This window comes from Clostridium carboxidivorans P7 (assembly GCF_001038625.1).
GTDB classification, from domain to species: Bacteria; Bacillota; Clostridia; order Clostridiales; family Clostridiaceae; genus Clostridium_AM; species Clostridium_AM carboxidivorans.
The window spans coordinates 2,825,904-3,748,649 of sequence record NZ_CP011803.1; the positions used below are offsets into that span (position 1 = coordinate 2,825,904).

General features: G+C 29.9%; 844 protein-coding genes, 8 tRNA genes, 1 other RNA gene, 6 pseudogenes, 15 riboswitches and 2 other annotated features (2 of these 876 running past the window's edge). Of the genes and pseudogenes, 181 read left to right on the forward strand and 678 right to left on the reverse strand.

Annotated elements, in window-relative coordinates:
• On the reverse strand, positions 1 to 454 hold the 5' end (the start) of the coding sequence (locus tag Ccar_RS12395; RefSeq protein ID WP_007063679.1) for an AEC family transporter. Its footprint begins 470 nt before the window's first position; 454 of the gene's 924 nt are visible here — the first part of the coding sequence; its start codon is at positions 452 to 454; its stop codon lies off the left edge, out of view.
• A gap of 300 nt (positions 455 to 754) precedes the next feature.
• On the opposite strand from Ccar_RS12395, the gene Ccar_RS12400 reads away from it, so the two are divergent.
• From Ccar_RS12400 to Ccar_RS12410, 3 genes are all read left to right on the forward strand, one after another.
• Positions 755 to 1,087 carry a PadR family transcriptional regulator gene (locus tag Ccar_RS12400; protein WP_007063678.1) on the forward strand — a complete coding sequence of 111 codons (333 nt, stop codon included), beginning with the start codon at positions 755 to 757 and terminating at the stop codon, positions 1,085 to 1,087.
• A 1-nt stretch (position 1,088) separates the two neighbouring features.
• Entirely contained in the window at positions 1,089 to 1,853 is a 765-nt protein-coding gene (locus Ccar_RS12405; protein ID WP_007063677.1) for a permease prefix domain 1-containing protein, read from the forward strand.
• 257 nt (positions 1,854 to 2,110) lie between these two features.
• Positions 2,111 to 4,105 carry a methyl-accepting chemotaxis protein gene (locus Ccar_RS12410; protein WP_007063676.1) on the forward strand — a complete coding sequence of 665 codons (1,995 nt, stop codon included), beginning with the start codon at positions 2,111 to 2,113 and terminating at the stop codon, positions 4,103 to 4,105.
• 259 nt (positions 4,106 to 4,364) lie between these two features.
• On the opposite strand, the gene Ccar_RS12415 is transcribed toward Ccar_RS12410, so the two are convergent.
• The 3 genes from Ccar_RS12415 to Ccar_RS12425 all read right to left on the reverse strand — a co-directional run bounded on the left by Ccar_RS12415 (position 4,365) and on the right by Ccar_RS12425 (position 6,778).
• Positions 4,365 to 5,591: an IS256 family transposase gene (locus Ccar_RS12415; RefSeq protein ID WP_048030069.1), complete on the reverse strand. Its 1,227-nt coding sequence runs from the start codon at positions 5,589 to 5,591 to the stop codon at positions 4,365 to 4,367.
• Positions 5,592 to 5,723: 132 nt separating this feature from the next.
• Positions 5,724 to 6,098: a carboxymuconolactone decarboxylase family protein gene (locus tag Ccar_RS12420; RefSeq protein ID WP_007060726.1), complete on the reverse strand. Its 375-nt coding sequence runs from the start codon at positions 6,096 to 6,098 to the stop codon at positions 5,724 to 5,726.
• 155 nt (positions 6,099 to 6,253) lie between these two features.
• Complete coding sequence (locus Ccar_RS12425) at positions 6,254 to 6,778, reverse strand: GNAT family N-acetyltransferase (protein ID WP_007060725.1); 525 nt, start codon at positions 6,776 to 6,778, stop codon at positions 6,254 to 6,256.
• A gap of 269 nt (positions 6,779 to 7,047) precedes the next feature.
• Between Ccar_RS12425 and Ccar_RS12430 the strand changes: the two genes are divergently transcribed.
• Positions 7,048 to 7,521 carry a MarR family winged helix-turn-helix transcriptional regulator gene (locus Ccar_RS12430; RefSeq protein WP_007060724.1) on the forward strand — a complete coding sequence of 158 codons (474 nt, stop codon included), beginning with the start codon at positions 7,048 to 7,050 and terminating at the stop codon, positions 7,519 to 7,521.
• A 173-nt stretch (positions 7,522 to 7,694) separates the two neighbouring features.
• Here the strand turns inward: Ccar_RS12430 and Ccar_RS12435 are convergent, their stop codons facing one another.
• A complete protein-coding gene (locus Ccar_RS12435; RefSeq protein WP_007060723.1) occupies positions 7,695 to 9,029 on the reverse strand; it encodes an aminotransferase-like domain-containing protein in 1,335 nt (444 codons plus the stop codon).
• A gap of 122 nt (positions 9,030 to 9,151) precedes the next feature.
• Between Ccar_RS12435 and Ccar_RS12440 the strand changes: the two genes are divergently transcribed.
• Together Ccar_RS12440 and Ccar_RS12445 are read left to right on the forward strand one after the other, a co-directional pair.
• Complete coding sequence (locus Ccar_RS12440) at positions 9,152 to 9,655, forward strand: GNAT family N-acetyltransferase (RefSeq protein ID WP_048030071.1); 504 nt, start codon at positions 9,152 to 9,154, stop codon at positions 9,653 to 9,655.
• 442 nt (positions 9,656 to 10,097) lie between these two features.
• A complete protein-coding gene (locus Ccar_RS12445) occupies positions 10,098 to 11,663 on the forward strand; it encodes a histidine kinase N-terminal 7TM domain-containing diguanylate cyclase (protein WP_007060721.1) in 1,566 nt (521 codons plus the stop codon).
• A 303-nt stretch (positions 11,664 to 11,966) separates the two neighbouring features.
• Here Ccar_RS12445 and Ccar_RS12450 read toward each other — a convergent pair whose 3' ends face one another.
• The 7 genes from Ccar_RS12450 to Ccar_RS12480 all read right to left on the reverse strand — a co-directional run bounded on the left by Ccar_RS12450 (position 11,967) and on the right by Ccar_RS12480 (position 20,341).
• On the reverse strand, positions 11,967 to 13,859 hold the full coding sequence (locus Ccar_RS12450) for an ABC-F family ATP-binding cassette domain-containing protein (protein WP_007060720.1): 1,893 nt from the start codon (positions 13,857 to 13,859) through the stop codon (positions 11,967 to 11,969).
• A gap of 189 nt (positions 13,860 to 14,048) precedes the next feature.
• Positions 14,049 to 14,336: a CD3324 family protein gene (locus tag Ccar_RS12455; RefSeq protein ID WP_007060719.1), complete on the reverse strand. Its 288-nt coding sequence runs from the start codon at positions 14,334 to 14,336 to the stop codon at positions 14,049 to 14,051.
• Positions 14,337 to 14,732: 396 nt separating this feature from the next.
• Entirely contained in the window at positions 14,733 to 15,521 is a 789-nt protein-coding gene (locus Ccar_RS12460) for a hypothetical protein (RefSeq protein WP_007060718.1), read from the reverse strand.
• A 297-nt stretch (positions 15,522 to 15,818) separates the two neighbouring features.
• Positions 15,819 to 16,199, reverse strand: coding sequence for an L-2-amino-thiazoline-4-carboxylic acid hydrolase (locus Ccar_RS12465; RefSeq protein WP_053075338.1), 381 nt, complete (start codon positions 16,197 to 16,199; stop codon positions 15,819 to 15,821).
• Positions 16,200 to 16,489: 290 nt separating this feature from the next.
• Positions 16,490 to 17,224 (reverse strand): hypothetical protein, encoded by a 735-nt coding sequence (locus tag Ccar_RS12470; protein WP_007060716.1) that lies wholly within the window; start codon positions 17,222 to 17,224, stop codon positions 16,490 to 16,492.
• A gap of 6 nt (positions 17,225 to 17,230) precedes the next feature.
• Entirely contained in the window at positions 17,231 to 19,462 is a 2,232-nt protein-coding gene (locus Ccar_RS12475; RefSeq protein WP_007060715.1) for a hypothetical protein, read from the reverse strand.
• Positions 19,463 to 20,341 (reverse strand): ATP-binding cassette domain-containing protein, encoded by an 879-nt coding sequence (locus tag Ccar_RS12480; protein WP_007060714.1) that lies wholly within the window; start codon positions 20,339 to 20,341, stop codon positions 19,463 to 19,465.
• A gap of 476 nt (positions 20,342 to 20,817) precedes the next feature.
• On the opposite strand from Ccar_RS12480, the gene Ccar_RS12485 reads away from it, so the two are divergent.
• On the forward strand, positions 20,818 to 21,120 hold the full coding sequence (locus tag Ccar_RS12485; protein ID WP_007060713.1) for a hypothetical protein: 303 nt from the start codon (positions 20,818 to 20,820) through the stop codon (positions 21,118 to 21,120).
• Between the two features lie 136 nt (positions 21,121 to 21,256).
• Here the strand turns inward: Ccar_RS12485 and Ccar_RS12490 are convergent, their stop codons facing one another.
• Positions 21,257 to 22,363, reverse strand: coding sequence for an ArsR/SmtB family transcription factor (locus Ccar_RS12490; RefSeq protein WP_007060712.1), 1,107 nt, complete (start codon positions 22,361 to 22,363; stop codon positions 21,257 to 21,259).
• A 103-nt stretch (positions 22,364 to 22,466) separates the two neighbouring features.
• Between Ccar_RS12490 and Ccar_RS12495 the strand changes: the two genes are divergently transcribed.
• Positions 22,467 to 22,634: a hypothetical protein gene (locus Ccar_RS12495; RefSeq protein WP_007060711.1), complete on the forward strand. Its 168-nt coding sequence runs from the start codon at positions 22,467 to 22,469 to the stop codon at positions 22,632 to 22,634.
• Positions 22,627 to 23,976, forward strand: coding sequence for an MFS transporter (locus Ccar_RS12500; RefSeq protein WP_156184567.1), 1,350 nt, complete (start codon positions 22,627 to 22,629; stop codon positions 23,974 to 23,976). The genes Ccar_RS12495 and Ccar_RS12500 overlap by 8 nt, the downstream gene beginning before the upstream one ends.
• Before the next feature lie 71 nt (positions 23,977 to 24,047).
• Here the strand turns inward: Ccar_RS12500 and Ccar_RS12505 are convergent, their stop codons facing one another.
• The 5 genes from Ccar_RS12505 to Ccar_RS12525 form a co-directional block, all read right to left on the reverse strand.
• A complete protein-coding gene (locus Ccar_RS12505) occupies positions 24,048 to 25,031 on the reverse strand; it encodes a YdcF family protein (protein ID WP_007060708.1) in 984 nt (327 codons plus the stop codon).
• A gap of 263 nt (positions 25,032 to 25,294) precedes the next feature.
• Complete coding sequence (locus tag Ccar_RS12510) at positions 25,295 to 27,871, reverse strand: ABC transporter permease (protein WP_007060707.1); 2,577 nt, start codon at positions 27,869 to 27,871, stop codon at positions 25,295 to 25,297.
• Complete coding sequence (locus Ccar_RS12515; RefSeq protein ID WP_007060706.1) at positions 27,868 to 28,551, reverse strand: ABC transporter ATP-binding protein; 684 nt, start codon at positions 28,549 to 28,551, stop codon at positions 27,868 to 27,870. Before Ccar_RS12515 ends, Ccar_RS12510 begins: the two co-directional genes overlap by 4 nt.
• Positions 28,552 to 28,634: 83 nt before the next feature.
• Positions 28,635 to 29,624 (reverse strand): sensor histidine kinase, encoded by a 990-nt coding sequence (locus Ccar_RS12520; protein WP_007060705.1) that lies wholly within the window; start codon positions 29,622 to 29,624, stop codon positions 28,635 to 28,637.
• Positions 29,611 to 30,297 (reverse strand): response regulator transcription factor, encoded by a 687-nt coding sequence (locus Ccar_RS12525; RefSeq protein ID WP_007060704.1) that lies wholly within the window; start codon positions 30,295 to 30,297, stop codon positions 29,611 to 29,613. Before Ccar_RS12525 ends, Ccar_RS12520 begins: the two co-directional genes overlap by 14 nt.
• A 317-nt stretch (positions 30,298 to 30,614) precedes the next feature.
• On the opposite strand from Ccar_RS12525, the gene Ccar_RS12530 reads away from it, so the two are divergent.
• Together Ccar_RS12530 and Ccar_RS12535 are read left to right on the forward strand one after the other, a co-directional pair.
• On the forward strand, positions 30,615 to 31,178 hold the full coding sequence (locus Ccar_RS12530) for a TetR/AcrR family transcriptional regulator (RefSeq protein ID WP_007060703.1): 564 nt from the start codon (positions 30,615 to 30,617) through the stop codon (positions 31,176 to 31,178).
• Positions 31,179 to 31,354: 176 nt separating this feature from the next.
• Positions 31,355 to 32,242 (forward strand): EFR1 family ferrodoxin, encoded by an 888-nt coding sequence (locus Ccar_RS12535; RefSeq protein WP_007060702.1) that lies wholly within the window; start codon positions 31,355 to 31,357, stop codon positions 32,240 to 32,242.
• 292 nt (positions 32,243 to 32,534) lie between these two features.
• On the opposite strand, the gene Ccar_RS12540 is transcribed toward Ccar_RS12535, so the two are convergent.
• The 7 genes from Ccar_RS12540 to Ccar_RS12565 form a co-directional block, all read right to left on the reverse strand.
• On the reverse strand, positions 32,535 to 33,221 hold the full coding sequence (locus Ccar_RS12540) for an ABC transporter ATP-binding protein (RefSeq protein ID WP_007060701.1): 687 nt from the start codon (positions 33,219 to 33,221) through the stop codon (positions 32,535 to 32,537).
• 20 nt (positions 33,222 to 33,241) lie between these two features.
• On the reverse strand, positions 33,242 to 35,737 hold the full coding sequence (locus tag Ccar_RS12545; RefSeq protein WP_035774587.1) for an ABC transporter permease: 2,496 nt from the start codon (positions 35,735 to 35,737) through the stop codon (positions 33,242 to 33,244).
• Between the two features lie 180 nt (positions 35,738 to 35,917).
• Positions 35,918 to 37,297 carry a sensor histidine kinase gene (locus Ccar_RS12550; RefSeq protein WP_007060699.1) on the reverse strand — a complete coding sequence of 460 codons (1,380 nt, stop codon included), beginning with the start codon at positions 37,295 to 37,297 and terminating at the stop codon, positions 35,918 to 35,920.
• Between the two features lie 9 nt (positions 37,298 to 37,306).
• Positions 37,307 to 38,029: a response regulator transcription factor gene (locus Ccar_RS12555; RefSeq protein WP_007060698.1), complete on the reverse strand. Its 723-nt coding sequence runs from the start codon at positions 38,027 to 38,029 to the stop codon at positions 37,307 to 37,309.
• A 496-nt stretch (positions 38,030 to 38,525) separates the two neighbouring features.
• The gene (locus tag Ccar_RS26755; RefSeq protein ID WP_007060697.1) at positions 38,526 to 38,702 is read right to left on the reverse strand and encodes a hypothetical protein; all 177 of its coding nucleotides are present in this window, start codon (positions 38,700 to 38,702) and stop codon (positions 38,526 to 38,528) included.
• Between the two features lie 5 nt (positions 38,703 to 38,707).
• A complete protein-coding gene (locus Ccar_RS12560) occupies positions 38,708 to 39,541 on the reverse strand; it encodes a nitroreductase family protein (RefSeq protein ID WP_007060696.1) in 834 nt (277 codons plus the stop codon).
• Between the two features lie 119 nt (positions 39,542 to 39,660).
• Positions 39,661 to 40,092, reverse strand: a complete 432-nt coding sequence (locus Ccar_RS12565) for a MarR family winged helix-turn-helix transcriptional regulator (protein WP_048030075.1) — start codon at positions 40,090 to 40,092, stop codon at positions 39,661 to 39,663.
• A 402-nt stretch (positions 40,093 to 40,494) separates the two neighbouring features.
• Here Ccar_RS12565 and Ccar_RS12570 point away from each other — a divergent pair, with 402 nt between their 5' ends.
• The 4 genes from Ccar_RS12570 (at position 40,495) to Ccar_RS12585 (ending at position 43,841) form a co-directional block, all read left to right on the forward strand.
• Entirely contained in the window at positions 40,495 to 40,773 is a 279-nt protein-coding gene (locus Ccar_RS12570; RefSeq protein ID WP_007060694.1) for a CD3324 family protein, read from the forward strand.
• Positions 40,774 to 41,317: 544 nt separating this feature from the next.
• Positions 41,318 to 41,977: a FusB/FusC family EF-G-binding protein gene (locus tag Ccar_RS12575; protein WP_007060692.1), complete on the forward strand. Its 660-nt coding sequence runs from the start codon at positions 41,318 to 41,320 to the stop codon at positions 41,975 to 41,977.
• 108 nt (positions 41,978 to 42,085) lie between these two features.
• Positions 42,086 to 43,213 carry a DEAD/DEAH box helicase gene (locus Ccar_RS12580; protein WP_007060691.1) on the forward strand — a complete coding sequence of 376 codons (1,128 nt, stop codon included), beginning with the start codon at positions 42,086 to 42,088 and terminating at the stop codon, positions 43,211 to 43,213.
• Positions 43,200 to 43,841, forward strand: coding sequence for a pentapeptide repeat-containing protein (locus Ccar_RS12585; RefSeq protein ID WP_035774583.1), 642 nt, complete (start codon positions 43,200 to 43,202; stop codon positions 43,839 to 43,841). The genes Ccar_RS12580 and Ccar_RS12585 overlap by 14 nt, the downstream gene beginning before the upstream one ends.
• A 98-nt stretch (positions 43,842 to 43,939) precedes the next feature.
• Here the strand turns inward: Ccar_RS12585 and Ccar_RS12590 are convergent, their stop codons facing one another.
• The 4 genes from Ccar_RS12590 to Ccar_RS12605 form a co-directional block, all read right to left on the reverse strand.
• Positions 43,940 to 44,860 carry an exonuclease domain-containing protein gene (locus Ccar_RS12590; RefSeq protein WP_007060689.1) on the reverse strand — a complete coding sequence of 307 codons (921 nt, stop codon included), beginning with the start codon at positions 44,858 to 44,860 and terminating at the stop codon, positions 43,940 to 43,942.
• A 133-nt stretch (positions 44,861 to 44,993) separates the two neighbouring features.
• Positions 44,994 to 48,152: an efflux RND transporter permease subunit gene (locus Ccar_RS12595; protein WP_007060688.1), complete on the reverse strand. Its 3,159-nt coding sequence runs from the start codon at positions 48,150 to 48,152 to the stop codon at positions 44,994 to 44,996.
• A 13-nt stretch (positions 48,153 to 48,165) separates the two neighbouring features.
• Entirely contained in the window at positions 48,166 to 49,380 is a 1,215-nt protein-coding gene (locus tag Ccar_RS12600) for an efflux RND transporter periplasmic adaptor subunit (RefSeq protein ID WP_007060687.1), read from the reverse strand.
• 626 nt (positions 49,381 to 50,006) lie between these two features.
• Positions 50,007 to 51,023 carry a LacI family DNA-binding transcriptional regulator gene (locus Ccar_RS12605; protein WP_007060686.1) on the reverse strand — a complete coding sequence of 339 codons (1,017 nt, stop codon included), beginning with the start codon at positions 51,021 to 51,023 and terminating at the stop codon, positions 50,007 to 50,009.
• A gap of 962 nt (positions 51,024 to 51,985) precedes the next feature.
• Between Ccar_RS12605 and Ccar_RS12610 the strand changes: the two genes are divergently transcribed.
• Entirely contained in the window at positions 51,986 to 52,930 is a 945-nt protein-coding gene (locus Ccar_RS12610; RefSeq protein WP_007060685.1) for a dihydrodipicolinate synthase family protein, read from the forward strand.
• Positions 52,931 to 53,047: 117 nt separating this feature from the next.
• Complete coding sequence (locus tag Ccar_RS12615; protein ID WP_007060684.1) at positions 53,048 to 54,406, forward strand: MFS transporter; 1,359 nt, start codon at positions 53,048 to 53,050, stop codon at positions 54,404 to 54,406.
• Between the two features lie 87 nt (positions 54,407 to 54,493).
• On the opposite strand, the gene Ccar_RS12620 is transcribed toward Ccar_RS12615, so the two are convergent.
• The 4 genes from Ccar_RS12620 to Ccar_RS12635 all read right to left on the reverse strand — a co-directional run bounded on the left by Ccar_RS12620 (position 54,494) and on the right by Ccar_RS12635 (position 59,894).
• Complete coding sequence (locus tag Ccar_RS12620; RefSeq protein ID WP_007060683.1) at positions 54,494 to 56,485, reverse strand: methyl-accepting chemotaxis protein; 1,992 nt, start codon at positions 56,483 to 56,485, stop codon at positions 54,494 to 54,496.
• Between the two features lie 106 nt (positions 56,486 to 56,591).
• The gene (locus tag Ccar_RS12625) at positions 56,592 to 57,455 is read right to left on the reverse strand and encodes a fumarylacetoacetate hydrolase family protein (protein ID WP_007060682.1); all 864 of its coding nucleotides are present in this window, start codon (positions 57,453 to 57,455) and stop codon (positions 56,592 to 56,594) included.
• A 132-nt stretch (positions 57,456 to 57,587) separates the two neighbouring features.
• A complete protein-coding gene (locus tag Ccar_RS12630; RefSeq protein ID WP_007060681.1) occupies positions 57,588 to 58,958 on the reverse strand; it encodes an MFS transporter in 1,371 nt (456 codons plus the stop codon).
• Between the two features lie 111 nt (positions 58,959 to 59,069).
• Entirely contained in the window at positions 59,070 to 59,894 is an 825-nt protein-coding gene (locus Ccar_RS12635) for a dihydrodipicolinate synthase family protein (RefSeq protein WP_082141595.1), read from the reverse strand.
• Between the two features lie 698 nt (positions 59,895 to 60,592).
• On the opposite strand from Ccar_RS12635, the gene Ccar_RS12640 reads away from it, so the two are divergent.
• The gene (locus tag Ccar_RS12640; RefSeq protein WP_007064125.1) at positions 60,593 to 61,609 is read left to right on the forward strand and encodes a LacI family DNA-binding transcriptional regulator; all 1,017 of its coding nucleotides are present in this window, start codon (positions 60,593 to 60,595) and stop codon (positions 61,607 to 61,609) included.
• A gap of 104 nt (positions 61,610 to 61,713) precedes the next feature.
• On the opposite strand, the gene Ccar_RS12645 is transcribed toward Ccar_RS12640, so the two are convergent.
• The 4 genes from Ccar_RS12645 to Ccar_RS12660 all read right to left on the reverse strand — a co-directional run bounded on the left by Ccar_RS12645 (position 61,714) and on the right by Ccar_RS12660 (position 66,303).
• Positions 61,714 to 62,433 (reverse strand): DUF554 domain-containing protein, encoded by a 720-nt coding sequence (locus tag Ccar_RS12645; RefSeq protein WP_007064124.1) that lies wholly within the window; start codon positions 62,431 to 62,433, stop codon positions 61,714 to 61,716.
• Between the two features lie 53 nt (positions 62,434 to 62,486).
• Positions 62,487 to 63,668 carry an NAD(P)-dependent malic enzyme gene (locus tag Ccar_RS12650; RefSeq protein WP_007064123.1) on the reverse strand — a complete coding sequence of 394 codons (1,182 nt, stop codon included), beginning with the start codon at positions 63,666 to 63,668 and terminating at the stop codon, positions 62,487 to 62,489.
• Positions 63,669 to 63,869: 201 nt separating this feature from the next.
• The gene (locus Ccar_RS12655) at positions 63,870 to 65,270 is read right to left on the reverse strand and encodes an MFS transporter (RefSeq protein WP_242655141.1); all 1,401 of its coding nucleotides are present in this window, start codon (positions 65,268 to 65,270) and stop codon (positions 63,870 to 63,872) included.
• A gap of 88 nt (positions 65,271 to 65,358) precedes the next feature.
• Positions 65,359 to 66,303 carry a dihydrodipicolinate synthase family protein gene (locus Ccar_RS12660; RefSeq protein WP_082141596.1) on the reverse strand — a complete coding sequence of 315 codons (945 nt, stop codon included), beginning with the start codon at positions 66,301 to 66,303 and terminating at the stop codon, positions 65,359 to 65,361.
• Positions 66,304 to 67,049: 746 nt separating this feature from the next.
• On the opposite strand from Ccar_RS12660, the gene Ccar_RS12665 reads away from it, so the two are divergent.
• The 3 genes from Ccar_RS12665 to Ccar_RS12675 all read left to right on the forward strand — a co-directional run bounded on the left by Ccar_RS12665 (position 67,050) and on the right by Ccar_RS12675 (position 70,034).
• Positions 67,050 to 67,592: a TetR/AcrR family transcriptional regulator gene (locus Ccar_RS12665; RefSeq protein ID WP_007062368.1), complete on the forward strand. Its 543-nt coding sequence runs from the start codon at positions 67,050 to 67,052 to the stop codon at positions 67,590 to 67,592.
• Positions 67,593 to 67,664: 72 nt separating this feature from the next.
• A complete protein-coding gene (gene sdaAA / locus Ccar_RS12670; protein ID WP_007062367.1) occupies positions 67,665 to 69,248 on the forward strand; it encodes an L-serine ammonia-lyase, iron-sulfur-dependent, subunit alpha in 1,584 nt (527 codons plus the stop codon).
• A gap of 408 nt (positions 69,249 to 69,656) precedes the next feature.
• Complete coding sequence (locus tag Ccar_RS12675) at positions 69,657 to 70,034, forward strand: L,D-transpeptidase (RefSeq protein ID WP_007062366.1); 378 nt, start codon at positions 69,657 to 69,659, stop codon at positions 70,032 to 70,034.
• Between the two features lie 13 nt (positions 70,035 to 70,047).
• Here the strand turns inward: Ccar_RS12675 and Ccar_RS12680 are convergent, their stop codons facing one another.
• From Ccar_RS12680 to Ccar_RS12755, 16 genes and pseudogenes are all read right to left on the reverse strand, one after another.
• Positions 70,048 to 71,202, reverse strand: a complete 1,155-nt coding sequence (locus Ccar_RS12680; protein WP_007062365.1) for an aldo/keto reductase — start codon at positions 71,200 to 71,202, stop codon at positions 70,048 to 70,050.
• Positions 71,203 to 71,237: 35 nt separating this feature from the next.
• On the reverse strand, positions 71,238 to 71,624 hold the full coding sequence (locus tag Ccar_RS12685) for a MerR family transcriptional regulator (RefSeq protein ID WP_007062364.1): 387 nt from the start codon (positions 71,622 to 71,624) through the stop codon (positions 71,238 to 71,240).
• Positions 71,625 to 71,670: 46 nt separating this feature from the next.
• Entirely contained in the window at positions 71,671 to 72,417 is a 747-nt protein-coding gene (gene larB, locus Ccar_RS12690) for a nickel pincer cofactor biosynthesis protein LarB (RefSeq protein WP_007062363.1), read from the reverse strand.
• 84 nt (positions 72,418 to 72,501) lie between these two features.
• Complete coding sequence (gene larC, locus Ccar_RS12695; protein ID WP_007062361.1) at positions 72,502 to 73,803, reverse strand: nickel pincer cofactor biosynthesis protein LarC; 1,302 nt, start codon at positions 73,801 to 73,803, stop codon at positions 72,502 to 72,504.
• Between the two features lie 346 nt (positions 73,804 to 74,149).
• Positions 74,150 to 75,034 (reverse strand): phosphatidylglycerol lysyltransferase domain-containing protein, encoded by an 885-nt coding sequence (locus Ccar_RS12700; RefSeq protein WP_007062360.1) that lies wholly within the window; start codon positions 75,032 to 75,034, stop codon positions 74,150 to 74,152.
• Between the two features lie 186 nt (positions 75,035 to 75,220).
• Positions 75,221 to 76,348, reverse strand: coding sequence for an aldo/keto reductase (locus Ccar_RS12705; protein WP_007062359.1), 1,128 nt, complete (start codon positions 76,346 to 76,348; stop codon positions 75,221 to 75,223).
• 256 nt (positions 76,349 to 76,604) lie between these two features.
• Positions 76,605 to 77,291 (reverse strand): HesA/MoeB/ThiF family protein, encoded by a 687-nt coding sequence (locus tag Ccar_RS12710; RefSeq protein WP_007062358.1) that lies wholly within the window; start codon positions 77,289 to 77,291, stop codon positions 76,605 to 76,607.
• A 2-nt stretch (positions 77,292 to 77,293) separates the two neighbouring features.
• The gene (locus tag Ccar_RS12715) at positions 77,294 to 77,518 is read right to left on the reverse strand and encodes a MoaD/ThiS family protein (protein WP_007062357.1); all 225 of its coding nucleotides are present in this window, start codon (positions 77,516 to 77,518) and stop codon (positions 77,294 to 77,296) included.
• 15 nt (positions 77,519 to 77,533) lie between these two features.
• Positions 77,534 to 79,357, reverse strand: coding sequence for an aldehyde ferredoxin oxidoreductase family protein (locus tag Ccar_RS12720; RefSeq protein WP_007062356.1), 1,824 nt, complete (start codon positions 79,355 to 79,357; stop codon positions 77,534 to 77,536).
• A gap of 146 nt (positions 79,358 to 79,503) precedes the next feature.
• Positions 79,504 to 80,502 (reverse strand): annotated as a pseudogene (locus tag Ccar_RS12725) (sigma-54 interaction domain-containing protein); the annotation flags it as partial.
• A gap of 23 nt (positions 80,503 to 80,525) precedes the next feature.
• The gene (locus Ccar_RS12730; RefSeq protein WP_007062353.1) at positions 80,526 to 80,957 is read right to left on the reverse strand and encodes an MOSC domain-containing protein; all 432 of its coding nucleotides are present in this window, start codon (positions 80,955 to 80,957) and stop codon (positions 80,526 to 80,528) included.
• A gap of 30 nt (positions 80,958 to 80,987) precedes the next feature.
• Positions 80,988 to 82,895, reverse strand: a complete 1,908-nt coding sequence (locus tag Ccar_RS12735; RefSeq protein WP_007062352.1) for a molybdopterin biosynthesis protein — start codon at positions 82,893 to 82,895, stop codon at positions 80,988 to 80,990.
• A 4-nt stretch (positions 82,896 to 82,899) separates the two neighbouring features.
• On the reverse strand, positions 82,900 to 84,132 hold the full coding sequence (locus tag Ccar_RS12740) for a molybdopterin molybdotransferase MoeA (protein ID WP_007062351.1): 1,233 nt from the start codon (positions 84,130 to 84,132) through the stop codon (positions 82,900 to 82,902).
• A 53-nt stretch (positions 84,133 to 84,185) separates the two neighbouring features.
• Positions 84,186 to 84,890, reverse strand: a complete 705-nt coding sequence (locus Ccar_RS12745) for an ATP-binding cassette domain-containing protein (RefSeq protein ID WP_007062350.1) — start codon at positions 84,888 to 84,890, stop codon at positions 84,186 to 84,188.
• Positions 84,880 to 85,539 (reverse strand): ABC transporter permease, encoded by a 660-nt coding sequence (locus Ccar_RS12750; protein ID WP_007062349.1) that lies wholly within the window; start codon positions 85,537 to 85,539, stop codon positions 84,880 to 84,882. The genes Ccar_RS12745 and Ccar_RS12750 overlap by 11 nt, the downstream gene beginning before the upstream one ends.
• Before the next feature lie 24 nt (positions 85,540 to 85,563).
• Positions 85,564 to 86,409, reverse strand: a complete 846-nt coding sequence (locus Ccar_RS12755; protein ID WP_007062348.1) for an ABC transporter substrate-binding protein — start codon at positions 86,407 to 86,409, stop codon at positions 85,564 to 85,566.
• Between the two features lie 405 nt (positions 86,410 to 86,814).
• Between Ccar_RS12755 and Ccar_RS12760 the strand changes: the two genes are divergently transcribed.
• Positions 86,815 to 87,855 (forward strand): tungsten cofactor oxidoreductase radical SAM maturase, encoded by a 1,041-nt coding sequence (locus tag Ccar_RS12760; protein WP_007062347.1) that lies wholly within the window; start codon positions 86,815 to 86,817, stop codon positions 87,853 to 87,855.
• A gap of 110 nt (positions 87,856 to 87,965) precedes the next feature.
• Here Ccar_RS12760 and Ccar_RS12765 read toward each other — a convergent pair whose 3' ends face one another.
• The 14 genes from Ccar_RS12765 to Ccar_RS12830 all read right to left on the reverse strand — a co-directional run bounded on the left by Ccar_RS12765 (position 87,966) and on the right by Ccar_RS12830 (position 105,546).
• A complete protein-coding gene (locus tag Ccar_RS12765) occupies positions 87,966 to 90,161 on the reverse strand; it encodes a DNA topoisomerase III (RefSeq protein ID WP_007062346.1) in 2,196 nt (731 codons plus the stop codon).
• 290 nt (positions 90,162 to 90,451) lie between these two features.
• Positions 90,452 to 91,081 (reverse strand): TVP38/TMEM64 family protein, encoded by a 630-nt coding sequence (locus Ccar_RS12770; RefSeq protein WP_007062345.1) that lies wholly within the window; start codon positions 91,079 to 91,081, stop codon positions 90,452 to 90,454.
• A gap of 515 nt (positions 91,082 to 91,596) precedes the next feature.
• Entirely contained in the window at positions 91,597 to 92,190 is a 594-nt protein-coding gene (locus Ccar_RS12775; protein WP_007062344.1) for a molybdenum cofactor guanylyltransferase, read from the reverse strand.
• A gap of 73 nt (positions 92,191 to 92,263) precedes the next feature.
• A complete protein-coding gene (locus tag Ccar_RS12780; protein ID WP_007062343.1) occupies positions 92,264 to 93,439 on the reverse strand; it encodes an alanyl-tRNA editing protein in 1,176 nt (391 codons plus the stop codon).
• 74 nt (positions 93,440 to 93,513) lie between these two features.
• Positions 93,514 to 94,392: a potassium channel family protein gene (locus Ccar_RS12785; RefSeq protein WP_007062342.1), complete on the reverse strand. Its 879-nt coding sequence runs from the start codon at positions 94,390 to 94,392 to the stop codon at positions 93,514 to 93,516.
• Between the two features lie 87 nt (positions 94,393 to 94,479).
• A complete protein-coding gene (locus Ccar_RS12790) occupies positions 94,480 to 95,904 on the reverse strand; it encodes an MFS transporter (protein ID WP_048030080.1) in 1,425 nt (474 codons plus the stop codon).
• A 267-nt stretch (positions 95,905 to 96,171) separates the two neighbouring features.
• Positions 96,172 to 96,420, reverse strand: coding sequence for a hypothetical protein (locus Ccar_RS12795; RefSeq protein ID WP_007060247.1), 249 nt, complete (start codon positions 96,418 to 96,420; stop codon positions 96,172 to 96,174).
• 230 nt (positions 96,421 to 96,650) lie between these two features.
• Positions 96,651 to 97,898: a Zn-dependent hydrolase gene (locus Ccar_RS12800; RefSeq protein ID WP_007064956.1), complete on the reverse strand. Its 1,248-nt coding sequence runs from the start codon at positions 97,896 to 97,898 to the stop codon at positions 96,651 to 96,653.
• 42 nt (positions 97,899 to 97,940) lie between these two features.
• Positions 97,941 to 99,326, reverse strand: a complete 1,386-nt coding sequence (gene hydA / locus Ccar_RS12805; RefSeq protein WP_007060245.1) for a dihydropyrimidinase — start codon at positions 99,324 to 99,326, stop codon at positions 97,941 to 97,943.
• Positions 99,327 to 99,480: 154 nt separating this feature from the next.
• Entirely contained in the window at positions 99,481 to 99,978 is a 498-nt protein-coding gene (locus Ccar_RS12810; RefSeq protein WP_007060244.1) for a DUF1097 domain-containing protein, read from the reverse strand.
• A gap of 25 nt (positions 99,979 to 100,003) precedes the next feature.
• Entirely contained in the window at positions 100,004 to 101,242 is a 1,239-nt protein-coding gene (preA, locus tag Ccar_RS12815; protein WP_007060243.1) for an NAD-dependent dihydropyrimidine dehydrogenase subunit PreA, read from the reverse strand.
• Between the two features lie 31 nt (positions 101,243 to 101,273).
• Positions 101,274 to 102,539, reverse strand: coding sequence for an NAD(P)-dependent oxidoreductase (locus Ccar_RS12820; protein ID WP_007060242.1), 1,266 nt, complete (start codon positions 102,537 to 102,539; stop codon positions 101,274 to 101,276).
• 494 nt (positions 102,540 to 103,033) lie between these two features.
• Positions 103,034 to 104,449: a cysteine--tRNA ligase gene (gene cysS, locus Ccar_RS12825; RefSeq protein WP_007060241.1), complete on the reverse strand. Its 1,416-nt coding sequence runs from the start codon at positions 104,447 to 104,449 to the stop codon at positions 103,034 to 103,036.
• A gap of 605 nt (positions 104,450 to 105,054) precedes the next feature.
• On the reverse strand, positions 105,055 to 105,546 hold the full coding sequence (locus tag Ccar_RS12830) for a hypothetical protein (RefSeq protein ID WP_007064955.1): 492 nt from the start codon (positions 105,544 to 105,546) through the stop codon (positions 105,055 to 105,057).
• A gap of 261 nt (positions 105,547 to 105,807) precedes the next feature.
• Between Ccar_RS12830 and Ccar_RS12835 the strand changes: the two genes are divergently transcribed.
• Positions 105,808 to 106,659, forward strand: a complete 852-nt coding sequence (locus tag Ccar_RS12835) for a GNAT family N-acetyltransferase (RefSeq protein WP_007060239.1) — start codon at positions 105,808 to 105,810, stop codon at positions 106,657 to 106,659.
• A gap of 69 nt (positions 106,660 to 106,728) precedes the next feature.
• Here the strand turns inward: Ccar_RS12835 and Ccar_RS12840 are convergent, their stop codons facing one another.
• Entirely contained in the window at positions 106,729 to 108,000 is a 1,272-nt protein-coding gene (locus tag Ccar_RS12840; protein WP_007060238.1) for a cation:dicarboxylate symporter family transporter, read from the reverse strand.
• A gap of 383 nt (positions 108,001 to 108,383) precedes the next feature.
• Between Ccar_RS12840 and Ccar_RS12845 the strand changes: the two genes are divergently transcribed.
• On the forward strand, positions 108,384 to 109,667 hold the full coding sequence (locus Ccar_RS12845) for a sensor histidine kinase (RefSeq protein WP_007060237.1): 1,284 nt from the start codon (positions 108,384 to 108,386) through the stop codon (positions 109,665 to 109,667).
• A 3-nt stretch (positions 109,668 to 109,670) separates the two neighbouring features.
• Positions 109,671 to 110,591 carry a response regulator gene (locus tag Ccar_RS12850; protein ID WP_007060236.1) on the forward strand — a complete coding sequence of 307 codons (921 nt, stop codon included), beginning with the start codon at positions 109,671 to 109,673 and terminating at the stop codon, positions 110,589 to 110,591.
• Positions 110,592 to 110,639: 48 nt separating this feature from the next.
• On the opposite strand, the gene mntR is transcribed toward Ccar_RS12850, so the two are convergent.
• The 10 genes from mntR to Ccar_RS12900 form a co-directional block, all read right to left on the reverse strand.
• Positions 110,640 to 111,113: a transcriptional regulator MntR gene (gene mntR, locus Ccar_RS12855; protein WP_007060235.1), complete on the reverse strand. Its 474-nt coding sequence runs from the start codon at positions 111,111 to 111,113 to the stop codon at positions 110,640 to 110,642.
• Positions 111,114 to 111,223: 110 nt separating this feature from the next.
• Entirely contained in the window at positions 111,224 to 112,495 is a 1,272-nt protein-coding gene (locus tag Ccar_RS12860) for a cation:dicarboxylate symporter family transporter (protein WP_007060234.1), read from the reverse strand.
• Positions 112,496 to 112,794: 299 nt separating this feature from the next.
• Positions 112,795 to 112,980 (reverse strand): hypothetical protein, encoded by a 186-nt coding sequence (locus Ccar_RS12865; RefSeq protein ID WP_007060233.1) that lies wholly within the window; start codon positions 112,978 to 112,980, stop codon positions 112,795 to 112,797.
• A gap of 108 nt (positions 112,981 to 113,088) precedes the next feature.
• Positions 113,089 to 113,718, reverse strand: coding sequence for a hypothetical protein (locus Ccar_RS12870; protein ID WP_007060232.1), 630 nt, complete (start codon positions 113,716 to 113,718; stop codon positions 113,089 to 113,091).
• A gap of 75 nt (positions 113,719 to 113,793) precedes the next feature.
• Positions 113,794 to 114,087: a hypothetical protein gene (locus Ccar_RS12875; protein ID WP_007060231.1), complete on the reverse strand. Its 294-nt coding sequence runs from the start codon at positions 114,085 to 114,087 to the stop codon at positions 113,794 to 113,796.
• Between the two features lie 163 nt (positions 114,088 to 114,250).
• On the reverse strand, positions 114,251 to 114,904 hold the full coding sequence (gene ppaX / locus Ccar_RS12880) for a pyrophosphatase PpaX (RefSeq protein WP_007060230.1): 654 nt from the start codon (positions 114,902 to 114,904) through the stop codon (positions 114,251 to 114,253).
• Between the two features lie 294 nt (positions 114,905 to 115,198).
• A complete protein-coding gene (locus Ccar_RS12885) occupies positions 115,199 to 117,121 on the reverse strand; it encodes an LTA synthase family protein (protein WP_007060228.1) in 1,923 nt (640 codons plus the stop codon).
• A gap of 124 nt (positions 117,122 to 117,245) precedes the next feature.
• Entirely contained in the window at positions 117,246 to 118,778 is a 1,533-nt protein-coding gene (locus Ccar_RS12890; RefSeq protein WP_007060227.1) for a HAMP domain-containing sensor histidine kinase, read from the reverse strand.
• Between the two features lie 11 nt (positions 118,779 to 118,789).
• On the reverse strand, positions 118,790 to 119,470 hold the full coding sequence (locus Ccar_RS12895; RefSeq protein ID WP_007060226.1) for a response regulator transcription factor: 681 nt from the start codon (positions 119,468 to 119,470) through the stop codon (positions 118,790 to 118,792).
• 113 nt (positions 119,471 to 119,583) lie between these two features.
• Positions 119,584 to 120,123: a macro domain-containing protein gene (locus Ccar_RS12900; RefSeq protein WP_007060225.1), complete on the reverse strand. Its 540-nt coding sequence runs from the start codon at positions 120,121 to 120,123 to the stop codon at positions 119,584 to 119,586.
• A gap of 174 nt (positions 120,124 to 120,297) precedes the next feature.
• On the opposite strand from Ccar_RS12900, the gene Ccar_RS12905 reads away from it, so the two are divergent.
• Positions 120,298 to 124,341 (forward strand): AAA domain-containing protein, encoded by a 4,044-nt coding sequence (locus Ccar_RS12905; RefSeq protein ID WP_007064954.1) that lies wholly within the window; start codon positions 120,298 to 120,300, stop codon positions 124,339 to 124,341.
• Positions 124,342 to 124,406: 65 nt separating this feature from the next.
• Here the strand turns inward: Ccar_RS12905 and Ccar_RS12910 are convergent, their stop codons facing one another.
• A complete protein-coding gene (locus Ccar_RS12910) occupies positions 124,407 to 124,628 on the reverse strand; it encodes a helix-turn-helix domain-containing protein (RefSeq protein ID WP_007060222.1) in 222 nt (73 codons plus the stop codon).
• Positions 124,629 to 124,861: 233 nt separating this feature from the next.
• Between Ccar_RS12910 and Ccar_RS26765 the strand changes: the two genes are divergently transcribed.
• Both Ccar_RS26765 and Ccar_RS12915 read left to right on the forward strand, forming a co-directional pair.
• The gene (locus Ccar_RS26765) at positions 124,862 to 125,032 is read left to right on the forward strand and encodes a hypothetical protein (RefSeq protein ID WP_007060221.1); all 171 of its coding nucleotides are present in this window, start codon (positions 124,862 to 124,864) and stop codon (positions 125,030 to 125,032) included.
• Positions 125,033 to 125,141: 109 nt separating this feature from the next.
• On the forward strand, positions 125,142 to 126,134 hold the full coding sequence (locus Ccar_RS12915) for a biotin--[acetyl-CoA-carboxylase] ligase (protein WP_007060220.1): 993 nt from the start codon (positions 125,142 to 125,144) through the stop codon (positions 126,132 to 126,134).
• 19 nt (positions 126,135 to 126,153) lie between these two features.
• Here the strand turns inward: Ccar_RS12915 and Ccar_RS26770 are convergent, their stop codons facing one another.
• The 5 genes from Ccar_RS26770 to Ccar_RS12935 form a co-directional block, all read right to left on the reverse strand.
• Entirely contained in the window at positions 126,154 to 126,315 is a 162-nt protein-coding gene (locus Ccar_RS26770) for a hypothetical protein (RefSeq protein ID WP_007064953.1), read from the reverse strand.
• A 325-nt stretch (positions 126,316 to 126,640) separates the two neighbouring features.
• Positions 126,641 to 128,044: a branched-chain amino acid transporter BcaP gene (bcaP, locus tag Ccar_RS12920; RefSeq protein ID WP_007060219.1), complete on the reverse strand. Its 1,404-nt coding sequence runs from the start codon at positions 128,042 to 128,044 to the stop codon at positions 126,641 to 126,643.
• A 331-nt stretch (positions 128,045 to 128,375) separates the two neighbouring features.
• On the reverse strand, positions 128,376 to 129,920 hold the full coding sequence (locus Ccar_RS12925) for a DHA2 family efflux MFS transporter permease subunit (protein ID WP_007064952.1): 1,545 nt from the start codon (positions 129,918 to 129,920) through the stop codon (positions 128,376 to 128,378).
• A gap of 16 nt (positions 129,921 to 129,936) precedes the next feature.
• Positions 129,937 to 130,590 (reverse strand): HlyD family secretion protein, encoded by a 654-nt coding sequence (locus Ccar_RS12930; protein WP_007060216.1) that lies wholly within the window; start codon positions 130,588 to 130,590, stop codon positions 129,937 to 129,939.
• Between the two features lie 3 nt (positions 130,591 to 130,593).
• Positions 130,594 to 131,598, reverse strand: coding sequence for an HlyD family secretion protein (locus Ccar_RS12935; RefSeq protein ID WP_007060215.1), 1,005 nt, complete (start codon positions 131,596 to 131,598; stop codon positions 130,594 to 130,596).
• Positions 131,599 to 131,993: 395 nt separating this feature from the next.
• Between Ccar_RS12935 and Ccar_RS12940 the strand changes: the two genes are divergently transcribed.
• Positions 131,994 to 132,593 carry a TetR/AcrR family transcriptional regulator gene (locus Ccar_RS12940; protein ID WP_007060214.1) on the forward strand — a complete coding sequence of 200 codons (600 nt, stop codon included), beginning with the start codon at positions 131,994 to 131,996 and terminating at the stop codon, positions 132,591 to 132,593.
• Positions 132,594 to 132,645: 52 nt separating this feature from the next.
• Here the strand turns inward: Ccar_RS12940 and Ccar_RS12945 are convergent, their stop codons facing one another.
• The 3 genes from Ccar_RS12945 to Ccar_RS12955 all read right to left on the reverse strand — a co-directional run bounded on the left by Ccar_RS12945 (position 132,646) and on the right by Ccar_RS12955 (position 137,417).
• Entirely contained in the window at positions 132,646 to 133,329 is a 684-nt protein-coding gene (locus Ccar_RS12945; protein WP_007060213.1) for a M15 family metallopeptidase, read from the reverse strand.
• A 32-nt stretch (positions 133,330 to 133,361) separates the two neighbouring features.
• Complete coding sequence (locus tag Ccar_RS12950; RefSeq protein WP_007060212.1) at positions 133,362 to 136,337, reverse strand: insulinase family protein; 2,976 nt, start codon at positions 136,335 to 136,337, stop codon at positions 133,362 to 133,364.
• Between the two features lie 99 nt (positions 136,338 to 136,436).
• Complete coding sequence (locus tag Ccar_RS12955; RefSeq protein WP_007060211.1) at positions 136,437 to 137,417, reverse strand: VanZ family protein; 981 nt, start codon at positions 137,415 to 137,417, stop codon at positions 136,437 to 136,439.
• A gap of 328 nt (positions 137,418 to 137,745) precedes the next feature.
• Here Ccar_RS12955 and Ccar_RS12960 point away from each other — a divergent pair, with 328 nt between their 5' ends.
• Both Ccar_RS12960 and Ccar_RS12965 read left to right on the forward strand, forming a co-directional pair.
• Positions 137,746 to 138,423, forward strand: coding sequence for a response regulator transcription factor (locus tag Ccar_RS12960; protein ID WP_007064951.1), 678 nt, complete (start codon positions 137,746 to 137,748; stop codon positions 138,421 to 138,423).
• Positions 138,424 to 138,432: 9 nt separating this feature from the next.
• On the forward strand, positions 138,433 to 139,971 hold the full coding sequence (locus Ccar_RS12965) for a HAMP domain-containing sensor histidine kinase (protein WP_007060208.1): 1,539 nt from the start codon (positions 138,433 to 138,435) through the stop codon (positions 139,969 to 139,971).
• Positions 139,972 to 140,157: 186 nt separating this feature from the next.
• On the opposite strand, the gene Ccar_RS12970 is transcribed toward Ccar_RS12965, so the two are convergent.
• The 4 genes from Ccar_RS12970 to Ccar_RS12985 form a co-directional block, all read right to left on the reverse strand.
• Positions 140,158 to 141,021, reverse strand: a complete 864-nt coding sequence (locus tag Ccar_RS12970; protein WP_007060207.1) for a hypothetical protein — start codon at positions 141,019 to 141,021, stop codon at positions 140,158 to 140,160.
• Complete coding sequence (locus Ccar_RS12975) at positions 140,999 to 141,613, reverse strand: RNA polymerase sigma factor (protein WP_007064950.1); 615 nt, start codon at positions 141,611 to 141,613, stop codon at positions 140,999 to 141,001. Before Ccar_RS12975 ends, Ccar_RS12970 begins: the two co-directional genes overlap by 23 nt.
• 206 nt (positions 141,614 to 141,819) lie before the next feature.
• Positions 141,820 to 141,894: transfer RNA gene (locus Ccar_RS12980), tRNA-Glu, on the reverse strand.
• Positions 141,895 to 142,013: 119 nt separating this feature from the next.
• On the reverse strand, positions 142,014 to 142,394 hold the full coding sequence (locus Ccar_RS12985) for a zinc-ribbon domain-containing protein (protein ID WP_007060205.1): 381 nt from the start codon (positions 142,392 to 142,394) through the stop codon (positions 142,014 to 142,016).
• A 184-nt stretch (positions 142,395 to 142,578) separates the two neighbouring features.
• On the opposite strand from Ccar_RS12985, the gene iadA reads away from it, so the two are divergent.
• The 3 genes from iadA (at position 142,579) to Ccar_RS13000 (ending at position 145,274) form a co-directional block, all read left to right on the forward strand.
• The gene (gene iadA / locus Ccar_RS12990; RefSeq protein WP_007060204.1) at positions 142,579 to 143,754 is read left to right on the forward strand and encodes a beta-aspartyl-peptidase; all 1,176 of its coding nucleotides are present in this window, start codon (positions 142,579 to 142,581) and stop codon (positions 143,752 to 143,754) included.
• Between the two features lie 165 nt (positions 143,755 to 143,919).
• Positions 143,920 to 144,579 (forward strand): molybdate ABC transporter permease subunit, encoded by a 660-nt coding sequence (modB, locus tag Ccar_RS12995; RefSeq protein WP_034826435.1) that lies wholly within the window; start codon positions 143,920 to 143,922, stop codon positions 144,577 to 144,579.
• Positions 144,580 to 144,599: 20 nt separating this feature from the next.
• A complete protein-coding gene (locus Ccar_RS13000) occupies positions 144,600 to 145,274 on the forward strand; it encodes an ATP-binding cassette domain-containing protein (protein WP_007060202.1) in 675 nt (224 codons plus the stop codon).
• Positions 145,275 to 145,331: 57 nt separating this feature from the next.
• On the opposite strand, the gene gatB is transcribed toward Ccar_RS13000, so the two are convergent.
• From gatB to Ccar_RS13055, 11 genes are all read right to left on the reverse strand, one after another.
• A complete protein-coding gene (gene gatB / locus Ccar_RS13005; protein ID WP_007060201.1) occupies positions 145,332 to 146,771 on the reverse strand; it encodes an Asp-tRNA(Asn)/Glu-tRNA(Gln) amidotransferase subunit GatB in 1,440 nt (479 codons plus the stop codon).
• 19 nt (positions 146,772 to 146,790) lie between these two features.
• Positions 146,791 to 148,251 (reverse strand): Asp-tRNA(Asn)/Glu-tRNA(Gln) amidotransferase subunit GatA, encoded by a 1,461-nt coding sequence (gene gatA / locus Ccar_RS13010; protein ID WP_007060200.1) that lies wholly within the window; start codon positions 148,249 to 148,251, stop codon positions 146,791 to 146,793.
• Positions 148,252 to 148,329: 78 nt separating this feature from the next.
• A complete protein-coding gene (gatC, locus tag Ccar_RS13015) occupies positions 148,330 to 148,614 on the reverse strand; it encodes an Asp-tRNA(Asn)/Glu-tRNA(Gln) amidotransferase subunit GatC (protein WP_007060199.1) in 285 nt (94 codons plus the stop codon).
• 91 nt (positions 148,615 to 148,705) lie between these two features.
• The gene (gene aspS / locus Ccar_RS13020) at positions 148,706 to 149,989 is read right to left on the reverse strand and encodes an aspartate--tRNA(Asn) ligase (protein WP_007060198.1); all 1,284 of its coding nucleotides are present in this window, start codon (positions 149,987 to 149,989) and stop codon (positions 148,706 to 148,708) included.
• A gap of 238 nt (positions 149,990 to 150,227) precedes the next feature.
• Positions 150,228 to 150,480: a binding site (T-box leader), on the reverse strand.
• 164 nt (positions 150,481 to 150,644) lie between these two features.
• Complete coding sequence (locus Ccar_RS13025; RefSeq protein WP_007060197.1) at positions 150,645 to 152,858, reverse strand: cellulose biosynthesis cyclic di-GMP-binding regulatory protein BcsB; 2,214 nt, start codon at positions 152,856 to 152,858, stop codon at positions 150,645 to 150,647.
• Positions 152,859 to 152,928: 70 nt separating this feature from the next.
• Entirely contained in the window at positions 152,929 to 155,160 is a 2,232-nt protein-coding gene (locus Ccar_RS13030; RefSeq protein WP_007060196.1) for a cyclic di-GMP-binding domain-containing protein, MshE-related, read from the reverse strand.
• 36 nt (positions 155,161 to 155,196) lie between these two features.
• The gene (locus Ccar_RS13035; RefSeq protein ID WP_007060195.1) at positions 155,197 to 156,318 is read right to left on the reverse strand and encodes a glycosyltransferase family 2 protein; all 1,122 of its coding nucleotides are present in this window, start codon (positions 156,316 to 156,318) and stop codon (positions 155,197 to 155,199) included.
• A 24-nt stretch (positions 156,319 to 156,342) separates the two neighbouring features.
• Complete coding sequence (locus Ccar_RS13040) at positions 156,343 to 157,908, reverse strand: ArnT family glycosyltransferase (RefSeq protein ID WP_007060194.1); 1,566 nt, start codon at positions 157,906 to 157,908, stop codon at positions 156,343 to 156,345.
• Between the two features lie 16 nt (positions 157,909 to 157,924).
• Positions 157,925 to 158,971 (reverse strand): mannose-1-phosphate guanylyltransferase, encoded by a 1,047-nt coding sequence (locus Ccar_RS13045; RefSeq protein WP_007060193.1) that lies wholly within the window; start codon positions 158,969 to 158,971, stop codon positions 157,925 to 157,927.
• 64 nt (positions 158,972 to 159,035) lie between these two features.
• Positions 159,036 to 159,117, reverse strand: a riboswitch (cyclic di-GMP riboswitch).
• A 151-nt stretch (positions 159,118 to 159,268) separates the two neighbouring features.
• Positions 159,269 to 159,433: a zinc-ribbon domain-containing protein gene (locus tag Ccar_RS13050; protein ID WP_007060192.1), complete on the reverse strand. Its 165-nt coding sequence runs from the start codon at positions 159,431 to 159,433 to the stop codon at positions 159,269 to 159,271.
• A 281-nt stretch (positions 159,434 to 159,714) separates the two neighbouring features.
• A complete protein-coding gene (locus tag Ccar_RS13055) occupies positions 159,715 to 160,371 on the reverse strand; it encodes a cobalamin B12-binding domain-containing protein (protein ID WP_007060191.1) in 657 nt (218 codons plus the stop codon).
• Between the two features lie 370 nt (positions 160,372 to 160,741).
• On the opposite strand from Ccar_RS13055, the gene Ccar_RS13060 reads away from it, so the two are divergent.
• From Ccar_RS13060 to Ccar_RS13070, 3 genes are all read left to right on the forward strand, one after another.
• Positions 160,742 to 162,346 carry a PucR family transcriptional regulator gene (locus tag Ccar_RS13060; RefSeq protein WP_007060190.1) on the forward strand — a complete coding sequence of 535 codons (1,605 nt, stop codon included), beginning with the start codon at positions 160,742 to 160,744 and terminating at the stop codon, positions 162,344 to 162,346.
• A gap of 27 nt (positions 162,347 to 162,373) precedes the next feature.
• The gene (locus Ccar_RS13065; protein WP_007060189.1) at positions 162,374 to 164,215 is read left to right on the forward strand and encodes an ASKHA domain-containing protein; all 1,842 of its coding nucleotides are present in this window, start codon (positions 162,374 to 162,376) and stop codon (positions 164,213 to 164,215) included.
• A gap of 378 nt (positions 164,216 to 164,593) precedes the next feature.
• On the forward strand, positions 164,594 to 165,328 hold the full coding sequence (locus Ccar_RS13070; protein ID WP_007060188.1) for a polysaccharide deacetylase family protein: 735 nt from the start codon (positions 164,594 to 164,596) through the stop codon (positions 165,326 to 165,328).
• A 1,108-nt stretch (positions 165,329 to 166,436) separates the two neighbouring features.
• On the opposite strand, the gene Ccar_RS13075 is transcribed toward Ccar_RS13070, so the two are convergent.
• The 13 genes from Ccar_RS13075 to Ccar_RS13135 form a co-directional block, all read right to left on the reverse strand.
• Positions 166,437 to 167,246 carry a transporter substrate-binding domain-containing protein gene (locus Ccar_RS13075; protein WP_007063198.1) on the reverse strand — a complete coding sequence of 270 codons (810 nt, stop codon included), beginning with the start codon at positions 167,244 to 167,246 and terminating at the stop codon, positions 166,437 to 166,439.
• Positions 167,247 to 167,274: 28 nt separating this feature from the next.
• A complete protein-coding gene (locus tag Ccar_RS13080) occupies positions 167,275 to 167,982 on the reverse strand; it encodes an amino acid ABC transporter permease (protein ID WP_007063197.1) in 708 nt (235 codons plus the stop codon).
• 20 nt (positions 167,983 to 168,002) lie between these two features.
• A complete protein-coding gene (locus tag Ccar_RS13085) occupies positions 168,003 to 168,716 on the reverse strand; it encodes an amino acid ABC transporter permease (protein ID WP_007063196.1) in 714 nt (237 codons plus the stop codon).
• A gap of 12 nt (positions 168,717 to 168,728) precedes the next feature.
• Complete coding sequence (locus Ccar_RS13090) at positions 168,729 to 169,463, reverse strand: amino acid ABC transporter ATP-binding protein (RefSeq protein WP_007063195.1); 735 nt, start codon at positions 169,461 to 169,463, stop codon at positions 168,729 to 168,731.
• A gap of 36 nt (positions 169,464 to 169,499) precedes the next feature.
• On the reverse strand, positions 169,500 to 169,979 hold the full coding sequence (locus tag Ccar_RS13095; protein ID WP_007063194.1) for an L-2-amino-thiazoline-4-carboxylic acid hydrolase: 480 nt from the start codon (positions 169,977 to 169,979) through the stop codon (positions 169,500 to 169,502).
• 353 nt (positions 169,980 to 170,332) lie between these two features.
• Positions 170,333 to 170,451: riboswitch (SAM riboswitch) on the reverse strand.
• 113 nt (positions 170,452 to 170,564) lie between these two features.
• Positions 170,565 to 171,941, reverse strand: coding sequence for an MFS transporter (locus Ccar_RS13100; protein ID WP_007063193.1), 1,377 nt, complete (start codon positions 171,939 to 171,941; stop codon positions 170,565 to 170,567).
• 130 nt (positions 171,942 to 172,071) lie between these two features.
• A complete protein-coding gene (locus Ccar_RS13105) occupies positions 172,072 to 173,184 on the reverse strand; it encodes a uroporphyrinogen decarboxylase family protein (RefSeq protein ID WP_007063192.1) in 1,113 nt (370 codons plus the stop codon).
• Between the two features lies 1 nt (position 173,185).
• Positions 173,186 to 173,812 carry a cobalamin B12-binding domain-containing protein gene (locus tag Ccar_RS13110; protein WP_007063191.1) on the reverse strand — a complete coding sequence of 209 codons (627 nt, stop codon included), beginning with the start codon at positions 173,810 to 173,812 and terminating at the stop codon, positions 173,186 to 173,188.
• A 125-nt stretch (positions 173,813 to 173,937) separates the two neighbouring features.
• Complete coding sequence (locus Ccar_RS13115) at positions 173,938 to 174,492, reverse strand: DUF2284 domain-containing protein (RefSeq protein ID WP_007063190.1); 555 nt, start codon at positions 174,490 to 174,492, stop codon at positions 173,938 to 173,940.
• 33 nt (positions 174,493 to 174,525) lie between these two features.
• Entirely contained in the window at positions 174,526 to 174,981 is a 456-nt protein-coding gene (locus Ccar_RS13120) for a hypothetical protein (RefSeq protein WP_007063189.1), read from the reverse strand.
• Positions 174,974 to 175,582: a CobW family GTP-binding protein gene (locus tag Ccar_RS13125; RefSeq protein WP_007063188.1), complete on the reverse strand. Its 609-nt coding sequence runs from the start codon at positions 175,580 to 175,582 to the stop codon at positions 174,974 to 174,976. Before Ccar_RS13125 ends, Ccar_RS13120 begins: the two co-directional genes overlap by 8 nt.
• Before the next feature lie 23 nt (positions 175,583 to 175,605).
• Positions 175,606 to 176,322, reverse strand: a complete 717-nt coding sequence (locus tag Ccar_RS13130) for a DUF1638 domain-containing protein (RefSeq protein ID WP_007063187.1) — start codon at positions 176,320 to 176,322, stop codon at positions 175,606 to 175,608.
• Between the two features lie 41 nt (positions 176,323 to 176,363).
• Positions 176,364 to 177,161 (reverse strand): methyltetrahydrofolate cobalamin methyltransferase, encoded by a 798-nt coding sequence (locus tag Ccar_RS13135; RefSeq protein ID WP_007063186.1) that lies wholly within the window; start codon positions 177,159 to 177,161, stop codon positions 176,364 to 176,366.
• A 433-nt stretch (positions 177,162 to 177,594) separates the two neighbouring features.
• On the opposite strand from Ccar_RS13135, the gene Ccar_RS13140 reads away from it, so the two are divergent.
• Complete coding sequence (locus Ccar_RS13140) at positions 177,595 to 178,635, forward strand: C40 family peptidase (RefSeq protein ID WP_007063185.1); 1,041 nt, start codon at positions 177,595 to 177,597, stop codon at positions 178,633 to 178,635.
• Between the two features lie 338 nt (positions 178,636 to 178,973).
• Positions 178,974 to 180,038, forward strand: a complete 1,065-nt coding sequence (locus Ccar_RS13145) for a uroporphyrinogen decarboxylase family protein (protein ID WP_007063184.1) — start codon at positions 178,974 to 178,976, stop codon at positions 180,036 to 180,038.
• A gap of 128 nt (positions 180,039 to 180,166) precedes the next feature.
• On the opposite strand, the gene Ccar_RS13150 is transcribed toward Ccar_RS13145, so the two are convergent.
• From Ccar_RS13150 to Ccar_RS13160, 3 genes are all read right to left on the reverse strand, one after another.
• Positions 180,167 to 180,991 (reverse strand): MetQ/NlpA family ABC transporter substrate-binding protein, encoded by an 825-nt coding sequence (locus Ccar_RS13150; protein WP_007063183.1) that lies wholly within the window; start codon positions 180,989 to 180,991, stop codon positions 180,167 to 180,169.
• Between the two features lie 62 nt (positions 180,992 to 181,053).
• Positions 181,054 to 181,716, reverse strand: coding sequence for a methionine ABC transporter permease (locus Ccar_RS13155; protein ID WP_007063182.1), 663 nt, complete (start codon positions 181,714 to 181,716; stop codon positions 181,054 to 181,056).
• Entirely contained in the window at positions 181,713 to 182,705 is a 993-nt protein-coding gene (locus Ccar_RS13160; RefSeq protein WP_007063181.1) for a methionine ABC transporter ATP-binding protein, read from the reverse strand. The genes Ccar_RS13155 and Ccar_RS13160 overlap by 4 nt, the downstream gene beginning before the upstream one ends.
• Positions 182,706 to 183,328: 623 nt before the next feature.
• On the opposite strand from Ccar_RS13160, the gene Ccar_RS13165 reads away from it, so the two are divergent.
• On the forward strand, positions 183,329 to 184,717 hold the full coding sequence (locus Ccar_RS13165) for an amino acid permease (protein ID WP_007063180.1): 1,389 nt from the start codon (positions 183,329 to 183,331) through the stop codon (positions 184,715 to 184,717).
• A gap of 83 nt (positions 184,718 to 184,800) precedes the next feature.
• Here the strand turns inward: Ccar_RS13165 and Ccar_RS13170 are convergent, their stop codons facing one another.
• The 17 genes and pseudogenes from Ccar_RS13170 to Ccar_RS26370 form a co-directional block, all read right to left on the reverse strand.
• A complete protein-coding gene (locus Ccar_RS13170; protein ID WP_048030085.1) occupies positions 184,801 to 185,544 on the reverse strand; it encodes a LytR/AlgR family response regulator transcription factor in 744 nt (247 codons plus the stop codon).
• 4 nt (positions 185,545 to 185,548) lie between these two features.
• On the reverse strand, positions 185,549 to 185,959 hold the full coding sequence (locus Ccar_RS13175; protein WP_007061023.1) for a hypothetical protein: 411 nt from the start codon (positions 185,957 to 185,959) through the stop codon (positions 185,549 to 185,551).
• A gap of 6 nt (positions 185,960 to 185,965) precedes the next feature.
• A complete protein-coding gene (floA, locus tag Ccar_RS13180; protein WP_007061022.1) occupies positions 185,966 to 186,958 on the reverse strand; it encodes a flotillin-like protein FloA in 993 nt (330 codons plus the stop codon).
• A gap of 22 nt (positions 186,959 to 186,980) precedes the next feature.
• On the reverse strand, positions 186,981 to 187,481 hold the full coding sequence (locus tag Ccar_RS13185; RefSeq protein WP_007061021.1) for an NfeD family protein: 501 nt from the start codon (positions 187,479 to 187,481) through the stop codon (positions 186,981 to 186,983).
• Positions 187,482 to 187,652: 171 nt separating this feature from the next.
• Positions 187,653 to 188,513, reverse strand: a complete 861-nt coding sequence (locus Ccar_RS13190; protein WP_007061020.1) for a sensor histidine kinase — start codon at positions 188,511 to 188,513, stop codon at positions 187,653 to 187,655.
• Between the two features lie 170 nt (positions 188,514 to 188,683).
• The gene (locus tag Ccar_RS13195; protein WP_007061019.1) at positions 188,684 to 188,986 is read right to left on the reverse strand and encodes a DUF2325 domain-containing protein; all 303 of its coding nucleotides are present in this window, start codon (positions 188,984 to 188,986) and stop codon (positions 188,684 to 188,686) included.
• Positions 188,983 to 189,468, reverse strand: a complete 486-nt coding sequence (locus Ccar_RS13200; RefSeq protein ID WP_007061018.1) for a YbaK/EbsC family protein — start codon at positions 189,466 to 189,468, stop codon at positions 188,983 to 188,985. Before Ccar_RS13200 ends, Ccar_RS13195 begins: the two co-directional genes overlap by 4 nt.
• A gap of 131 nt (positions 189,469 to 189,599) precedes the next feature.
• A riboswitch (SAM riboswitch) is annotated at positions 189,600 to 189,703 on the reverse strand.
• A gap of 180 nt (positions 189,704 to 189,883) precedes the next feature.
• A riboswitch (SAM riboswitch) is annotated at positions 189,884 to 189,996 on the reverse strand.
• A 148-nt stretch (positions 189,997 to 190,144) separates the two neighbouring features.
• The gene (locus tag Ccar_RS13205; RefSeq protein ID WP_007064943.1) at positions 190,145 to 190,480 is read right to left on the reverse strand and encodes a NifB/NifX family molybdenum-iron cluster-binding protein; all 336 of its coding nucleotides are present in this window, start codon (positions 190,478 to 190,480) and stop codon (positions 190,145 to 190,147) included.
• Positions 190,481 to 190,597: 117 nt separating this feature from the next.
• Positions 190,598 to 190,756 carry a YezD family protein gene (locus Ccar_RS26365; protein WP_007061016.1) on the reverse strand — a complete coding sequence of 53 codons (159 nt, stop codon included), beginning with the start codon at positions 190,754 to 190,756 and terminating at the stop codon, positions 190,598 to 190,600.
• Between the two features lie 125 nt (positions 190,757 to 190,881).
• Positions 190,882 to 190,993, reverse strand: a riboswitch (SAM riboswitch).
• 96 nt (positions 190,994 to 191,089) lie between these two features.
• Positions 191,090 to 191,982, reverse strand: a pseudogene (locus Ccar_RS13215) (amino acid permease).
• Between the two features lie 48 nt (positions 191,983 to 192,030).
• Positions 192,031 to 193,182, reverse strand: coding sequence for a pyridoxal phosphate-dependent aminotransferase (locus Ccar_RS13220; protein WP_007061013.1), 1,152 nt, complete (start codon positions 193,180 to 193,182; stop codon positions 192,031 to 192,033).
• 123 nt (positions 193,183 to 193,305) lie between these two features.
• A riboswitch (SAM riboswitch) is annotated at positions 193,306 to 193,418 on the reverse strand.
• Between the two features lie 127 nt (positions 193,419 to 193,545).
• A complete protein-coding gene (locus Ccar_RS13225) occupies positions 193,546 to 193,980 on the reverse strand; it encodes an RrF2 family transcriptional regulator (RefSeq protein WP_007061012.1) in 435 nt (144 codons plus the stop codon).
• Positions 193,981 to 194,148: 168 nt separating this feature from the next.
• The gene (locus Ccar_RS13230) at positions 194,149 to 195,063 is read right to left on the reverse strand and encodes a PLP-dependent cysteine synthase family protein (RefSeq protein WP_007061011.1); all 915 of its coding nucleotides are present in this window, start codon (positions 195,061 to 195,063) and stop codon (positions 194,149 to 194,151) included.
• A 27-nt stretch (positions 195,064 to 195,090) separates the two neighbouring features.
• Entirely contained in the window at positions 195,091 to 196,239 is a 1,149-nt protein-coding gene (locus tag Ccar_RS13235; protein WP_007061010.1) for a bifunctional cystathionine gamma-lyase/homocysteine desulfhydrase, read from the reverse strand.
• Positions 196,240 to 196,242: 3 nt separating this feature from the next.
• Entirely contained in the window at positions 196,243 to 196,872 is a 630-nt protein-coding gene (locus Ccar_RS13240) for a class I SAM-dependent methyltransferase (protein ID WP_007061009.1), read from the reverse strand.
• Positions 196,873 to 197,294: 422 nt separating this feature from the next.
• Entirely contained in the window at positions 197,295 to 197,756 is a 462-nt protein-coding gene (locus tag Ccar_RS13245; RefSeq protein WP_007061008.1) for a YbaK/EbsC family protein, read from the reverse strand.
• A gap of 59 nt (positions 197,757 to 197,815) precedes the next feature.
• Positions 197,816 to 197,974, reverse strand: a complete 159-nt coding sequence (locus tag Ccar_RS26370) for a YezD family protein (protein ID WP_007064942.1) — start codon at positions 197,972 to 197,974, stop codon at positions 197,816 to 197,818.
• Positions 197,975 to 198,062: 88 nt separating this feature from the next.
• Positions 198,063 to 198,168: riboswitch (SAM riboswitch) on the reverse strand.
• 313 nt (positions 198,169 to 198,481) lie between these two features.
• Positions 198,482 to 198,589, forward strand: a riboswitch (SAM riboswitch).
• A gap of 108 nt (positions 198,590 to 198,697) precedes the next feature.
• On the opposite strand from Ccar_RS26370, the gene Ccar_RS13250 reads away from it, so the two are divergent.
• A complete protein-coding gene (locus Ccar_RS13250) occupies positions 198,698 to 199,981 on the forward strand; it encodes a homocysteine synthase (RefSeq protein ID WP_007061006.1) in 1,284 nt (427 codons plus the stop codon).
• 319 nt (positions 199,982 to 200,300) lie between these two features.
• Here the strand turns inward: Ccar_RS13250 and arcC (Ccar_RS13255) are convergent, their stop codons facing one another.
• Genes arcC (Ccar_RS13255) through ygeW form a run of 5 tightly spaced genes read right to left on the reverse strand, consistent with a single transcriptional unit; the run spans position 200,301 to position 208,124 of the window.
• Complete coding sequence (gene arcC, locus Ccar_RS13255) at positions 200,301 to 201,260, reverse strand: carbamate kinase (protein WP_007064941.1); 960 nt, start codon at positions 201,258 to 201,260, stop codon at positions 200,301 to 200,303.
• Between the two features lie 18 nt (positions 201,261 to 201,278).
• Positions 201,279 to 202,499 carry a YgeY family selenium metabolism-linked hydrolase gene (locus Ccar_RS13260; protein WP_007061003.1) on the reverse strand — a complete coding sequence of 407 codons (1,221 nt, stop codon included), beginning with the start codon at positions 202,497 to 202,499 and terminating at the stop codon, positions 201,279 to 201,281.
• Positions 202,500 to 202,525: 26 nt separating this feature from the next.
• Complete coding sequence (ssnA, locus tag Ccar_RS13265; protein ID WP_007061002.1) at positions 202,526 to 203,854, reverse strand: putative aminohydrolase SsnA; 1,329 nt, start codon at positions 203,852 to 203,854, stop codon at positions 202,526 to 202,528.
• Positions 203,855 to 203,885: 31 nt separating this feature from the next.
• Positions 203,886 to 206,903, reverse strand: coding sequence for a putative selenate reductase subunit YgfK (gene ygfK / locus Ccar_RS13270; RefSeq protein ID WP_007061001.1), 3,018 nt, complete (start codon positions 206,901 to 206,903; stop codon positions 203,886 to 203,888).
• Between the two features lie 24 nt (positions 206,904 to 206,927).
• On the reverse strand, positions 206,928 to 208,124 hold the full coding sequence (gene ygeW, locus Ccar_RS13275; RefSeq protein ID WP_007061000.1) for a knotted carbamoyltransferase YgeW: 1,197 nt from the start codon (positions 208,122 to 208,124) through the stop codon (positions 206,928 to 206,930).
• Positions 208,125 to 208,453: 329 nt separating this feature from the next.
• Between ygeW and Ccar_RS13280 the strand changes: the two genes are divergently transcribed.
• Entirely contained in the window at positions 208,454 to 209,803 is a 1,350-nt protein-coding gene (locus Ccar_RS13280) for a nucleobase:cation symporter-2 family protein (RefSeq protein ID WP_007060999.1), read from the forward strand.
• Positions 209,804 to 209,944: 141 nt separating this feature from the next.
• Entirely contained in the window at positions 209,945 to 211,123 is a 1,179-nt protein-coding gene (gene dpaL / locus Ccar_RS13285; RefSeq protein ID WP_007064940.1) for a diaminopropionate ammonia-lyase, read from the forward strand.
• A 90-nt stretch (positions 211,124 to 211,213) separates the two neighbouring features.
• Here the strand turns inward: dpaL and Ccar_RS13290 are convergent, their stop codons facing one another.
• From Ccar_RS13290 to Ccar_RS13335, 10 genes are all read right to left on the reverse strand, one after another.
• Positions 211,214 to 212,032: an FAD binding domain-containing protein gene (locus tag Ccar_RS13290; protein WP_007060997.1), complete on the reverse strand. Its 819-nt coding sequence runs from the start codon at positions 212,030 to 212,032 to the stop codon at positions 211,214 to 211,216.
• Positions 212,026 to 212,493, reverse strand: coding sequence for a (2Fe-2S)-binding protein (locus Ccar_RS13295; protein WP_007060996.1), 468 nt, complete (start codon positions 212,491 to 212,493; stop codon positions 212,026 to 212,028). Before Ccar_RS13295 ends, Ccar_RS13290 begins: the two co-directional genes overlap by 7 nt.
• The gene (locus Ccar_RS13300) at positions 212,493 to 214,607 is read right to left on the reverse strand and encodes a xanthine dehydrogenase family protein molybdopterin-binding subunit (RefSeq protein ID WP_007060995.1); all 2,115 of its coding nucleotides are present in this window, start codon (positions 214,605 to 214,607) and stop codon (positions 212,493 to 212,495) included. Before Ccar_RS13300 ends, Ccar_RS13295 begins: the two co-directional genes overlap by 1 nt.
• A gap of 67 nt (positions 214,608 to 214,674) precedes the next feature.
• Entirely contained in the window at positions 214,675 to 217,239 is a 2,565-nt protein-coding gene (xdh, locus tag Ccar_RS13305) for a selenium-dependent xanthine dehydrogenase (RefSeq protein ID WP_007060994.1), read from the reverse strand.
• A gap of 126 nt (positions 217,240 to 217,365) precedes the next feature.
• On the reverse strand, positions 217,366 to 218,298 hold the full coding sequence (locus Ccar_RS13310; RefSeq protein WP_007060993.1) for an NTP transferase domain-containing protein: 933 nt from the start codon (positions 218,296 to 218,298) through the stop codon (positions 217,366 to 217,368).
• A 70-nt stretch (positions 218,299 to 218,368) separates the two neighbouring features.
• A complete protein-coding gene (locus Ccar_RS13315; protein WP_007060992.1) occupies positions 218,369 to 218,956 on the reverse strand; it encodes a TetR/AcrR family transcriptional regulator in 588 nt (195 codons plus the stop codon).
• An 88-nt stretch (positions 218,957 to 219,044) separates the two neighbouring features.
• On the reverse strand, positions 219,045 to 220,754 hold the full coding sequence (gene ade / locus Ccar_RS13320) for an adenine deaminase (protein WP_007060991.1): 1,710 nt from the start codon (positions 220,752 to 220,754) through the stop codon (positions 219,045 to 219,047).
• Between the two features lie 85 nt (positions 220,755 to 220,839).
• Positions 220,840 to 222,264 carry an NCS2 family permease gene (locus Ccar_RS13325; protein ID WP_007060990.1) on the reverse strand — a complete coding sequence of 475 codons (1,425 nt, stop codon included), beginning with the start codon at positions 222,262 to 222,264 and terminating at the stop codon, positions 220,840 to 220,842.
• 66 nt (positions 222,265 to 222,330) lie between these two features.
• Positions 222,331 to 223,614 carry a guanine deaminase gene (gene guaD / locus Ccar_RS13330; RefSeq protein ID WP_007060989.1) on the reverse strand — a complete coding sequence of 428 codons (1,284 nt, stop codon included), beginning with the start codon at positions 223,612 to 223,614 and terminating at the stop codon, positions 222,331 to 222,333.
• Between the two features lie 361 nt (positions 223,615 to 223,975).
• The gene (locus Ccar_RS13335) at positions 223,976 to 224,701 is read right to left on the reverse strand and encodes a lysophospholipid acyltransferase family protein (RefSeq protein WP_007060988.1); all 726 of its coding nucleotides are present in this window, start codon (positions 224,699 to 224,701) and stop codon (positions 223,976 to 223,978) included.
• 608 nt (positions 224,702 to 225,309) lie between these two features.
• On the opposite strand from Ccar_RS13335, the gene Ccar_RS13340 reads away from it, so the two are divergent.
• Positions 225,310 to 226,716, forward strand: a complete 1,407-nt coding sequence (locus Ccar_RS13340) for an amino acid permease (RefSeq protein WP_007064934.1) — start codon at positions 225,310 to 225,312, stop codon at positions 226,714 to 226,716.
• A 564-nt stretch (positions 226,717 to 227,280) separates the two neighbouring features.
• Positions 227,281 to 227,577, forward strand: a complete 297-nt coding sequence (locus Ccar_RS13345; RefSeq protein ID WP_007060986.1) for a hypothetical protein — start codon at positions 227,281 to 227,283, stop codon at positions 227,575 to 227,577.
• A 226-nt stretch (positions 227,578 to 227,803) separates the two neighbouring features.
• Here the strand turns inward: Ccar_RS13345 and Ccar_RS13350 are convergent, their stop codons facing one another.
• Positions 227,804 to 228,886: an MFS transporter gene (locus Ccar_RS13350; protein ID WP_007060985.1), complete on the reverse strand. Its 1,083-nt coding sequence runs from the start codon at positions 228,884 to 228,886 to the stop codon at positions 227,804 to 227,806.
• Positions 228,887 to 229,165: 279 nt separating this feature from the next.
• Here Ccar_RS13350 and Ccar_RS13355 point away from each other — a divergent pair, with 279 nt between their 5' ends.
• The gene (locus Ccar_RS13355) at positions 229,166 to 230,506 is read left to right on the forward strand and encodes an aminotransferase-like domain-containing protein (protein ID WP_007060984.1); all 1,341 of its coding nucleotides are present in this window, start codon (positions 229,166 to 229,168) and stop codon (positions 230,504 to 230,506) included.
• 312 nt (positions 230,507 to 230,818) lie between these two features.
• Positions 230,819 to 231,016, forward strand: coding sequence for an IS66 family insertion sequence element accessory protein TnpA (gene tnpA, locus Ccar_RS13360; RefSeq protein ID WP_050759717.1), 198 nt, complete (start codon positions 230,819 to 230,821; stop codon positions 231,014 to 231,016).
• A 344-nt stretch (positions 231,017 to 231,360) separates the two neighbouring features.
• Here the strand turns inward: tnpA and Ccar_RS13365 are convergent, their stop codons facing one another.
• From Ccar_RS13365 to Ccar_RS13380, 4 genes are all read right to left on the reverse strand, one after another.
• A complete protein-coding gene (locus Ccar_RS13365; RefSeq protein ID WP_007060983.1) occupies positions 231,361 to 233,253 on the reverse strand; it encodes an Ig-like domain-containing protein in 1,893 nt (630 codons plus the stop codon).
• A gap of 113 nt (positions 233,254 to 233,366) precedes the next feature.
• Positions 233,367 to 233,630, reverse strand: coding sequence for a hypothetical protein (locus tag Ccar_RS13370; protein ID WP_007060982.1), 264 nt, complete (start codon positions 233,628 to 233,630; stop codon positions 233,367 to 233,369).
• 10 nt (positions 233,631 to 233,640) lie between these two features.
• Complete coding sequence (locus Ccar_RS13375; RefSeq protein ID WP_007060981.1) at positions 233,641 to 234,573, reverse strand: hypothetical protein; 933 nt, start codon at positions 234,571 to 234,573, stop codon at positions 233,641 to 233,643.
• 572 nt (positions 234,574 to 235,145) lie between these two features.
• On the reverse strand, positions 235,146 to 236,528 hold the full coding sequence (locus Ccar_RS13380) for a CCA tRNA nucleotidyltransferase (RefSeq protein WP_007060883.1): 1,383 nt from the start codon (positions 236,526 to 236,528) through the stop codon (positions 235,146 to 235,148).
• Between the two features lie 1,050 nt (positions 236,529 to 237,578).
• On the opposite strand from Ccar_RS13380, the gene Ccar_RS13385 reads away from it, so the two are divergent.
• Together Ccar_RS13385 and Ccar_RS13390 are read left to right on the forward strand one after the other, a co-directional pair.
• Positions 237,579 to 238,757: a 5-bromo-4-chloroindolyl phosphate hydrolysis family protein gene (locus tag Ccar_RS13385; protein WP_007064930.1), complete on the forward strand. Its 1,179-nt coding sequence runs from the start codon at positions 237,579 to 237,581 to the stop codon at positions 238,755 to 238,757.
• 30 nt (positions 238,758 to 238,787) lie between these two features.
• Positions 238,788 to 239,930 carry a toxic anion resistance protein gene (locus Ccar_RS13390; RefSeq protein WP_007060880.1) on the forward strand — a complete coding sequence of 381 codons (1,143 nt, stop codon included), beginning with the start codon at positions 238,788 to 238,790 and terminating at the stop codon, positions 239,928 to 239,930.
• A 47-nt stretch (positions 239,931 to 239,977) separates the two neighbouring features.
• On the opposite strand, the gene Ccar_RS13395 is transcribed toward Ccar_RS13390, so the two are convergent.
• The 3 genes from Ccar_RS13395 to Ccar_RS13405 all read right to left on the reverse strand — a co-directional run bounded on the left by Ccar_RS13395 (position 239,978) and on the right by Ccar_RS13405 (position 241,862).
• Positions 239,978 to 240,589, reverse strand: coding sequence for a hypothetical protein (locus Ccar_RS13395; protein ID WP_007060879.1), 612 nt, complete (start codon positions 240,587 to 240,589; stop codon positions 239,978 to 239,980).
• A 168-nt stretch (positions 240,590 to 240,757) separates the two neighbouring features.
• Complete coding sequence (locus Ccar_RS13400) at positions 240,758 to 241,135, reverse strand: DUF488 domain-containing protein (protein ID WP_007060878.1); 378 nt, start codon at positions 241,133 to 241,135, stop codon at positions 240,758 to 240,760.
• A 25-nt stretch (positions 241,136 to 241,160) separates the two neighbouring features.
• Positions 241,161 to 241,862 (reverse strand): FprA family A-type flavoprotein, encoded by a 702-nt coding sequence (locus tag Ccar_RS13405; RefSeq protein ID WP_007060877.1) that lies wholly within the window; start codon positions 241,860 to 241,862, stop codon positions 241,161 to 241,163.
• Between the two features lie 128 nt (positions 241,863 to 241,990).
• Here Ccar_RS13405 and Ccar_RS13410 point away from each other — a divergent pair, with 128 nt between their 5' ends.
• Positions 241,991 to 242,518 carry a flavodoxin family protein gene (locus Ccar_RS13410; RefSeq protein ID WP_007060876.1) on the forward strand — a complete coding sequence of 176 codons (528 nt, stop codon included), beginning with the start codon at positions 241,991 to 241,993 and terminating at the stop codon, positions 242,516 to 242,518.
• 37 nt (positions 242,519 to 242,555) lie between these two features.
• Here the strand turns inward: Ccar_RS13410 and Ccar_RS13415 are convergent, their stop codons facing one another.
• Complete coding sequence (locus Ccar_RS13415) at positions 242,556 to 243,239, reverse strand: Crp/Fnr family transcriptional regulator (protein WP_007060875.1); 684 nt, start codon at positions 243,237 to 243,239, stop codon at positions 242,556 to 242,558.
• A gap of 467 nt (positions 243,240 to 243,706) precedes the next feature.
• Here Ccar_RS13415 and pflB (Ccar_RS13420) point away from each other — a divergent pair, with 467 nt between their 5' ends.
• Positions 243,707 to 245,959: a formate C-acetyltransferase gene (pflB, locus tag Ccar_RS13420; RefSeq protein WP_007064927.1), complete on the forward strand. Its 2,253-nt coding sequence runs from the start codon at positions 243,707 to 243,709 to the stop codon at positions 245,957 to 245,959.
• Positions 245,925 to 246,719, forward strand: a complete 795-nt coding sequence (gene pflA, locus Ccar_RS13425; protein WP_007060871.1) for a pyruvate formate-lyase-activating protein — start codon at positions 245,925 to 245,927, stop codon at positions 246,717 to 246,719. The genes pflB (Ccar_RS13420) and pflA (Ccar_RS13425) overlap by 35 nt, the downstream gene beginning before the upstream one ends.
• 124 nt (positions 246,720 to 246,843) lie before the next feature.
• Here the strand turns inward: pflA (Ccar_RS13425) and Ccar_RS13430 are convergent, their stop codons facing one another.
• Positions 246,844 to 247,977 (reverse strand): acyltransferase, encoded by a 1,134-nt coding sequence (locus Ccar_RS13430; RefSeq protein WP_007060870.1) that lies wholly within the window; start codon positions 247,975 to 247,977, stop codon positions 246,844 to 246,846.
• 854 nt (positions 247,978 to 248,831) lie between these two features.
• On the opposite strand from Ccar_RS13430, the gene Ccar_RS13435 reads away from it, so the two are divergent.
• Entirely contained in the window at positions 248,832 to 250,157 is a 1,326-nt protein-coding gene (locus tag Ccar_RS13435; RefSeq protein WP_007060869.1) for a glycosyl hydrolase family 18 protein, read from the forward strand.
• 87 nt (positions 250,158 to 250,244) lie between these two features.
• On the opposite strand, the gene Ccar_RS13440 is transcribed toward Ccar_RS13435, so the two are convergent.
• The 4 genes from Ccar_RS13440 to Ccar_RS13455 form a co-directional block, all read right to left on the reverse strand.
• Positions 250,245 to 251,327 (reverse strand): eIF2A-related protein, encoded by a 1,083-nt coding sequence (locus tag Ccar_RS13440; RefSeq protein WP_007060868.1) that lies wholly within the window; start codon positions 251,325 to 251,327, stop codon positions 250,245 to 250,247.
• A gap of 93 nt (positions 251,328 to 251,420) precedes the next feature.
• Entirely contained in the window at positions 251,421 to 252,446 is a 1,026-nt protein-coding gene (locus Ccar_RS13445; protein WP_007060867.1) for a phosphodiester glycosidase family protein, read from the reverse strand.
• An 18-nt stretch (positions 252,447 to 252,464) separates the two neighbouring features.
• On the reverse strand, positions 252,465 to 253,700 hold the full coding sequence (locus tag Ccar_RS13450; RefSeq protein ID WP_007064926.1) for a DUF4179 domain-containing protein: 1,236 nt from the start codon (positions 253,698 to 253,700) through the stop codon (positions 252,465 to 252,467).
• Positions 253,701 to 254,234 (reverse strand): sigma-70 family RNA polymerase sigma factor, encoded by a 534-nt coding sequence (locus Ccar_RS13455; protein ID WP_007060864.1) that lies wholly within the window; start codon positions 254,232 to 254,234, stop codon positions 253,701 to 253,703.
• A 371-nt stretch (positions 254,235 to 254,605) separates the two neighbouring features.
• Here Ccar_RS13455 and Ccar_RS13460 point away from each other — a divergent pair, with 371 nt between their 5' ends.
• Together Ccar_RS13460 and Ccar_RS13465 are read left to right on the forward strand one after the other, a co-directional pair.
• Positions 254,606 to 255,256, forward strand: coding sequence for a PspA/IM30 family protein (locus Ccar_RS13460; protein WP_007064925.1), 651 nt, complete (start codon positions 254,606 to 254,608; stop codon positions 255,254 to 255,256).
• A gap of 117 nt (positions 255,257 to 255,373) precedes the next feature.
• On the forward strand, positions 255,374 to 255,811 hold the full coding sequence (locus Ccar_RS13465; RefSeq protein ID WP_007060862.1) for a hypothetical protein: 438 nt from the start codon (positions 255,374 to 255,376) through the stop codon (positions 255,809 to 255,811).
• A 109-nt stretch (positions 255,812 to 255,920) separates the two neighbouring features.
• On the opposite strand, the gene Ccar_RS13470 is transcribed toward Ccar_RS13465, so the two are convergent.
• Complete coding sequence (locus tag Ccar_RS13470; protein ID WP_007060861.1) at positions 255,921 to 257,954, reverse strand: methyl-accepting chemotaxis protein; 2,034 nt, start codon at positions 257,952 to 257,954, stop codon at positions 255,921 to 255,923.
• A 93-nt stretch (positions 257,955 to 258,047) separates the two neighbouring features.
• A complete protein-coding gene (locus Ccar_RS13475; protein WP_007060860.1) occupies positions 258,048 to 258,218 on the reverse strand; it encodes a hypothetical protein in 171 nt (56 codons plus the stop codon).
• 298 nt (positions 258,219 to 258,516) lie between these two features.
• On the opposite strand from Ccar_RS13475, the gene Ccar_RS13480 reads away from it, so the two are divergent.
• The 4 genes from Ccar_RS13480 to Ccar_RS13495 all read left to right on the forward strand — a co-directional run bounded on the left by Ccar_RS13480 (position 258,517) and on the right by Ccar_RS13495 (position 261,966).
• On the forward strand, positions 258,517 to 258,840 hold the full coding sequence (locus tag Ccar_RS13480; protein ID WP_007060859.1) for a hypothetical protein: 324 nt from the start codon (positions 258,517 to 258,519) through the stop codon (positions 258,838 to 258,840).
• Between the two features lie 67 nt (positions 258,841 to 258,907).
• Entirely contained in the window at positions 258,908 to 259,885 is a 978-nt protein-coding gene (locus Ccar_RS13485; RefSeq protein WP_007064924.1) for a TRM11 family SAM-dependent methyltransferase, read from the forward strand.
• Positions 259,886 to 260,069: 184 nt separating this feature from the next.
• Positions 260,070 to 261,197, forward strand: a complete 1,128-nt coding sequence (locus Ccar_RS13490; protein WP_007060856.1) for a YibE/F family protein — start codon at positions 260,070 to 260,072, stop codon at positions 261,195 to 261,197.
• Positions 261,198 to 261,201: 4 nt separating this feature from the next.
• Entirely contained in the window at positions 261,202 to 261,966 is a 765-nt protein-coding gene (locus Ccar_RS13495; protein WP_007060855.1) for a YibE/F family protein, read from the forward strand.
• Here Ccar_RS13495 and fdhD read toward each other — a convergent pair.
• Genes fdhD through Ccar_RS13510 form a run of 3 tightly spaced genes read right to left on the reverse strand, consistent with a single transcriptional unit; the run spans position 261,963 to position 264,607 of the window.
• The gene (gene fdhD / locus Ccar_RS13500; RefSeq protein WP_007064923.1) at positions 261,963 to 262,751 is read right to left on the reverse strand and encodes a formate dehydrogenase accessory sulfurtransferase FdhD; all 789 of its coding nucleotides are present in this window, start codon (positions 262,749 to 262,751) and stop codon (positions 261,963 to 261,965) included. The two genes, Ccar_RS13495 and fdhD, sit on opposite strands and share 4 nt — an antisense overlap.
• Before the next feature lie 24 nt (positions 262,752 to 262,775).
• Positions 262,776 to 263,438 (reverse strand): response regulator transcription factor, encoded by a 663-nt coding sequence (locus Ccar_RS13505; protein ID WP_007060852.1) that lies wholly within the window; start codon positions 263,436 to 263,438, stop codon positions 262,776 to 262,778.
• A 17-nt stretch (positions 263,439 to 263,455) separates the two neighbouring features.
• A complete protein-coding gene (locus Ccar_RS13510; protein WP_007060851.1) occupies positions 263,456 to 264,607 on the reverse strand; it encodes a sensor histidine kinase in 1,152 nt (383 codons plus the stop codon).
• Between the two features lie 220 nt (positions 264,608 to 264,827).
• Between Ccar_RS13510 and Ccar_RS26375 the strand changes: the two genes are divergently transcribed.
• Entirely contained in the window at positions 264,828 to 264,986 is a 159-nt protein-coding gene (locus Ccar_RS26375) for a DUF1540 domain-containing protein (RefSeq protein ID WP_007060850.1), read from the forward strand.
• Between the two features lie 121 nt (positions 264,987 to 265,107).
• On the opposite strand, the gene Ccar_RS13515 is transcribed toward Ccar_RS26375, so the two are convergent.
• On the reverse strand, positions 265,108 to 266,007 hold the full coding sequence (locus Ccar_RS13515) for an SDR family oxidoreductase (protein ID WP_007060849.1): 900 nt from the start codon (positions 266,005 to 266,007) through the stop codon (positions 265,108 to 265,110).
• 168 nt (positions 266,008 to 266,175) lie between these two features.
• Between Ccar_RS13515 and Ccar_RS26090 the strand changes: the two genes are divergently transcribed.
• The 3 genes from Ccar_RS26090 (at position 266,176) to Ccar_RS13530 (ending at position 271,763) form a co-directional block, all read left to right on the forward strand.
• Positions 266,176 to 267,903, forward strand: coding sequence for a cell wall-binding repeat-containing protein (locus Ccar_RS26090; protein WP_007064922.1), 1,728 nt, complete (start codon positions 266,176 to 266,178; stop codon positions 267,901 to 267,903).
• A 200-nt stretch (positions 267,904 to 268,103) separates the two neighbouring features.
• The gene (locus Ccar_RS13525; RefSeq protein ID WP_048030089.1) at positions 268,104 to 270,170 is read left to right on the forward strand and encodes a helix-turn-helix domain-containing protein; all 2,067 of its coding nucleotides are present in this window, start codon (positions 268,104 to 268,106) and stop codon (positions 270,168 to 270,170) included.
• A 201-nt stretch (positions 270,171 to 270,371) separates the two neighbouring features.
• Positions 270,372 to 271,763 carry an MATE family efflux transporter gene (locus Ccar_RS13530; protein WP_007060845.1) on the forward strand — a complete coding sequence of 464 codons (1,392 nt, stop codon included), beginning with the start codon at positions 270,372 to 270,374 and terminating at the stop codon, positions 271,761 to 271,763.
• A 55-nt stretch (positions 271,764 to 271,818) separates the two neighbouring features.
• Here the strand turns inward: Ccar_RS13530 and Ccar_RS13535 are convergent, their stop codons facing one another.
• Together Ccar_RS13535 and Ccar_RS13540 are read right to left on the reverse strand one after the other, a co-directional pair.
• Entirely contained in the window at positions 271,819 to 273,321 is a 1,503-nt protein-coding gene (locus Ccar_RS13535) for a M56 family metallopeptidase (protein WP_007060844.1), read from the reverse strand.
• 5 nt (positions 273,322 to 273,326) lie between these two features.
• Complete coding sequence (locus tag Ccar_RS13540) at positions 273,327 to 273,698, reverse strand: BlaI/MecI/CopY family transcriptional regulator (protein ID WP_007060843.1); 372 nt, start codon at positions 273,696 to 273,698, stop codon at positions 273,327 to 273,329.
• A gap of 350 nt (positions 273,699 to 274,048) precedes the next feature.
• Here Ccar_RS13540 and Ccar_RS13545 point away from each other — a divergent pair, with 350 nt between their 5' ends.
• Positions 274,049 to 274,771, forward strand: coding sequence for a phosphatase (locus Ccar_RS13545; protein ID WP_007060842.1), 723 nt, complete (start codon positions 274,049 to 274,051; stop codon positions 274,769 to 274,771).
• 666 nt (positions 274,772 to 275,437) lie between these two features.
• On the opposite strand, the gene Ccar_RS13555 is transcribed toward Ccar_RS13545, so the two are convergent.
• The 3 genes from Ccar_RS13555 to ilvD form a co-directional block, all read right to left on the reverse strand.
• Positions 275,438 to 277,123 carry a PocR ligand-binding domain-containing protein gene (locus Ccar_RS13555; protein WP_156184571.1) on the reverse strand — a complete coding sequence of 562 codons (1,686 nt, stop codon included), beginning with the start codon at positions 277,121 to 277,123 and terminating at the stop codon, positions 275,438 to 275,440.
• A gap of 234 nt (positions 277,124 to 277,357) precedes the next feature.
• Positions 277,358 to 278,320 (reverse strand): bile acid:sodium symporter family protein, encoded by a 963-nt coding sequence (locus Ccar_RS13560; RefSeq protein ID WP_007060839.1) that lies wholly within the window; start codon positions 278,318 to 278,320, stop codon positions 277,358 to 277,360.
• Between the two features lie 107 nt (positions 278,321 to 278,427).
• Positions 278,428 to 280,086 carry a dihydroxy-acid dehydratase gene (gene ilvD, locus Ccar_RS13565; RefSeq protein ID WP_007060838.1) on the reverse strand — a complete coding sequence of 553 codons (1,659 nt, stop codon included), beginning with the start codon at positions 280,084 to 280,086 and terminating at the stop codon, positions 278,428 to 278,430.
• A gap of 502 nt (positions 280,087 to 280,588) precedes the next feature.
• On the opposite strand from ilvD, the gene Ccar_RS13570 reads away from it, so the two are divergent.
• Entirely contained in the window at positions 280,589 to 281,878 is a 1,290-nt protein-coding gene (locus Ccar_RS13570; RefSeq protein WP_007060837.1) for a lactate racemase domain-containing protein, read from the forward strand.
• Positions 281,879 to 282,051: 173 nt separating this feature from the next.
• Here the strand turns inward: Ccar_RS13570 and Ccar_RS13575 are convergent, their stop codons facing one another.
• From Ccar_RS13575 to Ccar_RS13590, 4 genes are all read right to left on the reverse strand, one after another.
• Positions 282,052 to 283,419, reverse strand: coding sequence for a HAMP domain-containing sensor histidine kinase (locus tag Ccar_RS13575; protein ID WP_007064918.1), 1,368 nt, complete (start codon positions 283,417 to 283,419; stop codon positions 282,052 to 282,054).
• Positions 283,403 to 284,092: a response regulator transcription factor gene (locus Ccar_RS13580; RefSeq protein WP_007064917.1), complete on the reverse strand. Its 690-nt coding sequence runs from the start codon at positions 284,090 to 284,092 to the stop codon at positions 283,403 to 283,405. The genes Ccar_RS13575 and Ccar_RS13580 overlap by 17 nt, the downstream gene beginning before the upstream one ends.
• Positions 284,093 to 284,159: 67 nt before the next feature.
• Positions 284,160 to 285,323, reverse strand: a complete 1,164-nt coding sequence (locus tag Ccar_RS13585) for an ABC transporter permease subunit (RefSeq protein ID WP_007060834.1) — start codon at positions 285,321 to 285,323, stop codon at positions 284,160 to 284,162.
• Positions 285,316 to 286,251, reverse strand: coding sequence for an ABC transporter ATP-binding protein (locus Ccar_RS13590; protein ID WP_034826412.1), 936 nt, complete (start codon positions 286,249 to 286,251; stop codon positions 285,316 to 285,318). The genes Ccar_RS13585 and Ccar_RS13590 overlap by 8 nt, the downstream gene beginning before the upstream one ends.
• Positions 286,252 to 286,403: 152 nt before the next feature.
• Between Ccar_RS13590 and Ccar_RS13595 the strand changes: the two genes are divergently transcribed.
• The gene (locus tag Ccar_RS13595; RefSeq protein ID WP_007060831.1) at positions 286,404 to 286,637 is read left to right on the forward strand and encodes a trans-2-enoyl-CoA reductase; all 234 of its coding nucleotides are present in this window, start codon (positions 286,404 to 286,406) and stop codon (positions 286,635 to 286,637) included.
• 596 nt (positions 286,638 to 287,233) lie between these two features.
• Here the strand turns inward: Ccar_RS13595 and Ccar_RS13600 are convergent.
• From Ccar_RS13600 to Ccar_RS13630, 7 genes are all read right to left on the reverse strand, one after another.
• On the reverse strand, positions 287,234 to 288,436 hold the full coding sequence (locus Ccar_RS13600) for a M20 family metallopeptidase (protein WP_007063328.1): 1,203 nt from the start codon (positions 288,434 to 288,436) through the stop codon (positions 287,234 to 287,236).
• A gap of 162 nt (positions 288,437 to 288,598) precedes the next feature.
• Positions 288,599 to 289,777: a trans-sulfuration enzyme family protein gene (locus tag Ccar_RS13605; RefSeq protein ID WP_007063327.1), complete on the reverse strand. Its 1,179-nt coding sequence runs from the start codon at positions 289,775 to 289,777 to the stop codon at positions 288,599 to 288,601.
• 123 nt (positions 289,778 to 289,900) lie between these two features.
• Complete coding sequence (locus tag Ccar_RS13610; protein ID WP_007063326.1) at positions 289,901 to 290,725, reverse strand: epoxyqueuosine reductase; 825 nt, start codon at positions 290,723 to 290,725, stop codon at positions 289,901 to 289,903.
• 29 nt (positions 290,726 to 290,754) lie between these two features.
• Positions 290,755 to 291,585, reverse strand: coding sequence for a MetQ/NlpA family ABC transporter substrate-binding protein (locus Ccar_RS13615; RefSeq protein ID WP_007063325.1), 831 nt, complete (start codon positions 291,583 to 291,585; stop codon positions 290,755 to 290,757).
• Positions 291,586 to 291,688: 103 nt separating this feature from the next.
• Entirely contained in the window at positions 291,689 to 292,369 is a 681-nt protein-coding gene (locus tag Ccar_RS13620) for a methionine ABC transporter permease (protein WP_007063324.1), read from the reverse strand.
• A 29-nt stretch (positions 292,370 to 292,398) separates the two neighbouring features.
• Complete coding sequence (locus Ccar_RS13625) at positions 292,399 to 293,469, reverse strand: methionine ABC transporter ATP-binding protein (protein WP_007063323.1); 1,071 nt, start codon at positions 293,467 to 293,469, stop codon at positions 292,399 to 292,401.
• 116 nt (positions 293,470 to 293,585) lie between these two features.
• Positions 293,586 to 293,694: riboswitch (SAM riboswitch) on the reverse strand.
• A 145-nt stretch (positions 293,695 to 293,839) separates the two neighbouring features.
• A complete protein-coding gene (locus Ccar_RS13630; protein WP_237737355.1) occupies positions 293,840 to 295,051 on the reverse strand; it encodes an Nramp family divalent metal transporter in 1,212 nt (403 codons plus the stop codon).
• Positions 295,052 to 295,308: 257 nt separating this feature from the next.
• Between Ccar_RS13630 and Ccar_RS13635 the strand changes: the two genes are divergently transcribed.
• The 4 genes from Ccar_RS13635 to Ccar_RS26380 all read left to right on the forward strand — a co-directional run bounded on the left by Ccar_RS13635 (position 295,309) and on the right by Ccar_RS26380 (position 297,792).
• Positions 295,309 to 295,926, forward strand: a complete 618-nt coding sequence (locus Ccar_RS13635; RefSeq protein WP_242852171.1) for a histidine phosphatase family protein — start codon at positions 295,309 to 295,311, stop codon at positions 295,924 to 295,926.
• A gap of 83 nt (positions 295,927 to 296,009) precedes the next feature.
• Positions 296,010 to 296,393, forward strand: coding sequence for a VOC family protein (locus tag Ccar_RS13640; RefSeq protein WP_007063320.1), 384 nt, complete (start codon positions 296,010 to 296,012; stop codon positions 296,391 to 296,393).
• Between the two features lie 70 nt (positions 296,394 to 296,463).
• On the forward strand, positions 296,464 to 297,192 hold the full coding sequence (locus tag Ccar_RS13645) for an MBL fold metallo-hydrolase (RefSeq protein WP_007063319.1): 729 nt from the start codon (positions 296,464 to 296,466) through the stop codon (positions 297,190 to 297,192).
• A 453-nt stretch (positions 297,193 to 297,645) separates the two neighbouring features.
• Entirely contained in the window at positions 297,646 to 297,792 is a 147-nt protein-coding gene (locus Ccar_RS26380) for an aspartyl-phosphate phosphatase Spo0E family protein (protein ID WP_007063318.1), read from the forward strand.
• Between the two features lie 293 nt (positions 297,793 to 298,085).
• Here the strand turns inward: Ccar_RS26380 and Ccar_RS13650 are convergent, their stop codons facing one another.
• Positions 298,086 to 300,284: a YhgE/Pip domain-containing protein gene (locus tag Ccar_RS13650; RefSeq protein ID WP_048030091.1), complete on the reverse strand. Its 2,199-nt coding sequence runs from the start codon at positions 300,282 to 300,284 to the stop codon at positions 298,086 to 298,088.
• Between the two features lie 243 nt (positions 300,285 to 300,527).
• Between Ccar_RS13650 and Ccar_RS13655 the strand changes: the two genes are divergently transcribed.
• From Ccar_RS13655 to Ccar_RS13665, 3 genes are read left to right on the forward strand one after another with little or no spacing between them, the layout of a single operon-like run.
• Entirely contained in the window at positions 300,528 to 300,962 is a 435-nt protein-coding gene (locus Ccar_RS13655) for a hypothetical protein (protein ID WP_007064913.1), read from the forward strand.
• On the forward strand, positions 300,946 to 301,632 hold the full coding sequence (locus Ccar_RS13660) for a response regulator transcription factor (RefSeq protein ID WP_007064912.1): 687 nt from the start codon (positions 300,946 to 300,948) through the stop codon (positions 301,630 to 301,632). Before Ccar_RS13655 ends, Ccar_RS13660 begins: the two co-directional genes overlap by 17 nt.
• Positions 301,632 to 303,182, forward strand: a complete 1,551-nt coding sequence (locus Ccar_RS13665; RefSeq protein ID WP_007063314.1) for a sensor histidine kinase — start codon at positions 301,632 to 301,634, stop codon at positions 303,180 to 303,182. Before Ccar_RS13660 ends, Ccar_RS13665 begins: the two co-directional genes overlap by 1 nt.
• Positions 303,183 to 303,933: 751 nt before the next feature.
• Here Ccar_RS13665 and Ccar_RS13670 read toward each other — a convergent pair.
• The 8 genes from Ccar_RS13670 to Ccar_RS13705 form a co-directional block, all read right to left on the reverse strand.
• Complete coding sequence (locus Ccar_RS13670) at positions 303,934 to 304,806, reverse strand: DUF1002 domain-containing protein (RefSeq protein WP_007062509.1); 873 nt, start codon at positions 304,804 to 304,806, stop codon at positions 303,934 to 303,936.
• 183 nt (positions 304,807 to 304,989) lie between these two features.
• Positions 304,990 to 305,739, reverse strand: coding sequence for a tRNA pseudouridine(38-40) synthase TruA (truA, locus tag Ccar_RS13675; protein WP_007062508.1), 750 nt, complete (start codon positions 305,737 to 305,739; stop codon positions 304,990 to 304,992).
• Positions 305,740 to 306,173: 434 nt separating this feature from the next.
• Positions 306,174 to 307,031: a formate/nitrite transporter family protein gene (locus tag Ccar_RS13680; protein WP_007062507.1), complete on the reverse strand. Its 858-nt coding sequence runs from the start codon at positions 307,029 to 307,031 to the stop codon at positions 306,174 to 306,176.
• A 396-nt stretch (positions 307,032 to 307,427) separates the two neighbouring features.
• On the reverse strand, positions 307,428 to 308,213 hold the full coding sequence (gene modA, locus Ccar_RS13685; protein WP_007062506.1) for a molybdate ABC transporter substrate-binding protein: 786 nt from the start codon (positions 308,211 to 308,213) through the stop codon (positions 307,428 to 307,430).
• 289 nt (positions 308,214 to 308,502) lie between these two features.
• Complete coding sequence (locus Ccar_RS13690) at positions 308,503 to 308,838, reverse strand: winged helix-turn-helix domain-containing protein (protein ID WP_007062505.1); 336 nt, start codon at positions 308,836 to 308,838, stop codon at positions 308,503 to 308,505.
• A 13-nt stretch (positions 308,839 to 308,851) separates the two neighbouring features.
• The gene (locus Ccar_RS13695) at positions 308,852 to 309,112 is read right to left on the reverse strand and encodes a TlpA family protein disulfide reductase (RefSeq protein ID WP_007062504.1); all 261 of its coding nucleotides are present in this window, start codon (positions 309,110 to 309,112) and stop codon (positions 308,852 to 308,854) included.
• A gap of 34 nt (positions 309,113 to 309,146) precedes the next feature.
• Positions 309,147 to 309,335: a DUF6440 family protein gene (locus tag Ccar_RS13700; protein ID WP_007062503.1), complete on the reverse strand. Its 189-nt coding sequence runs from the start codon at positions 309,333 to 309,335 to the stop codon at positions 309,147 to 309,149.
• 170 nt (positions 309,336 to 309,505) lie between these two features.
• Positions 309,506 to 310,747, reverse strand: a complete 1,242-nt coding sequence (locus Ccar_RS13705) for a dicarboxylate/amino acid:cation symporter (RefSeq protein WP_007062502.1) — start codon at positions 310,745 to 310,747, stop codon at positions 309,506 to 309,508.
• A gap of 163 nt (positions 310,748 to 310,910) precedes the next feature.
• Here Ccar_RS13705 and Ccar_RS13710 point away from each other — a divergent pair, with 163 nt between their 5' ends.
• Both Ccar_RS13710 and Ccar_RS13715 read left to right on the forward strand, forming a co-directional pair.
• Positions 310,911 to 311,786, forward strand: coding sequence for an AraC family transcriptional regulator (locus Ccar_RS13710; RefSeq protein ID WP_007062501.1), 876 nt, complete (start codon positions 310,911 to 310,913; stop codon positions 311,784 to 311,786).
• Between the two features lie 197 nt (positions 311,787 to 311,983).
• Positions 311,984 to 312,964, forward strand: coding sequence for a polysaccharide deacetylase family protein (locus Ccar_RS13715; protein WP_007062500.1), 981 nt, complete (start codon positions 311,984 to 311,986; stop codon positions 312,962 to 312,964).
• A 116-nt stretch (positions 312,965 to 313,080) separates the two neighbouring features.
• On the opposite strand, the gene Ccar_RS13720 is transcribed toward Ccar_RS13715, so the two are convergent.
• From Ccar_RS13720 to Ccar_RS13745, 6 genes are all read right to left on the reverse strand, one after another.
• Complete coding sequence (locus Ccar_RS13720) at positions 313,081 to 313,899, reverse strand: Cof-type HAD-IIB family hydrolase (RefSeq protein ID WP_007062499.1); 819 nt, start codon at positions 313,897 to 313,899, stop codon at positions 313,081 to 313,083.
• A gap of 287 nt (positions 313,900 to 314,186) precedes the next feature.
• Complete coding sequence (locus Ccar_RS13725) at positions 314,187 to 315,227, reverse strand: protein-glutamate methylesterase/protein-glutamine glutaminase (RefSeq protein ID WP_007064908.1); 1,041 nt, start codon at positions 315,225 to 315,227, stop codon at positions 314,187 to 314,189.
• A gap of 6 nt (positions 315,228 to 315,233) precedes the next feature.
• Entirely contained in the window at positions 315,234 to 316,046 is an 813-nt protein-coding gene (locus Ccar_RS13730) for a CheR family methyltransferase (protein WP_007062497.1), read from the reverse strand.
• An 81-nt stretch (positions 316,047 to 316,127) separates the two neighbouring features.
• The gene (locus Ccar_RS13735; protein ID WP_007062496.1) at positions 316,128 to 319,313 is read right to left on the reverse strand and encodes a methyl-accepting chemotaxis protein; all 3,186 of its coding nucleotides are present in this window, start codon (positions 319,311 to 319,313) and stop codon (positions 316,128 to 316,130) included.
• An 86-nt stretch (positions 319,314 to 319,399) separates the two neighbouring features.
• Positions 319,400 to 319,894, reverse strand: coding sequence for a chemotaxis protein CheW (locus tag Ccar_RS13740; protein ID WP_007062495.1), 495 nt, complete (start codon positions 319,892 to 319,894; stop codon positions 319,400 to 319,402).
• A gap of 29 nt (positions 319,895 to 319,923) precedes the next feature.
• Positions 319,924 to 321,969 (reverse strand): chemotaxis protein CheA, encoded by a 2,046-nt coding sequence (locus Ccar_RS13745; RefSeq protein ID WP_007062494.1) that lies wholly within the window; start codon positions 321,967 to 321,969, stop codon positions 319,924 to 319,926.
• 599 nt (positions 321,970 to 322,568) lie between these two features.
• Between Ccar_RS13745 and Ccar_RS13750 the strand changes: the two genes are divergently transcribed.
• A complete protein-coding gene (locus Ccar_RS13750) occupies positions 322,569 to 324,983 on the forward strand; it encodes a glycogen/starch/alpha-glucan phosphorylase (RefSeq protein WP_048030093.1) in 2,415 nt (804 codons plus the stop codon).
• 707 nt (positions 324,984 to 325,690) lie between these two features.
• Here the strand turns inward: Ccar_RS13750 and Ccar_RS13755 are convergent.
• The 7 genes and pseudogenes from Ccar_RS13755 to Ccar_RS13780 form a co-directional block, all read right to left on the reverse strand.
• The gene (locus Ccar_RS13755) at positions 325,691 to 326,017 is read right to left on the reverse strand and encodes a nucleotidyltransferase domain-containing protein (protein WP_007062491.1); all 327 of its coding nucleotides are present in this window, start codon (positions 326,015 to 326,017) and stop codon (positions 325,691 to 325,693) included.
• Positions 325,977 to 326,384, reverse strand: coding sequence for a hypothetical protein (locus Ccar_RS13760; protein WP_007062490.1), 408 nt, complete (start codon positions 326,382 to 326,384; stop codon positions 325,977 to 325,979). Before Ccar_RS13760 ends, Ccar_RS13755 begins: the two co-directional genes overlap by 41 nt.
• On the reverse strand, positions 326,371 to 327,717 hold the full coding sequence (locus tag Ccar_RS13765) for an SIR2 family protein (RefSeq protein ID WP_007062489.1): 1,347 nt from the start codon (positions 327,715 to 327,717) through the stop codon (positions 326,371 to 326,373). The genes Ccar_RS13760 and Ccar_RS13765 overlap by 14 nt, the downstream gene beginning before the upstream one ends.
• Positions 327,718 to 328,663: 946 nt before the next feature.
• Positions 328,664 to 328,786: pseudogene (locus tag Ccar_RS27725) on the reverse strand (Rpn family recombination-promoting nuclease/putative transposase); the annotation flags it as partial.
• A gap of 261 nt (positions 328,787 to 329,047) precedes the next feature.
• On the reverse strand, positions 329,048 to 331,267 hold the full coding sequence (locus Ccar_RS13770; RefSeq protein WP_082141597.1) for a heavy metal translocating P-type ATPase: 2,220 nt from the start codon (positions 331,265 to 331,267) through the stop codon (positions 329,048 to 329,050).
• Between the two features lie 18 nt (positions 331,268 to 331,285).
• On the reverse strand, positions 331,286 to 331,651 hold the full coding sequence (locus Ccar_RS13775) for an ArsR/SmtB family transcription factor (protein ID WP_007064233.1): 366 nt from the start codon (positions 331,649 to 331,651) through the stop codon (positions 331,286 to 331,288).
• 206 nt (positions 331,652 to 331,857) lie between these two features.
• Positions 331,858 to 332,229, reverse strand: a complete 372-nt coding sequence (locus tag Ccar_RS13780) for a phage holin family protein (protein ID WP_007064234.1) — start codon at positions 332,227 to 332,229, stop codon at positions 331,858 to 331,860.
• Positions 332,230 to 332,666: 437 nt separating this feature from the next.
• A riboswitch (glycine riboswitch) is annotated at positions 332,667 to 332,766 on the forward strand.
• Between the two features lie 159 nt (positions 332,767 to 332,925).
• On the opposite strand from Ccar_RS13780, the gene Ccar_RS13785 reads away from it, so the two are divergent.
• Together Ccar_RS13785 and Ccar_RS26095 are read left to right on the forward strand one after the other, a co-directional pair.
• Positions 332,926 to 333,486 carry a hypothetical protein gene (locus tag Ccar_RS13785; RefSeq protein ID WP_007064235.1) on the forward strand — a complete coding sequence of 187 codons (561 nt, stop codon included), beginning with the start codon at positions 332,926 to 332,928 and terminating at the stop codon, positions 333,484 to 333,486.
• A 221-nt stretch (positions 333,487 to 333,707) separates the two neighbouring features.
• Positions 333,708 to 337,499, forward strand: coding sequence for a leucine-rich repeat domain-containing protein (locus tag Ccar_RS26095; protein ID WP_053075339.1), 3,792 nt, complete (start codon positions 333,708 to 333,710; stop codon positions 337,497 to 337,499).
• Between the two features lie 195 nt (positions 337,500 to 337,694).
• Here Ccar_RS26095 and Ccar_RS13795 read toward each other — a convergent pair whose 3' ends face one another.
• Both Ccar_RS13795 and Ccar_RS13800 read right to left on the reverse strand, forming a co-directional pair.
• The gene (locus Ccar_RS13795; protein WP_007063119.1) at positions 337,695 to 338,759 is read right to left on the reverse strand and encodes a uroporphyrinogen decarboxylase family protein; all 1,065 of its coding nucleotides are present in this window, start codon (positions 338,757 to 338,759) and stop codon (positions 337,695 to 337,697) included.
• Between the two features lie 198 nt (positions 338,760 to 338,957).
• Complete coding sequence (locus tag Ccar_RS13800) at positions 338,958 to 339,617, reverse strand: helix-turn-helix transcriptional regulator (protein ID WP_007063118.1); 660 nt, start codon at positions 339,615 to 339,617, stop codon at positions 338,958 to 338,960.
• Between the two features lie 784 nt (positions 339,618 to 340,401).
• On the opposite strand from Ccar_RS13800, the gene Ccar_RS13805 reads away from it, so the two are divergent.
• Positions 340,402 to 341,700, forward strand: a complete 1,299-nt coding sequence (locus tag Ccar_RS13805; RefSeq protein WP_007063116.1) for an aromatic amino acid transport family protein — start codon at positions 340,402 to 340,404, stop codon at positions 341,698 to 341,700.
• Positions 341,701 to 341,816: 116 nt separating this feature from the next.
• Here Ccar_RS13805 and Ccar_RS13810 read toward each other — a convergent pair whose 3' ends face one another.
• Positions 341,817 to 342,974, reverse strand: coding sequence for an amidohydrolase (locus Ccar_RS13810; protein WP_007063115.1), 1,158 nt, complete (start codon positions 342,972 to 342,974; stop codon positions 341,817 to 341,819).
• Positions 342,975 to 342,994: 20 nt separating this feature from the next.
• Positions 342,995 to 344,287: an MFS transporter gene (locus tag Ccar_RS13815; protein ID WP_007063114.1), complete on the reverse strand. Its 1,293-nt coding sequence runs from the start codon at positions 344,285 to 344,287 to the stop codon at positions 342,995 to 342,997.
• 362 nt (positions 344,288 to 344,649) lie between these two features.
• On the opposite strand from Ccar_RS13815, the gene Ccar_RS13820 reads away from it, so the two are divergent.
• Positions 344,650 to 345,207 carry a nitroreductase family protein gene (locus Ccar_RS13820; RefSeq protein ID WP_007063113.1) on the forward strand — a complete coding sequence of 186 codons (558 nt, stop codon included), beginning with the start codon at positions 344,650 to 344,652 and terminating at the stop codon, positions 345,205 to 345,207.
• Positions 345,208 to 345,287: 80 nt separating this feature from the next.
• Here the strand turns inward: Ccar_RS13820 and Ccar_RS13825 are convergent, their stop codons facing one another.
• The 4 genes from Ccar_RS13825 to Ccar_RS13840 form a co-directional block, all read right to left on the reverse strand.
• Positions 345,288 to 346,892, reverse strand: a complete 1,605-nt coding sequence (locus tag Ccar_RS13825; protein WP_007063112.1) for a PucR family transcriptional regulator — start codon at positions 346,890 to 346,892, stop codon at positions 345,288 to 345,290.
• 70 nt (positions 346,893 to 346,962) lie between these two features.
• Positions 346,963 to 347,385 (reverse strand): VOC family protein, encoded by a 423-nt coding sequence (locus Ccar_RS13830; protein WP_007063111.1) that lies wholly within the window; start codon positions 347,383 to 347,385, stop codon positions 346,963 to 346,965.
• Between the two features lie 125 nt (positions 347,386 to 347,510).
• The gene (locus Ccar_RS13835) at positions 347,511 to 348,839 is read right to left on the reverse strand and encodes a toxin-antitoxin system YwqK family antitoxin (RefSeq protein WP_007063110.1); all 1,329 of its coding nucleotides are present in this window, start codon (positions 348,837 to 348,839) and stop codon (positions 347,511 to 347,513) included.
• A 69-nt stretch (positions 348,840 to 348,908) separates the two neighbouring features.
• A complete protein-coding gene (locus Ccar_RS13840) occupies positions 348,909 to 349,475 on the reverse strand; it encodes an SF0329 family protein (RefSeq protein WP_007063109.1) in 567 nt (188 codons plus the stop codon).
• A 437-nt stretch (positions 349,476 to 349,912) separates the two neighbouring features.
• Here Ccar_RS13840 and Ccar_RS13845 point away from each other — a divergent pair, with 437 nt between their 5' ends.
• Both Ccar_RS13845 and Ccar_RS13850 read left to right on the forward strand, forming a co-directional pair.
• A complete protein-coding gene (locus Ccar_RS13845) occupies positions 349,913 to 350,764 on the forward strand; it encodes a methyl-accepting chemotaxis protein (protein ID WP_007063108.1) in 852 nt (283 codons plus the stop codon).
• A 28-nt stretch (positions 350,765 to 350,792) separates the two neighbouring features.
• Positions 350,793 to 352,478 (forward strand): methyl-accepting chemotaxis protein, encoded by a 1,686-nt coding sequence (locus tag Ccar_RS13850; RefSeq protein WP_007063107.1) that lies wholly within the window; start codon positions 350,793 to 350,795, stop codon positions 352,476 to 352,478.
• Between the two features lie 113 nt (positions 352,479 to 352,591).
• Here the strand turns inward: Ccar_RS13850 and Ccar_RS13855 are convergent, their stop codons facing one another.
• A complete protein-coding gene (locus tag Ccar_RS13855) occupies positions 352,592 to 354,577 on the reverse strand; it encodes a BslA/BslB family hydrophobin (RefSeq protein WP_007063106.1) in 1,986 nt (661 codons plus the stop codon).
• 111 nt (positions 354,578 to 354,688) lie between these two features.
• A complete protein-coding gene (locus Ccar_RS13860) occupies positions 354,689 to 354,907 on the reverse strand; it encodes a 4'-phosphopantetheinyl transferase family protein (RefSeq protein WP_007063105.1) in 219 nt (72 codons plus the stop codon).
• Positions 354,908 to 355,069: 162 nt separating this feature from the next.
• Here Ccar_RS13860 and Ccar_RS13865 point away from each other — a divergent pair, with 162 nt between their 5' ends.
• On the forward strand, positions 355,070 to 358,393 hold the full coding sequence (locus tag Ccar_RS13865; RefSeq protein WP_048030095.1) for a beta strand repeat-containing protein: 3,324 nt from the start codon (positions 355,070 to 355,072) through the stop codon (positions 358,391 to 358,393).
• Between the two features lie 420 nt (positions 358,394 to 358,813).
• Here Ccar_RS13865 and Ccar_RS26100 read toward each other — a convergent pair whose 3' ends face one another.
• Positions 358,814 to 359,380, reverse strand: a complete 567-nt coding sequence (locus Ccar_RS26100; RefSeq protein WP_007064250.1) for a TetR/AcrR family transcriptional regulator — start codon at positions 359,378 to 359,380, stop codon at positions 358,814 to 358,816.
• A gap of 142 nt (positions 359,381 to 359,522) precedes the next feature.
• Between Ccar_RS26100 and Ccar_RS13875 the strand changes: the two genes are divergently transcribed.
• Entirely contained in the window at positions 359,523 to 360,221 is a 699-nt protein-coding gene (locus Ccar_RS13875) for a type 1 glutamine amidotransferase domain-containing protein (RefSeq protein ID WP_007064249.1), read from the forward strand.
• Between the two features lie 119 nt (positions 360,222 to 360,340).
• Entirely contained in the window at positions 360,341 to 361,162 is an 822-nt protein-coding gene (locus Ccar_RS13880; protein ID WP_007064248.1) for a nitroreductase family protein, read from the forward strand.
• 557 nt (positions 361,163 to 361,719) lie between these two features.
• Here the strand turns inward: Ccar_RS13880 and Ccar_RS26105 are convergent.
• From Ccar_RS26105 to Ccar_RS13910, 5 genes are all read right to left on the reverse strand, one after another.
• A complete protein-coding gene (locus Ccar_RS26105; protein WP_007064288.1) occupies positions 361,720 to 363,282 on the reverse strand; it encodes a tetratricopeptide repeat protein in 1,563 nt (520 codons plus the stop codon).
• A gap of 366 nt (positions 363,283 to 363,648) precedes the next feature.
• Positions 363,649 to 365,019 (reverse strand): MATE family efflux transporter, encoded by a 1,371-nt coding sequence (locus Ccar_RS13895; RefSeq protein WP_007060512.1) that lies wholly within the window; start codon positions 365,017 to 365,019, stop codon positions 363,649 to 363,651.
• A 65-nt stretch (positions 365,020 to 365,084) separates the two neighbouring features.
• Positions 365,085 to 365,480 (reverse strand): response regulator, encoded by a 396-nt coding sequence (locus tag Ccar_RS13900; protein ID WP_007060511.1) that lies wholly within the window; start codon positions 365,478 to 365,480, stop codon positions 365,085 to 365,087.
• A gap of 84 nt (positions 365,481 to 365,564) precedes the next feature.
• Positions 365,565 to 365,756 (reverse strand): hypothetical protein, encoded by a 192-nt coding sequence (locus Ccar_RS13905; RefSeq protein ID WP_007060510.1) that lies wholly within the window; start codon positions 365,754 to 365,756, stop codon positions 365,565 to 365,567.
• Positions 365,757 to 365,802: 46 nt separating this feature from the next.
• Positions 365,803 to 367,152, reverse strand: coding sequence for a Na+/H+ antiporter NhaC family protein (locus Ccar_RS13910; RefSeq protein WP_007060509.1), 1,350 nt, complete (start codon positions 367,150 to 367,152; stop codon positions 365,803 to 365,805).
• A 135-nt stretch (positions 367,153 to 367,287) separates the two neighbouring features.
• Between Ccar_RS13910 and Ccar_RS13915 the strand changes: the two genes are divergently transcribed.
• Entirely contained in the window at positions 367,288 to 368,154 is an 867-nt protein-coding gene (locus Ccar_RS13915; RefSeq protein WP_007060508.1) for a LysR family transcriptional regulator, read from the forward strand.
• 256 nt (positions 368,155 to 368,410) lie between these two features.
• Here Ccar_RS13915 and Ccar_RS13920 read toward each other — a convergent pair whose 3' ends face one another.
• Together Ccar_RS13920 and Ccar_RS13925 are read right to left on the reverse strand one after the other, a co-directional pair.
• On the reverse strand, positions 368,411 to 369,763 hold the full coding sequence (locus Ccar_RS13920; protein WP_007060507.1) for an MFS transporter: 1,353 nt from the start codon (positions 369,761 to 369,763) through the stop codon (positions 368,411 to 368,413).
• A 132-nt stretch (positions 369,764 to 369,895) separates the two neighbouring features.
• Positions 369,896 to 370,519, reverse strand: a complete 624-nt coding sequence (locus Ccar_RS13925; RefSeq protein WP_007060506.1) for a 4-carboxy-4-hydroxy-2-oxoadipate aldolase/oxaloacetate decarboxylase — start codon at positions 370,517 to 370,519, stop codon at positions 369,896 to 369,898.
• A 371-nt stretch (positions 370,520 to 370,890) separates the two neighbouring features.
• On the opposite strand from Ccar_RS13925, the gene Ccar_RS13930 reads away from it, so the two are divergent.
• Positions 370,891 to 371,787, forward strand: coding sequence for a LysR family transcriptional regulator (locus Ccar_RS13930; protein WP_007060505.1), 897 nt, complete (start codon positions 370,891 to 370,893; stop codon positions 371,785 to 371,787).
• 378 nt (positions 371,788 to 372,165) lie between these two features.
• Entirely contained in the window at positions 372,166 to 372,390 is a 225-nt protein-coding gene (locus Ccar_RS13935) for a DUF1659 domain-containing protein (protein WP_007060504.1), read from the forward strand.
• A gap of 309 nt (positions 372,391 to 372,699) precedes the next feature.
• Here Ccar_RS13935 and Ccar_RS13940 read toward each other — a convergent pair whose 3' ends face one another.
• The 6 genes from Ccar_RS13940 to Ccar_RS13965 form a co-directional block, all read right to left on the reverse strand.
• Positions 372,700 to 373,587, reverse strand: coding sequence for a thermonuclease family protein (locus tag Ccar_RS13940; protein WP_007060503.1), 888 nt, complete (start codon positions 373,585 to 373,587; stop codon positions 372,700 to 372,702).
• Positions 373,588 to 374,601: 1,014 nt separating this feature from the next.
• A complete protein-coding gene (locus tag Ccar_RS26390; protein ID WP_242655080.1) occupies positions 374,602 to 374,730 on the reverse strand; it encodes an Abi family protein in 129 nt (42 codons plus the stop codon).
• A 993-nt stretch (positions 374,731 to 375,723) separates the two neighbouring features.
• A complete protein-coding gene (locus Ccar_RS13950; RefSeq protein WP_007060501.1) occupies positions 375,724 to 376,500 on the reverse strand; it encodes an EFR1 family ferrodoxin in 777 nt (258 codons plus the stop codon).
• A gap of 208 nt (positions 376,501 to 376,708) precedes the next feature.
• Positions 376,709 to 378,247 (reverse strand): ASKHA domain-containing protein, encoded by a 1,539-nt coding sequence (locus Ccar_RS13955; RefSeq protein ID WP_007060500.1) that lies wholly within the window; start codon positions 378,245 to 378,247, stop codon positions 376,709 to 376,711.
• Between the two features lie 262 nt (positions 378,248 to 378,509).
• On the reverse strand, positions 378,510 to 379,367 hold the full coding sequence (locus Ccar_RS13960) for a methylenetetrahydrofolate reductase (RefSeq protein WP_007060499.1): 858 nt from the start codon (positions 379,365 to 379,367) through the stop codon (positions 378,510 to 378,512).
• A 254-nt stretch (positions 379,368 to 379,621) separates the two neighbouring features.
• Positions 379,622 to 380,383: a SagB/ThcOx family dehydrogenase gene (locus Ccar_RS13965; RefSeq protein ID WP_007060498.1), complete on the reverse strand. Its 762-nt coding sequence runs from the start codon at positions 380,381 to 380,383 to the stop codon at positions 379,622 to 379,624.
• 339 nt (positions 380,384 to 380,722) lie between these two features.
• Here Ccar_RS13965 and Ccar_RS13970 point away from each other — a divergent pair, with 339 nt between their 5' ends.
• On the forward strand, positions 380,723 to 381,205 hold the full coding sequence (locus Ccar_RS13970; RefSeq protein WP_007060497.1) for a hypothetical protein: 483 nt from the start codon (positions 380,723 to 380,725) through the stop codon (positions 381,203 to 381,205).
• A gap of 107 nt (positions 381,206 to 381,312) precedes the next feature.
• Here the strand turns inward: Ccar_RS13970 and Ccar_RS13975 are convergent, their stop codons facing one another.
• On the reverse strand, positions 381,313 to 381,546 hold the full coding sequence (locus Ccar_RS13975; RefSeq protein WP_007060496.1) for a hypothetical protein: 234 nt from the start codon (positions 381,544 to 381,546) through the stop codon (positions 381,313 to 381,315).
• 91 nt (positions 381,547 to 381,637) lie between these two features.
• Here Ccar_RS13975 and Ccar_RS13980 point away from each other — a divergent pair.
• A pseudogene (locus tag Ccar_RS13980) lies at positions 381,638 to 382,572 on the forward strand (iron-containing alcohol dehydrogenase); the annotation flags it as partial.
• Between the two features lie 99 nt (positions 382,573 to 382,671).
• On the forward strand, positions 382,672 to 382,803 hold the full coding sequence (locus Ccar_RS27575; RefSeq protein WP_007060493.1) for a hypothetical protein: 132 nt from the start codon (positions 382,672 to 382,674) through the stop codon (positions 382,801 to 382,803).
• A gap of 176 nt (positions 382,804 to 382,979) precedes the next feature.
• On the opposite strand, the gene Ccar_RS13990 is transcribed toward Ccar_RS27575, so the two are convergent.
• Positions 382,980 to 383,462, reverse strand: a complete 483-nt coding sequence (locus tag Ccar_RS13990; RefSeq protein WP_007060492.1) for a flavodoxin — start codon at positions 383,460 to 383,462, stop codon at positions 382,980 to 382,982.
• A gap of 171 nt (positions 383,463 to 383,633) precedes the next feature.
• A complete protein-coding gene (locus tag Ccar_RS13995) occupies positions 383,634 to 384,350 on the reverse strand; it encodes a flavodoxin (RefSeq protein WP_007060491.1) in 717 nt (238 codons plus the stop codon).
• Between the two features lie 378 nt (positions 384,351 to 384,728).
• Here Ccar_RS13995 and Ccar_RS14000 point away from each other — a divergent pair, with 378 nt between their 5' ends.
• On the forward strand, positions 384,729 to 385,859 hold the full coding sequence (locus tag Ccar_RS14000) for a DUF362 domain-containing protein (protein WP_007060490.1): 1,131 nt from the start codon (positions 384,729 to 384,731) through the stop codon (positions 385,857 to 385,859).
• 169 nt (positions 385,860 to 386,028) lie between these two features.
• Here the strand turns inward: Ccar_RS14000 and dmpI are convergent, their stop codons facing one another.
• The 10 genes from dmpI to Ccar_RS14040 all read right to left on the reverse strand — a co-directional run bounded on the left by dmpI (position 386,029) and on the right by Ccar_RS14040 (position 392,468).
• Complete coding sequence (gene dmpI / locus Ccar_RS14005) at positions 386,029 to 386,211, reverse strand: 4-oxalocrotonate tautomerase DmpI (RefSeq protein WP_007060489.1); 183 nt, start codon at positions 386,209 to 386,211, stop codon at positions 386,029 to 386,031.
• Positions 386,212 to 386,246: 35 nt separating this feature from the next.
• The gene (locus Ccar_RS14010) at positions 386,247 to 386,783 is read right to left on the reverse strand and encodes a flavodoxin family protein (RefSeq protein WP_007060488.1); all 537 of its coding nucleotides are present in this window, start codon (positions 386,781 to 386,783) and stop codon (positions 386,247 to 386,249) included.
• 199 nt (positions 386,784 to 386,982) lie between these two features.
• Positions 386,983 to 387,381: a MerR family transcriptional regulator gene (locus tag Ccar_RS14015; protein WP_007060487.1), complete on the reverse strand. Its 399-nt coding sequence runs from the start codon at positions 387,379 to 387,381 to the stop codon at positions 386,983 to 386,985.
• A 135-nt stretch (positions 387,382 to 387,516) separates the two neighbouring features.
• Complete coding sequence (locus Ccar_RS14020) at positions 387,517 to 387,921, reverse strand: MerR family transcriptional regulator (RefSeq protein WP_007060486.1); 405 nt, start codon at positions 387,919 to 387,921, stop codon at positions 387,517 to 387,519.
• A 40-nt stretch (positions 387,922 to 387,961) separates the two neighbouring features.
• Complete coding sequence (locus Ccar_RS14025; RefSeq protein WP_007060485.1) at positions 387,962 to 388,246, reverse strand: hypothetical protein; 285 nt, start codon at positions 388,244 to 388,246, stop codon at positions 387,962 to 387,964.
• Positions 388,247 to 388,497: 251 nt separating this feature from the next.
• On the reverse strand, positions 388,498 to 389,073 hold the full coding sequence (locus tag Ccar_RS14030; RefSeq protein WP_007060484.1) for a sugar O-acetyltransferase: 576 nt from the start codon (positions 389,071 to 389,073) through the stop codon (positions 388,498 to 388,500).
• Between the two features lie 142 nt (positions 389,074 to 389,215).
• Positions 389,216 to 389,395, reverse strand: coding sequence for a hypothetical protein (locus tag Ccar_RS27420; protein WP_242655079.1), 180 nt, complete (start codon positions 389,393 to 389,395; stop codon positions 389,216 to 389,218).
• Positions 389,323 to 389,580, reverse strand: a complete 258-nt coding sequence (locus Ccar_RS27760; protein WP_341391968.1) for a dehydroquinate synthase/iron-containing alcohol dehydrogenase family protein — start codon at positions 389,578 to 389,580, stop codon at positions 389,323 to 389,325. The genes Ccar_RS27420 and Ccar_RS27760 overlap by 73 nt, the downstream gene beginning before the upstream one ends.
• A gap of 64 nt (positions 389,581 to 389,644) precedes the next feature.
• Positions 389,645 to 390,331, reverse strand: a complete 687-nt coding sequence (locus tag Ccar_RS14035) for a DUF4405 domain-containing protein (RefSeq protein ID WP_007060482.1) — start codon at positions 390,329 to 390,331, stop codon at positions 389,645 to 389,647.
• 379 nt (positions 390,332 to 390,710) lie between these two features.
• Complete coding sequence (locus tag Ccar_RS14040) at positions 390,711 to 392,468, reverse strand: helicase-related protein (RefSeq protein ID WP_007060481.1); 1,758 nt, start codon at positions 392,466 to 392,468, stop codon at positions 390,711 to 390,713.
• 279 nt (positions 392,469 to 392,747) lie between these two features.
• On the opposite strand from Ccar_RS14040, the gene Ccar_RS14045 reads away from it, so the two are divergent.
• Both Ccar_RS14045 and Ccar_RS14050 read left to right on the forward strand, forming a co-directional pair.
• On the forward strand, positions 392,748 to 393,377 hold the full coding sequence (locus tag Ccar_RS14045) for a flavodoxin family protein (protein WP_007060480.1): 630 nt from the start codon (positions 392,748 to 392,750) through the stop codon (positions 393,375 to 393,377).
• Between the two features lie 371 nt (positions 393,378 to 393,748).
• The gene (locus Ccar_RS14050; RefSeq protein ID WP_007060479.1) at positions 393,749 to 395,566 is read left to right on the forward strand and encodes an urease accessory protein UreH domain-containing protein; all 1,818 of its coding nucleotides are present in this window, start codon (positions 393,749 to 393,751) and stop codon (positions 395,564 to 395,566) included.
• A gap of 126 nt (positions 395,567 to 395,692) precedes the next feature.
• Here Ccar_RS14050 and Ccar_RS14055 read toward each other — a convergent pair whose 3' ends face one another.
• From Ccar_RS14055 to Ccar_RS14065, 3 genes are all read right to left on the reverse strand, one after another.
• Positions 395,693 to 396,136 (reverse strand): OsmC family protein, encoded by a 444-nt coding sequence (locus tag Ccar_RS14055; protein ID WP_007060478.1) that lies wholly within the window; start codon positions 396,134 to 396,136, stop codon positions 395,693 to 395,695.
• A gap of 183 nt (positions 396,137 to 396,319) precedes the next feature.
• Positions 396,320 to 397,144 carry a methyl-accepting chemotaxis protein gene (locus tag Ccar_RS14060; RefSeq protein ID WP_007060477.1) on the reverse strand — a complete coding sequence of 275 codons (825 nt, stop codon included), beginning with the start codon at positions 397,142 to 397,144 and terminating at the stop codon, positions 396,320 to 396,322.
• Between the two features lie 218 nt (positions 397,145 to 397,362).
• Positions 397,363 to 398,199, reverse strand: coding sequence for an aldo/keto reductase (locus Ccar_RS14065; RefSeq protein WP_007060476.1), 837 nt, complete (start codon positions 398,197 to 398,199; stop codon positions 397,363 to 397,365).
• A gap of 263 nt (positions 398,200 to 398,462) precedes the next feature.
• On the opposite strand from Ccar_RS14065, the gene bioB reads away from it, so the two are divergent.
• Together bioB and Ccar_RS14075 are read left to right on the forward strand one after the other, a co-directional pair.
• Positions 398,463 to 399,419 carry a biotin synthase BioB gene (bioB, locus tag Ccar_RS14070; protein WP_007060475.1) on the forward strand — a complete coding sequence of 319 codons (957 nt, stop codon included), beginning with the start codon at positions 398,463 to 398,465 and terminating at the stop codon, positions 399,417 to 399,419.
• A gap of 31 nt (positions 399,420 to 399,450) precedes the next feature.
• Positions 399,451 to 399,999, forward strand: a complete 549-nt coding sequence (locus Ccar_RS14075) for a biotin transporter BioY (RefSeq protein ID WP_007060474.1) — start codon at positions 399,451 to 399,453, stop codon at positions 399,997 to 399,999.
• 76 nt (positions 400,000 to 400,075) lie between these two features.
• Here Ccar_RS14075 and Ccar_RS14080 read toward each other — a convergent pair whose 3' ends face one another.
• The 6 genes from Ccar_RS14080 to Ccar_RS14105 form a co-directional block, all read right to left on the reverse strand.
• A complete protein-coding gene (locus Ccar_RS14080; RefSeq protein WP_007060473.1) occupies positions 400,076 to 400,552 on the reverse strand; it encodes a MarR family winged helix-turn-helix transcriptional regulator in 477 nt (158 codons plus the stop codon).
• Positions 400,553 to 400,698: 146 nt separating this feature from the next.
• Complete coding sequence (locus Ccar_RS14085) at positions 400,699 to 402,060, reverse strand: MATE family efflux transporter (RefSeq protein WP_007060472.1); 1,362 nt, start codon at positions 402,058 to 402,060, stop codon at positions 400,699 to 400,701.
• Positions 402,061 to 402,144: 84 nt separating this feature from the next.
• On the reverse strand, positions 402,145 to 402,582 hold the full coding sequence (locus tag Ccar_RS14090) for a MarR family winged helix-turn-helix transcriptional regulator (protein WP_007060471.1): 438 nt from the start codon (positions 402,580 to 402,582) through the stop codon (positions 402,145 to 402,147).
• A gap of 255 nt (positions 402,583 to 402,837) precedes the next feature.
• Entirely contained in the window at positions 402,838 to 403,836 is a 999-nt protein-coding gene (locus Ccar_RS26110) for a hypothetical protein (protein ID WP_007060470.1), read from the reverse strand.
• A 141-nt stretch (positions 403,837 to 403,977) separates the two neighbouring features.
• Complete coding sequence (locus Ccar_RS14100; RefSeq protein WP_007060469.1) at positions 403,978 to 405,351, reverse strand: amino acid permease; 1,374 nt, start codon at positions 405,349 to 405,351, stop codon at positions 403,978 to 403,980.
• 259 nt (positions 405,352 to 405,610) lie between these two features.
• On the reverse strand, positions 405,611 to 408,094 hold the full coding sequence (locus Ccar_RS14105) for an MBL fold metallo-hydrolase (RefSeq protein ID WP_007060468.1): 2,484 nt from the start codon (positions 408,092 to 408,094) through the stop codon (positions 405,611 to 405,613).
• Between the two features lie 219 nt (positions 408,095 to 408,313).
• On the opposite strand from Ccar_RS14105, the gene Ccar_RS14110 reads away from it, so the two are divergent.
• From Ccar_RS14110 to Ccar_RS14125, 4 genes are all read left to right on the forward strand, one after another.
• Complete coding sequence (locus Ccar_RS14110; RefSeq protein WP_035774534.1) at positions 408,314 to 408,877, forward strand: RNA polymerase sigma factor; 564 nt, start codon at positions 408,314 to 408,316, stop codon at positions 408,875 to 408,877.
• 3 nt (positions 408,878 to 408,880) lie between these two features.
• Positions 408,881 to 409,339, forward strand: coding sequence for a zf-HC2 domain-containing protein (locus Ccar_RS14115; RefSeq protein ID WP_007060466.1), 459 nt, complete (start codon positions 408,881 to 408,883; stop codon positions 409,337 to 409,339).
• 25 nt (positions 409,340 to 409,364) lie between these two features.
• Positions 409,365 to 410,021: a DUF2953 domain-containing protein gene (locus Ccar_RS14120; RefSeq protein WP_007060465.1), complete on the forward strand. Its 657-nt coding sequence runs from the start codon at positions 409,365 to 409,367 to the stop codon at positions 410,019 to 410,021.
• A gap of 64 nt (positions 410,022 to 410,085) precedes the next feature.
• Positions 410,086 to 410,475: a GerW family sporulation protein gene (locus tag Ccar_RS14125; RefSeq protein WP_048030099.1), complete on the forward strand. Its 390-nt coding sequence runs from the start codon at positions 410,086 to 410,088 to the stop codon at positions 410,473 to 410,475.
• 84 nt (positions 410,476 to 410,559) lie between these two features.
• Here the strand turns inward: Ccar_RS14125 and Ccar_RS14130 are convergent, their stop codons facing one another.
• Together Ccar_RS14130 and Ccar_RS14135 are read right to left on the reverse strand one after the other, a co-directional pair.
• On the reverse strand, positions 410,560 to 411,390 hold the full coding sequence (locus tag Ccar_RS14130) for a YitT family protein (protein ID WP_007060463.1): 831 nt from the start codon (positions 411,388 to 411,390) through the stop codon (positions 410,560 to 410,562).
• Between the two features lie 331 nt (positions 411,391 to 411,721).
• Complete coding sequence (locus Ccar_RS14135; RefSeq protein WP_007060462.1) at positions 411,722 to 412,690, reverse strand: LCP family protein; 969 nt, start codon at positions 412,688 to 412,690, stop codon at positions 411,722 to 411,724.
• 221 nt (positions 412,691 to 412,911) lie between these two features.
• Here Ccar_RS14135 and Ccar_RS14140 point away from each other — a divergent pair, with 221 nt between their 5' ends.
• Positions 412,912 to 413,886 carry a right-handed parallel beta-helix repeat-containing protein gene (locus tag Ccar_RS14140; protein WP_007060461.1) on the forward strand — a complete coding sequence of 325 codons (975 nt, stop codon included), beginning with the start codon at positions 412,912 to 412,914 and terminating at the stop codon, positions 413,884 to 413,886.
• Positions 413,887 to 413,934: 48 nt separating this feature from the next.
• On the opposite strand, the gene Ccar_RS14145 is transcribed toward Ccar_RS14140, so the two are convergent.
• The 26 genes and pseudogenes from Ccar_RS14145 to Ccar_RS14275 all read right to left on the reverse strand — a co-directional run bounded on the left by Ccar_RS14145 (position 413,935) and on the right by Ccar_RS14275 (position 440,571).
• Positions 413,935 to 414,375, reverse strand: coding sequence for a VanZ family protein (locus Ccar_RS14145; protein ID WP_007060460.1), 441 nt, complete (start codon positions 414,373 to 414,375; stop codon positions 413,935 to 413,937).
• Between the two features lies 1 nt (position 414,376).
• Positions 414,377 to 415,402: a GDP-mannose 4,6-dehydratase gene (locus tag Ccar_RS14150; protein ID WP_007060459.1), complete on the reverse strand. Its 1,026-nt coding sequence runs from the start codon at positions 415,400 to 415,402 to the stop codon at positions 414,377 to 414,379.
• Between the two features lie 28 nt (positions 415,403 to 415,430).
• Entirely contained in the window at positions 415,431 to 416,774 is a 1,344-nt protein-coding gene (locus Ccar_RS14155) for a UDP-glucose dehydrogenase family protein (RefSeq protein ID WP_007060458.1), read from the reverse strand.
• Between the two features lie 68 nt (positions 416,775 to 416,842).
• Positions 416,843 to 417,388, reverse strand: coding sequence for a dTDP-4-dehydrorhamnose 3,5-epimerase (rfbC, locus tag Ccar_RS14160; RefSeq protein WP_007060457.1), 546 nt, complete (start codon positions 417,386 to 417,388; stop codon positions 416,843 to 416,845).
• A 22-nt stretch (positions 417,389 to 417,410) separates the two neighbouring features.
• Positions 417,411 to 418,292 (reverse strand): dTDP-4-dehydrorhamnose reductase, encoded by an 882-nt coding sequence (gene rfbD, locus Ccar_RS14165; RefSeq protein ID WP_007060456.1) that lies wholly within the window; start codon positions 418,290 to 418,292, stop codon positions 417,411 to 417,413.
• A gap of 99 nt (positions 418,293 to 418,391) precedes the next feature.
• Positions 418,392 to 419,288, reverse strand: a complete 897-nt coding sequence (gene rfbA, locus Ccar_RS14170; RefSeq protein WP_007060455.1) for a glucose-1-phosphate thymidylyltransferase RfbA — start codon at positions 419,286 to 419,288, stop codon at positions 418,392 to 418,394.
• A 23-nt stretch (positions 419,289 to 419,311) separates the two neighbouring features.
• Positions 419,312 to 420,382 carry a dTDP-glucose 4,6-dehydratase gene (gene rfbB, locus Ccar_RS14175; RefSeq protein ID WP_007060454.1) on the reverse strand — a complete coding sequence of 357 codons (1,071 nt, stop codon included), beginning with the start codon at positions 420,380 to 420,382 and terminating at the stop codon, positions 419,312 to 419,314.
• A 57-nt stretch (positions 420,383 to 420,439) separates the two neighbouring features.
• Positions 420,440 to 421,876, reverse strand: a complete 1,437-nt coding sequence (locus Ccar_RS14180) for a lipopolysaccharide biosynthesis protein (protein WP_007060453.1) — start codon at positions 421,874 to 421,876, stop codon at positions 420,440 to 420,442.
• 2 nt (positions 421,877 to 421,878) lie between these two features.
• The gene (locus Ccar_RS14185) at positions 421,879 to 422,976 is read right to left on the reverse strand and encodes a DegT/DnrJ/EryC1/StrS family aminotransferase (RefSeq protein ID WP_007060452.1); all 1,098 of its coding nucleotides are present in this window, start codon (positions 422,974 to 422,976) and stop codon (positions 421,879 to 421,881) included.
• Positions 422,977 to 422,989: 13 nt separating this feature from the next.
• Entirely contained in the window at positions 422,990 to 423,400 is a 411-nt protein-coding gene (locus Ccar_RS14190; protein WP_007060451.1) for a sugar 3,4-ketoisomerase, read from the reverse strand.
• A gap of 9 nt (positions 423,401 to 423,409) precedes the next feature.
• Positions 423,410 to 424,219, reverse strand: a complete 810-nt coding sequence (locus Ccar_RS14195) for an acyltransferase (RefSeq protein WP_007060450.1) — start codon at positions 424,217 to 424,219, stop codon at positions 423,410 to 423,412.
• Between the two features lie 22 nt (positions 424,220 to 424,241).
• Positions 424,242 to 425,810, reverse strand: a complete 1,569-nt coding sequence (locus Ccar_RS14200; RefSeq protein WP_007060449.1) for a hypothetical protein — start codon at positions 425,808 to 425,810, stop codon at positions 424,242 to 424,244.
• Positions 425,811 to 425,867: 57 nt separating this feature from the next.
• Positions 425,868 to 427,040 (reverse strand): hypothetical protein, encoded by a 1,173-nt coding sequence (locus tag Ccar_RS14205; protein WP_169823841.1) that lies wholly within the window; start codon positions 427,038 to 427,040, stop codon positions 425,868 to 425,870.
• 145 nt (positions 427,041 to 427,185) lie between these two features.
• A complete protein-coding gene (locus Ccar_RS14210) occupies positions 427,186 to 428,310 on the reverse strand; it encodes a glycosyltransferase WbsX family protein (RefSeq protein ID WP_007062537.1) in 1,125 nt (374 codons plus the stop codon).
• Positions 428,307 to 429,449 (reverse strand): glycosyltransferase family 1 protein, encoded by a 1,143-nt coding sequence (locus tag Ccar_RS14215; protein WP_007062536.1) that lies wholly within the window; start codon positions 429,447 to 429,449, stop codon positions 428,307 to 428,309. The genes Ccar_RS14210 and Ccar_RS14215 overlap by 4 nt, the downstream gene beginning before the upstream one ends.
• 1 nt (position 429,450) lies before the next feature.
• On the reverse strand, positions 429,451 to 430,188 hold the full coding sequence (locus Ccar_RS14220; protein WP_007062535.1) for a DUF2334 domain-containing protein: 738 nt from the start codon (positions 430,186 to 430,188) through the stop codon (positions 429,451 to 429,453).
• Positions 430,189 to 430,371: 183 nt separating this feature from the next.
• Positions 430,372 to 431,466, reverse strand: a complete 1,095-nt coding sequence (locus Ccar_RS14225) for a glycosyltransferase family 4 protein (protein ID WP_048030101.1) — start codon at positions 431,464 to 431,466, stop codon at positions 430,372 to 430,374.
• 16 nt (positions 431,467 to 431,482) lie between these two features.
• Entirely contained in the window at positions 431,483 to 432,367 is an 885-nt protein-coding gene (locus Ccar_RS26400) for an NAD-dependent epimerase/dehydratase family protein (protein ID WP_048030103.1), read from the reverse strand.
• A gap of 54 nt (positions 432,368 to 432,421) precedes the next feature.
• The gene (locus Ccar_RS14235; protein WP_007062531.1) at positions 432,422 to 433,036 is read right to left on the reverse strand and encodes a sugar transferase; all 615 of its coding nucleotides are present in this window, start codon (positions 433,034 to 433,036) and stop codon (positions 432,422 to 432,424) included.
• 13 nt (positions 433,037 to 433,049) lie between these two features.
• Positions 433,050 to 434,915 (reverse strand): polysaccharide biosynthesis protein, encoded by a 1,866-nt coding sequence (locus Ccar_RS14240; protein WP_007062530.1) that lies wholly within the window; start codon positions 434,913 to 434,915, stop codon positions 433,050 to 433,052.
• A gap of 155 nt (positions 434,916 to 435,070) precedes the next feature.
• A complete protein-coding gene (locus Ccar_RS14245; protein WP_007062529.1) occupies positions 435,071 to 435,757 on the reverse strand; it encodes a CpsD/CapB family tyrosine-protein kinase in 687 nt (228 codons plus the stop codon).
• 272 nt (positions 435,758 to 436,029) lie between these two features.
• Positions 436,030 to 436,545: pseudogene (locus Ccar_RS14250) on the reverse strand (tyrosine-protein phosphatase).
• Positions 436,546 to 436,563: 18 nt separating this feature from the next.
• On the reverse strand, positions 436,564 to 437,253 hold the full coding sequence (locus Ccar_RS14260; RefSeq protein WP_007062526.1) for a YveK family protein: 690 nt from the start codon (positions 437,251 to 437,253) through the stop codon (positions 436,564 to 436,566).
• Between the two features lie 108 nt (positions 437,254 to 437,361).
• A complete protein-coding gene (locus Ccar_RS14265; RefSeq protein ID WP_007062525.1) occupies positions 437,362 to 438,009 on the reverse strand; it encodes a LuxR C-terminal-related transcriptional regulator in 648 nt (215 codons plus the stop codon).
• Positions 438,010 to 438,465: 456 nt separating this feature from the next.
• Positions 438,466 to 439,107: a LuxR C-terminal-related transcriptional regulator gene (locus tag Ccar_RS14270; protein ID WP_007062524.1), complete on the reverse strand. Its 642-nt coding sequence runs from the start codon at positions 439,105 to 439,107 to the stop codon at positions 438,466 to 438,468.
• Between the two features lie 354 nt (positions 439,108 to 439,461).
• A riboswitch (cyclic di-GMP riboswitch) is annotated at positions 439,462 to 439,544 on the reverse strand.
• A 250-nt stretch (positions 439,545 to 439,794) separates the two neighbouring features.
• A complete protein-coding gene (locus Ccar_RS14275) occupies positions 439,795 to 440,571 on the reverse strand; it encodes a tyrosine-protein phosphatase (protein ID WP_007062523.1) in 777 nt (258 codons plus the stop codon).
• Between the two features lie 157 nt (positions 440,572 to 440,728).
• Here Ccar_RS14275 and Ccar_RS14280 point away from each other — a divergent pair, with 157 nt between their 5' ends.
• Positions 440,729 to 442,021 carry an ATP-binding protein gene (locus Ccar_RS14280; protein ID WP_007062522.1) on the forward strand — a complete coding sequence of 431 codons (1,293 nt, stop codon included), beginning with the start codon at positions 440,729 to 440,731 and terminating at the stop codon, positions 442,019 to 442,021.
• A gap of 301 nt (positions 442,022 to 442,322) precedes the next feature.
• Here Ccar_RS14280 and Ccar_RS14285 read toward each other — a convergent pair whose 3' ends face one another.
• The 3 genes from Ccar_RS14285 to Ccar_RS14295 all read right to left on the reverse strand — a co-directional run bounded on the left by Ccar_RS14285 (position 442,323) and on the right by Ccar_RS14295 (position 444,227).
• Complete coding sequence (locus Ccar_RS14285; protein ID WP_007062521.1) at positions 442,323 to 443,114, reverse strand: TIGR00266 family protein; 792 nt, start codon at positions 443,112 to 443,114, stop codon at positions 442,323 to 442,325.
• A 269-nt stretch (positions 443,115 to 443,383) separates the two neighbouring features.
• Positions 443,384 to 443,629 (reverse strand): TIGR03905 family TSCPD domain-containing protein, encoded by a 246-nt coding sequence (locus Ccar_RS14290; RefSeq protein WP_007062520.1) that lies wholly within the window; start codon positions 443,627 to 443,629, stop codon positions 443,384 to 443,386.
• A 91-nt stretch (positions 443,630 to 443,720) separates the two neighbouring features.
• Positions 443,721 to 444,227 carry a nitroreductase family protein gene (locus tag Ccar_RS14295; RefSeq protein ID WP_007062519.1) on the reverse strand — a complete coding sequence of 169 codons (507 nt, stop codon included), beginning with the start codon at positions 444,225 to 444,227 and terminating at the stop codon, positions 443,721 to 443,723.
• Positions 444,228 to 444,618: 391 nt separating this feature from the next.
• Here Ccar_RS14295 and Ccar_RS14300 point away from each other — a divergent pair, with 391 nt between their 5' ends.
• A complete protein-coding gene (locus tag Ccar_RS14300; protein WP_034826293.1) occupies positions 444,619 to 444,963 on the forward strand; it encodes a winged helix-turn-helix transcriptional regulator in 345 nt (114 codons plus the stop codon).
• A 205-nt stretch (positions 444,964 to 445,168) separates the two neighbouring features.
• Here the strand turns inward: Ccar_RS14300 and Ccar_RS14305 are convergent, their stop codons facing one another.
• On the reverse strand, positions 445,169 to 445,876 hold the full coding sequence (locus Ccar_RS14305) for a helix-turn-helix domain-containing protein (protein WP_007062517.1): 708 nt from the start codon (positions 445,874 to 445,876) through the stop codon (positions 445,169 to 445,171).
• Positions 445,877 to 446,095: 219 nt separating this feature from the next.
• On the opposite strand from Ccar_RS14305, the gene Ccar_RS14310 reads away from it, so the two are divergent.
• A complete protein-coding gene (locus Ccar_RS14310; RefSeq protein WP_007062516.1) occupies positions 446,096 to 447,292 on the forward strand; it encodes a MalY/PatB family protein in 1,197 nt (398 codons plus the stop codon).
• 135 nt (positions 447,293 to 447,427) lie between these two features.
• On the opposite strand, the gene Ccar_RS14315 is transcribed toward Ccar_RS14310, so the two are convergent.
• The 3 genes from Ccar_RS14315 to Ccar_RS14325 all read right to left on the reverse strand — a co-directional run bounded on the left by Ccar_RS14315 (position 447,428) and on the right by Ccar_RS14325 (position 450,997).
• Positions 447,428 to 448,933, reverse strand: a complete 1,506-nt coding sequence (locus Ccar_RS14315) for a flotillin family protein (RefSeq protein ID WP_007062515.1) — start codon at positions 448,931 to 448,933, stop codon at positions 447,428 to 447,430.
• A 27-nt stretch (positions 448,934 to 448,960) separates the two neighbouring features.
• Positions 448,961 to 449,506, reverse strand: a complete 546-nt coding sequence (locus Ccar_RS14320) for an NfeD family protein (protein ID WP_007062514.1) — start codon at positions 449,504 to 449,506, stop codon at positions 448,961 to 448,963.
• A 309-nt stretch (positions 449,507 to 449,815) separates the two neighbouring features.
• A complete protein-coding gene (locus Ccar_RS14325; RefSeq protein ID WP_007062513.1) occupies positions 449,816 to 450,997 on the reverse strand; it encodes a PDDEXK nuclease domain-containing protein in 1,182 nt (393 codons plus the stop codon).
• A 250-nt stretch (positions 450,998 to 451,247) separates the two neighbouring features.
• Here Ccar_RS14325 and Ccar_RS14330 point away from each other — a divergent pair, with 250 nt between their 5' ends.
• Together Ccar_RS14330 and Ccar_RS14335 are read left to right on the forward strand one after the other, a co-directional pair.
• Complete coding sequence (locus Ccar_RS14330) at positions 451,248 to 451,772, forward strand: RNA polymerase sigma factor (RefSeq protein WP_007064842.1); 525 nt, start codon at positions 451,248 to 451,250, stop codon at positions 451,770 to 451,772.
• Positions 451,762 to 453,165 carry a DUF4179 domain-containing protein gene (locus Ccar_RS14335; RefSeq protein WP_007064841.1) on the forward strand — a complete coding sequence of 468 codons (1,404 nt, stop codon included), beginning with the start codon at positions 451,762 to 451,764 and terminating at the stop codon, positions 453,163 to 453,165. Before Ccar_RS14330 ends, Ccar_RS14335 begins: the two co-directional genes overlap by 11 nt.
• A 681-nt stretch (positions 453,166 to 453,846) precedes the next feature.
• Here Ccar_RS14335 and Ccar_RS14340 read toward each other — a convergent pair.
• The 20 genes from Ccar_RS14340 to Ccar_RS14435 all read right to left on the reverse strand — a co-directional run bounded on the left by Ccar_RS14340 (position 453,847) and on the right by Ccar_RS14435 (position 476,493).
• Positions 453,847 to 454,827: a DUF4367 domain-containing protein gene (locus tag Ccar_RS14340; RefSeq protein ID WP_007064840.1), complete on the reverse strand. Its 981-nt coding sequence runs from the start codon at positions 454,825 to 454,827 to the stop codon at positions 453,847 to 453,849.
• 2 nt (positions 454,828 to 454,829) lie between these two features.
• Positions 454,830 to 455,375, reverse strand: coding sequence for a sigma-70 family RNA polymerase sigma factor (locus tag Ccar_RS14345; RefSeq protein ID WP_007062142.1), 546 nt, complete (start codon positions 455,373 to 455,375; stop codon positions 454,830 to 454,832).
• Between the two features lie 321 nt (positions 455,376 to 455,696).
• Complete coding sequence (locus Ccar_RS14350; protein WP_007062141.1) at positions 455,697 to 456,743, reverse strand: permease; 1,047 nt, start codon at positions 456,741 to 456,743, stop codon at positions 455,697 to 455,699.
• Positions 456,744 to 456,798: 55 nt separating this feature from the next.
• Positions 456,799 to 457,539: a twin-arginine translocase subunit TatC gene (tatC, locus tag Ccar_RS14355; RefSeq protein WP_007062140.1), complete on the reverse strand. Its 741-nt coding sequence runs from the start codon at positions 457,537 to 457,539 to the stop codon at positions 456,799 to 456,801.
• Between the two features lie 40 nt (positions 457,540 to 457,579).
• Positions 457,580 to 457,750: a twin-arginine translocase TatA/TatE family subunit gene (locus Ccar_RS14360; protein WP_007062139.1), complete on the reverse strand. Its 171-nt coding sequence runs from the start codon at positions 457,748 to 457,750 to the stop codon at positions 457,580 to 457,582.
• 43 nt (positions 457,751 to 457,793) lie between these two features.
• Entirely contained in the window at positions 457,794 to 457,970 is a 177-nt protein-coding gene (tatA, locus tag Ccar_RS14365) for a twin-arginine translocase TatA/TatE family subunit (RefSeq protein ID WP_007062138.1), read from the reverse strand.
• A gap of 16 nt (positions 457,971 to 457,986) precedes the next feature.
• Complete coding sequence (locus Ccar_RS14370) at positions 457,987 to 458,970, reverse strand: NADH-quinone oxidoreductase subunit I (protein ID WP_007062137.1); 984 nt, start codon at positions 458,968 to 458,970, stop codon at positions 457,987 to 457,989.
• Between the two features lie 28 nt (positions 458,971 to 458,998).
• The gene (locus tag Ccar_RS14375; RefSeq protein ID WP_007062136.1) at positions 458,999 to 459,550 is read right to left on the reverse strand and encodes a 4Fe-4S dicluster domain-containing protein; all 552 of its coding nucleotides are present in this window, start codon (positions 459,548 to 459,550) and stop codon (positions 458,999 to 459,001) included.
• Positions 459,551 to 459,583: 33 nt separating this feature from the next.
• Positions 459,584 to 462,163 (reverse strand): molybdopterin-dependent oxidoreductase, encoded by a 2,580-nt coding sequence (locus tag Ccar_RS14380; RefSeq protein WP_007062135.1) that lies wholly within the window; start codon positions 462,161 to 462,163, stop codon positions 459,584 to 459,586.
• Between the two features lie 20 nt (positions 462,164 to 462,183).
• The gene (locus tag Ccar_RS14385) at positions 462,184 to 462,864 is read right to left on the reverse strand and encodes a TorD/DmsD family molecular chaperone (RefSeq protein WP_007062134.1); all 681 of its coding nucleotides are present in this window, start codon (positions 462,862 to 462,864) and stop codon (positions 462,184 to 462,186) included.
• 273 nt (positions 462,865 to 463,137) lie between these two features.
• The gene (locus tag Ccar_RS14390; RefSeq protein ID WP_007062133.1) at positions 463,138 to 464,157 is read right to left on the reverse strand and encodes a sugar kinase; all 1,020 of its coding nucleotides are present in this window, start codon (positions 464,155 to 464,157) and stop codon (positions 463,138 to 463,140) included.
• Positions 464,158 to 464,177: 20 nt separating this feature from the next.
• Positions 464,178 to 464,825 carry a bifunctional 2-keto-4-hydroxyglutarate aldolase/2-keto-3-deoxy-6-phosphogluconate aldolase gene (locus Ccar_RS14395; protein ID WP_007062132.1) on the reverse strand — a complete coding sequence of 216 codons (648 nt, stop codon included), beginning with the start codon at positions 464,823 to 464,825 and terminating at the stop codon, positions 464,178 to 464,180.
• Positions 464,826 to 464,905: 80 nt separating this feature from the next.
• Positions 464,906 to 466,393: a UxaA family hydrolase gene (locus Ccar_RS14400; protein ID WP_007062131.1), complete on the reverse strand. Its 1,488-nt coding sequence runs from the start codon at positions 466,391 to 466,393 to the stop codon at positions 464,906 to 464,908.
• A gap of 18 nt (positions 466,394 to 466,411) precedes the next feature.
• The gene (locus tag Ccar_RS14405) at positions 466,412 to 467,860 is read right to left on the reverse strand and encodes a tagaturonate reductase (RefSeq protein ID WP_007062130.1); all 1,449 of its coding nucleotides are present in this window, start codon (positions 467,858 to 467,860) and stop codon (positions 466,412 to 466,414) included.
• A 239-nt stretch (positions 467,861 to 468,099) separates the two neighbouring features.
• Positions 468,100 to 468,882 carry a 2-dehydro-3-deoxy-D-gluconate 5-dehydrogenase KduD gene (gene kduD, locus Ccar_RS14410; protein ID WP_007062129.1) on the reverse strand — a complete coding sequence of 261 codons (783 nt, stop codon included), beginning with the start codon at positions 468,880 to 468,882 and terminating at the stop codon, positions 468,100 to 468,102.
• 536 nt (positions 468,883 to 469,418) lie between these two features.
• Positions 469,419 to 470,429, reverse strand: a complete 1,011-nt coding sequence (locus Ccar_RS14415; RefSeq protein WP_007062128.1) for a LacI family DNA-binding transcriptional regulator — start codon at positions 470,427 to 470,429, stop codon at positions 469,419 to 469,421.
• Between the two features lie 112 nt (positions 470,430 to 470,541).
• The gene (locus Ccar_RS14420) at positions 470,542 to 472,257 is read right to left on the reverse strand and encodes a methyl-accepting chemotaxis protein (RefSeq protein WP_007062127.1); all 1,716 of its coding nucleotides are present in this window, start codon (positions 472,255 to 472,257) and stop codon (positions 470,542 to 470,544) included.
• Positions 472,258 to 472,387: 130 nt separating this feature from the next.
• On the reverse strand, positions 472,388 to 473,761 hold the full coding sequence (locus Ccar_RS14425) for a glycoside-pentoside-hexuronide (GPH):cation symporter (RefSeq protein ID WP_007062126.1): 1,374 nt from the start codon (positions 473,759 to 473,761) through the stop codon (positions 472,388 to 472,390).
• Positions 473,762 to 473,878: 117 nt separating this feature from the next.
• A complete protein-coding gene (uxaC, locus tag Ccar_RS14430) occupies positions 473,879 to 475,279 on the reverse strand; it encodes a glucuronate isomerase (protein WP_007062125.1) in 1,401 nt (466 codons plus the stop codon).
• A gap of 170 nt (positions 475,280 to 475,449) precedes the next feature.
• Entirely contained in the window at positions 475,450 to 476,493 is a 1,044-nt protein-coding gene (locus Ccar_RS14435) for an aldose 1-epimerase (RefSeq protein ID WP_416101027.1), read from the reverse strand.
• 549 nt (positions 476,494 to 477,042) lie between these two features.
• Between Ccar_RS14435 and Ccar_RS14440 the strand changes: the two genes are divergently transcribed.
• Positions 477,043 to 478,500, forward strand: coding sequence for a hypothetical protein (locus Ccar_RS14440; RefSeq protein ID WP_007064838.1), 1,458 nt, complete (start codon positions 477,043 to 477,045; stop codon positions 478,498 to 478,500).
• 293 nt (positions 478,501 to 478,793) lie between these two features.
• Here Ccar_RS14440 and Ccar_RS14445 read toward each other — a convergent pair whose 3' ends face one another.
• The 6 genes from Ccar_RS14445 to Ccar_RS14470 form a co-directional block, all read right to left on the reverse strand.
• Positions 478,794 to 480,704: a cell wall-binding repeat-containing protein gene (locus Ccar_RS14445; RefSeq protein WP_007062122.1), complete on the reverse strand. Its 1,911-nt coding sequence runs from the start codon at positions 480,702 to 480,704 to the stop codon at positions 478,794 to 478,796.
• Between the two features lie 231 nt (positions 480,705 to 480,935).
• Positions 480,936 to 481,136, reverse strand: a complete 201-nt coding sequence (locus Ccar_RS14450) for an alpha/beta-type small acid-soluble spore protein (RefSeq protein WP_007062121.1) — start codon at positions 481,134 to 481,136, stop codon at positions 480,936 to 480,938.
• 450 nt (positions 481,137 to 481,586) lie between these two features.
• Positions 481,587 to 482,498 carry a hydroxymethylglutaryl-CoA lyase gene (locus Ccar_RS14455; RefSeq protein ID WP_007062120.1) on the reverse strand — a complete coding sequence of 304 codons (912 nt, stop codon included), beginning with the start codon at positions 482,496 to 482,498 and terminating at the stop codon, positions 481,587 to 481,589.
• Between the two features lie 28 nt (positions 482,499 to 482,526).
• Positions 482,527 to 483,723, reverse strand: coding sequence for a CaiB/BaiF CoA transferase family protein (locus Ccar_RS14460; RefSeq protein ID WP_007062119.1), 1,197 nt, complete (start codon positions 483,721 to 483,723; stop codon positions 482,527 to 482,529).
• Between the two features lie 89 nt (positions 483,724 to 483,812).
• On the reverse strand, positions 483,813 to 485,075 hold the full coding sequence (locus Ccar_RS14465; RefSeq protein ID WP_007062118.1) for an SLC13 family permease: 1,263 nt from the start codon (positions 485,073 to 485,075) through the stop codon (positions 483,813 to 483,815).
• Positions 485,076 to 485,528: 453 nt separating this feature from the next.
• Positions 485,529 to 487,436 carry a sigma 54-interacting transcriptional regulator gene (locus Ccar_RS14470; protein WP_007062117.1) on the reverse strand — a complete coding sequence of 636 codons (1,908 nt, stop codon included), beginning with the start codon at positions 487,434 to 487,436 and terminating at the stop codon, positions 485,529 to 485,531.
• A gap of 541 nt (positions 487,437 to 487,977) precedes the next feature.
• On the opposite strand from Ccar_RS14470, the gene Ccar_RS14475 reads away from it, so the two are divergent.
• The 3 genes from Ccar_RS14475 (at position 487,978) to Ccar_RS14485 (ending at position 492,626) form a co-directional block, all read left to right on the forward strand.
• Positions 487,978 to 489,165, forward strand: a complete 1,188-nt coding sequence (locus Ccar_RS14475; RefSeq protein ID WP_007062116.1) for an SH3 domain-containing protein — start codon at positions 487,978 to 487,980, stop codon at positions 489,163 to 489,165.
• Between the two features lie 1,016 nt (positions 489,166 to 490,181).
• Positions 490,182 to 490,316, forward strand: a riboswitch (molybdenum cofactor riboswitch).
• Between the two features lie 63 nt (positions 490,317 to 490,379).
• A complete protein-coding gene (locus tag Ccar_RS14480) occupies positions 490,380 to 491,402 on the forward strand; it encodes a molybdopterin-binding protein (protein WP_007064836.1) in 1,023 nt (340 codons plus the stop codon).
• Between the two features lie 6 nt (positions 491,403 to 491,408).
• The gene (locus tag Ccar_RS14485) at positions 491,409 to 492,626 is read left to right on the forward strand and encodes a molybdopterin molybdotransferase MoeA (RefSeq protein ID WP_007062813.1); all 1,218 of its coding nucleotides are present in this window, start codon (positions 491,409 to 491,411) and stop codon (positions 492,624 to 492,626) included.
• 95 nt (positions 492,627 to 492,721) lie between these two features.
• On the opposite strand, the gene Ccar_RS27580 is transcribed toward Ccar_RS14485, so the two are convergent.
• The 6 genes from Ccar_RS27580 to Ccar_RS14510 all read right to left on the reverse strand — a co-directional run bounded on the left by Ccar_RS27580 (position 492,722) and on the right by Ccar_RS14510 (position 497,401).
• A complete protein-coding gene (locus tag Ccar_RS27580; protein WP_007062812.1) occupies positions 492,722 to 492,844 on the reverse strand; it encodes a hypothetical protein in 123 nt (40 codons plus the stop codon).
• A gap of 68 nt (positions 492,845 to 492,912) precedes the next feature.
• The gene (locus tag Ccar_RS14490) at positions 492,913 to 493,335 is read right to left on the reverse strand and encodes a hypothetical protein (RefSeq protein WP_007062811.1); all 423 of its coding nucleotides are present in this window, start codon (positions 493,333 to 493,335) and stop codon (positions 492,913 to 492,915) included.
• Between the two features lie 89 nt (positions 493,336 to 493,424).
• Complete coding sequence (locus tag Ccar_RS14495; protein WP_007062810.1) at positions 493,425 to 494,807, reverse strand: sulfurtransferase; 1,383 nt, start codon at positions 494,805 to 494,807, stop codon at positions 493,425 to 493,427.
• Between the two features lie 319 nt (positions 494,808 to 495,126).
• Entirely contained in the window at positions 495,127 to 495,933 is an 807-nt protein-coding gene (locus tag Ccar_RS14500) for a DUF166 domain-containing protein (RefSeq protein ID WP_007062809.1), read from the reverse strand.
• 152 nt (positions 495,934 to 496,085) lie between these two features.
• Positions 496,086 to 496,547, reverse strand: a complete 462-nt coding sequence (locus Ccar_RS14505; RefSeq protein WP_007064835.1) for a chemotaxis protein CheX — start codon at positions 496,545 to 496,547, stop codon at positions 496,086 to 496,088.
• Positions 496,547 to 497,401, reverse strand: a complete 855-nt coding sequence (locus tag Ccar_RS14510; protein ID WP_007062806.1) for a response regulator — start codon at positions 497,399 to 497,401, stop codon at positions 496,547 to 496,549. Before Ccar_RS14510 ends, Ccar_RS14505 begins: the two co-directional genes overlap by 1 nt.
• Before the next feature lie 234 nt (positions 497,402 to 497,635).
• On the opposite strand from Ccar_RS14510, the gene Ccar_RS14515 reads away from it, so the two are divergent.
• Genes Ccar_RS14515 through Ccar_RS14525 form a run of 3 tightly spaced genes read left to right on the forward strand, consistent with a single transcriptional unit; the run spans position 497,636 to position 499,516 of the window.
• Complete coding sequence (locus tag Ccar_RS14515) at positions 497,636 to 498,007, forward strand: PadR family transcriptional regulator (protein WP_007062805.1); 372 nt, start codon at positions 497,636 to 497,638, stop codon at positions 498,005 to 498,007.
• Positions 498,000 to 498,572: an HAAS signaling domain-containing protein gene (locus Ccar_RS14520; protein WP_007062804.1), complete on the forward strand. Its 573-nt coding sequence runs from the start codon at positions 498,000 to 498,002 to the stop codon at positions 498,570 to 498,572. The genes Ccar_RS14515 and Ccar_RS14520 overlap by 8 nt, the downstream gene beginning before the upstream one ends.
• 17 nt (positions 498,573 to 498,589) lie before the next feature.
• Positions 498,590 to 499,516, forward strand: coding sequence for a DUF4097 family beta strand repeat-containing protein (locus Ccar_RS14525; RefSeq protein WP_007062803.1), 927 nt, complete (start codon positions 498,590 to 498,592; stop codon positions 499,514 to 499,516).
• A gap of 57 nt (positions 499,517 to 499,573) precedes the next feature.
• On the opposite strand, the gene Ccar_RS14530 is transcribed toward Ccar_RS14525, so the two are convergent.
• From Ccar_RS14530 to Ccar_RS14540, 3 genes are all read right to left on the reverse strand, one after another.
• A complete protein-coding gene (locus Ccar_RS14530; protein WP_007062802.1) occupies positions 499,574 to 501,130 on the reverse strand; it encodes a HAMP domain-containing sensor histidine kinase in 1,557 nt (518 codons plus the stop codon).
• Positions 501,120 to 501,818, reverse strand: coding sequence for a response regulator transcription factor (locus tag Ccar_RS14535; RefSeq protein WP_007062801.1), 699 nt, complete (start codon positions 501,816 to 501,818; stop codon positions 501,120 to 501,122). Before Ccar_RS14535 ends, Ccar_RS14530 begins: the two co-directional genes overlap by 11 nt.
• Before the next feature lie 274 nt (positions 501,819 to 502,092).
• Complete coding sequence (locus Ccar_RS14540) at positions 502,093 to 504,009, reverse strand: EAL domain-containing protein (protein ID WP_007062800.1); 1,917 nt, start codon at positions 504,007 to 504,009, stop codon at positions 502,093 to 502,095.
• A 383-nt stretch (positions 504,010 to 504,392) separates the two neighbouring features.
• Here Ccar_RS14540 and Ccar_RS14545 point away from each other — a divergent pair, with 383 nt between their 5' ends.
• Positions 504,393 to 504,749 (forward strand): HesB-like protein, encoded by a 357-nt coding sequence (locus Ccar_RS14545; RefSeq protein WP_007062799.1) that lies wholly within the window; start codon positions 504,393 to 504,395, stop codon positions 504,747 to 504,749.
• 36 nt (positions 504,750 to 504,785) lie between these two features.
• Entirely contained in the window at positions 504,786 to 505,646 is an 861-nt protein-coding gene (locus tag Ccar_RS14550; RefSeq protein ID WP_007062798.1) for a LysR family transcriptional regulator, read from the forward strand.
• 57 nt (positions 505,647 to 505,703) lie between these two features.
• On the opposite strand, the gene hcp is transcribed toward Ccar_RS14550, so the two are convergent.
• A complete protein-coding gene (gene hcp, locus Ccar_RS14555) occupies positions 505,704 to 507,548 on the reverse strand; it encodes a hydroxylamine reductase (protein ID WP_007062797.1) in 1,845 nt (614 codons plus the stop codon).
• 180 nt (positions 507,549 to 507,728) lie between these two features.
• Between hcp and Ccar_RS27045 the strand changes: the two genes are divergently transcribed.
• Positions 507,729 to 507,875, forward strand: a complete 147-nt coding sequence (locus Ccar_RS27045) for a hypothetical protein (protein WP_007062796.1) — start codon at positions 507,729 to 507,731, stop codon at positions 507,873 to 507,875.
• A gap of 75 nt (positions 507,876 to 507,950) precedes the next feature.
• Here the strand turns inward: Ccar_RS27045 and Ccar_RS14560 are convergent, their stop codons facing one another.
• On the reverse strand, positions 507,951 to 509,441 hold the full coding sequence (locus tag Ccar_RS14560) for an Ig-like domain-containing protein (RefSeq protein WP_007062795.1): 1,491 nt from the start codon (positions 509,439 to 509,441) through the stop codon (positions 507,951 to 507,953).
• 282 nt (positions 509,442 to 509,723) lie between these two features.
• On the opposite strand from Ccar_RS14560, the gene Ccar_RS14565 reads away from it, so the two are divergent.
• Entirely contained in the window at positions 509,724 to 510,935 is a 1,212-nt protein-coding gene (locus tag Ccar_RS14565; RefSeq protein ID WP_007062794.1) for a sensor histidine kinase, read from the forward strand.
• Positions 510,936 to 510,989: 54 nt separating this feature from the next.
• Positions 510,990 to 511,733, forward strand: coding sequence for a response regulator transcription factor (locus tag Ccar_RS14570; protein ID WP_007062793.1), 744 nt, complete (start codon positions 510,990 to 510,992; stop codon positions 511,731 to 511,733).
• Positions 511,734 to 512,462: 729 nt separating this feature from the next.
• Here Ccar_RS14570 and Ccar_RS14575 read toward each other — a convergent pair.
• From Ccar_RS14575 to Ccar_RS14595, 5 genes are all read right to left on the reverse strand, one after another.
• Positions 512,463 to 513,575 carry an ABC transporter ATP-binding protein gene (locus tag Ccar_RS14575; protein ID WP_007062791.1) on the reverse strand — a complete coding sequence of 371 codons (1,113 nt, stop codon included), beginning with the start codon at positions 513,573 to 513,575 and terminating at the stop codon, positions 512,463 to 512,465.
• A gap of 15 nt (positions 513,576 to 513,590) precedes the next feature.
• Positions 513,591 to 514,316, reverse strand: a complete 726-nt coding sequence (locus Ccar_RS14580) for a glycerophosphodiester phosphodiesterase (protein WP_007062790.1) — start codon at positions 514,314 to 514,316, stop codon at positions 513,591 to 513,593.
• 469 nt (positions 514,317 to 514,785) lie between these two features.
• Positions 514,786 to 516,132, reverse strand: a complete 1,347-nt coding sequence (locus tag Ccar_RS14585) for an ABC transporter substrate-binding protein (protein ID WP_007063524.1) — start codon at positions 516,130 to 516,132, stop codon at positions 514,786 to 514,788.
• A 47-nt stretch (positions 516,133 to 516,179) separates the two neighbouring features.
• Entirely contained in the window at positions 516,180 to 517,001 is an 822-nt protein-coding gene (locus Ccar_RS14590; protein ID WP_007063523.1) for a carbohydrate ABC transporter permease, read from the reverse strand.
• Positions 517,002 to 517,017: 16 nt separating this feature from the next.
• Entirely contained in the window at positions 517,018 to 517,932 is a 915-nt protein-coding gene (locus Ccar_RS14595; RefSeq protein WP_048030108.1) for a carbohydrate ABC transporter permease, read from the reverse strand.
• A 237-nt stretch (positions 517,933 to 518,169) separates the two neighbouring features.
• Between Ccar_RS14595 and Ccar_RS14600 the strand changes: the two genes are divergently transcribed.
• A complete protein-coding gene (locus Ccar_RS14600) occupies positions 518,170 to 519,795 on the forward strand; it encodes a tannase/feruloyl esterase family alpha/beta hydrolase (protein WP_007063521.1) in 1,626 nt (541 codons plus the stop codon).
• A gap of 48 nt (positions 519,796 to 519,843) precedes the next feature.
• Here Ccar_RS14600 and Ccar_RS14605 read toward each other — a convergent pair whose 3' ends face one another.
• The 6 genes from Ccar_RS14605 to Ccar_RS14630 all read right to left on the reverse strand — a co-directional run bounded on the left by Ccar_RS14605 (position 519,844) and on the right by Ccar_RS14630 (position 524,595).
• Complete coding sequence (locus tag Ccar_RS14605) at positions 519,844 to 520,290, reverse strand: hypothetical protein (RefSeq protein WP_007063520.1); 447 nt, start codon at positions 520,288 to 520,290, stop codon at positions 519,844 to 519,846.
• A gap of 182 nt (positions 520,291 to 520,472) precedes the next feature.
• A complete protein-coding gene (kduD, locus tag Ccar_RS14610) occupies positions 520,473 to 521,249 on the reverse strand; it encodes a 2-dehydro-3-deoxy-D-gluconate 5-dehydrogenase KduD (protein ID WP_048030110.1) in 777 nt (258 codons plus the stop codon).
• 39 nt (positions 521,250 to 521,288) lie between these two features.
• Complete coding sequence (locus Ccar_RS14615; protein WP_007063518.1) at positions 521,289 to 522,662, reverse strand: PTS galactitol transporter subunit IIC; 1,374 nt, start codon at positions 522,660 to 522,662, stop codon at positions 521,289 to 521,291.
• A 286-nt stretch (positions 522,663 to 522,948) separates the two neighbouring features.
• Positions 522,949 to 523,710 (reverse strand): IclR family transcriptional regulator, encoded by a 762-nt coding sequence (locus Ccar_RS27235; protein WP_048030112.1) that lies wholly within the window; start codon positions 523,708 to 523,710, stop codon positions 522,949 to 522,951.
• 128 nt (positions 523,711 to 523,838) lie between these two features.
• Positions 523,839 to 524,252, reverse strand: coding sequence for a VOC family protein (locus tag Ccar_RS14625; protein WP_007063515.1), 414 nt, complete (start codon positions 524,250 to 524,252; stop codon positions 523,839 to 523,841).
• 13 nt (positions 524,253 to 524,265) lie between these two features.
• Positions 524,266 to 524,595 carry a winged helix-turn-helix transcriptional regulator gene (locus Ccar_RS14630; protein WP_007063514.1) on the reverse strand — a complete coding sequence of 110 codons (330 nt, stop codon included), beginning with the start codon at positions 524,593 to 524,595 and terminating at the stop codon, positions 524,266 to 524,268.
• A 226-nt stretch (positions 524,596 to 524,821) separates the two neighbouring features.
• On the opposite strand from Ccar_RS14630, the gene Ccar_RS14635 reads away from it, so the two are divergent.
• Entirely contained in the window at positions 524,822 to 525,616 is a 795-nt protein-coding gene (locus Ccar_RS14635) for an amidohydrolase family protein (protein WP_007064830.1), read from the forward strand.
• Between the two features lie 185 nt (positions 525,617 to 525,801).
• Here Ccar_RS14635 and Ccar_RS14640 read toward each other — a convergent pair whose 3' ends face one another.
• Both Ccar_RS14640 and Ccar_RS14645 read right to left on the reverse strand, forming a co-directional pair.
• Positions 525,802 to 526,407, reverse strand: coding sequence for an HAD family hydrolase (locus Ccar_RS14640; RefSeq protein WP_007063511.1), 606 nt, complete (start codon positions 526,405 to 526,407; stop codon positions 525,802 to 525,804).
• 73 nt (positions 526,408 to 526,480) lie between these two features.
• A complete protein-coding gene (locus Ccar_RS14645) occupies positions 526,481 to 527,350 on the reverse strand; it encodes a PhzF family phenazine biosynthesis protein (RefSeq protein ID WP_007063510.1) in 870 nt (289 codons plus the stop codon).
• Between the two features lie 181 nt (positions 527,351 to 527,531).
• Between Ccar_RS14645 and Ccar_RS14650 the strand changes: the two genes are divergently transcribed.
• The gene (locus Ccar_RS14650; RefSeq protein ID WP_007063509.1) at positions 527,532 to 527,948 is read left to right on the forward strand and encodes a hypothetical protein; all 417 of its coding nucleotides are present in this window, start codon (positions 527,532 to 527,534) and stop codon (positions 527,946 to 527,948) included.
• A gap of 226 nt (positions 527,949 to 528,174) precedes the next feature.
• On the forward strand, positions 528,175 to 529,068 hold the full coding sequence (locus Ccar_RS14655) for a S1C family serine protease (RefSeq protein WP_007063508.1): 894 nt from the start codon (positions 528,175 to 528,177) through the stop codon (positions 529,066 to 529,068).
• A 352-nt stretch (positions 529,069 to 529,420) separates the two neighbouring features.
• Here the strand turns inward: Ccar_RS14655 and Ccar_RS14660 are convergent, their stop codons facing one another.
• From Ccar_RS14660 to Ccar_RS14750, 19 genes and pseudogenes are all read right to left on the reverse strand, one after another.
• On the reverse strand, positions 529,421 to 530,125 hold the full coding sequence (locus Ccar_RS14660; RefSeq protein ID WP_048030114.1) for an MIP/aquaporin family protein: 705 nt from the start codon (positions 530,123 to 530,125) through the stop codon (positions 529,421 to 529,423).
• A gap of 20 nt (positions 530,126 to 530,145) precedes the next feature.
• Positions 530,146 to 530,253, reverse strand: a pseudogene (locus Ccar_RS27730) (DNA topoisomerase IV); the annotation flags it as partial.
• Between the two features lie 143 nt (positions 530,254 to 530,396).
• Entirely contained in the window at positions 530,397 to 530,942 is a 546-nt protein-coding gene (locus Ccar_RS14670) for a BMC domain-containing protein (RefSeq protein ID WP_007062666.1), read from the reverse strand.
• Entirely contained in the window at positions 530,939 to 532,288 is a 1,350-nt protein-coding gene (locus Ccar_RS14675) for a 4Fe-4S dicluster domain-containing protein (protein WP_007062665.1), read from the reverse strand. The genes Ccar_RS14670 and Ccar_RS14675 overlap by 4 nt, the downstream gene beginning before the upstream one ends.
• 64 nt (positions 532,289 to 532,352) lie before the next feature.
• The gene (locus Ccar_RS14680; protein WP_007062664.1) at positions 532,353 to 533,762 is read right to left on the reverse strand and encodes an aldehyde dehydrogenase family protein; all 1,410 of its coding nucleotides are present in this window, start codon (positions 533,760 to 533,762) and stop codon (positions 532,353 to 532,355) included.
• Entirely contained in the window at positions 533,746 to 534,750 is a 1,005-nt protein-coding gene (locus Ccar_RS14685) for a cob(I)yrinic acid a,c-diamide adenosyltransferase (RefSeq protein ID WP_007062663.1), read from the reverse strand. Before Ccar_RS14685 ends, Ccar_RS14680 begins: the two co-directional genes overlap by 17 nt.
• A 16-nt stretch (positions 534,751 to 534,766) precedes the next feature.
• Positions 534,767 to 535,042, reverse strand: coding sequence for a EutN/CcmL family microcompartment protein (locus Ccar_RS14690; RefSeq protein WP_007062662.1), 276 nt, complete (start codon positions 535,040 to 535,042; stop codon positions 534,767 to 534,769).
• A 66-nt stretch (positions 535,043 to 535,108) separates the two neighbouring features.
• Positions 535,109 to 535,921: a flavoprotein gene (locus Ccar_RS14695; RefSeq protein ID WP_007062661.1), complete on the reverse strand. Its 813-nt coding sequence runs from the start codon at positions 535,919 to 535,921 to the stop codon at positions 535,109 to 535,111.
• Positions 535,922 to 536,033: 112 nt separating this feature from the next.
• The gene (gene eutJ, locus Ccar_RS14700; RefSeq protein ID WP_007062660.1) at positions 536,034 to 536,861 is read right to left on the reverse strand and encodes an ethanolamine utilization protein EutJ; all 828 of its coding nucleotides are present in this window, start codon (positions 536,859 to 536,861) and stop codon (positions 536,034 to 536,036) included.
• Positions 536,862 to 536,866: 5 nt separating this feature from the next.
• Entirely contained in the window at positions 536,867 to 537,523 is a 657-nt protein-coding gene (locus Ccar_RS14705) for a phosphate propanoyltransferase (protein WP_007062659.1), read from the reverse strand.
• Positions 537,510 to 538,193, reverse strand: a complete 684-nt coding sequence (locus Ccar_RS27585) for a BMC domain-containing protein (protein WP_048030116.1) — start codon at positions 538,191 to 538,193, stop codon at positions 537,510 to 537,512. Before Ccar_RS27585 ends, Ccar_RS14705 begins: the two co-directional genes overlap by 14 nt.
• Positions 538,194 to 538,219: 26 nt before the next feature.
• Positions 538,220 to 538,651 carry a glycerol dehydratase reactivase beta/small subunit family protein gene (locus Ccar_RS14715; RefSeq protein ID WP_007062657.1) on the reverse strand — a complete coding sequence of 144 codons (432 nt, stop codon included), beginning with the start codon at positions 538,649 to 538,651 and terminating at the stop codon, positions 538,220 to 538,222.
• Between the two features lie 5 nt (positions 538,652 to 538,656).
• Positions 538,657 to 540,474, reverse strand: coding sequence for a diol dehydratase reactivase subunit alpha (locus Ccar_RS14720; RefSeq protein WP_007062656.1), 1,818 nt, complete (start codon positions 540,472 to 540,474; stop codon positions 538,657 to 538,659).
• A gap of 13 nt (positions 540,475 to 540,487) precedes the next feature.
• Positions 540,488 to 541,000, reverse strand: a complete 513-nt coding sequence (locus Ccar_RS14725) for a diol dehydratase small subunit (RefSeq protein WP_007062655.1) — start codon at positions 540,998 to 541,000, stop codon at positions 540,488 to 540,490.
• A 10-nt stretch (positions 541,001 to 541,010) separates the two neighbouring features.
• A complete protein-coding gene (locus tag Ccar_RS14730; protein WP_007062654.1) occupies positions 541,011 to 541,676 on the reverse strand; it encodes a propanediol/glycerol family dehydratase medium subunit in 666 nt (221 codons plus the stop codon).
• Positions 541,677 to 541,692: 16 nt separating this feature from the next.
• Positions 541,693 to 543,357, reverse strand: coding sequence for a propanediol/glycerol family dehydratase large subunit (locus Ccar_RS14735; protein WP_007062653.1), 1,665 nt, complete (start codon positions 543,355 to 543,357; stop codon positions 541,693 to 541,695).
• 65 nt (positions 543,358 to 543,422) lie between these two features.
• Positions 543,423 to 544,262 carry a propanediol utilization microcompartment protein PduB gene (gene pduB / locus Ccar_RS14740; protein WP_179945248.1) on the reverse strand — a complete coding sequence of 280 codons (840 nt, stop codon included), beginning with the start codon at positions 544,260 to 544,262 and terminating at the stop codon, positions 543,423 to 543,425.
• An 85-nt stretch (positions 544,263 to 544,347) separates the two neighbouring features.
• Positions 544,348 to 544,629, reverse strand: coding sequence for an ethanolamine utilization microcompartment protein EutM (gene eutM / locus Ccar_RS14745; protein ID WP_007062651.1), 282 nt, complete (start codon positions 544,627 to 544,629; stop codon positions 544,348 to 544,350).
• A gap of 358 nt (positions 544,630 to 544,987) precedes the next feature.
• The gene (locus tag Ccar_RS14750) at positions 544,988 to 546,292 is read right to left on the reverse strand and encodes a hypothetical protein (RefSeq protein ID WP_007062650.1); all 1,305 of its coding nucleotides are present in this window, start codon (positions 546,290 to 546,292) and stop codon (positions 544,988 to 544,990) included.
• A gap of 231 nt (positions 546,293 to 546,523) precedes the next feature.
• Here Ccar_RS14750 and Ccar_RS14755 point away from each other — a divergent pair, with 231 nt between their 5' ends.
• The 5 genes from Ccar_RS14755 (at position 546,524) to Ccar_RS14775 (ending at position 551,671) form a co-directional block, all read left to right on the forward strand.
• Positions 546,524 to 547,555: a LytTR family transcriptional regulator DNA-binding domain-containing protein gene (locus tag Ccar_RS14755; protein ID WP_007062649.1), complete on the forward strand. Its 1,032-nt coding sequence runs from the start codon at positions 546,524 to 546,526 to the stop codon at positions 547,553 to 547,555.
• A gap of 228 nt (positions 547,556 to 547,783) precedes the next feature.
• Positions 547,784 to 548,629 (forward strand): ABC transporter ATP-binding protein, encoded by an 846-nt coding sequence (locus tag Ccar_RS14760; RefSeq protein ID WP_007062648.1) that lies wholly within the window; start codon positions 547,784 to 547,786, stop codon positions 548,627 to 548,629.
• A complete protein-coding gene (locus tag Ccar_RS14765) occupies positions 548,630 to 549,343 on the forward strand; it encodes an ABC transporter permease (RefSeq protein ID WP_007062647.1) in 714 nt (237 codons plus the stop codon).
• A 50-nt stretch (positions 549,344 to 549,393) separates the two neighbouring features.
• A complete protein-coding gene (locus tag Ccar_RS14770) occupies positions 549,394 to 551,232 on the forward strand; it encodes a serine hydrolase (RefSeq protein WP_237737349.1) in 1,839 nt (612 codons plus the stop codon).
• A gap of 91 nt (positions 551,233 to 551,323) precedes the next feature.
• Complete coding sequence (locus Ccar_RS14775; protein ID WP_007064825.1) at positions 551,324 to 551,671, forward strand: DUF6483 family protein; 348 nt, start codon at positions 551,324 to 551,326, stop codon at positions 551,669 to 551,671.
• Between the two features lie 127 nt (positions 551,672 to 551,798).
• Here Ccar_RS14775 and Ccar_RS14780 read toward each other — a convergent pair whose 3' ends face one another.
• Positions 551,799 to 552,494, reverse strand: a complete 696-nt coding sequence (locus Ccar_RS14780; RefSeq protein WP_007062644.1) for a response regulator — start codon at positions 552,492 to 552,494, stop codon at positions 551,799 to 551,801.
• Entirely contained in the window at positions 552,491 to 554,098 is a 1,608-nt protein-coding gene (gene dcuS, locus Ccar_RS14785) for a DcuS/MalK family sensor histidine kinase (protein WP_007062643.1), read from the reverse strand. Before dcuS ends, Ccar_RS14780 begins: the two co-directional genes overlap by 4 nt.
• 349 nt (positions 554,099 to 554,447) lie before the next feature.
• On the opposite strand from dcuS, the gene Ccar_RS14790 reads away from it, so the two are divergent.
• From Ccar_RS14790 to citF, 4 genes are read left to right on the forward strand one after another with little or no spacing between them, the layout of a single operon-like run.
• Positions 554,448 to 555,767, forward strand: coding sequence for a 2-hydroxycarboxylate transporter family protein (locus Ccar_RS14790; RefSeq protein ID WP_007062642.1), 1,320 nt, complete (start codon positions 554,448 to 554,450; stop codon positions 555,765 to 555,767).
• A gap of 40 nt (positions 555,768 to 555,807) precedes the next feature.
• A complete protein-coding gene (gene citD / locus Ccar_RS14795; RefSeq protein WP_048030117.1) occupies positions 555,808 to 556,071 on the forward strand; it encodes a citrate lyase acyl carrier protein in 264 nt (87 codons plus the stop codon).
• Between the two features lie 22 nt (positions 556,072 to 556,093).
• Positions 556,094 to 556,966, forward strand: coding sequence for an HpcH/HpaI aldolase/citrate lyase family protein (locus Ccar_RS14800; protein ID WP_007064317.1), 873 nt, complete (start codon positions 556,094 to 556,096; stop codon positions 556,964 to 556,966).
• 43 nt (positions 556,967 to 557,009) lie between these two features.
• A complete protein-coding gene (citF, locus tag Ccar_RS14805) occupies positions 557,010 to 558,548 on the forward strand; it encodes a citrate lyase subunit alpha (protein ID WP_048030119.1) in 1,539 nt (512 codons plus the stop codon).
• 132 nt (positions 558,549 to 558,680) lie between these two features.
• Here citF and Ccar_RS14810 read toward each other — a convergent pair whose 3' ends face one another.
• The 4 genes from Ccar_RS14810 to Ccar_RS27050 form a co-directional block, all read right to left on the reverse strand.
• Positions 558,681 to 560,840, reverse strand: coding sequence for a sensor histidine kinase (locus tag Ccar_RS14810; protein WP_242852197.1), 2,160 nt, complete (start codon positions 560,838 to 560,840; stop codon positions 558,681 to 558,683).
• Positions 560,824 to 561,516 (reverse strand): response regulator transcription factor, encoded by a 693-nt coding sequence (locus Ccar_RS14815; RefSeq protein ID WP_007064045.1) that lies wholly within the window; start codon positions 561,514 to 561,516, stop codon positions 560,824 to 560,826. The genes Ccar_RS14810 and Ccar_RS14815 overlap by 17 nt, the downstream gene beginning before the upstream one ends.
• Before the next feature lie 251 nt (positions 561,517 to 561,767).
• Entirely contained in the window at positions 561,768 to 562,769 is a 1,002-nt protein-coding gene (locus Ccar_RS14820) for a WG repeat-containing protein (RefSeq protein WP_007064044.1), read from the reverse strand.
• Positions 562,770 to 562,784: 15 nt separating this feature from the next.
• On the reverse strand, positions 562,785 to 562,940 hold the full coding sequence (locus Ccar_RS27050; protein WP_007064043.1) for a hypothetical protein: 156 nt from the start codon (positions 562,938 to 562,940) through the stop codon (positions 562,785 to 562,787).
• Positions 562,941 to 563,422: 482 nt separating this feature from the next.
• Here Ccar_RS27050 and pepV point away from each other — a divergent pair, with 482 nt between their 5' ends.
• Positions 563,423 to 564,814, forward strand: coding sequence for a dipeptidase PepV (pepV, locus tag Ccar_RS14825; protein ID WP_007064042.1), 1,392 nt, complete (start codon positions 563,423 to 563,425; stop codon positions 564,812 to 564,814).
• Positions 564,815 to 565,578: 764 nt separating this feature from the next.
• Here pepV and Ccar_RS14830 read toward each other — a convergent pair.
• A complete protein-coding gene (locus Ccar_RS14830; protein ID WP_007064310.1) occupies positions 565,579 to 566,874 on the reverse strand; it encodes an IS110 family RNA-guided transposase in 1,296 nt (431 codons plus the stop codon).
• Positions 566,875 to 567,409: 535 nt separating this feature from the next.
• Positions 567,410 to 568,000, reverse strand: a complete 591-nt coding sequence (locus Ccar_RS14835) for a 3'-5' exonuclease (protein ID WP_007064283.1) — start codon at positions 567,998 to 568,000, stop codon at positions 567,410 to 567,412.
• Between the two features lie 195 nt (positions 568,001 to 568,195).
• Here Ccar_RS14835 and Ccar_RS14840 point away from each other — a divergent pair, with 195 nt between their 5' ends.
• Positions 568,196 to 569,719, forward strand: coding sequence for an N-acetylmuramoyl-L-alanine amidase (locus tag Ccar_RS14840; protein ID WP_007064284.1), 1,524 nt, complete (start codon positions 568,196 to 568,198; stop codon positions 569,717 to 569,719).
• Positions 569,720 to 570,522: 803 nt separating this feature from the next.
• Here Ccar_RS14840 and Ccar_RS14845 read toward each other — a convergent pair.
• Entirely contained in the window at positions 570,523 to 572,175 is a 1,653-nt protein-coding gene (locus Ccar_RS14845) for an ABC transporter ATP-binding protein (RefSeq protein ID WP_007064608.1), read from the reverse strand.
• 172 nt (positions 572,176 to 572,347) lie between these two features.
• On the opposite strand from Ccar_RS14845, the gene Ccar_RS14850 reads away from it, so the two are divergent.
• The 4 genes from Ccar_RS14850 (at position 572,348) to Ccar_RS14865 (ending at position 575,052) form a co-directional block, all read left to right on the forward strand.
• Complete coding sequence (locus Ccar_RS14850) at positions 572,348 to 572,728, forward strand: GntR family transcriptional regulator (protein WP_007064217.1); 381 nt, start codon at positions 572,348 to 572,350, stop codon at positions 572,726 to 572,728.
• A gap of 35 nt (positions 572,729 to 572,763) precedes the next feature.
• Positions 572,764 to 573,621, forward strand: coding sequence for an ABC transporter ATP-binding protein (locus tag Ccar_RS14855; protein ID WP_007064606.1), 858 nt, complete (start codon positions 572,764 to 572,766; stop codon positions 573,619 to 573,621).
• 1 nt (position 573,622) lies between these two features.
• Complete coding sequence (locus Ccar_RS14860; protein WP_007064214.1) at positions 573,623 to 574,267, forward strand: ABC-2 transporter permease; 645 nt, start codon at positions 573,623 to 573,625, stop codon at positions 574,265 to 574,267.
• Between the two features lie 140 nt (positions 574,268 to 574,407).
• Positions 574,408 to 575,052, forward strand: coding sequence for an ABC-2 transporter permease (locus Ccar_RS14865; protein ID WP_007064605.1), 645 nt, complete (start codon positions 574,408 to 574,410; stop codon positions 575,050 to 575,052).
• Positions 575,053 to 575,400: 348 nt separating this feature from the next.
• Here the strand turns inward: Ccar_RS14865 and Ccar_RS14870 are convergent, their stop codons facing one another.
• Both Ccar_RS14870 and Ccar_RS14875 read right to left on the reverse strand, forming a co-directional pair.
• Positions 575,401 to 575,769 carry a LiaI-LiaF-like domain-containing protein gene (locus Ccar_RS14870; protein WP_007064092.1) on the reverse strand — a complete coding sequence of 123 codons (369 nt, stop codon included), beginning with the start codon at positions 575,767 to 575,769 and terminating at the stop codon, positions 575,401 to 575,403.
• Entirely contained in the window at positions 575,751 to 576,266 is a 516-nt protein-coding gene (locus Ccar_RS14875) for a hypothetical protein (protein WP_007064091.1), read from the reverse strand. Before Ccar_RS14875 ends, Ccar_RS14870 begins: the two co-directional genes overlap by 19 nt.
• Positions 576,267 to 576,486: 220 nt before the next feature.
• Here Ccar_RS14875 and lepB point away from each other — a divergent pair, with 220 nt between their 5' ends.
• Together lepB and Ccar_RS14885 are read left to right on the forward strand one after the other, a co-directional pair.
• Complete coding sequence (gene lepB, locus Ccar_RS14880; RefSeq protein WP_007064090.1) at positions 576,487 to 577,038, forward strand: signal peptidase I; 552 nt, start codon at positions 576,487 to 576,489, stop codon at positions 577,036 to 577,038.
• A gap of 168 nt (positions 577,039 to 577,206) precedes the next feature.
• On the forward strand, positions 577,207 to 577,947 hold the full coding sequence (locus Ccar_RS14885; RefSeq protein WP_007064089.1) for a polysaccharide deacetylase family protein: 741 nt from the start codon (positions 577,207 to 577,209) through the stop codon (positions 577,945 to 577,947).
• Between the two features lie 59 nt (positions 577,948 to 578,006).
• Here the strand turns inward: Ccar_RS14885 and Ccar_RS14890 are convergent, their stop codons facing one another.
• The 4 genes from Ccar_RS14890 to Ccar_RS14905 all read right to left on the reverse strand — a co-directional run bounded on the left by Ccar_RS14890 (position 578,007) and on the right by Ccar_RS14905 (position 579,594).
• Positions 578,007 to 578,651 carry a hypothetical protein gene (locus Ccar_RS14890; RefSeq protein WP_007064088.1) on the reverse strand — a complete coding sequence of 215 codons (645 nt, stop codon included), beginning with the start codon at positions 578,649 to 578,651 and terminating at the stop codon, positions 578,007 to 578,009.
• A 642-nt stretch (positions 578,652 to 579,293) separates the two neighbouring features.
• Positions 579,294 to 579,377: transfer RNA gene (locus tag Ccar_RS14895), tRNA-Leu, on the reverse strand.
• A gap of 64 nt (positions 579,378 to 579,441) precedes the next feature.
• A tRNA-Lys gene (locus Ccar_RS14900) sits at positions 579,442 to 579,517 on the reverse strand.
• Positions 579,518 to 579,519: 2 nt separating this feature from the next.
• Positions 579,520 to 579,594: transfer RNA gene (locus Ccar_RS14905), tRNA-Gln, on the reverse strand.
• 546 nt (positions 579,595 to 580,140) lie between these two features.
• Between Ccar_RS14905 and Ccar_RS14910 the strand changes: the two genes are divergently transcribed.
• Positions 580,141 to 580,833, forward strand: coding sequence for a hypothetical protein (locus tag Ccar_RS14910; RefSeq protein ID WP_007064085.1), 693 nt, complete (start codon positions 580,141 to 580,143; stop codon positions 580,831 to 580,833).
• A 1-nt stretch (position 580,834) separates the two neighbouring features.
• A complete protein-coding gene (locus tag Ccar_RS14915; RefSeq protein ID WP_048030120.1) occupies positions 580,835 to 581,299 on the forward strand; it encodes a QueT transporter family protein in 465 nt (154 codons plus the stop codon).
• A gap of 98 nt (positions 581,300 to 581,397) precedes the next feature.
• Here Ccar_RS14915 and Ccar_RS14920 read toward each other — a convergent pair whose 3' ends face one another.
• The 16 genes from Ccar_RS14920 to Ccar_RS15000 form a co-directional block, all read right to left on the reverse strand.
• Positions 581,398 to 581,679, reverse strand: a complete 282-nt coding sequence (locus Ccar_RS14920) for an STAS domain-containing protein (RefSeq protein ID WP_007064604.1) — start codon at positions 581,677 to 581,679, stop codon at positions 581,398 to 581,400.
• Positions 581,680 to 581,689: 10 nt separating this feature from the next.
• Positions 581,690 to 583,684 (reverse strand): methyl-accepting chemotaxis protein, encoded by a 1,995-nt coding sequence (locus Ccar_RS14925; RefSeq protein WP_007064206.1) that lies wholly within the window; start codon positions 583,682 to 583,684, stop codon positions 581,690 to 581,692.
• Positions 583,685 to 583,716: 32 nt separating this feature from the next.
• The gene (locus Ccar_RS14930) at positions 583,717 to 584,100 is read right to left on the reverse strand and encodes an ATP-binding protein (RefSeq protein ID WP_007064207.1); all 384 of its coding nucleotides are present in this window, start codon (positions 584,098 to 584,100) and stop codon (positions 583,717 to 583,719) included.
• Positions 584,101 to 584,116: 16 nt separating this feature from the next.
• Positions 584,117 to 585,613 carry a SpoIIE family protein phosphatase gene (locus Ccar_RS14935; RefSeq protein ID WP_082141601.1) on the reverse strand — a complete coding sequence of 499 codons (1,497 nt, stop codon included), beginning with the start codon at positions 585,611 to 585,613 and terminating at the stop codon, positions 584,117 to 584,119.
• A gap of 306 nt (positions 585,614 to 585,919) precedes the next feature.
• Positions 585,920 to 587,086: a 30S ribosomal protein S1 gene (gene rpsA, locus Ccar_RS14940; protein ID WP_007062305.1), complete on the reverse strand. Its 1,167-nt coding sequence runs from the start codon at positions 587,084 to 587,086 to the stop codon at positions 585,920 to 585,922.
• Positions 587,087 to 587,316: 230 nt separating this feature from the next.
• A complete protein-coding gene (locus tag Ccar_RS14945) occupies positions 587,317 to 587,727 on the reverse strand; it encodes a YjdF family protein (RefSeq protein ID WP_007062304.1) in 411 nt (136 codons plus the stop codon).
• Positions 587,728 to 587,929: 202 nt separating this feature from the next.
• The gene (locus Ccar_RS14950; RefSeq protein WP_007062303.1) at positions 587,930 to 588,895 is read right to left on the reverse strand and encodes a P1 family peptidase; all 966 of its coding nucleotides are present in this window, start codon (positions 588,893 to 588,895) and stop codon (positions 587,930 to 587,932) included.
• Positions 588,896 to 589,047: 152 nt separating this feature from the next.
• Positions 589,048 to 589,620, reverse strand: a complete 573-nt coding sequence (locus Ccar_RS14955) for a flavodoxin family protein (protein WP_007062302.1) — start codon at positions 589,618 to 589,620, stop codon at positions 589,048 to 589,050.
• 35 nt (positions 589,621 to 589,655) lie between these two features.
• Positions 589,656 to 590,408, reverse strand: a complete 753-nt coding sequence (locus tag Ccar_RS14960) for a T9SS type B sorting domain-containing protein (RefSeq protein ID WP_007062301.1) — start codon at positions 590,406 to 590,408, stop codon at positions 589,656 to 589,658.
• Between the two features lie 2 nt (positions 590,409 to 590,410).
• A complete protein-coding gene (locus tag Ccar_RS14965) occupies positions 590,411 to 591,067 on the reverse strand; it encodes a TetR/AcrR family transcriptional regulator (RefSeq protein ID WP_007062300.1) in 657 nt (218 codons plus the stop codon).
• A 340-nt stretch (positions 591,068 to 591,407) separates the two neighbouring features.
• On the reverse strand, positions 591,408 to 593,417 hold the full coding sequence (locus Ccar_RS26415; protein WP_082141602.1) for a DUF5050 domain-containing protein: 2,010 nt from the start codon (positions 593,415 to 593,417) through the stop codon (positions 591,408 to 591,410).
• 138 nt (positions 593,418 to 593,555) lie between these two features.
• The gene (locus Ccar_RS14980; RefSeq protein WP_007062297.1) at positions 593,556 to 594,146 is read right to left on the reverse strand and encodes an ECF transporter S component; all 591 of its coding nucleotides are present in this window, start codon (positions 594,144 to 594,146) and stop codon (positions 593,556 to 593,558) included.
• Positions 594,147 to 594,390: 244 nt separating this feature from the next.
• Complete coding sequence (locus Ccar_RS14985) at positions 594,391 to 595,302, reverse strand: pseudouridine-5'-phosphate glycosidase (RefSeq protein ID WP_007062296.1); 912 nt, start codon at positions 595,300 to 595,302, stop codon at positions 594,391 to 594,393.
• Positions 595,296 to 596,390 carry a PfkB family carbohydrate kinase gene (locus Ccar_RS14990; protein ID WP_007064600.1) on the reverse strand — a complete coding sequence of 365 codons (1,095 nt, stop codon included), beginning with the start codon at positions 596,388 to 596,390 and terminating at the stop codon, positions 595,296 to 595,298. Before Ccar_RS14990 ends, Ccar_RS14985 begins: the two co-directional genes overlap by 7 nt.
• Before the next feature lie 174 nt (positions 596,391 to 596,564).
• Positions 596,565 to 597,023, reverse strand: a complete 459-nt coding sequence (locus Ccar_RS14995) for a YbaK/EbsC family protein (protein WP_007062293.1) — start codon at positions 597,021 to 597,023, stop codon at positions 596,565 to 596,567.
• 428 nt (positions 597,024 to 597,451) lie between these two features.
• Complete coding sequence (locus tag Ccar_RS15000) at positions 597,452 to 598,972, reverse strand: hypothetical protein (RefSeq protein ID WP_007062292.1); 1,521 nt, start codon at positions 598,970 to 598,972, stop codon at positions 597,452 to 597,454.
• A gap of 151 nt (positions 598,973 to 599,123) precedes the next feature.
• Here Ccar_RS15000 and Ccar_RS15005 point away from each other — a divergent pair, with 151 nt between their 5' ends.
• The gene (locus Ccar_RS15005; RefSeq protein WP_007062291.1) at positions 599,124 to 599,327 is read left to right on the forward strand and encodes a heavy-metal-associated domain-containing protein; all 204 of its coding nucleotides are present in this window, start codon (positions 599,124 to 599,126) and stop codon (positions 599,325 to 599,327) included.
• Between the two features lie 91 nt (positions 599,328 to 599,418).
• On the opposite strand, the gene Ccar_RS15010 is transcribed toward Ccar_RS15005, so the two are convergent.
• Both Ccar_RS15010 and Ccar_RS15015 read right to left on the reverse strand, forming a co-directional pair.
• Positions 599,419 to 600,255: a YjjW family glycine radical enzyme activase gene (locus tag Ccar_RS15010; protein ID WP_007062290.1), complete on the reverse strand. Its 837-nt coding sequence runs from the start codon at positions 600,253 to 600,255 to the stop codon at positions 599,419 to 599,421.
• Complete coding sequence (locus Ccar_RS15015; protein ID WP_007062289.1) at positions 600,249 to 601,745, reverse strand: YjjI family glycine radical enzyme; 1,497 nt, start codon at positions 601,743 to 601,745, stop codon at positions 600,249 to 600,251. The genes Ccar_RS15010 and Ccar_RS15015 overlap by 7 nt, the downstream gene beginning before the upstream one ends.
• Positions 601,746 to 601,902: 157 nt before the next feature.
• Between Ccar_RS15015 and Ccar_RS15020 the strand changes: the two genes are divergently transcribed.
• The gene (locus tag Ccar_RS15020; protein ID WP_007062288.1) at positions 601,903 to 602,454 is read left to right on the forward strand and encodes an RIO2 family protein; all 552 of its coding nucleotides are present in this window, start codon (positions 601,903 to 601,905) and stop codon (positions 602,452 to 602,454) included.
• 195 nt (positions 602,455 to 602,649) lie between these two features.
• Positions 602,650 to 603,153, forward strand: a complete 504-nt coding sequence (locus tag Ccar_RS15025) for an amidase domain-containing protein (protein ID WP_007062287.1) — start codon at positions 602,650 to 602,652, stop codon at positions 603,151 to 603,153.
• 57 nt (positions 603,154 to 603,210) lie between these two features.
• Here Ccar_RS15025 and Ccar_RS15030 read toward each other — a convergent pair whose 3' ends face one another.
• The 8 genes from Ccar_RS15030 to Ccar_RS15065 all read right to left on the reverse strand — a co-directional run bounded on the left by Ccar_RS15030 (position 603,211) and on the right by Ccar_RS15065 (position 611,242).
• Positions 603,211 to 604,143 carry a patatin-like phospholipase family protein gene (locus tag Ccar_RS15030; protein WP_007062286.1) on the reverse strand — a complete coding sequence of 311 codons (933 nt, stop codon included), beginning with the start codon at positions 604,141 to 604,143 and terminating at the stop codon, positions 603,211 to 603,213.
• Between the two features lie 96 nt (positions 604,144 to 604,239).
• Positions 604,240 to 605,049 carry a dihydropteroate synthase gene (folP, locus tag Ccar_RS15035; RefSeq protein WP_179945249.1) on the reverse strand — a complete coding sequence of 270 codons (810 nt, stop codon included), beginning with the start codon at positions 605,047 to 605,049 and terminating at the stop codon, positions 604,240 to 604,242.
• A 236-nt stretch (positions 605,050 to 605,285) separates the two neighbouring features.
• Entirely contained in the window at positions 605,286 to 606,473 is a 1,188-nt protein-coding gene (locus tag Ccar_RS15040) for a pyridoxal phosphate-dependent aminotransferase (protein WP_007062284.1), read from the reverse strand.
• Positions 606,474 to 606,957: 484 nt separating this feature from the next.
• Positions 606,958 to 607,755: an ABC transporter permease gene (locus Ccar_RS15045; protein ID WP_007062283.1), complete on the reverse strand. Its 798-nt coding sequence runs from the start codon at positions 607,753 to 607,755 to the stop codon at positions 606,958 to 606,960.
• On the reverse strand, positions 607,755 to 608,513 hold the full coding sequence (locus tag Ccar_RS15050; RefSeq protein WP_007062282.1) for an ABC transporter ATP-binding protein: 759 nt from the start codon (positions 608,511 to 608,513) through the stop codon (positions 607,755 to 607,757). The genes Ccar_RS15045 and Ccar_RS15050 overlap by 1 nt, the downstream gene beginning before the upstream one ends.
• Positions 608,514 to 608,682: 169 nt before the next feature.
• On the reverse strand, positions 608,683 to 609,681 hold the full coding sequence (locus Ccar_RS15055; protein ID WP_007062281.1) for an ABC transporter substrate-binding protein: 999 nt from the start codon (positions 609,679 to 609,681) through the stop codon (positions 608,683 to 608,685).
• A gap of 63 nt (positions 609,682 to 609,744) precedes the next feature.
• A complete protein-coding gene (locus tag Ccar_RS15060; protein WP_007062280.1) occupies positions 609,745 to 610,491 on the reverse strand; it encodes an ABC transporter ATP-binding protein in 747 nt (248 codons plus the stop codon).
• On the reverse strand, positions 610,451 to 611,242 hold the full coding sequence (locus Ccar_RS15065; RefSeq protein WP_007062279.1) for an ABC transporter permease: 792 nt from the start codon (positions 611,240 to 611,242) through the stop codon (positions 610,451 to 610,453). Before Ccar_RS15065 ends, Ccar_RS15060 begins: the two co-directional genes overlap by 41 nt.
• A 406-nt stretch (positions 611,243 to 611,648) precedes the next feature.
• Between Ccar_RS15065 and nadA the strand changes: the two genes are divergently transcribed.
• The 4 genes from nadA (at position 611,649) to Ccar_RS15085 (ending at position 615,142) form a co-directional block, all read left to right on the forward strand.
• A complete protein-coding gene (gene nadA, locus Ccar_RS15070; RefSeq protein WP_007062278.1) occupies positions 611,649 to 612,563 on the forward strand; it encodes a quinolinate synthase NadA in 915 nt (304 codons plus the stop codon).
• A 1-nt stretch (position 612,564) separates the two neighbouring features.
• A complete protein-coding gene (locus tag Ccar_RS15075) occupies positions 612,565 to 613,866 on the forward strand; it encodes an L-aspartate oxidase (RefSeq protein ID WP_007062277.1) in 1,302 nt (433 codons plus the stop codon).
• Positions 613,847 to 614,680 (forward strand): carboxylating nicotinate-nucleotide diphosphorylase, encoded by an 834-nt coding sequence (nadC, locus tag Ccar_RS15080; RefSeq protein WP_007064596.1) that lies wholly within the window; start codon positions 613,847 to 613,849, stop codon positions 614,678 to 614,680. The genes Ccar_RS15075 and nadC overlap by 20 nt, the downstream gene beginning before the upstream one ends.
• Positions 614,681 to 614,752: 72 nt before the next feature.
• A complete protein-coding gene (locus Ccar_RS15085) occupies positions 614,753 to 615,142 on the forward strand; it encodes a hypothetical protein (protein WP_007062275.1) in 390 nt (129 codons plus the stop codon).
• A 147-nt stretch (positions 615,143 to 615,289) separates the two neighbouring features.
• Here Ccar_RS15085 and Ccar_RS15090 read toward each other — a convergent pair whose 3' ends face one another.
• From Ccar_RS15090 to Ccar_RS15100, 3 genes are all read right to left on the reverse strand, one after another.
• Complete coding sequence (locus Ccar_RS15090; RefSeq protein WP_007062274.1) at positions 615,290 to 616,663, reverse strand: hypothetical protein; 1,374 nt, start codon at positions 616,661 to 616,663, stop codon at positions 615,290 to 615,292.
• Between the two features lie 817 nt (positions 616,664 to 617,480).
• A complete protein-coding gene (locus Ccar_RS15095) occupies positions 617,481 to 617,990 on the reverse strand; it encodes a tryptophan transporter (protein WP_007064256.1) in 510 nt (169 codons plus the stop codon).
• 176 nt (positions 617,991 to 618,166) lie between these two features.
• Positions 618,167 to 618,409: a binding site (T-box leader), on the reverse strand.
• 84 nt (positions 618,410 to 618,493) lie between these two features.
• Positions 618,494 to 619,171 (reverse strand): hypothetical protein, encoded by a 678-nt coding sequence (locus Ccar_RS15100; protein WP_007064255.1) that lies wholly within the window; start codon positions 619,169 to 619,171, stop codon positions 618,494 to 618,496.
• Positions 619,172 to 619,286: 115 nt separating this feature from the next.
• Between Ccar_RS15100 and Ccar_RS27055 the strand changes: the two genes are divergently transcribed.
• Both Ccar_RS27055 and Ccar_RS27060 read left to right on the forward strand, forming a co-directional pair.
• Positions 619,287 to 619,430, forward strand: a complete 144-nt coding sequence (locus Ccar_RS27055; protein WP_007064254.1) for a hypothetical protein — start codon at positions 619,287 to 619,289, stop codon at positions 619,428 to 619,430.
• 12 nt (positions 619,431 to 619,442) lie between these two features.
• Positions 619,443 to 619,613: a hypothetical protein gene (locus Ccar_RS27060; protein ID WP_007064253.1), complete on the forward strand. Its 171-nt coding sequence runs from the start codon at positions 619,443 to 619,445 to the stop codon at positions 619,611 to 619,613.
• A gap of 173 nt (positions 619,614 to 619,786) precedes the next feature.
• On the opposite strand, the gene pflA (Ccar_RS15105) is transcribed toward Ccar_RS27060, so the two are convergent.
• The 6 genes from pflA (Ccar_RS15105) to Ccar_RS15130 form a co-directional block, all read right to left on the reverse strand.
• Positions 619,787 to 620,509, reverse strand: coding sequence for a pyruvate formate-lyase-activating protein (gene pflA, locus Ccar_RS15105; protein ID WP_007064252.1), 723 nt, complete (start codon positions 620,507 to 620,509; stop codon positions 619,787 to 619,789).
• Between the two features lie 160 nt (positions 620,510 to 620,669).
• On the reverse strand, positions 620,670 to 622,919 hold the full coding sequence (pflB, locus tag Ccar_RS15110) for a formate C-acetyltransferase (protein WP_048030122.1): 2,250 nt from the start codon (positions 622,917 to 622,919) through the stop codon (positions 620,670 to 620,672).
• Between the two features lie 217 nt (positions 622,920 to 623,136).
• A protein-coding gene (locus Ccar_RS15115) for an IS1182 family transposase (RefSeq protein ID WP_416101003.1) occupies positions 623,137 to 624,572 on the reverse strand; the annotation gives its coding sequence in 2 pieces (ribosomal slippage) (positions 623,137 to 623,990 and positions 623,990 to 624,572; 1,437 coding nt in all).
• Between the two features lie 391 nt (positions 624,573 to 624,963).
• Entirely contained in the window at positions 624,964 to 625,164 is a 201-nt protein-coding gene (locus Ccar_RS15120) for a hypothetical protein (RefSeq protein WP_007063964.1), read from the reverse strand.
• Between the two features lie 130 nt (positions 625,165 to 625,294).
• Positions 625,295 to 625,483, reverse strand: coding sequence for a hypothetical protein (locus tag Ccar_RS15125; protein ID WP_007063963.1), 189 nt, complete (start codon positions 625,481 to 625,483; stop codon positions 625,295 to 625,297).
• Positions 625,484 to 625,821: 338 nt separating this feature from the next.
• Positions 625,822 to 626,217 carry an HNH endonuclease gene (locus tag Ccar_RS15130; RefSeq protein ID WP_007063962.1) on the reverse strand — a complete coding sequence of 132 codons (396 nt, stop codon included), beginning with the start codon at positions 626,215 to 626,217 and terminating at the stop codon, positions 625,822 to 625,824.
• A gap of 662 nt (positions 626,218 to 626,879) precedes the next feature.
• Between Ccar_RS15130 and cls the strand changes: the two genes are divergently transcribed.
• Positions 626,880 to 628,304 (forward strand): cardiolipin synthase, encoded by a 1,425-nt coding sequence (cls, locus tag Ccar_RS15135; protein ID WP_007063961.1) that lies wholly within the window; start codon positions 626,880 to 626,882, stop codon positions 628,302 to 628,304.
• Positions 628,305 to 628,341: 37 nt separating this feature from the next.
• Here the strand turns inward: cls and Ccar_RS15140 are convergent, their stop codons facing one another.
• Positions 628,342 to 630,342, reverse strand: a complete 2,001-nt coding sequence (locus Ccar_RS15140) for a fructose-bisphosphatase class III (RefSeq protein ID WP_007063960.1) — start codon at positions 630,340 to 630,342, stop codon at positions 628,342 to 628,344.
• 406 nt (positions 630,343 to 630,748) lie between these two features.
• Between Ccar_RS15140 and Ccar_RS15145 the strand changes: the two genes are divergently transcribed.
• A complete protein-coding gene (locus Ccar_RS15145) occupies positions 630,749 to 630,994 on the forward strand; it encodes an AbrB/MazE/SpoVT family DNA-binding domain-containing protein (protein WP_007063959.1) in 246 nt (81 codons plus the stop codon).
• Positions 630,995 to 631,413: 419 nt separating this feature from the next.
• On the opposite strand, the gene Ccar_RS15150 is transcribed toward Ccar_RS15145, so the two are convergent.
• The 6 genes from Ccar_RS15150 to Ccar_RS15175 form a co-directional block, all read right to left on the reverse strand.
• Complete coding sequence (locus tag Ccar_RS15150; RefSeq protein ID WP_007063958.1) at positions 631,414 to 633,441, reverse strand: methyl-accepting chemotaxis protein; 2,028 nt, start codon at positions 633,439 to 633,441, stop codon at positions 631,414 to 631,416.
• Between the two features lie 253 nt (positions 633,442 to 633,694).
• Positions 633,695 to 635,130 (reverse strand): IS1182 family transposase gene (locus Ccar_RS15155; protein ID WP_416101003.1). Its coding sequence is split into 2 segments (ribosomal slippage): positions 633,695 to 634,548 and positions 634,548 to 635,130, totalling 1,437 coding nucleotides; the frame shifts between segments, so codons are not numbered across the junction.
• Positions 635,131 to 635,297: 167 nt separating this feature from the next.
• On the reverse strand, positions 635,298 to 635,960 hold the full coding sequence (locus Ccar_RS15160; protein WP_007063263.1) for a L,D-transpeptidase family protein: 663 nt from the start codon (positions 635,958 to 635,960) through the stop codon (positions 635,298 to 635,300).
• A gap of 122 nt (positions 635,961 to 636,082) precedes the next feature.
• Positions 636,083 to 636,511: a hypothetical protein gene (locus Ccar_RS15165; RefSeq protein WP_007063262.1), complete on the reverse strand. Its 429-nt coding sequence runs from the start codon at positions 636,509 to 636,511 to the stop codon at positions 636,083 to 636,085.
• Positions 636,512 to 636,737: 226 nt separating this feature from the next.
• On the reverse strand, positions 636,738 to 637,382 hold the full coding sequence (locus tag Ccar_RS15170; RefSeq protein WP_007063261.1) for an HD domain-containing protein: 645 nt from the start codon (positions 637,380 to 637,382) through the stop codon (positions 636,738 to 636,740).
• Between the two features lie 38 nt (positions 637,383 to 637,420).
• The gene (locus Ccar_RS15175; RefSeq protein WP_048030124.1) at positions 637,421 to 639,787 is read right to left on the reverse strand and encodes an ATP-dependent DNA helicase; all 2,367 of its coding nucleotides are present in this window, start codon (positions 639,785 to 639,787) and stop codon (positions 637,421 to 637,423) included.
• Between the two features lie 327 nt (positions 639,788 to 640,114).
• On the opposite strand from Ccar_RS15175, the gene Ccar_RS15180 reads away from it, so the two are divergent.
• Positions 640,115 to 641,428 (forward strand): SH3 domain-containing protein, encoded by a 1,314-nt coding sequence (locus Ccar_RS15180; RefSeq protein ID WP_007063258.1) that lies wholly within the window; start codon positions 640,115 to 640,117, stop codon positions 641,426 to 641,428.
• A gap of 287 nt (positions 641,429 to 641,715) precedes the next feature.
• On the opposite strand, the gene Ccar_RS15185 is transcribed toward Ccar_RS15180, so the two are convergent.
• The 7 genes from Ccar_RS15185 to Ccar_RS15215 all read right to left on the reverse strand — a co-directional run bounded on the left by Ccar_RS15185 (position 641,716) and on the right by Ccar_RS15215 (position 649,209).
• Entirely contained in the window at positions 641,716 to 642,270 is a 555-nt protein-coding gene (locus Ccar_RS15185; protein ID WP_007063257.1) for a YARHG domain-containing protein, read from the reverse strand.
• 196 nt (positions 642,271 to 642,466) lie between these two features.
• On the reverse strand, positions 642,467 to 643,594 hold the full coding sequence (locus tag Ccar_RS15190) for a DUF1648 domain-containing protein (RefSeq protein ID WP_007063256.1): 1,128 nt from the start codon (positions 643,592 to 643,594) through the stop codon (positions 642,467 to 642,469).
• 76 nt (positions 643,595 to 643,670) lie between these two features.
• Positions 643,671 to 644,045 carry a GntR family transcriptional regulator gene (locus tag Ccar_RS15195; RefSeq protein ID WP_007063255.1) on the reverse strand — a complete coding sequence of 125 codons (375 nt, stop codon included), beginning with the start codon at positions 644,043 to 644,045 and terminating at the stop codon, positions 643,671 to 643,673.
• Between the two features lie 176 nt (positions 644,046 to 644,221).
• Positions 644,222 to 644,590, reverse strand: a complete 369-nt coding sequence (locus Ccar_RS15200; RefSeq protein ID WP_007063254.1) for an SdpI family protein — start codon at positions 644,588 to 644,590, stop codon at positions 644,222 to 644,224.
• 228 nt (positions 644,591 to 644,818) lie between these two features.
• Positions 644,819 to 645,667, reverse strand: coding sequence for a response regulator (locus Ccar_RS15205; RefSeq protein ID WP_007063253.1), 849 nt, complete (start codon positions 645,665 to 645,667; stop codon positions 644,819 to 644,821).
• A gap of 676 nt (positions 645,668 to 646,343) precedes the next feature.
• On the reverse strand, positions 646,344 to 647,087 hold the full coding sequence (gene ymfI / locus Ccar_RS15210; RefSeq protein ID WP_007063252.1) for an elongation factor P 5-aminopentanone reductase: 744 nt from the start codon (positions 647,085 to 647,087) through the stop codon (positions 646,344 to 646,346).
• 55 nt (positions 647,088 to 647,142) lie between these two features.
• Positions 647,143 to 649,209, reverse strand: a complete 2,067-nt coding sequence (locus Ccar_RS15215; RefSeq protein WP_007063251.1) for a methyl-accepting chemotaxis protein — start codon at positions 649,207 to 649,209, stop codon at positions 647,143 to 647,145.
• Positions 649,210 to 649,497: 288 nt separating this feature from the next.
• On the opposite strand from Ccar_RS15215, the gene Ccar_RS15220 reads away from it, so the two are divergent.
• Complete coding sequence (locus Ccar_RS15220) at positions 649,498 to 650,382, forward strand: DUF2156 domain-containing protein (protein WP_007063250.1); 885 nt, start codon at positions 649,498 to 649,500, stop codon at positions 650,380 to 650,382.
• Between the two features lie 160 nt (positions 650,383 to 650,542).
• Here the strand turns inward: Ccar_RS15220 and Ccar_RS15225 are convergent, their stop codons facing one another.
• Together Ccar_RS15225 and Ccar_RS15230 are read right to left on the reverse strand one after the other, a co-directional pair.
• Complete coding sequence (locus Ccar_RS15225; RefSeq protein ID WP_007063249.1) at positions 650,543 to 650,914, reverse strand: DUF3232 domain-containing protein; 372 nt, start codon at positions 650,912 to 650,914, stop codon at positions 650,543 to 650,545.
• A 321-nt stretch (positions 650,915 to 651,235) separates the two neighbouring features.
• Entirely contained in the window at positions 651,236 to 652,021 is a 786-nt protein-coding gene (locus Ccar_RS15230; protein ID WP_007063248.1) for a M50 family metallopeptidase, read from the reverse strand.
• Positions 652,022 to 652,303: 282 nt separating this feature from the next.
• Between Ccar_RS15230 and Ccar_RS15235 the strand changes: the two genes are divergently transcribed.
• Positions 652,304 to 652,513 carry a hypothetical protein gene (locus Ccar_RS15235; protein ID WP_007063560.1) on the forward strand — a complete coding sequence of 70 codons (210 nt, stop codon included), beginning with the start codon at positions 652,304 to 652,306 and terminating at the stop codon, positions 652,511 to 652,513.
• 89 nt (positions 652,514 to 652,602) lie between these two features.
• Here Ccar_RS15235 and trmB read toward each other — a convergent pair whose 3' ends face one another.
• The 7 genes from trmB to Ccar_RS27435 all read right to left on the reverse strand — a co-directional run bounded on the left by trmB (position 652,603) and on the right by Ccar_RS27435 (position 659,892).
• Entirely contained in the window at positions 652,603 to 653,250 is a 648-nt protein-coding gene (gene trmB / locus Ccar_RS15240; protein ID WP_007063559.1) for a tRNA (guanosine(46)-N7)-methyltransferase TrmB, read from the reverse strand.
• Positions 653,251 to 653,287: 37 nt separating this feature from the next.
• A complete protein-coding gene (locus Ccar_RS15245; protein ID WP_007063558.1) occupies positions 653,288 to 653,932 on the reverse strand; it encodes a site-2 protease family protein in 645 nt (214 codons plus the stop codon).
• Positions 653,933 to 653,965: 33 nt separating this feature from the next.
• Positions 653,966 to 654,991, reverse strand: coding sequence for an NHL repeat-containing protein (locus Ccar_RS15250; protein WP_007063557.1), 1,026 nt, complete (start codon positions 654,989 to 654,991; stop codon positions 653,966 to 653,968).
• A 35-nt stretch (positions 654,992 to 655,026) separates the two neighbouring features.
• Positions 655,027 to 656,034 (reverse strand): phosphodiester glycosidase family protein, encoded by a 1,008-nt coding sequence (locus tag Ccar_RS15255; RefSeq protein ID WP_007063556.1) that lies wholly within the window; start codon positions 656,032 to 656,034, stop codon positions 655,027 to 655,029.
• 291 nt (positions 656,035 to 656,325) lie between these two features.
• Entirely contained in the window at positions 656,326 to 657,702 is a 1,377-nt protein-coding gene (locus Ccar_RS15260; protein WP_007063555.1) for a PhoH family protein, read from the reverse strand.
• 360 nt (positions 657,703 to 658,062) lie between these two features.
• A complete protein-coding gene (locus Ccar_RS15265; protein WP_007063554.1) occupies positions 658,063 to 658,725 on the reverse strand; it encodes a Type 1 glutamine amidotransferase-like domain-containing protein in 663 nt (220 codons plus the stop codon).
• A gap of 177 nt (positions 658,726 to 658,902) precedes the next feature.
• Positions 658,903 to 659,892 (reverse strand): glucosaminidase domain-containing protein, encoded by a 990-nt coding sequence (locus Ccar_RS27435; RefSeq protein ID WP_007063553.1) that lies wholly within the window; start codon positions 659,890 to 659,892, stop codon positions 658,903 to 658,905.
• Between the two features lie 184 nt (positions 659,893 to 660,076).
• Between Ccar_RS27435 and Ccar_RS26795 the strand changes: the two genes are divergently transcribed.
• Positions 660,077 to 660,241 carry a hypothetical protein gene (locus tag Ccar_RS26795; protein ID WP_007063552.1) on the forward strand — a complete coding sequence of 55 codons (165 nt, stop codon included), beginning with the start codon at positions 660,077 to 660,079 and terminating at the stop codon, positions 660,239 to 660,241.
• Between the two features lie 272 nt (positions 660,242 to 660,513).
• Here Ccar_RS26795 and Ccar_RS15280 read toward each other — a convergent pair whose 3' ends face one another.
• From Ccar_RS15280 to Ccar_RS15345, 14 genes are all read right to left on the reverse strand, one after another.
• A complete protein-coding gene (locus Ccar_RS15280; protein WP_007063551.1) occupies positions 660,514 to 661,350 on the reverse strand; it encodes a methyl-accepting chemotaxis protein in 837 nt (278 codons plus the stop codon).
• Positions 661,351 to 661,580: 230 nt separating this feature from the next.
• Complete coding sequence (locus Ccar_RS15285) at positions 661,581 to 661,769, reverse strand: aspartyl-phosphate phosphatase Spo0E family protein (RefSeq protein ID WP_007063550.1); 189 nt, start codon at positions 661,767 to 661,769, stop codon at positions 661,581 to 661,583.
• 182 nt (positions 661,770 to 661,951) lie between these two features.
• Complete coding sequence (locus Ccar_RS15290; RefSeq protein ID WP_007063549.1) at positions 661,952 to 662,161, reverse strand: hypothetical protein; 210 nt, start codon at positions 662,159 to 662,161, stop codon at positions 661,952 to 661,954.
• 567 nt (positions 662,162 to 662,728) lie between these two features.
• The gene (locus Ccar_RS26125; RefSeq protein ID WP_007063547.1) at positions 662,729 to 663,598 is read right to left on the reverse strand and encodes a leucine-rich repeat domain-containing protein; all 870 of its coding nucleotides are present in this window, start codon (positions 663,596 to 663,598) and stop codon (positions 662,729 to 662,731) included.
• 338 nt (positions 663,599 to 663,936) lie between these two features.
• Complete coding sequence (locus tag Ccar_RS15300; RefSeq protein ID WP_007063546.1) at positions 663,937 to 665,262, reverse strand: GDSL-type esterase/lipase family protein; 1,326 nt, start codon at positions 665,260 to 665,262, stop codon at positions 663,937 to 663,939.
• A 798-nt stretch (positions 665,263 to 666,060) separates the two neighbouring features.
• Complete coding sequence (locus Ccar_RS15305) at positions 666,061 to 666,984, reverse strand: Ig-like domain-containing domain (protein WP_007063543.1); 924 nt, start codon at positions 666,982 to 666,984, stop codon at positions 666,061 to 666,063.
• A 375-nt stretch (positions 666,985 to 667,359) separates the two neighbouring features.
• Positions 667,360 to 667,434 (reverse strand) — tRNA-Glu (locus Ccar_RS15310).
• Between the two features lie 75 nt (positions 667,435 to 667,509).
• A complete protein-coding gene (locus Ccar_RS15315; RefSeq protein ID WP_007062184.1) occupies positions 667,510 to 667,797 on the reverse strand; it encodes a FeoC-like transcriptional regulator in 288 nt (95 codons plus the stop codon).
• Between the two features lie 21 nt (positions 667,798 to 667,818).
• Positions 667,819 to 668,856 (reverse strand): methyl-accepting chemotaxis protein, encoded by a 1,038-nt coding sequence (locus Ccar_RS15320; RefSeq protein ID WP_007062183.1) that lies wholly within the window; start codon positions 668,854 to 668,856, stop codon positions 667,819 to 667,821.
• Between the two features lie 55 nt (positions 668,857 to 668,911).
• Positions 668,912 to 669,532: an HD-GYP domain-containing protein gene (locus Ccar_RS15325; RefSeq protein ID WP_007062182.1), complete on the reverse strand. Its 621-nt coding sequence runs from the start codon at positions 669,530 to 669,532 to the stop codon at positions 668,912 to 668,914.
• Positions 669,504 to 669,821, reverse strand: a complete 318-nt coding sequence (locus tag Ccar_RS15330) for a DUF2325 domain-containing protein (protein WP_007062181.1) — start codon at positions 669,819 to 669,821, stop codon at positions 669,504 to 669,506. The genes Ccar_RS15325 and Ccar_RS15330 overlap by 29 nt, the downstream gene beginning before the upstream one ends.
• 286 nt (positions 669,822 to 670,107) lie before the next feature.
• The gene (gene feoB / locus Ccar_RS15335; protein ID WP_007062180.1) at positions 670,108 to 672,150 is read right to left on the reverse strand and encodes a ferrous iron transport protein B; all 2,043 of its coding nucleotides are present in this window, start codon (positions 672,148 to 672,150) and stop codon (positions 670,108 to 670,110) included.
• Positions 672,151 to 672,168: 18 nt separating this feature from the next.
• Entirely contained in the window at positions 672,169 to 672,399 is a 231-nt protein-coding gene (locus Ccar_RS15340) for a FeoA family protein (protein ID WP_007062179.1), read from the reverse strand.
• A gap of 49 nt (positions 672,400 to 672,448) precedes the next feature.
• The gene (locus Ccar_RS15345; protein WP_007062178.1) at positions 672,449 to 672,685 is read right to left on the reverse strand and encodes a FeoA family protein; all 237 of its coding nucleotides are present in this window, start codon (positions 672,683 to 672,685) and stop codon (positions 672,449 to 672,451) included.
• A 448-nt stretch (positions 672,686 to 673,133) separates the two neighbouring features.
• On the opposite strand from Ccar_RS15345, the gene Ccar_RS15350 reads away from it, so the two are divergent.
• The 4 genes from Ccar_RS15350 to Ccar_RS15365 are packed head-to-tail and all read left to right on the forward strand — an operon-like array spanning position 673,134 to position 676,069.
• Positions 673,134 to 673,802, forward strand: coding sequence for a metal ABC transporter ATP-binding protein (locus Ccar_RS15350; RefSeq protein WP_007062177.1), 669 nt, complete (start codon positions 673,134 to 673,136; stop codon positions 673,800 to 673,802).
• Positions 673,789 to 674,598 (forward strand): metal ABC transporter permease, encoded by an 810-nt coding sequence (locus tag Ccar_RS15355; RefSeq protein WP_007062176.1) that lies wholly within the window; start codon positions 673,789 to 673,791, stop codon positions 674,596 to 674,598. Before Ccar_RS15350 ends, Ccar_RS15355 begins: the two co-directional genes overlap by 14 nt.
• Positions 674,599 to 674,633: 35 nt before the next feature.
• Complete coding sequence (locus Ccar_RS15360; RefSeq protein WP_007062175.1) at positions 674,634 to 675,290, forward strand: ABC transporter ATP-binding protein; 657 nt, start codon at positions 674,634 to 674,636, stop codon at positions 675,288 to 675,290.
• Positions 675,287 to 676,069, forward strand: a complete 783-nt coding sequence (locus Ccar_RS15365) for an ABC transporter permease (protein ID WP_007062174.1) — start codon at positions 675,287 to 675,289, stop codon at positions 676,067 to 676,069. Before Ccar_RS15360 ends, Ccar_RS15365 begins: the two co-directional genes overlap by 4 nt.
• A 44-nt stretch (positions 676,070 to 676,113) precedes the next feature.
• Here the strand turns inward: Ccar_RS15365 and cobO are convergent, their stop codons facing one another.
• The 25 genes from cobO to Ccar_RS15490 all read right to left on the reverse strand — a co-directional run bounded on the left by cobO (position 676,114) and on the right by Ccar_RS15490 (position 700,341).
• Complete coding sequence (cobO, locus tag Ccar_RS15370; RefSeq protein ID WP_007062173.1) at positions 676,114 to 676,629, reverse strand: cob(I)yrinic acid a,c-diamide adenosyltransferase; 516 nt, start codon at positions 676,627 to 676,629, stop codon at positions 676,114 to 676,116.
• Between the two features lie 40 nt (positions 676,630 to 676,669).
• Positions 676,670 to 677,503 (reverse strand): GHMP family kinase ATP-binding protein, encoded by an 834-nt coding sequence (locus Ccar_RS15375; RefSeq protein WP_048030127.1) that lies wholly within the window; start codon positions 677,501 to 677,503, stop codon positions 676,670 to 676,672.
• 12 nt (positions 677,504 to 677,515) lie between these two features.
• Positions 677,516 to 678,301: a cobalt-precorrin-6A reductase gene (locus Ccar_RS15380; protein ID WP_007062170.1), complete on the reverse strand. Its 786-nt coding sequence runs from the start codon at positions 678,299 to 678,301 to the stop codon at positions 677,516 to 677,518.
• A gap of 39 nt (positions 678,302 to 678,340) precedes the next feature.
• The gene (locus Ccar_RS15385; protein WP_007062169.1) at positions 678,341 to 679,138 is read right to left on the reverse strand and encodes a sirohydrochlorin cobaltochelatase; all 798 of its coding nucleotides are present in this window, start codon (positions 679,136 to 679,138) and stop codon (positions 678,341 to 678,343) included.
• 27 nt (positions 679,139 to 679,165) lie between these two features.
• Positions 679,166 to 679,882, reverse strand: a complete 717-nt coding sequence (cobJ, locus tag Ccar_RS15390) for a precorrin-3B C(17)-methyltransferase (protein WP_007062168.1) — start codon at positions 679,880 to 679,882, stop codon at positions 679,166 to 679,168.
• A gap of 25 nt (positions 679,883 to 679,907) precedes the next feature.
• Positions 679,908 to 680,891 (reverse strand): cobalt-precorrin 5A hydrolase, encoded by a 984-nt coding sequence (cbiG, locus tag Ccar_RS15395; RefSeq protein ID WP_035774871.1) that lies wholly within the window; start codon positions 680,889 to 680,891, stop codon positions 679,908 to 679,910.
• The gene (gene cobM, locus Ccar_RS15400) at positions 680,872 to 681,648 is read right to left on the reverse strand and encodes a precorrin-4 C(11)-methyltransferase (protein WP_007062166.1); all 777 of its coding nucleotides are present in this window, start codon (positions 681,646 to 681,648) and stop codon (positions 680,872 to 680,874) included. Before cobM ends, cbiG begins: the two co-directional genes overlap by 20 nt.
• Before the next feature lie 19 nt (positions 681,649 to 681,667).
• Complete coding sequence (locus Ccar_RS15405; RefSeq protein WP_007062165.1) at positions 681,668 to 682,354, reverse strand: cobalt-factor II C(20)-methyltransferase; 687 nt, start codon at positions 682,352 to 682,354, stop codon at positions 681,668 to 681,670.
• A gap of 41 nt (positions 682,355 to 682,395) precedes the next feature.
• On the reverse strand, positions 682,396 to 682,962 hold the full coding sequence (gene cbiT, locus Ccar_RS15410; protein ID WP_007062164.1) for a precorrin-6Y C5,15-methyltransferase (decarboxylating) subunit CbiT: 567 nt from the start codon (positions 682,960 to 682,962) through the stop codon (positions 682,396 to 682,398).
• Complete coding sequence (gene cbiE / locus Ccar_RS15415) at positions 682,959 to 683,597, reverse strand: precorrin-6y C5,15-methyltransferase (decarboxylating) subunit CbiE (protein WP_007062163.1); 639 nt, start codon at positions 683,595 to 683,597, stop codon at positions 682,959 to 682,961. Before cbiE ends, cbiT begins: the two co-directional genes overlap by 4 nt.
• Before the next feature lies 1 nt (position 683,598).
• Positions 683,599 to 684,687 (reverse strand): cobalt-precorrin-5B (C(1))-methyltransferase CbiD, encoded by a 1,089-nt coding sequence (cbiD, locus tag Ccar_RS15420; protein WP_007062162.1) that lies wholly within the window; start codon positions 684,685 to 684,687, stop codon positions 683,599 to 683,601.
• A gap of 36 nt (positions 684,688 to 684,723) precedes the next feature.
• A complete protein-coding gene (locus Ccar_RS15425; RefSeq protein WP_085952298.1) occupies positions 684,724 to 685,347 on the reverse strand; it encodes a precorrin-8X methylmutase in 624 nt (207 codons plus the stop codon).
• Positions 685,348 to 685,401: 54 nt separating this feature from the next.
• Complete coding sequence (cobT, locus tag Ccar_RS15430; protein WP_007062160.1) at positions 685,402 to 686,475, reverse strand: nicotinate-nucleotide--dimethylbenzimidazole phosphoribosyltransferase; 1,074 nt, start codon at positions 686,473 to 686,475, stop codon at positions 685,402 to 685,404.
• A 21-nt stretch (positions 686,476 to 686,496) separates the two neighbouring features.
• The gene (locus Ccar_RS15435) at positions 686,497 to 687,819 is read right to left on the reverse strand and encodes a cobyrinic acid a,c-diamide synthase CobB (protein WP_048030130.1); all 1,323 of its coding nucleotides are present in this window, start codon (positions 687,817 to 687,819) and stop codon (positions 686,497 to 686,499) included.
• A 338-nt stretch (positions 687,820 to 688,157) separates the two neighbouring features.
• Complete coding sequence (gene hemL, locus Ccar_RS15440; protein WP_007062157.1) at positions 688,158 to 689,426, reverse strand: glutamate-1-semialdehyde 2,1-aminomutase; 1,269 nt, start codon at positions 689,424 to 689,426, stop codon at positions 688,158 to 688,160.
• A 2-nt stretch (positions 689,427 to 689,428) separates the two neighbouring features.
• On the reverse strand, positions 689,429 to 690,400 hold the full coding sequence (hemB, locus tag Ccar_RS15445) for a porphobilinogen synthase (protein ID WP_007062156.1): 972 nt from the start codon (positions 690,398 to 690,400) through the stop codon (positions 689,429 to 689,431).
• Positions 690,401 to 690,507: 107 nt separating this feature from the next.
• Positions 690,508 to 691,968 carry a uroporphyrinogen-III C-methyltransferase gene (gene cobA, locus Ccar_RS15450; RefSeq protein WP_007062155.1) on the reverse strand — a complete coding sequence of 487 codons (1,461 nt, stop codon included), beginning with the start codon at positions 691,966 to 691,968 and terminating at the stop codon, positions 690,508 to 690,510.
• 22 nt (positions 691,969 to 691,990) lie between these two features.
• On the reverse strand, positions 691,991 to 692,863 hold the full coding sequence (hemC, locus tag Ccar_RS15455) for a hydroxymethylbilane synthase (protein ID WP_007062154.1): 873 nt from the start codon (positions 692,861 to 692,863) through the stop codon (positions 691,991 to 691,993).
• The gene (locus Ccar_RS15460) at positions 692,838 to 693,536 is read right to left on the reverse strand and encodes an NAD(P)-dependent oxidoreductase (protein ID WP_007062153.1); all 699 of its coding nucleotides are present in this window, start codon (positions 693,534 to 693,536) and stop codon (positions 692,838 to 692,840) included. Before Ccar_RS15460 ends, hemC begins: the two co-directional genes overlap by 26 nt.
• Entirely contained in the window at positions 693,494 to 694,690 is a 1,197-nt protein-coding gene (gene hemA, locus Ccar_RS15465; protein WP_007062152.1) for a glutamyl-tRNA reductase, read from the reverse strand. The genes Ccar_RS15460 and hemA overlap by 43 nt, the downstream gene beginning before the upstream one ends.
• 59 nt (positions 694,691 to 694,749) lie before the next feature.
• Positions 694,750 to 695,859: a pyridoxal phosphate-dependent aminotransferase gene (locus Ccar_RS15470; RefSeq protein WP_007062151.1), complete on the reverse strand. Its 1,110-nt coding sequence runs from the start codon at positions 695,857 to 695,859 to the stop codon at positions 694,750 to 694,752.
• Between the two features lie 37 nt (positions 695,860 to 695,896).
• Positions 695,897 to 696,856 (reverse strand): adenosylcobinamide-phosphate synthase CbiB, encoded by a 960-nt coding sequence (gene cbiB, locus Ccar_RS15475; protein WP_007062150.1) that lies wholly within the window; start codon positions 696,854 to 696,856, stop codon positions 695,897 to 695,899.
• Positions 696,857 to 696,885: 29 nt separating this feature from the next.
• Positions 696,886 to 698,403 (reverse strand): cobyric acid synthase, encoded by a 1,518-nt coding sequence (locus Ccar_RS15480; RefSeq protein ID WP_035774869.1) that lies wholly within the window; start codon positions 698,401 to 698,403, stop codon positions 696,886 to 696,888.
• Positions 698,404 to 698,582: 179 nt separating this feature from the next.
• Positions 698,583 to 698,766, reverse strand: a riboswitch (cobalamin riboswitch).
• A gap of 46 nt (positions 698,767 to 698,812) precedes the next feature.
• Positions 698,813 to 699,538 carry an energy-coupling factor ABC transporter ATP-binding protein gene (locus Ccar_RS15485; protein ID WP_007062148.1) on the reverse strand — a complete coding sequence of 242 codons (726 nt, stop codon included), beginning with the start codon at positions 699,536 to 699,538 and terminating at the stop codon, positions 698,813 to 698,815.
• A 5-nt stretch (positions 699,539 to 699,543) separates the two neighbouring features.
• Positions 699,544 to 700,341 carry an energy-coupling factor transporter transmembrane component T family protein gene (locus Ccar_RS15490; protein ID WP_048030132.1) on the reverse strand — a complete coding sequence of 266 codons (798 nt, stop codon included), beginning with the start codon at positions 700,339 to 700,341 and terminating at the stop codon, positions 699,544 to 699,546.
• Positions 700,342 to 700,589: 248 nt separating this feature from the next.
• Between Ccar_RS15490 and Ccar_RS26425 the strand changes: the two genes are divergently transcribed.
• On the forward strand, positions 700,590 to 701,915 hold the full coding sequence (locus Ccar_RS26425; protein ID WP_007062145.1) for a sensor histidine kinase: 1,326 nt from the start codon (positions 700,590 to 700,592) through the stop codon (positions 701,913 to 701,915).
• Between the two features lie 403 nt (positions 701,916 to 702,318).
• Here Ccar_RS26425 and Ccar_RS15500 read toward each other — a convergent pair whose 3' ends face one another.
• Positions 702,319 to 702,873: an NUDIX domain-containing protein gene (locus tag Ccar_RS15500; RefSeq protein ID WP_048030134.1), complete on the reverse strand. Its 555-nt coding sequence runs from the start codon at positions 702,871 to 702,873 to the stop codon at positions 702,319 to 702,321.
• An 824-nt stretch (positions 702,874 to 703,697) separates the two neighbouring features.
• On the opposite strand from Ccar_RS15500, the gene Ccar_RS15505 reads away from it, so the two are divergent.
• The 5 genes from Ccar_RS15505 to Ccar_RS15525 all read left to right on the forward strand — a co-directional run bounded on the left by Ccar_RS15505 (position 703,698) and on the right by Ccar_RS15525 (position 709,270).
• A complete protein-coding gene (locus Ccar_RS15505) occupies positions 703,698 to 704,504 on the forward strand; it encodes a methyltetrahydrofolate cobalamin methyltransferase (protein ID WP_007064226.1) in 807 nt (268 codons plus the stop codon).
• Positions 704,505 to 704,533: 29 nt separating this feature from the next.
• The gene (locus Ccar_RS15510) at positions 704,534 to 705,166 is read left to right on the forward strand and encodes a corrinoid protein (protein WP_007064225.1); all 633 of its coding nucleotides are present in this window, start codon (positions 704,534 to 704,536) and stop codon (positions 705,164 to 705,166) included.
• 36 nt (positions 705,167 to 705,202) lie between these two features.
• Positions 705,203 to 706,180, forward strand: coding sequence for a uroporphyrinogen decarboxylase family protein (locus Ccar_RS15515; protein WP_007064224.1), 978 nt, complete (start codon positions 705,203 to 705,205; stop codon positions 706,178 to 706,180).
• Positions 706,181 to 706,429: 249 nt separating this feature from the next.
• The gene (locus Ccar_RS15520; RefSeq protein ID WP_007064179.1) at positions 706,430 to 708,253 is read left to right on the forward strand and encodes an ASKHA domain-containing protein; all 1,824 of its coding nucleotides are present in this window, start codon (positions 706,430 to 706,432) and stop codon (positions 708,251 to 708,253) included.
• A 108-nt stretch (positions 708,254 to 708,361) separates the two neighbouring features.
• The gene (locus Ccar_RS15525; RefSeq protein ID WP_007064180.1) at positions 708,362 to 709,270 is read left to right on the forward strand and encodes a uroporphyrinogen decarboxylase family protein; all 909 of its coding nucleotides are present in this window, start codon (positions 708,362 to 708,364) and stop codon (positions 709,268 to 709,270) included.
• Between the two features lie 278 nt (positions 709,271 to 709,548).
• On the opposite strand, the gene Ccar_RS15530 is transcribed toward Ccar_RS15525, so the two are convergent.
• Positions 709,549 to 709,908 carry a hypothetical protein gene (locus Ccar_RS15530; protein ID WP_007064181.1) on the reverse strand — a complete coding sequence of 120 codons (360 nt, stop codon included), beginning with the start codon at positions 709,906 to 709,908 and terminating at the stop codon, positions 709,549 to 709,551.
• A 256-nt stretch (positions 709,909 to 710,164) separates the two neighbouring features.
• Between Ccar_RS15530 and Ccar_RS15535 the strand changes: the two genes are divergently transcribed.
• Together Ccar_RS15535 and Ccar_RS15540 are read left to right on the forward strand one after the other, a co-directional pair.
• Positions 710,165 to 710,422, forward strand: a complete 258-nt coding sequence (locus Ccar_RS15535; RefSeq protein ID WP_007064182.1) for a hypothetical protein — start codon at positions 710,165 to 710,167, stop codon at positions 710,420 to 710,422.
• 23 nt (positions 710,423 to 710,445) lie between these two features.
• The gene (locus Ccar_RS15540; protein WP_007064183.1) at positions 710,446 to 711,099 is read left to right on the forward strand and encodes a YidC/Oxa1 family membrane protein insertase; all 654 of its coding nucleotides are present in this window, start codon (positions 710,446 to 710,448) and stop codon (positions 711,097 to 711,099) included.
• Between the two features lie 447 nt (positions 711,100 to 711,546).
• Here Ccar_RS15540 and hutG read toward each other — a convergent pair whose 3' ends face one another.
• The 6 genes from hutG to Ccar_RS15570 all read right to left on the reverse strand — a co-directional run bounded on the left by hutG (position 711,547) and on the right by Ccar_RS15570 (position 717,581).
• Positions 711,547 to 712,563: a formimidoylglutamase gene (hutG, locus tag Ccar_RS15545; protein ID WP_007061362.1), complete on the reverse strand. Its 1,017-nt coding sequence runs from the start codon at positions 712,561 to 712,563 to the stop codon at positions 711,547 to 711,549.
• Positions 712,556 to 714,022, reverse strand: coding sequence for a MocR-like pyridoxine biosynthesis transcription factor PdxR (gene pdxR, locus Ccar_RS15550; RefSeq protein WP_007061361.1), 1,467 nt, complete (start codon positions 714,020 to 714,022; stop codon positions 712,556 to 712,558). Before pdxR ends, hutG begins: the two co-directional genes overlap by 8 nt.
• Positions 714,023 to 714,115: 93 nt before the next feature.
• Complete coding sequence (locus Ccar_RS15555) at positions 714,116 to 714,937, reverse strand: MetQ/NlpA family ABC transporter substrate-binding protein (protein WP_007061360.1); 822 nt, start codon at positions 714,935 to 714,937, stop codon at positions 714,116 to 714,118.
• A gap of 50 nt (positions 714,938 to 714,987) precedes the next feature.
• Complete coding sequence (locus tag Ccar_RS15560) at positions 714,988 to 715,629, reverse strand: methionine ABC transporter permease (protein ID WP_085952296.1); 642 nt, start codon at positions 715,627 to 715,629, stop codon at positions 714,988 to 714,990.
• Positions 715,622 to 716,590, reverse strand: coding sequence for a methionine ABC transporter ATP-binding protein (locus Ccar_RS15565; protein WP_007061358.1), 969 nt, complete (start codon positions 716,588 to 716,590; stop codon positions 715,622 to 715,624). The genes Ccar_RS15560 and Ccar_RS15565 overlap by 8 nt, the downstream gene beginning before the upstream one ends.
• A gap of 158 nt (positions 716,591 to 716,748) precedes the next feature.
• Positions 716,749 to 716,857: riboswitch (SAM riboswitch) on the reverse strand.
• Positions 716,858 to 716,948: 91 nt separating this feature from the next.
• On the reverse strand, positions 716,949 to 717,581 hold the full coding sequence (locus tag Ccar_RS15570; RefSeq protein WP_007061357.1) for a GntR family transcriptional regulator: 633 nt from the start codon (positions 717,579 to 717,581) through the stop codon (positions 716,949 to 716,951).
• Positions 717,582 to 718,121: 540 nt separating this feature from the next.
• Here Ccar_RS15570 and dapB point away from each other — a divergent pair.
• Positions 718,122 to 718,937: a 4-hydroxy-tetrahydrodipicolinate reductase gene (dapB, locus tag Ccar_RS15575; protein WP_007061356.1), complete on the forward strand. Its 816-nt coding sequence runs from the start codon at positions 718,122 to 718,124 to the stop codon at positions 718,935 to 718,937.
• A 412-nt stretch (positions 718,938 to 719,349) separates the two neighbouring features.
• Here the strand turns inward: dapB and hpdA are convergent, their stop codons facing one another.
• The 30 genes from hpdA to allC all read right to left on the reverse strand — a co-directional run bounded on the left by hpdA (position 719,350) and on the right by allC (position 753,506).
• Positions 719,350 to 720,288, reverse strand: a complete 939-nt coding sequence (gene hpdA, locus Ccar_RS15580; protein WP_007061355.1) for a 4-hydroxyphenylacetate decarboxylase activase — start codon at positions 720,286 to 720,288, stop codon at positions 719,350 to 719,352.
• Between the two features lie 9 nt (positions 720,289 to 720,297).
• Positions 720,298 to 720,558, reverse strand: a complete 261-nt coding sequence (gene hpdC / locus Ccar_RS15585) for a 4-hydroxyphenylacetate decarboxylase small subunit (RefSeq protein ID WP_007061354.1) — start codon at positions 720,556 to 720,558, stop codon at positions 720,298 to 720,300.
• A gap of 35 nt (positions 720,559 to 720,593) precedes the next feature.
• Positions 720,594 to 723,287 carry a 4-hydroxyphenylacetate decarboxylase large subunit gene (gene hpdB, locus Ccar_RS15590; RefSeq protein ID WP_007061353.1) on the reverse strand — a complete coding sequence of 898 codons (2,694 nt, stop codon included), beginning with the start codon at positions 723,285 to 723,287 and terminating at the stop codon, positions 720,594 to 720,596.
• A 36-nt stretch (positions 723,288 to 723,323) separates the two neighbouring features.
• The gene (gene buk, locus Ccar_RS15595; protein WP_007061352.1) at positions 723,324 to 724,391 is read right to left on the reverse strand and encodes a butyrate kinase; all 1,068 of its coding nucleotides are present in this window, start codon (positions 724,389 to 724,391) and stop codon (positions 723,324 to 723,326) included.
• Positions 724,392 to 724,769: 378 nt separating this feature from the next.
• On the reverse strand, positions 724,770 to 725,342 hold the full coding sequence (locus Ccar_RS15600) for a 2-oxoacid:acceptor oxidoreductase family protein (protein ID WP_242655093.1): 573 nt from the start codon (positions 725,340 to 725,342) through the stop codon (positions 724,770 to 724,772).
• Positions 725,343 to 725,410: 68 nt separating this feature from the next.
• Positions 725,411 to 726,148, reverse strand: a complete 738-nt coding sequence (locus Ccar_RS15605; protein ID WP_007061350.1) for a thiamine pyrophosphate-dependent enzyme — start codon at positions 726,146 to 726,148, stop codon at positions 725,411 to 725,413.
• Between the two features lie 13 nt (positions 726,149 to 726,161).
• Positions 726,162 to 727,241 (reverse strand): 3-methyl-2-oxobutanoate dehydrogenase subunit VorB, encoded by a 1,080-nt coding sequence (gene vorB / locus Ccar_RS15610; RefSeq protein WP_007061349.1) that lies wholly within the window; start codon positions 727,239 to 727,241, stop codon positions 726,162 to 726,164.
• Positions 727,242 to 727,257: 16 nt separating this feature from the next.
• Positions 727,258 to 727,461: a 4Fe-4S binding protein gene (locus Ccar_RS15615; protein ID WP_007061348.1), complete on the reverse strand. Its 204-nt coding sequence runs from the start codon at positions 727,459 to 727,461 to the stop codon at positions 727,258 to 727,260.
• Between the two features lie 97 nt (positions 727,462 to 727,558).
• Positions 727,559 to 728,251, reverse strand: coding sequence for an ATP-binding protein (locus Ccar_RS15620; protein WP_007061347.1), 693 nt, complete (start codon positions 728,249 to 728,251; stop codon positions 727,559 to 727,561).
• A 60-nt stretch (positions 728,252 to 728,311) separates the two neighbouring features.
• On the reverse strand, positions 728,312 to 729,217 hold the full coding sequence (locus Ccar_RS15625) for a bifunctional enoyl-CoA hydratase/phosphate acetyltransferase (protein WP_007061346.1): 906 nt from the start codon (positions 729,215 to 729,217) through the stop codon (positions 728,312 to 728,314).
• Between the two features lie 216 nt (positions 729,218 to 729,433).
• Positions 729,434 to 731,302 (reverse strand): sigma 54-interacting transcriptional regulator, encoded by a 1,869-nt coding sequence (locus Ccar_RS15630; RefSeq protein WP_048030136.1) that lies wholly within the window; start codon positions 731,300 to 731,302, stop codon positions 729,434 to 729,436.
• A gap of 74 nt (positions 731,303 to 731,376) precedes the next feature.
• The gene (locus Ccar_RS15635; protein ID WP_007061343.1) at positions 731,377 to 731,892 is read right to left on the reverse strand and encodes a DUF1097 domain-containing protein; all 516 of its coding nucleotides are present in this window, start codon (positions 731,890 to 731,892) and stop codon (positions 731,377 to 731,379) included.
• Positions 731,893 to 732,030: 138 nt separating this feature from the next.
• Positions 732,031 to 732,966, reverse strand: coding sequence for an NAD(P)H-dependent oxidoreductase (locus Ccar_RS15640; RefSeq protein ID WP_007061342.1), 936 nt, complete (start codon positions 732,964 to 732,966; stop codon positions 732,031 to 732,033).
• Positions 732,967 to 733,058: 92 nt separating this feature from the next.
• Positions 733,059 to 733,628 carry a DUF1097 domain-containing protein gene (locus tag Ccar_RS15645; protein WP_007061341.1) on the reverse strand — a complete coding sequence of 190 codons (570 nt, stop codon included), beginning with the start codon at positions 733,626 to 733,628 and terminating at the stop codon, positions 733,059 to 733,061.
• A gap of 36 nt (positions 733,629 to 733,664) precedes the next feature.
• Entirely contained in the window at positions 733,665 to 734,525 is an 861-nt protein-coding gene (locus Ccar_RS15650) for a hypothetical protein (RefSeq protein WP_007061340.1), read from the reverse strand.
• Positions 734,526 to 734,741: 216 nt separating this feature from the next.
• The gene (locus Ccar_RS15655) at positions 734,742 to 736,091 is read right to left on the reverse strand and encodes an LVIVD repeat-containing protein (protein WP_007061339.1); all 1,350 of its coding nucleotides are present in this window, start codon (positions 736,089 to 736,091) and stop codon (positions 734,742 to 734,744) included.
• Between the two features lie 197 nt (positions 736,092 to 736,288).
• A complete protein-coding gene (locus tag Ccar_RS15660) occupies positions 736,289 to 737,170 on the reverse strand; it encodes a LysR family transcriptional regulator (RefSeq protein WP_035774787.1) in 882 nt (293 codons plus the stop codon).
• A gap of 83 nt (positions 737,171 to 737,253) precedes the next feature.
• Positions 737,254 to 737,913, reverse strand: a complete 660-nt coding sequence (locus Ccar_RS15665; protein WP_007061337.1) for a GntR family transcriptional regulator — start codon at positions 737,911 to 737,913, stop codon at positions 737,254 to 737,256.
• Between the two features lie 234 nt (positions 737,914 to 738,147).
• A complete protein-coding gene (gene gltA, locus Ccar_RS27255; RefSeq protein WP_007061336.1) occupies positions 738,148 to 739,530 on the reverse strand; it encodes an NADPH-dependent glutamate synthase in 1,383 nt (460 codons plus the stop codon).
• A 42-nt stretch (positions 739,531 to 739,572) separates the two neighbouring features.
• Entirely contained in the window at positions 739,573 to 740,466 is an 894-nt protein-coding gene (locus tag Ccar_RS27260; protein WP_007061335.1) for a sulfide/dihydroorotate dehydrogenase-like FAD/NAD-binding protein, read from the reverse strand.
• A 91-nt stretch (positions 740,467 to 740,557) separates the two neighbouring features.
• Entirely contained in the window at positions 740,558 to 742,576 is a 2,019-nt protein-coding gene (locus Ccar_RS15680) for a methyl-accepting chemotaxis protein (protein ID WP_007061334.1), read from the reverse strand.
• A 57-nt stretch (positions 742,577 to 742,633) separates the two neighbouring features.
• The gene (gene arcC, locus Ccar_RS15685) at positions 742,634 to 743,578 is read right to left on the reverse strand and encodes a carbamate kinase (protein WP_007061333.1); all 945 of its coding nucleotides are present in this window, start codon (positions 743,576 to 743,578) and stop codon (positions 742,634 to 742,636) included.
• 112 nt (positions 743,579 to 743,690) lie between these two features.
• Complete coding sequence (locus Ccar_RS15690) at positions 743,691 to 744,959, reverse strand: MFS transporter (protein WP_007061332.1); 1,269 nt, start codon at positions 744,957 to 744,959, stop codon at positions 743,691 to 743,693.
• Between the two features lie 28 nt (positions 744,960 to 744,987).
• A complete protein-coding gene (locus Ccar_RS15695) occupies positions 744,988 to 745,836 on the reverse strand; it encodes an oxamate carbamoyltransferase subunit AllH family protein (protein ID WP_007061331.1) in 849 nt (282 codons plus the stop codon).
• Between the two features lie 45 nt (positions 745,837 to 745,881).
• On the reverse strand, positions 745,882 to 747,147 hold the full coding sequence (locus Ccar_RS27440; RefSeq protein ID WP_007061330.1) for a YlbE family protein: 1,266 nt from the start codon (positions 747,145 to 747,147) through the stop codon (positions 745,882 to 745,884).
• A 1-nt stretch (position 747,148) separates the two neighbouring features.
• Complete coding sequence (gene fdrA, locus Ccar_RS27445; protein WP_007061329.1) at positions 747,149 to 748,921, reverse strand: acyl-CoA synthetase FdrA; 1,773 nt, start codon at positions 748,919 to 748,921, stop codon at positions 747,149 to 747,151.
• Positions 748,922 to 748,941: 20 nt separating this feature from the next.
• On the reverse strand, positions 748,942 to 749,991 hold the full coding sequence (gene allD / locus Ccar_RS15710) for an ureidoglycolate dehydrogenase (protein ID WP_007061328.1): 1,050 nt from the start codon (positions 749,989 to 749,991) through the stop codon (positions 748,942 to 748,944).
• Between the two features lie 211 nt (positions 749,992 to 750,202).
• Entirely contained in the window at positions 750,203 to 750,994 is a 792-nt protein-coding gene (allE, locus tag Ccar_RS15715; RefSeq protein WP_007061327.1) for a (S)-ureidoglycine aminohydrolase, read from the reverse strand.
• A 2-nt stretch (positions 750,995 to 750,996) separates the two neighbouring features.
• Positions 750,997 to 752,256: an MFS transporter gene (locus tag Ccar_RS15720; RefSeq protein ID WP_007061326.1), complete on the reverse strand. Its 1,260-nt coding sequence runs from the start codon at positions 752,254 to 752,256 to the stop codon at positions 750,997 to 750,999.
• A gap of 23 nt (positions 752,257 to 752,279) precedes the next feature.
• The gene (gene allC / locus Ccar_RS15725) at positions 752,280 to 753,506 is read right to left on the reverse strand and encodes an allantoate deiminase (protein WP_007061325.1); all 1,227 of its coding nucleotides are present in this window, start codon (positions 753,504 to 753,506) and stop codon (positions 752,280 to 752,282) included.
• 211 nt (positions 753,507 to 753,717) lie between these two features.
• Here allC and Ccar_RS15730 point away from each other — a divergent pair, with 211 nt between their 5' ends.
• Positions 753,718 to 754,599: an alpha/beta hydrolase gene (locus tag Ccar_RS15730; RefSeq protein ID WP_007061324.1), complete on the forward strand. Its 882-nt coding sequence runs from the start codon at positions 753,718 to 753,720 to the stop codon at positions 754,597 to 754,599.
• 78 nt (positions 754,600 to 754,677) lie between these two features.
• Here the strand turns inward: Ccar_RS15730 and Ccar_RS15735 are convergent, their stop codons facing one another.
• Both Ccar_RS15735 and Ccar_RS15740 read right to left on the reverse strand, forming a co-directional pair.
• Positions 754,678 to 756,306: a PucR family transcriptional regulator gene (locus Ccar_RS15735; protein WP_007061323.1), complete on the reverse strand. Its 1,629-nt coding sequence runs from the start codon at positions 756,304 to 756,306 to the stop codon at positions 754,678 to 754,680.
• Positions 756,307 to 756,581: 275 nt separating this feature from the next.
• On the reverse strand, positions 756,582 to 757,484 hold the full coding sequence (locus Ccar_RS15740) for a D-alanine--D-alanine ligase (protein ID WP_007061322.1): 903 nt from the start codon (positions 757,482 to 757,484) through the stop codon (positions 756,582 to 756,584).
• Between the two features lie 222 nt (positions 757,485 to 757,706).
• Between Ccar_RS15740 and Ccar_RS27590 the strand changes: the two genes are divergently transcribed.
• Positions 757,707 to 757,829, forward strand: coding sequence for a hypothetical protein (locus tag Ccar_RS27590; RefSeq protein WP_007061321.1), 123 nt, complete (start codon positions 757,707 to 757,709; stop codon positions 757,827 to 757,829).
• Positions 757,830 to 757,861: 32 nt separating this feature from the next.
• Here Ccar_RS27590 and Ccar_RS15745 read toward each other — a convergent pair whose 3' ends face one another.
• Together Ccar_RS15745 and Ccar_RS15750 are read right to left on the reverse strand one after the other, a co-directional pair.
• Positions 757,862 to 758,500, reverse strand: a complete 639-nt coding sequence (locus Ccar_RS15745) for an amino acid ABC transporter permease (RefSeq protein WP_048030140.1) — start codon at positions 758,498 to 758,500, stop codon at positions 757,862 to 757,864.
• A gap of 17 nt (positions 758,501 to 758,517) precedes the next feature.
• Positions 758,518 to 759,324, reverse strand: coding sequence for an amino acid ABC transporter substrate-binding protein (locus Ccar_RS15750; RefSeq protein WP_048030142.1), 807 nt, complete (start codon positions 759,322 to 759,324; stop codon positions 758,518 to 758,520).
• A 317-nt stretch (positions 759,325 to 759,641) separates the two neighbouring features.
• Between Ccar_RS15750 and Ccar_RS15755 the strand changes: the two genes are divergently transcribed.
• Positions 759,642 to 760,715, forward strand: coding sequence for an acyltransferase family protein (locus tag Ccar_RS15755; RefSeq protein WP_007063598.1), 1,074 nt, complete (start codon positions 759,642 to 759,644; stop codon positions 760,713 to 760,715).
• A 70-nt stretch (positions 760,716 to 760,785) separates the two neighbouring features.
• Here Ccar_RS15755 and Ccar_RS15760 read toward each other — a convergent pair whose 3' ends face one another.
• From Ccar_RS15760 to Ccar_RS15795, 8 genes are all read right to left on the reverse strand, one after another.
• A complete protein-coding gene (locus Ccar_RS15760; RefSeq protein ID WP_007063597.1) occupies positions 760,786 to 764,046 on the reverse strand; it encodes a hypothetical protein in 3,261 nt (1,086 codons plus the stop codon).
• Positions 764,047 to 764,195: 149 nt separating this feature from the next.
• Positions 764,196 to 765,806 (reverse strand): right-handed parallel beta-helix repeat-containing protein, encoded by a 1,611-nt coding sequence (locus Ccar_RS15765; RefSeq protein ID WP_007063596.1) that lies wholly within the window; start codon positions 765,804 to 765,806, stop codon positions 764,196 to 764,198.
• Positions 765,807 to 766,265: 459 nt separating this feature from the next.
• Positions 766,266 to 767,426, reverse strand: coding sequence for an amidohydrolase (locus tag Ccar_RS15770; RefSeq protein WP_007063594.1), 1,161 nt, complete (start codon positions 767,424 to 767,426; stop codon positions 766,266 to 766,268).
• A 31-nt stretch (positions 767,427 to 767,457) separates the two neighbouring features.
• A complete protein-coding gene (locus Ccar_RS15775) occupies positions 767,458 to 768,825 on the reverse strand; it encodes an N-acyl-D-amino-acid deacylase family protein (RefSeq protein ID WP_007063593.1) in 1,368 nt (455 codons plus the stop codon).
• 20 nt (positions 768,826 to 768,845) lie between these two features.
• Complete coding sequence (locus Ccar_RS15780) at positions 768,846 to 769,937, reverse strand: polyamine ABC transporter substrate-binding protein (RefSeq protein ID WP_007063592.1); 1,092 nt, start codon at positions 769,935 to 769,937, stop codon at positions 768,846 to 768,848.
• A gap of 25 nt (positions 769,938 to 769,962) precedes the next feature.
• Positions 769,963 to 770,757, reverse strand: coding sequence for an ABC transporter permease (locus Ccar_RS15785; protein WP_007063591.1), 795 nt, complete (start codon positions 770,755 to 770,757; stop codon positions 769,963 to 769,965).
• Entirely contained in the window at positions 770,757 to 771,659 is a 903-nt protein-coding gene (locus Ccar_RS15790) for an ABC transporter permease (protein ID WP_007063590.1), read from the reverse strand. The genes Ccar_RS15785 and Ccar_RS15790 overlap by 1 nt, the downstream gene beginning before the upstream one ends.
• Positions 771,656 to 772,771 carry an ABC transporter ATP-binding protein gene (locus Ccar_RS15795; protein ID WP_007063589.1) on the reverse strand — a complete coding sequence of 372 codons (1,116 nt, stop codon included), beginning with the start codon at positions 772,769 to 772,771 and terminating at the stop codon, positions 771,656 to 771,658. Before Ccar_RS15795 ends, Ccar_RS15790 begins: the two co-directional genes overlap by 4 nt.
• A gap of 338 nt (positions 772,772 to 773,109) precedes the next feature.
• On the opposite strand from Ccar_RS15795, the gene metA reads away from it, so the two are divergent.
• Complete coding sequence (gene metA / locus Ccar_RS15800) at positions 773,110 to 774,027, forward strand: homoserine O-acetyltransferase MetA (protein ID WP_007063909.1); 918 nt, start codon at positions 773,110 to 773,112, stop codon at positions 774,025 to 774,027.
• Between the two features lie 354 nt (positions 774,028 to 774,381).
• Here metA and Ccar_RS15805 read toward each other — a convergent pair whose 3' ends face one another.
• The 15 genes from Ccar_RS15805 to Ccar_RS15870 all read right to left on the reverse strand — a co-directional run bounded on the left by Ccar_RS15805 (position 774,382) and on the right by Ccar_RS15870 (position 792,159).
• A complete protein-coding gene (locus Ccar_RS15805; RefSeq protein ID WP_007063911.1) occupies positions 774,382 to 775,719 on the reverse strand; it encodes an MFS transporter in 1,338 nt (445 codons plus the stop codon).
• A gap of 203 nt (positions 775,720 to 775,922) precedes the next feature.
• Positions 775,923 to 776,123: a hypothetical protein gene (locus tag Ccar_RS15810; protein ID WP_007063912.1), complete on the reverse strand. Its 201-nt coding sequence runs from the start codon at positions 776,121 to 776,123 to the stop codon at positions 775,923 to 775,925.
• 683 nt (positions 776,124 to 776,806) lie between these two features.
• Positions 776,807 to 778,852 (reverse strand): KUP/HAK/KT family potassium transporter, encoded by a 2,046-nt coding sequence (locus Ccar_RS15815; RefSeq protein WP_007063914.1) that lies wholly within the window; start codon positions 778,850 to 778,852, stop codon positions 776,807 to 776,809.
• A 406-nt stretch (positions 778,853 to 779,258) separates the two neighbouring features.
• Positions 779,259 to 780,578 carry a hypothetical protein gene (locus Ccar_RS15820; protein WP_007063915.1) on the reverse strand — a complete coding sequence of 440 codons (1,320 nt, stop codon included), beginning with the start codon at positions 780,576 to 780,578 and terminating at the stop codon, positions 779,259 to 779,261.
• Positions 780,578 to 781,123, reverse strand: a complete 546-nt coding sequence (locus Ccar_RS15825; protein ID WP_007063916.1) for a sigma-70 family RNA polymerase sigma factor — start codon at positions 781,121 to 781,123, stop codon at positions 780,578 to 780,580. The genes Ccar_RS15820 and Ccar_RS15825 overlap by 1 nt, the downstream gene beginning before the upstream one ends.
• A gap of 619 nt (positions 781,124 to 781,742) precedes the next feature.
• Positions 781,743 to 782,606, reverse strand: a complete 864-nt coding sequence (locus Ccar_RS15830) for a YitT family protein (RefSeq protein ID WP_007063917.1) — start codon at positions 782,604 to 782,606, stop codon at positions 781,743 to 781,745.
• 124 nt (positions 782,607 to 782,730) lie between these two features.
• On the reverse strand, positions 782,731 to 783,045 hold the full coding sequence (locus Ccar_RS15835; protein WP_007063918.1) for a hypothetical protein: 315 nt from the start codon (positions 783,043 to 783,045) through the stop codon (positions 782,731 to 782,733).
• 762 nt (positions 783,046 to 783,807) lie between these two features.
• A complete protein-coding gene (locus Ccar_RS27595; protein WP_007063928.1) occupies positions 783,808 to 783,930 on the reverse strand; it encodes a hypothetical protein in 123 nt (40 codons plus the stop codon).
• 24 nt (positions 783,931 to 783,954) lie between these two features.
• A complete protein-coding gene (locus Ccar_RS15845) occupies positions 783,955 to 784,308 on the reverse strand; it encodes a hypothetical protein (protein ID WP_007063927.1) in 354 nt (117 codons plus the stop codon).
• Positions 784,309 to 784,837: 529 nt separating this feature from the next.
• Positions 784,838 to 786,376 (reverse strand): serpin family protein, encoded by a 1,539-nt coding sequence (locus Ccar_RS15850; protein ID WP_007063926.1) that lies wholly within the window; start codon positions 786,374 to 786,376, stop codon positions 784,838 to 784,840.
• A gap of 227 nt (positions 786,377 to 786,603) precedes the next feature.
• Positions 786,604 to 786,700 (reverse strand) — tRNA-Sec (locus tag Ccar_RS26805).
• A gap of 339 nt (positions 786,701 to 787,039) precedes the next feature.
• The gene (selB, locus tag Ccar_RS15855) at positions 787,040 to 788,944 is read right to left on the reverse strand and encodes a selenocysteine-specific translation elongation factor (protein WP_048030146.1); all 1,905 of its coding nucleotides are present in this window, start codon (positions 788,942 to 788,944) and stop codon (positions 787,040 to 787,042) included.
• A gap of 44 nt (positions 788,945 to 788,988) precedes the next feature.
• The gene (gene selA / locus Ccar_RS15860; RefSeq protein ID WP_007063923.1) at positions 788,989 to 790,371 is read right to left on the reverse strand and encodes an L-seryl-tRNA(Sec) selenium transferase; all 1,383 of its coding nucleotides are present in this window, start codon (positions 790,369 to 790,371) and stop codon (positions 788,989 to 788,991) included.
• A 25-nt stretch (positions 790,372 to 790,396) separates the two neighbouring features.
• On the reverse strand, positions 790,397 to 791,431 hold the full coding sequence (selD, locus tag Ccar_RS15865) for a selenide, water dikinase SelD (protein WP_085952303.1): 1,035 nt from the start codon (positions 791,429 to 791,431) through the stop codon (positions 790,397 to 790,399).
• Positions 791,432 to 791,568: 137 nt separating this feature from the next.
• A complete protein-coding gene (locus Ccar_RS15870; protein ID WP_048030149.1) occupies positions 791,569 to 792,159 on the reverse strand; it encodes a helix-hairpin-helix domain-containing protein in 591 nt (196 codons plus the stop codon).
• A 127-nt stretch (positions 792,160 to 792,286) separates the two neighbouring features.
• Between Ccar_RS15870 and Ccar_RS15875 the strand changes: the two genes are divergently transcribed.
• Positions 792,287 to 793,522 (forward strand): D-alanyl-D-alanine carboxypeptidase family protein, encoded by a 1,236-nt coding sequence (locus tag Ccar_RS15875; RefSeq protein WP_007063920.1) that lies wholly within the window; start codon positions 792,287 to 792,289, stop codon positions 793,520 to 793,522.
• Positions 793,523 to 793,551: 29 nt separating this feature from the next.
• On the opposite strand, the gene Ccar_RS15880 is transcribed toward Ccar_RS15875, so the two are convergent.
• The 30 genes from Ccar_RS15880 to Ccar_RS16025 form a co-directional block, all read right to left on the reverse strand.
• The gene (locus Ccar_RS15880; protein ID WP_048030151.1) at positions 793,552 to 794,454 is read right to left on the reverse strand and encodes an RluA family pseudouridine synthase; all 903 of its coding nucleotides are present in this window, start codon (positions 794,452 to 794,454) and stop codon (positions 793,552 to 793,554) included.
• A 113-nt stretch (positions 794,455 to 794,567) separates the two neighbouring features.
• The gene (locus tag Ccar_RS15885; protein WP_007062788.1) at positions 794,568 to 794,948 is read right to left on the reverse strand and encodes a RidA family protein; all 381 of its coding nucleotides are present in this window, start codon (positions 794,946 to 794,948) and stop codon (positions 794,568 to 794,570) included.
• 136 nt (positions 794,949 to 795,084) lie between these two features.
• Entirely contained in the window at positions 795,085 to 795,663 is a 579-nt protein-coding gene (gene yqeK, locus Ccar_RS15890) for a bis(5'-nucleosyl)-tetraphosphatase (symmetrical) YqeK (protein ID WP_007062787.1), read from the reverse strand.
• A 34-nt stretch (positions 795,664 to 795,697) separates the two neighbouring features.
• Positions 795,698 to 796,300 (reverse strand): nicotinate-nucleotide adenylyltransferase, encoded by a 603-nt coding sequence (nadD, locus tag Ccar_RS15895; protein ID WP_007062786.1) that lies wholly within the window; start codon positions 796,298 to 796,300, stop codon positions 795,698 to 795,700.
• Positions 796,301 to 796,351: 51 nt separating this feature from the next.
• Complete coding sequence (yhbY, locus tag Ccar_RS15900; protein WP_007062785.1) at positions 796,352 to 796,642, reverse strand: ribosome assembly RNA-binding protein YhbY; 291 nt, start codon at positions 796,640 to 796,642, stop codon at positions 796,352 to 796,354.
• A gap of 15 nt (positions 796,643 to 796,657) precedes the next feature.
• On the reverse strand, positions 796,658 to 797,932 hold the full coding sequence (gene obgE / locus Ccar_RS15905) for a GTPase ObgE (RefSeq protein WP_007062784.1): 1,275 nt from the start codon (positions 797,930 to 797,932) through the stop codon (positions 796,658 to 796,660).
• A 344-nt stretch (positions 797,933 to 798,276) separates the two neighbouring features.
• The gene (gene rpmA / locus Ccar_RS15910; RefSeq protein ID WP_007062783.1) at positions 798,277 to 798,582 is read right to left on the reverse strand and encodes a 50S ribosomal protein L27; all 306 of its coding nucleotides are present in this window, start codon (positions 798,580 to 798,582) and stop codon (positions 798,277 to 798,279) included.
• A 4-nt stretch (positions 798,583 to 798,586) separates the two neighbouring features.
• Positions 798,587 to 798,916 carry a ribosomal-processing cysteine protease Prp gene (locus tag Ccar_RS15915; protein WP_007062782.1) on the reverse strand — a complete coding sequence of 110 codons (330 nt, stop codon included), beginning with the start codon at positions 798,914 to 798,916 and terminating at the stop codon, positions 798,587 to 798,589.
• A 6-nt stretch (positions 798,917 to 798,922) separates the two neighbouring features.
• Positions 798,923 to 799,237, reverse strand: a complete 315-nt coding sequence (rplU, locus tag Ccar_RS15920) for a 50S ribosomal protein L21 (protein WP_007062781.1) — start codon at positions 799,235 to 799,237, stop codon at positions 798,923 to 798,925.
• Between the two features lie 141 nt (positions 799,238 to 799,378).
• On the reverse strand, positions 799,379 to 800,815 hold the full coding sequence (locus Ccar_RS15925) for an Rne/Rng family ribonuclease (protein ID WP_048030153.1): 1,437 nt from the start codon (positions 800,813 to 800,815) through the stop codon (positions 799,379 to 799,381).
• Between the two features lie 36 nt (positions 800,816 to 800,851).
• Positions 800,852 to 801,562 (reverse strand): TIGR03936 family radical SAM-associated protein, encoded by a 711-nt coding sequence (locus tag Ccar_RS15930; protein WP_035774998.1) that lies wholly within the window; start codon positions 801,560 to 801,562, stop codon positions 800,852 to 800,854.
• On the reverse strand, positions 801,537 to 803,396 hold the full coding sequence (locus Ccar_RS15935; protein WP_007062777.1) for a TIGR03960 family B12-binding radical SAM protein: 1,860 nt from the start codon (positions 803,394 to 803,396) through the stop codon (positions 801,537 to 801,539). The genes Ccar_RS15930 and Ccar_RS15935 overlap by 26 nt, the downstream gene beginning before the upstream one ends.
• A 75-nt stretch (positions 803,397 to 803,471) precedes the next feature.
• Complete coding sequence (locus tag Ccar_RS15940) at positions 803,472 to 804,317, reverse strand: M50 family metallopeptidase (protein ID WP_048030155.1); 846 nt, start codon at positions 804,315 to 804,317, stop codon at positions 803,472 to 803,474.
• Between the two features lie 17 nt (positions 804,318 to 804,334).
• A complete protein-coding gene (locus Ccar_RS15945) occupies positions 804,335 to 805,123 on the reverse strand; it encodes a M23 family metallopeptidase (protein ID WP_007062774.1) in 789 nt (262 codons plus the stop codon).
• 182 nt (positions 805,124 to 805,305) lie between these two features.
• Positions 805,306 to 805,686: a methylglyoxal synthase gene (gene mgsA, locus Ccar_RS15950; RefSeq protein ID WP_007062773.1), complete on the reverse strand. Its 381-nt coding sequence runs from the start codon at positions 805,684 to 805,686 to the stop codon at positions 805,306 to 805,308.
• A gap of 11 nt (positions 805,687 to 805,697) precedes the next feature.
• Positions 805,698 to 806,819 carry a rod shape-determining protein RodA gene (gene rodA / locus Ccar_RS15955; protein WP_007062772.1) on the reverse strand — a complete coding sequence of 374 codons (1,122 nt, stop codon included), beginning with the start codon at positions 806,817 to 806,819 and terminating at the stop codon, positions 805,698 to 805,700.
• Positions 806,820 to 806,909: 90 nt separating this feature from the next.
• Positions 806,910 to 807,179 (reverse strand): cell division topological specificity factor MinE, encoded by a 270-nt coding sequence (gene minE, locus Ccar_RS15960; protein ID WP_007062771.1) that lies wholly within the window; start codon positions 807,177 to 807,179, stop codon positions 806,910 to 806,912.
• A 12-nt stretch (positions 807,180 to 807,191) separates the two neighbouring features.
• Entirely contained in the window at positions 807,192 to 807,989 is a 798-nt protein-coding gene (minD, locus tag Ccar_RS15965; protein WP_007062770.1) for a septum site-determining protein MinD, read from the reverse strand.
• Between the two features lie 57 nt (positions 807,990 to 808,046).
• A complete protein-coding gene (minC, locus tag Ccar_RS15970) occupies positions 808,047 to 808,679 on the reverse strand; it encodes a septum site-determining protein MinC (RefSeq protein WP_048030157.1) in 633 nt (210 codons plus the stop codon).
• Positions 808,680 to 808,822: 143 nt separating this feature from the next.
• Entirely contained in the window at positions 808,823 to 811,456 is a 2,634-nt protein-coding gene (locus Ccar_RS15975; RefSeq protein ID WP_007062767.1) for a penicillin-binding transpeptidase domain-containing protein, read from the reverse strand.
• A gap of 205 nt (positions 811,457 to 811,661) precedes the next feature.
• Positions 811,662 to 814,319 carry a penicillin-binding transpeptidase domain-containing protein gene (locus tag Ccar_RS15980; protein ID WP_035774991.1) on the reverse strand — a complete coding sequence of 886 codons (2,658 nt, stop codon included), beginning with the start codon at positions 814,317 to 814,319 and terminating at the stop codon, positions 811,662 to 811,664.
• A 158-nt stretch (positions 814,320 to 814,477) separates the two neighbouring features.
• Entirely contained in the window at positions 814,478 to 817,144 is a 2,667-nt protein-coding gene (locus Ccar_RS15985; protein WP_007062765.1) for a penicillin-binding transpeptidase domain-containing protein, read from the reverse strand.
• Between the two features lie 15 nt (positions 817,145 to 817,159).
• Complete coding sequence (mreD, locus tag Ccar_RS15990; protein ID WP_007062764.1) at positions 817,160 to 817,651, reverse strand: rod shape-determining protein MreD; 492 nt, start codon at positions 817,649 to 817,651, stop codon at positions 817,160 to 817,162.
• Positions 817,652 to 817,662: 11 nt separating this feature from the next.
• Entirely contained in the window at positions 817,663 to 818,517 is an 855-nt protein-coding gene (gene mreC / locus Ccar_RS15995) for a rod shape-determining protein MreC (protein WP_048030159.1), read from the reverse strand.
• A 12-nt stretch (positions 818,518 to 818,529) separates the two neighbouring features.
• Positions 818,530 to 819,540, reverse strand: coding sequence for a rod shape-determining protein (locus Ccar_RS16000; protein ID WP_007063280.1), 1,011 nt, complete (start codon positions 819,538 to 819,540; stop codon positions 818,530 to 818,532).
• Positions 819,541 to 819,561: 21 nt separating this feature from the next.
• The gene (radC, locus tag Ccar_RS16005) at positions 819,562 to 820,248 is read right to left on the reverse strand and encodes a RadC family protein (RefSeq protein ID WP_007063279.1); all 687 of its coding nucleotides are present in this window, start codon (positions 820,246 to 820,248) and stop codon (positions 819,562 to 819,564) included.
• A gap of 14 nt (positions 820,249 to 820,262) precedes the next feature.
• Entirely contained in the window at positions 820,263 to 820,838 is a 576-nt protein-coding gene (locus tag Ccar_RS16010; protein ID WP_007063278.1) for a Maf-like protein, read from the reverse strand.
• Between the two features lie 12 nt (positions 820,839 to 820,850).
• A complete protein-coding gene (locus tag Ccar_RS16015; RefSeq protein WP_007063277.1) occupies positions 820,851 to 821,111 on the reverse strand; it encodes a DUF4321 domain-containing protein in 261 nt (86 codons plus the stop codon).
• A 197-nt stretch (positions 821,112 to 821,308) separates the two neighbouring features.
• Positions 821,309 to 822,037, reverse strand: coding sequence for a hypothetical protein (locus Ccar_RS16020; RefSeq protein WP_007063276.1), 729 nt, complete (start codon positions 822,035 to 822,037; stop codon positions 821,309 to 821,311).
• A gap of 80 nt (positions 822,038 to 822,117) precedes the next feature.
• On the reverse strand, positions 822,118 to 822,615 hold the full coding sequence (locus Ccar_RS16025) for a GNAT family N-acetyltransferase (RefSeq protein ID WP_007063275.1): 498 nt from the start codon (positions 822,613 to 822,615) through the stop codon (positions 822,118 to 822,120).
• Between the two features lie 149 nt (positions 822,616 to 822,764).
• Here Ccar_RS16025 and Ccar_RS16030 point away from each other — a divergent pair, with 149 nt between their 5' ends.
• Positions 822,765 to 824,168, forward strand: coding sequence for a M17 family metallopeptidase (locus Ccar_RS16030; RefSeq protein WP_007063274.1), 1,404 nt, complete (start codon positions 822,765 to 822,767; stop codon positions 824,166 to 824,168).
• A gap of 248 nt (positions 824,169 to 824,416) precedes the next feature.
• On the opposite strand, the gene Ccar_RS16035 is transcribed toward Ccar_RS16030, so the two are convergent.
• Complete coding sequence (locus Ccar_RS16035) at positions 824,417 to 824,854, reverse strand: ACT domain-containing protein (protein WP_007063273.1); 438 nt, start codon at positions 824,852 to 824,854, stop codon at positions 824,417 to 824,419.
• A gap of 504 nt (positions 824,855 to 825,358) precedes the next feature.
• On the opposite strand from Ccar_RS16035, the gene Ccar_RS16040 reads away from it, so the two are divergent.
• The gene (locus Ccar_RS16040; RefSeq protein ID WP_007063272.1) at positions 825,359 to 826,780 is read left to right on the forward strand and encodes a sigma-54 interaction domain-containing protein; all 1,422 of its coding nucleotides are present in this window, start codon (positions 825,359 to 825,361) and stop codon (positions 826,778 to 826,780) included.
• A 77-nt stretch (positions 826,781 to 826,857) separates the two neighbouring features.
• Here the strand turns inward: Ccar_RS16040 and Ccar_RS16045 are convergent, their stop codons facing one another.
• The 14 genes from Ccar_RS16045 to Ccar_RS26135 form a co-directional block, all read right to left on the reverse strand.
• A complete protein-coding gene (locus tag Ccar_RS16045; protein WP_007063271.1) occupies positions 826,858 to 827,445 on the reverse strand; it encodes a 4Fe-4S dicluster domain-containing protein in 588 nt (195 codons plus the stop codon).
• 6 nt (positions 827,446 to 827,451) lie between these two features.
• Positions 827,452 to 828,834: a [FeFe] hydrogenase, group A gene (locus Ccar_RS16050; protein WP_048030161.1), complete on the reverse strand. Its 1,383-nt coding sequence runs from the start codon at positions 828,832 to 828,834 to the stop codon at positions 827,452 to 827,454.
• A gap of 35 nt (positions 828,835 to 828,869) precedes the next feature.
• Positions 828,870 to 829,424, reverse strand: coding sequence for a 4Fe-4S dicluster domain-containing protein (locus Ccar_RS16055; RefSeq protein ID WP_007063269.1), 555 nt, complete (start codon positions 829,422 to 829,424; stop codon positions 828,870 to 828,872).
• A gap of 131 nt (positions 829,425 to 829,555) precedes the next feature.
• Positions 829,556 to 830,314, reverse strand: a complete 759-nt coding sequence (locus tag Ccar_RS16060; RefSeq protein ID WP_007063268.1) for a 2Fe-2S iron-sulfur cluster-binding protein — start codon at positions 830,312 to 830,314, stop codon at positions 829,556 to 829,558.
• Between the two features lie 14 nt (positions 830,315 to 830,328).
• Positions 830,329 to 832,134: an NADH-quinone oxidoreductase subunit NuoF gene (locus Ccar_RS16065; protein WP_007063267.1), complete on the reverse strand. Its 1,806-nt coding sequence runs from the start codon at positions 832,132 to 832,134 to the stop codon at positions 830,329 to 830,331.
• On the reverse strand, positions 832,134 to 832,616 hold the full coding sequence (gene nuoE / locus Ccar_RS16070; protein ID WP_007063266.1) for an NADH-quinone oxidoreductase subunit NuoE: 483 nt from the start codon (positions 832,614 to 832,616) through the stop codon (positions 832,134 to 832,136). Before nuoE ends, Ccar_RS16065 begins: the two co-directional genes overlap by 1 nt.
• Positions 832,617 to 832,937: 321 nt before the next feature.
• The gene (gene fdhF / locus Ccar_RS16075; RefSeq protein WP_081457856.1) at positions 832,938 to 835,085 is read right to left on the reverse strand and encodes a formate dehydrogenase subunit alpha; all 2,148 of its coding nucleotides are present in this window, start codon (positions 835,083 to 835,085) and stop codon (positions 832,938 to 832,940) included.
• An 851-nt stretch (positions 835,086 to 835,936) separates the two neighbouring features.
• Positions 835,937 to 837,121, reverse strand: coding sequence for a pyridoxal phosphate-dependent aminotransferase (locus Ccar_RS16085; protein WP_007064106.1), 1,185 nt, complete (start codon positions 837,119 to 837,121; stop codon positions 835,937 to 835,939).
• 302 nt (positions 837,122 to 837,423) lie between these two features.
• Positions 837,424 to 837,618, reverse strand: a non-coding RNA gene (gene ssrS, locus Ccar_RS26440) — 6S RNA.
• A gap of 289 nt (positions 837,619 to 837,907) precedes the next feature.
• The gene (locus tag Ccar_RS16090) at positions 837,908 to 838,138 is read right to left on the reverse strand and encodes a hypothetical protein (RefSeq protein ID WP_007064107.1); all 231 of its coding nucleotides are present in this window, start codon (positions 838,136 to 838,138) and stop codon (positions 837,908 to 837,910) included.
• Between the two features lie 11 nt (positions 838,139 to 838,149).
• A complete protein-coding gene (locus tag Ccar_RS26810) occupies positions 838,150 to 838,290 on the reverse strand; it encodes a hypothetical protein (RefSeq protein WP_007064108.1) in 141 nt (46 codons plus the stop codon).
• 20 nt (positions 838,291 to 838,310) lie between these two features.
• Complete coding sequence (locus Ccar_RS16095) at positions 838,311 to 838,799, reverse strand: hypothetical protein (protein WP_007064109.1); 489 nt, start codon at positions 838,797 to 838,799, stop codon at positions 838,311 to 838,313.
• A 76-nt stretch (positions 838,800 to 838,875) separates the two neighbouring features.
• The gene (locus tag Ccar_RS26130) at positions 838,876 to 839,307 is read right to left on the reverse strand and encodes a hypothetical protein (protein WP_007064110.1); all 432 of its coding nucleotides are present in this window, start codon (positions 839,305 to 839,307) and stop codon (positions 838,876 to 838,878) included.
• Between the two features lie 48 nt (positions 839,308 to 839,355).
• Positions 839,356 to 839,940, reverse strand: a complete 585-nt coding sequence (locus tag Ccar_RS26135) for a zinc ribbon domain-containing protein (RefSeq protein ID WP_053075340.1) — start codon at positions 839,938 to 839,940, stop codon at positions 839,356 to 839,358.
• Positions 839,941 to 840,582: 642 nt separating this feature from the next.
• Between Ccar_RS26135 and Ccar_RS26815 the strand changes: the two genes are divergently transcribed.
• Entirely contained in the window at positions 840,583 to 840,720 is a 138-nt protein-coding gene (locus Ccar_RS26815) for a hypothetical protein (protein ID WP_007064112.1), read from the forward strand.
• A 246-nt stretch (positions 840,721 to 840,966) separates the two neighbouring features.
• On the opposite strand, the gene Ccar_RS16110 is transcribed toward Ccar_RS26815, so the two are convergent.
• From Ccar_RS16110 to Ccar_RS16245, 29 genes are all read right to left on the reverse strand, one after another.
• Entirely contained in the window at positions 840,967 to 842,010 is a 1,044-nt protein-coding gene (locus Ccar_RS16110) for a zinc ribbon domain-containing protein (protein ID WP_007064113.1), read from the reverse strand.
• Between the two features lie 584 nt (positions 842,011 to 842,594).
• Positions 842,595 to 843,782, reverse strand: a complete 1,188-nt coding sequence (locus tag Ccar_RS16115; RefSeq protein WP_242655132.1) for an Ig-like domain-containing protein — start codon at positions 843,780 to 843,782, stop codon at positions 842,595 to 842,597.
• 44 nt (positions 843,783 to 843,826) lie between these two features.
• Positions 843,827 to 844,174: a hypothetical protein gene (locus tag Ccar_RS16120; protein ID WP_050787062.1), complete on the reverse strand. Its 348-nt coding sequence runs from the start codon at positions 844,172 to 844,174 to the stop codon at positions 843,827 to 843,829.
• Between the two features lie 66 nt (positions 844,175 to 844,240).
• The gene (locus tag Ccar_RS16125) at positions 844,241 to 844,576 is read right to left on the reverse strand and encodes a hypothetical protein (protein ID WP_007063657.1); all 336 of its coding nucleotides are present in this window, start codon (positions 844,574 to 844,576) and stop codon (positions 844,241 to 844,243) included.
• A 107-nt stretch (positions 844,577 to 844,683) separates the two neighbouring features.
• Positions 844,684 to 844,938, reverse strand: coding sequence for a hypothetical protein (locus tag Ccar_RS16130; RefSeq protein ID WP_007063656.1), 255 nt, complete (start codon positions 844,936 to 844,938; stop codon positions 844,684 to 844,686).
• A 100-nt stretch (positions 844,939 to 845,038) separates the two neighbouring features.
• The gene (locus tag Ccar_RS16135) at positions 845,039 to 845,371 is read right to left on the reverse strand and encodes a hypothetical protein (RefSeq protein ID WP_007063655.1); all 333 of its coding nucleotides are present in this window, start codon (positions 845,369 to 845,371) and stop codon (positions 845,039 to 845,041) included.
• A 1,103-nt stretch (positions 845,372 to 846,474) separates the two neighbouring features.
• Complete coding sequence (locus tag Ccar_RS16140) at positions 846,475 to 847,848, reverse strand: phage portal protein (protein WP_048030162.1); 1,374 nt, start codon at positions 847,846 to 847,848, stop codon at positions 846,475 to 846,477.
• Positions 847,849 to 847,901: 53 nt separating this feature from the next.
• Positions 847,902 to 848,165, reverse strand: coding sequence for a hypothetical protein (locus tag Ccar_RS16145; RefSeq protein WP_007063652.1), 264 nt, complete (start codon positions 848,163 to 848,165; stop codon positions 847,902 to 847,904).
• 10 nt (positions 848,166 to 848,175) lie between these two features.
• The gene (locus Ccar_RS16150) at positions 848,176 to 849,048 is read right to left on the reverse strand and encodes a hypothetical protein (protein ID WP_007063651.1); all 873 of its coding nucleotides are present in this window, start codon (positions 849,046 to 849,048) and stop codon (positions 848,176 to 848,178) included.
• Positions 849,049 to 849,061: 13 nt separating this feature from the next.
• Positions 849,062 to 849,235, reverse strand: a complete 174-nt coding sequence (locus Ccar_RS26820) for a hypothetical protein (RefSeq protein ID WP_007063650.1) — start codon at positions 849,233 to 849,235, stop codon at positions 849,062 to 849,064.
• A 190-nt stretch (positions 849,236 to 849,425) separates the two neighbouring features.
• A complete protein-coding gene (locus Ccar_RS16155; RefSeq protein ID WP_007063648.1) occupies positions 849,426 to 850,997 on the reverse strand; it encodes a phage terminase large subunit family protein in 1,572 nt (523 codons plus the stop codon).
• Positions 850,997 to 851,392, reverse strand: coding sequence for a hypothetical protein (locus Ccar_RS16160; RefSeq protein WP_007063647.1), 396 nt, complete (start codon positions 851,390 to 851,392; stop codon positions 850,997 to 850,999). Before Ccar_RS16160 ends, Ccar_RS16155 begins: the two co-directional genes overlap by 1 nt.
• Positions 851,393 to 851,411: 19 nt before the next feature.
• Positions 851,412 to 852,155: a hypothetical protein gene (locus Ccar_RS16165; RefSeq protein WP_007063646.1), complete on the reverse strand. Its 744-nt coding sequence runs from the start codon at positions 852,153 to 852,155 to the stop codon at positions 851,412 to 851,414.
• Between the two features lie 210 nt (positions 852,156 to 852,365).
• A complete protein-coding gene (locus tag Ccar_RS26140) occupies positions 852,366 to 853,277 on the reverse strand; it encodes a hypothetical protein (protein ID WP_007063645.1) in 912 nt (303 codons plus the stop codon).
• Between the two features lie 227 nt (positions 853,278 to 853,504).
• A complete protein-coding gene (locus Ccar_RS16175) occupies positions 853,505 to 853,801 on the reverse strand; it encodes a helix-turn-helix domain-containing protein (protein WP_007063643.1) in 297 nt (98 codons plus the stop codon).
• Between the two features lie 72 nt (positions 853,802 to 853,873).
• The gene (locus tag Ccar_RS16180) at positions 853,874 to 854,710 is read right to left on the reverse strand and encodes a major capsid protein (protein WP_007063642.1); all 837 of its coding nucleotides are present in this window, start codon (positions 854,708 to 854,710) and stop codon (positions 853,874 to 853,876) included.
• A gap of 58 nt (positions 854,711 to 854,768) precedes the next feature.
• Positions 854,769 to 855,362, reverse strand: a complete 594-nt coding sequence (locus Ccar_RS16185) for a capsid assembly scaffolding protein Gp46 family protein (protein ID WP_007063641.1) — start codon at positions 855,360 to 855,362, stop codon at positions 854,769 to 854,771.
• A gap of 557 nt (positions 855,363 to 855,919) precedes the next feature.
• Positions 855,920 to 856,099, reverse strand: coding sequence for a hypothetical protein (locus Ccar_RS16190; protein ID WP_007063640.1), 180 nt, complete (start codon positions 856,097 to 856,099; stop codon positions 855,920 to 855,922).
• A 329-nt stretch (positions 856,100 to 856,428) separates the two neighbouring features.
• Positions 856,429 to 859,569 carry a hypothetical protein gene (locus tag Ccar_RS16195; RefSeq protein ID WP_048030164.1) on the reverse strand — a complete coding sequence of 1,047 codons (3,141 nt, stop codon included), beginning with the start codon at positions 859,567 to 859,569 and terminating at the stop codon, positions 856,429 to 856,431.
• A 516-nt stretch (positions 859,570 to 860,085) separates the two neighbouring features.
• On the reverse strand, positions 860,086 to 861,216 hold the full coding sequence (locus Ccar_RS16200) for a hypothetical protein (protein ID WP_007060829.1): 1,131 nt from the start codon (positions 861,214 to 861,216) through the stop codon (positions 860,086 to 860,088).
• 100 nt (positions 861,217 to 861,316) lie between these two features.
• Positions 861,317 to 861,643, reverse strand: a complete 327-nt coding sequence (locus Ccar_RS16205; protein WP_007060828.1) for a hypothetical protein — start codon at positions 861,641 to 861,643, stop codon at positions 861,317 to 861,319.
• A 48-nt stretch (positions 861,644 to 861,691) separates the two neighbouring features.
• Positions 861,692 to 862,240: a hypothetical protein gene (locus tag Ccar_RS16210; protein WP_007060827.1), complete on the reverse strand. Its 549-nt coding sequence runs from the start codon at positions 862,238 to 862,240 to the stop codon at positions 861,692 to 861,694.
• Positions 862,241 to 862,242: 2 nt separating this feature from the next.
• Positions 862,243 to 863,532, reverse strand: coding sequence for a ParM/StbA family protein (locus Ccar_RS16215; protein ID WP_048030166.1), 1,290 nt, complete (start codon positions 863,530 to 863,532; stop codon positions 862,243 to 862,245).
• A gap of 359 nt (positions 863,533 to 863,891) precedes the next feature.
• Complete coding sequence (locus tag Ccar_RS16220; protein WP_035774656.1) at positions 863,892 to 864,545, reverse strand: hypothetical protein; 654 nt, start codon at positions 864,543 to 864,545, stop codon at positions 863,892 to 863,894.
• An 85-nt stretch (positions 864,546 to 864,630) separates the two neighbouring features.
• Entirely contained in the window at positions 864,631 to 865,284 is a 654-nt protein-coding gene (locus Ccar_RS16225; RefSeq protein ID WP_007060823.1) for a hypothetical protein, read from the reverse strand.
• A gap of 186 nt (positions 865,285 to 865,470) precedes the next feature.
• Positions 865,471 to 866,130, reverse strand: a complete 660-nt coding sequence (locus Ccar_RS26145; RefSeq protein ID WP_007060822.1) for a helix-turn-helix domain-containing protein — start codon at positions 866,128 to 866,130, stop codon at positions 865,471 to 865,473.
• A 105-nt stretch (positions 866,131 to 866,235) separates the two neighbouring features.
• Positions 866,236 to 866,922: a helix-turn-helix domain-containing protein gene (locus tag Ccar_RS16235; RefSeq protein WP_007060821.1), complete on the reverse strand. Its 687-nt coding sequence runs from the start codon at positions 866,920 to 866,922 to the stop codon at positions 866,236 to 866,238.
• A 134-nt stretch (positions 866,923 to 867,056) separates the two neighbouring features.
• Positions 867,057 to 867,398 carry a hypothetical protein gene (locus Ccar_RS16240; protein ID WP_007060820.1) on the reverse strand — a complete coding sequence of 114 codons (342 nt, stop codon included), beginning with the start codon at positions 867,396 to 867,398 and terminating at the stop codon, positions 867,057 to 867,059.
• Positions 867,399 to 867,735: 337 nt separating this feature from the next.
• On the reverse strand, positions 867,736 to 868,146 hold the full coding sequence (locus tag Ccar_RS16245) for a hypothetical protein (protein WP_007060819.1): 411 nt from the start codon (positions 868,144 to 868,146) through the stop codon (positions 867,736 to 867,738).
• Between the two features lie 366 nt (positions 868,147 to 868,512).
• Here Ccar_RS16245 and Ccar_RS16250 point away from each other — a divergent pair, with 366 nt between their 5' ends.
• On the forward strand, positions 868,513 to 868,764 hold the full coding sequence (locus Ccar_RS16250) for a helix-turn-helix domain-containing protein (RefSeq protein ID WP_007060817.1): 252 nt from the start codon (positions 868,513 to 868,515) through the stop codon (positions 868,762 to 868,764).
• Between the two features lie 12 nt (positions 868,765 to 868,776).
• Here Ccar_RS16250 and Ccar_RS16255 read toward each other — a convergent pair whose 3' ends face one another.
• The 4 genes from Ccar_RS16255 to Ccar_RS16270 are packed head-to-tail and all read right to left on the reverse strand — an operon-like array spanning position 868,777 to position 870,989.
• Positions 868,777 to 869,589 carry a hypothetical protein gene (locus tag Ccar_RS16255; protein ID WP_007060816.1) on the reverse strand — a complete coding sequence of 271 codons (813 nt, stop codon included), beginning with the start codon at positions 869,587 to 869,589 and terminating at the stop codon, positions 868,777 to 868,779.
• Positions 869,590 to 869,617: 28 nt separating this feature from the next.
• Positions 869,618 to 870,067, reverse strand: coding sequence for a hypothetical protein (locus tag Ccar_RS16260; protein WP_007060815.1), 450 nt, complete (start codon positions 870,065 to 870,067; stop codon positions 869,618 to 869,620).
• Between the two features lie 48 nt (positions 870,068 to 870,115).
• Positions 870,116 to 870,553 (reverse strand): hypothetical protein, encoded by a 438-nt coding sequence (locus Ccar_RS16265; RefSeq protein WP_007060814.1) that lies wholly within the window; start codon positions 870,551 to 870,553, stop codon positions 870,116 to 870,118.
• A 13-nt stretch (positions 870,554 to 870,566) separates the two neighbouring features.
• Positions 870,567 to 870,989, reverse strand: a complete 423-nt coding sequence (locus Ccar_RS16270; protein ID WP_048030168.1) for a GIY-YIG nuclease family protein — start codon at positions 870,987 to 870,989, stop codon at positions 870,567 to 870,569.
• A gap of 433 nt (positions 870,990 to 871,422) precedes the next feature.
• On the opposite strand from Ccar_RS16270, the gene Ccar_RS16275 reads away from it, so the two are divergent.
• Both Ccar_RS16275 and Ccar_RS16280 read left to right on the forward strand, forming a co-directional pair.
• Positions 871,423 to 871,923, forward strand: a complete 501-nt coding sequence (locus Ccar_RS16275) for a hypothetical protein (RefSeq protein WP_007060812.1) — start codon at positions 871,423 to 871,425, stop codon at positions 871,921 to 871,923.
• Positions 871,924 to 871,972: 49 nt separating this feature from the next.
• Positions 871,973 to 872,518, forward strand: a complete 546-nt coding sequence (locus Ccar_RS16280; RefSeq protein ID WP_007060811.1) for a DnaA N-terminal domain-containing protein — start codon at positions 871,973 to 871,975, stop codon at positions 872,516 to 872,518.
• A gap of 393 nt (positions 872,519 to 872,911) precedes the next feature.
• Here Ccar_RS16280 and Ccar_RS16285 read toward each other — a convergent pair whose 3' ends face one another.
• The 22 genes from Ccar_RS16285 to Ccar_RS16380 form a co-directional block, all read right to left on the reverse strand.
• The gene (locus tag Ccar_RS16285; protein ID WP_007060810.1) at positions 872,912 to 873,484 is read right to left on the reverse strand and encodes a hypothetical protein; all 573 of its coding nucleotides are present in this window, start codon (positions 873,482 to 873,484) and stop codon (positions 872,912 to 872,914) included.
• Between the two features lie 46 nt (positions 873,485 to 873,530).
• Entirely contained in the window at positions 873,531 to 874,157 is a 627-nt protein-coding gene (locus Ccar_RS16290) for a hypothetical protein (RefSeq protein ID WP_007060809.1), read from the reverse strand.
• A 240-nt stretch (positions 874,158 to 874,397) separates the two neighbouring features.
• Complete coding sequence (locus Ccar_RS16295) at positions 874,398 to 874,697, reverse strand: hypothetical protein (protein WP_007060808.1); 300 nt, start codon at positions 874,695 to 874,697, stop codon at positions 874,398 to 874,400.
• An 11-nt stretch (positions 874,698 to 874,708) separates the two neighbouring features.
• A complete protein-coding gene (locus Ccar_RS26830) occupies positions 874,709 to 874,882 on the reverse strand; it encodes a hypothetical protein (protein ID WP_007060807.1) in 174 nt (57 codons plus the stop codon).
• Positions 874,883 to 875,584: 702 nt separating this feature from the next.
• Positions 875,585 to 875,842 (reverse strand): hypothetical protein, encoded by a 258-nt coding sequence (locus Ccar_RS16300; RefSeq protein ID WP_048030170.1) that lies wholly within the window; start codon positions 875,840 to 875,842, stop codon positions 875,585 to 875,587.
• A 2-nt stretch (positions 875,843 to 875,844) separates the two neighbouring features.
• The gene (locus Ccar_RS16305) at positions 875,845 to 876,831 is read right to left on the reverse strand and encodes a tyrosine-type recombinase/integrase (RefSeq protein ID WP_048030171.1); all 987 of its coding nucleotides are present in this window, start codon (positions 876,829 to 876,831) and stop codon (positions 875,845 to 875,847) included.
• A 153-nt stretch (positions 876,832 to 876,984) separates the two neighbouring features.
• Positions 876,985 to 877,067, reverse strand: a tRNA-Leu gene (locus tag Ccar_RS16310).
• A gap of 162 nt (positions 877,068 to 877,229) precedes the next feature.
• Positions 877,230 to 877,745 (reverse strand): lytic transglycosylase domain-containing protein, encoded by a 516-nt coding sequence (locus Ccar_RS16315; protein WP_156184621.1) that lies wholly within the window; start codon positions 877,743 to 877,745, stop codon positions 877,230 to 877,232.
• Positions 877,746 to 877,797: 52 nt separating this feature from the next.
• Positions 877,798 to 878,433, reverse strand: a complete 636-nt coding sequence (gene coaE, locus Ccar_RS16320) for a dephospho-CoA kinase (RefSeq protein WP_007060802.1) — start codon at positions 878,431 to 878,433, stop codon at positions 877,798 to 877,800.
• A 31-nt stretch (positions 878,434 to 878,464) separates the two neighbouring features.
• Positions 878,465 to 881,107, reverse strand: coding sequence for a DNA polymerase I (polA, locus tag Ccar_RS16325; RefSeq protein WP_007060801.1), 2,643 nt, complete (start codon positions 881,105 to 881,107; stop codon positions 878,465 to 878,467).
• A gap of 202 nt (positions 881,108 to 881,309) precedes the next feature.
• On the reverse strand, positions 881,310 to 881,639 hold the full coding sequence (locus tag Ccar_RS16330) for a YbjQ family protein (RefSeq protein ID WP_007060800.1): 330 nt from the start codon (positions 881,637 to 881,639) through the stop codon (positions 881,310 to 881,312).
• A 174-nt stretch (positions 881,640 to 881,813) separates the two neighbouring features.
• Positions 881,814 to 881,951 (reverse strand): hypothetical protein, encoded by a 138-nt coding sequence (locus Ccar_RS26835; protein WP_007060799.1) that lies wholly within the window; start codon positions 881,949 to 881,951, stop codon positions 881,814 to 881,816.
• Between the two features lie 348 nt (positions 881,952 to 882,299).
• The gene (locus Ccar_RS16335; RefSeq protein ID WP_007060798.1) at positions 882,300 to 883,976 is read right to left on the reverse strand and encodes a formate--tetrahydrofolate ligase; all 1,677 of its coding nucleotides are present in this window, start codon (positions 883,974 to 883,976) and stop codon (positions 882,300 to 882,302) included.
• A 156-nt stretch (positions 883,977 to 884,132) separates the two neighbouring features.
• Positions 884,133 to 884,218: riboswitch (ZMP/ZTP riboswitch) on the reverse strand.
• A 97-nt stretch (positions 884,219 to 884,315) separates the two neighbouring features.
• Positions 884,316 to 885,521, reverse strand: coding sequence for an anaerobic nitric oxide reductase flavorubredoxin (locus tag Ccar_RS16340; RefSeq protein WP_007060797.1), 1,206 nt, complete (start codon positions 885,519 to 885,521; stop codon positions 884,316 to 884,318).
• Positions 885,522 to 885,609: 88 nt separating this feature from the next.
• On the reverse strand, positions 885,610 to 886,308 hold the full coding sequence (gene ric, locus Ccar_RS16345) for an iron-sulfur cluster repair di-iron protein (RefSeq protein ID WP_007060796.1): 699 nt from the start codon (positions 886,306 to 886,308) through the stop codon (positions 885,610 to 885,612).
• 266 nt (positions 886,309 to 886,574) lie between these two features.
• Positions 886,575 to 887,117 (reverse strand): DNA topology modulation protein, encoded by a 543-nt coding sequence (locus Ccar_RS16350; protein WP_007060795.1) that lies wholly within the window; start codon positions 887,115 to 887,117, stop codon positions 886,575 to 886,577.
• A 43-nt stretch (positions 887,118 to 887,160) separates the two neighbouring features.
• Complete coding sequence (locus Ccar_RS16355; RefSeq protein WP_007060794.1) at positions 887,161 to 887,919, reverse strand: DUF4085 family protein; 759 nt, start codon at positions 887,917 to 887,919, stop codon at positions 887,161 to 887,163.
• A complete protein-coding gene (locus Ccar_RS16360) occupies positions 887,916 to 888,539 on the reverse strand; it encodes an aspartyl-phosphate phosphatase Spo0E family protein (protein WP_007060793.1) in 624 nt (207 codons plus the stop codon). The genes Ccar_RS16355 and Ccar_RS16360 overlap by 4 nt, the downstream gene beginning before the upstream one ends.
• 422 nt (positions 888,540 to 888,961) lie before the next feature.
• Positions 888,962 to 889,963 (reverse strand): GGGtGRT protein, encoded by a 1,002-nt coding sequence (locus Ccar_RS16365; protein ID WP_007060792.1) that lies wholly within the window; start codon positions 889,961 to 889,963, stop codon positions 888,962 to 888,964.
• Positions 889,964 to 889,984: 21 nt separating this feature from the next.
• Positions 889,985 to 890,677 carry an iron-sulfur cluster assembly scaffold protein gene (locus tag Ccar_RS16370; RefSeq protein ID WP_007060791.1) on the reverse strand — a complete coding sequence of 231 codons (693 nt, stop codon included), beginning with the start codon at positions 890,675 to 890,677 and terminating at the stop codon, positions 889,985 to 889,987.
• A 365-nt stretch (positions 890,678 to 891,042) separates the two neighbouring features.
• Positions 891,043 to 892,755, reverse strand: coding sequence for a methyl-accepting chemotaxis protein (locus tag Ccar_RS16375; protein WP_007060790.1), 1,713 nt, complete (start codon positions 892,753 to 892,755; stop codon positions 891,043 to 891,045).
• A 46-nt stretch (positions 892,756 to 892,801) separates the two neighbouring features.
• A complete protein-coding gene (locus tag Ccar_RS16380; RefSeq protein ID WP_007060789.1) occupies positions 892,802 to 893,797 on the reverse strand; it encodes an ABC transporter substrate-binding protein in 996 nt (331 codons plus the stop codon).
• Positions 893,798 to 894,002: 205 nt separating this feature from the next.
• Here Ccar_RS16380 and Ccar_RS16385 point away from each other — a divergent pair.
• Positions 894,003 to 894,089 (forward strand) — tRNA-Leu (locus Ccar_RS16385).
• A gap of 142 nt (positions 894,090 to 894,231) precedes the next feature.
• On the opposite strand, the gene Ccar_RS26840 is transcribed toward Ccar_RS16385, so the two are convergent.
• The 43 genes from Ccar_RS26840 to Ccar_RS26160 form a co-directional block, all read right to left on the reverse strand.
• On the reverse strand, positions 894,232 to 894,390 hold the full coding sequence (locus Ccar_RS26840; RefSeq protein ID WP_156184586.1) for a hypothetical protein: 159 nt from the start codon (positions 894,388 to 894,390) through the stop codon (positions 894,232 to 894,234).
• Positions 894,383 to 896,809 carry a hypothetical protein gene (locus Ccar_RS16390; RefSeq protein WP_048030176.1) on the reverse strand — a complete coding sequence of 809 codons (2,427 nt, stop codon included), beginning with the start codon at positions 896,807 to 896,809 and terminating at the stop codon, positions 894,383 to 894,385. The genes Ccar_RS26840 and Ccar_RS16390 overlap by 8 nt, the downstream gene beginning before the upstream one ends.
• 10 nt (positions 896,810 to 896,819) lie before the next feature.
• Entirely contained in the window at positions 896,820 to 897,200 is a 381-nt protein-coding gene (locus Ccar_RS16395) for a hypothetical protein (RefSeq protein WP_048030177.1), read from the reverse strand.
• A 17-nt stretch (positions 897,201 to 897,217) separates the two neighbouring features.
• Positions 897,218 to 897,652 carry a hypothetical protein gene (locus Ccar_RS16400; protein ID WP_048030179.1) on the reverse strand — a complete coding sequence of 145 codons (435 nt, stop codon included), beginning with the start codon at positions 897,650 to 897,652 and terminating at the stop codon, positions 897,218 to 897,220.
• A 314-nt stretch (positions 897,653 to 897,966) separates the two neighbouring features.
• Positions 897,967 to 898,167: a hypothetical protein gene (locus Ccar_RS16405; protein WP_048030181.1), complete on the reverse strand. Its 201-nt coding sequence runs from the start codon at positions 898,165 to 898,167 to the stop codon at positions 897,967 to 897,969.
• 156 nt (positions 898,168 to 898,323) lie between these two features.
• Positions 898,324 to 898,482, reverse strand: coding sequence for a hypothetical protein (locus tag Ccar_RS27065; protein ID WP_169823843.1), 159 nt, complete (start codon positions 898,480 to 898,482; stop codon positions 898,324 to 898,326).
• A gap of 118 nt (positions 898,483 to 898,600) precedes the next feature.
• Positions 898,601 to 898,801 carry a helix-turn-helix transcriptional regulator gene (locus Ccar_RS16410; protein ID WP_048030182.1) on the reverse strand — a complete coding sequence of 67 codons (201 nt, stop codon included), beginning with the start codon at positions 898,799 to 898,801 and terminating at the stop codon, positions 898,601 to 898,603.
• 49 nt (positions 898,802 to 898,850) lie between these two features.
• Entirely contained in the window at positions 898,851 to 899,198 is a 348-nt protein-coding gene (locus tag Ccar_RS16415) for a hypothetical protein (protein WP_048030184.1), read from the reverse strand.
• Positions 899,199 to 899,363: 165 nt separating this feature from the next.
• Complete coding sequence (locus Ccar_RS16420) at positions 899,364 to 899,945, reverse strand: hypothetical protein (RefSeq protein WP_048030185.1); 582 nt, start codon at positions 899,943 to 899,945, stop codon at positions 899,364 to 899,366.
• Positions 899,946 to 899,967: 22 nt separating this feature from the next.
• Entirely contained in the window at positions 899,968 to 901,020 is a 1,053-nt protein-coding gene (locus Ccar_RS16425; protein ID WP_048030186.1) for a GH25 family lysozyme, read from the reverse strand.
• Between the two features lie 11 nt (positions 901,021 to 901,031).
• On the reverse strand, positions 901,032 to 901,280 hold the full coding sequence (locus Ccar_RS16430) for a hemolysin XhlA family protein (RefSeq protein WP_048030188.1): 249 nt from the start codon (positions 901,278 to 901,280) through the stop codon (positions 901,032 to 901,034).
• A gap of 57 nt (positions 901,281 to 901,337) precedes the next feature.
• Positions 901,338 to 901,559, reverse strand: a complete 222-nt coding sequence (locus tag Ccar_RS16435; protein ID WP_048030190.1) for a helix-turn-helix domain-containing protein — start codon at positions 901,557 to 901,559, stop codon at positions 901,338 to 901,340.
• Between the two features lie 120 nt (positions 901,560 to 901,679).
• A complete protein-coding gene (locus Ccar_RS27070; RefSeq protein ID WP_169823844.1) occupies positions 901,680 to 901,820 on the reverse strand; it encodes a CD1375 family protein in 141 nt (46 codons plus the stop codon).
• 15 nt (positions 901,821 to 901,835) lie between these two features.
• Positions 901,836 to 902,015 carry a hypothetical protein gene (locus Ccar_RS16440; RefSeq protein ID WP_048030192.1) on the reverse strand — a complete coding sequence of 60 codons (180 nt, stop codon included), beginning with the start codon at positions 902,013 to 902,015 and terminating at the stop codon, positions 901,836 to 901,838.
• Positions 902,015 to 903,658 carry a hypothetical protein gene (locus Ccar_RS26150; protein WP_053075341.1) on the reverse strand — a complete coding sequence of 548 codons (1,644 nt, stop codon included), beginning with the start codon at positions 903,656 to 903,658 and terminating at the stop codon, positions 902,015 to 902,017. Before Ccar_RS26150 ends, Ccar_RS16440 begins: the two co-directional genes overlap by 1 nt.
• A gap of 37 nt (positions 903,659 to 903,695) precedes the next feature.
• Positions 903,696 to 904,754 (reverse strand): reverse transcriptase/maturase family protein, encoded by a 1,059-nt coding sequence (locus tag Ccar_RS16450; protein WP_082141605.1) that lies wholly within the window; start codon positions 904,752 to 904,754, stop codon positions 903,696 to 903,698.
• A 279-nt stretch (positions 904,755 to 905,033) separates the two neighbouring features.
• A complete protein-coding gene (gene avd / locus Ccar_RS16455; protein WP_048030195.1) occupies positions 905,034 to 905,375 on the reverse strand; it encodes a diversity-generating retroelement protein Avd in 342 nt (113 codons plus the stop codon).
• 88 nt (positions 905,376 to 905,463) lie between these two features.
• Positions 905,464 to 905,775 (reverse strand): hypothetical protein, encoded by a 312-nt coding sequence (locus tag Ccar_RS16460; RefSeq protein ID WP_048030197.1) that lies wholly within the window; start codon positions 905,773 to 905,775, stop codon positions 905,464 to 905,466.
• 16 nt (positions 905,776 to 905,791) lie between these two features.
• Positions 905,792 to 906,190, reverse strand: a complete 399-nt coding sequence (locus tag Ccar_RS16465) for a hypothetical protein (protein ID WP_048030199.1) — start codon at positions 906,188 to 906,190, stop codon at positions 905,792 to 905,794.
• 14 nt (positions 906,191 to 906,204) lie between these two features.
• A complete protein-coding gene (locus Ccar_RS16470) occupies positions 906,205 to 907,041 on the reverse strand; it encodes a YmfQ family protein (RefSeq protein WP_048030201.1) in 837 nt (278 codons plus the stop codon).
• Complete coding sequence (locus Ccar_RS16475; RefSeq protein WP_053075342.1) at positions 907,034 to 908,092, reverse strand: baseplate J/gp47 family protein; 1,059 nt, start codon at positions 908,090 to 908,092, stop codon at positions 907,034 to 907,036. The genes Ccar_RS16470 and Ccar_RS16475 overlap by 8 nt, the downstream gene beginning before the upstream one ends.
• Positions 908,085 to 908,516 (reverse strand): DUF2634 domain-containing protein, encoded by a 432-nt coding sequence (locus Ccar_RS16480; protein WP_048030203.1) that lies wholly within the window; start codon positions 908,514 to 908,516, stop codon positions 908,085 to 908,087. The genes Ccar_RS16475 and Ccar_RS16480 overlap by 8 nt, the downstream gene beginning before the upstream one ends.
• Positions 908,513 to 908,830, reverse strand: a complete 318-nt coding sequence (locus tag Ccar_RS16485; RefSeq protein WP_048030204.1) for a DUF2577 domain-containing protein — start codon at positions 908,828 to 908,830, stop codon at positions 908,513 to 908,515. Before Ccar_RS16485 ends, Ccar_RS16480 begins: the two co-directional genes overlap by 4 nt.
• 1 nt (position 908,831) lies before the next feature.
• Entirely contained in the window at positions 908,832 to 909,839 is a 1,008-nt protein-coding gene (locus Ccar_RS16490; RefSeq protein ID WP_048030206.1) for an XkdQ/YqbQ family protein, read from the reverse strand.
• A complete protein-coding gene (locus tag Ccar_RS16495; protein WP_053075343.1) occupies positions 909,836 to 910,258 on the reverse strand; it encodes a hypothetical protein in 423 nt (140 codons plus the stop codon). Before Ccar_RS16495 ends, Ccar_RS16490 begins: the two co-directional genes overlap by 4 nt.
• Positions 910,259 to 910,270: 12 nt before the next feature.
• A complete protein-coding gene (locus tag Ccar_RS16500; protein ID WP_048030208.1) occupies positions 910,271 to 913,708 on the reverse strand; it encodes a transglycosylase SLT domain-containing protein in 3,438 nt (1,145 codons plus the stop codon).
• Between the two features lie 176 nt (positions 913,709 to 913,884).
• Positions 913,885 to 914,577 carry a hypothetical protein gene (locus Ccar_RS16505; RefSeq protein WP_048030210.1) on the reverse strand — a complete coding sequence of 231 codons (693 nt, stop codon included), beginning with the start codon at positions 914,575 to 914,577 and terminating at the stop codon, positions 913,885 to 913,887.
• 42 nt (positions 914,578 to 914,619) lie between these two features.
• Entirely contained in the window at positions 914,620 to 914,796 is a 177-nt protein-coding gene (locus Ccar_RS27075) for a hypothetical protein (protein ID WP_169823845.1), read from the reverse strand.
• 20 nt (positions 914,797 to 914,816) lie between these two features.
• A complete protein-coding gene (locus Ccar_RS16510) occupies positions 914,817 to 915,260 on the reverse strand; it encodes a phage tail assembly chaperone (protein ID WP_048030212.1) in 444 nt (147 codons plus the stop codon).
• Between the two features lie 19 nt (positions 915,261 to 915,279).
• Positions 915,280 to 915,717: a phage tail tube protein gene (locus Ccar_RS16515; protein ID WP_048030214.1), complete on the reverse strand. Its 438-nt coding sequence runs from the start codon at positions 915,715 to 915,717 to the stop codon at positions 915,280 to 915,282.
• 17 nt (positions 915,718 to 915,734) lie between these two features.
• Positions 915,735 to 916,796: a phage tail sheath subtilisin-like domain-containing protein gene (locus Ccar_RS16520; protein ID WP_048030216.1), complete on the reverse strand. Its 1,062-nt coding sequence runs from the start codon at positions 916,794 to 916,796 to the stop codon at positions 915,735 to 915,737.
• Between the two features lie 17 nt (positions 916,797 to 916,813).
• Positions 916,814 to 917,248 (reverse strand): phage tail terminator family protein, encoded by a 435-nt coding sequence (locus Ccar_RS16525; protein WP_048030218.1) that lies wholly within the window; start codon positions 917,246 to 917,248, stop codon positions 916,814 to 916,816.
• 2 nt (positions 917,249 to 917,250) lie between these two features.
• Positions 917,251 to 917,802, reverse strand: a complete 552-nt coding sequence (locus tag Ccar_RS26155; protein ID WP_053075344.1) for an HK97 gp10 family phage protein — start codon at positions 917,800 to 917,802, stop codon at positions 917,251 to 917,253.
• 3 nt (positions 917,803 to 917,805) lie between these two features.
• Positions 917,806 to 918,132 (reverse strand): DUF3599 family protein, encoded by a 327-nt coding sequence (locus tag Ccar_RS16535; protein WP_048030221.1) that lies wholly within the window; start codon positions 918,130 to 918,132, stop codon positions 917,806 to 917,808.
• Positions 918,133 to 918,480: a hypothetical protein gene (locus tag Ccar_RS16540; RefSeq protein WP_048030223.1), complete on the reverse strand. Its 348-nt coding sequence runs from the start codon at positions 918,478 to 918,480 to the stop codon at positions 918,133 to 918,135.
• A gap of 8 nt (positions 918,481 to 918,488) precedes the next feature.
• Positions 918,489 to 918,809 carry a hypothetical protein gene (locus tag Ccar_RS16545; RefSeq protein WP_048030225.1) on the reverse strand — a complete coding sequence of 107 codons (321 nt, stop codon included), beginning with the start codon at positions 918,807 to 918,809 and terminating at the stop codon, positions 918,489 to 918,491.
• A 15-nt stretch (positions 918,810 to 918,824) separates the two neighbouring features.
• Positions 918,825 to 919,775, reverse strand: a complete 951-nt coding sequence (locus tag Ccar_RS16550) for a phage major capsid protein, P2 family (RefSeq protein WP_048030227.1) — start codon at positions 919,773 to 919,775, stop codon at positions 918,825 to 918,827.
• 13 nt (positions 919,776 to 919,788) lie between these two features.
• On the reverse strand, positions 919,789 to 920,652 hold the full coding sequence (locus Ccar_RS16555) for a hypothetical protein (protein ID WP_048030229.1): 864 nt from the start codon (positions 920,650 to 920,652) through the stop codon (positions 919,789 to 919,791).
• On the reverse strand, positions 920,636 to 921,097 hold the full coding sequence (locus tag Ccar_RS16560; RefSeq protein WP_048030231.1) for an XkdF-like putative serine protease domain-containing protein: 462 nt from the start codon (positions 921,095 to 921,097) through the stop codon (positions 920,636 to 920,638). The genes Ccar_RS16555 and Ccar_RS16560 overlap by 17 nt, the downstream gene beginning before the upstream one ends.
• A 32-nt stretch (positions 921,098 to 921,129) precedes the next feature.
• Complete coding sequence (locus Ccar_RS16565) at positions 921,130 to 921,447, reverse strand: hypothetical protein (RefSeq protein ID WP_048030234.1); 318 nt, start codon at positions 921,445 to 921,447, stop codon at positions 921,130 to 921,132.
• Positions 921,448 to 921,786, reverse strand: coding sequence for a hypothetical protein (locus Ccar_RS16570; protein ID WP_048030235.1), 339 nt, complete (start codon positions 921,784 to 921,786; stop codon positions 921,448 to 921,450). It abuts the gene before it with no gap.
• A gap of 61 nt (positions 921,787 to 921,847) precedes the next feature.
• Entirely contained in the window at positions 921,848 to 922,105 is a 258-nt protein-coding gene (locus Ccar_RS16575; RefSeq protein ID WP_048030237.1) for a hypothetical protein, read from the reverse strand.
• 21 nt (positions 922,106 to 922,126) lie between these two features.
• Positions 922,127 to 922,746: the 3' portion of a phage head morphogenesis protein gene (locus Ccar_RS26160; protein ID WP_053075345.1), read on the reverse strand. 322 nt of this gene lie beyond the right edge of the window; 620 of the gene's 942 nt are visible here — the last part of the coding sequence; the start codon falls outside the window, past its right edge; the stop codon is at positions 922,127 to 922,129.

Here is a 922,746-nt window from a genome sequence, read left to right on the forward strand (position 1 = left end):
CTACTTTTTGTTCTTCACAGAGCATCATCTTTCCATGAGTCCACAAAAGAAATAATTGTACGGATATAAAAGCACTGGAATAAATAACCCATTCCTTTCCTAGTATGGAAGTTACAATTGGAATAATCAGATTTCCAGCATTTGAATATATCATGGATGCTTTTTCAACTGCATCCAAATTGAATATCCTTCCAAGTATTTTTACTAAAATCAATAATACAATATGAATCAATACTGCTGCCGCGAAAGCAAGAATCAATCCATTTCGTATACTTTCTGTATATTTAATCTGAAAGGCATTAATAATCACACAAGGCATTATTAGATAAAGAGCAACTGTTGAAAGAGTTTTGCTCTCTTCTGCTTTCAATAAATGTGTTTTTACTAGTATGAATCCCATGAACATAACTAAAAAAAGTTCAGTAATCTGTTTTACTAATAATAAACTAATCATAATTTCACCTCCATAATACAAGGTAAACAGTTATATTTTACATATAATCATTCATAATAAATTCTAATTTTAATCCAAGGAAAGCCTGTCTATAAACTAAAGCAATTAAAAGCTAATTATATCATTAGATTCCATTAAATTGCTACTTTTTCAGAAAAATTTGAATAAATGGAAATTATCTATTGACATATATAGATTATCGATATATTCTAATATCATAAAGAAGTATATAGATTATCTATATATGTAAATAGAAATAATAACTATATAAATTTTTAAGATATGAAAGAGGTGATTAAAATGCCATCTGACAACAGTTTATATTCTGGTGATATGACTATGCTTATTTTAAAACTACTTGAAAATAAGGATATGTATGGCTATGAAATGATCGAAACTTTACAAATTAATTCAAACAATATGTTTCAATTTAAGGCAGGAACATTGTATCCTCTACTGCACACTTTAGTAAATCAAAACTATTTAAATTGCTGCGAAAAAGAAGCTAATGGGAAAATTCGTAAATATTACTCCTTAACATCCCAGGGGAAAAAATTACTACAGGATAAAACCTCAATATGGAAAAAATACGTTAAAACCATGGCATCTGTGCTAGAAGTCGAGGTGTATTAATATGAAAGCAGATGAATATTTACATCTTTTGAGTAAAAATATTTCTAATAGAAAAATGCGTAAGGAAATCTGCACAGAAATCCAAAATCATATTGATGATCAAAAAGAAGCCTATATTAAAATAGGATACTCTGATGAAGATGCAGAGAAAGCTGCTGTCAAAGATATGGGAGATCCTAAAGGTGTAGGTAAAATGTTAGATTCTGTACACCCTCCAACAATTGATTGGATTCAAATTATTGCATTAATTTTAATAACTATATTCTTGTATTTATCAAAAAAGGCAGCAGAATTTTATGGTTTAGATTTTATATCTATAGCACCAATTGATATATTTAGAATTCTTGGAGCATTTTTTTCAGCATATGGCTTGGTATGGTTAGGAATGGAAAAATATTTAGATTTGCCATTTTTTTATGGAAGAAGCCAACATGGAGGTTCAAACGCCAATGGGGTATTTATCTGTTCATTAGGAATTGTTATGATATCTCACACTTTTTTACAAGCTATGATATTGATGTGCATTTTTATTCCAATAGTAGCTATTGAACGAGCTATTATTGAATCTAAAAGAATAAAAAAGGAACAAAAGTTTCTTTGGCAGCAGGGTATAGCTTCTGAAAATTTTAATTATAAAGGTGAAGGTATATTTAACAATTCTCCCCAAAAAGTCTACTCTAAAAATGAATCAATAAAAAAAGGAGACCCCATCGTCATAACCAACGTAGATGGATTTAACCTAGTTGTTAAAAAAGCTAAACTTTGATAACAAAAAATTCTATAAATTGGACATCTAAAATTAAAGCTTTCTATGATAAGCAGCTCATAGAAAGCTTTTATTATTGTCACGTTACTAACAATTTAAAACTATTACATTAGTTTTTCTGTTATTTCCCAATATTTACACAATAGCAATATGTTCGACAATATTTACTCAAATGCTATGGCATGATATAATATCAATGATATTTTTAGCATAAAATTGTACTTAATTAAAAATATGGATGAAATTAGGAGGAGTGTATGAAAAGTATAAAGGCAAAGTTAATATTATTTGTAGGTTTGTTAATAGGAGTTATATGTATAAGTTTAGGTGCAATTTCATTTATAAATTCAACAAAGTCCCTACAATCAAATTTAAGCAAAACACTTCCTAAAATTGCAGATCAAACTGCTAGCAGTGTTCAAGGAAGAGTTGAGGGACAGCTAAATGAATTAGAGGCTATTGCATCAATGCCTGAAATAAGAAATGTTAACAATTCATGGCAAAATAAAAGTGTAATACTTTTAGAGCAAGCTAAAAGAATGGGAAGCATGAAATTAGGTATTGCAGATAAAAATGGTGATACTAAGAGTACCGACGGATCAAGTACTAATGTGAAGGATAGAGAATACTATCAAAAGGCATTATCAGGCAAAAATAATGTATCGGATCCATTGATAGGTAAAGTTAGCGGCAGTGTAGAGGTTAAGTATGTGGTTCCTATTAAGAATAATAATGAAGTTGTAGGAGTATTAATTGAAACAAGAGATGGAAATGCATTAAGCGAACTAACTAATCAGGTTAAGGTTGGAACAACAGGTTATGCATTTATGATAAAAAAAGATGGGACAACCATTGCTAATGTTAATAAAGATTTAGTTATGAAAATGGATAACACAATTGAAAATGCAAAAAAAGACAATAAATTACAGCCTTTAGCAGATATTATTAAGAAAATGGGAGCAGGAGAATCAGGAATTGGCCAATATAACTATAGTGGAGTAGAAAAATATGTAGGTTATGCTCCAGTAAAAGGAACTGAATGGTCTGTAGGAGTTACAGTAACAAATGGTGAAATATTATCAGAATTGAATAGCCTAAAGGTTTCTGTTGCAGCATTTTCTATATTATTTATATTAATTGGATTAGCAACAGTCTATATTATTGCTAATAGTATATCTAAAGGAATAAAATCAACTTCAAAACATCTGGGATTATTAGCAGAGGGTAATCTATGTGAAGAAGTTTCCCCTAAATATCTTCAATTAAAAGATGAAGTTGGAGATATGACTAATTCAATGAAGGTAATGCAGGAATCATTAAAACAAATGATTAGCCGAATAAAAGATAATTCTACAAGTATTAATATGCAATCAGAAAACTTATCCTCTATTTCAGAGGAAATAGCTAGTTCCTCACAGAATGTTACGGAGGCAATAAATGAAATTGCAAAGGGTACAAGTTCCCAATCTGAGGATTTCATAAATGTAACAGAAATTCTTAATGATTTTAGTGATAAGTTATCGGGAATGGTTGGAGAGATACAAGTTGTAGACTCAAATTCCAGGGAAATTAGTTTAATGGCAAAAGAAAGCAGTAATGAAATGAATCAATTAAACCAATCTGTAACGAAAGTTAGTAGTTCATTTAAAAACTTTAATGGTAAAATTAGTGGACTTGGAAAAGACGTAAAGGAAATAAATGAAATTACTAATATAATAAATAGTATTGCAGAACAAACAAATTTATTAGCATTAAATGCAGCTATTGAAGCAGCTAGAGCAGGTGAATCAGGAAAAGGCTTTGCTGTTGTCGCAGATGAAATAAGACAACTTGCCGAGCAATCAAAAGCATCATCAGAAGAAATTAATAGATTGATTAATGAAATAGCTAAAAATACAGATGTTATAGTCCAGGATTCTGTTGAAATGGATGATGAATTAATAAACCAAGTTAAGATTATAAACAGTTCAATAATATCTTTTAAAAAAATTATAGAAGCGGTAAATGAAGTAATTCCTAAAATTGAAACAGTTAAGACCTCTGCTGAGGGTATAGATAAGGATAAAGAAACTATCTTGAGCAGAGTAGACGATGTATCTTCAGTTTCTCTTGAAGTTTCAGCATCTTCAGAAGAAATTTCTGCGTCCTCAGAGGAGATGAATGCTTCTACAGAAGAAATAGCTGCAGCAGCACAAACACTTAGCAATATGACTAAGGGAATGATTGATGAAGTAAACAAATTTAAAATTTAAAAACGAAGAATTTCAAATAAAAAGAGAGGCATCTATAGTTTTTTGATGTCTCTTTAAGAGAACGTCCGTAGGTTTGTGTAAAATAAAATAGACAAGTAGAAAATTAATTGGAAATTACTATAGGAATTGAGTCCTGTAGTAATTTTTATTTTTTGGGGAATAACTAGATAATAAGATAGTATAGCTTATTTATGTTATTATTATTTGTAATATCTTCATTATTATTCATCTTTATTCAAAATAGTACAGGCTTTATTGCTTAAATATATTGTTCAATTCTTTCTCCAAACATTATACTAAGTTGTGCTAAGGTACTAGGCCAATTTTGTTTAGGCGATGTCCATTTAACCATTATCTGTTCTGTAGCCAAGTATAAAGCCTTTGTAAGAGAGTCATCTGTAGGAAATACGGTCCTTATTTTAGTGAATTTTCTAAGTTGTCTGTTGAAACCTTCTAAGGCATTAGTGGTATATATTATTTTTCTTATATCTTGAGGAAAATCAAAATATGTTGACAGGTTATCCCAATTGCTATTCCATGATTGTATTACTATTGGATATTTATCTCCCCACTTAGCTTCCAAAGCTTGCAGTGATTGACTTGCCATTGTTTCATTTACCGCCTGATATATGCACTTTAGATCCTTTAAAAAGGCTTTTATATCTTTTGAAGGTATATATTTTATAGAATTTCTTATCTGATGTACTATGCAGCTTTGTATATTTACTTCAGGAAAAACAGCTTTAACAGCATCAGAAAGACCTTTAAGACCATCCATACATGCTAGGAGTATATCTTTAACCCCTCTATTTTTAAGATCGTTGCATACAGATAACCAAAATTTAGCTCCTTCCTGCTCACCAACCCATATTCCTAATATATCTTTATAACCTTTAACATCTAAAGCCATACAAATATATGCTGCCTTGCTAACAATTCTATGTTGATCTCTAACCTTAAAATGAACTGCATCCATATATACTATAGGATACATAGGGTCTAAAGCTCTATTTTGCCAGGCATTGGCTGTATCCATTACTTTATCAGTGATTTTGGATTTCATTGAAGGGGATATATCTACTCCATATAGTTCATCTATTTCTGACTTAATATCATCCACAGACATTCCTCTTGCATATAGTCCTATAACCTTTTTATCAAGTTCATTACACACAGTTTCGTATTTCTTAACAATCTTAGGCTCAAAATTTGCCTTTCTATCCCTTGGTACATTTACACCTACTTCTCCAAAGCTGGTTCTAATATTTTTTGAACTGTATCCATTTCTATAATTTCTATCTTCTCCATTCTGCCTCTCATATTTTTCGCGTCCAAGATGTTCCTCCATTTCTGCTTCTAAAAACTGTTGAATTATACCACCAAATAGTCGCTGCATTAAGCCATTCTTACCAACTAAATCCTCCATACTTTTGCATTTGTTTAGCTCCTTTTTTAAATCAATATCAGGTATCTCTAATGAATTCATAACTTTCTCCTCCTAAAAAATCTTTTGTAGTTATTCTTTCCACAAATACCAGCTATACATACATAAAAAGAACATCCTTAGATTTGATTTACACAAATCTAAGGATGTTCCCCTCTTTAAAAATTTTCATTATTAATTTTCTTTTACTTCTTCAAATCTTTTTTCTGCTGCTTTTATTGCTTCAACACCTGTTTTACACAAAACATTAATACCTTTCACAATAGTTACTATTACAAACGCTTCTACTAATTCTTCCATAGTTAAACCTGCGTCTATTGCAGCAACAGCATGTTGTTTTGCACCACTTACTTCGTCGTCTAAACTATCCAATATTGTAAAAATTAATTCTCTTGTTTTTTTAGGTAAATGTCCATTTTGAACTGATTCACGCATTACTAAATATCCTTTTAAACCTTCTGGAGCATATTTAGAAAGTATTTCAGCAAAAGGTGGATGCCATTTTAATTCATCCTCATAATAACTAAGTATACTTTGAAATTCATTCATAACTAAATTCCCCCCAATTTTAATATTTTTAAATGATTTCTCATAATACATATTTATTATAAATCATTACACTGCGTAATGTGCAAGTCTAATCTTATTCTACGTTTGAATTAAATATCAATGTTAAAAAGAGTTTTGGTATGTGTATGTTAAATTTAATTTACTTCTAAATCTTTACGCATGATTAAATCTATTTGTTCATCATCCCCCATAAAAAAGGAATGCTTCCCAATGATATAAAATCCATTTCTTTTATAGAACTTCATAGCTTTATCGTTATTTTCCCATACACCAAGCCATAAATACTTCTTTTTCTTTTCTTTTGCAATTTCAATAGCCTTATTCATCAATACACTTCCCAATGCTTTTCCATGGAATTCTTTCAACACATAAATCCTTTCGACCTCTATAGATTCTGAGTCTTTGATATCAGTTTGTGCCAAACCTTCATTCAATTTTAGATAACCTGTCAATTTTTCATCAACATATAGGAAATAGAACTTTGAACTGGCGTTTAACAGTTCATCTCGCATTTTACTCATATTAAAAGCCTTCTCCAAATAATCCTCCATGTTAGAAGGTGTATTCCAAGCTTTGAAGGTTTCATTATATGTCTTATAAGAAATTTCTCTAAGTATAACAAGGTCGTCAATCATACATTCTCTGATAGCAAGTTTCATTTTTTTACTCCTCCTCATTTTCTTAAATATAATCCTTAAAACCTATCTCAACACAATAATATAAACTTATTATTTTATATGGAAAAATTTTATTGCTCATTTATTGGAGGTTTTTCAAGTATATATTTTTACTTTAAGCTTTATAATTATTACTTTCTTCCAATCCAATATTGTTGCATATGCAATATTAATGTATCATAATATTATTGCATTTGCAACAATATTATGATATAAATTAAATAGTATAATATGAAATTAAGAGGTTAGCTATGAAAGAGATATTGAGGGAAATAGGTAAAATTTATCGCTGCTTGGATTCAATCAGCAATATAGAATTCAAACAATTTGATTTGGCTAAAGGTCAGTATGCATATTTAGTGAGAATATGTGAAAATCCAGGAATTATACAAGAAAGGATCGCCGAAATGCTTAAAGTAGACCGTACAACAGCTTCACGTGCCATTCAAAAATTACAACAATCCGGTTTTATTAGTAAAGAAAGTAGCCCAGAAAATAAGAAGGTTCTACTCTTGTTTCCTACAAAAAAAGGCCAAGAAGTATATGAGATATTACTAGAAGAAGAAAACTATACAAACAAGGTAGCGCTGCAAAATATTTCAGTAAAAGATCAGAAAACCTTATTGAGCTTACTTGAAAATATGCGAGCTTGTCTTGAACCAGATTGGACCTTGGTTAAAAAAGGCGGACAACGACAATACTTAAAGAAATTCAACAAGAAATGATTTACTTGATACATTTAACCATACAACGTTATAAAACTCCATTAAATACTTGCAGTTCACTGTAAGTATTTAATGGGATAACTTAAAAAGAGACATTTCTAATTTTCACGTCTTTTTAAAAGTTTTACTACACATACTGCTGATAATGTAAAAGATAAACTCTTTTTATATTATCACTTTTTATTTAATTCCTTAGTAATTATTTTTATTCCCTCATAAATTTGCTGTTTATTCACCCTACATATACTAAGTCTAAAAATATTATTTTTTTTATATTCATCTAAAAACATATTATGAACATTCAATATACGTACCTTTTGTGATTTAAGCATATTTTCAATATCCATAACTTCAAGCAAATTAGGAACTTCAATGCTTGCAAAGAATCCTGTTGATGGTACAAATACATGAGATGGTGATGAAAATTCCAAATTAACAGCATCCTTAAGAATTTTCATCTGTTTACTATAAAACTTTTTTATATTCTTCAAATGATTATCATACATTCCACTTTTTAAATATATGTCAAGAGCTCCTTGTGATAATGGATTGGTAATAAAATCACAACAAGCTTTATGATGTAAAAATATATTAACAAGTGATTGGGGTAAAATTAAAAGTGCCACTCTCAGACCTGGAAGTAATGTCTTAGAGAAGCTTTTTATGTAAACAACTCGATCTGAAGTATCTATTGAATACATGGTTTCGTTTTTTGAGTTTGTTTCAAGATCAGCAAGATAATCATCTTCAATAATATAAACATCATATTTTTTAGCCAACTTCAATATGCCTTTTTTTTGATTATTACTGAGAGAAAATCCTGTTGGGTTTTGAAATCTAGGCTGAATATAAAAAAATTTTATATCTTCATTTTTAAAAATTTCTTCAAGTTCATCAATATCAAATCCATTAATGTCTCTTTTTATACCTACAGTAGCAACCTCATTATACTCTAGTGACTTTATCATTCCATAATATGTAGGTTGTTCAATAAGAACCTTACCTTTACCATTTGGAAAAGGTATTTTAGATAATACATATATAGCCTGCTGCGATCCTGATGTAACCATAACATTTTCAACTTTAGTAAATATGTGCAAATCTCTTAAGTGATTTTTAAATGTTTTTCTTAACTCAAGATTGCCCTGTACATTGGAATAACTAAACAAACTATCTTTATATATTCTTATAGCTTGATTAATAGAATGTTGAAACTCTTCATAAGGCAATAAACTTGCATCTGGACTAGCAGAATAAAAATCTATTAAAAAATCATGACTTTCCTGTTTTACTAAATCATTTTCTACTACGTAAAATCCACTTTTAGAAATTGAATATAATAGATGTTGCTTTTGTAATTCTTCATAAGCTCTTATTGCTGTAGATTTACTGCATTTGAAGCTTTTACATATATCTATTATAGACGGAACTTTATTTCCAGGTTTTAGATTTCCACTATGTATTTCTTCTTTTATATAATCTGCAATTTTGCTATATTTATTATCCATATTAAACCTCTTTTATACCGGTATAGATTAAATTTTTGGTTATTGTTAAAACATTTTTATAAAATTATACTATTATCATACCGGTATACTCAATAAATAAATTACAACTTGGAGGAAAAATTATGAATTATAAATTTGAAAAAATGACAACTTCTCATTCTAAAGAAGTTATAGATATTTTTAATTATTACATTGAAAACAGTTTTGCAGCTTATTTTGATAATAAATTACCTTATGAATTTTTCACAAAATTCATAGAAATGACTAAGAACTTCCCAGCTTATATTATAAAAAGTGAAGATACTGGAAAGGTAGTAGGTTTCAGCTTTTTAAAAGCTTACAGTCCATTACCTGCTTTTAAAGAAACTGCAGAGATTACTTATTTTATTGAAAAGGACTCCGTAAGAAGCGGCTTAGGAAAAGCAGCCTTAACTCTACTTGAACAGGATGCAAAAAATATAGGTATAAAATATTTGCTTGCAAGCATTTCATCAAAAAATACTCAAAGTTTAAAGTTTCACGAAAAAAATGGATTTAATCAATGTGGGAGATTTTATAATATTGGCAAAAAAAATAATGAAAGTTTTGATGTAATCTACATGGAAAAAACAATATCTAATTATTAAAAATTAGACTTTATAACAAACTAAGAGGTAATAGTTGCAGCTAAAATTCAGCTCTGCTGAATTTTTTACAAAAACTCTTAATTTTTACCTCTTACCTATTACTTACTGACAAATTACTATTTATCGAATTGATTTACTATTCTATAACAACTAATAACTAAATTATAACACTACATACAAGACATAAATATAAGTTAATGAGGATGGATTATAAAATAGTACTTTTCTTGCATCAAAATATCAATTTTTTATAAGAAAATCTAAAAATTAAGTAGAAAAAACTCAAAATTTATACTTATATGAATTAAATTTAAAAATTTAAAACCAATATTTTCTTAATTAATGATATAATTAGACATAGAAAATCTATTTATATAAAAAAATTGGTAAAAAGTGAAAACCTTTTTATATGTTAGTAATGTAGAAATATTGGAGGATTTCCATGGATTTATATATTTTTATTTTAATTATTTTAGCTGTTGCTTTAGTTACTATAGCTATTTTTCTTTTTAGAAGACATAATGTATCAGGACTAAAACCTTTTATTATTTGTATTTTATTAGTTTCTATTTGGAATGGTTTGAATGTTGTTAATTTACTATTAAACAGTCTAAGTGCTAAAATTATATGTTTTGAAATTAAGATGGCATTTATAGTGTATATACCTGCATTTTGGCTAGTAACAATATTAGATTCAATGTATGAAAGAAATTTTAAAAGTAAGCTAAATGTTACCTTGATTATTTTCCCCACTATTACTGCGATTATAGTTTTAACTTCAAAATATAATAATTGGTTTGCGTATAATTTCTATCTTCAATCTGCAGATAAATACAAAATCTTAATGTTTAATAAAGGTTTTTGGTTATGGATTAATGCTGGCTATAATTATTTATTGAATACAATTAGCATAGGAATATTACTGAAATCTGTGTTTTCAAAACAATACGCTCGAAAAAGACAAGCCCTAGTAATGATAATTGGAATGTTTTTCCCGATTATAACTGATATTTTATTCGTAGGTAATATAAATATTTATAATAATTTAGATATTACTTCAGTTTCATTTTGTATATCCTTAATAGTAAGTGTTTATGGAATACTTCGATACAGATTTATGGATATAGTCCTTGTTGCCAGAGAATATGCTTTTGAAGATATGGATGAATTGATGATAGTGCTTGATGAAAATAAAAAAGTCGTAGATATGAATAGAAAAGCACTAAAAATACTAGATACTAATATTTCAAAAGTAATTGGACTACCTATTGACCAAATTATAGAGGATATTTATAACTATAACTTTTATGATTTACAAAAATCAACCTTAAAAATCCAGTTGAACAACAAAATTTCAGATAAAAATATTGATTACTATGGATCTTTAAGTGCAATTAAAGGAAATAAAAATTACATAATTGGATATTTAATATTGTTATATGATATAACGGAACTAGTAGTTACCCAAAATAAGTTAAAGCAAGCTAATGATGAATTAAAAAGATTAAATGAAGAGCTATATAGTGATTCAATTAAAGATGGGTTAACAGGAGTATACAATAAGAAATATATTACTACGTTATTGCAGGAAGAAATTAAAAAAACTTTAAAAAGTTCTATTCCACTTACTATAGCTATGATTGATATAGACCATTTTAAAAAAATTAATGATAATTATGGGCACCTAACTGGAGATAAAGTATTAAAAAAATTAGCTGATTTAGTTACTACTGAATTAGGGCTTAACGAGAAATTTGGTAGGTTTGGTGGTGAAGAATTTTTAATATTAATGTTTGATACCCAGTTGAAAGATGGTTATGAGCTATGTGAAAAAATTAGATCTAAAGTTAGCAACTATAAATTTGAATATGAATGTTCACATATTACTATCAGTATAGGAATAGCAGAGTTAAAATGTGATGACAGTATCAGCTCATTAATCAAAAGAGCTGACGATTGCTTGTATAAAGCAAAATTCAATGGAAGAAACAAAATAGAATTGTGTTAACTCAACTTTCGCACATAAAAATTAGTGGCTAATATAAGCACATTGTGACACAACTTTTTCAGAGGACAGATGACAATTGACAGAGGACAGTGAAGGATGATTTTTCTCCGCTTTGCTGCTAAAAATCTTTAATTAAGTTTTTGATGACTCGTTTCACTAAAGTGAAACATTGCTGACTAATATAAATTTAAAGCTTATTTTGCGTTAGCAAAACAAGCTTTAGAAATAAATTAGTTTTCTGACGTAAGGAGGAAAACTCACCTTCATTGTCCTCTGTCCTCTGTCAAATGTCCTCTAATAATATTAAGCTAATTTGTCTTGCAATTCGTCCCATTCTTCCAAATAGCTCATATTGAGTTCTTCCTGTGCCATAAGTTCTTCTTGAAGTTCTGTTAATCTTACATAATCGGAAATAACTTCTTTTGATTGAAGTTCTTTTTCAAGTTTTGCAATTTTTTCATCACATTCCTGAAGCAATATTTCAAGTTTTTTTATCCTTGCCTCCATTTTAGCCTTTTCCTTACCAGGCGTTGTAAATTTCTTCTTTTTACTTTTTTCTTTAACTTCAGGTTTTTCTTCCTCATAAGATTTCTTTGCTGCCTGCTCCAAATAGTGCTCATATCCAAAAGGATAGTAGTCAACATTTCCATTATCAAATACCAAAACTGACGAAGCAATCTGTTTCACAAAATATCTGTCATGAGAAACGAACAGCACCGTACCAGTATAATCCATGAGCATTTTCTCCAATGTTTCCTTACCTATTATATCCATGTGGTTTGTAGGTTCATCAAGGATAAGAAAGTTTGGTCTTCTCTTTAATATCTTACATAATTCCAAACGTACCTTTTCTCCACCAGAAAGGGCATTAACTGGTTTAAAGACATCTTCTTGTGTAAAAAGAAAAGCTCCAAGAGCACCTCTAACTTCTGTCTGAGTTAAATTAGGAAACTCATCCCAATATTCATCTAGTACAGTTTTATCACTTTTATACTGTGCCATATGCTGATCAAAATATCCAATTTTAACTTTATCCCCTATGGAATAGGTACCTCCAAGTTGAGGTATTGCACCAACAATAGTTTTTAAAAAGGTAGATTTGCCCAATCCATTACCGCCAATAATCCCAATTTTTTCACCACGAGTTATATTTAGTGAAACTGTTGAAAGTGTTTCACTGTAGCCTATTTTCAAATCCTTTACTGACAATACCAATTGAACACTTTGGTATTCAGGTTCAAAATCCGCATGAAAGCTACTTGTATCTGCTAGCTCAGGTGCTTCTACAACATCCATACGATCAAGCTGCTTTATTTTAGATTGTGCCATAGACGCTTTTGTAGCCTTATAACGAAAACGTTCAACAAGTCCGCTTAAATGAGCTATTTCCTTTTGCTGTTCAATGTGTTTTTTCTGCTGTATTTCCCACTCAACACGCTTCTTTTCAGCAAACGCAGAATAATTTCCAGCGTATTTTGTGATTTTTCCTCGTTCAATTTCATAAACTGAACCCACAATTTTATCTAAAAATTCCCTGTCATGGGCAACTATAAGAACTGACTTTTTATATGACTTTAAATATTCTTCAAGCCATTCAATAGCATTAATATCAAGATGATTGGTAGGCTCGTCTAATACCAATAAATCTGGCTTACTAAGCAAAAGCTTAATAAAGGCAATTTTAGTACGCTGTCCTCCAGAAAACTCTGAAAGAGTCTTTGACTTATCTTCATTTGTAAAACCAAACTGCTTGATAGCGCTCTCATATTCCTTCTTATAAGTGTATCCTCCAAGCAGATTATAGCTTTCCTGTAATTCTGAATATTTCTTAACAGCAGAATTATTTGGACCGCTTTCCATCTCACTAAGAAGTTTCTCCATCCTAATTTCCATGTCAAGTATTTCCTTGTAGGCTTTTTTTACTTCTTTCTCAAGAGTAACAGTTTCATCTTCAAAGGTAATTTGCTTAAGATAACCTATAGTTATATTTCTAGCTGTAATAATAGAGGACGTTTCACCATTATCAAGCTTTGCAAGCTCATATTCACCAGAAATCAACTTAAGCAAAGTTGTCTTTCCACATCCGTTTCTTCCAACTAAAGCAACTTTTTCCCCTTCATTTATTTCAAAATCTATATTAGATAATATTGTATTTGCGCCAAAAGCAACGCAGCCATTTGTAATTTTAACTAGCATCCAATGCACTCCTTATAAATCTGCTTATTTTCCTTTTCAATTATATATCATTTATAAAAAACATAAAACAATTAGTATTATAGTGTTTCAAATTACATATAAATTATAACCTCACCTTAATAATTTATCTAGTTCATAAATAATTCTGCAATAAAATTGTCCATACTATGAAAATTTAAATAGGTTTCTCTAAGAATCACTTAATATTCCTTGTTTTTCCTTTCTGATTATTCTTCTAATGCTGTACTCAGTGAGATAAAATTGTTCAGCAAGTTCTTTAACAGATACTCCTTGTTTATATTTATTAAAAATATTTCTATTTCTTTTCTTCAAACTATTTTTTATGCCACTGTGTTCCCCCCAAGCTTTTTTGCTATTGCTTTTCCTAGGAATGTACAGATAGCTCCCATCCACATATTGTTGAATTAATTCAATAATATTCTGTGGCAATATATTTTGTGCTTTTTCATACTTCATACCTTATGCTCCTATCTACATTTAATCTGTAAATATAAAGCAAAGTCCACACAAAAATATTTTAGTCTATATCAATCAAAATCCAGCTCCGAACAAGACCTTGTATTTTCGTGTAATCTTTGCACGGAGCCTTGTCTCACAATACATTCTGATACGTCTCTCACACATAGTCCCCCCTTTATATGTTGTATTATGGTTTATGACGGAGTTCAAACACATGCAATAATTATTATTTATATCTAGGCCATTATTAGTAGTAACTTCTAAACATACTTTCTAAATCTACAATAATCACATTTTAAATTTGTATTACAAAATAGAAACACTGTAAAATTCAGTTGAATAATACAGTGCTTTTAAACTTATTATATGTAAGTTAACCAAAATAAGAAATTATTATAAAACTTCACTTACTTGACTAATAAAATCAGTTAATTTCAACTGTGATGGAACTTGTCTAGATATTATCTTAGTTTTCATTGCATTCAAAATCATAAACTGTGACATATCATAATTATTTAAATCCACACACTTTTCATATGCTTGTGCTGCTTGTGTTTGTTGTTCTAGTTGCTTTCTATCATGTTCTTTTTCTAACTTTTCCATTTTCTCATGACGTCTTTGCCACCAAGATTTTTTATTTTCAGAAGCTCCGAAAATACCACTACCTTTATTATCTAGTGGCACTGTATAACCATAAGTTTCTTCTGGTGATGCTCCTATAACCTGCATACAATAACTTCTTTGTGGTAAACCATTAACAGAGTACATCTCCCTAACCATATTTAACACTGTCTTTTCCCATTTTGGATCAGATTTCATCTTTTCAAATGCCTTTTCTGTAATTACTAAAGAACCAGTAAAACTTGCTCTATAATATGAGCTTACAGGTATCTTTGACATTTCATTTGCAAAATACTGTTTATATTCGTCCATTGTCATATTGGCCTTTGACTTATTTGAAATAGTATTACTGCTATCAGTATAAATCCAATAATTAGGTGGCTGACTAATTACCATTCCATCTTGACTTTTCACACCAATAGAATTTAGAGAATTACTATTAGCAAACTCTTCAACCTTTTTTTCAAATGAATTTGTTTGAATATCATTATTCTTATTTTTTACAGAATTAACACAATTACTTAGATTTTCTCCTACACTACTTACTTCCAATGTACTCACGCTATACCTCCTATTTTTTATATAGAATTTTTACTAACCACTTTTTAATATAACTTTCTTTTATTTAGATAAGAGTTGTCCCTATGCACTATTTACTCTTTTATTGAATAATAAATCTATATATTTTATATTTAATTACCAAAAATGTCTTACTTTATAATCCTTATATTATCAATAACATAGTTAACACTATCTGTCAAATCTAAATATCCATTTTTATCTAATTTATATTAACTAACCATTGTAGGTATTGCAAATACTTGGCTAAGCTTGCTATCCTTCTGAAAGTTTTTTATATTAAATTTGATTATTTATAAATTTGAAATCGCAGCAGTTTCCACCCATGCCTAAAGTTTGAGTTCTTTTAAAAGTTATTTTTTTCATAGAACTATAACATACATTATCACCCTGGCAAAACATCTTACACAGTTCTGGGCAATCATTCTTTACACAAGTATCATGCCATAAGCATTTTTTCATAGTGAATATCATAGCTTTATTGTCACATTGTATAATTGTACTTTCCCAGTTATCACCTTTTAAATCTTTACTAAATGACATACAAAAGTTCTTGTAGAAGCATTGACTTTCCTCCATTTTATGAAGATTTTTTATTACTCCTTGTAAATCCTGTAGAAAACCTTTCTCTACAATTTGAAAAGCTATTTCCTTACTCAATGGAAGTTCCTGCAAAGCTTGGTAAAGTGCTATTCGAGGGAAAATACTATTTTTTAAAGTCTTCAGCTGACTTTCACTTTTTCCTGTACTCTGTTTAGCAAGTGCATAAAACTTTTCCTGTTGTTGTTGATATATTTTTTATCCTTGCTCTTTTCCAAATTCATTTATTAAAAAGTTCTCCATACTTACCACCCCATAAATTATGTAAATAATCTTATTTTTATAATATCCTGCCATTTATAATTATAACATTTTTATTTGAATATGATGTACAGACTTATACTAACTTTTTAAGCTTTTCCAGAAAGCTTCTTAAATGAAGCCACATACAAACCCATTCCTACTATAGTAAATAGCAACCTACTCATTATAAAATTCAAAGGCAAACTAAAAATAGGTTCACCGACACTATCAACAGATATAACTGTAGGCATATAAGTCACATACCCTTTGGCAAAAATATCAATAAAAGGTACACTGTTAAAACTTATAAGTGACAAAATCAAAACAATTGGAATCCAAGCATAAAGCAAAGTTTGGCTTTTGCTGCCTAAAAACATACTAGTTCCAAAAACAAATACAAAAGTTGGAAGTAATATTATTAACATGGGTAATAAAAATTTTTGAAAATCTGTAAAATTAAAAGTTGTTTTATAAAACACAAAACTTATCAAAATACAGCATATGGCAATAATTAAATAAGAAATAGACAGAGCTAAACTTTTTGTAGCCAAATACTTTTTTTGTGGTAAAGACGTACAAGAAGTAATTTCTCTTACTCTTTGCTCGTTTCTAGAAAAAAGTCCTGTGCAAGAAAGCATTAAAATTAACAACATAATGGTATTTATGTCACACAAAAACTTGCAATAACTCCACTTGGAAAAAGGTGCTGTACCAGAAACACCTTGTATTATTTCTGTATATAGGTCAATCACTGAAAAGAAAAGTGCAATTATAAAAGTTATCACAAATATTTTTGAAAAAATTATTCTCTTTAATTCGTATTTAAGAATTTTTGTATCCATTGACCACTACCTCCTTTTAGCACCAGTAATATTTAAAAAATCGGAAAAAGATAGTTTTTTATCTTTTTTACCATAATATTCTTCGTAAATAACTTTCATGGAATTAAAATAATTGTCTTCACCAATGTTATTATAGACATTGTAAATTTCAAGTGGTGCCAAATGATAAATTTTATCATCCTTTAAATTTAATGTAACGAAATACTTTGGAAGCATTGATAGTTTGTTCATGTATTCAGGATTTCTTTGATAAAAGTTTCGATTCAATTCATTTGCTCCTTTTTTCCACTTTTTCACCAATAAATTTTCTGCATAATCTTTTCCAAATTTATTTTTCAAGAATAAATAAGTGCTAATCTCCGCAAAAGCTTCATTTGACCATTCATCGTGATTTTTATCTATTTCATTATTGCTGTTTGCATTAGATGCATCTATTCCACCACCCCACCATTGATGAGCAATTTCATGGGTCATAACAGCAAAAGTATCAGAAGAAGAGGCTACCGATAAATCCTTGTTGGATTTATTATTTAAACAATCTTCAGAAATCCAAGAAACATTTCCCTGTTGAACTCCACCTCCGCCTTGTACTCCTGATGTTACAACTACTTTAAGACTATCTTTACCTAGTGGCCCAAATTTTTCTGAAAAGAACGAGAATATATCAAGTGTATCACTTCCCCTAGCTTCAAATTCTTTTCTCTCAGATAATGGATAGAAGAACTCCACATTTGTGCCCTTTACATTTCTTTCAAATATTCCATATGGTCCGGCTTTCAAAGATAAATCATTTAGTTTATGGCAAGAAAAACTCCAAGTAGTAAGACCATCCTTCTCAGAAATTTTACGATTTTTATCGCCCTCTGTTATGACTGTAAACTTTGAGTCTATTTTTATTGTCCCTTCAATAATCCTATCCTTTTGTCCAACACAAACAACAGGAGCAATGTATTTAGCATGCGATAAACTTACATAATCTTTGTTAATTCCTTCAGAAAAATCATTAGTTACATTTAAGGCTTTCGGTATACCTGAATACCTTATACTTAGTTTAGCTTTAGTGTTTTTGGGAATGCTTGTTTCAAAAACATTTCCACGTTTTGCGCTGCTCAAAACCTTGGGCGAAATCTTTGTGTAGTTTATGTTTACATTGTTTAACTTAATCTCATTAATGTGGTAACCATCTGCTAATTCAAAATATATGTTTTGAGGCTTATCAGTTCCGTTTTCCAGTTCCTGAATATAAGCTCCGGCTGCACACTTTTTGTCTTTTTCTATCTTAAGATCTACAAGTATATTTGAAGTTCCTATGACACTATTGTTTACAGGCGTTTCTTCTTTACCATTAATCATCACTGACGCCATATCCGTAAGTGAAAATGATTTAAAAATTGGTTCATTTTGAAAAACAAAAAATGCTCCAGAAAAAGAAACTAAAAAGCAAATGGGTAACAATTTATATTTTCTACAGTTTTTAAAGATAGATTTAAATAATCCTTTTTCATAACATCTATGGCACAACATTCCGAATAAAAATATAGACATAGCTACTGATATTCCAAACAACCTATTCCAGAACATTCCCAAAACGGTATTCCCGCATCCGAAATTTTCGGAAAGTCCACTAGCAGCTGTCTGAACCCACATATATTGATAATTAATATTTGCTGTTAAAAAACTAAAAAGCACCGCTAAAAGCATAATAATGCAGGTTATATTAACGTTCCTAAATATAAGATAAAATCCTGCGGTCATAAGAATTGTTAGTACAATGGAAGCAAAAATTATTATGGAGTAACTTAGCAGAAAATAACTAAAATTTCTTAAACTACCCATATTAAATATATAGTAAGAAATCATAATTATCATTGAACCCATTGTTGAAATAACACCAGCACACATTAAACCTGTAATTTTGGTTAAATTTATCTTTATAGAACTTGATATTGGTTCAATTATATAATTGACTCTAAACCTAAGTATTTTGTCAAATTCAAAAACTGTTAGTGCAGTAAATGCAAAAGCTGCAATTACTGCCCCTGACTTTGCCGGAAAAAGTATAGTTTGAGATAAAAGAGTAAAGCTCTTTACTCCCAATAATGGGCTAATACTTTGAGTAATGTAGGTTGAAAGTAGTGCAGCAATCAAAGGAAAAACTGACGTAAGCAAGATTACTATTTGAGTAAACTTTGACTTCAAAATTCGCTTTGTTTCATAGGCAAAAAATGTATTTCTCATTTAATCAACACCCCCATTGTGTATGACGTATGTGTACGCATCTTCAAGAGTAGGCTCGATAAGTGGAATAGAGCTTTCTATTTCTTTGCCAATAACACGACAAGAGATACCATTACCCGTAAACAATTTAGATGTTATTATGTACTTATCTCCAATTCTTTTTTCTAAAGTCTCGTTATCTTTTTCCTCAATAAAACCAACACGTCCGTGTACAGCTTTTATTAAATCCGGTGAAGTTCCATCAAATAAAATCCTGCCGTTATTAATGATTATAATTCTATTACAAATGGCTTGTATATCATCAATAATGTGAGTGGAAAGTAACACTATTTTGTCATTTGCAGTCTGCGAAAATATATTTCTGAATTTAATTCTTTCTTCTGGATCAAGTCCAACTGTAGGTTCATCTAAAATGATAAGCTCAGGATTTCCAAGTAATACTTGTGCTATACCAACACGCTGCCTCTGACCACCTGAAAGAGTTTTAATTTTGAAATTTCTCTTTTCTTTCAAATTAGTCTGTTCAATAGCTTGTCTGATGATACCTTTTACGTTGCTTTTAATTTCTTTTAATGCACACATGTAGTCCAAAATTTCATAAACTGTCAATTCGTCATATAAACCAAAGCTTTGAGGCAAATACCCGAGCTGCTTTCTCAGTTCTTTTTCGTGTTTTTGGATTGGTTTACCATCAACAATTATTTCGCCTTCTGTTGGTATTATATTGGATACCAATAGTTTCATAAAGGTACTTTTTCCAGCACCATTGGGACCCAAAAGCCCTATAAAATTCGGGCTGTTAACTTCTAAATTCAAATTGCTTAGTGCCTTTTTTCCTGTTTTGTATGTCATACTTACGTTTTTAATACTGATTTTCATAAATGCTGTTACACTCCTTTTTTAGTATATTTATATTAAATGTAAAATTAAACTTTTATATAATTACACAATATATAAAGTCAATATGGATTTTGAGTTAAGTAATTTCCTCCCAAAACGAGTCAATGATATTTTCTTTTCTATGATCACCAATCCTTGGGAGTTGTTAACACTCATGGTTTACCTATATAATAGAACCTTCAACTTACATCTGTGTGACTTTCAGGTGAGAGATTCGTCACTTTAAGAAATAAATGAAAAAAATCGTACCGCTTTGCCGTGTTATAATCATCTTGCAAATAGCTAATGCTACTTTCCAAGGTGTAGATCTAGATTGTGGCATATTAAAGCAAATGATATTGTATTGAAAAATAAGCATACAACATTAAACCATATATAAAGTAATTAGCAGTCTAAAAATAAATAGTATTTTTAAAAATTATTTCTATAATTAGCAATATAAGATTGGTGATAGTATGGCAGAAAAACCGAAAAGTTTTGAAGAATTTTATTTTTGTGTTAAAGATGATGTTTTGATATTAATATTGCAGATGATTATGCAGATTCACATAAAGACAATTGTTCTTACAATTATGATTATACTTCTAAAAAAGTATGTGGATCCTTTAAGTTATAATGATATGCAGGATAAACTTAACTCTATTATGAATATGCTATGCAGGAAGCATAATAAAAAAGCGGTGAGGGCAAAAAATAGTAATTCATCTATAAAATCTAAAAATACTTTGCTTATTCATGAAACAACGTTGATATTTTAAAAGCACTTAGATGGAAATTACTTAATGCTTGGATAGATGAAAACTACTTTATTAGCAAGCTCACCCAATTCTTCACAACGCTTCTTCGATTGATGTTAATAAATTATCAATAATTTGGTTTGCTATAGATCATCTCTTAATATTTGAAATTTAAATAACTATAGAAACTGGGAAATATGCTATTTAAAAGGTCAGTAGTAGAGTATAAAACAAATTTTCTATCTTTCTTAGATTCTACTAAACCAGCATTTTTTAAAATTTGTAAATGGCGCGAAATAGAAGATTGACTCATAATCATAACTTGTGCAAGAGATTGAGTAGTACTTCGTTCTCTAAAGAGATACTTCATAATCTGTAATCTTATAGGATCACTTAACGCATGGAAAATGGATGTCAATTCGTTTTCATTAGAAATAGCACTTTTCTTAAGTTTATTTAAGGCATCGTAAGTAATGATAACTCCTTCTTCAAATTGTTCTACAAATAAATGCGGCCAGATAAAATAACTTGGAATTAAAAGTATTGAATCTCTATCATTAAGCTCAATATTTTCTTCAAAAGGTTTTGTAACAATTAACTTAGTAGATTGCCAATGCAAGCGGTCTACTTGCAAATGATTAATCATATTAACAAAACCATGGTTTTTTAGATAGTTTGATTGTTCTTTAATCTCGTTTGAAAGGAATTTACCTATTTTTAAATTTTCCCATGTTTTATCAAAAACTTGTTTGCGATAAATTGCTATAAATTCAAATAGTCGGTCATAAACAGCTTTAGGTTTTTTTGATAAATCATCAAGCAAATTATGAGAATCATTTAATCTGAAATTTCCCCATTCAAGACTTTTGGCTAGTGTTGGAATGAAACTATTTTCTCTATCAGTTGAAATTTTTTTTAGTTGAGTAATTATCAATTCGTTATCAATTGAAGCTAAATGTGTCTTCAATTGATTAATTTCAGTATCAATATCACATACCATACTTCGAAAGTCATTAAAAAATATAGGAGGAACTCCTAGCTCATAAATTAGACAAAAATAATGTAAACTATCATAAAAATCGTTATCTAGTTTGTGCTGAGATTGAAGGACCCATTCTATATTCATTCCATGATGTCGAAAATTTAATAAAACATGCAAACTTCTAAAGAGTTCATTCAATGGAGAATATACAAATTGAATACGCTGTATCAGCGTTTCATTAGTTTTAAGAGAATAATCACTAAGATTAATTGTAACAGCCATTCATTATTTACCACCTTTCGATTCGATATTTTTAAAATCGTTTGATTGCATTGTTGGATTATTATATCATAAAAGTGTAAAAAATTCCAAGGAGGTATACATCATGATACATGATAAAAAACATTTAGTATATGAAGCACAACAAAATGAAAGTAAGCATCGTAAGATGGTAAATCGTAGTCTATATTGGATAGATAACAGTGAGGAAGAACAGCATAAAAGACAGAAAAAGTTAAAAAGAGCTGTAGCAGGTGTAAATTATTGTGAATAATCGTATAAAAAATACTTTTGTAATTATTATTTCTGGTATGGGAATGCTGCTTTCTACATTAGATACCGGAGTTATCAATGTTGCACTACCATTTTTAGAGAAACAGTTTAATACTACAACTGCTATTACTACATTAAGTGTTGTTGGATATACAATGAGTTTGGCAATTTTTATTTTGCCATTTGGATTGTTAAGTGATAAGTTTGGAAAGTTAAGGATTTCATATATTGGGTTACTTATATTTGGGATAAGTTCAATTTTCTGTGGACTAGCTAATAATATTAACAGTTTAATTATTTTTCGAATTTTCCAAGGGATTGGTGCAGCAGCTTTGCAATCAACATCAGCAGCACTTATAACAACCTTAGTTGACAAAGATAAGAGAAGTAACGCCATTAGCATTTTAGGTGTAATGATTGGCTTAGGTCCAATTCTTGGCCCATCAGTTGGTGGTTTTTTCTTATCGCTAAATTTATGGCGCTTCATATTTTGGATAAATGTACCACTCGCTATGATTGGCATAATGTGTAATCAATTTTTAATATCCCATATTGATGAAAATAAGCAAAAAGTTAGATTTGATATTAAAGGAAGCATAATTAATTCCTTTATGGTCATTTTATTCTTGTCAGGTTTATCACTTTTAGCTAAGCAAGATGACCTTAAATTTAGCATTTTTCTAATTGCTGCTGGAATACTGATGGGAGTTATTTTGTATCGGGTAGAAATATCATCAAAAAAGGCAATAATTGACATACAGACACTACATGATAAACCTAAAATCCTAGTTTATCTAGTTCAAACAGTTGTTTTTGGATTTGCATCTGCAATGATTTTTTTGTTACCACCATTTCTTTTTGAAAAAGTTTTTCATATTAATGTAGGTATGACAGGTATACTGGTTTTAGGCGCGCCTTTAGGACTTGTCATCTTTTCTAAAATATCTGGGAAACAAAATGATGGCTTAAAAAACAGACAATTTAGTTTAATAGGATTGATAATTATGGCTATTTCTATGATTGGTTTGTTACTTGTGAATAATAACTGGACTGCTGTATTAGTGACATTGTTTTTGTTTATATATGGTATTGGTGGAGGACACTTCCAACCAGCTAACATTGCCATTATTATGAGTTCAGGAGGCAAAAATTCACAGGGAAGCATTGGTGCATTACAAAGAATGATTCAGAATATTGCAATTGCAACCGGAACAACTATTGGTTCAACAATAATAAGTCTTCTAAAAAATGATCTGTCATTAGGAATTAAAATATGTTGGAGTATGACTTTAATTTTAGTTGCATTTGTAATTTTGTTAGATATTGTTTTTAATCAAAAATAGAAGATATTAAAAAGGATATAAGATAAGCTATATGTTTGATTTTATATCCTTTTATTTCATTAAAAAACTTATCAAGAATAAATTTTGGCAACTGCTATTCCCCACAACAGTGCAATTACCGCAAATATCCATTTATACCTGAACATAATGGCTATATATTCACGGATAAAGGCACTTGGCCAGTAATAAGCTGCTGTTCCACATCCAACGCCACTAGCCTTCATCTTCAGCTTTTTTGCATAGAGACTTGTTCTAAAAACATGATAATTATTCGTCACAAATATATAACGGTGTTTCACACCATTCACATCCAGCATATCTTTGACATTTTTGAGGTTTTCAAAGGTAGTCTTAGATTGTTCCTCAAGAATGATATCATCTTCTGGAAATCCGGTTTCTACAAGATAATTTTTCATTGCTGCTGCTTCCGATATCTTCTCATCATCGCCCTTACCGCCTGATACCACAATCTTCGTATGCTGCCTGCATTTATGGTAAATATGGACAGCTTTGTCAACTCTGCCTTTCAGCAGCGGAGATACTCTTTCTCCGCCTATCAGACCACATCCATGGACAATAATATAATCACAATTCAGTCGTTTCGGTAAACAGGTATAAATCAACGAATAGATCAACAGTGAAGCAAACGTAAAGGCAATATAGAACTCCAGAATCAACACCAGTGAGAACAGAGTCCTCTTCACCGAAGTATCCTGGAAAAAATATATTCCAGCAATGGTTAATATACTTCCAAGGATCATTGCTATTCCCGTCAATAAGGATAGAACATTCTGCAAACGACCTCCCTCTTTTTTCATCATCTCAAAACCATTCACAATGAGGAAGATGGCAGTAACAAGAAAAGTTAATGGTATTAGTAGCAGCGTCAAAATCCCAAGAATCATTCCCCGGATTCCTGGTGCAGAGCCAAATCCAAGAAGAAAAATGCCAATTGCCATCATAAGCAGCAGTGCATTCCAGAAGCTTCTTGGTTCATATAGCATACTGATAACAAGGATGAGCATTAAAATACAACCAGGCATCATTAAAGACATTCGGACCACCTCTTCTCAATATCATCTGCGTCCCAATCGTCCTTAAGAGTATTTGAACGCAGATGCTTTTGATTTTTTCTATTAGGCATATGAAAGAAAATAACAAGTCAAAGATGTTAGTATATTTTGTGTCAGACAAGGAAACAGGTTCCGCTGATAGTTGTTCTATCAAAGGGTTCTGTTGACGCAGTATGATGCAAAATATACTAACATACTGACTTGTTATTTTTTTGAATATGCCTTAAGTTAATATTAGTTTTGAATTAAGTCATGTCATCCCTAAGCGCGTCAATGATATTTTCTTTTTTTATCTTACGAGTAGCATACAGCATTGTAATGAACACAATAAAGAGTACGCTGAACACACTGATTGCCATACTGCCCCAAGGGAATACAAAAGGAAAGTTATCCATCTTTTCTGCGGACACAAACCCTTTGTAAATCAGCCAAGAGCATATTGCAGATATTGGAATCCCGAATAGTAAGGTCCTCATGCCATAAAAGACACACTCGAAATTCATCATCTTTTGGAAATCACGTTCAGACATTCCCACCGAGCGGAGCATGGCAAGTTCTCGCTTGCGCAGCATGATATTGGTGGAAATGGTGTTGAACACATTGGCAACCGCAATCAGAGAAATCATAATGACAAAAACATAGGTGAAAACATCAATAACAAATGTTAGACTGCGGTATTGTTCAACCACGGTGTACACATTTTGCAGGTTATACGCAGAGGTAATTCCTGCATCCTGAATCATGGTTTCCATTTTAGGCACCGATTGTGAAGGATTCTTTGACCGAAAGCTCAGGCCTATATCCGCATGGGTATCTGTGGTTTCAAATTTCTCTTTGAGAGAATAGGGAGCCACCACCATAAAAACGTATGCATTCTTATTGGAAGATTGCGTTATTCCCTTAAGAGGGTCCACCGGATATGTATCCACAAAGGTAATGTTTATACTTTGACTCTGTTCCATCTTAGTTTTATCATTTACTTCTGGAGCCACACTGAAAGTCATTGAACGACGGGCAAACATATCAAACAGTTCGCTTGGCCCGTTTTTCTTCTCAACCGGCTTTTTGGCAACGGCAATCATTTTGCCCCCATTACCAGTATATTCTTCTCGGAGCAAGCCCAATTTTTTTATAAAACTCAGATATTCGCTGTCTTCAATAAACTGGATGTCCATTGGAAGATGAACCGTTTGGTCCGGTGCAGCATAACCTGCGGATTTTCGATAAAGGTTTGAAAAATCCTTTGCTTTAGCAGTACATGAATAGGATAAAATCTTTTGGTACGAGCTTTTGTAAACTCCCTCTGCGGTTTTTAGTTTATTGTAAAGAGGGAACATTTCGCTATCCTTCATGCCCTGAGTGGTAAAAACAATGTCATAGTCAAAGTCCATTATGGATCGTTGTGCAAGCCGTTTCAGAGTTGTTCCAAAAGCATTTCCTGATACAAACAGCACCACACTTAAAACAAGAGATAGAACAATGCTGCGATAGCGTTTCTTGTTTCTCTTAAAATTCTTTAGCGCAAGAGTTCCTTCCAAACCATAAATACGCTGTGCCAGTTTTGATGTTTTCACAGCTTTCGATTCGGTTTTGACTTCCACAGTTTGGCGAATACTCTCCATTACGGGAGTATTTGCAGCTTTTCTAGCCGGGATATAGGCTGAAATCAAAATGGTAACCAAACTCACCGCTGCTGCTGCAACAATTGCAGGGACAGACACCGACAGGGTTAAAGGTACATTGCTTGGGATAATGTTGCCGAACTTCCTGGCAACAATAGGAATTATAAGTCCAATACTGCCTATGCCCACAATAATGCCAATAGGTATACCCATTGCACCAATACAAAGTCCTTCAAACAACACCGAATTTCGCAGTTGCTTTGCCGTAGCACCCACTGACGAGAGAATTCCAAACTGATGTATACGCTCATTCAGCGATATGTTGAATGAATTATAAATCAGAAAAATCGAGCCTATCATTATTATGACAAGCAAAATGCCGCCAACCGTGTACAGAAGCGTGTTGAACAGTTTATTGTCGGAAAGGCCCATGAATTGCAGCACACTATCGTTAAAGACATAAGCTTGGCTGACCGCTGTGCTGCTTGCGTAAGCCTTAACTTTCCGTGGGTTTTTAAGTGTAACAAATATGCTCAAGCTGTCCGCTTTGTCTTGAGTATCTGCTTTCGTTATCAAGGTGTATCCCGGTGCGGAACGTTCCTCAAAATCGGGTCTTTCACAGATACCCACAACTGTGTAGGTTCTCTCTGCTTTTGGAACAAGAGTTTCTTTCCCGGAAATGTAAGGGGTGTGTTGACCAAGATTTTTATTGTCGTTCATGCGGTTTCCAACATCAAGTGAAAGCGTGTCTCCCACCTTGAATCTAACGCCGCCCTTTATGGCCACGTGGCTTGGTATAAGAACTTCCTCACTGTTTTTAGGCAATCTGCCTGAAACCAGGGTTAAGGGTAAGGTATCAAAGGCTTCCTTGCTAAATCCGGCTATAAAAAGATAAGGTTTTTCGGGGCTTTTCCCACCTTCAAGTTTTGCGTAGCCGATATTTTCAAATGTTGCTGTATTTTTAACGCCCTTGTCCTGGGCTCGTTTCTGTGCAAAAGAGGAATTAACATCCAAAAACTCAACATGCCAATCGCCGTGTTTCACAATAGAACCCTTTACCAGAAAATTTAATAGTGAAGTACCAAAGGTAGCCACTGCCGTAATCATGGCAGCAGACAGGATAACTCCGATAATCGTTACAAGTGTTCGTGTGCGGCTTTTTTTCATGTTTTGTAGTGTAACTTTATTGAAAATGCTCATGGTCTCACCCTTTCGTCTCGCACTACTTTACCGTCTGATATACCGATAATACGGTCCGCTTGCAGGGCGATATTTTCGTCATGGGTGACGACGATAAGTGTCTGTCGATATTTTTGATTGCTTAATTTCAGCAAATTGATAATTTCATGTCCATTTCGGCTGTCCAAACTGCCAGTAGGTTCGTCGGCAAGCATCACCGCTGGAGCATTCATCAAAGCACGTCCTATGGAAACACGCTGTTGCTGACCACCCGAAAGCTGATTGGGTAAATGTTTTTTTCGGTGTTGTAACCCAAGCAGTTCCAATAATTCATTCAGCCTCTCCTCGTTGACCTTACGTTTGTCCATAAGTATAGGCAAGGTGATGTTTTCCACCACATTCAGCGTGGGAATGAGGTTGTGAAACTGGTAAATTAGTCCTACCTGTCTCCTGCGGAAGATGGCGAGTTTTTCATTGCTTTGGGCATATACATCATGACCATCCAAATATACCTTTCCACTTGTGGGCACGTCCACTCCACCTATGCTGTGAAGTAATGTGGATTTTCCAGAGCCGGAGGAACCGATGATTGCGGTAAACTCTCCCTTTTCTATTGTAAGCGAAACATGGTCAAGGGCAGTAACTTGGTTTTCACCCTTGCCATAGACTTTACATAAATTTTCAACTTTTAAAAATTCCATTATGTGAGTCTCCTTTCTCGTTGGTTTACTTATATAATAGAACCTTAAACTTACATCTGTGTGACTTTTAAGTGAGAGATTCGTCACTTTGGGAAACGAATAGAAAATATCGCTCCGCCTTGTGGATGATTTTTGGCAGTAATCATTCCTCCCTGACGTGTTATAATCATCTTGCAAAGAGCCAATCCAATGCCGTATCCTGTAGCACCTGAATTTTTTCCACGATAGAACCTATCAAACAGACAGGGTAAATCTTCTTTTTCAAAGCCTGAACCGCTGTCGTGGATGGCAATGTCGGTAAACAGTGGGTTGGACCTGCAGACAATGTCAATCTTTCCGTTATCGCCTGCGCTTTCCATGCAATTTTTGATGATATTTTGAATTGCTTCCGAAAGCCAACCTGAATCCCCCTGAATAATTATTTTTTTTGGTACATTTGTTTCAAAAGTAATATTATGCAGCTCCATTGGTATCAAAAAACGGCGAAGTGATGCGCATATCAAGTCGTTTACATCTATCTGCTCGGTTTTAAACACCACAATGCCCGCGTCTATTCGTGATAACTTCAACAGAGAAGTAAGCAGCCAATCCATCTGTACAAATAATTCCTTTGTTTCCCATATCAATGATTTCCGTTCATTTTCGTCAGGGTTATTCTCTAACAGTGATAGAATAAGATTAACGGATGTAAGAGGGGTGCGGAGTTGGTGTGCTATATCAGCCATGGAATCAGCAAGATGTTCTTTTTCTTTTTTTAGTGCGTCGTTTTGCTCTCGAATACGCAGCGTCATTTTTGTTATTTCGCTTTGCAGAATGGAAAGTTCACCCTCGTCCGATTCAGCAATATACAGATGGTCAGCATTATGAAGCACAACATCAATTTGATCTGAAATCTGGGCAATGCTTTTATATCGGACTTTGGTAAAAGCAAAAAACGCTGTTCCAAAGGCGGTGGCAGAAGCAACGGCAAGGATTCCAGCAGCTGTATTTATTGCAAATCCAAGTATTATAGTTACGGCAGCTATTAAGGAGAACAAAATGGTAAACTTACGAAACTCTCTATTCCGAAGCATAATTATCCCCCAATCTATAGCCTGTCCCACGAACGGTCAGAATAATTTGCGGACTTGTTGGGTTGTTTTCTATCTTCTCCCTTAGGCGTTTAATATACACGGTTAATGTATTGTCATTGACAAATTCACCTGCAGCGTCCCACAATTCGTCAAGCAGCCTAGCTCTGGTGATAATACTTTTGGGGTTATTAATAAACACCAACAACAAGCGGTATTCTAAGGCTGAAAGAAAAACTTCGCTGCCGTCCTTTTTCACAACACCGCTTGCCATATCCACATGAAGCCCACAGATCTCAGAAGCCGATGGAGAACATCCGCTTTTTCTCAGGGCAGTTCTGATTCGTGCGATGAGTTCACGGGGACGAAAAGGCTTGGTGACATAGTCGTCTGCACCCATATTAAGTCCGGTAACAACACTGGACTCATCGCCGGAAGCCGTTAAAAAGATAACGGGAATATCTTGAGTTTCTTTGGTTTCTGTACAAACTGTAAAGCCATTTCCGTCAGGCAAAGAAATATCTATAAGCGCCAAGTCAAATTTATTTCCAGCAAGTGCGGCAAGGGCTTCACTTCGCGTAGGGGCGTGGGTAACTGTAAATCCCTCCGAGCGGAGCAAAAGTATAAGGTTTTTAGCAATTGCCTTATCGTCTTCAACCAAAAATATACGTTTCATTTATTTTCACCATCCTTTACTTTATTCCTCCTATATTGTCCATCAGTCGTTTTTTCGACGTCAGCAGGAACAAGGCATGTATTTTCCATATTTTTATCTTTTTTATTTATTATCAACAACATTATAGCTAATTGAACAATTTGTTTCAATATAATACAACACAACTTATTATTCTATTATCCATTTCAAAATTCCTTCCCGAACTTTATTCAATACAATGAAACCTGGACAGATTTCGTAGTATTGATTATAAAGTTTTGCTTGACATAACAATAATTTTTCTATATTATAGTAATAAAGAACGGAGGTTCCTTATTATGCAAGTTTTAAAAGATGAAATTAGAGATAAGATATTAAAAGCCGCAGAAAACATATTTTATGAAAAAGGCTTTAAAGATACCACTACACGTAGTATTGCCAAAGAAGTAGGTATAAGTGTTAGTAATTTATATTTATATTATGAAAACAAGGAAGCCATTTTTATTGGAGTAGTTGATGAATTTTATAAATACTTTATAAAGAGTATTGAAAAGTTCTTTAATCATCAGGATGAAAATGTTGAAGTTTCTATTTCCATTAGTTCCTTAATTCAAAAAGTTATTATAGATCATGGAAAAAAATTTGTTATTATATCAGATAAAAGTCAGGGAACAAAATATGAAGACTTTAAACAACATATGATCATGACTCTAAATAATCATATGAATACACAGGTAAATAAAAGTTTAGTGAAAGATGAATTAATCTTATATATACTATCTAAAAACTTTATAGAAGGAATAATTGAAATAGCTAAACATTACAAAGGTGAACGTTGTCTTGAAAGCAGCATTAATACCTTAGTTACATATCATATGAATGGTATGGCACATTTAATGTAAAAAGTTTTACTCAAATTAAGATTTTTTTATTTCTTATTTGAGTAAAAAATTTTTACCAAATAAAGAACGCTAGCTCTTTATTAAAAAGACAAAATTGCCTTTATCAAATTATGCACAACGACTTTTGCAAACTATTTTTTGTGTAATAAAAAAATAATCATTAGGAGGATTTTATTATGAAAGCATCAATTATTGAATTTAGTCCATCAGGTAATACAAATCATGTAAGTGAGGTAATAAAAGCTGCACTAGAACAGAATAATATTAATGTGCAGTTAGTTAACATTACTGGAAATGAAAAATACTTTTCTACAAATAATAAACGAAACTTTTTACAGGAAACCTTTGAGGAACATGATATTCTATTTATTGGTTCACCTGTATACGCCCATCATCTTCAATACCATGTTAAGGAGTTAATTGAAAATTTACCAAAACCCATGAATGGCTATAGTGAAATAGCCATACCTTTTATTACTTATGGTGGCATTAGTTCAGGTATCGCTCTAGATGAAGCAGGTATTTTACTAAGAAAAAGCGGAAGAAAAGTACCCTTTGGTATGAAGGTATCCAGTTCACACTGTATGACTAGAGCTTTCATGAAGGAAGAATTTAATAAAAATCAACCTGAAAGCAAATTGACCTCCACTATTGATGAACTTGTTAAAAGAATTAAATCATCTGATTTAGATTTCTTAACAGATAACTCAAAGCACCTTAAATATCAAAATATAGGCACATATTTAAAAGCAAATATAATATTTAAAGAAAAAGTTTGGCATGAAAAAAGATATCCCAAAATAACAATTGATCAGAATAAGTGTATGAAATGTGGCAAGTGCACTAAGGTATGTTCTGTATGCCACTTACAACAAAACAGTACTAAATCTATAATAAAAAATATGAATTCTGACTGCATTCACTGTTTTAATTGTGTACTTGAATGTCCAACAAAAGCAATAACCCTAGTTGGTGATCTAGAAAAGGCAAAAGGTTTTATGGAAAAAATGATAAATAAAGCAATAGAATCACCTGCTACTTGCTTATATCCAAATTTAAAATAATAATTTTTAATTTAAATTTAATAAATACATTGTAGCCAGCAAATAACAAAAAACATATTGGAGGAACCCCATATATTTTTTATTATTTGCTGGTTTCCATGATGGAGGTGAAGCATGACTTTTGAAATCCACTACTTAGTTAATTTTATTTTTCTATAAAAAGGTTTCTGACAAATGTACTATTTACTACTTTTCAATTTTTTGTATTTTTAAGTTTAATCCTTGGAATTATTTACTATATTCTTTATTAATCACAGCAATAACTTCACCTATATGACTAATTTCATCAAGGCTAAACAATTCCCCCATCCTTAATGTTCACTACTCTATTACCATACTCAGCCGTTTCCATTGAATGAGTAACCATTATAATCGTTTTTTTATTCTCCCTATTAATCTTTCTAAGTAGTTCCATAATCTCAGTTCCAGTCTTGCTATCAAGATTTCCTGTTGGCTCATCTGCAAAGATTATTTCTGGATTATTAATTAATGCCCTAGCTATTGCCACCCTTTGCTGTTGCCCTCCTGATAATTCCTTCGGAGTATGTTTTCTTCTTTCAGTAAGTCCTACAATCTCTAATATATTATCTAATTCCTTTTTATAATCCTTTGGTTTATTACCATCTAATAGCACAGGCAATAAGATATTTTCCTCTACATTCAAGTTAGGTATTAAATTATAAAATTGAAATACAAATCCAATATTTCTTCTCCTCATAACACTTTTTTTATCATCATTAAACTTTGATATGTCCTCCCCATTCATAAGTACCTTACCAGTTGAGGGCTTGTCTAGTCCTCCCAATATATACATAAGTGTACTTTTTCCAGACCCTGATGGCCCCATAATTGATACAAAATCTCCCACATTAATCTTAATAGAAATGTCTTTTAATATCATTAATGACTCTTTACCCATTTTAAATTCCTTAGTTATCTCTTTTCCTTCTAAAGCAATTTTTCCACTTATACTATTCATAATTAACTCCTCCCAAAAAACTACTCTGCCTTTATCTTTTCAACTATTTGCATCTTAGTGTTCTTTATTATCGGAACAATTGAACCTACTAATGTTATAACTATTCCTATGAATCCTGCTATTAAAAATGTAGATAATTGAAAGTCTGGACTCATTGATATTCTAGGTCCTGCCACAATAAATATTGTTCTTACTTCTAAATAAGAAATTATTATACCAGCTCCAGCACCTATTATACCTGAAGTAAAAGCTTCTATTAATGTCATCTTTACACTCTGCTTTATACTAAGCCCCACAGCCCTATACATGGCTATTTCTCTTTGTTTTTGGATATAATTTATCAATAGATTGTTTATAATACCTATAGTGCTTAGTAATAAAATACAGTAAGTAAGACTATTTAATGGCTTTAAAAAGGCTGTTACCACTTCCAAGCCATCCTTAGTAAACTCCTTCACTGTTCTGCTGTAATTTTCCTTACCTCCATGCATACTTCTTATTTCTGCCATTGTCCCCTCTGGATCTTTTGAAGTATAAACTACCAAACCATAGGCATTTTGTCCAAAGTCACTTTCTAAATATTTAGATGGAATTACTGCTTGTGAGTTATTAGCTCTAGATTTGTAGATTCCAATTACTTTATATTTATATTTACTATTCCCCATAGCTACTTGAATTTTATCTCCAGCTTTAACTTTAAGCGTTTTTATAAAGTCATAATTTAATAATATATTCCTATCCTCATTGAATTTCTTAATTGCATTATTCTTTTTTTCACTATCCTCATATTTTAATGCAAACATATCATTGTACTCCTCTAAGCTATCGACTCCTTCAACTCTATTTGTACCAAGTCTATCCAAAGTCATTGTTCCATTAATAACATAGAGTGGTAATACTGATTTCACATTATCACTCTCTTTTAATCTATCTACAAAGGCCTTATCAATATTCTTAGCTTCTGTAAAGCCATCTAGTTTAGCTTCTTTAAATACATCTCCAATATAAGTACTTACAAAACTTCCTACTACATTAATCACAATAACAGCTGATATACTTATAAAAAGAAGAGTAATGCTTTGAGTAACATTCTTATTACCTCTCATATTTCTTGCAGCAAGCTTTCCCTCATTACCTAAAATCACAACATATACTTTTTCTAAAACTAAAGAAATAGTATATGTAATTATAGGTATTAGGATAAGAGCAGCAACTATTAACGTTATTAAAGATATTCCTCCTCCAATTAATAACATATTCCCTTTTAATATATTAGGCAGTAAAATTGATATAATAAATAAACCTACTGCAACTTTTATCTTAAATTTATTAGTCACACACTTTTCCTCTACTGTTCCTAGTACAATATCCTTTACTGGAATTTCGCTAGATCTTTTCACTGGAATATAAGCACTTAAAATTGACATAATAATCGCTACAAAGAATGTTATTATAACATTTAGAGTGGTAATAATCATAGTAATCTCTACTCCTTGTGTAAGATTTTCTGTCATTCCTCCCAATATAAACTTTAATACGATTATTCCTAAAGGTATTCCTATCCCACCCCCTAATATTCCATAAACTAAGCTTTCTAATATAAGTATCTTTGTAACTTTCTTCTTAGTTGCTCCAATACTGCGGAATGTTCCTATTACAGGTAATCTTTCAATTGTAATAACTTTATAACTACTATATATAATAAAAACACTCATTGTTAATGAAAAAAAACTTATTAAGAGAAAAGGCATAGTTTTTTGTTTTGCATCCTGTTCTATTTGTTTTTCATCTACAACAGCACTAACCTTATATTTATTTTGAGATACATTTTTTGATACTTCTGTTATTAGGGTATTAGTATCGATATTTTCTTTAGGCTCTAAAAGAATTTCAGTGTATTCATCCTTTATATTTAAAATATCTCTTAAGGTTTCCTTTGGAATTAATGCATTAAATCCTCTAGTGCTTCTTAAAAATACTGTATCATAAGCTGCAATTCCATAGACTTGAAAGTTGATAGTTTTTTGATTAATTGTTATCTTTATGTTATCTCCCTTTTTTATCTTATATTTAGTTGTAAATTTCTCTGGAAGAATTATTTTATATCCACTAAAGTTACTTAAATCATTATTATCCATAAGCCTTGGTTTATTAATAGTATTAAGTCCATCTAAATCTGCTGCCAATATATCAAAGTTTTCAAAATATCCATTTTCACAATATAATCCTGTACTTTTTATTATTCCTACCTTACTTTTAATTTTGTCTAGATTTTTTACTACATCTTCTTTAATAAATTTAAATTGTTCATTTTCATTCTTCGCTGCTTTTACACTTACTGTGGCAGTCCCTGAATATCCTTTTTCCATCTTTCTTTGAGCTGCTTTATAAGAATCTCCTATAGTAAGGGAAACAAATAATAAAGTAGTAGAAAATACTACAGATAGCAGCATAACAGCTGTCCTAGTCTTTCTTTCCTTAATGTTATTTAAAATATACTTAAATATGATTTTCATTTATTCACCCACTTTTTTATTTTCATTTTTAATAAAATAGGAGCAGCTGGCGCCCACTAACTCCGTTTTATTTTTTTGTTTAACCATATTTTCTGTACAAAAAAAAATTGTTAGCTTATTAAAAATAATAAACTAACAACCTTAATATCCATTTCATTTAACCTTAAGACTACCTTAATGTTAAAACTCAATTATAAATTTTGTCCCTTCTCCTAATTTACTTTCCACATAAATATTCCAATTATGTCCTTGAATTATTTCATTGGCTATAGCCATCCCAAGGCCTGTTCCTTCTGTCTTCTTATCCGTATTTGCTCCTCTATAATATCTTACAAAGAGATTCTCTACCTCATCTTCACTCATGCCTCTTCCATTATCACAAATACATACCCTTGTGTTTCCACATTTCTCTATAAGTATTTTAATCTCTATGTCATCATCATTATGAATAATTGAGTTATATATTAGATTCATTAAAGCCCTTTTTAAAAGAAGACAATCATATTCTATATTAATAACTTCCTCATCACTATGAAAATTAATGTTTTTATGCTGAAATTCAGGATTATTTAATATATCAATTACAATTTCTTTGATAAACCTTACTATATTCCCGTTCTTTTTGTTTAAAGGCAGCATACCATTTTCAAGCTGATAGGTTAATTTCAAATCATCAATAAGCTTTTCTGCATAGAGAATATTCTTTAATATGATTTTTCCATAAACTTGAGTCCCTTCCAAATTATTATTCCCAATTGGATTAGCTATTAACTCTGCATAGCCTTTAATAGGTGATAAAGGTGTTTTTAAATCATGAGTTATATTAGAAATCCACTCTTTTCTTAACTTGTCATCCATATATCTCTTTTTCTCTCTTAATTTAAGCTCATTGTCTAGCCTATTTAGATTCTCATAAATAACTCCAAATTCCCCTTTACTTTCTTTAGCTTCATAGTTTCTTAAGGATATTTTTTCTAAGCTCCTAATTATTTTAGACATTTCCCTGGTTAATCTAATGCCATAAACTCCACCCAAAACAATAACTATAAAAATAATAACTCCAAGTATAGGGAGAATGATTGATTTACCACTTATAAATTCATTATTGTCTAAATACATAGTTACCTTAGATATTTTATTATAAAAGCCTATTAGATAAACAAAGTCCTTTCCATTAAGGGTAACAGTACTAATAAAGACCTCATTACTTTCTTGCTGCTTTAATAAATCAACCTGAGAATATCGCTGCTTTACATTTTTAGGTTTATTATAGCTTTCAATTTCATTGCCATCCTTATCAATTATCTGAACCCATAATTTATTTTCCTTAAGCTTTTCTCTTCCCTCTTCCGTAATAAAATGCTTGTCTTTATTAACTGTAATTTCCTGTGAAAATTCCTGAGTGAAAATTCTTGGCCAATTACTCAATGCCATATCCCCATTAGGCTTCTTTATAGTAATAACTTTAAAAGTAACAACTATTATAACGACTAAAATAAGTATCAATCCAATAAATAAAGTAACGTAGGTATGTAATAAACGTTTATAATCTACTTTCATGAATTACCCCTATTCCTTTACTAGCTTATAACCTAAGCCCTTTACTGTTAGGAGAAGTTCAGGCATTGAAGGATTTATTTCAATCTTTTCTCTTAGGTGTCTTATATGAACCATAATAGTATTATCACAGCCTACTGCATATTCTCCACATATTTGTTCATATAGTCTCTCTTTACTTATTATTTTGTTTAGGTTTTGAGCTAAATAGGATAATATTTTAAATTCTGTACCTGTTAATTCTATTTCCTTTTCTTCCTTAAGGACTCTTCCACCATCTATATCAATGAATAAGTTGCCTATATTCACTATTTCATTGGTATTTTCTATAGATTTATTATAATGTTGTCTGCGAATTTGAGCTTTTATACGGAAGGATATTTCTCTTGGACTAAATGGTTTTGTGATATAATCATCCCCTCCACTACTAAGACCTAGTATCTTATCTATCTCATCGTCTTTTGATGATAGGAAAAGTATTGGAGAATAAGAGAATTCTCTTATTTTTTTACAAACCTCTATACCATCTATATCTTGAAGCATTATATCTAGTACAATGATGTGTGGTGAATATTTTTTTGCTAGATTTATGCCTTCTATACCTGAATGAGCTTTTTTTATTTCTTTAAAACCATCGCTTTTTAGCACTTCTTCTATAAGATCAGTTATGTCTAATTCATCATCAATAAGTAAAATTCTAGAGTTAGTACAATTAAGTTCGTTATGCATTACCATATAATCCTCCTTAATATGTAATAATAAAAAATGCTACTCTAACCAAATGAACATTTCCTTTATATTACTATTATATCTAATATAGTAATTCTATTAACCATACTTTGCAATTAACTTTTTAATCGTATTTCAGTTTTTCGGAAATTATGTATTCTAAGACTCTGTTCTGAATATCCCAATTCCGTTTCTTAATTATCAACTTTGAATCTTATGAAACTAGTTATTATATTCTAAACTGCTATTTGTATAACATTTTTCTAATACCAACTATTTGCATAAATGCCACTTATGATTTTCTGTTAATATATAAAAACCCACGACATTTCTGTCGAGGGTTTCACGGTGAAGGCGAACCGCAACAATACTTATTCTAAAACTCTATGTTATAATAGTATAGCTTAAAAAAAGAGGCATTTCTAGTTTAAATATCTCTTTAAAAATTAGCTATATTTAATATATAGGCTTATAAAAAAGGTAACTCAGCAAAAATTTTTTACTATATACTTTTAAAAAAATTACGCAGCCAACCAGGTATTTTCTTATCTTTCCATTCTATTTTACCTTTTTCAATTGCCATCACTATTTTTAACATTTCTGTATTATCATATATATTAATTTTATCACATATATCAATAACACCATTTACACCTGTAAATATAGTATAGCCTTTCATTTTACCTACCTATAACTTTCATTTGCTCTCTTTGAAGAATCATATTTGATAAATTTGCATAAAAATCCAGTCTTAACCAACATCTTTTCTACTTCACTGTATTGACTGTTAGACTCTATTTGATTATCACTTTTCTCATTTGTCCTTGAACATCCACACCATTTTTCATAAAAATATTCTAGATAATGCTTATATCCTTTTTCTCTCCAATCATCAATTAAAGATAGAAAGTGTTTATCTTCACTATCGTATTCTAAAACTATATTTTTCAATTCTTCATCATTTAATCTCTTGTATTTATTAAAATGTATTACTCCTTCTCCACTTAATCGACCTTTCTTTGTCAATTTTATTTTTTCATCGTCTGAATAGCCAAGCATCAATGCAGCTATTGGAAAACAATATTTTTTCGGTAGGTTTAAACAATCATATATTCTATTAATATTTCCCCTGTGTACACAATTGCTGAAAAAAGAATCAATTCCAAGAGATTTTGCAGTAATAGCAGCAGTCTGTGCAGCAAGAATTGTATCAGTGCTGCCTGTTATAAAAGCTACAATAGGTATTTCATGTTTATATTGAAATTCTAAATATTCAGCTGAGTCTATCACTCTATTAAAATCAACACAAAATACCAGCATTTTGTCACCAACATATCCTATCTTTTTCATAACTTTTTTATCCTCTACAACTATAATAGAATAGGTTTGTCTAGCTGATGCTGTAGCTGCATTTACACATGATTTTAATATAAGTTCCAAATTATCCTCTGATATGTTTTTATCAGAAAACTTTCTAACAGTTTTAAGGCTTTTTATTATTTCTATAGTTTCATTCATTTTAATATCTCCTTCAAATATTTTTTTAATTTTATAATGTAAAATATACTGCATTAATTCATGTCATTTTTTATCCTCCCCCTTTACTAGTTCGGTACCGAACTATAATTATAAAAAAATTATCGGGTAAAGTTGTTTATTACCCGATCTAATAACATAAGTAAAGTTTCAGCTTCTTCTTCTGTAAAATCATAAAAAAATTCTTTAATCACATTATCTGAAATTTCTTTGAAATCTTTCTTTATACCTAGCCCTTTTTCGGTTAATACTATATAAGATGATCTTCTATCTTCTAAATTTGCTTCTTTGGCAACATATCCGTTTAATAATAATTTATCCACTAACTGAGTAACTGTAGACTTTGTACGATTAATTCCTTCACTTATTTCTTTCATAGTTAATTTTCCATTATTATCATAGAGTATATCTAATATATTACCATGTGACACTACAAGCCCCTCAATTCCTCTCTTTTTAAGTTCACATTCAATATAATTAAAAATCTCACTTCTTATTTTTGAAACTTTAGATATAGCTAAATATTTATTCATAATAAGTAATACTCCCATTTTTTTCACTTGATGTTAATACGAGTATAGTACGTCGCCGAACTAATGTCAAGTTATATACTGTTTAATCAGTTATACTTATATAAAAATACTTGAAGTTGAAATGATTTTTTTACTATTTATACATTCTTTATAGTGCTTCGTAAAATTTCCTAATTATGATATAATATGTGCGTATTGGGGGTGATTTTTTATGAAGGTCTATGATACATTCAGCTTTACATCAGCTTGCTCCTTGCAAGGACTACAACAAACTCAGCTATGCTTTGTTTGGAGCCTAAGTTGTTAAATTAGCTGAACTGCGCACATATTTTAGGCTCTGTAACACATAGCTTTTGTGTATTCTTTGCTTCAATTCTATGATAAGAGTGAAGGAGTAAGGAAATGAAACATGTAAAAGCACAAGATGTGTTGCCAGAGGAAATTGTTAAAATAATACAAAAATATGTAGATGGAGAATATCTTTACATCCCCAGAAAAAATGAAAATCATAAATCCTGGGGAGAAAAGAGTGGTATAAAGAGTATCCTTAAATTGAGAAATAAAGAGATTTATAAAAAATATATTAATGGGGCTGCTATTCTTGAGTTAACTCAAGAATATTATCTATCAGAAAAAAGTATAAGAAGAATAATAGGTCAGGAAAAGCTTCTATGCTCATAATCATTACGGAATTATTTATTAGATTGAATGCTTATTTTAAACTATGTTATGATTTCATTGTAGCAATCCAATGAAATCATCATTTGTATTTTAAGACAAGGTTCAAAAATCAAGTGATTCTTAGACTCAGGTGGAGTTTGCTTGTGAGGAATACCTCTTACCTGAGCAAAAGCTCGTAAAATGCCATTTAGGCATTTTACCCATCTGAGTCTTAGAAGAACTTATCCAGGCGCGTAGCAGTGCTTATCCCACAGTTAAGTAGAGAGCCAAAATCTATGATTTTGTGCGAATCACTTACTCCTTCGACAATAGGAGAAGGAGTTTCATACAAAGAAAGTGGGGGTATTAGCAATGGTAGCCGCTCGGATAAAATGATTGTGAATATGAAATATGACTTAAGTCAAGATGATTATTGTTACTTTCAACTGGAATAATAATAATCATCTTTTTTAATGGATTCATAATATAGCAAATTAAGATAATTCCATACCTATTTTCATTCATAATAAAAATAACACATATTAGAAAGAGGTGCTAAATTTTTATGGAAACTTTCATAAAAAAACATGAATATAATTATATAAAAAAGTGTTTAAATGATTTAAATAATACTTTTAAAAGCTGTGTAGATATTAATATTGTTGAGGCTAGTAAAGCATATATATCCGATAAAATATTAAATACTTTTACAAATTTATCCCCTGAACAAAAAGAACTGCTTGATATTAATGAAATAAATGACTCATCACAAATTGATACATATTTAGCTGGATTAGATAAATATGTATATGGAATGCCAAAAGTTACAATCGCACAAATCAGTAAACTGTTTAAAAAAGAAAAGAAATTAAAATTGCAAAATTTAGATGTACAAGATTCAAAGATTGTATATTTAGGTTGGGTTGATGAGCCAACTAAAAAATTATTTGTAGCATATAATATGAATGATAATCTCATAGGTATGACATGCAGAATGCCAAACCATAGTTCAAACAATACCCATATATGTTCACTTTGCAATCATGTAGGAAGACAAGATGAAGTAGCTTTTGTTTCACCTGTCTGTAAAACATCTAATTCAGGGGAAGGTGCCTATAAATCAATAGGCTTTTATATTTGTTTGGATAGTAAAAAATGTAATGAGCGAATTGTCTCTACTGAAAAACTTGAGAAAATTTTAAAAAATGTTAACAATATAAAGTGATAAGCACATCTGTATAAATTGTTTGTTTAATTCTTATAAATAGTATATGATTAAAAGATATGGCAGCCAGAAGGTTCTAATTAAGCTTCCATTGAAAGGTAGAAAATAATGAATTTTAACCAATTAGGAATCAGCGAAGATATAGTAAAGATATTAAAAAATAATGGCATCACTGAGCCCACACCGGTTCAAGCCGAAAGCATAAGTCTTATAAAGAACGGAAGAGATGTTATAGTGGAATCTCAAACCGGCACAGGAAAAACACTGGCGTTTTTGCTTCCCATTTTTGAAAATATCTCAACTAAGGTGGATGCAGTTCAAGCCTTGATTTTAACTCCTACAAGGGAGCTTGCCCTTCAGATAACCGAGGAAGCTCTAAAGCTTAAACAGGCTAAGGATATTAATATATTGGCAGCCTATGGAGGTAAGGATATAGGGTCTCAGCTTAAGAAGTTAAAAACAGGTATCCATCTTATTATTGCAACCCCGGGAAGACTTCTTGATCATCTTGAAAGAAAAACCATAGATTTAAGTAAATTAAAAACCTTTGTGCTGGATGAAGCAGATCAAATGCTTTTAATGGGCTTTAAGAATGATGTGGAGACAATTATAAAGGAAACCTCTAAAAAACGCCAAACCCTTTGTTTCTCTGCAACCATAAATTCAGATGTTAAAAGACTGGCCTATAGATACACAAAAGAACCGTTAGCAGTAACAATAAATAAAGAAGAAGTAACTCTTGATGCTATTAAACAACAGGTAGTAGAAACTACAGACAGAAGAAAACAAGATGCTTTGTGCACCGTGCTCAATCAAGACAATCCATATATGGCTATAATATTTTGCAGAACCAAAAGAAGAGTGGATGAACTGGAAGTATCACTATATAAACGAGGCTGCGACTGCAAAAAGCTGCACAGTGATATACTTCAGTCAAAACGTGAAAGAATAATGAAAGCCTTTAGAAATGGTGATTTTCAATACTTAATAGCAACGGATGTTGCCTCTAGGGGACTTGATATAAGCGGAGTCAGCCATATATATAACTATGACATACCTGAAAGTGCAGAAAGTTATATACATAGAATCGGCAGAACCGGAAGAGCTGGAGAGGAAGGCTACACCTGCCTATTTATTGACCCAAAAGACAGATTGAGACTTGAAGAAATAGAAAAAGCTATTAAATTTAAAATACCAAGAAGGGACTTAGGTGAAGAGAATCATGGCAACAAATAGAAGTGTTAAAGGAAATTTCAACTACAATAATATAGAGAAGAAAGATAAAAACTTTATGTACAAAAACCTAGAGAGAAGCAATTGTTATAACTGTGACTTTTCAGGCTCAATTTTTGATTTTGTAAGCTTTAGAGGAGCACATTTTAAATCTACCAATTTCTTAAAGTGCAGCTTTAAATATGCAGAATTTATTGGAACAAATTTAAAAGGCAGTGACTTTAAAAGTTCTATTTTTGAAAATGCTATTCTTGACTCTGTTAAGCTGGAAGATACTAATTTCAAGGATGTAAAGTTTATAAATACTATATTCTTATCTACTGATATGAGCAAAGCTAAAAATATTGATATAAATACCCCCGGCATCAGAATCTTCGAAGAAATGCCAAAATTAGAAATCAGTGACGAGTTAAGAAGTGCTGTTTTAACCGCTATGGAAAACAAGTATATAAAGAAAGCACGAGTCCTTGATACAAAAGACGGCGGCCTTAATACATTAAATATTATGCTTCTACTAGAAAATTTTACAGAAGAAACAATAATTGCGGGACTAAAGTCAATTGTTACAAAGCTAGACAGGGAATTTTACACTTTAAGTTATATAATAAAGTTTTTGAATTTGCAAGAATAACATTGCTTAGAACACTGCCTTTTATAATTTAAAATAGCTTTACCCAAGTAATATCAATGGTTAAAGCTATAAACCTCACTTACTTATGACAACTAACCTTATTTTATTCCTAAAAATTCATCTTCATTTAAAAACCTTATATTTTGTCCCTTTATATTTAAGTCTACTGCTCTTTTAAGCTTAGTACTCATTTCTTCTCTACGTAAATCTTTTGCATCTTTCATATTAGTCACTAAAATTGTTGTCTTTCTCGTAACAGAACTTCCTGTAGTTCCTCCAAGTACTCTAACTAATCCCATAGCTTCATCTCTTGGCATAGAATCCAGCCTTCCAGTGAATACCACTACTTCATTTTTATATGCATCAGTTTTTAATCTTTTAAATACACTTCGTTTTTTAGGAACATAAATTCTATTAGACGTTTTTATTGTAATTCCTTTAATACGTGACGGCTTATATTCGCAGCCATCTACAGTTCCTATGCTTACTCCTACTAGTTTAGATATTTCATCAATATCATCACATTTTAATTCCGCTGCTATATTAAGTAATATATTGCTGCATGCAAGAGCATCATACAATGCATCATGGTGCTTGAACTCATATCCTAAAAAGTCATTTACTGTGTTTAATTTTGCATTTTCAATTCCTCTATAAAAATTTTTGCTGAGTTTCATGGTACAAATATATTTAAACTTTGGCAGATCTATATCATAAAGTTCTGCAGTCTTCCTTAAAACTGATATATCAAAGGAAGCATTATGAGCTATTACTAAATTTCCATCAAAATAATGCTTAATCTTTTCCCATACCTTATCAAACTCTGGTTCATTCTCAACCACAGCTGGTCTTATTCCATGAATTCCAATATTAATTGGCATAAATCTCATTTCTTTAGGTCGTATTAAGTGATGTATTTTTTCTACAACATGTCCATTTTTAACAACGGCAATACCAATTGAGCATGGACTATTTCTTCTTTCATTTGCAGTTTCAAAATCTATAGCTGTAAAATTCATTTCTTTCCTCCATAATATTTCTCATTAAATTATATCATTACTTTAAATGAAGAAAAGCATAAAAATTGAGGACGTTCTTAATACTAATACCAAACGTCCTCTTCCTTAAATCACATATTTCATAAATGTTAATCTATTTTCTAATCTCCTTAACTTTATCAATCATAGATTTTATTTTTTCTTGTAAATTTATCTCTTTTACTTTTCCCCATACATTTATCATTCCTGTTTTTTTCAATAAGCCATTAAACTGTAACTTTAAACTACCATCATCTAGTTTTGTATTAACTATTGAATATACAACAGGAACTACAATGAAAGTGAGGAAAGTAGCTGCCAAAAGTCCAAACATTATGGTCACTGACATAGGTCCAAACAAGGCACTTTTTGAAAATGCAAGTGGAATTATACCTGTGATAGTTGCCACTGAACTTAATATTATAGGCCTAAATCTTTGGCTTACAGCATGAATACAAGCTTCATCTATGGAAAGTCCTTCCTTTCTTCCTTCAATTATATATTCTATAAGCAGTATAGCATTTCTTATAACTACTCCAATTAAGCTTATTATTCCCATTACAGCCGTTAGAGATAATGGCATTTGGAATACTAGAAGTCCTATTACTACCCCTATTAAGGCTAATGGCAGCGAACACATAATTACAAGAGGCTGTACAAAAGATTTAAATTGTATAAACAGCAGTATATAAATTATAAGTATAGTAAGTACCCCTGCTAAAGCAAGACTGGTGAAGTTTTTTTCTATTTGATATTTTTCACCATCATAAATAACATTTACTCCATTTAAATCCATCTTGCTTATTTTGCTGCTTAGTGCATCTTCCACATCTACTGAGTTATAACCTGTCTTTACATCACTGTACACAGTGATAGTTTTATCCTTCTTATAATGTTTTATCTGATCCAACTCCGAACTCAATTTAACAGAAGCTACTTGTGACAGCTGTACTTTATTATTCGTAACACTGGATTTAATCTGCAAATTTTCAAGATCCTTAACAGAAGCTATATTAGTTTTTACTAGTATGTCATACTCACTTCCATTTTTTCTATATACAGAACTACTGTAACCTTTTAATGCAATGTTTATTTGTTTTAATATATCTGACTTTAATAAACCAAGGGTTGACGCTTTTGCATCATCTATATTTACTTCATATTGATAAGTCTTTTTTGCAGCATCATCCCTTACATTTAAGGTTCCAGGAATGTTTTTTAACTCCTGCTGTATTTTATCCGAAGCTGCATATACTTGATCCAAATCTTCTCCAGTAAGTCTTAATCTTACAGGAGCACCTATAGGTTCAGCTACTTCTAATAACTTTACTGTAGCTGTACCTCCTGAAATTTTATTATCCAGTAAATCTTGTACATATTGAGTCAGCTCTTTATTAGTATTGAATTTTTTAGTTTTATTTAAATCTACCTTTGCCAAAATTTGAGCAGTGTCCTTTGCTGGAGTTACTGTAGGTAATGTAATATAAAATCTAGGCATTCCACCACCTATAGCTGAAGTATAAGATGTAATTTCTTTTTGTGACTTTAATACATCTTCCACTTGTTTTACCAACTTTGATGTACTATTAATATCTTCAACTTTTTCATTACTAACATCTATATATATTATATTTTTATCTGCATAAGGGAAAAACTGCATTCCTAAAGTTTTTGTTATTCCTACAGATACTACAAATATTACCAAAGCTGCAATAATAACTTTCTTTTTATGAGAAAGTCCATAAGTTAAAAGCTTATGAAACATTTTTTTGATCTTACTTTCCTTGTTAACGCACTTACTCTTTTTAAAAGCTAAAGCAGACATAGCTGGAGTTACAAATAAAGCTGATATATAGGAACAGGTCACACAAATTATTACCACTTGAGGCAAGGTTTTTAAAAACTCACCTACTTCTCCAGGTATAGTTAACAGTGGTAAAAAAGCTCCAACAATAATTAAGGTAGAAGTAAATACAGGTACAAACAACTTTTTCAAACCTTTAAAAGCGGCCTCATCAGGTTTTTCTCCTTCATCTATACCTACCTGTATAATGTCGCCTATTACAATGGCATCATCCACCAGTATTCCCAGTGCTATAATAAGTGCCGTAGTAGACATTTGCTGAACTTTTATTCCAAGTACATACATTACTAAAAAAGACATTCCTATAGATATTGGAATAACTGATGATACTACTAATGCATTTCTAAGTCCCATACCTATAAGTACAACTATAACTACTAAAATTACCCCTTCTTCAAGGTTCTTCATAAAAAATGATACTGAATCATTTACATCCTTAGGTTGAAACGTAACTTGATCTATAGTTAAATCCTTTGGCAATTGCTTTTTTATACTATCTAATTTTTTTGTTATATCATCGCCTATTAGAACAATGTTCTTATTATCCTGAAAGTATCCTGAAAGCAGTACTGCATTACTTCCATTATCGGTATATTTATAATTAGAATCCTCATCATAATCCATAGATACCTTTGCTATATCTTTAATTTTTACAGTTTCTCCACTGTTTCCTGATACACCAACAATTGTATTTTGTATATCCTGAAGAGATGTAAAGGTACCTGGTGTTTTAACCTTTATTTTTCCAGTAGGTAAATTTAAAGATCCTGAAGGAATATCTACATTTTGTGCTTTTAACACAGAACACACATCTTCAATGGAAATAGGATACTTATTTATCTTAGTCCAATCAACTTCTATCTTTACCTGTTTTTTCTGTTTTCCTTCTATATCAAATCTAGAAATACCACTAACACTACTCAATTGTTTCTTTATGTCATCTGCATAATTTCCAAGCTGTTCATAGGAATAATTTTTTCCAGATATACTTATAATCATACCTGTAGTTTCTGTTAGCTTAGTATCTATCTTACTTTCCTGACATCCCTCTGGAAGCTCAGATTGTAAATCCTTTATTTTATCTCTTAAATCTCTCCAGGCTTTATCCTTATCTGCATCATTGTTTAAATTTACAATAACTATGGAAGCGCTGTTTTGTGAATAAGATTCTACATAATCAAAACCACTTATTTCTTCCACCTTATCTTCTATTTTTTTGGATACCAGTTTTTCTATATCACTAGGTGAAGCACCAGGATATATTGTGGTAATCATGGCAGCAGGAGAAGAAACATCTGGACTTTCTTGCTTAGGAATAATGTGATAACAATAGAAACCACTTATAATGGCAATAAGTACTAAGACAAATATAATCTTTTTATTTTTTATGGCTGCTTTAATTAATCCCATAATTAATTCTCCTTTACTTTATTGTAAGGCTGTAGCCAGCTTTTATGTTTTTCATACCTTCAATAATAAGTTTGTCTCCTGACTTTAAACCTTCTGCTGAAACTTTACCCTCATCTGTAGCCCCTAAGGTTACATTTTTTCTAACAGCTCGTCCATTTTCTGATACATAAACATAGTCCTCTCCATCATTTAAAATACTGCTAATAGGAATCCATATTCCATTTTTATTTCCTATACTAACATAAGTTTTTACAGTATCACCAACATAAAATGTATTGTTATCTACAGGCTTTAAAAGCTTAATTTCAGCACTATAGGTTCCAGAGGTTTTATCTGACATTTGAACTATATTTGAAATTTCCCCATCTACCTTATTATTGCTAACTTTAACCTGAGCCTTTGTACCTATTTTCACTTTTTTAACATCATCAGAGGATAAACCTATGGTAACAACTTGATTTTTACTTCTTACTAAAACAACAGGATTTCCTGCAGGCTGCATTTCCCCTTCTTTACAAAGTACATCTACAACATAACCATCTGAATCGGAAGTTAAAGTTCCATCCTGAACTAAATTAGCCTTTGAATCATAATCAGCTTTTGCTGCATTTACTTGAGCCGATAAAGCTTGTTTATCTTCTTCTCTACTTCCATTTTGAAGCTGCTGCAAGCTTTGTTTTGCACCATTTAAAGCACTGACAGTGCTATCTAACTGAAGTTTACAACTATTTAAATCTTGTTTTGAAATCGCTCCTGAATTATATAATTTAACATTTTTATCATATAGGTCTTTATAATAATTGTAGTTATCCTGTGCATTTTTTACTGCTATATCAGCTTTACTTATGTCTTCTTGCTGCGCTCCATTTACTGCCTTATCATATTGTGCAGAAGCCGAATCCATCTGAGCTTTAGAAGCTTCCATGGCAAAGTTCAAATCACTTTTATCAAGTTCAACTAAAGCATCGCCTTTCTTTATCTCCTGACCCTTTGACACATATATTTTAGATATCTTACCTGAACTTTTGAAGGAAAGCTTTCTCACCTCACTACCACCTGTTATTCCTTCATATTCCAACGAAACAGGATTGTTTTCATTTTTTAGTTCTAAAATTTTAACTGGATAATTTTTAGAAGTATTTTTTTCTGAATCACCCTTACTACCACATCCACTTAGCATAATTACAGTTATAAACAGTGAGCAAAAAGATAAAAATTTTTTATTCATGGTATACCTCCTATAATTTCAATAATATAATGCTTAACTTTTACAGTTTAAGCATAATGCGACACAACTTTTTCAGAGGACAGAGGACAATTGACAGAGGACAGTGAAGGATGATTTTTCTCCGCTTTGCTGCGAAAAATCTTTAATTAAATTTTTGATGGCTCGTCTCGCTAAAGCGAAACATTGTTCACTTATATAAATTCAAATCTTGTTTTGCGTTAGCAAAACAAGATTAAAAATAAATTAGTTTTCCGACTTAGGGAGAAAAACTCACCTTCATTGTCCTCTGTCCTCTGTCAATTGTCCTCTAAAAAATGTTTCGCATTTTTTTATTATGTGCAAAACTTATATTTAATCATATAAAACTCTTGTTTATTAATAGACATGTGTTTATTATAAAATGTGTGTTGTATAACTTCAATCATTAATCTAGTTGTGATTTGTTGATTATTCAACATATAATAGACAAGTGTTGGATAAATATCATTTTTTTTCATGGAACCTACAATATTTTATAGAATGCTTTTTACTTAAAAAACAAAAAATTTCTATGCAATAAAAAAAGAAGCATTATGCCATCATAGCAATACATGCTTCTCTAACTTTTCTCCAAAAATACATTATATTTAATTATTTAATACTCTAACAGATTCCCTCTCGAATATTGATGTACTTAAAGTAATTTCAACTTTCTCTTTCCACTGTGTAATAACATCTACAGCCATTTGTCCCATTTCATAATGAGGAATGGTTAATGTTGTAAGAGGAGGATTTGTGTACTTTGCATCCTTTATATCACCTATACTGATTACAGAAATATCCTTGGGAATGCTTAATCCATGTTCCCTAACAGCACTCATAGCTCCAATTGCAATATTATCATTTGCACAACAAATTGCTGTTAATTCTTTACCCTTGGACATCAATGATTTACAAGCATCATATCCCCCTTTTTGAGAAAACTCACTACTGGTAATATACTTCTTATTGTACTCAATGCCAGCAGCGTCAATTGCTGCTTTAAATCCCTTTAATCTCTCCATGGATGCAAATATTTTTTGCGGACCACCGATAAAACCGATTTTTGTATGTCCTCGTTGAATTAAGTATTCAGTAACTTTCCTGCCAGCATCAAAATCATTTATCATCACATAGGGAATTTGAATTCCTTGAGGAGCCAAGGATACAATTTTTAAGCCATATTTTTCATATCTCACAACTTGATTCTCAAGCTTTTCTTTATAATCCAGCTGATCAAATCCTCCACCTGCCAGTATTATACCTTTTACCCTATGCTGCCAAAGATGATAATGGTACCTCAATTCATCTTCAGGATTACGTCCTGTATTACAGACAAAAGACAAATAACCAAGTTCACTAGCTCTATTAGTTACTCCATTCGCTATTTCTCCAAAATAAGAATCTGAAACATCTCTTACAATTAGACCTATAATATCGCTAAACTTTCTCTTTAAACCCTGAGCAGCTTTATTAGGGGTATATTGTAATTCATCAATTACTTTCAATACTTTTTCACGTGTACTTGCCGCTACTGGATAATTAACATTATTTATTATACGCGACACAGTAGTAACTGAAACTCCTGCTTGTTTTGCTACATCTACAATCGAAACATTTTTCATATGTATACTCTCCTAAAAAACAAAATTAAGGTCAAGTGATTCTTAGACTCAGGTGGAGTTTTCCTGTGAGGAATGCCTCTCTACATCTGAGTCTTAGAAGAACTTATCCAGGCGCGTAGCAGTGCTTATCCCCAACTTGAGGTATTAGCAATGGTATCGATCGGATAAAACGTTTTCTTCAATTTACATCATTCTTTAATTACATATAGTTAAAAATATTATAATATATACTTACATCTAGAAATCATCAAAAGCCACAGTCTTATGGAGATTAATATACATATACATTATAAAAAATTTGTATTTAAATTTTCTCATTCATGCATATTATATATAATTTTTAACATATTAACAATATAAAAAAGTAATAAGTATGATAAAAAAAGCTTTTATTTTAAAAAAGTGAAGATTTATTTCATTTTTTTACATTTAATTATAACATTTTTCAGTTATATTGCAACAAGTGTATTTCTATCCATAAACTTTTTAGAAAATATTATCTGTATTTTTTTTACATATACCTGGTGCAAATGCTATTTTTTAATGTACTTAAATTTAAATATTATAATGATTAAAAAATTAATTTTTCATATAAGCATCTAAATACAGCCTTATAGTTACACAGCTGATATTATTGATTTTATCCATGTTTTTTTAGTTTTGTCATACTTTCATTTAGCTTATAATTAGACTACTCAAAATAATATACATGTTTAGAAACAAAATAATTTTTAAAAAATTTAAAAAATTATTGACTTTATAGAAAACGTTTTATATAATAAAATCACAGAAAACGTTCCCTATCAAATTATGACATGATTTATTTATAAGATTGCCATATTTTAATAGCATTCATTTGTGAACACTACAAGAAAATGTTTCTATTAAAGGAATTTTAACATCAAAAGGTATTTGAAGAGGAATTGTTTAAAAAATTTATTTACAAATGGAGGAATTTAATAATGAAAAGAGAATGGGGCGGAATATATCCAGCAATAATGGTACCACTAAATGATGATTATTCAATCAACGAGAAGGAGTTCAATAACTATATAGATTGGCTACTTCAATATGCTGACAAAGGAATAGCAGGATTAGTTACAAATGGACATACTGGAGAAATAACAGGATTTTCAAATGAAGAAAGAGCACATGTTACAAAGTTAGCAGCTGACAGAGTTAAAGGTAAAGTTAAGATCATTTCAGGGGTTTGTGCAGAAGGAACTTTTGATGCTATAAACCAAGCTAAAGCAGCAGAAGCAGCAGGAGCTGATGGAATTTTACTTATGCCACCACACTTATGGTTAAGATTTGGTATTAAGCCAGAAGGAGCTCTTAAATTTGTAAAAGATGTTGCAGAAGCTATAAATATAAAGATATTTATACATCTTTATCCTTCAAATACAAAATCATTTTATCCAATAGATTTATTATTAGAAATGTGTAAAATCCCTAATGTTGTAGCAGTTAAGATGGGAACTAGAGACATGCCTCTATATGAAAGAGATGTACGTATATTAAGAGAAAAAACACCTGAAACAACATTACTTACTTGCCACGATGAAAATGTTTTATCAACAATGATTCAAGGACTTGATGGAGCTTTAATAGGTTTCTCAGGATGCGTACCAGAATTAATAACTGCTTTATTTAAAGCTGTTCAAAACGAAGATTTAGTAGAAGCTAAAAAGGTTAATGAAAAATTATTTGCAGCAGCACAAGGTATCTACGGAATAGGAGAACCTACTGGAGAAGCTCATGCAAGAATGAAAGAATTCTTAGTACAACGTAAAGTATTCACATCACCATTAATGAGACCACCTCTAATGCCTTTAGATCAACATGAAATAGACGTTGTTACTAAAGCATTAGCTGATTCAGGTGTTGAAAAAGTTAATTTAGTTTAATATATCTTGGCAATATATGCGTTTCTTAACATTAAGAAACGCATATTAAATAATACGATAAGTAAACGTTTTACCAAACTTTGTGTTCTAGACACAGCGAAAGGAAGGATTGTTAATATGAATGAAAATGCAAATTTAAACTCTTCAACAAACCGTGCCTCAGAACTCCTTACACGTCTAGCGAGTATTCCTTTTTCACGATGGCATATCAAACCGCGTGTTATTATAGGTACTGCTACATTTTTTGATGGTTTTGATTCACTATCCCTTGCATATGCTATGCCAGTTTTAATTGGATTATGGCATTTATCTGCTGGTCAAATTGGAATGCTAATTGCAGCAGGATACTTAGGTCAGGCAGTAGGTGCACTTATTTTTGGTGTCATAGCCGAACGCTTTGGCCGTGTAAATAGTGTAAAAGGCTCTATCTTTCTAATGTCTGTAATAGGAATTGCATGTATGTTTGCTGGCAATTATAATATATTGTTTACATTACGATTCCTGCAAGGCGTTGGATTGGGCGGTGAAGTTCCTGTTGCTGCTACCTATATAAATGAATTGTCAGCAGCACATGGGCGTGGAAAATTCTTCATGCTATATGAGATGATATTCCCTATTAGTTTGATGCTAACTGCACAAATTGCAGCTTTTATTGTACCACATTATGGTTGGAAATGGATATTCTTGATAGGTGGTGCAGCAGGTTTAATTATTCTACCTCTTTTCTTTACACTTAAAGAATCACCACGTTGGTTAATTTCTAAAGGTAGATACGATGAAGCTGAACGTGTTATTAAAGAAATGGAAGCAAGTACAGATGTGCGTGTACCTGTTAGTATGGATGTAAACAAACCAGTAGTTAAAGCAAAATGGACTGAACTATTTTCACCATTTTACCGCTGGAGAACATTAGTGGTATGGGGATTATGGTTTTCAGCATACTTTATATCTAATGGTTTAAACAACTGGCTTCCTAGCTTGTACAAAACTGTTTACAAACTTCCACTTTCAGAATCTTTACATGCAGCATCCCTTACAAATATTGTTCAAGTAGTTATAGTATTAACATGTGCATTGCTAATTGATAAGATTGGACGTAGAAGATGGGCAACTGTAGCTTTCCTTGTTGCTGGTTGTTTACTTGCAACACTATTCTTAAATGGAGCAGGATCTGCAAAAAGTGTTATGTATTTAGGATCATTATCTTATGGTGTTATAGGTTCAATTACTGTTTTACTATACCTTTATACTCCAGAAATATATCCTACAAGAATGAGAGCTCTTGGAACAGCATTTGCTACAACATGGCTTCGTCTTGCTTCCGCAATAGGACCTATGATAATTGGAATCGTATTAGATGCTAAAGGAATTTCATATGTATTTCTTGGTTTTGCAGTTATTTGTATTATAGGTTCAATAATAGCTACACGAATGGTTGAAACAACCGGAAAATCCTTGGAGGAAATTGCACCTTAAACAAAAGTTAATTCACCCTTCCCTAATATAAAGGAAATTGGGATGCTGCCTAAATGCAGCATCCCAATTTGTTTTTGCCAAAGTATTTTATAACTTAAATTTATTGATTTGTGCTTCAAGTTCTATTGATAATTGTTTTAAAGAATTTGCATTGGTTAAGAATTCATCCATTGTTGCTGTAATCTCTTCCCCAGATGCTGAAACTTCTTCTGTGCTTGCAGCAATTTCTTCTGAAACTGCAGATATGTTTTGCATTTTAGCTACTATTTCATCTTTATTATTAATAGTTTCTTCTGCCTTTTCCTTCACCAATTGAATTTGCGAAGTTAATTTGTTTATTGAAGTTAATATTTCTCCAAATATAGTTCTTGTTTCAGAAACAGCACTATTCTGTTCTTTTACACTGTTCTTTGTCTCCTCCATTGCTTTAACTGCTGTTTGTGCTTTTCCTCTAATACTACCAACTAATGCTTGAATCTGTTCAGTTGCAGAAGTAGATTCTTCAGCAAGTTTACGAATTTCATCTGCCACTACAGAAAATCCTTTACCAGCCTCACCTGCTCTTGCTGCCTCTATTGCAGCATTTAATGCTAACAAGTTAGTTTGTGATGATATTTGATTAATAGTATCAGTAATAACACTAATTTCATTAGATGATTTATGTACATCTAATACAATATCATTAACATCCATTGTAGATTTATCAGTATTGACAGATTTTTCAGTAAGAATTTTAACTACTTCTAATCCTTTTTTACTTAACCTATTGGTATTTTCTGATTCATTAGACATTTTATTTGTAAGTTCAGAAATATTATATATTTTATTGCTAACCTGTTCTAATTCTCTAACTCCTTCATCTACATTCATTGACTGATCTGAAGTTCCATCTGCAATTTGACCTATTGTTGCTGCCACTTCTTTAACAGCATCATCACTTTCCTTAGCCATTGAAGTTATTGTATCTGAATTTTCATTTAAAATATCAGCGGATTCTTTAACATTACATATCAATGTTCCTATACCTTCTACCATTTTATTAAAATCATTTCCTAATTTTCCGAACTCATCTTTGCTATTAATATCTGTCCGAATTGACAAGTCACCATAGGCTGCCTTATTAAATGCATTTTGTAATTTAAATATGTTTTTAGTGATCCTTCTGCTCACAATTAATGCTGCTATTCCCGAAAGTACAAGCATTATAAAAATAAATACAATTGAATACTTTTTTAAATAATTAAGATCATCGTTTATTTCAGAGTTAGGCATCGACGCAAATAACTTCCAATTGGTCAATTTATTTGTGTCATAAATAATAATATTATTGGCATTTTTAGAATTATCTTTTTGAAATCCTGATTCTCTGTTTTTTGCCATTTCCCATATTGACAATTTTTTTATTGTATCTGTACCTATTAACTTTTTATCAGGATGAGCTACTAGAATACCCTTTGAATCAGTTACATATATATAACCTTTCTGTCCAATTTTTATACTTGATAGTTTATTGGATAACTTATCAAGATTTATAGTTACTCCTATAACTCCAATTACCTGATTATTATTTTCAACAGTCATGGAAATTGTCACCAGATTTTTCTTGGTCAATAAACCAACATATGGATCAGAGTAAAATACCTTTCCCCTTTTAGCCATGGCACCTATATACCAAGGTCTGGTTGTTGGGTCTAGTGTATTACTACTTTCAGGATATACATATACTGTTTTATCTGGCAATCCAAATATAACACTTTCAATGCATTCATTACTAGCTTTTACATCCTTAAAAATAGAATTTAATATTAATACATTCTCCGGATGTGTTTTTATTTCTTTTATATATGAATTATTATCCATAAATATCAAGGGTGTAGACATTCCTTCAAAAAAGTTTTCTATGCCTCTATTAACTTCTTGAATTGTTTGGCTAGTTGAAACTTCAAACCTATTTCTCACAATACTGTCAGTTTTAATATTAGAGAAAATGCCTAAAGATATTATTGGCGCAATACCGATAACTATCATAATAAGCATTAACTTGTTTTTTATACTTGAAAATGTATTTTTAGTTTTCACAAATTTATCCCCCTCATTCTTTAACTTTTATAAAAATCAGCCTATATCTTGTATATGTCAATTGAAGATATAGGCTGATTTTATTTTTTATCTTATAATAAATAATCTATTTTAATACATTTATGATATCACCAATTTTTTCAATAGAAACAATAATTTCATCTCCAGACTTCAACCACTCTTGTTTATCTTCTGGATAGGTTAAAATAGCTCCGCTAGGTGTTCCAGTAAAGATTATATCTCCAGGCTTTAATGTCATATAATTAGATATGTAGCTTACCATTTCTGCACAATCAAAAATCATATCTCTAGTATTGCCATATTGCCTAAGTTCTCCATTTACTTTACATTGTATTTCTAAATTTGAAGCATCTATTTCATCAGCTGTTACCAAACAAGGTCCAATAGGTGCAAAATTATCACAAGTTTTTCCTATTAACCATTGATGAGTTTTGCGTTGAAGGTCTCTAGCAGCCAAATCATTTCCAGCAGTATATCCAAACACACAGGAAAGTGCATCTTCTTTGGAAATGTTTTTAGCTTCTTTTCCAATAACAATAACTAATTCTGCTTCATAGTCGAATTTTTCACCACACTTTGGTAGAGAAATAATTTGATTATGTGCAGCAAGTGCATTGTTAAATTTACTAAATATCACTGGCAAAGCTTTATCATCTGCATCAGATTTTTGTGAATGAGTTATGTAATTTGAAGCAATACAAAGAATTTTTTCTGGTTTTATCACAGGTGGAGCATAAATAATTTCATCTTCAGGAATTGTTTCTACTCCTTTTTTCATCAATTCATTTAATTGGAGTAAAGCTTTTTCTCCTTCATCAATAACTTCCTCTATAGTGTTATATACTTTAAGAGAATAATCTTCAGCAGCTTTTACTGCATCTATAATACCGTTCTCCGTCTCAATACCTAACCTAATTTTTTCTCCAACTTTAAAATTAACTAACTTCATAGTAATCTCTCATCTCCTTTACTTTAATCTCATAATCTATAATAAAGAAAATACACACATTATCATACACACTTTAAAATATGTATGATAATATGTATATTTTCTTTATGTAAGGGTTAATCATAGCTTTATTTAAGGAGCAATCTCCTCAAGTACTTTTTCACGTGTTTCAATCATTCTCGTAGCTATTACTGAACCTATAATACAAATAATTGCAAAACCAACAAATACATATGAAATTCCTTTAGCATCTAAAACAATTCCAATTATCATAGGCCCTATTGCAGAAGCAAGACGTAACCACGTTGTAGCAAATGCTGTTCCAATAGCTCTCATCCTTGTAGGATATATTTCTGGAGTATATAAATAAAGCAGAACAGTAATTGATCCTATAACACCATAAGCTGATGATCCTAAGTACATAACACTTCTTGCAGATTTTGCTCCAGTAAGGAAAAGTACTAGAAGTAAACAACCAGCTATAAGGAAAGCTACTGTTGCCCATCTCTTACGTCCAATCTTATCAATAAGAAATGCACATGCTAATACCATAACTACTTGTATAACATTTGTAAGCGACGCTGCATGTAAAGATTCTGATAGCGGAAGCTTATAAACAGTTTTGTATAAGCTAGGAAGCCAGTTGTTTAAACCATTAGATATGAAGTATGCTGAAAACCACAATCCCCATACAACTAACGTTCTCCAGCGATAAAATGGAGAGAATAATTCTTTCCAGTCAGCTTTTTTAGCTGGCTTGTTTATATTCGTCATATTTACAGGTAAACGCTTATCTGTACTTGCTTCCATTTCTTCAATGACACGTTCAGCTTCATCAAATTTTCCTTTACCAATCAACCAACGTGGTGATTCTCTAAGCATAAAGAAAAGTGGCAGCATAACTAAACCTATTGCACCGCCCAGTAAAAACATCCATTTCCAACCCAAGCTTGGTACAACTACAGCTCCAATCTGTGCAGTTATCATTAAACTGATAGGAAATATCATTTCATACACCATAAAGAACTTTCCACGACCTTGAGCTCGTGATAATTCATTTATATATGTAGCAGCAATAGGAACTTCTCCTCCTAGTCCAACGCCTTGTAAAAATCTTAGTGCAAATAATATATTATAATTGCCAGCAAACATACATGCAATTCCAACCACAGACATTAAAAATATGGAACCTTTTATACTAAATATACGACCAAAGCGTTCTGCTACAACACCAAAAATTAGTGCACCTACTGCTTGTCCTAAATATCCTGCTGCAATTAACATTCCAATTTGACCAGCCTTTAAATGCCATAATCCAATTAAAACTGGCATAGCATATGCAAGCGTTAATGAATCAAAACCATCAAAAAAAGTAGCAGTACCTACAATAACACGAGGCTTAACATGCCATCTTGAAAAAGGAATACTTTCCATACGTGCAAGAAGCTGTGAAGCACGATTTGGCGAAGAATTAGAATCTGAAACTACTGAACTTTCACTCATATTAACTACTTCCTTTCACTGTGCTCAAAGCACAAAATAGTGATATCGTTTACTCTCAACGTTATTTAATGTGCGTTTCTTAATATTAAGAAACGCACATTTTATATCACACTAAACTAAATTAACTTTTTCAACACCTGAATCAGTTAATGCTTTAGTAACTACATCTATTTCATGTTGATCTAAAGGCATTAGAGGTGGTCTCATCAATGGTGATGTAAATACTTTACGTTGTACTAAGAATTCTTTCATTCTTGCATGAGCTTCTCCTGTAGGTTCTCCTATTCCATAGATACCTTGTGCTGCTGCAAATAATTTTTCATTAACCTTTTTAGCTTCTTTTAAATCTTCATTTTGAACAGCTTTAAATAAAGCAGTTATTAATTCTGGTACGCAGCCTGAGAAGCCTATTAATGCTCCATCAAGTCCTTGAATCATTGTTGATAAAACATTTTCATCATGACAAGTAAGTAATGTTGTTTCAGGTGTTTTTTCTCTTAATATACGAACATCTCTTTCATATAGAGGCATGTCTCTAGTTCCCATCTTAACTGCTACAACATTAGGGATCTTACACATTTCTAATAATAAATCTATTGGATAAAATGATTTTGTATTTGAAGGATAAAGATGTATAAATATTTTTATATTTATAGCTTCTGCAACATCTTTTACAAATTTAAGAGCTCCTTCTGGCTTAATACCAAATCTTAACCATAAGTGTGGTGGCATAAGTAAAATTCCATCTGCTCCTGCTGCTTCTGCTGCTTTAGCTTGATTTATTGCATCAAAAGTTCCTTCTGCACAAACTCCTGAAATGATCTTAACTTTACCTTTAACTCTGTCAGCTGCTAATTTTGTAACATGTGCTCTTTCTTCATTTGAAAATCCTGTTATTTCTCCAGTATGTCCATTTGTAAATAATTTTTTAAACAAACCCTTCTCAAAACTTTTGACGCTGCATTTTTACAAAAATGTTTTATTACATCAACTGCATTCCAACATTTTTAAAACAGTGCATCTTTATCAAAATTATGTCATATTTTGATAGGGAACGTTTTCTATGTCTTTATTATATAAAACGTTTTCTGTAATGTCAACAAGTTTTTTGAAAATTTTCGAAAATTATATTCATCAAATAAAAATATCATTTTACATTTTAAGTATTTGTGTTAATATCTATAACTTAATTTCAAACCAACCATGAACCTTTTAAAGCTTCAAAAACGTTGAAAATCAACCATACAGCAACTATTTAACTCTAAATATTTATCTAAAAAATTATTTTTCTAGTAATCTAATAATTGTAAAAATCTTTATAACGTCTAAATTCATCAACACTAAATAAGTAGCATTTATATCCAGTTAGCTTAAAAATATTACAGATAACGTTTTCTGATATTTTCTGCGAATCATAAATATTATGCATTGTCACAGAAAATAGTGTTATAATATGGATACAGAAAATAGTAATATTTTTGTCATTCACATTTTAAAAGAATAGATGTTTTGTTACTGCACTCTATATCTTTGCCACATTGTTAATATGCTAAAAATTGTATATAATATAAAAGTATGAATTTCTTTTTAATATAAATTAAAGAAACCATTTTATTTTTTAGGAGAGTATATATATGAAAAATATTTCTATTATTGATGTTGCAAAACAGGCAGGAGTTTCAGTTACTACTGTCTCACGTATAATAAATAATGTTGATTATCCAGTAGCTGCAAAGACACGAGAAAAAGTATTAAAAGTAATTGATGAATTACAATATACCCCTAATAAAGCTGCTCAAGGATTAAAGAAAAAATTCAGTGACATTATAGGTTTAATTGTAAGGGATATTTCTGATTCTTATTTTGGAGAAATGGCTAATGGCGTAACTAATAGAGCCAGTGAACTTGGTTATTTGTCTTTTGTATGCAATACAGGTCGTAATCCTGAAGATGAATTGAGATACCACGAGCATCTTTGGCAGCACAGGGTAAAAGGCATAATACTTGCTGGTGGAGGACTTGATCAAGTAGATTACAAAAAAAAGCTTGAAAATCAACTTTTAAGACATGAAAAGTATGGCTTGAAAATCGTATCTTTAGCTCCTCAGGGAATTGAGATCCCATATGTAATGATAAATGATTTCGATGCTGGTAAGAAAGTTACAGATTACTTAATTCAACGAGGGCACAAAAAAATAGCTTTTATGGGAGGTCCATCAAAAGTATTTACTTCCATAGAAAGACTAAAAGGATTTAAAGCAGCAATTGATGCTGCTGGTATTGAATACAATAAGAATTATATTACTAGTAGTGATTTCTCACAAAAGGGAGGATATGAAGCCTTTAGTTCATTAATTTCTAAAGTTAGTGACCTAACTGCAATTTGTTGTGCAAATGATAATATTGCCATTGGAGCTATGAGCGCTATTAGAGAACATGGACTTAGCATTCCAAAAGATATTTCTATAATTAGTATAGGTGATATAAAAGAGGCAAGATATACAACTCCTCCTCTTACCACGCTAACCATTCCTCATTATGAAATGGGGCAAATGGCTGTGGATGTTATTACTCAATGGAAAGAAAAAGTTGAAATTACTTTAAATACATCAATTTTCGAAAGATCTTCAGTAAGAGTATTGGATAATTAATCACAAAGTATTTTTATATTTTATTAAACATAAAAAATAAATATGAAGAATATTAAAATGTACCCTACAGAATAGACATTTAAATCTATCTTGCAAGGTACATTTTATTTTACAAGCGCAGTCCATAAATAGGATATTGGCATTACAAGTATAAGAGCAGGTAACATATTTGCAATTGGAAAAGCTTTTATACCACTTATACGAAAGCCTGTTGCTAACATAATCATGCCGCCACAAGCACTAAAATCTGCCACCATTGCAGGTGTGGTCATGGGCAATATAATTGATGCACTAAAAAATAAGCATATTAGTACAACAAATTGTGGAACACATATGGTCAAAACTATATAACCAAGGGCTGCTGCAAAAATTCCTGCTGTAAAAAGATCAAGGAACGCCTTTGTTATTAGTATAGAATGATCACCTGTCATTCCCTCTTTTAATGCACCAAATATTCCCGTACCACTGGCGCAAAACAAAATTACTATACCAACAAACTTTTCCATAAATTCTTTTTGATTATCTACAGTTCCTTTATTAGAAAATATTTTTTCAATTGGTCTACGTATACGATGAACACACCATTCAATTCCACTTTCAAATTTAGTAAACTCACCTATAGCACTGCCAAGAATTAATGATAAGACAACTGCAGGCATTGCATTCATCTTTAATATTAAACTTACTCCCATAGCCATAGATGCCACACCAGAGGTCAAAGGTAAACTTGCACGTGCTCTTTCCGGAATTTTATCTCCTAAAAGCGCTCCAATTAGACCTCCTAAAAATACTGCTAAACTATTAATTATAACTCCAATAGGCATACTAATAATCTTCCTTTCGTTTATTGAAGCTTATGATCATAAACACTCAAATTCTATATTAAATATTCTCTAACCAAACCAAGTTTACAAGCTGTATCTACTACTGCCTTTGAAACAGCTTCACAAACACCTTTATCAAATACACTAGGAACTATATTATCTTCAGTTAATTCGCTGTCTTTTATTAAGTCTGCAATTCCTTTTGCAGCTGCAATCTTCATTTCATCACATATTTCTTTTGCTCTAACCTTTAATACACCATTAAATAAACCTGGAAAAACTAATACATTATTAATTTGATTTGGGAAATCTGATCTTCCTGTAGCTATAACTCTAGCTCCACCTGCCTTTGCCAGATCTGGCATTATCTCTGGAGTAGGATTAGCCAATGCAAAAATTATATTATCTTTATTCATTGTTTCAACCATTTCTTTAGTTAATACATTGCCATCTGAAACGCCTATAAATACATCCTTTGCCTTAATTACATCTGCTAAGGTTCCTTTTTCAAAATTTCTATTGGTTATTTTTGCCATCTCACTTTGTGCATCATTTAAAGCACTATCACCTTCAACAAGCGCTCCATTTATATCACATAAAACTATATTTTTAACTCCAGCTGACATCAAAAGTTTAGCTGTAGCAATACCAGATGCCCCTGCACCATTTATAACAACCTTTACTTCTTCTATATCTTTCTTAACTAATTTTAAAGCGTTATATAAACCTGCCAGCACTGCAATTGCAGTTCCATGCTGATCATCATGATACACTGGTATATCCAGCAATTCTTTCAATTTATTTTCAATATAAAAACATTCTGGTGCTTTAATATCTTCTAAATGTATTCCGCCAAATCCTGGAGCAATATTCTTTATAGTGTTCACTATATCATCTGGATCCATAGAGTCTAAGCTTATAGGAATAGCGTCAACATCCCCAAACCTTTTTAACAATAATGCTTTACCTTCTACTACTGGAAGTCCTGCTTCCGGTCCAATATTGCCCAAGCCAAGAACTGCTGTTCCATTTGTAATTACAGCAACGGTTTTTCCTTTCATTGTATATTGATATGCATTATTTTTATTTTTAGCTATTTCCAAACAAGGCTCAGCTACTCCAGGAGTGTATGCCACTGCTAAATCTGTGCTATTGGCCACAGGCATAGTACCCACAATTTCTATTTTTCCTCTTTTTTCTCTATGTAATTTTAAAGACTTTTCTTTTACATTCATAGTTATTGTCCTCCCTTTTCATCCATTTCAGCATACTATACGTTTTATTTGCAGAAATATTTGATGAATTAAAAAATTTGTACTTACAAATTATATATTAATAATCTAAAAATACACACATCATCATACACATATCGGACGGATGTGTATGATGATATGTGTACTCATCTTACTTATATGAAATATTAAATTAATATTCATTTAAGGCGCAATGTCCTCCAATGCTTTTCCACTTGTTTCAATCATTCTTGTAGCTACTACTGAACCTATAACACAAATAACTGCAAAACCAACAAATACATATGAAATTCCTTTAGCATCCAATACAATTCCAATTATCATAGGTCCTATTGCTGAAGCAAGACGTAACCATGTTGTGGCAAATGCTGTTCCAATAGCTCTCATCCTTGTAGGATATATTTCTGGAGTATAAAGGTATAGCAAAACAGTAATTGATCCTATAACACCATAAGCTGATGATCCTAAATACATAACACTTCTTGCAGATTTTGCTCCAGTAAGGAAAAGTACTAAAAGTAAACAACCAGCTACAATGAAAGCAAAAGTTGCCCATCTCTTACGTCCAACTTTATCAATAAGAAATGCACAGGCTAATACCATAACTACTTGAAGAACATTTGTAACTGATGCTGCATATAAAGATTCTTTAAGCGGAAGTTTATAAACAGTTTTGTATAAACTAGGTAGCCAGTTATTTAAGCCATTAGATATGAAGTATGCTGAAAACCATAATACCCATACAATCAATGTTCTAAAGCGGTAAAATGGAGAAAATATTTCTTTCCAGTTAGCTTTTACAGTTGGCTTTTTTGCATCCATATTTACAGGTAAACGCTTATCTGTACTTGCTTCCAGTTCTTCAATGATACGTTCAGCTTCATCGAATTTTCCTTTAGAAATTAACCAACGTGGTGATTCTCTAAGCATAAAGAAAAGTGGTAATAGAATTAATCCTACTACACCGCCCAATAAAAATAGCCATTTCCAACCAAGACTTGGTACAATCACAGCTCCAAGTTGTGCAGTTAGCATCAAACTAACAGGAAATATTATCTCAAATATCATAAAAAATTTTCCACGCCCATGAGCTGCTGATAATTCATTTATATATGTGGCAGCAACAGGGACTTCACCACCAAGTCCAATTCCCTGTAGGAATCGTAATATAAATAATGCAGTATAATTGCCAGCAAACATACATGCAATTCCCATTACAGACATCATAAACATAGAAGCTTTTATACCAAATACACGACCAAAACGTTCTGCTATAACACCAAAAATTATTGCACCTACTGCTTGGCCTAAATATCCTGCTGCAATTAGCATACCCGATTGAGCAGTATTTAAATGCCATAAACTAATTAATACTGGCAGTGCATATGCAAGTGATAAAGCACCATATCCATCAAAAAAAGAAGCAGTACCTACAATAACACGGGATTTGATGTGCCATCGTGAAAAAGGTACACTTTCCATACGTGCAAGAAGCTCTGAATAACGATCTATTGAAGAATTGTAATCTGAAGCTAACGCACTTGAACTTTGACTCATACTAATCTGTCCTTTCTTTTTTATCATGCTAAAAGCACAATATAGTGACATCGTTTACCTATTATATTAATTTAATATGCGTTTCTTAATACTAAGAAACGCATATATTGTCAAATTAAACTAAATTAACTTTTTCAACACCTGAATCAGCTAATGCTTTAGTAACAACATCTATTTCATGTTGGTTTAAAGGCATTAGAGGTGGTCTCATTAATGGTGATGTGAATACTTTACGTTGTACTAAGAATTCTTTCATTCTTGCATGAGCTTCTCCTGTAGGTTCTCCTATTCCGTAGATACCTTGAGCTGCTGCAAATAATTTTTCATTAACCTTTTTAGCTTCTTTTAAGTCTTCGTTTTGAACAGCTTTAAATAAAGCAGTTATTAATTCTGGTACGCATCCTGAGAAACCTATTAAAGCTCCATCAAGTCCTTGAATCATTGTTGATAAAACATTTTCATCATGGCAAGTAAGTAATGTTGTTTCAGGTGTTTTTTCTCTTAATATACGAACGTCTCTTTCATATAGAGGCATGTCTCTAGTTCCCATCTTAACCGCTACAACATTAGGGATTTTGCACATTTCTAATAATAAATCTATTGGATAAAATGATTTTGTATTTGAAGGATAAAGATGTATAAATATTTTTATATTTATAGCTTCTGCAACATCTTTTACAAATTTAAGAGCTCCTTCTGGTTTAATACCAAATCTTAACCATAAGTGTGGTGGCATAAGTAAAATTCCATCTGCTCCTGCTGCTTCTGCTGCTTTAGCTTGATTTATAGCATCAAAAGTTCCTTCTGCACAAACTCCTGAAATAATCTTAACTTTGCCTTTAACTCTGTCAGCTGCTAATTTTGTAACATGTGCTCTTTCTTCATTTGAAAATCCTGTTATTTCTCCAGTATGTCCATTTGTAACTAATCCTGCTATTCCTTTGTCAGCATATTGAAGTAACCAATCTATATAATTGTTGAACTCCTTCTCATTGATTGAATAATCATCATTTAGTGGTACCATTATTGCTGGATATATTCCGCCCCATTCTCTTTTCATTATTAAATTCCTCCATTTGTAAATAATTTTTTTCAAACAAACCCTTTTCAAAATTTTTGACATTACATTTTTTACAAAAACATTTTATTATGTTACCTTTATTCCAATATTTTTAATGTAAAACAATTTTATCAAAATTATGTCATATTTTGATAGGGAACGTTTTCTATGTATTTATTATATAAAACGATTTCCATAATGTCAACAAGTTTTTGAAATTTTTTAAGAATTATATTCATTAAAGTAAGAATATTATGTGATACCTTAAATTTTTATAACTCTACATGCATTTCTCTACCTCATTAAACAAATTACAAATTTATTAAATTTCTAGGCATTATAAGAGTTTTCAGCTGCGGAAGTAATATAAAAATTCATATGATTACCTAAAAAATCAGAACCTTTATAATATTCTAATCCTTTTATTGGCTATTATAATATTTAAATTGTTTGTGCTAAAATCGTCAGCTTTGTGTAATTTTTTAACAGGAAACGTTATCCTAAAGTTTTCTATAGATATTCAATATTGTGTGTTGTAAAATAGCAGATAGTGTTGCAATATGTACTGATACACAACTTTTATACTCAATAGAAAATTATTTTCAAATCATAATTGCCTTTTACAGGGTTAAATTGATATAAAACACTTGTATTTTTATCGACATGTGTTTATTATAGAATGTATGTAGTATAATTTTAATCATTAATCCATTTAAGATAAAAATATTCTTTCTGGAGGTTTAATTATGGAAGAAAAGAAGCTCGATAGGCGTATAAGAAAAACAAAAAGAACCTTACTTCAAGCCTTAACAAAACTCATGTCTAAAAAGAAAATTAATAATATTACAGTAAAAGAGCTTACTGATTTAGCTGATGTTAATAGATCAACTTTTTATCTTTATTACAAGGACATATTTGATATGGTAGATAAAATAGAAAGTGAACTCATCAACGATTTCAGCGAAACTTATGACAAATTTTCAAAAGAAGCTTCTACCTATGATGATTTATTCCATTTTTTTATCTATCTATTTGAGTTTGTACAAAATAATGGTGAAATGTTTGAAATATTCCTTTGCCAAAGTGGCGAATATACTTTTATAGAAAAACTTAAAGATGCTATAAAACACTGTAAAATTCCTCTAGATGATACATCATCAGAAGTAGAAGCTAAGTATTGTATGCCTTTTGCTATATCAGGCTGTATTGGGGTAGTACAACAATGGCTAAGTGATGGCATGAAAACTTCTCCTAAAGATATGGCTGGCATTCTTGTTAAGATGCTTTAAATTTTAAAAGAAAAATTTATTGTAAATACAATAAAATGTCTTATTTTTAAGATTGATTGGAGTTGAAACAAAATGAATAAATTTGTCAGTATTTTTAATGATGTTATTGGACCAGTTATGACAGGTCCTTCAAGTTCTCACACAGCTGGACCTACTAGAATAGGTAAGCTTGCTAAACAATTTATTGCAAACGATTTATTAAAAGCAGACATATATTTTGAAACTAAAGGTTCCTTTGCTATGACTTATAAAGGTCAAAGAAGTGATAAAGGACTGGCCGGAGGACTTTTAGGCTGGGAACCTGAAGATGTAAGAATGGTTAATTCTCTAAACGAAGCCGAGAAATGTGGTATAAAAATTACATTTAACATAGCTGATTTTAATGCACCGCATCCTAACACAGTAAAGCTTGTGCTAACAGATATCAATCATAATAAATTCTATATTACAGGCCTTTCATTAGGTGGTGGAATGGTAGAATTAATTGAGTTTAATGGATATAATATTTCAATTTGTGGAGATTTCTATGAACTTATTTTAATATTCAATTCTTACAAAGATAATTATGACAAAACAATTTTGAAAGTATTAAAGGAAAATTATATTGAACCGGAATATGTGAATACTTTTGAAAAATCACAAGATACATTGATTAATATTAAATTATCTAAAAAATTGTCTAAAGAAATCCTTGATAAAATAAAAAAACTTACCTCTCCAGATTATATAAAATTAATTTCACCAATTTTACCTATATTGTCTAGAAAAAACTGCTCAGTCCCTTTTAATAGTGCTGAAGAAATACTACAATATGCAGAAAATGAAAGTAAGGATTTATTTCAATCTGCTGTATTTTATGAATGTACTAGAGGGGGCATTACTGAAGAAGAAGTTATAAATAAGATGGAATACATACTAAAAATAATGAAGGAGTCAATTGAAAAGAGTCTTCATGGAAATGCTAAAATGCCATATATTCTACAACCTCAAGCTCATCTGGTTAAAAAAGCAGAAGCTGAAGGGCGTTTGATAAATATTGGTGTTTTAAATAAAATAATATATTACTCCATGTCCTGTATGGAAACAAGCAGTTCTATGGGAGTTATTGCTGCTGCTCCTACTGCAGGGTCTTGTGGTATAATACCTGGTACACTAATTTCCATATGTGAAGAAATTGATTTAGATGATGAAAGCTGTGTTAAAGCATTATTTTGTTCAGGGCTTATAGGAGTACTTATTGCATCTCACGCTACTTTTGCTGCTGAAACCTGTGGATGCCAAGCTGAATGCGGTTCTGCCTCCTGCATGGCTGCTGCTGGTATAGTGTACCTTGCTGGAGGAACAATTCAACAGTCAATAAGCGCAGCTTCTCTAGCATTACAAAATGTATTGGGTTTGGTGTGTGATCCTGTAGCAGGACTTGTAGAAATACCATGCATGACTAGAAACATAATGGCAGCTTCCAATGCAGTTTCATGTGCAAACATGGCTCTTGCAGGAGTTAAGGAAGTTATTCCATTAGATGAAGTAATTGATTCAATGTACAGTATTGGTAAAATGCTTCCAAGGGAGCTGAGATGTACATGCTTAGGTGGACTTGCTGATACTAAAACAGGTAAAAATTTTAACAAGAACCTTCAACAAATTAAGTATTAAATTTTTCTCTTTTAGTAAGCTTAAATATACCTTTAACCATATAAACATTCTTTATGTGATTATGTTTTTAAAACATTCAATATCACATAAGAATGTTTTATTTTTTACTTACAAAATTTTTATAGATTTTATCCGATGGCTACCATCCGTAACACTCCCATCCTCTCTAGGCGGGAGATAACGGCTGATACGCCCCTGGATAAGTTCTTCTAAGACTCAGATGGAGAGATGTATTCCTTTTAAGCAAACTCCACCTGAGTCTAAGAATCACTTGATAATCCGAATCTGTGAATTAGCAGCATTTACAATTACATCTACCCATAATCTTGTGGTATCTCAATGTCTTATTCACAAACAAATATAATAATGAATATCATATTTATATAATCATATTAGGAGGATTAATCTATGTTTTATTATCTATATCCATATACTCAATCTTACAGAGCCAAATATTATATAAAGATAAATACTCAGTCTCACACTCTTACTTTATTTAGAAATAATAGTATTTACAAAACTTACAGAGTTGCTGTTGGAAAACCCTCTACACCAACCCCTAAAGGAACTTTTAAAATAATTAATCGTGCTATAAACCCTGGTGGTCCATTTGGCTCAAGATGGTTAGGCTTAAATGCACCTTATGGTGACTATGGAATCCATGGTACAAATACTCCTTCTTCAATTGGAAAAAGTATTTCTAATGGATGTATAAGAATGTTTAATAACCAAGTTATTGAATTAAGCAACCTTGTTCCTATAGGCACAATTGTCATAATAGTATGACCTTTATAATTATTTAATTACCAAATAACTCAACTGCTTGTTTCATCTTTTTAATAATATCCACACCAAATGGACAGTTCTTCATGCATATGCCACATTCTATACACTCATTTGCCTGGTGCTTCAATAAATCATAATGATTCTTCAATGTTTCAGGAACAGTTTCTTGTATTAATGCTAAATCTAAATATTTATTTACTGATGCAATATCTATGTTTTTTGAACACGGTGCACAATGTCCGCAATACATGCAATGTCCCCTAAATGAACTTCTTGGAGCATTTGCAAGAACTTCACTATAATCTTTTTCTTTATCTTCTGCAGTAACATATGCAGTTGCTGCAAGTATTTGATTTGTATCAGATACTCCAACCATTACAGATGCAACTGATGGTCTAGTTAAGCAGTAATGTAAGCATTGTACTGATGTTAATGCTTTTTCAAAAGGCGATTCTTTATCACTTAACAACACTCCGGCACCATATCCTTTCATAACAGTTAAAGCAACACCCTCATTTTCACAAGTTTGATACAACTTATCACGTTTTGGATCAATACCCTCATAAGTCCTGTTTTTAAAAGTACTTTCTTCAAATAGTATGTTCACATCCTCATTGGCCGGCAGCATATCATAAGCAGCATTAATACTAAATAAAATTACATCAATTATTCCTGTTTCAACTGCCTTAAAAGCAATATCTGGGTTATGCGTTGATATTCCTAAAGACTTGATAACTCCTTTTTCTTTTAATCCTTTTGCATATTTAATTATTTCTCCATTAAAAATGTTATTAAAATCTTTTTCATCATCAACATAATGAATCATTCCTACATCCACATAGTCAAGCTTCATTCTAGTTAAAAAATCTTCATATGCACTGACAACTTCATCAATATCTCTTGTACGTCGATATTGTCCTTTATCCCAGGTAGAACATAAATGTCCTTCAATTACAAAGCTGTTTCGAGGGTATTTGCTTAATGCTTTACCAACATTACTTCTAACTTCTGGATTTGAATTGTATATGTCAATAAAGTTAATACCTTGTTTCATTGCAGTATCAATAATTTCTTCACAATCCTCATAACCTTTATTTTCAAATCCTTCACCACCAATACCAATGGCACTTACTTTAATTCCTGTTCTTCCTAAAATTCTATATTCCATGTCATACACCTCCTAATCAAAAATAGCATTGATATTTAATCATCCGTTCTTCTCAATTCATTTTCTTTTATAACTACTGCTTGTTCATATCTTTCTATTTTATAATCCAAACGTTCTATTGTTTTCTTTATATCTTCCATTTTTTCTACTAGCTGCTTACGCTGATCAGTTAATAGCTCTTTTCTTGCTTCAATTGTTTCATTACCCTGCTTAAATAATGTAACATACTCAATTAATACTTCAATAGGAAGACCTGCACTTCTCATACATTTGATAAATTCAACCCACTTGCAGTCTTCCTCTGTATAATCCCTTATTCCACTTTTATTGCGATTTACTTCAGGAATCAGCCCTACACGTTCATAGTAACGAAGTGTATCTGCTGAAAGTCCATATTTTTTACTTACTTCTGTAATCGTCATGTGAATTTACCTCCTTTTTTCACATTATAACCTTTGGAATCTTAGATTATAATTTATTAATTATACTGGCATTATATGCTGCACCAAATCCATTATCTATATTTACTACACTGACACCACTAGCACAACTATTTAACATGGATAGCAATGCTGCAACCCCTCCAAAGTTGGCTCCATAACCAACACTTGTTGGAACTGCTATGATAGGTTTGTCCACAAGCCCCCCTATAACACTAGCTAGAGCTCCTTCCATTCCTGCAATGACTATAACAACTTTTGCTCCTCTAATAACATCTAGCTTTGCAAAAAGTCTGTGTATGCCTGCAACCCCTACATCAATTATTTTTTCAACTTTATTTCCTAATATTTTTGCAGTTTCATAAGCTTCCTCTACAACAGGTAAATCAGAAGTACCTGCTGCAACTATAGCTATATAACTCTCTGTAAGAGGCTGCTTTTTCTTCTCAATTGTTATTGTTCTACCAAGTTCATTATATTCTGCTTCTTTACATATTTGCTTTACTGCATTATACATTTCTTCATTAGCCCTAGTTCCTAATATATTATTGCCTTTTGTAAGCATGAATTTAATAATATCTTTAACTTCACTTGCTGTTTTTCCTTCACAATATATTACTTCTGGATAACCAACTCTCATTTCTCTATGATTATCTATATTAGCAAAGCCTAAATCCTTAAAAGGTAAATCCTCTAATTGCTTAAGTGCCTCTTCTACATTTATTTTATTATCTTTAACTCCTTCTAATAAAATTTTAATTTCTTTCTTATCCACTTTGTCCTCCTAATATTCTTATCTACTATTTCATACATACTTTTAAAGCCATCCTTATGATTAAGCTTCATTTAAGCCTAAAAATCACTTGATATCTTGTTTATATACTTCTTTATACACCTTATTTATAGATATATTTTTTTCTTTTGCTATGGCTTTGCATTCTTCATACTCTGCTTTATATTTCACAAGCTTTCCTTTATAATAAGCTTTCTTTATTGTAATATCTCCATATTCCGTTTTTACTTTTGAAAACTCCCTATTTAACATTATTTTTTCAACCTTGAATTTTCTAACACCAATTGAAGTTGTTTCTTCAAAAACTACACCTAGAACATCTTTTTCACTTTTTTCGCTAACTAGTACACTTAATTTTGTTCCCGGTCTTCCCTTTTTCATAAATATAGGTGTTTTAAATACATCTAAGGCTCCTGCTTCAAAGAGTTTTTCTTCTACATACCCATAAAGTTCTGGATTCATATCATCTATATTGGTTTCTAAAATATATTGTTCTTCTATTTCTTCAGTACTTTCCTTCTCACCTAAATATACTCTCAAAACATTTGGAATTTCTAAATCTCTATGCCCTATTCCATATGCAATCTTTTTAATTGAAAAATCAATATTTGTTGTAAATTCACAAGCATTTGCTGCAAGTATTGCTGCTCCAGTAGGAGTTGTAGTTTCAAATTGTACAATTCCAACATTTATAGGAACATTTTTTAAGATTTCCACTGTTGCAGGAGCTGGTACTGGCATAAGACCATGAGCACATTTAACAAATCCCCCTCCAACCTGAACTGGAGATGCAATAATTTTATCAACTTTTAAATAATCTAAACAAATAGCTGCTCCCACTATATCTACAATTGAATCAATAGCTCCTACTTCATGAAAATGTACTTCATATATATCTTTCCCATGAACCTTTGCTTCTGCTTCTGCAACCTTCATAAACATATCTAAACTAAGCTTTTTAACTTTATCATTTAAATCACCGGAATTTATTATTTTCTCTATATCTTTCAAATTTCTATGATGATGCTCATGATTGTGAACATGCTCTTCGTGGCTATGTTCATGATTATGATTATTTTCACTACAATGCTGATCATTATCACTATGGTGATGAGAATGTTCATGATTATGTTCAACATGTAAAGCTTGATCTGAACTATGTGTACTATTTTTTAATATAACGTCTACTCTAGTTCCTGTTATTCCAAGCTTAACAGAACCTTCAACTTTTATTTCATATTCAGAATCTAAGTTAAGCTTTGAAAGCTCCTGAATTAAATATTCTTTTGGAACCCCTAAATCTATTAATGCTGCTAAATTCATATCCCCACTTATTCCACAGAAACAATCATAATATAAAATCTTCATTTTTATTACCCCTTCTTACCCTTTAAATTTTCTAGTCATGGATTTTTACATCTTAGTATATTCAATATTATAATACTTGAATATACTCTACATTGAAAGTTTTTATACGTTTTTGCTTATTTTAATTACATTCTTCATGTTTTAAATTGCATTTTCTAACTCAAATTATTAATAATCTTTCTATCTAATAGCCTATCACCTGGAGTATACTCTATGTCAAGAAATTTTTTTAATGCTCCTTCTATATAATGATAAACTAATGTAAATTCCCAATAATACATTAACTCCAGCTTGAATTGTTCCATTATCAAAAGTGGGCTACAAATACTGCAGCCCACCAAATTATTTAGAATTGAAAATCCGGATAAGCAGAATACTTTACAGACAGTCTACATGGATTATAATTCTCCTTAAACCTTCTAAGACCAGCTATTCCCATGTCGTCTTCCTTGTTGATGAACTCCACCTTCATATTCTTGGACATCTCATTTATCATATAAGCATGAACTCCTCTGTGGCTGTTATCAGTAAGTTCTACATGAGAAATAGCCATATTACTAGTTATTTCTTCGTATATACAGTATGCCTGCATATCACTGCTATTCCATACTATACCTCCCTTTAAATTTAATCTATCAATACAGTCTAATATTTTCAAGGTAGGTTGTACCACATCAGTTTCAACATAATGTTTTAGTGTAAATTCCTTACATTTCTCAATATTAGAAACTATATCGCTGCTGTAAACGGGAGTGAAGTTTTTCAGATAATTAGAAAGATTATTTCTCTGTTTTCTAAAATCATGTCCTTCATAAGCTGCCAGTGATTCATTTGAATATATATAATCAAATGAATTTCTATCTTCCTGGATTTTGTAATTCATAGATCTAAATATTTCAATATGACTATCCGGTATCTTTGTAAAATAAGGTTTCAACTGATGCTTACGGCAATATTGCAAAACAAGCTTTATACCATATTCAGTATCTCCTAGTGGCATATAAAATGATGGTTTCTCATAACCTGAATATATGATTATTGTCCTATCATCATGGTAAATTTTTAATTTATACAGTTCACTGTACATATAAATATATGAAAATACATAATCTGAACCTCTATAATCAAAATCTTTAAAAAGCTCTTTATCCTTCATGGATATTTTCTTCAACTTTAATATTTCTTCTTTATCTTTAAAAAGTTCTTTATCATTTAATATTTTTAATTCCAATGTTTCTTCCTCCAGTACTATTTTTTTATTTATCATAAAATAGTAGTAGAATATCACTTAGAGTAACACTCAAAGTCAAAAGGTTTTTGCAAAATAAAATTATCCTCATCATCAAATATTATATGTTGTGATGGTGAGGATGTTTATTCTTATTTACCTGATCTCCACTGCTGATTATATATCTGCTTATTCAAATACTGCAGCCGCTTTCTTAAGTTCATCAATAATCTTGATGTGCTGTGGACAAACGCTTTCACACTGACCGCACTCAATACAGTCCGATGCACCATTTAAGTTACTGAGTTTTGTATTCCATGCATAAGAACCCTTTGCAGCCTGTTCATTATTATATATGTTAATCATATTCATAGACTTGAATATACCTGGAATTGCTATGGACTGTGGACATCCTTTCATACAATAAGCACATGATGTACAGGGAATTGATGAAATTGCATTAAGTGCCATCTGAGCTTTATTGATAATCTCATACTCTTTTTCAGTAAGTGGCTCAAAATTTTTCATGTATGAAATATTGTCCTCTATCTGCTCCATATTAGACATTCCACTCAACACGGTAATAATGCCATCCAGTGACGCTGCATAACGAATTGCCCAAGAAGGCAACGACACATTGGGATTAGCATCCTTAAAAATTTTTTCCACAGCAGGTGGAGGTGACGCTAATATACCGCCTTTTACTGGTTCCATGATAACAACTGGCTTACCGTGTTTTCTAGCAATCTCATAACACAGTTTGGACTCAATCATCGGATTATTCCAATCTGCATAGTTGATTTGAAGTTGAACGAACTCCATTTCAGGGTGTTCTGTTAGAATCTTATCTAACACAGCGGCCTTGTCGTGAAATGAGAAACCTAAGTGACGAATCAAACCCTCCTTCTTCTTTTCTCTCAGAAAGTCCCAAATTCCAAACTTATCAAAGGACTGAGTACGTGATTCACCCAAGTTATGCAATAAATAAAAATCAAAATACCCTGCTCCTGTTCTTTCAAGTGATGTGTAGAACATCTGCTGTGCTTCTTCTTTGGTCTTTGCACCTGCCCATGCAGGCAGTTTTGTTGCAAGCAGATATTTATCACGGGGATAACGTTCTACTAATGCCTCTTTTATGGCACGTTCAGAATTTCCATTATTATAACCATATGCTGTATCAAAATATGTGAACCCCTTGGATAAAAACAAATCAACCATCTTCTTTACCTGCTCAACGTCAATCTCACCATTTGACATCGGCAAACGCATAAGCCCAAATCCTAGTTTCGGAATATCCTGTCCTAAATAATTTTCCATTCTATCTATCTCCTTTTCAATATTTTACATTTTCTTAAACAGTTTCATTAATTTAGATAAGTGAATTCAATCCTTGTATATAAATTTTACTACTTAGAGTGAACTCCAAGTCAAGCATTTTTTTAAATTATTTTCTAAAATGAAAAACTAAATTCTTGTTTGAAAGGGTAAATTCATGTCTAATAAAAAAAGTGGAGATTTAAAAACCAATTAATTAGTTTTAAAATCTCCACTTAAACAGTTTGTTTAAAATTTTTTATTCAAAAGGAACTACATCATAATCACTAGAAAGAAGATCTATAAAAAGTACTTTTTTTCTTAAAAGTTCTCCTCTTCCTATTAAAACTTTTATTACTTCACTTACCTCAATGGAAGCTGCTAAAGCTGGTGTAAAGGATGGATTTCCAAGCTCCTTTTCAACGCCTTTTGTTTGATTTTTATCTTTATTATAAATTTTGTTTAAAGTATCATCTCCAGGAAGTATGGTAGTAATTTGCCCATACCATCCTGCTATAGCTCCATGAACCATTGGTATATTTAGTTTCTTACAGCTATCTTGAAGTAAAAGTCTAGCTGGTATACTATCAAGCGCATCTACTACCACATGGTGACCACTTAAAATTTGTAAAGCATTTTCTTCAGTTAACATTTCGTTTACTGCTTTTACCTCAATTAAAGGATTCACCTTTTCCATTCTGTGTTTTGCCTCTAAAGCTTTACTTAATCCTAGAGACTCGCTGCTTGAAAGTATCTGGCGGTTTAAATTGGATTCTACAAATATATCCCCATCCACTGCTGTAATGGTGCCAATTCCTATTCTACCCAGCATTTCAATAATATATCCGCCAATTCCTCCACAGCCTATAACACAAACTTTAAATTCCTTTAATTTGTGATTTTCTTCTTCTGATAAAGTTTTCATATTTCTGTCATAACGTTCCAAGTTTAGCCACCTCCCACTGGTGGAAATAAGGATACTATATCGTTGTCATGCAAAACAGTTTCTAATTTGCCATCTCTTCCATTTATAAGAAGTATAGCTACCTCTTCTTCATCTATTTTAAGCATATTAACAATATCTCTCGGAGTTATGCCTTCATTTAGATCTAAAAAATACTTTTTTTCTCTTCCTTCTCTAAATGTTGCAAACAATCTTACTTCAAGCTTCATTCGTCCCTCCTCGGTTTAGATTTTTCCAATATACTCTTCTAATCCAAGCTTTCTTAAAGTTTCTTCTGTAGGAATACCATTAGAATCCCATCCTCTTACTGAGTAATATTCAGGAAGAAGTACATCTAATCTATGAACCTCTCCTTTTGATGGTCCTTCTGGAACTGGTTCCTCAAGCAATCTCTTTGGAAGAGTATCCTGTGAACTATCTATACCTGCCTTTAAGTTAAATATTTTTTCTAAAGTCCATATTCTGTCTCCGGCCATCATTATAGAGTTTACATCATGCAATTCTCCACCAACTACTGCATTGTACATATCAACATAATCCTGTGCACCAAGACCAAATGTTGTGAAAATACATAATCCAAGGGAATCTATAACTGCTGTTAAATCATGGAATACTCTAGCATATGCTGGTTTTCCTTCTAATGCAAATCTATCAAGTTTTTCTGGATATCCAAGTATTTCAGGGCTTATCATATATCCTTTAATATGGCAGCCTCCTCTATTGTTAACAGCATAAGTTATACCATGTCCCTGTGCTCCTCTTGGATCATATGCTGGAAGTTCTTGTTTTTTAACAGTCATAGCATACTCAGGTGCACCATAGGATTCACAAAGTCTGTATGAACCATCTGCCATTTTGTCTCCAAATCCTTCTCTACGTCCCATTTTCTTTACCCATTCAACCATGGACTTAGCATCGCCCCATTTAAGTGATAATCCATCTGCAGCTATTTCTTCATCCTTAATGTAACCTCTTTGATAAAGTTCCATAGCAGCCGCAATAGTTGCTCCTGCTGATATTGTATCTAATCCATATTCATTACATAACATATTTGCTGTATTTGCAGCATTTATATCGTATACATCACAATCAGATCCAAATGACCATAATGTTTCGTATTCTGGTCCTCCACATTCAGTTCCATCATCAAGCTTTACCCATCTTCCACAAGCAATTGGACATCTATAGCAAGGATTTTTTCTAACTAGGCAATCCTTAGTCATAGTTTCTCCACTAATCTTATCTGCCTCAGGTGTATAAGATTCTTGGAAATTTTTTACTGGGTGTATACCATTTTCATTTATAATATTAACAAGTACAGCTGTTCCGTATGTTGGAAGTCCACTTCCTGCTACTGGATCTTTTCTTAAAATATTTGATTTCTCAAGTGATACCGCTTTTACTTTTTCCTCATCAAATAATTTTACTTTTCCACTTCCTTTTACCACTATAGCTTTTAAATTTTTTGAACCCATAACAGCTCCAACGCCGCCGCGGCCTGCTGTTCTGTCAACCTCATTCATAACTGCTGCCATAAGTGATAGTTTTTCTCCAGCTGGTCCTATACATAAAACCTTAGCCTTTGCATCATTTTCATTTTGAAGCATTTTTGTGGTTTCTTCTGTTAGTTTTCCCCAAACATGAGAAGCATCTTTAAATTCTACTTTATCATCTACTATATTCACATAAACTTCCTTATCTGATTTGCCTTCAACAATTATCATATCGTATCCAGCCATTTTTAACTCTACTCCCCACTTTCCACCTGAGTTTGAAATGGCAATAGCTCCTGTTAAAGGTGACTTTGTAACTACCATAAATCTTCCACTTGTTGGAACAGGTGCACCTGTAAGTGGTCCTGCTGCTATAATGAATTTATTGTCAGGTGATAATGGATCTATTTTTGGATCTACTTCATCAAATAAGGTTTTTACGCCTAATCCTCTTGATCCTATAAATTTTTTAGCTTGGTCAATTTTCAATTCTTCTACTACATAAGTTTTATTACTTAGATTAATTCTTAACACCTTACCATTATATCCGTACATAAAAAACCCTCCTAAAAAATTGATTATTCAAACAATTGCATATTCATATACAGCATAAATCGTGCCAATGATGAAAATGTAGTGTTTGGAGGGTACTACGCCAAAATTATTGTTCCGTTTTGGCGCATTTTTTGTTCTGTTTCAGATCACTGTTCCATTTCAGAACACTTTATATGATACTTTTCTATCTTCCTATACAAGGTGTTTCTTCCAATTCCCATTGCCTTGGCTGCTAAACTTATATTTCCACTGAAGCTTCTAAGAACTTTTATAATATGATTTTTTTCTACATCTTCAAGCTTCATACTTTCAAAACTTATAGAACTTTCAGCAGCTTTATTGTTTCCAACTATAGAAGTTTTATGTATTTTAAGTATATAGTCTGGAATTTTTTCTGTATTTACTATAAGTTCAATAACATTTTCCAATTCTCTTATATTTCCAGGCCACTCATATTCTAAAAACTTGGTCATAATGCTGTTATCAATATTAAATTTTTTCTTATTCAGTTTTTTGCTTATTCTGGTCATGTAATAATCCATTAAAATAGGTATGTCTTCTTTTCTCTCTCTTAGAGGAGGAAGTCCTAGAGGTATAACGTTAAGTCTATAAAACAAATCCTTTCTAAAACTTCCTTTGTTTACTTCCTCTTGCAAATCTTTATTTGTAGCTGCTATAATCCTAACATCTACGGGAATCTGCTTTGAACCTCCAACCCTGCTTACAACACCTTCTTCTATAACCCTTAAAAGTCTTACTTGTGTTTCTAAAGACATTTCACCTATTTCATCTAAAAAAATAGTTCCGCCGTGAGCCATTTCAAATTTACCAGCATTTCCACCCTTTTTAGCTCCTGTAAAAGCTCCTTCTTCATATCCAAGCAGCTCTGATTCAATAAGGTTTGATGGTATAGCACCACAGTTTACAGCAATAAAAACTTTATCTCTTCTGCTGCTAGCATTGTGTATAGCTTGTGCAAAAACCTCTTTACCTGTACCACTTTCACCAGTTATCAATACAGTAGATGTACTGTCAGCTATTTTTTTTGCATACTCTATGATGCTTACAAAGTTTTTGCTTTTCCCTATTATCTTATCAAAGGTATATATAGCACGACCTTGAGCTATCTTTCTTACTGATTTTCTATATACTTTTTCGTTAGCATTTTTCATACTATTTCAATTTTATCTCCTTTTTTAATCCATCCAGAACTTAACACTTTAGCAAATACACATTCCATAGTCATCACGCAGTCATCTTCTAATTTTCTTCTTTCACACCCCTTATGACACTGTTTTCCAACCTCAGTAATTTCTAAAACAGCTTCACCAATTTTCATTTTTGTACCAACAGACAACTTATATAGATCTAAGCCAAAGGTAGTAAGATTTTCAGTAAATTTAACTGTACAAAAGCCATCTATTCCTGATTTCTTTATCTTATCAATGCTTTCCTGCCCCAGTAAACTCACCTGTCTATCTAATTTTCCTGCATGAATATCTCCTACAAGACCATGATTTATTTCAAAATATCCCTTTTCGATATCTTTCTTAACAACTCCTTTCTTCTCACCTATATTTATTGATAAAATACTAGGCATCCAAGTATCTCCTTTCATATAACTTATCTTTTAAATGTATGCAATGTTACATATATCCGAGTAATCATAGCCTCCAAGTTCATCAAGCTTTTTTAAAAATTCACTGCTTTTCATAACCTGAAGCAGCTCTTTAATTATATCAAGCTCCAAATACTGTACAGGCACTGCAAAATCATATTCCTCATTACAAACTGGAATGAAATCAAGCCCCATCATATCTGCTGCAGAGTATACTCCAAGACCACAATCAACATCACCATTAGCTACCGCTGCTGCTACTGAAAGGTGGGTAAATTCTTCTCTTTCATAACCATTAACTTGTTCTGGGGAAATGTGAAGCTTTTTTAAATAATAATCTAAAAGTAATCTTGTACCTGCTCCTCTTTGCCTATTCACAAAACGCACATTTTTTTCTGATATATCTGAAATACTTTTAAGTGACAAAGGATTCCCTTTTTGAACCATAAGCCCTTGAATTCTTTTTACACCTTTTATTAATGCCATATTTTTATTTTTTAAATATTTATTAATATAGGAAATGTTATATTCCCCAGTTTCCATATCTAATAAATGAATTGGAGCAATATGTGTTTCTTCATTCTTAAGTGCCATTATTCCTCCCATACTTCCTGTATGAGCTGAAGACAAATAGTAATGCTTATTTCTTACATGAAGCATATCTGATAATATATCCAAAATCGGATCATGGCTGCCTATACACACAATAGTATTTTTGATTTCCTCCATATCCCTCATAAGATTTATTTCAACTTTAGTTCCTGCTTCAATACCTTCTACATTTTGAGGAACCTCTAATGTTCCATCTGCTCTAACAAGTGACATAGTAGCACCTGCTCCTCTTGATAATGGTGTTGCAATAATCTTATTTCCCACATATCCAAGCTTCATTCTCACAAATTCTAAATGTTTTAAGGATGACATAATTCTTCTGGATAAAATTGCATCTACCTTTTGAGGTTCTTTTGTCTTTAGCCCTTGATAATTTTCTACTATTTTCTTAAGAACTTTTTCCATTATAAAATAAGCAGAAACAGGATATCCAGGTATACCAAGAACAGGCTTATTATCAATTTGTCCCATAATAGTAGGTTTTCCTGGTTTTATAGCAATACCATGTACATAAACTTTTCCTAAGTCAGCAATTAAATCACTGGTAAAGTCTTCCCTTCCTGCAGAAGAACCAGCATTGATTATAACTATATTACACTCTGAAACAGCTCTTTTTAAAGTTTCCTTTAAAGTTTCATAATCGTCTTTTACTATACCATACCTTTTTGGTGTTCCTCCATATTCAATTACTTGTGCACTAAAAACCCTTGAATTAAAATCAATTATATCTCCAACTTTAAGGTCACTACCTGGTTCCACCAACTCAGTACCTGTTGGTATAATGCCTACTAAAGGTTTTTTATAAACTTCAATTGTATTTATTCCTCCTGCCAGCATTGCCCCTATATCTACAGGTCTTACTACATGGCCTGATGGAACAATAAGTTGATTTTCCACTATATCTTCACCTAAAGGACGTATATTCTGCCAAGGAGCTGCACTTTTATATATTTGAATTCTATTTTCATCTATATTAACTATATCTTCTACCATTATTACACAATCATATTCCTTTGGAACTGGATCACCTGTATCTACTACTATATAATCCTCCTCTTCCTTTAACACCACTGGATGCTTTTCAGACGCTCCTATAGTTTTGGAACTATGAAGAGCAATACCATCCATGGCAGAACAATTATAAAAAGGGGAAGAAATTTTTGAATAAACCGCCTCTGCAGTAACTCTTCCTAAACCTTCTTCTGTGTTTATTACCTCTTTACTTAAAAATACAGAACTTATTTCGCCTAAATATTTATTTAGTGCTTCTTTGAATTCATAATTTGATAAATATACTTTCTGTGCCATAATATCACCTCTGAAATTTATAAACATATACCTGCTGATCTTTAAAAATTCCCTCTACATTTTTATCTATCTTTACATAACCCCAAGCTTTGGTAAATCCACTGATTACAGCAGACTTAGATAAAACAGGTATAGCTATATATTCTCCTTCTATATTTTCAATTGTAACTGGAAGATATTCTTCCCTTCCTTTGGCCTTATGATAGTTAGTACTAAACTTACAAGGAATAGGATATTCAACTTCTTCAAATTTCATCATCCTCTGTAAAAGATATCTAACTATTATTCTATAAACTACTGCACAGGAAAGAGGATGTCCTGGTAACCCAAATATAGGTTTATCTTTAACTTTTCCTAGTATAGTTGGCTTACCTGGTTTTATTGCTATTCCATGAAGAAGTATACCTGGATCTCCAAGCCCATCAATAACTCTTGCAGTTTCATCCTTTTTTCCTACTGAGCTCCCACCAGATATGAGAACTAAATCACATTCTTCATTAGCTTTTCTTACATTTTCAAATAATTTATCATAATCATCTCTTATAACTCCATAAAATATTGGTTCTCCACCATCTTCAATGACAGAAGAGTATAAAAGATATGAATTTATGTCCCTAATTTGACCAGGCTTTGGATATTCTTCTGGTGCTATAATTTCATCCCCAGTGGAAATTATCCCTACCTTTGGCTTACAAACTACTGGTACCTTAATAATTCCTAAGCTTGACAACATACTTATGCTGTAAGGTTTAAGCAGTGTTCCTGCTTTAAGCACAGTTTCTCCTAATTCCACATCTTCATCTTCATTAAGTACATTTTCACCAAAGGAAACTGACTTATTCACAAGTATAGTATCATCGTCCATTTTGTCAGTGTACTCAATCATTACTACACTATCTGCACCCTCAGGAAGCATTCCACCAGTTGGTATATACATACATTCTCCTGGAAATTCCAATGCTTTAGAAGGCATCTTGCCCATTATAACTTCTCCCTTTAACTCCAGCATAGAGGGTATACTTTCACTAGCACCCTGCACATCCCTGCATTTTACTGCATATCCATCCACAATAGATCTCTTAAAACCTGGAATATTTAATGGCGAAACAATATCCTCATAAAGTATTCTGTCATTACACTGCTCTAAATCTACTAATTCTTTTCCTAAACCTAAAGAAAATTTAGATTTAATTATGTCTTTTACTTCTTCAACTGATAATACCTTATAAAAGTCCATACTTTAGTGCCTCCTATCTTCTACCATCAAAGTGATGATTTTAGTATTTAATTCTATTTTATGCAATCTACATTTAACCACATTTTAAGCTTTTCATTTGAAGGATTTGTAAAAAACTCAACCTTATCTCCATATTCGATAATTTTACCTTTATCCATGTACAGAACATAATCAGCTATTCTCTTTGCTTGATACAAGTCATGAGTAATCATTATTACAATTCTGCCATTTAAGGACATACTTTTTATTAATTTTTCAGCAACTAATGTGCTTTCTAAGTCCATACTGGCAGTTGGTTCATCTAATAAAGTTATCTTTGTCTCCAGCATAGCTACTCTTAAAAGAGCTGTTTTTGATTTTTCTCCACCAGATAAAGTTTTTGCATTCTTATCCATTAATTTTTCCATATCAAAATCTTTAATATAGGAATTATACTTTTGTAAAAGCTCTTCCCACCTTTCCCCTTTAAATAAAAGTCCTTTTATTATATTTTCCTTAACAGAAGTATTGAAAATATATGGTTTCTGAAGTAACATTGAAATTTTATCTTTTTCATCTTTAAAATCTTTATGGTCGTATTTTATGCTTCCTGAATTAATTCTATTTACTCCTGCAATACACTCAAGAAATGTACTTTTTCCACTTCCATTTAAGCCTAAAATTATGTATAATCCAGTGTTTTTAAAATTAAATTTGTCTATATTTAGCACTACTCTATTTCCATATTGTTTTATAATATTTAAAACCTCAATATTCATCAGTTTCACTTCCTTGAAATTTGTGGAGAATAATATTTATAATTAAAGAAATAGAAAGTAGTATTACTCCTATAATAATAGCTCCTTCAAAATTTCCTTTTCCTGTTTCTAATGCTATATATGTGGTCATTACTCTTGTATGATCTTTAATATTTCCTCCTACCATCATTACTGCTCCAACTTCTGAAATAGCTCTTCCAAAGCCACTGGCAGCTATAGTAAGTAACTGTTCCTTCATTTCCACAATTATAGTTAATAAAGTTTTGAATCTTGAAGCACCAAGCACTTCACAATTTTTTTTAATCTCCCTACCCTGCTTTTGTGTTGAACTAATTGTAAGACCAGTTATTATAGGAAATACCAATAGTGTCTGTGCTATAATCATAGCTGTTGGAGTAAATAAAAGCTCCATACTACCTAAAACACCTTTTCTAGAAAGTAGTAAATATACTAAAAGCCCCATGAGTACTGGTGGAGTACTCATAAGGGTTTCTAATAATCTTACTGCAACTTTTTTCAATTTGAAGTCTTTAAGTCCTGCTAAAATCCCTATAGTTATTCCTACTACTGCTGCCATAACTGTAGATGACATGGATACCATTAGGGACATACCTATAACAGGAAGTAGTTCTTTTATAAGTGTTAGCATTTTAAAAATGTCTCCCATTATAAATTATTTTTTAGCATTTGGAATAAAAAGTGCCTGCCCGTATTTGTCTTTTCCATATTCACCTATAGTTTTTTGAATTTTATCAGACAAAATCCAATTGTAAAATTCATCTGCTTCTTTTTCCTTAAGTTTAGGATTCTTGGCAGGATTTAATTTTATTACTCCATATTGATTATATAACTGAGGACTTTTCTCTGTAACAATTTGAAGCTTTAACTTGTTTTTCATAGATAAATATGTTCCTCTATCAGTTAAAGTATAGGCTTTCATTTCATCTGCCATTTGCAATACTGCACCCATTCCCTTGCCTGCAGATACATACCAGCTTCCACTAGGTGTAATTCCTGCGGACTTCCACAAGCCTTTTTCTTTGCTGTGAGTACCTGATTCGTCTCCTCTTGAAATAAATTTAGCATTACTATCCTTAATTATCTTTAAAGCTTCAACTGGATTATTATAAGCCTTTTCTTTAATCTTAGCAGGATCTTCAGCTGGTCCTACAATAACAAAATCATTATACATTACATCATTTCTTTTAAGACCATAACCATTCTTTATAAATTCTTCTTCCTTTGCTTTATCGTGTACTAAAAGACAATCGGCATCACCATTTTGTGCAAGCTTTAAAGCTTCTCCTGTTCCTTTAGCTACTACCTTTACATCTATTCCAGTATCCTTTTTAAATAATGGAACTAAATAATCTAAAAGTCCCGTATCCTGGGTACTGGTAGTAGTAGCTAGTACCATACTTCTAGCTTCCTTTGGTTTAGCAGCTTCTTGCTGTTTAGTAGTGCATCCCACTAAAAAAACAAAAATTAAACTTAATAATAGTGCAAGTTTTTTCTTCATAAAAAAGACCTCCTATTTTAAAACTTGTATAGAAAAGAACAAAAGTAAGTTCTTTCTTTTTAGTAGAATGTGTAATCCTTTATGAATCTATTCATATCAAGTCAGAGGACTTATGGTTGAGAATTATCATTTAAAACTACACGTATTTTACAACTTCGACCATTATTTCATTTTATACTATCTTAATTGCAATATTATAATGTTTTTGCTATTGTTGTCAATAATTTTTTGTAAATATCTAAATAAATTAAATATTATGCAAAATTCAGCATCTTTTATGTTTTTAATTATTGACATTGATATAATCTTCCATTACTATATTATATAAATCAGAATGGTTATATAATATTTCCTTTCACTATTGACTAAAAAATATTTAATTTAAATTTTAGGGTGGTTATTACTATGTTACTGAAAAAATTATATTTAGAGCTTACAGATAAATGCAACTTAAATTGTAAAATGTGCTACAGAAAATCGTGGGAACAAAATTTTTGTGACATGAAAGATGATTTACTAATTAAATTAGTAAATGAACTAAAAACTCACACAAAATTAAAGGAAATAGTTATCGGTGGTATAGGTGAACCTACCTTCTCTAAGAATTTTAAGATGGCACTAGAATTACTAAAAGATTACAAACTTACAGTTACTACTAATGGCACTTTAATGGACAAAGAGTTATTAGAATACCTTATAAAATACGTTGATGTTGTAACCATATCCATTGACGGATTATTTGATAAGTATGAAGAAATAAGAGGTTCAAAGTTAGATTTAATTATAGAAAATATAAATCTTCTTAATAAACTCAAATATAAATTTTCTTCTAAAACACCACTTGTTGACATACAATTTGTATTATCTAATGAAAATTTAAAGGAAATATTTAAAGTTATGGATTTAGCAAGTGATTTAAAAGCTAATAAATTTATAATCTCAAATATCATTCCCCAAAGTGAAGAAAATAAAGATAATATATTGTACGGCCGATATGAAAATAAAAGTATAAAAGATTTATTTAATGAGCTAACGGTACATGCTATGCATAAAGGAATTAAAATCTCACTACCCAATTATGAATTAAAAACTATACGTAAATGTGACTTTATGGAAAATCACGCTGCTTTCATATGTGCTTCTGGAGATGTAGCGCCTTGTTATAGATTTTCCCACCATTATACAGAGTATGTTTTTGGCAGAAAGAAGGAAATAGAAAAATTCATCTTTGGAAACATAAAAAATGATACTTTACTCAATATATGGAATAACATAGAATATAAAAATTTTAGATATAGAATTTTAAACAACAAATATCCTTCATGCATAGATTGTGATCTTGTTGATGGATGTGATCATGTTAATGATGCAGAGTCAGATTGTTACGGTTTATCTCCCACTTGTGGAGATTGCTTATGGAGTAGAGAATTTGTTCAGTGTCCTTAGATGAATTTTAAAAAAACATATTATCCAAAATCTTTTAAATAGTTTTGGATAATATGTTTTATATAATTTTTCACATTTCTAATAAATTGCAATTAGGCAAAGTAAATATCTTATTTTAATTTTAACTTAGCTAGTGCATCTGCCAAAGCTGAATTCATTGGAGCTTCATTTTCCTTTTTCATCTTTTTCATATAATTTGCTACATCTCTTTTACTGTTCTTACCTTCCTTATTATCAAATCTTTTATTGAAAGAAGCTGCTTTTTCCCTGAAACTGCAAGTTGTACAAACATATATTTGGCCATCTCCGTGTCCTCTAAGCTCAAGTTTTTTGTGACAGTTCGGACATCTAGCATTAGTTAATCTTGCTAAATTTTCTCTATGACCGCAGGCTCTATCCTGACACACAAGCATTCTTCCATGCTTTCCATTTACCTCAAGCATATATTTGCCACATTCAGGACATTTAGCACCTGATAAATTATCATGTTTAAATTTATCATGGCTTCCTTTTACATCTTCAACAAGCTTCACTGAATAGTTTCTCATATTGCCTATAAAACTCTTATCATTTAATTTTCCCTTACTTATTAAATTTAAATCAGTTTCCCATTTTGCAGTTAAAAGTGGTGATTTTAAATCCTCTGGTACCAATTCTACAAGCTGTTTTCCTTTAGAAGTTGGTATTATTTCCTTACCTTTTTTCTCTAAATAAAAAGTATTAAATAATTTTTCAATTATATCTGCTCTTGTAGCAACTGTTCCAAGTCCACCTGTTTCTCCTAAAGTTTTTGCATATTCCTTATTCATGTTTATATATTTTTGAGGATTTTCCATCGCAGACAGCAATGTTCCTTCATTAAATCTTGCAGGTGGTTTAGTTTGACCTTTATGCATCTTAACTCCTGTAAGCTTTATGCTATCTCCCTTATTTATTTGTGGAAGCACTTGTTCCTTTAATTCATTTTCGTGTGCATCATTATCATCAAAATCTTCATCTTTATCATATACAGCCTTCCAACCCTTTGATTTAATTACCTTTCCACTGGCTACAAAGTTTTCTCCATTAACTTCTACCTTTACAGTGGTCTGCACATATTCAAATGGAGGAAGCAATACACTTAAAAATCTTTTAACTACTAAATCATATACTTTTCTCTCTTCATTGCTTAATTTTGAAAGATTAACTCTTTCTTCTGTTGGAATTATAGCATGATGATCTGAAACCTTACTATTATCCACAAAACCTTTATGTGCTCTTATTTTTCCCTTCATAATTTCCATAGCAAATTTACTATAGTTTCCTACTGATATTGCCTTTAATCTATCTGGCAGTGTAGGTACTATATCATCTGAAATATATCTTGAATCTGTTCTTGGATAAGTCAAGAATTTATAGTTTTCATACAATCTTTGCATTATTGAAAGAGTCTGCTTTGCTGAGAAACCAAAAAGCCTATTGGCATCCCTTTGAAGCTCTGTTAAATCATAAAGTGCTGGCGCATATTTTTTCTTATCACTTTTTGTTACATCAACCACTTTTCCATTTTGATTATTAACCTTTGATACTATCTTGTTTGCAAAGTCTTCATCAAAAGTATTAAAATGTCCTTTACCGCCTTGCCACTGAAGAGTATATCCATTAGCACTTCCAGTTATGCTATAGTAATCCTTTGGTTTAAAGTTTTTAATTTCTTCTTCTCTATGAACAATCATAGCTAGTGTTGGAGTCTGAACTCTCCCTGCTGAAAGTTGAGCATTATGCTTGCATGTAAGCGCTCTTGTAACATTAAGCCCTACAATCCAATCTGCTTCTGCCCTACTCTGTGCAGCTCTATACAAATTATCATATTGTGATGCAGGTTTTAAATTTCTAAAACCTTCATTAATAGCTTTATCCGTTTGAGAAGAAATCCAAAGTCTTTTTATAGGCTTATTTATCCTAGCCTTTTCAATTATCCATCTTGCTACCAATTCTCCTTCTCTTCCAGCATCTGTAGCAATAACTATTTCCACTACATCTTTTCTATTTAACTGTTCCTTTACCGCATTAAATTGTTTACTAGTTTGTTTTATAACTACAAGCTTCAAATATTTAGGAAGCATTGGCAAATCTTCCATCTTCCATGTTTTATATTTATCATCATAAGCCTCTGGGTCCGCTAAAGTAACTAAATGTCCCAAAGCCCAAGTTACAATATATTTTTCTCCTTCCAAACATCCATTGCCTTTTTTACCACATTTTAATACTCTTGCAATTTCTCTACCAACAGATGGTTTCTCTGCAAGAACTAATATTTTTCCCATATACTTTAAATCCTTTCTTCAAGTAAATTCAATAAAAAACAAAGTTAATATAACTTATGTTTTTATAGTTATAGACATATTAATTATACTCATTTTTAAAGTAATATCATAGACTTTATATAATTTAAATGAGATTTTATATAATTAAGCCTTTAAAAAATGTTTTTTAATTTAAATTATGTTTATAAGAATAACATTAATGATATAACTTGAATTTGGCAAGTAATTTTTTAATTTTTAGAACTACTTGACGGTATGAATAAAGGATAATAAAGTTTCAAATTCAAAGTCTATAAATTAGCTTCACTATTCCATTTTCTGCAATTCACATAACTTATTGAGATTATAATAATAAGTGTAATAATAAATACATATATAGAATATTTCATGCTTATCCCTAAAAAAGTATATAGAAGAATAACTGGAGTATCAGCTATAAATATAGTCAAAACATACTTAATAAAAGACATCCCGGTTAACACAGAAAAGAAACATACTACATCTGATGGTACTATAGGAGAGGAAACTCCTAAAGCTAGGATTTTAACATTATTATTTTGAATTAACGAGTATATTTTGGGATATTTATTAATTATCTTTTCTTGATACCCCATACCAATTGTGGCCTTAACAAATAAAAATAAGAAAATCTCACTTAATAAATTTGCTATGGTAACTAAAATAAATGCTTCTACTGGATTAAATAGTATTCCTGCACTTATAATAAAAACGGTACAAGGAACAAGAGTAAAAATTCTAAATGAAGCAATTGTTAAAAACAATAATGTACTGTACTTAGGATATGCTTGTAAAAAACTAGTGATTTTGCTTGCTCCATCAATATACAATTGATATTTTAAAAATACACCTAGGATTGCTATCCAACATAAAAAGATCATACCTTTAAATAACTTATTCATTATTCCCACCTCTATTTTAATATTTAAAACTTCATAGCTCTTCTTTTTTCTAACTATGAAATTTATTATATATACTATTTATTAAATAAAGGTCGGGAAAAACATTAAGAATTATTAAGATTACCTTTAATATATATTACGATTATAAATTTAAAACTCATTAACAAGGATAGACTTATAGCCTTTTTTTAAGAAGTGGCACTTTAATTAACTCTTTAGCTTTATCTATCACAAAATCTTCTATCAAAAAAATTACATAAGAAGATATCATTTTCTTGAATTCAATGTATCCAAAACAAAAATAGAACCCCTAAGAATTTAAACCTTAGAAAGTTCTATTTTTTTATTATATTTATTTAACAAGCAAAAAGTCATATCTATTTATTTACTACATGAATTAGATATCCTATATTTATAACAGTATGAAAAACATCTACTCCATAGATAATACCAAGCCTTAATGTCCTCTGAAAAAGTTACTTCGTAATATTTTTAAATTACGAAAATCATATAATTTAGTATAACTTTTTTAAAATCTCCAAATCTTTAACATAATTTAAGTTCACAAACATCTCCAAGTCCTCGCTGTAAGTTCTTGTAACCTCTTCTGGAATATAATGAATCTTTGAGTTTTTTATTATATCATAAAGAAGTAGATTATTATTATCTATTCCCTTTTCAAACTCTTCTATTAGATCTTTAGAGTAAAAGGCATACATTGGTTCAATCCATTTACCATTTTGAGGAAGAACACACTGACAGTTATCTTCTTCAGCTATTTTCATCATATACTTTATATATTCTATATTTACTATAGGCATATCGCAAGCCATGAAAAAAACATATTTAGAATTGGCATATTTCAGTGCTGTATGCATGCCACCTGCTGGACCGTACTCCTTTTTCAAATCTTCTAGCACTGTATATTTTAATGTCTTAAACTTATCCTTTTTTTCAGCTACTAATATCACTTCATCAAAGACAGTTTCTAATTTTTCAGCAATAAGCTCTATTAAATATTTACCTTTTATTTCTATCTTACTCTTATCAAAACCCATTCTACTGCTTTTACCCCCACAAAGTATAACAGCAGTTCCAACCTTCTTCATTAAAATTCCCCCTTAATGCAAAAGTCCCATATAAAAAACAGTAGCATATACTACTGTTTTTTTAAAGCCTTTTTTAAAGTTTTTCTCTTACAGTGGCAGATAATAACTCACAGAACTTAGTAAGGTCTTCTTTATTATCGAAGGTTCCTTGAGCTCTCTTATCTTTTCCGCCGCCTTTTCCATTAAATTCTCTTATATGTTCTTTAAATAATTTTCCACAGCTTATATCTATATCTGTATTATTTAGGAATAATATTTTTTTGTCCTCTAATGATGCAAAAATAACTATGTAACCTTTATTCTCAAGTATAGAACCTATTAATTGTATATCTTCAAAGTTCTTATCCTCAAATTGTATAGATATAAGTTTAGATTTTGCATTTTTAATTATACTTTCTGCTTCAATTCCTGCTATAGTACTTTTTGATCTGCTGGATTCTCTTTTTAAACTCTCTATTTCTTCAAACTGTTTATTAACTCTATCCAATATTCCATTTTCATCTACAGATAGAACTTTATTTAAACTTGTTATAATATCATGTTTTACTTGAAAATCCTTAAAAGCTCTCTTTCCACATTTAATATAGATTCTAGTCATTCCTTTATATCTTTCAGCTTTTAAAATCTTTACTATACCTACTTCACTAGTAGTTTTAACATGTGTACCACAGCAAGGGCAGCAGTCCATATCTTTTGCTTCTACTATTCTTATATCCTCATCTACATTTATCTTTTTTCTTGCAGGCACTTTATCTACTTCATCCTTAGTAACTATATATGTATCAAAGCTTCTATTTGCATATATGTACTCATTCACTTCATCTTCTACCTTCTTAACCATATCTTCAGTAAAAGGATCTATATCTATATCTACAGTTACATATTCTTCTCCTAAATGAAATCCTTTATTGTTTCCACCATAGAGCTTATAAATAGCTCCTGAAAGTAAATGTTCCCCTGAATGCTGCTGCATATGATCAAAACGTCTTTCAAAATCTATTGAGCATTTTACCTTCTTATTTTCTGGTGCTTTATCCATATGGTGATATATTATCTCACCTTTTTCTGAAACATAACTTACCTTTATTCCATCTATTGTTCCAGTATCTGAAGGCTGTCCTCCTCCCTCTGGATAAAATGGTGTTTTATCTAGTACAACAAGTACCTTTCCATCCTCTTCTATTATATCTAAAACATTTGCTTCACTCTCTGTTATATAAGCATCCTTATAATATAGTTTTTCTGTCAAACTAAACAGCTCCCTTCATAATTTAAACATTTAACTATATTTTATCCTTTTTGCCAAAAGTTTTAAAGTTTTTTTTACTTTTTACTGTTCCAGAATAAACAAGATCCAAAGGTCCCTATTATAAATACTCCAAATATGGTTTCAACCATAACAAGTATACGCACTAAAGTAGAATTGGGTAATATATCTCCATAACCTAAAGTAGTAATAGTTACTGTACTAAAATACAAAAAATTCCACAAGGAATGTTTAAATTTATCATTTACGATCTTTTTTAATACTATAGGGCTATCATCTAAAAATGAAATGGAGTTTTTCATCAAATTTACAAAATAAAAATTTAGAGGATAAAAATAGTTTTCATTATTAAAAATTTTATCATAAATTATAGGGTAATTTTCTATCCAAACTTTTACCGTGTCAATCTTTTCAAATTTATTGTTATCATTTTTATAAACTTCATAGTTATCGTGCTCATTTTTATCATTAAGCCTGTATAAAGAAATCTTCAAAACATAAGTTTTAAACTTATTGATCACGTTATATTCTTTAACATCTTCTATTTTCATATGGGTAATTCCCTTTTCCTGAGCTAGTAGGTAGTAATAATTAGCCCATGTATCACCTAATGAATTATTAAAGTCAAAATTATACAGCTCTTTTCCATCTAAAATTTTTACTGGCTGCCTTTTATATTCTCCCGCTATTATTAAATCATTTATAGCATTTTTTAAATCTTTACTGCATGTACCTATTTTCATATCTTTTTTAAAAGCATTTATTCTAATATTTGTATTTATATCTTCTTGAAATACGAAAAATTCTCCTGAAGATAAATTAGCTATTTTCCAATAGATTATTCCAAAAACTAATATTGTGCTTAAATATAATATTGTTATGAGTATAAGTAAATTAACTTTTTTTACATCTCTTAGAGATTTAAGTACATTCATATTCATCCACCTTATAAATATGTTTATACCTAAATTTTATTAATAATTTCAAAAATATATAATAAAAATCTTCTTTAATTCCAGAACTTAAACTGATATTTTCTTTTCCACCTTTTTACTTTTTGTAGAATGAGGAAGTAAAGATATAAAAATAAGTGCCAATAGCAAAATTATGATTCCAAAATAATAAGTATCTCTTTGCGCAAGTAGATAAACATCTTTCACCCCTAAATGTGTCTTTTTATTATAAACCAACTGGCGAGATGCTAAAATAATGGTACTAGATGCAACTCCCAATGTCTGTCCAAGATTACGCATAGTTGCTAACATTCCAGAAGCAACTCCAGCATGTTTTCTAGGCGCTGAACTTAGGATAGCTGTATTAATAGAAGAAACACTCAAACCATTTCCAATTCCCATAACAATCAATGCAATAATTACTATAACATAATTGGATGATACTTTTAATGAACTCATAATTAAACAACTAACACAAATAAAAATCAATCCCACACTGGATGGCAAACGCGTTCCATATTTATCAGTCATACTGCCTCCAACAGGTGACATTACCATCATTGCAATTGATGATGATAACATGATTAATCCTGACTTATCTGATTGTAATGCTAATACGTTTATTAAGTAGAATGGTAACAAATAGGTAATCAATTGTTGAACTAAATACGAACACATACATGCTGCATTTGCCATAGAGAATGTTCTATTTTTAAATAACTGTAAAGACATTAATGGTGATTTTATATGTTTTTCATACATAATAAATATATTTAATACTAAAATACTAAAAAACATACATACTAAAAATGATTTCCATCCCCATTGATTACTAAAGTTAAGTCCTACTGAGAAAGTACCTATTGACATTGCAAATAAAATTGCACCAAGCCAATCCATACTCCTGTTTTCAGAAGTTTCTTTGCTGTCGTCCGGCATAATAATACAGGTTGCAATAAACCCCAAAATACAAAGTGGTACATTAAAATAGAAAATAGCATGCCATGAAAAATGAGTCAATAAGACTCCCCCAATAGTAGGTCCTGCAGCTAATCCTACGGAAATAAATACAGAATTCACCCCTAAAGCTTTTCCACGTTCATTTAAATCAAAAGTTCGACTAACAATTGCCTGAGTAATAGAAACCATAATGCTATACCCAATTCCCTGTAAACATCTGAAAAAAATCAGCATTCCCAACTTTATCGATAGTAATGGTGCTGCAACACATACTGCTCCAAAAAATAAAAAGCCAATTTTAAATTGCCTCTTGTATCCATAAAGTTCTGCTGTACGTCCAAAAATTAGCAAAGCACAGCACGGTATCAAAGAATATACTAAAGCTAACCAGCTAACATTATTCTGAGTAACACCAAATTCTTTTGCTAGTGTTGGAAGCGCAAGATTTAAACTATTTACAGAAAATGATACTATTAGATTGGCCATACTAGTAACTGCAAATATCATCCACTTTTTATTCTTATTCTCGTTCATTTAAATACAACTCTCTTTCGACTATATAACATCTTGATTTATTATATTATATATATTATCATAATGATAATATAAAAGCATTTTTATCAATGTGTTCTTCCAAGCAATTGTTGAAAGATTTTTAAATATGTAAATAACTAGCTGTTTCAAAATTCAATGTTTGCGAATTTTCATAAATAAAAACCATATATAAAGGAATTTGTTTTTCCATATATATGGTCTTTGATTTCAGATAAAAGTTTATATTCTATCCTCAAAAATATTCTTTTATAACTCTTCCATTATCTTCTTTGCAAAATAATTTGCATTTAATTCTCCATCTACTTCTATTGCTATTACTTGACTTAAACCAGCCGCTTCTCCTGTGACATAAACTATTTCAGCACACTCGTCATCTACCTTTCTAATGACCATAGCTTCATCACCTTTTTTAATTTTTACCTTTTTTCCTTTATTAGTTTCTATTATAGCATTTTGTGTGAACTGAATTTTCTCTCCTATTTTATATTTTCTCATATGAATTTCCTCCCAAAGTAATTTGTTAGTTACTTTTATAATTTCTTAAATAAGCTCTATACTAATTAAATCGTTAGTATATAAACTTTCTTAAGATAAAAAAGATACATAGGAATATATAATACTCCTATGTACCCTTTTTTTCTTTCTGGTTAAATTTACATATGTCATAGTATATATGTAAAGATAACCACAAAATAATAAATTCGTATAATTAATTTTCTATATTCTTATTTTTGGTCTGCTTTAAGAACTGCATGAAGCATTACACTTGCAGCTTTTGTACATTGTTCAACTGAAGTAAATTCTGGTTCACAGTGGCTGTGTCCATCTTTACTTGGAGCAAATATCATAGTTGTAGGAATTACTTCAGATACATATTGAGCATCATGTCCTGCACCACTGTTGATGTACTGATTTGAATATCCAAGTTCATCCACGCTTTCCTTAACGTATTCTACCAATTTCTTATCATAATACACTGTATCTCTAGCCCAAGCCTTTTCTACTTTACATGTGCATTTTTCAATTTCCTTACCATCAAGACTCTTAACAATAGCAAGAACCTTTTCAAGGACCTTTGGATCTTCATGTCTTACATCAATTGAAAAATCAATCATATCAGGAATTACTGTATGAACACATGGATGACATACAATTTCTCCAGTTGTATATACAAGATCTTTATCACCTAATTTATCAATTTCTTCATGTAAGTAGCAAAGAGCCTTAGCTGCAGCAAACAATGCATCATGTCTCTTATGCATTGGAGTTGTACCTGCATGATCAGCTTGTCCGAATAATTTGACTCTGTAGTTGAACATACCAAGTACACAAGTTACAACACCAATATCATTACCTGCATCTTCAAGTATTGGTCCCTGTTCAATATGTGTTTCAAACATAGCCATATAGCCATTAGGTGCTAATCTGTTCTTTTCTTCTCCCTTATATGGACTTGCATCTAAAGCTTGTCCAAAAGTCTTTGTGCGATCTAATATGCTCTTTGAAGCTAACATATCTTCCTTTTTAAATTTACCACAAAGAATTCCTGATGACATCATAGCAGGTGGATAAAGAGAACCTTCTTCATTTGTCCAAATCATGGCTGTAATAGGATGTCTGTGTGGAATCTTATTAGTTGCAATTGTCTCCAAGACTTCCATAGCAGACAATACACCTAAAATACCATCGTAATTTCCACCATTTTTAACTGAATCACAGTGAGATGCCATTGCAATTCTTTTTAGTCCCTTTTCTGAACCTTCAATAGTTGCATATACATTAGCCATATCATCTGTCTCGATTGTTGCACCAATTGCTTTCATTCTCTTTACAAATTCATCTCTTGCCTGATGAGCTTCAGGTGACAATGAATATCTAGTAATTCCACCGTGACCTGCGTCACCAAATTTACTAAATGTAACAATTTTATCTTCCATTCTATCTTTATCACAAGTTATCATTTTATTTCCCATTTTAAAACACATCCCTCTTTAATAATTATATAATTATTTAAGCTATATCATCATTGGAGCTTTTCTTACTATAAATTTACCTGCTCCTTCTTTTCCTACAAATTTACCATCTTTAGCAACTACATTTCCTTTACTTATTGTAGTTACTGGATATCCCTTTAATTTGAATCCTTCATAAGGTGTATAATCCACATTTTCATGAAGCATAGATTGTGTAACTGTAGTTTCAATATTTGGATCAAATACTACTAAATCAGCATCACTGCCTACTGCAATAGTTCCCTTTTGTGGATACATACCATATACCTTAGCAGCATTTGTTGATGTTACTTGTACAAATCTATTTAAATCAAACTTTCCATCTACTACTCCATAAGTATAAATTAATGACATTCTAAGCTCTACTCCAGGTGCACCATTTGGAATCTTAGTGAATGATTCTTTTCCTAACTCTTTTTGTTTCATAAAGAAAGGACAATGATCTGTTGCTACTAATTGAACAGTATTATCTTTTAAAGCTTTCCATACAACAGGCCAATTTTTCTTATCTCTAAGAGGTGGTGACATTACATATTTAGCTCCATTAAAGTCTGGTTCTCTATAGTTGTCCTCAGAAAGTAATAAATATTGAGGACAAGTTTCTCCCATTATTGGATAACCTTCGGCTCTTGCACGAGCTATTTCAGAAATGGAAGCTTCACAAGTATTATGAACTACAAAAAGAGGTGCATTAACCATTCTGGCAAGCTTTATAGCTCTTCCACAAGCTTCTCCCTCTACTAAATCTGGACGTGATAATGCATGATATATTGGTTCAGTTTTTCCCTCTGATAAAAGTTTCTTTGTATTATAATCTATAGCATAATAGTTCTCTGCATGAACGCAAGTTAATCCTCCACTTTCGTTCACCTTCATTAAAGTTCTAAGTAAAGTACCATCATCTACTCTCATACCCTCATAAGTCATAAATAACTTAACACTAGAGTATCCTTCTTTAATCATTTCAGGTATTTCATTCATAACATCTTCAGTCATATCTGTTATATTCATATGAATACCATAATCTATAACTGCTTTACCATCTGATTTTTCACGCCATATTTTAGCAGTTTCTTTTAAGGATTTTCCTTTTGGTTGAACAGCAAAATCTACAATAGTAGTAGTTCCACCACAAGCTGCTGCTATAGTTCCAGTTTTAAAATTATCACTGGAGAAAGTGCCTCCAAAAGGCATGTCCATATGAGTATGAGGATCTATTCCTCCTGGAAATACGTATTTACCCTTTGCATCTACAACTTCAACTGCATCTTCATTTAAATCTGATGACAATTCTACAATCTTACCATCTTTTATACCAATATCTGCTCTATAAGTATCAGAAGCTGTTACTACAACCCCGTTTTTTACTATCATATCAAACTTTTTCATTTTATACCCCCCTAAAGTTATAATCCTTTATAAGATAAAAACCCTGCATTATATATCATCTGCTTAACATTCTTAATATGATATAATTAATCTATGAAATTCATCCATATGCGGCTAATAAACCTCATATGGATGAATCCAATAATATATTCCGTTATCCTTGTTTTTCCACCAAATTCTCTTCCGTTTCCTTCTTATTGGTTAATCTTACTAATAATTCTCCACCAGCATCTGAAAGCAAGCCTACAACTGAACCCATTAAAAGTGCTACTACTGTAGATAAATAGGTTCCATTTAAAGCAAGCATTCCAAAAGTTGTAGAGCATCCAATATATACTCCTGGTACAAACGACAAGTTCTTCCACTTAGCTTCTGCAACTATACCAAATGAAATAACTCCCGTCATAATAGCAACTATATTAGGAACATGGAGAACCTTAGATACTTCCACACAAATTATGGCCCATAATACTCCTACCATATTTGCAATCATACCTTTTACCCAGCCCTTTATAAATCTCTCTCCTGATGCATAATAGGTTGTAGTGCCCATAAACCCTGCCCAAGTTGAAACTCCAACGGCTGCGCTTAAATTAGCCCATATCCATGCCAATATCCCCATGCTAATAGCACCTGACATTATCGCGCTCATAAAAACTCCCCTTTACCGTTTTTTGTTAAAGAGATATTTCTCTCTTTACACCGAAATCTTTAAATTCGATTTCTCCTTTTGTTATACATCCTTCTATTGGGCATACTAGTGCACATAAATGACAACCTACACAATTATCTTTATTTATTGAAGGTTTTCTATTTTCTTCATCCCATACTACAGCTTGATGAGCTCCATCGTAGCATGAAATATAACATCTTCCACATCCAATACACTTATCAGTATCATATTTTGGATATACTATATAATCTCTATCTAAATTTTCAGCTGGTACCATATTGTCAAGTGCTGCACCAACTAAATCTGAAAGCTTTTCTACACCTTTTTCTTCCATATAGTATTGTATTCCACTTATCATATCCTCAACTATTCTATATCCATACTGCATAATAGCTGTAGTTACCTGAAGATTTGCTGCACCTAACATTATAAATTCAAGAGCATCTTCCCAAGTTTCTATTCCTCCAATACCACTTATTGGAACATTTTTAAGTTTTGGTTCTTTAGCAAGTTGATTTATAAATCTTAAAGCTATTGGTTTAACAGCTTTTCCTGAATATCCAGATATAGATGATTTACCATTTACTATTGGAAGACCTACTTTTTTATCTAAGTCAACTCCAGTAATACATTTTATTGTATTGATGGCAGCAATTCCTGTAGCTCCACCTTCTATTGAAGCTATTGCTGGTACTTCCATGTTTCCTATATTTGGAGTCATTTTTGCAAGTACTGGAAGATGAGTTCCTCTTCTTACTGCTGCTGAATATTTTTTAACTAGTTCAGGATTTTGTCCAACATCTGAACCCATAGCATGACTTGTCATTTGTGGACATGAGAAGTTACATTCAATAATGTCTGCACCTATTTCTGTAACAAGCTGTGCAAGTTTAGTCCATTCTTCTTCATTTGAACCCATTATTGAAGCTACTAATACTTTGTTTGGATAATTTTCTTTAAGTTTTTTCATATCTGCAAGATTCTGTTCAAGTGAATGTTCTGAAACTTGCTCCATATTTTTAAATCCTATAAAAGGAGTTCCTTCTTTTTTATTAGCATCAAAACGTGGTGAAACTTCTATCATTTTTTCCATAGCAGCTGTCTTAAAAACTATGCCGCCCCAACCTGTTTCTAATGCTTTTGCACACATTTCATAATTATTTCCAACTGGTGATGATGATAGGAAAAATGGATTTTCACATTTTACCCCACAAAACTCTATTGAAAGATCTTTTTTTCTCATTTAAACTACGCCTCCTCAATTTCCTGTGTAACTATCTTATACCTGCTAAATAAGAATCTATTGATTCTCCAGCTAATTTACCTAATGCAACAGCTTGTACAACTGTTTTATCTCCCTCAACTATATCTCCTGCTGCAAATACATCTGATACATTTGTTCTACAATCTTCTGTAGCTACTATTCCTTTTCCATCAACTTTTACATCAACAATAGCTTTTACATCTTCTGGTTCTTGTCCTACTGCAAATATGATCATATCAGCTGTAAGTTCTACTGCAGCTGATCCATCAAACATGCCTTCTGCTTTAAAACTTGCAACATTTCCGCCATTGCCTGTTATTTCTGATGGTTTAAATCCTGTAAATATAGGAATATTTAATGATTGGATATATTCTCTTTCTTTTACATCTGCAGGCATTTTTTCTATAGTTCTTCTGTAAATTATTTTTACGTCTTCACATCCAAGTAATTTAGCAGTTGATGCACAGTCCATAGCAACGTCACCGCCACCGATAACGATTACATGACTACCTACTTTTACATCACCTTTATTAGTTTTAGCTTTTCCAAGGAAATCTACACCGTTTACAACGCCTTCTAAATCAGCGCCTTTAACATCTATAGCTTTTCCTTTTTGAATTCCACTAGAAATTAAGAATGCTTTAAATCCTTTTGATCTAAGATCATCTATTTTAATATCTTTTCCAACTTTACAATTTGTTTTAAATTCTACCCCTAGTTCTTTTATGTAGTTTATTTCATCTTCTACAACTTCTTGAGGTAATCTTTCAGGTGGTATTCCGTAACTTAACCATCCACCTAAAATATCTTTTTCTTCAAATACAGTTACGTTATATCCTCTTAATGCAAGTGTTGCTGCTGCTGAAAGACCACTTGGTCCAGCACCTATAATTGCTACTTTTTCTTTTGTAGCTTCTACTTTGTCTAACACTTTCATATTTATATTTTTCTCGTAATCTGTTAAATATCTTTGTAACTCACCTATTCTTATAGGTTTGTCTATACCACATCTGCTGCAAGCTCCTTCACAATATTTGTCATAAGGGCATACTCTTGCGCATACTCCAGCAAGCACATTATTTGTTCTTATAGTTTCTACTGCTCCTTTGAAATTTCTAAAACGAAGTGAACGGATGAATTTTGATGGATTGGTTCCTGCTGGACAAGCCTTGCTGCAAGGTGCATCATGGCATAAAAGACATCTTGCTGCCTCTTCCATTGCTAAAAGAGGTGTCAATGGTTTGTTTGTTTCTTCTAAGTATTTTCTTGTTTCCATTTAGTATTTTCCCCTTTCGAGATTTTATATATTTTATATTTTATAATGGTTTTTAGAAGGAACCGTATATTTATATATATCTGTCTTCCTTCTGTTAACATATTAACACTTATTTTTCAACATTTCTACAGCTTGTCTTCTACTTTTTACGACACAGCTTGCTGGTTTGCTGTTGGAGAATATTTAATTTCATAATTTTATATAAATAGATTTTATTGTTGCAATTATGAAAACCTTTTTATTTCGGTTGTTGCATTGTAATAACCCTCTATACATTCAAATCAATGTATATTCAGTCAATTCTGTTTTTTCGACTTTTTCTTAAATTTTTTTATATAACTGTTAAAAAAATTTTTTTAAAAAATTTTCAAAAATCTTTTCTGAATACTATATTTTTTCCAAGTTCGATACCAATTACTGTATCCTTTAGCTATTTCATGCCAAATAAAAAGAGAAAGCAAAAACTAAGCTTTCTCTTTTACTTAAATTTTCTATCACTTTAATTTCCATTTAGTTCCTTCTTTAGAATCTAAAATTTCAATATTCATGAAACTTAATTTATCCCTAATTTCATCTGCTTTAGACCAATCTTTATTTTTTCTTGCCATATCTCTTTCTTTTATAAGTTCATCCACAAGTTCACTATCTATATTAGAATCTAAATTTTGTTCCTCATTTGGCTCAAACAAATTCATTGATAGTACTGTATCAAAGCTCTCTACTAAATGGCATTTTTCCCTGCTGGTAAGTTCATTATCTTTTACTACTTCCCATAGAACAGTAAAAGCATTTGGCATATTCAAATCATCACTTATTTTTTCTGCAAATTTATTCTTATAATTTTTTATCTTTTCCAGGTCTAATCTTTGATCCTCTTTTGCATCCTTTGCTAAAGCTGCTACTTTATTCTTTAATTTTTTATATGCAATTTCAGCATCCTTTAGTGCATCAAAACTGAATAACAATTGTTTTCTATATCTTGATTGAAGACAAAAATATCTATAAACTAGAGGATTAAATCCTTCTTCCTCTAATTTATTTACTGTTAAAAAATCACCTTTAGATTTTGACATTTTTCCACTATCCAGCACAAGGAACTCTCCATGCATCCAGTAATTTACCCATTTATGTCCTATTGCTCCTTCAGATTGAGCAATTTCATTTGTATGATGAACTGGAATATGATCTACTCCGCCGCAATGTACATCTATTCTTTCTCCTAAATATTTCATAGACATAGCTGAGCACTCAAGGTGCCAACCTGGAAATCCTCTTCCCCAAGGTGAATCCCACTGCATAATTTGATTTTTAAATTTTGAATTTGTAAACCATAATACAAAGTCTAGCGGATTCTTTTTATTTTCATCTACTTCTACTCTATTTCCAGCTTCTAATTCTTCCATGCTCAAATTTGCAAGCTTATTGTAATCTTCAAATTTATCGATTTCATAATATACATTTCCATTTGATATATAAGTGTATCCCTTTTCCTCTAGCTTTTTTATTAAATTTATCATATCATCAATATGTTCTGTAGCTCTACAAATTACAGTTGGAGTTTCCACATTTAATTTTTTACAATCATCTAAAAATGCATTTTCATAAAATTTTGCTATTTCCCATACACTTTTATTTTCACGTTTTGCACCTAATTCCATTTTATCTTCACCTTCATCTGCATCAGACTGAAGATGACCTACATCCGTAATATTCATTACATGTTTTACTTCATAACCTAAATATCTTAAAGACTTTTTTAATACATCTTCAAATATATATGTTCTTAAATTTCCGATATGTGCAAAATTATAAACGGTAGGTCCACAAGTGTACATTCCCACCTTTCCTTCCAATATAGGTACAAATTTTTCTTTTTTTCTGGACATAGTGTTATAAACATAAAAATCCATAGGTAGTCTCTCCCTTCAATACTTTTGTTTTTATGTATTACCAAAAAGTTCTTTATATCAAGTGATTCTTAGACTCAGATGGAAGTTTGCTTATGAGGAATACCTCTTACCTGAGCAAAAGCTCGTAAAATGCCATTTAGGCATTTTACCCATCTGAGTCTTAGAAGAACTTATCCAGGGGCGTGTCAGCCGTTATCTCCCACCTTAGGAGGATTGGAGTGTTACGGATGGTAGCCATCGGATAAATTTAGGTAATAAAAAACTACAGGATAATAAAAATCACCTGCAGTGTATAAAATAAATTTACTTAAATTTCAAAAAATATTTTTAATGTACGCAGGTCGTATTTGATTTTAAATGAAAATTAAAACAATTTAAACAACAACACATGATATACGACCTCCTAAAGTTTACTATATATAAATCTTACCACAATTATGAAATAATGCAATAATCTCGAAAAACTTTTATTATATATTATGTTTTATTATTTTAATATTATACATTAACTGACACTAAAATACAGAATAAAATTTATGATGACGTTTTTTAATTAAGCATAAACTAAAATTAATTGAATATATTTAGAAGTGTTTTTTTAAAATTTACTTTAAATCCCATAAGACATTTACCAAATCTTCATTGTAATATAAATTTGCCATAGGATTGTCGAAATACTTTCTGCCATCTCCATAATACATAAAGCATTCTTCTTCATTACGAGGTCCTTCCATCTGTATAGGAAAAAATAATCTTGTATACCTAAATGGTTTTACACCATTACCTATAATATCCATTTCATGTTCTTGAATATATATAAATTCTATAGATAATGCATCGTTTTTTCTTTTATTTATAAGCTCTTCGCTGACATCTTTTTTTATATTAAGAACCTTTGGGTTAAATCTTTTATTTGTTATTTTTACAATGTTGTCCATCTTTTTATCGGACTTTTTAATCACCTTTTGTTTACCCTCACTATAAACTATAATTTTATCAGGAATATCTATACATCCTCTGTGCTCATTATAACAGCCTATTAAACAAAGTTGAAATATGAAGGCAAAAACTAATATCAATAATATTCTATTTTTCACACCAGTCTCCCCTCTTAAAACCATAATTCTATATTGCCATTTGTCAAAATTATACCATTTTTCTTCCAATATTGCTATATATAAAACTTTACAATGTGTTTAATTCTTACAACAATTGCAGAAAATCATTTCAAAAAATTCACATTACAGTTATAATTTAAAACTTTTTTCATGGAATTTTATAAAATACAGCTTTGAATTTATAAAAAAAAAAACATTTTTATTGTATAATATATAGGAGATAGTAAGGAGAGAAATAAAATGATCAACTATAAAAGATGCTCAGAAGTAAGTATAGATTCAGTATTTAATGCCTTTAAAATTGGTTTTAGCGATTATATGATAAAAATAGATATATCTAAGGAAGTTTTCATAAATAGATTTTTTGATACTGAAGGTAATTCTATAGAAAGATCCTTTATAGCACTTGACTCCAATAATCCTGTAGGAATCATTTTAGGAGGAATAAAAAACTATGAAGGTATTCCTACTATAAGATGTGGAAGCTTTGCTGTACATCCATCCTATAGAGGTACAAATGTAAGTGTAGACTTATTTAAACTACATAGAAATGAAGCTGTAAGAAATGGATGCAAACAATTGTTTTTGGAAGTGATTAAAGATAATTTTAGAGCAATAAAATTTTATGAAAACATGGGTTATCAGAAAATATATGAATTAAATTATTTTTATACACAAAATATGAAATCTTTAATAAAAAATAATAATATGCAGTTGGAAATAAAAAGAAGAGATATTAACGATATAAAATTAGTATTTAAAAATTTAAAGGATTTTCACATAAACTGGCAAAATGACATTGATTATATGGATAAAGTCAATGATGCCTACTTTTATAGTGCTTATAAACAATATAGTCTTTTAGGAGTTTTATGCATAGACTCTAATGGAAGAATACTATTTTTATGGGTGAATAAGCATTATAGATGCAAATCCATAGGTAAAACTTTATTATCCTCAGCTTATATCGATTTAAATTTACCTAAACTATCAATAGGATTTCCTAACAATAACTTAATACAAGGATTTATAAACCATATAGGCTTTGTCAAAAATCCTATATCACAATATGAGATGTATTTAACTCTTTAAAAGCCACTTCAAACTTAACAGCTAAAAAAAACAATGCGAAGCTTTGCTTCGCACTGTACTTACTTTAAATTATGCAGCTGTTTTAATAGATTCTACGTATTTCTTTGCTTTTTCAGTATCATATTTTCCTTCTAATTTAGATACAACTACCACTGCTAATGAGTTACCACAAACATTTACAGCAGTTCTTGCCATATCAAGAATACGGTCAATACCAGCAATAAATGCTAGTCCTTCTAGTGGTATACCTACAGAACCCAATGTAGCTAAAAGTACAACAAAGGATACTCCTGGTACTCCTGCTATACCTTTTGAAGTAAGCATTAATACAAGAACCAAATTAATTTGAGTTAATATTGGCAAGTGCATTCCATATAATTGAGCTATGAATAATGCTGCAATAGCTTGATACAATGTGGAACCATCTAGATTAAAGGAATAACCTGTTGGAACAACAAATGTAGCAATAGATTTTGGACATCCAAATTTCTCCATTTTCTCCATAATTCTTGGTAAAACTGTTTCTGAACTTGCTGTACTATATGCAAGTATAAGTTCATCCTTTAATACTTTTATAAGTGTAATAATGCTCGTTCCAGCTACTTTTGCTATAAGTCCAAGTACTACTAGAACAAAGAAGAACATTGCACCATAGGTGGTTATTGCTAACTTGCCAAGAGGAATTAAGGATTTAACTCCAAATTTTGAAACTGTTACACCAATTAATGCAAATACTCCAAATGGTGCTGTTTTCATAATTTGATTAGTTACCCAGAACATTGTATCAGCAACACCCTGACATATAGCTAAAACTGGCTTTCCCTTTTCTCCAATTGCAGCAACACCTAAACCAAACATAACAGAGAAGAATATAATTGAAAGCATGTCTCCTTTAGCAAGAGATTCAACAATATTTGTAGGAACTATATTTACAAAAGTATCTGCAAAACTGTGATGTGATACTGTTTGTGCTGTATTCATGTAATTTGAAATATTACTCTTTACAAGTGAATGCATATCAATACCAGTTCCTGGGTGGAATACATTAGCTATTATTAATCCAAGTACAATAGCAACAGTAGTTACAACTTCAAAATAAATTAAAGTTTTCACACCTAATTTTCCAACTTGCTTAATGTCTCCTCCTCCTGCAATTCCAACTACAAGTGCTGAAAATACAATAGGAACAACTATCATCTTGATTAATCTTAAAAATATATCTCCGATTGGCTGTAAATAAGTACTAACTGCTGGATTGCCATAAAATACAGCACCTACTATAACACCAAGTATAAGTCCGATAAGAATTTGAGTGGCTAAACCTAATTTCTTCTTTTTCACTTTTACCATCCTTTCTTTTTTTATTTATAGATTTTAAATTTATTTTTTATAATGAATCCATTTACATAGAAATTTTATAATAAATCCTATAAAAATCTACTAAATCAAACCTAAAACTACAAAAGAATTTTTTCAATTTTTCTCACTAATGAATATTTGAATTATTTTTATTCAATTGTATACGTTTACTAATTAATCATGACTGCCAATTTGCAATTGTATATATAATAGTCGTCATTAAGCACATATATTACATTAAAGTTGTATTTTTCCAAGCACTAGCATATTTACAGTTTTTCTGCTATCCTTTTTCTATCAAGTTGTTTAACTGGAAATATACTTGTTAGAAGTGTAAAATATAAGTTCAAGGGAGTGTAACGCAATTGAAAGAAGATTTATTTATCCTAGCATTAATGATTATTACAATACCTTTAACAGGAGAACTTAAAATGTACCCATTTCATGATACTTTTCGTATCAGTTTTGCTACACCAATTTTTTTATTCTTTTTGCTGTGGATAAAAAGATTACCCTTGTTTATACCAGGATTTATAATTGGTTTTTGCGTTATAGCATTTCGCACAACTTTAGACTTTTTTGTAAGAGGAAGTTTTCAATTTTTTCCAGACTTTATTTATCATTTTTCTGCTTTCTTTTATTATGTAACTTACTCAAGCCTTTTTTATTTGGCAAAAGTAAACCGGCTGCACCATCGTCCACTTTTATTAGGCTCCTTATGTGCATTAATAGATATAATATCAAGCATTGTTGAATTATTTTTTAGGTATTGTTTTTTAGGTAATAAATTTTATCTCTCCACCTTAGGAATTATTATTATAATAGCAATTATTAGAAGTTTTTTTGTTCTTAGCTTTTTTAATATAATTAAGTTAAATGAGATAAAAGCAGCAGCAAAGCAGCAGCAGGAACAAAATGAACATATGCTTCTTGTTATTTCCGGCTTATATGCAGAATCAGTTCAATTGAAGAAGTCCCTAAAAGATGCAGAAAATATAACTAGGAATTGTTATGATTTATATCAAAGTTTTCAAGATTCAAAATCTGACTTAAGTCAAAAAGATTTAGCCTCTAAATTACTAGCTATTGCTGGTCAAGTACATGAAATAAAAAAAGATAATCAAAGAATTTATGCTGGTCTTTCCAAAATGATTTCCGCAGAAAATTCAACTGATTATATGAATATTAATAGAATAGGACATATTATTGTTGAAACTAATGAAAAATATGCCCGTTGTCTTGGAAAAGATATTGAATTTATTTTAAACATTAATGACTATTTTCCAAGTTTACATGTTTACACTATATTGTCTCTTATTAATAATTTAGTTTCTAATTCTGTAGAATCCATTAAAGATAAAGGTACTATAAAAATTTCTATTTATAAGGATACGGAATTTATTAATTTTGAAGTTTGCGACACTGGTTCTGGTATTCCTGAAAAGAAAAAAAACTTAATCTTTAAACCTGGATATACTACAAAATATGATATAAATGGTGAACCCTCTACAGGAATGGGTCTACCTTATGTAAAAGAGTTAATTCAAACTCTAAAAGGTACTGTAACATTAAAGGATAACACTATTGAAAATGGAACAGTGTTTAATATAAAGCTTCCAATAAACAGTTTGATAGCGAAGGGGTGGTAAAATATGAATTTTTTCATTGTTGATGATGATGAAGCTATTCGTTCTATGCTAGGTGATATTATAGAAGATTATGATTTAGGCGAAGTTGTTGGAGAAGCTGAAAATGGTTCTAATATAAATGATCAATTATTAAAATCAAAAAAAGTTGATATTATTATTATTGATCTATTAATGCCTCTTAAAGATGGTCTTCAAACAATTCGTGATTTAGGTAATTGTTTTGCCGGAAAAACTATAATGCTTTCTCAAGTAGAAGATAAAGAAATGATTGGAAAGGCCTATTCTCTTGGAATTGAATATTATATTACAAAACCAATTAATAGACTTGAAGTAATAGCTGTTATTGAAAAAGTAATTGAACATATGCAGCTTGAAAAATCCATACAAGATATACAGAAAACACTTAATGTATTGCAATTTAATAAAGAAAAAGATAGGCAGGTTCATTCTTTTATGAGCAAAGACATAGTGAGCTCCGGTCAATTTCTTTTGACAGAATTAGGTATAATAGGAGAAAGTGGAAGTAAAGATTTATTAGATATAGTTCAATATTTATTTGAATGTGAAAACGAAAAACCTTTTGAACTTGGATTTCCATCCTTAAAGAAAATATTTATTGATGTAGCTATGAAGAAATTAGGACCTCTATGTGATTCAATGGATTTAAATAAAGAAATGAAAGCTTCAGAACAAAGAATCCGAAGAGCAATATATCAAGCATTAAATCATCTGGCTTCCTTGGGATTAACTGACTATTCTAATCCTAAATTTGAAGAATATGCTGCTATTTTTTTTGATTTTACAGAAGTTCGAAAAAAAATGCTTGAACTACAAAATGGAAGCAATGCCTCTATCTCATCAGTTCACATTAATACCAAAAAATTTGTTAGAGTTCTATATATAGAGTCAAAGAAAAGATTATAAAAAACATTGACTTAAGATGAAGTTTCATAATTCACCTTAAGTCAAATCTCACTTAGTTTTCTTATTTTTTCTAAACTCCACAAAATCATTTACTATTTCCGGTCTTAATTTTAAAAAATTAATAAAATCCTGAAAGTATTGTACAGTTTCATCATTTATAGTGTGTTCTACCTTTTCAGTTTGTTCCAAGACTCCATTAGAAATTCCCAGAATTTTAAAAAAGGCTTCTATTATATTATGTCTATTAAGTAGGTATTTACCCATACTTTTACCTTCTTTAGTCAAGATTATAATTCCATACTTTTCATACTTTACAAACTTTAATTCCGATAATTTTTGTACCATTTTAGTTGCAGAAGGAGGTTGTACATTTAAAGCCTTTGCTAATTCGTGTATACGCGTAAAACCTACTTTTTCTGATAATCTATAAATCATTTCCAAATAGTCTTCCATAGAAGCAGTTAATACATCACATTCCTTTTTCATATATTCACTAAAAGTGAAAAAGTCTTCATTTGCCACTTTTTCCACCTACTTAAATATTTCTCTTTTTAATTTTACAACTCATTTTCTAAAAATAGAACTGTATATTCATATAATATTCATTGTTTATTGTATGGTGCAGATTTAAACTATGCAGCATTTTTAATAGATTCTACATATTTCTTTCCTTTTTCAGAATCATATTTTCCTTCCCACTTAGATACAACCACAACAGCTAGAGAGTTTCCGCAAACATTTACGGCAGTTCTTGCCATATCAAGAATACGGTCAATTCCAGCAATGAATGCTATACCTTCTACTGGTATACCTACAGATCCTAATGTAGCTAATAAAACAACAAAGGATACCCCTGGTACTCCTGCTATACCTTTTGAAGTAAGCATTAATACTACTACTAAATTAATTTGAGTTAATATTGGCAGATGCATTCCATATAATTGAGCTATGAATAATGCTGCAATAGCTTGATACAATGTAGAACCATCTAAATTAAAGGAATAACCTGTTGGAACAACAAATGTAGCAATAGCTTTTGGACACCCGAATTTCTCCATTTTCTCCATAATTCTTGGTAAAACTGTTTCTGAACTTGCTGTACTATATGCAAGTATAAGTTCATCCTTTAACACCTTTATAAGTGTAAAAATACTTGTTCCTACAAATTTTGCTATACATCCAAGTACAACTAAAACAAAGAAGAACATTGCACCGTAAGTAGTTATAGCTAATTTACCAAGAGGGATTAAGGACTTAATTCCAAATTTTGAAACGGTTACACCAATTAATGCAAATACTCCAAATGGTGCTGTTTTCATAATTTGATTAGTTACCCAGAACATTGTATCTGCAATTCCTTGACATATAGCTAGAACTGGTTTTCCCTTTTCCCCTATAGCAGAAACACCTAGACCAAACATAACAGAAAAGAATATAACTGCAAGCATGTCCCCTTTAGCAAGAGACTCAACAATATTGGTAGGAACTATATTTACAAAAGTATCTGCAAATCCGTGATGTGATACTGTTTGTGCTGTATTCATGTAACTTGAAACATTACTTTTTATAAGAGAATGCATATCTATGCCAGTTCCTGGGTGGATTACATTACCTATTACTAACCCAAGTATGATAGCAACAGTTGTTACCACTTCAAAATAAACTATAGTCTTTACACCTAATTTTCCAACTTGCTTGATATCTCCACCTCCGGCAATACCAACTACAAGTGCTGAGAATACAATTGGAACTACTATCATCTTAATTAACCTTAAAAAGATATCACCTATTGGCTGCAGGTATGTACTTACTGCTGGATTTCCGTAAAATACAGCACCTACTATAACACCAAGTACAAGACCTATAACAATTTGAGTTGCTAGAGATAATTTCTTTTTTTTCATTTTTACCATCCCTTTTCTTTAAATTATATATAAAGCTTAAATTTATGTTCCATTATGAAACCCTTTACAATGGAATTTTATAATACAATCTATAAAAATCTACCAAATTAAACTTAAATCTACATAATATTTTTTATATTTTTTCTAAACAAACATTTGATTGGAAAAATTACAATGTTTTCTCAAATATAAAACGCAAAAAAAATATTGACTTAAGATGAAATTTCATACTTCACCTTAAGTCAAATCCCACTTGATTTTGTTGTTTTTTCCAAACTCCTAATAAATCTTATTTTGCATTATATTTGTCTTCTTATTTCATTTCCACATTTGAATTCTCCTTCTTCGGCACTATGAACCTTCCAATGAGTTTTTGTATGCATGTCAGTACTCTGTACAGATTGAGCCTGAGTGTTTTCTGGATTTTTTTGATCTAAATCTTGAATTTTATCTGGTGCTGTTTTTGCCATTGAACGATAAGTCATAAAACCACCTCCTTTTTATAGTTTTGCTCAGAGGAGTTTTTTTATTATATAAATTTTAAGCCTTCTTTTCCATGAATTTATTCTTTTTCAAATAAGTTTTATAAATATTTATTCTTCTGAACAAATTTCATCTAACTTAGCTAAAATATTTCTATAACCTTTTTTTATAATTTCATTTTCATATAACTGTTTGTAAGTTATACTATCTATATCCATGTTAACCGCTTTTTTTAAATTTTCTCCATAAAGTTTTTTTAAAAGCATTGTACAATCTATTTTTACTAAATTATAACTATTATTGTCATAATAATTAAATTCATTTGTATCTCTATTTAACTTTTCTATAATTCCATATAACTGATATATATAACTTAATTCTTTTAAATCAAATTCATTTTTTAAATAAGCAACACCACTTGAATATTCACCATCCATAGGTACAGGATACATATCTGCATTATTTTTATCCCTAAAGGACTTTAAGAGTCTAATACTTTGAAAAATGGCAGTACATAAGTCCAGTCTTATTATATTAGCATATTGACGACTTCTTTTTTTCCTTACAGTCTCTTGATATTTTCTATTATCTTCCACTATTTTATTTTGCACTTCTATATTCCTATCAGTAGATCTTTTAGTTGTAAACCAACCAAAAATACCACCAATTATTGCTCCAAGTATTATTGATATAAAAGATATTACTGGTGTTATAAGATGTTGAGGCAAGCTGTTTATCATTTCTCCTCCTTAAGTATTAGTAATAAAATGCTTTTAAATTATTTTTTCTATAAAAAAGTTTTTTTATACTTTAAATCATTTTCCTCTACTTCTTTTTTGAAAATTATTTATACTATCTAAGAAGTCATGCATGAAATTGGATCCTCTAGATATAATAACTCCTGTAAGTATCATTCCCATATAAGGTATACTTATAGGAAGTCCCACTGCATTCATTAAATCTATATTGGACCCAATAGCTATAAGTTCTCCAAAAGCTAAAGCACCAAGTCTATCATAACTAAATTTGCCATCCTGCCAGAACATCTTTGTTGTTTCCCATAAAGCTTCTACTATTAAAGCTGCTATCAAAAACCTTAACAAGTTCATTTTTTTATAATATTCACCACCAATTAAAATTACTAGGTAAACTTCTTAAGATGTTTTTCTACAAGTTATATATGCAGTATTTTTTAACATTATGAAAATTAGATATAAAAAATAGTAGACCCAATATGCTTGGTCTACTATTTTTCATATCCTATTTCCATATTTATATTACATTTTTCTCAGCAGATTTACAAATTTCCGTTAAATCCTCAATACTATCTATAATGTAATCCGGTTTATATTCTATAAGTTCCTTTAGTGAAAGAGCTGTATATTTTACTAAACAAGTTTTACATCCAGCATTTCTTCCACAAAGTATATCATTATGGCTATCTCCAACCATTATGGCCTCTTCTGGTAAAATGTTAAGCAGCTCACAAGCCTTTAATGCTGGATCTCCCAAAGGCTTATGCTTTTTTGTATCTTCAGGGCATACTATAACATCCATATATTTATATATATTTATAAGCTCAAGACCTCTAAGTGCCATATTTCTTCTTTTTGAAGTAACTATAGCAAGTTTTACGCCCATGCTCTTTAAAGCTTTAAGGCCTTCTTCTACACCGCTAAATTTTGTAGCTAATTCATCATGCTTACTTTCATTGAAACTTCTAAAAAGATTTAAAAGCAAATCAGCATTTTCGCTATCATATCTTGCCATAGCATCTCTTAAAGGTTCTCCAAAAGTCCTTACTATTTCTTCTCTTGAAATATCTTTATTAAAATGTTTGTTAAATGCATACTTAAAACTCTTCACAATAAGATCATTAGTATTTATAAGTGTTCCATCTAAATCAAATAAAACTGCCTTAATCATTTAATCTTCTACCTCCTGCTCATAAGTGACTTTACTACATGGTATCATAGTAAGCACTGAACAACAAGAGTTATACTAATTAAGCTAAACACTTTTTAATAAGATTAAAGGTAAAATAAATTGTACTTATAACTATTACGTCAAAGGATAAACTTTTAAACTTTTCGATATCTATACCCTTCACTATACTTACACCACCTTAATTTAAATTAATATTCCAATCATAAATCCACTTAAAAAAATACTTTTCACTAACATAAATGATACTCCAATAAAAATAAATTTCAATTCTATTTATTTTCCTTTGAAGGTCTTTATTAAATTATGATTTAATATATCGTCGGAATACTGAAGTTCTTTCAAATATTGTTCTTTTTCGGCTTTTAAAGCTTCAGTTTCTGGTATTTTTTCTCCTGTTTTTACATCATAATAGGTATTGGTCCAGGATACATAAAACACTTTTCCATTTGTAAAGGACCCATTTCTAAAAACAACCTTACCACTATTACCATTTAAAATATCTTTTCCTAGCATATATTGTCTAGGTAAATTAAACATATTAGCTAAAGTAGGATATAAATCCATTTGTGATGAATAAGTATGATTTACACCTTTATTTTCATCTCCAGGAAAATGTATAAACATTGGCACCTTTTGATTTTTTACCCAATCATAATCAGTAGCATTATTTATTTTTTCAAATTTATAAAGCTCTTGTTCATTATCCTTTGGAATTGCAAAATGATCACCATACAAAACTACAATAGAATTATCTAATATTTTTTCTTTTTCCAATTTATCTAAAAATGTTCCTAATTGTTGATCTGTATAATGTATACCCTTTAAATAGTTACCCAAAAGAGTACCTTCATATTCACCTACATTAAAATCTCCATATCCCTTTGTGTCATCATAAGGATAATGACTACTTAGGGTTACTAAAAATGAATAATAAGGCTGCTTAAGAGTTTTTAGTTTATCTAAGCTTTGGTTTAAAAATGATTTATCACTAAGTCCAAGCCCAACATTCTCATCTATATTAAAACTATGTTGTCCATAAAATTTATCAAACCCTTGTACTGGATACATTACATTTCTATTCCAAAATCCTTCATTATTAGCGTGAAAAGCCGCAGTATTATATTGCTTCTCTTTAAGTTCCTTAGCCAAAGAACTATAAGTATTACCACTATAACTATAATAAGCTGCACCTGATTCTGCAGGATATAATGAATTATTGGACATAAACTCTGCATCAGAAGTATTTCCCCCTGCTACTTGATAAAAATAGTTATCAAAGTACATGCTTTTATTTACCCATCTATTTAAATTCGGAGTTATTTCTTGTCCATTTATTTTCTGATTTATAACAAATCCTTGCAGTGCTTCCACCTGTATCATTATAAGGTTTTTTCCTTCTGCTGTACCTGTAAAATTAGTTCCAGTACTTTCATTATTTTTAGCCAAAAAGTCTTTTATTTCCTGCTCTCTTGCAGTTGAAAGCTTAGATGAATTTTTTATAGATGTACTTACAAAATTATATGCATCTATAGCATGGAAATTAATATTTCCTATCATTTTGGTTAAATATACTCTATCACTCATTGAACTTATAAGAGTAGGCTGCTCTTTAGATACTGCATAAACAGATTGAGTATCCATTACAACTCCAATAAGTAAAGTTGCCATAAACATACATGCTTTTCTTAAAAACATTTTTTTATTGTTATTTGCAACTTTAAACTTTTTTATAATAGGTGCAAGAAATACTATATCTATTAAATATAAAAAATCTTTTACATTAATTAAACTTTTTACACTGGCAGATACTCCAGTTAAAAGTTTTACATTTTTTACAGCCGAAACTGTTATTACATCTTTATAATATCTAAAATATACAATATCCGCTATTAAAATTAAACTTATTAAAATATCCAATGTGAACAACAATTTTATTCTTCTACTCTGTTTAAACAGTGTAAAAAAACTAACCAATATCAGTATAGACGCTATAATAGGACGATCTACCTTAGCGTAAAAATAATCTGGAGATATTTGTTTTCCGTAATGCATGACTTTTACATATATTATAATCAAAAACAAAATTAAATCTAGATTATTTTTAATACTTAGCATTAGTTTATCTATATAAGATTTTGTCTTGTCATTTATTTTAAAATGTATCTTATCTTTTATTTTTAATTTTATATTATTCACTTATAACCCTCCTAACTTATAAACTTATATTACTATGATTAAATTACATATTCGTGACAAGTTAATGAATAAATTGTTAATATCATTATAAAAGCAAGAAATTTTAGAAGGATTATCTTTAAGATTATTTATATAAACTTACTATAAAATAAAACCTAACACCGTTACTTATATTTTTTACACCATATTCATATCCATGGAGCATAAGTATGTTTTTCACTATAGCAAGACCTACTCCCGTTCCACCTAACTTTCTGTTTCCTGACTTATCTATTTTATAAAATTTACTCCATATTTTATCCATTTCATCTTCTGGTATTTGTTTACCGCTATTTTCTACATAGACTAAAGCCTTGTTATTCTCTAGTTTTTCTAAACTTATCTTAATATATCCATGCTCCCCAGTATGCCTTATAGCATTAGTAATAAAATTTATTAAAACCTGCTCAATTCTTCTCCAATCCGCATATATTTTTACATCCTGCTGTAAATTCAATTTAAAATCTATAGAATTATTCTCTATTGGTGCTGAAAATCTTTTAATAGTTGATTCTATAAGTTTATGTGCCAAAAATTCTTCCTTAATTAATTTAAAATTTCCAGATTCCAACTGAGATAAATCCAGCATATCATAAACCAAATTTCCCATTCTTTTGGATTCATCTATTATTATATCTATGTAATAGTCCTTATCATCGCCTTCAAATATGCCATCCTTAATTCCTTCGGCATACCCTTCTATTAAACTTATAGGAGTTTTTAATTCATGGGAAACTGCAGCAACAAATTCCTTTCTCATTTTTTCTAATGCTCTTTCTCTTTCTATATCATTTTCCAGCTTAATATTAGCTTCTTTTAATGAAGTCAATGCTTCATCTAAATTTCCTGATAAAAAATTTAAAGTATTAGATAAATTTCCTATTTCATCTTCTCTTTGTATATAGCACTTTTCTGAAAAATCTAAAGCTGCCATCTTAGATGCTGTTTCATTAATTTTTAAAAGAGGTTTTGATATCATGTTAGAATATAGAAGTGATAATATTATAATCAGTATTACCGCTCCTACATAAAAATAAAAATAAAATTCTTTTATTACTAAAGATGCTTCATTTACAGGCTGAAGTGAAGATATAGCAAATATTATATTTCCTTTACCAACATTAGAAGTAGCAGTTACTATAGTCCTCATTTCATTACTTTTCTTAGAAGTTATCCTAGTTATAGTCTTATCTTCTTTTTTCATGATTTCCATAATATCAGAACTCATTGTCCAAGACTTTATAACTTCATTAATGATTCTAATTTTTAAATTATCTGCTTTTTCGTTATTAGACTTCACTATGAATTTCAGATTACCGTTGTTATCTAATATGGCTATTTTAGCATTGTTACTTTCTTCAAATTCCTTTATAAGTTCCATTTCTCTTTCTTGTGTTTTGGCCTTGTTATAACTTACCTTGAAATTTTGTATACCATCTTGCAAATTAGCCTTTTTCTTACTTACATAAAATTTTTCAAAAAATAAAGATTGAATTAAAAAATTAGTACTTATAAAAATTATAAAAACTATAAAAGTTACAATAAATAACTTCCAAGTTATACTTTTATTTATCTTATTTGATATATTGTCTTTAAAAAATTTTATGTTTAATTTCATATTCAATACACCTAAGCGTGTCCTTTCATTTCAAATTTATATCCTGTCCCTCTTACAGTAGATATTAAATATGCCTTTTCACCAAGTTTTTCTCTAAGTCTTTTTATATGCGTATCAACAGTTCTTAAATCTCCATAGTAATCTATTCCCCATACTGAATCCAAAATTTGTTCTCTACTAAGCACCATTCCCTTATTTTTAGCGAAATAACTTAACAATTCAAATTCCTTTGGAGACAAATATATATCTTCGTCATTGATCTTTGTTTCATGGGCTTTTTCATTTATATAAAGTCCATCAAAAAAGTTATCTTGATTATTTTCATCTGGATAAGCTCTCTTTAAAAGTGCTTTTACTTTAGCTACTAACAATTTAGGACTGAAAGGCTTTGTAACATAATTATCTGTTCCTAACTCAAACCCCAATATTTGATCTTCATCTTCTGCTTTTGCAGTAAGCATAATAACTGGAACTTGAGATATTTTTCTAATTTCTTTACAAGTTGTCCATCCATCCATGACAGGCATCATTATATCTAGTACCACCAATTCCACAGTATTTTCTTTAAAAATCTTCAATGCATCCTTGCCATTTTCTGCTTGAAGCACATTAAAGCCTTCCTTTTTTAAATAAGCATCTATTAAAAATCGCATTCTCTCTTCATCATCTACAATTAATATAGTTTTATTCATGTTCAATCTCCTAACTTTAAATCAGTAATCAAAGATTAACAAATAGTTCTAATTACCTTTTTTTAGTTTAACCACCTACTGTTACAACACATTGTCAAACTTGTTAATAAATTTTAAACATATTCTTTTTCCTTTTCTAAAAATATGTTATAGGTTTCATCATCATAATTGCACATAACTACAGTTTCTAAACAGTCAGCCTTATTTTTTAAAAACTCCGTTGTAGTTTTTACTAATATATCTGCACATTTATCCTTTGGAAATCCAAATATGCCAGAGCTTATGGCTGGCATGGATATAGACTTCAATCCATAGGCTTCTGCTACATTTAGCACATTATCAACTGTTTTTTTTAATTTTTCTTCTTCATTTCCTTCTCCCATTCTAGGCCCTACCACATGTAATATAAATTTGCAGGGCAATTTATATCCATCAGTAACAACACAATTAGTTACATCTAGAAATCCTCTCTTTTTAATTAAATTATTGCTATCCTTTTGTATCTGCATTCCACCTGCTTTTACTATTGCTGCTGCAGCGCCTCCCCCATGCTTCAACGCTCCATTTGCAGGATTAACTATAGCATCTGTTTCTTCCTTTGTAATGTCTCCTTTTTTGATTATTATACTCTTATTGCCGTCAATTTTAATCATAAACATCCCCACCTTTAACTAAATCCAATATTTATAAAATAATCTTACAATTACTAAGACTTTTTTTCAATATGAATATAGTCATATAGATGTGCAGTTATAGTACTAATACCTACACATCTATGCTATAATAAAATGTATGATTTAATGTAGACTATTTAGGAGGTTTTTATTTTGGACACGAGAGAAAAAATACGAAATATATTTTTGTACTTGCTAAGTATAAAGAACATGGATAAAAAAATAGTAAGAGATGTTACAAAATATATTAAAGTAATTTCTGAATCGGATTTGTATAACAAAAAAGGATGTTTAGTAAATAAAAGTGATGATGAAAACTGGCTCACAGTTGGTAAAGAATGTGATGATTTATACAACACTTTATTTAAAATATATTCTACTATGGAGAAAAACAGTGAAGATCTAGAAATAATTTGGGGACATGGACTTTTAAGCTTAGAAGTAAATGGTGAAAAAATAATTCATCCTATGTTTAGTACTAAAATGGTACTTAACTTTAATAGCGAAAAAGCCATATTTACTCTTTCTCCCTACAATAATATAACAAACTTTGAAATAGGAATATTGGAAGGTTTGGATTTGCCTAATCTAGATAAGATATTAGATATTTCATTAGATATAAAAAAGAATGGAATAGATGCAAGAAATATATGTGATATAGAAGCTATTTTAATTAATATTTTAAATTGTTTAAGTGCAGAACTTGAAGAAAATTCATTAAATAAAGATATTGTTTCTTTAAACTCCGTAAAGGTTTCAACATCACCTGTTTTTTACAACTCTCCCTGCATTATTTTAAGAAACATAGATACTAGGATATGGGATATAGAACTTAAGGATATATTAAATTACATAGACAAAGGTAATCCTATTCCTAAAACTATAGAATCCTTAGTAAAGGAAACAAATTCTTTAGGTAATACTGATATTTATAATGAATGGGAAGGCATAGGTAAAGACATATTATTTCCTCTGCCAGCTAATGAAGAACAAAAAGAAATAACTAAAAGACTTGCTAACAATTTTGGAGTAGTAGTTCAGGGACCTCCTGGAACCGGTAAAAGCCATACTATATGCAATTTAATATGTCATCTTATGGCTCACGGAAAAAGAGTTTTAGTTACCAGTCAAACAGATAAAGCTCTAAAGGTATTATCTGAAAAAATACCAGAAGAAATAAGATCCTTATGCATAAGTCTTTTAGGTAATGACACAAAAGCTTTAAAGGATTTAGATGAATCAGTAAGAAAAATCACTGAAAACTTATCCATTAATCCTAGTACTCTTTTAAAGGAAATTGAGCCTGTAGAAGCAGAATTGAAAAAATGTAGAAAAAATATAGAAAACCTTATGAGTGAATTAAAGGAAGCTGAATCCTTTGAAAATAAAACTGTAAATTATAGAAATGAAAGCTTTACCCTTACTCAATTATCGAAATGGATTAATGAAAATAAAAATACCTGTTCATGGATAGATGATAGTATAGAAATGAAAACTAGAGCATCCTTGTCTCAACAGGATTTTCACAGCCTTATAAAGCTTATGAAAGAAAACAAAAAAGAATATATTGATAAATTAAATAAGGTTGGAAATTTACTGTACAAGCTTCCTTCTTATAATGAACTAACAGAAACCTTAAGCAGAGTAAATTTCTTAGAAGATAATTTGAATAAATACAGAAAAAATGTAGAATTATGCACTATAGAAATTGGTAATGAGAAGCTAGAAGAATTTTTAAAATTTATTACAACAGCTAGAGACAAAATATCATTAATAGAAAACGGATGGCTTAAATCCGTATTAAAATCTTATTATAGCAATGATGCTTATGAAGAGTTTTGGAAGGATATAATTTTAAACTTAAATAAACATGTAAATGAAATAAGTGTTATAAAGCAAATAGTAAATTCACACAATATAAAATTTCCTGTTGGCATAGATATAACTAAGCTTAAGGATGACTTTAAAATAATTCATGACCAAATTAATTCTAAAGGAAAACTTGGTTCCATATTTAAATTACTTCATAATCAATGCAACTACATTCTACAGGATTGTGAAGTAGATTACAGACCTTTAACTACTAAAGAACAGTGTGATATATTTAGTAAAGCTATAGACAAGGAAATTTTAGAAAGAAATCTTAGAACCTTATGGAATAACACAGTAAAAGAATATGGTGGAAAGATAATAACTAATTCAGATAGCAACCTTTTAAATACTATTTCAGAAAATATATTGAAAATAGAAATTATAATTAATTGGGAAGAATCTTACACAAGGATCATAAAAGAATACTTAGATAACTCGAAATTTCCTATTGAACTTAATTTATATAGCAAAAAAGATTATGATTATTTAATAAACATATTCCAATCTGTAAAATACTTAAGAGAATATGAGGAATTAAATAATAAATTACAAGCTACCAGACAGCTATTTATAAAAAATGATTATTTAAGTGAAGCTTCTGATTGGATTGCAGACTATGATAAGACAAAAATCAGAAAGTTATATGATGAACTGTGGAAGCTCAAGGATATAAAGAATACATCTGATAAAATAAATACTTATATTAGTAAACTTAAAGGTACATGCCCTACATTTACCAAAAAGCTATTAAGTCAATGGGCTGATAATTCTATTGATGACAATTATAAAAATTGGGATGATGCTTGGAAATGGAAAGCTGGCAGTTCTCTTTTAAAGGAAATATACAAGTTAAAACCTGATCAATTAGAACAAGATATAGAAGCTGAAAAATCAAGAGAAACTATGCTGATAAAAGAGATAGTAGCCAAAAAAACCTGGTACAACCAAATTATACACACTACTGAATCTCAAAAAAGAAGCCTTTTTACCTGGATGGAATCTATAAAAAGAATTGGAAAAGGTACAGGAAAACAAGCTTCAAAGTATAGAAGATTAGCTCAAAAAGAGATGGAAAATTGTAAGGGTGTTATACCTGTTTGGATTATGCCTCTAAATAAAGTTATAGAAACTATAAAGTTGGAAGATGATTTATTTGATGTAGTTATTGTGGACGAAAGCAGTCAAAGTGACATTTCAGCAATTACTGTATTACTTAGAGGTAAGAGAGCTGTTATTGTTGGTGATGAATGGCAAATAAGCCCTGAAGCTATCGGTAAAGATAATGAAATGGTGGAAAATCTAATTCATAGATATTTAAAAGAGATTCCTCATAGTGAATGGTTTGATTTAAAAACAAGCCTTTATCACACAGCATTAAGGGTGTTTCCTAGCCGGTTAGTACTTAAGGAACATTTTAGATGTGCTCCTAGTATAATAGATTTCAGCAATAATCTATGTTATTCTGGAGAAATTATACCTTTAAGGTGTCCTGAAGCTTCAGATTCATTTTCACCTGTAGTTTCTGCAGTTAAAGTGGAAAATGGTCTTAAAGATCTATCTAAAAATGTAAATGAAGAGGAAGCAGCAGCTATAGTAAATAAAATAGTTCAGTGCTGCAGTGATGAAAAATATAAAAATATGACTATGGGTGTTATTTCTCTTTTAGGAGAAGCTCAAAGCGAACTTATAGAAAATATGCTTAAGGAAAGCCTAGGCATTGAAGAAATGATACGTAGAAGGTTAATATGCGGTGATGCTTATTCCTTCCAAGGTGATGAAAGAGATATAATTTTCTTATCTTTAGTTATTGCTAAAAATGCTAAGTTTACAGCTTTGACTAAAGAATCTGATATAAGAAGATTTAACGTAGCTGCGAGCCGTGCCAGAAATCAAATGTTCTTATTTCACAGCGTAGATATAGAAGATTTGAATCCAAAATGTGTAAGATCAAGCCTTTTAAGTTATTGCCTAGACAGCGAAAAGAAATCCTTACAGTATGAAAAGGGAAATAACTTATTAGTATCTGGTTTTAAAAACGACGTATTATGTGCTCTTGAAAAAAGAGGCTACAAGGTTAAACCTAATATAAAAATAGGAAAATACAAGATAGATTTTGTAATAGAAGGAACTTACGGCAGGCTAGCAATAGATTGCTGCGGGGAAGACACTGCATTCTCCTCAAATTGGGAAGAAAATCATAACAGAAGAATGACTCTTCAAAGAGTTGGCTGGAAATTCTTTATACTGAGGGAAAGCGAATTTTACTATAATCCTAATAATTGTATAGATAAAATTTCACATTATTTGGAGTTAAATCAAGGATAACATAAAGGTAGCAGCTGTATGTAAAAATAATATATAGCTGCTACCTTGTATTCACTTGGCTTTTATTAGGCACTTAATATTAACTCGTCTACCTTACATCGTAAAACTTTAGCAAGGACGACTACTTTTTGAAAACTTGGATTTTTCTTATCCCCTCTTTCTAACTCCTCTAAATAAGATTTTGAAATTGAAGTTTCGTATTTCGGATTCTTCGTAAGATTTTGGATATCCAAAGTAGTATATCCAAGATTCAATCTTATATCACGAATTTTTTTACCGTTTAACATAAGAAAACCCCCTATTTAATTATTAAGTTCCTAATTCAATTATAACTTCTTTTTCGTAAAAATTGTAGTACTTTTTATACGTTTTTTAACTATTTAATAACAAATTAAAACTAAATTAACATATTGTTAATGAATATAAAATTAAGTTAAGAATTAATAGTTGTGGAATAAATAATTTTCTATTATTCGGGAACATTATAATTATGTATTTTACTTTTCATGGAGGTATATTTATGGATAATAATAAAAGTCATATGAGAACTGATGATAAATCTAATGCTGAACTTAGAAAAATGTATCCTAAAGATGGTGAAGATATAGGTATAGTTCAAGGAGAAAAATTAGGATCTCATTCCAATGGCAAAAAGTTCACCAAACGCTCCAAATTATCTCACAATGTATAATTAATAATACATTATCAACAAAGTCCTTTTTTAATAATAATTAAGGACCTTGTTGCTTTTTTATTTTTTGTAGTATAATGTATTAGACAATATATGCGAGGTGAATTTAATGAAAGATAAAATTCTTCATTTATTAAAAGAAAATGAAGGAAATTTTATATCAGGACAAACAATTAGTGAAAAATTAAATGTAAGCCGTACTGCCATATGGAAATACATAAATATTCTTAAAAAAGAAGGTTATCACATAGATTCCATATCAAAAAAAGGATATAAATTAACTTTTTCTCCTGATATACTCTCTTTTGAAGAAATAAGTGAAAATTTAACTACAAAATACATAGGTAAAAATTTATTTTATTTTGAAAGCTTAGATTCTACAAATACAAAAGCAAAAGAACTTGCTTCAAAAGATGCAACCCATGGTACTGTAGTAATAAGCGAAGAACAAACTTCTGGAAAAGGCAGATTGGGACGAGTTTTTGTATCTCCTAAACGCAAAGGTATTTGGATGTCCATAATTATGAGACCGGATATGGAGCCTTTAAAGGTACCTAAAATCACTCAGGTAGGTGCTGCAGCTCTTGTTAAAACCTTTGAAAATTTTAATATAAAGGTTCAAGTTAAATGGCCAAATGACATAATTTTAAATAACAAGAAGCTTTGCGGTATTTTAACTGAAATGAGCGGAGAATTAAATAAGGTTAGTTACGTGGTTATGGGTATAGGAATAAATGCAAACTTAGATAAAGAAGATTTTCCAGAAGACTTAAGAGATAAAGCTACTTCTATAAGCATAGAAACAGGGAATTATATAAAAAGGAAAGAATTTGTAAGTATTTTAATGAACACCTTTGAAAAGTTATATGAAGAATTTGTAGAAGAAGATAACATAAAAACTTCCGTAAGCATATGCAGGGACCACTCTATACTTATCGGAAAAGAAATTAAAATTATAAATAGGAATGAGGAAATTTTTGCTAAAGCATTAGATTTAGATGAAAACGGTGAACTAGTAGTTGAATTTAAAGATGGAAGCGTTCACAAGATTTTTTCTGGTGAAGTTTCCATTAGAGGAATAAATGGCAGCTACACTCCTTAACACGAAAAGCCTGTAATATCTACAGGCTTTTGCCATTTTGCTCTTTATAAATAGAACCTGTTCTTACCCACTTTTGTCCACATTGGGTACACTTTAAAATTTCGCTATTTTTTCGAATATTAAGCACTAATGTTTTAAATTTATGACAACCACAGTTACATTTAAATTTATTTACCTTCAATATGGTTTATCTCCCTTCTCAATGTCAATGAATCTCACTTATTTGAAGCTTGTTTCTCCTTATAAGTTTACATGAATTATCCAGTAGTTTAACTATCAGATAAAATTTAATCTTGTTGTCCAATTATATCATATTAGCTAGCTTTATGCTAATTATACTTTTAAAACTTCTTTTTTACTACTTTATATATTAATATTTATACTTAAAAATATACTTTTCAATAAACTTTTTCACAAAATAACTAAAAAAGCTATGAATTAAGGTTAAAACCTATACTTCATAGCTTATACATTTAAAATTTATATTCTCTTAATGCGCTAAATTATTATGCAGCATTACTTTTTCCACTATTCATAGCACTATGCTTATAACTATATACAAAGTATATTACAAGTCCTATTACTAACCAAACTAAAAATCTAACTTGAGTTATAACTGGAAGTTTAAATATTAAAAGTGCGCAGAAAGCTATTGAAAGTCCTGGAACTATAGGTACTAATGGACATTTAAATGCTCTCTTTCTATTTGGCTCATGTTTTCTTAATACTATAACAGCTGCTGAAACTATTATAAATGCTGTTAAAGTACCTATATTAGTAAGTTCTGCAACAACTCCTATTGGAGTGAAGCCTGCAACCACCATACTTATAATACCAACAAGTAATGTACTTTTTACAGGTGTCTGGAATTTTGGATGTACGTCTCCAAATACTTTTGGAAGTAATCCATCTCTTGACATTGCAAAGAATACACGAGTTTGACCAAATAACATAACAATTAATACTGAAGTAAGACCACAAACTGCACCAACAGATACTAAAGCTGAACCCCAAGTTATACCCACCTGCTCAAGTGCAAATGCAACTGGAGCTGCTGTTTCTTTAAATTTAAGATATGGAACCATTCCTGTTAATACTGCAGAAACCACAATATACAATATAGTACAAACAATTAATGAACCTATAATTCCTCTTGGTAAATCTTTTTGAGGATTTTTTACTTCCTCTGCTGCAGTTGAAACTGCATCAAATCCTATATAAGCAAAGAATATTACTGAAGCACCTGATAAAACACCACTCCAACCATAAGGCATAAATGGACTCCAATTTGCTACATTAACATGACCTAAACCTAATGCTATAAATAATAAAACAACAGCAACTTTTATTCCAACTATTATGTTATTCAATTTAGCACTTTGTTGTACACCTATTATTAGAACGCCTGTTACTACAGCAAGTATAAGAACTGCTGGTAAATTTACAATACCACCTGCATCAGGCGCATTTGCTAAAGCCTTTGGTACAACGATACCTGCAGATGCAAGAAGTTTAACTATATATCCTGACCATCCAATTGCTACTGTTGCAATGGCAAATAAATACTCAAGTATTAGATCCCATCCAATAATCCATGCCCACAATTCACCAAGAGCCGTATACCCATAGGTATAAGCACTACCTGCTACTGGAACCATAGAAGCAAACTCAGCATAACATAATCCAGCAAATGCACACGCAATGCCTGATATGATAAATGATATAACAAGTGCTGGTCCAGAATAATTTGCAGCTGCAATACCTGTAAGCACAAATATTCCAGTACCAATTATTGCCCCAATACCAAGCATAGTAAGTTCGAAAGCCCCCAATACTTTCTTCAATGACTTTTCACCCTGCGTCTCCTTTATGAGATCTTCAATGGGTTTTGTTCTAAATATATTTTTCATAATTATTGCCCCCTTTTTTTAATTCGCATTTCAATCGATCGAAATTAAAGTATCCTATGAAAATTTTCAAAAATGAATCTTGTTATTATATTACCACCATTATTTATATATTTCAATATCATTTTTATAATTTTTATAGTATTTTTTTAATAAAATGTTTTTTGAAGTCATATTTAAATATCATTTAGTTAATATTATGAATGTAAACGTATAACTTAATGCAATTGTTTTTTATATTCAACAATTCTCCTGTCATTAAACCTTGAATTAAAATAAGCGTGATTTTTTCATCACGCTTTTGCAATATAATATTTTTAGTTGAATATGAATATTATCCCTTAGTAGGCTCAGTTTCCACTTTAGGTTTAATTTTTATTAATAAAGTTGAAATTAACGCTATTAATACAAATAGTGCACATAGCATCAATATATAATCAAAAGCATCTACAGAAGCCTGCTTTTTTAAAAGTCCCATAAGAATACTTTTAGCTTGAACTTGCGATTGAGTTAATGATATTCCATTAAGTGCTAGTTTATTTTGCATTTGATTTAAAAATGCTGCTGCTTGTATATTAAAAGGTGTTACCTGTTCTGATAATCTATAATAATATATATCTGATTTACTTGTAAGAGAAAGTGTCATCATAGTTATAGAAACAGATCCTGCTATTTGTTTAAAAGTATTCTGAAGAGTTGAACCTTGGGAAATTAACCTCTGTGGTAGAACATTCATTCCCAATGTAGTAAGTGGCATCATAGTAAGTCCTAATCCTGCACCTCTAAGTATTAAAATCAAATTCGTCATATCCCTGGAAGTATTTAAATCTATTTGTGCCAATTGATATGATGATATTCCAAGTAAAACTAATCCAGGTAATATTATTACTTTAGGATTTATTTTGTCTACTATCTTCCCACTTATAGGCATCATTAACCCTGTAACAATTGCAGATGGAAACATTAATATACCTGTTTGCATAGCTGTATATCCTTTGAGCCTTTGTAAAAATAGAGGTATGGCATATACTCCTCCCATCAATGCCATATTTATTAATGTTAAAGCAATTAAAGAAAATGAAAAGTTTAATTTTTTTAGTACTTTTAAATCCAAAAGTGGTTCTGAAACTGTTAACTCATTTATAACAAACATAATAAGATTGAAAATACCTATTGTCAAAATAACAGGGTTTTGTACGTCACTCCAATCTATAGGATTTTCACTTAGTACATATAAAACACTTACAATGCCAACCGTTGAGAATATAAAACCTGTAATATCAACTTTCTCAGGAGACTTGTGCGGAAATTCCTTTAACAGTATTGTTGATAAAATTATTGCTATAATTCCAATAGGTACATTTACATAAAAAATTAATCTCCAATCCATTTTTTCAATAATAAAACCACCAAGAGTAGGACCTATAGCAGGAGCTGCCATACTAGCTATTCCCCAAAAACCCATAGCAAGTCCACGTTCTTTAGGTTCAAACATCTGAAAAATAATAGTCATACTAACTGGCATAATCATTCCACCTCCAATAGCCTGCAGCACACGGAAAATTATCATGGCTGAATTGCTCCAGGACATACCACATAGGAAAGAACCTAAAGTAAATGAAATTAATGCAAAGATATATAGTTTCTTATTTCCAAATTTCTCTCCTAAAAATCCTGTAAGAGGTACTATAGCTCCTAATGTAAGCGTATATGCAGTTAATACCCACTGAACAGAATCCAAAGATACATTAAAAACTGCCATCATTTTAGGTATTCCGATATTTACTATGCTAGTATCAAGAATAGCCATAAACGTACCCATAACTACTGCTGCAAGAGCAAACCATCTATATGAATCTGATGTAATATCTTTTTCCATAAAAATCTACCTCTTTTCATTTAACATGGATTTTAACAACAGTATTTGTTCCAGGTAATAGTTTATATTTATTTTTAGGCAGTGAAATCTTTACAGGAATTTTCTGTACAACCTTTGTAAAGGTTCCACTAGTAGACGTAGGAATAACAGACAAATCAGAATTAGCATAATCTCCAACGCTTATAACTTTGCCACTTAATTTTAATCCATCATATTCATCTACAGTAATATCAACACTTTGTCCCAATTTTACCTTTTTAAGCTTTGTTTCATCTATATTGGCATTTATGTAAAGAGCAGATGGATCTATCATTGTAGCAAGTGGTTGTCCTGCAGTAACCACCTCACCTGCAGTTCCTTGCTTTTTTAATATAATTCCACTAATTGGAGCTCTTACAACAGAGGAGTCTGTAGCTATATCCGCTAAATTACCCATATCAATCCTACCTACTATTTGATCCTTTTCCACATACTGACCATCCTTAATATTTATTTCTGCAAGTTTACCTGTAATTTGTGGTGCTATTTTTACCAAATCACTTTGAACTGTTGAATCATCTGTTGAAACAAAATATGTAGAATTGTACCAATAATATGCAATTATACCTCCTACAACTACTAACATTAATATAAACACAGGAATTATTAACATATTTTTATTTGATTTCATAATTTATTCACCCACCTTATTTTTTAACCCTATTTCTGCAAACATACCTGGTTTTAGAATATCGCTGTGATCTTTAAGAGCTATTTTTACTAAAGCATCCTTATTGCGAGAATCTATTTGTGAATTTATTGTTGAAATTTCGCCTTGAAACACTTTATCTGAAAATCCAGATACTTTAACATTAACTTGAATTCCTACTTTTAACTTAGCAAGTAAGTTCTCTGGTGCATAACTATCTATATGAAGTCCATCACCGCTTACAATTGTGACAAGAGGTTGGTTAGTCCCAGACATTTCTCCTACATTTATATTTTTTACAGTAACTGTTCCTGATATGGGTGCTGTAATAACTGTATGAGTTAATGAAGTTTTCGATATTTCTGCTGCAGCTTCAGCTTGCTTTACAAGTGCCCGAGATGCATTTATATCACTTTGTGTTGGGCCATTTTCCATAGAAGCTAAAGCTTGTGAATCTGCATCATACTTAGCTTTTGCAGCCGAAAATGCCTGCTGTGCTTGTTCAAGGTTTACTTCAGCAGTATTACCTCCCTGCAGCAACTGTTTTTGACGCGCATAATTTTTTTGAGCAATATCATAAGCTGTTTTATCTCCGTCTACAAGCGCCCTTTGGGAAGCAATTGATTCCGGTCTTGTTCCAGCTTTAATTTTATCTAAGTTGGCTTGATTGGTTGAAACAGCGGCTTCTGCTTGATTCACTTGAGATTGAAGATCTTTATTGTCTAAGTAAATGATTGGATCCCCAGCATTTACTTTAGTACCCACATCTACTTTAATTTCAGTTACTTTTGCATTGATTTGAGAGGATATATTTGCATAATTATCTGCTTGAATTTTTCCACTTAAAATGTATATATCTTCAGATTGTGTTTTATTTTCACTAGTCCCTCTAAAATTATTCTCATTGGAAGAACATCCTGCAAATAATGTTGTAATGGTTAATGATAATAACAATGGTATTAATTTTTTTATTCTTTTTTTAGTTAACATAAATGTATTTCCCCCTTTATTAAAAATATTAAAAATTTTGTTATCAACCAAAATCAGTTGATTCTTAAAAATTTTTTGAGCATTGTTTTAATCAATGTTTTAAACACTGTTTAAATAAATATTAATACTAACCTTAGTAGTTGTCAATATAATTTTTCTTTTTTAATTTAAAATAAGAAAGACCATCTTTGTAAATGCCTTTATATTAGCAAAATATTTTTATAAATTGTAATAAAAAAAGCATACATATATGACTTTTGTTATTGACAAAAAATATATAAATTAGTATGATAATATTAAAATATGTTTTAAACATTGTTTATATATATATATAATAGTAATAAGCGATTCACACAAAATCATAGATTTCTGTTAACCGCCTAGGAGGAATTCATATGAAAAATAATTTAAAAAATGCGTCAAATGCAAAAGAAAGAATACTAAATTCAACACTTTACATTATTGGAAAGGAAGGCTTCCAAAATGTTACCACAAGAAAAATAGCAGCAGCTGCTGATGTGAATATAGCATCTATTAATTATCATTTTGGATCAAAAGATAATGTAATTAATGAAGCTTTAAAATGTTTTACTGGTATGTTTAAAAACTCCTTTAAAATTCTCGACAATAATGAATTAACACCAGTAGAAAGGCTTAGAAATTTTCTTAGAAGTTATTCAGATGTTAGCATAGAATATCCTGATGTATTTAAAAACTTCGTTAACAAACTTATATGTAATGAAGAAGTTCAACCTGAATATATGAAATTTCTTCAACAAGAAGGAATTACAAGCTTAATGAATATTTTAAAAGAATTGACAGGTATTAAAGATGATTATCATTTGCATATGATGGGATTGCAAATAATTAGCACTTTGATATTTCCTATATTATTAGGCAATAAAGTAGAAAATATTGCTAAACTTGATTATAAAAATAAAAATGTTAGATATGACTATATTGAATTATTAATTGAATCTATTCAATGTAAGTAACACAACTTTTTGAGAGGCCAGAGGACATTATCTGTCCTCTCAAAAATATAAATTATTTCTCACCTAAATATTCTTCCAATACCAAATTTTTATCAAAAATTTCCTTTGCTGCCTTTACACCAACATATCGGATATGCCAGGATTCATAATTATAGCCTGTTACAGCTTCTTTTTCTTTTGGATATCTCATAATAAATCCAAATCTATAGGCATTAGCCTTTAACCACTTTCCCTCTCTTGTTTGTCCAAAGTCTACCATTAATCGACCTTGTGCTCCATCTTTATTCGTTACATCCATTGCAAGACCAGTTTGATGTTCACTAGCTCCAGGTTGTGCCACATACTCATCAGCTTGCTGTTTACCAACTTTTTTTACTCTTTCATTATAGATCTGCTTTTGTGACTTATAGGATCTATAACCAGAGTTACCATATAAATTTATATCTTGCTTACCAGCATATGCGAATAAATTTTCTAGAGCTCTAGCCGCCTCACCTTGCATCATTTTTTCTTCATGAGATGTATTAAATGCAAAATTCACATTAGGTACTGTTAAATTTTTAGGTATATCATTGCTTGATAACCTATTATCTCTATTTACTAAAATTAAAACATCACCAGTTTTTTTATCACTTCCATAAGCTAAATTATTTATAGTTTGATTTGGCTTAAATACTGAGTAAATTATTACTACTACAGCCAGAAACAATACTGGCATCATAAGTAACTTTTTCAATTCTATACGCCTCCATAACTTGTTTACAACTTTTAATTATCGCATAAATTTTTTATACTTTGAAACAGTGCTTTATTTGAATTTATTACTTTTTCATTTCCAGCCACACACAGATTATTCTGCTTCATAATAGCATCTATCATAGGTGCATAATTTCTTATATCCTCTACTGTAGTTGAAAGAATTTCATCCCTATATTTTTGAACATCTTCCTGTGTTATGCCCATAATATACATGTCATCAGCTTCTGAAGCTTTATTTTTTGGATCCAACAGAGTATCTATATAATCTAATGATCTTGAAATATATTTATCCATTTCATTTTTATCTGCACTAAAATTTTTCAAATAAGATGGTACAGCATTAAATACATCTATTGTATCCTTTAAATTAGGGTCACTTGTAGAATAAAACGAAAAATCAGAATTATTTTCTTCTACGCCTACACTATAAGCACCACCCTTTATTCTAAGCTGTCTTTTTAAATAACTTTGTGCTATTGTTTTAAGCACTAGCATTTTTCCACTGGATTTATACCCCATTTTTTTATAATTTCCTGACTTAACTATGCTCTGTACTTGTGCTGGGGTTATAAATGCTTCGTTTTTTTCTGAATAATTAAATGTATACTTTTGCTCATTAACACTTGATTCTTTTATTTTATCTAAAAAGTTATTAAGACATTTAGTAAAATTGTCATAATCTGAGCTGTCTCCAGTATAACTTGCAATTAAATTATTTTTATTAAATGTTAAATCTTTTACATAATTAAGATTGTTTATAACTTCATCAGATTGTTTATCAAAATTCTTATCTAAATCGCAAATAAAATTATAAAAAGGTAAGCAATTCATATTATAGTATTTGCCGCTATCAGAACTGTAAGACCTTGCTTCATTTGCAATAAAACCATAAGAGTCATTATTCATATCATTTTGCATGTCTAATTTTATTTTTTTGATTAAACTCTTTAAACGATCCTTATCTGAAAAATTACTGGTCATAGTTATTTCCTGTAGAATATTAAAAGAATTTTGTAAATTGTTATTTAGTGTGGACATAGAAACTTTTAATTTAGGATAATACTTATCAGAATCTTTATCACACATTAAACACTCTGGATTATAAAAAGAAAATGTAATTCCACCAGTATAAGTACCTACTGCATTTGATAATTTGTCATAAGTATAATTTTGCGTACCAACCTTTCCCAACATATTTGTTAATAAAACTAAATACATTAATTTATCTTGAGAAATTTTACTTGTATCAAAATAAAGATTAGTATATTGAAGTCCGCCTGTATACATAGGATGTTTTAATATCTTCACTCCATTATAATCGCTTACTTCTGAAGGTATTTCTTCAGCTTTCTTATTAACAGTACTTAAATCTACAGAATCATTTTTGGAATTTTGTTTCAAATAGTTATCCTGCCAGGATTTAAATGATTTATTTTGATTTACTAATTCATTTATTTCCTTTGAAGATAAGCTTGCTTTATATTTTGCTAGAGAATCCTTTAACTTATTTTGATTTTCATCATCTAACCCAGGTTTAGGTTTTATAACTATAAATGATGAATGAGTATTATTTAATATATATTTTTGTATTAAATTTTCAAAGTACCTGTTATCTTTTTTACATTTTGCTTTGATGTTTTCAATTTTAGAGGTGGATAATAAACTTTGTTCTATATTTCCATTTTCACTCCATGATTGAGCAATATTTCTCATGTATTGTTTCCCTCTTTGAGCAGAAGAAGCTGTATCTCTACAGTTCATTTCATATTGATTAAGTACAGAATTAACTAAATCCTTATCAAGACCATTTTTAACTATACTTTGTAAAGTAGTATTAACTACAGTTTGAAATTTTTGTTTTTGGGATTCATTTGCTCCTTGAGCTATTATACTGAACGGAGCTTGTGATGAATATTCATCAACACCCTCCCAAATAGTAGAACCCATATCATTATTAGAAAATGCTTTTTTCAGGGGTGATGAAATAATATCCTGAAGTATCATAAAAGCATTTTTAGTTTCTTGATCTACATCACTTCCCAACACATAATTTAATGATAAATATGTTTTATTTGTAACACTACTTCCTTTAGGTAGAGAATAGTAATCTTCAGCATAAGTCATTTTATCAGAGACTTTTTCATCTTTTGCCACAGTGTTAACTGAAGCTGTTTTGTTAAATTTGCTAAAGCAAGTGTCATTTATAGCTTGTAATATTTTATCAATGTCTAAATTTCCATAAAGATAAATAAGACTATTTGAAGGAGTATAATACTTTTTATAAGTTTCTAAAAGCTCCTCATAAGTAAGTTTAGGTATATCACGAGGGTCTCCTCCTGAATCAAATTGAGCTAAATTGGGAAATAAAGATGTTGCTATGTTTTTATCAAGAATATCATAAGGTGACTTTCTACCTTTTTCTTCATTGTATACAATACCATTTACTTTAAGTTCATCACTAGGAGAAGATATCTCATAACGCCACCCCTCCTGCTTCATTAAATTCTCATTAATGTTTGAAAAAAACGCTGCATTTAATTCGTTTTTTATAGAGGCTTCAAAGTCTTTTTCATTTGAAGTAGCTCTATAATAGCTTGTACATACATCCGAAGTATATGCATTTCCTTCAGCAACTATTGTATCTCCTTGATCTGAAACTACATGCTCAAGGATATGATTCACACCAGTATTATCTTTAGCTAAAGTTTTAAAGTTAATAGAAAATACTTTATGATTATCATCATTTTTCACATAACAAACTTTTCCTCCTGTCTTTTCATGTTCAAATTCAAAAACTATTGAATCAATATCTTTTATATAGTTCTTTGATAACAGCTTAAATCCAGAATAAACATTTCCAACAATAAAATTAGTGGAAACTGCTTTATTTGAACTTACTTCTGCAAATACTGTATTAAAGCAAAAGCATTGAAACGTGAAGATAAATGTCAGTAGTAAAATAAATTTTCTTTTTAGAATCTTCATTTTTAATTCCTCCCCATTTTGTTAAAAATTCCAATAAAATCAATCATAATATAATTTTTATCTTTCTATTACTTAAGAGACATCATATACAAAAAAGGTTCAAAATTTATGTTGTTCACTAGATTCATCAAGAATACTAATTACATCTGCAATAAATTTTCCTTTATCATATTTTCCCCATACAGAAATTTTTGTACCAGAAGATAACTTACTTATATTCTCAGCAGAAATTTTACTGTAGGTAACAGTTAAACTATATCCTTTTAAAAATTTTTTCTTTAAAACTCCTTTTTCCAAATAAACCTTAGTAGATTTATTTAACATTACTTCAACATTCTCTTCATTAGTATTTTTAGTATAATTAGAACTTACTGCAGTACTTTCGTTCTTATTATTTCTAATAATTTTGTCTACAGTAACTAAATCACCACTACTATTCACCAATTTTCCAAATATATCAGCCTTGTCTTTTGGAACATTTTCTCCACCAATAACTTGTTCATGCAATTTACTAATTCCTAAATATGTCCCAAATTGGTCTACAGCAACAATACCTCCACCAATAAAAAATATAAAAGTTGTTATTATTATACTCACATAAAAAGTATTTCTTTTTGGTATCAGCTTATTGATGTATTTATATAAAATATATCCTATAATTCCTCCCATAGTATTCAAAATAACATCATCAATATCACTACTTCCAGCACCTAAAATATACTGAGAAATTTCAAAAAATAAGCAAAAACAGGCTGTAGATATTAACACATTACTAAACTTTGAATATTTTTCATTTAAAGAAGGTATAAAATAACCAAATGGTATAAATATTATTATATTTCCAAAAGTATCAGATATAGCACTCATATATCCCATTGTTCTACTATTAACAACATCTTGAATAACTGTTTTAAACGGAATTAAATTAATTGACCTCATTTTTCCATAACTTCCACTGAATAATTGACTTATTGAAAGATATCTAAATATTAAAATTTTAAACAAAGCAGCAATATATGCTATAAATAAAATCCATATTACAGCCTTTAATAACCCAGTTTTATCAAATTTGAATTTCATGTAATTTCCTCTCTTCCTTCAAAATATAAAATTTCATTTTTTAGTGTTTTTTGTTATCATGTTCTTGTTTTGTTTTAATACTTTTAAAAATGTATTCATTATATTAGAAGCATCTTTTACAAAAAAGGTTCAATTTATTTTATAAGTAACTGTTATAATGTTCACACTAAATAAAATTCCTCTGTAAGTTTATAAGTTAAACTAAAGCTTGATAAAAAATTGATATAGTATATAATTTAAGCTGTCAATGTCACACAAGTTTATATTAAAATTCCAATGTTACAGGAACGTGAAATAATTTAAATTTCATTAAGAGGTGATAAGTATTATGTTTAAAAATCTCCTTATAGTTGAGGATGATGCAGGAATTAGAAATTTAATAGCTATGTACTTTAGAAAGGAAGATTTCAATATATATGAAGCTGAAGATGGAAATCAAGCTTTAGATATATTCAAATTAAATAAAATAGATTTAATTATTCTTGATATAATGATTCCTTATATAAATGGTTTTAAAGTTTGTGAATGTATTAGAAAGATCTCTAATGTACCCATTATTATGCTTACTGCAAAAACTGAAGAACAGGATATACTACAAGGATTCGATGAAGGTACTGATGCATATGTAACCAAGCCTTTCAGTCCTAAAGTGCTTGTAGCAAAAGCCAACGCTCTTTTAAATAGAGTTGATAATAAATTAAATGCTAATGACAATATTTTTTCAAAAGACGGTCTTATTATAGATTTTAATTCTGGTGAAGTTTCTGTGGACAACTCAAAAATAGTACTGACACATAAGGAATATGATTTATTAAAATTTTTAATACAAAATAAAGGAATTATTTTGTCAAAGGACATTATACTTGATAAAGTATGGGGATATGACTATTTTGGAGATCCACGAACTATTGATACACATATTAGAAGATTAAGACAAAAACTAGGTAACAATCACAAGCTTATAATAACGGTTAAAGGTAGAGGATATAAATTTGATGCTTTATAGAGGTGAAATATGAAATTTTATAAAAGTATTATCTTTAAGCTTTTTATAATATTATCTTCAATATTAATTTCTTTTCTGTGCATTATTGTTTTTATCCAAGTATTTATAGTAGGTAGAACCTACAATATTTCACAAAACACCATAGAAAAAGAAAGACATATAGAATTTTTTACAGATGATTTTATAGGTAAAATCATATCCAATGATGAAGGAATAAATACTAAACCCACTGCTTTTGAAAAAATACAATTAAGTTCCCTAGAAGACTTTGAAAATCAAAACATGATAAACTTTGTTATATTTGATAAAGATTTAAATAATATAAAAATCACACAAAATACAAAATCACAATTTAACCCTTATTATGTTGATTATATAAAAAATAAAATTACAAATTATAATTTTAGCATACACTATTTTCCTGACACAGGAGATGAAATGCCTCTTTTTCGTATTTATAACAAATATAAAATTCCCACCAAATATATAGTATTTGAAAAAATATATAAGGTATCAAAATCTGATTATATTTATGTAGCTGCTATTATTCCAGAAGTTTTTACCTCAACATCTTCAAATATATTAAAAAAATATGCTATTTGTATATGTTTATTTTTAATTATTTTAATTTTTGTTGTTTCCATAATTCTTGCATATTGGGTGGCAAAGCCTATATTGAAAATAAATAAAACTGCATCTAAAATAGCAAGCTTAAATTTTTCTGAAAAATGTGAGATAAAAAACGAAAATGAAATAGGAAGTTTAGCTAAAACTATAAATATTATGTCATATAACCTTGAAAATACACTTCATAAACTTTCTAATGCTAATGAAAAATTGCAAAAGGATTTAGATTTGCAAAGAGAACTAGATTTGCTTAGGAGAGAATTTTTAGGTGCTGTAACTCATGAATTTAAGACACCTATTACATTAATAAGAGGTTACACTGAAAGCATAAAAGACGACGTTGCACAAGGAGACGAAAGGGAATTAGCATTTAAAACCATACTGGATGAAACAGAAAGAATGGATAAGCTTGTAAAAGATTTATTAGAGCTGTCAACTTTAGAATCTGTAGGATATAAACTCAATATTTCTGAATTCTACATAAATAACCTTATAAATAAAGTAAGTGCTAAATATGAAAATATTGCTAGAGAAAGAAACATTACATTAGAATGCAGCAACTATAGTGATGTATTAGTCACAGGAGATGAGTTTCGTATAAGCCAAGTATTATTTAACTTTATAAATAATGCTATAGATAACACACCGGAAAATGGATATATCAAGTTGTCCTTAGAAAACATAACAACCTACGTAAAAATATCAATTGAAAACTCTGGTAAAAATATTAATGAAGCTGAAATAAGTAGAATTTGGGAAACTTTCTATAGAGTTGAAAAATCTCGAAATAAAAAATTTGGAGGAACAGGTCTTGGACTTGCCATATCAAAAGCAATACTTGAACTTCATAATAGTAATTACGGTGCTACAAATACACCAAACGGTGTTTGTTTCTTTTTTACATTAAAAACTATAAATTAAAAAAATCACATTAAATTGTACATGATCTTATTTGCTAAAATTATTTATTAATCATTTAATTATAGATAATTGCTAGTTTGGATTTTGCTTATACATAAATATTACTATGATAATTTAAAATCCAAACTAACATTCATTAAATTCTTGATTATGTGGTATACTGCTTATGCTTTATTAAAATTAATTTTACTTTGAATTTATTATGTTCTCAGCTATTTTTGACATTTCTTCAAAACTCAATTTATTATTTTGATCGGTAAGTTCATAATTCACATTGTTTTGTGTCCATTGCAATGAATGAGCAGTATTAAATTCTTCTTTAATTTTTGTACCATTTTTACTGCTAGCGCCAATTAATACTTCTTTTCCATTTTCACAAGCTTTACGCTCCTTAGCTTCCTGTTCTTTTGTCAATTTAACATCGCTAGGCAGCACATGTACTGTATATTCTGCCCAACGTGCAGTAGTATTACCAACAGTTACAGTCTTAGCATTTTTACATATTGGAGAATCTTTTCTTGCTCCAGCTTTCCAAACACTTAATGATATGCTCTCTTCCTTAGTATTATCTTTTGAATATATACCTCCAGCTTCTTTTTTATCATATTGCTTATCTGGTGTTGAACCATCAATATGTCCCATTACACTAGCATCAATTAGCTTATATCCTCCTGGAAGAAAGGCCGGCATTTTAGCATCATAGCCTAAATCCTTTTTTAAAACATCTTTTGATGGTGCTTTATCATAACTTTTCATATCTATATAGCCATTAACATGCTTTCCTATACTTCGAAGAGCCGAAACTCTAGCATCTGGAGAAAAAGTAAAAATTGCACCTGCAACTATAAACATACAGCATGCTGCCGTAATCACAGACTTTTTTAAATTAAAATACGCTAATCTTTCCTTTAAATTAAATACTTTTTCATTTCTATTTAATTGAATTTCACTTTTTATATTTTCAAACATATTCTCTGGTGGAGATACTTTTTCAGCTTTATCCATTAATGCTGATTTTATTATATTATCAAATTGTTGTTGGTTTGACATTTTCATCTTGCTCCTTTCCATTTAAACTGTTATAAAAGGAATATCCTTCAAACTTTTTGCTCCTTAATTCCTTCTCTAAAAACTTTCTCGCATTGTGAAGCCTTGATTTAACCGTACCTTGGAAGCACCCTAAAATTTTTGATATTTCTTTAATAGACAACTCATTGTAATAATAAAGAATAATAGTTGTTTTTAATGGTACACTTAATTTATCAATAGCTTCATTTACAAGCCTTTTAATTTCATCTTTTTCAGCTATATCAGATAGTACTAAACTATCTGCAATTGTTTCTCTATTATTATCATCCATACTTTCTGTATGTAAATAATTTTTTTCCTTTGAACAGTAACGCCAAACTATCCTTGTGAGTAAGCGATAAAACCAGGACCGAAAGGCTTCAGCATTTTTCAAACTTTTAATTTCTTTATAGCATTTTATAAAAGCCTCCTGTACAATATCCTCTGCCATGTCATTTCGTCCAATTATAAGATATACTGTTCTAATTGCTTGATTGCTATATTGGTTAAATAAAATGTTAAAAGCCTCCATATCACCCTCTTTGCAGCGCTGTATTAAACTGATTTCGTCCACATCATCAACTTCCTTTCTAGGTGCACCTATTATATAAGAGACACCATATACAAAAAAGGTTCAAAAATTTTTTCTTAAATACAAATAATAAATTGATATATAATTCTAAAATTTCAATAATAACAATACTTTTACCTACATTATAAACTACATGCAAACACAAAAATGCCAGTGTATTAAATTTAATACACTGGCATTTTAATTAATGGTGACCCCTAGGAGACTCGAACTCCTGTTACCACCGTGAAAGGGTGGTGTCTTAACCGCTTGACCAAGGGGCCTCGTATTTTTTCTTTTGTTTATTAGTTTTTTTCTTTAGCTTTTCGACTACATGTATTATAATAATATATTTTTTTCTATGTGTCAACAATTTTTTGTAATTTTTTTCGTTTTTTTATTATTATTTTAATCTTTCTCCACAATAAGGACAAAATTCAAAATTGGAATCTACTGACCTTCCACAATTACTACATCTTAATTGCGCCTGTGTTCCGTTATAATTTTCTATAACCTTTAAGTCCCAATAAGTAATGGCTGAATCTTCTCCATTTTCTACCCTAATACCTTTTTCTTTAGGTATTTCATAAATAGTATTACAATTATTGCATATTAAAAAATACCTTATATTCCATTTAAAAATTGGTATAAAAAATATATGAAAGAAAGAATATTGTTTTATCAATGTATGTCTACTACTATTACAATTCTTACAATCTATGGTGTTTATATCTTTTATCTGTTTTTGTTTATCTTCTACTCCAAATATTCCTATAAAGAACATTGTACCCTCCTACCGCATTAATATGCCAAGAAAATTCACTTCATAATATTACAACAAAAATTCTCAACTTACAATACAAACTTAATTTTAACACAGTATATTTTAACACATAATAAGTAATAATATAAGCAAAATGCGAAGCATTTTTTATATTACCTACTTAATTCAAAAGGAGATGTTCATTATGATATTGATAAAAAACATAGAAATTTACTCACCAGAATATTTAGGTAAAAATGATGTTCTCATATGCTTTGATAAGATAGCTTATATATCTAAAAATATACAAGTTCCAGATAAAAACTTTCCTGAAATCCGAATAATTGATGGTGAGGGCTTTACTTTAACACCTGGTCTCATTGATCTTCATGTCCATATTATTGGTGGTGGTGGTGAAGGTGGATTTACCACTAGAGCTCCTGAACTAAATCTTACAGACTTTACCTCTAACGGAATTACTACCTGTGTTGGATTGTTAGGAACTGATGGAACTACAAGAAGTATGGGAAGCTTACTTGCAAAAGCAAGATCTTTAGACGAAGAAGGTATAAGCACCTATTGCTGGACAGGATGTTATGAAATGCCTACAAGAACAATAACTGACAGTGCTAGAGGAGACATTGTTTTAGTAGATAAAATAATAGGTGTAGGCGAAATTGCTGTATCTGACCATAGAAGCAGTAATCCATCTTCTGAAGATTTAATTCATCTGGCTTCTGAAGCTAGAGTTGGAGGCATGCTGTCTGGTAAATGTGGTATTTTACATATACACATAGGTGATGGAAAAAAAGGACTCACTCCTGTATTTAATATAGTAGAAGACTCTGAAGTACCCTATGAAAATTTACTTCCCACTCATGTAAATAGGAATCCATTAGCATTTAAACACTCTATAGAATATGCTAAAAATGGAGGCTTTATTGACATAACTACAGGTATTAAACCTGAGGGAGATAATGCATTATTTGCTTTTGATGTTTATAAAACCATGCTTAAAGAAAATATATCACCTTATAATATTACTATGAGTTCCGATTCAGGTGGCAGTATGCCTATATTTGACGAAAACGGCAAACTACTTTCTTTAAAAATAGGCTTGCCATCTACAAATATTGAGACCATAAGACAATGTATAGAAAATGGTATATCCATGGAAGAATCTCTTATTCCTTTAACTTCTTCACCAGCTAAGTTTTTAAAATTTAAAAATAAAGGTAAAGTTTCTGAAGGCTTTGATGCCGATCTATTAATATTGGATAAAAAATTAAACTTGAATACAGTTATATGTAAAGGTAAAATTATGATAAGCAATTATAAACCTGCTGTATATGGAACTTTTTCAAAGCCAAGTGATTCTTAGACTCAAGCAAAATTTAAAACTTCCAATGTTCCTCGAATAAAAAATGATAAAAGTGTTACCTATAGCAGCTATGGTACAAATTTAATTGTTTACATCAAAAGATTATTGCGTTAAACTATTATTAGTATAACGAATTGAAAAATAAACAGAAGTGGGTTGTTACAAATGATACTAAGTCCAATAATTATTTCTTTAAAAGTTTCTTTAATTTCCACAATTTTCACCTGCATAATAGGAATTACTTTAGCTAGACTATTTACCAAATACGAGTTTAAGGGTAAGGATGTTCTAGAAGTTTTGATAATTTTACCTATGGTATTACCTCCTTCCGTTGTAGGATATGGTCTTTTAGTAATATTAGGCAGGTACGGTTTTATAGGTAAAATTATTCTAAGTGTTTTTAATAAAAGTCTAATTTTCACTTTAACTGCTGCTTGTATAGCTTCCTTTGTAGTTTCTCTTCCCTTAATGTACCAAAGCTGCAAAGCAGCTTTCATAAATATGGACAAGGTCTGTGAAAACGCTGCAAGAACATTGGGAGCTAGTGAGCTTAAAGTATTTTTTAAAGTAACACTACCAATGGCCTTCCCAGGTATAATAAGTGGTTTAGTTTTATCTTTTGCTAGAGCTTTAGGTGAATTTGGTGCTACATTAATGATAGCTGGAAATATTCCTGGAAAAACACAAACCATTCCTACTGCTATATATTTTGCTGTGGAAAGTGGAGATAATAGAACTGCTAATATCCTTGTGTTAATAGTTTTAATTTTCAGTTTCACAACCATATATAGCCTTAATATGTGGACAAAGCGAAATTGCAAATAATATTTTTAAGGATGGATTTTATGCTTAACGTTAGAATATTTAAAAAGATGTATTGTTTTGATTTGGATGTGAATTTTTCCCTTAATAAAGAAGTACTTGTTATACAAGGACACTCAGGTTCTGGTAAAACTACAATTTTAGATTGTATATCTGGTATAAAAACTCCTGAAGAAGGTGAAATATCCGTAGGTAATGAAGCTATATTTTCTTCTAAAAAAAATATAAATATGAAAATTAAAGATAGAAATATAGGATATGTATTTCAAAATTATGCTCTCTTTCCTCACATGACTATAGAAAAAAACATATTATTTGGTTTGGAATGCAAAAATTTAAAGGACACTAACTACATTGAACATATTATGAAAGTTTTTAATATTGATCATTTAAAAAGGAGATATCCAAAGCAAATATCAGGTGGTGAAAAACAAAGAGTTGCTCTAGCTAGGGCCTTATCTATAAAACCTGATGTTCTTCTTTTAGACGAACCTTTTTCAGCTCTAGATGTACAAACTAAATCCATAGTATATGAAGAATTTTTGCAGTTAAAAAAGCTATATTCTATAGACATTATTTTAGTTACACACAATCCTGAAGAAGCTCGTTTGCTAGGTGATAAAATAATTCATATAGATTATGGAAGGATTAAAGAATGTAAAAATACTCCTACTTTAGAAGCTAGCGTTTCTATTTAATAATTTAAAAAGCTATGAAATATAGGTTCACACCTTAATTTCATAGCTTTTATTATACTACATAGATTTTAATTTAGTCTCAATAAGTTCCTTTGCCATCTTAGGATTTGCCTGACCCTTTGAAGCTTTCATTACTTGACCCATTAAGAATCCAGCTGCCTGCTGTTTACCACTCTTATAATCTTCTATTGATTTAGGGTTAGCACTTAAAACTTCATCTACTATCTTTTCAAGCACATCTGATGAACTTATTTGAGAAAGTCCTTTTTCCTTTACTATTTCTTCAGGATCTTTTCCTGAATCAAACATTTCATTGAATACTTCTTTTCCTGCTGTATTACTTATTTTTCCTTCACCTATCAGCTTTATAAGTTTACAAAGCATTTCTGGTTTAAGAGTCATGTCAGTGCTTTCCATTTCTTTTTCTTTAAGTATTCTAAGCACTTCAGCTAAAATCCAATTTGCAGCAGTTTTTGCATCCGCTCCAAGTGCTACAACACCTTCATAGAAATGACTTAGCGCTTTATCAGAAACTAAAATATCTACTTCTTTTTCTGTAAGCTTAAATTGCTCCATGAATCTAACTTTCTTCTCTGGTGCAAGCTCTGGAATAGATTTTTCTATACTTTCTATTTGGTTATCACTAATAACTATTGGTACTAAATCTGGATCTGGAAAATATCTATAATCATCAGCATCTTCCTTAGATCTCATAGGAATAGTTCTTCCCTTTCCGCTATCCCATCTTCTAGTTTCCTGCTTTATTTTATCCCCTTCTCCAAAATTATAAAGCTCTTGTTGTCTTTTTTGTTCCTTTTCTAATGCTTTTTGAACTTCTTTAAAGGAGTTTATATTCTTAATTTCTACCTTAGTATTGAATTCTTCCTGTCCAACTGGTCTTAAAGAAATATTAGCATCACATCTCATAGATCCTTGATCCATTCTACAGTCTGACACTTCTGCATATTCAAGCAGTGATTTTAATGTCTTAAGAAAAGCTACTGCTTCTGCTGGTGAATGAATATCTGGCTCCGTAACTATTTCTGCAAGTGGCATTCCTGCACGGTTATAGTCTATTAATGAAAATGGTTCATCTTCCAAATGAGTAAGTTTTGCTGGATCTTCTTCTATGTGTATTCTGTTTAATCTTACTTTCTTTTTAACTCCATCTAATTCAAATTCAAGATACCCTCCGCTGCAGATTGGCAAATCAAACTGAGAAATTTGATAAGATTTTGTAAGGTCTGGATAAAAATAATTTTTTCTATCCATTTTGTTTAACTTATTTATTTTACAGTTTAAAACCTTACCAGCTTTTATAGCTAAGTTAATTACTTCTTCATTCAAAACAGGTAATGTTCCTGGCAATCCTAAACATACTGGACATGTATTGCTGTTAGGCTCAGACCCAAACTTAGTAGAACAGTTGCAAAATATTTTTGTCTTTGTATTTAATTCAGCGTGTATTTCCAAACCAATTATTGTTTCATAACTCATAATTTTTTCTCCCTTCTGCTTACTTTATAGCTAAAGTATCTACTTTAAGTTCTTTTTCAAGTGCATAAGCAGCCTTTAATATTTTCTTTTCTCCAAAATGAGGTCCTATAATTTGAATTCCTATTGGAAGTCCTTCTTTGCTAAATCCACAAGGAAGGGATAATGCTGGAACTCCAGCTAAATTGATATTTACAGTGTATATATCTGCAAGATACATTTCCATAGGATTTTCACTCTTTTCTCCACTTAAGAATGGAAGTACAGGTGAAGTTGGGCTCAATATTAAATCATATTTTTCAAGAGTTTCTTTAAACTGTCTTCTTATCTCTTTTCGTAACTTTTGAGCTCTATTGTAATAAGCATCATAGTAACCAGAAGATAATGCATATGTTCCAAGCATGATTCTTCTCTTAACTTCTTTTCCAAAGCCTTCTGTCCTTGTTTGTGCCATTAAATCATCAACAGATTCATAATCCTTTGCTCTATATCCATATCTTATTCCATCATATCTATCTAAGTTTGAACTAGCTTCTGCTGAAGATATTATATAATAAGAAGAAAGTCCTTCTTCTGTTATAGGCATAGTAGTTTCTTCAACGATTGCACCCATTTCCTTAAGCTTTCCCATAACCTTTTCCAAAGAAGCTTTTATTTCTTCATTTAAGCCTTTTCCAAAGAATTCCTTAGGTACTCCTATTTTTAATCCTTTAACACTTCCATCTAGTGCACTTAGATAATCTGTTTCAACTTCTTTTCTTGAACTAGTGCTGTCCATTTTATCATAACCTGATATAACTTCTAATGTCATTGCACAATCTTCAACTGTTTTTCCAAAAGGTCCTATTTGATCAAGAGATGATGCAAAAGCTACAAGTCCAAATCTTGATATTAATCCATAAGTTGGCTTTAATCCAACTACTCCACAAAATGCTGCTGGCTGACGAATTGAACCACCTGTATCAGAACCTAATGACACTGGTGCAATTCCAGCTGCTACTACTGCAGCAGATCCACCTGAAGATCCGCCAGGAACTCTTTTAAAATCCCATGGGTTTTTAGTTTTCATAAAAGCTGAATTTTCTGTGGAAGATCCCATAGCAAACTCATCCATATTAGTTTTTCCTATTATAACTGCATCTTCTGCCTTTAATTTTTTAATTACAGTAGCATCATATGGTGGAATAAAATCTCCTAACATTTTTGATGCACAAGTAGTTTTTATTCCATCTGTACATATGTTATCTTTAATTGCAATAGGTACTCCTGCAAATTTTCCAAGCTTTTCTCCATTTTTAACTTTTTCATCCACTACTTTAGCTGATTTTATAGCTTCTTCTTCACAAAGTGTAATATATGCTTCTACCTTTGGATCTACTTCTTTTATTCTTTCAAAAAGCTTTTTTACGATTTCTTCTGAAGTAAATTTTCCTTCTTCTATACCTTTTTTTATTTCAAAAGCTGTCATAGCTTGTATTTCCATATTTACAACCTCCTGATTTTAAATTAGAGTGAGAATCAAGGTATTTTAAAAGGTTAAAGCACCTTAATCCCACTTTAATTATTCTATTATCTTTGGAACTTCAACGTAAACGTCTCTCATGCTTTTAACGTTCTGGAATAATTTTTTCTTCTCTTCATAAACTTTTACTTCATCTTCTCTGACAAAGGATTTTAGTCCATCTTCATATTTATTCAAATCTACGCCGCTTAAATCAAATTTATCTATAGATGCAAAATGTCCTAATATTCCTTCAAAGTCTTTAGCCATTTTTTCTGCTTCTTCATCAGTAACCTTAAGTTTTGCAAGCTTTGCAATATATTTAACCTCATCAATGCTTATCATCTTTAAATCCTCCTATTTCTAAACCAAGATACTTTCTAATGCCTAATCATTTTAAATATTTTATGATTAATGCTAATTTTTTAAAAATATCCTAAGGCTCTAATCTCTTCATATCTCTTGGAAGTAATGTAGCTTCTCTTATATTGCTTAGGTTAAGAATTTTCATTGTAATTCTTTCAAGTCCTATAGCTAATCCGCCATGTGGTGGCATTCCATATCTAAAGCTTTCTAAATAGAAACCATAATCTTCTGGGTTAAATCCAAATTTCTTTATATTTTCTTTTAACATTTCATAATCGTGTATTCTTTGACCTCCAGTAGTTATTTCAAGTCCTTTATATATAAGGTCAAAGCTCTTTGTCATTCCATCTTCATCTGGCATAGCATACATAGGTCTCTTTTTAACTGGATAAGCTGTTAAAAATACGAAATCACTATCATATTTTTCTTTTATATATTTTGCAAAAAGTTCTTCTCCTTCAGCATCAATGTTTCCTACTGGAGATCTCTTACCATACTTCTCTAAAAGTATTTTATGAGCTTCTGCAAGAGGTATTCTTGGAATTTCAACTTTTTCTGGAAGATTTACATCATACATTTCTAATTCCTTTTGGCAAGTCTTTCTTAAATGCTGGAATAAGTGTCTCATAAAGCCTTCTTCTAAATCCATAATATCATTTTCATCTTTTATGAATCCCATTTCTAAGTCAAGACTTATATACTCATTTAAATGTCTGTAAGTGTTGTGAAGTTCTGCTCTATATGCTGGAGCTATTTCAAATACTTTTTCAAATCCTGCTCCTACCATCATTTGCTTAAAGAACTGTGGACTTTGAGCAAGGAATGCTCTTTTGTCAAAATAGTTTATAGTAAATACTTCAGAACCACCTTCAGTACTTGCACCTAAAATTTTTGGCGTATGAATTTCTGAAAAGTCATTTTGTAATAAATACTCTCTAAAAGCTGTAACTATTTCCTGTTGAACTTTAAAAGCTGCTCTAGTTTTTGGATTTCTTAAACTTATATATCTATAATCTAATTGTGTTTCCAAATGAGCTGAACTTTTTCTTTCATTTACTGTTATTGGAAGTTTATCATAATAAGTTTTTCCTAGAACTTTCAATTCCTTAACCTGCAGCTCAATTCCACCTGGGGCCTTTTCATTTGCTACCTTAGTTCCAACAACCTCTAAACTCATTTCTAATCTTAATCCCTTTAAAAGTTCCTTACCAACTACTAATTGAATTATTCCTGTCTTATCTCTCAAATGAACAAAACCGAAGTTTTTAAAATCAATTACTTTATGAACCCATCCTTTAACTAAAACTTCATCTGAAGCTGATTCCTTAACTTTTTCTACATATAATCTTTCCATAATATTGCCTCCTAAAACATATATTTTCCATTTTTTCAAATAAAAAACCCCTGTATCTTAATAGATACAGGGGCGAATTTCTTCGCGGTGCCACCCTAATTTAGCTTTAAACACTTATCCGGTATACTTATAAATATACACGTAATAAAATAAGAGTTACTGCTTCATTAGGGGATTTATGCATTTGCATAAATTAAATTTATTTTTGAATATAAAAAACCGTCCTTATACCTTGCGGTATAGGGACGGATACTATTCCGTGGTGCCACCCTAATTTAGCTTTAAAGCTATCTCTTATCGGTACAGATAATTAAACTTACTTATCGATACCTATCCCTTGTAACATAGGGAATACGTCTAAGCCTACTCTTATAAAAATTTCGGTTAGATACTCCAGGGTGTTCTTCAATATAATCTTCATATTCGGCTTCCACCTTCCCGAATTCGCTCTGAATCTGAATTATATTTACTCTCCCTATCATTGTTTTTCTTAAGCATTTCAAGTTATGTTTATATTATAATTACTGTATAAATATAAGTCAATAGTTTTTTGATAATTTTTTAAAGATTTAAACATATTTTTTTCATTTTATTTAATTAATATTCCATTCTTTAATAAGTTTCCACTAAAATCTTAAAGTATTTAACATAATCATTATTCAAGTGGATCCTTATTATTTTTAGTTTCTTCACTTTCTTCAATATCTTCATAAAAGAAGCCTTCCTGCCTTTTTAACTTTTCACTTTTTTTCTTAAATTCATTTTTACTTCTATGCAAATAAATTATAGCTGCAATACCAACTGTAATAACTATTAATATAATCATTAGCATCCACCATGGTAAATGTGTTTTAAATTCAGCATATCTTATTTCTTCCCATAAGGTTTTAGTCACTTTAACGCTTCCTGCTTCCTTAACATTTATGTTCTGAAGCTTCTTATTAGCATCAATTACTGTAACTTGTCCATCTAATTTTGATAATATATTCCTATCACTAAGTGCAGACTCTAATAATTGAAGACTAGCAATATTGTTATCACATAATATGACATATACTCGTTTTGAAGTATCCCATGGTGATCTTATAACTTGAAATAACACTTTATTTTTTAATACTTCAGGAATTAAATTAACTTCTTTTTTTATATCCAAATTTCCATTTTTTGAAGGCGATATTGCCAATTTTTTCTTGATGCTTTCTGGTATTTTCACATCGTTGTAGGTACCTAAAAATATCATATTCATAGCCTTCTGCTTATCTGTCAGTTCACCATTTTTTTCAATTATATCCCAATTAAATACTTCTCCAGTATTTTGACCTATACGAGTTGCTAATATTGATGCTATTTTTAAATTGAATAAATTTGAAGTATCCCACATTCCTATGGCTACTTGATTATCATTATTAGAGTAATTTGTATAAAAAAAAGGAAACTTTTGCAAATTAGGTTGAATGCTTGTTTCTTTAGAAAGCAAACATAACTTGGAATCAGAATTTATAACAGTCCACGCACTATCATAATAGTCCTTAGAACAATCAATCTTTCCTAAATAGTTATAACATTCTATAGAAACTTTTATTTCTGGTAAATTCAACTCACTCTCAGGTATATTAATTTTCAAAGTACCCTCTTCCGCATTAGCAACTGTTAATTTTGCACTATTTACCGCCATTCCATTTATATATACTGTCATGGCTGATCTATCAGAATCCAGCACTTTAGAATGCTTGAACTTCAAATCAATATATGAACCCTTTTGGCTTTGTATTCCCTTTGGTTGAATAAAGGACATATCTAATTTTTGATGGAAAGCCCCCTGCAAATTGACATCCGAATATCCAAAATCAGAAAATTTATATACTCCACTTGTATTAACAGGTTTAATACTAGGACTATATTTCGAATTAGAATTAATTTTTATTGAATCAGCTGCAACCTGCTTTAAAAGACTATTATCAGACATAAAATCTACTGCTTTATTTAATCCAGCTTTACTTTCTCCAGTTACTAAAGTATTATAAATGTTTCCACTTTGCTGCCTTACAGATAAGTATCCTTCATCCTTTGATAATTTATTATCTTCTGGATTAAAAAAATTATTAATATTGGCAAAAGCTGAATACATCCCTACAAATACTTTATTTTTTCCTGCAGCTGCATCACTTTCTCTAAATACTCCATAATCTATATTGTCCTTGTCCGTAGACACCTTTCCAATAGAAGAACTTGTCTTTAATAATGCAGCTTTACAATTATCATCTATATTTTTAGGCAATATAAAATCAGTAGATAGAACATTATTCTTCAAAAAATTATCATAATATATTAAATGAAAATTTGACAATAGGGAATCAGGATATTTATTTACTGTTACATGCAATTTTGAATCCTTATGAAAGACAACCCAATTGCTTGGATTATCCATATCAGCACAATCACCTTCTATTGATCTTTGATTACTTTGAAATTTAATTTCATTAATACTATCTACTTTCAATTTGGAAGTTGGAAATTTTACATTCCACCATCCTGAAGTAGCCTTTTGAACCTCATAAGTCCACTGAGTTTCAACTGGATAGTCATTGATAAGCATAGTGATATTAGAACGGGTACTAATTAAAGTATTTGAAAAAGTAAAATGCAGCTGAACATAACAATCCTCTCCAATGTCAAAGCCCTTAGGTACTGTAAACCAATATGAACCTACATTTTTAGGCAAACTCAATTTTTGATCCTCTTTAAATATTGGAATATCATAGCTTGCGCTTGAATTATTGTCTTCTTCTGCAAAAACACAACTAAATGGAATTATTAAAACAATTATTAAAAACATTATTATAACTTTAATTTTAAACTTTAAATTCATATACGTCATCTACCTCCAAAAATCTCTAGTAATAAATTACAAAGTTTTTGATTTATCTAATATTAAATCTTTACACATCAAGAGAACCAAAATTTCTTTCTCTTATTTCTGTCAAACCATGGTTAGTCTTTTCCCAATAAAATGGTTTAATAATTAACTGTATTAAAGCCTTATATGCTGCTACGCTCATTAATATCCAATATATAGGTGATAATAATGCATACTTAACTAATCTATATGAAAATGGTTGTTCTTTTTTAAGTGAACAATCTCTTATAACCCAGTACATTCCTACTGCATTAGTATAAGTAAACATAAAATTTCCAAAAAACAGTTGAAAAGCTGCTATATAGTAAAATACACCTGGGAACATGGATCTTATCCAACTAGCTTTAGTTGTATACCACAGTATCAACATTAGCCAAAATATAGGATTGATAAGTGGAAGCAGCGGTGTTCCTAATATCATAGCTTGGTATCCTACAAATCCTTTTAATCCTAATGATTTATACAATTGTACAGGATGTCTCATATGAACAAACCAAGTTTGCATGTATCCCTTTATCCATCTTGAACGCTGCCTTATCCAATTTGATAAGTCTGAATTTGCTTCCTCCCATGTACGAGAATCCACAACAGCTGTATTGTAACCTTTCTTAAACAACCTTACTCCTAAATCAGCATCCTCAGTAACATTAAATGGATCCCATGCACCAACTTCCTTTAAAAATTCTATTTTAAAATGATTTGAAGTTCCCCCAAGTGGTATAGGAGTTTTTATTTGCATTATTCCAACTAAAAGAAGTTCAAACCACATGCTGTACTCCTGTGTAAACAGCCGTGTTAAAAAATTTTGATCACTATTAAAATAGTTAAGCTTACTTTGAATACAAACATAATTTTTGGGTAATTTCTTAAAGGATAAGTAAACTTTTTTCAACTGATCTGATTCTGGCCTATCTTCAGCATCATATATTACTACATACTTTCCCCTTGCTCTAATAAGTCCATAATTACAGGCTTTAGGCTTTGTCTTTGGAGTGTTTTTGGGCACTATGATCATTGAATAATATTCTGGAAGCTTCATTGCTTTTACAGTGCTTATAGTTTCATCATCATCTTCTTCCAGCAATATACAAACATCCAATTTGTATTTAGGATAATCAATATTTTCTATATTTTTAATTAGTGTTTTAATTACTTCTTTTTCTTTATAAACAGGTATTAGGATAGTATAAGTAGGTAATTCTTTTTCGTCTATAGCTTCTATTTCCTCTGTAGTAAAATGTAATTGCTTGTCCTTATACGAACCTTTTATAACTATATATAATTTTAAAGTTGTCATAAATGCATATATACTCTGAAAAAACAAGTTTATTGAAAGCAATGTGGCCTTACAATTAGCCACCATTGATAATAATATAAGTATACAAACTATTATCAATATTATTAATTGAGATTTAGAAAAGGTTACAATGGCTGAATTTTCTGGTTGATCATCATATAATTTAAATACACTTTCTTCACTTTGTTTTTTTCTATAAACTATGTTCCAAAAATTATCTATTTCCAGCATTGTAGCTAGCACTTGTTCAACTGGTTTATGGAGGTACCCTTCAATTTCTTTTAACTGTTTCCAGCTTAATAATTCTTTTACAGCAATTACATAACAGTTATTTCTTGAATTTAGTATTATAGCATTATATTTAAGTGCTAATTTGTAAGGCAATTTTTTAGATACATTTATATCAAAATTTTTCCCAATCCTACCAACATTATTTTGAGTTGCTAAATATCTGCATAACCTTTCAGGTTTTATAAATCCTAAAAATAGTAATATATCTCCTAGTCTCCCTCCACTTTTTCTCTGCAAATCAAGTGCTTTTATAAGTTGTTCCTTAGTTATTTCATTATTTTCTACCAACATTTTTCCTATGGGAAGTTTACTCTTATAATTTGAATTTAAATAATTATCTAATACACCTTGATTGATAAACCCTAATGAAACTAATATACTTCCTAATCTTCCACCATTTACTTCCTGATATTTTATAGCCTGTTTTAGTTGATCAGGAGTTATAGCTTTTACATATATAAGGTATTCACCAATTTTTGAAAATTGTCTATTTGTAATATATTCTGCTAGCTGCTGCTGGGATATAAATCCACTTTCAACTAATATATTTCCTATAAGCTTATTAGTTTTTTCTTGTATTTTTAATGCAATTTCTAATTGCTCTTCGGAAATATATCCTTGTTTTAAAAGACTTTCACCTATTCTATTGGTACGCTCTTGAATCATTGACCAAACACTCACTCTCTATGCATTAAATAAGCTTTATACTGATCCTCTGTATTTTACATTTTCATACTCATTAACTTCAAAAACATAATATTTACTCATGTAATAATTAGAAAAACTAGCAACAAAAATCCCAATAAAGTTTCCTGCATATTTGTTAAATTTCAGTAGATTATAAAAGATTAATAAAGCAACAAATTTTATAAAAATTCCTGTAAAACACACTACTATGTATTTCACAAACTTTAAATTAAATAGCTCATTTTTAATTTTTAGTTCATTTTTGAATTTATCTCTCCATGTAATTAAATTATTAAAAATATAATTGGATACAATTGCTGCTGATGCAGATATAATTGCATCAGCTTTTACTGGCACAATTGGAAATATGGTACCCATTAGAAAAAACACACTCATATCAACCAAAACTCCTAATAAGCCAACTGCACAAAAACAATAAAATCTTTTATCTTCTTTACTTCTGTTTATTAAACTCAACAAATGAAATATATACTCTATTTGCACTTTTAATGACATCTTTGATTTTCCAAAATTTCTATTGCAAAACTTATATGGAATTTCAACTGAAACATAATATTCACCTATGACTAATATCTCCATTAGTATTTTCCATCCTATATTGCAAAGCTTTTTTTCTTTTATTACTTCTCTTCTAAACATAAAAATTCCACTTGTGGGATCTGAAAATTTTCTTACTTTTTTTAATAAAACCTTTGCCATATATCTTGCTCCAGCTGAGATCAATTTTCTAAATAAATTTAAGCCTCCATCATCTCCTCCAGGTATAAATCTACTTGGAACTACAATATCAGCTCCTTCATATATAGCTTTGCTCATTTCATATAATATTTCCGGTGGATGTTGTAAGTCCCCATCCATTACTGCAATTATATCGCCTTTTGCAATTTCAAAACCTTCAATTACTGCTGAAGAAAGTCCCGTTTTATTACCTCTATGTTTAAACTTCACTTTTTCATCTTTAATTGCTATATTTTTTATTATTTGAGGAGTATCATCTATACTATCATCTATAAATACAATTTCATATTCTATATTTATTAAGGCTTTTTCTATTCGTCTCACTAATTCTTCAATATTTTTTTGCTCATTATATACTGGAACAACAACTGACAGCATTAAATCCATCTCCTTGTATCTATATTAATAATTCACTTTAAACAGCTTGTACCCATCAAATTCTTCCACTAATGTGCACCATTCTTCTCCCTTCTGATATAAATTGGGATATGCAACATTGATGGCATCAAGCTTTCCTACACCTGATTTATCTGGAACTAATATATATCCAATTTCATATTTCCATGGATTTTTTACAGCTTCTTTAAAATTCAAATTACTACTTATTATCAAGTTATTAATATTTTTTACATCTACTATTGTTCCTGAGGTTAAAAAAGAATCTGTTAATATAATTTGATCACTTAATTCATCATTTATATATTTTGCTACTCTACGACTCTCATTTGATATAATTAAATTGTGTTCTTCTGTTGATAGATTAGGGTCGGATAAAGTTGTTCCTGTTAAAATTGAAGATATTAATAGTGAAACAACTAATATTGAAAATTCCAACTTTCTATGTTTAATGCTTATTTGTGATAATTCATAAGGTATCCATGCAAAACATATGGGCAATGAATAGGAAAAAAACCTTAACCATCCATAAGAATTTCCTTTAAGGAGCATTAAAAGGTGAAAAACTATCATAATTAATACCATTATTACTAATATTAAAAAATCAATTTTTACTAATCTTTTATTCTTAATTCTTACTATTGTAATTCCGATAAATAATGGAATAAACGGTATACATTTTTTTAAAACATATTTAAACGCATAGCTAAAACTTGTGATAGATACTGCATACTGACTTTGTGCTGTATTTGAATAAGATGAGTTTAAAAAATATAAAGGATTCCCACTTATAACCCAATTAAATAATATCCATAAAATTATTGAATATATGAGAGGAGTATATAAAATTACCATACTGCTTTCTGCATAAAAATATTTTTCCTTAAGACTATTATTATGAATAAATTTTCTTTCTCTCTTGCAAAAAAAGATTATCAATATAACACTTATTCCCACGGCCAGTGCAAAAGGGATTGCTTCATATCTACAAAAGAACGCTATGGCTAATGCAAAAGCCATTTTAATTATATAATTTGCAGTTCCTTCTTTTATCCATAAAGTCAAACATAAAATAGTATAAATAATAGTAAAGAAAAATATCATCTCACTCATTCCATTAGAGCCGTAAAAGCATATAAAAGGATTACTGATATATAAAGCTATTAAAATAATGCTGTAAATCCTTGATACCTTTAATCTAATAAAAGTTTTATAAACACATATGCAGCTTAATGCAGCAAATAATGCTGTAATTATACTACCTGCTATTTCACTAGATACCATTGGCCTCCAAATTTTTGATAATGCAACTAATGGCAATTGCAATACACTTGGCAGTGGATTCCAAACAAGCCCAACAGAAGCAAATCTTCTAGGTTTAACAAATAAAACATAAAAAGAATTTGCTGTTCTACTTAGTGCATCATTTAAAACAATCCCCTTAAAATATCCAAAATATATTCCTAGAATTGATTCACAAATAAATATAAATAGAAATATACAAATTACATCCTTTTTACTTGCTTCAGGAAAATTATATGTAATTTTAAAATTATCATAAGTATTGTTCATTATAAAAACTCCTAAATTATTTAACCAATTCTCTAGCTATTTTTATCTCTTGTTCCTTTTCTTTGGAAGAAATAAGAATATAATCTTCTGTTTCTACCACAATTAAATTTTCTACGTTATTAAGAAGAGCTTTCTTTTTAGTTATAACAATATTTCTTTTAGATTTGTACATAATACTATTTTCATTTACTACATTTTCTTCCTTATCCTTTTTTCTATATCTTTCTATGCTTGTCCAATTCCCCAAATCATCCCAATGGAATTTACAAGGTATAACATAAATATCTTTTACATTTTCCATAATTGCATAGTCAATTGAAATACTTTCTATCTCCTTATAATTTTGTTCTAGGATAAATTTCAGCTCATTACCAAAAAAATTTTCAGCTTCACTTAACTTTTGAAAAATATCCCTGGCACACTCTTCTGATAAATCCAATATGGTTTTAATCTTCCACACAAAAATTCCACAATTCCATAAATATGAATTACTTTTCAAATACTTATCAGCCTTATACGCATCTGGTTTTTCAACAAAACTATGAACCTTAAATATTTTTTTCTCATGTATATTAGTATAATTGTTACTGCATTTTATATATCCATATCCAGTTTCCAATCTATTAGGCTTTATACCCAATGTAATAACAGAATGTTCATTCTTTTCTATAAACTTTTCCGCTGTTTTTAAAGTATTTATAAATTCATCATCATCTTTTATAAGATGATCTGAAGGCAGCACTACCAATGTAGCATCTTCATAGTATTTTTTGATTGTAAGTGCAGAAAGTATTATACAGGGAGCAGTATTTTTACTTGATGGCTCTACTATTATGTTTTTTAAACACAATTCCGGAATATCATCTTTTACCAAATTAGTATATTGTTTTGAAGTAACAATAAAAATTCTTTCTTTGGGAATTAACTTTTCTATCCTTTCAAATGTAATTCTAAGCATAGTTTTTTTTCCTAATAAATTTAAAAATTGTTTAGGTTTTTTCTCTGTAGAAAGAGGCCAAAAGCGCTTCCCCTTTCCACCAGCCATAATAAGCGCACAAATCATAAGAATTCCTCCATCAAACAAATTTTACATATTTATTATTGAAAATATAAAAAACCGGCCAAATCAATATTTGGCCGGTTGCACTAGCTGCTTCCTACATACAAAGTGCCCAATTAAGTATGTAGTTCAACGCTTCCAATATAATAAAACCTATTTTTATATATCAAAAACCTATTATATACATTATTGTATCTTACAACAAGTATATGTTATATTTTGTAAACTGTCAACAAAAACATATAGCCCTGAACTTTAAAAGATCAGGGCCTACAAACATGACAAAAAGTTATATTATTATCAATATCTTCTATCATTGTTTCTTTGCTGTTTTCTTGATTTTCTACAAGATGGACATCTTTGTGGTTCATTTTCGAATCCTTTTTCCTTATAAAATTCTTGCTCTCCTTCTGTGAAAACAAATTCTGAATTACAATCTTTACATACTAGAGTCTTATCTGACATACCTATATACCTCCTGAATAACCTGGGTTTTAACTAATTTTTGACTAATTATCTATATACTATCAGAACATTGTCTAAAAATAATTAACCCACATATTATTGTAAATTTATTACCATTGGTAAACACAACATAATCAAAGCATAGAATTTACACTACAAATTTTATAACTAAATCCTATGACAATATATATTGTATTTACTTTAAAATATATTCTCTCCTAAAATTAAATAACTATACCTTTAAAAATTATTATTAAAATTTGTTATTGAAATTCTAAGAATCACTTGATAACTCTCAAGTAATTTTTTCTTTCACCTTTATTATATACTTTTTTGCAATACTCTACAGTTTCTTGAGCTGTTTTGCAAACTACATCGGCTTTTACATATTCACGAGCTTCTTCAGTCATAGGTCCTCCTCCAATCAATACCTTTACACATTCTCTAAGACCTTCCTGTTCAATTTTTTGTATACACTCCTTTACGTTGTCAAAACCATTAGTAAGAAGACATGAAATAGCAACTACTTCAGGTCTATATTTTCTAATTGCCTCAATAAATTTTTCCGTAGGCACATCAACACCTAAATCTATAACTTCAAAATCATTACTACTCATAACAATACTTACTATATTTTTACCAATATCATGAATATCTCCATAAATAGTTCCTATAACAAATACTCCATGTTTTGATGTCCCTGGAAGAATTTTTTGTCCTAATATATCGGAAGCTTCTTTAAATATTTCTCCAGATATAATAAGTTCTGACATAAAGTAAATTTTTTCTTCAAATCTCTTTCCAACTATACTAATGCCTTTTTGTAAACATCCAATAATATCCATAGGAGACACATGATTTTTTATAAGAGCTTTTATTTGTGCAATTACTTTATCCTCATCAAGCTCTGCCATTGCTTTTATAAGTTCTTTGCTCATAAAATATCCTCTCCAATTCGTATAATATATTAATAAATCTTTTCTTATATTAAAAGATCACTCATTAAATCTGAGATAACCTTGTGCTTATATATAAATTACCATAAATATATCACTAAAACATCTTACATAATGCTCAAATTAAGCACCTAAAAGTAAACATCATGCATATATTATTACTCTAATTTTTCTGATAATCTATTAACATATATCTATTATAAACACTATTAATTTTTAAAATCAATTTTGTATATTGCCTTAAAAAATCAATATTTAATGTATAAAGTTTATGGTTATGAGTTGCAATTTTAAATTAACTATTTAAATTTTATTCATAATGGATTATTATTTTTATAAGAGGTGTTTTTTTATGGAAATAAATTTAAGTACTTTTTTAAGTAAGCTAAGAAACTATAATCCTGAATTACACATTTCACCAAACTGTAATACATCAATTAAATCAATTAAATTACTACAAAAAAATCAATGCTCATTCCAGGATAATTGTTTATATGTTAGTACAGTATCAAATTTGCCAAAAGTATTTCCTGAAAATACTGTCATTAATTTAGTTTGTATTTTAAATAAAACTTTACCTCACAAACATATAAAAAATCCTATGTTAAACTTAATATTATTAAACAATGATATAGACTTAGCTGCAGTTTTTAACGACCTTCAATCAGTTGTAGAGTCCGAACAAACTCTTGCTTTAAATTCAGCAACATTACTGGATTCTCTAACCAGTGGAAAAGGCATCAAACATATAGTAAATGTTGCTTCTGAACTTTTAGGAAATCCAATATGTGTTATAGATTTAAGCTTTAAAATTATTGCTCATTCTAAAGACATCAATCCAAGTGATCCTATATGGGTTGAACTGTTTACTAAGGGATATTGTTCCTATAATTTTGTTCCTATGGCAAATGTGAAGAAATTTATCGAAGTGGTTCATAAGAGTACTTCTCCTGTTTTTATGAGTGAGGATAAATTTAGAATTCCTAGAATAATATCAAATATTAAAATTGATAATAAAGTGGTAGGATATTTAGCTGCATTAGAGTGTAACAAACCTTTCAGCGAAAATGATATGGAATTGGTTTTTACTTTGTGTAAAGTAATTGCATCTGAAATGCAAAGAAGCAGATTTATTGAAAATACCAAAGGATCAAGGTATGAACATTTTATTATTCATTTACTTAGTGGTGAGAAAATTGACAAAATGACCATTGATGGAAGATTAAAGTTTTTAGACTTACACTTTAAACACAATCTTTATGTGATGGTACTAAATGTGCCTCAAAATAACTTTGTGAATATTCCATTAAATCAAATAAGAGATAGAATTGACTATATGCTTGTAGATAGTAAATCTATTATATATAAGGATACCATTGTTGTAATCATAAACTGCAATAATAAAATATCCCCTACAGATAAAACCTTTTCAAAATTACTTGACTTTATACAAAAAAATAAAATTTTTGTTGGTTTAAGTCGATGCTTTCATAATTTAACTGATATGAAAAGCTATTATGAACAAGCCTTAAAGGCTATTGAGCTTGGTATAACTTTAAAAACAAACGAATTCTTTTTTTTATATGAGGATTTTACAATACATCATCTTTTACAACTGTGTTCATCTCAAGGTAATTTAAAAAATTTTTGTCTAAGTTCAATATTTTCTTTAATAAAATATGACCATACAAACAATACAGATTACATGAAAAGCCTTTATACTTATTTGCTAAATGGAAAAAATCAATTAGAAACAGCTGATGTTCTAAAGGTTTGTCGAAGTACTTTAGCCCATCGTATTGAAAAAATCCAGCAAATTATGGATATTAATTTAAACGATTCTATTACAAGTTTTAAACTCATTTTAACCTTTATTATATTAGATTACATTGATAAGACTAAATCATTTAATGAATTAAACACTGATGATAAATCCTCTGAAAACAATTGCATATAATAAAATACATACTTTGGAGGTAATATAATGAATACTTATAAGGTTGTTTTTAAACCTTTTAATGATGAAATTCTTATGCCTGAAGGCTCTACAATTAAGGAGGCTATCATTAAGTCAGGCATCGATTTTGATTTTCCTTGTGGTGGTATAGGCAATTGTGGTAAATGTCGTATTAAAATTCTACCAAAAACCTTACCACCTACTCTTAAGGAACAAAACTATTTAACTGAAAAAGAACTTTTACAAGGTATCCACCTTGCTTGTGAAATAAAAATTCATGACAATTTAACTGTAGAATTACACAAAAATAATGATAATCTACATAATATATTACAATGGTCTGTTGAAAGAACTTCTAATGTTAATCCACTCATTGACAAGACTTATGTGGAAGTGGACTTGCCTTCTCTTGAAGAACAAAAATCTGATCTAAAACGTTTAAAAGAAAAGTTAGCATTAAAAAACAGCAGCTATCAAAATATAAAAATTAAATTTTCTACTTTGAAATATTTACCAGATATAATTCGTGAAGCTCAGCATAAAATCACTGTAATTAATGATGATAGTGAAATACTTGGAATAGAAAAAGGAAATACCTCTTCAAAAATTTTAGGTATGGCTTTTGATATTGGAACTACGACTATTGTAGGATATCTAATAGATTTAAATACTGGAAGAGAATTATCCATTTCTTCTACTCTAAATCCACAAGTTAAATTTGGTGCAGATGTAATTTCTCGTACAACCTATGCTAATCAAAATGCAAATGGTATAAAAATGATGCAATCTACCATTTTAAAGGCAATTGATAAATTAATTGGAGATGCTTTAAATAAAGCATCTATGAAAAGAGAAGATGTGTACAGCATCACCATAGTAGGAAATACTTGCATGCACCATATATTTTTAGGTTTAACACCTAGATATATTGCAGCTATACCTTATGTTCCTGTAATAAGTGAACCGATAAATATAAATGCATCAGATCTTAATCTCCATATTAACCCTTGTGGTAAAATTTTCGTACTTCCTACCATTGCAGGTTTTGTAGGTGCAGATACCGTAGCTGTAATTCTTGCCACAGAAATGGATAAAAACGAAGATATAAAATTGGCTATTGACATTGGTACTAATGGAGAAATTGTATTAGGAAATTCAAAAAAACTTGTATCTTGTTCTGCTGCTGCAGGTCCTGCCTTTGAAGGAGCTCAAATTAGCAGTGGAATGAGAGGTGCTAAAGGTGCTATAGATCACGTTAATTTTGGAAAGTTAATGACTTACACAGTTATTGGAGATGGTAAACCTGAAGGCATTTGTGGTTCTGGACTTTTGGATATAATTGCAGGTTTTGTAGAATTGGGTATCATTAATAAGAGAGGAAAGATTTTATCTCCAAGTGAATTTACGAATCCTTCTGCAAAAGCATTTGAAAAACATATTATTACTTATGACGATACAAATGCCTTTCTAGTTGTACCTGAGAACGAAACATCATATGGACGTCCTATTATGATCACACAAAATGATATAACAGCACTTCAATTGGCCAAAGGAGCTATTTCAGCTGGTATTAACATCCTCATTGATAAACTAGGTATAACAACCTGTGACATAAAAGAGGTGCTTTTAGCAGGTGCCTTTGGAAACTATATGAATCCTCATAGTGCTTGTGTTATAGGTTTAATTCCCAAGGATCTTGAAGGTAAAGTTAAAATGGTGGGAAATGCTGCTGGTACCGGTTCAAAACTAGCCCTACTATCAAGAAAAGAATATGAGCGTTCTAATAATATTGCATCTACAGTAAAATATATTGAATTAGGTGCTCAAAAGAACTTTAATAGAGCATTTGCTAAAGGGATGCAATTTTAATGTAACACTAAACATATTACTAAAAACATATAAAGAGTTTTTTACTATTTGCTTCTGTAAAAAATATCTTTTGTGGAACCTACATTTGGAGTTAATGGTATTACAGTTTAGCAATATTTTCATAAGATTCAACTACAAGATACTTTAAATATATACTAATTCATCTTAAAACTTGTTAAAGATTTAATCTCTTCTCCTTATTGTGAAGAGATTTTTTTATTGCATAAATATTTTTATGTAGAATTTACTAGTAATTAAATATTTATTAAACAGTAACAATAAATAATAATTGGAACTTAAATTAAAATCTTTTGTCTACATTAAATACTTTATCAAATTACTAAAACTTTCTTTATATAAGTTAAGGAGATGTGTATTTTGAAAAGAAAAAGGATAATTTCATTTTTTCTTGCAGTATTTTTACTATGTACCTTTGTAATAACTAATAAATTGTGCTTTGAAATATGGAAAGCCAAGGCAGCACCTTTAAACACTGATAACAAGATAATTTATTTAACCTTTGATGATGGACCTAGCTCTATTGTAACCAATGATATTCTGAATATCTTAAAACAAAATAACGTAAAAGCAACCTTCTTTGTAGTAGGAAGTATGATTCAAGGAAGAGAGCCAATTTTAAAGAGAATATATAATGAAGGACACAGTATAGGATTGCATACTTATAGCCATAAATATAACCAAATATATTCCAGCGAAGATGAATTTATTAAAGAAATGATAAAAACCTCAAGAGAAATAAAAAAAGTAATTGGAATTCAACCAAATATAATAAGATTTCCATATGGTAGTAATCCTCACTTAAACAATAACTTCCTAAAAAAATTACATGCTCATAATTTTAAAATTTATGATTGGAATGCTTCAATTTCTGATGGTGTGAGACCTAATACCTCTCCAGAGCTATTCACTAGAGAAGCAATTGCCAGAGGTAATGGAATATCTTATATGGTTTTTTTAATGCATTGTACTAATACAAATGTAAATACCTATAAAGCTTTGCCCCAAATCATTCAACATTATAAAAAACTAGGATATGAATTTAGATCAATTACAAAAGATACTCCAGAATTTTACTGGCATCCTTCTAATTAAATATTTTTCACAAAATTATATTGGAGGATAGAAAGATGAAGGATATGAGTTTAAAACAATTACCAAATATACTCCTGAACTCTATTTTTCTATAACTAAAAAATCTTTTAATTTATTTGATTTCTTGTTTCCATCTACGGATTGCAATGAATAGATAAATGTGCAAGGTAAAAATTGTGCGACACAAAGGTGCAGTTGAAGTTTGGATTTTAACTTTCATTCCGTGATATATGATAAGGGTGTCATCACGGCTAAATGTTTTAATTATTCTAAAGCTCGAAATTTTTGAAAGCCTAAGAACTTTGTCAAACTCGGTTCCCTCAGACAGGACTAAAGTTCTAAGACTTTCAAAAATTTTGAGCTAAGAATAATACTAAAACAATTTAGCTAATGTGATGACACCCTTATCATATATCACTGCATAAAAGTTAAAATTCAAACTAGCAAGTTCAAGTGTACGCTCTTAATTACATTGTTATGAATAATTTTAGTAAGTCAAATTATATTTAACTATATATAATATATAAAACTAAGGCGGAGCCTGCTGTTTTACTAATATATTTAGTTTAAATATCAGCTTTTTTTATTTTATAGAAACACTTTAAAAGGAATTGGTATTTAAGTTATTGAAAAATATAACATCAAAATACGTAAATATTTGAAATATAGTTAATAATCAATAGTTATACTATTTTTACAGGCTATGCCATTAGGGTATTGTTAAAATAGTCAACGTATGTATAAACTAGTTATTAAGTATTATGAAAGCTACGCTTTTTATTGAAAGTCTATCATAATGTATTATGTGTACACGCAATGTACTAAGAAGTAACTTTCAACTGTATGGAGACTGATATATGCTGTGAAGGAAGATGCGAACGAATTTTAGAAGTTCTTTGCTTGAGATATTGAAAAATGGCGTAATTTTTGCCAGGACGTCGCATTTGAGGAGGTAGTCATTTTTCAATATCTCAAGCATTAGAACTTCTTAATCAAGTGAGTTTTCCTTCACAGCATATATCAGCCGGAATACAGTTGAAAGTTACTTCGTTTACATACGCTTACATCACAATATGCTTATATTACTACGATCCATTTAAATTTGATTCTATTTATAAAGATCTTCCCCAAACCATTTTGTTGATAGCTTGGATAATGTTCCATCTGCTTTTAACTCTTTAAGAACTTTATCTATATCAGTTTTTAACTCAGTATCTTTTTTATTTAATACAAAATAAGTTGGTACTTTAGTAACTGTTCCTGTTAGCTTTACATCCAAATTTAAACTTTTTTGAACTGCAGGGAAAGCAGCTGAAGGATATACTGCAGCATCATATTGTCCTGAAGCTATCAATTTGAATGAATCAGCAGTGTTTAATGCTTCAATAGATTGTAAATTTACTTGTTTGTCTGGATGTTTCTCATTATACTCTTTAATTACAGTATAACGAGCATCATTAGCTGGAATTGGTTCTAACTTCTTTCCTACTAAATCATCCATTGTATTAATATCGTTACGATCCTTTTTAGTTACAATCTTCAAATCACTTAATCCAAAAGGTTCATCAGGGAAAAGATATTTCTGTTCACGTTCTGGACTCTTATAAAAATGACATGTACCCAAATCGTATTTACCTGATTCTACACCTAGAAGAAGTGCACTTTGGCTCATACCATTAAATTCAAATTTATATTTAGTAAGTTTTTTGCTTACTTCTTTAAGAACTTCAGCATCATACCCAGAAGCTTCTCCATTTGCATCTATATAGGTAAAAGGTTTAGCATCATTTACTACAGCAATTTTTACAACCTTAGCACTACTGCTACTGCTTGAAGAATTACTGGATTGTTTTGAACAACCTGCTGCTCCTACCGCTAATGTAGTTATTAAAGCTAATGAAACAAATATTTTTTTCATGTAAATTACCTCCATAATTATAATAATTTTAAGCACTAATTTTTTTATAAACTTTTAATCTATTTTCTAAAGCCGTAAATAATTTTGCAAATATATAGCACACAATGAAATATATAATTGCTGCATCTAGATAAGCTTCTAAATACTTATATCCTGATGCTGCTTCAACAGATGAAACAGCCATGATTTCAACTACCATTACAGAAAATGCTAAAGATGTATCTTTAGTAATTTGTATAAATACATTACTAAAATTAGGTAATGCTGCAACTAAAGCTTGTGGTAAAATAATTCTTCTATAAGCTTCAAAACTTGTCATACCTATAGAATAAGCAGCTTCAAGTTGTCCTTTATTTACTGAACTTAAAGCAGATCTTATATTTTCTGAAAGGTATGCAGCTGCATTTAATGTGAATGCTATTAATGCTATGGATATATGTGATATACCATTTGGTGACACCTTCCACCCTAAGCTTTGATGCAGATAAGTAAGTAATTCTGGAAATCCATAAAATACTACATAAAGCTGTACTATTATAGGTGTTCCTCTTATAAATGACACAAAAACTGCACATATAGTTTTTAAAATAGGAATGTTATTAGTTCTGCAAATAGCAATAATTAAACCTATAACTAAACCAATTGCAATGGAAACTATAGATATGGATAGCGTCATAGGAACAGCTTTTAATATTTTGGGAAATGTATTTATGGCAAATTGAATATCAAAATTCATATTAATCATCCTTTCCGCTATTAACAATTACTATTTGCTAGTTTTTTAATTGATTTATTGTTCATATGTTCATATAACGAAATAAATTGTTCAATTACTATAGAAATAACCCAATAAATTAATGCTACTGCAAGGAACGCTTCTAATTGTCTTACTCCATAACCATCAGAACCTATTAGTTTTGCTTTTCCTAATATATCTACAACTCCTATTGTGAAAACATAAGAAGTTTCTTTTAAAAGACTTATTATTATATTTCCTAAATTAGGCAGACAAATTTTAAAGGCTTGTGGAATTATAATTCTTCTTAAACATTGAACGTTATTCATTCCTATACTAAGAGCAGCTTCACTCTGTCCTGCATCCACTGATAGATATGCAGATCGCATAATTTCTGATATAAAAGCTCCACTATTTAAGGCAAATGTTATTATTGCAAAAACACTTTTACTCCAATCATTAATATCAATTCCAACAAAGGATAATGCTTGTGGCAGACCATAAAATACTAAGAATAATTGAAGCAAGGCTGGTGTTCCTCTTATAAATGCTGTATACCCATTAGCTATGGATTTAAGTACAATATTTTTTTGCAGTTTCATTACTGTTAAAATTAAACCCAATAATAATCCAAAGATTAGGGATGCTATCATAATAATAAGAGTTAATGGTAGAGCTTTCATAATGGAAGGTATTGAACTGAATATATAACTAGGATCAAAAATCTTATTCATCTTTTTACCTCCCTAATGCTCTATTTTTTGTAAAAACTGTTTAGTTCTTTGCTCCTTAGGGTTATTAAATACTTCCTCTGGAGTGCCTTCTTCCACAACTACTCCACCTTCCATAAATATAACCTTATCAGCAATATTATAAGCAAAAGACATTTCATGAGTAACAACAATCATAGTCATACCTTCTTCTGCTACCTGCTTCATAACTGATAGCACTTCACCAACAAGCTCTGGATCAAGTGCTGAAGTTGGCTCATCGAAGAGTATTACTTCAGGATTAATTGCAAGTGCTCTTGCAATACCAACACGCTGCTGTTGTCCACCTGAAAGCTGAGAAGGATAAAAATTATATTTATCAGTTAGTCCTACTTTATCCAACAATTTTTTACTTATTTCTTCAGCTTCCTTCTTAGGAACCTTTCTAGGAATAATCAAGCCTTCCATTACATTTCCAATTACAGTTTTGTTATGGAAGAGATTATATGATTGAAAGACCATAGCTGTTTGCCTTCTTACCTTTGAAATGTCACTTTTAGTGGCATCCTTAAAATTTATCTTAGTATCACCAACTGTTAATTCACCTTCATCAGCTTTTTCTAAAAAATTTATACATCGTAATAATGTGGTTTTTCCAGAACCACTTGGTCCCAATATTACAACAACCTCTCCCTTATTTACTTTTATACTTGCCCCTTTGAGAATTTCATTTTTACCAAAGGATTTATGGATTTCTTTAATTTCAATCATGTAACCACTTCCTAAACTTTATTATTTAATCTACAACTACTTTTTTGTTATTATGACATGACAGCATTCGTCACCTTTTGATAACATTTTTGGAAAATCTAATTCTATGCCATCAAAACTACTAGCTATACCAAAATCTCCATAATTAGCCATGCGGCACAATTCAACTATTTCATCCTTAGAGCATCCAAGCTGTTTCCAAGCTTCTACTAATGCACAATGACTAAATTTTAGTTCTGATTTTTTATCTCCTACTGCAGCTATTTCAGCCCCAAAAGCACATTTAGTAACTCCTCCTACAAGCTGAGTTGCAAAATCATTAGCTCCATTTACATCCTTAAAATTTTTGCTTTTTATTTTTCCATATGCTGTTATTGCCTTCTTTGCTATTTTATCTGGATCGATTCCTTCTTCTTTTACAGCTTTAAGTAATAGATAAAACCAAGTTGCTCTATCCCCAATTGCTCCTCTTATTGCCGTTGTTAATTCTTCTTCTGTATACTTTTTTTCACTCATTTTTTATTCCTCCAAATCAATTTAATTTTTCACAAATAATTTTACATTTTGTATAGCCTGAATATTCAAACAAAGCTTTGTATGGTATATGTAGATTTATGTTCTTGATTTATCATATTATATTACAGTTTTTTTAATTTAACAATAGTAAAATTAAAAAATTATTAATTTTAGATGTATTTTTTTGATAAATATTCATAAAAACGCGCGTTAAACTTTACATTTCATAATTAATACACTGATTTAAAACAAGTCATAATATTCATATATACCATTTTTTATAAAAAAAAAGCTATCTTTTTTAGATAAAAAAGATAGCTTATTACAAACCTTAATTTATAAATTTGCCATTTTTCTTATCTTCCAGAGTAGGCATAGCTTACTCTGCAGGAATTGACACCAGTACACCTAAAAAATAGATGTTGGTTGTCGGGTTTCATAGGGCCAGTCCCTCCACCGCTCTTGATAAGATACGTAATATATTAAATTTTCAAATAGTCATTATCTGTTATATGACATATTATGATTATATTCATTATATTTCACCATGTCAATACCTAATTAAGATTTTTTTTGTAAACACAATTAAATATTTACATCTTGTGATTTTCTTACTGCAATTTCTTTTTGCATTTTTTCAAGATTAGTAGGTGTAATTTTATAAAGTAATACAATAAAAATCAATCCTACTATCATTATAATTGCCGGAATTAATGCCATTCCGTTTTTTATACCACTTATTAACTGTTCTGTAGGCTTCATATTTGCAACATATCCTGCACCTACAAGGACAGAAGTTATAATAATACTTCTTAAAAATATTGCAATTTTAATTGGAAAACTTATCAATGACATAATAAACCCTCTTGCATTCTTTCCAGTTTTCCATTCTCCATATTCAACAGTAGATGAATACATAGCAACACCTAATGCATCAGGAATACCATATCCTAGATATGCTACAAACATCAATACTATAAATGACATATAATTCATTGGCAAAGCCCATACAATGAGCAATCCAACTATAAATATTGCTAGAGACAAAATATAAGTATTTCTTTCTCCAATTTTTTTAGCTAGTGGATTTGTAATAACAGCACCAAAAAGACATACTATACTTAGCCCTGTAAAAAATATAGTGACTACTGCCAAATTATTTACAACATATTTAAAATAATAAAATGCCATTCCAAAAATAACAAACCTTCCTAAATATCTTCCAAGTTCACCTAATAACAATCCTATAAGAGGTGGATTTACTACTATTTGTTTTAACATCTCACCTACAGACATTTTTTCTTCTACTTTACCTGTTTGAGTGGACTCTCCAGCATTTGCATAGTCTTTTGTCATAAAAAACAATGCATAGTAGCAAGCAATCATAATAATGCCTCCAAGTATAACAGTAAAAGTATATCCACCTGCAGGATTACCAATAGCTTTACCTATCATCAATATTAAAGGCATACTTACTAAAGAAAAACAAATAGTACCTAATGAGTTAAACATACCTCTGTTTGATGCCATAGCAATTCTTTCTTCCCTTACCTCTGTCATAGAAGAGTTCATTGCTATATGTGCTGCATAAAAAATATTCCAAATTAAATGGCTCACTATAAATCCTATTGAAATTATAATTGCATTCATTGTTGAAGAACCTATCTTGGAAAATTCTAAGATATAAAATAGTACTGCAAAAGGAGGTCCTATTAACAGCCATGAACGATATTTACCCCATTTCATATTGCATTTTTCTAATATAACTCCTGCAGTAGGAACCCATACTAGATCAAATATACTTGTAATCATAAGTACAGTACCTGCTAAAGCTGCGGATATTTTTGCATAATCAGTTAAAAATGCAGCGAAATAATATACCTCTACATTTACAATCAACTGAAATCCAAAGGATGGTACTCCATAGAAATTAATAATAGATTTTTTTAATTTTTTTCCCATAACATTTTCCCCCCTATAAATATTTAGTTAGTTTTATAAAAAAATATCATAACAATTAAAAAGGACTGGCCATAGTGATATAAAATTACTAATATAACAAGTCCTAATATAAAAGTAATGTATTTTGCTTTTATCTTCCTGTAGCTGCTGAAACCATAGCTTTTACATTTTCAACCTTTGCATTTGGAGGTATTGAACATCCACTAGATAAAATAAATCCTTGTCCCATATCCTTAATAAGTTTTGTAGAATAGTTATATATTTCATCAGGAGTGCTGAGAACAAGCTTTGCAGCTGGTACATCTCCTTTGATACATACATGACCTCCAAGCTCTTCTTTTATCTTATAAATATCTGTCATACCATCTGTTTCAAATACAATCTTCCCTTTTGGAAAATCCTTAAAGTAGTTCAAATCACGTTCCCAGTTTCCATCAATATGAATGCCACACACTACGCCCTCTTCTATAATGGCATCTGCTGCTCCCTTAATATATTTCCATACAAAACGCTCCCATAACTTAGGAGAATAAAATTCACTAGCTCCACGTGCTGGAGAAAGGAAGAAAACATCTGGTTTAGATTCTTTTATTTTCTTTTTTATACCTTGAATCATACTTTCTTGAATAACATCTAAAACTGCTTCAACCTTATCTGGAATTCTAAATAAATCTCTCATGAATTTTGTCATAGAACGTCCACCACTTAAGTATTCATTTACAGTTATAGCTACAGCAGGGCTATATAATACAAACCCAGCATCCCTAACATTCTGCTGTGCTTGTGGAGCATAAGCTAAATCTGCGGCAATTTCATCAATATTAACTCCCAATCTATCTTTTAAGTAACCAGGCATAAAGCTGCTCCAGCCTTTATTTATAATTGTGTCATAATCTTCCGGCTTAATCATTTCTGCTTCATCAATCTGCCAAAGCATATCATCTGCAAGTTCACGTCCTGGAAGCTTAACTTTCGCCATAAATATTAATGGAAATACAGGTCCTACACAATAAGCTGAATTAACTCCATCAACATCCCCTAAATCTTTTAAAGACTTTATTATAAGTTCATTTGATTTTTTAACACTGTCTTTTCCACAAACATATGCTAATTTTAATCCCATATGTTTAGCAGCAAATGCATCATTCAGAAGTATAGCAGGTGTTCTATCAGTTTTCTCCAATGCCAATGTCTTTCTAAATCTCTCCAAACGTTCATTGTATAATTCTTGTGTTGTTTTCAATCTATTTCACCCCCACAAATTTTTTACAATATTTTACAGTCTGCTGAGCATTTTTACCTACTATATCCGCACCCATATATTCACCTGCAGCATCGTTAACAGGGCCTCCTCCTACTAAAATTTTTGTACTTTCTCTAAGTCCTGCATCTCCTATTGCTTTTATACATTCTTTAACGTTATCAAAACATGTTGTAAGAAGACATGAAATTCCAACTACTTTAGGTTTATACTGTTTAATTGCTTCAATAAATTTATCTGTAGGAATATCAACACCTAAGTCAATAACTTCAAATCCACTACTCCTCATTACAGTACTTACAATATTCTTTCCAATATCATGAATATCGTCATATATTGTTCCTATAACAAATACTCCATTTTTTGACTTACCCGTTTCACCCATGCCTCCAATTATCTCTGAAGCTTCATTGAAAACCTCTGCAGACATAATTAATTCTGATAAGAAATATTCCTTTTTCTCAAATCTATCTCCTACAATTTCCATACCTTCTTGTAAACTAGCTATAATATCTAAAGCAGGCGTTGCTTGAGCCTTTAAAGCTTTTACTTCTTCTAATACTACATCTTCATCAAGATCAGCCATTGCTTCAACTAGTTTTTTGCTCATAATATTTCCTCCCTTTATAACTTATTTTTTTAATTATACAATGTTAATTCAATCTATTGTACTATTTAGAAATTTGAAGTATATATCTCCAATATTTTTTATTGTTAATCTAAATAATTTAATATTCATTCATTAAAAAGTATTAAACCTACATAAGAAATAGTATTTGGCCCATTATAATAAGGTATGCCTGCACTTTTCTCTAAAGCCATAACATCAATACCATAAGCTTCCACTGAAGAAAGTGCTTTATCAGGAAACCTACACTTTTCTCCATCAAGATAAGTACACCTCTCACATATATCACAACAGCCTGCCTTTAAGGCTAGAACATTCTCAAATTTGTATTTATTCTTTACATGATCAAATATTTTTCCAAATATTTCATTATGCTCTTTACCTGCTGATATCATGCCTTTATAATCAAAAGAACTTGATAGTTTATGTGCAGTTTGTATTAAAATACCTTGCTTATACTTTTTAACTTTATCCATTAATTCATTAATAGGCCCTACAGCTGGTGGGCCCATCCAATTGGTATCATACTTACGGCATACATTTCTTTCACAAGCTTTTCTATAATCTTCATGAAACTTGATTTTTGAAGTATCTGCCATTGCTGCATAAGTAGCTTTTAATTCTAATGCATCTTTAATTAAATCATCAAAATTAATTTTCATATATCTACTCCTCAAAACACATATTTCCCAATTTTAACAATGTATCTTAACATGTAATAATTCCTCTAATTTTTTCAATGTTATGAATTTTAAAGTTTTATCATCAGTTCCAAATACAATTGCTGTTATGTTTACAGTTATACTTTTAACTTTTTCATCTTCATGATTTTTTGAAGTTTTTATATTTGTATTTTTACCAGTAGTTGCAATCCAGACGTTAAAATTTTCTTCACCTTCAACAAAAGCTTTAATATGACCTATGAAATATTTATTTTCTAACACCCAATTTTTAAGGCTTTCTATCCAAGCTTCCAAAGACTTTTCCAACCCATTTACTGATACTTCTTTATTGAGTTCAAGTGAAATTATATTTGAAAAAACAGCTGGAACTTCCTTAAGCTCACCATATAATTCTTCTTTTGAATGTTCATGATGCTGATGTTTGTGAGCTTTGCCTGAAGGCTTGTGCAGTTTACGAATATCATCCACTGATATCCACCACCCTTTTCCACATACAGTCATCTACATTCTTACTTGCAGATACTCTATATATGTTAGCCTTTTCATTAAGGTGTTTTACATCCTTCTCTATAATCTCTAGTTCTAAATCCAAAGTTAAATCAACTTTATTTATAAGTACTGAATCCCCTTCAGATATCTGATTTTCTATAAGTATTGGAGCTACAGTCCTTAATTCATAAAAACGTTCTGCATCAACTACAGTTACAGTTTTTATACTATCTATTCCTTTTCCATACTTATTTAAGTTTCCTAATATTTTTCCTGGATAAGCCAGTCCAGTAGTTTCAATGATTACCCATTTAGGGTCAATTTTTTCTTTTATATCATTTAAAGTAATTATTAGATCTGATGTAAGTTGGCAGCAAATGCATCCTGAAAATAGTTCTCTTACACTAAACCCACCAGATTTAAGTACTTTATCATCAATGCCTATATCTCCAACTTCATTTTCAATAATTACTAAATTAGGCTTCTTTGAAGTTTGACTTTCAACAATGAAATGAGCTAAAGAAAGTATTAAACTTGTTTTTCCCGATCCAAGAAATCCACTAAAAATAATTAAATTCATCTAACCTCACACTCCTCCTTCCTTTATCTGGAATCAAGGTTAAAATTATCACAAATATCCTTGCAATGCTGCCCTATTTCAGCATTACCATAAACATGTTCTAATGTAATAGTTTCATTTGGATTTATCACTACAAATTCATCATCCCAAGGACCAGTTAAAAGTTTCTTAATATATCTTAAAGTTCCAGGAATTATTTCCTGTTTTAATTTCAAATCCTTGGCAACTTCGTCAGTTTTCTTTAAAAATGCTTTAAGTTGAAAAGCGTTAGTATTAATAACCCCTAACCTTTTATAATTCTTCAAAATTATATTATACACCCTATCAGCTCTGTCTTTTCCATGTCGTCTTACAGTTTCTTTATATTCAGACCATATATTACTTTCAAAATCTAACCAACCCTTGGTAAGAAAATAAGTACCCTCTTCCTCTGAAATTTCTTTTCTTCTTTCACAGGAACCTAGTAGCAAAGAAACACAATCATCTACCTTTGGAAAAATCATTCTATAATTTGACGATTTAAGCCCAATTAAAGCATTACCACAGTACCCAAAGGCTAAAAGTACCTGTTCAACATTCGATATGTGGTCAAGTTCTTCTTGGATACGTTTTCTTAAAGAATCCGTATCTGTGTGCAGACCTGATTCTATCCACAATACAGGGTATTTGCAGCTTGTTTCCTTTATAGCCATATTTAATTCATCTGTAATAGTTCTACATGCTACAATAACAGTGTTCACATCATTTCTCCACCTTTGCTACTTTATTACTAAAATAATCTCTAATCATATAATCCTTCACGGAAAGCTTTTATAAACTTTCTTGAGAATCTATCCTGTCCTAACAATGTTTGTGATGCAATTAGGGCTCTTCTCATTTCTTTATTTGTAGGATCCATTATATAAGAATCCATTCCTCGAGCCATAGTTTGTACCATAAATAATGTATTTAATACTTTTCTTGCAGGCAAGCTGTAAGATATGTTACTTAATCCACAAGTAGTGTGTACCCCTGGATGACCTTCCATAATATTCTGTATTGCTTGTAATACTTCTATTCCATTTTTTTGCCCTGCACTTACTGGTTTTATAAGTGGATCTATATATATATCATCAATATTAATTCCTTCTCCAGTTAATTTTGTAATTATGGAATCTGCAATTCTAATTCTATCTTCATTTGTCTTTGGCATTCCACCATCATCAATACATAAGGCTATAATTTTTGTATTAAACTCCTTTACTAAAGGTAATACTGCATTCCATCTTGGAGTTTCAAAAGTTATAGAATTGATCATTAATTTACCATTAGCAGCCTTTTTTAATCCTGCTTGTAAAGCTAATGGATTAGGACTATCTATACATAGTGGTAAACTAGTAACTTGAAGTATATTGTCTACTAACCATTCCATAGTCTCAACTTCAGTTTCTATACATGTACCACAGTTTACATCAATGTATGTTGCTCCTGCTTCTTCTTGTGCCTTTGCAACTTGTTTTATGTACTCTCCATCTTTTTTTTCAACAGCTTCTCTTATCAGCTTTCTACTTGTATTTATTAATTCTCCGATAATTAGCATTTACTATGTCCTCCCTTTTGTCTTGATGGTATGATTTGATAATTTTCAAATTAAATTTTACTAATTTTAATTTATATTATAAGCCATAAATCTTAGAAAAAAATTCAATAATTATAAACTACTCTTACAATAAAATAATATCACATATATTCTGAAAACTCATGCTACATAATGCTTAAATTCATGGCACTAATTCATACATCATGTGTTGTCATTTTTTATACATAAAGAAGAAATCTAATAGAATTATGTATTATTAATGCTATTAGAAACTAAACAGAGATATATTTACTACTAATTTATTATTTTATTCACCTAATCACTTTATTTACAATATATTAATATTCTCTATTTGGACAAAATGCTATAATATTGTGTATAGTCATGTAAACTTATAATTAGAATAATTCACAATAATTTAGGAGTGATTAACTTGAATTCCTTATTTAAAAAATCTATTTTAGCATTAACAATGTCTATAGTATTCACTACTACGGCATATGCTGAACCAGTTGAAAACAATGCTAATAATGGAAACTCTACTGTAGAAAATTTACTGATTAACATTGAAAAACTTGATAATGAAATAGAAACCGTAATGAAACAAACGGACGATAATAATAAACAAATAGTTGCTACTGAAGCAAGTATTAAGACTACTGAAAAAGAACTTCAAGATGCTGAATCAAATCTTAATAATCAGAAGGATATTTTTAACAAAAGAGTAAAATCAATGTACATAAATGGATTTGATAGTTATTTAAATGTACTTCTTCAATCTAAAGATATTGGAGATTTACTTTCAAACACTGATACACTTGTAAGATTAATAAATCTAAATGAAAATACTATTAATAAGTACAAGCAGAATAAAGACTTAGTAAGTACTAAAAAGGATGCTTTAGTTTCAAAAAATAATACATTACATGCATTAAAAACTGATAATGAAAAAAAGCTAGCTCAATTAAATAGTGCCAAAGAATCTGAGCAAAAACTTTTAATTGAAGCTCAAGCTGCACAAAATTCATATTCTGTTAATGATGAAGCAGCCCTGTCGGATGCTTTCAAATATCTTAACAGTATAAAGGGTAAAGCTTCCTCAACTTCTCCTTCTGACATAGATTCAGTTATGGCTTATGCTGCGAGTTTTTTAGGAACTCCATATGTATGGGGTGGAACCTCTCCAAAACCAGGCTTTGATTGCTCTGGTTTCACACAATATGTGTGTTCACATTTTGGAGTATCCATTGGTAGAACTACTTATGACCAAATAAATGATGGTACAGAAGTACCTAGAAGCTCTTTAAAACCTGGAGATTTAATTTTCTTTGGAACTGCCAGTGATCCTCATCATGTAGGTATGTATATAGGTTTTGGAGCATATATTCATGCACCACATACAGGAGATGTTATTAAAATTTCCCCTTTAAACAGGAGTGATTACTTAACTGCAAGGAGAGTTCTTAGTAAGTAACTTATTTGCTTTAAGCATTCTACTAAAAGTTAAATGAATAATATAAAAGATGTGTTACTATATTATGACCTTAAATTGGGCAAGTTTATTGAAATTCTTTCAATAAACTTGCCCTTTACTTTTTTGAGAGGACAATTCTCATCTATAATTTAAGTTTATAGTTAAAGCATAAAACATTTAGATTTGAAATACATAATATACTAATCTCGAATTTAATTTATAATATACATGTTCAAGAAAACTTACTTATATTAATATTAATGGTAAGTTAATCATACAAATTGTATAATTTACAAATATAAGAAGGTTTTAATTTTAATAAAAAGAGGTGTATATAAATGCAATATGATGAAATGACTCCTAAAGAAAGGGCAGCAGCTATAAATTCTGGAAAACCATTTGATCGAATTCAATGCTGTCCATTAATGGGGGAAGTAGGCGCAAAATTTATAGGTGTAAAAATAAGCAAACTTTGTTTTGATTATAAGTTAATGGTGGATACAGAAATAAATTCTTACAAAACATTTGGTTTTGATGGTGCTGGTATTGGTCCAAATTTATTTGGCATTGCAGAAGCTATGGGTACAACCTTAGCTTACCCTGACAATGATATGCCATATATAGACATACCATTTTTAAAAAATTATGATGATATAAAAAAACTTATTCCTGTAAATCCACATAAGGATGGCAGATTACCATTATTTTTAGAAGCTTGTAAAATAATTAATGAAAAAATAGGTTCTGAAGTTGGAGTTTCAAGTGGTCTTGGCGGCCCTTTCACCACTGCAGCTTCTTTAAGAGGAACTGATGTTTTTTTAAGGGATATTATAAAAAATCCTGAGTGGGTACATAAACTTTTGGAAATTTCCACTGAAAGCATATTTAACTACATTGATGCTGTCAGTGACATAGGTGTAAAGCCAAGCCTTGCAGAACCTGTTGCTTCACTTACTGTCATAAGTCCAAAACAATTTAGAACTTTTGTAAAACCATATTTAAAAAAATGTGTTGATAAAATAATTGAACGCTGGGGAAGTGGTCCGTCTATTCACATCTGTGGTAATACAAAAGGAATATGGGAGGATATAGCAGATACAGGTGCTCAAGTAATTAGTGTTGATAACGTAGTTGATATGGAAGAGGTAAAAAACTCAGTTGGTAATAGGTCAATAATAATGGGTAATGTTAAACCGATTGATACAGTATGTTTTGGAGGAAAAGAAGAAATTTTTAATGAAGTAAAAGAATGTATTAAAAAATCATATGATAGTCCAAAAGGATTTATCTTAAGTACAGGCTGTAAAATTCCTATGAAAACCTCAAAAGAAAACGTGGAACTATTTATGCAGGCCGCAAGGACGTATGGTAAATATCCTATTAATCCTAAAATTTTAGATTAATCCTGTAAACTAAAGTATAATTATTATCTATATAAAAAATAAAAAGGTGCTGCCTCACATGAAAATTCTATTGTGAGACAGCACCTTCTTATTCTTATAATATGATAACTTTTTACTTTAACAACAAACTAGAATAGAGGTATCAATGTTCCTTTTGCTTTCTTTTTTAATAATTCTTTAATTCCTTCTGTTCTATATGCATCATTTAAATCTTTAACCCATTTTTTATTTTCATTACCGTTTTTCACAACAACTCCAACTGCATATGTTTCATTATCTTTTGGACTTGCAATATATTTAGATGCATCTAAACCTGCATTTACCATATGAGTAGCTGCTAGCAAAATACAATCTACATCCTTCAAAGATTGTGGAAGTGTTTGCATGTCTGCTTCTATGAATTTAAATTTCTTTGGATTAACAGCAGCATTATCTTTAACATCATAAATTGATGGTGATTTTTTATCAGCAGGAAGTTTTATCAATCCAATTTCGTTTAATAAATTCAAACCTCTTGACTGATTTGTAGCATCATTGCAAAGACCAATAGTAGCTCCATCTGGAAGTTCCTTATAGTCTTTATACTTACTAGAGTACATGCCAAAAACAGGAGCCCAAAGTTTAGGCTTAACCATAACAAAATTTGTCTTATTAGATTTATTGTAATTTTGTAAGTATGGTTCATGCTGATATATGTTTGCATCAATGCTTCCTTCACCTAAAGCAGTATCTGGTCCAATACTATCATTAAAAGTAACAACTTTAACATCATAACCCTTCTGTTTAAGTGCTTTAGCTGCTTCATTTCCATAATCTAGAGAATCTGCTCTCATTCCAATTTTGATTGACTTCTTTTCATCTGATGAACTACTTGTAGCATTACTTTTTCCGCATGCTGTCATTGATGTTGTAATCACCAACATACATAACATTAACTTCATAAATTTTTTCATAAGTTTTCCCCCTCAAAAATAAAATTTGTATAGATAAATAGATTAATTAAAAATATAATATGCTATTTCAATTTTTTATAAAGCGTATCACCACCATATTGAATTAAACATACTAATACAATTAATACTACAACTATTGAATACATAATTTTCTGGTTAAAATTTTGATAGCCGTGAGTTAAAGCTACTGCACCTAAACCTCCAGCTCCAATTGCTCCTGCCATTGCTGTTGCACCTAACAAGTTTATTATAGCTAAGCTCATACCTGAAATTATCGAAGGTAATGCTTCAACTAACATTACGTTGAAAATAATCTGCTTGTTTGAAGCACCAAAGGATTTTGCAGCTTCAATAAGTGCTGGATCTACTTCTTTAAAACTACTTTGAAAAATACGGGCAATAAATGGTGTAATTGCCGTTGTCAATGGAACAATAGCTGCTTCCTGCCCTATAGAGCTTCCAGTAATAATTCTTGTTAAAGGAATAATAGAAATCATCAATATAACAAATGGAAAAGAACGAATTACATTCACTACAGTATCCAATACTCTATGAATAAATTTATTAGGCTGAAGCCCATTGTCATCACAGATTACCAGAATTATTCCCACGAAAAAACCTAAAAAGATTCCCAGCATACCTGATATAAAAACCATTCTTACAGTTTCCCCGAGTGCTGGTAAAATCAACATATTAATAATTTCAGTTAATGTATAATCGCTCAATTTCTCACCTCATTTCCATCATTTTTAATTTCAATCCATTCTACTTTATTTTTATCTAAATAATTAGTAACTAAATTAAAATCACTATCATCTATATTTATAACAAAAGTAGATAATTTATCATTTCTATATGATTGAGTAGAACTTTCCATAATAGAAAATTTAATATTCAATTCATTTACGATTCTAACAATTAATTCTGAACCTTCTAATTTTGCCACACTATACATAAATCGTATATTTCTGCCTTTTTCCGGCAATATACTATTTTCAACTCCTATTAAACGTTTTAAAGCCGGTGGCTGATTTAAAAATATATCCTTAACTGTTCCTTGAGAAGCTATTTTGCCGTTTTCTAAAATAGATATTTTATTACAAATTCTTTGAATAACAGACATTTCATGAGTAACTAATACTATGGTAATTCCAATTTTTTTATTTATATCACTTAATAAGTCTAATATAGAGTTTGTTGTACTAGGATCAAGCGCCGAAGTTGCTTCATCACATAACAAAATGTTTGGATTCATGGTCAAAGCTCTTGCAATTGCAACTCTTTGCTTCTGACCACCACTCAAGTTTCTTGGCCTTGCTCCAGCTTTATCTTTTAGCTCCACCAGTTCAAGCAATTCATTAACCTTACTGTCAATTTCCTTTTTTGAATATTTCCAGCATCTCATAGGCAAAGCAATATTATCATAAATACTCTTTCTCTCTAATAAAGAAAAATGCTGAAAAATCATACCAACATTTTTTCTAAATTCTTTTATCTGCTTTGTATTTAAATCTTTAACTTCATAACCATTAACCTTCATGCTTCCATCCTGATAATCCGTTAAACCGTTAATGCATCTCAAAAGTGTTGACTTTCCAGCTCCACTCCTACCAACAAGACCATAAACATCTCCTTTTTCAATTTTAAAATTAATATCTTCTAATACAACATTTTTATTTTCATAAACTTTTTTCAATCCAGTTGCAGTTATCAAAATATCTCTTCCCCTTATTTATTAAATTTTATAATTATAGCAACAAATAAACTACGCAATAATCAACAAGTTCTGTTTAGATTGATTGTCCACAATTTGATGCAAAAAAATAACGGTTTAGCAAATATTTACTTTCAATATGAGCATCAGTAAACATTCTGTGCCGCTTTAAATTTTTTTAAATGTTGATTCCTATAACAGTAAAACAGCTTAATTGCTTCAAATTTTGACACAATTTTCACATATATAATTTTAACTCTTATAATTACCAAAATCAAATATTAAAATATTATGCATCAACGTCATTCTATTATAATTTTTTATACACTAACAGTAACCTTATTTTTTTATAGAATAGCATTTAAAAATTTCACACTTAATGTTTAATTAAATTATATAGCTATTTTTGAACATCATTTTTACATTTTATTGTAATATTTATGAATTTTTTAATCTTTTCATGAATATTATTTAATAGTGCACTTATGAAATTATCTATTAAATTCTGAATTTTCAAGCATATATAAATCTTAAGGAGGTGTTAATAACATTTTGCACATGATTATAAAGTGATTAATAATCTGTTTTAAAAATTATTAATTAATTTTATGAGGGGGATTAAAATGAATAAGGATAATACTGGCCTAAATGAAGAACTTCACCGTGGTCTAGAAGAGAGACATATTCAACTTATGGCTCTTGGTGGTGCAATTGGTGTTGGCTTATTCCTTGGATCCGCATCAGCTATTAAAACAGCCGGTCCTTCACTTCTATTAGCTTATGCTGGTGGTGGAGCTATTTTATTCTTTATTATGCGTGCACTTGGAGAGATAGCAGTTGAACATCCTGTTGCAGGTTCCTTTAGCGCTTACGCCAATGAATTTATTGGCCCTCTTGCTGGATATTTGACTGGATGGACCTATTGGTTTATGTGGATTGTTACTTGTATGGCTGAAGTTACCGCAGTAGGTGTTTATGTTAATTTCTGGTTCCCAACTATCCCTCAATGGGTATCAGCCCTTGGTGCTGTTGTTATAATGTCTATAGTAAATTTAACAGCAGTTAAAGCCTTTGGAGAATTCGAATTCTGGTTCGCACTTATAAAAGTTGTTACTATTGTTATTATGATTGTTATAGGAATAATTATGATTGTTACTGGATTAGGTAATGCAGGAAAACCTACTGGTATATCAAACTTATGGAGTCATGGAGGATTTTTCCCTCAAGGAATAAAAGGTACAGTTATGGCCTTACAAATGGTTACATTTGCCTTTATAGGAATTGAACTTATAGGAGTTACAGCCGGTGAAGCAAAGAATCCTCAAAAAACTATACCATCAGCTATTAATAAGGTTTTCTACAGAATATTGATATTCTACGTAGGAGCATTATTTGTAATTATGTCACTATATCCTTGGGATCAAATAGGAACCTTAGGAAGTCCATTTGTTTTAACATTTAGCAAATTAGGAATTGTAGCAGCAGCAGGTATTATAAACTTCGTTGTATTAACTGCAGCTTTATCTTCTTGCAATAGTGGTATTTTCACTACAGGTCGTATGCTTTACAATCTTTCATTACAAGGTTCAGCACCAAAATCCTTTGGAAAACTTAGTAAATCGCAAGTTCCTAGTAATGCAATTCTAATTTCTGCATTTTTCATGCTTATAGGTGTTTTTCTTAATTATATCATTCCAGCTAAAGTATTTGCTTATGTTACAAGTATTGCAACCTTCGCAGGAATTTTTGCTTGGTTTATAATATTACTAGCTCAAATGAAATTTAGAAAATCTCTTGCTCCTGAAGAAGCAAAAAAATTAAAGTTCCCTATGAAGGGATATCCTTATGCAAACTACATTAGTATGGCATTTCTAATATTTGTACTTGTAGTTATGTGCTTAAGTCCAGATACTTTAATAGCAGTTATTGTAGGACCAATTTGGCTTATAATATTAGTTGCTTTCTACTATGGAAAAGGAATGAATAAACATAACAATACTAAGTCTGAGTAATTCAACTTTTTCAGAGGACAGAGGACAATTGTCCTCTGTCAATTGTCCTCTAAAAAAATGTTTAGCTTTTAAATTTTTATAATTTAAAAGCTAAACATTTTTTTTAGCATCTCGTATCTTTCATGAGTAATAAGAGCATCCTTATCTGTATTTTTTAGTTTCACTATATAAGTCCATCTTCCATAAGGATATATTTTATTAATCATGGACAAATTGATAATATAAGACTTGTGGCTTCTAAAAAACACTGCTTTATCTAGCCTTTCTTCTAATTCACTCATACCTTCAGAAGTAATATAGGAATTATCAATTGTGTATATAACCGTATTTCTATCCTCTCTTTGTATAATCACTATATCCTTCATATCTATGAAACTTATACCATCTTTATTCCTTATTAGTATTTTATCTAATCCCTTTTCGTGGCGGATTATTTTATACATATTTTCTTCGCTTTGAACATCATTTAAAGTTTTTATTCGATTTAAAGTTTGATAAATTCTATCTAACTTAAAAGGCTTTACAATATAATCAAAGGCATAAAGTTGAAATGCATCAGACATATATGCGTCATGTGCTGTAACAAAAATAATTATAGTTCTTGGATTTATATCCATTATTCTTTTTGCACATTCCACTCCATTCAATTTTGGCATTTCCACATCTAAAAATATAATTTCAGGATGTTTTTCCTCTACAAAGGAGAGAACAGCTTCTCCATCAGCTGCCTCTCCTACTAATTTAAATCCTTCTATTTTTTCAATGGCCTTTTTTAACACCATTCTCATGCCTTCTTCATCGTCTCCAATGAAAACTTTAAGCTCCAATAAATCACCACCTTCTTCTTCTTCTTTTTGCTCTAGGTTTACCCAATATCTCTGAATATACTATGGCTTGCATAATATTTTCTTCTTTTAGTTCTAAATTCATTGTTGTTCTTTCTTGTTCTAATTTCTTTTTTAATTCTTGAGCTTTAGCTTTTTCATATTCTATATTTCTTTGAAGTTCTGCCTTTTCACTATCTTCTATATCATATGAAAAATTTGAATTCTTTTGTGTATTTTTTTGTAAATTATTTCCTTTTAACCAATCATAATTATCCTTACTAACATTATTATCAAAAATATTACCTTTAGTTTCATTAGTCACTTTTCTTGCTTTTTCACTGGAGGCTTTTATAATATCTTTCAAGACTTTTCCTGAATCACAAATAATCTCCACCAAATTATCAAAATCAGTCATAATATTTTACTCCTTAACATCATTAGGATTGCCATATGAGGTCTTTTTATCTTTTTTATCGCCAACTTTAGATATAGATTCTCTCATTCTTGTATCTGATATTACATTTTGCATATCATAATAATCCATTACTCCTAATTTTCCTTCTCTTAAAGCTTGAGCCATAGCTCTTGGTACTTCTGCTTCTGCTTCCACTACCGCAGCTCTCATTTCCTGCTCTCTTGCTACTGCCATAGCTCTTCTTTCTTCTGCTTTTGCCTGGGCAATATTTTTATCTGCTTCTGCTTGAAGGGTTTGAAGTTGTGCTCCTATATTTCTTCCAACATCTACATCAGCAATATCTATAGATAGTATTTCAAAGGCAGTACCTGCATCCAATCCTTTTGCTAAAACTGTTTTAGATATAGCATCTGGATTTTCCAAAACTTCTTTATGTGAAGTAGATGTACCAACTGTAGTTACAATACCTTCTCCAACTCTAGCAATTACTGTAGCTTCACCAGCTCCACCTATTAATCTTTCTAAGTTTGCCCTTACTGTTACTCTTGCTTTTGCTAAAAGCTCAATTCCATCTTTTGCAACACCTGAAACATTAGGTGTTTCAATTACCTTTGGATTAACACTCATTTTTACAGCTTCAAGTACATCTCTACCTGCAAGATCTATTGCTGCTGCTCTTTCAAATGGTAATTTAAAATCTGCTCTATGAGCTGCAATAAGTGCATCCACTACTTGATCTACATTTCCACCAGCTAAATAGTGAGCTTCCAGTTGATTTACACTAACTTCCAAGCCTGCCTTTGTTGCTTTTATTAACGGAAAAACTATTCTTTTTGGTTGAACCCTTCTAAGTCTCATTCCCACTAAATTGAAAATACTTACCTTTACATTTGCAGCTAATGCTGAAATCCAAAGACCTACTGGTACAAAACTTAAAAACAATGCTAAAAAAATTATAAGTATTCCTAAGAATACAACTACAGTAATAGGACCATTCATAATATTTATTCCTCCTCATTTTCTAAAATATTTTTCTAACTACAATTATTCTTCCTTCTACTTTTATAATCTTTACTTTTTCATCTTTTGGAATAAACTCTCCTTCTGAAACCACATCCATTTTTATGCCATTAAAATCTGCAATACCAGCTGGCCTCAAAATTGTAAGAGTAATTCCCTGCTGCCCCACAAAATATTGTAAATCCTCGGAGCCTGTATATCCAGTTTCTCTTTTTTGAGTTTCACGCAAAATCAGTATTTTTGAAAGTCTACCTTTAGTTGCAGATCGCAGAACTAAAGTAAGAGCTACTCCTAACACTGCAATGATGATACTAACTAAAATCAATGCTTCCATAATACTTTTCGCTGTTATTACTATGCCCATTATTAAAAATATAGCTCCGAAAATTCCTGGTATTCCAAATCCAGGATGAAACATTTCTATAACTACCAGCAAAAATCCAAATGAAAAACACAATATGGCAATCCAACTTATAGTAGATAAAAAACTTACTAGCTCCATTTCTCCCTCCTCCTTTAATTGTAACTTCTGTGTATCTGTCTATACTAGTATAATACTTCTTACATGAATTAAAATGAATGCATAGTAGTCCAAAAATACATAATTCAGTTTAAAATGTCATATTTCAAGTTTTACCTTATGACTCATCATATATCATATTGAAAACTTTATTTATCTTGGAATCCATCCTTGAAAAACAGTAAATTCATTTTCTGTGAATACTTTAATTCCCCCTCCATATTCCTCTAGTATATGCTTTACAATAGCTAGTCCCATACCTTCTCCTTTTTCACCTTTTGTAGTAACTCCTGCTTTAAAAATTTTTTTCACAAGTTCTTCTGGAATTTCCGGTCCATTGTTCTTTATTTTAAATCCATATAACTTTAAATCTTCAAATAATTCTATTTGTATAATTCTTTCTCCATCTATTTCTTGAAGTGCATAAATTGCATTATCTACAATATTACCAAGTACCCTGCAGAATTCCCAGGATGGTACCTTTAACTCTTGAAGCGAGGACGTAATTAATATTTCTGTTCTTATTCCTCTTTTTTCTCCATAAAGTATTTTAGCTTGAAGCAGCGCATTAACTGCTGGATTAGCAGTTTTTAATACCTTGTTTACCTTTTGAATGTCTTTAAATACTTTTTCTATATACTCTCTTGCATCATGATATTCTTCCATTTCCATAAGACTATACACTACCTGCAGGTGATTCATAAAATCATGTCTTTGAGCTCTAAGAGTTTTATTAAGTTCTTCTAGTTCCCCTAAAGTATTTTTAAGCGTACTATATTCATCATTGTTGCCATTTAATGAGCGAATATCCCTAATTGCAAAAAAACTGTTTATAATACCTATGGATATAATTAAATATACCAAAAGTTCTCCACTATAAAATTTATCTTGTAAATTCAATACATTTTTATAAAAATAATTGTACAATATCACCATAACAATTGTAGTTATTTGAATTGCGTTTAAAATAATTACTGTAGTGATTGTTTTATTTACGTCTAACTTTTTCTTCATTACAAAAACTAAACTCCCTTCCCTATTTCTGTAATCAAATCAATTATATCATAAAATAACACTACCTCCACTAAAATACATTTTAATGAAGGTAGTGTTAATAATATTCTTTTATTTTATTTACAAAGATTTTTAGCGGATTATTCATGTCACCTAATTCTTTCATCATATTAAGCATTTCTAACTGCACAAAAATTATTTAAATGGCTTTCCAAATGCACCCATGAACGTTTGGAAAATATTGCTCTAATATTAGATTTCTTCAATCTCTCCTTTGTATTTTTTACCACACAATGATTTATAAAATCCACTAACACAATTACCAAATCCACCTTTTGTGATTTTACCAGCATATTAGTTTTTTTATTCCAACCATCTCTTCCACTAATATGCTCTATATTATTAAATCCCTTTTCATGCAATTTGCATAATATACTCTCTAAATTATCTCCCCCAATAATTAACACTCTCATATTATCACTCCCCTAACATAATCATTGTATTCACAAATATCAACCCACTGACCACAAGTTAATTCAATTATTTCATTATAATTAACTGTTACTACAAAATTTTTCATTCCTGCACAAAGATAAATATTATTTTTTCCCTTTAAAGAAATATCTATATAGATTTTCAATGGATTTTTTAATCCGAAGGGACTTAACCCTCCACTAGGATGACCTGTAATTTTTATTATTTCATTATTACTTAGTTCTCTTGGCTTTACTTTAAAATATTCTCTAAATTTTATATTACTGATTATAGTATTTTCATCTGTAACAACCATTATGTTTTCTCCTCTTACTGTAAAAATCTGTGCTTTTGCAATACAAACCTTTGTTAACAAATTACTTTTTTCTTTCCTAAAAAGCTTAGAATTTTTTTCAAATCGGTTAATAGAACATTCTATTCCTTTACTTAAAAAATCATCAACTACACTACTTATACTCATTTTCATTCTCCTTTGAAATTTTTAATTTTATTAAGCTTAAATAAGCAAATCAAGTTCATTAATTGGATATACTTGCACATAATAAAAATCTTCTCATAGATAAGCTACAAGAAGATTTATCAAATTCTAGTTTCTTATCTCTCAGATATAATATCTGCTGGAATTAGCACCTTGAAACATAATTTCAGGTTGCCGGACATCAAAGGGCCAGTCCCTCAGTCTCTCTTAATAAGAATTTCAATATTAAATTATTTAGTAATGTTAAATAACCAAAAAAACTGGAATCTAATTATATCTTAATTAAGATAGATTAGTTTCCAGTTTTCTGGTCAACTAAAGGGGTAAAAAAAAGCTATTTTTCATTTAAGAAAAATAGCTTATTTCAACAAAATTTTAGTTCATAAACCTGCTATTTTTCTTATCTCTCATTGTAGTATAAACTACTCTGTAGGAATTGACACCGATGCATATTAAAATGCCGGTTGTCGGGTTTCATAGGGCCAGTCCCTCCACCTCTCTGGATAAGAATAAATTTATTATTTTAAGTTAACTGATTAACAATTAATTTACATATTATAATACAATTGTATAAATTATAGTATGTAATACACGATATGTCAATACTTATTTAGGAAATAAATTTAATATCACTTTTTAAACTGTAGCTTTTATACAATTATATTTCAAAAGAGGAACTCAATATTCCTTCAATTACATCACTTATACTATAATCTGTTTCAAAAGCTTTTATTCCATTAAACTTTAAAAATACTAAAGCCATATATCCTATATTTTTAACAAAAATAGCCTTACAATCCGATATCAAATTTAATAACGTTTTCATATGTTTTTCATTATGACCACGCTCTTCAAAACACAAATCACTTTCCCTAGTTTCTAAGTATTCTGCTATATTTTCTTTAATTTCAAAAATGAAAAGTTTTCTTGATGTTTCAAAGTTTTCGTTTACATTCTTTCCATCATTACTTACAAAAGCTACTTTATAGTTCATAAATTCACCTCCAAACTCAAACTGCAATTTCATAAAAAATTCAATATTTAAACATTCCTTAATATATAATATATATTTCGAATATGCTAATAACATTCTTGATAAATTTATTTAAAATCATACTATTCTCATTTTTTCATTTCTTTCTATTTGAACTACCACCCCATCTTGAATAACTAAAGTTACAGAACCATACTTAACAACCTTTAAGATTTCTAAAAGCTTATTTAGATTTTTTTCTGAAATACCATTATTATTTTTATTGTTATTTGACACTTTAGTCTCCCCCTTTTAATATTTACATTAAGCATATAAACTTTAATTAATTTATAAAAAAAAGCTATCCTTCTTCAATAAGAAAGATAGCTTTTAAAAAATTTTCATTCCATAAACAACTATTTTTCTTATCTTCCAGAATATGAACTATATTCTGCAGGAATTAACACCGATACATATTAAAATGCCGGTTGTTGGGCTTCACAGGGCCAGTCCCTCCACCTCTCTGGATAAGAATATAACAATATTAAATTTTATTATTAAAACAACTTAGTCTTTAGTATTTCTAGTCAACTAAAAATGTTCTTACCTATAATTACTATTATACCTAATTTAATTATTTGCCTTCACTTCAGATAAATTCACTTTTTGTTTAAGAAGTAATTTATACATAATTATTAATAATAATATCCATACTGGTGCAACATAAAGAGCTATTCGTGTACTTTCTAAAAATGCTAAAGAAATAACAATCAAAACTAAGTAGATAACAGTTGCATATAAAAAATAGGGGTAGAAAGGCATCTTAAAATCAGTTTTCTCTCCTTTATTAACCTTTTCTTTTCTAAACTTTGAGTGAGCTAAAAGAATAGTTATCCAAGCAGTTATAGTTGCTATTACTGTCACTGATGAAATATATTCAAAAACTTTAGCAGAAAAAAATAATTTAAAACTACTGCAATCATTGCTACTGCCGTACTGAATAAAATTCCTACATAAGGTACTCCAGACTTATTAACCTTGCTAAATACTTTTGGAGCATTGTTATTTAAAGACAAGCTATAAAGCATTCTTCCATCAACATATAATGCACTGTTCATACCTGAGAGAGCTGCTGTTAAAACTACAAAGTTAATAACTGCTGCTGCAGCTGGAATTCCAACTTTTGAAAAAACCAAAACAAATGGACTTCCATCTGTACCTATTTTGTTCCAGGAATAAAGCGACAGCATGACACCAATAGATCCAACATAAAAAATCAGTATGCGCCAAAATACATTGTTAATCGCTTCAGGTATAGACTTTTTAGGATCTTCTGCTTCACCAGCCGTTATACCAATCATTTCTACACCACCAAAGGCAAGTGTGGCAAATATAAATGATAAGAAAAATCCTCTGATTCCATTAGCAAAAAATCCACCATTAGTCCAAAGATTGGATAGACCAACAGAATGTCCTCCATTTGAAAAACCAAAAACAATAATTAGCAATCCAAAAATAATCATACATATGATAGCAACAACTTTAATAAGTGCAAACCAAAAATCAAATGACTACTTCTTTAATTTTTTTAATCTTTCAATAGCTTCAATCAATGTTTCATCTTTTTTTGCAAAATGAAATCTTATATAATTATTTACATTTTCTTTAAAAAAGCTGGATCCAGGAACAGCAGCAACACCAATTTCTTTTGCCATCCACTTACAGAACTCATAGTCATCCTTCCAGCCAAACTCTGAAATATCAACTAAAACATAATAAGCTCCTTGAGGTTCAAAGTATTTTAATCCAATTTCATCTAATCCATTTAAAAACAGTTTTTTCTTTTTTTCATAAATTTTATTAAGCTCGTCATAATAGCTTTCTTCAAGACTTAATCCTGCACAAGCTGCTTTTTGCAAAGGTGCAGCTGCTCCTACAGTTAAGAAATCATGTACTTTTTTACAATTATTTATAACATCCTTGCTTGCAATAATGTATCCAAGTCTCCATCCAGTTATAGAGTAAGTTTTAGATAAAGAACTACAGGATACTGTTCTTTCAAACATTCCTGGAAGAGATGATAGATAAGTATGTTTATTAGGCTTAAATACTATATGCTCATAAACCTCATCTGTAATAACAAAAGTATCATATTCTTTTGCAAGTTCGCTTATATATAATAATTCTTCTCTAGTAAATACCTTACCTACTGGGTTTGAAGGATTACATAATATTAACGCTTTAGGTCTACTTTCAAAAGCTTTTCTTAATTTCTCTCTATCAAAATTGAATTCAGGAGGTACCAAAGGTACATATATGGGTTCTGCTCCTGCTAAAATTGTATCTGCTGTATAATTTTCATAAAACGGTGAGAATACAATAACTTTATCCCCCGGATTACATACAGACATCATAGCTACCATCATAGCTTCAGTGCTGCCGCAAGTAACTACTATATTTTCATCTGGATTTATTGATATTCCCATAAATTTTTCTTGTTTCTTTGCTAGTTTTTCTCTAAATTCTTTTGACCCCCATGTTACTTCATATTGATGTGGTCCCTTTTCTGCCGCTTCCTTTAAACTGTCTATAAGTTCTCTTGGTGGGTCAAAATCTGGAAAGCCTTGTGAAAGATTCACTGCTCCATATTTATTAGCCACTCTTGTCATTTCTCTTATTACTGATTCAGTAAAATAATCTAATCTGTTGCTTAATTTTTGCATTTTATATAGCCCCCATTACTACTTATTTAAATATTAAATCATAAAAAATTAAAAGGCTGTTTTTCTTTAAATAAGAAAAACAGCCTTTGCTTACAAAATTTTAATTTCACATAAAAACCACTTTTCTTATCTTTCAAAGTAATTCAAATTACTTTGTAGGAATTGACACCGATACATATTAAAATGCCGGTTGTCGGGTTTCATAGGGCCAGTCCCTCCACCTCTCTGGATAAGAATATAATATATTAAATTTTCTAAATAAACTTAAGTATTCTTTTATTATATCAGTGGTGCTTTATTATATCAATATATTTTTTCAATATTTATCTTATACAGAAATAGATTATTTCACAAGATTTTTCTTTAAATAAAATACATATAATAGTCCACTTCACTCTTGTATTTGTTAACTAAATCTTCTAATGTAATACTATCAAAATAATCATTAATGTTTTTATTTATTGCATCCCATAAATTTTCATTTATACATCTCTCTAGCTCATCTGCATCATCTCTATCTCTAATATCTACTAATGACAAATTACCTTCTAAGGTTCTTAATATTTCTCCAATAGTTATTGTACTTATATGCTTTGATAATGTATATCCTCCTTGAGCCCCTTTCTTTCCTATAACTAAACCACTTTTCCTTAATGCTGAAAAAATCTGTTCCAAGTATCCTTCTGAAATATTTTGTCTTTCTGAAATACTTTTTAATGTAACTGCTTCAGAATTAGAATACATAGCTATATCCATAAGTGCTTTTAATCCATATCTACCTTTAGTTGAAATCTTCACACGATCACCTTTCTATCAATTACATATTTGGTATAGCAATATTATTCTCATATACCAATATTATTATATAAATACGATACTTAAAAATCAATTTTAAATTCAACTAAAAAACAAGAACTGTTAATAAACATATTTATTAGCAGCCCTATATTTATGAATGATATTTAATTAGTCGTATATATTTTTGCTAAAATATCTGTCTCCTCTGTCTGGAAATACAGTAACTATATTACCACTATCTATAGCTTCTGCTAATTTTAAGGCCGCTGCCATAGCAGCTCCAGAAGAAGAACCTACTATAACTCCTTCTTTTCTTGCTAGTTCTTTTACCATTTTAAAGGATTCTTCATCATTAACCTTTATTGTATGATCAACTAATTCTATATCCATAGTTCCTGGTATAAAATTATTTCCTATACCTTCTATATTATAGCATCCTTCTTCACCACCACCAATTGTAGATCCAATTGGATCGGCTAATACAGACTTTATATTTGGATTTTTTTCCTTTAAATATTTTGCAATACCTGTAAATGTTCCACCACTGCCTGCTCCTGCTACAAAATAATCTATCTGGTCACCTAAAGACAAATATATTTCTGGTCCTGTAGTTATATAATGAGCCTCTGGATTAGCTCCATTTTCAAATTGCTTAAGAGAAATTGAATTTGGAATTTGATTTAAGAGTTCTTGGGATTTTTCAATAGCTCCCTGCATTCCAAGTTCTCTAGGAGTATTTATAATTTCTGCTCCTAAAGCCCTCATAAGTACTTGTTTTTCTATTGAAAATTTCTCAGGTACTACAAATATAACTTTATATCCTTTATTTATAGCTCCCAAAGCAACTCCTAATCCAGTATTGCCTGCAGTTGCTTCTATTATAGTATATCCTCTTTTAAGAATTCCCTCTTCCTCAGCTTTTTCTATCATGTATACCCCAATTCTGTCCTTTACACTACCAGCTGGATTAAGATATTCTAATTTTGCAAATATATTAACTCCACTTTTTATATTAAAATTATTTATTTTTAGCATAGGTGTATTTCCAACCAATTCTCTTATATCATTAACATATATACTCATTTTTATTTTCCCCCCAAAGTATATTTTTTATATATTTTTTGATTTATTTAATGCTTTTTCTATATCCTGTACTAAGTCCTTCTTATTTTCAATTCCTACAGACAATCTAATCAGGTTATCTACTATTCCTACTTTTTGTCTTATTTCAGCAGGTATTGAAGCATGTGTCATAGTAGCAGGATGAGATATTAAGGATTCTACTCCTCCCAAGCTTTCTCCTAAAGTTATAAGCTCTACACCTTTAAAAAATTCATTTATATTAAAGCTTTCTTTTAACACAAAAGATATTATAGCTCCTGCTCCATTTGCTTGTTTTTTATGAATTTCATAACCTGGATGATCTTCAAGTCCTGGATAATAGACCTTTTCTACTGCTGGATGATTTTTTAAGAATTCTGCTAAATATCTTGCATTTTCAATATGTCTGTCCATTCTTACTGATAATGTCTTTATTCCCCTTATCAAAAGCCATGAGTCAAATGGGTTCAACACCCCTCCTGTAGAGTTTTGGATAAAATGAAGTTTCTCAGCTAATTCCTTACTGTTTACTACAGCAAGTCCAGCCACCAAATCACTGTGTCCTCCCAAATATTTCGTTGCACTATGAACTACTATATCAGCTCCTAGCTCTATTGGTTTTTGAAGATATGGCGTCATGAAAGTATTATCTACAATAGTTAATATTCCATGATTCTTAGCTATACCAGCTATCTTCTTTATATCTGTTATGGTCATAAGTGGGTTTGTTGGTGTTTCTATAAATATAGCTTTAACATTATCTGTAACTTTTTCCTCCACAAGCTTTTCATTACTTGTGTCTACAAGTTCATATTCAAGATTAAAATTTTTAAATACCTTATCTAAAACTCTAAAGCTTCCTCCATATACATTATCTGATATTAAAACTTTATCTCCACTCTTAAAAAGCATTAAAGCTGCTGTTATTGCTGCCATTCCAGAGGCAAATGCATAACCTGCATAACCTCCTTCTAAATCTGAAATAAGTTTTTCTAGTGCATATCTTGTTGGATTACCTGTTCTTGAGTATTCATATCCACTATTTACTCCCAATTCTGACTGTCTGTACGTAGATGTTTGATAAATAGGCACATTTACAGCACCTGTAGTTTTATCTCCATCCACACCTCCATGTATTAATAATGATTCAATATCCATTTTTTATTCCTCCTTAATTCCTTTTGCTACAAATATTCCTGTTTCTGTATATTCTCCTTTACTTGAATAGCCTTTACATTTAAGTTCTGTACTGTTTACTTGAACTTGACTAAAGCCAGCTTCCTTAAGCCAGCTCTTTATTTGTTCATGTGAAAAACCAAGCCACTCATCATGCATTTCTGTTCTAGCCCACTCTCCATTGTGCTCCTCTACATCTGTTATAACTACTGCTCCATCCTTTTTAAGCACCCTAAACATTTCTTCTATTGCTTTTTTTGCATCAAATATATGATGTAAAGCCATATTTATAAAAACTCTATCTATTGATTTATCAAACAAAGGCAAGTTCTCCATAGAACCACTAATAGGATATATATCTTTTAAGCCTTTTTTTGAAGCTGTACTATGCAATTCTTTAAGCATATTTTTAGAGTTATCTATTGAAAAAACAATTTTAGCTTTCTCCAGTAATGCTAATGATATAAAACCTGTGCCACACCCTAAATCTGCACATATTTTATCTTTTATATCAAATTGAGAAAGTGCTGTGTATTTTAGCTTTTCTTCAAAATACTCCTCTCTTATCACATTCCATTGATTTGCTATTGAATTAAAATACTCTACAGAATTCATGACAATCCTCCTAATTTTAATAATTTAATATATTTTTGGACACAAAAAACTCCCGCCTCAATACAGAGGCAGAAGTTAACTTCCACGGTTCCACTCTGTTTATTATGCATCAAAAATAGAATACATAACAACTCATAAATATTGGTACAATAATACCTCAACGCTTTAATGGGCGTACCCACTGAAGTCTACTAAATTTCGATTCAGGGCTCCGAGATGCATTTCAGTTAACTTTCACTCAAAATCTCTTACACCCAATGGAGATTTCTCTCTGTCAGCTTCCATTTACTTACTTCTTCTCATCTTTACTTTTCCTACTATTCCTATATGTTTTTCTCATTGATATTATTATATATACTATTTATTAGTATGTCAATAGGAAAAGTAATATTTATCACTTTCCCTTGCTAAAGTCCTGTATACTATTCTTGACAGACATCAACCCATTCAGCATTAGTAAACTCTTGAATGTTTTCCGGTGATATCTTAAGCGCAGTTGTTCTTGAACCTGCTGCTGGATAAACAAAATCGAAATCTTTTATAGATACATCTATGTATATATCTAAAGGATTTTTCAAGCCAAATGGACACACCCCTCCAACTGGATGTCCTGTTATTTCTTCTACTTCATTTAAACCAAGCATTTTAGCTTTTGTTTTAAAATAAGTTCTAAATTTTTTATTGTCTATTCTGGCATCACCACGAGTTACAACTAATATATCCTTTTCTTTTAATTTAAATGCTAGTGTTTTAGCAATAAACTTAGCTTCAACACCTATAACCTGAGCAGCAAGATCTACTGTAGCTCCACTATCCTCCAATTCAAATACTGGATCTTCTTGATTCCTCTCTTTAAAAAAATTTCTCACACTTTCTACACTCATTCTTGTATCCTCCTCTTTATATTTTAAAAGTTAAAAATAAAATTTGTTCAATTCCTAATCTACACTAGTCTCACCTTTTCATTTTTTTCTATTTGTACCACTACCCCATCCTGAATAACTAAAATTACAGAACCATATTTAACAGTTTTCAACATTTCTAAAAGTTTATTTAAATTTTCTTCTGAAATAACAGCTTTACCTCTACTATTATTTGTCATATTACCCCCTCCACTTTAATCTCAATACTTGGAAATAAAAAACCTCTTCTACAAAAGAAGAGGTTTTAATGCATTATAAATACTACTCTTCTTATCTCTCAAAAATAATTTTGTTGGATTTGGCACAGTATTCTAAAAAAGAATCCGCTGCCGAGGCTTCAAAGGGCCAATCCCTCCACCTCTCTTGATAAGAATATATCATATTAAGTTTTCAAATTTTTCTTAGATATTTCATACTATTCGTATATGTTATATACAATTATATTAGTCATATTTTACTATGTCAATATTTAATTTATAAATTTTTTAATATGAGATTGGGATCCATATCTAACCTATTCTATTAAATTTGTGGTTTATCTAGTCAATCAATAGAAATCAATATAATTTATTTTAAATTAACTATTGACAAGCAAATTTAAAGACTGTATACTTTGTAACAACGAAAGCAAACAATGCTAATTACTTATAAATTTGAGAATTATTGTTTAAAATAAAATACGGAACTTCTTATCCAGAGTGGCGGAGGGACTGGCCCTGTGAAGCCCGACAACCAGCATTTTTCATTTGAATGTATGGTGTTAATTCCAGCAGGTAAAACCTGAAAGATGAGAAGCATGAAGAAAAATCTTCTTGTAACTTATCTTACGAGAAGATTTTTTATTTTGCCAGGTTATGGAAGTTTCGTTTTTAAATATATTTAATATTTAGGAGGAACAAAAAATGAGTGAAGAAAGAAAATTATCCTTTGAAACATTACAAGTACATGCAGGTCAGGAGCCAGATCCAACAACAGGATCAAGAGCTGTACCAATTTATCAAACAAGTTCTTATGTATTTAAAAATGCAGACCATGCTGCAAATCTATTTCAATTAAAAGAACCTGGAAATGTATATTCAAGAATTATGAATCCTACAACAGATGTATTTGAAAAGAGAGTTGCTGAACTAGAAGGTGGAGTTGCTGGTCTTGCAACAGCTTCAGGATTAGCAGCAATTTTATACTCAATACTTAATGTTGCAAGTGCTGGTGATGAAGTAGTTGCTGCAAGCACATTATATGGTGGAACTTATGAATTATTTGGAGTAACTTTAAAGAAACTTGGAATAAAAGTTGTATTTGTAAATCCAGATGATCCTGAAAACTTCAGAAAAGCAATTACAGATAAAACCAAAGCAGTTTACGCTGAAACTATAGGAAATCCAAGAATAAATGTTCTTGATATAGAAGCTGTTGCAAATATTGCCCACGAAAATAAAATACCATTGATCATAGACAATACTTTTGGTACTCCATATCTTGTGAGACCAATAGAATATGGTGCAGATGTAGTAGTTCATTCTGCAACTAAATTTATAGGTGGACATGGAACTACAATTGGTGGAATTATAGTTGATGGAGGAAACTTTGATTGGAAAGCAAGTGGAAAGTTCCCTGACTTTACAACACCTGATAAAAGCTATAATGGATTAGTATATGCTGATCTAGGTGCTCCTGCATTTGCTTTAAAGGCTAGAGTACAACTTTTAAGAAATACTGGTGCAACTTTAAGTCCTCAAAGTGCATTTTATTTTCTTCAAGGATTAGAATCTCTCTCACTTAGAGTTGAAAGACACGTATCTAATACAAGAAAAATTGTTGAATTTCTAAGCAAACATCCGAAAGTTGCATGGATTAACTATCCTGAACTAGAAGGAAGTCCATATAAAGATTTAGCTAAAAAATACTTACCAAAAGGAGCATGCTCAATATTTACATTTGGAATAAAAGGAGGACTTGAAGCAGGTAAGAAATTTATAAATAGCGTAAAATTATTCTCATTGCTTGCAAATGTAGCAGATGCAAAATCACTTGTAATTCATCCTTCAAGTACAACTCATGCTGAACTTACAGAAGAAGAACAAAAAGCTGCTGGAGTTACACCTGATCTTATAAGACTTTCAATTGGAGTTGAAGGTGTAGATGATCTTATATATGATTTAAATCAAGCTCTTGAACAAGCTTAAATAAGAACTAATATACATCTCCTTTGCAGTTTTTCTGAGGTGATGTATTTTTTTAGAAGGAAAAGATATAGAACTGGAAGTATGAATGAAACCATAAATAAAGATACATAATCTATACTATAATATTGTTATATTTATAGACAACTTTTTCATATACAAAAGCTCCCTCTAAACCTAAGAATTACTTTATATAAAAGCTATTGCTAAAAAGCAATAGCTTTAGTTCACCACGTCTTGATATATAAATACTTTCCAATGGGCTTATCTTCAATAATCTTTCCATTGTATATGACCTTATTTTCTCTAAAAAAGGCATGCATCACTCTTCCCTTTTGTTTAAAGTAATAACTGTCCCTGTTTTACCTTCTAAGGCATCTTCACCTTTATAAAGTGATGTAATTATGGATTTGTGGGAAGGGTTTGCCTTTGCAAACATAAGTGCTGCTCTCACCTTTGGAAGCATTGATCCTGGAGCAAAGTGACCTTCTTCAATATACTTTTCTGCCTCTGCCACTGTAATATGGTCAAGATCTATTTGATTGGCTTTTTTAAAGTTAAGTGATACTTTTTCAACTTCTGTTAATATCATGAAAATATCTGCATTAACATCTTCCGCAAGTCTTTCAGCTGCAAGATCTTTATCTATAACTGCTGCAACACCTTCTAATGATCCATCTTCTTTTTCAACAACAGGAATACTGCCACCTCCAGCTGCTACGCAAATAGTAGAATCCCACAGCACTTTAATTGCTGGGAGTTCAACTATTTTCTTTGGAGAAGGTGATGCTACTACTCTCCTCCATCCCCTTCCAGAATCCTCTTGCATTACATAACCTTTTTCTTTTTTTATCTTTTCCGCCTCTTCTTCACTATAAAAAGTGCCTATGGGTTTAGTTGGATTTTTAAATGCAAGGTCATTTTTATCAACTACTGCCTGGGTTATAAGAGTTACTACAGGCACTTTCTTTTTTCTCTTATCCAGTGCCTTTCTCAGTGACTGCTGAATATGATATCCTATATATCCCTGACTCATAGCACTGCATACATCAAGAGGCATAACTGGTGTAACACTATTAGCAGCCTCAGACGCAAGTAAAATTCTTCCCACTTGGGGACCATTTCCATGAACTATTAAAAGCTCATACCCCTTACAGCTTATATCTGCAATATATTCACAAGTTTTTTTTATCACTTTCAATTGTGCCTCAGCTGTAGCTGGAGTATTAGGTTCTTGGAGTGCATTTCCACCTAACGCTATAACCAGTTTACAAAATCCCATTGTGATTCCTCCGTATAATTACTTATTTACATAATCTGTTACATAGGATAATGAAATAAGTGCATACATTGCTGCACATTTGACTAATTCATTTTTCCAGGTCTTTTCATTAGGAGCATGAGCTTGGTCTTCGTGGCCTGGTCCAAAGCCTATACATGGTATTTTATATCTTCCCATAATGGAAACTGCATTTGTAGAAAATGTCCATTTATCTACCTTTGGTTCACTCTTAAATAAATCTTTATAACAGCTTATAACATTTTGGCACACTTTATGATCTTCAGGCAGTACCCAGGTTGGGAAGAAACATTCTGTAGGATATTTTAATCCTGTATAGGAAGGTCTTTCATAAGTGTACATTTCAACCTCAGCTCCTGCAGCTTTAACTGATGGTAAATTTTTAATTTGCTCAATTGCATATTCCCAGCTTTCACCATCAGTAAGCCTTCTGTCAATGGAAATACTGCACCCATCTGCTACAGCACATCTTGAAGGTGATGAGAAAAAGATTTCAGATACAGTTAATGTACCTTTTCCTAAAAACTTATCATCAATCAATCTTTCATTTAATTCCTTTAACTCATTTAATATAGGTGCCATTTTAAAAATTGCATTATCTCCTCTTTCTGGTGCAGATCCATGGCAGCTAACACCGTGAGTTGTAACTTTTATTTCCATCCTTCCTCTATGTCCTCTATATATATTCAATGAAGTTGGTTCTGTGATAACTACAAATTCTGGTCTTACCTTATCTTCATTGATTATATACTGCCAGCAAAGTCCATCACAATCTTCTTCTTGAATAGTACCTGTTACTACTAATGTATAATCTCCTTCAAGACCAAGATCTTTAATTATCTTACCTGCATAGACCATAGAAGCCATTCCACCTTCCTGATCTGATACACCTCTTCCTAAAATCACTTGATCATCCTCACAGCCTTCATAAGGATCATATTTCCACAGATTCCTATCCCCTATACCTACTGTGTCTATATGAGCATCCATAGCAATAAGGTGTTTTCCATGTCCTATATATCCAAGTACATTACCCATTGGATCTATTTCTACCTTATCAAAGCCTACTTTTTCCATTTCCTCTTTTATTCTCAATATAACTTTTTTCTCGCCACAGCTTTCACTTGGAATTGCAGCCATATCCCTTAAAAACTTGGATATTTCAGGTTTATATTTTTCTGCCAGCTCCAATATTTTTTGTTTATTTAAATCTAATGTCATTTAAAATCCCCCCATTTTAACTATATTTAAAAACGCTTCCACAGGCCTTGTGCCAGTTCCCTGCTTCTTGCCATAATTCTCTCTTCATCAATGCCTACAAGTTTCCTGTCTTCCATAATAACTCTACCATTTATAATGGTTGTATCTACACAACGTCCATTAATACCAAATAATAAATGCGAATTAATATTGCTTTCGTTTATTGGTGTAGGTGAATCGTAGTCTACAATAATTATATCTGCCAGTGCTCCTTCTTTTAAAATTCCAATTTTTCCGTCAATAAATCTTTCAACAATGTTTCTATTATTATAGAAAAACATTTGTGGAATTTCAGTCCAAGCTACTGTAGAATCTTCAAAAGCATGTTTGTGAATAATATTTCCTACTTTGTAAGATTCCATCATATCTGCAGTATAACCATCTGTACCAAGCCCCAATAAAATTCCTTTCTTGTACATTTTCAGTACAGGAGATACACCTACAGCATTGCCCATATTTGATTCAGGATTGTGAACCACTATTGTATTTTTCTCTTTAATCAGATCCATTTCCTCATCTGAAACATGAATACAGTGAACTAAAATTGTCTTATCTGAAAGTGCTCCTGCATCATACCATCTCTGTACAATACCTTTGCCATACTTTTCTTTAGTAATCTGCAAATCCTGTATACCTTCCCCTGTATGAACGTGAAAACCCGTATTTAAATTTTCAATAGCATCCATGCATTTTTCCAAGGTTTTATCTGAAATTGTCATAGAAGCATGAAGTCCAAACATACCTTTAATCATGTCGTCTTTTTTTTCATTACAATACTTAATAAACTCTACATTTTCAGCAATACCTTCATCAGCAATTTTTTCTCCATCCCTATCTGAAGTTTCATAACATAAACTACTGCGGATACCTATCTTTTCTGCAGCCTCAGCTATTTTAAATAAACTTCCTTTAACTGAATAAGCACTTGCATGATGATCAAAAGCAGTTGTAACACCGTTTTTAACTTGGTCAATCATTGGTACAATAGCACTATAATATATGTCTTCTGGAGTTAATACCTTGTCGAGTCTCCACCATAGTCCTGTAAGTATATCCATAAGGTTTTTTGCTGGAGGACTGTCATTTGCCATTCCTCTGGCAAAAGTGCTGTAATAATGCATATGAGTATTGATAAATCCTGGCATAATAAGCTTATTCTTTGCATCAATAAATCTTGCATCTTTATATTTTTTCTTTAATGCTTCAGTTGAACCAATTTCAATAATTTTATTTTCTCTTACAGCAATACATCCATCATCAATAATGGGTCTAGCATCATCTCTAGTAATAAGCTTGCCATTTCCTATTAATAACATATATTTCCCCCCATTTGTTTTAAATGTTAAATTACAGCATGTAACTATATTTATCTATACAACTCTTAATTATATATTCCATCTCTTTTGAGATAACATCTTTTTCACCAATAGTGTACATAATAACTTTGTCATCTTCTCTTCTAACTTTACAAATACCTTTTTTGATATCAATAATATAAAAGCCCTTGTTTTCACTATTTTCAAAGTCATTTTCATTCCAGAAAACTGTCACCTTATCTTTATATGGATTCCCTTTATATGGACAGAAAATCCCACAATTACCACATTCGTTGCACATACCATCTAAATGTATAACCTGATGAGAAGAAGCAAAGCCTCCTTCTACATTAATAACTACATTGGCTCTATTAGGACAAACATCAACACACAATTCACAAATGTTACTGCAAGAGAGGCATCTTTCAGGTTCTTCTTCACAATTTTGTGAATCTCTTAATACACCCTTCCTACTATATATTTCTTTTTCATCTATAGGGATAACTTTTTTCTCAAAATCATTATTCAATCTTTCTTTTGACAATATATCTTTTGCAACTGCCTTTCCATCTGCTATTGCCTTTACAATTGTAGCTGGTCCTTTTTTTGCATCTCCTGGAATATATACATTGGAAATATTGCTTTCGCAAGCTATATTTAATTTAGGGAAACCCTTAGAATCTAATTCTATTCCATTTCCTCTCAATAAATCACTATTTACTTTTTCCCCTACAGCAGCAATAACAGTATCCACATCTAAAATAACCTCTTTACCGCTTGGAACAGGACTTCTCCTGCCTGAAGCATCTCTTTCTCCTAAAGTCATCTCCTGACAAATCAATTTATTGTCCTTAATAGCCATTGGAGCAAGAAGTTCTTTTAAGACAACACCGTCAGTAACAGCTAAATCCAATTCTTCAGAATCTGCAGGCATGTATTCTCTAGTTCTTCTATATATAATAGAAACATTTTCCACTCCAGCTATCCTCTTAGCTGCTCTTGCTGCATCCATTGCTACATTTCCACCACCAATAACGCAAACCTGCTTTCCCAAATTGATGTTTTCTTTTTCTGATTTATATCTTTCAAGAAATTCAATAGCATTTACAGCTTTTTCGCTGCCTTCTTTTAAAGATAATCTTCCCGGTTTCCAAGCACCTATTGCAAGGATAATATAATCATATTTTTCTTTTAATTCATCTATATTAAAGTTTTCATTAATGCCAAATTTAAATTTTACTCCCTGCTTTTTTATAAGTTCAAAATCCTGATCAATCATTTCATATGGAATTCTAAAATCAGGAATTGCATATCTTACTACACCATAAGGTTTTTCTTTTTTGTCCATTACAGTTACATCCATACCATTTCTCCTCAAAAAGAGAGCTGTAGAAAGTCCTGCCGGACCTGCACCTATAACTACTACCTTTTTGCTGCTTTTTATATCTGCTAGTTTGATATTTTCAATGTATTTCTTCTCAGCATTTAAAACAACAACTTTCTTCATATCCCTAATTGATATGGATGAATCATAATCTAATCTGGTACATTTAAACTGACAGTTGTGATTACAAATAGTTGCTGTAATTGCTGGTGAAGCATTGTCTTTAGCAATTATAGAAAAAGCTTCATCATATTTCTTTTTTCCAGCCAAAGCTATATATTCAGGAATTTGTTGATTTATAGGACACCCTATGCTGCAAGGTGCTGCTGCACAATCATAAATAGGAAGCTCCATAGAAAGCTTTCTACTCTCCACAGTTCTTGAATTTTTAAGATAATGTTTGTCATTTAAAGCTTCCAATAATAATTTTGATAACATATCTGTATCAATTTCTGAGAAGGCACCCTTAAGCTTTTTCTCTACCTTTTCAGCCATTTGAGCTATCCTCTCATATCCACCTGGCTTTAAAATAGTAGTTGCAAATGTCACTGGTTGAATTCCTACAGCTAAAATTTTATCAACATTAAAAAAGTCTGCACCACCTGAATAAGATATCTGCAAATCGCCTTCAAATTCTTTGGCTAATTTACTTGCTAATGATATTGTAAGTGGAAAAAGAGAACGTCCTGACATATACATTTCCTCTCCAGGTAATTCATTGTTTTGAATTTTAACTGGCAAGGTATTTGTAAGTTTAACTCCTATTTCCAAATTCATTTTCCTTGCTGCATCTTTCAAACGCTGCAGCATTGACACTGCATCCCCATACTGCAAATCATTTTTAAAATGTTCTCCATTTAAGGCTATATAATCATATTCCATTGTATTAAGTGTATTTCTAACAAACTGTTCTCCTAAAAGAGTTGGATTCATCTTTATAAAAGTGTTTAATTTCTTTTCTCTGAGCAAATAATTAGATATCTTTTCTATTTCTTCTGGAGGGCATCCGTGTAATGTAGATACTGTAATAGATGAACAAATAACTGGAGAGATTTTTTCTAAATCTTTTTCATTGAAATTATCAAATAAATTCATATTAGAAGTAATTACTTTTTTACATTCATTCCATACTCTTGTGTTTGAGGCATTCCTCATTCCTTCAATATAGTTATCTATTTTAGGTGATTTAATTCCATTTAAATCATAGCCTACACTCATGTTAAACATAAAATCTCTTTCATTGCTTAAATTAAGTTCTCTCATTAAAATATGAAGCAAAAACCAAGCTTTTATATATTCATCAAAAGCATCAGATACTTTTAATTCTGTAGACCATTCCACATTATAGCCTTCATCCTGTGCATAGATGCAAGGTTTAGCTACTGGTAAGTCCTCGCCATCAATAACTTGCACTGTTTTCAATTCAATAAATCGACTTCCAGTTAAGTAAGCAGAAACAATGTTCTGAGTTAATTGAGTATTTGGTCCAGCAGCAGGTCCAAGGGGTGAAGCTAGCTTTTCACCAAATACCTCAATTGATTTCCCACTTTCATTTTTATAAAATTTACTTTTATGAATTCCAAAAATAGATTCCTTTTCTTTTAATTCTCTTGTAATCCAAATAAGCATTTTTTCAAAAGAAATAGGCCGCATCCTATCACTCATTTATATTCCCCCTTGTAATATATTTTACTTTGCTAAAAACCTTGGTGGCTTTGCTTCAATAATTTCTGCAAATGTTTTTACAGGATCTTTTACCTTGCTTAAGAAAATCATTGAAGCAATGATATATGGTTTATATCCTGCCTGTTTATAAAGTTCTTCACGATATCTATCAAATACAGAAGCAGCTACTTCCCCCTGTTTACAACTTACTCCCGTAATATCTGCAGGTAAACAATGCATATATAATGCTTTAGAATCCTTAGTAAGCTTCATCATTTCTTCTGTACACTCCCAATCTTTATAATTGGCATTTTGATTTAAAAGTTCCTTTTCAAGTACTTTTATTTCATCAAATTTACCTTCTCCATACAATTTAGTACGTTTTTCCATAGCAGCAAATGGAGCCCAGCTCTTTGGATACACTATATCTGCATTTTCAAAAGCTTCTTTCATAGAGTTAGTTTTAGTAAATTTGCCTCCACTCTTCTCAGCATTATTTCTTGCAACCTCTTCTACTTCTGGCAGTATGTCATATCCATCAGGATGTGCAAGTACAACTTCCATACCCATTCTCGTCATCAAACCAATGATTCCTTGAGGTACAGATAATGGTTTACCATAAGATGGAGAGTAAGCCCATGTCATAGCCATTTTTTTGCCTTTAAGTTTTTCTGCTCCACCAAAGTAATGAATTAATTGGAGTAAATCCGCCATACATTGAGTTGGATGGTCTATATCACACTGAAGATTTACAAGAGTAGGACGCTGTCCAAGAATTCCTGCTTTATATCCTTCTTGAACTGATTCAGAAACTTTATGCATATACTTGTTTCCTCTTCCTATAAACATATCATCTCTAATTCCTATAACATCTGCCATAAAGGAAATCATATTTGCTGTTTCACGAACAGTTTCGCCATGGGCAATCTGAGATTTTCCTTCATCAAGGTCCTGAACTTTAAGTCCAAGCAAATTGCATGCACTTGCAAAACTGAATCTTGTTCTTGTGGAATTATCGCGAAACAATGAAATTGCTAGTCCACTATCGAATATACGTGGTGATATATTATTTTCTCTCATTTCACGTAAAATATCAGCTACTGTAAAAACTGCTTTAAGCTCCTCATCTGTTTTTTCCCAAGTTAAAAAGAAATCATTATTATACATATTTTTATAGTCTAGTTTTTTTAAATTTTGGATAAGTTCTTTTAGCTTTTCCATAAGATATGCCTCCTAATTGTAATGATTCAATAAAATGTTTTAATGCAAACATATTTTGTCTTAGATATGGTGTAATTTAAAAATCGGATTAACTAGTTAGTATAATTTGATTTTATAATAACAGGATATTTTTGTCAATATTAAATTAATTTTACTTTAATTGAAAATAATTCATAAGAAATTTCAAAATTTACAACACCATTGGATTTTTATTTAATTGTAATATTGATAAAGTATTATTAATATTATTAGAATAAAATATACTAACTAGTAAATCCAACCTTAAATTGCATTACTTTGATATAAGCTTATTTATAGGAGGTTTTACAATGTCGGAACAATCTGTAAACAAGGTAAATGAAATGCTTCCTCTTCCAAAGCTTTTTACTTTAGGACTTCAACATGTACTTGCAATGTATGCAGGTGCTGTAGCTGTTCCTATACTCATCGCCTCTTCCGTAGGTTTGACACCTAGGCAGCTGGAACTTTTGGTAGCTGCAGATTTGTTTACTTGTGGTATAGCAACTTTAATTCAGGCAATTGGTATAGGGCCTTATGTTGGTATTAAATTACCTGCAATTTTAGGATGTACTTTTGCTGCTGTTGGCCCTATCATTATTATTGGTAAAAGTTATGGAATGGCAACAGCCTATGGTGCCATAATAGTAGCAGCACTTATCGTAGTATTAATTGCACCAATATACGGAAAAGTGTTGAAGTTTTTTCCAACGGTAGTAACAGGTACTGTAGTAACAATAATAGGTCTCTCTCTAATTAATGTTGGTATTAGTAGTCTAGGTGGTGGTTCAGGAGCTAAAGATTTTGGAAGTATCTCTAACCTTTCACTTGGCACCTTCGTAATGATAGTTGTCATATTATCAAATAAATTCTTTAAAGGATTTTTTCAAGCAATCTCTGTTTTAAATGGAATTATTTTAGGCACAATAGTTGCTGCATTCATGGGAAAAGTAGATTTTTCAGTAGTTGTAAATGCAAAATGGGTAAGTTTTGTTAGTCCATTAAGTTTTGGTATACCCAAATTCAATGTTGCCTCTATAGTTATGATGACTTTTGTCATGCTTACAGTAATGATTGAATCCACAGGAACATATCTTGGCATAGGTAGAATTTGCGAAAAAAAGATTACAGAAAATGATATTGTACGGGGTCTTAGGGCTGAAGGAATTGCAACAATTTTAGGTGGTATATTCAATTCCTTTCCTTATACAACTTTTAATCAAAATTTAGGACTTTTAGCTCTAAGTAAAGTAAAAAGCCGTTTTGTTGTAATTGTTTCTGGAATCATCCTCATATGCCTTGGATTAATTCCTAAATTTGCAGCCTTAGCTACCATCATTCCTCAGCCAGTTATAGGTGGAGCTACAACTATAATGTTTGCAATGGTAGCTGTAGCCGGCATACAAATGCTTTCAAGTGTAGACTTTGATAAAAATTCAAATATGCTAGTAGTTGCCTGTTCCATTGGCGTAGGTCTTGGAGTTACTGTTGTCCCTGGTATACTTGATCATACTCCTCAATTTTTTAAATCAATCTTCAGCAGTGGTATAGTTTCTGCTTCTGTAGTTGCAATAATCCTCAATGCATTTTTAAATCATGGTGAAAAAAATGTCACTAATATTGAACTCTCTTCTGAAAATCACCCTGAAAAACATGAATAAAAATTATCAAGAACTTTTTACCATTGATAACCATTTATGTTAATATATTGACATAAAAATGATTCAGAATTATAATGAAAGTGGATTAACTGGTTAGTAATATTTATTAAAAATTTATATTTTTTTGGGGGTGGCTTGTCGTTGAAATGGATTGTTAATGGTAAAAAAAATCTTAAAGAGCATGAACCTTTATTAAATAAAAGTGACTTACACGAAGTTAAAAGCTTCCATGAAAGCTTTGAGCAATATAAACAAACTCCTCTCGTCAAGTTGGATGAATTAGCAAATTTCTTAGGACTATCTAATATCTTTGTAAAAGATGAATCTCTTCGCTTTGGATTAAATGCATTTAAAGTATTAGGTGCTTCCTATGCTATTGGTAAACACCTATCACAAAAATTAGGTAAGGATATATCTGAGCTTCCATTTTCAGCATTAAAATCTGAAAAAGTAAAAAGTGAATTAGGGAATCTTATTTTTGCTACAACTACAGATGGTAATCATGGAAGAGGAGTTGCCTGGATGGCAAAGCAACTTGGATATAAATGTATTGTATATATGCCTAAGGGAAGCACACAAAATAGAGTAAATAATATAGCTGAATTTGATGCAGATGTCAGCGTAACTGATTGGAATTATGACGATACAGTACGCTTTACAGCTGAACAAGCTTCTAAGAATGGATGGGAAGTTATTCAGGATACAGCTTGGGAAGGATATACTGAAGTTCCTACATGGATAATGAAAGGATATTCTACTTTAGCTCAAGAAGCTATTGAACAATTACATGGAACTATTCCAACTCATGTATTTTTACAAGCAGGTGTAGGAGCCTTTGCTTCTGTTATAGCAAGTATATTTGTTTCCACCTTTGAAAAAAATCCGCCAAAGATAGTTATCGTAGAACCTGAAAAGGCTGATTGTTTTTATAGATCCTGTAAAGCAGGTAAAATTGAAGCTGTCACCGGAGAAATGAATACCATAATGGCTGGCCTTGCCTGTGGTGAGCCTAACCCTGTTGGCTGGGATATTTTGAAATGCTGTACAGATGTATTCGTATCAGCCCCTGATTGGGTAACAGCAAGAGGAATGCGCGTTTTGGGAAATCCTCTTAAAGGTGACAACAAAATAATATCCGGTGAATCAGGAGCCGTAACAACAGGACTCTTATCCATTTTGTCCGAAACCAAATATAAAGACTTGCGTGAAACATTAAAACTTGATAAAAACTCCAAAGTTTTACTCATTAGCACAGAAGGAGATACTGATCCACAAATATATAGGAACATAGTTTGGAATGGTGACTATCAAAGTCTCTAGTTAAGAATTGATAACTCAAATCTTGTAATATAAGCATAATGCGAAGCTTTGCTTCACATTATGCTTATATTAATTTAAAACTTTGTATATTTAAATTCCATTGCTTTCAAGAAAATCTCTAAGTAAATTCATGCATACAACCTTTCTATATTCTGCTGAAATTCTGCCTTTTATAGGGACAATAACCTTATCATATGCTGCAAGATAATCTTTTTTTAAAGCTTTTGCTTCTTGAATAGTCTTGCCAATGAGCATTTTATCAATATCTGGACACCTTATGACAACATCACTAACTGCACCAAAGGCTGTACTGCACTTAGAAATTTTATTGTCTTCTATATTAAGAATACCTGCAAAAGATACTCTGGAGATTGCTAAAGCATTTCTTACTCCTACCTTCTTATAATAATAGTTATCAAAGCCTTCCTTACTCATGAGAATTTCAGCAAGTAATTCATCCTTTTTAATAGAAGTCTTTTTTCTCCCAAGATAAAATTCATTAATGGGAATAACTCTCTCCCCTTTACTGCTCACGAGACGCAATTTAGAATCTGTAACAAAAAAGATAAGTGCACTGTCTGCTTTAGGTGATCCATTACATATATTTCCTCCAACGGTACCTAAGTTTCGAATTGCAGGTGCTGCAATCTGTTCTACTGCTTCTTTTAAAATGGCAGGAGTTAATTTATTTTCAATAACATCTGAGAAAGTAACGCCTGCACCAATACGAATATAATTTTCATCTTCTACTACATTTTTCATCTCAGCTACTTTATTTAAAAATAAATATCTGGCATCTTCATTTGCCTTAATCATTAAATCCGTTCCTCCTGCATAAGGGGTAACATCATCCTTTGCAAGTATATGCAGTGCTTCCTTTAAAGATAATGGTCTATAACTATTTACCATAAACCTTTTCCCTCCTTTGCTGCAATACCAATGGCTTTAACAATGGCATTATAACCAGTACATCTACAAAGATTTCCAGAAATACCTTCTCTAATCTCTGCTTCTGTGGGATTTGAATTTTTGGAAAGTATACACTCAGATGCAAGTACCATACCAGGAATACAAAAACCACACTGCACAGCACTAACAGAGGCGTATGCCTTATCAAGAACTTCAAATTGCTTGGTTTCACGATATCCTTCAATAGTCATGACATTACTTCCATCTATACTTCCTACTGCTACCAGACAGGAGTTAACTAGTCTTCCATCAAGTATAACAGAACAAGCACCACATTCTCCTTCCTTACAGCTACATTTTACACCAGTAATATGGAATTCATTTCTAAGTACATCAAGTAAACGCTCATTTTCCTTGGCAGAAGACCTAACTTGTTTCCCATTAAGCATAAATTTTATCATTACTTAAGCACCTCCTGTAAAACCTTCATAGTGTCTTCTTGAGTAAATGGAGCTTTATTTAAATTTACATCAAGTGCATTTTCCACAGCTTCCACATAAGCTGGAGCTGTACCAACAAGAGGAAGTTCACCTGCACCTTTTGCTCCATATGGACCATAACTGTATGGATTATCTACTATTTCGGTTACAAGATTTGGTACATCTACTGCTGTTGGAATAATATAATCACTGTAGCTATTATTACGAATTACACCTTTGTCATTACATTCCATATGTTCCATAGAAGCATATCCAATCCCTTGTAAAAAACCTCCCTGCATCTGTCCCTGTATAATATTCATGTCTATAGGAACACCTACATCAAAAATCCCCCATGCTCCAGTTACCTTTGTAATAGCAGTAAGTGTATCCACCTCCACTTCTATTACATTTACAGACCAAGAAAAGGTTGGATAAGCATCTCCTTTGAATTTTTCCAGATTAAATGGAATCATAAAGTCAGGCTCCACAAAATGTTCCTCTACAATTTGTTCTTCTCCACTCTTCCATTCTCCCTTAAGTTTTTCTGCTGCACGTCTAAGCAATTCTCCAACTACCATTAAGGAACGACTTGCTACAGTAGGACCTGAATCGGGTACACTATCTGTATCTGGATTATTTACAATTACCCTATCATAAGAAATACCAAGAGTATCTGCAGCAATTTTGCAAAAGGTAGTTTTAATACCCTGCCCTATATCTGAGTTACTTACCAAAAGTTCTACTGTGTCATCTATGTTTTTTCTAATTTTTACAACAGCCTTTATGAGATCACGTTCTCCACTTCCTGTGAAACCACAACCATGGAAAAATAATGACATGCCAATACCTTTTCGGTACCTTCCCTTTTGATTCTTATACATCTTGCGTTTTTTACGATAACTAGCAAGCTCATCAGCTCTCTTTATCATTTCAGGCAGGGGTACATGAAAATGATACTTTCCACTTGTAGAAGTAGAATCACCCTGTTTGACCATATATTTTTCCTTCAGTTCAAGAGAATCTACACCCATTTTCTTTGCAATATGATTCATCATCATTTCTACTGCAAAGAAAGTCTGTGGAGCACCAAAGCCACGGTATGCACCGCAAGGTACTGTATTTGTCTTAACTGCACGTCCCTCAATATGCAAATTTTCTACTCTATAAGCACCACTTGCACAAATTACTCCACGTTGTAAAACAACAGGAGAAAGGGTAGTATATGCACCACTATTGAATAACACATCAATATCCATGCCTGTAATTGTGCCATCTTTAACTGCCACTTTATAGGTACAAATAGATGGATGGCGCTTTGAAGTAAATTCCATATCTTCTCGCCTGTCAAATATTACTTTTACAGGTTTATTAGCTTTTTTAGCTGCCACTGCAGTTTGACATGCAAGTATAGACGGAATATCTTCTTTACCTCCAAAGCCTCCTCCAGTAACATCCTGAATAATTTGAATATCCTTTTCAGCATATCCTAGAGCTTTGGAAACTGCACCATATACATAGTAAGGACACTGCATAGAACCACGTATGGTCATTCGTCCATCATGTGGATAAGCAATTATTCCCTGGGTTTCAAGATATGCTTGTTCCTGATAACCTGTTTCAAAGGTTTCAACAAAGACTTCATCAGCTTCTTTTAAAGCCTTATAAACATCCCCTTTTTCACATTTATAATGAAAAAAAACAGTATCAGATTTTCTCATGTCCAAGACGGGAATTTGTTCTTCATATACTATAACAATTTCACCTAAAATTCTCTTAACTTCCTTAAGATCAGGTCCCACAACCATTAAAATAGGTTCTCCAACATACTCTACAGTATTTTCAGCATAAACAGGTGTATCATTTTCTACTATTGCAACACGATTTACACCTGTCACATCATTTTTATCAACTACAAAGTATCCTTCAGGCAATTTTGGAATACGAATATCCGTAATCTTGGCTTTTGCCTTTGTTGAATGTAATAGCTTGCCATAGAGCATATCATCCATTACATAATCATCTACATAAATAGCATGACCACTCATCTTTAGCTCATGATCTTTTTTCTTTACAGACTTGCTAATATTTTTCATACAATCCCCCCATGTATAATTCATAAAACTTTGAAAAAAGTCACAGCTTATATAATAAATTAACTTTTTATTTTTTCGTCTTCTTATAAAATGTATCTTTCAGTGGCAGCTGATTACGGAATTTACCATCTAATCTGTAGTATGCATGAGTGCAAGCTGGTGCTGTTGGAATCAGACATAATTCCCCGCAGCCTTTTGCTCCATAAGCTTCAGGAATTTTTCCATTGCCTTGTACTAGAATAACTTCAAGTTCTGGAGCATCTGTTGATCTCATAAGGCCTAGTGTTCCTAGCTTGGTTTTAGGATAGCCATCCTCAACTTTAAATTCTTCTGTCAAAGCATACCCAAGTCCCATAACAATTCCGCCTTCAATCTGTCCTTCAACAGACTGAATATTAACAGGTGTTCCAACATCATATGCTGCAACTACCTTTTCAACCTTTCCCTCCTCATTAAGGATAACAACTTGAGCCCCATAACTGTAGCTTACATGACTTACTGGATTTTTCTTTGGAGCTCCCATTGGATCTGTCTTTGCAGAATATTCCCCATAAAATTCTTTTCCTTCTAAATCGTAAAGATTTAATCCTTTATTTAATTCCGATTTTAGTTTTTCAGATGCCCGTCTTACAGCTTCCCCTGTTACAACAGTTTGTCTAGATGCAGTACTAGTTCCAGAATCAGGTGTATATATAGTATCTGCTCTTTCATGAACAGCAAGTGCTGGATTTAAACCAGTTGCTTCACAAAATATAGTAGTACACATTGTTGCAATTCCTTGTCCCATACAAGCTGCAGAGGTTCTAATATGAACCTTTCCATTTTCCACAGATAAAATACAACGACCAATGTCTCTATTTCCCACTCCAGTTCCACTGTTTTTAAAGGCTATAGCAATGCCTGCATAAGGGTTTGATTCGTATACATCTTTAACAGCTTCCAGGCATTTTGACATTGCAACACTATCATCTGCTATTTGACCATTTGGAAGTACCTGTCCTGGACGAATTGCATTACGATAACGCATTTCCCAAGGTGATATACCCACCATATCTGCTAGTAGATTAATATTGTTTTCAGCAGCAAAGCAGCTTTGTGTCACTCCAAAGCCGCGAAATGCTCCAGCCACAACATTATTTGTATAAACTGACATGCCTAAAATGTCAATATTCTGATAATTATACGGTCCTGCAGCATGAGTGCATGCTCTTTGTAATACAGGTCCACCTAAAGATGCATAAGCACCTGTATCTGCAATAATTACGCCTTTCATAGCAGTCAAATATCCGTTTTCATCACAAGCTGTTGTAAATTCCATTTCCATTGCATGCCGTTTAACATGATAATTTAAGCTTTCCTGTCTTGAAAACTTTACTTTCACTGGTTTTTTTGTGTGCCATGCCATTAATGCTGCGAGATGTTGAACACTCATATCTTCCTTACCACCAAAGCCACCTCCAACAAGCTGGGAATGACAATGTACTTTTTCTTTTGGAATTTGAAGCATGTTTGAAATTTCACGCTGCTCATCATAAACAGATTGTGAACCTGAATACAGCAAAATACCATCTTTGCCTTCAGGTGCTGCAATTGCACACTCTGGTTCCATAAATCCATGTTCCTGAAATGGAGTTTTATATTTTCTTGTTATCACATATTTAGAATTTTTAATTGCTTCATCTGCATTTCCACGCTGTATAATAGAACGGCTCATAATATTACCATCTGCATGAATTAAAGGTGCATCTGCTCTCAGAGCATCTTCAGGAGAAGTGATTGGCTGCAATTCTGTGTATTCTACATCAACCAATTTACACACCTCATCTAACTTGTCTCTATGATAAGTTGCTATTAGTGCAAGGCAATCTCCTATATACCTAGTTGTTCCCCCTTCTGGAATCATTACATCCCAATCTTGTTTTATGTGTCCAATAATATTATGTGGAACATCCTTTGCCAGTAAAACTTTTACACAATCAGGATGTGCCTGTGCTTTACTGATATCAATTTTATTTACAATAGCCCTTGGATATTTAGACCGAACTGCTTTAGCATAAATCATTTCTGGTAATTCAATATCATCCACAAAAATACCTGTTCCATTTACCTTTTCATCTACATCCACACGTTTAAACTTTTGATTCATTCCCAATTTATCAACAGGTGCTGGTATCTCAAGATTGTGCCTAAAATATTTTGCTGCCATTAAAATGGCCTCTTCTATTTTCTTATATCCAGTACAGCGGCATATATTACCTCTAATTGCCTTCTTTACATCTAACTTTGTTGGATTCGGGTTAGTATCTAAGAGGGCTTTTGCACAAATTACCATTCCAGGGATACAAAAACCACACTGCACTGCACCTGCTTCTCCAAAACAATATTCATAAACTTCTTTTTCTCTCTTGCTTAATCCCTCAACAGTTAAAATTTTCTTGTCCACAAATCTTGATACTTTTTGTACGCAAGCTTTTACTGCCTTTCCATCTACTAAAATAGTGCATGTTCCACATGCACCTTCACTGCAGCCGTCTTTTGCAGAAGTGATTTTCAAATCATCTCTTAAAAAACGCAATAGGGGTTTATCAGTATCAGAAACTACATCCTTACCGTTAATATTTAGCCTAAACATAAATAACCTCCTATTTATAATTTTTAACAATTATTGTTATAACTATTATAAAATGGAAGTTAATCTTTATCAAATTCTTTATAAAAAGAACTTGCCTATTCTATTAGTAAAATTCAAAAATTCTATTTATTTCTGAAATAATCTATCGAACTCATCTTTTGCATACTGACGAACATTGTGTTCAAATTGTTCATATCTCTTTAAAAATTCTTCTCCTTCTTTTGTCAAATAAGTTTTTCCACCATTTCGACCACCATGTTTTCTTTTAACTACTGCATAACCTAATTCTTCTTCCAATTGATTTAACATATTCCATGCCTTACTATAAGAAAGTGCCATATGTTTACATGCATTTCTCACAGAATGTGTATTTTGAATTAGGAGCAAAAGCAATTTTGTTCTTGAATTAAAAAACAAGGTTTCCTTTTCAATGCTTATTTTAACAAATGGATGTAGAATACGCTGATTATGTTTTCTTAAAAGCTTTTCTAACCGACAAGGATCTCCTATACCATTTAAAATGCCCTCATCTTCTACATCCATCAAATACCTTGAAACCCCAATATTTTGGATAGCTCCCTCCATGCCTTTATCACCATTGTATTTTAAAATTTCGGGAATTAATTTAGAAGATATTAAAATAGGATGTCCAATTTTAGAATGATAACAGGGTGAAAGTAATTCTTTATCGTATTCTATCATTTTTTGAATGGTTTCTGGTGTGAATAAAGGAACATTTACTGGATTAACTATTACCTGGTCACATTTATTTTTTAAGAAATTCAATCCTATTTTTATTGAATCAATCATCTGTGAATCTTCATACTTTGGATTATAAAGAAATATAACCCCATAATAAGCTAAATTGTGTTCAACTTCCTGAGACCTATACCCAGTGACTACCACAATATTAGAAACTCCAGCCTTTTGAAAAGTTAAAACAATTCTCTTTATTATAGTAATGGAACCGATCTTACGTAATGGACATGCTTCACTTTTTTCTGATATTTTTCCTGCTGCAACAATTATACCTCCTGTTGTTTTTCTCTCTCTTTCCATACTTGTACTCCCATAGTTACAATTTTCGTAAATGTATAATTAAAATAGTATTATCCTTGCTAGTAAATAACTAACCTTCTTCTTCTAAACACTGACCAATAAGGCCTTCAGCTGCATCAAAATATTTTTTTAAATCAAATTTGTCTTCATCAATAAGATACTGCAGTGATGCTCCTAACATTAAAGATACCATTATATATGTCAACATATCTTTATAATCATCATCTGCACCATCTTTAAACTTCCCTTTACTTAAGACTTCCTTAATACTACTGCGCCATATATTAAAGGTTTTCTGAAACTTTTCCCTTATTTCCTTATTTACTGTACCTTGAACCCAGTAATCAAGTTGCACATAATCTAATTCTTTGTTATTTAAAATATCATCTTCCTTTTGTTCAAAAAAACCTCTTATATTTTGAAAAACATCTTTATTGTCTAAATCAATATACTGCTTACGATTCTCTGAAAATTGCTTTTGTATATCATCTAAAAGGGCTATCATTATATCATTTTTAGTTGGAAAATAGTAATGCAAATTAGCCTGACTTCTATCCGTTTCTTTTGCAATCATATGCATACGAGTACCGCTTATTTTTTCCCTAGCAATTACCTTCATAGCTGCATCTAATATATTCTTCTTTGCATCTTTTGACATATCATAACCTCTTTCTAGTAAAAATTATACTTTATTATAAAATTATACCTCGAATTTAAATTTTAAGCAAAATCTCCATAATATATAACTAAACATCCGTAAATAAATCTATGAAATCAAATTTGGAATAATCAAACAATCCTCTTGAAGTTATTTTTATATCTGGAATCACTGGAAGCGCCATAAAAGCAAGTGTTAAAAATGGATCAACTTCTTTTTTAATACCAAACTTCACTGCAAGCAAATTCAACTTTGTAATTTTATCCATAACCAAACCTGGATTCTGAGATGTCATAAGCCCACCTATTGGCAATTCTAAACACTCCAGCAATTTACCCTGAGATACAAATGCAATACCTCCATTGTTGTGTATAATATTATTCACTGCTATTTCCATATCTTTATCATTATCGCCTAATACAATTATGTTATGAGAATCATGTGCAATTGTCTGAGCTATAGCAGCTTTTTTTAGTCCTAATCCTTCTATGAATCCAACACAATGTTTCCCAGTATTTTTGTGTCTTTCTATTACAGCTATTTTGTTTACAATTTCCCCTTTACCTTCAACACATTGAACTAACCCTCTATTTACTTTTACTTCCCTTTTTTCTTTTTTAGTTACTAATAACCCTGGATGCACTTTTATTACATTTACAAATTTTCCTTTAGCTTCAATATGAAATAGGTCTTCTTTTATGCAATCTACATTTACTGAAGGCTTGATAAAAATATCCTCATATATGTGATTATCTTTATATATTTTACCGTTCTTAATCACATTTTTTATCTTTAATTTTTTTATATCTTCAAATATTACCAAATCAGCCTTCATGCCAGGTGAAATAGCACCTCTATCCTTTAATCCATAGCAATTAGCTGCATTGAAAGAAGCTATTGTATATGCTTTCACAGGGTCCATTCCTTCATCTATAGCAATTCGTATACAGTTATCAATGCTACCTTCATCTACCAAATCTTCAATATGTCTATCATCAGTACAAAATATAAATCTACCATAATTTTTGTCATTTACTGCAGGTAATAATTTTTTCAAATCCCTAGCTGCAGAACCTTCCCTAAGCATTACATACATCCCATTTGCTACCTTTTGTAGAGCTTCCTCGTAATTTGTACATTCATGATCTGTTTTAACATTAGCACATAAATAAGCATTTAGCTCTTTTTCATTAATTTTAGGACAATGTCCGTCTATACTTTTGTTCTGATTGTTTGCCATTAAAATTTTTTTCAACATATTTTTATTTCCAGAAGTAACTGAATTAACATCCATCACTTCTCCCAGGCCTAAAACTTTAGGATGATTAATAAACTTTTCTAAGTTATCTGCTTCAAGTACTGCTCCGTTATCTTCAAAATCTACTGCTGGAACGCAGGATGGAAGCATAAAAAATGTGTCTATATCCCCTTTCTTGCTATTCTCCAGCATAAATTCTATACCTTTTTCTCCTAAAACATTGGCTATTTCATGAGGATCTGCAACAATTGTAGTAACACCTTTTTTGATGACTAAATCAGAAAATATTTCTGGAGTTACCATAGAAGATTCTATATGAACATGAGAATCTATAAATCCTGGTGCTACAAACAAACCTTTACAATCAATTTCCTGGTTGCCTTCATATTTACCTATTCCTACAATTACATCATCATTTATTGCAACATCTTTTTTCTCAATAGTTTGGGTAAATACATTTATTATAAAAGCATCTTTCAGTACAAGTTCCGCTTTTACCTTACCCATAGCAGCATTAATTTTATCTAACAATTTATTCATTCACTATTTCTCCAATCTATTAATCAAGTAATTCTTAGAGGAAGAGCCATTGCATTTCCCCTAAGATTACAGAATATAATATTATTTACTCAAACGGAAGTAGTAAGTATCTTAGCACAAACAGTATGGCAAGAACATAAACTATTGGACTAAGTTCCTTATGCCTTCCAGTAGCTATTTTTACTATAGGATAAATAATCATTGCAACTGCAATACCATTTGCTATGCTATAACTAAAAGCCATTAATGAAATGGCAAAAAAACATGGTAATGCTTCTGTAAAATCACTAAAGTCTATATTTCTAATTACTCCCATCATTAAAGCACCTACTATAATAAGTGCTGGTGCTGTAGCTTGTGAAGGAACTACTCCAACAAGTCCTGAAAAAAACAATGAAAGTATAAATAATATGCCTACAGTTACAGCTGTAAGGCCAGTTCTTCCTCCTGCTGTAACACCAGAAGTTGATTCAACATAGGTATTAATAGTACTTGTTCCAAAAAATGATCCTGCAGTTGTTGCTACTGCATCGCAGATAAGAGCTTTTTTAAGCCTTAAAACTTTACCATTTTCATCTACCATTCCTGCTTTTGTTGCAGTTCCAACAAGTGTTCCAATAGTATCAAAAAGATCAACCAAGCAAATTGTTATAACAACCATGACAAAACTCAAAACTGCACCAGCTACAGAAGTTCCCCCTTTTGAAAAAAGGCCAGAAAAATCAAAAGCTGCAAAAGTAGGTGCAAGAGAAGGTGGTGCACTAAAAATGTGCAAATTTGCAAGAGAAGTAACTTTGAGCGGTATACCTATAAGTGTAGTTAAAACAATACCTATAAGAATAGATCCTGTAACATTCCTTGCCATAAGTATTCCAATTATTAAAACTCCTATTATAGTAAGCAGTGTTCCTGGATCTGCAAAATTACCAAAACCTACAAGTGTCGCCTTATTTGAAACTATTATTCCGCCGCTCTTTAAACCAATAAGAGCAATAAAAAGTCCTATACCACCAGACATAGCATATTTTAAATTTTGAGGTATAGCATCAACAATTTTTTCTCGTATAGATGTAACTGTAATAATTATAAACAAAATACCTGAAGTTAGCACTGCAGTAAGAGCTTGATGCCAGTTAAATCCCAATGTCAAACATACAGTATAAGTAAAAAATGCATTAAGCCCCATACCAGGAGCTTGAGCAAAAGGTAAATTTGCATAAAACCCCATTATAAATGTTCCAACAGCAGCAGCTAGACAAGTAGCAACAAATACCGCTGATACAATTGGGTCAGAACCTACATTGAATTTTGAAGCTGCATCCCCAACTACACCTGCTGAATTCATCCCCGCTATTCTGAGCACACTTGGATTAACAAATATTATATAAGCCATAGTAATAAAAGTAGTAACTCCTGCAAGAATTTCTGTTTTTACATTTGTGTTATTGTCTTTCAACTTAAAAAATGATTCTAGAAATGAATTTTTCTGTCCACTGGTTCCACTTTCCATAAATTAACCCCCATTATAAAATTTATTTAAAGTTCTCTAGACTAGTTAAGTTGAAGAACTTTATTTTTAATAACACTCAGGCTCTTTTACTTTTTTGCCAGCTACATATCTTTCTTTGATATTTCTATCATCTCCAGTATAAATAAATTTCTGTAATCTTTCTTCTATTGACAATGGTTTAAATATAGGCAAACTGTTATCATCAATAACAAGAGCATCAAACTCATAACCCTCTTCAAAACTTCCTACTTTACCAAAAAATTTTCCTCCACCTTTTGTTGCCATATAAAATAATTCTGCAGTATTAAAAGGCTTATCTACTTTACTACTTTCAAGCCATTTTAAATTTGCCACCTGACCACTACTTACAATTACGTTTGCTATTGACAAGCTGTGTCCTGCAGATATATCACTACCAAGTCCTACTGTAATACCTCTTTCAACAAGCCTTCTAACAGGTGCAATTCCACTTGATAAATTACAATTTGAGTGAGGACTGTGTGCAACAAACATATTTTTTCTTTTCATTAATTCAATTTCATCTTCATCTACCAAAATACAATGAGCCATAATAGTAGGCACATCACCAAACAATCCAGCACCCTCATATACTCTTGCATAATTTTTAAATTCCGGATGTAGTTTTTTTACAAAGCTAACTTCATCATAATTCTCGCACAAATGTGACTGTATTGGAGTATTATACCTCTTAGCTAAGTTTCCTAATCCTTTTAATAATTCCATGCTGCAGCTTGGAACAAATCTAGGTGTAATTATAGGCTTTACAAGTTCATATTTTGTAGAATATTCTTGTAGTATTTGCTCTGTATCATAAATTGAATTTTCTGTATCCTCCACTAAGTATTCTGGTGAATTTCTATTCATGTTTACTTTTCCAACATATGCAGATAAACCCGACTGAGCAAATAAATCCATTAAAAGTTTTGTTGATTCCTTATGAATAGTTGCAAAAACACATGCTCTAGTTGTACCAAATCTCCATAGATCTTTTATTAATGCTGAATACACCTTTTTTGCATAATTGATATCATCATATTTTGCTTCCTCAGGAAAAGTGTATTCTTGGAGCCATGGCATAAGCTCCTTATCAATTCCTAACCCTATATTTCCATATTGTGATGCATGCAAATGCAAATCAACAAATCCTGGTATTATAAGTGAGTTTCCATAGTCTATTATTGATACTTTACTAAACTTCTCTGGAAGGTCTTTGTACACACCTTTAATATACTTTCCTTCAACTACAATATAACCATTTTCAAATACTTCAAATTTTCCAAAGGTTTTAGTAAAAATAATATTTCCTCTAACAATGTATATTTCTTCCATTAAGGCTGCCTCCTTTAAGTTCTTACAATCTTGCATTCAAAGGTTAAAAATAGAGATTTGAATAACATATTACTATTAAAAATGATTATAAATTAGAATAATGATGAGTAAAAACAATGTGGTATATAATAATATATGATTTAGTAATATTATTTATCTTATACTAACTAGTTAGTCCACTTTTATTATAATTCCTAATCGTATTTATGTCAATATATGTTAATTAAGTGATATTATTCCTAATCATGGTAATAAAGCTCTATGACAAAATACTTGCCGCTAGAACTTTATTATTTTAATAAGTACTACTTGTGCAATTCTAGAAAATAAGTTATATATATGATGCCACTAAATAATACATTTACTTTAAAGTATTTAAATCCTTAAGACCATTTTCAATAGTATCCTGCAATATCTTTGATAAATTCTTCTTTTCCTCTTCTGATAGTTTATCTACATATACAGGCTTATGAATCATTATCTTAACTTCATTTCCTCTTACCTTATTTCCAACTTCCAAAACCTTATAAGTACCATCAACAGTAATTGGTACAATAGGTACGTTTGCTTTAATGGCCAATTTCATACTTCCCTTTTTAAATTCACCCATTTTTGATTCCAAACTTCTTGTACCTTCAGGGAATATAATCATTGAATATCCATTTTTTAAATTTTCTACTCCTTTATTAATAGCTTTCATTCCTTCTCTAACATTTTTTCTATCAATATATACAGAATGCATTACATTTAACCAGTTACTAACTAATGGATACTTCTTTATTTCCTTTTTAGCAATAAATCCTGATAACTTACATACATTTGAATATATAAGAAAACAATCAAAAATTGCTTGATGATTAGATACAAAAACACAAGGTCCTTGTGGAATATTTTCTTTTCCCTTTGCAACACTAATAGTTTTAGACTTTTTCAAAAGGTGATCAGATATTTCCTTTGATCTTTTATATACACATTCATCAATTGCTTCTTGTGATTTTTTTGTTAAAAGTAACAAATCTATCTTAGTTACAATACTCTTAATTAAAAGATAAATTCCAAAATAACTATACCAAAATAATTTTATCATTTCCTATTTTCTCCTTATTCTTAATATCATTTGTTAATAAAGTTTTCCCAGTTGCTATTTTACCATAATTTTTGTCTTACGAACTATATATTCAAAAAAAACTTTTGCTAACTATTTTTCATTATTGACTTTTAAATTTGTCTAAAAACAATTATATATTTAATTGAATATTTATTATAGTTTTCTTTCAATTTTATTACTAGTTTGAATTTTATATTTCTTTTTAAAATTTCGTCCTTATACTTATATAATATTTATGCATGCACTGCTAAACTAAATTTGCATTATATAAAAAAGTCCTGTACCAATTGAAATTTCTCATTTTTTAATCTATTATTTTAAAAATCTTTAAAATAATACAGTCAAAAAATACTAATATTATAAAGATATAATGATTATTTTTAATTTATTTTAAAAAATAATAAAATTTTAACTTTCATTTTTCTTAAAAGTTTTATATAATATAAATATTATTCATTGCCGCACTGTATACTATTAAACTGTATACTGCTAAATTGTATGCTGAAATGTGCTCTGAATAATTTAATACTTTTAAATTGTACATTGACAATTCAATATTAAACTAAATTTTTTAAGGGGGCTTTTTTATGAACATTTTCAAAAAGAAATCTTTAGAGCAGTTGATGGATGGGGTTCAAAAAACTGGTCTAAAGAAAAATCTTAAAGCCAAGGATATAGCAGCCCTTGGTGTTGGTGCAGTAGTAGGTGTAGGAATTTTTGTTGCTACAGGTGAGGGAGCTCACATGGCAGGTCCAGGAATTATTATTTCATTTCTTATTGCTGGTATGGTAGCAACTCTTTGTGGACTATGCTATATAGAGCTTGCAACAATGTTTCCTGTATCAGGAAGTACTTATTCTTATGCTTATATTACTTTTGGCGAATTTATTGCAATGATAATAGGCTGGTGTTTAACAGCTGAGTATTTGGTTGCAGCCAGTGCTGTTGCTTCTGGTTGGTCTGGAACTTTTGTTGGTATATTAAAAACATTTAATATTTCATTACCTAATGCTATTGTGGCATCACCAAGCAAAGGTGGATTTGTAGATTTACCCGCAATTTTAATAGTTTTAGCTATAACTTATCTTTTGTACTATGGAATGCAGGAAAGTGCTAGAGTAAATAATATTATTGTTGGTGTTAAGGTATTTATAATTCTTTTATTTATATTTTTAGGTGTAAGACATATACAACCATCTAACTACGTTCCTCTTTTACCATTTGGATGGAAGGGTGTTGCTGCAGGAGCATCTACAATATTCTTTTCTTACATAGGATTTGATGCAATTTCAACTTCAGCAGAAGAAGCTGAAAATCCAGAGAAAGATATTCCACGTGGTCTTATAGCTTGTTTAGCAATAGTTAGTTTTTTATATATAGCAGTTGCTTTTGTACTTACAGGAATGGTTCCATTTAAAGAAATAATAGCTGAAAATGCAGTACCTGGTGCATTAGCAAGAGTTGGTATAACCTGGGGTTCTGCTTTAGTAGGAGTTGGTGCAATACTTGGAATGATTTCAACAATCATGGCAGTGCTTTACGGACAAGTTAGAGTATTTATGGTTATGTCAAGAGACGGCTTAATTCCTAAGATGTTTTCAAAAGTACATTCTAAACATAAAACTCCATATATTTCTACAGCATTAACTGGTATTACAGCAGCAGTAATAGCTGGTTTATTACCACTTGATATTATCGTGCAATTCTTAAGTATTGGAACATTATTAAGCTTTATGTGTGTGTCTATAGCAGTTATGGTACTTAGAAAAACTATGCCTAATTTCGAAAGAAAATTCAAATGTCCAGGAGTACCTTTTACTCCTATAGTAACTGTAATAGCTTGTGGTTACTTATTAGCTAATATGAAAGCAAAAACTTGGATAGGCTTTTGTGTTTGGTTGGCATTAGGATTAATTGTTTACTTCACTTATGGTAAGAATCATAGTGTTGTTCAAAATGCTGATAACGAAAATTCAGAAATGGATGCTGTTTAACATAATAAGCATATTACAACGTAAGTTGCAGTAGAAGTTTGGATTTTAACTTTTACTTCATTATATATGATAATGGTGTCATCACTGCTAAATGTTTTAAGCAGAGAGCCAAAATCTACGATTTTGTGCGAATTACTTACTCCTCTGAGGAAACGAAGAGGAGTTTCTTATTTATTCTTCTCAATCCTCACAAAAGTCTCTTGGTTATATTTCCACTTTTACAAAATTCACTTTCTTTCAGATAATGCCACTCATACAGTTGTTTTATCATATCTGCTATTTGTGTCATAAGATAATTGTTCTTCATGGCCTGTTCGTTCCAACTACATGTATGGGTGCTATCTTCTTGCTAGTTCTCCTGACGTTTAAATCGTTCATTCTCTATCTTCTAACATTTTATTGAATTTATAGAGTTTTTTTAATCTTTACATGTTATTTTTATACTTGTAACCTATTGTGAATATTTACATTTTTCAAACATTATAACAAAAACATAATTTTTTTGTTATAATTATGATAAAAAGGAAACAAAAATATAAAAAAGTAAAATTCAGGAGGACGTAAATGAGTAAATTGACAACTTGTAAAGCATGTGGTAAAGAAATAGATAAGGGAAGTGTATGCTCTAATTGTGGCAAAGATCATAGGATTTTTTTTGCAAGGCATAAGATATTGACAGGGCTAGCAGTATTAATTATAGCAATCATTGGTTTTGTTACAAATGCTTATGTAGCAGGACAGGCAACTGTGGTGGCTATACTTATTATAGCAATCATCGGTCATAGTCTTGATAAGTCAAGACTCAAGAAATTTAGAGGGTCAGATAAACTTGCTTCAACTACTAATTCAAATACTAAATAAAGAGTTAAAAAAGGCACTTGATATATATAAAATAGAGTAACTTTCAGCTGTATGCAGACTGATATATACTGTGAAGTGATTTTTCCTTCACAGCATATATCAGCTGGAATACAGCTGAAAGTTACTTCACTTATGTCGCATAATTATCATTGCATAAACTTAATTAATGAAACTTTAATTTAGATACTATAAAAATAAAAAACATAATTCCAATAGAAAAAGTTATTCAAAGTGTTTTATAAGTTCCGTAAATAAGTATAAAACTGCTAAATTGAGAACCTAATCCTCCACCTCCAAATAGACCTAATCCTATTAATGCTGAAGGCAGACCCTTTGCTTCAGCTGCAACATCAAAAGCCAAAGTAGCTAAAGTTGATTGTATAAATATATATCCAAAACCTAAGGTAATCACAGATATCCATGATGTTTGTAGATAAGGTAAATTTGCTAAAAGTAAAGCTGAAATTAAAGCAAGGCAGCCTCCAAATATGATGGTTTTTTTATATCCAAATCTTTTACTTACATTTCCCACCTTAGAACCTGCGGCTAGACAAGCAAATCCATAAAACATTACAACTGCTCCAACTTGTAAATAATTTAAACCTACACTATCATGTAAATATGCTCCTAAGTAACTATATAACCCAAGCAGCAAAAATCCGGCTGCCAAAGCTAATGGAAATATGACTCTTCCCTTTTCAGAAAATACTACCTTTTTTAATTCACAAAAAAAGTTATTACCTCCGGTTACTATACCATTCTCAGGAATTTTTCTTAATGCAAATACTACACAGATTGATATTACTGCAAAAAAAGCAAATGCTATTCTCCATGTAATATAATTAGCAAATATTCCTCCTAGACCAACGCTTAGCCCTTGTCCTAAAAAAACAATTCCCATAAACTTGCCCACATAAAATTGACGCTTTTCTAAAGGCACACTATCACCAATCAAAGCTAAAGATACAGCAATAATTCCAGCTGCAAAACAACCTGTAATTATTCTGAAAATGCATAATATCCATAAAGAAGTTGCAAATGCACATCCAAAAGTCCCTAGTGCAAGACCACACACAATCCATCGTAATACTTTAGTTTTTCCCCAATTATCACTAAAAAATCCATATACGGGCTGCATTATTCCATAAGGTATCATATATGCTGTAATTATAATTCCAGTTTTTGCAATTGAAGCACCAAATCCAGCTGATATTGCCGGAAGCATTGGAGAAATAAGCCAGTTATCTGCAGCTGAAACAAAACCTGCCATACCTAAAATCAAAACTAATATATCATTTTTATTCTTCATGATTATATTTATCCTTTCTAAATACTTAACTATAAAATTTATCACATCGTTAACATTGCTAATGCCCCTACCTTCCTCAGGTAGGGGATAATCACTGCTAAGCGCCTGGATAAGTTCTTCTAAGAATCACTTGATATTTATCTTAGTCAATATTTGTAGTATATTTAAAGTGTAAAATATATATATGTTTGAATCAATGATAGATTTTGTAATGTGGGCTAGTACAGATAGAACAAAATAAATTAATACTTTGAACAAGCTTTAACAGGGGGAATAATTTTGACAAAATATGAAGCTATTATTAATTATATAAAAAGTGAAATATCAAAAGGTACTATAAAGCCAGGTAAAAAACTGCCCTCCATAAGGAAAATTTGCGTACAATTTCAATGTAGTAAGGTAACTGTAGTTAAGGCATATGATTTACTTGAAAAAGAACATATGGTATATTGTATGCCTAAAAGCGGACATTATCTTATCAAAAACCATTTAACTTCAAGCAATGATATTATTACTAAAAAAATAGATTTTTCTACAGCTGCACCTGATAGTTCAATTTTACCCTACGAAGAATTTCAGCATTGTATAAATTGCGCAATGAATTTATACAAGGAAAATCTTTTCTCCAACAATAATACTCAAGGATTTGAAAATTTAATTCTTGCTATAGTAAAGCAGCTTCAAAACTATCAAGTTTTTGCTAAAAAGCAATGTGTTTTTATAACTACAGGTTCACAACAAGCTATTAACATATTGACTAAAATGGACTTTCCAAATAATCAAAAAAATGTACTTGTGGAGCAGCCTACCTACCATGGCATCATACAATCTATAGTTCTTAATAATATAACTGCTTTTGGTATAAAAAGAGATTTTAATGGAATAAACCTTGATGAATTAGAAAAAAATTTTAAGTATAATAATATAAAATTTTTTTATATTATTCCAAGATTTCATAATCCAACTGGTTTCTCCTATTCCAACGAAGAAAAAAAGCAAATACTTAATCTTTGCGAAAAATATAATGTTTATATAATTGAAGATGATTATCTTGCTGATTTAGAAATCAATAAAAAATCAGATCCAATGTATGCTTTAGATTCATCTTCAAGAGTAATATATTTAAAAAGTTATTCTAAAATATTACTTCCTGGATTAAGAGTTTCCGCTGTTGTACTTCCAGAATTACTATTGGACACTTTCAAAAAATATAAGATCTGGGATGACTTAAATACACCTATTCTATCTCAAGGAGCTTTGGAAATTTACATCAGAAGCGGTTTGTTTGATTCTCATAAGGAAAAACTTAAAAGTGTATATTCCAAAAGAATGAAATATCTTAAAGAGTTGACAAAGAATCTAAGTAATTCTAATGTAAAATGGTATATTCCAGATTCAGGTTTTTTCGCAAATTTTGAAATTACTAATGATATGAATATCAAATATCTAATCAAAAATTTATATTCAAAAAATGTATTACTTAGAGATACAGAAGATTCATTCTTAAAAAATTGCAGTAATAATAAATTAGCTAGATTGAGCATAAGTAATGTAACTGATGCTGAAATAAAAAAAGGGATTTCTATGATTTTAGATGAAATAAATGCTAACATAATATAAAAATATTGCGACTTAATGGTACAGTGGAAGTTTGAATTTTAGTAAGCCAAATTATATTTATAATCATAACTTACAACGTCTAAATTAAGTCAGAGCCTGATGTTAGGTTAATATATTTAGTTTAAAAATCAACTGATTTCTATTCTGTTGAAATGTCTTAAAAGAGACTTATTATTTATGTAATTGAAAAATATAAGCACACGGTAAAACACACGTACCTCGTATTTAATTAGTATTTTTGAGATAATTAATTCAAGCTTTAAAAAACTACAAGCTTTTCAAAGTAGATAAATTAGTTTTTTGGAAGTACTAATGGATAAAGTTACACATGAAATGCGTTTAATGCAGTGGACAAATATTGTCCGTGAATGCCTCAGTAGTGGCATGGGTGTTAGGACTTGGTGTCTTGAAAACAATGTTAATGAAAAGCAATTCTACTACTGGCAACGTCGCATCAGGAAAGAAGTATTCAGCACTCTGAAAAAAACTGAATTTCAGAAGCAGAACTAACTAAATTTGATAAAGAAGATATCATTTCTCTTTTTATGACCATGCAACAACTTACAGAAAATCTTTCCCTGACTTGTGCTGAACAGAAGGTTCAGTTAGAATTTCATTGATGATCTTCTTCCATGGTCTGAAAAAATTTCAGGTGAGTGCAAAAAACAAAATCAATAGATTTTTATGCCGCCATAAATGGCGGCTTTGTTTATCTTAGTACACATGGTTTACCGTTTACCTTTTAGCATAAACGTATATGATTTTAATTTATTACCCCAACTTTTATTAAATATTTATAAAATGAAAGAGATCTAGTAAAAAATGTACTAAATCTCTTATTAATTAATAATATTTTATTTTCCTAACATTTGATTGTATTTATTTAAAATATTAGTTATATTATCCTTTTCTGCTTGACTTATAATAAAATCTTTACTATCGTTATCTCCTTGTAATCGAATAATTGTTTTTGTAGAAGATGCTATTTTTTGTATTAAATCTAGATTAATATTTGTATCATAAACTGCAACATTTAATCCACCACTATAATAATTATATTTAATATCACTAGTATTAGGTGTAATTTTATATATTTGTCCATCTATATTAATAACATACTGTTTTATATAAATATAATCATCTCCATGATATTTAAATACTTGTCTTAGCCATATTTCTTTAGATGAATTTTCACCAATATATATATATATGTTTCCTAATACATATGTCTCTGGCATATACCATGTTATATTTTCTACATCATCATGTTGTATTTTTATTTTGCTTTCATCAACATTAGTCTTAGGTTCAATGGTTAATACTAATTTAAGTTTATTCCAAGAATAATCTTTAAATCCATTCAAAGAACCATAATATACATATTTACCTGATTTACTTGTATCTATTTTATCCCATATAACATCTATATCTTTAATAGTATCATCATTTAATGTGACTTTTATAGGAGAAGGTGGAGTATAATTATCTTCTTGATTTATTGTTGTATATATAAATTGCATATCGTCATGTATATATTTTATTCCAACATACGTATCATTACTAGGATTCCATACTATTGTTCCATCTTTTTTTTGTATTCTAATTATTTTTCTTATATCATTTTCTGTATATAAAGTATCATTTGGATATCCATAATCAATGACATAATTAAAAGTATTTAAATTTTTATTATAAGTTAATTTTCTACCTTCAAAATATCCTTGTAAATAAATATCATATTGTGTTGAATCTATATTATCAGCTAATTTAATACTCACATTTTGTTGTAATTTATCATTCATTTTTGAATCTAAATTCACAGTATACTTAAATATATCATCATTAGTTTTATTTACAACTAAAGTTAATGTTACCTTATTACTATATCCATTAACAGTCCCATTAAACGTGAAAGTGCCTACTTGATTTGTATCTGCAGTCTTGTTCCATGTTATATTTACACTTTGAATACTTCCATCACTCATAGTAGCTTGTACCGTACTTGGTAAAGTATAACTATCACCTTGCTTTACTGTAGAAATTATATCTTTTATATTACTTATCGTTGTATTAGCTCCAGATATTTTACTAACAACAAAATCTGTTGATGCTAAATCAGATACAATTATTTTCCCATCAAGTGTTACACCAAACAATCCTGTTGTAGCATTATAAATTGCTATCTTTCCTTTTACTGTCACTGTATAATCTTGTGGATCACTAACATTAGATAATCTAAATGTTACTACCGTTGACATATAGTCTAATGGATTACTGCATTTAATTGAATTCATATCTACTGATGGTGTTGTACCTGTTATTTGACCATCGATTAAAATCTGTCCATTATTACTTGTAATTTTGCTTACTGATAATTTTATTGGGCGAGTAGTTTTATCTTCCATAAATTTTTGAAAAGTACCTTCATCTTTTATTGTTCCATCAAGGACTGCTGTTGTTATAATATCAAGACTTACATAATCTTTATTTACATCATCATAATATGCTTTAACAGAAGCTTTTCTTGATAAGAAATCATTATATAATTTTGCATCCATACTAGTTGAATCTAATGCTGCTACCGATGCAGAATATTTTAATGCTTGATATTGATATTCATACACTTTTCCATCTTTATCAACTATATCTATAGCCGATGCTTTTGCTGATACTGACATATTTACAGTAGAAGATATTAATCCTGCCATAAATAGCATACTTAATGTTTTTAATATTTTGTTTTTCATTAAATTTATCCTCCTTAATATATGGGAATTTTGTAATTAAAGTCCATATATGCCTATATTATCATTTCAGTACATATTAAATCAAGTATGTTTATGTCACATGGTTTTATAATTTACTTTTTCCAAAGTATATATTTATCACTATAATTGCCATTTCTAATTAATATATCTACTAAATCACCATTCTTATAATATACTTCTTTCTTTTCTTGAACTCTACTTTCTTTATCATTTATATTAACTTGATAAGTTCCATCGTTATTTCTTTTAATTATTCTACCCTCTATACAACGATTAAAGGAAAGACTTTTAAATCTTTCCTTAATTATTTTATCAACTGTTTTATAAACTTTTTCTAATATCTCATTTGCTTTCATTTAACATCACCTATTTTCTTAAATATTGAATAGCCTGAGTTTCCATTTGATTAAATGCTTTTTCGATCTCATTACAATCTTTAACATTTGGGAAACTAGCCTGAATAGTTACTTGCTGCTGTACTGGTTTAGCTTCATTATTATTTTTTGCTACTATATCACTAGGTATTTGTACATTAATTTCAGAAATTGAAGTTTTAAATTCAAAATCCTTTAAATTAAATTTATCCAATAAATTTTTATTTAATTTATCAGCATATTTTACAGTAGCCAATACATTTTCAGTATCATCTTCTTTTAATACTAATTCTTTTTGATGTAGCCATGCTAATTTTCCTTCTTTAGTTCCCCAATCTCCGGTATATCCTCCAGTATCTAATTTAACACCATATTTATCATCTAAAGTTTCTGCTTGATTATGATAATTTGATAAATTTTGTGAATTACCATTCAAAACATCATCCAAAGCTTTTTCTCTTAAATCTTGAGTTGCTTTCATATACTCATCTACTTTAGATTGAGAATTTGTAACTGTTCCACCATAAATAGATGGTGTCGTAATTGTTGTATCTTTATTTTCATTTTTATTTATATCATTTAAAGCTTTTATAGTTTCATTAACTAATGTTTGTATACAATCATGCATTTCTACAACTTTTCCATCTGTTGTTGCTATAAAACCAGTCAAATCTTTTTGAGTATTACTTAATGCAATTTCTAATGCTTGTTGAACTAAAACATCATTATTACCACATTGTATTTTTATTTGCTTTAAATAATCTTCTGTCAAATAGTTCATATCTTTATACTTGTCATTTAAAATATCTTGCTGATCTTTAATTAGTTTGTCATAAGCATTTTTCTGAATATTTATTAAATCATTTTCATATTCTTTTTCTTTACTTATTTTTTGTTCTTTTTCCCACTTGTCATTATCTTTCACCTTATCATTAATTTGCTTATTTAAATCATCAATCTTTGTTTACCGTTTACAAATATAATGCTAAAATATACAAGTATTTTAAATATATTTAATAATCAACTAACTTACTATTTTTTCAGGCTGCGCCATAACATATTTTTAAAAGTATCCAAAAATATGCATAAACTAAGTAATAAGTATTATGAAAGCTACGCTTTTTATTGAGAGTCATATAATAGTGTATTATAAGCAATTTTTCATATTAGAATTACAATAATTGCTACACAACTTTTTAGGTGGAGGTAGCTTTGAATATATGGTGGATAAAAGCTTTTGAGAGAATTTAGGAGGTGTTAAGCAGTGAACCAAAATCTATGATTTTATGTGAATCGCTTACTCCTCTGACATAAGGAAGTGAAGTTTCCTTAACTAAAAAATCTCTACTCGCTCAAAAGTCCCAAGGATGGGACTTTTAAGCGAGTAGAGATTTTTTAAATTTTAGGCATTAGAGCTCCTTAATGAACGGTTGGCTTTTATACACCATATATTCAATGCGGACTTCACCTAAAAAGTTGTGTCACAATATGCTTTTTTTACAACTTTTTTCCTGTTTCATCTTTATTTATATATTCATCATAAACTAAATTCAAAAGTTTTTCTTTATTATTAAGCTCAGTATTTTGTAAAACTCTATCCAAAAGGGCTTCAAGTATTTCTCCTATTTGCTTTCCCTGTTTTATGCCTAAATTTATTAAGTCACTTCCATTAATATTTAAATCCTTCATATTTAATGGTTGCTTTTCCTTAATTATAGTTTCACATTTATCTTTAAGTGATAAAATTTTGCTATAATCACGATACTCTTCTGCTAAACCTTTAATATCTGCTATTTGAAGTTCAAATAAACTCTCTAAATTTTCAATTTTTACCCTATTCATAAACTTCTTAATACTATAAGGTTTTATCTTATCAAACTTGCTCATATGCTCATAAATCAATAAATAAACTGTATCTATAGTTTTATTATCAAACTTTAGTCTTACTAATATTTTTCTTGCAATTTCAGCGCTTACTTTATTATGTCCATAAAAATGTCCTATATTTTTATCATCCATTGTAAAGCACTTTGGTTTTCCTATATCATGAAGCAGCGCTGCTAATCTAATATTAATGTTATTAGGAGCATTATCTAGTACTGATAACGTATGATAAAAAATATCTTTATCATGGTGTACATTATGCTGATTAAATCCAGTACAAGGAACTATCTCCGGTAAAATATATTCCAAAAGATTAGTTTCCTTTAAAGCTAAAACTCCATTACTTGGTTTATGTGATATTAAAATTTTGCAAAATTCTTCCCTTATACGTTCTACACTTATATTTCTTATTAGATTACAATTCTTTTTAATAGCACTAAATGTGCCTTCAAAATCCAATTTAAATTCAAGTTCAGAAGAAAATCTCACTGCTCTGAGCATTCTTAATGCATCTTCATTAAATCTTTCATCAGCATTTCCAACACATCTAATAATCTTGCTTTTTAAATCAGAAATTCCATTAAAGTAATCAATTAAGCCTTTATCTTCATTATAGGCCATTGAATTAATTGTAAAATCTCTGCGTGATAAATCCTCTTTTAATGAAGTTGTAAAAGTCACATTATCAGGATGCCTATTGTCCAAATATTCTCCATCTACTCTATAAGTTGTAACTTCATAAGGATTGCCATTCATGAGAATAGTTACTGTTCCATGTTTTATTCCTGTTTCTATAACTCTAAATCCTTCAGTCTTAAATATCTCTAAAGTCTGCTCTGGTAGTGCATTTGTAGTTAAATCCCAATCCTTAGGTTCCCTATTTATTAAACTATCCCTTACACATCCACCTACAACATAACTCTCATATCCTTTATTTTTTAAAATTTTCATTATATGTTTTGTATCCTGTGGTATAAAAATCTTGTGATCATCCATTGTTTATTGTACTCCTACGTTAAATTCTCATTGTTATTAACTCAACTTTGGCACATACACAATTGTCCTCTAGAAAAAGTTGAGCTATTAATTACTAAATTATATCATACCAATCTAAATAAAATATTTTTCATTATATATTCTACACTACTCTTCAGTTTAAATTCCATAAACAATTACTTTAATTTACTAAAACCTACTTAAATTAATTATAACAATGCAATTAAATGCATACACTTAAAGTTACTAGTTTGGATTTTATATCGCATGATTTTTTACAAAATTTACATTTTTATTATCGTATTTTTTTAAAATAATTGCACATATTAATAGCATAAGGGACATAACAGTTGAACGCAGACTTCTATAGGCTCCTTTAAGTGGGGTATATACAGGTCGACCAACGACTATATAATGGTCATTAAAAGTGGCTGTTATATAGTCAGAGGGCAGATCTTATAGGGTGGAGAAAAGTTTTATTATAGTCGACATCGATTAATTGATTATAATGGGATTCCAATTTATTCTATAAGGTCGAGTTAAGACTACTCAGGGTGCCGACGGATTGACTAAAACACAATTCATTATGGCCTTACCCATAATTTTGTAAGTTTTACTTTATTCCTGTTGATTCTATACAGCCGAAAGGTTGTATAGGGTTGAGTAGGTATCTTGTTTGGTTGAACGAACCATGATTATAGGTTGTGATTTGCTTTATTATGGTGGCAACATCATAATAAGGTGATAAGCTATCTATAATTGTGCAAGGTAGATTGTTATATTCTTTATATGTAATTCTGGAATTTTGCAATGAGTTCCAGTTAAAAATAGAAGAGGTCATCTTAATGGTAAATATACTATTAAAATGACCTTTTTTATATTTGTCCTATATAAGGCATCTTGAAAAAATAATTACTCTCATTCGCTTATCCAAAAACTTACATGGAGAAGTTGTTACAAATTGTAATTTATATAAGAATGATATATAATATATGCGAAATATTATTTTAATTAATTAAGTTATACGAAAATAATTTGGAGGCTGCCAAAATGAGAAGAAGGGATTTTTCTGATTTTGAAGATCAAATCAGAGATACGTTAAAAAATACATTCGATGCTATAGACTTTGCTGGATTAAAAGATGATATTGACGATAGAACTGAAAATTCTTTAAATGAAGTTAAAGCAAAGTTAAAAGATAAATCACACTATTTTAATGAAAAAATAAAAAGGAAAAGACATCATAGACATAAATATATGGCTTCCAAGGACACAAATAATATACAAATGTATATTGCTAAAAGACCAGTTGGGAGCGTATCAGGAATACTTTATACAGTTTTCGGCTTTATTGGCACTGGAGCTCTATTTGCCATGCTGATTGCATACTCTGTATTTATTTCTTTTCTAAGTATAATTTCAACAGTTAACTTTATTACTTTGGGACTTTTATTTTCTTTTTTTATTGCAAGTATAGTTTTAGCCTTAAGAGGTCTAAGTTTAAGAAAAAGGATAAAGCGTTTTAAAGGCTATGTAAGTACCCTCAATGGCCTTGATTATTGTTCAATAGAAAAATTAGCATCTGATGCTAGGAGAAATAATAAATTTGTTGTTAAAGATTTAAGAAAAATGATTGATTTAAATATGTTTCCACAAGCACATATTGACGATAAACAGACATATTTCATGTTAAATGATGAAGTTTATGATAATTATTTAGAGTCACAAGAATCTCTTAAGCGCCGCAATGAAGCTGAATTAAAAAGACAAGAAGAATTAAACGATCCAGAAAAAAAAGAATTAAGAGATGTAATTGAATTAGGAAAAAACTATATTGAACAAATAAGAAGTGCAAACACAGCTATTAATAAAGAAGAAATCTCAATAAAATTATATAGACTTCAAAATGTTGTAAGTCAAATATTTCATCATTTAGAAAATAATCCTCAAAAGCTTCCCGAAGTTAATAAATTTACCAATCACTATCTTCCAATTACATTAAAGCTAGTTAATTCCTATAAGGAGCTAAATGAACAGCCAGTTCAAGGCGATAACATAAAAACTGCCAAAAATGAAATTGAAAGAAGTATAGATGTCATAAATACTGCCTTCGAAAAACTGTTAGATGATCTATTTGGTGAAGTAGCTTTAGATATTTCCACAGATATTTCTGTACTTGAAACACTATTTACACAAGAAGGACTGACTAAAGAGGATTTTAAAAAGTAACGGCTAAAAAACAAAGGGGGTAAATTAAAATTGGATAATGAATTTAAGGAAAATGTTGATATGACACCAAGCTTAAGCTTTGAACCTTTTCAAGATGAGCTTCCCATTACTAAAATAAAAGAGGAAAAGAATCAACCAGATGTTCTTGATGATAGCTATTTAACAGAAGAAGAAAAAAAGCTGGTAGATGAATTTGTCGATAAAATTGATATAACTAATACAAATTCAATTCTTCAATATGGAGTAGGTGCTCAAAAAAAGATTGCAGATTTCTCTGAAACTGCCTTAAATAACGTAAAAACTAAGGACCTAGGCGAAATAGGTGATATGCTTTCTAATGTGGTAGTTGAACTAAAGAATTTCGATACTTCAGAAGAGAAAAAAGGATTTTTTAGCTTTTTCAAAAAAGCTTCGGAAAAGATTGATCACATGAAAGCAAAATATGACAAAGTTGAGGGAAATATAAATAAAATTTGCAATACCCTTGAAAAGCATCAAATACAACTTTTAAAAGATATTGCTATGCTTGACAAAATGTATGAAATAAATAAGGTATACTTTAAGGAACTTTGTATGTATATCTTAGCTGGAAGAAAGAAGCTTTCAAAACTAGAAAAAGAAGAACTTCCTATTCTAGCAGAAAGAGCAAGAATTAGTGGACTTCCTGAAGATGCACAAGCAACAAATGATTTTGTAGCTCTTTGTAACCGCTTTGAGAAAAAAATTCATGATTTGGAGCTGACTAGAATGATTTCTCTTCAAATGGCTCCTCAAATTCGTTTAGTTCAAAATAATGATTCCTTAATGTCTGAAAAAATACAATCTACTATTGTGAATACAATTCCACTTTGGAAGAGTCAGATAGTATTAGCTCTTGGAGTTGCTCATTCTAGTAATGCAGCTAAAGTTCAAAATGAAGTAACTAATATGACAAATGAACTTCTACGCAAGAATGCAGAAACACTTAAAATGTCAACTATAGAAGTGGCCAAAGAATCTGAACGTGGAATTGTTGATATCGATACTCTTCGTCAAACAAATGAATCATTAATTTCTACTCTTGATGAAGTGCTTCGTATACAAACAGAAGGACGTCAAAAGCGCAAAGAAGCTGAAGTAGAATTACAAAACATTGAAGAACAATTAAAAAATAGACTTTTAAAGCTTAGATAGATAATGTTATAAAAGGCACAAGTACTAGTTGCTTGTGCCTTCTACGTCTATGCCTCTTTTCTAAGCTCAAACGTCTGCTCATCAATTTGATCATATACAATTTCGCTGTTTTCCATAATTCCTACAATTAAGCTTTCTCTAATCGCATAATAATAATCAACATTTCCATGAATCATATCCCAATAAGACTTGTGGATATCTACTGTTTGATTCCAGATAATGCTGTTCTCATCTTCATTTGTAACCTCATTAACTCTATCGCACGGCATTCCATTCAGCAATAAATTGTCTAAGTAACCATATGCCTCTTTTATAGAAATTCCTTTTCCTACAGAATGTTCTCTTCCAAATTTATATACGGCACAATTGATGTCCTTAATTCTTTCTGGATGCCCCTCCGTAACAATTGTAATAAGAAATGCAAGCCGGTTTTCTACAACTGTAATTTTTTCCTGTAACCATCCATGAATATTATTTTCATCAATAATATCTGCAAGTTCTCCTTCTTCTAATGTTCCACATCTATGATCGAGCTGTGAAAGCAGCTCATTGTCATATCCTTTTTGTGACACAAAATTCCTTATTCTTTTTATTAGTTCATCCTGGAATTTTATTTTTTTATATAGCCAGGTATGAATAGGTCCTAAAAATGCGCTCATATATTCCTCCTACTGGTTAAATCCTTATTTATTTATTCAACATTTTCAGCATATTCTCGATTATCAGGCCTGATCAAAATCACGATTCTTAAGATTTTCAAGAACCGCATCATCTACATATAGTAAAACCTGCTGTCTGTTCATACTGAAAACAGAATATTTCTGTTGTTATAACAACATATTATTAATATTTCTTAAAACCCATCTTTTTAAAACAGCTGCATTATTTTCATTGAGAGATTTAGCTGCAAACACGAATGTTATATTATCTGACAGTAATAACTCTTCACATTCATTTTTAAACAAATATGATTCTCTGTTCACTCTCAGTTCTTCTTCATACTTCTCTACAAACTCTGGAAATCTTTCACTATTGTGTCCAAACCAGAGTCTTAGTTCTGTTGATGGTGCTAGTTCCTTTTTCCAGCTGTATATTTTTGCTTTTTCTTTTGTTAATCCTCTCGGCCAGATACGGTCTACTAATATACGATATCCATCAGATAAAACTGTTTGTTCATAGATTCTTTTTATCTTTATTTCATTCATATAAAATCCTCAATAGGTTCTTTCTCTATACTGTCAGAGCTTTATGATAAAAATTCAAAGCAGGTTGTAACATCTTTTCTATCAAAATTCCATGACCAGGTGCTATCATGCGAATTGAATAATTTAAAATACAAATAGCATTTTTCTTCTGTTCACTAGTTGCTTCTGAAAACACTCTTGTATAATAAGCATCAAGTGCCTTTATAAAAACGTCCTCAGTGTATCCACTATCAAGTGGAAGTTCACTTGCCAGTAGTTGTCCAAATAAATCATTAGAAAACAAAATTTCTTCTTTTTCAAAATAAGTAACCATGTTATCATTCCAATGTAATCCAGGTGTTTTAATAAACCGAAAAACATGATCCCCCATCACAGCTTTTTCTCCTGAAGCCACAATATGGCACTCCATTTCTGCTAACTGTTCTGAAATTCTTTCCTGACACTCATTCGTACAATAGATCACCATTTCTGGATACTCTCTTTTAATAGCCAAAAGAGCTCCGCTGTGATCTTCCTCTGAATGATTCAGAATCAAAAAATCTAGTCTTTCATTTTTTAACAATTTTTTTACTTCTTGACACAGCAATTCTGCAGAACGTAATGGTAATGTGTCAACTAACACATTCACCTTCCCCTTAATCAAATACGCCATAAATGAAAACTGTTTATCTGGCTTAATAATAGTCTTTCCTATTGCAAATATATTTTCTGTTATTTGATAAACCATCACAATCCCCCTCCCTTTTCTTTATCATATAATAAAAAAATCACTTGTCATGTTGCGTATGCAACGTTATAGGTAGTTTTTTTTTATAAAATAAATATGAACATTGATTAAAAAAGGAGACATTAATTATGAAAGATATTGCTATATTTGTATCTTCTCTAAGTGGAAATACTCAGAAAATTGCTGATGCTATAAAAAGAGATTTAGAACAGAAAGATTATTCCGTGGTCATGCAGGATTCTTGTATGATAATGCAAACTCTTACTAATGCACAATTTTACATTCTTTGCTTTTGGTGCAGAAGAGCCTCTTTAGATGACGACAGTAAAAAACTATTAGCTCAATACAAAAATATACCTTTCCTTGCTATTGGTACATGTGGTCATTATCCAGATTCTGATTATGGTTATAAAATAAAAAAAAATATTACCGAATATATCAATGATGGAAACTTGTGTATAGATGTTTTTCTAAGCCAGGGAGCTGTATTCCCATCTAGCACAGAATATCGAAGAAAACTTCCTGTTGATCACCCGCATCATCTGGATGATGATGGATATGCAAGACATATAGAGTCCCAAAATCATCCAAATGAAACTGACATTAAAAATGCTATTAATTTTTTAAACTCATACTTACAAGATTCCAATGATTAAACTTATTACACATAAAAGTAAAGATACTGCCATATTTTTATTCCAAACTTTTTAAAATATGAAACGAATTCTTATCATATTCAATCAATCCTTCATTACGCATCGTGTTTAACTCTCTTGTCAATGCGCTTCGATTTGCACAAAGGTATTCTGCTAATTGTACACGACCTAAAGTAATATCAAAATAAGGATTATTCTGTTTCCCTGCCTCTTGTAACAAGTAGGTTGAGATTTTTTCGCGCAGCGTCTTCTTTGATAATATATCTACCTTATCCATTAACATTACATTTTTTTTTGCAATTAGCGTTACCATATTTTCGATTAATCTATGATGAAATTTGCATGCCATAGAGCAGGAATTCATAATTTGACTAAATGACAAATACAAAATTTTTGAGTCAATAGAAGTCCAAAATGATACTGTTGCATTTTTAACGGCTCCACAAGAAAAACTCTCGCCGAATAGTTCTCCTTTTCCCATAGATACCAATAACGTTCTATTGCCCCATAAATCTTCTCGAATCATATGAACTTTTCCTGATAATATAATTCCTACAAAATCTACATTATCTTCACATAGAATAACACATTGATCCTTTTTATATTCTTTTATATATGCTCTAAGACAATTCAGCATTGACTCCATTTCTTTATCATCTATGCCATGGAACAAATACATGGACTGTAAATCTTCAATATATTCTTTGCACAAATTTTGCATAATTAAGAACCTCCGAAATTTATTCTACTCAAAAGCGTTTATCCGATCGCTACCATTGCTAATACCCCAGTTTCTTTATATGAAACTCCTTCTCCTATTGTCGAAGGAGTAAGTGATTCGCACAAAATCATAGATTTTGGCTCTCTACTTAACTGGGGGATAAGCACTGCTACGCGCCTGGATAAGTTCTTCTAAGACTCAGATGGGTTAAATGTCTAAATGACATTTAACGAGCTTTTGCTCAGGAACTAAATGCCTAAATGGCATTTTATGAGCTCTGCTCCGGTAAGAGGTATTCCTCACAAGCAAACTCCACCTGAGTCTAAGAATCACTTGATTTCTATTTTAACATCTTATGAATATGTTGCAAGCGCAACATACTTATTTTATGTATAAAGTAAACTATTAAAGAAACAGGAGGTGTATATATTGTAAAATGTATGCACAATGTACAAGGAGGAATTGACATGTTAGAAAATGAACAATGGACTGGTTTTGAAGGAAGAATATGGAGAGAAGAAATCAATGTTAGAGACTTCATTCAAAAAAACTATACACCATATGATGGTGATACAAGTTTCTTAGCAGATCCAACAGATGCTACGAATAAACTTTGGGGCAGGTTACAAGAATTGCAAAAAGAAGAAAGAGCTAAAGGTGGAGTCCTTGATATGGAAACAGAAGTTGTTTCTGGACTTACAGCTTATGGTCCTGGATATATTGATGAATCTTTAAAAAATCTTGAAAAAGTTGTAGGTCTTCAAACAGACAAGCCACTTAAGAGAGCTTTCATGCCGTACGGTGGTATTAAAATGGCTGAACAATCTTGTGAAAACTACGGATATAAACCAAATCCAGAATTACATAAGGTATTTACTGAATACCATAAGACACATAATCAAGGAGTATTCGATGCTTATACACCAGAAATGAGAAAAGCTCGCAGCAGCCATATCATTACAGGACTTCCTGATACTTATGGACGCGGACGTATCGTAGGTGATTACAGAAGAGTTGCGCTTTATGGTATTGATTATCTTATGGAAGAAAAAGCAAAAGACCTTGCTAACTGCGGTGATGGAACTATGACAGATGAAGTTATCCGTCTAAGAGAAGAAATTACAGAACAACACAGAGCACTTGCCGATATGAAAAAAATGGCTGAAAGCTATGGCTGTGATATTTCAAAACCAGCAAAGAATGCTAAAGAAGCAATTCAATGGTTATACTTTGGATACCTTGCAGCAATAAAGACACAAAATGGTGCGGCTATGTCAATAGGACGTGTGTCTACTTTTCTTGATATCTATATCCAAAGAGATATTGATAATGGAGTTCTTACCGAAGAAGAAGCTCAAGAATTAATTGACCATTTAACAATGAAATGCAGAATGGTTAAATTTGCAAGAATAACTTCTTACAATGAATTATTCTCAGGAGATCCTTCATGGGTTACTATTGGATTAGGTGGTATAGGTGTTGATGGACGTCACATGGTAACAAAGAATGATTATCGTTTTCTCCACACATTAGAAAACATGGGACCTTCACCAGAACCAAACCTTACTGTATTTTACTCTTCTGCCCTTCCTGAAAACTTCAAGAAGTATGCAGCAAAGATTTCAGTAAAGACAAGTTCTATACAATATGAAAATGATGATGTCATGAAGCCAGAATGGGGCGATGATTATTCAATATGCTGTTGTGTATCTGCTACTCAAACTGGTAAGGAAATGCAGTTCTTTGGAGCTAGAGCGAACCTTGCTAAATGCCTACTTTATGCAATAAATGGTGGTGTTGATGAAAAATCAGGTAAACAAGTTGGACCTGAATACAAAGGAATTATATCAGAATACCTTAATTATGATGAAGTAATTCAAAAATATGAAAAAATGAGTGACTGGTTAGCTGGCCTTTATGTAAATATATTAAATCTTATTCAATATATGCATGATAAATACTATTATGAAGCAGCAGAAATGGCTCTTATTGATACAGATGTAAGACGTACATTTGCAACAGGTATTGCAGGTTTCTCCCACGTAATTGATTCACTTTCTGCAATTAAGTATGCAAAAGTAAAAACAATTCGTAATGAAGCTGGTATTGTTACAGATTACGAAATTGAAGGAGATTTTCCAAGATACGGTAATGATGACGAGAGAGCTGATGAAATTGGCATATATGTTCTTAAGTCATTCCTTGATAAGATCAAGAAGAGACACACATACAGAAATTCTGAACCAACTACATCAATCCTTACTATTACATCAAATGTAGTATATGGTAAGTATACAGGTAATATGCCCGATGGACGTGAAGCTTGGACTCCACTTGCACCAGGAGCTAGCCCATCTTATGGAGCAGAAAAGAATGGATTACTTGCTTCATTAAACTCTGTAGCTAAGCTTCCTTATGAATGGGCGTTAGATGGTATTTCAAATACACAAACAATTAACCCAACTGCATTAGGACATGATGAAGATGAACAAGTTGATAAACTTGTACAAGTATTAGATGGTTACTTTGATCAAGGACCACATCACTTAAATGTTAATGTATTTGGTATTGAAAAATTAAAAGATGCTATGGAACATCCTGAAAAAGAAGAATATGCTAACTTTACTATCCGTGTATCAGGTTACGCAGTTAAGTTTATAGATTTAACAAGAGAACAACAACTTGATGTTATCTCCAGAACATGCCATGAAAGAATGTAATTTAGATAAAAACCTTGGGAAAATTCATTCAATAGAGAGTTTTGGATCTGTTGATGGACCAGGAATTCGTTTTGTTATTTTTTTAAAGGGTTGTCATATGAGATGTCAGTTTTGTCATAACCCAGATACATGGGATATGGATGGTGCTGAAACAAAAACTGTAGATGAACTTTTATCTCAAGCTCTTAAATACAAAACTTATTGGAAAAAGGGAGGCGGAATCACCGTAAGTGGTGGTGAGCCCCTTCTTCAAATTGATTTTCTAATTAAATTCTTTACAAAAGCTAAAGCAAAAGGCGTTCATGTCACACTTGATACATCTGGAAATCCATTTACAAGAGAGCAACCTTTTTTTGGTAAATTTAATGAACTTATGAAAGTAACAGATCTTGTAATGTTGGATATTAAACAGATAGATGAAGCTGAGCATAAAATACTCACAGGATGGAGTAATTCAAATATTCTTGATATGGCAAGATACTTATCAGAAATTAATAAACCTGTATGGATTCGTCATGTACTTGTACCAGGTGGGAGTGATAATGATGATCAACTTACAAAACTTGATGAATTTATCAAGACTTTGAAAAATGTAGATCGTGTCGAAGTGCTTCCATATCATATTCTTGGAACTTTCAAATGGGAACAGCTTGGTATTGATTATCCTTTAAAGGGTGTTGAACCTCCTACTAAGGGGAGAATAGAAAATGCCAGAAAGCTTCTTCATACAAGTGAATATAATGGATATTTATCACGATAATTTATACAAATTAAAAATAGAAAAGGTCATCTTAATGGTAAATATACTATTAAAATAACCTTTTTTTATATTTAGTTTTTAATTCACTTTTAAATATTAGTAGATACTACCCGAACTCTAAATCCTAAAAACTACTTTTAACAGTTTGAACTACTCTTTTAATATTTATACTTTTAATCATTTCTATATAGGATTTTTGCTTGCTGCCTGTTATAAGGTACCCATAAGGAATATGACTAATAGCTTTAATTAAAATAGTATTTACTATACAAGATGAAATCCATAAAACTGTTCCTACAGCTAACCAATCTCTTATTCGATATTTAAACATTATTATCTTTAAGATTGATTGAATCAATAAAACATGAGATAAATAGCTTCCAAAGGAATATTTTCCAAAGAAATTAAATATGCTATATGTTACAGCTCTATTAGATAGAATTACAGAAATTATATACCAAGCTAAAATAGAAAAAACAAAATAAAGCAAATATATTGCTCTTACAAATGGTACCATATTCATCTCATTTAAATATGCATATGTAAATAGACCTATGTATGTTACAATTATTAAACCTTTAAACTTTAAAACTGTTCTTTTAAAAATTTCATAATTCAATGCTATATATATTCCCATTATAAAATATAAAAACCAGAAAAAAGGTGATATATTTATAATTTTCATTTGAACTGCTGTGGGATTATTGAATATAAAATGTATTACTTTATCCGAAATTACATTTTGATATTTTGACACTTCATAATAAGATAAAGCTATAGTAATAAAAACAGATATCCTTAAGATAAAACTTTGAACATGTATTTTTTTTAAAATCCATAAAATTATCGGTAGGTATATAAATAACCTTACTATCATTCCCATATACCATAAATGATAACCAGCGTCTCCTGATAATACTTGCATACATAAATCAGGAATATTAATATTCTTTTTAAAATAATGCATATATACAATTGACCATAATACATATGGTATAAATATGTATACTGCTTTTTTTATATAATATTTTTTTACTACAAATTTTTTTAAAGATGAATAAGAAATTACTATTCCACTAATGCAAATAAAAGCTGCCACTGCTGGCTTTGCTAAAGTATACATAAATTTAAATATTTCATAGTAAAAATAACTGATACCCTTTATATTAAAATACCCACCCATAGTATGTTGTTCTACTACAAAAATAAAAGCAAAAGCTCTTAAAATATCTAATTCCTTTAATCTAGTATTTTTCAAGTCTATTTCCCCCTGCCTGATTTAACCGTTTGTCCGTATTGTATTATAACACAAGCTTCTAAAAAGAATCATAAAATCACTATATCTTTAAAATAATTTTTACATTTAATTTTAAGAAATTTCCTCTTTTTTCCTTGTATTTTTCAAAGAAAATTGCACATATTAATAGCATAAGGGACATAACAGTTGAGCGAAGACTTATATATGCTCATTAAACTGGGTGTATATAGGTCGACCAACGATTATATAATGGTCAAAATGGCTGTTATATAGTCAGAGGGAAGATTTTATAGGGTGAAGAAAAGTTTTATTATAGTCGACATCGATCAATTGATTATAATGAGATTCCAATTTATTTTATAAGGTCGAGTTAAGATCACTCAGGGTGCCGATGGATTAAATAAAATAACATTATTATGGTGTTAACTATAGTTTGTAAATTTTACTTTATTCCTTTCGATCCTATACAGCCGAAAGGTTGTATAGGGTTGAGTAAGTATTCTGTTTGGTTGAACGAACCATGATTACAGGTTGTGATTTGCTTTATTATGGTGGCAACATCATAATAAGGTGATAAACTATCTATAATTGTGCAAGGTAGATTGTTATATTCTTTATTGATTCACTGAAATTTTAAATATGAATTTCAGTTAAAAAGTTGAAGGATCATCAATGTAGTAGATATACTAAATTGATGATCCTTCTCTTTGTTTATTATTATTTTTCCTAAAGGCCTTAAAATTCCTTTGACCTCCAGAAGTTTCCTTTGGTAAACATTACCGTTTAATTTAATTTTATATTTTTCGATAATAAAATTAATATAACAAATTAGAAAACAATGGAGGTATATGAAAATGAAACAAAAAAAGGTACTTTCACTAGTCTTAGCCCTATTCTTAACAATCTTTAATTTCAGCATTGTTTTAGCAAAGCCTCGCTCATCGCAGCCACCACCTTCAGCACCTACTGGTCTTACAGTAACAAGTGTAACTTCTTCTGAAATTAATTTAACTTGGAATACTGTATCAGGTGCTTCAGGCTATAAGTTGTTTAGAGCAACAACCTATGATTCTAATTATACTCAAATAGCTACACTAACTTCTAATACTTACAAAAATACGGGATTAAGTGCTTCAACTAAGTACTGGTATTTTGTAAGAGCATATAACTCTTATGGCACTTCTGCTGATTCAACTCACGTAAGTGCTACCACTAGTCAAGTAGTTGTACCTTCTTCTAGTAAAATAGTTTTAGGCTTTGCAACTTACTATTATTCTGGTGACAGCTCATCCTATAATTCTATGGTAAGCAATTCCACAACAATAAATGAAATTGCAACAGATACATTTACTACAGATGGTTTAGGAAATATTACTGGTATTGTTCCATCAAGTCAAATATCCTATGCTAATAGTAATGGCATTAAACCTTATGCCATGATAACTAATAAATTTGATGGAAGCATAGCTAAAACCTTATTAGAAAGTTCAACTAATAGACAAACCTTGATTAACAACATATTAAACTCTTTGAAAGCTAATTCATACAAAGGAGTTAATGTGGACTTAGAAGGAGTTTACTACTATGATAGAAGTTACTTCACTACTTTTATGAGTGAGCTTTATAACACATTACATCCACAAGGTTTTGCAGTTACAGTTTCTGTACCAGCTAAAACCTATGACAGCACTACTGATTCCTGGAATGGAGCTTTTGATTACGCTAAAATAGCAAATTATTCCGATCAGATGGTTTTAATGGCATACGATGAACATTATCCAGGCGGCTCACCAGGAGCAATTGCTTCAATAAATTGGGTTAAAAATGTTATAAACTACGCAGTTACAGTAATTCCTGCAAATAAAGTTCTACTTGGTTGTGCAGCTTATGGATACGATTGGTCATCAAATGGAACTAAAGCATATAGTATTAATGGAGTTTATAATCTAGCTTCAACTTATGGTGCGCAAATACTGTGGGATTCAGTCTCACAAAGTCCTTATTTTAAGTACACAGACGCTAGTGGTATACAACATACTGTATGGTTCGAAAATAGTACAAGCCTTTCATACAAATTAGATTTAGTAAATAGCAGCAATATTTTAGGTATTGCAATTTGGAGATTAGGTTTAGAAAATACGGATTATTGGACAACTATAAAAACAAAACTTATAAATTAAAAAATAAAGCATTTTCGGATAAACATATAAAAAACACTATCATCCTTATTGAATTCAATAAAGTTGATAGTGTTTTTTCATAGATTGCTATTTAAGTGCAGTTCTAATTACTTTACTATTAGAAAGTGAATATATATATTTATCTCGTATTTCTATAAAGTTTCCAGTATATTGTGTTTCTGCATTAGTTGATGCATTTTTAACAGAATTTTTTGATTGATTTTTTACGTATATATTACCACTATTAGTTATAACTATATTATTTTTATCTGCTGCCTCTAATAACTTTAAATTTCCCCACTCAGATGCAGAGTTTTTCAAATCTCCAAACAATATACTGCTTATTTTACCGCCTTCTGAAATTCCTACATATATTTTATCTTGAGTATCAGTACCTAGTAAAACCTTCTTACTGTTACCCTGAAAATCTATACTAGAGATATTAGTTGATGTTTTCTCATCACCTTTTTTATTTTTAATCACAGTTTGAGTTACATTTTTAATTTCTTCTTCTTCTTTATCTTCATAAACTAAATCAGAAGCAAGATTTAATATTGAAATATTACCTATTTCATTATTTGGAGTTTTAATTTTTTCAATCTGATTCATAACATTACTTCTATAAATATCGCTCTTACCATTCTTATGCAAAATTTTTGTATACATTACATGACTGGCTGTAGACAAAGCAATATTTTCTATTTTATCATTTTTACTATCTAGTTCAATAATAAGTGGTTTCATATCATGATCAGTTAATTGGTTTTTGCTATTCTTACTAGGATTATAATTGTAAAAATTTATTCTATCTCTACTATCCTTCTCACAAATTAAGATCCAATTGCTATCTGGCATCCATTTAAAATAAGAAATAGTTGCATTATCCTTAGTCTCTACACTTTGAACTTTTTCATCCTGAGTATTAACTATTTTTAACTCTTTATTTTCACAATATGATATATATTTTCCATCAAATGAAACTTGAACATTTTCTGCATTTTCAGGAACTTTAACTTCATTATACGTTTTTTTCTCTGATTTTGTAGTACTTTTTACTTCTTTATAGTCCGAGGAGGTTCTAGAATAAGCTTTATCTAAATAAAAAAACATCCCTGACTCAATTAATGCTGCGATTATGCTCCAAATCAACAGTTTTTTTAACAAATTCATAACACTACAACTCCTATACAATCATATAACTATATATTTAATATACAGTAAAATTATTTAACACATATTTCAAATAATACTTCTCTTAATTTATTATTTTTCTGGTTCCACATATAAAGCTGTAGGAACTGTTCTTTCCCCATCCCATTCATTTGGACTATTGATAACTTCGCCTTCATAGTACATTGTACTTGAATATCCACCATCTAATCTTCCTGCATTAATTGCACCATGATCATATAATATCTTTTGTAAATCGTAAAGGCTTGCCCCTAACTTTACTAGATTTTTTCTACCATCTGTAACTAAAAACAATACTGTACCATCAGCTTTTTGACCTACTGCAGTTCTTGGATTAGCACCATCACATTGAGGATCATCTATTTGCTTTTGACCATCTATGATAAGTGTAGGAGCTAAGAAACATACCGCCTCAGTTACATTACGTGCCTTAAGTTCATTTATACTATGATCACCTACTATTAACTTTCCTTCTTTTGTGAAAGCTATTACATTTGCTGGGGTATCCTCATCACAGTCCTTGTATATAACTTGTCCATTAGAAATAACAAAACCTCCTGGGGTTGAACCAACTCCAGCATAATTTTTGTCAACAAAAGAACCACCATTAATAGCAGCAACAGCATTTCTCTCTTTGGCCATTTCACTAGTTTTTTGTCCTCTATCTGAATATTTAGTATATGCAATCTTTATTCTAGTAGGATCCTTTATCTCTAAAAGATATCCATCAAACTTTTTATCATTTATTTCATATTTAATTATCTCATTATCATTTTTATGCTGTATGTTAATTTTTTCAATATCTTCATTAGCCTTTGTTTCAGTACTTTTTGTATTGCCAACCAGTGACTCAATTTTATCCTTTGATAAAAACATCTCCACCAAATATCTATGTCTTGAACCCCAGACCATTCCCACTAAAGTCTTTTTTACATTTTGAAATGGTCCATATAATACATAAAATGGTGAAGTAATTGCTATGAAAAAACTTATGTAGAGAATAAACGCTATAGCCTTTTTAAATGAAAATTTATGTTTATGTTCATTATTTTTATGTTTATGCTCATTATTCTTACGTTTACGTTCATGTTTTGCCATTAAAATATTCCTCATTTCCTACTTTATTTTTATCTTTGTGCTTTCTATATCTTTCGAAAATTGTTGTGAATCATTATCATAATTAAGCTGATTTATTACTAAATAAAGTTCCTTTGAATCTCTAAAATAAGAACTTTGAAAATTCATATTTAAACAGTTGTCAGAATCCATTTCTTCTAAATCATTATCTGCAAATAAATACTTATTACCTTTCTCATCAATTAAATAAGGTAATTTGCTATTATCTGTTTTATCATTTTTCATGATTTGACGTCCTATGGAATAACATTGTGCTGAATTTATGGTGTTCTTTCCCAACTCTATTCTCATTTCAGTATGTGTAGGATATATTTTTAAAGCTTTTATATTAAAATCCGTATGATTTTCCCTGAATTTAATATTGTTATATACTTCAGGCTTTTTATATTTTAAACTCTGATAAGCATTTATGTCAAACTTCCACTCACCAGCTATGCTTATTGGCTCTCTTTTGAAATCTGAAAGAAATTTTTCATACTTATTTTTTGAATAACTCATCTTATAAGCCTCAGTTAAACTTAAAAACTTTAAATTCAATTCATTTGGTATCTTACTTCCATTAACACTTGACAGTTCTATGCAGCCATAGCTTTCTCCATTTTTCGAATAATTTTTAAAACTATTACCAAGTGAAGCAACTACACAACTATATTCCTTATTATATGTCAATAAATAATCTCCATCCTCATGATCTAGCTTAGCTGGAAGCTTAGAATAATAATTAGAGGTACTATCCAAAAGTACATTATCATCATTATCAGTTATCTTAAAATTTTGTAAAAAAAGATTTTTAAGTCCTTCTTTAGCCATTTTGCCATTTAAAGTATAGAATATAAACAAATTTTTATCATCACCAACTATATTATTTATAGTGACTTTTATATTTTTATTTATTTTCGATTCATCTATACATTGAGATGCTCCTTCTTTTACCGCATTTCCTATATTCTTATCATAATAACACTGAAGTTCACGAGTTATTGGTTGTCCAATAGTTACATTATTTATAGCCTCAGCAAAAACCGGTATAAATTTAACGCTAGTCATAAATATAACAGATATCGATGCTGCTGCCAATGTATATTTAATTAATTTTGTTTTGATTATATTTTTCTTCTTATCTTTTTTCGCTTTTTTAATAGCTTTTTCTACTACATCATCAAGCTTTTCTGAAACTTTTATTTTCTCAAAGCCATTTTTAGGTTTAAAGTCCATCTAAATAAACTCCTCCCTCAGCTGAATTCTTAATTTTTTTAAAGCTCTATGTATATAAACTTTTACAGTTCCTTCAGGAATTTCAAGCATATTAGATATTTCGGAAATAGTCATATCTTGAAAATACTTTAAAATAATTATAGTTTTTGATTTTATATTTAAACTATCAATAGCATTATAAAGATCTATACATTTAGGTATATCCGTTTCTAAATCTAAATTACTAAGATTAAAATTATCAATTTTTTCATACTCATCAACTAAAATGACTCTCTTATTTTTCTTTAATCTATTTATAGAATTGTTTATTAATATTCTTGTAATCCAAGTTTTAAAAAACTTTGGATTTTTCAATTTATTTATATCCATATAGACTTTATATATGGTATCGCTTACAATATCTAAAGCTTCTTCTTCATTTTTTAAATAAGCAAAGGCTATTTTATAAAGATTTTCTTTATGACACTTTATTAATTCACCAAAAGCTATATCATCCCCCTCTTGAGCTTTAATCACTGTATCAATATCATTCATCTTTTCACCTCTTTAATTGGATAATATACAGGCCATATAAATTAGACAATACTACTGTATAAAAAGTTACACTTCAAACATATTTTTTTAATAATGTCAGTATATCATATTGTTCTACTTATTTTGTCACTATTATGGTTATAAAACTAATAAATATTATACTCTACTAATGTCTTCTTTAATTTTAGTATAACATCAAAACTTTAAGATTTTTGAAGATATTATGAGTTAAACGTCAATATAAGGTTTGTTTTCACCTCAAAAGGCGTATTTTAAAATTTGTTAAGCGTTATAAATAACTATATAATCAGTTCATAGATTTTAATTAGTAATTAAAAAATTATTTGAAATATAATTTAGGAGGAATTGTTATGGGAATATTAAAAAAGATCAACAACATGTTTAGAGCAAAGGTTAATGGTGCATTAGATGAGATGGAAAATCCAATTGAACTTTTAGACCAAAAATTAAGAGATATGGATGAAAGTTTAAACAAAGCTAAAATTTCATCTGCACAAATTTTAGGAAACGTTCATGAAATAGAAAAAAAAATGGATACTGCTAAGAAAACTTCTGAGGAATTTGATGAAAAAGTAAAACTTGCCATGAGCAAAGGTAATGAAGAATTAGCTAAAAAAGCCTTAGCAAAAAAAATTGAGGCTGATAAATCTTATGATTCATTAAAATTGAGTTATGAAGATGCCTTTAAAAAAGGTGAAGCTATTAAGAAAAAGTTAAGGGAACTAGAAGAGGAAATTCAAAAGACTAGAACTTATAGAGATGAGGCAGCTGCAAGATATAACAATGCAGAAGCTAGTAAAAAGGTTAATGAAATTTTATCAAATGTAGATACTGGAAGTAATAAAATAAATTTAGATGATATAGAAAGAAAAATTGAGAAAAAAGAAGCTTTGGCAGAAGGATTAAATGATTTAAGAGAAGATAATTCATTGGATAAGGAATTTGAAAAATTAAATGAAGTAAATTTAGACGAAGAATTAAAAAAATATCAAGTAAAATAATTCATAAGGAGTTTTAACTCCTTATGAACATTTATTTTATAAAGTTTGTATTCACAATTTATCCATTATATTGTAATATTGAATTAGTAGCCATTATTTTATAGAGGGGGTATTCACATGTTTTTAGAGGAACTTAATAAGAAAGAATCTGTTGTATTTGTTAACTTGGTTCAACTTCTAGCTAACGTGGATGAAGTTTTTGCTGAAAATGAAAAAAACTTAATAGATGATTATATGGATGAGCTTTCATTGACTAATGAAAATATAAAAAGTTTATCTTTTCAAGAAGCTGTAAGCGAATTAAAAACTTCCACAGACAGAATTAAGAACATAATATATTTTGAATTAGTTGGTCTTGCTATATCAGATGGATCCTATGATTCTAAAGAAATAGAATTTTTAAACAAGCTAGCTTGTGAATTTAACATAAGCAAAGATAAGCAGCAGGATTTTCTAGATTATTTTAAAAAGGTAAAAGATACTTATGAAATAACTTGTGTTGAATACGAAAGTAAAATAGAGTCATTAAAAAAACTGGCTTTGAGTTTATTGTAATACAAATTTAATTTTAATCTAAAAAGCTGTGAAAGTAATATTGATATCTTACTTTCACAGCTTTTATTTAATAAATTTTTAACTAACTAAAAACCAATTAATTTTAAAGTTAAATCTTAAATTTAGATATAATTTGCTGCAATTTATCAGCACTTTGCTTATTATTATCAGAAGTAGATTTTATATTGCCAAGCTTTTCATCTATACTAGCAGCTTTGCTAGCTATTTCTGTAACTCCCCTAGCACCATCACTTACAGTATTAGCTACTTCCCCTATGGCAGTAGTTATACCTGCAATAGATGAACTTAATTCTTCTGCCACAGCGCTAAAATCACTCATGAAATTATTTACTGTTTCTGCATCATTATTATATTCTTCTCCAGTTTTCACCAAATTACTATAATCCTTTAAAACAGTTTCATTGATGAATTTAAGAAGTTTTGATGAATTATCTGATAAATTTTGTACTGCTTCTACAACCTGTCCAACTACATTTTGGATGTTACTAGCTGTTGCTGCAGATTCTTCTGCTAGTTTACCAACCTCATCCGCCACTACAGCAAATCCCTTTCCTGATTCACCTGCTCTAGCTGCCTCTATAGAAGCATTAAGAGCCAATAAATTTGTTTGTTCAGTAATGTCAAGTATGTCAGCAGACAATAAATTTATCTTTTCAATAGACTTAGAATTTTCAATAGCTTTTTCCAAATCATTTTTTACTGACATATATATTTCATTAGCCTTTTTGTCAGACTCAAATGCAACATTCTTTAATTTTTCAGCTCTTCCAGCAATATCATTGGCATTAGCAGAACCACCTGAAGCTTTTTCAGCCATAGAATTTACTGCATTTCCCATTTCATCTGAAGAAGCTGAAACTTCTTCTACTGTAGCTGCATTTTCCTCCATACCTGCTGAAAGATTTTCACTTTCCTCTGCTGTTTTTTCAGCATAACTCTTTAACTCAATGGTCAGCTTATCAACTAACTCTGCATTTGAACTTATTGCAGCTGAAGCTGATGTTATATCTCCAACCATTTCCCTTAGTACTTTTCTCATGTTTCCCATAGAACGAGCCATCATTCCTACTTCATCATTATAATTATACAACCTATCAAAATTCTCAACATTCTCTAAATCTAAATTAGCTGTTTTATCTATGAGATTAACAATTTCACCAATAGGCTTAGTAATCCTTAATGAAAATCCATAACCTATTCCTATAGCTATAATTGAAAGCAAAATAGATATAATGATTATAATATTAGTCATACTTTTAATATCCTTTAATACTTCCGATTTATCACTAGTTGTTACTATAACCCAATTTGTTTCAGGTATAATCTGATATCCTGATATTTTATCCACATTTTTAAAATTGTAATTAAGTATACTTCCTTTTACAGTTTCCCCTTTATTTAGTCTATCAGTTATAGCTTTTATTTCAGAAGTTTCTGTAGGCTTTCCTATTTTTTCTTTAGTAGGATGATAAATCATATTTCCTTTGTAATCCATTAAAAATGCATAGCCAGATGAAAATTCACTTGCTTTAGCATTAGTTAAATATTTTGAAAAACTGCTGCCATACACAGCTGTACCTACATATCCTAAAATTTCATTATTTAATTTAACTGGATTAGTAAAAACCACTATAGGATTGTTAGTTACTTTTGACATAATTACTTCACTTATTGAATTTTTACCTTCTAAGCTTGGCTTATTATAAGACCTATCATTTACATTTTTTCCAAGATAATCTTTGTCACTATCTGCAACTATATTTCCTTTAGTATCCACTATAAAGACGTGCTCAAGATTTTTAGTTTCTTTAACATAATCTTGTAGTGCTAAATTCATATCCTGCTGCTGCTTATTAAAATCTTCACTATTTGGAGTATCCTTATTTACTTTAAGTAAATTTCTAACTACATTCTTTTCTGAATAAATTCTAACTGCCAACTTTTCTTTTTCAATTGTTGAACTTATAGTTTCAGCTGAACGATCACATATTTGTTGTATTTCACTATTAGTTTTGTTTTTTATTATATTGCTAGACCTATTGTTAATAAAAACAGTAGTTACAACCATTAAAACAACAATTATTATTGCAATTAAAAAAGGTATTTTTTTCTTTATAGACATAAAAAACAACTCCCCCCGTAAATAAACCTTATTTAACCCTATTCTCGTACAGTTTGAAAAAATACTTAATATATATGGACAAATTAGTTTACTTTATAAATCATAACAACAATTTTCGCATTTTTTCCCAATAGATTGATAAACAATAATGGAAGGCATTTGTTTTGATTTTACCTTGAATAATTTACATCCATATGGAAAATTCTTATCCCATGTAATATAATAATATTTGCATTTTCTACACTGTACCTTTTCTATAGTCATACATTTCATCTCCATATACATCAAAATAAAAATTTTAAAACTTTCCATTTACATTTTAACTTGTTATTATATATATAATAACAAATATATATAAAAAAAACACAATATTATGGTTTTTTTGTTTAAAATATGATAACATGAATACTTGTTATCCTGTTTATAACTTTATTTGCAGAAAAACTTCTAATTTTATATAACTGGGAAATATTAATGGCATAAAAATCCAAAATATACCAGTATATGTGCCATATTATAAGCTTAAAATATTATTATATAACTAAAAAGGGGGAGGCTATTAATGAAAACATTTCAAAGTCTCATTAATGAAACTTTAGAAGCTGAAAACTTAGACGAATTAGAAGCAGCAGCTGATTTATTCCAATTTGGTATTGAAAAAGGATATTATACTAAACAACAAGCAGATGAGTTTAACAATGCCTATTGGAAAACAAAAAATATTTACTTAGGCTATGAAGTTGCTAAAGAAGTAAAAGGAAGTAAATTAGATATTATTACTATAGTTTCTAATGCTCCTAACAGCGTAAAAAATGACAAAAGAAAACTTATTAGCTATGTAAATGACCGTATAAAAGCACTTAAAGGTAAAATTAAAGGAATTTAATATGTTAAATGAAAAAATCCTCAAATTTAAGGGGATTTCTTTCATTTATATCACAAGAGGTGTGCTTATGTTTAAATTAATACCTATGGATATGAAACCAAAGGTAAATTTTAATAACAAAATTAAACCCTATTTTTATATAATTAATTTTGCTCAAGATGAAGAAAGCTTGTGCAAAATGGAAATGAAATGTCTTTTCAATAAAGTTCCAGATAAAAAACATTTTTTTTCTTATCACTATATTGCCACATCTAGAAGTCCATTTATAAAAGAATCTATATCTATAATGTATACAGGAAAATCCTTAGAGGATATAATTCATAAAATTACAGTAGATAAACTGGCATATGAAAACTTCAAAGTTTCTTATGTGAATTATGGTGATGAAATCCTTAGTTATGAAAAGAGGCGTAAAATAGAATATAAAATTGGCCAAAATATAACAGGAGAAGCTGAAATGAAAAATCCTGAATTACTCTTTGGTATAACAAGAGTAAATGAAAAATGGATATTTGGCAGATATGAAAAAAATAATCCTGAATGGAAATTCCATAACAGAAAGCCATACTCATATTCTAATGCACTTGATTCAAGAATTGCAAGAGCAATAGTAAACATCGCTGTTTGCAATAAATTAGATTATAAATTAGTTGATCCTTGTTGTGGTATTGGAACAGTTATTATAGAAGCTCTGTCCTTAGGAATTGATACGAAAGGCTGGGAAATAAATCCTATGATTGCTGCAAATGCAAAAAAAAATCTAGAGTACTTTTGCTGTAAAAATGTAATTACTACTGGAAATATGCATGATATAAAAGATAACTTTGATGTATCAATTATAGATTTACCTTATGGTCTATTTTCATCAACTACACTTGAAGATCAAGTAGCTATAATAAAAACTGCTCGTAAAATATCAAATAAAATGGTAATTGTTACTTTTGAAAATATGGATAAATATATTCTTTCATCTGGTTTTAATATTATTGATAAATGTTTTGTTGCTAAAGGTAAATTTAAAAGACATATAACTATATGCCAGTAAGTTTAATATAATAAGGAACAATAATAATTTACGTACTTACTTCAATGTGTTATTATTAAAATCAAAGTAATCTAAGTAATGAGCTTCAATTTTAAATTGCAGCTCATACTATATTATATGAAATATTTTTCAAATAAAAATATCAACAAAAACACACTTTGAGTAAAAAGGAGTTACTTAAATTATGGAAAAAGTACTGTCATTATTAAAGAAAAATAAATTTACTTCCATAGTTGCTATATCATTAGTATTTATTTGTGTGATTATTTACTGTTTTACATCAAACAATGAAAACTATTATGACAAAACTATAGCAAAGATAACATATATAAAAGAAACTCCATCTAAAATTACCAATATGAACGGTGACATTGAACAAATAACAAAACAGCAAATTAAGTCAATAATTATGAATGGAAAATTTAAAGGGCAGGAAATTGGACTTGAAAATTCCTCTTCTTATTCTGGAGTCAACAATTTAAATTTAAAAGTTGGTGACGAGGTTTTTATATCAACACAGCAAGATGCAAATAATAAAATAACTTCTGCAAAAATACTTGATCTTAAAAGAGATAAATACGTTGTATATATTACATCCATATTTATATTTTTAATTTTGTTAGTGGGTGGTTTTAAAGGATTTCGTTCTTTAGCCAGCGTAATTATTAACATCATAATTTTTTGCATTATAATTAAATTGTTTATACATGGCTACAATCTCATATTTATTTCTATAATAGCTAGTTTATTGTTTGTTATTTTATCCATATCAATTGTATGTGGGACAAATAAAAAAACTCTTTCTGCTGTACTTGGAACAATAGCAGGAACTCTTTTATCAATGTTGATAGCTGTTTTTGTAATACAGTTAAATCACTGGAACGGCATTAAATTTGAAGAAATGGAGTTTCTTACTCATCCACCAGAACAAATATTTTATATTGAAATTCTTATAGGTACTTTGGGTTCAATAATGGATATTGCAATTTCTATTTCCTCTTCTATAAAAGAATTATGTGATAAAAACCCAAACATTGAAAGTAAAGTTCTTATTAACTCGGGTAAAGAAATTGGAAAAGATATTATGGGAACCATGACAAATACTTTAGTTTTCGCATATATTAGCGGCAGCATTCCACTTATACTGCTTTTATTAAAAAATAATTTTTCATTTTTCTACATTATTAGTATAAATCTTTCACTTGAATTTGTACGTGCCCTTACTGGAAGTATAGGAATTATCCTAAGTATACCTATTACTATTTACATATCCGTAATACTTTTTAAAAATCATAAGATTGGAGTATTTTAAAGCTATGAATGTATCAATAGTACTATTAATTATATTGTTTGCTTTAATGGTGATCATAGGTGGCAAAAGAGGGATAAAATCATTTTTTACATTAATTTTTAACTTCTCAATTTTGTTTTTTATGCTCATACTCATTGCTGCTAAAATGGATCCAATTAAAATAACTTTTGTGGGATGTATAACCATTACCTATGTTACTTTATTTTATATTAATGGATTAAATAAAAAGACAGTTTCAGCACTTTTTTCAGTTACCTTAGTCATATTTATAACCATGCTTATTACATATGACATAGGAAGTAATGCAAAAATACAAGGCTTTGGTGTAGAACAATCTGAAACAATTTCCGCACTATCCCTTTATGTACAATTGAATTTTTCACAAATAGTTATATGCCAAGTTTTAATTGGATTATTAGGCGCAATAATTGATGTATCTATTTCTATATCCTCTTTCATGTATGAACTGTATAAACAGGATCCATCAATAAGCAAAGCTGCTATATTGAAATCTGGGATGAATATTGGGAAAGATATTTTGGGAACTATGACAAATACATTACTTTTTGCATATATAGGAGGATTTATGACATTAATTATTTATTTTAACGAACTCCATTATTCAATGTCATCTATAATAAATGCAAAGGTATTTTGTTCAGAAGTGTTTCAGATATTATGTGGTGGAATAGGCATTATACTCATAATACCTATTACTTCTCTAATTACAGCAAACATACTATATGTTAAGTTAAGAGTGAATAATTAATAGTTAATTCTTTCTTCACCCGCATATATATTCATTTTATTCCCTCTCACAAACCCCACTAATGTAATATTAAGCTTTTTTGCTAAAGCAACAGATAAGCTAGTTGGCGCAGATTTAGATATAATAACTGGTATTTGAAGTTTAGCTGCCTTTAAAAGCATTTCAAGGGATACTCTGCCGCTGAGTATTAAAATTTTATCCTTAAAAAAAATTTTTTTTAAAAGCCCTTCTCCTACCACTTTATCTAATGCATTATGACGTGCTACATCCTCTGAAATAATAATTATATCTTCCGTATCACTAAGGGCAACACAATGTAACCCTCCTGTTTTTTTAAAGATTTCCGAAAAATCAAGATTTTTTTTCATAAATTCGAAAACCTTGTTTGCTTTTAAAGTTATTTTACTAACTACTGGTGTACAATCTATACACTGTAAAAAGTTTTTAAAATCTTTTAAATTATTATCTTTTAAATTGTCTAATTCAACCTTTTTTGAATAAAAGCTTTTTCTAAAAACATTTTTATCAAAAGTTTCTACTTCAACTAAAGCTTTAACATCATCTAATTTAAAATATTTTATATCTTCCAAGCTTTCTATAATACCTTCTGTTGATAAAAATCCTAAAGTTAACTCTTTAAGTTTTTCAGGGCTACAAAGAAGTGTAGCTATCTTTTTTCCATTAAGACAAATCGTTAGAGGATACTCACATACTACTAATTCATTAATGCAGCTACTTTCACCATTTTCAATTTTCACAACTTTACATTCTAATAGCTTATCCATAAATCCATCTCCCTTAAAAGTTTTTTAATATAGTTGTATTTGACTAATAAAAACAGCCAATTCCGTTCTACTATTTAATTGAAGCTTTTCAAATATTTTTGTAACATAATTTTTAACTGTACCTTCTGATAAAAAAAGAACTTTGCAAATATCCTTATTACTTTTACCTTCAGCTACTAATTTTGCCACATCCATTTCTCTCTTGGTAAGCAAATCTAATTTATATTTTTGTGTTTTATATTTATCAAGATTTTGTTTTTCAGTACTTATGGACTTATATGCCTTAACTATCTTTGCTGCTACTTCAGGGTTAAGAAGTATATTACCATTATAAGCAGTTTTTATTGCTTTTATTATATCCTCTGAACCAGCATCCTTTAATATATACCCATCTGCTCCATTTTTAATTCCTTTAAATATGTATTCATCTTCAGTAAAAGTAGTTAAAATAATTACTTTTACATCTTTATATTGTTCTTTAACAAGTTTAGTAGCCTCTACCCCATCCATCACAGGCATCCTAACATCCATGAGAATAACATCTGGTATTTGTTTTTCTAAAAATGACATTAATTCTCTTCCATTTTCAGCCTCTCCTATGATATTTATTTCTTCATCCAAGCTTAAAATCATTTTAATTCCTTCTCTTACAATTTCCTGATCATCAACTAGTAATATATTTATCACAACTTGTCACACTCCTATTATATTGGAATATTGGCTTCTATACTAAATCCTGAATTTTTCCCGCTAAAATAATTTACTCTTCCATTTAACAAACCTATTCTATTTTCAATTCCATTTAATCCATTAGACTTTATAATTTTATCACATCGAATTCCATTATTACTTATTATTAAATTTATGCCTTCACTGCTCTTTACCATATTTATATTAATTTCAGTTGCTTGTCCATGCTTTATGCTATTTGTTAAAGCTTCCCTTATGGTTTTATATATTGAATTTTTAATATTTATATCTACATTATCAACACTCATATCCCCATTAAAATTAATTTTTACTCCTCCAGCTATCTCAAAGTTATCAATAAGTTTTTTTATAGATTCATTAAGATGTTCTATTTCTCTTTCTTCCTTAAGAGCATTAACAGCCTTTCGTAAATCATTAACACTATCCTTTGCAATCTTTTCTGATTTTTCCAATACACCCTTAACCTTATCAGGTTTAGAATCCATAACTTTTTTTGCAAATTCTAAATGCATAGTTAGTGCCATAAGTGAATGTCCTAAAGAATCATGTAATTCTTGAGCAACTCTCCTTCTTTCTTTAGAGATAGTCAAATCTTCAACTTTAAGAGAGTATTCTTGTAATTTTATATTTGCCAATTTTAATTTCTCATTTAACTGCTTTGTTTCTTCTTTTTCCATTTGAATCATTTTTATAGAATATATTATACTAGCAACAGCAAAATAGCTTATTATTGTTATTCCCATATCTGACATTTTATCTACAGTGTTAGGAATTCCTATACTTAAAATAGATACTATAAAAAATGAAGTTCCATGAATTAAGAAAAAAATTTTTAACAATTTTCCCTTTACTCCAAAAAGTTCAGCTAAGGAAAAGAATATATATCCACTGGCTCCTAAGCCTCTTACAAAATATCTTAGCACTGCTGCTCCACAAATAGTAAAAATTAATGATATACCTCTATACTCAGAATTTTTATTTAATATCTTATTTCTTACATAATCATTAATCATAATAATTATACTAAACAAAAATAATAGTATCATAATTGAAACTTTCTTATTAAATCCATGATGAATATCAACAAATACAAGCACTAAGAATAAATATTTAAAAACTACTAAGGATTTTCTCAATATGTACATTATTTATACAACCTCACTTAATTTAATCTAAAAATTTCATTTTCATTATTTTAAACAGCTAATTATATTTTTTTATTATATTATAGCATTATAGTTAAACTATGGAATATTTTATATAAAAGATAATCCCTTAATTATAAAAACTACCATGAATATATATAAGTTAATATCACACAATAATATCACAGAATTTTAAAAAATAAATTTGGAGGTACTGTTTATGGAAAAGAATAATAGTATAGGCTGTATTGTTTCTGAATGTAAATTCCATGCACATAATGAGGATTATTGTACTTTAGACAAAATTAAAGTTACTAAACACGAATATGCTGCAACGAACGTTGAAGGTACAGACTGCGGAAGCTTTAAAATAGAATAATTAAACATAAAAAAGATGATGCTGTTGTACTAATAATAAACACTACAATATATTATTAATGCAACTCCTCATCTTTTTTACTTTAAGCACTTCCTTATCTCCCATCTTAACCTATTCTAATTTATGCATTAACCATTTTTCCGCCATTTACATGTAGAGTTTCACCTGAAACAAAACTGGAATCTTCACAAGCTAAAAATACATAAGCTTGAGCTAGCTCCACAGGCTGCCCTGGTCTACCCATTTCCGTATCAGTACCAAATTTTCCAACTTGCTCTGCAGTAAATGAAGATGGAATAAGAGGTGTCCAAATTGGCCCTGGTGCTACAGAATTTACTCTTATATTCCTGCTTGCTAGCGAAAGTGCCATTGATCTGGTAAAAGAAGTTACAGCTCCTTTTGTCGCAGAATAATCTATCAAAATTTTATCACCTTTATAGGCTGTAATAGAAGATGTATTAATAATTGTACTTCCATCCTTTAAATGAGGCATAACTGCTTTTGTCATATAAAACATTCCAAAAAAATTAGTTCTAAATGTTTTTTCAAGCTGCTCACTTGTAATATCCTCTATACTATTTTGAGGATGCTGCTCTGCTGCATTATTTACAAGTATATCTATCTTTCCAAATTCTTTTATTACATTTTCTACAGCTTTTATGCAAAAACTTTCATCTCCTATATCCCCTGATATAAGCATACATTTTCTCCCTTTTTCCTGTATTATTTTTTGAGTTTCCTTAGCATCCTCATGTTCATCAAAATACACTATAGCTACATTTGCACCTTCCTTAGCATATGCAACTGCTACAGCTTTACCAATTCCGCTGTCCCCTCCTGTAATTACTGCAGTTTTATTACTTAATTTGTTTGCTCCTTGGTAATTTACATTATCATAAATTGGTTTTGGATTCATAAGTGACTCTAATCCTGGTTGTTTATCCTGCTTTTGAGGTGGTATTGTTTTTGGAAAATCCATACTTTTATCTTCCTTTCGTTTAAAATAATATTTTTTCTCCATATCTAGTATTGCTCATTAAAATCTTTATTATTTACTTAATATATTTACTATATAAGTGTTTTTATGGTAAAATCATTGTACATGAACATTTAAATTTTATCTTTCCTACATTAATTTAATTGTTTAATGGTAAATTTTAATATAAAAAAACTTTTAGGGGGACATCTTATGAAAAAAATAAAATTATTAATCACTTCAATTATAATTAGTACAGGTTTATTACTTCCAACATCTGTTTTTGCTAGTAATGACACTAATAATGCTAATTCTAATAAACCCAGTGTAACTAGACTAGCTGGTTCAGATAGATATGGAACCTGTAATGCCATTGTACAGAATGGATGGTCTCAATCTGATTATGCCATTTTGGTTAACTCTGATATGTTTGCAGATGCTATTACTGCTTCACCACTAGCTAAAAAACTTAATAATGCACCAATTTTGCTTACTGAAGGTAATAATTTAACTACTTTAACTAAAGAACGTTTGCAGATATTAGGAGTTAAAACTGTTTATATTATAGGAGGTACTGGTGTTATTTCCAATAATATAGTAAATACTCTAAGTTCAATAAATATAAACAGTAAAAGAATTGGAGGAGTAGATAGATATGAAACTTCCATTAAGGTTGCTAAGGAATTAACTGGAGGCAATGCTTCTGGTATGTTTGTTGTTTCAGGCGATACCTTTGAAGACGCTTTAAGTACTGCTCCTATAGCTTCTAAACTTCAATATCCTATCATACTAGTAGCCAAAAATTACGTTCCTGCTTCAGTTAAAAATTATGCAGCAAGTGCTAAAGATAAAGATTTAATATTAGTAGGTGGAGCTGATGTTTTAGACAGTAACATTTCTAATGAACTAAAAGCAACAAAAGTTTATAGTCAATCTGATAAATACAGCAGAAATCTAGCATTAATAAATGACTTTAAGGGAAATTTGGACTTAAATAAAGTACTTGTAGCCAGTGATTCAGCCTTTGCAGATGCTCTTTCAGGTTCAGCATTAGCAGGAAAATCATCGAATCCAATTATACTATTAGGAAATAGTAATATAGATACTATTTCAAATTTTATTAGTAAAAATGATGTAAAAAATGTAAATGTATTAGGTGAAAGAGGAGTTATAAGTGATAATGCTGTTAATAGTATTATAGGAACATCTACTGCTCCAAATTCATATTTAGATTCAATTGCAGATAATACAGATTTAACTGATGCTCAAGTAGATTATTTATTATCACAACTTCAAGGCGATTGGTACAAACAAATTTATTTAGAAGATAAGAAAGTATCCATACCTTATGATAGTAAAATACTTCACTTTAATACTAAAACTTCTGGCAAATATCAACTTATTACAGCATACAAAAATGATGCACAACTAGAAAATATTCAAAAAATCAAAAAAATATCTAAAAACCAATATTTGTTTTATGGCATGGACGGAACTGATGAGTATGATACCCTCTTTACTATAGACATTGGTAATAATACAATAACTCTTAATTCTCTTGCTTCTATAGCTACTGGCACTAAATCTTTAAATAATGAAACTTTCATTAAAACAGATTTTGTTAGCTCAATAAACAAGGCTGCTTTTGTAGGAAAATTTTTAGATGGTGCTAATAACACATATGAATTCAAAGATGATCTTACTGCAGTATGGCCAAACAAAACTTTTAAATATAAAATCCAACCATTAGATAATACTGGTGATTGCTACCTTTTTGAGGAATATGATTCAAATGGCAGCGTAGTAAATAGATTGGTTTCTCAAGATGCCAAAAGTGCAAGACTGTTCTATATAGCTATAAAAAATCCTGATAAACACACTGATGCTGATCCTGCATACGTAAAAGGTGCTAGATACCTTGCTTTAACTAAAGCTAACTAAAATTAATATTACAATTAATAAGTTTGTTTTAAAACAAATAATGAGTGTAAATAAAAGCTATGAAATTTAGTTATACAACCTATATTTCATAGCTTTTCAAATTGAAAAAAGTTTTTCTATATATTATACTAATCATAAATTAAAAAAATCATTAAATAATTCACCGTTTTTATTATTAGCTTAAAAGAAAGGAGATAATTATGCGAAAAAAATACATAACTTATCCTTCCGATATGCCAGTTTCAATATCTTTAGAGAATGTAATAAATTACCCCATGCATTGGCATAATTCCATAGAAATTCTCTATGTCCTTAAGGGTAAACTCAATATCACTATAAGTTCAGATAACTATGAACTCATAGAAAAGGACATAGAAATAATAAATTTAGATGAACCTCACAGTATTGTAAGTAATGATAGAGATAATAAAGTTTTAGTTTTTCATATAGATTCTTATTTTTTTGAAAAATACTACAGTGATATTGAAAATATGTTCTTCTTCACCAATACTACAGATGACAGAGCTCAGGAAAGTGAAAAATACGATGCTTTAAGAACATTTTTAGCTAAAATAACCTGTGAAGCAGTTCAAAAACAAGATAATTATGATAAAGAAATACAAGTTATTCTCATAGATCTTCTTTACCACCTTATAAACAATTTTCACTATTTAATGTATGAAAATGAAGATTTAAAAGAAAAAGAAGAACAATTAGAAAGATATCATAGAATTTCTAAATACATATTTAATAACTCTAACGATAATATAACACTACAAGACATAGCAAAAAAAGAATTTTTAAGTACTGATTATTTATCTCACGGAATAAAAGATGTTACAGGCTCAAGCTTTACAGATTTGTTAAATTCAAATAGAGTTCAAGAAGCTTTAAAACTTCTTTTAGATACAGATAAAACTATATCCGAAATTTCAGAGGAAGTAGGATTTTCACATACTAGATACTTTAATAAGCATTTTAAAGCTCATTATAAATATACCCCTCTTCAATATAGGAAAAGATTTAAAGTTGATGATGAAACCTTTGAAAATCAAAAAAAACTTAAATTTTTTGATTTAAATGAAAGTCTTCAATATATAACTTATTATCTAGAAGATTATGATAGATTTAATTACGAGGATAAAATAACAAAAATAGATATAAACATGGGTGAAGATATTGGAGAATTTCATAAGTCCTTTAAAGATGTGCTAAACGTAGGAGATGCTTTTGACCTTCTTTTAGAAGATAATAAAGACATACTTGAAGTTCTTCAGGAAGAAATAGGCTTTGAATATGCCAGACTTTTAAATGTCTTTAGCCAAGACATGTGCATATTTCCGGGTTCTAAATTTTATAATTGGAATAGAACCAGTGATGTATTTGAATTTTTAGATACACTTAATATAAAACCTCTTATAGTTTTAGATAATAAAAACTTTTCCACTGAAGATTTCTTAAAAGCTTTAAAGTCTTTCCTAAACTATTTTGGAGAATTGGACAATTTGGATTTGTATTCTTTTAAATTTCAATTTAGTTCAACTATATCAAATATTACCCAAGATAAAATAGTAGAACTTTTGTGTAAGGATTATGAGTTAGAAGTATCTGATAAGCCCTTTTATGCTAATGATAGTATAGACTATATTTACGATACAGCATATATGATGCCATACATCATTAACAGCGTAATAAGAAATACAAATTCCTTGAACTTTTTAAGAGCTTTTGATGTTTTAGATAAACAGTTTAACTTAACTAATGAAGTATTTTTTGGATATCCTGGTCTTATAAATGACAAAGGAATAAAAAAGCCTTCTTATTATGCATATTACTTATTAAACAAACTAGGAGATACCTTAGTTGCAAAAAATGATGGATATATAGTTACAAAGTCCCATAAGGAATATCAAATTTTACTTTATAACCATAATGAGGACATAGATAAACTTATTCCATTTAAAAGTTTTTCAAAACTTAGAGCTGTAAAAAATGCTGTTGCACAAAAACTTTCGTTAAATATAGTCAATATACCTTCATCTATAAAAGTAACTACTTACGAAATAAATGAAAAATCTGGTTCTTCATATAACTACTGGATTGACATGGGAAAACCTAAAAGATTGAGTAAAGAGGAAAAACAAATTCTTCATAAAGCCTCTTTTCCTACTATACATTTTAAAAACCTGAAAAAAAGTACTGTATTTAACTTACAAATCACCCTTAAAGGTTATGGAGCTTTACTTATCTTGATAAAAGAGGCTTAATAATACCTAAAAACAGGTGTTATTAAGCTATTTTCTTATTTTGTCTATTTTCTCAACACCTCATAATTGTACTTTTCTTCTGAACCTCTAAGTGAATGTAAATTTCCCCCAAAACCATTATAATTTAATTAAAGAGTTAAGTAAGCGAAGATTATCTTTTAAATGTCCTAGCTTACTTTTCTAAAATTTGAGGTGAAATTTATGGAAATTGACAGTAATATTTTTGCAAAAGAAAAAATTAAAACAACCCTTTTTAAATTTGCTATACCTGCTATATTTGCATTGTTGGTATCGGAACTTTATAACATTGTAGACACAATATATGTAGGTCACTACATAGGAGTTACTTCCCTGGCAGCTATAACCATAGCATTTCCTGTTCAAAAGCTACTTATAGCTCTTGGTCTTTTAATAGCTGTTGGTACTTCAACTTATACTGCTAGAAGCTTAGGTGAAAATAACATTTCAGAATTTAAAAGAATAATAGTTACTTCTTTAACTTTAGTTTTAACTATCTTAACGCTAGTTTCATTTATTGTTTTTGTATTTAGAAAACCTATTTTTTATACACTAGGAGCTAGTGACATAACCTATGCCTTAGTAAATAAATATGTATCCATAATATTATTAGGCGGCATTTTTCAATCTTTATCAGTAGTAGCCTGTTATATTATGATTTCTTTGAAACAAACTAGAGCTTTATTATATACTAACTTAATTGGCGCTGTTTTAAATATAATAATCAATTATATATTAATAGTTATGCTTGGCTTTGGAATCGAAGGAGCTGCCATATCCACAGTAATTTCTCAAATAACTGCCTTTAGCTTTGCTTTTTATAAATTCAAAAATATTATAAGAGATTTTAATATTGAATTTTCAATGCATTCTATTCATACTTCAATTACCAGAGAAATTTTAACTGGTATAATAACTATTGGATTTTCAACCTTTATAATAGAAATTGAAGATGCTTTAGTTTCTGTAGTATTAAATAACCTTCTTTATTCTCAAGGTGGAGAAGCTGCTATTGTGATAGTAGGAGTAATAACCAAAGTTTCAATGTTTTTATTTGTAACAATAATAGGAATAAGCTCTGCAATGCAGCCTATAGTTGCTTATAACTTTGGTGCTAAAAACTATGATAAAGTTAAAAATGCTTTAATTACTTCAATTAAAGCCGTGCTAATAGCTTCCTTTGGTTTTTGGTTAATTTTTATGTTCTTTTCAAATTCTATAATAGGATTTTTCTTAAAAGATTCTACTTTACTTAACGAAACGGTTAAAGCTTTCAGACTATGTATTTCTTTAATACCTCTAACTGGAGTATATTATATGGGAATAAATTATTATCAAGCAATTGGTGAAGCGAAAAAAAGCTTTTTACTTTCAATATATAGGGAAATTATAATATTCATACCTTTAGCTATACTCTTTGTTGAGCTATTTGGTATAAAAGGTACTTGGATTGCTTATCCTATAACTGATGCCATTGCTGCCTTAACTTCTTTTTACTTCTTAAGTAAAACTTTGAGAGAAGATTTCAACGAAATAGAAATAAGCCGCAAACTTAAAATAAAAACTCATATGTAAAAAACAGCTTCTACTTAAAATAGTGGAAGCTGTTTTTTATAAGTTATAAAGCAAACTAATTAACCTTTTTCAATACATAGTACATTGGTCTTTTGCCGCCATAAGCATAATCTCCACTTTTCCATTGAACAAACATATAGGTTTCTCCATCAATATCTTTTATAAGGTATTCACTTGAAACTTTATCTTCTTTATCTATGACCATACCCTTTGTCCATGTGAAGCATTTTTTATCTGTTGTCCCATTTTTAAAAAACTTAAGCTCTTTAATATATAGTTCATCCTTACAATACCTCTTAGATTTTTTAAAATCTGATATATACTCAACAAAATCTACGCATGTCCAATTTCCAACAACTTCAGGATCATATTCATAGGAATAATAAGTATTGTCTATTATTCTATTTCTCCCCAGTTCATCTACTACATACTTAGAACCTATATTATTATTGACATCATTGAAAAATAAATTGCTGGAAAACACATTATCTATTTTCCCTTCTGTAAGCATAGTAATTCCTAAAACTGATAAAATAATCATTGAAGTTATAATTACCCTAGGCGAACTTCTTTTAAATTGTTTTATGACATTTATTCTTCTAACCATATCCTCAGCATTTACTGAAATACCAACTGCCATATTTAATTCTTTCTTTGTATTAAATTTAGAATACTTAATAAGGTTTATCATGGTATATCCATATTCCTTTAGCTTATCATTTTCTAAATAAGAAAGTGCTAAGGAATCACAACATAATTCCATATCTTTTTTCATCCTTTTTGTAAGGTACCATACAAATGGATTAAACCAATAGACTATATTAACTATTTTAATAACATAGTTAGTCAAAACATCTTTTCTTTTGTAATGTGAAAGTTCATGAAGAAATATATGTCTAATATCATTGTCATTCATTTCTTCAATTATACTTTCTGGCATTAATATCTTAGGATTGAAAAGGCCAAAAATTGCTGGAGTTTTAATATCTTGTCCTTTAACAACGACTATTTTTGTTTTTATTTTCATATTCCTTTTACATTTTTCTAAAATATCTATAATTCTATGATCCACTAATTGTTTACACTTATTTACCTTGTTTACACATGTTACATATGCCATAACCATATATAGAATACCTAAAATAACCCCTATACTCCATAATATAAGTGTTAATTTTATAGTTGATAATGGCATTGACATTTCTTTTGTAAGCATATTTGGATTTAAATAAAAATACTCCTTATTAACCTGAATATTTCTTACTGCATTCTCATCTAAATTTTCAGTAAAATACTGATCATAATCAAATTTATCTATAGCAGATACAACTGGTGGTCTATTAAAAAAAACTGGTGACATATTAAATAGACTAAATGAACTTTGAGGTAATATTGGTACAATTAGTCTTATTAAAATAAAAATCCACATTGCATATTGAATTTGCAGCCTTAGTTTTCCTTTTAAAATTCTTATTATAAGAAAAGTAATTAAAATCAGTGTACTAGCTGAAAATGATAAGTATAATACCCATTTATATAAGATCATTAAATGAAACATAATCTCTACTTCCTATCATCTAATATACGTTTCAAGTCATCTATGTCCTCTTCCGTCAATTTATTGTCCTCAATAAAATTCAATAACATATTTTTAGCAGCACCATTATATACTCTTTGTATAAAAGATTTACTTTCTTCCTTTATACATTCCTTCTCATTAACCAAAGGATAATAATAATATGTTCTGCCTTCTTCATTAAAACTTATAGCATTCTTTTTTAAAAGTCTACTTATAAGTGATTTAACTGTTTTAGGTTTCCATTCAGTGCTGCCTTCTAAATATTTTATTATTTCATTTGCAGTACAAGGGTTTTTGTTCCATATAATCTTCATTATTTCCCATTCTGCTTCAGATATTTTAGGTATATTACTCATATTTTAATCCTCCCATTAATTACAATCGTAATCTATAATATTATATTACGATTACACTTAATCATTGTCAATATTTCTTCAATAATTAAAATTATTTAATATTATAAGATTATTTTCCCGTATATATTCAAAATTAATTATTAAATATCTTGCTATGTTATACAAAAAAAATTGCACAGCAATTTTCATACAATTACTATAGAATTAATATTTTATAGTAAAATATTATATAGTACATAATTTTATATTTTAATTCAAATTATTAAAATATAAAACTCAATAACACAGCTATAAATTGTAATATGTAATATATAATAAAATTGTTTTAATTTTGAAAGGAGTTAATTTAAATGAAATATGTTCTTGATGTACATACTCATACTATAGTAAGTGGGCATGCTTATTCTACTTTATTAGAAAATGCTAAATATGCTAGTGAAATAGGTCTACAACTTTTAGGAACAACAGATCATGGTCCTTCTATGCCTGGTGCTCCTCATGAATGGTATTTTGGAAACCTTAAAGTACTTCCTAGAGAACTTTTTGGTGTAACTATGCTTTATGGATGTGAAGCGAATATTATAGATCTTGAAGGAAATCTTGATTTACCAATGGATATGCAAAAAAATTTAGATATACTTATAGCTAGTATCCATGAACCTATAATGAAAGGAAATAACAATCCTGATTTAACTACTACTGCTCTATTGAAGGCTATGGATAATCCTAATGTACACATTTTAGGTCATTCTGGTAATCCTAAATTTCCAATTCATGAAGAAGAAATAGTAAAAAAAGCAAAAGAAAAAAATATACTTATTGAAATAAATAATAGTTCCTTTATAAGTTCAAGAATAGGCAGTGAAAAAAATTGTTCTAGAATTGCTAGCCTATGTAAAGAACATGGCGTAAAAATAATACTAAACAGCGATTCCCATTTTGCCTATCGCATAGGTGGTTTTGATGCTGCAATAAAAGTATTAAAGCAAATAGATATGCCTGAAGAACTAATAATAAATAAGAGCAAAGAAGATTTTCTTGATTTTTTAAGAGCTAAAGGAAAAAATCTTTAATTTTAATTCAAAATGCTTTGTATAAGTACATTGTGACACAACTTTTTAGGCTGAGTCCGCATCTCTAGATATATGGTGTATAAAAGCCAACCGTTTATTAAGAATATCTAATGCCTAAAAAGTTGTGTAGTAAATGTATTCTTCTAATTATGATGAATTGCTTATAATGTATTATAAATATAGCTATATAAAAAAAGCGTAGCTTTCTTAATTCTTATTGTTTATATGTTTTACCTTGACTTTTTTAATAAATAAGGTAAGTCGTAGACTGTAAAAACTTAGTAACCTTATTGACTATTCATTGCATTAAAAATAAAGTTACCTGTTAAATAATTTTGTGATTACTTTTATGTATATAACATATATAAAATGCAAGATTCTTAAAAGGAAATCATCTGACCAACTTATCTCTTTCGGGATATTTCTATAAAATAAGAGATAACTTGTTTTTTAATTTAATATATTAAGTCTTCAGCAGGCTCCGCCTTAATTTTTAAGCATTAAGATATATGTTAAATGCAATTTCAATTTACTAGAATTACCTATAACAACGTAATTAAATGTGTACATATAAAGTCACTAGTTTGAATTTTAACTTTTATGCAGTGATATATGTTAAAATTCAAACTTCCACTGTACTCTTGTATCACATTATGCTTACCTTGTTCAACTCTTCTTTTTCAATTTTGCTCTATATCCATTAGGTGTACAATCTTCCATCTTTTTAAATATGCTTCCAAAGTAGCTTAATTGACTATATCCAACCTTTTTACTTATATCAGATATTTTCATATTTGTTTCCTTTAAATATTCTTTAGCCTTTTCTATTCTCAACTTGTTTATATAGTCTTTTAGAGACATACCATTTTTCTCATTAAAAATAGTGCTTAAATAATTAGGACTTATAAAAAACATCCCTGCAAGAAAATTCAAAGTAATTTCTTGATTAAAGTTATTTTCTATATATAAATTTATTTTTTGTATAGTATCATATTTGCCATTTAATAATACTTTTTTTAATATGTTTATAATTTCTTCACAAGCCTCTAAAATAATGTCTTTTAAGTTATTATAATCAATACAATTTTTTATTTTCTTCTTATACTTGTATCTTATATCCAAAAACATATCTTTATCATTAGTTTCTGAATATACTATCCTGCTTAAAATTATTAAAAGCTCTTCACAATTTTCTTTTATTTCTTCTATAGATAGGCCCTCATATTTAGTTATGATTTGTAAAATCATGTTATGGCAAGCACTTTCATCAAGCTTCTTAATATAATCTTTCAGCTTTTCTTCTTCAGAAATAGGATATTCCATAGTTTCCGTGTAAAAATAACTTTTAGACTGGAAATTATAGTTTTGAATACTTGAAGATACTTGAGATTTTAAAAGTTTTAAATTAGCCTGTTTTAAAGCATCTTCCAAATAAACTTTTTCCTTTGTATTTTTCAGTATTTCATTATTTTTTTCACTTAATTCCTTTTCCACTAAACTGTTTTCAATAATATTAGAAATGAGCTTAGAAACTATTCCTAATGATTCTTGAAGAGCATAAAGCCTGCTCTTAGGAATTAGAGGTATATCATTATATGCAGCTATTAGCTCTTCACAATTTATATTTGTATTTTTACAACTTTCTAAAATTAATTTTTCTGTATCCTTAGATTTATTTATGATAAGGTGTCCACATTTCACATAACCTATAATCTTATCTCCCATTAAAATAGGAACTATTATAGTTATTATATTATTGCAGCATTCAAATACTTTATCCTGTTTATTTAATTCACTTTCATACTTACTTTCCTTCTCTTTGCATAATCCAGTTGATTTACACAAGCTGCAAAACTTATTTAAATTTATAGGCTTTGTAATATCATTATTATTATTATCAGTAATGACTACGGAAAGCTTTAAAAGCTCTGATACTTCTTTTTGAATGTTTTCGAGCACTTCTATATCAACTATATCTAATATATGTTTATCATTTACAATAGATAAATTCTGATGTATTTCCATTAATTTTGATGGTGTATATGTTATAAGAAAAACTAATTCCTCTTGACTTGTATTTATAACTTCATGTTCTGAATAAGGTGGACAATGAATGAGCATACCACTTTCTAACTTTTTTTCCTCTCCATTTATCCTATGTATACCCTGGCCTTTAATCACATATAATATTTGTTCTTCTCCAAAATGAACATGTCTAGTCTGCTTTTTACCTGGGAAAAATTTTACCAAACCTGCACTAAGTCTCTGGGTAAGTAAGTTACTTGGTTCATGCAGCCAGGTAACTTCCCCCCATTCAAATTTTTGTATATCATATTTATTCTTTTTCATCATGTCACCAATCCTAAAATATTCAAATGTTAAAATCCATTTTACAAATATATTATATCCTACTTATTTTAAATCTCAACTTACATTAATTCTACTATAAAATTTAACCAATAGTATTGAATAATAGCAAATGAATTCAGTAAAAAATTAAAAAGGGGCTGCAGCACTAAGAAATTTACATACGATATGTTGTAAAATTTATTCTTAGTGTAACAACCCTTTTCTAAATATACATTATTATGAGATTGTACTACTATAATGCTGATTTTTTTCTTCTATTTGTTTATTGGACCAGAATGTTGCAAGGCTTGGTCCTGATATATTATGCCATACACTAAATATAGCTGCTGGTATAGCCGCTGCTGGTGAAAAGAAACTCATTGCAAGAGATACTCCTAAAGCAGAATTTTGCATACCTACTTCAAGTGACACTGCTCTTCTCTTAGGTTCTTCCATACCAAGCACTCTTCCAGCTAAATATCCAAATAAAAATCCACATAAATTATGAAGCACTACTACACCAATTGCCATTGCTGCTGTACTTAATAATCTTTTTGAATTTGCACCTACAACTCCTCCAACTATTAAAACTATAGCTATAGTTGATACTAAAGGAAGCGCTTTAGTTGCCTTCTCTACCTTTTGTCCAAACATTGTATTTACAATAACGCCTAAAACTATAGGTAAAATAACTATTTTTGCAATTTCTATGAATAAACTTACTACAGGAATTGAAACCCATTTACCAGCTAAAAGTAATATTAATAATGGCATAAACAATGGAGCTAAAAGTGTGGAAACTGCACCAATTGAAACTGAAAGTGCTAAATCACCCTTTGCTAAATAGCACATTACATTAGATGCGGTACCACTAGGACAGCATCCAACTAAAATAGCTCCTACTGCTAATTCTTTTGGTAATTTAAATAATATACATAGTATATACGCTATAGATGGCATCAGTATATAATGAGCTGCCACTCCTATAAAAACATCTTTAGGTCTTGTAAACACTTCTTTAAAATCTTCCTTTTTTAAGGTCATACCCATACCAAACATTATAATACCCAATAATAGCGAAACCTTTGGTACTACCCATAAAAATAATTTAGGTTTGAAAAGACCTATTGCCGCAGCAATTATAACTAATAATGCAAAGTATTTTCCTAACATTTTACCTATTTTTTCTATAAAATTCATTGTATAGCCCCCTATTATGTCATTAATATTTATAAAATTTAATTAAGGTTTAGTTAGAGATTAAGATTATGAAAATCAACTTTCTCTATCTAAACCTTAAAATAACTTTATTTCAACACTGCCCCTGTGTTTGCTGATGTAACCAATTTTGCATATCTTCCTAAATAACCCTTTGTTATCTTAGGTTCTGGTTTAACATACTTTTCTTTACGTTTTGAAAGTTCATCTTCGCTAACTAATAACTCTAATTTTTTATTTGGTATATCTATAGAAATTTTATCTCCTTCTTCTACTAAGCCTATTATTCCATCCTCCATAGCTTCTGGGGATATATGACCAATAGCAGCTCCTCTTGTAGCTCCTGAGAATCTTCCATCAGTTAAAAGTGCTACATCCTTATCAAGTCCCATACCTGCTATTGCAGCAGTTGGAGATAACATTTCTCTCATTCCTGGACCACCCTTTGGTCCTTCATATCTTATAACTACTACATCACCTTTATTTATATTACCTTTGAATATTGCTTCAACAGCTTCTTCTTCAGAATTAAATACTCTAGCTGGTCCTTCGTGTTTAAGCATTTCCTTAGCTACTGCAGATTCTTTTACAACAGCACCATCTACTGCTAAGTTTCCTCTTAATATAGCAAGTCCACCTTTGTTGCTATAAGGTTCTTCTACAGAATGAATTACATTGTTATCTTGTACAATCTTATTTTTAATATTTTCTCCTACAGTTTTTCCTGTTACAGTTAAAGCATTTTCACAAATAAGTCCCTTCTTAGATAACTCATTCATCATAGCTGGAATTCCTCCGGCAAGATGTAAATCTTCCATGTGATATTTTCCACTAGGACTTAATTTAGTTAAGCAAGGAGTTTTTGAACTTATTTCATCAAATAAATCTAAATCAAGTTCCATTCCAGCTTCATGCGCTATTGCTGGTAAATGTAATACTGTATTTGTTGAACCAGCCATAGCCATATCAACAGTTATTGCATTTTTAAAAGCATCCAATGTTAATATATCAAGTGGTCTTATGTTATTTTTTAATAATTCCATAACTCTCATTCCAGCATATTTACCTAATTGTTTTCTTTCACCTGAATGAGCTGCTGATGTCCCATTGTAAGGAAGACCCATACCTAAAACTTCAGTTAAGCAATTCATACTATTAGCAGTGAACAAACCAGAACAAGAACCACATCCTGGACAAGATTTTTGAGCTATGTCTTCAAGTTCTTCTGATGTAATTTTTCCATCATTATAAGTTCCAACACCCTCTATGACAGTAGTAAAATCTGCATCACAACCATTACGTTTTCCTGCTTTCATTGGACCACCACTTACAACTACTGCTGGTATGTTTAATCTAGCCGCTGCCATAATCATTCCTGGTACAATTTTATCACAATTAGGAATTAATACTAATCCATCAAATCCATGCGCTATTGCCATAGTTTCTATAGAGTCAGCTATAAGTTCTCTACTTGCTAAAGAATATTTCATTCCTACATGTCCCATAGCAATACCATCACATACACCTATAGATGGAAATTCCATTGGAGTTCCTCCTGCCATAGTAACTCCAACCTTTGCAGCATGTGCAATTTCATCTAAATGTACATGTCCTGCTATTACTTCATTTTGAGCATTTACAATTCCTATTAATGGTCTATCTATCTCCTCTTTTGTAAAGCCCATACCATACATTAAAGATCTTGTTGGAGCACCTTTTGCTCCTCCTTTTACAACATCACTTCTCATTAATAAATTCCTCCTAAAAGTTTATATTAAATTTAAATTTTCGTTTAAAGTACAAATGCTAATTATATATATTGTATAATATTATACTTGAAAGAACTATAGATAATTTACTGAAAATATATTTCTTTATTAAGCTTTAGATATTATGAAAATATTACTGTAAAATATTAATATATTACACTTCAATTCAAGACTTGTTATCATAATAACTAAAATTTAAAATATTTTATTTTTTCAATATATTTAATATTTAATCGTATTTTGCATATATAACAACATTTCTTCAACATTTTATAACTTTAATTTACAATATTCATTATAAATTTGCTAACTTGTCAGAAAACTCAATATCAATTTAAAGAAAATAGTAATATAATAAAAATTTAGTGACTATTTAATAAAATGCATTTTTATGTTAAAATTATATAAATTGTTAATAAAATGTATCTTCGAATAGTTATATTTTATAATAAAATATCACAAAATTTTAGGGGGCATATTTATGAAAAACATCGAATTAAATTATGGTAGAGGAACAGTTAATCTTTCCTTAGATGAAAAAAATATAATTGAGGTCATCGAAGGAAATGAATTTAAAGTTTCAAAATCAGAAGATGAAATAATTCTAGATGCATTACATAATCCTATTGGAAGTCCTAGACTTAAAGAGTTAGTTAATCCTGGAGAAACTGTTTGTTTGATTATACCTGATATTACAAGAGCTTGGCAGAAAACCGACAAATTCTTATACAAAATTGTAGAAGAATTAAATGCTGGTGGAGTAAAAGATAAAGACATAACTGTTGTAAGTGCAGCAGGTTCTCACAGGGAACAAACTAAAGAGGAACATGAAAAACTATTAGGAAAAGAACTAGCAAAAAGGTTATCTGTTATTAACCATGATTGCTTTGATAAGGAAAATTTAGCCTATGTTGGTGAAACTACATATGGTACACCAGTATGGGTAAATAAAAAAGCTTTAGAATGTGACCATATAGTACTTGCAGGTGGTATTGTTTATCATTTTCTTGCAGGATATGGTGGCGGAAGAAAAACTGTTCTTCCAGGAATAAGTTCTTATGAAACTATAATGCATAATCATTCACTTTGTCTTAAACCAAACTTAGGTGAAGGTAAAAATCCAAATTCAGCTTGTTCAAACTTAAAAGGTAATCCAATTCATGAAGATATGATGCAAGCTGCAGCATTTTTAAGACCTACTTTTATATTTAATGTAGTTGTTGGACATGATGGAAAAATTGCTGCTGCAGTTAGCGGAAACTATGTAGAAGCTTTTTATGAAGGATGTAAAATAGTCGATAAAATAGATGGAGTAACTATAAAGGAAAAAGCTGATCTTGTTATTGGTACAGCAGGCGGATTTCCTAAAGACATAAATTTCTACCAAACTAGTAAAACTATTATAAATGTAAAAGAGGCTGTAAAAGAAGGCGGCACAATGATCATTTTGAGCCAGTGTAGTGAAGGTCTTGGTGGAAATCAGGATGTTCAGGATATGCTGCTTAATTATGATAACTTATTAGATAGAGAAAAAGAATTACGTAGAGAATATAGTATTTCAAAGGATATAGGTTATATTTTCTGCGAACTTGCTAGCAGATTTGATGTTATATTTGTATCTGATTTAGATCCTGAGCTTCTAAAAAAAGCTAATATAGCAGTAGTTAAAACTTTAGATGAAGCTTTAGAACTTACCTGGAGCAAAAAAGGCAAAGACTTAAAAACTTATGTTATGACTGCTGCTGCAAGTACATTTCCTAAAATGAGTTAGTAATAATAGATATGTAAAATTATAGAGTGAGGCTGTCGCACTAAAAAAATTAGTGCGACAGTTTTTTGCCTAAAAAATAAATCTCCCACTGGTAAGAGTGAAAGATTTATATTCGACTTATTCCCGATTAAGTGAAAATCAGGCTGCGCCTCCATTCCATAATAAAAACTGTATTAAAATTTTATATCCATATATATTTTAAAAAACAATCTATCATTTTCTTTATATGTTTTTACAAAACCACCATGAATCTTAATAATGTCTTTAACAATTGATAATCCTAAACCACTGCCTTCCTTTTGTCTAGATAAATCCTTTTTATATAACCTTTCAAAAAAATTTTCTATTTCATTATCGGTAATTGGTTCTTCAGGTATATTACTAACTGAAATTATTGCATAAAATTTATTATTATATTTTTCTTTACTTATATTAAATTCAACACTTGTATTGTATTTTGAATATTTTAATGCATTACTTAAAAGATTATTTACCGCCCTTAAAAATAAATTAGGGTCCACATAAATATAAATAAATTGCTGCATTAAATTAATAGAAAGTATTAGTTTATTTTTTATAAATTCATCTTCCTCTTCTTGAACAATTTGCCTTGCTAATTCATTCAACTCTATTTTTTGTTTTTCAAGCACAATATCTTTAGAAGAGAGTTTTGAATATTGAAAGAAATCATCAAGTATATTCTTTAAATATAAACTTTTTTTATTCATTATATCCACATAACTATTAAGTTCATCTTTTGATACATACTTACCATTTTTAATCATATTTATATACCCAAGTATGGTGGTTAAAGGAGTTCTTAAATCATGAGATATATTAGTAAGAAATTCACTTCTTTTTTTATCTTCTTTTTCCATCTCTGAAGCCATATAGTTTATGCCCTCTGCCAATTCACGGAGTTCATTTTTATATTTTAATGGTACTCTTTCATATAAATTACCTTCCGCAATACTTCTCACTGTTGATTTTATTTTAGATATATAAGATATGCGCTTCCATATAATCAAGAAAAAAACAATTATAAAAATTATACCTGTCATTATACCTACAATGTTTCCATTTTCTAATTTTCCATAACCCATATATATATAATATAGGTAGCATCCATCTTTTAAATAATCACATCTAGTTATCTTAACTAAATTTTTTCTATTATGATTTAAAAATTCAAATGTTTTTTTACCATCTACAACTTCGTTTGCATCTATACTTTTAATTTGCTTGTTGTTTGAAGCTATTACTTTTCCATCTTTATGTACTATAGAAATAAGATATAACATGCTATTTTCTTTATCCATGTATTTCTGTGCTCTATTAGAATCATTAATATTCATGTTTTTTAATTGATACTCAATTCCAGTAATCACATTATCATGTACATATTCTGCAGTATTTTTAGAATTATTTAAAAAGGAACCTAAAATAAATTCTTTCAAAATAATTGCAAATATAATGGCTATAATAGCTGAAATAACTGCCGAAAAAACTAATTCACTTCTAAGTTTAAAGATCCTTTTCAATCTTATATCCCACTCCCCAGATAGTTTTTATATATTTTCCTTGCTTAACGCTGTCTCCAAGCTTTTCTCTCAAATTTTTAATGTGCATAGTTACAGTATTATCATTTTGCATAAAGGTATCTTTCCATAAAAGCTCATAAAGCATTTTAGTAGAATATACTCTTCCCTTATTAATTGCTAGTGTGTATAAAATTTCATATTCTTTAGGAGTTAATATTATTTCCAAATTATCTTTTTTAACTGTATATTCTGAAGTATTTATTTCTATATCTTTAATCTTTATTATATCCTGACATGGATTGTTATTACTTTTAGTTCTTTTTAATATAGCCATGACTCTTAATGAAAGTTCTGTAAAATCAAAAGGTTTTACTATATAATCATCACACCCATTTATAAATCCTTTTATTTTGTCCATTTGTTGATCCTTTGCAGTAAGAAGAATAACCGGTATATTGGATGATTCTCTAAGCTTACACAACATAGTATAACCATCCATTTTAGGCATCATAACATCTAACAGTATTAATGAGAAAGACTTTGCTTTTAAAACTTTTAGGCCTTCATCTCCATTGCAAGCCTGTTCTACTGCATAACCTTCTTTACTAAAATAATTTACAAGCATTTCTCTTATGTCTCTATCATCATCTACTATTAATATATTCTCTTTCACATTTATCACCCAATTTTAAATTATATCACTTTTTTAGTGCTGACTCTTAAGACATACTTCAAAATAACTAATCAAAATCTCTTTTTCCAAAAATATAAGTGCTTAAAAACATCATAGTTAAAATCCAACCAAAACATACCATTAAAACAAATAATATGTTTATGCTGCTGGTAAGTTGCTGGGAAATAGCTCCTGTTAAAATCTGAAGATCATCAATTATATACGGAATAGGGAAAAACTTTACGAGAACACCATATTTAGCTGATACAAGATTCCTACCTGCAAATCCTAACACATACCAAATTGCTGTTCCGCAAATTAATATAAAATTTGTAAGTGCCGAAATTAGTGAATTTTTACAAACAGTTGATATAAATATTATTATTGATACAATAGCCATTGAAACAATTATTGTAATTAATACCAATATAATAATTGAACTCCAAAGTGGAATCATTGTACGACTTCCAGGTACATACTTCATTTGTGAAGTTAATGAAGTCAAAGGTAATGATTTATCCAAGACATACTTTGCACCTACATCAAAGGGCAATCTATAATCTGAAAAGCCCAAACGAATTCCAGCTTCCAAAATAAATATTGTTGTACTTATAATTATAGTACTTGTACTTAAAATTATTGAAACAATAAACTTTGATATTATAATTTTTTTTCTTGAAATAGGTCTGGTAATCAAACTTTTAATAGTATTTGGAGCATATTCTCCTGATACTATATCAGATAATAATACAATCATACTAAGTAAAAAAATCATTGGAATAAATACCATTAGAATTTCTATAGTTCTATATGTTCCCCTAGGTGTTAACTCACTTTTTTCTATATTATGTTCTTTTTCATATTTTAACTGATCTATTTTATATTCATTTTTAGGATTATTTTCTTTTTCTAATTTTTGAATTTGCTCATCTAGTTTTGATTTATCATAATTATTTATTGTATTTAATTGTTCCTCTATATCCGCTATTTCTTTTTCAGTACCAATTATATCTCGTGAAAATTCTGCTTTTTTAAGCTCTGTCTCTGCTTTATCTCTACTGCTCTTCTGAATATTAAGAAGAGCCTTATCTCCTTGAAGATTTGCCTCTAAAGTTTCTGTCTTTGAAACATTTATGATTCCAAAAGCTATTGTAACCATAATAATAATAATAATGAAAATCTTTTTTTTAATTATAACTCTTTTAAGTTCCTCCCCTATATATTTACTCATTACTACCTTCCCCCATCATCTTTACAAATTTATCTTCCAAATTTTGTTTTACTTCAAAGCAGCCTTCTACATTTATTCCATCCTCATGTAAATTTTTTAATATCTCAAAAATATCATGTAACTCAGTATTTATTAAAATTGAAATACCATCATTTTCTACTTTTAATAATTTTACATCAGGTATCTTTTGAATAGTTTCTGATGCTTTTTGAGGCAAGTTAGTTTTTATAAACATATTTTTTTCAGTACTAACTTTTTCTTTATCACCTATTTTCTGAATACTAATAATTTTTCCATCATCTATAAATACAACCTTTGTACATATGTTTTCTATCTCACTTAAAATATGGGAAGATATAAAAATACTTACTCCCTTTTCTTTAGCTAAAGTATTTATAGTGTTTTTAAGTTCAAAAACTCCCATAGGATCTAGTCCATTTGTGGGCTCGTCTAGTATTAGTAAGGATACATTTCCTATGATTGCTTGTGCCAACCCTAGCCTTTGTTTCATACCCAAAGAATATTTCTTCACTTTTTCATCAATTTTAATACCTAAATTAGAAAATTTTATAGCATCTTCTATTTCATCTTTTGTCACATTTTCCAGTACGCTAGCTATATAATTTAAATTTTGCCTTCCTGTCATATATCCATACATCTCTGGTGTTTCTACTACTGATCCGACATTTTTTAAAGCTTCTTCTCTTTCAGTTTTAAGATTCTTTCCACATATTATAACTTCACCTTTATCAGGAAATAACATGCTTGTTATAATTTTAATTAAAGTAGTCTTCCCTGCCCCGTTTCTCCCTACAAAACCACATATCTCACCTTTATTTATAGAAAAATTAACATCAGTTAATACCTGTGTTTTTCCTCTCTTTTTAGAAACATTTTTTAATTCTAAAACTTTTTCTGTCACTTTCATCATCCTTTTTAATATATTTTATTTACTTCCAATATCTACAATTATAAAGGTCAAAAATATATTAAAAATGTATTAAAAATAAATAAAAAATAAAGTTTTACGTAGGAGGAACAAATATATAAATTATTTCTGACAAATTATATAAAAATAATTTGCATCTGAATGATAATGGAGGAATACGATTAATTGATTTAGAAGTGGAAGAACATGTTCAAAAATCCCTATCCGACGTATGGGATAAAATCACAACAGAAAATGTATCAGAATTAACTAACATAGATAATTTTAGACGTGAATTCTTCAAATTATTTGGTTTTGAACATTCAGATAGAGATTATGATAAAGAGGTTAGCCAATATGTTGAATTAACAAATTGCCTTGAGTAAATAATAAATTTAATTTTCATATGATAAAAATTATGCTACGTAAGAATGCAGTGGAAGTTTGGATTTTAACTTCAAGCATACACATATAAATAAATTATCATAATTTATTTTAGTAATTCAAAATCATATTCATCAATACCTTATAACGCTTAAAAATTAAGGTAAATTATAAGTATTATGAAAGCTACACTTTTTTATTGAGATTTGTATCATAATGTATTATAAGCAATTTTTTATATTAGAATTACAATAGTTACTACACAACTTTTTAGGTGGAGGGAGTTTTGAATATATGGTGTATAAAAGCTTTTGAGAGAATTTAGGAGGTCTTAAGCAGTGAACCAAAATCTATGATTTTGTGTGAATCGCTTACTCCTCTGACATAAGGAAGTGGAGTTTCCTTAACGAAAAAATCTCGTAATTTGAATCAGGACGATTCAAGCCACGAAAGTCCCAGGACGGGACATTTGAGCGGGTAGAGATTTTTTAAATTTTAGACATTAGAGCTCCTTGATGAACGGTTAGCTTTTATACACCATATATTCAATGCGGACTCCACCTAAAAAGTTGTACCACATTGTACTTATATCATATTGTTATAAATTTCTATGTCTATTGAATTCTTTTTTAATCTCCAATAACTTATGTTCATCTGTTAAAAGAGTAAACCCTGTAAGTGCTAAAGCCTTTGATGCAGTTATCAAAGCTTCATCTCCACCTTTTGATTTAGCAGCTTCTCGAAATTCAGGTGTATGAGCACACAAACTTTTATCTCCTATTTTTATAATGGGCTGAATAGTTGGAACTACTTGACTTACATTACCTGCATCTGTAGAACCTATGCCTTTTTTAGGAATGTTATCTATATTTATTCCAAGTAATTTTAGATTTTCCACAAATACTTCATCGAACTTTTCATTTATAATAAAGTTATCTACTTCATTTTGAAAAAAGCTTATATTAACTTTAGCTCCAGTACTTAAAGCTGCTCCTTTCGCAATATTTTTAACCTTTTCTGTAACTAACTCACAATTTTCTTTTGTAAATGCACGTATAAAAAACTTAGCCTTTGCATAATCTGGAACAATATTTGGTGCACTTCCTCCATCAGTTATAATTCCATGTATTCTAACATCATCTGTTACATGCTGTCTTAAAGCATTTATTCCATTAAAGAGCTGAATTACCCCATCTAGTGCATTTATACCATTTTCAGGAGCAGATGCAGCATGAGAAGCTTTGCCTATAAATTCAAATTGTATAGGATTATTGGCTAAAGAATATGGAGTTACAGAGTTTTCTCCTCCAGGGTGAACCATTAAGCAAGCATCTACACCTTTGAATAATCCCTGTTTCACAAAGGTTGCCTTTGCACTGCCATTTTCTCCGCCTTCTTCAGCAGGCGTTCCAAATACTAAAACCTCTCCACCAACTTCATCTATATATTTAGATAAAGTAATAGCCGCTGCTGTACTAGCAGTTCCTATAATATTGTGACCACAGCCATGTCCTAAATTTGGAAGAGCATCATATTCTGCTAAAAATCCTATAGTAGGTCCAGAATTTTTACTGGATTTCTTCCTAGCTATGAAAGAAGTAGGATGACCTGCTAACGCTTTTTCTACCTGAAACCCTTCTTTTTTTAAAGTATCTATAAGCAGTTCAGAAGCATAGACCTCCTCATTTCCTATTTCAGGATGCTCATGTATCTTATGGCTTATATCTATATAATTCTCTTTCTTACTTTCTAATTCACCAATTATATCTTGTTTGGTTTTTTTAACATTCTGTATATTCATATATAAATGCCCCCTTTTAATATAAACTAACTTCTATATGGACTATATTCTAATATTCCTACTTGTTAAAATCATACCTTGTAAGAATCTGTACGTACCCCTTGAATAAGTCCTTATAAGAATATTTTTATAAGCATTAATCTATCTGATACAAAACACTGTTTATATTTTACTTAATGCTCTATCAAATTCAGAAATTAAATCATCTATATTTTCTAATCCTGTTGAAACTCTAATCAAGCCCTTTGAAATATTCGCCTTTTTAAGTTCTTCATCATTTAATGCTCTATGAGAAGTTTTAACAGGGTAAGAAACTGATGTAGTAACTCCTGCTAAACTTGGTACAAACTTTATTGTTTCAAGCTCCCTTATAAGATCGTAAGCTCCCTTTTCCCCATTTTTCAAATCAATACTGAGCATACCTCCATATAAGTTACTATTAAAAATCTTATTTGCAATTTTATAAGAAGGTGAACTTATAAGTCCAGGATAATATACATTTTCAATTTTAGGATGTTTTTCTAAAAACTCTGCTAATTTCAAAGCATTATTTGAATGCTGGATTATCCTAAGCTCTAACGTTCTTAGACTTCTTATCAAAAGCCATGCATCAAAAGGACTCATCATAGGTCCATATAATGCTCCTGTATTTTTTACCTTATTTATAGTCTCTTTATCTGAAACTACGGCTCCTCCTGTTACATCACTGTGTCCATTTAAATATTTTGTGGCACTATAAACTACAATATCGGCTCCTAATTTTAGTGGTTGACACACCACAGCTGTAGCAAAAGTATTATCTACAATTAATTTTGCATTATGATTATGAGCTTTATTTGAGATGTCATTTATATCAATAGCTTCCATTAATGGATTTGATATAGTTTCTACATATACTAATTTTGTATTTGGCTTAAAGTATTTTTCAAAATCATCATTTACAACATCAACAAATGTAACCTCTACATTAAATTTATCCAATTCAACTTTAAGAAATTGATAAGTTCCTCCATATAATACATTTGAAGCTATTATATGATCCCCTGCTTTTACTTGCGAAATAATAGCCATTGTAATAGCAGCCATTCCTGAAGAAAATACTTGAGCATCTTCCCCTTCATCTATGTTTGCTATTATTTCTTGCAGTGCATCATGAACTGGGTTTCCATTTCTTGAATACACATATCCCTTAGCTTCTCCTTCATATACTGCATCTAATGTTTCTACATCATCAAAAACAAATACTGAGCTCATTGATATAGGTATGGACTTTGCTGAAGATACTGATGGTGGATTCTTTTCTCCTAAATGAGCAAGACTTGTTGCAAAACTTTTTTTCATATTACTTTTCCTCCAAACTTCTATTTATTTTAATAAGAATTATTATTATACGTAAGTATTTTTTTAATTAAAATCTCTTTAGCTGCATAATTTATACTTACACAGTATCAAATGTCAGCTGAATCAATTTGAACCATAGCTTCTGCAGTGAATCCATCCACTATATTCTGACGTATCCTTATTTTCCTTAAGTACTTCTTTTTCCTTTAAATATTTATTGGCATCCATACCATAAACTTTTCTATCTTCTCCAACAGGACATACCTTTATACATACTCCACATGGATATTTATAAGCACCTTTAAGTTCAGCATGATATTTAGCACATTTTTCTTTATCCATTTTAAAAATAGAACCTTCTTTTGAAGTAAATGCTTCTGTTGGACAGCATTTTTGACATATACTACATTTAATACATAATTCCTCTTCACACATTTTATCTTCTGGGATAATAGCATCAGTTAAAACTGATACAAGCCTTACCCTTGGGCCAAACTCCTTTGTAAGTAAAGTGTGATTACATCCAATAGTGCCAAGTCCAGCATATTTGCCTGCTAACACATGAGAAAAAGCGGCTTCTGGCTTTTTAACAAGTACAGAAATATCACCATAGCAATCCCTTGGAAAGAAAGATGCTTTATGTCCTTTCTTATTGAGATAATTGGCAAGCTTATATGCCATATCATCTAATAACCGATTTGTAGTATTATAAAGTTCAGAATAAACAACTGAAGGAGTTGTTTCAAGCATAGGTAAAAATATTTGTAGTCCTAAAACAATAACTGTCTTAGTCCCAGGCCATATATTTTGAGGAAAAAATTCTGAATTAGTGTCCTTAAATTCTTCCCATCTTTGAACAGATGCAAATCCTATAAGATTTGCACCCATTCTTTCTGCTTCCTCAATAATGGATGCTTTTAGTTCATAACCTTCATTATTATCAATCATATCAAAAACTCCTTTATGAACCTTGGTTCTTAGAACACAGGTACTTGCGCACCTTTATACGTTTCTTTTATAAACTGCTTTATATCATCGCTTTGATAAGCTTTAACTACTTTTTTGTAAGCCTCATTATCCTTATCCTTTTCTCTAGCAGCTATCAAATTTATATAAGGCTTAGCTTTATCATTAGTAACGTCTTCTATAAGTATAGAATCTTTAACTGGATTAAATTTTGCATCTATTGCAACTCCGCTATTTATTATAGCTGCATCAACATCTTGAAGAGATCTTGGAATTTGGGTTGCTGCAAGCTCTACAAATTGAATGTTCTTTGGATTTTCTGCTATATCCTTAATTGTTGGAAGGTTTCCAACTCCATCTTTTAATTTTATTAATCCTACACTTTGCAGTAAGTTTAGTCCTCTTCCTTCATTAGTTGCATCATTGGGAATAGCTATTTTACCACCATTTTTAATGTCCTTAACAGATTTTAAAGTTTTTGAATATACTGCAAGGGGTGCAAGTATTGTATCTCCTATGGCTGTAATTTGTAAATTATGTTCCTTCTTAAATTTATCTAAATAAGCATGATGTTGAAATGAATTTAAATCAATTTCTCCTTGAGCAAGTGCTAAGTTAGGACGTACATAGTCTGAAAAACTAACTACTTGCAAATCAACATTATCTTTTGCAACCTTTTCTTTAACCTTATCCCATATCTTATGGTCATCGCCTGTTATACCTATTTTTACTACCTGTTTTTTATTAGAACTAGCTTGCTGTGAACCACTGCTTGCTCCACAACCTGATAAAAGTCCTAAAGATAATGTTATTGCTAAAAATATACCTGTAAATTTTTTCATAAATCTTCCTCCTTTTAGTCGGAAACACTGAGTAGTTAATCCTACTCGCTCCCGCTCGTGAACTACTCGTTAAAGTCCATTTAGGACTTTAACCTCTTAAATATTAATGTGTTACTAATCTTGATAAAATATCTCCTAAAAATTGAATGATATTAACAATAATTAAAAGTACAATTATTGTAGCTACCATGATATCAGTTTCAAAGTATTGATATCCATAGCGTATTGCAAAATCACCAAGTCCACCCCCTCCAACAGTACCTGCCATAGCTGATAGTCCAATTAAACTTATAATGGTTATAGTCACAGCATGAATAATGCCTGGCAGTCCTTCTTTTAACATTACTCTAAATATGATTTCTAGAGGACTTGAACCCATAGCTTGTGCAGCTTCAATTACTCCTTTATCTATATCAAGTAGTGCTGATTCAATTTGTCTTGCAAAGAAAGGGGTACATCCAAATATGAGTGGAACAAGAGCACCCTTGGTACCTATGGTAGTACCTACTAAAAGTCTTGTAACCGGAATGATAGCTGCAAGAAGAATAATAAATGGTATTGATCTAAATATATTAATTATTTTTGCAAACACTCCATTAATAATTTTATTTTCTAATATATTTCCTTCCCTTGTAACTACCAATGTAACTCCTAAAACAACTCCAATAATTGCTGATATAATTCCTGAAATGGCAACCATATAAAAAGTTTCAAATAATGCTTTTATCATATCTGGATAGAGTTTTACTAAATTCGGTGCTATATTATTTAAATATTCAATCAATTTCATCGCCTCCATGAATTTTTTAGCATTTAATTACTGCTAACTTTTAATTTTCTATCATCTTTTTTAATATCTATTGTATCTACAGAAATATTATTTTCTTCTAAATATTTTATTGAATTTACTATACCTTCATTAGATCCATTTAACTTTACTATCAAATTACCAATTGGGGTATGCTGGATAATTTCTATATTTCCAAATAATATACTTGCATCTACTCTAAACTTCCTTGAAATTTTGGAAATAAACGCATGACCTGTTTTTTCTCCTGTAAAGGATATTCTTACTACCTTCTCCCCTTCTGTAATTTCATTAAAAGCAAAATTTTCTTTTTTAAGGAAATCATAAATTTTTTCATAGTGAAATAATGAACCTATAAACCTTTTTGTTATATCTGCTTTTGGATTTGTAAATATGTCTATTACGGGTCCTCGTTCTACTATTTGTCCTCCATCAATTACTGCTGCCTTCTGACAAATCTCCTTAACAACCTCCATTTGATGAGTTATAATCACTATAGTTAATTTTAGCTTTTCATTAATGTCCTTAAGTAATTTCAAAATTGATCCAGTAGTTTGTGGATCTAAAGCTGAAGTTGCTTCATCACATAAAAGTACTTCAGGATCATTGGCTAAAGCTCTAGCAATACCTACTCTTTGTTTCTGTCCACCACTTAATTGTGAAGGATAAACATCAACCTTTTCTTCAAGTTCCACTAGTTTTAAAAGGCTTAGTACTTTTTCTTTTATTTCTTGTTTGCTCAATCCTTTACCCTTTAAAGGATAAGCTACATTTTCAAATACAGTTCTGCTTCTCATAAGATTGAAATTTTGAAATATCATACCAATTTTTTCTCTGCTTTTCCTAAGTTCTTTTGTTGATAGCTGCGTTAAGTTTTTCTCATTTACAATTACATCTCCTGAAGTAGGCTTTTCCAATAAATTTATACATCGAATCAAAGTACTTTTACCAGCTCCACTATATCCTATAATTCCATAAATTTCACCAGCTTTAATCTTAAGATTAATTTCTTTTAAAGCTTCCACCTTAACATTTCCATTTGTATAAACTTTTTTAATGTTTTTTAGCCATATCATTTTTGTCCCTCCTTAATTTATACTTGCTTAGTTCTTTAAAAAATAAAAAATCCTCTTCGAAGAAGAGGATTCTCATTATAAAAAACCGTACTAAAGTACATAAATTTTCTATACCACTCTCATCTTCCAGAACAAAGTTCTGCTGGAATTAGCACCTTTACATGCTCGCTGCATGTGGTTGCTGAAACGTCATAGGGCCAGTCCCTCAGTTTCTCTTGATAAGGTAAAAAATATTCACTTTTAAATTTATGTTTCTGTCCTAAACAATTAAGTATTTAATGATTTACATTATAATTATAATTTTCCATACTGTCAATACCTTTTATGATTAAAATTTATACTTTTTTAATTGAATCTATATAAAAACACTTTAAAAGAAGGTTAAATATATCAATAATATATTTAATGTTATTATTATAGCTGCTATTAATCCGCCTAAAATTTTAGTACATTTACCATTAACTAACTCACCCATTAAATCCTTACGATTTGATATATATAACATTTGAATAATTGGAAATGGAAGTATAAAACTTAAAGCAACTTGGCTTAAAACAAGTACATACATTGGGTTGATCCCCATAGCTATAATTATCATAGCTGGTGACATGGTTATAAGTCTTCTAATATTTACGGGAATGTTTAAATTAACAAACCCCTTCATAATAGTTTGACCTGCCATAGTTCCTACAGCAGAAGAAGATAATCCAGATGCCAAAAGTGCAATTCCAAAAGCACCACTTGAGAAAGCTCCTAATAAAGGCTGTAATGATTTATGTGCTTGTTCTATGGTACCAACTGCTATTCCATTTTTATAAAACACTGCAGCAGATACTATAACCATTGCAGCATTAACTATAAATGCAATATTCATAGCTACAACTATATCTATTTTTTCCATTTTAAGATGTTGTAATTTGTCTAAATTAGATGAACCTGATTTTCTATATTGAACTAAATGAGAATGCAGATATATTACATGAGGCATAACTGTAGCTCCAAGCATACCAACAGCAATTAAAACTGCTTCATTATTAGGCAACATAGGAACTATGGTATGCATACCTACTTCAGCCCAATCCGGTTTAGAAAGGAATAACTCTATAGTATAAGCTGTACAAATTACAGTTATCAATAAAGTTATAATAATTTCTATAACTCTTTGACCATACTTTTCCATATATACTATTACAAAGGTCATTACTCCAGTTAAAAGACCTGCATATATTAAGGGTATTCTAAACAATAAATATAATCCTAAAGTTCCACCAAGAAACTCTGCTAAATCAGTTGCCATAGCTCCTAATTCAGCAACAATCCAGAAAATCCAATTCACAGATTTAGGAAAAACTTCAGCACACATTTCTGGGAGATTTTTTCCTGTTGCTATCCCCAATTTTGCAGACATTGTTTGTAGAAATATGGCCATCATATTGCTGAACAGTATTACCCAAATCAGCTCATAATTGAATTTAGCTCCACCAGTTATATTGGTTGCAAAATTTCCTGGGTCAATATATGCTACACTAATAACAAACGCAGGTCCTAGATATTTTAATAACTGTTTTACTTTAACCAGCATTTTATTATTTTGAGTACCAATGACTGTTAACTCATCAGGAACAACATCTAACTCAATTGCACTCCTATCGCTTCTCATCATTATACACCTCAGCTATTTATTTTATTTTCCAGATATAATATAATTTATTAGGGGCTAAGTATCTTACCCTAGCCTAATTTTGTTTCAGTAATATAATTATGCATTACATTTTAAGAATGTTACCTTATAAAGTAATTTTTTCTTCTAATGAAACATATATATATAGTTTATAGGGAGTGATTAATTTGAAAATATACCTAACAAGGCATGGAGAAACAGAATGGAATAAAGAACTTAGAATGCAGGGATGGAAAAATTTTAATCTCACAGAAAAAGGTATTGAAGATGCTAAAAGCCTTGGAAAACGTCTTAAAAATATAGATTTTGATTTAATTTATAGTAGTCCTTTAAAAAGGGCCTTGGATACAGCAAAGTATATTCGTGGAATAAAAAATACGAAAATAGTAATAAATGAAAATTTTAAAGAAATGAATTTTGGATTATGGGAAGGAATGAATGAAGAAGAACTAACAAATCAGTATCCAAAAGAATATGAAACCTTTATTAAAAAGCCACAACTATTTAAACCTTTTGGAGGTGAAACTTTCACAGAATTTGTACACAGGATAGAAAAAGGATTATATGATGTTATTGATAATAATAGCAGCACTGACAATATACTAATTGTAGCTCATGCTGTAGTTATTAAGGCTATTATGAAAATAGTTAAAGGATATGGAATTGAAAAATTGTGGAGTCTTCCATTTATACGTGGTACAAGCATTACTGTTTTAGAAGTAGAAAATAGAAATATAAAAATTTTATTAGAGGGTGACACATCACATGTACTCTAATGTACATAAAGTGTACATTCTTTTATTTTAAATATAAATAGAATATAATAGAATTATTAAAATAGAAGTTGAGGTGTTTTATAATGAAATTTAAATTTGATCATAACAATATTAATGTTTTAGACTTAGAAAAAAGTATTAAATTTTACAAAGAGGCTCTTGGGCTAGAGGAAGTAAGAAGACATCATTCTTCAGATGGAAGCTTTACATTAGCATTTTTAAAGTCAAGTGAGGGAGAACATCAAATTGAGCTTACATGGCTTAAGGATAGAAAAGAGCCATATAATTTAGGAGATAATGAAATACATATGGCTGTAAGAACAGATGACTATGAAGCAGCTCATAAAAAACATAAGGAAATGGGCTGTATATGCTATGAAAATGAACAAATGGGACTTTATTTTATAGCAGATCCAGATGGATATTGGACTGAGATATTAGCTTTTAAGGCATCAGAAATTAAATAGGTTGGTATCAAACAATCTCATGTAATTTTTACCATGGTAAAGCTGATTTAAGTGAGAGGCGGGATGTATTTTGAGTAAATTAAAAATACATTATTTATACAATAGTGGATTTTGTGTAGAAACTCCAAATTGTATTTTTATATTTGATTATTATAACGATAAATGTACAGAAAATGAAAAATCACTAAAAAATGGGGTCATAAGTGAAGATTTGTTAAAAACTGAAAAAGCAATATATGTTTTTACATCTCATAGCCACTATGATCATTTCAATCCTTTAATATTTGACTTCACTAAATTTAATTCTAATGTAAAGTACATTTTAAGCAGTGATATAAAAAACATAAGAGAAGATATACATTCCTTTATTGTAAAAAAAGGTGAAACAATAAAAATAGACAATTTAATTGTAAAAGTATATGGCTCTACAGATGAAGGTGTATCTTTTTTAGTAAATTTCGATGATTTTAATATATTCCATGCAGGAGATTTAAATTGGTGGCACTGGAAGGAAGATAGTTCTGAAGACAACAAACAGGCTGAAAAATGGTTTAAAGAAGAAATAGATCTTATAAAAGGTGAAAAAATTGATATAGCATTTTTCCCAGTTGATGCAAGACAAGAAGAATTTTTCTATCTTGGTGGAAAATATTTTATAGAAAATCTGAAACCCCAAGTTTTCATTCCTATGCATTTTAGAGAAGACTTTTGGGTAACACAAGAGTTCAAGACAATGATGAAAGAATCCTCTACAACAGTTTACAATATACCATGTAGGGGATTTGAGATAGAACTTTAATCTCACAATTAAAAAAATTCGAAGCATTTTTTTAGAGGACAATTGACATAGGACAAATGACAATGAAGGTGAGTTTTCCTCCTTACGTCGGAAAACTAATAAATTTAAAGCTTGTTTTGCTAACGCAAAACAAGCTTTAAATTTATTAGTCAGCAATGTTTCGCCTTAGCGAAACGAGTCATCAAACTTTTAATTAAAGATTTTCCGTAGCAAAGCGGAGGAAAATCATCCTTCACTGTCCTCTGTCCTCTGAAAAAGTTGTGTCGCATTATGCTTAAATTGTAAAGAATGTGTGAATAATTATTTTACTTATTTTTACTAATATCCTTGATTTTGCAATGCCGTAAACATTTACATAATCATTTTTTGTATATTTGTAAATTGTTGAAAAATTATTATTATTATATTATAATATCATATGTTGTTCAAATTATTATTATGGAGATGAAACTTATGAAAGAAGAAATCGAATTACTTAGAGAAAATTTACATGAGTTACTAGAAATAGATAAATGCTTATGCTCAAATGAAATAGTAAAACTTAGTCAGGAATTGGACAAGCTCATTTATGCATATTATTCTTGTACTGCAGAGGTATAAATTATACTTGTAATTATTAGAACTAATATTAATAATTTATTATTAAAAGTTTTATAGATTAAATTTATTTTAATACATTATACATGTATTAATTTATTTTTTTCTGAACTTTTTTAACTTTCTCTCATAATCAAATTACATAACTTAAACAAAAGTAATCTTATTAAATAGATTAATCATTAATAAACATAAGCTGTATCTGCAGCAATTTCTTACAGGTACAGCTTATTAATACTACATACATTTAATTATGATCTTTACAACCAAATAGTTTTGGGACTATTTCTCGTTTTCTATTCTCCCGCTAAACCACTGTCTTTAAACTGTTTTACAAACTTCTCACTTAACCTATTTGCCTTCTCCTTAAAGAATACTCCAAAGAATATGGAAATCAAAAAGAATATTAGTAATACCGCTATATTTTTAATTAACGCTTGTGGTAAAATTCCTCCCACAGCCTCTCTCATAGCTCCTATGGCATAGGTAAAGGGAAGCATAGGATTTATATTTTGGAAAAAATGAGGCATTAATTCTATTGGAAAAGTACCTCCAGAGGCTGAAACTTGTAATACCATTGCTACCATAGCTAATGCCTTACCTATATTTCTTAAAACGGATACCAAAGTATAAATAATCATAGTAAATACAATACTTGTATATACACCTAGCATTACATATACAGCAGGAGACACAACATAGGTTTTTAAAAGAACTAGATTACCTATAGTTGTAACTAGTGCCTGCATAATTGCAATAGTTACAAAAGTAAAATATCTTCCAAAAAATTGTTCTCTTGCACTAAGTTCTACACCATCTTCAAAACTTTTAACTTCTACAGATAATAGTGAAAGTAATATAAACGCACCTACCCAAAGAGCCAGTGTAGTGTAAAATGGGGACATAGCTGAACCATAATTAGGAATTGGGTAAATTCTATTTTGCTTCAAATCTATAGGATTTGCTAAAAAATCACTTTCTTTTTTAGCATCTTTTTTTAGTATTTTAGTGATTTCGTTAAATTTTTCATCTTCACTAAGACCTTTTAACTTTTCTGAATCTGAATGTATATCTTGTTGTATTTTAGGAAACTTATCTTTTAATTCCTTCAATCTATTCACACTGGAACCAGATGCAGTATTTATACCTCCTATTAAGCTGCTAATTAATGGCATATTAGTCTGCATATTTTGCAGCATTTTCACTGCATCATCCGATAATCCAGCAAAGTTTTTTAAAGACTGATCAATAGCTGGCGCAGTTTCACTATCAAAATTATCAATCATATTACCTAATGTACCTGAAATTTTATTAGCTCCTTGTATAGCTGAATTTATGTCACTAGGTAGTACTTGATTTCCGCGATCTATAGTATCAATAAGCAAACTTATAAAATTTTGCTGATCTGACATTTGATTTCTAACATTTGAAAGATTATTAATAAAATTTTCTAGTCTGCTATTACTTAAAGCATTATTTATTGAATTTAGTAAGCTTAAAACCTGATCAAGCTTTTTTACACCATCTCCATATTTATCCCTAACATCCACTAGAATTTTTCTAGTAGCCCCAGTATCTGATGACTTTAAATCTTGAAGCTCTTTTAAAAGAGTTTCCGCATTATCTGATGTACTTTTTACAAGAGATAAATTTGCCTTCATAAATGGAGAGATAGCTTGTAATGATTGTTGTGTTTTACTAACATAACCATTTCCTGTTTGAGCAATACTTAAAGTCTTATTCAACGCATCTGATGTAACAGGTAAGCTATTTTGAACATTCTGCATATATTTTTGAAAATCCAAGGATTGGGAATAAAAACCATCTATATCTTTACTAATTTCAGGCATACTGCTATCTACACTAACAATAACATCTATAATATTTTTAAGTTCTGGTTTCATCTTTTCCAATTCAATCCCAAATTGATTGAGATAAGATAAAATAGTATTGCTTGATGTTTCAATAAAATTCCTAGTAATTTCTTCTTGTAAATTAGTTGCTCCTTTTTGAGTGATTTTAGGAGCTATAGCATTTCTTTTTTCATTAACTGAGTATATTAATTGTCCTTTCTTTGGCGTATCTTGAGTTACAACAGAAAGGAGATTTTGTGAAAAATCTTTTGGTATAGTTACACTAGCATAGTACTTTCCATACTTTACTCCGTTCTCAGCTTCACTTTCACTAACAAATTTCCACCCTATAGCTTGATTATTTGCTAATTTTTTTACTACATCATCTCCAACATTTATCTTTACATTTCTAAATTCTGTTCCTTTATCTAAATTGACAACTGCAACTGAAAGTTCCTTTGTATTAGCATATGGATCCCAACAAGCTTTAATATTAAACCATGAATAAAGTGAAGGCAATATAGTCAAAGCTATAATTATGGCTAATGTTACATAACTTGTTAATATGTTTTTCATATCTCTTCTATATATTCTAAAAACATTTTTTATATGATTCTTAAAGATACTGAAAATATTTTTCATGTAACTCATTTCCCCCTTTTAGAAGTAATCAATTAAATTTACCCATTATTCTCATAGTTTATGCACTTATTAATAAGCTTTTTTATTTAATCACTATATCATTAAATTTAAAATTAGTAAACATATTAACTAATTATTTTCATAAATTTCATATATGGTTTTCTAGCACTAAAATGAATTTACAAATTAATCTTAATAATATATTATTAAAAAGGTAAAAACTATCCAGTGAGGAGATCAAATATGGAAAACTATCTTAATGATTCAAATATATGTATTGAAAAAGAAATAGAATTCAAAAATGCAGAAGAATTTAAAGTTAACATTGTTAATACCCTTAAAAGTATGATTTCAAAGGATGAAAGGATATGTTTTGCTATTATCGCTGAAAGGTCAGGTGTAACCCGCTTTGTAATAAGGCAGTATCCCGAATTAAGGAACTATATACTTGAAAAAATGGCCTATTATAAAGAAATCCAGGTTATAGATAAAAAAATAAATAGATCACTTAGAAGCTTATTAAAAAGTAGGAAGAGTGTAACTTTTATGTCTCTAATAAACAAGTGCAAATTTACCACAGACACTGTTTATCACAATGAATACATAAAGCAGAAAATTCGCAGTGTGATAATTGATAACTTTAAAAAAAAGGAGTGTTTTTATGAATCCACTGATTAAAGACCAAATACACATTCTTGTAGTTGATGACGAAGAAAGCATAGTTGAATTTATAAAAATGGGGTTAGAAGATGAGGGATTTATTCTCCATACTGCTTTTGATGGTTATGAGGCAATTTCACTAGCAAAAGAGTTAAATCCCAGCATAATAATATTAGATATCATGCTTCCAGGCATCAACGGATATGAAGTATGCTCTGAAATAAAAAAATGGGTAAACGCATCTATTATTATGCTCACTGCCAAAGATGATATAGATGATCGTGTAAAAGGCTTAGATTTAGGTGCAGATGATTATATGATAAAACCCTTTAGCTTTAAAGAATTATTAGCTAGAATAAATGCTAGACTGCGTAATAGTCTTCCTGAATTAAATGATGTTATGTCTATTGGAAACTTCTATTTGAACGATAAAGCTCATGAGATATATTTCAAAAATAATCTTTTAGAGTTGTCCCCTACTGAGTATAATTTATTAAAATATTTGCTTTTTAATAATGGTTTAGTTTTAAGCAAACCTACAATCTTGGAAAAAGTTTGGGGTTTTGATTTTAATGGAGATGTAAACATTGTTGAGGTATATATAAGATACCTTAGAGATAAAATTGGTGACAATGAACATAGTATTATACGTACCGTAAGAGGAGTAGGATATAAGGTGGTTATATAATGAAAAGTAGGTTTAATGTAGTAAAAACTCAAAGCTTACAATGGAAACTTTTATCTAGATTTTTTTTAATATTAATGTTTCTACTGTTAATAATGGAATCTTATCAATATATAACTATGAAGAAGTATTTATATAAAAGTAATGAAGAGGTTTTGGAATACAGATTTAGAAATGTTCCAATATATGATATAAAAAAAGTTCAAACCTCAAAAGATCTTGTAGAAAATTCCTCAATGCTTGTAGAAAAAATGTTGGATGCTAATATAAGTGTATCCATTATTGATAATAATGGAAATATCATTGCTAGCGATAGTAGAAGTAAAGATTTAGAAATTCACAAAAACCCCAATTACAATTTAGATAAACATGAAAGTAATGGTGACAATAAAGTAAAATATCCTGTTTCAATTCCTAAGCTTCCACAAGATCTTTATATAAAACAGATTCGTAAAAATGGAAATTTAGATGGATATATACTAGCTAGAGATGAAAATAAAAATTTGCAAGTAATTATTTTGCGTAAACTTGGAAATGAGCATTCAAGTGCTGGTTTAGTTCAATTAAGCACTCCAGCAGGTCCAATTGAAGACATACTTCTAAAGCAAATATACACGTATATTGGTGCTTCTATTTTAGTACTAATTGTAGGTGCTTTACTTGGATTAACAATTTTTAAATATACCTTAAAACCACTTCATAATGTAACTAACACTGTGAAAAAAATAAATGCAGATGAACTAAATACTCGTTTGCCCTTAGAAACTGGACAAATTGAAATTGATACACTGTCAAAGGCTTTTAATGATATGCTTCAACGTATAGAAATATCCTTTGAACAAGAACAATACATTAAAGAAAAAATGAGACAATTTATTTCCGATGCTTCTCATGAGTTAAGAACTCCTCTTACTTCAATTCATGGATTCGTAGAAGTTTTGTTAAGAGGTGCTGCAAAAGATGAAAAAAAATTGAATTTAGCATTAAACAGCATTTTAATTGAAAGTGAACGTCTTACTAAATTAGTTAATGATTTATTATTATTAACTAGACTAGAGAGGAAAGCTCCTGTAGAAATGAAGAAAGAAAACATTAGTCATATTGTAGAAGAAGTTTATCCTCAATTACAAATACTAGCGAAAGAAAGAAAACTTTTATTACAATTAGAAGATGACCTACTTATTACTGGAAATAGAAATCAAATTAAGCAAGTTATTTTCAATTTAGTTCAAAATGCTGTACACCATACTGATGAAAAAAATGGTGTTATTAATATAAGCACAAATCTTATAGAAGAATCCAAAAATAAATTTATAGTGCTAAAAATATCTGATAATGGAACTGGTATACCTAAAGAACAGCTAAACAGCATATTTGATAGATTTTTTAGAAGTGAATCTCACAGATCCCGTAAACATGGCGGTTATGGTTTAGGTCTTTCTATAGTTAAATCCATAATAGAATCCCATGATGGAACAATTGAAGTAGTTAGTGATTTAGGCTTAGGTGCTGCTTTTATTATATATTTAAAGCCATTTGTAGAAATAAATTAGAAAAATAACTACTATAATTCTTAACAAAATCATTATGCAATGTAAGGTGCAGTAGAAGTTTGGATTTTAACTTTTACTTCGTGATATATGGTAAGTGTGTCATCACGGCTAAATGTTTTAATTATTCTAAAGCTCGAAGATTTGGAAAACCTAAGAACTTTGTCAAACTCGGTTCCCTCAAACAGGACTAAAGTTCTAAGGCTTTCCAAATCTTCGAGCTAAGAATAATACTAAAACAATTTAGCTAATGTGATGACACACTTACCATATATCACTACCTAAAAGTTAAAATCCAAACTAGTAACTTCAATTGTACACATATAATTAAATTGTCATAAGTTATTTTAGTAATTCAAAATTATATTTATCTTTGACAATTCATCAGAATATCCTTTATCAGTAAGAAATGCTTCCTTAATCGTATTATAAGCAATTTTTCATATTAGAATTACAATATTACTACACAACTTTTTAGGTGGAGGAAGCTTTGAATATATGGTGTATAAAAGCTTTTGAGAGAATTTAGGAGCTCTTATGTCTAAAATTTAAAAAATCTCGTAATTTGAATCAGGACGATTCAAGCCGCGAAAGTCCCAGGACGGGACATTTGAGTGGGTAGAGATTTTTTAAATTTTAGGCATTAGAGCTCCTTAATGAACGGTTGGCTTTTATACACCATATATTCAATGCGAACTCCACCTAAAAAGTTGTGTCGCATAATTCCGTAATAAATTATATAATTTAGCTTTGCTTACTTGAATATGCCATCAAAGAAATTTCTGATAGCAGCCCATATCTTACCGAAAAAGCTCTTAGCTTCATCACTTTGTAAAGTTGTCTTTAATTGATCTGTAACACCATTTAACTGACTCTTCAAATCATTAAAATTCAAATTCAAACCATTTATCTTATTCATTAAAGAAGTTAAATTCTTTATATCAGCATCACTTAAATTATAATTGTATTTTCCAGTTACATCTTTTACTATTTTTTCTACTTGTTCTTGATTCTTAGGTTTTTCTTTAACTACTTCTTTTTTTACTTCATTTACTAATCCAGCTGCTTTATCTTGTCCGATTTTTTCGCCTAAATTACCAGTAGTAACTAACTCTGCATTAGCTGCTTCTTTTTTATTTTCATCAATCTTCTTTCCACCAGTACTGTTCTCAAAACCTTTTAGTATTCCTGTAAGAGCTGCTGTACCAGATACATTAAATGGAGCTGCTGCTTTAACATTCGCATTTTTTATACCTGCAGTAATTAATGCATTTCTTATCATACTTTCGTTAACCCAGTATATATTATGTGTTGATACTTTCAATCCACCTTCATTAGTAGGCTCTACATAAGAACAAGATATGGATCTAGTTCCTATCTGCTTGTCACTAGCTACCCCTTTTAAATACTTAGCTTCTTCATCTCTATTAACTTCAAGTACATTTGCTTCTTCTTTAGTAACACCAAAGTACTTAAGCATTTCTTGTTTTTGACTATCAGTTAAATCTGCTCCTAATGTAACATTTTTATAAGCATCCGCATGAACCTGACTTAATGGCATATACATTGCTACAGTCATAACAATGAACATAACTAGTAACTTACTCATAATCACTTTAAATTTCATAATTTTAGTCTCTCCTTTGCCTTTCATGAAAATAACCAAATAAATTAATCTAAAATCAAGATAAACTTTACTTATTTTTTATTTGGCAGCATTTAAAATAACATTTATTATTATATTATAACTTTACTTCTCAGTCTATGAAATAATTATTAACCTTTACTTTTTTATTGTATAAGTCAAATTTTAATACTGAATATCTTTTAAACACAAACCTTTTGCTGCTGCCATAGGACCTGCTTCTGCTCTTTTCTTTTCATATAAAATTTTCTCCACATCTGATGGCTTAAGAATTCCCTTGCCTACATCTAAAAGAGTACCTACAATAATTCTCACCATATTTAATAAAAATGAATTTCCATTCACTTCTATTCCTATCATGCCATGCTCTTCTGTTATACTTATGTAATTAATAGTTCTAACAGTAGATTTAGTATTAGACTTTAAACTAGTAAAGCTTTGAAAATCATGAGTTCCTGTCAATACTTCCGCTGCATCTCTCATTTCACTTAAATTAAGATTTTCTTCAACATGATAAGCATACTTTCTATTAAACACATTTCTAAATTTATTATTATTTATTGTATACAAATAAGTTTTTGATTTTGCATTATACCTTGCATGAAACCTTTCGCTTGTATCCCTTAAGGATTTAACTACAATGTCTTCAGGTAAAAACTCATATAGATACTTCAACATATCTTCTACAGTCAATATGGAATCAGTATGAAAATTTGCTACATAATTTTCAGCATGAACTCCTGTATCAGTTCTTCCACAACCTACTACTTGAATGTCTTCTCCTGTCATTTTAGATAACACACTTTCTATTTTATCCTGTATAGTTGACACACTATTATTATCCTTATGATTTTGTTTTTGCCATCCTTTGTATCTACTTCCGTCATATTGTATTAACATTTTTAAATTTCTCATATGAACCCTCCTCTAATTTGTCTGATGACTACCCTGGAATAAATTATATGAAACTTCGTAAACATATAATAACACTGATTTTACATATATTCTATACCTTTACCATAATTTATTTTATTTTATAGAAAAAGCCCATGAATTAATATTTCATGAGCTGTTATCAAGTGATTCTTAGACTCAGGTGGAGTTTGCCTGTGAGGAATGCCTCTTACCTGAGCAAGCTCGTAAAATACCATTTAGGTATTTATTGCCGGAGCAAAGCTCGTAAAATGCCATTTAGGCATTTATTGCCGGAGCAAAGCTCGTAAAATGCCATTTAGGCATTTTACCCATCTGAGTCTTAGAAGAACTTATCCAGGCGCGTAGCAGTGCTTATCCCCCCACTTGAAGAAGGTGGGGGGATTAGCAATGGTAGCGATCGGATCAACTAAACTTTATTTACTTACACCGTTATTTGAAACTTCACTACTTTTTCTTGCTGGAATATATTTATATGCTAAATAATATGCAAGTCCAACTAATATTGCACCACCTACTATATTGCCAAGAGTAACTGGTATTAAATTCTGAACCATATGTGATCCATCTATCATTTTATCAGGTGCTATTCCAGAAGCTTTAATAAAAGCTGGATTAGATTTAGCAAATATACCAGCTGTTAAAAAATACATATTAGCTACGCAATGCTCAAATCCACAAGTAACAAATGCCATAATAGGAAACCATATTATAACTAGCTTACTAATAACATCCTTGGCTGCTGAAGCTCCCCAAACAGCTAAACATACTAAAAAATTACACATTATTGCACTGGCAAAGGCTGTCCCAAAAGAAAGATTACCTTTTGTAGATGCAGTCTTTATTACAACTCCACCAAGCTTACCTGCACTTAAACCAAATACCCCTGCTTCAAATACTAAAAATGCTATTAAAATAGAACCAATAAAATTCCCTATATACACCACTACCCAATTTTTTAACATCTCTTTTATGTTTATCTTTCCGTCTGCTAGTGGCACAACCATAAGGCAGTTTCCTGTAAATAATTCTGCTCCACAAATTACCACCAACATAAGTCCTACTGGAAATACTGCTCCTCCTGCAAACTTAGATACCCCAACGTTAGTTATACTGTGTGAAACTACTGCAGAAACAGCTCCCCCAACAGCTATAAATGCACCTGCCAAAATACCTAATACCAATTGTTGCCAAGTCGTTAATTTTGCTTTGCCGCAGCCACTACCTATAGAAGCATCACACAGTTCGCCGGGTTTTAACATCATACTATCCATACAAATTCTCCTTTCATTATAGAAATCTTATATAATTATATGTTAATTTATAATGCACTAATTACAGATTTGTTTGAAAGTAATGTTAAAAATTTAACTTAGCATGATAAAATTAAGCATATTTAAATTATTTGAAATGCCAATTTATAGGCACTTCAAATAATTTAAATACATTTTATATCCACATTGTTTTAATTTTTCCAATATCCTATATTGACTCAAGTATAACGTTTTCAAGAGCTTATGTCAATTTACATTTTACATTTGTTAACATACAACATTAGTTCAAATTATAAATCATATTGTGTATTTGAGCCCAGTTTATTTGTACTATATTTAACAATTTTTATGTAAAAATTTTCTTAAAATACTCTGTACAATACATTGCTATTGTACTTATTTTACGCTAACTTCAAATCCATATTTTTTAAAGATTTCTTTTGAACTATCTGTAGTTAAATAATCCAAAAATTTCTTTGCAGTTTCTTTTTCTTTAGATGCTGTAACTATTGCTTCTGGATAAACTATTGGTTTATGCGAACTTTCACTGATGGTTTCAGCTATTGTACTGTTCTTTAATACAGTAGCATCTGATTTATATACAATACCCGCAGCTGCTTCTCCATTTTCTACATATTGAACTACTTGTTTAACATCCTTTGCATATACAATTTTACTTTGTACTTTATCCATTATATTTAATTTTTCTAAACTTTCTTTTCCATATTGTCCTGCTGGTACTACAGTAGGTTCACCCATTGCAAGTTTAGAATTAATATTCACAAGATCTGAAGTTGATTTTATTTTATCTTTATAATCCTTTGCTACTATTAACACTAATTTATTATTCAATAAATTTTTTCTACTGCTTTTATCAATTAAATTTTCTTTTTCTAAATTATCCATTTGCTGTTTTCCTGCTGATATAAATACATCTGCTGGTGCACCTTGTTCTATTTGTTTTTGTAATGTTCCTGATGCTCCAAAATTAAAAGTAAGCTTCACATTGTTATCCTTTTCAAATTTAGGTTGAATTTCCGTTAATGATTCTTTCAAGCTGGCAGCAGCTGAAATAGTGATATTTTTAGGACTTTGTTTTGAAGTTTCTGAATTTTTTTGTGAACATCCAGAAAAAATTAAGGTAGCAGCCAAAATACTTAGAACTAGTAAATTTTTTTTCAATACAATCCCCTCCCAAAATTTTCAAATCAAGTGATTCTTAGACCCAGGTGAAGTTTACCTATGAGTAATACCTCTTACCTGAGCAAAAGCTCGTAAAATACCATTTAGGTATTTTACCATCTGAGTCTTAGAAGAACTTATCCAGGCGCGTATCAGTGCTTATTCACCACCTGAAGAAGGTGGTGTATTAGCAATGGTAGCGATCGGAAAAAAAATCGTTACACTATTTAAAGTATAACGACTTTTTACACTATTGTAAACAATATTTCACCATTTATTAACTTACATACTAATTATTTTTAAAATGTTTGGAAAAAATATCTTGCAAAGCTTCATTGCATTCATCCAAAAATTCATTATATGTTTTGATAAAATCCTCAGCTTCTGGAGTAAGAATAGATCCCCCTCCTTTATTTCCTCTTGATTTACTTACTAAAAGTTCAAAACCTAATCTTTTACCCGCATTTTTAATCAGATTATGAGCTTTATTATAGGACATACCCATGCTTTTGGCAGCTTCTGATAGAGAACCTAAATTTTTTACTCCTATTAAAAGATTATATACACCTTTTCCAAAAGTTCTCCCCTCATCCTGCAGCCAAATTTTATATTTAAGTTTTACCATTAAATTTTCACCTCTAACTACAAGCCTTTTCAAATACCTTCCGAACAATATCTTTAGAAGGAACCCCTTCATGTACCTTAACCCCATCAACATAATAAGTAGGTACATAATAATAATCATATTGTTTAGCAATATCAGGTTCACGTTCTTCATCCACTATTTTTATTTCAATGTCTTCGTATTTAGGGTTTTCTTTTTTTACCTCTTCCATAAAAGAAAATGCTTGCTTACAATATGGACACCACGAAGTTATAAACATTATTACAGTTTTCATTTGTTTTTATCACCTAACTTTCATAAGAAAAAACTTACTTATCACATTTAGTAATTACGGGTTTCCCGTTTTCATCTAATAGTACTGTTAAACCACCTGCATATCCTGCAAAAGAAAATAAATAATTCACACCAGTTTGCTTATCTCTAATAATTTTATTTCCTTCCAAATTTCCCTCAGAAAAAACTACTTCAAACCTTTTATTTTTATTATCTTCCAGCATATCATTTTACCTAAGTTATTTAATTATTAAATAATTAGGATTTTTCACTTCCTTTCTCATAACATATTTTTAAAGTCATAAACATTTAAGTGATTTTGTAAATTGTACTATTTATAGTTACCTTTTCTTAAATTTTATCACAAAAATACTAAGTTTACACCCTATAAAAGTTATTCAACCCGTTTTTTGCCTTCTACAATTCTTGTTACCATCATAGCACATACTGTATTTCCTGTAGAATTTAACATGGTTGCAGGTGCATCTATAATAGTACTTATAACAGCAATTATAGGTAACAATTCTGGTGGAAAACCATATACACTTAAAATGAGCATTTCACCAATCATTCCGCCGCTAGGAATAGCAGCCATTACAGCACCTACTAAAAATGCTACCAATATTATGCCCACTATAGTTGAAATACTTGTCATGTCTTTTCCAAACAAGCCAAATAGAAAAACTATTTTCATAATACCACCAAATACTGATCCATCCTTGTGTATAGTAGCTCCTAATGGAATTACAGTTTCAGCTATATCCACTGGTACACCCATTTTTTTTGTAGTTTCTAAATTAACAGGAATACATGCAGCACTTGAACATGTAGCTAAAGCTGTCACTGTTGGTGTCAAAGCATTTTTCCAAAAGGTTCTTATTCCATCTTTTCCATTAGCTAAAAAGGCATAAAGAGTAAAAAATCCAAAATAGTAAACCACTGAAAGAATTATATAAAGAATAAATACTCTTAAATATCCTTGTAATATTTGTGGTCCTAATTCACCTATTACAGCAGCAAAATAACATCCTAACCCTATAGGTGCATAATACATTATAATTTTTACCATTTTCATAACTACTTTTGAAGCTGAGTCCAAGAATTTAGCAACAGGTTGTGCTTTTTCTCCAAGCATTGTTGTAGAAATACCAAAAAGTATTGAAAAGACAATAATTTGCAGCATATTATTTTTAGAAAATAGTCCCACAAAATCTGGTACCGTAAAAGTATTTACAATCTGCTGCAAAATTCCTAAATGCTTAATTTTTTCTGTAGGATTAGTATTTTCTGTTATAATCTTTTTTATAACGGAATAATCTATTCCTTTGGTAGGATTCATTATTAAAGCACCTATAAAAGCAATTACTGCTGCTATAAGAGCTGTACTTAAAAATACTATAACTATTGCTCCCATAATCTTACCAAGTCTTTTCATACCATTCATATTGGATATGGCTGAAGAAACACTCAAAAATACTAGTGGTACTATTATCATAAACATTAAATTTAGAAATAAATCTCCAAAAGGTTTGAGCACCGATGCTTTTTCTCCAAAAATAATACCTACAATACCTCCTAGAATTATAGAGCCTAATAATATCATAGAATCCTTATAGTTTTTAAAAAATGACTTCATTATCTATCCCCCCTATTATTATATTAATTGAAAACCATAAATTAATTTTTACCTTCTTATTTATTATATGATAAACTTTTACTATATTTATTGCTAAAAATGCTTGAAACATTGCAAAAAATGCTGTACCATATTGAGTGAAACTTATTATAGGAGTATTAATATGCTAGACAATGAATCTTTAAAAATTTTAAAAATAAAAAGAGGCTATTTAAAAAAAGATTTTCAAATTTTTCATTTAAAAGATAAAAAAGATACACAATTTCAATTTCATTATCACAATTTTAATAAGTTGGTAATTTTCATATCAGGAAATGTAACTTATCTAATAGAAGGCAAAGCTTATAAATTAAAACCCTTTGACATACTACTTATAAACAATAATGATATACACAAAGCTGTAATAGATCCTGATAATGTTTATGAACGTATAATCATTTGGGTAAATTCAGACTTTTTAATAAAACATAATAATGGCTGCAATTTGCTAACTTGTTTCGAACTTGCTTCAAAACAAAACTTTAACTTATTAAGATTAAGTGATGACTGGATATCAAATATAAAAGATTTACTTTTTAAACTTGAAAGTGCTTCCAAGGATAAAGATTTCGCATGTGAAATACTAAAATCTTCTCTATTTTTAGAGTTCATGGTTTATATTAATAGATTATTTCTTGGAAACAAAAATATTAAAGAATTATCAGATATTGAATATGATAAAAACATTACTTCAATTTTAAATTATATAAATGAAAATTTATCTGAGGACTTATCTATAGACACACTTTCCTCTAAATTTTACATGAGCAAATATCATCTCATGCATAAATTTAAAATACAAACTGGATATACAATCCACAGCTATATACTTCACAAAAGACTTATTATGTCTAACTCACTTATAAAAGCTGGAAAAAACATAACTGATGCTTGTATAGAATGTGGTTTTAATGATTATTCCAATTTCGTCAGGGCCTTTAAAAAAACCTTTGGACTCTCTCCTAAAAATTATTGTAAAATGCTGTCTGAAATTAAATAAAAAGAATATTTTACAAAATCTTAATATAAAAACTTTATTTTTTGCATTAAATGTTGTAGTTTTAGCTTGTATAATTTTGTATAATAGGAGTAGTGGCATGAAATTAAACTCAAAATTCCTCAAATTTGCCACAAAGGGAATTAAACTAAATCAAATTTATGTTGATTTAATTAAGAACAGATAGGAGATATAGGACAATGACTACAAACAATAATCGTATTAAATTTATACGAAACAGCGCTATAATTTTATTACTACTAATTGGTATTTTTACCTTATCATATAAGAGTTATAATTATTTTTATGGCTCTAAAGTAAAAGCTACCAAGGCAATATCAACTAACAAAACCCCTGAAGCTAAAGATGATAAAAATCAATCTGCAAAAAAAGATGATAAGGATTCTAATGCTAAGGATCAGGATAAAAATAAAGATAAGAATAATGATACTAGTAAGGATGATAAAAAACATAATGTATCTAATGATGGAAAAAAATATACTTATGATGCTCAAAAAGTAAAAGACATATTAGATGGTAAAGGAGAAAAGGATGGAAAAAAAATAGCATTCCTTACTTTTGATGATGGACCATCTACTACTGTAACTCCTAGAGTATTAGAAACTCTTAAAAACTATGATGTTAAAGCAACATTTTGTTTAATGGGCCAAAATGTAGAAGAAAGTGAAAGAAGTAAAGAATTAGTAAGTGAGATATTTAAAAGTGGACATGCTATTGGAAATCATACTTATACTCATAATATGAAAAAACTATATCCTGGAAATAGACTTGATGTAAATCATTATATGGATGAAGTTGAACAAGATAATAACGCCATAAGAAATATTCTTGGAAAAGATTTTAATACAAGAGTAATAAGAATGCCTGGTGGATACATGTCAAGACAATATTACCATGATCCTAATTTGGAAGAATTTAATGCAAGATTAAAAGAAAAAGACATGTACAGTATAGATTGGAATGCTTATGACTTTGATGCTGAAGGCAGAAGAAAAAATGCAGATCAACTTCTAGAACATGTAAAAGAAAGTGTAGGATCACAAGAAAAAGTAGTCATATTAATGCATGATACCTATGGCAAGGAAGAAACAGCTAAGGCATTACCACAAATTATAGAATATCTTAAAGGACAGGGATATGAATTTAGGACAATCTCCTAAATAACTTCAATAATATGTATTTAACATAGGTTTTATTATTGGACAAATTGTTTCTAATTTATTAGACCTTAATCAAGAGGCTGTTTAAATTACTAAAAACAGTCTCTTTTGTTTTTTTACAATACAAATTTATTAATTGCATAAGCTATTCCTGATTCATTATTAGATTTAGTTACATGCTTTGCCTGCAATTTAAGATCTTGTACAGCATTTTCCATAGCTATTGGCATTCCAACACATTTTAGCATTTCCATATCATTATAATTGTCTCCAAATGCAATTACATTTTTTAAGTCCATGTCCATATTTTCTGCTAAGAATTTCAATGCATTTCCCTTTGATACATTTGGTGCCATTATGTCTAAAAGTCCTTTTGCCGAACTTACAGCAGTAATTTGCTTATTTTTTGAAAAGTGTTTTTCCAGTTCTATAACTCTTTCATGTTCACTACAAACAAGTAAAATTTTAATAACATTTATGTTCTTAATACTTCTAACTGCATTTTCTAAATATTCTACAGGTACCTTCATTTTCTGAAAAGGATCTTTGCTAAGTTTTTCATATTTAATTCCAAGAGGATTTCCCTTATTGCTATACACTTTATCAAAGCTATATATAAGGAAATCTATATTATTCTCACAACAATAACTTAAAATTTCTTCTGCTGCTGATTTTTCAATTAACTTTGAATAAAGTATCTTTCCTGTTTTCATGTCCCTAATTAACCCTCCATTACTGGATATAACAGGACCTGTAAGTTCCAACTGTTTTACAAAACAGTTAATCATAAGATCTGTTCTACCTGAAGCAATTATAACTTCCATACCTTCTGATTTAATCTTTTTAAGTGCTTCTTCATTTTCCTCTGATATAATACTTTGGGAATTCAATAATGTTCCATCCATATCACATACACACCATTTGTATTTAGTCATTTACATATTCTCCTTTGTCTATAAATATCATATACTACATAACATTATACAAAAAAGTGCTTAATGCTGCAATTTCCCCAAGTATAAACATCTTCATACATAATCCTCACTTTAATCGCTTATTAATGTAAGAGAGATTATATATTCTGTAATTATTATAAAACATAATTGTTACAGTACTGTTACAACATTAGCTAAATTTTAAAAATTTTTCACAATAAAATAGAACCTAACCATTTAAAAAACAAGTTAGATTCTACTTTATTGTATTAAAATAACCTTATTCTTTAAGTTCTACTTCCATTTAAATATGGTCCTAGTGTACCTGCTATATTTTCAACAGAAACCTGCTTTTGTACAGCTCCTATATCATAAGCTACCTTTGGCATTCCATATACTACACAGGATTCTTCATTTTGTCCTATAGTAATAGCTCCCCTTTTTTTCATGGAAAGTAATCCTTTTGCTCCATCATATCCCATGCCTGTAAGTATAATGCCTATAGCATTTTTTCCTGCTTCCTTTGCCACTGATTCAAAAAGTACATCTACAGCTGGACAATGGCCATTAACCTTTTCACCTTTAAAACATTTTACATAGTAATAAGCTCCTCTTTTTTGCAAAGACATATGATATTCTCCAGGTGCTATTAATGCAAGTCCATTGTAAAGTCTATCACCATTTTTAGCTTCTCTTACTTCCATAGGACATGAATTGTTAAGTCTTTCAGCATACATCTTTGTAAAAACTGGAGGCATATGCTGAACTACAAGTATAGGTGGTATATTTTTAGGAAGCATTTTTAAAATACTAGCTACAGCTTCTGTACCTCCTGTAGATGAACCTATAGCAATAATTTTATTTGAAACATTACTGCTTATAACATTGTTTGAAAATCTTTCATCACTTTTTTTCTTCCAATGTGCTACTTTTGCTACAGAAGCTATTTTTATTTTTGTAACCAATTCTTTAATAAACCCTTCAAGTCCATTAACACTTCTTCCATCTGGTTTGGTAACAAAATCTACAGCTCCTGCATTTAAAGCATCAAATACATTGCTGCTTACTGCGCTAACCACTACAACTGGCAGCGGATATTGAGGCATTAACCTTTTTAAAAATTCTATGCCATTCATTTTAGGCATTTCTACATCTAAGGTAATAACATCTGGTTCATATTCAATTATCTTGTCCCTTGCATCAAAGGGGTCTGAAGCTGTACCAACAACCTCTATTCCTATGTCTTTGCCAATACCTTTAGCAACAGTTTCCCTAAATATAAGTGAGTCATCTACTACCAGTACTCTTACCTTTTTACTCTTATACATACTAATCTATCCTTTCCGATAAACTCCAGGCATTATATATCTATAATCAGTTTCGTCCCTACTAATAGATTCTGAATGTCCTATAAAAATATATCCTCCTGGCTCTGTCATCTTATAGAATTTATTTACCAATTCCATTTTTGTCTTAGCATCAAAATAAATCATTACATTCCTGCAAAATATAACATGAAATTTTTTCTTAAAGGGAAATACTTCATCCATGAGATTAAAAATTCTAAAAATAACTTCTTTCCTCAATTTATCTGAAACTTGGTAATTATCATTATCAATTTTATTAAAATAATTTAACTTCCAACTAGCTGGAATATTTTCTATGGATTCCTTTGAATAAATACCTCTCTCTCCTGTATGAATAACATTTACAGAAATATCTGTAGCTAAAACTTTTTTGTCCCAAGCTGCTTTATTTCCTTGGAAATAATCTTGTAGTATCATAGCTAAGGTATAAGGTTCTTCTCCAGAGGAACATCCAGCACTCCATATTCTTAAATCTCTATCTTTTACTTTGCTCTCCAAATAAGGCAAAACTTCATTTTTGAAATATTGAAAATGAGCAGCCTCCCTCATGAAGAAAGTGTGATTTGTTGTTAACTTATTAATGAGAAGAGTTAATTCATTTTTTGACATATCATTAAATAAAAAATTCAAATAATCCCTAAAATTTTTAAAACCTTTTTCTATTAATATATTGTTTAATCTTCCCTCTATTAAAATTTTCTTTTTAGTAAGATTTATACCATAATTACTTTTCAAATAGTCTGTTAACTCTTTAAATTCATCCTGTTTTATATGAATCATGCTTCCACCTCTAAGATATAAAAAGGCTATTGTATTAATTTCAAAAACATGCAATAGCCTTTTATAATATTTTTACATCAATTAATACTTACCAAATTCACTATCACTAAGAGCTATTCTAGGTTTGCTGGAGGTTACTGCTGCTTCTGCATATGAATAGTCTACATCATCCATGTAATTTTCTTTATTTCTATATTGATTCTTTTCATATGCTGAATTCTTCATGGAAGTACTATTGAGTCTAAACTTGCTTACCATTTCCTTTAATATTTGAGATTGACTTGAAAGTTCTTCACTAGCTGCTGCACTTTCTTCTGCTGTAGCAGAATTTGTTTGTACAACCTGTGATACTTGCTCAACTCCTTTATTTATTTGTGCAATAGCTGCTGCTTGTTCATTAGAAGCTGATGCTATTTCACCTACAAAATTAGCTGATTTTGCTACTCCTCCAACAATTTCATTAAGAGCCTTAGCTGTAGCATTAGCTATTTCTGTACCAGCTTCTACCTTTCTAATAGAACCCTCTATAAGTCCTGTTGTTTCTTTAGCTGCATTAGCACTTCTTGCTGCCAAATTTCTAACCTCTTCTGCTACTACTGCAAAGCCTTTACCATGCTGTCCCGCCCTTGCTGCTTCTACTGCTGCATTTAAAGCAAGTATATTGGTTTGAAAAGCTATTTCATCTATTACTTTGATAATCTTGGAAATATTTGAAGATGATTCGTTAATTTCCTCCATAGATTTGAGCATTTCACCCATATGTTCATTACCCTGCTCTGCATTTTCCTTCGCCTTAAGCGCCAGTTCATTTGCTTGATTTGCATTAACTGCATTTTCTTTTGTTTGTGCTGCTACCTCATTAATGGACACTGTTAATTGTTCAACAGAACTTGCCTGCTCCGTAGCTCCTTGAGATAACGCCTGACTTCCATCAGATACCTGTCTTGATCCTGAAGCAACCTCCGATGCTGAATTGTTAATCTCATTTAATACATCATTAAAGAAACTAATTGTAAAGTTCAAGGAATCCTTCATTCTAGCATATTCACCTTTGTAATCTTCATTCATCTTAAATGTCAAATCACCTTCTGCCATTTTCTGCATTATATTTGAAGCTTCTTCTATTGGTCTAACTACTGCATCCATAGTCTTATTAATTCCTTGAATAACTTCCCTATAACCACCTTTAAATTTATCTGCATTTCCTCTTATACTTAAATTTCCATTTACAGCTGCATCAACAAGCAAACTGGATTCATTAATTAATTCCTGTATTGTTTCCATCATTCTTACTATTGCAGGAAGCAATCTATCATTTTCAGATCTTCTTCCTAGTTTACGAAATTCTTCTAATCTTGATGTATTTCCATTGGAGATATCTATAAATATAGCCTGAATACTTGAAAGTCTTTGATGCACACCTTCTATAGCATCTGAAAATTCTTTAAGCATGCCTTTGTAGTTGCCACTCATTTGTACGCTTAAGTCATTTAAAGACATCCTATTCAAAACTTTATTAGCCTCCTTTAAAGGAGCGTTCAGTTCATCTATCAGTTTGTTTATTTGATCAACTATTGTTTTGTTATTTCCTTTGAATTTTGTTGAATCTCCTCGAACATCTAGCTTTCCTTCAATAGCATTATTAGTTAACATTTGAACTTCAAGGAATAAATTTTTATTTGTTTCCATCATCTCTATTAATGCTGGGAGCAGCTGATCATTTTCACATCTTCTTCCCACACGTTTTATTTCTTCTAATTGACTAATATCTCCCTTTGCAGTATCATTAAAAGCTCTTTGTATTACCAATAACCTCTTGTGCAAATCGTTGATAGAATTAGCATAGGTATTAAAATCGCCTTTATAATTTTTAGTCATATTAACTGTGTAATCATTAAGAGAAAACTTTTGTAAAACTACCATTGAATCATTAATAGGCTCTGCAATTGCCTCAAGAGTTTTATTGAAACCTTCTACTAATTCTTTATATCCACCCTGGAATTTTCCAGCATTTGCTCTTGAACTTAAGCTTCCATTTATAGCATTATTAGAAAGAGTAACTGTTTCATCTATTAATTCCTGTATTGACTCCATAACAGCTATTGCTGCTGGCATTAACTTATCATTTTCAGATCTTCTACCTATTCGTTTAAACTCATCTAATCTACTTATATCACCCTTTGAAATTTTAATAAAAATATCTTCAGCATTGAGCAAATTTCTTTGTACAATATTAATTGAATCGGCAAACTTTATAAACTCTCCCTTTTGATTTGTATCCATTTTTACAGTGAAATCATTTACTGACATTTTACCTAAAATTGCATTTGCTTCATTCAATGGTTCTATCACTGAATCAAGAGTACTGTTAAAGCCTTCTACTATTTTACGATAGTCTCCATTATGTTTACTAGCATCTACTCTTGTATTAAGCTTTCCCTCTACTGCTGCTGCTGCAAGCATATTGGAATCTGTTATTAAATTCTCTAAAGATTGTACAATTTTTTTAAATGCTTGTCCAAGAATTCCAACTTCATCTTTACTACCAATATTTAAATCCACATTAAGATTTCCAGAAGAAATACTATTTGCTGCATCTAATATTTTATTTAAAGGCTTGCTAATTATCTTTGAAACAAATAAACCTATTAATACAGACATAATTACTGCCAATAATACAATTCCAAACATTAACATCTCTGCTCTGCTTCCATTATCTACATTCATCTTATTTCGATCATCAGCTTGCTTATTATTAAGATCAAAAGCTCTTGTTATGGAAGTATCCAGTTCATTTGTTATAGTACTGCCATCACCATTCATTAATGCTAAGGCACCATCCAATTGATTGGATTGTATCAAATTAATCATCTTATCCTTTACTGCTGCATATTTATCTACATCAGCTTTTAATACTTTATAATTTTGATCTTCTTCACTGGAAGATATATATTTACTATATTCATTTAAATTATTATTTAAATCCTTATATAAATCATTTATCGTATTAACATATTGAGATTTATCTTGTGATTTACTTAATGCCATATCTCTTAAATTATTACGTACTTTTAAGAAATCCGCTTCTACTCTATATACAGGAGTTAATGGTGTTATATTTTCTTTATATATTAACTTACTTAAACTATTAATTTTATTAATATATATAAATCCTACTGATCCAATAAGTAAACCGCCAATTACTGCTATAGCCGTAATTGAGGCAATAATTTTTTTAGAAATTTTCATATTGTAAAACCATTTCATAGCATTCATTCCTTTCCAAATTAAGTTACTTATTTTGTTCAATTAGGTAGAATTACAGCAAATTCTACCTAATCTTAATAGTTATTTTATAACACTTCTTTAATAGCATCTATTTCATCATCATTTAAAACTTTTTCACAATCCAACAAAAGTTTAACTTCATTACCTACTTTACCTATTCCTTTTACATAACGATTATGAAATCCTGTTTTTAAATCTGGTGGTGGAACAATATTTTCTTCTCCTATTGTAAGTACTTCTGAAACATTATCCACTATTAATCCTATGGAAATTTCTTCAACATCAATTACTATTATACATGTCCTGTCATTATACTCTTTTGCTTCTTTTTTAAACCTTAACCTTACATCCATTACAGGTATAATCTTACCCCTAAGATTTATTATACCTTTTACATAGTCGGGAAGTTCTGGCACTTCTGTTATTTCCTGTATTCCAATTATTTCTTTAACATACTTAATTTCTATACCATAGCTTTCCTTTCCAACTGAAAATGTTAAAAACCTTCCTTTTTGAGTATCTTCTGATAATTCTGTTATTCCATTCATGATTTCTGACATTTAATACACCTTCCTTCAATTTAAATTTGTTACAGCCTTTCCAAAACACCATTTACATCTATTATCAAGCTTATACTGCCATCTCCTAATATAGTACATCCTACAATTCCCTTGACCTTTTTGATATATTTAGGTAACGCTTTAACTACTACCTGCTGTTCTCCTAATAACCTATCTGCAAAAATACATGCTGACTTTAAATCACCATCTACCATTACCATAATCCCATCTTCTATTGAAGTGATTTCTGTCTGTATATTAAAGGCCCTATGAATTCTTAATACAGGATAACACTGTCCTCTTATCATAATAATTTCATTTCCATCACAATCCTCTGTAACATCTTTTGCAGAAGGTTTAAAGGATTCTCTTATAGAAGTTGTTGGTATGGTATACTTTGTTTTTCCTACTGCAATTTCCATACCATCTATTATTGCAAGAGTTAAAGGAATTTTTATTACTATAGTAGTTCCCTCACCTTCAGTACTGTCTATTACTATGCTTCCACCAATGCTGTCAATATTTTTCTTCACTACATCCATACCTACACCACGTCCAGAAAACTCTGTAACTTTTTCTTTCGTAGAAAATCCAGGTAACAATATGAATGAAAAGACTTCCTTATCAGTAAGTTCATTTGAATTTTTTGTTAAAAGTCCATTTTCCTTAGCTTTACTCAAAATTTTTTCTCTATTCATGCCTTTTCCATCATCTTTAATTACAATCCATACATCTCCACCTTCACTTCTAGCCTCTAAAGTTATCTTTCCTTTTTCGGGTTTGCCACTTTGCATTCTCGTTTCTCTGTCCTCTAACCCATGATCTACTGAATTTCTTATAAGATGCATAAGAGGATCTGAAAGATGATCTATAATATTTTTATCTACCTCAGTTTCTTCACCAATAATTTCCAATTCAACTTCTTTATTTAATTTTTTACTCATATCTCTAACTATTCTATTCATTTTGTGAAAAGTCATAGACACAGGAACCATTCGTATAGACATTACAATATCCTGAAGTTCATTTGTAAGCTTCCTTAATTGTCTTGCAGCTTTATTAAAGCTATCTAATTGTAACGCTTCTATTGCAGGATTTCTTGTAACCATAGCTTCTGAAATAACTATTTCACCTACCAAATCCATGAGCATATCTAATTTTGAAATATTTACACTTATAATACTTTGCTGCTTGGATGCTTTAGATTTATTTTCACTGTTCTTATTATTGACAGGTTCCATCTCATAAGTTTTTTGTTTTTCTTCTGCATTGTAGACATTTATATCTTCCTCTTGAGATGAAGGAGCTGTAATTTTCTCTGGATATTCCTCAATTTCATTTATCTCCATACTCCTTACAAAGGCAGTTTGATTTAACAATGCTTCAACTTCTAATCGTGATTTCTCAGTAGCAAAATACATTAAAAATCCGTCTTTTTTTATAATCTCTGCACTATCATTATTCTCCATAATATCTTCAGGAAAATAATAAATTTCTGTAGTAATATCCTTAATGTTATGCCAAACAGTATATGCTCTTATATTTTCCATTTCGCAATCTTCTTCAAATAGGATACATACAGAATACTTTGTTACTTTATCACTTGAAGGTTCACCTTTAAAAGAACCTACATAATATTGTGTTTTATCTTCTTCATTTTCTTCCAAATTTATTTCCTTAGCTCCATTTTCATTACCCTTCATAGTACTTAAATGCATCTTTATATTCTCTACAAGTGCATCAGAATTTCCATCAGCTTCATTAAAGTTTTCCAGCTTCTCTATCTCAGCCTTTATAAAATCAATGCCTGAAAGAACTAATTCAGATAACTTTTCAAAGTCAATTGATGTAACTTTATTTTCTCTTATAAAGAAAAATAAATCCTCTAAAGAGTGAGCAAGAACAGAAATGTTATTAAACATCATCATTGCTGAAGATCCTTTTATTGTATGCATTATTCTGAAAATTTCGTTTATGTCTTCCTCCTGAAGCTTTTTATCTTTTTCACACTGAATTATTATTTCTTCTAATTGCTCTATAAGCTGATTTGTTTCAAAAAGGAACATATCCAACATTGGTTCTCTATCCACCTTAAATCACTCCTCACAATATTTTGGGTCACCGAAAAAACTTTATATACAATTGTAAATTTGTATCAAATGCTACCTAAAATAATATATTTCCCTTTAATTATTTTTAAAATGTAATGTTCTTATTTAAAAAAAACAATAAACAATTTACTTTCAGTTAATTATTATAATTTTCAGGCATTTTAAAGAATTATTGTAAACCGGATCAATAATTTTAATGTTCTTTTCCTGCTAATTTGATATTTTTCTATATTTTACAATAATTTTCAACACATTTTTAATACATATTCTTTTGTTTTGCATATATATTCTACATAGAACCCATAAATTCCTTTTTTTTGATATTCATTAATTTCACTTCCTTTTTAATCAAACTAAATTCAAATTTAAAACTTTTTTATCACCAATAATATTATCGTATATTTTAAATAAACCTAATCTTTTACTAAGCTATAAAAGTAACTATTCTTCTTAATTCAAATTGTACATTTTTACTTATATGTTATAATATAGTAATAATGTAACTTAATACTATATATTTCTTTATCTAAAAGAATGTATTTTATGAAAGGATGATATGCAATATGTACATTGACAAAAAAAATATTAAAAGAGATTTTATAAATGAATTAACTACTATGTACTCTGAAGATGTTAAGGAAGCATCTAACCTTCATAAATACTTTGCCCTTGCAAAGCTGGTAAAAAAGTATTCATCCCAAAATTGGATGAGAACTAATAGAAAATATAAAAATACTAAAAAAAAACAAGTATACTATTTTTCTATGGAATTTCTAATAGGCAGACTTTTAGGAAATAACCTATTAAATTTAGGAATAAGGGATACTTGTAAAGAAGCTTTAAGTGAATTGGGTATTAGTTTAAATGAACTTGAAGAAGTTGAAAATGATGCTGGTCTCGGCAATGGTGGATTAGGGAGACTCGCTGCCTGCTTCCTTGATTCAATGGCTTCTCTAAATATTCCTGGTCATGGCTGCGGTATAAGATATTATTATGGACTTTTTCAACAAAAAATAATAAATGGATATCAAGTTGAAGTTCCTGATCATTGGCTAAGGGACGGAAACATGTGGGAAACAAGAAAAGAAGATAAAGCTGTTAAAATTAGATTTGGTGGTAATGTACATTCTGTAATGGAAAATGACTCTCTAAAATTTATACATGAAAATTATGAAGAAATTCAAGCTGTACCTTATGATACTCCTGTAATAGGCTATAACACAGATACCGTCAACACTCTAAGATTATGGAATGCTGAAACTTTAGATGATGATTTTGATTTTGCATCCTTTAATAAAGGACAATATTCAAAAGCTCTAGAATATAAAAATTCTATTGAATCCATATCTCAAGTATTATATCCTGATGATTCAAATGAGAAAGGTAAATTATTAAGGCTTAAACAACAGTATTTCTTAGTAAGTGCAGGTCTTCAAAGCATAGTTAGATATTATAAAAAAATGAATATTCCTGTTAATGAATTAGATAAATATATTGCTGTTCAAATAAATGATACTCATCCGTCTATGGCTGTTGCAGAACTCATGAGAATACTAATTGATGAGGAAAATATGCCATGGGATGAATCCTTTAAAATTACTACAAATATTATGGCTTACACAAATCACACTATACTTTCAGAAGCTCTTGAAAAGTGGCCTATAAATATGTTCAAAAAACTTTTACCAAGAATCTACATGATAATAGAGGAAATAAACAGACGTTTTTGTGAAGAAATAAAAAATAAATACCCAAATGACACTAAAAAACTTAATGACATGTCTATAATATTTAATAGTGAAATAAGGATGGCACATTTAGCTATAGTAGGAAGTCACTCCGTTAATGGTGTTGCCAAGCTCCATACAGAACTTTTAAAAAATAAAGAGCTAAAAAACTTCAATGAATTCTATAGCGGAAAATTCAATAACAAAACTAATGGTATAACTCATAGAAGATGGCTTGTTAAAGCAAATCCACGTCTTACAAAAACTTTATGTGAAACTATAGGAAATCAATGGATTAAAAATCCTTTAGAATTAGAAAAATTCACAAACTATGCTAAAGATTTAAACATTCAAAATAAAATTAGAGAAGTAAAAGAAAAAAATAAAATAGATTTCTGCAACTATGCAAAACAGACATATGGCATAGATATAAATCCTTATTCTATATTTGACGTTCAGGTAAAAAGGCTGCATGCATATAAAAGGCAGCTACTAAATGCCTTTAATATATTAAATCTTTATTATAAACTTAAGGAAAATCCATCCTTAGATATTATCCCAAGAACATTTTTCTTTGGCGGAAAAGCTGCACCTGGTTATTATCTTGCAAAGCAAATCATAAAATTTATTAATACAGTAGCAGTTAAAGTTAATAATGATAAGGATGCTATACATGGAAAGTTAAATGTTATATTTTTACCAAACTATTCTGTATCCTTAGCTGAAAAAATAATTCCTTGTGCTGATGTAAGTGAACAAATATCAACAGCTACTAAAGAAGCTTCCGGTACTGGAAATATGAAATTCATGATGAATGGAGCAATAACTATTGCCACTTTAGATGGAGCTAATATTGAAATTAAAGAAGCTGTAGGAGATGAAAATATCATCATATTTGGTATGAATAAAGAAGAAGTTCTTTCTTTGGAGAAAAATAAAATTTACAAAGCAAATAACTATTACCATTCAGATTCTAGGCTTATGAAAATTATAAATTCTCTTGTAGATAATTCTTTAAATGTATCTTCATCTGAATTTAAAGATATATATTCAGCACTTTTAGAAAAAAATGATGAGTACTTTGTTCTAAAGGATTTTGATTCTTATACAAAGGCTCAAGATAAAATAGATAAGCTTTATAGAAATAAAAATAAATGGCAGGAAATGTGCATAATGAACATTGGAAAATCAGGTATTTTCTCTTCTGACAATACCATAAAAAAATATGCAAAAGAAATATGGAACGTTTAAATTTCACATAATATGAGCATAGTGCGACATAAGGATGCAGTGGAAGTTTGAATTTTAACTTTTACTACGTGATATATGATAAGGGTGTCATCACGGCTAAATGTTTTAATTATTCTAAATCTCGAAGTTTTTGAAAACCTAAGAACTTTGTCAAACTCGGTTCCCTCAGACAAGACTAAAGTTCTAAGGCTTTCAAAAACTCCCAGCTAAGAATAATACTAAAACAATTTAGCTAATGTGATGACACCCTTATCATATATCACTACATAAAAGTTAAAATTCAAACTAGTAACTTTATGTGTACACACTTAATTTCTATTTTATAGTTAAACTTTTAAAAAAATTCAGCATTTAGTAATCAAATAACTTACTATTTATTGAGTTGTTTGCATCGTTCATATGTTACATTTAATTACTGTTATGACACTTTCTAAACCATAATAAGTTAAAACTTAAAGATATTGAACTACCCATTATTAGCCTAATTGGAAGTTGACTAATAGACTATTCAATTCTATTTAAGTATCTCAACTTATTCTTATAATACAATTCATCTTTCATAATTCTAAATCATAGTAAAATTAAAAAACCGTATTTCTTCAATACGGTCATATGTGTTCCTATGTTTCATTGGTGGAGGTGAGGGGTGACCTTTGAAATCCACTAATTCAACGTATATATCTCTAAATAATATTCCTTTTAAATTACTACTTTTCACTTAACCCATCCTTAAAAAATTTACCTTGTAAAAAGAATTTTAACTCTCTAGCTTTAACTTCTTTAATAAAATTCATCGCATCATTTTCTGAATAGCTTAAGACTGTTAAATCTATAGGTAAATTAAAAGCTTCATATAGAACTTCACTTATTCTTTTACACGCATCATATATATTAGCTTTAGGATATACTTTTGAATCATAAATTACTAGAATATCTAAATCATTGGGTTGTAATGATCTTAATACTGAACCAAATACATAAATTTCAGTACTACTAGGCACCTCTGAAAGTATTTTTTTTATTGTTTCTTTCATCTTTTTTTATATACTTTAAAGGAATATTATCACAATTTATAGCACCGAAAAATTCGCTAAAATCATATATTCCAATATTATTATTTCCAGCATATTCATCAGCCTCATAAGTACTTTCATTCCAATTCCCTCCGATAATTATATATTCTGTTTCAGGGAACTCCTCCAAAGCTCTGATTAGACTCGCTATTCCAAAGCGATATTCATTTAAAAGCAATGTGTTTAAAATAGAATTATCATCTCTTTCTATTCTAAAAAAGATGTCTCTCTCTCTACTAACCCTTATAACTCTTTTATGACTATTTAATGCATCTTCAAAAAAACATATAGTACTAAATGGAACATTCCAACTATTAAACTCTGGCATATTTATTAATCACCTCACTAAAATTTTTAGGAAATTGTTTTACATCTTCCATAACTTGATTACACCCCTTTTTAAATCCATTAGCATGTTCTATAAATTCATAACATACTTCATATTCATCAATAGTAAATAGTTCTTTATTATCTTCAATAATATTCACTATCTTCTCATTATTCGGTATTATTTTCTCATGCTTTCTCTCTTTCCAAATTTCACAAGCATTGCTTAGTGGATTTTTTAATGCAATTTCTGACATAGGTCCATAATCTATGAAAATTCTATGATTTTCAATTAATAATCGTTTTATTTCCGTACATACTTTTACTTTATATATAAAATTAATATCATCTACTTTAGCTTTATTCTTACACTCTTCATTATCTGCATCCTTCTTTGGTGCTTTTGTTCCAATTCGTGGTACTTCATATTCTTTATTTTGTTTACTTGAATTGCAGTATTGTTCTTTTTGGTGTTTAATTATTTTAGCAATCTCTTCTAGTATAATTCTTAGGCACTCATGCTTTCCATCTGGATAAATAATGACTTGAGTAAAATATTCGTTTTCTAACTGTATTCTCTTTTTTCTCTTACTTTCATTTTTACAGCTCATAATAGCATAATTAGTCATTCCTGATTTAGAAACTTCACATAATAATCTTATTGGTCTATCTTTTTCAAGACTACAGCCTAAAAACAATATGCTTTTACTAATATAAATTTGTTTTAATGTCTCAATTAATTGTGAATTATTATATGCAGACTCATATTGAGCTTTAGTTAAAATAATAGAATCAATTGGTTCACTAATATCACCATGAATCTTATATAATAGTAATTCATTATCTCTAAGAGCTCCATTTAAAGCTTCAAAATGCCCTGGATGTGAAATTGCTAGGACTTTATTATGCAGAATATAAGATTTTTCAATAACTTTATCATAATTAGTTGTTATTAATAAACCTTTTTCAAAAATAACTGGCAATAAATACATAGATTTATCTATGAAATCACTAACATCTTTATCTAGATGATCTTGTCCAAATGTTTTTTTTAAATTATCTGCAAATGAAAGCTTTCCCATTTCATCATACAAAAAATCTGCTTTATCCTCGTAATCTAATTTATCAAACATTTCCTTTTGTGAATAATCCCCAAATTCCTTAAAAGTAGCATTTAGAAATCCTTCCCATGATGGATATATACCATCGAATAACATAGACATTCCAGCACCTACGTATGGAACTACTTGATACAACTTAATCTTTTCTATTAAAGCATCAAAATTTTTTTGATTATATGGAGCATTAAATGCCATAATTTCTTGAAAATCCATAATTCTATCCTTTCTATTTCAATTTTCTCTAATTACTACCAATTCTATTTAATTATATCATAATATCAGTATTTTTTTACATTAATAGCTACACAAATGGATTATATTTCTTGTAACCCCAATTCATAATACAAATAAACCCACGAAAACCAAAGTTATGATTTTCGTGGGTTTTATGATGGAGGCGAACCTCGTTGAACTCCTACGTGTTCTTTATATTGTAAACCATCTCAACTTCGCGTTATAGACATAATTACTATAATGAAAATACATTACATACGTTATAATACTTCTAATCGAATTATACCATATTAACCCACATTATTACCTATATTTACAAAACAAAATTAATTTTACTTTGATTCAAAATTATATCTATATATATTAAAACTTATTAATTACACTTAATGCATTCTAGAAATATCAGCACCAACAGAGGTTGTTGCCTTGTAAGGTGTTTATAAGCATGTTCACCTCTGTGGCTAGCATGAATTAAAGCAACTATTTGAATAAAATCTTTTGCGTGTATAAAGACAGAAAATGAATACCCTGAACAGCTGTGTATTTAATTAAACAATTAATTTGGCGCTATACAAGATACTAACCTTAAAGAATTTACCCCAAGCTCCGATTGTAACTTGTTTGTGCGTTAAATTAATACTTGTTTTCCGATTGCTTCCTGCAAACCTACCAAATTCCAATAATCTACTTTTGCTATCTTCAAGTTTTTATATAAACTAAAAAAGAGATTATAAGCAAAAATAATACTGATGAGAATTACCCCATCAGTAAATTTTATCATGCAAAATTTTTTAATTATTAATTTTAGGTGTATTATTTTTGACTACATCTCTTACATATTCAACATCAAATTCATTTATTTCTGCAATATATTCTATAGAAAGTCCTTTACTGTATTGTTTCAATATAAGTTGTTTTATTGCTTCTTCTCTTCTCTTCCTTCTTCAATTTTTTCCCTATCTCTTTCCAATAAAGTCATGAATTCCACCTCCACTGAAATATCATTTTTAACTTTCTGTACTCTTTTATGTATACTTTTAACAAGATTTCTAAAATCTTTTTCGAGGTATTTCTATAAAATAGGGAACAACTGCTTTTTAAACTAAATATATTAGCAAAACATTAGACCCCAACTTAATTTTTAAGTGTCATAAGTTATGATTATAAATATAAATTTGGCTTACTAAAATTATCTATAACAATGCAATTAGATGTGTGCGCTTGAAGTTACTAGTTTGAATTTTAACCTTTATCATATATCACAGAATAAAAGTTAAAATTCAAACTTCCACTGCATTCTTGTCTCTCATTACTTTTTCACTTTCAATGCTCTCATAGAATTTAGAATTGCAATTACTGCTACGCCTACATCTCCAAATACTGCTTCCCACATATTTGCAATTCCTAAGGCTCCTAATACTAGGATTATTGCTTTGACACCTAGCGCAAAAACTATATTTTGCATTACAATAGACTTTGTTCTTTTTGCTATTTTTATAGCAGTTACAATTTTGGAGGGTTCATCAGTCATGATTACTACATCTGCCGCTTCTATGGCTGCATCTGATCCTAAGCCTCCCATTGCTATACCTATATCTGCTCTTGCAAGTACTGGTGCATCGTTAATTCCATCTCCAACGAAAACGAGCTTTCCCTTTGATGATTTTTCTTTTTCTACATTTTCAAGTTTTTCAACCTTGTCCTGTGGAAGAAGTTCAGAATAAACTTCATCTACTCCTAATTCTTGTCCAACTTTTGAACCTACAACACTATTATCACCTGTTAGCATGATAGTCTTTTTAATTCCTATTGACTTTAATCCCTGTATTGCCATTTTTGAATCTTCTTTTATTTCGTCAGATATAACAATGTGTCCTGCATACTTTTTATCAATAGCTATAAATACTACTGTTCCAAAAGTGTCTATGGAATCATACTGTATTTTTTCTCTTTCCATCAATTTAGCATTTCCACATAACACTTGTTTTCCTCTTATTTCTGCTCTAATGCCATGTCCTGATATTTCCTCATAGTTCTTCATATCACTTTTATTTATTTCTTTACCATAAGCTTTTAAGATGGAAGTAGCTATTGGATGATTAGAATAACTTTCTGCAAAAGCAGCATACTCCAATATTTCTTCCTTGGACATCTCATTAAAAGCTTCAATTTCAGTAACTTTAAATGTACCCTTTGTAAGTGTTCCTGTTTTATCAAAAACAACCATTTCCACATTATTTAAAGCTTCTAGATAATTGCCACCTTTTATAAGAATTCCATTTTTAGATGCTCCCCCTATACCTCCAAAGAAGCCAAGTGGTATTGATATTACCAATGCACAAGGGCAGGAAACTACTAAAAATACTAAGGCTCTGTATATCCACTCAGAAAAACTTGCATCACTAATTACCAAAGGTGGAATAAAAGCTAATAAAACAGCTGATACAACCACAACTGGAGTGTAGTATCTAGCAAACTTAGTTATAAACTTTTCTGTTGGTGCTTTTTTACTGCTTGCATTTTCTACTAAATTCAATATTTTAGCTACTGTAGATTCTGAAAATTCTTTTGTAACTTTAATAGTTAAAAGGCCATTTTTATTGATAAATCCACCTAATATTGTGTCACCTACTGCAGCCTCTCTTGGAACAGATTCACCTGTTAATGCAGAAGTATCTAACATTGATTTTCCTTCTAATATAGTTCCATCTAATGGTACTTTTTCACCTGGTGTTACAACAATTAAGTCTCCTATATTTACTTCTTCAGGCTTAACCTTCTTTACTTCATCACCCAGTTTCAAATTAGCAAAATCCGGACGGATGTTCATAAGTGAAGAAATAGACTTTCTAGAATTATTTACAGCTGCATCTTGAAACAATTCTCCTACTTGATAAAATAGCATAACTGCCACAGCTTCTGGAAATTGTTGAATTGAAAAAGCTCCAATAGTTGCAATACTCATCAAAAAATTCTCATCAAACACTTGTCCCTTTACTATATTTTTAAAAGCCTGTACTACTACTTCTCCACCTATTAAAATATAACTTATAATATATAATGCAGCTTCCATCCAAAAGCTAAATTCAAAAATAGACGCAATTACAAATACTGCTGCACCAATGGATAGCTGGATTAGTTCCTTTTTGTTTAGTCCTTCTTCATGATTGTGATTATGAGCATGTTCCTCATTATCATGCACTTTCTCTTTGGCTAATTCTTTACTTAACATCTTCTCTTTCATAATAACTTGTGATTCAATATTTTTTACAATTTTTTCAGCCGCTGCAATAAGCTCATCAGTTCTACTTATTTCTTCAATTTCTAATGCCAAAGACTTTCTCATAAAATCTACAGAAACATTTGTAATACCTTCTATTCTACTTATATTTCTTTCCATCTTAGCTGCACAATTTGCACAACCCAATCCCTCTAATACAAACTCTTTTCTCAATTTACCTTTCGTATTTTTTTGGGGGATTTTAATAGTCTTATTTGGTATCTTTCCTTTTTTTATTACAGTTGCCATTTTAGCACCACCTTCAATTTATCTTTCATTAATGTGAAGTAATCCTTGGTCAAAAATACGCTTTACATGTTCATCATCAAGAGAATAGTATACAACTTTTCCCTCTTTTCTAAACTTTACTAGTCTTGCTTGTTTAAGTACCCTTAATTGATGTGATATTGCAGATTGAGTCATTGAAAATAAAGCTGCTATATCACATACACACATTTCTGCTTTAAATAGTGCACATATTATCTTTATTCTTGTGGTATCACCATAAACCTTAAAAAATTCTGCTAAATCATACAGCTTTTCCTCTTCAGGTATGCTTTTCTTCACTTCATTTATTACATCCTCATGTATTACATTACAATTACAAACTTCAATATTATTTTTATTTTCCATATAATCCTCCAAATATATTAAATTGTTTATGTGCTCATATGTTTATCTGTTCATATATTCATATTAATTCTTTTATGCAATTTTGTCAATATTTACTTTTACTCTATTTATAAATTAAACGACCATATAAAACTTTCAGTTTTATATGGCCGCTTACTCTTTGAACAACTATCGTATTTAAAACTATATATTAATAAAAAACTAAATTACATAGCTCTACCAGGAATCACCGCATCCAATATTCCAATAACTATGGCTGCTAATATTGAACCCATTATAGATACCCTCATATTAGGAACTAAAAATTGTGTTAAATATATTATTATAGCAGCAATAACAAATCCTTTAAGTCCTCTTCCAAAAGGTGATGCATCAACGCCCATAAAAGATTCTACTAAATAATCTATTACAGTTATTACAACTGCAGCTAATAAGAATGACCACATACCAATGATAGTAAAACCTGGTGTCAAAAATGATGTTATTGCTAAAATAACTGCAACTGCTATGAGTCTTCCTATCCAATGTATAACACCGCCGCCTGAATGTTCTTCTCTTTCTCGTTTTTCATGTGCCATTAATAATTACCTCCTTTAGAAAAGTAAATTTGACTTCATGAATACATGCTTAAGCAAGCTCAACTAAGATTTATATAAAAAATTAGAAACCTAATATCAATCAAGCTTTACTTTTATTAGCATATACATGTAGTTTTCTCATATTACTTAAAAATATAAGTGGTAAGTATTCCTTAATAATGACACACTAATTTATATATAAACTTCTTGACAAATACATTTTCAGGAAATTGGGAAGAACTTAAAATATTTTATTAAAATTGCTTAAATGAACCATAAAATGTAAATAATTGAAAAATCAAGAGATGCTATTTCCGCTGCTAAAAAAAGTATTATGAAATAGATATTATATAGCCCCATACTGTGAAATCTGGGTTGAAATCAGATTAATGGGATGATATAATGAAGCCAAGATATTAAAATTTAATATTGTTCGGGTGAATATAGCGTGAGATAACAATTTGTTAACCGAAGAAGCAATGATATAGTTCCACGGCTACATCAGAAACTTTCAGGTACCCATAGCGCTATAGGACGAAACTCTGAAAATTTGTTTAAATACAAAACCCAAGGTGTAAGATATATATTTATATCCAAACTCTCAGGTAAAGAATACAGAGGACATGTGGTGAAAGCTTAGGCTTTGCCTCATGTCCTTATTTTATTGCCAAGAATTATTTAAAGGAGGTATTTTTTATGAACGAAGAATTATATCAAGTTGAAAAATTTTTAAGCCAGTATGGTATGAAATTAGGTGAAAATAACTGCATAACCAACGGCTTGCTAAAACAATTAAATAGAAAAAATATCTTAGCACGATCTATGCGCTGTGTATATATTTTAGATAACTTTATAATTAAAGCTTCATCTGATGCTACAGGATTTTCTTTACCTGTAGGAGCAGATCAATGCATTAACGAATTTGAAATCTATACATCAAAGGATGAAAAACTTGAAAATTTTAAAGATATATTATGTCCAGTATATGCAATATATAAAAGTAAGTTTTTATATTTGACTGTCCATAAACGTTTGACCCCTATAGATACCAGCATAGATTCTGATGAGACAATATATGGCTATGTAGAGAAAGAAAAAAATTTTTCAAACCAGAAAACCTTTTTCTCAAAACTAGAGAAGTTCAAAAATTTATTTGTAACTAAATCTCCTCAATTACAAAATGAATACTGTAAGGTTAACTCCTTTGGATATGATGAAAATAACAACCTATATGTTCTTGACTATGGGATGTTATAGGATTATATAACCGAGTGTTAACAATTTAAACAAAATGGAAACATCCTTAGATTTGTATAAATTAAATCTAAGGATGTTCCCTTATTTTTACTTCAATTCTCCAACTGTCTTATTATATTTGAAAAAGGATTTAATTATTCAATAGTAAACATTTCCATAGCAATAAAATTCATGCTATAATTAAAATCATAAAAATACAAATATAATAAGGAGTGATTAGCTTGATTAATAAAAAGTTTAAAAAGTTACCCATTTTCTTATTTTCATTCATTTTTATTCTACAATCAAGTGTTGTTTGTGCTAAAATTAATGACAACCAAACCGTAGAACCTAGTAAAATATGGACCGTTACATTTACTCAAGAACTTGTATTAAATGAGTCAAATAAACAAAATATTACTGTAAAAGACTCTAAAGGAAATGTAGTCAGCTGTAAGTTAACTTTAGGACAAGATGGTAAAAGTGTTATAATAAATCCACCAGCTGAAGGATTTATTTCTGGAGAAAAGTATACTTTAAATATTGGTAATCAATTAAAATCTAAGTCAGGGAAAAAAATAAGAAGTGCTAAAACGATAAATTTTACCATTAGAAGTGGAATTGTTACGTTCCCGGATAAGAATTTAGAAAACGTAATTAGAGATACTATTCAAAAACCTACTGGAGATATTTTGAAGAGTGATGTTAGTGCAATAAAAACTCTACAAGTTGGAGGAAAAGGTATAACTAACATTTCAGGCATAGAAAATTTAACTAGTTTGACCTATTTGGAATTAAGCAATAACCAAATAATTAGCCTAGAACCTTTAAAAGGATTAACAAACCTGACATATTTGGAGTTAACTAACACTAACATCTCTGCCCTAGAATCATTAAGAGGGTTGACTAAATTGACTAGCTTGTTTTTAGCTAACAATCAAATCAACAACTTAGATCCTTTAAAAGCATTAGTTAACTTGAACTCTTTATCTTTAGTCAATAATAAAATTATCAACATAGATCCTCTAATAGGATTGACTAACTTAAATACATTGTGGTTATCTAACAATCAAATCAGTGATATAACCTCTTTAAATGGATTGACTAAATTGAATAAATTGTTTTTAGATAACAATCAAATTGTTAGCATAGAACCTTTAAAAGGGTTAACAAATTTGACTTGGTTGTATTTAAAATCCAATCAAATTAAAGATTATTCACCAGTTAATTCTTATTATACGAATCTGCAATATAAAGATTTTCAAATAGTAAATTCAATAAGTTTAAACAAAACTACAGATAATTTAACAGTAGGTGACACAGATAATTTAGTAGCAACTGTAAATCCAATAGATGCTACAAATCCATCTGTAACATGGACATCCTCCGATAGCACTATTGCAACAGTGGATGCTATAGGAAAAATAAAAGCAGTAAATGCAGGAACAGCACTAATAACAGCAACAACAGTGGATGGAAATAAAAAAGCATCTTGTAACCTTTCTGTTACTGCTAAAAGTTCAACCAATAACAGTGAAATTGTTACATTCCCAGATAAGAATTTAGAAAACGTAATTAGAGATACTATTCAAAAACCTACTGGAGATATTTTGAAGAGTGATGTTAGTGCGATAAAAACTCTACAAGTTGGAGGAAAAGGTATAACTAACATTTCAGGCATAGAAAATTTAACTAGTTTGACCTATTTGGAATTAAACAATAACCAAATAATTAGCCTAGAACCTTTAAAAGGATTAACAAACCTGACATATTTGGAGTTAACTAACACTAACATCTCTGCCCTAGAATCATTAAGAGGGTTGACTAAATTGACTAGCTTGTTTTTAGCTAACAATCAAATCAACAACTTAGATCCTTTAAAAGCATTAGTTAACTTGAACTCTTTATCTTTAGTCAATAATAAAATTATCAACATAGATCCTCTAATAGGATTGACTAACTTAAATACATTGTGGTTATCTAACAATCAAATCAGTGATATAACCTCTTTAAATGGATTGACTAAATTGAATAAATTGTTTTTAGATAACAATCAAATTGTTAGCATAGAACCTTTAAAAGGGTTAACAAATTTCACTTGGTTGTATTTAAAATCCAATCAAATTAAAGATTATTCACCAGTTAATTCTTATTATACGAATCTGCAATATAAAGATTTTCAAATAGTAAATTCAATAAGTTTAAACAAAACTACAGATAATTTAACAGTAGGTGACACAGATAATTTAGTAGCAACTGTAAATCCAATAGATGCTACAAATCCATCTGTAACATGGACATCCTCCGATAGCACTATTGCAACAGTGGATGCTATAGGAAAAATAAAAGCAGTAAATGCAGGTACAGCACTAATAACAGCAGCAACAGTGGATGGAAATAAGAAAGCATCCTGTAACCTTACTATTACTGCCAAAAGTTCAACTAATAACAGTGAAATTGTTACATTCCCGGATAAGAATTTAGAAAATGCAATTAGAGATACTATTAAAAAACCTACTGGAGATATTTTGAAGAGTGATGTTAGTTCAATAAAAACTCTGCAAGTTGGAGGAAAAGGTATAACTAATATTTCAGGTATAGAAAATTTAACTAGTTTGACCTATTTGGAGTTAAGCAATAACCAAATAATTAGCCTAGAACCTTTAAAAGGATTAACAAATCTGACATATTTGGAGTTAACTAACACTAACATCACTGATCTAGAATCATTAAGAGGGTTGACTAAATTGACTAGCTTGTTTTTAGCTGACAACCAAATCAACAACTTAGATCCTTTAAAAGCATTAGTTAATTTGAACTCTTTATCTTTAGTCAATAATAAAATTATCAACATAGATCCTCTAATGGGATTGACAAACTTAAATACATTGTGGTTATCTAACAATCAAATTAATGATATAACCTCTTTAAATGCATTGACTAAATTAAATAAATTGTTTTTAGATAACAATCAAATTACTAGTATAGAACCTTTAAAAGGATTAACAAACTTGACTTGGTTGTATTTAAAATCCAATCAAATTAAAGATTATTCACCAGTTAATTCTTATTATACTAATCTACAATATAAGGATTTTAAAATAGTAAACACTATAAGTTTGAATAAAATTACAGACAATTTAACAGTAGGTGACACAGATAATTTAGTAGCAACTGTAAATCCAATAGATGCTACAAATCCTGCTGTAACATGGACATCCTCAGATAATACTATTGCATCAGTGGATTCTATAGGAAAAATAACAGCAGTAAAGGCAGGGACAGCATTAATAACAGCAGCAACAGTGGATGGAAATAAGAAAGCATCCTGTAACCTTACTGTTACTGCTAAAAGTTCAACTGATAACAGTGAAATTGTTACATTCCCGGATAAGAATTTAGAAAATGCAATTAGAGATACTATTAAAAAACCTACTGGAGATATTTTGAAGAGTGATGTTAGTTCAATAAAAACTCTGCAAGTTGGAGGAAAAGGTATAACTAATATTTCAGGTATAGAAAATTTAACTAGTTTGACCTATTTGGAGTTAAGCAATAACCAAATAATTAGCCTAGAACCTTTAAAAGGATTAACAAATCTGACATATTTGGAGTTAACTAACACTAACATCACTGATCTAGAATCATTAAGAGGGTTGACTAAATTGACTAGCTTGTTTTTAGCTGACAACCAAATCAACAACTTAGATCCTTTAAAAGCATTAGTTAATTTGAACTCTTTATCTTTAGTCAATAATAAAATTATCAACATAGATCCTCTAATGGGATTGACAAACTTAAATACATTGTGGTTATCTAACAATCAAATTAATGATATAACCTCTTTAAATGGATTGACTAAATTAAATAAATTGTTTTTAGATAACAATCAAATCACTAGTATAGAACCTTTAAAAGGATTAATAAACTTGACTTGGTTGTATTTAAAATCCAACCAAATTACAGATTATTCACCAGTTAACTCTTATTATACAAATCTACAATATAAGGATTTTCAAATAGTAGCACAATAAATTTAAATTTGGTTCTTTCCAAAGTTAGTTGATTTTTCAAAATCTCTCTAAGGAAAGAACCTTTCTCATTAATGTTTTAAATTTACATCTGCCATACATTATCCTTCTCAATTGGAAAATTCAATTCATAAAATTAAAATTTTGTGTCTACAAAATTTTAATTTTATCATAGTAAACAAACTTTTCACTGAAATATTATCTTCTAATGGAAATTCTCTCACTATATTTTTTAGTTGCTTCTATAACTGCCTTTATATTTTCAATTGGAGCACCACCAGGAATATCACATCCAGATCCAACTATATATCCATTTGGACTATCTGCTGCTTTTTCTATACAGCTTTTAACTTCTCTATAAACATCTTCTACTGTTCCATTTCTTATAATTGAAACTGGATCAATATTTCCAACCAAACACACCTTATCTCCCAGTGCATTTTTAACTTCTCCTATATCTTCACAGTTATCAACGCTAAAAGCTGATATATTTAAATCACGCAGGTCGTTCCAAATTCCTTTTGTCTTTCCACATATATGAAGTGATGGTTTTTCACCAGTTATCTTATACATGCCATCTATCATTTTACTAAGATATGGTTTTGAAAATTCCCTAAACTGCTTAGGACTAATTAAATTTGCACAGGATATAGGATCTCCAATACCACACATTAATCCGTGTTCCTTGTAAACGGCTTCAACATATGCTAAGTTACACTCTACTATAAAGTCCAATAACTTATGTACACCTTCTTTATTTTGTATAAAATCCTTCATAAGATTTTCTGTCCCTCTAATGGCAGAAGCTGCACTAACAGGCCCTGATACTCCACTTCCAACACTTGCTTCATTACCTAATTCTTTTTTTATTTTACCCAGCGCTTTTAATGTTATTGGAAGTCGGCCATCTTTATAAGGATTTATAACCTCCATGTTATCTAACATTTTATAATCTTTTAAAACAGGATCTATTAAAAATGAGGCTCTTGAATCACTATACCCCATCTTGCTTCCAAGTGCTTCTCCTAGTCCCCTTAAAGTCACATTAATTCCACAGCTTTCTGCTCCAAATTCTCTTACTATAAACTTTTCAGCTTCTAACATTTTATTAGAATCAAAATAGTATTCTTCAACATTTATGCCTGCATATACTGCTGCGGTTTCTTCAAACATAATAGCACAAGGTAATCTATCTACTTCTTCTCCCCTAAAATAGGCTTCTCTTCTCTCTTTAGAAGTCATTTCATCTCTAAAAATCCCCACAATTCTACCTTCCTTTTATAATTTATAATATTCTTATATTTTATGTAGTTTATCTAACCTCAAATTATACTAACTTTTTCTACGTTTTTCTACAAATATAAAAAAAAATAATAGTCAACTTATATACTATTATTTTCTCCTAATTTATCCGATGATGATCATATTACTTGTCATAATCAGCAACAAAAATTGCTTATTTCAATGAGACGATTTGAATTTGTTAAGGTATCTATATATTGTAGGTTCTGATACTTGGAGTGCCTTTGCAACTTCTACAACTGCACCTTTAAGGTTAAATGTACCTTTGTCGTATAGTTGTTTTACAACATACATTTTTTCGTCAGCTGACATTCTTTGGGGATCTATGTTTACATCACGAATTATATCGCGGATCATAGTATGGAGGATGTCATCTACATTATCATAGAATTGCTCCTGGGTTTTTATATCTTCGATTTCTTTCTCAGACTCATCGCATATAAAACTAAGTTTATCCATTAATTTTTTTACATTATTGTACTCTTCTATATCTATGTTTATACATATAGCTCCTACTATTTTATTTTTTTCATTTTTTATAAAATAACTTGCAGATCTAAAGGTTTTAAAATTTCCCTCTGCTTTATAATTTGCCACAAAATCCTTATTTTTGTAGCTCTTATTCTGTATTATGTTAAGGACTAGATTTGTAATAGGTGACCCTATTCTCCTACCGCTTAAGTGTCCATTTTTTATAAATATTACAGAATGATTTGGATCGGTAACATCGTGTATTAAAACTTCACAATTATCTCCCAAAAGTGCTGATATAAATTCTGCAATAGGTATATGTTTTTCAATTAATTCTCTGTCATTCAAAGTTTCCACCTCACTAATAGTAGTAAATTGACTTTTTAAATGTATAGAGCCACCATTTTTTAGTATTTAGAATACAGCAATACTAAAAACGATGGCTAAAACTTGTATATATTATAGCATCAAAATGAATTATTATAAAGATTAAAAACATTTAATGTATTTATAAAAAAGGATGAATCCCAAAAAATAATTTTTTAAAATTAAAACTATCAAACTTCAAAATTAATTATCCATTAGACTCCATTCTACGAATTTCTTGCTATATTATGTTGACATTACATTTTTCGTGTGTTATATTCTTATTGCAATAAAAATTTATTATATTAATAACTATTTATTCTTACGATTGAAATTTTACTATTCAATTTTTCAAAATAATAATATGGAGGTGAAAATAAATAATAGATTAAAATAGCAAAATCTAAAGGCATCGATATTGTTTTTTTTAAAACTAGGGAATAGTCCTACAGGTCATCCAAATAATGCTGATATCTATCTCCAAGATGATACTCAATATATTCGAACAGGATGTATTTTAGCTGGTGAAGGATTACATATTTAAATTGATGGGTTTAGTTTAAACCTTGAGGAATTATTGTCCATGATGATAACGGTTTCGAATAAAGAGAATAAATATTCTCTTGAATTTGAACAAAACATAAAAAAACATAATGTTACTATTAATAACTTCACCAATTTGGATAAAAAAACAGCAGCAATACCAAACAGGAATTGCTATTAGAAATAAAACCTTCGAAGAATAAGCATAAAGGAGACGTTAAGAATGATTCAAGAAAAATTTCAGGAAACGAAAGAATATAAAAACGCCAATAAGTGGCACAGTCAAGATACAACTTGGGCAATGAGCCTTTTTGGAACAGCAATTGGAGCAGGTGTACTCTTCTTACCAATTAATGCAGGAGCAGGCGGAATATTATCTTTACTTTTAATTACTATAATTGCATTCCCTATCATGTATTTTTCACACAGAGCCATGGCAAAAATGATTTATTTTTCTAAATCTGGTGATAAGGGAATCACAGCTACTGTAAGAGAGTATTTTGGAAATACGGCAAGTAAAGTTTTTGATGTTGTCTATTTCTTCTCTATTTATTCAATACTAATAATGTATGCAGTTTCATTAACTAATACTGCAAAGAGTTTCATAGAAAATCAATTGAAAATGCAAGCACCACCAAGAATTGTATTATCACTTGTTTTAGTTCTTTTTCTAATATTCATTGTAAATTTTGGACAAGATGTTACTGTAAAAGTAATGAGCTATCTTGTATATCCATTTATAGCAACTTTAGTTCTTCTATCTTTATATTTGATTCCACAATGGAGTGTATCAAATTTAAGTTTAGCAGGTAACTTTGCACCAGCAGGTGGAAAAGTTGGTATTACTACTGTATTAGGAATAGCTTGGTTTATATTACCAATAATCGTATTTTCATTTAACCATTCTCCAATGATATCTACTTTTGTTGTTAAGCAGCGTGAAACTTACGGAATGGAAAATGTAGACCGTAAATGTGCCCAAATTCAAAAGGTATGTTATACAGTAACAATTTGTGTTGTATTGTTCTTTGTGTTCAGTACTGTTTTAAGTGTAACTTCTGCTGATCTTGCACTTGCAAAAAAAGAAAATTTACCAGTTCTTTCTTTCCTTGCTAACAAATATAAAATGCCATTATTCGCTTATGGAGCTCCTATCATAGCTTTAGTTGCTATTACAAAATCTTTCCTTGGACATTATATAGGAGCATATGAAGGTTTAGAAGATATTATTGTTCAAGGTGCTAAATCTTGTGGAAAAGATTTAAATGGTAAAACAGTTAAAAACATTATTGTTGTATTCATGATTTTAACATGTTGGATGATTGCTTTCTTAGATCCAAGTATCCTTGATCTTATAGATATGGTTAATGCACCACTAATTGCAATGATTTTATTCTTATTACCTATGTACGCAATATACAAAGTACCTACACTATCTAAATACAAGAAAAATCTTAGTAATATATTTGTTATTGTTGTAGGATTACTAGTAGTTTTATCAAGTATTAAAGCATTCTTCTAGGATTCTTTAAATAAAATCAATATTATATCACTAAATAATACTTTACAGATTTAATATAGGATAACCCCCTTGATTGCTCAAGGGGGTTATGATTTTTACCTATTTTATATTTAAATTTATTTACTTAAGAAATCCAAAGCAAATTGTACATGTAATGCTGTTCCGTATTTTAAGTAATCTTCGTCAATCTTGAATTTCTCATGATGTGGGAAATATACAGCTTCCTTTTCCTCATTTCTATATCCTAAAAATGCATATACTCCTTTTGCATGTTTAAAATAGTACGGCATATCTTCTGAGCCCATATATCTAGGTAAAGTTTTATTTTTTCCTTCGCCAAAGACTTTTGCCGCAGAGTCATCAGCAAGTATTGATAGTTCGTCATCATTGTAAAGACTAAGTGCACTTTCTTCTATTCTTACTTCAGCCTTAAGTTCGTAAGCATCTGCAATAGCTTTTGCATGTCTCCTTATTGCTTCATGAGCTATTTCTCTAACCTGCGGATTAAAATATCTCATGGAGATATCAATTTCTGTATATTTTGCAACTACATTTGCCTTTGTACCTCCAACAAACTTCCCTACTGAAATTACTATTGGATCTTGAGCATTGATATTTTTAGTAACTATTCCTTGAAGGTCTGTAACAAAGGCACATGCAGGATGAATTGTATCTTTAGCAAGGTGTGGAACTGAGCCATGACCAGACACCCCTTCAAACTTTACATAAATAGTATCACAACCTGCCATTCTATAACCTGATTGAATATTTACATATCCTGTTTTTAGTTCTGGCATTCCATGCATACCAAGGCAAGCATCAACTCCATTCATTCCCCCAACCTCTATTATTTTTTTTGCACCTGTGAAAGTTTCCTCACCTTCCTGAAAGAAGAATCTTATCTCACCTGGTATTTCCTCCTTCATTTCAGATAGGATTTTTGCAGCACCAAGAAGCATAGCAGTGTGAGCATCGTGTCCGCAAGCATGCATTATTCCAGGAGTTTTAGAGGAAAATTCAACACCTGACTGCTCGATTATAGGAAGAGCATCCATGTCAGCTCTTAAGGCAACTGTCTTTCCTTTTTTATAACCTTTTAAGATACCAATTACTGAAGCATTTCCAGCTTCCTTTATCTCAATCCCAAGCTTTTGAAGTTCCTCTACAACTACCCTCTTTGTATTAAACTCCTGTCCGCTTAATTCAGGATTTTCATGAAAATATCTTCTAAGATCAACAATGTATTTTTCATATTCTTTAACCTTATTTAGCAAAGCAATCCCTCCTATAAAATTTATTTTTCCTGATATATATTTTTACCTCTTGTTTCAGCTGAAAAAAATGATGCTGCTGTACTTACAGCCATTAAAATTATTAAAACAAAATATGCTTTTTCATATCCAACTGCTGGTACATTCTTATATTTATCAAGAATGTTACCCATAACCACTGGAATAACTGCAGCTCCTAAGAATCCAACACAATTTACAACTCCAGTAGCCATTCCAGAAAGCCTTCTATCATTTACTTCATTTCCCACTGTCCAGCACATTGTAAAGCCTGTCATGACAAAACCAAAAACAAACAGGAATGGAGTAAGAAGACTAAGAGGCATTCTAGTGTAGATAAGAATTATCCATCCTATTAAAGTCAGCGTAGTTGAAAGAACTAATGGAATCTTTCTATTCTTGAAACGGTCTGAAAGATAACCAATTATTAAACCACTAACTGATGAACCTATAACAGCTGATATTACGTAGTTTGCTGCTTTTACTTTAGTCAAACTATATGCTTGCATAAGGAATGAAACTCCAAAGGTTCCTAAGAATACAACATACCCTGTATACAGTCCTATATATGCAAGGGATATAACCCATGTCCTTTTGTTTGTAATAATTGATTTAAGTGCTGGCATAACTTTAATATTCGCACTTACTGCAGGTCTATTTTCAAGTTCATCCATACCAGGAAGCCCCATATCTTTAGGATCATCCTTTACAAAGATCATAGTTAATGCTGCGAAAACTACCATTGCGAGTCCCATAAAAACAAAGGTATTTCTCCATCCAAACTTCTGTGCTGCAATAACAAGTGGAGTTTGTGCTAGTATTGCTCCTAAGTTAGCTGCGAGTCCTGCAAATCCTATCATTAAGGCGAAATTTCTGGAATAGAACCAACGAGACTGTATTTTTATTAAGCAGATAAATACTACGGAAACTCCAATTCCTACAAGAAACCTACCTACATAGGCAACTCCAATGTTAGGAGCTAATCCAAAAACAACTGAACCTATTGCTGCTAATATGGAAAACATTGAAACTGTCCTTTTAGGTCCCAGTTTATCTGCAAGTATTCCCGATGGTATCTGCATGATAAAGTATGCATAAAAGTACATTGATCCAATATTGGCAAACTGTGCTGCTCCAATTGAAAATGCCTGTTGAAGATCATTTTTTACAACCCCAGCACTCATTCGATGGAAAGTCACAAAAATATATACCGCTGCAAGAATAGTCCAAACAACCCATCTGTAACTCTCAACTTTTTTGATTTGTTCATCCCTTGTCTTCAAATTTTCTCTGTTCATTTGCTAATCCTCCTCTTTGATATTTTAGATTCTTTCCTTTACACTTTTTAATCACTTCACAATTCTCCCTTATGAAAGATAACCTTTACACAACTTAAAAAGTTATATCAAATCTTGTTAATTAAAGTATACCTTGTTTTAAAAAATAATCATTATTCCTAAAATATCAAAATAATACGTTTTTTTTGTACCTAGAGTACAATGCATACATGTTAATTCCAAGTCCTTCATTAACATGTATAAAAAGGAGAAAAAAATATTACCAAATTTGACTATAAAAGAATTCTGATGTATGATAGAATCCATTTAAGAACTTGATTGGGTTTAAAAAATTTTAACATATGATGAAGGGAGAAATAGAAATGGATATCTTAGAATGTATTAATAGTAAAAGAAGTATTAGAGCATATACTGATGAAATTATATCGGAGGAAACGTTGACAAATCTGATTGAACTTGGCACGAAGGCGTCAACAGGTTCAGGAATGGAACCTTGGGGATTTGTAATTATTAGAGATAAGAATGAAATAGATTCTCTATCTGAAATGACAAAAAAATATTTACTAGACAACCTTGAAAAATATCCTTATCTAAATCAATATGAAGATTGGTTAAAAAATCCTAAATATAGTGTTTTTAATCATGCAAATACTTTATTAATCGTTTATGGAAATACAGAATCTCATTGGTATGTTTATGATTGCAGTCTTGCTGCTGGAAATATAATGTTAGCTGCTCACAGCATGGGGATTGGAACTTGCTGGATTGGATTTGCAGAACATACTTTAAATACAAAAGAATTTAAAGAAAAATACGGAATACCAGAGAAATATGAGTTAGTTTGTCCTATGAGTATGGGATATATGAAAACTAAGCTTACACTACCAAAAAGAAACACACCTATAATATTCCACAAGTAAATTATTCAACAATAATAAACCTATGCTAAAACTAAATTTAAGCATAGGTTTTTGTTTGGCATCCCTAAAGTAAATAAGCATTATCTTGTCATTTGATAAATTTTTAATGCCAGGGATAGTTTTAATCTGACTTCATATTGGTTCAGGTCTTCATCTAAAAGCATTGATATTTTTTTGTATCTATATTTCATGGTATTATAATGGATAAACATACTATCTGCAGCACTTTTTAAATTCCAATCATTCTCTAAAATTATAATCAGTGTTTTTAAAAGTTCTGAATTGTATTTTTCATCATGGTCTATTATCTTACCAATACTTGATTTACAAAATTCCATAACTTCTTCATTTTCATATACTGAATAAAGCAATCTAAAAACACCAAGCTCCCCATAAAAAATAGCAGCGTCATTTTTATAAAGCACTCTCCCTATTTTAATAGACATAAGTGCCTCCTCATAGCTCTTATGTATTTCCATTATATCATCCTTAAAATCACCAACGCCAAGTGTCACAGTAAATTCAAATTTTTCACGAGTTGAATTTCTTATTTCATCACTGCTTTTTTTAATTTGAGAATCAAACCGCTTCATATCCTTATCCTTAGGTTGAAGCAGAAATACTAAGCTGTCACTGAAGGTTGCATATATAGCATCCCTAAAATAGGATTTTATGATTTGTGTAATATTCTTTATAATCTTTTCTCTAATAAATTCAAGCTCTTCATTTGAATTCTTGCTTTCCAGCTTTAAATATTCAACTTTAAAATTATCAATATCTATTACCATCACACGTATTGGCCTTGATAAATCCCAGCCAAATATCTCTGCTCTCTTATTTACTTCCTCTTTGAACTTAATATTGTTCATAATAATATCCTGAACAAATTCATTTTTATGTTTATCCTCTATTTGCAAACTGGATATCTTTTTCTGAACATCTAATATTAACGCTGTATTTGCATGGGACAGCGCATTATAATTGTCCTTTTCAATATCCTCTCCCTTATGCTTTAAGTATATTATGTAACCATAAACTTCTTTATTTATTCCTATTGTATAATAATGATATTTGTTTAAAATATCCGACAAGTTAAAATCTCTAAATTCCTCTGTGACCATTTCCATACTACAGGAATAGTAAGCTTTTTGGAAATAAGTATCATAATATAAAATATCCTCATTTAATAAGTCTGAAAGGGCATTTATTATACTTTGGGTATCTTCATTATTAATCACCAGGTCAGTAAAGGTACTGTGAATTTTCTCTGAAATTTTTAATACTTCTGCCTGTAGATTTATTATTTGAGATAGAGCAGGATTAATAACTTCTGTAAAAGCCATTTGCAGTGGAACTTCAATTATAGGAAAGCCTATTTCATCTGCTAGGCTGAGAATTTCCTCAGGCAGCTCATTAAAAAATCTTTTTACCTTTATAAAAAGTGCTGCTATCCCCGCCCTATGCAGCTTCATAATAATATGGTGAAATTCATCAAAATGGACTTTAAAAATATATCCACTTGATAATACAATTTCACCTCCCTTAGACCATTTAAATGGGTCAGGAGCATCCATAATTGTAATTGAACTGACATTTTTATTTAAGGCTTTTTCTCCTGCTAGTACTTTAAAATCACAGAACTCAGGAGTATTAAGAATATCTTTAATGGTTATATTTTTACTCATACTTCCCCCTCCCCAGACTAGCAAAATACTTTTAAGCTTTTATACTTTCGTCTACTCTATAATGTATTTTCTAATCTTGTTCTTGAACATCAGCAGATAATTCCCAGTGTACTTTAAATTTATCTATAAGCGAACCATAGCAAGTACTGAAGAATGTTCTCGCTAATGGGGTTAAAACTTCCCCACCTTCTTTCAAAGTTGAAAATGCATGTTGTATTTCATCAATACTACCTTCTACACATATGCAAACAAGGGAACCATCCTTATTTATTTTTTCCAATGAATCAGATAACCTAATTAAATTGTCCCCCAATTGAATAGTGGCTTGAATAATCCAATTTTTTTGTTCTTCTGAAAGCGGCGGCATGTTGGAGTTTGGTGGAATGTCACTAAATCTCATTATATTTTTTGCTTTTGTTTTGAAAGCTTTTGAATATAAGTTTACTGCCTCTTCACATTCACCATAAAAATAGATATATGGTCTAACTTTCACACTAATTACCTTCTTCCCTCTTATTTAAGTATTTTGTTATAAATTCTGCTATTTAATTATTGTTAGCTTTTTTGAATTTTTTATAGGGTAAAAGGTAGAGATATTTTCAAGCTCTCATATTCCCATTAGCTTCTTTCATCATATATTAATTCTCCCTTAAGATTCCACTTCTTCCTCTCAACCATGCTACCACTTAGATATTTAAGCTGAGCTTCCTTATTACCGTTTTCAAACCAAGAAAGATAAGATACTCCATCTTCATTGATGCCATTCTTTAAAAATTGTTTCCATCTGATTTGACCATTCTCATAATAAGATACTAAATGCCCATTATATTTTCCCTCATCATTAAATGGCTGCACATATTTTATTTTCCCTGATTTATACCAATCTTTCCAGAGGCCAACCCTTATACCATTATTATAAAAATGCTCATACTCTATTTGTCCATTATCAAACCAACCTCGTGATTCCCCACGTATTTTATCATTTATATAATATGCTTCATGTTTTAGTTGTCCATTTTTGTAAAATTCCCTTACCTGACCATTTTTAATAAAATTATGGATGCTGCTGTCGGGATTTTGAAGTAATTCACTAAAGTATTCTTCCTTATCATCCCAATGATTTAAAATATGTTCAACTTGCCAAGGATAGAGACACTGGATTAACTTTTCAATGTTAAAGTACACCTCATCTATATTCTGCGGCAAATGTTTAATTTCAATTATTGGAGGATGTATCTTTAATTTCTGATATGCTAATAATTTATGATGACCATCCAACACAAAATCTGCTGATTCGTCATCCTGTTCTTTTAAATAGCAATTATATATGATAGCAGCTGGTCTATTCCCCTTCTTAATTTCCTTTTCAAAATAAGCAACCCTTTCTTTGTTTATTTCTGAAAAAGGCTGTGTAGCAATTAAAGCTTTATAATATCCATCATAAAAACCAGAGGTGGAATATTCCAATAAGCTAAGTACAAATTCATTGTTTTTTGCTTTTTCATTTAAGTATTCATCATAACGAGTTTTAATTTTTTCAGTATTTTCAATATCTGTATCTTTTTCAGAAAACATAATTTCCCAATTTTCATAATGAACATTAGAATAATTATCAGTTGAAGTCTTATATGCAAAAAAACCTTTTTCACTGCTGTTATAAAAATTCAAAGAATAGTTTCCATTAGGAAAAAGCTGAAAAAGAGGCTTTAATATTTCATGCAGTTCTTGTATATTATCAGAGAAATCACCATTCAGACTATCAATTATCCTATTTCTTAGTTCTTTCCTATAATTTTTATTATAGGGTAAAAGGCATAGATATTTTCCAACAGAACCTGCACAATCGTACCATGTAACCGATATTGGATTATGAAAATTTAGGTAACTACCTATTTCCCCTAAACCTATGGATATCATATTTAATCCTTCAGTTATTTTAAATTCCATAATACTTTCTCCTTCATTTTATTGAGCATAGATTATAATCAGTATCTATGCTCAAGTCAGTTTCATATATCAATTGCTAAACCTCAGTTCATAAAAGTACTGCACAATTGGGTGCTTCAACTTCATTTTATCGGCCATCTTTAAAAGTCGCTTTTTTCCCACTCGTCTGTCCACCAATGCCAAGACATTTAATAAGATATCATTGCTCTCTAGACTTTCCTCTATAGAAATAGTAAAGAATCTATTCACTACAACAGTGAAATTTGATTTGCTTAACGCTGATTGTGCAGATAGTATTTCCTTTGCATATTCTGATATTTTTCTATTTGTTGCAATTACTTTTAACCTATCCTCTGGTACTGTGCCCTTGGTATTCTTTCTGACCATTTCAATTTCCTCATCACTAATAGGAATTTGAATATCTGGATCATTTTTTATTTCCTGCTCTGTCTTATACCATCTGATTAAGGTACTTGCATCACTCATATTGAATATGTTCTTTTTATCTACTTTTATATAACATTGCCCAGCTTTATCAGGTAAATATCGGTAGCTGGTGGCACCATATTCTACCCTACCACATAATGCAGGACAAAGAAAACTCTCTAGACTTTGTTTCATTTTGCTCCAACTCATAACTTCCTCCTGTGAATTAACATTTTAAATTATTATACAATAACCAGAATAGTTTTTGTTGATAAATTGAAAATATCTGTAATATGTGATTATAGTCACAGTATAATTATCCATTTAAAGCTATAATAAAATACAAAATGCTTTTATATCAAGTGATTCTTAGACTCAGATAGACTTTGCCTGTGAGGAATACCTCTTACCTGCGCAAGCTCATAAAATACAATTTAGGCATTCATTTTACCCATCTGAGTCTTAGAAGAACTTATCCAGGCGCGTAGCAGTGCTTATCTCTAACTTGGAGAAGGTAGGGATATTAGCAATGGTAGCGATCGGACAAACGAAAGTTAAAAATAATATTTTCAGCATAGAAAGCTAGCTGGAATAAAAAATCATAAAGTAGTCAGGCATAAGTAAAAAAGAAGAGGAGACGTAGTAAGATGTTAGAAAATAAAAATGTTCAATGTGAAAATTTAATGGAGTTTATTGTTAAATTAGCACCGGTTCTTCAGAAACTAGTCCCTTTGGATTGTATGATAAGAGTAACTGATACCCAAAAATATATTGGTTATGTTCCAGGTAAAAAAATTAAGACACCAACAGATATAATAGGAATGGATATTCCTAAAAACGATTCGATATATAAAGCTATTAATCTTGCTAAGCCTCAAAGAATGTTATTAGGAAAAGAAGTTTTGGGAATGGAATTTGAATCTACTGCTATTCCTATATGTGACCTAAATGGAAAAGTCGTTGGAGCATTAGCACTTGGCATTGGGGTGGAAAATCGTGAAAGAATAACTAATACTTCAAATGTGGTTGCAGCGTCTTGTGAACAAACTACAGCTACTGTTGAAGAAATTGCAGCTTCTGCTGGACAATTGGCAGCTCAACAGGAATCACTTCAAGCTCTGGCAAGAGAAATAGTTGAACAAATAAATGAAACAGGAAAAATAATAGAAATTATTCGTGGAGTGGCACATACTTCAAATATGCTTGGTCTTAATGCTGCTATTGAATCTGCAAGGGCGGGAGAACATGGAAAAGGTTTTTCTGTTGTAGCAAAGGAAATTCGTAAAATGGCTGAAAATAGTACCACTGCTATAAAAGATGTTGAAAACATTCTAAATAAAATTAATGAGAAAATAGAAATAATGAATGAAAGAATTAATGATAACACCGCTATAGGACATCAACAGGCTGCTGCTACAGAAGAATTATCAAGTACCATGGAGGAATTGTCAGCATCTGCAGATACTCTTAAGCAAGCTGCTAGTAGTGTAATAGGTTAGCAATTTTCTATATAACGGAGGAACCTTTATGAAAAGTATCAAATTCAAAATTATTGGAAGCTTTCTCATTCTACTATTACTAATTATAGTTAATTTCATTTTTATTTTAAACATGCTTAAATTACAAAAGCAGGATGCTCTTTTAGTTAACCTAGCTGGCAGACAAAGAATGTTAAGTCAGACAATGAGCAAAGATACCTTTTTACTTGCTCAAAATGACAAAATCCAGGGTGTTAATGTAGACGCTGTAAAGGCAGACTTAAAAAATTCAGCAGACCTTTATGACAAAACTAGTAAAGCATTCTTAAATGGTGGAACCACTTTGGATACTAATAACGCAGAAGTAACTATTAATAATCTAGGAAAAAATGTTTCTATAGCTCAAAAAGCTGATGATCTCTGGAAACCATTTTATGAAAGTGTAAAAAATGTTTTAGAAAAAGATGATATTAAATCTGTTAAGTTTATAGCTGAAAATAATAACAATTTGCTATCTTTATCTAACAACATTGCCACTTCTCTTCAAAAACAATCTGAAGCAAAAATTAGTTTAATAAAGATTGTTCAACTTTTTATTACTATTATAACTTTTATAACTTTCATTATTATTGTACTATTTGTAAACAAATCAATAGTAAATTCATTAAAAATGGCTGTTAGTAATTTGAATACTATTTCTACAGGAGATCTTTCTAATGTAATTTGTGAAAACAGAAAAAAACGTGAAGATGAAATTGGTGAAATTGAAAATTCTACAGAAATTATGTTATGTTCTCTGAAAAATTTAGTAAATAACATAAAAGGTGGTTCAAGCCATATTGAAGCGTTAGTTAACAATATTTCAAAAAACACCTCAAACCTAAACACAAATATAGATGATGTTTTAATGACTACAGAAGATTTAGCTCAAAGTATGGAGAAAAACGCTGTATATGCTGAACAAATGGCAGCATCTTCTGAGAAAATTGAACGTTCATTAGATTTCATTACGGAAAAGTCTCAAAACGGTTTGTTAACTTCAACAGAAATTCATAATAGAGCTATCAATACAAAAAGCAATTTTAAAGAATCACAGGAAAAAACCTTATCAATTTTTTCAAAAACAAAAGCAGATTTAGAAAAGGCCATTGAGGATTCAAAAATTGTAGATCAGATTAATGTACTTTCAAAAGCTATTATAGAAATAACCTCTCAAACAGATCTACTAGCTTTAAACGCAGCAATTGAAGCTTCTAGAGCAGGTGAGCAAGGAAAAGGTTTTTCAGTGGTTGCTGACGAAGTTAGAAAGCTAGCAGAAAAATCAAAAGCTACAATATTTGAAATACAAAATATAAATGCTAGAGTAACAGAAACCGTTAACATACTAGCAGTTAGCTCCAGTGAACTGCTAAAATATATTTCAAAATATGTTATCAAGGACTACAAGTCAATGTTAGATATATCAGAAAAATATATAGAGGATACAAGCTTTATCAATACTATTATCCATGAATTTGGTTCTACTGCAAAAGACTTAACACTTTCAATTGAAGAAATGCTAAAAGCTATAGATCAAGTAGCTAATTCTTCAGTTAAAGGTGCACAGGGAACCTTAGATATAGTTGAAAAGATGAACAATATAAATCAAGAATCCAGTGAAATAATGCATCAAGCTTCACTATCAAGGGAAAGTACAGAAAAATTGAACATAGATATAAATAAATTTAAAATTTAGTAAAAAACTCTTTTCAAGTAGCGACTCATAGTAAATAGAAATTTCCAGTTTCTGTAACGACCCCAGGGGTACTAGGGCGAACTCAAAAGTTCGCCTTGCTCTATTATTAGTTATCAGTGGATATTGATATTAATATCTGTAAGATTCTCTGTGTTTATATTTATATTATCACTTGAACCAGAATAAGAACCTATTAACTTGACGGTACAGATTTCGTCTTGAAACGGTGTAATAATTGTATATGTCCCATCAGCATTTAAAGTTCCTAGTGCTATTAAAGCACCGCCAGCACTTTCTAGAGATACTCCACATCCTGATAGAACAACCCCATTAGGATTATTTACACGCCCGCTTATTACACATGTAGGCATGGAAACAAATGCTGCAGATTCTGTTTCTGTACCAGCACTCCATGTTTTAGCTGTTCCCAATCCATCTGAATCAGCTGCAACTTTAAAGTTATATGTATTTGCATCTGGTATAGTTTTGTTTATCAACTTAAGCACTATTGCACTACTTGTACTTGCATTTACATCGGTTAATGTTACTGTCTGTCCGTTGTTACCTATTTCTTCTTGATTTAATGCTGTTTCTTCGCCATCTGCTATTTTAAATTTATCAGTTGTTAAGTCTGCTGAAAACCCTTCAGGTAAAGTAAATAAAACTGTTCCGTTTGTCATAGTCTCTCCTGGAGTATATATTACTTCAATATTTTGAGACGCTCCACGGTTTCCGTTTGCTGGAGATAATGTTATAGCCCCTGCTGTCGTAGTTGCTGGCTGTACTAAAATCGGACTTATAGATGATGACGTTAAAGTTGTAGAAGAAAAACCAACCACATGTCCATTTCCATCTATCTCATAAACTGCCAAATATTTATTATTCACCGTATCTACTCCACTTATGTCCTCTCCGATAGCTAGAGGGCTTGTTCCTGTTACTGTATCACCTAAATACGGCGATCTTATTTCTGCGTTTGATATTTTATACACCAAAGTATTGCCGTTTGTTGGAATCGCCATTGCAGATGTAGTTCCTGGTGTACTTCCTTGTGTAAAGTTTATCAGCAGCTCAGCCGGCGTTGTCAATGCTTCCACTTTATAAATGTATCCATTCGTTAATCCTGTTATAGCACTTCCTGTTAGTGCTGCCGCTAAGTCTTCTGCCCTTTCTCTATCAGTTTGAGCTTCACTTAAAGTTCCATCAGCTAACACCCCGTAATAGTTTGTTCCTTTTGTTACTATATATTTTAGCCCTTGTACCAATCCTGTTATAGTGCTATCTCCTGCTGTTGCTCCTTGTACCGAGCCGCTTCCCACTGCTACTTCTTGCGAATTAATTGTTATATTATAAGAAGCATTGTCAGGTACATGAATAGTGCTTGTTACCTCTTGAGTTTCTGAAGATGCCGCTATTCTAAGCACATAATCTCCGGATACAACTGGCGAATTGATTCTAAACACTCCACTATCTTCTATTATTCCTGTTCCAACTGGATGTTGAAATTCCTCATCTCCCTGTGTATATAGGCCTATTGTTAATCCTGTAAATGTTATATTATTGTGACTTGTGATAATTCCACTTACAGAATAAGTTGTTGGCGGCACATATGTACCACCATCACTTGATGGCACTGGTACAACTGGTGGTGGTGGTACCACAATGCTTAGGTTTCCATTAGCATCATAGGCAACTTTATTTGGAGTTGCTAGTGTTGTTATTGGAGTGCTGGAATTTTCAAGATAAGCAATAAAATCAAAGGGGGTATCTCCTGTAACAGCTTTAATGGCTGCTTCTGATATTATATCAGCGCTTATATATGCCTTTCTCACATCGTCATAATAAGCTTTAATTGATTTCTTCCTTTTTACAAAATCAATATATAACTTAGACTGCGGATCATCTTTTCCATTTAGCACTTCAGCTAATGCCGAATCCCTTAACGCTTGATATTGATATTCATAGGTTTTATTATCCTCTGCGTCTATAGATATTGCTACTGGTTTGGCTTTTACTACTGTTGTACCTACTGCTACTACTATCAAGCCTGTTATTACCGTTTGGGATAGTACAGAAAAAATTTTTTTACTTTCTTTCATTGAATTTCCTCCTAATAATACATTTTTTTATTCTGATAAAATTCGTTTTAATTGATATCTTTAATTATCTTAGATTAAAGCAAATAATGTAATAAACTTGAATTTTCCAAATTATTCTTCATTTTCTATTTTATTTTTAATATTATCGTATATATCTTCTACAGCTTTATCATCAACAGCACATACCACAAAGTCTTCAGAGTGGTCTATGTTAAAATTAAGCTTCAAATACTCCTTTAAATAAGGTTTTCCAAAAGATAAAAGCACTTGACATAGAATATGCAACAATAGAGTTGTAGGTGATTTTCTTTTAGTTAATGTAGTTATCATTCCTTTCTACCCTCTGCAAATCCGTTCTATCACTTTTATATTGTTTTTAAAATTACATATGAGACAATGTAAAAAAAGTAAACCAAAAAATTTTACAGTGAAATAGTAAAAGGTATATTAATTATTCGATTTTTATGTATAGGAAAGATTAGGAGGAAGTTTATGGATAAAAGTAAAAAGAAATGGCTTGCAGTATTATCAAAAACTGCAATACTAGGATTAATATTAACAACAGCAAGTTCGAAGGCTGCGGCCAAACCAGCAGCAATAGATATAAATGGCAAGGATAGCAAGGTATACGAATACCAATTGGAAGCACTAAAAGATTCAGCATTAGCAGAAGTATTGAATGGAAAAAGTGATTCTGCTGCCAAATTATACAATGATTTTATTCAAAGAAGAATGTCAACTAAAGCTTATTATGATGATGTAAGAAATGCTTATGTAAGCTTTGATGTAATATCCAAGGCAGCAATTGATGCTGCATTATCAGGTGGAACTAAAAAGTTTGATTTTAAAACCTTTATGGAAGACACAGGTAATCCAACAATAACAGTAGATGCAAATAAAGTGACAGTTGATGAAAATGGAAATGTAGCGGTTAAATCTCCCTTTGGAAATAATACAGAATTGAGTGATGGAGGTATTCATGCTTCAAACTATGAAATTTCAACCACAGGAACCTTTGGAGCCTCTGATGCTGCAAAAGTTACCACGATAAGTGGACATATATCCATAAAAGATGTCGACGCCTCAGAAAGTGATTCGATAGTTTTACAAAATTTAAATATTAAAGGGACTCTTAACGTTGATTTTGGAGAAGGTAGTGTAAAGTTATACAATGTAAAAGTAAATGGTATTAATATAACTAATGTAGGTTCACACTCACTTGGACTTTTTGGTGAGTCTGTAGCTGATTCTGCTGATGTAAATGACTCAAACAGCAATGCACGTGTACTGGTAGCAGATAATTCTAGAATCGGAAGAGCTGTTGCACATAGCGGAGCAAGATTTGAGATAGCATCAGGGGCAACTAATCCACATCCTTTTACAGAAGTTGTATTGGCACCTGCAGACAAACCATCACCTAGTAATGCAATTACTTTTGTAGGAGGAAAATTTGATAAAGTAACCAGTGAAAAACCAGCAAATGCAGCAGTAGAGGCAGGAGCGACTTTACAGAGCGTAGTAGCAAATAGTAATCTGACTTTTTCAGGAGTAGGTTCTATTACTAAATTGGAACTTCCAACTCCAAACACGACTGTACAATTACCAGCAGCTCCAACAGGAACTGTTTTAGTTACTGCAGCAGCAGTAGGATCAAGAGTAATTGTTCCAACTGGAGGAACTGTAGGTACACTAAATGCTAATGCAGCTGTAGCAATTTCAGGATCAGGATCTATTGGAACAGCTAATTTAGGAGCTAGTGGAGTTACAATGGAAACTAGACCAACAAATATAGGAGTAACGGCAGGTGTAACAGCAACTGTTGCTGGGCAAACTGTCAATTCTAGTAATGCTACAGTAATAACAGCAGTACCAACAGATTCAACACCAGCAGTACCAGTAGTAACACCACCAAGTGGTGGAGGATATGTGCCGCCTGCAAATGCAGCAGGAGCAACAATTACAACAGCAGCAGTAGCAGCTAGTAAAACATCTAGCAGCATAACAATAACAGCGGCAGAAGCAAGCACAAATCCAGGAAGTCAGAATATAGAATATGCAATCAGTACAAATGGAACAACATCACCAACAAGTGGTTGGCAAGCAGGATTGACATTTACAGGACTTAATTCAAGTACAGGATACTATGTATGGGCAAGAACAGCAGGAAAGACAGGGTATAATGCAGGTACAGCAGTAGTAAGTTCAGCAATTACAACAGATGCAGCAGCAAATGCAGCAGGAGCAGCAATTACAACAGCAGCAGTAGCAGCTAGTAAAACATCTAGCAGCATCACAATAACAGCGGCAGGAGCAAGTACAAACCCAGGAAGTCAGAGTGTAGAATATGCAATCAGCACAAATGGATCGTTAGCACCAACAAGTGGTTGGCAAGCAAGTTTAACATTCAGTGGACTTAATGCAAGTACAGGATACTATGTATGGGCAAGAACAGCAGGAAAGACAGGGTATGATGCAGGTACAGCAGTAGTAAGTGCAGCTATTACAACAGATGCAGCAGCAAACGCAGCAGGAGCAGCAATTACAACACCAGCAGCAGAAGTAAGTAAAACATCTAGCAGCATCACAATAACAGCGGCAGCAGCAAGTACAAACCCAGGAAGTCAGAGTGTAGAATATGCAATCAGCACAAATGGATCATTAGCACCAACAAGTGGTTGGCAAGCAGATTTAACATTCAGTGGACTTAATTCAAGCACAGGATACTATGTATGGGCAAGAACAGCAGGAAAGACAGGGTATGATGCAGGTACAGCAGTAGTAAGTGCAGCTATTACAACAGATGCAGCAGCAAACGCAGCAGGAGCAGCAATTACAACACCAGCAGTAGCAGCTAGTAAAACATCTAGCAGCATCACAATAACAGCGGCAGCAGCAAGTACAAACCCAGGAAGTCAGAGTGTAGAATATGCAATCAGCACAAATGGATCATTAGCACCAACAAGTGGTTGGCAAGCAGATTTAACATTCAGTGGACTTAATTCAAGCACAGGATACTATGTATGGGCAAGAACAGCAGGAAAGACAGGTTATAATGCAGGTACAGCAGTAGTAAGCGCAGCTATTACAACAGATGCACTAGCAGACTTAACATCGCCAGCATTTACAACAACAGCTACAAACAATGCGGTGGCAATCATGTTAAATGAAGGAATATTCAAAACAGGTACAATAGGAGCTTCTGATTTCACATTCACAGGAACAGATGCAACTGCTTTAGCAGCAGGAACATTTACCAGAGAAAACGATATGGTGGTAAGAATTACAGGGGTTACATTAAAAGGTGGAGCAGATAATGTAGTAGTTGTTAAGGGAGAAGCACAAGCAGTTCAAGCAGCATCAGTAGTAGTAGCATCAGGAACAGTTACAGTACCACTAGTAATCACAGCAGTTCAACTACATGATGTTACTTCAGATACTGGATTTGGTAATGAAGATGGTGATGCTCTTACAATAACATTCTCAAAACCAATGACAAATACAAGCGCTTCACTGACTGCAGCAGATCTTGAAAACTTACTCAAATTTAGTGGTGTAGTTTATATTGATGGTTATCCTATAGATATAATAGATGGTAACAATTTTGATAATGTTCAATTAAGCTATGTGTTTAGCAATAATAACACTACATTAACAGTTACTAACATTGATAATACTTTCCCTTCTAAGATAACAACCAATACTTTTTATATAGGGTCAACTGTACAGTTTCAATCAGCTACACCGAACTTTAAAGATTTAGCAGGAAATGATGTGAATGGTGTACAAGGAGATAGTTTAACTATTACTGCTAATTAAATCTAAAGGGCATAAAATATTAGCAAGCTCACTTTGTTCGCCAAGGACTCTTGGGGGCAATGTCATCAAGCTAAAATAGAAATTATTTACAACAAATGATATTTAAACTGTAAACTTGCATTTCTAAATTAATGATTGCAAGTTTGCAGTTTTTTTGTTTTAAGAAGTTATTTTTGAAACTGCTTAAATATGATTTTTCCTATTTATCGATTTTATTGTAATTTTAATAATCCTTGCATATTTTTGCAATAAAGGCTCGTACATTATTTCATTTCTTTTAAAATCCATTTTATTTCTTCTTCAAGATAGCTTTTTGGTTTCATAAAAAATCACCCCATAGATAAGATATACCTAGAAAAAAAGGTATTCAAATTGATTATTGGGGCGATTTTCAAAAGTTGGCCTTGCTTAAATATAGTGCTATAGTTCCCTAACATCATAAACTAAAGGATTTATCAGTTTTAACACAAGCTCTGCAAGTTGTGCAGGAGTTTCTGTAAAATTATTCTCCAGCCAATGAGCTTTTACTTGAACTAAACCGCCTAATAGAAAATGTTTCATATATGATATTTCTAAATCAGAGTTGGCATAAAGTTTAATAATTGCTTGGTCAAAATATTTGCCCATATAGGGATAATAGAAATCCATAACTTTATGATTCACCTTGCTTTTTTTCACTAATAACAAAAAATCCTTATTTTTATGCCAATAATGAAAATAAGTTACTAATATTTTAAACATATTCTTTTGTGACATTTGTTCTATTTCATCAAAACAGTCTTTATATAATTTTTTTACATATTCATGAAGTACTTCTTCCTTTGTATTAAAGTTTCTATAAAAGGTTTGACGGGTTAAGTCAGCCTTTTTTATTATTTCTGTAATTGTAATCTTATTAAATTCTTTTTCTTCCATTAAAGCTAAAAGAGCTTCTGTAATCCACGTTTGGGACTTTAAAGCTGTGATGTTTTGTGTTTCTTTTTTCATAAAAGTTACATTCCTTTCTATAATGTATCACTTAAGCTAAAAGTATTGACCATACTTTTCTGATATTATATTATATAAGCAAATAAGTTACAAGTGTAACATTTTTTTAGAGGACAGAGGACAGTGAAGGAGGAACATTATTATGGATAAAAAAATATTAGTTGTTGTTACAAATATAGATAAATATGAAAGTACAAAAGAACCAACAGGTTTATGGCTTGGAGAGTTGGTGCATTTCTACAATAGAATTCAAAAAGATGGAATTAAAATGGATATTGCCAGTATTCAAGGAGGAAATGTGCCTATTGATCCACTGAGCGTTAGTGAAAATATCCTTGATGAAGTAACAAGAAAGTACTATGAGGATGAAGACTTTATGAAGAAATTAAACAGCAGCTTAAAGCTAGGTGAACTAAATCCAGAGGATTACAGAGTTATTTATTTCACTGGTGGTCATGGAACAATGTGGGACTTTCCAAATTCTTCTGAGATCCAAGAGATGAGTAAAACTATTTATGAAAATGGTGGTATATTATCTGCTGTATGTCATGGAGTTGGAGCTTTATTGAAGATTAAGGATAAGAATGGTGAACTTGCTATTAAGGGAAAAGAAGTGACTGGTTATTCAAATACTGAAGAAGAGCTTGCAAATGCTATGAACAAGATTCCTTTTCAATTAGAGGAAGAATTGAAGAAAGCAGGTGCAAAATACACAAAAGCATTAAATCCATTTGTATCTTATACAAGAGTAGATGGTACTGTTATAACTGGACAAAATCCTCAATCAACAGAGGAAGTAGCAGAAAAGGTGTTAGACGTGTTAAAGATGATAGAAAAATAATCAATTTAAGAAAAATGATAAGTATTTTTTAGATGACAGAGGACAATTTTCTTATATAAATAAAACTTTCGTATGTGCAAAAATTGAATAAAAAATAAAATGTGAGTGGAGATGTTAATATGATGAAAGTAGATACTGAAAAGTGTGTAGGATGTGGACTATGTGTTAAGGATTGTTTTCCAAAGGACATAGAAATGGTTGATAACAAAGCTAAGATTAACAATGTAACTTGTTTTAAATGTGGCCATTGTATAGCAGTATGCCCTAAAGCAGCAATAACGACTGATGAATACAATATGGAAGATGTAAAAGAATATAATAAAGAAGATTTTTCAATACAGCCTGATAGTTTATTGAATTTCATTAAGTTTAGAAGAACTATAAGACAATTTGAAAATAAGCCAGTAGAGAAAGAGAAGCTTTCTAAAATTATAGAGGCAGGAAGATTTACTCAAACTGGCAGTAATATGCAGGATGTATCCTATATAGTAGTAGAAAAAGGAATACAGGAACTTAAAGCTTTAACTCTTAAAAGTCTGAAAAAAATAGGAGAAACTATGTTAGCTAATCTAACTCCTCAGACTATGGCATATAAGAGATATGCTGAATTATGGTTAAAAATGTATGAAGAATATTTAGAAAATCCTAATTTCAATGACAAACTATTCTTCAATGCTCCAGCATTAGTAATTGTTACAGCTAATTCAATTGTAGATGGTGCCTTGGCTTCTTCAAATATGGAATTAATGACTAATGCCTTAGGACTTGGAACCTTCTTCAGTGGATTTTTTGTAAGAGCTGCACAAGATAATAAAGAGATTTTGCACTTCCTTGGACTTAAGGAAGACAAACAAGTTGTTACCTGTATGGTGATAGGATATCCAGAAGTTAAATATATGAGAACTGTACCAAGAAAAGATGCAGATATAGCCTGGAAATAATATTTAGATGTTGTGGAATTGTGCTTTTGATATAGGAGCTCTGGAAACAGAGCTTCCTATCCTTACCAACGGAAGAATACAAAAATCAAACAGAGGCTTCCAGTTTATATAATGCCCCCAAGGATACTAAGAGATATCTTCATCACTAGATAAGGATATCTCTTAAATTTTAAGGTTTTACAAAAATTTTATATAAGATAGAATCAGGATTGTAAGATTGAAAACTTAATATAATAAGAAGCCAACATGTAAAAAATAAAAATATTAATGTACATATTATGAGTAATACAATGTGTATAGGTTTTGATTTTTTCTTTATTAAAAGTTTCATGTTTTTTATTACACCAATAAATGAAATAATAATTGTACTAAGGGTGAGTATTATAAATACTAAAAATGAGTCCATTTTATGCATATGAGGTACTCCTTAAAAAATTTTTTATTAGTTCTCTGTACCGATTTTTGCAAGAAGCCTGACCCTTTACAGAGGTTGGAGTTTAACTGACAATCTCTGTTGCTATAACTTTTAAAGATTGTATTAAGAAATCTTAAATTGATTACTTATTATTATTTTCATCTTCATTATTAGTAGAATTATCCTCTTTTAGCTTTTGCTTTAATTCATTAGCTATTTTGTAACATTCTTCAGCCTCTTCGTTTCTTTCAAGAGCAGAAAGAGCATATCCTTTGTTATTATATGCAGATGCGTAATCCGGAGTAAATTTAATAGCTAAATCATAACATTCAATAGACTCCTCATTTTGCTCAAGATCATAAAGAGCAATTCCTTTGTTATAATATGCTTTTGATAAATTAGGATTGCACTTGATAGCTAAGTTATAACATTTTATAGCATCCTCTTTTTTCTCAAGAGTATAAAGAACAACACCCTTTTTAGAATATGCCTCTGCTGATGTAGCATCTAATTCTAAAATTTCATTTAATTTACTTAGTGCAGCTTCATAATTTTCATTGTTATATAATTTTGTAACTTCATCAAAGAATTCATTTACTTGTTTAATAATATTATCATATTTATCACCTTTATAAATTATGTCAACCATGCCATCTTCAGATATAACAACTATTATGCAGTTACCTGTCAAATTTTCTTTCAATGAGTATTTAATAGCTGAATTATATCTTGATCCTATTGAAGAATCACCATGATTTTTATCTACGATTCCATCAAGTATTACCCCTATAGCATATAAGCAGGAATTTATGTCAATACATATAGCTCCATCCATATTTGTTATTTTATACATTAGATCTTCTAAGCAATCTTCATTGATTAAACTTTTTTCTTTAATTTTTATAGATTGATTTATAAGCTCTTTAGTTTCACTTTTTGCAAGCTTTGGTGTAGTTATTACTAGTGTAGTTCCATGCCTTTGATTTTTAGCATAACCTACTATTTTCTTTAATGAGTTTATTTTTTCTTCTAACTCTGATTCTTTAAAGTCGTTATTAAAAGCTTTCTTAAGAGCACTTTCTAGTGTACTTTCAGAGTATCTATTTTCTATTAAATTTGGCTTTCCATTTTTTATATTTACTAAAAATTTTTCATTTACAGCACATTCAGTTATTTCTGTATTATCATTTTTATTTATTATTTGGTTTGTAATAAAAATAAAATTTATTCTATGTTCAAATCTACCTGTAAAGTCAAATATGAAAATAGGAGTGCTTTTTTCAAGTTGGAGTTGAAGTTTACTTAATTCAGTAAATTTACCTAATCCATATATTTTTTCATTATCTCCAATTAGATAAGTATCTTTATCTGAAGTCTGTAGTAATTTTCTTACTTTTCTATGTTCATCAAATGTAATAGACTTGTCTAGTTTTATGTAGTAATTTACATATTTATCTGCTAAATTTTTATTCATAATGGCAACTTTTGCACAAACATCTATGCCCTCATAGGTTAAAGTAGATATATTGTTTGTTTCTTCAAACAAACTATTTTTAAGACAATCAAATTTATCTTCCCTTTTTTCAGCACATACTGATGAAAAAACCTTTTTTATATAATCTCTTGTTTTTATAGTTAAATAGTCATCTACATTAAGATATTTATCATCTAGGTTATCTTCATCATCTTTAAAAAATTCATCCATTAAAAATCTTAAAAAAGAATAGGACTTATCTTTTTTAAAAGTAGATGTAATGTTGTAACTGAATCAATTGTAATATGAGATTTAATTGATGGTGACCACCAATAATCATGCCAACATAAGTATTCATAACCCCAACTTTGAAAAATTTCATATGCTGGAGCGAATTCTGTTAATTATTTAACAGCAAATGAGGGGAAAGCACAAACTAGAGTGTTTCAATCTTTATGGGCAGAAAACAAGTAAAGACTTTTAGTTATGAGAAAGGTAGAACTTTATAAAATCACCTAGATATTTAAAAACTAAACATAAATTTAAAAAGCATAACTTATACAATAGTTGTAAGAGTTATGCTTTTTAAATTTATGTTTAGCTTAACTTTCTATATTCTAAATTGTAATCTGATAAATCTAATTGTTTAATTTCCTTAAAATAGTTTTTACATGTCAAACCTTCATAAATTATCATGAAAATCCAACCTAAGGCCATGGCATAGCATACACCTGAAATTCCTAAGTATGGTGAAAGAATATACGATGCTGCAACTCTTATAAAGATTTGCATAACTGTCGCAATAAAAGTTACACGTAGCTTGCCAATACCTCTGAAGAATCCTTGATAAATATTGCAAAAGCCTGAAAGTATATAGAAAATAGACATTGGCATTAAGTATTTTACGCCTATTAATATAACCTCTTTTTCAGAACCAGAAACAAATAAGCTCATAATTTTTTCTGCTCCTAAAAATACAACCAGAGCAGCAGTAATACAATATGCGGTAACTATAATATTGCTTTTTTTGTAACCGGCAATTATTCTATCAAATTTTCTTCCACCCTTATTTTGAGCACAATACGTACCAATAGATGTAGAAAAACTATCAGCAGGTGCTAGCATAAATGAATCAACTCTTGTAACAGAGTTATATGCAGCTATAGCATTTATTCCAAAAGGGTTAACAGCACCTTGAACCAGCAACTTTCCAATGTACAGGCAAGTTTGCTGTAGTGCTGTTACCCAACTATATTGTATAGTTTTTTTTATTAGTGACGTATCTATAATAAATTCACTTAGATTAATGCTTATTAGTGGAATTTTAATATAAACATACAATATACACAATACAGAGGATATACCCTGTGCAATTACTGTTGCAATTGCTGAACCAGTTACACCAAGCTTAAATACAACGATAAAAATAACGCATAAAATCCCATTAAGAATACAGGAGAAGAGTAAGAAAATTAGAGGAGTTTTTGAATCTCCTATAGCCCTAAGTGCTGATGAGTAGAAATTATATAAGAACGAAAAAATTAAACCTCCAAATATTATTTTTAAGAATATATCAGCACTATTTAAAATTTCCTTAGGTGTACCAGTTATTACAAGGATCCATCTAGATAAAAATATGCAGATGATAGACATTACTAGAGTGAAAGCTATTCCTATAATTAAAGCTGTAGAAACTTCCTTCTTTAAATCTTTATATTTACCAGCTCCAAAGAGCTCTGACATAAGCAGAGAAGTGCCAATACAAATGCCAAGTATAAAGAAAATTGCAATTGACATAATTGGATTTGCAACGCCTACTGATGCTAATGCATTCTTTCCAATAAATCGGCCCACAATTATGGCATCTGTTGTATTATAAAGTTGTTGAAATATATTTGCAAAAATCAAAGGTAGAGTAAAAGTTATTAATATTTTCGATGAACTTCCTTGAGTCATATCGCCTTTCATGAATTAATCCTCCAATATATTGTAATCTTTTGTATTCATTTTAATTAAGTAAATTAAGTTTTTATTTATGCTAAGTTTAATAATTCTTCAATATTGTATAAACATTTCTGCAATTTTATTAAATATATTACTTTTTTTATAATTACTACGACTTCAAATTCATTAATTGGTTCAATAATATAATATTCAGCCCCTGATAGATAAGCTTGAACAATATCTTCTTTGTCATTTGTCTGAGAAACTACTATAATTTTTCCATTAAATTTAGAGATTAATTTACTATCAATAAGTATTGGTAAATCTATAATAAGGATATCAATATTCTTTAAATCTAACAAATAGCCATCTGAACTAAATTTAGAATAACTAAATTTTATTATCTCTCCCAAATTGTATTCTTGAATAATTTTAGATAAAGTTAAATTAGTAGATGTATCATCATCAATAATGAGAAAATTCATTAATAATCACCTCTTAATGTACGTACCATCTTACAAAATTGTGTATATATTTAATTAATGGTAGAATCTTCACGTTAATGCAGGTTATACTATATTTATCTTCTTTGGAATAATATTTGTATCATCTATACTATTTTTGCCTTTACAGAACAATGCAATGAATTCTGTATTGGTTATTCTGTTTTCATGCATGATTGTATCAATTGCATCTGAGATGCTGCAATTTTCTATTAGACAGATTTCTTCTATTTTATTTATGAACTCTAATTTTGTCATTATACTTACCCCCTATAAAATAATTCTTAGATTTAGGTGCAGCTTGTTAACACTTACAGTTATTGATGCAGCTACATTTAATTTTATTTTTATTTGAATATTTAGAATATGTGAAATAAATAATAGGTAAAATATAAAGATAAAAAGCATAAGGCAAGTATCCTGTTGCACTTACATTCATAGTTGTTGTAGGTACTAATGCAGCTATATTCCATGGAATAAGTGCAGAAATTAAAATTCCGGAATTCTCTAAATCTAAAGCAAATTGATATTTGCTAGTAGTATTATAACAGTCTTCCATAATTTTATTTGTCATAACAGTAGCAATTGATTGATTACAGCCAAATGCTGCAGTTAATATACTTACTATTGAAGTAATTCCAAATAGCTTATGCTTTGATACGGATAGCCTTGAGAATAAATTTTTTACTTTATCGAATATTTTTATTCCTTCAAATATGCCAGCAAGAGAACAAGATACGAATATTACTAATGAAGGTTTTAGCATGGATATAATACCACCTCCTTTTATAATACTTTGCAAAGTGTTGTGATTAGCTATTTTGAATCCAAAAATAATAAAATAAATTAATTCTTTTAGTTGGTAGCTTTGAAAAAATATAGCTAATACAGATGCAGATAAGGTACTAATTAAAATAGAAATACTAATTTTAACCTTGCATAATACCAATATGAGTATAATAGCAGCAGGTAGTAACATAATAAAATTAATATTAAAGCTTTTTAAAAGTTCTGCTGATAGATTATTATTTACAACTTTTAATGGTTGAGACACTGAAAATATATAGTAAAAAATTAGTGACAATATAAATGGAATTATAGACGAACGTATCATATTTTTGATATTAGTATATATATCTGTTTTTGTTAAATTGGCAACTAAATAAGCACTTGAAGACATAGGAGAACATCTATCTCCAAAGTAAGCACCTGCGATAATGGCGCCTGCTATTAAATTTAAATTAATATGTCCACTTCTGGCTATTATCATTAAAGGTATTCCAACAGTACTAACTGTTCCTAAAGAAGTTCCTATTAAAAAAGATGTTATACAACAAATTATAAAGGTTGAAAGTACAAAAGTAGAAGGATTTATATACTTTAAGCAGTAATATATTATGCTTGGTATTGTACCAGAAGCCATCCATGAGCCAATAATTGCACCGATTAGAATAAATATTTTTAGGACTACGAAGGATTGCTTACCTCCATCAAATGACATTTTACCTATTTTACTCAAAGTATACCCATTTTTTAAGGCAATTACTGCAAACAAAATCCAACAAACAATTAAAATGTATCCAATAAATATATTTTCTAATACGCTGAAAATTATGAGAAAAAAAGAGACAATTAAACCTATATATATTTCCATGTTTTATACCTCACTTGATTTAATTTTTTATTTCATGTACCATTATAGCAAAGAAAGGTATATACGAAAAATATCTATATGCTATTACACTTATACAAATATATGTATAAATTTAATATGTGGAGTGATCATTTTATGGACATTAAGCAACTTACTTATTTTATTGCAATTGTTGAAGAAGGGAATATAAGCAAAGCAGCTGAAAGAGTACATATAGCCCAACCACACCTTAGCCAGCAATTAAAACTTATGGAAGATGAATTAAATGTTAAATTGGTAGAAAGGAATACTAGAAAGTTCCAAATAACTGATGCTGGACGAAGATTGTGGTATAGATCTAAGCAAATGATAGAATTAATGGAATCAACAGTTAAAGAACTAAAAGATTTTAATGAAGGATTAGAAGGAACATTATCAATTGGAATTATAGCATCTTCAGGAAATATAATTTTTCCGCAGAGAATATGTAATTTTAATAAAACATATCCAAAAATAAATTTTGAAATACGAGAATGCAGCACAGATGAAATATTAGAATTGTTAAAGAGTGGTGTAATAGAAATTGGAATTATACGTACACCTTTAAATTCAGAGATTTATGAGTCTATAAGTCTACCCACTGAACCAATGGTAGCTGCAACCAATAATGACTATCACTGGAATAATAAGAGAAAGAATATATGTTTAAAGGAACTTGTAGATAAACCCCTATTAGTACATCGCAGATATGAAAAAATGATAACAGAATTATGTAGACAAGAAGGGTTTAAACCAAGAATACTTTGTAAAATCGAGGATACCCGATCCATATTGTTATTAGCAAATGCAGGAATGGGTATTGCAATTGTACCAAAGGATTGGGTAGAACTTATTCCAAATATGAATTTAAATTATAAAATAATTAAAGAAACATCATTAAATACAAGTACAACTATAGTATGGATGAAAGATCATTATTTATCTTCTGCTGCTAAGCATTTTTTAGAAACTTTTGAAGTGTAAATAAAATGATTTAGTATACAAATTTAGATAAATATGGCTGTGATACTGCTTTTGCGTCAAGAATAATTTTTGTTTCAAACATGTGTTCTATTATTAATATATCAATTTTATGCGGATTGTTTTAAACTAAGGTATGTAATTGATATTTTAAGGTAAAAAATAATAATATAATAGCACATAAACCCTTGAAAACATTAAAGTTTTCAAGGGTTTTCGACAAAGTAAATATAAAGTTTAAGTTATATTTAAAATGACTCTAACTTACCTCTTGTACATCATTTTTTAAATTATTATGTACCCTTTTTACCATTTTGTAGAAGAATACAGCTAAAATACTAGTAAATGTAGAATACATCATACCTAAATACCATATTCCAGAGAACTCTGTATAAAATGCTCCACCTTTGACAGAATATTTTGCAGCCATATATCCACTTAAGCCTAGCATAATAGCTCCAATGAATTGTCCAACCATATTGGCTAATCCAACAGTTGCACCATAGGTTTTACTAGACCATAATTCTGCACCTAAAGCATTCATCATGCTAACCAAGTTTATAAGTATACCTGTTACAAAAGCTAGTATTCCTAATAAAATAGGAGAAGGTATAGGTAAAGTATATGAATAATACATTATAAACATAAGAACTTGTACAACACAAACGATTACAGAACGAGGAATTCCTCTTCTTAAAAGAAAATCAGATAACAATCCAACTAAAGGAGTTCCTACAGCTCTTCCTAATACGTAAATTGTAGACATAAGACCACCTGCTATAATTGCTTTTTCTTTGTTCATACCATAATGTGTATAAAAATCTGTAGCATACATAACAATCCAGCCAGGTATTAAACGAGTTCCTACAGTAAAGCCAGACCACATAAATGCAAATAGCCAGAATTTGATATCAGCTAAAATAGCTTTTGTGCTCTGAAGATATGATACTTTTTCCTCATCATCAGGTTTATCTATTTTAGGTTTGGATAGTACTTCTATATCAGAAGGAGCCGGACGTAAGAATGCAAAAGCAATACACCCAATAATTATTAAAGTTAGAGCAGATAAAATAGATGAAGCTCTCCAATTTGATAAACCAAAGAGTGTTCTACCATTAGAAAGAATAAGAGCAAAAATCGGCATTAGTAAAAATGTCATTATCTCGCCTAATCCTCCACCTGCTCCTATGAACATAGTCATGGCAAAGCCTCTTTCCTTTTTATTAAACCATTTTGTAAGTACAGCACTTGCAGGAATAAAAGATGCACCTGACATAAACCCCATTACAGCACGCCACACAATTCCTTGCGTTAAATTACCACTAAGAGAGAAGCCCACAACACAAAGTGCAAGTGCACATAAGCCAAGTGGAATAACACGTGTTCCTCCAAATTTATCTGTTACCATTCCCCATGGAACTTGTCCTAAAGCATAAGCATAAAAGAATACTGAACCTAATATACCTAGTTGAGGTTTAGTTACTCCCCAATCAGATATAAGGTACTTAGTAACCCCTGTATAATTCCAGCGAACCAGTTCTGCAGTGCAATAGATAAGCATACAAATAAGTAGAACAATCCATCTATACTGTTTTTTTTCTGAAAATTTCATAAAACTTCCTCCTATATGTAGTATCCCATGAGTTTATATTTAATTTTTCAATAGTTAGTATGTTATATTTGAATTTTATTTCTAACATTGAATCTTTATATAAAAAATAAACTTCTGAAATAATATTTTAAATTACTTATTCCATTTTTTATTGAAGCCCATAAGTTCAGCTGTTGTTTTTCCCTGAGCTAAAAGTATTTTTATTTCATCTTCCTTTTGTTTCTTCGCTTTTGATTTCTTTAAAACTTCTTCAGCTCTTTCTTGGGGAATAACAACAATTCCATCACAATCTCCGATGATAATATCTCCAGGATTTACAATACGTCCTCCGCACTGAATAGTTGTATTTATTTCACCACAAGTTTCTTTTAAGGTTCCATTTGGATTTACCCCTTTTGCAAAAACAGGAAAATTCAATTCGATTAAATCATTTTTGTCTCTACAGGCCCCATCAATGACAACGCCTTTAATACCACGAGCTATACAAGAAGTTGCAAAAAGTTCACCAAATACTCCTGCACCTGTATATCCTTTACAATCTATAACTAAAACTGAACCTGGTTTAGCTTCTTCAATCGCTTTATGTATGGTAAGATTATCACCAGGTATGCAACTTATAGTCATAGCATAACCTGTAAGTTGAAATTTATCATGAAGAGGTTTAATTGATTCATCCATACTACCTTCTCTATTGTTAGAATCGCAAATATTACCTGTTGGAATATCAATAAATGAGTTAATAAGTTGTACGTTCATATTTTATGTCCTCCATTGTTTATATTTTTATTCATGCTATATGTACGTTTACATTTGTTTTAACAAAGCATAGATTTATAAGAAATAATTATAAATCTTTTAATTAAAAGTTTAATTTTGCCTAAATTGTTGAAGATGATTAGATATTTTGAAAAATAAATATATCTTATAAAATGCTAAATTATATATTGAACAACTGTAAAATAATGTTAAGTTCATTTTTATTGAAGCAACAGTTAGATTAGTAGGAATCCCGGGTTTTCCGTTTAAATTTAACTTTAAAGTAATTATAGCATTTGAAATAATAGTTGAATATCAAATAATTCTGCTATATAATATCGATATAATTGGTATTTTGAGGTGAGAAAATAGTGAATGTGTTGTCAATAGAAGCTTTTCTAGCTATAGTAGAAACAGGCAATATTTCTGCAGCATCAGAAAAATTGTTTTTATCGCAATCAACAGTGAGCCATAGACTAAAATTATTAGAAGAGCAGTTAGGTATACAATTACTTGTTCGAAATAAAGGTCATAGAATTATTCAGTTAACATCTTATGGTAAGGAATTTATAAGCATAGCAGAACGTTGGCTTTCATTATGGAAGGATACACAAAATTTAAAATCCAGACATATATATAATGACATTGCAATAGGAAGTGTAGATAGCTTAAATAATCACACTTTTGTACCTTTATATCAAAAAATTGTAGAAAAAGAACCAAAGATAAATCTTCAAATTAATACACACCATTCATCTGAGATACATACATTACTAGAAAACCGTGTCATTGATATAGGTTTTGTATTCAGTCAGATTCATCATAATAATATAATTACGAAGCCTATATATTCAGAAAAAATGTATTTGCTTTGCAATAAAAGTTGTAACTATTATGACAATATAAAAACTAAATTCCTATTAAAAAAGAATGAAATATATTTAAAATGGGGACTGGATTATCAGCAGTGGCACGACAGCCATTGGGATCCTGATGAAAAGTCTTTTATAACTGTAAATACAGGTTCAATGCTTTATAATTATTTAAATAAAAAAGATGCTTGGGCAGTAGCGCCATTATCAATTATAAAATCAATTGAACGTTTTAAAGATGTTGCTTGTTATTCAATTAGTGATTCTCCACCAGATCAAAAATGCTATCAACTAATTCATCGCTACCCAAAAGCTAGTCATATAAATGGTATTGAAATATTTTTAGAATATCTTGATGACTATATTAATACTTGTGATTGGATTAATAAATACTAGCTATTTATACATATTTATATATAAGTCTAATAGCTTTTACATATTTTTAATATATATAAATCCTTGTTATAATATATAGTAGGTAAATTAATGAATTAAATATTAATCAATAGTCACTAGTTCATTTTGCAATAACCAAATATAGATAACTATTTTAATTAGTAGCTATCTGGTGGGAGTGACACTCTTTTCAACTACATAGGATTAGTTGTAAAAGTATGTAGAGTATTATTATACATATGTTTACAACTAACCTTATGTAGTTTTTTTATTTCCAATTTTGGATTAATCTATATTTAATTTTTTTAAATTATATAAAAATTTCCGTCTCCTTTTCAAAAAATCAACCTATATATTAAGTGAAAGGAGATGATAAGCATGGCTGCAAAAGCAACAAAGCTTGAAACTGCAATGATTCTTAAGTACAAGGATGGTGTAGACAAAAATGGAAAGGATGTAATCAAAAAACAAAGTTTTTCAAAGGTGAAAACTTCAGCAGCAGATCAGGATATTTTTGATGTAGCAAAGGAATTTGAAAAGCTGCTTGGAAAAACTCTAAACGAACTTGTAAGAGAAGACCAAAGTGGAATAACCAACGCTTAAAAATAATACGAAGTATTATTTTTAGAGGACAGTTGACAAAGTACAATGGACAGTGAAGGAGGATTTTTCTCCGCTAAACTACGAAAAATCTTTAATTTAAAAGGAACTCATACTTTTGTTTTTCAGTGGTACTCTTTGAGTAAGCAATGTTTTGCATTAGCAAAACAAGCTTAAAAAAATAAATTAGTTTTCTGACGTAAGGAAGAAAACTCACCTTCACTGTCCTCTGTCAATTGTCCTCTGTCCTCTAATAGCAATCTCAGCCAAGGCTTCGCAACGACCCCCGGGGGTCGTTAATAAATTGTTTTGCTATTGAGGTGGATTACAAACACTACAAGGTTCATAACCTTGAGCTTTAGCATCACTTAAACTTATTGCAGATTGACTCTTTCTTAAATACTTACAACCTGCAGCATGATATTTTTTCCCTGTTCTAGTTATATAAACAGTAGCAGTTTGATTATTGCTTTGAGTTGTTTGTTGCGCTGGAGCTTGTTGAACTGCAGCACTACTATTATTTGAAGAACTACTTGCATTGCTTGTACTACTGCTGCTACTTGATGTATTTGGTGCTGCTATTCCATCACCTTTGGTAGTTCCATTAGAATTTATAGCCCAAAGACCTCTACTATTTTGTCTAGCCTCTGCAGCAAACTTTTTAAAGTAATCAGCATATTTTACATCTGGTGGATAAGTAGATTGCTCTGCATACCCATTTAATGCTAAAATGGAATTGAACATTTTAGTTCTAATTTCATTTTCATTTATTTCTTTTGGTTGCTCTAACCAAACATATCTTAAAAGTCTTCCATACTGATCAGTGTCACTTGTATCTTTCTCAAGATATACTGTCTTTCCTAAAAGTTGAGATTTTGTGTAGCTAGAAGCTTCCTCTCCATATTGCTCATGTTTTGTTGTACTTTCTGGAGTATTTACACCTATAAATCTAACCTTTGTTTCAGTACCATCCTCTAGCTTTACATAAACAGTATCTCCATCAACATGCTTGGTCACTACTGCTTTGTCTAATTTTATAGGTGATTTAGTTTCTTCCTGTTTTTGCGTTGCTGCTACAGCATTCTGTTGAGCACCTGAATTACTTGAGCTGCTTGAATCAGAACACCCTACCCCTGTGAACAAAAAAACAATTGTAATAAGGCTAATTAAATATTTGTTTATATTTTTTTTCAAATTCATATTTGTCCCCCTTTTCACCTTATATTACACCCTAATTATATAATGTTTTTACTTTATCTTCAATTTCTTACTTATTAGTATAAGAAACTTAGCTTTCCGACATACAAACACATGTTTGCCAAAATTAACTTATTAAATTCTTAATAAATGGAGATAGTTATTTATAAAAACAGCTATATACTCAATTAAAAGTAAATTTACTAGAAAAAGAGATAGTATAGAAAATCAAGTTCAAATGTGTAAAGATCATGCAAATAATCTTGGTATACATGAATTTGAAGTATACGAAGATAAAGGTTTCTCTGGAGGTAATAATAGACATGCCTCAATATCTGAAAATGACTTGCAGTTAATTACAATAATACAGCATATTTTGCCATTAATACACGATCATCAAATCTTATCATTTTTAATAATTGCAGATGAATTTGTCCATAAAAAAACAGAGGTTATCTACATGACTTATTTCAAAAATATAATTATATGAGTAATGTAGGTGTGGCACACTGCAAAATAGATGAAATCTAAAAGTATCAAAAGCAAACAAAAGCTTCCAGTTTCTATAACGATCCCATAGTTACAAGGCGAACTCAAAAGTTCGCCTTGCTAAACCTGTTTTTTTATTTGTATATTTTATTCTAATGTTAATGATCCTGTATCCATACAAAACATTTTTAGCGCAAGTTTTTCATTGTTTGAAAACTATAATATGGAAAACACCTAAGTTTTGTTTGTACAAAGCTTAGGTATTTAATAAATTAATTTATCTACTCATTTTAAATAAAAAAACAAAAACCCTGGATTACTCCAGGGCCAGGCCTGTAATATTACGCATCATCGAGAGGCTCACAGGAACTGTTATTATATATTATTCATCAATATACTTTAAATTAACCTACACCTAAAATTTCTTCCCAATTATCATGAAAACCATAGTGAGTTAATTTTACAAATGGATACTTTATAATTAATTTTTTAAACCTATCAATAAAGTTGTCCATTATTAAATCATCATCAATTAACTTCAATATACTCAAGTAAATATAATAATGCTGCTCTTAGTTCTGCACCAAATTTATAAATCTGCATTACCTGTTCCATAATAATATTTTTATAAAACTTATCATTTTTTCTTAAAGTCAAAGTATACCCACTCAATCTATAGTAATTAACGTGAGATAAAACTTTATGTGCATAAGAAACATCGTCTATAATTAGTCCTATTTGATAGTTCTACTTTCAATAGAGATGATATCAAAAAAACTGGGCTAAGTATTAATGAAGTTAAAAAATTAAAGGAAGATATAATTAATGATTAGCAATAAAAATTGGAAGTGAAATAAACAAAATTTGTTGATAGAACAGCAAAAGAAATTATAAAGTTAAAGAGAAGGTGCAAGAACAAAATTATCTTTGCACCTTCTTTTTTACCAAGTTTAAATATAAGGCCTTTTATGTATTTAAATTTTAATTTTACTTTTAACATATATCCTCTCACCAAGTGATGTCTACATGTCCGTAAAATTCCTTTCTTATTATCCTTACTACACTACTATATAGATATGTGGTATATATTTATTTCTATATTCCATCTATTTTTATAGAATAATATAGACATCAAAGACATCGATATTAATAAACCCTTGCATTCAGCCATTTTAGGTGATGTCCTTATAGATGTCTATGGACTATTTTTATGGACATCATAGACATCAAGTGATTCTTAGATTCAAGTGGAGTTTGCCTGTTTGGTAAATTAATCTTTTTTAAAGACATATTTTTTATCTATTAAGGGCATCAGTATTTTCCCTTACAAAAACTTTTTGATATCCGTATATCAAGCTCATCTAAAGCTTTGCAAGAACCCACCAGAGGTCATCAAGAACCCACCAGAGGTCATTAAGAATTTATTCTAGAACACTTATATATATTCGACAAGAATGATTATTATCCTTTTATGAAATTATAAAATATCAACCCAAAACAAGATTAGAATTAACATTATCTGAATTAGATTTTTCTAACATAATGAAAGATTTATCCAAACATCACGCTGCGCATGGCTCAAAAGGGCATTATTATCTTGCATTAATATAGCAAACAGAAAACTTCATGTAATAACTCTAGAGGTGCTTTTTAGTGGTTTTGAAACAATTCCATAACCTTTATATCTGGATGATGGTATCGACCTCTTTTAACTGTATTTTTCTTATATTGTATAGATTGCTGTGGACACCACTGCATACATCCAACACATAATTCACAGTTATGCTTCCACTTTGGTTTTCCTTCAACAATTTTTATATTATTGGCAGGACAAATTTTTGAGCATGTGCCACATCCATTACACTTATCATCTGTCCAAAAGTTTTCATCTTTATCATTTGGTTTAAAGCTTTTATATATAAATCCCCCAATAGTATTCACAATCAGATTGCCATTTTTATTGACAACTTGATTATTTTTTATTATTGGAGCAATTTTAAGAATTTCTTCTTCCTCTTTTTTAAAAAGCTGCTGCTGCTTTTCCTCTGAATATGGAGGATACATAACCTGATAACTACCAGGCATAGCAATACCAAAACTTGCAGACAATTTTGCTCCCTTTTTATTTAGTATATTTTCTATTTGCTTAATTGAAATACCACTTCCTGATCCAAAAGTTGCCACTGCAAAAATATATGCATTTTTATTGATTTGAATTTTTTCCAAAAAACTCTTAACTATTGTAGGCAGCCCTAAAAAATAAACTGGAAATACAATTCCTATTTTCTCAGATAGATCACTACTTATGTCTTCTATATTGTTCTTACTTATTTGTACAAGCTTTACCTCTTCTAGTTCACTGCTTAAATCCTTTGCCACTTTTAAAGAATTTCCTGTTCCCGTGAAATAATAAATTGTTGTACTCATAATTACCTCCAAAATTTAATTAATTTCCCTCATCTCTATTTTACTATATTATTTATAAAAATGTGGATTCAACAAATTAAATAAGAAAATTTTAGGAATAAAAAATTATCCTTGGCTGTTCACTACTAATAATTTATTTTTTAACTTCTAATTATTGCGGTTTATACACAAGATGAATTGTTAACCCATAAATTTAGCAAGTTCAGCATTAACTTCTTCTGCGTTTTATATTTTCCATGACAGTTGGGTATAATGTAAAATCAGTATGTGGTAAGAATTTAGCTGCAGACATTTTTGATAGAAAATCTTTTGCCTCTCCCAGCTGCAGGTAAACTATATTATTAACTATACTTTCCACTGATAATAATTCTTCAGCATCTTTTAGCAGCATACAAGCTCCTTTCAGTGAACCATTACCTACTTGAGCAAACCGTTCTCTAGGTAGATCCGGATATAGACCAATAGTAATTGCAGATTCTAGATTAATATAAGTACCAAAAGCTCCGGCCATATATATCCGCTTTATTTCTTGAGGTCCCATTCCTAGTTCATCTAATAAGAATTCTACCATGGTGTTTGCCGCAGCTTTTGTATCCATGAAACTTAAGATATCTGTTTGGCTGAATGAAAGTTCTTCACCGGAACCAGACTCATTTTCCCATGCATATATTACTACATATTCTCCTTCCCTTAAAAGGATACGCTCTGATCTGCCAGGAACAAATCTACCAGAGTAATCAATCCAACCTTCAAGAAGCATTTCAGCCAGAAGATCAACAATTCCAGAACCACATATACCTATTGGTTTTGCATTCTGTATAGTGGTAATGATCATATCATTATTAACGATTCTAACCGAATCCACAGCTCCTGTACTAGCTCTCATCCCTTGTTTGCTTATACCGCCTTCAAGCGCTGGTCCCGCAGCTCCTGCCACCCCAATCATAAATTCATTATTCCCCAAAATCATTTCACCATTTGTCCCAATATCCATATATAAAGACAATTCACTTCCTTTATGAAGCTTAGTAGTTAACAGTCCACTGATGATGTCACCACCAAGATAATTAGCTGCAGAAGGAAAACAATAAACCAATCCGCTAAAAGGCAGTCCAATATCTCTCCCTGAAATAAAGTCGCATCTGTTAAAAGAAGGAGTATATGGTGTATAGAATATAAACCATGGATCAATACCAAACAGGAAATGGATCATTGTTGTATTTCCAGCAATAATTAAAGCTCCACATTGTGATGGGGAAATTCCTGTCAAGGAATGAATCTTGTCCATAAGTTCTTTAAAATTATTCAGTGTAGCTTGCTGGATTTCCTTTAAATGATCTTCATTGTCCTTGGCGTAAAAGATTCTGCTGAGTATATCTGCACCATAGGCCGCTTGATGATTTAATATGCTTTCTTCACATAGTACATTTCCAGAGTTTAGATCAACTAATTGCATAACAACAGTTGTGCTTCCAAGATCGGCCGCATAAGCAAAATTCTTATCTGTAGTATTTCCAATTTCTATTATAACAATTTCCCAACAATAACTATTCTGAACCATTGTGACAGTTAGTTTCCAATCAAAATTTCTTAACAGCTTATAATAAGATTTTAATGTAGAAATAGAAATATATACATTCCCATATTTAGGTTTTAATGCCTTCACAATTCTATCCTTATCAGCCACTGTATCACCAACCTCTGGTGGTTTCAATTCAAGGTATTCTTTTTTACATATTGGTTTCATTATTATCGTCCTCCTTAATTTTGTTCATTATTCAAGAAACATCTTTCACAAAATATAGTTGACAGCTAATGAGTTGAAAATTTAATAAAAAAACTAGTATTAGTTTCTTTTGGGTACTTACATTAGTTTTACTGAATGAATAAAATTTATTACAAAACATACTAATTCATATAAAAGTAGCTTCTTAAAATACATATGCATGCACTTTAGAAGCTTCTTTTATATCTAATATTAATTTTAAAAAACAAGTATTAAAATTACTCTATCTTATCCCGACATCTTTAATAATATCTGTTACATCCTGCCACTTATTTAAAGAATAAATATGAAGTCCATCTATTCCAGCATTTATAAATTTAAAAATTTGTTTTGCTGAATACTCTTTGCCTGCTTTTTTAAAGTCCTCCGGATTATCTCCATATCTGGCAATTATCTCTGCTAAATCTCTAGGTATAGAACTACCGTTAGATACAGCCATTCGAATAGTAGGATCTTTAGATAGTATAGGCATAACACCTACATCTATTGGCATTGATACTCCAGCTTTTCGAATCTTTTCTACCCACCAACAATATTGATCAACATCATGACACAATTGAGTCATAATATAATCTGCTCCTGCATCTTGTTTGATGCGCAAATGAGTAATATCTTCATCGAAAGAATATGATTCAAAATGCTTTTCAGGGTTACCAGAAACAGCAATAGTGAATTTAGGGAAATTACTTTTTATGTATTGTACTAATTCATTGGCATAATTAAAATCTCCACGTGTTCCTTCCCAGCCTTTAGGAAGGTCACCTCTTAAAGCTAAGATATGATCTACTCCCATATCCAAGTATCTTTGCAGCTCCTGTTTCATCTTTTCTTTCGTATTTCCAATACAGGTGTAATGGGTAACAGGAATGGATTTTCCACTATCCTTAATAGCCTTGCAAATCTCCATATTCCGACCTGCATTCGTCCCTCCAGCACCATAAGTACAGCTAATAAAATCTGGATTAAATTCATAGAGATGTTCTAATGTGTCTAAAAGCGGTTCTATGGGCTTATCACTTTTAGGTGGGAAAACTTCAAAGGAAAAACTCATTTTTTTCTTCATAATTTCAGTTACTTTCATATTAACCCCCATCCCGACGCTGCCACTGCGCCGCAAATAGTAATGAAAAATGGTGTGTGGCTTCCACCACTTGTCAATAATAAATTTGAAGAGAAGGTAAGAATGGTAAAAAATCCAATCCATCTTACCTATATAAATAGTATAAATATATTAGTTATAAAAGTATATAACCTATGTTACTGTTTATTAAATATTACAAGAATATTCTCTGACAATAAAAGAAAGTTCAAAAGATTTATCCTATTATTTAAATTTTATTCTAGCTTCTTTCCAACAGCAGCAAGATATATCGCAAATTCTTCATCTCCATCTAATTCTAAAAGCTCGTCTATCATTCTTTGGTCATATATTCCTATAGCACAAGTTCCTGATCCAACAGATTCACTAGCTAAATAGAGATTTTGACATACATGTCCAATATCTATTAGAATTTTCTTATGAGCCGTAATATCAAACTTCCACTCAGAGCGATATGGAATAGTACTCCATACAAATAGCACTGCAGCTTTTTTAGCAAAATTAGGTACAAAAGGTTGTTCTAGAGTAATTTCATCTATTTTTTGGTCTATTCCATCTAGTTCAAACATAAATAATAATTTGTGCTCTACTGGAAGATATCTGTAAACCCCCTTTTGTATTCCTTCCACCTGCATAATGAATAAATATGTTTCAAAGGAATGTGTTGCACCACTACAGGGAACTGTTCTAAGGGTAAGTCCAGCCTTATTTGTATCAGTAATGCCTTGAGTAGCCCATAATAGATATGATAGTTCTTCAAGGCTCATTGATTCATCTTTATAAAATCGTGTACTTCTTCTTTCCTTTATACATTCATAGATATTCTGTTTTTTCACAATATCTTCCCTTACCTTTGGGAGATCAATAATCTTAGAAGATGAGTTGAAAGATTTAACGCTAGGTGGTTGAGGTATTCCCTTCATCTTATCAGTTTTTATATTTTTGAATTCACTAAAGTTAGATTTTAAAAAACTTCTCTGTTGTTCATATCTAGACATAACGTATCCTCCAATGCTATATTTTTATACATATAATTAAAGTATAGCAATCTTTCTAAATTAATTCTGTGACTAACGTTACAACCTTTATCTATAATTTTTCCTTGTTCAATTAAAAGCTTTGCATAACAAGACTTTCCTCTTTGTATTGTTCCATTATTTGCGCTGTATTAATATTTTGACAATCTATATGTTTTTATGGTATATTAATATAGTTACATAAGAATACACCTTATGGTGCAAAACAATTTTATCAATAAATTAAGATATTATTCGGCTTTTGTGATTTTTATTGCAAGAGTCATTTGTTTTTTATGAGAACAAAAATCAGGAGGCAAAATGGAAATTTTAATAGTATTTTTACTGAAACTACTCGGCAACACTCTGTGCACAATGAAGAATATATGTCTAACTCGTGAAAAGTTCTTCTTTTCGAGCTTGCTAGCAGCGTTGTCTACAACTGTATACATGATTGCTGTTGTAAGGATGGCAAAGTCAGACGGCATACTCAGTATCGTGGCGATATGTACCGCAACATTTATCGGGACTCTAATTCCAAGGCTTGTCGTTAAAAAGTCTGAGAAGGAGAAGCTTTACATCTTTGATATCACAGCAGACAACATAAATAATGGCAAAGAGTTTGCAGATATTTTAAGAAGCGTGAACATTCCCACAAAAACTAGCGTTGTCTACGATACGATGATGATTAAGACACTTTCCATAAAGGCATACTGCGCCAACAAGAAGGAAAGCAAAATGGTGAATAAAGTCATATACCCAGATTTCAAATACAATGTTTATGTACCAATGAGCTTAGATTAAGCTCGTACATTCCATCAACTCCAAGTTGAAATAAGAATTTCTTTATATCCTCAAGTTTTGGGGCTTAAATACATATCTTGTATCTTTTAGAATTCTAAAAGTAAATTCTACAGAATTTTTATGATATATTCTATTAAAATATCTTTATCAGATAAACTTTCTTTATTCAACTGATTTGTAATGAATACAAACATACCAGTTTTTTCTTTTTCTATATTTTTTTCTAAAGTTTTAATTTTAAGTGAATCTAATTCTGAAGAATGGCAAACTAAAAATCTATATTTTTTACTAGCTATTTCATCTTTAAAACTTTGTATTTTATCAGCAGTTTCTCGAGCCAAAGCTTCAATTTCTGCTGCTGTTCAAAGAGTTCTGGACACGTTTCAACATATTTGTCAATTTGATTTGTTCCTAATATTTACAATTTTATAATTGAAAACTCAGGGATTATTAGGCAAGAAGAAAGTATTCATAGTAACTGATAAGATTCTTGTTGATCTTGGAATTGTTCATAAAGCTACAAAGATTCTAACAGAACCTGGAATGGACTACAAGATATTCTCAGATGTTTTACCAGATCCAACTCTTGCTACAGCAAAAGCAGGTGTTGAACAATTGAATAACTTTAAACCAGATACAATTATGTCAATTGGTGGAGGATCACCGATTGATGCAGCTAAAATTATGTGGGTATTATACGAGCATCCAGAAGAAAAGTTTGAAGATTTAGCTATGAGATTTACGGATATTAGAAAGAGAGTTTATACCTTCCCTGTAATGGGTTCAAAATGTTATATGGTTGCAGTTCCAACTACAGCAGGAACTGGTTCAGAAGTTACTCCATTTGCAGTAATCACCGATGAAAAAACAGGTGCTAAATATCCAGTAGCAGACTATGAATTACTTCCAAATATGGCTATAGTAGATGCTGATCTTATGATGAATATGCCAAGAGGATTAACTGCAGCTTCTGGTATAGATGCTTTAACACATGCTCTAGAAGCTTACGTATCGGTTATGGCTTCAAGCTTTACTGATGGATTAGCTTTAGAAGCAATAAAGGTACTTTCCCTCAGTATGAATATCCAAATGCTAAGAGAAGATATGCAATCATTGCTGAAACTCTAAACTTGGGTGGCTCTACAGATGATGAAAAGGTAGATTTATTAATTAAAGCTATTCAAAAGTTAAAAGATCAAGTTAACATTCCTAAATCTATAAGTGCTGCAGGAGTTAAAAAAGAAGACTTCTATGCTACATTAGATGAGATGAGTGAATTAGCTTTCGATGACCAATGTACAGCTGCTAATCCAAGATATCCATTGATTAAAGAAATTAAAGCAATGTATATCAAAGTGTTCGAATAATAGATTACTCAACAACAAAAAAGTTTGAAAATAAATATTTAAGGTTTGATAACATATATATCAGCAGTCTCCCTAAAAATGAAAGGATGGTGTAATCTCATGGCTGTAGATGTAAAAAATATGTCTGATGAAGAAATGAAAGAAAAATTGCTGGAAATCAAAATAGAAAACCTTAAGGATATTGAAGCAAAAAAACAGCTTGAGACTAAAAAACCGGAAAAATTAAAATAGAATAAGACTGTAAGTAAATTTCCATGAGCAATGAAAATAATACTAGTGTTTATTTAGCATCCAATTTTTATATAAATTGGATGCTATCATTTTTCTCCTTTTAAAATTAGTACTTCTTCAAGCATAGATAAGTATCGCTTAAAATCTGCTATTTCAATATGCCTCTAGCTTTTTTCTTACAATCCTAAACCTATTATCCATTCTTTCATGCTTTCTGCTGTTGCTCCTGCACTTAATCTTTTTCCAGAAACCCAACGAACAGAAGGATCACAGCAAGCTTTTAGTATCTTGTCGCTATTACCCATACCACTGCCTCCTGAAGTACAGAATGTAACTACTGTCTTTCCTGAAAAATCGTAGCTTTCCATAAAAGTATTAATAATCGTTGGTGCTACATACCACCAAATTGGAAATCCAACAAATATAACATTATATTCTTGAAAGTTATTTACTTTATCTAAAATAGCTGGTCTTGAATTAACATCATTCATTTCTATACTGCTGCGGCTGCTCTTATTGTTCCAATTTAAATCTTCCTTTGTATATGGCTTTTCTGGCTTTATTTCATATAAATCTGCTCCCACAACTGCTGAAAGGTTTTCTGCAACTCTTCTTGTAACTCCGCTTGCTGAAAAATAAGTTACTAATGTTTTACTCATAAATACTTCTCCAATCTTAATATTTTTTTCGTGATTTATCTTTTATTCTTCTATTCTAAGTACATATAAATAACACTTACTTATACATACCATAAACCCTTAACCCAACTTTAGGTCAATATATATTTTAAATTTACTTCTGTAAAAGATGTTTGAGTTGTAGCTGTATTATTATTTAATAAGTCCTAGTTTAGCTAACCTATTTTTCACATCATTCGATGTATCCTTAGGAAGATCTTGACTTATTGCAAGTCCTTCTAAAATTTTAGCCTTTGGTTCCAATTTACCAATAGACTCAATGGTTTTTGTGAAGCCGCTGCCACCGCTGGTGCAGAATGGCACAATGGTTTTTCCAGATAAATCATATTCATCAAGGAAACTATAAACAGCTATAGGCATATCGTACCACCAAATAGGATAGACAAGAACCACCACATCATAGGACGCAATATCCTTCACGTGTGTTGCTAACTTTGGTCGAACATTGGCATCATGTTCTTCCTTACCCTCACGATCAATCACACTATGCTCAGAAACTAACTTATCAGACTTTAACTTATCTGCTCTCTGAATAAAGAACAAATCACTACCTGCTAAATCCTTCTGGATCATTTTTGAAACAATTTCGTTATTGCCCTGAACACCACCATCCTTCACAACATTCAAGCTCGCAGAAGAAACCGTATCCACCTTTTCAGGAAGATCAGTATTTCCAACACGGGAGAAATACACAACCAAAACTTTGTGTGAACCTTCTGAAACTTTAGCTGAACTGTTAAATGTTTGAGTTACACTAGAAGATGCATTCGTCTCGGTATTTTTTCTAACACTACAAGCAGTGAGAGAAAATACCACAAGTAAAATTAATAAGATAGTTCGTTTTTTCATTATTATAATCATTCCTTTCGCTTCACTTAAAATACAAAACCTAATAAAATGTTCTACTCTGAGCAAATTTTATTTTATTATTACTAAGTAACTTTCTCTTCCAATAACTTTAGCATAATGTATAAAGTTAACTTTATGTCAATACCTTATTTTTAAAAATTATATTTTTTATATTCTTTTAAACTATTGACATAAAGTTAACTTTACCACCTATAATAGACATGATGAAATAAGTTTGAAACATTAAGGGATATGTTCTGTTTCTTTGATATCAAATGAAAAAGCTAAATATTCTTATGGATGCACGTATTCCCTGCAATCATTGTAAATTACACTATCCTATTGAAACAATATTTTTTAAAACAGGAGTGATAAAACATGGAAAAATCAAAAGTTTATTTTACAGATTTTCGTACGAAACTCGGTGAAGGATTACCAACCAAGTTAAAAAAACTGATTAAAAAGGCAGATATCGGACAAATCGACATGGATAACAAATTCGTTGCCATCAAAATGCACTTCGGTGAGTTGGGCAACTTAGGTTTCCTCCGCCCAAATTATGCAAAAGCAGTAGCCGACGTTGTAAAGGAGCTAGGTGGTCATCCATTTCTCACAGACTGCAATACCCTATACCCTGGCAGCCGCAAAAATGCTCTTGAGCATCTGGAATGTGCATGGGAAAACGGCTTTACCCCACTAACAGTTGGCTGCCCAGTCATCATTGCTGATGGACTAAAGGGTACCGATGACATCACGGTACCGGTAGCAGGCGGTGAATATATAAAAGAGGCAAAAATCGGTCGCGCAATCATGGATGCTGATGTATTTATCAGTCTGACTCATTTCAAAGGTCATGAGATGACTGGCTTTGGTGGTGCCATCAAGAACATTGGTATGGGCTGTGGATCCCGAGCTGGAAAAAAGGATCAGCACATTAACGGTAAGCCTGACATCTCACATGAACAATGTAGAGGCTGCAAGAGATGCCTGCGTGAATGCGCCAATAATGGTCTGGTATTTGATGATGTGGAAAAGAAGATGTCTATCAATGCAGATAACTGTGTTGGTTGTGGACGCTGCTTGGGCGCATGTAATTTTGACGCTATCACGTTTTCAAACTGGGCAGCTAGCAAGGAATTGAATTGCCGCATGGCAGAATACACAAAAGCAGTAGTAGACGGTCGCCCTTGCTTCCACATTTCCCTTGTGATAGATGTTTCACCTAACTGTGATTGCCATAGCGAAAATGATGCTCCGATCCTTCCAAATCTAGGCATGTTTGCTTCCTTTGATGCGCTAGCACTGGATCAAGCCTGTGTAGATGCTTGTATGTCAGCTGCACCGCTGCCAAACAGCCAGCTATCTGACAACATGTCAAAGAACGGCTTTAAGGATCATCACGACCACTTCACCAACTCCACACCAGAATCGGAGTGGCGCACTTGCCTTGCCCATGCAGAAAAAATAGGTATCGGCAGCCGAGAGTATGAACTGATTGTTCTAAAATAAGTTATATTTCACACTAATAATTTGTAAAAGATAATGAAGGAGTTTAAGGTTCAAATTCAATCTTGGGGACCATTTGCAGTAAGATTGAAATATCATTAAAAAATGCAGGAAATTTAAATTAAACTCCTGCATTTTTTATAGTTAATCTATATAGAAATTTAAATTGGGTTTATTTGTCATATACCAATTTCCCACTAAAACCAACATTATCCAATTCATTTTCTTTCAACAAAACTATAATTGCTTGTTCAGGTACATTCATAACACTTGATGCTGTTGCTGTAAATTCTTTAACCAATTGACTTTTTTGTTCTTTATTTAATTTTCCTGCTTCTAAAGTAATTACTGGCATATTTTCCTCTCCTTTCTTTAGTTATATATTTTTAATTATTGTATAGATTTTCCTAATTCATATGCTTGATTTGGGAAATCAGTTTGTTCAAGCACTTCTCTTACAGGACATCCAGTTGCAAATAGCTTTCCCACATCTGTCCAATTTAGAAAACGAAGTATACCTTCATAAGTTTTTTCTAAACCTTCCATAGTCCAATCATCTGCACCATATGAAGTTGCGAAAAGCATTGCCTTTTTGTTTCCTGCTAATTTTGCATTATTTGCATGGAATCTATCAATTACTGCTTTTATTTGTGCTGACATTGTATAATAATATAATGGTGTTACGAACACTACCATATCTGAATCTATTAACTTATCATACCATTCATTCATTGCATCTTTACGTACACATTCACCTTCATGGCTCACGCAGTATTCACATGCTAAACATGGTTTTACATCTTCAAATGCTGCATCAAAACGCAACACCTCATGTCCCGATTCTTTAGCTCCTTCTATAAATTTGTCTGCTAATAAGGCAGATGTACCCTTCTTATGTGAGCTTCCTGTAATAACTGTTATTTTCATCGTTATTCTCCTTCCAAATTAAAAATCATATTTTTTATGGTTAATTGTGTTTGTTTTTGCCGATACATTGACTATAAACCCTTAAGTCGACTTAAGGTCAAGCTTTTTTTATAGCGCTAGAAAACCCTTCTAGTTGAAGCTTATTATCACTGCAATGAAAAGGGTTTTAACATACTCTACTATTCGAAATTTTATATCTCTAATCATTTTTGTTTTGCTTATGGACTGCCTCTGTGCCAGCCTTAATTGCTGTTTCATAATACCATATCTTATGGTTGATGGTTTCCATAATCTTATTTAATTCCTCACGCTGCTTTTCAACGGCTTCCTTTCTTTCAAGAAACATCTCCATCCGTTCCTGCAAAGTACTATCACCCTCTTGGCACAAATCCATATACTTCTTTATGTCTTTTATTGGAAGTCCAGAATTTTTCATACAAGTTATGATAGCCAGTCCCTCGAAATCTTCATCTTTAAAAACCCTGGTACCATTTGGCTTCTTCTCCACAAATGGCAGAAGCCCTTCTTTATCGTAATAACGCAGCGTTGGAACAGTAAACCCCATTTTTTCTGCAGCCTGTTTAATCGTATAATTCATAAAGCACTCCTTTCTTCACCCAATGATTATTAATCATAATTAGTAATACCAACAATCTTATCATAAGGGATAAAGTTAACTTTATGTCAATACCTATCATGTAATCTAAAGTTATTAATTTTTGAAACGTAGGAGCTAATTTCCTCCTTTACTTGCTTTCCATGAAGCTATCAATTCATCTGTAATAGGTCCGCACTTCTGCTCATAAGTGTCAATTTTATAATTAATAACATCCAGCGTTTCTTGTATATCATGCATCTTTTTTTCTAATCCTTCTCTTGTTTCAATCAATAAATCTCGTCTTACTTCCTTGGTTGATTCACCTTTCAAAGCAAGTTGAATATATTCATGTATAGTCTCCAATAACACTCCTGCTTTTTTAAATCTCATGACAAAGTCAATCCAGCTAATTGATATTTCATCATAATTTCGGATACCAGATGACGTTCTTGGAACTGCTGGAATAAGACCTATTCTTTCATAATAACGTAGGTTATCTATTGAAATGCCTGTTATTTCTGCTACTTCTTTTATTGTCATCTACAATACCTCCTTCATCAAATTCAATATTTTATTTAACTTACTCCTCTTTTAACAAAGGTTCCAGCTGTCCCATCATATTATCTATATTTTCAAAAATAACACTTTTCTTAGTATCAAATTTATTAATCATATCGATATGTTCTGTCATATAATTATAGGATTGTTGTGATGCAGATATATAATCATCAATTTTCTTCATTCCATTAGATGACTCTTTGATAGCATACAGAATAGGTGAAATATCTTTCTTCTCCTTAATATTATTAATTATAATGTTATCTTCAACTTTATTTTTATTCCTATTAAAGCAAAACCATTTCATAATAATTCTCCTAATTGTTCTAATTCTTTTACCTGTTCCTTAAATTTCTCCTTGTTTGATAACAATACTTTATTAATACTAAATTATAGAAAAATTTCTAAACAAGGGTTATTATACATATGATCTAACTAGTTTCAATACAAATCATATCACCTTAAGTTAACTCTAGGTCAAGCATTTTATTGACTACATTAAAAAAAGATTCTTAAAAAATTATTTAGCTAATTTTTTAGGAATCTTTTTCTGCATTGCTATTTAAAATTTTCAATTTTCCTGATAATCTTTGCAGGAACACCACCAACAATAACATTAGCTGGCACATCCCTATTAACAACTGCGCCAGCAGCAATGACAGCTCCATCACCAATATTCACACCGGGAACCACAGTTGCATTTGCTCCAATCCAAACATTATTGCCAACCACAATTGGCGCAGGATGCATAGTGCCTCGTTTCCTCGGATCAATATCATGATTTAAGGTAGCAAGCACCACATTGTGCCCAATGAGAACCCCATCACCAATAATAATACCGCCTTGATCTTGAAAACGGCAGCCCGAATTGATAAAAACATTCTTTCCCACAGTGATATTCTTTCCGCAATCTGTATAAAAAGGTGGAAACATAGCAAATGTTCTATCTACCGTTTTCCCAATTAGCTTGGAAAAAAGTTCTCGAATTTCTTCCGGAGTATGATATTGTCCATTCAGATCAGCAGTTAATTTCAGTGCCTCCTGTGAAACCTCATGCATTACTTGGTGTAATTCTGAACCTCCCTCAACCGCTTCTCCTTTATTCAAGTGTTCTAATAAATCATAGATGTTCATTGGTATCCTCCTTTGTTGATAAGATTTTTGCATGTTCACAAGCACAATGATGAAATCCTTAGGTTTATTAGCATATTTCATTTCCATCATTATAAATCACTCATCCCTTAAGCATAAGTGTTGACTATGACAGCCATAACTACTACATCTGAATTATACTGCAGCATATGCCTTCTAAAGCAACTTCTTCCTTTGTCTTTCCATTTTCATCTACACCCCATACTTGCTTAGCAAAGCGAACAAACTTATCTAAACCAAACTTATATATATATATCGATAATATGGAAGTGATATTGCTGCTAGTCCCATACCATGCGCGCAATCCATATAAGCACCCAATTGGTGTTCAATCATATGTACTTCCCAATCCTGAGTTTTACTCAATCCCATAATCGGATTCATTGCAAAAGTAGCACTCCACATCAAATTACTTCTTGCTTCATAGTTATTAGGATCTTTTTCTGCAATTTTTGCACTATTTATGATAGAACAAAGAAGTCCTTCTATAAATGCTCTGCTTTTACCCTAATCACTAAACCTAACTTTAGGTCAAGTATTTTTTGTTTTTTACTTAATACTGCTTGAAAATTACCATTCTATGAAGCAATTTTGAAGCATAGTGACCAATACAAACAAACAACCCAATAATTGCCAGCTGATCAGCAAAAAACAAACTCAGTGGTTCATCAAAATCAAAAAACACAAATTGAGTTTTAAGTATCATATAAGAACCATTTTTTCGCTGCAAAAATGCATATATTCCATAAGCAGCAATCAAGGCAGCTACCATACGTAGAAAAATAGTGCGCACGTGGGAAGTCTCTTTCATGCCAGTAATTTTTTTTGCAACAGCCATAAGCATATTCCAATGAAGGCCCATATGTACTGACATCATAGCAAATCCCCAATAGGCAGCAAGCAAATGAATTGTTCTTGCAACAGATGTGCCATCACTTATATGAAGGAACATAAACACATGGTGTGATATCATAATTCCACTAACCATAAGACAAATCATAATTACAAAGATTAGAATATTGATAACCGTTCCCAGAATTCGAATTCCAGAATACCTCCCTTTCAAAAGATTTTGATGCCATCTGTAATTCAAAATATGGTGGATAATGAATAAGATAAACATAGAAATTCCCACTACTTCATGGGCTGCTTCACCAACCAGTGAATATGCCATGAGTACAGGTAGCATAATGGTCATTAGTAAATCCACAATAATTTGAAATGTTTTTTTTGATGTCATTTCATCTACTCCTTTTAACTTTTAAAACCGTAAACACCCAAACAAGCAGTTACCTGTGATGTACATAATATTCTCACGTGCTTCCATGTCATTTCCGTCCTTTGCTGCTCATACTAGATATTTTCCTAGATTGTTTCTATCATAAAGGATAAAGTTAACTTTATGTCAATACCTTATTTTAAAAAATTCAAATTACTAAGCTTAACTTTTCCTTTTCGCCCAAAAATAAAGACCTTTTACACAGGTATCTTACTTTTTTCTAAAATCGATACTATGTGTAAAAAGTCTACTATTTATCATAATTAATGGTATCTATAGCTTTATCATAAGGGATAAAGTTATCTTTATGTCAATACTTTGTTTTTAAAAATTAATATTGTTATATATTCAATAATATTTTATTAATATCTTCGCTCACCACCATACGTTCATCATAAACCCACTGTTCATCAAATTCTAAATTAAAAATCTTAGAGAAAGAATAATAGAGATTTATCTTTTGATAATAAAGTTCCAATTCATTAAGATCTTTTATTAAACAAGTTGGCTTAGAAATTACATCACTATGAGCTATAAAAAGCTCATCTACATAGCTTAAAAAAGCATCCATCATTGTAGGATTGGATACATCAAAAGGTATTTTTAGTAGAGTCCACTCCATTTTTTCATCTAATTTATAACTCTTTATATTATCTAATACTATGATATACTCTGAAATATCCATTTTTCTATAAAAATACATCTTCTCTTCTCGTGTACTCCATAATGCAAGCTTTTCTCTTAAAGGTAAGCTTTTTATTTTCAATATAACTTCACTTGGGCCTATAACTGCTTCTTCTATAGTTCTATCTCTTACATTTATCATCTCATTTATGAATTCTTGAGTGCCTCCATAGGATGCTACATACCCAATATCATATATTCCCTTTCTTCCTGCTCTTCCTGCAATTTGTTTTACTTCTTGGGAATTTAAAAATCTCACTTGACTTCCATCAAACTTTTTAACATTCATAAATATAATTCTTCTAATTGGAAGATTTACTCCCATACCAATGGCATCAGTAGTTACAAGTATTTTTGTTTCTTTATTTATAAACTGCTCATACTGCTTTCTTCTCACTTCAGGAGGCAGGTCTCCATAAATCAAACTGGCTTTTATTCCTAAACTTCCATAATAATATGCTAATTCTAATACTCTTTTTTTAGAAAATACTACAAGTGCATCTCCATCTTGAATACTTTTACGAGAAAAAGACCCATATTCCATCACAAGAGGTATGCTTCTTTTATATTCTTTAAATTCATATTGATCCTGACAATCTTCAATTATATCAATTAATAATTCTTTACTATTAATGGCTCCACAAATATGTATCTCCTTACAATTTAATCCTAACAATGCTCGTGTCCATGCTGCTCCCCTTTGATCATCATTTATCATCTGGATTTCATCTATAATTGCTATATCATACTCTTCATTAACATCTAATTTTTCTATAGTACAGGATATATGCTGTGCTCCTTCTACTATTATTTCTTCTTCTCCAGTCATAAGGCTGCATTTTACACCTTCAGAATTTAATCTCTCATAGTTTTCTAAAGCTAATATTCTTAAAGGAGAAAGATATACTCCATTTTTAGCTTGCTTTAATCTTTGCATGGCATTATAGGTTTTTCCTGTATTAGTTTCCCCTAAGTGAAGATAAAATTTTCTAATGAGCTTTCTAGCATGTTCATATTCATCCTTAGGATTTGCTGGAAATACATTGTCAAATTCTTTAGATACAAGCTTAGGTATATGCTTGGTTATAAGCACACTAATTATTCCAGAACCCAAATAGCTTTCATAATTATGTTTTACTATTTCTTTAAAACTAAAGTTAGTACCATTTTTTCTATTGTAGTCATCTACAAGTCTTTCAGATATGTATTCTAGTATTTCTAAATATTGCTCATAAACACTTTTAAAATCCCTAAGACCATCATTTTCAAATTCTTTTAAATGTCTTATTTTCTTTCTCACAGAAACTTCATGTTCCCACAATGCATTTGTCTTAGTATGCTGCACTATTTCTTCTATTTGAGGAATTTGATTTTTTATCTTTCTAAAATTTCTTTCTACTGCTCCTTTTTTCATTGACTGTCCTCCTAAGCAGAATTTATTTAATTATATCTATTATACTAGTATTATCATAAATTTAAATTTAATTATATAAAAACAACTTATATTTTTGTATATTAACTGTAATGATTTTTTTGCAAAAGATAAATTTTAGAAAAGGAATTTTTAATTCAATATAGAATACTGTTTAATACAAGTAACAGATAATGTTATTACCATAAGCTAGGTAACAGTCACATAAGGGGAGCACTTAGTATAGTAACATACACTAAATATATTAAGGGGATGGATAATATGATTTTAGGAATTAGTGCAAGTGGCAGAAAAGATGGAATTATCAGCAAAACAGTGAAAGCTATATTGGAAGCAAGTAATTCAGAATATGAATACATTTCATTGTCAGGCAAGAGAATTAATGGTTGTATTGGATGTACACTTTGCGCCGCCGATAATCAGTGCAAAGTTAAAGATGATTGGAATGAAATAGCAGAAAAAATGTTAATGGCAGATGCAATTATTTTTGGTGCACCTAACTATGGAGGGACTATAAATGCCCTTGGACATGCATGCTTGGAAAGAACTTTTTGCTTTCGACACCGAGAAGCTTTTAGTCTATCTGGCAAGATTGGTGTAGCGGTTAGTGCTAGTTATAGTGAGGAAGGAACTAGTTTAGTCAATATGATTATAAAAAAATCTATGATGGTTAATAAGATGTCAGTAGTTGGTGCTGTATCCGCTCATGGATATTCCCAATGTTACACATGTGGATTTGGTCACAACTGTAATGCAGGTAATGTGGTTAAGAAATATGGTCCTTTGGATAAAATCGAAAAGAAACATCTTCCACCTAGTTTTGAAGAGCAGGAAGATACAATTTTTCAAGTTAATAATATTGGAAAATTATTGAGGTCTTTAGGAGTCTGAATTCTGTGCAATACTAAAATGTTTAAAAACGATGTCTTTGTAGGGTTGCGCTAAGTGGTCACAATAGGCAAGGACGTTCTATTCATGAAAAATATTCAGGTGTATTAAAGCATCTGTTCAATAAGAACTAGTTTTTCACTGTTAAAAAAGCACCGTTATAGAGAAAATGAACTGCACCCTGTCTACTTGACAGGGTGCAGTTCATTTTAATATGTAAATATTTTTTATATAAATCTTCATAACTTCTACATAACTATTCTGTATATTATACCTATTAAATGTAATTACACAGTAAGAAATCTACCTATATACACGGCCTATGAAATAATTTTGGGATAATAATATTATTAATATACTGATGAGGTGAATTTATGAGTATCAAAAATATAAGATTAAAAGTATACAATATGACTTGTACATCTTGTGAAAAAACTATAGAAAGAACCTTAAAAAAGTTAGTAGGGGTTTTTAATGCTAAGGCTAACTACAGTGGTCAATTTGTAGACATAGAATATGATTCTGAACTTTGCAATATAAAGGATATAAAAGATTCTATAAATAGTATTGGATATAACACTGAGAATTCCTACAATTTTGGATTTGCTGGAATACTTATGGTAGCAGTTGCCATTATTCTTATAGGTAATTCTACTGGTGGTTTTGATATGAATAATATGCTTAAAGGAGCAACCTATTTTGTACTCTTTATAGTTGGAGTACTCACCTCTATACACTGTGTGGGAATGTGCGGTGGAATAATGCTCTCTCAAAGCTTATCTAATGAAAGCACCAATAAATTTCAAGCAATTAAACCTGCAATACTTTATAATGCAGGAAGAGTAATATCATATACAATTCTAGGTGGAATTATTGGTGCCTTAGGAGCTGTACTTTCACTATCTATAAAAACTCAAGCTGCTCTTCAACTGTTTGCTGGTTTATTTATGATCATCATGGGATTTAATATGGCTGGTTTTTCTTTATTTAGAAAGCTGCAAATAAAACTGCCTTGGTCCTTTTGTTCAGTAAAGAATAAGCCTAAGACTCCATTTATGGTAGGTATTTTAAATGGTTTAATGCCATGCGGACCTCTTCAAACTATGCAGCTGTATGCTCTTGGTACCGGCAGCGCTGCTAAAGGTGCTCTTTCTATGCTCATCTTTGCATTAGGCACAGTGCCTTTAATGTTAACTTTTGGTGCAGTTTCTGGCCTACTAAGCAAAGGGTATACAAAAAAGATTTTAAAATTTAGTGGAGTCCTTGTAATTGTTCTAGGGTTAATTATGAGTAATAGAGGACTATCTTTAGCTGGCATAAATCCTGTTTCATCTATAGCTTCTCTTTTGCCTGGCACTAACCAATCCCTTGCTGCTTCTGCAGCAAATAGCACTAAAGCTGTTTTAAAGGATGGAGTTCAGGTAGTAAATATGACTGCAGATGGAAATGGGTATACGCCTAATGTACTGTATGTAAAGAAAGGCATTCCTGTTAAATGGATAATAGATGGAAAACAAATAACTTCCTGTAACAATGCAATTGTAGTACCATCGCTAAACATAAAGAAGCAGCTAAATAATGGTGAAAATGTAATAGAGTTTACACCAAATGATAAAGACATAAACTTTAGCTGTTGGATGGGGATGATAAGAGGTGTAATTAGGGTAGTAGATAATTTAGATTCTGTTGATACATCTAAGGCAGACCCTTCAGCTCCACCCGTTGGTGCTCCTAGTTGCTGCAGCGGAGGTGCAGTATCTTCTAATGCTAATTCATCAAATATACAGCAAAGTCCAAGTATATATGGAAGTGATCTAAGCAAAGTTCCAACTGAAAGTCTAGTTAATACTGCAATGGTAATTGGTAAGAATCAAAGTGCTACAATCAAAGGTATCGGTTATGAGTTTAAACCGCTTATAATTGTAGTAGATAAAAATATTAAAACTAAACTGACATTTGACCTTACTGCTTTTGATAATCCAGAAGGAAAATTTGAGCTTGTATCAGCTAAAACCGCTGAAACCTTTAAATCCTTTGATGGAAAAAAAGGAGTTGTAGATTTAGATATTACCTTTAATGAAACCTCCGGCTATGGAATAGTAAAGGATGGTAAAGTTCTAGGTATTATTGAAGTGGTAGATGATATCAAAAAAGCTGATCTAGAAAATATCAGAAAAACCTATATTAAATAAAGCATTATTAAAAGGGAACGCAAATAGATTTATGTAAATTTAAAATCTATTTGTGTTCTCTAAAAAAGTGATTAAATAAAAGTAATCTCCATATTTTTACTTTATTAATCACTTTTAGTTTAATAATTATTTTTCTATTGTAATCTTTGCCTTTTCTAGTTCAACAGCATTTCCTATTGTATCTCCCACCGGGCACCTTTTCTCAATTAATTCAACAAATTTCTTAATTTTTTCTTCTGAAGCATCACTCTTTATATGCATATTATATCTTATCTTCTGGTATCCCGGTCTTACATCCGATAACCCCATAAATCCATCTGGATCTAATTCTCCTTCTAACTCTATCCAAAAATCCTCCAGATTTATTCTCATTTTTTCAGCAAAAGATGCTGCAAGTATTGTTTGACATCCACCTAGAGCACAAAGAACTAATTCAACTGGATTCATTCCAGTATCAGTTCCACCTAATTTTTCTGGTTCATCAATATCTACCTTAAACCCTCTTGCTTCTGCTGTAACTGCAAGACCTTTCTTTTGTCTTGCTGTTGCCCTAAATGTTGTTATCGCCATAATACCACTCCTTTATAAATTTAGTTAACATTACACTACAAGTATCTCCCAATCAATTAATACTAAACGTTATTTCTAAATGGTATAGTAAATAAAAAAATTCCATTCTTTGTTTTATTGTATAAGCACGTTCAAATAAAACAAAGGATGGAATTTTATTTTCAATTTATTATAGAGACTAATTTATTTTGCCAATTCATTTAATTTTGATGCTAGAGGATTTAATTCTTGTAGTGCAGCATCCATATTTTGAATTTCAGATAGCTGACTTTTAAAGGTATCCGCTGTTGACACAATACCATTAGAAATATTATGTACTGAATTTTCTATTTTAGTTAAAGTATTATTTATCTCATTTATAGATTGACTACTTGAACTGGATAATTTTCTAATTTCATTTGCAACTACAGAAAAACCTTTTCCGTATTCTCCAGCTCTAGAAGCTTCTATGGCTGCATTTAAACCTAAGAGATTAGTTTGAGAAGCTATCTTTCTAACAAAATTTAGTATCTCATCTGTATTTTTAGCATTCTCATCAGCTTGCTTAACTTCAGTTAAAATAGTATCATTGGCGCTTACAGCTACCTCAGTTCCTTTGGAAATTAAACTTGCTGCTTTAGATATTTCACTAAGGGATTCAGATAAAGTTTTTGATAAATTTAATATTTCATAGTGCCTTTTTAAACTTTTAACAAGAACTATACTGCCTATAATAACTCCTTTGTCATCCTTTACAGGAATCCCTGTAGCCTTGATCTCTACTCCAAAAACCTCTTTTGGAACTATTGATGACACTGTTTTTTTTGCTTTAATACACTCATAAGCAGCACCACCTGGCCTTAAAGGGTCTCCTGGCTGTGCATTCATATTTATGTTTTCACTGTTTACAACTTTTATAAAATGCTCTGTTGTTGACATAGTAAAAGCTATTTCGTCTTCAAAAAAGCTCTGCATATAAGGCATCATTTCTTCAAAAGCCTTCTGCAATTTATTTTCAATTTCAATCATTTTTATACCCCCCAAAAACTCAAAGTGGTAGACTAGTAGAATAACATTATGTGTACGATAAATATCAATTAGAAAACAATTACATTATATCATGGCTTAAGTTGAAAATGCATCCCATTTTGAGTACTTTCATAAGAAAAGAAGTATAGCTTAGTTATAAGTACAATAATTATTCCAGAATACAATAATTGTTATAATTTCACATATTATGCTCCAATTTATTTCAAATCAAGGTATGTGGTATTTTCTGGAATACCAGATACAGATACATTATCCCCTTCATTTAATGAATCTATGACCTTCATATCTTCTTTAGCAAGTTCAAAATCAAAAATATCCAAGTTTTCTTTTATTCTTTCTTCATTTGAGGATTTTGGTATAGGAATAATTCCTCTTTGTATATGCCATCTTAATGCTATTTGTGCTATAGTTTTTTTATATTTTTCCGATAAATTCATCATCACTTCATTTGAAAATATTTTTCCCCTCATTATCGGACTCCAAGCTACCAGCTGAATATTATTTTTATTACAATAATTTAGCATATCATTTTTAGAGCTTAAAGGATGTACCTCTATCTGATTTACCATGGGCATTATTTTTGCGCTTTTTCTTAATTCTTCTAAATGTCCTACTTTAAAATTGCAAACTCCAATTGCTTTTACTTTACCTATTTCATAAAGATATTCAAAGGCTCTCCAAGTTTCAGAATTTAGCTTATTAGGCCAATGAATAAGATATAAATCTATATATTCTACTTGTAATTTTTCTAATGATTCATTAAAAGCCTTAATAGTTTTTTCATATCCATGATCATTATTCCAAAGCTTAGTTACCAAAAATATTTCTTTCCTATTTACTCCACTATCTTTTATACCCTTACCTACTCCAACTTCATTACCATAAAAAGATGCAGTATCTATCTGTCTATATCCTGTATCTAGAGCACATTTTACTATTCTTGCTGTTTCATCCCCACTACCAGATTTATATGTTCCAAATCCTATTGAAGGCATTTTTGCCCCATTAGACAATACTTTGAATTTCTCATTCATAATATGTAACCTACCTTTCACATTTCCTAATAAAAACATACCAATAAAAATTTATTTTGTAAATATACGTTCTAATAAAACTTGTTTTCATTTTTGTAATTAAATTGGCAAAGACTTAAAACAAACATTAAACACTATTGTTAACTATCATGTAAAACTTAGTTGACAATGTTTTTCTATTCATATATACTTCAATATATACAAAGCATGATTTTTGATAATTCATGATGGATATATATTAAGTATTTATGGAGGCTTTTAATATGAAGGATTTAGCAAAACAAATTATTGCAGGTAGACGTTTAAAAAGAAACGAAGATTTCAATTTCTTTTTAACATCAGATATAGAAGAATTACTTGAAGGTGCCAATATGATTCGTGAAGCATTATGCGGCAGCAAAATCGACCTTTGTACTATTATAAACGGCCGCAGTGGTCGCTGTAGTGAAAACTGTAAGTTTTGTGCTCAATCTGCTCATCATCACACCGGAATTGAAGAATATGAATTTTTAGATCCTGATGTAATTTTAGAAGATTGTAAAAAAAATGAAGCTAATGGAGTTCACCGCTATTCTATTGTTACCGCTGGCAGATCTCTATCAGGAAAAGATCTTGATAAAGCCATTGAAGCATACAAAAAAATGCATGAAGAATGTAACATTAGTCTTTGTGGGTCTCATGGACTTTTAACTGAAGAAGAGTTTATTCGTTTAAAAGAGGCTGGTGTTTCAATGTATCATGAGAACATAGAAACCTCAAAACGCAACTTTCCTAACATTTGTACTACCCATACATATGAAGACAAAATTCACGAAATTAAGCTAGCAAAAAAGGTAGGTTTTAAAGTTTGTTCTGGTGGTATCATTGGTATGGGTGAAACTTGGGAGGATCGTATTGATATGGCAGTAAGCTTATCAGAATTACAAATTGAATCTATTCCTATCAATGCACTTATGCCTATTAAAGGAACATGTTATGAAAATTTGAAACCTATTTCTGAAGAAGATATTTTAAGAACCATAGCTATCTTTCGTTATATTAATCCTACAGCATATATCCGTATGGCAGCAGGCAGAAGTTACTTTAAAGACGGTGGTAAAAAAATATTTCTATCTGGTGCTAATGCTACAATCACTGGTGATATGTTAACCACTGTAGGTAATAATACTATACAAGATAAAGAAATGTTAACTAATTTAGGCTTTGATATTTCAAAATAGCTATTATATACAATGAAAATGGAGGAAAATTATGAACAAGAAATCTAATGTTTATCAAATGGCAGTTATAGGTGTCATGGCTGCAGTTATCTGCATTCTTGGACCTTTATCAATACCTATTGGTGTAGTACCAATTTCCTTTACAAATTTAGCAATTTATTTTGCACTTTACGCACTTGGCATGAAAAAAGGATCTATCAGCTATATAATCTATATGTTAATCGGTTTTGTTGGTATCCCAGTATTCTCTAATTTTTCTGGTGGTCCATCTAAACTATTCGGACCTACTGGCGGCTATATTATCGGATTTTTCTTTATGGCAATGATTGCAGGATTTTTCATCGATACTTTTTTTGATAAATGGTATTTATGCTTTATAGGTATGGTTCTCGGAACTGCTGTATGTTATGTTTTTGGCAGTATGTGGTTGTCATATCAAGCTCATATATCAGCAAATGCAGCATTTTCTGCAGGCGTAATTCCTTTTATACCTGGAGATCTTGCTAAAATTATAATTGCTACCTTGGCAGGTTCTAAAATACGTGAACGACTAATTAAGGTTAATTTATTTCAAGCTTAATTAACCTAAACTAGGACTATAATTAATTCGGACTAAGTTATAATTTGATAACTTAGTCCGTTATTTTTTCTTTTTATTAATCATTCAAATAATTTTTAGTGAGTTCTTCTTGTATTTTTAATAGTAATTCATTAAAACGTTTCTTTTCACTTTCAGTTAAAAAGTTTAAAAGCACAGATGTAAATTCCTCATATTTAGGTAATATACTATTAAATATTTCCTTTCCATTATCTGTTACTACAGCTTTTATGCTTCTTCTGTCATTTTCATTTATGATTCTTTCAATTAATCCTCTTGATACCATTCTATCCACAAGCGTTGTTATATTAGCTCTTGTTACATTCATTTTTTCACCAAGAGTAGATAAAGTAATTCCATCATCTCCAGCTAAATAAACTAAATACAATGCAGAAAACTGAGTTTCGGATAACATAAGTTCCTTGTAAAATTTATTAAGTACCTTCTGAACCATATTAGAAGTTTTAGAAATTACCTCCAATAATCTTAATGAACTACTTCTATTATCATCTAATTCTTTACTTTCTTCGTACAACTGTTATTCGCTTCCTTTCACAAGTATTATTCTTAACCAGTTTCCTGAAAATTTAATTAACATATAAATTGTCGGTTTACTAATTATTTATAATATATACTGATTTTATCCCCATTGTCAAGCGGATTAAGCAATATTTATCGATGCTAGTTTGCTGCTACTTGATTCTTCTTTAGCTTATTATTAAAAATCATATATAGTATTACTCCAGTTAAAAAGGTAATTATTTCTGTAATGGTCATAGACCATATAACACCATGCAATCCAAAGAAATTATTTAATACTATTATAACAGGAATAAAAAGAATTCCTTGTGTAATTGACATAATTGTTGATGGCGTTCCTTGACCTGATGCTTGAAAAATTCCTATAAATAATGTTGTAAATCCATTGAAAAATGCGGAAATAAGCATAGCAGCCATGATATAAACTCCAACACTTAATACTGCTACATCATTAGAAAACAGATGAATAATTATATTTCTAAAAATATAAACTAAAGTAATAACCCCACCTGATAACCCCAAAATCCATAACGCTGATTGTTTTATACTGTCTTTTAATCTCTTAAAGTTTTCATTAGAAAAATTATATGCAATTAAAGGAATAATTCCTAGTGCAAGACCCATTGCAAGAAATTCTGGTACTTGTACAATTCTCAAGGCAATACCAAAACTAGCTACTACACTTTCTCCATATCTAATTGAATAGTTATTTAAAAGAAGAGTTGTAATAATTAGAAAACCAGCTAGGAACAATTCAGAAACCCCAATTTTATATATCTCTATTTTATCTTTAATAGAAATATTAAAATTCTTAATAAATCCTTTTAAATTCTCACTTTTTGTTTCCAAGTAGTAAACATAGTAAATAGATGAAGCTATATTAGCTAAGATCATTGATAATGCTACCCCTACAACATTAAATTTAAATAATAGTATAAATAATGGATCAAAGATAAGACTAAAAATTGTACTTACAACCATTCCGAACATTGATTCTTTTGATGCTCCTTCTGCTCTCACAACTTGCTCCAATGCAAAGTTCATCACAATTGCAAAACCACCAATAAACATAGTTAAAGAATAACCTTTTGTATAATTAATAATAGCTGAAGTATCTGCCCCCATAATCTTAACAATAGGAGTAAGTGCTATTGTTAAGATTATTCCAAGAAAAATTCCTATGGTAATACTGCTGTAAAAAGTATATCCTGCTATCTTCTTAGCTTTCTCTATATCTTGTTTTGCAACAAGGCGAGTTATAAATGTTCCTCCTCCAGCTCCTAACATATTTCCAAAAGCCATCAATATAGTGAAGATTGGTAGTCCTAAAGTAATAGCAGTTAACATATCTGTATTGTTTAATAGTCCAATAAAAAAAGCATTAATAACATTATATATTGTACCTACTGACATACCAATCATCATAGGAATAGATAAATGTGCAATTGCCTTAGTAATTGGTGCATTTTCTAAATAATATTCGTTTGACAATTTTTGTTTCATAATTTCATCCTCCTCAATAAATATTCTTAGAATTCATACTCTTAGAATTCTAAGTTTTTAGTTATAAGTTATTATATTAATAACTTATAAATTTCTATCTACTTTCAATAGCAAAGCTAACAATGTCTCTTTTTCTTGTTCCGTCAAGCTTGCAATAATATTTTCCTCTTCCTCAACCACTGATTTATTAAAATCCTCTATCAATTCAGCGCCTTTAGGCAATACATATATATATTTTAGTCTCTCATTCTCTTTAGGTATTCTTCTTTCTATATACCCTTTTTTCTCTAATCCTTGAAGCATACTTGTAATGCTTGCTTCTGTACGTTGAAATACTCGTGCCAAATCTTTTTGAATAATGCCACTGTCTTGATGTTCATAAATATACCCTATCATGCGTCCTTGTTGAGAATTTAATCCTAACTTTTTTACTTTTTCATCAGAACTGAGTTTCATTTTTATGGCAATACTTCTTATTAATTGTGAATATGGCGTTTGTATAGAATATCTAGAATTAGTCATTTAAATTCCTCCTAAAATTATCTTTGAATTCTAACTGTTTATAGTTTAACAATTAGAATTCAAAGTGTCAATATTTATTTTGTATCTATAAAATTTCTTTCATTAATTATATACTTTAAATATTTTTATGCTATTATGTTTAGTCCATTATCATTAACTGGTAAGTAGAATGTAAAAAAGATATAGGAATAAGTATATATTACACTTAATATCCTATATCTATATTTAAAATTAATTAAATGTTATTTCTATTAACTATTTATGAGCTTTTTGTGGAAAAGCTGCTTTAATTGCATCTGCCTGAGCTTGTGTTATTATGTTAGAGCTAACTAATTCAGCAAATAAATCAGTTTTCTGCTTAGGATTTGCTGCAAAATAAGCTTTTCTTTGATCTGCTGTCATTCCTTTTACTTTTTCCATTTGAGCTTTCATATCAGCAGCTTTTTGTTTTTGAAAATCCAATATTTTTGTTTCTTGATCTGCTGTTATTGTTCCTGCTGTAACAAGTTTATCAAGCTGTGCTTTAAAACTTTGTTTTTGTGGTAGAGCTGCTTTAATTGCATCTGCTTTAGCTTGTGTTATTATGTTAGCACTAACTAATTCAGCAAATAAATCAGTTTTTTGCTTAGGATTTGCTGCAAAATAAGCTTTCCTTTGATCTGCTGTCATTCCTTTTACTTTATCCATTTCAGCTTTTCTTTCAGTAGCTTTTTGTTTTGCAAAATCCAATATCTTAGTTTCTTCATCCGCTGTTATTGTTCCTGCTGTAACAAGTTTATCAAGTTGTGTTTTTATTCCCTGTTGTGATTTATTTTCATTATGTTTTGCTTGTTTTTGTGGTAAAGCTGCTTTAATTGCATCTGCCTTAGCTTGTGTTATTATGTTAGCATTAACTAATTCAGTAAACAAATCAGTTTTTTGCTTAGGGTTTGCTGCAAAATAAGCTTTTTTCTGATCTGCTGTCATTCCTTTTACTTTATCCATTTCAGCTTTCTTTTCAGCAGCTTTTTGTTTTTGAAAATCTAATATTTTTGTTTCTTCATCTGCAGTTATTGTTCCTGCTGTAACAAGCTTATCAAGCTCTGCTTTTAAGGATGTTCCTGCATTCTTATGATTTACCTTCGCGCTTTGGGAAGCTTTAGCTTTAGTAGTTGCAGTTGCACTTTTAGCTGATGCATAAGTTACAGTAGAAAAAAGTGTACCACTTACCATTAATGCTGCTATCACTTTGGTCATTAGTTTTTTATTTACCATTTAAATTTCCCCTTTCAAGCTTTTTAATATTTTATTTTGTTTACGTTTTTATATTAACCTGCTTGTGTGTCAACTTCATGGCAAACAAATGAAATTTATGTTACATCTTAAACAAAATAAGGCAAACTTTACTTTAATTTTTTACTTGTTTAATGTACTATGTTTTACACCATAAACAAAGTAAATACAAAGTCCTATTACTAACCAAATTGCAAATCTAATCCAAGTGACAGCTGGCAAACTTGCCATAAGATAAATACAAAAAATTATGGTTAGTATTGGAGTATATGGTACACCTGGACACTTGAATTTTCTTTCAATGTCAGGCATTGTCTTTCTTAAAATCATAATTCCTAAAGATACAAGTATAAAAGCAAATAAAGTTCCTATATTACATAAATCCATAATTACATCTAATGGCAAAAAACCTGCCATAACAGCTGTTACAACTCCTGTTATTATAGTACATAATTCAGGAGTTCCATGTTTTTTAGATACTTTAGAAAATGATTGTGGTAACAATCCATCTCTTGACATAACCATGAATATTCTAACTTGTCCATATAAAGTTACAAGAAGAGTAGAAATCATACCAAGCACAGCTCCTACACCAACTAAAGATGATCCCCAGTTGATTCCTATTCTTGATAAAGCACCTGGAAGCGCATTGTTTACATCTATAGACGTAAATGGAACCATTCCTGTAAGTATAACTGCTACAGATATATATAATACAATAACTGCTATCATACAAATTGCTAATCCAATTGGAATATCTTTGTTAGGATTAGCTGCTTCCTCTGCTGCTGTAGATACTGAATCAAATCCTATAAATGCAAAAAATATAATGGCTGCTCCCGACATTATTCCCTTAACTCCATAAGGTGCAAAAGGGTGATAATGTGCAGGATTTATATGAGTAACTCCAAGAATTATAAACACAAGTATTACAAATATCTTTACACCAACTATAATATCATTTACTTTTGCACTTTCTGACACTCCTAAATACAAAAGCCAAGTCACTACAACTGTAATTAAAACAGCTGGTAAATCTACAAGTCCTCCTGACATAGGAGACTTTATAATTGCTGCTGGTAAATGTATACCATAATCATTTAATATTCCAACTAAGGTTCCTGACCACCCTGAAGCAACTGCAGCTGCTGAAACAAGATATTCAAGTATTAAATCCCATCCTATAATCCATGCTATAATTTCCCCAAAGGCAACATATGAATATGAATATGTACTGCCTGCTACAGGAAAAATAGTTGCAAGTTCTGAATAAGTAAGAGCACAAAGTGCACTTGTTATAGCTGCTATTACAAAAGATATAGTAACTGCTGGACCTGCTAAATGAGCTCCTTGACCCGTGGCAACAAATATGCCTGTCCCAACTATAGCTCCAATTCCAATTGCCGCTAAATCAAAAGCCTTCAATTCCTTTTTAAGACCACTTTTTTCAACGGACTGCTTAAAATCTTCTAAAGATCTTTTTCTGAATAGATTCATTAATTTAAGTCCTCCTAATAATCCTGAAAAAATTTATTTATACAAATGCAATTAATTATAAATAAAAACAAATAATTATACAACATTCATATAAGTCAGTATGGAGCATTTTTCAACATATTACCCTATTTTTCTTTAAATAAAGTAATTTTTCTCATATAAAAATAGGCGAACTTATTTACTCGCCTATTTCCTATTTATATCATATATAAATCTATCCTGAAAATAAATCTCACATTGATGTAACTGCAATTTTTGTTTACCATTTGAGACTACATCCTGTTTTATATTCAAATTCTTCTTTTATTGCTTTCATTTTTTCTTCTTCTAAATTATCTAACTTTAACTCTATACTTAAATTTAAAGGGTTAAAGGATGGATTCTTCTTTATAATTATACCTTCTCTTCTGCAGAGCACCTGTGCTATTTTTATTATTTCATTTTGATTTACAGCACTGGATATACTCATATTCCACCCTGTAATTTTAGCAAGTTCACTAACTTTTTCTGTATACTTTTTTCCAATTGCAGGTGATATAAATGAAAGTTCTATGTACTTTCCTTTATCATTTGATTTTATTCCCTTTTTATATGGTTTGAATTCTTCTTTTTCAAAGCTTTCTTCTATAATCTTTAAGGCTTGATTTTGCTCAACTGCCTTAATTTGATTTTCACTTTCTATGATGTCATTTCTTACATCTTTAATTGCTCCAGAGCTTTGCACTAAAAGTTCTAATCCTGTTTTTTCTTTAAAAGTGTTTAACTTACTTTGTTCCACACTATACTCAGAATTCAATATCACCACAGCTTTCTTTTCTTCAAGCCTATAGGATATCTTTTTTATATCTAGGTCATACAAAAGCTCTGATATTAAACTGTCTGAGGCATTTATATTTACCTTATCGCTTATTTCTACCTTCCATTTTGTTTGTCTCTCAAATTCCCTGCAAGCTTCATATATATCTTTATCTACTACATAAGGGAAATCAAAGCTCAATATTACTTTCTTTTCATTGTAAATAAGTCCAGCTTTTTTAAAATTATACTTTGAAAAATATTCAGCTGCAAAATCATTTAACTCATTAGGTTTTAACTCTTTTGGCTTCAATTCTTCCTGTACCACTTCTTCACTTTTACATTTAAACAAGAATAACCTTTTGTTATCATTTTCAAAGTATACAGATTGCACTACTAATTTTTGAATTTCATCCATTTCTAAAGCTTTTATTTTATTACTTCCGGTCCATATATATATTAATTCTTCTACAGTAAAGAATCTTTCTCCATAGTTATGTAATATAAACTTCCATAATTCCTTTATATTGTTTTCATCTAATTTGCTGCTTGATTTTATAACATGAGGCATTTGTTTTTTCCACTGTTTTCTTGGATTTTTTATATTAACCTCATAGCATTCTCCACATTTCGGTGCATATACCCTTGCTCTTACTTCTGATAAAAGTTCCTTGGAAAAGCTTTCTACCACTTCTTCATTACCATGTACCATAAATATGTTGTTAGGAGTTAATAAATTTATAAGTGACTTTATTTCTCCTTTATCTCCATGAGCAGAAAGCCCTACCTTTTCCACTTTACATTTCACAGGAATGCTTCTTCCATTTAACTCTAACTTTTTATCTTCTTCCTCCTCCAGCAAATTTAATAATTTTCTACCTGGAGATTCTTCATCCTGATATCCAGTTATAACTATGTACCCATTTTCCATAGGAGCTATCTTTTCTGCATAATACTGGCTGTAGCCTCCTGTAAGCATACCAGAACTTGAAATTATTATACAAGGCTCCTTATCTTCTAATATTTTCTCTCTAATTTCTTTCTTGTCCACAGCAATTATATTATCATCATAAAAAGGCTCGATTCCTCTTAGTATTTTCTTTCCAAGAGAATTTTTTAAGTAAAGTGGATTTAACTTATATACTCTATTTATATCCTTAATCATTCCATCCACATATATCTTTACATTTTTTATAGATTTCTTATTTAAAGCCTTCTTAATAATTAAAATAATCTCTTGTGCTCTTCCCAAAGCAAAAGCTGGAATTAGCATTTTTCCTCTATTTGCTTCACATTCATTTATAAGCTGTAAAAGCCTTTCTTCCTCAACTTCTCTATTAGCATGAAGCCTGTCACCATAAGTAGTTTCAAAAATTGCAGCATCTGGTCTAAGTTTTGGAACCTTTAAACCCTCTACTGTTTTCTGTGAAAACACTGAAAAATCTCCAGAATAAAATAAAGAGCCTTCTGGTGTAGTAATATACACACAAGAAGCACCTGCTATATGACCCGCTGTATAAAAAGTTATCTTTATATCTTCAAATATAGGAAACTCCACCATATAATTTATAGTAAATATCCTATTTAACATATTTTCAACATCTACTTCTGCATAAAGTGGGATTTCTGCTTCCCTATTTTTCATTATCTTCAAGCTGTCATACAAAAGAACCTTCATTAAATCCTTTGTCATATTATTTGCATATATTTTAGCACCAGGATATTCCTTGCTTATTATTGGCAAGGATCCTATGTGATCCATATGAGCATGACTTATAATTATTGCATCAATTCCTCCTTGTTCCTGAATAGTTCTGAAATCTGGAAGAGGATCTTTAGATGCACCTTGTCTTATTCCACAATCTAAAAGTATATTTTTATTATAAATTTTTAGGAGTATGCAGCTTCCCCCAACTTCATGTGCTCCTCCCAAAAATGAAATTTTCATATAATACACCTACTTTCCAACATCCTATATTATATCCTAAATTTATTTTTTGAGAAAGTAAATAAAAAAAGCTACTTTTTTTGAAACTTTATTGTTAATATATGTGTATATAGTATTATGCATGGAATTATAAGTACTTTATCTAAAAAAAACACAATAATGGAATACATTTCTGTGTTTAGTCTGTATTTAATAAGTTCTATTAGAGGAGGAACCATATTGGACATAGATAAAAAATTAATATTAAGATGTAAAAAATATGACAAGCCTGCTCTCATGGAATTGTTTAAAATATATGAAAAATATTTGTATAGATTATGCTACAGCTATTGTCAAAACCAGCAGGATGCTCTCGATTTAGTTCAGGAAATTTATATAAAAATATTTAACAACATAAACAAATTTAATGATGATATGCCTTTTCATCCCTGGGTGAGAAAGCTTTCCGTAAATATTTGTTTAAATTTCAAAAGAACTATTAAATCCAATGTAGTATCCCTAAATGGAGAGTTAAATGAAGATTCCACTTTAGAGGATACCGTAGCTTCTGATTTCAATGTTGAACATGAAATTGAAAAAATGGATTTAAAGAGAATCTTAAAGGAAAATCTTAAAGCTTTGCCAGAAAACTATAGATTAGTTATAATATTAAGATACTATGAAAACTTAAGTTATAATGAAATTTCTGAATTGCTGTGTAAACCTCTTGGTACTATAAAAACAGATCTTTATAGAGCAAAAGCTTTACTTAAAAAGAAACTAGAAAATATTCGGGAGGAATAAAAAATGAGCTGCAAACTTGATAAAAAGTTTCTTTATGCTTATGCAGATAACACCATAGATCCTCTGGAAAAAATATTTGTAGATGAACATCTAAAATATTGTGATGAATGTACTAAAGCTTTAGAACTTATATATGACATAGATAAAAACTTGAGTAATATGGAAGATGATTTAGTTTTTCCAGAAAGGTTGAGTACAATTTCTGAATTGGTAGCAGAAAATTGTATATCCCAAATCGAAGAAAATGATTTAAAATTAAAAATTCAAAATAACTATAGATTTTATAGAAACTTCAAAGGAAATATAAAAAGTTCAAGAAAGCTTTATAAGAAGAATCCATTTAATAAATTTATTCATAAAAGTATAAAAAGCTCTATAAAATTTATAGAAAAACCAATAAAGAAATCTATAACTAAAAAAATTAAAAAAACAAAGCTTTTTAAACTATTTAATGCAAGTTAATTTTTGTAAAATGAGGTGTATTTAAGTGTTTATACTCATTACATTTTTAAAGGTACTTGGAATATTGTTATGTGTTATACTCTTTATACTAGCATTATTGTTATTTATTCCGTTTAAATACAAATTGTATTATAACATCAACGATAGTTCAAATTTTGAAGGAACTATATTATGGCTGTTCAACTTATTTAAAATCAAAGCTTTGCAAGAAGAAAATTTTAAAATAACCCTTTTCATAGGCAGCAAAGCTATTTATGTAATTTCTGAAAGTGAACATTCGGAAGATAAAGAAGTTAAAACTGATAACAAAAAATCGAAAAAGACAAAAACAAATAATATTAAAAACTTTATAGAAAAAAAGTTTTTAAGCTGTGTACTTTCTTATTTTAAAGACATGTTAAAAATAGTTAAACCTGATGAAGTAAAAATAAATGGTGTTTATGGTTTTGATGATCCTTGTATTACTGGATTATTGTCTGGTTTTATCCCAATAATTGCACAAGTAATTCCTCACAGCCATATAAACTTAAATCCTGTCTTTGATGATGATGTTATAGATATAAAAGCCAGCATGTGTGGAAAAACATTTTTATTTTTAATGGTCTTTAGAACTTTAAAATTTATATTAAAAAAGGATGTTAGAAAAATTTTACTAAAAAAATCTAAAACTAGTGAAACTTAATTAATACTTTATGTGTATTAATTATTGTAATAAGAAATTAAACAAATTTAGGAGGATTTTAATTATGGCAAATAGTTCATCTATTCCAGAAAATTTAGAGGTGTTATTTAATAAATTACAAAACTTTTTAAAAACTGAAACTGTTGTTGGCGAACCTATTATTATTGGAGAAACTACTTTAATTCCTATTATATCTGTAAGCTTTGGATGCGGTACTGGTTACGGCAACGGCACTGATGATAAAGGAAATAATGGTGCAGGCGGTGGCCTTGGATTTGGCGCTAAAGTAACTCCTAATGCTATGATTGTAATAAAAAATGATTCTGTTACTATGCTTCCTGTAAATAACAAAAATAATGTTGAAAGTCTTTTAGAAATGGTACCTGGTATAGTATCAAAGTTTAAAAAAGATAAAAAAAATAATAGTACTGAAAAAAAATCTGAAGAAGATTAAAAAGAACGTATATAGATTTGTACAAGTTCAAATCTATATACGTTCTTTTTTATAAAAAATAATTTTTCTATATTCAATAAATATCTAAGTAAGACTAAATCCCTTTCCATAAACCTCATAGGAATCTTGAACTAAAACTAAAGCATTATTATCCACTTCTTTTACAATTTGCTTTAATTTAATTATCTCCTTACTAGTAATTACACACATCAATATTACCTTTTGGTCATCTGTATATCCGCCTCTTGCTTCTAGCTTGGTAGTTCTTCCATTCATTTCTGTTAAAATCAGTTCATTAATTTTTTCAATATTATCAGATATTACATAAACTGATTTTGAATCTTTAAATCCTTTAATATACATATCAACAACTCTTCCTATTATGTAAACCGTCACAACACCATATAATGCTTTTTCTATTCCAAATACATAAACGGTTAAACAAACAATAGATAAATCAATACACATCATAACTTTACCTACAGGCTTGTGTATAAATTTAGATATCATCTTAGCTACTGTATCTGTTCCTCCTACAGAAGCTTGTTTACTTAGCAGCATTCCTAATGCAAGGCCTGTCATAACACCACCTAGAACTGTTGCTAAAAATATATCCTTTGTGAATGGACCAACTCCACTAGTCAATTCAACAAAAATTGGAACTAGAAAAGCTCCAAGTACTGTATTAATAACAAACTTTTTACCCAATATATATAATCCCATCAAAAAAATAGGTACATTAAATATTCCTATTATTATTGACTTTTTCACATGAGTCACACTTTCAAGTACAATGGCTAATCCTGTTACTCCTCCTGGAACAATATGATAAGGAGAAAAAAATGCATTTAATGCAAAGGAAAATAAAAAAATTGCAAATACAATAACCCCTAGGTCAATCAACTTGTTTTTCATACCCATCCACCTTTCTTAAATAAATATAAGTTCTAAATCATACAACATAAAAACCTCCCATCCTACGTTAGGATGAAAGGCCGAACTTTCCAGTATTAATTATACATTAAAATTAATACTAATCATCTTCATTTCGCTTACATATTAAATTTTTCAAATTACGATAACATCATACCATAATTTATTATACACTGCGCTTTAAATTTGTCAATGAATTTAAAGGTATTATTTTAAATTTCAGGTACTATTTTTAGTAATATTTAAACTCAATATATTATTTTAAGTAGCATTTAAATTTAGAGCTAATATTTTAAGTAATATTATAAAAATTTTATTTGACTGTACTAGGTTTAATATCTTCAAATATATATTGGTGCATTTGATTTTTAGTAGCATTTAAATCAAATATTAAATACCAAACATTATCTATCATCTTTCCATAACAATAACCATCTAGTGGAAACCTCTGCTCACCTATATCCTTAATACCTAATGTATACACAGACATTAATTTTTTTAATATTTCAGTATTTGGTATACTCGTTTCTGTATAAGGCAAAAGTTGAGAGATCAAACTTAGCATACCTGTCGGTGGAACTTTTTTAATTTTATTTAGTACATGAATTAATACTGTTCTTTGTCTTTCAGTTCTTTGAAAATCACCACCATCATTTTTTCTTATTCTTGTATATTCTAATGCTTGTCTTCCATTGACTTTTTGTAATCCGCTGTTTGTAATAATAGAGGCAGTCTTATTTCCACTTTCTGAATTTTCATCTGTGTTGTTATTAATATATTTTAGTTCCTCTGGAGTTATATTTACCTCAACCCCACCAACACTGTCAATTATTTTCTCAAAGCCAAAGAAATCAACAGTAACATAGTCCTTTATATTTAAATCAAAATTCTTATTTAATGTTTTAATTGACATCATAGGTCCCCCATAAGCATATGCATGATTTATCTTAGTCATTCCATAACCATCAATATTAACATAAGCATCTCTCATAATAGAAGATATTTTTATCTTCTTGTGTTTTTTATCAAGAGTTAAAATCATAAGTGCATCAGAACGTGAGGCTTCATCCTTCTGTCTCCTATCAACTCCAAAGAGAGCTATATTTATAATTTCATCATCCTTTTTAACTACATTATTGCTTATATTTAATTCTGAATTAGTTTTTGGTATTTCTGCTTTTTTTACTTTGTTTAATTGACTATTAAAACATAAAATAATTGTTCCAATCGCTGCAAATAAAACAGTTATAGTAGACAATATAATTTTACTAGTTTTTCTCATAAAAGAACCTACTCCTCATATTTTATAATTTATTATATGATTTTTAAAAATTAAAAATAACACATTATAGACTAGATAATTATCATTACAATACAGGTTGCCCTTTTTTATTTATTTTTCTTATAAGTTATTCACAATTTACTTTTATATAGCATATTTAAATAACAAAATGAATAAATAGTATCATCAATAATTTATACAAAGGGGGTATTAATATAAAAATGTCTACAATTTTAATATATGTATTAGTAACTATTGCGTTAATATTCTTTATAGTATACTTCATATTATTCTACAAACAATCTAATACTACTTCATTAGGTAAGTCCGATACTATCTCCATTAGACCCGATATGTCACAAAAAGAAATAAATAAAATTTTAGCTACTAATAAAAAAGTTAAGTTTATAAGTGGGATCTATAATATAGACGCTGAAATAGGTTTAAAACTTTCATCAAATCAAGTAATTGTATTTGATAGTGAAGCTGAAATAAGAGCTATTCCTAATGATAAGGAAGACTATGGAATTATTAAACTAAACAATATTAAAAATACAACAATTAATGGAGGTAGGATTATTGGCGAAAGATACTCACACAAAGGTACTACTGGAGAATGGGGCATGGGAATATCTCTTAATGATTGTACCAATATTAAAATCAAAAATATCATAATAAGAGACTGTTGGGGAGACGGAATATATTTAGGAGCTTCAAAGCGTGGTTATAACAAAAATATTGAAATTACAAATTGTACAATTGATAATAACAGAAGACAAGGTATAAGTGTAATTTCAGCTGTAAATTTAACTATTTCTGATACAAAGATAATGAATACGAATGGAACAGCACCAGCATCCGGAATAGACTTTGAACCGAACTACTCAACTCAAAAATTGAAGAAAAATATAGTAAAGAATTTATATACCTACAATACTGAAGGCGCTGGTATATTAATCGCAGCTAAAATACCTTATTTAGATATAACAATTACAGACCATAAACATGATGGTGGAGAAAGAGCTAAATATGGTCTATGCGTTAACTTTGTGGATATAAAACAAACTGGAAGTATAACTGATATAAATCCTGTATATGTAAATACCAATAATAATCCAGTACAATTTAATGATAAAAACTCTAACTCTGCTCCAGTATATATTAAAAATCTTTCTACTACTGAAAAAGTTAAATAAAAAATTTAGATCTTAATAGAAAAATACCCATCAGACTAAAACCACAGCTCAATGGGTATTTATTCTATTTCTTATTAAATCCCCGCCAATCCCAACAGCAGCACCAACACTATCAATAATAACATCCTTAACCTGTGCTCCCCTGCCTGGAACAAAAATTTGATGTATTTCATCACTTATAGCATAAAGAATACAAATAAGTAACGCAAAAACTATACACCTAATACCAGTTACACCACTTCTTCTCAAAGCATTTATCACAAATATACCAAGAACTAAATAAACAAAAAAATGAGCATTTTTTCTTATTATATGATCAAATTGTTTAATATTAAATTTTGCACTAGGATTAACTTTCTCTATGGCTTTTATATTAATCTCTGTTACTCCTGTACTCAATTTACCAGACTGCTCTGCTGGTTGAGACGACAGCTTAAAAATAAGTGCCATCCAAAGAATAACAGCTATCCATGATAAAATTTTACGCATTTTATTTCACCTCATAATACTCAACGTACCATTCAGCAAACCTCTGAAGCCCTTCCTCTATGGTCGTTGATGGCTTGAACCCAACAGTTTCCTGTAATAAATCCGTTGATGCATAGGTTGCAGGTACATCACCAGGCTTCATAGGTTCAAATTTTTTGCTAAATATTACCTCTCTGCCAATAGCTTTACTTAAAGCTTTTTCCAGAGTTTCTATAAATATCATGAGTTTTTCAGGACTGTTATTTCCAATATTAAATACTTTATGAGGAACAATTTCCAAAGGAGGATTACTAATAAGAATTTCAATTCCTTCTACAATATCATCTACGTATGTGAAATCTCTGTATAGATCATGTTCAAAGTTACCATTATTAAATATACTAATTGGTTCCCCTGCAAAATACTTTTGAGTAAATCTAAAATACGCCATATCTGGCCTTCCCATAGGGCCATAAACTGTAAAAAGCCTAAGTCCTGTAGTTGGAATCTTATAAAGATGACTATATGCATGAGCCATCAATTCATTAGATTTTTTAGTAACTGCATAAAGAGATACTGGATGATCCACAAAATCTGATTCTTCAAATGGCACTTTTTTATTAGAACCATAGACTGAACTAGAGGATGCATACACAAGGTGATCCACCGAATTATATCTACAAGCTTCAAGAATATTAAAAAATCCTATGATATTACTTTGTATATATACATCGGGATTCTCTATAGAATACCTAACCCCAGCTTGTGCAGCTAAATTCACCACAATATTGGGCTTATACTCTTCAAATATATTCATCATCATAGCTTTGTCTGAGATGTCTCCTTTGATGAATATAAATTTCTCAAAAGGTTTAAGTATTTTCAGACGAGCATATTTAAGATTCACATCATAATAGTCATTTATATTATCAATCCCAATCACCCGACATCCCTGTTCCAAGAGCTTTTGGGATAAATAAAATCCAATGAAACCTGCCACTCCAGTGATAAGATATGTTTTATTAATATCTAAACGTTTGTAACTCAATTATTTGCCTCCTTAAAAATATATTTGCTTATCTTCCTATAGAATAATACTCCACCCCTGCTTCTTTCATCTCTTCTATTCCATATAAGTTTCTTCCATCATAGACCAAAGGTGTTCTCATAAGTTTCTTATATACCTCTGGCTTCACCTCTTTAATCTCACCCCATTCGGTAAAGATAAAACAGACATTAGCTTCTTTTAAAGCTTCTTCCGCCTTTTCAACATACTTTATGCTTCCTTGCCCATTTTTTCCTTCTCTATATCGTTTTTTTAAGTTCTCCCTACCTACAGGGTCATATGCATAAACTTCTGCTCCATGCTTTAACAGTAATGGTAAATTCTCAAGGGATGGTGCTTCTCTTAAATCATCTGTTCCTGGCTTGAAGCTAAGTCCAAGGACTGCTACTTTTAGTCCATTAAAAGTAATAAGACGTCTGCAAGCCTTCTTATATAAAATGGTCTTCTGATCTTTATTCACATCAATGGCAGCTTTAATTGTCCTAAGTTCATAACCATTCTGTCTTGCCAGGTACTCAAGTGCTTTTGTATCCTTAGGAAAGCATGAACCGCCATAACCAATACCAGCATTTAAAAATCTTCTTCCGATACGCTTATCAAAGCTCATACCTTTAGCAACCTCTTGAATATTAGCATTTACCAGCTCACAAAGATTAGCAATATCATTCATATAGGATATTTTAAGAGCAAGGAAATCATTGGATGCATACTTTATCATCTCTGCTGACCTTCTACTTACAGATACAATAGGAAGATTGAATGGCTCATATATCTTCATGAGCATCTTCTCTGCCCATTTACTTTCTGTTCCAATGATGATTCTTGCTGCATGGAGTGTATCGTACACCGCTGTGCCTTGAGATAAGAATTCAGGGTTTGATGCTACTTCTACTCTAATCTTTTTATTGCCGCCATATACATCTTCTCTATCACAAGGTAAAAAATCATGAATAAATTGCTCTACCTTATCATTAGTACCCACAGGCACCGTAGATTTAACCACAACAAGGCAATCCTTTTCTATAGTTTCAGCTATTTGTCTTGCTACTGTAGCTATATAACTTAGATTTGCAGAACCATCAGGTTGCTCTGGAGTACCTACACCTATAAATATAGCATCTACATTCTTGTAAGCTGCTTTATAATCAGTTGTATAATCAAGTCTGCCAGCTAAATAATTTTTCTGCATCAAACCTTCCAAATCTGCTTCATAAATTGGAGAGATGCCTTGCTTCATCAGATTAACTTTCTCTTCATCAATATCTACACAGGTAACCTGGTGACCAACTTCAGCAAAGCAAGCGCCTGCCACGAGGCCCACATAACCTGTTCCTGCTACTGCTATTTTATACATAATACATTACCTTCCTTTGGTTGTTATAAATAGGTTCATATTCGCTATTTTTAGAGACTACTTCCATACTATATTTTACTAAAATTCTCCCTATTCCCATCTTTATCAGATAATATAATTTCATCTATGCCTTCCATTGGCCACTCTATCCCTATTTCTGGATCATCCCAAGCTATTCCACCTTCATCTTCAGAATGATAAAAGTCAGTGCATTTATAGCAAATTTCTGATTCATCTGAAAGTACAAGAAATCCATGAGCAAAACCTTGAGGTATATAAAACTGTCGCTTATTTCCTTCGCTTAGAGTAACACCTACCCATTTTCCAAAAGTTTTGGAATTTTTACGTATGTCCACTGCTACATCAAATACTTCCCCTTTTATAACCCTAACAAGTTTTCCTTGTGGATGAGTCTTTTGAAAGTGAAGTCCGCGGAGAACTCCTTTTTTAGAACTAGACTGATTATCTTGTACAAATACCATGTCAAGACCTACTGACTTAAAGTCGTCATAATTATATGTTTCTATGAAGTATCCACGTTTATCACTGAAAATCTCAACGTCTATTATATATACCCCATCTATTTCGGTTTTTATAAAATTAAAATTTCCCATTATAATCCCCCTTCTATCCATATTATGAACTCACTTTTGTAATAAAGCTTTTTAGTGCTTCCTTCCAAGGTCGCATTTCATCACCTAATGTTACACGAAGCATCATATTATCAAGGGATGAATAAGCTGGTCTTTTGGCTAATCTATTTACTTTACCAGGGGTGATAGGAGTAACTTCGCAATCTATGCCACTGTATTCAACAATTTTACAAGCAAAGTCATACCATGAGCATTCCCCAGTACCTGTGCAATGATAAATACCATATTCATTCGTAAGAATAATCTTTAATATATGGTGGGCAAGGTCTTCTGCATAAGTAGGATTACCTCTTTGGTAGTCTACAACGTCAACATGCCCATTCTCTTTGGCTGACTTCATTATAGTGTACACAAAATTTTTGCCATATTCTCCATAAAGCCAAGCAGTCCTTACTATAAAATAATTGCTACAGTGCTCTCTCACATAGCTTTCTCCCAGTAGCTTAGTCTTTCCATATACACTTACAGGATTTGGAACGTCATACTCTTTAAAAGGAACAGTACCTTCTCCATTAAATACGTAATCAGTAGATACATGAAGAAGCTTTATGCCATATTTTTCTGAGGCAATAGCAAGATTTCTCGGTCCTATGGCATTTACCTTGAAAGCTGCGTCCTTATCATTCTCACAACCATCTACATTTGTATATGCTGCACAGTTTATTATTACATCTGGTTTAAAAGAACTAACATACGAAATCACTTCAGCGCAATTTGTTATGTCCAACTCATTATAATCTGTGAATTTACATTCAGCATCTTTAATTCTTTGGTCAAGCTTTCCAATATCGGAGCTATTTTTCTCTATTATGAATTTAAGCTGACATCCTAGCTGACCCTTTCCTCCTGTTATCAGAAGTTTCATATTTACCTCCATATTAATGACAGGCATTAAACTTATAAGTCTTATTAAAACGAAGTGATACCTGTAATTAGTTTACTATTGATTTTTGAGCTATTTTTCTTAATGTGCTGCTTTCTTTAACTTTTCTTCATCCCCACTAGCTAACTGTAAAAGATATTTACCATAGTCAGTTTTCTTCATTGGAAGTGAAATTTCTATTAACTGTTCTGTATCTATAAAACCCATTCTATAAGCGATTTCCTCTATACATGCTATATATAGTCCTTGTCTTGTTTGCACTGCTTCTACAAAATTCGCAGCATTTAGAAGACCTGATGGAGTTCCTGTATCAAGCCATGCCATACCTCTTCCAAAAAGTTCAACCTTCAACTTTCCTCTGTTTAGATAATTATTATTTATTTCTGTAATCTCAAGTTCACCCCTACTAGATGGTTTTATAGACTTTGATATGCTTATAACATCATTATCATAAAAATAAAGTCCTGGAACTGCATAATTAGATTTTGGATCTATTGGCTTCTCTTCTATGGATACAACATTAAAGTCCTTGTCAAATTCCACTACACCAAAATCTCTTGGGTTACTTACGTGATATCCAAAGATAGTTGCTCCTTCTTTTCTATCAACAGCCTTTTTTAATCTCTCTGAAAATCCATAACCATGAAATATATTATCTCCAAGGACAAGAGCAACATTATCGTCACCAATAAAGCTTTCACCAATAATAAAAGCTTCAGCAAGTCCTCTTGGACTCTCCTGCACTGCATACTGAAAATTAACACCAATTTGACTACCACTAGCAAATAATTCCTTGAAAGCTGCTATATCTCTTTGAGTAGATATTATAAGAATATCCCTAATACCTGCAAGCATTAAAACTGAAAGAGGATAATAAATCATTGGCTTATCATATATTGGAACAATCTGCTTTGAAATAGCTTTTGTCATAGGATAAAGTCTTGTGCCAGAACCTCCTGCTAGTATAATTCCCTTCATTGATATGTACCCTCCCTTTAAAATTAAATATTATTTAATACTTGATTCCCATACATATTTTGATAATAGCTTTGATATCTACCACAGGTAACACTATCCATCCAATCTTTACTATCAAGATACCACTCAATTGTCATCTTAATTCCATCTTCAAACTTAGTCTCAGGATACCAGCCAAGTTCTTGTTTAATTTTAGTTGAATCAATACCATATCTTCTATCGTGACCTTTTCTATCTTCAACAAAAGTAATTAAACTTTCATCAACATTAGGGTCTACATTATCATGAATGTAAGATATTATAGTTTTTATGATATGTATATTAGTTCTTTCGTTGTGACCACCTATATTGTATACCTCGCCTATTCTGCCATTATTAATAACCATATCAATAGCCTTGCAGTGATCCTCTACATAAAGCCAATCACGAATATTCATTCCATCACCATATACAGGTAAAGGCTTTTTATTTAGACAGTTATTTATTACAAGAGGAATAAGCTTTTCAGGGAATTGAAATCTACCATAATTATTAGAACAGCGGGTAATATTAACTGGCATTTTATAAGTATCATAATAGGCCTTTACCCATAAGTCCGCACCAGTCTTGCTAGAGGAATAAGGACTATGAGGATCAAGTGCAGTAGTTTCCATAAAGAAACCTGTTTCTTCAAGTGATCCGTATACCTCATCTGTAGAAACCTGAAGATACTTTTTACCTTCTTTAAATCTTCTTTCAACTTCCCATGCTTTTTTAGCAACATTTAAAAGCACTGATGTACCTAAAACATTGGTTTTGATAAATATCTCAGGGTCAGCTATACTTCTATCTACATGAGATTCTGCAGCAAAATTCACCACATAATCTATGTCATACTGCTTGAATAATTTTTCCACAAGTCCTTTATCACAGATATCCCCTTGAATAAAACTGTAATTAGGGTTAATTCCTACATTTTTAAGATTCTTAAGATTACCAGCATAGGTAAGCTTATCTAAACAAATGATATTAATATCAGAATACTTTTTAAACATGTAATGAATGAAGTTTGAACCTATAAAACCAGCTCCACCAGTTACTAAATAACTTTTCATAATGATACCTCCATAAATAAATTATTTTAGTATAATAGTTACACTTAAGCCTCCTACTTATGTTTTTAAAAGTTTCTTTCCCTTCTCATAGGCTATACCAATATCTACTCTATATAAATAATAAAATATTAATAATGTTGGCATAGCAATTAATAATGCAGGAATGATTTTTATTGGAGATACTAACCTCCAAAGAATTATAAATATAGTTGTTAGGATACTCATTATTTTCATCCTATTTGATACATATACTAATTTCATCTTTGATAAGACCATACACGCTATTACTACACTTACTGCATAGCCAACTAAGGTTGCAATTGCGGCTCCTTCTATACCAATGGCATAAATTAAAAAGTAATTTAAAACCACATTTGTAACAGCACCTGCTAAAAGAATTAATGTTGATGGCCATGTATTTTTTACAACCAAAAATTGATTTACAATGGTTTGATATAACATCAGTAATAATGGTGATAAAAATAAATATGGAAAAGCTACATATCCATTTACATAGTTTTCTTTAAAAAATAGTTTAAAAACAAAATGAGTAAATGGAACAATACTTACGAAAATTGAAAAGGCCACTAATGCTAAATACTCAAATATCTTTGAAGTCATTTCTACCTGATCTTCATCCTTCATAGTTGAAAAAGCAAAGTACTGCCATCCTCCTGCAAATGCAATATATATAAATTGACTTACCGAGGCTACTCTTGCTCCTATGCCATATATCCCAACAAAACTGTTTCCTATCTGTTTAGATATCATAAGCCTATCGCAGGATGTAAATATCCAATAAATAATAAACGCTGGCATTAAAGGCGCGCCTATTTTTAGCATTTCTTTAATAAGAGGAATATTTATTTTCCTAAAATTGAACCAATTCCTGTTTAATATATATAAAAAGACAAGCATTATAGATGAAGTAACTAATGCAGCGGTAGGTAATGCATATAGGTAATTTTTGTGCATTAACATTGGAATTGAAACAGCATATCCTATAATTGGTGATACAGTATTAGTAAACAAGAATATTTTTCTTTTATTCTGCATTCTTGTAGGAGCTACTACTATACCACTTAAAGTAGTTATTAAAATACTAAATGCTGTAAGATTAAGTAGACTAACATATTTCTCATCATTAAATATCCAAACTGAAAAATAGGATTTAAATATAAAGAACACTAAACATATTATAATTCCGTTAATTAAAACAAAATTTAAGGCACTAGCACATACTTCCTTCTTATATTCAAAGTCATCCTTTTCAAAGAACATTCTAAACATAGCATCATACATTCCCATTATGGCTATAGCTGAACCAAAGGTTACAGTTATATTTGATAAGTCACTAAGTCCATAATATGTAGTATTTGGCATAAGCCTTGTTATAATAGGTAGCATTATTAAAGGAGCAATTTTTGCTAGTATACTTCCAAGTCCGTATACAAAAAAATTTTCAAGAAAAAGCTTAGTTCTGCTTTTACTCATATTTATCTCCAGTCATTTATTTTCTCTATTATATAATCAACTTCTTCATTCTTCATTCCATACCATATAGGTAAACTCAAAACTTCATCTGCTATTTTTTCAGCTATTGGAAAATCACCTTTTTTATAGCCTAAATCTTCATAACATTTTTGAAGATGCATTGCAATAGGATAATGAATTACAGTTCCTATACCATAATTTTGTAGATATGTTTGCAATTCATTTCTTCTATGACTTCTAATGACAAATACATACCAATTAGTCTCTGTATATTCTGCAATTTTAGGTAATACTATATTCTTGTTTTTAATACCTTCAATATATTTTTCAGCTATGGATTTTCTATTTTCATTCCATTTATCTAAGTATCTTAATTTAATTCTTAAGAAACTTGCCTGTATTTCATCAAGCCTTGAATTAAAGCCTTTGTAGATATGATTATATTTTTCAATTGATCCATAATTACTTAATGCTCTTATCTTTTCCGCCAAATCCTTATCATCTGTTACAACAGCACCACCATCACCAAGTGCACCTAAATTTTTCCCAGGATAAAAACTAAAACCAGCAGCTTCAGCAAGACTTCCTGCTTTCTTGCCTTTGTATTTTGTACCATGAGCTTGGGCGGCATCTTCTATAACCTTTAATTTATATTTTTTAGCAATATCATTTATTTTCTCCATATCAGAACTCTGTCCATAAAGTTGAACTACTATTATTGCTTTTGTTTTATCTGTTATTGCAGATTCAATTAATTTTGGATCTATTTCATACGTATTTATATCAGGTTCAACAAATACTGGTTTTGCTCCACAATATGAAACAGCAAGTGCAGTAGCAATAAACGTATCTGAAGGTATTATTACTTCATCACCTTCTTTTATATCATAACCTTCCAAAATAAGATGAAGTGCATCAAGACCATTGCCACATCCGATACAATATTTAGCCCCACAATACTTAGCAAATTCCTTTTCAAATTGTGTTAATTCGTGGCCAAATATAAACCAATTTTTTTCGTAAACTTCTTTAAATTTATTAAGCATCTCCTCTGCAATTTCTTTATGCATAGGTTCAAAACTTACAAATGGAATTTCCATATCATTACACCTCCTATTTATACCTTTTTACAGCTTCTTCCAAATAAAAATCATAATTTCTTATATAATCATCTTCAGAATAATATTCAGAGGCAAGAACCAAAAGTACGCTTCCCTCAGTAAAATCAAACATTTCTCTCCATACATAAGGTCCTATATATAATCCAACAGAAGGATCATTTAATTCAGTGACTGCCTCTTCATTGGGATTTTTAGTTCTTATTTTTACTGAACTATTAAGACAAATAAGAACTTGGTGAAGCTTTCTATGAGAATGGAATCCTCTTTTAACTCCTTGTTCAACACCTTTTATATAATAAATTCTTTTTATTTCAAATGGAATATCTATCTTAGATTCTATTGGCGTCAAATGTCCATATTTATCGGCTATATCTTTAAATTTAATCAATGAACAGTTATACACTAATTTCACCTACTTTTCTTGAAATTTAACAGATTGTATCCATGTATCATAATCAGATTCTTTCCAAGGCATACCTCTTTTAAATGTATATCTCCAAGGATAAACTGATTCACCAGTAAATTTATTTTTGATTTTTCTAACTGAACAAACCTCTTTTGCTGGAGCTCCAACTACTAAAGTCTCCTTAGCTACATCCTTCGTAACTATTGCGCCAGCACCTACTAATGCATCTTCATTTATATGCACTCCTGGTAAAATTAAGCTACTTGCTGAAATTATTGCAAAAGAATCAATTGTTACATTTAAAAATTTATCTGAAGGAGGTGTAGGGTCATTTGCTAATACAACATTCGGAAACATCCAAACATAGTCATTAATTTTACTTCCATCTCCAATAGCACAATTATTAGACATCCTAACGTAATTACCAATAGTACATTTAGGTTGTATATGTGATAGAGTTCCTACTACTACATTATTTCCTATTTTAATATTTTCTCTAATAGTAACTTTATGTCCACTCTGAAAATTATCACCTATAACTGTATTACCATATATTACACTTTCAGTTCTTATTAAAGCATTTTCTCCTATTACTAATGGATTAACTTTATTAATTCTATCTTTATAAAAATCCACTATATATTCACCAAGAATACTTTTTGCACCAATAAAACTTCCTTTTTTAATATACACATTATCTCTAATTATGCAGCCATAGTCTATATACACATCATCTTCTATTGTTACATTTTCACCTATAATAACGCCTTCTTTTATAGTTACATTTTGTCCTACTTTTGCTGATGGATGAATCATATGATCAACTCCTTTATTATATTTAAAGCTTGGATATATAATTGCTTTGATTTTCGCGAGCAAAATGTGCTATTAACACCTCCTTCATTTTTCTAGGTACCTTGTAAACATTTTTCAATGACATAAAAAATTCTTTACGACAAATAAATAATATTCTTACCTTATTTATAAATGATAACCTTATAAATTGTTTGATGGGAAATGTCTCATATTTTTTATGTGTTTCATACATAAACCTTTCATAATCTGTTATATTCATATTTGTATTTATCATTATATTTAATCCTACAGAATGCGAAATCTTAATTTCAAACATTTTATTTAAAATTTTACACCAGTTTTCTTTATAATGATTTTTAGCTACTCTATCTTTTGTTTCCATGTTAATAAAACTATCTTTATTATTTAATATTTCATTTATCTTAAATATCATATCAGCTTCGCTATTAACTCTTATATCTTTTAATGCATCCAAATAAAAAATTGGCGTTTTTAATGACATAGATGGTATATTATAATTTATAGCTTCTAATGTACTTGTATAAGAATTTGCAGGAAAACTATCTACATAAACATCTGAAATTTTCATATATTGGCATACATCTTCTTTATCAATAATTCCTTCTGCTCTTATCCTTCCTCCACTTGTTTTATTTAATCTAATCCACTTTAATGCTTTGTTATTAGCTCCAATTATCAAGACATATGTATTAGGGTTTATATCTATAACTTTTTTAGCAAATTCTCCAAAATTATATTTATTTATATTAGTGTACTTATAATCATCTGCCATTGATAAGATTATTTTTGAACAATTTGGTAATTCTAATCTCTTCTTTATAGCTTCTTTTTCCTTTTCATTAATTTTTTCATATGGCTTTTCTTGTTCATTCATTATCGGTATTGGTAAAACATAATTATTTTTAGTACCACGCTTTTCAATTGACATTTTCATTCCGCCAGAAGTTAAATCTAAGACCATATCAGCAATACTTACTCCCAGCCAAAACTTATGATCCGAATGATTGTATAAATATATTGGTTTTTTCCAAGAACTATTAGAAAATGCAATCAAAGGTACCATATCTTGGTTATGAATGTGTAAAACAATTTTTTCATATTTCATAGCACATTTTGCTAAAAACTTAGCTTTTTCTATTAAGTCATTGGATTTATTTAATATTATGCTACCCCCAGATTTTTCAACACTTTCTTTTAGCCAATTTGGAATTTTTACATTTTGGATTTCATTGATTAATATGCTATACTTTCTGTCTGAATCAAAATTAATCCAATTATTTACTACTCTTGTATGCCCTCCAATATTGCATGGTCTAGTCATTACGTGTAATACAGTATCTTTTTCTTCTTCAATTTCATCAATACTTTCAAAATCAATTATTTGTGAAATTTTTATTAATTGTTTTTCTATAAATTCACTATAATATACTCCTGTAACATGATCGGTATAATTAAGAGCTAAAATTTGCAATAGGTTTAGCCTTTCTTTTAAGTTGTTTTCTTTTAAAATTAAATTTTCAATACGTTTAGCTTTCTTTAAATTATTAATTATGAATCTATCTGATTTCATGTTATCCCCCACATATGAATGATATTATTACTGAAACTAGCAATAATTAAATGCACTTTAAATTGCATTTATGTTTTCTGAATTAGAATTGTACAGTGTTCCACCTACAATTAAAACTATATAAGCTAATATTAAAATGTTTGGTCTTTGATAAATTGATAAGATAAAAGCCAATAAAATATAATAATTTTTTATGCTATTAGTATTAGTGTAATATAGTACAACCACTAAAATTAAATACAGTATAAAGAAAATCAATCCTCGTTCATAAATGAAAATTTTATATGTAGATGATACTCCTCCATCTATATTATTAGTAATGTATCCATCACCCTTCCCCATTAAAATAGTTTTTACATCACCTTTTAAAAATTGCTTATATGCATAATCAAGTTCTGGCGATGTTCTATTATCACCATTAAGCTTATTATCAGAAACAGTAAATCTGTTAAATAATATTTTATCAAATACTCCATAATCTTTATTAAGGCTGCTAAAATTTAAAATAGTTAATAATAAAATAAAGAATGCTAATATCTTATATTTTTTACATACTATTAAATTAATAATTAATAGTATATAAAAAGCAAATGAAAATGAAATCAATCCACCAATAAATATAATCTTATTTTCAACATTCTTTTTTAAATCTAATTTTTCTATAAAAAGTATAAGACCACATACAGTTCCGACAGCTCCTGGTTCATCATACATTGCATAAAGCTTGTTAAATATAACTCTACCCATATTAATAGTATCTTGTGTAGTATTTACAGCACCTAAATATCTTCTGTAATTTATGTCATATAAAGCTTTTACTTTGTTCAATGGTTCAATAATTGTATAACTAAAATCAATTCCCATAAAATTAAATAGACATATTATTATTCCAGGAATTAGTGATAATGCAAATAGCATTACAAGACACTTATAAGTTTTAATTTTAAAAGTTTTATTTCCTAATAAATATAAAAGTACTGGTATTTGAAAATAAAATATTGCTACTAAATTTTTGAAATTGTTTATTGATGCATTAAAATAAATAATAATAATATAAAATATAATTACTATTATATTTTTTCTATTTGAGTTGTTTAAATATATATTACTTTTTATAATTAAACAAAACATACACAAAATTGGAATAGCATATGCAATTAACTTATTATTCCATACAAAATATGGTTGTAAAGATATGATGCCTATTATTGCATAAAATATTGATAGCATTTCACCCCTAATAATCTTCATATTATCTTTTATTATTCTCCATTCTCTGCATATTTTTTTATAATACATTTATTATTTATGTATAGTAATACAACTAAGTCTACAAATTAAACACACATTATAATATAAAATTATTTATATTATTCTATTCTGAAAACTCATCATTATCTAATAAAGCCTGCTTTATTGCTTCAAGATATCCATACCCAAATTTCTCATCTGGCTCCAAATATCCACATTCTGCCCATTCGTTCCAAGCGAATATAAACAGCATATCTTTCTTGTATACATCTCGTGCCCTTCTTATTTGAGCTGTTAAATACTTTTGAAACTTTTCTGGTGTAGCCCCTTCATATATACTTCCTTTCTCTCCTTTACGTGAAGTGTTATCCCAATCAACAAAAGCTCCTGGGATACATTTCTCATCTTGAGGTTTGCGCTTCAAAATTTCTTTCCATATTGCATCATAGCTTACTCTTATGACTCCCCCAGGTCGCATTCCTCTAATATCACATTTAAAATAACGTTCTAATAAATAAAGAAACACTCGTCTTATTGATTTTAAATGTTTAAATTTGTTCTTTGTTAAGTCCTTATATGCATATGGTGGCTGGTATTCTATGTTAAAAGAAAATCTACTACTATCCCTTTTGGGGCTTATGTCAAAATTTATATGTTGATATGCAAAATCTATACCAGGAAGTCCATTTTTTTGTGCTAAATCTTGCCAGCAATCTAGCATCTCATTCAAACATCCTATTATTTCAGGTCGATAAATAACAAATAAAGGCTTTCCATTATTTTTTATATACCGACTATCTTTAAAATATGGCAATAAATAATTAAAGTGCTCTTTCCATTCCTTTTCATTACCATACTTTTGTTCAATCAGTACTCGACTATTCTTCGAGACCCAAGCCTGTGTCCAATGTTCATTGGCCCAACAAATACAAAATGGGAGGTCTAAATCTTTATTCTTCAGAAATTGTTCAACTGGGCGTTGTAGAAGCATATGACCATTAAACCAATAATGATAAAAACAAAATCCATATACTCCATAGTCTTTAGCTAATTTTATTTGCCATTCTTTTACGCTATCATCTAAAAGATTGTAATAATTTTTATTTAAAGGTACACGTGGTTGATAGTGACCATCAAATAAAGGTTTTGCTTTTTTTACATTTACCCACTCAGTAAATCCTGTTCCCCACCATTGGTCATTTTCAGGTATTGAATGAAATTGTGGTAAATAAAATGCTATTATTCTCATAGACTAATTACCTCTCTATTCTTATTACATATTAATTGTTTTTCATAAAAGGCCTCAAACACATTAGCTTCTTCTACTACATCAAACCCTGCAGATCTTATTTCTTTAAAAGTATTTCTCTTTTTATATTTTGTGCATTTTAAAACCTTATCAGCCCATACTTCTAGCCCTTCACTTAAAGAAATTTTCTCTATTAAATTCGTAATAAATGCCTCTTTTGGAACAGTATCTGCAACAATACAAAGAAGCCCCGCAGCTTGTGCTTCTATAGTAACTATACCTAGCCCCTCAAACATTGATGGAAACACAAATACATCCATAACTTGCATATAGTCATTAACATTTGGTACTATTCCAGTTAGTATGACTTTGTCCTTTATATCTAAACTATTTATTTGCTTTTCTATCTGTGGTCTTAATTCTCCATCACCTACAAGCAGTAATATAACATTTTTATTTTTCTTTTGAACTTGGTAGAAAAAATCAATCAAAAATTTATGGTTTTTAGGATATGAAAAGCTACCTGTATGTCCTACTACAAATTTATCTTCAATACCTAAAGCTTTCCTCATTTCATTTCTCTTAGCTTCATTAAATACATATTTCTCAGCATCTATAGCATTTTTTATAACTCTATAGTTATTTTTTTTAATTACATTATTTCCAAATAACCACTTTCCTGCATCATCTGAACAGGCAAATAAATAATCAGCTATATATCTAATTGGAAACTGCATTATATTTTTTACAAATTGTTCAACCTTATTGCCTCTTGAGGCTGTACTATGACTATGAGCTATAGTTATCAATCCGTGCTTTTTAGCAATCTTCAAATATATTGCTGCAGTACTTCTCATATGTCCATGAACTATTTTATATTCTTGATGGCTATTGAAAAAAATATCCCAAGCTTTTTTATATTTAAAATGATTCTTACCTAAATAACGAGGAAAGCTATAAATATTCCCACCTAATTTTATTATTTCATCATCATAATCACATTTTTCCTTGGTATGTATCACAAAATCAAACTGTATTTTTGAACGATCAATATTACGATATACATTCATTATCATAGTTTCAGCTCCGCCTCTATTTAGGGTACCTAAAACATGTAATATTCTAATAGGTTTCTCCATATCATACTCCTTCTTTTAATTTGACTCGTACTGCTCTAATTGAAAAATACATTTTTCTCAAAGCCTTATCGTATAGACCAAGTTTTCTATCTTTTAGTTGTAAATCTTGAAAACTACCAAACTTACACCTGCTTTTTTTAATAAAATCTTCAAGCATATCAAAATCTTTTTCACTCATATTATTGGGATGATAACAAAATGTAGTTACTTTAAATAATAAGTTTCGAACTCGACCTGATTGTTGAGGAATGAAATAAAAATCTCCCATCTTATAAACATCATTTGCTACAGTATCGCTAATAATTCTTATGTCAGTCTCAGATTTTAAAGCTTCAAGCGTGTTCATATCAAATGTATGGGAAGGTGCAAAAAATATTTTGGGATTAAGATGATGTTCTTGTAAAATTTCACATCCTCTTCCAATCATGGCTTGTTGCTTTTCAAGTGGCACATCAACAAATTCAGAACGAGAATTTACAGGATTAATACCTCCGCTATTTGTCGAGCATACATGGTTATATCCATGTAATGCAATAGCCCAACCTTCTGACTGCCATGCTTTAGCTTTATTCCAAAAATTAAAATTCTTCTGATATTTAATCAAAAAATCTTTATCTTGATTATCTGGTATAATCCCAATAATAGGTTTAATGGTATATTTACTCAAAATGTCTTCCATCATACTCCATTTACCTACATCCATATATTCAGAAGCATCATCTAAACGTATTAAATACATATCTATTCCCCCAAAACAGTTCTTTATAAAAGCCCTTTTGATCTTCTTTTACATTTAACACTTGCAATCTGAATTAATTAATTGGAGATAAAGCTTAACTCCGCTTTATATCTGTGTTTTTAATAAAGTTATACCTAACTCACTCTATATTTTTAATTTTATCTTATAGAATACTTAAAAAATCTATACTTTTCCAACTTCCCTTAGATAAGTATCAATAACAATCTGTCTATCAAACTGTTTCTCAACTTTCTTTCTGCCAGCCAACCCCATTTGTTTTTTTTCTTCATTATCCAATGCTAAAAACTTATCAACCTTATCTATCAAATCCTTAGCATTCCCAATCTCAAACAAATATCCAGTCACTCCATCATCAATAACATCCTTAGAACCGTTAATCTTTGAAGCAACACAAATTCTACCCATAGCTGCAGATTCTAAAAGTACATTTGGTACTCCTTCGCCACCATATGATGGCAAAATTGTACAATGGCATTTTTGTATCCAAGGCTTGATATCTTTTTGAAACCCTATGTAATTAATAATACGTTTTTTATGGTATTCCTCAATTATTTGTTTATATTTATCCTCTTCAACAAAACCTGCTATATAAAAGTTCGTATTAGGATGTTTCTCCTTGATTGACTTAGCACAATTTATATATTGCTCAATACCCTTAAGCTTCATTACCCTGCCTATGAAAATAAAATTTATCTCATCCTCTGATGGTAAGTCACATAATGAATATTGCTCTAGATTAACACCAGATCCCGGTAACATCTCCCAATTATCTTTTATCATTTTATTTTCTATAAAATAATCTTTATCGCCACTATTTTGAAAAAATACTTTATAAGATTTCTTAAGTGATAGTTTGTATAAAGCTTTTGCTACCATACTAACAAAATTCTTCTTTAAAAATGTAGCTCCAGTTCCAGTGATGTTACTAACTTGTCTATTCTTTGTAAAGTTAGAAGCTATACACCCATAAACATTTGGTTTAATAGTATATGAAAAAATAATATCTGGTTTCAGTTTTTTCATTATTTTTATGTAGTTTAAAGCAAGTCCTATATCTCTAACAGGGTTAACTCCTTTACGATCTACAGGAATTTCAATTATCTTGCACCCCATATCAGAAAAAAAACTATTTTCCTTATCTTTGGGAATAGAAATAAAAACCTCATTCCCTTCTTCAATTAATTTTTCAACTAATTCTTTTCTGAAATTATATAATGTTATAAAGTGATTTGATAATATAAGTATTCTCTTCTTCACTTTTTATACTCCCTTGCTATCTATTTAAATATTCTTTAACTTCCCTTTCTATTCCAATTTCAAAAGATTCAGGACTGTATCCAAAATCCTTTTCTGCATCCTTATGTGAGAAACACCTATCTTCGCTCATCCTTTGAACTTTTTCTACATAATCAATTTTGCCAAGAGTTAATATTTTTAAAATTTTTGCTAGAAATACTCCAAACCACAAAGGGAAACTAATAAATACCGTTTTCTTACCAAGATTATTACTTATCAATTTAAAAGCATCAATCATTGCTATTTGATTTTGACCTGATAGGTTATATGTAGGTTTTGCATTCTCACTTGGCATCATAAGGACTTGATAATATGCCTTACCTAAATCTCTGGCGTTAACTGGCTGAATTAAACATTTGCCATGATTAATTACAGGGAAAAGGCTTAATCTGTCCACCATCTTAATAAATTTACTCATATTATGATCACATACATCTCCATATATCATAGTAGGCTGTAGTACTATAAGCTTTATATCAGCTTTCTTTATCATTTCAGTAAGTTTTTTATCTATAGTTTTATATTCTTCTGATGCAACATTAAATTTTGAATATATTCCAGTAGTATGAACACAAATTGCTCTTGATACTTTGTTGTTAATGGCTGTTTTAATAATTTGTAATGTGTATCTTATATTAACAATATGTACTACTATGTCTACACCTTTCATACATCTATCAATAAACTTTTTCTCCCTAATATCACCAACAACCTTTTCTATCTTAAGTCCACTACTATCAAGCATTGATGTGTCAGACGTTTCTCTAACAATACATCGAATATTTTCTTCATATTTATTTTTAATAAGTTCTTGCAGAAAATATCTACCACTATGTCCTGTAATTCCTATAATTAATAACATCTTTGCCCCCCTCCAAATCCATCCCACATACTCACTTCAATATTTAAAATCTTCTTACCCCTTGATAGATGAGGTTTCTTGAGTGTGTTTTTCAATCTCTCCCATACCACTATCAATGATTCCTTCACATCTTAAAACCTTAAACACAGTTCTAAATAATATCTTAAAATCAAATCTTACAGATCTATTTTTCAAATAATACTCATCATAAGAAGTTTTCATACAATCATTTAACATATCTCTACCATTAACTTGAGCCCATCCAGTCAACCCTGGTAATAATTTATGAACTCCAACTTTAGTTCTCATTTCTTTTAATTCATATTGATTATACAAAGCTGGCCTTGGACCAATAAATGTCATATCTCCTTTAAAAATATTAATTAGTTGAGGTAGTTCATCTAAGCTTGTTTTTCTTAAAACTTTACCAAATCTTGTTATATATTTTTTTGAGTCTTTAAGTTCTTCAGTTGCTACATTTGGGGTTCCAACAGTCATAGTTCTAAATTTGTAAAACTTAAATAACTTATTTTCCTTACCAATTCTCATCTGAGTAAAGAATACAGTTCCTTTGGAATCTAATTTTATAATAATTCCTATTATTGAAAATAATGGAACAAATGATATTAAAAAAAATAAACTAATTATTATATCAATAAATCTTCTCATAAATATCCCCTTTTCAAATAAAATTAGATACAGCTACCTCTGATTCAAATCTTTTATAAGTAGGTACTATCTCTTCAAGTTTATATATAATTTTCTCTCTATCATCTTCTTCAACTATTGTCTTAAATTCATTGATTTTAACCATTAAACTATTAAAGTCCTCAAAAGTAGGTCTTCCTACAAATATTTTATTATGACATGTCCTATTCAATCCTTCTTCTTTAGTCAAAACTTCTTCATAAAGCTTTTCCCCTGGTCTAAGACCTATAAATTCTATACTAATATCTTTATTTGGAACATAACCTGAAAGCCTTATTAAATCACAGGCTAAATCATATATTCTAACTGGATCTTCCATATCTAAAACAAATATTTCTCCACCTTTAGCATATACACCAGCTTGAAGAACTAACTGAGATGCTTCTGGTATAGTCATAAAAAACCTGTTAATATCCTTATGAGTCACTGTAACCGGTCCTCCATTTTTTATTTGTTCTATGAATAATGGTACTACTGAACCATTACTGCCTAGTACATTTCCAAATCTTACTGCAGCAAATTGAGTTTTGCTCCTTTTATCTATAGATTGAATAATCATTTCACAGACTCTTTTTGTAGCTCCCATTATATTAGTAGGATTTACAGCTTTATCAGTTGAAATCAGAACAAATTTCTTAACTTTATATTTATCAGAACAAAGAACTACATTTAATGTACCAAATATATTATTCTTTATAGCTTCACTTGGATTCTCTTCCATAAGCGGTACATGTTTATGAGCTGCTGCATGAAATACAATTTCCGGTCTATATTTATTAAAAATTAAATCCAGCTTTTTTTTATCTTTAACTGAAGTAATGATATATTTTACATTTTCAAATATACCATTTCGTCTAAACTCTTGTTGTAAAATATAAGCATTATTTTCATAGTTATCAAGTATTATTAACTCTTTGGGATTGAATTTTATAATCTGCCTACATAACTCAGATCCTATGGAACCTCCTCCACCAGTTACCATAACAGTTGTTCCTTTGATATAATCATTAATTTGTTCCATATCAAGTTTTACAGGATCTCTTCCTAATAAATCCTCAAAATTAACTTCTCTTAATTTATTTAAAGTAACTTTCCCATCGATAATTTCATATATTCCAGGTATTAATTTAACTTTACAACCAGTTTCCTTACATATATCTAAAAGTTCCTTCTTAGTTTTCATATCTATAGCTGCAATGGCTATAAGTATTTCATCAATATCCAACTGCTTTGCTAATTGAACTATATTATTTCTTGTTCCCATAACTTCTACACCAGCGACACTAGTACCAACTTTATATTTATCATCATCAATAAAAGCCACAGGCAAATAATTCACTTCATTACAGAACTTCATTTCATTAACAATCATTGTTCCAGCTTTACCAGCACCAACAACTAATACTCTCTTATCATATATAATATGTGATTTAACCTTCCCATCTAAATACTCCCTAACTATTCTGAAAGACATTCTAAAACCAGCAACCAGAATAATAATAATAATACCTGATAAAATGTCAACACTTAACGGAAGTCTTTCCCCAAAAGTAAATCCATAAATAGTTCCTAACAAATTACCTACAATGCACGCATATATAGCAATCAAAAATTCATCCATACTAGCATAAATCCATAAATTCTTGTAAAGTTTAAATAAATAAAACACTATCAAATAAATAACTGTAATTATTATTGCATCATTCTTAAATCTTGCTAATTCATAGGTCGGTATATCAAAATTAAATCTAAAACAATATGCTAAAATGTAAGATAAATTTATCAAGATAATATCTATTAGCATTAATATATATTTTCTTGAATTTTTTAGACTTTCCATATTTCCTCCTTACAAATCATAAATAAAAATATTCTTGACTACTATTGCAAATTTTCATTGAGTTGTTAAAAACTTATCAATTAGTACAGAAATGACTCCACCTACAGACAATATTTTTATTACTTCCCCTTGCAATTTTACATTCTTTAACTTTTTTATTTTTTTAACTTTTTCCACCCAGAATAGTAATATCTAGAATAGCTCTTCTGTTTAACATCCATCTTATTTAAAACTACTCCTAATATCCTTGCATTTACTTTTTGCAAAAGTTCTTTTGCCTTTATAGCTGTAGCTTTTTCTACTTGTGATGAAGCAACTACAAGGATGCACCCATCTACATAAGTAGAAATTAACTGTGCATCTGTTACAATTATTACAGGAGGGGTATCTATTATTATATAATCATAAGTTTCCTTCAAATCCTCAATAAACTTTTTCATCTTCTCCGATGCAACCAATTCAGATGGATTAGGCGGTTTTGTTCCAGATGTAATTATATCCAAATTGGGTATTTCTGTATTTTGAACCGCTTCTGAAAACTGTATATTATCTATTAAAAAGTCTGATAATCCTTTTTCATTTGATGTATTAAATATCTTATGAAGCTTTGCCATTCTCTGATCACAATCTATTAAAATAGTTTTATATCCATTCTCAGCTATTACTACAGCTAAATTAGCGCAAATTGTAGATTTACCTTCTCTTGGACCAGAACTTGTTACAACAATTGTCTTTACTTTACTATCAAAAGACGAAAATTGAATATTTGTCCTTAACGTTCTATATGATTCTGAAATTAGAGATTTAGGGTACTCAATAGTAACTAATTTCTCTTTTTTCATAAATTTTCCCCCATTCAAAGATGATTTTTAAAAATAAAATCAAAAATAGTTTTTTTACTAGAAACTTTACACAACTTCTGTGGTATATCTTCGCCCCTTAACATACGTTCTCCGTTACCTCTAATGCAATCTTCTAAATTTTTGTCCATATGCCCTACAACATTTAGTGCATGGTTTATATCTGATATCCTGCGTTTTAGGTGTAGAGCAGATACTATGAAGTTACATATACCATGTTTTATTAGTTTTTCCGAAGTTCTTTTTACATCTTGTCAAAATAAACCATCAATGCTGCCAGCGTTTATTTGAAACAAACAGTCTTCATCAATAAAATCATTAATTTTTAAGATGTCCACTATTATAAATGTGTATCTTTCTGGATGAGCTATTATTGGATTTAAATCAAGCAATCTAAGTTCATATATTATGTCTAAAATCTTAGAATCTAAATAATCCATTGGAAGTTCAAGAAGAATGTATTTAGTATCATTTATTCCTCTTATTATTCCTTGCTTATACAATTCTACAGCGTACTTGTCTACAAAAATTTCTTGTCTGGGAACTATACCCATCTCTATTTTGTTTTTAATTGCTTCTACTTTAGTACTTTCTACCATTCTGCATATATCTTCATATTTATTTTCATAGCGTCCTCAAATATAATGAGGTGTTGTTACTACTTTTTTTATGCCATTTTGCTCTACTTCTTTAAGCATTTCTACAGTATCCTTCAAACTTTTCGCACCATCATCTATCTGTGGCAATATATGAGTATGTATATCTATCATATTAAACTCCACTCTAATTTAATATTTTTCAGTATCTTTGGGTATGGTTCCAATTACAGGAAGATTTAAATATTTATTTACATCCTGCTCTGTTTTTAAAGTATTATCTATATATTCAAGTAAAAAAGCAATTCCTATGGAAACTATTAATCCCATAAAGAAAGCTATAGTAATATTTAAAAGCTTTTTTGGTTTTACCGGTTGTTCTGGCATTTTTACTTTATCCATTACCTGAATATTTTGACCCGGATAAATTCTTTTTGCTTCTTGTATAAATGAATTATAAACAGCAATTATCATGAGATATGCTTCTTGAGGACTACTATTCTTCGCTTTAAATTCAATAAGCTGAGTATTTGCCATTGGAGATACAGTTATATTATTTAAGATGTCATTAACAGAAACGTTCTTTAATCTTGCTGATGCACTTTCTGCTACAGATGTTGACTTTGCTATTTCCGCATAAGTTTTTGCAAGATTTTGAAACATCATAATGTCATCATATTGATATCTTGAATTATCATTTGAACCTACATTGACTTTTCCTATCACAATAGTTGCTTTAGCTTCATAGGTAGGTTTTATTACATAATAACTTAAAACACCAGACACAACAGTGCTTAGTATAGTTATTAAAAGTATTAATTTTATCCTCTTTTTAATAATATGTAAAAATTCATATAAGTCTAACGATATTTCTTCTTCCATATTTGCATTCATTCCTTTCACTTGGCTTAATGCACAAAAACATAATAAAAAGTGCTAACCTTGTCTCTGGGCAAATTACTTTGCATTCTACTTGCATGCATATAATAGTTAACTATGATGATTTTTACCATTCTTGTTCATTAGTACATATCTATTCCAATAAAGTGCTGCTTCTGTTCTATCTTTAATATTTAACTTGTTAAGTATATGATTAATATGCTTTTTTACAGTATTCTCTGTTATAAAAAACTTCTCAGAAATTTTTGGATTACTCAATCCTTTTGCTACTTCAATCAATATTTCTCTTTCCCTATTAGTTAATAACTCCAGTTTGTTTGGCAAATCAGTATCTTTATTTATTATTGAATCCACAAAATAAGAATCAAAATATTTTTTTCCCTCATATACACGTTCTATTGCATATAATATTTCTTCTTCATTTGATTTACCTAATACGTAACCTTGAACTCCACTCTTTAATGCTTTTACAAAAAATTCGTTATTTTCATAAAAATCTACTATGATTACTTTAATATCTTTTCCTGAAGATATTAGTTCACTAATTAAATGTAGTTCATCTTCATTATCCTTATTTAAGTCCAACAGTATAATATCAGCCATGTTACTTTTTATCATAAACATAGATTCTTTTATTGTTTCACCAACAAACTGTATGAATAAGTTATCGAACTTAGATATGAGTGTTACTATTCCTTCCCTTATAACAGAGTAATTGGATATAATTATAATTTTCATAATACTTCTCAATTCCTTAATCTGTATTATTGTAATCTTCCTGGATATATACTCATTTCAGGAAGGTAACTTGGCCAAGTTTTATTACACTCTCATACTAACATTTATGCCCAGTTATTACATCATACCCCAGTTTGATTTTTTATTAATAAGTTCTATACACGGTATAATACACTTCTACTACTAAAGTAGTAGAACTTTACATCAGTAACAGTCATCTTTTGGCAGTATGAAGTTCTAACCTTTTCACTTTATACTGATAAATTAAGACATTAGTTGTTTTCCAAATTTGCCTTCTTATTACTGCATATATCAAATATCCCTATGTATTCAAAAAACTATAATAGATAAACAAGCACTAAATTGTTTATCTACTATAGTTCTCTTTTTTAGTAATCACTAAAAATTTGATACGTCATACTATCATGAGTATCGCCTCATACTAATTTTATATATTTAAGATATATTAGCATCCCTATTCAACATTCCACATTTATTAGCATACAAAGCTAGTTGTGTTCTATCTTTCATATTGAGTTTATCAAATATATGATTGTTATGTTTTTTTACTGTGTTTTCAGAAATACAAAGTTTTTTCGATATTTGTTGGTTGCTCATTCCCTTTCCTATTTCACATAAAATCTCTTTTTCCCTTGCTGTAAGCTGTTCTATTTTTTCAGGTTCAATACTATTTTCCCTAACCATACAATCTATAAAATATGAATCAAAATATTTTTTTCCTTTGTAAACTTGCTCTATGATATACATAAGTTCTATTTCATCTGATTTTCCTAATATATATCCTTCTACACCACACCTAATAGCTTCTACAAAGATGTTCTTATTCTTATTAAAATCTAATATTATAAATTTGCTCTTTACACCACATTCCTTTAATTCTTTAATTAATAGCAACCCATCTTTATTTTGTTCATGTAAATCAAATAAAACAATATCAATTTTAGTTGATTTAATTAGATACATTGACTCCTTCAATGTTTCTGCAACAAGCATTATATCAACACGATTACATCTTGACATAATTGAATATATTCCTTCTCTTATTAAAGCATAATTTGATATAATGATAACCTTCACATATACCCCCCCAAAAACTTAATTTTTAATAAATGAATTAGGTTATCTTTTCACCTGTATTTTTTGCTGTTTATGTTACTTTTAATACCTCTGTTAATAATTTTTTATCCTTAACTCACTTAAATATTTAAAAAATCAAAATAAGTTTTATTGCATTTTTCCATATTTTGTAAAACACCATTTTTTATTATGACATATATAATAAAAAAAACAATACAAAAGTGATAGAACGGATTTGCAGATGATAAAACAGATTATTAATAATTTCTAGTATAAAATAATATCACAAGTTATTCACAGATTTAAATTTTTATAATTTACTATATAAAAAAACCCAATTAAACCGTAAAAACGGTAAAATCAGGTCGGTTGCACCATTGACTCTGTATACTTTAAGGTGCCCAAATATAAGTATACTTCTTTGTCTCCTTTTTAATATAACCTTTTTAAATAATTATTACATAACAATTATTTGCTCCCTTATTTAATTATACAACATATTGTTATTTTTCAAAATATACGGTTATTGGCATTGTTATAAATTTTTTTAAACTTCAGCAACAAAATATAAATAAAAATGACCATTGCTCTTACTATATAATAAATATGATATAGTAAATTATTAAAGAACATAAAAATAGTATTTTATCTCGTATATAGAATAAAAATCTGCTATATATTTAAATTCTATTCTTTTCCTCTCTTAAAAAATGAAAATATCCCCTTATCTTCCCTTATTTTATCTCCTTGATTTTCTATATTTCCATTTTGCAAAAGCAGCCATGCATTTTTAATGACTTTTCTTCTTATGCCATCACCTATCTTATGAGCTTCCCATAATGCCTTATCTATTTCAGGACATCTATTTACTGTTGAATGTGCATCAGAAGCTATAAAGTCAACTATATTATGTTCTATTAAGATTTTTGTGAGCTTTTGTACTTTTTTTCCAAATAGCCCGGTTATACTTCCGCTGTTTACTTGAAAAAGAAATTCTTCCTCAATAAAATCATTTATTAAAAATGGCTTTTCTATAAAATACATATACCTTTCCGGATGTGCAATTACAGGAACCATTCCCTGTAACTTAATTTCATATAAAATATCCATTGAACTCTTTTGAAACTTTTCCATGGGCAGTTCTACCAACATATATCTAGAGTTATTAATTCCCTTTATAACACCCTTTTTATAATTACTAAGCATATGATTATCTACAAATATCTCTTGTCCAGGAAATATTTCTACAGTTATATTCTGCTGCTTTCTTCTTACATTGATTTCTTCTACTAATTTGCATATATTTTTATAGGTATTTTCATGGTATTCGCTACAAAAATGAGGAGAAGCCACTATTTTTTTAATACCATCTTTATCTGCAATTTTAAGCATTTCCATAGTATCCTCAATAGTCTCTGCTCCATCATCAATACCTGGAAGTATATGACTATGAATATCTATCAAATTTACTCCTCCCTATTGACTAATATTTATTATCCTTTGCTATTTATTCCTAAAATAATATATTTAACCTTTAATAAAACTAGAACATCTTTTGTAGTAATAAAAATATATGATATAATGAAAAAATAACTTTTTATTAAGAAATGGGGGCTATTCTATGACAGAAAAAAATTACTGCCAAAATTTATATTTAAGTTCAGGAGGTTTAATTATATACAGGAATCTTTTAAATGATCCTGTTATAAGTAAATTAAGAAATCTTTTAAAAGAATTTTCAAAAGATAATCCTGATAAGGAAAGTGTGCTGAATTCATATTATGATATGCAGCACAAATTATTAGAAAGTGCAGAAAGCTTAAATTTAAGTGGAAATGTACTGAAATCTTACATTATAAATCTTTTAGTAAAGGATAAAAACTTTTTTAGCTTAACTTGTGAAAAGTATGGCTGTGATATACAAAAAGATTTATACAATGCTGCTTTAAATGATATAAGAATTATGAGGTCTATAGTTGGGGTGGATTTAAATTCTATAGTTTCCTCATTAGATTTTCCTTGCAACTTCCTAGAAAATTATTCTCCTACAAATAGATCGGAGAAAATATGCGAATTTCAGAATTATGTATCTGCGCTTTTTAACTCTGATTCTGATGAAGCTTTACTAAACGCTTTAATAAATTATTACTATAATATAGGATGTGCTGAGCTTTCAAACCATATTGCATTTAAATGGAATAACACTAAAGGCTTAATTGGCGTTGAAAACTTTGATAAGGTTAACTTGGATGATATTGTAGGCTATGAATATCAAAAGGAAACTTTAGTAAAAAACACACTGGATTTTGTATCTGGAAAGCCTGCTAATAATGTTCTTATAATAGGATCTGCTGGAACAGGAAAGTCTTCTTCAGTTAAAGCTGTAGTTAATAAGTTTTACAGCAAGGGACTTAGATTGGTTCAAATATCAAAGGAACAACTACTGTGTTTATCAGACGTGTTAAAGGAATTAAAATCCAGAGGAAAATACTTCATTATATTTATTGATGATTTATCTTTTGAGGAATTTGAAACAGACTATAAAGAGATGAAATCTGTATTAGATGGTGGAGTTGAAGACATTCCTAAAAATATTTTAATTTATGCCACTTCTAATAGAAGACATTTGATAAAAGAGACCTGGAATGACAGAAGAGCTGATGAAGAACTACATTCATTTGATTCTATGAATGAAAAATTGTCTCTTTCTGAACGTTTTGGAGTTGTTATAACATACGATAGTCCAGACAAAAAACATTATTTAAAAATAGTTCAATCTCTTGCTAAAAAGCAAAAAATTGAACTTGATGAAGAAGCTTTAAATCAAGAAGCTTCAAAATGGGAATTAAGAACTCATGGACGATCAGGAAGAACTGCAAAACAATTTATAAACTACATTTCATCTTCTATATAGATATAACTTTTTAGAGGACAATTGACAAAGGACAGAGGACAGTGAAGGTAAGTTTTCCTCCCTACGTCGGAAAACTAATTTATTTTTAAAGCTTGTTTTGCTAATGCAAAACAAGCTTGGAATTTATACAAGTCAGCAATGTTTCACTTTAGTGAAACGAGTCATTAAAAATTTAATTAAAGACTTTTCGCAGCAAAGCGGAGAAAAATCATCCTTCATTGTCCTCTGTCAATTGTCCTCTGTCCTCTGAAAAAGTTGTGTCGCATTGTGCTCATTTTATCCATCACTAAAGTTAAAAGATTTAATCTCCATCAAACAAATTTCCAATACTGCCTAAAATACTTCCTTCTTCTTTTCTTCCACCACCGCGAGGAGCAGCTGCAAATACACGTTCTGCAAGTCTATTAAATGGAAGGGATTGAATCCAAACAGTTCCAGGACCAGATACAGTAGCAAAGAATACACCTTCACCTCCAAAGAAAGTATTCTTTATTCCACCTACAAATTCTATATCATAATGTATATCTTTTGTCATAGCAACTAAACATCCAGTGTCTATTCTTAATATTTCTCCATAGGCTAAATCTTTTTTTATCAGTGCACCGCAAGAATGAACAAAAGCCAATCCATCTCCTTCTAATTTTTGAAGTATAAAACCTTCACCACCAAAAAATCCAACACTTAACTTTTTTCTAAAATCTATACCAACAGATACTCCCTTAGCAGAACATAAAAAAGAATCTTTTTGACATATAAGTTTTCCACCCAATGCACTTAAATCCATAGGAAGTATTTTTCCAATGTATGGTGCTGCAAAGCTTACTTTTTGCTTTCCGCCTCCTATATTAGTGTAAGCTGTCATAAACAAACTTTCCCCTGTTAACACTCTTTTTCCAGCTCCAAATAATTTATCCATCAATCCCCCCTTGGATTGAGAAGAACCATCTCCAAATATTGTTTCCATTTGGATATTAGTGTCCATCATCATCATGCTTCCAGCTTCAGCAATTACAGTTTCCTTAGGATCAAGTTCTATTTCAACAAATTGCATGTCATCTCCATAAATTTTGTAGTCAATTTCATGAGAATTCATATCTATCACCCTTTCCCTTTATATATACTATTATGAATATATATTAATTTAGCCTTATACCTAATATATTATTACAATGTTTTAAATATCTTTAAGATTGTTTTTACAAAGAAAAATATATTCTATAGTTAATAAATTTTATAGCAAGGGACTTAGATTGGTTCAAAAATCAGGCACAAGATTATGCAAACTTTACCTAACCTTGTGCCTACCAAACCTTCATAATTTCATAAATAAGCTTTGCTCAATTAAATCAAACTCTAAATCATCTATTTCTTTAGTTGTTGTTTTAAAGCTTCTGCTAATTGAGCTGGACAAGATGTGTTTTTCTCACCACACTCAATGTTTTCAAGTTTATTAATAACATCTTCTACTTTCATTCCCTGAACCAATTTGCTTATGCCACTTAGGTTTCCATTGCATCCAGATGTAAAAACCACATCCTTTAATATATCATCCTTAATCATAAATTGAATTTTGGTTGAACATACACCTTTAGTTTTATATTCTATCATAAATAAATATCCTACCTTAACTAATAATTTTATAAATATATCTAATTGCTACTATTTTGCAATTAATTAAATCTCTATTTTATATTAACACCTAAAACTTATCCCAGAAAATAACTTCATTTAATGAACTCTTTTTAGGCATTAGAGTATTTGCGTCAGACGGATAGCCTAATGCAATAATTGATATAAGTTTTTTGCTTTCAGATGCATTAGCTAAAGCTTCAATTTCTTTAGCATAAGGCATTCCATAACCTGCCATCCAACAAGATCCCAGACCTTTTGCTGTTGCAGCAATCAGGATATTCTCTGTAGCTGCAGCCCCATCCTCAACAAGTGTTGCACACTCTTGATTATCACAGAAAACTAAAATTATAGCAGGAGCCTTACCAATTACAAATTTTCCCCAAGTTGCAATTTTCCCAACTTCATCAATAGTAGATCTTTCCGTCAATACAATAAATGAACGTCCTTGCTTGTTATGGCCAGTGGGAGCCAACCTTCCACATTCAACTAAATCTTCTAACGTTTCTTTTGAAACAGCTTGATTTAAAAATTTTCTTACACTTCTTCTCTCTAAAATAGCTTTGATTGCATCCATAGTTATTAAACACTCCTTCTTTATATCTCAATTAGTTTATCCTAGCGACAACATAAAATTTTATTAATTATTATTTGTATACCAACTAGTCAATACACTGTTGATAAAATTCAACTGCAGAAAAACAAAATTATTTATGCTTACTGGAACAAAAGCATATATTATGTCACCACCTCTTTACAGATTTAATTATATATGGTCTACAAAAAAATAAAAGTACGCACATTGATTATATATAGTATAAAAAAGTATACCTAGGTAATAATATAGTGCAGTTTTGCCAATTTCTATTCTTACTTAGTAGTTTTGTATTGAAGTACTCACAACTTTGATATATAGTATATACATATATATTTTAAGTATCATTACTACACTGTTGGGAGATGATAATATAGATAAGGAAACAATAAATTTAAACTGTAAAAATCAACCATATCCAGTGGAGACTACTCTCAACATTATCAGTGGAAAGTGGAAATGCATTATTTTGTACCGTTTGCTCGGAGGAAAAATGCGATTCAACGAGCTTAAGCGTTTGATGACAAATATAACTCACCGAGCACTGACGCTCCAATTACGAGAATTAGAACATGATGGTGTTGTAAAGCGTACAGTCTACGCTGAAGTTCCTCCACGTGTAGAGTATGAATTGACGGCACTTGGTTTTTCTATGGAACCAATTATTAACTCTATGTATGATTGGGGCTTAAACTATCAGAAAAATCCCATTATATAAAGATAATCTTTGTTTAATGAGTCAATATGTGATGTTAGTATACTACTGTAGACATAAAAAGGAAGGTTTTGTCTAGAGTATTGTACTAACACCAATCTCTGTAACAAACAATTTTTCAGACATTTTTTGCTGAGTATACAACAAATTCTAAAACACACCAAAAATAAACTAACTGAGAGACTATACACTTTTAGTAGTATATGTGTTATGTTATAGCTAACATATTATACATCTTCATTATTCTAATATCTTCTTTGGATATAGTTAATTTATCAATAAGTTTTTGATCTTGTTTTAATGGTTTCTTAGAAAGAAGCATCTTAGCTGCAATTGGCATAAGCGGTCTAGACGATATGCCAAACATCAACCCCCATTTTGTTTGCGAATCCATAAATGATGCAAGCATACTAATTGTAATCTGTTCCATAGGAGTAGCTTGATTCCTTAAAATAATATTGGTTAATGCATCATAATGCTCAATATATCCCCCATATGTATTCTCACATTCCTGATAATTTTCATAACTCTCTATATTCATATAAAGCATAACTTTATATCTATTTTCCTCAGTTTTTGAGAGAACATCCATGACGCAACGTATCAATTTATTCGCTCTACCATCATAAATATAGGAATAAAATTGAGAAGATCCTTGAAAAAATGCTGGCTTTTTACCTTCTATTTGAATTTCTACGCCATTAGGCTCACAATAAAGCAATTGGTCTACATGAATCCTTAGCACTTTTGCTACATTGTACAATGTTACAATGTCTATCACTATTTCTCCCTTTTCATACTTAGAAACCGTGGCCTTACTTTTATATATCTGGTCAGCCAGTTCCTGAATAGTCATCTTTTTGGCTTTTCGAAAACTGCGAATTCGCTTACCAATTTCTATTGATATTTCCTCCAACTTATCACCTCATTATTTGTTTCTTAATAATTGATTATTTTTTAAATAATCCTTATAATTTATTTTTTTCAATTATTTTAGCATAAATCCTGTATTTTTTCTACTCTAGCGAAACTTTACTTAATATTTATATTTCTATAAGAAACCTTAAGGAGTTTGTACCCGCTTACAATATGTGCTTTAATAAACTCAAGAAATTAAACAAAAGGAGAATTAAATATGACTTATAATTTTGATGAAATAATTGACCGTAAAAATACTAATGCAATGAACGTCGAAGGCTTTCGTGAATACATTTTTCATGCAGATGCATCTATGAAATTTCCATATGCTGATGATGAATTTGTTAGAATGTGGGTAGCTGACATGGAGTTTGCAACACCACAAGTAGTTATCGATGCTATAAAAGACAGATTAGATCGCAGGATTTTTGGATATACTAGAGTATTTGATCCAAAGTACTACGAATCATTTGTTAACTGGACCGAAACCCGCTACAAATGGCACTTTGATAAAGAACATCTAGTTATGTCTAACGGTGTTATTCCTGCTTTGTATGAACTAGTTAGCTATATTTGTAAACCTGATGAAAAGGTTCTATTTGTTACTCCTAGTTATGCATATTTTAAGTATGCTGCTGACTTCAATGAGCGTGAGGCCGTATGCTCAGACTTAATCAATACTGATGGTTACTACACACTAGATTTTGAAGATTTAGAAGCCAAAGCTTCAGATGAAAAAACAACTTTATGTATCTTCTGTAATCCTCACAATCCAAGTGGTAGAGTATGGTCATCTGAAGAACTAAAGGGCGTAGGAGATATCCTAATTCGCAACAATATGTGGGTTATCTCTGATGAAATTCACTGCGACTTGCTTAGAATTGGTCAAACACATATACCAATGGCTAAAGTATTCCCAGAATATGATAAGTTGATTACATGTATGGCTCCAAGTAAAACCTTTAATATGGCTGGATTCATGATTTCCAATATCATCATTCCAAATGATGATTTAAGAAAAATTTGGCTTTCAAGACACTATAACTTTGACAATCCATTAAGTATTGCTGCTGCTCAAGCCACTTACGAACATGGTGCTGATTGGCTTGAGCAAATGCGAGTTTATCTTGATGAAAACTTCAAATTTGTTGGTGAATATCTTTCAGAACATCTGCCAAAAGCAAAATATCGCATATCAGAAGCAACTTATTTGGCTTGGATTAACGTTGGTGCTTATTTCTCAAGTGAAGAAAATCTTCCATTATTCTTTGCTAATAAAGCAGGCGTACTTCTTGAAGGTGGTAATATGTTCGTTCAAAACTCTGATGGTTTCATTAGATTAAACCTTGCATGTCCACGTTCTTTAGTTAAAGAAGGACTACGTCGCATTTGTGACACAGTTAACTCTAAATAGATTGTTTTTTATTGAGTATAGACTTGATTTTTTATGCCAATTAGGAACACCCTTAGATTTGTGTAAATTAAATCTAAGGATGTTCCTAATTAAACTTTTAAAGGCTTATTTTATCCATCACTAAATTTGAAAAACTTAATTAGCCTTTTCTTCCCCATCCGCTTCCTTATCATTTTCTTTCTTGTTTTCATTAGAATTACTTACAGCCTTACTTAGAAAATCCATAATGTTAACACCTGTTAAGGCTTCTACAGTTTCAGGAAGCTGAGACATAATATCACTTACATAGCCTGTAACCTTTGCAGCACCTGTGCCTTTTCCTTCACCTGATCCATTATCAACAATGACAATCTTTTCAGTTTTAGATAGTGGTTCTGATACAGCTTTTGCAATTTCGGGCAATTTTTCTATAATCATTTGTGCCATGGCAGCATCATTATATTGTTTATATGCTTCTGCCTTTTTCATCATAGCTTCTGCTTCTGCTTTACCTTTTTCTCTAATAATATCAACTTCTGCCATACCTTGAAGCCTTAGTGCTTCGGATTTTGCCTTACCTTCTAATTCAATTGCTCTTGCTCTTGCTTCTGCATCAGCAATTTCCTTATATTTAACTGCATCTGCTGTTTGAACACTCATATACTTGTCCGCTTCTGCTTGCTTTTTAACAGTGGCTTCAAGTTCTCTTTCTTTTCTCATTGCTTCTTTTTCAGCAAGTTCAATTTCTCTTTGCTTCCTCGTAATTTCTACTTGAAGTGAAGCATCTGCCAATTCTTTTTCTTTTTCTTTTTTAGTAATTTCTACCTGAACCTCTGTTTCAGTTACTTCTCTCTTAGCTTTATTAGCTTCAATTTCATAAGCCAAATCAGATATAGCCTTAGCTCTTTCCTGTTCTTTTCTATAATCTTGCACTTTTAATTCTTTGTCTTTTGTAGATTCAGCAATTTGCGTTTCTGATAAAAGTTTTGCAGCTTCACCTAATCTAACTGCTTCTGCTGTTTTTATTTTAGTTTCCTTTGCTGCTTCTGCTTCTGCAATTTGTGCATCTCTTTTTACAGCTGCTATTCTTGGTTTACCAAGTGCTTCTAAATAACCATTTTTATCTGAAATATCCTTTATAGTTAAAACCTTTAATTCTAAACCCATTTGTGCAAGATCTATTGCTGCAACTTCTTGAACATGAGATGCAAATTTTTCTCTATCCCTGTATATTTCTTCGATAGTCATTTTTGATACAATTTCTCTAAGTTTACCTTCCATAACATTCTTTGTGGTATGTTCGATAACATCAAGAGTATGCTGTAGTCCATTTGATGTATTAAATTGTTCTGCCGCAGATAAAATTGAATCTGTATCTGATTTTACCTTTACAACTGCAACTCCATCTGCAGTGATTCCTACTCCCTGTCCAGTTAATGCCCCTTCTATACGAACATCAATCTGCATATTTTCTAAAGAAATCTTATCTGTTCTTTCTAAAAGTGGAACTACAAATCCACCACCACCAGTAATAACTCTTTTTTTAAGTCCTGTTACAATAATAGCCTTATCTTGAGGTACTCTTTTCCACATAGAAAAAATTCCTATAATAAGAAGTAATATGACTCCTACAATAATTGCAGGAATAAAAATAGTTGACATAATATCTACACTCCTTTTTAATAAATTTTAATTTTCCTCTTCTAAAGGCTCAACATAAAATACATTACCTTTAATTAAATATATCATTACATCTTGTCCTTGCGCTATGGATCTTTTGCTAACATGCTGTGCTGGAGCATTATACTTACTTCCATTAACAGTATAAGATATAGTTCCAAAGCCATTCTCAAGTATTGGTGATATAACCTTTGCCTTCATTCCTATAAGCTTACTTTGTGAAACTGCACTTGTATTTTGCGCTTTATATAATGGTATTAATACAAATCTATATAGTAAAAAAGAAACAACAATTCCTAAAACAGCTGCTGCTATAAATATAATCACTGCATTTAATTTATATCTAGTACCTAAAATTCCAATACCGCCAAATACAGTAATAAACGAAACTATAGTTATAGGTTTTAGCGGAAAAAGTGAAAATCCACCATGGCTATCAGCGTGTATATCAAAATGACTGTCTAAATGAATTGCTCCTAGTAAGTCTCCAACTACAAATGTTACTAAGGTGTATATAACTCCTACCCAAAATAGAATTGTATAAGCTTTTTCCATATAAGCCCCCCTCCCATAATCAAATCATATAATGAATAGCCTCCTCACCTCCTAATAGAACTTTAAACTAAATAGATTAAAGTTAACTTAACCCATTTTAACATATAGGCACGTATCGTATTAAGTAATATTAAATATCACTTAATGTGATATGATTATAATATTACTGAATAAAAAATACAATTGCCATATCAACTATAATTTTCCATCAAAGTCTTAAAAATAATAACCTATATGTATAAACATCATAGGTTATCACTTTTGCTCTCTTTTACTCTTGTATGATACATCAACTAAGTATTGACTTAATTAACCTTTTAATTTTTCTTTAATTCCAAGTCCTATCTTTTTTACTGTAGGCAATATTGGTTTAAATTCTTTTGGAATATCTTGTGCCAAACTATATTCTTTGTCTTCTTCAGAATTTACATCATCCTTAAAGGCATACTGTACAATTAGCTTTTCTTCATCTTTACATATTAAAATACCTATAGAAGGTTTATCTTCTTTTTTCTTTAAATTATCATCTATCAATGAAAGATAGAAGCTAAGCTTTCCTAAATATTCTGGTCTAAACTTACCTATTTTCAATTCAACATTTACATAGCATCGTATATCTAAATTATAAAATAATAGCCCTACATAATAATCTTCTTTTTCTACTTCTATATGGAAATTACTTCCCACAAAAGAAAATCCTGCATGGATCTCTAGGAAATATTCAACAACATGATTTTCAAACTGCTTTTGCAAATCTTTTTCTGTTGCTTCTTCTAAGAAAGTCAAAAAATCAAGCATATATTTATCTTTTATTAATTCAATTGATATATCCTGCTTTAATATCATTTCGTCAATATGATTGTCCTTTTCTTCCCAAAGTTCCTTTAATTCAGAATCCGTTTTCTCTACATTCTCTACTATAGGTTTACTTTCAATGACATCATTGTTATCAATTTTACTATCTTGTTCTTCATTAACATCTGCTTCATCAATATCTTCTTTATAATTTTCTTTTTCATCAGTATCATTTAAACTTTCTTCTTCACTATTTTCAATTTCTATTTCTTTAATAAGTGTAGTTTTTCCCCAAGAATTTTCTATAATTTTATTTATGTAATATACTCTTTTATCGTAATCATCAATTTCATCCATTAAAATTATGTTATGAGACCAACTGATTTTTGAAGCAACTTCTTTAGCAAATTCCTCATCTTTATAAGCTTCAGCAAACTTGCGCATACACCTTAAATTTCTCTCTGAAAAACCCTGCATATTTGGAAATGCTATTTTTAAATCCTCTGATAACTCATCAACAATTAAATCTTCTAGTACTCCTTCACCCTGTTTATTCAAAATCAAATTTCCAATATTCCAGTAGAGCATAAGTAATTCTTTATTTACTGATATTACAGCCTTTTGCTGCGAATCAATTATTTTATCTTTTAATTCATTTAAAAAAGTAACATAACCTTTATCATATTCTTTTAACATCAAAGTCACCTCATAATTCCTTAATAGCTTAAGTTGATTATATCTCAATATACAAAAAAAGTATATGTTGTTAACCATTTCGTTACAAATTTGAGCTTATCCAAAAATAAAATCTTACAGCAAATAGTTATTGTATAACTTGTTACAATATAATAAATTAAATGTGTTAAAAAATGAAACTTTTTCCTGTGTAAAAACATCTAACATATGTAAAAACAAAAATGCTGCAGCATTTGAAAGAGGGTATACAATGAACATAGAAACACTTGTGCTTAAAAGCAAAAGCGGAGATATTTCTGCATTTATGGAGCTTTTAAAACAAAAACAAGAATTATTTTATAAAATTTCTTTTACCTATACTAAAAATTCATACGATGCAGAAGATTGCATATCTGAAGCTGCCATAAGAGGTTTTGAAAAAATTAAGCAGCTAAAAAGTCCAAATAAATTTTACAGCTGGTTTACTTCAATACTTATAAATATATGTAGAAAAGGATTTAGAGAAAATACAATTACCTCATCAGAAAAAGAAATAAATGAAGTCAGAGATATGTTCTCTTATGATTCTATTGAAGATAAAATTGTAATTGAAGGCTTACTCAATACATTAAAAAATGATGAAAGAGAAATATTGGTTTTAAGATATCTTAAAGATTATTCTATTCAAGATGTAGCAGAAATAATGGATATTCCTATAAATACAGTTAAAACAAAAATATATAGAGCTCTTAATTTTCTAAGATCAAAGAGTGGGAGGACAAAAAATGAATATTAATAATGTTCCTGAAAAATTAATGGAAAATGTTGAAAATAAACTTAGAAAACATGTTGAAAATAAAAAGAAAAAACTGCATTTTTATGCATCAGCTGCTATTTTAATTATAGCAATTATGCTGCCAATATCAGTTTTTGCATATAGCAAATACTATAATAATATACCCTTTAAACAAGAAATAGATTTGGCCAGACAAAATAATAATGTTTCTAAAGTAAATAAATCATTTAAATACAAAAATATAGACTTTACTATAAAGGACATCGCAGCAGATGAAACAGGAATAGAGGTTATTTACAACGTATCTAATCCTAAATATTATATAGATGGATTAAGCTTTAAAGATGCAGATAACAAAAACTTTCACCAATGGGGATACTCCCTACCAGATTCAAGCAACAACTCAGACAAAAAAGAAAAAGCTTTTTTCATTTCTATTGGTAAAGAGGAAGCAAAGTATATACAAAAAAATCCTATAACTATAAATATAGACAATATTTCATATAAAAATACTGAATACAATAATAAAATACTAGCTAAAATAAGCTCATTTATTAATCCTAAAAACGATAGTTTTAAGGTAAACTGGAATTTAAAAACACAAATAACTATGCAGAATGTTAAAAACCTCCCTATAAATAAAGAATATAGCCTTAATATAGGTACATTAAAACTTAAAAATTTGAAGGAAGGAATTCTTAAAACTATCGTAGAATATGATTTTACTCCATCAAATGGAAGTATAACTGTAATGCGGCCATTATTCTCAATGCGACTAGATAATAACTATACCGATAATATTAATGAAGAAGAAAGACCAGGTTACGAATCATCAGGATATGTACGTGCAGAAGAATTTAAATCTATATATTACAAAAATATAAAAGAAGTAGGCATAAGATTAGTAGGTGCATCTGTTAATTATTGGTATAACAAAGAATATGAAATTTCTAAAGACAAACTTCCAATGCAATTTGATTTTAATGGAGAAAAGCTTAAAATTACATCCATGACACAAAAAGATGATTGCACTGAGTACAACGTTGAATATGATAAGACAAATAGAATTTATGAACGTATTGGAATTATCCCAGTTAGATTCAGTGATACTGATAATTATGGCTCCGAGTCACATGAAAAAAATGAAAAAGTACAATTTAAAGATCAAGCATCTAGAAATACTGTTTATAATACTTTAATAAAGAAAGCTCCTAATTTAAGTTCTATTTATAATAATTCAGGTTATTCTGGTATTGGAGTAAATAATGCTGTTGTAAGTGAAAATTTCAGTTTTAAAGGCCGTAGTGTTCCTAATAAATTTAAAATTGAAAGTGCAGCAAGAAGTTTTCTTTATGATACTGATGAAATAGTAATTAAAAATAACTCCAATTAATATTAAGCACTAACCTTACTCCAATATAAATTTTTTACTATTACATTATATAAGTAACTGGACTTTCGCAGTTTAAAAATAATGTGACACAAGCATATGTAAGCGAAGTAACTATATTTCAAATATTTACGTATTTTGATGTTATATTTTTCAATAACTTAAATACCAATCCCTTTTAAAGTATTTCTATAAAATAAAAAAAGCTGATATTTAAACTAAATATATTAGTAAAACAGCAGGCTCCGCCTTAGTTTTATATGTTATAAGTTATAGTTAAATATAATTTGACTTACTAAAATTATTCATAACAATGTAATTAAGAGCGTACACTTGAACTTGCTAGTTTGAATTTTAACTTTTATGCAGTGATATATGATAAGGGTGTCATCACATTAGCTAAATTGTTTTAGTATTATTCTTAGCTCAAAATTTTTGAAAGTCTTAGAACTTTAGTCCTGTTTGAGGGAACCGAGTTTGACAAAGTTCTTAGGCTTTCAAAAATTTCGAGCTTTAGAATAATTAAAACATTTAGCCGTGATGACACCCTTATCATATATCACGGAATGAAAGTTAAAATACAAACTTCCACTGCACCTTTACATCGCATTATGCTTATATTAAGTCAAACTTGTATGTGTGAAAGTTGAGTTAAATAAAAACTTGTTATTTTTACTGCACAAATTATTTAACAGACTCTGCAATTTTTATTAATTCATCTTTTCCAAATGCTCCTTTACCCGATACTTCATAAAGTACATTATCATATTCCCAGTCAATATACCTATCATCACTTATTGCAGCATCTTTTCCATTAACTTTTACTTTTTCAAGTTTGCCATCTGTTGAACTTACAAATTTAGTATCATTATTTGAAATGCTTTGAGTCATAAAAATCTCTTTACCTGTTTTTTTATTAGTAAAAAATATAAAAATGTATTGATTACTAACTCCTCCATCCTTATTTTTTATAAACTCTGCTCTATCAAATTTATAATCTTTTGGCAAATAAGAAGGAAACTTAACTTTGAAACAGGTGTACTGATTTAATGTGCTAGAATCTTTAACTATTAGAAATTTCTCTTTCCTGCTTTTTTCAGTTTGTATTGTAACATTATTAGGATCTTTTGATGAACTAACAAAGCCAGTAATTTTTTCTCCATTAGCTGTATAAAATTGAGTACCATCAGTAAAAGTCGTTATAGGTTTGCCATTTTTGTCAAAAACCTTTCCTTTCAATTTATCAGGTATAGGACGAGAAGCATTTTTATCTGTTTTAGGAGTTTCTTTTTCTTGCATAATCTTGGTACCATTATCACCAATAAACACTGTACTTATTACTTTTCCTAATACTCCTTTTGCAAAAGATGTTTGACTTAAAGCTCCACATATTATTAAACAGCATGCAGCTGCAACAGCAGTACGCTTAATTTTATTTGAACCTTTCCCAACATTATCTCTTTTATTCTCATTTATATTTTTCAAAGTTCTTTTAAAAACAGCTTCTTTATTACTATCCTTACTAAAATCCTTATCTGATAAAGTTTTTCCAAGCTTTAAAATTTCATTATATTCTTGTTCTTGAGGTTCATCTGTATGTTCTATACCATTAAAATAAGCGTCCATATCTATTGAAAATTTATCTTCTATACTTTTTTTATTCATAGCTATACCTCTCTTTCCATTTCTACTTTAAGTTTTTTCATTACCCTATAAAGTATTACTCCCACATTACTTTCTGTAAGCTCTAAAATTTCTGCAATCTCTTTATTTTTTAAATTTCCTCCAAATTTAAGTGCTACAATATTCCTCTCTTTACTATTTAAAACCTTTAAGGCCTTTGAAAGTTTATTATTAGCTTCAGCTATTAATACTATATCTTCTGGATTATTTTCTCTTGATATTAATTCTTTAATTTTATCTATAGAAAATAGTCTATGCTTCTTTAAACTTCTAAAATAATCATTCACTACATTTCTAGCTATAGCAAACATCCACACTTCAAATGGGGACTTACTTTTAGAATATGTGTCTATTTTTAGCATTACCTTTTCAAAAACCTGACTTGTTAAATCTTCCGTTTCCTCATTAGAATTAATTCTATAATATATATAGTTGTATATCCTTTTGTAGTAGGTTTCAAAAATATAGGTCAAATCTAATTCTTTACTTTGGCCTTTATCTGAAGAATTAGATAAAGCAAACTGCTCCATATTTTTAAACACCTCCTTTTCCTATTTTTTACTTAGCTAAGTAATCACATATGTTAATACGTATAATTCTTAATTTCATTACAACTTTTTTTAAATCTTTAAATAAATATATATAAAATAGTTAATCAAAGTTTATTATTACATAAGCAACCCTGTCAGTAATAATTATACTCATATATAATATCATTCCATATAAAAAACAGGGTTCAACATTGAAAGAATTTCAATATTAAACCCTGTTTATATAATATAGTTTTATTAAAGCAGTTAGTTTCTAATTTTAAAGCTGATTATTTAATTGATATTTAGATAAAATTCACACTAAAGCACTGCCATACCTATAAACCCACTTATAATACCAATTACTGCTACAGAGCATCCTACAAACACAAGTACACGAGTTGAAAAAGCTCTCTTTACTAATAATAAAGATACAATACTAACTGATGGTAAAGTTATAAGTAATGCTGCTGCAGGACCTGTTCCAAGTCCAAAAGCCATTAGTGTTTGAATTATTGGTACTTCTCCTGCTGTTGGAATAACAAATAAAGTACCAGCAATTGCAAGTCCAATTATAGCAAGTATACTATTTCCCCATGCTGGAGTAACAGCTGGGAACAGCCATGCTCTTGCTGCTCCTAATATTGCAACTACAATTAGGTAAGCAGGAATAGTATCTATGATTAATTGGAAAAGAGCTTTTAACCAACGACTAAATAAATTCCCCTCTTCCTTTTCTTCTTGCATACTAGGTAGTTCTACATCATTATTAGTACCTTCATCTTTTGAGAATTTAACTGCTAAGGATGAAATACCTAAAACTAAAACAAGTCCCATAACTATTCTAAATATTGCAAAGTTCCATCCTAAAACAAATCCCATAAACACAATAGTTGCAGGATTAAGAGTTGGATTTCCTAAGAAAAAAGCCATTGCTCCATTAACAGATGCTGAAGATTTTCTAAGACCTACTGTAACTGGAGCCGAACAGCATGTGCACATCATTCCTGGAATCGCAGTAGTTCCAGCTGCCACTGTACTTTTAAGTGATTTACTTCCCATAAATTTTCTTATCCAGTTTCTAGGTATTGCTACTTGTACTAATGAACCTATCAATAAGCCCAATATTAGTGCTTTCCATATAGCGTTAAAATATGCAGTCATATATCCCAAAGCTGCAGCCAATGAAGGTGCTGGTGAAACATTAGATTTTCCTGTAAGTATAGAAGCTCCAATAGAATGTTTTGAAGCTGCTACAAATGCTTTGGAATAATAAGGACTCCATTTAACATAAAATAGCCCTCCAATTACTACAATTGCAAAAATTAAAATAAGTGCTGTGTTGTAATTCTGTTTTTTCGTTTCCATTTTTGTGTAACCCCCTAGTTTTATTTTTATATCTAAAAATATTTATTCAAACAAACTATACTTTATCTGATTTCTTCTTTATTCTATAAATTATAGAACTTATTATAACGCTAATTTCATATAATAATAACATTGGCACTGCCATCAAAAATTGATCCATAACATCTGGCGGAGTGAGTATAGCTGCAAGAATAAATATAATTAATATAGCATATTTTCTATTCTTCTTTAAAAAACTAGGCTTAACTAAACCTAAGCTTGTTAAAACTAGTACTATTAAAGGCATTTCAAACACTATTCCAAAACATGTTAACAGTGTTAGTACAAAATTTATATAATTATTAATTGAAAATAATGGAGATACATATTGAGTTGACATAGACATAAAAAACTTTATAGCCATAGGAACAACTACTATATATGCAAAAGTTGCTCCAGATATAAAAAATATAATGCCCATAAATAATGAAAAGATAACATATCTGCGTTCTCTCTTCTTTAAAGCTGGTTTAATAAATCTCCATACTTGGTAGATTGTAATAGGCAAAGCTAATATAATACCTATATATATTGATACTTTTACATATTCTAAAAATAATTCCGGAGGACTAACATAAATAAGCTTTAAACCTTTAGCTAACTTAACAATATAATTCATTACAAGCTCTATTTTGCTATAAGAAATACAGGATGTTATTGTATTTGCTAAAGCAATTATAATTATCCTTTTTCTTAATTCATTCATATGTTCCAATATAGTTAATTTAGTTTCTGAAGATTTATCTATTTCTGACATAAGGTTCCTCCTGAATATGCTCTAATTTTAATGCCACTTTTTACTTTTTGGTGTCATCATCATCTTTAGATGTATTACTTGCGTTATTTCTAAATTCACTTATTGCTTTTCCAAAACTTTTACCTATTTCAGGCAACTTTGATGGTCCAAAAATCACAAGTGCTATAACTAATATAACTAATAGTTCTGACATTCCTATTCCACGAAACATACCTATTCCTCCTTAAATTACATCTTATATAATTTTCATATACCTATTTTTTGTGTTCTTCTTTATCAATATCTTCTGATATGCGATTAGCATGATTTTTAAATTCACTTACTGCTTTTCCAAAACTTTTACCTATTTCAGGCAGCTTAGATGGTCCAAATACTATAAGTGCTATTATTAAAATAACAATTAATTCTGACATTCCTATACCTTCAAACATAATTTTCCTCCATAAATCACTTTTTCTTTTTAAGCTTTTCCACATACTCATTGTTTATATAGGACAGCTTTACTTTTTCTTCTTCTATACTATTATTACTGCATAAATCAATACACAGCCTGCAGCCCCTGCATTTTGAACAATTATATTCTATTTTAAAACTCTCTTCTGTTTCTGTAATCTTCCAAGCATCATAAGGACATATTCCTTCACACAATCCGCAGCCATCACAATTTGATTTAACCTTAAAGTTTTTAAATATATTGCCTTCTAAATCTACGTCTTCATTAAATGTTTTTTTCAACTTGCTAATTACATTTAGTAAGAAACTTCTATTATTAAAATCTTCTTTACCATAGTATTCTTCTAATGTACTAACTACAAATTCCTTAAAAATATTAGTAGATTCTCCTTTTATGGAATTAAAAAAATCTCTTCTTGTCATTAATCTTTCTTTACCACAGTCTGGACTTTCTTCATATATGCATTTAACTTTAACATTGATATTAAGCTTTTTTAAGAAATTAATACTTAACTTAATTTTCTCTTCTATATTATCACTTGAATTTAAGTCACAATCTTTACAATGGTTTAGCTTGAAAGCTATTTCATGATCCTTATTCAGAATTAAAAAAGCTATTAAATATTCTATATGTATTCCATTCAAACATTTAAAAGAAAAATCAACAGAATTTAAGTTTTTTTCACATCCAACACATAAACTACAATTTTTCTCACTTTTTTTTAATAAATCTATTTCACCAAAATTGTCAATAGTTACAGCTTGGCTTGGACATTGTGCTTTACATAAACCACACTTTTTACATTTCTCATTATCAATTTTTATTTCATCCTCTGAAGAAGTTATAGCCTCATATTTGCAAACTTCCATACATACAACACATCTTTTAAATCTATTTCTGTAATAAATACAGTGTTTTTTATCTATTCTTGCATCATTATTTACAGATAACTTCTTAACAAGATATTCAATAATCATCTAAAATCTCACCTTACATGTCTAAACATTATTTTAATGCACATTTCTTAGGTTTTATTACTAGTGATGGGTTAGTAATTTTTGAACTCGGTAAACCTTTAACCTCAGAAACTCCATTATACTTTTTTAAATCTTGTAATTCTCCAGCTTGTAATGCTCTTGTGGCACATGCTGAAACACAAGCTGGTTCTTCTCCTTTTTCTAGTAAATCAATGCACATATCACATTTACCAGACTTTTTAACTTCACTTCCCAAATATTTGGGCTGACCATAAGGACATGCTTTTACGCATTTTCTACATCCCACACATTTCTCTTTATTGATTACTACTATGCCATCTTCTTTTCTCTTATTGCAAGCACCTGTAGGGCAAGCTTTTACACAAGCTGGATTAGCACAATGATTACATGCCATAGATATAAAATACAACCACGGATTAGGAAACTTGCCTCCTTCATATTCCTTAACTTCTCTAAAAAGTATTCCTACATCCAAGTCATTCTTATCTTTACAAGCTATTTGACAAGCCTTACATGCTATACAAAGTTCCATGTTAAAAAAGAATCCTTTTTGTCCCATGATACATTCTGCCTCCTTTCTTTGCTCTTATATTTATAAAACTATCCTTTGTTTAAACTTATAATCTTCTTCAATTGTACTATTGTGTTTCTCTACTTGTACTATACATGCTTGGAATGATTCTATATCTGGACCTGAAGGATAGTCACCTGTTAACATATTTACAGATCCTGCCATACAATTACCATCCTTATCAATTTCTAACCAGGAACCTTGAGGTAGTGCCACTACTCCAGGCATTATAAGTTCTGTTACATGAACTTTTCTTAATATGGAACCATGATCATTAAAAATTCTAACTGTATCATTATCAGAAATTCCTCTTTCTTTAGCATCTACTGTATTCATCGTTAAATGACACAAAAAAGCTTCTCGAAGCCATGGAACATTTCCCATGTTTGAATGGCTTTGTCTTTGTCCATGAACACTGCAAAACTGCAAAGGGTACTTGCCTTTAATTTTATTCTTCCAATCACTAAAAGTAGCTTCATATCCTTCTGTTGGTGCTTCATATTTAGCTATAGGATTTCCCTTATTCCAGCCTGCTTTTGTAACAATATCAGCTAAAGTTTTACAGTGTAATTCAATCTTTCCACTCTTGGTTTTGAGAGGATTTTTTTCAGGATTTTCTCTGAATTTTTTATTGTGGATATAAACGTATTTATCATTTTGTTTTCTTTTAACCTGATAAATTCCATTTTCCTTAAATTCCATTATTCCTATTATTCCCTTTTGAGGTTTCCCTTGAACTCCTAAAGAGCTTATATCATTTTGTGTTATAGTAACTAGATTCTCATAGGTTGAACCATCTTCTTTCATAACTTTAGCTCCAGCTACCTTGTTAAATACTCTTTGCTTTAAATCAATAGGTTCTATTTTTTGTGGTGAAATACCTAACCTTTTACCAATTTCTTTTGCAATCCACATGTCATCTTTTGCCTCAAATAATGGTTTGATAACCTGACTTGCCCATATTAATATTTCTCTGTTTCCAGTTAACACAGTTCCATATCTTTCCCATTCTGTAGTAGCTGGTAAAACTACATCTGAATAGGCTGCATCTGGATTTAAAACATACTGATTAGTTAAAACAAAATCCACTTTTCTATGTGCTTTAATACCTTTATTTATATTATTTGATTGATTTAACGTTGAACTATGGCTATGATATATAAATCTTATATCTATATTGCCTTTCTTATTTTTTCCAGCAGTATATTTGCCTGTTAATATAGCATTCCAGTGTTCACTTTTACATAATTTAATTTTTTCCAAAGGATTTTTTATTTCTTTTAATCCATCTTCTCCTGGTTTAATGAGATTTGGACCTCCATTACCAGCAGGTTCCTGGCAGCTAACACTGAAACATCCTCCTTTTATACCCATGTTTCCAGTCATTGCTCCTACAGTAGCTTGAGCTAAACATACGTGCTGACCTTTTTCAACTCTTGCCATATTCCATCCAAATAAAACTGTAGCCGGTTTAGTTTTTCCCAATTCTAGTGCAAAGGAAATTATCTTATCTTCTGGAATTCCGCATATTTCTGAAGCCCATTTTGGGTTCTTAGGTTGTCCATCATATGTACCTAAAATATAGTCTTTAAAATTTTCTTTTGGATCAACATCTTTAGGCATATGTTCAGCATCAAATCCAACAGTACACCTATTTAAAAAATCCCAATCTATTAGAGGATTAAATGGTGAATCATTAGTAATCAATACATATGCTATTGCAAGAAGCATAGTAGTATCTGTTGCCGGTCTTATAGGTATGTATTCATCAGCTAAAAGGGATATAGTAGTAGAATAAATAGGATCTATACAAATAAACTTTATGCCTTTTTCCTTAGCTCTAATTAAATTTCTTAATGCTGAACTTGATGTATTCCAAGCAGGATTATTTCCCCATAAAACTATTAACTTTGCATTAAGCAAATCCATTCTGTCATTCATTATATGACTTTTTTGATTTACTCCTAATATTGGTTCCATAGCTTTTGCCCAAGCTCCTCTTGATCTACTTCCAAACATTTCAACAGAGCCACCATATAGTGATAGCATTCTCTGATTTTCTCCTCCAGTACCATCCGCACCATTATTGGAATATATAGCTTTGTTTCCATATTTAGTTTTTATTCTTTCTAATTCACTGGAAACAATATAAAGTGCTTCATTCCAAGAAATTCTAACCCACTGATCTTTACCTCTAAGTTCCTTATCTCCTCCACCAGGAACCCAATGTTTTCTTTTCATTGGATACTTTAACCTATCTGCTCCTAAAACTTGTTTTATCTGTGACCTTCCTCGAGCACAAGCTCTCTGCTGTGGATTATCATAACTATCTGTATGGGTATCATCAGTCTTTGTTCTTAACACTACACCATCAACCACATAAGCTTTTATTAAACATCTTCCTCCACAGTTATGCCAGCAAGGTGCTGTTATCCACTTTCCTTTCTTCTTCATTAAAGATTCTCTCTCTTCTTTACTTATGACCTTAAGCTTATTACTACAGGAAGTTAACATTAACGATGCTGATGCAGCTGCAGTCCATTTTAAAAAACTACGTCTATTAACTTTGTAATTTAAAATTTTCTCAATAAAATTTTCCATGAATATTCACCCCTAAAGTTTTATAAATTCTTTATTATTCCTTTTACCATTTCACAATCAAATTCTAAGTATCCACTTAAAACCTTTGCAATACCTTTATAAAAATTAGTATTTGAATTGTTAATTATATCTTCACTAAAACCATTACACCACTTTAAAAGGTGATTACTAAGAAAAAACTCTTCATCTTTTATAACTTTTAAAAACTTTTCCTCATCCGATTTTTCATAAGCTTCTATAGACAATTCAATTAACTTACTCATAAAATCTAATTCCAAACCTATGTGATCATCTGGTTCATATAAATAATTTTCAGAAATGAATGAATATTTAACATACATATCCCTAACTTCCATTGTTTCCTTTTGAAATAAAAGCCTTTCATCATTTAAATATGCCGATTCCCATGGTGGTGCTGGTAACTTATATGGCCCAATAAACATTCTTGTATAATCCCAATGTAATTCTTCAAAACTTTCATCGCTTAGTACATCTTTATTTGAAAAAAAGTCCGCTATTTCCTCATAACCTTCTTTTATTAATTCACTTTCTTCTTTAAAGGGCATTTTATCAATCATATCATCTTGTAAAATTAACTTTAATAATTCCTTTGTAGGTTCTGATAAAAATATACTCTTTAAAAAGCTATAATAAAATAACCTGATTTCAAGCAGAAATTTTAATTCTTCATTTTTATCCAAAATAATCCTCCTAGTATAAAAATATGTATTTTATCCTATTTTTCTTCCTGTTAATATTACCATAATCTCATATTACGACAAAAGGTTTATTAATTTTTAAAATAAATAAACTTTATCTATAAGTAAAATTTATTAATAAAACACTTGCATATAGTATTTTAAAATATGTTCTATATTAAGGCATGACAAAATAAAAGAGTAAATACCCTAAGGTACTTACTCCTTTATATAAACCATTTTTTATATTTTAAATTTCACTGAAATAAAAACTCACTATCTTTGTACACTACCAGATGCATTTCCTGCTGCAAGCTCTAATACTTCATTTTCTGTAACGACATTTGCATCTCCATCTATTGTGTGTTTTAATACTGAAGCTGCTACTCCAAACTCTAAGGCTTCTTTATGACTTTTCCCCTGCACTAATCCATATATCAATCCAGAAGCAAAAGCATCTCCACCACCTACTCTATCCTGTATAGTAAAATCATATCTTTTTGATCTATAAAGCTCATTTCCATCATAAATTATAGCTGAAAGAGCATTGTGCGAAGCTGAAAAATTCTCTCTTAGTGTAGACACTACATATTTTATATTGAATTTTTCTATCATCTTTCCAAATATGGATTTAAATCTTTCCTCATCTAATTCTTCCTTTGAAAAATCAGCTACCTTATATTCACTTTGTTTTCCTTCTACACTACTTAGCCATCCAAAGCAAACATCTACACCTTCTAATAGTCCTGGCATTACCCTTTCAAATTCTTCAATGCCCCAAAGCTGCTTTCTATAATTTAAATCTATACTTACTGGAACTTTATGTGCTTTAGCTGCTTCTACAGCTTTTTTTGCAAGTCTTATGCAATTTTCTCCTAAAGCTGGAGTTATTCCTGAAATATGAAACCAATCTGCATCTTTAAATATTTCATCAAAATCAAAATCATCAACATTTACCTTTGTAATAGCTGAATTAGCTCTATCATATACAACCTTAGATGGCCTTACAGAATTTCCTTTTTCAAAGAAGTAAATACCTATTCTTTCTCCACCTCTATGAATGTATTCTGTATTAACACCATACTTTTTTAAGTTGTTTATAGCACTTTGTCCTATTGGGTTATCAGGCAGTTCAGTGACAAAGCATGAATTTATTCCCCAATTTGCTAAAGATATAGCTACATTGGCTTCAGCACCACCATAAACTATGTCAAAGGATTGTGCTTGAGTAAATCTTTCATATCCTGGTGTGGATAATCTTAGCAATATTTCTCCCATAGTCACTACTTTTTTCATATCTAAGTTATCCTCCTTAACTATTTACTTCTAGCTTCTTTTACTTTTTCTACAAAAAGTTTTGCAACTCTAGTTACTTCATCATAATTACCAGTGTTTGCACCAGCAGTTAATTTTCCACCTACTCCTACTGCAATACATCCATTTTTTATCCATTGATCTACATTTTCCAAGCTTACACCGCCTGTTGGCATAATAGGTGCTTGTGGAAGAGGTGCTTTAAAGTCTTTTACTATGCTTGGACCAAAAGCGCTTCCTGGGAATACTTTAATAACAGATGCTCCAGCTTCCATTGCTCCAATTATTTCAGTAATTGTCATACATCCTGGCATATAAGGTATTTGATATCTATTACATAGTTTAGCTGTTTCCAAATCAAATCCTGGACTTACTATATATTTTGCGCCTGCAAGTATAGCTATTCTCGCTGTTTCACTGTCAAGCACTGTTCCTGCTCCTACTATTAATTCATCCTCTGTAAATTTTTCTTTTAATGAAGTTATTACTTTATCTGCTCCTGGAACAGTAAATGTTACTTCTATTGCTGGTATTCCACCTTCTATACATGCTTTTGAAATTTTTTCTGCTTTTTCAGCATTTTCAGCTCTAACTACTGCAACTACACCTACTTCAGTGATTTTTCTTAGAGTTTCTAACTTTTCTATCATTATGAATTCCTCCTATTAATCTATTTTTTATTTCTAAAGTTTAGTCAAAATGTAAATTCAAATTTATAATTAAAAAATTACTATAGTGTCACTCCATTTTTAAATATAGCTATTTCTCTAAATTCATTCTTTTCATTATTTACCAATTCACCACTAGCAACTTTAATTATATATTCAATAAATTCCTCTAATAAGCTGTCTAAAGTTTTATCTTCTACCAAAGTTCCCGCATTAAAATCAATCCAATGAGGTTTTAATTTATAAAGTTGTGAATTAGTTGATATTTTCATAGTAGGAACAAAGCTTCCAAAAGGAGTTCCCCTTCCTGTTGTAAACAAAACCATTTGACATCCTGCTGATGCTAATGCAGATGCTGCTACTAAATCATTTCCTGGAGCACTCAAAAGGTTTAATCCTTTTGTTTTCAAAGTTTCTCCATATTTAAGCACATCCACTACTGTTTCTGTACCTGCCTTTTGTGTACATCCTAAGGACTTATCTTCAAGTGTTGTTATTCCTCCAGCTTTATTTCCTGGTGAAGGATTTTCATATACTGGTTGATTATAATTCATAAAATACTCTTTAAAATCATTAATTAGATGAACAGTTTTATCAAATACCCCTTTGTTTTCAGTCCTATCCATTAATAGTGTTTCTGCTCCAAACATTTCTGGAACTTCTGTTAAAATTGTGGTTCCACCTTGTGCTATCAACCAATCTGAAAACTTTCCTACAAGAGGATTTGCAGTTATTCCTGAAAATCCATCTGAGCCACCACATTTAAGTCCTATTTTAAGTTCAGATAAGGACACTTCTTCTCTTTTATCATCTTTCATATTTTCATAAAGTTCTTTTAATAGTTTGACTCCTTCTTCTATTTCATCTGAAACTTCTTGAGCAACTAAGAACTTTACTCTTTTTTCATCATATTCTCCCAATGCCTTTCTAAATTCATCCATATTGTTGTTTTCACATCCAAGCCCCATAACCAATACTCCACCAGCATTAGGATGTTTAACTGCATCTATTAATATAGTTCTAGTATTTTTATGGTCATCTCCAAGTTGAGAGCATCCATAATTATGCTTTAGAACTAAAGTATTATCTATATTCAAATTACCTAATTCAACTTTAAATTTTTCTATAACTTTATCTGCTATGCCATTTATACATCCAACTGTAGGCACTATCCATAGTTCATTTCTTATACCTACATCTCCATTGTTTCTTTTATATCCTTTAAAAGTTAATCCCTTATTCTCAAATACATTCTTAATAAGCCTTTGATTAAAATTATAATCTTTTATACCATCTAAATTGGTTTTTGCATTATGTGTATGAACCCATTCACCCTCTGATACATCACAAATTGCATGGCCTATAGGAAATCCATATTTGATTATATTTTCATTCAATTTAATTTTTCTTACAGCTATCTTATGACCTCTCTTAACAGCTTCTTTAATACTAATTTTTTCATTATCTATTTCTACAATTTCACCTTTTTCTAAATCTGTTAAAGCCACAACTACATTATCATTTTCATTTATTTTAATAACGTTTTTCATGACATTACCTCTCACTTTCTACATAACTTCTTTAATTGCTTCCTTAATTCCTAGCTTTTCAATTTTTGATAAGTAGTTAGTTACTGTGTCTGTTAATCCTTCAATTGCATTTAAATTCATTTTCCAATTCTTTTCATATGATAAAACTGTACTTACTATATTCTTTAATCCTGCTTCAGTTCCATCATAATTTTCCCATAAGGATTTATATAAATTTAAAATATCTTCATTATCTGCTAGTTCTATATTCTCTTCTCCTCTTTTACCTTTATAGAATTCTATTAATGCAGCCAGTGAGAAACATAGTTTTTTAGGAAGTTTTCCTTTTCTATTTACATACTCTATTAAGGATGGTAAATCTCTTGTTTCAAATTTTGACATTGAATTTAGTGCTATACTCATTAAATAATGTTTTACGAAAGGATTAGCAAATCTTTCAAGTACTGCACCTGCAAAGTATTTTAATTCTTCTTCTGGCAAATCCAATGTCGGTATTATTTCATCATACACAGTTTTATTTACATATCTTCCAATAACCTCATGTTCAACTGCTTGTCCTACAGTTTCTAAACCATAAAGGTATGCCACTGGTACCAAGGATGTATGTGCTCCATTTAAAATTCTAACCTTTCTTGTCCTATAAGGAGTCATGTCTTCAACAAATTTAACATTTAACCCTGCTTTATCTGCTGGAAACTCATTTTTTATCCATTCAGGTCCTTCAATTACCCATAAGTGAAATTGTTCACTAACATCTACAAGACTATCTTCATAACCTAATTCTTTTGTTACTTCTTCAATTGTGTCCTTTGGATATCCTGGAACTATTCTATCTACAAGGCTGCAGCAAAATGTATTAGCCTCATTTAACCAACTTGAAAATTGTTCCTCTAGCTGCCAAAGCTCTGCATACTTCAAAATTATACTTTTAAGCTTTTCACCATTTCTATCTATAAGCTCACAAGGAATTACTATTACCCCTTTATCCTTTTCTCCTTTAAAAGCCTTAAATCTATGATATAAAAACGCAGTTAATTTTCCAGGGTAACTGTTTTGTGGCTTATCCTCTAGTTTATCGTTTTCATCAAATGTAATTCCTGCTTCAGTAGTATTTGAAAATATAAATCTTATTTCAGGTTGTTCTGCCACTTTTAAATATTCATCATATTGTTCATAACAGTTAATTCCTCTACTTATACTATTTATTACAAAATGTTCTTTAACAGCTTTTCCTTCTTTTATTCCTTGCAAATATAAGTTAAACAAGCCATCTTGTTCATTTAATTTATCAACTTTTCCATTCTTAGTAGGTGGAATTACTACTACACTTCCATTAAAATCTGCTTCTCTATTCATTTTGTCAACTTGCCAATCAACAAAAGCTCTTAGAAAATTACCTTCTCCAAATTGTAAAACCTTTTCTGGATATTTTTTGTACTCTTTATAAATTTCTTTATTTAGTTTCATAATTAATCCTCCTAATGATTATTGTTCACGTGTGCAATCAAATTTAATTTTCAACACTAAGTCATATATAAATTTCATATTTGTTTATTTCTTTATTTTATTATACTATCTTTTGCACACGTTAACAATAGGTTTAGGAGAGATTTTTTTATAAATATTTTGATTTAATTTTCCCTTCTACCAGTATGATTTGAGCTCAAATTAAAACAAATTATAATAAAACTTATCTCAAATAAATTTTATCTAACTAACCATCCACCATCTACGGCTAAAATATGCCCATTTACATAATCTGACGCTCTGCTTGCTAAAAACACTATTGCTCCCATCAAATCAAATGGTTGTCCCCATTTAGCTGCTGGTATCCTTGACAATATTTCATTATTTCTATTCTTATCAGCTCTTATTGGTGCAGTGTTAGCTGTTTCTATATACCCTGGTGCTATTCCATTTATTTGTATGTTATGACAAGCTAATTCGTTAGCAAAAGCCTTTGTTATTCCTGCTACTGCATGCTTGCTTGCTGTATATGGTGGAACAAATTTTCCTCCCTGGAAAGAAAGCATTGATGCTACGTTAATTATTTTTCCTGCTTCCTGATTTACCATAATATTAGCTACATCCTTACTCAAGTAGTAAAGAGCATTTAAATTTATATCCATAACTGCTTGCCAATCTTCATCCTTATACTCAAGTAATGGAGTTCTTCTTATTGTGCCTGCATTATTTACAAGTATATCTATTTTTCCATAGACCTCCATACATCTTTTCACTACTTTTTCTCTATCTTCTTTTTTTGTTAAATCAGCTTGAACAAACTCTACTTTTCTTCCTGTTTCTTTAATTAATTCTCTTGTTTCTTCCCAATTTGTACCATGAGTTGATATAAGCAAATCTGCTCCAGCCTTTGCTAAAGCTACTGCATATCCTTGTCCAAGTCCTGTATTTCCTCCTGTAACAATTGCTACTTTTCCATCCAATTTAAAAAAATCCATTGAAAAATTTTTTAATTCTGTACTCATATTATACTTCCCTTCTATTAACTGCATTGAAACTTTTTTTGAGAGGACAGAGGACAGTGAAGGATGATTTTTCTCCGCTTCACTACGAAAAATCTTTAATTTAAAAGAAACTCACGTTTTTTTGTTACTCAGAAGTACTCTCTGAGTAACAAATTATCAGGAACATCCTTAGATTTTAGCTGCCTACTTAAGCAATGTTTTGCATTAGCAAAACAAGCTTAAAAATAAATTAGTTTTCTGACGGAAGGAGGAAAACTCACCTTCATTGTCCTCTGTCCTCTGTCCTCTGTCCTCTGTCAATTGTCCTCTAAAAAGTTGTGTCGCAATGTACTTATATTAAGCCTAGATTTTGTACACGCATTGTACACATAAGCATTTGTTTCATAATACGAAAAGTGATTTCATATTGTGAACCCACTTCTATTATATAAAATTAAGTTTTGTTTTTCAATAGAAAATTTGCGCATAAAAAAATTTTGACGTAATTATTAACTAAAAAATAATCACATCAAAATTTCATTATGCTAAATATCATATTAACTATTCTCATTTAGTTTAAGAACAGAATCTCTTATTACAAGTTTTGTCTTAAGGAATATTTTTTCACCTTTATAGCTTTCTCCATTTATTATATCAATTATCTTCTTTCCACCCATTATACTTATATCTTCTATAGGTCTTTTTACAGTTGTAAGTGATGGCGTAGAATATTCTGAAACTGCTATATCATCAAATCCTACTATTGAAATGTCTTTTGGTACACTAAGACCACTATCAAAAGCTGCTTTTATAGCACCTATGGCCATATCGTCATTAGAACAAAAAACTGCTGTAGGAACTTTATCTAAATTCATAAGTTTTTTCGTAGCATCATATCCACTTTTCATATCAAAATTTCCTTTAATCATATATTCACTGCGTACTGGTACATTATAGTGAATCAAAGCTTCCATAAATCCATCTTTTCTGTTTTGAGTGGATTTAAACTCCTTTTTTCCTTCTATTATAGCTATATCTCTATGTCCATTTTTTATCAAGTGTTCTACAGCTTTAAAAGTACCTTCCTTGTCATCAGATACTATATTTATTAAGGCTTCTTCTTCTAATTCTCTATTTAAAACAACTAATGGAATACCCTTCTGCATTACATCATAAACAAAGTAATTATCATTGTCACTTTGACTCATCAAGACAATTCCATCAAATCTCTTTTTATTAATGGCTGTAAAATCCTTGTAATTATCAATTCCTCTTACAACTAAATTATAATTTTCTTCTATAGCGCTATTTACTCCTGTTACTGTTTCAAAGAAAAATCCTGAAGATGTACCTCTACTTATGCTGGAAAAAAATAACCCTATGGTATAAGATTTATCTAATACTAAGCTCTTTGCAATATAATTAGGTACATAATTAAGCTGTTCTGCTATAGCTTTTATTTTACTTTTTGTTTCTTCATTTATTAAAGGACTATTATTAAGTGCTCTTGAAACTGTTGTATGTGATACATTTGCTAATTTTGCTATGTCTTTTATTGTTACGCTCATTAGTTCCACCTTTCTTTTGAAAACAAATATACATTTTTCTTTATGATAATATCATATTTTGTATAACTAAACTATATATAATAAAATATAGTCCTTTAAACATTATATACCTTTATACAGTAAACTTTTCAACTTGTTGTAAAATTTTCTTCATCATATCTTTTAACAATATTGCTGCTTTTGCAACTTCATCAGATGACATAGTCATTTTTTCTGTTGAAGAAGAAATTTCTTGAGATGCCTGTGAATTTTCTTCCGCTACTAAAGATGAATTTTCAACACTTGATATAATATGATCCTTTCTACTGCTAATTTGTACTATAGATTTGTTCATTTCTTGAATTTGAGGTAGTATACTTTCTATGGAAGTTATTATTTCCCTAAAAGAAACTATATTACTACTTATTACTGTAAGTTGTTCTATAAGCTCATTATTAGCATTATTAGTAGTTTCAGTAACTAAACTAGCTTCACCTTCGATAGTATTTAATAAGTTGCTTATATCCCTTGATGAACTTCTTGACTGTTCTGCTAATTTTCTAATTTCATCTGCTACCACAGAAAATCCTCTTCCTGCTTCTCCAGCCCTAGATGCTTCAATAGATGCATTTAAAGCAAGTAAATTTGTTTGATCTGCTATGTCATTAATTAAATTGATTATTTCTGTAATTTTTTCAATACTTCTGGTCAGTTCATTTATCCTTTCTCTTGCCTCATCATAAGATGTTGCAATATCATTTATAGAACTTGCAAGTTTACTTAATTCCACATCACTTTTTTTTGACCTATCACTAATATTTTTAGCATTGTTATGAATTCCATTTATAGATTTCATTATTACATCCAATTCTTCACCAAATGAATTTAAATTTGAATTTATTAATACAAGTTCTTCAGCTTGATTTGAAGACCCTTTTGTTACTTCTTTGATTGAAGCTGAAACTTCTTCTATATAACAACGCATTTGTTCTGATATATTTGTAAGTGATATAGATTGATTGGTAACATTTGTAGAATCTTTTTTTATTAAAGAAATAGTATTTGAAATAGATATAACTGTTTTTTCTAATGCTTTATTCATCACACCAAATTCATTAGTAAGTTTAGTATTAAACTTAACTGTAAAGTTTCCTTCAGATAATCTGCATAAATTATCAATAAATTCTTTTATAGAACTTTTAATTATAAAAATAACAATAATTGATATTATAGTTAAAACTAAAATAGATATACTAAAAATAATAATAAATAAAGTCATATTTTTATAATACAAGGTTTTAGATTTTTCATTTTGTTCTTTAGCCTTTTGCTTTTGGTAATCAATTAGCTGGATATTCTTTTTAGCCAAATCATTTCCATAACTACCCATAGCTACATTTGTTATTTGTTTATCTGGTATTATGTTATTCTTTCTTTGTTCAATAATCTTTGGTATAAAAGAATAATAATGCTCATACGCTTGTTTCATTTGCAAAACCAATTGTCTTTCTTCTGAATCATTCTTCGACGACATTTCATTTCTAGATATTATAGTTCTTATGTCATTATTTAAGCTAATCATTGTCTTTTCATTTTGTTCTTCAAATGGTCTATCTATTATTTTAGTTAGAGTATTTCTTAAAACCCCCATATCACCATTAACATCACCCCAATCTTTTAGTTTAGGTATAATATTAACATACATATCATTTATATTGTTATGCATTCTTGATGTATTTACATATCCTATTACACCAATAACAATAGTTGTTATTAAAGATACTAACCACATTACTATTATCCCTTGTGTAATATTTATGTTCTTAAAACTATTAAAGTTTATTTTCATAAACTAAATCCTCCTTTCAAAATATGCTTTTAATACACTTACCTATAAATAAAATGCAAGTATTCATATTTTAAAAACATAAATACTTGCATTAGTAAAATTAACGGGGTTGTATTAAGTGAAAGTTACATTAATTATTTTCAAATTTTCCATTTTGTAAATCAGCTACTATATCTCTGTATTTATCATCTGATAAATTATACATTAACCCAATTACAACAGCCGCTATAGCTAATGCAACAGCTGGATATAATGCCATTACTGCTTTCATTCCTAATAATGTTTTTGCAGTTTGATGTGCATTTGCTACATATCCTGTTAATTGTAAAGCTCCTAAAGTAACATAAGCTGCTATAGATTGAGCTATTTTTCTTGAGAAGTTAAATGCAGCATAAGTTATACCTTCTTTTCTCTTTCCTGTATGCCATTCACCATAATCAATAGCATCAGAAACGAAAGCCCAAGTAACACCATTTGGAATAGCAAGTCCTGCATATCCTATAGTTACAAGTATTGTGAATACATAAAAGTTTGCTGGTAATATAAAGTTTAATCCATTAGCAATGATACCAATTGCGAAACCTATCATAGCAGTTTTCTTTTTTCCAAACATTTTAACCATTTTAGGAATAGCTGCGATTCCTAAAATAGAACATCCAATCATTATACTGTTTATAACTGGTTGAAGTTTAACATTTCCAAGAGCATATTGACAATAATATATCATCATTTGATTATTTGCATTCATTGCAGATATTGTAAATAAAGTCATAAGAATTAAACATAATAACGGTTTATTTGTGAATACTGCTCTAGCATAATCACCCACAGTTGTTTTTTCTTGTACTTTTGCTTTAGGTTGAATGTGCTCTTTAGTATTTCTAAAACAAATATAAAAGGAAATTACACCTATTAAAGCCATAATAGCAGCAGCTACTGGATATCCTATTTTAGGATCTGAAAAATGTATAAGTATAGGTACAAATGCTACACCAGTTATTAATTGTGCTGCTAAAGATCCTGTTTGTCTGTAGGTTGCCATTTGACTTCTTTCATCAACATCTTGAGTCATAACAGATGCTAAAGATCCATAAGGAACATTTGTAAATGAATATATAAGTCCCCATACCATATAAGCAGCATATGCATATACTAATTTACTAGTAACTGTAGTACCAGGCATCAAAAATGTTACAATTGTTAGTATAGCAAGAATTATGCTTGAAACCATCATAACTGGTCTAAATTTACCATGTTTACCTGGTTTTTTTGCATCAACGGTTGATCCAGCTATAGGATCCATAAATGCATCAAATATCTTTGTATATACAAAAATATTTTTTGCTGCTGCTGCTGGTATACCACATACATCTGTAAAGAACTTAGAAAGATACGCCTGTCCTAAATCGAACATAAATCCATTACCAAAGTCACCAAAACCATAAGATATTTTTTCTTTTAAGGTTAACTTTTTGCCAGTTTCTTGAACCTTTTTTTGCTCCATGTTTCTACTCCCCCTATTATATAATATCGTTTACATTCATTAAAATCGTATACATTTATTTTCAATCTTTACTGCGCCATAAACGCAGTAAAGATTAAACTATTTTTCATTAAAATTCTACATTCCAAAATATTCTTTCGCATTATTATAAGATATATTCTGCACAATACTTCCCAAAAATTCTATGTCATTTGGATATTCTCCATTTTCAACCCATTCACCTATTAAATTGCAAAGTATTCTTCTAAAATACTCATGTCTTGTATATGATAAAAAGCTTCTAGAATCAGTCAGCATTCCTACAAAACGGCTTAATAGACCAAGGTTAGCTAAAGATTTCATCTGTTCTATCATTCCATCTTTGTGATCATTAAACCACCATGCTGATCCAAATTGTATTTTTCCTGGAGCAGTTGTTCCTTGGAAATTTCCAAGCATAGTTCCAAGAACAAAGTTATCCTTTGGATTTAAAGTATATAATATTGTTTTTGGAAGTAAATCTTCAGTTTCTAAGGCATCTAAAATCCTTGAAAGAGGATAAGCAATACCTTCATCATTTATGGAATCAAATCCTGTATCTGGACCTAATTTATTAAACATTTTAGTATTATTATCTCTCATAGCTGCAATATGATATTGCATTGTCCATCCTAATTTTGCATAAGTTTTTCCTAAGAATTTTAAAACAGCTGTTTTATATTTGCTTACTTCTTCTACAGCTAATACTTCACCTTTAAGTGCTTTTAAGAAAATTTTCTCAATTTCTTCTTTAGATCCTTCTGCATACACTACACTATCTAGTGCATGATCTGATACTCTACATCCTACTGAATGGAAGAAATCAATTCTGCTTTTTAATGCTTCTATAAATTCATCATAACTATTTATAGCTTTACCATATGCTTGTCCTAGTTTTTCAATCCATGGTACAAAAGTTTGCTTATTTATGTTAATTCCTTTATCAGGTCTAAAAGCTGGTAAAACCTTCACATCAAAATCCTTGCATTCTTTAAGTTTTAAATGATATTCTAAAGAATCTACTGGATCATCTGTTGTACATACAATCTTTACATTTGATTTTTTAATTAAGTCTCTTGCTCCAAATCCCTCTCCATTTAATAGTTCATTTGTCTTTTTCCAAATTTCAGGAGCAGTTTTTTCATTTAAAACTTCATATATTCCGAAAAACCTTTGAAGTTCTAGATGTGTCCAATGGTAAAGAGGATTTCCTATAGCCATCGGTAACGTTTTCGCCCATGCTATAAATTTTTCATAATCAGTTCCATCTCCAGTAATGTATTTTTCATCTATACCATTACTTCTCATAGCTCTCCACTTATAATGATCACCATAAAGCCAAACTTCAGTTATGTTTTTAAATTTTTTATTTTCAAAAATTTCTTTTGGATTTAAATGACAATGGTAATCTATTATAGGCATGTCCTTTGCATATTTGTGATACAAATTCACTGCAGTATCATTGCCTAATAAAAAATTTTCGTCCATAAATTTTTTCACTATAATCACCCTACTTTTTCTACTATTTTTCTTATTGTTCACGTGAACAATTTAACTTATTCTTATTATAATCGTTTTCTTTTAAAATTACAACAGTTTTTTGTTAACGTGTGCAAAAATATTTAAATAAAAAATTTTTCAAATAAATTTGTCCCATATAAGCCTAATATTTATTTTATATCCTTAACATATATTCTTGCTGTTTCACTCCAAATGTCCTTTGGCTCTAGTGTTTTAAATCCTGTTATATTCTGATCTAAATTAACATTAGGTGCATTTATCACACAAGTTTGAGGCTCTATACACACATAATTCTTGTCACCCATATCATTCCATATAACTATATGTTTATATTCTTTACCCATTTCATATACTACTCTCATATTTTTAGATCTATCTTCGATTATTGCGCCACGAAATTCTGATCCATTAACCTCTATATTTTCTAATGTATAATGAGATTCTATTTTGCATCCTAATGGTATTATACCTTTATTAACATACTGATTTTCTTCTTCTGTTAAATCCAATATTTCTTTTGTTGGTAAATTTCTTTCATCTTGTACCCATCTTTTGCCTACGGATACTATTAATCTATAATCTTCATCTTTACTTTCTGGATTAAAAGGTACATTAAAAGCTGTATGATATCCTATACCTATTGGCATTTTTTCACTACTTAAATTAATAATACTTGTAGTTTGTTTTAGTCCTTCACTAGAAAGATTATAAAGTAATTTAAATTGAAATTCATGAGGTAAATACTTATAAAAGCTATGTTCCTTATCAAAATTAAAAACAGCCTCTATTTCAACTTGGTCTCCAGAAATAATTTCTTTTCTTGTTATTTCCCATTTATCATTTTTTACAAATCCATGAATATAATTATGATTTTTAGGCTCATTTATAGGAAACTGGTATACTTTATGGTCCACTTTAAATTTACCATCTTGTATTCTATTTGGTGGAAATAATAATGGTAATCCATATACCTGAGGCCTTTCTCTAAATTTTTCAAATTCCAAATCATCATTGGGACTTCTAAGTATACTTACTCCCTTAAAAACATTTTTTAATTCTACTATATTTGCTCCTACTTCTGGTACCATAAGTGCTTCATATCCACCTGCACTGAAACGAATAGCTTTGTGATTTTTCCATAAAACTTCTTTTATGCTGGTATGTTCATTTTTGTTATTAATCAAACTTATCATCTCCATATTTATTTTTACATTATAAGTAATAATTTTACGTCTGACCATTGTTATCGTTAACAATAACTAAAATAATACTTTACGCGTACTAATTAATGCACCCAAACTCTTATTGTTAACGTTAACAATGATTGTATTATCATTATACAATACTTTCTAAATATTTATCAATAGCATTTCAATCTTTTTGCTAGTAATTAATCTTAATTAAACTTAGAAATAATTCAATTCTTAAAAAAACCTTATTTTAATGTCCAAGTACTAGTAAAATTTAATTCTTTGCTATATAATGGTTTTGTTCAATAAGCATCATTGCTAATACTCCTATTCTCTATTCAAATAAGATGCATAAGCATTGATAAATAATCTAGTTAAATTAAGAAAAATTAAACTAAGTAAATCATAGATTTTGGGTTACTGCTTATGTTACCTGTCATATTTATTAACGTGGACTAGCACTCTGTAGTATTCCAAGCATCTTTTACTTAATTTAACAATAAAATAATTATAATGATTTTATAACAAATATTACTATAAGGATGTATGTTTATGAAAAGGCCAACAAGAATAAAAAAATATAAAAAAGCTAGAAAAATTAAATTTCTAATCTCAACTTTTTTTATTTTACTAGTTTTAGCTGCTTGTTTTTGGGGATTTAAGTTCTACAATTCAAAAAAGCTAGCTAATAATATAAAAGTATCAGCTAATAACCCTGCAAAAACTAAGCATGAAAAAAATAAAACTGCAGATAGTATACCAGAAAGTGTACTAAACTCTAATACTGAAACTAAAGATTCTGAAAATAAAGATATAAGAAAATTTCCATATCCATTTAAATCTATGCTTTCTATATGCTCTGACATAGATGACGCTACCTTAGAAGAATTTCAAACTTACCATAAGTTTTTGAACACCAAGGAAAAAACTCCTTATGGTGAAGGTTTAGGCTTAGATATCGGAGATTCATTTTGGATGTATATGGGTGATAATATGAAATCCACAGTTGATACTGAGGGGCATGGAGTAGACCATATAATGACATTTTTTAATGGAACCAGTAAAACAGAAAAACATAATGCTGACGAAATGATTCATTTTATGGGTTCAGGATGGATAGATTCTATTCATACTTTTGGAGACTTTTCAACCAAAAGCGAAAAAAATACCCTTTTTAATAGAAAGTTAGCCGAAAATGCTTGGAATACTTTAAACTCCATAGGTTTTAAACCTACAATTTGGATAAACCATGGTAACAAATCCAATAAACAAAATTTTGGTGCTCATGACACTTCAAATTTTATGAGTTACCAACAAGGTGATAACCCTAATTCATCTTACTACCATACAGATTTAACTATACAAAATGGTGTTAAATACGTATGGAATTCTTTAAGTGATTCTAATTTCGGACATAGTTATCCTCTTTATGAACTATCTTTAAGAGATGGACAAAAAGTTTGGGGATTTTATAGATATACAAATAATTTAGTAGATGGCAAAATGGATTGGACATGGACTCCAGAACATATTCATCGTCAACTTACTAAGGATAACCTGGACAGCATTGTAAATAATAAACAGTACAGCATAGTAGCTCAACATTTTGGTGTCAACACAGAATATTTGTTTAAACCAGAAAATATTCAATCCTTAAAATTATTAAAGGAATATGAAACTAATAACAAGATACTTGTAGCCAAAACTTCTAGACTTCTAAACTATGCTGATGTTCATAAATACCTAATGTATAACAAGTTGACTGAAGATGGTAAAACTTATATTAATATAAGTTCTGTAGATGATCCTATATTTGGGAAATTTACTCCTACCATTGATAATATACGCGGAATTACTTTCTACTGTGATGACCCAGAAAATACAGTATTATTGTTAAATAAAAATAAAATAAGCAGCGATGATTTGCAAATAAACCCTAAAGATGAAACTGAAAAAGCTAGTATATCTATTAAATGGTTTAAACCAGACTATACGGATTATACAAAATAACTAATCCTCATAAAGTAAGTACAGTACTACACAATTTTTTCAAGAGGACAGAGGACAATGAAGGTGAGTTTTCTTCCTTACGTCAGAAAACTAATTTATTTTTAAAGCTTCTTTTGCTAACACAAAAGAAGCTTTAAATTTATATAAATCAGCAATGTTTCGCTTTAGCGAAACGAGTCATTAAAAATTTAATTAAAGATTTTTCGTAGCGCAGTGGAGAAAAATCATCCTTCACTGTCCTCTGTCAATTGTACTCTGTCCTCTTAAAAATATTGCTTCGCAATATTTTTAATTTAATTATTAAGTTTTTGATTTATAATGTCCCAATAATCAGCATTTTCTAATCCTAATCTCCATATGGCAACTCCGGCTAAATTATAGTTATTTACAAGATCTAATTTATAGCCAATGCTTGTACTATTTTCAAACCATACGCTATGATAAACACCATAATTATCAGTATAATTGAAATATGGACTTTTAGATGTTGAATCCCATTTAACTTGAACACCATTTCTGTATGCTTTATTATAAGCTTGATTTATAGTATAAGCATCTGCACTATTGCCATTTGATGCCCAATCATATGCATATGCTGCTAATCCCAACATTATCTTATCATTAGGAATAACATTAACTGAATAATTAATTACTTTTTCTACCCAACCTATAGATGCAATAGCTCCTGGTGAACCACCAGACCAATGTTCATCATAAGTCATTATCATAACTTTATCTGAAAATTTTCCAATTTCATTATAATCATATGCTCCAGTTCCTGCATCCTGAGGATTGTCCACAATTTTCGATGGAATTGATACAGTTACTTCAAATCCCTGTGGGTGCAATGTATTATATAAATCTCTTATAAATTGTGTAAATTCATCTCTGTTATAATAAAATATACCTTCTAAATCCACATTTACACCTTTATAGTTATTCTTTTTTAAAGCATCCAATATATTATTTATCAAATTTTGCCTATTTGTATCACTTTCTAATAAAGCCTTAGTTATATTTCCATTAAAAGAATTTGATATCATAGCATAAGTTGAAATTTTATTTGCATTTGCATATTCTATTTGTTCCTGAGGAACAGTACCTGTTATATTTCCAAGTCCATCCACATTATAAGTATCTGTAGCAATACCATCGATTAACCCTGAGTAACTAACCAAAGACTTATATGATAAGTCATCTCCCGAATAGTAAGAACCTGTATATGCTAGTACACTTTTTGTAGGAAATAAAATCGATTGTACAAGCTTATCAGATATAACTCCGCTGCCACCTAATACTTTAAAATAGTCTATATCATTTAATTTTGACTTAATTAAGCTTCTACCTTTAAAATAGTTTGTATTTACCAATACAATTGGTGAACTACTCTTTCCTGCAGCAGCAGAACCACATAATGCATCTGGGAAGTTTTCCCCTGAAGTTAAATATGTAGTTTTAAAATTTAAGTCCGATGAAAACTCATTTATAATAGCTATATTAGTTTCATACCTATCACTTCCATTTAACCTTTTAACATTTGATATATTTTTTATAGAACTATTACTTATAACCCCAGTACCACCCAATACATAACATTTGTTTATTACATTGCTACTTATATATTCTTTAACACTATCTGGAAGAACATTAGTATCAGTGAGAATTATAGGCATAGCTTTCATAGCCGCTATAGGTGCTATAGATAATGCATCTGGAAAATTTTCGCCATATGCCAATATAATTTCATTACTTTGTCCTAATTCTTTTGCTACTTTTATACTAGTTTCATACCTATCTTGTCCACCTATGCGAATTGTATTTATATTATTATCATTTAATTCTTTTTCAACACTAGGAAGTATAACACCTTCCCCACCTATTATTAAAACCTGTTTAGTTTTTAATCTCTTAATTTCATCAAATACTTCAGAATTCAAACTATTTCCTTTAGTTATCAAAATAGGAGCATTATATTTTTTTGCAAGCGGCACAGCACAAATAGCATCTGGGAAATCTTCCCCTGAAGCCAACACAACATATTCTGATTCATTCCAACTATCTTGTGAAACTTTTACTGCCGTTTCATATCTATCTACTCCACCAATTCTTATACTATTTGGAGCCGCAGATACCTTTGTTACTAAAACAAAAAACAAAACTATAATTGTATAAAATGCTATGGAAAATTTTTTAATTGTAATCATTTTTTCCTCCTAGTATAACTTGTATTTATCCTAATATAATTATTTATGAAATTAGATTACAATTCAATAAGTATATTTATCCTTATATTCCATGGTTTAAATTGGAGCTAGAAAGCATAACAGCTTTTATTACCTTTCCATATTAATCATTTTGCAAATTTCACGAAAAAAAATATGGCCATTACAGCCATATTTCAATATTGGTATATTTTTATTAATTATAGAATTACATTATCTTTTCCCACCTACCATATTTTCTTCTGCTGCTTTAACCATTCTTTTTACCATTTCTCCACCTACGTTACCTGAATTTTTATCATTACCAAATTGTTTTCTATTCATAACATTTTCTAATGCCATATCTTTTGCCACTTCTACTTTAAATTTATCAATCTTTCCTTCTGACGATGGTACTAATGGTTTTTTTGACATTTCAATACCTCCTCATATTCTTCATATATGTGTAGTTTGTTTTTTTTTATTTTATTATTCATTTACTAAAATAATACTTTTATGTAAGTTCTAAAAACTTAACTTAAAATTATTTAAAATCTATAGAATTCCTTGATGTTATATTTTAATCTTACAGTAGCGCGATAACTCTTTTTAAGATCATGAATCATAACTTTATCTGATATATAACATGCATCAATAAAAAGATAGTTTATTTTTGTAGAGGATACAAAATCATCTAACATATTCAGTCAGTTTATACTTTTGTTTCGCCTTTAACTTGGTAATATAATCTTAGATTATAAATCAAGTTTAATAATATAAAAACACTACAAATCAGCTGCTTTATAACTGATTTATAGTGTTTCTTTAAGCTATTTTCTAATTTTTTTCATTAACAATTACTTTCTTCTAAAAACAAGTATCTCATTAAATTCCTACACAATTGCTTTTAACATGAACCATATGACCAGTAAAGTTCATATCTAATTTCTCTTCCAATTCTTTGGATATACTTACCAATGCATTCAAATCAATGTTTGTCTCCACTTTAATTTCATTTAGCATATTTACAAGATCTTCAGTTGCTGTATTTCCAGCAGCTCCTGGTGCAAAAGGACATCCTCCTAATCCACCAATTGATGTTTCAAATACGCTTATTCCAGCCTCTATAGCTGCAAGATAATTTGCAATTCCCATTCCACGGGTATCATGCAAATGTAATCCTACAGGTATATTTTGAAACTCCTTAGAAACCTTTTGCGATAATTCATACACTTGCTTTGGATTAGCTATTCCAATAGTATCACATAAAGTTATAGTATTTATTCCTATTTTTTCTGCAGATCTAATAAGGTTAATAACCAAATCTTCACCTACTTGTCCCATAAATGGACATCCAAAAGCTGTGGCTACATCTAGTCGTATTTGTATATCTGGTAATTCAGCTCTAATATCAGCCAATCCTTCTAATGACTGTTGTACAGTACGATTTATATTAGCAAGGTTATGCTTTTCACTGGCAGATATAACATAAGTTATTTCTCTTAACCCACATCCATAAGCTTTTTTAGCACCTACTAAATTAGGAACAAGCGCAAAAGTTCTTATTTCTTTCTCATTAAGCTCATCAATTACTGCTTTTGTTACAGCTTCAGCATCTTTCATTTGAGGAATAGCCTTTGGATGTACAAAGGAAGTCATTTCCATTTCCTTTATACCAGCATCGATTAAATCTTTAATCAATTTTATTTTAACTTCTGTAGGTATCCAATTCTTTAGATTCTGTAATCCATCTCGAGGGCCTACTTCCACTACTTTAATTCTATCTCCAAATTTCATAATTATTTTCCTCCAAATACACTATTGATTATAGTATTCCCTCTTGTATCATATTTTCAATTTCTTTTTCGCTTAAACCCATAAATTCTTTGTAAAATTCTTTATTATGCTGACCTAAAACTGGTGCTGGCGTTTTAACAGATGTTTTTGTTTCTGAAAGCTTAATATGAGATCCTGTTATTTTCATTTTTCCAGCTACAGGATGCTCTACATCTACAAACATTTCTCTTACTCCTGCTATATGTGGATCTTTAACAACTCTATCAATAGTATTAATTGGAGCAACTGGAACCCCAGCTTCTAATAATATATCCACAATTTCATCTATTGTATGTTCTAGTGTCCAAGCTTCAACTATCTTTTTGACTTCTACATGACGTTTAACACGTTTTATATTTTTATCAAAATCTTCACAAGTTGCTAGTTCTGGTTTATTCATTACCTCACATACTTTTCCCCATAATTTATCATTAGCTGCTCCTATAACAACGCTGCCATCTTTAGCTCTAAATGAATCATAAGGATAGCATGATTCATAACGATTACCAATACGTTCTGGTATACGTCCTTCTACTAAATATATTTGATTTATAATTTCCATACTTGCTACTGTTGAATCAACAAGAGACACATCTACTTTTTGACCTATTCCTGTTTTATCTCTATAATGTAATGCGGCTAAAGTCCCTATTGTAACTGATAAACCTGCTAAAACATCAGACATTGCTGTACCTGTACGAGTTGGTTCTCCACCTGGTTGTCCTGTTGTACTCATTAGACCACTCATAGCTTGTCCTATTATGTCATATCCAGCACGGTTCTTATATGGTCCATAGTGTCCAAATCCTGATACACAAGCATATACAATTCCAGGATTAACCTTCTTTAATGTTTCATAACCTAATCCTAACTTTTCCATTGTTCCTGGACGATAATTTTCCATTACTATATCAGCCTTTTTAACCATTTCAAGAAAAATCTCTTTTCCACGTGAATGTTTAAGGTTAAGTGTTATACCTGTTTTGTTACGATTTAGATTCATATAATATGAACTTTCACCTTTTACAAAAGGACCAAACTGTCTGCTGTCGTCTCCTTTTTTAGGCATTTCGATTTTTATTATATCTGCTCCCATATCTGCCATCATCATAGTTGCAAATGGTCCTGCTAAAACCCTAGTCAAATCTAAAACCTTTACTCCTTGTAGTGCTCCTGTATTTATCATATATATCTCTCCTTACTATAATTTTTTAATTTATTTTATTTACTATTTATTTTTGAGGCAATTATATGCCATGGTTTATTTAAATTTTTTTATCCTATTACTCTATAGCCTCCTAAAAGTGCTATTAAAGCAATAAGTACCATGCCAACTACTGACCAGATAAATAATTCTACGAATAATTTACTTTGTTCTGCTTCACTACAATCAGTATTGGCAACGTATGCAGCTAATATCATAGCTCCCCCTGTGGAACCCGGGCTTAATGCTCCAGCTACTGATGAAGCAATGACTATAGCTGAAGTTAATTCTGTTCCTGAAACACCACCGCCAACTGTATGAGCAATTGTACCTACTGTTGGCACTAAGGTTGGAATAACTACACCTAAGGTTGAGCTAAACCAAGTCATAGCACCAGATGTTATGGCCATAATAAAAGATGACGTAGTTGGTGTCATAAATTTAGCCAAAGTTTTTGCTAATAAATCAATTCCTCCTGTAACTATAACTATGTTCATAAGAACTCCAGCACCTGTTACAAGTAGTAAAATTCCCCATGGAACAGCTTTTATACACTCTTTTTCATCCGCAACCTTTAAAGCTAAAAGCACAGCAGCTATTAAAAATGAAGTTAATCCAACATTGTACTTTAGAACTGTAACAGAAAATATCATAATAATTACGCCAATTATTGTAATTACTTGATTTTTAGTAAATTTAGGTAATTCGCTTAACTTTAAAGGATTTTCGCCTTCGGTCTTATAGCCTTTATAGTATACGTATACTAATATTGCCAAAATAATTGTTGAAATTGTCGCATTTATTAATGCAGGTGTCATAACATTTGTAATACCCTGCTTTGAAGTTATACTAGTAATAAGAATACCTTCTGGTGTAATAGCAGTCATTCTACCAGCCAAAGTACCTATTACCCCAATTGCAGATAACATTATTGGGCTAATTTTTAATATTATAGCTAGAGGTGCTGAAAACATTACTACAATAGGAATAGCTGGTACAGCTCCAGGTCCAGCTGCTGCAATGAGAAAACCTACTAAATATACTACTGCCGGAATTAGCTTAGTTCTTTTTCCAGCTAAAGCAACTGCTTTTTTGGCTATCAACTCTAAGGTTCCGTTTACCTGAACAATACTAAATAAGAAAGTTATACCAGCCAGCATTACGAAAAGAGACGAACTAAAACCAGCTATAATTTTTGTATCACTTAATCCTACTAATTTACCAACTACCATCGCTAATGCTATAGCCACTATTCCTACATTCATTTTCTTTACAAACCCTAGCACTATCGCTAGAACCAGAAAAGCTAAGGACAACAAAGCTCCATTATTCATACTATTTTTTCCTCCAAATATGTTTTTACATAGTTTAATAAGCTTAATTCGTTATTTATCATAATTCATGATTTTTTACAGGCTTATTCCCACCTCCTAAACGTTTACTCATTTCTCTTAAGAAAAAATCTCACAAGTTTATTAATAATGCTGTAAAATTCATATTAGTATGATTGTTACTATTATCACTAATAACCTAGGTATCAATTCTATCAGTTTAAATAACTTTTTTACTAGCTAGCTATGGTTTTAAAAATTTTATTTACTGACATTTATATAAATAGCAATAAGCATGCCAAAAACTTTTTAACGGTTTTTGGCATGCTTCAAGAATATCTTGTATCATTTTTGATTTTAATATTTAATTAAAATTTTCAAAAACTGCTTTACACATAAGGAGTTTGACTCAGTATCATTTTTGATAGTAAATAAAATCATTTTTGATACTCAACTTTATATCTTTCTCCAAAATGTAGCACGGCCTATTTTTAGTTCCTTAATTACTTTATCTTTATCTTGATCATATTTTAATAACATAGAATTTATAATATATTTTTCAAATTCTTTAACAGCATCTTTTAATCCATTCTTCAAATTTACTTTCACTACGATATGCTCATCCATTGCTTCTACTGTATGCATAACTTTTCTTAAGGTTTCGGCCCAGTTATGAGACTTAGTTTGTACAGCTACTAAAGCTAATCTCTCTATAATATTATTAAATTCTCTTATATTTCCCGGCCAATCATATTCAATGAGTAAAGGATTAATCTCCTTTATCACTTTATTAAAATCAATATCATAGTTCTCTGCAAACTTCTTTAATAATTTATTTGCTATTAATGAAATATCCTCTTTACGTTCTCTTAATGGTGGTAATATAATATTAAACACATTCAACCTATAATATAAATCTTGTCTAAACTCTCCTGTTTCAATCTGCTTTTCTAAGTTCTGGTTTGTAGCACTAACTATTCTTATGTCTATAGGAATAACCTTATCTCCACCTACTCTCATTATCTCCTTCTCCTGAATTACTCTAAGCAGCCTTGCTTGCAACCCTTTAGATATTTCACCTATTTCATCAAGAAAAATTGTTCCATTATGAGCTAGTTCAAAAAGCCCTTGCTTTCCTTCTTTTTTAGCTCCAGTAAATGCTCCTCCCTCATATCCAAAAAGTTCACTTTCAAGTAAATTATCAGGTATAGCTGCACAGTTAACAGCTACAAAAGGTCCATTACTACGAGTACTTGCGTTATGAATACTTTGTGCAAATAGTTCTTTTCCTGTACCTGATTCTCCTTGTATCAAAATTTCAGCATCAGTTTTGGCATATAAATCTGCAATTTTCTTTAATTCAATCATACTTTCATTAGCTGTCAGTATATCCTCAAAAAAATACTTAGCAACAAAACCTTTTTTATATATTCTTTCTCTTATTTTCTGTTCCAATTGTTGTATCTTAGTTATATCTTCAAAGGTACTTACAACACCTATTCGCTTACCGTCTACTTCAATTGGTATACGATTTGTTGCTATAGTTCCTCCATTTATATCCTGTAGTACACCAATCTCCGCCTCCCCACTCTCTAGTACATTATGCATTCTAGTGTTAGGTATTGTTTCAAATGCATCTTTTCCAAGAACCTTTTTTGATGATAAATCAAAAATTTTCTCTGCTGCTGGATTATACAGCACTATTTTATTATGTTCATTTGTTACAATAACTCCTTGCGTTATAGAATCTAGTATAACTTTAAGCCTTGCAGAACGTGCTGCCTCAATTTTACGAACTTCTGCTATATGCAAGGCTTCTTGCAATGATTGTTGAATGGCCTCTTCTCCACATTCAACGAGTACACCTCTTAATCCATATTTTTGAGCAGTTAATACTGCAGGCATACCTCCTACAACTACTTTAATCCCCTTACTCTTTATCTCATTCATAGCCTGATCTATATCTTCTTCATTCTTAAAAATATACTCATATATTTTTACATCCAAGATATCTTCTATGTTTTTAATACCAAATATGGTTTTTCCATAAGTAAATACTGATACTTCGCTTGTGATTTCTTTTGCATAATGAATGGATTTAAGCACATCAAAGGCTGTTACTGGTATAGCCACAACAGGTATATCAACTGCCTTTTTTATATAATCAGCAGTACCCCCTCTGCTTAAAAAAACATCTACTTTATTTTGTAACTTACTGGCTATGTTAGCCGCTTCATTAAGTGATGCCACTTCAATATGTGCTTTTACATTACTTTTTTCTGTTATACTTTTAAACAACTCACCCATATATTCATATGGAGTTATAAGAGTAATGTTAAAAGAAGAACCTCTAAACTCTTCCACAAATATTTCCTCCTTCTTTCACATAAATATCTATATTTTAGCAAAGCTGATCTTACCATAACTGCATGTAGTAAATTAACTCCTCACTTCTTGTTAGTAAAATTTATTTTCAATCAATTCTAAATGAATTTGTTTCATTAAATCCCCTCATTTCCCAACTCCACAATATTGCCAAAGATAGACCAATTTCTTTTTCCAATTTAATAAATGGATATTTAACACAAGATGAATTCTTATTATATTGTTTTTTACCTACAATTTTGTTTTACTTCAATTCTTCAAAAGTTTTTATAACAGCTGCTGATTAAAATTATAATAATAATAATTTTAATCGTAAAGGCGTTTTATAATCAATTTGTTAATCTCATCTCATAAATACCACTAGCAGTACCCCCAATTACTTAAAACTTTAAACAATATTTATTACACTATTGTAAACATGAAAACATTTTACCACTATTTGCGTGTTGCCTATATTAGCTTGCCCCAATATAATTGTACTTGTACTTAATACAAAAATTAATAATAAGGAGATTAATTTATGAAGATATTTAAATCTAAATTATTAGTTGCCCTATTTCTAGCTACTTCTATAATTGCTCCTACTCAAAGTGTAAATGCTGCTTCTCAACAATCTATAACTAGAAGTGAAGCAGAACAAAGAGCTTTAAATATGATTAATTTAAGTTGGAATTACTCTTCTGATAAAAATGGAGTTTTACTAGCTAACTATAATTCAAGTGTAACACAACCTAGTCAACTTAAAGATGCCGCAGCAGTTACAACTACTGGTATCCCATATAATTGGGGCGGACAAGATTCTTTGGACTCAAATTCCTATGGATCACCTTGGTCAAACTTTTTAGATGCCGTAAATAAAGGTGCTTTTACCGGAAATGTTAATACTGAAGCTGGTTTTGGATATATTTCTGGTACTGCTGGTATAGATTGTTCTGGTTTTGTACAAGCTACCTTTAATGTAAAAGATTCAAAATTGTCAACTTCATCTATGTTCGATACTTATTTTACTAAAATTAATTTAAATGATATTAAGCATATGGACATACTTGATAAACCTTATGATCATGTAGTTATTTTTGATAAATGGGGTACACAAAACGGAGTTACTGGTGCTTTTACTTACGAATCCACACCAGACCAAACTTATGGCGGCATACAAGGCACTAAAAAATATTTTATAAGTATGGATGAAATTAATAAAGGATATATTGCAGGAAGGTATGTGAATATAGTTGAAGATTCTTCTAACACTCCTCCAATCTCTAACACTACTGGCAACACTAGTAATATTCCTCATCCAGTAGATGCCGGTATATTTGCTAAAATAACAAATGTAACCACTGCAGCAAATTTTAGATCTAAAGCATCTACAGACTCATCTATTATTGGCACTATACCTAAAGACACTATTCTATATTTAATTGATTATTCAGCAGGTTGGTATCAGATAAGTTATAACGGACAAACTGGTTGGGTATGGGGTAACCTAATTACATCTATACCAAGTGGTAAATATGTTACTATAAATAAAGTTTATCAACTAAATATAAGAAATAATCCATCAACATCAGCTGATATACTTGGTTATCTAAGTCAAAATCAATATGCTGAAGTAATTAACTACTCAAATGATGGCAAATGGTTAAAAATTCGTATAAATGGAATTGAAGGCTATGCCTCTGGTGCTTATTTAAGATATATATACTAATTAACTCAACTTTCACAGTTTAAATACTTTGCGACACAACTTTTTAGGTGGAGTCCGCATTGAATATATGATGTATAAAAGCCAACCGTTCATTAAGGAGCTCTAATGCCTAAAATTTAAAAAATCTCTACCCGCTCAAATGTCCCATCCTGGGACTTTCGCGGCTTGAATCTTCCTGATTCAAATTACGAGATTTTTTAAATTTTAAACATAAGAGCTCCTAAATTCTCTCAAAAGCTTTTATACACCATATATTCAAAGCTCCCTCCATCTAAAAAGTTGTGTAGTAACTATTGTAATTCTAATATGACAAATTGCTTATAATATAGTTCTTCAGAAAAAAGCGTAGCTTTCATAATACTTATTGCTTAATTTATATATTTATACTTTTATCTATTTTTAATAATAACTTATGGCGCAGCCTGTAATAGATTACTAAATTTATAAATTATTTATTGCATTAAAAAATAAAATCATATAAACAATTAATCTCTTTCAATATATTTCTATAAAACAAGAAACAACTTGTTTTATAGAAATATATTAAGTTCCTAGCAGGCTACGCCTTAATTTTTAAGCGATTTAACTTTAATTAAATATAATTTTCACTTACTAAAAATCACCTACAACAATGTAATTAAATGCGTACACTTGAAGTTACTAGTTTGGATTTTAACTTTTATGCAGTGATATATGATAAGGGTGTCATCACATTAGCTAAATTGTTTTAGTATTATTCTTAGCTCAAAATTTTTGAAAACCTTAGAACTTTAGTCCTGTTTGAGGGAACCGAGTTTGACAAAGTTCTTAGGCTTTCAAAAATTTCGAGCTTTAGAATAATTAAAACATTTAGCCGTGATGACACCCTTATCATATATCATGGAATAAAAGTTAAAATCCAAACTTCCACTGCATCTTTACGTAGCATTATGCTCATATTAACTTCCAATTTTGTATGTTGCAAACTTGAATTGTTGCAAAATTTGACATACTCACAATCTTTAGTATAAAATTAAAAATGAGTTAGTCTCCGAGCTTATGATCCTAAGGATATTTCTACGGATTATGAGCCTGGACTATGAGTCCACAGGGTACTTTAGGAAACAAAAGTGCCTCCACGTTTTTAGGAAAGGAGATGGGTTAAAATTGTATTATATTTATTACTCATATCTCCTAAGCGAAAATTTTAAATTTAACTTGAGGAGGGAATTATAATGAAAAAAATACCTACAAAAGAAGCTGTAGGAAGCATTCTATGTCATGATATTACTCAAATCATCCCTGGGAAAATTAAAGGCAGAGCTTTTGAAAAAGGCCATATTGTTACTGAAGAAGATATCCCTGTTTTACTATCCTTAGGAAAGGATAACCTTTATGTATGGGAAAAAAAAGAAGGTTGCTTACATGAAAATGAAGCTGCAGAAAGGCTTAAAAATCTGTCAGCTGGCGAAGGTTTAACCTTTTCAGAAGTAAAGGAAGGTAAAATTACCTTTATTTCAGATAAAGATGGAATTTTAAAAATAGATATAGATCTTCTCACTCAATTAAATTCCATAGATGAAATTATGTTAGCTACAATACATAATAATACACCTGTTAAAAAAGGTGATAAAGTAGCTGGTACTAGAGTAATTCCCTTAGTTATTGATGAGAAAAAAATTTTAAAAGCTGAACATTTAGCTGAAGGTAGAAAAATTGTAAGTGTAAAACCTTATAAGAAATTTAAAGCAGCTATAGTTACTACAGGTAATGAAGTATATTATAAAAGAATAGAGGATGCTTTTGGACCTGTAGTTAGAAAAAAGTTATCTCAATTTGACTGTGAAATAATCGGCAGTACTATAGTACCAGATAATATTGAAACAATTACTGCTGCTATAGAGGATTTTATAAATAAGGGTGCAGAAATGGTTATATGCACTGGTGGTATGTCTGTTGATCCTGACGATTCAACACCTGCTGCTATTAAAAATACAGGAGCACAAATAGTAACTTATGGAGCTCCAGTACTTCCTGGTGCTATGTTCTTAATTTCATACAAAGGTGATATTCCTATTTTAGGATTGCCAGGTTGTGTTATGTATGCAAAAACAACTATATTTGATTTAGTACTTCCTAGAATATTTGCTGGTGAAAAAATAAAAAAAGAAGATGTAGTTGTTCTTGGTCACGGAGGACTTTGTTTGGAATGTAATGTATGTACCTATCCTCACTGTAGCTTTGGAAAGGGGTGTTAACTGATATTGCTTGAATTTATAGAACTAGAAGAAGCTAAAGCTATTTTGAATGCAAAAACTCCTTCTTTACCAAAAGAGGAGGTATCTCTTATGAATTGTCATGAAAGAGTTTTAGCAGAAGATATATTCTCTCGGATAAATCAACCTCCATTTAATCGTTCTCCTTTAGATGGATATGCATTTAGAGCTGAAGATTCCATACTTGCAAATAAAGATAATGGAGTTAGATTAAAAGTTATAGAAGAAATTTATGCAGGATTTTGTGCCAATAAAGAAGTAACTGAAGGTACTGCAATAAGACTAATGACGGGTGCTCCAATTCCTAAAGGAGCAAACTGTGTTATAAAACAAGAAGATACTGTTTTTAAAGATGGCTTTGTTGAGATATTTAGTAAATTTTCACCTTGGCAAAACATTTGTTTTGAAGGAGAAGATATCAAAAAAGGTCAACTAATTTTAAAAAAAGGCACTGTTTTAAAATCCAACGAAATTGGTGTACTTGCTAGCATAGGTTGTAAAAATGTATCCGTTTACCCTAAACCTAAAGTTGGTATTTTAAGTACTGGTGATGAATTATTATCAATTGAAGAACAACTAGCTCCTGGCAAAATATATAATAGTAGTTTGTATTGCCTATGCTCTAGGCTAAGGGAACTTTATTGCGAACCTATAGACATGGGTATTGCAAGTGATAATATTGATACTTTAACCGAAAAAATTAAATATGCTCTAAGTAAATCGGATATTCTTATAACTACAGGTGGAGTATCTGTAGGCAAAAAAGATTTGATAAAAGATGTTATGAAAAACTTAGGTGCAGATTTACTTTTTTGGAAAGTAGCTATAAAACCTGGTTCTCCTATATTTTGCAGCAGCTTAAATAATAAATTAGTTATTAGTCTTTCCGGAAATCCTGCTGCAGCTATAACCACCTTTGAAATTCTTGTGCATCCTATTTTAGCAGAAATTACTGGAAGACAGAGTCTTGCATTACGCAAAGTAAATGCATTACTTCAACAAGATTTTAATAAAAAAAGTAATGTTCCACGTTTTGTAAGAGGAAACTTTTCCTATACTAATGATGTTGCTGTTGTTGATATTGCAAAAGGGAATCAAGGCAATGGAATTTTAAGTTCCTCTCTAAATTCCAATTGTTTTATACAAATACCAGCTAATTCTTCACCTTTAAGTAAAGGACAAGTTGTAGAAGTAGTGCTAATATAAGAAATTTAAAGGCTATATGTGAAAATAAAAAACAACACAATATATTGACTTCTAATTAAGATTTCAATATATTGTGTTATTTTTCATGTTTTCTCTTATGGCAATCCTCGTACTGGCTTATTCATGTTAGGGTCAACCTTTCCAGTAATGGGATTAGATGTTTTTTCATTTTTAGTTTTATTATCATTCTTTCTATTTTTTTCACTTTTTTTATTCATACACAAACCTCCTTTTACCACATTATAATATCCATCACTATGTATTTTTATGTATTTTTATATTTAAACTATTTATTTACTCTAAAGAAGTCTAATATGAATTTCAAATACTCTAGAATTACAATTATAAAAATAGCTATTACAAAAAAATGATAGGCTTCTAGGGCTACCGCTTTTTTAGATGCAATAAAAATCATACAAAGTAAATTTATAATTATGGTACTTAATCCTGACTTAATAAACTTATTACTTTTTATTTTAATACTCTTGTAAATTATCATAATAATGACTATAAAAAAAGCTGCTATTAGTATGCTTTTATACATATTCATTAAACTTGAATTAAAAATGCCTTGTTCATATACTTGTTTTTTAAACACTAAATATCTTATAACTCCCATCTTTTTATCAGAGAGATATTCTAGCACTATTCCTGGAATTAAAACTATCATTTGCATAATTGTCAATATAATCTTTATCTTATTTACCATTATCTCACGTCCATTCCCATTAAACTATCAACTTCATTTTTAACTTTAAAAAAGGCAATATAAATATATCGCCTTTTTTAATATAATTTTTACTTTTTAGGTTCTCCTGTTTCTATAGGATTAGCTGGATTTCCAGTGTTTCCGCTCCATTCATTCCAACCACCATCATAAAGGGATATATTTTTCAATCCCATAACATCTGCATAAGTTAGTACTTCTGCAGCTCTCCAACCTGTTCCACAATAGAAAGCTAATCTTTGATCTGGTGTAATTCCTGATTGTTTCCACATGGCAAGTATTTCATCTTTATTTCGCATTGTATTATCTATATTTCTGTAATCCTGTAAATGACTTGCATCAGTTCCTGCATGACCCCATACTGCACCTGCAGGACGACCCTTTGGTTTTATATAATCATAACCTGAAGTTTTACCTATATATTCATCCCAGCTTCTTATATCAACTAATTTACTGTTTTGTTTATCTGCTATTATTTCTTTAGCTTGTGGTAAATCTATAATATATCCTTTATTTGAAGGAACTGCTGCTCCAAAGGATTCTACTGGAACTTTTTTATCAGATGTTTTTTCTAATGCATATCCTGCATTCTTCCAGCTAGCAGTACCACCATTTAATACTCTGACATCTTTAACACCCATATATTTTAATATTACACCAACTCTAAAGGATGGCATTGAATCAGCACCATATAGTATAACTGTAGTATTTGCTGTTATACCATTATTTTCTGCAAATTTCTTAAGTCTATCATCAGAAAGACGATTCCAAAGTGGACCTTCTTCAACTTCATCAGTATTTATGTGAACTGCTCCCTTTATATGTCCTTCCTTTAAGTAATCTGGTGATTTTGACTCATCTCCCCAGCTTACTTCAAACACTTTATATGGAGTTCCAGTATAAGTTTCTGGTTTTTTTCCATCCATTAAATCATTAACCCATGATGCTGGAACTAACATTTGATAATTTGCATAACTTTCCATTGCAAGTTTATCATCTGAAGCCCATTTCTTTACATCATATTTATATATATTTTTTATTCCATTTTTAGTTAAATATTCAGCTACTTTATCAGCATCTTTTCCATTAGCATCATATAAAACTACATTTTTTTCCGTTGTAATGCCTTTTGTCTTTAAAGTTTCCTTTAGTGTTTTATCTTTATCCTTCGCATCAACCTTTAACCAATTTGCTGAAAAATCTGTAGCTCCCTTAATATGTCCACCTTTTTTTACTCCATCTAATTTCCATCCGTTAAAAGCATCATTACTTCTTGTATCTACAATTACCCAATCGCTTTTACCAATTTTATCTTGTAAGTCCTTTGTTTCCATAGTTTTGGGTGTTGTTGAATCATTTTTTGCCGTGTTATTTCCACTAGAACACCCAGCAAGCGATAACATACCAATTGTTAAAAAAACTGCAGCTAATGAATATTTTTTTATCCTTTGCATAAAAAAACCTCCTAAGTTAATTTAATATGTAATAATTTACTTAATAAGCTTATAAATAACTCAAAAAATTATTCCGCTGTTTATTATTATATTATATTGTATCCCAAAAGTATAATAATATATTGTTATAAATTTTATTTATCTATAAGTTTAATTTATAACAAAATTATTATACTAAGATATGTTATTATAGCTTATACAATTAGTGTTATATCAGGTATTAAAAATTATACTAATTGAAAAAATCTTTAAGCAAGGTACATTTTTAAATATATTATAATCTACCTTACTTAAAGATTTATCTCAAATATTTTATTAATTAAACTTTACAAATTTCTGCATTTTCTAATGCACTATAATGCGCATATCCTCCTATATGAAGTGGTGTATCACCTATTTCTGGATCTACATGCATGCCGCCCATACATGGATAACTATGCCAAAATTTTGCTACTGTTTTTTTAGCTTCTTCTCCCAACTTTTTTCCTACAAGATGTTTTGCTATATTGTAGCCATTTCCACAAGGAGCAGAAATTATAACTTCAGCCTTTACAATAATATTATCTTTATTTACATGTAATTTAAATTTAGGTTTTCCTAATCTAAATTCATCTATAAATTTATTTATTGTCTCAAATTTTCCTTTATTTAATGTACAAAATGGCTTAGGAAAAGCATATTCCAAGCCAAGTTCTTCACATTGATTTATAACAAATTCTCTAGTCCATCTCGATACCCAATCACCGCTCTCACAAGGTACTATTAAACCCTTACCTCCACTTTTCTTTAAAATATTAGGTATCTCAGCTAATATATCCTGATGTACTCCAATAATCACTGCAATATCATGATCCTTAAACTTATCTGGCAAATATGTTAATGGTTCATCTTCAAACATTCTGTATACATCTGGTAACTTTATTATTTGAGATATGCTATCTTCAAAATTTAAATTGTATTTTTCCCTGCACCACACACACTTTTTTCCACACACAGTACAAACTTCTTTTTCATCTATTAAATTAGGTATAAATTTTGAATTTGCAAACCTAGAATCAGTTTTAATATAGAATTCATTTTCAGGTAACTTACCGCTTTTTTCTGAACATATAATCAATAATTTCATTTTATTACCTCCTAACTACAAAATAATCCAAAAAAATTTATTAGATAATATTTTATATTAATTATAATAAATATCCTCTGAAAAATCAGTAACCTTTGTTACTTTATGTAAAAAAAATAAAGAGAGGTTCTTTTCCTCTCTTTCAATCACAATTATAAATTTTGTAATGCAATATTTACATCTATAGGAATGTCATCTACAGTTAATTGAATACATAAAATTTTATCTACATTCATCTTGATTTGTATATCTTCTCCATATAATAACGTTGGAGTAGATATATTTACATTCACTCCTATTTCAGACAAATTAATACTAGCATTAGCAGTTAACATATTGGTGAGTTCTGATAAAGCACTTTGTGCCATATCATCTAACTCATTTACTGGCATGCCCATCATCATTTTCGATGCAATTTTTTTACCACTTTCAATATCTGTTATATAAACTACATTTCCTTTTGCATCTCCTACAATACCTAAATTTATAATAACTCCTTTACTTTTAATTTCTTTATTTAAAATAACTCCCTTTTTTTCTATGTTAGTAAATCCAATTTGAGGCATTACATTAAAAAAAGCTTCAATAAATGGGTTAACATGATTCGCATCCATTATTCATCACCTCTTTTAAATCCAACATTCAATAGAATTTCTCCGAAATCTGTATGAGTCAGCACTGATAAAGTATCAATTTTTGACTTAGATATTTTAATTGATTCTCCGTAGAATATAGTTGGAGGTGCAACTCTTAATCCATAAACTTTATTTTTTCTATTCATCATGGAACATGCATTACCTGCAATTATATTGGCAAATTCCCCCATGACATTCAATATTTCTTCTTGATTTTTAGGATCTCTTCTTAACATAACCTTTGCCATATTTTCAGCACTTTTATTAGATAAATCTATAATCATTCTTCCTGAAAAGTTACCTATAATTCCTATTACTACAGAAATTCCTCTTGATACTTCTACATCGTTGGATTTTTTATCCTCATCAAAGGCTGTTATAGTCTTTGTAAACCTAGTAACTCCACCTGAAAATGCTTCTTTAAAAGTATTGAAATAGCTTTCTTCAAGTTCCTTAAATATTTTATCACTAGAAATAACTTTTTCTATTTGAGCTATAAGTTCTTCTGGATCTATTGGCTTTTGAATATATCCTGATACTCTACTTTGCTTAGCTTTTTTAAGTATTTCTTCATCCATCATTGAACTTATAACTATTACTTTTATTTTTTCATCTATTTTATGTATTTCTCTTGTACATTCTAAACCATCAGTTCCTGGTAAAGTCATATCCATGGTTACTAATTGTGGTCTTGTATCTTGCACAACATTAATTACTTCTTGAAGATTTCCAGCTTCTCCTACAACTTCAAAGCCTTTATCTTCTAATATATCTCTAATAACATTAATTGAAAAAGGTGAATCATCAACAATTACAACTTTTACTTTTTCCATAATCCGTTACCTCTTTTCTTATTATTTTCGTGTTAAAATACAAAATTTAAAGAACTTTCTATATGTTGCTATTATATCATATTTACCTTCATAAACAAATATATACTATATGATTAATTATAGTAATTTTGTGGATTTTTGTTGTATTTAAATTTTTATTGCACAGTACCTTGCATTATTCAGTACCGTGTACTATAATATAATTTATAAAATGGAAATGAAAGGATTTTAACAATGAATGTTCAATTTAAAAAAGGTGTCTTAGAATTGTGCGTACTGGCAGAACTGTACAAAAGAGAATTTTATGGATATGAGTTAGTAGAAGAAATATCTAAATATATAGATATTTCCGAAGGAACCATTTATCCTCTTTTGAGAAGGCTTAAATCTGAAGGCTATGTCACAACTTATTTACAAGAATCCAGTGATGGTCCTCCTAGAAAATATTATAAGCTTACTTCACTGGGAAAAGAAAAAGGTCTTATTCTTATCTCTGAATGGATTCGTTTTGTTAATGGAGTACAACAAATTGTAAGTAGTGCTAATTTAGAAAATTCTCCATTATGTATGGAAAAAAACATAAAAGAAGGTGAAATTAATGAATAAAGAAGAATTTATGAAAACTTTGGAACAATCTCTTGAAAATATGGATTCATACGAAAAGAAAGATATACTTTACGATTATGAAGAACACTTTAGAATAGGTTTTGAAAAAGGTAAAACTGCAGAGGAAATTATAAAAGAACTTGGAGATCCAAAAACTATCGGTAAATCCTATAGAGCTTCTGCTGCAGTAGAGGATGCTATGGAAAACCCATCTACCAAAAACATTAGGAAGGCAATTTTGGCTGCTTTAGCTCTTGGATTTTTTAATCTTGTAATAGTTCTTGGGCCATTTTTAGCTTTGGCAGCAGTTTTAATATCCCTATTTGCTTCTGCTGTAGCTGTGTTTGCAGCAGGAATAGCTAGCATATTTGCAGTACTTTTCCACCCATTTTTAGGTTCCATTGTAGCAATCCTAGGTAATCCTATTGCTATATTCCTTTTAGGTATTGGTACAACTGCTCTTGGTATATTATTCTTTATTGGAGTATGTTATTTATCAAAATTCTTTTATAGAGCTTCTATAAAATATCTTAAATGGAACATTAATATCATAACTAAACAATAAATTATTGGAGGTTAAAAATGTTTAATATTAATATAAAAAAATTAGTAATTATTCTCATATCAATCATAGTTCTAAGTTTTTCTGCTGGAGGTACAATACTTTTAGCTACTGGCAGCTTTGAAAACTTTAATTCATTAGGAGTTTCCAGCAAAGCTTATACTATAAATGATGAAAAAACTCAAAAAATAGATGGCATAAAAGAAATATATATAGAAGGTTCAAGTGAAAATATTTCAATAATATCAGAAAATAGAAAAGATGTTAAAGCTCATCTTTACGGTAATGTAAGTGCCTCCTTTAAACCGGAGTTAGAAAGTAAAGTGGAAGGAAGCAAACTTATAATATCTGTCAAAAGACCTTCTGGTTCCTTTAACTTTTCCTCCAAGGAAGGATTAAAATTAGATATAAACGTTCCTGAAACTTATGCATCTGATGTATCCGTTAAATTGAGTTCAGGAAAAATAACATCATCTAATCCGCTAAAGCTTAATAATTTTAATCTTGATTTAAGTTCTGGAAGCGTAGATTTAAAAAACTTAACAGCATCAAACTTATCACTTGAAGCTACTTCTGGTAAAATTTATGGTGAAAATATTGTATGTGAAAATTCATCATTAAGACTTTCTTCTGGAAGCATAAATTTAAATGGCTTTAAAGGAAATATAAATCATCGCTGTACCTCTGGTAAGACAGAAATAACTTACTCTGAATTCAATAATAATGTAAATTTAAATGTTTCTTCTGGAACAATAATATTGAATCTTCCTAAAAATTCCCAATTTGCTCTAAATTCTAAAGCTTCTTCAGGTTCTGTAGAATGTGATTTTCCTATAACTATTCAAGGAGAATCCAAACATAACCAACTAAATGGTGTGGTTGGAAATAATAAAAATAAAATTAATATATCTGCTACTTCTGGCAGCATAAAAATTAAAAATCATTAAAACTAAGGAGATATTTAAAATACATTAGCATGTATTTTAAATATCTCCCAATACAAATTACTGTTCATTGCATTTTTCTGCATCACATTTTACAAAAAATATTATATTTTTCTCCTTTACCTCAGCCCAAATTTTTCCTCCATGTAATTCTACAATGCTTTTAGCAATAGCAAGTCCTAGCCCGCTTCCACCTGTAGCTTGTGCTCTTGACTTATCTACTCTATAAAATCTGTCAAATATTTTTTTCAGCTCTTCTTCATCTACATTTTCACATTTATTCTTTACAGCTACAACTACAAATTTGTCCTCTTTATATAAATCTACATTTATTTCTCCTGGTTTAGGACTATATCTTATGGAATTCATAAGCAGATTTTCAAAAACTCTAACCATCTTATCTCCATCTACATATGCACAAATCTTTTCATCTGGTATGCTCTTTTCTATAACCACATTGTTTTCTTCACATATGACATAAAGCTCTTCTATAAGTTGTTCTAGAAGTCCATTAAAGGATATGTTTTGCTTATTCAAGCTTATACCTTTATTAGTTAATTTTGTGTATTCAAATAGATTGTTTATAAGTACTTCTAATTTTTCAGACTTATTATAGGCTATATTTAAATATTCTTGAAGTTCAGCTTCGCTTTTATATTTTCCATCTTTAGCAAGTCCAATATATCCTTTTATGGATGTAAGAGGCGTTCTTAAATCATGGGATACATTGGTTATAAGATCGCTTTTAGTCTTTTCTGCATTTCTTTCACTTTCTATTTTTCTATTTAATTCCTTAGCCATAAAATTTATGTTATCTGCTAACTTTGCCAATTCATCCTTACCTTGTATACATACCCTAGAATCCAAATTTCCTCTTGCTATTTCAAATAATCCTTCTGAAACACCTTCTATATATTTCATCTTTTTATTAGTAATAAGATAAAATAACATTATAAATACTGCAATTGCTAGTATTATTGAGAAAAATGAGCTGTCAGATTTTATATGAGTAGTTTCTCCATGAGGAATACCCTTAACTATTACATAAGCCTTGCCATCAGAAAAATCCGCTGCACCAAGCTCCACATATTCTGAAACCTTATCTAAGCTTATTATTCTTCTACCACTTTCACTAACATACCTATAATCATTATAATTATTTTTGTATTGAGAGGTTTTTTCGATTAAATCATGTATACTAATTTCATTTTCTTCTGCATTTTTTGACTTATATAATACTTTTCCATTTAAATCAGTTATAAGTATTTTTATAGTTTCATTTGTACTATTATTTGCTTCTTCATTATTTATAATATTTGATAATGAATTTTCATCTTTTAAACTCAAATTTTGTTGTTTAATTCTACTTTTTATTGTAGAACATTGATTTACAATTGAATTTATACCTTCACTATAATCTATGACTGTTGTGGTATAGTAACTATTATACCAAGCTGCTGCTGTAAAAGAAGCTGCAACACACACTAAAAAGGTTACTACTAACTCCATTCTTATACTTCTACTTACTTTTTCTTTGCTAAAGTCATATATTCTAATAGTAGGTCTGAATAATCTTTTAAAAATTCTCTTTATAAATTTAGGACATCTAATTCTCAATTTTATAGCCAACTCCCCATACAGTTTTTATATACTTAGGTTTTCTTGAATTTTCTTCAATTTTTTCCCTTATCTTTCTTATATGAACCATAACAGTATTATCTGACTGATAAAATTCTTCATTCCATACTCTTTCATATATTTTTTCTGTACTAAAAACAATCCCCCTATTTTTAGCTAATAACTCTAATATGTCAAATTCCCTTCTAGTAAGATTAATCAGTTTTTCTCCTACTTTTACTTCATGTGTACTTACATTTATAGTTAAATCATCTATCTCAATTATATCTGAATTTATATTTTGCATTGCATTATTCAATTTAGTATATCGTCTTAATTGGGATTTTACCCTTGCCAAAAGTTCCAACGGATTAAATGGTTTAGTTATATAATCATCTGCTCCTGTTGTAAGCCCCATTATTTTGTCCATATCCTCCCCTTTAGCGGAAAGCATTATTATAGGCATATTTTTATGTTCTCTTATTTTTATACAAGCTTCAATTCCATCCATATTAGGCATCATAATATCTAATATAATTAAATGTACTTGCTGACTTTTAAGTACCTTTAAAGCTTCACAACCATCTGAAGCTTTAATAACCTTGTACCCTTCATTTTCTAAATATATTCCTATTAAATTTCTAATCTCTTTTTCATCATCAACCACAAGAATAGTTTCTTTTGACATATAATTACCATCTCCATTTCAAAATACTCACATACTGTCAAATTATTCACTTATAAAATTATACCAGATACTATACATAATATAAAACTTTACCATGTGAAAACTTATTTAATAATCATAACATCTTAACCTTAAATAAACTTTATGAAATTCCTTAATATTTTCTTAAAAAAAACATATATTATAGTATACATAATAAAAACAACACCTATATGTAGATGTTGTTTTACTTAAAAACTTTTCATTTTTCTAAAATTATATATGAAATGCTGAATCACTGACTAAATTTTCTATTGAATGTTAGTCCAGTTTTCAAAATATTTTCTGCATCTAGTTTCTTTAAAGGCTTGCTAAAATAGTAGCCCTGTATTTTATCACATTTTTTACTTTTTAAAATTTCCACCTGTTCCTCTAATTCAACACCTTCTGCTACAATATCTAAATTCATTTTGTGTCCTAAAAATACTAATGCCTCTATTATTATTTCCTCGTTAGCTCCTGTACAAATATCATCTATAAAAGATTTATCAATTTTTATTCTATTAACTGGAAGCATTTTTAGATAATTTAGAGATGAATATCCTGTTCCAAAATCATCTAAAGCTACTTTCACTCCAATAGCTCTTAATTCTTCTAACTTTTTAATATTTAAATTCAAAGACTTTATTAATGTACTTTCTGTAATTTCTATTTCAAAACTTTCAGCTCTTATGCCTGTTTCTTCTAATATACTTTTTACAATGTTAACAAAATCAAGCTGTTGTAGTTGAACTGCAGAGATATTTACTGCAATATGATCAAACTTATAATTTTTTTCACTCCAATTTTTGTTTTGAATACAAGCTGTTTTTATAACCCATCTGCCTATAGGAATTATAAGTCCAGTTTCCTCTGCTATTGGAATAAATTCAGCTGGGGATACAAATCCTAATTCTTTACTATTCCATCTTAGTAAAGCCTCAAATCCTTCAATTTGATTATTGAAAACATTAACCTGAGGCTGGTAACATAAAAAGAATTCTTCATTTTCTAAGGCTTTATTTAAACAATTTTCTATTTTTATCTTTCTTTCTAAAGCTTCACTTATAGCTTTATCGTAAAATACATATTTATTTAACCCTGCCTCTTTTGCCTTATACATAGCAGAATCTGCATTCTTAATAATGGTTTCAGTATTACTATCTGTATAATTAAATATATGTACTCCTATTGAAACAGTAATTAAAATTTTATATCTTTCTATACTCCATTGTTCTTTAAAAATTTGCAATATTCTTTCCACTACATCTATTAAAAAGGTATCTTCTTTAATACTCGGTATAAATACCAAAAACTTGTCACTCTCAAACTTAAATATGTACGCTTCATCATTTAATAGTATTTTTTTTAATTTATCACCACATATTTTTAAAATTCTATCACCAAAGTCATATCCCAAAGTATCGTTGACATTTTTAAAATTATTTAACCCCAATATCATTAGAGAACCTTTTGAAACATTTTCTTTTAGAGAACTTTCAAGAATTTTAGCGTTGAATATTTTATAGAATATTCTCTTGTTAGGAAGGCCCGTAACAGCATCATTATACGCTAAAGATTTTATTTCTTCCCTTTCACTTTCTAACTTCTTGCTCAAATTATACAATTTATCATGTGCTTTCTTAATCTTTTTCTCACTCTCAAAATGTTTTATTGAATCATAACCCATATCAATAAGCATTTGAGTAAATTCTTCTACAAACTTAAGTAAAGTATTAGTTTTTTCTGATATTAAAGTTTCAAATTGTTCTATACCTTTTAAACCATCATATTTATTAAGACTATAAATACCTACATTTTTTGTTAATTGCTCTTTATCAAGTTCTAGAAAATAAAAGTTACCTACTATAATTACAGCAATTGGCTCATTCTCTATAACAATTGTTCCAGCAATATTTATTCCGCCATCTTGACATACTTCAATTAAATGTGTTTCACCTTTTTTTATTCTTTCAATTAGCTTTTGAATACTATAATCGAAATTTAACTTTAGTGCTTTTACACATAAATCTCTCTCCTTAGCAAAAACCACCATTTCTCCATTCATATTGTATATTGCTAGTGGAACCTGTGCTATATTACTAAAACTCTCAATAATAGATTGGAGTTTTTTTAAACTTATCAAATCAGAAAATTTATATTTAATATTCAAAAACATCTCCTCCGCATAATTTGAACAAACTATTTAGTCAAATTATTATTTATATAAACATTTAAATGTACTCTATTTAATAATAGTTATTCCAAAAATTCAAAATATTAGTTCAATATTTTAATACCTTGTATAATTATATTTTATTTTTTATTATAGTTCAATGTTTTTATTTAAAATCCCTACATTCAGAGTTACTACATTTTATCCCATATCTATCATTTCTAAAACTCCCATCTTTACAGGAAGCTCCTTCTGAACCTAATAATCACTTCATATGCATAGTATAACATGAAATTTGTTGAATTTCTTTGTAAATTATAATAACATTTACTTAGTGGAAATTATTTTTCTAACTAAATTATGAAAAGAGGTTTAACTAAATGAATTTTCTTAAAATAACTGATTTAGCTTATAATCAATTAAAAGAATTCTTAACTGAACAAAATGTACCTTGCAATGGTAATATTAGAATATACTTGGCAAGTATGTCTTGTCATGGTCCTGTTTTTAATATTTCTGTAAGTGATCTAGAAGAAGGAGACTTATCGCAAAAAGTTGTCGATACTACATTTATAGTTGACAAAAATCTTTTTGTTCAATTTAGCGGTTTTGTATTATTAAGCCCTGACGAAAACGGTATGGGAGGATTTACTCTAGAACCAGTTCATAAACCTGAAAATATGGGTTGTTCTGGTGACTGTTCTACTGGATGTTCAAGCTGCGAAGATTGCCAATAATTTAAACCACTCATAGAAAAAGAGGTGGTAAATTTCATGGATATTAGACAACTTAAATACTTTATAGCAATTGCAGAAGAAGGCCAAATAACAGGTGCAGCCAGAAAACTAAATATGGCTCAACCACCTCTTAGTTATCATCTTAAACTTTTGGAAGATGAACTTGGTGTTAAACTTGTAGAAAGAGGAAGTCGAAAAATCAAATTGACTGACGCTGGGAAAATTCTCTATGCTAAAGCCAGTCAAATATTAAAATTAACTGAAACTACTGTTAAACAATTAAAGGATTTTGGTCAAGGAATCAAAGGAACTTTGTTTATTGGTACAGTATCATCCTGTGGTGCTACATTACTTCCTGAAAGAATACATAATTTTAATAAAAAATGCCCAGATATAAGCTTTGAGATATATGAGGGAAATACCTATAAACTATTAGAACTACTTAACAATGGTTTAATAGAAATTGGAATTGTACGAACTCCATTTAATGCAGAATCCTTTAATTTAAAGTATCTATCCAAAGAAAAAATGATTGCAGTATTTAATACTAATTCTAAGTGGTATAAAAATAAAAAGAGTATATGTATTAATGATATTATGGATAAACCACTTATAATATATCGTCGTTTTGAAAAATTAATATCAAAATGCTGCCAAAACTTTGGGTTTAATCCAAAGATAATATGTAAATGTGATGATGCAAGAACAGCTCTACTTTGGGCTGATTCTGGTATAGGTCTTGCTATTGTACCCAAATCTGCTATTAAACTTGTTAACAACAGTGATTTGTCTTATATAGAAATTGATGAATCAGAATTGGAAACAAGAGTAGCTGCCATATGGCTAAAAAATCAAAGCTTATCAGAGGCTGCTAAATATTTTCTAAATGTAATTTAAACAACAATCTAAATTAAAATTAAAATCAGGTGGGGCTATTCCCCACCTGATTATCAATTATCCTAATATTGCTTTTATATCTTCTTCTGGAGTGCTCACAGGAGCTATTCCAAATTTTTCTACCAACACATTAATTACATTTGGTGATAAAAATGCTGGTAATGATGGTCCTAATTTTATACCTTTAATACCTAAAGAAAGTAATGTAAGTAATATACAAACTGCTTTCTGTTCGTACCAAGATAAAATTAATGATAATGGTAAATCATTTACTCCACAATTGAAAGCTTCTGCTAATGCTAATGCAATTTTTACTGCTGAATAAGCATCATTACATTGTCCCACATCTAAAAGTCTTGGAAGACCTGCTACTGTTCCAAAATCAAGTTTATTGAATCTATATTTACCACAAGCTAATGTTAATATTACAGTATCCTTTGGAAGAGATGTAGCTAATTCAGTATAGTAATTTCTTCCTGATTTTGCACCATCACATCCACCTATTAAGAAGAAATGCTTAATAGCTCCACTCTTAACAGCTTCTATAATTTCATTAGCATGGCTTAATGTAGCGTTGTGTCCAAAACCTACTAATATTGATTTTTCTTCTTCATCCTCAGTCCATCCACCAAGTGCTAAAGCTTTTTCTATAATTTCTGTAAAATCTTTCTTTCCATTTACTTCTTCAATATGTGTAGCACCAGGCCAAGCTACTACACTAGTTGTATATATTCTATCCATATAGTTGTCTTTTGGTTTTTGTATACAATTTGTTGTCATAAGTACACAACCTGGAATGTTATCAAATTCTTTTTGCTGATCCTGCCATGCACCACCGTAATTTCCTACTAAATGAGGATATTTATTTAATTCTGGATACGCATGAGCTGGAAGCATTTCTCCATGAGTATATATATCTATTCCTTTTCCTTCTGTTTGCTCTAATAGTTCTTTTAAATCCTTCAAATCATGTCCTGAAACTACTATGAAAGGACCTTTTTTCTTAGTAACTAAAACATTAGTAGGTGATGGATTACCATAAGCTCCTGTATTAGCACCATCTAGTAATTCCATTACTTTAAAGTTTACTTGTCCAAGTTCCATAGCTAGTCCTAGCCAATCGTTTATATCTAGCTTATTATTTAAAGTAGCTGATAGAGCCTTGTAGAAAAATTTATTTACTTCTTCATTTTTCTTTCCTAAAATAAAAGCATGATGAGCATAAGCTGCCATTCCTTTTAATCCATATATTGACAATTCTTTTAAAGATCTTATATCTTCATTTACAGTACTATCTGCCATTATACCAAATTTTTTTGCATCATTTATCATCTCTTCTTTAGATTCTGGTGCTTTATAATCTGCTCCGGCAAATACTTCTGAAACTTCTCCAGCTAAAGCTTTAACTTCAATCTTTATGCTATTAGCTTCTTTTACTAATTCTACTAATTTATCTTCATCAAAATTTACATTTGTAAGAGTGGTAAATAATGAATCCATAGTGAACTTGTCTATTTTGTCCCCTAATACTATTCCCTTTTCTATAGCTTTATTTCCATAGAAACCAATACCTTTAAGTTGATGTATTAAAAGATCTTGAAGTGCTGCAACTTTAGAATTCTTTCCACAAACACCTGCTTTTGTACACCCTTTTCCTCCTGCAGTCTGTTCACATTGATAACAAAACATATCTAATGCTTCTGTTGAATCTTCTAAACCTTTATTTAACTTTTTAAGTAAATCCTCTAAATTTATTCCATGAACACCAACTGCTTGTTCTAAAGATTCCATTTGTGATGATGGACATCCTACACAGCCCATTCCATGTGACATTAAGATTTCTACTGCATTGGGATTTATTTTCAATATATCCCCTATTAACGTATCCTTAGTAATTCTCATATTTCACCCTCCTAAATATAATAACTTTTTATTCATTTTGTTTTTCTATCTTATGATTTTATTTTACTAATTTTATACTTTAAAATCGGTAACCTAGGTTACAAATTTAAAATTAGAGGATAAAATTTTTATTTATGGATAACATATACGTAATTAAAATTTAGAAAGGAGACTTTAAAATTGGATAAAGAAACAAAAGAGTTATTTAGCCAAATAAATTCAGAGTTAAAAGAAATAAATTCAAGATTAAAACATATAGAAATAGAAGCATCTAATGGGAATTATACCTATACTGATACTGATATAAATTCAAAAACAAAAAAGTAGAGCAAAATCTTAATTTTACCCTACTAATAAAACATATTTAAAAATTTTTATTGAATTATAATTAAACTTACCAAATTATTGTTGAGGTACATACATAAAGTATGAAATAGGATCCTTTGTTTCTGTAGCAAAATTTATGTTTCTCTTATGATAAGGATCTCCCTCATATTCGTTTCCTTGATTATCACATATATATGCATATTCATGAGAATTTGGATCTACCCATCTCATAAAGGTGTATGTATGTGTTGGACCTGAAGAATCATAAGCTATAGTAAAGCATATATCTCCTGATCTAAGTTCATCCAAATTTGTGCTTTTCACCCATCCACGACTCAATAGTTCATTTGTAAGTGTGCGTGTGTTAGCTACACTCTCTGGTAAATCACTAAGTCCTGCTCTTCTTAAAGCTTCACTGGCAAAATATGCACAATTGTTGCTTAAATCTCCACCGTGTAGTTCTATTGCTCTTGTCATTACAGATTGTCTATTATCTGCATTTGAAAGATAGTTATATAAATTTTTCTGAAAATCAGAATGAGTTTTTATTTCTGGAGCAGTTATTGTTAGGTTTAAAACTGCTTTTACTAAACAGCCTTCGGCTGTTCCATAATAAGTGTATTTTCCTGGTTCTCTATTTGTAGTAATAGGGTTGTCCCACTTTACTTTTACCTTTACAACTTTTCCATCTGATGTTACACCATCAATTGTATCTGGTGCAGTAAAATTATCATATTGTTTAGCAGTCAAATTAATATCCTTTGTAGAGTCTATCTTTAATTCATCTGTTGCACTACTTGGTGAATCTAAACCAGTTATTGTCAAATTTAAACGTACTTTTTTTGAATATCCATCAATAACTCCATAATAAGTATACGTTCCTGGTTTACTTGAAACATCTACATGCTTGTCCCACGAAACATTTACCTTCTTAGTTGTTCCATCAGACATAGTTGCATTTATTGTAGTTGGAAAACTAAATTTATCATTTTCTTTTATAGTTACATTAACATCATCTATATAAGATATTAATGTGTCTGTTTTTACTGGTGCTGAAGCAGTTTGTCCAGCTGTTTTAAACTCCACATAAACCGGGTTATTTAATGACTTATTATTTTTAGACTTAAGATCTTTGTCAATAATTAATGAATAATTACTATTAGGATCACAATGTGAAGAAATAGTAACTACAGTATCATTTTCACTTAAAGATACACTTGAGGTTGTCTCAACTCCAGTATCCTTGTTTATAATTTTTATTTTATCTTTTACTAAACTAGAATCCAGTGGCATATTAAACCTTATTTTCCATACTTTATCCACAGGAACATCTACCTTAGAAATTGAATTTAGTCCTGCAATATCTGCGTTCACATACTTAGAATCTTTTGTACTTTTTTGTAAATTTTCATTATCTATATTATTAACAGCTTTTGAAGAAACTGTTGTAATGGCACTTGAATTTGCTGTATCATTTGCTGCTGCAAAAACCATATCATTTTTTATGGCTTGAGAAAAAATAATACATCCACACATTATAAGTATTTTTATTACACTTTTTTTCATTAAATTCAATCACTCCAATGCTTAAAATTTAGTACACCTAATAGTTTACATCTTTTTTTCATAATTTTCAACCTACATTTGCTAAAAAGCCTCAAAATTAGCAAATTCGCATTTTGCAATATTTATCTATATGTGATTTAATACATGTTTTACATACAAATTTTGAGTGATAATTCATAAAATATACATATATGAAAATTAGTATAAAAAATCTATTATTTTACTAATTATTTTGTGATATTATATAATTAGTGATTTTACTTTTAATAAAGAGGTGTTTATATGAATACTTCAAAAAAATACAAATTAGAGGAATTAATAGACATAATATCTGTACAGCACATTCAGGATAAATTTTCAAAGTTAACCAATATGTCTACAATAACAGTAAATGAAAAGGGAACCCCTATAGTAAACCCAAGTAATTTTTCCGAATTTTGTAACCTTATAAGAAGTTCTGAAGAAGGCTTTAAAAAATGTATTAATTGCGATGCTAATGGAGGATTAAAGTCTATTTCATCAAGAAAACCCGAAATTTATACTTGTCATGCAGGACTTACAGATTTCTCTGCACCTATAATAGTAAACAATTACTATTTAGGAGCTATGCTTTGTGGACAAGTATTTGTTAAGGAAAAAAACAACAGAAATTTTATTAACATAAAAGAACTTAGTGATAAATTTTCCTTACCATGTGAAAAACTTGAAGCTGCTTTAGATAAGGTAATTGTATTAGAATATAATAAAATAATAGATATGGCAGAATTTCTCTACCTATTTGCTAATTTAATTGCTAAAATGGGCATGTCAAATTTAATTCAGGGTGAACTCTTAGATGAAACAAAAGAAAAAATGAAATTTCAACAATTAGCCAAAGATATGCAGCTTAAGTCTTTGCAGGCTCAAGTAAATCCTCACTTTTTATTTAATACATTAAATACTATAGCTAGAATGTCTCTTATAGAAGACGCTCCAAATACTGAAAAACTCATATATGCTCTTTCTGACATCCTTAGATATAGTCTCAAAAATTCAGATAATATGGTTCAATTAAATACAGAAATAGACAATATAGAAAAATACCTTTTCATCCAAACTACTAGATACAGTGATAGAATAAATTTTGAAATAGATGTTCCTGAAAACATTGGACATTACAAGATTCCTGTGATGACACTTCAGCCCTTAGTAGAAAATGCCATAATACATGGTCTTGAACCCAAAAAGGATCCTGGATTAGTTACTATAAAGGCTAAAATCTTTAATGGTAATATAAATGTAGAAATATCTGATAATGGAGTGGGTATGACGCCTGAAAAAATAAATCTCATAATTAACAATACCACTACTTTACCATCTAATACTACTGGTCTAGGTATTCAAAACGTGAATGGAAGAATAAAATACTATTTTGGTCCGGAATTTGGTATTAAAATAGAAAATAATTATCCTATAGGAACAAAAGTATCTGTTACTATACCTGCTATAATTTAAAATAAGGTTTATTTAGTATTTAATACAAATATTATTATATGGGAGGTATGTTTTTTGTATAAGCTACTTATTGCTGAAGATGAATCCTTAGAACGTAAAGCTTTAAGAATTATTCTCCAAAAAAAATTTGATAATGTAGAAATAATTAATGATGCAAAAACAGGCATAGAAGCTATAGATTTGGCTTATAAGTACAGACCTGAAATAATTATTATGGATATAAAAATGCCCGAAAAAAATGGTATAGAAGCCTTAGAATCTATTACTCAATTTCTTCCTTACGTTAAAACTATAATTTTAACAGCCTATAATGATTTTGACTTTGCTAAAAGAGCTATACAACTAGGCGTAATTGATTACATTCTAAAACCAGCTAGACCTTCTGAATTATATCAATCTATGGATAAAGTTATGGGGTTATTGCCAAATATTAATGATAACTTCGTTGATGTACCATCTTCTTCTAAATCAGATCCCATTAATGAAGCTATAAATTATATTCATAAAAATTTCAATAACAATATAAGCTTAGAATCTGTATCATCACATGTATATTTAAACCCTCAATACTTTAGTCGATATTTTAAAAGTCATACTGGGGTTAATTTTATTGATTATGTTTCACAAATACGTATACAAGAAGCAAAAAAACTATTAGCTTCCACCAATAAGAGTATAAGTAATATATCATTATCCGTAGGATACATAGATCCTTCATACTTCAGCAAAGTATTTATAAAGTATGAAGGTGTAGCTCCCCATAAGTACAGATGGGTTGTAAATCATGATCGTGCTTAAAAGTATTTTATAATTATTCATTAAGTTATGTTTTGAATCCAAAAGGAGGCACTTTTAAAGCAGCTTCCTTTTTTAATTAGCTTTATTTATTTTTCCATTACACACAAATTTACAAATAAAAATCTAATTTTTTATCGAAAAATAAAAAAAGACCTGCCGCAGGCAGCTACTTCAATGGTCTTCTAGTTTTGCTACTTGTTATGTTAATCTTTTGAGTAGTCTTAGCTCTTTTTTCAAGACTATCAAGGGATTCACATAAACATTCTTCGATAACATCGGATGTTATCAATGTTAATTTTTTATTCAATTTTTCACCTTCTTTGTGTTCAATATCCTTTTATTATATACCTATTATTAAAATATGTCAATAGCTTATATAGTTTTCCAATTCATAGGACAGAGGACAGTGACGGATGATTTTTCTCCACTTCACTACGAAAAATCTTTAATTTTAAAAAAACGTGAGTTTTTTGTTTTTAAGAAATGCTTTCTAAGCAAACAAAATTATCTAAAAATCATAGATTTTAGCTTGCTGCTAATAAGCGATGTTTTGCTTTAGCAAAACAAGCGTAAAAATAAATTAGTTTTCTGACGTAAGGAGGAAAACTCACCTTCATTGTCCTCTGTCCTCTGTCCTCTGTCAATTGTCCTCTGAAAAAGTTGCGTTGCATTATGCTTATATTAAATCAAAATCTTATATGTGTGAAAGTTGAGTTAATAATATCTATCTTAAAATATTACATTTTGTGTTTCACTATCAAAACCATGAATATATCCATTATCTACAGCAACTTTTACCTTATCCCCTACTTTTAACTCTATATCTACTGCTATCTTTGCTATAACATTATATTCTTTTAACTTTAAGTGCAAATATGTTTCTGCACCTAAGAATTCAACTAGCATTATTTCAGCTTCCATTACAATATAATGTTCTTGTTTTTCTTTTACACTTTCTATCAAATGTATATGTTCTGGTCTTACACCTAATTTTATAGTTTTATCCACATACCCTTCTTTTTTTAATTGCTCACCTTTATCTTCACTAAATTGAAAATCATTTTCCTGTATTCTTCCAAAAATTTTACCACTTTTTTTAATAACTTGTACATCAATAAAATTCATTTGAGGACTTCCTATAAAACCAGCTACAAACATATTAGTCGGATTATTATAAATCTCCATTGGAGATCCAACTTGTTGAACTATTCCATTATTCATTACTACAATTTTAGTTCCCATTGTCATAGCTTCAGTTTGATCATGAGTAACATATATAAAAGTAGTGTTTAATTTTTTATGCAGCTTAGCAATCTCTGTTCTCATTGTTACTCTAAGTTTAGCATCTAAATTAGATAGGGGTTCATCCATTAAAAATACCTTTGGTTCTCTAACTATAGCTCTTCCTAGTGCAACTCTTTGCCTTTGTCCACCGGATAACTCTTTAGGTTTTCTACTTAAAAGATTGTCAAGGCCTAAAATTCCAGCTGCTTCTTTAACCCTTTTATCTATTTGCTCCTTACGAACTTTATTTAGTTCCAATGAAAAAGCCATATTCTTATATACACTCATATGAGGATATAGTGCATAATTTTGAAACACCATTGCGATATCCCTATCTTTAGGTTCAACATTATTAACTAGATTGTCTCCTATATAAAGTTCTCCTTGAGAAATATCTTCCAATCCTGCTATCATTCTAAGAGTAGTAGACTTTCCACATCCTGAAGGTCCAACTAATACAACAAATTCTTTATCTTCAATTTCTAAATTCAAATTTTTTACTGCGCTATATCCATTTTCATAATATTTATTAATATTTTTTAAGCTTAATTTAGCCATACTGTCTACCTTCCTTTACAAAATCTTTTTTAATCTATCTGGATAATTTGTTATGATCCCATCTATTCCTAACTCTATAAGCTTTTTCATATGTGTTTCTTCATTCACTGTATATGTATTAATTTTTATTCCATTTTTCTTAATACAAGTTACTATTTTTTCATTCATTACTGATGGATAAAACGGATGAAGTGCATCTGCTCCTACTGTTTTTACATAATCTTGTACATTATAAAGAGTTGCTGCACTTAGCAGCCCTGTTCTAATATTGCTATCATATTCCTTTACTCTCACCATTGAATAATGATTAAAAGACGACAATATCACATTATTTTGCAAATTGTATTCATAAACTTTTTCTATTACTTTTTTCTCAAGTTCACCATAATGTATTACATCATTTTTAAGTTCCAAATTTATTAATAAACTTTTATCCCTTACATAATCTAAAAATTCATCAATAGCAGGAATTTTTTCTTTTTCAAATTCCTCACCAAACTTAATTCCTGCATCAAATTTACATAGTTCCTCATAACTATAATCATTAATAAAACCGCTGCCATTTGTAGTTCTATCTATAGTTTCATCATGACAAATAACTATAATTCCATCCCTTGTCATGTGCAAATCTGTTTCAATTCCATCACAACCTGCTTCTACAGCTTTTTTAAATGCAAGCATAGTGTTTTCAGGATAGTTACCACTAAATCCTCTATGTGCAATATTTAAACTTTTTTTCATGTATAAGATCTCCTTTATATTCATTACAAACTATTTGATTTAAAGGAATTGGGGCTGTTGCACTAAGTATAACTTAATTTTTGTATATGCAATTTTGATTTAATATGAGTATAATGTGACATAACTTTTTCAGAGGACAGAGGACAGTGAAGGATGATTTTTCTTCGCTTTGCTACGAAAAATCTTTAATTAAACTTTTAATGACTTGTTTCGCTAAATCGAAACATTGCTGACTAATATAAGTTTAAAGCTCATTTTGCGTTAGCAAAACAATCTTTAGAAATAAATTAGTTTTCTGACGTAAGGAGGAAAACTCACCTTCATTGTCCTCTGTACTCTGTCAAATGTCCTCTAAAAAACGCTTCGCATTTTTTAAAATTGTGAAAGTTGAATATATAACATATTTTATTACTTATCTTAATGCACCATCCTTATCCCCTTGATTTAAGCTTAAACTAGTTTTAATGAATTATTTATTGGATTTATTATATTTATCAATAGCTTCATTTATACTCTTTGCTGAATTTTTAGCTGCTTCCTCAGGGGTCTGTTTGTTTTGAAGCATTTCTTCTATATTCTTTTCAACAGTTTGTCTTGCTTCTGGGAATACAGACATTAATGCACCTTTAGCTGTCTTTGGCGATGCATGTAACTGATCTATAGCAGTTTGGAATTGTGGATATTTCTTCAAATTATCCTTCATCACTTGAACATCATAAGCCTTTTGTGTTACTGGGAAATATCCTGTTTGTGTATTCCAATAAGCTTGTTCATCAGGTGATACCATAAACTTTATAAATTCCCAAGTTGCCTTTTGCTTTGCTTCATCTTTATTATCTAAAGCCCATAGTGAAGCTCCTCCTATTGAAACGCCGCCATCTTGCATTCCCTGGAAGGATGGTAAAAATGCAGTTCCAAGTTCAAATCTTCCTCCAATAGCACTTAAATCTGATTTTAAATCTGCTGTAGATTCAATATACATTGCTGTTTTACCTGCAATAAAAGCATTTTCAGTATCATCTTCATTTCTTCCAAAGTTACCTACATTACCAGAATCAACTAGCTTTTTCCACTCATTTAAGATCTTTAATGCTGCTCCATTTTTATCAAATTCCACTGCTGTTGCTGCTGACTCTCTACCATTGTCATTATTGGCATAGTTAGCACCTTGTTTAACAATGAATTGTTCAAAGAACCAACCATATATAGCCATAGCATATCCATACTGACTAGCTTTGCCTGAACCATCTTTTTTCGCCAAAGCAGCTGAATATTTTTCTATGTCTTCAAAAGTTTTTGGAGGATTATTAGGGTCTAAACCAGCTTCCTTAAAAGCAGTCTTGTTATAATACAATATTGGGGTTGATGTATTAAATGGCATTGAATAAAGTTTATTATTAACTGTATAATATCCTAATATATTAGGCTCTAATTGAGATGTATCATACTTTTCTGCATCTATAAATTTTTGCATTGGAACAACCCATTTACTATCAATCATAAATCTGGTACCAATATCATATACTTGCATTACATCTGGTCCACCATTTCCCTTTTTAGCACTTTTCAACTTATTTATAGCTTCATCATACTTTCCTTGATACTGAACATTTACTTTAATGTCTTTATGTGAACTATTAAAGTCATTTACCATCTTAGTTATTGCCTGTCCATTCTTTCCTCCCATTGAATGCCAGAAGGTTATTTCTGTAGGTTTTCCACTTCCCGAAGCACTCTTACTACTGTTTCCGCATCCTGCTAACATACCAGTTACCATTAAAGATGCTGTTATTAAACTTATAAGTCTCTTTTTCATTGTTTTTCTCCTCTCAAAATACATTTAATATTTAAACTATTATATTATTAACCCTTTACTGCGCCTGATGTCATACCTTCTACAAGTTGTTTTTGTCCAAATATAAAGATCAATATGGAAGGTAATATTACCATTACAATACCTGCCATTATAAGACCAAAGGATTGGTTTTCTGAAAACTGAAGCATACTTATTCCTATCTGTACTGTTCTTGAACTATCCTTACTTGTCACAAGTAATGGCCATAGATATTGATTCCAAGTTACTAAAAAAGTATACACTCCTAATGAACCTACTATTGGTTTTGACATAGGCATTACTATTTTTATTAAAAACTTCAAGCTGCTGCACCCATCAATTTTAGCTGCTTCATATAACTCTTTAGGCAGTGTCAAATAATATTGTCTCATCATAAATATTCCCATAGCTGAACTTAAATATGGTACTACAAGAGCTTTATAGCTATCTAACCATCCAAATGATCCTACTGTTAAATAATTAGATATCATAATTGCTTCAGCTGGAATCATCATTGTTGCTAGCATTAATACAAATAATATATTTTTTCCCTTAAAGTTAAAAAAGGAAAAAGTAAAAGCTGCCATACAAGAAGTTATAATCTGACCAAAGGTAACCAATAAAGATACAACAAAACTGTTTACTATAAATTTAATTACTGGTGCTGTATTTAACGCATCCACATAATTTTGAATGTAAAAACTCTTTGGTATTAACTTAGGTGGAAAAGAAAATATCTGCTCCGGCGGCATTATACTAATAAGTAATGCATATAAAAGAGGCGCTACAGCCATTAATGCAAATACTACATTTACTACATAAAGAAGTACTCTATTTAATCTTTTATTCATTTCTGTGTCACCTCCATTAGTTATAAAACACTTTATTTTTTTCATATCTAAATTGAAGCATTGTTATAACAAGCATTATTATAAAAAGAATTATGGACTCAGCACTTGCTATACCAAATTTATTATTAAAAAATGCATCCCTGTATATTGAATATACAAGCACATTAGTAGCTTCTCCTGGTCCCCCTAAAGTCATGATGTTTATTTGTCCAAAAGTTTGAAATCCATTTATTATATTGATTACCAATACAAAGAACAAAGTTGGTGATAAACAAGGTAATATTACATTTTTTAAACATTGAAAATAATTTGCTCCATCTATTGAAGCGCTTTCTTTTAATTCTTTAGGAATATTTTGAAGACCTGCTGTAATGAATATAAAATTTATACAACTATTCATCCAGATAGTAACAATAGATACTGCAATTAATCCCCAAAACGGACTAGTAAGCCATCCTATATTTTTTTTAAGTACATAGTTAATTAAGCCTATACTTGGATTAAAAAGCAGAAGCCAAATAATAGAAGCAGATGCTGATGATACAGCCATTGGCATAGCATACATTGTATTAAAAATACCCTTAAATTTCAATTTATTATTACATAATAAAGCTGTAATAAGTCCTATTAAGATAGATGGGAATGTAGTTAAAATTACAAATTTAAATGTAACTAATATGCTATTTATAAAAGACGGTGAGTTAAAAAGTTCCCTATAATTTGTTAATCCTGCAAAAGAACCTATTTCACCTTGAGCATTAGTATTAAATAAACTCAAGTAAATAGTTTTAAAGAATGGAAAATAAGTAAAAGCTAAAAAGATAATTAAACAAGGAATAAGATAAAAATATGGCTCTAATTTTTTCAAAATTCCTTTTTTGACTTGAATTCTACTATCAATGGAATCCAATTTTTCTACTACTTGTTGCATTTATATACCTCCATGTGTTCCACGTTTTTCATACATATGGTAACACTGGAATATTATAAAAAGTTTATGCATTTGTTAAAAAAAATTTACATTAAAAAATATTGATTTATAATATAATTATGTGATGTTAAGTAATTATAATGATACCAAATTATACAAGTCCAAAGACTAAAAATGAGGGAACTAACTGCTTGGGAAGTTCCCACTAATATTACATATAATACGGAGGAATACTTAATGGAAAAACGATTTAAATTAAAAGATACCTTAAATTCACCAGCAGTATCTACCGAAATACATCCTAACGTAGATGCTGCCTCTATAAAAAATTTTAGTTTTCCCAACAATACTACCATAGTAACTATAACTAAAATGAGTGGTGTCACAGTTATTGTTGATGGTGAAAATGTTATTTTACCCGATTATTACAAGGTTGAAGGAAGAATCAATGAACGAACTGGTATAGGATTTGATGGTCCTGCTGAATATTATATTGGTTTCGAATTATGTCTTCCTAATGAATGGAATGAGCGCTTTTACTTTGAAGGTGGCGGCGGCAGTGATGGCATCATACCTCCTAGAATAGGTATAAGAAAAGTTGGTAAAGTTCCTGCTTTATCTAGAGGCTTTGCAACAGTTGCTACAGATGGTGGACATCAAGGCAATACTGATTGTAAATTCGGTTACGATCAACAAGCAAGAATTGATTATGGATACAATGCCATAAATCAAGTAACTATTACAGCAAAATCCATTGTTAAAAATTATTATGGAAAGCCACCTAAATATTCATACTTTATGGGTGCATCAAATGGTGGAAGACAAGCCCTAGCTATGGCTCAACGTTTTCCTGGATATTTTGATGGAATTATTTCAGGTGCACCTGCTCTGAATTTAACAAATGCAGCTATTGCAGAAATGTGGGCTAATCAAATCTTTGCAAAAATTTCAAAAAAAGATGAAAACGACAGACCACTTATATATACTGCCTTCTCTGAAGCTGACATGAAACTTGTGTCGGATACTATATTGAAACAATTTGATAGCGCTGATGGATTAGAAGATGGTATTATTTTAGACATGAATGCTGCTAGAAAGTTTGATCCATCAACATTACCTAGAAAAACTAAAAATTTACCAGGATTAACTGATGAACAAATAAATGCTTTAAAACTATTATTTGATGGACCTAAAGACTCTAAAGGTAATGTATTATATTCCAATTGGCCGTGGGACCCAGGAATTTTAGATCCAGAATGGCGTTCATGGACTTTAGGAACAGAAGACTGTCCTCCAAGAAATGTTTCTCTTGGTGTAGAAAGCATGGCCCGTGTATTTACAACTCCTATTCCAGAAGAATATGATTCTAGTAAAGCATTAGAATGGTCCTTAGATTATGATTTTGACACTGATCCTTCAAAGTTGATCCTATCTTCTTCATTCATCAATAATGTGTCAACATATCTTGAACCATTTAGAAAATTAGGTGGAAATTTAATTCTATATCATGGTATGGCTGACCCAGTTTTTTCCGCTTATGATACAATTAATTACTATGATAAACTTATAGATGCAAACGGTGGATTAAAAGAAACCCAAAAATTTGCAAGACTTTTTTTAGTTCCCGGTATGAACCATGTTGAAGGTGGGCCTGCAACTGATCAATTTGATGCTTTAACAGCCATTCAAGAGTGGGTAGAAAAAGATAAAGCTCCTACTATGATTGTTGCACACGGTTCTAAGGACAAACCATTTGAAGACATAAGCCGACCATTATTTCCATACCCAATGCAGGCTGTTTATAATGGTAGAGGAGATACTAAATCCGCTTACAGTTTTGTAGCTAAAGAGCCTGTAAAATAACGTAAATATTATGATTTAGTAAAGAATAAAGGAGGAAATAATCCTTCTTTATTCTTTGGACTTTATTCTTTTTAAATATTGCCTTTTAACAAATATTGGTGTTGTAAGCAATAAAATGATAGCTCCAAATAAAAATGGACCTTGAAGTATTCTATTTAGAAAAAAAGTGTTAAATATTTTATAATTTTCGTCAATAAAAAATTCTATACAATAAACAAATGGAGTCATAGCAAGTACCAAAATACTATTTCTCTTAATCTTTTTTTCATAAATATTTTTTATATAACTTATATCATCTTCATTTAAATCCATATCAATTCCGAAATAATTTTTTATCATTTTTTTATCATAGTTCATAAATTTTAAACTTATATAAAATAGTAATGGCATTATTACAAACATTTCAAACATATGGAATTCTATCAAGTTAAATCTCACTACAGCTAAAATTAATACAAATATAATTAATGCAAAAAATTTTTTTAATAAATTCATAACCTTATTAGTGAGTGAATATTTTTAAAATACCCATCCAACTAAATATTCAACTCCTTCCATTAATATCTTTGCTTTTATAGTTAATACTGATATATTAACAATTAAAGTAAATTTAATAAAGCTATTTTTGTTTAATAATACAAAAATAGCTTTAAAATGTCGTTATATTGTGTTATATGTTATCTTACTAGCCAACCACCATCAACGGCTAAAATATGTCCATTTACATAATCTGACGCTCTACTTGCTAAAAACACTACTGTTCCCATCAAATCAAATGGTTGTCCCCATTTAGCTGCTGGTATTCTTGATAATATTTCATTATTTCTATTTTTATCAGCTCTTATTGGTGCAGTATTAGCTGTTTCTATATATCCTGGCGCTATTGCATTTATTTGTATATTGTGACAAGCTAATTCATTGGCAAATGCCTTTGTTATTCCTGCTACTGCATGCTTACTTGCTGTATATGGTGGAACAAATTTTCCTCCTTGGAAAGAAAGCATTGATGCTACATTAATTATTTTTCCTGCTTCCTGCTTTACCATAATATTAGCTACATCCTTACTCAAGTAGTAAAGAGCATTTAAATTTATATCCATAACTGCTTGCCAATCTTCATCCTTATACTCAAGTAATGGAGTTCTTCTTATTGTCCCTGCGTTATTTACAAGTATATCTATCTTTCCATAGACCTCCATACATCTTTTCACTACTTTTTCTCTATCTTCTTTTTTTGTTAAATCAGCTTGAACAAACTCTACTTTTCTTCCTGTTTCTTTAATTAATTCTCTTGTTTCTTCCCAGTTTGTACCATGAGTTGATATTAGCAAATCTGCTCCAGCCTTTGCTAAAGCTACTGCATATCCTTGTCCAAGTCCTGTATTTCCTCCTGTAACAATTGCTACTTTTCCATCCAATTTAAAAAAATCCATTGAAAAATCTGATAATGACATAATTTTTCCTCCTTAATATTTCTATATAAACTTATATGATTATTTAGCTATTTCACAATTTTTAGCCATGTTTTCTTGAGCTGCATTTTTCCCAACTATTTTCTTTCTATTTATTATCATTAACGCTAGAGTTATTACTGTCATAATAGCAGCACCTATGAACTTTAAGTTTGTTAATTTATATATAGCCCAAGGAAGTGGACTTGCAGCATAATCAACACTTGCTACCATACTTGATCCACCTGGCAATTTTACACTAGCTAATTTAGCTGCTTCTGTAAATATTGGTGCTAAACTAGTAGCAAACAAATCTCCAACTACTAACATAATTAAACCTATTATAAATGTTTTGAATACATCTCCCTTTGTTATTGGAAGTACTAATGGAAATATATATATTAAGCCAGCTAAGCTAGTTAATGGCAAAAATTGATTTCCTGGTATTATAACTGATAAGAATAATATAAAAGGTACAAGAAGCAAAGATACAACCAAAGTTGTAGGATGTCCAATTACTAATGCTGGACTCATTCCTATAGATAATCCTGAACTATTTTTAAATTTTTTATTTATCAATTCTTGAGTCGCTTTAGAAATTGGCACTAATCCTTCAATAAAGAATGATGTTATTTTAGGTATCAAAACCATTACAGCTCCCATAGTTATTCCTAATTTCAAAACATTATTTACTGGATATCTAGCAATTACCCCCAATAAACATCCTATAATTGTTCCTAAGAAAACAGGATCTCCAACTACTCCAAATTTCTTTTGTAGTGCTTCTGCATCAAAATCTAAATTTTTTATTCCTGGTATCATATCTAATAATTTGTTTAACACATATGCAAATGGCACAAATGCCACACAAAATCCTTGCGGAATAGATATTCCCTCCATATTATCATAATATTTAGCTACTCCTTCACTAGTAAAGTCAGCAATTATTACTGTTATTATGAAGTTTATAACTGCAGCAAATAACCCCCACCACATACTTCCAGTTGCAACTGATACTATAGAGCCTGTAAAAGCAAAATGCCAATAATTCCAAATATCTATGTTTACTGTTTTAGTTGTCTTTGTCACTAGCATGATAATGTTTACTATAAGTCCTATAGGAATCATCATGGCTCCTACCTTTGTTCCAAAAGCTATAGCTGACGCTGCTGGCCATCCGATATCGATTACATTTAAATTTAATCCAAAGTTTTTTACCATGTGATTAACTGCTGGTCCTAAGTTGTCTGACAATAAAGCAGTAACTACACTTAATCCAACAAATCCTACTCCTACAAATAAACCTGATTTTAGAGACTTTCCAACCTTAAGGCCAAGTAATACACCAAGTATGGTAAATATTATTGGCATCATAACACTAGCACCTAAACTTACAATATAGTTTAATACTTGCATACTTTTTCCCTCCTATTAATCCTTTATTTTGTTTCACATTATGAAACTTTGTATCACAATGTGGATTATGTTTTCATTATACGATATCACGTTTCATTTTTCAAGAGAAAAAACAAAAATTTAACAAAATCTTTAGTATAATTTCATTTACATTTTTTACTACTTCAATTAATTAAATATAAGGTAAATAATCAAGTAATTCTTAAACTCAGGTGGAGTTTGCTTATGAGGAATACCTCTTACTTGAGCAGGTAGTCATCGGATAAAAAAAAGAACTTGGTTACATTTAACCTCTGTAACCAAGTTCTTTTGATATTTTATTTGCACATTCTAAAATCATTTTTGAAAAATATTCTATTTTATCTTCTGTAAAAGTTATAATTGAACTGGATAAACTAATTGCCCCAGATACATTGTTTTTATGATCTTTTACTACCGTTCCTATGCATCTTATTCCTATTTCAACTTCTTGATCATCAACAGCATATCCTTTTTTTCTTATTTCTGATAAGCTTTCTTTTAATTTCTCAATATCAACTATAGTATTTTCAGTAAGTTTTTTTATATCACTACCATTCCAAATTTCTTCTACTTCTTCTTCTGACATCTGAGACATCATAGCCTTACCCATTGCTGTGCAATACATAGGTTTTCTCATTCCTATTCTAGTGTACATTTTCATGGATTTCTGAGGTTCTACTTTGGCAAGATACATGATCTCATTTTCTTCCCTCACTACTAAATGAACAACCTCATTAGTCTTTTCCATTAGTTCCTTTAAGTAGGGCTGTGCTATTGTAACAAAATCCATTTTTTCAACTTTTTTATTTCCAAGTTCAAATAGTTTTAATGTTAAACCATACTTACTAGTGTTTTTATTTTGTTTTATATATCCTTTCCATACTAATGTATTTAAAAGTCTATAAACTGTACTTTTATGTAAATCAACTTTTTCAGCTATTTCAGTTATACCTAATCCATCTTCATAATCAGATAATACTTCTAAAATACAAAGTGATCTATCAACTGATTGAACTATCTCTGCCATTTTAATTGTATCTCCTTCTTCAATTTAGTAAATTTAATATTATATTACTATAAACATATATTTTCTTAATACATTCTATCATATATTTTTAAATAATAGAACATTCGCTAAGTTATAATTTGTTCATGCTAAATATTTGATATGAGTACATCTCTTATTTCAATTTCAGTACCTTCTGGTGCTTTAATTTTAAATAAATATCCATCTTCAACTTTATAAATTTCCTCTCCATTCTTAATCTTAAAATTGCTATAACCTAATTTTTTTATTCTATTAAATTCTTCATGAACATCATCAACTAAAAAACATATATGTACTATTCCCTCATTTAATGAACTCCAATTATTTAACTTGTCTCCTTGTTTAGCCGTCTGCAGCTCAATCATAAATGTTCCTAGTTTTAACCATGTGTTAAACGCCCGTTTGTGAAAATTAGCTGTTTCTTTAACTAACTCAAAACCTAGTATTTCAGTGTAAAATTCAAGTGATTCCTTATATTTTTCTGTTTGAATACAAACATGGTGAATCATTTTTATACTCATAGCTTTATCTCCTTTAAGAATGTATCTTTTGATAATTTTTTCCCCAATCACACATTGACTTTAAGATGGGCTTCATACTTTCACCCAACTCAGTAAGTCCATATTCTACTTTAGGAGGAACTTCCGCATAAATCTTCCTATAAATTATACCATCTCTTTCTAATTCCCTTAATTGAAGTGTCAATGTTTTTTGAGTAATATTATTTAATAATCTTTGCAATTCATTAAATCTAATTACTCCTTTTGATAAGTGCCAAAGAATTGACATTTTCCACTTTCCACTCAATATATTTATAGTAACATCCATAGGACATTGAGTTGTTATTTCTTTTGCCTTTGCCATCTTAACTCCCCTTTACATATTTCAATTAATAACATTATAGTATCATTTACTACACTACGTTTCAAATTTGTGCGTACTTTAAATGAATTACTTTTAATGATATTCTCTTAAATAGAAAAACTTATTTGATATTTATCAGTGATTATTTTCAAGCTTGGATAATCTTAAAATATCCCCATAATATTTAAATAAAAATTATTTAATTTAAGAAAGAAGGAAATCCTAAATGATAATTGATAGTCACGCTCATGTAATGTTACCAACAGAAAAACAGATATTAATGATGGAGGAGGCTAATATAGACAAAACTATATTATTTTCTACAACACCTCATCCTGAAAAAGCTAACGATTTGAAATCTCTAGAAAGTGAACTTTCTGTACTAAATAATATATTATCAAGCAGTACTTCAGTAAATGAAAGAATTGAAAATATCAAAAATACTACAAAAACATTAAAAGAAGTTATAGATAAAAATCCATCAAAATTTATAGGTTTTGGCTGTGTTCCATTATCTTTAACCTATAATGAAACAGCAGATTGGATAAGTAATAATATAATAAAAAACAATTTTTATGGTTTAGGTGAATTTTCGCCTATGTCTGGTAAAGTGAAGTCCTTAGAAACAATTTTTCAAGCTTCTAATGAATTAGGTCATTTACCTCTATGGGTTCATACATTTTATCCATTGAATTTTGATGATATTAAACAACTTATTGATTTATCTAAAAAATATCCAAAAGTACCCCTAATACTAGGCCATATGGGTGGTACTCACTGGCTTGATGTGATAAAAATTGCTAAGGAAAACTCTAACATCTATTTAGATGTATCTGCTACCTATACAATTTTAGCTCCTACTATGGCAATCAAAGAATTGCCTGAACGTACATTATTTAGCTCAGATGCACCATATGGAAACCCTCTTATATTTAGAAAAATAATTGAAATGAGCAGCCCAGATAAAAAAATTTCTGACCTGGTACTAGGTGGAAATATATCAAGATTATTAAATTTATAATATATCACATTGGTAATATTTAAACATTTTCAATAACACAGCCTAAAACATTTTCTATCATTAGGCTGTGTCATAATTCACTTATTCTAATTTTGAAACCTTTATATACTATTGTTTCTGATTATGAATTTGAAATTTATAATTTTTAAGATTGAACAAATTTTATATTCATGTCAAATTAAAAACTATATATGAATGTTATAATTTCTTAGATTATCTCTTAAATCCTTAGGACTTTTTAATAATATAGTTTCAAAATTAAGCTTTCTTGCACCTTTGACATTAATTTCTGTATCATCTATAAAAATTGATTCCTTAGGATCTATATCATATTCCTCTATTATCCTTTTATATATACCAACTTCTGGCTTTAATAATCTTTCTTTATATGAAACAATTCCTCCATCAAAAATTCGAAAAAAATCATACTTGCTAGTTACATATTGAAATGCTAATAAATGAAAATTAGATAAGAAATAGATATTATATCCAGAGCTTTTTAAATCTCTTAAAACCTTGATTGAATCCTCAATTGGTGCAAGAAGTTCATACCAATTTTCAAAAGCAAGTTTTATTAACTTCTCATTTCCTGCACTGTTTTGAATTATAATATTTATAGCCTCTTCTTCAGTAATGGTTCCTCTATCAAGCATTGCCCATTGCTCACTTTGAAATATTTCTTTATATATTTCTGAAACTTTATTAACTTCAGTAATTTTTGTTTTTAAATACTCCTTAGGTTTAAAATTCAACAATACATTTCCTAAATCAAATATAATGTTTTTATACATAATCTGCTCTCCTTTTTGATGTTATTATTTTTTCATTTCAATAGCTTCTAGATTTTCAACGTTTTTAACTAAATCATAACTCAATATTCTTTTCTTTAATATTTAAAGCAATTCCACCAACTTTTACTTCATTAATTTCCTCATTATCAACTATCAAACTAGCTAAAATCTCTGATGGTTTTTTCATAGAATATCCTTGCTCGAAAGATAAATTTCCAATACTTTCTTGTGAAACAAGTCCATATTTATATAAATAACAGCTTAATGCCCCATTTGATGTCCCTGTTGCAGCTTCCTCATAAATATCATACAAAGGCGCAAAATTCCTGCAGTGAGCTGTAGAACCATGTTCCGTTTCCAACGTAAAGACATGATATCCAACAACATTTTGTTTTTTACTAATATGAGCTATTTTCTGAAAATCAGGTTTCATTTTATATAATGACTTCAATGATTTAATTGGAATTAAAATATCCTTTAATCCTGTAGATACAATTTGAATGGGAATATCACTCATGATCTCCTCTTCATCTATATTTAACGAATCAGCTATATCTGCTTTATTTGGCACTTCATAAAATTTAGGCTTCATCTGATTCATATATATCATATTGTTATTTCTGCATTCCACTTTTAAAATGCCGGCCTTAGTTTCCTGAGTGTACTGACCTGATTTTATTATTCCCTTGCTTGCCAACAAATAGAAAGTTCCAATAGTAGCATGTCCACATAAATCAACCTCCTTATTAGGAGTAAAAAAGTTAATCTTAAAATCAGCCTTATTGGATTTCTTAATAAAAGCTGTTTCTGAGAATCCAACCTTTCCTGCAACTTTTTGCATATCATTTACTGATAAAGAATCTGCATTTAAAACAACTCCAGCAGGATTTCCTCCATTATCTGTTTTAGCAAAAGCATTTAATGTATAAACTTTTATTTGCATTTAAAATTCCCCTTTTATATAAAAATTCTATTTGAATTCTTTCATTTTTATTAATATTATACATCTTATTTGAATTCATTTGAGTTAATTTCAAACTTTGATCTATATAATTTAGAATAATATTTACCCTACAGTGAAAAAATACTTATTGCAATATATAAAATTAAAGGGGTTGATTATAATGAAAATTGAAGCTTTTTTTAGTGGTATAAAAAATGCCAACAGTGCTGTTGAAAAATTAAAAGCAGAAGGTTTTAATAAATCAGTAGTAGATTTAAATGATCATTATGTGGAATATAATGATAGAAATGATCCTCCAAAAGCCATAAATGAGGCTGGAACTTTATCATCTCTTGTGCTTAATTCTGGAGGACTTTCTGATGATGTTTCAAAAAGACCTTTAGCTGCAGCAAGTCCTATGGTAAGCGGCATGGGTGGCTTTGAAGAAATAACAGATGTAAATTATAGGGTAATTGTAAACTTAGAGGATAAAGATGCTGATAAAGCTAAAGATATTATAAAAAATGCTGGTGGTGATTTAAATAACCCTAATTTGGATTTGCCTCATAGATTAGAAGATATTCATCCAAAATTATAATTCTTACAAATTATCTTATTTGTAATTTATATTTAAATATAATTTTTAAAATATTATAAGGTGGTGATTATTTCGAAAACAATTAAAGCAATTTCTGTAATTTTAATAAATCTTTTAATTACTTCCAGCTTTAGTGGATGTAGTTTTAATAAAAATAGTTCAAAGGCTCAACAAAGCACTCCAAATGCTACAAATACTGCTTCTTCAAATGGCTCTACCATAACAAGTGCTGCTGAAAAAAATAATACCATCTGTAGTTGGTATTACAACTACCTTTGCAAGCAATAGAAATAAGGAAGTTCAAGGTGTGGGCTCCGGAATGATAATTGATAATAGTGGATACATACTTACTAATAATCATGTAGCTGGAACTAATGCTAAAAGTATAAAGGTTTCTCTATATGATGGGAGGGATGTTTCTGCAAATCCTGTATGGTCAAATGAAGGCTTAGATCTTTCCATAATTAAAGTAAATGAAAAAAATCTTACTCCTGTACAATTAGGAGATTCCTCTAAAGTTAGAATAGGCGAAACTGCTATTGCTATAGGAAATCCATTAGGATTAAAATTTCAAAGAACTGTTACTTCAGGAATTATAAGTGCCATAAACAGAACTATTGAAGCTAGTGAAGGCACCTTTATGGAAGATTTAATTCAAACAGATGCTTCTATTAATCCTGGAAATAGCGGTGGACCTCTTTCAAATATAAATGGAGAAGTCATTGCTATAAATTCCGCAAAAATTACCAGTGCTGAGGGTATAGGCTTTGCTGTACCAATTAATATAGTTAAGCCAGTGCTAAAAAGTTTAAAAGAAACCGGCAAATTTAATACTCCTGTTATTGGAATAGTTGGATTTGATAAATCCATGGCTGGATACTTAGATATAAACTTTGAAAAAGGTATTTATATTTATGACATAGCTGCTGGAAGTGGTTCTTATGAAGCAGGACTTAAAAAAGGTGATATTATTCTTTCTATAAACGGTAAAGAATTAAAAAGTATGAACGATTTAAGAGAAACTATATATACCATAGGAGCAGGTAATACAGTAAAAGTAACTGCAAAAACCTCTACTGGCAATAAAGATTTTAATGTTAAAATAAAATCTTCTAGTTAAAAATTTAATAAAATAATGGAGCTGCTGCACTAAATAATTTACCTATAATATTATTGTAGTATTTGATTTTAATGCAACAACCCCATTAAAATAGTTTAATCTTTTATAAATTATGAAATAGCATATTATTTATACTATGCATTTTGTTTCTACTATTTAAGAATACAATATGACCTCTTTTGAAGTATGAATAAATGCTTAATAATATTAACAAGCAAATTATCATTATTTCTGTAATTATGCTTTCAACAATAAATACACTCATATTTATATCTTTAAAATACTCTATAAAAACTCCACATAATAATAAAGTAGACAAATTTAAATCAAAAGAGTCCAAAGTTTTCAAAATTTAAAATACAGCGACGAATAATAAAGCTCCTGCAATTGCTCCTACTATAGGTCCAAAAACTGGCACCCAAGAGTAAGACCAATCTGAATCACCTTTTCCTGCTATAGGAAGTACAGCATGTGCTATTCTTGGTGCTAAATCTCTGGCTGGGTTCATAGCATATCCTGTAGGACCACCTAAAGATGCACCTAAAACAAAGATTAATAATGCTACAAAAAGTGTTCCAAATCCATCAGCAGCTTTTGTAGCGCCTATACCAAGAATACCAAATACTAATGTAGCTGTAGCTAAAAACTCAGTTAAAAAGTTTGCCTTCAAATTTCTTATAGCTGGAGCTGTACAGAATATTCCAAGCTTATCAGCTTGACCTTCTGTTTCCTTCCAATGTGGCAAGAAAGTTAACCATACTAAAACAGCTCCTACAAATCCACCTAACATTTGAGCAATTACATATCCTGGTACTTCTGCTGCTGGGAATTTACCTACAACAGCTAGTCCTATAGTAAGTGCTGGATTTAAGTGAGCTCCACTTATTCCCCCAAATATATATGCAGGAAGTCCAACTGCTATAGCCCATGCTGTTGTTATAACTATCCATCCTCCACCTTGAGCTTTACTTTTAGCTAATGTACAGTTAGCACAAACTCCATCTCCTAAGTAAACCAAAATCATTGTTCCTAGAAATTCAGCCATCATCTTTGACATAATATCCTACCCCCTGATTAATTTTTTGATTTATTTAATTCTGTTATAACAATACCTACTCTTCCATTTTCTAACCTTTCTATGGAAGTCTTAACTCTTAATGTAACTCTACCTTCCCCTGTTTCATAAAATTCCATCTTTAATTATAGAAAACTCTAATCTAACATAAATGAAGTATTTACAAAGTAAGACATATCATATATCCAGAACAAAATTTTTTGTATACTTAAATAGTAATTCATATAAAATAATATTTTTGCATTCTCTATACTTATAAAAACTTAATTAACTGCTTATCTGGTCCAGATATTACGGCTTTATTTACAAACATTCCATTATCCAAAGCAGTGTTAGCACCTACTGTAACTGCATTTTTAACTGAACTTACATCTCCAGTTAAAGTTATGAAAGATTTTCCACCTATACCTATACCTAATCTAAGTTCAATTAAGTCTACATTAGCTGATTTTACAGCAGCATCTGCTGCAATTATAGCTGCGGATACACTAAAGAATTCAAGTATGCCTAAATCCTTTATCTTTTCTACATTAGTAGCTTCATTAATGGCTGGTATAACCTGATAATGCACATTTGGAAGCATTAATTTATCTACCAAATATTCTTGTGCAAATTCTTCTCCTGTATTTATAGCTGATTTTACAGCGCCAACATTTCCCGTTATGAGAATAATGTATTTTCCAGGACATATTGTTCTTGCAAGAAGTAAATCCACTTCTGCTGCTTTAACTACTCTATCTGCTGTTTCAAGTCCTTTTGCTATACTGTTTAATTCCAACATTCCTATAGTTTTTATCATACAATCACCTCTGGCTTCATAAGCTTTATAACAATCCTGCCATCTTTTATGTCTGATACAACACCATCTATGCTAGCATGTATATTGGCACCCATATTTCCTTCTTTTATTTCTCCTATTTTCTGTCCTTTAAATACTTTATCTCCTAAAGAAACTACAGCTTCAGCTGGTGCTCCTATATTTTGTTTAAGTGGTATTTCTACTTTAGAAGGTATTATTTCTTCTCCTTCTTTCAAAACCTGTCCAATATAATCATTTAGATGAAGTCTCCTGATAAGTCTCTTTGTAGGTACTTTTCTATAATCCCTTACTAAAGATGCTTCAAATCTTTTCTTATCATTTACCCACTTTATGCCTTTCTTTCTCAATTCATTTTTAAAATATACATTTATCCTTTTTGGAGATAATCCCATAGGACAAGCATACATTTCACAAACTCCACATTCACAACATATAAGTGTTTCTTTTAAGGCTTCCTCATCCTCAACGCCAAAAGCCACATTTCTCATAATTTTATGAGGATGCATAGGATGTCCTATTAAATTTCTAGGACACATATCAGTACAATAGTGACATTGTATACAAGCTGATTTTGCTTGTTTCTTCATATGCTCTATGGTAATCTTTTCTCTATTAAATAAATAGTGTTCTGAAGACAGTACTATAATAGCACCATCGGTTTTAGTTATAAATCTACTTTCTAAATCCTTCTTTAATACTCTTTTTCCCATCATAGGCCCGCCCATTATTACTGCATAGTCATCAAGTTTAGCTCCACCGCAGCTCTCTATACATTCTAATACAGGAGTACCAATAGGAACTTTAATTATTGAAGGTGTTCCAACTTCTCCTATAACCGTAACATACTTATACATAACAGGCTTATCTTCCATAGCTTCATATATATTAAAAACCGTACTGACATTAGATACTACAGCTCCTACATTTAAAGGAATACCTGCTGGTGGTATTGTCCTTCCTGTAACTTCATACACCAGTATTTGTTCATCTCCTGCAGGGTAAAATACATCTGATAAATATAAAGTTATATTAGAATTCAATTTGTCTATAGACTTCTTTAGTGCTTCTATTTCCTTTTCATATTCTTTTTTTAAACCTATAACTATATTTGAAGCTTCCACTAATTTTCCTATTTCCTCAGCAGCTTTTACTATCTCATCACTTTTATTTCTCATTATATATTTATCTGATTGCAGGAGAGGTTCACATTCCAATCCGTTAATTATAAAATATTCTACTTTACAATTAAGCTTTTTATCCGTAGGAAAACCTGCACCTCCTGCACCTACAACGCCTGCTTCATGAATTTTATCTATAAGGCTCACAAGTTACCCCCCTTTCTTTTTATGTTGAAAGTTGAGTCTCAATTCTCAACTTTCAACTTTTAAATTATACTATTCTAAAGGAATCAACCATTGTGCATCTTCTTTGTCTTGTAAATGTTACTGCATTAGTAATTCCCTCTCCTGTAGGTCCTGCTATAGTGAAGGTTGTATGTCCTTCACCACCAAAGCCTATTCCGGCATAAGATGGTGCATTCTTTACAAATATAGTAGTATCTATAGCTCTTGCCATTTTAGTTAAATTAACTACATTTTTAGAATGCATCATAGCAGTATGTCTATTTCCATGTTCATCTTCTACTGCTGTTTCTATAGCTTCATCTACATTCTTTACTTTTACTATAGGTAAAATTGGCATCATAAGTTCTTCTTGTACAAATGGATGACTATTTTCTGCTCTATAGATCAAACATTCAACTCCAGTACCTGCATCTTTTCCAATGCTTTCTAATAAGTATTTAGCATCTTTTCCTACAAATTTTTTATTTATAGAATACTTTTTGTTTTTCTCATCATAGTTTAAAACTTTACCTACTAATTTTTCTGCTTCCTCATCAGTAAGTTCATATACAACTCTGTTCTTCTTGAATTCTTTTATAAGTTCCTCATAAACAGACTCTACTACAATAGCTTCTTTTTCTGCTATACAAGGTAAATTATTATCAAAACTGCAGCCTGCTATTATGTCTCTTGCTGCCTTTGGTATATCAGCAGTTTCATCTACAACTACTGGAGGATTTCCTGCTCCTGCACCTATAGCTTTTTTACCTGATGATAAAACTAATTTAACTATTCCAGGGCCACCAGTTGCTACTACAAGTCTTATTCTCTTGTGATTTATCATAATATTTGTGTTTTCTATTGATGGTGCCTTTACAGAAGTTATAAGATTTTCAGGTCCACCTGCTTCTTTAATAGCTTTATTTAATATTCTTATCATAGTAAGACATGAATTTAATGCTCCTGGATGTGGTGAAAATACTACTGTATTTCCCCCAGCTAGCATGCATATACTATTACAAGCTACTGTAGCTGCTGGATTTGTAGATGGAGTTATAGCACCTATAACACCAAATGCTCCATGCTCTATAAGTGTAAGTCCATTATCTCCTGTGTAAACTTCTGGTCTTAAAATTTCTGTTCCTTGAGTTTTTTCAACTATTAATTTGAGTTTTAAATATTTATGATCTACTCTGCCCATTCCTGATTCTTTTACACACAAATTTGCTACTTCCATAGCATTATCCATAATTGCTTTTCTCATAGCTTGTATTAATTTTTCTCTCTGCTCTAATGAATAACTTGAATACTTTTTCTGAGCTTCATAAGATGCTTCTACAGCTTCATCCATGGTATCAAATATGCCATCGCTTTCTTTCTTACCAAACTCTTTTTTATTCATTTCCTTTAGGACTTTCTCTATTATAACGGATAATTCATTACTTTCTAATTCCATTTAAAACTACCTCCTCAAAAACTTCTACTCCATATTTAGATACAAGCATGTCCTGTTCTGCGGTTCCACCACTTACACCTATAGCACCAACTAATTTATTTCCTATTTTAAGAGGATATCCTCCCCCAAAAGTAATTACCTTTTTTAAATTTCCTATGCCATATAGTTCGCCTTCTGGAACAGCCATATCTTTAAGTTCATTTGTGGCCATTTTAAAAGCCGCAGCTGTATAAGCTTTCCCCATAGACACTTCTATACTTCCTAAAAGAGAATCATCCATGCGCTGTAACATAATTAAATTTCCACCATTGTCTACTATAGATATAACCATAGGAATCTCTATTTCGTCTGCCTTCTTTATACAATGAGAAGTTATATATTCTGCCAAATTTCTATCCAGCTTTTCAATTTTGGGATTTTTATTTGACTTTTCTGTGCTACCCAAAATATTTCCTACATTTTGATGTACCTTTTCAAATATATCCTTATAATCTATATATCTTGCTAATGAATATATAGCATCTGAAAGCCTATTTACATATTTAAGAAGTTTTTCACTTATATCATACTTTGAAATAAGTTCTGTCATATATCTCTCAGCTCTCCTTGCATCTGTCCTTGCTATATCCAGATATGAAGATTCTTCTGTTCCACCTGGAACTATAAATCCATTAATATCTGGTTTTAAACTTTCCATTTTATCAATAGTATTCTCTAAAAAATTAATGTCTTCTTCTTTTACTCTTTCTTTATAATTATCAGTACCAACCGAAGCAAGTTCAGCTCCTAATTCAAAAAGTGTCTTTTGAATTTTAAGTATTATATCTCTAATCTCTTTATCATCTATATGACTTCTTGCCATTCCAAGTGCTGAATTTGTTTCATCAATAGTGCCATAGCACCATACTCTTATATCACTTTTTTCAGTTCTACTGCCACCCACAAGACTAGTTGTTCCTTTGTCCCCAGTCTTTGTATAAATTTTCATAGGATTTCCACCACCTTTAACTGTCTGTTACTTCAACAGAATCCACAATACCAATAATAGAAGCATCTGATGGAATTACTCTTTCTGAAGTGTCAACATACCTTGCACCACTTCCTGTAACTACAAGAACTATTTCACCGTTTCCAGCTCCAACTGTATCTATAGCAACCAACGATTCTCCTATTAATTGTCTATTTTCATCCATTTTCCTAACTATAAGAAGCTTAGTACCCACAAACTTTTCATCTTTTTGAGTTGAAACTACATTTCCAACAACCTTTGCTAAAAACATGCTACTCTACTCCTTCGCTACTAGCATGTAAAGTAAAAGTATAAATTCTAACTTACTTCACACACCTTAATAATATTTTACTTCTATGCCCTTGTTATAAATATAATCCTGAGCAAGAGAGGTTATTAAAGCTCCCTGCTTCACATGCAATTCTTTGCTTCCATTCAGTGCTATTATGATATCTTGCATTGTCAAAACACCTGATAGAACCTTTATATTTTCCTTTTCTGTTTTACAAGTATCTATTTTTGCTTCTTGAGCTTTTTCTTCACAGTTATTATTTTTAACTTGCTCTACACTTTGTTCAAACTTGTTAATATTTATATCAAATTTTAATTTTTGTTGAAGTGCTTCATCTAGTTGTTCTGAATTTATAAACTTTACTCCAAAGGATACAAGTCTTTTTTCATAATCTGAAATAAAATTATTGTAGACAGGATTTTTAGAATATCCTAAAGATATATTTACATTATTGGATGGATCAAAACTATCTTTTACTGCTATTACTTCCTTATTCATCATAAGGCTCTCAGCTATGCCAAGAGTAACTAAATTATCTGATATGCCTAGTGCACATTTACTTAAAGTATTTCTAGTCATAACAGGTACTAATATTGCATCTGCTTCCTTTATAGCCTTTACCATATCATTTTTACAATTTATTAAATTTCCATTTAAACCTTTTATGCATTCTTCTGGTATAGACTTATTGGAACCATCAGTACGTACAATATCATAATGTACTATTCCATAAGAAGAAAGAGTGTTAAATATATCTTTTACATTTACAGCTCCACCACTTATAAACAATAGTACTTTTTTATTCATCATATTTAATATTTGAGTAACTATAGGCTTTATTAATTGCTCAATTTCCATCTATTACTCACCTCTTTTACTAATCAAATAAACCTTGCTTTAAGTTATCTAGTTAGTACAATCCCCTATTAATATTTTTCATATCTATGGGTATTATATCTTTATGTACACTCTAAACAGCTGAACTACTCATAGATATACCCATAGGTGTCACAAGTAATGGATCATAAGGTTTTATTGTCTCTATACCTGTATATTTTTCCACTACTTTTTCGATATCTTTAAGGCAGCAAGTTCCCCCTACTAAATAAATTGTCTTTACATCATATCCCCTAACATGATGCAAAATTATATTAGCCATTTTCTCTACTACTGGCCTTACTAGTGGAAATACTGTATTATAGTTTTCAGACTTAACCTTATATTCATCTGCATCTTCATAATCCATATCCAAACTTCCGGATATTACCAAGCTCAAATGATGTCCTCCTGTTGGTTCATCTGCTGAGTAAACTACATTTCCATCTTTTAGTATAGATATTCCTGTAGTTCCTCCACCTATATCTACAACAGCTCCATTTTCAATTTGAAGTACTTTTGAAGCTGCTGTTGGTTCATCTATTACACTTGTTACTTCAAATCCACAGGATTCTACTACATTTGTTATAACTTTTGTATTTCCTGCACTTATTCCTGGTGGAATAGCTGTAGCTGCATAATCAAGCTTTCTATTAAGTTTTTTCTCCAGCTTTTCCTTTAATTCTCTAACTATAGTAACTGCTTTTAAATATTCCACTACTATTCCATCCCTAACCACTGATGCTTTTCTCATTTCACCAGCTATAGGATTGTTATTTTCATCTAAAACAGTAACTACTATATTTGAAGTAGCTAAATCCACTCCTACTTTAAGCTTTGTCTTATTATCTATTTCTTGGGGAGTTTCAAAAGTTTTCTCCATATTCTTTATAAAGTCATTTGCCTTATCTAAATTATCCATATCAATCACCTATTCTTGCCTATAATACTTATGAAATCATTACTCTTAATTTCAGCTGCATTAGCTTCATCTGTATCTATATGAAATTCCAATGCAGATTTTGTACTTACCCTTATGAGAACATTTTTAAATATTACTCCTTTAGGTCCCTTAGTTTCAACCTGAACCAAATCTCCATCTTTTACCCCATACTCTTCTGCTTGAGGTGGAAGCATGTGTATATGTCTATTTGCACATATAACTTTATTTTTAAACACTATCATACCTTTAGGACCTATTACACATAAGCTTTCAGAGTTTTCAAGATCACCTGAATTTCTTACTGGTGGTTTTATTCCAAGAGTATAAGCATCTGTTCTCGATATTTCTACTTGACTATAACTTCTTACAGGTCCGAGTATTCTTACCTTATGAAAAGCTGCTTTTGGTCCTGCTATAGTTACAGTTTCATTAGATGCAAATTGACCAATTTGTTTTACTGGACTTTTCACTGTAAGTTCGTAACCTTTTCCAAATAGAATTTCTAAATCTTCTTGGGTTACATGTATATGTTTGTTAGAAACTCCTACAGGAATTGAAAATTCTCTATTCTTTATTTGATATTTTCCCATTATGTTTTCTACTATATCAGCTATAAGCTTTTCTTTTTTAATCTCTGCCATTTATATCACCTTGCATTTCATTGTAATGTATACACATATTCTTAGGCTGGCCTTTTCTACGAGGACACGCAGCATCATGACAAATATTGCATGTTTCGCTATCCTCTTTTAATTCTTGCTGTTTTATATTTTCTTTAGGTTCAACTATTTCTTCTTTTTTTTCTACTTCTTCTTTTTCCGTTTTTTTTTGAATATTTAATGTCTCTTTTTGCTCTGTAACTGTCTTTTCTTCATTTACTTCCTCTTTAGGTACTTCTTGCTTAATTACTTCTTCGTTTGCTGCATCTTCTTTTTTTTCATCTTGTTTAGTTACTTCTTCTTTAACTATCTCTACTTCTTTGTTATCTTCCAAAGCTTCTTTTTTATTATCTTCTTCCCTTTCAATACCAACAGTTGAATCAGACTCTATAATACCTTGAATTCCCTGTGCTGGTCTTGGTATTACCAAAGTAGATACAACTTTATTTACTTTACCTGCACTAACTTTTGCTGATTCTACAGCTGCCTTTACCGCACCTACATCACCTTTGATTTTAACTGTTACCATACCTTGTCCTCTTGTTAATTCATATCCTATAAGTTCTACATTTGCGGATTTTACACAAGTATCTGCTGCTTCTATAGCTGCAGCCATACCAACAGTTTCAATAAGCCCCAGGGCTTCTTTCATAAAAATGCCCCCTTTAACTCACAAATTTATCGATTTTTTAATATATCCATTACAGCTGCTGATATTTTCTCTATTAGTTCTACATCTGCTTCATTGGATTCATTTACATCTTTAAATGGCATTGCCTTATATAACCTAGCTGCATTGGAACCTATTTTTCTTGCTTTTTCTTTTTCATAAAAATTTAATTTTATATCTAACAATGGTTTATCTTCTTTTAATTTGTTGTAGTGAAGTACTACTGTACTTTCCTGCACACCAACAGCTATACCCATTCTAGATTTATGACAAAGAGAATAAATTTTTTCTACAAAATTCTTTTTTTCTATAGGCTTCTTTATTAAATCATAAGGTATTCCTTCTTCTTCTATACCAGCAAGAATCTCTTTAAAAAGAGATTCTTGCTCATTTTCTACATATACTAATATACTTGGCCTATCTAAAACATTATTTACCATAATAATTACCCTCTCAAGTTGTTATAATAAGATAACACAAGTCCCGTAGCCACAGCGTTCCTTGGTCCTTCTATTCCTCTTATATTTCCACTTCCACAAACTATACCATAGTGAGATAATTCTTCTGATACCATTTCTGGAATTTCAAAATCAAGAGCAGATCCTCCAACTAATACCACAAATTCTATACTTCTCAAATTCCCATTTGGTGCTGTATCTCCAAGTGCTCTTATAGCATTAGTTACAAACACCTTTTTCTTTGCATCTCTTCTAACAAGCCTTATTTTTTCCAAAGAATCCTTAGTTGGTATTGGAATCATCTCATCATTCTTTACAACTACATTTCTTGCAAATAATGAAGCATCTAAAGGCTGTTGGAAAAAGCATACTGTTCCATCCTCATATCTTAAATTGAAAAGACTTTCTACTTTAGCTAAAGGATATTTTTTTATATCTTCAGATAAGTTATAATCATCAAGACCAAGTTCTGAATTTATAAACATGGTAACCATTTCTCCTGCTCCTGCATGATGAATAGATTTTACCTTACCTTCTTTACTTATATATGCAGAATCTGTAGATCCTCCTCCCATGTCAAGTATTACAAGAGGCTTATCTGTTCCAGGTGTAGTTAATGCTCCAAGCACTGCCATGTTGGCTTCTACCCCTCCAATTACCACTTTAATACCTGTGCTTTCCTGCAACTTTCTTGCTATGTTTTCCATAGGTAACTTACTAGTTTTAACCATTGCAGCTAATGCTACAGCATTTTCTAATGCAAATTCACCAGCAAGTCCACCTTGCACTTTTTGGGGTTTAAAAGTATCTACAGCTAAAATATCCTGTATTTTTATATCTTCAATATTTTGTGATGTAAGTTCACCCATTATTTGTCTTACTCTTTCTATCATTCCACCTACATTAGTACCTGACTCTCCACTTACATCATTAAGAGGCCATACTTCACCTAAGTTTTTCATTATACCTTCAGAACCTTCTTCAATAGAAACCTTCTTTTCTGAAGTTCCAAATAAAATAAGTTTTCCTGCAGGTATAACTCTTTCTTTTACATCTCCTTCAGGAGTTCTTATAACTACTGCGGATCTGTTTCCTATTAATGCCCTTGATATAGGAATTATATGCTTAGTTTCTTCTGGTGAAAGATTAAATAAAGTAGCAAGTCCATAAGGATTAGATAGGGTTTTTATTGTTTTTCCTACTTCTGCAACTTCTACAGCTGCAAGCATTCCCATAGGTACCTTATCTATGTAAGAAACTTCATCAATAACTGGTATTTTTTTATGCAATCTGTTACATATTATAACTCCATCGTCACCTTGTGCTATAGCTCCAGTTATCTCCAAATTTCTTTCAAAACCTTCATTTAGCTTTTTTGATGCAGTTTCAAAATCAACATTTTTAGGAATAACACATATTACCTTATCATTTTCATGAATTCTTTCTAATTCATCTAAAAATATTGTTCTTCCTGTTCCTACTCCGACACCTCCTGGAGTGTCAGGATTATGCCCTATCATAGTAGATTCAGTTATTATGGTTTCTGTTATAGTTTCCATAGCAACATCACCAATAACTGGAGTAGCTTCATTTATGCATATAGTATCTAAATCACTTATGTTCTTGTTTAAGTTGCCGCAGGCATCTTTAAGAGCCGTTAAAATGCCTGCAACATTGTCTAAAGTTCCTTTTACTCCTGAGGTTTTTACTATGCTACTTGTTAAAAATTTAAGTTCGCCCTCTACATCACCTATGGCTACTTCTGTGGTAGAATTTCCTATATCAACTCCTGCTACAAGTTTCACTTAGACCACCTACCTAAACTCTTAGTTTTTCCCTCTTTTCGTACACTTCACAAGCTTCTCTAACAAGGGAAGCACAGATTTTTGCATTATATTTATTCTCAAGTTCATCTGCTATATCCAAAAGTTCCTGTTTTGTTGACCTATAAGGTCTTAATGCATTATATATTTCAAGTACTCTATCATCAGGTACAAATGTAAGTTCAGCTGCTCTTCTTAAATTTGCTGCAAATTGATTTCTGCCTATTGATTCTGCTATTTGAGCTTGATATAAAAGAACTTCTGGAGTAATCTTTATATCATCAAGAGTTACACTTCCATTTAGAACATTTTCCATATTTATATCATCAAAAGTTTTTCCACTTCTTGTCTTTATTAAGTCACTTCTCTTTTTAGCTAGTGGATAGTCAGCATCTGTAAGAGTATCGCAGCTCTTTTTAACTTCACAAGCTGGTTTTGAAACTTCACCAGATGACATTTTATTTAAAATCTGATTAACTATTTGTTCTATTAAAGCATTATTATCCATAATCTCACCCCTATTCAAAAACTACTTTTAATTCTATAGGCTTTGCACCTTTAACTACATGCTCAGTTTCCTTTATATGAAGTACTGCTGATTTAGCCTGGTACTTTGGTCTTGCCATTTGATCATTTCTAACTGGAACTGGATCTGGTGATTCTCCTTTAGCATATTTAGCAGCATTTTTACCTATAGCTCTAAAAGTTTCTCTATCTATTAATGGTGCTTGTGGGAATAATTCAAGGTTATTTAGCGGTTGTAAATCCTTTTGGTGTATAACCGTAGTACCTTTTGATTGTATACCTATACCTATTCCAGAGCCACTTATTTCAGCAGCATCATGAGCCATAAAAGATACATCTGATGTACGTAAAACTTTTACAACTCTTGGAGTAATGCCCTCTTCTTCTATACCTGCAAGTACCTCTCTTATTACATCATCATGAGGAATTCCTACTATTGTCTCAGTTTGATACTTTCCAAAAGCTGGACCTACTGCTACAACTACTTCATCGCTTCTCTTTCCAACTTCAGCATTACCTACTTCCTCTAATTTCATTTTTCCAACACTTGAAACAGCACTGGAAGTTTTAGAGGCATTTGAATTGCTAGATGTCAATTGATCCAAAACTTGTTTAGTTATCAATTCTATTAATTCCTCGTTAGATACTGAATTTACCATACTTAACCGCTCCCCTCTACATTTTATCTGGATCTAAAGCAAAATCTATGTTCTTAATCTTTTCCCATTTCTCTCCATCCAGTCTATATCCTGTTCCAGGTCCCATATAATCGTTTTGATCATTAACTCCACTTATTACATTGAAGTTTTCATCAAATATAGCTGATGCATGAAGATAATCTCCTGCTATTCTCTGTTTTAATAAGCTCAAAACTCTTTCAGCTATATCAGGGAATCCACCTTTATGAAGAGCTTTTACAAAGTCAAGACCTGTAACACCTCTTGATAACATATCTTGTGCTGCTTTCAAGTCTTCTACAACATTTCTCTTTGGCATATCATTACTACCATGAGCATAAGTTGCAGCTTCAACTTCTTCATCAGTTATAACTGGAAGTCCTAATTCTTTAAATAAAGCTTGAATTGCTTTTGCTGCCTTATTTCTAACAGCTATTACATCTTCTTCTTTTACTGGAACAAGACCTGCATCAACTTTTAAATCTCTTTCCATAACTACCCAATCATCGTAGTCTTCTGCATCCCAGTTAGATCCTGCAAACATATTGTCGTAGTTTGGAGTTGAGCTGTATCCTGAACAAATGAAATCAGTTCCTGGTAAGAATTGCATCATAGTTCTTGCAGTTCTTCTTATATCAGAATGAGTGAATGTCTGGTCATTACTTGATGCAACTTCTAGATCAAGCATTGTAGTTATAAGGTTTTCAGCAAGTACTGCTCTTATGCCTCCTGGTACTGCTGCAGGAACACCTATACAACTAACAGAACCATTCTGTAAACCTTGAGCTCCAGCACCTCTTGTTATCATTATGCATCTTGCTTCTAAGTAAAGCATTGATTTTCCTTCTGCATATCCCATCTGAACTTCTGATCCAGTACCAGATGTAAATCTCATCTTAAGTCCTCTTGATGCATAAGCTGATGCCAAGAAAGCTTTTGAGTAAGGTGTATCATCACCATCTACAAATACTGGTTCAGTTCCATATACAGAAATAGTTTCTGCATATGCAGTATATCCAAGCATACCTTGTTTAAGTTCAGTTGCTTCTTCAAGTGAGCATTGAGTAAGAACTCCAGCTCTTCCAACTTGAGATCCTACAAGAATTGAAACAGCATTAAATGGAGCATATCTTACTATACCTACTGTTGTTTCCTCTTCATCAAAGCCTCTTAAAGCACCTTCTGCTGCATCTGCTGCAATTTGAATAGGATTATCACGTAAATTTGTAACGTGAGCCTGATTTGAAGGATGTTTTCTAACTCTCATCTTTTGAAGAGCCATCATCATTTCAACTACATTTAGCTTGTCCACTACTTCAACAAGCTTTGCAGGTGTTATAGCAGTAGCTATTTTAACAATCTTTTCTCTTGGAACATTTATATCTGTAAGCATTCTGGCTATTTCAATTGAATCTATTGCCATAGCCTTTTCAGTATTTTCTATATTAATAGCATGGCCAGCTAAGAAAGTATCTATAAAATCAAAATCCTCTCTTTTTTTACCATCCATTTCAGTTATCTTACCATTTTCTACTTTTATACTTGGAATTGGATCCTTAGGACTTCCTATTGCAATAAGTCCTACTTCTGGCCACTCTTTTACAAATCCATCATTGTGCACTGGTCTTTTTTCCAGTATTTCAAACCTTTTAGATCTTTTCATTAATTTCAGCACCACCTTTTTTTAATTAACTAAGCACTACTATTTATTCACTGATCAATTAAATCTTAAATATATGGTTCACCTGTAGTTGATACAGGATCTTGTCCCATTGATTTTGCAAGTGCAATTCCTACTTCTCTAGCAGCAATTACTGATTGTCTAACAGCACCTGAATCTCCAGTTATTGTTATAATAACCTCGTTAGTAAGTGAAGTTCCCTGACTTGGACTTGCATAACTTACTAAATCTACATTAGCAGTTTTTAATGCTGTATCTGCCATTACAACTCCAATACCTGCTGGAGCACCAACAATTATTCCAAATGCCTTTCCAAGTGGAGCACCAAAAGCTTTTTCTAAAGCTAAGCTTGCTCTTGCTGTATAATGAAGTTCTACATGTCCTGCATCAAATCCATAAACATCTCCAAAAGTTCTATCTGTATCTTTAAGAGCAACTTCTACAGCTCTTCTAGCATCAGATACATCTTCTGCAGCGAATATGATTAAAGCACCATGTCCAGCTCCACCCTTTGTATCTCTTGGTAATTCAATACTTACTATCTCTGTATTTGTAGCCTTTACAGCCTCATCTGCAGCCATTATTTGAGGGCCTGCACCTGTTCTGTCACTTATTATACCTATTGAACGGTATTTTTTATCCAATCCCATTTTCTCATGTAATAAAGTATCAACATTAGCTATAACTAATCCCACTGTATCTCCATAATTTGCTGTACCTACAAACTCTGTTATTGGTGATGGTGCGCTCATTGCATTTGCCTCCTTTTTTTCTTCAACTTTATTTTGTTCAATTTCTTTCTCTTGAACTTTTTCTTCTTTAACATCATTGCTTAACATTTGGCATGCTATATTTTGAACAATTTTACTGATCTGTTCTTTATCCATGCCATCTAAATTTATTCTTTTCTTAACTTCCTCCAAAACGTTTGCAATTAAGTTATTATCCATTATTCATTACCCCTTAAAAATATTATTCTATTACTTTAGGTAATATTTTTTCTACATCAGTATGTGGTCTTGGAATTACATGTACAGATACTACTTCTCCTACACGTTTAGCGGAAGCTGCTCCAGCATCTGTAGCTGCCTTTACTGCACCTACATCTCCTCTTACCATAACTGTTACAAGTCCTGATCCAATCTTTTCATATCCTATAAGAGCTACATTTGCTGCCTTTACCATTGAATCTGCTGCCTCGATTGCTCCTACTAGTCCTTTTGTTTCTATCATTCCCAATGCTTCTTGTCCCATAAAAGCACCTCCATAAATTTAAATTATTTTTACTCTTTTATTTTATAATATATTAGGTAAGAATTTTCTGATTATTTTGTTTACTTTCCTTATTTTATTGACTTCATAATTAGTAATATTTTTACTTGTTTTGGTAATTTATTTACATATTCAATTCAATCAAGTGATTCTTAGACTCAGATGGAGTTTGCTTGTGAGGAATACCTCTCTTCATCTGAGTCTTAGAAGAACTTATCCAGGCGCGTAGCAGTGCTTATTTCCCACCTGAAGAAGGTGGGGTATTAGCACTGGTAGCGATCGGATAACTAAAAAAAGGATTATCTTAAAGTTAATTTTTAAGATAATCCTTACTCTATCATCATAACGACCTTGATTTACACGAAGTATTAGGCTGAACAATATCTGATGACTGCATTATTTTATTTTTTTGTAATATTTTGCGTTCCTTTCTAAAATAGTAAAAAGAATATACCATTATAAAAATTTCTGGAAAAGCATATCTTCCTTGTCCTTCTGTTAAAAAGTATATAGCGCTAAACATAAAAAATAGAACCACATTATATAATTCAAACTCATTTAGTTCATAATCTTTTCTTTTAATAATAGCCTTTAAAATAGCAAGTCCTCTTTTGAAAATGTATATAATGGCAGGAATAAATATGATATTTCTTATAATATTAGTTAATATAAATAAGATAATAATAAGATAAATTTTCATTCCAGTTCCATATGCAACATATAAAATATCATCGCCTAAACAATAATTATTAAGTAACCTTTCAAATCCTAATTCTATAAAACGTATTGGATGAGTTTTTATCCAATCCTTAGCTGCCTTAGTTAACATTTTATCTTTTTCTGTAGCATTAGCTTCCTTATATTCTTTTGTTTTTACAATAGAATTTTTAACATTTTCTACTGGCATCCATCTTCCAAACTTATTCTCTGAATTATTGTTTATGTATAGAACTATTCCTCCATTATTGGACACAAAAGTAAATTGGCCCATCATCTTAGTATTTCTATAAACCCACGGTGCTATTACTAGTGATGCCATAACCAATATGATTAAAGAATTTCTTAATGCTCTCAAAAACTTTTTATTCATAATAAATTCAATTAAAAATACAGCAAAGAAAAATACTAAAAAAAATGGTTTTATCATAGTATTTAAACCACACAAAATACCTATCAGTACATATTTGCATTTCCATTTACTAAAGTAAATAAGCGTTATAAAGAGCAATATCATAGTAAACAATATTTCTGTAGCAAGAATACTATTGTAAAATATATTGTTTGGAAAAAACACAAATAATGCAAATATAATTCTTCTGTCTTTTTCAATTATGTCTAATCTTCTTAATATATTTAGGAAACATACATAACATATAAAAGTAAGAACAATATTAAATATTTTAGCTTTTAATAAGCTAGCACCAAATAACTTAAATATGCCTCCCAAAACAATAGAATAACCTATTGATGTATAAGTATCTCCCCAAGACAGACCATTAGCTATATCTGTTGCTATCTCATAATAATATTTAAAATCTGATTCTAGTTTTGTATCTACCAGGACTATCCAAAGAATAGATAACAATATCCCTAAAATTATTGTAATTTTATAGTAGTTCTCACTTTGCAAGTATTTTTTTATCATATGTAACTTACCCCTCAGCATTAATCTTCAAACCATATTCTACTAAAATTTTCTTAAAAAAACCTTATTAAAATTGTAAACTTTTTATTAAGATGTCCTTTTATCCAATAGATACCATCCATAATAATCTCATCCTCTTTAGATAACTTCACCATTGCATACGTTATCAATATAATTTTTTTCCAATTCATAGTATAATCTAAATATACTTTATTCTTAGGTGGTGTATTAATGACTCTTTTAAATATAGAAAACTTATCAAAAGAATGTGGAAATTTAAGATTATTAAATGATTTAAATTTGACCTTAAATCACGGAAAATGTATAGGTATAAAGTGTTCTAATGATACTTCAAATCTTCTCTTTAGTTTGATTTTAGGAAAAACTAATTACTCTAAAGGAAACATTTATATAGAAAACACTCCAATTAGTAAATGCACTAATATAAAAAATATTATTGCTGTTGTATTTAGCAATGAAGGCATGTATGAAAGGTTAAAAATTTATGATTACATGAAATTCTTTGAGAAAATTTACAACTCCAAAATTTCTATAAAAGAAATATTAATTAAGTTAGGCTTATTTGACATATCAAATAAAAAAATAAAGTCTTTAACTTATTCCCAAAAGAAAAGGCTAAGCATAGCGCGTGCTTTACTTAGTAATAGTAAACTTATTTTAATACAAGAACCTACATTAAATGTTGATAGAGAAAGTGCTTTAATAATAAGAGAATGCATACCTTACATTTGCAGTTTAGGAATTTCCATTCTTGCTACTTCTGTATCATTAGAAGATATTATTTTGTTAGGCTGTGAAACTTATATTTTAGATGAAAAAGGATTTAATACTGTTGAAACAGATATACCTACTAATGAAACTGATGAAAAATCCAATAATGAAGAATCTTTAGACGCTCCATATTTTAAAGTAGATAAAATTCCTGCAAAAATAGATGAAAAAATTATTTTGCTTAACCCTACAGAAATTATATCTATAGAAAGTTTAAATGGTACAAGCTATTTAAATGTTGGTGAAGAAAAGTTTCCTTGCACCTTAACACTTAATGAACTTGAAAACAGATTAAAACATTTTGGTTTCTTTAGATGTCATCGTTCTTACTTAGTTAACCTTCAAAGAGTTAGAGAAGTAGTTACATGGACAAGAAATAGCTTTAGCCTTATATTAGATGATAAAAACAAAACTTCTATTCCTCTATCTAAAGGAAGAATGAATGAACTGAAAGATATTTTAAAATTTTAGATGTGCTTCAAAATGCTGATCTAAATAACCCTTATATTTCTCCTGTTACATCTTTTTAACGTAATATTCACCATTTTAAAAGCTGCCTTGATACTGAAATATGTATAATTTAGCAGCTTATTTGCTCCTTTCATGGAAATTTTATATAACAATGCTTATAAATATCATATAATCGTTAATGTAAACAAAGCATGTAACCATAAGATGATATTTGAAAGGAGCTTTGGTATGGACAATGTAATTGTAATGAAGAATATTACAAAAAATTTCAAAGATAAAAAAGCATTACGTGGATTAAGTTTTGAAATAAAACCAGGAGAAATATTTGGTTTTTTAGGTCCTAGTGGTGCTGGCAAAACTACAACAATTAAAATGTTAACTTCCCAGCTTTTGCCTTCTTCTGGTGAAGGAAAAGTTCTTAATGAAGATATCTATTCTTTAAATAGAAACATTTTCAAACACATAGGAGTTCTTACTGATACTAGTGGAATATATGAAAGACTTTCTGTGTATGAAAACTTACAATTATTTGCTAAGATATATGATATAGATGAAAAACACATAGATGAAGTCTTAGAAAAAGTTTCTCTATTAAAGGATAAAAGAACTAAGGCTAAAAAGTTGTCTAAAGGAATGAAGCAAAGACTTTTACTAGCTAGAGCCGTACTTAACAAGCCTTCACTTTTATTTTTAGACGAGCCTACTTCATCCTTAGACCCTGGTACTTCTAATGAAATTCATAAACTTCTTAAAGAACTTAACAAAAGTGTTACTACTATATTCTTAACCACTCACAACATGGAAGAAGCAGATAAGCTTTGTACTAGAGTAGCTTTTTTAAATGAAGGTACCATAGTTGAAATGAATACTCCTCTCAAACTAAAGCAAAAGTATGCTGAAGATTGTATAGAAGTTAGATTAAAAGGAATTGATGATTTAATAACTATAAATAATGATGAAACTGGTGGAGAAAAAATAAACAGCTGGATGAAAAGTGGACAATTATTATCCATTCATTCAAAGGAGCCAAATTTAGAAGAAATATTTTTAAAATTAACCGGGAGGGGATTATAGATGGATTTTTCAATTAGAAGAGTTAATGCCTTATTTATTAAAGAATTAAAAGATTTTTTTCAAAATCCAAATATTTTGGTTATGTTTATGATGCCTATTATGTTTGCTATATTGTATGGTAAGATGATGGGAACTAGAATTCCTAAAGTCTCTTCCTTAGAAATATGCTTACTTCTTAGTTTGACAATGGTAGGATGTTCATCTGCAGCCTGCTTAATTGCAGAAGAAAAAGAAAAAAATACTTTAAGGACACTTATGCTTTCTCCTCTTTCTCCAATTGAATTTTTAACTGGAAAATCTTTAATTTCCTTACTTTCATGCATGGTTTCAAGCTTGATTGTATTTTTTATAGTAAGCGCACCCAATGTTAACCTATTTTTATATATAATAATATCCTTAATTTCATCTATTACTATAATAATCTTAGGATTGCTAATTGGGCTTCTTTGCAAGAGTCAATTGGAAACAGGAATTGCCTCTACTCCAATTATTATGATATTAATGTTGGTTCCTATGTTTTCTGGAATCAGCTCTGCGTTAAAAAACATTGCGAATTTTTGCTTTACTTATCACGCTTTAGTTGCAATTTATAAAATATCTGAAGGCAAAAGTTTGTTAGATTTAAAATTGAATTTACTAAACATTTTTGTATGGTTTATTGTTTCTTCATTCTTACTTGTTTTTGTTTATAAAAAAGTGAGCTTGGATAAATAGATTTAAATGCTAAAATACATAGTCGTGGACATAAGAAAGGATGATAAATGATGTTTAAAAAGACTTTTTCCTATTTATTAATATCAATTTTTATTACATGCTCTAATGTAACTTTTGTAAGTGCTGCACAAGATACTTCTGCCAGCACAAAATCAACTGCGGTTGCTACAGCATATCAATCAGATTCCATTAAAGTTAATTTTAATGGAAAACCTATTTCAGTTAACCGTTATGATACTTATTTTGATTCAAATTCAAAGGTTATGCTTCCACTTACTCCTATAATAAAAGCAATGGATGCTAATTCAAATATTCAAATAGGAGCTGGATATGCTACAATAACAAGCAATAAAAGTACAATAAAAATTAACAATGGTGATAAAAATGTAACCTTAAATGGTACTTCTATTGATTTATCTGTAAAATCCTTTGTTAATAATGTAGAAGTATTTGTACCTTTACAATTTTTTAGTGAAGTACTTAATAAAGTAGTAGACTTTGATAGTGACAGCAATACAGTAAATATATCTGATATTCAAAAAAATACTGAAGCCTATTTTAGTAATACTTCAAGTCTTTCAAGTGACAAGGACATTTCTAAGAAAGTAGATGATTATTTAACTGCTGAGCAAAAGCTTTATAATTTCTCTGGAAGTGTTCTTGTAGCCAAAGGAGGCAATATACTTCTTGACAAAGGTTATAATATGTCAAATTTTGATCAAAACATTAAAAATACACCTTATACAACCTTTGCTATAGGTTCAATGACAAAACAATTTACAGCAACAGCCATAATGCAATTAGTTGAAAAAGGATTGATAAATGAGCAAGATAAAGTTTCTAAGTATATTCCTGATTTTCCAAATGGGGATAAAATAACTATAGACAATCTGCTTACTCATACATCTGGTCTATCAGATGTCACTCCTACACTTTTAAATATGAAACTTGAAGATTCTAAAAAAGTTGAAAATATAATTAACTTATTTAAGAATAAACCACTTTATTTTAAACCTGGAACTAAATTTCAATATTCTAATTCAGGTTATATTTTACTAGGATATATAGTAGAAAAAGTTAGTGGAATGAGCTATGCTGATTACCTTCAAAATAATATTTTTAAACCTCTTAATATGAACCATACAGGTATGGGGTATAATGGTCCAATAAAGAATTATAATTCTAATGGATATAATGGATATCTGGATGTCTCACCTATTAGTGATAAGTCATCACTTAATGCTCTTTATGGTGCAGGTGCATTATATTCCTGTACAGAAGACTTATATAAGTGGGATAGATCCTTAAAGGAACATAAATTATTGACCGAAAAAACCTTAGATAAAATGTTTTCCAAACATGTAGCAATGTCTGAGGGTGATAATTTAGACTATTATGGTTATGGGTGGATGATATATGACTCACCTGATTTGCACGAAATTTACCATGGTGGTAATGTATTAGGATTTACAAGCAATATAGAAAGAATACCAGATAAAGATTTAACTATAATTATACTAAGCAATATAGGATATTATCATGTAGACTCAATAAGTAATACATTAACCAATATATGTCTTGGAGCTAAATATGAAATGCCAAAAGCAAAAGAAGTAATAAAACTTGATGACAATTTATTAAATAATTATGCTGGAGAATATTCTTTTAAAGATTTGGGAGTAACTGGTTCTATAACAAGTGAAGATGGGCATCTTTATTTTATCTTTGTAGGCCAGCCAAAATGTGAAATGTTTGCTGAATCTAAAAACAAATTTTACTTCAGAAGTTTTGATGCTACTCTAACTGTTAATACCAATGAAAAAGGACAGGTTACTAGTATTGATTTATACCAATTAGGCGCTAAATATAGTGCAAGTAAGGTAAAATAGATTTTTTAGTTATTTCTTGTATTTTGACATATATTCTAATTCTCTATAAAATTTAATACAAATTTATAAAAGATAAAGAAGGGTTAAAGCTATGGATTATTTTGAAGAGCTTATGAAAGGTCTTGGAAAAATAGGTGCAAAAGTTTTGTTTAATAAAGAAGAAAAAAGCAGCGAAACAATTAATATTGATCAAATGGGTTCCATTGACATATTTAAAATAGTGTTAAAAAGCTTATATATTAAAGGAAATTATAATGAAGCTGAAAACCTAATTTTTCACGAATTAGAAAAAAATAATTCACCAGAAGTATACGAAGCATCCTGTGATTTCTATAATCTATTGCTAAAGAAAAGTGATGAAGAATTACTTAAAAATAACTTTTCAAAAGAAGAAATTTATCAGGGATTAGAAGATATAAAAAAATTTAAACCAAATTAAGAAAATCAATTATAGTTTTCTGTGATTTAGTAATATAATTTAAAAAACTAATAAAATAAGTTAGATACTTTATAATAAGTGTCTAACTTATTGATCAATTATGTTTAGAAACCTTTTCAACAAATAATCAATATAAAAAATTAGATTCTGAATTAATACATTTATATCTATATATAGGCCTACCTATGGATCCATATTCCACTTTCATATCCAGCACTTCTATATTCTTTAAAAATTCCAGATACTTACGCATGGACACCCTAGAAATGCCTACTATCTTAGCCATCTCTTCAGTAGAAAAAGTTTTTCCGTTAATTTTTTGTATGTTTGTCCATACATTTTTTAAGGTATTTTTATCTAACCCTTTAGGAAGCTGTGGTGTTGTAAAAATTTCTTTATTAAAAATGTGTTCATCTAATTCTTGTTGATTTAATTTATTCCTTTTATTTATAAAATTTCTAGTTTCACTATATGCTCTTAAAGAAGTATTAAATCTTTCAAATTCAAATGGTTTAATGAGATAATCTATAACACCATAGTGCATAGCTTTCTTTATTGTACTCACATCACATGCAGCTGTTACTAAAATGACATCTACTTCATTATCTATCTTTCTTATATAAGCTAATAAATCAAGTCCATTCATACCAGGCATAAATATATCAAGAAGAATTAAATTAATTTCTTGCTGCTTAATAACAGATATTGCAGCATCAAATGAATTAGCTATTGCGGCAAGCTCAAAGCCATCTATTTGGTTTAAATATCTTTTATTAAATTCAGCAACCATAGGATCATCTTCCACAATTAAAACCTTAATCAACTAATATCACCTTTGCTTTCATAGGGTAAATAAACTTCGAATGTAGTACCTTCATTAATCTTTGAAGTAACCTCCATTTTGCCATGTAATTTATCCACACTGGATTTTACTAAAAACAATCCAAAGCCTCTAGTATTCTTCTTAGTGGAATAACCTTTTAAAAATATTTTTTGCTTTAAGTTCTCACTAATACCTACTCCAGTATCTTTTATTTTAATGTATAAATGTTCTTCATCATAAAATAGATCTATGTTTATTGACTTATTTTCAGTATTTCTTACTGCATCAATAGAATTATCTATAATATTTCCTATTATACAAATAAGCTCATGAGTGACTTCTGGATTTTTAGGTTCTGGTACAAAAAAATCTGGTGATAATTCTAACATAATATTACTCTCTCTTGCATAGCTTAACTTTCCTAAAATGAAACCAGCTAATACAGGATCTTTTATATGTTTTATAAGAAATCCAATTTCAGATTGATAATTATTTGCAATACCTTTAATATATTCTGAAAGTTCATTATAACATTTCATATGTATCATTCCTAATATTACTTGGAGTTTGTTCATAAATTCGTGAGTTTGTGCTCTAAGTGCATCAGCATATAACTTTACTCCAGTAAGCTGTTCTGCAAGAAGCTTAATTTCTGTTTTATCACGAAAAGTAGATATGGCACCTTCCAATTTATCGTTTACAATTATAGGTGTACAATTAGCAATTAATCTTATTCCATTAAGCTCTTGTTCTTGATCTAATTCTGCATTCCCAGTTTTAAGCACCCTACCTATATTACTGTTAGGAATAAATTTCTCTGCTTCATTTCCAATAGGACTTTCTGTAATACCTACCTTATTAAGTATCTTTAAAGCTTCATCATTTACAACGGTAATAAAACCATTTTTATCTACAGCTATAACACCTTCTCTTACAGATTTAAGCATGGCATTTCTCTCTTTTAAAATCTTTGCAATAGCTGAAGGCTCTAATCCAAACATAGTTTTTTTTACATTTCTTGCTAACATTATTGCACCAATTAAACCTATTAAAGATCCTATTTCTATTGCTAAATAAATAGCATGTCTGCTTTCTTTTACAGCTTGTTCAACATTTCCCATTAAAATTCCTACAGTTACTATGCCAACTTGAGTACCATTATTATTATATACTGGTACAAAAGCTCTTAATGATTTACCTAAAGTTCCCTGTGACATTGACACATATTCTTGTCCTTTAAGTGCATTTTCATCATCTCCACCTACAATCTTCTTATCTAATTTAGATGCATCAGGGTGGGATTTTCTAACTCCATTCATATCAGTTACTACTACAAATTCCACATTAGCTATATTTTTAATTTCGTTTGCATATTCTTGAATACTTTTTTCATCCTTTGGATTATTCAATCCATTAATAACTATTGATGATTTAGCAACAATATGAGCAGTTTCCATTGATTTATCTTCTAAATGCTTTTTAGTAATATAAGTTACCTTTTCACTTACAAAAATATCTGTTACCAGTAATACTGCAGCTACAACACTGCAAACCAAAAGTAATATTCTAGTTTGTAATCCTAAATTAACTTTATTAAATTTCATAATAATCTCCACTATTATTGTAAAGTTCTTATAATAATCATATTTTCTTCAAATTATAACAAATATTTTTTTCTTTATCAAACTTCATAAATATAAACATATATCAATATGTATCACTTTTTATAATATAATTTCATATTTTTCTGATTACTTTAGTTACAAAACTATTATTAAAATTCAATAAACTATTAAATATTTGTTTTAATTTATATAATCAAGATATAAATTACTTCATGCTTAAGGCAGTAGAATTCATTATGATAACGTTTAAATAATTCTATTTTCAAAAATTGAGGCCTTAACGTGAATAATCTACTTTTTAATAAAAAATATTTAAGGAGTGATTTTTATGCAAACGACTACAGACGTACCTAGAAACACTGATAACTTATTTTCAAAAATACTGCAATTTAAAATAGGTGAAATTCCTATACCTTTATTTATTGCAATCTCAATTATAATTTTCCTTTCTTGTCACTACAAACTGCTGCCAATAGACATGATTGGTGGATTTGCCGTAGTAATGGTAATGGGATTATTACTTGGTGAAATTGGAGCGAGAGTTCCTGTTTTAAAAAATATAGGAGGACCTGCAATTTGTACTATATTCATACCCTCAGCTTTAGTTTATTATAAATTGCTGGACCCAACTGCTATAAAATCAATTACTGCACTAATGAAAACTTCAAATTTCTTATACTTATACATTTCTGTTTTAGTGGTTGGAAGTATTCTTGGAATGAACAGAAAAGTTATGATAAAAGGATTTGTAAAAATGTTTGTACCTTTAGTAGTAGGAACAATATGTGCTGCAATAGGCGGAATTATTATAGGTTTATTGTTCGGATATACTCCATATAAATCATTTTTCTTCGTAATTGCTCCAATTGTTTCTGGAGGTATAGGAGAAGGAATATTGCCACTTTCTGTAGGATACTCTGGCATAATACATGGTTCTCAAAATGATCTTGTTGCTAAACTTGTCCCTGCAGCTATGATTGGTAATGTAATTGCTATAATGATTTCTGGTTTATTAATGCGTATAGCTATAAAGAAGCCTAAACTTACAGGAAATGGTGTACTAGTAAAAACTGGTGATGATCAAGACATACTTCAAGCTAAAACTGAAGAAAAACCAATAGATTTTAAACTTATGGGGGCCGGATTCCTAATTGCTTGTACTTTCTTCATATTTGGTACATTTTTAAGCAAATTTATAGGTATACCAGGTGCAATAATAATGATAATTACAGCTGCTATTGTAAAATATCTAAAATTATTACCTAAGCATATAGAATTAGGTGCTCACCAAATATATAGCTTAGTAAGCAAAACTCTTACATGGCCTTTACTAATAGGTGTTGGTGTTGTTTATACTCCTTGGAGCAGCTTAATAGCAACAGTTACACCTGGATATATTGCTATTTGCATTGCATCTGTTACAGCCATGGTTACCTCTGGTTTCTATGTTGGTAAAGCAATGAATATGTATCCAATAGAATCAGCACTTGTTACCTCATGTCACAGCGGCCTTGGTGGAACAGGAGACGTTGCTATACTATCTGGCGCAAATCGTATGGAATTAATGCCATTTTCTCAAGTATCCACAAGACTTGGTGGTGCTGGAACAGTTATATTAGCCACTATATTATTAAAACTTTTTGTTTAATTTCATATTAAATCGTTAACATTAGGAGGTTTCACTTATTATGAATATAGAGAAGGTAGCCAAAGCAGGTACACTAGAATCAAATGACATAATGATTATGGTTGCACCAAATGAAGATGGAAAAGTAGACTTAGAACTTGAAAGTATAGTAATGAAGCAGTTTGGAAAACAAATAGAAAAAACTATACTAAAAAAAGTAAAAGAATTAGGAATAGAAAGTATAACTATAAAGGCTCAGGATAAAGGAGCATTAGATTATACAATAAAAGCGAGAGTTCAAACAGCTATAGAAAGAGCAATGTAAATTTAAAATTGAGGTGAGATATATGAAAAGACTAAGAAGAACAATGCTTTTTATGCCTGGCAACAACCCTGGAATGCTTCAAAGTGCACCAATACTTGGAGCTGATTCAGTAATACTTGATTTAGAAGATGCAGTAAGTCTTACAGAAAAGGATAGTGCAAGAAGACTTGTTAGTGAAGCTATAAAATTTATAGATTATTCAGCAGTAGAACTAGTAGTAAGAGTAAATCCACTAGATACTGAATATGGACCAAAGGATATAGATACTATAGCTAGAGTTAAGCCAGATGCATTAATGATTCCGAAAGCTACAGAAGAACAGCTTGAAACTATAGATAAAATGCTTTCTAAAATTGAAAGTGAAGAAAAATTTGAAGACAATCATATAAAACTTATTCCAATTGTAGAAACAGCTTATGGCTTGGAAAATGTGTACAGCATAATAAAAGCATCAAAAAGAGTAGTAGGTGTACTTTTGGGAGCAGAGGATTTAACTTCAGACTTTGGAATTAAGAGAACAAAAGAAGGAGAAGAAATATTTTATGCAAGAAACAGAGTGTCTACAGCTTGTAGAGCTTCTAGAGTAGATGCTATAGATACTCCTTTTACAGATACTAATGATTATGAAGGATTAAGAAAAGATACATTTAAAGCCAAGAGTATAGGTTTCACTGGAAAATCATCCATAAATCCAAGACAAATAGACACTATACATTCAGTATTTGAACCAACAGAAGCTGAAATAAAGCATGCAGTAAGAGTATTAGAAGCTAGAGATGAAGCTAAAGCTAAGGGATTAGGAGTATTTTCTTTAGATGGAAAAATGGTAGATGCACCTGTAATAAACAGAGCAGTAACTACTGTAGAATTGGCTAAATTATTAGGTCTTATTTAATTAATATGTGTTAGATTAAATCTGGAAAAAGTGAGGTATTACTATGAAAAATGTACTAGGAAGAGAAATTCCTGATAATATAGAAGGCTATAGGGAAGTAAAGCCTTTTCAAGGAGCTTTTTCAAATTGTGGTGTTAAAGAAAAAGTAGGTGTAAAGGTAAGTTCAGTAAAACCGGGAGAAGATAAAGTATTAAACAGCATAGAAGAAGCTTTAGATAAAGTAGAAATAAAGGATGGAATGACTATATCTTTTCACCATCATTTAAGAAATGGAGATTTCATACTTAATAATGTAATGTATGCTATTTCAAAAAGAGGAATAAAAGACATTACTGTAGCAGCAAGTTCTATATTCCCAATACATGAGCCCTTAGTAGAATATATGAAGAGGGGTGTTGTAACAGGAATAGTTGCAAACTATATGTCAGGACCTGTGGCAGAAGCTATATCAAAGGGATACTTAAAAAAAACAGCAGTAATGATGACTCATGGTGGAAGACCAAGAGCTATAGAAAGTGGAGATTTACATATAGATGTAGCATTCATAGGAGCACCAACTGCAGATACTTATGGAAACATAAATGGAGTTTATGGAAATGCTGCTTGTGGTTCATTAGGATATGCTGTATCTGATGCTGAATATGCAGATAAGGTAATAGCAATTACTGATAACCTTGTTCCTTACCCAGCATGTCCTATTGAGATCAATCAAACTTATGTAGATTATGTAGTTAAAGTTGATTCCATAGGAAATCCAGCAGGTATTGTATCAGGTACTACAAAAATTACAAAGGACCCTGTAGGACTTAAAATAGCTAAAATGGCATCAAAGGTTATGGAAGCTTCAGGACTTGTAAAGGATGGAATGTCATTTCAAACAGGAGCAGGAGGAACCTCCCTTGCAGTAGCAGAAAACTTAAAAGAAATAATGAGAGATAAGAAAGTAACAGGAAGTTTTGCAGCAGGTGGAATAACAGGTTATATTGTAGATATGCTTGAAGAAGGATTATTTAGAAATATATTTGATGTACAGTGCTTTGATTTAAAGGCTGTAGAATCCTATAGAAATAATCCTAAACATCAAGGTATGAGCGGATCAATGTATGGGAATCCTCATAATAAAGGAGCTGTAGTAAATAACTTAGATGTAATGATACTTGGAGCTACAGAAATAGATACAAATTTCAATGTAAATGTAACAACAGGTTCTGATGGAATAATAATGGGAGGTTCAGGTGGACACAGTGATACTGCAGCAGGAGCAAAACTTGCTATAGTAGTTACAAATCTTATAAAAGGAAGACTTCCAATTATAAAGGATAAGGTTACTACAGTTACAACTCCAGGAGAAAGCATAGATGTAGTAGTTACTGAAAGAGGTATAGCTGTAAATCCAATAAGAAAGGATTTAATAGAAAAATTAAAAGCTAAAAACTTACCTGTTATGACAATAGAAGAACTAAAAGATTTAGCTGAAAATATGACAGGAAAGCCATCACCTATAGAATTTACAGACCAGGTCGTTGCAATAGTAGAATATAGAGATGGTACTATAATAGATGTAGTTAGAAAACCATTATAGGAAAAATTCTTCAAATGGTATTTTTGTTAAATATAAAAAAGCGCTCTTCTTTGTAATAACTTCAAATCAATCATCTGAAATTATTGTGAGAAAGAGCGCTTTCTTCCATTTCCAGTTTACATAAAAATTTTTTTAAGCTTGGCTAAATTGAACTATAGCCTTAAAAAGATCTCCATCAATTTCTATATTAAGTTTGCCACCTTGGAGCTCTACAATACTTTTTGCAATAGCAAGTCCTAATCCTGATCCTTCTGTATTTCTTGATTTATCCCCCCTTTTAAATCTTTCGAAGATTTCTTCTGCATCAAAATCCATTTCATAAGAAGAAATATTTTTCATGACAATTAAAATTTTATTATCTTCTTCCATTAAATTAATATATACTCTAGTATTAGGTGCTGAATATTTTATAATGTTATTTATTAAGTTTTCAAATACTCTCCAGGTTTTTTTTCCATCCAAATTAGCATAAATATGCTTATTTGAATATTTAACCCTAAGAGTTAATGAAGCCTTTTTAATTTTCTCATCTAATTCTGCTATAGACTGCTCTAATAAAGCTGCTACATCAACTTTTTCTATATTTAATTCAACTGAACCACTAGACATTTTTGATGCTTCAAACAAATCCTCTATAAGGACTTTAAGTCTTTCCGATTTTCTATCTAAAACCCCGATATATCCTTTAATTTCATCTTCTGATAATCCTTCTTTTTTTAATAAATTTATATAGTTTATTATAGATGTAAGAGGTGTTTTTAAATCATGAGAAACATTTGTTATGAGTTCCGACTTAAGTCTCTCGCTTTTTACCTGACTTTGCAAGGACTTTTTATATCCTACTTTTATGTTATTAATATTATGAGCTATTTTTGATAGGTGATTTTCTCCTTTTTCTTTTATAACATAGTTTAAATTTCCTGAAGCTATTTCTTTAGTTCCCTTTAATATTTCATTTAAATAATCTACCTTTTTAAACATAATACGTAAAATCAAGGTTATATACAGTATACCTATTATAAATCCTAGTATTATAGTACGTGGTGACATCACTACTAATAAAAATGTAAACGAAGCAAGTATAGTTGTAATAATTGTAATAACTAAAATCTGAAGCTTCAAATTTCTTCCTATAAAACTTCTTTTAGCAGCATTAGTTAAACTGTGAATTAAACTTTTATTCCATTCATTTAAAAATTCCTTTTTATTTTTTATAGGTATTATATTGTTTTTAACATATAATACCACATATGCAGTATATATACTGACAATTGTAAGCTTAATAAAGTGTTTAATTCCTAATGGTTTATAAAAAAAGCTAATATGCATCATATAGCCTAACATTATAATTGTATAAATACAAAATACAAGCACACCTAAATCTATAGGTAATTTTTTATATAAACTTCCTGCTTTTTCTTGAAAAGCTATTTTTAAGCTTTTATCCTTTTTTATGCCTATTAATACTAAAAGAGCTATAATAAATGAACCACATCCCATTATCATTTCTTTAATAATTCTGCTTCTAACAGAATTGTAATATTGATAATTTTCTAATATATAATTATTAGAATATGATTGTTTTGGAATCATAATATACCCTTCCCATGAAAAATTTTTAAACATGGAATTAGTATTTTGAAATTGTTTATCTTCAATGCTTTTCAATGGAAACTCAATAGTAAAAAGTGATTCTTTTTGTATATATTCTTGAATTGTATCCTGCCCTGTTAAGTTATGATATATTTCATTTGTTTTTGTATTTTTAATATAATATTTTATATCATTTCTATTTTGCACGCTTTTTTTAATGGCTTCATAATCTTTGTCATATCTTGATGCAACTTCATTCTTAAGTTCTTCATCAGTTTTAGTGTTTTCCTTTTTTACTTCTTCAAGTTTTTTATTTTTTTCATCCAGTAATTTATTAACTTTATCTTTATCTGAAATCCTTTGTGCTTCTTGTATATCATTATTATATTTATTTTCGATTTCAGTTTGTTGATTTTTTAACTTATCTTCATAAAATAGCCTTAATCCTTCTATATCTTCTTTACTAGCTTTATTTTCTCCAAATTTATCATTATAATCTTTATAATGTACATAAAAATTACTTAAGTTTTCACAGTAGCTATATATTTCTTGTCCAAATTGATAACTATTAAAATAAGTTTTATTCTTAATGTAGCTAGCATTTTTAACAACATCACATGCTGACAATATAGAAAATGCAGCTGCATATATTCCTAAAACACACAAACAAATATATACAAATTTATTTTTCAATTTTATACCCAATTCCCCACACCACCTTTAAGTATCTCGGTTCTCTTGGATTAATCTCTATTTTTTCTCTTATTCTTCTTATATGTACTGCTACAGTATTTTCTCCATTATAATAAGGCTGCTTCCAAGCTTTTTCATATATTTCTTCAATAGAAAATACCCTTCCTTTATTGTCCATTAACAGCTCTAATATTCTATACTCAATAGCTGTAAGTCTTATTTCTTCTCCATCCACAGTTACCATCTTTGTCTTCTTATCCAAAACTAAACCTTTGATAACAATTTTATCATTGTTTTCTTTATAATTTCCTAAATTTATATATCTTCTAAGTTGAGACTTAACTCTGGCTACTAACTCTAAAGCATTAAAAGGTTTGGTCATATAATCGTCTGCTCCAACATTAAGCCCTAATATCTTGTCCATATCTTCAGATTTTGCAGAAAGCATTATTATAGGAATATTTTTACTTTCCCTTATTTTAAATGTAGCCTTAATTCCATCCATTCTTGGCATCATAATATCCATTATAATAAGATGAATTTCTTCTTCCTCCAAAAGCATTAAAGCGTCTATGCCATCTTTAGCTTTAAACACTCTTATACCTTCATTTTTTAAATAAATTTCTATTGCTTCAGTTATTTCTTCTTCATCATCTACAACTAAAACATTGTACTTTTCCATATTCTCTTCCACCTTTCTTTATAAATTATATCATTTTTAATCCCTCCTTTGCTTCGGCTACAAATTAATTATACTAGAGAATTTTTACAAATAACTTATCAAAGTTCTTACAAATTTCTTAACAAAATATTTTATTGCAAAAAAATAAAAGCTGTGAAAGTATGATATTATATTCATATTTCACAGCTTTCTATTTTTAATTAAATTTTTTCTTAAAATAGATTCTATAAACTTAAAAACTCTATATAACTTTAAAGCTTCCAGATGTAATCACCATTTTTGTTTATATATCTAGTTCTATTTTCAAAAACAACTTTTGCAACACCATCTACAAATTTTGATACTTCATCAAAAATTGGCTCTATAATGAACTTTCCTGCTTTATTTATGTATCCCCATTTACCATTTACCTCTACAGATATTAAATCTTCACTTATGGTATCTACATTATCAAATTTTACAGGAATTATTTCTACTCCAGATTTATCTATAAAGCCATACTTTTCTTTAATAGCAACTGCTGCAAATCCTTCATAAAAGTTATCTGCCCAATCATATTTAGGTGAAATTATCATTTCTCCTTTTGCATTTATAAATCCATATTTACCATTGCCTTCTATTACTGCTAATCCTTCAGAAAAACTACTAGCTTCCCTATACTTAGGAGCAATTACAATATCTCCTGATTTGTTTATATATCCATACTTACTATTTACCTGAACTACTGCTAACCCTTCTGAAAAGCCATAAGCATAATCATATTTTGCTCCTATTACTTCCTTACCAAGCTTATCTATATATCCTAATTTACCTCCTGATTGAACCAAAGCTAAGTCTTCTTTAAAATCATCTGCATATAAAAATTTGGGCTCTATTACTGCTTTTCCTTCTTTATCTATGTAGCCCCACTTATATCCTAATTTTACTGCTGCCAATCCTTCTGAAAAATCATAAGCCTCATCATATTCAGCCTTTACAACCAATTTCCCTGTATTATCTACACATCCGTATTTTCCATTTACCTCAACCATTGCTAAGCCTTCCCTAAAATCATAGGCATCATCATATTCAGCTTCAACTACTATATCTCCTTCTTTGTTTATAAATCCAAAATTTTCTCCAATACTTACCATAGCTAATCCTTCACTAAATTCTTCAGCATAATCAAAATTAGGTTCTATAGAAATTTTTCCTGTATTGTCTATATATCCATATTTACCATCTAATTTTATTGGATAAAGTACTTTTTCCATTTTGCATTATCTCCTCTACTTATCAAATAATCCGCCTGTCTTCTTATTTATGATGGCTTTTCTAGTTCCACCTATATTTTTGTCTGCTCTTAAATGTGACCCTTGCTGAGCACTTTTTTTCTTTTTAGCCTCAATTATTTTCTTCATCATTTCAATATTTTTATCTGACATTTTCTATTCTCCTTGTATATAGCATAATATATTTCTTATTATCACATTATACTATATTATTTTATTCTATTTGCATTAATTTATAAATTTTCTACACAATATAAAGTAATTTAATGGATTTTTAAAATATATTTTTTATAAATATTCACTTTTTTTACTATAATAGGAGTAATGTGAAGGTATACTTAACTGCAATGAATATATTAATTATTTTGTCGATATTTCATTAAGATATTTACTATAATACCGTTTAATAACTATCTTTAAATATGATAACATGTACATTGTACATCTGTAATTATAAAAGAATAAATTAATAGATATAACTATAGCTGTTATAACTTTTTAATAAAAGAAGTGATATAATAGCTGTAAATAATGTTTTGATTCTCCATATAAAAGGTTTACATTATTTTTTAATTATATAAATAAGGACCAAATATCTTTTGATAAAGGTCCTCAAAAATAGGAGGAATGACAATATGGAAATAAACAGAAAAATTGACGAACTTAAAGAAGGTTTAATAAAATCTTCTCAAGAACTTGTAAAAATTAAAAGTGTTGAAGAACCTGCAAAAGAAGGTATGCCTTATGGTGAAGGTGTGCACAATGTACTAAATAAAACTTTAGAAATTTGCCAAAACCTTGGTTTTAAGACAGTAAATATTGATGGTTATGTTGGTTATGCTGAATATGGTGAAGGAGAAGATTACGTTGCTGTGCTTGGTCACTTAGATGTAGTTCCAGAAGGAGATGGATGGATATATCCACCATATGGTGCAGAAATTCATGATGGAAAAATATATGGAAGAGGAACTATGGATGATAAAGCTCCAATGGTAGCTGCACTTTATGGACTTAAAGCTATAAAAGATTTGAATCTTCCATTATCCAAAAGAGTTAGAATCATATTCGGCACAAATGAAGAATCAGGTTGCAATGAAATGCCTCACTACTTGGAAAAAGAAAAAGCACCTGTAGCTGGTTTTACACCAGATGCAGAATATCCAATAATATATGGCGAAAAAGGTATTACCATATTTGATGTAACTAAAAAATTAACTGTAAAATCTACTGGTGATGTAATTATTAAATCTTTAAATGGTGGCCAAAGAGCCAATGTAGTTCCTGATTACTGTGAAGCATTAATATCGACTAAAAATACTGAAGCTATTATTAATGCTGCTAAAGAATTTAAGAGTAAAACTGGTTATGATGTAACTGCAGAAATTAAAGATAATATGATAGTTGTTAAATCAGTTGGTGTTGCTGCCCATGGAAGCCTACCTCATTTAGGAAAAAATGCTATAATGCAAATGTTTAAGTTCCTTGGAGAACTTCCTCTTGGAAAATGTGATATTGCAGATTATATAAACTTCTTTAATAAATATGTAGGATTTGAAACTGATGGAAAATCTTTTGGAGTATATCTTGAAGATAAAGAATCTGGAAAGCTTTCATTTAATATTGGTACAGTATCCATGGATGAAGAAAAAGTTTCTATGGCACTTAATTTAAGATATCCTGTAACATTTAAATATGAAAATATGATGAATCCATTTAATGAAAAAATAGAAGCTGCTGGTATGGAAATCGAAAATATGCTGCATCAAAAACCTTTATTTTTCCCAGCAGATCACCCTATTATAAAATCATTACAAAAAGTATATACAGAACAAACTGGTAAAGAAGCAAAACTTCTTGCAATTGGTGGAGGTACTTATGCTAAAGAAATGCCAAATATAGTTGCCTTCGGACCAATATTCCCTGGAAAGCCTGATCTTGATCATCAGGCAAATGAATACATTGAAGTAGATGACTTAATACTTAATGCTAAAATCTATGGTCATGCAATTTATGAACTTGCAAAATAGTTAGTATTATAAAAATTATGCGACACAAGAGTGCAGTGGAAGTTTGGATTTTAACTTTCATTCCGTGATATATGATAAGGGTGTCATCACGGCTAAATGTTTTAATTATTCTAAAGCTCAAAATTTTTGAAAACCTAAGAACTTTGTCAAACTCGGTTCCCTCAAACAGGACTAAAGTTCTAAGGCTTTCAAAAATTTTGAGCTAAGAATAATATTAAAACAATTTAGCTAATGTGATGACACCCTTATCATATATCACTGCATAAAAGTTAAAATTCAAACTAGCAAGTTCAAGTGAATGTACATAATTACATTACTATAAGTAATTTTAGTAAGCCACAATCATATTTACAACACTTAAAATTAAAGCACAGGCTGCGCCATAAAATATTATTAAAATAGCTAAAATATACATAAACTAGATAACAAGTATTATGAAAGCTACGCTTTTTATTTAGAGTCATATAAGAAAGTAATATATACACGTAATGCACTAAGAAGTAACTTTCAACTGTATGGAGACTGATATATGCTGTGAAGGAAGATTCGAACGAATTTTAGAAGTTCTTTGCTTGATATATTGAAAAATTTCGTAATTTTTGCCAGGACGGCAAAAGCTCCGAAAGCGACAGGACGTCGCATTTGAGACCAGCTAGTAAAAGTCAATAAGTTTTTATAAAAAATTTTATTAATAAAAATAGGCATCACAAAAAATCCATTAAAAAACACGAATAATGGAAATTGGCTCCTAATTATTTTAGCCGTTAGGCTGCTGGTTTAGATTGCTTATTAAGATACATCTTTGTATGTATTTTAGGGTCACGTAATTCATACTCTTTTTGATTTTTAAGAACAGAGAATATGTAGTTAATTAGCTTATGCATTATTGCAACTAAGCCTACTTTTTTACTTTTACCTTTCATATTCTCAGCATAGAAATTAAGTAAAACTTTATTTATTGGTTCACCGTTTCTACTTTTACGTACAGATGCTAACGCGACAACATATAAAGCTCTTCGGCCTATTCTGGTACCTCGTTTAGACATAACATTTTTGTTACTATTAAACTTACCAGATTGACTAACGGAAGGATCTAAGCCAAAATATGCAACTAAATGCTTAGGTTTAACAAAACCTTTAATATTACCGATTTCGCTCATTATTGTGATTGATGTTAAATCTCCAACACCAGGTATCGAGTAAAGCAGTTGTACATTTTTCTTAAATTCATCAGAAATTCTATTACTGCGCATTAATATATGAATTTCAGCTAATAGGTTCCTAATTTGGATTTCCAATGATTCTATTATTGCAATAGTATTAATTACTTTTACAAATAGACTTGGTGATTTAAGACCAATGTAAGCAGCTTCCTCAGCAGCAGCATATAACTTTTTATATATTTTCTCACTATATACTAGTCCCTTTCTAGAATTGCTTGAGATGAGATTAATAAGTTCAACTCTATCAGCATTTAAAACTGCTTCAGCACTAGAATACTTTTTTAAAACGGCTATTGATGTTTTACTTGTAATACTTGAAAAGACAGATCTATAACCAGGAAAAATGACTCTTAAATCCGTAGAAAGTTTTTTCGTAAATGTAGATTTACTATCAGTAAATTTATAATAGTCTCTACAAAGAGATTTTAAAGTGTAGATTTCAATATCAAAATTAGAAGAATATTTGACATCTTGAAATTTACCTATAGTAGCAATGGTTAATGCATCTTTTTTGTCATTTTTCACTTTTCTTATATCCACATTTTTGTTACAATTAGTAATGAGTGGATTAAGGATACATACTTCAAATGTATCTTTAAGAAAGTGGAAAAGAGTAAGATGGTATACACCAGTAGATTCCATGAAAATGGCTGTTTTCATGCTAAACTCTTCTTCCACTTTTTTTATTTGATCTACTAGGTAATCAAAACCATTTCTATTATGCATAATCTTAAAAGGCTTTCTATAAATTTCACCGTTAGGTGCTAGTATAGCAGCTACTGAAAAATCTGCGGATACATCAATTCCAACTGTTGGTCTATAAAAAAATTTACTCATATACATTATCTCCTTTGTTTGTAAGAGATAGAATAGATATTCCATTTCTATCAGTAATTTTGTAACCTTGTTTGTGACACAGGTAATTCCCAAGGGGAAACCTAACCAGCTAAACACAGAATTCTCACTGATGGAATGACATGCTCAGTCACGGGTAATAATGACTCGATAGAGTCACTTCCCAGGAGGTGTCCATCTATCTTCTATTCAGGAGATATTATACATCAATATTTACTAATTTGGTTTCCCCTTAAGGGAAAATAGAAAACTAAGTTAAAGTAGAAACATACACCCTGTCGGGTAAAAGAATTACGAATAATAAGAAAAAACTGAGTTGTAATATTCACAAATGGTATAGATAGTTTTCTATTGAATGTTATGGCTACATTATACAAGGAGGTAGAAATTTTTCAATATCTCAAGCATTAGAACTTCTTAATGAAGTGAGTTTTCCTTCACAGCATATATCAGCCGGAATACAGTTGAAAGTTACTTCGTTTACGTCACATTATACTCATATTACTAAATTTATGCACTACAAATCATAACCTAATTTTCTAGCTCTATAGTAACAAGATACAAGTCCTGCTACATCATATCTAGCATCATGAAAATCAACATCATCGCAATTAAAAAGCTTTTTAGCACCTTGAAGCACTTTATTCTGATCTACTCGAAGAAAATCCATAGTCTCTTCTAATCTGGGGTTTTTTAGTCGTCCAGTTTTTGTCTTTGCATTTACTTTTGATTTAAAATACTGCATAGTACAAAAAAATTTAGCAGGATTCCAATGGATACTATTTAATCTATCAAATTCAGCAGTAACAAATTTCTGATCAAATCTTACATTATGAGCTATAAAAATTCCTCCTTCTAAATCTGCAGCTACTTCTGAAGCTGCATCTTTAAATTCTTGTCCCATAGATAAAGTTTTCAACCTTTCTACACTAAAACCATGTACAGCTTCTGCAGATGGTTCAACATAATCTACATCAAAGAAAAAGTTCTTTGCAAAACAAACTTTTTCTTCTCCTCTAGAGTTTATATCACAAACACAATATGTAAGTTGTATAATTTGTCCTGGTTCAAGCCCTGTAGTTTCTGTATCTAAAAAAATTTTTTTCATACGAATGTAATCTCCTTATTATGTTTAGTTAAATGTTTATTTTAATATATTATAATGAAATTTTTTTGTAAAGATCTACTTACATTTTACATTATTCCTTTATAATTATAAACATTAGGTCCATTAAATGCCATAACAATAATATAAAAATATGTGTTAAAATAAAACCTAGAACAGTATAAGGGGTGAGGGTAGATGTTTTTAAGAAAAAAATTTTTAGTAGTTTTAACTTGTTTTTTATTTGTGTTTTTTGGTGCTTCTATGAAAGTATCAGCTAATGCTTCAACTCAAAGACTTGGTGGTGCAGATAGATATGAAACATCAGTAAAGATTTCTCAAAGTAATTGGGACAAATCAGAGTGTGTTATACTAACTTCAGGTGAAGACTTTCCAGATGCTTTAAGTGCAGCACCACTATCGAAAAAATATAATGCACCTATTTTATTAACAGCAAGAAATAGTATAAGCAATAATGTACTACAGGAAATAAAAAGACTAGATGCAAAAAATGCATTTATAATAGGAGGAACTGGAGTAATATCCGAAAATATTAATAAACAATTAGACAGTCTCAATATAAGCTATACTCGAATATATGGACAAGATAGATATGAAACTAGTGTAAAAGTAGCAGAACTTGTAGGGATAAATAATGGTATTTTTATTACTTCTGGTGAAAATTTCCCTGATGGAGTATCAGCAGCTCCTATTGCAGCTGCAAAGCAAATGCCTATACTTCTTACCACCAAGGATATGTTGCCTGATAGCGTTAAAAACTTCATCGAAAAAAATAACGTAAATATGGCTTATATTGTTGGCGGCGAAGGAGCTGTTAGTAATACTAGTATCAATTTTAAGAACAGTAAAAGATTAAGTGGAATTGACCGATATGCTACTAACTTAGCAGTTATTAATGAATTTTCAAATACTATAACTTTTGATAATGTATACCTGGCTAATGGAGAAAATTTCGCAGATGCACTATCAGGCTCTGCTGCTGCTGCGAAAAAATCATCACCAATTGTTTTGATAAGCAATTCATATAACACTAAAAATTCTATAATTAAGACTAATTTAAATAGTATATCCACTATAAATATATTAGGTGGAACTGGTGTAATTTCAGATTCATTAGTAAATAGAATGATAACTGGAAGTGGATCAATAAAAATAGCTTTAGATCCAGGTCATGGAGGCTATGATTCTGGTGCAGTTGGTCCTACTAGAGTACTTGAGAAAAATGTTAATTTAGCTATAACGCTAAAAATCGGAAAAATTCTTCAGGATAATGGTATAGATGTTATATATACTAGAACCAGTGATGATGTATCTTGGCCTTCAGAAGTAGGACAAGACCTCCAAGCACGATGTGATATAGCAAATAATGCGGATGTCCAATATTTTGTATGTATCCACTCTAATAGTGCAGATGACCCAAGTGCTAGTGGAACAGAAACATATTATCTATCAGGCAGCCCTGAAGGTCAAAAATTAGCACAATCAATACAACAAGAATTGACTAAAGCTATAGGTTTGCAGGACAGAGGAATAAAAACAGCAGGTTACTATGTTTTGAAAAATACTAATGCTCCAGCAGTATTAGCAGAAATTGCATTTATAAGCAATCCTGATGAAGAAAAACTATTAAATGATGATAGCTTTCAAAATAAGGCTGCACAAGCTGTAGCAACAGGAATACTAAAAGTAGTAAATCAATAAATGTAATCTTATAGTATAAGCATATTGCAACACAACTTTTTAGGTGGAGTCCGCATTGAATATATGGTGTATAAAAGCTAACCGTTTATTAAGGAGCTCTAATGCCTAAAATTTAAAAAATCTCTACCCGCTCAAATGTCCCGTCCTGGGACTTTCGCGGCTTGAATCGTCCTGATTCAAATTACGAGATTTTTTAAATTTTAGACATAAGAGCTCCTAAATTCTCTCAAAAGCTTTTATACACCATATATTCAATGCTCCCTCCACCTAAAAAGTTGTGTAGTAACTATTGTAATTTTAATATGAAAAATTGCTTATAATACACTATAATTATAGCTCTTAAAAAAAAGCGCAGCTTTCATAATACTTATTATCTAGTTTATGTATATTTGAACTATTTTTAAATAATACTTTATGACGCAACCTTAGTTTTAAGTGTTATAAGTTATGGTTAAATATAATTTTCAATTACTAAAGTGGCTTATAACAATTTAATTACACGCGTACACTTGAAGTTACTAGTTTGGATTTTAACTTTTATGCAGTGATATATGATAAGGGTGTCCTCACATTAGCTAAATTGTTTTAGTATTATTCTTAGCTCAAAATTTTTGAAAGCCTTAGAACTTTAGTCCTGTCTGAGGGAACCGAGTTTAACAAGGTTCTTAGGCTTTCAAAAATTTTGAGCTTTAGAATAATTAAAACATTTAGCCGTGAGGACACCCTTATCATATATCATGGAATAAAAGTTAAAATCCAAACTTCTACTGCAACTTATGTCGCAATGTACTTATATTATTAAACTAATTATCATTTGGTTTCTTCAAACATAGCGTTTTATTAACAAACTCCATTCCATCTTCTTGATGAGAAATGATCATTAAAATATTACATATATCCCTTTCGCCAAGTATTTTAAGAATAATTTTTCTAGTTTCAGCATCCATATTGCTTGTTCCTTCATCTAAAATAATTACATCTTTTTTTGCAATGGTTGCTCTTAAGAAAGCAATGATTTGAGTTTGACCTCCTGATATTCCAATTCCATTTTGATTAATTTCAGTTTCCAGACCATTTTCAAATCCCTGAATGTATTTTTCTAAATTATATTTTTTAATTAGGGATACTACATCCTCTTTACTTTTATTAGTTTGTCCATATAGTATATTATCTAAAATGCTACCCCTAAACAAAAATACATTTTGAGATACAACTCCTATTTTACTTCTTATACTTCTTTTATCAATAAGAGAATATTTCTTATCATTTATATAAATTTCACCTTCAGTTGGAGAATACAATCCTAAAAGATTTTTAATCAATGTAGATTTACCTGTGCCATTTTCTCCCTTTATAAGAACTTTATCACCTTTATTCATTTTAAAATTTAATTTATCTATTATATTTTCACCATTTTCCTCATATTTAAACCTTAAATTTTCAATAGAAATACTATCTATGTTTTCACTTATTATTTCACATTTTTCTGTGTTCTCATCATTCATTTCTAAAAATTCTTGTGTTCTTTCAATACTTACACATACAGGTTTCACAGTCATTCCCAAACTGGCAAAGCTTGATGTAGTTGCAAATATTTTATTCATGTATGCGATAAATGCAGTATATATTCCTATGGTTAATTGATTATTTAAAATAAATATTCCTGAAAACAATAATATTAAAATTGCTGCTAAATTATTTACTAAAAGTATATTCTCCATAAAAAATAAAATTTGTTTACTCTGTTTTATACTACTTTTTACCATTTCGTTTAACTTATTTTTAAATTTTTTAAGCTGAACCTTTTTTCCATTTAGTATCTTTATTTCTTCTATGCCATTTAATACTTCATAAGTTTCACCACTTAAAACAGCTCCTGTTTCTAGCATCAACTTTGTACTTTCTGATAGTTGATTAGATGAATGTTTTACAGTAAAAAAATATACTGGAACTATAATTATTACTATAATAGTTAGCTTATAGCTCAGAGTAATCATCATAATCAGTGCAAATATAAAGTCAAAGATACTTAAAAATGTATTTACAAACATAGGTGAAAATAAACTTCCTATATTTCCACATTCAGATATCCTACTAAGTATATACCCTTTTTCCTTCTTACCTAAAAAGCTCATAGGCAAATCTATTATTTTATCCATCATAGATACTCTAACTTCATTAACTACAGAATTTTGAACTTTTATAAAAAGACTTTTTGAAAAAATACTTATTATATACCTTAACACATGTAATAAAATTAACACAGCAATAATCTTATATAATTCCATATAACTTTTATGAGGTATTAAAACCTTATCTATCACATATCCCATTAGATAAGGTACAGGAGTATACATGATTGAGCAAATAATCATTCCTACTATACCTGCAAAAAAGTTAAATTTACATTTTTTAATATATGTATTTAGTTTTAATAAATTGTTATAACCACCCATACTATTTATTTCCTCCTCTATCAGTATCTTTCTAATAATAAAACTTTATTTTAAATTTGGCAAATTTGTTAAATTATTTTTTTAATAATGTTGACACAACTGTTATAACTGTATATACTGTTCATATACAGTATATTATATATACACACTCTTTTGCAAGGAGACTTTTACTATGAATATAATTATTTCAAACTCAGTTGGTGAACCAATATATGAACAAATTACAAAACAAATAAAAAATCTTATTTTTAATGGCGCTCTCTGCGAAGGTGATTCTTTACCATCTATAAGAAACTTAGCCCAAGAATTAAAAATAAGTGTTATTACCACAAAACGAGCCTATGAAGAACTAGAACGAGATGGTTTTATTGAAACTATTCCAGGAAAGGGCTCCTATGTTGCCAGTCAAAATAAGGAACTCTTAAGAGAAAAAAGATTAAAAATTATTGAAGATAAGCTTTTAGAAGCTGTTGAGGAAAGTAAACTTGTAGGTTTGTCATTAAATGACTTAAAAGAAATGTTAGACATATTGTTTGACAGTTCTCAAAGTTAAATATATTGCAGTAATAATGATTATGGAGGATTACTATGAGTAATATTTTAGAAATTAAAAATTTAAGAAAAGAATATAAAGGTTTTACATTAGACAACATAAACTTTAATCTACCAAAAGGCTTTATTATGGGATTTATAGGCCCAAATGGAGCTGGAAAAAGTACCACTATAAAACTAATAATGAATCTAATCAAAAAAAATTCTGGTGAAATAAAAATTTTCGGACTTGATAATATCAAAAATGAAAAAGACATAAAACAAAAAATAGGTTTTGTTTATGATGAAAATTACTTTTACGAAGAATTAACTTTAACAGAAATGAAAAACTTGATAGCTCCATTTTATAAAAATTGGAACAATGCAGCTTTTAATAAATATATGTCAGATTTCAATTTACCTGAAAAGAAAAAAGTTAAAGAACTATCAAAAGGAATGAAGATGAAGTTCTCTCTTGCCATTGCACTTTCTCATAAGGCAGAACTTATTATTATGGATGAACCTACTTCTGGCCTTGATCCTATTTTCAGAAGTGAAATGCTGGATATTCTCTATTCAATAATACAAGATGAAAATAAAGGAATACTTTTTTCAACTCATATTACTACAGACTTAGAAAAGGTTGCAGATTATATAACCTTTTTAAATAAAGGAAAGATAATATTTTCTGATACAAAAGATGATATTCTTCAAAACTACAGTATTGTAAAAGGTGATAAATCTCTCTTAGATAGTGATACAAGAAAAGAATTTATTGGTATAAGAGAAAATTCCTTTGGCTTTGAAGCTTTAACAAATAATACTGAAAAAATTAAAAGACTATTTAAAAATAATTCTTTAATTGAAAAAGCTACTTTAGAAGATATTATGGTTTATACAGTAAAGGGGGTCTAAAATGTTAAATCTAATTTTAAAAGATGTTCTTATTCAAAAAAAATATTTACTTATTTCTATTTTATATGCTTTGTTTTTTACCTTATGTTTTAAATCTAATACTTCTATGGTATTCAACATGCTTCCAATAATGGTTGCATATGTGCTTATAACTGGAGCTTGTAGTTTTGATGATAAGAATAAATCTGAAATAATGCTTAATAGCCTACCTATAAATAGAGCTAACTTAATAATATCAAAATATCTATCTACAATACTTTTTATATTTATTGGAATAGCTTTAGTATTCACTTTTTCAACTATATTAAACTTTTCTGGCTTTATCCACATGGATAGACTAATGACTTTAGAAGATATTTTTGGAACCTCTATTGGTACCTTAATTATGAGTTGTTTATACTTCCCTTTTTACTTCAAATTGGGTTATCAAAAGGCTAGATATTTTATGGGAGCTACATTCATGTTGATTTTTGCTATTGTAATGATTTTAGCTAATACTGTTAATAAAACTTCTATAAACTTTATGGCTTATTTAAATAACCAACCTGATTGGCTAATAACTAGCTTTATGGTTGTAATTGCAGCTATACTGTTTCTTAGTTCCATACTTCTCTCAATAAAATTTTACATTAATAAAGATTTATAAATAGTTTTTTAAATTTCTTTGGCTTTCAAGCTTTAACAAATGATACTAAAAAAATTTAAAAAACTGTTCAAAATAATTCTTTATATTGAAAAAGCTACTTTAAAAGATATTATGCTTTCTACAGTAAAGGAGGTCTAAAAATGTTAAATCTAATTTTAAAAGATGTTCTTATTCAAAAAAAATATTTACTAATTTCTGTTTTATATGCTTTATTCTTTGCATTTTGCTTTCAATCCAATGCTTCTATGATATTTGTCATGATTCCAACTATGATCCCATACATGCTTATTTTAGGAGCTTGTGGTTTTGATGATAAAAATAAATCTGAAATAATGCTTAATAGCTTACCTATAGATAGAACTACCTTAGTTATAGCAAAATATCTATCTTCACTGTTTTTCATATTTATGGGAATACTTTTATCATTTGTTTTTACAACTTTATTAAATTTCTTAGGCTTTGTTCACATGAATAGACTAATGAATTTAGAGGATATTTTGAGTATTACCATTGGAATCTTAGCTATTTGCTGTGTATATTTCCCATTCTATTTTAAATTTGGCTATCAAAAATCAAGATATTTTCTCATTGGTATGTTTTGTTTGTTTTTAGGTACTGCAACTTTTTTAGCTAGTAATATAATAAAAGTTCCTAAAAATCTTATATCTTCTTTAAATAGCCAGCCTGATTGGCTAATAGCTAGCTTCATTGCTGTAATTGGAGCTATACTATTTCTTATTTCTATACTTCTCTCAATAAAATTTTACATTAATAAAGATCTATAAATAGTATTTCAACTTCATAACTATTCTTTAAAATACTATAATAAATTAATAAAAAGTGTAATTCTGAACTTTCCTTTCAGTATTACACTTTTTTGTATGAAACATCTCTAATTTAAAATTAATTTGCTTTTCTATAGACACTTTGCCAAGAAAATAAAATATTCTGCCATAAGGAAAATACCTACTCCTATACATGTAATAATCATTGTAATAATACTTTTCCTGATACTCATAAACAATCCACCTTTATATTGTATCTAAATGACATTTTACCAGACTTGCTCAGGTAAGAAGTATTCCTACTCCATCTGACTCTAAGAATCCATTGATATTGAAAACTACAAAAACTTATACAATGCAACTTAATGATGTAAACATATAAGGTATATAACTAACATGTCTTTTATAAAACAATGGTGAATTTGGATCTAATAACTCAGTGCTAAATTTACCAAATGCATAGAGACCAAAGGAAAATATTAATACCACCATTATTAGAAAAATACTTAAAATATCAAACTTTACTACAGAATCACTTTTTAATGAATAGTATCTATAAATTAAAACTTCTACACCTAATGATATTAATACTAATGGCCAAAACTTAACAACAGTAAAATCAATTGGAAAGTTAAAAACATTTATTAAAAGATATAGTACTCCAACAATTATAAACACTCCACCTAAAGTTAAAGTTCCTACTCTTCTTCCTTGCATTTTTCTTCACCTGCCTTTAGATAAAGTACCTTTTTTTTTCTTAAAAGAAATAATCCTAAAACAATGAAGAAAACAGACATACCAACACATTTTATATATCTTATAACCGAATAATCAATATAACTACTTGCTAATGGAAGTAGTATATTATTAATTAATGCCAATATACCTACAATAATTAAAAAATATCCAATATATTTTTCCATAGATCTGTTTCCCCAGAAATCTTCTTTGTGTTGCATACTAGAAAATATTTTTAAATTTGAATCCACTAGTGGTTCTTCACTCATAACTTTTGACCTCACATCAAAAATGCTATAAAACCATATTATTGGTAAAAAGACACCTAAAAACTCCAAACCAATACTAGAACTTAAGAAAATAGTAAAGAAGAATAGCATCATAAGCTCGATTCCTTGTCTTGTAAGTCCTAAATACATATGTCCTGCTCCTGGTAACATAGCAAAGAAGGTTGCCATACTTTTTGAATTTTTCACGATATATACACTCCTTATTATTTAAACTTTATTATGTATCCATTGTATATTGTAAATCTTAAAATAAAGCTTTATAGTTTCTTAATATTTTCTTAATATTAAAGGAATTATATAAATCATTGAGCAAATCTTATTTACAGAAACTACATAAACAGTCAATTAAAAATTCACATATTTTTGATATACTTAACATTATATTAAAGAATTAGGGAGTGAAAAAATGGATAAAGAAGGTAAATTAAATAAAAGTAATTTTATAAAAGAAGCTAAAGATCTAATATTTGTTATAGTAACTGCTTTAATTATGGCTTTGCTCATTCATAGTTATGTTTTTGCAAGAGTTGATGTAGATGGACCATCTATGCAGTCCACTCTTCATGATAAAGATGTTCTATTCATTGAAAAAGTAAGTACAGAAATGAACAAAATTAAAAGAGGAGATATAATAGTATTTGATTCTAAAGATGCTAATGAATCTAATTACATTAAAAGAGTTATTGGTATAGAAGATGATAAAATAGAATTAAAAGACGGAAAAGTATATTTAAATGATCAAGAACTTAATGAACCTTATCTAGATCCTCAAACAGTTACACAACCTCTTACTTCTGAAACAAAGTTTACAGTTCCTAAAGGCTGCATATTTGTGCTTGGAGACAATAGAACCAACAGCACTGACAGTAGAATACTAGGACCAATTAACTTAAAAGATGTAAAAGGACATGCTGTTGTAAGAGTTTTTCCATTTAATAAATTAAAGAACTTTTTTTAGATATATTAATAAAAAAGAACTGGATTAGTTATTATTTAATAATTCAGTTCTTTTTATCTATGTTAATTATTAAAATTTTTCATAGTGCATATACTAGCTATAAACTTAACTTGAGTAATCTTTTAAGTATAAAACTAAAATTTGAAATACACTATGGAGGAATACACTATGAAAATAAAGAATAAAGCAATATTAATTACGGTTTCATGTCTATTTATCATTTTTATATTGTTTAACTACACTATACCAATAAGTTCTTATAATAATGTTAAAGCATCACCAAGTTCTATGGATGAAAAAATTATATATTTAACCTTTGATGATGGTCCTAGTACTAATGTAACCAATAAAATGTTAGATATTTTAAAACAACAAAATGTAAAAGCTACTTTTTTTGTGGTTGGATACAAAATAAATGGTAGAGAAGATATTTTAAAAAGAATGTACAGCGAAGGTCACAGCATAGGATTACATACATATACTCATGTATATAGAAAGGTTTATGCAAGTGATAAAGATTTTATAAATGAAATGAATGAAACTTCTATGGAAATAAAAAAAGTACTTGGTATAGAACCTAAAATAATAAGATTTCCTTCTGGAAGTAAAAAACATCTAACTAAAAATCTTTTAGAAGAATTACATGAAAAGAATTATAAAATATATGATTGGAATTTGTGTACTTCTGATGGAATTAATTATAATACCAAGGCAAATAAATTGTATAGAGAAGCTACTCAAAAATGTATTAATCCCAACAAAATATTTTTACTCATGCATTGTGATGCAAACAATAAAAGTACCTGTGATTGTTTAGAATCTGTAATACTATACTACAAAAATTTAGGCTATCATTTTAAACCTATTACCCCAGATACACCTGAATACTATTTTAGAGTAAAAAATTAAATGTTAATACTATATATAGCAAAATAAGTTAACTGTCAAAATCACAGCTAACTTATTTTTTAATAGTTTAAAACTCTTTTTATTTCTTTTGATATATTATAAAATGCTTTTTCATCTTTTCCATCTAATGCGCCATCTACTAATGCATAAAGTGTACTTAAATATAATTCGTCTCTTTCTTTTTTACTCAATGGATTAATCAAAAATCCCATTTCATAACCTAGAGAGCTCATAATTTCCTTACCTTCATAAATGTTTTCTAAAACATTTATATAAGTCAACAATTCCTTTTTTAGTAGTGTAAAAAATATTCTACTTGAAGAATTTTGTTTATGCTTTACAGAACATATTTTTACATGCTCCTTGTCAAGAGAACTTAGAATTATTTCACCTTCAGATTCCAAAGTAAAACTTTTTTCTAAATTTGACTGATTATTTGCTGCATCAATAGTAAAGTTAGTTAAAAAATCTATATATTGTTTAAAAACTTCCTTAGTAAAACTATAACTATTTGAATGAGTTTTACCATTATTATTCTTTTTAAACGATACATTGTAAGCATCTTTGCCACTAATGTATTTTTCTATAGAAGCAACCATAGAATCTGTTGATTTATTTAATGTTCTTTTTGGTATAAATTTTGTGCCATATGCAAAGCTGTCATTTTTACTATTTTCATATAATACAAAATTATTAATTTTCATAAAACAACTCCCCATTTATATAAATATATATTTCATTATAATCGAAAAAAGTCGTTTTATGCTGTTATACATAATATTAAAAAAATTAAAAAAACAAGGCTTAAATCACCTTATTTCAATAGCAAACTAAATATACGTAAATTTTTCTAATTATTTATTATAATCAACACTTCTTTATAAAAAAAATACCTAGTAAAATTAATACATTAAGCTAAATTCTCAAAAACTCAGCTTAATGAATTTTGTTTTAATAACTTATATAAATATCTAACTACTTTTTCTTAAATAAAGCAAATCCTCCCATAATAGCTATCACCAATGAAGATATAGCAATAGTAATTACTGTTTTTGTTCCTAATTTTTTCAAATAAATTCACCTCCGTAAATACAACCAAAATATTTTGATTGTTACTTTTTTATATATTTTTCATTTAATTCTGCCAATTTATATGATTAAATTATAATATGCATTTATACAACTTTCAACACTTTTATATATACAACTTATAAAAAGCAAAAACATGACTTAATATAAGAAAGTCATGCTTTTATAAAATTCATCACATTTTTACTCTACTAAATTATTTTTAAAATAAAAAAATAAGTAATATTTGCTATTACTTATCCATGTCATCTAATAATTGGTGCAGGTGAAGGGAGTCGAACCCCCACGCCGTTGGCGCTAGATCCTAAGTCTAGTGCGTCTGCCAATTCCGCCACACCTGCATATAAAATTACAATTTACAAATTAATATTTGTAAATTAAATAATTTGCTTATTAATTTTTATTTGGTGGCTTACCGGGGAATCGAACCCCGGACAACATGATTAAAAGTCATGTGCTCTACCAACTGAGCTAGTAAACCAATGGCTGGGATGGCAGGATTCGAACCTACGCATGTAGCAGTCAAAGTGCTATGCCTTACCGCTTGGCGACACCCCAATTTGTTTTGTGCATTTCCTTAGCACAGTTATTAATTATACGGGGAAATATATAATTTGTCAACAGTTTTTTGCATTTTTTTTATTACCTTTTCTATTATGCATTCTTTTCTACAAATTAGGCACTTTTGTACCCTAACTTACAACAATAAATTATTAATTTATTATCCAATGTATTACTTTAGGTGAATTTATTAATATGGTTAATATAAATGGAAATAGCATTGCAGCTGCCACAATAATCCATACTATTTTGACTGTTGCCTTTTTCAAATTACACACCTCCTTTCTTATTTATCCATTTTATGTAACTATAATACACTCTATATATTTACAATTAATGAATTTATCGTAAAATTTTTATTAGTTTTATTCTAAATAAACACAGAAAAATTTTCAATTTTAGCATGGACGTTTCCAAAAATAAATACTATAATAGTAAAGTATTCTATAAATTTAAACACTTAATGTCGATCATACAATTCAATAAGAAGTGTTCACCTTGATCAACCACTTCTTAAAATAATAAAACAAGGAGGAAAAATATATGATTCGTTACAGTGATATAGTCAATAAAAATGAAAGAGAAATTGTACTATTAAAAGCTTCACCCTGTGTATGGGGAAAATGTACCTTTTGTGATTATATAGAAGATAATAATAGTGACACTCAATTCAATGTAAATTTCAATAAGGAAATTTTAAAAAATGTTACAGGGAAGCATAAGGTACTGGAAGTTATAAATTCAGGCAGTTGTTTTGAACTACCAAAAGAAACTCTACAGGATATAAAAAATGTAATAGACTCTAAGGGTATAAAAAAACTATTTTTTGAAAGCCATTGGATTTATAGAAACAGACTTGAAGAAATGAAACAATTCTTTAATATTCCTATTATATTTAAATGTGGTATCGAAACTTTTGACAGCCATTTTAGATGTGAAGTTTTGAAAAAAGGAGCTGTATTTTCTGGACCAGAAGAAGTATCAAAGTACTTTAACTCCATTTGCCTTATGGTAGGAATTAAAGGACAAACAAAAGCAATGATAGAAACAGATATAGACTATCTATTAAAGTATTTTAAACACGGCTGTATAAATATTTATGTAGAAAATTCTACACCATTTAAAAGAGATGAAGAACTAATTAGCTGGTTTAGAGATAATTATAGTTTTCTTGAAGGAAATGATAATATAGAGATACTTTGGAATAATACTGATTTTGGCGTTGGAGGTAATTAAAATGAACTTAAAGAAATTAATTAAAATTGCAATAACAGCAGCACTATATGCAGCAGCTACTATGGCTATAGCTCCTTTAAGTTATGGAGCTATACAATTTAGATTTTCGGAAGTTATGACACTTTTAGCATATATAGACCCTATTTATATTCCTGGTTTAGTGCTTGGATGTGCGCTATCAAATATATATAGTCCTCTAGGTCTTATTGATGTGTTAGTTGGAACTACAGCTACCCTTATAAGCGTTTATATGATAAGTAAAACCAAAAGTTTATTTATTGCTACTCTTTGGCCTACTATAAATTGTGTATTTGTAGGTGCTGAACTTTACTTTGTACTACATCAACCATTTTGGATATCTACATTGTATGTTTGTCTAGGAGAGTTTGTTGTTGTAACCTGCATAGGCTATCCATTATTTAGATTATTGTTAAAAAGAAAAGATGTACTTAGTGTACTAAAATAGAGGACAATTGACATAGGACAGAGGATAGCGAAGAAAAATCATCCTTAACTGTCCTCTGTCAATTGTCCTTTGTCCTCTAAAAAATGTTTCTTTATAATCTACTTATATATTTCAAATACCTTGTCCAATCTAGTCATACTAAAAATCTTCATAACTTGTTCATTGATCGAATAAAGCTTAAGACTACCATTTATACTTTTGCACTTTTTATAAACCGAAACCAAAACCCCAAGTCCTGTGCTGTCAATAAAAGTACATTTTCTAAAATCTAATACAAAATTTTTTTCCCCATCCTTCATTAAATAATTAAACTTTTCTCTGAGTTCATCTGCTTCATCTACTGCGAAATTCTCTGGCATTTCAATTTTAAATTCATTCATTTAAATCACCTCAAACTATAAATTTTTCCACAAGATTGTTTAATGATATGGCTAATGCACTAGATTCTTGAGCACTAGCAGCCACATTTTCAATTGCCGAATTTTGTTCTTCCGCTGATGCAGCAACCTCTTCACTATTAGCCGCATTATTCTCAGTAGCAGTTGCAACTGTATTAATAAGATTTATTATCTTATCAGATGTAGCCACTTCATCCTTTGTAACATCTACTATTTGCTCTATATCTTTTGATATTTGTTTTACAGCATCTATAATACTAACAAAAGATTTATCTGTATCTTTTACTATGTTAACTCCATTTTCTACTGCATTTTTACTTAAGCTCATACTGTCTACAGCTTTTCCTATTTTAGCTACCATTTCACCTATCAATGAAGATACCTCATTTGCACCAACATTAGTTTCCTCCGAAAGTTTACGAACTTCTTCTGCCACTACAGTAAATCCCTTTCCATGTTCTCCAGCTCTAGCTGCTTCAATAGCTGCATTTAATGCCAATAAGTTGGTTTGAGATGAAATATTATTTATAGTACTAATTATTCCACTGACTTTTTTAGAAAGTTCTTGTAAAACCTTTAGTGTATTTTCTGTTTCAGCTGATGCTTCGCTAATATTTTCAATAGCTGAAACTGTCTCTTCAATCTTATTTCTTCCTTGTTCTGCACTATCCATAGTATGCTCTGAATTTTTTTTGGCTGTAACTGCTCTACTTTGTGATATTTGAACTAAGCTTGATAGTTGAACTAAAACTTCTGATACTTCTACAACCGAATCGCTTTGAGCTTGAGAATTTTGTGCAACCTGCTCTATGGTATTTGCTATTTGTTCTGTTGTAGAACTTATTTCTTCATTTGAAGCTGCTAGCTCTTCAGAAGATGCTGTTAAACTTTCAGATGCCTCTCTAATATGATGTATTGTATTATCTTGATGGTCAATCATTTTATTAAAATATTCACCTAAAGTTTGTATTTCGTCTTTTGTATTTATTTCAGCTCTTACTGTTAAGTCTCCATCTCCAGCCTTTGTCATTAAACCTTCTAAGTATTTAATAGGATTTATTATGTTTCTTACAGTAAGTTTGTATGCTAAAAATAATGCAATAATTACAGATAATACAGCTATTAAAATAGTAAATTTCCTGATAGTTGCAGCAGGAGACATATATTCCTTGTAATCAGCAGTTACTGCTATAAACCAATTGCTGACAGGAACAAATTTTACAAATTTTCGAGCTCCACCGTAAGTATAATATCCTTCTGCAGCTTGTCCCGATTTAGCTTTATTAAATAAAGTTTTTAACTGATCATTATTATCATTTAAAATGTTCTCCTTAAGTACCTTTTCACTTGTAGGATGATAATCAATTAAACCATTTTTATCTACTATATAGCTATAACCATCATTTCCTATTTTTACTTGTGAAGCATATTTTGAAATATATTCAAATTTAATAGTAGCGCCTACTATACCTGTAACTTTATCATTAAGTTTTAATGGAGCAGCAATTACTATTACTGGTTTTCCTGTAGTTTTAGATGTTATAACCTGACTTATGTTCTTGTTTCCTTTTAAAGCATTTTGTACATAATCTCTATCACTTAAATCAACATTAGGTTTTTCATCTTCACTACTTATAACTTCCTTACCAGAAGCATTTGTAATGAATACATCCTCTAGTTGATTACTATTTTGTTTTTGTAATTGAGCTAAATAGTTAAAAACATCAGCACTACTTTTCTCGTCACCACTTGCAATGCTAGATAACCTACCATCTAAACTTAACATTTGAACATAATTATTTACTGAATTTATATTTTCATTTATTAATTTAGCTGTTTGATTTGTAGTTTCCTCTAATTGTTGTTCAACTGTATTTTGCATTAAACTTGAAGTTCTAAAATACGAAAAACTTCCCAAAACAACAAGAGGAATAGCTATAAATACAAAAAACATCAAACCTAACTTGTTTTTTAAACTCGTCCTCATTTTAATACCTCCATATTTATAATTGTGATAATTTATCCTGCCAATGTTTTTTCTATAATCACCATATTTGGCTTTAATTCAATATTATCTGAAAGATTTTTAATAAGGAATAATCCTCTTCCCTTATCTTCTAAAATATCTTCATCATTCAAATTATCATTAATTATTACATTTTTAAGTCCCGTTCCACAATCTTGAACTTCAAATTTTACGCTTGAATTATCATATGAATATCTCAAATAAATAGGCTTATCCACATTCATATTATTTCCATGTTTAAAAGCATTTGTTAAAGCTTCTGTCAAGATTAATTTTATATCGAAATCATATTGTGAAGCATTTAACTCTGAAATAACTTTATCAATAATCTGTTTATATTCTGATAAACCATATAAAATAAATTCATTACTTTTCACTTGCATTCCTCCTAAACTATTTAATTTCTAAGGCAATGAGTGTACTATCATCCTTCAAAGCTCCAAAATCAGCAATTACATTATTTAAAATATTTTTCATATACTCTATAAATTCAGTTATTGTATGTTCCTTAAGATAATTATCTTTAATTTCGTAATCATCAAATATAAATTCCAATCCATCTGTAGGAAAATAAAATCTATCTCCCTTTTCAAAGGAAATTACTTTTTCATCAAATTCACCATCTTCAAACATACCTAAAAAAGGTCCTTTTACAATAAACTCCTCAGCACTGCAATTACTTTTTTGAAACATAAATTGATTTATTCCTGCACCTGCTATTCTTGCTTCATTTTTCTTTAAGTCTAAACTAAAACAACATGCTGCTATATATTTATCTAAGTAATTGACAATTTTTTTGTTCAAAATTTTAACTATTTCACTTGGATCATAACTAATTAAAATTGCTTCACGAAATAACACAAAAAATGCCAACACACTAAGAGCTGCTGTGATTCCTTTACCACTAACATCTCCAACTATCCCAATTGCCAAATCTTCATTAACTTTATATATTTTAAAAAAATCCCCGGTTACAGTTCTAGCTGGCATATATAATGTTTCCATTTGAATTTTTTCTGGAATAGGCGATATGCTTTCGATATATTTTTTTTGAAATTTAGCAGCCTGATTTAGCGCTCTTTTAGTTTCCGTAATATTTCTAATTACTGCTTGAATAGCTGGTCTACCTTTATATGTTAAATAACTAGCAGATATCTCTACTTCCACTGTAGTTTGATCATATCTAACAATTTTATGGTCAGATGTACTCTTTGCTCTTTTTTCTTCTAATATTTGCTTTATTTTTTTGCGAATAGGTTTTACACTTTCACTTTCTATATATTTATATATACTTTCTCCAATAATCTTACTATAATCTGTACCTACTAACTTGCAAGCTTGATGATTTGTTAGAACAATTCTATTGTCAACTACAATAGCTATAGCTTCAGGTGAAAGATTAACTATCTTACGATATCTTTCTTCACTTTCTTTAACAGTATTAGCCATTATCCTTTTTTCAGTAATATCTTTTAATTGTTCAACAACAAATATTATTTCACCAGAGTCATCTAAAACTGGATTGTAAGTGCACTCCATAAACCGGTTAAATTCTGGAACATACTTTTCTATTATTATCATTTGTTTAGTTCTTATGGCTTTTTCTACATCACAGCTTTCACAATTTTTTTTTCTGTTTAAAGTTTCAAAACACTTTTTTCCTCTAACTTCACCTCGAGTCTTATTATAAAATTTGTATCCAGCTTCATTAAAAAACAGAATTGTATTATCTGAATTAAATACTCTAATAATATCAGGAATTCCTTTTAATACACCTTCTAAAAGTTCTAAAGTATAATTTACATTACTTGTTTCGCATTTGTTAAAATGTGTTGTGCTATTAATAAAACTTTGTAAATTCAGTTCACTTTTTTTCAATTCATAGTTCAAACAATACCACCTCTGTATCAATATAAATAATAAAAATATTTATATATAAAATATAATTATTATTGTAAGACATTTTGTGAACTTATAATAGAGCTATATTACTAAATACAATTTAATATCAATTTACATAGCCTAACTATAATAATATACTATTTACGCACTTTTTTAAAGTTACATTATGGAAAATAATTCATTAAAAGTAAGTTATTATCGTTTACAATATATAAAATATATGCTTACTTAAATGCTGAAATTAAAAATAAGCTTCAATGGATACAAACTCCATTAGAAGCTCATTTTTACACCTTAAAATTTAAAATCTTTTAGTAAATCTGCTAAACTAGTACCTGCACTTTCATTATCATTGAATTTATCTAAATCTTCCTTTGGTTTTTCAACTGCATCTTTAATACTTAAGCTAATTCTATTTTCCTTATTATCTATATCCAATATTTTTACTCTAACCTTATCTCCTAAATTTAGTACATCTGAAGGTTTTGCTATCCTCTCTTCTGATATTTCTGAAATATGAACAAGTCCTTCTACACCAGGCTGAATTTCTACAAAAGCTCCAAAGCTTGCAAGTTTCAAAACTTCACCTTCTACTACATCTCCAATTTTAAATTTATTACCTACACTTTCCCATGGGTTTTCATTTACGTCTTTTAATGCTAATGCTATTTTATTGTTTTCTTTATCTACAGATAATATATAAACTTCAACTTTATCTCCTACAGAAACCACATCTGCTGGATTATTAACTCTTTTCCATGATAATTCTGAAACATGAATAAGTCCATCTACTCCACCTAAGTCAACAAATGCTCCAAATTTAGCAAGTCTGCTTACTACACCACTTCTTTTTTCTCCTGGTTTAATGCTATTTAAAAGATGTTGTTTCTTTTCCTCTGCTTCAGCCTTTTCTATTACTTTTCTAGATAAAACAACCTTTTCCTTATCTTTATCAAATTCTATTACTTTTACAGTTAAAGTTTTTCCAATAAATGATTTTAAGTCTTCTACATAAGATAATGACAATTGAGATGCAGGTATAAATGCTCTTATACCATTTATGTATGTTACAACTCCACCTTTTACTACTTCTTTTACTGTTGTTTCTACATCTGATTTTTCTTCAAAAGCCTTTTTCAATTCATCCCAAGCTTTTATTTTATCTGCTGCCTTTTTAGATAAAAGTACATTACCTTCACCATCATTCATATCTAATACATAAACATATATTTCTTCATTTTCTTTTAAAATATCACTTAGATTGTCTTCTTCATTTTCAACTACTTCACTTTTGGATAGTATTCCATCTGACATATATCCTATATTTACTATTGCATGATTTTCTGTTACAGATATAATCTTACCTTTTACAACTTCTCCTCTTCTAATTGATTTCATAGATGATTCTATGTCCTCCATAAACTCTTTCATAGAATTTGTATCTTTAATTTCTTCTGTCATCTTTATCTCCCCTAACTTAATAATTTTTATCTAAAACACCTAAGTAATATTATATCTAACTTTTGTTAATTATTGTACACAAAATTAACTATAGAATTTATTAAATTTAAAATTACTTTCAAATAGCTTGTTACATTTACAAACTTTTATATTAGCCTATATTATGCTTACACCTAAAATATTTATTCAAAAAGAGTTGGCAATCTGATTGTCAACTCCTTCTTACATACTTAATGACCTTTTTTCTTTTGCTTCTTTTTTTGCTGTTTAAGTTCAAACTGCTTTTTCTTTTCTTCATCTTTTTTAGTCTTAGAAATTTCTTTTCTTTCTACTTTTTTACTTTCCTGCTCTAACCTCATTGTTTCTTGAGCCTTAGTTGATATTCCCTTTTTTTCAGTTTCTTTTTTTACTTTTTTCTGAAGCCTTTTAGCATTTATTTTCTTCTCTTTTAAGTCCATTAGCTTAACAGGTTTAGTAAACCTTAGCTTATAAAAATTACGAAGCATAAATTCATAAACCTCATAATCCTTAGGCTCAGAACCAAATGTTACTTTAGAAACCTCATAAAGGCTATTTGAAGTCCTTTCAAAAACTCCTACCCAAAACGGCTCTTCGAAATAAACAGTAAGCTTGATATTCATTTTTTTCCCCTCCAAGTTAAATTCATACAGAAAATGGACATCCCGAGGGGGAAGGCTACTGACATATTAAATTTACTTAATATGCGTCCGGACTACCTACCGAACTGTGTTTTTATTTCTGCAAATAAATTTTACAATATTTATGATTGCTGTGCAAGTAATATTTTTCCTGTAGAAAATTTTTAAATTATAAAGTTATCTACTATTTAGCTAAATCTTTATATGCCTTATACCCTAGTATTGATTCTGCACTTTTAACAGCTCTTACTACTGCTTGTTCAACTACCCTAGCAGCTAAAAGTCCAACTACACTTATATCTGCTTCTATCTTTCCTGTGGCCATAGTAAATATTGTATCTCCGTCAAACATGGAATGAGCAGGTCTCATGGTCCTTGCATAACCATTGTGAGCCATAGAGGCTATTTTATTCATTTCTGACTTTGTAAATTTACCATTAGTAGCTACTACTCCTATTGTAGTATTACCACTAAACAAATTTTTCTTTTCTGAATATCGTGATATCATAATTTCTTCTGTATTTGCAAAAGTCTTTTTATCTTCCTTCAAAGCCCCAGCTATAATTTTTCCTGTAAGAGGATCTATTACATCTCCAAGACAATTAACTGCAATGCACGCACCAACTTGAAGCTCTCCTACTTGAACAGCATAACAACCTAGGCCACCCTTCATCGAATATTCACTTCCTAATACCTTTCCCACGGTGGCACCTGTACCAGCTCCTACATTACCTTCTTTACATTCATTTAATTCAGCATTTTCACAGGCTTTATAGCCCATAAGTTTATCTGGCCTTATTCTATAATCTCCAATAGCTAGATCAAATAATACAGCAGAACATACTATTGGTACTTTTGTAACAGTAACATCAAACCCTACACTCTTTTTTTCTAAATATTCCATTACTCCACTAGCTGCATCCAATCCAAAAGCACTTCCTCCTGCTAGTGTTACTGCATGAATTTTATCTACCAAATTTACAGGATCCAGCAAATCTGTTTCCCTAGTACCTGGTGATCCTCCTCTAACATCTACTCCAGCAGATGCACCTTCTTCACAAATTACTACTGTACAGCCAGTTGGTCCATTTAGGTCTTGAAAATTTCCTATTTTTATTCCTTCTATGTCACTAAAACTTATTTCTTTCATTTTTATACTCCTTGTTTAAAACCTTTTTCTATAATTTTATCATAATATAGATAGTATTTTTTAGGAGAAAACTAAATATATTAGCACAACAGCATACTTCGCATTAATTTTTAATCATTATAAGCTATAGTTATAAATATAATTCTTGCTTACTACAATTTAGCTCCTATTTTTCTTGCTTTGTCTAACATTTTTTCAGAAATATTTCTATTTGTTTTAGTTCCTGACTTTACAATCTTACCTACTATCTTATATCCACCATAATGTAAAACCTCTTTTATAGCTTTCATTGCTCCTCTACTTTCTGCCGCTATAAAGTTAAATGGCCATGGTGTACTGCATGATACAACTATCACTGCTGTTTTTCCTTTCTGCTTTGCTATTGGCATACCACTATCACTTTCTCCCATAAAAACTGGAACATTACGTTCAAACAAAACTTTCAATTGAGAACTCATATTTCCCCAATAAGTAGGAGTTCCAACTATCAATACATCTGATTTTTGTATTTTTTCTCCAACAATGTGTGCATCATCTTTAGGCAATACACATTCATTATTTGGTCTACACTTCATGCAAGCTATACATGGTTTCATTTTTAAATTGTATACATCAATCCATTCTATTTCATTGCTCTCTTTTGAGCCATTAGCTATTTCTTTTAATAAATTATAAACTATACCATCTTTACGTGGACTTCCATTTAATACAAGTATTTTTTTCATTACACACCATCCCATTATTTTATATAACATATATATTAATTTATTTGAACTGTTATCTTATCAATTATATTTTTTGCTGTGGTTACTCTGGATAAATCTTTATATAAATTCCCATCAGATCCATCAGGACTACTATGTCCAATAAGTTTTAAGTCGTATATTTTATTTATTGAATTCAAATTAATATTTGAGCTATAAATCAAAGCTGGCTGACCACTTCCCCAAGGTCCACCTGAATAATTATCTTTTCCTTGTTCAGCATTTTTAGGGTAATATTCATTAAAATCTGTTGACATATTAACTTCAGCAAAAATTATATATTCACCTTGCTTTTCATTAATCTTACTACTTATTACAGAATTGCCCTTAGGTGTAGCTGATGACATAGTATCTGGATTGATTTTATTATTTCCATGTTTATGAGTCCAATAAGGCAATGCTTCCTGTCGTTTAATTTTACCGCCTTGTGCTGAATCATCTGGCGCCTTACTCCAATTTTGATTAACAACTTTCGAGGTTGCATATATTGTATTAACATAATTTCCATTTAAATCTTCTATCCAAACAGCAAATTGTGGAGGAGTTTTTATACTAATAAAAGAATTAACTTGGAATTTATGAAGATATTCTTGTCCTTTTATAACTGAAACAGATAATTTTTTCCCTTGCTTTTCACTTGTTATGGAAATATTACTGGTTTTATTAATCTTTATTGTATCTATAATCTTATACGCTGCCAACGCTGCAACAACAAATGCTATAAGTAAAAAGGCTATTCTTTTTTTCATAATTAATTTCCACCTTTACATTTAACTATAGATCTTATCATGAATTCAAAGGTTTCCTCTATTAACTGAGGTGCTTTTATGTGGTAATAATGTTCTAAATAATCTTGTTTTTTAACAATATTATTGAAAATACCAGAAATACTTGACCATAAAATAATTGTTGTAGTATCTATATTTATGTTTTCCAATACCTCTCCTTCATCTATTCCTTGCCTTAGTATCTCTTTCAAATTATCTAATGCCTTTTCACCTTCTTTATAGCATTCTATAATTACTTTATTATTACTGCTAAAGTCTGATTGCTGATTTTCATAGTCCACTATAACTCTAAAATAATCAGGATACTTAATACTAAAATCAATGAAGGTTTTTCCTAACAATTTAATTTTTCCTATGCTGTTAACTGATTTATATTTTTCTAAATTTTCATTTATCATTCTATTTAAATTTTTAAATGCCCTAAGCATAATTTCATAATAAATTTCTTCTTTACTTTTAAAGTAAACATAAACCGTTCTCTTACTAAATTCAGCTTCTTTTGCAACCTCATCCATAGTGGCTTGCTGCATACTCTTCTCAAAAAAAACTCTTTCTGCTGCATCTATAATATCATTCTTCTTTATTAATAATTCTTTCTCTTTTCTCTCTTTTGTTCCCATAAAACCCTCCAACACTATTATGTAATAAAGTAAACTATTAGTTTACTTTATTACATAATAGTGTATGTTTTTCTAAATGTCAATGATTTAATTTCATAATAATACTACATAATAATAAAATCCTTATAATACATTTATTAATAATGTTATCTAAAACTAAATCATTAAAAATAGCCTTCATTAATATATAGAAGTTCTAACTATTAGATAGATTCTAGACAAATTAAAATTTTTAATACACAATAAAAAATTAGTGCGAATATAAAAAACGCACTAATTTTATAAATTATAATCATGTAATTTTTACTTAAACTTCATAACTAAAGGCTACATTAAGTTTTTATTCAACAATTTCATTTGAAGATCCATCTAGTTTCATTCTATATAACTTACTTGTCATATTACCAGACATAAAATCTAAATGATATACCCAATCTCCTGCTACATACAAGGAAAGAACAGATTTATTTTGGCTTATCTTTTCATAGCCAGTTCCATCATTTTTTATTCTATAAACTCCATTTGAATTGAATCCTGAACAATAAACATACTCTCCTTGAACTTCCACTGCGGTAGAACAATCTACATCACTTAACATCTTATTTTCTGATCCATCTAATTTCATTTTATACAATAAACCATTATCATTATCATCTATTACACTGTAATAGATATAATTCCCCTCAATATTTATGTTTCTACTATTTGAATTATTAAGTTTTTGTTTCTCTGAACCATCAAGTTTAATTCTATATAAATTATTATTTTCATTATCACAATAGTAAATCCAATCACCTACAACACTCATATAATTTTCTGCAGAATCATTACATAAAAGTTTTTTGTCTGATCCATCTGTTCTCATTTTATATATTTTAGATCCATCATCTAAATTAGCATAATATATCCATCCATCTTTTAATGCCAAATACATTCCATGTTCATTTCCTATTTGTTGTTTTCCAGTTCCATCTTTTTTTATTTTATATACAGAAAACTTATCCGAATCTACTTTATTATATTTAGCATAATAAATATAATCATCTTGAAAATTCACATAAACAGGTGCATCATCTGTTAATTCGCTTCTCTCAGTACCATCATTTTTCATTTTGTAAAAGCAGTTTTTTTGATCTTCTCCATAATAATTGATGTAATAAATATAATCACCATCAATCCAAATTTTTTTTGCAAAATCATCGGATAATTTCACCTTGCCTGATCCATCAGTTTTTTCCTTATAGAATTTGCTGGTTGATGATGAGCTTCCATTATTTACACTATAGTAAACCCAATTTCCTTGTTTAACTATAGGTGAACCATTATTCTGAACACTTACCTCTGTAGTTGGCGTATTATTCGAAGCATCACCACTAGTACTATTAAATACATCTTGTTCATGTAACTCCTTAACCCCCGAAGTTCCACCAAAAACAGTAATATTTTTAATTTCGCTTTCTTTAGTAGTTAAAAAATATTTAGTATATTCGCTGGCTTTATCACCCATCAATATAATAGGATTAGCTCCTTGTGCTGCAAAAACAGAACCACTTAAAGCATCTGCAAATTGTTCTGAGTAAGCCATGCATACATTGCTAAAATCAATCTTATCTCCAAAAGCTTTAATAATATTTATATTTCTTTCATACTTATCCTTACCATCAATTCTCTCAACATTAGGGAACTTAAGTGCTGTATCTTCAGATATTACATTTGCTCCCCCTATTATGTAAGTTTTAGAAATGTTTTTACCAGCCATAAATTTTTCAACAGAACCAGGTATTCCATCTTTAGGCATTAAAACGATAGGCATTTGATATCTAGCTGCTATTGGTGCAATAGACAATGCATCTGTAAAATCATTATCTGTAGTAAGTATAACTCCATTATCAGTACCAATTTTCTCTGCTACTGCTGCTGAAGTTTCATTTCTATCTTGTCCACTTAATCTTTCAGTAGTTATTCCCATATTTTTCATTGTACTTTCTACACTAGGAGTAATAACAGCTGCTCCTCCTACAATAAATACGTGTTGCACTTTTAATCTTTTTAATTCACTATAAGTTTTATCACCTAAAGTACTACCTTTAGCTAGTAATATAGGTGCATTATATTTTTTAGCTAACACAGATGCGCTTAAAGCATCTGGAAAATTTTCTCCGTTTACTATCACTGCATACTGGCTTGTACTCTTCCAGCCTTCTTGTACAATTTTACTGCAAGTTTCATATCTATCAGCTCCCCAAATTCTTTTAACTTCAGGGAAGGCAGCATTAACTTTACTTGTACATAACATTGATAAACTAACTGCTGCAACTGAAACTAATAAACAAAATTTCTTTTTTAACATTCTTCTTTCCTCCTGGTAAAAATAGAATTCAAATCTATTATAGCACAGTGCAACTACAATTTTCTAATATTTATTACATTTAGAATTAAATAAAAAAATCCTTGAGCTCAATTCATTTTGAACTCAAGGAACATTTTTCTACCTATGTTTTATTTTATTAACTGCAGTTACTACTGAAACTACAATAATCATTGACAAAATTATTTCTGGAATACCATTAGTTACAGCAACTGCAATTATACCTTTTTTAGCAGCACTTAAGCTTAAATTTAAAGCTTTTGCATAAGGTCCTAAGTATATAAGGTATAGCATTCCAAGTACACCTATAGTATTAGTAAGTGTACCTACAGCAGCTCCAAATGCAATTCCTAGAGATTTTGACTTTAACTTAACGACCTTATAAACATAATAAGATGTTAATCCTATAAGTACTCTAGGCAATACAGAAACTAATGGATTCATAAATGCAAAAGAAACTGGTGTTGGTGCAGTTATTGATTGTACAATACTAAATATACCAAAAATCAATCCTACCATGGCACCTACTACAGGTCCTTCTAGTATTGCTCCAATAATAACTGGAACATGCATAATAGTTGCTTTTACAGGTGGTATGGGTATAAATCCTAATCCAGTTAACCCTAATATGATTGAAATTGATGACAACATGCCTATGACAGCAAGCTGTCTTGTGCTAAACTTAGCTGTAGATTTTAATCCTCTTTCCATTGATAATTTACCTCCGTTCTTATTCCTTTTTGGGATATAATTCGGAATTTCTTATTAAAAAATTTCCGTTCGGTTTCAAATTGAATACCGACGATTTAATTTTATCACCTTGAAAATAAAATTCAATACAAAAAATCAAAAAAGATAATTTTATATTTTCTAAATATTAAATAACTTTACAGAAAAATAGCACAAGTAGATATCACTAACATAATATCCACTTATGCTTATATTCTACAAAATTTTATTTACATAATTCTACTGCTAATTCTGCACCTAATGCAGCATTATTATAAACAAGTCTTATATTGGATTCTAAACTGTCTCCTCCAGTTATTTCTTTTATCTTAGCAAGTAAAAATGGTGTTGATTCCTTACCTCTTATACCTTTTTCTTCTGATTCCTTTAAAGCATCATCAATAGCTTTGTTTATTACATTATAATCCATTTGATATTGTTCAGGAATTGGATTTGCAACTATAAGTCCACCTTGTAATCCTAAATCCCACTTAGCTTTTATAGCATCTGATAATTCTCTAACTGAATCAATTTTATAGTCAACTCCGAAACCACTCTTTCTTGTATAGAAGGCTGGCATTTCATCTGTTCCAAATCCTACTACTGGAACTCCATTAGTTTCTAAATATTCTAAAGTTAATCCTATATCTAGTATAGATTTTACACCTGCACAAACTACAGCTACATTTGTATGTGATAATTCTTCTAAATCTGCTGATATATCAAAAGTTTGCTGTGCTCCTCTATGAACTCCACCAACTCCACCTGTGGCAAATACTTTTATTCCAGCAAGTTCTGCAATAATCATTGTAGATGCTACAGTAGTTGCTCCATCCATTTTTTTTGCAATTATAAATGGAATATCTCTTCTACTTGTTTTTATTACATTTTTACCATTACCTAAATGTTCAAGTTCATCATTAGTAAGACCAACTTTTAATTTACCATTTAAAATAGCAATAGTTGCAGGAACTGCTCCTTTGTCTCTTATAATTTTTTCAACATTTCTTGCTGTCTCAACATTTTTAGGATATGGCATACCATGAGATATTATAGTAGATTCTAATGCTACTACTGGTTTGCCTTCCTCTAATGCTTTTTTAACCTCTGGGTTTATATCTAAGTATTTTTCTAACATAATTTTAATTCCTCCATTTTTTTATTTATATTTTCAATTGACATATTAGGATTTATGGTATTTTCATGAGATAAAGCTAAAATAGATGCTGTCATAGCAACCTTAGTGCTCTCTTTCATTGATAACTTATTCATTCTGGAATAAACCAGTGCTGCCAAGAAGGCATCCCCTGCTCCTGTAGCATTTACCACATTAACTTTTGGTGTTTTTACAATATTTTCTTCACATCCATCATTATAATAAACTCCATCTTCTCCAAGAGTTATGAATACTCTTTTAACACCTTTATCTAAAAAATATTTTCCACATTTATTCAAATCATCATTACTTTTAATTTCTATGCCTGAAAGGATTTCTGCCTCAATTTTATTAGGCTTTATAGTATGAAAACATCCTATAATGTCCTTCACCTTTTTTGCCTTAGTTGTGGATACCGTATCTAAAAAGAACTCAGTATCCTTATGATTTGTTACAATGTATTCAATAGTTTTCTGTGGTATATTTGTATCTATAACACAAATACTAGCATTATCTATTACATGCTTTTTCTTTTGTATAAATTCAACTGTCATTTGCTCTAAAATGTCCATATATGCAATAGCTACCTGCATATCTCCTTTTTCATTGAGTATGCATAAATAAGTAGAAGTTGGCTGCTCATGAAGTACAAGGGAATGTTCCATATCCAGTCCTATGTTTCTTCCTTCTTCTATTATCTTATTGCCATATACATCATTACCTATAACAGTAATAAGTTTAGTCTCTACATCCATTTTTCTTAAATTTTCACCTATGTTTCTTCCAACACCGCCTAGGGATATTTTTACCTGACCAGGATTAGAATCCTTTTGTATTAATATCTGATTAGGAAACCCCTGGATATCAACATTAGCACCACCTACTACACATACATAAGGAGCTTCATTTAATACATATCCTTTTCCCTTTATATATCCTTTTTTCATTAAATTTGTAATATGTACTGCTGCTGAAGAACGGGTAATACCCAAAATTTCTGAAAGCTCTTTTTGAGAAATCATAGGATTACTTTTTATAAGCTTTAAAATTTCTTCTTCTCTATTTGTCACTTGACTCCCTCTCTTTATAATATAACTTTCACTTTTCTTAACTTTTGCTTACTAAATTAATTTTAGCTTATTTAAATTTGAATTACAATATATTTTTTAAAAATTTCTAATAAAAAAGTTGAAGAATCATATTATTTTTAATATAATCCTTCAACTTTCATATTACTCACATATTTATTTGCATAAATCTGCCCAGGTACCTTTGGTTATATTCTCTAATTCATCAACAGCTACCTTTACTGCAGCATGTGGTGATCCTGCTGCTGGATACACAAAATCAAATTTTTTAAGTGATACATCCAAATATGTATCCATATGATTTTTAAGTCCAAAAGGACAAACCCCTCCTACAGGATGGCCAGTTACTTCTAGTACTTCATCATGATTTAGCATTTTAGCTTTAGTACTAAAACAATCTTTAAACTTTCTATTATCTATTTTAGCATCACCCTTTGAAACTATTAAAATGTCCCTATCCTTTAATTTAAAGGCCATAGTTTTTGCTATACGTTCAGGCTCTACCCCTATAGCCTGAGCTGCTAATTCTACAGTTGCTGTACTTTCATCAAGCTCAAATACTTTCAATTTTAAATTTTCATCATGAAATTGTTTTTTTACACTTTCTACACTCATTGGTTAGCCCCCTAATAATTTTTATTTTAACAATTATACCACATTATTTGTGTTGCAACCACTATATTACAATTTTGATTTTAATTTGCAATTAGCATTCAACAACTTACTTTCCGCTTTTTCAGAGGACAGAGGACAATTGACAGAAAACAGTGAAGGATGATTTTTCTCCGCTTTGCTACAAAAAATCTTTAATTAAATTTTTAATGACTCATTTCGCTAAAGCGGAACATTGCTGACTTATATAGATTCGAAGCTTGTTTTGCGTTAGCAAAACAAACTTAAAAATAAATTAGTTTTCTGACATAAGGAGGAAAACTCACCTTCATTGTCCTCTGTCCTCTGTCAATTGTCCTCTAAAAAATCCCTCGCATTTTGCTTATATTAATTCAAAATTATATATATGCAAAATCTAAGTTAATACTATCCTATTCTCTGCTAACAGGAAAACCTTCTGGAAAATATTCTTTTGGATACAATAAATCTATAATTTTGTGCCTATTACATTTTTCATTTTTCATAAATACATTAGGTATTCCTTTGAGAGAAATTCTTACATTCTCCAAATTGAATATGTCACAAACATTTTCTATGCATTCTACTACAGAAGCATTCTTACTCTTCTTTACATATCTCTCTATATCACTGCCAGTAAGCCATTCCTTTGCACATTTATAATCCTCATCGTAATTTATAACTGTACACTTAAGTTTATTTTTATCATTTCCTGAAATAGAAGACATAAAAAAGGTTTTCACCATAATATCATCCAATGGCAAACTATATCCAGCAAATATTATATGTTTTGCATTCTTCATTAAAAGTCCCATTTCTGTTTTTATTTCCTCTAAAGGTGGTATACTTTTTTGTTTTGCTAAAGTTTGCATTATAAGCGGCATATCAAATGGATAAGTTATTTGTCCACAGTATGGACACTCTATAGCTCCTTTTTTATTCTTTTTTTCATTTTCACTTTTATATTTCCATGATTTTTGTAAATCTTGCAATACAGATGGTCCAAAAACTTCTGTAGATAATCGATTCCAGCTTCCTCCAAAGGTTGTTATATACTTTCCACATTCAGGACATATCCTTGATCCAAAAATACCATGGGGAAAAAGAATTTTTCCTATTCTTACAATTCTAGATGGATACTTATAATCATTTATCCTTTTACATTGTGATTCCTCTACTGTATACCATATTTCTGGCTCATCACTGTCTATTTTTATAGAAGCAATTTGAGTCCCAAAATCATCAAAAAGCCTAAGCTTTAAACCATCTTTCAAATAATATGAATTATCATTTTGTTCCTTATGTGAATTAAATATATTCCACAAAATTACAGGGTCCCAATTAAATGATATTATAGCATAAGAATATAGATAGAATCTCCTTGTATCTCTCTCATATCCTCGCCTATCAAAAATATCTCCTTCTTCTTTCATAATGTCTGTCAATATTTTAGTAAATTGATAATATGGATCTAAACTTTTTTTATCCATATACCCTGGCTTTTTTTGTATGCTTAATCTTTCTAATTCCTCGATTAGAAGAATTAAGCACCTCTTAGCAGCTTTTACTCTCTCTACTCTTAAAAATTCTGTTTTTCCATTACAAAAAGCATTAAATCCCATATTACTATCTATTAATTGATCCAGCATTGTAAAAAGTTCATGCATATTAATTTTTGTATTTGTGTTTATAATAGTTTGCAGCGCCTTTAAATCATATATTTTTGAAAGTTCTCCATCTTCTATTAAATATTCTGTCACTAATTTTTTAAAAGATGATTTCAATTTTTCATCTTTACCATCTAAAAAAGAAAAATCATTTTTATTTATCTTTATTACAATTTGAATTAATTCTTTTGTAGCATAAAGTCCTAAAGAATTGGTAGCACCCGCCCCCCATAATATTACGGTTTCAGGCCAATATTTTTCTGGCATTGAACTCACCTTTGCTTTCATACTTTTAACTATTGAATATATCTTTAATTATAGTACTTCTTTTTTAACATTATATGTATTTTGAATAAAAATTTATATTTCTCATAATACTAAAATGTATATTTTGAATATATTAAGGAGTGGATAAAAAATGAAAACAGTTCATTATAACGTTTCAGGTATGGTATATCCTGAAAGTAAAACTAAACTAAAAAATGCTCTAGATAAGATAGAAGGAGTTCAAGAAATTGCAGTAGACATAGCTCGCGGGACTGTGGAAGTAGAATTTAATACTCCTGCAGACGCAAAAAAAATAGAGCAGTGTATTACAAATACAGGCTACTCTATACAATAAAACTATATTTAAAAACAAAATTTTAACTTAATATAAGTACAATGCGAAGCAAAGCTTCGCATTATGCGTATATTAGACTCATATAAAAACCTTACACTATAATTACATTTTCACATCCATTACTACAAGCTTTAGTTTTAAGTTGTTCCATCATTTCATCAGTAGGTTGATGTGTATTAATCTTGTCTTCACGAGTACCTATACTTCTATACTTTATAAGTTTATATCTTATTTTAGGATTAATATCTACTATAAGCTTACTTATTTCATTTACATTTCTATAGTTATCTAAAACTTCAGGTACTATTACCGTTCTAATTTCATATAACTTATTTATACTACCTAAATATTTTGCATTTTCTATAACTATATTATTATCTTTTCCCGTAAGCATTTTATGTTCATCTTTATCAAAAGATTTCACATCTAGCATAACCATATCCAACAATTGAGTAAGTTCTTTATGCTTTCTAAAATCAGTACTTCCATTGCTATCTACAAATATTGTCAATCCTAACTTTTTTACCTTTTCAAACAACTCCACAAGGAATTCCCCTTGAAGGGTACACTCTCCTCCTGATACAGTTATCCCTGAAATAAAAGTCTTAACCTTTAGTATCTGTTCTAATATGTCCTCTGTATCCATACTTCTAAATTTAGGCCCACATTTATTTTTACATATCTTAACACACAAACCACAATCCTCACACTTTTCTGGATTCCATATCACAGATTTTTCAACTAAAGATATTGCACCATATGGACAATTATCTACACATTCCCCACACTGAATACAGCTTTTTATAGTTTCTGGATTGTGGCAATAAAGACAATCAAAATTACATCCTTGAAAAAATATGGCCGTCCTGTTTCCCGGACCATCTACAAAGCTAAATGGGATAATTTTTCTTACAATTCCCTTTAACATTTTCTTACCTTTCTCTCCAATACTCTTGAATTTTTGACTGCACCTAATCCTAGTGCTACTGTATCCTGAAGCACAGCTTCTCCTTTATCTAACTTTTCCAAGTCTGATTTTTTTACAAGATATCCAGTTATTCTTATTACATCGCTATCTGATGCATACAATGAAAAATATCTCATTCCCTGATTAAATGCACCTTTTATTATGTCTAAAATAGCTTCTGGATTTTTCTTTGCTGTTACTTCAAATGGGAATATATCTCCTATTCCAGATGGAAAATATTTATGGAATTCAGCACTCTGAATTAGATGTTCATGTAATTCTGGCTCTTCTCCTATAGGTATTCTACATCCTGGACTTGTACCCTTATCAGTTTCTATTCCAACTTGAGCATGAAGTAGAAAATGTCCTTCAGCTGCCTCACAATATGGATTAGTTCTCTTATTTACTACATCATACATTTTTTGTATAATTCTCAAACCTAGTTCATCAGCTTTCTTATTATGTCCAAATCTCTTATCTAAACCTTCTACACCTAAAAGTGTGTTCACACACTCAGCAAGCCCAAACATGCCAAACATAGCTGTAAATTTATTTCTACTTATAAGACCTTCTTTTACAAGGAAGTTGGAATCAAAGAATCCACTTTCTTCTACTAAAAATCTTATTCTTTCATCCATATATGAAGCCATTTTTTCCATAGTAGCTGGTAAAAGATCATTTATAAATTCTTCTTGGCTGCTAGCTTTTTCAGCTAAAGCTTTTAAATTTAATCTAACTAGGGTATAGCTTCCTCCACCTATACATAAACCATTGTAACAACTTGCTATAGCATATCTATTAGGTTTAAACTCTTCTAAAAACATTTCATGATTTGCAAAACTTGGCTTTGCTGTAACTAATGCTGTACTTACAGCATCCACAGCAAAAGCATCAGATGTTTCTTCTTTGCTATATTTTAAACTTATATTAGGTATAGCTGTTTGGATTTCTCTTTGTACCTTTAATATTATTCTACCTGCCTTTGTATCCTTAGGTCCTATATTACCGTGGCAAAAAGAATCTGTTACAGTTCTATCTATATGAATGAAAAATAATTTTATTGCCTTGTATGCTTCTTCTTCATCCTCAATAAAAGGTTCTAATAAAGTATCAACGTTTCCTACATAAACAGGCATTGTTGTAACTGAAGGCACATGCTTATATAGTATTAATAAATTATTTACAGCTTCCCAAATATCTTTTGGAGGCTTCAATCCTAAAAATTCACTTCCTTGTTCCATGAATTTTTCATAATCAGGCAATACATATCTTGGCCTATAAGGCGCATTACCTTCATTAAGATCACAGATTACTCCTTCCTCTCTAAGTTTTTGTACATCATCACTTATATTTAACACGTTTAAGCTGGATTCCGCTCCACCTGCAAGTGCTATTAATCTTTGCTGATAAGTTAATTTCTTATCTTTTATTATTTTTAGTATATCATCCATATTATATAAAGCTCCCTTCAAATTGTATTGTTTGTAATGATCCTATATATTTATAGTAATTTTTTATTATAGTGATGTCAAATGTAAATAACATTTAATATTATATACTAAGCAGACACAATATACAGCTAAAATCACATAATATGGAGGTAAAAAAATGGATAACTCAGTAGATAAGAAGTATTTAGGAGTTAATTTGAAAGAATGTAAATTCATCGGTAAAGGTCGTCAAGGATCTGTATACCTTCTTCCAGACAAAAAAAGAATTATTAAGATATACAACAAGGAAAAAGGCTGCAAGGGTGAACTAGAAATATTACTAAGAGTACAGGATAATCCTCATTTTGCTAAAGTATATTCTTATAACAATAGAGCTATGATAAGAGAATATATTCCTGGAATGTGCATTAAAGATTATATAAGGAAAAATGGACTTTCTGAAAAACTAGCTATAAATCTTGTTAAACTTGTAGAAAGCTTTAAAACTGCTGGATTTAAAAAACTAGATATAAGACTTGCTCATATTTTTGTTCAACCTAATGAAGATGTTAGAGTAATAGACCCTAGAAAAGTTTTCGAAAGGAAACTTAATTACCCTCTCAAAATAATGAAAGGATTAAGAGAACTATCAGTATTACCTAAATTCATGAAAATATTAAAGGAAGAATACCCAGACTTATACAATCAATGGAGTAGAAAGCATAAATAAACTCTTAAATGTATCTTCTATATAGATATTAGAAGATACATTACATATATACATAATAAAAATACATACTTTTGTCATAAAACTTTAAAGATATAACACTAGTTTATTAATATTAACTTTTAAAATAATTTAACCCTTCACTACTTAACACATATACTGTTATTATAATGCTATAATTTGGTGGGATAACTAATTATGTATATGCTTAGAGTATCACAATATTCTAGAAGTGATTCTGTAAAATACGCTTTGAAGTATGCTTTAAACACTAATAAAAAATATAGATACTTTCCTTTAATAAAAAATAACAGTGGTGATTGTGCAAACTTTGTTTCGCAATGTTTATATGCTGGAGGAGCACCAATGATTTTAAGTCCTAAAAATCCATGGTGGTACAACAATACCAACCAGTCACTTTCTTGGACTTTAGCCCATTCTCTTTACTGGTATTTAAAAATAAATGCAGAATCCAATCTACCTGGCTGTAAAGGAGTTGAAACATCTGATATTAATTCTCTAGAATTAGGAGATTTAATATTCTATGAAAATAAAAAAAATATTATATTTCATTCAGCAATTATAACAGGATTTTCACAAAATAAGCCTTTAATTTCTCAACATTCTTTTGAAGCATTAAACATATCCTATTTAAAAACTTGGAGATCACCTAAATACCACTTTTTGAAAATACATCTGTAATAAGTGGCTAAAAATAAACATTATAAGCAAAATGCGAAGCATTGCTTCGCATTTTGCTTATATTGAAACTTTTTTCTGAACATAACATCTAATGTATTCTCTAAAATCCCATTCATTGAGAAACCTTTCTGCACTTTCATATCCTAAATCAAATAGCCTTAAACTCTTATCCCTTTTTATATCAAAATCTGTAGTTTTAACATCGGCAGTAGGTATAGATATAGTCCTTACCCGATCTTTATCCGTTAAATAAGTCTCATCATAATTATCAATTACAGATTCAACTAAATCCATTACAAAACATAAAAAATCATTTCTTTCTTTTTCACTGCATGATTTAGATACTTTTTGAAACTTAAATCCGAAAGTAGGTAATTTAGGTACTCCTGTAACATCAAATATCCACACTGGAAAATTACTTAGTATTCCTCCGTCTACTATGAAACTATATTTATCTCTATATCTTAATTTTTCGGGTTTGAAATAAAAAGGAATACTTGTACTCATTCTAACGGCTTTTGCAATTTCAAATTCCATAGGGTCAATTCCATATTTTATAAGATCATCTGGAAGAATAAGAATACTTTTTTTAGTTATATCCGAAGCTATTATTTTAAGATTTGATACTCCATTTTTACTTACATCCTTAAATTTAGTTTTACCTTTAGCTTTTAATAACTCATCTATCCAAGTTTCTATATATTTTCCTTGATAAAGTCCCTTTTGAGCCACAACTCCCAGCACTTTGCCTATAATAGGAAGAGACTGTAATCTATTTTTATCTAAAAAGCTAGTATAGTCTAATGTACTCATTATGTTTTTCAATTCCTTACTAGTATATCCTACTGCCAATAATGAAGCTATAATTGCTCCTGCAGAAGTTCCAGCTAACTTTTCCCACTTATATCCCATTTGTTCAAACTTAGTAATTGCCCCTACAAAGCCTATAGCCTTAACTCCTCCACCTTGAAAAACAGCATATGCCTTCAAAGATACATCACCTTTTTAATATTAATACACTATACTATACTATTAAAAAACTAGTTATTTTGTGATTGATATTGGAAATTTATATACATGTTTCTACTAATATAATCTAACTATAGCATCTGTCATAACTGATGCTCTTTTATTTTCTTTTATATCATGAACTCTTACAAAATCATAGCCTTTCATTATTCCTATAACTGTAGTAGCTACAGTACCTTCCACTCTTTCTTCTGTAGGTAAATTTAAGGCATTGCCTATCATGGACTTTCTTGAAGTTCCTAAAAGCAATGGATATCCAAATTTACGAAAGTCCTCTAGATGGTTCATAACAATTAAATTTTGTTCATAAGTTTTAGCGAAACCTATTCCTGGGTCTAAAATGATGTTTTCAGGTTTTACACCTGCTTTTAAAGCAATATCTATACTCTCTTTTAAATCACTTAATACATCTTCCATTAAGTTTATATAGTCCTTGTTTTCTCTATTATGCATTAAGCAGCATGGCACTTCATACTTTGCTGCTACTTCTGCTATATAAGGATCCTTTTTAAATCCCCAAACATCATTTATAAGAGTAGCACCTGCTTTTACAGCTTCTTCTGCTACTTTGCCCTTATATGTATCAACAGAAATTGGTACATCTATTTCCTTAACTAATGCTTTTATTGCAGGAACCACTCTGTTTAATTCTTCTTCTTCTGACACTGATGTATGATTAGGCCTCGTAGATTCTCCGCCTATATCTATTATATCTGCACCCTGCTCTATCATTTCCTTTGCATGCTGTATAGCTTTTTCTATATTATTAAACTTACCACCATCTGAAAAGGAATCTGGAGTAACATTTAAAATACCCATTATATAAGTTCTTTTACCAATTTCAAAATCTTTTTTTCCTATTCTCATTATTTTAGTCATACAAATCTCTAGTTAAACTAACTTTTTAACTAGATTCCCTCCATTTCTAAATTATTATAATCTTCACACATTTTTTAATTCAAATACATTATAACATCTTATTTAACAACAGTGGTATAAAACTTAAAACTTTACGCAATGTACTCATATTGCAGCAGCATAAACAAAAAACTATATCTAAAAATTAATACTAATTCTTAGATATAGTCTATTTACATCTACTTTTATTTATACAAATCTCTTAATTTCTCAAATGCATCAAAAGACCTTTTTAACATTTCTGTATCAACACAATAAGAAACTCTCACATATCCCGGACATCCAAAATCGCCTCCTGGAACAATTAGAAGATTAAATTTCTTTGCATTTTGAGAAAAATTCACATCATCTTCCTCTAAAGCCTTTACAAATAAGTAAAAAGCACCATCTGGCTTTACACATTGATAACCCATTTTAGTAAGTTCATTGTACAACAATTTTCTATTTGTATCATATAGTGCTATATCTGATGTTTTGCCTAAACACTTCAATACTACCTTTTGGAATAAACTTGGTGCACATACATATCCAAGTGAACGTCCTGCTCCACATACTGCTGTATAAACATCCTTAGTATTTTCCACACAATCAGGAACTAGTATATATCCTATTCTTTCTCCTGGAAGTGAAATTGACTTACTATATGAATAACATACGATTGTATTCTCATAATAAGCTGGAACATATGGTATCTGTATATCATCATAAACAATCTCTCTATAAGGTTCATCTGATATTAGATATAAAGTATTTTGATATTCTTCAGATTTCCTTTTTAACAAATCTGCTAAATACTTGAAGGTTTTTTCTGAATATACAACACCTGATGGATTATTAGGAGAATTTATTATAATTCCTTTTGTATGAGAATTAATGGACTTCTCTAATAAATCCATCTGAATTTGAAAATTTTCTGTATCTGCTGGTACTACTACAGCCTTTGCACCTGCGCTTTTTACAAAAACCAAATATTCTGGGAAATAAGGTGCAACAATAATAAACTCATCTTCTGAATTTACAGTAAGAGCCTTAAGTGCAATACATAATGAAGCTGCTGCACCACATGTCATATAAAAATTATCCGCTTTAAGCTGTGAATTATATGTATTGTTCATATAATCAGCTATACCTTTTCTTACTTCAAAATCTCCCTGTGCAGAAGTATAGCCATGGACTTCATCTGACTTTTTTGTTTCCAGTAATTCTATAATAGCTTCTTTTACACATTCTGGCGCTGGAACAGTTGGATTTCCAATACTAAAATCAAATACATTTTCTTTTCCAACAATTGCAGCCTGCTGTTTTCCATACTCAAATAATTCCCTAATTACAGAACGTTTTGATCCTAATTCATACATCTCTTTTGATACCATTATCTTGTCACTCCTTCTAATTATACTGTTCTCCTACAAATACCACTCTTTACAAGATTATTAACATCTTCCATTACACATTTTATTAGTACAATATTGTTATAGAAATAATTCTCTGTCTGTTTATAATGGCTTTAAAGACATTAATATATAATATTCAGTTCCTGTAAGTAGTTTTAATTGGCAATACTTAAAATTTATATTAATTAAATAGCATTATAGCAAATAACCTACAATACTTTCCAATGTCATATTTTGAGATATAATGACTTAAAGTTATAATAATCAATAAAAAATGCTTAAAACAAGGAAATATGGCAAATACTAAATAATTAGAATATTTGTGCAGAATATTTATCATTTTTTTATATTATTCATACGCATACAATCAAATATATTCAATTAAAGTTAAAATCTAAACTATCACTTCATTTTAAAAATAAAAAAATAGCCTCACGCTATAAGGCTATTTCTAGCTTAATTATTAACGTCTCAATATAAGTCTTTTTTCTACAAATTCAACACCTTCATACATTACATAAGCTAAAATGGATAATATCAATATACTTAGCATAACTGTATCTAATTGAGAAATTTGACCTCCATATATTATTAAGAAACCAAGTCCTTCCTTTGCTACTAAAAATTCCCCCATTATAACACCTACCCAAGAAAGTCCCACATTTATTTTAAGAGAAGAAACTAATGTAGGTACTGAACTTGGAATTATAAGATGTATTAATATTTGAAGTTTAGAAGCACCAAAAGTTCTTAGAAGTTTAATTTTATCTGTATCAACCTCTTTAAATCCATTCAATACAGATATTATTGTAACCACTATAGCTATAAGTAAAGTTACAACTACTATTGCCTTAATTCCATTTCCAACCCAGAATATTATAATAGGAGCAAGTGCTATTTTGGGTAGCGCATTAAGTACTACAATATATGGATCTAAAACCTTACATACAAAATCCGACCACCATAAAAGTATAGCAATTAAAGTACCTAGAATAGTGCTTAATAAAAATCCAAATATGGTTTCTATACATGTAATTCCTATGTTATTAAACAAAGCACCTTCTGAATATAATTTTAATAGGCTTTTCCACATTCTTGATGGAGTGCTAGTTAAAAAGGGATCCATTATCTTCAAATCACCTAATACTTCCCACAATACAAAAATTAATATCAAAATTAAAAGCCTAGTAAATACTATTTTTCTTTTTGTTTTTTCAACATTGTTAATATATAAGGAATGTTCTTTTACTTCATCTATCATTATGAATTTAACTCCTTCCATATATTATTGAAATATATTCTAAATTCTGGTTCTTCCCTTGATTTTAATGGTGATTCGTGTGGAACTGAAAATTCTATATTGAATATTTTTCTTATTTGTGCAGGTCTACTGGATAATACTATAACTCTATTAGACATAGATATAGCCTCTGATATGTCGTGAGTTACCATAATTGCTGTTTTACCTTCCTTTTTTATTATCTTGAATATTTCATCACTTATATTAAGTCTAGTTTGATAATCTAAGGCTGAAAAAGGTTCATCTAAAAGCAAAACCTCAGGATTTACAGCTAAAGTTCTTATAAGTGCTACCTTTTGCCTCATTCCACCAGAAAGTTCCTTTGGATAATGAAATCTAAAATCCCATAATCCATAATCTCTAAGTAATTTATTTATATTTTCAGTATAATCACTTACCTTTTTATGTTGAATTTTAATGCCTAACATTATGTTATCCCACACAGTAATCCATTCAAACAACTGATCACGCTGAAACATATAACCCATTTTACTAGAAAAACTAGTTAAACTTTCATTATCTATATAGATTTCGCCAAAAGAAGGCTTTAATAATCCTGCTATTATATTTAAAAGTGTGGATTTACCACAACCAGAAGGTCCAACTATACTTAAAAATTCCCCTTCCTCTACAGCAAAATTTATATTCATTAATGCCTTAGTAAAACCTTTTAAAGAATGATAGTTCATATAAATATTTTTTACACATACTTTATCCAAAACATCATCTCCTTATATTTAACATAACTCCTGCTTTATTATATGAATCTTTACAATATGGTGTTAAAAACTTAAGCTCAATTGAAACATAAAAAAGCGTAAATAGATTTAATTTTATACAAATCTATTTACGCTTCCTAATTTAGTTGTAATGTAATGAAACTTTCAATTACTTGCTAATATCCTGTATTAATGATTTTATATCAACTTTCTTTTTAAGCATTCCATTTTCCATTAAGAAATCCTGTGTTTTTTCCAGTTCTTTCATATCCTTATCCGTTATCTTAGGGCTAAAATCATACCAGTTGTACATTTCCTTAACTTGATCAACAGATATCTGAGTTTCTTCTGAAGCTAATTTATAAGTTTCATCTGGATTATCTTTCATGAATTGAAGACTCTTATTATGAACATTCATATATCTTTTGGCTATATCCATATGTTTATCCAAGAAATCCTTTCTAGCTGCAATTACTATAGTAGCATCTAGTATTCCTTCACCTGTAGTAATAATATGTGCTCCTTTTGTCAAAGCTTGTGGTACTGAAGCTCCTGCAACTAATGCTGCATCTGCACTACCAGACATTAATGCTGAAACTCCCTGTGGTATTCCCATATTTATAAATTGAACATCTTCAGCTTTCATATTTTTATTTTTAAGTGCACCTAAAAGTAATTGATGAAGTATTGTTCCCTTAGGACCTACTACCTTTTTTCCTTTTAAATCTTCTATAGATTTTATATTTGGATCTTTAGCCATAATTGTAAATGCTTTTGGCGCTCTACTGTACATTCCTATTATCTTAATATCAACACCATTGGCAGCACCTAAAATAACTGAAGTAGCTCCAATTGCATTACAAAAATCTAATGAACCTGCAGCTACAGCTTCTGTCATCTTTGATCCTTCTGTAATCTCAGGAAATGTTACTTTTATGTTATCCTTTGAAAACTCATCCTGGAATAAATTTTTTCTCTTTTCTATTATAGATGGTACATTTAAAGGTGATTTAACATAAGAAATATTTATGTTGCTTACCTTCTGCTCTGTTGATTTTTTGTTTGAATCTGCACTACTAGAATTTTTTTGAGTTTCACCACAACCTACCAGTGATGTAGTAATCATAGCAGCTGTTAATACTAAGCTTAATTTTCTTAATGCTTTCATTGTTAGTCCCCCTTGTTTTTTATTAATTTAAGCCATAGGCTAATTAACATTTTCATTTGTTCTTTAGGCTAAAATTTCTTTGAGCAAGCTGTTTTTTATCTCTAAAAATTTATTGGAAGAACTATCTCTATAATAATCCATATCAATAATTTCTTTCTTTATTATATGACCTTTGTCCATAACTACTATTTTTTGCCCTAAATAAATAGCTTCATCTACATCATGAGTAACAAAAACTATAGTCTTTTTATTTTCTAAAAATATGTTTATAAACTCTCTTTGAAGTTTACTTCTATTAAATGCATCAAGAGCACCTAAGGGTTCATCCATGAGAATTATTTCAGGATTATAACAAAGGGTTCTTCCTAATGATACTCTTTGAGCCATACCTCCTGAAATCTGAGAAGGATAAGCTTCTTTAAACTTTTCCAATCCCAGCATATTTAAATATTTATGAACTATATCACAAACTTCCTGTCTATTCTTATTTTTAATAAGTGGAAAAGCCATATTTTGCTCTACTGTAAGCCATGGCATCAATCTGGGTTCTTGAAAAACTATACTAACCTTCTTTTTAGAATCCTTCTCTTTTAGTTTTTCATCTCTATATATAAAACTTATATTTCCTTCTGTCTGATTTTCAAGTCCACATATTATTCTAAGTAAAGTAGTTTTACCACATCCACTTTTTCCAACTATAGTAACAAAACTTTCGTCTTCTATTAATAAGTTAATATTATTCAACGCACTGACCTTAGTACCTTTTATATCAAAGCTCTTGCACAGCTTTTTTATTTCCAGTCCTGCCATAGTCCACCTCTCTCCCGTAAGAATGTGCAAACTTACTAGTTATATTAATGAAAATATAATCAACCAAATACCCTAAGATTCCTATAGAAAAAATTCCAACTAGTATTATATCTGGTCTGGATAATTGCTCTGCATCCATTATCATATATCCTATACCTGAAGAAGCTGCTATAAGCTCTGCACCCATAAGTGATCTCCAACTGTATCCCAATCCTAATTGAATACCTGTTATTATAGAAGGTACTGCTTGAGGTAAAATTATCTTAAAAAACTTATCCGTAGTGCTAAATCCAAAGATTTCACCTACCTCTAGAAGTTTTTCATCATAATTAGTAACTCCATTTAAAGTATTTGAAAATATAGGGAAAAATGTAGCAAGGAATATGACTGCTAGCTTTGAAGTTTCTCCAATTCCAAACCACAGTATTAACATAGGAATAACTGCAATAGGTGGTACATGCCTCATAAATTCTAAAAAAGGCTCTATATAAGGTAAAAGTTCTTTCTTCATTCCTAAAATAATAGCCATTGGAAATGCTATTATAAAGGTTATAAAAAAGCCTATAAAAACTCTGCTAAAGCTTACCCCTAAGCTTTTTATGAGTATACCACTCTTAATTAATTCCAAAGTAGTATTAAATACAGCTGCTGGACTAGGTATTATATAATCATTAAATATATGAAGTTTAGAACCAATACACCATACAAGTATAATAACTAAAGGTATAACTAATCCTTTGAATTTTTTCATACAATTCCTTTCCTGAATGCAAAAACCTTCCCCAAAACAATAGTTTTAGGGAAGGTCATTATTTTACAAACAAACACCTTTTGTATTTAAACTTCCCCTTCAGATTAGACTTTTCCTTTCTGTTAGGTGGTATTATTTTCAATTAAAATTAGAACAATACTTATTTCATCAAATATCCCGGATACTATCCAAGCTATCTGATAAAATTGTATTTATAAGAAATATTTTATCATTACATTCAAAATTCATCAAGTTAATTTAATAACCACATACTGGATAACTATAAGCAAAATTCTCTTAACTTGCTTATATATGTAGTTGATATTATCTATTTTTGATGGTATATTCTATATATAGCTGTATATACACATGTAAAATAATATATGTATACACCGGAGGTATGAATATGAAAAATGATTTAAAGGATAAAATATTAAAGCTAAAAAAAGATAAGGGAGCAATAATTCTAGCTCATTATTACCAAAGACCTGAAATTCAAGATATTGCGGATGCTGTTGGAGATTCTTACTATCTAAGTAAAATCGCAAAGGATTGCAGTGAAAATATAATAGTTTTTTGTGGTGTCAAATTTATGGCTGAAAGTGCAAAGATATTATCGCCTGAAAAAACAGTTTTACTACCTGCCTTTGATGCTGGTTGTCCTATGGCTGATATGGCTAATCCTAATGACATTTTAACACTAAAAGATAAACATCCTAATGCTAAAGTTGTATGTTATATAAATTCTTCTGCTGAAGTTAAAGCAGTATCAGATGTATGCTGTACTTCATCTAATGCTGTAAATATAATAAATAATTTACAAGAGGATGAAATAATTTTTCTTCCTGATAAAAATTTAGGAGAATATGTTCAGCAGCAAGTAAGAAATAAAAAAATTATACTTTGGAATGGCTTTTGCATAACTCACAAAAAAGTTTCAGCAGAAGAAATTCTAAAAGCTAAAAAGCTTCATCCTGGTATAAAAGTATTGGTACATCCTGAATGTGAAAAATCTGTGAGAGAACTTGCTGATTTTCTAGGAAGTACAGGCCAAATAATAAATTTTGTAAACAATAGTACTGACAAAAAATTCTTAATTTGCACTGAAGAAGGTGTTCTTCATAAAATTAAGCTTAAAAATAAAGATAAGGAATTTTACATTCCGAATGGTGGCATGACCTGCATAAATATGAAAAAAACTTATTTAAATAATGTTTATGAAAGCCTACTAAATATGGAATATGCTATAGAAATAGATGAAAATATAAGAAAAAAAGCTTATAAAGCACTTATTAATATGCATGAACTTGGAGGAAAATAAAATGGATATTTATACTGATGTTTTAGTTATAGGTACTGGAGTTTCAGGACTTTATTCAGCACTAAATTTAAGAGAAGATTTAAAAATAACAATGATTTCAAAAGGTAAAATAGACCAATGTAATACTGCTCTAGCACAGGGGGGTATTTCTGTAGCCAGAGGCACAAACGATATAGATTTATTTGTAAATGACACCTTAAAGGCAGGTTCCTACAAAAATGATATTAATGCAGTAAAAATACTTGCAGAAGAATCTATGGAAAACATAGATGCTCTTTGTAAAATGGATTTTGATTTTGATAGGGATAATGATGAATTGTCTTATACCAGAGAAGGAGCCCATAGCATAAATAGAATAGTTCATTATAAAGATAAAACTGGTAAAAAATTAGAAGAAACTCTCTTAAAACAAATTCCATCAAGAAAAAATATAACTATTTTTGAAAACTGCACCATGCTGGACATTTTAAAAAAAGATAATGTTTGTGCAGGTGCTTTATGTATAAAGGATGATATTCAATTTAATATTCATGCTAAAATTACAATTATGGCTGCTGGAGGTATTGGTGGTTTATTTAGAAATTCCACTAATCAAAAAATATTAACTGCAGATGGAGTTGCTGTAGCTTTAAAAAATAACATAAAAGTAAAAAATCTGGGCTATATTCAATTTCATCCTACAGCTTTCTTCAACTCTAATGAACATGAGAGAAAATTTTTAATATCAGAATCTGTTAGAGGTGAAGGCGGAAAGCTTATAAATTGTAATGGAAATAGATTTGTAGACGAATTGCTTCCTAGAGATGTAGTTACCAAATATATATATGAAGAAGAAAAAAACACCCATACTTCAAATGTGTATCTTGATGTAACCTTTATGGAAGAAGAATTCTTGAAAAACAGATTTCCAACTATATATAAAAAGTGTTTAGAAAATGGAATAAATATCTCTAAAGAACCTATCCCTGTTTCTCCAGCTCAACATTATTTTATGGGTGGCATAGAAGTAGACACCTTTGGAAAAACTTCCATGGAAAATCTTTTTGCTTTTGGTGAATGCAGCTGTACTGGTGTTCACGGAGCTAACAGGCTTGCAAGCAATTCTTTGCTAGAAGCATTGGTATTTTCAAAACGTGGTACTAAAAAAATAAATAAAAATATTTCAAATATCCCTATGATTAATATTGATTCACCTTCACTTAATTATGATAAAAAATACTATGAAGACTTAAACAACAAAATATTTATAGAATCCCTAGTTAAAGAGAGAGGAGACATAAAAAATGAATTGGTTAATTGCTGATAAAATAATAAAAAATGCTCTCAATGAAGATATTTCTTATGGAGATATAACCACAGAATCTATTATAAAAAATTATAAAAAAGCCAAAGTAGATTTAATAGCAAAAGAAGATGGAATAATATGTGGTTTAGAGGTTTTTAAAAGAGTTTTTACTATTCTTCAAAATGCTGAAGTTGAATTCTTTGTGGAAGATGGTGATTCTGTTTTTAAAGGTAAAAAAATAGGACAAATTTCTGGAGATGTACGAATTCTCCTCACTGGTGAAAGAGTTGCCTTAAATTTTCTCCAAAGAATGAGCGGAATCGCAACTCTTACAAGAAAGTTTGCAACCGAACTTGAAAATACTAAAATTAAACTTTTAGATACACGAAAAACTACTCCTAATTTAAGAATATTTGAAAAGTATGCTGTAACCATTGGTGGAGGCTGTAATCATAGATTTGGACTTAATGATGGAGTTCTCATAAAGGACAATCATATAGCTGCTGCTGGAAATATTAAAAATGCAGTTAACATGGTAAGACTTAATGCCCCATTTGTTAGAAAAATTGAAGTTGAAGTTGAAAATTTAGATCAATTAGTTGAAGCCTTAGAAGCCAAAGTTGATATAGTGATGTTAGATAATATGGACATACCTTCAATGGAATCTGCCATAAAGATAATAAATGGTAAAGCTGAAATAGAAGTTTCAGGCAATGTAGATTTGAAAAGTATTAAAAATTTATCCAAATTAAATATAAATTATATATCCACAGGTACTCTAACACATTCTTTTAAGGTTTTAGATTTAAGTATGAAAAATCTAACATATTAAACCATGTATAAACCTCCTCTTAAAAGTAAAAATAAATATGTGTTAATTACAATATAAAAGGAGGATTCATATATGACAAATAAACAAGATACTGATAGAGAATTACAAAAAAGAAGGATTCAAGAACAAAATGAAAATAAAATAAATCAATTGATTAATACTGTAGAAAATTATACAAGAACTGAAAGACACTTAGAGCAGCACTCAGACATAGGAGACCCTGAAAGACTTGAACGTGCAGAAGAAGTTCAAAGTGAAAGAAAATCTGAAATTGACCATTTAAAAAATAATATTGTATATGGTAATGAATCTTTAAATAATAACTTAGAAAATTTAAGAGAAAATTATGATGATACACAGGAATATATAAGCCATTATGGTTCACAAATGAGTGATGAGGATCTTAAAAATTTAAAAGAAAAGCAGCAAAATAGATTAGAAGAACTTGACAGACAAAAATAATGAAATTTTTTTCAAATCAGATAAAGCTCATTAACCATTTATAACTTATTTTTTATTTGATAAATTAAAAATAAATACTCATTGGTATAAATAATAAAGTTCAGTTAAATTCTTCATACTACAAATTTAGCTGAACTTTATTTAATTCTATAAAAATATTATAGCTGTTATAATAGTACATATAACTCCTATAAATACAGGTATCAAATTCTTTTTTGCAAGCTCAAAAGGCTGCACATCGCATATAGCAGCAATAGGTACTAAACTCCATGGAATTATGGTTCCTCCGCCAACCCATATAGTTATTATCTGTCCTAAAGCTGCAAGCCCCTCTTTATTTATATTAATACTAGAAGAAAAAACTTGTGCCAAGGTTCCTATAAGAGGTAACCCGGAAAATCCTGAACCTCCAACTCCTAAAAGAGCACTTATAGATGACTGCATTATTATTACCGAAACTTTATTTATAGGAAACCTTTGAGATACATATAAGCCTACATCTGAAAGAATTCCTGTAGAACCCGCTCCTTTGCCTAATATTTGCAAGGCAGTTTCCTTACTTCCGAGAAAAAAGAAAGCCCCTATAATAATAACTGGAGCAAATACCTTCATACCAAATATAAAACCATCCTTTATACTCCCTGCCACTTCTCCTAACGCTCTTTTAAAACTATATTTTATTATAGAAACTACCACAGTAACTATTACTGCAGTACCACCTATAAGCGACGTAGCTTCTGCTCCCTTCAATTTAAATTTATATATTAAAAATATGTCCATAATAAATATTAAAGGTGTAACTACAGCTATTATTTTTGTAGATATTTTTACTAAAACATTCCTAACTTCATTAACTTCTTTTAATTTTTCTTTTGGACTTTTTATAATATCTCTTTTCATCATAATAAAAGAACTCACAATGGTTGATATACTCATTACTGACCAAAGTAATAAGCTAGCTTTTATTAAATAAAATGGATTATTAATTCCTAATGCTTTAGACGTAATGGCTGGTGCTGCTTGTATGAAAAAATCACTTGATAGTGCCATTCCATTGCCGAACAAATTTAAAGTCACTGCCACCCAAATAGCTGGCAAGCCAGATTTTAGAGCTGCCGGCACCATTATAGTTCCTATAAAAGCTACTGCAGGCGTTGGCCATATAAACCATGATACAATAAGCATAGTAAACCCTAGTATAAAAAAAGATAGTGTAGGATTTGTCATAAACTTTTTCATAGGTTTTACCATAAATTCGTCTGCTCTAATATCCCTTAATGATTTAGACATAGCACTTATTAACGAAATTATAACTATTATTTCAATGAATTCTCTTGCAGATACCACTAATGCCTTATATATAATTTGTACTGAATTTAAAACATTTCCTGTAGCAATATATCCTATAATTCCTATTCCTATAAGACAGGGTAAAACTATATCTTTTTTATAAATCATCATAATTAAAATAAATACTATAACTGCCAAATACATATAATGAAGCATTCCTATTTGTACCATAACACTCCAACTTTCTATAAAAATTATCAATATGATATATTATTATGTCCATATACATGCATTTTACAATGGCAAACTAAATCAAATACTGAATTACTTCTAGGTCAACTTATAAAAATTATGCGACGTAAAGGTGCAGTGAAAGTTTGGATTTTAATTTTCATTTCGTGATATATGATAAGGGTGTCATCACGGCTAAATGTTTTAATTATTCTAAAGCTCGAAATTTTTGAAAGCCTAAGAACTTTGTCAAACTCGGTTCCCTCAAACAAGACTAAAGTTCTAAGGCTTTCAAAAATTTTGAGCTAAGAATAACACTAAAACAATTTAGCTAATGTTATGACACCCTTATCATATATCACTGCATAAAAGTTAAAATTCAAACTAGTAACTTCAATTGTACGCACATAATTAAATTGTTATAAGTCACTTTAGAAATTGAAAATTATATTTAACCATAGCTTATAATACTTAAAACTACGGCGGAGCCTGCTGTTTTACTAGTATATTTAGTTTAAATATCAGCTTTTTTATTTTATGGAAACATTTTAAAAGGGATTGAGAATTTAAGTTGTTAAAATAGTCAACGTATGCATAAACTAGTTATTAAGTATTATGAAAGCTGCATTTTTTATTGAGAGTCATATCATAATGTATTATGTGTACACGTAATGCACAAAGAAGTAACTTTCAACTGCATGGAGACTGATATATGCTGTGAAGGAAGATTAGAACTTCTTAATGAAGTGAGGTTTCCTTCACAGCATATATCAGGCGGAATACAGTTGAAAGTTACTTCGCTTAAGTCGCAATATGCTTATATTGCTGCTTTCCTTTTAAGTGCTACATTTATAGCATTAAATAAAACCGAACCTGCAACAGTATTTATAACAACAGCTGGAAGTACTACTGATAAAAATAATACACGGAAACTAGTTGGAAGTCCTACCATAATTGAAGCTAATGACAAAAATGCTGTACCACTTATAAGTGTTCCTATAGCTGTAGTTATAATTATTTTTATTTGATTATTCAAAGCTTTCCTAATAGGTTTTAAGAATAAAAACATTAAATTGGTAGTTATTAATTTATCTATTACATTTGGTATTTGTCCACCTGGAAATCCTGTAGTTGCAGCTGCTAATATACCTGCTATAAGTCCTGCACTTATACAAGATTTATAATCCTCATTTAGTATCATTATTATAAATAGCATAGCTAGTGAAAAATCTGGTTTCATTCCAAGTACTAGTGGAGGTGTTATTTGATGCAATACTGCACCTATAGCTAAAAGTAGCGAATTTGTGATTAATCTTTTTAAATTCATAATAAATCTCTCCTTTTTAATTAAAAATCAATAATTATTTTTAAATATACAATTTAAATTTCCAAAATTAATTAACATTTGTGTAATAAATGATGCCTTGTAATTTAAATACTAATCAAATTTATATAAAAAGCCGGCTTATAAATTTGCATAAAAAAACTCCGTCCTAAAAAATATATTAGGACGGAGATACTTCCGCGGTACCACCTAAATTGTGTACTAAAACACCACTCTTTCAGATACTAACATATCCTATCCATTGTAACGTACGGATAACGGTAACCACTACTCTTCAAAATCTTGAATTTCGATTTACTCCTAAAAGGTCCATTCACCATTCGTTATCGTATTGAGATTCCACCACCCTCAACTCTCTATGACTAAACAACCTGGTTACTCTTCCTCATCAAAGGATTTATTTTTAAATTGTTTATATAATATCATTTTAATTAAAACATGTCAACTATTTTTTTAACTTTATTTTAAGATAATTAATTTTCAAATTACTTACATACACTTTTTATAGCTTCACAAAGTATTTCAGAGAACTTTTGTCCACAAGAAGGCAGTTTGATTTTTTTATGTGGAATTATTCTTAGTATAACTGGTAATTCTATGTGATAGCTAATCCACCTTTTATCTATTATTGTAGAAGATTTTGTGGCTTTAAAATATACTTTATCAAAATTTGCATTTATCTTAAGTTCCTTAATCTTACAAATATCTTTATCTTCTCTATCTTCACTCCATTTTCTACAAATAATACTTTCTAGACTTTCTTTCAATTCTAATGCATATTTTTCATCTTCTTTACATCCACTGGATATTTCTATATTATTTCCCGAATGTTCCATACCATGTCCATGAATTTCTATCAAGTATCTAGGATCACATTTTTTAAGGGCTGTATAATAATCACTGTAATTATCATTGTGATTTTTATTTACATCTATGAAATAATTACACGCACACAAAAAAGAAGCTTTAAGCTTTTCCGCAATGTAATTTCCTATGTATCCCGCATTTTCATCACTATAGGGATGAGAATCACATGGCATCTTTATTGTACCAGATGGAGTATGATGAGGCACTCCTATAACTATATTTGATTCTTCTTTTATATCAGCAATAAATATGCTTGCATTATCAATTTTCAAAATATTTGTATACAGAACCACCATCTCCTTTTTTGCCTTAATATTATTTTAACACATCCAATTGATTTTTAAACATATCAGCACACAAGTATAAAAGTTTTTTTACAGGAAAATATAAATACGAAAGGAGTGCTTAGCTATGCCAAAAAAGAAACCAAATATATATAACAGAGAAGATCTATATACAAGAGATAAAGAATTTAGAAATGAACCTAAATACGAAGACGAAAAACGACAACAGAAGGAAACACCTGGAGTATCCGGTAAATTTTCTGGAAGATAGGAGGTTATACTTATGACTAAAAAGAAACCACATCATGGCGAGGATGCAAAGCTTAGATCTGCATTAGATCACAGCGATAATAGCCAAGAATCCCAAAATGGATATATGGAAAGAGGAAATCCATCTGTTTATGCAGCAAAAGGAAGAGTTATGCGCAATAATGATAATGGTTCACACATTTAATACTAAAATAACTACTAAATAAACTTCTTCTTAAATTACTTTCACAAATTGGTTAAAAATAACTTTTAATTAATGCTTATTTTGTTTAGTTTTTTTCCTTATTTTTCATTCTCCAATAATAAAAAACAAGGAAGAACCTGTAACTTTTCTAAGTTCAGGTTCTTCTTTACTTTTTATTGCCTATGTTCCATTTCTTTGTTAAGTATTTTATATAACTTATCTAATTCTTCTTTACTCATAGAATCTATATGCGATAATTTATATTCAATTCCCATTTTATTATATTTTTCCACTCCTAAAGTATGATATGGAAGAAGCTCTACTTTTTCTACATTTTTTATACTTTTTATTATACTAGCTAGCCTTTTTATATGTTCTTCTGAATCTGTTATTCCTGGTACTACTACATGTCTTATCCATAACTTTGTATTGGCTTTCTGAACTGCTTGTAAAAATTCATCAAAACCTTTTTTACTTTGGCCTACTAAATTTTTATACCCATTATCATCTACATGTTTTATGTCAAGTAATACTAAATCTGTATATTTCAAAATTTCATCATATTTTCCTGAACCATATCCAGCAGTATCTATAGTAGTATGAATTCCTTGTTCCTTGCATAATTTTAATGTTTCTATTAAAAAATCTGGCTGCATTAGAGGCTCTCCACCTGAAAACGTAACTCCGCCACCATTTTTAAAATAAGGCTTAAACCTAGCAATTTTTTTAACAAGTTCTTCTGGTGTAATTTCCGTTCCTCCTTGAAAGTTCCAAGTATCAGGATTATGACAATATGCACATCTTAGAGAACACCCCTGCATAAATACTACTGTTCTTATTCCTGGTCCATCAACTAACCCCATACTTTCAAATGAATGCATTTTACCCAAAGTCATAATTTTACCTCCTTATTCAAAAACTTTTTTAATTCACTATCTTAATTGTAAATATACCCGCTGCTTAATACAACGGGTACATTTTATTATAAGGATTTTATTATATTTTAGGCATTTGAAAAGATTTTTCTTTTCAAGCACCTGAATCTGGCATTTTAAACTACATTTTTTCATGGAAAGTTCTGCTTATAACTTCTAGCTGCTGTTCTCTAGTTAATCTGTTGAAGTGAACAGCATAACCTGATACTCTTATTGTAAGTGTTGGATACTTTTCTGGATTTTCCATAGCATCTATCAAAGTTTCTCTATTTAACACATTTACATTCAAGTGGAAGGCTCCTTGTGAGAAATATCCATCCATCATGTTTGCAAGATTTACTATTCTGCTTTCCTCATCTTTTCCAAGTGCATCTGGTATTATAGAGAATGTATTTGATACTCCATCCTGACAGTAAGTTCTATATGGTATTTTTGCCACTGAATTAAGTGATGCCAATGCTCCATTTTCATCTCTTCCATGCATTGGATTTGCTCCTGGTGCTAGCGGCTCACCTACTTTTCTTCCATCTGGTGTTGTTCCTGTTTTCTTACCATATACCACATTTGATGTTATTGTTAACACTGATAATGAATGTTCTGCATCTCTATAAGTTTTATGCTTTTTAAGCTCATTTGAAAATTTCTTAACTAGCTGTACTGCTAAATCATCAACTCTATCATCATCATTTCCATACTTAGGGAAGCTTCCTTCTATTTCAAAGTCCACAGTTATTCCATCTTCATTTCTTATTGGTTTAACCTTTGCATATTTTATAGCACTTAATGAATCTGCTGCTACTGATAAGCCTGCTATTCCAAAAGCCATAAATCTTTTAACAGCTGTATCATGAAGAGCCATCTGTCCTGCTTCATAAGCATATTTATCATGCATGTAGTGAATTGTATTCATTGTATCTACATATAATTCAGCTACATATTCCATAACTTTGTTATAACTCTTAATTACTTTATTGAAGTCAAGAACTTCATCTTCCATCTTTTCTATATCTGGTACAACTTTAATCAAACTTCCATCCTTAGCTTTTTTCTTTTCGTCATATCCTCCATTTATCGCATAGAGTAATGATTTTGCAAGGTTTGCTCTTGCTCCAAAGAACTGCATTCTCTTTCCTATTTCCATAGCAGATACACAGCAAGCTATACCATAGTCATCTCCATATATTGGTCTCATTATATCATCATTTTCATACTGCAAAGAGTCTGTTTTTATGGACATTTCAGCACAATAATTCTTAAAGTTTTGTGGTAATTTTTCTGACCATAAAACTGTCATATTTGGTTCTGGTGCTGGCCCTAAATTAGTTAATGTGTGTAAAAATCTATAAGCTGTCTTTGTAACTAATGATTTGCCATTTACTCCAATTCCACCTATGGATTCTGTCACCCAGTTAGGATCCCCTGCAAATAAATCATTATACTCTGGTGTTCTTAAATGTCTTACCATTCTTAATTTTATAACAAGCTGATCTATTATTTCCTGAGCTTCTGCTTCTGTTATAATACCACTTTTTAAATCTCTTTCTATATATATATCTAAGAATGTAGTATTTCTTCCTATAGACATTGCTGCTCCATTATTTTCTTTTACTCCTGCTAAATATCCAAAGTATAAGAATTGAGCTGCTTCTACAGCATTTGATGCTGGCTTTGATATATCTATACCATAAGATGCCGCCATAGCTTTTATTTCACCTAAAGCTCTAATTTGCATTGATACTTCTTCTCTAAGTCTTATAAGTTCATCTGTAGTTGGTCCTACTAGTTCATTTAGATCTTTTTTCTTCTGTGCTGTTAAAAAGTCTATTCCATAAAGAGCTATTCTTCTGTAATCCCCTATTATTCTTCCTCTACCATAAGCATCTGGAAGTCCTGTAAGAAGTCCAACTGTTCTTGCTTTTCTTGCAGCTTCTGTATAAGCATCAAATACTCCTTGATTATGAGTTTTTCTATACTTACCAAAATAATTTTCTATATTTTCATTCATTTTAAAGCCGTATTCCTCTAAGGACTGTTCTACCATTCTCATTCCACCAAAAGGATTCATTATTCTCTTTAGTGGTGCATCTGTCTGAAATCCTACTATAACTTCATTTTCCTTGTCCAAATAACCTGGTTTAAAATTATTTATACCTGAAATTTCATTAGTTTCAACATCTATAATTCCTTTTTTAATTTCTTCTACAATTAATTCTTCCGCTTCTTTCCAAATCTTCTTTGTTTTTTCTGTTGGTGCTTCTAAAAAGCTTTTGTCACCTTCATATGCTGTATAGTTTTTTTGTATGAATTCTCTTACGTCTATTTCCTCTGTCCATATACCTGTTTTAAATCCTTGCCATTGTTTCATAACCATACACGCTCCTTATATTCGATATTTTATTACATTTATTTTAACTTAATTAAGTTTCATGTCTTATCTGATAATGCTATTATATACTTTTTTATTCACTGTATCAATACCATTTTTCGTTGTATTTACGCATTTTTTAATAGAAAAATAGTACAGAGTTTACATCTGTACTATTTTTCTTCAGATTGTTCATAAACCCAGCATTTTTAAAGTGCTGGGTTTAATTTTGTCTTAAATATTTATGCGGTAGCATATAAAAAGAGAATGTTATCCATAAATTGGTTAGTGAATTCTTTAAAAATTGCAAAAATAGGTGCGATAGCACCCTGGCTATCTTTTTCATATTCTGAACTGCTGCTGTTAACAAACATTGTTCAGAAACTTTTTTAATTCCACGCATGCGACAATAGCGCAGACCATGGAGATTTTTTGAATCTGCAAAGCTACGCTCGATAGTTTCTTTTCTTCTTTTATATAGCCATTTTCCTTTATCAGTCTTAGTAAATTTGATTACTTCATCCTTGTAATCTTCCCAGACATGGCGATAAACAACTTTTCTTTTGCTTTTATCTGATAAGCAATTTTCTTTTTTATTGCATTGGCTGCAGTACTCGATTTTACATACATATTCTCTATAACCATCACGGTTAGTAGTTCTATATTCTAATGCTCTTAAATCTGGACAATAATATACATCTTGTTCTTTAACATATTGGAATCTAAATTTAGTAAATTTACCTTTTACATGAGGACTACGTCTATAGCCCATAACTGCTTTTAGTTCTCGTTCAAATATTTGTTTACAAATATTATTAGTAGAATAACCAGCATCGGCTCCAACATATTTAGTTTGCAAATTAAACTTTTTAATTTGAACATCTAGTCTTTCTATATAAGGATCTACATCATTTATGTTACCAGGCGTTACATAAACATCTGTTATTATGTTATACTTTCCATCTACAGTTCTATGATCTAAATAAAAAAATCCTTTTGGTTTTCCATCCCTATGCATATAGCCACTATCAGGGTCTGTAGTACTGGTCTTAATTTCTTTAGTTTTTTCTATTTTATCTTTTTTTTTAGAGGTTGTTTTCCATGAGCTACTCTATCCTTATTAATGTCTTCTTCTAACTCATTAAAATAGTCTTTGGTTGATTGTGTAATTTGTTCTTTTGTAAACTTGTTTTTATTAGCGTTAGCTTTCAAATGTGTAGAATCTGTATATAGAATTTTACCATCTACCAATTTTTTATTTATTGCTTGAAATACAATATTATCGAAGATTTCTTGGTATATATTTGTATCCTTAAATCTTGTTATTCTATTTTGGCTTATAGTAGAATGACTTGGGATTTTATCTGTTAATGAAAATCCTAAAAACCAGCGATAAGCTACATTTACTTCAATTTCTTTCACGAGCTGTCGCTCTGATCTTATTGCAAATAAGTAACCTATAAATAACATTTTGAATAAAACTACTGGCTGAATTGCTGGTCGTCCATTATCAGGACAATAGAAGTCCTTAGTTAAATCTCTTATAAATGAAAAATCTATATATTTATCAATTTTCCTTAAGATATGATCTTTGGGAACTAAATTTTCTATATATACTAACTCTAATTGTTGCTGTGCAGAATTATTTTCTTTAATCATAATAGTTAACTCCTTAAAAAATCTGATATTATATTAATTCTACACAAAATCTTAAAATCCTTTTTGAATTAAAAAAAAGCCCTATCGGGCTAAAAATTTAAAAGGCTGCTGACAAAATATGTTTATCAACAGCCTGTAGAAAAATAGTACAGAGTTTACATCTGTACTATTTTTCTTCATTTATCTACAATATATAAATTTTTATTTTATTTTTTATATTATATAAACTGCTATTTTAAAATATTACAAAAAATTACAGTGAATCATATTTTACTAACAAAAATAAGGGTTAATACTAAAATTAATTCTAATTTCAGCACTAACCCTTCTAAATTTTTTAATTTTAAAAAAATAATAGTTTTACTTAAAAAATTTCAAAATATAACATTTACTAATCCTGTTCATATCCTTTTAACAGATTTTCAATTTCAGTTCCTAACTGATGTCCTTGTTTATAGGACGACATATGCTCTAATGATACACTTTCTTTTAAAAGATCTTTTCCCATAAGACTATCTACTATTCCTTTTTTAGCCGCTGGAATATGTCCTACATGAACATCCTTTATATCTTCTAATTTAAACTTATCCATTAACTTAACGCCCCCTTATATACATTTTTCATTAATTATTATTACCTCATAATATAATAAAAATGCATATTAGAACTTTAGTTATATAATTACACTTTGATAAGTTATTCCATAAAAAACATTTCAATAATTAATCCGATTTATTAGAATACTCATGCTCCACATATTCTAACTTCTTTAACATATCTATTATGCTTTTTTGTAAGTCTTCATCAACCTTTATGCTATCGGAACTAATATAACTTTCTGCAATTTTTAATCCCTTTATAATGTCACTAATTTCCTTTAAGTTCAAAAGCATTAATATATCTTCTTTCATTTTTAAGCCCCCTTCTTTTTTCATATTTCACTTTTAAGAGGATATTAAAGCTTATTCAACTGATGCTAATGTATAAAATTTAATTTTAACATTTATACAAAATTAAATTTGTTCAGTAACCGCAGAATAAATTTCACCTCAATCAAGTTATACTTGATTTATTCAGTATATTTAAGAATAAGTTTATAAAAATAAAATTTTTATTTGAAAATAATCTCTATTAATTAGTAACTTTATTATTTTAATATAATATACTACAAATTATATAAAATGACAAGTGATGTAAATTAGATATCACTTGCCATTTCTCATTTGTAAATTAACTTTTTATTTATATTCTAGAAATTTGCTATAAAATCACAATATTCATCTAACATATATTGAGTATAAACTTTCTTACCCATAAGTCTATATATTATATCAGACTTTTTGTATCCCTCTTTATATAATTTATATTCCTTAAAAATTCTTTTTAGCATACCTTTATTTATATTAAGTAAATCAACTAATTCATCTAAAATATAAAAATCTTTGCGCAGCAACATTTCTAATCTTTTTTGCAGCTCTAGCTTATATTGTAAATCCAGCTTTCTATTTTTATGTGGTCCTTCCTTACCTCTATGATGTTCATGACAAAGATACTTAAAATTTAGCGGAAAGTCAATTCCTCCCTGACTTCTGTAAACTATATGATGCTTATCCGCTTGTCTACCGCAGATCTCACACTTTAGCAAATTTTCCCCTCCTAATACTTAAAAATGATTTTAATTTATTTATACTTAAATTATATCATAGGTTTAAAAGTATTACACTTTGAAAAATTATGAATTTTTCTATTTCAAGACATATATTTTATGTTAAATGTTATAATAAAAATATATGTTTTTAATTTCTTAATAGTGCAGTTTAATAGAAAAATATAATTATTCCTTTAAAATTTAGAAAACTTATAGAATTTTCTAAATTTTAAAGGAATAATAGTTGTATTTATAGAATATTTTTATATTAATTATAAACTTAAATTTCAATTAGTATAAATGCTTATCCATTACATTTCAACACAGCACCAAACATCTGTGCTGTGTGCTACTTCCTATTTTTCATAATAGTCTTAATAAGTACTATTAATATAAATATAAATAATATAGAAAATATCGGAACTGCTGAATAATATATTATTTTTTGAAAATCCATGTATATCACCCTTTCAAACTGTTATATAAATCATTATATTAAGTATATTCTATAAATATAAAATATTCTATAGTTTGCAATGAATTCTTTAATTTATTTTGTAAGACTGTACAAAACTTGTAATTTGTCAAATAAAAATATGCTATAATTTAAATAAACTTTATAATTTTATGGAACATTATTTTTATAGGAGGTAGTACATTTGAGATCAACTTTATCTCTACTATTTATTATAAATGCTATAGTTTCTATAATACTCATAGTTCTTGAAAGAAAGAATCCTGAAAAAACTATTGCATGGCTGCTAATTTTTATTGTGCTGCCACCTTGTGGATTAATTTTGTATATCTTTTTAGGGAGGAACTGGAAAAAGCATAAATTGCACAATGAAACAAACATCAACATAGAAGAATTAATTTATGAAGCATCAAAAGATATAAAAGATAATAGCTATTCATCTTTAATAGAACTTCTCTCTAAAAATAGTGAATCTCCACTTTTTACAAACAATACAATAAAAATCTTTAAAGATGGCAGTGAAAAGTTCAAATCACTAAAAAACGAATTGTTAAAGGCTAAAAATCATATTCATCTAGAATACTATATAGTAAAAAGCGATACAATAGGAAATGAAATAAAAGATATACTTATAAAAAAGTCTTTGGAAGGTGTTAAAGTACGATTTATTCTCGATAGAGTTGGTTGTATAAGAATAAAAAAGAAATACATACAAGATTTAAAGGATGCAGGAATAGATGTAGTTCAATATTCCTATTTTTTAGCTCCTATCCTGCGTCATATTAATACACAAATAAATTATAGAAATCATAGAAAAATTGTAGTAATAGACGGCAAGATTGGTTTTGTAGGCGGAATTAATATAGGTGATGAATATGTAGGCAAAAGCAAATATGGATATTGGAGAGACACCCATATAATGGTTAATGGCGACTTTGTTCTAGGGCTTCAAGCAGTATTTTTAGATGATTTTGCCACTATAAAAGAAGCTAATAAAGAACTTTTTTATTACGATGACAACTTCGAAGAATTTTTTCCTTCTACAGAAAATAATAATAAAAAGCTAATGCAGCTAATAAAAAGCGGTCCTGATTCTGAATTTCCAGCTATTGAGCAGGCAGTACTTAAAATGATATCTTTGGCAAAAGATCACATTTACATTACTACACCATATTTTATACCAAGTGAAAGCATTTTAAATGCTCTAAAAATAGCTTCCTTAAGTGGAGTTGACGTTCATATACTTTTCCCTGGAAAATATGACCATATTCTAGTTCACTATGCTTCAAGAACTTATTTAGAAGACCTAGTAAAAAACGGAATAAGATTGTACTTTTATGATCAACATAATTTTGTGCATGCAAAAACTACATCCATAGATGGTAAAATGTGCACAATAGGCACTGCTAACATGGACATTCGAAGTTATGAATTAAATTATGAAATTAATGCTGTAATTTATGACGAAGAAACTACGGAAGAACTAGAAACTCTATTCTTTGAAGATTTAAAAAAAAGCAAAAGAATCACATTAGACTATTTCAACAATCTTTCTCCTTATACAAAAGCATTTGAAGCATTTTGCAGAATTTTTTCATCTTTAATGTAAGGCATCTTCAAAAAAATAAGTGGTGAAATTAAAATTTTCACCACTTAGATTCATATCCTTCTTTAATTAATCCCTTTCTGTAAGCTATGAGAAGCTTTTCTAAATCCTTTACTTGACTCTTAAGCTCCAATCCTTTATCAGTATCCGCTACTCGTTTTCTAGTTACTACATGCTCTAAAATTATGGTAGATGATAAAATATCCCTATCATTTTTAACAGCATCCTTTATAGCCGCAAAAGGTTCATGAGATGTCAAAAGCAATCCATATGAATTATAAATCAATGTATATCCTGCTATTCCTGTTTGTGGTTGATATGCTTTACAAAATCCACCATCTATTACAAGAAGCCTTCCATTAGCTTTTATAGGACTTTCCCCTTCTTTTGTCTTAACTGGTATATGTCCATTAACAATGTGTGAATTATCAGGATCTAAATTGAATTCAGTTAAAATATTCTTACATATTTTCTCATTGTCTCTGTATTTATAATAATAATTTTTCTCTTCATAATGCGTATCTTTGTCATCTATAAAATATCTTTCAAATGTAGTCATCCTGCTCTTTCCAAAAACCGGTGAATTCGGACCACACCATAAATACCACATCATATCCATACCATAATTTTTAAGTTCCATATCATTTTTAAAGAAAAATGAATCTCTTGCTACACGATCAAATCTATCCAGCAAAGCTTTTCCACTATATTTTATATTTCCTATTTTAACCTCTTTAAAACTTCCATTTTCATTTAATGGAATGCATCCATGATATAAAAGGTTAGAATTATATGCTAAATACATGTTTCCTTTACTATACAAAAATTTAATGTGCTTTTGAAGTTTTTCACTATTTATGAAGGAACGAGTTAACTTATTTATTAAATCTCTCTCTCCCTCCGTCAATTCATAAGGATTTTTCCAATCTATAGTTGGAAATGTAGTATCATTTAACTTATATGTTTTTCCATATAAGTTTATTTCTCCTGTTTCTATATTTATTTTATCTAATAGCATCCTATCATCCATCTGAAATTCTGGATGCTTCTTAATAATACTACCTTCTACTTTAAATTGGATTATCGAAATGGCTTTGTGCATTTTTGCTAAAAGATTTAACTCATTATTACTTATATCTTTATCTAGAGTTCTAGGTTTAAAACCTTTGCATTCATCCTTTTCATAAAATTCCATAGCATAAGTAGCAAGTGGTAATAAGTTGATTCCATATCCATCTTCAATGGTTCTTAAATTAGCATATCTTAAAGATATTCTAAGAACATTACATATGCAAGCTTCACATCCTGCTGCTGCACCCATCCATAATATATCATGATTTCCCCATTGGATATCTACAGAATGATGCTTTATTAAAGCTTCCATAATAATATCTGCACCAGGACCTCTATCATAAATATCTCCTATAATATGAAGTCTATCTACTACCAAATTTTGTATAACTTTAGATATAGCTATAATAAATTCTCCAGCTCTATCTATGTCTATTATAGTTTTTATAATTCCATTATAGTACGCATGTTTGTCTACTCCATCTTCTTGCTCATGAAGTAATTCTTCTATTATATATGCAAAATCCTGAGGTAAAGCTTTTCTCACTTTTGACCTTGTATATTTCGAACATATATTTTTACATAATTCAATAAGTTGATATAAAGTAATTTTATACCAATCTTCTGCACTAGCCTCTGTTTGTTCTATCAATTCCAACTTTTGTTCTGGATAATAAACAAGAGTAGCTAAAGCAGCCTTTTGTTTTTCCCTCAAAGAATTACCAAAAACATCATCTATTTTTCTCTTAATAACTCCTGAAGCATTTTTCAGCATATGGGTAAAAGATTCATATTCTCCATGTATATCACTTATAAAGTGCTCTGTTCCTTTTGGCAAATTTAAAATAGCCTGTAAATTTATAATTTCTGTACTTGCACTTGATATAGTTGGATATTGATTAGAAAGTAATTGAAGATATCTAAGGTCTTTTTCTATTATTTCTAAATTATCTTCATCATAGAAAATCATATTTCTTCTCCTTCTATAATTTTTCATTTCCATAATAATAATGTTATACTTTATTTTATGCTAACAACATATTTACTGCTATTAGCACAGTAATAGTATAGCATATTTATTTATATTTGAACACTTTATATTTTACTTCTAACACTTAAACAAACTTTCATTTCTTGATATTTTAAAGCTTTATCTATTCTTATCTTTATGTAATAAATAACTTATAGTTTCCTATATTCCTTTAAATATACTTTTTACATTTTTCATGTTTTATTTTTATTTAATGAATTTTTTTCCATAATTTTTTTATAATTTTATATTTATTAGGAAAAAATATATTTTTCCATTGACTAATAATAACATTAGTGTTATTATTTAAGTAATAAAAGTCGAATTTTGTTTTAGGAGGAAGAAAATGAAGTCAACAGGAATTGTAAGAAAAGTTGATGAGCTTGGAAGAATAGTTTTACCTATAGAATTAAGAAGAACTCTTGATATTGCTATTAAGGATCCTTTAGGAATATATGTAGAAGGAAATCATATCATATTTAAAAAATATAATCCTTCCTGCATGTTCTGTGGTGATGCTAAAGATGTAGTAAACTACAAAGGTAAAAACATTTGCAAGCATTGTTTCGAAGAATTAAAAAAATCCATATAAGACAAGCTATGCAAGATATATCGCAAAGTTATATCTTGCATAACTTATTTTACACGTTTTTCTATAAAAAGCACAATTGATTTGTAGCTTTTTATTTTTTTCTTTTATTGAAATTTTCTAAAAACTCTTGGACGTTTATTGACTTTTTATTCCACTATGATATAATGTCTATTAACAGCCTTTATATATTGCTGTTAGTAGTTCTTAATACAATTTGTTTAAAACTCTTCCCCTGAATATATGATATTTTATCTTTTTTTGAACATTTAAGTAAAAAATTTTTAATACTATTTAAATTATATCTTTCAATAGAAAGGATTGATTTAAAATTCAAAAAGTATACGGAATCCCTATAGTCGAATTGAGAACTACTTAAAACAGCTGATTATGTTTAACACAATCAGCTGTTTTTTATTTTATTAAATTTTAAACTTATTTGTTTCTAAATTAAGTTCCTGTGCTACTTCATTTAATTCTGATGCAAATTTTGAAACACTCTCTGTATTCGCCAGCATCTCTTCTGACGATGCTGAAATTTCTTCTGAAGATGCTGAAGTTTCTTGTGACACAGCAGTAACTGATTCCACCTTGTTCATAATAGTTTCCTTAGACTCCATTGTTTTCTCAATAGATTTATAAGTATCCTGTACTAGTGGTGATATTTTAGATGATGCATTAAGCATATCTTCAAAAGATGCCACAGTTATATTTACTGTATCCTTTTGCTTTCCTAAAAGATTTTTAACTTGTTCTGATGTATTCATTACATTTGAAGTTTCACTGCTTATAGATTGAATTAACTTTTGTATTTTTCCTGTTGATTCTTGGGATTGTTCTGCAAGTGTTCTCACTTCATCTGCCACTACAGCAAAACCTTTTCCTGCTTCACCAGCTCTAGCAGCTTCAATAGCAGCATTTAGAGCAAGTAAATTAGTTTGTTCTGATATTTCATTAATTACATCAGTTATACTTCCTACTTGAGATACACTTGAATTTAAATTGGCAATCTTATCAGATACTATATCAAAAGACTCTTTTATATTTTCAATAGATTTCAAAAGAATTTCTATCTGAGATTTTCCTACTTTAGCTTTTTCTTCTGTTTCCTGTGAACTTTCCTTAACGCAGGATATTTTAATGTATATATTTTGGAGTTCTTCAGACAAGTTAGATATATTATTGACTACATCAACTAAATCATTTGCTTGCTTTGTTGCTCCGCTGGTAACATCCTGTACTGCACTTGTTACTTCATCAGCTGCACTGGCCATTTGCTTAGCATTATTACTTAAATCAGATGACATGCTGCTTACTCTAGAAGCTTCATTTTTTAAATTTCCTATAGTTATCTTTAAACTGTCTGACATGGATTTAAAACTTTTTCCTAAAACTCCAATTTCATCATTACTTAAAACTTCAATCTCATTATTAAATTCTCCCTTTGCAACTTTTCCAGCTACTTCTACCAAACTATTAAGTGGTTTTATTATTCTTTTAGCAACTGCAAGCATAATAGCAGCAAATATTACAAATGCAATTATTGAAATAACTACTATCATTCCTACCATAGCATTAATAGTTTTATGTACACTTTCTGTAGAAAGGCCTACATCTATAGCTCCTATATGAGTGTTATTCTTGTAGACAGGTACAATTACATCATATACTTCAGTTTTTCCTTTGTATTTATATGTAGATGAGTAAATTTTTCCATCCACTGCTGCCGTTTTGCTTCCCTCATCATCAAGCACTTTTCCTATTCTATCTTTTTCGCTATGAGCTGTTGCTTTTAAATTTTTATCTATAAATAAAGCATAAACTATACCTTTATCACTAGACATTAATTCATTAATTAAAGATTGAGTTTCCACGCTTGCATTTAATTTTTGAACTTTATTAGCAAGGATTCCTATTTGGACTATTCCTCCATCAGGTTTTCTAACATATCCGTATTTGTAATAATTATTATTCTCTCTGCTCTTTCTTATGTTCTCCATTAACTCTGTTCTTTCTCCTGTAATTACAGCATAAGATATATGCTTACTATCAAATACAGAACCTATACTGGATGGTAAATTAGCATATACTATCTTACCACTAGGATCTGTAACATTTATTTCATCTACTTCAAATTGCTTTGCCAGCTGAACTAAATAGTCGCTGTTCACTTTATCTGAATTTGCTCCTATAAAGCTTCCTAATGTTTTTATTCTGGTTTCTATGGATTCATTTAATGTATCCATAGTACTACTGTTTTTACCCATTTCACTAGATATTTCTTTTCCTATGTTTGTCCCATTTATTTTCATTTGTTCCATGAGTTTTGATTTTGTTTCCACTATAGATACTGTGGCTATTATAACTATAACTGAAAATATAATAATTAGAGGCATAACAAGAACTTTAAATTTTATAGATTTACTTTTAGACAAAAAATTTTTATTCATAGATCTAGTCCTTTCTTATAAGTTTTTTATAAATCCTTTAACATTATTTTACACAATATGATTTATACTACAATTTAATTATGTTTTACTAAATTGCAATAATAATAATATCATACCTTTTATTTAAAATCATTAGTTATTGGAATTTTCTATAGGTACATATATTAATCTCATAAAAAATAATGAATGGTAATAAGATTACCATTCATTATTTCAGATTGTTCATAAACCCAGCATTTTTAAAGTGCTGGGTTTAATTTTGTCTTAAATATTTATGCGGTAGCATATAAAAAGAGAATGTTATCCATAAATTGGTTAGTGAATTCTTTAAAAATTGCAAAAATAGGTGCGATAGCACCCTGGCTATCTTTTTCATATTCTGAACTGCTGCTGTTAACAAACATTGTTCAGAAACTTTTTTAATTCCACGCATGCGACAATAGCGCAGACCATGGAGATTTTTTGAATCTGCAAAGCTACGCTCGATAGTTTCTTTTCTTCTTTTATATAGCCATTTTCCTTTATCAGTCTTAGTAAATTTGATTACTTCATCCTTGTAATCTTCCCAGACATGGCGATAAACAACTTTTCTTTTGCTTTTATCTGATAAGCAATTTTCTTTTTTATTGCATTGGCTGCAGTACTCGATTTTACATACATATTCTCTATAACCATCACGGTTAGTAGTTCTATATTCTAATGCTCTTAAATCTGGACAATAATATACATCTTGTTCTTTAACATATTGGAATCTAAATTTAGTAAATTTACCTTTTACATGAGGACTACGTCTATAGCCCATAACTGCTTTTAGTTCTCGTTCAAATATTTGTTTACAAATATTATTAGTAGAATAACCAGCATCGGCTCCAACATATTTAGTTTGCAAATTAAACTTTTTAATTTGAACATCTAGTCTTTCTATATAAGGATCTACATCATTTATGTTACCAGGCGTTACATAAACATCTGTTATTATGTTATACTTTCCATCTACAGTTCTATGATCTAAATAAAAAAATCCTTTTGGTTTTCCATCCCTATGCATATAGCCACTATCAGGGTCTGTAGTACTGGTCTTAATTTCTTTAGTTTTTTCTATTTTATCTTTTTTTTTAGAGGTTGTTTTCCATGAGCTACTCTATCCTTATTAATGTCTTCTTCTAACTCATTAAAATAGTCTTTGGTTGATTGTGTAATTTGTTCTTTTGTAAACTTGTTTTTATTAGCGTTAGCTTTCAAATGTGTAGAATCTGTATATAGAATTTTACCATCTACCAATTTTTTATTTATTGCTTGAAATACAATATTATCGAAGATTTCTTGGTATATATTTGTATCCTTAAATCTTGTTATTCTATTTTGGCTTATAGTAGAATGACTTGGGATTTTATCTGTTAATGAAAATCCTAAAAACCAGCGATAAGCTACATTTACTTCAATTTCTTTCACGAGCTGTCGCTCTGATCTTATTGCAAATAAGTAACCTATAAATAACATTTTGAATAAAACTACTGGCTGAATTGCTGGTCGTCCATTATCAGGACAATAGAAGTCCTTAGTTAAATCTCTTATAAATGAAAAATCTATATATTTATCAATTTTCCTTAAGATATGATCTTTGGGAACTAAATTTTCTATATATACTAACTCTAATTGTTGCTGTGCAGAATTATTTTCTTTAATCATAATAGTTAACTCCTTAAAAAATCTGATATTATATTAATTCTACACAAAATCTTAAAATCCTTTTTGAATTAAAAAAAAGCCCTATCGGGCTAAAAATTTAAAAGGCTGCTGACAAAATATGTTTATCAACAGCCTGAAATAATGAATGGTAATAAGATTACCATTCATTATTTGTAAATTTCTATAGTTGTTCCATTTGGTGCATATTGTTTTAATATATTAATATCTTCATCAGTTAATGCAATACATCCATAGCTCCAATCATATTTATTTCCACCGCCATGCAATCCTATCTCTCCACCTAAAGGGGTATTCCATGGTGGTTGCTTTTTATTATTTATGGCTCTTTCTATTCTTTTATAGACAGCTTCATTTATAAGTCCCTGTTGTAATCCTCTTTTAGCATCTTCAATATTTGGATAACTTATACCAATAAAGTAAGTATATTTTGTATTTCCATTTCTATAACATATATAATAACTTCCTTCTGGAGTTTTATTGTCTCCTTCTTTTTCTTTATATCCTTCTGGCGACCTCCCTAACCCAATTTTAAATCTTCCTACTAATTTATCGCTAGAATAAAGTTCTAATACTCTTCTTTTTTTATACACCTTAATCGAAGCCTTTTCAGCAACAGCATCTTTTTTATTAAAAAAAAGCTTTTCATTTTCTTTTGTAGAATCAGTACTCTTTTGCACAGAAACCTGTTTGGCACTATCAGCCTCTTTTGTCTTTATATACTTTTTTATAGATATTCCAGAAACAAGTACAATTAAAAAAATACCAAATATTAAAAATACCAAAGGGAATTTCTTGTAATCATTTTTCATGTTATACCTCCAGCTATTTTAACGATTTAAATTTTCTCTTCTTAATAATGATTTTCGTTAACTTTTTCATTTTCATTACTTATATTTAAACTTTATTATATAAAATATTCATTTAATGTTTGTCAAATTCCAACTATTGATTTGATCCATTGTAGTAAACTGTCATTTTTCTTCCCCATAACCTTAAATTGATTATATCTCTTATTATATCTGTCTAAGCTAGCATTATATTCTGCTAAGCTACTTCTATATTCCGATAGCTTTTTATTATAAATTATAATACTGTTATTCCACTCCTCTATATTATCAGATTTTAATTTTCCTAGATTTGATTTCATTTGTTCAAGTTCTTGATTTTTTTTAATTAATTCATTGCTCATCTTTTCAATATTTTTTCTATCATTTTCAATAGAAACATTCATCTCTTGAACTTCTTTAGAGTTTACAGTTGATTGACCACTTCTTAAATCTACAAGACCTGCTACCAAAACTAGAAATAGAATTCCTAATATGGCTACTATTTCAAACATAAGTGACTTGAATTTATTCATAATATCATCCCCTAAATCACTAACGCATCATTTACTATTAATTCTATAATATACTTATTTTACCATATGTTTCAATATAATATATTATTCTAAAATAAAAATTAATAATTAAAAACTTTTACCTTACAAAATAATATTAGATAAATCTTGGATTTAAATTTAAACACAAAAAATCCATAAACCTTTATATAAAGTTTATGGACTTTAATAATTTTAGTATTTTAAATTATTTTTTAGAAGGCTTTCGTGTGAACCTTTTACATTTTTCAATAAAAGTACTTACATTATTATTTTCTAACCTTATCCTTTCCGATGTCATACCACCTCTTCCTAATCTATCGCACAAAGAAAGTAATGCCACCTCTTTAAAATTCCCCTCTGATATCATATCCTTAATGTTAGCAAAAGGCATATCTTTAACTACAAAAAGAGTCTGCATATGCCACCTTACTAAATAAGAAACTTTTTCTATAAAATCTTCGCTGCATCCAAATTCCGTTAAAAAATCTACTGAAAGTTCTTTTCCAACTTTGTCATGATCGTAAGATGTTATTTTTCCCTTTCGCATCTTTGTAGTCGGTGCCTTTCCTAAATCATGCAGTAATGCTGACCACATAAACACCCTAGAATCTTCACTTTTATCCTTTCTCTTAGAAGCTTCATCTATAACAAGCATAGTATGATTCCAAACGTTTCCTTCTGAATGATGCAATGGAGACTGAGGAGTTTTCATTAAATCCTTAAACATAGTTAGTGGATATACTTTTTCAAACAATTCAGTTTCAGCTATAGAATTAAAATATTCAGACGGTCTTTCATCTTCCAGCAAGTGTTTATTGAAATTCTTAAATATCTCCTGTAAGTTTTCCATATTAAGTACCTCTTTACCATAATAATATTTAAACTATATTATTTATTTTCCCAAAAGTTCTTTATAATATTTTCTACTTCTTTAATATTTCTTACAACAGTATTGGCCTCCCAATGTTTTGGAAAGAGTTCTCTATAATTTCTACTTGAAAATCTTTCATCCATTAGCATAACTATTCCTCTATCTTCTTCTGTCCTTATTACCCTGCCAGCTGCCTGCAGTACTTTATTCATTCCTGGATACATATAGGAATATTCATAACCCATATTATTTTTATCATTAAAATAATTCATTATTATATCTCTTTCGAAACACAGCTGAGGTAACCCAACTCCAACAATTCCTACACCAATTAGTTTATCACCCTTTAAGTCTATACCTTCCGAAAACATGCCTCCTAAAACAGCAAAAGCAACCATGTTTTCTGAAGAATTTTTAAATCTGTCCAAAAAAGTCTTTTTTGATTCCTCAGACATAGAACTTTCTTGAATTACAGCATTAATATCGGAGTATTCTTGACAGAATATATCATAAACATTTCTCATATATACATAGGAAGGAAAAAATATTAAGTAATTACCTTTTCTACCACATACTAATCCATGTATATATTCTGATAATAAATTATAACTACTTTCTCTATTTTTATATTTAGTAGATATTCTGTTTGCAAGAATTAATTTCATATTCTCCTTTGGAAAAGGAGATGGAATTCTCATTGTATAATCCTGTTCATTTCCTCCTAATACTTCTTTAAAATAACTTATTGGTGATAATGTAGCAGAAAAGAATACAGCAGCTTTTCCTCTCTTTACTGCCTCATTTAAAAGATAAGAAGGGTCCAAGCAAAAAATTTTTATCTTAATGTCATCTCCCAATTTTTCTACATATGTAACAAACCTATTATCATAAAATTCACTTATTCTGGTATAGGATAAAACATCAAAATATAATTGTAAAAGTTCATCATAACCTTCCAACTTATTATTTTTAGCAAGCCACTCTTCTGATTCTTTTGTAAATCTTCTTAATAAATTATATATATCTTTTATTTCTTCTTTTTGAACATAAATATTTCTATCTTCTTCTTCACAAATTTTCCTAAGTTTTATCATATATGAATTTATACTAGTTAAAGCTTTAGCTATTTGGGGTTCTTTTTTTGTCATTACTTTCTTTAATTTTAAAAAAGGCTTTTTATAAAGTTCAGCCGAGAACATTTCCCTTCCTCTATCTGCTAAATTATGAGCCTCATCAATTAAAAATACATAATCCTCTTTTCCATTTTCAAAAAAACTCTTTAAATATACTTGAGGATTAAAAGCATAATTATAATCACAAATAATACAATCAACCCACAGAGCTATTTCTAAAGAAAATTCAAAAGGACATAACTTATTTCTTTTTGCATATTCTATTATTACTTCTCTACTTATTAAAGTTTCTTTGCTTAAAATTTCATTTAGTGCATCATTTAATCTGTCATAATGTCCTTTAGCAAACTCACAATCTTCCGGATTACAGGAAGGTTTATCTTTAAAACATACTTTTTCCTTTGCAGTAATGACTAAAGTTTTTATTTTCAATCCCTTATTATTCATATTTGTCATACATTCCTGCGCCACATTTGCAGTTATGGTTTTCGCTGTAAGATAAAATATTTTAGAAATAAGTCCTTGCTCCATAGCCTTAATAGCTGGAAATAAAGTAGATATAGTTTTCCCTACCCCAGTAGGTGCTTGAACAAATATTTTACTTTCTTGTTTTATAGTATTATATACTGCAACTGCAACCTCTCTTTGTCCTGGTCTATATTTATCAAAAGGAAAATTCATATTTTTTATAGAAATATTTCTTTTAACAATCCACTGTTCCATGAAGTTTGCCCACCAAAAATACTTATCCAACAAATCTAAAAAAAACAATTTCAACTCTTCTATATTAAAGTTTTTTATAAAATATTTGCTTTCATCAGCACTTATACTATAATAAGTTAATTGCACATATATATCCTTTAAATCGTTTTGAATAGCATAAATATATGCATAACATTTAGCTTGTGCCATATGAAGAATATTATAATTCTCATCTATTAATTCTAATGGTTTGTTTACAGTTTTTATTTCATCTATAACAATTTTTTCTTTTTCTACTATTACTCCATCTGCACGACCTTCTATAATAAAACTAAATCCTTTATATTCTATATTATATTTTAAACTTACCTCAGCATTATATTGTCTTTCTATATTATTCTCTTGTTTATACTTTTTTTGAAGTTTTTGATGTGCTCTTGTTCCTTCTAATGCCCTGCTGCTTCCTACAAATTTTGAATCTAAATCTCCGCCTCTTAACACAAACTCTACTAAATTTCGAATGGATACTTTTATTTTCTTATCATCCATTAAATCATCTCTTTTCTAATACAGTTGTACATTTATATATTTTAACAATACATTAATATATAATTCAACTTTCGTACATACAAAATTTTAATTTAGTATAATTTTTAAACTGCGAAAGTTAGATATATAAACAATAAAGTATTTAGAAAATTAATGTAACCATATTCCTTACTTGCATTATTCTGTACATATATTATAATTTATTATATAACATGTAAAAAAACTATTAACTTTTTTAATTATTAAACGATAATGTTTTTGAATTATAATATAAATTAAACTATATTTTTAATTTAACTATAAAACTTACGAAAGGAAGGTAGCATAATGAATAAATCCAAAAAATTAGTTTTTGCTTTTTTTATATCTGCTTCCCTAATAAATGCTAAATGTCTATTACATAATTCTGTGCATGCTGCTGGAATCATGCCAAATCCACAAGGTGCCTCTTATGTAAGCGATTCAAATATTTTCACTAAATATGGATATAAAGGACAGTGTACTTGGTTTACTTACGGAAGGGTTTTAGAAAAGCTATCCATAAACTTACCTTCAGAATTTTATGGAAATGCCGTAGATTGGTGGTATGCCAATGCAAAGGATAAAGTATACAGTTATGGTTCTGAACCTAGAGCTAACTCCATAGTTGTCTGGGGCGGAGGAAATAAGGGTTATGGTCATGTTGCCTTTGTAGAAAAGGTAGAAGGTAATACTGTATATTTTAATGAGGGTAATTTCAATATTAGAGGTGCCTATGACGGTCAATTAAAATCTTTATCTAAAGAAGAAATAAAAAATAGAGGAAACTTATTCTTAAAGGGATATATTTATGTATCATCATCACCTTCTAGCAACTCAAATAGTGGACAACCTACTACTAATACAAATACAAATACAAATAATAATAGTAGTAATACTCAACCCGAACAGTCTAAATCTGCTAGTGGTTTAGTTAATATTTCTAGCTACAGTTCTACTCTTAACGTAAGAAGTAGTGCTAGTGGCTCTTCAGGAGTTGTTGGATCGTTAAAAAAGGGAAGTTCTGTAAATGTAGTTGCTGTTAGTGGTGACTGGTATAAAATAAAATATAACTCCTCCTATGGTTATGTAAGTTCTAAATACATAAGCCTTGGTTCAAGTCAACCTGTAGTTAATAATTCTAACACCACTAGTACCGCTGCTGTTACTAATTTAACTTCAAACAAATTTGGTGTTGTAAATTTAAGTAATCAATCTTCTTATCTGAATTTAAGAAATAATCCTTCAGGTAATGTTATAGGAAGCTTACCTTCTGGAACTAAGCTTCAAATATTAGGTACTTCTGGCAATTGGTATAAAGTGAATTCAAATGGAACTGTAGGATACGTGTCTTCTGATTATGTTTCTATTTCTTCCGGAAGCACTGTTACTACTACTGCCGCTGCTAATCCTCAACCACAAGCTAGCGGAAAAGTTGGTACCGTAACTCTTAGTAATAAAAATTCAACCTTAAATTTGAGATCTGCACCATGGACAGGAAGAATAGTTTCTGAACTTGCTTATGGCAGCAAGGTTCAAATATTATCATCTAACGGTCGTTGGTACAAAGTACAAGCAGGATCTGCTGTTGGATTTGTACATTCGGATTATATAGCATTATAAAAAAATATGAAACATTTTTTAGAGGACAATTGAAAGATGACAGTGAAGGATGATTTATCTTACTAAAGTAAAACATTGCTGACTTATATAAATTTAAAGCTTCTTTTGCATTAGCAAAAGAAGCTTTAAAAATAAATTAGTTTTCTGACATAAGGAAGAAAACTCACCTTCATTGTCCTCTGTCCTATGTCAATTGTCCTCTTGAAAAAGTTGTGTTTCAATGTGCTTATATTGAAAATAACATTTCCAAATAAAACTATCCTTTTCTTTTATATAAATGATTTTTGCTAATTTTTAACTCCCCTTCTATCCTCTTCAGCCTTTATAAGATCAACATTATAAGTTTCCACATTACTTAAAGTAACATTTGTGGTAATAGGAGAATACCAACTTTGTGAATTAAAATAATTTCTATACTTTGCTGTACTAAATATATAACCATGTCTTGCATAAATCTCATTTCTAGCAATTCCTAATTGATAATTACTTAAGCTAGCTACTTGACTTTTAGTAAGATAAGAATAACCACTATTTGAAAATATAAAACTTCCATTAACTACAGGTGCTGGAGATGGTTCTCTTACAATTACTGTATCCGGCTTACTATTAGTTTGAGGGGCTTGATTAATATTAACTGTTACTGGTGAGTTATCCTTAGCATTTTGATCTTGCTTAGCCGCCTTATCCGATGCTGTTTGCGACTTGTTTCCATCGTTCTGCTGCTTATTCTCACTTTGAGCTGGTTTGCTATCTGAATCAAGTGAAATACGAATTCCACCGCACCCTACAAAGAGAAAAACGGCCAGAATACACATTACGGAAATTATTATTCTTTTCTTCATTAATCCCCCTTTTTAATTACACATTAATACTATTACCATAATATGTTTTATATACTTTAAGAGGAACTTAATTTTTAATCGTTAATCTATATATTAAATACAATTTTCATTTACTAAAATTATCTATAACAATATAAGTAAAAGTTAAAATTAAAACTACCACTGCACTTTACATCACATACTTCTTACTTTTTCTCTAATGAATCAGTATCGGTAATGCAATCATTAAAATTATAAATACAACAGCAATTATTATACTTTTGGTGTTTCCAAAATTCATAGTCCATCCAATACCAAATCTTTTTTCTACAAAGATGGCTGGATCATCCTTATTTACGTAAATGCTATTAGCTAACTTCCAATACTTATCATCATCCCTATCTTGTACTTTTTCATTCTCTTCATCCATACTTCCAACCTTAATTTTGCTTCCACCTTGACCTGTTTTTACAGACATAACTATACTACTGACAATTATAAGCATTGTTATTGTAAATATAACGATCATACTAGTTTTAGCGCTCATTTTTATAACTTGAAGTATGCTTAAATTTCCTACAGTAAATAAAATATTTATAGCTATAGCCATTAATATCATATACGCTGACCATCTGTATCTAAATATTTTATTTCTTTCTTTAGATGCTTTGGGATCAGAAGCACTTATTTGCTGCTTTGACCACCCAATAATTTTATAAGAAAAAAACATAATTATAGTCATAAAAAGCTGTACTGCAGGCATTTGTATTATTAGTTTATATGACTTTGGAGTCCACCCATTTGCCTCACCAGCAAAATCAAAATGAGTTGGAACAATATCAGGGAGATTATGATATACTCTATATCCTATATATAAATTTATAACTATCATAAATAAAGGTATTAAAAACCACGATGGTGATACTAACATACTTTTATTTTTCTCTTTAGTAAAATTAGTGTCAATAACAACTACTGATTTTTTAGTTTTACCCCAATTTAATTCATTCTTTACTTTTTTTACTTCCTTATTAGCTATAAAATAAACAAAAAAACTTATTATCAAATAAGCTAATATTAATACAACATTCAATATTTCAAAATAAGCATTAAGATAATAGCACAATAAAAATACTATAATTATATATGGTATTGAAACTATTATGTTGTTTGTTACATACTTCTTATAAATATTTTTTAATTTTTCACTTTCAAGTTGATTTTTAGGTATTCTTATACCAAAATATATTTCCTTTCTAGTAAGTCTAGGCGTTAAAACTTGAATTAAAAATATTAAAATTACAATAAATACTATTGATATTGAAGATATAATTCTATTATCCATTTTTATTCCTCCAAATTTGAAAGACTAATTTTATCATTATTTCACATTTTATTTTTTAAAATGATTTACATTTTTACTATGTATATTCCTTAAATATTTCTTCACTGATGTTTAAAAAATTTTTTTTATCTACACCTCTACAGTAGGCTTCTGCTATTATGTATCTCAATTCTTCTGATAAGTTTTCCATATATTCCTCAGAATATGTTTTCAACATTTTATTTATTATGGCACCTTTTCTCCTATCTATAGTTATAAAACCATCTATTTTAAGCATATTATATGCTTTATTAACAGTATGCATGTTTATACCTATATCTTCTGCCATTTGTCTAACTGAAGGAAGACTATCTCCTTCTTTTAACTCCCCCTTTGCTATACCTTGTATTATTTCTCTTTTTAATTGAACATATATAGGCGTATCTGATTCAAAATCTATTTTTATTAGCACAATGTCCCACCTCCATATATAAGTGCAAATATCTTAACACATATATTTGTTATATTGATACTATAACTAATATAACAAATTGTCAATACATAAAGATTTCATCACAAAATTATAAATTTTAGGTATCTGAAAAAAAATAAAGATCAGTAAAAAATCTTACTGATCTTAATCTTTTATTATATACCTTTTTCTTTTAATTTACCTGAATTATTTATTCTCACACCATTACTATCAAAAACTTTTTTCAAATGCTTTTCTGCTGTAAATACTGTTACTGACAATACTGGAACAAAAGCTATAAGAGGAACTAAGTATGGCTTATTAGCGACAAAAGCATAGGAAGCTCTTCCTATAATTAATAAAATAATACCTGCTATAATATATTGATTCGATGAATATCTATTTCCTTCATCCCAAGTTTCTTGATTTATTGTTGACATAGGTGTCCTATATCCATACCAAGAATTAATTTTCTTTGGTCTTACTATTTTAGGTATTAACCCAAATGCTAATGTTACTAAACCAAAAATCAAAGAATATACCATATAATACCATCTCCTTTAAAATAATGTTTTATTATATCCATGAGATTTTTTTATATAAGTAAACCGTTCACCTTAAGCTATAAATTTTAGCTTTCTACCCATGTCACTATAATAAAACAAAACTTATAAAAAATCCAGCATATTTTTATAATTCTGTCAGACAATTTATGTAATTCAATTTTCTAATATTCCACATATTCAATTCATTTCAATCTACTAATATAATATCTATTTTTGATTATCACTACCATTAATCTTATTTTGCATTTTTGCTTCTAAGTTATCCAACAACTCTTCACTTTCTTGTCCATCTTCAGGATAAGTAACAAAAACACATTCTATTTCATACTCCTTGTATCTAGAATCTTTATTTTTAACTTCTCCATATCTGTTTTGTACACTCTTCTCTATTTTATCCATAGGATTTTTATCTTTCCATGGAATAACCCCTACAAAATTTGAAAAACCATGCTTTACAAATAAATCTGGTAATTTAAATAAACTTTTTAATTTTTCATATACTGAATCTATCAAAATTAAATATGTTTCCTTTATATCAATTTTTTCTCCAAATAAATCTGAACCTGGCTTTACCAAACTTACCATCATAATTGAAACCTTTGTATTTTCTTCTTTTGCCTTACTTATTTGTTTTATCATGTATTCTTTAAAGTTCAAGTAAATTATTTCTTCTGGTTCTTCTCCCTTTTCATGTGACACAATCAAGTTATCTATTCTTCTTAAAAACATTTTTGGATCAAATGGTTTTAAAATATATTCAGAAATCCCCTCTTTTATACATGTTATAAAATCAATTCTTGTATTCATTTTAGTTAATACCATTATAGGTATTTTCAAATTCATTGCCTTGATCTTTTTCAAAACCTCAAATCCATCTTCAGTACTTAATCCTACTTCTAATATTATTAGGTTTATCTCATTCTTTTTATCATAAAGCTTATTAAAAAAATCAAAGGATGTAGCAGCTTCATAAATTTCTATGCCTTCCTCAGCTAATAATTGCTTTACTCTATATCTTATATATGCCATATCATCTAATATTATTATCTTATACATACTTACCCATCTTTCATATAATGATTACTATTTTACTTGTTAACATACTTATTTTGTCTAAAAACATAGCAAATAGTATCTACACCCTTAAATAATTTTAACTAAAATTTACACTTTCTTCAACTATTATCTTAATTAAGTTTAAATTGGTATCAAGTGATTCTTAGACTCAGATGGAGTTTGCTTATGAGTAATACCTCTTACCTGAGCAAAAGCTCGTAAAATGCCATTTAGGCATTTTACCCATCTGAGTCTTAGAAGAACTTATCCAGGGGCGTGTCAGCCGTTATCTCCCACCTTAAGAAAAGCAGATATCCCAAATCTATGATTTGGAGATAGTCGCTTTCACAGAGTGTGATGGGAGTGTTACGGATGGTAGCCATCGGATAAAATATTTTATGCGAACTTTTAGGATAAACTTCTTTATAAATCATATTTATTTATCGTTTATAACGTCTATAATTTTATATATTTATTTAAAATAAAATTTTTAGAATTATTATTATTTATCAAAACTTTTCACTATTCAAATATTAATTCACAGACTGTGGATAACTTTGTGGATAACTTGTACATAAACTGTATATAACATGTTTATCATATACAAAAATATGCCGCACCTACATTAAAATTCTTAGGATACGGCATCGCATTTTTATTTATTTCACCATGTTAGTTAATTCATTCCACCATCTATTGTTATTATCTGTGCAGTAATATATTTTGCAGCATCACTACACAAGAAAACAACAGTTTTACCTACATCTTCCCCCTTGCCAAACTTACCTATAGGAATCTCTTCCTCTAACGCTTCTCTTTCTTCTTTATTTAGAAAACTATTCATTTCTGTATCTATAACACCTGGTGCAACTGCATTTACTCTTATATTGGAAGGTGCCATCTCCTTTGCTAAAGCCTTTGTAAATAAATTCACAGCTCCCTTGGAAGCAGAATATATTACCTCACAAGATGCTCCAACATTCCCCCACATAGAAGACACATTTACTATACAGCCAGCTTTTTTGCTAACCATATGTGGAATAACATTATGAGAACAATTGATAACCCCATTTAAATTAACATTAATAATTCTTTCCCACTGCTTTTCATTCATATCCATAAAAAGGCCTATATATGAAACTCCTGCATTATTAATCAATATATCTATTTTTCCAAAATGTTCTATTGCACTATTTATAAGCATTTTAGCCTGTTCATATACACTAACATCTGCTTTTACTATAATAGCAGCTCTACCAATTTTTCTAATTTCCTCTAAAGTTTTTATAGCTTCTTTTTCATTATTTGTATAATTTATTACTACAGATGCTCCTGCTTTAGCTATTTCTAATGCTATACTTCTTCCTATGCCTCTAGAAGAACCTGTGACTAATGCCACTTTTCCTGTTAAACTTTCCACTTCTGAATCTTCACTCCCTTAGTACAAAATTACACTTGTACCATTATACCACTACTTAACTTTCTTTACATAACTTAATCTTAAATTCACTTATGGATTGTAGCAATTGTTCTGCTCCTTGTGCATTTTTACTTGATTTATCACATATATGTAAATTTTCTTCTTTAAGGTTTTCTATATTATCCACAATATCAGTTGAAGCATCTGCACATTCACCCATGGACTCTGTCAAAGTTTTCATATTCACTGTCATTTCTTCTATTGAGACATAAATATCCTGTAATAGTAAATTAAATCCTTCTATTATACTTTGAAATTTACTTCCATCGTTTTTGTAATCATCACTTACGACCATAATTTTATCATAACTTTCTAATATCTCATTATCTATAACATTTAAAATAAACTTTGATGACTCAGAAAGCTTTTCTACTGAATTTAAAACATTTTTTACATTTTCCTGTATATCTTGAACCACGCCATTAGATTGCTCTGCTAATTTTCTTATTTCATCTGCTACTATTGAAAAACCCTTTCCATGTTCACCTGCTCTTGCAGCTTCAATGGCAGCATTTAGAGCTAATAAATTTGTCTTTTTAGATATATCTTTTATTACTTCTGCCATTATAGAAATATTTTCAACAACCTTTGTATTCTGTAATGCTTCATTTAATTTTTCTTTTGATTCAGAATAAGTATGTAAAATTTTAGTTCTAGAGTTTTCAGTTTGATTCTTCATTGAATTTGCTCTGCTTTTTATACTATTAGCTAACTCTAAACCATTTTTTGCTTCTTCTACAGTATTATTTATTTCATCTTCTATATTTAAAGACTTACAAGCTAATTCTTCTATATATGCAGAAGCTTGCTGCATATTAGCTGAAATTTTATTAGATTTATATGAAACATTTTCTACATGCTTATGTATTTTTTCAAACATATTATTTATATCATTTGTAGATTTTAAAGTCTCTTTTCCATTAAGCTTCACAGAATAAATAATCTTTTCTACATTATTTATAGCTGCATTTAATGAGTTAGCTACTTGTCCAAATTCATCCTTTCTATCTATGCTTATTCTGTGACTTAAATTACAATTTGACAATTGTTCTGCATATTTTTTTATTTTTAACAGTGGTCGTTTTATAGACCTTGATATTATAAAACCTACTGCCATACCAATTAATATAAATAGTATAGTCATAACTATAAATTTATGTTCTAATTCATTTGCTTCCTTAAATATTTCCTGTTTAGGTATAGTTAATGCCATAGACCACTCTGTATCTGGAACAGGAGCATAAGACATAAACATTTCTTTACCATCTTTAATATAATATCCAGAACCTTTTTCTGCTTTTATCATCTTACTTTCTAATTGTGCTAATGCCACTAAACTTTTATCTTTATTAGCATTTTTAATAGTATTATCCTTGTTTAAAACTAACTTTAAATCTTTATGCGCAACTTTAGTACCTTCTTTATTTATTATAAAGCTGTATCCACCGTTACCTACCTTTGTTTTTTGAACTATTTCATTTAATTTTTTAGTAGTCATATTAGAAAATAGAACTCCATTTACTTGTCCACTTTCATTTTTTATAGGTACTGCTATGGCTATAATTTGTTCCCCTTCTACATTTGTAACCGGGTCAGATATGGAAGCTTTGCCTCCTAATGCTTCTTTTAAATACAAGTTATTTGATGAAAAAAGATCAGTTTGAGTTTTTCCTCCATCTGCCAAATGTGTTAAACCATTAGGTTCAATTATATTTAAATTTATATATCCTAAATCTTTAGCTTCTGCTAAGAGTACAGGACTTTGTAGTTGAATATTCATGGATTTAATTTCTGGTCTAGAAGCTATTTCATTCATCACTCTAATATCCTGTTGAATAGTTGAACTTACAAGTGCTGAGCTATCATAAGCTTTAGATTCTAAAAAAGATCTAATAGTATATTCCAAACTATTATAGGAACTACTATATGAAACATAACCTAAAATTCCACAGACAAATATAAGCAATACAGTTATTTGCATCATTATTTTAATTCCAACACTGTTTATAAAATGGATTTTTACAATATTGTTTAGCTGTAATTTAGTTGAAATGTTTCTCATCATTATCCTCCTCAATATTAACATTAAGTAATATTTCCCTTAATTATTTTACTATTAAAAAGCAATAATATTATTAAATAACAAATACTTTAACCTGTTTTTAACATTACCGCATAATAAATTAACATAATTTTAACTTTATGCTAAAAATAATTAATTTATAATATTAATATCATATTTAAATATAAAAATACTGTTTGATAAATAGTATTTTTATAATATAATATTTATATAAACAAATAATATTTAATATTACTTAATATTAATTTTTATAGAAAGGATGTATATATGCTTAATTTTAAACCACTATCCTTAGAGGATAAGGAACTATTTGATAAATATTTAAAACCATACTCATTTGAAACCTGTGAATATTCCTTTACAAATCTTTTTATATGGCGAAAAGCTTGTGATATACAATATGCTATTTATAAAGATGTGATAATTATTAAAAAAATGGACTTTGATGGGAGTTATCATTTTATGCAGCCTATAGGCTATAAAAAAGAAAATTTAAAAGAAATAGTTAATGTTTTGTTAGAACTTAGAGCTTCATATGACCTGAGTTACCTTTTTAAAGATGCAGAACAACCATTTATAGATGATCTCCTAGATGTTTTTGGTGACACTTTTGTTATAGAGGAGGATAGAGATAATTTTGATTATATATATGAAAGCGAAAAACTTATAAGTCTTTCTGGAAAAATTCTTCATAAGAAAAAAAATCACTATAATTATTTTGTAAAAAATTATGATTATAAAATTTCTGAAATGACTTCAGACCTAATACAACCATGCATAAAAGCTGCTCGTGAATGGTGTCACAAGCATATATGTAAGGGATACCTTTTATATGAACTCAGATCTATAGAAGAATTACTAAAAAATAGTGACAAATTGGATTTTATAGGAATGGTTATTCATGTTAATGATAAATTATCTGCTTTCACTATAGGTGAAAAAGTAAGTGAAAATATGGGAATAATACATATTGAAAAAGCAGATTCAGATATAAGAGGTCTCTATAACTTTGTCAATAAGACCTTTATAGAAAACTACTTTAGCCAAATTCCACTCATAAATCGTGAACAGGATTTAGGAATTGAAGGTCTAAGACAAGCAAAATTATCTTATTCTCCTGTTGAGCTTGTTAAAAAATTTAACGTAAGTTAAGCATTACCCTTTTGATTAGAATAAAATTAACAATATATGTATAATAATCAAGTAAATTTTTATTTAAAAAAGCATGAAAGAACCTAACTTTTCATGCTTTTTTATAATTGTTTTTACTGTATTTCTAATATTGTTAATATCCATACTTGATATTTTCCAATTATAATCTTCTTGTACTAAATAATTCATCTACCACTTTTTGTGCAAATTCAGCTACTTCTACCCTGTCTTCTTCGTTTCCTTGATACATTGGTGGTAAATTATTTATTCTACAAAGTCTGTTAATAATTTTAACATTAGATATTAAATTATCATGTGCATTACTTCTTTGTTTGTCAAGTTTCTCAATATATTCTCTATACTCATTATCTTCTTTACTATATTTTCCAACCATTATTCCTACTTCTAACACATTAACTCTTCTTAAATAATCTCCAGCAGAATCTATTAATTCTTCCATCATATCTAAACATTCACAATCCTCAGTTTTAGAAATAACTCTAATAAATTCATTAATTTTTTCTCTAAACATAGTACGTTAACCCCCATTTTATATTTTGTATACAATAATACTATTTTAGCACAAAGCATAATGCTTTTACAAATTATTCCAAAACAAATGTAAATGAATCTTCTTTTCTTACTATTTTATCCGATCGCTATCATTGCTAATACCCCATTTGTATGAAACTCCTTCTCCTATTGTCGAAGGAGTAAGTGATTCGCACAAAATCATAGATTTTGGCTCTCTACTTAACTTGGTGATAAGCACTGCTACGCGCCTGGATAAGTTCTTCTAAGACTCAGATGTAGGAAGTATTCCTCACAAGCAAACTCCACCTAAGTCTAAGAATCACTTGATACTAGTAAGAATTAAACTTACTAAAAAGGTTATTGTAGAAAGTATTACAGATATCATTAGAAATCCTGTTATTAAAATATTATACTTTATTAAATCAATAGCCAAGATATATTTTGTTAAATTTAAAGCATTTAGTATTAATAATATTATAAATATAACACATAATCCTCTGGAAGCTCCCTTTATATCTGCAGAACTCAACGATATATGTGAGGATATACATATAGATATAAACAGAAATACATAAAAATACGGATTTTCAAAATTCTTTAAAGAAAAAATAACTTTTATTAAACCCAAGTAAGAGTTTATTATTCCTTCAATTATACTCTTGTTTAACACTGTAATATGTAGACTTCTAAACAATATATTAATAAAACTGTTATAAGCTCTTGGTATTATAAATTTCATCAAAGCAATTATAGAAAAAACTCCTCCAAATATAGGTGCTATACCTATAAAAAAATTTCCTATCTGCTGATAAATACTGTTTTGATTATAACCATGTTGTACATATCCCATTACGCCATTCTCATCTGGTTTTTGAAGTAACTTAATTTTAGTAATTTTATGTCCAAATAATACCGCAAAAATAGCATGGCTCAACTCATGTATTGGAACGCCAATAAACCCTGTTATCATTACTGCATTGCTGCCAAAACTTCTCTGAAAGTTTTTTATTGAATTATTTCTTAGTACACCAAGAATCAACCCAATTAATATAATCATACCTGTCAAATAAAATGTTTCTACAAAAGTTCTTTCTAATATTTTCATTACAAAGTCCACAATTAACCAGCACCTTTCAATACTACAAAACTATACTAAATAAATAATTTAAATAAAAAACTGCATGTTTGTTCTATTATTTACACTATAAATTTCGCTATTTATTTTAGCACATTCTTTCCATTTATAAAAATAAATATTAATGATAATTATATAATTTTCTATATTAAATAAAAAATTTTTTTATTTCAATTTTATAACTTTACATTGCAAAAATTACTCTTATACTTTTCTTTAATATGTACATTCTATAAAACGAGGTGAATATGAATGAAAGAAAATCAAAGTAAATTAACTAATAAAAATAAAATAGGTTTTACAACAGAACAAGGTATTTCTCCAACTGATTCTCCTATAAACGGAATGTCTACTGAAGAACTATATAGACAAAAGGAAGCATATGACGCCAAATTCACTCTTTATAAAGGCTCAATATTACCAACTGATACCTATAAAGATAGTTTTGGCAATCACAAATAATTTTTCTTAAAAAATAAAAACACATTAGAGAACAAGCTTCGGTCTCTAATGTGAATTATTTAGTTTAAAGCTATTTATACTTCCAAAATCTATTCACTGACTACAGTAAGCTTTGCTAATAAAAACATAGTTTTCATTCCCAAAGAAGTAAATTTGCTCTCATACTCTGTAACTATATTTTCCTGAAAATCGCTATTATGAAGATCATAAGTTATATATTCAATATTAAAACCATTTTCCTTAAAGTAAACTTGAGAATCCTCAAACAAATCTTTGTCATCAGTTTTAAACCATATTTCACTTTCAGGTTTTAAAAACTGCTTATATTGATTTAAAAATCTTGTATGTGTAAGTCTTCTCTTATTATGTCTGTCCTTTGGCCATGGATTGCAAAAATTTATATATATCCTACTTACTTCATTTTCATCAAACATTTCTGAAATATTTGTTATATTAGTTGGAATAATCCTAGCATTAGTAAGTTCTTCTTGAATTAGTTTTCTTAAAGCATATATTAATACTTCATCTTTTAAGTCTATCCCTATATAATTTATATTAGAATTTTGTTTTGCATGTTCGCACAAAAAAGTTCCTCTTCCACATCCTAATTCTAAATATATAGGATTTTCATTCTTAAATTCTTCTTTCCACTTTCCTTTATACTCCTGCGGGTTTATCACAGTTAAAGGACTTTGCTCCATCTCTGGTCTTGCCCACCATTTTTTCCTTAGTCTCATAAAAATTCCTCCTGATGTATCAACATAGCATTTTGTTTTATATTATAACGTTAGCAATATGCATAAATGCAACATATAAAAATCTTGATGGTATTCCTACTACATAAGTTGCTATAGGTGTTACTATAATTACTAAAAGTATAATCATTTGATATCTATATAATGTATCTGATATTTTATAATAGTAGCCTGGAAACAAGTCCCTTAAAATATGAAATCCATCTAAGCCTGGTATCGGTATAAGATTAAAAATAAAAAGCATACAATTTATACTAACTATATATGAAATTATTATTGAAAGTATATCATATAATCCTGAAACATTACCTAATGAATTAAATCCATACTTAGATAATAGCGCCATAAGTATTGCTCCTATGAATGCCACTACTAAATTTGCTAATGGGCCAGCAATAGATACTTTCAAATCATCTTTATACCTATTTTTAAAAGCTGATGGATTTATTTGAACAGGTTTTGCCCATCCAAAATTCATTATTAATATCATTAAAAACCCAATTATATCTATGTGTACAAATGGATTTAAAGTAAGCCTTCCTTGGAATTTAGGAGTTTTATCTCCTAATTTATCTGCCACTATGGCATGAGCATACTCGTGAAATGTAAATCCTATGAGTATAGCTGGTACTACAAGAATCTTAGTTAATAACCAATTATTCAAATTTAATCATCCCTCCTTTAATAAAAAAACTATTTAATTAAATAAAGTTTTTACAAGTTTTCCATCACTTATTGATATAACTCCTCCATTATACATTTGTACAAAAGTACCTGCATAATTATATTGTTTTCCACTTGAAAATTCTTTTACAACACCTTTAAGACTATCATTAACATAAACTTTTCCTTCTCCAGTTATATATATATTATTCTTATCTACAGCACTGCCTAAATCTATAGTTTGCAATTCATTTCTACCTTCTTTTACAGTTCCGTAAAATATTTTAGTAACTTTATCACTATTAGTTTCTCCTATATATACATTGTCATTATCATCTACACCTAATAAACTTGGATTACTTACCCCACTTATATCCAAAGGTTCATCTTTATCAGTCATATATATTCTACTATGAGTTAAATCTTCATATACTAATTTGTCCTCATGTGGAAGTACTCTTATACTTCCTATTTGATAACTTCTTGTTTCAACCTTTTTCATTTCCTTCATTATATTAACCCAATATATACTGCTGCGCTTCCCACTGTTAGCCACTTTAACATATATAATATTAGTAAGCGGTGATGCTTGTATATCTTCAACTTCTGATTTTTTATCAGCCCAATCTAAATCTTTAATATCTTCTTTCAAACCTTTATCAACATCATAATAAGCTAATTTCAAATTTGATTCTTCATTTGAACTTTCCTTTTCAGCTATAAGCATTCTATTTCTATCAGAAAGCCATTTATAAAAAGATACCTTTACTCCTCCTTCAAATTCTACGCTTTTTTCTTCTCCTGTTAAAGTATTTACTACTTTCAATACATCTCCATCATAATAAGCCACAAACTTTCCATCAAATGATATGTTTGTGTTCTTTGCATTATCTGGTATGTTAATTTTAATATCTGGTTTTTTATTGTCACTTTTCACTACTTTCTTAGTTTTGATATCTGTGCTTGATGCAAATAGGTATTTATTAGCATAAAAAAGTCCTGCACACTGTAGTGTTAATGATATCATTATCCATATAAGAATTCTTACGAAAATCTTCATTGAGCACTCTCCTTCTAATACTTATCTAGTGTACTTTAAGGTTTAACATAAACAGCAGAAGGTACAGATCTTTCTCCTAAAGGATCACATGGATTGTTTATTACTTCACCTTCATGGTACATAGTTGACGAAGAACCTCCATCCAAATTTGTAGCGTTTAATGCACCATATTCAAGCATTATATTCTGAACATCTTTTAACGTTGCACCTACGCTTTTTGTTTGCCTTCCATCTATAACTAAAAATAATATAGATCCATCTTTTCTCTGTCCTATGGCAGTTCTTAGAGCTATTCCCCAGCCACCATCACCAGACTTTATAGTTCCCTTACCGTTTACAACCAATGCAGGACCAAAAGAGATAGCATCCGTAACACCAAGAGACTTCATTTCTGATAAGCTGTGTGAGCCTACTAAAAGCTCTCCTTTACTAGTCATTGCCATTACTTCCATTGCCTTATCTTCATCTGATACGTCATTATACACTTCTTTTCCATCACTCATAAGTATTCCAACAGGTTTTCCACCAGTCCCTGTCCACTTACTATCACCTGAGGAACTGTCTGTAAACCCACCACCATTAATTGCTGCTACAGCATTATTATCCTTTGCTATTTGACTAGTTAACTCACCAGCTACACCTAACTTTTTGCTATATCCTACTTTTACTCTTGTAGGATCATGAATAATAAGCATATATCCGTTAAATTTTCTTCCATCACTAACTTCTTCTCTTTCTATGCTGCTATCATGATTATTTTCAAACTTTAATTGAGAAACGTTATCTTGCTGAATATTGTCTATAGTATTTTCTCCTAAAATTTTATTAATTTCATCATCAGATAAAAAAAACTTAGCAATATATTGATGACTAAGTGTTGTCATTGCAGATTCAACTACAGTCTTTTTTACATTTTGAAATGGCCCATAAAATATTAAAAGAGGAGCAGTTATTCCAGTAAATAATACTTCAAATATTATAAAACCTACAACCAACTTCCAAATGGATTTACCCCTTTTACCATTTGTTTTTCTTTTGTCCATATACAAAAACCTTTCCTTTCTAAAATTACATCTCTCAATATTGTACAATAAATGCTATATTTTTTAAATAGAAATAATTATAAATAGGTCATAAAAGATGTTAATAAAAATTAAATTTTGAATATGTTAAGGATTTTCTAAAAATTGTTCTACTCTATTCTTTATATATTCATGCCTAACTTTCAAACTGTATTTATACATAAAATTATTGACATATGTTATCATTTGAATACATTTTAAGTAAATAAAATTTGTTATAAAAAAAGCGGATTAACTCCGCCTCTTAAATTATTATAATCTTTTTGAAGCCTCATATGATAGTGGTGATCTTTCACACTCATTGTAATTCATGGTAACTTGATAACATAAATTACTACCTTTCATTTTTTCTGAAGCATAACAAAGTCCATTTGATCTTGAATCAAGGAATGGTTGATCTATTTGATCTGGGTCGCCTATTAATATAAGTTTTGTCCCTTCACCCACTCTTGTTATAATTGCTTTAACCTGCTTTGGTGTTAAATTTTGAGCTTCATCTACAATTACCCAATTTTTAACTATAGATCTTCCTCTTAAATAAGCTACAGCCTCTGTAGTTATAATTCTTCTATCAAAAAGTTCCTTGATTTTATCTGCTAATTCCTTTTCGTTTTTATATCTCTGCTTTTCATTTGAATCTACTAATATTTCCAAATTGTCAAATATTGGTCTCATAAAAGGTGCTATTTTATCCTCTTCTGTCCCAGGTAAAAATCCTATATCTTCATCCATAGTAACATTTGGTCTGCACACAAGAATTCTTCTATATTGATCAGTATCACACTCCATAATCTTATGAAGCCCAACTGCTAAAGAAAATAAAGTTTTAGCTGTACCTGCTGGCCCCTTTACTATAACTAAAGGAGCTTTCTCTGCATCTGTAAACAATGCTTCCATCATAAATTTCTGCCCTACATTTCTTGGACTAATACCCAAAAAAGTATTTTCCTTGCAATTCAAATTTACTACTTTGTCACCATTAAATCTCCCTAATGCTGTTTGCCTAGGATTTTCACTGCAGTGAATTATAACAAATTGATTAGTATAAAAATTAGGTACAACATATTTTCCTTGTGTTTCTTCATAACATAAAACATCCTTTATTTCTATAAATTTATTATGATAAAATTCTGATATTTTTTCACTTGAAGCATAAACATCAATTCTTCCTGTATATTGATCTTCATTTTCCGGTACTACCTTTTCATAAAAATCTTCCACATCTATACCAACAATATCTGCTTTAATCCTCTCAAAAGTATCTTTTGTAATAAGGCATACATCTTCTCCTTGTTCCTTAAGAGCTTTACAAATCTGTATTATTCGATTATCTGCCTTGTTTTTATCCCAGCATGGAGGTATTTCTGTATCATAATGGTTCATTTCTACCCTCAACTTTCCTCCTCCTGGTATATTAACTCCTTCATTAAGCTTTCCCTGCCTCCTAAGCCTATCTATAATTCTAGCTGCATGTCTAGCATTAGCACCTAAATCATTCTTTTGTTTTTTAAAACTATCCAATTCTTCTAATACTATTTCAGGTATAATTACATCATTATCCCCAAAAGTGAAAATAGCTCCTGGTGAATACAGAATAACATTTGTGTCCAAGATATAGGTTCTCTTCAAAATTACTCCTCCCTTCTCCCATTACTAATATTATATTCACTACATTTTATAAATGTATTAAAATTTATTAAAATACAATTTTATTGCATTAATTTAAATAAGCACTAGTATTTTCACTAGTGCTTACCTAAAACAAAATATATCTATAATAAGGGGTACTTATTATATTTTTAAATTTTCCTCTAAGGTTTATTTCCTTAGGACAATTATTATTATTATATATAATAATTGTTACGATCTTGTTTAATATTTGTTATATGTTAGTGTACATTTTTTAACATTCTATGAATAAAACACCTGGAATTAACCAAGTGCTTTATTCATAGGATATTAAAGACGCATTTTATGTAAAATTAAAAATTACTTACTAAATGTATATGTATCTCCTAATAATGTGGTTACATTATTATCAATAATTATTCCTCCAGTATTTTTAATTGCATACACTGTATCTGATTTTTCGCTTAGTACCTTGTTTATGTACTTCTCTTGTGTTTCTGTCCCCTCATAATGTACTTGAATATCAAAGTTGTTAATAAAATCCAGCCCCTTATTATATGAAAATGTATCATAGTCTTCATCTGGAGTAATATGATAATCTTTTATCTGAATCATTGCACCGGCACTACTTCCAATGATTGTACCTTTAAAGTTTTCAATTTCATTTATTAAATCAAACTCCTTTAGCCTGTACATCATTTTATCAGGTAAGCCTCCAGTGAAAAATATTATATCACTACTTCTTATTTTATCTTTTGCACTTTCTCTAGTATCTTTAAAATAGTTTATGCATTCTATATTTTTTTCACTAACTCCATAACTCGAGAACGTTTTCTCTATAACTTTATAATGCCTTCCTTTATACTTATTAAATTCACTCTGCCACTCCATATCGTTTTTTATATCTTCATCAAAAGAAAATGGAATTATTAGAACTCTATTATTAGAGTTTATATACTTTGATACCATATTTTTTGCCCATTTTTCATTGAAGTTATATAAACTAAATAACATATTTACCATTGATATTCCCCCCTGGTTTATTGAGCATGTTGTGCCATTTTTATTTAACTAATGGTTATTATATCACATTTTTTCTGTAAACTATATGAAAGATATTATATTAACAAAGGTTTCTACTGCTGCATCAAAATATCATTTACTATGATGCAGCAGCATATCTTTATAATCTTAAATATGCTATTTTAAAATTTTATTCCAATCCTTTTCTCTGATCACTCCATCTGCTCCATAAACACTCCATATACCAGCTTTGACTTGCCATACCTTAACTTTTTCAACTGTATCAATATCCCATAATTCATTTTTTGGCGTTATACCTATATACCACTTTATAAACTTTGTAGCTATAGGATTAGAAGGCCACCCTTCTCCTATAGTTGGTTTCTTAGTTATCAAATTCAGAGCATTTATAAAACTGTTATCTATATTACTACCACTTGGTAAATCAACTATATATCTAAATTGTATTATAGCCTGTTTAGTTTTATTATCTATACTTCCTGTAGCATTGCTTTCTCCTGGCTCAAGGCAGCTAAGCCTCTGTAAATCATGTTGAATAGACTTAATAAAAGCATATGTCATGCTATTATCAAGAGTATTTACAACTGCTCCATCTTGAACTATTGTGACTTCATCAACAACAGTATTATTTAAATTTATTTGTTTTTCTGAACTATTACTTAACAGTTGATTTAGGAGCTTTAATAATTTACTAGAATAGCTTTTATCACTAGCCCAAACACCACTACCTAAATTTTCAATGTTAGGTGCTATACCTCTTATTACATATTTAAATCTTGGATCTATCAGTATTTCATTTTTAGGCAGAGGATTAGTAGTGCAATAAGCATATAAGTGCTGTACGTGACATTTTACTCCTTCATCCTCTGTAGTAAAAATTAATGCTTGTCTTCTGCCATTATTGTCCAGAGCACCTAATCCAGCATAATTGTGCATATCTAAAGTAGTAATTGAAGTATCTGAATACCTTAAATAATTTGTTTCCAAACACATTTGAACCCAAATACATTCAAGTCTTATGCCATAAATATCACAATACTTTCTATAAATATTTGCTAAATATGGTGCATTAGAATTTTGCTTTCTGAGAAAATTTTCACATTGTTTTGGTGTTATGAGCGATTTTCCCATTATTGGTGTATTCATAAAAACATCTCCCTTGTTAGTTTTTGTCATTTGCTGATACATATCTGATATATACTATTTGATTTTCAATCAATTTGTGCATAATTATATTATTGTTAACTTTTTTAATTTAGGTTACCAAAATAGTATTTCTGCATATATGTATGTAATAATTATTATTAATATAAAAGTGGAGAATGAAGATATGGAGATATGTGTAGTATTTAATACTTGGGGAAAAGAACCATTTATTATTAAACGCTTTAACAGTGAATATGAAGCTATTAAAAATATAATAGCCAAAGGATTTGATGTTTTTGCCCACAATACAGATGGTATAAGATTTATAATACAGACTTTTAAATACTAACTAATATATTTTAACTAAGCAAAATGCAGTATTTTTGTAACTATCATGGCATCCTAAAACCCATATATTTTAGAAATATATGGGTTAATGCTGCAATTTGAGGGTTATATTTCTTTATATTAAATACCACCTAATTTTACGAATTAAGCTGATATAAGTTCTATAGACTTTTCAAAAATAATGCCACATCATTCAAAATATAGGCCTTATACTTTTCATACAAAAATCAATCTTCATTAAATTTAACCCATTGTGTTCTATAGGTCACATCCTTAAATTTTTTTAGCTAGTTCTTTCAATATTTCAGCAGTTGAAGATAATTCTTGAATAGATGAAGTTATTTCCTCTATTGCACTACTTGCTGCTTCAAAATTTGAATTTGATTTATTTATACTACTAGTAACAAGTTCCATTGAGCCAGTAATTTCTTTTAAAACAGAATTAATCTTTTTAACTGATTCACTACTTGATTTAGATAATTTCCTTATTTCTTGTGCAACTACACTAAAACCTTTTCCACTATCTCCTGCTCTTGAAGCCTCAATAGCTGCATTTAGTCCCAAAAGATTAGTCTGACTGGAAACACCTTGTATAAATTTCAAAATTTCATTAGTGTCTTCAACATTATTATTAGCCTTATTCAGTGCATTATAAGTATCAGAATTTGAATCAACTATTTTTTGGATTTCTCCGCAAATATCATTGCTTGCCAAAGACATTTTTTTTAGAGAACTTGATACGTTTTCAGAAAGAGTTAGTACTTTATCCATATTTTCAAGACTTTCTGCTGCTAATAAAAGACCAATCACATTATTATTGTTATCTTTAATTGGAATCGAATAAGATCTAAAAGGTACTCCATATAATTCTTTAGGAAGAATTTCTACTACTGGTTTTCCAGACTTTAACGCCTTTCCTGGAGCACCTGCTTTAGGTGTTGGCTCTCCCTCTTTACTACGTAAACTTAATTTATCGCTACAAAGTATTTTCAAAATTTTTTCTGTATCAGTAATATAAATAGTTACATGATGATCAAAAAGTATATCTATGTATTGTAGTGATTCATTTAAAGAGTCAAATATTGTATTTTCAACAATTGGCGGTAACATATTTTTTCCTCCCCTGTAATTTATTATAAATACAATATATATTATACAACTTATACCTATAAATTAAAATATTTACTAATATTAGCATATTAGAATGCATGGATATCTGTTTTAAATTCAACCTCTACTATAACTAACCCAAATAAATAAGCATCAGTATTTCTACAAATGCTTATCTAATATAAATAATATTTTGTTTTTTAGAATACTTCAAATTCCCTATATATAGTTTAAGCAACTTGTACATTTTTATTATGTATAAGTTTATTGTAGTCATTTAATAAGGAATCGAGCCTTTGACTTATTTCAACCATTTCATCATCGGTTAGGCTTACTCCTCTTTCAATAATAACATACATACATCTTCTCATATTGTCAATTTCAGTAAGCAAACATTCACACTTTTCCATATTTTTCATGGCTACACCTCCCTATATAATCTTTCCATTTTATGATAATCTTTCTATTTTTATTATATTCCCTATTTTCTAAACTTTCAATTATTTGCTGTCTTATTTTTTATATTTTTATACAAAAGAGCACTCTGCCTACAGAGTGCTCTATAACATTAACCATATTAAACTGTAATTATACTTTATATCTAATTTTTCATATTAACGTTTTTTCTGTACTTATCTTTTTTGCTTTCTTCTATAACTTTTATATTATTATTCTTTGTAGCTACATATAAATAACATGGATTCTTTACACAAAATATATGTGATATTCCTACTGTTACATACTCCACTACTCCATATAACCCTTTCCATTCATTTTCATCTTGTATTTGTACTATATCTCCAACTTTCATATGTTACACCTCTTCTAATTTAAATAAGCATCAGCAATATTTTTAATCATTTTCACCAAAAAAACAAAATATATTCATTTGTTAAAGGAATGCTTATTATATTTTCTGGTTTTGTACCAATATTTATCTCCTTGGAATAAATATTAGTATATACTTTTAAAATATTTTGTGAATAAATCATTTTTAGCTAACCTAGTATTTATTTTTATACTACATTGAATAATGAAGAAAACCTTTAAAAAACACAGTTTAATATGACAAATTTCTACACTTTATTGCAATTTTATTTTAAACAAAAATAAACAAGTTTTCAATAGAAAACTCATTAAATAAATTATTAGAGTATGAATTTTTTCAAATATATTCCTATAATGAGTACTTTTTATACCAAAAGAATTGTAAATTGATTCCGTGCCTTTACTATTTAATGAATATTACCAGTTATAACTAGCATTATTCATTATACAATTAAAAGAGCTTAAATAAATATCCAAGCTCTTTTAGTACTTGTATTCAATTTTTATATTGCAATCATAAAATCTTTAAAGACTGTATAATATAATTAACCTAGTTGATTGTAACCTTAGGTAGAGCATTTTTTAAAGATTGCACATTATCGTTACTTAATTGGTTACCTCCTATATAAAGTTCTTGTAAATTAGTTAATCCCCTTAATGAGCTTGTATCACTTATTAGATTATTAGCTAAATTAAGCTTTTTTAAGTTAGTTAAATTTTTTAATGCTCCTATATCATTTATTTGATTACAATCTAAGTTAAGTTCTTCCAACCTAGTCAAACTCTTCAGTAAACTTATATCACTTATATTAGTAGTAGATAAACTAAGATATTTCAAATTGGTCAAATTTTCTATTCCACTAAGATCCTGTATAGAATAATTATCAGCATAAAGCATTATTATCTTTTCAACATCACCTTTATAAATATCTCCTGTTGGTTTATGCACTACTGCTCTAATCCTGCTTTCTAAAGCTTTACTTTTAAAATTTACTACACTAGTATCAGTATTTCCAATAACATTTAAATTATCCTTTGTCACTTTTGTAGTAGCAATGGATGTTGTTGCAGTATTAGTATTTTCTAAAAATCCTGTAAAATCAAAAGTTTTGCCTTCCGTTACTTTGAGCACTGCTTCTTCATTTATAACTGATGTAGATACATATACTTTTCTCACATCATCATAGTATGCTGCAACTGATACTTTATTTTTTATAAAATTTTCATATAAAGCTCCATTATCAGTATCTCCTAATACTGAAGCTGATGCTGATGATTTTAAATCTGTATAGTTGTATTCATAATACTTACCATCTTTTCCCGTTATAATCACAGAACTTGCCTTAGCACTAACTATCGAAGTTGATAATGCTAAAGTCAGTATTGTTATTAATAAAATCACTAATTTTTTTTTCATCATTTTAAAAATCCCCCTAGTCTTGTTTAACTTTCATGTTTTTACTATATCTAAAACTAATATTCTACACATTTCCCATAAATCCTCTATATATCATAAATATTTATCAAAATACCTATAACTATATTCGCTTTAGCATATGTAATTGAATAACCTCAATAGAATACATTAACTATATTTCAGGTATTCCAGCAAAAAAAGTACTAACTATTTTCAATTAGTACTTTTCATACAAATTTTTATTTACTTCTCAAAAGTATAATTCACCCTAATATCTAAGGTCCCTTGATATATATTTGTACTTACCATTATACTTATATATATCTATTAGATCTAATTAATTATTTCAATCCACCTAAAGAGTCTACTTTAATTAAATTCCAAAAATCTTCACTAATAATTCTATATCCTTCAATAGTTGGATGTATGTCACCAGGAAGATATTGTTTTAAATTACTATTCATAGATTCATATGTATCAACATAAACAGGTGGTACTGCTGTGTCTTTAAAACTATCTACTACATTTTTAACGGAGCTATTAAATCCTGTTAAAAGCTGTAAAAATACTGTTTCCTGCTGTGTTGATAAATTTGGTAATGCATTGTAATAACCCATAATATAAATTTTTGCATTAGGGTTAATAGTTTTTATTGACTGAATTATAGCAGAAATTTTTCCGCTTACTGTTCCTATTTGTGTAGGAAAATCAACATTCTGTCCACTTAAATAAGCTCTAAGCAAAGACAATAAATCATTTGCACCAATGTCTATAGTTACAATTTCAGCATTATTAATAGAATTAATTACCTGAGTATCTTTAAGCTGACTTAAAACATCTGCTGTTGTGTATCCTGATACACCATATTTACTGTAACTTTTCAAAAGGCCTTTATTAGCTAAATTGCCTGCAATAATATCTGTATAACCATATCCGCTTGTTATATTATATGGTGTCTGACCTGATGCCAGTGAATCACCTAAAGATACATAATCAAGTTTTTGAAGCGAAGAGGAATTAGCGTTTACAGCTAAAATTAATACAACATTACCCTTATATCCATAAACTGTACCATTAAAAATAAATGTACCTGATTGACTTGTATCTGCTTGCTTATCCCATGTAACAGTTACATTTTTTATACTTCCATCACTCATAATAGCTTGTACTGTACTAGGTAAGCTATAATTACTTCCTTGTCCTGTGATTGCGGTTGTATTACTTATGCTGGCAATTGTATCAGCATTACCAACAACTATATTACCACGAGAAGTTGTTGTAACCTGAATAGGATTTAAATTTATTGTTGGTGTAGATGGATTCTCTAAAAAGCTATTCAAATCAAATTTTTGTCCTGAAGTTATTAAGCTAACTGCAACTTTAGATGCTGTATTAAAATCTACATAAGATTTTCTAACATCATCATAATAAGCACTTATGGCACTCTTTCTTGTTAAAAAATCATTGTATAATTTACCACCTAAATCTCCTGCACCATTTAATTCATACGCCATTGCAGATGTCTTTAAGTCAGAATAATTATATTCATACACCTTTCCATCTGTTCCAATAACATCAATTGCACTAGCCTTTGCAAATACATTGCTAGAAAATAATAAGCTTGTACCTAGGATAGCACCCATTACTAATAACTTAATTTTTTTCATTATATTCCTCCTCATATCCTTGTGGTTTTATAAAAGTACATTTTTATATATAATTCTATAAAATTGTCTTTAAATCCTTTTATTAAATTTAATTATTTAGTGAAAATTTCAAATTATTGCAGCATGATTATTAAACCTATAAATTCAAACCACATAAAAGACTTAAATTTATTAATTGTAGCAATATTAAAATGGTGACAATTAAAATAGTTATTTTTAAGTATTTTATAAATAGAAATAAGCATCAGTATTTCACTAATGCTTTAATAATCAAATTATTTTATTTAATGTTAACGCCCTTTCTTTTATTAGCTTTAGATAATAATACTACTGATGTTAAAAAAATTATCTCTATTCCTAATATTATAAGATTCATACAATAAGCTCCTTTCTCTGAATGCTAATTGACTATATTATACGAAGACATTGTTACATCATTGTGCCATTCTTGTTACATAATTATTTATCTTTATTGAACATTTTGTAAAGTAAATAAGCACCTGTGATATTCACCAGTACTTACCTAAAACAAAATATATCTATAATAAATAGGAACTTATTATATTCTTTTAACTTTTCCTCTAAGATTATATCCTTAGGATAATTATTATCTTACATGGCAGTTATCGTAATCATTTAACCATTTCCCAACTTCCTCTTTTTCATTAAAATCTATTGATTTTATATCAATTTCATTTATTTTTTTCATACTCTATAGCCTCTTAAAATAAAAAGCTATAGAATTAACCTAATAACCCTATAGCTTCATTAGTACTTGTAAGTTAATTTGTTTACTTCCTACCTCATATAATTTTTGAAATCTTCTATAAATTTTTTCACACTTTCTTTTTTAAACTTATTTTGATTAAGTACAGCTTTATCACTAAGATTAATAAAAAAAAGCTCATTGCCAGTAGTAACAAACATTGCCCTAATACCCACTAAATCATAGTTCACTAATTTAAAATCACCATCTTTCAAAGAATACTCTCTTTCTGCTTCAACTATATCATCGTAAAAATTTGAGCCTGATGTTTGAAATACCTTCCACTTACCTTCTTCAGAATAATACACGCTTGCACTACAAACACTTCTTCCATTTATTTTGTTAAAGAAAATAAATCGATTGCTGCTATAAATAATATCATCAATATTATTCAAATTTGGACTTTCTTGATCTAAAACCCTTGATGAAATATAGTAGTATTCAAATCCTTTATCCATATATATATCATCAGCATCCTCATAAGATTTTAATCCATAGTCACTTTTTTGCATATTAATCCCTAACTTAAAATTATTAAAATCCTCATTCACTTCATTTTTTATAGTATCTATACTATATTTATCAGTATTCATTACTGTAAACTTTTTAGTAGTTTCTTCTTTTAATGAATGTCCACTATATGACTTAACATTTTTATTTATAGATATAGTATATGTATCGTTTTCATTATATTTATCTACTGGAGTTATTATAACAAAATTTCCATTTCTATTGTTTTCTACACTTATATTTGTCTTAATTTTTTTTCCATTATTATCAGTTATAATTATATTTCCACTTATTGTACTAGGATCAATACTTTCATTAAATGTTATACACCATGGTTTATTATATGACACATTAAGTTCTTGTGGTAATTCTTTGGCACTAACATAAAAAGTTGTACTTAAACTAATAAGCAATGCCAATTCCCAAATTTTAAATATTTTATTCATATAAACTCTCCCCCAACTAAAATTATGATATTATAAATTATACATCAAACACCACTTATAGTGAATAAATTGATATTATTACTAATTATGGAATGTAACTATTAAAAAATTTTTAATTACCCATAATTTAAAATATTTGATAGTATGGTTTTAGGCACTGGGTTAAAGCAGATGGAACTCCCATCCTAAAAATAGACTGGCATTGATATGAGTAAAAAAGAATTAAAAGTTTAAAAGTCAGATTCATACTTATTTGTCTAAAATGAGTATAAATCTGACTTTGTTTATAGCACCCTAAAACTAGTGCGGGAAAAGTGTGGGAAACTAAAAAAATAAGAGGTCTTACATCTCTGTAAAACACTCTTATTACACTTATGGTAGCCACTAGGGGAATCGAACCCCTGATTCCACCTTGAGAGGGTGGCGTCTTCACCGCTTGACCAAGAGGCCATATTTAACTTACTTGTATATTATATTATACATCACTCGTTAAGTCAAGCAATTAATTACATTTTTTATTAAAATTTACCCAACTCTTTTTAGCATACTTTTTCCTTTATCAGTTATCTTCCAAATGCTTACACTCGCATTGCTATTACTACCACAACAGCTTGATTTTTTCGTGCATCCTTTACTACCACAACCACAACTTTCTGAACAACAATCTATACTATCTTTCTCTATATATCCCTTATGCTGTAATTGAATTATCATCTGTTCTACTAAACCTTCATCTATTCCTAATTCCCTAGCCATTGAACTATTTGAATATACTCCACCTTCAGTTAACCTTTTTAAAATTCTAATTAGCATATCTTAACCACCTTTCAATTTTTAAATGTCTTGAATCAAAGAATTTAATTTTCCAATTTCTTCTTCACTAAATTCCACTTTATTCTGAACTTCAAATACCTTGTCCACAGTGTTTAAAATATCAAAAGACATTTCAGTTACATTATCAGAAGATTTACTTATAGTATTGGCAACTCTATCTACAACATTTGTTATGTCTTCCACTGACACATTTATCTTTTCTGTTGAATCACTTACTTCATTCATAATATTACTGAAATTTATGATTTCTTTATCATATTGCTCACAAACCTTCATATATTTATCATAGTCCTTATTTACAACTTTACTTAAGTAATCCATAACTTCATAGGAACACCTACTTAAATTTTTAACTGAAGAACTTACATTATTAATTACACCATTAATATTTTTCGCAATTTTTTCTGATTCTTCAGCTAGTTTTCTAACTTCTCCAGCTACAACATTAAAGCCTTTGCCTGCCTCCCCTGCTCTTGCAGCCTCAATGGATGCATTAAGAGCTAAAAGATTTGTCTGTTTTGTTATTTTTATAATATCATCTGAAAATGTATATATTTTTTCCACTTCTTTTGAGTTCTCTATTGAATCATTTAAATCACTTTTGATTTTATCTAACATAACCTTAGAACCTTCTATGGACTGTAAAATTTGATTTTTTAAATTTTTTGACTCGTTATTTACTATATGAACATTTTCACAACTCTCTGAAGATTTATCTGCTATTAGAGATGTTAATTTTTCAATTTCTTTTATAGACGAGCTCATTTCTTTTGCCTTATCAGATATATCTGAAATTTCTTCAGTTAATTTTTCAGATATATTTAAATTATTATTTGCAGATTCTTGTATTTCACTAATCAGCATTTTTACATTAGAAGTATTTTCTTTAACTTTGCAAGAAACATCTTTTATGTTATTTAAATTTTCTTTTCTAATGTTACTATCAATCTTAGCATCACTTTCATCTATATCCTGTAATTTATGATTTCCAATAATTGTTCTAAAAAAACAACCTACTTTTTTACATACATTTTTCATTAATGTCTTCACCCCAATTTAAACTTATAACTTTAATCATTAGTAGTTTTTGCACTTATACAGATTTGAAATTAGATATATCCTTTATAAACTTTATATTATTTTCAATGAAATCAACAATAACTGGATCATACATAATATTTTTATTAATCACTATTTCCTCCATACATTGTTCAAAATCCATAGTTTTTCTATAAGGTCTGATTGAAGTCATTGCATCAATAGAATCACATACTGCAATTATTCTAGACCCTAATGGTATTTCTAATTTAGCTAATTTATTTGGATAACCACATCCATTCCATTTTTCATGATGGTGGAGTACAATTTTAGCAATATGTTTTAACTTATTTGACTTATTTAAAATGTCAAACCCTATTTTAGGATGCATTTTTATATGCTTCCATTCATCCTCTGAAAGTTTTTCATTTTTATTTAATATATCATCAGGTACTCCAATTTTACCTATATCATGAAGATGAGCTGCCATATGAATATTTTCTAATTCATTACCTTCTATACCAAGCTTTTTGGATAGTTCATATGCCATGAATGCTACCCTTTCCGAATGTCCCCTTGTATAAAAATCCTTTGCTTCAAGAGCTGTTACCAAGCTTTCTATTATATCGTGGTAAATTTCTGTTTCATTAAATCCAATTATATCTTCTTTTAGCATCTGATATCTCCTTAGCACAATCTTGTATGATATTTTCCATGTGAACCCAGGATCTTTTTGAAAACACAATTTTCACATCAGATTTCTTAGATTCTTCTTTTGCAATACTTGTTAAACTATGACCTACATAATCTACTAATACCAATACCAAATCTGTTTTTTCTGGAATTCTAATTTTTCTGTCGCTTTTCTTTCTTCCACTTATATGATGTATTTTGTCAAAACCTGTTTCCATTAATTTTTCTTTGATATTACAAATATTGTCTCCCCCTATAACTAAAACACTCATAAAAAAACTCCTTTCCAAATTATATTTTTAATTGCTTTTGTAACATCATACTGCAAAACTAATTTTCAATTTATAAATTATGCTTACCTTTTAACACCCATTATTTAATAAAATGAGTATTTATTTAAAGTATAATAATAAACAAATTTATCTAGGATTTAGATGGAATGAAAAAATTCCATCTAAATCAATTACTACAACAAAATCTTAAAAAGTACAATTGATTATTTGATATTAATAATCATTATCAATATAACTATATACTTATACACATATATACATTTTTTTAGCTAAATCCTAAAATTCTTCCTATTTGATAAACTAAAACTGCTGCTATCCAACCAATCAAACAACTAATTAATGCTGCAATTACAGCCCATTTTTTTGAATTAGTTTCTTTTCTTATGGCTGCTATAGTTCCTAAACAAGGAACATATAAAAGCGACATTACCATAAAGGACAAAGCTGAAAGAGATGTGAAATTCTGCTGAATAGCTCCTATTAGCTTTGGTCCTTCTTCTACTCCATATATTGTAGCTAATGTTCCTACAACTGCTTCTTTAGCACCAAAACCTGTTATAAGTGCTACACCAGATTGCCAGTTATCAAAACCTGCTGGTTTAAATATTGGTGCTATTACTGAACCTAATATACCAATAAAGCTGTCCTTACTTGCAGGTTCTACTCCTGCAGGTAAATTTGACATTATCCAAACTATTACAACTACTCCTAAAATAATAGTTCCTGCTTTTTTCAAAAAGTGTTCTGATTTTTCCCACATGTGTATAAATACACTCTTCATAGTAGGAATACGATAAGGAGGTAATTCCATTATGAAATATGAATCTTCTCCACTAAATATTTTTTTGCTATAAAATTTACCCATTAGTATTGCAACTACAATTCCTAATACGTAAAGTAAAAATATTATAATTCCACCTTCATTAAAAATTCCTATTTTTTTGTCACCAAAGAAAGCAGCTACAAACACTCCATATATGACCAATCTAGCTGGACATGACATAAATGGAGTTATAAGTATAGCTATCATTCTATCCTTTTTGCTTTCTAGTGTCCTTGCAGACATTATTCCTGAAATATTGCATCCACTACTTAATATTAAAGATACTGCTGTTTTACCATGTAATCCAACTGCATTCATAAGTTTATCCATTACATAAGCTGCTCTTGCCATATATCCGCTGTCTTCAAGTATGGACATAACAAAATACATTGTAAGAATCATTGGTAAAAATACAATTACAGATCCAACACCACCTATAATTCCATCTGTTATAAATGATATAAATAGCTTAGGTGCACCTAAATTTCCCAATACATTTCCTATGAATTCCCCAAATGCACCAAATGCATCATCTACTTTTCCCCCTAAAAATCCATTACCAAAGGTTATAGAAAATTGATACATAGTAAACATTATAATAGCAAATATAGGTATGCCCAACCATCTATTTGTAACAATTTTATCAATTTTATCAGATCTACTCTCATTCCTAATTATTTCTTTTTTTACACTATGTTGTACTACCTCATTTACTATTTCATATCTCTTATCTATTATATATGTATCTGGCTCATAACCTATTATTGTTATTAACTTTTCTATGCTGACATTTATCTTATCCTTTATTTGGTGAAACTTTTCTTCTATGTAATCCATCATATACTCATCATTTTCTAAAAGCTTTATAGCTGTCCATTCTCTTGGATATTCCAATGTTGCTGCACATGTTGAAAAAGCATTTCCTAAAATTTTTACCTCTTTTTCTATGTCCTCACCATAATCAATTTTATATAATTTACTTTCCCTTGAGTCACCTAATTTTACACTTTCACTTATTAACTCTTCTATTCCTTGACCTTTAGGTGCTACAGTTGGAACTGCAGGTATGTTTAGTATTTTTGATAACTCCTTTATGTCTATTTGTATATTTCTATTTTCAGCTTCATCCATCATATTAAGAGCTATAATTACTTTAGCTCCTGTTTCTAAAAGCTGCATTGTTAAATATAAATTTCTTTCAATATTGCTTGCATCAATTACATTTATTACTACATCTGGCTTGTCCTTCAGTATAAAATCACGAGCCACTTTTTCATCTTCAGAGTAAGCACCAAGACTATATGTTCCTGGCAAATCCACTACCACTATATTTCTATCCTTATATTTTAGTTTTCCTTCCTTTTTTTCTACTGTAACTCCTGGCCAATTACCTACATGCTGCCTTGATCCTGTTAATTCATTGAATAAACTAGTTTTTCCACAGTTAGGATTTCCAGCCAAAGCTATTACCAACTCTTTATTCATTTTTCTCCTCCAATACTTTTAAACTTCACTGACCATTACCTTTTGAGCCATTCCTCTTCCTAAAGCTAACCTAGTTTCTCCTATTTTTATTATTAAAGGTCCTGAATCATTTTTCACTATTTCAATTAAACTTCCTTTATTAACTCCCATTTCCATGAGTTTTTTGCACATCATTTCTCCTGCCATTACAGAGTTAACTTCAGCATACTTGCCAATTGATACAAAATTTAAAGGCATACCAGAACTCAAAAATTTCTACCTCCTTTCAAAATAAAGTCCATATCAATCAAAAGTCATATCATATTAATTCAACTTTAATATCCTTAGCTTCATCATTTCTAAGTGTTAAATTGTATCCTCTTACTAAAATCTCTATAGGATCTCCCATTGGTGCTTTTCCTTCTATTACAATGTTAGTCCCTTTTACTATGCCCATATCCATTATCCTTTTTCGCATTCTGCTATTTTGAGATATTTCCACTACTTTCACTTTAGATTTAACTTTTGCTTCATTTAGACTAATTAAATTTGCCATAAAACCACTCCTCCAACATTGATTCTCATTCTCAATATCATTTTGAAAAAATATAACGAATTTCAACTTCTAATTTCAAAGCTTTTATCAAATGATATTGATTTTCATTATCATATATATGATACTACTTTATTTTAAATTTGTAAACCTGTTATAAAAATAAAATTAGCTTAATTATATTTTGAAGTTATGAATAATGTTTGTTTTTTAGCATAAAATTTCATTGTATACTAAATTTATGTATATACTTGTTGCAAATAGTTTGCATATAGGTATATAATATTATAGTAAGTAATACCCACAAAAATATATTTAATTACTACTTTTTGATAATTGCATTTATTTATAGTTATAACTATTTATATTTTATTAATAATTATAACTATAAATGAATGCAAACTTTCTTTGGGTTAAATAAAAAATATAATTAATAAATTGGAGGATTTTAATGATAGAAATCAAAAATTTAACTTTTTCTTACACCGGCAGCGAGCCTTATATCCTTAATAATATAAACTTAAATATAAAGAAAGGAAATTATGTTTCCATTTTAGGTGAAAATGGTAGTGCAAAAAGTACTTTAGTAAAACTTATACTTAATCTTCTAGCTCCAATAAAGGGAACTATATCATTAAAAACAAATAATATTGGATATGTTCCTCAAAAGGTTGAAGGTCTTAATACACAATTCCCTATTACAGTTTATGAAATACTTAAATGTCATATGAAATTATTAAAGATTAAAGATTCTAAGGTTATAAACGAAGCCCTTGAAGCTGTAGGAATGGAAAACTTTAAAAATAAATTAATAGGAGATTTATCTGGAGGACAGCAGCAAAAAGTATTTATTGCTAGAGCACTACTTGGAAATCCAGAATTATTAATACTGGATGAACCTTCTACAGGTGTTGATATAGCAAGTCAAAATGAAATTTATAGAATTATAAAAGGCTTAAACCTTCGTTCTCATATTACAGTTATATCAGTAGAACATAATCTTAAAGCTGCACTAGATAACTCTACACACATTTGTAAAATGGAAAATGGTTTTGCTAGATTATATCCAATAAACCAATTTCAATATCACGATTTGGAGGTTTCAAATGCTACATTATAGTTTCATGCAAAATGCCTTAATAGCATCTGTATTTATTTCTATACTATGTCCAACAATAGGTGTTTTTTTAGTTTTAAAAAGATATTCCATGATGGGTGATGCTTTGTCTCACGCCTCACTAGCAGGAGTGGCTGTTGGATTAGTATTTGGGTATAACCCAATATTGTCAGCTTTTATTTTCACATCATTTTTTGGTGTTGTTATAGAGTTTTTGAGAGATTATTATAAAAAATATGCTGAGGTTATACTTGTAATTGTTATGACTCTTGGAATAGGTATAGCCATTACTTTAATAAGCATGGGTAAAACTAATGCAAATGTAAACTCTTACTTGTTTGGAAGCATCCTAACTGTAAGCAGCACTGAACTTTATACTGTTTTTATTCTTAGTATAATATCTGTTATAATATTATGTGTATTCTTTAATCAATTGCTTTATATAACCTTTGATGAAGATGGTGCAAAGATTATGGGTGTAAAAGTTAAGCTTTTAAACTACGTTTTTGCATTATTAGTTGGTGCTACTGTTTCCGTTTCTATAAGAATAATGGGAATACTTGTAATATCATCAATGATAGCAATGCCTGTTGCTGCAGCACTCCAACTTCATAAAGGATTTAAAGTAACTCTTATATTTTCTATAATATTTGGATTTATAGATGTTATTATAGGTTTAATATTGTCCTATTATATAGATAGTGCTCCTGGAGGCACTATAGCTCTTACTTCTGTAGCTTTAATGCTTGTAATAATAATTATCAGGAGATTAACAAAAACTAACTTAAATTATGCTTAACTTTTTGAAAAAACATTTTAGGAGATTTCTACGTTATGTGTATATTAAAATTTTCAAATGTATCCTTTAAAGATGATAACAAATATATTTTGAAAAACATATCTTTAAGTATAAATGAAGGAGACTTTGTATCAATTGTTGGTCCTTCTGGAAGTGGTAAAAGTACTTTTTTAAAACTATGTTCCAGTCTCATAAGTCCCGACGAAGGAGACATACTTTTTAAAAACAAGAATTTCAAAGAATATGATGCTGTAAATTTAAGAAAAAAAGTATCTTATTGCTTTCAAATACCTTATCTTTTTGATCATACTGTAGAAGATAATCTTAAATTTCCTTACGTATTGCGTAATAAAACTTTTGATATAAGCAGAGTTAAGGAACTTTTTAATATTTTCAATATGGATATTAGCTTTATAAAAAAGGAAGTAAACAATTTATCTGGTGGTGAGAAACAAAGAATTGCTCTTATTAGAAATCTGTTATTTGAACCTGATATATTGCTTTTAGATGAGGTCACTTCTGCTCTTGATAAAGATAATACATTAATTGTGGAAAACGTAATAAAACTAATGAATAAACGTGGTATAACTATACTATGGGTAACTCACAATGAAGCTCAAAGTAGAAAATATGCTAATAAACTAATAACTATCGAAAGTGGTTTACTAAAGAATTTGGAGGTATTGAAATGAACTCAGCAAATTCAATGAATTTATCTTCTCTTCTTATGGCATCTTCTTTAGTTTTAATATCACTGTTTTTTTCCTACTACCAAAAATTAAAATTAGAGAAAGAAATTATAATTGGAGTTGTTCGTGCTGTAATTCAACTTGTAATTATTGGATACATACTAGATTTTATTTTTGGACTTAAAAATCCTCTATTCACAACTTTTTTAATTATGTTTATGATTTTTAATGCAGCTGTCAACGCATCGAAACGTGGAAAATCCATAAAAGGTTCATTATTAATTTCCTTTATTTCTATAGCATGCGGTACGACTTTAACTCTTATAGTTTTAATTTTCGCCAAAGCAATTAAATATGAGCCTTTTCAAATAATACCTGTAGGTGGAATGGTTATAAGTAATGCCATGGTTGCTATTGGACTATGTTATAAACAAATGGTTTCAGATTTTCAAGTTAAAAGACAGGAAGTAGAAACAAAACTTGCACTTGGTGCAGATATTTTTCTTTCCTCTAAGGAAATTATAAGGAATTCTATAAAAACAGGTATTCTTCCAACTATAGATTCAATGAAAACTTTAGGAATTGTATCTCTTCCTGGTATGATGACTGGTTTAATACTAGCAGGAACCTCTCCCATTCAGGCCATAAAATTTCAAATAATGGTTACATTTATGTTGTCATCCGCTACTACAATTGCTGCTTTTATTTGCTGCTATCTATCCTATAAAAAGTTTTTCAATGATAGAAAACAACTTATTTTTGAAAAAATAAATAGAGTATAGGTGCAACCTCTATACTCTAAATTCTAATTTCTAGTATTTATACACTAACTCTCAATACCTACTCTTGCTTGAACTCCTTGGTTATAGTAATGCTTTATTTCTTTCATTTCTGTTACTAAATCTGCTTTTTCAATAAGTTTTTCATTTGCATATCTACCTGTAAGTATTACTTCTACGTTTTCTTTTCTACTGTCCAACATTTCTATAACTTCTTCTACAGGGAAAAGCTCATAAAATATGGCAATATTTATTTCATCTAAAACTACTACATCATACTCTCCTGAAGTTAAAACTTCCTTTGCTCTTTCTAAGCCTTTTCTAGCTTCTGCTATATCTGCTTTAGTTGGCTTATTGAATATAAAATGGTTTCCCCCAAACTGTTCTAATTTAAAAGTAGGTAAATACTTTACAGCATTTAACTCACTATATTTCATTCCTTTAGTAAATTGTCCAAAGAAAACCTTCTTGCCAGCACAAACTGCTCTAAGTGATAATCCCAAAGCTGCAGTAGTTTTTCCTTTTCCATTGCCTGTATACATTTGAATGTATCCTTTATCCATGATAAATACCTTCTTCCTTATATATAATAAAAATAATTTTCTAAAATATCTTATCTAAAGTTTGCACTGGATATATTTTATAGCCATTTAGTTTTTTAGCAAATCTTACAGCATAATCAAACTTGTCATCATCTTCGTATATTATACCCAACACATTTCCACTGTGAGCTCCAATTATTCCAAGACCACATGTTTCATTCTTTATATTTATAACATCTTTTATCCAATCATAATAAAGCCTTTTTTGATTTCTAATAATACTTTCTGTAGATACATAGGATAGCTTTTCTAAGCTTTTTTCCTGTACAGCTTCTTTTAAAACTTCAAATAAATCATCTGCATTACTTAAATCAGGTAACTTTTTACTATTAAATTCAACTGTATCTACTATGTTTTCTCCTTCAAAAGCAAGCACATTATATTTAAAATATGGACCTATTTTTTCTTTATAATGACCTTTCTTATAGTCAAAAAGAGTGGCTTCATTAAAAATTATACTATCTGTAGGTTCTATTTTTATACACTGGTCTATAAGCTCCTGTTCGTTAAATTCTTTTTTAAACATTTTTAATAAACAGGAATATACTCCACATAAATCCGCAGTACTACTTGCCATACCCTTGCCATAAGGTATATGAGAACATATTTCTATATCTAAATTATCTACATAATTCTTATAATCCCACTTAGTTAAAATGTTATCCAAAAATTTAGCTGCTTTTTGCCATTTAAATTTATTACTAGGGCTTGTACTTTCTAATACTTTAACATTAGTATAAACATTAACTGGACAAGACAGCAAAACATCCCTATTATGTACCCTACCTTGAAGCACTTCTCCAAAACTCCCTGGGTATTTTGTTGTAAACTCCATAAAATACACCCTTTACATTTTAGTTTTTGTTGATTTAAGTTTTTCTACAATATATTGTACTAAATTTTCCTCATTATAAAAAATAGTTTTATAATTTCTTGTATTCCTCTCTATTATAAAAGCATATATATCATTATCTACACATGCTTTTATTTTTTCTTCTGTTCCGCCTTGAATACCACTATCTTTTAATATCATAGCTTTTGCTTCATATTCTTTTATAAAGGCACAATTTAAATTATAGCTTATAGGTCCTTTTATAGCTATTATATCATCAATTTTTACACCTTTACTTAAACATTCATTCATAACTTTTATAGAAGGCAATACTCTATGAACTATTCTATTTTCTACACCTAAAGATAATATCTTATCTAAATTTCTGCTTCCACTGGTATTAAGTACAGTTCCTTTTATATACTTTAACTTATCATAAAGCCCTTCATAATTTTCTACTTCTATAACTTTTTCATGGTCTTTAAATTTATCTACGCAGGATGCTCTTTCATATCTTACATATTCTATATTTAACTCACTGCAAGCTTTAATAGCATTATCAGTAATTTCTACTGCATAAGGGTGTGAAGCATCTACAAGTATCCTTATACCCTTTTCTTTAAACAATTCCTTTAATCCTTCTAAGTTTAAAGGTTTTGTATTTAAATATGCATACTTATAGTTTTGCAATAATTCTCCACCATATTCAGTAGCAGTAGATATTAAAATATCTTCAGTAAATTTATTTAAAAGAGATAGTATGCTTTTGCCCTCTGAAGTTCCAAGAATTAAACCTATCATATTAAAAATCTCCAATCTTTAAAGTATATAAGAAATACCCTATTTACTTAATAATGGATTACCCTTTATAGAATCTTTAATATGTTCCACATATATATCTTGAAAAGCTTTATTTTCACCTAATCCATGTAGATACACATTAACCTTAAACCCTTCTTCTTCTAATTGGGTTTTCCAGGAATCTTCTTCCCCTGCCATATCATTAATAGCATGGTCTCCTGCTACCAACATAAAAGGCATTAATGTAACCTCTTGTATATTATCCTGTTTCATCTTTGGAATCAAATTTTCTAAAGTAGGATATCCTTCTACTGTTCCTACATATACACTATCTAATCCTTCATCCTCTAGTATACACTGAAGTAATGCATAACTAGCATTAGCTGGATGGACAGAACCATGTCCCATAAGCATTACTCCTTGATAACTATTCATAGCAGGAAGCTGATTTTTTAGTGCATTTACTGCTATCTTATAATCACTTTCTCTATATAAAATGGGTCTTCCTAAAACCAACTTAGAAAAGGTATCTTTATATTTGTTTACTCCATTTGCTATCTTATCATATTCATCCCCAGGCATAATGTGTAATGGCTGAACATAAACCTCATCAAAACCATCAGCATTCATTTTTTCTAAGGCTTCCTCCACAGTATCTATGAAAAGTCTTTTTTCTTCTTTTAACTTTTTAATTATCATATAAGAAGTAAATGCTCTTCTTACTTCATATTCTGGAAAACATTCTTTTATTCTGTTTTCTGTACTTTCAATACAAAGTTCAAAAGCTTGTGGAATACTTGTTCCAAAACTTGCTACCAATATACCCTTTTTTCCCATGTCAAATTCTCCATTCTTAATTATTAATTAAACACTGTATCCTCTAGGAGTTACAAATTTATTATCCTTTATATAACTTTTAGTATTGCCTATTATTACGATTGAAAACATATCTACATTAGCATCATCAAAAGAATCTATTGTAAATAATGTTTTTTCTTCACCATCTCTTAACGCATTTTTAACTACAGCAACTGGGGTATTTCCTGATCTGTATTTTTTTATTAATTCCATACACTCCTTTAAATAAAGAGGCCTTCCATTACTCTTAGGATTATATAAGGAAATAATAAAATCTCCTTGTGCTGCTAATTCAACTCTCTTTTTTATAAGATCATAAGGTGTCATAAGATCACTTAAGCTTATATTGCAGTTATCATGCATAAGTGGTGCTCCTACCACTGAAGCTGCTGCTGAAGATGCTGTAACTCCAGGCACTATTTCTACATCTTCATCCTTTTTCATCTCTAATATAAGTCCTGCCATTCCATAAATTCCAGCATCTCCTGTACTTACTATAGAAACCACCTTATCCTTTGACAATTCAAGTGCCTTTTTACATCTTTCTACTTCACCGCGCATCCCTGTAGAAAATACAACCTTATCCTTTATAATAGGTTTTATAAATTCTATGTATTTAGTATATCCTACTATAATATCGCTCTCTTCTAGTGCTTTTACTGATTTAACAGTCATATAATCCAATCCACCTGGTCCAATTCCTACAACATAAAGTTTTCCCATATGAACACACATCCTTCCACTAAGTTCAAATCTGACCAATACAAATAGTCATACCATTAGCTTTTATTTTTTCTGTAATTAGTTCTGCGCCCATTAATTCAACACATGGTTCACATACAGCCCTAACCCCTATAGTTTTTTCTACAAAATCACTGCCTAGATATTTGTGATGTATTTTTCTTATTTCTTCTAAAGAAAATATTTTAAGTTCACATTCCAAATATTCTTTTAATTTTAATATGGCCTTTTCATCTTTTTTAATTTCCACTGTAGCAACAGCCTTTACTGCTCTTTTATCTAAATTGTATTCTGCCAAAATATCATCTACGGAATCTCTCATTCTTTCTGGATCAAAATCCTTTCTACATCCTATTCCAAGTATAATATCTTTTCTTATAAGCCTTAACATATTTTTCTTATATATATCGGAGTTTTCTTTTAAATTATGGGTAACATAGACAACCCCTTCAGCTTCTTTTATATTGCTAGTATATCCTTTTGGCAAGGTTATGATATTTTTCTTATCCAGAAAAGCCACTTGTTTTTTATCTACCAATAAAGCTGCAATCTTTTTAGCATCCTTAAGATCATCTATTACAAGTCCATAATTTTTTGCAATTATATCTGGTGCAGTAACTCCCATATTATCAGTAGCAGTTGTTATAACAGGAATGCTTTTAAGTATATTTGCCACCTTTAAAGTTAATTCATTAGCTCCTCCTAGATGTCCGCTGAGTAAGCTTATAACAAACTTAGAGCTGCTGTCTATAACTAATATTGCTGGATCTTTATCCTTACTCTCCAGATAATTTGCTATGGCTCTTACTGCTATTCCTGTAGAACTTACAAATATTATTGCCTTATACTCTTTAATAATCTTTTCAGTTAAAACCTTTATACCACTTTTCTTTACACTTTCTCTGGAATACAGGTCTATATCTAAACATTCTTTAAGTTTTTCTGCAATAATATCTCCTTGTTCAGTTACACTAATTACTGCTATCTTCATCTTTTCCCTTTCTGAACATATGTGAAAAACCTTCATCATATAAAAGGCTCTTATTGTATTCACAGTCTATAAAGTCACCTACAAGTATTTGAGCTGTTTTTGTTATATTCTCTTTTTTAACCTTTTCAGCTATATCATCTAAAGTTCCTATAACACATTTTTGATCTTCCCAAGTAGCTCTTTGAATTACAGCTATAGGCACATTTCTTCCATATCCTTTTTTAAGCTTTTCTACTACTTTATCTATCATACTTACAGAAAGAAATAGTGCCATAGAAGCACCTATAGATGCTAATCTTTCTAAACTTTCTTTTTCTGGTACTGGAGTTCTTCCTTCTACTCTAGTTAGTATAACAGTTTGACTTACATTTGGAAGAGTAAACTCTTTTTTTATGGCAGATGCAGCTGCTGTAAATGAACTTACTCCTGGAACTACTTCATAAGGTATATTAAATTTTTCAAGCTCATCCATTTGCTCTTTTATTGCACCATATATAGCTGGATCTCCAGTATGAAGTCTAACTATTTTTTTGTTTTCTTTATAAGCTTTCTTCATTACATCTATAACTTCATTTAATGTCATTGATGCTGAATTGTGTATTTCTACACCTTCCTTACAATTTTTAAAGTGCTCCTTGCTTACTAATGAACCTGCATATATTATTACATCAGCCTCCATTAATATATTTCTTCCTTTAACAGTTATTAAATCTGGATCTCCTGGTCCTGCTCCTATAAAATATACTACATTTTCCATAATCAGTCTCCCCTTTTCTTTAGTCTCTTTGAGCTATTATAAGTGACATATAATCCTTATTTTTTAATATTTCTTCTCTATTTCTGAATACTTCTTGACCTTCCCTATATGCTCTCTTTACAAAAACATATTTGAAACCCTTTTTATCTAAGACATCTAATACTTTTTCTTCAACCCTATAAACCTTCATTATTACTACAAATTTTTCATCAGTAATTTTGTCTACTTGACTTGCTGGAAGTATTAAAACTCTTTCATCACCTATAACTATAGGCTCCCCTGCAATACTTGCTCCAGCACAAAATGAAGTTATTCCAGGTACTGTTTCTGTATTATATCCATGATCTTTTATATACTTTAAAAGATATATGTATGTACTATACACAAAAGGATCTCCTATTGTTAAAAAAGCAATATCCTTTCCTTCTTTTAATTTTTCCTCAATGGTTTTGAAAGCTTTGTGTATTTTTTCTTCTTGCTCTGCTCCTCCCATAGGAAAATGTTTTACCATTACCTCTTTATCTTCAGTAATGAAGTTTTTTGCAGTTTCTAGTGCAATACTATTTCCACCTTCCTTAGCAGATGGAGCTATTATAACATCACATTTTTTAATAACATTTACAGCTTTTAATGTTAAAAGTTCTTCTCCTCCTGGTCCTACTCCTACACCGTATAGAGTTCCTAATTTTGTAGCTTTACTTTCCATGCTTGTTACACTCCTATTTTTTATTTTTACTAAAAACCAATCTATTTTGTTTTTGTTCCTGTTAAAATGAATATGCTGTTATTTGAAAACATCATATAGCTCTTTCCCCTATTTTTATTTACAGAAATTTGCATACACTCAACATTATAATCTAAAGACTTTAAAGTATTCATAGCTTTATATAAGTTATCTATGGTAATAAAATTCAATACCATATTTTTTCCCTTTTTAAGCTTTAAATCATAACTTTCAATGATTTTTTCTATACTTCCACCGCTGCCGCCTATAAATATAGCATCAAAAGGAGCTTGTATATCTTTTTCTACTCCCATTGCTTCTCCTTCTACTATATTCAAATTACCAGTTTTGAATTTTTCTTTATTTAATTTTATTACCTTAAGAGCTTCCTCATCCTTCTCTATAGCTGTTACTTCACCCTTCGGACAAATTTTAGCAATTTGTATACTTACAGAACCTGTTCCTGCACCTATATCCAAAACTCTATAATCTTCTTCAAGCTCCAGCTTAGCAGTACTCAAAATTCTAACTTCTTCCTTAGTCATAGGGCAGTCCCCTCTTATGAATTCCTCATCCCTTATATAAATCATTTTTCATTTTCCTCCACATAGTACTCCAAGTTTTCTACTACTACTACACATAAATTACTAAAACTCATATACTCCATTTCTTCTATATCAGCTATAGTGATTTTTTCATCTTCGTAGGATAAATTTTCTCCAACATATACTCTAGCTTTTATATTTTTTGTTTTTAATTCTTTACATATATAAGCTGGTGAATGCTTGCTGTCTGTAAGCCATATAGACACAGCATTATCTCTCACTATGTCATGAAAATTATCTTCTCTTCCATGAAGACTTCCTAAAAAAGCTCCCTGCCAGCTCTTTCCTATCTTGCTCATCATATATTGAAAAGAACTTAATCCTGGAATTATTTCTATGTTCCCTTTATAATTTTTCTTTAAATAATCTGTTATACCATAGAAAAGAGGATCTCCTGATGCAACTATAGATATATTTTTATTCTCTTCAGAATTTATTATATTCAATATATCTGTAAGCTTTTTTACTATAAGCTTTTCTTCCTTGATAAAGTAAATACTTTCCACAGCTCTTTCAAATCCAATTATTAAATCAGAATTTTTTAAAGTATCTATAGCTTTGGGTAATACATAGTCTTTGTTTCCAGGACCTATACCAACAATATAAACCTTATTTTCCACTTTAAACACCTTCCTCTATGCTATTATAAAGTATCCCCTTCTCCATAGAGTACATAATAATGTCCGCTTTTATATTATTATAAGCATACTGCTCCATTTTATTTTTAACTTTTATACCAATGTTTTTATATAGCTGTTCATATCCATCTCCAAGAAAATTCACGGCACCTTCTGTAGTTTTTTGATTATAAACCTGCTGTACAAGTTCCCTATCTTTTCCCATTAAGGCAAGCTCTAATGCTAAAGTTTCCAATCTTACATCACATATTCTACTGTGAGTATTAAAGCACCCTGATGCAACCTTGCATAACTTGCCTATATGTCCAACTATAACTACTTTTTCAATACCTTTTTCTACACAAAAGTTCAGTGCATGTCCTAAGTAGTTTGAAAATATAACCATCTTATTAGGATCAAGCCCCTGTTCTTTGGCCATATTTTCACCCATATTTCCAAATAAAAGTATTAGATCTTTATATCCTTTCATACTTTTTTGATTAATCTCAATTTCTATGGACTTAGTAAGAGCCTCCTCTGACATTGGCCTCACTATACCTGTGGTTCCTAATATGGATATTCCACCATGTATATTAAGTCTTGGATTAAAGGTTTTTTTAGCTACTTCTTCTCCTTTAGGAACAAATATAGTTATTTCAACCCCTTTGCCATTTAAAAGCACTTCTTTTACTTCTTTTTCAATCATTTTTCTTGGTACTGGATTTATAGCTGGCTCACCCTTTGCTACATATAAGCCTTCACTACAAACAGTACCTACTCCAATTCCACCCTTTAAGCTATAGCCATTTTCCTTCTTTTCCGCTCTTGCCCATATTTCCATACCATCTGTAACATCAGGATCATCTCCACCATCCTTTATTACACAACATTCTATGTAATCTTCACCTTTTTTTATCTTTTCTATAGGAATTAAAAGCTCTATACCATAAGGTGTATCTATTTTTATTTCCTTTAATTCTTCGTTAAAATACAACATTCTAGTTGCTGCTTTTGATGCTGCCGCAGCACAAGAGCCTGTAGTATATCCACACCTTAATCTTTTTCCATCACAATTCACATACATATCAAGCATATTTTCACCTTCTATCTAGACATTTTTATCTGATAGCTACCTAGCTATCATGTACATAAGTGCATTTACTATGCAGGCTGCTATACCACTTCCACCTTTTCTTCCTCTTATGGTTATCATTGGAACGTCCAGTTTCTCTATTTCTTCTTTAGATTCTGCTGCTCCTACAAATCCAACAGGAGCTCCTATTATAAATTTAGGATTCGCTTTTCCTTGCTTTGTAAGCTCTATAAGCTTAAATAATGCTGTAGGTGCATTTCCAAAAACGAAGAATTCTACTCCTTCAGCTGCAGCCTTCTCCACTGCTGCCATAGAACGGGTTATTCCTCTATCCTTGGCTATTTGTGATACATCTTCCCTTGCTACAAAACATTCCACTTTGCTATTGAGTTTTTTTAATGCAGCTTTATTTATACCTGATGCAGCCATATTAGTATCTGTATAAATTGTAGTACCTTTTTTTAGAATTTCTAGTGCACTATCTATAGCACCTTCTCTTATATAAATTAAATCTTTATATTGAAAATCCGCTGTGGTATGTATAACTCTTTTTACTATTTTAAGCTCCCTATCAGAAAAATTGTGGGGTCCCATTTCTTCTCCAATTATTTCAAAACTTCTTTCTTCTATATCCATAGGAATTTTTATATAATCCATAATTCATTCTCCATTCTGCTTTTATTGATATATCTATAATTTAAACATATTGCAAAACTACTTTTCTCTAATATCCACATAACACTCACTATTTAGTGCTGCTTCTTGGAATGTAGCCATATTATTCATAGCTTCGAGAGCTGCTTCTATAACATTAAATGCAAGAGGACAACCAGAACCTTCTCCCAATCTCATTCCTAAATTAAGCATTGGTTTTAAATTAAGTTCTTTCATCATATAAACTGCTCCAGGTTCTGCTGAAAGATGTGAAGGAAATATAAAATCTATGACACTGTTATTTAATCTATATGCACAAAGTGCTGCTGCTGAGGATATTAAACCATCTATTACTATAGGCACTCTATTTTTTGCTGCTCCTAAAAAACAACCACAAATTCCTGCTATATCCAAACCTCCTATTTTAGAAATTACATCTATAATGTCACTTTTATCAGGTTTGTTTACTTCTATAGCTTTCTGTATAACTCTTTTTTTATTTTCAAATTGTTCTTCAGTAAGTCCTGACCCTTTTCCAGCCACAACATCTACTGAAAGGTCTGTTAACACACTTAAAACTGCTGCACTAGTACTAGTATTTCCTATCCCCATTTCTCCTGTACCAAACAAATCATAACCTTCTTTAACTAGCTTATCTACAACTTCTATTCCTGCTTCTATAGCTTTTACAGCTTCTTCCCTAGTCATTGCAGGTTCCTTAGCCATATTTTTAGTACCATATACTACTTTTTTGTTTACTATTTTAGGATTGTTAAAGTCTTCCTTAACTCCAACATCTACAACAGTTATATCTGATTTAGCATATTTAGCCAAAACGCATACCCCTGTTATACCTCTAGTAAAATTATTAGTAACAGTTGCAGTAGCACTCTGATCGCAACAGCTTACTCCTTCTTCACAAACGCCATTATCTGCACACATTATTACTATATTTTTTTTGTTTATTTTATTATATACTTTCCCTGTAATACCAGACATTTTTGCAGCTATTTCTTCCAGTTCTCCTAAGCTTCCTATAGGTTTTGTAAGATTGTCTAGTCTATCCCAAGCTGACTTCATAGCTTCTTTATTTGATGGATTAATTGCTTTCAATGTTTCTTCTAATAATCCCACTATTCTTCCCCCTTGTATTTTTTACTTAACAAGCTCTTTAAGCATGTTCAAATTACCAAAAAAGTGTACATGGCCATAGGCACCTATTGTATTCTCCTTAGAATAACCACACTGCCATTTTTTTAACGATCCATCATAAACTTCTTTTGTTAAAGTGCATATTTTATTTTCTTTTAAATCAACATAAGACTTATGAAACTCATGACAATTAACCTTTGTTCCTATACTAATAAGATTATTCTTTTCTTTAACTTCAAGCTCTGCATATCCAAAATTTTGAAGCTTTTTAGTCATATAAGCCTTACCATTTAAAAAGCCTACAGTTTTAAAATATTCACTATTGTCCATTAACTGTATTCCATCTGTGAGGTACATTAGTCCTCCACATTCAGCATAACAATTTATGCCTTTTTCAAGTACCTCTTTTATACTTGAGAGCATAGATGTATTTTCACTTAGTTCTTTAATAAAAACCTCTGGATATCCGCCGCCAAGATATAAAAACTCTGTGTGCTCAGGTACTTTTTTATCTTTTATAGGACTAAAGAAAGTAACTTCTCCTAGTTCTTTTAAGAGTTCTATATTTTCAGTATAATAAAAACTAAAAGCCTTATCATAAGCAATTGATATCTTTTTTCCCCTATTTATTAAATGATAGTTATCTTCATAATTTTCTGTTTCTTTTAAACAAGTTAAAAGTTCCTGTAAGTTAACATATTTTAATATTAAATCACTGCATAAATCTATCTTTTCATTTAAATCTTCTACTTCACTACTTTGTACAAGTCCTAAATGCCTGCTTTTTAATGACAACCTTTCATCTTTAGGAACATATCCTAAGACCTTAATATTACAATTCTTTTCTACAGCAGCTTTTAACAATTTATAGTAACTTTCACTTATATTATTGAATATAATACCTGCTGCATTTATCTTTTCAAAATTAAGTATGCCATTTATTTCCGCACATAAAGTAGCACTTTGAGCTTTAGGTGTTATAACCAGTAATACAGGAAGATTTAGAACCCTAGCCACATGTGCTGTGGAATATTTTGAATCTATTCCCTTACCATCATAAAGTCCCATAACCCCTTCTACTATACCTATATCTCCTTTTCCTCTAGAAAAAGCAGCTTTTACACCTTCTTCACCCATTAAAAATAAATCTAAATTTCTAGAAGGTTTTCTTGTTATATAGCTGTGAAAAGCTGGATCAATGTAATCTGGGCCTACCTTATATCCTTGTACATCAAATCCCTTTTTCATAAGAGCCTTCATAATTCCTAAAGTTATTGTGGTTTTTCCTCCACCACTACTGTTAGAGGATATTACTATACTTTTCAAGCACTTCACCCCCTACTTATTAAGTTTCAGACCAAAATTCACACTTTAAAAATAATACGAAACATCTTTTTTGAGAGGACAATTGACAGAGGACAGAGGACAGTGAAGGTAAGTTTTCTTCCTTACGTCAGAAAACTAATTTATTTTTAAAGCTTGTTTTGCTAACACAAAAGAAGCTTCAAATTTATGTAAGTCAGCAATATTTCGCTTTAGCGAAATGCGTCATTAAAAATTTAATTAAAGATTTTTCGTAGTGTAACGAAGAAAAATCCTCCTTCACTGTCCTTTGTCAATTGTCCTCTGTCCTCTAAAAAATATTGTTTCGCAATATTTTTTTCTTAGAATTTTCTCATTAATTCAGCAAATTTTTCTACATGTTCCTTTGTATGTTTTACACATATAAACATGCCTTCAAATTGAGATGGTGCCATCATTATTCCGCCCTTTAACATATGTTCAAAGAATCTTCCATAAAGCTTAACATCAGATTTTTTAGCCTCATCATAATTTGTAACCTTGCCACCTTCATTGAAGAATATAGTCATCATAGTTCTAGCTCTATTGACAACTATAGGAAGTCCTTTTTCTTTTCCTATTTCTTCAGCTGCCTTTTGAATTCCTTCTCCTATTTTATCCATCTGATCATAATATGATAAGTTGTTATAAAGCTTTGTAACTGATGCTAAACCTGCTGCCATAACTATTGGGTTTCCAGACATTGTTCCTGCTTGATAAACTGGTCCTAATGGTGTCAATTGTTCCATTAAGTCTCTTCTTCCACCATAAGCTCCACAAGGAAGTCCACCGCCCATTATTTTAGCAAATGTTACCAAATCAGGTTTTACACCATAAAGACTCTGAGCTCCTTTATATGCAACTCTGAAGCCTGTCATAACTTCATCAAATATTAATATAGCTCCATATTTAGTACATAAGTCTCTTATGCCTTGTAAAAATTCCTTTTTAGCTGGTACAACTCCCATATTACCTGCTACTACTTCTATAATAATTGCTGCTATTTGTTCTCCTTGTTTTTCAAAAAGTTCCTTAACACTATCCAAATCATTATATTTAGCAACTAAAGTATTTGCTATACTTCCTTCTGGAACTCCAGGTGATCCTGGAATATTTGAAGTCATAACTCCTGAACCTGCCTGAACTAAAAATCCATCAAAATGTCCATGATAACATCCTGCAAATTTTATTATTTTATCCCTTTTTGTGCATCCTCTAGCCAATTTTACGGCACTCATAGTTGCTTCTGTTCCTGAGTTAACCATTCTTATCATATCTACATTATCTATAGTAGTGCATATATGCTTTGCTAATTTTAATTCAAGTTCTGTTTGTGTACCAAATGCAATTTCGTTTTCTGCTGTTTCTTTTATAGCTTTCACTACATCTTCATCCTGATGTCCAAGTATCATAGGACCCCATGCATTTATAAAATCAACATATTTATTTCCATCTTCATCATAAATATAAGCTCCAGAACCTTTTTTTATAATTGGAGGATCAATAGTTAATCCTACATATGCTCTAACAGGACTGTTTACTCCTCCTGGCATATATTTTTTTGATTCATTAAATATATCTGAATTTCTCATTATTATTTTTCCTCCCTAATCCATTTAGCTGCCTCTAGTGCATAATATGTAATAATCATTTTTGCTCCTGCTCTTTTTATAGATGTTAACATTTCAAGTGCTACTGCTTTTTCATCTATAAGTCCTGCTTTAGCTGCTGCTTTAACCATAGCAAATTCACCACTTACATTATAAGCTGCTATTGGAAAATCATATCTATCTCTTGCCAATCTTATTACATCTAAATAAGGCATAGCTGGCTTAACCATTATAATATCTGCGCCTTCATCTATATCATCTTCTATTTCAAGCATAGCTTCTCTTACATTTGCTGGATCCATTTGATAACCCTTTCTGTTACCAAACTGTGGTGCTGAATCTGCTGCTTCTCTAAATGGTCCATAAAATGCTGAACAGTATTTAGCACTATAAGCCATTATAGATATATTTTTAAAGCCATTTTCATCTAATGCTTCTCTTATAGCAAGCACTCTTCCATCCATCATATCGGAAGGTGCTATCATATCTGCTCCTGCTTTTGCATGAGATACTGCTATTTTAGCTATGTAATTTAAAGTTTCATCATTATCTACTTGATGATCATGAATTATTCCACAATGACCATGACTTGTATATTCACACATACAAACATCTGTTATAACAAACATTTCTGGGTCCAATTCTTTTATTTTTCTTATAGCCTTTTGAATTATTCCATTATCATCATAAGCTCCACTTCCACATTCATCTTTATGATCTGGAATTCCAAATAATAGTACGCTCTTAACTCCAACTTCCTTCATTTCATCTACTATTTCATGCAATCTATCTATAGAAAAATGATAATTACCTGGTAAAGATGAAATTTCCTCTTTTTTATTTGTTCCTTCTACTACAAATAATGGATATATAAAATCGCTTGTGTGAAGGTATGTTTCTCTTACCATTCCTCTTATAACTTCATTTTCTCTTAATCTTCTATGTCTTCTAAACATTTTGTCATTTCCCCTTTTCTATATATTATTTTTTATATTAATAAATCTTTTTAATCTTAATCATATTTTACATAATTCTTATATTACCACAGTTTAAATTTTAACTATTAATTTTTATCTATTAACTTTCTAATAACCCCTTCTGTAGTATATTCATCACAAACTTCATATTTTATGCCTTGTTTTTCTAATGCATTACCTGTGATTGGTCCTATGGAAATTACTCTTTTTTGTTTTATACTATCTACTCCAACTAATTCTATCATATTATTTACAGTGCTAGGACTTGTAAATACTACTGTATCTACATCGTCAAAACATTTCTCACTAGGCAGTGTTCCTAATACTGTTTCATAAACATGACATTCATCCACAGTACATCCATTTTCTCTTAACACTTCTGCTAAATAAGGTCTTGCATTTTTAGCTCTTGGTAAAAATATTTTATCTCCAGATTTTATAAAGTTTTTCATTTTTTCAAATAAGCTTTCTGCTACAAATTTCTCTGCAATAATCTTAGGAATAATTCCCCTGTGTTTTATAGCTTTTTCAGTAGCAGGTCCTATAGCAGCAAATACTGCTTTTATTTTTCTTACATCATAATTATTGTTGTTTAAATATTTGAAGAAGCTATTTACTCCATTTACACTGGTAAATACTATATAGTCATAAGAATTCAATTTATCTATGTAATCTCCCATTGCTTCTTCATTATATTTTATTTCTATAGAGTTTATTTCTGTAACCTGAGCTCCCAAATCTATTAACTTTTCTCTTATTTCCTTTGATTGTTCTTTAGTTCTAGTGATACATACATTTTCACCAAATAGCGGCTTTTTTTCATACCAATTTAATTTATCATTAAATTGTACAACTTGTCCCACCACTATAATAGATGGGGAATGCAGTTCTGCTTTTAAAGCTTTTTCTTCTATATCCTTTAAAGTTCCAACTACCTTTTTTTGTTTGGCAGTAGTTCCTCTCATAACTACTGCACAAGGAGTGGCTTCGTTCATTCCATTTTCCATAAGTTTTTTTGAAATAACACCCAAGTTTTCAAATCCCATCAAAAATATAAGTGTTCCTCCAACATTTGCTGCAGCATTCCAATTGATATTTAATTTTTCTGCACTTTTTCCAGTAAACACATGAAACCCTTGTGCTATCTTTCTATGAGTTACAGGTATTCCTCCATAGTTAAGTACAGAAATAGGAGATGTAATTCCTGGAATAACTTCAAAGTCTATTCCTTCATCTATAAGCCTTAAGGCTTCTTCTCCTCCTCTTCCAAATATGTATGGATCTCCACCTTTTATTCTTCCAACAATATGTCCCTGTTTAGCCAATTCTACTAGCATATTATTAATTTCATCTTGAGTTTTATAATGGCATCCTGGCTCTTTTCCACAATAATATACTTTACAATTTGAATTTAGATATTTTAAAATGCCTATTCCCGCAAGTCTGTCATACATTACAGCTGTACACTGTTTTAACTTTCTTATAGCTTTTAGAGTTATAAGTTCTTCATCTCCTGGTCCTGCTCCTATAAGATAAACCTTTCCCATTTAATTCTCATCCCTTCCTGCATTATGCTTCTATAATTTTTTTAGCTAATTTATATCCTAGTTCCATGTAATCTTCTTTATTTCCAGCTATATCTCTTTTTATAAGATTATCTCCAACTTGAAATATTCCTATAATACTTATAGTATTTTCATTTATTTGTGCATAAGCTCCTATAGTTGAATGACAATCTCCATTTAAAGTTCTCATAAAACTTCTTTCAGCTTCAACACATATTCTTGTGTTCTCATCTTCCATTTTTTTAAATATATCTTCATTTACACTGTTCTTTTTTGTCTCTATTCCTAAAGCTCCCTGACCTACTGCTGGCACCATCTCATTAACATCAAAATAATCTGTTATAATGTTTTCCATGTTCATTCTTTTAAGACCTGCTGCTGCTAATATTATTCCATCTAAATTTTCTTTTTCTATTTTAGATATCCTAGTTTGCACATTGCCCCTTATAGGAACTATTTCTAAATCAGGTCTTAAAAGTTTAACCTGTGCAGCTCTTCTATTGCTGCTAGTTCCAATTTTTGCTCCTTTTTTTAATTCTTTAAAATGTACACCATTCATAGAAACAAATGCATCTCTAACATCTTCTCTTGGAGGTATAGACACTATATCAAACATATCAGGAACATCAAAAGGTACGTCTTTCATACTATGCACTGCGGCATCTGCTTTATCCTCCAATAGTGCTACTTCTATTTCCTTTATAAAAAGACCTTTTCCACCAATCTTACTTAAAGATACATCTAATATTTTATCTCCTGTAGTCTCTACTAAAAGCTTTTCAGCTTCAACATTATGATTTTCCTTTAGAATCTTCATTATAGTTTCTGTTTGCACTTGTGCAAGCTGACTTCTACGAGTTGCAATTTTTAGTTTCAAAATCAATCACCATCCTATTATCAATATGTTCATCCATATAAAACATCTTTAGTACTATATCCCCTTTTCCTTTTTCATAAAAGAAATAAAAATCTTCAGAACATGCAAATTTCATTATTTCCTTCTTTATACTGCTATTTTTTAACCTTTTTCTCAAATCTGATGTAAATTCAATAAACTTGTCATATTTAGCTGCACAATCTTTTACCTTTTCCGCCAAATATATAGATGCTCTAGGATTTCCACTAGAAGTATTAACTCCTAAAAAAATATTTTTTGTATTCCTTTGGCAAGGTGTAACACACAGCCCATCTTGTGGAGATGTACAATCTATATATAGTTTGTAGCTTTCTGTGCAATGTAATCTTATTTCTGAATTTATTTTTTTTGAACTAGTAGCAATTATAACCAAATGATTACATTCTATATACTCTTTTTTATATTCTGATTTTATAATTTTCAAATTACTATACTCTTTTAACTCTTTAAACCCATCATTGAAGTCCCTGGAAACTACTGAAACTAAACATCCTTTTTTCACAAAAGTTTTAGCCTTTGTAAGTGCTGCATTTCCTCCTCCAACAATAAGTACTTTTATCTTATTGGATATAAGTGAAAGCATTGTATATTCTATTCCGCTACATAAAATATCTTCTTTATTATTTTCATACAATCCTCGGCACTTCCCTTCAGTTGTTCCTCTTTTAGTACATCTATGGCTCTATTGATAAATGCATCTGATGTACTTTTAAATAGTACTTCAGCCAATTTTTCATTATCCTTGGTATGCCTTTTATTTTTGAAGGTTTTATATCTCTTTTTATATACCTTTTCTCCACACTTTTTAAGATTTACTATTTCTCCAGAAATACTCTGTATTTTCTGCCAATCCATAAACTCTTTAATATGCTTATCAACTATACATCTATTTTCAATCATTATATCTTTTCTTCTTTTTCTATTTTTGTCATCTATAGAACTTACCTTATCAATATTATATACTGTTACATTTTCCATATTATAAACTTCTTCTTCTACATCTCTAGGTACAGCTAAGTCAAATATAGTCATAGCTTTTTGTGGTAAATTATCCTTTCTTACCACACAATGAGGTGCTGAAGTACATGATATTATACAATCCACATCATCATAATTTTTTATTCTTTCATCAAAATGTATAACTTTCACTCTAGGATCTTCTATATCTACAACCTTTGGATTTCTTACTGCTATATATAGTACCTCAAAACCTGAAGATAAAATATATTTTGCAGCAAGCTGTCCAACTTCACCAAAGCCTAACAGCATAAATCTTTTTATTCCACGCTTTCTACTTTCATTAACTGCTATGGATGATGAAGATACAGGTATTTTATAAAGACTTGACTTGGTTCTAAACTCTTTTCCACAAGTCACTGCAGTTTGAAAAAGTCTCTGCAAATCTCTATGTACAGTTTTTGAATTCAAAGCAATTTCATAAGCTTCCTTAACTTGAGCTAAAATTTGATCTTCTCCTAAAATCAAGGAATTGAATCCACATACCACATCCATTAAATGCTTAATTACTTCATTGCTCTTATAATGAAAAGTGTAGTTTTTCAAATTTATATCCCATCCTAATATATCAAAAACCTTATTTACCATGGCATCATCATGATCTTTAGCATTAAAATATATTTCAGTTCTGTTGCAAGTACTTATTACCACAACTTCATCACAAACTTCTTTTAAACTCTTTGTAAACTTTTCACAACGTTTTTGTATTACAGAAAATTTTTCCCTTACTTCTAATTTTACATCCCTTTTTAAACCTATAAGTTGTATCATTATTACCATCTCCCAAAATAATTCACTACCACTACCATTGGTAGTAATCGTACAAAAACTTAACTTAATGAATTTAAAAGCTTTATAATTTTATCATTACCTTCCCTATTTTTAATAGCTAACCTAATATATTTATCATTTAAGGTTTTAAAGTTATCACATTTTCTAATTGCAATTCCTTTATCTAAACATATTTTATACAATTCATCACAATGTAAACTTTTAAGCTTACACAATACAAAATTAGAATATGTATTATACACTTCTTCTATTAAACCTACTTTTTTCAAATTTGAAACCATATATTTTCTCTCTTCATCAATCCACGTTAATGAATCTTCTATATAGTTTCTATCCTTTAAAACATATTTTGCTGCAATTTCTGCAAAACAATTTACATTCCAAGGATTTTGTTTACTTTTAATTTTATCTATAAGTTCTTGATTTTTGCTTATTCCATATCCTATTCTGATACCAGGCAAAGCAAAGAATTTAGTTAAAGCTCTAATTATAAGTATACATTTATAATTTTTCATTTTCTCTAAAAAGCTAAAATTATTTTTCCCTGTAAATTCTATAAAAGCTTCATCTATTATAATTGTTTTATTATTTTCTTCGCAAAAATCTAATATTTTTTTAAATTTATCCTTATCTATTATTCCCCCATTAGGATTATTGGGATTTCCTATGATAAGTACATCTGATTTTTGTGTTTGTAATAATATATCTTCATAATCATAAGTCATATCCTTTTTCATGGTAGAATATATTACGTCACATCCCCACTTCAAAGCATTTTTCTCATATTCCATAAAGGAAGGAACTGCTATACAAACCTTTTTAAAACAACTTATGGACAAATCTATAATTTCTGCTGCACCATTGCCAAGAATTATATCCTTTTCCGATATAAAAAATTCACTTTTTTTATAATTTTTATCATTAGCTCCACATTTAAAATAATCCACACTGAAATCTAAATATTCTTTAATGCACTTTTTTAAGCTTCTATATTCAGCATCTGGATACTTTTCTACAGCTTTTATAGCTTCATCTAAATTGTTTGTAAAGCTCTTTGGAACTCCTAATGGATTTATATTAGAGCTAAAATCTAAAATTTCTCTTCCCTTTAAAATTCCTTCTGTATATATATCTCCTCCATGTTCCATATCAATCACTTCCTAAATCCTTTTTAATAAAATATATTTACTTCTTAATAATTACAAACATAAATGCTACATATATAATTATCATAAAAATTTCAGCAGCATACATAAGCTTTATAGACTCGTTTATATGTTCGAAACTCAATGTCTTTTTCTTATCCCCTATTGTAGGCTTATGAACTACTTCTCCAAAATATACATTAGTTCCACCTAGCTGTACCTTCATAGCTCCTGCAGCAGCTGCTTCTGGATAGGCACAATTTGGGCTTTTATGATTTTTTCTATCTCTAACCATTATACAAAAGCTTTCTATAGCATTGCCTTTAACTACAAAGGAACTCAAACATATAAGTATTCCAGTTATTCTTGCAGGTATAAAATTGAAAACATCATCTACCTTAGCTGGGAAAAATCCTATATATCTATATTTTTCATTCATATATCCAAGCATTGAATCCATGGTATTTATAGCTTTATACATCATTGCCAAAGGTGCTCCTCCAATTATTGCATAAAATAATGGTGCAATAACTCCATCTGAAGCATTTTCAGCCACTGTTTCTACATCAGCTCTTATTATCTCATTATCACCAAGCTGTGTTGTATCTCTTCCAACTATATATGAAAGCATTAATCGAGCCTTCTCTATATCTTTATCTTTCAATGCATGATATACCTTTTTAGCTTCTTTACTTAAACACTTTGCTGCTAATGTAGTCCATATTATCAATACATTTACAATATGAAATAACCAAGGCAGTGAACTTACTAACTTTAAAATACCAAATGTGATAAAAAAGCTTATACCCGCTACAATTATTACAATAAGCCCTCCAAAAGCTTTAATACCCCCATTAGATTTACACAACTTTCTTCCTTTTTTATCAAGAAATCCTATAAGCCTTCCTATGTATATAATAGGATGCGGCAACCAATTTGGATCACCTATCAGCCAATCTATTATTACAGCTAAAATTATATCTAATATATTCATTGCCATAAAAGATGCTATCAAAATACATCACCCCATTATTTTTTCATTCCCATAATATTATATATACTTGCTATATCCATATTCTGTCTAACTATGTCTGCAAGTCTATCAAGTTCTTTTTCTCTTAAATTTTCATATACATAAGATTTTTTAGTTTTCATACCTTTTTTTGATCTTATTTTATTTAAAATATATTCTCTAAAATCTACACCATCAAAAACTCCATGTATATAGCTTCCCAGAACATTTTCTTCATTATTTACAGCTCCATCCTGAAGACAAACTTCTTCTCCATTCTTATCTGTGATTTCAAATAAAGGTTTTGCTTTTTCACCATAAGTACATATTCCCATATGTATTTCATAACCATATACATCTATTTTTCTTTTTTCTGTTGAAGCTTCATCCTTATATACATCAAAATCTCTTATACTTTCTGCTTTTACCCTTGTAGTAACCTTTTCTTCCTCAAATACAGTATCTATATCCAAAAGACCCATAGCTTCTACCTCTGGAACTTCTGTTTCTACACCATAAGGATCTTTTATTATTTTTCCAAGCATTTGATATCCGCCGCAGATTCCTATAACTAAACCATCTTTGCTATATTCCTTTATACGTGCTTCTATACCAGATTTTCTAAGTTTAAGTAAATCCTCAATAGTATTCTTGCTTCCTGGAATTATAACTAAATCAGGATTTCCAAATTCTTCAACAGTTTCTATAAATCTTACTGATACATCCTCTTCACTCTTTAAGGAATCTAAGTCTGTAAAATTAGATATGTGTGGAAGCTTTATTACAGCTATATCTATAGGTGCTGTTACTCTCTTATTAAACTCTACTGCACCATCTTCATCTTCCAATGCTAAATGAAAATAAGGAATTACACCTAGACATGGTATCTTTATTATATCTTCCAGCATAGTGAGTCCTGGTTTCAATATTTCAACATCGCCTCTAAACTTATTTATTATAGTACCCTTAACCCTCTTCTTTTCTTCTTCATTAAATAAAATCATAGTTCCTGCTAAAGATGCAAATACTCCTCCTTTATCTATATCTCCAGCTAACAAAACAGGTGCATCTACAATCTCTGCCATACCCATATTTACTATATCTCTATCTCTTAAATTTATTTCTGCAGGACTACCTGCTCCTTCCATAACTATGATATCAAACTTTTTTTCCATTTCTTCAAATTGCTCTTTAAGCATATCCCTAAATTGTAATTTCATATTATGATATTCCATAGCTGTACTGTTACCGTATACTTTTCCATTAACTATAATCTGACATTTTTTATCAGAAGTAGGCTTTAAAAGTATAGGATTCATATATGCTTCTGGTTGAAGTCCTGCAGCATAGGCTTGAAGCACTTGTGCACGTCCCATTTCCTTACCATCTAGAGTTATATATGAATTTAAAGACATATTTTGTGACTTGAAAGGACATACAGAATATCCATCCTGTGTAAAAATTCTACAAAGTGCCGTTACTAGTATACTCTTTCCTACTGATGATCCTGTGCCTTGAATCATAATTTTAGCCATACCAATCATTCCCCTCTCAAAATTTGTATAAACGAAAAAATTGTCCAAAAGCGCTCCATGCAATATCCCCATATTTTTAACATATCGCATATTGTTTGACTTTTAAGACAATTTTCTTTATAAAATAAAAAAACCGGCAAATGCCGGAAGTACTATATTAAAAGTCCTTTCCCTCCGAAAGCATATGTTTTAATCAGGCAGGTCTCCTGGCTTATGAATCATTCTCCCCTTTGCCTTCCTCAAATATTAATATAGAGTGGCCAGTAAAGGTTTGTCCTCAATTACAGTAGCGGGGGCTGTTGCGGAATTCAACCGCATTCCCTTTTCACCTTGTTAAAAGGCACCTGAAGTTACAATATTCTCTTTTATAAACTTAGTTTATTACAATTAAGTTACTCTGTCAATAATTCTACTTTATATTATAATGAACTAAAAAATCGTTATCATTAATTACAGAATTATAATCATCATCTCTTACAATAGTATGTTCTTCTGAAAAAACTAAAGCCCTTTTAAATACATCTTGTACATATTCAAAATCATGAGTAGAACAAATTATAGTTTTACCACTGGAATTTAATTTTATCATAAGATCTTTCAAAAATCTTTTTCCTTTAGGATCTATACCATTCATAGGTTCATCTAAAACTAAAACCTCTGGATTTAAAGCTAAAACACTAGCTATAGCTACCCTCTTTTTCTCTCCACCACTTAAATTATATGGTTCTCTTTCTCTAAGATCCTCTACATCTAAAAGCTTTAGACAATCTTCAACTCTCATATTCACTTCTTCTTCCTTTAAACCCATTTGCCTTGGTCCAAATGCTATTTCATCATACACATTAGAACAAAAAAGTTGTGCATCTGAATTTTGAAATACAAAGCCTACATTTTTGTGAAATAACTTGCAAAATTTATTATCTTCCAACTTTTTGCTATTTATTTCTTCACCTTTAAAACAATATTTTCCTTTTTTTGCAAATTCTATTCCATTTACAATTTTCAAAAATGTGGATTTACCACTGCCATTAGGCCCTATTAAAGCTACAGCTTCCCCTTCTTTAATACTTACATTTATATTTTTTAGTACATCTGCATTTTTGTATTTAAAATAAACATCTTTAAATTCAATCATCCTTATCACATCCTAGCAAAATAAAAATACATTAATATAATTACTATATTTATTATAACATAAGCAAAATCCTTAAAGGAAAAACTAAAGCTTGAATAAGACACATACTCTCCTGTGAATCCTCTACATTCCATGGCCGAATACATTTCATCACCTAATTCCTTTGATTTTAAGAAAAGATTTCCCATTACTTTAGATAAAGAAGAGTATTTACCATTATTTACACCTATAGATCTTAACTTTAGAGCATAAATCATTTCTAGAGAAAATTCTCCAAGAATATAAATATATTTTATGGTTATATCGAACACTAATATGAATATATCTGGTATGAAGAAGTTTTTAAGTGCTTTTGTTATGTCATGCCACTTAGTAGTATAAGATAAGATATTTATAGCTAATATAGTACCTATTACTTTTAAGATAAGAAGTATACTATTTCTTACATTTCCCATCATTATAGAAGGTATAATCATAATAAATGTAAAAATTGGTACCACTATGCTTACTGCTAAAATTTTTTTTATGTCTTCTATGTCTAATAAACTCAAAGTAAATAACATATATACATCTACAACTAATATGTACATAAGATTCTTAGACATTGACAAAAATATTATGTTTATAATTGTAAAAATCAATTTTATAGATGGATTAAGCTTGTACATAAAACTATTACTAACTTTATTACTTCTCTTTATTAATGATAAAATACTTAAAAGTCCCACTATAGTTTTATCTATAAAACTATCTTTGTCAGCTTTAGGTACATAGTCATCTTTCTTTAAAAGCCAGTCTCCCATTACTATTACACCTACTTATTACAAATTATTTTACATATACTCAAAATATATCATATATAAAAACTTAATGCAATTAATTTAAAATTTATTATATTATGCATAATCATTGTAAAATATTGAATTAATTAATATTTATTTTACATTTTGCATATATTTTAGAAGGATTTAAAATGCTTTTGTAGAATATGTGTTATTAGTGCGCTATTAAACAGCAGTTTATTTTAATAATAATGAAAGGAGTTCTCACTGTGTTAAGTTCTGATTACCCTTGTTTATTTTCAAATAACTCTAATAATAATTTCATTGTTAATACAGATTTTTCTAATGATGAAAATATGATTAATAAAATTATAGACAATGTTCCTATAGGAGTTATAATTTTAGACAGCAAATTTAACATAATACTTTGGAATTCCGCACTAGAAAAAATGTCAAGCATATACAATAAAACTGTTATAGGAAAAAACTTTTTTCAGATTTTTCCCAAGGTATTTACTGAAGATATCAATATTAAAATTAAAAACATTACAAGTACTAAAGAAACTATAATATTAGATAATCTTTTAGTAAACAATTTCTTTTCAAGTAAACATTATAAATACTGTAATATAAAAATTAGTGCTTTAGAAAATAAATCTTCAATATCAAATGGCATAATGCTTACTTTTGAAGATTGTACTGTACTGCAAAATATAAGATATGAATTAAATAAAGAATGTTCTGTTGTTAAAACCTTAATCAAAAAAATAAAAGAAGATAAATTACATTTAAGTAAGATGAAAGAAATTGACAAATTAAGGACAGATTTTTTTACCAACATCAGCCATGACCTTAGAACACCCTTAAACATAATTCTAAGTGCACTTCAACTTATGAAATCTTTTAACAATTTAAACTGCAATGAAGAAAAGTCTTTTAAATATTTTAAAAGCATAAAACAAAATTCTTTAAGATTATTAAAACTTATTAATAATTTAATAGATATAACAAAAATCGATAGTGGATATTTTGAAATTCGCACTGGCAATTACAATATAGTTAATATAGTTGAAGATATAACACTGTCTGTAGCTCAATATGTAGAAAATAAATCTATAACTCTTACATTTGATACAAATACAGAAGAAAAATTTATGGCTTGTGATCCTGATAAAGTAGAAAGAATTATGTTGAATTTAATATCTAATGCTATAAAGTTTACAAATCCAGGTGGACATATATTTATAAACATGTTTGATGAAGACGATTATATTGTTATTTGCGTAGAAGATACTGGTATTGGCATACCTGAAGAAGATTTGGATATAATTTTTGAAAGATTTCGCCAGTCAAATAGAGCTTCAGCAAGAAACTATACCGGGAGTGGTATAGGTTTGTCTCTTGTAAAATCCTTAGTTGAAATGCATGGAGGAAAAATTTCAGTTAGAAGTACTTATGGAAAGGGTACCAAATTTGTTATAAAACTTCCTGTTACCGTAAATGAAACTGATAACGCACCTATACAAAATACTAGCTTTAATAAAAGTCATATTGAAAAAGTAAGTATAGAATTTTCTGATATATATACACCTTAAATTTTACACATATAAAATTTTGACTTAATATAAGCATATTGCGATGTAAGCGAAGTAATTTTCAATTTCTAAAGTGACTTATAACAATTTAATTATGTGCGTACACTTGAAGTTACTAGTTTGAATTTTAACTTTTATGCAGTGATATATGATAAGGGTGTCATCACATTAGCTAAATTGTTTTAGTATTATTCTTAGCTCAAAATTTTTGAAAGCCTTAGAACTTTAGTCCTGTTTGAGGGAACCGAGTTTGACAAAGTTCTTAGGCTTTCAAAAATTTCGAGCTTTAGAATAATTAAAACATTTAGCCGTGATGACACCCTTATCATATATCACGGAATGAAAGTTAAAATCCAAACTTCCACTGCACCCTTACGTCGCATAATTTTTAAATTACGGAAATTTACAAATCACAGCCTTCACAAAATATATACCATGTTCCCATAGCTACAGCTGTACCCTTTGCTTGTTCTTCTAATAAAAAGTTTTTTAAATTATTCTTATTTACCAAAATAACTTCTATTTCCTCTTCTGATTCAAGATGTTGTTTTGGATTTAAATTTTCTTCTATTGTCTCATCAATTTCTGCATTAACTACACGCACAGTATCTGTTAATAGTGCTGCATTTGAATATAATTCAGGGCTTATAGTTTTTATTTTTCCTATATATCCTGTTTCTTCTTTAAGTTCTCTTAAAGCTTCCTTTTCTAAATCTTCACCTTCTACTAATCCTGCTGGGAACCCTAAAATATAATTATTTATAGCTGGACGATATTGTTTTATCATTAAATATCTATTTGATGGAACAAGTTTAGGTATTATAACCACAGTTTTACTAGTATTAGTCCTTTCTATACTTTCCCAATTTACAGTTTCTCCACTTTTACTCTTATAAGTTGTTTGTTTTAACGCCAACCATTTACCTTTATATAAAATTTTTTCTTCAATTTTTTTCATAATTAGTTCACTCCAATCTTGCAAAAATCTCAGTTAATATCAATAATCATATTCTACTATACTATGTTTAAATTTTACATACTTTTATTATTAAAAAATAAATAATAAATATCTATATTATTACGGGCGTTTACGCTTATGCTAAACCGGATTTATATCAGATTTTAAAAGTTTCTCTCTTAAAATATAAACTAAAGCACCTCTAATTTATACAAAATGTATAAATTATTCTTAAAAAAATGTACATTCTGTAAATAGAATTACAAATTTCCATTTGTTATAATATAATTATATCAAATGGTTGATGAATTACAACGCTTTCTGCTGGTTCTTCTGTTACTTATACAATAATAAAAAATGTATAAATTCAGTCAGGAAAATTAGAGATTATGGCATATCCTTTCAATTGATGCAACAGATATATCTCCTGATTAAGGCCAATTAAATGTTGTGAACAGCTGAGGGGTTACACTTCTCTAATGTAAATGTTTAACATGACTTTTTTCGGTGTAGGATGATGAACATATCATATGCAAAAATATTGTAAAATCACCCAATCTAATTTTTCTAAATCTAGCTGCGTTATTTTTATCAACTATGTGTACAATGGGTGATATGGTCGCGATACTTGCGGTGCTTTAGTAGACAGAATAAACAAAAAACATTGATGATTGTCAACTTTGTCTTGTTTACGTTTACTATATGTTGGCATGCAGTTTGATTGCTACGGGCGTCTCATTGGAATTAAAAGAAATTTAAAGTGTTGTAGTACTAATTGATATGATTATAACTTAAAGTAAATGTTTAAAGAAGGGGTGTATATTATGATAGTAATTGGTGAAAAAATTAACGGAGCAATTCCTTCCACAGCTAAAGCCATTGCAGCAAAGGATGCAGAATTCATAAGAAATCTTGCAATAAAGCAAGCAGAAGCAGGCGCAGATTTTATTGATGTTTGTGCTTCAGTGAATGATGAGATCGAACTGGAAACAATGAAATGGCTTATAGACATCGTACAGGATGCAACAGATGTTCCAATAGCAGTGGACAGCCCTAACGTTCACACATGCGTAGAAGCCATGAAATACTGTAAGAAGCCAGGCCTTTTCAATTCCGTATCTATGGAAGGGGACAAGATTGACGTGGCATTTCCTGCAATCGCTGATACAAAATGGGAGTGTGTTGCTCTCTTAAACAGCGACAAAGGAATCCCTAAAACTGCTAAAGACCGTTTGGATGTATTTGCAGATTTAATGGCAAAAGCAAAAGAATACAACATTGATCCATCTAGGTTGCATATTGATCCCTTAATTGAAATGCTATGTACATCAGAAGATGGGATCACCATGGTAACAGAAGTTATGAGAAAAATCAAAGAATTGTATCCTACGATTCATGTGGTTGGAGCTGTTAGTAATATTTCCTTTAATATTCCAGCTAGAAAAATTGTCAATCAAGCATTTGCAGTATTGGCTATGAATGCAGGAATGGACAGCTTTATCCTTGATCCATTAAATCAAGATTTAATAGGAATGTTGTTTGCAACAGAAGCACTATTAGGTGAAGACGAGTACTGCATGGAATATATTAGAGCATATAGAGAAGGAATATTTGGTAAAAAGAAACAATAATTATATAAAATAATAAGGAGGAAAAGATAATGTCTAAAATTGAAGAAGTAAAAGCTAATGTAGAGAAAGGTAAAACTAAACTTATTAAAGGATTAGTTCAGGAAGCACTAGATGAGGGAAGCAAAGCAGAAGATATACTTCAAGCTATGATTGACTCAATGGGTGTTGTAGGCGATAAGTTCTCAACAGGAGAACTATTCGTACCTGAAATGCTAATAGCAGCAAAAGCAATGTCAAAAGGTGTAGAAGTGCTTAAACCTCATCTTGCAAGTGGTTCTTCATCTTCTTTAGGAACATGTATTATTGGAACAGTTGCAGGCGATTTACATGATATTGGAAAAAATTTAGTTTCAATGATGATCGAAAGTACTGGATTTAAAATAGTAGACCTTGGCGTAGACGTACCTGATGCTAAATTTGTTGAAGCAGTTAAGGCAAATGAAAATGTAAAAATAGTAGTATGTTCAGCACTTCTTACTACAACAATGCCAGCTTTGAAGAAAACAGTTGAGACTTTAAGAGAAAGTGGATTAAAAGGATTCAATATAATGGTTGGTGGTGCTCCTGTAACAGCTGAATTTGCGGATTCAATAGGGGCAGATGCATATACACCTGATGCAGGTAGTGCTGCAATTAAGGCTAAGGAATTGGCAACAGCATAGATATATCATAAATAATATAAGGGGAGGTATTGATATATGTTAACTAAAAGACAGAATTTACTCGAAACTATTAAAGGTGGAAATCCAGATCGTTTTGTTAATCAATATGAATTTTTAAATATGATCCTGGAAATGCCTTTGGGACATGGATCTAAATACGGTTCTACTTGGAAAGATAATTGGGGAATAACATGGCAATGGCCAGAAGGTCAACTTGGTGCATTCCCTGTACATGATGACGAACACAGAGTTTTAAAAGATGTTACCGAATGGAAAAAATATGTTAAAATTCCTGAAATCGACACTTCCGATGAAGCTTGGGCTGCAGCTGTTGCTCATGCTAATTCTGTTGACCGTAATGAGGAATTTGTCTCACCTTTCTATGCTCCAGGTGTCTTTGAAATGACACATCATCTTATGGGTATGGAAGATGCATTAATGGGTTTATATGAAGAGCCTGAAGCTATGCATGAGTTAATTGATGCTATTACACAGTATGAGCTAGATGCTGCAAAAGTGATAGTTGAAAAACTTCATCCAGATTGTATTTTCCATCATGATGACTGGGGTAGCCAAAAAAACTCTTTTGTATCTCCTGCAATGTTCGAAGAGTTCTTTCTTCCAGCTTATAAAAAAATCTATGGTTTCTATAAAGCCAATGGTGTTGAATTGATTGTTCACCACAGTGATTCTTATGCAGCTAACCTAGTTCCATATATGATAGAAATGGGTATCGATATCTGGCAAGGCGTTATGAACACTAATAATATTCCTGAATTGATCAAGCAATATGGTGGAAAAATATCCTTTATGGGAGGACTCCACAGCGGTTTGATTGATTTTCCGGATTGGACACCTGAAAATTGCACCAAACATGTAGAAGAAGCTTGCAAAGCTAATGGAAAGAAATACTTTATTCCATGCCTAACTGCAGGTTTACCTAAGGGATATTTCCCAAATGTATATGAGACAGTAAGTACTGCAATAGATGAAATGAGTAAAAAAATGTTTTAAGGTACATAACTTGTACAAAACATTTTTGTTGTAAATAAAAAACATTTTGGATCAATGTTAAAAATAAATTAATCCAAAATGTTTTTTGTGTTTTTTCCTACTGAGAGTTCTTCGCTTCTTACAATGTCAAGCACGAGTCTCACTTTATTGTCTAATGTATAGTGAACTCCTATATTCCAAAACTTAAATTATGTATATTCAGTAGAATATAATTATACTTAAAGAAAAATACTTCATAGGGGGAATTATATGAATATTTTAAATAAAAAATTTCAAATTATTATTAATTCACAAAAGGGTAAAGAAGTCATAAAGGTTAAATCAGGTGAAAATTTATTTAATGTATTAATGGATAACAGAATATTTATAGATAGTCCCTGCAATGGAAAAGGAATTTGTGGAAAATGTAAAGTTAAAGTAGTAAAAGGATTAAAGGAACCTACTTCACTTGATATAAAACATTTAACTAAAGAAGAGTTAGAAAGTGGATTTAGGTTATCATGTAATTTGACTATAAATGAAGATTTAGAAATAGTACTTTTAGAAAAGAATAAAGATATGGAAGTATTAATAAATGGGACAGAACAGCAATATACTCTAGATACTGTAGTGAAGAAAAAATATTTAACAATTGAAAAACCATCCATTAATGATCAACGAGATGATTATAGAAGGTTAAGTGATGCTTGTGAAAGTGATGATTTACTCATTAGTTTGCAATATTTACCTCAAATAAGTGATTTGTTAAGAGGAGCTGATTTTAATGTTACCGCATCACTTTATAATAATCGTCTTTTACATTTAGAAAATGGTAACTGCTTACAACAAAACTATGGACTGGCTGTAGATATAGGCACAACTACTATAGTAATCTATTTATTAAATCTAAATGATGGGAAAGTAATAGATATAGTTTCAAGAGTTAATAACCAGATAAGTTATGGGGCTGATGTGGTTTCAAGAATAAATTTTACTATTGAGAATCCAAAGGGATTAGATATATTGAAGGATAATATTATAACTCAGCTTAATGATATGATAGAACTGTTATGTAAAAAAAATAACATAAGTGAAGATAACATATATGATATAGTTATTGTTGGAAATACTATTATGATTCACCTACTACTTGGACTTCCATGTAAAAATATAACTATGTCACCATATATTCCAGTGGTTACAAAAGCACTGGAGCTTGAAGCTAAGGAGATTGGAATTAAGGCTAAAGGCATGGTAAGCTTACTTCCTGGTATATCAGCTTTTGTAGGAAGTGATATAACTGCTGGTATATTATCCTGTGGTATGTTAAATTCAGAAAAATATTCATTATTATTAGACCTTGGAACTAATGGAGAAATTGCGCTAGGTAATAAAAACAAAGTAGTAACTTGCTCTACAGCTGCTGGACCAGCTTTTGAAGGCACAAATATTAAGCATGGAATTGGTGCCATAAAAGGAGCTATAAGCAAGGTTGATTTATCAAAGGATAAAATATATGAAACAATAGGAAATGAAAAACCCTGCGGAATATGCGGCTCAGGGGTGTTGGATGCTGTGGCACAATTTGTGAAGTTTGGAATATTAGATGAATCAGGTAGAATGGCAGGAGCAGACGAAGTAGAAAACAAGGATTATCAGAATAGGATTGTTGAGATAGATAACATGAGACAGTTTATTCTAGCGCAAAATAACATACGTGAAGAAAGTATTACTTTTACACAAAAGGATGTACGAGAAGTTCAATTAGCAAAGGCTGCTGTATGTGCTGGTATCAAAATACTTTTAAAAGAAAAGAACATAAACTTTAATGAAATAGAAAAAGTGTACATTGGCGGTGGATTTGGTAATTATATGGATATAGAAAGTTCTGCTACCATAGGCATGATACCCAAAGAGCTCAAGGGTAAGATTGAATCTGTTGGTAACTGTGCAGGGGGTGGAGCTAAAATATATTTGCTATCAAAACAAATAAGAGAGAATGCAGTAGATATTATTAATAAAACTACATATATAGAGTTATCAAAAAGAGAAGATTTTCAGGAGTATTTCATAGATTCTATGATACTGGATTAATATCTTCAGTGATAGATGCAGAAAATCCCAAACAGAGAAAATATCTATTAGACATACATTTGGAACAATAAAGAGATACAAGCATAGAGGGGGGCGACAAACAACTTTATGGATAAATATTGTAATTATAGCAAACGTGAAAGAGTACTAAGGACAATCAGGCGTGAGAAAACAGATAGAATTCCTAAAGGAGAGCTTTGTATTACTGATTCTATTATTTCTCGTGAATTAAATTGCAGTAAAATTGGATTTGAAGAAAAACTTGCATTTATCGACCGACTCGGTCTTGACATTTTTACTGTTTCACCGATTTTTCCACATGACAAGAATAGATTACCAGAACCGGATGAATATGAATGGCCCGATATTAAAAAATGGGCTAGTCAGACCTCGGTTTTTACCTTTGCACTAATTGACAGCGCATTTGAGACGGGCTTGCGGACATATGGCATGTTGGATTTTCTAACACTGCCGAAAGAATCTCCTGATGATCTAAAAAACTTTATCAGACAGGTTGAAAAACTGAATATTGCCACAATGAAACAAGCAGCCGACCAGGGTATAGATGGAATAATACTGGCAGATGATATCGCTTATGCAAATGGACTATTGACAAATCCAAATATTTTGAGAGAATATTTTTTGCCTTCTTTGGCAAAACAAGTTGAAGAAATTACACATCTTGGACTTCCAGTCTTTTACCACTCGGACGGCAATTACCGTGAAATTATCCCTGATTTGATCGATATGGGTATACAGGGGCTTCAATGCATTGAACAACGATGTGGTATGGACATTGCTGCTTTACAGAAGGAATATGGGGATTTGTTATGCTTGTGGGGACATATCGATACTGAAAACACACACAGTGCACATGATGTAGATTTTCTGAAAAACTTCTCAGCTTCTATACAAAGCCTCTCCGCTCGAAACGGAATCATATTGGGAACAAATTGCGGGCTCTATGAAGGTATTGATATAGAAGGATTGACAGCAATATACCGGACTTTGGAGTGAAATGAATAAACAGAAAACAAATTATTATTATGTGATTTCAGGGATTATTACTGACAGGCTTCAGCAGATTTAGAATATTCATTCAAGATTATCCTTAGAAGGGGCTGCCGACAATGAAATATCACTTTCATAAGTTACGAATAAAGTCCGGCAAGTTAATTTGCTGGGCTTTATATTGCTTACAAATTGTACATATATAATTTGTATAAACTAAATAGTATTAATATTTTTTTCAACTAGGTCTTGATAATAAAAAAGAGTTCTTCTTCACAATATTATTAATTACATATATCACAATAAGGGCACTTCCAAAATGTATCTTCTGATTTATCTGGATGAATTTTATTATCAAGTTTCTGATTTTCACCAAACTCATGATAATCTCTACATTCTTCTTGAAACGCTGCTTTAGGTGAGTCAGCATAGCTATATTTAAATTTTTTATACTTCTCTCCAACATGTTGTTTAAGTCTTCCATTCAAATCAGAGTCAGCTCTTCCAACATATTCAACTATAAAATGATTATTCTCTTTATTAATATGTCCTAAAGCATAATTCCCAGGTGAATTTTTTGTTACTTGCTTGTCTATTGTTTCTGTATTTAAATCAAAAGAACCTCTCATTTCTAATGATGCCATAATATCATCTCCCTTTATATTAAACTTCTACAAAAGTATAATAATACCCTCTAATTTTCATTCGTATTGTTTTACTAAAAAAGGTACTCATTTTAATATTCATTAATAATCTCTAATATTCAAACTACCACTACTATACCTTGTATCACATACTACTAAAACTTTTAAGTAAAATTTTAACAAATATGCTTGCTTTATTAAAATTTCAATGATATAATGCAAATAGTTAACAATACCATTTAAGGAGATAGTGTCAATGAGATTAAATGTTTTAAACTTAATACAAATTGTATTTTTGTTTATTTGTATTTCAAGTATATTCTCATATATAATATACTCTTATAAAAAATACACAAAGCATATTTATATAGATATTTGTTCAGCTCTTAATACAAAAGCTGTTAAATATATTGAAAAACTACATATAGAAGATTATTCAGCTTTTGAAAAATATAATATTTGGAGATTTTGTGTGCATTTTAAAAATATTGTTTCACTAAAACTTATCTTTTAATTAATAAACAAGGAGAGATTTTAATGAACATTATTTTTAACCTTTTCAACCAAATATTAAGTAGTATTTTCAATTTCACTGGAGATTGGGGTATTTCCATAATTTTTTTAACTATATTAGTAAGGATAATACTCATACCATTTTCCATAAAACAAAAATCTGAAATGTATAATCAGCAAAGAATATCACAAAAGATTCAAGATATAAAAAGTAAGTATAAAAATAACGAGAAAAGAATTAAAGAAGAAACTATTAAATATGAGCAGCAGCTTGCTAAGAGCACTTTAGGATGTCTAGTTACCTTTATACAGCTGCCAATACTTTTCACTTTATATAATGTAGTGATGAAAATGCCAGTACAAGTTGGCACAATTATTCTACCTTGGGTTTCAAGTATTAAACTGTCTGATAGTTACTATGTCGTTCCAATTATATATGGTTTAATTTCTATATGCCCGCAGCTTATTACTAATTTGGATTATTTCAAAGTGTTAAAGGAAGTTAAACTTTCTAAAACAAATTTAATTATAACTAGTATATTCAGCATATTAATAACTATAAAAGCTCCAATAGCACTTGGATTATACTTCATAACTACAAGTTTATTTACTTTATTTGAGGAAATAGGCTATAGACTTTATATAAAAAAGTTTAGTGCAGCTTCAAGTAATTGTTAGATTTATGCAATGAGCAAATAATTAAAATTATGCGACGTAATGGTGCAGTGGAAGTTTGAATTTTAACTTTCATTCCGTGATATATGATAAGGGTGTCATCACGGCTAAATGTTTTAATTATTCTAAAGCTCGAAATTTTTGAAAGCCTAAGAACTTTGTCAAACTCGGTTTCCTCAAACAGGACTAAAGTTCTAAGACTTTCAAAAATTTTGAGCTAAGAATAATAATAAAACAATTTAGCTAATGTGATGACACCCTTATCATATATCACTGCATAAAAGTTAAAATTCAAACTAGTCACTTCAAGTGTACGCATCTAATTGAATTGTTATAGGTGAGTTTTCCTTCACAGCATATATCAGCCGGAATACAGTTGAAAGTTACTTCGCTTACGTTGCAATATGCTCAAATTACAAGGTAAAATTTTATCATATTATTACCCCACCATTAATAGTATGATAAATTATTATTCTTAGCTAAAGCTGTAACTACTGAAAATATTATGACTGCTGCTAAATTTGCAGTGTTATTATCTTGATCAAATCTTGGGGATACTTCAGCTATATCAAAGCTTATTACTTTATTGGATTTTAAAATATGTTTAATGAACTTTAACACTATTTCAGGATCTAATCCTAATGACTGTGATGCACTTACTCCTGGAGCAAAAGCAGAAGAAAATACATCTGAACACACAGTTATATAAATGTGTTCTTGATCCTTCATAAAATTATCTAACTTATCTAACTGATCAAAAATATTGTTTCCTGAAATATCCTTTGCCAAAACATAGCTTACATTAAGCTTATCTGCAGTTTTAAATAATTCCACAGTATTACTGTGCTTTTGAATTCCAATACAAAAATAATTATATTTTAATTCCTTTTCTTTACAAATATCTGATATTTGCCTAAACATAGTTCCTGAAGTTCCCCCATTTTCATAAGGTCTAATATCAAAATGAGCATCAAAATTTATAATTCCTATATTAGGTTTATTCTCACTTTTTAATAAGCTGTTTACTATTCCATTATAATGTCCAAAGGCAACCTCGTGTCCTCCACCTAAAACTATAGGAAAAAGATTTAAAGATAATATTTTTGATACTGCTTCCGAAAGTAAACTTTGACTTTCCTCTAAACTTATACCATCACAAAATACATTCCCTGCATCGAAAAGTTTAACATCCTTTGCAAAATCACAAGGCAAACCACTTAATTCTTTTCTAATGCTTTTAGGTCCATTAACAGCTCCAACTCTGCCTTTATTTCGTTTAATTCCTTCGTCACAACAAAAACCAATAAAAGCAAAACCCAACTTTCCATTAAAAGGAACCAAATCTTCTTTCCTTAAATCAATACATTTAACCCATTGATGCCATCTAAATGCATCAAAATTAGTTTCACTATCAATTCTTCCTTCCCAATCTGTTTCTTCTTTAATTCTATAATTTTTACTAAACATTTTCTTTCCCCCTAGTTTCTTTCATTAAGTTTTCAACTTCACTACCAATTATTTTAAATCCTATTTTTATTTCCTCTTTTGTTACTCTAGAAAATCCTAATCTAAATGTATCAGAGCCTTTATTATCTGTATAAAAAATATCCCCTGGTGTAAATATAACGCCCTTGTTACAACATCTATCTAATAGTTTTCTAGAGTTGATTCCATTAACTTTTATGAATATATGCAATCCTCCTTCTCCCATAACCTGGCCTGATGAAATATACTTTTTGGCACATTCAATTGCAAATTCATATTTTTCTCTATAGACTTTTCTAGCTTTTTTTATATACTTTTCAAAATTTCCACCCTGTAAGTAATCGTAGAACACAGCTTGATCTAAAAATGAGGTATGAATATTTCTACTTCTTTTCACACTTTCTAAATATCCTATAATATTTTCATCACCTAAAATCCATCCAATTCTTATACCAGGAAAAAGTACTTTTGAAAAGCTTCCTATATATATTACACTATTTCCTTCTCCACACAATGCTGCTATTGGAGCAACATGTGCTCCTGTATATCTAAGTTCTTCATTAAATCCATCTTCTATTATTGGAATATTGTACTTTTTCAACAATTTATAAAGCTTAACTCTTTTTTCTGGTGACATTACAATTCCTGTAGGATTGTGATAGGATGGAATAAAATAAGAAAGTGCAAATTTATCTTTTTCAAGTTTTTTCTCTAGTTTTTTTATACTTATCCCATCAATATCCATATCCACGCCTTCAATAGTTAATCCATGAAGCTTCATTATTTTTATTGCTGTATTGTGAGTAGGATTTTCGCAAAGCACTTTATCATTTGTCTTTGTAAGAGACGATAATATTATATCAAAACCTTCAGTAAAACCATTGGTTATTAATATATCCTTGCCTTTTATGTTAATTCCTTTATTTTTCATATATTTAAGAAGATAATTAATTAATGGTCTATAACCTTGAGCATACCCATAATTTAATATTTTTTCACCTTCTATAGACATACGATTTAAAAAAGCTTTTTTAAATTCTTCCACATCAAAAAGATTTTCATCTGGTGCTATGCTTTTAAAGGATATCATTCCTTTTTTCCACTTAGCCTCATGTTTTACAATATCAAGGCTTTCAGAAGCTCTTGCATAATCATTTATCAAGGCGTTCCAATTTACATTCCACTTTTCCTGCATTTCTACATGAATTTCACATACAAATGCGCCTTTTCCTTTTTTAATAGATATAAATCCCTCATCCTCCAAAAATTCATAAGCATATATAATAGTATTTCTACTTACTTTCATAATAGATGACATTTCTCTTGTAGAAGGCAGCTTTTCTCCACTTTGGAGCATGCCTCCAAGTATCATTTCCTTAATATAATCCTTAATTTGTATATATACAGGTACTTCTTTATTAAACTTTATATCTGAAAACATAGTTTCACCTCTAAAATATATTCTTACATAAATTTAAGGATAAATAAAGAGGCTAACACACTAATTAGTGCATCAGCCCCCTAAACCTAAATATTAAAATGATGGAATTATACTTCCTTTATATTTTTCTTCTATGAACTTTTTGATTTCTGGTGAATTAAGTGCTTTAGATAAAGCTTTTATAGAATCTTTATCCTTATCCTTAGTTCTTACTGCAAGTACATTAGCATATGGTGAATCCTTTGGTTCTATAGCAATAGCATCCTTTGTAGGATTTAAATTTGCTTGAAGAGCATAATTTGCATTTATAACAGCTGCATCTACATCACCTAAAACTCTTGGAAGTTGAGGTGCATCTAATTCTTTTATTTTGATATTTTTCTTATTTTCAGTTATATCTGCTTTTGAAATAAGTTCACCATCTTTTACTTTAATAAGTCCTGCATTTTGAAGTACTTTTAAAGCTCTAGATCCATTTGTTGGATCATTAGGTATAGCAATTTCTGCACCATCTTTTATATCAGCTATCTTTTTAACCTTATTTGAATATACTCCCATTGGTTCAAGATGAACTTTTGTAGTATAAGATAACTCAGTATGTTTTTCTTTATTAAACTGTTCTAAGTAAGGTATGTGTTGATAAAAATTTGCATCTAATTGTCCTTCATTTAAAGAAGTATTTGGTGTTACATAGTCTGTAAATTCAACAATTTGAAGATCATAACCTTCTTTTTGTAATATTGGTTTTACTTGTTTTAATATTTCTGCATGTGGCACTGGTGTAGCACCTACTTTTATTACTTTTTTATCCTTGCTTGTGCTGCTTGAAGCATCTCCACTTTTAGCACCACAGCCTGCTAATGATAAAACAACAAGTGATGATAGTATTAAAGATATTATTTTTTTCTTTTTCATTTTTATTACCCCCGCTTAATTATATTTTTATTTTGTTATTTAAAATAATGTTATTTACTTAATTTTCTATAAATAAATGTACCTAAACTTTGAAAAACCTGAACAAGTACTATTAAGATTACAACAGTGTAAATCATTATATCTGTTTTAAATCTATAGTATCCATAGTTAATAGCTACATTTCCGAGGCCACCTCCACCAATAGCTCCTGCCATAGCAGAGTAACCAACTACACTAATAACTGTTAAAGTTATTCCTAATATTATAGAAGGAAATGCTTCCTTTAATATAACTTTATATATTATTTGCCAGTTACTTGACCCAAAGGATTTTGCTGCTTCTATTACACCATTGTCTACTTCTTTCATGGAAGATTCTATTACTCTAGCTGCAAACGGTGCTGCTGCTATTGTCAAAGGAACTATAGCTGCATTTGTTCCTATACTTGTCCCAACTATTAATTTTGTCAGTGGAAATATAGAAATCATCAATATCAAAAATGGGAAGGAACGTAAAGTATTTATTATAAAATCTAATGTCTTATATACAACTTTATTAGGTTTCAATCCACCTTCATCTGTTAATACAAGTATAATTGCTGGTATAAATCCTATAGCCACTGCTAAAAAAGTAGATATTAAAACCATTTGTACTGTTTCCAATAATGCTGGAAGTAATATTTCATTAATCATCATTTTCAATCACCTCCCAAATTATAGACTTTGAATCTAAAAATTTGCATATATTTTCTTTATACTGTTCATTTGTATTTATAACAAGTGATCCTAAAACATTGTCTCTGAACTTTTCAAGCTTTCCCCATACTATAGAAAAATCTATATCAAGCTCTCTAGCTATTGAAGTTATAATACACTGCTGGCTGTACTCTTTTGGGAAAAATATTTTTATATTCACTCCACTTTCAGGAAGCACTTCATTTTCACCTAATAGCTTCTGTAAATCTTTATCTGGTTTTAAGAACAACTCTTCTACAGTACCTTCACCTTTTATTTCTCCCTTTTCCATAAGTGCAACCCTATTACATATTTCTTTAACTACTTCCATTTGATGTGTAACTAAAACCACTGTAATATTTAATTCTTCATTTATTTTCTTTATAAGTTCTAATATGGATTTTGTAGTATTAGGATCTAATGCTGATGTAGCTTCATCACATAATAGTATTTCTGGATCTAAAGCTAACGCCCTTGCTATACCAACTCTTTGTTTTTGTCCACCACTTAAATCTTTAGGCATACTGTGAATTTTATCTTCAAGTCCTACTAACTTAACTAAATTGGTTACTTTTTTTTCTATGTAAGCTTTATCAAAATTCCATACTTCTAAAGGAAGTGCTATATTATCAAATACATTTTTTCTATTTAGCAGGTTGAAATTCTGAAATATCATACCTAACTTTTTTCTCATAGTCTTTACTTCTTTTTCACTTAATTCTTTTAATTCATTCCCCATAATAGTTACACTTCCACTATCATAAGTTTCCAAAGCATTCAAACATCTTAAAAGTGTAGACTTTCCAGCTCCACTATGTCCTACAATACCTACAATGTCACCTTTTTTTACATGCAAATTTATATTTTTAAGCACTTGGTTGCCAGAAAAACTTTTATTTACATTTACTAATTTAATCATTGGCCATTTCCTTTCTTCTATAAATTTATCACTTTAATTCGTTATAACTGTGATTAGTTAAATCGCAGTAGTTACAAAAACTATATGTCCCATATAACCTTCTTAAGACAAAAATTAAAGCCCGAGGAAAAACCTCGAGCTATTACTCTTAATTTAACCTCTCATCTCTCAGCTTGCGCCGCAGGAGTTAGCACCAATATACCATAAAAATATGATACTGGTTGCTGGGTTTCATCGGGCCAGTCCCTCCACCACTCTTGATAAGTGCGAAATTTATATTCAATTTATGTTTTAAATTATAACAACACAAATATAGATTGTCAACTTTTATTTTTAAATTTTATTGTATTATTCTCAATTATTTATTATCTTCATAAATAAATTTTTTAATTTTTCCATAAACATTTTCTTCACCTATTATTAAGAAAGTATCTCCTTCTTTGAATGCAGCATTAGGTCCTGGTGAAAGTATTAAACTGCCTTTTCTTCTTATTCCTACTACAGTAGCTCCTGTATTTTGCCAAAATTTACTTTCGGATATAGTCTTTCCTATAATGCTAAGTCCTTTACATATTTTAAATTCAAAAGGCATAAAAGGATTGGTATTAATAAATCTATTTGAATAATCTATAAGTTCATCGATTTTCCCTTCAATTTTTTCCTCTAATAACTTTTTTTCATTTATTAAATCCAATATCTCTTTTCTAGATAAATTTATAGAATCTATATCTTTAAATTTATCTAGAAACTTTATGCAATTATCCACTGATTTAATAATAATTCCACTACCTCTTATTACTTCTACTATATCCATGTCATTTAAAAGAATGACTGCTCTTCTAATAGTTTCAGGCGAAACATTATAATAGCTTGAAAGTGATGATCTTCCATGGAGTTTATCTCCTGTAGAAAAATCACCATCTAGTATTCTATTGGCTATATCAATTGCTATTTTTTGATAAACTGGTTTTATTACGTATTTCGATGGCATTTTAAATTATACTTTAAAATATAATATACCTTAAAGTAAATCCTCCTCCCAATAATATTTTATTGAAAAATATCAATATTTAGTAATTTCACACACTAACAATTTAATTTCATTTAAAACGATAAAAATTTATCACTGAATTGAAATTAAAACATTTTTATATATGCATAATCAGCATAATTCCATAAAATATAATACCATAATAGTAATTTTAAAAAAAGCTTTATACTACTAATTTAAGCTTTTTTCACATTTTAATTACTCATAATTTAACTTATTGTAGTAATTAATACTTTCATTTTGACATCACTTTACAGTAAAGCATAAACAATTAAAATTATTTATAAAATGTAAACATAATTAACTATTAATGACAAGTAACAACTTGTATGATACAATGAAGTTGTTACTATAATATTAAAATAGACGCTGTATTATAAAAAGAACGTGAAAATCAATACTTAGAAGCGAATTTTATCTAATATTCTCATCTCTAGGTGTTTTGGTAATCTCGTAAGCGTAAAAAAAGGGGGAAATAACATGATTAAAGTAGGCCTAATAGGTTTAGGTAAAACAGGACAACATATCGCAAATGGAATTTTAGAACAAAATAATATGCAAATTGTAGCAGCAATTTGCAGTCCCGAAAGTACAAAAAAAGGAATGAATTTAGGAGATTTACTTGAAAATAGTAAAACAGACGTAAAAATAAGCACTTCTAATGAATTAGAAAGCGTGATTTTTAAAACTAAGCCTGACGTATTTATAGATTTCTCAACTCCTTCAGCAACTATAAAAAATGCTGTTACACTATCAAAAATGAAAGTAAACATGGTCATTGGCACCACTGGTTTTACTGAAGAAAATATCACTACTCTTCAAAATATAGCTTATAAGTTTAATAACGGTATAGTTTATGCACCAAATATTACTCTAGGAGTAAATGTAATAATGTTATTAAGTAATATTGCCGCCACTATATTAAACAACTATGATTTTCAGATTATGGAAATGCATCATAAAAATAAAAAAGATTCCCCTTCAGGTACTGCATTAAAATTATCAAATGAAATTAAACATGGACTTCAAGTTGCAGGAGTAAATAATAAAGTTATTCCTATTGATGCTATACGTGCTGGTAATATAGTAGGAAAGCATAAGGTCCTTATAGTTGGTGAATATGACCAAATAGAAATAAGTCATGAATCTTTTTCTAGAAAAGCTTTTTCTTTAGGGGCTATCAATGCAGTAAATTATATATATAAAAAATCTGGATATTATGAAATGAAGGATATATTAGATCTAAAGAAAATATTATGTGAATATATTGATGCTTTAGATATCGTTTCATACTAATACAAAACTTAAGTTTCCGTATCCATTACATTTTCATTATTTACAAATAATTATTGTGATTTCTTTTTATTGTTAAACTTATTCATTTTACTAAACACATTTTTAATTTTTTCTTTACATTTCTTAATTATAATTTTCTATTAAAAATCTATTTCTTTTACCATGTTTTTAGGCAAATCTAAGCCTGAAAACTATGGTAACACTTACATATAATTTAATGTATGATGATTTATTATGCTTTACTACGAATGTTTTTGTGATTTGTGAAATATTTTATATTCAAAATTATCATTAAAATGTCTATTTATATTTATTACCTTTACAGCTAATATATTTTTAAGATAGGTACTTAACTAATTTGAGCTGAAGAAAGGAATACTTACCTTATCTCCAGCTCTATTAAAATATAAGATTAAAAGGGCGTATTATCACCTATATAGCAAGCTATATTATTATCTAAATATAACTGTTGAAGATGTTCCATCTTCTCATTTGTCATATCTCCATGCTTACTATATTCGTATTCTTTCCCCAATTGATTCCACTTTGTTTCTCCCAATCTGTGGAATTTCAAAAGGTTGATCTCATATAGAGAATTTTTATTCATAAATTCAATTAGCTTGTATGCATTTTCATCATTGTCATTATATCCTGCTATAGTAGGTTGTCTTAAAACAAGTCTTCCCTTCCAATTGGACTTTTTAAGTGCTTCAATATTCGAAAGTATTAAATCATTATAAACTCCAGTTCCTTGCTTATGCTTTTCTCTGTCCATATTTTTTACATCAATAAATGCAAAATCAATGTACTTTAATACTTCTAAAAACACTTCCTGTTTTGCATATCCACTGGTTTCAATTGCTTTATGAATCTGGCTATCATAACATTTTTTTAGTACTTCCACTAAAAATTCATGATGCATTAGAGGATCTCCTCCTGTAAAGGTTACTCCTCCATCAGAACCCCAATTATTGAAATCACGTTTTAAAATTGTCATAAGCTCATCTACTGTATATTCCTTAACACACTGCTTTAAAGCATTATTGGGACAGATATTAACACAATCAAAAGTCTCACATTCTTCACAAGTATCCCAGGATATTCCCAACTTGCCATCCTCACTGAATTTAATTGAATCATGTGAACATACATTTATACATGCTCGGCATCCATTTTTCCACTTGCATACATTTTCTGCAACCATAATATGTTTTTTCTTAATCCAACTTTCTGGATTGGCACACCATTTACACTGAAGTGGACACCCTGTAAAAAATACACTAGTTCTACAACCTGGTCCATCATGTACAGAAAAGCTTTGTATATCAAATATTAAACCTTTTTCCTTCATATCATTACCCTATTCTGCTTTATAACCAGGACATGCAGAAGCACCACAAGTAGCATATGCCCAGTTTTCTTTTTCTAAGCCTGTACATGTTCCCAATCCGTATTTATCTGGATTACAAAAATTTTTGCAGTTTCCGCATTTTTCAGCTGGTTTGAAATTGGGGCAAGCCTCGCTTCCTTCACCATCAATAGGAACCATTCCCTTTGTTAGTGCACAAAGACCTTTTTCACAATCTAAATTTATATAATTTTTACAATCATAGTGGCGCATTGCTATTACCTCCATTCATTTTTTAGTATACCTTATTATTTATCATATTCAGTTCTATAAATAACTTCATCTTGAATAGGCTTACCGATTTCACACCAGTATTGAGTAAATCCAGCTACACGAACCATAAGTTCTCTATACTTCTCTGGTGTAAGCTGGGCATCTCTCAATGTTTTAGAATCAACAACATTAAACTGAACATGGAATCCACCTTTTCTCATGTAAGCACGTACAAGATCAAGAAGTTTTCTTGTTCCGCTGATACCTTTAACTGCTGTTGGATGTAATTTTAAATTCATCTGTGCATTTTGATGCATTGAGTGATCATAAACTGTTGCAGATTCAAATATAGCATAAATACCATTTTTATCTGTTCCTGCTGCTGCAGATACAGAACCATCTGAATAAGTTGTTCCTGCAAGTCTTCCATCAGCTGTAGCCAAGGTTACAAAGCCTTGAGGTCCATGTGTTGATACTGAAATCTGACACAAATATAAAGGTTTGCCGTAATATGAACGGAATTTATGTGTCATATCATAAATATAGTAATGATATGCCTTAAAAATTTCATCTGCATACTTATCAGCATTACCGTACTTTGGTGCATTTACACATGCTGCGAATATTTTCTCATATTTAGTGCTCTTATCTGTACTTTCTCTGAAGTCAGGTGAGAATACTCCTGTTTCATATGCAGTCTTAAATCCAAAATTATTAAGCATTGCATCTGTCATTTCTTCAATTGTAAATTTACTGTCGTCAAAGACATTCTTCTTAATAGAAGTCAATGAATTTATTAGAGTAATAGTACCACAAGATTCAAAATTAATACATGAGTTATATCTCGCTCCCATAGTGCCAATGTGTTTCCCCTTTGTAAAGCAATCAGGTTTTAACAAGGAATTAACAGCTGGCATGTTGTATTTTCTCCAAATATCCATTTGAATATTGTTACATCTATTTACAACATCTGTAGTAAGCTCCATATATTCTTTCCATTGATTCACCATTGTTTCATAAGAATCAAGCTTCTTATTATGAGGTGGGTATACTTGTTTTCCTGTTCTCTTATCTAAACCGTTTGTTAAAACAAGTTCAAGTACTTTAGGCATACCAATAAAATGAACACCTGTACCACATGTAGGTGATGCACCTCCTGGAATCATTGTTACTTTTCCATTATATTCAAGTGGCAAAAAGCATCCAGGGGCAGATTCTAGACATCCTCCAAGACACCATGCTCTTGCATCATGAAGATCCATTCCCTCTGGTCCATAGTTTCTCATCATAAAGTTCATACCTGTTTGATTGTTCATCCATGCAGGATATCCAAGCCCTAGTTTTGTACAGGAAGCAGCCTTCATAAGGAAGTCTTCTGGTGTTTTTTCATCGTATAATACACTTAACGTAGGTTGAGGAGTTTGATTTCTCATACCCGCTTCAACAATTAAATATTCTAGTGGAGTAACTGCTGAAAGTCCATCATAATTCTGTCCTCCTAAGGAAAGGTTGTTAAATGTATTACCAGAAAGAACACCGCCAGATACACCAGCTGATGCAAAACATTCAATACAAGTAATTTTAATTCTGTATAACTCAAGAAGTTCAATTACTTCTTCATCTGCCATAACACCATCTTCAACATCTTTTTCATAGAATGGCTGCAATACTTGTCCAAGTCTGCCAATTGAAAGACCAGATTGAGGATCTTCATTAACAACACCTAAATGACAGCAAAGTGTCATCTGAAGTGCTTCCCAGAAATTTGCAGGTTTCTTATGAGCAATGTTTCCCATAACTTCTTCAATTTTTTCATAGTTAGCTTTAATTTCTGGATCTGTTTCAATAGAAGCTAAATATTTTGCTCTCTTTGAATAGTTTTCACACCACGCACTTAACCCCTTAGTAATTTCCTTCATTGCTGCATAGTAATAACCTCTACTCATACCAAAATCACCGTCGTCACCAGCTTCTCCCATAACTTCAGCAATTTTTTCATCACATAATTCGATAATTCCATCAAAACCATACTGCAAAGGCATATAATAGTTAATTACTTCACGTCCTTGTGGAATTGCAAACGAATCAAACATACAGATAACGCTTTCCATGATATTTTTAAACTGATCATATCCTGGTGTCATCTTTGAGTACTTATCACTTAATTCTTCTACTGAAATTCCTTCCCAAGGCTTTGAGGTTTTAACTAGAACAGGAATTTCTTCCTTTCTCATACCAAATTTTTTAGCAACAGAGATAACATTTCCATAACTTTCAGTAACGTTACCTCCACCAGCACCAACAACACTTACTGAGTCAGCTTCATTTTCTGCTGGAGCATCAACTTCGTTCATTAAAGCTTCTGCTTGAGCATTAAAGAAACTTGCGCAAACCCAAGGAAAAGGAAATGCACCTCTAACATTTTTTGTCTTGTTCATAACAAGCTTCTCATAAGGTAAAATTGTAGGTGTCATGTGTGATAAAGAAGCTGCTACAGCTTTAGCTCTTCTTACTTCAATTACTTCACCATCATTTTCCCACCAAGTTCTGTTATACCAATACGCAGCTTCCATATCTGCAGTAACTTTTAAAGTATAATAAATATCCATAAGCTTTTGAGTACTTTCTTTTGCTTCTGGAATATCTGCTTCTGAAATATTATCAACATTTTTCATGTCAATACCACGACTTTTTAAAACATCTTCAAGTTTAGTTTCTTTAACATTCATTAAAAGTACCTCCTTTTTAATATTTCCTAAAACATATTATTCAACATATTCTCTTGCTTCTTCTTCACCCTTTAACACTCTAAGAGTTCCCAAAGCCAAAGATTCCATTTCATTTTCACCAGGCATAATCTCAACAGGCGCAATAAACTCTACACGCTTTTTAATCCAGTTAGTTATCATATCAGAATATGCTATACCTCCTGTAATAACGATAGCATCAACCTTACCTTCTACTACTGTTGCAAGTTCTCCTATTCCCTTAGCAACCTGATAAGCCATAGCTTCATAAACAAGCTTTGCTTTTTCATCTCCACTTTCAATCATTCTTTCAACTTCTCTAGCATCAACAGTGTTAAGATAAGCTTTTAATCCACCATTTCCCCTTAATTTTTTCTTCGTAGTTTTTTTATCAAATTTTCCTGAATAGCAAAGATCTATAAGTGCATTGCAAGGAACTTTTCCAGCTCTTTCAGGTGAAAATGGTCCTTCGTCATCTGCCATTATATCTACCATTTGTCCTTTTCTATGAACATTTACTGATATTCCTCCACCTAGATGAGCTACAATAAAGTTCATATCTGAATACTTTTTACCATATTTTTTTGCAACCTTCATTGCCATTGCCCTTGTATTTAATGCATGACTAGTACTTGTTCTTGGTATATCCGGCATACCTGATATACGAGCTATATCCTCTAATTCATCTACTCTAACAGAGTCATATATATAGGCTGATACTCCAATAGAATTTGCTATTTCATAAGCAATTAAAGCTCCTAAATTTGAAGCATGTTCTACTACTGGATTATTTTTTAATCTATCTACCATTGTTTCATTAACTTTATAAGCTCCAGATTTTACTTTTGGAACCATTCCACCTCTTCCAACAACTGCAGCTAATTCTTTAACTTCATATCCATTTTGCTTTAAAAATGAAAGAACAACTTCTTTTCTCATATCAAATTGATCTGCCACATTCTCATATTTTTCAATTTGTTCAACTGGATGCTCTAACGTTTTGCAAAATATTTCTTTTTCATCTTCGTATAAAGCTATTTTTGTAGAAGTAGATCCTGGGTTAATTGCTAATATCTTATAACTCATTTACTATTCCTCCTGTTTTTAAGTTAATTACTCAACTTTCGCAATTTAAAAATATTGCGGCACAACCTTTTCAGAGGACATTTGACAAAGGACAGAGGACAATGAAGGTGAGTTTTCCTCCTTTCGTCAGAAAACTAATTTATTTTTACACTTGTTTTGCTAACGCAAAATAAGCTTTAAATTTATACAAGTCAGCAATGTTTCACTTTAGTGAAACGAGCTCTCAAAAATTTAATTAAAGATTTTTCGCAGCAAAGCGGAGAAAAATCATCCTTCACTGTCCTCTGTCAATTGTCCTCTGTCCTCTCAAAAAAGTTGTGTCGCAATGTGCTTACATTAAGTTAAAATTGTATTTGCAAAATAAAAACCTCTGCCTTTTTATCTTTGAGACCTTCCAATTTCAAGCCCTTTTTCAAAGGCTTGTTTGTTTAATGGAAGTAACTTTGGCTTTTTACCAAGTTTGTGTTCAATTGTTTCCCAAACAATTTCAGGAGAAATAACTTCAGTAAATCCTACATATACACCAAGCATGATAACATTAAGAACTTTTGCGTTTCCAAGCTCAAGGGCAAGCTCTGTTACAGGTGCAGAAATTATTTTAATATCTTTTCTTGCAATGTCTTTTTTAACGATTGAGCTGTTAATGAAAAGTCTACCGCCTTCTTTTAATGTATCAAGAAATTTATCTAATGATGGTTCGTTCATAACAATCAAATCATCCATAACGTCACCTAAAGGTGCTCCTATCATTTCGTCTGAAATAACAACGAAACAGTTTGCTGTACCACCACGCTGCTCAGCTCCATATGATGGGAAGAAAGTAACGTTTTTATCTGTAGAATCACAGGTTGCAGATGCTAAAAATTTTCCAAGTGTCATGACACCCTGTCCGCCGAATCCGGCAACACACAAGTTTGTTTCCATATCTCTTCCTCCTTTTAGTCGGAACACTGAGTAGTTAATCCTACTCGCTCCCGCTCGTAAACTACTCGTTAAAGGTCATTTAGACCTTTAACCTCCTATTTATCTCTTATTACACCCAATGGGTATTCTGGAAGCATTTTTTCTTCAATGAATTTAAGTGAATCCAGTGGTTCAAGTCCCCAGTTTGTTGGGCAGTTTGTTACAATTTCAACCATTGAAAATCCTTTACCATTCAACTGATTCTCGAATGCTTTTCTTATTGCATTTTTAGTTTTGATTACATTTTGTGGAGTATTGCAGCTTGTACGTTCTAAATATGCTGGAGCTGTAAGCTGGTTTAATATTTCACACATATGCATTGGATATCCATGTTCCTCAGCTATACGTCCTTTAGGCGCTGTACTTGCTTTCATACCCATTAATGTAGTAGGAGCCATCTGGCCTCCTGTCATACCATAAATACCATTGTTTATAAAAATAACAGTAATGTTTTCGCCGCGGTTTGCTGCTGAAACTGATTCAGCAAGTCCAATAGAAGCAAAGTCACCATCTCCCTGATACGTAAAAACCAATGTATCTGGGTTTGCTCTTTTAATACCTGTTGCAACTGCACAGGCACGTCCGTGAGGAGAAGTTATATTGTCATATGCAATATAGTCCATATGAAGTCCACAGCATCCTATACCAAGAACACAAGCAGTTTTTTCAACAATGTTCATTTCTTCTAAAACTTCGCCTATTAATTTGATAACTGTACTATGCATACATCCCGGGCAGAAACCGGAAACTTTATCTTCTTGGATTGTTTTTGTTCTTGAATAAATCTTTTCCATTTTCTATACCCTCCTAGTTTTCATTAATTTTTTTAATAGCTTTAATAATAGCTTCACGACTCATAATGTTACCACCTGAGCATAAACATGTATCAATTGAACAACGTTCTTTTACGCCTTTTTCTACATCCTGTAAAAACTGTGCTGGAATAGACATTTCAACGTCAACAACAGCTTTACACACATCATAATTGATATTATCAAAGGCTTTATATGGGAAAGGATGTACTGTAATTGGTCTGATTAATCCAACTTTGATACCTTCCCTACGAAGAATATCAACAGCTGATTTTGATACACGAGCTGAAATACCATAAGCTGCAACAACAATCTCTGCATCTTCTATCATATATTCTTCTACTTGTACATCTTTTTCCCATGAGGCATATAAAGCAGCAGCTTCTTCATTTACGCTCTGCATTTTGCTTGTCAACCATTGACCTGGTTGAATCCATGCTCTATTTTTGTAGTCTAATTTATGACCAATACAAGCCCAATCTTTGTTAGATGCTTTTAATTCAGCAACTTCTTCATCTGTTTTCATCTCAGGTAACACAACTGGTTCCATCATTGTTCCAATAACACCATCACAAAGAATTAAAACAGGGTTTCTGTCTCTTTGTGCATAATCAAATGCTTTATATGTCATGTCAACAGCTTCCTGAACTGTAGATGGAGCAAATACTAACATTTGGAATCCACCATTACCTGAAGCTTTTGTTGCTTGAAGGTAATCTTGCTGAGCTGGTTGGATAGAACCTACACCAGGCCCTCCACGTGATATGTTAGCATACACCATTGGTATACGTGCTGATGCACAGTATGAAATACCTTCACTTTTTAGTGATATACCACAGCTTGATGATGATGTCATTGCTCTTGTTCCTGTTGAAGCAGCGCCGTAAACCATATTTACAGAAGCAACTTCGCTTTCTCCTTGTACAAAATTTCCTCCAACTTCAGGCAATCTTCTTGCAAAATATTCTGGAATTTCATTTTGTGGTGTGATAGGATATCCGGCAAAAAATCTACATCCGGCTCTAACAGCTGCTTCTGCAATAGCTTCACAGCCTTTCATAAATATTCTAGACATTTTTTCTCTTCCTCCTTTATTTATATACTTCAATCGCAGCATCAGGACACATTCTTGCACACATGCAGCATCCTATACAAGCATCCATATTAACTGGCACTACATATTCATAGCCTTTTGAATTAACTTCATGTCCTACAGCAAGTACACCTTTAGGGCAAAACTTAATACAATATTGACAGCTCTTACAGCTTTCTGATCTAATCTCTACTTTTGCCATTTTAATCAAATTCTCCTTTCAAAATAAACATGATTTAAACATTTCTATTAATGTTCATAGCTAATTGATCCCTTTGTAATCAAAGGTTTGCCAATAATTATTGGTTCCACGGATATGTTAAATATAAATGAATGGGCATCAAAGGAATATCTGTCTTAGATTTTACTTCCTCATATAAAGTCTCATTGACACAGGTAAAATCTATATTAATTAAAGCTCCTATCATTTCAAGCATTTTTAAGTTTCCTTCTAATACTTCTTCAACTGTTGTGGAAACCCCATTATTCGGATTACTTATCATATGTACTTTATCTAATTTGATATGAGATATTTTCAATATGGATGAAAGAGTTCCATCTATATGATTCAAATTACCAGACCATGGTCTATATGCATTCAGAACATAATACACAAGTGTACTATCTTGATTTACTTTAGGAGCAAATCCTCCTATGGCACGTGCACCTATATCATTTCCGCCAACATCCACAACTACATAACAATTTTCATCCTTGAGCAAAAGATTAACGCCGCCTACAACTGTTGGTGCATCAAAGAACTGTTCTTCATGATAAAATATAATACCCATTTCTTCAATCTCTGCCTTCACATCTCTGGACCTAAACATTGGTTTTGTCATATCCATATCAAAAAAATGCACTGGTTTCTCATTGAGATCAACAAGGTATTTTGCAAAATTTATTGCAATCTCACTTTTACCGCTTCCGGCTTCACCAACGAAAATAAAATTCGATTTATTCATTGTGAACTTTTTGCAATCAATATTCATAAGCGGCCTCCCTTAATTATTTTTCCTTATTTCTTTTTGTAAGTAATTATTCTAAATTTATTACTTAACTGCTGATGCAGATAATACTAATGATAGATATTTTTCTTCAGCTGAAGCTCCTCTTGAAGTTAAAACAATAGGAACCTTAGCTCCAACTATAAAACCTGCCATCTTACCACCTGCAGAGAAAACTAAAGCTTTTCCAAGTATATTTCCTGCAGTAATGTTTGGAACAATTAAAACATCTGCGTCTCCCACTACAGGACTGCTGTATCCTTTTATTTCTGCTGATTCCTTACTCATAGTTAAATCATAGGATATAGGACCTTCAACAATACAGTTTTTTATTTCTCCTTTTTGATTCATTTCCTTTAATAAACCTGCATCAACAGATTCAGGCATTTTAGGATTAACCTTTTCAACAGCTGCTAAAACTGCAACTTTTGGTTTTTCATATCCCATATCTATAAGTGTATTAACAGCATTTTCAATGATTTGCTTTTTCTCATCTACATTTGGATACATCATCATTCCACCATCTGTAGTTACTATTAACTTGTGATAATTAGGTATTTCATTAATAACAAAATGAGACATAACCTTTCCTGTTCTAAGTCCATGTTCCTTATTTACCACTGCTTTTAAAAGGTCAGCAGTTTGAATTTTACCCTTCATTATAAAGTCTGCTTTATTGCTATTAACAAGTTCTACTGCCTTTGCTGCTGCTGAAGCATCATCTTCTACATCAATAATAGAACTATCATCTAAATCTTCTTTTAAGTTACTTAATATTTCTTTTATTTTTGATTTATTTCCTATCAATACAGGTTCTGCTATATTATCTTTTCTAGCTTTAAATACAGCTTGTAAAGTGTGTTCATCTTGAGCTGCCACTACTGCTGCTATTTTCTTTGATCCTGAATTTTGAACTTTTTTAATTAATTCTTCAAAATTTTTAAATACCATTTTACTCCTCCTATATAGCTAAAAATCATCCTTCACTACTAACTCTTATCCATTAGTTCTTAACTTGTGAAGCTTTGCTTCTCATTATACTTATTATATTAGCAATTTTCATGCCAAAATAAAAAAACAGACCTAAAGCCTGTTTTTGTGTAAATGTTTTTATTTTATTGTTTCAGTAAATTAACACCATGTTTCATTTTATTTACATTGGCTATGTTAACATTTACCTTTTCTCCATAATGCTGTTCTGCTTATACCTAGTTTTTTTGCAATTTCGTTTTTTGACATTCCACTGTTCTCCAACATTTGTATTACCTTCTCTTCTACATACTTATTAATTTGCTTTAAATCTAATAAATTCTCATCGTTATCTAACTCATTGTTATCTTCCAGCATTTCATTTTCATCTAAATCTACTTCTTGAAAAATCAAATATCTTTGAACAACGTTCCTTAACTCTCTAACATTTCCTGGCCATGAATAATTCAGTATCTTTTTTTCAATTTTACTTTCAAGCTTAAACTCACACACTTTTTTTGACAACGTTGTTATATAATGCATAAATAATGGAATTATATCTTCTTTTCTTTCTCTAAGAGGTGGTATATGCAGTTCCAAAATACTCAATCTATAAAACAAATCACTTCTAAAGGTACCATTTTTAATTTTTCCTTTTAAGTTTTCATTGGCAGCTGCAATAATTCTTACATCTAGAGGAATAACATAATCTGATCCAATTCTCATTACTTCTTTTTCTTCTAAGACACGCAAAAGCTTTGCTTGAAGATTCAAAGACATACTATTTATTTCATCTAAAAATATAGTTCCTCCATGAGCAAGCTCAAATAAACCTGGTTTTCCGCCCTTTCTTGCACCTGTAAATGCTCCTTCTTCATATCCAAATAACTCACTTTCCAGAAGACTTTCAGAAATTGCTGCACAGTTAATAGCTACAAAAGGTTCTTTTTTTCTGCTACTTATGTTATGAATGCTCTGAGCAAACATTTCCTTACCTGTACCACTTTCACCATAAATCATAACGGTGCTATCATCTAGTCCTATTTTAATAGCTTTTGATACCGTATTTTTCATTATGGGATCATTGGCAATGATATTTTCAAATGTATACTTAGCAACAAGACCTTTTTTATTTAATTCATATCTTATCTTTTTTTCTAAATTTTGAAGCTTAGTAATATCTTGAAAAGAGCAAAGAACGCCATGAGTTTGTCCATCTATATTCAACACAGATGTATTAGCTGTAATTACTATTTCAGGCAAATTTTTTATTTCATTATATTGATTAACTCCACTTTTTAAAACATCCATCATAAAAGTAAGTTCTGGACAAACTTCTTCAATATTTTTATCCATGACATTGGTACTAGACTTTTTTAATAATTCCTGTGCTCTTTCATTGTATAATATAATTTTTCCATTCCTATCTATAGCAATAACTGCATCATGTACACCGTCTAAAATCATATTTAATACTTCATTTCTGTAATTTTGTTCATACAAACTATCTACTAACTGTTTTGCATGTTCAAATATATCACAGATAGATTCATTGCTCGCACCTATAGAAACATTATCTATTCCTAAATTTTCAGCGTACATGCAAGGAATACCACCACCTACTACTACAACCTTATCTCCTATTTCCTTATATTTATTAATTATGCACTCTATACTATCCTTATCTTCAAATTTTTCAATTATAACCTTCTCATGAATAACATCCTTCCAATCATCATAACTAAAGTACTCTAAATCTGATATGACAATAACTATATCTTTCTTATATTTACCAGCCTTCTTTATTGCATATAAAATATCTAACGTACTTATTTTTAAATTTATAACTGGTACATTTACCGTACCTACAGTATGACGATATCCTCCACTTCTTGCTATAATAGCACTTGCTCCCCTATTCTCCAGCATCTTTCCTTGTGCTTTCATATTATCAGGATCTAATATATCTATAATTATTTCGCCTTGTTCAACTTCTTTTCTAAATAAATGTACAACAATATCCTTTAATTTTTCATCCGAGGCAATAAATCCTATTTTTTTTATCATACACATTCTCCTTAAAAATTACTAAATACAAGACAAAACATTTAAAATTAAAGCTGCAAATTCATTTAAACTTCTCATCTTATTGAATTATTTTTTATAATTGTAATTAGTAAATTCTGAAACTTTAATACTCCTACGCCTACATACCATACACCCATTAGCATTGATACCCCTATTTGTATAGGTAAAGTACCCCAATTCATATTTAATGGTGCCATAATCAATAAGGTTATTGCCCATCCAGCTAACCATGCTGGCAAAAATATTATCTTCTCTAGTTTAGTGCTTGAAATAATTACTGCTAAACCTCCTAAAATAAATAAAGCGCAAAAAAGTTCTATATTTTGATTTAATTTTACCATATCCATTGCTTCTAGTGCTATGCATCCCCATAAATCTCCTAGTAAGAAACCTATAGATATCTTAACACCATCTTCTACTTTATTTCCATTTGCAACAAAGATTCCAGCACAAATCAATGCTACAGCACCTGTAGTAACACCCAAATAAGGACTTATCACTGCCCATATTGGAGGCAGCAGTGCTATTCCTAAAGCTAATGTTAAAACATTTAATTTTTTTTCGTTCATATAATATACCTCTTCCTAAAATTTAATAATTTAATAGGCTGTTACACTAATTATTGTAACAGCCTTCTTTTAGACTAAAATTTTTTAATAAAACTAAACTTTTTATGTGAATCCATAATACTTTTAAGTATTTGACTTTTACTTTTCTGGCATTATTCCTGTAATAAAGTTCTTATAGCTTTCCAAGCGTTGTTTATACTTATCAGTTTTTTTCATATCCGCAATTGTAGATATAGTCTTTCCAATATCATCACCATGCTTGAATTTTCCAGATAAAGTATCATGTGCATGTTCTAATTGTTCTTTTGGGAATTCAAATTTTACTTTACCATCTACAATTTTAATGTCACCTTCAATACCACATAATTCGCAAATAGCATGTGTAGATTCTCTATCTAAGAAGAAGTTTCTAGAATGACAATGTGGACAAACGCCCTCTTCTCCTTTATATGAAGCATTTGAAATATCCTTTGCTGCATTTGCAATATTAACTCCTATTTGATGAACTCTTGCAACCCTTTCATCTTCTATGATAATACCAGAAGACCATGGGAATGTTTCATTATTAATAACCTTCCACATAGGAGTTAAAGCCTGCATTGCTGCGGTACATTGGAACTTTGTAGTCCAATCAGAACCACCAATTCCCATGTAGGAAATAACCTTATCCTTTAATATTCTTGGATCTGGAGCTTTTCCACCTTTTTCTTCAGCAATTTTAGCTGCTATTACATTATTTCCTCTATCCATTCTTGGTCCAAAACGATCTGTGATTGTTTGGAAAATTCCAGGCACACCTTTTTCAAAGATTGGAAGTGCCACAACTATTCCATCTGCATCTAACATTTTGTCAAGCAGCCAATCAAAGTCATCTTTTAAAACACACATATTTCCTTTTCCTGACATAAGTGTTTGAACACAAGCTGTACATCCAGTACAATGTTTTATATCTAAATCCATAAGACGGATAAATTCAACTTCTGCGCCTGCCTCTTTTGCACCCATAAGAGCTTCTTTGCACATAGCATCATTATGACCATTCTTTGTTCCACCTGAAATACCTAAAATTTTCATTTTTAACCTCCAAATATAATTAGTTAGTATATAGATTTTTACAAATTCTTTTACTCTATCTTAATCTGTATAATTATTTTACAAATTTTAAATTATACAGTTTGTTGTTTTTCCTCTTGTCCACCAAATACGTATTTAGGCCACTCTTTACCAAGAAATATATTGCAAAGTGCACCACCACCAGCTACTAATACTACTGACATTATCATTCCATAAAGAAAGAATCCAAATAAATGAAATGGTGTTATTGCTGGCGCATTAGCTGGATGAATTGAAAATATAAAAAATGTTTCTGCAAGTCCTAAAAATAATGCTGGTATATTTGCGAATATAGTATCTCTCAATAAATTTTCATGGACAGTTAATATAGAGAATATTACAACAATTGTCAATCCTACACCACTAGTCCATGGTGGCAAGTCTTTTAATGCTCCAATTAATACACCATTAAGCATTGCCCACAAAATTCCTATAGGGTAGCACACTATCATAGATGGTATCTTTTTAAAATCTGCACCCATTGCAAAGAATAAAAGTAATACAACAAATAACATCCAATTATAATTTGCAAACCCAAAAGCTCCCATAGGCTGCATTAGAAGGGTTAGTATAACTGCACCAAAAGCGCCTTGAATTAAAAGTGCCTTTCTTTTAATTGACATGATTATTCCCTCTTTCCCCATAATATATTTGATGATTTAACGCATAGGAATAAATCCGCGATACTGTGTATAGTTATCACTTTCAGCAATATCTGTTAAGAATAAACTTGAAATTTCAAATTTAGGTTTCAAATAAGGGAATTTATCATACTTAGCCCAAGATGGTTTTTTAATCTCTTTTGCCTTTTCCACTGCAGTTCTATGCCAGCCTGAAGGACAATTAAACCATATTTCAACCACTCTTTGATATGGGCAATTATTAATACTTTGAATAATTTTGCTTGTTAACATTCTTGTTACATCTTGAGATTCCTGAAATTTTGGTACAACTTCTTCATAAAACCACTTGTCCCCTTCTTCCATAGATACACCATCTGGATATTTCATTACAAACTGCCAACGATAGTTAGGCCCATCTTCCATAGTTCTTCCTTCACCTTTTAAATCTTCTTCCCAGGAAATAGGTACAAAAGCCCAGATAAATGGAGGCATACCATTATCACCACCTGTTGATCTTGCAGCATCTCCTGATTCCATTTTCTCTGTTTCTTTACCTTCAAGAATTGCTACTTCATTATCGTCTGGAACATTACCTTGCCATTTTAATACGTCAATTGGAAAATATTCAGTCATAGCTTTATTTTTAAATTCAGGTGTTAGTGGATTAACTAGCCAGTAATGTTCTGTTAACTGCATTCTGTGAGTTCCAAATCTTTCTCCGTCTGGTGGTGTTGGTAATGCAGGATAAAACGCATATTTACTTACATATGGACCAAACTGCGCCATACTTTCTGGTACATGATGATAGTAAAGCCAATGCTTTAACATGTGTCTGTAATCCTCTTTTACAACATCTACATAAATAAGGCTTCTCATGGGCTGAAATTGAATTGACATTTATAATTCCCTCTTTCAATAATAATTTATTTTTAATTATTTACCTCACATCTATAAAACGTTTACTTTGTAAAATTATTAAGCAATTAACATTTTGTATTTATAGTAATGGGATATAGAAATATCTAATCCCATCACCATAAATACTATGACAGCAGCTTATTATTACGGAAAGGTACTGTTAAATTACAAGCTGCTCTTCTATAAAATAGTAAGTTAAACAGTACAACGTAATATATACAATCCATCCATATATGTATCTATATAAATATAACCACGATCATCAACTAAAACATCTTCTGTTATTGCAACTCTTGCTCCAGGTACTAAGTTACCTTCTGCATTATTGAATAAATCCTTCTTTGGATCTGGTGGAAGGAAATATGCTATTTCTTTTGGTACATAAGGATCACTTACATCGTAAATACGAAGTCCAGCATTAAAATGACAACAATAAACTCTGTCATTACGTTTCTCATAAACATCTTGACCAAATGCATCAAATATATTGTGAGGTCCAAATGGAATACGCACTCCATCAACAACATTAAAGTTTGTACCATGAGTATATCCTTCAGGTACTTCAGGATATGGAAAAATGGAAATAAGACTTGGATTACTTACATCTGTAACTTCTACTATACTAAGCATATTCATAGGCTGAGTTACAATTTTCTTAAATAATCCTTCTGTTGTTTCATTGCTGAAATATCTTGACCTTTCTCCTTCTGTTGTAACCACTACATAAGGTCTGTCTCCTAATGGTAAAACAGAATGAATTGGCGCTCCTGCTGATCCTCCTCCAAATGGTGGATTAAGAGGAAGACAATTTAACATTTTAGGATTTGTTTTATCCTTTACATCTAACATAATAAATCCCTTATTTGCATATGCCATGTAAACAATATCATCTTTAACAACACATGCATGAAGGAATGGTGCAGATAATGCTTCTGCTGATCCATAACGTGCACTGCCTGATGATACTTTATTATTCATAAACTGTTCATCAGCCCACCATCTTCCAACTTCTACAGGATTTTTAGAATCTTCAATATCTACTATTCTTAAGATAAATCCATTAAATCCTTCTGCATTTCCGGTTACGTATACATACCTTCCGCCATTGTAGAAGAATCTATGTACTCCAGCTCCACCTTTACATTCAAACTTAGATAATAAAATTGGGTTTTCCGGATCTGTTTTTACATCCCAGATCATTATTCCTCCCCAGAATGGTAAACCAATTTCTGTACCATGTAATTCTTTCATTGTTCCACCATGTGCTGTAACCATAATTCCGTCAGCAATTTGAATCTTTGGTGTACCCTGTCCATCATGCAAATCTTCAGATAGCCATGGACCTTCAAGCCACTTAACATTTCTTGGATGTGCTGGATCAGTAACATCAATTATATTCCATCCATTGTGTCTAAATGAAGCTGTATAGATATAATATTTATCTCCAGATTTTTGCATAGCCATTTGAAATCCTGGTTTTCCATTCATATCGTCATAACCTATAAATTCAATGTTTTTACATAACATTTCAGTTCTTGTACTCATAAAATGCCTCCAATTTTATAAATTTTGCAAATATTATAAGATATATCTTATAACATATATCTTTATTAAAATAATATCAAATATGAAACCATAAGTACAATGCCTAAAATATAAAATAATCCATATCAATTTTGATATGGATTATTTTATATTGCAAATTACTTTGTCAGAAACGTGCTATCTTATTTAGTTATCAATTATTTTAGGTGACGTATAAATTCATTAACTAATACATGTACAATTTCACTTTTATTATTTTTATTCCATGCCATGCTCACCTCATGATTAGAATCTAATAAAACATATTTAAAGGATGGTGTATTTATTATATTTTTTCCCCATGTATCAAAAAATGTTACACCCAATCCATTTTCTACAGATGCAAATATAGATTCCATATTTGGTGACAACTTTAAATGTGGTACAAACCCATATGACTTACAATAATTACGAATTTCTAATTCAGCATTATGCGCCTCTTCATTAGCTATAACATAAAAAGTTTCATCTTTAAAATCATATGGTGTTAGATTTTGTTTTTTAGGTAGTTTTTGAAATTTAGAATACAAAATCAGCTTTTGGATTTCAGTTACTTTTTGTTTATTAATATCCTTAATACCATCCAAAGAATTATCTAAAGTTAATATCACATCTAAATTATTAGTAGTTAGTGCTTTTATAAGCTCATTTATTTCCAAACATTCCACTGAAACTGAGATATCAGGAAACTCCTTTGAGAATTTTTCCAAAATACTAGGTAAAAATGATGAAATGCTCCATCCTACAATATAACCTAACCTTATAATACCTTGCCTTTTACAATTTAGAGAATGAACTTTTTCCATTGTATTTTCAAATTCTAACTGAAATCTACGAAAAAAATCGTAGTATATTTCTCCTGCTTCAGTTAATTTAATATGCTTATTTGTCCTATCAAACAAAGATATTCCAAGCTCTTTTTCAAAAGCTGCCATATATCTACTTATAGCAGGTTGTGTTATGTATAAATTATTAGCTGCTTTTGTAAAGCTTTTTTCATAGGCAATTTCTAAAAAACATTTAATTTGAGTATCATTCACTATATCACCTCGTATTTTCCCAGGCATTTTACGAGCTTTTGCTCAAGTAAGAGATATTCCTCACAAACAAACTCCACCTGAGTCTAAGAATCACTTGATTTTCTATGTACAAGGCAATTCAATAAAATTTCTGTAGCCTGCTTATACTCTTTTTCCATAGATGTTACAGCACTATCAATATTTTTTTCAAGTACAGCATTATATATATTAATATGATTATCAATACTAGTCATGCCATCTCTTTCTTTACGATAGGCACTTCTAAGCATACTTTGCTGTCCTTTTATTAATTTTGACATAGCTATAAGTCTGGAGTTATCTGCATATTTATAAAAAACTCTTATAAATTCTTCTATACTTTCTGAACGTTTTATTTCATCGTTAGCCTCTTGAAAATTTTTAATATTATGCAATAATTCATTTGAAATCTCATCAATTCTACCATTCTCTATAGCATACCTTATAGCAGCACAATCTAATGTTAAAGCAACTTCCTGAATTTCAATAATATCTTTTTTTTCAATACTAATTACACTAGCCCCTATATTATTTTTATATTCAATTAGTCCTTCTTTTTGTAATCTATTTAAAGCTTCTCTTATTGGTGTACTACTTATTCCAAATTTATCCTGAAGTTCATTGACATTTAACCTCTTCCCCCAAGGAATTACCTGTTCAATAATGTCATCTCTAATTTGAATATATATTTGATCTACAAGAGACTGTTTTACTAAAGTTCCCATTTTATTCTCCACCTTTTTCTTTTCTTAAGTTATCTTATATATTATATCATATAAGATATAAGACAACTGATATTTAACGTTAAATCTAAGATTGAAATGGAAATTTTTGAAATAATCCCATAACTAATTTAAGCTGGAGAAAGGATTACCTCATCTCCAGCTCTATTAAAATATAAGATTAAAGGGCATATTTGAATGACTAGTGCCAAGCTTTTTTATTATTGGCACTGTTATTTATTTATTTAAAAATTCATCAATAGCTTTAGCAGCTTTTTTACCTGCTCCCATGGCAAGAATAACTGTAGCAGCACCTGTTACGGCGTCACCTCCAGCATACACCGATTGCCTTGAAGTAAGTCCTGTTTCTTCCTCAGCTACTATACATTTATATTTATTTATCTCTAAACCTTTAGTTGTTGAAGAAATTAATGGATTTGGTGAAGTTCCAAGGGACATTATTACTGTGTCTACATTCATTATGAACTCTGATCCTTCCACAACAACAGGTCTTCTTCTACCTGATGCATCTGGTTCTCCTAATTCCATTCTTACACATTTTACACCTGTAACCCAGCCATTTTCATCTCCTAGAATTTCTGTAGGGTTTGTAAGTATATCAAGTATTACACCTTCTTCTTTTGCATGGTGTACTTCTTCAACTCTTGCTGGAAGTTCTGATTCTGATCTTCTATATACAATATGAACTTCTGCTCCAAGTCTTAATGCTGTTCTAGCAGCATCCATTGCAACATTTCCACCACCAACTACAGCTACTTTTTTACCTACTTTTATTGGAGTATCAAACTCTTCCTTAAAAGCTTTCATTAGGTTATTTCTTGTTAAGAATTCATTTGCTGAAAATACTCCATTTAGGTTTTCTCCTGGTATTCCCATGAATTTAGGGAGTCCCGCTCCTGAACCAATGAATATTGCATCAAAACCTTCTTCTTCTAATAGTTGATCTATTGTAACAGTTCTTCCAACTATAACATTGGTTTCTATTTTAACACCTAGCTTTTTAACATTTTCCACTTCGTGTTTAACAACAGTATCCTTTGGAAGTCTGAATTCTGGAATTCCATATACTAAAACACCACCAGCTTCGTGTAAAGCTTCAAATATTGTCACGTCATAGCCGAGTTTTGCTAAATCTCCAGCACACGTAAGTCCTGCTGGACCACTTCCGATAATAGCTACTTTTTTTCCATTGCTAGTTTTTTTATCTGACAAATCTATATTATTTTCCCTTGACCAGTCTGCTACAAATCTCTCAAGCTTACCTATAGATATGGCTTCTCCTTTTATTCCAAGAATGCATTTTCCTTCACATTGACTTTCTTGTGGACATACTCTCCCACAAACTGCTGGAAGTGCACTGGATTCTGCTATTATTTTAGCAGCTTCTTCAAAATTTTCTTCTTTTACTTTTGATATAAACGCTGGTATATTTATTGATACAGGACATTTAGAAACACACATAGGTTTTTTGCACTCTAAACACCTAGATGCTTCTAATACGGCTTCATCCTTACTATATCCTAGACAAACTTCATGAAAGTTTTTAGCTCTTAATCCTGGATCTTGTTCTTTTACTGGTGTTCTTTTCATTCTATCCATTACTTCTTCCTCCTTGCATCCCTCATAAGCACATAATAATCATTAATCATTGTGCCTACCACAGCCACATCCTTTTCTATGATGAGTATCTCCTTCTATTTCCTTTAAAGCTTTTCTTCCCTCTTCAGTCTTATACATTTTTTGTCTTCTCATAGCCTCATCAAAATTTACAAGGTGTCCATCAAATTCTGGTCCATCAACACAAGCAAATTTCACTTCTTCTCCTACAGTTACTCTGCAAGCACCGCACATTCCTGTACCATCTACCATTATAGGATTCAAACTTACTATAGTTTTAATTCCATATTCCTTTGTAAGCTTAGCTACAAATTTCATCATAATCATTGGTCCTATGGCTACCACATGATCATATTTTTTACCTTCGTTATCTATAAGCTCTTTTAATAAGTTTGTAACAAGGCCCTTATATCCGTGACTTCCATCATCCGTAGCAACATACAAGCTTTTACACACAACTTTCATTTCATCTTCAAGTATTATGCAATCCTTTGACTTTGATCCAACTATAACATCTACATTAACTCCATTTTCATGTAACCATTTAACTTGTGGATATACTGGTGCTGTACCTACTCCACCAGCTATAAATATTATATTCTTTTTCTTTAGTTCCTCTATATCTTCATAAACGAGATCTGACGGTTGACCTAGTGGACCTACAAAATCTTCAAAAGCTTGTCCCTTTTCATATTCAGCCATTTTTTTAGTTGATTCGCCAAGAGTTTGAAATACTATAGTTACAGTTCCTTTCTCGGCATTGTAGTCACAAATTGTAAGAGGTATTCGCTCCCCTCTTTCGTCCATCTTAACTATAACAAATTGTCCTGGATAACAAGACTTAGCAACTCTTGGAGCTTCTATATCCATTAGATAAATGTTTTCTGCCAATAATTTTTTATCTACTATTTTATACATTTCTATTCCTCAACTTTCTCTACTTCTAATTAAAATACTTCTCCTCTATGTTGAAATTATCAATTCTTATCTTCATTCATTAGGAAATTTTTTATATTTTAAAATTATCAAGAGATTTTCTTAAATCATTTATATAATTTTCTAAATCAACAGCATTAGAGGTTACTACACTTGCACTAGCAGTTTGTTCTTCTGACGAAGCACTTACTTGTTCTATAGATGCTGCATTTTCTTCTGAATTTGCTGTAATAGTATTAACAGCTTCTAATATTTTATTTTTATTATCATCAATTATTTTTACATTCTCAAATGTTAAGTTTACACTTTTTCCTATTCCCTTTATAGAATCACTAATGAAATTGAAGGTGCTATTAGCATTTTCTACTGCTCCAGTTTGTTCTTCTGCACTTTGCTTTAAATTTCTCATATAATTAACTGTATGAATAGAATCTTGTTGAATCATATCAGTAATTTCTTTAATTTTTTGTGTAAACTCTGCAGAACTTTCAGCTAGTTTTCTTATTTCATCAGCCACTACACTAAAGCCTCTACCTGCTTCTCCTGCTCTTGCTGCCTCGATTGAAGCATTTAATGCCAATAGATTAGTTTGTTCTGAAATAACTTTTATTGCTGCCAAAATTTTATCTATATTCTTAATATCACTAGCTAAATGGTTCACCATATTTTCTATTTTACAAGTTAACTGAATATTTTCTTTAGCTTTGATGTTAAGAACGCACATATTATCCACACCAGTAGTTACTTGTTTCTTAATCTTGTTAACAGATTCATTCACAAAAGAAAAATCTTCTGTCATAACATCTAGTTTTTCGGAAAAATTTTTAATTGATACTGAAATCTTTTCTGTTTCTTGAACCTGATCTGTAGAGCTGATAGCTATACTTGCTATTGCACCTGAAACTTCTTCAGCAGCAACAGCGGTTTGTTTTGCCGTTAATACTAATGATGATGACGTGTTAAGTACTTTATCAGTAATTTGATTTACATTTTCTATTAAACCCTTAGTTCCTTTTCTTGCTGCTTCAACACCTTGTGCAAGCAATTGAAACTCATCTCCAGATTTTAAAACTAATTCATGAGTCATATTTCCCTCACTCATGATATTTGTAGCTTCTAGTATCTTATTAATATTATTCATCATTATTTTGCTTACCACTATTGACAATATTATTGTAAGCACTAATAAAAATAAGGATAAAAACAATATTTTATAAAGTATTTTATATACAGGTGCTAAAAGATCAGAATTATATCCAACACTCCAGATAGTCCAACCCGTTCTCGGATAATAGGTACATTTTATGTGTCTTGTTTCATTTTTTCCCTTTTCAACACTTGTATCATTAAATGTGGAATTTGTCTTTCCAACAGAAAGATCATGCATCTTCTGCTCTGTAATTTTTTTATTAATTAAATCTTTGTTATTATGCACAAGATAATTTTCCCCTTGAGTTATGAACGTGTAACCTTTTTCTCCTATCTTGTAGCCACTATTTATTTTATTTAGTGTATCTAATCGTATAACAATTCCCAATACACCAACCATTTCATTGTTATCATTTTTTATTTTTTTAACAATGGTCAATATGTTTTTACCAGTGTTAGCATCAGCATAAACTGCTGTATATGCAATATTATCTGTTGCCTTAGCTTGTATATACCAGGGCCTTTTTCTTGGATCATATCCTGTAGGTACTGAATTCCTAGCAGGGTCAAAGTAGTATTGACCCGTTTCTGTTCCATAGGAAATAAGTTGTACAAGAGGATGAGAATTTTGAAAATCTTTAAATAAACTAATCATCTTAGCAGAATTATTCTGTGGGTCTGCTAAAATATTCTTTAGATAGTAGTTTTCAGCAAATTGGTTTAAAGAAGCTTCATTATCACCAAAGAACTGATCTAAATAGGTTGTATACCTACTCAATATATTATCAACATTACTATTTTGATTGGATTTCATTTCACTATATACTTGAGTAGACATAACGCTGCCTAGGACACATATGTTTAACAAAGAAGTCACTACTGCAAATATTATCAGTTTTGTTCTAAAACTTTTAATTTTTAATATTCTTGTATTCTTTTCCATAGGTGAACCACCTTTTTCATCATATCTTCATTTTGCTTAATCATAAGCTCAATAATATTAATTCAAGCTTATAGTAGTTCCACTTTCACCTCTTAAGGCTAATTTTGCCTTCTCTAGTGAAGCAATAATTGCCTTTCTACCTTTTTTAGATTCAGCAAATTTTAAAGCTGCTTCAACTTTAGGAAGCATACTTCCTTTAGCAAAATAACCTTCTTCAATATATTTTCTAGCCTCTTCTGCTGTTAATTTATCTAAATCTATTTGATTTGGTTTACCAAAATTTATTGCAACCCTATCTACCCCTGTTAATATAACAAGTTCATCTGCATCAATATCCTCAGCTAATTTTTCTGAAGCAAAATCCTTATCTATTACTGCAGCTACACCTTGAAGAGTTTTATCTTCTAGCTCAATTACAGGAATTCCGCCGCCTCCTGTTGAAATTACTACATTATCATTGTCTATCAATGTTTTTATAGATTCTAATTCTACTATTTTTTTAGGCTTAGGTGATGCAACTACTCTTCTATATCCACGTCCTGAATCTTCTATCATTACATAACTTTTTTCTTTTTCAAGAGCTTCTGCCTCACATTTTTTATAAAATGCACCAATAGGCTTTGTTGGATTTTTGAATCCCGAATCATCTTTATCAACAACAACTTGAGTTATAACGCTTATTACTGGTTTATTGATTCCTCTTTTTACAAGTTCATCTCTTAATGCCTGTTGAATATTGTAGCCAATCATCCCTTGACTCATTGCACCACAAATATCAAAAGGCATAGCAGGAGTTATTTCACTTGCATGTTCATTTTGTATTGCAATTCTACCTACCTGTGGTCCATTACCATGAGCTATTATTACCTTATGTCCTTCTTCTATTAACTCAGCAAGATGCACAACTGTTTGTTTTACAATTTCTAATTGTGCCTCTGCTGTTGGTATTGAATCTTCCGATTGAAGCGCGTTTCCACCTAATGCTATAACAATTTTTCTCATAATATTCCTCCAAAAAATTTAATATATTTTATAATTACATTAGAAAATTTTTTACTTTGTATATTTAATTAAAGTGTTTTTTTATGTAAAAATTCAGATAATTAATATATCATTATATTTTGCTTACATTTTGCTTTACCGTTGTAGCAACTATGGCAGCTAGCACAATAGCAACCGCTATAAAAGTAAATGCTGCATTATACGATCCTCCAGATATATGAATTAAATACCCCATAGTAAAAGGAGATATAAATCCGGCAATTTGGCCACCAAAGTTAACAATACTAGTACCAGTTCCTGCTATTTTTGAATCCATGCTATCTACAACCAATCCCCAGAAAACTCCTTGTGCACAAAACATGAAGAATGCTGCAACAACTTGATAGAAAATACACATATTAGCAGATGCTGCACTAAAAGTTAGATATAAAAACACCCCTGCAAACAATGCATTTGAAACAAAAAACCACTTTCTATGACCTTGAGTATGATCAGATATATATCCTCCTATTAAAATACCTATTGTACCTACCAAATATGGAAGTGCACCAAATATTCCTGTTTTAATTAATGAAAATCCTCTTTCCATCATTAAGTAACTAGGAAGCCAACTTACAAACCCCCAGAAAGTAATATCAAATAGGAACCAAATAATACTCAATTGCCATAAAATAGGCCTTGCCAAATATTCTTTAAATGGTATTTTTGAACCAGTATCATTTTTAACTTCATCTTGTGAAATTTCTGAAAGTTCTTCATCTGTAATTTTAGGATGATCGGCTGGGTTATCCTTAAATTTAAACCAAATATAAATACCTAAAATTACTCCTGGTATGCCAAGTACTAAAAAAATTTTTCTCCATCCATAAATAGATATAATAGCAGCTCCAATAATTGATGCTACAGCAGGTCCTAAAGTATTAACAGTGGATTGAATACTGGTAGCAGTTCCCCTTTGTTTACGCGGGAAATATGTAGTAATCGTCTTATAAGAAGCTCCTGGGAAACAACCTTCTCCAATTCCGAAAAAGAAACGTACTATCAATAATACTGGATAAAATAAAACTGTACCTGTAATAGTAGTAAATATAGACCACCATACTATACCTATTGATAAAAGCTTTCTAAAACCAAATTTATCTGCAAGTACTCCCCCTGGAATTTGAAACATAGCGTATCCCACGAAAAATGCACTTACTATAGCTCCCTGTTCAATAGAATTGATATTAAACTCTTTACCGATAAAAGGTAATGATAAAGTAATAACCATTCTATCTATGAAAGAGAACAACCATCCTAACCATAATACAAGTAAAACCGAATACCTTACTTTCCATTTATGACTTGATTGAGAATTTATGACAACCTTTTCTTTTTTCATAGGCTCATCTCCTAACAATCATTTAATTCTATTTGCAACTTTTTAGTGTATGCAGTCCCAGAAAAATTCCTGCTATCATATCAGAGCCTGAAGTATGTCCAAATTGAAGCACTTTTTCTATACTTTTTTCTAATGATTTTTCATCAATTTCAATCAAAGCCTGATACATATCAAGCAAAGCATCATTATAACAATTCTGGAAAGCACTCATATAATAATGTATACTAATATCTGTTGTATATTTTCTTTCCTTAATAAGTTCCTCTAATTCTTCTAAAAATTCCTGTCCTAATATAGGACATATTCTATTAACAAACAGAATTCCAACTAAAAAATCATCTCCTGATGGAGTTAATCCCAATCCATATCCTATCCATTTTAATAGAGCTATCCTTATAAAATCTTTTTCTTTACTTTGAAAACTGGAACATAATCTATCTATTCTTGTATCATCCTTTCTCACTAATTGAGATAATGAGAATCCCAAGCCTGTTTTCAAATTCAAATCAATATTATTTTTTAACAAATCAAAATATGATTTTGACATACTGTGAGGTCTCTGCTTCAGAAAATTGCTGAAACCTTTTCCTTCTCTAAGCTGTATTTCAATTCCTTTTGTTTCCAATTGTCCCTTTTCTTTATTCCAAACAAAGCTTATCTTCCTGCCATCTACCAATTCTAATAATGATGGAATATACTGTTCCTTAAGTAAAATACCATATGGTAATTTAGTGTTTTGCCTATTTCCAACAAAACATAAAAATTCATCTACTTTTATATTAAAGCCACTTTCAAAGCAGCTGTGAACAGCATATTCCTCATTCTCTCTCAATAGCTTCATAAGTTCAATAGAGACACTTTCGATCTGTATTTTCATCGATAATCACCTCGTGATACACATTGAAGCTTTAAGTAAATATAATTATTCTGTATATCCTAGTTTTTTTGCATATGCTAAAACTGCTTTTTCAAAACATTCAATAGGTGGATGTACTGTTCCAGCTCCAATTTGGCCTAATCCTGCTTTTTTATGGGCAATTCCAGTATTAATAACTGGAGTAATTCCCTTTTCAACAACTTTTCTAGCATCTATTCCAAGACAAATTCCTTTAAAGTTCCATGTTGGAATAATGAAATTAGGATTTTCATCAATAACAATCTCTCTCATCTGATTGCTGATTTCAAGTGCATCTTCAAATCCTCCAGTTCCTACAAATCTGGTAACTGCAGGTGCAGCAATCATTGCCATTCCTCCAACTCCAAAGGTTTCTGTAATAGCACTATCTCCCATATCAGGGCTTGCCATATCTCCATCATAGCCTGCAAAGTATAAACCTTGTGGAGTATTTACAGGAGCTGTAAACCATTCATCTCCCATTCCTGAAATTCTGATACCAAAATTTTCTCCATTTCTGCACATAGCTGTAACAATAGTTCCTACTTGAATTGTTCTCGCTGCATCCATAACTGCTTTAGCTGAAGCCATCATGATATTAAGGAAAAATTGATCTGTATCTGCAAGAAATTTAACAACCTGACTTTTATCATCTGCATTCATATCAAGTTTAACTATAACAGGACTTATCTCCCTTAAGAATGCTAAAGAAGCAGCAATGTTTCTTTGATGGAATTCATCTCCCATAGCAATAGCTTTTGCAATCATAGGATTAACTGCTAAACCGCTTTCAAAAGTTCTAAGGGCCTTTCCTAAAGTAGGTCCTAACACATCTCTTATCCATCTAAGTCTTACAACTACTTCTTCAGAATAAGCTCCAAATCTTAAAACCTTACCAATTCCCTCATTTAAAGTACAATATGCTCTATTTCCATCTGTCGTATTTTCTACAACAAATACTGGCATATTAGCAGAAGTAATTCCACCCATTGGTCCAACCGCCTGTACATTATGACATGGAATAAATCTAACTTCTCCTGAACTTAAAAGCTCTCTTGCTTTCTCTTCTGTATCTGCCCATTCTTCAAAAAGTACTGCTCCAATACATGATCCCTGCATAGGATCCGGCATGTTTTCCCACTTTATAGGTGGACCTGCATGTAATAGAACTTTTGCTCCATTTAATTCTTGAATCACTGTTTTTGCTTGCACCACATCTAAAAGAACGGGAGATGCAGCTACTATTTTACGAATAACTGCCTGATTGGCAGCGTCTATTGTTTTATAAATCATTTTAATTATCTCCAATCCCAGAAAATTTATAATTTCTCAAATAACGTAATGCTTTAATCATCTGCATATCTCCCCCTGCTGGTGGAGCCCAATTATATTGAACCACTTCACAAGAAAATTCTTTTAACACATTGGAAAAGCTTTCTAATCCAACATTAATAACCTTTGGCTTTTCTTGAAGTAACCTACGTACAGACTCTGATACGCTATATTCTGTGTTATCTGCATTAGTTTTCTTAGGCATAATTTTCTTTGTAATTTCATTAAATTTGTATCCAGCTAATGTAACTGCTACTTCTACAGCATGTTTATTACTTTCACAAACAATAACTCCTGCATCTTCCATTATCTTCTTCTGCTTATCATAATTTTGATAGTCTTGTCTTGTTCCACAGATAGTTGTTACAAAATATAAATCTCTGTTATCTTTTTTTGCATTATCCTGTAATTCCTTAATAGCTGGAAGTAAAGCTCCTGCCATATCTTCGTGAGAACCATATCCTAACACAATATCAAACAGTATAACTCCGGTAGTTGCATCTTTAGCTGCCTCTCTCATACATTCTACTCTCTTAGTAGGGTCAATCATTGGATGTGGCTTACCTTGTGTATATACATCGTCTCCCAGGTCAATTACAACATGCCCTGATGTATTTAACATATAACCTTCTTGTTTTCCTAAAGATACAGACAAATCTAATGTATCCCTGATTATCATTGCAGCCTCTGCTGCCAATGTTCCTCCTGAATAGTATCCTTTAATTGTCTTGTTTTCTTTAGCTGAAAAACTTTTATCCACATTTACACTGCATTTATTTCCTTGTATATTTTCTTTTCTCAATAAACTCACTGCAATTCTTGCTGCTTCATCAAGTGTATATGCATGATAGAAGTTTTCTTCATGAAATTCTGGTTTTTCGCCTAAAAATAGTGTTACTACAGGCTTTTTAAAATTTCTCAAACGTTTCATAACATTGTTACGAACTTTTTCTGCTGGTGGTTTTGATATTACTATTACTACGTCTGTATCCTTATCCTCTTCCATTGCATTAATGGAATCCATCATAGTAATTGCCCCTATATGTTCGGATAAATCTCTTCCTCCTGTTCCAATTGCATTTGTTACTCCTTCTCCTAGACGGTCAATAATAGTTGTTATCTCCTGTATTCCTGTTCCTGAAGCTCCTACTATTCCTATTTTTCCAGGCGTAACATGATTTGTAAATGCTACTGGTATTCCTTTGATAATTCCTGTTCCACAGTCAGGCCCCATAACTAACAATCCTTTTTTGTGAGCCTTTTCTTTTAATTTTTTTTCATCTTCCAATGTAACATTGTCACTAAACATAAACACATTTAAATTCTCATCTAGTGCTCTATCAGCTTCCAAAGCTGCATAAATTCCTGGAATTGATATAACTGCAAGGTTGGCATCCTGAAGCTTGTCCAATGCTTTATCCCATGAATCCACAGCTTCTGATTTTGACTTTTTATTAGATTTTGATGATTGATTTTTAAAAAATTCTTCTGTTTCTGCTAGCACAGCATCTATAATATCTTCCTTTGTTTCTAGAACAATTGCCATGTCATTAGCACTTGCTTCCATTAATTCGGGTGTTTCCATTCCACCTTCTTTAAATATATCTTTATTTGCAGGAGTTGCCATCATGATAGAAACTTTATCAACACCATCCATTGTACTTATTTTGTTTGTCAATAGCATAAGTATAACGGAATCGTGATAGCTTCCCTTTTTTATAATTGTTTTTAACATGAAATTACCGCCTTCCACTTTTATTCAGCAAATTTATTTTTATGATCGTAACGGTTAAAGTGAATATCCTCACTGATTAAATAATTATAGATGTCATCTACAATTTCAACTCCGCCATTGTCATATTTTGCTTTTCTAAGCAATGCTCTTTCTCCTGGGTAATATACCTTATCATTGCCTTTAGATGGTTTCATTTGTGATAATTCATCTAATGAAGCGGACATATTCTTTTTAAAGCTTTCAATATCCGTAAATCTACTTGGATCAATTACAATATGAAGCTGTCCTAAATCTCTTCCTTTAGAAAGATCTGCATACATAGAACTTACATGTTTTCCAAATGGAACGCCTAACATTATTCCAGATAATACGTCAACCATCATCATAAGTCCATATCCTTTTGCTCCTGCAATAGGAAGTAAATTAGCTACGTTTCTTGGATCAGTAGTAGGATCTCCTTCTTCGTCTACTGCCCATGTATCTGGAATTGGTTTGTTTTTAGAACGTGCGTCTAAAATTTTACCCCAAGCCTGAACTGTTGTAGCCATATCAAATATTACTTTTCTTTCATCTGCTGTAGGAACTCCAAAAGCAATTGGATTTGTTCCATAATAAGATTCTGATCCTCCATATGGTACTACCATAGGATCTGACTGACATAGAGTAATTGCAACTAAATCTTCTTTTGCTGCCATTTCTGCATAATATCCTATACTTCCACTGTGTGATATGTTTCTTACTCCTACCACTGCAACTCCTGTTTCTTTTGCCATTTTAATAGCTTCTTCCATAGATAACTTTGCTGCTACATATCCACAGCCATTATCTCCATAAAATACTCCACTAGCAGGTCCAGTTTTCTCAAATTTAAATTCTGGATTTGTAGTAATACCACCCTTAGCAATTCTTTCTGCATAATATTCTACTCTAACTGCTCCATGTGAGTGATAACCTCTTTCATCAGACCATGTTAAAATCTCAGATATAACCTCTGCATGAGAATCAATAAGTCCAGCTTTATGTAATTTATCTTTCATCAATTGCTTTAATTTTGCTCTTTCTAATTTCATTTATGTTTCCTCCAATAAAATTTGATATTTATATAATTAAATTCACTAAAACCTGCGCCTTAGCCAATTTAAATTTTTAACAAGTTTATAAATTATTTAAATAGACATATAGTCAATATCTTAGCAATATCAAGTACATATTAGACAAAACAATTGTTAATATTACTTGATATTGCATAAAACAAATATTTTGATTACTTAAATATGAATATTAAAGTTTTGCATCTCTGTTACAATCTTTAGAATAAATGTATGCAAATTCATCATTTCTGCCAATTCCATAAGCTGCTTGTAAGCTATATGCTCCCATGAATAGGTAATCCCCTTTTTTTACAGGAATCCATTCATTATCTAAATTGTACATACCTTGTCCTGAATAGATATATGCTCCATGCTCTTGTACATGAGTTTCTATGTAACCATGACAAGCTCCTGGTTTAAAAGAAAGTATGTGGAAATTCATGTCAAATCCAATATCTGTAGCAGAAGGTAGAAAATCTTTTACTAATACATCATCCATTCCTTCATAGTGTACCCACTCAACATCATTGATATTGCCAATTACAGTATGTGCCTCAAAACCTTCTATACGATCATAATGTCTTTTATATAAGAAAGCTTTTACTTTTCTATCTCCGTTATTTTCAAAATATAGTTTTCTGTTTTCTGGGCAGAAAATGTAGCCTCCATCTGTTATCACTTGTTCTTTTTCTTCATTCCATACTTTTAAATCACCTTCAAATACATAAAGGAAAGTTTCTACGCCATCTTCACCGAAGCCTAAATGATTACATCCACCTTCATTAACAGTAAGTAAGTAATCTACAAAAGAAGCTCCCAATTTTGGAGATGCTAAGATGGTTAACTCGCAATTTTCAAATCCAGGAATCACATTTTTTACAATGCCATCTGGTTCAATCAAAGCAAAGTTGCCATGTTTTACAACAGATCTGTTTGTTAAAATATCCTTTCTATATCCTGTAACTTGATTTAAATAACTCATAATTATACCTCCACTTTTTTATTACTTAAACTTTTTGCATTAAATAACACAAATAGTAATAATCCAATAACTAATAATACTGCTCCAACATAAAATCCTATTACACCAGAACCTGTCTTATCCATTACAATACCAGTAGCTGCTGGCGCAACAATTGATGATGCCATTCCAAAGAAATTAAACATTCCCAAAGTTGTAGCAAGATTCTTTTTATCTGCTTTGTCTGAAATATAAGAAATCAATACTGGATCAACTGCCATTTTTCCTAAGAATCCATAAAGTAATAATATTATTGCTAAACTAGTTGTATTTGGTGCAAACATAGATACAGCAACTAAAACAAATGCTGAAGCTTCAAGTCCAATAATTATATATGCCTTTTTAGTTCTTATTTTATCTGAAAGACCAGCAAAGAATAATGCTCCTGGAACTGCTGTTACGGAAATCATAGATACTATAAGTCCAACTAATCCACCTTTAATTCCTCTTTCAGTCTGTAGGAATTTTGGAAGCCATGTTACAATCATGTAATACGCATAACATGTACAGAAGTATAAGATATAGCATGAAATCATATTTAGTCCAAATAATGAATTCTTCTGTGCTGGTTGAGTATCCACTTCAGTTTTACTTACTTTTACTTGTTTTTCTGGTTTTACACGATCTGTACTTTTTATTGCAAACACAAACCATAATACAAGTAGGAAAATTAATGCTGAAGAAATAAACACCATTGTCTGCCAAGGCATTTTCATAGTTTTTACAATGTAACTAGAGCCAGTCATACCTAAGATTAATCCTAAAGCAGAACCACTATTTACAATTGCTGTTGAAAAGCCCTTCTTTTCAAACGGTACATGTTGTGCTGTTAATGAAAATGCTGCTCCATAATAAGTTCCACAACCAATACCTGCACATACACTACCTATATAAATTGACGTTAATGATTTTGAAAGTGCAATACCTAACGCACCTAAAGCAAAGATAGTAAATCCAGGTATAAGAACCTTTTTCTGACCAAACTTATCTACCAAAAATCCTGAAGGAATTTGAAGTGCTGTATATCCAAAGAAATAACAGCTTGCAATTACTCCCATTGCTGCATTTGTCTGATGTCCTATAGTTCCTTGAATTTCTGCATAAATAGGAGATAGCATAGCTCTATATATCCAAATTATTGTCCAACCAAGACAAAAGGTAAATACAATTCTCTTCCAATAATTACTCTGAACTGATGTTGATAAATCGTTTTCTTTTAACATTCTAAATCCCCCATCATTTAATATTAATATGCCAATTCATACAAGGATGCTTTTAGCGTTTCAATTCCCTTGTTTAAATCTTCTGTTTTTGTATCTTCAGCTGGATTATGACTAATCCCTTTAATACTAGGTACAAATATCATAGCTGTCGGAATTCTTGGTGCAATTATCTGAGAATCATGTCCTGCACCACTGTGCATAATTTTATAATCTATATTATTCTTCTTGCAGGCATTCTCAATTACATTTGTAATGTTACTATCCATTGGAACTGGATCTTCATCCATCCAGCGGTCAATTTCTATTTCTACATTTGATTCATTAGCTGTCTGTTTCATGAGCTCTTCTATTTCTTCTGTAAACTTACATAAAACTTCTTTATCTGTATGTCTGCAATCCATTGTAAACATTGCATCTCCTGGAACTACATTTACTGTATTAGGTTTCACTAAAATTTTTCCAAAAGTTAAAACTAACGGATCTCCCACTTTTTTTGCTTTTTCAATAGACTCTGTTACAATTTTTGCAAAAACCTGAGTAACATCTTTTCTATATTTCATCAATGTTGTTCCTGCATGGTTAGCCTCGCCTTTTAACTTAATGTTATATCTTCTCTGTCCTACGATGCCGGAAATTACACCTACAGATATTCCTTCCATTTCTAGTGTATTTCCCTGTTCAATATGAAGCTCTACAAAAGCTTTTACATCTGGAATAGAACATGAGTTGTCTTTTTTAAAATCAAATCCGCATTGATGCATAGCATCTACAAAACGAATACCATTTGCATCTTCGATATTCTCTACATCTTTTTTCTCTGCTATTCCAAAAATATTCTTGCTGCCCCAGAAAACATATGGAAATCTGCTTCCTTCTTCCTCTGCCAAGGATATTATTTCTATGTTTTTCTTAGGTTTGCCATAGTTTTCTAATAAACGTTTGATAGCTAAATATCCACCTATAATTCCTAGCTGTCCATCTAATTGTCCACCGTTTACAACCGTATCCACATGTGACCCTGTTGCAATTGTTTCATTACCATTATCTGTTCCAATAATTTTTCCATACAAGTTGCCGATTTCATCAAACCTAGCTTCCATACCTAATTCTTCAAACTTTTTCTTTAATGCCTTTTGTACTTCTAACCAACTTTCCGAATATAACAGTCTGCTTACTCCTCCTAAATCATCTGATCCAAAAGAAGAAATCCAACTTCTTATATCTTCGATTTCTTTTAATAATTCACTCATTACCTAAGCACCTCCATTTCTTTAGCTTATGTATACATTGTATTTGGAGAACCAAATAGTAACAATATTCATTGTGGATAATTCCTCTTTTGGTTTTTTGTCCATTATGCACATTCTAAAATTTAGTATTTTAATGTAAACTAAAAAAAATACAAACTAAAAATTTAAAATATTAATACAATATTCTCATTTTTAATAAGGAGGTATTCTTTTGTATTCTGTAAACTCAAACAAAATGTCCCTAGAGACATTTTGCTATAAAAAAACAAATATAGAATTATATGCTACACTATATCGAAGCACACAAAAAACAACCCGCGCAACTCTTTTATATTTTCATGGTGGCGGATTGTTATTTGGAAAAAGAACAGACCTTCCAGAATATCATATCAATAAATTTTGTGATGCTGGATATTCTATCCTTGCTTTTGATTATAGTTTAGCTCCTATAAATAAATTATCTCATATTATAGGTGACGTAAACGATGCCATTAATTGGTACTTAGATAACCGTACTAATCTATTTTATTCTAAATGCCCATATTTTCTATTTGGAAGATCTGCTGGCGCATACCTATGTCTTCTTGCTGGAAGGATGAATTTGCCAGAAGCCCCTAGTGGAATTCTTTCTTATTATGGTTATGCATTTGTTCATGATTCCTGGTATACTCAGCCAAACTCATATTATATGAAATTTCCTGCTGTAGATGTTGAAACAATCAATAAGATATGTAAAGAAGAGGAATCCGCAGAAGGTTCATTGGATACACGATATAGCTTATATGTCTATGCCAGACAAACAGGAAAGTGGATATCTATGCTAGTTGGTGATTCCATGGAGGATTTTTATAACTCATTTTCATTTAAGAAAACAAAAGATTTCACCAATTTTCCTCCCGTATTGCTTGCTCATAGTTTTCATGATCCAGATGTGCCTTTTTCAGAATCTCAAATTTTATCCTCTCTTCTACCTAATTCAAACCTATTTGTATCTTCTATCAAAGCACATGATTTTGACAAAGATACAACCTGTGAAGACGCTTTATCTTTAATAGAAGAATCTTTAGATTTTATGAAAGTTTATTGTAAATAAAGAAAAGTATATTATTTTGTGCATATTAACGAAAACCGCCAGACTTGCTGGCGGTTTATTTTGGTTTCATAATTTTGATTATTTTTCTTCTGTTAAAATCAAACTTAATTGTAATTGGAGTATAAAATCAGACTCATCTATTTTTCTCCCTAAAATCTCCTCACACTTTTTTATTCTATATTTTACAGTATTTCTATGAAGAAACATCTTATTTGAAGTTTCTGTAATGCTACATTTGGATTCCAGATAAGTTCTTAAGGTATTTCTAATTTCTAAGCTTTTCACATCTTGTGGATATGCTAATGTCTTTAAATTATAGATACAAAATCCTTCTACTTCATCTTTAGAAAGCGTTTTCAATAACTCGTTAACATTTTTTGTTTTAAAATGCTTAATAAAAGAAATATCATCTCTTTCCTCTCCCACCTGATAGCTTTCTAAAGCTCCATAATAAGAGTATTTTATTGCTTCTATTTCCGATACCCTATTACCATATGAAAAAGTAACTTTTACTTGTAGCATTTCCAAAAGTCTATCATGATAATATCGCAACTTTTCTTCTAGATCATTGTCATTATCTTGAATTAGTAATACATATCTATAATTTTCAATTTCCGGAACTAATATAATGCTGTTATGATAATTTTTTAAAATGTCTTTTTGTAACCACTCATAAATAAAAATGTACTTTTGTTCACGATGAGAAAACTTATCAACATGAAACTTATTGTTTTTAAAAGATTCTAATGTTACTAAGACAACATAATAGAACTTACTAGGCCTTAATCCATGCTTTTCTTCAATAGACAACAACTGCTGCGGCGGTAATTCCTCCATTTTATTTTTATCTAATAGCAAAAGCAAAAATCTTTCATTATCTTTTAATTTATGATATAAAATACACAAGTTTTTATATAATGAAAATTCAAATGCAAGCAGAACCTGCTCTATAACTAAAGCTGAAATATCAGCAGGCAATGACTCTGAGTTAAAAATAAAGAGATAATAAGAATTCCGTCCAAAAGCATGAAAAGGATAAATGGAAATTCTACCTTTTTTCTTCTTTGGATCAATATAATATTGTACTACCCCTGATTGTTTTTTATAAAGGGACAAGGAAAAAAATAATTCTTTTACATTTTTCATATCTCCTTCTATAAAATTATCATTGGAACCAATAATATTCCCAAGCGGATCCATAAGTACAACTAGCTTTTTTAGGATAATACCCAAATTATTTAACAAGACTTCTGTAGATGCTCCCTGAAATATAAGTGTAGAGAACTTTTTCTGGGTATTTAGTGCATATAGTACTTCCTTGTTTTGGACGTTCCATAAATAGCCAAGCATTTGATGATATATTTCTCCTAAGGTAACATCCATAGGAATCTGTAAAAGGGGAAATCCCAACTCATCTGCTGTCATGATAACTTTTTCATCTAAGTAATTAATAAAACGTCCTAGTTTTATTGCCAATGCTGCACATGGCAAGTCATTTAATTTACGAATAAGCATACAAAGCTGTTCCTGATCATCCTTATACGCCATAGCTGTTGTAATAAGTAATGTATTTTTGGGCAAATATTCAGCTACATCAGGAGTCTCTGTTGATTCTATTGTTTCTATTTCTCTATACAAATCAGCATTTTTATTAATTACTTTTAGCTTAGAAAAAGAATTTACCTTCAATAATTCAAAAATATTCATTTAACCCTCCTAAGACCATTCTAAATAACATGTCTATTTAAATCATAATTCTACAACAACTTCTAAGTTTAGACAAATTTCAAGACATACAATTATTATATATTTGCTTAAGTAATATTTCAATTGAATAATTTTTATCTTAAAAGAAAGCATATTGATTATATTTTTTCATGTATTTAAAGAAATTACATATAATCCATTTTACATATAAAATAAAATTCCTCCATCAAATTGACAGAGGAATTTGTTTTTATTATTCACGCATTTATTAACTTTTATCTTACTTCAACTAATGAATACTCAGTTATTTTATCTAATAAATCTGTATATGACATATTTACAGCCTTTGCACTTTTAGGGAATAAGCTATTTTTAGTCATTCCTGGCAATGTATTTAACTCAAGTACATATGGTACTCCTTCTTTTATTATCATGTCTACTCTTACATACACACTACATTTTAAAACTTTCCAACATTTTAATGCCATTTCTTCTATTTTATTTTGAAGTCCTTCTTCAAATTGCACTATAATTTCATCCGAACCACCATCTGCATATTTTGCTGTATAATCAAAGAATTCTGCTTTAGGCTTTATAGCTATTATTGGAAGTACCTTTCCATTCATTATACAGCAAGTTATCTCATCACCTTTAATATATTTTTCTATCATAACTTCAGTGTCATAATCTAATGCTAATCTTACTGCACTTTCTATATCCTGCTTTTTCTTAATTATATTTGTAGCTACGCTTGAACCTCCACAATTAGGTTTTACTACTACAGGATATTCCATCTTTTCTATAAAATCATAATCTATTTCTTCCACAGATTTTACAGATAACCAATCTGCTGTGTTTATTCCTGCTGATCTTAATAATTTTTTAGTTATGTCTTTGTCCATGCATATACCACTTGTCAATGGACCACATCCAGAATAAGGGATATCCATAGTTTCAAGTACTGCCTGTATTATTCCATCTTCTCCAAACTTACCATGCAGTGCTATAAATGCAAAATCTATATCTTTTGCTTTTGCAATAATATCATCTTTTTTATCTATTACTATTGGAACAACCTCATATTTTTCTTTATTAAAATATTTTACTATCTCTTTTCCTGAATTTAAGGAAACTTCTCTTTCAGAAGATATTCCACCCATTATAACTCCTATTTTCATTTCAATTCCTCCATGTACTTTATTTCTATCCTTACTTATATTTTATACAAAAGCTAAAATAAATAAAGTACCACCCTTCAGCTATTTTAACTATGATGTGGTATTTATGTATGAATTTAAATATAATATTGCTTGTGTTTCTGGAAAAATATGGTATAATAGTTTACATATTCTTGTTTTGGCTCCATTAAATTTCTTTATTATTGGGAGGAAGATTATATTATGAAAAAGGTAGAAGATTTCGAAATAACTAGCGATGTAATTGAAGAATGCTTAAAAGAGTGTTTAGACAATTGTAATTTAAAAAAAGAAAAGAGAAAAAAAACTTCAATTAGCAATAAGTAACTGAAGTCTTTTCCAATAACAAAAGATTAAAATTAATATACAGAATACTTTTTTTCAATATTTCTAAATACCGTTACAAGTATTGAGGTAATAAATAAATATACTACTGCAGCTATCATAAAAGGGGTAATGGTGAAATCTCGTGTTACAATTTCCTTTGCAGCTCTGAGCAAGTCACCAATACCAATAGCTGCAACTAATGCTGTATCTTTTATAAGATTTATACTCTCATTACAAACTGCAGGAATAACGTTTCTCACAGCTTGGGGTATTATTATTTTTACCATAGTTTGTCCATAACTCATTCCAAGAGCCTTAGCTGCTTCAAATTGACCTTTATCAATGGATTCTATTCCAGCTCTAAATATTTCTGCTAAATATGCTGCATAATTTACAGTGAATGCTATACTTGCTGCTGTTAATGGTTCTAATCTTATACCCATTACAGGAAGTCCAAAGTATGTGAAAAAAAGTTGAAGTAATAAAGGAGTTCCTCTAAAAGCCCATGTATATAAACTTAATACTATTCTCAAAGGTTTTACACTTGATATTTTTCCTACTGCAACTAAAACCCCTAAAGGTATTGAAAGAACTGCAACTATTAAAAATAGTTCTAAAGATATTAAACTCCCTTTTAAAATAAATCCTGTAACATCCATAAGATTAGTCATTTAAACCACTTCCCTCTTTATTTTGCAATTATATTTTTGCCAAACCATTTTTGTGATATTTTATCTGCTGTTCCATCTGCTTTCATAGCATCTAAAGTCTTGTCAAGTTCATTCTTAAAAGTTACATCTGATTTTCTTATACCAACACCATAATCTTCTTTACCGAAGTCTTCATCAGCAACTTTATACTGTCCAGGTTTTTTTGATATGTAGTATCTTCCAACTACTTCATCTACAACTACAGCATCTATACGCCCTGTTTTCAAATCCATCAATGCTTCTGTGTTATTAGAATATTTTTTTATTTCTTTTATAGATTTTGCAGTTGCACTGTCTGCATTTAATGCTGTTTCACTGCTGCTTCCTAACTGAAGACCTACTTTCTTTCCTGCTAAATCTTTTTTAGTTTTTATATTTGAATCATTGTTTGTAACTATAATTTGTTTGTTTTGAAGATATACCTTAGAAAATGCTATTTGCTGTTTTCTCTTATCTGTAATTGTAAGTCCATTCCATATAACATCTATGTCTTTATTGTTCAAACTAAGCAAAACACCGTCCCATTGAACTGGTTTTAATTCAACTTTTACACCCATTCTCTTTGCTGCTTCCTGTGCCATATCTATATCAAATCCAATGATTTGACCTTTGTCATCTTTAAATCCCATTGGTGGAAAACTGTCATCTAAACCTAATACAAATTTTCCTTTTTGCTGTATTTCCTTCCATGAGTTATCAGTAGCTTGTTCCTTTTTTCCACAACCAGAAATTAATAAACCTAATGTAAATATTGCAATTACTAAAAATACAAGTTTCTTTTTCATTTTTATAGCCTCCTAACAAAATACTTTCGATTATATTAACGATTATACTTTATCATGCTAAATTTGTAAAGTGGCAAAATATAAAAAAGTTGTTTTTTCTTTAACTAAAAAGTAATAATTTATATTTAATTTTAAAATACCTATTTAATATAAATTAATAATCGTGTAGAATTAAGAAGGTAATAATCAAAGTTTTATCAATCAATTACACTTTAATTATATGTTGTACAAATTGTTTATTTTTCTACTGCAATAACTGCATTAATAATTTTAGGCATTCAACAATGTACTAAACGGAGGTGTTTTAAATAATTCACATGTTTATATTATTATTGATTATTTTACTTACTATTATGTCATTTAGAAAGATTTTTGAAAGAACATTTTCATATAAACTAGATAAAAATTGTACTGAACAATTAAAGTGTATTGCCATACTTTTAGTTATTTTCGGACATCTTTCTGCTGACAAAATAATTCAAGCTCCATTTTTATCCCACGCTGGGTCTCAAGGAGTAACTTTATTTTTGTTTCTTTCTGGATATGGACTTACTAAATCCTACTTAAAAAAAGGAATAAACAAAAAAATACTATTTAATAGATTTTCAAAAATTTTACTTCCTTATTCCATGATAACAACTCTATGGATAATTATTGATATATTTATATATCATAAAGCTTATTCAAAGAGTACCATAATCTTGTCAATTATAGGTTTTGATTTCAATAGAAGCGTTGATGCTTCCATGTGGTATATTTCATTTATATTGTTATGGTATATATTCTTTAATATCATATTTAAACTTCCAACAAAAAATATACTTAAGTTGATATTGCTTCTATTTGTAGCTTATTTATTTAAGTATCATCCTGTATACAGATATACTCATGAAGTATCTTATCAATGGGGATTAAATGCATTTACCTTTCCAATAGGTGTAATGGCAGGTTTGTACCTGGATACCATTAATAAAAAATTAGGATCAAAGCGCATTAATTTAGCATATGGTTTTGCATTTTTGATATGCCTATTTACATTTATAGTTTCTCTAAGATATATTAGCTTAGGCACCCACATTTTTGCATTATCAAACTGTGCCTTTGCATTTACAACAGTTATAATAATATTATTTATAAATACTATGGGATATTTTTCAAGAGCATTGAATTTTATAGGATGCATATCCTATGAGCTTTATTTATTAGAAGCTGCACTTATGTGGAAATACTTAATTATACGCCACCTTCAAGCATATAATGTGTGGTTGTTCCTTATAGTGTATTTCCCTATAGTTATTACTTTAAGCTACCTATTAAATAAACTCATGGCAATAATTATGAAACCTCGTAATTCTAATCCAAATACAAAGAGTATTAATGCACCATCTTAGTTCCCTTAACTAAAAAAATAATAGACCGCATATGCAGTCTATTATTTTTTTACATGTTATAAAATTTTCCTTATACATCATTTGGAGAAGAAGTTGGCTGATAATCAGAATATAAGAATAGAACATTTGATACATTTTGTATAGTAGTATTATTAGCATCTATATTTGGTGCATAAGTTACAAAATTAATTGCTTGTGGATGAACAAGTGCATCCTCTGCAGCATCAAATTGTAATACTAGTTTATTTCCATCTACAAGACTGAGGACTACATCTTTATTATTTGTACAACTTACTGGAACAAAATCACTTCCTAATTTATTTGCAATTTCAATTGTACCAAACTGTTCATTGTTTTTAATTGTTATTGTATCTCCAGCTACAGAATGATTGAATTCTAAGTTACCTGCTCCTATAGCTAATGGAGTTATACCATCCCATGGCTTATCAGTTCCATCGAATTTTGAATCTGGAATAACAGTTCTAGTGTTAATTGGATAATTAAATTCAATTGTAACTTTGTTATTAGATATTCCTTGTGAGGAAGTTCTTTGCCACTTGATGGATTGTGCTATAAACCTTGCCAATTTAATTGGTGTGAACATAGCAATCTTATTTCCATCTATATCTAATGTTCTAATCAATTGTTCTGGTACAGCTAAGCTTATTACAAGCTCATCGGTATAGCGTAATGGCTGAGTTGTCTGCAAAACAACTTCAAATACTTTCTTATTATTAAAGTTATTTCCATTATATTTCATTGATATACTTTGAGAATTATTTAATAAACATCCAAAATCTTCTACTGCAAATTTATCTATAGACTTGTTAAATGTCATTCTTATTACTACTGCTCCCTGCTGTTTGTCTGTTACTAAGCTCACTGCTTGTAATTCTGCTCTTAATCCATTTACAACAGTTCCGTTAGTAGATTTGTTTTTAGTTATGGCATATCCATATATATCTCTAGACTGCATATCTGTATTCTTAGTTCCAATAACTACCCTATCCGTTCCACCATCAAAAGTATTTGATGGAAAATTAAATTCTATAGTTTTTTCATCTTTTAATGTTATAGTCAAAGGAGCTACAACAACTCCTGGAGCAGTTCCTATACTTACTTCAAAGTCTGATATATTAATAGAATAAAGCTCATTTTGTCCTAAATATTTATATTGCAGCCTGCTGTCTGAAATAACTGTAACGGTTCCATTAGAAACATCAAATTCTTCAGGATTACTGTCAATTTGATGCAAGTTACATAATGGATAGATGTTGCCTCCCACATCCTGTATATATCTTATCTCTTTAAGTTTTGCATAACCTATATGAACTAAATAATTTGGATCTACTGCTAAAGGTAATATTATTGAATTAGTTGGCAAGGTTATTCTAACCCACTTGCTATTCTTCATAGTTAACATAACAGTTTCAGGCAGCAGAACTTCCTTTTTAGAAGGCACCACTCTTCCATCCTCTATGAGATAATTCTGTATTTCAGTTATTGAATGTTCACCTGAAGTTTGCATCATTTCATTAAATTTAATTACCATAGTGTTATTCCTGAAAGTAATTCCAGTTACCTTAGGTTCTGTATTATCTACAATGATGAAAGATATATTTTGTGCCTTCATAGGAAGTCCCAAAACATCTTGAATATCCTGTGCAAATAAATTATAAACTCCTGGATCAAGCTTTTCAGTTGTTATTGTAGCTGCAAACTTACTAGCATCGTATGTGATTGGTGTTTTAATTGTAACAATAGATGTATCTGGTTTAGTTATTACATAATAATTTGGATTTCTTACTCCACCTTCCGTATCAGTATCCTTCATATCCTTTGAAAATGTTACTAATATCTGTGTAGTATTAGGAATTGAAGGAATTTCTATTTGTTCAACCTTTAATATCCTTGGTGGATTATCTACAACAATTACATCCTTAAAAATGGCCTGCATGGTTTTGTATCCATTGGCATCTGTTATTCTTCCTACAGTAATATTAACCTTGCCAATTGGTAATGGAGTTGTATTGGAAAGTGTATATTTTAGTGTATTAAATTTATTTCCTACCCTTGTTATTTGTAAAACATTAGTTGGTACATTTTCTACAGAAATAGCATCTTTTTCGCTATATAAATTTAATATTGGTTTATCAAATTTAACAATTATTTCTGTTCTGCTAGAAGTTACTACGCTCATTGGTACTGCAGCATTAGCTCCTTTTATTACAGTAAAGTCTTTTGACATGGTAGGAACTACTCTCTGATCGTTGGAAAAATCCTTTAACTTGTATATAGAATCTTCTTGAATTTTACTAAAGTTTACTATTAATTGTTGAGCTCCAACTGGTAAAGATATGTGATTGAATTGTATCTCCATAGATCTGTAATCTGGAGCTACCCTTGTTATAACTGTCTTACTTACATCTTGTTCATCTGTAGTGGCATCAAGAGTTCCTATCCATTGAGGAGCAGGATCTTGTGATACATTAGTATCCTTGTCATAAAATAAAACATAGAAATTATTCAGTTCTTGAGTTCCTGGAACAACTTTTAAATAATCTAAATTTTGAACTGGAACATCCATTTTTACGTTTAATATTCTATCTCCAAAAACTTCTATATCTGCATTCATAGGTGGTGGTGTAACTTCTTTTACTATAAATTCCCCTTTAGCTTCTTCTGTATCACTTGAAATTTTTAATGTATAGCTAACACCTGTTTGAAACCTAATGTCATATGGTTTTACTCCTGTATCATAGGCAACAACTACTCTTTTATTACTTGCAGGATTGACAGAATCCTGCACTGCTATTACCTTTACTGCTTGGTGAATATCTCCTGTTTTAAAAACTTTAAAAACTTCATTACCAGTAAAATCCTTATTCAGCGTAACTGTTATAGTTTTGTTGTTTATTTGATCTATATTAGTTATGCTGATTGGATCATTTAATGATGTTATGGATGCGCTGGAGACGTCCATGTTTACCCCTCCTACTACTAAATTTAAATTATCATCAGAAGTGTTAATAACACTAAGAGTTTTATCAGTAGTATCAACGTTTATTGTAAAGTTAAATACTACCTCTGTACTCTTTTTTATTGGAACATTATATTCCTTTATCAATTCCTCTCCAAATTTTATTCCTATGCTGTTCGCTTCATTTGTTTCACTAACTATAAGTTTTAATTCTATTACATAAGTACCCTTATCTAAGAATTTTAGTTCCCTGCTTTCTTCTAAATATGTTATCTGAAAATTATCAATTTCACAGTTCAACGGAATTCTTGAATCAATGTCCGTACCATTTGAAATTGTATGGAAATCCATCTTTTCACTCCTAACAATTAATTAATGTAAGTTATAAATAATGACAATTGTGTTACTTTTATGTGCATTTGTTTTATACTATGCAATTGCTTCTAATTTAGTTACTACGTTACATAAAAAATCACACATCATGCATTAGATGTGCGATTTTAAAGTTTATAATCTATTTGAAATAAATTGTTCTCAAAAAAATTATTTTTCAAATTAATATTTTTACTCTCGGGGTCTTTTTCCTTACTGTAAATTAATATTCCTCTTTCATTCTTACAGATAAAATTATTTTCAATAAGCACTGCTCCATTTTTAATTTTATTATTTACTTCTATCCCTATTCTTGAATTTTTAATTATACAGTTTTTTATTTCTCCAGAACCATTCATATATATACCCTGCTGAGATTCTATATTTTCTATATTACAGTTTTCTATATTAGTATTAACAACCGTTTCAGGCCAAATTGATATTCCACGCCTACTTATGTTTTTTATACAAATTTCTTTTAATTCATTATTACTAGGAATGTCTTCTCCGTACCTAATACCATCTCTAAAATGACAAACTTCATTATCTAATTTGCTGTTTTTCTTGCCATCAATAGTTAAATTCTTTATAAGTACATTACTGCTGTTTATACTAATTCCATACTGAAAAACATTTTTATTATAATTTTCATTTGGTACTATAAAAACATTTTCTTTGCTTTCACCTACTAAAGCAATTTCTTTATCAATGCATATATTTCCATAATACTTTCCATTTATTAGTCTTATTATATATCCATTATTGCTTGATTTTAATACTTCATTTAATTCTTCATCATTACTAACTTGAAAAAACTTAGTTTCTATGTCACTAAACATGCCTTCTCCTTTTACAAAGGCATAATTATTATTTAAACTCAATTTTCTTGCAAAGCTTACACCATTAGTTACTATTTTTACATTATCACCCTTTCCTATATTCACTCCAGAGGAAAAGCTTATGTCTTCTCCATTTTCCTTCATAGAAAAGGTGTTATTAATAATTTTGTCTATATCTTCTATAGCTGCTCCTTTCTTTAAATTACTTATTCCAAATTTAACATTATTAAACTTATTATTTTTTATTTCACCTAAAACATTATCTTCATTAACCTGTATACCAACACTTAAATTACTCATGCTGGAATTTATAATAGAAATTTTACTCATGCTGTTCTTTTCTAAAATTATTCCATTTAAATCTTTAAAATTATTTCCCTGAATATCCACATTTTCAAGTATTACATTTGAAAATTTACAAACATATATATAGCAATTATTATTAATAATAGAAGACTCACTAATAAACTTTATTCCTTTTAAGCAGGTATCTGCTTTAATAATTATTCCATTAGTAAATATGGTTTCTTCGTTTCCTATAATCACTTTATCCTTTAAAGATATAGTAATCGGTCCATTTGTCAATTTGTATTCTCCACTTTGCAAAAAAATATTTTGCACCGTTTTGTCATCTAATGCTTTCTGCAGTTCCTCTCCATTGGATACTATTTTGATTTTTTTATTTATGTATTTAAATTTTATATTAAGAGAATAACATTCCTCATTTTCTTCACAATATAAACCTTTATTTTTATCTACAGTAACCTTTATACTATTTTTATCCAGATTTAAAGTTTCCCCTTTTAACAAAACCTGTAAAATTATATTGTTTTCATAATTAACTTTTTCATCCAATATTAATAGTTCATTTACCACATTATCTTTAATTTGTCTCTCCATTTGAATTTCACCTACTTTAAAGTAACTTCATAATTAATATATATGAATTATAAAACATCACTATAACTTGTAATTGGAAAATCTTGTAGTAACCCTTCATAAAACTACATAACAAAAAGGCGTTTAACTAATTTTTACATCATTTAAACACCTAATTAGAATACTATTATCAAAATTTTCAAAACAAATAAACTATGTAAATTTTTTATTCTTCTACGCTTTCATCATCACTCATTTTTTCCTGAAGAATTACTTTAATATCCTGGAGTTCTCTTAAAATCTTTTCAACTATTTCCATTTGCTTTTCATCCATGAAAAATACCCCCTCAAATTTTTATTATATTATTAATTATATACAGGCTTTTAACTTTTTTCTATAGGACTTTGAAGGGTGTATTTCTATATAATTACTTATTCTTACTGTTTTTTACATAGCGATTTATTATTTACTTTTCTAGTCTAACTGTTCAAATAGTCTACAGTAAACTGAACATATAAGGCAGTTCCCCTACTTAATGCACTTTCGTCTATTATAAACTTATCATTATGATTTGCATACATGCCAAAATTTTCATTTCCACCACCTAAAAATACAAATACTCCTGGAACTTTATCCATATAGTAGGTAAAATCTTCCGAGATAGTTAGTTTATCCATAGATATTAAACTATCCTCTCCATAAAGTTTCTTTGCAGACTTTAGCGCTGTATCTGTTAATTTTGAATCATTTATAAGAGGAGCTGGACAGTATTCATATTCCAATGTGCCTTTAGCCCCATAGGTTTGAGCTGTGTTTTGAACTACTTCTCTCATTTTCTTTTCTAGAGCTTTTCTCACTTCTTGTGAAAACGCTCTTGTAGTTCCTTCCATAACTACCTCATTTGCAATTATATTAAATCTATCTCCACCTTTTATGGTTCCAACAGTAATAACCACTGGTTCAATTGGATTTATATTTCTGCTTACTATACTCTGTAAATTCATAACCACTGCTGATGCAGCAACAATAGAATCTACTCCCAAATGAGGTGTAGAACCATGGCTTGCAGTTCCTCTTATTCTTATTTTGAAGGTATCTGCTGAAGCCATTCTAGCACCAGGCTCTATACTGAATTTTCCATACTCCAAGTTACCCCATATATGCATACCAAATATTGCATCTACACCTTCAAGTACATTATCTTCTTCCATTATTACCTTCGCACCAACACAAGTTTCCTCTGCTGGCTGGAATATAAATTTTACTGTACCATTGAATTGATCCTTTATTCCGGATAGTATTTTAGCTGCACTTAAAAGCATTGCTGTATGGCAATCATGACCGCAAGCATGCATATACTCATTATTTGATTTAAAAGGTAATTCTGTATTTTCCTTTATAGACAGTGCATCTATATCTGCTCTAAGGGCTAATGTTTTTCCTTTTTTTGCTCCTTTAAGAATGCCTATAACCCCTGTTCTTTTAAGCCTTTTAGTTTCTATTCCAAAGGATTTTAGTTCTCTTTCTATAAGCTCTGTTGTTCTAAATTCTTTCCATGATGGTTCAGGATTTTGATGAATATCTCTTCTGATGTCTATGGTATATTTTTCACTTTGTTTTGCTAAATTTTTAATATCCATAATTCAATTCTTCCTTACTCTCTTATCTATTCTATTTATCTATTATTGGCTTTCCTGGTAAAACTTCATCTATTATATCACCATTTTCTACAACAATTGTCCCATTTACAATTACATAATGAATTCCTTCTGGTTTAGCATCAGGTTTCCCTTTACCTAGAAAATCAGATTTATCACTTATTGTTTCTATATCAAATATTACTATATCAGCATCTAAGCCTTCTTTCAATCTTCCTTTGCTTGTAAGTCCAAGAACCTTTGCTGGTAATAGAGTACATTTTTCTATAGCCTTAATAAGGGAAATACTCTTTTGTTCTCTTACCATTTTTCTAAAAAATCTTGGAAATGTTCCTGCATTTTGCGGATGTCCTTCTGATCTATTTCCAGAGGGACTAGGCCCTATGTCTGAAGATAGCATAACATAATCCTTTAAAAGCACTTCATAAATTTCATCTTCAACACCTGTAAAACAAACTATAGTTTCATTTTTATAGTTATTCCTAAGCTCTTTATAGAGCTTTTCTGTTAGCCTCTCTCCTTTATATTTACCTGTAGAAACTAACATATCATTAAGCTTCCAATTAAATTTTTTAATATGATCCTCATCAAAAACACTGGTACCTATGGATGTAGCAAAATCTGTATACATACCGCTGTCTACCCATACATTTAATCCATTTTTTCTAGCATCATCTACAATTTCAAGTGCTTCTGTCATTATACCGGTTCCATACTGATATACAAAATGTGATATTTGAACTGATGCACCTGTAATTTCAGCAATTTTTACAGCTTCCTTTAAAGAATCAATATCATCTGGGCCATCCAATCTAGTGTGTATTGCTACTAATTTTTTATATTTAGCAGCAATACTACTAAGTGCAATAACTTCTTCAAAAGATGCTCCTGGAGCATACTCCAAACCAAAGGATAATCCAATAGCACCTTCTTCAAAAAGTTTTCTTTCTATATTTTCCATGCACTTTATCTGAAAATTCGTTGCAGCTATATAAGGATTTGTTAAGCCTACATTGTTTCTCAAATTAAAGTGTCCTATAAATTGAGCTTGGTTTATTGGAAAACCTTTTTTATCCTGTTCAACAAAGAACTTTTTTAAATCTTCAGGAGAAAAGCCACAATTTCCTCCTATAGTTGTAGTTACTCCTTGAAATACAGACAATTCTCCACATTCTCTATGACCATCTATGTGACCATGAATATCTATGAATCCTGGACAAACAATATATCCTTGTGCATCAATTTCTCTTTTTCCACATATATTTTCTTTGGTGATTATGGCTATTTTACATTCATTAATACCTACATTTCCATGAATCATAGTATTACTTTCTGGATCTATCAGCGTTCCATTTTTAATTAACAAGTCATAAATATCCATATTCTCACCTTCCTAAAATTTTATTGTTGTTTAAATTCAGACCAGATTAAATCATAAGTTTTAGCTGCATCACCTAAGTCTTTAAAATGTTCGCCTTTTTTGAAATTTTCATCTGGAATAAATACAGCTTTATTATTTAAATATTCCTTTGACATAAACTGTTTAGCTGCAAGGTTAGTATTAATATATTCATTAGCTGTAGTAGCTGCGTTACTTATTTCTCCATCTAACATAAAGTTTATAAATTGTTCTGCATTTTTCTTATGTGGTGCTTTTACTGGTATTACAAAGTTATCTTCTTCTATGTTCATTCCTTCTTCAGGATATACTATTTTTAATTTAGGATTTGCTCTTACAGCAGCTGAGGCTTGTGAACCATACATAAATCCTATACTAGTATCGCCACTTATAAGACTATTATGTGGTGTATCTGCATCAAAAACTTTTACATTAGGTCTTAATTTCTTTAATTCTGCTTTTGCTTGATCTAGCTTAGTCTTATCAGTTTCATTCATTGAATATCCTAACTTTTTAAGAGTCATACCTATTACTATTCTTGAATCATCTACAAGTACCATAGAACCTTTAAGTTCTGGATTCCATAAATCTTTATAACCCTTAATGTCAGTTTTTATTTTATCTGGATTGTAAACAATCATTTGAGTACCTAATGTATAAGGTATGGAATATTTATTTCCTTTATCATACTCCTGGTTTAAATACTTAGTATCTACATTTTTGTAGTTAGCTATGTTTGCTTTATCTATAGGCTGCATTAATACATCTTTTTGTTTTCCCATAACTTCAACTATATAGTCGCTGCAAATAACTACATCATATTGTGATCCTTTAACAGCTTGAAGCTTAGCAAGCATTTCCTCATTAGTTGAGAAATTAGTATAATTTACTTTAATTCCTGTTTTCTTTTCAAATTTTTTTACAACATCATCTGGCACATAATTTGCCCAAGTAAATATATTCACTACCTTTTCTTCACTTGATTTTTGTGTGTTACTAGATGTGCTAGTTGATTTTGAGCATCCTGAAAATGCAAATGTTGATAATACTGCTACAAGCAGTAAACTTAAAATTTTTGATAATTTCTTGTACATAAAACCAGTCCCCCTCTAAATATAATTAGTTTAAATTTTTATCCTGTCTTTTAAATCTTATACCTTGTGAAACAATAATGAGGATAAATATAAAAATTAACATTATTGTACATAGTGCATTAATTTCTGGAGACAATCCAAACTTTAACATTGAAAAAATCTTAATTGGCAAGGTAGTACTTTCTGAACCTGATACAAAGAAATTTATAATTACATCATCAAAGGATAATGCAAATGCCAGCATGGCACCTGAAAGTATGCCTGGTAATATAAGCGGTAAAATTATGCTGGTAAATACTTTAAACCTGTTTGCACCTAAATCCATTGCAGCATCCTCAATAGAACTATCAAATCCTGCAAATCTTGCCCTCACTACAATAAGTACAAATGGAATACAAAAGGTAGCATGTGATAAAACTAAAGTGGTTATTCCAAAAGGTACATTAAGCTGTGCAAAATATATTAATAGTGATATTCCCATAATAATTTCAGGTATTACTATGACTATATTAAGAAGCATATCAACTATACTTTTCCCTCTAAACTTATATTTATATAAGCCTATAGCACCTAAAGTTCCTATTACTGAAGAAATTATTGTACTGGAAACTGCAATTATAAGACTGTTTTTAAAGGCAATCATTACATTTGTATCATCAAATAATTTTCCATACCAATCAAGGGTAAATCCAGCCCATATTGCATTACTTTTTGATGCATTAAAGGAATAAACTATTACTACAAATATTGGCACATATAAAAATAAAAATATTAAAGTAGTATATAAAACTGAAATCCAATTAAAAACTTTTTTATTCATTAGAAAACCTCCACATCTACTTTTTTACCGGTAAGTTTCCTACAAATACCTATAAGAATTAATGCAACAATAATAAGGACAATTGAAAGTGCTGCACCAAAAGGCCAATCTCTTGAAACTAAAAATTGATTTCTTATAAGGTTTCCAATTAACATAATATTGCTGCCGCCCATTAAATCAGGTATGAAGAACAACCCCAAAGATGGTATAAATACCAATATACATCCTGCAATAATTCCCGGCATAGTAAGTGGCAAGGTAACCGTAGTAAATGTTTTTAAACTATTTGCTCCTAAATCCTTTGCTGCCTCCACAAGAGATTTATCCACTTTTTCAATAGAATTATAAAGTGGAAGCACCATAAATGGAAACAAGGTATAAACCATTCCTATTAAAACTGCTCCATAAGTATAAAGTAATTTTAAAGGTTCTTTAATCAATCCTAAATTTAAAAGTATATGATTAATGAGTCCTTCCGTACTAAGTAGTGCCATCCAAGCATATGTCCTTATAAGTGAATTTGTCCAAAATGGAATTATTATCATCATAAGTGCAAATATACGAAGCTTCTTTGGTGTTTTTGAAAGGAAATAAGCAAAAGGATATCCAAACAAAAAGGTTAAAAAAGTAGTTATAGCAGCTATCCCCAAAGAATCAAAAAAAACTTTAAAATATAGAGGCTTTATCATTCTTTTATAATTTTCAAAGGAAAAAACAAAATTTATTCCACCTTCTGCACCTCTTTGCATAAAACTTATAACTACAACATAAGTTAACGGTATGGCCACAAGTAATATCATCCATAAGGATATTGGAAAAATCAAAGTAAGCTTATAAAAATCTATTTTTTTACTTTTTACTGTTTTAGCTTTATCTAAATCTTTATAATTCAAGGCGCTCATAGTGTCACTGCCTCCCCTTGAATTGCTTCTTCTATATTTTCACCTTCATGTCCTATGAATACTAAATCTTTTTGATCCCAATATAAGAATACTTCTTTTCCAACTTCAGGAACACTTAAGCTTTTTTCATAGTCACTTACTATTATCTCCTTATCATTTGGTAAGACTACTATAAATTTAAGAGCAGCTCCCATGTAACTATGTTCTTTTACAATTCCTTTTATGTTAAAATTATTTACTGGATTTGTTGAGTATTTCATTTTTTCTGGTCGTAAAGAAATAATCTCGTTATCTCCCATTTTCAAATTTCTATTCTCAACAATTAGATTTGACTCTCCTATATTTAGTACTGCTTTATTCCCACAGACTTTTTCTACCACAGCATCAAATATATTTGATTCTCCTATGAAATCTGCAACAAACCTAGTTTTAGGTCTTTCATAAATTTCTTCTGGGATACCTACTTGCTCTATAATTCCATTATTCATAACAACAATACGATCTGACATATTAAGTGCTTCCTCTTGATCATGAGTTACATATATAAAGGTTATACCTAGCTTCTTTTGCAGCCTTTTTAATTCAACCTGCATCTGCTTTCTCAGCTTTAAGTCTAACGCTCCTAATGGTTCATCTAAAAGAAGCACTTTAGGATTGTTAATTAATGCTCTTGCAATGGCAACTCTTTGCTTTTGCCCTCCACTTAAATGCTTGGGCATTTTCTTTTCATAACCTTCAAGCTGCACTAAATTCAACATTTCTTTAACTTTTATAGATATTTCTGATTTATTAACCTTTTTAATTTTTAATCCATATGCAATATTCTCATATACATTCATATGAGGAAAAAGTGCATAGTTTTGAAATACTGTATTTATATTAAGTTCGTAAGGTTGTTTATTTTCAACATGTTCTCCTTCTAAAAGTATATTTCCCTCTGTAGGATTTTCAAATCCGCCAATCATTCTTAAAGTAGTAGTTTTTCCGCATCCACTAGGACCTAATATGGTTAAAAATTCCCCCTCATCAATATCCAAAGACAAATTATTTACTACCTTTTGTTCATCAAATTTCTTTGCTACATTTACTAATTTAAGAATCGTTTTTGACATATTTACATGCCCCCTTTTACATTAAATGATTCTTTTACCAAATAAAACTTATATAAAAAACTCCTACCTCCTTTCAGAGGCAGAAGTTTACTCCTACTTCTTTTTATTATTGCAATTCAGAGTATTTTTGTCTGATATGTTTTAATTATAATTACTATAGTTTCATATGTCAATACCTTTTATGGTTATATTTTCATACTACCAAGACACAATTTTATATAATGTTTCACAGGTAAAATACAATCTTAGAGTACAATTTTATAAAATATTGTGTTATAATAAATCTCAATACGCAGAAAATTAGCAAAATTAGAATGAAAATTTAAGAGGTGATAACTGTGCCAATAAAATTAAATGATGATTTGCCAGCATTTGAAATTTTAGATAATGAAAATATATTTGTAATGCCTGAACATAGGGCTTTTCACCAGGATATTAGACCTTTAAAAATTGCTATTTTAAATCTTATGCCTACTAAAATTACCACTGAAGTTCAATTATTAAGACTTATTGGTAATACATCATTACAAATAGAAATAGAATTATTACATCCTAAAACACATGTTTCTAAAAATGTTTCAGAAGAATATCTTACAACCTTTTACAAAACCTTTGATGAAGTCAAACATCAAAAATTTGACGGATTAATTATTACAGGTGCTCCTATAGAAGAAATAGCTTTTGAGGAAGTTAACTATTGGGACGAACTTAAAGAAATAATGGATTGGAGTGTTCACAATGTATATTCAACTTTGCATATATGTTGGGGAGCTCAAGCAGGTTTGTACCACCATTATAAAATTCCTAAGTATCAACTTGAAAAAAAGATGTTTGGAGTATTTTCTCATAAAATTACTAGTAAAAAGGTTGAACTATTAAGAGGTTTTGACGATGAGTTTTTTGTACCTCATTCCAGACATACAGAAGTTAGAAGAGAAGATATAGAAAAAGTTCCTGATTTAAATATATTAGCTGAATCAAAAGAATCCGGTGTGTACATGGTTACAGCAAAAAAAGGAAGGCAGATTTTTGTAACTGGACACTCTGAATATGATCCTTTAACATTAAAGTCTGAATATGATAGAGACATTAATAAAGGTCTTGATATAGAAGTTCCTAGAAACTATTTTCCACAGGATGATCCTACAAAGGACCCTATAGTGAAATGGAGAGGCCATGCTAACCTATTATATTCAAATTGGTTGAACTATTACGTTTACCAAGGAACACCTTACAATTTAAATGAATTAGAATAAAACTTATGTAAAAAAGAGAGTACTAACTGAAAGTTGGTACTCTTAAATTGGTTAATATTCATTTAAAGTAGCCGCATCTCTTCTTTATACGCAATGACCTATCTGCAATATAACCATCTAAATCCTTCTTTCCTTTTTTCTTAGCTTTTTGATATCGAAGTGCAAGTAACTTGAACTGTTCTAGACTTAAACGAACTTCCAATATTATCACCTCAAGGATATTATAACATTTTTATGCTATCCTAGGTTATGATTATGTAAATTATTTATATGAATAATTCTTTTTTTAAAATTTTTTTAATTATAGCTTTTTTCAGAAACTTATATTACAGTTCAATTTAAATCTCTATTCAATTAACTTTTTTCATTAATTTCATGAAGACTTCTACCTTTAGTTTCAACTGCCGCAAAAGCAATAACCACTGCTACTAATGCAAATACTATGGTGATCATAGTAAATACGTAAACAAATCCAGCTTGTTTCCCTTTACTTTGATATACTAATCCCACTATATAAGGAGCCGCAATAGCACCAATACGTCCAACTGCAGCTGCTGAACCTACTCCTCTGCCTCTAACCCTCGTAGGATAAACTTCTGGTGTATAAGCATATACTGCACCCCAAGCTCCAAGGCTGAAAAAGTAAAGCAAACAACCATAAACAATTACATTAGTAACAGATGCTGCCTGACTAAATAGGTATGCTGCAACAGCAGTACCTGAAAGATAAGCTACTAAAACTGCCTTACGACCAATACTTTCTATTAAATAAGCCGCACTATAATAACCAGGTAATTGAGCAATACTCATAATTAATGTAAATTGAAATCCCTTTACTAAACTAAATCCTTTACCCATAAGAAGTGTAGGAGTCCATAGAACAAAACCATAATAACCAAAGTTAATACCAAGCCATAGAGTCCACAGTACAAAAGTACGTCTAATATAATCTTTAGACCACAGTTCTGAAAGTGTAATATTCTTCCTCTTTTTTACCTTGTTACTTACAGTAGATCTATTACTAGTTATTCCTGCTTGCTGTTCCATTTTGCTTACAATTTCATTGGCCTCCTCAAAGTATCCTTTTTGTTCCAAATACCTTGGAGATTCTGGAATACCTTTTCTAAGATAAGCTGCATATAGTGCTGGTACTCCTCCTAAAAAGAAACCAATACGCCATCCGTAAACAGGAATTAGTAGGTAAGCAATTAAAGAAGCCGCAATCCATCCCCAAGCCCAAAAGCTTTCAAGCAAAACAACCATACGTCCCCTGGATTTGGCAGGTGAAAATTCACTGACTAAAGTAGACGCTGCTGGTAATTCTCCACCTAGCCCCAATCCAGTTAAAAATCTTAATAATAGTAATATGCCAAAATTAGCTGCAAATCCTGATACCGCACTTGCTAATCCATACAACACAAGAGTAAATGTAACTACAGTCCTTCTACCCCACCTATCAGCAGCCATACCTGCAACAGCTGCTCCAATAGCCATGCCAACTGCCGAAGCACTCCCCAGCATACCTAAATCAGCAGGAGTAAGTTTCCACTCTCTTCCTATAGCAGCCATGACCCCTGCCACCATTCCCTGATCCATAGCATCAAACAGCCAACCTATACCTGTTAAAAAAAGCACTTTCCAAAGCATTGGTGTAACCGGCAATCTCTCTATCCTTTGTGAAATAGTAACCATTAATTTATCCCACCTTCTGTGTTAATATATACCTTTTTTAATTTTTCCCAAGGTGCAACTTTTTTATGCTTTTTACTAAATTACCTTTTAATACATGCTTTTTTTAATAATTTTTCACAAAGTTATCTTTTTCTTTGCAAAATAAAAAGGAGCTATAATGCTCCTAATCAACTTCAGACTTTATTATTATTTATATTATTAATTTATCTACTAAAAACCACAAATCCATTTTCAGGTAACTTATTTATAAAGGGTGCAATTTTACTTATCTTCTCTATTCCATAACTTTTCAATAACTTATCCTGTTCTTTTTCGCTTTCTGGAACTTTACCTAAATTCTTTAGTTGATTGTTTTTTACAGTAAACAAGTTACCGCCGCTTTGAAATAAGAATTTCTCTTTCATAAAATAACATCTCCTTCCATATATATAATTATTCTACATATAGTAGTAAAAATCCTTCTAGATTTCGTTAATTTTTTAACTATTTTATTTTTTATTGGTAAACGTTTGTATTATCTAAAGCCTATTAACTAAATCCTCTGTAAACATTCCTAAAAAGTTTCATAATCTATACTATATAATTAAAAATATATTATTACTCATATATCGCATACATAATAGATCCTATTATAAAAAATATAACATTTATCAATAATATTATTAAAGATATTCTTAATATTCTTTTGTTGCTCCTAACAATTCCAATTCGAATACCTATTGCCGAACATATACCAATAATCATAAATAATAACATGCTTCATTTCTCCTTTATTTGATAAATTGATTAATGCCATAATGTTTTTTATATTAGCATTTACATATAAAACGCAAAGGTTTTACTATTATCATAACCAGATGTTTTAAATATATTATTATCTGTTTAGTTAAAGAAAAAAGCAGCCCATCAACACAATTAGTAATGGCTACTTTTTTATAATCTTAGCTTTATCAGCTTCCTAAGCAACTAGAATTGTATACTACAGAGTGCTGCCAACTCCCTGTTTTTATTACCCTTATTATATCAAATAAATTTAAAAAAACGAAACAATTTATTCCTATATAGGTTATAATTTGTGATTGAAATTCTAAGCATTCTTTTTCTCTCTAATATCATGGTATGTGAATTTATTGTCCATTCGTGTTAACATATCTGTTTCTTTACTTTTCATGAACAAAGGAACAGATTCTTCAATAGTCCTTGCGTTTTCTAGTCCAAACCAACGAACTGGTGATCCTGTGTAATTATTAATATTGTATTTTAATCTCATAAAGGCATGGTCAATTCCTGAAATGTCACTGTCAGGATCTAAAGTTTTTCGGATGAAAACAAACATAAAATCGCCTACATTTTTTTCATCATACAAAGAGTAGACCTGAGATTGTGACTTTATTTCGCCACTTTTCATGAGATCGCTAATAATCTGTCTCATATAGACGTTGATACGCTGCTCTACCTTAAATCCTAATTTTAGTTGAACTTTGAAGCAGAAATCTGTGCCAAAATTTTGAACCCTATATTCTCTTGTGTAAGGTTTATCTGCAACTTCTATATGAATAAACCAATAAATTTGTGCCCGCTTTGGACGTTTGTCTAAAATAGAATACAACACATCTCTTTCAAGATGATTCATATTCCCATTGCTTGTCAAATATACAAGATTACAAGCAGTATAAGGAATAGTAATGTCTTCTCTTAATTGCCTTAATTGCTCTACAAAACGCTTGGCTGGGAAAAGTTTAGATTGTTTTTGCTCAATTTGGTATCCTTTATGCCAGGTAAGCATTACAGTAAATAAAGCTAGAGCTAGTAGAACAGCTACATACCCACCATGCATAAATTTTGTTGCACTGGACAATAAAAAAGAAGTTTCTAATGCACCAAAAAACACAAGGAAAGGGACACAAAAAATATTTGATACATTTTTGCTGCGTAAATATTGGAAAAGCAAAAATGTGGTCATGAGCATTGTTGCTGTAATTGCTAATCCATAAGCAGCTTCCATTCTTCCTGAGGATTTAAAGAACAATACTACTCCAATACATGAAATCCAAAGAAGATTATTGACCTTCGGAATATATATTTGCCCTTTCATTTTAGATGGATATTGAATTTGCAAGTGAGGCATCAAACCTAAATGGATTGCTTCTGAAACAAGAGTAAATGAACCCGTGATAAGTGCTTGCGAAGCAATAATCGCAGCCAATGTACTTAAAACTACTGCAAAAAGTTGTAAAGAATTTGGCATCATGGAGAAAAATGGATTTAATTCAGTTACAGGGTAATTTTGTGGATGTAATCGCGCTTGCATCAACCAAGCTCCTTGTCCTAAATAATTAAGAATTAAGCAAATTTTAACATAAGGCCAACTACCATAGATGTTTAGCTTACCAACATGACCCATATCAGAATATAAAGCTTCTGCTCCTGTAGTTGCCAAAAAAACACTACCTAATATCATAAAGCCAGCTTTATTATAGGAACTAAAAAGTAATTGGATACCTCTGAGAGGATTTAGAGCTAAAAGTACATGTGGATTGAATCTAATTGATAATATGCCAATAACTCCAAGGAATGCAAACCAAAGGGCCATTATAGGTCCAAATGCTTTTCCAATCAAACTTGTTCCTGAACGTTGTACAAGAAATAAAGAACTAATAATAAAAATAGTGATTAATAGAATTGTTCCTTGTCCTTCTCCTATAAAATCTGAAAGCAATGGAATACCACGCAAGCCTTCAATTGCTGAAGTAACTGTAACAGCAGGGGTAAGAACGCCATCTGCTAATAATGCTGCACCTCCAATGATTGCAGGAATCACAAGCCATTTTGCACGTTTCATTACCAGTGAATATAAGGAAAATATGCCACCTTCTCCATGGTTATCTGCCTGCATGGCAACCATGACATATTTCACTGTTGTTAATAAAGTCACTGTCCAAATAATTAAAGAAAGTGCACCGATAATAAAATTATCATCTAATGTGGCAAGTCCACCATTTCCAGAGACAATTGCTTTCATTACGTATAGTGGTGATGTACCAATATCACCATACACAATACCCAGTGCTATCAAAACATATTCAAAGCGTAAAGGAATCTGTTTCTGTTTATCTTTTATAAGTTTTTTCATACTCTCCTCCAATATAAATCAGTTTATCAATACTTACTACTTGCGCCACTTTTGCAACTATATAAGTTACTATGATTTTTTAAGTTTTTTGTTGCATGATTGTTTAAAACACTTTTTAAGAAGATTTAATATTGATTAAGTACATATTGTTTTCATCTGTATCTCTCCTATTTTACATTTTATTATACTTTATCTTACAATTTTCAACTGTATATATGAAAATTATAGTATACTTGTAATATTACTACAACAAGAATTCAGTAAATTGTTTTTCACCCGCCCATCCATAATTTATAAAATCAGAACATAGACTAGGTAAGGAACCATAACCTCCTGAGGAAAATAAAACTGATTTAATCAAAGGCCAAAAGCAGAAAATTCCTATATAATAACAAAATACTTAAATCTATTTTAATGTAAGCTTTGACTCTTCTTCACTATACTCTCCATCACAATCTAATATACCAATCTCCATCTTAATTGTTACCTTATCCTTTGATATATCATCAAATTCTATGCAATATCCATCACCAGTGTCCTCTATACTTTGAACTCCTATACCTGTGCTGGTATATAAATGTGAAAGCATACTAAATACCTGTTTTTTATCATCACCTTTAATATAGACATGAAGCTTTCCATTCTTTCTCTCTACATTGTAGATTTCAGCTTTCTTTCCATTTATAAATGTGATTTTCTTTGTATAAATTACGCCTTTTTTTTCTTCTTTTGGAACATCGTCCAGTTCTTTTTCTAATTTATCACAGTACGCTATATTTTCTTCCTTTGTCATATTCTTAAATACATCATCTTTTATTTCTTTTTTAGTATGCTTTACAACTGAAATGTTATTACAATCTTTAATAGTATTGTAATTTATATTCTCTACAAAGGTATAAAAATTGTCATCCTTTCCGCTTCCTCCTCCAAATATAGGATAAATCTTATTATCTATCTTGAGATAAAAACCATCCATCCATTTGTTACTGTCAATAATAGCTCCAAAAGGATTGGCTTCAATATGCTTAATATTTATTCCTATATCCTTGGACATAGTTACCTGTTTCTCAATGTCTTCCTCAAAATTCTTTGAAAAATCTCCCTTTATGTCCCATACTAATGATTTATTAAAAGCATCACTAGTGGCTTCTATTTTAAAGTTTAACTTGCTGGGATACTCCTTTTCTGTTTTAGGAAAATTAAGAACCTTAAGCTCTGTATTTTTATCAATATTTTTTGATCCGCCAAAGGAACCAGTTTTTAAAGCTTCTCCATTAATTTTATAACCAAAGAACACTAAAGGTTTCTTTGATTTTGCCCACTTATCACCATACTCTGTCTTTAAAGCCACCTTTATAACATGTTTTGTTACTACAATATTTTCTAAAGTAACCTTTACACCATTCTCTTCATAAGTCTTGCCTATGTAAGCAGAACTTGGCAAATACTCTGGTTTAAATCCTAGACCTACATATATTTTATCAAATACAGGTAATACCTTTGCTACTACACTGCTTCCATTATAAAATAGCACTGCTGCTATTGCTAATGAAGCTGCTATAGCTTCTAAAGCACTTCTTTTTAACTTACTTTTTCTTTTTATAATCTTTTTTCTTAAACTCTTTTTTATATTTTCTTTTTCTTCCTTAGAAAAACTTATTTTCATAGAATTATATTCTGCTAAATCTATGTGTTCTAAATCTATATTCATAAAATCATTCCCCATTACAATTTACCTCCCATAAATACATGTTTTAGCTTTTTCCTAATTCTCAAAAGCCTATTGCTTATGGCACTTTTATTTATTCCTAAGTTAGCGCTTATTTCATCTAAACTCTCTTCTTTTAAATAACGTCTAACAATTATTTCTTTACTGTCTTCATCTAGCATTTCTAGATTAGACTTTAAAGCTTCTTCCTGCAACTTCTTATGTACTTCTTCAAAAACATTATCACAATTACTATAAGCTAAATCTTCTTTTAATTCTAACCTATTACTATGTCTTTTTTCTCTTCTTAATATATCTATTGCTTGTCTTTTAGTTATAACTGCAAACCATTTACCAAAATCTTCACTGCTTCCCTTAAAGAAAGCTATGTTATCCCAAACCTTAAGTAAAACATCATTAGTACATTCTTCACTAAGCTGCCTATTATTTAAAACACTGAAACTAACCTTTAATCCTAAATCAGAATAGTTGTCCACTAAATAATCTAAGGCTTTTAAATCTTTACACTTTAGTCCTTCAATAAAATTGTCTTTATTTATCATCTTATACATCCTTTCTAAAGGTACCTTCATCTATATAAACGTAGATAATATTAAAATCTATCGGATAAAACTTAGTATATATAATTGAAAATTTGTTACTTTTCCAATTATACTACTATAAATAAAAACAAAAAAAGAAGGCTAACCACAATCAATTTGTAAGTTTTCCTTCTTTATTACCTCAAAGATATACATATATTATATTAGCAACAGAGATTGTCAGCTAACTTTCAGGCGTATCCTTAACCGTATCCATGCTGTATTTTATGGATACTATATTTTCTTTAAGGATACGTTCTTATAAATGCTCTTTGCAATCCGTTAGCAACAGAGATTGGAACGATTTTTGTTGCTACAGTTTCTTTTAAAACAACATTCCCCTCAATTATCTTTTATGCTTTTTAGCTAATTTTATTATAATGAAAACAATTTTCAAAATCAATAGCCAATTTACAATTTATTTCATTTTATCCTTATAATGAGTTTTTAATAAATATAAAAAGCAAGTTCATTCATGTTATTATGCAAATCCTACCCTTGTTTTCTATTACTTTATTCTATATCATTTTCAAGAGATAACATTGAGTGGTATAATCTTTCACCTTTGTTACTATTATATTTACAAAATACTGTTATCAAATCCCTTTCCGTCAACCTCGGAAGCATCTATTATAGAAATAAGAGCATCTTTATCTATATTTTGTATTGAATATTTTAACTCTGGTAAGTGAGATAACCGTACTATACAATACAAAACTTTCCTTTCTTTGCCAGTCAATGTTTGCCCATTTAAAATGGTAGCTCCTCGATGCATATAAGTCATGATATAATCACATACTTCTTTCTCCTTTTCAGTAATTATAAACAAAAGCTTTTTTCTTACCATACCATGAATAATTTTATCTGTTACAACTGATGTGATATACATTGATATTAATGTATAAAGCGCAATTAATATACCATTTAACAATGCAGCTATACATAATATAAGGCAATTAAAAATAAGCCCAATTTTACCAACATCATAATTGTCATGTTTTTTCTTGAATAGCATTGTTATAATATTAATTCCACCCATAGAACCGTGGTTTGCAAATGTTAACCCTATACCAAGCCCATTTAGTACTCCACCGTATAGGCAATACAATAAAGTATCATTAGTGATTATTATACTTTGCATATCTTTAGTAGCAACTAAAAAGACTGAATAACAAATCGTACCTATCGCGCTATAAATCGTAAATCTCACATTTAATTTTTTAAAGCTAATGACGAGCAGAGGTATATTAGCTAACATTATTGTATAACCAGCTGGAAATTTAGTTATATATTGAATTAAGATAGCAAGACCTGACACGCCACCACTATACAGTTTTGCATGCACAATAAACATATTTAATCCTATTGAAGATAGCAAGCAGCCCAATATTATGAGAACTACATTTTTTATTCTTAGGTTATTTGTTATTGTTTGCATACTCATCCCTTACCCTTATATAGTTATTTTTATATAGAATATCAAACTATACTCGGTAGCGCAATATCTTTCCAATAAGACATAAAAAGCTATACCTTTAGGTAATAGCTTTTCGTTACGATTAATGATCTTATAATCCAAATATCTCTTCTAATTTTTCCGCATCAGTTTTATTGTATTTTGTATCTATTCTTCCCTTTAGTTGGCTTTTGTCAGTTAAAAACATATCTGAAAGATCCATCTTAATTCCATCTACATATGCTGCTTCTGCTATTCCATTTTCCATCACGAACTTTACTGTACCTTTATTAAGATGAGAACTGCTTTTTTTCTCTGCTAAGATATTTGAAAATTCTTTTTGTGCTGTTACTGAATTATTTTTTGTAGTATTAGTATTAGTTGAATAGTTTAAATAATTATATTTATTTTCTATTGCTAATCCCATTTTATTAGCCTTCTTTCTTTAAATTAATTTAATTAGCTTTTATAAATATCGTATATATTAGGCCTTCCTTTAATATGAAAATTATATTTATATTTCCATTCATTACAGCATTACAATATTTTTTCATTTACAAATATATCTATAAGTATCTATTTATAAAGCTTATAGATATACATAAATATTAATATTTAATATTGCAACAATTAAGATACTCTTTTACGGCTACTGATAATAATAAAAAATAATATATCTTAGAATTATAAAAAACTAAGGGTACAAAATTAATTGTACCCTTGAAATGGGATAATGGGGGATTTAAATAGCTTTAAAATCTATATCAAAAGTAAAACCTTTATCATTTATATTTTATTAAATAATAAATATTTTCTTTTGATATTCATTATTATATATCTTTTTTAATTTATTGCAAGCATTATCTTTCGACAATTAAAATAGATTCAACTTTATTATCAAAATTTTCTAAATATTTTGATTGATTTTCAACATATCTCATGCTATAATAAATGCAAGAGTAAGACAAGCTTACATCTAATCTAAATAGAAAGAAGGTGAATTGAATTCAAATAGAATTTACTTAACCACCAGATTAGTGTCATTTAACTAATTTGGTGGTTCTAATTTTTCTTACATAATATATATTTTCTTGAACTGTTATTATTCATAACTAATATATATATTACATCATTTGTTTGGTATGTAATTGTATTCTCTTTGTCAAATTTATTTAAAGTACAAATATCATCATTTATTTTTACTTATTATAGTTCCTTCTAAAATATAATTAAAAGAGAGACTTTTTAATCTCTCTTCAAGAATAATATCTACTGTTTGATATATATTTTCTCTTATTTGTTTTTCCGTCAAAATCCTCTCTCTCCTTTCTATTTATTATTTTGCATATTGTAATGCACCATTAATAAGATTATTCATTGCTGTTTCAATTTCTATATGATCTGTAACTCCTGGGAATTTATTTTCAATTTCAACATGTTGCTGTATTTCTTGAGGTGTTGCTTTTCCACTTGATACATCACTAATTCCTGACACTATTTTTGAGGTATCATCTTGAGGAATATTTTTAGTAATATTTGTAATTAATTCACTTATGTTCTTTACCATAGCATCAATTTGTCCATCAACATGCCCAATAAAAGTATCTAGTTTAGTTTGAGAATCAGTTAAATATTTCTCTAAAGCCTTTTGTACCTTATCATGACTTCCACCTGCTTCATCTCTTAGCAACAGAGATTGTCAGCTAACTTCCAATCTCTGTAAGGGGTCAGACCTCTTACAAAAACTGGCACAGTTTTTGTTGCTATGAACTTAAAAAAGGCATCCAGCGTAGTGGATACCTTTTTTTATCTTAGCTATTGATTTTACTATGTTTAAAAAATCTAAAATTTTTATGATACTTATAGTAGTTATTGTTTATAACTTTATATTCATTAATTTCTTTATCTCTATATTTTATTTCTTTAATTCTCTCCCGCCGCCAGCACTTGCACACAACTAAAAATTCATTTTTTGCTTTTGTTTGTGTAAGAACTTCTAAAACTTCTTTCATTTTGCTTTATACAGTTAAGTTGTAAATATCAACTTCTAATATTATTATTTTACCCAAATTTGAGATAAATATACAAAGAATTTTATTATTTTTTATTTTATATTCTTTTTGGATAAATTCAATTTGATCTTTTAATAATAAGTATTAAATGCTGTTTATGCTATACCATAACCAAACAAATTTTAAATATTATTCTCAATATAACATTTATCCTCTTGGATTTTCAACCTTCCCTATAAATATTACAGCTCCTGTTTTACAATCTCTTATAGCAAATACAAAGGGTCTATCCACAACAAAATCAACCTTCTCATGTTCAACTGGTGCAGGTGATCCACATGCAATTTCTACTGTTATAGCCGCTGCCTCTGTTCCTTTTTCATCTACACTGATACAAGTCTTGTGTATAATGTCACTGATAAAAGTACTCTTGGAAATTCCATCTAAGCTTGATTTTTCTGGATCAAAGGCCTGCTGCATACCTAAATTTTTAAGCACATCCTTCATATTATCCTCTTCATACTCTAATTTAAACTTAGGTATTTTCATATTAACATCAGCAACAGAAAACTCTTTTAGCCATTTATCAAAATTTTCTTTTGTTGCTTCTTTCATAAAATCATTTACACTTACAGCTCTATCTGGTAAAAACAAATCCATTTCCAAGCCACCATAATAAGGAAGTCGTACTGCTTGGAAGTTGTCCTCTTTTAGGTAACTATTTGTAATTGTGCTTTGCATAGTATCTATTTTTACCTTTTCACCACTAGATAAAGTAAAATCTTCTTGTTTTGTATTATTAGGATAAAATTCATTTTCCCATGCACCTTTAAAGCTTATAGCATTAACTAAAATAGCTTTTTCAGATTCATCTATGTTGTTTATTGCCTTCTTAATTTGTCCATCTGTATTCTTATCAACCCACTGATTTATTGTTCCTACTGTATCAGGAGCGCCAAAATCCACGCTATTTACCTCAGAATTATAATATTTTTTTGATGTATCTACAAAACTCTTAGTAAGAGATAGATTTTTATTCACCCATATTGAATCTGCAACCCTCAAACGTGCTGAGTTTGAACTCATATAGTTTAAGCTATTATAATAATTTAATGTATTATAATATTGTTCATTTATACTTTTATCATCTATATTTTTTAAACCTATAGCATTTAATATTTCATCTTTTGTTTGTCCATTAGCTCCATTCTGAGTTTCAGCTAATATAGTAGATATACTTAAAGGAGATATAATTATATTTTTATCCTTATCCTTATTTGTTAACTGTTTCATCAAATTGAAAGCAAAATTATTATTTCCCTGAATTACTGAGCTGTCTTCATTTATATCTATAGTTTTAATTGGCATAGTGTCAGTATCATTTTCAATATTAAAGTGCAGCTTATATTCTTTTTTTAATGCCTTGCCCTTATTAGAGTGTACTTTAGTTCCAATATTCAATATATAACTTTCCCCTGACGTATATCCTTCCTGTGGAGCTGTTACTATAACTGTTTTACTATCTGTTCCTGATTGAATACTTACATTTACTGGATTACCATTACTATCTGTTACAGTTATAGCTTGTTTAGTTACATCATCAAATCCAACATTACCATTAAATACAATCGTCCATGTTTTATTTTTATCCACTGTTTGATAATCAGTATAATTTGCCGCTTTTACACTAGGTGCAATCAATAAAAAAGCACTAAAAATTATTGCTATTAATAATTTATTTTTCATTTTATTCATCCCCCCATATTAATTATAAACATTTAATTGAATAAGTTCCAATAATTATATATAGTCTTTTTCCACACTTAAAAATGAATCTTATTAAATGCTTTTATATAATATTCCAATTAATGTAGCGTATAAAAACAGTATTAATGTGCATAATATTTACTTGTACAAAAAACAAATAAGGTTAAAAGACATATAAATCTTTTAACCTCTTAATAATCAATAATTGGCGGGAATATGTGGGAATCGAACCCACCCGTCGTGGTCTTAGCACGGCAGAACGGTTTTGAAGACCGGCAGGCACACCAGCACCTATCTACTCCCTTATTAATAACAATATTTAATTCATTATAGTTAAAACTATGAATTAAAATCTGTTATATTATACAAAACTTTAACTGAAATTGCAATGTATTAAAATTTTTAATAGTTAGTACTGCAATCCATTACACTTAGTTATTATAAATTAAGAATCTGTTTATGTCAACTTTTTTCAACATAATTTCTTACTTTTTAAACATATTTTTTTAAATTTTTTTAAACTGCACATTTTATCAGCATATAATTATGAATTATACATCTGCTAATAGAATTTTATTTAAAAAATATTAAAATTGTTTTGACAAAAACTATGTACAGTTGTAATTCTTAATTTAATAAACTTTAATAGAGCACTCTCTTATCATCTACTCTTTTGGTCAATTTTATTCCATCAAAATGTTCTATTAGTGCCATAGCATACTTTCTGCTTGTATTAAGCTCGTCTCTAAGCTGAGCTAAGGTTAAACTTCCATTGGTGTTTATAAAATTAACTATAATCTCTTTAACCTTATCATAATCCTCTTTCAAGAATAAGCAGTCCTCTGATACTTTAACTATAATACCTTCATCTAATAAGGAATCAAATATCATTTTAAAGCTCTTCTTATCCTCTTGCTTTTCTTCTAATTCACTATACTTAGGAGGGGAAAATTTAGCAGCTTTAAATGCCTTTATAATGTTATGTCTTGTATTCTCCTGCTCCTTAGTATATTTTATAGTGAAGCCTTCTAATGAAATAAAACTGCCATGTATGCTTATTTTATTATCCTTAACAAATAAATCCAACATTTCATCATATATTTTTTGTTTTATTCCTTTAAATACTTTGTTTTTTATTTCTTCTTTAGATATTCCCCATTTTAAAGGATTTTCTTTGTGGAATCTTTCTAATAATTCACACATGCTATTTACTTTATTATCTATATACTCTTTGTGAACATATACAGCTTTATCTCCTGTATCAAATCTTACTATTTTATTTTCATCTACAAGCAGCTGGAGTTTTTCTCCAATTTGTTCTTCATTTTTTCCTAAAGCTTTAAGTATATCGGAAGCCTTAGGATACTGATCACTTAACTTTTTAACATTGTTTTCAATTATATTTTCAGTTTTGCCGCTTTCTTTTACCTTTAATTCTTCCAAATATTTTTTATCAAATCTCTTTGCTTTTTTAGCTGAAGGATCTATTATAGAGCCACCGCCTATGGTATACATTGGAGAATAACTTCTTATTACAAATCTATCATTTCTTTGGGCTGTTAAAGGCTTCTCCAATCTTAATTGAACATAAGCTTCTTCTCCTTGATTTAACTCTTCCTTATCCAATATTACAACTCTGCATATTATCTCACTAGTTCCATGATAGAGTCTAACCCTCTGCCTATTTTCTAAAGGTCTGGATGCACTCTTTAAATAGTACAACTTACAATCTATCATGAGAGAAGGTTCCATTAAATTTGCAGCTGCAATTACATCTCCTCTTTTTACAGCACTAGTTTTTACATTAGCTATATTTATGGCGCATCTTTGACCTGCTTCTGCTATTTTTACAGATTTATCATGTACTTCAATTCCTCTTACCTTGGATACTTCCTTAGAAGGATAAATTTCTACATTTTCACCCTCTTTGATCATTCCACTAATTACAGTACCTGTCACTATAGTACCAAATCCACTTACTGAAAAAACTCTATCCACAGGAAGTCTAAAATGTCCTTGAGTATCCTTTGCATCAATTTCTTCTGTAAGTTTATCTACATCCTTTATTAATGCGTCCAATCCAACTTTTGTTTTAGAGGAAACTGCATGTATAGGTGCATTTTCTAAGAATGTACCTTTAAATTCCTCTTTTACATCCTCTTTAATCATGGAAAGCCATTCTTCATCCACTAAATCTGATTTTGTAAGTGCAATTAGCCCTCTTTTTATATTTAAAAGTTGAAGTATTTCAAAATGCTCCCTTGTCTGAGGCATTATGCCTTCATCTGCTGCAATTACCATTATTACTATATCTATTCCGCTTACACCAGCTAGCATATTTTTTATAAATTTTTCATGACCTGGAACATCTATAATACCTGCTCTTCTTCCTGAAGGCAAATCAAAAAACGTGAATCCTAAATTTATGGATATACCTCTTTCCTTTTCTTCTCTTAAAGTATCCGTTTCTCTTCCTGTCAAAGCCTTTATAAGAGTTGTTTTACCATGATCTATATGTCCTGCTGTACCTATTATAATATGTTTCATAAGTTCACATCCTTTCTCCTATGTAAATATGCCTTCCAATTTGTTTAAAACCTACTAAATGTTTCAGCAACAGCATTAAAATCTTCATCAAACATAGTTCTTATGTCCATGATAACTTCATCGTTAGATACCCTTACTATTATTGGAACCTTATTTTTTCTTAACATAACTTCCAATTCTTCAGGTTTATATTTATCACTTTTAACCTTTATAACATAGGTTGGAATTTTTTCTATAGGCATAGATCCTCCACCTACCATAGAATAATCTTCTTCTACAGAAAATTTAAATTCCTTGTTTTTATTTTGAAGTTTTCTTTTTAGTGAATAGGCTCTTTTTTTATGCTCATCCTTACTGCTTAATATCATATGAAGAGTAGGTATTTTTTCTATTGCTTCTTTTTCATCTAAATAATATTTAATGGTACCCTCTAAAGCAGCTAAGGTCATTTTGTCTATTCTTAATGCTCTAGTGAGTTGATTCTTCTTCATCTTATTTACAAATTCTTTTTTTCCTACAATTATTCCTGCCTGAGGCCCTCCAAGCATTTTATCTCCACTGAAGGTAACTACATCTACGCCTTTTCGTATACTCTCCTGAACTGTAGGTTCATATACAAAATTATATTTTGAAAAATCAACTAAAGTTCCACTACCTATATCTTCAATTACAGGTATGGACTTATCTTTTCCAAGTTCCACTAACTCTTCTAGTGAAACATCTTCTGTAAATCCAAGTATTTTAAAATTTGATGTATGAACCTTAAGTAAAACCCCTGTATTTTCATTTATATTATTTTCATAATCATATAAATGAGTTCTATTTGTAGTTCCAACTTCCACAAGGCTAGCACCACTAAAAGTCATTACATCTGGAACTCTAAAAGATCCTCCTATTTCTACAAGTTGACCACGAGAAACTATGGCTTCCTTATCTTTACATAACGTATTTAAAACCAGCATTACAGCTGCTGCATTATTGTTTACAACTAAAGCTGCTTCTGCACCTGTTACTTTTTTTATGAGTTCCTCTACATGACTATATCTGGAACCTCTCTCACCTTTTTTTAGATCATATTCTAGATTGTTGTAATTTGCAGCTACTCCTATAACGTTTTCTACAGCTTCTTTAGAAAGAATTGATCTTCCTAAATTAGTATGTATAACTACTCCTGTAGCATTTATTACCCTTTTAAGATTTGGTTCCTTACTATCTTCTAAAATCTCTTCAAATTTTGATAATATATCTTCTTTTGCAAAGTCATTTATTTTATCTTTTAATATACTCTCTCTATATTCATCTATAGAAGCTCTTAGAGAATCTACAACTAAAGTTCTCATAGTATCATCTAATCTATTTATAACTACATCTTCTTTTAAAAGTTCATCCATTTTAGGCAATTTTCTTAATAACTCTTTTTTTTCCAACTAATATCACCTCTTATGTATTTACTTATTCAACTATTATATAATTTTCACCTTGCTGCTCTATAACTTCTCCAATAACAGCTGATGGCATTTCCAAAGTAAGAAGTTCTTTCATAATTTTTTCTCCTTCTTCCTTGGAACATGTAATTAAAAGTCCACCTGATGTTTGAGGATCAAACAATATATCCTTCATCCATTCAGGTATATTTTTTAATTCATATTTTCCATCTATATAATTTCTATTGTTATATGATCCTGCAGGCACCAAACCCATTTCTGCATATTCCTTTGCTTCTTCTATATAAGGTATTCTATCTGAATAAATCTTTAAAGAAACCTTTGAAGCAGAAGCCATTTCATATGCATGCCCCATAATGCCAAAGCCTGTTATATCTGTACAAGCACTCAAATTATACTTTGCTACAATTTCACCTGCATACTTATTTAAAGTTGACATAACTTTAACTGCCTTGTTATAAGCTTCCTTTGACGCTACTTCTCCTTTTATGGCAGTATTTATTATACCTATTCCTAAGGGTTTTGTTATTATAACTACATCCCCTTCTTTTGATCCATAATTTTTTAGAATTTTATCTGGATGAACAAGTCCCATAACAGATAATCCATACTTAGGTTCACTATCTTCTACAGTATGGCCTCCTACTACAACTGCACCTGATTCTAATACCTTATCCGCTCCACCTCTAAGTATTTCTCCTAAAATATCTATAGATATACAAGTAGGAAAACAAACTATATTTAAAGCTACTGTTGGTTTTCCACCCATGGCATATACATCGCTTAATGAGTTAGCCGCAGCTATCTGTCCAAAAGTATAAGGATCATCTACTACTGGAGTAAAAAAATCTAAAGTTTGAATTACTGCCATTTCATCATTTAATTTATAAACTGCTGCATCATCAGAAGTTTCTATTCCAACTATTAAATTTTCACTTTCCATCTTTGGCAGCTTTCCTAAAATCTTTTCAAGGGTCTCCGGCCCTATTTTAGCTGCTCATCCAGAAGTTTTTGTTAACTGTGTAAGTCTTGTTGTAGACACAATAGCACCTCCCAAATTCATAATTACATATATATAATACTTTACTTTTAGCCATAAGTATAGCTTTTACTTTATTTACCTGCAATTTGTAATTTAAAAAAGTTCAGCCGCATTATGCTTATCCTCCTAATTAAAGTTTATCTAGCTTCTATTTTATCTTTAATTTTTTCTAAAGTCTTATCTCCTATTCTTCCAACCTTCTTTAAATCCTCAATAGAATTAAATGAACCATTTTTTTCTCTATAATCTATTATCTTCTGAGCTGTCACATCACCTATTCCTGATACAGTCTTCAGTTGTTCTTTGGTGGCAGTATTTATATTCACCTTTCCATCTGATGCTGGATTAGAATTTGCATTGCCACCTGAAGAAGCTGGCAGATTTTTATCATTTTGCTTATCTACATATATATAATCTTCATCTTTAAGTTTTTTTGCAAGATTCAATTTTGCTTTATCCGCAGTTTCATTAAATCCTCCTGCAGAATTTACTAAATCCTGTACTCGACTTCCAGCCTTTAGTTTGTAAACTCCTGGCTTTTTAACTTCTCCATTTATATAAATGGTCATATCTTTATTATCTTTACTTTCTACAACTGCTGCATCATTAAAGACTTCTTTAGCATTTAAATCCTTTGATGGCCTTGATAAAACATATCCTGTTATTAAAAATATTGTAAATATGACCAAAATAACTATAGAACCTATAATTTTCTTTTTTTTATTCATTATAAACCTCCAAATAAAACATATTTTCTTATGCATTATTTAAATTATTGACATGTTTAAAAAATTCTGTCGCAAAAATAAAACTTTTTTGATATAATTATGATTAACGATGTTTGAGGAGGCTAAAATGAAAAAATTATTAATTTTTATGATGAGTTTTGTATTTTTACTTTCAAGTGTTTCACTCAAAGCACAAGCAAAAGCTGATCCTCCAACTGTTTCTGCTGATAGTGTAGTACTTATGGATGCAATAACAGGATATGTTTTATATGGAAAAAATGAAGATTCTGCTTATCCTCCTGCTTCTACTACAAAGCTCATGACTGCACTTTTGACTTTAGAAAAATGTAAATTAGATGATGTAGTAACAGTAGGAAAAAATCCACCTTTAGTGGATGGAAGTAAAATATATTTGTTTGAAGGTGAACAATTAAAAGTTAGAGATCTATTATATGGTTTGATGCTTCAATCTGGAAACGATTGTGCAGAAGCACTAGCAGAACATGTAGGTGGATCTATAGATAATTTTGCAGTACTAATGAATAAAAGAGCCTTAGAATTAGGCTGCAGGGATTCACATTTCGTTAATCCTAGTGGATTATATGATGAAAAACACAAAACCTCTGCAAGAGATTTAGCTCTTATAATGAGAGAATTATCTAACAAACCCGAATACACACAAATTGCTAGTACTAGCTTTTACGAAATACCTCCAACAAATAAGTCTGCTGTAAAAAGACCTTTGTGGAATGAAAATAAGCTAATACAAAAATCTTCACAACTTTATTATGATGGATGTAAAGGTGGTAAAACTGGTTACACTACTCAATCATTACATTCATATGTGTCTTATTCTACAAGAAATGGACAAAGGCTTATAGTTGCATTGGTACATGATAAGGATAAGACATTTTTTCCTGATGCAGTTAATCTGTTTAATTATGGCTTTAGTACTTTTGAAAGTGTACTATTATATAAGAAGGGTGATCTTGTTGCTACATATAGTAATAATGGCGTAACAGTACCTCTTTTAGCAGCTTCAGATTTTTACTATGTTAAATTAAAAGAGGATACCACTGTACCAAAATTTGTTCTTAAAGATGAAAATTTAAGCACTAAATTTTTCAAAACAGGAGATACAATTGCAGAAGGAACTATAGTTAAAAATAATCAGAATCTGGGTACTTTAAAACTTACAAGTGGTACTAGCCATGAATTAAAGCAAGTACTTCAATCAAGTCCATTTAAAAGCATGAATTTAAAAATGGAATACTTGATTGCCGCCATACTAGTAATACTTGGTGGTGCAATTTTCATGTTTAAAAAGTACAACTTATTTAATAAATTATTTAAAAAGGAATAAAAAAATTGATGACTTTATACATAAGGTCATCAATTTTTTATTTTCTCTATTAATTCTTGTAAATCTTTTGGAAGTCCTATTTCCAATTCTAACATCTCTCTGGTTCTAGGGTGTGGAAATACTAGTCTATAGGCATGTAAAGCTTGCCTTTCTATATATTCCTTATCCTCAATTTGTCCGTATAAAGTATCACCATACAACGGATGTCCGATATGTGTCATATGAACCCTTATTTGATGTGTTCTTCCAGTTTTTAAAGTGAGCTTAACTAAATCTCCCTTATTAAAACTTTCCTGAACACTATAACAGGTTATGCTTTCCTGTCCTCTTTCATCTACAACTCTTCTTATATTTCCATCATCAGTTCTATATATAGGAAGATTTATTATTCCTTCCTTTTCCTTTAAATTGCCATGTACCACAGCTAAATAACTTTTTTCAAAGTCTTCCTTATGCATGTCTCTAGCTAGACTCATATGTGCAAATTGATTCTTTGCTATTATAATAAGGCCTGAAGTATCCATATCCAATCTGCTGACTAATCTTACTATGCATTGTTCTCCCTTTTCCTTAAAATAATATAAAAGTCCATTAGCTAAAGTCCCATTTGGATAACTCTTTGTAGGATGAACTACCATACCTGGTTGTTTATTTACTACTATAAGATCGCTATCCTCATAAACTACATCTATATCCATTTTTTCTGGTTCTATATTTTGGCTTTCCTTTTTTTCTACATCAAAAGCTATTTCATCATCAAGTTTAATAACATAATTTAACTTAACTCTATTATTATTTACACTTATTCTTCCATCAAGTGCTGCTCCTTTAATAAGCCTGCTTGAAAGTTTTTGAACATCTTTAAGATATGCTCTAAGCTTCATACCTTCTTCATTACCTTTTACTCTAAAAATAAGCTTATTTTTCTCCATACACTGCTCCTTAGGATTTAAATTTAATCTTATAGTTATCCCTATACATTTGTCTTCTATGCACAAAGAGTGAACCTTTAAGTTCACTCTTTGTTATAAGTATGTAATTTTAATTAGTCTACTAAAGCTATTACTTCTATTTCAACTAAAGCGTCTTTTGGAAGTGTTACTTGTACGCAAGATCTTGCTGGCATATCTTTTGTAAAGTATTTTGCATAAACTTCGTTAACAGCAGCAAAGTCTCCCATATCTTTTACAAATACAGTTGTTTTAACAACTTTATCAAAAGATGTTCCTGCTTCTTCAAGTAAAGCTTTTATATTTTCTAAAGATCTTTCAGTAGCTTTTTTGATGTCTCCTTCAACTAATTTTCCTGTTTCAGGATCTAGTGGAATTTGACCTGATGTAAATAATAAATTTCCAACTTTAACAGCTTGTGAATAAGGTCCTACAGCACCTGGTGCTTTTTTTGTACTTATTATTTGTTTTTCCATAATGTTAAACCCTCCTGTAATTGGGATAGTAAACCATTACTATCCATCTTTTATAGTTTTGCTCAAACAATACCATTATAACAAACTTTTTATTTTTTTGCTCAATTATTTTATGTAATTTAAATAATTATATAAACTATTTATTTATTTTTAGCTGTAAAATTATGAAATTCCTACCTTCTATGGTATTTAAATGAATAAGTTGTCCCTTTTCTAGCACAAATTTTATGGTATTGTTAAAAGACATTAATAAAGCTTTATCTAAATTTTCATAAGATATTTTTCTCAACTCTTCTACTCCTGGAAAATCCCTTAAGGGTTCCACATAATCAGCCAAGTATATTATCTTTTCCAATTGACTCATATTTTTTCTTCCAGTGGTATGATAAGCTACAGCATTTAATATATCTTCATCTTCAATTCCCATTTTTTCTTTGGCTATTACAGCAGCAACTGCTCCATGAAGCAATTGAGGACTTTCCTTAAATATTTCATCAATTTGTAAATTATAATTTACAGCTATGTCTAAAATTTTTTCATCACTCATATTTTTAGCACAATCATGAACAAGACCTGCAATTTTTGCTTTTTCTATATCTTCATTATACAACTTTGCTAATTTTATAGATGTATCTCTTACACTTAAACTATGTTCATATCTTTTAGGTTTAAGATTCTGTATTAGATAATTTTCGATTTCCTGCTCATTCCACACGTTACATCACTCCAAATAACTATTATGCATTAAATCATTTATATAGTCCAAGTTGTTCTATAATATAGCACACACTTTCAGGCATTAAATGACTTACTTTTCTTCCTTCTTTTATATGTTTTCTTATGTTTGTAGAAGAAATTTCAAGCAAAGGTATATCTAAAAAAACAATTTTATTATTACACTTCTTTTCAATTGAAATTTTCTTCTTCAACACACTTTCTATACTATAGCCAGTTCTATTAAAAACCACAAAAGTACATAGATTAAGTATTTCCTCAGTATTTTTCCAATTTTCAATATCCATAAGACAATCAACGCCAGTTATAAAATACCACTTAGTTTCCTTTTCCAAATTAGTGAAATGTTCCAGTGTCTGATATGTATAACTCAAATTGTCTCTATTTATTTCATAATCACTCACATCAAAGTTATCTTCATTTCTTATGGCCGTTTTTACCATTTCATATCTTAAAAAAGCTTCTGTAATATTTTTATTCAATTTATGTGGCGGATTGCCTGATGGCATAAATATAATTTTATCTAAGTTTAACTTATATAATGCTTCATAAGCTATATGCAGATGTCCATTATGAATAGGATCAAAAGTTCCTCCAAAAATAGCTTTTTTTATCATATATACCTTCTCCTAAACATATTATATAGGTCACTGACTTATACTTAATTACTAAGGAAGTTCTATTTTAGGCTTTTTACTTGATCTTTTATATAATACTAACTTATTTCCTATGGCTTGAATTCCTTCACAACCTAATTCTTCACAAATCATATCTGAAGCTTCTCTAGCATCGATTCCGCTATTATTTAACACAGATATTTTTATAATTTCTCTTGCTTCTAAAGCATCCTGTACTTGTTTTAAAAAGTTATCCTCTATACCTTCTTTTCCCACCTGAAATATTGGACTCATATTATTTGCCAAAGATCTTAAATAACTTCTCTGCTTACTTGTAATCATTTGTAACCTCCAAAATTATAATAAATATTCAAATTCAAAATCATTAAGTCTTACTAAATTACCGTCTTCAATACCCATTGCTCTTAATTCATCAAGTACTCCCTTATTTTTTAATACCTTATGGAAATATCTTAAATCATCAGAATCATTTACATTTACACTTGCTAGAAGTCTATCCACAAAACTTCCTTCAACAATATATGTGTCATCTTGTTTTCTTATAGTGTAAGTAAATTTCTTTTCCTCTGGTACAAATTTCTCATCTTCGCTTATTTCAATCTCTGTAACTGGTATAGTACTTAATACTCTCGCAGCTTCCTTTATAAGCTCTTCTACGCCTTTATTAGTTGCAGCTGATATTTTAAATACCTTATCATAGCCAAGTTCCTTAACCTTTTTCTTGAAATTTTCAAATACCTCATCATCATAAAGCATATCAGCTTTATTTGCAGCTATTATCTGCGGTCTATCCCAAAGCTTTACGCTATACTTTTTAAGTTCTTCATTTATCTTTAAAAAATCTTCAAAAGGATCTCTTCCTTCAACTCCAGATATATCTACCACATGTATTAGAAGCCTTGTTCTTTCTATGTGTCTTAAAAACTTTATTCCTAGTCCTACACCTTCTGAAGCTCCCTCTATTATACCAGGAATATCTGCCATTACAAAACTAGGTATACCAGACATATTAACTACTCCAAGATTAGGATTCAAAGTTGTAAAATGGTAATTTGCAATTTTAGGTCTAGCCTTTGATACTACAGATAGCAAAGTAGACTTTCCTACATTAGGGAATCCAAGCAAACCAACATCAGCAAGAATTTTAAGCTCTAATGTTATCCATCTCTCTTCTCCTGGCATTCCTGGCTCAGCAAAATCAGGTGCCTGTCTTGTAGGAGTAGTAAATCTAATATTTCCTCTACCGCCTCTACCGCCTTTAGCAACTACATATTTATCTTCTTTATGAGATAAATCTGCCATTATTTTGCTTGTTTCTGCATCCCTTACTACAGTTCCCATAGGAACCTTTATATATAATGTTTCTCCATCCTTACCAAAGCATTTAGACCCACTTCCATTGCCTCCTGGTTCTGCTTTGTACTTCCTTTTATATGCAAAATCTAAAAGAGTAGTCATATTAGGATCTGCTACTAAAACTACATTTCCACCTTTGCCTCCATCGCCACCATCAGGACCTCCAAGTGCTATATACTTTTCTCTTCTAAAAGTACTTGCACCATCTCCACCATCTCCAGATTTAATAAATATTTTTGCTGTATCTACAAACACTAAATTCATCTCCCTTTTTTACCTAACATTAACTGCTTAGTACTATAAAAAAACTTATTCTAAGCCAAATTGTAATAAACTTTTTCTAGTCCATAACTAAATATATATAAACATCTTTAATGCTATTATCAAAGTCACTAAATATATTATTAACTAAATTACACTTTTAATTATAATATATATTAAAAATTTCATATCAAATTTTACACTTAATGTTGATTTTTATACTTATATTCTTTATATATTTCTATCAATAAATACTTTTATCCATTCCAAATTAAACCATTTATTAGCTAATTAAAGTTTTAAAAAAGCACCCTCATAAAGGGTGCCTTATTTTTAAATTATTCTGCTGCTACGATTTCTTCAACATCTACAGGATACACGCTAGCTTTTTTCTTGTCTTTTCCAACTCTTTCGTACTTAACAACTCCGTCGATTTTAGCAAAAAGAGTATCATCTCCGCCTATGCCTACGTTATTTCCTGGATGAATCTTTGTTCCTCTTTGTCTAACTAATATGTTTCCAGCAAGAACAAACTGTCCGTCAGCACATTTAGTTCCAAGTCTTTTAGATTCACTGTCTCTACCGTTTCTTGAGCTACCTACTCCTTTTTTATGAGCAAATAACTGAAGGTTAATTAGTATCATTCTACTACACCTCCTCTACTTTTACATTTATATATTCACCATAGTTAATTTCAATATTTTGCAAACCTAACAATAAGGTTTCCATTAATACTTGGCATGCTTTAATTTGTTCTATATGTAAATTTTCAATGCTTATGCTTAAAAATCCATCTTCATCTATATGAAAATCAGGCTTAAAGTGCATTACATCAGTTATACCATTAAGTATGGCTACACTTAATGCAGAAACTGCACTGCAAACTATATCTTTTCCATATTCATCAAATCCTGCATGACCACTAGCTTTCATAGAAACTAAGTTATTCTCTTTTTTTGAAAAATTTATGCTAATCATAACTAATTAAGCATTAATTTTTTCAATTTGAAGCTTAGTATAAGGCTGTCTATGTCCTTGTTTCTTTCTATAGTCTTTCTTTCTCTTATACTTGAAAACAAGAACCTTTTTAGCTTTTCCTTGAGCTACAACTTTAGCTGTAACTTTAGCTCCATCAACTGATGGTTTTCCGAAAACTGTTTCTCCGTTTTCTTTATTTACAACAAGAATGTTGTCAAGTTCAACTGTTGATTCAACTTCAGCATCTAATTTTTCAACGTATATAACGTCTCCTTCAGAAACTTTATACTGTTTTCCTCCAGTAACTACAACTGCATACATTAAAATACACCTCCTCAATCCAGTCTCGCCATTTAAGGTATACAATATCTAAGTTTATTACCTATTATTGTAATTTAATAACCTTCTCAGTGCGGCCTACAAATGCCATTCTAACACATGTATTTATATTTGTAAAGTTTTTTATTCATAAATTCTAAACATCTCTAGACTTTCTATTTGATTTGCAAAAATTAAAGGTTCTACCTTAAAATGTTCATCTCTTCTATAGGTAACATAAATACTCTTATCCAGTGCATTTATGTTTTTTACAAATGTAAGTACATCTCCTTTTATATTATCAGCATAAATTTCATCTATTTCTATGTGTATATCTTTTATGTCTCTTTGCTCATCTATTTTAAAAATTTCATTTTTTATGAGCATACATACATATGAAAATCTTAATTTTTTTCCTTTACCACCGCACAATTCACAATTTTCTTCTAGATAATCATATATAGATTTTCCTGATCTTCTTCTAGCTATCTGCACTAAATTAAGCTCTGTAAATGGATAAATTACTGTTTTGTTTTTATCATCTCTAAAGCCTTCTTGAAGCTTTTGCATTATTTTTTCCCTATTTTGTTCATTATCCATATCTATGAAATCTATAACTATAATACCACTTAAATTTCTAAGCTCTATCTGTCTTGCAATTTCTTCGGCTGCCTGGTAATTAGTAATATATGCTGTTTTTTCTATAGAACTGCTTTTTACATTTTTCCCTGAGTTTACATCTATAACATACATAGCTTCTGTTCTATCAATAACAATGTATCCTCCACATTTTAAATAAACCCTATTATTTCTAAGGCTCAATATTTCCCTTTCAATACCATAATAATCAAATAAAGTTCTATTATCATCATAAAGTTTTACTGATACCTTCCCATACAGAGAATCTGCTAAAAATTCATTTATGTATTGAACGTCTTCTTCAGTATTTGCATATACCTTACAATTATTATTTAACCTATCTCTCAAAACCCTTCCTAAAATTCCTCCATTATCAAATAATAGACCAAATTTATTAAAGTATTTTGCTTCATTATTTATATTATTATATATACTGTAAAGTTTTGATATCTCTTTATTTATATCATCTATGGAAGCATTTGCGCCTTCAGTTCTTATCATTATTCCTACATCATTAGGTTTTTTTAATTGTTCTGCCATGCTTTGCTTTAAAAGCCCATCTTGTATTTTTCTTGAAAAAGTTACTTCCTTATTCATAGTCATCAATACACAGTATTTACCTGGTATACTTATAACATTGGTAACTTTGGCTCCCTTATTTCCCAAATCCTCTTTTATTACTTGAACTAAGAGCTCCTGACCTTTTTTTAGTTTTGTATTTTTAAATTTATTATCTAAATAAATATACACATTTTTTTTATGTCCAATATCCACAAATGCACATTTTATAGCAGGTACAATATTTTTAACAACACCCTTATATATTTCTCCAGGATAAGGTTCTCCGGTTTCCTCTTCTATAAAACATTCCTTTAAAATATCATTTTCCTTTATAGCTATTCTTAAAAGATTGTTTTGCCTCTCTATAAATATATCCTTCAAGTTAATTCCACCTTTTTATTTAAATGCAAAAGTTAATTATGCTTCTCTTTCCCTTGCAAATTGATACAATGGCACTAATTTTCCTTCTGATTCAGCATACATTTCTTCTCTTTTTATATCTACAAAAGCTTCCATATTGGCCTCTTTTGTATTTTCTTGAATGTATTTTGCTAAAAGCTCTGCAGATAAATTTTGTCTGCTTCCGCAAGCTATAAGAGTTTCTATAATTAAAACATTATCTTCTATTTTATAATTAAATTCTTTAATCATAGTTTTTATATCTACTTCTGCTTCTCCGCTTTTGCTTTTCTTTATAGTATTCCACTCTTTTGAATTTAGTAATTTCTCCATTTGCTCATTTAATGACTCTACATTTTTATACTTTATACGTATTGTATACTTTGCTGCATCTATAACTGCCATTGATTTAAATATTTTTTTGTTTTCAATATCCTGTATTTTTACAGCATCAAAAACCTTTATGCCACTTGGAGCAACTTCATTTAATTTTTCTACTATTATATTTTCAGCTGTTTCTTCCAGCATCAAATCCATATAATCTCCAGAAGAATACACTCCAACAGCTAGGGGTTGTGCTATAGACATATTTACATGTGGATTAAAGCCTTTAGAATATTCTGCAGAAAGCTCTGATCTTTCAATCATTCTTTGAATAGTTCTCATAAAATCCAAATGTCCTATGAATTTTATATTACTTTCTTTACTGAACTTTATTAAATAATGCATTATCAAAGCACTTCCCTTCTAAATTAACATTTACTCCACAATTATAACATCCCTGTCTGCAGTCTGGAGTTACTTCTCCTTTTTTAGCCTTTTCATTTTCTCTTATTAAGAATTCTTTATTTACTCCAACATCTATAAAGTCCCAAGGAAGTACTTCATCATATTCTCTCTGTCTGTAAGCATAAAAATCGCCATCTACATTACATTCTTCAAATGCTTCCATCCAGGTATCAAAGTTAAAGTATTCTGACCATCCATCAAATTTAGCACCTTTTTCAAAGGCTTTAATTAAAACATCACAAACCCTTCTATCTCCTCTTGCAAATATAGCCTCTAAATAGCTAACAGGGCTTTCATGCCAATTATACACAATGTTTCTGCTCTTTATTTCTGATCTTAAAGCACCTATTTCTTCCCTTACGTCTTCCATTCTTATCTGTGGAGCCCATTGGAATGGAGTAAATGGCTTAGGTACAAATATTGCAGTACTTACTGTTACTCTTAAGCCTTTCTTTCTCTTTTCCTTTGGTACACCAAAATATTGATCTACTACCTTTTGTGATAAATCAGCAATACCTTTTACATCTTCCATAGTTTCATAAGGAAGTCCTAACATAAAGTATAATTTTATAGTAGACCAGCCTGATTCAAAAGCACTTCTTGATGATTCCATTAGATTTTGTTCTGTTACACCCTTATTTATAACATCTCTCATTCTCTGAGTTCCAGCTTCTGGTGCAAAAGTTAAACCTGTTTTTCTAACCTTTTGTATTTGATTTATCATATCTACAAAAAATGAATCTATTCTAAGAGATGGAAGTGATACTCCTACTCTATCCTTTTCATATTTTTCTACAAGCATATGTATTAAGCCTTGTATATTTGAATAATCACATATACTTAAAGAAGTTAGCGAAAGCTCTGAATAGCCTGTGGATTTTATAAGCTTTTCTGCAAGTTCCATTAATTTATCTGTTGTTTTTTCTCTTATAGGTCTATATATCATGCCCGCCTGACAGAATCTACATCCTCTGCTGCATCCTCTGAAAGTTTCAAGCATTATTCTGTCATGTACTATATCTGTATATGGAACAATAAATTTATCTGGATACTTAACATCATTAAAATTCTTTATTATTCTCTTCTTTACTTTTTCTGGTACATCATCATACAAAGGTTTAAATTCTTTAATAGTTCCATCTTCTTTATATTCTACACTGTAAAGTGATGGTACATAGATACCTTCTATATGTGAAAGTTCTCTTAAGAATTCCTTTTTCTGCTTCTTACCCTTATACTTTTTGTACAAATCCATGATCTCATCCATTTGCTCTTCCCCTTCGCCCATAGCAAAGAAATCTGCTATGTCATAAAGGGGTTCTGGATTGTATGCGCAAGGACCTCCGCACATAATTATAGGATCTTCTTCTCCTCTTTCTGAGGCTCTAATAGGAATACCTGCTAAATCAATCATATTTAATATATTTGTATAACTCATTTCATACTGAAGAGTAAATCCTATAAAATCAAAATCCTTTATAGGGTCCTTAGTCTCTAGTGTATATAGAGGTATATTATTTTCCCTCATAAGTTTTTCCATGTCTACCCAAGGTGCAAATACTCTTTCACAAAATGTATCTTTTCTTTCATTAAGTGTATAGTAAAGAATTCTCATACCAAGATGAGACATACCAACTTCATATACATCAGGAAAGCAGAATGCAAATCTAATATCTACTTCATTTTTATCTTTATTATAGGAATTAAGTTCTCCTCCTATATAACGAGCGGGCTTTTCAACCTTAAATAATATATCATCAGAAATTCTATTCATTAATAATCCTCCTCTTGTGTTATCACTTGATATTCTAACATAACAAAATATAAATTTAAAATATAAATTTATATTTTACTCGTGAATTTTCATAAATTCTTCTAAAGTTATATTACCGTGCAATTTAAGTCCATCTATTACATCTTCTTCGTAAACTATATCAACAACTTTCATTTCATTATCTAAAATGGTAAACATATTATATTTATTTTTATCAAACAGGCCCATAACAGTTAGCAAATCTTTCTTATAATATACACAAATATTTTTACTTTCTATATAACCTTTATTTATAAATTTATATTTCTTTTTTATAATATCTCCCATAATTATATATGATATCCTTTCTTTTTCTTTAAATGACGATATTATTATAAATAACCCTATGATTCCAATATTAAAATTATTAAATCCTTTAAAAAATAGTACTATATAAAAGAACATAAGAAAAGCACCTATTACAGTACTTATATTTATCATAATTCTGTTTGCTTTTTTATATGAAAATTTAAAATACAGTATATCTCTTAATATCCTGCCTCCATCTAAAGGAAAAGCAGGTATGAGATTGAAAATACCTATAGCTATATTTCCTGCGAACAACATATAAATTTCATCACAGTGTACTATTGTATTTATATAGTAAAGAATTGCAGCTAATACAAAATTGGATAAGGGACCTGACAAAGATATAATCAAATCCTCCTTTGGAGATGCATCATCTAATTCTTTAAATTTAATCGAGGCTCCAAAAGCTATTAGTTCTATATCAAAACCTGAAAAATTATAATGCTTAGCAGTTAAATAATGAACAGCTTCATGAATTATAACAATAAAAAAAGCATATATAAGATTTCCTTTATAACCTACAATAATTAAAAATATAACATAAGGAATGAAATACTTATTTACTCTAATCACGCAATTACCCCTGCAAATTAATTACCTAATTTATTAAAATAGTCATTGGGATTTTTATTCTCTCCCATATATAAAAGCTCAAAATGAAGATGTGGTCCAGTAGATTTGCCTGTATTTCCACTTTTGGCTATAACCTGACTTTTCTTGACCACATCTTCTTTTTTTACAAGTGCCTCACTTAAATGACAATATTTAGTTTCAACTCCATTCTTATGATCAATTAAAATATACTTACCATTCTCAGAATCTTCACCACATTCCCTTACTACTCCATCATAAGAAGCTTTAACCGATGTACCTACTTTTGCATCCAAATCTATTCCTGAGTGAAACTTATTTTCTTTAGTTATTGGATCTTTTCTATAACCAAAAGCAGAAGTTTCAGTTCCTTCTACTGGTATAATAAATTCTTTTCTTATTTTATCCTGTACCATATCTGTTCCCGTGAGCTTACTTCTAATATTTTCAATCCTATTAATTATACTATCTTGAAGTTTTTTAAAATCAAAGCTTTTACTTCTATTTAAAATATCTTTATAATTGTAATTTTCATTTATTATAGATTTAGAATAATTATATGCTGACACCGTCCTAGTATTATTTACAGCTTTACACATTATAACGAAAATAAAAAGTACAAATACTCCTATTAATTCTCTAATAATTCTTCTAGTCCAATAGTTTGAGGTTTTCTTTTCTCCTTTATCAGATATAAAAGTATTCTTATAATTAGGTAAATATGTAGCTCTGCTTCTCTTTTTTAAAGAATTATAATAGTTTTCATATTGAGAATTATAACTTCCCATATCCCAATGTTCCCCCAATTTTAAACATATTAAGTACTGTGATAAAGCACTTAATATATATATACTTCTTGGTACCTTCTTTTATGATAGCTGCATACATATTTCTTATATCTATATATGGTATGGGTAAAAAATAAAAACCCCAACTAATTATAGTTAAGGTTTTTTATAATTTTACTTTTTTATTCTTCAAATACATGTGCCTTAAGTGCTTTTACAAAAACTTCTGCTGAACCTACGTTAGTAGCAAGTGGAATACAGTGAACATCACATATTCTAAGTAATGCTGAAACATCAGGTTCATGAGGTTGTGCTGTAAGAGGATCTCTTAGAAAGATTATAAAATCCATATTTCCTTCAGCAACTCTAGCACCGATTTGCTGATCACCACCTAAAGGTCCTGAAAGGAATCTATGCACCTTTAGCCCTACAACCTCAGATATAATTCTTCCTGTAGTGCCTGTCCCAAATAATTCATGATCCTTAAACACATCCTTGTACCTTTTAACAAATTCTACCATATCATCTTTTTTCTTATCATGTGCAATGAAAGCAATTTTCATAATACATCCCCCTAAAAGTTAATTTTTTTCCTTCTCATCCCTACATTTAAAACCAGTGCTAATCCCATAAAACTGGTCAGCATTGAACTACCACCATAACTCATAAACTGAAGAGCAATTCCAGTTATAGGTGCTATTTTTATTGTCATCCCTATGTTTTGATATATGGAAAATAACAGCGAAGATACAATTCCTACACATATCATAGAACCAAACCTGTCCTTTGAGTTTCTCGCTATATTTATAAATTTATATATCAATATACCATACAACAATAAAAGTACTAAAGCACCAACAAGTCCCCATTCTTCTCCTAGTGCTGAAAATATGAAATCTGTATGCTGTTCTGGAATATATCCTCCTGCTACTTGAGTACCTTTTAAAAATCCTTTTCCCCAAATTCCACCAGAGCCTATTCCTATTAATGATTGACCAACCTGAAATCCTGATCCCAAATCATCTGATTGTGAAGTTATAAATGACGTTAATCTTGTTTTCCAATATTCTTCCATTAAAGGTGAATTCCAAACAATAGCAACAAGTCCTACTAAGCTTACAAGGCCACCTACTATTACTTTTAAATTCAAGCCTGCTACAAAAAACATTCCAAGTACAATAAAGAAACATACCATAGTCATACCCATATCAGGTTGTTTTATTATTAAAAGCATAGGAATTATAGCATAAACCGCTAACTTTAAGAAGTTCTTTACATCATTTATTTTTCCTTCCATAACGTCCAACTGCTTTGCCAGCATTATAATCATTCCTAATTTTGCAAATTCCGAAGGCTGCATTAACTGCACTCCTCCTATTTGTAACCAAGAAGCTGCTCCATTAACAGTTGACTTAAATATGGTATCATTTAATACTAATAAAAATACTCCAAACCAATAAATTATACCAGCATAATTTTCAATAATGACATAATCAAATAGAAGTATTATATATATTAGTATCAACCCTGCTGCCAACCACATCAGTTGATGTTTTAAAAAAAAATATCCAAATTTTAAACGAGTAGCACTATAAATATTCACGCAACTAAATAACACTATAAGTATTACTGTAATAATCGATACAAAATCTAATTCTTTTAAAAGCCTTCTATCCAAGGTAACTTTTTCTAGCATGTTTTCTACCTCCAATAAATATGATTATACCACACACTAAAAAAAAATCTATTCATATTTTAATTCTTTAACATATAGTTTATATATGGCTTATTTGTCAACCTTCATTCTTTTTACCGGTATGCTTGCAATTAAAGCTGGTGAATCCCCTTCAAGCTCCTCCATTTTAGTCATTTTTACATCTATTTCACCGTTATCTATTTCCATATATTTAGATAATACTTTAAGTATATCTTCTTTTATTGACTCAAGTACTTCTGGAGATATACTGGATCTATCATGTATTAGAATCAATTTTAATCTCTCTTTAGCTACATCTTTTGAGGAAGGTTTCGACGAAAACATTTTAAATAAATCCATTTTAATACCCTCCTACTTAATACCAAATAACTTTTTAATTCCTGAAAAGAAACCTTCTTGGTTATCACTCAAATCCATAAAAGGTACCTTTTCTCCTACTATTCTTTTTGCTATATTTCTAAATGCTTGTCCTGCTGAAGCCTTATCATCTAAAACTATAGGCTCCCCCTTATTAGTCGAAACAGTTATATTTCTATCATCTGGAACTACTCCTATAAGTTCTATAGCTAAACTATCTAAGATATCATTTACATCCAACATATTTCCATTCTTAACCATATCATAATTTATTCTATTCACTATGAGTTGATGATTTTCCAATCCTTTAGCATCTAATTTTCCAATAACTCTATCTGAGTCCCTTACAGATGTAACTTCTGGATTTACTACAATTAGTGCTCTATCTGCGCTAACTACAGAATTTTCAAATCCCTGCTCAATTCCAGCAGGGCAATCTATGATAACATAATCAAATTCTTGTTTTAATTCTGTTATTAATTTAACCATTTGATTTGTGCTTATATCATCCTTATCTCTAGTTTGGGCTGTTGGTAAAAGATATAAATTTGGTAATCTTTTATCTCTAATAAGAGCTTGTTTTAATTTGCACTTATCTTCTATTACGTCTAACAACGTAAATACTATTCTATTTTCAAGTCCCATTAAAACATCAAGATTTCTAAGACCTGTATCCCCATCAACTACCACAACACTTTTACCTAATGATGCAAGTCCTGTTCCAATATTAGCTGTAGTAGTAGTTTTACCTACTCCACCTTTGCCTGATGTTACTACAATAGCTTCTCCCATTTACACTACCTCCATTAACTAATTTAAAATTACAAGTTATCATTTAATAACAAACCTTTATATAAACTTATTAGGTAAATATGGTTCTACAATTATTGTCCCTCCTTTTACTCTAGCAACCTCTGGATATTGAGGTTTATCACTGCCTTCTGGAGATCTGGTCATTACATTTGCAATTTGAAGTATTTCAGGCTGAAGATAAAAAGCTGCTACAATAGCTTTAGAATTACCTCCAAATCCTGCATGAGCATAGCCTTTTAATGCACCTAAAACTATTATGTTTCCGTCTGCATATATTTCAGAGCCTGCATTTACATCTCCAATTATAACTATATTTCCTGGGTAATTTATAATTTGACCACTTCTTACAGTACGTCTCAAAAATTTTGTACGTCCTTCATAAATTCCTGAAAAAACTTTACTACTTTTTTCGTCTTTATCTTCCATAATACAATCTTTTATTAAAAATTCTTCAAATAAAACATCCTTTAATTTTCTAAAGTCTTTTTCAGTTATATACTTAAGTTCAGTGGTTATTTTTAAAGTACACCCTTTATAAAAAATTTTACCTTTCGACAACCTCTCTGTTAAATTTTCGAGCATATCGTCGAAATCTTTAAACTTATTCATATTAATGATTGCATTTATTCCATCTCTATTGCCTTTAATTATAAGACTATTATCTCCCATATTAGACCTCCATAAATCTCCAAGTCACATCAATGTAATATTTCAACATTAAAATTTTAAATCCTTCTAACTAAGTCAATTTTATTTTAAAAAAAAGATATATACAAGCATTTTTTCCTTATATATACCTTTTAATTACATATTCAACTTGTTTTATTAAAATATGCTTCAAAAATGTCTTTTGCTACATAAGCAGAACTAGCTCCTTGGCCTCCATCAAATACCATAACACATACAGCTATTTTAGGATTTTCTAAAGGTGCAAACCCAACATATACGGCAAAATCTGTCCTTCCGAATGTTTCTTGATCATTCAAGCTAGCTGTACCAGTCTTTCCTGCTGTCCTTATATTAAATCCTTTAAATGCTTGTGATGCAGTACCTTTTTCGTTAACAGCCTTCATTCCTGCTTTTATAGCTTCTATATTTTCAGGTTTAATCCCTGTTCTTTCTACAACTTCAGGTTTAACCTGTTCAATTACCCTTCCATCAGGATCTAAAAATTTATCTACAAGATGTACACTGTATCTGGTTCCCCCATTAGCTATAGTTGCAATGTAATTTGCTAGTTGCACAGGAGTAAATTCATCCATGCCTTGACCAATGGAAGCAAAATACATAGGTGCTCCTATTTTAGTTTGACTATAAGCATCTGAAACTGCTATATAGTAAATATTGCTTATTATAGAGTTGATTTGACCTTTAGTTATATTAGCACCTTTATATTTAGGATCCTCCTCTATCAAATTATTAATTAGATTTTTATAAGTATTAGTATTAAAAGCTTTATCTCCATCCTTTATTGAATTTTGTATTTGTTTCTTTATATCATTTTTTAATTTTTTAACTTTATCAGAATCTCCACTTCTATCATATAAATCTATAGCTGTGATGCTTTTTCCTCTATCATCTACTCCAGCTTTTAACTGCTGCATGATTTTCCACAAATATGTTTGTGCATACTGATTTTTTTGTGACCAACTATTAAATACTTGACCAAAAGCTTCTGATATCTCTATTCCTGTTGCTGGTTTTACATTGGAATTAGGATCAATTCCCAATCCAAATTTCCAAGCATATTTGGCTAATGAATCATCACCAAAAGCATTTCTTAAAAGTTTAGCTAAATGCATAAAATATGGATTACTAGACTTTTCTATAGCTCGTGTTAAATTAACCCATCCATTGGCACCATCTAATTTAAACTGTATAACATGACCTCCTCCTATATCATATTCTCCTGTATCATCTACTCCATAGTTTGGGGTTATTACTCCACTTTCAAGACCTGCAATTGCTGTCATAGGTTTAAATGTAGATCCTGGAGGTACTCTTGACTGAGTAGCATAGTTGAATAAAGGCTTTGGACACACATCATGGATATCTACTCTTGCAATTTTACCTTTTACACTTGTATCTATAGGAAATAACTTATTTAACACATCTTCTTCACTTTGTTCTGGAAAATAACTCATAAGCCCTATTCTTTCAATATACTGCTTTGCAAATTCATTTATATCAGGATAATACTTTTTATAAAGCTCAGAAGATAATCCACCTGGTGCTGCAAAAGCATTTGGATCAAATCCTGGTCTGCTGGCTAATGCTATTACAGCACCAGTATTTACATCTATAGCCACAGCTGCTGCCCTGGTAGCATTAATTGTATTAGAACCTTGTTGTTCAAGAGGATTCTCTCTTAAATATTTCATTCTTCCATCTAATGCCTTTTCTGTAGCAGCCTGAACATCTTTATCTATGGTGAGTTGAATTGTTTGACCTGGATAAGGATCTCTACTTCCAAGTTCCTCAATTATTCTCCCATATTTATTAAGCTTTACAATTTTTCCACCTTTAGATCCCTTAAGTCTATCTTCAAAGGCACTTTCAATTCCAGACTTACCTACATAATCCGAGCTAATGTCATATCCCTTTTCTGAACATTTATCATTACTTGAATCCATCTTAGATATATATCCTAAAACTCCAGATGCTAATTCTCCATTGGGATAAATTCTCATAGGTCGTGTAGTTACATCCATGCCAGGAAAATTATTTAACATTTGAATAAATTTAAATGCAGTATCCTTCTTTATATTGTTTGCAACTACTACTGGTCTATATCCTAAAAAACTATTCATTTTCAACTCATCTTTTATTATCATAAACCTTCTCTGTTCATCTATAGAATATTTTTTATCATCAATTCCATACCTCTTCACAAGCTTGTTAAAGGTTTCTTTTGGAGTTATATTTAGTAGCTCTTCATCAACTTTTGCTTTTTCCTCATATGTAAGCTTCCCCTTCTTATCTTTATATAATTTATTCTTTATTTCATCTGCAAATCCCCTGTCTTTTTTAAATCTTACTTCAAGTGTTCTTTTAGTTTTATCATCATCACCTCTAAATTCAAAGGTAAATGGATTTACTTTAAGTTCAAAATCATCTTTTTGGGTTTCTCCATTTTTATCAAGAATATTAAATACTTTACTCATGGTATCAAAAAAGTATTTATCACTTTCCTCTGTTTGATTATAAACTAAAATGTAGGTTTGAGTATTTAATGCCAGTGGTAAACCATTTTTATCTAAAATATTTCCCCTTGGTGCAACCTCTGGTATTTCCCTTAATGACTTAACACTTGCTTTTTCTCTATATGTTTCACTATTGAAAACTTGCAAAGTAAATAACTTTGAAGAAATAGCAGTAAATATAATTATCATAATCAATATCAATGCACTATAACGAGTAAATCTTCTTTCTTTTTTCTCTTTCATAAAATCACCATTCTTTTAAATTTTACAAAGCTATTAATACATGAATATATAAATATCCTAATATGTATAATGCTTCAATGTTAATAATTAAATTCCTGGTAATTTTTAATAGAACAAAAGACATATACAAGTATTTCTCCTTGTATATGTCTTTTTATAACTATTAACTCTATTTTAATTTTGAATAGATATACTGCTTAAACTACTAATTATTATTGTTATTGCTATTAGTATTATTACTGCTTGTTTTGAAATATGCTTCATACATACTTCTTGCAACATAAGCTGCTCCACTACCATGACCGCCATCATATATCATAACACATACAGCTATTTTAGGGGTATCTGAAGGTGCAAATCCAACATAAACTGCTGTATCTGTTCTTCCAAAGCTTTGAGCATCATTTGATATAGTTGCTGTACCTGTTTTTCCTGCTGTCTGTATAGTGAAACCTTTAAATGCCTCTGCTGCAGTACCCTTTTCATTAACTGCATTCATTCCAGCTTTAACTGCATCCAAAGTTTCCTTTTTAACCCCTGTTTTTTCTGCAACTTCAGGCTTAACCTGCTCAATTAGCTTTCCATCAGCATCTAAAAACTTATCTACAATATGCACACTATATCTTGTTCCACCATTAGCAATAGTTGCAATATAGTTTGCTAATTGAACTGGAGTAAATGCATCTATGCCTTGTCCTATGGAAGCATCATACATACTAAATCCTGCTCTAATCTGGCTGTTGGCATCAGAAACTGTTACATTATAAATAATATTTACTACAGCTTTTATTTCTTTATCACTTATATTTTTATCCTTATACTGATGATCTTCTTGTATTAAATTGTTAATTAAACTTGTATAAGTATCCTTACTAAAAGCTTTATCTCCATCCTTTATTGAGTTCTGTATCTGAGTCTTTATATCACTTTTTATTTTTTTAACCTTACTTGAATCTCCATCTCTATCATATATATCTATAGAAGTACACTTATTTCCTTTATCATCTGATCCAGCTTTTAATACTTCCTCAGTTTTCCACAAATATGTTTGGGCATAACTATTTTTTAAAGACCAAAGATTAAATACTTGGCCAAAGGCTTCTGGTATTTCTAATCCTGTAGATTTTTTAGAATTAGAAGTAGGATCTGCTCCTAATCCAAATCTCCATGCATATTTAGCAAGAATATCATCATCATATGCATTTCTAAGCATTTTACCTACAGTCATAAAATATGGATTACTGGATTTTTCTATAGCCCTTGCTAAATCTACCCACCCATTTGCACCATCATCTCTAAAATATACTCTTCCAGCCTCTCCGCCACCTTTATCAAAGTACATTTCATCATCTACACCAAAATCTGGATTTATTACTCCAGTTTCAAGACCTGCAATTGCTGTCATCATTTTGAAAGTAGATCCTGGCATAGATCTTGATTGAGTAGCATAATTAAATAATGGCTTTGGTAACGTATCTTTAAGATCCTTTCTTATTGTTTTGCCTTTTACACTTGTATCCACAGGAAACAATTTATTTAATGTGTCTTCTTCATTTTCTCCTGCGATACCCATTCTTTCAATGTAGTTTTTTCCTTCATCAGCTACATCTGGATAATACTGTTTATAAAGATCGGAAGATAATCCACCTGGTGCTGCAAAAGCATTAGGATCAAAACCTGGTTTGCTGACTAGTGCTATTACAGCACCAGTATTTACATCTATAGCTACAGCTGCTCCTCTTGTAGCATTAACTGTATAAGAGCTGCCCTGTGAAGGATTCTCCCTGAGTTCCTTCATCTTTTGATCTAATGCATCTTCTGTAGCTTTTTGTACATCTTTATCTATTGTAAGCTGTATAGTTTGTCCTGGATAAGGATCTCTTTTTCCAAGTTCCTCAATTTTTCTTCCTTGTTTGTTAAGTTTTGCAATTTCTCCACCTTTAGATCCCTTAAGCCTGTCCTCAAAAGCACCTTCAATTCCAGATTGACCTATATAATCTGTACTAACATCATATCCTTTTTCCGTATACTTATCATCATTTGAACCTATTTTAGATATATATCCTAAAACAGCAGATGCTAATTCTCCATTTGGATAGCTTCTCATAGGTTCTCTAGTTACATCTATACCAGGCAACACATTTAACATTTGATAAAATTTAAATGCAGTTTCCTGCTTTATATTAGTTGCAACTACTGCTGGTTTATATACAGAAAAAGTATTCATTTTTAATGTATCTTTTATTATCATAAATCTTCTCTGCTCATCTACAGAGTATTTTTTATCGTCAATTTTATATAGCTCCACGAGCTTCTTAAAGGTTTCTTCTGGTGTTATTTTAAGAAGTTCCTCATCAACTTTTGCTTTTTCTGCCTCTGTAAGCTTATCTTTTTTATTTTTATATAGCTTATTTTTCATTTTATCTGCAAAGCCTCTATCTGTTTTAAACTTTATTTCAAGTGCTCTTTTAGTTTTGTCATCATCACCCCTAAACTGAAAACTATATGGATTTATCTTAAGTTCAAAATCATCTTTTTGGTTTTCTCCACTTTTATCGAGAATATCAAATACCTTACTCATAGTATCAAAAAAATGTTTATCGCTTTCATCTGTTTGATTATAAACTAACGTATAAGTTTGAACACTTTTGGCTAATACCGAGCCATTTTTATCTAAAATATTTCCCCTTGGTGCAGCCTCTGGTATTTCCCTTATGGACTTATTATTTGCTTTTTCACTGTAGAATTCACCTTCAAGAATTTGAAGAAAAAATAGTCTTCCAGCAATAGCAGTAAATATAATTATCATAATTACTATTAAAGCAGTATAACGAGTAAATTTTCTTTCTTTGTTATCCTCCATGAAATCACCATTCCCAAAAATTCTATTATATATAATTAATACCACAATATTCATAATAATTCAATATAAGGTATTAAGTTGCTTTTAAACTAAAAATAAAAAAGATATATACAATCATTGTTTTGATTGTATATATCTTTTATTCATTTAATATTATTTTAATTTTGTGCAGATGTGTCGGTTTTCGAAGTATTACTGCTGCCTACTTTGAAATATGATTCATACATACTTCTTGCAACATAAGCTGCTCCACTACCATGGCCACCATCATACAACATAACACATACAGCTATTTGAGGTTTATCTGAAGGTGCAAATCCAACATATACTGCTGTATCTGTTCTTCCAAAGCTTTCTTGATCATTAGCTATAGTAGCTGTACCTGTTTTTCCTGCTGTTGGTATAGTGAAACCTTTAAATGCCTCTGCTGCAGTACCTTTTTCATTAACTGCATTCATTCCAGCTTTAACTGCATCTAAAGTTTCCTGCTTAACACCTGTTTTTTCGGCAACTTCAGGTTTAACCTGCTCAATTAGTTTCCCATTAGCATCTAAAAACTTATCTACAAGATGAACACTATATCTTGTTCCACCGTTAGCAATAGTTGCAATATAGTTCGCTATTTGAACTGGAGTAAATGCATTTATACCTTGTCCTATAGAAGCATCATACATACTAAATCCTGCCCTAATCTGGCTGTTAGCATCTGAAACTGCTACATAATAAATGGCGTTTATTATGGACTTCATTTCCTTGTCACTTACATTTTTATCCTTATATTGCGGATCTTCCTGTACTAAATTATTAATTAAACTCTTATAAGTATCCTTGTTAAAAGCTTTATCGCCATCCTTTATGGCACTTTGTATCTGCTTCTTTATGTCACTTTTTATACTCTTAACCTTACTTGAATCTCCATCTCTATCGTACAAATCTATAGATGTAAAATTATTTCCTCTATCATCTGATCCAGCTTTTAGCTTCTCCATAGTTGTCCATAAATACGTTTGAGAATAAGTATTTTTCAAAGACCAACTGTTAAATACTTGTCCAAAGGCTTCTGGTATCTCTAGTCCTGTAGATTTTTTAGAATTGGAAGTTGGATCAGCTCCTAAGCCAAATTTCCATGCATATTTGGCAAGAATATCATCACCATATGCATTTCTAAGCATTTTACCTACAGTCATAAAATATGGGTTACTAGATTTTTCTATAGCTCTTGCTAAATCTACCCACCCATTTGGTCCATCATTTGTAAAATATACTCTTCCAGCTTTTCCGCCACCTTTATCAAAGTACATTTCATCATCAACACCAAAATCTGGAGTTATTACACCACTTTCAAGACCTGCAATTGCTGTCATCATTTTGAAAGTAGATCCCGGCATAGATCTTGATTGAGTTGCATAATTAAATAATGGTTTTGGTAATATATCTTTAGCATCCTGTCTTACTGTTTTACCTTTTACGCTTTTATCTACAGGAAACAATTTATTTAATGTATCTTCTTCACTGCCACCTGAAATACCCATGTTTTCAATATACCGCTTACCAGCTTCTGCTATATCAGGATAGTACGTATTATATAAATCAGAAGATAGTCCACCTGGTGCTGCAAAAGCATTTGGATCAAATCCTGGTCTGCTGGCTAGTGCTACTACAGCACCAGTATTTACATCTATAGCTACAGCTGCTCCTCTAGTAGCATTAGCTGTATAAGATCCCTGCTGTTCAGCAGGATTTGCTCTTAAATATTTCATCCTGTCATCTAATGCCTTTTCTGTAGCTGCCTGAACATCTTTATCTATAGTAAGTTGAATTGTTTGACCTGGATAAGGATCCCTTTTTCCAAGCTCCTCAAGTATTCTTCCCTGCTTATTAAGTTTTACAATTTTTCCACCTTTAGATCCCTTAAGCCTGTCCTCAAAAGTACCTTCAATTCCAGACTTACCTACATAATCTGTGCTAGCGTCATAACCCTTTTCTGTATATTTATCATCATTTGAATCTATTTTAGATATATATCCCAGAACATCAGATGCTAACTCTCCATTTTCATAAGTTCTCATAGGTTGTGTAGTTACATCTATACCAGGAAACTCATTTAACATCTGATAAAATTTAAATGCGGTCTCCTTTTTTATATTAGTTGCAACTACTGCTGGCTTATATCCAGAAAAACTATTCATTTTTAATGTATCTTTTATTATCATAAATCTTCTCTGCTCATCTACAGAGTATTTTTTATCATCAATTTTATATTGCTTTACAAGCTTCTTAAAGGTTTCTTCTGGTGTTATTTTAAGAAGTTCTTCATCAACTTTTGCTTTTTCCGCCTCTGTAAGCTTATCTTTTTTATTTTTATATAGCTTATTTTTTATTTCGTCTGCAAACCCTCTATCTGTTTTAAACTTTATTTCAAGCATCCTTTTAGTTTTGTCATCATCGCCTCTAAACTGAAAACTATATGGATTTACTTTAAGTTCAAAATCATCTTTTTGAGTTTCTCCATTTTTATCAAGAACATCAAACACCTTACTCATAGTATCAAAAAAGTGCTTGTCACTTTCATCTGTTTGATTGTAAGCTAAAATATAAATTAAATTACTTGAAGCTAGTATGGATCCATTTTTATCTAAAATTTTTCCTCTTGGTGCAGCTTCTGGTATCTCTCTTATGGACTTGTTATTTGCTTTTTCACTATATGATTCACCATCAAGAATTTGAAGAAAAAATAGTCTTCCAGCAATAGCAGTAAATATAATTACCATGATTACTATTAAAGCAGTATAACGAGTAAACTTTCTTTCTTTCTTACCTTCCATTAAATCACCATTCCTCTAAAACTTCCATCTTCGCTGCATATATTGCTTTTCACACAGTCTGTAAATTCTCTTATACATTATAATACTTATAACCATAGCATAAAGACTTATAAAAAATATACTGCTTATATCTGTATATATTTTATTTAAGTATAATATTGAAACCAACATTAACCCTTTCAAAAGAGTTAATAAAAAACACGATCCTATAGGAATCATACTCTTTTCCTTAAATATATTTTCACCTATGAATCCTGCTATTACACATATAATCATATTAGTAAATGTATTTACTCCAAACCCATTTATAAAATATGAATCCTGAAGTATACCACAAAAGACTCCGAGCCATAAACCTTCCCATTTCCCATTTACAATAGAATAACATATACAGAATACTAAAAGTAAGCTAGGATATATGGTTCTAATAGCTAAAAATGGCATAACTACATTATCTAACATGAAAAATAAAATTGATAAAAGAAATAGAACTAATATTTTTCTCATTTTATATCACCTTATTGTTTCACATCTATTTTGTTTTTAGGTACAACTATAAGAACTTTCTCAAGTTTATTAAAATCAACATAAGGTTTAATTACAGCATTTTTCATTACCTTACCCTTATCATCTTCTATTTCCGTTACAGAACCTATCCTGATACCCTTAGGATAATTCCCTATATCGTCAGTTGTAGCACCAGACGTTACAATTGCATCTCCAACTTTTATCTTAGAATCTTGAGGAAGGTAATATAATTTTGCAAGCAATCTATTATTAGTATCTTTATACCCTCTAACTATACCATTTTCATTAGTACTCTCCACGATACCACTTACTGCAATATTTTCATTGCCTAATGTTTGAATGATAGCCCAATTACTACCTACAGAAGTTACCTGACCTACTAATCCTTCTGCTGTTATAGCTATACGCTGCTTTTCTATACCATCCTTACTTCCCTTGTTTATATAAAACTGATCCAACATTCCATTTCCACTTTTTCCTATTATGTCACAGCCTATATAATTATAATCTGAATTTTGCTCTTTAAAATTGAGCATATTTTTTAATTCTGTATTTTGACTTTTAATTGAATCATATTCTATAAGTTTGCTTTCTAATTCGTTATTTTTCTTTTTTAAATCTTCATTTTCTTTTTTTACACTAGAAAAACTAAAAATAAAACTCACCGATTGTTTTATTTTACTATTAAAGTTATATATACCACCTTGAACTGAATTAAAAGTAAAACCTATGCCATTACCCAAAAAAAACATTTTATCTCTCTTGATACTTTGTGAAATTAAAACTAAAAATGTAACTGACAGTACTACAATAGCTACCGCCAGTTTATTTCTAAAAATCTTCATAACTTATATATACTATTTTCTACTAGCTATTATTTTATCAATAGTATCTAATGCTTTTCCAGCACCAAGTGCAACACAATCAAGAGGAGATTCTGCTATATGAACAGGCATATGAGTTTCTTTATTTATAAGTTGGTCTAATCCTTTAAGCATTGCACCGCCACCTGCAAGCATAATTCCTTTGTCCATAATATCAGAAGCAAGTTCTGGTGGTGTTTTTTCTAATGTAGTTTTAATAGAATCTATTATTTGAGCTACTGGTTCGCTTAATGCATCTCTTACTTCGCTTTCAGTAATATTTACAACCTTAGGAAGTCCTGATATTAAATCTCTTCCTCTTATTTCCATTGTTTCCTCTTCTCCAATATCAAAAGCTGAACCTAAAGTTATTTTAACATTTTCAGCTGTTCTTTCTCCTATCATAAGACTATATTCCTTCTTAATATAGCTTATAATAGCCTGATCTAGTTCATCTCCAGCTACTCTTAGAGATTTACTTGTAACAATACCTCCAAGTGATATTACTGCAACCTCAGTAGTACCCCCTCCAATGTCTACTATCATACTTCCAGTTGGTTCATTTACTGGAAGTCCTGCTCCTATTGCAGCAGCCATTGGTTCTTCCATAAGTAGAACTTCTCTAGCACCTGCCTGCTTTGTAGCTTCATCTATTGCTCTTTTTTCAACTTCAGTAACTCCTGAAGGAAAACATATAACTATTCTAGGGCTTGTAAACGCAGACTTAGGGCTTACTTTTTCTATGAATTTTCTAAGCATAGTCTGAGTAACATCAAAATCAGCTATTACTCCATCTTTTAATGGTCTTATTGCTACTATATTTCCTGGAGTTCTTCCTATCATCTGCTTTGCTTCTTCTCCAACAGCAAGAACTTTCTTAACATCACTATTTATTGCTACAACTGAAGGTTCACTAAGTACTACACCTTTTCCTTTAACATATATCAAAGTATTAGCTGTTCCTAAATCAATTCCCATATCTCTAGATATTCCAAAAAAACCCATATTAATTTCTCCTTTCAAACTTTACAATATTCCTTTTTCTTTTAAGCTAATATACCTTCCATTACCTATAATTAAGTGGTCTAGTAATTCTATACCCAAAAGTTTGCCACATTCCTTTAATCTATTTGTTACATTTATATCCTCATTGCTAGGTTGTGGGTCCCCTGAAGGATGATTATGACACACAATTATAAAAGCACTATTTTTTCTTATAGCATCACAAAACACTTCCCTTGGATGAACTATAGATGAATTCAAACTTCCAACGGAAACATCCTTAATAAACAATACAACATTCTTTGTATTTAACATAATAACCTTTAGGTGCTCCTGCTTAAAATTTTTCATCTCGTCCATAACAAGTGCTGCTGCATCCCTAGGTTTAGACACCTTATAGTCATTACCATCTCTGTAAGATTTAAATCTTTTAGAAATCTCCAATAAAGCCATAAGTTGTGCTGCTTTTGCTTCTCCAATACCGCTGAGACTCATAAAATCTTCTGCCGTTGACTTTAAAAGACCATTTAAGCCTCCAGTTTCCTTTATAATTCTGTTACTTAAGCTCAATACATTTTCTTTCTTAGTTCCAGAGCTTAATATTATCGCTAACAGTTCAGCATTTGATAAGCTTTGTGTACCATACCTTAATAATCTTTCTCTAGGCCTTTCATTTTCAGGTAAATCCATAATTTTCAATGTTTGTTCCATTAATTATACTCCTTCTATAGATTTACCCCCATCCCTCTTAACATTTTTGACAACTTATTCAAAGGAAGCCCTACAACATTATAATAGCAACCGTGAATTTCTTCAACAAAAATTCCTCCATACCCTTGAATGCCATAAGAACCAGCTTTGTCTTTATGTTCTCCTGTTTCTATGTATTTTTTTATTTGTTCATCTGACATTGGTGAAAATTTCACTTTTGTACAGACAAAATCTCTCTTTATGTTTCCTGACGTACTATCTAATACAGCTAATCCTGAATACACTTCATGCACATTACCACTTAACATTTTAAGGGTATTAAAAGCATCTTCATCATCCTTAGGTTTTCCAAGTATTTTTCCATTAAAAGACACAATGGTATCACAACCTATAATTATAGCTTGGTTTTTCACCCTGCTTTTAACTCCCAATGCCTTTCCTTCGGCTATATCCATTACATAAAGACCACAATCATCCTTAAATTTAATAGTATTTTCGTCAAAATCACTTATTATCACATTAAAATCATTTGTTAATCTTTTTATCAGTTCCTGTCTTCTAGCGGAAGCTGATGCTAAAATAATCTCCATCGTATCCCTTCTTTAACGTCTTTTATATAATATTATAGCCATAATAATACCAATTATAGTCATAACATTAATATTAAAGTTTAGTCCTAAAGTTACAATCATGACTTTAAGATTTAATGAAATTGGTGTAGACGTTCCTATAGCATAAGAATTTTTCAAAAAACTTAAAAAGCTTAAATTATTTCCTAGTATGTCACCTATAAGGCTTCCGCATACTGCTCCTAGAAATATTATAAACCACAAAAAACCTATACCTTTTTCAGCCCCTCTCAAAATAAATCCCCTGCCTTAATTATATATCTAATATAGTTTATCATTTAATAAAAACATAAACAAGTCTATATAGTATTGTTTAAAAAAAATTTTAATATAACAGATTAAAATATAATTAATTTTATAATTTTATCTTTAAAAAAAAGATTTAAATAATGAAATCCATTATTCAAATCCTTTATAATTTATAATTCAAACTATTTATTAATACCTACTTTTTTTAAAATTTGATATAAATAAATATAATTTTCTGCTGCTTTATCTTTAGAAATTTCCTTTGGCATTTTATTTACATCATCTTTAAGTTGTTTTAATACAGCTATATTTTTACCTTGATTATTTTCATTATTAAGGGATGAACACCACTTTTTAAGTTCTGATGTCTGTATAGCTTTAACATCTTTTTCTGAAAGTTTATTTAGTATTTGTATATTAGCACTTACAATTTCAGCTATTTCCGCATCACACACATTATCTTTATTTATTGTAAATAACATTTTAGAATTATCCACTTTTGCATCATTAAGAGATTTTATAATTTTCTCACCTTGGTCCTCAACGTATATGCCAAGCAGCACTCTTGTTTTATTGTCTTCAGTCACAGTAAATGGACTTCCATAAGCATTCAATAAATTTTTTTCTACTTCTGCATTTTCTTTATTTGCATATATTCCTCCTTGTATGACTATAAACTTAGCTGCCTGAGTGCTATTTTGGTTTGTTACATTCTGCACATTACTTTTACTAACAGAGTTTTTTCCAGTGCTTGTCTCATTTTTCAAGCTCTTTCCACCATTATAGTTTCCTGAAAAAAGTTTAAAGATTATAGTTCCAAATAAGAAAGCTAAAACAAGTACCAATAATACCAGTAGAATAAAAGTCTTGCCATTATTTTTGTTTTTTAAATCATATCGTGTGTATTTCATTTTCTCACCCCTAAATTAAATGTTTCTATAATATTAATATTTAGGCATGAGAAAATTTATTCCTATTATAAATCATGTTTCTATCTTTTCATAATTATCATATCCTTATATTCACCATGAATACTATAAAAGTTTTTTACTAACCTTATGCTCACAAACCCTAAGTCTTTCCAAAAGTCTATACTTTTCTTATCTTCCTTCATCATTCTAATAAAAAATGTATTAATACCATACTCATCGGAAAAATACTTCATAATCTTTTTTGCAGTTAAACTATTAAGTTCTGTATTTCTATAATTGTCATTAATATAGAAATACCATATCCATGCTTCACTTGGATTTTTAAATTCTAATCTTCCTTTTAAAATACCTATTAATTTTAAGTTTTGATTTATTTTCAAAAAAAATTCACATTCACTAATATAACTCTCCAAAAATCTTTCTCTCAAATCATTTAAATCAGTTTCTTCCTTAAAAAAGCTTTTTTGACATTCCATCCACTTTTGAACCTGCGGCAAATCTTCTTCATTTATATTGGATATTTCTATATCATCAAATTGTATATGAACATCTAGCATAAACTCACCTCTTTTATCCCTTTAAAACTCTGTTTACTTTAGAAATTCTACATTGAGTTTTAAATTCCTTTTATTATAAAAAAAGCTGTAAACTTTTACTTTAAAATATGGTATCATAATTATAGATTTTTCTGGGGGGGAATGTTTTTATGATAAGCATATCAGACAATGAAACTTATTCTAACTTACTAATTTTTAAATTTAAAAATTTTGAAATGGAGTATCCTGAAAACATCAAATCAATATTACGCTTTAGTGAAAATACTGGAGAAAATAAAGAACTGGAGTGCATTAATACTTTAGGAAAGTGCAGATATAAAAATATTTTTGTACTTGGAATAGGCACTACAGAAGAATTCAATTCAGTAAAACTTTTCAAAACTTTAGGCGATGCCATATTAAAACTAAAAAATTCATTATCAGAACTAGATATATTACCTACTTTTCCAAATGATTTTAACTATACTATAGGTGAAAGCCTTCAAATCGCTTTATATAAATACACTGGAATAAAAAAAGTAGAAAATAAAATAAAGCTTCAAAACATAAACATAATTTCAAAATATAAAGATTCTATAAACAAAGGTTTAATCATAGGACACAGCATTAATTATTCACGTCAACTAGTTAACATGCCAAGTAATTATGTAACTCCAAAATATATTGTTCAGCAAGCTGAAAATATTGCTAGAAGTGAAAATTTAGATATCCAAATACTAGACAAATATATGCTAAAACAATTAGGTATGAATTGTATATGCAGCGTTGGAAAAGGAAGCATCCATAATCCTCGTCTTATAATCATGCAATATTTTGGTAATCCTAGAGATAAGAAAATTTTATCATTGATCGGTAAAGGAGTTACTTTTGATTCTGGTGGTATTTCACTAAAGCCTTCAAAAGGAATGGAAGATATGATATCAGACATGGCAGGTGCTGCATCTGTTTTATGCGTAATGGAATGCATATCCAAACTTAAACCTAAAAAGAACATAATTGCCTTAATTCCAGTAGTAGAAAATATGCCTTCTGGAAGTGCATATAAGCCCGGTGATGTAATAATTACATACAGTGGCAAAACTGTTGAAGTAGTAAATACAGATGCTGAAGGAAGGCTTATCTTGTGTGATGCAATATCCTATGCAAAGGAACTTGGATCTACAACTATAATAGATATAGCTACACTTACAGGCTCTTGTGCTAATTTTTTGGGAAACATTAATATAGGTCTTTTAAGTAATTCTAACGAACTTGCACATGATATTATAAAATGCGGAAAAAATGTTGGAGAAAATTTTTGGAGACTCCCTAACAATATTGAATATATGAATGAATTGAAATCAGATGCAGCAGATATTAAAAATACTTCAACAAAATGTGGTGCTATATTAGGCGGTATGTTTTTACAAAGCTTCTGTGAAGATATAAACTTTGCTCACATTGACATAGCTGGCTCTGCTTATAGTTCCAAACCTTCATCCCCTTATGACAAAGGTGCTAATGCATTGCCAACAAGAACACTTATAGAATATATTATGGAAAGTAATAAATAGAACAGCCTCGATTTATAAGCAAATTGCAACGGAACTTTTTCAGAGGACAGAGGACAATTGACAGAGGACAGTGAAGGATGATTTTCCTACGCTGCGCTGCGGAAAATCTTAAATTAAATTTTTGATGACTCGTTTCGCTAAAGCAAAACATTGCTGATTTATATAAATTTAAAGATTCTTTTGCGTTAGCAAAAAATCAACCTTCACTGTCCTCTGTCCTCTGTCAATTGTCCTCTTAAAATTTCTTTCTATTCTACTGCTACTAAATCCACTCTTATAACACCTTTAATTGTTTTAAGTTCTTCAATCAAATCATTAATTTCAGTTTCTACTTTTGATGCATCAAAAGTTATGGTAACGCTTGCTGCATTATTTATAGGAATATCTTGATTAATAGTAAGTATATTTCCTTTTCTTAAAGCTATCCCATCTAGTATTTTTGATAAAGTACCTGCTTCATGAGCAAGAACTAAACCTATAGTAACTTTATGACCAGTTATTCCTTCTGATAACGTAAATACACAATCTTTATATTTATAGTAAGTACTTCTACTTATACCAACCTGCTTTACTCCTTCAGAAATGTCCTTTACTTTGCCAGTTCTCAACAATTCTTTAAGCTTAACAACTTTTATAAATACCTCTGGAAGAATTTTTGTGTCAATTATCAAATGCTTATTATTCATAAAACCCCTCATTTCTGTTTGCTTTTAGCACACATTTGTATGTCTATAGCATAATACATTGTTATAATATTATCATAAAGAGTAAACAATTTCAACCTACAGAATATATTATTAACAAAAAACATAAATACTTTCCATATCAAAATGATAAAAATATATATGTTTTTATCATTTTGATATATCGTACCTGCTTAAAAAGTACTTTAGTGCAGGATATTCCTGCACTAAAGTACTTTTTTCTCTTAATAGGGTTATTTAGGTTTAGGGCTATTAAAATTTTTTCAAAACTGTATTCATATATTATATTACCATCTTTTATACTATTTATGCAAGTCCAATATTTTCCGGTATATATTTAAATTCTATGTTAATACAGCTATAGTTTCAAAATGATAAAAAAATTATTTTTTATCATTTTGAAATAAGTTTTATTTTACTTTCTCAAAATGTATGATATAATAAATATTGTAATATTAGTTTTTATTTTTATATAGGGGGTAAAATATGGAGAACTTTGATTACTGGGATAATTCAAATGATATGTGTAGAATAGATATGGACAGTATATTAGAATATGATATATCTTCTTTTATACTACAAGCAATTTTTGATTCTGCAAACGAAGGATTAATTGTTACTGACGAAAATCTCTTAATAAAAAAAGTAAATATTACAACAGTTAAAATATTAGGTATAAAAGAAGAACTATTATACGAAACTTTCTTAAGTGATATATTAAAAGAAGATGTTATAAACAATTCCATACTCACAGGAGAAAGTTATTTTAATGAAGATTGCAGCTTTAACATTAATGGAAATAGAATAAGATCTATTATAAATATAATACCTGTAAGATTAAGAGGTAAAAATATAGGGTTAGTATTGTCCTTAAGAGATACAAAAAATTTACATAAATTAGTTAATAATTTTGCAGGCTATAAAGCATCCTTCACCTTTGATGATATTATTACAAGGAACCAGCAGGTAAAGCTTTTAATAGAATCTGCAAAAAAAGCTGCTAAAACTGATTGTAATGTTTTATTAGAAGGGGAAAGTGGTACTGGCAAAGAAGTATATGCTCAGTCTATTCATAATTATAGTTCAAGGCGCAATGCTCCTTTTATAGCAGTAAATTGCGCTGCTATACCAAGGGAGCTTGTAGAAAGCGAACTTTTTGGCTATGAAAAAGGTGCTTTTACTGGAGCAAATAAAAGTGGTTCACCTGGTAAATTTGAATTAGCTGATGGTGGCACTATTTTTTTAGACGAAATTGGAGAATTGCCTTTTGATGTACAATCAAAGCTTTTAAGAGTACTTGATAATCTTAAAATAGTAAGAGTTGGTGGCTCTTATGAAAAAAGTATAGATGTGAGAGTTATTGCGGCTACTAATAGAATTTTAACTGAAGAAATTCAAAACAAAAACTTTAGAGGTGATCTTTATTATAGATTAAATGTAATGAATTTGCACTTGCTTCCTCTAAGAGATAGAAAAGAAGATATAGAACTTTTAGCTCAGTATTACTTAACTAAGCTAAACATGAAAAACCCTTGTGAACCAAAATATCTAGATCCTTCTTATGTTGAAAAATTAAAAACCCATAATTTTTCAGGAAACGTACGTGAACTTAGGAATATTCTAGAGAGATCTTATTATCTTTGTGAGGATTCATTAATGACTTCAAAGCTTCTTGCAAAAATAAAAAGCGTGGTAACCCATACACACGTAATATCTGAAGATGATGAAACTGTGCATGTTGCTCCTAGAGAAATTGTTCCTTTAGAAAAAGTAGAAGAAAGATGTATAATAGATGCTCTTAAGTTTTGTGATGGAAATGCTATAAAAGCTGCTGAACTTTTACAAATAGGCAAGGCTACCATTTACAGAAAAATAAACAAGTATGATATAAATATCAAAGTACTTTAAAAAATCCTGCTGCTTTTTAATTTATGAAAGCAGCAGGTTTAAATATCAATTTATAGTAATTAATCTACCTAATTTAACTATCCAATTTGGTTCATGTTATCTAATATTTCATTTGCATTATTTTTACGTTTTTCTTTAATCATTCTTTCCATTTCTTCATGATCTACTATTTTTAAAGCTTTTGTTGGACACACCTCTGCACAAGCTGGTCCACCTTCTCTTCCTGAACAAACATCACACTTACGTGCAACAATTCTTTCTTTTCCCTCTTGGCTAGAATTTTCATCATTAACTTTAATTTTTGCCTGAAAAACTCTTTTGCCATCCTTAAATTCTGGAATCATATCTATTGCTCCAATAGGACAAGCAACTGTACAAGTTTTGCATCCTATACACTTTCCCTCTTCTACCTGTACATATCCATTTTTAGTACTGATAGCATCAACAGGACAAGCTTTAGCGCAAAGAGCGTCCTCGCATTGTCTGCATTGAATTGGAGCACTTACTTTTGCATTTTTTACTACGTTTAGACGAGGAAAAAATTCAATTTCTGATACTTCTGAGGTAAATATATCTTTTTTTGAGTGAGCTACAACGCAAGCTATTTCACAAGTTCTGCATCCTATACATTTAACTGGGTCCGCTACTACAAAGCAATTAGGCATATTTCTTTACTCCTTTCTGGATTTGTATTGAGTATGCAGCAATTCATGTGACTTGTGTCCTAAAGGTTTTTCCAAGAATTCACTATAAACTTTCTTAATACTTGGATTTTCATGTGATTTTCTTAATTTTAAATTAGAATCATGATCATATAGGCCTTGTTTTCTATTAGTGTAAGCTTCTTCTTTATACTCATCTAAAAGTAATTTTGGTTGACCGCCGCCACTAACACATCCTATTGGACATGTCATGAATTCTATAAAGTGAAGATCACATTCACCCTTCTTTATGGATTCAAGCACTGGTGCTGCATTCTTCAATCCTGAGACTATACCAACTTTCAATTTTAAATCTCCAACCTGAACTTCAGCAGTTCTAAAACCTTCTCCACCTCTAACAGCACTAAGATCTACACTTGGAATTTGCTTTTTAGTTATAAGTTCATATCCTGTTCTAAGAGCAGCTTCCATAACTCCTCCTGTAGCACCAAATATAGTTCCTGCACCTGTATACATTCCTAGAGGATCATCAAATTCTTCTTCTTCTAACTCTTTAAAGTCTATTCCACTATCCTTTATCAAATAAGCCAATTCTCTTGTAGTAATAACTAAGTCTACATCTCTATATCCGCTGTCTTTCATTTCTTCTCTGCCTGATTCAAAATCCTTACATGTACATGGCATAACAGATACACTTAACATTTTAGCAGGATTTACATTATTAATTTTAGCGCCATAAGTTTTGAAAATAGCACCTGCCATTTGTTGTGGAGATTTACAAGTTGAAAGATGGTCTAAAAGTTCTGGATAAGTTTGCTCTAAATATTTTACCCATGCTGGACAGCAAGATGTAAACATTGGAAGAGTTCCGCCTTTAGTTACTCTTTCTATAAGTTCACTTCCCTCTTCCATTATCGTAAGATCTGCTGAGAAGTTAGTATCATAAACTCTATCAAAACCAAGTTTTCTAAGAGCTGCTGCCATTTTTTTAGGATTTAAAGTTCCAAGAGGCAATCCAAAATCTTCACTTATCCCTACTCTTACAGCTGGAGCACATTGTACTACCTTAAACAAGTCTTTATTTTCAAGTAAGTCCTTAATCTTTTTTACTTGACAAGCTTTGTAAGCTGCAAATATAGGTTCTTCAACATTATCTAGCATACCTCTGTCATAGTATTTCTTACTAAGTGGTGTTGCAGGCTCATCATATACAGAATAATATCCCTTGCAGACCTGAACGCATTGTCCGCACATAACGCATTTATCTGTGTCTATATGTTGTGGCACCCCATCTTTACCTTCTATAGCATCTACAGGACAAACTTCACTACAGCGTCTGCAGCCTGTACATAATTCTTCATCTATACGTATTATGGCAGTATCATTTGACATTATAACATCCCTTCCTTTAATGGATTTTTTATTAATTATATATCACTATTAAAGTCTAATAATCCTAAAGCTGCTTTTATATTACGATCTTTCTTTTCATCCCTAGGAACAGCAAGCTTTAAAGCTTCTTTTGGACAAGCCTTAACACACGCTGGTGTACCACCATTTTCTTTACACAAATCACATTTATGAGCTACTAATTTTACCTTTCCTTCAAAAGCAGCACCTGATTGCTTTTTATCATATCTTGGTAAAAGATCTACAGCTCCTACTGGGCAAACAAGCATACAAGTTTTACAACCTATGCAAGCACTTTCATTTACTCTTATACTTCCGTCATCCTGCTCTATAGCATTTACTGGACATGCATTAGCACAAGGTGCATCCTCACAATGTCTACACTGAATTGGCATAACAACTTTTTCTTCTTTTACAAGATAAAGCCTTGGGACAATTGGAGTATCCATAGTTCCTACTGTAAAACCTGCATCCTTATCTCTATGACTTGCCGCACAAGCTACCTCACAAGATCTACACCCAATACATTTACTTGGATCTGCTATTACAAAAGAGTTAAGATCTGCTTTCATTTAATTTACCACCTTTCTCATACACAAAAGTATATTATCGAAAACTTTTCAATAATTTTCGAATAAAAAATATCTCCCATAAAAAAGTGTCTTATTTATGAAGACACTTTTGCAATTTTAATACTATAACATCAAACTTTTTCATATATTTCTTTTACTTCATCAGCACCAGCTTTTCTTTTGCATTTATCACAGAGAACTTTACCCATATCCAATTCTTTTCCTATCTTTTCATACGCAAATTTAATATGCTCCTCTGTAGCAAAAGTTTCTCCGCATTCAGAACATTTTACTAGCTTAAATTTCTTTCCCCATATCTCTCTTTCACCATCTTTATCCACTATCTTTATGGCATTAGTTGGACATACATTAGCACAAGATCCGCATCCTATACATGCTGGTGAAGGTTCATGGTAAGGTGTATCTACTTCCTTATAAATTCCCCTATTAACTGTTGATATAGCTCCTGTTCCTAACTTTTTACATGCTTTTGCGCAAAGTCCACAAAGTACACAATTTTCTGTATTATCTAATTTAAATCTCTCTACTCTTTTTCTCTCTACGCCAAAAGCTTCAGCCATTTTTGCTACTTCTTCATTTTCCGGACATCTAACACGAAGCATAGTCATTATATTTTTTCTTATTCTCTTTATTTTATCTGAATTAGTTACAACTTCAACTTCCTTAGTAACTGGGAAAAGGCATGAAGTTACAACTTTTGCTCTTCCTCTGTCTACAACTTCTACTACACATAATCTACAGCTTCCAAGACCTGCTAGAGCATCACTGTGGCATAGTGTAGGTATATATATATCATTTCTTTTTGCTATTTCAAGAATAAATTCTCCTTTTTCAGCCTCGCATGCTTTTCCATCAATTATAATTTTCATTACGTCACCCCCCCCTATTTAACCTTAACTGCATCAAATTTACACATATTCATACAGTTTCCACATCTTACACACTTCTCATCATCAATTACATGAGGTTTTTTAACGTCCCCTGTAATAGCATCCACTGCACAATTCTTTTTACATATATCGCAGCCTTTACATTTATCTTCATCTATAACAAATGTTGTAAGTTTCTTACATACGCCTGCTCTACATCTCTTATTTCTTATGTGTTCTTCAAATTCATCTCTAAAATATCTTATTGAGGCAAGTACTGGATTTGCTGCACTCTTTCCAAGGCTGCATAATGCTGCTTCTTTTGACATTGAAGCAATTTCAAGAAGTTCTTCCAAATCTCCTTCTCTACCTTCGCCGTTACATATGTCTGTCATTATTTCTAGCATTCTCTTTACGCCTTCTCTGCAAGGTACACATTTTCCACAGGATTCTTCAGCTAAAAAGCCTAGATAGTATCTTGTAACATCAACGATACAAGTCCTATCATCCATAACAATCATACCACCGGAACCCATCATTGAATCTGCCTTAGTTAAAGTATCATAATCAACTGGCAAATCTAAATATTCTTCAGGTAAACATCCTCCAGAAGGTCCGCCTATTTGAACAGCCTTAAACTTTCTATCGTTTAATACTCCTCCACCTATATTAAATATAATTTCTCTTAAAGTAGTACCCATAGGAACTTCTACAAGACCAGTATTCTTAACCTTACCAACTAGTGAGAATACCTTTGTACCTTTACTCTTTTCCATAGTTCCAATTGAATGATACCACTGTCCACCTTTGTCAAGTATTATAGGAATATTAGCCCAAGTTTCAACGTTATTCAATACTGTAGGTTGTCCCCATAAACCCTTTTCTGTAGTGTGTATATATTTAGCTCTAGGCTCTCCTACCATACCTTCGATAGAAGACATAAGCGCTGTAGATTCACCACAGACAAAAGCTCCTCCACCTCTTACTATTTGAATATCAAATGAAAAATTAGTACCTAATATATTTTCACCTAAAAATCCTCTTTCTCTAGCTACATTTATTGCTTTCTGCATATTCTCAACAGCTAATCCATACTCATCTCTTATATATGCAAATCCTAAAGTACCTCCAACTGCATAAGCACAAATTGTCATACCTTCAATAACACTGTGAGGGTCACCTTCCATTATACTTCTATCCATAAATGCGCCTGGGTCACCTTCATCACCATTACATACTACGTATTTAGGTGTTGTATCAATTTCTGCAGCTGTCTGCCATTTACGAGATGTAGGGAATCCAGCGCCGCCTCTTCCTCTAAGTCCTGAATCACCTACTTCTTTAAGTACATCCTCTGGCTTCATTTGAGAAATTACCTTTTTTAATGCTTTGTATCCGCCTCTTTCTATATAATCCTCTATAACTGTTGGGTCAATTTCTCCTACATTTCTAAGTGCAATTTTATTCTGTCTTTTACAAAATTCACTTTGTTTGTGGTTTCTTAATCTTTGTTTAGTAGAAGTTTCAAAATATAATAATTTTTCAATAATTTCTCCATTCATTAATGTCTTTTTAACAACATCTTCTACATCTTCAACTTTTACTTTAAAATATGCTATGTCATCTGGGTAAATTTTTATTACTGGTCCTTTTTCACAAAGTCCATCACAACCAGTTGCTTTTAATTGAACTTCCGTTTTTACCTCAGCATTTGCTCCTAACTCTGCAACTTTTTTCTTAAGTTCCTCAAATACTTCCATACTATGTTTTGCTAAACATCCTGCTCCGCAGCATACATTAACTATTTTCTTATTGCTCATTATTTTTCACCTCTATACTCATCAAGAATTTCTTTTATCATTTTAGGTGTCAAATTTCCATAAAATTTTTCGTTAATCATCATAACAGGAGCTATAGCACAACATCCTATACAGTTAACTGTGTTAATTGAAAATTTACGATCTTCTGTAGTTCCCCCAGGTCTAATGCCTAATATTTTTTCAAGTTCATCCATTACCACCATTGATCCAGATACATGACAGGCAGTTCCATCACATACTGTTATAATGTTCTCCCCCTTTGGTGTTAAACTTAGAGCCTTGTAGAAAGTAGCCATACCATATAGTCTACTAACTGGAGTTTCTAAGTATTCAGCTAAAGCCTCTAAAGACTCTCTAGGGATATACCTATACTTTCTTTGTATATCTTGTAAAATAGCTAAAGTATATCTCTGTTCTTTAGGATATTTTTGTATTACGTCTTTACCACTCATGTCTAAATTTTGTTTTTGTGCCACATCCATTAAAATTCACCCTCTTACCTAAAGATTTATATAAACAGAATAACAAATTATTCCATTTACCCCCATTTAATAAATTTAACTTTTATAATTTATATTTAAAACCTTTAAAATTTGAACATAATTATCTAACAAATTCATAAGGTTCTATATTCGTATTTGAATACCTTTACATAATAAAATTATATAATATACTATTTCTTAAAAGACCTATCTTTAAATCATTTTTAACTATCAAGCAAAATCTTTGATTTTGGTATAGTAAATTTCCCCTGTTCTAATACAGCAAAGAACCTAATTTAAAGATAGATCTTCATTTACATACTATTTACAACATTCTAAATTTATGTTCATCTTTTTTCTTATTTTAGTATACTCATCCTGTACATATTGTTCTGCAGCCTTTTGATCTTTAATATTTTCTACCTTTACAGCACAATATTTATATTCTGGTGTCTTAGATATAGGATCTAAGTTATTTAAAGTAAGCTCATTACATGCTCCTACCCACCATTGGTATGTCATGTAAACTGCACCTTTATTAACTCTATCTGTAACTAATGCCTTAGCTACTACAGATCCTCTACGTGAACTTATTCTCACAAATTCTTGATCTAATATATTTAAATTTTTAGCATCCTCTGGATTTATTTGAACATAACCTGGCTCATCAGCTAACTGCTGAAGTGCCCTACAGTTACCAGTCATTGTTCTTACTGAATAGTGACCAACCTCTCTTACTGTAGAAAGTACTAGAGGGTATTCCTTATCTGTACTCTCCATAGGTGCTCTCCATTCTGCTGCAAATAAATTTGCCTTTCCACTAGGAGTATTAAATTTATTTCCTTTATACAAATATGAAGTTCCTGGATGATCTTCTGAAGGACATGGCCATTGAATTCCACCTAGTTCTTCAAGTCTTTCGTAACTTGCTCCCTTAAAGTTTGGACACAAGTTTCTTAATTCATCCCAAATTTCCTTTGTATTTTTATAATTCATGTCATATCCCATAGCTTTAGCAATTTCTGAAATTATCTGCCAATCAGGCTTTACATCTCCTGTAGGTTCTATTGCCTTACGGAATCTTTGGAAACCTCTATCAGCCGAACTATATACACCTTCATGTTCACCCCAAGAAGTAGCTGGTAATATTACATCTGCATGAAGTGCTGTTTTATTCATAAATATATCTTGAACAATTACAAGTTCTAACTTGTCCAAAGCTTCTCTAACTTCTGCTGCATCTGGATCACTTTGTACTGGATCCTCACCCATAATGTAATAAGCTTTTATTTTATCCTCTTTAAGCACTAAATGAGGAACTTCAGTTAAGTGATATCCCACTTTATTTGGAAGTTTTACTCCCCAAGCATTTTCAAATTTTTCTCTTATGGCATCATTTGTTACTGATTGATATCCTGGATATACATTAGGGAGTGCACCCATATCACAAGCACCTTGTACATTGTTTTGGCCTCTTACAGGACCAATTCCTACATTTGGTCTTCCAAAGTTTCCAGTTAGAAGTGCCAATGATGCTAATCCTTTAACTACATCAACCGCCTGTCCAAATTGACATACTCCCATACCATAAAGTATCATAGCATTTTTAGCTTTAGAGTACATTCTCATTGATTTTCTTATATCTTCTGCTGGTACTCCAGTCATTTTCTCTGCATACTCTGGAGTATACTTTTCAACTAAAGCTTTATATTCTTCAAAGCCTACTGTATGTTCTTCAACATATTGCTTGTTGTACAAGCCTTCATTTATTAAAACATTTGCAAAAGCATTTACTAGTATCATATTAGTGCCATTTTTTATAGGAAGCCATAAATCAGCTATCCTAGCCGATTCTGTTATACGTGGATCTGTTACTACTATTTTAGCTCCCTTTCGTTTTGCATTTACTATTCTTCTTGCAACTATAGGATGTGAATCCGCACCGTTATAGCCAAAAATAAATACTAAATCACAATCATCTATTTCATGAATACCATTTGACATTGCTCCATTACCTAATACGTAAGCCAGACCGGCTACAGATGGCGCATGTCAAACCCTGGCACAGTGATCAACGTTATTTGTTCCAATAACCGCCCTCATAAACTTTTGCATAATGTAATTAGCTTCATTTCCAGATCCTCTAGCACAACCTGTTCCCATAATTGAATCTGGTCCATATTTCTCTTTAATTTCTTTCAATTTTGAAGCTGTAAAACCTATAGCTTCTTCCCATGAAACCTCTTCAAGTTGTCCGTTTTTTCTTATCATAGGTTTCTTTAAACGAGATGTTAAAATTTTAGGATCATTTAAGAAATCCCATCCATAGTGTCCTTTAAGACATAAATTACCCTCATTAGTTCTACCATTAGCAGGTTCAGCTCTTACTATCTTTCCATCTTCTACAACCAGATATAAATTACATCCGGCTCCACAATAAGGACATACAGTTAATACCTTATTTTCCATTTAATTACCCCCTAATTAAATCCTTTACTTTTTAGCCTGATAACGAACAACTGAACTTCATAAATCCATTAATTGAAAAAAGAATCACTGTTGTAAAGCATTGTAAACTACCTTAATATAAATATATTAAAATATTCTGAAATCAATGTCAAGCTAGGCTTGTTAAAGTTTTTAACAATCTTTTTACAAAAAAAATGTATTTACTCTAAATAAAGCAAGTGCATTTCAACCTATTCTTAAATTATACTCAATCTTTCGTGGAAACTTTTTTTATAAAAAATTAAATTTAATAATATAAAGTAAAAAAATATCGTTATATTTTTATCATTGTTAATGATATTTATACTTATTTTTGGTATATTATACATCAATTTTATGGAATTATTCTAATCTTATCGATAAAATATAATATATAATATACTTACTAATATAAAATATGTTAAAAAAAACTAACAAACTATAATTTCATTATAACTGTAAACATGTTTCTTTTTGTAATAAATTTAAATACACGTTATTTAACAAAGATTTTTTTATATAAGTTATTTTTAGAAATTTTATTCTAATTTTGTAGTAAAATAGTTTTAAAATTAGTTAAAAATAAAACACTTTAGTTTTATTCAAATATGGTATATGTGTATCCCTTTAGTGAATACTGTACTGTTTCAAGCACTTTTTCAAGAGAAAATATTCTTGAATTTAAAAATATTATTGCTGCTGCCTTAGTTTACTTAGGCACCTGAATGGTTAATAAAGAATATGAAAAACATCAAAAAAACTATCACACATTTATGCACTTTAAATTTTACATAACGTGTGATAGTTCTTTATATTTAAAATATCATCTTTTATTAATATAAATCTCTTAATTTCTGGAAGGCACCAAAAGACCTTTTTATCATCTCTGGATCAACACAATAAGATATTCTAACATATCCTGAACATCCAAAATCATCTGATGGTACAATGAGAAGATTAAATTTTTTGGCATTTTCAGAAAAACTTACAGCATTTTCTTCTAGTGATTTTACAAACAAATAAAATGCACCATCTGGTCTGACACATTGATAACCCATTTTAGTAAGTTCATTATATAGTAATTTTCTATTTACATCATATAGTGCTATATCTGATGTTTTTCCCTGACACTTCATAATTACTTTCTGGAAGAAACTTGGTGCACAAACATATCCAAGAGCACGTCCAGCACCACATACTGCTGTATATATATCCTTACCATTTTCCACACAATCAGGAACCAGAATATATCCTATTCGATCTCCTGGAAGTGAAAGTGATTTACTGTATGAGTAACATACAATTGTATTCTCATAATAATCTGGAACGTATAGTATCTTTACGTCATCATAAACTATTTCTCTGTATGGCTCATCGGATATGAGATACAAAGGTTTTTGATATTCTTTAGATTTCTTTTTCAATAAATCTGCTAAATCTTTCAATGTTTTTTCTGAATAAACAACACCAGATGGATTATTAGGAGAATTTATTATTATTCCTTTAGTGTTAGAAGTAATAGCTTTTTCCAGTAAATCCATCTTAATTTGAAAATTCTCTGTATCTGCTGGCACTACTACAATCTTTGCACCTGCACTTTTTATAAAAACTTGATACTCTGGAAAATGTGGTGCAATAATTACAATTTCATCTTCCGGACTTTCAGTAAGAGCCTTAAGTATGATACTTAAAGAAGCTGCTGCACCACATGTCATATAAAAATTATCTGCTTTAAGCTGACAATTATATGTACTATTCATATAATCAGCAATACCTTTTCTCACTTCAAAATCTCCCTGTGCAGAAGTATACCCATGGATTTCTTCTGATTTTTGTGTTTCCAACAATTCTAACATTGCTTCTTTTACACACCCTGGTGCTGGAACAGTTGGATTTCCAATACTAAAATCAAATACATTTTCTTTTCCAACAATTGCAGCCTGCTGCTTTCCATACTCAAATAAATCTCTGATTGCAGAGCGTTTTGCTCCTAACTCATACATTTCTTTTGATAGCATTACATTTCCACTCCTTTTAATATCATGATAAATTATAATAAGCAAATATTATGCCAACACCAACACTTATTAATTTGTACCTTAAATAGCAAAAAATCAGTAAAAAACCTTCTAAATGGGTTAATAGGTATTAATGGGTTATTACCTATTAACCCTTTTATGCTTTAGTTTTCTATAAAATTATTAATTGCTGGTATGGTATCTTTGTCTATTGTTTGAGTATTAGTGGCAAGCATAATAGTAAAGTGGATATGAATAATTTAAATAAAAAAAGAGAGACAAAATCTCTCTTTGCTTTTAAATTAAAATCCAAAATACCGTTACCCTAATTTTGACACCTATCTCTCCGATAGGTGGGTGCCCTCACAGATGTTTCTATCAATCCCAAAGCCGTCAAAAGGTCTCACAAGGAAGTACATATCTGCATCTAAATTTTGAACTCCCATTTTAGTAATGTAGGTTCAAAATATAGAGTCTGTCGAATATTCCAGAAATTATACAAGTTCATGGTGCAGAAGACGGGACTTGAACCCGTACGATTACTCACACGCCCCTCAAACGTGCGCGTCAAAACTACACCTTAAAACGTTGTAAATTAATGCTTTAAATACGTCTAAAACATCATTTTACAATACATCCGTCCATTATTCCCATGAATGTATTTTATCACAATAAGTTTAACATTTCAATTAAAATTTAAAACATAAATGTAATAAAAAATCTCTACATTAATGTATTCAAAAATAGACATAAAATTAACTTATACTTTATAAATCATTATATAATTTATAAATTTCCTCCGAAGTGTTCATTATATCTATCTCTTGCATGTACATATTCTATCTTATTTTCATCATAAACAATAAAATCATTTCCTTGTCCACAAGCTACAATACTAGTATTAAATTCTATTTTCAAAACTTTACATATAACTTCTGGTATATATAATTTACAAAAACTATATTTATCACTATAAAAATATCCTACTGTTTCAAAATTTCTTCTAACTAAATGCATATTCTTATCAATTAAAGATTTAAATATTCAATTTCTGAAGCAGAATAATGTGCAGGAAAAAATATCTCTGGCTTTTTTCCTTCTCTAAATAATTCCTCTATTTTTCCATCAATATCTGCTGTTCCAATTTTAAATTTTTCATAGTTCACCATATTAGCACCTCTTTTAAAGTTTAGTCCCACATCATTCTATAATATTCAACCGTTTTGTTGTTAAGTAAATTAACTTTTTCTATCATTTCATCTCTAATTTGTAGATATTTAATAGTTTCATCTTTATGGCATTTAAATTCATCTGATAAAGGGCTTTGAATTGAGATTATTTTATTTATAGCAATTTCAGTCTCAGCAATTCTCTTTTCTAAATCTTCTACTTGCCAATCATGCAATTCATCTTTTTCAATATTCTTTAAGCATGCATCATATTCCCTATCAAAGCAAGAAATTAAGTTGTTTAACATTGATTTATCTCTAATTTTTCTATAAAATTCATTAAAATCATTTCTACTATCATTTTTTTTAGGATTTGAAACAAAGTATTTATATATGTACCTTTGAAAATAAGGTTTATACTCTTTATTCCTATATATATTCTTAACACCTATCATGTCTTTTTCATTACTCAAAACATTTTTTGCATTTTCGTATATATGGTCAAGCAATAAAATCACCTCCTACTTTTATATAAGTTTTTCTATAAACTAACAATTACAAAACCTTAATTTCCTCATTATAAAATTATTTTTTACCTGCTTCCCATTGATTTCCGCATTTTAAACAAGTTATTAATACCTTTCTACTACCTATGAAACCTCCTAACAATCCAACTCCACCAAATAATCCCCCTCCGATGGCCGCTTTACCTAAACTAAATCCTTTGTTATTTGCAGTTATTTGTTTAGAACCACACTTTGGGCAACTTATAGAGTTATTACTAGCACCTGTTTGCCTTGGAGAATCTATTATATGTGTTTCTCCTTTAACAATTTCTATATTTTTATTTAAATTAATAAAATCAGATACTTGTCTACAATGCGAACATCTCATTGGTGGGTTAAGTCTAAAACCGCCTTTTGAACGAATACAATAATATTTTTGAAAAGAATTTCGTTTTCCACATTTTTCACATGTGGCATAAATTACATAATCATCCTCTTTTAAATAGTCCATTTATATTCACCTTCTATGTACAATAATTGAATATGAAACATAAGTTAACTACCACCTATATCCACATTTATTGCATTCAAAACTCTTCGTTAATTTCCCTATTGAAAAAATGCCGAACAAGGCAACCGAACCTGCTTTACTTAAACCACCAATCTTTTTTACATTAGTTGATCTACAAGTAGGACATTTAATCGTATTATCTTCAACATTTTCAGTATCTTTTATACTTTGAGTCTCCTTAATATTTTCAGCATCTTCAATATTACTGTTTTCTAAAGAATCTATATAATCATTTTGTTTATCAAGTTTAATACTAATTACTGCACCTACACTCTCTAATTTATCCTTATAATCTTTTGCTTCTTCCAATTTTAAATCATCTAATATTAAATACGGAGTATATTTTGTCATTGAAATAGCAACATCCATACTAATACCTAATAAATCTACTAATTTATTATTTACATCTAATGATGTTTCACCAGGTTCCTCTAAAAGAAGATAATATTTATCATCTGAGTGTTCTTCCTTTTGTTCATCATTTTTCTTCATTGGTTCACCACAATTAGGACACATTGCTGCGTTTGGTGAAATCATTTTTCCACACATAGGACATTCTATTAAGTTCCCCATATTAACCATCCCCCATTAAGTCTATATATTATATAATATGCTTTTCTATTTTTCTATTCATTTCTATTCTATACAAAAATTATACAGACATCAACAAATTCTCCAAAATGGGGTATTCAAAAAATATCTCTTACCGATTTAATTCTTATGACATGAGTGTTAAAAAAAATTTCCATAGTATTTTCAATTGATTACAATACATAAAAATCTACTTAAATCGGTTTTTGATTTTTTTGATTTATAATATATATAACGTTAAAAGCAAGCACAAAATGTAATTTATCATGATAAAAATACACACAAAATGTGATACAAAAAGTACTAATATCTAAAAATCTAGTACCTAATGTACTAATTTATTTAAATTTAGTACAAGTAGTGCTATACACCCATTAATCCTTGCACTAAGAGTACTACTATATCCACATAATGTCACAATATTATATTTTTTCATAGTTATATTAATTTATATAAACTTTGTTTTATATGGTTTTACTTGAAAGAATATTTTTAAGAAGTTGATAAACCAAGGCTTGTAAGATATTTTAATTTAACTAAATAAAATCGAGAAAAAAGTGTACGTAGAGAATGATCTTTTTCGGTATTATACTCTATTCAAAGAATTTTAAGGAGATGAATGTTATGGATAACTCTATTGTTGCTATTACCGCAATTGCTTGCGTTAGTCTTGTTAGTATTGTTGCACTAAAAAACAATTATGATTTGAAAATAATTATTATTTTCAAAAGTTTAAAATGTAAATTTTTCACTAAAAAATAACAAAATTTAAAACAATAAATTTAATCATGAAGCAAGTTATTTTTCGATTTGCTTCATGATTAAATACCTATTTAATTATCAACACTTCTAAATCTATAAAGCATAAATCTAATACAAAAACTCCTACATATATATAATTTTATCTTATTTTTATTAGTTATGTTGAAATTTATATTAACCTAAACATCTTGTGAGTAAACTAATAACAAGTATTTTTTATGCTTAATCTTTCAGATCAAAACATATTTATTTTACTAATTTATAAACTCTATTTTGTCCATTAAGTCTACCTGTTTCTTCATATAATTTTCCTGTCGTTTTATCAATAAAAAAAAGAATAGCCCTACCACCTTTAGGAACAAAAAAGTAACAACTATGCCCAATTACATCATCTGAACCTTCAACTATTGTTTCTTTAGTTGCTACATTTTCTACAACATCCCAATCACTATTACCACTATAATCTTTTACCATCTGAATAGCCTGCTGTTTTGTCATACTATTGTCTGTTAAATTAGCTTTAGTATCAGTTGTAGAAGATTTTAACTGACTAGCATTTACATTACTTGTATCAATATCATTCCTGTCTATTGATTTTATATTAGGCTTTATTACAGCTAATTTATCATATATCTTATCAAATTCACTTGTTTTATTATTTACATCCTGATTATATGTAAACAATGAGCCTTTAGGAGAAACTGCTTGATTATATATTTGAGTATAATATCCATACAACTCAACTAAAGCATTATAAGCTTCTTTATAATCATCAGGTGGATTTTTCAGTTGTGACATTTCTGATTCTATATTATTTTTAGCATCTTCTCTTGATTTTAAGTTTCCACTGTCTTTCCACTTTTTATTTAACATAGATAATTCTGTATCAAAATCTTTATAATGTGAATCAATTGCTGAATTCCACGTTTCAGAAACTACAGCACACATTAAACTTGTAGTTTTCTCTTCAATTAAAATATCTTTAGTTGTTTTTGTAAAGGTATTAGTATAATTTTGACAATATTGTTCATATTTTTGAGCTTGGACTTTTTTATTGTACAAATAAGCACCGCCTACTCCTAATGAAAACAATACAATTAATAGAAGTATAGATAGTATTATTGTTAAACTCTTTGATTTATTATTAGATTTTTCATGAATCATATTATTATAGGTTTGGATTTCTCTTTCATTATTGTATGGAACTATACTATTACTAATTTTTGTACCACAATTAGCACAGAATACACCATCATCTGGATTCTCAGCTCCGCACTTAGAACAATACACTCCATCACCTCCGAACTTTATATGTATATATTTTATTATACTAAAGTTACAGGTTAAGGTAAATAAATGTAGTGTAATTGCCAGGGCAACCGCATGAATATTTTTCAAAGACTTGATATATTAATAAGTGATTACTTAAATGATAACTCAAATAGAAAAAAGAAGGTACAAAATTAATTGTACCCTTGAAATGGGATAATGGGGGATTTAAATAGCTTTAAACTCTATATCAAAAGTAAATTATTTATCATTTATCTTTTATTAAATAATAAATATTTTCTTTTGATATTTATTATTATATATCTTTTTTGCTTTATTGCAAGCATTATCTTTCGACAATTAAAATATATTCAACTTTATTATTGAAATATTCATAATATTTTGATTGATTTTAAACAAATCTCATGTTATAATAAATACAAGAGTAAGACAAGCTTACATCTAATAAAAATAGAGAGGGTGAATTGTATAATAATAACATTTACTTAACCGCCAAATTAGTGTCATTTAGCTAGTTTGGTGGTTTTAATTTTGTCTTATACTTTAAAATATACCTTTTAGCAAAATATTATTTGTTATTAAAATTACAATAAACTTTTTAATCTTATTTTTAAACTACTATTAAAATCATGATTATCTTTCCAATAAGTATTTAATATTATATAGTAAGGTGTTGTACCACCATCTTTTATACATTTAATATCAATACTATTATTTGTTGTATTAACAACATTAAAAGCATTAGTAGGAGTATTAGTTGTTTTATCTACAACAAAATCAAATAAAGCTCCCTGAATTTCTGTTCCATTATCAAACAATTTAGCTGTATATGTACAAGTTGTTCCACTTGTTATTTTACTTAATCCTGTTGTAGTCGAAGCTGTCAAATTAATAGTATAATTGTGTGCAACTGTAGCTATTACATTTATAATTATACTATCAGTAGCACTAGGATTATCCTTTGCTGTAGCAGTAATTGTTACACTACCTGTACCTACAAAATTAATTAATCCGTCAGAATTAATTTGTGCAATATTCATATCTGAAGAAGTATATATCATTTCTGGTAAAGGTGTAATCGTAGTAGTTTCTTTATTTATTGTTTTAGAATATTGTAGATTAAGTTGAATTGATTTATTTATATAAGCTTCAATGCTATCACCGTTTAATATTTCTAATTTATATATAGCTATTTTAGTTTTATAATTTGCAATTAAATTTACCTTATCGTCATCCTCTCCCATAAGGTCTCGTTTTGCATATGCAATAATAAGACTGTCCTTACTAAAATAATCGAAACCAGTAAATTTCCAAACTGTTTGTGGATCTGTTAAAAATCTTTTATCCAGATCTAACATTAAACTATTCTTATTTTTCGGAAATGTTACTAACACTTGCCCATCTACCAATGACATATATTGATTTGTTTGAATGTCCAAAATTTTTGTATCTATTATAGAAGGTATTTCCACTACTTCACCATCAATTACAAATTTCAATATTGTCGTAATTTTTCTAATTATACTCTTGTCATAATTCTTATAATATAAAACTGGTTTTTCTATTGTCAGCCATTGACAACCCAATCCTTCAATTACACTACCTTGATTTATAATATCTTTAGGCGTAATTATATACTTATTATCAATACTATTAGTTCTATCATCAATTTCTTTAAAAATAGCTTTGATTTTCTTATTGCTATCAATGTCCACAGGTTGTCCATATCTATTAAAATAATCATCAAACATTCTTTCCATAGAATCCAACATATCCAATAATATCACCTCTTTCATAATCGCCACATATGGCGAAACTATCTTCTATTTCTAGTAAATAATAAACTTACATTACTATATTGATCCTCTGGAATAGGTATTGCTGCAATTCTTTGTTTAATATTTTGTCTTTGTTGGTCTAAAAATTTATAAGCTTCAGAAACACTCATAATATCAGCATTATCAAGTTTTCTCATTATATCTACATCATTTGAAAGAGCTTCTAACACATCTAATACAGTTAATAGTAAATTCCTTTGCATTGTAGATTTATCATATTCTAATGTTTCATCTAGTGTATTTTCTGATAAAAAAGTTGTATACTCTGTATCAGTAAAATATTGTCTATTACTTAATTCTAGCTTTAATCGGTCTAATACTTTCACTTTTAACACATCCTTTCCTATTTTAGGGCATAAAAAAAGAAGTCGGTTTTAACGACCTCTTATAAATTATATTGATACATTTGGTAAATTGCCTTTCTTTTTTTGTCTATCTATCCAGTCTTTGAATGAATTAGCATCCATAATTTCACCATGATTTAATCCAAATCTTTCAGCTTCTTTTATACTTGATACATATGACATATTTTTTTCACATCTATTATGAAAAATTTCTTTATCTTCATTATCAAGTTCAATCCAATAAATTTTACTAAATTTCAAATCAAATTCTACTTGAAATCCTTTTGAATATTTAAATTCAATATTAAAATCTTTTGAAAACTCTTTTATTTCATTCTCATCAAATGAAGTAATAACATATCCATCTATTCTTTTACTTTCCAATTCAAATCCCCCCCAAATTGAATATTATTCATACTGTCTAAATGTTTCTATCTTAAAATCATATTTGTATACCCTAAAATTATAATCACTTATGTAGCTCTCCAATATTAAGCTTTTGAAATTATATATATTTTTTTATTTCTGCTTGGTTGAACATAGGTATTTGGTTCTTTATGACCACTAATATAACCATTAAAAGCATTTTCAACTTTAAATTTTATATCACTCATTTCATAAAAACGTTCTGTATCCAATGAAATTACTGTAACATCATTGAATGCCAATAATCTAATAATTTGTTTAGTAGTATAAATTTCACCAATCTTTAATTCATGTAAAATGTCACTTTCAAATTCACTCATAAATACATCCCCTTACCCATTTTTTCTATATCATACCATAAACGAACAACTATATTAATAATTTTGTAGAAATATTTCTAATTTTACAAATCATTAAAAACTATTTACACATATAAAATTCTACTTGTCCTTTATCGAAATGTATTTGCCAAAATTCTGGTGCTATTTCTAATTTGATATGATTTATTTGAAAATCCTCTAACACTAGATCCCTTATTCCACATCCTTGTCCATCTTCATATTGACTATGTTTAATAATTATATAATCATTGGAATGATTTATATATAACCGAAACCATGAAGTAGCATTATACACTCTTAGATATTCATAATTATCAACATCTATTTCAAAAACTTTCTTATTATTATCATTAAAATCAAATTCAATAACTCCATCTGAAGTTTTAATTTGACTATATTTTACTGTTCCCATAATTGAAAACCTCCTTTAATTTGCTTAAAAATAGTTATATAGTTGACTGAAATTCCACAACCTCTTGATTTAATATCTAGTGGTCACTTAAAAAAGCCACAAAAAAGAGGACGAATTACGTCCCCCTTAGTGGTGTCGGTTCCGTTTTAAACGGTATCGATATTTAATTTTTATGTAATGTCCTTGTAGGAATTTACTTATATTTGTCCACATCTCCCAAATTAGTGAAAATAGAATAATTGCATCACCCTTTATGGGCATCCCTTTTAAAAGGGAACACCTAAAATTTTATGTGGGTAAAAAATTAGTTAGTTGGTCGGCACTCTATAAAAAAGGGGTTAAATTAATTATTTTTCAAGCTATGGAACTGCCTTCGTCAACCAAATATGTCCCCAAAAATAAAAAATAGTATCTGCAAAATGAAGATACTAAAAATATTTATACATTTTTTATAGAAATTCCAATTGATAATGATATTCTCTTGAAAAATTATATGCGTTAAATAAAAATTTCTTATACTTCGCATAACGTTGTAGCGAACTGATATAATATAGTTATATCAATACTTGTACTATTTTAAAAAACATTGTTAATAAAATGCATGTAATTTATATCAATTATACATAATATTTATACGCAAATTACTGTATATTAGTGCATATATACATATTGTAGCTTATTGTTCCATCTGTATAAACATGCGTATTTTTATGTATATCATTGTATAAATGTATAATCAAGTTACTGTTATGTAATCAATTAATTCTTATAATTACTTATTGTTACAATAGCATACGTCATTAGTATATGTCATTTTTTAATTTAAAATTTCATTTTTATTTTTTTTATTTTATTTTATTTTATTTTTTAAACTTTTTAATTTTTAAAAATCATTTTTTTGTTTTTTGCTGTAACACAGTGTATATTTTTTAACTGTAACATATGTTACCAATTCATTTTTATTTAACCTTTATTTCTATGTTGCAATTTATTACATTATAGTTTTATATTTATATACTAATAATACCTTATAATATCAACATTATCAACACATGAATAATCGGTCATATATAACCATTTAACTCACTTAAATCTATTATCAATTATCCAACTTTTTCTTCATTATTATCTACATTCATGCTATCATCTTGTACATATTTATTACTGTTATCACTACTATTATTAATCTTATCATCCTCCTTATTTATTCTATCCAGTTCCCCAGTAACATCATTAGTTAGATAACTCTTTTCAATTATAGTTTGTAATGATATTGCCCCCATATCAAACTGAGTTTTAATATTATTTAATTGTTCTTCATTGTTTATAGGTCTACTATAATTAAATTCACAATCAATAAATTCATCCTCAGAAAATACAATACCTTGTAATGCCAATAGTTTCCTTATAATTTCCCATCTAGTTTCAAAACCTTCATGTAGCCATTGTTCATTTATCATAGCTTTAACTGAAGCCAATGAATATAACATACTCAATGATACTTCCGAAACATTAGCGACATTACTATTGCCTAAAGCTACTGAAGGAATTGCTGCTATTGTTTCTAATTTCTTATGCAATGTATCTAATAATAATTTAATTGTACTATAATCCATTGTAGCATTAACAAATTTGAATTCCCCTACATCTAAGTTAATCATATACCCTACTGCATCACTTGGAATAGTAGCATCTACTCGTTGTCCTCCTAATGTCACTGCTATAGGATTCAAACTTAATGTATACACACTATCTGTCATTTTACTTAATATGTCCTCCAATTGGTCAAGTATTGGTTTTATATCTTCAAGTTCACTTAATCCACAATTATCATCATAGTCATTAAAATTATGGTAATGTATTGGTAAACCACTTAAATTGCTATATTCATTTATTAATTGCAAATCTCCACTTTCATTACTATAACATTCAACATGATCTGAAAAATATACATTATAATAACTTACCTTATTACTATCCATAGTATAATATTCAATAAATCCTATATATTCACCAGTATCCTCTGAAAAAATCGGGTAACTATCTTCTGAATTTATAAGTTTACTTTTGATAGTCTTATTATCAATATAAACATATTCAAATATATCTCCAAACCTGTTAACTTTCCTTAATATATTAAAATCTATTTTAGAATATTTTCCTTTACGATATATATTATTAAAGGTAGCAACAATATTGTCACTTCCAGTTATACTTACCTTCTTGCCTAAGAGGTATGTGTCATGGAAATTCAAAATTGTTTTTGCTTCCTGCAATATAAGTTTTGTAGTATTAAATACTTCACCTTTCCATTTGCTATTTTCTCTTTGTAATATTTTATGTATTCCTTTAAGATACTCCCTATTTCCTAATATTTTACTAATTCTATTAAAGTTATACGGCTGCTGTACTTCCTGTACAAACCAATCTTCTACATTATTATATTTATCCTTTATATATTGTTCTAGCGTCTGCATATTTACACATCCTTTCAAAAAATAATAAAAGGCATAGCCATAATAACTACACCTTAATACATTCCCGTCCATCTATATTGAACATTACTATCTATAATTGTCATATTTTCAATTTGCATTTCATTAATAATAAAAACCCTATCTGCATCTATTTCAATCACATCAGAATTATCAATCCTTATATGTAAAGCTTTGTCAAAAGTTTCAATAGTAAGCTGTAATAATGAATGACTAAAATTTATAACAGTATTCTGTACTGTAGTAGTCTGTTTTCCATTGCTAGTTATTATTTTAGAATATATAGCACTACCCATCATGTCACACCCCCTATAAATAATTTACAATGTAAGAATTATTTTTTAAGAACTCTATCTCTATATTGTTTTGTTTCAAATTAATATTATAGTCTGTTCCTGGAATGGATTTTGTGTAATATCCATTAATATCAACCTGCATAGATATAGAACCTGTTTTAACATTATCATTTATTGAATTCATAACTAATAAATAAGCAAATCTAATTTTTTTATTAACTAACAATAATTCATCCCATGCCAATGAAGGTATAGAATTAAATATATCAACATCTATACCATTAACTTTTACATCATCAATAGTAGCATTTATAGCAATAAATTTATTATTCATATTATCCCATGTAAACCAACTACTCCCGTTATCTAAGATAACTTTTACATTGTTAGCAACTAATATAAGCTTATCAATATTTTGAATACCTTCTAGTGAAATAAAATCATTTGCTATTATAAGCTCATCCACTGGAATTGCATTTAAATTCACCTTATCATCTGAATATGTTATATCTATTACATTTTTGTATTTACTCTTATCTATTGAATATGTATATTCACTTCCTTGCCCCATAGCTCTATTAAAATTAGAATTTATACTGAAATTAGTTTTTAATTTCATATCTCCATCGAACACAACATTATTACTATGTACAAAGTTGCTACTTTCATCATTTGCAAAATCAGCTAATAATTTAATAACATCATCTTGAGAACCAGTTATCTTGTATACATCAAAAATATTTTTAAAATTATTATTATCTGTATTATCTATGTTTGTTACATGATTAGCTTCCACATTTAATTTTACAATTTGCTTTACTTCATTTGTTGCATTACCATTGTTTCCACTATTGGAGGTATTTTTGCGATATATATTTATACCCAATCATAACCACCCCTTATTGTACTAATTTTTCTAATAGATCAATCCTGTTATTTATGATATCTTTTAATTCTTCAAAGCTATTTATATTTTTAGGAATTGCAAGATTATATAAATCCCCATTAACTTTTACTTTATTAATATTTATATTGGTTGTTCTTTCTATCATTTTTTCGTTTCCTTCTTTCATTATTTACCTTCTTAGTTTCAACCTGTTCACTAACTGTATGTTTCTTGTGATTGGATTCAGTTATTTTTTCCTTACTTATCTTCATAAAATCTTGTAACATGAATTCAAATTTTTCTTCTTTTGATAAAATTTTTCTTTCCTCTTTATAATTTTTATTTCTATACATATCCTTAAACCAATCCTTTCATTTTTAAAAAGTATAATAAAATCCATTTTTTAACCCTGCTAGTGCCAAAGCCGTACTCATAACACTATCATCGTGATTGCTTCCACTTGCCCCCATTTTCCCATTATCATCAATTGCAAATACTTTCATTTCATTTAGCAACCTTATACTATTAATTTTTATTTGTCCTTTTTCAAACATCTCAATAAAATCATTGATAATAATACCTTTTGTTTTGCTATTAGTGTCGAACCCTAACCTCCACTGCATTTTATTGAATTCATCATAGGATTTATATTTAGTCATGTTCATGTATTTCAAATTGTATCTAAGTCTTTCTATGATCGAATGCCCCCCACTAGCTGTTTCCACTGTACAAATGCCCTTACAGTAATATCTACCTATAGCATCAATAATATCTGCCATTTCATATGGTTTTAATTTATTGTTATAAAACTCAGAAACCTGTTCACCATCCTTATTAAATACCTCTATAACTGTAAAATCCTGTCCTACTCCCTCCGAACTATCGATACCGATATAATAACGCTCCTCAACTTTGGGAATTTGCCACATAAAAAAAGACCTACCATAATGATTTTTTAATATCAATGGTAAATCTGTTATATTTTCTTTAGGTATATGTTTAATTTTATTTGTTTTAATAGCTCTTTCTACTTCATCAATTTTTTTATTATTAAATACGTTAGAACCTGTAGAAATGAAGGCTTCAAGATCGGTAGCAGGATATTCGGAGTGAAAAGCATCTAAGCCACTACTAGCCACTTTTAACCTTCTCCACATAAGCTGTTCTATAGTAGCACCTAGTTTTACAAGTTCCTTTTCTTCATCGTCTAATTCATTAATAGTAAGTAATTTATTGTTTTTAGATTTATATATTTCTACAGCCTTTTCATAGTCCTTCTTGAATAATGTACTTCCATTAATCCAATTAAAGAAAAATGATTTATAACTATTTTCATTGTTTTTAGCTTGGAAATATAAATCGTGAAAATAATTTAGTCCACATGCAGTAGATTCTATAATTAATTTCCCCTCTGGTGCTAAAGCTTGGGTTATACTATTTAGTTGTTTTTCAGACATTTTCCAGAAGGCAAATTCGCTGATATGACAGATTCCAGAAATAGTTTCTCCTCTAGCAACGTCCTTATTACCAGCACATACACAAGTTATTTTTGAACCATTAGCCATTTTAATTTCTTGCCTATTGTTAGCAATTTCTTTGGGCTTTAACCAACTAGGTAAACTATTGAATTGTTGCTTCAGCTTGTCAAATATCGCATTACAACTTTTTTGGTCATGAGATACCAATAGACAACATGAGTTAGGGTAAACTATACACTGTCTTATACTTAAAGCTACAGTACAAACACTCAAACCTAGCTGTCTAGATTTCAATACAATATTAAATTTCTCTAAACCCTCTACAAATTGTTTTTGTTCTTCTGTTAAAATAAATGGTACTGTTTTAGTATCTTTATTTACTATTTTCACAAAAGCTCCTATCCAATCTACTTCGTGACCATCCTGCCATAGATATTTTAATTTTTTTGCGTTATGTTTACTTATAGCCATTATTTATCACCTTCTAGTCCCGGAATATTAATTCCCTCTAAATAATTGTTTATTTCATCCTGACCGCTTTCAAAAAAGTCTGATTTAAAAAACGATTCAATCCACTTAGCTGCATTCACATCGCCTTTATTTAAAGCTTTATTATACATACTTTCATAGATATTTAACATCTTTATATTTCTTAAAACCTTTAAATATTGTTTAATAGCTTCTTGTACATCTTCATCATAAAGCCACTCTTGCATGGCTGTTTCATAGCCAACTTGAGTTACATTTTTAATTTCCTTATTGTAACTATCTTTAGATTTATCACTGTCGATGTACCATCTAACAAAGTAACTTTTCTTATTACTATTAGTTTTTATATTTTTCTTAATGTCTGCTATTCTACTCATATATTTCTCCTTTCAATAATTATTCATCTTCTGATTCGAACCAATCAGGAGAATACAAAATATCTAAATTCCTAGCTCTAGGATTTTGAAAAATATAAAACATATTTTCTGTTTTTCCCCAACTACTATTGCAATTCCATAAATATAATTGGCTATTATTTCCTGTTATTTTTAGAGCTTCTGATACAGTGTTATCCATTACAAATTTTTGTAAACCATTTTGAAACCATACATATCCACCGCCACCAACGCCTATTTGATTACTTATTAAATATTTTTTCTTATTAGCTTCTATTTCTTCTTTTGTTTTCCCTGAAATATTCCAAAATTCAATAAAAGGTGGTATATAATATGCTGTTATTTCTACATCTTCAGCTTTACACTTTAGCTCCATTAACTTAACCATATAAAGTGTTATTTCATCCCCAGAACTATATGTTTTATCTATATTTAAAAAACCATCTCCACCTGTACTATCGCTAACCCAAGCGTGCTTTATATAGCATGTATTTTTTACTTTAATTTCCAATTTATAAAACCACGTCTTACTTTGCAATATAAAATTATTTGTAACTGTATTAATTCCAGATTGTAATTTACTCCAACATTTATATTTGTTATATTTAAAATCAAAAACTTTTGGATCTACTTCATCCCAATTCAGTACGTTCCTTCCATCACTTGTAGTTGCATCCATTTGCCTTTGGTAATTCAATCCATCATATGTCAGCTTATTTATATTTTCTTCAAATGTATATACCATTAAAATTTCACTTCCTTTATTAAATTAAAAATGCCCACAAATCCAGTAATATCAGCGCTTCTATTAACCTCATGCAAACCATTGATATTAAGCTATTTGTAAGCATTTTAAATATTATATTAATCTATATCTTTTAGACATTCGTTAATAGTATCTATATCTATAATTACTTCTATTTTCTCATTCAATTTTTCCACCCCATTCCTAAGTTTATGCTATAATATTTCTTGTACTATAAATAATCATGTCCTTCTTCACAAGGGCAAGGTTGAATAAAGCTTTTGTATTACCAGTACAAAGGCTTTCTTTGTTATTAACATATCCATAATGTACATGCTTGTCATATATTTTAAAGTCTTCAAATTCTTCATCAGGCAAACTTAAATCCATTTTAAATAATTCACTTAAACCAAATAAATCAATTTTAGTTTCTAGTTTATGAGTATGTGGATTTAAGTAAATTTTAGAATCCAAATTATATTTTTGTTTCAATTCTTCAAAATCTCTTTTTTTATTTTTAGCTACATGAAATTCCATAAGTTCTATTAATTCACTCATCTCAAGCTCTTTTAAATATTTTCTTTGAACTGGACGAAAATCTCTCTTCCAAACATCAAAGCAAGTATAAAGCGAATCTGTACAACAAAGGATCATCTTCATTTCTTCAGACCATTTACTTATATCTATCTTATCTGAATAATAAGATAGCATAGTTATAAGAGTACTCCCTGCAAATTTTTTGTCATAGTAATTAAAATAATTTGTACCATTTATTGTATTTAAGTTAGCACTCTCAGTATTATAATTATCTTTACTAGATATTCTAGTGACATGGTTATCCCATGTATACCATCCATCACCTTCAATGGCAATATCAATGCCTATAACGTTATTTTCTGTTTTATTTTTAGTTCTATACACCTTTTGACAATCTATTCTCCAACCATTTTCATCAATATAACTTGAATTGAAATCCATAAAATATTCAACATTTCTACCAAACAATCTGTTTTGAATATAACATGATGCTAATGAATCAATATCATCACTTAAAATTAATGAATACTCTTTACTAGTGTCACCGCACCATTCTGGAAATTTTTCCTTTAGTTCTTTCTGCATATACTCGATGTAAGTTTTGTTTCTCTTGCCTTCCAAGTAAGCTAATAAGTATAATATCAGCATTTATATTTAAAATTTTTAATATGCATTTTATTAAAAACATTCTATTATTCTCTCCTTTGGAATAATTTATATATTATATGTATTTTTTCTTCCTCCCTTTTTAAACAAAAAGGAAGGGTCATGAATCATAACTCAACATCTACACCACCTTTCATTTTAAATTATTATTTAGTAACAGTTTTCTTAGCTTTAGTTGTTGATTTTTTACTATTTGATTTATTTTTTATAACTTCCTTTTCAGCTTCTTCATTTAATTTATTAATATAATCTTCAGTTTTTCTTATATCATAAATTCCATAAAGTGCATCAATCCATTTCCTATAGAATTCTTGATTAAATGGTTTTTTACCATTCTCTAGCATGGACACATAATTTTTAGAACATCCTATTCTATCGCCAACATCTTGCAAGCTTAAATTTTTAATAAGACGTATTTCTTTTAACTTTTTTTCACTTAACACACTCTTTTCCTCCTCAATATAATAGGTTTACAAAGTTAACTTAAAAAAATAAGGGAATAACTCCCTTACCTTTTAAGCTGCTGGATTAGAATTTTTGATTGAAACACAAGACTCTTCCTCGATGAGCTTCACTGCGTACATCATTGAAGAATAGAGATCTGTCGCATACAAACCTTCTGGTCTAAAGTCTTCGACAGTTAAACCCTGTCTTATCTTGTATCCTATAGCATCATTTTTTAATATAAAACTTCTATATTCCCCATTCTTTTCTGTTCCATGGTTTGTGAATATAACGGGAATTCCCTGATAAAATCCAAGACAATTTTTCCTAGCAATACCATTTAAGGCTGTTACTGTTGTATTACTCGCTGAAGTAAATCCAACCATATTAGTAAAACTTGTTATCAATGCACTATGTATAATAATTCCCCCATTTGTGAAATCTTCAACATTTCTGTCATCTCCAAACAATAAAAGTGCTTCATCAATTTCATTTGATGTTATAGCTTTAGCATTTGCTGCATGAACCTTTAAATCTGTAGTATCCATTTCTTCTATTAAGTCTAAATCAAATTTGTAGTCCAATGAATCTGATTGTTGTTTGGCTGCATTCTGTATTTCATAACCTAATGCTTCCTTTTGTGTTTTATCATAAATTCTTACAGGTGGAGCTTCCATCTGTTTAATTACAGCTTTAACTTCATCAAAATCTAATTCTGCTGGAGTTTTTGCAGTACCTTTAACAACTTCAGTGGCATCTCCTATTCTTTTACTTCTTGGAAAACTTATTGTATCTCCTTTTTCGCCACTAATAATAACTCCTAAATCAGTAGCCATATTCTTTACAAGGGCTTTACTGCCCATTTTTTCAATTACAACTTGTGCATAAATTTCTGGTACAACTTGCATAAAATCACATTCCTTTCTTAATTTAAAATTATTTTATAAAAAAAGAATGAATATATTTCTATACCCATCCCTTTTCTTTCCTTGCCATTAAACTATATTTATCATATAATTCTCTATTTGTTTGCATTAAATTGAGTTTGCCATCATAAGTCATTTTCTTAAATTCTTCAAATGTATTAGATTCATTCTTAGATTTATGTCCATTGGGAATAAAACTATTATTTAAAACCAAATTATTAAACATTTCTTTTAAGCTATTTATTTCAGTTTCCATTTCCTCTGCACCTACCAAATATTTTGATAGTTGTTGAGGTAGACCCTGTTCTTTTAACTTATCAGATACAGTTAATAATTTTTCTTTAGCTTCAGCCATTTTTTCTCTTTTCTCTAAAGCTTTTAATCTATTTTCCACTTCGATTTCTTTTTCAGTTTTTTCCACTGGCTTATATTTTACTAGTTCATCTTCTAAAGCTTTCATTTTCTTACTGTATTCAGTGCGAACCTTATCTCCTGCACCTTGAGTAAGTTTTTCAACCTCATCTTTAGGTATATATTCCTTAAAAGAATCCTTAGCCTTTGTAACCTCTTCCAAAATGTGTCCTTCTAATGCTGTCATTTGTTCCTCATTTAAATTCAATGTTGTTAAATCCATATTTTTCTCCTTTCAAGTTTCTCAATCTATCCCTTAATAAGTTATAGATATAAGACCCTTATTAAAAATTTATTAGTGTTTAAAATAAATACTAAAATCAAACCTCTATTAAATAGAAGTCTCATCTTAATATTTATATGTTTATAGCAACATAGGGGAACGTCTTTATCGCGCTCCACACTATGCAAGTGGTATTAATTTCCCCACTTTATACCTTGAATTTGGGCTGCCACAGTTATTTCTATACTTGTGCCAAATTATGGGTGGCATTTGAGGAGAGACGGATCGAACGTCTTACAAGAAATAACAAGAACTTACCATTAATCGGTTTTTAAATTTCAAAACCTGGCGTATTATAATGTTATCAAAGTTCATTTTTTAAAATTTTAAGAGTTTAAAAATATGAACATATACCAAAAATCTAGTATATAAATACTAGAATCAAGTACCTAAAAAACATAAGTGCTTCATCCTAATATTCATTTTGGGAGGGATGCAGTTAAGCACCCCATAATTAATTTATTTTTGTTTTATAAATTTCTCTATCAATCTTTAAATTATTCTTTAATAAGATTCCAAATTAATTCCAATTTATCACTTGATAAATTTCTAGCATCCTTTAAAAATAAACATATACTGGTTGGACTAATATTTATCTTCTTGGCTATCCAATTATTTCGTACACCATTGATTTCCAAATACTCCTTTAATTTTTTACGTACTACTTCATTCTCCATTTTATTTTTAACACCTTCCCTTTTTTAATTTATAGTTATATAAACGAAATACAAATTTCAAATTTTTTTAAATAAAACCTTGACATATTATAGTGTTTTGAATTATACTTATATTGAGAAAATATACTTTCAATTTTACGGATATATATTTCCACTATGTAAAACATCTTTTTAGGTAATATTTTTCATTTTTTCTTTAATTTTTATTATCTTTTTTGACATTTTTGGGTTGTATTTTTCGAAATACTTTTCACGATAAAAAACCTATAAAGCATTGATATTACTAACTCTACAGGTTTTTTCTAAATGACTTCAACTATATTTCTAACTTAATTTTTTAATTTTTCTCTAGTTTGTTTTTGTCTTTTTAATTTATCTTGTTTCCTTTTTTCTTTTGAACATTTTTCACACATAGTTTGTCTATTACCTTTTTTCTTGATTCTCTTGCCACACATCTGACATTTTATATAACCATCGCCTAAAGGTTTATTTATATTTTTATTTAAATTATTAATAATTTCTTCGCCAAACACAGTAAATAATATTGATTTTTTTTGTGTTTTTAATTTTTTATCTGTATAAATATATTTAATTACCATATCTACAGCATCTTTATATTCAACATCATTCTCCTCACAGGCTAATGCAAATTCATATTTAATAGTATCGTAGATTGCAGAGCTTACCTCCTGTTTGTCCATATCAGTTTTCATAAACCATGTGTCTTTTTCATCATTTAGCTCTTTGTAAGCTTCAATTATATTATTATTAATTGCAATTTTTGAATTATTCATTAAAGTTTTATAACTAAATCTTCCAACCTTACTATAATCAAATTCCTGCTTATTTAAAGTTTCAATTTCTTTAGCTATCCTATCTACTGTACCATTACCTATTTCATTAACTTGATGTTCATTTTTCTTCTTAGCAAACATAAAGAAGTATGGCAATTTATCCTTTTCAAGTTGCTTTATAAGTTTATCTGTATTTTCTGTTGGAAAAGCTGGCTGTAATGTTTTAGCACTATCTATAGAAAAATTATTCAAGGCACAAATTACTTTATGAACAGTTAAATCATCATCTTTATTTGTCTTTGCCCATAATTTAGCTAATTGATTACTATACTTTCCTATATTACTACTTTTAAAGGCATTTAATAAGGAATTATAGAAATTCTCTGAATTCAAAGGTTGTCCTTCAGCTTTTCCCATCTCATAATATAGAGGAACTATTTTTTTCATATTCCAATTATTTTTATAATCTTTGTATGATAAACCATATCCCATATTTCGTTTTACTATAGGTAAAAGTCTTTCTGGTTCATTTATAATTAGAAGGTGGTCTCCATCGCAATCAAATTGTAATAACTTGGAAATTAAATCATAACAACTTGTATATACCGCATTTGTCTTAAACCATTTACCTGTCAATTCATTGATTATATTTGTTCTTATACCATGTTCTTGATATAGGTGTGGAAACCTCTCTAAAATCAGTTCGCCTGTTTGTTCTTTAAATAGTTTACAACTAACTTCACCATCTTTAAGTAATCCAATTTCATTATTTTCTAGCATCTTATTGAATTTTTCTTTATCGTAAAATACATATTGCATCCAAGCAAATAAATCAGGTATAACAAAAGTGTTGTATGCATTCATTTCAAACTTTCCAGACTTATACTGTTTTTTCTTTGAGGATATTTTACTACTTAATTCTGTTTTACAATGTGGATCTTTTAGCAACTCAGGATATATGCTTAATACTTTCTGAAAATAACTCTTATTTTTATTACTCTCATCAGCCTTTAATTCTTTTAGCATTGTATCTTTATCAGTATATATTAGTTCCAAATACTCTTTAGCTGGTTCAGTAAACTTTTTTATTTCTTCATCTGTAATATCAACAAGAGACTGCCATATTTGATATGAAAATTTAGCTTTTCTATAATCTTTTTTCATTAAAGGTTCTATATTACATATATTAGCTTTGCAATTATTCTCCTTAAAAGCTTTCTTATATTTATCCCAACCATATACTTTAATTGTTCCGTCTTCCTTATATTCATTCTGATAAAACTTATTTAATTTCCACTGTGATTCTGTAAAGACATATTCAATATTATCTGCTTTCAAATCCCACTCCTTACCATCAACATCTTTTATTTTATAGTTTCCTTCATTGAACTCTTTGCACCAAGCCAAGTAATTGTTGCTTGCCATTAATCCTTTTATCCAAGGTAATCTTATCATGTGATTTACTTTACTTACTGTATTCAAAACCCATCCACAACCATCACTATGTTCAATTTCAATATCCATTTTTTGCCTTACTATGTTATCTTGTAATTCTAATATTTTTCTAGTTTCAGTTTTCTTCTGTAATTTTCCTTCACTATTTCGTTCTTCAATTTTAAAATTCTTATTTACTTCTTTCTTAGATATATAATCTACTACACCAGAAACTTCTGTTTTAAAATCTGGAATAACAATACATCTATCTATATTAAATCCCTTTATTTCTTGAGTAGATTTTACTTGTTCTTCTTCACTTACTTCTATTTCATCTTCAAAAATGTTTTCAATAGAAGTAATTATTTCATCAGTTCCAGAAGAATTTAATGCCAAATAGCTTAAAAATTTATTGGTGTTTATTCCACCCATTCTATTAATATCTTCTCTAGTAAGACCACAAAGAAATGTTTTTTCAAATTTTTCATATATGCATTGTTTCATTAGCAATAGTTTCTTCTGCCTAATTTGACCTGCACTTGCAGTAAAAAATATATATTTATCTCCATTGTAAGTAAATCCATTACAAATCAAGCTATTCATTATGTCATAGTAATAAATTCTTACTACTAACATATCCATGCTAAGGCTGCCTGTTTCTATTCCAAGAGTTCTTGTTAATGCAGATTCAAAAATTGATATTATATTATGTTCTATTAAAGCTGATTCATTCAATTCTCTTATAGTATTACTCTCTTTATTCTTGTATATCAACTCTTCTAATTGTTTTTTCAATACATTTTTTTTAGAACTTAATTCTTTGTATAATTGATTTTTATTACTAGATGCACTAAATTCACTATTTTTCAACCTATAATATACTTTACCTTCTTGTTCATCTTTTTCTTTATTTCTATTTGCCCTAGGAGTATCCTTAGCAATCACTTTCCTAACTGCACGGAAATATTCTTCTAATTGCTTTAATTCATCTATTTGTTCAAGGCTTAAAGCTCCTATCATGTATTTTAAGTATTTTAGTCTTTTAGCTTTTATTAAATGTTCCTCTGCATCTATTTCAACTTTTATATTATCTAGTTTGCATAAGTAAATATATTTAAGATATTCTTGTACAATCTTTAAATTTGTTTTTACCTCTCTTAATTGTTCATTTATTTCATTTTCTTCTTGAGTATAAAAAGCTTTCGTGTCTACTGAATATATTTTTACTTGTTTATTTAACATATAACCCTTATCCTCCTATAAATTAAATTATTTTTGCACGTAGTAATTATAAATCTACTTAAAAAGTGCACTACTGGTTAAACTATTTTTAGTTGTAATTTCTCAACATTAGAGAATATTTTTTAAACAGAATTGTAAATGTGATTGTGAGAAAATTAATAAAAGATTTGATCGGCTACAGAAACGGAAAAATTTATTTTTGCGTTTTGGTAGCCATATGTCGTAGACTTATTTGTATTTATTATTGTAGGATTATCATGTCTTTAATCATTGTAGAATTAATATGTATATAGTATAGAATTAATATGTATATATATCCGTTTTCAAGGCATTTTCATCTTATAATCGGAAAACTTTTTTGCACTTTTAAAGAAAAACCCCCTTAAAATCGTACAAAATGGTATCTTTATTATGAATTTTTGCCATAATATCGGAATAAATAGTTATATTTTATAGAATTTTTCCTCTAAAATCGAACAAAATGCAAATGGCTTGTATCAACAGTTTAAGCCATCGTTACATTATTTTCTCTTGAAAATCAACCTCAACAACATTATCTTGACTTGATTGAGGTACATTAGTCATTCCATTTTGATGTGAACATTCTCTCTCACAGCCTTGGTATAATTCAATGTCATTATTTTTAAGAGCTTTTTCATACTCATTTATATTTGTTTCAAAAACTGACATTAAATAATCTGCATCTTTTAGACATTCAAAATTCTTACTCATAGCAATATCTTCAAAGTTTTCTTTATTATGTTTTTTAGTTTTTGCATCTCGATTGTCCTGAATTATTATATGTTGATATATCCACTCTACTCTTTCAAATAAAGGTATATAGTAGACATAATTCTTACGCTTATTTCCCTTATAGATTCCTTCTTCATCAAAAATCTGTACCATCTCATTTTTATTCGATTCATACACTTTTATAATCTCTAAACTATTATTAGCTAAACTACCAATATACTCTCCTATTTGGGACTTCTTTCTCCCTACAACTTCTCCAATTTGATCCATTGTTGGATAGGCATAGTGTTCCTTAAATAAGTTATAGTACATATTTCCATAAGCATCAGACTTAGGTACAGTCTGCCAATATCTATATCTAACACACAATACAGTAAATACTGCCCATTCTGCAGGAGTTACATTATTCAGAACTGCTTTAGCAAAATCAATTGGCAGAGCTTTATAGCCCTTCCCTTTCTTATCTGTAAAAGGATAATACTCGTTATTATATGCTATAAATATCTGCAAAGGAGTATTCACATTTATGCCTTTAACTCTATTAAGTCTTATAATTTCTTGTTTATTAAATTCAACTAAGAGTCTTTTTATATTATCAGTTGTAATTTTTTTGTTTATTTTCTCATAAATCATGTTAATAGTGGTTTCTAAAAATGAACATTCATTGTGTTTTGCTTGGCACATTAGATTCCATAATAAAAACCATCCATTAATCCCATAAATTTTTGCAATATGCTGTTCATTTATTGAATCGAATCTCAATCCAATAAAGTGTTCATAATCAATGCCATGTTTATGTTCATTTAAATCTTTATTAAGATACAAATATTTACTTCCTACTGTTTTAGTCCATTTTTCAGTTAATGCTGCAAAACTAATTTCCTTAACACTCATATATATTACAACCTCCTTGGAGGACAGTTTAAGTCCCTCCATTTAAAATTATTATTTATCATAAGATTTTTAGGATTAGAGAATGGGCAATTGCCACTCTCTATATTTTAAAATTTCCATCATCTTCATAGCACAACCTGTCCCAGTTCTTTACTAAAGTCTTACTAAAATCTTTTGCAGTACCGAATTTAAACTCAGATAGTTTGTCTACTACTGTCTTATTGGTTAAATCAGTAATGACTTCATTGCCCCCACCACATGTATATAATATATAGAACTCTAGTTCTTTACGACCTACTATTTTAAAATGAAATATAACATCTATATCACTGAAATCTCTGATGCTAAACTCTTTTATAGCATTTAGTGCCTTATTAAAATTTATTGTATCTTCTATTCTACTTATTGTTTTCTTGGTTACTATCATTGTTAGTTTTTACCTCTTATCCTTTCTCCTTTTAAAATTTCATCAAACTTATTTCATAAAATGATTTTGAGATTCCATTATTGCCATTAAATCAAGTTCATTTTCATTGATATCTGTATTCTCAACTTCTTCTTCAGTTATAAAATCATCAAAGTCAATTTGGTATTTATCAGACTTATCTGTTGTTTTTTGTTGTTCTTCTATAGTATCTTTCTCAGTATCATCTGGTGTTGTGTTTAAAGTTTCTTTATCTGTTACTTCTTCCGTTACACTCTCTGTAACACTTATCGTTACATTATCAGTAACTTCCTTAGTTACGTCTAATTGTTCTTTTAACGTTACGCTATCAGTTGCACTAGAGGTTACGTCATTAGTAACATTCTCAGTTATGTTAGAGGTTACAGTGGTAGTAGCAATATTACCACCACTGTTATTGCTTACATATTCATATAAAATACTTTTTATTAGATTGGCTTTATTGGGTATTTTATTAAAAAAGTCATATATTTTTTCATCAACAAAATGATTTGGACATTTATCATATCCCAAAAATAAACTTATTCTTCTCTCTTTCTTTTTCTTATTCTCATCAGGCATATTTATTCACCTGCAGCTATTTTATATTTAGCATCTAAAAACATTTTAGAGCCTTTCACATTCGTAAATACTGGTTCTTTCATTATCTTGATATTACCCTTCTCAAAATTTAAACCTTGAGATTTAAATAACTCAATAGTTCCACCAGTAAAATTTACATTTACACAGGTATCAAACTTAACAATTTTATTTGTTTCATTTAATACTTTTTTTAGGTACTTTTTTAGCAACTCTTTATCATGTGTGTAAACTCCATCTTCTATTAATTGTTGAATATTGGATGTATTTATCTCTCTATTATTAATTTTGTTTATAAGGTCTTCATAGTATTCAAAAGAACCTAACTCATCTATTGTATCTACCATTAGAATACGATTATTTCTTGTTTTAATAACATTGATAGTTTTTGAGCCTATGTCAATTACCGATTGCATACCATTGTGATTTTCAATTAGTGGTATACTTGCAACACCCTCTAAAAACATTTCCACATTTTTTATATTTACAATTACTGTATTTTCATTATTATTAATTCTATAAGTACACATACAACTATCTTTCTCTTTTATTTTATCTATATACTCTTGAGCTTCATGCGCCTGATTTATTGGAGTAACCATAGATAAGTTTACATCAACTTCTTCAGCATCTATTTCAGATGTAAATAAACCTCTACAAATTCCATAATATAATGCAGGTATAAAATTTTTTTCTTTTTTTGAAGAACTTTCTTCAAACACATCATTATCATTAGCTATGATATTATATCCTTGTTCATCACTTAATTGAATGTAGTCATTATCAGCCAATTTATTAGGTTGCCTTTCTTTTCTTACTTTATTAACAAAACTAAATACTTTATCATCTATAGCTACTTTTTCATTATTGTTCCCTATGTCCACACTCAAATTTTTAGTTATTTTTTTGTTTTCCATATTTACTCCACTCTCCACTATTCTTGAATAAATTTGACTAGATATTTCTTCATCACTTAAATTTTCTTTTATCATGTCTTTAATTACGTCAACAATTTTAGAGTCTACGTCCATCCAATTTTCTTCTGTATTAGTTTTAGCTACATTAACTCTACTTAAATCAAGTGCTAAATTACCTTTTTCGTTTTCATTTCCAAGCTTATTAAATCTCCAACCTATGTTATAGTCGATTCCAAATTCCTTGGTTAGCACACTACTTGGCTTACCCATATTTTCTGGATCTTCCAACAATACATTGTATCGAATTCCACTAATAAAATATTTATGTTGAAAATAGAAATTTCTTTTTCTTGACATAGTTTTAAAATCCTCCCTTAATTAAAATTCTATATTTTTTAAAAGTAATGTATAAATAACTAAAAACCGTATATAATATAGACAAGCAAGTTAAGTTCTAAGTTATTTATCATAATATTGCAAATAACTTCTTTATTAATTCATAAAATAATGTTCAACTTATTTCATAGGAGATATCATGACTTTTATCGTATTGTGGTTAATACTCACATACATGGCAACATCCAAGGACAACATTGATAGTAGCACAATATTTATGTTGGTTTTGTTTGGAGTTATAATCACAATAAACTATCTCTAATGGAGGAATATTCCTCCATTGGCCTTACATATGATTAAAATTCTATTAAATACATCATTTATTGCGCTTCAACATTTATACAATTACAATACCCAATAGTTCTTCTTAGCTGTTCTAGTTTCTCCTTTAATTCTTCTTCAGATAAAGTAGTTTGTATTTCAATATCTGAAAAATCATAAAAACCTTCATCAGTGCTACTATTAGATTCCCATTCAATATCATTAAGAAGAATTATGTTATTTTCATTGCAAAAGCTGTCAATTAATTCTGTAGCTTCTTCTTTTACTTTATTCATTTCTTCCATATGTTCATATTCCCACTCATTAGTCATATCCCCATATTCAGAGCTATCCAACCATTGCAAATTTATTGCTATATTATAAATACTATTTAGAACTTCTTCTATTTGACCTTCAATTCTTTCTTTTCTTAAAGTAAGTATATATTCTTTTGAATAATCTTCTTCCACTAGAAAATCACTTTCAGAATCAAGTGTTATTAATTTTATAAATTTTCTTCCATCATCAAATTTAAGATCCATATTGTGAGGATTACAATAATGATGTACATTACCACTTTCATCAAGAAATACAACTCTTTCATATCTAGTCATATCATTTCCTTCGAGAACTCCATTATAAGCTTTGTTGCCTTCTTCTAAGATTTCATCATAGTTTTTCTGAATTAATTCTTTCCAATTTATTTTACCCACTATAGTCTTTTCCTCCATCTTATCCCTTTAATATTTTTAACTGAGGGAGAACTAAGCTCCCTCTAGATATGTTCTTAATTAACAGTTATATTTTTACTTTCTTCAATCCATCTTCCCAATCAATAGTTATTTTTTCATCATCAGTGTAAATAGTCATCTCCATGCATTGCATCTTATCTACCCATTTTTCTTTAATATCAATGCCAGTAATATCCTTAACATTTACAACATTAATATAACGCTCATCATCGTCTTCTTCTGTAGGTTCTGGAAACTCTTTATCACACCATAAGTAGCATTCGCTATCAATATAATAATCATTGCCATCTGGAAATTTCACTTGATCTCTTATATAAGTATCTAGCAACTTTTGCCATATGTTTCCTTTATATTCCGTAATATCTTTGCTTTTATATGTTAAGTTATACATAAATTCTTCAAATACAGCATCCTCAAAGCTTGTACCTTGGGATTCCATTTGATTTTCAATAGATCCATAAAATATTGTTATAGTCTTATAGTCTACATTATTTTCAAGTATATCTATTTCTAGATATTTATAGTACTGTGTTATTCCACTAGGATATGTTTCACTAGTAACCGTATGCCTTATTCTTACTTCCATATTTAATTTTGATTCAATTAGTTTTTTAGCTTTATAACATTCAGGCAAAGTTTCCTTTCTAAACTCCTCAAGTATTCTTTCCTTTTCTTGTTGTACATTAAGTATTTTTTCCATATTAAAATATCCTCCTCTAATTTCATTTAATAATTTTAAATATTTACCTGTTTAACATACAGGTATTTGTGTGATATAATAAATTTGAATTTAATTTATATAATGTAGATGTTAAGTCTACCAAACTTAACCTACATATTAATTACATATTTTTCTCAAGATACAGGCTACCAACCTGTGTCTATTTTATTTATCTTTTTCCTCTTCATGTAATTTGCCTATATCATTGTATTTAAATTCATAGTCATAAACAGTTATTATGACTTCTAAATTAATATCAAAATAAAAACTGAATTGATTCATATATTTGTCATATGTTACCCCTCCAACAATCTCTATAGTATCAAAGATAAAATCTTCAACAATCATGTTATCATCTCTAATTATGCATCTTTCATAAATGATATCGTTTTTAACTTTTTTTTGTATGAAGACACCCCAATCATTTTCCGAACTTCTTGCATAAGTTACTGTAGGTATTTCTATGACACCTTTAGTTTCGATTGTAATACCTCCATACTCTGATCTAGCGACTTCATTTAACATATCTACCATTTTTTTAAGAGTAATTTTTTTTAAATCCAATTCTGGTATTTCTTTTTTATTTTTTATATCATTTTTAATTTTTAACTTCTGTATTTCTATTTTATCCTCTTCATTTAGCTGCTTTTGGAAAATATCATCTGGAATATTAAATATCTTAGAAATTACAGGTAGATATTTTTTTGGTATAGGTCTGGTTCCTTTAATCCATCTATTTATATTTTGTTTTGCAATGCCCAACTTTTCACTAAGTTCTTGATGCTGCATCTCATATAAATGTAATACATATTCTAGTCCAATCATTTTTTACACTCCCTTGGTTTTCTGAAACAACCTCGTTCCATGTTCTTATAATATCACCTTTGGATGTATAGGTCAACCACATTTAAGAAAATTTTTCTAATTATTTTATTTATCCTCATACAAATCAGCAATTTCTTGCCATTCTTTTCTATTTTCTTCATCATAATTTTTTATAGCTTTAGCAATTTTTCTAACAAATTTATCTGAACTAACAGCTTTTCCATATGCAACTTTTACACCCAGCAGCACACTTCTTAATGTGCTATTGTAAACATTGGGATTTTTTATTAAATCCAAGAAATATTCATATAAAGATAATAATTGATTTGCATCACTTAATCCATAATCCATACAATCTTCGTCTTCTTGTGCTTTTTCAAAACACTGGTCTAGTGTATTTTTTATATTCGCCAGTAATTTTTCTTCATCAATTTGATAAGTATTCATCTCAATTGCAAGTAAAGCACCACTATCCAATTCAGTCCTGGTTATTGTTATTTCTTCTCCTGTTTCATCATCTATTATTGTATCTTCATATTCATATTCATAATCTTTGATTTCATTATTTAATTTAGCTTTCTGCATCTCTAATTTATCTAAATCTGTAAGTTCTTTTGATATATATTTTTCTGGAATTTTAAACATATCAGATATCTGCTTTACCCTCTTATCACTTATTCTAGTTTTTCCTCCCTCATATTGAGATATAACCTGTTTACTTACTCCTAATTGTTTTGCTAAGTCTGTCATTGATAAATTAAACAACTCTCTAATATAACTTATTCCTAACAATTTTCTTCCTCCAAAACCAATTTACTTGTCACTTGTCTGTTATTTGGTATGTTTTTATAATAAATCTTTACTAGTCACTTGTCAAGTAATTTTGAAGAAAATTTTTCTATTTGCTTTTCCAGGCTATTTTGAAACTAATTTAATAATCTATAACCTGTACTATTTTTATTCTTAATAAAGTCTAACAAATTATACATGATATTATTATCTTCTGAAAAGCTCTTAATTAGATGGTATCTATGCTTTTCCTTTATACCTCCACCAGTATTTTTCCCGAATAATTTGTAAGACATGGATTCAATATCAATTTCAACCCTATAGCTCTTGTTTTTATAATTAAAAGAAATTCCATAGTCACCATTATTAATGGTTATTATATTATGATTTTTAATATTATTATCTTCTAAAATTTTTATTATACGATTTTCATTCTGCTTTATACTATTTTCTTGTAACCATTCTTCTGCTTTATTCATACTCTTCCTCCTTAAACTTCTTTTTTGAACTTTTTTGTTGGCATCTATTTATTTTTGTAAATTAAAAAGGGATTATCACATAAAGTAATAAAACAAATAGTCTAACCGAATTTCCTCATATTTATTTGACGTAATTTTACAAACACTACGCCTATAAAAATTTAGTTACTCGATTAAATTTTAATTGTTGTTATTCTATATGTAATAATCCCACTTGATTTTTAATGTTGCCCACTTGCAACAAGTTTCTTCATTTAATTTTACTTATGGGTATAATATTACATATAAATAACATTTATGTCAACAGTTTTTTCCTTTATTCTACTGATTTCTATTATTACCACTGTAATTCCAACCTTAAAACTGATTCGTTCCATAAAGTAATTACAATATTTTCACACTCATACTGTTCATCAGTTGCCCCGTTTAAATATTCACTATTATCATCTATATCTATGTCCATAACTTCATCTAGTTTAAATGTTATAGCTTCTGATCTATCATCAATATCTTTTAAATTTAACAATATTTCTTTGTCCACATTCTCACTAAGAGAATAGTTGAATTCTGTATATGCTTTATAAGTCATAAACTCATTTAAAGTGTCTGCAACAACTTCATGTCCTTTCATATATTCTAGTGCCTTACATAATTGTTGGAATTGTTCTTCTCTTATTTGTTCTAATTCGTCCTGAGCTTCCAGAATGTCACCTTCTAGATTTAAAGTTTTAGTTTGTACATTTTGCATCTATTATTCCTCCCTGGTTCTTTTGAATATTTTTAAATTTTGCACTGTTAGCTCTACATTATTTGCAGTTGCATATTGGATAAATTGTTGAAGAACTTTTACACTCATATTCTTTCCTCCAATCTAAAATTTTATAGACTTTACCCAATTTGAGGTGTATACTTGAATTACGAGTAGAAGTATCTGACCCTCGGGTTGGGTGCTTTTTTATTTATCTTAATTTTATTATAACTCTAATTATACTATAGGTCAAGTTATAGTAATCTAATTTTAATTATATTATTTTGAGTTATACTATTGACAATTATAGTATAATTATGTATAATTAAACTGTAGTAAAAACTATTTTAAGAGGTGTATAATACCATGATTATTTGTAAACTCGAAGAATATTTAGATAAGGTTAAAAAGACAAAATATTGGTTAAGTAAAAACACAGGAATTTCTCAAAATTCTATAGGAAAATTAGTAGCTAATAAAACTACTTCTATAAACTTTGATGTGCTTAGCAAGATCATTGAAACTTGTGAAAAAGTTGACCCTAATGTTAAAATTACAGATATAATAGATTACATAGAAGACGAAAATATTAATAAAAATGAAAAGGTAGAAGAATAATAAGAAGTTCCTCTACCTTTTACTATTATCTTTTTCCAATATTATCTTATAAACTTTACCTTTCTCAATATATTCAGTACTACTTTTATCTGCTGCAATTTCTTCTCTGACTGGCTTTACATAACTATTACTATTTATGTATTCTTTAATTTGTTGAATTGTTTCTTCTCTATTAATTAAATTTTCCTTGTTAACTTTATCTTCATTCATTTCTCTTTCAATATATTCCAATATATCAAAACATATCATATAAAAGTTTTTCAATTCATCTTTATTAAGCCAAAAATTAAACCTATCAGAAAAGAAAACAATTATGATTAACATTATAGCCATTTTAATAAAAAAGTTAAAAACATCATCTGTATTTGCAATACTTTTTCCAGAACTACTATAAATTGCACTGAAAATACCACCAAAAATTGCACTTCCTACCATTGCGATGACAGTAAGCAAATTTGCTACGTATGCATTAAAATCAACAGTTTTAAAACTGTTAATTGATATTTTAATGTCTTTCTTTTTATTTAAGATTCCATCCAAATCATCTTTTTTATAGAATTTATTATAATAAGTATCATAAATCCCCTTATAAAGTTCATCAAAAGTACTAAAATAAGTTCCATAAGCTTCATTGTTTATAATTCTCCAGTAATACTTACAATATTTTTTTAACTTTTTTTCTTCGAATTTATCATATTTTTTCCATAATTGTAATGTAAAAAGATCAGGTTTCTTTTCATTAATGCCATTATCTATCTCTATTGAAATTATAGCTAATATAGTAGGTATTACAACTATTATAGAAATTATAATTTTAAACCACAAATTAAAACTTCCCCTCAAAAACGTATAATTAAGTTAATACCATTTCTTCTTTGTTACCATTAATTGCGAACTTATCAGCAAATTTTTTAGCTTCATATTGTATTTCAATAGCTCTTTGTATATTTTTAACAATCTGATTAGATTTATATAAGCTATCACCTCCAAATTTACATAGATGCAATTCAGTAAAGCAATACTTTTCACCAATTATAAAATCAATTAATCCCACAGGAATAATTTGTTCTATGCCTTCATTCTTTTCTATTATGAATTCTATATTTTTTTCATTTAAAAATTCCTTCTTATCTAAATTGTTAATATCAATCCACTTAGCACCTTCTTCTAATATTCCTTGAGCTTTACCATCTATAAAACACGAAACACTTCTATCATATAAATCTAGAACTCTAAAAGTCATGATATAATGTTTATTGAATTTATCATCTTTCCATAATTCATACGACTTCTCTATTATCATTCTTCCTCATCCCTTCAGATTAAGATTTAATAATTATTTTGAAAAACATTAGCTTTTAGTAATTTCTTTTATAGTAAATTCTATTTCTGATATACCTTTTTTTCGCATTCCATCAACTCTATACAAATAGTGTCCTTTAACTTCATAACTAAATTTATCTAAAAAAAGACTGCTAATACATGTATCTTCTAATTCATCTTCAGTCAATAACCTATTATTATTTACTGTAATAAGCATTTTTACTACAATAAGTTTTTCCATATATTCTGTTAAGTTATTAAATTTTATTTGTTCTATACTCAATTCATGGGTATAAGCTACACGTTCATTATCAGATAGAAATACAATTACATTTTTACCAGTAACATCATCCTCATGTAAAGCATAAATCATGTTAATCTTAAAATAATCGAATATTGTAGGTATGCTTGTCATTAAATATTCTTTTAATTGCTTAAGTGTTGGATATGTGTTTAAACCTTCCATTTTAATATATCTCCTATGTTCTCTCCACTGTAAAATTTGCTGATAATTTAGCGTTACAATCACTAGTATTTATAGTTGTTCTATCATAATTGAACCCTTCCATACATTCTGTATTCACTGCTGGCTGATGATGATAAATTAATGCAGCTTCTACTCTTTCACGATAGGTTGAATCGACTTGCCCAAAAGAAATACAAATTTCATTAGCTTTTGCAACCTCTTTTCTCCAATCTTCCCACTTTTCATGATTGGCAATTCGACCATTTACATTATTTGATTCTCCAATATATATTAGTTTATGAATACCAACAGTATCATTATTTTTATTGTAAGTACATTCATAAACACAATACACACCTGATTCACTTGGTATACCAGCAACATCAGACTCTCTCCAATACCCTCTAAAATTAATATCAAAAGTTTTTGCTGCCATAAATAACATCTCCCTTCTTTTGTAAATATTTCTACAAATAAAAGAAAATTCCTCTATTAAATGATAAATAATTAAATATTAATAAAACAAATTAAATTTCGAGTAGAATATTATTTTATTAACGATAATTATGTTTAAATTTCAATAATATTAGCTATATCAACACATTTTTATGCAAATCAACATTCCACATATTTCACAAATAGAAAACTATTTACTTTAACCCAAGTATTCTATTGTGCTTAATTGCACATTATTTGGATAAATATGTATACTATGTATATTTTTATTATACTTTTCAATAAAATATTAATAAAATAATAATTAATAATATCCATATAAGTAATTAAAATATTATTTTGTAAAATATTGTTGTTTTTTGTCTTGAAATGTTGTATACTTATTCATAATAATATTTTAGGAGGTTTTATACATGCTTACAAAAGAAGATAAAGATGACATAATAAATTTACTAATTAATTCCATCAATATTTCTACCTCTAGTATGTCTATAACAAATGGTACTCAGGAATTGTTAAAGATTGAAATTAAACAAGGCTCTTTTGACATTAATCTTTTCTCTGCATTAGATACAATCTTTAAAGTTCAAGTTTCTGAAAGAAAGAATAACTATGTGAAAGTGAATATTGATAATAATATTGGTATTAGCCATAACTTGCTAGAAGAACTAAATACTATTTATATTTATAAATATAAAACTTGCATAAAATTAATAGATAAACTAATTGTATCCGAAGATTCTTTTACAATTTATTTTAATAGACTTATTTATAAATATTTTAAAGATAATAAAATTTTCGAATTAACTTATAAGAATCTTTGTAAATCTATAAAACACAGAATGGAAATAAATCAAAAAAGATTTGACTTCTTTAGAAATATAGAGATAAAAGAAACAAATAGAAACGAATAATTTTTCAACTAATGTTATGGATGATAAACTAAAGAAAGAAGGTCTGGAAATGATATTTGAAACAGAATATGAATCTACCATAAAAAGTATAAATAAAAGTGTATTAAATTCCTTAAAAGATAAGTACAATAATATTACTATCAGTAATTGGTTATTTTACATTGAAAATTCATTTTTAGATCAATATAATGATTTAGTAATTTCAGTACCAAATGACATTATTAGAATGACTATTAAGGATGGTTTTGCAGATACTATAGAAAAGCTATATAGGGACAAAATAAAATTTGATAAATTGATAATATTTATTGACCCAATCTATGAAGAAAAAGTCGAAGAATTTCTTACTGCAAAAGAAGTAAGAAATATTAGTGCAAAAACAAGTGTTGATGAAATGGTTGATAAAAGATTACAAGATATAAATGAATCAATTAAACGTGCTGCTAATAATGGAGAAAATGAAACCTGTTTATTTCTTACAACACAAAATAAAAAAGACAAAGAGATATACGATAGAATTAATAAATATCTAAATAATAAAGGTTATACCCTTAGATATTCAATTGAACTAGGTGTGCTGCAAATATCTTGGTAAAAAATAGGCCATGTAAATAATTTTGCGTATTCTTTATCTAATAGATTTATTATAAATATCAAGGTATTCATCTAAAATATATGATATTTCCACTGATTATCGAGGTATTATTATATAAACAGTCATAATTTAAGCTGTCTTTATATAATCTTATTAGCACCTTGATAATCAGTACAAGTATCCTCCAAACTAAATGCAAATTTATTGCAGAGTGAATTAGATGATTAAAATACTTATGTACATTCATTCAATGACACTGCAATCCACACATTTAAGCGATTTTAGGTACAAAATAAGTATTGTGAGCACCAGAATTTATAAATTTATACTTACTCAACGTCTTTTATTTTGAACCTTTCTTTCCTCTAGCCTAATTCATAATTCTCATTTTAACTATTTTGAATAATAATAGTCTAATCTATTCTTTATATTGTTAACACATTTATTTATAGCTTTTCTATCTTCTATTCCATCAGAATCACTAGAAAAATACTCTTCTAACATATTTTCTATTTTATAGAACTCAGAGTATTTAAAATATCTATAAAAAGAGAAACCATAGTTATCTCCACTTGAACCTTCTGAAAATTCTATCATATAACTTACTCTACTGTCATTTGAATATCTACCATCATTATAGAAAACTTTTAAATTACAATCTACACATGAATTTCTATTTTTTAAATTATATATCAAAGCTAAATTTTCTATTGAAACTTGCTTTCCTTCTCCAAACATAAAATAATCTATACCATATTTTTCAACTAACTCTTCTATACTTGAAATAATTTTATTAAAATGTTCGTCTTGGGTTTTTAAGAAATTATTGACCACATTAATTATATTTACACTATTAACCTTTTCATATTTTTGCATTACAGAATCATTCTCTAAATCTAACTTAAAATTATTCCCATCAATCATATATACATTATGATTTTCCTTAATTAAGTTTTTACATTTCATATTCTCACATCCCCTTTTGTAATTTAAATAACTTTTCATTTTTTATCTATTTTAACTTATATTGTATTTTATAGGTTGCATTTATTTCACTATCCTTCAAAAAACATTTTACATAGTCTTGATCATAGAACTCTTCATAACCCCTTAATTTATAAAGATTATCATATCCTTCACTAAGCAGATTTAATATAAGTCGGTCATTAGTTATATGTGTGCATTTAATTCCATCAAATCCCCAGCATTTACAAATTATTTCTAAATTTTTAAGTATTCTATATCCATTTCTAAGATATAATTTGTTATTTATAGTTTTATTTAATTCATTAATTTTTTCCGTTGGTAAATAAAACCCTGATAATATAATATATGTTTTTTTATCAACTTCATCTTCTTCCATAGATATAGTAGTTGATTCATCATCCAGAACAAATGAAATAGACATTAATTCATTTTTATTAGAAATTCTTATAATATATTCCAATTTGTATACTGATGCTAGATCACAATAAATTCTATCTATTAACTCAAAGACAGTTAATAAATCAAATTTATATTTGCATAATAGTTGAATTTTTTCAGGATTAAAGATTCTATCTACTATATTTCCATATTTGCTTCTATATTTATTTCTTTCACTATTACAATAATTATCAAGTAATGTTTCTTTTCCCACAATAACCACCCCTAAAATTTAAAAGAATAAGCTTAATCGACCTATTTGTAAGATCCCTACCACTATTTTACTCCATCTTACATTTTATGTATAGATTACAATAAAAAACATGAAAATATATTATTTACAAGATTAATTCTACTACCATATTCCTGCACTATATAAAGCATTTTAGGCACTCTATTCCCCAAGTAGACCAATAATACCTCTCTTGACTTGCCCTCTCAAATCTCCTTTAAATCATCCCATTTTCTTATCAAATTTTAGATTTAGCGTTAATCCATCTATCTTTTTTAAAACTTTGTATTCCCATGAATCATTAACTTTTTTAACTTCAATAGATAAAATATAATCCTTATATTCTTCTGTAATATAAGACTTAAAAATTACAATATATTTATTTTCATAATCATCATAATAAGCTACATTAAACCACCATTTAACATCACTTTCAACCCTATCAACAAAATTTAAAATACCATAAGCACAAATACATTCATCTTCAAACTCTTCTTCTGTTGTCATTATTATTTTTTTCATTATTTGTTTCTTTACTCTCCTTCTTTATATAAACTGCACCATTTTGCTTCTTCCTTATTAGTTAATTTGCAATTTCCTCGCCTTGTGCAATGTAAATCTGGATTCTTATATTTACTTTTAGGATTAACTTTTACATGTATGCAGTTAGTGCATATCTTATTTATTAAAGTACCATTTTCTTTCATTCATAATCACCTATTTATATTTTTTGTTTTCTCTATAATGCCCAAATGAGATTAATTATTGTTTTATTCGTTTCCCATTTATATTCTTTACATTTCACTTCTAATTAACACATATTATAAATTATACCATATTTTTTTAATTATCACTTGACTTATGGTCTGAGTAATTTATGCTTTAGGGGATTCAAAGCAACGGACATAGTTTCCCCTAGAAAAAGGGGAAAATAAAATTTATGCTTCTTTTTCATCGGAAGTTTCCGTATACTGCTATTGTATTTTATATTTTCATATTACAAAAACTGCCCTGTAATACTTATCAACATGTTATGCACGTTTTATCCACAATTACTTGTTGATAATTATATAAAATCCCTGTATTCAGCTTACCACCCACATAATATTTTTAATGGTCGTGTGTACCCATTTGAGGAACAAATACTACAATAGCAGAAATACTACTTGTCCCCATAGATTTTATGCATCGGCTCTATGTAACCTATACTAATTATTTAACGTTGCTAGTATGCTTCAACAACTAACCTACTAATCCTTAAAAAAGAGTATAGGAAATAAACCTTGCAAAATCCAATTTTTTTTGATAAAATTTATATGTGTTAAGTATAAATTTTTGTTATTACTTTTGGGTTTTAGCAAGAATTTATTATTGTATTAAATTGTAGTCACCTATTGCAGTAGGTGGCTTTATTCTTTTATAAATGTAGTTTTCATGGCATTTAACATATCTGCATCAACAGAAACAAATTTTACACTTATATTGCCTGTGCTGTGTAACATGGCTTGATAAATCCTAAAGATATAAGAATGAATTTTTAAAATAACAACATAAGTTTCAATATTTAATCTTTCATTTTTTTCGTGGTTCTCATAAATAATTGTTTCTCCATCATCTGACATTTCCTTTATTTGTTTGTATACTGCTTCTTTTAAGAGGTTTCGCATTATCATCTACCTCCTTTTAAAGTTCTAATTTTTTTTCTGTTAATTGAACTATTTTCCAAAATATCAGCAGAAAATCTTTCTACATCTTCTACTAATTCTGTAGTATAAAGTTTTGTATATAAAGTAATTAGTTCAGGACTTTTGTGTTGTACTAGAAACTGTATTTTTGGTATAGGTACATTTTGTAATACTAAGGATTTAATATAAAATCTCCTAAATGCATGTATAGATGTTATTTCAACATTTCTTTTTTTATTGTAGGTAGATATATATTTATATAATTTATTAGATGTTAATTGTTCACCATATGGAGTTATTAAGAAATATTCATTCATTACACCTTGGGAACTTAATAAATTTAAATATTCATTTACTACTTCTTTAAGATTATGAACTAATGGAACTATATGCGGTTTGTTATTTTTGGTATGTCTATAGTAAATAATATTATTATTTAGGTCTATATCCTCTACTTTTAAATTTATTGCTGTACTAAGACGCATACCAGTAAATACAAATATATTTACTGCTACATATGCAACATATTCACTAAAATTACATTTACTTAGGTTAGGTTTAAGCAATAACTTTTGTATATCTTCTTTACTATAGGTTTCTTTAGGTTGTAAATCTGGAGATGGTACTTTAATTTTAAATTTTGGTAGGTATCCTTTTTCCATTGCAAAATACAGAAACGTTCTTAACCCTCTTATATTGGTGTGTATAGTATTAATACCATTATTTCTTTCTGTCTTGCAATATTTCATAAAATTCATTATAGTTGATTGGTCTATTGTATTAATAAAATCATTATAATTTTTAAATTTATAAAAAACATTTAGTATTTCTTCATAAAATCTAAAAGTTGCAGGTCTTAATTGTCTTTCTTTTAAATTGTTCTCAAATTCCTCTTGAACTTTTGCAATTGTAATGTTAGGATACTTTTTCTGTTGTATATCTGGTATTAAATTTAAATTTATCTTTTTCATATAATTGCTACTCCTATTTATATATTTAGGAATAATGGCAATACATCCAAATAAAAAAATAGCAATACGTCTATTGGATTACTTTTCCAACGAACGTATTGCTATTTACAACGTGTTTCACACTAGCATTTACAATACTTACAGTGTTATTCATGGTGCAGAAGACGGGACTTGAACCCGTACGATTACTCACACGCCCCTCAAACGTGCGCGTCTGCCTATTCCGCCACTCCTGCATATTATCGTTTACTGTCTTTTGCAACTACGACTATTATACTATGTGTTTTTATCTTCGTCAATGGCTTGTTTTTAACAATTGTTAACTAAAAAATAGGATTTAGTACTTAATATAAATTTAATACCAGTATTAAATCCTTAAACTTTCTCTTTAACTACCATCACTTTTTTTGTAATCTTTTATCATTCTTATATAAATATTTATATATATTACAATTTACTTTAACCTTTTTAACATACTTGTCCGTTTCCTTAAAAGGAATGTAGTGAAGGTTTTTTCCATCAGAAGAATGTTCTGAGTTCTTTAGCCACTTTTGAACATTACCTCTTCCTCCATTATATGCTGCCAGCACTAATTCCATATTATTATCAAATTCATCCTTTAAATTATCTAAATACCAGCATCCCATATTTATATTGAAGTCAGAGTCATTTAACATATCTGTTTTGAAATTCTTCACCCCCATTTTATCAGCTGCCCAATCTGCTGTATCTGGAGTGATTTGCATAAGCCCATAGGCATTTTTATTTGATTTTGCATTTTTATTAAAATTACTCTCTGTTTTTATAACTGCTGCTACTAAATAAGGATCTAAATCATATTTACAGGAATATTTAAGTATACTATCTGTATATTTTAATGGATAAAAGTATTTAACTATATTTTTTGCATTCATTAATAATACAATTAATGCTATAAAACCTATTGCTCTTTTAATTCCTTTCAAACTAATTTGTGCCTAAATTACTAAGGCACTTCACCCCCCTAAAATTTCTGCCAATCTCTCTTAAAGTTATATTTAATTCTTCCTCTGTATCCTTTAAACTTTTTGAATTATCTATGGTATAGTCTGCAAATTTAATTTTTTCTTCTAAAGACATTTGTGAATTTATTCTATTGAGAATTTCACTGTGTGGCAACTTATCTCTATTTTTAATTCTTTCAAATTGTGTTAAAGAATCTACCCAAACCAGTATATTTACGTCCATATATTTATGTAAATTATTTTCTATTAGGGTAGCAGCATCAATTATACAGACTTCTTTTCCCTTCTCATCCAATTGATTTATTCTATAAAATATGTCTTTCACAATAAAAGGCATAATTATCTCTTCATATTTTTTCCTTTTTTCTTGTACAGCAAATATAAAATTACCTAATTCTCTTCTTTTTAGTTTATTATTTTCATCAACAAATGTTTCTCCAAAGTTTTTCTTTATTTCACAAATAATTTCAGGATATTTGTTTAATACCTCTCTGGCTACAATATCTGCATCTATAATATCAAACCCTCTTTTGCTAAGCATTTCAGAAATGGTACTCTTTCCACTTCCTATTCCACCAGTGAGTCCGATTTTAAGCATAAGAAATCAACCCCTTTGTATTTGAAGAAAATTATTTTGCCTCGTACCAATTATCTCCAAGATTAATATCCACTTCCAAAGGTACTCTTAATTTCATAACATCTTCCATTTGATTTTTAACTAATTCTTTTACTTCTTCTAACTCATCCTTATATACATTCAAAATAAGTTCATCATGCACTTGAAGTATTACTTTACTCTTTAAATTTTTACTCTTTAAGATGTTATATACATTTACCATGGACATCTTTATTATATCTGCAGCACTGCCTTGAATAGGTGTATTCATGGCTAATCTTTCCCCAAAAGCCTTTACCATCTTTTTAGAATTCTTAATTTCAGGTATAAACCTTCTTCTATTCATTATAGTAGTTACATACAGATTATCCTCTGCCTGCTTTATAACATTATCCATATACCTTTTTACACCTGGATATCTTTCGAAATAAGTATCTATATAATTCTTAGCTTCTTTTCTAGATATCTTTAAATCCTTAGCCAAACTAAAGTCACCTATGCCATAAACTATACCAAAGTTTACAGCCTTAGCATTACTTCTTTGAAGCTTAGTAACTTGGTCTATAGGCACTTTGAACACTTCTGATGCTGTTTTAGTATGAATATCACTATGATTAAGAAAAGCGTCTATTAAATTTTCATCATCTGCTATATGAGCAAGTACTCTGAGTTCTATTTGTGAATAATCTGCTGAAAGTATTATTGAATTTTCATCTTCAGGTACAAATACTTTTCTTATTTCTCTACCCATTTCATATTTTATTGGTATATTTTGAAGATTAGGTTCCGTGCTTGACAATCTTCCTGTAGTAGTAACTGTTTGATTAAAGCTAGAATGTATTTTTCCATCTTTATCAATTACAGCTTTTAATCCTTCGATGTATGTAGAATAAAGCTTAGTAAACTGTCTATAGTAAGTTATTTTTTCTATAATAGGATGTTTATCTAAAAGCTGCTCTAAAACCTCTGCATTAGTGGAATATCCTGTTTTTGTCTTTTTAATTACAGGCAAATCAAGTTTTTCAAATAATATTTTTCCAAGCTGTTTAGGAGAATTAATATTAAATTCTTCTTCTGCCAACCCATATATATCCTTCTTAAGCTTATCTATTTCTATCTTAAATTTTTCTCCTAGTTCCTCTAATTTTACATTATCAACCTTAAAGCCTTCATATTCCATAGCTGCTAATACCAATGTAAGCGGCTGTTCTACTTCATATAAAAGTTCTTCCATATTCAATTCTTTTATTTGTTTATTTAAGGTTTCAAAAACATCTTTTAAAAGAGAATTTTCCTTTACTCTGATTTCATCTTCTTCTCCTTGGAGCATTATTTTAAGATAATCCTGTATAATAGAATTTAATCCATATTCACCCCTAGAAGAATCAATTAAATAAGCTGCTATTTCTGTATCAAATTTTACACTGGTAAAGTTTATTCCCATTTTCTTAAATACAGTATATGGAACTTTTATATTATGACTTACTTTTTCTATTTTATCATTTTCAAATATATCCTTAAGACATTTTAATGTATCTTCATTATTTTCTTCATATATTTTTTCAAGTTCTACTACATAATTTTTATTATCTATATTCAAAAATATCTTTTCTATATAACTTTTTGAGTAAATATTCCCATCTACAATTTTAAAAGTTAAGTATAAAATTTCATCTTTTGCAATTAAACTTATGTCTTCCCCAAGCTTTTTTAAATCCTTTATATTACTTATGTTTTTAAAGTCAACTTTAATATCTTCTTTTTCAATTTCTTCTTTTAATTCTTTTTCACCTATTACTTTATCTATAAGTGATTTAAATTGAAGCTCTATAAATAAGTTTTTTACACCTTCTACATCATAATTTTCCTTAGATTTTATTTCATTTAGATCTATTTCTATAGGAACATTAACCATGATAGTAGCAAGCTTTTTACTGAATACTGCCTGTTCACTATACTGCATTAAATTTTCTTTTATTTTTTTTCCACTAATATTATCTATATTATTTAATACATTTTCTATACTTCCATATTCTTTTATAAGTTTAAAGGCTGTTTTTTCACCAACTCCTGGAACACCAGGTATATTATCTGATTTGTCTCCCATAAGGCCTTTTACATCTATAAATTGAGTTGGTGTAACTTCAAATTCTGAAATCATTCTATTTTTATCATATATCTCTTTTTCTGTAATTCCTTTTTTTGTTATAACAACTTTTACGTTATCTGTTGCTAATTGAAGAGCATCTTTATCTCCTGTAACTATGTAAACTTCTATGTCTTTTTTTTCTGCATATACAGAAAGAGTTCCTATAAGATCATCTGCTTCGAATCCGTCAATTTCAAACATACTTATAGAAAGCATATTTAATAGTTTTTTTACCACTGGAAATTGTTCTGCCAGCTCTTCTGGCATTCTTTTTCTACCAGCCTTATAATCCTTGTATTCATTGTGTCTAAATGTAGGAGCACTTCTATCAAAAGTACAAACTATATAATTAGGATTAATTTCTTCTCTCATTTTTAAAAGCATTGTTACAAAACCATATACTCCATTAGTATGTAATCCTTGAGAGTTAGTTAACGGTGGCAGTGCATAAAACGCTCTATTCATTAAACTATTTCCATCAAGTATCAATAACTTTTCTTTAGACATAAGACCCTCCAAATTTGTTAATTATTTTATCTATATAAACTAATTTCAATTTTCCATTTTCTCAATCTCTTTATTATATCATCTTAACAAGTATATTCTCTATTTTTTTTAATATTTTATTAAATTAAGTTTCTTTTTATTTTAATGATACCCATATTTCTAATAAAAAAACATCTACATATCAATGCAGATGCTTTCTTAATTATTCCTTTTCTACTTTAACTGCCGTTCCATAACATAAAACTTCTGTTATTCCTTGTGTTACTTCATTAGCATCGTATCTAACCCCAATAATAGCATTTGAACCTATTTCATCAGCATGCTTCATCATTAGTTCAAATGATTCTTCTCTGGTTTGTTCACAAAGTTCTGTATACAAAGATATATTTCCTCCTACAAGACTTTGTAATCCAGCTCCTATGTTTCCTATAACACTTCTTGAACGAACAATTACGCCTCTCACTAATCCACAATTTTCTATAATCTTATATCCTGCTATATCAAATGCTGTTGTTACCATTGATTTATCCATATTATTATTCTCCCCCTTCTTAATTCTAGCTTAGACCACAGCTTGAATTTTTCAAATAGATATGATAAATTCTGCTTGATAAAATTACAAAGATAAGTATATCATTCAAAATATTAAATTACCACAAAGAAAAAAAACAGCAGAAAGAACTCTGCTGATACCGTATTAAAAATTTTAACCCCTACTAAATAGAACACTAACCATATCAAAAAGAAACTTATGTGATTCTCTTCTTCTTATTTTTTTAACTGCTTTTTTATCTCTTTTAGCAGCTTGAACATCTTTTTTATTTTCATTAATAATATCCTTCATGAAAACCACTCCCCTTTTACCCATTAATATGCATTTCAAATAAGTTTAGTTACAACAAAATCATAGTAGTAGGCTTCCCCTTTTGTTTAACACTTATATTACATATGTTTTTTGTTATTTTATAATACTATTATAATATTTTTATAAATAAATGTCACTACCTTTTAAAAAGAATATTGAAAATATTTAGAATATTATCTTAAATGCAATTTTATTCATTAATATTATAGTGATTTATTATATTTTTACTATAAATTGAAGCCAATGCTTCAGTATACAAAATACCACTAAAACATTGACTTCTTATTTTTTATATTAATTTTTGAGATTATATAAACAAGATACTTACTAGAATAATCCGCTTATTACTCCATCTTTATTAACATCAATTTTTTCAGCTGCTGGAACTTTAGGAAGTCCTGGCATTTTCATTATTGCTCCAGTTAAAGCAACAACAAAACCTGCTCCCGCTGAAACTGTTACTTGTCTTACAGTTACTTTAAAGCCTGTTGGTCTTCCAAGTTTAGTCTGATCATCAGTTAAAGAATATTGAGTTTTGGCCATACATACTGGAGTTTTACCAAATCCATTTTTCTCTAATTCATCAATTTCTTTTTCAGCTTGTGCTGTAAATACTGCATCATCAGCACCATAAATCTTTTGAGCTATAGCTCTTATTTTTTCTCTTATTGGAAGTTCTGCATCATAAGCAAATTGGAAGTTGTTTTCTTCTGTTTCTATTAATCTTATTACTTCCTTAGCAACTTCAACTCCACCTTCTCCACCTTTTGCCCAAACTTCTGATAGTTTAACATTTACTCCAAGAGCTCTGCATCTATCTTCAACTAATTTTAATTCAGCTTGAGTATCAGTTGGAAATGCATTTATTGCTACCACTGCTGGTAATTTAAATACCTTAGTTATATTTTCAACGTGTTTTAATAAGTTTGGAAGTCCTTTTTCAAGAGCTTCTAAGTTTTCATTATTTAAATCAGCTTTTGGTACTCCGCCGTTGTATTTTAATGCTCTTACTGTAGCAACTATTACAACTGCATCTGGTTTTAATCCAGCCATTCTACATTTAATGTCTAAGAATTTTTCAGCTCCAAGGTCAGCTCCGAAACCTGCCTCTGTAACTACATAATCTGCAAAATGAGTAGCCATTCTTGTAGCCATTATTGAGTTACATCCATGAGCTATATTTGCAAATGGTCCGCCATGAACAAATGCTGGTGTTCCTTCAAGAGTTTGAACTAGATTTGGTTTTAATGCATCTTTAAGTAATGCAGTCATGGCACCTTGTGCATTTATCTGTCCAGCTGTTACAGGTTCTCCAGCCCTTGTATATGCTACAACTATTCTAGCAAGTCTTGCTTTTAAGTCTTCTATATCGCTAGCCAAGCAAAATATAGCCATTATTTCTGAAGCAACAGTAATATCAAATCCATCTTCTCTTGGTACTCCGTTAACTTTTCCCCCCATACCATCAACAACAAATCTTAATTGTCTGTCGTTCATATCAACACATCTTCTCCAAACTATTCTTCTTGGATCAATGTCTAAAGCATTTCCCTGATATATGTGATTGTCCAGCATTGCTGCTAATAAATTGTTAGCTGCTCCTATTGCATGGAAGTCACCCGTAAAGTGTAGGTTAATATCTTCCATTGGAACAACTTGCGCATATCCGCCACCTGCTGCTCCACCTTTTACTCCAAATACTGGTCCTAATGACGGTTCTCTTAAAGCAACTATTGTATTTTTGCCTATTTTTGATAAAGCGTCAGCTACACCTATTGACGTAGTAGTTTTTCCTTCTCCTGCTGGTGTTGGATTAATTGCTGTACAAAGAATGAGTTTACCTTTTTTTCCTGGAGTTTTCTTTAATAAGTTGTAATCTACTTTAGCCTTATATTTTCCATAAAGCTCGATGTCATCTTCAGAAATACCTATTTTTTCAGCTATCTTCCTTATGTCTTTTGGTTTACACTCCTGTGCTATTTCAATGTCTGATTTAAAACCCATTTTAAAATACCTCCATCTCTAATTTTTGTTTATTTTTTACCTCCTCTACGCTTTCTATACAGAAGCGTAAGGAGATTGGTTAACTTTAAACAAAATTTTTCTTTAGATTTAATTAAAGATGCCCAACAGTTAACAAAAAACGTAAAACCGCCTGGACACATTTGCCCAGGCGGTCGACATTTATACTTTATAAATCACACTCCCTGTGGTAAACTCCACTTCCGCCAGTCGTGCGACTCTTAAATTTTCAAAATAAAAATTACTGCTTAAATAAACATGTAATTGTAAATTTTATCACTGCCTCTTAATATTAAATGATAATGTTAATTATGTCAATTACTAAATATAAGTATTTTCTTGTATTTTTTCTAAAGCATTACTTCCGAACTCTCTGCATCTGCTTAATCCCTCTTCATCTGGATTCCATAATTCTTTTATTCCTTCACTTATTATTTCAAAACCAGCCTCATTTAATTCTTCACTAATAATTTTTACTGATTCGCCACTCCAGCCATAACTACCAAAAGCTGCCCCTTTCTTTCCCTTGAAACCAAGTCCTTTAATCATCTCCAATATTGCAGCTGTCGAAGATAATATTCCGTTATTTATTGTTGATGAACCAACAAGCACCATTTTTGATTTAAATACTTCGGTAATAATATCATTTTTATCATTTTTAGATGAATTAAATATCTTTATAACAATATCCTTATTTGAACTTTTTATTCCTTCTGCTATGGCTTCAGCCATCCTTCTTGTTCCATTCCACATTGTATCATATATTATTGTAATCTGATTTTCTTGGTAATCCTTCGCCCATTCCATATACTTATTGACTATTTGCAGCGGATTATCCCTCCACATTATTCCGTGACTAGTGCAAATCATATTGACAGGTAAATTAAGACTTAATACCTCTTCTATTTTCTTTACAACAAATTTGCTGAAGGGAGTTAAAATATTAGCATAGTATTTTATTGCCTCCTGAAATAATTCACCTTGATCAACTTTATCGTTGTACATCAATTCAGAGGCATAGTGCTGCCCAAAGGCATCATTGCTGAATAAAATATTTTCACCGGATAAATATGTAAACATTGAATCAGGCCAATGAAGCATCCTTGCTTCTACAAATGTCAATTTATTTTTACCTATATTTAGACTATCCCCAGTCTTTACCTCTACAAAGTTCCAATCCTTATGATAATGCCCCTTTAATATTTTTACACCACTTTTAGTACAATAAATTGGGGTATTGGGTATTTCTTTCATTAGCTCTAAAAGCGCACCACTATGGTCACTTTCAGAGTGGTTCATTATTATATAATCTATTTTGTTTAAATCAATTTCTTTTTTTAAGTTGGCTACAAATTCTTTGGCAAATGGATACCAAACAGTATCAATAAGTACTGTCTTTTCATCTTTAATTAAGTATGAATTGTATGAAGAACCTTTATGTGTAGAGTATTCTTCACCATGGAAAGTTCTTAGCTCCCAATCAATCTTTCCAACCCAGGTAACAGTGTCATTTATTTTAAAACTCATATAAAAAAACCTCCACTTAATTATTAATATTATGTTTATATATCATAATTTGATAATTTTAGTTACCACCTTATACTATTGATTCAAATTATCGCAGATTTTTAAACAAAATATTGTTTTCTAAATGTATATGTTGAAATAAATCTAATTCAACTTCTTTTAACTTTTCATATGTTATTTTAAAAGAACCACATGCATCTTTTGGAATACTATAATGATCTGTCACTTCCCTTAATTCCATTATGATATTCCCTGCTCCAGTATGCTCTTCTTCCAATTCATTAATAAGATTTAATACCCGGTTTTTATCATCAGCATTACCTTCTCTTTCATATTGCCTTATTTCAGGAAATATAAATTCTTCTTCTTTAACTAAATGCTCTTCAAGTTCAATTCTTAAATTGTTAAACAACTTATGAACTTTAAACAATTCTTTATGGGATTTACCATGAACCTTTAATATTTTGAAAGCATATTCACTTATTCTAGGAAGTTCCTCTCTCAAATATGCATGGTGAGTATTCACTATATAATCTATTAACTTACCAGGGCTTTCTTTTGCCCAATCTACAAACTCATTGTTTTTTTCTGTGAATTCTTGATATTTGTTATTAAGATCTTCTAACAATTGACTCCCATCAAGCTTTTGTGCAAGTATTGCATCACTTAAAGGCCTATTCCCTCCACAGCAAAAATCAATATTATACTTATAGAAAATATCACTTGCATTGGGGAATTCCGTAACGATATCACCAATTTTATCATTCTCATTAAATTTTCTATTCATTTATAGCACCACCTGCTTTCTTATTTTCACATTTTACTGTATGATTACTCTGTTAATTATTATGTGCTTATGATTGATATTTTATCTATTACTATAAGGACAATTTACTTACACTTTGACATATACATGCCTCCACCTCTACTAAAATAAACAAAATAAAAAACCATATACTTTAAGCAATTTTACTGATTTTTTTATCAGCAATTACTTTTGTACATGATCTCACATTTTTTACATGAAATATTAAATTTTATTTATAAATTTACTCACTTCAAATTTGTTTCATTTTTTTCATTTAAAAGTTTTATAGTGTACCTATTTACATCTCTTCTATTTTTAAATATTATTATCTGCTTATCTTTATTTTTTTCAATTATACAATTATTTCTTCTACCTAACTTTTGAGGAAAATTCCAAATATATTTCATAAATTCAAAATCAAACTTTTCATTACACCCCTCTGACATATCTGGTCTTACCCTATTTAAATTTGTAATAACTCGTTTAAAATAATTAAGTAAGCACGCTACCCTACTTAATTCAAAACAAATTACCGTATCAGCCTTTCCAAGACGAATATCTATAGTTCCACCATAATTACCATCAATTATCCATTCATCACCTTCTACCAAAAACTTTTGTTTTTTTACCCATTCATCTCTTGGTGTTTCAACCCATCCACTATTCCAAAATTCTTTATCAAGATGAATAAGTGGAATGCCTGTTATATACGAAAGTTTTCTTGAAAATGTACTTTTACCGCTACCTGGTGAACCTATAACCATTATTCTTTTTCCTATATTATTCATTTATATCACCTTTAATTTGTTTTTATTACTTCACAATATATTACTAATGTCTAAAGGTAATGTTATCAGCAGAAATAATGAAGTCTATTAAGTCCATTTTTTTATTTTGAAGCAAAACATGTAATTCATATTTATCATTTATTTTATACATTTCATCATAAAGCCACCGCGAGTTTTGCAGTAAAGCATCTTGTTTGATTATATTATAGTTTTCAAACTTTATCTCATCTATGTCTGTAAAACCGTATTTGTTGTCAAATAATATCAACAAATACTGTTCTGTTTGCCTTACATCTATAATACCGCAATCATGAAAGTTTATATTTTCAACTATTCTTCTATCAAATGATTTTGATGCTTTTTTATAATATTTTTCATACTTTTTAATAGTTTTGTTTACCAATTTTTCATTGTTCTTGCAAAATAGAGTTATAGCTTGTATTACTTTATGAGATGCTTTATCCAATGCACAAACCCGAATATCTGCTATTTCTTTTAATATTTCTTCCGGCAATATAGTTTTTATGTACCTTTGTCTATGTATAAATCCTTGATAAAATTGTTGAGATAATTTTTCCCTGTCAAATGGCTCACATGAAATACAACTTTCTTTTACTGCTCCAAGCTTCTCTTTATGTAAGGCAATTTCTTCCTGCAACCTCAGCCATTCTGCCAGTTCTTGTTTATATAATTGCTGAAAGTATTCTTCTGAAAAAGATTCTGCCTCTTTCATTGCTTTAAGAGGAAAATGAATACTGGTCTTTTGACAAAGTTCATACCATTCCTTAGTAAAATAATTCATTGCTTTAATTCTCCCTTCATATATTGTACAATAAGTTCATCTAAGGCTTGGCTCATATCTAATATTTCATTATCTTTTCCTATTTTATCTGGCATTTCACACATTTTATTTAAATTGCTTCTTAATTCATCAATTTTGTTTTCTAATGCTGATATTTTATCATGACTTATTTTAATAAAATCCGCTTCCATTTCTGTTTTAATATTTTTTATCTCTGTTTCATAAAAAATATTAAATAAATCTATTATTTCATCTGTAATAATTTTTTCATGATTATTTATTTCAAATATCTTCTCTCTTTTTCCTATACTTTTTAGCAGTTCAACAACATACTTATCTTTATTAATTATTATTGGAATTGCAATTATCATAATGGGGTTGTTGTAATTATCTTCTATCTTAGCAAATACAACATCTTCATCATATGATTTAATTGAAATACAATTACTGCAAGCCGTACCTTTTTTCCAATAGTCATAACATGATCCATTAAGCTTATGAATTTCGCCACCTTTAATAATTATTATTTCTTTATTATTAGGTTCAACTATTCTGATAGCATCATACATATTTTCTATTATAGCCAACCTTTTTTTTACATCTTCATATAGCCTTGGCATAATATCTCCCCCTATGCTACTTAGTTATAACATTTTTATTTTTCAATTCATTCATAAACAATCTATTAAAAAGGTATAATTTGAATTTTATTTTTAATACCCCTTTATTTAATAATATCACCTTTAATTACATTTTTCACCATTTTTAGTTCAACATTATTTTTCTTTTAAGTTTGTCCAACAAATTAAATCATTTTTAATTTGTTAATGCTATATACCTTATATCTAACTTCCTTAATCCTAATATCATATATTTACAAAAGAAAAAAGCATGAAGGGTTACAAGATTTTCTCTTGCACTTCCTTCATGCTCTTTAATCATTCATTTATTTAATTTCTATATATTTTTTACGGAATTTTTTATGAGTTTTGGATGGTTTTTTATTATATTTAGACTTTTATTTTAACTATACACAAAAAACTTATTTGCTCATAGCTTCTTCAACAGCAACTGCTACTGCAACTGAAGCTCCAACCATTGGGTTGTTACCCATTCCTATTAATCCCATCATTTCAACATGAGCTGGAACTGATGAAGAACCTGCGAATTGAGCATCTGAGTGCATTCTTCCCATGGTATCTGTCATACCGTAAGAAGCTGGACCTGCACCCATGTTATCTGGGTGAAGAGTTCTTCCAGTACCACCACCTGATGCAACTGAGAAGTATTTCTTACCTTGTTCATAACATTCTTTTTTGTATGTTCCTGCAACTGGGTGCTGGAATCTTGTTGGGTTAGTTGAGTTACCAGTTATTGATACGTCAACTCCCTCTTTGTGCATTATAGCAACACCTTCTCTAACATCGTCTGAACCATAGCATTTAACTTTAGCTCTTTCGCCTTTTGAGAAAGCAACTTCTCTAACTACTTCTAATTTTCCTGTATAGTAGTCGAATTTAGTTTCAACATATGTAAATCCATTAATTCTTGAAATTACATAAGCAGCATCTTTTCCAAGACCATTTAATATAACTCTTAATGGTTCTTTTCTAACTCTGTTAGCTTTTTCAGCTATTTTTATAGCACCTTCAGCAGCTGCAAAAGATTCGTGTCCTGCTAAGAAAGCAAAACATTTAGTTTCTTCTCTTAAAAGCATAGCTGCTAAATTTCCGTGTCCTATTCCAACTTTTCTATCATCTGCAACTGATCCTGGAATACAGAAAGCTTGTAAGCCTTCTCCTAAAGATTCTGCAGCTTCTGCAGCTTTTTTACATCCTTTTTTTACAGCTATTGCAGCACCTAATATATATGCCCAACAAGCATTTTCAAAGCATATTGGCTGAGTTGATTTAACTATGTTATAAACATCGATTCCCTTTTCATCACAAACAGCTTTAGCTTCTTCTATAGTCTTCATGCCATACTTTTCAAGTACTGGTTTAATCTGATCAATTCTTCTTTCATAACTTTCAAATAATGCCATTTCAAACGTCCTCCTTATATATTATTCATGTCTTGGATCGATAACTTTTACAGCTTCATCAAATCTACCATATTGACCAGTAGCTTTTTCTTTAGCTTCGTTAGCATCCATTCCTTTTCCTATCATTTCCATCATTTTTCCAAGGTGAACGAATTTATATCCTATAACTTCGTTATTTTCATCTAAAGCTACATTTGTAACATATCCTTCAGCCATTTCTAAGTATCTAGTTCCCTTAGCTTTTGTACCATACATAGTACCAACTTGGCTTCTTAATCCTTTTCCTAAATCTTCAAGACCTGCTCCTATAGGTAGTCCACCTTCTGAGAAAGCAGTTTGAGTTCTTCCATATACTATTTGTAAGAATAATTCTCTCATTGCTGTATTTATAGCGTCACAAACTAAATCTGTGTTTAATGCTTCAAGTATAGTCTTTCCTGGAAGTATTTCTGATGCCATAGCTGCTGAATGAGTCATTCCTGAACATCCTATTGTTTCAACTAAAGCTTCTTGGATTATTCCATCTTTAACATTTAAAGTAAGCTTGCAAGCACCTTGCTGTGGAGCACACCAGCCTATACCATGTGTTAATCCTGATATATCTTTTATTTCTTTAGCACGCACCCATTTTCCTTCTTCTGGAATTGGAGCTGATTGGTGGTTTGCTCCTTTAGTTACGCAACACATTCTGTCAACTTCTGTTGAATAAATCATATTTTATTCTCCTTCCTCTACTGATAAAATTATTTTTATAAGAATAAAAAACTTAACTTATAATTTTTTTACCCTTGATAGTGCTTTTTATATCCCAGTGGGTTTTTTATGTTCCCACTAAGTATAACACAATTCATCTTGAACAATTATATTGTAGCAAAGATGCCTTAATATAACAATACATTTCTGTATAAAAATTTATAGAATAATATAAAAAATTAAGGAAACACAAATTTTCAGAGGACAGAGAACAATTGACATAGGACAGTGGAGGAAAACTCACCTTCATTGTCCTCTGTCCTCTAAAAAAAGTTGCATAGACAAAGTTCAATAAATTACTTTCTTTATGTATAGATAGTTTGTTATTAAATTTTAAATTGATTTATAATTTTATCCAGTTCTCCAGCCATATTACTCAAAATAGTGGCATAAGAATTCATTTCTTCCAAACTTGCCGTTTGTTCTTCAATGGCTGCTGCAACTTCATGACTTCCTCCTGAAGTTTTCTTTGAAATATCATAAATATTTTTACTCATAACCTCTACATTGTTTATATCATTTACCATATTTATAATTTCATCAGCAATTCTTTTTATTTCCACCCCAACATTGTCGCTAGTACTTAATATTTTCTTAAAAGATTCTTTTGCTGTATGGGCAAGCCTTGTACCTTCCCTTACTTCTTTAACCCCTTCACTCATTAAACCAACTACCTGTTCAGATTGAAGTTGTATATTTTTCACCTTTTCTTCAATTTGTTTTGCTGCCTCTGCTGAATCCATAGAAAGATTTCTCACCTGCTCTGCAACAACTGCAAATCCCTTTCCAGCTTCTCCAGCTCTAGCTGCCTCAATTGCTGCATTTAAAGCTAAAAGATTAGTTTCTGTGCTTATACTTTGTATTAAATCTACTATCTCTTTTATCTCATTTGAACCATTCTTTAAATCTTCCGTATTTTTTTCTATTTTAGAAATTTTATTTTCTATAACATTTATCTGTTCTATTAAGGAATCAACCTTTTTCTCTCCATCATTAGCTGCCTCAACAGCATTTACTGAAGTTTCTAGCACATTATTTGTATTTTCTTGAATGTTTTTGTTCTTATCGTATAATTCATTTACAACTTTTACAGTTTTCTCACATTCTTCTGCCTGCTTTGCCGCCCCCTCTGAAACCTGCTGAATGGAAACAGCTACTTGTTCTACTGTTGAATAATTTTGTTCCACATTCAATTTTAAGGTTTCTGAAGAATTTGATACTTTATTACTATTGTCTGCAATACTTTTTATAACAGAACGTAAATTTTCACTCATCTTATTAAAGGACTCCGCAAGAACAGATAAATCATCCTTAGATTTGACTTTTATTTCTTTAATTCCTAAATTTCCATCTGCTATAGACTTTGCACTATCTGCAAGCTTATATATAATATTTGCTATGTTGCCTGAAAAAATTGAAGCACCTATAATACTTAAAATACCAATAGCCAAAATCAATATCAATACGGTCGCTTTAGCAGTATTGTATTTTACATTTAATTCTTGTTTTAAACCCTTATAGTATTTTAATTCTGTAAAAATAAAATCTGTTGAACTGCTTTTCATTAAGTCTATGGTTTCTATTGCATCTTCTTTTTTCTTCATTGCTGCATTAAAATTTTTACCATCGTTCAATTCAATAGTTTTCGTGATTCTTTCATTATAAGTTTTAACTATTCTTTGTAATGAATCTAAGGCTTTCTTGCCCTCTTTATCCTTAACATTTTTCTTTAATATGGCTACAGCATTATTCATTTTAGATAAATTGTTCATGCAGCTTTGTTTTTGATCATCTTTTTTATCGGTCATGTATTTTTCAATAACATTTCCAGTATCATCTGCATAATCAATAATTTCATTAGCTACTATAGTGGTTTCCATCATAGTATTCATCTTATCTGTATTTGATTTCATGACTATAAAAGGAACTATACTAAGAAGTCCCATAAGCATTATTATAATAACAAAACCTGTAATCATTCTCATTTTTAGAGAACCTTTAAAACTATTTTTACTATATAACTTGTCCTTTGTTTCCATAAAGCGCCACCTACCTTTAAACTGTAATTAACTCTAAAAACTTAAATTAATATTTCCTATTAGGTAATTCTTTTTTTGCTTGATCTTGTGTAAATACACTTTCTTTTGACTTTATGTTTTTATCAACGCTTTTACCAGCTGCTATAGATTTCGCAATTTCTAATATTTGAGGTCCCAAAAGTGGATTACATTCAACTATACCATTTGATTTTCCATCTGCCATTAATTGAAACATATCTTTAATACCATCTACTGAAACAATAAAAATATCTTTGCCTGGCTTCTTTCCAGCCTCTTCTATAGCTTGAACTGCACCTACAGCCATGTCATCATTATGTGACCATAGTACATTAATTTTATCTCCATCAGATTTCATAAAATCACCCATAACTTGTTTACCCTTTGCTCTTGTAAATTCCCCAGTTTGTGATTTAGTAATCTTATAATTTGGACAATCCTTAACGGTTTCATTAAATCCTTTTTGTCTTCCAACTGTAGCGCCTGCACCTGCTGTTCCTTGTAGTTCAACTATATTTAAATTTGCATCCTTACCAAACTTATCAATGATTAATTTTGCAGCTTTTTTTCCTTCTTCCTCCATATCTGATCCTAAAAATGCAGTATAAAGAGACTCATCGGCTACTTTCACATTTCTATCTACAATAAGCACAGGAATTTTTTCCTCCTTTGCTTCCTGTAGTACTGAATCCCAACCAGTTTCTACAACAGGATCTAAAACAATAAGATCAACTTTTTGTGCTATAAAAGATCTTATTGCTTTTATTTGATTTTCCTGTTTCTGCTGACCATCTGAAAATTTTAAATCTACATTAGAATCTAAATTAGGAATGTTTTTTATAGAATTGGTTTCTGCTGTTCTCCATCCACTTTCTGAACCCAATTGTGAAAAGCCAATAATAATTCTTTTTTCATTATCCTCTCCATTGTCATCTGTTGAAGTTGACTTAGTTCCACATCCTGCAAATATGGCAATAGCAAGACTAAATATAGTTATAAGAGATATTATTTTTTTAAATTTCATTTTAAGTCCCCCCGATTGTAATTTTCATTAGCTTTTGTCTTTAATAGTTGAAAATACTACTTTAATTTATAATTCGAACGCAGCTATCTAAACTTTATGTAACAAAATCAAGCTATTCCAATTTATCCCTAAATTTTATGATTATTTATTTTTCCTTATTTTCTTGACTATATTGTATTTATATGATATTATAATTTTGTCGCTTGCCGGAGTGGTGGAATTGGCAGACGCAACGGATTCAAAATCCGTCGAGGTCACACTCGTGCGGGTTCAAGTCCCGCCTTCGGCACCATTAGATATCAAGGGTTAAAGGGTTTTGGATAAACGATCCAAAACCTTTTTTCATGTCAAAAAGTCAGTAAAATGTCAGTAGAATAAAAAATACTTACTAAAACTTATAATATGTTATTAAAGCTTTCATATCTAGATTTTGATTACATCATTAATATTAAGTGCAATATAACAAGTACACTTGAAGTAACACATCCCCACTTTATGCATTTATTAGTACTTTTATCTTTTTTATTAAAGAGCTTATTACCACTAAAACCTACTATAAAACTTATAATAGCCATGATGGGTATACTACTCATTATTTATATTCCTTAGTTTTTTTAATTCTATTGGCTCTGGTGGTAATTCGGTTTCAAATTTAGTCCAACCTTGATTTGTTTTTAATAGGTTTATGGCATGGAATTGTTTTAGGTTTAATAAATCTTCCAGCTGATATGGAATAAGCTCCTCTTTAAACTCATTATAATTACCTTTATCACTACCTTGCAATAATATAAAGCTTGCTCCAGCTCCCTTTAACTCCGTATCCAAATGAAACTTTAATTGACTCATATAATGAAGTGCAAATATATACTTACCGCCAAACTTTCTTGTTTGAGTAAGTGTCTGTTTAATCCAACTCTGAGCACCTTCGCACTGAGTTAACTCATCTATAACCACATTACACCTTTTTGGCTTTCCTTGCTTGCTTCTAAGTTTAATAGCAAGAATTATCTTAGTACAAAAGAATGTAGCTAACATATCTTTTACACCTACTGAGAAAAATACATCCTCTGGCATTTTTATTAATACAACCTTACCTTCATTCATACAATTAACAAAGTTATAATTATCACTACAGCTTTTATTAAACATAATTTTAGTTCTCATATCTTGTTGAAGATCATCAACTCTATCCAATATACCTTTTAAAGCAACCCCACCCTTAGTCCCTACAACATTGCCATTTTTATCTCTTTCATTTAATTCTTCAAGTGTAATTAATTCTCTTCTTAATATGTCTGTAACTACATTAGTGCAACCTTTTATAGTATCTATATACTCATTCCTTACGCTATGATCTTCTAGACATTCTATTACATCACCTACATTCTGTTTACCACAAAAGTATGTTATATTACCTGCAGCTCTTAAAAGCCTTTTCATCTGTGAAGTTAATCCCCTGCTTTCATCATCTACATTAATTGCATTTATGAAAGCTATAGTCTGCTGCATTTGTAAGTTTGCCATATCTAGTTTTTCCATATCAGTATTACCTTTTAATTCAATCTCATTGTATCCAAAACCCTGTAGATTATTTATATCATCACAATTTATCTCTATAAGTTTTTCAGATGGTGTTATTGCTTTAATTGCATTGGCTAATTCACAGTTTTTTATAAAGTCAATTATTATAACACCTTCATTATTTTTTATCATATCTTTACACATATTAGCTATAAGTGTAGTCTTTCCACCACCTTGAGCTGATAGTAATACCAATGGTAAATTTGCTTTATCATAATTACTTGGAAGGTATGAATTATAATAATTATCCTTATATTTAACTTTTCCTAAGTATACAATACCATTTTGTAATTCCTCTGGTACTGGATTTTCTAATACATCAATTTTATCTATATTTTTGTGTTGAGTTAATAGATCTCTACCTGGCAATTCTAAAAGATGCTTACATTCACTAGTACTAAACTTATTTACCACTGCATCTTTTATTTTAAAATCTGTATAGTAGACAGTACTTCCATTTTTCCTTTTTTCATACACAAGCTTATTGTCACCATCTAATATTTGATAACTTTCACAAACTGATTTTGCTATGTTTTCTTTGCGCTGATTATCTTCACTATCAGCCATTACTAATATTTGTGTATTTATAACTTTATCATCTTTTTTATGTGTAGTATCTTTTGATGGCTGAATACTGTTATTTGATATAAGATTTTTTAAACCGGTGATAGCAGCCTCATTAAGTCCTATATTTTCTGGCTTACTATTTCCAAAAATATCACCTATTATTTTCCCTAACAAATTCAGCACTTCATCTATAGCACTAAGAATATATAAAGTTACTACTTTTGCTATATATGCTTTTCCATGATTTTTATCAACTGGAAGACCATCATTATATTTATTCATAGTACTTTTATAAATAGTTGACCATCCATTTTGATTACAAGGCATAAAATTATAAAAAATTCCTACTCTATCTTTAGTTTTATCTTCCATAATATCTAAAACTGTAAGAATATTGTTTAAAGGTTGGTTTAGTTTACGATCTACTTTAATACTTAAAGCATCCTCTTTTGAATATCTAACCTGATAGCTTAGGCACTCGTTAGAGAAGTCAGGAATAAAACTGACTTCTCTAACTGTTGCTTTGCTCCATGTTTCAGTTACTTTTTCTATATATAAACTTTTATATTGTGCAGGACAAATAATGTAAAAATTAACATCATTTTTAGTTATATCAATCATAAAACTAAATTTTAAAGGTTTATGATATTTAATATTTTTCAAAAGTACCTTATGCTTTTTTTCTATGTTAATTCTTTTAAAAAAAGGCTTATACATAGTACTTATAGCTTTAGCTATATTTGTACTATCATAATTTCTAATGCTTGTATCAGGAACTACTTGTAATATAGTATAATCTGAATTTATAACTTGGAAAAATTCTTTAAATTTATAGCTATACACTTTACTAAAAGGATTTTTCATAATATCCTCCCTATACTCTTTTAATACTCATATCTAAAATCTTAAGTAATATCCATAAAGCAAAACAAAACTTTGATCTATCTAAATCCTTTTTTCTGTCATTCATCAAATATATTAAAAATGATGATAAACACACAATTAAGCAAACCCAAAAACTAATTGAGATAAATCCATTCCATAGTAATATTGGATTAGCAAAGTAATGATGAATTGTTTTCATCATATCAAAAAATTCTTTGGCATTATTATTTAGATCAGTAACTGATTGTTTAAATGAATCCATAGACTTTACTAATTGCCAATTATTATAGTCAAATATGGACGGAGTTTGCTGAATTTGTGGTTCGGCATCTCCTAAAAATTCGGCTATAGTCATAATTTTATTAAACATTAATATGCCTCCACTAATTATTTTAAAGTGAAGAATATATTTGGAATCTTATATATAGCCAATCCTGCAATAGCATATCCAATTATATTTTTCCAACATGCACTAACAGTATCTTGTACAACTGCTTGGATTAGTGTTAATATTGCTTTGATAACGCAAACCCACATACCTACGGCTTGAGAATAATGGAGGAATGTATTACCTATGCCATCGGCCCACTGTAACCCAGTGCCAACTGCAAATACAGGACAATAGCTAGTAACAAGTGTAATAAAAACACCGAATGATATAATTATTCTTAAATCATTCAAATCAGTAAAATCTATATTTTTGCTTTCTTTATCAATAAGTCTATTTATGTTATAGATAGTCCTATCTTTTGCATCCATATTAAATAAATAATTAATATTTTCTTTATTAAACTGATAAGTCTTTTCAGGTATTAAAAACATACACCAGCCTCCTAAATATTTTTAGAGAATAATAATACTTGAATTGGTAATAATATGAATAATAAACTTATAAAAGGGGTGTTACTCTTGGAAGTAATGTTTGTATCTGGAGTGATTTATATAGTATCAACTTTTGCATTAGATGTATTATCAAAGTGATTTATTTGTAAACAATTTATTAACAATAGCTAAATTAACTTAAAAAGTAGCAACTTTTTAAAATTAAAATCATATGCTGTTACTACGGAGCAATGCTTTAGGGCGAAGCAATGAAGCATGACTTCGAAGGATGAAAACAGCTACGTGGCATGAGTCTAACCATTTTGGTTAGGCTTATTTTTTCTATAATTTTTGTCAAAATCAACCAATCTAACAAGTTGTGAACCTTCCCTAGTTTTCATTACCCAACGTTCATATTCTCCGAGTTCTCCAACTTTTTCTATAAGCTCTGCAGTAGTCCATCCAATAAGATCTCCATCATAAACAGTAATAACTTCACTTATATAATGCTTCATAATTAAATCTCCTTCTATTTATTTTGGCATGTTCTAAAAACTTGACCTAGTTTAGATAAATTTAATGCTTGCTATTAACTTTCGTTGTAACTGCAGGAGCAGCTATGACTAATATGAAGTGATTAAAATTTAGATATGATTAATTTATAGATGGTTTTATGAATTAATCTCTTTACTTGTAATAGCATCTAAATAATTAATGTAATGTTCAAGAGCATCTTTAACAAAATCTGATTTTTCTTCTTTAACAATAACTGCTAAATATAACTTCATGTCTCTGGAAGTCTTCTTAAAACTTACGTCTACCTTTGGCATTGTTTCCTCCCATTTTCTTACTCTTTAGTATAATGTATGCAAGTTATTGTAAAATGTTTCCACTTTATTTCAAACTTATTGAAAAATTTTAGAATTTATTTATAAAAAAGAGATATGGCTATTCTTCATACCATATCTCTTTCAATTCCTTTTTTAATATTCGTGCTACTTCATAAGCTTTTTGTAATGTTGGTGCACTATCTCCATTTTCCCATTTTGAATAGGTAGATAGTTTTTCTCCTAATAATTTTGCGAACTCACTAGAGGTCATCATATATTCACGCATTCGTATGGATTTCAGATTATTTTTCAATCCCATGATACATCACCTCATACCATCAGTTTATTCATACGTGCAATCAATGTTCTCAAAATCCTGCTAATTTGGCCAGTTCTTTAACTTTATCTTTTTTCTGTTTATATATGTAATTATCCCCCACTATATATGGTGTTCTATGATAAAAATAACTAAATACTTTTTTCTCAATTTTAGAATCATAAATATCTAAAGAAAATACTACTTTTTCTATAGCCTTTTGTAAAAGCTCTTTCTCAATACTATCATATTCAATCAAATCTTTTATAGTAACTCTATATTCATAGGCTTGATTTTTATTAATTATTACATCACCTATCCCTTTCAATGTAGCATATAAAAACTCATAATTATCTTCTATGTATGCTTCTCCATCTTCATATTTTTTTATTTGTATCATATTTCAACCCCCTTTATGCTATATATTCTATAAATGATATAAATTTCCTTTTTATACTAAAAACATACTTACATAATTTACAATTATTTTTGAACATAAAAATAAAAATCCACAGTATAGGAATTAACCTACACTGTGGATTTTACTTTAAATTGTTTAATTTTATTATATTTGAGATGTATTACTTTTGGCTACACTTGCTGCAGTCGTTATATTATTCACTGTAGCTCTTAATGTCTCATTTTCTGATTCTGTTTTCTGTAATTTAAGTTGCAATTCTTCTTTTTCCTTTTTTATAGATGTAACTAATTCATCTATTTTTTTGTTAACATCTTTGATAGTTTCATCTCCACAAGCTTTCTCAATATATATGCTTATTACATTTTCCAATTCTGGTGTAACTTTTATACCTTGAGTCTTTAACACATCTAATACAGCTTCTTTTGCAGTTTTCTTCCTCTCATCTGATGATATTTGAGAAGAGACATATAATTGCTCTGTACCATCTACAGCATTAATTGCTTGGTCTAATAAAAATTTTGTAAATTTGCTGGCCTTTTCAATCTTTGCATTATTAGTATTATATTGCTCCACAATATTCGTAAGATCTTCAGCACCTTCTAGAAAGCCCTTTATTTTGCCAATCCATCCTGGCACATCAACTTTCTTATAAGTTAAATATCCTAATAAAGTTATTAAACCTATAACCCCTAAAGTTGTTCCTGCTATTATATATACATTATTCATTCTATTCTCCTCCATTTTCAATTCATTTTAATATATAGGACCAATCCTTTGAGTAAATAATTCCGTTAGCTCCTGTCTTGCTCCAAACCTTATTAACAATTTGCCACTGTTTAACTTTAGCAGTCATAGTGCTATCATAAACACCTGTTTTAGCCATGCCCAAGTACCATTGCAAGAATTTAACTGTGCAAACATCATTGCTCCAACCTTCTCCAGTAGTATACTTATGTGTAATTACATTTAAAGCATTAACAAGCGAATCATCTATGCTTGTACTACTGCTTAATCCAGCTATATAGCGAAACTGTTGTATAGCTAATTTAGTCTTCAAATCTAGTTTCCCAGTAGCGTTACTTTCTCCTGCTTCCATGCATGAAACCCTTTGTAAATCGTGCTGAATTGATCTTATATAATCACTGCTACCATCAAATATGGATCCATTAAAATAATTCATATCAATGTCACCGTGTACACCATTTAATCTACCATTTTCGGAGTATTGCCAACTAACAAGGTTAGGGAATTGTTCAGGCTGCTTTCCATAAGAAGCCAACCATATAGGAATAGTTGAATCTACATTACCTGCTAAATACTCATAGTAGAAGCTCATCCCAGTATACAAACCAATATTATATCCTTGGCTTTGGACATAAGACACAAACTTATTTACATAGGCAATTGCCTGCTCCTTTGTCCAATTATCTTGATTTTCTATGTCAAGAAACAATACTGTATCATGCCATAATCCTTGTATTCTAGATAGAAAATGTTGTGCCTCTGCAACTGGTTCATTTGAGTTATCAGCAAAATGGTAAAATCCAATATGGTAATTATACTTAACTAAATTATCATATCTAGTATATAACTCCTTATCGTCATGCCATAACCCTTGTGAAGCTTTCTGAATAAACACATTAACACCAGTGTTCTTCAATGCTTGATAGTCTGTTATTGTATCATACTCATAGGCATCAACTCCTTGATAAATTGTAGCAGCTTGTACACTTACAGGCATTAATAAAACACTGACTAAAAAAGCCAGTGTTACAACAAATATTGATATTCTATTTTTCAAACTTATTCCCCCTATTTAAAAATGTTGTGTTGAATTGCATAAAAAAAGAAGCCTACTAAAGCTCCTAACATTACCATCATTATTCCTGAAAATCTATCCAGCCTTTTACATAAGCTTAATATCTGCTCACTGTGTACAGCCTCTATTTTATCAAGATTTTCAAACTTTTTATCATGTTCATCCAGCCTTTTTTCATGCTTATCTAACGTTTCCTTAACTTGTTTATGCTTTAAACCACAAACTTTTTCATCATAGCTCATATAGCACCTCTTAATTTTTTAAAAATAGAAAGAACTCAGATTAAATAATCCAAGTTCTTAAAATCTTTTTCTTTTTTTATTTGGAATGTGTTCTAATAAATCACTAATATCGCATTCTAAGACCTCACAGATTATATCTAGGTGATCTAAGTTTACTCTTTCAATTAATTCATTATATATTTCTGAGATAGTATTTGGTCTTATTCCTGTCTTTCGTGCAAGATCTGCCTGGGTCCATCTTTTTTCACCTAAAAGCCTGGACAAATGTATTTTAATCATAATCTTACAACTCCCTTATTTATATCGATTTTCAAGGGAATTGTAACGCCTTTGGTGATTTTCAGGCTTGTTTTGATATAAAATATCAAATAATGATATGACATATCGTATTTTGTTATATTAGTTACTTGCAGAAGCTTTTCTTCTGTCTAATTCAGCCTTTACTTTATCATGTAAAAATGCTGGAACTTGAATTTTACCTGTTTCAGGTTCTAAAGTTCTTAATCCAAGTTCAACTAAATCTGCATATAATTCTACCATTATATTCCCTCCTTTCTACGCTTTATTCATACTTTCAATTACTTCAGCAATTGCTAATTGAAGTTCAATTTTATCTTTTTCCTGTTGTTCTATACTTTCTGCTAATGCTACTTGTAATTGAAGTTTCTCTTCTGTTAACCTTTTTATTTTTTCTTCTTCTGTTTCAGATATATTTATAAGTAATTTTCTGGACACTAGCTCACCCCCACACCAATTGCATCAATACTAATTTCGCCAACTGCATCATTTGAAACTATTTCATACTTAACTGATATGGACCATTTATCTGCAGTTTTAGTTTTATTAGTAAATTCATAAGATTGATTATTTTGATATTGAGAAGTTATCTCTTCCCATGTAGGTGATGCATCCAAAGCATTATTGCAAGCAAATACTTTGACTGTTGCCTTTGAATCAATTGTTTTTTTATCTATTACATTAATCTTAAGAGGCATAAAATCTACTTCACTTGGAAGTGTTGCAACCTCTAAAACATTTCCTATTTTAACTTGAATACTACTGGACCACGCTGTTGTATTACTTCCACCATCTGTTGATCCAATTCTTAAATACTTTGAAGTACTAACTGTAATTCCTGTAACACTAAATTTAAAACTTTTCCCATTGTCTGAATTGGTAACACTGCTTACATCTTCCCACTGCTTACTTGTATCATTGTATTTTTTTAATCCAGTTGTAATTGTTTGTGCATTTTGAGTAAATCCACTATCATCTGCAATTTCAAGTTTTAATGTTTGAGTGTCTCCCTCTGCATCAGTTGAAGTTGTAAACACTACATCAAAATTCTGCGGAACTCTCATTAAATTTACTGGATTATTTATTGTTGGTGCTCCAGGAGCACTATTTGTTTTTGTGAATGTCCAAGTTCTTGTACTTACAGCTCCTTTACTATCAGTTGCCTGAACAACTATAGTGTGACTTGCTAAACCTAAACTGCTCCACTCTGAAGTTAAATCTAAAGTTAAGCTCGTTCCACTCGCTTGATTACTTAATGTTCTTATTGTAGTTCCATCTAATTTTTCGACTACATTTATTGTGTCATTTTCTGCATCTGTTACAGTATAAGTTTTTTTCAAAGCTGCAGCATAATTCCCTAAGTTCCCATCTGAATCAGATATCAGAGGGGCAGTGTTCAGAACTTCAAGGACGGGACGCCACCCAACGTAACTGTAAGAACTACTACTAGAGCCATCACTAAGATAGCGCGCGGAGTAGAAACCGCGAATAACACGAAAGGAAGAATTTGGTAAAAATGTTTCTTGAACCCAACTATAGCAATAATACCAATTCCACTTTGTGTTATGTGTTCCTAGCCTATCAGTTTCATTTTGTGTAGTATCAAGATCAGTAGAGTTTGGTGATGGTAGTCCACTAAATGCTGCTTCATTTGTAATTATTCTATCCCATTCGTTATTAGTAGGAGTACCACCACTATAGCTATCAGTACCACTTCTATAATTACTACCACCGGTCATTACCCTTAATAAATAAGATTGTCCATCTATAGTAATAGTCTTTCCTGATATAAGTCCTTGAGCATTTAAAACATCCCAACTAACACTTACTAAAAGGTTTCTATCTGCAATTAAAAGCTTCTTATTATTAGCTGCATCATTTACCTCTATCCAATTAATTTTATAAGCATCATCTGCATCTGTATTTTTTATTTCTATGTTTCCTGAAGAATAATTAGGTATATTACCAGCTCCTGGTGCTCCTGTAGGTGTAGCATTATTTTGCCATGGATAAGTTGGCCTTACTTGTTTCGCACCATTCAGATAAAAGGTACCTAATTTAATTAAATCTCCATTAGCCATTTACTTCACATCCTTTCTGCAAATAAAAAAACACCCATTACTGAGTGTTTAAATTCCCAAATCTAAATTTAGGATTTTCTATTTTTATATAATTGTATTTGGAAAATATTTTTTTACTAAGATTATAACTGTTAGAATGTCTTGCATGTCCTAACCAGCTATTAACACTTTGTTGCACTTCTTCTTTTGTCATTTCTTTATTCTGGATCTTTTTATCCATGGCTTTTATTCTTCGCTTCATTGCAGATTTACAACAATCTCTTACTAACTTATGAGTAGTAAATATTTTAAAACCATAAGCATTAACTCCTTGACTTAAAGGAAAAATTTTAGTTTTAGAATTAGTTTCTAAATCAAGCCTTTCGTTTAAAAATCTGGTTATATTCTCTTTAGCTTGTTGAGCTTCTTCTTTAGTTTTTAGAATAACTATAATATCATCCATATATCTTACATAACATTTAAGACCAAGGAACCTTTTAGCATATTGGTCCACTTCATTAAGGTATATATTAGCAAAATCTTGTGATGTTACATTTCCAAGAGGAATGCCTCGCTCTCCTTCTGGAGAACTATCTATTATCTTATCTAATAGTATTAAAAATTTATCATCCTTAATCTTTTTCCTTAAGATCTGCTTAAGTATATCCCTATTTATAGAATAGAAAAATTTTCTAACATCCATCTTAAGTATCCAACCATCACCATGTTTCCATTGGACATACTTCATATTATGCTGAACTTTCTGTACAGCCTTATGAGTTCCTCTTTCCACTAAGCAAGCATAAGAACAATCTATAAATTTATTATAATAAACTTCTTGAAGTACTAAATGTGCTGCAAATTGAACTATTTTATCTCGAATTCGTGGAGCATGAATTATTCTTTCTTTAGGCTCATATACCTTAAACTCTATATAACTTCCAGGCATATAAGTTTCATTTTTTAATTCTCTCCAAAGTTTCACCAAATTCTTTTCTCTTGCCATATCAAAAATAATAGCTTCTTTTCTATATTTTCTTTGGGCCTGTTGAGTTCTTTTATAACTTTTCTTTAAGTTTTTATAATCTATAGCCTTTTCAAATAAGGTATTCGGCATTTTGGCATCTCCTTTCAAAGCTTGGCAAAATGCCATTATTCATGTGTTTACACCAAAAGGTGAAGGATTAATTCTCCCCTGAAGTTCAAGCATAAGTCCAACCGAACTTAAGGGTCATGTTGATGAAACCGTAGTCGCACCAATCTAACTGCTTACAGGGCGGGACGCCACCCAACGTTATTGTTAGAATTATTACTATTGTTATTATTAAGATAGCGCGCGGAGTTGAAACCGCGAATAACACGATAGGAAGTCCATACAGAATTAACCCTATATTTATTATCTAACTGATACTTTCATCAAACCACCAGTTATTCTACCTAACTCTGATATTCGTTCTTGTAGCTGTAAGCATTTTCTTTCTGTTATATACTTTTGTTCTCTAGATATAGAAAATAGTACTAATAAAAGTTTTAAATCTGCATCTACCTGCTGAAGATAATGTATCCTGTCTCTTTTTATATTATTTGCTAACATTGTATTTCTAATTACTCTATAAAAGGCTTGTTTAATCTCCTGGCATAAAGCAAATTTTTCAGCTTTAGGATACTTTTGCAGTACTGGATAAACTTCTTTATTTAATAGTACTTCTGTTTTCTTTTGTAAAATTAATGGTTCCACTTGATGTCACCTTTCATTTATATTTTAACTGCTTAAGTTTAACATATTTGGTTATCCTTAATTATAAATTTGTTATAAAATAACCATGTTAGATATAAACTTTGCCATTAGTATACATTCCTTGTAGCAGATTTACATCTGCAGCATTTTCTATTTTATCTATAAAAACATGCTTCATTCCTGATGTTGATATTAGTCCTTGTAATGCAAGTTGAAAAATTACTTGTGATATATCATTCGTTATAGTAGAAACCTTATCTCCAAAATTTTTCTTAAGTGCTACGTCATTATTCACCAATTTTTCAAAAATAGTATTAAAAGTATCAGCATGGCATGGATCTGTAACTTCTAGCTTTCTTATTTGTTCTGTAACTACAGGATTACTAATATCATAGTCCATACATTAGCCTCCTTCCCTAAAATTCCTCAGTACATTCTATTGATATTTTGGAATCTGAATCCATTTGCTTTGAAGTAAAATTTTTAATAAGAACTAAATCTCCATCTGCATCATATAATCCGACAGTGCTTATTTTTTGATTAAGTACTCCAGATTCTCCTGGATTAAGCTCTGCAACAAAAGTAACACTTAATCCATCTTGGCTAAGTGTTGCAGACTTAATATCATTTTTAATTATTTCCCCATCTATTTTAGTTAGTGCTAGATCAGGCTGAATTACCTCTCCATTAATATCTACACCACCAGTTCCCCATCCTGCTTTTGTAACTTTTGGTACAGTTGTGCTATCATAATGAGCCTTAGCAAGTTTTTGCCTTGCCTTATTGGTTGTTATACTTGTTAATATCTCTGCCACAGATTATGCACCTCCTATATGCTTCGTATTAGTTCTGTTCTATTACTCAAATCTAATTCGCCATTTAATGTGTATTTACTATTTAAAGACTTAAATCTATAACTTCCACCATCACAACTATTAACTATATTATTATTAATAGTTCCTTTTACAAAGCTGGTTATATTGGTATTAACAGCATTTGTTACTAAATGAGAAAATACTTTTTGAGTAATAAAGTAAATTGTCTTTTTTATTCCATCTGGTCTAGTAGTTCCATTTAAATAAAACTTTCCATCTAAAGTAGCTTGACCATTTAGCAATAGATGAGTTGGTATATTAAAAGCATTAGTATAGAATTTAATTTTTGCTTCAATTAATGCACTGCTGCTAAATTTGTACTTATAAAAATAATTAATAAAATACCTTATAAAATAAGCTAAGTGAGCAGGTTTAATATCTTCTATTACATCCCTTAGTTCTTGTAAACTAAAATTAAACTCACCATTTAGATTTACTCTAAAAGCATATTCTTTAGGTATATTTTCAACGTAACTATCTTTTACAAAATTTTTAACTATGTTTTCAACTTTCAACCGGGTTATTGGACTTACCTGTGAAAGTTTAGATAAAACTTTACTTCTTCTTGTATTTATATCTAAGCTCTCATTTGTAGATATTCCACAAAATTCTTCCCAATATTTCAATCCCCAAGTTGCTGTTTGAGGAAAAACTTGGAGCAATAAATCTTCTACAGATTCATCATATCTATCAAAATCATTTTCTCCTATGCTTTGAAGTGTATTTGAAAATATTTTATCTTCCAATAAAAAAGGAGGCAAATAACTTTTTAGAGTTTCAAAGCTACTCATAAGTTATTACCCCCAGTATTGGTTTTTCTTCATCTGTAGTGGTTACATTTGCTGCACTACCATTTAATTTTACTCCTGTAAAATCTTCCACTCCTATTGTATTGGTTATTTCTGCCTGAATATTTATAAGTTTAATTGTACTTCCAGGTTTCAGATTATTAATATAAGCTTGTAAATTGGTTGGAATACTTGAATTATCCCCTTGAAAGCCTTGTATGGTTATATTAATAAACTTATTAGTTACAGTAACTATTGTAACTGTAGCACCTATAGGTGCGGTACCTTCTCCTGTTCCATTCCCTGGATCAATATGTTGTTTTACATTGCTTAAAATAGTGCTATCAAGTGGTGTTCCATTCTCACCATAACAAATAACTTTTACTGTTCCTGGACCCTCCCAAAGAGGAATTACCTTTACCCCTTTGACTCCTGATACTTCTTTTGCCCATCTTTCATAATCACTTTTGTTGCCAGAACTTGGAGGGTTTTGCACTCTTTGAAGTAATCTAGCTAACAATTCAATATCTGTTTCAGGATCAGTACCTCCAGTTGCTAGTGATTCATTTGTAACACTAGTTACTCCATTTATACTTATAGGAAGTTGAGTGATGGTATTAGCTGGAACATTATATTTTGAGCCAACATCTATTGCTTTTAAAGGGCTACTAACTTTACCATCATCACCAATTATGCATTCTACTGTGGTTAAGTACTTTAATCCCCCTGGAGTTTGTAATATAGTATTTGCTGGTATCTTAGTTCCTTTAGTTCCATTTATAGTTTCATTTACTGCTGCACAGTTAGCAGATGTTTCAGGTACTCCTCTTGAAGCTGCATGCATTTTTAAATAGTCTCCCTTACTATATTGAGGAAAGGCTTTATTTAGCAAATCATCAAGTTTTGAATATCTATTTGAACTTTCTTTGGATGTAGGAGACAACACATCATTAACAAAAGAACCTTCTGATTTATCTACATCAGAGGTTACATCATCTTTCATTCTAGTTAGTATTTCATCTGAAGAGTTTCCGTTAGCATATATACTAAGCAACCACACTCACCTCCCCATATACTGTATTAGCAGTAAAACTTATCTCAAATTTTTTACCTGTAACTGCAACTTTTATATTATTAATAGATTTTATATATAAACTAATTAGTAAAGCTTCTTTTATATATCTTTCAGCTTCAGCCTTAACAAATTCAACGCTTTGATAACCTATTAATTTTTCACATTCATTTCCATAATACTCACTGTAGGCTTTAAACCTTTTTCTTACAGTTTTCATTGATTTATATATCCAAATTTTTATAGCTTCAACTCCTACTACTACTTTAAATCTACCATCAACTAATATAAAACAATTTTTATTAAAATCCCATGCAAACTCTTTTAATAAAGGTAAGTTTTCTGCTTGATTACTATTTAAATTGATATCTAAATTAATTTGAGGTACTTCTGGAAAGATACTCATAACCTAGTCACCTTCGCTATTACCACATAAGTCTGTCTATCTGCTGTAGCAAACATAGCTAAAATATCTCCTTTGTTAAATCCATCCTTAGTTTCATATACATTAGTAGTTCCATTACACTCTAGTTGCCTTTTATAGCCTTCTAATAGGTCAGTTGAGACTAATACATCATCTTTATATAATGGCAGATCACCTACTTGAATAATTAAAGGATTAATACTAGCAACATTTCCTATACAAATCGAAGGAGGATTCTTTTTAGCTCCCCTCTCTTCCATCAGTTTTAATAATTTCACACAACTATCTTCATTCATTTTAATCCTCCTTCCAATCCATAGTATTGTCATAACTTAGCTTTAATTCTGTTGTATATTTTCCTTTAGCAAGATCCCATATATGAGTATCACCATCTATATACATAATTTTATTAGTTAAAAGATCTACATAAGGTATTTGGCTAAGTATTGCATAACCTGTCCTATATCTCCAATCACCCACTGTATTCACAGTAAATTCTCTATCTATGCTATGAAAAAGCTTTTTTGCTTCTGTATAAGGTTCTTTGTTTTCTTCCTTATGATATTCCTCCTGGAATACTCCATATGCTTTAGACATATCAGGCAACTCTGTTACACCAACATAAGTACCTTTATCATCATATATCTTTACTCTATTAACCATACTAGTCATAGAATCTTTGTATATCAATCCTATCAGATTCCTATCTGGAGTTAATGTTTCACTTGCATATCCATACCAAGTATTATTTTTTATTATTATTCCTTTTTCCATAATACTTAACATATTATGATCAGCATAAGGTATATAAAACTTACCATTTTGCTTACTAACCTGGGTATAAATTTCCATTATTGCTTCATATGCAGTTTTACCATCTATTTTTCTACTAATTTTAATTCCTGTAGTTGGTACAATATTGTAAGGTATACCTAAGTCTTTAGCTATTTGCTCTACTGCATATTCACTTTCTATGTCCTTAAAATTATAAGTTACTTTTGAACGAAGAAGATATATAATACAATCTTGAGCTGTAAATGTAAGTTCTCCACTCTCTGTATTTATTTCTCTTTCTTGTGCCCATCCCCTAAATATTTCATCATAATTTAAATTAACACTAATAAGTGTACCTGGAGCTACTTGAAACCGTGGCTGCCTTTTGTCTAATACAGGATATCCTATAGTTACATCAAATTTTCTAGATACTTCTTCTTTGGTCATACTTGTTTGAACTGTTTTGACCATATCAGTTAGGTTCTCCCAATCATTATCATAAAAAGCCCAAACAGATAAATAATTTCTCATAGCGTAGGTACAAACTCCTTAACTTGTCTGTATTCTTGTAACTCCATTGAATAATAAACATCACGGTTTCCTGGTTTTTCTCCGTAAGAAAGTTTAACTATTGTAAATAACCTATTCACAGGAGTCTCTGTAATTATTAATCTTACTGCATCTACATCTTCATGCCACTTTTCTAGTATTGCTATATATTCATAAGGATCTTCTTTGGGCTCACAAACACAAAAACTATACCTCTGGCACGGAAAAAATCCTGTCAATGGTATAGTTTTAAGTTTTCTTCTTCCTGATGCAGATATCTCACCTACATTTTGTACATTATAGGTATCTACATTAACTTCACTATCAAGTTGGTATTCTTCTGGTATTACTGGAAATTGAAAACTTATTCCTGAAGTATCATTTTTCATCCAAAATTCCACTTACAACACCTCCTATGCCATATTAAGGTGTACTTTTAATAATTTTTTTGTTAATGCATCAGTTATTTTACCTATATCAGCCTCTTCACGAACAATGATTTGCTCTGCCAATTTTGCTATGGTTATATTAGGACTCTGTTTTGAGCTATCTTTGTTCAAATTAACTATTACCTTTGAAGTGTCTTTATTAAGCAAAGGAGCTAATTTTTTACTCTGCAATGGCTGCATTAAGTTCTTAGCCATTTTCATAGATGTAAAATTATCTTTTACTTGTGTGCCTCCTGGTAAATTCATTAACTCAGGACCATTCTCACCTACCCAATGCCATCCTGGTAAAGAATAGCTTGTACCTAGTGAATATCCTACATAAGAGCCACCACTTGCCATATTCCTTATACCTGGAACATTATATACACTGCCATATCTATCCTGTATATATCTTATTCCTGCAGCTATATTACTTATCGGATCATATATGTTATCCATGCCTGGAAGGTGATAATCACTCATGTTTTCGTCTATGAGTTGCATTAGACCTTTCGAAGGGTGTCCTGCTGCAGCATTGCTGTCCCAAAGATTGATAGACATTGGATCTCCACCTGATTCGTGTTCAATTATGCTTGCTAGTGGTCCAAACCAATCAGAAGACACTCCTGTCAATGCCATGGCTGCTGTTATCCATTCTGCCATGTTTCCACTTACTGCTCCTCCTGCAGCACCAACCATACTTCCAATCCAGTTTTTAATGAATCCTTGCATATCTTCACTAGTCATACCATTAATTAATCCCTTTAACAGGAAACTACCGATTTTATACATAATAATAGATGGCGAATGAATACCAAATCCACTCTTAAACTGCTCAATAATCTTATCTGTAAGTGTTTTTACTATATCAACTAAACTAGATTCAGTGTCCTGTACTCCTCGACCTAGTTCACTTACTATTTGTTGTCCATAACTGTAGGTATCTTTAATTAACTGAGTTATTACATTTCTCATATTTGTTGCCATTAATGTAGTTGCATTAGTAGCAACAGAAACATTATTTTGAATACCTGTACTAATACTTTTAACCATATCAGGACCATATGTGTCAGAGTCTCTTAATGGACCTTCATCCGGTTTAGTAAAATGAATTATTCTCTTTATTTTATTAGCCATACTGGTTACAGAATTAACTGCATTGTCTGATAAACTATCAATACCTTTTGCTAATTCAGCAGGCATGTCTTTACCCCATTCTAAGAACTGAGAAGTTAAACTCGTCATTGTCTTGCTAATACCAAGTGCAGGAGCTTTCATTGCACTCAGCATACTCATAGACTTACTATTACTGTATACTTTACTTCCAGCTGGTAATTCAACTATTTCAGGTCCGTTTTCACCTACCCATGTTAAACCACCCATCCAGTTATTTGTTCCTAGAGCATTTCCACTATCTACAGCTAAACCTTGTGGTCCTGCTCCTTTTTTTCTTTTTGTAGGGACATCTGTACCTTCCTGAACTAATTTAATTGTTTCTGTAATAGGGTCTTTAAAGAAGTTCTTTAAGTCTGTCCATGCTTTTTTCCAAGCTTCCCAATCCGCTTCTATATCTTTTATAATTTTTTCCACATAATCTCGACATCCACCCCAGTTATGTGTCCAAGCTTCATACAGTAGACCTACAATTATTATGATTGCTGCTATAGTTGCAACAACTGGATTAGCTGCTATAACTGTAAAGAATGTTCTTAGTGCCCTTACTGCACCATTACTGAATATTTTTATTACATTTCCTAAAGTACTAAATACAGTTTTTACAGGTCCAAACATTTCACTTAAAGTCTTAGGTAACTCTTTAATAACTCCAAGGTTTTTGAATCCCGAAAATGCCTCCTGAAGTGGTTTTATTAAGCTAACTCCTTTTAATGTACTTTTAAAAGTATTGAGTGCACTAATAGAACTTTTAACTCCCTTTGGAAACAATCCAAAAAAGTTTTTTATAACACTTTGTCCACCTTTAAAAGTAGAAGTTATATTTTTACCTGTAACACTGAATAATCCTGGTATCCATTTTGCTATATCTTTTCCGAATCCAAACGCATCTTTAAGCCCTGTAAATGGTAACTTTAAGACTCCTTTTAATCCACCACCACCGTTTTTTACCATACTTTTTAAAGCAGTATTTAATTTAGGAAACTCTTTTATCATTTCTTTAATATTTTTGAAACTGTCAAATCCGCCTTTAAGTAGTGATCCACCTATTTTAACTGCAAAAAATCCTTCTAACAGCTTAGGATGTTCAATTAAAAATTGAAGAAAAGGTTGTAACGCTTCATATACAGTTTTTCCTGCACGTCCTATCTCTATCATTGCATCTTTAAATTCTTTTGCACTTTTAACAAACTTATTAAATTCATTTTCATATTGTTGAACTGTATCTTTATTTTCAAATCCTTTTAAGAAGTTTGAAAACTTGTTTCCTCCTACTGCAACTAGATCACTTACATCTTTAGTTAACTTTTTAAATCCTTCTGAAGCATATAATTTATCCATTAATGGTTGTATTGCTACTAATTGCTTTTTAAATACTTCAAATGGCCCACCAGATACAAATTGACCTCCCTTATCAATTCCTGCTAAAGCTCTTCCAAAACTTAATCCAGTATCAGAAATATTGCTCATTAACCCCTCTGCTGTATTAGATTTATTGTCCATAAGTTTATCCCAGTGATTGTTTTTTATTATTTGTAAAACTGCATTTAATGCCTCTTCTGGTGTATTTGTTAAACTTCCTCTATTATCAAATTTCATTCCAGCTTTTTCCCACATCTGTTTGCTTATTCCTAAGTCTCTACCACGCATTACAGCTTCACCCATATCTCCAGAAGCTAATGTTGCTGCAAATTCTATACTTTGATCTAAAGGCTTATTTTTTACTGCCGACAAATTTCCTAAAGGCATAAGGAATTTTTGATAGTCTAGTTGAGAAACTGCAAGGCTGGAAACTCCCTTAACTACGTCATCAGCTCTAAAAGGTGTTTTTAAAGCTGTTTGATAACTCCACGCTAAGGCATCATTGCCTTTCTTTTTATCATTTAAAACTGTTTGGAGCGTTGCTAAATAATTTTCATTGTTAATTCCTTGCCCAAGTGTAAAATTATATAATCCTTTACCTGCTTCGCCTAAAATAATTCCTCCAGCTAATGTTTTTAAACTAAATACTTTATCTATAATACTATTAAGTACTTTACTTATTTCATCCTTAGCTTTAAATACAGCTGTAAAAGGTCTACTAACTAACATCTTAGCTTCACCTTTTATTCTTCTTATACTATCTGTTGCAGAATCTTTAGCTGCTATAACAACTGCTACATTCTTTTTTATCTCATTAATTTCCTTTTTGGTCTCTGATATATTTTTGAGAGCTTCTTTGTTATCAACAATGATTTTAGCTCTATTCAATTGGTCTATACGTTCTTTTGCTTCCTGAACTTGCTTTTGAAAATCTCTAGTTCTTTCTATTATTTCTAATATTTCAGAAGTAAAGTCATCTTCAAGGGTAATCTTATTTTGTATTTCCGTAGAATCACCACCTTTTTAGTGGATTAAAAAAAGAACCACCAAAGTGATTCTTTTAATTACTTATACTTTTCGTCTAAAATAATATGGATGAATGTTACTTTTTCATCTTGAAAATTTACAGCAAACTCATATACACCAAATTGATTATTCCAATGCATACCAAATTTATTTGCGAGATCTGGATTATCAAAAGATAAGTAAAACATTTTTAAAATATTATTAATGTTACTTGATGCTATAGTTTCTTTCGGTGTTACTGTTATTCTTGCTGCCTTACTATCAATAAAAAATACCTCTATCTCCATATTGTTTTTGTTATAAATATTTACAAAACAATTAGGTGCTTCTTCTTTAGTATCATAGTAATTCCATTTTTCTTGTCTGTTAGCTGTTGGCTGTCCTAAAATCGTATTTACTTCTTCTTGAGATTTATTTTTTATATCACTTAATTTAAAAAGTTGTCCTAATTCCTGCTTAGTCTCTTCTTGCTTTACCTCTTTTTTAGTTTCTTCCTTTTTAACCTCCTGTTTTTGCTGCACCGTAGTTTGTTTTGTATTATTTTTATCTACTTTCTTATTACTACCACAACTATGAAAAGCAACTATACAAATAATAATTACAAGTATTGAAACAAGGCACCCACAACCAGAAACTTTATCCACTTTATCTTTATCTTTATCTTTAATTTTGTCTAATGATTTTTCCTCTTCATTTGGTTTAGAAGTATCTTTTTTATTATTCTCTTCCATTCAAATCCCCCCTATATTTCCATATTATAGCACAATACAAAGTTATACAATAGTTACTGGAAAAACAGGAGATCCTGAACTATCTATTTTTCTACTTTTATCATTTTTTTGTTTTAGTTCATATTCATAGAAAGCTCTTATTACAACTTTTTCACGTTCAGGTATATTGTAAAAGACAGATGGTCTTATTCCATGATGTACCCAGTAATAGTACATCATTTCAACAAAACCATCCGTCTCTATGAGTTTTTTACCTCTTCAACAGCATCTTTCCTATCTCCTGAAAGTTTCTTTATGAATTTATAAACTCGATTTACTTCACCTGGTAAAGGCAATATCTTTTTTACAAGTTCTTTTGGTGTAGGTGCACCATAATGCTTTTTAAGTGCTTCATCTTTAAAGTCTGGTTTGATAGTACCAGCTATTACCGTCATTATCTGTGTATCTGTAATTTCTATATCTTCTATTCCACCTTCCTCATTATATCTAACCGCATCCTTTTGTATATCATTGTATTTTTCTATTGGAACTGCTCTGCATTCAAAATATACAGGGTTTCCTAGCAATTCAGATAACCTTTTTATTTCTATTTTACCTGTAGGTAATTTTACCTTTGAAGGATCTGCCTCCAATAGCATTTGCATTACATCATATTCTTTATTTTCTACATTAGTAGTATCCATAAAAAATTCCTCCTTTTATTTAATCTGTTATTGTTATTTCATTTATAAAGTCAAAATCAGTGAAAGTGAAAGGATAACTTTCTTCCACAATTTTCCCCGTTGCCCAATCAGTTATAGTAGCTTCATCAAATTCTACACCATAGTACGCCACAGACTCAAACCCATAAGCATCAGGATCTGAAAGTTTACTTATTATAGTCGAATTCAATGAAGTACTGTTTTTTATTGCAGTTGCAACTTTCTTTACTAACTTACTATCTATTTTGGTAAACTTTACAGTTCCATTGCCTTCCCATCCAGTATTCTTTTTAGGTTTACCTGGTTTTCCACACATTGGGACATCTACCTTATCGGACTTCACTTTACCTTGACATTCAGTTACATTATTGTACTTTTCGTTATCAATCCAAAGCTCTCCCCACTTTCCATTTATGGCTCGTTTAGGATCAAATGCCATTCAAATCACCTCCTATATTACATATAAACATCAAAATCTAAATCCTGCATTGCATTTGTATATTTAACATGCGCATTTAAAAATGCCTTTTTCCCTGTATTAGCTACTAATATATCTTGGTCTTTCATATTAGTAGTATCAGTTCCTTGACTTTCTAAATATGTCTTTTGAGCTTCTAAATTTATGTCTGCTTTATTTTCAGAACTTGGGTCAAAGAACTCTTCCTGATTTTTTAATGTTTTAAAATATGCATTTACTGAATTTATAAAGAGAATTTTATTGTCATAAATATTTATTACTTTACCAACGTATTCCTCATCCCATGTATTTGTTATATCATCTCTGTTAAAGTCCATTTTATCTATTATTAAAATATCCTTCCAATCTGGTCCTTTAGGAGATACTAGAGTTTTTAAACTATTTACTCCTGAAGCTATTTTTATGTTTTCGCCATCATTTATTAAAATAAGCTTACCATCATCAATATCTGCATTTGGATCTGTTGATTCTTTTATACTTTCAACTTCTGATAGTACAAAATAAGTTGCTGCTCTTGTGAATGGTAAACCTGCTAAAATCCCAGCTATTCTGGCAGTGTATTGGCTGGCTGTATATACTTTTTCACCTACTTTTATATCTTCAGTTGCAAGATTTATAATTCCCTCATGGTCTCCTGGACAATTAGGCAGTACTGCCTTAAATGTCTTATGATTAGTATCTCTTTGTGTCTTAATCCATGTTGCAATATTAGTTGTATCAGCCGGTACTATACCTGGTATAGCTAAATAATTAAACTTTTTATTTTTCAAAATTGCTAAAGCTGAATTATAGTCAGTTGCTGCAGCAACAATTCTTTCAATTATAATTTTGCTTGGAGTTCCTGAAAATGTTTTAGCTATATAATCATAGTTATCTGCTGTCCAATCTGTTGTTGCAACTTCTTCAATTCCTTTATAGATAACTTCACCAGCTGCTTTGGTATCATCTTTTAATATTAATGCTACTATGCCCTTTGTACTTCTGCTTATTGCAGTTGTAGCCTTTTGCATAAATTTCATGTGAACTTCTGGTAATCCCATTAGCTTTACCTCCTTATTTATTCAAAATCTAATTCTAAAGTATCTGCAGTATCTCCAGTTTCAGGAGTATATCTGCTATCATACCAATCAAGATCTATTGTTAAATATATTTCGTTATCTCGTGGTCCTCCATCTAAACTATTTATAGTAGGACACCTATCACCTACTTGAAGATAACCCTTCTTTTGGAATATATTTTTTAGTTTTTCGTATTCTTCAAGCTGCTTAGATTTATCTATATTTTTATAAAAATCCAATTCTGCAAAGAATACTACTTGAATGAGTACTGTAGATTTATATGTTAATTTACTTAAGTCAGTAGTGTTGTCTCCTGCAAATCCAACAAAAAAGGAAGGCCTTTTAAATTTCCCTCCTGTATTTTTAATATATATTGGTATTCCAGTATATTGATTTGCTATTTCTCTTCTTACTGCATTAAAAACCTCATACATATTTAACCACATATCCTTTTAAACATTTCATCAGTCCATCTTTTTAATTCTTGTTCTGCTTTAGGCTTAAATCTTATCCAACCTCTTTTAAACATGTGCTTGCCTGGTATGAATTTTTCTTTAAGCATAAAGCCTTTTACCCTTTTATCTGTCACAGGTAATTGCTGAGTTTCATTCATATAAGTATAATTGTTTATCTTGCTTTCAAAAGTAGTATTAATACTAAGCTGTTTCCACTTCTTTCCACTACCATTTTTTAATGCACTTGTAGGTACAAATCTTTTATGTTGAACATGTCCTTCTTCTACATCCAATGCATAATCAACATTAGTGCCAACTTCAATAGTATTCTTATCTACCCGATTATTTGTAATAGAATTTATTAGCCTTCCAGTATCAATAATATTTTCATCATTCATTATGTCTTTAACTTCTCTTTGATACATTTTTCCTAACTTCATAAGTTCATTTTGCTTTTCTTCTGGCCAATTATTATTTACAAACTCCAGCACTCTCTTTTGAAAATCGTCTAATCCTTTAGTCTCCCATCCCATAAATTACACCTCACCATCACAGCTTATATCTACTTCAAGTTGATATACACTAGGCTTATGAGGTAATTCAGCTTTATACTTATCTCCATTCACTACAATAATGTCCCCTTTTTTTATATCTGCAGTTCCTATAGTATAAAGTCTTGTATTTTCATATGCGACTAATTGAGGTTGCTGTTGATTTATACTTCCTGATGTTCTTCCAAGTCTACAAGGATATTCTCCTATTGGAACAGGCGCATCTTGAGGTTCATTAAATTCTGGATCAAGAGTACCTGAACCACTTCTGTATACTGTACACATCTTATCGAACATTCCCATATAAGACATTTATATCACCATACACCTTATAGAATTACTTTTGTTTGTCGGCTCTGGATCACTAATAAAACCATCTAACTTTTTAAGTATCTGCTCATATGCTTTTGAATTAGCTTTATAAGAATAATCTCCATTGCTTTCTGATTCTTTGCTGTTATCATTTAACATTACATTTACAAGTTCTGCATTAACTACTTTAACTGTAGATGGAACAGGTTCAATAAATTCTTTACCATAATAGTTATCTATAAGCTCTTTACCACTAGCAATTAAAACATTTAAGGCTGTATCTGTTTTTAAGATTAACCTATCATTGACAATTAGATCTTTTAATTCTGCAATGGTTAAATAAGCCATACCATCACCTAACTTTCTTTAAAGTTTTCACATGCTCCCTTCCACTGGTCAAAGGTACCATCCTTTTCCCCAAGCTTACAAGCTTTGCATATTGATTCACTACATTCTTTAAAACTTGCACACTTGCTACAAATACAGCTATTGCAATCTTTTACTAGATCATCATTATTAGCAGCTTCTTCTTTTACCTCTTCAAAATAACCTGAATCAAGAAGTATCTTTCCTAGTTTATTAGATACCTCTTGAATTTTTGTATGCTCCTTCCTGTAATCAAAGACATAAGAAGAAGCATGATAAATACAATCTTTAATTAATTCCACTTTTATCATACTTCATACCCTCCATTAAGCTCCTATTGCTGGTATTTTATCTATAGTTACTACTGCATCTTTTTCAAGAATTATAGTATCCATATTTAAATGTAATGCATAGAATCTCATGTCTCTAAATACTGCCTCTTTACCTTCTGTAGTTTTTCTTAAACTTATATCATATGTGTTAACTACTGTAAAATTCGAAGGATCTCCAAGGATTATTTTGTTATCAGGAAAATTAGGTACTATTCTCCACTCAACATTAAGTGGGTTTATATTGGTACCATTTAATATAGCCATATCTCCAGCAGCTGTATTTCTTTTCTTTAAATACTCAATCCATCTTATATACATATCATTGTTAGCTATCCATCTAAACTTATCTTTATTAAAGTATTTAGAAGGTAATGCTCTTAAAGCTCCTGTAAATATGCTATCTGTAAAAGCTGTACCTATAGTAGTTGCATCAAGTATATGTGAGCCTGTTGCAAGTTGCTTTACTATGCCATCATCAATTACTAAAAAATCATGATCTGGATCTGCAGTCGCTACTGCAGTATCTCCATTAAATGCTAAGTCAAGCATATCAACTTTAACCTGACTTGCTATCATCCCCATGAATTTAGTTTCAAATCCTTCCTGTTCAATATTTTCTCTTAAGAATTTTTCTGATATTTCAGCACCAAGTACTACATCAGTACAGCTGTAAGGTACTGAACCAAGAACTGGTTCTACACCTTTACCTGAAAGAGTATCTGTTGCTTCCACTTGAGCTCTTAAAAGTCGTCTACCTATCCCCAACTTATCAATGGTTCCTTTTGTTACGGTTCTTGTTTGATGAGATAACTCTCCTAAAAATGAGCTATCATCAAAAATCATATTTAAGAAAGCTTTTGATTGCTCAGGATTCAGCATCCCGTTAGTTTTACCTGAAGTTGTTACTGCTGCTTTTTCTATTATTGTTCCATTACTTATTGACATGATATCCTCCTCCTTATATGTCTAGTCCTTTAAATACATCATTTGATTTCTTTACAGTTTCAGTTGTTTGTGTCTCTGTCTCAGTTTGCTTTGATATTCCTCTTGCTTTTTCTACTGCTGCAATTCTCTCATCTATAGGCTTTAATGAATCTGCTACAGCTGATTTTACTATTTCAGATATATCTTCCTTGTTAACTTCTTTCTTAGACCCATCTGAACCATCTTCTTTTTCAATTTTGTCTAATCTATCAGTGATAGGCTTTAAACCTTCACCTAATGCCGATTTTACTATTTCAGTTATCTCCTCTTTTTTCACTTCTTCATCTCCTCCTTCAGAATTGTTTGTGGTTTCAACTTCATCTACTATAGATTGAAGCGCAGTTATTGCACCTTTAATGTTATCCAATCGAGCAGTAGCTATTTTCTTACCTGCCTTTTCTATAGGCTCTGCCTTAAGCTGTTCAGCACATTTGTTAATACCAACCTGGTCTAACTGATTTAACACATAAGTTTTAAAAGCATCAATTTGAGTTCCTATTTGAGCCTTTTTATCCGTTATGGTATCATCAGCAAGAATATTATACATAACAGTTCTTAAGGTCCATCTGGCATTATCTAAGTTGTCAGATACATCTTGTGCTGCTATAGCTCCTGCAAAGTCAGTTGGTGGCTTTGGCTTACCATCAGCCTTTTGAACTTCTTTTTTCCCTGCAAAGAATGATTTAACTACATTAAAAAAACCCTTAACATCATCATCTACTGAATTAGTTTCGGGTTCTTGATAATCATCACTTTTATAGATTTGTATTTTCTGCTTATTGGCTCCTTTTTTAACTAAAGATATAAAATTAATATCCATATCAGTCATTTGTGGCACTCTCTTCACCTCCTTCTTCAGGTGTTATATAAATTGCAGTACCCCCAATGCTGAAACCTGTAATCTCTTTCTTTTGTATTTGCTTCCAGGCTGCATCATCAGTAACTTCTACTGCTGCACACCAATCATCCTGTTTTGCGCTAATGTCTGGTATATCAGTTTTAGCTATATAATTTTCTACTACAAAACCATATCCACCTTTTTCATTATGGCCCTTATCTACTCCTGCTTTAGATATAGATTGTGTTAGAGCCAACTTTTTACCAAAGCTATGACAAGCTTTTTTAACATCATCTACAGTTGCCCAATCTCCTTGAGTGTCTATATGATCTTCTGGTGTACCATCTTCTTTAAAAACTTTTGATGGTCTATACACAACACCTTCAACTATATGATTCTGTTCATCTACTTTAGATATTTTCACTTCAAAATTTTTGGCTGGCATTTTTTCATCACCTCTATTTATTGCTTTCTATATTAAGTATGTTTATTTTTTAGCTTTTTCCAAAACTCGTATACTGTCTTATCTTTCTTAAACAATTGACGCTGTTCTCTTTTAAATACCTCATCAAGCAATTCTTCAGTTGGATAATTTTTAAGTTCCTTTTCAATAGTTGCAAAAGCAATTTCACCATTTACATGACATGTTTCAGGAATAAAAGTCATTGTTACTACTGGAATAGTATCCATAGATTTATCTATTGCTACTTTCTTTAATCTACTAGATACATCTTTACCATCTATAGATGCTTCAAGTTCATAGGGTCCTTCACCTATTTTAATATCAATATTCATTTATTTTCTTCTCCTATACTTAGAACTACATTTAATTAGTTTTCTGGCCAATGCATCTGCTACCTTACCAATATTAATGGCATTATTATCTGCATCTAACGTAATCTCTAAATGGGCAAGTTTTTTAGAGTGCCCAAGGCTTTTTCTGCATACATTATCGGTTATTCGCTCTAAGTGCAGCAATGTCTCTTTTTCAAAGGAAAAACCATTTTTAACACATTCCTTTTGATACTTACATGTACTACATGAATTGCATACAATCTCTTTTAATTCTTGAACATGCTTTGATAAACAAAACATTTCTTTTTCATTTAAGAATTTTTCTGATTCATTATCCATAGTTTCTCATCCTCCAAAATTACTCTAAGCTTTCTCCTTCAAATCTTTGAGTTGATATTCTTTACTTCATGCTATTGCTCTTTTTTATATTTTCTATTATCCTTTTTCTAACTTCTTCGACTAATTCATCAAATGAAATAGTATGTTCCTTTTGCGATCTTAACTTACACTGTATCTCTGATCTAAACTCAACTAATTTTTCTTCTAAATTTCTATCCACTTTAGTAAGTTCTTTTGTCACTTTAATTCTCTTAGTATCTACACAAATAGAACTAATAAGAAGAATTATAATTGATACATTTAATACTATATCCAACATTGCACTCACCCCTTATAAAAATTATTCATCTAAACTTTCTCCCTCAAATATTGGAACTGTAGTACATCTGCAATGAACAACCTCTTTTGCTGGAGCACCTAATGAACTATCTCCTGGGAACATAAGCTTGTATCCTCCAACATTAAAAGGTTCATCTACTTTTCTTTTCTGACCATTAGCAGCTGCATGGTCCGATCTAGTTCTACCATCATGTGCTGAAAGCCACTGTTTACCTATAACAAAATCACATTGATTGTAGCCTTCAAATTCTCCTGCATTACTGGCTGATATTGTTTCAGTTCTGGCTACTCTTATAGCTCTAGTCCTATTAAACTCTGTAAGGTTATCCATCCTACTTGCTAATTCATCCATGCTTTCACCAGCTTTATATCCTTCTACTAGAGATTTAACTACAGCATCATGAGTTGTCTGCTGAACTTCTGGAGAAAATTTAATAACATGATTTTTTATCCATTCAACAGAATTTTTATTAAAGAATTTTTCATCAAAATAGGATGGCTTTTCTTCATCATCTTTTTGCTTTCCCCAATCGGGATCTTCAACTTTTATTTTTGATTGAAAGGTTTTTGCTAAATCCTCAACACTTTTCTTTGCTAAATCTTTTATATACTGCTGAATTA

Coding starts and splice junctions, on each gene's coding strand:
- Ccar_RS12400 (WP_007063678.1), top strand. CDS start 755: ATGCCATCTGACAACAGTTTATATTCTGGTGATATGACTATGCTTATT.
- Ccar_RS12405 (WP_007063677.1), top strand. CDS start 1,089: ATGAAAGCAGATGAATATTTACATCTTTTGAGTAAAAATATTTCTAAT.
- Ccar_RS12410 (WP_007063676.1), top strand. CDS start 2,111: ATGAAAAGTATAAAGGCAAAGTTAATATTATTTGTAGGTTTGTTAATA.
- Ccar_RS12415 (WP_048030069.1), bottom strand. CDS start 5,591: ATGAATTCATTAGAGATACCTGATATTGATTTAAAAAAGGAGCTAAAC.
- Ccar_RS12420 (WP_007060726.1), bottom strand. CDS start 6,098: ATGAATGAATTTCAAAGTATACTTAGTTATTATGAGGATGAATTAAAA.
- Ccar_RS12425 (WP_007060725.1), bottom strand. CDS start 6,778: ATGAAACTTGCTATCAGAGAATGTATGATTGACGACCTTGTTATACTT.
- Ccar_RS12430 (WP_007060724.1), top strand. CDS start 7,048: ATGAAAGAGATATTGAGGGAAATAGGTAAAATTTATCGCTGCTTGGAT.
- Ccar_RS12435 (WP_007060723.1), bottom strand. CDS start 9,029: ATGGATAATAAATATAGCAAAATTGCAGATTATATAAAAGAAGAAATA.
- Ccar_RS12440 (WP_048030071.1), top strand. CDS start 9,152: ATGAATTATAAATTTGAAAAAATGACAACTTCTCATTCTAAAGAAGTT.
- Ccar_RS12445 (WP_007060721.1), top strand. CDS start 10,098: ATGGATTTATATATTTTTATTTTAATTATTTTAGCTGTTGCTTTAGTT.
- Ccar_RS12450 (WP_007060720.1), bottom strand. CDS start 13,859: ATGCTAGTTAAAATTACAAATGGCTGCGTTGCTTTTGGCGCAAATACA.
- Ccar_RS12455 (WP_007060719.1), bottom strand. CDS start 14,336: ATGAAGTATGAAAAAGCACAAAATATATTGCCACAGAATATTATTGAA.
- Ccar_RS12470 (WP_007060716.1), bottom strand. CDS start 17,224: ATGGATACAAAAATTCTTAAATACGAATTAAAGAGAATAATTTTTTCA.
- Ccar_RS12475 (WP_007060715.1), bottom strand. CDS start 19,462: ATGAGAAATACATTTTTTGCCTATGAAACAAAGCGAATTTTGAAGTCA.
- Ccar_RS12480 (WP_007060714.1), bottom strand. CDS start 20,341: ATGAAAATCAGTATTAAAAACGTAAGTATGACATACAAAACAGGAAAA.
- Ccar_RS12485 (WP_007060713.1), top strand. CDS start 20,818: ATGGCAGAAAAACCGAAAAGTTTTGAAGAATTTTATTTTTGTGTTAAA.
- Ccar_RS12490 (WP_007060712.1), bottom strand. CDS start 22,363: ATGGCTGTTACAATTAATCTTAGTGATTATTCTCTTAAAACTAATGAA.
- Ccar_RS12495 (WP_007060711.1), top strand. CDS start 22,467: ATGATACATGATAAAAAACATTTAGTATATGAAGCACAACAAAATGAA.
- Ccar_RS12505 (WP_007060708.1), bottom strand. CDS start 25,031: ATGTCTTTAATGATGCCTGGTTGTATTTTAATGCTCATCCTTGTTATC.
- Ccar_RS12510 (WP_007060707.1), bottom strand. CDS start 27,871: ATGAGCATTTTCAATAAAGTTACACTACAAAACATGAAAAAAAGCCGC.
- Ccar_RS12515 (WP_007060706.1), bottom strand. CDS start 28,551: ATGGAATTTTTAAAAGTTGAAAATTTATGTAAAGTCTATGGCAAGGGT.
- Ccar_RS12520 (WP_007060705.1), bottom strand. CDS start 29,624: ATGCTTCGGAATAGAGAGTTTCGTAAGTTTACCATTTTGTTCTCCTTA.
- Ccar_RS12525 (WP_007060704.1), bottom strand. CDS start 30,297: ATGAAACGTATATTTTTGGTTGAAGACGATAAGGCAATTGCTAAAAAC.
- Ccar_RS12530 (WP_007060703.1), top strand. CDS start 30,615: ATGCAAGTTTTAAAAGATGAAATTAGAGATAAGATATTAAAAGCCGCA.
- Ccar_RS12535 (WP_007060702.1), top strand. CDS start 31,355: ATGAAAGCATCAATTATTGAATTTAGTCCATCAGGTAATACAAATCAT.
- Ccar_RS12540 (WP_007060701.1), bottom strand. CDS start 33,221: ATGAATAGTATAAGTGGAAAAATTGCTTTAGAAGGAAAAGAGATAACT.
- Ccar_RS12545 (WP_035774587.1), bottom strand. CDS start 35,737: ATGAAAATCATATTTAAGTATATTTTAAATAACATTAAGGAAAGAAAG.
- Ccar_RS12550 (WP_007060699.1), bottom strand. CDS start 37,297: ATGAAAGTAGATTATAAACGTTTATTACATACCTACGTTACTTTATTT.
- Ccar_RS12555 (WP_007060698.1), bottom strand. CDS start 38,029: ATGGTAATGCATAACGAACTTAATTGTACTAACTCTAGAATTTTACTT.
- Ccar_RS26755 (WP_007060697.1), bottom strand. CDS start 38,702: ATGAAAGGCTATACTATATTTACAGGTGTAAATGGTGTTATTGATATA.
- Ccar_RS12560 (WP_007060696.1), bottom strand. CDS start 39,541: ATGAATGAAACTATAGAAATAATAAAAAGCCTTAAAACTGTTAGAAAG.
- Ccar_RS12565 (WP_048030075.1), bottom strand. CDS start 40,092: ATGAATAAATATTTAGCTATATCTAAAGTTTCAAAAATAAGAAGTGAG.
- Ccar_RS12570 (WP_007060694.1), top strand. CDS start 40,495: ATGAAACATGTAAAAGCACAAGATGTGTTGCCAGAGGAAATTGTTAAA.
- Ccar_RS12575 (WP_007060692.1), top strand. CDS start 41,318: ATGGAAACTTTCATAAAAAAACATGAATATAATTATATAAAAAAGTGT.
- Ccar_RS12580 (WP_007060691.1), top strand. CDS start 42,086: ATGAATTTTAACCAATTAGGAATCAGCGAAGATATAGTAAAGATATTA.
- Ccar_RS12585 (WP_035774583.1), top strand. CDS start 43,200: ATGGCAACAAATAGAAGTGTTAAAGGAAATTTCAACTACAATAATATA.
- Ccar_RS12590 (WP_007060689.1), bottom strand. CDS start 44,860: ATGAATTTTACAGCTATAGATTTTGAAACTGCAAATGAAAGAAGAAAT.
- Ccar_RS12595 (WP_007060688.1), bottom strand. CDS start 48,152: ATGGGATTAATTAAAGCAGCCATAAAAAATAAAAAGATTATATTTGTC.
- Ccar_RS12600 (WP_007060687.1), bottom strand. CDS start 49,380: ATGAATAAAAAATTTTTATCTTTTTGCTCACTGTTTATAACTGTAATT.
- Ccar_RS12605 (WP_007060686.1), bottom strand. CDS start 51,023: ATGAAAAATGTTTCGATTGTAGATGTAGCAAAACAAGCAGGAGTTTCA.
- Ccar_RS12610 (WP_007060685.1), top strand. CDS start 51,986: ATGAAAAGAGAATGGGGCGGAATATATCCAGCAATAATGGTACCACTA.
- Ccar_RS12615 (WP_007060684.1), top strand. CDS start 53,048: ATGAATGAAAATGCAAATTTAAACTCTTCAACAAACCGTGCCTCAGAA.
- Ccar_RS12625 (WP_007060682.1), bottom strand. CDS start 57,455: ATGAAGTTAGTTAATTTTAAAGTTGGAGAAAAAATTAGGTTAGGTATT.
- Ccar_RS12630 (WP_007060681.1), bottom strand. CDS start 58,958: ATGAGTGAAAGTTCAGTAGTTTCAGATTCTAATTCTTCGCCAAATCGT.
- Ccar_RS12640 (WP_007064125.1), top strand. CDS start 60,593: ATGAAAAATATTTCTATTATTGATGTTGCAAAACAGGCAGGAGTTTCA.
- Ccar_RS12645 (WP_007064124.1), bottom strand. CDS start 62,433: ATGCCTATTGGAGTTATAATTAATAGTTTAGCAGTATTTTTAGGAGGT.
- Ccar_RS12650 (WP_007064123.1), bottom strand. CDS start 63,668: ATGAATGTAAAAGAAAAGTCTTTAAAATTACATAGAGAAAAAAGAGGA.
- Ccar_RS12655 (WP_242655141.1), bottom strand. CDS start 65,270: ATGATAAAAAAGAAAGGACAGATTAGTATGAGTCAAAGTTCAAGTGCG.
- Ccar_RS12660 (WP_082141596.1), bottom strand. CDS start 66,303: ATGAAAAGAGAATGGGGCGGAATATATCCAGCAATAATGGTACCACTA.
- Ccar_RS12665 (WP_007062368.1), top strand. CDS start 67,050: ATGGAAGAAAAGAAGCTCGATAGGCGTATAAGAAAAACAAAAAGAACC.
- sdaAA (WP_007062367.1), top strand. CDS start 67,665: ATGAATAAATTTGTCAGTATTTTTAATGATGTTATTGGACCAGTTATG.
- Ccar_RS12675 (WP_007062366.1), top strand. CDS start 69,657: ATGTTTTATTATCTATATCCATATACTCAATCTTACAGAGCCAAATAT.
- Ccar_RS12680 (WP_007062365.1), bottom strand. CDS start 71,202: ATGGAATATAGAATTTTAGGAAGAACAGGAATTAAAGTAAGTGCCATT.
- Ccar_RS12685 (WP_007062364.1), bottom strand. CDS start 71,624: ATGACGATTACAGAAGTAAGTAAAAAATATGGACTTTCAGCAGATACA.
- larC (WP_007062361.1), bottom strand. CDS start 73,803: ATGAAGATTTTATATTATGATTGTTTCTGTGGAATAAGTGGGGATATG.
- Ccar_RS12705 (WP_007062359.1), bottom strand. CDS start 76,348: ATGGAAAATTATTTAGGACAGGATATTCCGAAACTAGGATTTGGGCTT.
- Ccar_RS12715 (WP_007062357.1), bottom strand. CDS start 77,518: ATGAAGCTTGAAGTAAGATTGTTTGCAACATTTAGAGAAGGAAGAGAA.
- Ccar_RS12720 (WP_007062356.1), bottom strand. CDS start 79,357: ATGTACGGATATAATGGTAAGGTGTTAAGAATTAATCTAAGTAATAAA.
- Ccar_RS12730 (WP_007062353.1), bottom strand. CDS start 80,957: ATGCCTAGTATTTTATCAATAAATATAGGTGAGAAGAAAGGAGTTGTT.
- Ccar_RS12735 (WP_007062352.1), bottom strand. CDS start 82,895: ATGGCACAGAAAGTATATTTATCAAATTATGAATTCAAAGAAGCACTA.
- Ccar_RS12740 (WP_007062351.1), bottom strand. CDS start 84,132: ATGGACTTTTATAAGGTATTATCAGTTGAAGAAGTAAAAGACATAATT.
- Ccar_RS12745 (WP_007062350.1), bottom strand. CDS start 84,890: ATGAATATTGAGGTTTTAAATATTATAAAACAATATGGAAATAGAGTA.
- Ccar_RS12750 (WP_007062349.1), bottom strand. CDS start 85,539: ATGCTAACACTTATAAAAGAACTACTTCCTGTTATAGGTATGTCCCTA.
- Ccar_RS12755 (WP_007062348.1), bottom strand. CDS start 86,409: ATGAAGAAAAAACTTGCACTATTATTAAGTTTAATTTTTGTTTTTTTA.
- Ccar_RS12760 (WP_007062347.1), top strand. CDS start 86,815: ATGTTACTGAAAAAATTATATTTAGAGCTTACAGATAAATGCAACTTA.
- Ccar_RS12765 (WP_007062346.1), bottom strand. CDS start 90,161: ATGGGAAAAATATTAGTTCTTGCAGAGAAACCATCTGTTGGTAGAGAA.
- Ccar_RS12770 (WP_007062345.1), bottom strand. CDS start 91,081: ATGAATAAGTTATTTAAAGGTATGATCTTTTTATGTTGGATAGCAATC.
- Ccar_RS12775 (WP_007062344.1), bottom strand. CDS start 92,190: ATGAAGAAGGTTGGAACTGCTGTTATACTTTGTGGGGGTAAAAGCAGT.
- Ccar_RS12785 (WP_007062342.1), bottom strand. CDS start 94,392: ATGAATGTACTTAAATCTCTAAGAGATGTAAAAAAAGTTAATTTACTT.
- Ccar_RS12790 (WP_048030080.1), bottom strand. CDS start 95,904: ATGAACGAGAATAAGAATAAAAAGTGGATGATATTTGCAGTTACTAGT.
- Ccar_RS12795 (WP_007060247.1), bottom strand. CDS start 96,420: ATGAGAAAATATAAAATAGGAGAGAAAATTCAGTTCACACAAAATGCT.
- Ccar_RS12800 (WP_007064956.1), bottom strand. CDS start 97,898: ATGGGAAATAAAATGATAACTTGTGATAAAGATAGAATGGAAGATAAA.
- hydA (WP_007060245.1), bottom strand. CDS start 99,326: ATGAAAAAGTTTGATATGATAGTAAAAAACGGGGTTGTAGTAACAGCT.
- Ccar_RS12810 (WP_007060244.1), bottom strand. CDS start 99,978: ATGAGCGCGATAATGTCAGGTGCTATTAGCATGGGGATATTGGCATGG.
- preA (WP_007060243.1), bottom strand. CDS start 101,242: ATGAGAAAAAAAGATCTTTCAATAGAGTTTTGTGGGGTAAAATGTGAA.
- Ccar_RS12820 (WP_007060242.1), bottom strand. CDS start 102,539: ATGGAAACAAGAAAATACTTAGAAGAAACAAACAAACCATTGACACCT.
- cysS (WP_007060241.1), bottom strand. CDS start 104,449: ATGGATTTTTATGTTTATAACACTATGTCCAGAAAAAAAGAAAAATTT.
- Ccar_RS12835 (WP_007060239.1), top strand. CDS start 105,808: ATGATCAACTATAAAAGATGCTCAGAAGTAAGTATAGATTCAGTATTT.
- Ccar_RS12850 (WP_007060236.1), top strand. CDS start 109,671: ATGAATTTTTTCATTGTTGATGATGATGAAGCTATTCGTTCTATGCTA.
- Ccar_RS12860 (WP_007060234.1), bottom strand. CDS start 112,495: ATGAAAAAAAAGAAATTATCTCTAGCAACTCAAATTGTTATAGGTCTT.
- Ccar_RS12865 (WP_007060233.1), bottom strand. CDS start 112,980: ATGACTTATCGTTCAATGGCAAAAACAGCACCAGATAAAATTCAAGAT.
- Ccar_RS12870 (WP_007060232.1), bottom strand. CDS start 113,718: ATGATAAACAGCTTGCCTCAACATCTTATAACACCAGTAATATCTTTT.
- Ccar_RS12875 (WP_007060231.1), bottom strand. CDS start 114,087: ATGAACTTGTTAAGGTTTTTGATAGCAGCTTTAATAGTAGAAGCTTTA.
- ppaX (WP_007060230.1), bottom strand. CDS start 114,904: ATGATTAAGGCAGTTTTATTTGATTTAGATGGAACACTTATAAATACT.
- Ccar_RS12890 (WP_007060227.1), bottom strand. CDS start 118,778: ATGAAATTAAACATAAAATTTTTTAAAGACAATATATCAAATAAGATA.
- Ccar_RS12895 (WP_007060226.1), bottom strand. CDS start 119,470: ATGAATAAAACTATATTAATTGTAGATGATGAAGAGAGAATGCGATTT.
- Ccar_RS12900 (WP_007060225.1), bottom strand. CDS start 120,123: ATGATTAAAATTGACGGCAATAAGAGTATAATAATCAAAAAAGGAGAC.
- Ccar_RS12910 (WP_007060222.1), bottom strand. CDS start 124,628: ATGTTAAACGGTAAAAAAATTCGTGATATAAGATTGAATCTTGGATAT.
- Ccar_RS26765 (WP_007060221.1), top strand. CDS start 124,862: ATGGATAATAATAAAAGTCATATGAGAACTGATGATAAATCTAATGCT.
- Ccar_RS12915 (WP_007060220.1), top strand. CDS start 125,142: ATGAAAGATAAAATTCTTCATTTATTAAAAGAAAATGAAGGAAATTTT.
- bcaP (WP_007060219.1), bottom strand. CDS start 128,044: ATGAAAAATATATTTAGAACAAAACCCATTGAAGATCTCATAAAGGAG.
- Ccar_RS12925 (WP_007064952.1), bottom strand. CDS start 129,920: ATGGAAAAAGATATTACATCAGATTCATATAGATGGTTTGCTCTTGCA.
- Ccar_RS12930 (WP_007060216.1), bottom strand. CDS start 130,590: ATGAAATCAAATAAAAATATGTTAATAATTCCTGTGTTTATATTAATG.
- Ccar_RS12935 (WP_007060215.1), bottom strand. CDS start 131,598: ATGTTAACTAAAAAAAGAATAAAAAAATTAATACCATTGTTATTATCA.
- Ccar_RS12940 (WP_007060214.1), top strand. CDS start 131,994: ATGAAAAATAATTTAAAAAATGCGTCAAATGCAAAAGAAAGAATACTA.
- Ccar_RS12950 (WP_007060212.1), bottom strand. CDS start 136,337: ATGAAGATTCTAAAAAGAAAATTTATTTTACTACTGACATTTATCTTC.
- Ccar_RS12955 (WP_007060211.1), bottom strand. CDS start 137,417: ATGAAATTCAAATTTGATAAAACTGGGTTATTAAAGGCTGTAATATGG.
- Ccar_RS12960 (WP_007064951.1), top strand. CDS start 137,746: ATGTTTAAAAATCTCCTTATAGTTGAGGATGATGCAGGAATTAGAAAT.
- Ccar_RS12965 (WP_007060208.1), top strand. CDS start 138,433: ATGAAATTTTATAAAAGTATTATCTTTAAGCTTTTTATAATATTATCT.
- Ccar_RS12970 (WP_007060207.1), bottom strand. CDS start 141,021: ATGTCAAACCAACAACAATTTGATAATATAATAAAATCAGCATTAATG.
- Ccar_RS12985 (WP_007060205.1), bottom strand. CDS start 142,394: ATGTTCTTTATAGGAATATTTGGAGTAGAAGATAAACAAAAACAGATA.
- iadA (WP_007060204.1), top strand. CDS start 142,579: ATGATATTGATAAAAAACATAGAAATTTACTCACCAGAATATTTAGGT.
- modB (WP_034826435.1), top strand. CDS start 143,920: ATGATACTAAGTCCAATAATTATTTCTTTAAAAGTTTCTTTAATTTCC.
- Ccar_RS13000 (WP_007060202.1), top strand. CDS start 144,600: ATGCTTAACGTTAGAATATTTAAAAAGATGTATTGTTTTGATTTGGAT.
- gatB (WP_007060201.1), bottom strand. CDS start 146,771: ATGAGTTATGAAACAATAATTGGTTTGGAAATACACGCTGAATTAAAT.
- gatA (WP_007060200.1), bottom strand. CDS start 148,251: ATGGAAATACAAGCTATGACAGCTTTTGAAATAAAAAAAGGTATAGAA.
- gatC (WP_007060199.1), bottom strand. CDS start 148,614: ATGATAAGCATTGATGAGGTTAAATATATTGCAAAGCTTGCAAAACTT.
- aspS (WP_007060198.1), bottom strand. CDS start 149,989: ATGGAAAGATTATATGTAGAAAAAGTTAAGGAATCAGCTTCAGATGAA.
- Ccar_RS13025 (WP_007060197.1), bottom strand. CDS start 152,858: ATGAATTTAAAGTTTAAAATTAAAGTTATAATAATGTTTTTAATAATT.
- Ccar_RS13030 (WP_007060196.1), bottom strand. CDS start 155,160: ATGATTCAAGAGCGTACCAATAGAATAGGTGAAAGTCTTTTAAAACAA.
- Ccar_RS13035 (WP_007060195.1), bottom strand. CDS start 156,318: ATGCTGTCAGTTGTTGTTCCAGTATATAATGAGCAAAAAAATATTGAA.
- Ccar_RS13040 (WP_007060194.1), bottom strand. CDS start 157,908: ATGAACAATACTTATGATAATTTTAAAATTACATATAATTTTCCTGAA.
- Ccar_RS13045 (WP_007060193.1), bottom strand. CDS start 158,971: ATGATTTGTGCGCTTATTATGGCTGGTGGAAAGGGGAAGCGCTTTTGG.
- Ccar_RS13050 (WP_007060192.1), bottom strand. CDS start 159,433: ATGTCAGATAAGACTCTAGTATGTAAAGATTGTAATTCAGAATTTGTT.
- Ccar_RS13055 (WP_007060191.1), bottom strand. CDS start 160,371: ATGAGCAAAGAACTTATAAAAGCAATGGCAGAGCTTGATGAGGATAAA.
- Ccar_RS13060 (WP_007060190.1), top strand. CDS start 160,742: ATGGAAATAAATTTAAGTACTTTTTTAAGTAAGCTAAGAAACTATAAT.
- Ccar_RS13065 (WP_007060189.1), top strand. CDS start 162,374: ATGAATACTTATAAGGTTGTTTTTAAACCTTTTAATGATGAAATTCTT.
- Ccar_RS13075 (WP_007063198.1), bottom strand. CDS start 167,246: ATGAAAAAAATATTTGTTTCATTAGCTTTAATAACTACATTAGCGGTA.
- Ccar_RS13080 (WP_007063197.1), bottom strand. CDS start 167,982: ATGAATTTTGATATTCAATTTGCCATAAATACATTTCCCAAAATATTA.
- Ccar_RS13085 (WP_007063196.1), bottom strand. CDS start 168,716: ATGAATAAGATTTTTGATCCTAGTTATATATTCAGTTCAATACCTTCC.
- Ccar_RS13090 (WP_007063195.1), bottom strand. CDS start 169,463: ATGATTGAAATTAAAGAAATCCATAAATCCTTTGGTAAAAATGAAATT.
- Ccar_RS13095 (WP_007063194.1), bottom strand. CDS start 169,979: ATGAGTGAAAAAAAGTATACAGAAGAAGAATTAACAACGGCAATAAGA.
- Ccar_RS13100 (WP_007063193.1), bottom strand. CDS start 171,941: ATGGGAAAAAAATTAAAAAAATCTATTATTAATTTCTATGGAGTACCA.
- Ccar_RS13110 (WP_007063191.1), bottom strand. CDS start 173,812: ATGAGCAAAAAACTAGTTGAAGCAATGGCTGATCTTGATGAAGATGTA.
- Ccar_RS13115 (WP_007063190.1), bottom strand. CDS start 174,492: ATGAAAATTAATTTTGATGATTTAATTAAAGATGCATTAGAATTAAAA.
- Ccar_RS13125 (WP_007063188.1), bottom strand. CDS start 175,582: ATGAATTTAATTATTTTTAGTGGATTTCTTGGATCGGGAAAAACAAGT.
- Ccar_RS13135 (WP_007063186.1), bottom strand. CDS start 177,161: ATGCTAATTATCGGAGAATTAATAAATACAAGTAGAAAGCTGATAAGA.
- Ccar_RS13145 (WP_007063184.1), top strand. CDS start 178,974: ATGCAATATGATGAAATGACTCCTAAAGAAAGGGCAGCAGCTATAAAT.
- Ccar_RS13150 (WP_007063183.1), bottom strand. CDS start 180,991: ATGAAAAAATTTATGAAGTTAATGTTATGTATGTTGGTGATTACAACA.
- Ccar_RS13165 (WP_007063180.1), top strand. CDS start 183,329: ATGAATAAGGATAATACTGGCCTAAATGAAGAACTTCACCGTGGTCTA.
- Ccar_RS13175 (WP_007061023.1), bottom strand. CDS start 185,959: ATGACTGATTTTGATAATTTGGTGGAGATTATTTGTGATTCAGGAAAA.
- floA (WP_007061022.1), bottom strand. CDS start 186,958: ATGAATGGTCCTATTACTGTAGTTGTATTCTTAGGAATACTTATAATT.
- Ccar_RS13185 (WP_007061021.1), bottom strand. CDS start 187,481: ATGGAGCTAGTAAGTTTTTTATCTACTATAAGTTGGATTGCCATATTG.
- Ccar_RS13190 (WP_007061020.1), bottom strand. CDS start 188,513: ATGAAGAAAAAGTTAGACGTAAATAAAACAATCACTACAGTAATTATT.
- Ccar_RS13195 (WP_007061019.1), bottom strand. CDS start 188,986: ATGAGAGTGTTAATTATTGGGGGAGATAATTTAGAGAGTATATTATGC.
- Ccar_RS13200 (WP_007061018.1), bottom strand. CDS start 189,468: ATGAGTATAAGTAGTGTAGTTGATGATTTTTTAAGTAAAGGAATAGAA.
- Ccar_RS13205 (WP_007064943.1), bottom strand. CDS start 190,480: ATGAACTATAAAGTAGCTTTTGTAAGTAATGATGGAAAGAATGTAAAC.
- Ccar_RS13220 (WP_007061013.1), bottom strand. CDS start 193,182: ATGCAAAAATTAAGCAACAGATTAGATTATTTTACTGAATCAGTAATA.
- Ccar_RS13230 (WP_007061011.1), bottom strand. CDS start 195,063: ATGAGTATATATGTTAATGATATAAGAGAATTGGTTGGAAATACACCT.
- Ccar_RS13235 (WP_007061010.1), bottom strand. CDS start 196,239: ATGGATATTGAATCATTATTAATACATGGAGGTGTGGATGGAGATAAA.
- Ccar_RS13240 (WP_007061009.1), bottom strand. CDS start 196,872: ATGAATTCTGTAGAGTATTTTAATTCAATAGCAAATCAATGGAATGTG.
- Ccar_RS13245 (WP_007061008.1), bottom strand. CDS start 197,756: ATGAGTGTAGAAAGTGTGAGAAATTTTTTTAAAGAGAGGAATCAAGAA.
- Ccar_RS26370 (WP_007064942.1), bottom strand. CDS start 197,974: ATGACAAATAATAGTAGAGGTAAAGCTGTTATTTCAGAAGAAAATTTA.
- Ccar_RS13250 (WP_007061006.1), top strand. CDS start 198,698: ATGAGTGAAGAAAGAAAATTATCCTTTGAAACATTACAAGTACATGCA.
- arcC (WP_007064941.1), bottom strand. CDS start 201,260: ATGGGATTTTGTAAACTGGTTATAGCGTTAGGTGGAAATGCACTCCAA.
- Ccar_RS13260 (WP_007061003.1), bottom strand. CDS start 202,499: ATGACATTAGATTTAAATAAACAAAAAATATTGGAGCTGGCAGAAAAA.
- ssnA (WP_007061002.1), bottom strand. CDS start 203,854: ATGTTATTAATAGGAAATGGCAAGCTTATTACTAGAGATGATGCTAGA.
- ygfK (WP_007061001.1), bottom strand. CDS start 206,903: ATGAGTGATAGGATGCGGCCTATTTCTTTTGAAAAAATGCTTATTTGG.
- ygeW (WP_007061000.1), bottom strand. CDS start 208,124: ATGGAAAAGCTAAAAGAACTTATCCAAAATTTAAAAAAACTAGACTAT.
- Ccar_RS13280 (WP_007060999.1), top strand. CDS start 208,454: ATGTCGGAACAATCTGTAAACAAGGTAAATGAAATGCTTCCTCTTCCA.
- Ccar_RS13290 (WP_007060997.1), bottom strand. CDS start 212,032: ATGGTAAATAGTTATAGACCATTATCTTTAAAGGAAGCACTGCATATA.
- Ccar_RS13295 (WP_007060996.1), bottom strand. CDS start 212,493: ATGATAAAATTTATGCTTAATGGGAAACAAGTTAGGTCTTCTGCCAAG.
- Ccar_RS13300 (WP_007060995.1), bottom strand. CDS start 214,607: ATGAAAAATATTAGCAAGTCTGTAAAGAAAAAAGATCATGAGCTAAAG.
- xdh (WP_007060994.1), bottom strand. CDS start 217,239: ATGTTTAGGCTAAATATTAACGGTAAGGATGTAGTTTCTGATACTGAT.
- Ccar_RS13310 (WP_007060993.1), bottom strand. CDS start 218,298: ATGGAAAGAGAGAGAAAAACAACAGGAGGTATAATTGTTGCAGCAGGA.
- Ccar_RS13315 (WP_007060992.1), bottom strand. CDS start 218,956: ATGTCAAAAGATGCAAAGAAGAATATATTAGATGCAGCTATGAAGGTA.
- ade (WP_007060991.1), bottom strand. CDS start 220,754: ATGAATAAATTGTTAGATAAAATTAATGCTGCTATGGGTAAGGTAAAA.
- Ccar_RS13325 (WP_007060990.1), bottom strand. CDS start 222,264: ATGGAAAGTGGAACCAGTGGACAGAAAAATTCATTTCTAGAATCATTT.
- guaD (WP_007060989.1), bottom strand. CDS start 223,614: ATGGAAGAAATATACATTGTTAGAGGAAATATTATTTTTACTAAAACC.
- Ccar_RS13335 (WP_007060988.1), bottom strand. CDS start 224,701: ATGATAAAATTATTTTGGTATAGTTATTTTGGAATTTATCTTTTAATT.
- Ccar_RS13340 (WP_007064934.1), top strand. CDS start 225,310: ATGAACATTTTCAAAAAGAAATCTTTAGAGCAGTTGATGGATGGGGTT.
- Ccar_RS13345 (WP_007060986.1), top strand. CDS start 227,281: ATGAGTAAATTGACAACTTGTAAAGCATGTGGTAAAGAAATAGATAAG.
- Ccar_RS13350 (WP_007060985.1), bottom strand. CDS start 228,886: ATGAAGAATAAAAATGATATATTAGTTTTGATTTTAGGTATGGCAGGT.
- tnpA (WP_050759717.1), top strand. CDS start 230,819: ATGGATAAAGTTACACATGAAATGCGTTTAATGCAGTGGACAAATATT.
- Ccar_RS13365 (WP_007060983.1), bottom strand. CDS start 233,253: ATGAAAAACAAAATATTAAAAACATTAAGTATGCTATTTATGGCAGGA.
- Ccar_RS13370 (WP_007060982.1), bottom strand. CDS start 233,630: ATGAAAGCAAATGAGATATTAGAAAAAGTTTATAAAACAGTTGATAAA.
- Ccar_RS13380 (WP_007060883.1), bottom strand. CDS start 236,528: ATGGATGATCACAAGATTTTTATACCACAGGATACAAAACATATAATG.
- Ccar_RS13385 (WP_007064930.1), top strand. CDS start 237,579: ATGAGAAGAAGGGATTTTTCTGATTTTGAAGATCAAATCAGAGATACG.
- Ccar_RS13395 (WP_007060879.1), bottom strand. CDS start 240,589: ATGAGCGCATTTTTAGGACCTATTCATACCTGGCTATATAAAAAAATA.
- Ccar_RS13400 (WP_007060878.1), bottom strand. CDS start 241,135: ATGAATGAAATAAAGATAAAAAGAATCTATGAACAAACAGTTTTATCT.
- Ccar_RS13405 (WP_007060877.1), bottom strand. CDS start 241,862: ATGGTTTATCAAATAACAGAAAATATATTTGCAATAGGAAAGACTATT.
- Ccar_RS13410 (WP_007060876.1), top strand. CDS start 241,991: ATGAAAGATATTGCTATATTTGTATCTTCTCTAAGTGGAAATACTCAG.
- Ccar_RS13415 (WP_007060875.1), bottom strand. CDS start 243,239: ATGCAAAATTTGTGCAAAGAATATATTGAAGATTTACAGTCCATGTAT.
- pflB (WP_007064927.1), top strand. CDS start 243,707: ATGTTAGAAAATGAACAATGGACTGGTTTTGAAGGAAGAATATGGAGA.
- pflA (WP_007060871.1), top strand. CDS start 245,925: ATGTTATCTCCAGAACATGCCATGAAAGAATGTAATTTAGATAAAAAC.
- Ccar_RS13435 (WP_007060869.1), top strand. CDS start 248,832: ATGAAACAAAAAAAGGTACTTTCACTAGTCTTAGCCCTATTCTTAACA.
- Ccar_RS13440 (WP_007060868.1), bottom strand. CDS start 251,327: ATGAATTTGTTAAAAAAACTGTTGATTTGGAGCATAATCGCAGCATTA.
- Ccar_RS13445 (WP_007060867.1), bottom strand. CDS start 252,446: ATGGCAAAACATGAACGTAAACGTAAGAATAATGAGCATAAACATAAA.
- Ccar_RS13450 (WP_007064926.1), bottom strand. CDS start 253,700: ATGGACTTTAAACCTAAAAATGGCTTTGAGAAAATAAAAGTTTCAGAA.
- Ccar_RS13455 (WP_007060864.1), bottom strand. CDS start 254,234: ATGAATGATATTGATACAGTGATTAAAGCTCAAGAGGGGGATGATATA.
- Ccar_RS13460 (WP_007064925.1), top strand. CDS start 254,606: ATGGGAATATTAAAAAAGATCAACAACATGTTTAGAGCAAAGGTTAAT.
- Ccar_RS13465 (WP_007060862.1), top strand. CDS start 255,374: ATGTTTTTAGAGGAACTTAATAAGAAAGAATCTGTTGTATTTGTTAAC.
- Ccar_RS13470 (WP_007060861.1), bottom strand. CDS start 257,954: ATGTCTATAAAGAAAAAAATACCTTTTTTAATTGCAATAATAATTGTT.
- Ccar_RS13475 (WP_007060860.1), bottom strand. CDS start 258,218: ATGACTATAGAAAAGGTACAGTGTAGAAAATGCAAATATTATTATATT.
- Ccar_RS13480 (WP_007060859.1), top strand. CDS start 258,517: ATGAAAACATTTCAAAGTCTCATTAATGAAACTTTAGAAGCTGAAAAC.
- Ccar_RS13485 (WP_007064924.1), top strand. CDS start 258,908: ATGTTTAAATTAATACCTATGGATATGAAACCAAAGGTAAATTTTAAT.
- Ccar_RS13490 (WP_007060856.1), top strand. CDS start 260,070: ATGGAAAAAGTACTGTCATTATTAAAGAAAAATAAATTTACTTCCATA.
- Ccar_RS13495 (WP_007060855.1), top strand. CDS start 261,202: ATGAATGTATCAATAGTACTATTAATTATATTGTTTGCTTTAATGGTG.
- fdhD (WP_007064923.1), bottom strand. CDS start 262,751: ATGGATAAGCTATTAGAATGTAAAGTTGTGAAAATTGAAAATGGTGAA.
- Ccar_RS13510 (WP_007060851.1), bottom strand. CDS start 264,607: ATGTACATATTGAGAAAATCCTTAGTAGTTTTTAAATATTTATTCTTA.
- Ccar_RS26375 (WP_007060850.1), top strand. CDS start 264,828: ATGGAAAAGAATAATAGTATAGGCTGTATTGTTTCTGAATGTAAATTC.
- Ccar_RS13515 (WP_007060849.1), bottom strand. CDS start 266,007: ATGGAGAAAAAATATTATTTTAAACGAAAGGAAGATAAAAGTATGGAT.
- Ccar_RS26090 (WP_007064922.1), top strand. CDS start 266,176: ATGAAAAAAATAAAATTATTAATCACTTCAATTATAATTAGTACAGGT.
- Ccar_RS13525 (WP_048030089.1), top strand. CDS start 268,104: ATGCGAAAAAAATACATAACTTATCCTTCCGATATGCCAGTTTCAATA.
- Ccar_RS13530 (WP_007060845.1), top strand. CDS start 270,372: ATGGAAATTGACAGTAATATTTTTGCAAAAGAAAAAATTAAAACAACC.
- Ccar_RS13535 (WP_007060844.1), bottom strand. CDS start 273,321: ATGTTTCATTTAATGATCTTATATAAATGGGTATTATACTTATCATTT.
- Ccar_RS13540 (WP_007060843.1), bottom strand. CDS start 273,698: ATGAGTAATATACCTAAAATATCTGAAGCAGAATGGGAAATAATGAAG.
- Ccar_RS13545 (WP_007060842.1), top strand. CDS start 274,049: ATGAAATATGTTCTTGATGTACATACTCATACTATAGTAAGTGGGCAT.
- Ccar_RS13555 (WP_156184571.1), bottom strand. CDS start 277,123: ATGATGAAAAAGAATAAATATGATATACAAAAATTTGAATGGGGGGAA.
- Ccar_RS13560 (WP_007060839.1), bottom strand. CDS start 278,320: ATGAATTTTATAGAAAAAATAGGTAAAATGTTAGGAAAATACTTTGCA.
- ilvD (WP_007060838.1), bottom strand. CDS start 280,086: ATGAGAAGTGATGTTGTAAAAGGAGGAGCAAAAGGTGCTCCAACAAGA.
- Ccar_RS13570 (WP_007060837.1), top strand. CDS start 280,589: ATGAAAAACATCGAATTAAATTATGGTAGAGGAACAGTTAATCTTTCC.
- Ccar_RS13585 (WP_007060834.1), bottom strand. CDS start 285,323: ATGAGTAAATATATAGGGGAGGAACTTAAAAGAGTTATAATTAAAAAA.
- Ccar_RS13590 (WP_034826412.1), bottom strand. CDS start 286,251: ATGAAAGTGACAGAAAAAGTTTTAGAATTAAAAAATGTTTCTAAAAAG.
- Ccar_RS13600 (WP_007063328.1), bottom strand. CDS start 288,436: ATGAATATACAGAATGTTAAAAAAACCAAACAAGATATAATTGGTGAA.
- Ccar_RS13605 (WP_007063327.1), bottom strand. CDS start 289,777: ATGAAAAAAAGTTTTGCAACAAGTCTTGCTCATTTAGGAGAAAAGAAT.
- Ccar_RS13610 (WP_007063326.1), bottom strand. CDS start 290,725: ATGATTGATAATAATGAAGGTTATGAACTAAAAGCATCCATTATTGAG.
- Ccar_RS13615 (WP_007063325.1), bottom strand. CDS start 291,585: ATGAAAAAATTTACAGGTATATTTTTAGCAATAACATTATCTTTAGGA.
- Ccar_RS13625 (WP_007063323.1), bottom strand. CDS start 293,469: ATGATATGGCTAAAAAACATTAAAAAAGTTTATACAAATGGAAATGTT.
- Ccar_RS13630 (WP_237737355.1), bottom strand. CDS start 295,051: ATGCTGGTTAAAGTAAAACAGTTATTAAAATATCTAGGACCTGCGTTT.
- Ccar_RS13640 (WP_007063320.1), top strand. CDS start 296,010: ATGAAATTTAAATTTGATCATAACAATATTAATGTTTTAGACTTAGAA.
- Ccar_RS26380 (WP_007063318.1), top strand. CDS start 297,646: ATGAAAGAAGAAATCGAATTACTTAGAGAAAATTTACATGAGTTACTA.
- Ccar_RS13650 (WP_048030091.1), bottom strand. CDS start 300,284: ATGAAAAATATTTTCAGTATCTTTAAGAATCATATAAAAAATGTTTTT.
- Ccar_RS13655 (WP_007064913.1), top strand. CDS start 300,528: ATGGAAAACTATCTTAATGATTCAAATATATGTATTGAAAAAGAAATA.
- Ccar_RS13660 (WP_007064912.1), top strand. CDS start 300,946: ATGAATCCACTGATTAAAGACCAAATACACATTCTTGTAGTTGATGAC.
- Ccar_RS13665 (WP_007063314.1), top strand. CDS start 301,632: ATGAAAAGTAGGTTTAATGTAGTAAAAACTCAAAGCTTACAATGGAAA.
- Ccar_RS13670 (WP_007062509.1), bottom strand. CDS start 304,806: ATGAAATTTAAAGTGATTATGAGTAAGTTACTAGTTATGTTCATTGTT.
- truA (WP_007062508.1), bottom strand. CDS start 305,739: ATGAGAAATTTAAAAATGTTAATACAATATGACGGAAGTAGATACAAA.
- Ccar_RS13680 (WP_007062507.1), bottom strand. CDS start 307,031: ATGGATAGTATGATGTTAAAACCCGGCGAACTGTGTGATGCTTCTATA.
- Ccar_RS13690 (WP_007062505.1), bottom strand. CDS start 308,838: ATGGTAAAACTTAAATATAAAATTTGGCTGCAGGATGAGGGGAGAACT.
- Ccar_RS13695 (WP_007062504.1), bottom strand. CDS start 309,112: ATGAAAACTGTAATAATGTTTATAACTTCGTGGTGTCCATATTGTAAG.
- Ccar_RS13700 (WP_007062503.1), bottom strand. CDS start 309,335: ATGCTGGAAGATAATAAAAATAAAAGGTTTGAAGTAGTTTTTTCTGAG.
- Ccar_RS13705 (WP_007062502.1), bottom strand. CDS start 310,747: ATGAAGTCATTTTTTAAAAACTATAAGGATTCTATGATATTATTAGGC.
- Ccar_RS13710 (WP_007062501.1), top strand. CDS start 310,911: ATGCTAGACAATGAATCTTTAAAAATTTTAAAAATAAAAAGAGGCTAT.
- Ccar_RS13715 (WP_007062500.1), top strand. CDS start 311,984: ATGACTACAAACAATAATCGTATTAAATTTATACGAAACAGCGCTATA.
- Ccar_RS13720 (WP_007062499.1), bottom strand. CDS start 313,899: ATGACTAAATACAAATGGTGTGTATGTGATATGGATGGAACATTATTG.
- Ccar_RS13725 (WP_007064908.1), bottom strand. CDS start 315,227: ATGTATAAGAGTAAAAAGGTAAGAGTACTGGTAGTAGATGACTCACTT.
- Ccar_RS13730 (WP_007062497.1), bottom strand. CDS start 316,046: ATGATTCATATAAAACAGGATGAATTTAAAGAGTTAACAGACTATTTG.
- Ccar_RS13735 (WP_007062496.1), bottom strand. CDS start 319,313: ATGAAATGGTTTTACAATATGAAAATTTCTAAAAAAATTATTGCCTCA.
- Ccar_RS13740 (WP_007062495.1), bottom strand. CDS start 319,894: ATGTCAGAAATCATGAATGGAATAACAGAATTATCAGAAGATACTCAA.
- Ccar_RS13745 (WP_007062494.1), bottom strand. CDS start 321,969: ATGTTGGATATGTTCCTTTTTGAAACAAATCAGCTTATAGAGCAATTA.
- Ccar_RS13750 (WP_048030093.1), top strand. CDS start 322,569: ATGTACATTGACAAAAAAAATATTAAAAGAGATTTTATAAATGAATTA.
- Ccar_RS13755 (WP_007062491.1), bottom strand. CDS start 326,017: ATGAAAGAAACAATAAAAAAAATACTTTCAGAGGTGCCTAGTAGTACT.
- Ccar_RS13760 (WP_007062490.1), bottom strand. CDS start 326,384: ATGCCAGAGTTTAATAGTTGGAATGTTCCATTTAGTACTATATGTTTT.
- Ccar_RS13765 (WP_007062489.1), bottom strand. CDS start 327,717: ATGGATTTTCAAGAAATTATGGCATTTAATGCTCCATATAATCAAAAA.
- Ccar_RS13770 (WP_082141597.1), bottom strand. CDS start 331,267: ATGGCAACTGTAATAAAAAAAGGAAAGATACCAAATAAGACTATTAAA.
- Ccar_RS13775 (WP_007064233.1), bottom strand. CDS start 331,651: ATGGAAAATAAAAATAATATTGAAGTTTGTAATTGTAATGTAATACAT.
- Ccar_RS13780 (WP_007064234.1), bottom strand. CDS start 332,229: ATGGCACATGAAAAACGAGAAAGAGAAGAACATTCAGGCGGCGGTGTT.
- Ccar_RS13785 (WP_007064235.1), top strand. CDS start 332,926: ATGAACGAAGAATTATATCAAGTTGAAAAATTTTTAAGCCAGTATGGT.
- Ccar_RS13805 (WP_007063116.1), top strand. CDS start 340,402: ATGATTCAAGAAAAATTTCAGGAAACGAAAGAATATAAAAACGCCAAT.
- Ccar_RS13815 (WP_007063114.1), bottom strand. CDS start 344,287: ATGAACAGAGAAAATTTGAAGACAAGGGATGAACAAATCAAAAAAGTT.
- Ccar_RS13820 (WP_007063113.1), top strand. CDS start 344,650: ATGGATATCTTAGAATGTATTAATAGTAAAAGAAGTATTAGAGCATAT.
- Ccar_RS13825 (WP_007063112.1), bottom strand. CDS start 346,892: ATGAGTAAAAATATAACCATTAAAGATATTCTTAATACTCCTGAGTTC.
- Ccar_RS13835 (WP_007063110.1), bottom strand. CDS start 348,839: ATGGAATTTAAAATAACTGAAGGATTAAATATGATATCCATAGGTTTA.
- Ccar_RS13840 (WP_007063109.1), bottom strand. CDS start 349,475: ATGAGTTGGAGCAAAATGAAACAAAGTCTAGAGAGTTTTCTTTGTCCT.
- Ccar_RS13845 (WP_007063108.1), top strand. CDS start 349,913: ATGTTAGAAAATAAAAATGTTCAATGTGAAAATTTAATGGAGTTTATT.
- Ccar_RS13850 (WP_007063107.1), top strand. CDS start 350,793: ATGAAAAGTATCAAATTCAAAATTATTGGAAGCTTTCTCATTCTACTA.
- Ccar_RS13855 (WP_007063106.1), bottom strand. CDS start 354,577: ATGAAAGAAAGTAAAAAAATTTTTTCTGTACTATCCCAAACGGTAATA.
- Ccar_RS13860 (WP_007063105.1), bottom strand. CDS start 354,907: ATGATAACTACATTAACTAAAAGAAAATCACCTACAACTCTATTGTTG.
- Ccar_RS13865 (WP_048030095.1), top strand. CDS start 355,070: ATGGATAAAAGTAAAAAGAAATGGCTTGCAGTATTATCAAAAACTGCA.
- Ccar_RS26100 (WP_007064250.1), bottom strand. CDS start 359,380: ATGAAAAAAGAAACACAAAACATCACAGCTTTAAAGTCCCAAACGTGG.
- Ccar_RS13875 (WP_007064249.1), top strand. CDS start 359,523: ATGGATAAAAAAATATTAGTTGTTGTTACAAATATAGATAAATATGAA.
- Ccar_RS13880 (WP_007064248.1), top strand. CDS start 360,341: ATGATGAAAGTAGATACTGAAAAGTGTGTAGGATGTGGACTATGTGTT.
- Ccar_RS26105 (WP_007064288.1), bottom strand. CDS start 363,282: ATGGATGAATTTTTTAAAGATGATGAAGATAACCTAGATGATAAATAT.
- Ccar_RS13895 (WP_007060512.1), bottom strand. CDS start 365,019: ATGAAAGGCGATATGACTCAAGGAAGTTCATCGAAAATATTAATAACT.
- Ccar_RS13900 (WP_007060511.1), bottom strand. CDS start 365,480: ATGAATTTTCTCATTATTGATGATGATACATCTACTAATTTAACTTTA.
- Ccar_RS13905 (WP_007060510.1), bottom strand. CDS start 365,756: ATGACAAAATTAGAGTTCATAAATAAAATAGAAGAAATCTGTCTAATA.
- Ccar_RS13910 (WP_007060509.1), bottom strand. CDS start 367,152: ATGGAAATATATATAGGTTTAATTGTCTCTTTTTTTCTCATAATTTTC.
- Ccar_RS13915 (WP_007060508.1), top strand. CDS start 367,288: ATGGACATTAAGCAACTTACTTATTTTATTGCAATTGTTGAAGAAGGG.
- Ccar_RS13920 (WP_007060507.1), bottom strand. CDS start 369,763: ATGAAATTTTCAGAAAAAAAACAGTATAGATGGATTGTTCTACTTATT.
- Ccar_RS13925 (WP_007060506.1), bottom strand. CDS start 370,519: ATGAACGTACAACTTATTAACTCATTTATTGATATTCCAACAGGTAAT.
- Ccar_RS13935 (WP_007060504.1), top strand. CDS start 372,166: ATGGCTGCAAAAGCAACAAAGCTTGAAACTGCAATGATTCTTAAGTAC.
- Ccar_RS13940 (WP_007060503.1), bottom strand. CDS start 373,587: ATGAATTTGAAAAAAAATATAAACAAATATTTAATTAGCCTTATTACA.
- Ccar_RS13950 (WP_007060501.1), bottom strand. CDS start 376,500: ATGAGTACAACAATTTATTATTTCACGGGAACAGGAAATTCTTTAAAA.
- Ccar_RS13955 (WP_007060500.1), bottom strand. CDS start 378,247: ATGAAACCAATATGTAAAAAAGAATACCTTGAATTGAAACCACCAGAG.
- Ccar_RS13960 (WP_007060499.1), bottom strand. CDS start 379,367: ATGAAAGTAACTGAAATTATGAAGAAAAAAATGAGTTTTTCCTTTGAA.
- Ccar_RS13965 (WP_007060498.1), bottom strand. CDS start 380,383: ATGTCTAGATATGAACAACAGAGAAGTTTTTTAAAATCTAACTTTAGT.
- Ccar_RS13970 (WP_007060497.1), top strand. CDS start 380,723: ATGGAAATTTTAATAGTATTTTTACTGAAACTACTCGGCAACACTCTG.
- Ccar_RS27575 (WP_007060493.1), top strand. CDS start 382,672: ATGGCTGTAGATGTAAAAAATATGTCTGATGAAGAAATGAAAGAAAAA.
- Ccar_RS13990 (WP_007060492.1), bottom strand. CDS start 383,462: ATGAGTAAAACATTAGTAACTTATTTTTCAGCAAGCGGAGTTACAAGA.
- Ccar_RS13995 (WP_007060491.1), bottom strand. CDS start 384,350: ATGAAAAAACGAACTATCTTATTAATTTTACTTGTGGTATTTTCTCTC.
- Ccar_RS14000 (WP_007060490.1), top strand. CDS start 384,729: ATGGAAAAATCAAAAGTTTATTTTACAGATTTTCGTACGAAACTCGGT.
- dmpI (WP_007060489.1), bottom strand. CDS start 386,211: ATGCCAGTAATTACTTTAGAAGCAGGAAAATTAAATAAAGAACAAAAA.
- Ccar_RS14010 (WP_007060488.1), bottom strand. CDS start 386,783: ATGAAAATAACAGTTATTACAGGAAGCTCACATAAGAAGGGTACATCT.
- Ccar_RS14015 (WP_007060487.1), bottom strand. CDS start 387,381: ATGAATTATACGATTAAACAGGCTGCAGAAAAAATGGGGTTTACTGTT.
- Ccar_RS14020 (WP_007060486.1), bottom strand. CDS start 387,921: ATGACAATAAAAGAAGTAGCAGAAATAACAGGCATTTCAATAGATAAC.
- Ccar_RS14025 (WP_007060485.1), bottom strand. CDS start 388,246: ATGAAATGGTTTTGCTTTAATAGGAATAAAAATAAAGTTGAAGATAAC.
- Ccar_RS14030 (WP_007060484.1), bottom strand. CDS start 389,073: ATGAACATCTATGATTTATTAGAACACTTGAATAAAGGAGAAGCGGTT.
- Ccar_RS14035 (WP_007060482.1), bottom strand. CDS start 390,331: ATGACATCAAAAAAAACATTTCAAATTATTGTGGATTTACTAATGACC.
- Ccar_RS14040 (WP_007060481.1), bottom strand. CDS start 392,468: ATGAAAAAAGGAGCAGTAGAAAGAAATTTTAGAAAGATAAAAAATCAA.
- Ccar_RS14045 (WP_007060480.1), top strand. CDS start 392,748: ATGATTTTAGGAATTAGTGCAAGTGGCAGAAAAGATGGAATTATCAGC.
- Ccar_RS14050 (WP_007060479.1), top strand. CDS start 393,749: ATGAGTATCAAAAATATAAGATTAAAAGTATACAATATGACTTGTACA.
- Ccar_RS14055 (WP_007060478.1), bottom strand. CDS start 396,136: ATGGCGATAACAACATTTAGGGCAACAGCAAGACAAAAGAAAGGTCTT.
- Ccar_RS14060 (WP_007060477.1), bottom strand. CDS start 397,144: ATGATTGAAATTGAAAATAAATTGCAGAAGGCTTTTGAAGAAATGATG.
- Ccar_RS14065 (WP_007060476.1), bottom strand. CDS start 398,199: ATGAATGAGAAATTCAAAGTATTGTCTAATGGGGCAAAAATGCCTTCA.
- bioB (WP_007060475.1), top strand. CDS start 398,463: ATGAAGGATTTAGCAAAACAAATTATTGCAGGTAGACGTTTAAAAAGA.
- Ccar_RS14075 (WP_007060474.1), top strand. CDS start 399,451: ATGAACAAGAAATCTAATGTTTATCAAATGGCAGTTATAGGTGTCATG.
- Ccar_RS14085 (WP_007060472.1), bottom strand. CDS start 402,060: ATGAAACAAAAATTGTCAAACGAATATTATTTAGAAAATGCACCAATT.
- Ccar_RS14090 (WP_007060471.1), bottom strand. CDS start 402,582: ATGACTAATTCTAGATATTCTATACAAACGCCATATTCACAATTAATA.
- Ccar_RS26110 (WP_007060470.1), bottom strand. CDS start 403,836: ATGGTAAATAAAAAACTAATGACCAAAGTGATAGCAGCATTAATGGTA.
- Ccar_RS14100 (WP_007060469.1), bottom strand. CDS start 405,351: ATGAATCTATTCAGAAAAAGATCTTTAGAAGATTTTAAGCAGTCCGTT.
- Ccar_RS14105 (WP_007060468.1), bottom strand. CDS start 408,094: ATGAAAATTTCATTTTTGGGAGGAGCACATGAAGTTGGGGGAAGCTGC.
- Ccar_RS14115 (WP_007060466.1), top strand. CDS start 408,881: ATGAGCTGCAAACTTGATAAAAAGTTTCTTTATGCTTATGCAGATAAC.
- Ccar_RS14125 (WP_048030099.1), top strand. CDS start 410,086: ATGGCAAATAGTTCATCTATTCCAGAAAATTTAGAGGTGTTATTTAAT.
- Ccar_RS14130 (WP_007060463.1), bottom strand. CDS start 411,390: ATGAAAAACAAGTTGATTGACCTAGGGGTTATTGTATTTGCAATTTTT.
- Ccar_RS14135 (WP_007060462.1), bottom strand. CDS start 412,690: ATGAGAAAAACTAGTAAAATTATATTGTCTACTATAACTGTTTTATTT.
- Ccar_RS14140 (WP_007060461.1), top strand. CDS start 412,912: ATGTCTACAATTTTAATATATGTATTAGTAACTATTGCGTTAATATTC.
- Ccar_RS14145 (WP_007060460.1), bottom strand. CDS start 414,375: ATGCGTAAAATTTTATCATGGATAGCTGTTATTCTTTGGATGGCACTT.
- Ccar_RS14155 (WP_007060458.1), bottom strand. CDS start 416,774: ATGTATAAAATAGCAGTAGCAGGAACAGGTTATGTGGGCCTCGTGGCA.
- rfbC (WP_007060457.1), bottom strand. CDS start 417,388: ATGGGAAATTTTAATTTTATAAAAACCGAAATAGATGGGGTATATATA.
- rfbD (WP_007060456.1), bottom strand. CDS start 418,292: ATGAAACTTCTGATAACAGGAGGAAAGGGTCAGCTAGGATGTCAGCTT.
- rfbA (WP_007060455.1), bottom strand. CDS start 419,288: ATGAAGGGAATTATACTAGCAGGAGGTTCTGGCACAAGACTTTATCCT.
- rfbB (WP_007060454.1), bottom strand. CDS start 420,382: ATGAAAAGTTATTTAGTAACTGGTGGAGCTGGTTTTATAGGTTCAAAC.
- Ccar_RS14180 (WP_007060453.1), bottom strand. CDS start 421,876: ATGAGTAAAAGCAGAACTAAGCTTTTTCTTGAAAATTTTTTTGTATAC.
- Ccar_RS14185 (WP_007060452.1), bottom strand. CDS start 422,976: ATGGAAATTCCATTTGTAAGTTTTGAACCTATGCATAAAGAAATTGCA.
- Ccar_RS14195 (WP_007060450.1), bottom strand. CDS start 424,219: ATGATTCATCCATCAGCAAAAGTAGGACAAAATGTAACTATAAAAGAA.
- Ccar_RS14200 (WP_007060449.1), bottom strand. CDS start 425,810: ATGAAATCAGATAGATTCATAATTAATAATTTAAAGAAAGCTAAACGT.
- Ccar_RS14205 (WP_169823841.1), bottom strand. CDS start 427,040: ATGCTATCAATATTTTATGCAATAATAGGCATCATATCTTTACAACCA.
- Ccar_RS14210 (WP_007062537.1), bottom strand. CDS start 428,310: ATGAGAATAATAGCATTTTATTTACCACAATTTCATTCAATACCTGAA.
- Ccar_RS14215 (WP_007062536.1), bottom strand. CDS start 429,449: ATGGAGAAACCTATTAGAATATTACATGTTTTAGGTACCCTAAATAGA.
- Ccar_RS14220 (WP_007062535.1), bottom strand. CDS start 430,188: ATGTATTTAATACGTTTAGATGATGCTTCTGAATATATGGATGTAGGT.
- Ccar_RS26400 (WP_048030103.1), bottom strand. CDS start 432,367: ATGTTATTAATTATAGGAATTACAGGACATAGTGGTAGATATTTTCTG.
- Ccar_RS14235 (WP_007062531.1), bottom strand. CDS start 433,036: ATGAGAAGATTTATTGATATAATAATTAGTTTATTTTTTTTAATATCA.
- Ccar_RS14240 (WP_007062530.1), bottom strand. CDS start 434,915: ATGGAAAGTCTAAAAAATTCAAGAAAATATATATTAATGCTAATAGAT.
- Ccar_RS14245 (WP_007062529.1), bottom strand. CDS start 435,757: ATGAAAAAAGAGAAATTAGTTACTATTGAGTACCCTAAATCTCTAATT.
- Ccar_RS14260 (WP_007062526.1), bottom strand. CDS start 437,253: ATGGAAGAAGAAATATCGTTAGACTTATATGAATTTTTACATATTATT.
- Ccar_RS14265 (WP_007062525.1), bottom strand. CDS start 438,009: ATGAAAATTATAATTATATCCAATTACTCTGTTATAAGGGAAGGAATA.
- Ccar_RS14280 (WP_007062522.1), top strand. CDS start 440,729: ATGACAGAAAAAAATTACTGCCAAAATTTATATTTAAGTTCAGGAGGT.
- Ccar_RS14285 (WP_007062521.1), bottom strand. CDS start 443,114: ATGAATTCTCATGAAATTGACTACAAAATTTATGGAGATGACATGCAA.
- Ccar_RS14290 (WP_007062520.1), bottom strand. CDS start 443,629: ATGATAGAATATAAAACTAAAGGTGTATGTTCAACCAAAATTCAATTT.
- Ccar_RS14295 (WP_007062519.1), bottom strand. CDS start 444,227: ATGGATGCAATCAAAGCTATTTTAGAGAGAAGAAGTGTAAGAAAATTT.
- Ccar_RS14310 (WP_007062516.1), top strand. CDS start 446,096: ATGACTTATAATTTTGATGAAATAATTGACCGTAAAAATACTAATGCA.
- Ccar_RS14315 (WP_007062515.1), bottom strand. CDS start 448,933: ATGTCAACTATTTTTATTCCTGCAATTATTGTAGGAGTCATATTACTT.
- Ccar_RS14320 (WP_007062514.1), bottom strand. CDS start 449,506: ATGGAAAAAGCTTATACAATTCTATTTTGGGTAGGAGTTATATACACC.
- Ccar_RS14325 (WP_007062513.1), bottom strand. CDS start 450,997: ATGTTAAAAGAATATGATAAAGGTTATGTTACTTTTTTAAATGAATTA.
- Ccar_RS14330 (WP_007064842.1), top strand. CDS start 451,248: ATGAACATAGAAACACTTGTGCTTAAAAGCAAAAGCGGAGATATTTCT.
- Ccar_RS14335 (WP_007064841.1), top strand. CDS start 451,762: ATGAATATTAATAATGTTCCTGAAAAATTAATGGAAAATGTTGAAAAT.
- Ccar_RS14340 (WP_007064840.1), bottom strand. CDS start 454,827: ATGAATAAAAAAAGTATAGAAGATAAATTTTCAATAGATATGGACGCT.
- Ccar_RS14345 (WP_007062142.1), bottom strand. CDS start 455,375: ATGGAGCAGTTTGCTTTATCTAATTCTTCAGATAAAGGCCAAAGTAAA.
- Ccar_RS14350 (WP_007062141.1), bottom strand. CDS start 456,743: ATGGAAACGAAAAAACAGAATTACAACACAGCACTTATTTTAATTTTT.
- tatC (WP_007062140.1), bottom strand. CDS start 457,539: ATGTCAGAAATAGATAAATCTTCAGAAACTAAATTAACTATATTGGAA.
- Ccar_RS14360 (WP_007062139.1), bottom strand. CDS start 457,750: ATGTTTCGTGGAATAGGAATGTCAGAACTATTAGTTATATTAGTTATA.
- tatA (WP_007062138.1), bottom strand. CDS start 457,970: ATGTTTGAAGGTATAGGAATGTCAGAATTAATTGTTATTTTAATAATA.
- Ccar_RS14370 (WP_007062137.1), bottom strand. CDS start 458,970: ATGATTATTGAATATCTTGTTAAGAAGTTATCTGTAAATAATGATGCA.
- Ccar_RS14375 (WP_007062136.1), bottom strand. CDS start 459,550: ATGGGACAAAAAGGATTCTTTTTTAACATGGAACTTTGTATAGCATGT.
- Ccar_RS14380 (WP_007062135.1), bottom strand. CDS start 462,163: ATGGAAAATTTTATTGAGAAAATTTTAAATTACAAAGTTAATAGACGT.
- Ccar_RS14390 (WP_007062133.1), bottom strand. CDS start 464,157: ATGAAAAAAGTAGTGACTATGGGAGAAATATTGCTAAGATTATCCACA.
- Ccar_RS14395 (WP_007062132.1), bottom strand. CDS start 464,825: ATGATAGAAAAGTTAGAAACTCTAAGAAAAATCACTGAAGTAGGTGTA.
- Ccar_RS14400 (WP_007062131.1), bottom strand. CDS start 466,393: ATGAAAAACGTTATTAAAATAAATGAAAATGATAATGTAGTTGTGGCT.
- Ccar_RS14405 (WP_007062130.1), bottom strand. CDS start 467,860: ATGAAACTAAATAAAGAAATTTATAAAGAGTACAAAAAATATCCAGAA.
- kduD (WP_007062129.1), bottom strand. CDS start 468,882: ATGAGTACAGAATTAAAAAATTTTTCAATGGATTTTTTTAAATTGGAT.
- Ccar_RS14415 (WP_007062128.1), bottom strand. CDS start 470,429: ATGAGCGTAACAATAAAAGACATAGCAAAATTAGCAAATGTATCACAT.
- Ccar_RS14420 (WP_007062127.1), bottom strand. CDS start 472,257: ATGAAAATAAACTTTAATAGTTTTAAGAACATAAATATTACACAAGGG.
- Ccar_RS14425 (WP_007062126.1), bottom strand. CDS start 473,761: ATGGAGCAAAAAAAGGTTCAAGAAACTGGCAAAAAGTTAACCTTAAAA.
- Ccar_RS14435 (WP_416101027.1), bottom strand. CDS start 476,493: ATGATAAGTTTGATTAATAACAAAAATGAACATACCAGCATAAAAGAA.
- Ccar_RS14440 (WP_007064838.1), top strand. CDS start 477,043: ATGAAAAGGCCAACAAGAATAAAAAAATATAAAAAAGCTAGAAAAATT.
- Ccar_RS14445 (WP_007062122.1), bottom strand. CDS start 480,704: ATGATTACAATTAAAAAATTTTCCATAGCATTTTATACAATTATAGTT.
- Ccar_RS14450 (WP_007062121.1), bottom strand. CDS start 481,136: ATGTCAAAAAAACCATTAGTACCATCGTCAGAAGGAAAGATTGATAAA.
- Ccar_RS14455 (WP_007062120.1), bottom strand. CDS start 482,498: ATGAAATTTGGAGATAGAATTAAAGTAGTGGAAGTAGGCCCTCGAGAT.
- Ccar_RS14460 (WP_007062119.1), bottom strand. CDS start 483,723: ATGATAAATACAGGAGCACTACAAGGAGTAAAGGTTTTAGATTTGACT.
- Ccar_RS14465 (WP_007062118.1), bottom strand. CDS start 485,075: ATGAATAATGGAGCTTTGTTGTCCTTAGCTTTTCTGGTTCTAGCGATA.
- Ccar_RS14475 (WP_007062116.1), top strand. CDS start 487,978: ATGAAGATATTTAAATCTAAATTATTAGTTGCCCTATTTCTAGCTACT.
- Ccar_RS14480 (WP_007064836.1), top strand. CDS start 490,380: ATGAAAAAAATACCTACAAAAGAAGCTGTAGGAAGCATTCTATGTCAT.
- Ccar_RS27580 (WP_007062812.1), bottom strand. CDS start 492,844: ATGAATAAAAAAAGTGAAAAAAATAGAAAGAATGATAATAAAACTAAA.
- Ccar_RS14490 (WP_007062811.1), bottom strand. CDS start 493,335: ATGGTAAATAAGATAAAGATTATATTGACAATTATGCAAATGATAGTT.
- Ccar_RS14495 (WP_007062810.1), bottom strand. CDS start 494,807: ATGCAAAGGATAAAAAAATATTCATTAGCTGCAGTTTTTTTAACAATT.
- Ccar_RS14500 (WP_007062809.1), bottom strand. CDS start 495,933: ATGAAATTATTGATTATATGTTCAGAAAAAAGCGGTAAGTTACCTGAA.
- Ccar_RS14505 (WP_007064835.1), bottom strand. CDS start 496,547: ATGGATGCGAATCATGTTAACCCATTTATTGAAGCTTTTTTTAATGTA.
- Ccar_RS14510 (WP_007062806.1), bottom strand. CDS start 497,401: ATGGAAAAAGTAAAAGTTGTAATTGTTGATGATTCACCTTTTTCAATT.
- Ccar_RS14515 (WP_007062805.1), top strand. CDS start 497,636: ATGAATGTTCAATTTAAAAAAGGTGTCTTAGAATTGTGCGTACTGGCA.
- Ccar_RS14520 (WP_007062804.1), top strand. CDS start 498,000: ATGAATAAAGAAGAATTTATGAAAACTTTGGAACAATCTCTTGAAAAT.
- Ccar_RS14525 (WP_007062803.1), top strand. CDS start 498,590: ATGTTTAATATTAATATAAAAAAATTAGTAATTATTCTCATATCAATC.
- Ccar_RS14535 (WP_007062801.1), bottom strand. CDS start 501,818: ATGTCAAAAGAAACTATTCTTGTGGTTGATGATGAAAAAGAGATTAGA.
- Ccar_RS14545 (WP_007062799.1), top strand. CDS start 504,393: ATGAATTTTCTTAAAATAACTGATTTAGCTTATAATCAATTAAAAGAA.
- Ccar_RS14550 (WP_007062798.1), top strand. CDS start 504,786: ATGGATATTAGACAACTTAAATACTTTATAGCAATTGCAGAAGAAGGC.
- hcp (WP_007062797.1), bottom strand. CDS start 507,548: ATGAGAATTACTAAGGATACGTTAATAGGGGATATATTGAAAATAAAT.
- Ccar_RS14560 (WP_007062795.1), bottom strand. CDS start 509,441: ATGAAAAAAAGTGTAATAAAAATACTTATAATGTGTGGATGTATTATT.
- Ccar_RS14565 (WP_007062794.1), top strand. CDS start 509,724: ATGAATACTTCAAAAAAATACAAATTAGAGGAATTAATAGACATAATA.
- Ccar_RS14575 (WP_007062791.1), bottom strand. CDS start 513,575: ATGGCTAAATTAAGCTTAAAAAATATTAATAAATATTATGAAAATGGA.
- Ccar_RS14580 (WP_007062790.1), bottom strand. CDS start 514,316: ATGAAAAAAAGTTTAAATATTGCACATAGAGGATTTAGTGGTAACTAT.
- Ccar_RS14585 (WP_007063524.1), bottom strand. CDS start 516,132: ATGAAAAAGAGACTTATAAGTTTAATAACAGCATCTTTAATGGTAACT.
- Ccar_RS14590 (WP_007063523.1), bottom strand. CDS start 517,001: ATGAATAAAAGATTAAATAGAGTACTTCTTTATGTAGTAAATGTAGTA.
- Ccar_RS14595 (WP_048030108.1), bottom strand. CDS start 517,932: ATGCAACAAGTAGTAGAAAAATTGGATTCCATTGATAGTAGAATTCAA.
- Ccar_RS14600 (WP_007063521.1), top strand. CDS start 518,170: ATGGAAAAACGATTTAAATTAAAAGATACCTTAAATTCACCAGCAGTA.
- Ccar_RS14605 (WP_007063520.1), bottom strand. CDS start 520,290: ATGAATTTATTAAAAAAATTTTTTGCATTAATTATATTTGTATTAATT.
- kduD (WP_048030110.1), bottom strand. CDS start 521,249: ATGTCATTATCAGATTTTTCAATGGATTTTTTTAAATTGGATGGAAAA.
- Ccar_RS14615 (WP_007063518.1), bottom strand. CDS start 522,662: ATGCAAGTATTAAACTATATTGTAAGTTTAGGTGCTAGTGTTATGATG.
- Ccar_RS27235 (WP_048030112.1), bottom strand. CDS start 523,710: ATGGCAGAGATAGTTCAATCAGTTGATAGATCACTTTGTATTTTAGAA.
- Ccar_RS14625 (WP_007063515.1), bottom strand. CDS start 524,252: ATGAGTATAAAAATGATTCACCATGTTTGTATTCAAACAGAAAAATAT.
- Ccar_RS14630 (WP_007063514.1), bottom strand. CDS start 524,595: ATGGCAAAGGCAAAAGAAATAACAACTCAATGTCCTATGGATGTTACT.
- Ccar_RS14635 (WP_007064830.1), top strand. CDS start 524,822: ATGATAATTGATAGTCACGCTCATGTAATGTTACCAACAGAAAAACAG.
- Ccar_RS14640 (WP_007063511.1), bottom strand. CDS start 526,407: ATGTATAAAAACATTATATTTGATTTAGGAAATGTATTGTTGAATTTT.
- Ccar_RS14645 (WP_007063510.1), bottom strand. CDS start 527,350: ATGCAAATAAAAGTTTATACATTAAATGCTTTTGCTAAAACAGATAAT.
- Ccar_RS14650 (WP_007063509.1), top strand. CDS start 527,532: ATGAAAATTGAAGCTTTTTTTAGTGGTATAAAAAATGCCAACAGTGCT.
- Ccar_RS14660 (WP_048030114.1), bottom strand. CDS start 530,125: ATGTCAAAGATGATGGCTGAATTTCTAGGAACAATGATTTTGGTTTAC.
- Ccar_RS14670 (WP_007062666.1), bottom strand. CDS start 530,942: ATGATAAAAACTATAGGAATGTTGGAATTAAACAGTATAGCAAAAGGA.
- Ccar_RS14680 (WP_007062664.1), bottom strand. CDS start 533,762: ATGGAATTAGAAAGTAATGAATTATCCGTTATAATAGAGAAAGTCCTA.
- Ccar_RS14685 (WP_007062663.1), bottom strand. CDS start 534,750: ATGAAAATTTATACAAAGACTGGGGACAAAGGAACAACTAGTCTTGTG.
- Ccar_RS14690 (WP_007062662.1), bottom strand. CDS start 535,042: ATGTTTTTAGCAAAGGTTGTTGGAAATGTAGTTTCAACTCAAAAAGAT.
- Ccar_RS14695 (WP_007062661.1), bottom strand. CDS start 535,921: ATGGAAATTGAGCAATTAATAAAGCCTATAGTTACTCAAATATTAAAT.
- eutJ (WP_007062660.1), bottom strand. CDS start 536,861: ATGGATAATTTAGATAAGGCAAATGACTTTATAAAGAATATGGAGAAA.
- Ccar_RS14705 (WP_007062659.1), bottom strand. CDS start 537,523: ATGGCAGAGATTAAAAAAGAAAAGCTTATAGCTGATATAGTAGAAAAC.
- Ccar_RS27585 (WP_048030116.1), bottom strand. CDS start 538,193: ATGAAAGAAGCCCTGGGGCTTATTGAAACTGTTGGTATGGCTGCAGCT.
- Ccar_RS14715 (WP_007062657.1), bottom strand. CDS start 538,651: ATGGTAAATAATGTTTTAGATAGGCCAAGTATATTAGTATATGTAGAA.
- Ccar_RS14725 (WP_007062655.1), bottom strand. CDS start 541,000: ATGGATAATAATGCTTTAATAGAACAAATAGTTAATCAGATTTTAAAT.
- Ccar_RS14730 (WP_007062654.1), bottom strand. CDS start 541,676: ATGGTAAATTCAGTATCTAACGAGGAATTAATAGAATTGATAACTAAA.
- Ccar_RS14735 (WP_007062653.1), bottom strand. CDS start 543,357: ATGAAAAGATCTAAAAGGTTTGAAATACTGGAAAAAAGACCAGTGCAC.
- pduB (WP_179945248.1), bottom strand. CDS start 544,262: ATGGATAAAGAACAGATCAGTAAAATTGTTCAAAATATAGCATGCCAA.
- eutM (WP_007062651.1), bottom strand. CDS start 544,629: ATGGGACAAGAAGCATTGGGAATGATAGAAACAAAAGGACTAGTAGGA.
- Ccar_RS14750 (WP_007062650.1), bottom strand. CDS start 546,292: ATGATAAAAAAATACTTGCAAAGTGAGAACTACTATAAAATTACAATA.
- Ccar_RS14755 (WP_007062649.1), top strand. CDS start 546,524: ATGACTCTTTTAAATATAGAAAACTTATCAAAAGAATGTGGAAATTTA.
- Ccar_RS14760 (WP_007062648.1), top strand. CDS start 547,784: ATGGACAATGTAATTGTAATGAAGAATATTACAAAAAATTTCAAAGAT.
- Ccar_RS14765 (WP_007062647.1), top strand. CDS start 548,630: ATGGATTTTTCAATTAGAAGAGTTAATGCCTTATTTATTAAAGAATTA.
- Ccar_RS14770 (WP_237737349.1), top strand. CDS start 549,394: ATGTTTAAAAAGACTTTTTCCTATTTATTAATATCAATTTTTATTACA.
- Ccar_RS14775 (WP_007064825.1), top strand. CDS start 551,324: ATGGATTATTTTGAAGAGCTTATGAAAGGTCTTGGAAAAATAGGTGCA.
- dcuS (WP_007062643.1), bottom strand. CDS start 554,098: ATGAAATTTAATAAAGTTAATTTAGGATTACAAACTAGAATATTACTT.
- Ccar_RS14790 (WP_007062642.1), top strand. CDS start 554,448: ATGCAAACGACTACAGACGTACCTAGAAACACTGATAACTTATTTTCA.
- citD (WP_048030117.1), top strand. CDS start 555,808: ATGAATATAGAGAAGGTAGCCAAAGCAGGTACACTAGAATCAAATGAC.
- Ccar_RS14800 (WP_007064317.1), top strand. CDS start 556,094: ATGAAAAGACTAAGAAGAACAATGCTTTTTATGCCTGGCAACAACCCT.
- citF (WP_048030119.1), top strand. CDS start 557,010: ATGAAAAATGTACTAGGAAGAGAAATTCCTGATAATATAGAAGGCTAT.
- Ccar_RS14815 (WP_007064045.1), bottom strand. CDS start 561,516: ATGGAAAAGTACAATGTTTTAGTTGTAGATGATGAAGAAGAAATAACT.
- Ccar_RS14820 (WP_007064044.1), bottom strand. CDS start 562,769: ATGGAAAAAGTACTTTATCCAATAAAATTAGATGGTAAATATGGATAT.
- Ccar_RS27050 (WP_007064043.1), bottom strand. CDS start 562,940: ATGTCAGATAAAAATATTGAAATGATGAAGAAAATAATTGAGGCTAAA.
- pepV (WP_007064042.1), top strand. CDS start 563,423: ATGGAAATAAACAGAAAAATTGACGAACTTAAAGAAGGTTTAATAAAA.
- Ccar_RS14830 (WP_007064310.1), bottom strand. CDS start 566,874: ATGAGTAAATTTTTTTATAGACCAACAGTTGGAATTGATGTATCCGCA.
- Ccar_RS14835 (WP_007064283.1), bottom strand. CDS start 568,000: ATGAAAAAAATTTTTTTAGATACAGAAACTACAGGGCTTGAACCAGGA.
- Ccar_RS14840 (WP_007064284.1), top strand. CDS start 568,196: ATGTTTTTAAGAAAAAAATTTTTAGTAGTTTTAACTTGTTTTTTATTT.
- Ccar_RS14845 (WP_007064608.1), bottom strand. CDS start 572,175: ATGGGTGGTTATAACAATTTATTAAAACTAAATACATATATTAAAAAA.
- Ccar_RS14850 (WP_007064217.1), top strand. CDS start 572,348: ATGAATATAATTATTTCAAACTCAGTTGGTGAACCAATATATGAACAA.
- Ccar_RS14855 (WP_007064606.1), top strand. CDS start 572,764: ATGAGTAATATTTTAGAAATTAAAAATTTAAGAAAAGAATATAAAGGT.
- Ccar_RS14860 (WP_007064214.1), top strand. CDS start 573,623: ATGTTAAATCTAATTTTAAAAGATGTTCTTATTCAAAAAAAATATTTA.
- Ccar_RS14865 (WP_007064605.1), top strand. CDS start 574,408: ATGTTAAATCTAATTTTAAAAGATGTTCTTATTCAAAAAAAATATTTA.
- Ccar_RS14870 (WP_007064092.1), bottom strand. CDS start 575,769: ATGCAAGGAAGAAGAGTAGGAACTTTAACTTTAGGTGGAGTGTTTATA.
- lepB (WP_007064090.1), top strand. CDS start 576,487: ATGGATAAAGAAGGTAAATTAAATAAAAGTAATTTTATAAAAGAAGCT.
- Ccar_RS14885 (WP_007064089.1), top strand. CDS start 577,207: ATGAAAATAAAGAATAAAGCAATATTAATTACGGTTTCATGTCTATTT.
- Ccar_RS14890 (WP_007064088.1), bottom strand. CDS start 578,651: ATGAAAATTAATAATTTTGTATTATATGAAAATAGTAAAAATGACAGC.
- Ccar_RS14910 (WP_007064085.1), top strand. CDS start 580,141: ATGATTCGTTACAGTGATATAGTCAATAAAAATGAAAGAGAAATTGTA.
- Ccar_RS14915 (WP_048030120.1), top strand. CDS start 580,835: ATGAACTTAAAGAAATTAATTAAAATTGCAATAACAGCAGCACTATAT.
- Ccar_RS14920 (WP_007064604.1), bottom strand. CDS start 581,679: ATGAATGAATTTAAAATTGAAATGCCAGAGAATTTCGCAGTAGATGAA.
- Ccar_RS14925 (WP_007064206.1), bottom strand. CDS start 583,684: ATGAGGACGAGTTTAAAAAACAAGTTAGGTTTGATGTTTTTTGTATTT.
- rpsA (WP_007062305.1), bottom strand. CDS start 587,086: ATGACAGAAGAAATTAAAGATACAAATTCTATGAAAGAGTTTATGGAG.
- Ccar_RS14945 (WP_007062304.1), bottom strand. CDS start 587,727: ATGAATATCAAGCTTACTGTTTATTTCGAAGAGCCGTTTTGGGTAGGA.
- Ccar_RS14950 (WP_007062303.1), bottom strand. CDS start 588,895: ATGAAAGAAATAAGTTTTAGTGACATAGAAGGAATAAAAATAGGAAAT.
- Ccar_RS14955 (WP_007062302.1), bottom strand. CDS start 589,620: ATGAAAAAAATACTTGTATTAAATGGAAGTCCACGTAAAGATGGTATA.
- Ccar_RS14960 (WP_007062301.1), bottom strand. CDS start 590,408: ATGAAAAAAAGAATAGCCTTTTTACTTATAGCATTTGTTGTTGCAGCG.
- Ccar_RS14965 (WP_007062300.1), bottom strand. CDS start 591,067: ATGGGAACAAAAGAGAGAAAAGAGAAAGAATTATTAATAAAGAAGAAT.
- Ccar_RS26415 (WP_082141602.1), bottom strand. CDS start 593,417: ATGTTAAAAAAGAAATTTTGTTTATTAGTTTCAGTTGCAGCAGTTAGT.
- Ccar_RS14980 (WP_007062297.1), bottom strand. CDS start 594,146: ATGGAAAGAGGATTAAAATCTACAGCTAAGTTTAGCACAAGACAGCTT.
- Ccar_RS14985 (WP_007062296.1), bottom strand. CDS start 595,302: ATGTTAGAAAAATACTTAGATATAAACCCAGAGGTTAAAAAAGCATTA.
- Ccar_RS14995 (WP_007062293.1), bottom strand. CDS start 597,023: ATGAGTGTAGAAAGTGTAAAAAAACAATTTCATGATGAAAATTTAAAA.
- Ccar_RS15000 (WP_007062292.1), bottom strand. CDS start 598,972: ATGCCAGAAAAATATTGGCCTGAAACCGTAATATTATGGGGGGCGGGT.
- Ccar_RS15005 (WP_007062291.1), top strand. CDS start 599,124: ATGAAAACAGTTCATTATAACGTTTCAGGTATGGTATATCCTGAAAGT.
- Ccar_RS15010 (WP_007062290.1), bottom strand. CDS start 600,255: ATGTTAAAGGGAATTGTAAGAAAAATTATCCCATTTAGCTTTGTAGAT.
- Ccar_RS15015 (WP_007062289.1), bottom strand. CDS start 601,745: ATGGATGATATACTAAAAATAATAAAAGATAAGAAATTAACTTATCAG.
- Ccar_RS15020 (WP_007062288.1), top strand. CDS start 601,903: ATGGATAACTCAGTAGATAAGAAGTATTTAGGAGTTAATTTGAAAGAA.
- Ccar_RS15025 (WP_007062287.1), top strand. CDS start 602,650: ATGTATATGCTTAGAGTATCACAATATTCTAGAAGTGATTCTGTAAAA.
- folP (WP_179945249.1), bottom strand. CDS start 605,049: ATGAGAATAGGAAAAAAAGATTTTGAAATTGGTAAAAGAACTTATATA.
- Ccar_RS15040 (WP_007062284.1), bottom strand. CDS start 606,473: ATGGTATCAAAAGAGATGTATGAATTAGGATCAAAACGTTCTGTAATT.
- Ccar_RS15045 (WP_007062283.1), bottom strand. CDS start 607,755: ATGATAGATGAAGTAAAAGAACATTCCTTATATATTAACAATGTTGAA.
- Ccar_RS15055 (WP_007062281.1), bottom strand. CDS start 609,681: ATGAAAGCATTAAGAAAATTAAGCTTAGTATTAACAGCTGCTATGATT.
- Ccar_RS15060 (WP_007062280.1), bottom strand. CDS start 610,491: ATGGCAGGACTGGAAATAAAAAAGCTGTGCAAGAGCTTTGATATAAAA.
- Ccar_RS15065 (WP_007062279.1), bottom strand. CDS start 611,242: ATGAAAAAATTCAAAGGATTAGTTATACCTTTAGTTATTATACTTGTA.
- nadA (WP_007062278.1), top strand. CDS start 611,649: ATGAAAAATGATTTAAAGGATAAAATATTAAAGCTAAAAAAAGATAAG.
- Ccar_RS15075 (WP_007062277.1), top strand. CDS start 612,565: ATGGATATTTATACTGATGTTTTAGTTATAGGTACTGGAGTTTCAGGA.
- nadC (WP_007064596.1), top strand. CDS start 613,847: ATGAATTGGTTAATTGCTGATAAAATAATAAAAAATGCTCTCAATGAA.
- Ccar_RS15085 (WP_007062275.1), top strand. CDS start 614,753: ATGACAAATAAACAAGATACTGATAGAGAATTACAAAAAAGAAGGATT.
- Ccar_RS15090 (WP_007062274.1), bottom strand. CDS start 616,663: ATGGTACAAATAGGAATGCTTCATTATATGTATTTGGCAGTTATAGTA.
- Ccar_RS15095 (WP_007064256.1), bottom strand. CDS start 617,990: ATGAATTTAAAAAGATTAATCACAAATTCGCTACTTTTAGCTATAGGT.
- Ccar_RS15100 (WP_007064255.1), bottom strand. CDS start 619,171: ATGGTGGTTCTGTATACAAATATTTTGAAAATTGATAATGCAAGCATA.
- Ccar_RS27055 (WP_007064254.1), top strand. CDS start 619,287: ATGCCAAAAAAGAAACCAAATATATATAACAGAGAAGATCTATATACA.
- Ccar_RS27060 (WP_007064253.1), top strand. CDS start 619,443: ATGACTAAAAAGAAACCACATCATGGCGAGGATGCAAAGCTTAGATCT.
- pflA (WP_007064252.1), bottom strand. CDS start 620,509: ATGACTTTGGGTAAAATGCATTCATTTGAAAGTATGGGGTTAGTTGAT.
- pflB (WP_048030122.1), bottom strand. CDS start 622,919: ATGGTTATGAAACAATGGCAAGGATTTAAAACAGGTATATGGACAGAG.
- Ccar_RS15120 (WP_007063964.1), bottom strand. CDS start 625,164: ATGGATAAGTTTAAATTAGAAGATATAAAGGATGTTCATGTAGGACAT.
- Ccar_RS15125 (WP_007063963.1), bottom strand. CDS start 625,483: ATGAAAGAAGATATATTAATGCTTTTGAACTTAAAGGAAATTAGTGAC.
- Ccar_RS15140 (WP_007063960.1), bottom strand. CDS start 630,342: ATGATTTTCTATGATGAAGATAATTTAGAAATAATAGAAAAAGACCTT.
- Ccar_RS15145 (WP_007063959.1), top strand. CDS start 630,749: ATGAAGTCAACAGGAATTGTAAGAAAAGTTGATGAGCTTGGAAGAATA.
- Ccar_RS15150 (WP_007063958.1), bottom strand. CDS start 633,441: ATGAATAAAAATTTTTTGTCTAAAAGTAAATCTATAAAATTTAAAGTT.
- Ccar_RS15160 (WP_007063263.1), bottom strand. CDS start 635,960: ATGAAAAATGATTACAAGAAATTCCCTTTGGTATTTTTAATATTTGGT.
- Ccar_RS15165 (WP_007063262.1), bottom strand. CDS start 636,511: ATGAATAAATTCAAGTCACTTATGTTTGAAATAGTAGCCATATTAGGA.
- Ccar_RS15170 (WP_007063261.1), bottom strand. CDS start 637,382: ATGGAAAACTTACAGGAGATATTTAAGAATTTCAATAAACACTTGCTG.
- Ccar_RS15175 (WP_048030124.1), bottom strand. CDS start 639,787: ATGGATGATAAGAAAATAAAAGTATCCATTCGAAATTTAGTAGAGTTT.
- Ccar_RS15180 (WP_007063258.1), top strand. CDS start 640,115: ATGAATAAATCCAAAAAATTAGTTTTTGCTTTTTTTATATCTGCTTCC.
- Ccar_RS15185 (WP_007063257.1), bottom strand. CDS start 642,270: ATGAAGAAAAGAATAATAATTTCCGTAATGTGTATTCTGGCCGTTTTT.
- Ccar_RS15190 (WP_007063256.1), bottom strand. CDS start 643,594: ATGGATAATAGAATTATATCTTCAATATCAATAGTATTTATTGTAATT.
- Ccar_RS15200 (WP_007063254.1), bottom strand. CDS start 644,590: ATGGTATATTCTTTGATTTTTGGTTTAGTAACATTAGCATTTGGGTTA.
- Ccar_RS15205 (WP_007063253.1), bottom strand. CDS start 645,667: ATGTATAAGATAATAATATTAGATGATATGGCATATATAAGATATAGA.
- Ccar_RS15215 (WP_007063251.1), bottom strand. CDS start 649,209: ATGAGAAACATTTCAACTAAATTACAGCTAAACAATATTGTAAAAATC.
- Ccar_RS15220 (WP_007063250.1), top strand. CDS start 649,498: ATGCTTAATTTTAAACCACTATCCTTAGAGGATAAGGAACTATTTGAT.
- Ccar_RS15225 (WP_007063249.1), bottom strand. CDS start 650,914: ATGTTTAGAGAAAAAATTAATGAATTTATTAGAGTTATTTCTAAAACT.
- Ccar_RS15230 (WP_007063248.1), bottom strand. CDS start 652,021: ATGAAAATATTAGAAAGAACTTTTGTAGAAACATTTTATTTGACAGGT.
- Ccar_RS15235 (WP_007063560.1), top strand. CDS start 652,304: ATGAAAGAAAATCAAAGTAAATTAACTAATAAAAATAAAATAGGTTTT.
- trmB (WP_007063559.1), bottom strand. CDS start 653,250: ATGAGACTAAGGAAAAAATGGTGGGCAAGACCAGAGATGGAGCAAAGT.
- Ccar_RS15250 (WP_007063557.1), bottom strand. CDS start 654,991: ATGAAGATTTTCGTAAGAATTCTTATATGGATAATGATATCATTAACA.
- Ccar_RS15255 (WP_007063556.1), bottom strand. CDS start 656,034: ATGGACAAAAGAAAAACAAATGGTAAAAGGGGTAAATCCATTTGGAAG.
- Ccar_RS15265 (WP_007063554.1), bottom strand. CDS start 658,725: ATGGTAAATATGTTATTTAGTTTATATAACTTCAATGAAAAATGGGCA.
- Ccar_RS27435 (WP_007063553.1), bottom strand. CDS start 659,892: ATGAATACACCAATAATGGGAAAATCGCTCATAACACCAAAACAATGT.
- Ccar_RS26795 (WP_007063552.1), top strand. CDS start 660,077: ATGGAGATATGTGTAGTATTTAATACTTGGGGAAAAGAACCATTTATT.
- Ccar_RS15280 (WP_007063551.1), bottom strand. CDS start 661,350: ATGTTACCGCCAATTGTTGAAAATACAATATTTGACTCTTTAAATGAA.
- Ccar_RS15285 (WP_007063550.1), bottom strand. CDS start 661,769: ATGAAAAATATGGAAAAGTGTGAATGTTTGCTTACTGAAATTGACAAT.
- Ccar_RS15290 (WP_007063549.1), bottom strand. CDS start 662,161: ATGAAAGTTGGAGATATAGTACAAATACAAGATGAAAATGAATGGAAA.
- Ccar_RS26125 (WP_007063547.1), bottom strand. CDS start 663,598: ATGATGAAAAAAAAATTAGTGATTTTATTAATAACAATACTGACTTTA.
- Ccar_RS15300 (WP_007063546.1), bottom strand. CDS start 665,262: ATGAAAAAAATTAAGTTATTAGTAATGGGTGCTATCCTAGGTACAAGC.
- Ccar_RS15305 (WP_007063543.1), bottom strand. CDS start 666,984: ATGAATAAAATATTTAAAATTTGGGAATTGGCATTGCTTATTAGTTTA.
- Ccar_RS15315 (WP_007062184.1), bottom strand. CDS start 667,797: ATGCTAATTAGAATTTTAAAAAGGTTAACTGAAGGTGGAGTATATTCA.
- Ccar_RS15320 (WP_007062183.1), bottom strand. CDS start 668,856: ATGAAAAATGTATGTAAAAAAGTAGGTTGTTTTTTTAGAACAATTATT.
- Ccar_RS15325 (WP_007062182.1), bottom strand. CDS start 669,532: ATGCTAAAAGAAGATATAATTGGATTTAATGAAACAGAAATTTACCAC.
- Ccar_RS15330 (WP_007062181.1), bottom strand. CDS start 669,821: ATGAGTGTTTTAGTTATAGGGGGAGACAATATTTGTAATATCAAAGAA.
- feoB (WP_007062180.1), bottom strand. CDS start 672,150: ATGAATAAAGAGTTGGTAATAGCTTTGGCTGGAAATCCTAACTGTGGA.
- Ccar_RS15345 (WP_007062178.1), bottom strand. CDS start 672,685: ATGGCAAATTTAATTAGTCTAAATGAAGCAAAAGTTAAATCTAAAGTG.
- Ccar_RS15350 (WP_007062177.1), top strand. CDS start 673,134: ATGATAGAAATCAAAAATTTAACTTTTTCTTACACCGGCAGCGAGCCT.
- Ccar_RS15355 (WP_007062176.1), top strand. CDS start 673,789: ATGCTACATTATAGTTTCATGCAAAATGCCTTAATAGCATCTGTATTT.
- Ccar_RS15360 (WP_007062175.1), top strand. CDS start 674,634: ATGTGTATATTAAAATTTTCAAATGTATCCTTTAAAGATGATAACAAA.
- Ccar_RS15365 (WP_007062174.1), top strand. CDS start 675,287: ATGAACTCAGCAAATTCAATGAATTTATCTTCTCTTCTTATGGCATCT.
- cobO (WP_007062173.1), bottom strand. CDS start 676,629: ATGGATAAAGGATACATTCAAATGTATACAGGCAATGGAAAAGGAAAA.
- Ccar_RS15375 (WP_048030127.1), bottom strand. CDS start 677,503: ATGGAGTTTACAACAAAATACCCAGGGAGTTTTGGAGAAGTGCTTCAA.
- Ccar_RS15380 (WP_007062170.1), bottom strand. CDS start 678,301: ATGATAGGTTTAATTCTTGGAACTTCAGAGGGCAAAAGCATACTATCT.
- Ccar_RS15385 (WP_007062169.1), bottom strand. CDS start 679,138: ATGGGAAAAAAGGGTATATTGGTAGCAAGTTTTGGAACAAGTATTCCA.
- cobJ (WP_007062168.1), bottom strand. CDS start 679,882: ATGGGAAAACTTTATGTTGTAGGAATTGGACCAGGTGGATTGGATTAT.
- cbiG (WP_035774871.1), bottom strand. CDS start 680,891: ATGAAGATAGCAGTAATTAGTGTAACTGAACAAGGAGATATTATTGCA.
- cobM (WP_007062166.1), bottom strand. CDS start 681,648: ATGGAAAATGTAGTATATTTTATAGGAGCAGGACCAGGAGATCCAGAT.
- Ccar_RS15405 (WP_007062165.1), bottom strand. CDS start 682,354: ATGGAAAGTAAAGCTACAAAATTAGGAACTCTATACGGTGTAGGAGTA.
- cbiT (WP_007062164.1), bottom strand. CDS start 682,962: ATGATTTATATAAGGGATGAGGAATTCATAAGAGGGGACTGCCCTATG.
- cbiD (WP_007062162.1), bottom strand. CDS start 684,687: ATGCTTGATATGTATGTGAATTGTGATGGAAAAAGATTAAGGTGTGGA.
- hemL (WP_007062157.1), bottom strand. CDS start 689,426: ATGAGAAATTCAGATATATTTAATGAATCAAAAAAATATATGCCAGGA.
- hemB (WP_007062156.1), bottom strand. CDS start 690,400: ATGTTTAGAAGACATAGAAGATTAAGAGAAAATGAAGTTATAAGAGGA.
- cobA (WP_007062155.1), bottom strand. CDS start 691,968: ATGGGAAAGGTTTATCTTATAGGAGCAGGACCAGGAGATGAAGAACTT.
- hemA (WP_007062152.1), bottom strand. CDS start 694,690: ATGATACAACTTATAGGTTTAAAAAGGGATGTAAAATTAGAAGTAAGG.
- Ccar_RS15470 (WP_007062151.1), bottom strand. CDS start 695,859: ATGGAACATGGAGGAGATATATATACAGAAGGAATTTTAAAGGGAAGA.
- cbiB (WP_007062150.1), bottom strand. CDS start 696,856: ATGGCAATGAATATATTAGATATAATTTTAGCTGTAATAATAGATTGG.
- Ccar_RS15480 (WP_035774869.1), bottom strand. CDS start 698,403: ATGGCTAAAATTATGATTCAAGGCACAGGATCATCAGTAGGAAAGAGT.
- Ccar_RS15485 (WP_007062148.1), bottom strand. CDS start 699,538: ATGATTGAATTTAAAGATGTTTATTTTAAATACAAAAATGCAGATGTA.
- Ccar_RS15490 (WP_048030132.1), bottom strand. CDS start 700,341: ATGGGAGACTGGCTTTTAAAGAAAGATGACTATGTACCTAAAGCTGAC.
- Ccar_RS15500 (WP_048030134.1), bottom strand. CDS start 702,873: ATGAAAAAAATTGAAGAAAAAATTTTATATAAAGGTAAATGGTTGGCG.
- Ccar_RS15505 (WP_007064226.1), top strand. CDS start 703,698: ATGATAGTAATTGGTGAAAAAATTAACGGAGCAATTCCTTCCACAGCT.
- Ccar_RS15510 (WP_007064225.1), top strand. CDS start 704,534: ATGTCTAAAATTGAAGAAGTAAAAGCTAATGTAGAGAAAGGTAAAACT.
- Ccar_RS15515 (WP_007064224.1), top strand. CDS start 705,203: ATGTTAACTAAAAGACAGAATTTACTCGAAACTATTAAAGGTGGAAAT.
- Ccar_RS15520 (WP_007064179.1), top strand. CDS start 706,430: ATGAATATTTTAAATAAAAAATTTCAAATTATTATTAATTCACAAAAG.
- Ccar_RS15525 (WP_007064180.1), top strand. CDS start 708,362: ATGGATAAATATTGTAATTATAGCAAACGTGAAAGAGTACTAAGGACA.
- Ccar_RS15530 (WP_007064181.1), bottom strand. CDS start 709,908: ATGGCATCATTAGAAATGAGAGGTTCTTTTGATTTAAATACAGAAACA.
- Ccar_RS15535 (WP_007064182.1), top strand. CDS start 710,165: ATGAGATTAAATGTTTTAAACTTAATACAAATTGTATTTTTGTTTATT.
- Ccar_RS15540 (WP_007064183.1), top strand. CDS start 710,446: ATGAACATTATTTTTAACCTTTTCAACCAAATATTAAGTAGTATTTTC.
- hutG (WP_007061362.1), bottom strand. CDS start 712,563: ATGTTTAGTAAAAATTATAGAATTAAAGAAGAAACAGATTGGGAAGGA.
- pdxR (WP_007061361.1), bottom strand. CDS start 714,022: ATGTTTTCAGATATAAAGTTTAATAAAGAAGTACCTGTATATATACAA.
- Ccar_RS15555 (WP_007061360.1), bottom strand. CDS start 714,937: ATGAAAAAGAAAAAAATAATATCTTTAATACTATCATCACTTGTTGTT.
- Ccar_RS15560 (WP_085952296.1), bottom strand. CDS start 715,629: ATGATTAATGAAATATTACTTCCAGCATTATTGGAAACAGTACAAATG.
- Ccar_RS15565 (WP_007061358.1), bottom strand. CDS start 716,590: ATGATTAAATTAGTAAATGTAAATAAAAGTTTTTCTGGCAACCAAGTG.
- Ccar_RS15570 (WP_007061357.1), bottom strand. CDS start 717,581: ATGCCATCGAAATACGTAATAAAACCAGTTTATCAAAAAATAGCAATT.
- dapB (WP_007061356.1), top strand. CDS start 718,122: ATGATTAAAGTAGGCCTAATAGGTTTAGGTAAAACAGGACAACATATC.
- hpdA (WP_007061355.1), bottom strand. CDS start 720,288: ATGAAGGAAAAAGGTTTAATATTTGATATACAAAGCTTTTCTGTACAT.
- hpdC (WP_007061354.1), bottom strand. CDS start 720,558: ATGCGCCACTATGATTGTAAAAATTATATAAATTTAGATTGTGAAAAA.
- hpdB (WP_007061353.1), bottom strand. CDS start 723,287: ATGAATGTTAAAGAAACTAAACTTGAAGATGTTTTAAAAAGTCGTGGT.
- buk (WP_007061352.1), bottom strand. CDS start 724,391: ATGAGTTATAAGATATTAGCAATTAACCCAGGATCTACTTCTACAAAA.
- Ccar_RS15605 (WP_007061350.1), bottom strand. CDS start 726,148: ATGGAAAAGATTTATTCAAGAACAAAAACAATCCAAGAAGATAAAGTT.
- vorB (WP_007061349.1), bottom strand. CDS start 727,241: ATGTCTAGAATATTTATGAAAGGCTGTGAAGCTATTGCAGAAGCAGCT.
- Ccar_RS15615 (WP_007061348.1), bottom strand. CDS start 727,461: ATGGCAAAAGTAGAGATTAGATCAGAAAGCTGTAAGAGCTGTCAATAT.
- Ccar_RS15620 (WP_007061347.1), bottom strand. CDS start 728,251: ATGAATATTGATTGCAAAAAGTTCACAATGAATAAATCGAATTTTATT.
- Ccar_RS15625 (WP_007061346.1), bottom strand. CDS start 729,217: ATGGTATTTAAAAATTTTGAAGAATTAATTAAAAAAGTTCAAAATTCA.
- Ccar_RS15630 (WP_048030136.1), bottom strand. CDS start 731,302: ATGATAAAAAAAATAGGATTTATTGCCTCGGATGAAAAATTAAAGGAT.
- Ccar_RS15635 (WP_007061343.1), bottom strand. CDS start 731,892: ATGAACGAAAAAAAATTAAATGTTTTAACATTAGCTTTAGGAATAGCA.
- Ccar_RS15640 (WP_007061342.1), bottom strand. CDS start 732,966: ATGAAAATTTTAGGTATTTCAGGTGGAACAAAGAATGGTCATAATGAT.
- Ccar_RS15645 (WP_007061341.1), bottom strand. CDS start 733,628: ATGTCAATTAAAAGAAAGGCACTTTTAATTCAAGGCGCTTTTGGTGCA.
- Ccar_RS15650 (WP_007061340.1), bottom strand. CDS start 734,525: ATGTCAATTCAATTTCAGCCCATGAGAAGCCTTATTTATGTAGATGTT.
- Ccar_RS15655 (WP_007061339.1), bottom strand. CDS start 736,091: ATGAGTACAAGAACTGAAATGTTATGTAAAAACATTGAATTTATAGGT.
- Ccar_RS15665 (WP_007061337.1), bottom strand. CDS start 737,913: ATGGGAACTTTAGTAAAACAGTCTCTTGTAGATCAAATATATATTCAA.
- gltA (WP_007061336.1), bottom strand. CDS start 739,530: ATGGATAGAATGAAAAGAACACCAGTAAAAGAACAAGATCCAGGATTA.
- Ccar_RS27260 (WP_007061335.1), bottom strand. CDS start 740,466: ATGTATAAAATAGTAGATAAAAAATTATTGGCAGAAAACATTTATCTA.
- Ccar_RS15680 (WP_007061334.1), bottom strand. CDS start 742,576: ATGGAAAAGAATACAAGAATATTAAAAATTAAAAGTTTTAGAACAAAA.
- arcC (WP_007061333.1), bottom strand. CDS start 743,578: ATGAGAAAAATTGTTATAGCATTAGGTGGAAACGCGCTTCAATCGGAA.
- Ccar_RS15690 (WP_007061332.1), bottom strand. CDS start 744,959: ATGAAAAAAGAAAAGGTTGTCATAAATTCTCAATCAAGTCATAAATGG.
- Ccar_RS15695 (WP_007061331.1), bottom strand. CDS start 745,836: ATGAAAATACAGATCGAAAGTGTCTCTATTGAACTTATGAAGCTATTG.
- Ccar_RS27440 (WP_007061330.1), bottom strand. CDS start 747,147: ATGATTTATAAAACAATAGACGCTGCCAATCAGGCAGTTATTCGTAAA.
- fdrA (WP_007061329.1), bottom strand. CDS start 748,921: ATGTTAAAAACAATTATAAAAAAGGGAAGCTATCACGATTCCGTTATA.
- allD (WP_007061328.1), bottom strand. CDS start 749,991: ATGAAATTAGAAAGAGCAAAATTAAAGCAATTGATGAAAGATAAATTA.
- allE (WP_007061327.1), bottom strand. CDS start 750,994: ATGAGTTATTTAAATCAAGTTACAGGATATAGAAAGGATATTTTAACA.
- Ccar_RS15720 (WP_007061326.1), bottom strand. CDS start 752,256: ATGTTAAAAGAAAACGATTTATCAACATCAGTTCAGAGTAATTATTGG.
- allC (WP_007061325.1), bottom strand. CDS start 753,506: ATGAGTGAATTATTAAAAGAAATCGAAGATATAAGAAGTTGGATTTCT.
- Ccar_RS15735 (WP_007061323.1), bottom strand. CDS start 756,306: ATGAATATTTTTGAATTATTGAAGGTAAATTCTTTTTCTAAGCTAAAA.
- Ccar_RS15740 (WP_007061322.1), bottom strand. CDS start 757,484: ATGAAAATAGGAGTTATAATGGGTGGAATATCTTCTGAAAGAGAAGTT.
- Ccar_RS27590 (WP_007061321.1), top strand. CDS start 757,707: ATGAAAAAGGTAGAAGATTTCGAAATAACTAGCGATGTAATTGAAGAA.
- Ccar_RS15745 (WP_048030140.1), bottom strand. CDS start 758,500: ATGACTAATCTTATGGATGTTACAGGATTTATTTTAAAAGGGAGTTTA.
- Ccar_RS15750 (WP_048030142.1), bottom strand. CDS start 759,324: ATGAAAAAGAAACTTGTATTTTTAGTAATTGCAATATTTACATTAGGT.
- Ccar_RS15755 (WP_007063598.1), top strand. CDS start 759,642: ATGTTTATATTATTATTGATTATTTTACTTACTATTATGTCATTTAGA.
- Ccar_RS15760 (WP_007063597.1), bottom strand. CDS start 764,046: ATGGATTTCCATACAATTTCAAATGGTACGGACATTGATTCAAGAATT.
- Ccar_RS15765 (WP_007063596.1), bottom strand. CDS start 765,806: ATGGAGAGACAAATTAAAGATAATGTGGTAAATGAACTATTAATATTG.
- Ccar_RS15770 (WP_007063594.1), bottom strand. CDS start 767,426: ATGGATATTAAAAATTTAGCAAAACAAAGTGAAAAATATACCATAGAC.
- Ccar_RS15775 (WP_007063593.1), bottom strand. CDS start 768,825: ATGGATATTTATGACTTGTTAATTAAAAATGGAACGCTGATAGATCCA.
- Ccar_RS15780 (WP_007063592.1), bottom strand. CDS start 769,937: ATGTACAAGAAATTATCAAAAATTTTAAGTTTACTGCTTGTAGCAGTA.
- Ccar_RS15785 (WP_007063591.1), bottom strand. CDS start 770,757: ATGAATAAAAAAGTTTTTAATTGGATTTCAGTTTTATATACTACTTTA.
- Ccar_RS15790 (WP_007063590.1), bottom strand. CDS start 771,659: ATGAGCGCCTTGAATTATAAAGATTTAGATAAAGCTAAAACAGTAAAA.
- Ccar_RS15795 (WP_007063589.1), bottom strand. CDS start 772,771: ATGTCAAAAACGATTCTTAAATTAGTAAATGTAGCAAAGAAATTTGAT.
- Ccar_RS15805 (WP_007063911.1), bottom strand. CDS start 775,719: ATGGTTACTATTTCACAAAGGATAGAGAGATTGCCGGTTACACCAATG.
- Ccar_RS15810 (WP_007063912.1), bottom strand. CDS start 776,123: ATGAAAGAGAAATTCTTATTTCAAAGCGGCGGTAACTTGTTTACTGTA.
- Ccar_RS15815 (WP_007063914.1), bottom strand. CDS start 778,852: ATGAAAAAACTTATAAAAGATAAACAGAAACAGATTCCTTTACGCTTT.
- Ccar_RS15820 (WP_007063915.1), bottom strand. CDS start 780,578: ATGGGGAATGATTTTATGAATATAGATTTAGAACACATAGATTTAGCA.
- Ccar_RS15825 (WP_007063916.1), bottom strand. CDS start 781,123: ATGATAAATAAAGACAATTTTATTGAAGGACTAAAGTGTAAAGATTTA.
- Ccar_RS15830 (WP_007063917.1), bottom strand. CDS start 782,606: ATGAGTATGCAAACAATAACAAATAACCTAAGAATAAAAAATGTAGTT.
- Ccar_RS15835 (WP_007063918.1), bottom strand. CDS start 783,045: ATGGGATTAGCAATAGAAAATAAATATAATTATTTAAACTATTCAACT.
- Ccar_RS15850 (WP_007063926.1), bottom strand. CDS start 786,376: ATGAAAAATAAATTATTAATAGCAATAATTTTTAGTGCTTTTTTATTG.
- selB (WP_048030146.1), bottom strand. CDS start 788,944: ATGAAACATATTATAATAGGTACAGCAGGACATATAGATCATGGTAAA.
- Ccar_RS15870 (WP_048030149.1), bottom strand. CDS start 792,159: ATGAATAAAAAAAAGAAAATTATAGGTTCTATAGTTATTTTGGTCATA.
- Ccar_RS15875 (WP_007063920.1), top strand. CDS start 792,287: ATGAAAAAATTATTAATTTTTATGATGAGTTTTGTATTTTTACTTTCA.
- Ccar_RS15880 (WP_048030151.1), bottom strand. CDS start 794,454: ATGGAGAAAAATAAGCTTATTTTTAGAGTAAAAGGTAATGAAGAAGGT.
- Ccar_RS15885 (WP_007062788.1), bottom strand. CDS start 794,948: ATGGAAAAACAAATAATAAGTACAAAAAAAGCACCAGGTGCTGTAGGA.
- nadD (WP_007062786.1), bottom strand. CDS start 796,300: ATGATAAAAAAAGCTATTTTTGGAGGAACTTTTGATCCTATTCATAAT.
- yhbY (WP_007062785.1), bottom strand. CDS start 796,642: ATGATTACAAGTAAGCAGAGAAGTTATTTAAGATCTTTGGCAAATAAT.
- rpmA (WP_007062783.1), bottom strand. CDS start 798,582: ATGATACTAATTAACCTTCAGTTATTTGCTCATAAAAAAGGAGTAGGT.
- Ccar_RS15915 (WP_007062782.1), bottom strand. CDS start 798,916: ATGATTAGCATAAATTTTTCAAAAAAAGAGAATAACTTAGTTTCTATG.
- rplU (WP_007062781.1), bottom strand. CDS start 799,237: ATGTATGCAGTTGTAGTTACTGGAGGAAAACAGTATAAAGTTTCTGAA.
- Ccar_RS15930 (WP_035774998.1), bottom strand. CDS start 801,562: ATGCATTATTTAATAAAGTTCAGTAAAGAAAGTAATATAAAATTCATA.
- Ccar_RS15935 (WP_007062777.1), bottom strand. CDS start 803,396: ATGAATAGAATTTCTGATGATATATTATTTAAGGTTGAAAAGCCCGCT.
- Ccar_RS15945 (WP_007062774.1), bottom strand. CDS start 805,123: ATGGGAAGTTATAATTCTCAATATGAAAACTATTATAATTCTTTAAAA.
- mgsA (WP_007062773.1), bottom strand. CDS start 805,686: ATGAAAATTGCTTTCATTGCACATGATAAGAAAAAAGATGATATGGTA.
- rodA (WP_007062772.1), bottom strand. CDS start 806,819: ATGCTAGAAAAAGTTACCTTGGATAGAAGGCTTTTAAAAGAATTAGAT.
- minE (WP_007062771.1), bottom strand. CDS start 807,179: ATGGATTTATTTAAAATGTTTTCGTCGAAACCTTCCTCAAAAGATGTA.
- minD (WP_007062770.1), bottom strand. CDS start 807,989: ATGGGAGAAGCTATTGTAGTAACATCAGGCAAAGGTGGAGTAGGTAAA.
- minC (WP_048030157.1), bottom strand. CDS start 808,679: ATGGGAGATAATAGTCTTATAATTAAAGGCAATAGAGATGGAATAAAT.
- Ccar_RS15975 (WP_007062767.1), bottom strand. CDS start 811,456: ATGAAAGAGAAAAAAGAAAGAAGATTTACTCGTTATAGTGCATTGATA.
- Ccar_RS15980 (WP_035774991.1), bottom strand. CDS start 814,319: ATGGAGGATAACAAAGAAAGAAAATTTACTCGTTATACTGCTTTAATA.
- Ccar_RS15985 (WP_007062765.1), bottom strand. CDS start 817,144: ATGGAAGGTAAGAAAGAAAGAAAGTTTACTCGTTATACTGCTTTAATA.
- mreD (WP_007062764.1), bottom strand. CDS start 817,651: ATGAGAAAAATATTAGTTCTATTTCTTTTATCAATTTTATTTTTCATG.
- mreC (WP_048030159.1), bottom strand. CDS start 818,517: ATGAAGATTTTTAGAAATAAACTGGCGGTAGCTATTGTAGTACTGTCA.
- Ccar_RS16000 (WP_007063280.1), bottom strand. CDS start 819,540: ATGGGTTTTTTTGGAATATCTAGAGATATGGGAATTGATTTAGGAACA.
- radC (WP_007063279.1), bottom strand. CDS start 820,248: ATGGAACAAACATTGAAAATTATGGATTTACCTGAAAATGAAAGGCCT.
- Ccar_RS16010 (WP_007063278.1), bottom strand. CDS start 820,838: ATGGAGATTATTTTAGCATCAGCTTCCGCTAGAAGACAGGAACTGATA.
- Ccar_RS16020 (WP_007063276.1), bottom strand. CDS start 822,037: ATGAAATACACACGATATGATTTAAAAAACAAAAATAATGGCAAGACT.
- Ccar_RS16025 (WP_007063275.1), bottom strand. CDS start 822,615: ATGCTAGATGTTCATATACAATTTGATGATATAGAAATATCCAATATA.
- Ccar_RS16030 (WP_007063274.1), top strand. CDS start 822,765: ATGATAAGCATATCAGACAATGAAACTTATTCTAACTTACTAATTTTT.
- Ccar_RS16035 (WP_007063273.1), bottom strand. CDS start 824,854: ATGAATAATAAGCATTTGATAATTGACACAAAAATTCTTCCAGAGGTA.
- Ccar_RS16040 (WP_007063272.1), top strand. CDS start 825,359: ATGGAGAACTTTGATTACTGGGATAATTCAAATGATATGTGTAGAATA.
- Ccar_RS16045 (WP_007063271.1), bottom strand. CDS start 827,445: ATGCCTAATTGCTTTGTAGTAGCGGACCCAGTTAAATGTATAGGATGC.
- Ccar_RS16050 (WP_048030161.1), bottom strand. CDS start 828,834: ATGTCAAATGATACTGCCATAATACGTATAGATGAAGAATTATGTACA.
- Ccar_RS16055 (WP_007063269.1), bottom strand. CDS start 829,424: ATGAAAGCAGATCTTAACTCTTTTGTAATAGCAGATCCAAGTAAATGT.
- Ccar_RS16060 (WP_007063268.1), bottom strand. CDS start 830,314: ATGAAAATTATAATTGATGGAAAAGCATGCGAGGCTGAAAAAGGAGAA.
- Ccar_RS16065 (WP_007063267.1), bottom strand. CDS start 832,134: ATGAGCAATAAGAAAATAGTTAATGTATGCTGCGGAGCAGGATGTTTA.
- nuoE (WP_007063266.1), bottom strand. CDS start 832,616: ATGGATGTGGCACAAAAACAAAATTTAGACATGAGTGGTAAAGACGTA.
- Ccar_RS16085 (WP_007064106.1), bottom strand. CDS start 837,121: ATGCTATCAAAAGAAATGTATGAGTTAGGAGCAAAACGCTCTGCAATC.
- Ccar_RS16090 (WP_007064107.1), bottom strand. CDS start 838,138: ATGCATTTAGTTAGAAGAAATTTTGAAACAGTAGGATATTTTTATAGT.
- Ccar_RS26810 (WP_007064108.1), bottom strand. CDS start 838,290: ATGGTGAACTATGAAAAATTTAAAATTGGAACAGCAGATATTGATGGA.
- Ccar_RS26130 (WP_007064110.1), bottom strand. CDS start 839,307: ATGGACTATTTAAAAGAGGATGATTATGTAATTTATGCCACATGTGAA.
- Ccar_RS26135 (WP_053075340.1), bottom strand. CDS start 839,940: ATGGGGAACTTAATAGAATGTCCTATGTGTGGAAAAATGATTTCACCA.
- Ccar_RS26815 (WP_007064112.1), top strand. CDS start 840,583: ATGGATAACTCTATTGTTGCTATTACCGCAATTGCTTGCGTTAGTCTT.
- Ccar_RS16115 (WP_242655132.1), bottom strand. CDS start 843,782: ATGTTGGATTCTATGGAAAGAATGTTTGATGATTATTTTAATAGATAT.
- Ccar_RS16130 (WP_007063656.1), bottom strand. CDS start 844,938: ATGAGTGAATTTGAAAGTGACATTTTACATGAATTAAAGATTGGTGAA.
- Ccar_RS16135 (WP_007063655.1), bottom strand. CDS start 845,371: ATGGGAACAGTAAAATATAGTCAAATTAAAACTTCAGATGGAGTTATT.
- Ccar_RS16140 (WP_048030162.1), bottom strand. CDS start 847,848: ATGCAGACGCTAGAACAATATATAAAGGATAAATATAATAATGTAGAA.
- Ccar_RS16145 (WP_007063652.1), bottom strand. CDS start 848,165: ATGATGGGTAGTGCTATATATTCTAAAATAATAACTAGCAATGGAAAA.
- Ccar_RS26820 (WP_007063650.1), bottom strand. CDS start 849,235: ATGAAAGAAGGAAACGAAAAAATGATAGAAAGAACAACCAATATAAAT.
- Ccar_RS16155 (WP_007063648.1), bottom strand. CDS start 850,997: ATGGCTATAAGTAAACATAACGCAAAAAAATTAAAATATCTATGGCAG.
- Ccar_RS16160 (WP_007063647.1), bottom strand. CDS start 851,392: ATGAGTAGAATAGCAGACATTAAGAAAAATATAAAAACTAATAGTAAT.
- Ccar_RS16165 (WP_007063646.1), bottom strand. CDS start 852,155: ATGGTATATACATTTGAAGAAAATATAAATAAGCTGACATATGATGGA.
- Ccar_RS26140 (WP_007063645.1), bottom strand. CDS start 853,277: ATGCAGAAAGAACTAAAGGAAAAATTTCCAGAATGGTGCGGTGACACT.
- Ccar_RS16180 (WP_007063642.1), bottom strand. CDS start 854,710: ATGCAAGTTGTACCAGAAATTTATGCACAAGTTGTAATTGAAAAAATG.
- Ccar_RS16185 (WP_007063641.1), bottom strand. CDS start 855,362: ATGGATTTAACAACATTGAATTTAAATGAGGAACAAATGACAGCATTA.
- Ccar_RS16190 (WP_007063640.1), bottom strand. CDS start 856,099: ATGGAGAATGAAGTAGTACGTAAAAAATTAAAGGAGTATTTGGAAATC.
- Ccar_RS16195 (WP_048030164.1), bottom strand. CDS start 859,569: ATGTTAAATAAACAAGTAAAAATATATTCAGTAGACACGAAAGCTTTT.
- Ccar_RS16200 (WP_007060829.1), bottom strand. CDS start 861,216: ATGAGTGTTAAGGAAATTAGTTTTGCAGCATTAACTGAAAAATGGACT.
- Ccar_RS16205 (WP_007060828.1), bottom strand. CDS start 861,643: ATGATAGTAACCAAGAAAACAATAAGTAGAATAGAAGATACAATAAAT.
- Ccar_RS16210 (WP_007060827.1), bottom strand. CDS start 862,240: ATGCCTGATGAGAATAAGAAAAAGAAAGAGAGAAGAATAAGTTTATTT.
- Ccar_RS16215 (WP_048030166.1), bottom strand. CDS start 863,532: ATGTCAAGAAAAAGAAATTTCTATTTTCAACATAAATATTTTATTAGT.
- Ccar_RS16225 (WP_007060823.1), bottom strand. CDS start 865,284: ATGGAAAAAATACTTAATGTACAACAAGAAAAGGAAAGAATACTTGAG.
- Ccar_RS26145 (WP_007060822.1), bottom strand. CDS start 866,130: ATGATTGGACTAGAATATGTATTACATTTATATGAGATGCAGCATCAA.
- Ccar_RS16240 (WP_007060820.1), bottom strand. CDS start 867,398: ATGAATAAAGCAGAAGAATGGTTACAAGAAAATAGTATAAAGCAGAAT.
- Ccar_RS16245 (WP_007060819.1), bottom strand. CDS start 868,146: ATGCAAAATGTACAAACTAAAACTTTAAATCTAGAAGGTGACATTCTG.
- Ccar_RS16250 (WP_007060817.1), top strand. CDS start 868,513: ATGATTATTTGTAAACTCGAAGAATATTTAGATAAGGTTAAAAAGACA.
- Ccar_RS16260 (WP_007060815.1), bottom strand. CDS start 870,067: ATGATAATAGAGAAGTCGTATGAATTATGGAAAGATGATAAATTCAAT.
- Ccar_RS16265 (WP_007060814.1), bottom strand. CDS start 870,553: ATGGAAGGTTTAAACACATATCCAACACTTAAGCAATTAAAAGAATAT.
- Ccar_RS16270 (WP_048030168.1), bottom strand. CDS start 870,989: ATGGCAGCAAAAACTTTTGATATTAATTTTAGAGGGTATTGGAGAGAG.
- Ccar_RS16275 (WP_007060812.1), top strand. CDS start 871,423: ATGCTTACAAAAGAAGATAAAGATGACATAATAAATTTACTAATTAAT.
- Ccar_RS16280 (WP_007060811.1), top strand. CDS start 871,973: ATGATATTTGAAACAGAATATGAATCTACCATAAAAAGTATAAATAAA.
- Ccar_RS16285 (WP_007060810.1), bottom strand. CDS start 873,484: ATGAAATGTAAAAACTTAATTAAGGAAAATCATAATGTATATATGATT.
- Ccar_RS16295 (WP_007060808.1), bottom strand. CDS start 874,697: ATGAAAAAAATAATAATGACAACAGAAGAAGAGTTTGAAGATGAATGT.
- Ccar_RS26830 (WP_007060807.1), bottom strand. CDS start 874,882: ATGAAAGAAAATGGTACTTTAATAAATAAGATATGCACTAACTGCATA.
- Ccar_RS16300 (WP_048030170.1), bottom strand. CDS start 875,842: ATGCGAAACCTCTTAAAAGAAGCAGTATACAAACAAATAAAGGAAATG.
- Ccar_RS16305 (WP_048030171.1), bottom strand. CDS start 876,831: ATGAAAAAGATAAATTTAAATTTAATACCAGATATACAACAGAAAAAG.
- Ccar_RS16315 (WP_156184621.1), bottom strand. CDS start 877,745: ATGAATGCAAAAAATATAGTTAAATACTTTTATCCATTAAAATATACA.
- coaE (WP_007060802.1), bottom strand. CDS start 878,433: ATGCTTAAAATCGGACTCACTGGTGGAATAGGAAGTGGAAAGAGTACC.
- polA (WP_007060801.1), bottom strand. CDS start 881,107: ATGTCTAAAGAAAAGTTATTGATACTTGATGGAAATAGTTTAATGAAT.
- Ccar_RS16330 (WP_007060800.1), bottom strand. CDS start 881,639: ATGGATAAATCAATGGTAACAACAGCATTTGATATAGCAGGATATAAG.
- Ccar_RS26835 (WP_007060799.1), bottom strand. CDS start 881,951: ATGAAGGATATTATTAATGAAAATAAAAAAGATGTTCAAGCTGCTAAA.
- Ccar_RS16335 (WP_007060798.1), bottom strand. CDS start 883,976: ATGGGTTTTAAATCAGACATTGAAATAGCACAGGAGTGTAAACCAAAA.
- Ccar_RS16340 (WP_007060797.1), bottom strand. CDS start 885,521: ATGAGTTTTAAAATAAATGACACTGTTACCTGGGTTGGAAAGATTGAT.
- ric (WP_007060796.1), bottom strand. CDS start 886,308: ATGAATAGAAAATTTAATGAGAATGATAAAATTGGTGATATCGTTACG.
- Ccar_RS16350 (WP_007060795.1), bottom strand. CDS start 887,117: ATGAATAATATAGGAAAAAGAATAATGGTTATAGGTTCACCAGGTAGC.
- Ccar_RS16355 (WP_007060794.1), bottom strand. CDS start 887,919: ATGAATTATTTTACTAAGGAATGGTATGAACTTTGTCAAAAGACCAGT.
- Ccar_RS16360 (WP_007060793.1), bottom strand. CDS start 888,539: ATGCCAAGGCTATATGAAGATGTAAAAAAAAGGTTGGCTATAATAGAA.
- Ccar_RS16365 (WP_007060792.1), bottom strand. CDS start 889,963: ATGGCATTATTTGAAAGTTATGAAAGAAGAATTGATCAGATTAAACCA.
- Ccar_RS16370 (WP_007060791.1), bottom strand. CDS start 890,677: ATGATTTATTCAACAGAAGTTGACAGAATGTGTTGCGTAACTAAAGGA.
- Ccar_RS16375 (WP_007060790.1), bottom strand. CDS start 892,755: ATGGAAACAAAGGACAAGTTATATAGTAAAAATAGTTTTAAAGGTTCT.
- Ccar_RS16380 (WP_007060789.1), bottom strand. CDS start 893,797: ATGAAATTTAAAAAAATAATATCTCTTATAACTATATTTAGTCTTGCT.
- Ccar_RS26840 (WP_156184586.1), bottom strand. CDS start 894,390: ATGAGTAGTATACCCATCATGGCTATTATAAGTTTTATAGTAGGTTTT.
- Ccar_RS16390 (WP_048030176.1), bottom strand. CDS start 896,809: ATGAAAAATCCTTTTAGTAAAGTGTATAGCTATAAATTTAAAGAATTT.
- Ccar_RS16395 (WP_048030177.1), bottom strand. CDS start 897,200: ATGTTTAATAAAATTATGACTATAGCCGAATTTTTAGGAGATGCCGAA.
- Ccar_RS16400 (WP_048030179.1), bottom strand. CDS start 897,652: ATGTTTTTAATACCTGAAAAGACTTATCAGTTTAATAAAGAAAATATT.
- Ccar_RS16405 (WP_048030181.1), bottom strand. CDS start 898,167: ATGAAGCATTATATAAGTGAAGTTATTACTGTTTATGATGGAGATCTT.
- Ccar_RS27065 (WP_169823843.1), bottom strand. CDS start 898,482: ATGCCAAAGGTAGACGTAAGTTTTAAGAAGACTTCCAGAGACATGAAG.
- Ccar_RS16410 (WP_048030182.1), bottom strand. CDS start 898,801: ATGGGATTGAAAAATAATCTGAAATCCATACGAATGCGTGAATATATG.
- Ccar_RS16415 (WP_048030184.1), bottom strand. CDS start 899,198: ATGATACAAATAAAAAAATATGAAGATGGAGAAGCATACATAGAAGAT.
- Ccar_RS16420 (WP_048030185.1), bottom strand. CDS start 899,945: ATGAATAATGTATATATAATAGCAGGAACAACTTTAGGGGTTATAGGT.
- Ccar_RS16430 (WP_048030188.1), bottom strand. CDS start 901,280: ATGAGCTATGATGAAAAAGTTTGTGGTTTAAAGCATAAACAAGTTAAG.
- Ccar_RS16435 (WP_048030190.1), bottom strand. CDS start 901,559: ATGATTAAAATACATTTGTCCAGGCTTTTAGGTGAAAAAAGATGGACC.
- Ccar_RS27070 (WP_169823844.1), bottom strand. CDS start 901,820: ATGGTAGAATTATATGCAGATTTAGTTGAACTTGGATTAAGAACTTTA.
- Ccar_RS26150 (WP_053075341.1), bottom strand. CDS start 903,658: ATGGCTAATGGAGATTTAATTAAATTAGGTACCTTTTATCTGAATGGT.
- Ccar_RS16450 (WP_082141605.1), bottom strand. CDS start 904,754: ATGCCGAATACCTTATTTGAAAAGGCTATAGATTATAAAAACTTAAAG.
- Ccar_RS16460 (WP_048030197.1), bottom strand. CDS start 905,775: ATGGACTATGATATTAGTAATCCTGTAGTTACAGAACAAATAAGAAAG.
- Ccar_RS16470 (WP_048030201.1), bottom strand. CDS start 907,041: ATGAGTAGCTTTGAAACTCTAAAAAGTTATTTGCCTCCTTTTTTATTG.
- Ccar_RS16480 (WP_048030203.1), bottom strand. CDS start 908,516: ATGAGTATCTTTCCAGAAGTACCTCAAATTAATTTAGATATCAATTTA.
- Ccar_RS16485 (WP_048030204.1), bottom strand. CDS start 908,830: ATGAATGAAGATAGTTGTGTGAAATTATTAAAACTGATGGAAGAGAGG.
- Ccar_RS16490 (WP_048030206.1), bottom strand. CDS start 909,839: ATGAGAAATTATTTATCTGTTTGGGCTTTTTATGATAATGATTGGGAG.
- Ccar_RS16505 (WP_048030210.1), bottom strand. CDS start 914,577: ATGGAAGAGAATAATAAAAAAGATACTTCTAAACCAAATGAAGAGGAA.
- Ccar_RS27075 (WP_169823845.1), bottom strand. CDS start 914,796: ATGATGTACTATTACTGGGTACATCATGGAATAAGACCATCTGTCTTT.
- Ccar_RS16510 (WP_048030212.1), bottom strand. CDS start 915,260: ATGGATACTACTAATGTAGAAAATAAAGAATATGATGTAATGCAAATG.
- Ccar_RS16515 (WP_048030214.1), bottom strand. CDS start 915,717: ATGGCATTTGATCCTAAACGAGCCATAAATGGAAAGTGGGGAGAGCTT.
- Ccar_RS16520 (WP_048030216.1), bottom strand. CDS start 916,796: ATGGGATTACCAGAAGTTCACATGAAATTTATGCAAAAGGCTACAACT.
- Ccar_RS16525 (WP_048030218.1), bottom strand. CDS start 917,248: ATGTATGAGGTTTTTAATGCAGTAAGAAGAGAAATAGCAAATCAATAT.
- Ccar_RS26155 (WP_053075344.1), bottom strand. CDS start 917,802: ATGGGATGGGAGACTAAAGGATTAGACGATTTTCAAAAGAGAGTGCTG.
- Ccar_RS16535 (WP_048030221.1), bottom strand. CDS start 918,132: ATGTCTTATATGGGAATGTTCGATAAGATGTGTACAGTATACAGAAGT.
- Ccar_RS16540 (WP_048030223.1), bottom strand. CDS start 918,480: ATGGCTTATTTAACCATTGCAGAATTAAAAGATCTAATTGTCAATGAT.
- Ccar_RS16545 (WP_048030225.1), bottom strand. CDS start 918,809: ATGATAAAAGTGGAATTAATTAAAGATTGTATTTATCATGCTTCTTCT.
- Ccar_RS16550 (WP_048030227.1), bottom strand. CDS start 919,775: ATGTCAATAAGTAATGGAACAATAATAGAAAAAGCAGCAGTAACAACT.
- Ccar_RS16560 (WP_048030231.1), bottom strand. CDS start 921,097: ATGCCAGCCAAAAATTTTGAAGTGAAAATATCTAAAGTAGATGAACAG.
- Ccar_RS16565 (WP_048030234.1), bottom strand. CDS start 921,447: ATGAATATTGATATTAAAATAGGTGAAGGACCCTATGAACTTGAAGCA.
- Ccar_RS16570 (WP_048030235.1), bottom strand. CDS start 921,786: ATGGATAATGAATCAGAAAAATTCTTAAATGAAAAAGAAATGTTTTGT.
- Ccar_RS16575 (WP_048030237.1), bottom strand. CDS start 922,105: ATGTTGGATATAGTATTAAATGTATCAATTATAATTCTTCTTATTAGT.